Source organism: Sorangium sp. So ce119 (assembly GCF_051524405.1).
In the GTDB taxonomy this organism is placed as follows: domain Bacteria; phylum Myxococcota_A; class Polyangia; order Polyangiales; family Polyangiaceae; genus Sorangium; species Sorangium cellulosum_G.
Genome location: NZ_CP150310.1, coordinates 10,481,263 through 11,404,008, shown reverse-complemented (window position 1 = coordinate 11,404,008; position 922,746 = coordinate 10,481,263). Strand labels below are relative to the sequence as shown.

Genomic DNA, 922,746 nt, shown 5'->3' with positions numbered 1-922,746 from the left:
CGTCGTGCACACGGTGGAGCTCGCGGAGGCGCTCCACGACCTCGGCGTGGAGGTCTGCATCTACGCGCTCAACAAGGACCAGGGCGGCTTCTACCGCGCGCCGCGCTGCCCCCACGTCCTCGTGCCCGCCGCCCCCGCGCCGGCGGGGATCGACGCGGTCGTGGAGCAGCGCATCGCGGAGCTCACGATCGGGCTGCGCCGCCTCGGGGCGCGGCACGACATCTGGCACGCCCAGGACTGCATCAGCGCGAACGCGCTCGCGGCGCTGCGCGCCGAGGGGCGCATCCCCCACTTCCTCCGGACGGTCCACCACCTCGACGACTACGACAGCCCGTACCTGCGCGCCTGCCAGGAGCGCTCCGTGCGCGAGGCGGACGCGTGCCTCGCCGTCAGCGAGGCGTGGCGGAGGGTGCTCCGGGCCGATCTCGGCGTCGACGCGGCGATCGTCCCGAACGGGGTGAGCCTGCGGCGCTACGGGCCGGCGCCGGACGGCCACGAGGCGGCGCTGCGGGCGCGGCTCGGCGCCACGGGGTCGCCGCTCTACGTGACCGTGGGCGGCGTCGAGCCGCGCAAGAACTCGATCGGCCTGCTCAGGGCGTTCCTCGAGGTGCGGCGGCGGCTGCCCGGAGCCCAGCTCGTGATCGCGGGCGGAGAGACGCTGTTCGACTACGCGCCCTACCAGCGCGAGTTCGAGGCGATCGCCCGGGAGAACGGCGTGTGGCCCGCGGGCGCGTCGACGTCGCCATCGCCGGAGCGCGCGCCGCCGCCGCCGGAGCGCGCGCCGCCGCCGCCGCTCGTGCTGGCGGGCGTGCTCCCGGACGCGCTGATCCCGGCGCTCTACCGCCTCGCCGACGCGTTCGTGTTCCCGTCGGTCCGCGAGGGGTTCGGGCTCGTCCTGCTCGAGGCGATGGCGTCGGGCGCGCCGGTGGTCAGCTCTGCGCAACCTCCGTTCACCGAGTTCCTCGAGGACGGCAAGAGCGCGCTGCTCGTCGACCCCTCGAGGACAGACGATCTCGCCCGGGCGATGGAGGCTATCCTGGACGGAGGCGTGAGGCGGCGCCTGCGCGCCGCGGCCCTGGAGACCGCGGCGAGGTACACGTGGGAGCGCTCGGCCCGCATCGCGGCCGGCGTCTACCGAGAGTTCCTGGGAAACCGCCGGAGCTAGAGACACCCATGCCGGAGATGCGCTTCGTGGTCGAGTGGCCGAGCGGCGAGCAGCAGGTCTGTTACTCCCCGTCGCTCGTCGTGAAGGACCACATCGAGGTCGGCGAGAGCTACGACATCGACGACTTCGTGTCGCGCTGCCGGAAGGCGCTCGACATCGCGAGCGAGCGGGTCCTCAAGAAATACGGGTTTCCCTGCAGCCTGGCGCGGGCGGAGGCGGCGCGCATCGCGAGCGCGGCGGCGCGGTTCCGCGGCCAGAGCGGGGTCAAGGTCCGGGTCGTCAGGTTCGTCGAGTGATGGCGAGTGATGGAAGGAGCAGCACATGGTGACGAAATCGAAGATGGAGCGCCTCCTGAGCGAGCGCCGGTTCCTCGTGTCCGCCGAGCTGACGCCCCCGCGTCATCACGATCTCGAAAAACTGCTGAAACACGCCAGAAACATGGCGGACCACGTCGACGTGGTGCAGATCAACGATCACCTGCTCTCCCAGGCGCGCTGCGCCAACATGGCAGTCGGCCACCTCGTGAAGCAGGAGGGGCTCGAGCCGGTGCTCCAGTTCTCGCTCCGCCACAAGAACAAGATCGCCCTCCAGGGCGACCTGCTCGGGATGGCGGCGCTCGGGCTGTCGAACATCATCGTGCTGGGGGGCTATCCGTGCGCTATCGGCTCGGACCCCGACGCGAAGGAGGTGAGCGACGTCGACAGCATGAGGGCGATCGAGCTGACCCGCCGGATGACGCGCGAGGGGAAGCTGTTCAACGGAGACGTGATGTCGCCGGCGCCCTACTTCCACGTCGGGACCATCGATTTCCCGTGCGGCGAGCAGGCGATCGCCGGGGCCATGGACCGGCTCATCGCGAAGATCGACGCGGGCGCGAGCTTCATCCAGGTGCAGGCGGTGTTCGAGCTCGCGTCGATGCGCCGCTGGATGGCGGCCGTGGTCGAGCGCGGGCTCCACGAGCGCGCGCACTTCATCGCGGCGATCTTCCCGTTCGCCGGCGTGGATCGGCTGAGCTTCCTGCAGAAGGTGCCGGGGCTCGTGGTGCCCGATCACCTGATCGAGCGGGTCCGCCAGAGCGGCGACGCCGAGGGGGAGAGCTACCGGATCACGCTGGAGCTCATCCGGGGGCTCCGCGACATCCCGGGGCTGGCGGGCATCCACATGCGCTCCATCGGCGCGGAGGACTGGGTGCCCCGGCTGGTCGAGGAGGCGGGGCTGCGGCAGGCGGCGTGAGCGCGGCGCGGGCGCGGCGTGAGCGGCCGTGAGCCGCCGCCCGGCACGGGCCGTGAGCCGCCGCCCGGCACGGGCTCACGGCCTGTGGGCGACCCAGAGCAGCGCGAGGCCGTTCATCCGGCGCTCGCGGCGGTCGACCTGGAAGCCCGCGCCGCCCATATCGGCGGTGAGCCGGTCCTCGGTGTGGCGGTAGGTGACCTCCGCCGCGTCGGCCCAGGCGAGCATCGCGTGGGCCGTGGGCGGGTTGTACCGGTGGCCGCGCAGGTAGGCGGCCATGGCGATGCGGTTCATCACGGGCGCCGGCTCGAGGATCGCCAGGCGGCCGCCCGGACGGAGCACGCGCGCCGCCTCGGCCAGCACCGCGCCCGGCTCGGGCACGTGCAGCAGCAGGTTCGACGAGGTCACCACGTCGAACGAGGCGTCCGGGAACGGGAGCCGCGTCGCGAGCGCCTCCCGGAACGTCACGTTGTCCAAGCCGAGCGCCTTCGCCCGCTGCGCGGCGCGCTCCACCATCGCCGCCGCCGCGTCGATCCCGACCGCCTCGTGGCACCGGCGCCCCATCTCGCGCGTCAGCCGGCCCGTGCCGCAGCCGAGATCGAGGCAGCGGTCCTCCACGCCCGGATCGACGAGGGTGACGAGCTCGTCGATGAGCGTCGCATAAGGGCCCTCCGCCTGCATGCGATCGAAGAAATCGACCAGCTCGTGAAACGGGGTCGCCTGCTCCTTCGCGGCATAGCGGTCGCGCCAGCGCCAGGCGTCGTCGAGCGCCTGGTACGTACCCCGGTAATACAGGAGCGGCGCGCCCGCCTCGCCCCGGCCCGACGCGAGCACGCGGCCGACATAGACGATGTGATCGCCGCCGTCGTACGCGTGCTCGACCTTGCAATCGATGAAGGCCAGCACGTCCTTGAGGATCGGGCTGCCGGACTCGGCCACATGCGCCTCGGTGAGGATCGCCTGCCGATCGAGGTCCGTCCCCTTGCCGGCGAACAGGTCCGAGATGTCCCGCTGCTGATCCCGCAGGACGTTCACCGCGAAGACGCCCGACGCCTCGATCGCCGCGCTCGTGCGCGACCGCCTGTCCGCGCAGAACAGCACGAGCGGCGGATCGAGCGAGACGGCGCTGAACGAGTTCACCGTCATCGCCAGCGGCGCGCCGTCCTGCACCGTGGTCACGAGCGTGACCCCGGTCGCGAACTGGCCCAGCACCTTCCGGAACTCCGCGGGATCGAAGAGCATGGGACATAGTACGCGCTCGGCGCGCGCCGCGGATCCACGATCTGCGCCGCGCTCGCGCGCGCACCGCGCCGCGCCGCGCGAACTCCGGGTGAGCCGCGCGCTGCATCGGCGCGCGCTGCGCCGCCGCTCGCTCGCGCCGCGCCCCCGCGCTCGCTCGCGCCCGCGCGGCGCGCAGCTCACCCGGCGTCGCGCCGCGCGAGATCCGGCGCGAACGCCGGTATGCAGAGGGCGAAGTACTCGCTCTCCTCGTCGAACGGATTGCTGTAGCGGACGCGCTGCTCGGGCTCCGTCCAGATGGCCTGACCGGCAGAGAGGTCGACCGTCTCGCCCGCGATCTCGACCCGCATGCGGCCGCGGATCATCAGCGTCAGCTCGCCGAACGAGGGCGTCTGCGCGGGCTCGCTCCACCCGGGCGGGGCCACCATGTGCGCGAGGCTGAACCCGTCCGTGCCGGTGTTCACGCGGCCGAAGAGCTCCTCGATCAGCTTGCCGCCCGGGACAGGGATCCGGGTCGCGGACGTGACGAGACGGTAAGGACGATCCATGGGGGGACCTCGAGTCAGAACGCGCGGGTCCGGTCGTCGGACACGCGGTAGAGCTGCATGAGCAGGTGGCGGCCGCCGTACGGCTGCACGTAGCGGAGCGCGCTGGACTTGCTCGCCACGAAGCGGTGATAGCGCTTCGCCGGCACGACAACGAGATCGCCCGCGCCGACCCAGATGCGCAGCCACTCTTCGTTCAGGCAGCGGATGTCATAGAGCCCCTGCCCCTCGAGGAAGAACCGCACCTCGTCGCCGAGGTGGCAGTGCTCATCGGCGTCTCTCGCGCTATCGGCCTCGTCTCGAGGCCTGCTGAGGTCGCGACGCACATCCTCGTGCTCCGCCCATCCGCGCTCCGCCTGGAGGCGCTGCACCGCCGGCGCCGCTGCGCCCGGGTCGAACGTCTCGCACCGGATCCCTTCCGCCTGAAGCTCCGCCTCGGTGTACTCGATCTCGTCTTCAGCTCTCATTCGGATCGCACGCATGCGCACCCTCCGGGCCTGCGCTCTTCGAACTCTGCGCGCGCGCGACGTCAAGACGCTAACCGCGTCCAAGCAGCCACATCAGACCTGCAATGCTGAGAGCCAGCACACCGAGCGCGAGCAAGGCAATGAGCGCCTCCGTGAAGCCCCACCCGCCGCCCTGCGGCGCGACCTGACGCGACGACACCGGAGGTCGCGACAGCGGCGACAACGTGCTCGTGGAAGCGGGCGAAGGCGTCGGTGTGGAAGGCGCCGGCGGAGGCTCGGGCGAAGGAGGCTCGAACACCGCGTCTGGACGGAGCGGCTCGCACGGACTGCGCTCGATCTCCGCGAGCGCCTCCGCGGTCGGGTGCTCGCACATCAGGCGATCACCGGAGAGCGCGAGCACCTGTCCAGGACGCCAGATGGTATCGAACTGAGGCACCGGGGCGCCGTCCAGCAAAGCCCCAGTGCGGGATCCGAGGTCCTGAACTGAGAATTGATCGCCCCTGCGCGTAATGGCCAGATGGCGACGCGAGATGTCCGGGTCGTCGAGGACAAGGTCGGTGTCCTTGGCGCGACCGAGGATGTAAGGACGCCCCGACTCCTCGATGCGCAGCGCGCGGCCGCGGTCCGGGCCGTCGACGACGACGACGCGCGGCGCGGGGTCCTCGCCCTGCGCGGCCAGGCCGCGCGCGACGAGCTCGAGGGCGAGCTCCTTGGCGGCGGCGGCGGGGGCGGCCCTGGCGACCGCCGGCTCGATGCGGAGCGCGAGCCAGACGCGGCCGACGCGGATGCGGTCGCCGCTGCGCAGCGGCATCGCCGTGCGCGGGGCGATGCGCGTCTTGCCGAGGTAGGTGCCGTTGTCGCTGCCCTCGTCGAGGAGCAGGTAGGTCGCGCCGCGCTGCCGGATCGACGCGTGCCGGTGGCTCACGCTGGTGTCGGGGAGGCGGACCTCGCAGCCGTCCGCGCGGCCGATGATGATGCGGGGGGCGTCCAGCGTCAGGGAGAGCTCGCCGCCGTCCTCCTTGCCCGCTTCGGCCGGCGCGAGCACCACGATCGTCAGCGCCATCGTTGCTGCCTCTGCGCGGAAGGGCGGCGTTCGGTCAAATGGCCGCCGTGCGACGCATCCGCTCGGCGGCGCTGACGAGCTGCCGCACCGCCTGGTCCTGCTGGCGCGCCGCCTCCTCGATGCGCTTGCCCGCCTCGACGAGCTGCTCGCCGCCGCGCGTCTGGCTGCGGTGCGAGGCGTTGAGGCTGTGCACCATGTTCGAGATCTGCTCGATCGCGCTCGTGATCTGGCGCCCGCCGCGCGCCTGCTCCTGGCTCGACCGCTCCACGTGCTGCGTGATCGTCCGCATCTTCTCCGCGCTCTTCATGATGAGCTCCGAGCCCCGCGCCTGCTCGGCCGTGGCGGCGGCGATCTGCTGCACCGTCTCGGCGATGCGACCGATCGCGTCCGTGACCTGCTTCGACCCCTTGGCCTGCTCGACCGTGGCGCGGGCGATGGCGCGCACCATGTTCGTCGACTTCTGCGAGCTCTCCAGGATCTTCTTCAGGGCGCGCTCGGCCTCGTTCGACACCTCGACGCCGCGGTCGACGTTGTGGGCGCCGCGCTCGACGGCGGCGATCGCGTTCTTCGACTCGGACTGGATCGTCTTGATGAGCTCCGCGATCTCCTTCGTGCTGCCGCCGGCGCGCTCGGCGAGGTCCTTGATCTCGTCGGCGACGACGGCGAAGCCCTTGCCGTGCTCGCCCGCCTGGGCGGCGATGATCGCGGCGTTCAGCGCGAGCAGGTTCGTCTGCTCGGCGACGTCGTCGATGACGGCCAGGATCTGCCCGATCGCCTCGATGCGGAAGCCGAGGTTCGAGATGACCGCCACGGCCTCCTGGCTCGACTCCTTGATGCGGTAGATCTCGCCGATCGTCTTCAGGATGGCCTCGGCGCCCTTCTCGGCGTCGGTCGCCACCTCCTCGGAGAGCCGCGCCGTCTCGTTCGCGTTCGACTGGACCTGGTCGATCGAGACGTCCATCTGGTTCATCGAGGAGCTCGTCTCCTCGGCCGTCAGCGCCAGGGCGTCGACGTTCTTCGCGACCTCGCGGATGGAGTAGGCCATCTCCTCGATCGACGAGACCGTCTCGCGCACGCTCGACCCGAGCTCGCCGACGTTCTCGGCGACCTCCTCGTTCGTGGCCGTCATCTCGAGGATGCTCGAGCTCGACTCCTCGGCGCTCGACGCGAGCGACTCGACCGACTGCGCGATGTTCGCGAGCGCGGTGATCATGTCGCGGATGTAGACGATCGCCTGCTCGCTCGCGTGCATGACGCTGCTCACGCCGTCGCTCAGCTTGGGCAGGAGCTCGTCGAGGAGCATGGTGGCCTGGGCGAGCTCCGTCCGGCGCTGCTTGTCGCGCAGCTCGGCCTGGGAGATCCGCTCCGCGATGCCGGTGAGCTCGGTGTAGAGCCGCGAGAGCTCCGCCGGGGCGCCGGGCGGGACGCGCACCCGCTCGCCGGTCATGGCGCGGAGCACGGCGTCGACGAGCGCGTCGACGTCGATGTCGGGGCCGCGCTGCGCGAGGTCGTTCACCTTGCGGGTGAGCGCCGCGCAGTCCCGCTCGAGCGTGTCGCGCTCCTTCAGGAGCCCGTCGCGCTCGCGGCTCAGGTTGTCCCGCTCCTTCTCCAGGGCGTCGCGCTGCCGCTCGACGCCGTCGCGGTCACGGCTCAGGCCGTCCCGCTCGCGGGCGAGCTTGTCGCGCTCCTCGGCGAGCGCGTGGCGCTCCTCCGCGAGCTCGGCCTGGCGGCCGGCGATCTCGGCGATCTGCTCGTAGGTCTCGGCGAGGTCGGCGGGGGCGCCCTCGGGGAGCTTGGGCCGCTTGCCGCGCGCGGCCGCGCGGAGCGCGTCGCGCAGGCCCCCGAGGGGGACGCCGCCCTTGGCCGAGAAGCTCGCGTACAGCACCGCCCCCATCGCGGAGACGCCGAACAACATGAAGAGCTGGCCCGTGTACTCCGCCAGCCACTTCGACGCGAAACTCAACCCGAGGCCGACGAACAGGAGGATTCCAGCGATGGAGAGCTGCTTGGAGTTCATTTCGTGCGTTCCAGCGCGGCCCCGCGACGCGCGCGTTGGCCAGCGCGCGCCCGGCGACCTCGAAGGACGACCGAGCGTAAGAGGCGAGTGCCCCCCGGTGCAAGGAGAGCGCGAGGCAGAAACGCCGCGGGCAGCCGGCAGCGACGGCGCGCTCCTGGGCAGAGGCGCAGGGGCGGCTGGGGAGAGCGCGACGAACTTGGACGAGCTAGGCCCGATCGCGTATTCACGGAGGATGAGGCGGAGAAGGTCCGCGCCCCGGGGGGCTCGGCACAGGCGAAGTTTCCTCTAGTATCGTCACGCACCGCCGCCTCGGACCGCGGCGGCCGCCCGGCCGTCCTGGCGGCCGGGCGGCCAGGCGGCGGTACGGCCGCGCGGCCAAGACGGACCCCCCATGCCCCTCGCCGCTCGCCTCCTGCTCGCCTTCGGGCTCGTCGCCATCATCGCGACGGCGTTCGTCGGGGTGACCCTCCGCGAGGCGTCGCGGGAGGTCATCGAGAGCGGCTTCGCCGACCGGATCGACGCGGCGCACGCGGGCGTGCGGCAGCAGCTCGCGTGGGAGGCCGACGCCCTGCGCGATCTGCTGCCGCCGCTCTGCCGGCACGACACGTTCGTGGACAAGGCCCACGTCGAGCTCGAGCGGGCCAAGGGCGACCCGGACGCCATGGATCCGGGGAGCCGCATCGCGATCGGCCGGCAGGTCCCGAGCCAGGCCAAGGCGCTGCGGCTCGACGAGCTCTCGCTCGTGGCGGGGAACGGGGCCGTCCTCGGGGCCGAGGACGGCGCGCGCATCGGCGCCCGCGACCGGCGGCTCGCGGAGCTGATCAAGGCGCCCGGGGGCGCGCCGCGGCTCCGGCCGGCCAGGGCGGGCGGCGAGCCGTCGCTGGAGGTGCACTGCGCGCTGACGGACCACGGGGTGACGCTCGGCCTCGTGGGCGCGCGGCGGATCGGCCCGGTGCTCGCGCGCATCGGCGAGGCGTACGACGTGCGGCTCACGGCGGCGCGCGAGGGGCAGCCGGCGCCCCGGAGCGGCGAGGCCGAGGTGGTGCGCGTCCTGCACTTCCCGGAGATCCCGGGGCTCGACGTTGTCGCGTCGGTGTCGCGCGATCCGCTGCGGCAGGCGCTCGGGCGGCTCGACCGGTCGATCGCCCTGACCGGCGCGACGGTGCTGGCGATCGCCCTCGCGATCGCCGTGGTGCTGGCGCGCAGCCTGTCGCGGCCGCTCGTGGCGCTGGCCCGCGAGACGCGCGAGGTGATGAGCGGCGCGCCGCGGCGGGTGGAGGGGCGCGGGGGGCGGGAGATCGCGGATCTCGCGGCGGCGTTCAACGCGACCATCGACGAGCTCGCGGCGATGCGCAAGCGCCTGGCGGCGACCGAGCGCATCGCGGCGCGGCGCGAGGTGGCGCGCCAGATCGCCCACGAGATCAAGAACCCGCTCGCGCCGATCCGGGCGGCGGTGGAGACCCTGCGCCGGCTGCGGCAGCGGGACGACCCGGCGTTCGACGACTACTTCGAGGAGGCGACGTCGACGGTGCTGGACGAGGTGCACCGGATCGCGAACATCGTGACCGAGTTCACCCGGTTCGCGCGCCTGCCGCCGCCGAGCCTGGAGCCCGTCGATCTGATCGCGATCGCGCGCGGGGTGGTCACGCTGCACGCCGCGCCGGCGTCGGCCGAGCCGACCGCCGGCGGGACCGGCGGGGCGGCGGCGCCGCGCGTGGAGCTCGTGGCCGATCCGATCCCGAGGGTGTCCGCCGACCGGGACCAGATCATCCAGGTGCTCACGAACCTGGTCCAGAACGGGCTCGACGCGGCGGCCGCCGTCCGGCGCGACCCGCGCGTCTCGGTGACGATCGGCCCGCTGCCGAGCGACCGCGTGCGCATCGTGGTGCGCGACAACGGGCCCGGCGTGGCGGAGGAGATGGTGCCGCGGCTGTTCGAGCCGTACGCGACCAGCAAGGAGACGGGGACGGGGCTCGGGCTCGCGATCGCGCAGCGGATCGTGTTCGAGCACGGCGGGGAGATCAGCTACCGCAAGGCCCAGAAGGGGGGCGCGGTCTTCGAGATCTGGCTGCCGGTCGCGGGGCCTCCCCTCCTGGAGAAGCCGCTCGGGGACACCACGGTGCGGCCGAGGGGGCCGGAGGCGCCGTGAGCCGGGGCGCGCGCCGGGCGACGCGCGCCTCCGTTCAACCGCTCGCCTGACGGCGGCCGGGGTTCGGGGCGGAGCCCCGAGGGGACTAGAGCGGCTGGTTGTCGTACTCGCAGGCCGAGCTGCAGCCGTCGCCGCTCGCGTTGTTCCCGTCGTCGCACTCCTCGTAGACGCTCTGCCGCTCGCCGTCGCCGCAGTACGGCCCGTACACGCAGCCGGGCGCGCACTTGCCGTAGCCGCCGGTGTTGTTGCCGTCGTCGCACTGCTCGCGGCCGTTGACGACGCCGTCGCCGCAGCGCGGCCCGTAGAGGCACCTCGGTCCGCACTCGCCGTAGCCGCCGTCGTTCACGCCGTCGTCGCACTGCTCGCCGAGGTTCGCCTGCACCACCGCGTCGCCGCACTGGGCGCCGAGGCGGCAGTTGTCGCTACAGCCGGTCGCCGCGTTCGGGGGGTCGCACTGCTCGCCCCACGCCTCGTCGACGCGGCTGTCGCCGCACCGGGCGGCCGGCGTGCAGTCCGGGAAGCAGCTCCCGTAGAAGCCGTCGTTCACGCCGTCGTCGCAGGTCTCGGCGCCGTTCCTGAGGCCGTCGCCGCAGTACGGCCCGTACGAGCAGCGCTCATCGCAGCCGTTGTACGCGCCGGTGTTGCTGCCCTCGCCGAGATCGCACGCCTCCTCGTCGGGCTGCACCACGCCGTCGCCGCAGCGCGGCCCGTACAGGCACAGCGGGGCGCACTCGCCGTAGCCGCCGTCGTTGCGGCCGTCGTCGCACTCCTCGCCGTAGCTCGCCTGCACCACCGAGTCGCCGCAGTGGGCCCCGACTTGGCAGCCGACGCAGCCCGGGTCGGCCGGGTCGTCGCACGCCTCGCCCCACTCCGCGTCGACGCGGCCGTCGCCGCACCGCGGGGCGCGCGTGCAGTTCGGGTTGCACGTGCCGTACAGGCCGTCGTTGCGGCCGTCGTCGCACTGCTCGGGGCCGTTCACCACGCCGTCGCCGCACGACGGCCCGATCTCGCACGACGTCGTGCAGCCGCCGTAGCCGGCCGCCGTGTTGCCGGCGCCGAGATCGCACGCCTCGTACGGGGCGTTGACCGCGCCGTCGCCGCAGCGGGGCGGGGCCACGCACCCCGGCGCGCAGGCGCCGGACGCGTTCGCGTACGTGCTGTTGTTGACGCCGTTGTCGCACGCCTCGGGGCCGTTCCGGACGCCGTCGCCGCAGTAGGGACCGAGCTGGCAGTTGTTGCACTCGCCGTAGCCCGTCCCGTTCTCCCGGCCGTCGTCGCACTCCTCGCCCGGCGTCACGACCGGCGGGTCGACCCCGCACTGCGGCGCGCAGACCGACCTGCCGGCGGTGAAGCCCGCCAGCGTGAGCTGGTAGTTCGACCCGGTGACGTGGCGCTCGGCCTGGAACACCACGATCTCGTAGACCCGGCCCGCCTCGAGGTTGAGGTCGACGGTCCTCGCGGCGTGGCGCGTGCAGGCCGCGTTGTCGCAGGCGTTCACGCGGGCGTCGCCGTTGTCCAGGATGGTGACGCTCTCCTCGGCCTGCCCGTGGATGCCGCCGATGTCCGCGGTCAGCGTGTTCTTGATGAACACCCAGACGTCGTCGTCACCGTAGAAGGTGAGCACCGGGTTGTTGGAAGCGACGGAGTCCGGGGTGAACTGGAACCAGTACCGGACCTCGCTCGTGAAGTAGAAGTTGTGCCCGTCGTCCTGCGCCCTCTCCAGCCCGGCGGTGACGAGGTTGTCGAGCGCGGGGTCGGCGCCGGGCGGGTCGCGGTCCACCGGCCAGAACGGGTTCCGCTCGTAAACGAACGTGCCGGCGCCCTCCTCGACCATGTTGATGGTCGTGACGAGCGTCCTGTTGAAGTCCGGGTTGTCCCGGTACCACCACTGGAAGTTCTGCTGCCCCGAGGTCCAGCCGTTGTCGGCGGTCGGCGTGAAGAAGCCGGCGCCGTGCGCGTTCACGGGCTTGCCGTCCGCGTCGAGCGTCGCCAGGACGGTGCCGTCGATCTGCCCGCCGGACGTGGGCGTGATCTCGAAATCGAAGTGGCCGATGAGGCGGTCGGACAGGTTGGCGTCGCACGCGGAGTTGCTCGAGCCGCGGCTGTACGTCGTCGGGCACCAGCCGATGAAGTCGCGGATGACCATCGGCAGCCGCATCGCGCTGGGCGCCACGGAGCATGCGTAGCCCGGCTCGACCCTGCACGTGGCGGAGCAGCCGTCGCCGCTCACGTTGTTGCCGTCGTCGCACGCCTCCGTCGCGTCGCCGGGCAGGAGGATGCCGTCGCCGCACGCCGAGGAGCACGCGCCGCCGACGCACGACGGCTCGCGCTTGCAGTCCGGCGTGCAGCCGTCGTTCCAGCTCGCGTTGCCGTCGTCGCAGACCTCGGTCCCCTCGCGCCTGCCGTCGCCGCAGACCGAGGTGCCCCGGCAGTCCTGAGGCGCGCTGTTGTTGCAGACCCGGCCCGGCTCGATCTTGCAGGTCGCGTCGCAGCCGTCGCCCCCGGTCGTGTCGCCGTCGTCGCACTGCTCGGCGCCGAGCCGGATCCCGTCGCCGCAGACCGTCTTGCAGCGGAACCCGACGCGCGAGCAGTCCCACCCCGGCTCGATGGTCCGGCAGTCGGCGCTGCAGCCGTCGCCGCTCGCCGGCGGGCGCACGCCGTCGTCGCACACCTCGTCGCCGCCGATCACCCCGTCGCCGCAGACGGGCGGCGCGGGCGGCGTGCAGGCGCCGCCGGCCCGCGGGCACGTCCAGCCGAGCTCGATCCGGCACTGCGCGGTGCAGCCGTCGCCGCCCTCGGGCGACGTCCCGCCGCCGTCGTCGCACTGCTCGCCGGCCTGCACGGCGCCGTCGCCGCAGAACGTCCGCCGCGTGCAGGCCTGGCCGGGCCTGCACACCCAGCCCTCCTCGAGCCGGCAGTCCGCGGTGCAGCCGTCGCCGGACGCCGGCGGATCATCGCCGTCGTCGCACTGCTCGGCGCCGTTCACGCGGCCGTCGCCGCACCTGTACAGCAGGATGCACGGCTCGCCCGGCTCGGGGCACACGTACGCCGGGTCGCGCACCCGGCAGTCGGCGCTGCAGCCGTCGCCGTCCGCGCTGTTGCCGTCGTCGCAGAGCTCCCCCGGCTGCACCTCGCCGTCGCCGCACTCGATCAGCCGCACGCACGGCGAACCGGGGGTCGGGCAGGCGTAGTAGGGCTCTTGCCGGCACAGACTCGAGCAGCCGTCGCCGCTCGTCGTGTTGCCGTCGTCGCACCCCTCGCCGGCCTCCTTGAGGCCGTTGCCGCAGACCGGCAGCCGGGCGCACGGCTGGCCGGGCCGGCTGCACTGATACCCCGGCTCGCGCTTGCACTCGGCGTCGCAGCCGTCGCCGGACGCGGGCGGGTCGTCGCCGTCGTCGCACTCCTCCGAGCCGTTCACGCGGCCGTCGCCGCAGTCGTAGAGCAGGACGCACGGCTCGCCCGGCCTCGGGCACACGTACGACGGGTCGACGTAGTAGCAATCGGCGCTGCAGCCGTCGCCATCTTCGTTGTTGCCGTCGTCGCAGAACTCGCCGGGATGGAGGATGCCGTCGCCGCACGCGATGGTGAGCGCGCAGGGCTGGCCGGGCGTCGTGCACTCCCAGTACGGCTCGACCTGGCAGAGGCCGGAGCAGCCGTCGCCTGGGAGCGTGTTGCCGTCGTCGCAGGCCTCGCTCTCCTGGTTGCGCGCGCCGTCGCCGCACGCGGGATCCGGAGGCAGGTAACACTCGGGGGGCGGCTCATCGACGTCGCACGGGTCCGGCTCGCCGGCGCCGCTGCCGCCGAGCCCGGGGCCGCTGCCGACCGTGAACTCCGGCTCACCGCCGGCCCCTCCGGAGCCGGGTCCGCCCGCGCCGCTGCCGGAGCTCGCCCCGCCCCCGCCGCCGGTCCCGCCGCTCGGCGTCTCGACGCCCCCGCCGCAGGCGACGGCCGCCTGGAGCAATCCCACCATCAAGGCCAGATAAGAGGTTCTCAAAGCCACGGCCCACCTCGATGACGCGCGTTGCGCTGTTCGCAGGCAAACGGCGTCACTGTGCACTGTATCGTGAAGAAACGTCGCGCCTCCAGACGGAATTTGCTTTCCTGGGCACAATCCCCGGCGCCCGGCGCGGGCGAAGCCGCGCTCGCGCCACAGCGCTGCGGGCCGCCGGGAGGGCCCGAGACAAAACGCCCCGGCGGCGAGGTGGGAGGCGCGGTGATCCCCTGTCGTCTCGTGGAGAGAAGAGGCGGAGAGCGGCGACCGTGGAGCGACGTGGAGCGAGGGGGCGAACAACGCCGCTCCGGGGGGCGCCGGCCGGCTCATCCGTGCTGTGGGACGAGGCCGGACGCGGCGCCCGGGGCACGGGACATGAATGGCGCGCCGGCATGCACGTACGCTGGGCTCTCCCTCTCGCCGTGATCGTCGCGCTTCCGCTCGGTTGCCTGGACCGGAGGGAGCATGGCTCCCGGGGCGAGCAGATCGCCGAGGCCGCTCCGCCGCCCGCGCCGGGGCCGCTCGACGTGCCGCCCTCCGCCCGGGAGGCGTTGTCGCTCCAGGCGGGCTTCGCGCCGATCGTGTCGCGCGTGAGCGCCGCGGTCGTGAACGTCTCCTCGGTGCGGTTCGTGCGGCCGCCGACGCCGGAGCGCGTCCCGTTCTTCTCGGACCCGCTCTTCCGCGAGTTCTTCGGGCCGCGGCAGGACGACGGGAGCGACGGGAGCGACGGGCAGCCGCTGCCGGGCCCGCGCGTCCAGCGCGAGCAGAGCGTCGGCTCGGGCGTGATCGTGTCGCGCGAGGGCCACGTGATCACGAACGCGCACGTGGTGCAGGACGCCAGTCAGGTCCGCGTCGCGCTGCCGGGCAGGCCCGAGATGAAGGCGCAGGTCGTGGGCGTGGACGCGCGGACCGACGTCGCGGTGCTCAAGCTCGAGGGGGGCGAGTTCGCGTTCACCCCGTTCGGCGACTCGGGCGCGGCGCGCGTGGGCGACTTCGCGCTCGCGATCGGCAACCCGTTCGGCATCGGCCAGACCGTCACCCAGGGGATCATCAGCGCGGTCGGCCGCGGCAACATGGGGATCGTCGACTACGAGGACTTCCTCCAGACCGACGCGGCCATCAACCCCGGCAACTCCGGCGGCGCGCTGGTCAACATGGCGGGGGAGCTCATCGGGATCAACACGGCCATCCTCGCGCGCGGCGCGCAGGGCAACCAGGGGATCGGGTTCGCCGTGCCGTCGAAGCTCGCCCGCGCGGTGATGGAGCAGATCCTGGAGCACGGCCGCGTGATCCGCGGCGCGCTCGGCGTCGCGATCCAGGACGTCACGCCCGCGCTCGCCGAGGCGCTCGGGCTCCCTCCGGACACGCGCGGCGCGGTCGTCAGCGACGTGTCCGCGGGGAGCGCCGCCGAGAAGGCGGGGCTCCGGCGCGGCGACGTTGTCGTCGCCCTGCGCGGCGAGCACCTGACCGACGGCCGCGACCTGCGGATGCGGATCGCCGAGGCGAAGCCGGGCGCCAAGATCGAGCTGCGCGTGCTCCGCGACGGGCGGAGCGTGGAGCTCACCGCGACGCTCGACGAGCTGCCGGAGCCGAAGCCGGAGGAGCCGGTGCAGGCGCCGGCGTCGACCGGCGCGCTGGGGGTCGAGGTCGCCGCGCTCTCGGACGACCTGCGGCGGCGGTTCGGGATCCCGGACGACGTGAAGGGCGCGCTCGTGGTGGGGCTCGGCCCCGGCAGCCCGGCGGCGAGGGCGGGGCTCGGCCCGGGGGACGTCCTCCTCGAGGCGAACCGCAAGCCGGTGGCGAGCCCGGAGCAGCTCAAGCAGGAGGTCGACGCGACCGGCGCCCGGCCGGTGCTGCTGCTGGCGTGGCGGGGCGGGCAGACTCGGTTCGTGCTCGTGGAGCGGTGAGGCCCGCGGCGCGGTGGGCCGCGGCCGCGCGCGTTGCGGCCGCGCGCGCCGTTCAGGCCGGGATCGGCTGGTTGGCCCTGCCGGGCCTGCGCCGCGCGACCTCGATCCCCGAGATGCAGACGGCCAGCCACATGCTCCCGGCCGCGAACCCCGCGAGCACGTCGCTCAGGTAGTGCACGCCGAGGTACATGCGGCTGAAGCCCATCGCCACGGTCCAGCTCATCGCGAGCGCGAGGACGGCGAGGCGGACGCGGAGCGTCCGGACGAAGAGGAGCCCGAGGTACGAGAGCATCCCGAAGGTCACGAACGTGCCCATCGAGTGCCCGCTCGGGAAGCTCCACCCGGCGGCGAGCGCGAGCGGCTCGTCGAACGTCGGCCGCGGCCGCGCGAACAGGGCCTTGAGCGCGTAGTTGAGGAGCCCGCCCCCGGCGAGCGCGATCAGCCACCCCACCGCGAGGACGCGCTCGCGCCGCCACAGGAGCGCCGCGGCCACGACGATCGCGACGACGGTGAGCGCCCAGCCGCTGCCGAGGTGGGTGAAGGCGCGGAGCGCCGCCACGCCGGCGCTGCTCGTCGCGCCGTGGAGCGCGCGCGCGAGCGCGCGGTCGACCTGCACGATCGACGCGCCCCCGCTCACCGCGTCCGCGAGCGCGACGAACACGAGCGCGGCCATGCTGAGCGCGAGGCCGAGGGCGAGGTGGATGACGAGGTACTCGGCCGCGGAGAGCTCGCGGAGCACCCGCGCGACCGAGGGGAACGTGGTCGACAGCCGCCGCGTGATCGGGTGCTCGGCCGCCGCGCGGTAGGCCCGGACGGCCCGCCCCCACAGCGCGCGCGCGTGGCGATCGGAGAGGCGGGCGACCACGACCAGCCCGAGGAGCACCCCGACCGTCCCGGCGAGGAGCAGCGCGAGCAGCAGGAACGGCCGCGCGCCGACCGCCGCGGCGAGCTCTTCGGCGCTCATGTCCAGCGCGTGCATCGCGCAGCTCTAGCACGCGGCCCTGCCGGTCCGACGCGCCCGCGCCGCCGAGCTCGCTCACGGGGCGAGCGGCACGCTCACGGGGCGAGCGGCACGACGGCCAGGGGCGACGCGAGGTCGCCGACATGGGCGACGCGGATCTCGCCCGCCGACACGGAGTAGACGTAGTCCTCCAGGAAGACGCTGCGCTTCACGTACGAGTTCGACTGGGTCCACCAGCTCGAGCAGCCGGAATAGTACGGGTCGGAGCTCGCGTCGGGCAGCGGGTGGGGGAGGCCGCCGACCGAGGTGAAGCCCTCGGCGACATCGACCTTGTAGACGAGCAGCCCGCTGAACGTCATCGTGTCGCCGAAATTGCCGCCGCTCCCGCCCTCGCAGAGGACCATGGGGAGCCCGAGCAGCCCCCGCTGGGCGAAGTAGTTGAACGCGAGGTGGTTCGTCGCGGCGTCGCTCGTGGAGCCGCGCGTCCCGATCACCTCCTTGTGCGTGAGCTTCGGCTCATCGAGATCCGTCACGTCGAAGATCTGGAGCATGATGCCCTGGAAGAACGCGAAGTCCCCCTGGTCGTCGGCGTCGTAGCCGATGCTCAGCACGTGCCCCTCGTCGATCATGTGCATGTAGGTCGAGAACCCGGGGATCTTGAGCTCGCCGCGCACCTTCGGCGCCTCGGGCTCCGAGAAATCGAGCGTGAAGAGCGGGTCCGTCTTCTTGAAGGTCACCATGAACCCCACGTCGCCATGGAAGCGCACGGACCGGATGTCCTCGCCCGGAGCGAGGTTGTCCACGATCCCCTTGACCACGAGCTCGCCGCCCTCGAGCTTCATCGAGGCGACGGTGTTGTGCGTGGCCGGATCGGGCAGGTGGCCGGTGGTGGTCGCGACGCGGAGATAGCCGTCGTGCTCGCTCAGGGCGAACTGGTTGAGCACGCGCCCCTTCACGGCGCCGCTCCCCATGTAGGCGCTCGGCAGCGCGCGATCGTTGAGGGCGAACTTGTGGACCGTCGTGGCGTCCGGCGTCGCCGCCCCGTCCTCGTAGAACCAGCCGTACGTGGCCCCGTACGCGTGCCGGCTCGCCACGTAGAGCGCCTCGGAGGTCGCGTAGACGGCGCCGGGCTTGCCGACGACCGTTGTCTGGCCGAGGGCGTCGCTGCCAAGCTCGGTCGAGACGATCGAGAGGAAGCTCTGGCCGTCGCCGGTGTTCGACAGGTAGTAATTCTCGCAGGCCGCGAATGGGTCGTCGCTCCGCGGATGCGCCACGCCGTCCCGGTAGATCGTGTCCTCCACGGTGGGCAGAGCGAGGTCGAGCGGGGCCGCGTCGATGACCTCGAGGTTCTCCTGCAGGAGCGCGTCGAACGCGTCGTTCACGGCGTCCACGGCCCCCGGGGTGAGCCCCGCCTCGGCCAGGGCGCAGACGTCGACGTCCTGCGGCCAGAACGAGAGTCCTTCCACCGTGGGCTCCGGGGAGGACACGACCGTGTGCACCGCGCTGCCGATGCGCCGGGCGTTGATGAACGAGCCGGAGAACTTCATCGTGCGCACGACGGTCGGGGCGGAGATGTCGCTGAGGTCGAGCTCGGTGATCACGAGGGGCGTGCCGTCTCCCGTGAACTCGCAGTCGTATCCGTACGTGCACTCGTCGTAGTACTGGGAGAAATCGCCGACGACCTCCGGGGTCAGCGACGAGTACACGAGGGCGCGCTTGTCGTGGACGAAGAGCTTCTGCGGCTCCCCCTCGATGGGGACCGACGCGACGCGGTGCGTGTCGGCGGCGGGCCACGCGTCGAAGATCTGGAGTTTCCCGTGGGCGAGGAGGTAGACGTGCCCTCCGTCGTTCTTGATGAAGTCCGCCTCGTCGACGTCCGCTTCCTGCGTGTTCGTCGTCGAGTAGTCCTCGGCGGCCCCGCCGTCGTCCACAGCGCCCGAGCCCGGCGAGGTGGGGTAGCCTCCAGCGCCCGTGCTCGCGCCCGAGCTGCCGACGGCGACTGAATCGTAGTCCGGATAGCACCCCTGCTCGAGCTGCCCCAGGGCGATCTCTCGATTCGCGTCGAGCTGCTTGGTCATGTTCTGCTTCAGCCGCTCGCGGACCAGCGCCTCGACCTCATCGCAGCTCGCCGCGGGCGTGAGGGCGCTCCGCGCGACGGCCGTATCCACGGGCTCCTCCGGCTCATCGGGGGTGCCTGGTCCGCCCGGGATGACCGAGCCGCCCGGGGCGACCGAGCCGCCCGGGGCGACCGAGCAGGCCGCGAAGCTGACGCCGAGCGCCAGCAGAGAAACAAGCGTACATGTCCTGGGGATCGAGCGCATGGCAAGCCTCCGTGACGGGTCCGTCGTCCAATCGATGGCCGGCCGACAAGCACGCGACGTGCCTCAAGATTCATCAATCATTTCATGGGTTTGACAGCGAGCGCGATGGCACATGGCGGCACACGCATGCGCCCTGTGGCTCACCGGACCGGATGAGTGCGCGCCGATGGGCTCGGTGGAGCACAGCGTCAGAGAAGGAACGGTGCACCAGGGGCGGTGCGGCGAGGGGGCCCGGCGCTCGACGCCGGACCCTGCAGATCGATGACCATCAGTCCAGGGTCGGCGTATCCATCACCACATGCTATCGATCCCCGGCATGCCACGGCTGCGCCCGTCGAGGCAGTCGATCAGATAACACGCTAGCCCCGCGTCCCCCGTCCACAGGCTGTAGCGCCACTGACCAACCCGGTTGAACTCGGCCTCGGACTGCACGAGAGCCCACATCGCGAACTCGCGAGCACGCTCGAGCCAGAAGGCGTCTCCGGTGCGCCGGTGCACCTCGAGCAGGGCGGCCCCGTTGCCGTCGGTGCCGTGGCACAGGGCCACCCCCTTCTCCAGCGGACCGGCGGCCACGATCAACCGCGCGCCCCGGATCAACAGCGGCAGCGCCTCGGGCAGCGCCGCGTGGCGCAACGACGTGATGATCCCCGGCGCGCCGTGGCACCACTGCACCAGCGGCTCGGGCGGCCCTTCGAGCAGCGGAGGCCAGTTGGCCAGCTCGCCGTCGATCTCCGCCAGGCGGCTGAGCCCTTGCAGCGTCCGCGCGCGCAGCTCGGCCCGCTGCGCCGGGCTCAACAGGGCCTGTCCGCGCCAGAGCGAAGCGAGATTGCCGGCCCAGCCGTGGCCGGCGCCGACATGGCGACTCCGGCGGCCATACAGGTCCTGTTCCCACAACCAGACGTCCCGGGCCTCGTCGTGATCCCAGCTCTCCCACAGCGCCGCCGCGCTGTCGCGGATCAGCTCGGCCCAGCGCTCGTCCCCTGTCGCCTCGTGAAGGAACAGCGCCGCGAGCATCGTCCCGGGCGCTCCCCACAGCGCCTCGCGGGTCGGGTTCGCGCGGTTGGCGCGGATCATCTCGGCCAGGCGATCGGCCTTGCGCGCGTCGGGCCGGGCGAGGCAGCAGAGCGCGAGCGGCGCGCTCTCGCCGAGGAACCACGAGGGCACGCGCTCGCCGGTGTCGGGCCAGCGCGCATAGTCGTCCAGCACCTGCTCGAAGATGTCGGGCAGGCCCATCGGCAGCGCACAGAAGCCCGCCGCCGCGACGCGGGCGAGGGCGAGCCAGACGCCGCACGCGCCGAAGTACAGGCTCTGGAGCGGACCGGGCGGCTCCGGCCCGTCCTCGGCGTCGCGCGGGTGCATCGGCCAGGGCTGCTGGGCCGCCCGGATCGCCAGCGCCTCCGCGGACCAACGCCCCAACCACGCTTGCACCCGCGCGGGGTCCCACGCCTCGCGCGGCAGCGCGACGTGCCGTGTCGGGATGTAAAGGGTCATTCCAGGGGAGCCTCGAATCCGGGGACCTTCGCGAGATCCTGCCGCAACTGGCGATCCCGCTCCACGAGCCGGCCGTCGAGCTCCTCGTCGGACGCGTGCCACAGCCGTCGATGGCGCTCCGCGATGCGGCTGTCGATCGCCCGCACCACGCGCATCGCGAGCAGCGCGGCAGCGAGCGACGCCACGTCGGACACGATGAAGACGGCCCTGGACCGGGTGAACTCCGCGACGGTCTGATCGCGCATGCCCGAGGCGATCCAGCCGAGGACGCGGCTCGCGACGTAGAGCGCCCACCACACGCCGATCGCCGCGTGGTGCACCGCGCCCGCCGGCGGGGCGTGCACCACCTCGACGCGCCGGTAGCCGGCCGCGCCGTCCAGCACCGGGCGCGGCGCCGGCTCGGGCGCGCCGTCCGGGGCGAGGCCGTCGTGCAGATCGCGCACCACCTTGTAGGGCTGCACCAGGTTCACGACGGGGATGAGAAAGGCCGTCACAGCCTCGGACGGCGTCCAGGGAAAGCCGCGCACGAGCTCGAGCGCGTCGGCCACGGTGACGGCCTTGGCGATCCAGCGCAGGAACAGCACGCCCGCCACGAGCCCCAGCACGAGCTCGCTCATTCCGCCGGCTTCACGGAGCGAGTTGGCGAGCTCCCAGGCCCGGTCCGGGACGTCCACGCGGCGGAGCAGCGCGATGTGCAGCGCCCCGACCAGCCCCGTGAACGCCCCCACCGTCGCCATCGCGCCCAGCCCGACGATCGCCGCGCGGGCGCGCCCTCGCGCCGCGTGGACGTCTCGGTCCCACGCCGCCCGAGCCTCGACCCAGCCGCTCATCGCCAGGAGGCTAACAGCGCGGCGCCGCGCGTGGCAATCCGCGCGGCCGGCGCGCCACAGCTCATGACGTTCGCGCCGGCGGCGGAGCGGCTCGGCGAGAGCGCCACTTCGACCGCTCAGCTCGCCATCGCCGTCTCCCCTCGCCGCGACCCCTCCCCCGCCCCGGCGAGCGCCGCCCGGAAGCTCTGGATCGTCGCGTAGAGCCCCTGCCGGAGCGCGACGCGCGGCTCGAAGCCCAGCGTCCGGCGGGCCAGATCGATCATCGGCCGCCGCTGCCGCGGGTCGTCCTCCGGCAGCGGCCTGAACACGATCCGGCTCGCGCTCCCGGTGAGCCGCACGATCTCGTGCGCCAGCTCGAGCACCGTCACCTCCACCGGATTGCCCAGGTTCACCGGCCCCACCTCCACCGGATGCTCCATGAGCCGCAAACACCCCTCCACCAGGTCGTCGACGTAACAGAAGCTCCGCGTCTGCGATCCGCTCCCGTAGACCGTCAGGTCTTCCCCCCGCAGCGCCTGGACGATGAAGTTGCTCACCGCGCGGCCGTCGTCGACCGCCATCCGCGGCCCGTACGTGTTGAAGATCCGCGCGACGCGCCCCGACGCGCGCCCCTGACGGTGGAAGTCCATCACCAGCGACTCCGCGCAGCGCTTGCCCTCGTCGTAACAGGCGCGCACGCCGACCGGGTTCACCCGCCCGAGGTAGCCCTCCGGCTGCGGGTGCACCTCGGGGTCGCCGTACACCTCGCTGGTCGACGCCTGCAGCATCCGCGCGCCGTGGCGCTCGGCGCACGAGAGCGCGTGCAGCGCGCCGAGCACGTTCGTCATCGTGGTGCGCACCGGATCGCCCTGGTAGCGCGCGGGGCTCGCCGGAGACGCCATGTTGTAGATCCGGTCGACCTCGTGATCGAAGGGCGCCGTCACGTCGTGCTCGACCAGCCAGAAGCGGCTGCTCCGCATCAGGTGCGCCACGTTGGCCGGCGAGCCCGTCGAGAAGTCGTCGAGCGCGATCACCTCGTGGCCCTCCGCGAGGAGCCGCTCGCACAGGTGCGAGCCGATGAAGCCGGCGCCCCCCGTCACCAGGATGCGCATGCTCCTCCCCAACGTCCTCCCGTTCGCGTCACCCATCGGAACACCTCCGTTGTCGCAATACCGCCCCTCGCTGACCGCCGAGGCCACCCCCGCCCCGGCGGCGGCTCCCCGCGTCGAGCACCTCGCGCGTGAGGCGCTCGAGCGCCTCGGCGCGGTGCGCAGCCGTGTGCTCGGCGAGGACGCGCCGGCGCGCGCGGCGGCCGACCGCGGCGCGCGCCCGCTCGGGCATGTCGCAGAGCAGCCGGAGCACGTCCTCGGTCGACCGCGCGATCAGGATCTCCTCGCCCGGATGGAAGAACGCGTCGATGCCCGGCCAGCCGTCGCTCACGACCGTCGCGCCGCACGCCGCCGCCTCGAGCAGCCGGGCGCTCGGCGAGTAGCCGACGTCCGCCGCGTCCCGCGGCGTCACGTCGAGCGTGAACCGCTGCGCGCCGTGGAAGCCCCGGTGCGCGCCCGCCGGGAGCCGCTCGATCCGCGACACGTTCCCCGGGACATCGAGGCCCGCCGGGTACCGCGCCCCGGCGACAGCGAAGCTCGACCGCGGCAGCAGGCGCGCCGGCCGGAGGAGCAGGCGCTCCAGCGGGTCGTGGCAGTCCTCCCGGTAGTCCCCGAGGTGGCCGAGGTCCCAGACGCACGCCGTCGGCTCGGGGAAGTATATCTCCGGGTCCACGCCGCAGTGGAGCGGGCGGGCCCTCACCGCGCCGTGCCGGCGCTCCAGCAGCTCGATCGCCGGGCCGCCGGTCGACGACAGGTAGAGATCGTAACGGGGGACCAGCGCCGGCGTGATGTGCTCGTGCTGCCCTGTCGCGAGCTCTCGGACCGTGGCCGGCGTGTCGAGGTCGTGGAACGCGGCGCGGCCGCCCGCCTCGGCCGTCACCCACGCCCCGATCGCCGCCCCCTCCGGGACGCGCGAGCCGACGATCACGAGATCCGCCCGCCGCACCGCCCCGGAGAACCGGTCCTTCAGCTCCTCGAGGCTCGCGTAGCGCGCCACCTCGCCGCGCCGGCTCGACACGGGATCGCCGTCCGCAGGGGGCTCGTCGCGCTCCAGGAACAGCGCGGTGTGCCCGCGCTCGACGAGCGCCCGGAGCAGGCCGCGGTAGGTCGTCGCGCGCTCGTCGCCCCGCGGCGAGGTGATGGACGGCCCGAGGAAGACATAGCTGTAGCCGGAGGCGGTCATGCGAGCGGGCTCCGGTGGTGCGCGGGGCGGCAGCGGCGGACGCCGGACGGCGGGCCGCTCCGCTCCAGGTCGTCCTCCTCGCCCTCGGTGAACCAGAGCGACGGCGACAGGAGGAGCTCGTCGACGAGGTCGAGCAGCGTGTCCACGCGGTGCGCGCACGTGTGGCGCGCGAGCACCGTCCGGCGCCCGTGCTCGGCGACGCCGCGCGCGAAGCCCGGGTCCGCGAGGAGCGCGCGCAGGTGCTCCGTCATCTCCGCGCCGGTGCGCGCGGCGAGGTAGTCGCGGCCGGGCGAGAGCAGGCGCTCGGCGTCGGCCCACGGCGCGCTCACGAGCGGGATCCCGCACGCGAGCGCCTCGAAGGGCCGCGTCCCGGGGGCGCCGGGCAGCAGCGCGGACCCCGGCCGCCGCGGGATGTGCACCGTGACGCGGGCGCGCGCGAGGGCGTCGGGGACGAGGTGGCCCGGCAGCGAGCCGGCGACCTCGACGCCGGCGTCCGCGAGCGCCGCGCGCGCGCGCTCGGGGTAGCGGGCCCCGTGCACGCGCGCGCGCAGCCCGAGCGCCCGCGCCGGCTCGATCAGGAACTCGCGCAGCTCCGCGGCCCGCTCGCCGTCCTCCCAGTCGCCGATCCACACGAGATCGCGCTCCTTCTCGACCTCGGGCAGCGGCCGGAAGAGGCGCGCGTCGGCGGCCTCGTGCCACACCACGGCGCGCCGCGCGACGCCGCGGCTCAGGTACAGCTCGCAGAGGCCCTTTCCAGCGCCGAGCACGCAGTCGTACCCGGAGAGATCGCGCCGCACGATCGCGGCCGGATCGGCGAGCAGGCGGCGGTGCGCGCCGTGGAAGAAGAGGTGGTACCCCTCCGCGCGCGCGCGGTGCTCGCCGAGGCGCCGGACGAGCTCGGGGTCGCTCCGCGCGTCGACGAGCGCGACGTCGACCCCCTCGAGCGCGGCGTCGAGGTCCAGCGCGGAGAGCGCGTAGCGGCGCGGCGAGAGGCGCGGGTAGACGGCGGCCGCGTCGAGCAGCGCGGCGGGGCCGCAGGCGGCGGGGCGGTGGGCGCCCGAGGCGCCGCACGGGTCGAGCGGGTCGAACGGCTCGAAGGCGAGGACGTCGTGGCCGCGCGCGTCGAGCTCCGCCGCGACGCCGCGGAGGAAGCGCGCGCTCCCGTGGTCCCGGTCGGAGAGCAGCGAGCGACAGAAGAGCGCTATTCGCATGGTGTCCCGCAGGGCGTGGAAGGAGGGCTGTCCCGCCGGGGCGCCGGCGGCCGGGCCGCGAGCGCGACGGCGTAGAGGTCGAGGTAACGGCGGGCCATGACGCGCGGGCTGAAGCGCACCGCGCGCCGGCGGGCGAGCGCGCCGAGCGCGTCGCGGCGCGCGGCGTCCCGGATGAGCTGGTCGAGCGCGCCCCCGAGCGCGGCCGGGTCGTCCGCCGGGACGTAGACCGCGGCGTCGCCCCAGACCTCGCGCAGGCTGGGCAGGTCGCCGAGCACGAGCGCGCAGCCGGAGAGGCCGGCCTCGAGGACCGACATGCCGAACGGCTCGTACCGCGCGGGGAAGGCGTAGATCGCGGCGCGCCCCATCCACCACGCGAGCTCGCCCTCGCTCATCCACCCGAGCGAGCAGAGGCTCTCCCCGGTGCGGCGGCCGACGCCGCCCGGCGCGACGTCGCTCCCGGCCACGAGCACCGGCCACGGGAGGCGGGGCGCGACCTTCTCGAGGGCGGCGAGGTTCTTGGCCTCGTCCCAGAGCCGGCCGGCCGCGAAGACGAACCCTTCCTTCGCCGCCGGCGCGAACCGCCGCCGGTCGCGCGCGTGCGGGATGACGTGGCCGCGGCCGACGCCGAGCGCGCCGTACTCGCCGGCGAGCGCGCTCAGCATCGCCGCGCTCGGCGCGATCACCGCCTCGGCGGCGCGGAGCCCCGCCGCGACCCGCGCGCGGTACCGATCGTGGCGCACCGGCGGCGGGAGGCGGTGGACGGCGCGCCACCACGACAGCACGCACGCGTGCGCCACGACGACGCGCGGCGCCCGGAACGGCAGGGCCGCGTGGCAGTAGCCGTTCAGGTGGATGAGGTCCGGCCGCGTCCGCTGCTCGAGGTCGAGCAGCCAGTCGCCCGCGGCCGCGACGTCGTCCCAGGGGTCGTCCATCCACTCGAGCCGGTAGGCGCCCTCGACGAGCTCGAGGCCCGGGATCGCGGCGGCCGCCGCGCGCGCCCCGTCCGACAGCGGCCCGCCCATCGTCGCGAGCACCGTGGCCACGCCGGCGCGCGAGAGCGCCCCGGCGAGCTCGATCGCGTAGGTCCACACGCCGCCGTGCGGGTCGGCGGTCATCAGCACGCGCCCGGGCCGCGGCCGCGGCGCCGCCGCGCTCGGGGGGCCGCCGTCAGCGCGCGCCATGCTCGAGCTCCGCGAGCGGCAGCGGCCGGCTGTCCTGGAGGTCGCTGAACTTCCGGTGCTCGGCGATGTAATGGGCGTGCGCCCGCTCCCAGGCGCCGTCGTCCGGCGCCCCCCACCGCGCGGCGTACGCGGGCGAGCCGGGGTACGGGAACATCGGGACCGGCTCGTTGGCCCACACGCCGAGCCCGAGGAGCCGCTGCCGCCACGCCTCGACGGCGTCCGCGTCGTCGGCGCTCGAGGGGAGCAGGTTGGCCTGCACGAACGGCACGCTCCTGCGCGCGTGGACGAGCAGCGCGGTGAGCTCCTCGGCCGACGCGCTGCGCCGCATGGCGGGCGCGTCGCCCTCCTCCCGCGACGGGCTCTCGACGCCGGCCTCGATCGAGACGCAGCCCGCGCGGCCGAGCAGATCGAGCATCTCGCGCGACCAGCGGTCGATCCGGAGCTGGACGCCGAACGCGACGTCGCGCGCGCGGAGCGCCTCGAGGAGGTCCCGGTCGGGCAGGAAGCGCTCGTCGACGAAGTAGACGTACCGGACGCCCTGGGCGAGGAGGCCGTCGAGCTCGTCGAGCACCGCCTCGAGCGGGCGCCGCCGGATCCAGTCGTGGAGGGGCTCCTTCCCGCGCGGGGCGCCGCGGAAGGGGCCGCCGCGCGAGGCCTCGAGCTCGGCGCCCGGCCCCTCGGGCACGGCGTCGAAGCGGTGGTGGTGGTGCAGGTGCCGCGCGATCGCGGCGCCGTCCCACCGCAGGGCCGGCAGCGCCCTCAGGTTGGCGGCGTGGGGGCCGCCCTGCACGTGGTCGATGCCCTTCCTGCGGTAGGCGATCGACGGGATCTGCCAGAAGCGCGACTCCGGCGCGCCCGCGAGCAGGACGAGGATCTCCTCGCACTCGCCGAGGATCACGACGTCGACGCCGAGCTTGCGGAGGGCCGCGCGCGGCGTCGACGAGCCGTGGGGCCCGACGGCGACGAGGAGGCCCCCGTGGCCGCGCAGCGCGGCGGCGGTCGCCATGGGCACGCGCAGCTCCGGCGGCGGGCAGCGCCAGAACAGGTAGCTCGGGGCCGTGGCGATCGCCGTCATGTCCGGGCGGAACGCCGCGATCTCGGCGCGCAGCGCGACGAGGTCGATCCCGCGCGCGTGGGCGTCGAGGAGGGCGGCCTCGTGCCCCGCGCGCTCGAGCAGCGCCCTCGCGTACCCGAGCTCGAGCGGCAGGTGCGGCTCGCGGCAGCCGAGGTAGATGCTGCCCTGGAAGCTCCAGGGCGGGTTGACCAGCGCGACCTTCATGAGGCCATCCCGAGCCGGGCGTGCCCGCCGAGCCGGGCGGACAGGGGGGCGTCCGGGTAGGCGGCCTCGAGGCGCTCCTCCACGCCGAGGCGCCATTGGTAGAGCGCGCGCAGCCCCTCGCGGAGGTCGACGCGCGGCGCCCAGCCGGTGAGCGCCTGGAAGGCGCGGCAGTCGGAGACGTAATACCGCGGATCGCCGGGCCGCCACCCGGCGAGCGAGACGGCCGGGCGGCGCCCGTCGAGCTCGGCGACGAGGTCGAGCAGCTCGACGAGGCTCACCGCCCTCGCCGGCCCGCCGCCGACGTTGAAGGCGCGCCCCGACGCGGGCTTGATGTCGCGCCGCGCGAGCAGGAGGGCGTCGACGAGGTCCTCGACGAACAGCGCGTCGCGGACCTGGAGCCCGTCGCCGTGGACGGTGATCGGGTCGCGGCGGATGGCGCGCGCGACGACGTGGGCGATCCACCCCTGGTCCTCGCTCCCGAACTGCCGGGGGCCGTAGGTGCAGCTCACCCGCAGCACCGCGGCGTCGAGGCCGAAGGTGCGCGCGTAATCGATGACGTACTGGTCCGCGGCGCCCTTGGAGCACCCGTGAGGGGTCCGGAGATCGATCGGCCGCTCTTCCGAGATGCCGTGTTCGCGCGTGCGCTCGCAGCGGGGCTGATACCGCTCGTCGCCCCGATCGAGCGGGAGGTCGGCGAGCGCGCCGTAGACCTTGCTGGTGGAGGCGAAGAGCAGCGGCGGGGGCCGGCTCATCTTCCGGAGCGCCTCGAGCACGTTGAGCGTGCCGCGCGCGTTCACCTCGAAGTCGAGCGCCGGGTCCGAGACGCTCCGCGCGACGGCGGCCTGCGCGGCGAGGTGGAAGACGAACGAGGCGCGCCGCACGGCGTCGCTCACGGCCTGCTCGTCCCGGATATCGCACTCCATGATCGTCACGCCGCCGCCGTGGCGCTCCTTCAGGAGCGCGACGTTCCGCTCGACGAACGCGCGCGCGAGGTTGTCGAAGACGAGCACCGGCTCTCCCTGGCGGAGGAGCCGGTCAGCGAGGTGAGAGCCGATGAAGCCGGCTCCCCCCGTGATCAGGACATGGTCAGGCATCACTTGCTCCGTTCCGGTCTGGACGAGCAGCCGTGGGCGAGAGATCGCACCTCGGGAGCGGGCGGCGCAGGGCGGCGCGTCAGGCAGAGCGTCTGCCCGTCGCGCGGTGTCCCCCCCGACCCGCGCCGCGCTGCGCGGGGGTCTCTGAGGAGACACCGATTAACATGCGACCTGGAGACCCGCAATCGGATCAGAGGCGCTTTGTCTCATGCGCTGTGTCGAGCCGGGAGCGCTCCCTGGACCGCGTACGGCGCCGCCGGATGGCGTCGTGGACTCGATGTGTCGCAAAGCGATCTCGACGCGAGATCCGGTGTTCGGAGGCGCGATGAGAGCGGCCGAGGACAGGGGCCTGAAGGAGGGGGCGCGCTCGGCGCGGGGCGGAAGCGGCGGGGCGAGGCGGAGGGCGGCGGGGACGCGCGGCCTCGAGGGGGCTCAGCTCCCGATCGGCTGGCCGGTCAGGCGCAGGTAGATGTACGCGTACCCGAGGGCGGTGATCGGCGCGGCCACGATCGTGCCGAGGCAGCAGGCGAGCAGGCCGCCGAGCATGAGCGCGAGGGCGAGCAGGGCGTAGACGAAGAGGCCGCCCTTGTGTCCAGTCGTGATTCGCCAGCTTTCCTTCATCGCGTCGATCGTGCCCAGGTTTTTATCGACGATGCACATCGTCGTCATGCTCAGGCCGAGCCCGAGGATGACGCCGGGGACGATCAGGAAGATCGCGCCGACGAAGACGGCGATCGAGGTGAGGAGCTGGGCGCCCAGGATGGGGAGGAACCACTGGCCGCCGGCGAGGATGTCGTTGAACGCGTACGGCTGGCCGCGCGCCACCTTCAGCAGGAGCAGGGAGAGGCCTCCGGCGAAGTAGCTGCTGATCACGAGGCCGACGAGCTGCATGAGGCCCTGGACGGCCGACCCCACGCCGGGCGCGTCCGCCGCGAGCGCCGCCTGGATGCCCCCGCCGATGATGTTGGGGAAGCCCGCCGCGAGCCCGACGACGAACATCGCGCCGATGATGACCGCCGGGTCGCGCTTCAAGCGCTCCCAGCCGAAGGACGCCGCGTCGCCCGCTCCCCACGAGGTCGAGCCGCCCATGCCCGGGGGCTGACCGTAGGCGCCGCCGCCCGGCGGTTGACCGTAGCCACCGCCGCCCGGCGGTTGACCGTAGCCACCGCCGCCCGGAGGCGGACCGTAGCCACCGCCGCCCGGGGGCTGTCCCCAGCCACCGCCGCCGCCGGGGGGCGGGCCCCAGCCGCCGCCGCCGCCCGGGGGCGCGCCGTAGCCACTGCCGCCCGGCGGTTGACCGTAGCCGCCGCCCGGAGGCGGGCCGTAGCCACTGCCGCCCGGCGGTTGCCCTGGCGGCTGACCATGGCCCCCGCCCGGCGGCAGTCCAGGCGGCTGACCGTACGCGCCGCCCGGCGGTTGCCCCGGCGGCTGACCATAGCCCCCGCCCGGCGGTTGCCCCGGCGGCTGACCATAGCCCCCGCCCGGCGGCTGACCGTACGCACCGCCCGGCGGCTGACCGTACGCACCGCCCGGCGGCTGACCATAGCCCCCGCCCGGCGGCTGCCCCGGCGGCTGACCATAGCCCCCGCCCGGCGGCTGACCGTACGCGCCCCCCGGCGGCTGCCCCGGCGGCTGCCCCTGACCGGCGCCCCCCGGAGGCTGGCCATGGCCGCCGCCCGGAGGCGGACCATAGCCGCCGCCGCCCGGAGGCTGGCCATAACCACCACCGCCCTGACCGCCCCCTGATCCCCCGCCCCAGCCACCTTGGCTCATCTTGTCTCCACCGGTGCAAGCACCAATTACCCCCCACCCAACCAACGCCACTATACGTGGAGCGGGTCGACGCGAAACAACGAACGCGCCGCTCGCGCGAGCCGAGAGCCCCTGTCCAGGACCGGCTCGCTCCACCTGCCCGCCGCGCGCGCCAGAGCGGCACGAAATTCACGGGCACGAAACCGGAGAGCACGAAACCGAGGACGATCATCACGGCGGCGAGCCGCCCAGGCAGAGCCCAGCGATGCTGCTCGTGAACGACGCTCCATCCCCGCCGCGGACCACGGCGGAGTTGCCCGTGAGCGGCGATGAGAACACCTCCTCCACGACGCCGGACCCCGCCTTCGCCGTCACGAAGCGGCCGACCAGCGCGCCCGGCGACACGGCCTCGATCGGAGCGCCCGGCGCGAGCGCCTGCTCCTCGGGCAGCTCCGCGCGCCGGAACCCGCCGAACCGCACCACCGCGCCACCGTCCGGTCCACGCGCAATTTTACCGACACACTGTCCAGCCGCCGTGCTGACGGCCGCGTAGCTCACGGCGGCGTCGACCGGCAGCCGCATCGATTCGCCGACGAGGACGGCGGCGACGGCGAGGACGAAGACGGTCACCGGCGCCACCAGCGCGGTCGCAACGACCGCCGCGGCGGCGCCGGAGGTCGCCCGGCCGAACGAGGCGAGATCGGCGCTCACGGCCTGCTCGAACGACCGCAGGATGACGACCTGGCGCGCGCGCACGCGCTCGAGGACGGCGGGCGCGACCAGGTTGTCGGCGGCGCAGAAGCCGCAGCGGGCGATCCCGTCGTCGCCGCCCCCGTCGAGCGGCGCGCCGCACACGTGGCACGCCGCCGGCTCGCCGGGGGCCGCGGGCGGGCGCGCGGCGCACGCCTCCTCGAGCCGGCGCTGCCGGCGGCGCACGAGCGCGAGCACGGCCGCGCCCGCGCCGACGGTGCCGAGCCACGCCGCCACCACCATGCCGCCGGTGACGAGCCGCCCGTCGTCGTCGGGGGTGATCCAGATCCCCAGCAGGACGAGCGCGGCGAACCCGGTGATCGGCACCGACGCGAGCGCGAACACAACGAGGAGCCGCGCGTGCCGCCGCGACGCCGTGACCAGCGTCCGCCGGAGCGCGTCCGAGAGCTGGCGGCGGCGCACGTCGGCCTGGAACACGACGTGCGCCGCGGCGCGCAGGCCCTGGGCCGCCTCGCCGGGCGGCGGTCCGCGGTGGTGGCACGCCGGGCACGCCATGAGGTCCGGGCTGGCGAGGGACACCGGCGCAGGTCGCCCGCAGCGCGGGCAGTGCACGGCGAGCATCGGCCGATTCTACGGCAGGCGCGTCTCCGCACGTCAAGGCGCGTCGCGCGCGCGCCGGCCCGCCGGCGCGAGCTCGCGGAGCGCCGCCGACAGCGAGGCGAACGTGGCCAGCTCGCCGAGATCGACGCCGACGAGGCTCACCGCGATCTCGGGGCGCACGCCGACCAGATAGACCCGCGCCCCGAGCAGCGCCGCCGCGCGGCTGATCCTGCCCAGCGTGCTGGCGACCTGGGCGTCCACGAACGGGACGCCCGTGAGGTCGAGCAGCACGCGAGACGCCCTGTGCCGGCTCACGCCCTCGGACACCTCCTCGAGCACCTGCTGCGCGCGGCCGCCGTCGATCATCCCGATCAGCGGCACGAGCAGCACGCCGCGCAGGAGCGGGATGATCGGACAGCCCAGCTCGCGCACCGTCTCCGACAGCGCGCGCTCGATCTCGAACGCCTTTTGCAGATCGGCGTGCTGCGACGACAGCGACTCCAGCAGCGCGTCGCGCTCGAGCGCCGCGCCGAGCAGCGTCCCCCAGATCGCGACCGTCCCCTCGTCCCCGGCCATCTCGACCTGGGTCGGGCCGATGAGCACCAGGATCCCCCAGTCGCGCCGGACAGAGCGTATCGGCAGCAGCAGCACCATGAAGGTGCCGTCGATGGCCGACGCCGGCAGCATCTCCGCCGGCGGAAACGCCTCCCGCGCGCAGCGGCTGCCGATCGGGGGGGTCGGGCTGCCGTCGCGGCTGTAGGCGCCGGCGACGACGAGGCGCTCGCGCGTTGCCGGGTCCTCCCACAGCGCGAGGCAGCCCCAGGCCACCGGGGTCGCCTCGAGCCACGCCAGCGACCGGGGTTCCTGGCAGGTGCCGCCGAGCAGCGCGAAGCTGACGTCGTGGTTGATCCTCGCCAGCACCCCGAGCTGGTGGACGACCTGTGTCTCGGCCTCGAGCCGCGCCCGCGCGATCGCGAGGCGCGACCGCTCCAGGAACGCCTCTACCCGCCGCCTGGCCGCGGCGTCGAGGGGCGCGCCGCGCCGCTCGGGGAGCTGGCCCAGCAGGCGGAGCGCCGCCATCAAGGTGCCCAGATCGGGCGTGATGTCGACGGCCTGCCGACAGGCCCGCTCGAGCTCGACCGCCGGGACCGGCGCGGCGCCGCGCACCGCCGCGAAATAACCGTCGACCACCTGCGCGACCGCCGGCCACACCTCCGCCGGCGGGGTATCGGGCGGGAGCGGCCGGGGAAGGAGCAAGAGCTCGACCATCTGCCGGGCCACGGCGCCGCCGGCGTCCTCCTCGCCGGGGGCCGCGCTCTCCCTGTCGAGGAAGTCCTCGATCGTGTCGCACCCGCACGAGCTCCGCACGACGAGCACGTTGTCCGTGTGCACGCCCCCGGGCGGGAAGGCCTCGCCGGCGATCATCGACGCGAGGAGATCGCCCGCCGCGCTCCCCATCATCTCGAACCGCTGGCGCACGGTGGTCAGCGGCGGATCGACGCCCTGCGCCTCCACGACGTCATCGAACCCGACGATGGCGAGATCCTCGGGGATGCGGACGCCCGCCGCCTTCAGCGGGGGCATCATCCCGAGCGCGTTCTTGTCCGTGCCGAAGACCGCCGCCGTGCACGCGGGCAGCTTCGCGAGGAGCGCCGGCGCGGCGGCCTGGCCTCCGCTGTACCAGTTGTTGTCGCTCTCGACGACAAGGTCGGGGTCGAAGGGGATCCCCGCCTCGGCGAGCGTGTCCTTGTAGGCCGCGAAGCGCTCGCGCACGTCGTACGCGGCGAAGTAGCCGACGAACGCGATGCGCCGGTGCCCGTGCTCGATCAGGTGGCGCACAGCGCTCCGCATGCCGCCGTGGTTGTCCGGGATCACGGCCGGGCAAACGACCTCGGAGGCGCGGGTGCCGACGGTGATGAACGGGACCCGCGCGCGCGCGAGCGCCTCGATGCCGTGCAGCTCGATCACGACGATCCACCCGTCCACCTGCTCGCTGGCGAGCGCGGGCGCGTGGACCTCGGCGGGCGTGCCGCGCAGCACCAGCGTGCGGATCCCGTGCTCCTGCGCCGACGCATGGATGCCCCTCAGGACAGGGTTCCAGAACGTGCCGTCGAGAAAGGGGGTGATGACGCCCAGGGTGCGAGGGCGGGCTCCCGCGCCCTCGAGCCGCGGCGGGACGGCCGACCGGCGCGCGGGGGGGAACGTGGTGCGGCGCGCGGGAGGGACCGTCGAGCTGGACCTCCCTCCCGAGGGCAGCTCGCCCCACTGCTCCGGCACCGCGACGCCGCTGCCCTGCCCCCCGTCACCCATCGCTGTGCTCCTGTCGGCCTGCGTGGCCACGTCCAGCCGAGCCGCCTCGTGCAGGGGCCCGCTTCACCCAGTGTCCGATCTCGGGTGGGCGGTGCACAAGGCGAACTGGCTCAGCGCGCGCCCCGCCTCGCCTGGGGCCCGCGCCCCCCTGCCGGCGCGAGCTCGCGGAGCGCCGCCGACAGCGACGCGAACGTGGCCAGCTCGCCGACGTCGACGTCGACGTCGACGAGCCTCGTCGCGATGTCGGGGCGCACGCCGACCAGATAGACCCGCGCCCCGAGCAGCGCCGCCGCGCGGCGGGTCATGCCCAGGAAATGGGCGACCTGCGCGTCCAGGAACGGGACGCCCGTGAGGTCGAGCAGCACGCACAGGGCCTCGTGCCGGCTCACCCCTTCTGCCACCTTCTCGAGCACCTGCTGCGCGCGGCCGCCGTCGATCATCCCGATCAGCGGCACGAGCAGCACCCCGGGCAGCAGCGGGATGATCGGGCAGCCCAGCTCGCGCACCGTCTCCCACAGCGCGCGCTCGATCGCGACCGCCTTTTGCAGGTCGGCGTGCTGCGACGACAGCGACTCCAGCAGCGCGTCGCGCTCGAGCGCCGCGCCGAGCAGCGTCCCCCAGATCGCGACCGTCCCCTCGTCCCCGGTCATCGCGACGAGGGTCGGGCCGACGAGCGCCAGGATCCCCCAGTCGCGCTGGGCGGAGCGTATCGGCAGCAGCAGCACCATGAACGTGCCGTCGGTGGCCGACGCCGGCAGCATCTCCGCCGGCGGAAACGCCTCCCGCGCGCAGCGGCTGCCGTCCGGGGGCACCGGGCTGCCGTCGCGGCTGTAGGCGCCGGCGACGACGAGGCGCTCGCGCGTCGCCGGGTCCTCCCACAGCGCCAGGCAGCCCCAGACCGCCGTGGTCGTCTCGAGCCACGCCAGCGACCTGTATTCCTGCCGGGTGCCGCCGAGCAGCGCGAAGCTGACGTCGTGGTTCGTCCTCGCGAGCACCCCGAGCTGGTGGACATGCTGCGTCTCGGCCTCGAGCCGCGCCCGCGCGATCGCGAGGCGAAGGAGCTCCAGGAAGTCCTCCACCCGCCGCCTGGCCGCGGCGTCGAGGGGCGCGCCGCGTCGCTCGGGGAGCTGGGCCAGCAGCCGGGCCGTCGCCAGGAGGGTCCCCAGATCGGGCGTGATGTCGACGGCCTGCCGATAGGCGCGCTCGAGCTCGGCGGCCGGGGCCGGCGCGGCGCCCCGGAGCGCCGCGAAATACATCTCGACCACCCGCGTGACCCCCGGCCACACCGCCGCCGGCGGGGTATCGGGCGGGAGCGGCTGGGGAAGGAGCAAGAGCTCGACCATCTGCCGGGCCGCGGCGCCGCCGGCGTCCTCGTCGGACGCCGCGCCCTCCGTGTCGAGGAAGTTCTGGATCACGTTGCATCCGCACGAGCTGCGCACGACGAGCAGGTTCGCCGTGCGCACGCCCTCGGGCGGGAAGGCCTCGCCGGCGATCATCGACGCGAGGAGATCGCCCGCCGCGCTCCCCATCATCTCGAACCGCTGGCGCACGGTGGTCAGCGGCGGGTCGGCGCTCTGCGCCTCCACGACGTCGTCGAAGCCGATGATCGCGAAATCCTCGGGGATGCGGACGCCCGCCGCCTTCATCGCGGACATCATCCCGAGCGCGTTCTTGTCCGTGCCGAAGACCGCCGCCGTGCACGCGGGCAGCTTCGCGAGGAGCGCCGGCGCGGCGGCCCGGCCGCCGCTGTACATGTTGTTGTCGCACGGGATGATCAGCTCGGGGTCGGCGGGGATACCCGCCTCGGCGAGCGTGTCCTCGTAGGCGTCGCGGCGCTCGCGCACGTCGTACGCGGCGAAGTTGCCGACGAACGCGATGCGCCGGTGCCCGTGCTCGATCAGGTGGCGCACCGCGCTCCGGATGCCGCCGTGGTTGTCCGGGAGCACCGCCGGGCAGTCGATCTCCGCGGGCCGGGCGCCGAGCGTGATGAGCGGGATCCCCGCGCGCGCGAGCTCCTCGAGGCCCTCGAACTCGATGATCACGATCCACCCGTCCACCTGCTCCCTGGCGAGCGAGGGCGCCTGGACCTCGGGCGGCGTGCCGCGCAGCACCAGCGTGCGAAGCCCGCGCTGCCGCGCCGACTCATGGATGCCGATCAGGACAGGACCCCAGAAGGCGCCGGACAGAAAGGGGGCGATGACGCCCACGGTGCGAGGGCGCGCCGCCCCGCCCGGGACCTCGGCCGGGCGCGCGTCAGGGCCCGAGACGCCGGTCTTGCCCCTGGCCTGCCGCCCCGCGGTGCCGGGCAGCTCGCCCCACTGCTCCGGAAGCGGTACCCCACTGCCCTGGCGACCCTGACCCATGTTCGACGGCCTCCTGCTCGTGTCCTGACCGCCCTCCCCACGCTCTGCGCAGACGGTCTACAGCGTACACGCTGCGCCGGCAGCCCGGGCGAGAAGACTGTTGATCTGCCGCGGATCCTCGGCAATTCGTCAGTCTGCGGACAGGGCTCCCCCACCGCGTGTCGCCCGCGAGCCCGGGCGCCGTCGCCTGGCGACGCGGGCGCGAGGCGATCCGGCCGCGCGCGCGTCGGGCGAGCCTCGCGGTGGTAACGTTGTGCGATGCGGTACCGCGACGAACGGGACGCGCTGCGCGGGCGCGTGGACAGCCTCGAGGAGCAGCTCGCGACGGCCAGGAAGCAGCTCGACGACCACCGCGACGACGATCGGGCGGCGCGCGTCGAGCAGCTCGAGCGCCAGATGGCGGACGCCCGCCGCGTGCTCGACCAGCTCGGCCGCGAGCTCGACGCGGTGCGCGGCCGGCCGAGGCGGTCGCTGTTCGCGCCGGTCCTGGCGATGATCGCGGGCCTCGGGATCTGCGGCGCGGTGCTGGGTCATGTGCTGCTGCGGCCCGCGTCCGAGGCGCCTGTCGACGGGGCTCCGCCGCCGGTTCCGGTCCCTGCCCCGCTGCCGGAGCCGACGTCCATGGCCCCCGAGCCCGCGCCGGCGCCGCCCGCGCCGGCCCCCGAGAGGCCCTTGCGGACGGCGACCGCGACCTGGGAGGCGGGCGTCGCGCGCGCCACGGGGCTCCCCCTCGCGGCCGGCGCGCGGTGCACCGTCGAGGCGGAGCTCGCGAGCTCGGGCGACGACATCCGTGTGCCGTCGCTCCAGGTCGTTTGCGGCGGGAAGCCGATCTATCGATCGAGCGATGCGCTCAACGGCATGTCGATGTTCAGCAGCGGCGTGGAGGAGGACTCCGGCGCGGAGCCTGGCACGCAGGTCTATGCCATCGCGTACCAGGACAAGGGCTCGCGCGCCGGGGAGCGGGCCGAGGTCTCGCTCGACAGCACGCGCAGGGCGGGCGCCGTCTGGAGCGACTCGGCGCCCGCGTACCGCGTCGAGCTCACGCTGGCTTACCAGAGCCCGCCCGTCGCGGGGGAGCCGCTCCTCGACGCCACGAAGATGACGCTGCGCCGGTCCGCGGCCGTCACCGAGTCCACGGGACCGAGCCCGGTGAAGGCGGGCGCGAGGTGCGCGCTGCGCGTCTCGCCGCTCCCGCGAGGCGGCAAGTGCCTCACGCGCCTCGCCTGCGGCGGCCGCATGCTCTACGGGGCGGGCACGACAGGCGTCTCCGAGTGCACGGTGGAGCGCGATCGCGTCGTCCGCGTCCACGACGGGAACACGACCCGGGACGGGGGCGATCCGGCGCTCGATCTCGACCTCGCGACGGGGCGGGTGACCGTGCGCGATGAGGCGGAGCGCGGCGCGTGGAGCGTCGGCGTGCAGCTCGATCCGGCCGCGGGAGAGGGCCAATGACGCCCGGGGCTCGACGTCGATCGACGTGAATCGACGCATGCCATGACCCTCGTGAGAATTTCAAACAAGTAAACGCAAGTATCGGCAGGGCGGGACACTGCTGCACTTCGCGCGCTCGACCGTGCCTCGCGGTGGTATGTCTGCGTCGCCCGTGGCCGCATGAAGTGACCTGTCGCACCGGAGGCAGCCCGCGCCGAGCTCGGACGCGCGCCTGGCGGTCGGGTGGCGGGGTCGGTCGATTTTTTTTCAGGGCACCGATGATTTCGATCATGTGCGGGGGTCTATGCCTTCGAACCCCGACAGAGAGGCTCCCATGACCGCGATCTCCCCCGACATTCGCCACGCCGCGCCGATCCGAGACGAGAACGAGGCGCCCCGGACCGGCGCCGCCGTGACCGGCGCGCCGAGCGAGGTCCAGCGCTCGGTCCGGAGCTCCAGGAAGGCGCTGTGGGCTGGTCGTATCCTGAGCGGCTTCGCCGTCCTGTTCCTGGGCTTCGACGCCACGGGCAAGCTGCTCCAGCCGCCCGAGTTCGTGGAGGGCACGACCAGCCTCGGGTACTCGGCGAGCGTGATCTTCCCCCTCGGGGTGCTGCAGGTCGTGTGCCTGCTCTTCTACGTCATCCCGCGCACGGCCGTGCTGGGGGCCGTGCTCTGGACGGGCTATCTGGGAGGCGCGATCGCGACGCACGTGCGCGTCGGCAGCCCGCTCTTCAGCCACACGCTGTTCCCGATCTACGTGGCGGCGCTGATCTGGGGCGGGCTCTGGCTGCGCGATCGGCGGCTCCGCGCCGTCCTGCCGCTCCGGGCGGCGGAGTGAGGGGCAACGGAATCCGCGAGGACCGATGAGCTGGAGCTCCTCGCGACATCAGGACATCGAGCGCAGCGCTGAGACAACGATTTTGGCGGCGCGGGCCGCACGGAGGAAGACATGTCGATCAAGAGCCTGAATCCTTATCTGATGTTCAACGGGACGGCCGACAAGGCCATCAAGTTCTACGAGAGCGCGCTGGGCGCGAAGAGCGAGGGCCCGCCGATGCGCTTCGGCGACGTCCCGGGGGACAACGTGGCTCCCGAGAACAAGGACCGGATCATGCACGCCACGCTGCGCATCGGCGGGGGCGTCCTCATGATCAGCGACATCATGACCGGCATGCCGGTCCCGAACGAAGAAGGGCACGCCGAGACCTGCTTGCACTTCGACGACACCGCGGAGATGGCGAGGGTGTTCGACGCCCTCGCCGCGGGCGGCAAGGTCACGATGCCCCTGCAGGACACGTTCTGGGGCGCGAAGTACGGCACGCTCACCGACGCGTTCGGCATCCGCTGGATGTTCAACTGTCAGCGCGAGAACTGCCAGGACCAGAAGGCCTGAGGCCGCGCGGCGACCGGCGCCGCGGCCGACGCGCGGCGCCGGGCTGGGCGGCGCGATGACGAGAGCCCGCGCCGCGCCGCGCCGAAGCGCGGTGAGCGCGACCGGGGCGGGCGCGCGGCGCTACCGCCGCAGCGACCTGTAGAACACGTAACCGAACCCGAGCGTCAGCGCGACGAGGACGGCCCCGCCGAGCGTCACGTACGGTAGGATCTTCTCCCGTGCTTGCCGCTCCATCTCGCCGATGCGGCTCACGAGGTCCTCGCGGACCGCGTCGGCCCGCTGCTCGAGGCGCTCGCGCTCTGGCGAGTTCTTCGCCTCGCTGTCCCTGACGGCGGGGTGCGCGCCGCCGGGGCTCACGGAGATCCGATCGAGCTCTTCCAGGTTCGCGCGGACGTGGGATCGGAGCAGCGCGGCGCGTTGCTCCAGGTCGTCGATGCCATTTGCGTTGGTGCTCATGCGATCTCTTCCTTCAGCAGGTTGGCCTGGGCCTGGGCGTGCTCCTTGGTGGCGTCGAGCGGCGGCTCTCGCGGGACGGCCCGGTAGCCGACCAGCCCGGCGATCGCTGCCGTGACGAGCAGGGCGCCTGCGATGACGAGCGCCGGCACCGCCCCGCCCAGCGCGAGGGCCGCCGCGACGAGGAGCATCGCGAGCATCAGGATCGCGGCGGCGAAGGCGACGCCGAACGCGATCGCCGCGTTCCTGAGCTTGTTGATGTCCTGCTTGGTCTCGTTCTTCGCGAGCGCGATCTCGATCTTGATCAGCTCCTGAGTGTCCTGGATGGCGTCTCTGACGAGATCGACGAGCCCGCTCTCCTTGGGCTGCTGGTTGTTCGCCATGGCTTCCTCGCGTGGGATGGGTGGTCTGGACCCCTCATCCGGCGTCTCGCCGGCGGGTTCGTCCGTCGTGCGCACTGGCCAGCTCCGTCCACCGCCAGTTCGTGGGACCTCCAAATGCATCGATCGGACCACGCAGCGTTCACGCCCGCGATCTCCGCGCCGCGGACCAGCGCCGAGGGCCCAGCCAGGAAGACGATCGACCGCCATCACGCCACATGTGGCGTGCCTGCGCGTGGCGCCTCTCCGCCCCTGTCTCCGCGCTCACGTCGCTTATTTCCGCGGCCACGTGCTCTGTCAGAAGAGCTCGTCACGCATCGCGGCAACAGCCTGTTGTCCTGAGGCCCCGGGCAGGGAGCTCGTCACGCATCGCGGCAACAGCCTGTTGTCCTGAGGCCCCGGGCAGGGAGCTCGTCGCGCCCCCCGCCCCCCGCCCCCCAGCGCCCCGGAATTACCCGCCGAGGACCTCGGCGTAGAGGTCCTCGTACGCCCGGATCATCCGGTCCATCCCGAACCGCTCGATCATCCGCGCTCGCCCCCGCATCCCCATCTCGGCGCGGTCTTCCCGCACGGCCACCGCCTCCAGCGCCGCCGCCAGCGTCTCCGGCGCGCCCGGCGACACGAGCAGCCCCGTCTCGCCCTCCTGCACGATCTCCGGGTTGCCGCCCACGCGCGTGGCCACGATCGGCAGCCCCGCCGAGGCCGCCTCGATGAGCGTGAGCGAGATCCCCTCCGTCAGCGACGCGAGCGCGAACACGTCGAACGCCGGGAGCAGCTCCGCCACGTCGCCGCGCGTCCCGGTGAAGGTCACCGCGCCGGCCAGCCCGAGCCGCGCCGCCTGCTGCTCCAGCGCCGGGCGGACCGGACCGTCGCCGACCAGCGTCAGGTGCGCGTCCGCCCGCACCTCCCGGAGCCGCGCGAACGCCGCCAGCAGCGTCGCGTGGTCCTTCTCCGGCGAGAGCCGCGCCACGCACCCCACGTGGTAGCCCGCGGCGGGCACGCCGAGCCGCGCCCGCGCCGCGCCCGCGTCGCCCGGCCGGAACACGTCCGTGTCCACGCCGTTCAGGATCGTCACCACCTTGGCCGGGTCGACCCGCTCCACCTCGATCGCGACAGCGCGCGCGTCGTCGCTCACCGCCACCACCCGGTCCGTGAGCGCCGCCGCCAGCCGGTTGACCAGCACTTTCCGCTTCTGTTTCGGGTAGTTGCGCCCGTGCTTCGTGTGGATGACGCGCGGCCCGCCGCCGCCGCCACCGCCAGCCAAGCCCGCGGCCCGCGCGAGGCCGGCCGCGAGCGCGCCGTAGAGGTGCGGCCCCGGGTTGTGCGTGTGGACCAGCGCGATCCCCTCGCGCCGCATCCACGCCGACAGCCGCACCGGGAGCCCGGGGTCGAGGCCCGGCCTGCGCGGGATCACGACCAGCGGCACGTCGAGCCGCGCGAGCTCCTCGGCGAGCGCGCCGGGCTCCTGCAGCGCGCACACGACCGGCGCGAACCGGTCGCGCGCCGTCCGCTCCAGGAGCCGGAGCACCACCCGCTCGAGCCCGCCGACGTTGAGCGACAGCACGACGTGCGCGACCTTCGCCGGCCGGCCCGGCGCCGCGCGCGGCCCTGCTCCCGGCGTCGGCAGAGACTCGGGGGCTCCGATCACGCCGCGACCTCGCGGCCGAACTCGATGGGCACCTCGGACACCGTGAACCGGAACTTGCCGCCCGACGTGACCGGGATCTCGTCGACGAGCTGCACCCGGATGTCCGCCCGCTCCCCGAGGAACCGGCGGAGATCGCGCTCGATCGCCTCCGACGTCTCCGGCTTGTAGCCCTCGCCGGGGATGATCCTGATCGTGATCGCCCGCGTCTTGTCCTGGTGGACCTGGTAGCGCTCCACCGTCGGGTTGTCCTTGAAGAAGTACGGGAAGAACACGGACGAGAGGAGCTGACCGTCCGGCCCGACGATCATGTCGAGCACCCGCCCCTCGACCGAGGCGAGCAGCGGCAGCCCGCGCCCGCACGAGCACGACTTGTCCGCGGCGACCACCACGTCCTCGTTCTTGTAGCGGATCAGCGGCATCGACCGGCAGATGAGGTCGGTCAGGATCACCTCACCCGGCTCGCCGGGCTTCGCGTGCCGGCCGCCGCACTGCACCTCGACGAAGATGTTCTCGACGTTGAGGTGCTTGCCCTCGCGGCGCTCGCACTCCGCGCCGATCAGCATCATCTCCCGACAGCCATAGCGATCGTAGACCGGCGCCTGGAACGCCTTCTCGATCGTCTCGCGCTGGTGCGGGAAGAGCCGCTCCGCCGTCGCGATGATCCCCTTCGGCGTCGGCAGCCTGTGCCCCGTCTCGAGCGCGTAGCGCGCCGTGTAGTAGAGCGGGCTCGTGTATCCGACGACGAGGTTGGGCGCGTACCGGCGGATCTCGTCGACCACCCCCGCGAGCCGCTCCTCCGACAGGTTCCACGCGCTGACCGTCTTCTTCCGGATGGCGGCCTCGTGGAGCGTGCGCTTCACCTTCTTCCAGCGCGGCTCCTTGGTCGGGATGCCCCAGATGTAGAGCTCCTTCTCGCCGATCCGCCCGCCCGCCCACGCGTCGGCCCGCAGGGCCGCCGCGCTCCTACACTCGTACGTCGTGTGATCGTAAAAGAACCGCGCCGGCTCGCCGGTCGAGCCTCCGGTGCCGCTCCGGAAGAGCTTGCCGCTCCACCCGTCGGCGATCAGCTCGCTGCCGTGCGCGCGGAGATCCGCCTTCGTGAGGACGGGAAAGCGCACGAGATCCTCGGGCGCACGCGCGTCCTTCGCCCGCACCCCGTACTCGGCGAAGCGGCGCCGGTAGAAGGGCACGTGCTGCTCCGCGAACTGGAGGGCCGCCTGCATCTTTCGCCAGTTGAGCTCGCGGAGCTCGCGCTCCGGCCGCCACTGGGACCGCTCCATCTCCTCGAGGTACGCCAATGTCGCCCTTCTTCGGAGTTTCGTCTCATAAAACGGATAGAGGACATTCCGAAAGAGTGCTGAGTACATAATAGGAACTGATTCTTCCGAACCTTCGACAGGCCGTCAAGCGGCCCGCAGCCTGGCGTCGCGCCGCGCGCGCCCACGCTCCGGTAAGCGATCTGTGGAGGTGCCGTGACTGAACTCTACATCACACCTGCTTCTGCGTCCCGCGTCGCAGGCGCACCGGCGCGCGCAGCGCCGCGCCCGCAAGGCGCCTCGTCCTGGGCGAGATCCGTCCGGGCGCGCCGCCATCGGGTGATCGGTTTGAAGCACGAGAGGGCAAGCGGGGGAGATGGCCGGGGGAGAGAACAAGGAACTTCCTGGTTTCCAGCCGCCGCGGGAGCTCCGCCGGCGAGCGCGACCATGAACCCGCCGCGCGCGCGCGGCGGCCGACCGCGGCGCGGCGCCTCTCAGCCCGCGGTGGGCTCCGTCTCCTGCTGCCAGAGCGCCGCCAGCGCGAACGTCTTGGCGTTCTCGGGCACGGCCTGGCAGAAGCTCTGTCGCCGCGCCGGGTCGTGGATCCACTGGGCCCGCGTCACGAGCCGCTGCATCGCGACCGCGATCGCCTCGCGCGCCGCGTCGTGGTGCCCGGCGGCCCGGAGCGCCTCGGCGTACACGAGCCGGATCTGCGCCTCGCCCTCCTCGGTCCCCCCGACCGACACGAGCAGCCCGAGCCCGCGCCGCGCGGCCTCGAGCGCCTCGTGCGCGCGCCCCTGCTCGTGCAGCACCCGCGCCCGCACCGCGAGCGCGAGCGCCTGGAGCGTCGGCACGTGCGCCAGCATCGCCACGGCCGCGCCCGCCTCGTTGTCCGCCGCGCCGAGGCTGCCGAGCCGGATCAGGATCGCGGCGAGGTACGCGCGCGACCGCGCCTCCTGCCGCCGGTTCGCCTGCGCCGAGAACGCCTCGACGGCCTCGGCCGTGACCGTGCGTGCCGCGGCCAGGTCGCCCTGCTGCGTCCAGAGCAGCCCCAGGTTCTGCTTCGCGAACGTCGCGACGTTGTGCAGCCCCATCCGCTCCGCCTCCGCGAGCGCGTCGCGCAGCTCCGCCTCGGCGCGGTGGTACATCCCGAGCTGCACCAGGCAGTGCGCCGCGTTCACCCGGCTCAGGCACGCGTTCCGGAGATCGCCCGTCTGGAGGTACGCCGGGATGCTCTGCTCGGTGCACTCCAGCGACGCCGCCGGGTCGCCGTAGCAGAGCGCCCGCGACGCGCGCAGCGCGTGGATGCGCGCCGCCACCGCCGCGTCGCGCTCCGCGAGCGGCATCGCGACGCGCGCGAGCTCCTGCACGATCTCCTCCGCCGCGGCGTACTGGCCGCCGTGCAGGAGCGACCCGGCGATGCGCGCCAGCGCGCTCACCGAGGCGCCGGTCGCCTCCTCGACGTAGCTCGGGGGGCCGCCGCCGTGGCTCGGGGGGCCGCCGCCGTGGATCGAGGGGCCGCCGCCGTGGCTCGGGGGGCCGCCGCCGTGGCTCGGGGAGCCGCCGCGGAGCTCCTCGACGAGGTCCGCCAGCCGGTCGCCCATGCCGAGGCGCACGCGCATCGACGCCGCCTCCGCGGCCGCCGCGTACCAGAGCGCGCTCTTCCGCGGGAAGCCGCGCATCGCCATGACGGCGCACCGCTCGGCCTCGGCCGCCTCGCCGAGCCACTTGTGCGCCTCGGCCTGCACGAGGCGCAGCGCGGCGAAGAACTCCCCGTCCGCGTCGGCGCTCGCCACGCCCTGCTCGGCCCGCTGGATCGCGGCGCGGAAATCGTTCGCCCCGAGCGCCTGCTCCGCCGCGCGCCGGAACCAGACGACCGCGCGCTCGGCGTCGCCGCCGCGCTCGAAGTGCTCGGCCAGCAGCGCCGCGTCGCGCTCGCCCGCCGCGTCCAGCCACTCGCCGGCGAGCAGGTGGCCGAGCGCGCGGTCCGCGTCGGTCAGCGTCTCGTACGCCGCCTCGCGCACGAGCGCGTGCCGGAAGGCGTACTCGTCCTCACCCCGGAACTTCCCCTCCCCCCGCCGCGCGATCAGCTCGCGGTCGACCAGCACCGCGAGCCACCCGTCCACCTGCGGGGCCCGCCGCTCGCCCCCGAGCAGCGCCATCAGCCCGCCGCGCCAGAACTTCTGGCCGAAGACGCTCGCCGCCCTGAGCACCCGCCGCGCCTCGGCGTCGAGCGACTCCAGCCGCGCCTGCACCATCGACAGCACCGTCTCGGGCAGCGCCTCCGTCCGCCCCGCGGCGGCCGCGCGGATGAGCTCCTCCAGGTAGAACGCGTTGCCCCCGGCGCGCTCGCACAGCCGCGCGCACACGTCGGGCGTCACCGCGTCGCCGAGCACCTCGCGCACGAGCCGCTCGCTGCCGCGCCGCCCGATCTCGCGCAGCCGGATCTCCTGCACGCCGCGCGAGACCCACACCTTCGGGAACACCGTCTCGACCTCGGGCCGGGCCAGCGCGAGCACCATGAGCGGCTGGTCCCGGTGCGCGAGCGCCGCGTCGATGAGCTTCACCGTGGGCACGTCGCCCCACTGCAGGTCCTCGAGCACGAGGAGCACCGGCTCGCCGCGGCACTCGGCGAGCACGAAGTCCTCCCAGGCGCGCCGGATCTGGTCGCCCATGAGCATCGGGTCGCTCCGCGCGGCGCGCAGCTCCACGCGGCCCTCGTCGGCGAAGCGGATGCGCGCCACCTCGCCGAGGAACTCCGTGACCCGCGCGAGGTCGCCGCCGCTCAGGTAGCGGCCTACCCGCGCGCGGAGGCGCTGCTCCCGCACCTCCTGCGGCTCGCCGCCGGAGAGCCCGGCCTCGCGGCGCAGCATCTGGCGCAGCATCCCGAAGGGCGAGCCGGCGCTCATCGGGTCGGCGTGGCCGAGCCATACCTGCACCCGCTCGTTGCGCTCCTCGACCCGGCGCAGGAACTCGTAGCGCAGCCGGCTCTTGCCGAGCCCGGCGGGCGCGGTGATCACGACCGCGCGCGCGGTCGGCTCGGAGAGGCACTCGTCGAGCACGGCGTCGAGGATGGCGAGCTCGTGGTCGCGCCCCACGAACGGCGTCGCCCGCCCGAGCAGCGTCCGCGCCGCCTCGACGAGGTCGCGCTCGGCCCGGAGCACGAGGCCCTCGGCGTCGCCGCCGACGTCGAAGCGCGCGTCGAGCAGGCCGGCCATCACCTCGTCGAGGCGGATGAGCCCGCCCTCGGCGACGTCGAGCAGCCTCACGGCGCGGTCGATGGTCGGCCCCATCGGGAGCCGGTCGTCCGCGGCGGCGCGGCCGGCGACGAGCGCCATCTGGACGCCGGGCAAGAGGTCCCGCACCTCGATCGCGCAGCGCGCCGCGCGCGCCGCCTGGTCGGTGATGAGGCCGCGCCCCTCGAGCGTGATGAGCAGGAGCCCGTCCGCCAGCGTCTGCAGCGCGCCGCCGAAGCGCGCGGCCACGCGCTTCACCTCCTCCTCCGGGACCACGCGCGCGAGCGGCATGGTCATCGGGAGGGTCATCGGCATGGTCGGCCCTTGCCAGGAGGCCTCCTGCGAGCCCATCCGCGCGAGCATCAGGCAGAGCGTCCGCCGCTCGCCGGTCGTGAGCGCGCTCGGGCGCCGGCTCACGGGCGCCGGGGGGGTGCTCTTGATCTCGCCCACCCGGAGCAGCTCGAGCGCCACGGCGGCGCCGTTCGCGGGGCGGCTCGCCGGGTCCTTCGCGAGCATGCGCGCCACGGCGGCGTCGACGGTCTCGGGGATGTCGGCGCGCAGGTCGCGCAGGCGCGGCGCCTCGTCGAGCACGACGCGCAGGAGCGCGGTGTGGATGTCGTCGCCGACGAACGGCGGCCGCCCGGTGAGGCAGTGGAACAGCACGCAGCCGAGCGCGAACACGTCGGCCTGGGGCCCCACGTCGCGCTCGCCGCGGGCCTGCTCGGGCGCCATGTAGAACGGCGTGCCCATGACGACGCCGGTCATGGTGAGGGGCGCGAGCGACGTGAGCCGCGCGATGCCGAAGTCGAGGAGCTTGACCTGCTCGACCGCCTTGTCGACGAGGTACAGGTTGCTCGGCTTGAGGTCGCGGTGGACGACGTTGTTGCGGTGCGCCTCGGCGAGCGCCTCGGCGACGCGCAGGCCGAGCAGGACGCTCTCGCCGACGGTGAGCCCGCGCCGGCGCAGCCGGTCGGCGAGGCTCTCGCCCTCGAGCCACTCCAGCGCGAGCCACGGTTCGCCGCTCTCGGTCGCCCCCTGCGCGATGTACCGGACGATGCCCGGGTGCCGCAGCTCCGCGAGCACCTGCGCCTCGCGCGCAAAGCGCTCGCCGTGCTCGAGGCCGCGGCCCGACATGACCTTGAGCGCCGCCGTCTCGCCTGTGTGCCGGTCGAGCGCGCGGTAGACGGAGCCCATCCCCCCCGACCCGGCGAGGCGCTCGATCAAAAATCGGTCGGCGACGATGTCCCCGGGTTTCATCGGGACGGCGAGTATCACATGGAGCGCGGACGGAGAGACCAGATCCCGGCGAACGGCCCGGGGCGAGGTCGCATGTGTCCCGGTGTAGGCAGGGCAACGGGCCAGGTGATAGGATGCGCCCCCATGTCTGCGCTTGTTCTGCCCACCGTCGAGAACCTCGTCCCGTACGAGGGGGGGAAGCCGCTCGAGGAGCTCGCGCGCGAGCTCGGCGTGACCGACGCCGTGAAGCTCGCGTCGAACGAGAACCCGATCGGGCCGAGCCCGCGCGCCGTCGAGGCGGCGCGCCGGGCGCTCGAGAGCATGAACCTCTACCCGGACGGGGCGGCGTACCGGCTGCGCGAGCGGCTCGCGGCGGTCCACGGCGTCTCGATGGACGAGATCGTCCAGGGCAACGGCTCGAACGAGCTGCTCGACCTGATGGTGCACGCCTTCGCGACGCCCGGGTCGCACATGGTGTTCGCGGATCCGGCCTTCATCGTCTACAAGATCTCCGCGCTGGCGTACGGCGTCCCGTACACCGCCGTGCCGCTGCGCGACCTGCGGCACGACCTCGAGGCGATGGCCGCGGCGGTCACGCCGAAGACGCGCCTCCTGTTCGTCGCGAACCCGAACAACCCGACCGGCACGCACGTGGGCCGCGCCGCGGTCGAGCGCCTGCTCCGGGAGGTGCCGCCCGAGGTCATCGTCGTCATGGACGAGGCGTACATCGAGTACACGGACGCGGCGGACTACCCGGACTCCATGCGCCTCCGCGGGCTGCGGGAGCGGCTGCTCGTGGTGCGCACCTTCTCGAAGATCTACGGCCTGGCGGGCCTGCGCGTCGGCTACGCGGTCGGCCCGGCCCAGCTCATCGACTACATGAACCGGGTGCGCGCGCCGTTCAACGTGAGCGCGATCGGCCAGGCGGCCGCCCTCGCGGCGCTGGACGACGCCGAGCACGTCGAGAAGAGCCGCGCGCTGAACCGCCGCGAGCGCGAGCGGCTCACGCGCGAGCTGACCGCGCTCGGGCTGTCGGTGGCCCCGAGCCAGGCGAACTTCGTGCTCGTGGACGTGAAGCGGCCGGCGCGCGACGTGTACGACGCGCTGCTGCGCAAGGGCGTCATCGTGCGGCCGTTCGGCAACCTGCCGACCAGCCTGCGCGTCACCGTCGGCACCGAGCGCGAGAACCAGCGCTTCCTCGAGAGCCTGTCGGCCGTGCTGGCGTGAGCGGCGGCGGGCCGGCTACGCGCGCCGCGCCTCCGGCCCCGCGGCGCGCGCCGCCGCGCGCATCATGCCGCCGAGGCTCAGCGGCACGAGCGCGATGAGCCCGTGCGCCTCCGCGGGCCCGGGGTGCGCCGCGACGAAGCACCGGACCGCGGGGTTCTCGTAGAGGTGCAGGAAATCGCAGCTCCCCGCGGGCGCGCTCCCCCGCCGCGCGACCTCGAAGGCGAGCAGGCCGCCGTGCTCGCTCGGCTCGCGGGCGAACGAGGCGGCGAGCGCGGACATGCGCTCGTCCGCGCCCGCGGGCCTGCCCTCGGCCGGGCTCGTGTGGGTCACGTCGACGAAGCGCGAGAGCAGGGCGTAGCTCGACGGATGGGCGAGCGAGCACAGGCAGTACACGGGTCGACCGGGGCGGGCGAGCATGTAGCGGATGAGGCGATCCAGGGCGAGGCGGAGGACGACATCGCTGCTCGCCGGGTGCTCGCCGAGCGCCCCGGACTCGCCGCGGACGACGGCGACCCTCACGCTGGCGAGCTCCCGCTCGACGATCTGCATCGCGAAGTAGCCGACGATCCGGCCGCCTGCGCTCCGCTGGAGGACGAGGGCGCCGTGCTCCGCGTCGGCGTGGAGCACGTGGGCGGCGAAGCTTTTCTCCCGCTGCGATCCCTCGAAGATCAGGCGGCGGACGGCATGGAGCTCGCCGTCGAGGAGCTGTCTCTCCTCCGGGGTCATCTCGCGTGGAACACGGACCTCGACCGAGGTCTGCTCGTTCATGGACTCCTCCATGCGCGCCGCTGCTGCCGTCATCTCGGCTGCGGGACGGCCGTTCGCCGGGCGTCGCTGACGTCGCTGGCGTCGCTGGCGTCGCTGGCGTCGCCAGCGACGCAGCGTGGTCAGCAATGGAGGTGCCAGCGGTGTGCGAGATGCGACGACCCCGCGGCGGGCGCCGCCAGCGCCCCCGGCGCGCCGGCGCGGGGCCGCAGGGGCGGGCGGGGTGAGGCCCGCGGCCATCAGACCGACAGCCCTCAGCAGAGCCCGGCGAGCCGCGGCGAGCCGCGGCGTGCCGCGACGTGCCGCGCGCCGGAGCGCCGGCCGCCCTGATCCGTCCGCGCCCCGGGCATCACCCCCCGAAGCGCTGCCCCGGCGCGAAGCGGATCGGCAGGCGGGTCGGTCCGTGCACGTGGATCGCCCGGCGCGGCTCCCACGGCGCGTCGCTCGCGAGCGAGAGGTCCGTGAGCCGCGCGAGCAGGTCCGGCAGCGCGACCCTGGCCTCGAGGCGCGAGAGCGGTGCCCCGATGCAGAAGTGGATGCCGTGCCCGAACGCGACGTGCGGGTTCGGGTCGCGCGCGATGTCGAAGCGGCCAGGATCGCGAAACTGCCTGGGATCTCGGTTGGCAGAGCCGATCATCGCCAGCACCGGCTTGCCGGCCGGGATCACCTGGCCGTGCATCGGGACGTCGCGCCGGGTCACCCGGAACATCGCCTGGACCGGCGAGCGGTAGCGCAGGACCTCCTCGATCGCCGAGGGCAGGAGGTGGGGCTCGGCCCGGAGGCGGGCGAGCTCGGTCGGGTGCTCGAGGAAGCACAGGATCGCGTTGCTGATCAGGTTCGTCGTCGTCTCGTGGCCGGCGACGAGCAGGAGCTGGAAGAAGCCGAGGATCTCGTCCTCGTTCAGCCGCTCGCCGTCCACCTCGGCCTCGACGAGCCGGGTCAGGAGATCGTCCTGCGGCGCCGCCCGCCGCTGCGCGATCAGGCCTCGCAGGTAGCCCTGCATCTCGACGCTCACCGCGGAGAACTCGGCGATCGCCCGGGCCGCCTCCTCGCTGCCCGAGACGGTGGTGCCGAGGTCCAGGATCACGTCGCTCCAGCGCCTGAACCGCGGCTGGTCTTCGGTCGGGGCGCCGAGCATCTCGGCGATCACGAGCAGCGGGAGCGGGAGGGTGTAGTCCTCGACGAGGTCCATCTCACCGCGCTCGATCGTCCGGTCGAGCAGCCCGCTCGACAGCGCGCGGATGCGCGGCTCGAGCTCCGTGACGGCGCGGGGGGTGAAGGCCCGCGTGATGATCGCGCGCAGCTTCGTGTGGCGCGGCGGGTCCGAGAAGATGAGCCACTCGGACGTCCTGTTGCCCGGCGGCGACACGACGGAGCTGAACGCCTCGTGATCCTGGAGCGCCCGCTTCACGCCGTCGTGATCGAAGATCATCCACGAATCGGACGGCGGATAGTGGAGCACGGGAGTCCCGCTCCGCAGCTCGTCGTACAGGGGATAAGGATTGCGGCGCATCTCGTCCGAGAACAGGTTCATCGCTCACGACCTCCTTCGCGCGCCAGGGTAGGATTCCGTTCCGTGGGCGGCTTGAACGCATCCAGGATCGGCGCCGTGATCGGGGAGGCGTTCGCGGTGCGCGCCTCGACCGCGATGACATCGACGCTCCACGCCGAGCACGGCGCGGCGATCCTGGTCGGGCTGGACAGCGAGGTCACCGTGACCTTGCCCGGGCCGGGCGGCGCGGCGGTGCGCGGGCGCATGGTCGTCGTGCCCCCCGACGTGTGGCACGCCGCCTCCTGCCCCGGTCCCACCCTCGGGCTGCTGTACGACCCCGAGCTGATGCCGCACGTCGCTGGCCACGCGCGCCTGCGCGGCGGGCCCTGCCCGCTCGACGGCGACCTCCTCTCGCGCTTCGACGGGGCGGCGGCGGCGCACGTCGCGTCCCTGTCGCGCCCCGAGGTCCTCGACGGCCTCGCGCGCGAGCTCGCGGGCTGGCTCGCCGAGGCGTCGCCGCGCCGCGCCCCGGACCGGCGCGTGGCCCGCGTCCTGGAGGCGCTGCGCGATCCGGCCGCGGACCGGCGCCTCGCGATCGCGCGCGCGGGGCTCTCCGAGGCGCACCTGCAGGCGCTGTTCGTGCGCGACGTGGGGCTGCCGATCCGCACCTTCCAGCTCTGGCGCCGGCTCCTCGTCGCGGTGGCGGCGCTCTCGCGCCTCGACGCGACGGGCGCCGCCCACGCCGCTGGGTTCGCCGACCTGGCGCACTTCTCGCGGACCTGCCGCCGCATGCTCGGCTACTCCCCGACCGAGCTGCGCAGCGGGCTGCTCTTGACGTAGAGTCTGCCGGCGCTGCTGCTGTCCTGCGGCGGATCGATCTCGCGAGGAAGAGGGCTTCATGACGATGGATATCGCCGCGCTGCGCCGCGACACCCCGGCCTGCGCCCGGGTCGTGCACTTCAACAACGCGGGGGCCGCGTTGCCCCCGGCCGTGGTGGTCGACACGGTGGTCGATCACCTGCGCCGCGAGGCGGCCATCGGCGGCTACGAGGCCGAGGCGGAGGCGGGCGAGCGGCTCGAGGCGGTCTACGGTTCGGTCGCGCGGCTCATCGGCGCGGCGCCGGACGAGATCGCCCTGGTCGAGAGCGCCACGCGCGCCTGGGACATGGCGTTCTACTCCCTCCGCTTCGGCCCGGGCGATCGCATCCTGACCGCGCGGGCCGAGTACGCCTCGAACTACATCGCGTTCTTGCAGATGGCGCGGCGCACCGGCGCCGAGATCGTCCCCATCCCGAGCGACGAGAGCGGCGCCGTCTCGCTGCCCGAGCTCGACCGCCTGCTCGACGAGCGGGTCAAGCTGATCGCGGTCACCCATATCCCCACGAGCGGCGGGCTGATCAACCCGGCGGAGGAGATCGGCCGCCGCGCCAGGTCGGCGGGCGTGCCGTTCCTGCTCGACGCGTGCCAGTCGGTGGGGCAATTGCCGATCGACGTCGAGGCGATCGGCTGCGACATGCTGTCGGCGACGGGGCGCAAGTACCTGCGCGGGCCGCGCGGCACTGGCTTTCTCTATGTGCGGCGCGCGTTGCTCGAGCGGCTCGAGCCGCCGTTCCTCGATCTGCACGCTGCCTGCTGGACCGCGCCGGACCGCTACGAGCTGCGGCCCGATGCGCGGCGCTTCGAGAGCTGGGAGAGCCATGTCGCCGGCCGGCTCGGCCTCGGCGCGGCCGTGGACTACGCGCTCCGCCTCGGTCTGCCGGCGATCCGCGACCGCGTCTGCGCGCTGGCCGAGCGCCTCCGCGCCCGGCTGGCCGAGCTCCCCGGCGTCGCCGTGCGCGACCTCGGCCAGCGGCGCTGCGGCATCGTGACCTTCACCAGGGAGGGCGAGGACGCCGCGGCCGTCAAGGCGCGGCTCGGCGCGCAGGCGATCCACGTCAGCGTGTCGACCGCGTCCGGGACCCTGCTCGACTTCGAGGCTCGCGGGATTCCCGATCTCATACGCGCGTCGGTGCACTACTACAATGACGAATCCGAGATCGACCGCTTCGTCGCCGCGCTCGCCGCGGCCTGAAGAGCGAAGTTTGGCGCTGCGTCTGCTTCTTGCTCGCCGTCCTGGGCGATCGTGGATCGAGCTAGAATCGTGCGATGCAAAGATTCTTGAACGTGCTTGGTAAAACGCTGTTCCTCGGCGCGATGGGCCTGCTCGCCGCGTGTGGTCCTGTCGATGGGGACAACGGGGGTGGCGGCTCGGGCGGCGCTGGTGGCGGCGGTCCACGCGGCCCTGGCTCGGGGGGCGCTGGCGGCGACGGCGGCTCGGGCGGTGCCGGCGGCTCGGACGACACGGGCAGCTCGGGCGCCTTGCAGGCGTGCCTGGATTACTGCGACGAGGTGAGCAACTGCGCCGATCCCGACGCAAGTTGCGCCGACGGCTTCTGCGAAGAGCAGATCCAGCGCGCTGGCGCCGGGTGTGAGGACGAGCTTGGCGCGGCCTTCGCGTGCTTCCTGCCCTTCGCGACGGTCCAGTGTGGCTTCGAGCCGCCCGACGCGTGCAGGGACGAGATCGACGCGCTGGAAGCGTGCACCGAGCTCCACGGGTGCGGCGGGCAGCTGTGCAACGGCGGTGGCGGCGCGGAAGGCGAGACGTGCGGGTGCGCGTCGACGTGCCAGGGCAAGCAATACGAGACGCAGTGCGATACGCCCGCCGGCGGCGACACGACCTGCGCGTGCCTCGTGGACGGCGTCGAGGTCGGGACGTGTGAAGGAGAGAGCGCCACCGCGTGCGGCGTGAAAGAGAGCTGTTGCCAGGCAGAGTATTTCAACATCCCCTGATCCGGCCGGCGAAGGCGACGAGATCATCGGTCTGAGCTTGCCGCCTTCAGGCGCTCTCCTCCGGAGATCACCGGGAGCTGCTCACAGGCATGTCTCGACCCGCAGGGGTGGCGACAGGACGTCGTTCAGCCGCGCGAGATCGCGCAGCATCTCGAGCCGGCGCGGCTCGCGGCCCGGGTCCGGCGCTGCGTCTGCTTCCTGCTCGCCATCATCGGCGAGCGTGGACCGGGCTAGCCTCGGGCGATGCGAACATCCCTGGATGTGATCGACCAATTACTCTTCGTGGTCGCGATTGGCTTGCTCGCCGCGTGCGGCGCTGTCGATGTGGAAGGCGGGTCTGGCGGCGCGGGCGGCGCGGGCGGCGCGGGTGGGGGCGGCGGCCCGCGCGGCGTCGGCTCGGGCGGCGCTGGCGGCGCGGGTGACGCTGGTGGCGCGGGCGGTGCTGGCGAGGATCCGGCCGGCGAGCAGGCTTGCCTGGACTTCTGCCATCAGGTCGAGGTGAACGACTGCGGGTTTCCGCACGATGACTGCGCCAGCTTCTGCAGCGAGCAATTCGAGCGCGTCGGCGAGGCGTGCCAAGACGCGCTGGGGGCCCTCTACGCGTGCGCCCTGCCGTTCGCGCCCTCGTGCCAGGACGGAGCGCCCGACGCGTGCGACGAGGAGGCGGAGGCGGTGACCGCGTGCACAGCGCTCCACGGGTGCGGCGGGGGGCTGTGCGAGGGCGGAGGCGGCGCGGAAGGTGAGACGTGCGGGTGCGCGTCGACGTGCCAGGGCAAGCGGTACGAGACGCGATGCGATACGCCCGCCGGCGGCGACACGACCTGCTTGTGCCTCGTGGACGGCGTCGAGGTCGGGACGTGTGAAGGAGAGAGCGCCACCGCGTGCGGCATGAAAGAGAGCTGTTGCCAGGCAGAGTATTTCAACATCCCCTGATCACGCCGCGGAAGGCGACGAGATCATCGGCCTGCCCTTCCCGTCTTCAGGCGCTCTCCTCCCGAGATCTCCGGGAGCTGGTCACACGGCCGTCTCGACCCGCAGGGGTGCCGGCAGGACGTCGTTCAGCCGCGCGAGATCGCGCAGCATCTCGAGCCGGCGCGGCGCGCGGTCCTCGTGCGACGGGAACGGGACCGCGGCGAACGCCGCGAGCGCCGCCTCGGCCACGCGGGCCGCGCCGTCCGGGCCGAGCAGGCCGACCTCGAGCGCCTCGCGCGCCGCGCCGATGTACGTGTCGAACAGGCGCACCCCGCCGACCGCGAGCTCCAGCCGCGCTGTCTCGGGTGTCGCGACAACGTCGTGGATGAGGACCGCTTTGACGACCTCCGGCGCGATCTCGAGCATGCGCTGGCCAAAGTGGATGTCGCCCTGCCCGCTGTCGCCGACGAAGACGAAGCCGTACTCGGGGTACAGCCGCCGGTACTCGAGGAAATTCTCGAGCTTCTTCTCCGCGATGGCGCGGTTGCCGAGGAGGCGCAGGAACGAGCCCGCGAGGACGGTCGCGGTGAGCTGGCCGCGCTCGGCGAGCGCCTCGAGGGTCGCGCCCTCGACGAGGCCGAGGCGGTCGCCGGGGCGGGCGGTGACGAAGGTCAGGTCGCCGGGCCGGCCGGGCTCGAGGTCCGGCCCGCGGTCGAGCTCCGCGTAGAACTGCAGGACGCCGGGATAGACGGTCTTCTTCGGGTACCGGGCGTCCTTCCAGTTCGCATAGAAGGTATCGTCGATGTCGGAGAGGATCTTCACCTCACGCGTCGAGACCGCGGCCGCCTCACGCGCGATGTGCTCGAGGAGCTCCTCGCGCAGCGCGTCGTCGTCGATGTCGTGATAGAAGAGCTGGTGAAGGTCGTGGTAGCCGCCCCGGCCGTCGAGCGCGTTCTTGAGCCGCGTGACGTCGGCGCCGCGCGTGCCGAGCCAGATGCGGCGCAACGCCTGCTCATCGAGGCCCCCCGTGCGGCCGCGCTGCAGCGCCGAGGCGAGCGCCGCGCGGGCCGGGATGCCGAGGTCGCCGAGGCGATCCGCGGTCAGCAGATCGAGCAGCGCCGTGCGGTTGTCGGGGCCGATGAGGCGATCGTCGATGTCGCCGAGCAGCGCGCGGAGATCGATCTGGAGGAGGAGCTGATCGAGCTCGACGGCGCTCGCTCCCGCGAGGATCTCGAGGATCCGCCGCTCGTCTCGCCGGTCGGTGTGGGAGGCCATGCGCTGCCGGATCTCGTCGAGCTTTGGCAGCACCGACGGGATGGGCGCGTCACGGGTGGTGTCGATCGCCATGGCGTCCCCGCAGCATAATGGATCTGCGGAGCGGGCGGCGAGGACGGCGCCGCCGGAACTCACGTGGAGCCCCACGCCCTGCCGCCGAGCACCTCCACCAGCGCCGCGAGGATGCCGTCGAGCCGCGGCGCCTCGGCGCGGAGCGCGCGCAGGAAGCTCACCAGATCGGGCGCGAGAAGGTGCACTGGAGAGGTGTAGTCGCCGGCGGTCATGTAGATCTCCGCGGTTCCCAGGCGAACCGCGAGATACAAGGCGACGGAGCACTCGACCTCGACGCCGCGATCGGACTCCATCGTCACGATGTGCCCCGGCAGCTGGGCAATCGTGAGGAGCTGCATCTCCCCCATCCTGCTCGACGAGCTCGATTTGCGGACGACGAGCCCCCTCTCGAGCGGCGACAGGACGACGACCGCCGCCGGCGGGAGCGCCGCGGGCCACGGCACCCGGGAGGGCGCAGCGCCCGCGTCGAGCAGGGCCAGCCCGTCGATGGAGGCATAGAGCGCCTCGATCTGCGGGTGAAGCGCCCCGTGGCGCGCCTCGACCTCGGCCACCTCGCGCCGGCGATCCGCCGAGGGGGTCTTCACCGCGACGGACCAGCCGGCGCGCGGCGCCGAGGAGGCGAAGCTGCCCCGCACGAGCGCGCTGCGAAGCGCGTCGTCGAGCCGGTCGTGCCGGTCGTGCCGGTCGTCGACACGCGCCGCGCCGCGCTCGCCCGCGCCGGGCGCGGCGCGGCGCGGGTCGAGGCAAGCGTCGATGAGCTGCGCGAGCGCCTCGTCGACGGCCGGGTCGGCGCGGAGGGGGTCGCGGTCGAGGAACGGCGCGTAGCGGAGGTCCGCGGCGATGCGGGCGACCTCCTGGCGACCGCGCGCGCCGTGGCGTCGCTCGAAGTGCGCGCGCCAGGCCTGCGCCGCCTCCGCGAGCGCCGGGAGCGCCGCGCGCACGAGCGCGTCGACGTGCTCGCCGGCGAGGGACATCCCGAACACCATCCCGCCGCCTCGCTCCACCGCGATCAGGCCCTTCAGCACCGAGATGAAGCGCGCCTGCGCCTCCGTGAACGAGACCGCGTCGTCGGGCTGGTGACGCGCGAGGGTCTCGTGGAACCACGCGAGCAGGCGTTCCGCACCGTCCATCCTGCCTGGCATTCTACTCCTGGCATGAAGCCGTCCTAGCCTGTACGAGCCCTGTACGAACTCTGCTGTGGCGGGACGCTCGAGCCGCCTCCCCACCTTTCACGCCGCCACGTGCGCTCTGGGTGCTCGTCGCACCTTCCGTCAGCGAGGGCGCCGGCGTACGCTCCCAGGCGATGGTCTCTCCTACCGCAATTGTGTTCGACCTCGACGGCACGCTGATCGACAGCCGAGGCGACATCGTGGCGGCGGTGAACCACGCGCTGGAGGTCACGGGGCGCGCACCGCTGCCCGGCCAGGTGATCGTCCGGTACGTGGGCGACGGCGCGCGCGCGCTCGTCGCGCGCGCGGCCAGGCTCCCCGAGTCGTCCGAGGACGTCGACGTGCTCCTCCGGCACTTCCTCGCGTACTACGAGCGGCACCCGCTCGACTTCACCCGCTGGATGCCGGACGCGCAGGAGATGATCGAGAGGCTCTCGGACCTCGGCGATCTCTCGCTCTGCGTCTGCACGAACAAGCCGCGCTCGACCACCGACGCGGTGCTCGCCGCGCTCGGGGTCCGCGGTCTCTTCCACGCCGTGGTGGCGGGCGGCGACATCGCCGAGAAGAAGCCGTCGCCGGCGCCGCTGCTCCACCTCGCCGAGCACCTCGGCGTCCCGCCGCGCAGGATGGTCATGGTCGGCGACGGCCCCCAGGACGTCGAGTGCGCGCGCCGCGCGGGCGTGCGGTCGATCGCCGTCCTCGGCGGCTTCGGCTCGCACCAGGAGCTCGTCGACGCGCGGCCCGACGTGCTCCTCCACACCCTGGGCGAGCTCTGGGACGTCCTCCGCCGCTGGCGCGACGCGACCGTCAGGATCTCCGCCGTCCGCTAGCCTCGCCCTCCCGCGTCGCCCTCAGGCCGCGACGCCCTCCGCGATCTCCCGCCCGAACGCGGTGGCGTTGAGGATCGCCCGGAGGCGCACGCGCGCGCGGTGGAGCCGCGAGCGCACCGCGCTCTCGCTCACGGCGAGCTTCTGCGCGATCTCCTGCAGGCCGAGGTCCTCGTGGTAGTGCGCCAGCACCACGTCGCGGTAGTCGTCCGGCAGCTCGCACAGCGCCTCGCGGACGTACGCCTCGCGCTCCGCCGCCGACGCGGCGTCGTCCTCGCCGATCGTGCTGCGCATCGTCGGCAAGAGGCCGAGCTCCTCGAAGTCGAGCCCCTCGACGATGCGCGCGCGCTGCCGGCGCTGCGACCGCATCAGCATGAGCGCCTCGTTCGCCGTCACCCGGAACAGCCACGTCGTGAAGCTCGAGTCGCCCCGGAACGAGCGGATCGTCCGTACCACCTGAAGCAACGTCGACTGCACGAGGTCGAGCCGGTCCTCGTCGGACACCGGGTAGCGCGCGAGCTGCCGCTCGACGTGCGGGCGGATGAGGCGCGTGAGCTCGTCGAGCGACTCCCTGTCGCCCTCCTTCGCCCTGCCGATCACCTCGGCCAGCGGGCCCGCGCTCGCGGCGCCACGGCGAACTGACGGCGGGCGCGACCCGACCGCGCCGGGCGGGGTGAGACCGCACGGCGCCAGAGGAGTCTCGGGCCTCGTGCTGGCGCTCGGAACATCGGTCGGAACGGCGGTCAGAGCCATGAGCCATCTCTCCGTCGAGGGCGCCGCGTGCGCTTCCGGCCCACGGGCCCGGTGGTGCGCTCCGATCAGCAAACGCCTTGCCACGGCAAGCTCAACGGACGTGCGCGCCGCGTGCGCACCGCGTGCTCAGCCGGTATAAGCGGGGCCATCATGTCCAGCGACGCTCCGCGATGGGAAGCCCCCCGAGGGGGAGACCGCCATGTTCCGATGCCCGAGGTGGACCGCGCAGCGCCGCCCGCTTCGGCGCCGCCGCGCGCGCTGGCGCACCCGCTGCCCGCCGGCATGCGCGACCTCCTCCCCGAGGAGGCGCGGCGCCGCCGCGCGCTCAACAAGCGCGTGCTCGACCACTTCGTCCTGTACGGCTACCAGCCGGTCGCGCTGCCGGCCTTCGAGTTCGCCGAGGTGCTCGAGCGCGGGCTCGGCACCCTCGACGCCGCCGACGTGCTGCGCTTCATCGAGCCCGAGTCGGGCGAGGTGGCCGCGCTCCGCCCCGACATGACCCCGCAGATCGCGCGGCTCGTGGCCACGCGGCTCGCCGACGCGCCGCGCCCGATCCGCCTCTGCTACGAGGGCACCGTCCTCCGCCGCCGCCAGGGCCGGGCGCGCCGCCACCGGCAGATCCCGCAGGCCGGCGTCGAGCTGTACGGCGTCGGCACGCTCGGCGGCGACCTCGAGATCCTCCGCCTCGCCGCCTCCTCGGTGCGCGAGGCCGGCCTCGATCGGTTCGTGGTGGACCTCGGCCACGCGATGATCGCGCGCGCGCTGCTCGACTCGGTCCCGGCCGGGCTCGCGGCCGAGCTCTCGGAGGTGCTCGAGCTGAAGGACGCGTCGCGCCTCGCCGCCGTGCTCGCGAGCCCGCGCGCCGCCGACGTCCCGCGCCGCATCGTCGCGGCCATCGCCGCGCTCCCGGACCTCGCGGGCGGCGGCGAGGCCGACCCGGACGGGTCCGTGGTCTTCGACCGGGCCGCGAGCCTGCTCTCCGGCACGCCCGCCGAGGCGCCGCTCGCCGAGCTCCGCGCGCTCTGGGACGCGGCCAGGGCGAGCCCCGAGCTCGGCCCGGCGCTCCGGGTCGACCTCGGCGAGCTCCGCGGCCTCGCCTACTACACGGGTGCAATTTTCCACGTGTTCGCCGAGGGCCCCGGGGAGGCGATCGCGGCGGGCGGGCGCTACGACATGCTGCTCTCGCGCTTCGGCCTGCCCATGCCGGCCGTCGGCTTCGCCCTGAACCTCGACGCGGTGGCCTGGGCGCGCGACGCGGCCGGCGCCGCGGACGAGCCGGCCCCGCGGGTGCTCCTGGCGGTGCGGCCGGAGCGGGCCGAGCCGCTCGCGGCGGCGCTGCGGGGGCTCGGCGTCCCGGCGGTGGCGCACCCGCCGGACCAGGATCCCGAGGGGTACGCGCTGTCCTGGCGGTTCTCCCACCTGGTGCGCGAGCGGGACGGGGCCATCGTCCTCGAGGCGCCGCCCGGCTGCGGGGAGCCCGGGGCGGCGACCGTCCCGGCGACCCTCGACGACGCCGCGGTCGCCCAGGCGATCGTGCTGAAGACGAGGGCGACCCCGCCGGGCGAAAAGTAGACGCTCGCTCGGCGCGCGAGCCTGGGGTAAAGGCGAACCTGAACCCGGACGGAGCCGCTCGGAATGACGAGCGGGCAGAGGACGGGCCACGTGATTCGGGAGGAGCTTCGGAATGACCGCGATCGTGATCGTCGGCGCGCAGTGGGGCGACGAGGGCAAGGGTAAGGTCGTCGACCTGTACACGGAGAGCGCCGACCTCGTGGTGCGCTACGCCGGCGGACCCAACGCTGGACACACGCTGGTGGTGGGCGGGGAGAAGCTCATCGTACGGCTCATCCCGAGCGGCATCCTCCGCTCGAACGCCCGCTGCGTGATGGCGCAGGGCATGGTGGTCGACCCGGGGGTGCTCGTCTCCGAGATCGACGCCGTCGAGGCGCGGGGCTGCTCGACCGACGGGCGGCTGTTCGTCTCGGATCGCGCGCACCTGATCCTCCCGTTCCACCCGCTGGTCGACTCGCTCCGCGAGGCGAGCGCGGCGGACGGGGTGCGGCTCGGGACGACCAAGCGCGGCATCGGCCCCTGCTACGAGGACAAGGCGTCGCGGCGCGGGGCGCGGCTCGGCGACCTGCGCGACATGAAGCGGCTCGCGCAGCTCGTCGCGCGCGCTATTGAAGCGTGGACGCCGACCTTGCGCGCGCTCGGCGGCGAGCCGCCGTCGCTCGACGCGATCCTCGACGAGCTCGCGCCGCTGGCGAAGCGGATCACGCCGCTGCTCGCCGACACGTCGCAGCTCATCGACGGGGCGCTCCGCCGGGGTGAGCGCGTGCTCCTGGAGGGCGCGCAGGGGACGCTGCTCGACATCGACCACGGCACGTTCCCGTTCGTCACGTCGTCGTCGGCGATCGCGGGCGGCGCGTGCGTGGGGGCCGGGGTCGGCCCGACGCGCATCCGCCGGGTGCTCGGCCTCGCGAAGGCGTACTGCACGCGCGTGGGCGAGGGCCCGTTCCCGACGGAGCTCGCCGGCGCGCTCGGCGAGCGGCTGCGGTCGGTCGGCGGGGAGTACGGCTCGGTGACCGGCCGGCCGCGGCGGACCGGCTGGCTCGACCTGCCGGCGCTGCGCTACGCGGCGCGGGTGAACGGCCTCGACGGCATCGCGCTCACGAAGCTCGACGTGCTGACGGGCATGCCGGAGCTCAAGGTGTGCGTCGCCTACGAGACGCCCTCGGGGCTCACGCGGGAGTTCCCGATCGACGATCTCGGGACGGCGAAGCCGGTGCTCGAGCAGGTGACCGCGTGGAGCGAGCCGATCGACGCCGCCCGCTCGATGACCGAGCTGCCGGCGGCGGCGCGCCACTACGTGGAGCTGGTCGAGAAGGAGACGGGCGTGCCGGTGGACGTCGTCTCGGTCGGCGCGGATCGCGAGGCGACCATCGTCCGGCGCAACGCGTTCGCGTGAGGGGACGGGCGCTCGGGTGAGGGGCGCGCGGGCCGGAGGCCGTCGGCGCCCGGCGCCTCGCGCCTGAGGGTGCCTGACGGCTCGTGTCCGTGGCGCTCCCCGTCCTCGCAGCCTCGGAGCCGAGCGGCGCTCGCTCGGCTCCGGGGCTGATTGGCTCCTGATCAGCGCGTGAGCGCGACGTCTGCTGTCCGGCGGACCAGCTCGGCCAGAGAAGCCTCTGTGGCCAGCTCGTGACGCCCATCGACGTCGGCGAGGAAGCTGCGCAGCAAGCTGGCGAGCTCGGCTTTGTCTGGCCGGTCTTCGAGGAGCACCAGCCTCACGACGTCAATCCACCGGGCCAGCAATCCGAACATGCAGGGACGGCGCTCGAAGCCGACCTGGATTCCGGGCTTCCGCCCCGCGCTGTCGAGCACCACGAGGTACTCCCCGTTCCGGACGTCAGTGGGCTCCATGTACGCCGCCGCCGCCGTCTGGAAGACGAGCACTTGACGCGAAGCTCATGGTTGTAAGTCCAGTGCACCGTGCCGGAGCCGCTCCCGAAGGCAGGGCCTGTCCACGTCCGGGTGGTCAGGAGCGCGCCATCGTAGCTGAGGCCCAGCGCGAGGCCGGACGGCCCCGCCGTCCGCATGCCGAGCACCACGAAAGATGACGTGATCACGGAGGCCGTCGCGGTGCTCGCCGGTGATCTTCGGCAGCATGGCCCGCCCCAGCGCGGTGAGCGGGCGCGGGGGGTGCGGGATGGCGGCGGCGGCAAACGCGGTCATGGCGCGCCTCGAACCAGTCACGCTCGAGGCGGCCATGAACCGCGAGGCCGATCCGTTCAGGTGCTTGGAGGAAATGGATCCAGGTCGCCGATGCTCGTAATGACGCCATCGAGGACGCCCCTCAGGACATCTGAGTGCCGAAACAAACCGTGAACGGTCCGTGCGTAGAGCAGCAGATCCACGGGAGCCTTCTCGAAAGTCCGCCGATACTCCGAATCAGTCGCGAGAAATGAGAGCGCCTTCGCGACGGCAATCTCCGTCAGCAAGCGTTCTTTCGCGTCGGCGATCGATTTTACGTATTCCCAAGCCTCGGCCTGTCTCAGAAAGGCATCCATACATCATTCCCCTTATTATTCAGAAGAGCTGCCGAAGCCCCGACCAGGCGGCAACTCCGAGCTGGCCCTCGACGACACCGAACTGCACCGCTCCCTCGACGTGCGCACCAGTGAATACCCTGCCAGCAGCATCGATGATGAGCGTGTGCGTTTCGCCTACCCACGCTCGGCCTCCACCGGCGGCTGCCATCTCTGTAGCACGCCATGCACCGCCGACGGCGCGTGCCTCGATTTGGCCGAGGAAATCTCGCGCAAGCTCAGCTCGCTGCGCAGCAGGTACGCCCTTCAGGATGTTGAGAGCTTCTCCCAGCATCTTCCATCCGGGCCCGGGCGTCAACAGCGGAGCTGCAGAAGGCGCAGCCCCTGCAGCGGCGCTTCCGCAAGCGGCGGCGGCGGCCCTGATGCTGAGCGCTGCCAGTCTGCCCGTTACGGCGATGCCGAGCCCCATCGAGAGGATGTCAGCGGGGGCATCTGCCGTATCCGACGGGGTCACGGCCCCCATATGAAGGATGAAGGCGGCCGCGATGGCCGCCACGACGAGTGGGTGGCGCCCGTCCGTGTCGATGTAGTTGACGGGGTCGCTGCCGCAGTAGCCATACACATTGGTATCGCCCCCGCCGAACCCGAGCGGATCCTTCGCCGTCCACCGTCCAGTCTCCGGATCGTAGTCGCGCACCCCGAAGCGCACGAGCCCCGTGTCGCGATCGTAGAGCCCTCCCGCGAAACCGAACGGCGTGAAGCCCGGGTTCGTGTCGAGGAGCACACGGCCGAACTCGTCAAAGTCCATCCGTTGCGCCACCGTGCCGGTCGCGATGTCCACCACGAGCCGCGGGCTGCCGAGGTGGTCCGTGAGGATGCGGTAGGTCGCGCCGCCCTTGATCATCAGATCCGGCAGGTTCCGCCCTCGCCCGTAGACGAAGCGCGCCACCACGTTGACAGCGCCGTCGAGCTCCGCCGCAGATTGCAGGTCACTCCGGTACAGGAAGCCCTGGACTCTGACCCCATTCCGTTCCTTCCAGATGCGATGCCCCTCGCCGTCAACCAAGTAGTCGATCGACGTGCCGCCCGGCAGCTCGGCGTGCCGCAGGTTGCCGCCGGCGTCGTACGTGAACGTCGCCGTGCCTCCCGTTGACGCGTCGGTCACGCTCGTCCGGTCGCCCGCCGGGCTCATCCCGTACGTCTTGGTTCCGTAGGTCAGGAGCCGGTCCTGGTCGTCGTAGGTGCCGCCCTCTGTCCCTCCCGGCGACGTGCGCGCGAGGCGGTTGCCGTTCGCGTCGTAGTCGTAGTGCGCGGCGAGCACGCCGTCTCGGAACACGTCGGTGAGCCGCCCGGCGAGATCGTAGTCGTAATCGTACGAGTGGGTCTCTCCCAGGATTGTCTCCGTCCTCTGGTCGATACGGCCCAAGGCATCCAGCGTATAGCTCACATGGTAGAGCGCGGAGCCAGCCGCCTGCGCCACGTAGCTCTGCATGCCGCCAGCCGCGTCGGGTGTCACGGTGTCGCTGACGACGCCGGCGCTGCTCCCGGTGTACAGCCCGTTCTGTGGATGCCGGGACAGTGTCATACCTCCTGCCTGGCTGAGGAAACCATCGACGTCGTAGCCGAAGCTCGTCACCGCGCCGCCGTTGACGGTCTCGCTGTCGACGCGGAAGTCGTTGTCATAGGTCCAGCTCACCACGCGCGAACCGGTCCCGAACCCGGCGCCTGACCACGTCCGACTGGTCATCAGCGCGCCGTCGTAGCCGAAGTCGAGCGAGATGGCGGACGGTCCCGTGACGCCGCTGAGATTGCCAGTCGTCGGATGATACGCGAGATTGATATCCCCCATGCCGAGCGGCATCGTCACCTGCGAGAGCCGGCCGGTCGCAGGCTCCCGCGTGTAGACGGTGCCCGGCTCGCCGGGACGGGCCGAGCCCGTGGGCAGATGATCCAGATCATAGGACCAGGAGGTCGTCGCGGGGATGGATCCGGCGTCAGGAGCAACGTACTCGTCCAGCAGATCTGCCGGGGTGTAGTTGAAGGTGTGCGCCGGCTGGCCCGGCGGCGTGACCGTATGGACGAGGCCGCCAGCGTAGTAGCTCGCCTCGACGATCTCCTCGTCGGCCCTCGTCGCCTGCGTCGCCCGGCCAGCGGCATCACGGATGAACTGCACGGTGCGAAGCAGCGGATCCGTCGCGCTCGCCAGCCATCCGTCCTCATACGCATAAGTCCAGGTCTTCGACCCCTGGGATACGGTATGCAGCCGGCCATCCGGAAAGTACGCGAAATCGATCGGGGAAATGCCCGTGACTGCGACGCTTCCAACTCGCCCCTGCGGAGTCAGCGTGGTCGTCACGCTCCGCCCTGACGGCAGCGTAGATACGACGGTGTTCGTGGATTTGTTGAACAGCTGCGTGAACGGACGCCCGTTGATCGTGACTGTATCGGTGAGCGACGAGATGCTCAGTGAGTTACCGGGAATCGACAGCGACACCGAGCGCGCCCCGGTAACCTGCCGCGTCCTCCCGAGAGGCGTCGTGGTCGTCTCGCTGCGGAGGATGGGCGCCTGCATGCCGAAGCGCGGGTCTCCCGTGACCTCGCTGGAGGTGACGGTGCCGTCCGGCGCCGTGATCGTCCGGACGCCGTTCGTCGCAATCTGCATCACCGTGGAGAGGCCGTCTGAGCCGGTGAACGTGCGCCGTTCGCTGCCGTCCGAGATTTCCTCGACCGCGTGCACCTGCGTCCGCTCCTCTGCTGTAGTGATGGTGACCTGGTAGTCCTTATCCGTGCCCGTCCGGCTGAGCGCCTTGTAACCGCTCGCCGGATCGGTATCCCTGGTGAGACGTCCATCCGCATCGTACTGGAACTCGTGGAGTCGGTTCCCCGGATCGCGCAGGGATCGGAGGAGGCCGCTGTTCGGGTAGTACTCCAGCGTCGTCGTCTCGTTCGCAGGGTTCGTCACGGTCCAGAGGAAGCCCTCCGCGTCCAGCGACAGCGATGTGGTCTGCCCCGTGGGCGCGACGATGGCCGTCGGGGCGCCGCTCGCATCGCGCAAGATCTGCGTCATTTGATTGTCGACGTCGGTGATCGTCGTCAACCTCCCTCCGGCATCATAGCCGAACTGAAAGCGTGTCACGCCGAGGAGCGCGTCGAGCGTGGAGAAGTGACGCCCCGTCTCGTCGAACACGTAGAGCTCGGACCCGTCCTTGCTAGCCACGGCGACGTTGCTCGTCGAAAGCCCCGGGAGCGCCCCCCCGACGCGAGCGATGAGCCCGCTGTCGTCGCTGTTGAAATCAGCGAGCAGGAAACCTAGCGGTGTTGCCACGAGCGCGCTGGGCCAGAGGAGCTCGGCAGCGGCCACCGGAACGCCAACATTGCAATGCTTGACGTTGCAAGGATATGCGCGATACGCAGGGTTGCCGACGACCGTGTAGATGAAGCCGGTCGGTGCGATGCGACGGACGACCGGGTTGCTGTCTATCTGGACGAGAGGATCTTTCGAAATGTAATAGATACTTCCATCAGGGCCGAGCGCGAGATCTCCCGGGATGCCGATCCGAGCCTCCGTCGCCAGTACCGCATCAGTGGTCGGTCCGTACTCGTTCCCGCCCGCGATCGTGGTGACGATGCCGTTCGCGTCGATGCGCCGGATGCGGTTCCAGCAGCCAGGGCAGGCGACGTTGAGGGTCGTCGGGGCATCGGCGACGTAGAAGCTGCCGTCCGACCCGAGCGCGATACTCTTGAGGTCGGTGAACTTGGCCTGGACCGCCGGGCCGCCGTCGCCGGAGTAGCCCCGCTCCCCAGTGCCTGCCACCGTGGTGATGATCCCCTGGAGGTCGACCTTGCGGACGAGCGAGGCCACCGCGATGTAGAGACTGCCATCTTGAGCGAGCGCGATGTCCTGAATGGCGCCCCCACCGACGCCGACCGAGGTCGCAGGGACGTTCTGCTCTGTGGTGAGGGCATAGCTGCCGTTTCCGGCGACAGTGGTGATGGTCCCGTCGAGAGCCACCCGCCGGACGCGGCCGGCGTCGCTGATGTACAGTCTGCCGTCCCGCGCGATCGCGAGGGCTCCTGGAGTGACCAGTCTCGCCTCCGTGGCGGGTCGATTGTCGCCGTTGTACCCGCTTACGCCGTTGACGCCGGCGACCGTGGTTACCACCCCGTCAGGAGATATCTTCCGGACGCGAGAGCTCACCTGGTCGGAGTAATAAATGGTTCCGTCCGGCCCGAGCGCGAGCCCCGACGGCCTGCCGATGTACGCCGTGCCGCTGCTGAGGCCATCGGCAGCCGCGGCTGGGGTCGCGCTTCGAGGGATCTCGCCGGCAACGCGCTCGAAGACCGAGCCGATGTTCCGAACGTCGCGCCGCGTTCCGTCGCCGAGCGTGAGAATGGATCCGACGGGGTCGAAGGCATGGTGGACGTCGAGGCTCATACCTCCGAGCGCTGCAGAGCCGTTCGTCGAGCTCGATCCGATGAGGCCTTCCCAGCGGCGCGCCATGGCGATCTCCATCCGCGTTACGCTCCCGACGATGCTCACGTCCGATGGCACGGAGAAGGACATCCGCGGCCCCCCCGAGCCGCCCCCGCCCGAGCTGCCTCCGCCCGAGCTCGTCGTCACGTTCGCTGCGGGCATGGTGTAGACGCCATCATAGGCATGCTGGAGCTCCACCACGACCGGCTGCTTTCCCACGAGCAGACGCCCGAATGCGTCCCGGCCATCCCATTCGAAGGTGTATTTCTGGTCCGGCTGGCAGGGGCAGGTGATGCTCGGTGAGAAGATCCTCCCGGCGACGTTGATCTGGAGCTCGATCCGCTTGAGGAGCGGGTGCACTGTCGCCTTGGTCACGGGGATCTCGAGGCGGTAATGCTCCTTGCGCCCGGTCGTCCGATCGCTCTGGTAATGCAGGCTGAAAGGCGTGCCACTGACGGGCAGACGCTCCCCCAGGATCTGGTTTTCGCACTCGATGATCGAGCCGGATTGCTTGCACGGTTCATCGAGGGGCGTCTTTGAGTCGCCGCCGCCTGGATCCGGCGGCGGTTCCGGAGTCGGATCGCGCGGCGGGCCGAAGGGCCAGTTGGCGTCCCATGGGGTGAAATGCGTGACCTGGACCCGCCAGAGGGTGGTCCCCGCCGCATACAGCGTGGCCAGCTCCTGCTGCTCCGCCGCGCTGAGCCCGAGCGCGGCGAGCGCGCTCGCGTCGTCGGCCGCGCCGTCGCCGTCGATGTCCACCGAGGCGACCCCGCCGCTCACGCCGAGGATCTCGATGATGCGCCCGTCTTCCGCAGGGATCCACGCCGCTTTTCGCGCGTCGTAATAACCGAGCGGCACGGCCATCCCGACCGGGAAGTCCAGGAAGTTCTCGACATAGAACGGGATAGGCCTGTCGAACTCGACCCTGATCGCCCCCGCGGCGACCGCCTCGTCGAGCCCGAGCTCCACGGCATACGTGTATCCGCTGGTCGGCGGCAAGGTGCCCGGCATCGCCTCGGGTCCGTTCGGACCGACCGTGTACTCGGTCGCGCGCACGTGCACCTCGGCCGGCAGCGCGACGGTCATCGTTGCCCCCGGCGGGCCGCTCGGGTCCGGTACGGTCATCGTTCCCGTCGTGCCCGGGGGGAAGAGCAATGTGGCCTGACGTGCACCGCTCTCGTCCGACTGAACGCTCCCGCGGGCCACCTGCACCTCCGTCGTGCTGCCAAGCGCGACGGGCGTCACCACGGGATCGCTCTCGATCATCACCACGTCAGGCGCCTTGGACCACTGCTGCCACTGGCTCCGGACATCGCGCTGCACGGGCAGGTAGCCGGACTTCTCGTACTTCACCGTGAGCGGCTGGCCTCCCCGCACGACCAGTTCGAACGCCCCGTCCGCGCGCGTGAGGACCTGTCCGTAGCTCGCCGCGTCCCCCACGCCATGGTGCAGTACGCTCACCTGGACTCCCGAGAGCGGGACGCCGGCGCGCGTCGCGACCTTTCCCTTGACGACCGCGACCGTCACGACGTCGATCGCCCCCGAGCTCATGCCCGTCTGCGGCGCGTTCGGACCCTGGTAGATGCAGCCCACAGCGTCGATGAGCCGCGTGGCCACGGTCGGATCCAGCGCCGGACAGGACACGTGCGTCACCGCGCCTGTCGCCGGGTCGCACGTGTCGATCGTGCTCGGGTCGCCGTCGTCGGTCGAGATGGGCGTATGCAGAATACCCAGCACCGGGTCGCACGTATCGGTCGTGCACGCATCGCCATCGTCGAGCGTACCGGTGCAGGTCGTCGCGGTCGTGTAACAGACCTCGAGGCTCGGCCGCCTGCCGACCTGCGGCTCCTCGCTGCTCGGGAAGCTGGTGGCGAGGACCGGCGCCTCCTCCAGCAGCACGCCGTGGTTCGGGACGGCGCCCGCGAGCCACGCCGCAGTGAGCGAGGTCAGGTCGGCCGAGCGGATCCCGACGCCGGGCAGCGACTGGAACGACGCGGCGATCGCCGGATCGAAGTCGCTCCCGTTCCCCAGGCTCTGCCAGGTCACCGTCGACTCGGTCCACGGCGAGAGGATCCGGTGGATGTTGATGGTGCTCGAGCTCGTGGTATCCCGGAAGATCTGCTCGAGCCGCAGCGTCGCGGAGGCGACATTCGCCCCGGCGGGTACCGGCGAGAGATCGAAGCGGAGGACGGCGTGTCGTACGCCGAACTCGGCCAGGGTGCCCGTGCGGAGGAGCACGGTCGAATCGTTCCAGGTCGGGAAGACCTCCCAGATGGTCGCGTCCTCCACCGCGCCGGCCGTCCCGCGCTGGATCGTCACGCAGGTCGCGTCCTCGGTGCCCGCCGCGAGCTTCGCGGTGCCGTGGAGCTCCTCGTCCGGCGAGCCAGGGCTGCAGCCGGCGCCGAACGCGATGGCGCTCAACAGGACGCCGTTCGCGAGGAGGTACCTTCGCCGGTACTTGCTTGGCGGCTCGAAGATCTCGAGCGCTTGAAGGGATGCTCGCCGATGTCGTCTCGAGAGCAATCTAGCTGCTATTTCAAATGTCATTGCACCTCCGCGGTCCGGTGCGCATGCGTCACTGGAATGTGACATGCGCGCCGGCCTCGCCTCGCGCCCGCAGTCACCTCGGTCAATCACGCCCAGCCGGACGGATACGCGAGGCGCACACGAGCGCCCTAAGAACGTCCGGCGCGCGACCAAGCGACCCACGTACCAGCCGGCGTCCCTTCCCTCGCTCGGCATCGGCAGCGCACGATCATCATTCGTCCCGGGCACGCGCTCCGCGAATGACCGTCAGCACGGCAAAAGTTCACGTGCGTGCGTGCGTGCGTGCGTGCGTGCGTGCGTGCGTGCGTGCGTGCGTGCGTGCGTGCGTGCGTGCGTGCGTGCGCGCTCGAGCAGGTGACCGCCTGGAGCGAGCCGATCGACAGCGCCCGCTCGATGACCGAGCTGCCGGCCGCGGCGCGCCACTACGTGGAGCTGGTCGAGAAGGAGACGGGCGTGCCGGTGGACGTCGTCTCGGTCGGCGCGGATCGCGAGGCGACCATCGTCCGGCGCAACGCGTTCGCCCGAGGGCGGGCGCTCGCGCTCATAGCAGCGCGTGCGATGACCCGCCTGCTCGTCCGACGGAACGGCCGCTGGGACGTGCATGCATGGTTGCCACGTCTGGGGTTTCGACACCCCAGAGGTGGCATTTCGTCACCAGACGCCGAACACCACTTCGTGCCAGACGGCGATCGTGACGCCGATCGCTACAGGAGCGCCTCGGAAGCTCGCCCTTCGTGCCATGCGGATGAGCTGCTCGATGGAAGCGCCGTCGCGACCGCGGCAGAGCATCCGCAAGCACCATGCTTCGACGCGCAGCATGCAGAGCACGGAGAACACCATCCACAGGAGGGTCGCGCTCGCTGCGATACTACCCGTCCACCTCCACGGGTTTTCCTGAGGAAACATGATTCCAGTAACCGCGAGCAACACGCGGCTAACTGGCAAGGGCGCGGCCCAACCGCCCACGGCACCAACGACCAGAAGCACGCCTGGAATAACGACGGTAGCTACGCTGAGCGAGGCTGCTTTGTCGACCGCGAGATTCCGCAGCAACATGGCCGCATCGCCGCGCGATCGCCGCCACAGCCCGACCGCTTCGACTGTGGATGTCAGCGCCGTGGCCACGATGAACCCCGTGATGTTGAAGAAGAAGGGCAACATACCGGTCACACTCCCACCACGGGCAGTAGTAGCGGCACTTCCAGAGCGCATCTTCCGCCCGCTCCTGGCAATGGGCCGATTCCCGGCCGATGACTCCGTAGTAGGGGCGCTCGGGGAGACAGCAAGTACGACCACGCCTCGTCGCCGACCTCAATCTCGTCGATCGAGACATGTTTCTGTCTCGTGGGCTTCCGCCGCTCCAAGCCGGGCACGATCGAGCCAGGCGAGCAGCTCCTTTGCCCTCCTGTTGTCGCCAAACCTCCCAAGGAACCATGTATAGGCGCGCTCGAGGACCTTAACCGCGTCGGGGTGACGTCCCATCTCGATGAGGCAACGACCCTTGCCAAACAGCAGCGTGAACTCGGCCAGCTCGTCTCCTCTGCCGCTCATGATGCCGGATGCGCGCTCGTACGTCGCGAGGGTCTCCTCCAACCGCCCGGCATCCAGCAGCATATCAGCGAGCCCGCCCAGCGCATGAGCGAGCAGGACGCCATCTACGTGGGCTAGCTCCATGAGCCGAACAACATCCATCATGTGGGTGCACGCCAGCTCGACCTCTCCAGACGAGCTCAAGCGCAGTGCCAGCATTTCCTTGATCTGCACCGCGCGACGCGACTCCTCGCCGTGATGCTCGACGGTGAGACGTAACGCGCGCTCGAGCGCCGCCCTCTCGCGATGCGGCAGCGTGGTCCACGGGTGCTGCTGGCCCACAGCCCTAGCGTACAGGTGAAGGGGGACGATCAGCTCCGGCGCGCGGTCGCCGGATCGCGATTCGATGTCGTGGATGAGCCCGGAGAGCAGCTCCTCGGCGTCGGCGTACGCTCCACGCCTCAAGAACTCCCTGGCGCGGCCAACGGCCTCGGCAAGATGTGGATCGATCATGTTTTGCATCTCCGTGCGGGCGCTCTGGGCAATAATGCAGGGCCCGTGGCGCAAAACAACACTCCCCTGATCCTGAATCAAGCAAAATCATCGATCAAGTGGAGCGCCAGGACGTCGAGGACGCGAGGAAGAGAGGATTCCCTCTGCTTCTCTGGCGCCTTGGTTCCGGTAGGAATGGCCCGCGACTGGCCTACATTCGGTCCGTCTGGGTCGCCCCCCCGGGACACAGCGAGCATGAGGCGTGTGTGCGCGCGCCGAACTCCTCGACCCTGGAGGAGGCGACAAGACACCGAGCGAGATGGCGCTGGATCCCTCATTGGCGAACCGTCGCTTGAAGAAGCCCATAATCGAACTGGAGCACGCGCAGCGCCCATGACCCATCATGGACCTGGATAAGCGCCTCATAATCCTTCATTGGGTACCACTCATCGACGATGCGCAAGCTCGACCAATTCGCCATCTGTTCCTCTGCCAGGCGCCATGGCTCGATGGTGGAGATGGCCGGAGGCGTCCCTGCCGACGGGAAGCTGGCGAAGGTCACACCGCCCACTTGTCCAACCTCTGAGCCGTGCACCACGAGGACGAACTCGGGCCACAGCGGCAATGCGAAGGTCCACCTTCGCCGACGATATGGGTCCGCGTCATCCATGCGCTCCTGAGCCAATGGCTTTCCCAGAAGGTCGACGTAGACACCCATCGGGTGTCCGGGCTCGCTCAAGCCTCGCTTTTCCGCCTCGGCTCGGTATTTCTCGAGCGAGGTCGAGTCGAGCCCTAGCCTTCGGCACGCCGCGTCCACAAGATCGGACGCGCGCATCTGCGCCAGCAAGTACGCCTCTACAAGCAGGGTACCGTTCATTGGACTCATCGAATATTCCTGACGATGAATGCACGACCTTCGAACACCAATCCTGCAGTTGCTTGAGCAACCGAACCACTCGGGCCGACCACCAGGACCGGTTTACTCGTGCCCAGCATAACCGACGAAACGACCTGGTTCTCCCCAACGCTCACCACTGCAGTCCGCAGCCCCAGCGCCTCAACGGCCGACTTCGTCGCCGCTGTCGCTTCGGATTGCGGCAGACCCAACTTCGAGACATGTTCAACGAGCGCTGACATCCTGCCGGTTGCCTGACCTCGGACGCTTTGTCCAATACCCGTTCCGCGCTGACGAGCCGCATCCATTCCTACCCCCCCTCGCGGCACGTCCGCAAGCGGCGGCGGCACCCCTGATGCCGAGCGCTGCCAGTCTGCCCGTTACGGCGATGCCGAGCCCTATCGAGAGGATGTCAGCGGGGGCATCTGCCGTATCCGACGGGGTCACGGCCCCCTCTTGTGCCCTCGTTATTCTTCGAGCAGCCCAGCGCGGCGCCGCGGAGCGCGCCGGCGACCACGGCGGCCCGAAACCACGGCTCGGTCGACGACGTCGACCACGGCACGTTCCGCGGCGCGGCCGGCCCGCAGCGCCGCCGCGCTCCCGCCGGGGGAACGCCGGCGCGGCTACGCTCCGGGCGGGGGGACGCTGGGGGCGCGCCCCAGGGCGACCTTCGCCAGGTTGCCGACGTAGAGCTGGAGCAGCTCGAACCGCGCCTGCACCTTCTCGACGGGGCTGTAGCGACCGAGGTCGTGGACCGACGTCGCCGTCCGGAGGACCTCGTGCAGGCCCACCCGCAACACCCCTCGCCCTCGCACGGCCCCCCGAGGATCGGCCCCCTCGTGGATCTGGAACTCGAGCGTTGTGTTCTCGTCCCAGAGCTCGAGCCCGGGGCGCGGGGTGAACACCTTGGCGCCGTGGAGCGTGTAGGGCCGGCCGTCGCCGCCCTGGAAGGGGAGCGTGTACCGGATCTGCCGCGACCGGCCGTCGCCATGGGGGACGAACAGGTTCCACACGCCGTTCGTGATGTCGGCGGCCCCCTTGGTGAGGCCACCGATCACGAGGGTCCCGGTCACGGCGCCGACGTGCGCCGGATCCGCGACGAACTCGGCGATGTCCGGGATCCTGATCTCCAGGTCGCACGCCGCGTCCGAGCGGTGCCCTGTCGTGGCCTCCCAGGAGCCGCTCAGGCGCTCGCGCAGCCCGAGGCCCAGCGCGGGCTTCACCGGGGGCGCCATGCCCTCCGGCGGGACGGAGACCTGCGACAGCGCGTCCACGAACGGCCGGACGTCCCTGCGCTCGGGCGGCGACCAGCCGGGCTGCCCGGTCACGCGGCGGACGATGCGCTCGATGTTCCGCTCCGCCACCGCGGCGATGGTGTGCGACGGGTTCACCCCCGTCGCGCTCGGCAGGACGGCCCCGTCCATCACGAACAGACCGGCGTGGTTGAAGACCTCGCCGAGCTCGCTGGTGACCCCTTCGGGCTCGCTGTCCGCCATGCGGCAGCCCCCGAGGTTGTGCACCGTCACCGGGAGCCGCGCATAGCGCCAGAACGGGCTCGGCCCGTAGGTGCCGCCGAGCTGGCCGACGAAATCGTGAATGAAGCGCTCTTCGAGGCTGTAGAGCTGGAGGTTATTGCACACGCTCCATTTCACGCACAGCGTCTGATCCGAGCGCAGCTCGAGCTGTCCGTTCGCCATGTCGCGCCCCATGGCGAGGAACACGGCCGACCGGGCCATGCGAGCCGGCACGGTGGGCGTCACGGGTCTGCTGGAGGCTCCGTCCGACGCGATCGGCAACGATCTCACCGCCTCGCGCCGGTAGGTGTCCTGGATGTCCGGCGTCAGCGGGGGCTCGGCCGGCGCCGCTGCCGCCGCGGCTTCGGCCGTTTCGTTCGTGACGCGCGCGGGCGCCGCGGTGGCCGCGCCGTGGTTCCACCCGTTCGTGGAGGGCGAGGTGCCCGGGAGCGCCGCCGTCAGCCACACCTGCTTCGGCGTGGCCAGCTTGACCAGGGACCAGAGATGCTGTGAATAGCCGCCTTCCTCGAGCAGGAACCAGCCGCGATCGTCGTCCTTCCGGCCGTCGTAGAGGACGGCGGAGGTGATGGTGGGTCCCCTGTCGGGCGCCCACTCGTCCGCCACGTCGAACGCGAAGGCGAGGAGATCGCCGTTGCCCGAGTAACCCATCCCGAGCTGGGCGCTGACGCGCGGGAGCCCCCCGGCCGCGCGCGATCGGAGGAGGAGCTCCGTGGAGTTGACCGCCCCCGCGCAGACGAACACGTACTCCGCCTTGATGGATCGACGCGCGCCGCGGGCCCAGTCCATGTAGTCGACCCGGTATCCCTCGCCGGGGCCGAGCGACCAGATCAGCTGGACCTCGCACTCGGTCAGCATCGCGGCGCCGTGGCGCTCGGCGACGGCGAGGTAGTTGCGATCGAGCGAGTTCTTCGCCCGCGCATCGCAGCCGATCACGCACTCGCCGCAGTAGGTGCACCCTGCCTGAGGCACGCCGAACTTGTTGGGCTGAAGGCCGGGCGTGTCGCTGAAATTCACGGCGATCGCGGGGTAGAAGAACTGGTCCTTGCGGCCCAGCCCTTCGGCCGCGTCGCGCATGCGGCGCGCCTTCAGGGGCACGCCCTGAGGCGACGACGTGATCGGCTTGATGTCGAGCATGTAGGCGACGAGGTCGTAGTACGGATCGAGCGCCTCGCGGCTGTACCCCTCCGGCCAGCCCTCCGCGAACACCTCCTCCGGCGCGCGGAGGTGCACATTGGCGTAGATCAGCGATCCGCCGCCGTAGCCGGCCGCCTGCACGATCTGGATCTCGGAGATGAGCCGGACATCGAAGAGCCCGCGCGACGGGTCCCACAGCCATGGATCCAGGACCGTGCGCGGCAAGCCCGAGGGAGCGCCGTCGTAGCGCCGCCCGCGCTCGAGCACGGTGACGTCGAGGCCCGCCTGCGAAAGCCGGCAAGCGGCGACCGCGCCCCCGAACCCGGTCCCGATGACGATTGCACGCTTCTGCGCCATGGTTCACCTCAGAAGGGGCCGTACGCGAGGACGTCGCGCCCGTACACGTCCCAGAGCTTGCCCAGGAACAGCCTGCCGAAGCGCAGGAGCGCCTCCCGGCGATCGGCCGCTGTCTCTCCGTGGGCGCGGAAGGTCGTGAGTTGCCGCATGAAGTCGAGCAGGTGAATGCGGAGGATCCCGGACGCCACGACCTCCGCCGCAGGCTCGAGCGCGGCGGAGATGTGCCCGCGGTAGATGCGGGTGGTGAGCGTCGACGTGTCGTCCCATAGATCGAGGCCGGGCTCGTCGCGGACCTCCTTGCGCCCGCTCAGCGTGAGCGCGCGGCCCCTGCCGTCGCGGAAGAAGAGGCGATACAGCATGTGCTTGCCGGTGGGGTCCAGCGCGCCGCCCGTCCGCTGATCGAGGAGCAGGTTGAACGTCCCGCGCTCGATCCGGAGCGCGCCGCCGAGCGCGTCGCAGACGATGTTCCCCTCGACCTCCGCCTCGTGCTCGGGCGACGTCACGAAGCGGCCCACGGCGTCCACCGTGATCGTGAGGTGCGCCTCGAGGGGCGTGCCCTCGCGCTTGCCCCTCGCGAACGCCTCGTCGTGAGGGTGGTCGCCGCGCGCGATGTAGCCCTTCATGACCTCGCTGAACGAGAGCCCATGAGGCGCCTTCGGCGCGCGCTCGTCGGGCGCGAGATCGCGCCCGGGCTTCCGCGGGATGCCGTTCGCGTCGCACCACGCGCGCGCCTCGCGCACGCCGAGGTTCACCGCCTCGGCGAGGCGGTCGGCGCTGAGCGCGAGCACGTAATGAACAGGGACCTCGGCCCGGAGGATGTGCAGGCGGATGACGCGGTTGAACTCGCCGGGCTCCCCTCGCGCGATCGCCGCGTTGCTGTCCTCGATGCGGCGCACGACGCGGCGGAAGTTGCTGTTGGCGGCCATCTCGATGATCTGGAAGTAATGGGCGATGAAGCCGTCCTTCCAGTCGCCGCGCTCGCTCACCGTCCAGATCACCCAGATCTCGTCGGCGCCGCGCCGGATCGCCTCCTCCAGGTTGGCGTCGGTGCTGTAGACCGAGTCGACGTAGGTGTCGCCGCCGATGACGACCGGCGGGAACCACATGGGCAGCGAGATCGCGGCCATCAGGTGATCTTCGGTCATCACGGACGGCGGCAGCGCCTCGAGCGCGTGCTTCGTGAAGTTGTACACGTTGAACGTCGCGTCGAGCGGGCTCTCGCGGATCGCGCCGAAATCCAGCCGCCACGCCTCCCGGATCGCCATGCGGAAGCGATCCAGCGTCGCTATCGACTCGGCGTGGAGGGGCTTGATGTACTCCTCGAGGTTCAGGTCGAGGCCGAGGCGCGGGTCGAACCTCCGCCAGCTGTCCGCGATCTGCGAGCCGCTGAGCCCCTGGCAGAGCATCGCGAGGTTGAGGGTGCCGCCGCTGGCGCCGTCGACGTGATCGAAGGAGAGCCCGGCCTCGTCGAGCCACACCTCGAGGACGCCGGCCTGGAAAGCCACCTTCATCCCGCCGCCGGCGAGGATCAGCGACCGTTTCGTCGAGCGCTCGCTCCGCAGGGCGCTCACGGGACGGCTCCTTCCGCGCCGAGGATCGACGAGGGCGCGTCCGCCTCGGGGCGAGGCGAAGGCGCGCTGTCCGCGGCCGCGGCGCGATCGGCCTCGGCGTCGGGGATCCGCGCGGAGAACGCCGGCAGGACGACCCGGGTGAGCGGCGCCCGGCGGTCCCGGCCCGACTCGGAGGCGAACGCGAAGCTGCGCACCGACCGCCACACCTGCAGGAAGCGCTCGCGGTCGAAGCCCGAGCTGGACAGGAAGATGTCGTACCGCTTGTGGGCAGGGTTCACGACGTCCTCGTCCGGCGCGCCGGGCCCGCCGTGATGTCCGAGGATGTCCGCGTGATCCGCGTCGACGAAGACGCTGTCGTCCGGCGTGGGCCACACCATGGACACACAGTTGACGATCCCGTCGTTGTGCGCGCGGCCGAGCGCCACGCTCCCCGCAGCGTCGAGCCTGCGAACCGAGCAGTCCGGTCCGAGCTCCTGTCCAGGCTCGCGCGCGGTCCACCGGTGGAAGATCTTGAACAGGTCGTGATCCGGCGCGCCCGGGAGCGGCTCCGCCCTGGTCACGATCGAGCGCAGGCGCACGTGCGCGTAGGTCGTCCTGAAGAGCTCCTCCGCGCGAGCGGCGTCCGCTGCATAACGGGCGGGATCGAGGTCTGCGACGACGCCGAAATCGTCCGAGGCGTCGTTCAGCCATTTCAGCGTGTCGAAATAGACGCCCCTCGCCCGCGCGCGGGCGAGGCCGTCCTGCTCGTCGCAGGCGCTGAACAGGCTCATCGTGTCGAGGATCGCGTGGACCCAGCCGGCCGACCACCCGAGCCGCTTGAGCGAGCTGGCCAGGAGGCGCCCGCCCGGCTGACGCAAGGTGCGGCTGGTCTCGTAGAGCACCGTCACGAGCGCCTGGAGCTTGCTGGACCAGCCGCCGACGACGTGGGCCAGGTTCGAGCCGCGGTGAGGCGTGGAGAGGAACTGGACCGAGCAGATGCTCTTGATGATCGCCTCCGCGGGGAACTTCTCGATCGGCTCGTTCTTGACCGCGTGCTCGTGGAGGCACTTCATCATCCACCGGATATCCATCCCACCGGTGGAATGCCCGACGAAGTGGATGGCATCGCCGCGGTCCAGGCGGAGGAGCCCCCGCTTGTACCGCTGCAGGAGCCAGTCCAGGAGGAGCTTCGCGCGCGTCTCGATGCGCGCCGTGGGCAGGTTCGGGAAGTAGTGAAGCGTGAGCGGGGCCTCGTACATGGCGCCCTTCCATCCGCGCAGCGCCTCGGTCACGCCGTGGTAGTAGTGCAATGAGCCCAGGGCATCGAAGCCCGCGAACCCCGGCACGAGGATGAAATGAGTCCTCGGCTCGTCTGTGCGAGTCATCACGTTCATGGAAGCGTCTCCTCCGCTCTGCGATCGCCCTACGCGCGCTCCGGCGTGTGGGCGTGGACCGTTGTGGAAGTAGCCATCATCGGCGAGCCGCGCGGTCGTTCATCGCGGGGCCCCCGTGATGACGCTCGCAGCGCCGTTCATCGAGCGCGCCGGGGGCCGAGGACCGGCGTCCCGAGCGCGGCTTTTGACGAGCTCGTACATCCAGCGGATGTTGCTCTCGGCGCTCGTCCAGACGAGCCGCCCGCGATGCGACACGGGCAGCTTCTTGAAGCTCCACGGCGAGAGGTCGATGAGCAGCACCGCGTCGTCGGCGCTGGCGCCGCGCCTGACGACCGCCTCCACGGAGGCCTCGAGCGACTCGAGGTAATCGGCGTAACGCACGAGATCTCCGGCCCGGGCGACCGGGCCGTGGCCGGGCACGAAGGTCGCGGTGGGGTGAGCGGCCGCGAGGCGGCGGATCACCGCCGCGAGCCCGTCGACATCGGCGCCTGCCGGGGAGAGGTCGAAGAACGGATAGTGGGCGTGAAACACGAGGTCGCCCGTGGCGACGACGTCCGCGTCGGGGACATGGACCCACAGGTCCCCGTGCGTGTGCGCGGCTCCCGGGTGCCCGACGCGGACCTTCCGCCCGCCCACGTCGAGCTCCGCGCCCTCGTCGCCGATGAGGACGACGGGCACGCCGTCGCGGTGCGATGACCAGAACTTGCCGTCCTCGGCGTGCATCGAGGCGGGGACGGTGCGGTACGCGACGATCGCGGCGCGAGGATAGAGATCGTTCCCCTGCGTGTGGTCGTAATGGTAGTGGGTATTGACCACCGTCTTCACCGGCGCGGAGACGTGCTTCTGGATCCAGCGCCGCAGCATGTGCGAGCCGGGGAAGAACTTGGTGTCGACGAGGAGCGACTCCCCGCGCCCCTCGACGATCAGCGAGTTGCCGCCGCCGCCGAGCACGACGCGGACGCCCGGCCCGAGCTCGACGACCGACTGGCGCACGTGAGAGCGGTAGAACGAGAGGGCAGCCGCCACGGGCGACGCGGCCTCGCGGAGCGATGGATGCGAGCTCGGAAGGAGCTCCGGGGCGAGCCGCCCGTGCTGCTTGTACACCGCCTCGAGCAGCCGCGCCCCCTCCAGCGACCTGTCCTTGACGAACGTGAAATGGGCGAGCCAGAAGTCGCGCATCGCCCGGAAGGTGGGTCCCGTGGCCTGCTCCCAGGAGCCGAAGCGAGAGCGGCCGTTGCCGGCGTCCTCCACGAGGTAGCTGTGCCGCGCGTGGAAGCCCGGCAGGGCCGTGACTTCCCAGGTGACCTTCCTTCCCGGCTCGACCTCGACGATGTCCGCGACGGCCGGCATCACGTAGGGGTAGAAGGGGTGAATCGGACGGAAGCACCAGGTCAGCCGCTGACCGAGGGCGAGGCGTTCGTTGTGCACCCAGAGGAAGCAGGGGTTCCAGCGCGGCCAGTCGCGCGCGCGTGTGAAGAAGCCCCAGAGAACGTCGACGGGGATGTCGACCTCGATCGCGCCGGCCACGGGGATCATGTCGTGCGACGGCTGAAGGGCCGCGGTGTCGTGAGTGCTCATGCGATGATCTCCTGCGCTCGGCGCTCAGCGCCGAGCGCGCACACGTCGGGCTGTACGGGCGGAGTGCACCTCGCCCCTGACGCGTCACCCTCGAGTGAAGCCGCGCGTGGAGAGGATGGTGCTGCGAGACACCACCCTGAGCTTCCTTCCGACAGGCTCGGGCAGGACAGCTCGCCGGATGGCGAGCGCTGTCGCCATCGTCGTCGTCATCGCAGGCATCTCCCGCGCCATCCGGGATCAGCGCGCGATGCGGGGTGGATAGACGGCCGGAGCGCGCTGAAAGCAGCGGTCGTGGTCAGAGCGCTCACGTCAGGGTTTGGCTGCCCGTTGCGCAAGCACGCAGAAGCTTGCGTAGCGCCCGGTCCTGCGAGGGGAGATGAGGTGAGGAGGGCTTGAACGCATGGTCCCGGGGGTGTTTGTCCGGGGTGGACCTGGCGCTCTCACGTCCCGCGCTCGGACGGCGGGGGAGTCTTGCCTTTCAGTCCCTGTCAGCGACGGCTCACCGACCGGAGCCGCCACCTGGTGTGCGGGCCCCGCCGCCCGGCGTGCCGGTCCCGCCGCCCGGCGTGCCGGTGCCCTGCGTACCGGTCCCGCCGCTCGGCGGCGTGAGGGAACCACCACCTGGCGTGCCCGACGTGCCGCTGCCCGGTGTACCGCCCGGCGTGCCGCCTGGCGTGCCGCCCGTCGTACCGCCGCCTGTCGTACCGCTGCCCGGCGTGCCGCCCGGCGTGCCGCCTGGCGTGCCGCCTGGCGTGCCGCCGGTCGTGCCGCCGCCCGGCGTGCGGCTGCCCGGCGTGCCGCTTCCCCACTCCTGCGTGCCGCCCTGGGTGCCTGTCCCGCCCTGGGCGCCTCCTTCAGGCGAGCCCATATCGCCGCCTGGCATCGTGCCTGTGCCGGGACTTCCGCTCTCCGGTGTTCCCGTTCCCTCGGTGCCGCCGGGTGCCTCTCCGCCCGTCTGCCCGGCCCCGGGCGAGGTCGTCTGTTCGCCGCTCCTGCTTCCCCCGCAGGCCATGAGCGGCAGCGCCGCCACGACTACCAGAAACATGCTTCGCATCTTGTGTCTCCCAGGTCGTCTGCGTTCGCGGCTCGTGCCGAGCCGCCGGCGATGCGGACGCATCCGCGCGCACGAGCCGCCCAGGGCCCGGCGTAGCGTCCCACGCTCGACATGCTGGAGCCGGACCCGTACCTCGGGATCGAGACGAGGCCGGAACGGCACGTCGGGCCACGCCCGATCGCGCAGCGCTGCGCTCTCGCACGCAAACAGGCCTGCTGAGCATCGTCCGCAGGCGCGCTCGACGAGGAGCAGCCGGCCGGACACGGAGCGAGCGCGTCGATCCGTCACGTCACGCGCCAGCCACCTTGCGGCGGACGGCTCCAGCTTCGATCCGGCTTGCCCGGCGCTTGCATGAGGTCACGACCACCTGTGACCGCGGAGCACGCCGCGCGCCGCGCGCGGCCGCTCGCCGCAGGGTGCAGGAGAGGGGGTGAGGCATGCGCGAAAACATCAGGAACACGGTCGTCGTCATCACGGGCGCTTCGAGCGGCATCGGCCGCGCAACAGCGCTGGAGTTCGCCAGGCGCGGAGCCGCCGTGACGCTGACAGCCAGGCGCGAGCAGCCGCTGCGCGAGCTCGCCTCCCAGTGCGAGCAGGCCGGGGGCAAGGCCCTCGTCGTGCTCGCCGACGTGACGAACGAAGCCGCCGTCCTGGAGGTCGCGCGGCGCACCACCGAGGCGTTCGGCCGGATCGATGTGTGGGTCAACAACGCGGCGGTGACGCTCTTCGGGCTGTTCGAGCAGACGCCCTCCGAGCCCTACCGGCGCGTCATCGAGACCAGCGTCGACAGGCTGCACCTGCAGCACGACCGGACGGCGTACGCGACGAACGGCAACCTGTTCACGCCGCTGCCGGAAGGGACCACCGCGAGCGGCGGGTGGAAGCGCGCGGGAAGAAGCGGCTCCTGCGCACCGCGGTCGTCGGACTGGCCGCCCTCGCGCCGGCCGTGCTGGGGCTGCTGTGGCTCCGCCCGAGGCTCCTTGCGTCGCGGTGACGGCGCGCTCTCCGTTTCAGGATCCCCCCAGCGTCATCGAGCCGTGGTCCGCCTGTCGCAAGAAGACACACTGGCCGCGTCGACAGCGGGCCGCGCCGGCGGCTGGGCTCGCGGACTCCACGAAATCTGCTCTGGCCTCGGTTGCGGCGCGGGGCGCCGGCTCTAGGTGGGTCAGAGGAGACATGCCCGAAGGAGACGCCGGGCTGTACGAACAGGACCCTTCTGGCGCGCCGATCTCCAGGGATCTCACACGGCACGTCACCCTGCGCGCAGGGCCGGCGGACGAGGGCGCCGCGGCGGCCGCAACGACACGCATCGACCAACCGTTGAGGGCAGCATGAGGGAACGAAAGAAGCTCGCAGGAAAGCGAATCGCAGCGCTCGTGGCGGACGGGTTCGAGCAGATCGAGCTGACGGTGCCGGTGAAGGCGCTCCGCGCCGCCGGCGCGGAGGTGGACGTCATCTCGCTACGCCACGGCAAGATCCGCGGGATGAACCTCCACGAGCCAGGCGCGAGGGTGCGCGTGGACCGGACCGTCGGCGAGGCGGACCCGGCCGACTACGACGGGCTGCTCTTGCCGGGAGGGTTCATCAGCCCGGATCTGCTCCGGCAGAGCGAGGAGGCGCGCCAGTTCGTTCGCGCCTTCGACGCGCTCCGCAAGCCGATCGCGACCATCTGCCACGGCCCCTGGGTGCTCGCGTCGGCAGAGCTCGTGAGCGGGCGACAGCTCGCGTCGTGGCCCGGGATCCGCGACGACGTCGTGCACGCCGGCGGTGTCTGGCGGGACGAGGAGGTGGTCCGTGACGGCAACTGGCTCTCGAGCCGCGGGCCGCAGGATCTGCCGGCGTTCGTGCGCGAGATGCTCGATCTGTTCACCGAGACCGCGCCCATCCAGGCGGCCGTGGCGTCGCCGCTCGCCGTCCAGTCGGCGCCAGCGCGCACGTCGCCCCCGCTGGCGGCGCTCGGCGCGACGGCGTTCCTGCCGGCGCCTTCCACGGGGCGGCGGCTCCTCAGCGGGGTGGCCACGCTGGCGGTGGGCGGGCTCGCGGTGATGGCGTTGCGGAGGGCGATCGCGTAAGGGGCGGGCGCTTCGGGTCCCCAGGAAGACCCGGGGGCGCGCCAACCACCCCGATGCCGCGCCGCGTCCCTCGCGGATCCACGTCCGGACATATCCGCGAGAGAGCGCTGCTGTTCAGCCTGGATCGAACGGCTCCGGCTGTGTGTCACTCAACAGATCGACGCGTTCACGGGAAGCCCGACGGCAGAAGTTCGCTTCTTCGCCCATGGAATTCGACTATTATGTCCATCCCTATGGCCGAGAGTAGCTACGTGTTTGCTGGTTCGGAGCGCGCGCGAGAGCTCGAGCGCCTGCGGCGGATCGAGGGCTTCTTCGACCCCGGGAGCCGGCGGCTGCTCAAGGCCGCGGGGATGGGTCCCGGCTGGAGCTGCCTCGAAATAGGCGCCGGCGCCGGGTCGATCGCCGCCTGGATGGCCGAGCGCGTCGGCCACGAGGGCGAGGTGCTCGCGGTCGACCGCGATGTGGGATTCCTGGACGCCTCTCGGCTGCCCGGCGTCCGGATCATCGAGGGTGATATCCGTCAGCTCGACTTCCACGCAGCCCGGTTCGACCTGGTCCACGCCCGCTACGTGCTCATCCACAACGCGGATTTCCAGGTGATCCTCGACGCCATGCTCGCGGCGCTGAAGCCCGGCGGACGCCTGGTCCTCGAAGAGCCCGACTTCACCGCGGCCAGGGGCGCCTCCGGCGCGGATATCGACGCCTTCAACCGGGTCAATCAGTCGATCCTCGCGATGTACGAGGCCGGCGGTCAGGACCCGGGCCTGGGCCTGCGCCTGCCCGCGATCCTGATGTCGCGGGGGCTCGCCATCGAGGCCGTCGAGAACGAGGTGCCGCTGTGCCCGGGGGGCCACCCGCTCTCCGGGATCATGAGCCTGTCGGCCGCTCAGCTCCAGGACCGGTACCTCGCGACGGGACAGATCAGCGAGGAAGATCTCGCCGGCTACGCCCGGTTCGCGTCCGATCCCTCGGCGTGGGGCATCTACTACGGCACCGTCGGCGTCGTGGCCCGCAAGCCGGCCAGAGCCGCGGACTGACGCGCCGCGCGCGCTCCGGTCGCCGGGCGCCCGATACCAGCCTTGGACCCGTCCTCCAGCAAAGCGACGATATCCATGCTGCCGCCTCCGTCGCGCCCGCCCACGCCAGCGCACCGCCCGTCCGGACGCGCCGCCCCCTGGGCCATGCCAGCCCTGCCCTGAGGGCGCCGGCGCCGCCGCCCGGGCGCGCGCGCGTCCGTTCATCGACGTGAGGATGTGGCACCTGCGCGCCGGTCCGTCGCGCGGCGCGGAGGATTCAACCGATCCGGTGCGATGGTGAGCATTGGCTATTTCGATGAGATCGCGCTTGCGTCTCCCGGCGCCGGTTCAAGATACATGGCGGGGCGGGCCAGGCATCACCGCCAAGCGCTTCAGCGCCGGACCCGCTTCCGTCAATGACATGGGGGGATCATGAGCATTCGAATCAATTCTCTTCGTTTTGCATGGATGACAGCCCTGGCGCTCGCGGGAGCCAGCGCCTGCTCCGTCGCGGCGGAAGACGGTGATCTGGCGGCGGCGGACGAGGACACGTCGGAAGAGGAGGTCCAGGCCACCTCGCAGGCCTTCACGCTCTCGATGCCTGAGCTCGCGGCGGTGCTCGGCGCCTTCGACGCGAACGAGGTCGTCATCGCGCAGCTCGCGCTGAACCACGCGACGGACCCGCACGTGCGCGAGTTCGCTCAGGAGCTGCTCGATTATCATTCCCTCTCGAACCAGCGGCTCCGGGCCGCGCTCACGCAGATCGGCATGAGGCCGCTGGACAACCAGATCAGCCTGGCGCTGGCCGAGCAGGGCGCGTCGGATCAGCAGACGCTCGAAGGTCTCACGGGGTCTCACTTCGACTGGACGTTCGTCGACATCCAGATCTACCGGCACCGGGAGTTCCTCGCCCATCTCCAGGAGCAGATCTCCGTCGTCGGGCCCGAGCTGCAGCCGGGGATCTCCCACCTCGTTCCAGAGATCCGGAACGCCACGTCGCGGCACCTCGCGTTCGCCACGTCGCTCCCCGCGCTGATCGGCAGCCCGTACGTCCGGGATTACGGCGCCCTGCCTGGCGGATCGTACTACGGTTACAACACGCCTTATTACGGCCCCGTCTACTCCGGCGCGAACGGGCTCTACTCTCCCGCTCGACCCTCGTACCCCTGGTATAACGGGCGCAGCGGGTCGTTCGGCTCGGGCGCTCAGGACCCGTACGCGCCTTTCGGGGGCCGTCGCCCCTGAGCCTGCCCAGGTAGAGATCGGGCGCCGCGCCCGCCCGCGCCGCGGCGCCTGCGCTCGACGAAGCGTGGGCGCCGCGGCGCTCCCACCTCGTGCGCGGGAGCGGCCGTCGCGCCCACAGGGACGGCCGACCGGGACGGCGCGGCGCGCTACAGCCGGCGCCGCGCGCGGCCGCGATCCGGGATGACGCCGTGGATCTCCGCCTCGCTGAAGCCAGCCGCCTTGTAGAGGCGCTTCAGGTGCACGAGCTCGATGTGCGCGCTCTTCGCCACCGCGCCGCGAATGCGATCGAGCACGCTGAGCCGCTCGAGCGGGAGCCGGGTCGCCTCGACCGTCGAGCGCAGCGCCGCGGCGGCGGATTTGACCTCGGCGGCCGCCGCCTGCGCCTTGTCAAGGCTGAGCTTCGGGTGGATCCCCGAGCCGAGGAGCTGCGCGAGCACCTCCAGCCGATCCGGCTGCCCGGTGATGTCGCCGTCCTCGTGGTCGGCGAAATAGGCCATGCCGCCGGGGAACAGGATCGACAGCGCCGGATCGGCGGTGGGGCGTCCGACCGCGTTCCAGACGTCGTCGGCCACCTTGCCGAGCGCGTCGTCGGCGCGCGCGGACTCGGCCTCGACCTTGGCGAGCAGGGGCTCCGCCTCGGACCGCGCGGCGTTGCGCTGGGCCTCCACCCCGTCGAAGAGCGTCAGCACGGGCACGAGCCGCTGCTCGGCGAGCTCCCGGAGGGACCCGCCCTTCGCAGAAGCGCTGTGGAGCGTCGCGCGCACGTCACCGATGATGTCGTCCGCTGGCGCATCCTTGCGAATCACCTCGCCCATGATGTCGATCCTCCTCTGGCCTCACGAGGCTCCAAGGCTGCGGAGTCCGGCGAAACACGACCCGCGAACGCCCCCCGTGGCGCTGTCACCTCGGGCACCATAACGGAGCATCGACCGCGCGATCAACCGGAACGCAGCCCCGGCCGGGCGTGAGCCTCCGGAGCGCGGCGCTGGTACACTCGCCGCCGTGCACCTCGGCTCGCTGCTGCTCCCGGCCCTGCTCGCTCTCCCGCTCGCCGCGCACGGCGGACAGAGCAGCGGCGATCTCGTCGCCGCCGCCGCGGCGGCAGGGAGGCCGCCCGAGTGCTCGGCGCGGACCAGCCGCGCCATCGCGCGGGGGCCCACCGTCTGGGAGCGCGCGCGCGCGCCGGATCTCCCGCGCTACTGCGACCTGCTCGCGCGCGGCCAGGCGCAGCTCGGCGGCAACCCCGAGGCGGCGCGCGAGTCGGCGCGCCTCGCCGACCAGATCCTCCCGGGACACGCGGCGCCGCAGGTCCTGCTCGCGCGCGCCGCCCTCGCGCTCGGCTCGCCCGGGGACGCCGCGCGCGCGTTCGACCGCGCGCGGCACATCGACCCCCGCAGCGTCGAGGACCCGCCCACATTGCACGACCTCGCCCGATCGCTCGCCCGCACCGGCAAGCGTGACGAGGCGCTCGCGATGTACCGCGCGCTCGTCCCGCGGATCGACCTGCTCGGCACCGCGGACCAGCGCGCGCTCGTGCTGCTCGAGGCAGCGCACCTGTCGATGGCCACGGCGGGCGCCGCCGCGGGCGCCGCCGCGGCGACCACCGCCGCGGGCGCGAAGCCGCAGGGCGGCGCACGCGGAGAGGGCGCCCGCGCCGATCTCGACGAGGCGATCGCCTACCTGCGCGAGGCGCGCCAGCGCTCGCAGTCGCAGCTCGCCCGCGACGTCACGCTGTCGCTCGCGCTCGCGCTGGACCGCGCCGGCGACCGCGCCCAGGCCGACGCCGCGCTCGAGGGCGAGGTGGCCGGCGCCGCTCCGGAGGCGACGCGCGCGCGGGCGGCCGACCCGCACGCCGGAGCCGCCGCGCGGGCGCGCGCCGCCGGCCAGCAGGCCGGATCCGCCGCGCGGGCGGCCGACCCGCACGCCGGAGCCGCCGCGCGCGAGCACGCCGCGGACGACCTCGCCAGCGCGGCGGCGCGCCTGCGGTCGGTCGACTACCTCGCGGTCCCGGAGGACAGGCTCGCCCTGGAGGCGCTCGCGCTCGAGCGGACCTCGGCGGCGGCGGCGATCGCGCGCTGGGAAGCCTATCTGTCGGGCGCCGGTGGAGAGGGGCCGTGGGCCGCGGCGGCGCGCGCGCGCCTCGAGGCGCTCCGGAAGGGCGCAGGCGGCGGGGGCCCCCGGCCAGCGCGCGCCCCGCGGGAGCGCGTCGCGGCGCCCACGCGGCCGGGAGGGGCGCCGTGAGCCGGCGGTCGCCCCTGCGCGGCGCTGCGGCGCTCCTCGCGCTCGCCCTCGCGGCGACGCGCGCGCCCGGCCCCGCCGCCGCGGCGCCGACCGTGTGGTCCCGCGCGCTGGATCCGGCGGCCGACGAGCGCGCGGCGCTCATCGCCCAGGCGGACGGGCTCCTCGTCCGTTACGACCGGCTCCGGCGCAGCCCGCTCCTGGAGCGGGTCGAGGAGATCGGCCCGCTCTGGCTGCGCGAGGCGCGCACCCTGTACGAGCGCGCCGGCGCGGCGACCTCGCGCGACCCCTCGGTGCGGCTCCGCTACGCCGACATCCTGGAGCACCTCGGCGACGTGCAGGGCGCCGTCGCGACGCTCGAGGGGCTCCTGCGCATCAACCCGCCGGCGCCTTCGCGGGCCGACGCGTGGCACGCGCTCGCGGTCTGCTATGCGCGGCTCGGCAGGTACACGGACGAGATCGAGGCGTACGACGAGGCGCTCGCGCTCGAGCCCCACGCGGCCTCGCGGGCCCTGCTGCTGGCCAACCAGGCCGAGGCCTACATGGCGCTCGGCGACATCACCTCCGCGGTCGAGGGGTACCGGGCGGCGCTGGCGACGCTCGGGTCGCTCGACATGTTCCGGTACGGCGTGACAACGCTCTGGGGGCTCGCGGTGGCGCTCGACCGGTCGGGCGACCTGGAGGGCGGCATCGAGCACATCCGGCTCGCGAGGACCTACGATCGGAGCGACCAGCAGATCAACGGCGCGGGCTGGTTCTACGTGCCCGCTCACGACGACGACTGGTACGCCGCGCTCGGCCACTGGGCCGCGGCGCGGAGCGCCGAGCTCGGCGCCGCGCGCGCGGAGGCGTACCTCCAGGCCGTGGCTGCGTGGGAGTCGTACATCGCGCGCGCTCCGGGGAACGACCACTGGGTGCCGCTGGCGAAGGCGCGGCGCGCGCAGTGCGAGAAGGAGCGTGAGCAGACGATGAAGCGCCTGCGCAAGCCCGCGCCCGCGGCGCCGCAGCGGCGCTGAGCGCATCCGGCGCGCCGGGCCAGGACGCCCCTTTACGACCCAGCCCGGCGGGGTCACCTTATCCCGTCGTCGCTCTCGCGCGCGGGGGCGGCGCCGGCCAGCTCACCCCGAACGGAGATCCGTCGAGATGCGCGACTCGGTGTTCAATGAGACCGTGCTCTGGTCCGGACGTCCCAAGGTCGTCGCGACGCCGCTCCTCTACATCGTGGGCGCGGCCGTCTGCGGCGTGACCTCCGCGATCAGCACGGCGTCGGCCATCGTCGTGAGCAAGGCGCTCGGCGCGTCGCCGAACCAGCTCCTCGCGTTCGCGGCCTGGATGGGGAGCCTCGCTGTCGCGTTCAGCTACCTGCCGCGCTGGTGGCGCTCGGAGCTCGAGTACACGCTCACCGACGGGCACATCGTGGTGCAGCGCGGGAAGCTCCGCCGCTCCATCGAGCGGCGGTCGATCAGCTACGCGCGCATCCACTGGCACCCGAAGCACCCGGGCGTCGGCGACCTCGAGCTCGTGAGGGCGGTGCCGACCGGGGCGCTCCGGCGGCGGCTGTCGATCGTGCTGAACGGCGTCGTCGCGCCGGACCGCGTCTGGGCGATCCTGCGGGGCGTCGTGCCGTCGGCGCCCGCGGGGGACGGTCACCGGCTGCTCTCGCAGCGCCTCGACGAGGGCGAGCGGGTGCTCTGGTCGGCGCACCCGGCCGACGGCTGGCACAAGTGGCTCCCGAGCGGCCTGCGCGGCCTCGGCTCGGTGCTGATCGGCGTGCTCCTCGGCGGCTTCGCGGTGGTCTCGGCGGTGCACGCGGTGCGGAGCCTCCGCATCGTGACCGCGGCGGGCATGGCCCCGGAGAGCGTGTCGTTCGTGGCGCTCGTCGCCTCGCTGTCGCTCACGATCGTGCTGCTCGTCGCCGCGGGAGCGGCGATGCTCTACGTGTCGGTGGTGCGCCCCGCGCGGCTCGCGGCGCGCACGCGGTACCTCATCACCGATCGGCGCGTGCTCATCCAGCGCGGCGACGAGGAGCTGCACCTCGATCGCTCGCGCATCGTCGACGTGATCGACGCGCCGGGCGCCGGAGGCCTCCGCGACGTGTTCCTCGTGCTCGACGGCCCCCGCGCCCGCGCCGTCGCCGCGAGCGGCGCCTTCGGCGAGGCCGCGGGCGCCGGGCTGCAGCCGGTGCTCCACCGGGTCGCGGACGTCGACTCGGTGCGCCAGATCCTGCGGCCGGCCTAGCTCCGCCCGCCGCTCACCGGCGCGTCACGCGGGACTCGAGGTCGCGCACGCGCGCCTCCAGCTCGCGCACGCGCGCCTCGGCGGCGACGCGAGCGCGCTGCTCCGCGGCGCGGGCGCGCTGCTCCTGGGCGCGCGCCTCGCCCTCGGCGCGGAGGGCCTCCTCCTCGGCGGGCACGAGATCCGTCGCGCGGGAGGTCCGCGCGACGCGCAACGTCGGGTGCGGGCCGTCCTTCAGCACGACGAGGTGCGCGTCGAGCGCCTCGATCCAGAGAGGATCGGCGCCGGCGTGGACGCGCAGGTACGTGCCGTCGGGGTCGCGCCGGTAGAGCTGGAGCGGCACGCGCTCGTCCGCGAGCGGCGCGCGCGCGGCGGCGGCCTCCGGATCGAAGAGCAGGAGCTCGGGGCAGCCGAGCTGCCAGTACTTGGCCGGCGTGTCCTCGTAGATCCGGCGCCAGTCGCCCGCGACGATCTCGAGCGCGAACCGCGGCGGGCGATGGCCCGGCAGCCACGTCTGCCACTGCCGCGGCAGCGGCGGCAACGGGCGGTGATCGAGGACGTAGAGGTCGGGCAGGACGCGCACGAGCGGCTCGCTCCGCACCCACGCGAAGGCGTGGTCGGCGCCGGCGTACCAGTCGACCCAGCCGCGCTCGCGCGCGAGCTGCGCGACCACCGAGAGCAGCAGGCGCACGATCCCGGAGCGCTCGGCCTTGCCATGGCGCTCGGCGTCGTCGGGCAGGTACCAGCCGGACCAGTCGATGGCTGCGCTGGCCTCCTCCGGCGACAGATCGCGGAGCACGAGCGCGCGGGGCGGCCGCCGGGGGTTGAGCGGGAGCCCGAAGCGAGTCGGCGGTGCCACGCGATCAAACTAGCACCCCGATCGACCCCGCGGGGACGCTGCGGCGCGCTGCTGGCCGCGGCGCGCTGATGGAAGACGGCCCCACCGCCGAGCCCCGCGCGGGATGCCGAGCCGGCGCATTCCGCCCCCCCTCGGGATCGATGACCTTCCACGTCATCTCGTATTGGCGGAAGTAGCCAGTCACACCACCCTCATGGCACACCTGTGCCAGAGGGCCCTGACGAGTACAGGGATGTCGTGCCTCCGCGGCGCCGCCGGGTCCGGCGTGCGGGGAATCGCGCCGCAACGGGCGAGCGGACGGCTGGCGCGGGCCTTGCCGCAGTGCCGGGCACCATGCGAACACACCGTGCCCTTTCCTCACTCTGGCTTCTCCTTGCAACAGGCCTCCTCGCCGCCGGATGCGACCCGGAGTCACCGCGTGACGGCTCGCAGAGCGGGTCTCAGAGCGCGGCGCTCCAACGGGCCCAGTCCTGCGAGGACCTCGAGGCGCTGCTGAAGCAGGACGCGCTCACCAAGATGAACGCCCAGATCGACGCCATGATCGCGAGCTACTCCGTGTACGGCGGCGTCCGCGGGGGCGGCGGCATCGCCGTCGACGACGATCTCGGGGGCGGCGTCGGCGCACCGCCCGGCCAGAACGCGGACCCGACCGCGCCTTCCCCGGTGCCGGCCAGCGGCGACGGCGCGGCCGCCCCGGAGGACGGCAGCGGCCCCCCGACCCACTCGGACACGAACACCCAGGTCGCCGGCGTCGACGAGGCGGATATCGTCAAGACCGACGGCAACAACCTTTACGTGCTTCACGGTCAGACCTTCTACACGCTGTCCGCGTGGCCGGCCTCGTCGCTCGCGGTGGGCAGCTCGCTCGCGATCGAGGGGCAGCCGCACGAGATGTTCGTGACGGGCGACAAGGTCGTCGTCTACTCGGCGGTCAACGCGCCGTCGATCTACGAACGAGCGGGCGTCGAGCCGCGGCCGGGCTACTACGACTACGTGATCGCCGGCGGCGTGGCCAGCGGCGGCATCGCCCAGCCTGCTCCCGCAGGCGGCGCCGCGCCGGACGTGGACGGTGGGCCGCGCGACACGCCCATGCAGCCGTCCGGGAACGACGAGCCCACGCCGCCGTCCGACGGCGACCCCGATGCGCCGGCGAGCGACGGCGACCCGGGCGGCGCCGACGAACCGGCGAGCGACGGCGCGCCGGACGCCCCCGATGCGCCGGCGGGCGGCGACCCGCCGGCGGGCGACCCGGCCCCCAACGGCGAGCCTCCTCCCCTGGATCCCGGCGCGCCCGAGGTCTACGCCCCGCTGACGAAGCTCACCGTCCTGAGCCTCGCGGGCGGCGCGCCCAGCGTGGTCAAGGAGCTCTACTTCGAGGGAGGCTACGCCTCGGCGCGCCGCGCCGGCGAGGACGTCCGCACGGTGCTGACCGGCGGCGCCCACGGCCCGGCGCTCGGCTACTGGCCCGAGAGCCTGACCGAGTACCCCGAGACCGCCGACGCGTGGACCGCGGCGTTCGAGCAGCTCCGCGCCGAGAACACGGCGATCATCGAGGCCGCGCCGCTGTCGACGTGGCTGCCGTATCGCTTCGAGAAGCAGGGGGACACGGTCACGGAGCTCGGGGCGAGCTGCTCGGACTTCTATGTTCCGGGGGCGGGCACGACGTCCTACGGCCTGACGCAGGTCGAGTCGATCGACCTCGGCGATCTCGACGCGACGCCGGCGTCGACCTCGATCATCGGCGCGACCGACACGGTGTACTCGAGCCACGACGCCCTCTATGTCGCCGCGCGGGGCTGGCAGGAGCCGGCGTCGCCGGGAGCGCCCGGCGAGGCGCTCGTGAGCAGCGACGTCACGCACCTGCACAAGTTCGATCTGACCGCCGACCCGAGCCAGCCCAGGTACGTCGCGTCGGGCTCGGTGCCCGGTCATATCCTCAATCAATTCTCGCTCGATGAGCACAACGGCAAGCTCCGCGTCGCCACGACCGCGATGGTGCCGGCGGAGCCGAGGTGGACGACCAGCAACAGCGTGTTCGTGCTCGAGGCGCAAGGCTCCGAGCTCGCGCGCGTCGGCGCCGTCACCGACCTGGCGCCCGGCGAGCAGATCCGCTCGGCCCGGTTCTTCGGGGATCGCGGCTATGTCGTGACGTTCCTCCAGGTCGACCCGCTGTTCGTGCTCGACCTCTCCGACCCGGCGGCGCCGTCCGTCGCGGGAGAGCTCAAGATCCCCGGCTTCAGCGAGTACCTGCACCCGCTCGACGACGGACACCTGCTGGCGATCGGCAGGGACGCGGACGAGGACGGCAGGGTGACCGGCCTGGCGCTGCAGATCTTCGACGTCACGGACCCGTCGGCGCCCGCGCAGCTGCACAAGGAGACGATCGAAGGGCCGTATGCGTCCTCGGCGGCCGAGTACGACCACAAGGCGTTCACGTACTACGGTGAGCACGACGTGCTCGCCTTCCCGCTCGTGAGCTACGACGTGGAGACCGGCGCGATCGCGAGCACGCTGGAGCTCTTCAACGTCGATATCGCCGACGGGTTCAGCCGGCTCGGCGCGGTCGACCACAGCGGCTTCTTCACCCCGACGCCGGATTGCTACTACTACGGCGGCGCCAACGTGTGGCGCGGCCTGTTCATCGAGGATCACGTCTACTCGATCTCCGACGGCGGCGTGCTCGTGAACGCGCTCGACGACCTCGCGACCCCCGTCGCGTCGGTGGCCCTGCCCGCCTCGACCTCGTGGTACGCGTGCGGCGGCGACGTCGCCGAGCCCGCGCCCACGCCCACGCCCGCGCCCGACGGCAAGGAGTAGCGCCGCGCGGCAGCGATCCTGGCGCGGCGCCCCGCCCTCCGAGGTGGGGCGCCGCGCCGCTCAGGCCCCCGGCCGCGCCGCCGGGGGCGCCTCCCACGGGTGCTCCGGATAGAACTCCCGCATCCCCCGCGCGGCGTACGCGACGAGGTTCGCGAAGCCCTCGGCCCTGCGCCGCAGCGGCGCCTCGAAGAACGGCGTGAGGATGCCGGCCACCATCGCGAACGCCGTCGCGTCGACCCCGGCAGGGCGCGCGCCGAAGAGGTACGGCTCGTCCCCGAGCAGCGCGGAGAGCGCCTCCAGCGAGCGCACGCCGAGCTCGACGACCTCGTCGTCCGAGTGCCGCCCGACGCCGATCGCCCGGAAGCTCTCGCGGACCCGCGCGAGGAGCTCCTCGCGCAGCTTCGGGCGCAGCTCCTCCGGCGCGCCGTCGACGAAGTGCGCCGGGCCCTTCGCGAAGTTCTCCGGGATGAGCCAGCGCGCGTGGCGCGTGGCCGCGGAGAAATGGTTCTCGAGCATGCGCTCGATGGCCCACGCCTCGGCGCGCTGGCGCGCGTCGAGCCCTGCGTCGAGATCCTTGCCGTGCTTCCGCTCGAGGTGCTCGCGGATGAAATGCGAGTCGGCGATGCGCGCGCCGTCGTCGTCGATGAACGGGACCTGCCCCTTCGGGGACTGCTCGGGCCGCCCGCGCTCCTTCCGGTACGGGAGGCCCAGCAGCTTGAGCTGGACCTCGGTCTTGGTCACGAAAGGGCTGGCTTCCGGCAAGCCGAACATGGGGCCGAGGCCGTAGAGCGTGATCATGAGCAACCTCCGAGGGTCTGGGTCCGTCGTGGACCGCGCTGGATGTAGCCCCGGCCTGCTGACACCCTGATGTCAGCATCCTCGTGCGACGCGCCGATCGCCTGTTCGAGATCCTTCAGATCCTGCGGCGCCAGCGGGCGCCGATCACCGCGGCGGCGCTCGCCGAGGAGCTCGGGACCTCGACGCGCACGGTGCGCTGAGCGCGCCCGCCGGCCTGCGCCCCGCGGCGCGAGCCTCGCGAGGGATGCTTGACAAGCGGCGGGCCGATCGCGCCTGCTGGGGTCAGCCCTCGCCGTGCTCGGTCGGGTGGGGCGAGGATCGAACGCGCATGAGCACCGGTCTGGACCTCGTCGCAGCGCTGCACCGCATCGTACAGGAAGCCACGGACAGCGTGCCTGGGGCGCAGCGCGGCAGCCTCCTGGTAGAGGACGGAGATCGCCTGATCTACAGGGCTGCCGTGGGCCTCGACGGCCTCCTGGGCGGCCCGCTGCGCGTCCCCTCGGACGCGGGGCCGGCCGGCGCGGGGCCGCTGCTCGACCCGGCCGGGGGCGCGCAGGTCGTCGCCGTCGCGGCGGCCGCGTGGTACGGGGCGCGCCTGCCGGGCGCGGCGGCGCTCGATCGGCTGCCCCAGGGCGCGGTCGTCCTCCTCGCGCCGGTGCGCATGCACGGGCGGTCGATCGGCGTGCTCGCCGTCGAGCAGCCGACCGCGGATCCGCTCCCGAACGAGCGCTGGGGCCTGCTCCTGGCGCTCGCCGCCAGCGCCAGCGCGGCGCTGGAGCGGCGCGAGCTCTACGACGACAAGGCGCGATCGGCCCACGAGAACCGCGTGCTCGAGGAGGTGCTGAACGCGGTGGCCGCGCAGGCCAGCCCGCACCAGCTCGTGGAGATCATCTCGATCGGGATCAAGAGCATCCAGCTACGGCCGCAATGGAGCGCCGTGGAGCTCGTCCTGCTGGAGGACGCTGCCCGCGGGGACGCGCCGGCGAGCGACCCGGGAGGGGCCCGCGACGTCCGCATGTACAGGGTCCCGCGGCGCGCGCCGACGAGCTACTGGAACAACGTCCGCGACGGCGCGCTCGTGGCGGGGCGCAACCTCGGCATCGACCTGACGTTCTGCTTCGGCGCCGCGGGCGGCGAGGGCAGCCAGAGCGCGCTCCTCGACGAGGGCATCCGTCGAGGCGTGCACGGCATCGCGGTGGCGCCGATCGACCCGGCGGGCCTCGAGCCGACGATCCGGCGCGCCAGGGAGGCGGGGATTCCGGTGGTCACGTTCGATTCGCCGCCGGTGGAGGGCAGCGGCGCGCTGGCCTATGTCGGCACGGACAACGTGGCGGCTGGCCGGCTCGCCGGCGAGATGATGGCGCGGCTCCTGCCGAGCGGGGGCGCGGTCGGCACGCAGATCGCCTCGCACCGCGCTCCCAACGGGAACGAGCGCGTCGCGGGGTTCGGCGCGGCGGTCGCCGGGACGGCCATCGCGGTGCAGCCTCCCTCCGAGAACGTGTACGACACGTCGCTCGCGCTGCAGCTCACCCTGGAGGCCCTGCGGACAGGCGATCTCGCGGGCGCCTTCGGCGCCTGCGCCGAGAACGGCCCGGCCTGGGGCGCGGCCGCGAGGGCCATGGGCCGGGAGGGTGACCTCAAGATCGTCGCGTTCGATCTCGTCCCGGAGACCATCGCGATGCTCAGGGAGGGGACGATCCACGCGACCGTGGTCCAGCGCGAGTACGACATGGGCTATCGGGCGGTCGAGGTGCTCCACGATCTGCTCTCGAGGGGCGTCGACGAGGCGCTGGCCGAGCTCCCTGCGCCGAGGCGGGGCGAGGATCCGCGCGCGACGCGCTTCATCGACACGGCCGCCGACGTGGTGACCCTCGAGCGCACGCCGTGGTCGCGCCCGCTGTCGGAGCACCTGGCCCTGGAGACCGCGCGCAAGACCGCGAACCGACGGCGCGGGCGCGCCAGGGCGGCCCGCCCGATCGAGATCCTCGCCGTCGGCGTGGACGCGAAGGAAGAGGGCTTCGTCGAGGAGAGCGCCCGCCTCGCCCCGGACTCCCTGGTCGGGCGGGTGCTGAGCGCCGGCCGCTCGCTGATCGTCGACGCCGTCGACGGAGGGGAGGGCGAGCTCCACCGCTTGCCCGATGTGGTCGAGGCGCGCCGGAAGGGGACGCTCACGCTGGTGGGCGTCCCGCTGCTCGCCCGGGGGGTCGCGCTCGGCGTCCTCGTCCTCTGCAGCGAGCGCCGCGCGGCGTGCTCGGCCGAGGATCTCACGCAGATCGAGCGCATCACCGACACGCTGGCCGTGGCGCTCGAGAACGCGCAGCTCCTGCGGCGCATCACCGAGCGGACCCAGGAGCTCGAGCACGCGAACGACCGGCAGGCGGCGCTGCTCGGCACGATCCAGGAGCTCTCCAGCCCGGTCGTGCCCATCGCGCGCGACATCGTGGTGATGCCGATCATCGGGGCGATGGATGCGCAGCGGACAGGCCGCTTCCTCGAGTCGATGCTGCGGGAGATCGCCGAGCGCCGGGCGAGCGTGGTGTTGATCGACGTCACCGGGATGGCGGTGGTCGATGCGGTCGCGGCCGATCACCTCATGGCGGCGGCGCGGGCGGCGAGGCTGCTCGGGGCCGAGGTCGTGCTGGTCGGCATCACCCCGGCGGCCGCGCAGCTCATGGTGCAGCAGGGGCTGGATCTCGGGTGCGTGGTCACGCGCTCGACGCTCGAGCTCGGGTTCGCGTACGCCCTGTCGCGGACGGGCGGCCGCGTCGTGTACAGCCGGTCGTCGGGCGCCCGGCGATCCTGAGCCGCGCGGCGCAGGCGGCGCTCGGGATCCGCGCGCGCCGGCGACGAGCCCGCGCCTTCAGCCGGCGTCGAGCTCGAAGGCGCCCTCGTAGATGGCGTCGACCGGAAGGCTGGCGCCGTTCGCCAGGGCGATCGCGCCGCCCGCCTCGATCACGCGATAGCGCCACGAATCATCCGCCTCGCGCCGGTAGTGCTCGACGCGCACCGCCCCCTGCGAGACGAGCAGGTAGTCTGTCAGCGAGGGAATGCGCTGATAGGCTTCCCATTTCTCGCCGCGGTCGTACGCCTCGGTGCTGGGCGACAGGACCTCGACGACGACGCTCGGATTCGCGAGGACGTCGCCTGTGCCCGTCTCCAGCCGCACCCCGCCGCACGCGACGACGGCATCCGCGTAGACATAGCGTTCCCCCGGCTTCGCGGAGATCCGCTGGCCGGGCGACAGCACATGACACGGCTTCCCGCGCACCGCCGCGCGGAGCTCCGCCCCCACCGCGCCCGAGAGGAGGTTGTGCCGCGGGCTGCCACCGGCCATCGCGAAGATCTCGCCGAGGTGGACCTCGTGCTTCTCGACCTGCGCGCGCTCCCACTCGAGATACTCCGCAGCGCTCATGCGCTGCGTCGTGGCGGCGTTGCCCATGGGCACGAAGCTAACGTGGCCGCGGGGCCAGGGCCAGCCCTGGCGGCCCGGAGCGCGGCGGAGAGCGCTCCCTCGCGCGTCAGGAGCCGAAGCGGCGCGCGTTGCGCAGGCGGGCCCTGGCCGCTTCGACTTCCTTGTTCTTGGGCGGCGCCGTGGTCTCCAGCGACTCGACGAGCCGGCGCGTGATCTCGGCGATGTCGTCGACGGCTCGCTCGAAACAGGCGACGTTCTTGCCGCTCGGGCTGCGGGTTCCGCTCACCTTGCGCACGTATTGCAAGGCCGCCGCCCGGATCTCTTCCTCCGTCGCCGGCGGCTCGAAGTTGAACAGAGGACGGATGTTTCGGCACATGGCGCCAGCGTACCGCCGAACGCTGCGCGAAGCCAAAGCGAGCGGGCGTCCGTCGCGCGGCGCGCCGCGCTCCGTGCATCAGGCATCACCCCTGCGCGAGCTGCTCCAGCTCGCGCACGCGCGCCTCGAGCTCGCGCACGCGCGCCTCGGCCGCTTCCCTGGCGCGCGCCTCGGTCGCCGCGACCTCCTCCTGGGTGGGGACGAGCTCGCCCTTGCCGCCGGAGCGCGCGAGGCGGAGCCGGGCCTCGGCCCCGCTGCCCACGACGCACAGCCAGCTATCGAGGGCGGGACTCCACACGGGGCCGGCGCCCGCGTGAACGCGCACGTACGCGCCATCGGGGTCGCGCCGGTAGGCCTGGAGCGCGACCCTGCCGGCCGGCGGCCGCTGCGCGGCGGCCTGCGGGTCGAAGATCGCGAGCTCGGGACAGCCGAGCTGACAGTACTTGAGCGGGATGTCCTCGTAGGCCTTCTGCCAGTCGCTCGCGATGATCTCGAGCGCGAACCGCGGCGGCCGGTGGCCGGACAGCCACGTTTGCCATTGCTTGGGCAGCGGCGGCGTGGGCCGGTGGTCGAGGAAGTAGACGTCCGGCGAGACGCGCACGAGCGGCTCCTCGCGCACCCACGCGAAGAACCGATCCGCGCCGGCGTGGTGGTCGGTCCAGCCGCGCTCGCGCGCGAGCTGCGCGATCGAGGACAGGAGCAGGCGGGCTATCTCGTCGTGCTCGCCCCACGCGCCGATGCCGTCGGTATCGTCGAGGTACCAGTCCGACCAGTCGATGGTCGCCCGGAGCTCCTCGGGCTCCGGATCGCGGACGACGAGCGCGCGCGGCAGGCGCGTCGCGGTGGGACTGGCTCCGGTGCGGACAGGGGGCACGTGGCTCCAAGGTAGCACCGCCGGCGCGGCGGCGGGAGCCGCAGGCGGGCGCGGTCGGGCGCCGCGCGATGCCCGCGGGCAGGCGCGGCGGCGCAGGTCGCGGGCAGCCGCGGCGGCGCAGGTCGCGGGCAGCCGCGGCGGCGCAGGTCGCGGGCAGCCTCGACGGCGCACCGCATCGACGCATCGCCCGCGCGCGCCCGGGGCTCCCGGTGCGACACGCCGGCGCCATGTCGGCGGCATGCGTTTCGAAGGGGTCCTCTTCGACATCGACGGGGTGGTGGTCGACTCGCCGCACGAGCGCGCCTGGCGCGAGGCGCTGGATGCGCTGATGGCCACGGAGTGGCGCGCGATCGCGCCGCAGACGCGCTACGCGCCCGAGCGGTTCACGACGGCCGTCTACCAGGGCGAGATCGCCGGCAAGCCGCGCGAGAGCGGCGCGCGCGCGGCGCTCGACCACTTCGGCGTGCCCGACGCCGCGGCGCGCGCCAGCACGTACGCCGAGCGGAAGCAGGAGATGCTGCTCCGGAAGATCGACGCGGGGGAGTTCGTTGTCTTCCCGGACGCGATGCGGCTGGTCCTGGGGCTCAAGGCGCGCGGCGTGCTCCTCGCGGCGGCGTCGTCGTCCAGGAACGCCAGCCAGCTCCTCCGCCGGATCCGCGCCGACACCTTCGCCGACCAGCAGGGCATCCGCCGCCCGCCCATCGCGCCGGGCACGACGCTGCTCGACCTGTTCGACGCCGACCTCTGCGGCGCCGAGGTGGCGCGCGGCAAGCCAGCGCCGGACCTGTTCCTGGCCGCCGCGGACGCGCTCGGTGTCCGGCCGACGGGCAGCCTCGTCGTCGAGGACGCTCCTGCCGGGGTGCTCGCCGCGAAGGCGGGCAGGATGACCGCGCTCGGGGTGGCGCGGCACGCCGACCGCGCGCTGCTGGTCGCCGCCGGGGCGGATCGCGTCGTGACGACGCTCGACGAGGTCGATGCGGACGCCCTGGTCGAGGGGCGGCTCGCGGCGCGCGCGGCGTGAGCCGGGCGCGCGGCGCTGACCTGGCTCACGTCACGTCTTCAGGTACGTCTCCGCCCCGTCTGGCGCGTCCATCGCCAGCCCAGCGGAGCTCGTGGAGCCCAGGCGCAGAGCGCGGCGCGCCTCAGCCGCCCTGCTTGCGCACGATGGAGAGGCTCCAGATCTCCCCGGCGCTCGTGCCCACCCACAGGCTAGGCGACCCTTTGCCCGCGACCGCGAGCACGGTGGGCTCGCCGCGGGCGCCGAGCGCGACGCTGGCCGTCGGCGCGGGCGGCGCGGCGGAGGCGGCCTCGATGGCGGCGCCGTCGAACAGCGCGACCCGGCCGTCCGCGAACGCCGCGAACAGGCTGGACTCGAGGACGGCCACATCCGCGACGGGCGCGCCGAACTCGAGCAGCTTGGCCGTCAGCTTGCCAGACGACCGGACGACCGCGCAGACCGCGCTCGCGCCGCGCTTGTACACCGCCGTGAGCTTCGCCCCGGCGCGCACGCGGTTCAGGTTCTGGGCCGCGCGCGGCAGCGAGGCGCGCAGCGTGGGGCCGGGCTCCGGCGTCGCGCCGGGGTGGACGCGCAGCTCGCCCCCCTCCCCTGCGCCGTCCATGACCACGTGCGTCTCGGCCTCGGTCAGGTCGAACGCCCGCGCCGCGCCGCGCACGGCGAACGTGCGGCCGTTCACCTCGTTCTTGTCCAGCTTCAGCTCCGTCGCGCTGCCGTCCCAGCCGAGCGCCAGCGCCGTCTCCCCCGTCGGGCGCATCGCCAGCAGCCGCGCGTCCCGGCCGACCTGGTCGAGCTTCGGGCCGTGCGTGATCCCGAGCAGCGCCCACACCGCGTCCTCGCTCCGCACGACCGCCACGTCCTTCGAGAGGAGCGCCACGTCCTCGGCGGAGGACAGCGACAGGTTCGTCGTCTTCGCGCCGGAGCCCCCGACGGGACAGACGCCGAGCCGCACCGGATCGGTCGAGATCATGGCGACGAGACCGGGGCTCGCGAGGAACGCGGCCCCGCGGATCTCCGCGTCGACGCTGTGCACCTTGCGGGGAGAGCTGAGGTTGCTGAAGGGCATGGCCCACGAAGATAGCGCTTCTTCCGGACGAGTGGCCCGCGTTCTCGCGAGGCGGCCGGCGAGCTCCCCGCCGCGACGTCCGTCCCTGCGGCGCCTACCCTCGCGGCGTCACGCCTTGATCAGCGAGCGGACGTCGATATCGAGGTTCTCGGACTCCGCGACCGCGTCCATCGCCTTGCGGAGCTGGGCGAGCGTGACCCCGGTGGGGACGTCGACGCGGGCCTCCATCCGGAAGAGCTGCGACCCGGTGACGGGCGCCTCGTATGCCGAGGTCTCGAGCGAGACGATGTTCACGCCGGCGCCGTGGAGCGCGCGCGACACGGCGCGGACGATCCCCTCGTGGTCGAGCGCGTCGACCGAGATGACGCACGGGATGGTCGCCGCGCGCCGGTGCGACTCGGGGCTCTTGGTCCTGCGGCTCTGCACCGTGAGCCCCGTCGCCTGGGTGAGCGACGCGGCGTCGCGCTCCACCGCCTCGATCGCGCCGGGCGGGCCCGACGCGAGCAGGAGGATGCCGAACTCGCCGCCGAGCACCGCCATCCGGCTGTCCTCGACGTTGGCGCCGCGCTCGGTCAGGTAGTGCGTCACCTCCGCGACGAGGCCCGTCCGGTCAGGGCCGAGGCAGGAGAGGACCAGGAAGGTTTCGGGCTCGGGCGTCGTCGTCATGCGGCGCATCTTAGTCCGATCGGCGCAGCCGGCGCGACCAGCGCCCGCCGCCGCGCGCGCCCCCTCGAGGGCCGGATCGCCGGGCGCGCCGCCGCAGCCGGGCGCGGCCATCTCCGCGCGGGGCGGAGCTTCCCCTGAAGGGAGCGGGGCCGGATCGGGCGGCCGCGCCGGACGAGGCGCTTGTCTCCGGCGAGCCAGTGGGCGAGAGGACGGCCATCCCCATGCCGTACGAACGCGACAACATCCATCGCCTCACGCCCTACACGCCCGGCGAGCAGCCGCAGCGGGCCGACGTGGTCAAGCTGAACACGAACGAGAACCCCTATCCGCCGCCGGGCGCCGTGCTGGAGGCGATCCGCGGCGTCTCGGCCGATCAGCTCCGCCGGTACCCGCCGCCCCGGGCGCAGGAGTTCCGCGAGACCGCCGCGAGGCTCCACGGGCTGTCGCCCGAGCAGGTGATCGCCACGAACGGCGGCGACGAGCTGCTGCGCATGGCGGTGACGGTCTTCTGCGAGCCCGGCGGCAGCGGCCTCGGCGAGACGTACCCGACCTATTCGCTCTATGACGTCCTCGCGGAGATCCACGGCACGACGATCACCCAGGTCCCCCTCGAGGAGGACTGGTCGGTCCCGGAGGATTTCGCGAGCCGCCTGAACGAGAGCGGCTGCCGCCTCGCGCTCCTCGTCAACCCGCACGCGCCGTCGGGGCGGCACGAGCCGCTGGACAAGCTCGAGCGCGTGGCGCGGGCGTTCCGCGGCGTGCTCCTGATCGACGAGGCGTACGTCGACTTCGCGGAGACCGACGCGACGCCGCTGCTCGACCCGGCGCGGGGGCTCGACAACGTGCTGCTGCTGCGGACGCTGAGCAAAGGGTACTCGCTCGCGGGGCTCCGGTTCGGGTACGGGCTGGGGCACCCGCGGCTCATCGAGACGCTCGACAAGGCGCGCGACAGCTACAACACCGACATCCTCTCGCAGGCCGCGGCGACCGCGGCGCTGTCGGCGCGGGACGAGGCGAGGAAGAGCTGGGAGAAGGTGATCGCGGAGCGAGCCCGGCTGGCGCGCGCGCTCCAGCAGAAGGGGTTCACGGTGGCGCCGAGCCAGAGCAACTTCGTCCTGGCGGCGCCGCCGGCCGGGGGGCTGTCGGCGCAGGCGATGTACCGGGCGCTCCACGATCGGGCGATCTTCGTGCGCTACTGGGATGCGCCGCGGCTCCACGACAAGCTGCGGATCACGGTGGGCACACCGGAGCAGAACGACGCGTTGCTCGGGGCGATCGACGAGATCTCTCGCGCTGCCGCGAAGGCCTAGAGAGCAGCTCGGCCGCGACGACCAGCCCGGCCCGCCCCCGCGGACGCCTCATCCGACGCCGTCCCGCTGAACGACCTCACCTGCTGTCCGCTTCGTGCGCAAGTGGTCGATCCTTGCGCAGCTCCTGACGTCTGCGCCCCGCGCTCACGCGGGCTGCTCCGGTGGCCTCGACCGTGCATCGAGGCTGCGCCGAACGTGGGCTCGACAGCGAGACCGCGAGATCGTGCAGTCCAGCTTCAATTCTTCATCGCCAGCAGGAGATCGCTTATGCGTCACCACAGCACCCGGTCATCGTTCCACGCCCTGTCGCGCCTTCTTCGCGGCGGCGCCTTTCCCTGCCTGTCCCTTGCGCTCCTGACCGCGTGCGGCGCGGGCGCCGGCGACGGCAGCCCGGTCGACGCGCTGACCTCCAGCGCGACAAGCGCGGGCTTCCGGCTGACGTGCTCGCAGTTGACCATCGAGCGGGGCAGCCTCGGCGACGGACAGACCGCCGCCGCGCTCTCGGCGCGCGAGCTCACCGGGGAGCAGGACGACTGGAGCAAGTACGTCGAGTTCGCTCCGGGCTCGTCCGCCACGTGCGACTATGCGCTCCCGGCGGGGGTGTCTGGAGCCGACCTGTCGTCGCTGTCCCTCGACGTGAGCTACCGCGGCCCGCGGAAGTCCGACATGCGCTGGACGCTGGAGGCGTGGGACGCCGACGCGAACGCGTGGGTGACGATCGGCGACAACGCGTTCGCCGCCGCGTGGTCCTGGTCGAGCGCGACGCTCGCGCTCCCGGCGCCGTACGGCCGCTTCGCCCCCGGCGGGCAGATCAAGATCCGGTACGCGACGCGAAGCCGCGCCGACGCCTCGCTGCTGGACGAGCTGGTCCTCACCGGGACCGCCAGCAGCAGCGGCAACGGCAGCGGCGGCGGCGATGCCGGCAGCGGCGGCACCGGCAGCACCGGCAGCACCGGCGGCAGCGGCGTCAGCAGCGGCAGCGGCAGCGGCGGCGCCGGTGACCCGCCCGGCGCCTGCGGGCTCGGCGGCGCCACCGTGGCGCGCTCCTACTCGCCCAGGCTGTTCGCCGCGGGCGCGGATCCCTCCGGCGACGCCGAGTGCCGGGGCGTGCTCAACCCCGAGCGCGGCGTCTTTCGTTTCAAGGACCTCCGGAGCCTCGACGCGCTCTCGAACCTCCGGGCCGATGGCTACACGCTGATCTACGGCAAGGTGCTCCTCGACGACTACCGCACGCGGGACATCGACCAGGGGCTCCTCGACCAGCTCGGCGCGAGCTTCGCCGCCGTGCGCTCGGCGGGGCTCAAGGTGCTCCCCCGCTTCTACTACGCGGACACGGGCACCGCGCCGGACGCGCCGCTCAGCCGCGTGCTGTCCCACATCGCTCAGCTCGAGCCCGTGCTCCAGCAAAACGCCGATGTCATCGCCGTGCTGCATCCAGGCTTCGTCGGCGCCTGGGGCGAGTGGCACTCCTCGACGAACGACCTCACGAGCCCTGACAGCCGCGAACAGATCTTCGACGCGCTGCTCGAGGCGATCCCCGAGAACCGGATGATCCTCGCGCGCCGCCCCTCTCACAAGCTCGCGGCGTACGGCGGCCCGCTCACCGAGGAGACGGCGTTCTCCGGAGCGCCGCTCTCGCGCGTCGGCCACCTGAACGACTGCTTCCTCGCGAGCGACGATGATGTCGGCACCTACCAGCTCCCCGGCGAGAAGGCGTATGCCGCCGCGGACTCCGCGTTCGTGCCCGTCGGCGGCGAGACGTGCGGCCGCAACCCGCCGCGCAGCCAGTGCGCCTCGGCGCTCGCCGAGCTCTCCACGCACCACTGGAGCTTCATCAACACCGATTACCACCCTGACGTGATCGCCGACTGGAGATCCGAGGGCTGCTTCGAGACCGTCGCCTGCCGGCTCGGCTACCGCTTCGCCGTGATGGGGCACGAGTCCCCCGAGCAGGTCGCGCGCGGGCAGTCTCTCTCTCTCCGGCTGCGCGTGTTCAACGACGGCTATGCTCGGGCCTACAACCCGCGCCCGGTGTATCTCGTGCTCCAGCAGGGCGCGACGCGGCGCTTCGTCCAGGTCGACGCCGATCCGCGCCGGTGGGCGCCGGGCGAGGAGAGCGATCTCTGCCTCGCGGCGCAGCTCCCGGCCGATCTTCCCCCGGGCGACTACCAGCTCGGCGTGTGGCTGCCGGACGAGGCTGAACGCCTGCGCGACGATCCCCGCTACGCGATCCGGCTCTCGAGCGGCGCGACGTGGGACAGCGCCACGGGCGTGAACCTGCTCGACGCCACGGTCCGGGTGGTCGAGTGACTGGCACGCAAAAGAACCGGTAGAGCGGGGTACCGTGGCGAGCGCCTCTGCGCCCGGCGCAGGCGGCGCTCAGGCCGCATCGCCGGCGAGCAACGCCTCCAGCCGGTTGCCGGCCGCGCGGCGCGCGAGCACCTGCAGGACCCTCTCGACGAGCACCCCGCCCGCCTCCGCGGCGGGCAACCCGCCGGCGTGGATGCTGGAGATCACCGTGTACTCGAAGCCGATCGCTGGATTGCCGCTGAAGGCGGCGGCAGCCTCCTGGTCCACGCCGGGCGCGAGGCGGTAGGCGAGGTAGGCCGAGAGGCTGCGCGAGGCGAGCTCGCCGCTGCCCGGGCGCTCGCCGAGGAGCATCACGACGAGCCGCGCCCCGAGCCGCTCGGCGACGGCCTCGGCGAGCTTCACCCGGCCGTACCGCGCGAGCAGCGGCCGCCCGACGGTCACGCCGCGCGCCGCGAGGCCGTCCAGCAGGACCGGGAGCAGGTCGGGGACGTTGTGGTGGACGGCCTCGGCGCTCAGGCCGTCGGACACAACGATCTGCACCTGCGCGTCCTCCGGCGCGAGCCAGGCGGCGCTCTCCGGGGAGAGGCGCGCGCCCGCGTCGGCGGAGCCGAGGTGCTCGTCCTTGCTGGCCGCCGTCGTGGTGATGACCCGGAACGCGGCGACGCCGGCCAGCGCCTCCTCGCGCAGCTCGCTCTCGAGGGCCCCTCGCGCGATGGCCTCGTCAAGGCGGCTCCTTCGGCTCACCGCGTTGGCCGGGCGCGGACCGGCCGTGGCAAAGCCGTGAGCCGCGGGCGTCGCCGCGAGCAGCTCCGCCAGCTCGGCCTCGTCCGGGCAGAACTGCCGCACGTCGCCGAAGCGCGGACCGCGGGTGATCGCCCCCGGCGTCCACCCCCGCTTCCCGTCCCCCTCCCCCGCGCGCGCCAGGATACCCCGCTCGATGGCCCACTCCAGGAACTCGCCGCCGGGCGCGCGGCCGTGGATCTCCCGCAAGGTCTGCACGTCGTGCCCGCTCGTATCGAAATAGGCGAGCATGCGATCCGTGTTGAGACAGACGTCCATGTAATAGTTGGCGCCCGCGGCGGTGAGGAGCTGCGTCGCCATCTGCTGGCCCTCCAGCGTGACGTGGGCGTGCAGCGTGTAACAGGGGGCCATGCCCATGGGCACGCCGAGGAGCTTGCCCATGAAGTGGTCCTGGAGGTTCGCGAGGATCATCTCGCGATCGTCGAGGTGCGTCTCCGGACCGATGAAGCCGGTGACGTTGTTGACCATGAACGGGTCCCAGCGGCGCGCGAGCCCGTAACAGAGCGCCTCGGCCGTGGCCATGTCGATGCCGTTGTGCTTGCCGTAGGTGAGCTCGCTGCCCTGGCCGGTCTCGAAATACATGAACTGCTCGGCCTGGCCCGCGAGCGGGCCGCGCGCGGCCATGCGGCGATAGCCGTCGTCGAGGAGATCCACGGTGATGTCGAACTCGGTGACGTTGCAGGACTCGGTGCCGGCCAGGCTCTGAAAGAGGATCTCCACCGGCGCGCCCTGCTCGAGCGCGGCGAGCTGCACCTTGAGGTGCGACAGACAGCAGATCTGCGTGGGGACGCCGGTCGCGCGGCGAATGCGGTCGAGGTGGCGGAGGATCGCGGCGGTGGTCTCCACCGTGCCGGCCGCGGGGTTGACGCCGAGCAGCGCGTCGCCGGCGCCGAGGGAGAGACCCCAGTAGAGCAGCAGGGTGATGCCGCGCAGATCGTCGGTGGGGTGGTTCGGCTGAAGGCGCGAGGCGAGCGTGCCGGGGGCGCCGAGGAGCGTGCGCGCGCGGGTGGGGCGGCTGATCTTGCGGGCGAGGTAGACCAGCTCATGCACGTCGCAGAGCTTGGCGAGCGCCGCGGCCATGACCCCGGTCAAGGCGCCGCCGACGCGCGCCACCTCCGCGCCGGGGGCGCGGAGCAGCTGGTCCTTGAGCTCGCCGAGGCGCAGGGAGGCGATCGGGGCGAATGCGTCGCGGTCGATGTCGTAATTGACGCGCATCACCGCGTCGACCTCGCCCCGCTCGTCGGTGAGCGGGTGATCGTGGAGATGTTCGAGCGTCAGCTCGCCGAGCAGCTCGCGCGCGGCCTCCCGCGCCGCGTCTCCGCGCGCCGCGAGGCCGGCCTGGCGGTCGCCGGCCTTGCTGCAGTCGGCGGCGCCGAGGAGCCGCTTGAGGCCGCGGAACGAGGCGTCGTGGCCGGGCAGGCGGGCCGCGTACGCGACGTCGGGGCGGGGGCGGGGGACCTCGATCCGATCGAGCGGGGTCAACTCTTTCACGGCGCGCTCCTCCCTCCACAGGATATCGCCCGACGTCACCGCGTCATCACGGCGTCATCCCATAGAATGAGACCGGCAGGACCTGATCGCACAGGCGTCCGATCTGGACGAACCGGGCACCGCGCGCCTCCACCTCGTCGATGACGAGGAGGTCGAGGGGCAGCGCGCCCCAGCCGGTCACGTAGCCGCCGAGCGTCTTGCCCGCGTTCTGCGCGGTGAGGAGCACGAGCGGGTGATCCGGGATCGGCCCGGCCCGGCGCAGCGCGCCGGCGAGGCGCCCGCCGAGGAGCCGGAGGGCGGGCGCCGAGACATCGTCGAGGGCGATCTCCAGGCAGCAGCCGCCGGGGCTCCGACGGAAGAGGTCCACGGCGTGATCGATCTCGCCGTCGGCGGAGGCCGGCGAGAGCCGCGCCAGGATGGGCAGGTCGCGCAGGGGCAAGCGCTCGGGGCGCGGGAGGAACAGCGTCGCCCCGGAGAGCTGGGTGGCGTGGCGCAGGAGGCCGTACGCCGTCGCCCGGCCCATGCCGGCGGGCGTCGCGACCCGCGCCATCAGCCGCCGCGAGGCGAGGATCGCCCGGGCGAGGTCCACGCCGAGATCGCCGTGGTGGGCGGGCTCCGGCAGGGGGCGACCGGCCAGCCCGGCGTAGATCAGCTCGCCCACGCCGCCGGAGAAGGTGAGCGTGGGCGCCGCGAGCCCTTCCGGCAGCGCGAACGGCACCTGCACGTGGCGCGCGGCCGCGGGCGCGGCGAAGGCTTCGGCGCGCCCCGCGAGCGCCGCCTCGAGCAGCTCGACGTGGAACGCGGCCACCGCCTCGGCCTCGGCCTGGGAGAGCGCGTCGCCCGGGCCGCGGTGAAGGCCGAGGTGGTCGAGGGCGGACCGGGCCTCGGGCGTGAGCGACCGGATACGGCGCGAGCGCGGGTCGAGCGCGACGTGGCGCGCGCCGACGAGGAGACAGCCGGTGCGCTGGACCTCGCCGGCAAGGCCGAGCGCGAGGTTGGTGGTGCCGCCGCCGATGTCCAGGTTGATGAAGGGCTCTCCGGGGCGCGCGCGCGACAGGGGCGCGGCGCTGCCCATGAAGGCCACCCAGGACTCGAGGCAAGGGTCCTCGGCGACCGCGAGCAGCGCCTCGCCGACGCGCCCGCGGATCAGCCGTGCGAGCGCGTCGGCGTTGGGTCGGCGCGCGGCGAGGCCGGTGATGATCGCCCCGCCGCCGAAGATGGCCCCGGGCTCCACGCCGCCCTCGGCGAGCCAGCGGTCGAGCAGCGCCGCCGCGGCGTCGAGATCGAGGGCGTCACCGGCGAGGGGCGTGAGCGCCATCTCCGATCGGTAGCGCTCCTCCAGCGCGCCAAGCTCCACCCGACCGGTGCCCGCGGCGCGCGTGAGCGCCGCCGCGGCGACCACGGCGCAGCTCGTCGTGGAGCCGAAATCCAGGCCGAGCAGCGTGACCCGCGCGCCCATCCCGGGACCTCACAGCGCCCGCTCGAACGCGCCTTGCAGCGCGGCCTGCCCGCCGCGCTCGATGACGTCGCCGTGCGCCACCACGATGCGCTCCGGCGCCCACGCGAGCATCTGCCTCACCGCCGCCCCCACCGCCGCGCGATCGCGCATCATCGAGCGCGCGACGCGCGTCGGGCCGAACCGGCCATAGGCCCCGTTGAGGCGCATGAGGAGGCGCGTCGGGAAGTGCTCGCTCCGCGTGATGTGAAAGCAGAGATCCCAGAGGAAGAGGGTCCTCGTGGGCCGGTGGAAGAAGGCCACCTCGTCGAGCCTCGGCATCCCGCCGACCGCCACCTGGTCGATCTCCGCGGACCAGAGCGGGTCCGGCGCGTCGTCGAGCACGCCGGTGAACGTCACGCCAGGGCACTTCTCGTGGAGCCCGCGGCGGCCGACCACCCGCGCGCCCGGGAACAGCCTGGCCGCCGGCGCGAGGCCGAGGTGGTGCATCAGGTTCGGCGCCACGATCGCCCGCACCTCGCCGAGCGCGCGGATCTCCCCCGCCACGTGCTCCACGCTCGGGAGCGGCGAGAAGAGGATCAGCCCGCCGTCCCCCAGGCGCACGACCGGAGATCGCAGCGGGAAACGCATTCCTGGCAGCTTCAACGTGTCTTCCGCAGCCCAGATGGCTTGATCGAGCTGTCTCAGCATGCTCCAATTGGTAAACCTGCTTGACCATTTAGTCAAGCAAGTTGACCATTATGACCAAGCACGACCTCGATCCCAGCGACGTCGCCGAGCTCGAGCGGCGCAAGCGCGCGAGCCTCGGCCAGCTCCTCCTTCGCTCGGCGCGGCTGCTCGACGAGCGGGCGGTGGCGCGCGTCGCCCGCGGCGCGCGCGGCGTGAGCCAGGTGCGCCGGGCGCACACCGCGCTGATGCCGTACATCGATCTCGAGGGCACGCGGCTGACGGACCTGGCGGAGCGCGCCAGGGTGACGAAGCAGGCGGTGGGTCAGCTCGTCGAGGAGCTGGAGGCGATGGGCGTCGTGGAGCGGACGCCCGACCCGGAGGACCGGCGGGCGAAGCGGGTGCGGTTCACGCCGTCCGGGATCAAGGCGCTCCTTCACGGGCTCGGGGTGCTGCAGGAGCTGGAGGAGGAGCTCACGCGGTCGCTGGGCCAGAAGCAGATGGCCTCGCTGAAGAAGGGGCTCACCGCGCTGCTCGCGGCGCTGGAGTCATCGGAAGCGTCGGAGCCGCAGGAGGAGCCGCCGGAGCGCCGGTGACGGCGGGCGCTCCGGCGCGCCGGGGACCACCGGCGTCGTGGCGCTCGAGGCCCAGCGCGACCGGCAGGAGCCGCGCGATGTTGCGGGCGTCGTCGATGGCCCGGTGCTGCGTCCCCTGGAACGAGAGGCCGACCCGGCGCAGGGCCTGCCCCACGCCGAGCTCGCGCTCCTCGCCGAGGCGGCGGGCGAAGGCCCCGCGACAGATGGCTGTGCAAGGTGAGTCAGGCACTCGAGGCATCTTTTCGAGCGAAGTGAATTAGCGAAGCGAATCACGGCTCATCCACGTAATCATTCGCCTCGGCTCGAGCGTGGCAGTTCGATGCGCTCGCGAATCCCCGCAGGGCATTGCGCAGCTCGGCGGGCAGATGGGGATCTGCAGATACCCAGCGCCGAGCGATGCCCCGTCCACGGCTCGTCCCCCGAGCAGCCTGGCGCTGGCGGCGCCGCCGCCCGCCTCGACGAGGGCTTCCCGCGGGGCCGCCGCCGCGATACGACGGCGCCGTGACACGCACGATCGCACGGTGGGCACCTCTCCTCGCAGCGCTGGCCTCCGGGTGCGCCCCGCCGCCGGCCCCTGCCGCGCCGTCGGCCCACGAGACCGCCGCCCGGCGAGCGGCGAGCGTCGCGCTCACCGCCCTGTCGCACCGCAAGTTCGACGTCAGCGGCTGCGACGCCGCCGGGGCGCGCGTCGTCCAGGAGGCAGAGGCGCGCGCCGGCTCGCCTCAGGGCGAGCGCTGCGCCATCCTCGTCGCGCGCCAGGGCGATCAGACATGGCTCGTCGTCGTCCGCTCGTCGCTCTCGTCCGGCTCCGTCGGCGCGCAGGCGCTCGTGACCGTCCTGCCCGAAGCCGAGGGCGTCAGCGCCATCGAGTACGCGCGCTGATCCAGGCGATCACCTATCTCGCCCTCGCGACGAGGAACAACCTCCGGAACGGAAACGGCGTCTTCCCATCCGACGCCTTCGGATACGCCGCGGCCACCCGCCGCCCATACTCCTCCAGGAAATCGGCCCGCTCGCCGTCGTCGAGCGCCGCGAGCAGCGGCCGCAGCGCCGTCCCCATGGTCCACTCGACCACCGGACTCTCGCCCTCGAGGACATGCAGGTACTCCGTCTCCCAGATCTCGATCTGCGCGGCGTGCGGCGCCAGCACCTCGTAGTACCCCCGAGGCTCCGCGACCGGGCTCTCCCTCACCACCGCCGCCAGCTTATCGCGGAATCTCGGCATCCGGCTCGCCTCCACCATCGCCGTGTGCGACGGCGCCCCGTGGTTCCTCGGCATCTGTACCGCCAGCACGCCGCCCTTCGCCAGCCGCCCGAGGAGCGCCGGGAACAGCGATGGATGATCGTCGAGCCAGTGGAGCGCGGCATTGCTGAAGATCAGCGCCGGCGGCGCGGCCGGCGCGAAGCGCGCCATGTCTGCCTCGACGAACCGCGCCCCCGGCAGCGCAGCGCGCGCCCGGGCCAGCATCTCCGGAGAGCTGTCGACCCCCACGATCGCCCGCTCCGGGAAGCGCTGCGCCACGAGACGGGTGATGTTGCCGGCCCCGCAGCCGAGATCGACGATCTCGCCCGGCACGGCGAGGGCGACCCGGCCGAGCAGGTCGACCGCCGGTCGCGCCCGCTGGTCCTCGAACATCAGATATTGCGCAGGATCCCAGCTCGCCATCGCGCCCTCCGGCGGGCCAGCATAACAGAACGTGAGCTCCTCCCCGACGACCCGCGGGGCCGCGTGGCGATTTGCCTCACGCCACGCCAACCCGCCACGACGCGGTCGACCGCGTGGCGCGGGCGCGCGCAGTCCAGGCGCCGCCATGCCCGGCATGTACGTTGCTCGGGCCGCGCCCCGAAGGCCGCAGCGCGCTTCCACGCGCCGTTCGGCCGGCCGGCCGCTGGCGCGCCGTCGCACCCAGGCACGCATTTGAGGGAGATCTCTTGAACGCCCAAGCCACCAACCGTCCACCGCCGCGATCTCGACCGCGCCCCACCCTCCTCGTGGCGCTCGCCGCGCTCGCGGTTGCGCCAGGCTGCTTCAGCGCCCGCTCGTCCTCGGGCGGCGGCGAGACGACGAAGCCGCCGCCCCCGACCAGGACGATTCGCACGTCGGACATCGCGCTGCCCGCTGGATACGTCATCGAGGTCGTCGCCACGGGGCTCACCTTCCCGACCGGCGTCACGTTCGACGACGCCGGACAGGTCTATGTCACGGAGTCCGGCTACTCCTACGGTGAGGTCTTCACCACGCCGAGGCTCCTCCGGATCGCGCCGGGCGGCGGCACGACCGTCGTCGCGACGGGCAAGAACCCGCCGTGGACCGGGGTCGCCTGGGCCGACGGCGCCTTCATCGTCTCGGAGGGCGGCGTGACCGAGGGCGGCCGCATCCTCCGCATCGCGCCCGACGGCCAGACCCAGACCCTCGTCGCGGGGCTCCCGAGCTTCGGCGACCACCACACGAACGGGCCTGTCGTCGGCCCCGACGGCTTCATCTACTTCGGCCAGGGCACGGCCACGAACAGCGGTATCGTCGGCGACGACAACCACAAGTTCGGGTGGCTGAAGCGACACCCCGAGTTCCACGACGTGCCCTGCAAGGACGTGACGCTCACGGGCGCCGCGCTCACCACGTCGAACCCGCTCACGCCGCGCGACGAGGACGACAAGGTCACGACCGGCGCGTTCGTCCCGTTCGGCACGCAGACGCAGAAGGGGCAGGTCATCCCGGGCCAGGTGCCTTGCAGCGGCGCGGTCATGCGCGTGCCGGTGCGCGGGGGCACGCTCAACCTCGTCGCCTGGGGGTTCCGCAACCCGTTCGGGCTCGCGTTCTCGCCGGACGGCAAGCTGTTCGTCACCGACAACGGCTATGACGACCGGGGAAGCCGCCCCGTCTGGGGCAACGCCGACGCCCTCTGGGCCGTGACGCCGGGCACCTGGTACGGATGGCCCGACTTCGCCGACGGCCGCCCGGTCTCGCAGGATCGCTATGCGCCGCCGGGCGGGCCGACGCCCCCCGCCCTCCTCGCGGCGCCGCCGAACCCGCCGCCGCGGCCGGTCGCGTTCTTCGCGGTGCACAGCTCGTCGAACGGCATCGACATCGCGCGCGACCCGTCGTTCGGCTTCGCCGGCGAGGCGTTCGTCGCCCAGTTCGGCGATCAGGCGCCCGACGTCGGCAAGGTCCTGCACCCCGTCGGCTTCAAGGTCGTCCGGGTGGACCTGAAGACCGGCGTCATCCGCGACTTCGCGGTCAACCGCGGCAAGGACAACGGCCCCGCGTCGCGGCTCAAGTCCGGCGGCCTCGAGCGGCCCATCTCCGTGCGCTTCGACCGCACGGGCAGGTCGCTCTACGTCGTCGATTTCGGCGTCATGCTCATGGATGAGCGCGGCGCCAAACCGCAGCAGGGCACGGGCGCGCTCTTCCGCATCACCCGCGCGGCCACCGCACGCTGAAGGAGGAGACACCATGATCCTGCGCGCTGTCCTCTGCGGTCTCGTCGCCTCGTCCCTCTGGCTCGCGATCGGGTGCGGCTCGTCCCGAAGGAGCGAGCCGATCCTCGGGCCCCCGCCGCTCGACGAGCCGCCCGAGCGGCGAGGCGAGGTCGTCTTCATGAAGCAATGCCACCAGTGCCACCCGGGCGGCGCAGGAGGCCTCGGGCCGGGGCTCAACAACAAGCCCGCGCCCGCGGCGGCCATCAAGCTCCAGATCCGGAGCGGGCTCGGCGCGATGCCCGCCTTCTCGGACAAGGAGATCTCCGACGCCGACGTGGACGCGATCATCGCTTACATGATGTCCATCAGGACCCACGAGAAGGGCGATTGAGCGCGCGGCCGGGGGCGCGGCGCCGCGCCCGGCGCGGACTCCCGCCAGCAGACAGGCCGCCTCGGAGAGGCTGAACCGCACGCCAGGCAAATCGGCAACAACAGGAGAGGATCCAGGTCATGGCACCCATTCGCGGCGTAATTTTCGATGTCGACGGCACGTTGATCGACAGCAACGACGCGCACGCGCGCGCCTGGGTCGATGCGCTGGAGGAGTTCGGGCACAAGGTCCAGTTCGAGGAGGTGCGGCGGCGCATCGGCATGGGCGGCGACAAGCTGCTGCCCGAGGTGACGGGGATCTCCAAGGACAGCCCGGAAGGGGAGAAGATCAGCGCGCGCTGCTCGGACATCTTCATGGAGCAGCTCCTGCCCGGGCTCCGCGCCTTCCCCGGCACGAAGGAGCTCCTGGAAGAGCTCCACCGCCGCGGCCTCAAGATCGTCATCGCGAGCTCCGCCCAGAAGGAGAAGCTGCGCGAGCTCCTCAAGCTCACGGGCGCGAGCGGCGTCATCGAGAGCGCCACGTCGTCGAGCGACGCCGAGAAGTCCAAGCCGGATCCGGACATCGTCGAGGCGGCGCTCCAGAACCTCGGGCTGCCGCCCGGCGAGGTGGTGATGATCGGCGACACGCCGTATGACATCGAGGCCGCGGCGCGGGCTGGCCTGCGCACGATCGGCTTCCGCTCGGGCGGCTGGACCGACAGCGGGCTCGCGGGCGCCATCGCCGTTTACGACGGCCCCGCCGATCTCCTGGCGCAGCTCGATGGCTCGCCGCTCGCCGAGGGGGCCGGGGGCGCGAGCACCGCTCCCCAGGCCGAGAAGACCCCGCAGCAGCGGTACGTCTAGCTCCGTCCGACAGCAGCCACGAGATCGCCCGCAGACCGGGCGAGCACGCGAGCGATCGCCGCCGCGGTCGACGGCGCGGCCGGCCCCACGGGAGGCCGAGGCTTGCCCCGTGGGGAGCGCCGCTCAAGGTCCGCGCGCATGACTCCATCGAGCGACATCCGCGAGCCACGAGAACCGGAGTTCCTCCAGAACGACGACTCGAATGAAACGCTGCTGACGAGATCGCTGGAGCGGTGCGCCCGGCTCCTCGAGACGGACGAGGAGCTCCGGCGGGCGCTGCCGTCACCGGAGGTGCTGGCGCAGATCCGGGGCTGTCGGACCACGATCGAGTCCGTGGCGACGGCGTTCGCGCTCTACGCGGATCGCCCCTGCCTCGGCCGCCGCGCGCTCGACACCGCGGCGCCGGAGCCTGGCGGCGACGGCTCGCCGCGCCCTCTGCCGGAGTTCCGCGCCGCCCGCTACGCCGACGTGTGGTCTCGCGTCGAGGCGTTCGCCAGCGGCCTCCGGCACGATCGGCTCGCGGACACCGGCGATCTCGTGGGCATCATGGGATTCGGCAGCACGGACTGGGTGGTCGCAGACCTCGCCTGTCTCTATCTCTCCGCCGTCTCGGTGCCGATGCAGACCAGCATGATCCCCGCGGACCTGCGGCACATCGTCGCCGAGACCGAGCTCGCGTGCGTCGTGTGCAGCGTGGACCAGCTCGCGCGGATCGAGGCCGTGCTGCCGCGGTGCCCCTCGGTGCGCGGCATCGTCGTCATCGACGTCGTGGACGGGGATCGACGCGCCCAGGACGAGCTCGATCGGGCACAACGAGCCCTGCGCGCGCTGGAGACAGGAGGCCGCCGGCTCGCGGTGCGGACCCAGCAGGAGGTGGAGCGCCTCGGCCGGCAGCAGGGCATCGTGCCGAAGGTCCTGCCCGAGGAGCGGGGCGAGCGCGACCCGCTGATGACGCTCATGTACACGTCCGGGAGCACCGGCTCGCCGAAGGGCGCGATGGTCCCGGAGAGCCTCTGGTGCCGGTACTGGCAGCGAGCGTTCACGAGGAGCCACGACCCACGCCTCGACGTCCTGCCGCACGTGGGCCTCAACTACAGCCCGATGAACCACTTCATCGGGCGCACCCAGGTCGGCCGCTCCCTCATGCGCGGCGGGGTCACGCACTTCGTGCTGAGGAGCGATATGTCCACCCTCTTCGAGGACATCCGCCTGGCCAGGCCCACCGCGCTGTTCCTGGTGCCGCGCATCGCGGAGATGATCCACCAGCAGTTCCAGGCCGAGCTCCTGAAGCGCTCTCGCGATCTCGACATCGCGCGAGAGCGGCTCGAGCACGAGATCATGGCGGACATGCGCGCGTCGCTGCTCGGCGATCGCCTGCTCCTCGCGACCATCGGTTCGGCGCCGACGCCGCGCGAGGTCCTCTCGTTCCTGAAGCGCTGCTTCGAGGTGCCCGTCATCGATGGCTACGGCTCCACGGAGGCCGCCTCCCTCACGTTCGACGGCCGGCTGGATCGCGAGGTCGTGGCCGAGTTCAAGCTGGTCGACGTGCCGGAGCTCGGCTACCGCACCACCGACGAGCCGTACCCGCGCGGCGAGCTGCATCTCCGCTCGCTCCTCATGGTGCCCGGCTATTACAAGAACGAGCAGGCCACGCGGGAGCTCTTCGACGCGGAGGGGCTCATGAACACCGGCGACATCGTCGAGCAGCGCGGGCCAGACACCCTCGTCTGGATCGACCGCGCGCGGAACGTCCTCAAGCTGTCGCAAGGAGAGTTCGTCGCCACCTCGCGGATCGAGGTCCTGTACAGCGCGGGCAGCCCCTTCATCCACCAGGCCTTCCTGTACGGCAACGGCGCCCGCTCGTACCTCCTGGCCGTCGTCGTCCCCGATCTTCACGCCGTCTCCGCGCACCTGCGGCGGCGCGGGGCGGAGCCCGACGACGCGGCCGTCAAGCAGCTCCTGCGCGAGGAGATCGACCGCATCGCCCGGGAAAACCAGCTCCGCGCGTACGAGATCCCGCGCGATTTCCTGGTCGAGGGCGATCCGTTCACCAGCGAGGGCGGCCTGCTCACGGAGACGCAGAAGCCGGCGCGCGCGCGGCTCAGGGCCAGGTACGGCGCGCGCCTCGAGGAGATGTACGCGACGATCGAGCGCGCCCAGCTCGAGCAGCTCCGCGAGCTCCACGAGGAGATCGGCGCGACGGCGCCGCCCGCCGCCGTGGTCGTGAAGAGGGCCCTGGAGGCCACGCTCGGGCTCGCCGACGTCGAGCCGCGGGGCGCGCAGAGCTTCGCCCAGCTCGGCGGCGACTCGCTCACCGCCGCCCGCTTCAGCCGCGTCGTCGAGGACATCTCCGGCGTGGCCGTGCCCGTGGGCCTCGTGCTCGACCCGACCAGCGGCGTCCGCGCGATCGTCGATCACCTGGAGCGCGCCCTGGCGAGCGGCTCCGCCCGGCGCCCCGCGACCTTCGACGGGGTGCACGGCGCCGGCGCGGACGTCGTGCGGGCCGCGGACCTGCGCCTCGACAGGTTCCTCGGCCCCGACGAGCTCGCGGCCGCGGCGCGCTCGACGCCGGCCGCGGCGCTGCCGGCGCGCGCCCGGGTGGCGCTGCTGACCGGCGCCAACGGCTTCCTCGGCCGGTTCCTCGCGCTGGAGCTCCTCGAGCGGCTGCCCGAGGAGGGCCGGCTCTACTGCGTCGTGCGCTCGCGGGACGACGCCCTCGCCTTCGATCGGCTCCGCGCGGCCTACGCGTCCGACCCCGCCCTCGTGAGCAGGTTCGACGCGCTGTCGGGGCACGGCCGGCTGGTCGTGCTCGCCGGCGACCTCATGAAGCCGAGGTTCGGCCTCCCGGACGACGTGTACGCGCACCTCGGCTCGGAGGTCGACTGCGTCGTGCACAACGGCGCCCTGGTGAACCACGCCCTGAGCTACCCGCAGCTCTTCGAGCCCAACGTCCTCGGCACGGTGGAGGCGATCCGCTTCGCCGTCGCCCGCCGCGTCAAGGCGATGAACTACGTGTCGACCCTCGGCGCGGTGAGCGGCCTCGACCGCCGCGGGCCCATCCGCGAGGACGAGGACCTGCGGGCGCTCTGGCCGGAGCGCCCGCTCGACGGCGGTTACGCCGCCGGGTATGCGGCGAGCAAGTGGGCGAGCGAGGTGCTGCTCCGGGACGCGCGCGACACGCTCGGCCTGCCCGTCAACGTCTATCGCCCGAGCGGCATCATGGCGCATCCCCTGTATCGGGGGCAGATCAACGTCCCCGATTTCTTCACGAGGCTCCTGTGCGGCCTCGTGTACACGGCCCTCGCCCCGAGATCGTTTTACCAGAATGCCCGCCCGGACCGCGCCGGCCACTATGACGGCCTCCCGGTGGACGTCGTGGCGCGGAGCATCGCCGCCGTGGCCGTCGATCACCTGCAGCCGCCGGCCGGTACGGGGGAGAGGGCGAGCCACGCCACGTACCATGTCGTGAATCCCCACCGGGATGACGGCATATCGCTCGACGTCATCGTCGCGTGGGTGAGATCGGCGGGTTACCCGGTCGAGCGCGTCGACCCGTATGCGGCGTGGTATGCGGCGTTCCGGGACCGGCTGATGCAGCTCGGCGAGCGTCAGCGGCACCTCTCGCCGCTCGCCATCCTCCATGCGTGGGAGCGCCCGGGGCGCGCCGACGGGGAGGTGTTCGACGCCGAGCGCCTCCTCGCCCGGCTCCAGCAGCTCGCGGCGCGGGAGGGGTCGGGCGATCTCGCGGCCCTGCCGCACGTGAGCGAGCAGCTCATTCACAAGTACCTGGACGACATGGTGGCCCTGGGGGTCATCGGGCCTGCCGCCGTGCGCGCGGCGGCGTCCTGACCCCGCGTCGTCACGGCGCGCGCGATCGAGGAAGGCGCGCCCGAGGGATCCGCCCCGCAGCGGCCCGTCTCCCGCCGCTGGCCGATGATCCCTCGACCCGCCGCGCGGGCGCGGGGTAGCATCCCGCGCAACATCCGTGATCATCACCCCATAACAAGGAGCGCTGCGGGCCCCGCCGCCCGCGGCACGCAGACCTCATGAAGCTCGCTGTCATCTCAGGCAGTCACCGCAATGGATCCGAGTCGGGGAAGGTCTCCCGCTACGTGCAGCAGCAGCTGACGGCCTCGCCGGACGTCACCTCGACCTACGCGCTCGATCTCGCCGACAACCCGCTTCCGCTCTGGGACCCGGAGGCCGGGCAGCCGTCGGAGAAATGGGAGCGCGTCTGGTCTCCGATCTCCGCAGAGCTCACCGCGTCCGACGCCTTCGTGATCGTGACGCCGGAGTGGCACGGCATGGTCCCCGCCGGATTGAAGAACTTCTTCCTCCTCTGCACGCGCCGCGAGCTCGCGCACAAGCCCGCGCTCATCGTCGCGGTCTCCTCGGGCACGGGCGGCGCCTATCCGATCGCCGAGCTGCGCATGAGCAGCTACAAGAACACCTACCTCTGCTACATCCCGGACCAGGTGATCGTCCGCAGCGTCGCCGGCCTCCTCAACGACCCGGCGACGCCGCAGTCTCAGGACGACGAGCGCATCCGCGCGCGGCTCCGCTACGCGCTCGGCGTGCTCCTCCAGTACGGCAAGGCCCTGCAGCAGGTCCGCGCCAGCGGCGCCCTCGACCTCGCCAAGTACCCCTTCGGCATGTAGCCCCGCGCTCCGCCGCCGGGGCGGCCAGCCCCACCCACATCGCCGCACATCAAACCACGTCGGCGCCCTGCCTGGCGCGCCGCGTCACCTGGCGAACGTCACATTCATCCGCTATGGTGGACGCCGCGTCTGTTAAACTGGCGCTCAGCACCCATGACAATGCCATTGCTCACGCTTCCGAACCCGGGCGCGATGTCTTTATCGATTCGCGCCAAGGCTGTGGTCTTCGAGGACGAGCGATCGAGGGCGTTGCTCGACCGCATCCGGCGGCTCGCGCCGAGCGACGCCACGCTCCTGGTCACCGGCGAGACCGGGACGGGCAAGGAGATCGTGGCGCGTCACATCCACGCGCTCAGCCACCGGGCGCGGCGGCCGTTCGTGGCGGTGAACTGCGGCGCCTGGTCGGAGTCGCTGGTGGAGAGCGAGCTGTTCGGCCACGAGAAGGGGGCCTTCACCGGGGCGACCACGGCGAAGGCGGGCTGGTTCGAGGCGGCGGACGGCGGCACGCTGTTCCTCGACGAGGTCGGCGACCTGCCGCTGCAGCTCCAGGTGAAGCTGCTGCGCGTGCTCCAGGAGCGCGAGGTGGTGCGGCTCGGCTCGCGCCAGCCGATCCCGATCGACGTGCGGCTCATCGCCGCGACGAACGTCGACCTGGAGGCGGCGGTGGCCGCGCGACACTTCCGCGAGGACCTCTACTACCGGCTCAACGTCGCGACCGTCTCGCTCCTGCCGCTGCGCGAGCGGCCTGGCGACATCCTCCCGCTCGCGCGCTATTTCCTCGCCGTGCACGCGGGCCGGGTCGGCGCCGTGCCGGCCGAGCTCACCCCGGAGGCGGCGCAGCGGCTGCTCGACCACCCGTGGCCCGGGAACATCCGGGAGCTCGAGAACGCGATTCACCACGCGCTCCTCGTGTGCAAGGGCCACCGGATCACCCCCGCCGACCTGCGGCTGACCGCGCTCCAGCCCAGGGCGTCCACGCTGCCGCCGGCGCCGGCGTCCGTGCCGGCGCCGTCGCTGCGGGCGCTGCCGGGCGGCAGGGCGGCCCCCGAGGCGCCCCTTGCGACCCCCGAGGCGCCGCTGGCCGCGCTGGAGAGCGCCCTGCTGGCGCTGTTCGAGCAGAACCGCCCGGGCCTGCACGAGCACATCGAGGAGGTCCTCATGCGCACGGCCTACCGCTATTGCCACCGGAACCAGCTCCAGACCGCGCGGCTGCTCGGCATCAGCAGGAACATCGTGCGCGCCCGGCTCGTCCAGTTCGGCGAGCTCGCCCGCTCGCCGCGATCGCGCGGCGGCAACGAGCCGCCCGAGTCCGGGCCGATCTCGAGCGGTCCATGCTCGCTCGACGAGGCCGCGTGCGGCGGCGAGGAGCGGGGCGCCTCGATCGAGACGGTGCGGATCGGGTGCCAGAAGTTCGGGCTGCTGATGCGGCTCGTGAAGCTGAAGGGGTCGCTCGAGCGCGCGCTCGCGGAGCGCGGCGTGAAGGTCGCGTGGGTCGAGTTCCCCGGCGGCCCGCAGCTCGCCGAGGCGCTCCGGGAGACGCAGGTCGACCTCGGCCTCGTGGGAGAGGGGCCGCCCATCTTCGCGCTCTCGGCGCGCGCGCCCATCGTGTACCTCGCGGCCGAGCCGCCCGCGCCCGAGGGCGAGGCGATCATCGTCCACCGGGACTCGCCGATCCGGACGGTGGCGGATCTCAAGGGCAAGACGGTGGCGCTGAACAAGGGCTCCAACGTCGACTACCTGCTCATCCGGGCGCTCGAGGAGGCGAACGTCCGGTACGAGGACGTGCACGTCACGTTCATGCCGCCGTCGGGCGCCCGGGCGGCGTTCGAGCGCCGCGAGGTCGACGCGTGGGCGATCTGGAACCCGATGCTCTCGTCGGTCAGGGACGCCACGGGGGCGCGGGTGCTGCGCGACGGGCGGGGGCTGGCGACCAACAGGGCCTATTACATCGGCGCGCGGGGCTTCGCCGACGCCCACCCCGACCTCGTGCAGCTCTTCCTCTCGGAGGTGAAGGCCGTGGGGGAGTGGGCCAACGCGAACACCGAGGCCGCGGCGGCGCTCCTCGCGCCGCAGCTCGGCTTGCCCCAGGCGGCGCTCGTCGCGGCGCTCCAGCGGCGGCGGTTCGGCCTGCGCGCGCTCGACGCCGAGCTCGTGGCGTCCCAGCAGGAGGTCGCGGACGCGTTCCTGAAGCTGCGGCTCATCCCGCACCCGATCCGCGTCGCCGAGGCGCAGTGGGCCCCGCCGTCGCGGTGGGCCCCGGCGGCGCGCTGCGAGGCGGCGGGGGCCGTCGCGTGCGCGGGGCGATGACCGCGCCTTCGTGGAGCTACGTCAAGCGAGCGGCGCGGAGATGGGGTGATGTCGAGCCGCGCGTCGAGCCGGGACCGCGGCGTGCCCCTGCCTCGCGCCGAGCGCCGCCGCGTCAGCGGGCGATCTGCGACAGCGCGAACGCGTACGCGTCCGCGAGCTCCTCGACCGTCGACTGGACCCTGTCGCCGCCCCCGTGCCCGGCCTTCTCCTGGATGCGGAGCAGCACGGGCCCGCCCGTCGAGGCGGCCTGGAGCGCGGCCGTGAACTTGCGCGCGTGCATCGGGTCGACGCGATCGTCGCTGTCGACCGACATGACGAGCAGGCCAGGGTAGGCCGTCCCGCTGCGCACCCGATGGTACGGGGAGTAGCCGAGGAGCGCGCGGAAGTCGTCCGGATCGTCGGCAGAGCCGTACTCCTCGATCCACGTCTTGCCCGACCCGAACAGGTGATAACGGGCCATGTCCATCAACGGCACCTGGCACAGCGCCACCCTGAAGAGGTCGGGGCGCTGCGTGATGGCCGCTCCCACGAGCAGCCCGCCGTTCGAGCGGCCCTCGATCACCAGCCGATCGGGCCGCGTGTAGCCCTGGCGCACCAGGTGCTCCGCGGCTGCGATGACGTCGTCGAAGACGTTCTGCTTGTTGTGCCTCATCCCCGCGCGGTGCCAGGTCTCGCCGTACTCGCCGCCGCCCCTCAGGTTCGCGATGGCGAACAGGCCTCCTCGCTCGAGCCACGGATAGGCCTTCGACCAGAAGCTCGGCGTGATCGCCGTCGAGAAGCCGCCATAACCGTAGAGCACGGCGGGCGCAGCGCCGTCGCGCCGAGCGTCCTTCCTCCGGAGCACGAACATCGGCACCCGCGCGCCGTCCTTCGAGGTCACGAAGACCTGCTCCGTCGTGTAGGCGGCGGTGTCGACGGGCACCTGGGTCCGGTACACGAGGTCCGTACGCCCCGTCGGCACGGAGAGCTCGTGGACCTCGAGCGGGAGGGTGAACGACTCGAACGTGAAGTACGCCTCGTCCTCCTCCGGACCGCCGTGGAGCGTCGGGACGCTCCCGATGCCGGGCAGCTTCACCTCGTAGGCAGGGCTGCCGTCGAGCTCCCGGATCTCGAGGCGCGCGGCGACGTCCTTGAGGTAGACAAGGCCGAGCCGATTGCCCACGATCTCGAGGCGATCGAGCTTCTCGTCGCGCCGCTCCGGGACGACCTCGACCCAGCGATCTCGCGCGGGATCCCGGGGATCCGCGCGGAAGACACGGTAGTTGGGCGCGCCGTCGTCGGTCAGGATGTAGAGATGGTCGCGGTGCGGCTCGACCAGATACATGTGCGGCTGAGCCCTGATGAGCGGCTTCCACTCCGCCTTCTTCCCCGCGCGGAGCTCCTGGATGTACACGTCCGTCGACACCCAGCCGTGCTGCACGGTGGCGATCAGCCAGCGGCCGTCGCGCGAGGCCGCGACCTGGTGAAACGTCCTCGGGTCGCGCGTGGCCTCGCGGACCAGGCGATCCCCCGCGGGGTCGGCGCCGAGCGCGTGATACCGGATCTCGGCCAGACCGGGGCGGTCCGCCGCCGGGCTCCGGCGGCTGAGCGGCGGCACCTTGACGTAGTAGATCCCGGCGCTCTTTCCGTCCCACGCCAGCGCCGTCCTGTCCGCGTACTTGGCCCCCTCGAGCACCTCGGGCAGCTTCTTGCCTGTCGCGACGTCGATGATCTCGAGCGTCGCCTCGTCGGAGTTGTTCTTCTTGACCTGGTAGGCGACGTACCGGCCGTCCCAGCTCGGGAGCCAGCTCCCGAGCGACACGCTGCCGTCCGACGACCACGCGTTCGGGTCGAGCAGCACCTTCGGCTCACCCGCCTTGCCCTGGCGCCACTGGACGGCTTCCTTCTCCTGACCGACCGCCCTCTTCGTCCAGAAGTAGCGGCCGCCGCGCTGGAGCGGCGCGCCCACGCGCTCGATGTCATAGAGCTCCCGGAACCGCTTGAGGAGCGCGTCGCGCTCGGGGAGCTTCGCGAGCTCGGCGCGCGCGAAGGCGTCCTGCGCCGCCGTCCACGCCTGGACCTCGTCGGACTCGCCGTCCTCGAGCCAGCGGTACGGGTCCGGCACCGGGACCCCGTGCAGGACGTGGACCACATCGACGATCCTCGACGGCGGATAGGCGCGGACCGGGGCGCTGGAGGGCGCGCTGGCGCTCGGCGCGGTCGCCTTCGGCGGCGGCGGCGGCGCAGGGCGCGCGGTGGTCGGGTCGGCTCCGCGGCACGCAGTGAGGAGCATCAGCGCGGCCATCGTGTGTCTCGCGGCGAGCATGGCGCTCACGCTAGCGTCGTCCACGCGAGCCTTCCAGGCGAGAAGAGCCCGCCGGAGGCGCCGCGAACCAGCCGCCGCGCGGCGGGCTCATCGTCCTCGAAGAGGGCCCCGGGAGCGCTCCTCGCAGGGCCGCGTGGCGACGGCCACCGCGCCGCCGGGCCGGTGCCCCGGACCGACGAGCTGCGATAGAGTGACCGCCGGGACGCCAGGACGATCGATGAGGACGACGATGAAGCTGACATACTTCCCGGTGCGCGGGCGCATGGAGCCAGCGCGGCTGATGCTGGAGCTGGTCGGCGCGCGCTACGAGCTCGAGACCATCCCCTTCGAGCTCTGGTCGGGACCGGAGGGCAAGGCGCGCATGCTGCGACAGACGCCGTTCGGTCAGCTCCCCGTGCTCCAGGACGGGGACTTCGTCCTTTCCCAGTCCCAGGCGATCAACCGCTATGTGGCGCGCAAGCTGAACCTGTATGGCGCCACGCTCGCGGAGAGCGCGCGCGTCGACGAGGTGACCGAGACCGCCAACGACCTCCTGCACGACATCGGGCTTGTGTGCTGGAGCCCGCGATTCCACGAGATCCGCGCCGAGCACCGGACCGCGACGAGCGAGAAGCTCGACCTGCTGGAGCGGCACTTCAGCCGCACGAGCGCCGACGCGGAGCACTGGGTCCTCGCGGGACGCTACACGCTGGCCGACGCCACGATGGCATTCGCCCTGGAGTCGATATGGCCTCTCCAGCCCGGGCTCCTCGACGACTTCCCGAAGCTCCGGCACGCGATGACGGCGTTCTTCGCGGCCGACGGCGTCCGCAGCTACGTGCGCAGCGCTCGGCGGTTCCGCACCTGGACCACCCCGAGCGCCGCGTTCGGCGGGAAGCCCGAGGAGACCCATCACTGGGCGGCGGACTGAACGGGCCGCGCCGCGATCGGGCCGGTGGGCCCTCGCCCGGACGGCGCGCGAGCGGCAGACCGCGCCGCTGCGCCAGCAACACCCGAGCAGCACCCGCTGCTGCCCTGGCAGCAGCGCAGCGCGGGCTCCAGGGGAGCGCGCACGGGAACGCGGCGGCGGCGCTGGCATGACGTGTGCTCACCGGGCGCCCCCATGACGGGTTCATCGTCGACATCGCGCGTGCAGGCAGCCCTCGATCAGCTCCGTTCCGGGGGCATGGTCATCCTCCTCGACGACGAGGCGCGCGAGGACGAGGGGGATCTCGTCGTGATGGCGGAGCACGCGACGCCGGCGGCCATCAACTTCATGGCCACCCACGGCCGGGGGCTCGTCTGTCTCGCGCTCACGGAGGAGCAGGTGGACCGGCTCGGGCTGCCGCTCATGGCCACCCGGCCGGGCGCTCGCCGGTCGACGGCGTTCACGGTGAGCATCGAGGCGCGCGAGGGCGTCACGACCGGCATCAGCGCGCACGACCGGGCGCGCACGGTCGCCGCCGCGATCGCCCGCGGGGCGTCGCCGCGCGATCTCGTGTCGCCGGGGCACGTGTTCCCGCTCAGGGCGCGCCGCAACGGGGTGTTCGACCGCGAGGGGCACACCGAGGGCGCGGTCGACCTCGCGCGCCTCGCCGGGGGCCTGCCGGCCGCCGTCATCTGCGAAATCATGAACGAAGACGGGACGATGGCGCGCCGTCGGGACCTGTCGCGCTTCGCGGCGCGCCACGGGCTGCCGATCCTCACCCTCGGCGACGTGGTCCGCCACCGGGTGCAGAGCGAGCACGTCGCCGCGCGCGTCCGGACCGCCCCGTTCCGGCCCGCGGGGCTGAGCGGCGAGTGGAAGGCGCACACGTACAGGATCCGGGGCGACCGCCAGCTGCTGCTGCTGACGCTCGGCGCGCCGGCGACCGCCGGCGACCGCGCGGCGCCTGTGTACACCCACCGGGCGGCGCTGGTCTCGGATCTCCTCGGCGACGCCGAGCTGTTCGAGGCGCTGCGAGACATCGAGTCTGCCGGCGTCGGCGCGGTGATCTACGTGTCCCCGCCGGCGCGCCAGGGCGCGCCGGCCGACGACGACGACGCGAGCGTCGGCCTCGAGCTCGCCGTCGCCGCGCGCGAGCTCGGCGTGCTCGGGTATCGCCGGGTCACGCTGCTCGACTCGAGGGCTCCGTGGCCCGCCGGGCCGAAGAAGGAGCTCGATCTGGAGACGGGCGACGCGCCGGGCGCGCCGGAGCTGCACGGGGCGGCGCGCGGACGCGCGGCCCCGGGCCCGGCGCGGGCGCCGCGCGGCGGCGTCGGCAGGGTGGCCGAACCGGAGGACCGCGCGATCGGGTGACCCGCGGCGCCGGGTGAGCCGCGAGGCCGGCGCCGCGCCGGCGTGGCTCACCCGGGCTGTCGTCGCGCGCCCGTCTCCCGGGCCTCTCCTGCCGCAGCCGCTGGCGCCCCCTCCGAGGAGCCCAGCGCGCCGGCCTCGTCGAGGCTCACGCGCCTGTCCCCGTCTCGATCGAGCGCCTTCAGCATCTCGCCGACCACCACCTCGGACGGCGTCTCGGAGGTCGCCCTCGAGACAGCGGCCCTCAGCTCGTCGGCCGAGACGGCGCCGTCCCGGTCGGCGTCGATCGACTCGAACGGCCCGAGCTGGCGCCAGAGCTCCACGGCGAACGACTCGACGAGCACGAGCTTCGGCTCGCGCCCGCTGTCCGCGGGCGGCACCTTCTCCGGATGCTCCTGCGCGAAGCGGACCAGCGGAGCGACGTCATCCATGCCGCCGAGCAGCCCCCGGACGATCGCGATCCGGTACGCGCGATCGTCGACCAGCGGCCGACCGTCGATCACGGCCAGCGCGCCTCGCGCATCCGTGGCCATGCGGTCGTCGATCTGGAGATAACCGCCGTGCTGGGCCGGGGCGCGCGACCGCGACGCGGCGACGGCCTCGCGGACGACGCGGCCGGGCAGGACGACGACAACGACCTCGTTGCTGAACGGGACCTCCGCCTTGAGATCTCCGTAGGTGAAGCGCTCCCGGTACTCGCGGCCGCCGCGGATGCCGCCGCCGTTGAAGAGGCATCCATCCGCCTGGAGCACGTCCCGGATCCGCGAGCAGATCAGCTCTCCGAGCGAGGTCTGCCGCGACCGCGTCCCGACCGACGACAGCGTCTTCCCCGGCGGGAGCCGGAGGAGGGTGGCCGCGTCGAGGTCGCGGACGATTTGCATGTGGCGGTCCACGCGCGCGCGCATCGCCGCGTCCTCGGGGTAGGCGGCGACGTCCTCGAGCCGGACGGTGACCGAGGGCAGGTCGTGCGCGCCGGCGGCGGGCGCCTCGGCCGGCCACGCGAGATCGACGATGGCCGCGCTCGCCGCGTCCGTGCCGGCCTTGACGACCCAGCAGCCGTCCACGTCGTCGATCAGCACCTCGTGCTCGTGGCCGCCGAGGATCACGGGGAAGCGCGGCGCGCGCTGCATCCGCGCGAGCGCGAGGTCATCGTCGCGGATCTGGTGCGTTATCGGGATGACGCAGGCGCAGCCCTCCTCGCGGACGAGCCGGTCGGCCCAGCGGACGGCCGTCTCGTTCGCCGGCTCGATGGCGTACCCCCCGAACGCGCCCCGCCGGTACAGGCCCTGCACGTGGACGAGCAGCCCGAGCAGGCCGACACGGACCGTCCGCCCGCCGGGGCTCGCGACGTCGAGGATCTCGTGCGTGGGCAGCGCCGGCGCGAACGAAGGCATGTTGGTGTTGAGCCACGTTCCCCGGAACTCCTGCACCCGCGCCCTGAGCTCCAGGAGATCGATATCGGCCTCGTGGTTGCCGAAGATGGCGTGCGTGATCGGCAGCGCGTTCATGCAGTCGATCATGCCTCTTCCGTGATCGAGGCTCGACAGCAGGCTCGGCGCGAGGAAGTCGCCGGCCATCACCACCAGGAAGCGATCCGCCGGCCCGGCGGCGTGGTGCCGCACGAGGCTCGCGAGGCGCGGGAGGTTCTCGAGCGAGTACACGTCGTTCACGCAGACGATCCGCAGAGAAGGGCCTCTGGGCGTGCCTTGGGCGCGGTCGGTCATGTCCATCGAAGATAACCCGGCGCGCGCGCCGGTGCTCCTGCGCCGGGAGGTCGAGGGGCGGTTGCCAGGCGGCGGAGATAGGGACGGAGCTCGCGCGTCACCGCATGGAAGGACCGAGGTGTCCGGCGCCTCGCGGCGCGGACGCGCTTCGCGGCATCAGCGCTCGGTGAGGCAATCGTCGAGCGTGGGCGAGGAGAGGACGGGCTGGGCCAGGTCGGCGATGTTCAAGAACTACCGCCACACGCGCGACAGCGCAGCCCCACCGCCGGGCGCGGCGCCCACCGCGCACCGCGCGGCGGCGAGGCTCCATCTCTGAGTTCCGGGGATGTCGGCGCCGTGATCTGAAATTGCGCCGGAGAGCGCCTGTCACACTCTCGCCCGCTCGCCCGATGGTCCCGGCATGAGAGCCGCCGCCCCGACCGCCGTCGCCCTCGTCCTGCTCGCCTGCACCCCCGGCGCCCGCGACGCGGCCCCCACGCCGCCCACGCCGCCCACGCCGCCCGCCGCCGCCATCGCCGCGCCGCCGTCCCCTCCCCCCTGCGCCCGCCGCGGCGCCGGCTCAGCGCCCGCGCCCCTCGACCCGACCCACGCCGGCTCCGGCATCGCCCTCGCGGGCCTCGGCGGCCGCACGCTCGCCTTCGTCGCCGACGAGGACGACGCCGCCCTGCACACCGTCGACCTCGACACGCGCTCCGCGATCGCGCGCACGCCGCTCGCGGGCCGACCCGCCCAGGTGATCGTGCTCGGCGACGGGCGCGTCGTGGCCTCGCTGCGCGACCGCGGCCTGCTCGAGGTGCTCGAGCCGGTCGACGCCGGCGCCGCGCTCGCGCGCCGCTGCCTCGTGCCCGTGGCGAGCGAGCCGGTGGGGCTCGCGATGACGCCCGACCGCGCGACGCTGCTCGTCGCGAGCCGGTGGGGCCACGCGCTCACCAGCTTCGCCACCGACGACCTCCGGCGGCTCGGCGAGCTCCCGCTCGCGCGCGATCCCAGCACGGTCGTCGCATCGGCCGACGGCCAGCGCGCGTTCGTCTCCCACGCGGTCGGCGGCCGCATCAGCGTGGTCGCGCTCGGCGAGGGCGGCGCGCCGACCGGGGCGCGGGAGCTCTCGACCGACGGGGTGGAGTGGCGACCTCGGCCGATCATGTCGAAGAAGTTCATGTCCATCGCGCTCCCCCCGGAGCCGTCCAGGCCGCCCGCGTCCAGCGCGCCCACGCCAGGCGCGTCCGCGCGGCGCGCGGCCTTCGATCCGTTCGGCGGCGCGCCCGTCGTGGAGCACCGCCCGGCGTCGCGCGTCGCGCGCCGCGGCTCGCAGGGCTTCGCGCTCGCGCGCGCGCCGGGCGGCGCCGTCTTCGCGCCCATCGCGCTGGTGGATCCGGGGCCGGAGACGCGTGGCAGCGGCGGCTACGGCGGCGCTCGCGCCCAGACGGTGATCGAGCACATCGCGGTCGTCGACGCGGCGGGCGAGCGCGCGGACGTCCCGCCCGTCTCGAGCAGCCTCGGGACGCTCGGCTGCCAGCTCCCGCGCGCGGCCGCGATCGAGCCCGGCGAGGAGGTCCTGCTCGTCACCTGCCTCGGCCGCGACGAGGTGATCGCCTACGACGCCCGCGCGCAGATCCCCGGCCAGCCGCCGCGGGTCGGGTCGGTGCGGGACCGGGAGCTCTTCCGCGCCCGCGTGGGCGCCGGGCCCACGGCCATCGCCGTGGACAGCGCGCGCCGGCGCGCCGTGGTCTTCTCCCGGTTCGATGGCGAGCTGACGATCCTCCCCGCCGCCCGCGACCCGGGGCCGACCGAGCACCGCGCGCCCGGCAAGGAGCTCGCGGGCGAGCTGCCGGTCGTCGTCCTGCCCCGGGCGTCGCACCTCGACGAGCTGCGCGCGGAGGGCCAGCGGCTCTTCCACGCGGCCGGCGACCGGCGCACCGCGTTCGACGGCCGCGCCTGCGCGAGCTGCCACCCCGACGGCCGCGACGACGCGCTCACCTGGTCGACGCCGGAGGGCCCGCGCCAGACGCCGATGCTGATGGGGCGGCTCGACGGCACCGCGCCGTACGGATGGGAAGGCGACAAGAAGGACCTGGAGGGCCACTTCGCCCGGACGATGTCGCGGCTCGGCGGCAGCGGTCTGCGCCCGGGCGAGCGCGACGCGCTCTTCGCCTACCTCCGCGGCATGCAGCCGCCCGGCGAGGCGGCGGCTCTCGCGGCCGAGGAGCACGCCGTGACCGCGGCGCCGCCGCCCGCCGCCCGCGGCGCCGCCAGCGACGCCGCCGCGCGCGCCGACCTCATCGCGCGCGGCGACGCGCTCTTCCACAGCAGCAAGGCGGGCTGCTCGAGCTGCCACCTCGGCGACGAGCTGACCACCGACGGCGCCCGCCACGACGTGCGGAGCGCGACCCGCTTCGACGCCGCGCGCGCCTTCGAGACGCCCTCGCTGCGCTTCGTCGGCCGGTCCGCGCCGTACTACCACGACGGCCGCTACCCGACACTGCTGGCGCTGGTCGAGGGGGTCGGCGACACCATGGGCCGCACCGCGCACCTGTCGGCCGACGACCGGCGCGCGCTGGTCACCTACCTGGAGTCGCTGTGATCGCCGCGACGGCCGCGCGCCCGCGCGTGGTGTGGGCCGCGCGGGTCAGCCCTCGACGAGCCTCAGGCCGATGATCCCGACCAGGATCACCGCGAGGAACAGGAGCCGGAGCAGCGACGCGCTCTCGCCGAGCGCGACGATCCCTGCGAGCGCCACCCCGAGCGCGCCCACGCCGACCCAGATCGCATAGGCGGTCCCCACGGGCAGGGTCTTCAGCGCGATCGACAGCAGGTAGAAGCTCAGCGCGGCGCCAGCCACGCCGACCACGCTGGGCCAGAGCCGCGTGAAGCCCTCCGTGTGCTTCAGCGCGATGGCCCACACGATCTCCAGGAGACCGGCCCCGACGAGGAGCGCCCACGCCATGGCGACCTCAGGCCGCGAACCCGCCGTCGACCGCGATCGTCGCGCCCGTGATGAAGCGCCCGCCCTCCCCGGCGAGGTGCGCGATCGTGGCGGCGATGTCGTCGGCGCTGCCGTAATGCGGGACCGCGAGCAGGCTCCGCTGCTGGTCCGCCCCAGGGCCGTGGGCCGGGTTCATGTCCGTGTCGATGGGGCCAGGCTGGACGAGGTTGGCGGTGATGCCGCGCGGCCCGAGGTCGCGGGCGAGGCCCTTCGTGAGCCCCACCAGCGCGGCCTTGCTCATCGAGTAGAGGGTGGTGCCCGGCCCCGGCGCCCGGTCGGCAAGGCAGCTCCCGATGCTGATGATGCGCCCGCCAGCGCCCATGCGCCGCGCCGCGGCCTGCGAGGCGAGGAAGACGGCCTTCACGTGGATCGCCAGCGTCCGGTCCACGTCCTCGAGCGTCACGGCCTCGAGCGGCCCCATCAGCGCGATGCCGGCGTTGTTGACGAGGATGTCGATCCGGCCAAGCTCGGCCGCCGTCCGCTCGACCGCACCGACGACCGCCGCCGGATCGGCGCTGTCCGCCGCGATCGCCAGCCCCCGCCGGCCCGCCGCCTCGACCTCGGCGACCACCGCGCGCCCCTTCTCCGCGGCGCTCACGTACGTCAGCGCCACGTCCGCCCCGCCCCGCGCCAGCCTCCTGACGATCGCCGCGCCAATCCCGCGGCTGCCCCCGGTCACCAGCGCCACCTTGCCTGCAAGCTCCAGCATGATTACCTCTTTTCTGTGCCGATCGATACACAATGTATACTCCGCCGCATGAACGGAGGTCAACCGATTTATTTAGTGATCGGCACAGAAAGGTTCGGGTGATGGCAGGACGGGGGCGCCCGCGCAGCTTCGACCGGGCCGCGGCCTTGCGGCGGGCGATGGAGGTGTTCTGGGAGCGGGGCTACGAGGGCACGTCGCTCAGCGACCTCACGGCCGCGATGGGCATCAACTCGCCGAGCCTGTATGCCGCGTTCGGCTGCAAGGAGGCGTTGTTTCGCGAGGCGGTGGCGCTCTACACCGAGGTCGAGGGCGCGGCGGCGAGCCGCGCGATGTGCGAGGAGCCGACGGCGCGCGGGGCGGTCGAGGCGATGCTGCGCGGCAACGCGGAGGCGTACGTGAGCCCGGGCAAGCCGAGCGGCTGCATGATCGTGCTCGCGGCGACGCTCGGCACGCCGGAGAGCGAGGCCGTGCGCTGCCACCTCGCCGAGGTCCGGCGGAGCGCGCAGGACGAGCTCCAGCGCCGGCTGGAGCGCGGCGTCGCCGAGGGCGACCTGCCGGCGGGCACCGACACGGCCGCGCTCGCCGCCTTCTACACGACCGTCCTCAGCGGCCTCTCGATCCAGGCCCGCGACGGCGCCCCGCGCGAGGCGCTCCAGGCGATCGTCGACTGCGCCATGGCCGCCTGGGACGTGCTGGCCAGGCCGCGCGCCGCGGTCTGAGCGGTATCTGAGCGGGGCGAGCGCGCCGGCGCGGCGCTTGTGTCGAGTTGCGTCGAGGCCGGCGGCGGCGATACGTTGAGGTCGTTCGACGCTGTTGTGAGGCCCGCACGAGGTGCGTTGTCATGGGAAATGAGTTCGTCGAGCACCCCTCGCATTCGGCCGAGTACTTCGGCGATACGCGCGATAGCTGGTGGAACCACGATTACGTCGAGCTGCTCGCGCGGCGATGGGGCCTGAGCCGCGTGCGCGAGGTGCTCGACGTCGGGTGCGGCGTCGGGCACTGGGGGCGCGTGCTCGGCGGCGTGCTGCCGAGGGCGGCGCGCGTCACCGGCGTCGATCGCGACCCCGTGTGGGTCGAGAAGGCCGCCGAGCGCGCGGCGGCGCGCGGGGAGGCGGAGCGGTTTCGCTACCAGGTCGGGGTCGCCGAGGCGCTGCCGTTCGACGGCGACACGTTCGATCTCGTGACGTGCCAGACGGTGCTGATCCACGCGGAGGATCCGGGCGCGATGCTCGCCGAGATGGTCCGCGTCACGAGGCCGGGCGGGCTCGTCGCGGTGGCCGAGCCGAACAACCTGGCGGGCGCCCTGCTGAGCGCGGCCGTGCTGCAGGCGCCGGTGGACGAGACCCTCGCCCTCGTGCGCTTCCAGCTCCTGTGCGAGCGCGGCAAGGCGGCCCTGGGCGAGGGGCACAACTCCCTGGGGGAGCTCATCCCCGAGCTCTTCGCCAGGCACGGTCTCACCGATATCCAGGTGTATCTCAACGACAAGGCGAACGTGGTGCTGCCTCCCTACAGGTCGGCGGAGCAGCGGGCGACGGTGGAGGAGATCGCCGACTTCGCGCGGCGCGAGTTCTGGATCTGGAGCCGGGGCGATACGCATCGGTATTTCCTCGCCGGCGGAGGCGAGGAGCAGGAGTTCGAGGGGTGCTGGGCGGCGGCGATGGGGGCGGCCAGGAGGACCGCGGAGGCCATCGCCCGGGGGACGTACGCGAGCGCCGGCGGGAGCGCCGGATACGTGGTGTCGGGGACGAAGCCGTCGCCCCCGTCGAGCAGGCACCTGCAAGGGCGCGTGTACCGGAATCCGTGATCGCCGAGGCGCCCGGCGAACACCCCTCTTCGCGGGCCTGCGGTGGATTGCAGCGCTAGGTCGCCTCGTTCATCGGGCGCAGGACGATCTGCACGATGCGCGAGCGGTCCCGGGGGAGGGCGGCGAGGACGACGGCCTCGGCCACGTCCTCGGCGGTGGAGAAGCCCTGCATGCGCTCGGAGCCCGCGGTGCGGCCGTCGCCGAGCGCGAAGTGGGTCTCGACGCCGCCCGGACAGACGGCGCTCACCTTGATGTTCTCCTGCCAGAACTCGCGGTCGAGCGCCTGCGTCAGGCCGACCTGCGCGAACTTGGAGGCGCAGTAGATGGCCTCGTTCGGATAGCCCTGGAGGCCGGCGACGCTGGCGACGTTGATGATGTGGCCGCCCCCCTGCCGGCGCATGTGGGGGATGACCTCGCGGCAGAACAGCCAGGTCCCCTTCATGTTCGTCGCCATGATGCGGTCGTAGTCGTCCTCCGACCACTCGAGGAAGGGCCGATAGCCGCCGACGCCCGCGTTGTTGACGAGGATGTCGATCCGCCCGAGCTCGCGGATCGCCCGCTCCACGCACGCGGCCACGGAGGCGGCGCGGGTGACGTCGGCCTCGATCATCAGCCCGCGGCCGCCCGCCGCGCGGAGCTCCCGCTCGAGCGCGCCCAGGTCCGCCGCGGTGCGCGCGACGCCGACCACGACGGCCCCCTCGCGGCCCAGCGCGAGCGCGCTGGCCCTCCCGATTCCCCTGCTCGCCCCGGTGATGAGCGCGATCTTGTCCTTCAGGCGCACGGTCTCCCCCTCTCCGCCGCGCGCAGCGTGGAACGAAGCGCCGCTCCCCCGCGCCGGCCGCGGGCACGGTATCACGAGCGCGGCTTGCCGGCGCGCAGCCGGTAGGCGAGTTCGGGCGGAGCGCCGCCCCCGAGACAGGTCCGCGCACGGTCGCCCTCGCTCCCCGGGGGTGACCCTGACGAGCGTCCGGAGTTCACGGACACGCCGCGAAACGCCGGCCAACAGGGCGCATGCCGCGTCGCCCGCGGAGAGCATCGCCCGGTCTGCCGCCTCCGCCGCCTCGATCGGACCGGTGTGCTACCCGGATGCATATGCATCACGTTTGCAATTGACTTTCAGTTGAGCCGATCGCATACGGTGCGCCGCTGGCGGCGATGGCCCCGGCGGCACTGTCATGCTTACGGCAAAGAAGCTTTCGAAGTCCTACGGGGGCGTCCCCGCGCTCGACGCGCTCGATCTCGAGGTCCCGGCCGGCGAGGTGTTCTGCCTCCTCGGCCCGAACGGCGCGGGCAAGACGACCACGCTGAACCTGTTCCTCGGGTTCGCGAGGCCCTCCTCCGGCGCGGCGTACGTGGCCTCCGTCCACGTGGAGCCCGACCCGATCGCGGCGCGGCGGCAGATCGCCTATGTCCCGGAGCAGGTGCGGCTGTATCCGCACCTCACCGGCCGCGAGAACCTCGCGTATTTCCTCGGCCTGTCGCAGGCGCACGTGCCCCCCGCCGCGGAGCTCTCGCGGCTGCTCACCGCGGCCGGGCTGCCCGAGGGCGCCGTGCACCGCCCGGCGAGCGGGTACTCCAAGGGCATGCGGCAGAAGGTGGTCCTCGCCCTGTCGCAGGCGAAGAACGCCGGCGCGCTGCTCCTCGACGAGCCGACCTCGGGCCTCGATCCGGGCGCCGTCCGCGATCTCTGCGCGGCGATCCGGCGCGAGGGCGATCGCGGCGCCGCGGTGCTGATGGTGACGCACGACCTCGGCGCCGTCGCGAGCATCGCGCACCGGATCGGCGTCATGAAGGCCGGCCGGCTGGTCGAGGTCGCGAGCGCCGCCGGCCTGTCCGAGGCCGACATCCTCTCGCTGTACCGCCGCCACTTCGACCCCCCCGGCGGCGCGACTCCCCAGCTCCCGTCGCGCCACGGCGCGTCCGCCGCGCCCACGCCAGAGGCCCTGTCATGACCCCACGCGCGCACACCTCCCGGCTCGCGACCGCGCTCGCCGCGCTCCTCTCGGCCCGCGCCGCCGCGGCGGCGGACCCCACCGCCGCCGCGGCGCCCGCGCCGGCGGGCACCCCCGAGACCGCGGCGCCGGAGGCCTCTCCCGCGCTCGGCGAGGAGGTCGTCGTCATCGGCCAGCGGATCGGACCGCTCGACAGCGCCGACGTCGTGACCTCGGTCGACATCCTCGGCGGCGAGGAGATCCAGAATCAGAGCACCGCCGAGCCGCTCGAGCTGCTCCGGCGCGTGCCGGCGGTCTACGTCGAGTCCTTCAACCAGGGCATCATCAACGCCGACGTGGGGCTCCGCGGCTTCAACACGCAGGGCGACGTCGCCCACACGAAGCTCCTCATCGACGGCATCCCCAGCAATCATCACGTCGGCCTCCCCGACATGAAGGCCGTGTTTCCGCTCGAGATCGAGCGGATCGAGGTCGTCAAGGGTACGAACGACCCGCGCTACGGGCTCAACAACGTCGCCGGCAACATCCACGTCGTCACCCGCAAGACCGGGAGCGAGCGCATCGCCCGGCTCCTCGCCGGGAGCTTCTGGACCGTGGAGCCCCAGGTGCTCGTCGCCGACGAGCGCGGCGCGCTGAGCCAGACCTACTTCGCGGGCTACCGCGGGTCGGACAGCTACCGCGATCACGCGCGCAGCGACAAGGTCGCCGGCTCGGCCAAGTGGTTCTACGAGCCCTCGAGGCAGCTCCGGGTCGGGCTCATCGTGCGCGGCATGCTCCTCGACGCGGACGCCCCGGGCTACCTGTCCGCGGAAGACGCGCGCGCGCGCCCCACGGCGTCGCCCGCCCATTCAGCGACCGACGGCGGCCGGCAGGCGACCCTCCACGCGAGCGTCCATGTGGATCGCGAGCTCACCGAGGGCCTCTCCTGGCAGCTCAAGGGCTACGGGCAGGCGTTCCTGCGGGACCGGTGGGTGAAGTTCGACCCCGATCTCGCCCAGCAGCTCCGGATCGAGGACGACCGGCAATACGGCGCGATCTCGGTGCTCACCTACCGGGCGCGAGAGCCGCGGGCGCTCGACCTCACCCTCGAGTGGGGCGTCGACTACCAGCTCCAGGACAGCAGATACCAGCGCATCCCCACGGTCGACCGCGCGCGGCAAGGCGCCGCGTTCCGCGATGAGGACTTCGACCTCCACGCCATCGGCTCTTACCTGCAGGCGAGCGCGCGCCCGCTCGAGCCGATCCAGCTCGTGGCCGCGCTGCGGGCCGACCGCCTCGCCGGCTCGGGCAGCTTCCTCGAGCAGCCCGAGGGAGAGGCGCCCCGCAGGGTCGATCACGGCCTCAACGACTACGGCTTCATCTGGCAGCCCAAGGCGAGCGTCCTGGTGACGCCGGTGAAGGGGCAGAGCGTGTATGCCAACTACGGTCGATCGTTCCAGATCGGCGCGGGCAAGGGCGCCTACGCCACCCAGGGCACGCCGCTCGATCCGTCGATCAACGACGGCTGGGAGGTCGGCTACCGGTCGAGCGTCTTCCCCTGGCTCAAGGGCCACGTCGCGTACTGGGAGCAGCGCGCGAGCGGCGAGGTGCGGGACAAGGGCGACGGCTCCGGCGACGCCGAGAACGTCGGCGAGACGCTGCGCCGCGGCTTCGACGTCGAGCTCACGCTCCGCCCGTTCGACTTCCTCTCCGTGTGGGGCGCGTTCAGCCGCGCCATCTCCGAGCAGGTCGAGCCGGGCCCGGCGCTCGCCGCGAACAAGGGCAAGGAGCTCGACCACGTCCCGAGCTTCAGCGCCAAGGCCGGGATCGACGTTCACCCCACGCAGGATCTGCTGGTCTCGCTCTGGTGCTACGCGCAGGGCGACTACCACCTGAACAAGGAGAACCGTACCGAGGAGAACGGCTCGCGGAAGGTCGGCGACTACGTCGTCATCAACGCGAGCGCGGCCCACGACGTGTCCGAGTCGATCGCGCTCGGCGTCGAGGTGCACAACCTGCTCGACCAGTCGTACGACACGTCCATCTGGTACAAGGACTTCGGCGCCGCCGGGGCCCAGCACAACCCGGGCGACGCGCGCTCGGCGTACGTGACTGGCACCCTGAGCTTCTGAGGCGCCGCGGTCCCACGGGACCCACAGGGAGTCAGCGCATGAGAGCCCTCTCCACAGCGGCGCGGCACGAGGCCATCCGCGCGCTGCGCAACCGCACCGTCCGCATCGCCGCCGCGCTCGTCGCGGCGCTCCTCGTCGCCGCCTTCCTGCTCGAGGCGGCGCGGCACACCCAGGAGGCCCGCCAGCGCGCGGCCTTCCAGGAGCTGGTCCACCGCCAGTGGGTCGAGCAGCCCGATCGCCACCCGCACCGCGCCGCCCATTACGGCACCTTCGCCTTCCGCGCCCCGAGCCCCCTCGGCTTCTTCGATCCCGGCCTGGAGTCCTTCGCCGGCACGTCGATCTTCCTCGAGCCGCACCAGCGCAACACGCTGAGCTTCAGCGAGGCCGGGCAGTCGAGCGAGCTCGCGCGCTTCGGGACCCCGAGCGCCGCCTTCGTCCTCCAGGTGCTGCTGCCGCTGCTCATCTTCTGCATGACGTTCGCCAGCGTCGCCGGAGAGCGCGAGTCGGGGACATGGCGCCTCGCCGTCTCCCAGGGCGTCGACGCGCGCGTCCTCGTCGCCGGCAAGGTCCTCGGGACGCTGCTCGCCGTCGCGCTGTGGCTCGCGCCGCTCCTCGCGCTCGCGCTCGCGGCCGCCCTGCTCGCGGGCGTGCTCGACGCCTCCAGGGACACGCTCCTCCGCGCGGCCGTGCTCGCGGGCGGATACGCCGTTTATCTGGCGGCCTGCACGGCGCTCGGCGTGCTCGTCTCGTCGTTCCACCGCCGCGCGCAGGGCGCCCTCCTGACGCTCCTCGGCCTGTGGGTCGCGCTCTGGATCGTCGTGCCGCGGCTCGCCACCCAGGCCGCGAGCCGCCTCCACCCGACGCCGTCGCGGGCCCAGGTCGAGCTCGACCTCGCGCACGCGATCCGCGAGGTCGGAGACAGCCACGACCCGAACAACCCCCACTTCCAGGAGCTCCGGCGCCGCACGCTGGCCGAGCACGGCGCGTCGCGCGTCGAGGACCTCCCGGTGAACTACGGCGGCGTCGTGATGCGCGAGGGGGAGAAGGTCACGACGGCGGTGTTCAACGACTATTACACGCGCCTGTTCGAGGCGCACCGCGCCCAGGACGCGCTCGCGCTCCGCGCCGGCCTGTTCACGCCGCTGCTCGCGATCCGGTCGTTCTCGATGGGGATCGCCGGAACCGACGCCCACCACCTCGTCGACTTCGAGGAGCAGGCCGAGGCGTACCGCTACGCCTTCATCCAGCACCTGAACCATCTCCACGCCACGAAGATCCACTGGCACGACGACAAGGCGCAGCGGGTCGACCGGGCGGAATGGAGCGAGTTCGCTCCCTTCCAGCAAAGGAAGGCTCCCGCCGCGTGGGCGCTGTCCCGCGTGGCGCCCGCCGGCCTCGCCGTGCTCGCGTGGGCGGCGGCGCTCTCGCTCGCCGTCGCGCTCTTCACCCGCCGCCACGGAGAGGCGTCATGAGCTCCTTTTCCTCACGTTCCTCACGCTTTCTCGCGCGTGCGCGCCTGGAGCTCCGCCAGATGCTCCGCGCGCGGACAGCCCTCGTCGTCGCCTCCCTCCTGCTCGTCGCCGGCGTCGCCGCCATCGTCGACGGCGCGGCCCGGGTCGCGCACGAGCGCGAGGTCATCGCGGCGCTCGAGCCAGCGCTCAGGGAGGAGGAGAGCTACCTCCGCAAGACGCACGCGCCGGAGGACGATCTCGGCCTCGTCCTCTACTACCTCGCGATGCCGCTCGCGCACGAGCCGACCGCGTGGACGGCGCTCTCGACCGGGCTGCGCGACGTGCACCCGTACAGCCGGCACCTGCGCTTCATCGGCCTCGTGCCGCAGCTCTACAAGACCGACATCGCCAATCCGCTGAAGCAGCTCTCCGGCAGCTTCGATCACGGGTTCGTCCTCATCTTCCTCGTCCCGCTCTTCATCATCGGCGTGAGCTACGATGTCCGGTCGCGCGACGACGATCTCGGCACGGAGCCGCTCGTCTGCTCCCAGCCGACGCGCCTGTCCCGCGTGCTCGCCCTCCGGCTCGCGCTGCGCGCCGCGCTGGTCTCCGCCGTCACGCTCGCGCTGCTCGCCTTCGCCGTCGCCTGGCTCGGCCTCCCGCTCGACGCGCGCGCCGGCGCCTTCGCGCTCGCGTCGCTCGCGTACATCGCGCTCTGGTTCGTCGTCGTGTTCCTCGTGGCCTCGCTGCGCCGCTCGTCCGCGTGGAACGCCATCTCGCTCGTGGGCGCGTGGATCGCGTGGTGCGTCCTCCTGCCCGCGCTCGTCAACCTCGCGATCATCACCGCCTCTCCCGCCCACGGCGGCGTCGAGCTCACCCTCGCGCAGCGGCAGGAGATGAACGCCGGCTGGGACCGGCCGAAGCGCGCCACCGTCGATCCGTTCTTCGCGCGCCGGCCCGAGTGGGCCAGGACCCCGGTGCCGGAAGACCGCTTCTCCTGGCCCTGGTACTACGCCATGCACGAGATGGGCGACGCGCACGTCGCCCGGCAGGTCGAGGACTACCACGCTGCGCTCGCGCGCCGGGAGCAGTGGACGGCGCGGGCCGCCCTCGTCCTGCCGCCGCTCGCGCTGGAGCTCGTGCTCGACCGGATGGCGGGCACGGACATGGCCACGGAGCTCGCCTTCAGGGACAGCATCGCCGCCTACCACGAGCAGCTCAAGCAGTACTTCTATCCGCTCGTCTTCAACGACAAGGGCCTCGCCGCGTTCGACATCGACGCCGTCCCGCGCCACCGCTTCGACGGCGCCCCGCGACCCGTGCACCTCTCCGGGCTCGCGGGGCTGCTCGGCGTCCTCGCGCTGCTCGGCGCGGCGCTCCCGCTGGCCGTCCGACGCATGGACGCGACGCCGTGGCTGGAAGAGGCGAGCGCCTCGATCAAGGGCTCTTCCCGGCCGGCCGTCGGCCAGGGGTCGTCGAGCGCCCCTTACACGCTGATGACCGGCGACGAGAAAGCAAGAGAGACGTGAACCATGGATGACCGAACGCCGCGGATCGAGGACATTCACGGTCTGGCGCTGGACCCTCGCGAGGTCGCCGCGCTCGCCGAGCCGATCCGACGATTCTATGTCTCCCTGCCGCCCATGCTCTCCGCCGAGGAGATCGAGCAGGTCAACCGGGGCACCAAGGTCCTGGGAGGCGATTACGTCTACCGCGGGCTCGAGTTCGCCGTCCCGTCCGGCGTCCTCGTGCCCGGCGGGACGAGCGAGGTGATCTTCGACGCCCTCCACGAGGGGCTCGTCGAGACGCAGGGCGCCTCGGTCATCGTGATGGGGTGCGGGGCGGGCGTCGAGCCCGTCCTCGCGCGGCAGCGCGGCGCCCGCGAGATCCACGCGATGGACATCCATGAAGCGAGCGTCGCGTCGAGCCTCGCGAGCTTCGAGCGGCACACGGGCGCGCGCGACCCCGGAAGGCACCACTTCCTTGTCTCGGACCTCTTCTCCGCGCTGCCGCCCGGGAGGCGCGCCGACGTGATCCTCTTCAACCCGCCCGCGAACCCGCTGCGCTCCGACGATCCCGATCTCACGCGGGTGAACTTCTCGGGCTCCGCGATCATGGTGAGCTTCTTCGACGAGATCGCCTCTCGAGCGCTGCTCGCGCCGGGGGGCAGGGTCGTCACCGTGCTCTCGAACGCCAGCGACCTCCAGGGCATCACGGCGCACGCGCTGCGCCGCGGCTTCAAGCCCGAGCTCCTGAAGCGGAAGACCTGGCCCGCTCCCTACGACAAGATCCTGACACACCTCCTCTCCTTCGCGCTGTGACGAGGGTTTGATCGATGTCCCAGCACCGCACGCGGTCACGCCAGGAGGCCTTGAGCTTCGGGTCGTACTGGAAGCTCGCGCTCCCCCTCACCCTCGCCGGTCTGTCGGGTCCGATCATGAACGCGACCGACACCGCCGTCATGGGGCACTTCGGCGACGCGGCCACGATGGGGGGAGTCGCCGTCGGCAGCCAGATATTCAACACCCTTTACTGGCTCCTCGGCTTCTTCCGGACCAGCACGAGCGGCTTCGCGGCTCAGGCGCGCGGCGCCGACGACCGCCAGGAGGCCGCGTTGCAGCTGTTCCGCCCGATGGTCTTCGCCGGCCTGGTCGGCTGCGTCTTTCTGCTGCTGCAGGGCCCCCTCGGGGCCCTCGGCCTCGATCTGATGGGGGCCCACGGGCAGGTCGAGTCCCACGCAGCGGCCTACTACGAGGCGCGCATCTGGGGGGCTCCCGCGGTGTTGATGGGCTACGTGGTCGCGGGCTGGCTCATCGGGATGGCCGAGGTCCGCTGGGCGATGCTGCTCTATGTCGGGATGGACCTGCTCAACCTCGTCCTGACCGTCACCTTCGTCACCGCGCTCGACCTCGGGGTGGGCGGCGTCGCCTGGGCCACCGTGCTCGCCGAGGTGACGAAGGTCGTCGTCGGCTTCCTGGTGATCTGGCGCAGAGGCCACCTGCGAGGCGTCCAGTTAAGGTGGCAGCACCTCGTCGATCTGCACGCCATCACCCGCATGTGGCGGGTGAACAGCGACGTCCTCGTGCGCACGACCTGCCTGCTCGGCGTCTTCGGCTGGATCACCCGCCAGAGCGCGCTCCTCGGCCCCGAGGTCCTGGCCGTCAACGCGATCCTCATGCACATGCAGCTCGTCATCTCCAGCGCGCTGGGCGGGCTCGGGAACACCGCGGGGATGCTCGCCGGCGAGGCGATAGGTGCCCAGTCCCGGGAGCGCTTTCACGACACGATCCGGCTCTCGTTCTGGACGGCCTCGCTGTCCGCGCTGGCCATCAGCCTCGCGTGCGTCGTCGCGCAGCCGGCCATCCTCGGGCTGTTCACGCCGCTCGAGTCGATCGCGCAGATGACCGGCCGCTACTTCATCTGGATGGTCCTGTTCCCGGTCGCGATCTTCTGGAGCATGATCCTCGAGTGCGTCTTCACGGGCGCGACCCGGGCCGCCCCCGTCCGCAACTCGCTGCTCGCCGCCACCCTGGTCTTCTTCGTCACCTGGCCTGTCTTCTCGACGCGCTGGGGCAACCACGGGCTCTGGATGGCCTTCCTCCTGTTCAGCCTGACGCGCTCTGTCTATCTCCACCTGGCGCTCCCGAGGCTCCTGCCGGTGGCGTTCCCGGCGCGCTCTCGAGAGCCCGTCACCGCCTGACGCCCGCTCCGGGCCGCGCTCCCTCCACCTCCAGACAGGAGAGTGCTCGATGTGTTCGATCGCTGGCATCTTCAACAAGAAGCGGCCCATCGGCGCCGCGCAGCACGACGAGATGGCGTCGCTCCTCGAAGCGATGCACCACCGCGGGCCGGACGCGCGGGGCGCCGTGCAATGCGCGAGCTGGGCGCTCCTCGGCAGCAACCGGCTGCGCATCACCGACGCCGGGAACCCCGGCGCGGACATGCCGCTCACCTCGGCCGATCAGCGCCTCACCATCGTCTTCAACGGCGAGATCTACAACCACCGCGACCTGCGCGCGCGGCTGTCGCGGTTCCCGTTCAGGACCGCCTCGGACACCGAGGTCATCCTCGCGGCGTACGAGGCCTGGGGGCTCGCCTGCGTGGAGGAGCTCGAGGGCATGTTCGCCTTCGCCCTGTTCGACAGCGCGACGCAGACGGGGCTCATCGCCTGCGACCCCACCGGGCAGAAGACGGTTTACCTGTGGGAGGACGACGACGCCCTGGTCTTCGCCTCGGAGATCGACCCGCTCGTCAAGGACCCCTACCGCAGGAAGGACTGGGACCTCGACGGCCTCGCGGAGTTCACCGCGCACCGCTTCATCCTGGGCAGCACCACGCACATCCGGCAGATCCGCAAGCTCGAGTCGGGCACCTGGCTGACCAGGACGCCCGAGCGCCAGGAGACAGCGCGCTATTACCGGATCCCGCGCGGCGACCTGACGAGGACCGACGTCCCCGCGCTCCGGCAGGAGATCAGGAATGCCGTGGTCGACGGCTGCCGCAGGACGTTCGACCTCGAGGTCCCCTACGGCCTCCTGCTGAGCGGCGGCATCGACTCCACCGCCGTCCTCGCCGCGGCCCGCCGCGCCGGCCTGCCCATGAAGACGTTCTCCATCGGATTTCGGCCGACCGGTCAGCTCCTCCCGAAGAGCACCAGCGTCTTCGACGAGTTCGCCTATTCGAGAGCGCTCGCCCGGGAGTACGCGACGCAGCACACCGAGATCACCCTGTCGGACACCGACTACTGCGCTTACCTCGACCGGTGGATCGAGACCGCCGGCGAGCCGCTGGGGTCTCAGGAGGCGCCCTGCCTGATCCGGCTCTTCGAGGAGGCCGGGCGAGAGACGCGCGTCATCTTCTCCGGGAGCGGGCCCGACGAGATCTTCGACGGCTACTCCTATGGCCGGGCGCTGGCGGACGTGCCCCTCCCCGAGCTCGCCGAGCGCTACTACGGCGCCTTTCACTGGTCCGGGAACACCGATCTGGGGCAGCTCATGCCTCACCACGACGCCGCGCGACTGACCAGCAGCAAATACCGCCAGATCCTCTCGCTCTACGGCGACTGGCCGCTCGACAGCCTGCAGGCCGTGCAGCTCCTGCACTTCCACGGCCGGCTCGTCGTCTACGAGTTCCGGCAGATGGACCTCATCAGCATGCGCCACAGCGTCGAGGCCCGCTCGCCCCTCGCGAGCACCGAGATCGTCCGCCTCGCCTTCGATTTCCAGAGCAAGCTGAAGCAGCTCGACGGCTCCGAGAAGGGGATCTACAAGCAGGCCCTCGCCGATCTCGTCCCCCCGGTCATCGCCTCGCGCAAGAAGCAGGGATTCCCCATCCCGGCGGAGATGTGGTTCTCGAGGCCGTTCGCGGAGAGGGCTGCCATCCTCTTCGATCAGGGCTGCGTGCTGAGCAGCGCCGGGCTCGTCGACCAGAGATACCTGAGGAGGCTCTGGGAGGATCCGGACCCGGCCACGCGCAACCTGTTCTCCCGCCTGTACACGGCCGAGGGCATCCTCCGGCGCCAGGCGCCGCATCTGGCGCCGTCGCGGGCCCCCTGACCCCGAGGCGCGCCGTGCCGGGAAACGACAGCCCAGCCGCAACGCTCGCGCGTATTAAATGCAATTCATTTACAATTGACATTTGGTTTCTCATGCCACATAAGTGGCCTGCCAGCGTCGGCGAGCCCGCCGGCGCTCCCGTCATGCTTGCGGCGCAGCGGCCTCCGGATCCGCGCGGCGAAGCCCTCGCGCGCGGCGCGCATGGCCTCGAGATCATACGGCACGCCCGACGAGCTCGCGCCTGATCTCCCGTCGTGCCCCGGTACGCCCTCGGCGCCACGGCTTCGCGCCCCCTGTTGCCTGTCGGTCGCGGCGCCGTGATTCGAAGGGGCACGTTGCTCAGGAAGGGAGTCCTCATGGATTTGATGGTCGAGCCGATCGCGAGCCCTCTTCCCGAACCACCGCCATGGACGGCGGCGCGGGCGCGCCTTTTGTCGGAGGGATACGCCGTGATCCCGGGCGTCCTCGCGCAGGACGAGGTGGGCCGCTATCACGCCCTCGCGCGTGGGATCCTCGCGCCGCAGCGATCCAGGGAGTACCAGGAGAAGCACGTCGCGATCGGCAGCCTGTTCGATATCCTCCGCGAGCCGGGGCTCGTCGACCTCATCGGGCATCCCCGGGCCCTCGCGGCCCTCCGCGGCCTCGGGTGCGACGAGCCGCGCTACTTGCACGGCATCGTCTTCAACAAGCTGCCGAGGACGCCGCGGACCTTCTGGCACCAGGACTGCACCACCTGGAGCCACCCGATCGCGTACGAGCCGGAGCCGCGCGAGCTGATCCTCATCTATTACCTCGTGGACACGACGCCCCACAACGGCTGTCTCCGCGTGATCCCGGGCAGCCACCTGAGGCGCCACCCGCTCCATGAGCCCCTGCACGGCGCCTGCATTCCGGATCTGGAGCGCATGCGGGATCCGAGCTCGCCCGTCTTCCAGAGCTACCCCGATGAGGTCTCGATCCCGGTCGAGGCCGGCGATCTGGTCGTGGTCGACGTGCGCCTCCTGCACGCCACGCACGCGAACGACAGCGACGCGGAGCGCACCGCGCTGAGCCTCTGGTACATCCCGTCCTCTCGCGATCTCCCCGAGCGCGTCCGCGCCCGCTTCACGCTCCGGACGGGGCTCGACGAGCGGCTCCCGTACGTGCCGGCGGGCTGGCCCGAGGACGCCGCAGCGCGGCTCCGCGCTCTCCTGCCGGCGGCTTACGAGGGCAGCTCCGCACCCCTGCCCTGGCACACCGATCCTGACGAACGGCTCTGCTGATCTGGAGGGCAACATGAACACGGTCATCGACTCTTCGCTTTCGACACGCATTCACCGCATCTACAGCGAGCTCGCGAGCCTGGGCTCCCTCGAGCCGAGCCAGCGGGTGAATCACCTGTTCAGCGAGCTCGTGAGCATCTCCATGTCCCGCTCGCGCGGCGAGGCCGACGAGGTGCTCGGAGATCCCGCCGTGAGCGCGATCCGGGAGGGCCTGTGGCGCGTCTGTTCGCGCGGCGAGTACGAGCTGGAGCGCCACTGGGCGCGGCGCATCGCCGCCGCGGACGACCCTGCGGCCGAGCTCCGGAGCTTCCCGTACGCCGCGAACTACGACAAGCTGACCCGGCTCGAGCTCTCCGGCCTCCGGGGCGCGCGCGACGAGCTGCCGCGGCGCGTGCTCTTCATCGGCTCCGGTCCGCTCCCCTTCACCTCGATCCTGCTCGCGGAGCGCCTCGGCCTCCCCGTCAGCAACATCGACGTCGACGAGGAGGCGTGCGCCGACGCCCGCTCGCTCGCGCGTCGGCTCGGGCTCTCGGACAGGCTCAGCTTCGCCTGCGCCGACGCCCTGGCCTGCTCCGACCTCTCGGAGTTCGACTGCGTGTTCCTCGCCGCGCTCGTCGGCATGAACCGGCGCGAGAAGAGCCGCCTGCTCGACCACCTCCACGGGGTGATGCGCCCGGGCGCGCTGCTCCTCGTCCGCAGCTCGCAGCGACTACGCACGCTGCTCTACCCCGAGGTCGACATCCAGGGAATGGCGCCGTTCGAGCCGCTCCTGGAGATCCATCCGCACGACGAGGTGATCAACTCGGTGATCATCGCGGAGCGGCCCGGGCACGACCGGATCGCCGGCTGAAGAGGCGACATGCTAAGGTCCCGGCCCGTCAGGACCCGGCCGAGGAGCCCACCATGACCACGCCTGCGATCCCCTCGAAGCTGCCGTCGACCGGCGTCAGCATCTTCACGGTGATGACGCGCCTCGCGAACGAGCACGGCGCCATCAACCTGTCGCAGGGCTTCCCGGACTTCGACTGCGCGCCGGAGCTGGTCGAGACCGTGGCCCGCCACATGCGCGCCGGCCACAACCAGTATGCCCCCATGCAGGGCGTGCTGGCCCTGCGCGAGGCGCTCTCCGCGAAGATCGAGCGGCTCTATGGCCGCCGCTACGACCCGGCGACCGAGATCACGATCACCTCGGGCGCGACCGAGGGCATCTTCAGCACGCTGACCGCGTTCGTCCGGCCCGGCGACGAGGTCATCCTGTTCCAGCCCTGCTACGACTCCTACGCGCCGGCCGTGCTGCTGAACGGCGGCAAGCCCGTGTTCGTCACGCTCCGCTATCCGGAGTACCGCGTCGACTGGGACGAGGTGCGGCGCGCGATCACGCCGCGGACCCGGCTCCTGCTCATCAACTCGCCGCACAACCCGACCGGCACGATGCTCTCGGCCGACGACATGCGCGAGCTCGCGCGGGTGGTGGACGGGACCGACGCCCTCGTCGTCGGCGACGAGGTGTACGAGCACATCCTCTTCGACGGGCGCCGGCACGAGAGCCTCGCGCGGTATCCGGAGCTGGCCGACCGCTCCGTGGTCATCAGCTCGTTCGGGAAGACGTACCACACGACCGGCTGGAAGGTGGGCTATTGCGCGGCGCCGCAGCCGCTCTCGGCCGAGATCCAGCGAGTGCACCAGTTCGTGACGTTCGCGGTGAACGCGGCCATCCAGCTCGCGTATGCCGAGGTCGTGGCGCGCGATCCGCTCGCCGCCGATCTCGCGCCCTTCTACCAGGCGAAGCGCGACCGGTTCCTGAAGCTCATCGAGGGCTCGCGGTTCCGCCCGCTGCCGTGCGAGGGCACGTATTTCCAGCTCGTCGACACCTCCGAGATCACGACCGAGCGAGACGCCGATTTCGCGCTGCGCCTCATCCGCGAGCACGGCGTCGCCTCGATCCCGATCTCCCCGTTCCTCTCCGGCGTGGAGCCCGGGCCCGTCCTGCGGTTCTGCTTCGCCAAGCGGGACGAGACGCTCGAGCGCGCGGCGGAGCGGCTGCGCCTGGTCTGAGGGGCGGCGCCCCGCGTCCGTCAGGCGCCCGCGCGCGCCCGCTCCGGGAAGAGCGACAGCAGCCCTCCCGGCGAGGCCTCGCACACCCCGCGCTCGGTGATGAGCGCCGTGACCAGCCTCGCGGGCGTCACGTCGAAGGCGTGGTTGGCCGCCGGGCTGCCCGGCGGGGTGATGCGCACCGTCGCCAGCTCGCCGGAGGGCAACCGCCCTGCGACGTCGCAGAGCTCCGAGGGGTCGCGCTCCTCGATGGGGATCTCGCGCACGCCGTCGCGAAGCGTCCAGTCGATGGTCGGTGACGGGAGCGCCACGTAGAAGGGCACGTCGTTGTCTCTGGCGGCGAGCGCCTTGAGGTAGGTGCCGATCTTGTTCGCCACGTCGCCGCGGGCCGTCGTGCGGTCCGTGCCCACGATGCACAGGTCCACCAGGCCATGCTGCATGAGGTGGCCCCCCGCGTTGTCGGCGATGACGGTGTGCGGCACGCCGTGCTGGCCCAGCTCCCACGCCGTGAGGCCGGCGCCCTGGTTGCGCGGCCGCGTCTCGTCCACCCAGACGTGCACGGCGATGCCCGCGTCGTGCGCCATGTAGATCGGCGAGAGCGCCGTGCCCCAGTCCACGGTGGCCAGCCACCCCGCGTTGCAGTGGGTGAGCACGTTCACGCGCCCCTCGCGCCCTCTGCGCGCCCAGGCCTCCTGGAGGAGCTTCAGCCCGTGCTCGCCGATGGCGCGGTTGATAGCGACATCCTCGTCGCACAGCGCCGCCGCGCGCCGGTAAGCGGCGGCCACGCGCTCGGGCGGCGGCAGCGGCGCCACCGCGCGCCGCACCTCGTCGAGCGCCCACCGCAGGTTCACCGCCGTGGGGCGCGCGCCGGCGAGCAGCGCGTACGCCTGCTCCAGCGCCCCATCGGACGCATCCTGCCGCAGCGCGAGGCACATCCCGTAGGCGGCCGTGGCGCCGATGAGGGGCGCCCCGCGCACCAGCATGCCGCGGATCGCGCGCGCGGCGTCGGCCGCCGTGGCCAGCCGCACCGTCGCGAAGTGGTGCGGCAGCCGGGTCTGGTCGATGACCCCGATGGACCAGCCGTCGGCCTCGACCCAGATGGAGCGCATGGGCTTGCCGAGGACCTTCATGGTGAATCCACGCTGCTTGTGCTGTGCGCCATTTGACTCACGCGATTGGGCCATCGACCCGCTCTCTGCGCGGGATAGCGGAAGGATCGAGCCCTTCAAAGCTGGTGAACACCGGGTGGCCGTGCCCGGGGGCGATGGGCACCTTGCCGCGGTCGAGGCACGCGGTGCGCAGCCCGGCGTCGCGGGCCGCGCAGAGCTCGGCCACGCTGTCCGACAGGAAGAGGATGTCCGCGGGCGGCAGGTCGAGCGCCCGGGCGATGATGGAGTACGACCCAGGCTCCACCTTCGGGCCGGTCGTCGTGTCGAAGTAACCGGAGAACAGCGGTGTCAGGTCGCCGTGGGCCGTGTGGCCAAACAGCAGCTTCTGCGCGGCGATCGAGCCGGACGAATAGATGTACAGACGGAGCCCGCGCGCGTGCCAGGCCCGCAAGGCCGCCGCCGCGTCCGCGTGGACGTGGCCTGTGAGCTCGCCCCGCGCGTAGCCCTCGGCCCAGACGAGCCCCTGCAGCGCCTTGAGCGGCGTCGCCTTGCGGTCCTCGTCGATCCAGCGCAGCAAGAGCGCCACGGTGCCCTCGTCCCCCGGCGCCACCTCGCCGGCGAGCGCCCGCGCCTCGTCAAGATACCAGCGCACCGCCGCGTCGTCCCGGCGCGACGCCACGAAGGCCGGGAGGCGCTGGCGGGCGAAGGGAAAGAGCACCTCCTTCACGAAGGCGATGGAGCTCGTCGTCCCCTCGATGTCGGTGACGACCGCGCGCACCGCGCTCACGGCGCGTACCTGGGGAACCGGTCCGCGATGTCGCTCCCCGTGAAATTACCCACCCAGCCGTCCGGGCGCTCGAAGAAGCGGATGGCCGCGAACAGGGGTTGAGGTCCCATGTCGAACCAGTGCCGCATCTCGGCGGGCACGCTGAGGAGATCGCCGCGCGTGCACACGATCTGGAGCACCCGCCGCCCGGCGCGCAGGTAGAAGCAGCCGCTGCCCTCCACCAGGATGCGGGACTCGTCCTCTGTGTGGGTGTGCTCGGACAGGAACTTCTTCCGCGCCTGCTCCGCGTTCGGCGCGTCCGGCCTCATGCGCACCACGTCCACGATCTCGTAGCCGTGCGCCGCGCGCTCGGCCTCCACCACGTGGCGGTAGGCGGCGAGCACCTCCTCCTGGCCGGCGCCGTCCGACAGCGGGATGGAGGCATCGACGCGCTCGAAGCGGACGCCGACGGCGCCGAGCTCGCGGCGGATGTCGTCGAGTTCGGTGTAAACACCCGACGGCCGGTCCGGCTGGTCCTCAGGATAGATGGTCAGGTGACTCATCGACAGAGCCTCATCTTCTCGAGCTCGCAGGTGAGCAGGTGTTCCAGCGCCACCGTGTGGCGGCGCGCCTCGCGCACGGATCGGCCCCAGGCGTAGAGCCCGTGACCCGCGATGAGGTAGCCCACCGCCTCCGGGCGGCGGGCCAGCTCCGCCGACACGCGCGCGGCGAGCCGCGGAACGTCCTGGTCGTTGGGAAAGACGGGGATCACGACGGTCGCATCGTGGGTGCGCGTGTCGCCCAGCGCCTTGAGCAGTTCGAGGCCGCGCAGCGCGATCGCGCCCTCCGCCTCGCGCAGCGACGACAGGAGCGCGCTGACGACCGAATGGGTGTGCAGCACGGCGCCCACCTCGGGGCGCTCGCGGTAAAGGTGGAGGTGCAGCGGCGCCTCCGCCGACGCGCCCGGCGGCGGCAACGCATGGATGTCCGCCACCTGGATATCGGCCTCGGTCAGCTCGCCCTTGTCCACGCCGGAGCGCGTGACAGCCGCGGTGCGCGCGTCGAGCCGGCGCGAGAAATTGCCGCTCGTGGCCGGCACGAAGCCGCGCAGGCTCAAGAAGCACCCCACCTCCACGAGCTCCCGCGCGGCCTCGGCCAGGGTGGACGAGGCCGTGGAAGCTGCCATGGGAGAAGCTGCCGACATGCTCACCTGTCCTCTCCTGGGCCGCCATCTACAACGGGCTCCTCGATGATGCAACTTATTTGCATTTGATGCCCGCGGCGCGGCGACCACCCTGGTTACGGCGACGCGCGATCACGGCTCCGGCGCCGCCTCAGCGCGCGATCGCGTGCGTGTACTTGAGCAGGAGCGCGCGCTCGCGGGCCGCCGCGGCGCCGCCGCGGCGCTCGTCGTGGACCAGCCAGGTCGGTCCCCTCACGGACATGGTGGCACAGGCGCACGTTTTATTGCAACCAAGATACCGTAGTAGTACCAAGGGGGCGCGGCCGGGATCAAGCCCGGCGCCGCGCGCGGCGGCCAGGCAGCAGCGTTGATGGGGTGACTCGCCCGCGTGTCTCCGCTGCCGTGCTCCGCCGAATGGAGGCCTCATGCTGAAGTACACGTCCCAGCTCAGAGCGATCCCCCGCGACGTCGTCGACGGCATGCTCGACGACGTCGCGCGCGCCGACATCCCGTGGACCGAGAACTACTCGCGGTATCAGTCCGGCGGGTGGAAGACCGCCGCGCTCTACAACGCGAGCGGAGACTCGCGGGAGAACGATCTCGCGGACTGCGCGCCCATCCCCACCGAGGTCGTCCCGCGGATGCCGCGGGTCCGCGACTTCATCGAGGGATCAGGCCTCAAGCTGATGTGGGTCAGGCTGCTCCGGCTCGATCCGAACGCGTTCCTGTGGGAGCACACCGACTACGGGGCGCACAACCTGAGCCGCGTTCCCAGGCTCCGGCTCCACGTTCCCCTGAAGACCAACCCGGACGCGCTCATCGTCCTGCCGTCGCGCTCGGTCCACATGAAGAGCGGTTTTCTCTGGAAGCTGTCCCCTCACGAGACGCGCCACGGCGCCTGCAACCGTGGCTCCGAGGAGCGTATCCACCTGATCCTCGACTGCTACATGAACGATCACCTGGAAGAGCTCATCGCCCGGGAGCTCCTCCAGCCCGACGCGGTGCGGGACAAGCCCCGGCTCTCGGAGGAGCGCTTCGCGGAGCTCTGCCGCGACGCCGACGCGCTGATGAGCAGCGGGCCAGAGGACGCCGCAGAGGACCTGTTCCGGAAGGTGTTCCACAGCCATGATCTGGGCTCCCTGTCGAGCTACGACCTCCTCGCGCGCTACTTCGAGGGGCGCGGCGACGCCGCTCGGCGAGATCACTGGTTGAAGGAGAAGGTCACCTTCCTGAACCTCAACGTGCCCGGACATCCGTTTTATCAGCCCGCCCTCGCGTGATACCCGGGCTCCCGGCGTCCTGCCCGCGGCCCCAGGTCCACCCACATCCGCAAGCGCACATCGACTCAGGCGGGTCCAGCGCGCCCCGAGCGGAAAGATACGCCTGCTTGCCAGCGGCGCCGGACCTCCATAGCATCGAAGTTTGCGGGCTCCCGAGGGCCCCCACGCTTGGAGTTGACGGGGCCATCATGCTTGACATCACGCACGCACAGACACGCGCGCTGGAAGACCTCTCTCCGGGCGGCGCCGACGCGCGCCCGGCGCCCCGCCGAGCGCGGGAACGGCGCGCCGACGCCGTGAGCCCTCGCGGCGCCGCGGCGCCCGGCGAGGGCCGCGTCAAGCCGGCGCCCGCGCAGCGCAGCGTCACGGCGCGCGCCGTCCGCTCCGACATGCTGCTCGTGCTGCTCGCCGCGCTCGTCGCGCTGGCCGCGGGCGGCGCCCTCGGGTGCGGCCACGCCTGCAACTACGGATTCTCGCCTTGCCAGTCGGTGTCCTCCGCGTCCCCCACGCCGAACCTCTCGGGCGCAAAGGAGACCTGCCCGACCGAGTATCGCCCGCTGTGCCTCGGCAAGGACAGCCGCTGTGTGACCGACAAGAACGGCTGCCAGGTCTGCGATTGCGTGGAGAGCGGCGCGCCCGCGAGCACGCCCGACCCGCGCGACGTGCGCGACCCGCGCGACGGGCGGTAGCCCTGCACCCCCGAGGAGCGAGCCGATGAATCGAGAGAAGGAACCGAGCCAGGCCGACGCGCTGCTCGCCGAGGCCGAGCGGATCTCGGCGCTGCTCGCCGAGCACGCGGCCCGGCACGATCGCGAAGGCACCTTCCCCGTCGAGGGGCTCGCGGCCACGATCCGCTCGCCGATCAACACGGCGGCGCTCGGCGCCGAGGGCGGCGCCGGCGCGCCGTGCTCGTGGCTCACCTTCGGCCGCATCGTCGCCATCCTCGCCCGGGGCGACGCGTCGTTCGCGACGGCGTGGCTCATGCACCAGGGCGCCATGTCCGTGTTCCGCGCCCTGATCGACCCGGACGAGCGATCCCGCTTCGAGCAGGCGCTCCGCCGCGGCGCGTGGGTCGCCAACGCGCTCTCCGAGCCCACCAGCGGCAACATGTTCCTCGTGCCGCGCCAGGTCGCCCGCAAGGCCGAGCGCGGCCATCGCCTGACGGGCGAGAAGCGCTTCGTGAGCGGGTGCGAGCACGCCGACTGCTTCTTCACGGCCGCGGTCTGCGACGGGCAGCCCGCGTTCTTCCTCATCGACAGGGACGACTCGATCTCCATCGAGCCCATCTGGGACACCCTCGGCATGCGCGCCACGCGCAGCCAGATCGTGCGCTTCCAGGACACGCTCCTGCCCGACGCGCGGCGCCTCGCCGTCGATCCGCTGGCGCCCAACCCCATCCCCGTCGCCGCGGCGTGGCTCTCCATCGGCATCGCCGAGGCCGCCATGGCGGCGGCCGTGGCCTACGCCCGCGAGCGCGTGCTCCCGCCGGGCGACCGGCCCATCGCCGAGCTGCAGTGGGTGCAGTTCGCCGTGGCCGACATGAGCCTGCGCCTCGAGGCTGCGCGCGCCCTGGCCATGCGCACCGCCGAGGCCGCGGACGGCGGCGATCCGTCCTACGGCCTCCTCCAGCTCCAGGCCAAGGCGGTCGCCAACGAGGCCGCCGTCGCGATCACCACCGCGGCCCTGGAGATCGCCGGCGGCGCCGGCTACATGCGCAGCCGCCCGATCGAGCGCCACCTGCGCGACGCGATGAGCGGCCCGCTCATGGCCCTGTCCGGCCCCGTGATCCGCGAGATCGTGGGCAAGGCCCTGCTCGGCGTCGGCACCCCCGAGCAGTAGCCCGCGCGCGCCTGGCTGCCTGCCCGCGCGCGCTCAGCCGAGCAGCTTCCGGAGCTCCTCGAGCAACTCCGGGAAGGCGAGCCCCTTCGAGAGCGCCGCGTCCGGCGCGCGCGCGCCGCCGAGGTCATGGCCGCCGGTCCCGCTGAGCAGCACCGCCCTGGCGCGCGGCAGGCGCGCGCGCAGCGGCCCGATCAGGTCGGCGCCGCGGCCGTCGCCGAGGTGCTGGTCGAGCAGCGCGAGGTCGTACCGCGCGCCCTCCGCCGCGAGCATCCGGCCCGCCTCGCTGAACGAGCCGGCCACGTCGACCTGGAACCCCTCGTCCTCGAGCAGCGCCGCGAGCACGACCCGCGACGCCTCGTCGTCGTCCACGAGCAGCACCGCCGCGCTCACGCCGCCCTCCGGCGCCGCCCCGGCCGGCGCGCCCGCGGCCGCGAGGCCTCGCCCCCGGCCCTCCGCCGCCGCGCGGCGCGATGTCGCGCGGCCCTCAGCACGACCGGGGATCGCTCCGGGCGCGCGCGATCGCGTGCATCAGCTCGCGCACCTCGAACGGCTCGTGCAGGCAGGCGTACCCGCCGCGGCTCGTGAAGGCGTGGATCATCTCCGGCGGCGCGCGCCCGGTCATCGCGATCACCCGGATCTGCGCGCTCGTGCGCCGGAGCAGCTCGCACGTCGTCACGCCGTCGAGCGCCGGCATCACGAGGTCGAGCACGCACACGTCGACCGCCTCGTCCCGGGCGCGCTGGACGGCCGCGTACCCGTCGTACACCGCCTCGGCGCGCAGCCCGGCCGCCCGCAGCCCGGCCACGATCGTCTCCGCGACGTCGGGCAGGTCGTCCACCACGAGCACGGGGCGCGACTCCAGCGCCCGCGCGACGATCCGCGCGAGGTGCTCCATCGAGAACGGCTTGTAGATGACCGCGTAGACGCCCTCGCCGATGCCCTCCTCGATGAGCTTCTCGATCGCGAAGGCGGTCATCAGCACCACCGTGAGCCCCGGCTGGATGCGCCGGAGCTCCCGGAACGTCTCGACGCCGTTGAGGCCGGGCATCTTCACGTCGCTGAGGACGAGCGCGAAGCGCTGCTGCCGCGCGAGCTCGAGGGCGTGCGCCCCGTCGCGCGCCTCGACGACCTCGTACCCTTCGAGCTCGAGGTTCGCGGCGAGCGTGGCGCGCATCCCCTCCTCGTCGTCCACCACGAGCACCCGCCTGGTCGATCGCATCGTCGTCCCGCCTCTCACGCTGGCTGCGGGGCCCCCGTCGCCGGCGCCGCGGCGCGCGGCAGCCGGATCGTGAAGGTCGTCCCCGCCCCGGGCTCGCTCTCCACCGCGATCGTCCCGCCGTGCAGCCGGACGATGCCGGCGGTGATGGCGAGCCCGAGGCCCGTGCCCTTCAGCTTCGTGCTGAAGAGCGGCTCGAAGATCTTCGCGAGGTGCTCCCTGTCGATCCCGGCCCCGTCGTCGGTCACCGAGACGATCACCTCCCCGTCGCACGCGCGCGCCGCGACGCCCACGCGCCCCTCGCGCCCGGCCGGGATCGCCTCGACCGCGTTCTGGATCAGGTTCACGAGCACCTGACGGAACTGATCCTTGTCGAGGCTCGGCACCGGCAGCCCGGGCGGCACCTCGTTCTGGAGGCGCACGTGCGCGGGCGCCTGCACGACCGAGATCGCGTCGTCGACCAGCGGCCCGAGCGGGCACGCCGAGCGGCAGAGCCGGCGCTCGCGGGCGAAGTCCAGGAGATCGTTGATGATCCTGGTGCACGCAAGCAGCTCCTTCTCCATGAGCGCGAGGAACTGCGCGACGCGCGGCTCCGCGCCGAGCTCGGTGCCGGCAAGGCGCTTCCCGAGGTAGTACGCCGCGTTCCTGACGGCGCCGAGCGGGTTCCGCAGCTCGTGGCCGACGCTCGCCGCGAGCTGCCCGATCGCGGCGAGCCGCTCGACGCGCAGCCGGGACTCCTGGGCCTCGCGCAGGCCCTCGGCCATGTGGCGGAGCGCCGCGCCCATGCGCCCGAACTCGTGCTTCCCGAGGTCGGGCACCGTGGACGTCAGGTCGCCCGCGGCGATGCGCCGCGCGCACCCGGTGAGCGCGCTGAACCCGCGCGCCATGGTGCGCAGCAGGCCGCCGAGGAGCACGACGAGGATCACCAGCGCCGCCGCCATCAGGGCGACGCCCGCGCGCCGGATCTGCGCGCCGGCGCGGCCCGCCTCCTCGGTGCTGCGCGCGACGCCGCGCCGCGCGTCGGCGATGGCCGCGTCGATCTGGGGAACGAACCCGCGCTCGTACTCCCGCTCGGGCGCCTCCACGAACCGCCGGTTGGCGCGCCGCTCCCCGGCGCTCGCCAGCCGGGTCACCTCGTCCATGTCCCCGGCGATCCTCGCGAAGCTCACGCGCATCCGGCGCAGGCGCTCGTCCTTCGCCTGCTGCGCCGCGTCCTCGCCCTCGCGGAGGCGCTCGTCGTCGATCCGGGCCCGGCCCAGCGCCTCCACCGTCGCCAGGTCCCGCGCGACGAGCCCGCCGAGGTGGCGCAGCTCCTCGGTGTCCCCGCCGCCGAGGGAGATCTCCGCGGCCTCGCGCATGTAGCGGCTCGCGTGGTTGGCGAGCGTGACGTGCCGGGTGAGGTCCTCGTACGCGAGCTCGGAGCGCCGCTGGAGCAGCGTCATCCGGCCGGAGGTGACGTGGAGCGCCAGGGTGGCGAGCAGCACGACCGACGCGGCCACGGCGAAGATCAGCGCGAGCCCGGTCCGGATGCTCATCGCGGCGGCCCGCCCGCGCCCGCGGTCACGGCGTCGGCCCCGCGGCGCCCGGCGCGCCGGCCAGGGGCAGCTCGATGCAGGTCCGCGTCCCGCGCGGCGCGCCGCTGCCGAGGGTGAGCGTCCCGAAATACCGCCGCGCCACGCGTCCGGCGATGTTGAGCCCGAGGCCGAGGTGGCCTGGCTTTGTCGTGTAGAACGGGCGCGTGATCGCCTCGAGCTCCGCCTCGGGCACGCCCGCCCCGGTGTCGCCGACCTCGATGCGGTAGCGGGCGCCGACCACGCTCCCGCGCAGCGTCACCACGCCGCCCCCGTCCATCGCCTCCGCCGCGTTCTCCACGAGGCACCGCACCGCCAGCGACAGCTCGTCCGGGTCGAGCTCGACCACGCCGTCCGCCGCGTCCATGTCGACGCGGATCCCCGCCCCGGCGATGCGCGCGCACGCCGCCGCCGTGCGGATGCAGTCGAGGGCGCTCGCGCTCACCGTCCGGCGCAGCGGGCGCGCCCGCGAGCCGATGACGTCGTCGACCAGCGCGCTCGCCGCGATCACCTCCTCGTCGATGACGTGGATGAACTGCGCGACGCGCGGGTCGTCCCGACAGACCTGCTCCCGGGAGACCTTCCGCTGGATGAAATACGCCGCATTGCGGATCGTCCCGAAGCAGTTGCGCAGGTCGTGGCGCAGCGTGGCCACGATCTCCTCGGCCGTCGCGGCCTGCTCCGCCGCGCCGAGCGGATCCCGGCGGATCATCGCGGGCGATCCCCCTCCTCGGCGCGCCCCCCGCCTTGCCCGGCCATCACTTGAGGGTTCGGCCCGGGAGCCCGACGTCGCCGAGCCGCGTTGCGCCCAGGGTGCTCGATGTGCGGGAGGCCGGCGGCGGGTACGAGCTCACCCGCCCGCGGTGCGAAGGATCCTGCGGATCCCGGGTCTCCGGCGCCCTGCCGGACAGCGCGATCTTCGCCGAGGCGGGCGGGACGGTCTCCCGCCCCGGGGAGATCGCGTGGGAGCCGACCGCGCGCCTCGTGTGGGCGAGGCGCGCGAGCTCCAGGACGATCCGGGTGATCCGGGCGGGCTCGAACGGCTTGAGGATGACGTAGTGGCGGCCCCCCTCGCTGGAGCGGATGTACTCCTCGGCGCCCGTGATCAGCAGGCAGCTCGTGTAGACCGGCAGCTCGGCGACCCGCGTCAGGAGCTCTTCGCCGTTCATCCCAGGCATCTTGTAGTCGGAGCAGACGACGTGGAACTGGCCTGTCTGCACCATCTCCAGCGCCCGATGGGCCGATCTGCAGGTGGTGACATCGACGTCGTCGGAGAGGATGGCCGCGATGCTGTCCAGCATCCTCTGCTCGTCGTCGACGACGAGCACGCGCAGCCTCTCCTGGGCATACAGGCTCACGTTGCTCCTCTTGTCCTGGGGTATCCCCTCATTTTACAGCCGTTTTCAGCGAAGAATCGAACAGGGAGGCGGGGAGACAGGGAGTATCTTGAAGATTTCCCTCCCCGCCTCCCCGCCGCCCTGTGAATCCTCCGGAGAACTCGAGCGGGATGCCTCAGCCCTCTTGTCTCTTCGTGCGGGATCCGTGCGAAGCGCGTGGATCGAGCCGCTGCCCAGGCGATCGGCGGCGGGAGGCGTCGCGTCATGCCTTGTGCGCTCGCCCGAGCCGTCCTTGCGGTGGAGCCGCGCCGCGACCTCATGCTCTCGAATCGAACCGTGCCATCGTCAAGCAGCGGCGCGGACAGATCAAGAATCTACACCATTCACCCTATCCCGGTAAAGCGATTCCTGATGTTGTCGCGCGTTCGTCACCGTGCGCGGCCTCGCCGGTTCTGGCGTCCTGGTCCTGTTTGTGTTCACGGATTTGAAACATTCGGGTCACGTGGACGATAAGCGCTTCGTCCTGCGCCGCGCGCGGATTGCAACCCTGCAAGGACCGTAGTGGATGGCGGTGAACACACGATGCCTCCAGTTGCAGATCCGAAAGACACGCGCCCGACGGGCGCGGCCCCGGCGGCCCTGTGGCCCGGCGCTTCCGCGCCTGGGTGTCGTCGACTGTGGGAGTCGGCCTGTGGGTGTCGCTCCTGTCGAGTCCGGTACACCGGCTTGTCGGAGCGCAACGCGCCCTGGCGCACCTGCCGGCGCGCAACCGCGAGGTCGAGAAGGTCGCGCAGGGCGACGTGACGGCGCTCGTCCCCGACGGTCAGGCGGGGGAAGACGCAGCCGTCCAGGGGCGACGGTCGCCCCGGAGCGCACCAGCAGCCGGCCGCATCGAGCGCGGCGCCCGGTCGACGACGGCGGAGTGACCGTCGCGATCCGCTCTGGTACGGTGCGCGGGTCCACATGCCTCCGGCCATCGACAAGCGCGCGCTGCTCGCGGCCCTGAAGGAACAGCTCGCCCGCGAGCTCGAGCGCTCCGCCGGGCGGGCGCGCGACGCCGCCAGCGCCGCGACGCACGAGGAGAACCGCGCCGAGGGCGACAAGGACATGCGCGCCACCGAGGCGTCGTACGTGGCGCGCGGGCACAGCGAGCGCGTGCTCCAGGTCGAGCAGGCGCTCGCCAGGCTCGGCGCCGTCGCGGTGCGCGACTTCGGCCCGGACGCCGGCATCGAGAGCTCGGCGCTCGTCGAGCTGGAGAGCGGCAAGCGGCGCGCGCTCTACTTCCTGCTGCCCGCGGCCGGCGGCGAGCGCATGCAGTTCCAGGGGGTCGAGCTGCAGACGCTCGCCACGACGAGCCCGCTCGGCGCGTCCCTGCTGGGCCTGTCCGAGGGCGACGAGGCCGAGGTCGCCACGCCGCAGGGCACGCGCACGTACCTGATCACCAGCGTGCGGTGAATCCCGGCCCGCGGGCGCGCGGGGCCTCGCCGGGCCGCGCGCCTTTCGACCGGGCGCCGCCTGCCGCGCCCGCGTCCGAAAAAAAGAAGCTCGCCCTCGTAGGGAGCCCCGCCCCGCCGGCGTCCCAGGGATGAACGACCCGCTCGGCACGACGCGGGCGACCCAGGAGAAGAGTCCATGATGCAGTCTCGTTGGTGGAGGCTTGGTGGGATCTTGCCGCTCGTCGGCGCGCTCGTCGGCGCGGCCGGTTGCACCGCGGAGACGGGCCAGACCGACACGTCCCCGCGCGAGGAGGCCGCCGAGGCGGCGCTCGCCCAGGGGCCGAAGGGCGGCCGCGGTGAGGCCGGCGGCCACCGGAGGGGCTTCGGCCACCACGGCGGCGCGCACGGCCCCGAGCACCTGCTGCGGGCGGCGCTCCACGAGCTCGACCTGTCGGACGCGCAGGAGTCGACCATCGAGGGCGCGTTCGAGGGCCTGCGCGACGGCGCGAAGGAGCGCCCGGAGCCCGGGGCGGTGTTCGCGGCGCTCGCCGAGGGTGTGCGCGCGGGCAAGATCGATCGGGCCGCGATCGAGGCGAAGCTCCCCGACGCGGGCCGCCTGGCCGAGGAGCGCCGCGCGCGCGTCGCCGGGGCGCTGAGCACGCTGCACGCGACGCTCACGAAGGAGCAGCGGCGCGAGCTCGTCGACGCGGTCGCCGCGAGGATGGACAAGCACGGGGAGAAGGGCGACCGCGGCGAGCGCGCCGGGATGCGCGGCCCCGGCATGAAGGGCGGCCCCGGCATGAAGGGCGGCCCCGGCATGAAGGGCGGCCCGCTGGGCCACCTCCTCCGCGGCCTCGACCTGCGCGACGATCAGCGGGCGCAGATCGACAAGGCGCTCGAGGGCGCGCGCCCGACCGACGCCGACCGCGAGGCGCGCCAGCAGGAGCACGCGAAGAAGCGCGCCGAGATGCGCGCGCGGCTCGAGACGTTCGCCGCGGACCGCTTCGACGCGAGCGCGTTCCTGCCGGCCATGGACGCGAAGATGGGCCCGCGGGCGCACCTCGACCGCATGATCGACGCGCTCGCCGCCGTCGTCCCGGTCCTCGACGAGGCGCAGCGCAACGAGCTCGCCGATCGCCTCGAGAAGGGCCCGGCCGCCGGCAAGCTCGGGCGCGGCCAGCACGGCCCCGGCCAGCACGGCCCCGGCCGCGGCGAGCACGGCCCCGGCCGCGGCGAGCACGGCCCCGGCCGCGGCGAGGGCGGCCCCGCGCGCCGCTGAGCGCCGGTCCCTGTGGCGCGCGCGTTGCGATGAGAGCAGAATCGCGAGGGCTCGTGATCGTCGACCTGAGGCTCGTCGCAGCGCGCGTCGCCAGGGGCGATGACGCGGCCTTCCGGCAGATCGTCGAGCACACGCGCGCGCCGATGTACCGCCTCGCCGCGCGCCTCGTCGGCGACCTCGCGGAGGCCGAGGACGCCCTGCAGGAGGCGTTCGTGGACGCCTACCGCGCCCTGCGCGAGGGGCGCTACGACGGGAGATCGAAGGTGGAGACCTGGCTGTACCGCATCGTGACGAACGCCTGCCTCGACGCCCTCCGGCGCCGCCGCGACACCCCGCGCGAGGCGCGCGAGGCGTCGACCGAGCCGCGCTTCGACGGCCTCGTCTCCGCCGAGGCGCGCGTCGCGCTGCGCGAGCTCGACGCGCTGCTCGCCGCGCTGCCGCCCCAGGAGCGCGCCGCGCTCGTCCTCGTCGCCGTCGAGGGGCTGCCCGCGAAGGAGGCCGCGGCCGCGCTCGGTTGCTCCGAGGGCGCGGTCGAGCAACGTTTGGTGCGCGCCCGGGCCGCGCTCCGCGCGCGACAGATCGAGAAGGAGGCGCCGCATGCCTGACCGCGACGACGACCGGACCGACCTCGATCGGGATCTCGCGCGCCTCGCGGCCGCGACCGATCGGCTGGACGTCGACGACGCCGACGACCGCTTCACCGAGGCGGTCCTCCGCGCCGCGAAGGCCGACGACGAGAAGGCCGACGACGACCCGCTGGCCCGCATCGCCCGCGCGACGGACGGCCTCGCGCCCGACGCCGCCTTCACCGACGCGGTCCTCCGCGCCGCGACGGCCGCGCCCGCGACGGCCGCGCCCGCGCGCCCTGCGATGGCCGACGGCATCGTCCGCTCGGGCCGCGCGGCGATCCTCGTCACCGCCCTCGCCGCGGCCGCGAGCGTCCTGTTCTTCCTGCAGACGCAGCGCGACTTCGACAGCGCGATCATGGCCTCCGTGGACACCCTCGAGGCGAGCGAATGACCGAGCCCTCCTCGTCCCCGCCCCCGCCCTCCCCTGCGCGCTGGAAGCCCCTCGCCGTGCTCGCCGCCGTCTTCCTCTTCGGCGGGGTCGCCGGCGCGGCCATCGGCCGCGGCACGGCCCTGAGCGACCTCGAGGCCACCTTCCGGCGCCCTCCGACCGAGGCGCGCGCCCAGTTCCGCCTCGGGGCCATGCGTCGTCACCTCGACCTCACGAGCGACCAGGTGCGCGAGCTCAAGGCCACCCTGGCCGAGGCCGAGTCCGAGCGGGAGCGGCTCCTCGCCGAGTGCCGCCCCGCGCTCGACGAGCTCCGCGACCGCACCGACGCCCGCGTGAAGAGCGTCCTCACGCCCGAGCAGCGGGCCCGCTACGAGGAGCTCGAGGCCGAGCGGCGGCAGCGCCCCGGCCCGCCCCACGGCCCGGGGCACCCCGGCCGCGGGCGTGGGCCCGGGTGGCGGGGCGACTGAGAGAAGAGAAGAGGACCGCAAGGGCGCGAGGAACGCCGTTGCACGCGCGCGACGGCCAGCGGATCACACCGGTGGCAAAACGACACACACCGCGTACTGCCGACCTCGCCAGTCCAGCAGCCCGGCCAGAGATCCGCGGAGAGATTCAACGCAAAGGCGCAAAGGCGCAAAGGCGCAAAGGCGCGAGAAGGGACAGATGCTCTCCCTTGCGTCCTTGCGTCTTTGCGTCTTTGCGTTCAAATTTCTCCGCTCGCGCGGCAGATCCCCGGCAGGATAGCTGCCCCACGGGGCTAGGCGAGATCCTCTTCTTGCAGCGCGCAGTTGATCCCGAACGCCGCGTCCGCCCCCTCGGCGGCGGCCATGATGGCGAGCAAGACGTCCCTCGACGCGTCCCCGGCGACGAACACCCCCTCGCACGTCGTCTCCTCGTGCCTGTCCGCCGTCTCCACGCCGCGCGCTTCCGTGACCTTGCAGCGGAGCTTCTTCGCGAGATCCGACCCCTGCTCCAGCGTCGTCTTCAGGAAGAGCGCGCGGCGCTCCACGGCGCTGCCGTCCTCGAACACCACGCGTTCCAGCAGCCCGTCCCTGCCCTCGAGCCGGGCGATCCGCCCCTCGCGCACGCCGACGCCGTGCCGCTCGAGCCGCTGCGCCTCGGCCTTCGGGATCGACGCCGGGCCGTCCGTGAAAAGCACGACATCGTCGCTCCACGTCTTCATGTTCACGGCCATCAGGACCCCCGTACACCCTTGTCCATAAACGCCGATCGGCTGGTCCCGCACCTCCCAGCCCTCGCAGTAGGGACAGTGGTGCACGCTCTTGCCATACATGGCGGCGAGGCCCGGGAGATCCGGTAGCCGGTCGACGAGCCCTGTCGCGAGCAGCAGCTTGCGGCAGACGAGGCGCTCGCCTCCCTCCAGCGTCACCTCGAAGCGCCTGTCCTCGCGACGGACCCCCGCGACGGTCACCTCGCGGATCTCGACGCCGTAGGGCTGAAGCTGCTCGCGCCCTATCCGCCTGAGCTCGGACGGCGCGATGCCGTCGCGCGACAGGAAGCCGTGCATCTCGTGCGCCGCGTGGTTGCGGTACTGACCGGAATCGCACACGAGGACGCGCCTCCGGCACCGCCCCAGGATGAGCGCTGCGCTGAGGCCGGCGGGCCCGCCGCCGACGATGATCACGTCGTATCCCGGGAGATCGTCTTTCCGTGTGGGCATGGGTGACGGCCCGCCTCGCAACCGGCGCGCCGAGCGCGGGTCGAGCCCGCCGCCCGCGCGGCGGCCCCCGATCTGCCGGGAACGTGCTGGACACCGCTCAGCTCGGAGGCCGCTCGTCACCGGGCGTAAGGTCGCCGGCCGCCCGCCGTTCCCCCGGGCATGCCCCGGAGCCGCTCTCCTCGCCGCGTGCGCGCGAGCCTGTCCGTCGCCCTCCTCTCGGCCGTCGTCCTGACCAGCGGGTGCGCCCGCTCGGAGCGCTCCCCCTCGGCGATGGAGTCCTCCGCGGCGCCCGCGCCCATGCAGACCGCGGCGCTCAACCTGCAGGCGCAGGGGCCTTCGCCCGGGGTGCCGCCGCTCTCCCAGCGGGCGATGCGGATCACGGTCGAGACAACGGTCCTTGTCGACGCCTTCGACCCGGCGATGCAGCGGCTCCGGACGGCGGTCGAGGAGCACGGCGGGTACGTCAGCGAGGCCAGGGTGCACAGCGGCCCGCACCGCAGCGCGTCGCTCGAGGCGCGGGTCCCCGCGGCGAGGGTCGGCGCGTTCCGCGCCGTGGTGGCCTCGGTCGGCGCCGTGGTCGCCGACGCGGAGAAGGCGGAGGACGTGACCGAGCAGCGCGCGGACATCGGCGCGCGGCTCCGCAACGCCCGCGCCCAGGAGAAGCGGCTGCTCGACCTGCTGTCGGACCGGACCGGGAGCCTCGCGGACGTGGTGGCGGTCGAGAACCAGCTCGCGACCGTGCGCGGGACGATCGAGCAGATCGAGGCGCAGGAGCGGCTCCTGGAGGGCCAGATCGCCTATGCGACGGTGAAGCTCTCGATCACCACGCGTTATGAAGAGCAGCCCGAGGGCGCCGGCGGCAGGATCGCCCGCGCGGCCAGGGAGGGCATCGAGAACGCGGGGGCCTTCGTGGTGAACGCCGCGGTCCTCGTCGCGACCGCCGGCCCCACCCTGCTGCTCCTGGTGGCGCTCGGCGCCGTCGTGTACTACGCGCTCCGCGCCGTGGCCCGGCGCCGCGCCGCGGCGAGGCCGCGCCCGCCGTTCCCGCCGGGCCCCGCGCAGCCGTACCCGTATGGCCCGCCGGCGGCGTACGGCCCGTACGGCCCGCAAGGCGCGCCGCCGCCGCACGGCACACCCGCGCATCATGGCTCGCAAGGCGCGCCGCCGCCGCACGGCGCACCGGCGCATCAAGGCCCGCAAGGCGCGCCGCCGCCGCACGGCACGCCCGACAACGGGGGCGAGGCCGACCCCGGGTGAGCCCACTGCGCCAGCAACCTCACCGGCAGCCCGGACGACCACCCGGGTGATCACCGTCTACCTGCCTGACCCTCCCGCGCGCCGCGCCTACCGCGCCGGGCTGGAGGCCGGCACCAGCGCCAGCACCCGCGCGGGCGCGCCGCTGCCGCGCCCGAGCGGGAGCGGCGCGACCATCACGACCGCCCCTGTCTCCGGGAGCTGCTCCAGGTTGGCGAGGTTCTCGATGTGGTACCCGCCGGCCCCGAGGAACGCCTTGTGCTGCTCGAACGTCTGGCTCGGCCCCGGATCGGTCGAGAGGGTGTCGATGCCGACGCCGCGGACGCCGCGCTCGCGCAGGTAGCGGCTCGCCTCCACCGACACCCCGGGGAAGTGCATGACGCCCTTCGCGTCCTGGTTCCTGTACTTCGCCGGATCGGACCAGCGGGCCCCCCAGCCCGTCCGGACCAGCACGATGTGCCGCGCGCCGAGCGCCCCGTGCCGCGCCTCCCAGCCCCGGAGATCGTCCACGGTGACCAGGTAATCGGGGCTCGCCGCCGCCTTCGTCGTCACGTCCACGACCGCCGCTGGCCCCACGAGCTGCTCCGGCGCGATCTGCTCGACGGTCGCCGCCCCGGCCCTGAAGTGCGCCGGCGCGTCCACGTGCGTGCCCGCGTGCTCGTCCATCGCGAATCGGTTGGAGTAATACGCGTCCTTCTCGACGGTGCTGAGCGTCTCCAGGGCAAAGGGCTTGTTGCCCGGGTACAGCGGGATCTCCGGCGTGATCGGGTGCGTCAGGTCGACGACCCGCGCCGAGGCGATGTCGAGCCCCCCGGGCGCGCCCTGCCCGGACGACGGCGCCGGCCCCTCGGCCTGCGCGGCGGGCGGCGGCGCCGCGGCGGGCGGCGACGTCGCCGCGGGCGCGCACGCCGCGAGGGCGAGCGCCGCCGGGCACAGCGCGTGGGCCGCGGCCACCTTGGCGCCCGCGGGGAGGAAGCTGGCGATGCCTGTTCCGTGCGCCTTCTGCATGGCGCGGATGTCATCACAGGCCCGCTGGCGCCACAAGGCGGCGCGCGAGCGAGCTCACACCTCGTGCAGCTTCACCCGGCGCCGCAGGTGGTTGAGCAGATCGATGCGGGTGACGAGCCCGACGAACTCGTCGCCGTCGGTCACGATGGGCACGAGCCCCGCGTCGAACATCGGCAGGAGATCCCGGATCGGCGTCCGCACGTCGACCGTGCGGAGCCGCGTCGTCATCGCCGTCTCCACCGGCTGGCGGAAGCGCGACACGTCGTCGACGGCCGCCAGCAGGAGGTCCGACTCGTCCACCAGGCCGACGATCTTGCCGCCCTCCAGGACGGGGAGCTGCGACACGTCGTAGAGCTTCATCCTCGCATAGGCCACGAGGAGCGCGTCCTGCCGCTGCACCGTGACCACCGCCCTGTCGGCGTGGCGGCGCGAGATCACGTCGCGCAGATCGCCTGTCGGCTCGCGGTCCGTGAAGCCTTGATCGGCCATCCAGAAGTCGTTGTACATCTTCGACAGGTACTTGTTGCCGCTGTCGCAGACGAGCGTGCAGACCCGCTTCGGCGACGACTGCTCGCGGCAGTAGCGCAGGGCCGCCGCGAGCAGCGTCCCGGAGGACGAGCCGGCGAGGATGCCCGTCCTGGAGAGGAGCAGCCGCGCCGTCTCCAGGCTCTCGCGGTCGGAGATCGTGTAGGCGAGCTGGACCCGGGAGAGGTCGAGGATCGGCGGGAGGAAGTCCTCGCCGATGCCCTCCACGAGCCACGAGCCCGCCTTGCCGAGGTTGCCCGTCTTGACGTAGCCGGCCAGCACCGAGCCCTCCGGGTCGGCGAGCACCATCTCGCACCGCGGCTGCGCCTTGGCGAAGTAGCGCGAGAGCCCGGTCATGGTGCCGCCCGAGCCGACGCCGCACACCATCGCGTCGATCCTGTGGCCGAGCTGCGCGGCGATCTCCGGGCCGGTCCCTGTCTCGTGCGCGAGGGCGTTGGCGGGGTTCTCGAACTGGTTCACGTAGAACGCGCCCTCTTCCCGCGCGATGCTGGCCGCCAGGTCCTGGTAATAGCTCGGGTGGCCCTTCTCGACGTCGGAGCGCGTCATCACCACGTTCGCGCCGAGCGCCTTCAGGTGAAAGACCTTCTCCTGGCTCATCTTGTCGGGGATCACGAGCGTCAGCCGGTAGCCCTTCCGCGCGGCGACGAGCGCGAGGCCGAGCCCGGTGTTGCCCGCCGTCGCCTCGACCAGGTGCCGCCGGTCGCCGCCGAGCTGCCCGGCCCTCTCGGCCGCCTCGATCATCGACAGCCCGATGCGATCCTTGATGCTGCCGCCCGGGTTCTGGCTCTCCATCTTGAGGAAGAGCTCGCACGGGCCCGTGTCGAGCTGAGTGACCTTGATCATCGGTGTGTGGCCGATGAGAGAGACGATGTTCTCGGCGGGCGGGGGGGTCGGCATCGGCGTCGTCATGACAGCTCAACGGTCACACGAGGCGCACCGCCTGTCGAGGTGTTCGGCCGTCGATGACGCGCGCGTCAACGCCGGGCGGCCCTGGAAAACAGACAAAGGTCCGTTATCGTGGATTGTACGCTGCGGCGCATGTGTGTTGGGGGCGCACGCGACGTGCGCACCCACGGCGCCGCGCGACGGGCGTCAGGCGGCGGGGCGCACCGCCTTCTTGAACGCGGCCGGGCCGAGCGCGTTCAGCACCTCGCCGCGGCGGAGGCCGCCGCGCCGGGCGGTGCCCACGCCGAAGCGCAGGTTGTGGAGGGCGTTCGTCGAGTGTGCGTCCGTCGAGATCACGAAGCGGATACCGCGCTTGCGCGCCTCCTTGATCCAGCGGGGCTGCATGTCGAGGCGGTAGGGGTCGCCGTTCACCTCGACGGCGGCCCTCGACTCGGCCACGGCGTCGAGCACCTCCTCGACGTGGCACGCGAACGGCTCGCGCCGCTGGATGAGCCGGCCGAGCGCGTGCCCCCAGATCTTGAAGACCGGCTGCTTCATGGCGTTCACGAGCCGGCGCGTCATCTGGTCCGCGTCCATCTTCATGCGCGAGTGGATGCTCGCGATGATCACGTCGAACTGCTCGAGGATCGCGTCCGGATAATCGAGGTTCCCGGACTCCAGGATATCCGACTCGGTGCCCCGGAGGAGCTTCACGCTCACGCGCTCCTGCACCCGGGCGATCTCGTCCCATTGCTGCTTCAGCCGATCGAGGCCGACGCCGCCCGCGTAATGGGCGGCGGGCGAGTGGTCGGTGATGGTGAGGTATTTCATCCCCATCGCCTCGGCCTCCAGGGCCATCTCCTCGATGGTGTTCTTGCCGTCCGAATACACGGTGTGGCAGTGCACCATACCCCGGATATCGCCCTCCTCGATGAGCTCGTCCTCGCCGCTGTCGCGCGTGGCGGCGGCGACGAGGTCCTCCGCGCCCTCGCGGAGCTCGGGCGCGATGTACGGGAGGCCGAGGTGCCGGTAGAGGTCCTCTTCTGTCTTCGCGGAGAGGCGTTTGTTGCCGCGGAGGAGCCCGCGCTCGTCGAGCGTGAACCCCAGCTCGCGCGCGAGCGCGCCGAGCGCGGTCAGGTACGCGGGCGCGCCCGTCCGGTGGTGGAGCGCGGCGGCGTGGTACCGGGGCGGCACGCAGAGGAGCTCGCCCCGGAGGCCGCCCGAGAACCGCACCTTGCACCGCGCCTCGTCGCGCTCCTCGACCTCGGCGACGCGCGGGAACCGCGCGAACCAGTCGATCACCTGCGCGGCGTCGTCCGTCGCGGCCACGACGTCGATGTCGGCCACAGTCTCTTCCCAGCGCCGGATCCCGCCCGCGAGATCGGCCTGCTCGGTCGCCTCGCACCCGCGCACGTGGCCGAGGAGCGGCTCGGCGAGCTCGAGCGCGTCCACGAGGAGCACGCGCTCGTCGTGCGTCTCGTAACGGTGGACGCCCTCGAGCAGGCTCGACTCGACCTTCGCGCCGAAGCCCTTCACGCCGCGGACCTTGCCGGTGAGGCACGCCTGCTTGAGCTCCTCGACGCTGCCGATGCCGAGCGCCTCGTGGAGCGCCTTGATCCGCTTGAGCGTCATGCCCGGCACCTGCGAGAGCTCGAGGACGCCGCGGGGGAGCTCGGCGCGGAGCTTCTCGAGCTGCTCGGAGCGCCCCGTCTGGTAGAGCTCGGCTATCTGGGCGGCGAGCGCCGCGCCGATGCCGCGGATGTCGGTGAGCTTCCTGGCCTTGATGAGCTCGCCGAGGTCGTCCGTGAGCTCCTCGAGCGCCTCGGCGCCGGTCTCGTAGGCGCGCGCCCGGTAAGGGTTCTCTCCCTTGATCTGAAGGAGCATCCCCATCTCGCGGAGGGCGCGGGCGATGTCGAGCTTGTCGAGCATGGATGTCTATGAACGAATAGTGCACCCGCGCGCTGGAGGCCATGCCGCGCGGCCGCTGGCAGCGTGGCAGTTTGCCACAACGCGCCGGCGGCGCGCCTCTCCGCAGGGTTCGGGTGGAGGCTCACGGCGCTGAAGGGTCGCGCGCGCACATCGCCGAGACATAGTAGTGGCGGCCGTTGGTCTCGTAGGGTGCGCGGTAGGTCGTCGCCTGCCGGTATCCGGGGGCGACGAAGCTCCCGCCGTGCGCGACGCGCAGGGCAGCGTGGTTGTCCAGGCGGGAGCAATCGATGCACGGCACGAGCGGGCGGTCGTCATCGGCGGCGTCGCGCGTGACCTTGTAGGCCTCGCCCGCGAGATCGAGCTGACCCCAGCGCCCGGCCCCCCGCGGAAAGGAGCCGACGGGCGCGAGGTCGTCGGTGGTGCAGTGGAGGAGATTCCACGGAGGGGACGAGCCCTCGCAGGGCACCGAGCTCGTGCCGTCGCCCTGGCAGCAGAAGGCCGCCTCGTCGGGGGTGATGGGGGATGAGCCCCACGGATACAGCCGTTGCTCGTCGCCGCCGGCGGCGGCGTAGTTCATCTCGGCCTGGGTCGGCAGGCGCCCGCCGTCCCACGCGCAGAACGCGAACAGCTCGAGCCATGTCGCGCATACGATAGGCTTGTCCTCGTTCGCGGCCGGCGCGTCGGTCCAGGTCGGCCAGCCGTAAGGATCGCAGACGAGCGCCTGCTTCAGCGCGGCCGTGGTCGCCGGCAGCAGGGTATTCCATGCGGGGTCCCACCCGCTGTCCGGGATCTTCGGGTGCGCCCCGGCGCCGGCAGGGGGCGGGCTCGCCCGCGTCGGGCCGCCGGTCTCGTCCAGGTAGCGGCGAAACCGCCCGACCGTGACAAGGTACCTGTCCAGATGAAAGCCGCTCACGCTCGCCGGATACCGCGGGTCGTTGAGCCGGTTGAACGTCCCGCCGGGCACGGGCAGGCTGGCGCAGCAGTCGTCGTCATGGCCGAGACCGCAGCGGTCGTCGGCCCCGGGCGTGCCGCCCGCGCAGCTCGGCGGAGGCGGCGGCGCGCTGTCGCGCCCGGCAGGGACGGAAGCACCCGTGTCGTCCTCCGCCGCGCCGCCGCTGTGCGCGCGGCCGGCTCTCAGGATCGCCGCGAGGGCGCAGAGGACGAGGAGGATCGAGGTCGGCCGTCGAGGAGATCGCATGGCATCCGGGCGGTTAGGTGCGAGCGCCGCCGCTCCGGTTCCGCGACATGGCGTCACGACGCGATCGCTCCCCTTCTTCCGGGTTCCGGGATTTCGAATGAGACCGTTCGCCCGCCTGGAGAGGGGTCGCACCCCTGAGGAGTCCCCTCACTTTGCAGCCCTTTTCAGAGGAGATTTTCAGAGGAGAAATTGAACAGGGAGGCGGGGAGGCGGGGAGTGTTTTGAAGATTTGCCCCCCCGCCTCCCTGTGAATTTTCTGAAGAATTTGAGGGGATGTCTCAGGTCGCACCCGTCTTTATGTGGTCGCCTCCCCAGCAAAAGATGGGTCGCACCCGTCTCCAGGTAGCCACCCCTCAACAAAAGATGGGCCCTATCCATCTCCGGGTGGACGTGCCTCCAACAAAAACATGGGTCGCACCCATCTCCCGGTGGACGTGCCTCCAACAAAAACATGGGTCGCACCCATCTCCCGGTGGACGTGCCTCCACAAAAAGATGGGTCGCACCCATCTCCGGGTGGACGTGCCTCCAACAAAAACATGGGTCGCACCCATCTCCGCGCTGGAGAGGCGGCTTTCGGCCCCTACTTGCACCCCAGCCGGCACACCCTGGTCGCCGTGTAGGCGCACCCGTGGTCGCCCCAGATCGAGGAGCTCGGCCCCGTGCACCGGAACGCGCACCCACGCCCGTCCACGAGCTCCAGCTTGCCACCGTGCAAGAACGCCGCCGTGGGCTGGTCCCCGCCCAGGGACGATATCGCTCGTCAAGCAGCCGTTCGAGTCCTCAACCCCTCGACGGTTCGGTCCACTCGCCGCGGGCGAAGTGGCGCGCCTCCGCCTCGCTCATGGTTGCCAAGCTGGTCGCGCCGTCCTGCCGCGTGAGGCGGCACACCTGCAGCAGGCCCGCCTGCGTCCCAACCAATACCGCCGTCCGCGCGAAGCTCGACGTGATCTGTGCCCGCATGCCGTGCATCGCCTTCTCGAACGCGGCGTCGTTGCGCGCGGACGCCTGGCGCATGTCGACGACGATGCCAGCGCTCCGGTGTCGCGATGCGATCAACCGCAGCACTGCCGCGTTGGCGCTCGTGAGCTCCGCGATGGAGGCGAAGGGCACCGGCTGGCGCGCGAGCCACACGACGCGCCCGTCGCCGTCCTCCTCCATCAGCCAGTGGGTGCTCGCAAGCAGCGTCGTCTTCACCGGATCGGAGGGGATTATGACACCTCATGGGCACGAGGGGCAGAATCCCACGTCCTTTGCAGCTGAACGCCGCGAGACGGTTCTCTTCGCGGCCGCCGCGGCGAAGCCGCGCAAAGCTGGGTCGGCTCACGACAACGGATCGCGCCAGGCCGAAGCCGCCGCGGAGGGCGCACGGCCCACCGCGCCGCCCGCCTCTACTTGCACCCCAGCCGGCACACCATGGTCGCCGTGTAGGCGCACCCGTGGTCGCCCCAGATCGAGGAGCTCGGCCCCGTGCACCGGAACGCGCACCCGCGCCCGTCCGCGGTCGCCTCGGCCGTGAGCCGGTAGCCCTCCGCGTTGCAGCTCCCCGTCGACGACAGGCAGCTCGCGAGCTGCGGCTCGCACTGCTCCACGACGTACCCGGCCGGGCACGTCCAGTCCACGCTCGCGCGCCCGTAGTCCGGCGACCGCCCCGTCTCGGTCGCGATCGGCTCGTGCTTCGAGAAGGTCGGCATCCCGGTCGTGACCTGCAGCGGCACCACGACCGCCCGCTCGCGCGGCACCACCGGGGACGCCGGGTCCTTCGGCTGCACGACGAAGGTGTCCCGCCGCGTCTGCCGCTCGCAGCCGGCGGTCTCGCCCTCCGGCGTCCACGAGAACGTGAGCTCCGCGCTGCCGTGCGCGGGCACCTCGACCGTGCGCTCGCCGTGGGTCACCCGCACGTCGACCTGCGCCCGGTTCGTGATGAGCGCCTGCGCCGTCCCGGCGGCGCCGTACGGCACCACGCCGAGGTCGACCGGCAGCGGCGCGATCTCCGGCTCGGCCAGCGAGAAGCGGCACACGTCCGCCACCGGGTAGATCGCGTACGCCAGCGGCACCGCCTTCTTCACCTCGAGCCGCAGCGCGCCGAACGCCTGCCCGCCCTTCGCGCCCGCCACCGGCGCGCCCTCGACGCCCTCGATGGCCAGCTCCCCGACCGAGGTCATCGTCACGCGGCGGTCCCCCGCCTCGAGCCGGGCCTTGAACAGGCCCATCGCCGTGCCGTGCGCCTCGCCGGCGGTCACGTCCGTCTCGTACGCGACCATCGCGCCGCGCTTCACGGCCCCGATGAAGTGCGTCGCCCGGCCGCACGCGCAGCCGCCGCCCGGCGCCGGTACGACGCTCTCGGTCGGGTCGAAGAACTGCGGGTCCTCGTCCGCGACAAGCGCCATCGCCACGAGCCGCAGCCGGCGCCTGTCGAGCGTCCCGCCGGCGCTGAAGTACGCCGGCAGGTCGACGTCGGCGCCCACGAGGACCGAGTCGACGGCGATGCCCACATAGCGGAAGTCGATCGCGCGCTCGCCCGCCCCCGGCGCGGGCGCGCCCGTCGCCGCCGCGCTCGCGGGCGCGGTCGTCGCCGACGCGCTCGCGGGCGCGGCCGTGGTCGCAAGCGCCCCCGCGCCGCCGATCGCCCCCGGCGCCGCCGTCCCGCTCGTGGCCGCGGGCGCCCCCGCGCCGGCGGGCGACGCCAGCTCCGCCTTCGGCCGCGCGCAGGCGACGCCGACCGGCGAGAACACCCCCGCCGCGCTCCGCGACAGCCCGCGGCCCGGCACCATCGCGCTCGACGTGTCGAGCAGGTAGTCGTGCCGCACGTCGCTGAACGCGCGCGCGGCCGCGATCAGCGCCCCGGCCTGCGAGCAGCCGCTCCCCTTGCACGCCGGCAGCACCGCCGCGCCGGCCGGCTGGCGCGGCGGCGCGGGCGGCAGCTCCGGCGGCGCAGGGCAGCCGAGCGCCGACGCCAGCGCCCCGAGGAGCAGCGCCCCGCCGCGCGCGGGCGCGGCGCTCCGCCGACGAGCGCGCCCCGCGCCGCTCAGGGCCATGCGATCGTCATCCACCGGACGCGCCCCGCGCCGCTCACCGAGTCGTCCGCGAAGAACAGCGACCCGCCGGACCGCCCCGCGAACACCGGCGACACGTCCTGCGACGCGCTGCCGGTGAGCCACGCGAGCGGCTTCAGCGAGGGCGCCGACGCCTCGCCCGGCGCCAGCGTGAAGGCGTTCAGCACCACCGAGTCGCCCGGCGCCGACGCGAGCACCCCGCGGCAGACCTTGTCGCACGCGAGCGCGACCGACGACACCCCGGCGCCGTCCGGGGCCGCCACCGCGAGCGGCGGGCCCTGCGCCGCGCCGCCGCTGTCGAGCCGCACGAACCGCGCCTGCCCGCCGGCCGCCGCGCCCCCGCCGGCCGCCGTGCCCCCCCCGGCCACCTCGTCGACCCAGCCGACGACGGCGCCGCCCTCGAGCGGCGCGAGCACCGGGCTGCGCGAGTGCTCGGGCGACGCGTGGAGGCGCGACTCGTCGCCGATCCGCTGCAGCGTCTTCACGTCGAGCCGCGCGAGGAAGATGTCGCCGCTCGCCTCGCCGCTCGGTTCACCTGCGCCCCCCGCGGCGCCCGCGGCCGCGTCGCCGGCCGGGCGCGCGTCCGACCACACGAGCCACGCCTCCTGGCCCCGTACCGCGATCTGCACCTCGGCCGCGTCGAGCGGCGCGTTCGTGATGCGCCGGTCCGGCACGGTCCTGTTCAGCGCGCGGTCGATCCGCGCCGCGTACACCTCGGCGTTGCCGTCGCGCGAGTCGACCCACGCGACGATGAAGCCCCCGGCGCCGTCGTACGCGATCGCCACGTCGGACGCCTCGCTCGCGGCGCCGCCCTGCTTCTTGCGCGGCGCCGTGGTGAGCTTCTTCTGCGCGACCTTCGCGCCCGTCGCGTCGAGCTTCGTCACGTAGACCTGCGTCTCGCCCCGCTCCCGCGCGACCCACGCGAGCACGCTCTCGCCCTGCGCCGCGCCGCCCTTGCCCTTCGCGTCGGCCGGCGCCGGGGGCGCCGCCGCGATCGCGACGCCGCCGATCGACGACGCCTTCTGCGAGATGACGTTCAGCTTGCCGGGCCCGCCCGGGGACGCGGCGCGCACCGCCAGCGTCGCGGAGAGGTCCTGCCCGCGGGGCGCGCGGTCCGACGCGCCCTCGACGAAGTACGTCACCCACGCCGCGAGCGCCCCGCCGCCGTCGAGCTCGGCGGCCGCGACCCTGGCGATGTGGTCGCCCTCGACGAGCGCGCGCACCGCTGTCGCGCGCGGCGGCGGGTCCCTGTCCTCCCGGGAGGCGGGCGCGCGCCACGCGCTCTCGCGCACCGGCAGCGACACGAGCGCGAGCGGCGCGCCACGCCCCGCCGCGCCCGCCGCGCCCGCGCGCCCGCCCGCCGCGCCCGCGCCGCCCTGCTGCGCGGGCGCCCCGGCCGCGGCGCTCGCGAGCGTCGTGCACGCGCCCTTGTGGCAGCTCAGCCCGCGCACGAGGTACGGCACCCCGTCGGTCGCCGCGAACGGCGCGGCGCGCACCGGCTCCGCCGCGCGCACCGAGAGGTCCGGGCCGAAGCGCACGAACGTCGGCCAGACCGGCGGCGCGGCCTCGCCGCGGCTCGCCTTGAGCGTCGCGGGCGCGAGCGTCACCGCCGCGAAGCCGTCGCCGTCGGCCACGAGATCGGGCGGCCCGCTCGCGCTGAAGACGAGCCCCGCCCGCTCCGCGCTGAGCGCGCCGTCCGGGCCGACCGACGCGAGGTGGATGAGCCGCCCCTCCCCGCGCGCATCCGCCCCGCCGCGCTCGCCGCCGCGCAGGCGCAGCAGGTCCTCCCACGCGAGCAGCGCCCGGCCACCTCCTTCGGCCGACGGCGCGACCAGCGACACCAGCGCCTGCTCGCCCGACGGCGGCGTCGCCTGCCGCGGCGCCACGACCACCTTGCCGCCCGGCTCGACCGCCGCGACGAAGACGGCGCTGTCGATGTCCCGCTCGTCCGTCCAGGTGAGCAGGTAACGCCCGCCCACGGAGGCGACCTCGAGATCGATCTGCGCGGTCGGCTCGGGGCTGACCGTCACCGGCGCCGACACCTTCCCGGCCGCGTCGATCTCCAGGAGCGCGATGGATCCGAGCTTCGGGGCCCCGGGGGCGTCCTCCGCGTCCGCCTTGCGCGCGGGCTTGCGCTCGCCCCTGGCCGGCGGGAGCACCAGGGCGACCGCCGCGCCCCGCTCGGTCGCGACCGCGTTCCACCCCAGCACCGCGCGCGCGACCGACGCGGGCGCCGTCGGCTTGATCGCGGCGCCCTTGCCCTGCGCCACGACCGTCATGACCACGTCGACGCGGTCGACGCTGTCCTGGGCCGCGCTGTCCTGGGCCGCGCTGTCCTGGGCCTCGCGCGGCATCTCCCAGAGCACGAGCGCCCCCGCGGCGTTCGGGAGCACCTCGAGCCACGTGATGTCCTCCGCCGTCTGGGCGACGAGGCTGGCCGGGCCCGAGGGCTTGCCGGCCGGGTCGAGCGCGAGCACGCGCACCGCGCGGCCCCCCTCGGTCTGCTCGATCCACGCGGCGATGTAGCCCTGCGGCGTGGCGCGGAGCGCGGCGACGGGCACGTCGGCGGCGACCGGCCCGACCTCCGCGACGTCGCCTCGAGGCGCCCCGTCCGCGCCGAGGACGCGCGTCCTCAACCGGCCTCCCGCTGCATAGAGCAGGAGCGCCTCGTCGCCGCGCCGGGCGAAGTAGGGCGTCGCGTCCTCGTCCTCGAGCTCCGCGATCACGTGGGCCGGCAGGAGCGGCGGCCCCTCCGGCGCCTTCGATCGCGCGGGCGGCGTCTTCACGACGCGCGCCGGCCGCGCAGCCGAAGGCGCCTGCGCCGCTCCGGAGCACCCGAGCAGCAGGGCGAGCGAGGCGCCGGTCAGGCGGCGCGCGCCGCGTCGAACCCAGGGAAGACCACCGTGGACGAGCATGGCGCCGACCATGCCAGAAGCGCCCAGCCCCCGCTACAAGCCGATAGCGGGGCGCGGGTCGCGCCCTGGTTCCGCCCACCAGGAGCCCGGCCAGGGGCCCGGAGGGAGATTTTCAACGCCAAGGCGCAAAGGCGCCAAGGCGCAAAAGAGAATGAGTTTCATGCATTTTGGCGTCTTTGCGTCTTTGCGCCTTGGCGTTGAAATCTCTCTCGCGAGGCAGATCCGCGGCAGGACGCCTGAACCGCTAGAACGCCAGCAGGCGCCCAAGGAGCGACCTGTACCTGCGCAGGGCGATCCGGAGCTCCTCCGTCGACGCCTCCGACGGCCCGAGGTCGCTGTCGAGCAGGCGTTGCAGCGCGCTGCGCTCGTCCCGGAAGCTCTGGGCGACCCGCTGGATCACCTCGGTCACGAGCGCGTCGGCCTGCTCGACCGCCAGCCGCGGCGCCTCGATGAAGCTCGCCTGGATCGCGCTCCAGCGCTCGGACAGCTCGCGCGCCTCGTCCGGCGTGAGCACCGGCGGCCGCTCCGGCCAGGGCTCCCCGGTGGGCCCGCCGCGCGCCGTGTAGCCGGCCGGCTGCCGGCCTGACTCCGGCGGCAGCTCCTCCTCATGCATCCGCGCCTCGGGCAGGCTGCTCTCGCGCGCCGTCACCATTCGCTCTCTGTGCAATGGGCTCACGATGGCACCTCTCCGCTGGCTCGCGTTGTCCGCCCAGCGGGCCAAGCAATCCTCGTGCGCGTCCCGCTGTGCATCCGTGCCCGTCGCGCGCGCCGCGGCGCGAAAGGCCAGAGGCCGAGAAGGCCCGAGAAAACCCCGAGATATCTCCGGGATCGCCAGGCCCGGCGCCGGCGCCCGGGCGCGAGCCGCGGCGATCCCTCACGGGACGACGAGGCGGAAGAGTGAGGAATTCCCGCGCAGCGCGGCGGATCCGCCGGGCAGGCGCGTCCGAGCTCACCCGAGCGAGGCGCGCAGCTTCGTCACGACGGCGCGGATCTCGCGCACCACCTGGAGGAGCGCCTCGTCCTCGTCGGCCCACTTGGTCACGGGCTTCTTGTCCCGCGGCACCGCCTGGAGCTCGGCGAAGCGCGTCGTCTCCCAGTCGCAGGGGCGGAGCAGGATCGGCACGACCGCGGCCTGCCCCGCGGCGCGCCGCTCCATCGCGCGCGTCACCTGCGCGTCGCCCTGCTCGGACGCGAGGAAGCTCGCGCTCACGAGGAGCAGGACGAGGTCGGCCGCCTCGAGCTGCTCGCCGATCGCGCGCTCCAGGTCCTCGCCCGCGCCGATCTTCCCGCTGTGCCACGGCGCGATGAGCCCCTCCCGCTTCAGCGGGCTCATGTGCGCCTCGAGGCGCGAGAGGAGCTCCTCGTCGCGCGACGCGTAGGAGAAGAAGACGCGCACCGGCCGCTGCGCGGTCGGGCGCGCGTGCCCCGGGGGCACCACGGTCGGCCGCGCGCTCGGAGGCGCCGCGTTCGGGCGCGCGCCCGGGGCCGGCGTCGCGGGGCGGGGCGGGGGCTGCGGCGGCTGCGGCGCCGGCGCGCCCTGCTCCAGGCCGAGGAGGATCTCGGCGACCTCCGCGTGATCCCCGGACTGGTTCTCGTAGGCGATGAGCCGGATGCCCGACTCCTCGAGCAGCTTGCGGCGGAACGGCGGCACGCCCTTCGGGAGCAGCGCGAAGTGCATCGGCGGCTGCCCGCCCGAGAGCGCGCGCACGCGGGCGAGCGTCTGATCGATGTTGTCGTCGGCGAGGCCGAAGCCCACGAACAGGATGGAGTGGGTGCGGTAGAGCGCGCCGAACGCGTCCTGCAAGAGGGGCGAGCCGAAGATCGCGCGATCGTACTGGTCGCGCGAGAACACCCAGGTGTCCCACGCGCGCAGCGTGCCGTGCAGCTTCAGGATGAAGCGCCGGTCCATGGCGACGTCGCCGACCGGCCGGTCGACGACGCGCCACTCGCCCTGGAACGCGCGCTCCAGGAAGCGGTCGATGTTCGTGGTGAGCACCGCCTTGAGCTTCGGCTTGAGCGCGGCGATCGCCTGCGCCACGTCCGGCACGTCGCGGCCCGTGTCGTCGAGCTCCTTGTCGACCGTCCAGTTGAAGTCCTGCGGCCCGAGCGCGAGCTTCGCGGCGGAGAGCGCGTTGATGAGCTGGTTCGAGGAGATGTACTGCTGGATCTCGTCGAGGACCGCGGGGTCCGCGCTCCGCCGCCGCGCGCGGTCGCGCAGCTTCTCGGCGAGCTGCTTCCAGGTGGGCATGCCCGCAGCGGCCGAGACGCCCGCGCCCGCGAAGACGATGAGGTTCCCTGACGCGTAGCGCTCGCGGAGCTGCTCGAGGATCTCGTCATCCATCAGCGACCACGATACCGCGGATCGGCGCCCGCGGGCGGCGCCGCTACCCGCCCCTCACCGCGGCGCCGAGGAGCGCCGCTCGGTGGCGAGCGAGAGCCCGACCCCCAGCCACGCCCCCTCGACGGCGCCGGCCTCGCCGCGCGCGTCCTTGTACGGCGCCGGCCGGAGCACGACCCCGGGGTCCAGCGTGAGCCCGAGCCACAGCGGGCCGCTCACCCGGGTCTCCACGCCGAGCCCGACGCCGGCGCGGGCGGACCACGTGTCGCGCTCGCCCGGAATGCCGTCGACGGACGAGGCGGCGGGCAGCCTGACCGACGCGACCGAGGCCGCGGCGCCGACCGACAGCCGCCACGAGGCGTTGAGCCAGAAGCGGTAGTCGCCCGAGAGGCCGGCCTCGAGCCAGCGCATCGTGTCGCCGCCGGACGGCGTCGCCAGCAGCCGGGCGAACAGCGACTCGGTGAGCCGCAGGCGCCGCAGGCCGAGCGCGATGCCGGCCCCGGCGAGCGCCCGCGGCCCGCCCGAGACGACCGCCGCGTACGGCCCGGCCGAGACGGACAGCACGTCGAGGTCGCGCGAGGCGAGCTCGACCTCGTCCGCGGTGGGGCGCCGCGGCGACGGCGGCCGCCGCGGGGCGCGCGCCCGGCGCACCTCGCCGACGATCATCTCGGAGGCGGCGATCGCGACGAGCCGCGCGGCCACGTCCGAGGTGAGGCCGGACACCGCGATCTGCCGTCGCACCACGGCGCGGCCGTCGAGGCGCACCTGGATCTCGAGGCGCGCAGCGGTGGGCCGGTCGACCCACACGCTCGCGACGCGATCGCCGAGCGGGCCGACGGGCTCTGCGGCGAGCGTCACGCCGTCCGGGAGCTCGATCTCGAGCAGGCGCCGCAGCCGGACGCTCGGGACCTCCTCCGCCGCGCCGCGCGACAGCGCGACGCGCACCTCGATGGGACCCGGCGCGGCGGGCAGCGGCGTCGCGCTCGGCGCCGGCGCGCGGCCGCCGCTCGCCACGGCGACGTAGGGCTCGGCCGCCGCCGCGGGGACCGCGGCGAGCAGCAGCGCGCAGCTCGGCAGGCTCAGGAGCGCGAGCCGGGGGAGCTCGCGCAGGCCGCGGCGAGGGCGCGCCGTCGTCACCCGATCATCCCTCCGCGCGGAACGCGGCCACCACCCAGTTCACGTGACGGCCCCGATCGTCGTTGCTCGAGTGCCGCTTGAACAGGGGCATCTTCAGGATGCGCACGTGATCCTGGATGTTCGTCTTGAAGGGCGCGTCCGCGATCGGCGTCCCGTCGGGCCGCACCTGCCGCCCCTCGATCTTCAGCCGCTTCAGCACCTCGAGCGACGCGAGCCGCAGGAGCTCATACGCCCTGTCCGGGTCCTTGCTGCTCACGGACACGATGAGCTTGCCGAACGTCGGGTCCTTGTTGACCAGGACGTCCCCCTCCTCGAAGCCGCAGTCGAAGCGGATCTTCAGGTCGCTGACCCCCTTGTCGGCGAGCGCCTCGCGGAGCGCGTCGGCGTCCGGGAGCGCGATGCGATCGAAGACGCCGGCGTTGGGCAGGAACAGCCCCTTGCCGCCGTCGCGCGAGTCCCTGAGCTCCGGCTTCCAGCTCTCGGCGTTGATGCGGAACTCGCGGCTGCAGTGCGTCTGCACGACGTGCTGCTGCTCGAAATCGATCGCCTGCCCGTCCGCGATGCGCATCTGCCACGCGACGAGGTTCACGGGGACGCGGCCGCGCTTGCGCTTGATGCCGTAGCTCTCCTCGCTGACCGGGTGCTCCACCTGGATCCGCGTGTTCATCTCCAGGAAGTAGAACTTCCCGTCCTTGAACATCAGCTCCACGGTGCCGGCGCCCACGTAGCCCACGCGCTCGGCGATCCGCACGGCGAGCTCGCAGATCCGCTCTTCCAGGCCGGGGTACCGCCGCAGCAGGGCCGGCGGCGCCTCCTCCTGGATCTTCTGGCTCGCGCGCTGCTCGCTGCAGTCGCGCATGCCGAAGTGCCGCGTGTTGCCGTAGCGGTCCCGCAGCACCTGCACCTCCAGGTGGATCGTCTCCGGGATGTTCTGCTCGAACATCACGCCCGGCTGCCAGTTGTACGCCTTGATCTCGCCGAGGACCTTCTGGATGGCCTGAGGCACCTGCTCCTCGGTCGGGATGACGGCCTGCCCGCGACCGCCGCCGCCGTTCGCGGCCTTGAGCCGCCCCGGGAAGGTGAACCCCCCGGCGGCGTGCGTCTCCAGGATGATCCGCTGGATCTCGCCCGGATCGTCGCTGTCGATGACGAGGCCCGGGGTCACCGCCGCCGGGTCGAACTCCTGGGCCATCAGGCGGAATTTGCGCTTGTCGCCGGCGTTCTCGACGACGTCCTGCATGGGGCCGACGAAGACGATGTTCTCCTGGCGGAAGTGCCGGATGGCCGCGGCGTTCTCCGCGAGCGGGCCGTAGCCGGGGTAGAGGCCCGCGCGCGCCAGCTCCTCTTCCCACCCGTCCCCGAAGCGCCGCGCGAACTCGGCCCTCACCTTGTCCGCGATCTGGACGTAGTTCGCGTAGCTCTCGCGGAAGTTCCCCTCCAGGCCCACCGCGAAGCCGCCGCCCTCCCGCGCGATCCGCACCTGCAGCGCGTCCTTGTCGTCCGTGAGGCTGTGGAGGACGACGGGGATCTTGCCGAGGGCGAGGGCCTCGCGCGTGGCCCGGACGCCCATCTCGCCCTTGTCCGCCACGAGGATGTACTTGAGCTGGCCCGCGCTCACGGTCGTGGCGGGGTAGGCGCCGAGCCGGTGCACCGCCGCGTACAGGAGGTCGAGCACCTGCGGGTCCTCCCGGTACAGCTCGGCGGCCCTGGCGCGCAGCAGCTCCGCCGCCTGGTCGCGCAGCGACGGCTCGTCCTGCACGAGGATCAGGAACTTGAGGAGGCGCTCGTCCTCGAAATCGCGGCGCTTGAGCGCCCGCAGCAGCCCGTCCTCCATGTACCCGGCGAGCTCGTCCCGGTCCGCGGGCGTGATCGACGCGCGCGCCTCCCGGAGGCGCGCGAGCAGATCCTCCGCCTCCGAGAGGAGGTCCTGCACCCGCACCTCGTCGTTGAGCTCCCGGCGCAGCGCCGTCTCGAGGGAGCGCTGCCAGCCGAAGTGCGTCCTCCACACCTCGCCGTTCGCGATCAGGTAGCGCAGCCCGAGGAGCCGGTGCGCGTCGTGGCCGCCGGCGAGCGTGCCCAGGTCGAGCAGCACGAACCCCGGGACGCCCATCGCCGTGGTGAGCGCCTCCGTCGAGGAGACATAGCCGCCGCGCGGCAACACCAGCTTCCAGGGCGGAAGAGCAAGAGGGTCGTTGCGAACGGGGAGGGAGCTGGTGCGGACGGCGGTGGTCATTCCAGGCGGTTCTCCGGCGCGGAAGCAAGCACAGAACCGTTACGCGATGTCAAGCCTGTCCGCCGGCCCGCCGGGTGAGGACCTCACCGTTCACCAGCCGCGTTCCCGTGCAAACGATCGCACGACGTCGTGGCCGCGCGGTTGCCCGACAGGCATGCTTCAGGCCGTTTCGCGGCGATTCCTCGCTTCATCCTCCTTGCGACAGGCGGTGTTCGAGCCCTGTTGTCTCGCGGACTCCGCAGGTCGCGCGCCCGGAGAAGATCGCTTGAGCGTCCACCCGTGACAGCGATCGTGGGGTGTCGAGATCGCGTGTGAGCGCAAAGATGAAGCTCCCCACCGGAGCGGTGGGAGCGGCGGCGGCGCGCGGACGCGGCGCCGAGCGCGGATGCGGCGCCGAGCGCGGATGCGGCGCCGAGCGGCGCGCGGACGCGGCGCGCGGACGCCGCCGCCGCTCGGCGGCGATCCGCAAGGAGAGCTCAGCAGGAAGGAGCCAGCGCCGGGGGCGGGCGCCGGAGGATCAGGGCGTGGGGCTCGCGTCGGGGACCGCCGGCGGCGACGGCTGGGGCGGCGCGGCCTCCGGCTCCCCCTCCGCGGCCTCGTCCTCGCCGGACAGGATCTGCTGGACGTCCTCGCACCGGCCGTCCGGGTACTTGGCCACGTACTCCCTGGCCATCTGGGACGCCTCGTCCTTGTGCCCCGCGACCACCTCGGCGCGGATGCGCTTGCAGAACGAGTCCTCCGCGAGGTTGCCCTCGGGCGACAGCGAGCGCGACTGCTCGTAATACCTGGCCGCCAGCGCCTGCTCGCCCATGCTGGCGTACATGTCGCCGAGCTTGTACGCGGCGATCGGCGCGTTCGCGTCCGTCGGGAAGCCCTCGACGACGCGCGCGAAGGCGCGCATCGCCGCGGCCCGGTCGCCGCCCTTCCCGCGCAGGAGATCGCTGAGGTCCATCAGCTCCCTCGCCGTCTTCGCCGAGGCGATCGCCCCGTCGACGCCCCCGCTCTGCTGCTGCAGGCTCTGCAGCGCCTCGGCGACGTTGCCCGCGTTGTACCGGGCGCGCCAGTCCGGCGGCGGCGGCGCGGCGACAGGCGACTCGACGGACGCCACCGGCTCGCTCGCGCGCGGCAGCGGCGCCGTGGTGCTGCGGGGCCGCCGCGGCTCCGGCTGCGCCACCGCCGCCGTGCGCTCGCGGATCGGCACGCCCTCCTCGGCGTCGCCGCGCCCGAGCTCGCGCGAGCCGGCCGGCGACGTGAGCTTGACCGAGCCGTCGGTGACGTCGACGTCGATGTCGTCGACGTTGTGCCGCACGCGCAGCGCGCTGCCCGACGCCATCGCGAGCCGCGCCTCCCCCGCGACGAGCGAGAGCGCCGCCGCGCGCGGCCCGCTCACGGTGTCGAGCGACGCCTCGCCCTGCACGAGCCGCAGCGTCAGCGCGCCCCCGTCCGCCCGCTGCTCGACCTCGACGGTCGTGCCCGGCGTGAGCGAGATCGTGCCGCCGCCCGGCAGCTGGAAGGTGCGCGCCTGCGTGCCCGCGGCGAACACGTCGACGAGCGACGGCACGTCGTCGGTCGGCGCGACGGCCGTGGCCGCCGGCGCGCCCGGCGCCTCGCTCCAGATCGACTTGCCGAGCCACAGGCCGCCCGCGAACGCCGCGAACGTCGCCGCCGCGAGCAGCGCGGCCGTGCCCGCGCGGCGCCGCGACGCCGGCTCGCGCGCGTGGAGGTCGTGCTCGATACGGTCCCAGACGCGCGCGATCCGGTCGTCGGTCGCGTGGTCGCGCAGATCTGCCGGAGCGATCCGGGGTAGCCCTCGCCGGCTCATGATGACGCCTCGTTGCTGGTGGGATCCACAAAATGTCCGTCGAGGAAGTGTTGCGCCCGTGAAATCCGCCGCTTGACGGTGGCCAGCGAGCAGTCGGTCATCTGCGCGACCGTCTCGAGATCGTGCCCCTCCACCGAGCGGAGGATCCACGCGATCCGCTCGTCGGCTGGCAGCGTCTGGAGCAGGGCGTAGATCTGCGCGATCTGCGCGCGCATGTGGGGAGAGGCCGCCGGGCTCGCGAGGGCGTCGAGATCGACCGGCTCGCTCGACTTGCCCATCCCGAGCAGGCCGAGCAGCCGCGCGCGCCGCATCCGCGAGCGGACCTTGTGGACGACGATCGACCCGAGCCACGCCCGGAAGGCCGCCGGGTCCACGAGGTCGCCGAGGCGCTCGAACGCGCGGAGGAACGCGTCGTGCACGATGTCCTCCACGTCGCGCGCCGAGCCCTCGATGCGCGTCGCCAGGTGGATGGCGAACGCCGCGTGCCGCCGGTAGAGCTGCTCGAGGGCGCTCACGTCCCCGCGGGCGCCGAGGATCACGAGCTGCGCGTCCGGCAGCTCCGTAAGGCCGGCCCCGCGCTCCGTTGGTCCGGTCGCGGCGGAGGGCCGCCTGTCGCCGACGCGCGCGCCCCTGGGCCGGACATCCCTGCGGCCGCGCTCCTCCGGGACGAACGCGGACCCGACGTCGCCCGCGTCCTCCTGGGCCTCCGCGACCGGGTCAGCCGGGACCACCGGTTCAACCAGGCGCAAGCGCCCTCGCTGAGGTCTCAGAGCCATGGTTCGTACCCGAAGAGGAGCAGATTGAAGATGGTCGCGACGCCCACGCGGGAAGCCGGCCCTCGGCCGTGAACGGCCCTTCGCATCCCCGGGGCTGCTTGCCCTGGCGGAGTCAGGAGCGCCCCGAGCTTCCCACAAATTTCTAGACGCCTGGTGGGGCTCGGGCGGCTCATCGAAAAAACTGTGAGCCGTTCTGTCGACCCGCGGCGTCTGGGTGGGTGGCCGCCGGATTCGACGCGCGGCTCATACGTCTGCAGGTTGGGAGGGCGGCCTCGCCGCCCTCTTTTTCGGAGGATTTTCCAATGAACAAGCTCGTTCTTGCGCTCGTCGCCGTGTCGGTTTCGTCCCTCGCCGTTGCCTGCGGCGGCGGCTCCGCGCCCGCGTCCGACCCGTCGACGGCGACCCCGCCCGCGTCCGACCCGGCGGCGGCCCCGGCCGACCCGGCGGCGGCCCCGGCGGCGACGCCCGAGTCGTCTCCCTCGGCTCCGGCCGACCCGGCGGCTCCGACGGCGCCCCCGGCGCAGTGAGCCCGCTGCGCAGCGCGCCGCTTCCCTGGTGAAGCGCGGGCTGCGATGCGCTTTGGGCGGCGCCTCTCCGGAGGCGTCGCCCTCTTTCATTTTGTCCCGCTGCGGCCTTGCTTCGGCGCCATCGGCCGACCGTTTCCGTGTACGTTCCGTCCGCACGCCTTGCTGCGGGAGGCTCGGCGCGGCGCAGCCGCGGCCCGCGAGCCGTTCCCGCTCCTGCTCGTGACCAGACCTCTCACGTCCCGGGGGCCGATCGAATGGGTATCACAAGCCGGCTGAGCTCCATGCTGCGGTCCGGGCGGCGTCGCCCTGGCCTCTCCTTCCCGCGCGCGGTCGCCTGGTCCGCGCTCGTCACCCTCGCGGGGTCGGGCCTCGGCGCGGGCTGCGGCCGCACCGACACGTGGGAGTACCCGGTCCCGCCCGGCGTCGAGCCCGCGGCGTGCGGCGACGGTGTCTGCGACGGCTCCGAGGACTGCGCGGGCTGCGCCTCCGACTGCGGCGCCTGCGCGGCGTGCGGCGACGGCGCCTGCGACAGGGCGAGCGAGTCGTGCGCGAGCTGTCCCGGCGACTGCGGCGCCTGCGCCTTGTGCGGCGACGGCGCCTGCAGCGACGACGAGAGCTGCGGGAGCTGCGCCGTGGACTGCGGCCTCTGCCCGGACTGCGGCGACGGCGTCTGCGATCCGGCGGGCGAGTCGTGCGCGAGCTGCCCCGGCGACTGCGGCCGGTGCCCGGGCTGCGGCGACGGCGCGTGCGGCGGCGACGAGACGTGCCTGACGTGCCCGGGTGACTGCGGCGTCTGCGCCTCGTGCGGCGACGGCGTCTGCGACAGGGCGAGCGAGAGCTGCTTCTCGTGCGCCCCCGACTGCGGCGACTGCGCCTCGTGCGGCGACGGGGTGTGCGACCCCGGGCGCGAGGGCTGCTTCTCGTGCCCGGCGGACTGCGGCGGCTGCGCCACGTGCGGCGACGGCCGCTGCTCGGGGACGGAGACGTGCGCGTCGTGCCAGCGCGACTGCGGCGTATGCTCGATCTGCTCGAACGGCGTCTGCGAGCCCTTCGAGACGTGCGCCGCCTGTCCGTCGGACTGCGGCGCGTGCGAGCCCACGAGCTGCCTCGAGGTGATCACCTGCGCGTTCGGGTGCATCGATCCCGAGCAGACGCCGCCGGACATCGGGATCGCGTGCGTCTCGAACTGCATGGCGCAGGGCTGCGCCAACGCCCAGTTCTTCGCCGAGCAGGTGTTGACGTGCGCCCTCTCGTCGCTCCCCCGCTGCGACGGCGACATGGAGTGCGTCCAGGACCGGTGCGCCGTCCAGATCGCGTCGTGCCTCGGGGCCACCTGCTGATCGCCGCCGGGGGCCGGCGCGGGCATCCGCCCTCGCCGCGCCCCGGCTGCCGCCTCGGTCGCCCCCGCCTCAGGCGTCGTCGAGCAGCTCCTTGGCCGTCAGCTCGCTGGCCGACCGCCCGTGCTCGTACTCGAGCAGGCCGAGCGCGGCGTAGCGCGGCCGGATCCGCCCGGAGAGCAGGCCGATCCGCTTCAGGTTCGGCACGATCCGCTTGAACATCGTCCGGCGGAAGAACCCCATCAGATCGCTGGTCAGCATGAGCTCGTCCCACTCGCAGCGCGTCATGCGGTGGGCGTAGAACTCGTCATAGAACTCGTGCGCCAGGAACCGGTTGCGCAGGAGGAGCGACAGCTCGAACGCCCAGTCCTCCCGCTCCCTCCGCGCCCGCTCGTCGATGCCCTCCCGATAAAACCTGCTCAGCGCGAGGACTCCATAGTGCACGTGGCGCGCCTCATCGGTGATGACCGAGCGCAGGACGTCCTTGAGGAGCGGCTCGCTCGTCATCTGTCGAATCGAGCCGAACGCGCCGAGCGCCAGGCCCTCGATCATGATCTGCATACCGAGGAACTTCATGTCCCACCGGCTGTCGCTCATGATGGCGTCGATGACGACATACAGGTTGTCGTTGATCTCGTAGAGCTTCTCCAGCTTCTGCGTGAGGTAGGCGTGGAAGACCTCGACGTGGCGCCCCTCGTCGGCCACCTGCGTGCTGCCGTAGAGCTTGGCGTCGAGCGAGGGCACGGACTCGGTGATCTGCGACGCCGCGAACAGGGCGCCCTGCTCGCCGTGCAGGAACTGGCTCAGCATCCACGAGAGGAGGCCATGGCGCTGCGTGGCCCGCTCCCGCTCGGAGAGCCGGCCCCAGAGGGGCAGCCTGGACGGCGGCATCCAGCTGTCGGGCAAGAGCGGCATTGTGGGGTCGAGCCAATCGACTTCCCGGGACCAGTCGAGGTCGGTCGACGCGTTCCACTGGGACGTCTTGGCCAGGTGGTAGAGCCTCGCCATGTCGGGGTCGTCCCGCCCGTAACTCCAGTTAAAGCTGGCCTCGTAACCAACAGAGATATCGGTCGAGCCCACCCCCTTGCCTCGCCGCTGGACGAAGCCGCGAAACGCAGGCCCGAGCAGCGACGCTAGCACCCGGACGTTGCCGCTCATCGATGCGTCGCGGAGGAGAGGGGCGGAATCGAGGAGGGTCTGGATAGCGTGTTGGAGGCGCATGGACATGAGAGCTTTCCGAAGCGACCAGGCGCGGTCCGGCGCCCGCGGTCACCCGTTATAATGGCATCCATCACCCAGCGGCAATCGTCTGATCACCGTTTTTGCGTCGTCATCACGGCTCCGGGACCTCCCGAGTCCGCCAGGGGGAACACGCCGGGCGTGCGCCCGTCGCTCACCTGACATGACAGCCGCGGAGGAGCCCCGCCGGCCGGACGCGCGCCGCCTCAGCTCACGCCGCCGCTCACGCCGCTGCGCAGCGTCGGCGCGGGCGAGGAGCACGAGGGCGGCCGCTCCCCGATCAGCATGAGGCCGGGCGGCCCCGCCGAGAGCTCGAGTCCCTCGACGCCGCGGACCGCCGCCTCGGTCGCGCAGAGGCCGTGCACCTCCTCGACCGGCGCCCACGCGCCGACCCGGGCCAGATCGCCGCCGATGATCTCCGGGTGGATCGTCGAGCGCACCACCACCTGCCCGGCGTGCAGGCACAGGTTCGGGTGCACGCGCCCGTCCGCGCGGCTCCGCTGCGCGAGCTCGTCGTGGAGCGCCGCGGCGATCTCGATCACCGCCGCCCGCTCCCGCAGCGCCTCGGCGGGGTCGCAGGAGAGCACGCGCACGGCGAGGATCTCGCTGCCGGTCATGGACACCAGCGTGAGGCCGGCGTCCCGGAGGCGCTCCTCGGCCACGTCGAGCGCGAGGCCGAGCGCGTCGGCGAGCGCGTCGTCGAGGTCGTCGGCGTCGGTGCGCGCGCGGAGGTCGAGGTAGACGGCGATCGCGTCGGCCGCGAGCTCGGGCAGGCTGCTCCGCCCCGACGGCGGCTCGCCCACCGCCTCGCGCAGCGTGCAGAGCAGGCTCTTCACCGACGGGAAGCGGTGCTCCGGCTGCTTCTCCAGGCAGCGCAGCACCACGGCGTCGAGCGCGGCCGGCAGCGGGGTCCGCCGGCTCGGGCGCGGCGGCGGCTCCTCCAGGTGCTGCCGGAGCAGCTCGGTCGCGTCCGGCGAGTAGAACGGCAGCTTGCCCGTGAGCAGCCGGTGGAGCAGGACGCCGAGCGCATAGACGTCGACGCGCGCGTCGATGGGGCCGCCGAGGATCTGCTCCGGCGCCATGATCGTGAGCGTGCCGGGCGCCCTCCCCGCCGTGGTGAAGCCGGTCGGGCCCTCCTCGGCCTCCATCAGCTTGGCGATCCCGAAGTCGAGGAGCTTCACCTTCCGCGGCGCGCCCCGCGAGACGAAGATGTTGCTGCCCTTCACGTCGCGATGGATGATCCCCGCGGCGTGCGCCGCGTCGAGCGCCGAGCAGACCGGCTCGAGCAGATCGAGCGCCTGCTCCGGCGAGAACCTCCCCTCCTGCCGGAGCAGCACGTCGAGCGTCAGCCCGTCGAGGTGCTCCATCACGTAGAACGGCCTCCCGTCCGCGAGCTCGCCGACGTCGTAGATCTCGACGATGCCCGGGTGGTTGAGCCGCCGCACCACCTCGATCTCGCGCAGGAACCGCTTCACCATCTTCGGCGAGGCGGCGAGCGTCCCGTGGAGCACCTTCATCGCCACACGCGCGCCACTCCGGAGCTGCCTCGCCTCGTAGACTGCCCCACATCCGCCCCGGGCGATGGGCGTCACAACGCTGTAGTCGCCCGCACGCGCGCCGCACGGCAGCTCGCCTCTGGAGAACGACCTCTCCTCCAGCGAAAATGCCCGAGTTTCATCATTGCGCGTCGCCAAACCATCCATCGTCATAAACCCCCCGATGCGATTAAGGCCTCGCCCGAGCGACGTTTTTCCCGGCGCGGAACGCTCATGTTGCCACTACACGTCGCTCCCCCTGGTGGTACAGTAAATCCATCGTTATCTAGACGGTAGCCTATTCCATCTGCTGGCAGAATAGGGGGGACAGATGAAGGGGCGAGTCCACGCGCGTTACCTGCGGACGTTTCTGTTCGTTACATTGCCCTGCTGCGGTGGCGGCGACGGATTTCCGACGGAGTGGGGGTCGGTCGAGGCAACCTCAAGTGCGCTCCTGAATCACAACGCCCTCAACCCCAACGCCCTCAACCCCAACGCCCTCAACCCCAACGCCCTCAACCCCAACGCCCTCGCCCCGAGCAGGCTCCAGGAGAGCAGCCTCTCGGAGACCGCCCTCGGCGCCATCACCGAGCCCGGGGAGATCGGCGCGATCTCGAGGCAGCTCCTTCAATACATCGTGAGCTGCGCGCTGAACGCATCGCAGTCGTTCCGCTTCTCGTGGCGCGACGAGCTCGGCGAGCTGCACGAGGAGCGCTACCCCGGGCACCTCGGGCTCGCCGCGAGCTGGAGCGACGAGCCGCTGAGCGGGCCGCGGAGGCTCTGGGTCTCGGCCTGCGTGGCGTCGCGCGCCAACCGGGCCGGCGTGTCGGTGATGATCTCGTCGCGCGGGACGCACCCGGCCCTCAGGTACCCGGACAGGAGCGAGGTCGAGTCCTTTCCTCGGGAGGAGGGCGCGTTCTGGGGCAACCTGTTCACGAGCCCCCCACGACTCTATGCCTGCTACAACGACGCCAATGTGGCGAACTCTCGCGCGCTCGGCAGGGAGTGTGCGACAGGGCGCCGCGACCCCGCCGGGGCCGCCCGGGAGTGCCCGAACATCCACATCGTGGGCCCATGCGATCTCGCGTGCGACGGGCTGAGCACCTCCGGCGGCCATCACCCGGCCTGCACCGATGATCGGGGCGAGCGGTCGTCCGCCGTGATCACGACGTTCCTGCCCTGAGGCGCCGATGCTGCCCGATCCTCATCGAGGCGGAGGCGCGGCGCGCGCCGGGGCGCCCCCCGCGCGGTGCAGGGAGTGCGGCCGGCGGGTCGCGCACGCGCACCCAGGGTGCCCGCAGCACGGCCCCGTGGCGCGGCAGGCCGGCCCGGAGCGCCGCGCGCCGGGCGGCGCCGACGACACCGACGCCGGCGGGCTCGGCGCGACCGCGCCGCCCAGCGTCGCGGGCTACCGCGTCGCCCGGCTCGCCGGCGTGGGCGGGTTCGGGGCCGTGTTCGCGGCCGAGCCAGAGGGCGGCGGACGGACCGTGGCGATCAAGGTCGCGCGCGCCGATCGGGCGGACGCGCGCGTGCGCCTCCTCGAGGAGATGCGGGCCCTCCACCACATCGGGCCGCCTCACGTGCCCGCCGTCTACACGTGCGGCCAGCTCGCCTCCGGCCTGCCGTACTTCGTGATGGAGTACCTCGACGCCCCGACGCTCGCCGACCGCCTGATCGCGACCGGCGTCGCCTGCCCCATGCCGCCGCGCGAGGCGTGCGCCCTCGCGCGCGCCGCGCTCCGGGCCCTCGACGAGATCCACGCGCGCGGCTACGTGCACCGCGACGTCAAGCCGGAGAACATCTTCGTCTCCGGCGCGCTGGCCCGGGACGGCGCCGAGGGCGGCGGGCACCGCGCCACCATCATCGATCTCGGCCTCGCGGCGGGGCGCCGCGACGGGCACCTCGACCTCACCGCCGAGCTCGACGCGCCCGGCACCGCCGAGTACATGGCGCCCGAGCAGTGCGACGGCCGCGGCGACGTCGACGCGCGCGCGGACGTCTACGCGCTCGGCGTCGTGCTGTTCGAGCTGCTCACCGGCAGGCCGCCGTTCTGGGGCCCCGCCGCCGTGGTGCGGCAGGACCACCTGAGCCGCCGCCCGCCGCGCCCCTCGTCGATGGCGCCGATCGCGCGCTCGCTCGAGGAGATCGTGCTCCGGTGCCTCGCCAAGGACCCCGGCCAGCGCTTCGAGAGCGCCGCCGCGCTCTGCGCCGCCCTGGAGGACTTCGAGCGCGCCCAGGAGCGCCGCGTCTGTCGGCCCAGCTGCCGGCCCAGCCGCGCCGCCACGGAGCCGCCGCCCACGTGCGGCCGCAGCGCCGGCCGGCGCGCCGTCGCGCTCCTCTTCTTCGAGGCCGCGCTCGACGTCGTGGCCCTCCAGCGGCGGCTCAGCGCGCTGGGCGGCCAGCTCGCGCACGCCGCCGGCAGCCGCGTCGTCGCCGTCTTCGACCACGAGGACGGCGCGAGCCCGCTGCGCCGCGCGATGCACGCCGCCCGCGAGCTCGAGCAGCAGCGCGTCCTCTCCCGCGGGCTGCTCGACCTCGCGACCGTGTCGGTCCAGACGCGCCCCGACGGCGCGCGGCGGTTCCTGAGCCCGCTCTTCCACCGCGACGACCGCTTCGCCCGGGCAGGCGCCGCGGGGATCGCCCTGTCGCCGGCCGCCGCGGCGGCGCTCGGCGACGGCGCCTCGCCGCCCGCGGGCGACAGCCTTGCGCCCGGGCCGGCCTCGGTCCAGCCCGGGCCGGCCTCCGCCCAGATCGACGCCGACACCGCGGTCGACGCGAGCTCCCAGCCGTTCTTCGGCCGGAGCGACGTCCTCGACGCGCTGGTCGCGGGCGCGCGCCAGGCCGTGACGACCTCGACGCCCACCATCGCCAGCGTCATCGGCGTGGCCGGCCAGGGCAAGAGCCGCCTCGCCGGCGCCCTCGTGCAGCGGCTGCGCGCGCTCGACCGGCGCGCCGGGGTGATCGAGCTCCGGACCGGCGAGCCGGTCGCCGGCGGCGCCGACCGCGCCGTCCGGGAGATCCTCCAGCAGGCGCTCGGCCTGCCGTCGTCGCCGCCGGCGGACGGCGGCGGCGAGCTCCTCCGGCGCCGCCTCGGCGCCGCGCAGCACGCGCGGCTCGGGGGCGCCGTGGCGCTCGCGCTCGGCTGGATCAGCGACGGCGCGCCCGCCGAGGAGCGCTACCCGGAGCTCCGCGCGCTCTCGGCGGCGCCCGGCGCGCTGCGCGCCGCGCTCGCCGTCGCGGCCGGCGAGGCGCTCCGCCGGCGGTCGCACCGCACGCCGCTCTTCGTGGTGCTCGACGACGCGCACGAGGCGGACGACGCGGCGCTCGCCGCGCTCGAGTACGCGGCGCTCGCCGAGGCGCGGAGCCCGCTCTTCATCTGCGCCCTCGCGCGGCCGACCTTCGAGCGCGCGCGCCCCTCCTTCGGCGACCGCGCCGCGCGCCGCGAGACGCACCGCCTCGAGGCGCTCGACCGGGAGAGCGCGATCGCCCTCTGCCGGCGGCTGCTCCTGCCCGCCGAGGACGTGCCCGAGCCCGCGCTCGCGCACCTCGTCGAGCGCGCGCAGGGCGTCCCGCTCCTGCTCGTCGAGCTCGTGCGCGGCCTCAAGCGCGAGGGCATCGTCCGCCGGCACCCGCGCGGCGACGCCTGGTACCTGGCCACGGACGAGCTCGATCGCCTCCCCGACATGCCGCTCCTCGACTGGCTCGCGCTCGGCGAGATCGACGCGCTCCCGCCCGCGCTCCAGGCGCACGCGCGCCTCGTCGCGGTCCTCGGCCCCGACGTCACCGTCGCCGAGGTGGCCGGCGTGCTCCAGCGGCTCGACGAGCACGGCGAGGCCGGCGACCTCCCGCTCGACGCCGCCGTCGCCGTGAAGCGCCTGCTCGCCGCGGGCCTGCTCGTCCAGGATCGGCGGGGCCGCATCGGCTTCCGGCACGCGCTGGTCCGCGAGGCCGTGGCCCGCGGCGCGCCCGAGCCGCTCCGCCGGCGCGTCCACCTCGCGGCCTTCAAGCTGCACCGCGACGCGGCCGGCGACGAGGGCGGCGAGGGCGGCGAGCGCGCCGCGCCCCACGACAGGGACGCGCGCCTCCTCCCGTTCGCGTACCACGCCGCGCGCGCGGGCCTCGCCGAGGTCGCCGAGGCCGCCTACCTCACCCTGGCCGAGCGCGCGCGCGCCCGGCACGCCTACCTCGACGCGGAGACGTTCTACAGCCGCGCGCTGGAGCAGCCGAGCGATCCGGCGGCGCAGGGCGCGAGCGCTCCGCCGAGCTCGCCGCGCGCCGCCGCGCCCCCGGGCCTGCCGCGCGCGCGCCCCGACCGCGCCGCCGCGCACCGGGGCCGCGGCCTCATGCGCTACCGCCTGGGCCGCTACCACGACGCGCTCGCCGACTTCGCCAGCGCGCGGGCGATCGCGCGGGCGCGGGGCGACGTCCCGGCGCAGATCGACATCCTCCTCGACGAGGCGACGGCGCTCGACTGGATGGACGAGTTCAAGAGCTCCGAGGAGCGCGTCGAGGAGGCGCGCGCGCTCGCCGCCGGCATCGCGCTGTCGCCGGCGCTCGCCGCGCGCCTCTCGCTCGGCGTCGGGCGCTCGCTCCACCGCTTCAGCCGGGAGGAGGAGGCGGCCGCCGCGCTCGAGCGCGCCGCGGCCGCGGCCGCCTCGCTGGGCGGCGACGGCTACGAGACGCTCGTCATCTCGCTGCTCATGCTCGGCTTCGTCCTCCAGGGGCTCGGCCGGCTCGACGACGCCGAGGACGCGCTCGGCCGGGCGATCGCGCTCTGCGAGGCGCACCGCGACACGCTCCACCTCGGCTCGGTGACCAACAACCGCGCGCTCCTCTGGGCGTGCCGGGGCGACAAGGCGCGGATGATCGCCGACCTCGAGCGGGTGCTGTCGCTCGCGCGCGAGCTCGGCCAGAGCGGGCTGGAGCGGGTCGGCGAGTACAACCTCGGCGAGTACCTCTACCTCATGGACGACCTCGCGGCGGCGAAGCCGCACATCGAGCGCGCGCTCGAGATCGAGCAGCGCCGGTTCTGCGGGGCGTGCCGGCCCGTCGCCCTGCTCCTCAAGGCCCGGTTCCTCTTCTACTGCGGCGAGGAGGACGAGGCCCGCGCGCTGTTCGAGCGGATGCGCGCGACGCAGGAAAGGGCGCGCGCCGAGGGCCGCGCCGACGCGCTGATGGTCCCCTCCGAGGAGGTGCTCTGCGCCATGATCGGCCTGGCGACCGGCGACGGCGGCGACGGCGGCGACGGGAGCGACGGGAGCGACGGCGCGTGGGACGCCCTCGTGGACCGCTCGGCGCAGAGCTCCGTCGGCCAGGAGCACATCGAGGTGCTCGAGCTCCGCGCGGTGACCGCCCTGCGCCGCGGCCGGCTCGCCGCCGCGCGCGCCGCGCTCTCGGCCGCGCTGCGCGCCGCGGAGCGCATCCCGAACGTCATGGGCGACCGGCTGCGCCGCCACGCCGCCGCGATCGCGGAGCGCGACGCCGGCGAGCCGGACCTGGATGAGGCGACGCTCCCCTCGTAGGCGCGGACGGGCGCGGAGGTGCGACACCACCCGCCCAAAGCGACGTCGATATCTCCTCCTGACAGAACGCTGACACCGCCCCTCGGCGCGCCGCGTCGCTACGTCCGAGCCTGATCTTCTTTACGGCGATCCCGTACAGCCTCCCTCCATGCGCGCATGCATGCGTGTCCGTGATGTGCGCTTCGAGAATGTCAGTTCCCGGACATCCACGGATCGATCAATCGTTTTTGCGCTGGCCCAGAGTCATATTTTGACCTGGAAGAAGGGCACCTCCGCGCGCTTGACAACACGAGAGATCAGCGCGTCTTGACAGCCAGAAATCCGGGGTCGGCTTGACAGATGGTACCGTGGGCTCGACTTGATCCGCACGGTCGCAAGCACGATGTTGAACTCCAATTCACGCGAGCATTCACGCGAGCAAGAACGCAGGAGCCGCCATTCAATGGCGCACGGCCGTCTCGACGCCGGCGAGCGGCGCTCCGCGACGCGCGAGGGTTTATAGAAGTGACGAGATCCATTGACGAAATCGACGTGAGCGGGAGGAAGGCCGCGGTGTGGGGGATCATCCCGGCCGTCGGGCGGGTGAGCGGCGCTCGGCCGCTCGCCTCCTCGAGAGCGCTGCTGCCCGTCGGCAGCCGCCTCGAGCGGGGCGTCGCGCGCCCTCGCGCGCTGAGCGAGCACCTCGTCGAGCGCGTGCTGCTCGCCGGCGCGACAAGGATCTGCTTCGTCGTCTCGTCGGGCAGCTCGGACGTCCTCGACCACTACGGGGCCACCGCCGGACGAGCGAGCCTGTCGTACGTCGTCCAGCCGAGGCCGGCCGGCCTCTGCGACGCCATCTTCCGCGCGCTGCCGCTCATCCCGCCGGAAGATCTCGTGTTCGTCGGCCTGCCGGACACGATCTGGTTCCCGGAGGACGGGCTCTCGGCGCTCCGGTCTCGGGCCCTCTCCTTCCTCCTGTTCCCGGTCGACCGCCCGGAGCTCTTCGACGCCGTCGTCACCGACGGCCACGGGCGCGTCCTCGAGATCCAGGCGAGGCACCGCGACGCCGCGTCGCGCTGGACCTGGGGCGCCTTCAAGCTGACCGGCGCGGTGCTCCAGGAGCTCCACGAGCTCTGGCGCGCGCGGGGCCGGCGCGACGAGCACATCGGCCCCCTCGTCAACGAGTACATCGCCCGCGGCGGCGTGGCGCTCGGCGTCCACGCCGGGACCGCGTACGCCGACGTCGGGACCCTCGACGGCTACCGCGAGGCCATGCGCCTCCTCCGCGCGGCGACGAGGACGAGCCCGCCGGCGGCGCAGGTCGCCGTCGACGGGGCGCGGAGCGAGCCCCCCGGCGCGCCCGCCCCGCTGTTCGCGGCCGAGGGCGACGCCCGCTGAGGCTCACCCGGCGGCAAGCATGAACGGAGGGTCACCCGGCGGCGGCGAGCGCCAGCGTCCTCGCGTTGTCGGGCACGCACGTCAGGAACCGCTCGCGGAAGGTCGGGTCGCTGATCTTCGCCGCGCGGCTGAGCAGCTGCTCGCGCGCTGTGGCGAGCGCGTCGGCCGCCTCGCGCGCGGCCCCGGCGGCCGCGAGCGCCTCGGCGTAGGCGAGCCGCACCAGCGACTCCCCCTCCTCCAGCGAGCCCGCCTCCTCGAGCTGCGCGAACGCCTCGCGTGCGGCCGGCAGCGCCTCCTCCGCGCGGCCCTGCACGAGCAGCGCGCGCGAGAGCACCGCGACCGCGGCGGCGCGGAGCGGCGGCGCCACCGTCAGCGCCTCGACGGCGGCGCGGGCCTCGCGCTCCGCGCCCGCCGGATCGCCCGAGCGCAGCAGGATCTGCGCGAGGTACGTCAGCGCCACCCCCTCCATCCGCCGGTCGCCCTGCTGGTGGAACGCGGCGGCGGCGCGCTGCTCGAGCTGCTTCGCCTCCTCGAGCTGCCCGAGGTGGGCGATGACGTAGCCGAGGTTCTGGAGCGCGGCCGTCTCCACGTCGTCGAGGCCCATGCGCTGCGCCGCCGCGAGCGCCGTCCGGAGCGCCGACTCGGCCGCCTCGAAGTCGCCGAGCTCGCCGTACAGGAAGCCCAGGTTCGCGCGCACCGAGCAGGCGTTCCGGCGGTCGCCAGCCTGCTCGAACGCCGGGAGCGCCGCCGTGAGCCCGCTCAGCGCCGCCCCGATGTCGCCCTTCGTCTGCGCCCGGATCGCGCGCACCTGCTGGTAGAGCCCCGCCGCCTGCGGCTCGAGCCCGGCCTTCTCGCCCGCGACAGCGTCGAGCATCCGGATCAGCTCGTCGGCCGCCGCGTAGCGGCCGCCGAAGACCAGGGACGTCGCGCCCTCGCACAGGCACATCACCCGGGCGCTGAGCGCGCCCACCGCCTCGGCCGCCCGCGCCGCCCACGCCTCGACGCGATCGAAGTGGCCGAGCTTCCCCTCCGCCACGACCACCTGCCCGATGGCGCGGAACCACGACGGGCTGCCGGGCCGCACGAGGCTCGCCGCCTCGATGCCGCGCTGCGCCGCGAGCGCCGTCTCCTGCTGCCACAGGCTGACCTCGGCCTCCACGAGCCGGAGCCGCCCGAGCTCGTCGTCCGTCGCCCCGCACGCGATCCCCATCTCGGCGCGCGCGAGCGCGCTCGCCAGATCGTTCGCCTCGATGGCCTGCTCGGCGGCCCGGCGGTACCACCGCACCGCGCGCGCGGGCTCGCCCCCGAGCCGGAAGTGCTCCGCGAGCGCCATCGCGTCGGTGTGCCCGCTGCGCTCGAGCCACTCCCCGGCCAGCTTGTGGCCGAGCGTGCGGTCCTCCTCGGTCAGCATCGCGTACGCGGCCTCGCGCACGATCGCGTGGCGGAACACGTAGTCCGTCGGGATGAGCCACCCCGGCGTCGACGCCGGCGCGATGAGCTCCCGCGCCGCGAGCGCGTCGAGCCACGTCTCGGTCTCCTTCACGCGCGTCGCGCCGCCGAGCAGCGCCGCCACCGCGAGCTTCGAGAAGCGGTCGCCGAAGATGCTCGCCGCCCGCAGCACGCGCTTCGCCTCGTGCCCCTCGGCGTCGAGCCGCGCCTCGACCGTGCCCAGCACCGAGTCGGGCAGCACGTGCCCCTTGCCCTCCGCGACCGCGCGGATCAGCTCTTCCAGGTAGAACGGGTTGCCGTCGGCCCGGTCCACGACGCGCGCCACGGTCTCGGCGGGCGTGTCCTCGCCGAGCGCGCTCCGCACCATCCGCTCGCTCGCCTTCGCGGGCAGCGGCCCGAGCTTGATCGTCTGCACCTCGCGGTCGGTCCAGAGCCCGGGGAACTGCCTGCTCACCTCGGGCCGGGCCAGCGCGAGCAGCGTGAGCGGCAGGTCCCTGAGGTTCCTGAGCGTCTGATCGATGAGGCGCACGGTCGCGGGGTCGCCCCACTGCAGGTCCTCGAGCACGAGCAGCACCGGCTGCGCCGCGCACTCGGCCGCGAGCCAGTCCTCCCACGCGGCGCGCGTCGCGTCGGCCATCAGCATCGCGTTCTCGCGCGCCGCGCGCAGCCCGCTCGTCTCGCCGTCGGGGAACGGCGTCCGCGACAGCTCGCCCAGGAAGGCCGCGATCCGGTTCAGCGCGTCGCCGCTCAGGTGGCGCCCCAGCCGGCGCTTCAGCTTGCGCCGCCGCGCCTCGATCGGCTCGCCCTCGCGCATCCCCGCCGCCTTGTGGAGCGCGTCGGCGATGAGCCCGAACGGCGACCCCGCGGCCACCGACTCGGCCCTGCCGGAGAGGATCTCCACCGCCCCGAACTGGCGCCGCACCCGGGTGAGGAACTCCAGGCGGAGCCGCGACTTCCCGGCCCCGGCCGGGCCGATCACGAGCACCGCGCTCGCCAGCGACTCGCTCACGCACCCCGAGAACACGCCCTCGAGCATGGACAGCTCGCGGCTGCGGCCGACCCACAGGCTCGGCTTGCCGAGCAGGACCGGCGTGCTCTCGTCGGCCGCCGTCTCGCTGGCGAGGAACGGCCCGCTCTCGTCCGTGTCGATCTTGAGCCGGCCGCCGACGACGCTGGCGGTCACGTCGTCGAGCCGGACCACGCCGGCCTGCGCGGCCCTGAGGGCGCGCACCCCCCGGTCGATCACGTCGCCCTCGATGAGCTTCGCCGACGACACCCCGCGCCCCGTCGCGACGGCGAGCGGGATGCCCGGGAACCGCGCGCGCAGCGCGAGCGCGCACCGCGCCGCCCGCTCGGCCCGGTCCACGGCGCTCCCGGCGCCGGCGAGGATCGCGATGAGCGACCCCCGCGAGATCTCCGTGATGTGCGCGCCGTAGGGCTCCACCGCGGCCCGCACCTCCGAGCGCGGCACCGCGGACGCCGGGCCCTCGTTCGAGAGCTCCTGCAGCACGCTCGAGACGTCCGACGCGCTCGGCACCCCGCCGGCCGCCGCCACGCTCATCTCGACGTCGTCCGGCTCGCCGGCGAGCACGAGCGACACGAGCCGCTGCTCGCTGCGCGTGAGGAAGCCCGGCGGCCGCGCCGACCGCATCGTCTCGTCGCGCTGCGACGCCAGCGTCGCGGGCCGCGGCGTCGCCCAGGCGTCGAGCGCGTCGGCGATCTGCGCGAGCTGCACCCCGACGTCGCCGCAGTCGCGCGGCCGGTCCTCGGGGTTCTTCGCCATCATCCGGTCGATGAGCAGCTCCAGCGGCTCCGGCACGTCCGCGCGGACGTCGCGCAGCCGGGGCGTCTGCTGGAACAGGAGCTTGGCGAGCGCGGCCATGACGTGCGCCCCCTCGAAGGCCGGGCGGCCCGCGATGCACTCGTAGAAGACGCACGCCAGCGAGAACACGTCCGCCCGCACGTCGAGGGCGCTCCCGCTCTCGATCTGCTCGGGCGCGATGTACCCCGGCGTCCCGAGGATCCCGCCCGTGTAGGTGAGCCGCCGCGACTCCCCGTCCGGGCGCGCGATCCCGAAGTCGACCAGCTTGAGCTGGCCGACGTCGCCGGCCACGAGGAAGATGTTGCTCGGCTTGACGTCGCGGTGGATGATCCCACGCGAGTGCGCGAACGCGAGCGCGTCCGCGGTCCTGCGCAGCACCGCGAGGCTCTCGGCGACCGTGAGCTGCCGGCGCGCGAGGCACGCCGCCAGGTCCTCGCCCTCCAGCCACTCCATGGCGAGGTAGTGGTCCCCGGCGCCCGTCCGCCCGTGCGCGACGTACCGGACGATCCCCGGGTGGCCTAGCTCGGCGAGGATCTGCGATTCGCGCTCGAAGCGCTCGACGTCGAAGGCCTCGCGGCTGTGCAGGAGCTTGAGGGCGACCTGGCGTGCGTCGAGGCGATCGTGGGCGCGGTAGACCGTCCCCATCCCTCCGGCCGCAACCTGCTGCTCGACGACGAATCGGCTCGCGAGGACGGCCCCGTACTCCACGCTGCTCGATGCTACTCGAGGAAGACGCTCACCGAGGCCTTGTAGCTGTCGGTACCGCGCGGAAAGATGCGGGTCCCGCACGGGAGCTCGATGAGGGGCTTCCGGTCGCGGCAGTTCGTGTAGCTGCCGTCGTGTCGCGGGCCGTCGCACACGTCCTCACAATCACCCACAACGTCGACCACGCAGTCGTCGATCTCGGGACCGCAGACGCGGGGGATCGACGTCTCCCCGGGCGCGAGGCAAGCGAAGCGGCGCTGGTTCTTCAGGAAGACGTTGCCGTAGTAGGTCGCCTCCGGCGTCTCGTACTTGTCGCGTTCCTTCCTCGTCGACGAGAGCGCGTCGTTCTTGCCGCGGAGCGAGATCGTCACGTGCTCGCCCAGGTAGTTCACGCGGGAGAGGAGGCAGGCCGACACCCACTCCTGGCATTTTTCACCACACGAGCCGTTCCTCCGGCCCCACTCGGGCGCAAGCCCGAGCTCCCCGACGAAGGTGTAGGAGCGGCGATCGACCTCGACAGTAATCTTCTCGTCTTCCGGCAGAGCGCAGCTCACGATGAAGCTGAGGAGCTCCCTCGACGCGGGGTCGCGGAGCGCCTCGCGGGTGAGCGAATTGCCCATCAGCGCGTTCTGGGTCAGCGCGTTCTGGGTCAGCGCGTTCTGGGTCAGCGCGTTCTGGGTCAGCGCGTTCTGGGTCAGCGCGTTCTGGGTCAGCGCGTTGTAGGCCACGACCTCCTGCTGCACCTCCGCCACCACCTCATCCTCACCATCGAGACCATCGAGCTCGGTAGACGCGATACAAGCGGTCTGCAAGGTCGACGCCGCCACGCAGACGATGAGAGCGAATTGGCGCATAGATTCCATAGTCCTAATTTCATCTACACCACTGCCGCTCATAAGTTCAATTTTTTTATAGACATTTTGCGGGACATGTTTCTACACACTGCCATGACACGCATCACGTAGTCAGATGCCGGGCGGGGGACAACGCAGAGCGCAGCACTCCCGCGCACCCTGAGCAGGGGGGAAGCGAAACAGCGTGTGGGTGGGAGAGTTACGCCAGTTTCCTGGTCAGCAGCGCATTGACCAGGTCGGGGTTCGCTTTGCCGCCGGAGGCCTTCATGACCTGGCCGACGAAGAACCCGATCAGCTTCGTATTCCCCGCGCGGAAGCGGGAAACCTCGCCGGGGTGCCCGGCGATGATCTGGTCGACGATGCGCTCCAGCGCGCCCTCGTCGGCCACCTGCCGGAGCCCTCTCTGCTCGACGATCGCCCTCGGGCTACCGCCCTGCTGCATCATCTCAGCCAGGACATCTCTTGCTATCTTCGTCGAAATCGTCCCGTCATCGATCAGCGCGAGGAGCTCGCCGAGTTGCGCACCTGAGAAGGGCAGGTAGCCTGTCTCCCTGTCCCTGAGCTCGCGCGAGATCGAGTGGATGACCCAGTTGGCGGCGCTCCTCGGGTTGTCGTGGACCGCCACCGCCTCCTCGAACAGCCGCAGGAGGCCGTCGTCCTCGGCCAGGATGACGGCGTCGTCGCCGGGGATCGCGCGCGTTTCGATGAGGTTCCTGGCCTTGTCGGCGCGGGCCGGATCGAGCCGCGCGAGCCGCTCCTCCACGGTCGCGCGCTCGCTCTTCGGCCGGGGCGGCAGCGCCTTCGCGGCCGCGCTCTCGGGCGCCGCGGCCGGAGCGGGCTTCTCGCCGGCCAGCTTCGCCCACGAGTCCTTGAGCGCTACCGTGCGGTTGAAGACCGGCGCGCCGGGCGCGGAGTCGACCGGATCCACGAAGAAGAATCCCTGGCGCTCGAACTGGACATGGCTGCCCCGCTCCGCGGTGGACAGGCTCGGTTCCACCCGGCACCCGGTCAGGGTCACCAGCGAACCAGGATTCAGGTTCTCCAGGAAGTCCTTCCCTTCCTCGACCGCGTCGGGCCGCTCGACCGCGAAGAGCCGGTCGTAGAGCCGGACCTCGGCGGGGATCGCGTGGGCCGCCGACACCCAGTGCAGCGTCCCCTTCGGCTTGCGGCCGTCGGGCGCTTCACCGGTCTTCGTGGGGTGATCGTAGGTGCAGCGCAGCTCGATCACCTCCCCTGTGGCCTGGTCTCTCACCACCTCGCGGCAGGTGATGAACCCCGCGTATCGGAGCCGCACCTGCTGCCCTGGCGCGAGCCGGAACCACTTCTTGGGAGGGTCCTCGAGGAAGTCGTCGCGCTCGATGTAGACGACCCGGGAGAGGGGCACCTTGCGGGAGCCCTGCCTGGGCACGTCCTCTGGCCAGTAGGGCGCGTCGATCTCCTCCACCTTGCCCTCGGGGAAGTTCTCGAGGACGACGCGGAGCGGGCGCAGCACGGCCATGACGCGCGGGGCGCGGAGATTGAGGTCGTCGCGGACGCACGACTCGAACTTCGCGATATCCACCATGCTGTTCGTCTTGGCGACGCCGATCTCCTCGCAGAAGGAGCGGATGGCCTCGGGCGTCACGCCGCGGCGCCGGAGGCCGGCGATGGTGGGCATGCGCGGGTCGTCCCAGCCGCTCACGAGCCCGCCCTTCACGAGCCCGAGCAGCTTCCGCTTGCTCATCACCGTGTAGTTCAGGTTGAGCCGCGCGAACTCGTACTGGCGGGGGCGGGACGGGACGTCCAGGCTCTCGATGATCCAGTCGTAGAGCTCCCGGTTGTTCTCGAACTCCAGCGTGCAGATCGAGTGGGTGATCCCCTCGATCGCGTCGGAGAGGCTGTGCGCGAAGTCATAGAGCGGGTAGATGCACCAGGCGTCGCCCGTCCGGTAATGGCGCGCGCGCTTGATGCGGTAGATCGGCGGATCGCGCATCTTCATGTTGGGGGCGGCCATATCGATCTTGGCCCGGAGCACGTGCGCGCCCTCCGGGAACTCCCCTGCCCTCATGCGGGCGAAGAGGTCCAGGTTCTCCTCGACGGACCTGCTCCGATAGGGGCTCTCTCGCCCGGGCTCGGTGACGGTGCCGCGGAGCTCGCGGGTCTCCGCCTCGCTAAGGCTGCACACGTACGCCTTGCCCTTCCGGATGAGCTCCACCGCGAACGCGTACAGCCGCTCGAAGTAATCCGACGCGAAGAAGAGCTTGTCGCCCCACTCGCCGCCGAGCCACCGCACGTCCCGCTGGATGGACTCCACGTACTCCAGGTCCTCGGCGGCCGGGTTCGTGTCGTCGAAGCGCATGTGGCACACGCCCCCGAACTCGGTCGCCAGCCCGAAATTGAGCAGGATGGACTTCGCATGTCCGATGTGCAGATAGCCGTTCGGCTCGGGCGGGAACCGGGTCACGACCCGCTTGTGTCTGCCTGCGGCGAGATCCTCGGAGATGATGTTACGGATGAAATTGGACGCGGCGCCGCCGCTGTCAGCGTCGCTCGGTCTCTGGCTCTGCGTTGTCACAGCTGTTTTCCACCTCGGCTCGGGCGCGGCCGCCCGAGCGGAGCCTACTCGAACGGCCCCCCCTGGACCACCGTGGAGAGGGCGCCGGCGCGGCCCCGCGCGCGCGGGACAGAGCGCGCTGCCCCGGGACGGGGCGCCGCGCGCGGGGCGGAGTGCCGCGCGCGGGGCGGAGCGGGGGAGCGCGGCGAGGGCGGGCTGGACGAAGCGTGGACGGGCGCAGCAGCGGCGGCGGCCCTGCCTTCGCACGCGGCGCGCGGGCTAGGGCCGGCGCGCCCGCGCGGGCGGTCAGAACTGGGCGGCCTCGGTCGACTCGTGGAGGGCGAGCGTGGACGCCGCGCCGCCGGAGATCACCTGGGCGACCTCGTCGAAGTAGCCCGTCCCGACCTCGCGCTGGTGACGGGTGGCGCTGTAGCCGAACTGCTCGCCGGCGAACTCGGCCTGCTGGAGCTCGGAGTACGCCGACATGCCGCGGCGCTGGTACTGCCGGGCGAGCTCGAACATGCTGTGGTTCAGCGCGTGGAACCCGGCGAGGGTGACGAACTGGAACTTGTACCCCATCGCGCCGAGCTCGCGCTGGAAGCGCGCGATGGTCGCGTCGTCGAGGTGCTTCTTCCAGTTGAACGACGGAGAGCAGTTGTACGCGAGCATCTTGCCCGGGAACTGCTTGTGGATCCCCTCCGCGAAGCGCCTCGCCTGGTCGAGGTCCGGCGTCGACGTCTCGCACCAGACGAGATCGGCGTACGGCGCGTACGCGAGCCCGCGCGCGATCGCCGCCTCGAGGCCGCCCTGCAGCACGTAGAAGCCCTCGGGCGTGCGCTCGCCGGGGATGAACGGCCTGTCGCGCGGGTCGACGTCGGAGGTGATCAGCTTGGCGCTGTCGGCGTCGGTGCGGGCGACGAGGATCGTCGGCACGCCCATGACGTCGCTGGCGAGGCGGGCCGCCACCAGGGTGCGGATGAACTGGCTGGTCGGGACGAGGACCTTGCCGCCCATGTGCCCGCACTTCTTCTCGGAGGCGAGCTGGTCCTCGAAGTGCACGCCCGCGGCGCCCGCCTCGATCATCGCCTTCATCAGCTCGAACGCGTTGAGCGGCCCGCCGAAGCCGGCCTCCGCGTCGGCCATGATGGGGGCGAGCCAGTAACGCCCCGACTTGCCCTCGGCGTTCTCGATCTGGTCGGCGCGGAGGAGCGCCTGGTTGATGCGGCGCACGAGCGTCGGGACGCTGTTCGCCGGATACAGGCTCTGGTCGGGGTACATCGTGCCCGCCTCGTTGTTGTCGGCCGCCACCTGCCACCCGCTCAGGTAGATCGCCTTGAGCCCCGCCCTCACCTGCTGCATCGCCTGGTTGCCGGTGAGCGCGCCGAGCGCCGCCACGTACGGCTCGCTGTGCATCAGGTTCCAGAGCCGCTTCGCCCCGAGCGTCGCCAGCGTGTAATCGATCCGGACGGTGCCGCGGAGCCGCGCGACGTCGGCCTCGGAGTACGGGCGAACGATCCCGCTCCATCGGCCGGGGGCGACGTCGCTCGTCGTCGCGTGCAGGGAATCGGCGGATATGGGCGTGTTCAGCGGGAAAGCAGCGGACATGACTGTGCTCCTAGCGTGTTGGGTTGACGGGCGGCAGCGGCCGCTGTGTTGACATCGAAGCAGGTGAGTTGAGCGTCACGAGCGCTGCTCCTCGGCGCGCGTGACCAGGAGCTCGTACGCGGGCAGCGTGAGGAACTCCTCGAAGGTGTCTCCGACCGACAGCCGCTCGAACAGCTCGCGCGCCTCGGCGAACCGGCCGCCGTCGAAGCGCGCCTCGCCGAGCGCGCCGCGGAGCGCGGCCATCTCGCCGTCGACCGCCGCGCGGAAGCGCTCCACGGTGAGCGGCTCGCCGTCGTCCAGCGTCGCCTCGTGGCGAATCCATTGCCAGACCTGCGTGCGCGAGATCTCCGCGGTGGCCGCGTCCTCCATCAGGTTGTAGAGCGGGACGCAGCCGAGGCCGCTGATCCACGCCTCGAGGTACTGGACGCCGACCCGGATGTTATGGCGGAGCCCCGCCTCGGTGCGCGCCCCGGACGGCACCTGCAGCAGATCTGCCGCCGTCACGCGGACGTCCTCGCGCTTTCGCTCGATCTGGTTCGGGCCGGGCATGTGCGCGTCGAACACCTCGCGCGCGAGCGGCACGAGCCCCGGGTGCGCGACCCAGGTGCCGTCGTGTCCGTCCTTGACCTCGCGCAGCTTGTCCGCGCGCACCTTGTCGAGCGCCGCGCGGTTCGCCTCGGGGTCGCTCTTGATCGGGATCTGCGCGGCCATGCCGCCCATTGCGTGGACGCCGCGGCGGTGGCACGTCTTCACGAGGAGCTGGGTATACGAGCGCAGGAAATGCTGCTCCATCGTCACCAGAGAGCGATCAGGCATCACGCAGGCCGGGTCGTTCCGGAGCTTCTTGATGAAGCTGAAGATGTAGTCCCAGCGACCGCAGTTCAGCCCGGCCGAGTGCTGCCGGAGCTCGTGGAGAATCTCGTCCATCTCGAACGCCGCGGGCAGCGTCTCGATGAGGACGGTCGCCTTGATCGTGCCGGCGGGCAGGCCGAGCGCGTCCTGGGCGAAGAGGAAGATGTCGTTCCAGAGCCGCGCCTCCAGGTGACTCTCCATCTTCGGGAGGTAGAAGTACGGCCCGGTGCCGCGGCGAACGAGCTCACGCGCGTTGTGGAAGAAGAAAAGTCCAAAATCGAAGAGCCCGCCCGGCAGCGGCTTTCCGTCGAGCTCGACGTGCTTCTCCCAGAGGTGCCAGCCGCGCGGCCGCACGAGCAGGGTCGCCAGCCTGTCGCCGAGGGCGTATCGCTTGCCCGTGGCCGCGTCCTCGTGGCGGAGCTCGCGCCGCGCCGCGAGCCTCAGCGCCGCCTGCCCCTCGATGAGGTTCTTCCAGGTGGGCGAGGTGGCGTCCTCGAAGTCCGCCATGAACACGCTCGCGCCGGAGTTCAGCGCGTTGATGATCATCTTGGGATCGACAGGGCCGGTGATCTCCACACGCCGGTCGAGGAGATCGGCGGGCAGCGGCGCCACCGTCCAGTCCCCCTCGCGCACATCCCGCGTCTCGGTGAGGAAATCGAACCGATCGCCCGCGTCGAGCCGCGCCTGCACCTCGCGCCGGCGAGCGAGCAGGCCGGGCACGCGGTCGGCGAACTTCCGCCCCAGACTCGCAAGGAAGCGAAGGGCCTCTGGCGTGAGGACAGACGCGTCCCCCGGGACCCGAGGAGCGAGCAGCCTGAGGTTGGTCTCGTGATTCTGGCTCATCCACATCTCCTGCAACGCTGCGCGTCGTTACAACGTAGCTATGTTTGTCGACGGGGTTTCAGCGTCAACTTCGCTTTGAAATGCAGGCGGATAAGGATGTCGACAAAAGACCTTTACAGGCGGTCAACGTGTAAACTATTGTAAATTTCTAGCGTGGCGAGCTGCCCCATCCACGCGGCGACGCAGTAAGCTCAGCTACGTTCGGGAGGGTTTTCATGGCCGATGCACCTCTACTCGGCGCCAAGGTCCGCGCGCTCCGGCGCCGCGAGCACATGACGCAGGTCGATCTGGCGGAGCGCCTCGGCGTCTCGGCGAGTTACCTGAACTTGATAGAGAACAACCGCCGTCCGTTGACCGCGCCGCTCCTCATTCGCATTGCCCAGATATTCCAGCTCGATCTCCAGAACTTCGCCTCGGAAGAAGATGTCCGGCTCACAGCCGACCTCCACGAGGTGTTCGGCGACCCCATCTTCGAGAGCCACGGGCTGACGAACGCGGATCTTCGCGAGCTCGTCGCGACGTCGCCGAACGTCGCGCGCGCGGTGCTCACGCTGTACCGCACGTATTCGACCACCCGTGAATCGCTGGCCACGCTCGGGGAACGGCTGGCGGGCGACGGGTTCGTCGCGGTGGACAACTCGCGCCTGCCGTCAGAGGAGGTGAGCGACCTCATCCAGCGCCGGATGAACCACTTCCCGGAGATCGAGGAGGGCGCCGAGGCGCTCTGGCGGGAGGCGGAGCTCGACGGGGATGACGTCTACCGCGGGCTCGTCCGGTACCTCCACGCGACGCGCGGCATCGAGGTGCGCATCGTGCGGGTCGCGGACGAGCGCCAGGCGATGCGGCGTTACGACCCGGACAGGCGGGTGCTCAGCATCTCCGAGGTGCTGCCGCCCCGGAGCCGCCGGTTCCAGCTCGCGCACCAGCTCGGGCTGCTCACGCAGTCGACGGCCATCGACCGCATCCTGCGCGACGAGAACCTCACGACCCCGGAGTCCCGCGCGCTCGCCCGCGTCGCGCTGGCCAACTACTTCGCCGCGGCGATCCTCATGCCGTACCAGCCGTTCCTGGAGGCGGCGCGCGCCGAGCGCTACGACATCGAGCTGCTCGCGCACCGCTTCGGCACCAGCTTCGAGCAGGTGTGCCACCGGCTGACGACGCTGCGCCGCCCCGGCGCCGAGGGGGTGCCGATGCACATGGTCCGCATCGACATCGCGGGCAACATCTCGAAGCGCTTCAGCGGCTCGGGCATCCGCTTCGCGCGGTTCAGCGGCGCGTGCCCCCGCTGGAACGTGCACGCCGCGCTCATGACGCCCGGCATGATCCGGATCCAGCTCTCGCAGATGCCGGACGGCGCCGTCTACTTCTGCATCGCGCGCACCGTGCGCAGCGACCGCGGCGGCTACCACGTCCCCCACACGGTGCAGTCGATCGGCATGGGCTGCGACGTGCGCTACGCCCGCGAGCTCGTCTACGCCGACGGCATCGACCTCGACAACACCGGCGCGGCCGTCCCGGTCGGGGTCACGTGCCGGACCTGCGAGCGCCTCGACTGCGCCCAGCGCGCGCTGCCGGCGCTGCAGCACCCGCTGCGCCTCGACGAGAACCGGCGGGGCGTCTCGTTCTACGCCTCCGTCGACAAGTGAGCCGGCCGCTCAGCTCGGCCGGCCGAGCAGCTCGTTGAGCGTGGACACGAGCCGCGCCACGTCGACCGGCTTGACCAGGTGCGCGTGCGCCCCGGCCGCCCGGCTCTTCTCGCGGTCGTCGTCGCCCCCGAAGCCGCTCACCACGATGATGCCGCGCGGCTTGTCCTCGATCGACGCGACGAGCTCGATGCCGCTGCCGTCCGGCAGCGACACGTCCGTCACCAGGGCGTCGATGGCGCTGTCGGCGAGCCGCGCGCGCCCCTCCTCGCACGAGCGCGCCACGACGACGCGGAAGCCCCGGCGGCGGAGCGCCATGCCGAGCAGCGCCGCCGTGTCGTCGTCGTCGTCGAGCACGAGCACCAGGGGAAGATCCGCGCTCATCGAGCACCTGCCTTGCGATCCGCCTCGTTCAGCGGCCACTCCAGGGTGATGCGCGTCTCCGCGCCCAGGCGCTCGACCCGCGCCGAGCCGCCGTGCGCCCTCAGCACGCCGTCGATCACCCGGACGGGCAGCGCGCCCTCGTCGAGCGGATCCGCGTCCGGCGAGAGCGCGGCCTGGAAGAGCTCCTCCACCGAGGCCGTGTCCGAGTCGCTGGTGAGCACCACGCGCGCCCTGTCGCCGTGCGCCGCGAGCTCCACGGCGACCCGCGCGCGGGCGGCGCGCAGGGCGAGCATGAGCGCGTCCGCCAGCGCCGCGGTCATCGAGGCCGGGTGGGCGAAGCCGCGCAGCGGCGCGAGATCGAGCGCGACCGAGACCTGGCGCCGGCCATAGACGAACGACGCTTCCGAGACGGCCTGGCGGACGAGCGCCTCGAGGTCGAGCGAGTGCACCGGGGTGTCGAGCTGCCGCGCAAGCTCGGACGCGGCGGTGTAGCGGTCGGCGAGGCGCAGCAGGCGGCGCACGCCCCGCCGCGCCATCGTGAAGAACGCCGCGTTCCGGGCCGTTGTTTCGCCCCCGAGAGCGCGCTCGAGCTCGTCGAGGGCCCCGGCCACGACGCCCGCGGGCCCGCGGACATCGTGGCCCGTGCGAGCGAACAGCTTGTACACCGACTCGGGCAGCGCCTTTTCCGTCATTCCTTACGCCTCACCGCCTCGCTCAGCTCAGAGCAGAGCTCGCCGATCCGGGCGAGCTGGCGGCCTTGTCCTTGTCCGGGCCCTCGTCCCCGCCCGATCCATCCTGCTCGCCGTAGCGCTCCAGCTTGCGGTAGAGCGTGCGCCGGTCGAACCCGAGCATCTGGGCCGCGCGCGACTTGTTGCCCCCGACGAGCGCGAGCACGCGCTTGATGTAGCGCTTCTCGAGCTCATCCATCGTCATGATCTCCGCGGGCTCGTCGACGGCGACGACGAAGCGGTCGGGCCGGTAGGCCTGCACCTTCTCCGGCAGATCCTCGACCGTGATCTGCTCGAATCGGGCGAGCGCCACGGCGCGCTCGATGCTGTTCTCGAGCTCGCGCACGTTGCCCGGCCAGTTGTACGCGGTGAGCTTCTCGGCGGCCGCCGTCGAGAGCGAGAGCACGCCCTTGCCGCTGCGCGACGAGAACTTCTCGAGGAAGTGCATCGCCAGGTGGAGCACGTCGGTGCCGCGCTCGCGCAGGGGCGGCAGGTCGATCTTCACGACGTTGACGCGGTAGTAGAGGTCCTCGCGGAACCGCTTCTCGTACACCTCGGTCTCGAGGTCGCGGTTCGTCGCCGTCACGATGCGCGCGTCGAACGGGATCTCGGCGTTCGAGCCCACGGGCCGGACCTTCCGCTCCTGGAGGGCGCGGAGCAGCTTCGGCTGCACCTCGAGCGGCATCTCGCCGATCTCGTCGAGGAAGATGGTGCCGCCGCTCGCCTCCAGGAACAGGCCGGTGCGCTGGGTCTTCGCGTCGGTGAAGGCGCCGCGCGCGTGGCCGAAGAGCTCGCTCTCGAGCAGCGCCTGGGGCACCGCGGCGCAGTTGACCGCCACGAACGGGCCGGGGCGGCCGCTGGCCTCGTGGATCGCGCGCGCGATGAGCTCCTTGCCGGTGCCGGTCTCGCCGTGCACGAGGACGGAGGCGTCGCTCCGCGCCACGCGGCCGATCAGGTCGTAGACGCGCTTCATCGCGGGGCTGCGCCCGACGAGCCCCTTGGTCTGCTGGACGTCGTGGGCCGCCTCGCGCAGGCGCTTCACCTCGGATCGGAGGCGCCGGTGCTGGACGGCGCGCGACACCGTGAGGCCGAGGAGGTTGGAGTCGAGCGGCTTCGTGACGAAGTCGAACGCCCCGGCGCGCATCGAGGAGATCGCGGTCTCCATGCTGCCGAGCGCCGTCATCACGATGACGAGCATGTCGGGCCGGGCGCCGAGGATGCGCTCGCACAGCTCGAGGCCGCTCATCTCGCTCATACCGACGTCGGTCAGCACGACGTCGAAGTCGTCTTCGCTCACCAGCTCGAGCGCGCTCTTGGCCGAGGTGCGCGCCGCCACGGAGAACTCCTGCCTCTTGAGGAGGGCTTCGACTAGATCGCACGTCGCTTCGTCGTCATCGACGACGAGTATCCTGCCGCTCATCGCGTGTCCTTCCCCGGCAGCTCTATAGGTCGACCGCTGCCTGCAGTTGCAGGGAACGTGCCACGGAGACACCGCGCCATCAAGCCCGGGGCGCTCTCATCCTTGAGGTTATCTCGCGTGACGTTTCGCCACAGGTGCGCGTTCTTGCCCCAACCAGGCACGCGCCGGCTCTGGCGCAGCGCCGGTGCGCCCTCCGGTCGGCGCGTTTGCGGGGCGAGCGGCGCCTCCAGGGGCTGAGCTGGCCGGGAGCACCTTACGAGCAGCCTGGATTTCCACAGAGCGGGAGCGTGACCGTCCTGGAATGCACGTCGCGCGCCTCGCTCGCACGCGGGAGACCCAGGCCGCGGCGGACGGCGCCGGCCGCGCGACGAGGAGCGCGAGGACCCCTCGACCCGCGCGGGTCGACCCGCGCGGATGCCGCGCGACGGCGTCGGCTCCGATGCGCGACGCGAGGCAGGCGCGCTCGAGCGGGGCGAGCGGGTTCGAGCGCCCGCGCCAGCATCGAGCGCCCTCCCCGAGAACAACCACCGCGCCGGCGCTGCGCGAGGAGGGGACCGAGGCTGGCGAGGCGCGCCGGAGAGAAGAACGAAATCGCGGGACTACGCGCGATGCGCGCGCGCTCGGCGCGCGGGGAAACAGGCACGTGCCTGTCCGGAAAACGAGGCACGCCGACGCCGCGTGCCGTTGCTGGCTCGATGGCCTAACGGTCGGGTCCGTCCGAGTCGACCCCAGAGGCGAAATTCCACATCGATAGTCCATGTTCGGTTCCCGGGGTCGTCCAGGCGTGAATAGCCCTACACGGCACGCGGATTGCTAAAACTTGCGTCGATGAAAAACAGGGGGCGGAAGAGTGAGCGTCGAGACGAGACCTGCCTGCTGATTGCTGAGTCCGGTGCTTCCTGGACGGAGAGCGCTGCCTGGTTGAGCACGCAGGCGCGTGATCTCCAGATGGTGGTTCAGCTCCCCGACGAGCACGCCTCGACCTTTCAGTCCCGGGTGCAAGAGCAGCTCCGGCAGCTCGGGGACGTGGGCACGGCCGTGTTCGTCGCGACGTCGTCGTCGACGAAGCTCACGCTCCGGTCCTCGCTCCTGCGCGCTGTCCTCGGCGCCCTTCCGAGCGTGAAGCGCGTCGTCCTCTGCCCTGGCTCCGACCCTCAGGCCCCCGCGGCGCTCGAGCTCGCGGGCCTGTCGCTCACGCTGCGCGAGCTGCGCGGCAGCGGCGCGGTCACCTTCTCGCTCGAGGGTCCGCGCGGCGAGCCCCTGCCAGGGCTGGCGCGCCTCGCGATCGACGCGGCCGCATGATCGGTCCGCAGCGCGAGAGCACGACAAGGCTCCTCATCCATCTCGACACCTCAACCCCCACGCTGGTTCTCCGGGAGAAGAATGCATGAAAGCAACACAGCTCTTGAAGGGGCATCACCGCGAAGCCGAGAGGCTGTTCGATCTGGCCCTGTCGGGTATCGGCGATGTCCGGCGGGTGACGGACGAGCTCACGAAGCACCTGCTCGCCCACATGCTCGCCGAGCAGGTGGTGCTCTTCCCGGAGCTGCTCGCGATCGAGCCTGACCTCGTCGGCGGGGCCTGCGAGGAACATACGGTCGCGCGGTTCGAGATCCGGCGCGTGGTCAACACGGCGCCGGACGACTCGAGCTTCAGGGCGAAGCTCACCGCCCTGCGCGACATGATCATGCACCACGTCGAGGAAGAAGAGCGAGACCTCCTGCCCCGCATCGAGGCGGAGCTGACCGAGGACATGAACGAGCGGCTCGGCCAGCAGATGCTGGAGCTCTTCGACGCGCTGATCGCCCACTCCCGGCGCAACCACGGCGCGACCCACGCCCCGCAGCGCACGGCGACCGCGGCGTGACGACCTGCGCGCCCGCGCGCCTGCGCTGAGCTTCTTCTCCCGACCCTCCACCTGACGCTTCCAGCGGCCATCTGCCGGGTTCGAAAGACCCCCGAGGCGCCCGTGCGCGTGCGGCGCGGGCGTCCCGGCGCCCTCCGAAGGGAGCTCCTCGGCTACTCCGGGACGGTGCAGTCCCGAGGTCCTCGGGAGCCAGGGCACGACCAGGGCGACGGAGCCGACCTCCGTGTCCGTGGCCGCACCCGGCTCCAGCCGACTGCAGGGTTGCGGGCTCAAGGGTTGGTCGCGGGCGCGTCGCCGGGGCCCGTGGGGCCGCCGTGGCCGGGCCCGTATCCGTGGGACTCGCCGTAGCCGAGATCCTCGGGCACCATCTTGTCCGCCGCGCTCGACGGGGCAGGCTTGGCGGCGCTCGGCGCGTCCTCCGAGGCGAGCTCGTAGACGCCGCGCTCGAGCTCCATCTCCTGGAGAGCCGAGCCGCAGGCCCGGCAGGGCGTGGCCGCCGTCGATACGAAGATGTACCTGCGGCCACAGGATTTGCAGCGAAGCTCGCGGATCATCGCCGGCTCGCCTGGTCAGCTGGGCCGCCCGCGTCGCGTCGCCTCCTGGGCTTCGCGCAGCTCGTCTCCCTCGGGGCCGTCCAGCGCGCTGGCGGCTTCCTCCGCGTGCTCCTCGATCTTGCCGCCCTTCACCGACCTCTCCACGCCTTCGCGGTAACGCCGGTCCGCCGTGTGATTGCCTTCCCCCTCGATGTCCGCCGGTTGGGTCTGCTGATTGGCCTTCTGGTTCTCCATCGTGTCCTCCTGATGTTCGAAGCTCTCTGGGTCGTGAAGCACGTCTTGCACGAGGCGCGCCGCTAGACGCGCCGCTTCGCCTCCTGGATCGCCCGATCGAGCTCCTCCACGCGCTCCGACACGCCCTTCTTCACCTGATCGAGGTTCGTGCTCGTCGCCGCGTCGAGGTCGCGCAGGCTCCTGCGGACCGCCTCCGACTTGTCCTGGAGATCCTTCATGACCTTGTCGGCCTCGACCCTGGACATCTTCTTCTCCATCTTCGCGCGGAGCTCGGCGACGTCCTTCTCGAGGTCCTCGATCTTGCGCGTCGTGGAGGCGCGCACGTCCTCGCGCGCCTTCGAGAGCTCCTCCTGGGCCTCGGCGGTCTTCTCGCGCGCCTCGACGGCCGCCTCGTTGAGCTCCTCCGCGGCCTTCCGGAGCGCCTTGTCGGTCTCGCGCTCGGCCCGCTGGTCGATGTCCGCGACCTTCTTGTCGAGCTCGTTGGCGACCTCGGCCGCCTTCTGCTGCGCCTCCTGCTGCGCGCGCTCGGCCTGGGCTTGCGCGTTCGTGGGGGAATCGCAGCCCGCGAAGAGGCTCGTGACGATGGCGATGGGAAGGAACGTACGGACGGTCAGCATGACAATCTCCTCCGGTCTGCGGTTGAGGCTCGACCTCGCGCCCGCGCGAACGCCGGGCACGATACGAGAGCCCCATCGAAGCTTTCCGGGATGGGCCTCTCGGCGCCCGGGATGGGGTCTGCACGGCGGTATTGCGACAGGCGTGCCACGCGAAACCGCGGAGACCGCTCGGCCTCGCGAGACAAATCGCCTCGATCGTGGCCCGCGAGCACGTGCGGGCGAGCGCGGCCGACGTCGCCGTGACAGACCACAACGCAACGCGTCATCGCCCCGCGGCACGACCGCATCGACCGGAAGTCCGCGGCGGCGGGCGCTCCGGCTCGCTGCGGCGAGCTCATCGGGATCTGTGGAGATTTTGGAAGAGAGGAGAGGGCGGCGCGCAGGAGCGCGCGAGGGGGCGACTTGGCGCGTCGGGTCGCCTGCGCCCGCGTGGGCCCTTGTGAGACAAGGGCCCATGCCGCGCGCGAGACCGGCGTGGTGCGCGTCAGGTCCGGACGCGGCGGCCGAGCGCGAGGGAGATGACCGCCAGCACGAGGAAGACGACGAAGAGCAGCTTCGCCACCGAGGCGGCGCCCGCGGCGATGCCGCCGAAGCCGAAGATGGCAGCGATGATCGCAACGATAAAGAACGCAACACTCCAACTGAGCATGATAACCTCCTAATTGGGTGATCTGGTGTTCCAGTGCTTCCATAAAGGGATGTTGCAGCCACCGTGCCGGCGACGTCCCCTGTTCACCAACACGGCTGAGCCCACGGAGGCCCAACGCGCCAAATCGACAGCCCGCTTCGCTCTCCGCCGCGCGGCGCCCCCGGCCGGAGGAGCTGCGGCAAATCGCCTCATTCGTGACGTCGCGCGCCGCGCAGCGTCGCGTGGGGGCGGCGGACGAGCTCGGCATAACGCTTGCTCGCCCTCGTTGGCGTGCGCGCGAAGTCGAAGTCGGGGCCAACACAACCACCGAGTCGAGGCCGTGCTCGACGGAGAGCCAGGGGCGGCAGCCCCATCTGGGTGGCGGTCGCCTGCCCGGCGACGCGCGGGCTGCGCTGGCGGGGCGTCTTGTGGCGTTCCGTCAGCTCGCCGAATATGTCGTGCTCGCCGACGCCAGCCGTGGTCCAGGTCGCCCAGGACCGCTCGCCGGTCGCTGCCCAGGCTCCTGACGGTGAACTCTGCCGACACGGAGTCCACGTCGCGAACGACCCGACCATGACGACCCCGCTCCCCACGCTCATCAGGACCCGCCGCGAGGCCATCATCGAGCGGTTCGTCGGCGAGCTGCGCAGGCGAAGCGCGGCGGTGCGAGACATGCCGAAGCCGCTCATCATCAACTCGCTTCCGAGCTTCCTGGACGAGGTCGCCGCCGGCCTGGAGAACGGCGCGACGACGCGCGGCGGCGACGAGGCGGCGCGCGAGCACGGAGAGGTGCGCTGGGAGGAAGGGTTCGATCTGGACGTGATGGTCCGCGAGTACGGGGTCCTCCGTCGCTCGATCCTCCGAGAAATCCACGATGCGGGCGTCACACCGACGCTGGGTGATCTGGAGGCGCTCTTCGAGCGCGTGGACGCGGGCATCGCCCGGGCGGTCACGGAGCACACCCGCCTGCAGCTGGCGGCGCTCGAGACCGAGCGAAAGCGCGTCGAGATCGAGCGGGGCAGGAGCGGCTCGCTGCTCGCGCAGGCGCCCGCGCCGATCTGCCTGCTCAAGGGCGCCGATCTCGTGTTCGAGCTCGCGAACCCGCTCTTCTGTCAGATGGTCGGCCGCGACGATCTCCTCGGCAAGCCGCTCGTCAAGGCGGTGCCTGAGCTCCGCGGGCAGGTGCTGCACGCGCAGCTCGAGGCGGTCATGACGACCGGCAACCCGAGCGTGGCGAACGAGATCCCGGTGCGGATCGCGCACTGGACCGGCGAGCTGGTGGAGCGGCTGTACAACGTCCTGTGCAAGCCGGTGCGCGACGTGAGCGGCGCCGTGGAGGGCGTCATGGTGACGGCCTTCGAGGTGACCGAGCAGATCGGCGCGCGGCGGAAGGCGGAGCGCCTCGCGCTCGAGCTCCAGCAGAGCGTCGCGCAGCGCCTGCGCGCGGAGCAGGCGCTCCGCGTGAACGAGGAGCGCTTCCGCAAGGCGCTCCGGGGGTCGCCGGTCATGGTGTTCAACCAGGATCGGGAGCTCCGCTACACGTGGATGCACAACTCCTTCGGCAAGTCGGAGCGCGAGGTGCTCGGCAAGACCGACGCGGAGGTGCTGGAGGATCCGGAGGCGGCGCGATCGCTCGACCGGGTGAAGCGCGAGGTGCTCACCAGCGGGGTCGGCCAGCGGCGCGAGATCGCCCTGCACGTCGGCGGTCGCACGCAGCACCTCGACATCTCGATCGAGCCGCTGAGCGACGACGCTGGCGAGTTCGTCGGCATCACCTGCACGGCCACGGACATCACGGAGCGGAAGTCGATCGAGCAGGCGCTCCGGGCGAGCGAGGCGAGGTTCCGCACCGTGCAGGAGGCGTCGCCCGACGGGTTCATGATCCTGCGCAGCGTGCGGGACGCGTCCGGGGCGATCTCCGATTTCGAGTGGGTCTACGTGAACCCGGCCACCGGGCCGATCGTGGGCGGCCGGGGCAAGGACCTCGAGGGCAAGCGGCTGTCGGTGGAGATGCCAGGGAGCACCCTCGCGAGCGCCTTCGGCACGTACGCGCGTGTGGTGGAGACCGGGGAGGCCGCCCGGGTCGAGCTCTTCTGCGCGCACGAGGGCGCCCCGCAGACGTTCCGGGCCATCGCGGTCGCGCTGGGCGACGGCGTGGGCATCTCGTTCCACGACATCACCGAGCAGAAGCGCACCGAGGCCGAGCGCGCCCAGCTCCTCGAGCAGGAGCAGCGCGCGCGCCAGCACGCCGAGCAGCTGAACCGGCTCAAGGACGAGTTCCTCGCGACGGTGTCGCACGAGCTCAGGACGCCGCTCCAGTCGATCCTGGGCTGGGCGCGGATCCTCCGGACGGGCGAGGTGGACGCCGAGTCGCTCGAGCGGGGGCTCGCCACGATCGAGCGCAACGCGAAGTCGCAGTCGCAGCTCATCGAGGACATCCTCGACGCGTCGACGATCATCGCGGGGAAGCTGCAGCTCCGGGCCGATCCGGTCGACGTGCGGCAGGTGCTCGCCACCGCGCTGGATCTGGTGCGCCCGACGGCGCTGGCGAAGGGGGTGACGGTCAGCGCGTGGGTCGTCGACGACGTGGGCATCTTCCTCGGCGACGCCGATCGGCTCCAGCAGATCGTGTGGAATCTGCTCACGAACGCGGTGAAGTTCACGCCCTCGGGCGGCCAGGTCCGGGTGGGCGCCCGGCGGGTCGACGCGATGCTCGAGGTCGAGGTCGAGGACAACGGCGAGGGCATCCCGAAGAGCTTCCTGCCGTTCCTGTTCGAGCGGTTCCGTCAGGCGGACGGCGGGATGACGCGGGCCCACGGCGGGCTGGGGCTCGGCCTCGCGATCGTGCGGCACCTGGCGGAGGCGCAGGGCGGAACGGTGCACGCCGAGAGCGACGGCGAGGGCAAGGGCGCGCGCTTCCGGATCCGGCTCCCGATCCGCGCCGAGACGCACCAGGCGCTGCCGTCGCCGCAGCGCCGGGGGAGCGAGGCGCCGGGGGGCTCTGCCCGCCGCCTGCTCGAGGGCATCCGCGTGCTCGTGGTCGACGACGAGACCGACGCCCGCGAGCTGCTCGGCATCATCTTCGTGCGCTCCGGCGCGACGGTGCGCGAGGCCGCCTCGGCCGGCTCGGCGCTCGAGGCGCTCCGCGAGGGGGAGTTCGACGTGCTGGTGAGCGACATCGGCATGCCGGGCGAGGACGGCTACGCGATGATGCGGCGGCTGCGCGCGCTGGGGACCGAGGTGCCCGCGAGCGGCATACCGGCGCTCGCGCTCACCGCGTACACGCGCGTGGAGGATCGCCGCCAGGCGATCGCCGCCGGCTTCCAGATGCACCTGGCGAAGCCCATCGAGCCGAGCAGCCTGGTAACGGCGGTGGCGCACCTCGTCGGCCGCGCGGGCAACCGCGGGAGCTGGCCGTAAGATCCCGGCCCCTGGAGCGGCGCGAACGCCCCGCGTTCCGCGGGCGCGCCCTCGCCGGGTGGGGGCGCAACGCACCGCGCTGGGGGTTGTCTGGAGCACCCGCGGCTACCTCGCCGCCGCTCGCCTCACTCGGCCCTTCCCGGCGCCGCTGGCCCACGGTAACGTCAACGGGACCGGAACGGGTCGCGGTCGGAACGGAGCTCTTGGAAAACCCGAGTGAGCCGCGGCCCGGCTCCCGTGCGCAGCAGGCCGTATGCGGTGTCTCCGTCCCGGGAAACGAGTGAGCCGGCCTCCAGCTCCATCGCCATCGCCCTGCGTAACGTGCAGCGTAGCTCTCGTATGCTATCGACGGGCCAGCGTTTTGCCCCTGAGCGAGGACGAGGATGGACGGTAAAATCCTGAATATTATCCTGGTCGAGGACGACACCGTCGACGTGATGAACGTCCGGAGGGCGTTCGAGAGGGGCAAGATCACGAACCCGCTCTGGGTGGCCGGCGACGGGGTCGAGGGGCTCGATCTGCTGCGTAGCACCCAGGTGCCCAGGGACCGGCGCCTCGTCCTGCTCGACCTGAATATGCCCAGGATGAACGGCATCGAGTTTCTCCGGGAGCTCCGGTCCGACGCCTCGCTGAGGGCGACGCCCGTGGTCGTGCTGACGACGTCGAACGACGATCGCGACAAGGTGGACGCGTACGACCTGAACGTCGCCGGGTACCTGCTCAAGCCGGTGACTTTCCTGAGCTTCGTCGAGCTGATGACGGCACTGAACCGGTACTGGACTCTCGTGGAGATGCCTTGAGCCACAGGTCGGTTCGTCTCCTGGTCGTCGACGACGACACGGTCGACCGGATCGCGATCCTGCGAGCGCTGCGGAGCGGCCGCGTCGACGCCGAGATCAGGGAGGCCGATTCGGTCGATTCTGCGCTCGCGGTGCTGTACGAGCAGCAGATCGACTGTGTGCTGCTCGATTTTTACCTGCCGGGGGGCGACGGGCTCGCGGTGATCGAGGCGGCGCGCAAGGCGAAGCTCACGGCGCCGTTCATCATGCTGACCGGGCAGGGCGACGAGTCGCTGGCCGTCGATCTGATGAAGCGGGGCGCGGCCGACTACGTGCCGAAGAACCTGCTGACGCCCGAGCGGCTGGTGCAGAGCCTGCGCTACGTGCTCCGGCTCAACGAGGCGGAGCGCCGCGAGGACGAGGCGCGCAGGGCGCTCGCTCGCCACGCCAACCAGCTCGCGCAGCTCACCGAGGCGACGCTGCGCATCCACAGGTCGCTCTCGCTGAACGAGCTGATCCAGCGCACCACGGACGAGGCGCGCGCGCTGCTCGACGCGAACGTGGCGGTCTCGCGCCTGGCCGCGCGCGGCGTGACGCAGCGATCGATGACGGGCGTCTCGCTCTCGGAGGAGTACGCCGCGCGGGAGGATCGCGACGGCATCCGCGAGATCGCGTTCGGGCTGATCGAGCGGCGGAGCACGAGCGTCCGGCTGACGGACGAGGAGATCGCGAGCGACCCCACGTGCGCCGACGTGCTCTCGCGCGCGCCGTCGGAGCTGCACCCGCGCTCGCTGCTCGCGGCGCCGCTGCGCGGGCGGGACGGCCAGTGCATCGGGAGCATCCAGCTCCTCGATCGGCGCGACGGTCCGTTCGTGGAGAGCGACGAGGTGCTGCTCACGCAGCTCGCGCAGTCGGCGTCCGTCGCCCTCGAGAACGCGCGGCTGTACAACGAGGCGCAGGCCGCGACGCGCGCCCGGGATGATCTCCTGGCGATCGTGTCGCACGATCTCCGGAACCCGCTCAACACGATCGCGATCACGGCGTCGCTGCTGCGGAGCGATCTGCTCCAGCGGAAGGACGGGGAGGAGGACGACGCCGTGCAGCTCGTCGATCGGATGGACCGCGGGATCCAGCGCATGACGCGGCTGATCGAGGATCTGCTCGATGCGTCGCGCATCGAGGCGGGGCGGCTCGTGGTGTCGCCGCGGGTGGAGCGGGGCGGGGCGCTCGTGCGCGAGGCGCTCGAGGCCGCCGCGTCGCTCGCGGAGGCGAAGGGCTGCCGGGTGACGCAGGGGCCGCTCGACGCGGGCCTGGAGGTCCTCGCCGACCGTGATCGCGTGCTGCAGGTCTTCTCGAACCTGCTCGGCAACGCGCTGAAGTTCACGCCGAAGGGCGGGATCGTGAGCGTGTCGCTCTGCCGGGTGGCCGATCTGGTGCGCTTCTCGGTGGCGGACACGGGCCCGGGCATCCCGCCCGAGCATCAGCCACACCTGTTCGATCGCTACTGGAAGGCGTCGCAGGAGTCGCGCACCGGCGCAGGGCTCGGCCTGTACATCGCGCGCGGCATCGTCGAGGCGCACCACGGGACCGTGGCGGTCGAGAGCACCCCGGGACACGGGACGACGATCCACTTCACGCTGCCGCTGGCGAGCTGACAGCGGCGGCGGCGCCGGGGGGAGCGCGCCGGGAGCGGCGCGAGGCGTACGGCTGCGGACGGAGCGGGCTCGGCCGGGGGGGACGGGCGGGCCGGGCCAGGATGCGGCTCGTCGGACGGCGCTGGAGCGTCGGTGCTCGGCTACGTGGCGCGCGTCGAGGCACGCCATGCGCTCGACGTACGCGTGAGCCCAAAGCAGGTGTGCAGAACCGCTCGTCAAGAGCTCGCGAATCCGGGTTGGAGCGCGAGGTACAGTCAGCGGCTGCGGAGACTCGATATGTGAGGAGAAGGAGCGAGGCGGGCCCCTTGTCTCGCTCGTGCGCTGGTCAGAGTCTCGATCGATCCAGAGAAGACAGTGCGAAGGGGGGGACTTGAACCCCCACGGTGTTACCCGCTAGCACCTCAAGCTAGTGCGTCTGCCAATTCCGCCACCTTCGCGAGCGCGTTTGTGGGACGGAACCTACCCAGCCGGCCAGGGAAGTCAAGCTAATCCTCTCGACCTCGTGACACGGCGGCGCTTCAGCGGACGAGCGCCTCCACGATCTCGCGGATCTCGAACGGCTTGCGCACCCACGACACGCCGCTGTTGGCCGGCAGGGGCGCCGCGCCGGCGCTGCCGGACATGACCACGAGCCGCACGTCAGGGTTGGCGCTGCGCACGGCGGAGACGGTGCCGAGGACGTCCTGCTCGATCGGCGAGATGTCGAGCAGCGCAGCCTGGAACGGCCCGGAGGCGAGCGCCCCCGGGAGCTCGACCGCGCTCTGGACGCTGACGATGCTCGCGCCGCGCGCGGTGAGCGCGGTGTCGAGCAGATCCACCACCGCGTCGTCGTCCTCGACCACCAGGATCCTGATGCCGTCGAGGACCGCGCCGGAGACCGGTGACGTCGTGCTCCGCGGCGCCGGCGGCACATCGTCGACCTCCGCGTCGAACAGCGCGCTGTCCGCCCGCGGAGAGGCCTCGATGGGCCAGCGCAGCTCGAAGCGGGCGCCCTCGTCCGACGGGACGAGCGCAAGGGCGCCGCCCGCTTCGCTGGCCAGCGCGGCGGAGTGGCGAAGGCCGATGCCCGCGCCGCCCGGGCGCGTCGAGACGCCGGAGCTGAGCAGCGTCGCGCGGCGCGACGGCGGGACCCCGGGCCCCTGGTCGGCCACGCCGACGATCACCGCGCCGCCTTCGAGCCTCGCGTCCACGCGCACCGCAGAGCCGCGCGGCGAGAGCGCCACGGCGTTGAGCAGCAGGTTCGTCAATATCTGCACCACCGAAGCGCCGCTGCGCACGGAGATCCGCGCGACCGCGGGATCGAGCTCCGCGCGAAGCGTGATCGCCGAGCGGCGCGCCTCGGGGACGAGCCCGGTTACCGCGTCGTCGATGACGTCGCCGAGCGAGCGCGCCGGCTCCCCCATCGGCCTCGACGCGACCTCGCCGTCCTCGGCGGGGCGCCCCTCCGCGTCGGCGCCGATCGCCCGCCGGATCAGGCGGCGAGCGTCGCGCGCGCGGGACGCAGCGACGCCGAGCGCGCGGCTCAGCTCGGAGCCTTGCTCGCCCTGGGCCCGCTCGATGCAGCCCACGATGACCGTGAGCGCATTGGAGACCTCATGCAGCGCGACCGCGAGCTCCTGCGCTGACGGGAGCGAGGCCTCGCCCGCGCGCCCCTGATCGGGGCGCTGCCCCGGATCGCCTCGCAGAGGAGGCGCGAGCGTCAGGGCATCCTCTGTTGAAGGCTCCGATGTCCCACCGCGCGTCGGCTGCGCCACGGGCGCTAGCCTATCTCGCTCCGCGCTGGGCTGGTACCGCCCTTTTTCGCTCCGACTTCACCGGGACGTCGACGGGGGGAGCGGCAGGACGTAGGAGCCGTCGGGCGCCGACCGGGTCTCGCCGATCTGGATGACCCTCGTGGCCGTCCCCGGCGCGGCATCGCTCTGGACCGGAAGCCAGGCCACGACCGTCGCGTCGCCGAGCCGGGCGCCCGACTCGTCGCGGACGACGCCCTGGAGGACGGCCGGGTACGGCATGGTGAGATCCAGCTCGGTGACCGCGGCGTCGGCCGCGGCGACCGCGAGGCGCGGCCTCACGAGCCACGGGTAGGCAGAGCCCGGCGTCGGCCGGACCGAGAAGTCGAACTCCCCCGGGTCGGCGCCGAGGGAGAACGCGCCGTTGCGCAGGACCCCGGACGCCTGCCGGGGGAGCAGCGGCTCGGGCCTCAGCACCTGGCCGAGGTAGGTCTTGACCTCGCCGGGCGAGGGGACCGCGAACACGCCCGCGCCGTCCATCAGCTCGCCGGCAGGGCCCTGGACGCGCCCGCGCAGCGTCCCGGCCTCCGGGATGAGGACCGACTGGCCGCAGTAGCAGTCGTCGCCGGCCGGGAACTTGAGCGCCTGCATGGCCTTCGCCTTGGTGGTGTCGTTGATCGGCTGCGCGAAGATGACGTACTCGCCAGGCGGGAGGTCGGCCCGGAAGAGGCCATTCGCGTCCGTCTCGGTGTCCAGCCTGTAGGCGGCGGTCGGCGCGCGCTCGATGTCGGCGCTCTGGATGCGAATGGCGGAGAGCACCGGGTTACCATCCACGTCCTCCGTTCGACCTTCCACCCGGCGCGCCGCCGCGTCGAGCTGGAGGAGCGAGAGGTCCAGGTTCCCCGTGGACCCCTGGAGCGCGATCGAGGCGAGCTCCCAGTAGACCGTCGGCCGCGGCTCGCCATCCCTCGGACGCAGCCGGATGAGCGGGCTATTTTTCTTGTCGGTCCAGTAGAACTTCACGCTGAAGGCGACCTGCGTCGCCGTCCCCGGCTCGCCGGGCTCGGGTTGCTCGAGGCGATCGACCTGGGAGATGACGCTGCCGGTGAGCGGGTCGACGAGATCGAGCCTCCACCCGTCGACGCGCACGCCCCCCGGCACCTGCAGGCTGCCTTGAAGCACGGCAGGCGCCTCGGCGTTGACGCCGAGCTTCCACACCTCGGGGATCGGCTGGTTCGGCAGGAAGATCGGCGGGGGGATGTCGTCGCTGCAGCTGCCGTACGCCTGCGGGTTCAAGTAGATGTGGTAGTCGCCGGTGGGGATCGCGAGCTGGAACTTCTGGCCGCCGGAGCCGTCCGGCTCCGAGATCGCCGAGTAGCTCTGCGCCGGCAGGCCGAGGACGGGCGCGATGCGCCGGAGCTCGACCCGCACGGGGAACTGCCCGCCGGCGATGTCTCCGCAGTAGGAGCCGCCGATGCGCAGCGTTGCATCGATGCGCGCGGGCGCGGGGATGTTGAGATCCAGGGGATGGACCTGCCCGCCGGCGTCGTGCGGGGAGAAGGTGCCGCCCGCGTCGATGTCGAGGAGGTGAGAGACCTCCGCGCCGAGCTCGTGCGAGGGGCGCGGCCGGACCTCCAGGATCAGCCCGTCGAGGTGCGCGCTGGTCGAGACGCACGCGCGCTGCCCGTCGAGCGCCGCGCACGTGGCTCCCACGCCGCAGTCGCCCGAGGTGTCGCAGGCGTTCGTGGGGCCGGCTTCGCTCATCGCGAGAGGAATGCTGCAGGCCACCGACCCCGGCAGGCAGGCGAGCAGCGCAGCGCGCAGGATCCGAGCAGATGAACGAAACACGCGGTGCCCGAACGGGTCCGCACCCGAGCAGGCGCAGGGAAAAATCACGGTGGAGAGAGAAGGCGATGTTCGTGCCAACCTGCCGCCGGTGTTCCGGGCAGCGCGCGGCGTGCATCCTGTCGGCAGCGCGCTCTGCAGGCCGCGGCAGCGCCGTGACAGCGGTGTCGCGTCGCGTTCGGCGCAGCGATGCGGCCAGGCCGCAATCACCGCGCCAGGGCGAAGCGCGGGCGCGCACACCGTGGTGTCAGGTAAGACGGGATGCGACATGCCCGCTGTCGGCGCCCCGGGGGGCGCGGGGCGCGGGAGAGGGCGCGGCGCGACCGACGTCGGCACGGCGGCGTCAGCGCTTACGTGCCTGCACGGAAGCGCGAGCTCCCCGTGTCGACCCGCCGGAGTGAGGGCACCGTGCCGGGCTGCCATCGCGCTTCGGCGTACTCCATCCGCGTCGCGAGGCGTACGAGATCGGCGATCTCGGGGTGCGCCGCGCACGCGGCGGCGAGCCCCTCGGGCGTGGACAGCGGGACGGCGAGCTCCAGGCCTCGCTCCTTGATGGTCGCGCGCACCGCCGTGGCGATGCTGCCCGCGGCGAAGAGGCCAGCGCGGCGCATCGCGGTGCGGGTCGCCTTGATCGCGCCCTCGTAGGTCATCTTGTCGGCGCTGTCGCAGATCTCGCGGAGGCGACGCTCGGCGCGCGGCGGGATGAGCTGCCAGAGGTTCTGCTCGAGCCGCACCACGGCGGGGTTGCCGCGGGAGCTCTGCGCGGTGGCCTCCAGCGGGCCGAACGCGGCGACGACGGCGGAGAGGAGCGTGCGGAGCTCATCCTCGGTGCTGGTGTTCGCGAGGACGTGGTCGGGCATGGCCCCGGCCAGGTGGGCGCCGAGCAGGTAACGCAGCTCGGGGGTGTCCTCGCGGACCTCGCCCCGCAACAGCACCGCCGGAGGGTTCACCCGGACGACCTGCCCCTCCGGCGACGATGGAGCCGGCGACGAGGCGCGCTGGTGGTAGAGCGCGGTGCGCAGGAGGCCCAGATGGCCGGCCACGACGCCGTAGAGCTCTCCGAGGAGCGTGGGCGACGTCGGCTGGACCCGCTCGGAGGCGACGAGCCCGGACTGGCCCGCGTCGCGGCGGTAGAGGCCGGTCTCCCAGACGATCGCGAGCGCCTCGTTGACCGGCGACTCCAGGTCGCGGAAGAGCAGGGCGCTCACGAGCTCCGGCGCGTCGCGCTGCGCGGCGAGGAGCGGGGGCGCGATGAAGCCCTCGCCGCGCCGCTCGGCCGGCTCGTCGCCCTCGAAGGCGCGCAGCACGTGCTCGATGGCGCGGGCGTAGGTCATGTTCTTGTCGGCGATCGCGGCCGCCTGGAGGCGCTCGAGGGTGCCCCGGTCGCCGAGCCGCAGGTGGGCCTGCATCCGGCGTACGGCCAGCGCCTCACGGGAGCGATCGTCGCGCGGCGCGAAGCTCTTCATGAGCCGCTCGCCAGCCTCGTACGAGCCCGCCGCGAGCTCGCGGAACAGCGCGGCCTCCTCGAAGCTCTCGGCCGCGGACGGCGGCCACGCGGTCAGGAGCCGCGTCGCCGAGGAGGGCGGCTGGGCCGACGCCGGCGCAGACACCGGGGGCGCGGTGAGCTGCGCGCCGGCGCTGGAGCGGCCCGATGGCGCGCTGGCGCGCGCGGCGGTGCTCTCCGCGGCGCCCTGCGCAGCGCCGACGGCCGGCGCCCGCGAGGGCTCGGCGACCGCCGGCCCATCGAGCAGGTCGTCGTCGGACAGCGCGGGCGCGACGGCCCGTCCAGCGTCGGCGGCGATGAGCGACTCGTCGAGCGGGTCGTTGAGCTCGACGAGATCGATGTGCTGACCGCTGGAGGCCGGCGCGCTGCCGCTCGCTGGCGCGCGGCTGCTCGCGGGCGCGCTCGTCGACGGCGCGCGGGTGCTCGCAGGCGCGCTCGTCGACGGCGCGCGGGTGCTCGCAGGCGCGCTCGTCGACGGCGCGCGGGTGCTCGCAGGCGCGCTCGTCGACGGCGCGCGGGTGCTCGCAGGCGCGCTCGTCGACGGCGCGCGGGTGCTCGCGGGCGCGCTCGTCGACGGCGCGCGGGTGCTCGCGGGCGCGGCGCCGCCCACCGCCGAGGAGGCGCCGGGCGACGCCTCGGGGGCCGCCTGGACCGGCTCCGCGACGATGACCCGGACCTGGGTGGGGTGGAGCACCTCCTCCGGCGGCAGGGTCGCCCGCTCGCTGGCGAGCTCGGCGTTCAGCTCGGCGATCTTCAGCCCCAGCGCGCGATCCGAGCCCGCGAGCACCGTGGCCTGCGCGAGGATCTGCGCCGCGCGATCCGGATCGCTCGATGCGTGCAGGCGCGCGAGCTGCATCAGCGCGCGCGCGCGGTCGATGCCCGAGCTCTGCGCGACCAGCTCCTCGAGCGCCCGCCGCGCGGCCTCGGGCTCGCCCCGGGCCGCCGTGAGCTCGAGCTGGCGGCGCAGCGCCAGCGCGCGCGTCTCCGGCTCCGCCGCGGCCTCCTCGAGCAGGCGCGCTGCCGCCTCGAGGTCGCCGGCGTTCTGCGCCGTCTCCGCGGCGGCGAGCGCGACGCGCCCGCGCGCGCGCATGCCCTGGAGATCGCCGCCGAGCGCGCGCTCGAACAGCGGGAGCGCGGCCGAGAAATTCCGCTTCAGCGCCAGGCGCTCCGCCATGCCGAGCGCGACCAGCGTGCTCGGACCGACCTCGGCGTGGCGCCGGGTCAGCTCGCGCATACCCGCGCCGTGGCCCTGGATGACGTCGAGCGTCTCGGCGAGCAGGAAGGCGTGCAGATCGACGTGCGCCGGGCGCAGGCGCGGCGCGATACGACCGAGCTCCTCGACGGCGGCCTGCGCGTCGCGCGGCGTCCCGGTCCCGCGCAGGCGATACTCGATGCGGCGCGCCTCGAGGACGGCGTCGGGCGAGTCGGGCGCGAGCTTCACGGCGCGGCGAGCGCGCTCGAGGGCCGTGACGTCGTCGCCGAGCATCGAGGTGGCGCGCGCCGCCTCGACGAGCAGCTGCGCGCGCCGCTCGGGCGCGTCGCGCGACGCGCTGGCGAGCTGATCGAGCGCCGCGGCGAGCGCGTGGCCGTCGCCCTCCCGGCGGGCGATCTCGACGCGCAGCTCGATCACGGCCTCGCGCGGCGCGATGCGCGCGACGCTCTCCAGGGTGTCCTTCGCAGACTCGACGTCCCCGCCGCCGAGGTAGCTGCTGCACGCGCGGAGGCTGTACTCGGCCCGCTCGTCGGTGGTGGTCGCGAGATCGCCCAGCCTGCACCAGAGCGGGGCCGCGCGGAGCGGCGTCCCGAGGCGCTCGTGGATGTCGGCGAGGAACCGCAGCGCGCTCACGTCGTCCGGCGACGCCGCGAGCAGGGCCTCCAGCTCGGCGCACGCCTCGTCGAGCAGGCCGAGGCGCTGCTCGAGCAGCGCAGCGCGCCGCAGGCGCAGCGCGCGCCGCGTGTCCGGCAGCGGCGCCGCCTCGATGCGGCGCGCGAGCAGGGCCGCGACCGCCGCGTGATCGCCGCGGTCGCTCGCGTCCTGCTCGACGACCTCGAGGGCGTGAAGGTCGGCCGGGTCGAGGCGGGCGATCGCCTCGTAGAGCGCCACGGCGGCGCCGCGATCGCCGAGCTCCTGGGCCAGCGGCGCGAGCTCGCGCAGCACGAGCAGCCGCTCCTCGTCGCCGGCGGAGGCGCCCTGGAGGCGCATGAGCACGTCGAAGAGCAGCCGGCGATCGTCGGCGCGCCGCGCGAGCCGGATGAGCTCGTCGAGGTGCGCCTTGTCGAACGGGGTCTTCTGCGCGGCGTCGAGGAGGAGCTCCAGCGCGCCGTGGAGATCGCCGCCGGTCGCGAGGATGCCCGCAACCTCGCGCGTCATCTCGAGCCGGACGGCGTCCGGCAGGTCCGCGCGCGCGAGCTCGGCCTGCACGAGCGCCTCGAGGTCGCCGCTGCGCCCCTCGGCCGCGTACAGCCGCCGGAGCCGGGCGACGACCTCGACGCGCGTGTCGCCCTGGAGCTGTCCGCCGGCGAGCGCCCGCTCCAGGGCGACCATGGCCTCCGCGCGTTGGCCCTCGCGCTCGTGCTTGTCGGCGAGGTGGAGCAGCGCCTCGAGGCGCCGCGCGACCGGCAGGGCGTCGTCCAGCGATCGCTTCAGCGCCTCGTCGCCGCTCGCCTCGACCGCCGCCTCCGCCTCGTACGCGAGCGCGTCGTCCTCGGGGGCGCGGCGGGCCGCCTCGACCAGCAGCGCCGCCGCGACGGGCGGCACGTTGAGCGCGCCCGCGAGCTTGCTCGCCCACCGGAGCAGGCCAGGGCCGACGCTCGAGTGCGGCTTCATCGCGGCGGCATACACCGCCGCGATGAGGTGCGACGCCGGCTCGGTATGTCGCGCGAGCTCACCGACGATGTCGAGGAGCGTCAGGAACTCGTCCACGTCGCCGTCGGCGAGCATCGCGCGCTCGATCGCGGCGAGCGCGAGCGCGGGCGCGTCGAGGACCTCGACGGCGATGCGCGCCATCGCGAGCCCCGCGCGAGCCCCGTCGGGGCCCTCGAGCTTCGCGATGCTGGCCTTGACCGCGCGGTCGAAGCGGATGGCCTCGACCTCCGGCTGCCCGGTGCACGCGACGAGCTCGCGGATGGCCGCGCCGACGTCGTCGACGATCGCCGGGTCCGGGCGCACGACCATCGCGCGGAGCAGGATGTCGAGGCGCAGCCGGAGGCCCTCCTCCGTGCGGCCGGTGAGGGCCGCGGCGCGCTTCAGCCACGCGTTGCGCGACGCCGGGTCGGCCGCCGCCGCGACCCGCTCGAGGGCGCGCACGGCCTCCGACGGCTCGTCGGCGTGCTCGGCGAGCCGCGCGAGCAGCACGTACGACGTCCCCTCGGTGGGCACCGCCTCGAAGCTGGCCACCGCGTGCGCGAGCGCGAGCTCGAAGGCGCCGCGCCGCTCCAGCTGCCGCGCCGCACGGTAGTGGGCGGCGCGGCGGCCATAGCAGCCCAGGGCCGCGTCGGCGAGCAGCCGGTACGTCTTGTCGAGGACGGCGACGCCGCCGTCGGCGTCCGCCGATTTCTCGACGAGCGCCACGGCGTCGGCGCGGAGGGGATCGAGCTCGATCGCGCTCGCCGCCGCGGCGAGCGCCCGCTCGGGCAGGCCGTGCTCGTGCGCGAGGTTCGCGGCCTCGATCAGCAGGTTGGCGCGCCTCCTTCGCTCCGGCCCGACGTCGCCCGACCACCTGCCCTCCGCCGCGGCGGGCTGCGCTTCGCCGTTGGCCCGCACCTCGGCGGCGCGGGCGACGAGCGCCTCGATCGCCGCCTCGACGCCGGCGAACTCGCACATGTCCCGCGCGTAGCGCTCGGTCCCGCCGCTCGGCGCCACCTCGCTCGCACGGAAGAAGGCCCGCTCGGCGCCTCGATGGTCTTCGGCGAGGTCCCAGAGCAGGCTACCGAGCTCGCGCCACGCCGCCGCGGCCTCCTCCGCCGCGTCGCCCCCCTGCGCGGTGAACGCCCGGGCCTTCGCCTCGGCCAGCGCGATCGCGCCGTCGGAGCTGAGCCCCTTCGCGTCGAGCAGCGACGCCTCGAGGCGCTGGATCCGCGCGAGGACCTCCTGCGCGTCGGCCTCCGCCGCGGCCGCGCGCGCGAGCTCCTGGGCGGCCCCGTCCGGGTCGCCGCCGTCGAGGCGGCAGTCGGCGAGCATGAGCATGAGCTCGACGGCGTGCGACGCCGTGAGCTCGACGGCGAGCCACCGCTCCAGCACGGTCACCGCGAGGTGAGGATCGCCGGAGCGGCGCGCGAGCTCGAGGAGCCGCTCGCGCAGGAGCGCGTTCTGAGGGCCGAAGACGTCGAGCGAGCGCCTCGCGAGCGCCGTGCCGCGCTCCGGGTCGAGATCGTAGAGCGCGTGCAGGGCGTTCGCGAGCGCGGCCGCCATCTCGCCGAGCGGCTTGGGCTGCGCCAGGATCCACGCGAGCGCGTCCGAGAGCCGGGCGGCGTCGCGCGCGACCGCGGCGCGGCGGATGAGCTCCGCGGTCGCCTGAGGGGACCCGGGCCGCAGCGCGAGCCAGCGCTGGGTCCACGCGAGGGCGAGCGGCAGCTCGCCGAGCGCCTCGAGCGCCCTCGCGAGGCCGTCGCAGAGCGCGCCGCGCGGGAACACCGTCGTGATGGAGCGCTCGATCGCCGCGGCGACGGCCCGGTCGACCTCGAACGGCGGCGCCTCGCCCGCCTCGGCAGCGCGGGCGATATCTGCCGTGAGCGTCGCGGCGAGCGTGGCCACCGCGCGGGTGCACGACGGATCGGCCTCGCAGGCGAGCACCGCGACCTCGCGCGCGAGCGGCGCCGCGCCCGCCCGCACGTAGAGCTCCGCGGCGAGCGAGAGCAGCACCGCGCGCAGCGCCGGCCAGACCGGCGCCGCGAGCTGCACGATCGCGTCGGCGCGCTCCCGCAGGCGCCCCGTCCGCGTCGCCAGCACGAGCGCAGCGCTGGCCGCGCCGCGGTGCCCCGGCGCGTCGCTGAGCAGCGGCAGCACCTCGTCGAGCGCGCGGGCGTCCTGGCCCTGCCGGCGGGCGATCGCGGACAGGAGGAGGCGGACGCGCGCCAGCTCGACCCGCGTCAACGACGACGCGCGGATCGCCTCGGATCTCGCGGAGCGCGCCCCCTCGGTCTCCGCGGGCGACGGCCGCGCAGCCTCGGCCAGCCGCGCGCGCAGCAGGGCGTCGAACGCGGCGCCGCCCCCGGTCCGGCGGCTCAGCCGATCGAGCGCCAGCAGGCAGCCGCGATCGGTCGGCAGCGCCCGCGAGAGCCCCACGAGCGCCTCCTCGTAGGCGGCGCGCTCCTTCGGGCGGCCCCGGTAGATCACGACGAGCCGGCGGAGCGCGTCGATCCGCCCCTCGGCGGACTCCGCGCCGCGCAGCGCGCGTTGCGCCGCGGCGAGCGCCTCGTCTTGCGCCTTGAGCCGCTCCGCGATCCGCTGGAGCCCTGCCGCGGCGCGCTCCGGGTCGCCGCCGACGCTCTTCAGCGCCTCGAACGCCCACTGCGCGAGGCCGGGGTCGCCGATCTTCTCCTCGGCGAGGCGGGCGAGCTCGGAGAGCGCGTCGATCTGCCCCGCCGCGTCCTCTCTTGCCCTCGGATCCGCGCCCTCGCCGATGCGGATGAGGGCCTCGACGAGGGGCGCCATGTCGTGCAGGGTCGCCGCGTGCTCGCGCAGCGCGGAGCGCGCCACCGCGTTGCCGCAGTCGCTCGCCGCGGCCTCGATCCAGGCCTCCACCGCGCGGTCGGGGCTCGCGAGCGGGCCGGCGAAGAGCCGCGCCAGCGCCGCGTACGCCTCCGCCCGCGGCGCCCCCGCCCGCTGCTCGGCCCGGATCTCGAGCCGCGCGGCCACGAGCTCGTAGAGCCCTGCCTGCTCGAGCACCTCGTCGATCTCGACGGCGGCGTCGCCGTCGACGTCCGCGTCGAGCCCCGCGTCGAGCACGCAGCCCACGGCGCGCGCCCAGTCCGCCTCGCTCGTCGCGCCCTGGAGCCGGTGGCCGTGGACCTCCCTCGCGCGCTGCAGAGCGGAGGCCCCCGCAGCCCCGGCCGCGCCGCTCGACACCCGCGCCGCGAGCGCGTCCGCGTGCGTCCGGAGCACCTCGTCGGCGGCGCCGTGCCTGCTGCGCACGAACAGCGCCGCGGCCATGGCCTTGGCGGCCATGTCGTCGTGAGGGGCGATCTCGAAGGCGCGCAGGCGATCCTCGAACGCCGCCTCCCGCTCCCGCGTCGCTTCGCGCCGCCTGGCAGCCTCGAGGTACGCCTTCGCCGCGGCCTCCGGCAGCACCTGATCCGACGCCCAGGCGGAGATCGTGCCGAGCAGCTCGCTCGCCATCGCGTCGTCCGGGGCGAGCTCGCTGGCCTCCTCGAGGGCGTCGACCGCGCCCTCGACGTCGCTCGCGCGCGCGAGGAGCACGGCGATCTTCACCAGCAGCCGCGCCGTCGCGCCGGGCGGCTGCGTGTCGTCGCGCACGCCGCGCAGCGCCGCCGCGGCCAGGGCTGGCTCCCCCAGCCCCGCCAGCCAGCCGGCGAGCTCGCTCCTCATCGCGGCGTCGTCGCCCAGCGAGAGCGCGCGGCGCGCCAGCGCCGTGGCCTTGTCGAGCTCGACGCCGCGCGCGGCGAGGATCCTCGCGAGGGCGAGCGCCGCCTCGCGCTCGCCCTGCGCGTCGCCGCCGGCGCGGCGCTCGTCCATGCGCGCGCGCCAGTAGCCCTCTTCAGCCCGCGGGCCGCGGTGGTGAGACACCGGCGCGACCGATCGGCTCCCTCCGATGAGGAGCTGCCCCGCAGAGGCGGGTCCCGCGGGCTCCATCAGCTCCGGCGGCTGCGGCGCCCTCCGCACGCCCGACGCTGATGCTGCCCGATCCGGAGGTGAAGAGCTCATTTCGGCGACCCGCTTCGGGTATGCTGATGCCGCTCAGCCTACCAGAACGACCGAGGTACAAGGCCAAACTTCCGGTGCGATTCTCGCGCTTACCGGAGCGTCACCGCGAACGGTAACACCGTGAGCGCCCGCTCTCCGGCCAGAAGCGGCGCCATCGAGGCGGCGAAGGTCCCGACCTCTGGCGCGACGCCGAGCCACTCGGGCAGGAGGGCGCCCGCCATCGCCTCCCGCGCGCGCTCCTTGAGCGCGGCGCGGTCGGGCGTCCGCGCGTCGCCCTCGGCGGTTTCGTCGCCAGCGGCCAGGAGCTCGAGCAGCCCTCCATCGTCCTGCTCGATCTCGACCGGCGCGTCCTCGGGCAGCTCCGCCAGCTCGCGCGCCAGCGCGATCGCCCGCTCCAGCCCGCCGAGCTCATCGACGAGCGAGCGCCCGTGGGCCTCGGCGCCGCCGAAGATCCTCCCCTCGGCGGAGGGCGTGATCGTCTCCAGCGGGAGGTTCCGCCCCTCCGTGATGCGCTTCAGGAAGAGGTCGTAAACCGCCTCCATGGAGGCGAGCACACGGGCGCGGGTGGGCTCGTCCCAGGGCGTGAGCGCCGACATGTACGCGGCGCGCGCCGCGCGCTGGGGATCCGGGTTGGCCGCGACGGTCTCTGCGTTGATCCCGATGTCCGCGAGCGCCTTCCCGACGGCGAACTTGCCGCCCACGACGCCGATCGAGCCGATGATGCTCGTCGGCTCGGCGACGACCTTGGTCCCGGCGCAGGCGAGGTAGTAGCCGCCGCTCGCCGCCATCCCGCCGATCGAGACGACCAGCGGCTTCTCCTTCCGCAGCCGCATCAGCTTCTGCCAGAGCAGATCCGAGGCGAGCGCCGACCCGCCGGGCGAGTCGATCCGGAGCACGACCGCCTTCGTGCTCGTGTCCTTGGTCAAGCGCGTGATCACCCGCCCGAGCTCACGCTCGCCGATCCCGTCCGATGAGCCGAGGGGCACCCCGCTGGCGGTCATGGTGATGCCGCCGATCGCCGGGACCACCGTCACGTGCGGGGTCCCCATCGAGCTCGCCCCGGCGACCGAGCGGAACACGTCCACGAGGCTCCTCGAGAGGCTCGGATCGCGCTCGCCGCCTCCGAAGCGCGGCACGGAGTGCTCGGTGCCGGCGAGCTTCTTCGCGTCCTCGAGCGCGGCCTCGACGTCGCCGAGCTCGTCCACGAGCCCCCTGGCCTTCGCCGCCTCCGGAGCGAACGGGCCGTCCTCGACGGCCTCGCGGAGCTCCTGCTTGCCGCGCCCGTCCACGATGGCCGACAGCCACGCCTCACGGAGCCCGCCCAGCGCGGCCTCGAGCGACTGGCGCGCCTCGGGGCTCGCCCCTTCGCGCGTGAACGGCTCGCTCGCGCCCTTGAACTTTCCCACCTGAAGGAAGTCGACGTCCACGTTGAGCTTGTCGAGGAGCCCCTTCGCGAACACGAGCTGCGCCGCGATCCCCACCGTGTCGACCTGCCCGGCCGGGCTGAGCCAGAGCTTGCTGCACGCAGCGGCGGCCAGCAGCATCGACGCGTTGTTGTACTCGTCCGCGTGGCACACGACCGGCCGCCCCGCCTTGCGGACGTCGCCGAGGATCCGGCCGATCTCGTGGGCCCGCGCGAAGGCGATGCGCGAGGTCCCGAGCCGCACGAGGAAGCCCTTCGCGCTCTCCGCCTCGGAGAGCGACCGCAACGACCGCACGAGCTGCGCGTGCGTCCTGCTGCTCGGCGGGCCGAAGATCGACGCCGACGCGCTCTCGGGGAGCCCGCGCGAGAGATCGATCTCGATGACCGCCGGCTCCTCGAGCGGCCCGGCGGCGGGCGCCGGCAGCGACGCGGCCCGCTCTCTGCCGGTGCAGCCTGCCATCGACGCTGCCACCGCGAGCGCGCCGACGCCGGCCCACCCTCCTCGTCGAGCTCGGTGCTTACTCATGCTTCATCCCGGGCAGATCGGAGGTGTCGATCTCGGGCGCGGTCGCGCCCGGCGAGGCGGTCGGCGGCGGGTGCACGCCGGGGAGGTCGCTCGTATCGATGGTGCCGCCCGGGGCAACGTAGTCATCGGGCACCCGGCCGTCGTCCGGCTCCGGCCCGCGGCGGCCGCGCCCGGGCGCGGCCGGCGCCGCCGAGGGGCTCGGGTCGGGAGCGCCCGCCGGAGGGCCCTCGCCGCGCGCGCTCGAGGCCGGCTCGGCGCCGCCGTCCGGCTTGCTTTTCGCCTTCTCGAGGCGATCGATGAAGGCACGGAGCGGGTGCGCGAGCGGGTGCGGCCGGCTCATGGCGAGCAGGCGATCGTTCTCGGTGCGAGCGGACACGAGATCGCCGGACCGCGCGAGCGCATAGGCGAGCAGCGCCCGCGCCCGCCCGGGGCTCTGCTCGCTGCTCGCCGCCGCCCGGAGCCGCTCGACCACCGCGGCCCAGCTCGGGTAAGCCTCCGCGAGATCGAGCCCGGCCAGCGTCAGGGAGTTCTCCGGCTGCGCGCTCTCGGCCGAGATCGTGCCGACGAGGCGCCGCGCCGAGGCGAGGTCCCCTCGCATGCGGAGCAGATCGATCGCCGCGCGCTTCACCCCCGCGTCCTCCGGCGCGACGCGGCGCGCGTGTTCGATCGCCTTGCCGGCGCGATCGATCGCGACCTGGAGCTCGTGCCGCATCGTGTCCAGATCCGGGTCCTCCGGGGCGAGGAGCTGCAGCCGGAGCCACCGCATGTCCGCGTTCACGGTCTCGAGCCGGGCCAGCGCCGCGGCGACGCGCGGGTCGTCCTCGGCGAGCGCGCTCGCCTTGACGAGCTTGTCCCTCGCCGTCTCGAGGTCCCCCTCCGTCAGGCTCCGCTCGCCGTCCGCGAGCAGGGTCGGCACGCGATCGTCGCGCGTCACGGGCGGCGCCTGGACCGCGGGCTTCAGGTACTTCGGCCCGAGCGTCGCGGCGCTCACCGCCACGAGGCCGACGACGACGAGCCCGACGACCCACCGGGCGATCCCGGTCCTCCGCATGGGCGGCGCGGAGATCCGCGTGTCCCCGTCCGTGTCGTCGACGTACGAGGGGCGGCCCTCGGGCTCCGCCGGCGCGCTCTCGATCGGCGATCCCGCTCGCCGCGCCGCGCGCTCCCCGCCGCGCCTCGCCGGCGGGCCGTCGTCTCCCTGGCTCTCGCCCGCGGATGCGGGCGCGGGCTCGGCGCGCGGCGGCGGGACGCTGTTCGGGATCCTCATCGGGGCGAGCCCGGCGGCCCGCCCCTGGGAATCGCTGCCCGCGTCCACGGGCTTCAGGCTGCTGCCCTGGCGCGCCTCGGCGACCCCGGCGCCGCGCAGCGTCCGCGGCTCCGGACGCCGCGCGGGGTGCCCGTCCGGCAGCGGCGGCGCCTCTTCCGGCGGCACCACGACCCCGGGAAGCGCGTTCGCCTTGAGCATCGCGCGAGCGGGGGCGCCGGCCTCATCGTCGGTGGCGGGCAGCGTCGCGCGGCGCGCCGCTGGCCGCTCCCTGCCCGACTGGAAGTCCCGCACCTCCCGCACGATCGTCTCGGCGTCGTGGATGGACTCGGGAGAGCCCTCCGCGCGCGGGAGCGGGATCGCGACCGAGCCGTCGGTCTGCGCCGGCGCTGGACCGCCGAGCCCCTGGGGGGTGAGCGACCTCGCGCGGCCCGACAGCGGCGAGGGCCCACCGATGCCGAGCGCTGTCCCGGCCATGACCATGCTGCCCGGGCCCTTGAAGAACGGCTCCAGCTCCGCGATCGACCCGAGCCGCCGCGGCCTGGCGTTGCCGCGCGAGATCACGTCATCGCGGGTGATGTGGCCCTGGGAGATCGCGGCCTGGAGCTCCCGGAGCATCTTGAACTCGAGCTCCCGGCCGCCGAGGGTGCGCACCACCCACTTCTCGGGGAGGGCGCCGTCGGTGCGGCGCACCTTGAACTGGAAGCCGCAGTTCGTGCACTTGACCGTCGTTCCGCGCTCCGACACGAGCGCGTCGTCGAACTCGTATTCGGTGCTGCAACGCTCGCAGGTGACATCCATCTGCTCGACCGGTCCCCGTGTCCTCGCGAACGGCTGGCCCCCAGGCGTCAGCCTGCCGGGTATCCTCGTTCGGAGGTGGCCGCCCGGAACTCGGCGGAACGGTAGCACGGGTTCCCCTGCGCGCCCCACGGCCTCGCGCCGCACCGCTCCATCGCCGTCGCACCGCTCCATCCTCCCCGGTCGCCAGCGAGCCTCCCCCCTCGCCAGCGAGCCTCCCGGGGGTCGCCGCGAGCCTCCCCCCTTCGCCAGCGAGCCTCCCGGGTCGCCGCGAGCCTCCTCCCTCGCCAGCGAGCCTCCCCCGCCGCCCGCGAAGCGGACCCACGCTGGCGAAGCCGTTCACGAAGGGCATGGCCGCGTACACTCGCGCGCGCGGGCCACATGCCGACGTGAACGCAGCTTCACGGCGGCCGCGCGCTGCGCCCAGATGCGCGGCGCCTGGCCGAGCTTGTGTGGGGCATGTCGCTTGCTACGCTCGTTCGGTCGCGACCGTCACGCGCGAGGGCGCCGCCCCTCGACGCCGGACGGCCGAATGCCTTCGGGAGACGGTGAATGAAGCGACTTACTCTGCTGGGTCTCGCGAGCGTGCTGGCGCCCCTCCTCGCGGGTTGCCCCATCTACGATGATGCCGACAGCCACTTCTGTGATGCGGAGGACTGCGGACCCAGCATCTCGGACGGCTGTGAGGTGCCGGCCGACTGCGGGATCAACGAGACCTGTGGCGAGGACAACGCCTGCCACGTCGGCGACTGCACCACGTGGGGGTGTAGCCGCGGCTTCGAGTGCGTCGTCGCCGACGACCTCACCGCCTCCTGCGTCGCGAGCGGCTCCTCCGGGGAGGGCGGCAGCGGCGGCGCCGGCGGCAGCGGGGGAGGCGGCAGCGGTGCCGTGTACTGCGGTAACCCGGACGACTGCGCCCAGGGCGAGACCTGCGCCCCGGACGGCACCTGTCAGCCCGGGAGCTGCGATGACGTCCTTCCGAGCGGCGACCCGCTCGGGTGCGTCCACGGGTATGTCTGTGAAGGCGACGGGGACGACGCGACCTGCGTGCCGGCGACCCCGGCCGCGTGCGGCGCCGACGAGGACTGCGCCGGCCTCGGCGCGGACTACCTCTGCGTGAGCGGCATCTGCACCGCGCCTCAGGACCAGTGCTTCGACCAGACCCAGTGTCCGGTCGACGACAGGTGCGTCGAGGGCAAATGCACGCCGGCCTGCAGCGACGACGCGGACTGCCCCAGCAGCCACCGTTGCGACGCGGACCTCGGCGTCTGCTCCCAGCCTGCGCAGCCCTGCGTCATCACCGACGACTGCGGCGGCCCCTCCTCCGTCTGCGTCGACGGCGCCTGTGTCCCGAGGAGCGACGGCGGCGAATGCCCCGAGGGCTACGCCTGGGTCGAGAACGGCTGCATCCCGGAACAGTCGAGCAACTTCGTGTGCGGCGAGGATGGGGTGCAGGACCTCTGCGCGCCGGGCTCGATCTGCCTCCATCACAGCTGCTACATCTCGTGCGAGCAGCCGAACCCGAACGCCTGCGACAGCCAGTCGCCCTCGCTCAGCGAGTGCAGGACCGTGACGACGTTCTCCGGCGTGCACCAGGTGTGCGGCTCGAGCGAGAACCTCGGCGGCGAGTGCGATCCCGAGAAGCCCTGCAGCGAGGGCCGGCTCTGCATCGACGGCTTCTGCCGCTAGCGTCGCGGCGCCTCCACCGCTGCGATCGAGCCCCCCGGCAGCGCGCTCCTGGCCCTGCTCCCTCCGTGCGCAATATGCCCTTGGCATGCGCGCTGCCTCACGTCCCGCCGGTCCCTGTTCCAGCCACGTGAATCCACGCCGAGGGATGCGCGATGCTCGCGCCCCGCGCGCGATGGGAACCGACGGAGCCACAATGAAGGCAACCGATCTCGTCAATTACATGGCCGACGTTTTCCCCTACAGGAGAAGGAGCTCACTCGACTGGATCGTCCCCGTCGCGGTCGGGCTCGGTATCGGCGTCGCGTTCGGCGTCCTGGTCGCGCCGACGTCGGGCGACCAGGCTCGCCGCCGGCTGCGCGACAGCGCCGGCCGGCTCCGCGAGCGCGCAGGTCGGATGCGCACCAGCGCGGAACGGGCCGCGGAGAAGGCCAAGGACCGCGCGCTCGAGGCCGCGCATCGGGCTCAGGATCAGATCCAGGAGAGCACCGGTACGACCATCGGGGAGCGCTCGTTCGCGGACGACCTCGGCGTCCGCTGAGCGAGCTCCAGGGAGGGCGCGAAGGCGCCGCACCGTCCCAGCGCGGTGCGGCGCCTTCCATCATTTCCCGGGCACATTGCGGCGGCCGAGCGACATCTGCGCAGCCAGAGCGGCACAAGCGATGCTTTTCCGAGCGCGGATGGATTGAGCGAGACACCTCGCGAAGCGCGTCACAGGGGCCCTCGTCGATGATGTATTACCGGACGCTCACTGCATTCTTCCCGGGTCGCACGGAAGCCGCTGGCGCCCTTGGCCGCCTCCTCGCCCTGGGCGTCGCGGCCGAGGACATCAGCATGGTGCCCAAGCAGCACCCCCGCCTGGCCGAGATCGAGCTCACGATTCACAGCAAGGCGTCCGAAGGGGCCGCCCTGGGCGCCGTGATCGGAGGGCTCGTCGGGGGCACGCTCGCCGCGATCATGGCCGGAGGCGCGCTGATCATCCCGAGGCTCGATGCGTTCCTGGCGGGCCCCATCGTCGCGTGCCTCGCCGGAGCCGGCGCGGCCGGCGCGGCCGGCACCCTGCTCGGCGCCGTGCTCGGCGCTCGCCTGCCCGAGTACGAGGCGCGCTGCCTCGACGACGCCAGCAGCATGGGCGGCGGCGCGCTGCTCTCGGTCCGCTGCCTGCCCGACGTGTCCCGCAGCGTCGAAGAGGTGCTGAGCGAGAGCGGCGGGCGCCGCATCCGCAAGACGTACAGCCGCAGGGCCTGAAGGGCGCGCGGCGCGGCGGCCGGGTGCAGGAGACGAGCGCCGTCCCGACCGGCGACGCGCGCGATGTCCCATCCGACGCGAGCGCGAGCGCATCGAGCGTGCGTGAGGCCGCGCCGTCGAGGCATCGAGCGTGCGTGAGGCCGCGCCGTCGAGGCATCGAGCGTGCGCGAGGCCTCGCCGTCGAGGCATCGCGCCGTCGAGGCATGTCCTGATCGGGGCTCGGTAGAAGGAGGGGGTGAACAGGGCGGAGCGCGCCCTGCCGCAGGTCGCGCTGCCAGCGCCCGCGCGAGCGCCTGGTGTCAGGGAGACGATCCGAGCTGGCTCTGGGCTCGCGCCTGCTCATCGAGGAGGGTCCCGACCGCCTGGGCCAGGGTGCTCTTGACGTAGCTCCGGGTCGCGAACGACCCGAGCCTGCTGAGCACCCGCGGCGTCAGCCCACCGCCGAGCAGGAACCCGAGCCCGGCCGCCGCCGCGAGCGCCACGTGCGGATTCTCCCGCGCGAACGCCGAGACCGCCCGGGTGACCTCCGTCGCATCGAGCCGGCCGAGCGCCTCGTTCACCTTCTCCTGTCCGTCGCGCCCCTGTGTCGCATTGACCTCGCCATCCGCCATGGTGACCTCCTCAACCCAGCCGCGTGACGACCCGTCCGATCAGGTATCCCACCGCGGCCACCGCGCACAGCGTGGCCACGGGGCGCTCTTGCACGAGCGAGACGAGCCTCTCGTCCGCGCGACGGACCTCGTTGAAGACACGAGGGACGACGGCGGAGACGTCCGCTTGCCCCCCTGCGCGCCCGGGCTCTTCTTCGATCCTTGCATCGTTGACGACCATCGTGAGCCGGTCTCCAGCAATGCCCGAACCACCCGAAAGACGTGCATCGGCTGCACGATCCAGAGACCGACGCCCCCGGACGGGGCAGCAGGGCGAGGAGATCCAGGAGAGAAGAGCGCGCGGCGAGCGCGGATCGGGGCGCCTCCCGGGATGTTCGTGCTCACCGACGGCGCGCGCTCGCGGACAGCGGAGCGCGAGGGAGCGTCGCCCGCGGTGAGCCTCGCGCGTCCGGTCCGCGGCGCGACGGCCGGCGGCGCGCCCGCGCGGCCAGGCTAGAAGCGCACGCCGAACGCCCTGAGCGCGCGGCGCAGCGAGTCCGCGTCGTCGCACACGGCGACGCGCTCGGCGTGGGGCATCTGCGCGGCCCTCCGGGGGTCGCCTTTGAACCAGACGGCCCGCATGCCCGCCGCGAGCGCGCCCTCGACATCGGCGGCGAGGGAGTCGCCGACGTGGACCACCGCGGCGAGCGGCGCGCCGAGGCGCTCGGCCGTCCACGCGAAGATCTCCCTCCCCGGCTTCTCGAACCCGAGCCGCCCCGAATCCGCGACCGCCACGAAGCGCGCGGACCAGCCGAGCTCGTCGACCAGCTCGTCGAGCCGGCCCTCCGAGTTCGACAGCACCGCGACCGGCACGCCGGCCTGCGCAAGCTCGGCCACGACGTCGATCATCCCCGCGATCGGCCGGCGCCAGAGGTTCTTCCGCGGCTGCTCCGTCCAGAGCCAGTCGACCGCCGCGTCGAGCGCGCCGGCCGGGACGCCGCCCACCTCGAGGAGGCGGCGCATCATGATCTTCCACGGGTGCCCGCCGAACCCGCGCTGGATCGCCTCGTTGTACGCGCGCCAGCCCGCGTCGACGGCGCCGTCGAGCTGCTCCCGAGATGCGGTGACGCCCCGCTCCGCGAGGCGGGCGGAGAGCAGCCCGGTGTCGAGCTCCACCAGGGTCTGGCCGAAGTCGAAGGAGACGGCGGTAGCAGGCGCGTCGCGCATGGTCACTCGGCGTACATCGCCTCGATCTCGCGCGCAAAGTTCCGGGTCACATTGCGCCGCTTGATCTTGAGCGTCGGCGTCAGCTCGCCGTCCTCGATGGTGAAGCCGCGCGGCAGGATCGTGAACTTCTTGATCGTCTCGACCTGCCCGAGCTGGCCGTTCACCTCGTCGACGGCCCGCTGCACGCACTCCCGGATCGCGCCCGCGTCGCGCGGGAGATCGCCGCTCAGCCCGCGCTCGTCCGCGACGCGCTTCACGGCGTCGGGGGCGAGCACCACCAGGGCCGTGAGGAACTTTCGCCCGTCGCCGACGACCACCGCCTCGGCGATGAGGTCGTGGCGCTTCAGCGCCTCCTCGATGTTCCGGGGCGAGACGTTCTTTCCGCCGGCGGTGATGAGGATCTCCTTCTTTCGCCCGGTGATGTGGAGGAACCCCTCCTCGTCGAACCTGCCGAGATCCCCGGAGCGGAGCCAGCCGTCGACCAGGGTCTGCGCGGTCGCCTCCGGGTCCTTGTAGTAGCCGAGGAACACGTTCGGCCCCTTCACGAGGATCTCGCCGTCGTCGGCGATCTTCACGTCCACGCCCGGCACGACCGGGCCCACGGAGCCGAGCTTGGTCCTGCCCTGCACGTTGTAGCTCGTGGGGCCGGTCACCTCGGACTGACCGTAGACCTCGGTGATCAGGAGATCGATCGACGCGAAGAACTCGAGGACCTCCGTCGCGATGGGGGCCGCGCCGGTGCTGCACGCGTGCGCCCGGTCGAGCCCCAGGGCGGCCTTCACCTTCGCGTAGACCAGCTTGTCGAAGAGGCGATGCTGCGCCGCGAGCAGCGGCCCCGGCGGCTCGCCCCGGGCGCGGAGCTGCGTGTGCTGGAGCGCGACGCGCCTCGCCTGCTCCAGCGTGATCTTCTGCAGGCCCTTCGCGGCGGAGAGCTTCGCGCCGACGCCGGCCATCATCTTCTCCCAGACGCGCGGGACCCCGAAGAAGGCGGTCGGCCGCACCTCCTTGAGGTTGTCCGCGAGCGCGTCCATCGACTCGGCGAAGTACACGGCCAGGCCGACCGAGGCCGGCAGGTGGATCGTGAACATCTGCTCGGCGATGTGCGAGAGCGGCAGGTAGGACAGCATCACGTCCCAGGGCGAGAGCGGGATGATGCGCGCCGACACGTCGGCCACGCTCGTGAGGTTCTCGTGGCTCAGCATCACGCCCTTCGGCGGCCCCACGGTCCCGGAGGTGTAGATCAGCGTCGCGAGCCCCCGCGGCTCGATCGCGTCGATCCGCTGCTCGATCTGCTCGTCCGAGACGCGGCTGCCCCGCGCGAGGAACTCGTCCCAGGACAGGACCCGCGGATCGCCCCCGGGCTCCGCGCCCCGCATCAGCACCGCCCACTCGAGCTGCGGCATGCGGTCCCACTGGCTCAGGACCTTCTCGAGCTGGCGCCTGTTCTCGACCAGCACCACCTTCGAGGCCGCGTGGTGGACGATGTGGCGCACCTCCTCGGGCGAGCACGTCGTGTAGACGCCCGCGGGGGCGCCCCCGACCGCCATGCAGGCCACGTGGAGCACCACCCACTCGGGCCGGTTGAAGCCGAGGAGGCTCACCGTCGCGCCGGGCTCGACGCCGAGCGCGATGAGCGACCGGGCGGCGCGCCGCACCTCGCTCGCGTACTCCCGGAAGCTGGTCATCCTCCAGAAGCCGCCCTCCTTGACGTAGTGGGCTGGCGCCTCGGGCCGCATCTTCGCCTGGCTCAGCAGGCGCCGCGGAATCGAGTCACAGGGCATCGGCTACCTCGTTCAAGAGCAAACGGTGCGCAAGCATAGGCGAACTTCCTACATCCTCCTCACGAGGACCAGGAGCCGCACGGATCGTGATGTCCCTCACACTAGCAGGAATCGCGTCCCCTTGCGGAGGGCGGAACGGCTCCGCTGCGCACGTCTGCCCAGCACGCCTCGCCCACGCGCTCCGCGGGGTGGCGCGCGCTCCGCGGGTGGCGAGCCCGGACGCGCGCGCGGGTGCAGATCGGACAAGTCATGGTTATCGCTGCGGTTACCGGCTGGACGTCGGCTCGCCGCCGTGGACGCGCGATCGCCGTCCGCCCGCGGCTGTGCAGGCAATTTCCTGCGCCGCCGTCAGCTTGACTGCACGTCTCTGGATCAGGACCATTCGGCGGTGAGCGAGCAGAAGAGGACGGCCCCGGACGCTGACTGGGCGGTGGACTCCGCCCGTAGCGACGAGCTCGCCGCCTCTGGCCCGCCGGAGCATGTGCAGGCGTCGATCGAGGGCCGGACCCTGCGGTCCAGCCAGCTCCAGGTGCCCGGGCTCGCCGAGCCCCCGCCGACGGTCCCGATGCGGCGCCCGGACCGCGACGCACCGACGGCCGTCGGCCGGGACGCGCCGCCGGACCCGTCCCCCTCCCCTGCCGACCGGCGCTCGCGGAGCCTCGGCAAGTACCGGTTCATCGCGACGCTCGGGCGCGGCGGCATGGCGGACGTGCACCTGGCGGTCGCGGTGGGGCCGGCGGGCTTCAGCAAGCTGCAGGTCATCAAGCGCCTCCGGCCCAACATCGCCGACGAGCCCGAGTTCCGGGACATGCTGCTCGACGAGGCCCGCCTCGCCGCGCGGCTGAACCACCGCAACGTCGTGCAGACCAACGAGGTCGGCCTCGCGGACGGCGAGTACTTCATCGCCATGGAGTACCTCGACGGGCAGCCGCTGAGCCGGGTGATCTCCCGCGCGCGCGAGCAGGAGCGCGCGCTCCCGCTCGCCGTGCTGCTCTGGATCCTCGGCGAGGTGCTGGCCGGCCTCCACTACGCCCACGAGCTCGCCGACTACGACGGGACGCCGCTCAACGTCGTTCACCGCGACGTCAGCCCGCACAACATCTTCATCACGTACGACGGTCAGGTGAAGATCGTCGATTTCGGGATCGCGCTCGCCGCGCACCGGGTCGTCGAGACGCAGGCGGGCACGCTGAAGGGCAAGGTCGCCTACATGGCGCCGGAGCAGGCGTTCTCGCACTCCTCCGAGATCGACCGGCGCGCGGACATCTTCTCGGTCGGCGTCATCCTGTGGGAGATGGTCGCCGGCCGTCGCCTCTGGCGCGGGCTGTCGGACCCTCAGATCATCACGCGGTTGATGGGGGACATCCCGGACGTGCGGTCCGCGCGCCCCGAGGTGCCCTTCGAGCTCGCGCGCATCTGCGGCCGGGCGCTCGCCCGCGCGCGCGACCAGCGCTATCCGACGGCCGCCGAGCTCCGGGCGGAGCTCGATCGCTGCGCGGAGCGCCTCCGGGAGCAGGTGACGGCCGAGCAGGTCGGCGGGCTCGTGCGCGAGCTGTTCGCCAGCGAGCGGGCCGAGATCCGGACGATCATCGATCGGCAGCTCAAGCGTCTGCAGGAGCCGGACGCGGGAGGCGCAGAGCTCGGCCACGCCTCGAAGCTGCCGGCGCTGCCCGTGCGCGAGTCGAACGACTCGTATCCTCCTCCGCCGGACGACGGGGCGGCCACGGGCTCTTCGCCCTCGGAGCCTGCCCGTCGTGTGCAGCGATCGAACCCTCCGCAGGGGACGCTCCACGCCGTGGTGCGCACGGAGCCGATCGCCGCCGCCCGGCCCGAGCCTGCGCGGCGGCGCTCCCGGCTGCCGCTGCTCGCGGCCGCGGCGGTCATCGCGCTCATCGGCGCGGGCACGCTCTACGCGAAGCTGCGCGAGCCGGTCCGGCAGCGCCTCGTCACGACCGCGCCGCCGGCCGAGAGCGCGCCGCCGGCCGAGAGCGCGCCGCCGGCCGAGAGCGCGCCGCCGGCCGAGAGCGCGCCGCCCGCGCAGGCGCCGTCCTCGCCCAGCGCCGCGCCCTCCCCGCCAGCGGCCGGGAGCAGCGCGCCGGTCGCGGAGGCGGACACCGCGTTCCTCCGCGCGTCGATCAGGGCGCGCCCTGCCAGCGCGAGGATCTTCCTCGACGGGGTGGAGCTCCCCTCGAACCCGTTCGAGGCCAAGCTCGTCAAGGACGGCGCGGCGCACCGGCTCGAGTTCACCGCTCCGGGACACATCACGCAGCGGCGCATGCTCGTGTTCGACAAGGACCTCGATCTCGAGGTGACGCTCTACCTGGCGCAGCGAGGGCCGGCCCCCTCCCCCGCGACCACAGCCACAGCCACGGCGACCTCTCAGGGCACCACGCCCCCCGCCGAGGTCGATCCGACCGTCCCGCCGCCGAAGCCCGATCCGTACTGACGGCGTCAGCGGCCTCGCTCGACGGCGAGGGGCCTCGCCGCAACCAGGCGGATTTGTTCGTTTTTCCGCTTCCCGTTCCGGTCCCGACGCCGCCCCGCGGCGGCTACAGGTCCTGGTACCCGGTGGGCGGATCGACGAGCTTCGCCGCCTTCGCGACGCCGCGGAACACGTAGTCGGAGTAGCTGTACGGCCCGTCCGACCACACGAGGAAGTCGTCCGCGAGCAGCCCGTTCGGCGCTCCCTCGCAGAGCTCCGGCGCCGCGAGGACGGGGCCCTCGTTGTAGATCGGCGCCGACGCGTTCACCTCCTCCTCGGCCTCCTCCATGGCGGCCAGCGCGCCGGCGTGCCGGTCCGCGTCGAGCTCGTCCACGGGGTACAGCTCCCAGTCGAGCAGCACGAGCTCCGGGTGCGGCGGCTCGTTCGGCGGGGACAAGAAGGGCGCATGGGTGGCCTCGGGGAGGCCCGTGCGCGCGAGCGCCTCGAGCAGGCGGCTCCGGTAGCGCGCCGCCGCCTCGTCCGGCGTCCAGAAGGCCGTGAGGACGGCGATCACCTCCTCGGTCCTCGCCTCGCGCCACAGCGAGGGGTCGCGCGATCCGAGCTCGAGCCCGCGCTCCTTCCTGAGACGCGCCTCGAACGCCGCGGCGTGCGGCGCGAACTCCGGCAGCTCGGCGAGGGCGTGATCGACGGACCAGTGGAGCCGATGATCGACCTCGCGCACGTACCGGTGCTTGCCGAGGGCGCGGAGGAGTCGGGCGATTTCGTCGGGTGTGCGCGCAGCGAACGACCAGGCAAGCATCATGGGGCAGGGCTCATCGATCCGTGCAGGGGACCGTGCGGGGACTCGTGCGGAGAATCATGCGGGGAACACGCGCCGAGCTGGCCCGCCGGCGCCGGTCAGGCGACGGCGGGCGCGCGCGGCGAGCGCCTCGGCAGCGTGAATTTCCATCGCACGGCCGCGGTGTCGATCACTTCTTGCCGGGCACGTGCCAGACCCCGGCGAACCACACAAGGGATCCGTCTGCGCGGCGCACGGTGGCGTTGGGAGCGAAATACGCGCCCGGCGGCACGGGCTCCCAGCGGCCCGGCTGCCACGCCCAGCGGCGGCTCCGCCACTGCCACTCGCCGTCGATCCAGACGAGGCCCGGCTTCTCGGGCGGCGAGATGATCTCGACCCGCGCCGGGGGCGGCGGGTACGGCACCACCACCGCGGGCTCGCTCGGCAGGTGGGGGCCGGTCGGGGGCACCGGGAGCGAGCTGCCGCAGCCGGCGAGGAGGAGGAGCGCGAGCGGGAGCCCGGGCGCGCGGCGGAGCAGGGCGTTCATCCAGCGTCGATCCATGTGAAATACGCCTCGAGGACGTCGCGCCCGGCGAGCAGGTACTCCAGCGTCGCGAGCGCGAGGAACGGTCCGAACGCGATGCGGGCCTGGCCGAACCCCTCGCCAGGCTCGTCCGCGAGCGGATCTTGCGCGAGCTCCTCCTCGGCGGCGGCGCGCTCCTCGGGGGTCATCGCCGCGAGCTCGACGCGGATCTGCTCCCGCTCGAGGCGCACCGCCTCGGGCTCCTCGATGCTCCCGCGCAGGAGCAGCATCGCGATCGCCACGAGCGAGCCCTGGACGGCGCCGGCGCCGAGCACGAAGAGCGCGCCGCCCCAGCCGAACCAGGCGCCCGCCAGCATGAGGAGCTTCGCGTCGCCGAGGCCCATGCCGACGCGGCCGCCGCGGATCCGCGGGTAGATCACGACGAAGGGGAGCCAGACGATGGCGAAGCCGGCCGCCGCGCCGAGGAGCGCGTCGGCGAAGCCCATCGAGCGCAGCGAGGCGGTGGCGACGCCGAGCACCGCGCCGCCGATCGTGATCCCGTCGGGGATGTACATGTGCTCGAGATCGATGAACGTCGCCGCGAGCAACCCGAGCGCGAGCGCGAGGTCGGCGGTGTAGATCGCGAGCGCCCGGAGGGCCGGCGTCGTCTCGGGGAGCCGGAGGATGATGACCTCGAGGATCGCGAGCGACAGGACGCCGCCCGCCGCCTCGACGAGCGGGTACCGCGGCGACACGGGCGCCTTGCAGCAGCGGGCGCGGCCGCGCAGCAGCAGGTAGCTGAGGACCGGGATGTTGTCGAAGGCGCGGATCGGCGTGCCGCACGCGGGGCAGCGCGAGCCCGGGCGGACGACGCTGAGCTCGCGCGGGACGCGGTGGATGACGACGTTGAGGAAGCTCCCCCAGAGCAGCCCGAAGCAGATCGCGAAGGCGCGCAGGAACCACGGGGGGAAGTCGGCGAGCATCACCGGCGGATCATGTCCTGGAGGCGGCGAGCTTGAGCATCATCGTGAGCGCCTGCTCGAGCTCCGCGGCGGTGGGCTGCACGGGGTTCTCGGAGAGCGCCGCCTTGAGGTCGACGAGGCGGCCGCCGAGCTCCTGGTAGTGGCGGCGTACGCCCTCGGTCGGCGCCTCGGCGACCCACCGCTTCACGATCTCGCGCAGCTCGTCGAGATCGCTGCCGGCGAGGAGCTGCGCCATCTGCGAGGCCATCGGATCCGGTGCGCCGCTCACGCCCTGCCCCATGGCGGCCAGCATAGCGCGGGCGCTTTGACGGGCGAGGGGTCCTGCGACATAAGGCGGAGCGCTTTCGAGGACGTTCGAGGAACCGTCGAGGAAGCATTCGAGGAATGGTGCCGACGAGGACGCCTGCCTTTTTCCTGAGCCTGATGGTCGCCGCCGGCGTCGCCGGAGGGGCCGGGTGCGGGCGCACAGACCAGCAGCAGCAGCAGCAGGCCGGGGAGAGGCGCGCGGACGGAGGCGCCCCGGTGGCGCTCGCCCCGCAGGGCAAGGTGCTCGAGGCGGCCGAGAACGAGTCGCCCGCGGCCAGCGCGACGCCGCGGGCCGGCGCGGCGGCGGCGGGGCCGGCGCGCATCGAGATCCCGGCCGGGAAGCTCGTCGCGGGCAGCACGCCCGGGGACAAGGGGCGCGATCCGGCGCTCGAGCCGGCGCTGCTCGAGGTCGAGCTGGGCGGCTTCACCATCGACCGCGCCCTGTACCCGAACGATCCGGCGCAGCCTCCGCTCACGGGCGTGACGCGGGCGCGCGCCTCGGAGCTCTGCCAGCAGGCCGGCGGGAGGCTGTGCACCGAGCTGGAGTGGGAGCGCGCGTGCAAGGGCCCCGAGGGGACGCCCTACGCCGGCGGCGCGGCGTGGGATCCGGCGTGCGCCAAGGCGCCGGCGTCGTGCGCGTCGGGGTTCGGCGTCGTCGGCATGGGGGCCGCGCTGCGCGAGTGGACCGCGAGCGACGTCGCGCCGATCGAGAACCTCCAGCCCAAGGCGGCCGCCGTTCGGGGGGCCACGGCGAGCGCGAGCGGCGTGGATCACCGGTGCGCGCGCCGCGCGGCGGTCGATCCGGGCGCGTCGGGCGACGACATCGGCTTCCGGTGCTGCCACGGCGCGCCGAACGCGGCGTCGATCCCGTCGCCGCAGTGGCAGCAGACGTTCCGGCGCGCGGAGATCGGGCCGCAGCAGGTCGCCGAGCTGCTCGCGTCGGTGCCGCAGCTGCGCGATCTCGGCGGGGAGATCTCGTTCTTCAAGGAGCCCGACGACGTGAACCTCGTGCTCGGCCGCGGCCGGACGCGGCTCTCGCCGGGCGGGACCCCGGCGGTCCAGTCCGACGGGGGCCCGCCGCCGAACACGACGCTCACCACGGCGCCGCTGCTCTGGAACCCGGTCCCGGGCGAGGAGGTGCTCGTGGTGACGGGGAAGTCCGACGACGACGCGTTCATCGTCGCGTTCCTGAGGCTCCCCGGCGAGCGCTACCGGATCGCCTCGTCGCTGCTGCTGAAGGGCGACCCGGGGCCCATCGCGCTCGGCTTCAACGGCTACGTGCGGCGGCGGCTCTCGTGGGCGACGTGCTGGGACTGCCGCGGCGAGGCGGGCAACGTCACGTACCGGGACGACAACCGCGTCGTGATCACGCAGAAGTGAGCGCGGCGGCGCGGGCGTGGGCGCGCCGTGGCGTGGAGGCGAGCGCGCGGCGCGCACGAGCGCGCCCGCGGCCGAGCAGCGGCCGTCCCGGGTCGCTCAGGGGGCGGGGCCGAACAGCGCGTGCCGGTACGTCGCGGCGTACTCGATGATCCGCTCGACCGCGTCGACGAACTCGGAGCGGTCCAGCGACTCGGTCGGCAGCTCGGCGCACAGCAGGATCTCGTTTCGCTCGTCGAGCGCGAATTTTGCGATGCGCATGTCCCGGTTCGCCTCGAGCAGGTGGCGGAGCAGACCGACCACCTGGCCGGTGTCCTCGACCAGGGGAGTCAGCATGGCGTCGCCCTCGGCGCCGCCCTGCGGTTCGATCCGATCGAGCACGCCGAACATCGAGAGCACGATCCAGTTCTCCGTGCACTGGACGTAGAACGGCGGGAGCTCGACGATCCCCTCCTCGCGCGGGCGGATGCGCAGGGTCGACGCCTTCTCCAGCTCCGCGCTGTAGCCGATGTCGTTCGTCCAGCGCTGCAGGATCGTCACGTCGATCACGGCTTGCGTGATCGCCCTGCGGCCGCCGGAGATCAAGATGCGGCGAGCGGGAGGTCAGGTGCAGGTGAGCGCCGGGCGCGCGACGTCCGACCACGCTGGAGCCGACACACGCATATACGGAGCGGCCGAAGCGCCGAGGGGCCACGGCTCCGGCGCCGCGGATTTCACTGCGCCGCAGCGGCAGATCGCGCCGGGCCGGCGGCGCGCCGGCAGGACGCGGCGCTACAGGCTGAGGACGGCGTCCTCTCCCCGGTCGGCGATCTTCGTCTCGATGAGGCTGAGCAACGCCTGCCTGCGCTCCTCGAGCTCGACGAGGGCGCGCGGCGGCACGAGCTCCTCCTCGATGCCGCCGGGGCGCAGCGCCGCGGCGGCCTCCTCGGGGCCGAAGCGCGCGAGCGCGTCGCGGAGCGCCCGGGGGAACCGCGCGGCTTCGATCAGGCGCTCGAGCTGCCGATCGAGCTCGTGCGCCCTCACGTGCAGCGGGAAGGCGCTCGCGTTGGCCTCCAGGCTCAGCGCCCCGGCGCCGACGTCGATGACGATCTCCTTCCGGAGCCCGTTGCCGGCCAGGTAGTCGAGCGCGAGCACCTCCAGGTAATCGCGGAGGATCGGGGCGCGCTCGCCGCGCGCAGGCGACGGAGCGCGCGCCCAGCGCGCCCACACGTCGAGCTCGGGCGCGTCGTCGAAGCGTATCGACCGGCGGCGAGGCGCCGCCCAGCGCGGGCCGGGTGGACCGGGAGCGGGCGCGAGGACCAGCGCGTCGACCGTCCCGTCGTTCATGACCGCGAAGCGACGCAGCAGCTTGCGAGCGGCTGGATCCCGGCCGATGAGCGACGCGAGCTCGCCGATGCCGATCCGGCGCGCCGCAGCCGCGGGCACGACGTGCGCGCCGAGCGCCCGCGCGAGGCGGTAGAACGCGACCGGACGCCGGAACGCGAGCGGGTTCTTCTTCAGCGCCGGCGCGAGCTTCACCTTGACCTCGCGCGCGGCCGCGCCGCCCTCCGCCGCGTCGAGCGCCAGCGTCGCCTCGAAGCGGCCGTCCGTGGGCTTGCCCGTGAGCCGCAGCGCGCGCAGCGGCGAGCGCTGGAGATCGCGTGCGGTGCGCGCGTCCCCGGCGGCGTCGGCGATCGGCGCGGGAGGCGCCGGCGGCTCACCCGACGATCGCGCCGGGGGCGAGGCCGTCGCGGGCGCGACCTCGGCGTCGGCGAGCGGCGCGATCGCGCCGTCGGGCGCGCCGCTCCGCTCGGACGGGCGCCGCGCGCACGAGGCCGCGAGCAGCGCCGCGGCGACGAGCAAGCCCCGCGCGGCCGCGCCGCGGAGGCGCCGCGGCGATCCGCGCGCTGGTCCGGGCGCGCGCTCGCCTCGCGCGCGCCGGTTCATGGGCCCTTCGAGGGTCCGCGCGGATCGCCCGGCGACGTCCCTTCGTCCGCGCTCGCCCCGCCCGAGGTCCCGCCGAAGACGCGCTCGAGCAGGAACTGCTCCACGCGCTCGATGACCATCTTCTTGCGCTCCAGCGGGACGACGTGCGTCCCGCCGCTCACCATCATCAGCTCTCCGCGAGGCAGCGCCGCCGCCATCTCCTCGGCGAGCCGAGGCGGGGTGAACGTGTCGCGATCGCCGGCGATCACCAGCGCAGGAACGTCGATCTGGGGGAGCAGATCGAGCGTCGAGTGCTCGCCCGCGCTGCGCAGCATGTGGAGGAACATCGAGAAATCGATGTCGACCATGTGCCGCATGTACGGCAGCAGATCCGCCGGGGTGACCGCGCTCGCGTCGACCTCGCGCGCGAGCAGCGCGATCCGCAGCGCCATCGGCGCGGGCACGCGGCTCCAGATCGCGCGCGCGATGTGCGGGTACGCGTCGACCTGCTCGATCACGCGTGGCAACAGCTGCGCGAGCACGTCCGTGCCCTTGAAGTGGTGCGTGATCCTGCCGGACGAGCCGCAGATCAGCACGAGCCCGCGGACCCCCTCGCGGTGGGTCCGCAGGTGCTCCAGGATGACCTGGCACCCCATCGAGTGCCCGAAGAGCACCACAGGGCCGCCGCCGATCGCCGCGCGCACCGCGGCGAGATCGCTCGCGTGGTCGCTCAGCTCGATCGCCCGCGGATCAACAGGCAGACTGCTCCGCCCGTGTCCTCGATAGTGCCAGTGGGCGACGTTGACCGAACGCGCCAGGTCGTCCCACAGGTACTTCCAGATGAAGCCGTCACACGCGATGCCGTCACACAGCACCGCGGTGAGGCGATCCGAGCCCCCCCCGACCCCGCTGGCCAAGCTTCCGATGCCGCCGGGACCTTCCCGGTAGCGGACGTAGATCCGCGTACCGTCCTTCCCGGCGGCGAAGAGCTCTCGACCCATCGATTCCCGAGCGACGCGGCTTACGCGAAGCTCGCGGCGATGTTAGTCGCCGCTGTCCTCATCGTCAGCCACGTCATTGACACTCGGAAGCTTTTTGATGTCTATCCGCGCCAGCTTCCACGCGCGCTGCACAACCCAAGAAAGCGAGCGATCGAGCCGCGCCGCTTCCTCCTTGATTTCTTGCAGCATCGACTCCGGAAAGTAGAGGCTCTGCTTCCGCTTGTCCGTCTTCGAGGCTTCGTTGTTTTTCGCCAGCGTGTCCTTGTCGGTCATACGCTCTTGGGGCTCCTCCCGATCCGCCACAGAAGAGCACCTTAGCGTACGGCGCACTTCCGTGGAAAGCATTCGTTTTTCCGTGATGCCGATTGCGGGCACTATGTATGTAACTCCGCGATAGGCGCTCTGCGTCATGACTCCGGGAATGCGATCTTCCCCGCAATCGCGCTCGCCGCGACGATCAGGGGACTGGCCAGGTAGACCTGGCCGGGGCCGCTTCGGCCCGGGAAATTGCGGTTGATCGCCGAGACCGTGACCTGCTCCTTCCTGTCGGACACCCCCGGCCCGGCCTTGATGCAGGCTCCGCAGGAGGGGTCGACGAGCTCAGCACCAGCCTTCTGGAAGATCTCGAGGTAGCCCTTCGCCTCGGCGTAGCGGCGGATGTCCTGCGAGCCGAACTGGATGTAGAGGTGCACGCCCTCGGCGACGCGCTTGCCCTGCTCCACCGCGCGGCGCAGCACCGACGCGTACATGTCCATGTCGGCCTTCTTGCCGCCCGTGCACGAGCCGCCGTACGCGATGTCGATCTTCACGTCGCCGCCGGAGACCTCGCGCAGCGATCGCAGCGGGACGCCGTTCCGCGGATCGCCGGGCGTCGCGACCATCGGCTCGATCGACGCGAGATCGACGTCGAACGTCGCCACGTACTCCGCGCCGGGATCCGCGCGGACGACGCGCGCGCGCACGTCGTCCGCGGCGAGCCCGCGCTGCGCGACGAGGTAGCGCACGATCTCCTCGTCGGCCTCGATGATCCCGGTGAAGCCGCCCGCCTCGACGGCCATGTTCGTGAGCGTCGCGCGCTCGTCGAGGCCCATCGCGCGCGCGCCGTCGCCCGCGAACTCGAGCACCTTGCCGATGCCCTGCCCCGTCTTCCAGAACGGCTGCGAGAGCAGGAACAGCATCACGTCCTTCGCCGTGACGCCCGGCCCGAGCCGCCCGGTCAGGTTGAAGCGCGCCGACTGCGGCACCGCCACGCGCACGTCGCGCGTGAGCCACGCGTTCGCCATGTCGGTCGATCCGACGCCGAAGGCGAAGCACCCGAGCGCCCCCGCCATGCACGTGTGCGAGTCGGTCCCGGCCACGATCTGCCCCGGCAGCGCGAGCTCCTCGATCACCTTGTTGTGGCAGATGGCCTCCGAGCCCACCGTCCTGCCGTCGCGCTCGACCTCGCCGTACAGCTTGACGCCGTGCCGCTCCGTGAAGGCCTGCTGCACCGTCGCGAGCGAGGCCGCCTGCTCCCGCAGGCCGAGCTTGAGGTGCGCCTCCGGCATCACGCGATCGAGGAACGTGAGGTGATCGCGGAACGCGAAGACGCTCTCCGGCTCGCTCACGACCGCGTCGGGCCCGAAGCCCGCCCGGAAGAGCGACTCGGCCATCGGCGTGACGTACTCGTGCGAGAAGCGCACGTCGGTGCGGACGAAGAGCGCGTCGCCGGGCTTCACCGCCGGCACCCCGATCTTGCCCGCCCGGGCGTCGACGATCGCGTGCGCCGCGATGATCTTCTCGCACAGGGTCATCGGCCGCGGCGGCGTGGCGAGCGTGGGCGGCGAGACCTCGCCGGCCATCCGCGCCTTGTTGTAGGCGAAGAGCCCCCCGTACTCGACGACGTCGGCGCTGATCGGGTCGAGCCCGCGCGTGAACTCGCCGATCGGGATCTCCTCGCCGCGCGCGAGCCGATCGAGGAGCGAGAAGTCGGTCGTCGTGAGCAGCCCGATGTTCTGGCAGTTCTGGCCGTAGATCTTCTCGACGCTGCGCGCGACGACGATCTGGATCCCGGCCTCGCGCTCCGAGTACGGCGCCGTCTCGCGCGAGCTGCCGCACCCCTTCGAGCGCCCGCTGACGATGACCCCGAAGCCGCCGTTCTTGATGGCGTCGCGCTCGATGTGCCCGCCGCGCAGGCCGACCAGGCAGTACCGGGCGAGCGTCTCGTCGTAGTAGTAACAGACCCACCCGGGCGTGAGCTCGTCGGTCGAGATGTTGTCGATCAGCGCGTGCTGCCCGGGCTCGAAGCGGATCTCGCCGCCCGCGAGCTGCTTCTTCAGCAGCTCCGGATCCTCGGTCAGGTAGAGGATCCTCCCGGTGACGTGAACCGACTTCCGACGCGGGATGGGCATCTGCACCTCGGACGCCCCGGAGCGCGGGGCAGCGCGCTGGGGACCCGATCACACCTAGTCGCTCTGCGCGGAGGCGCCAACCGTGGTCTTCGCGGCCGCGCTCGGCGCTCGGCGCACCTCACGCTCCCGGATGGAAATCCAGCGTGCGGCGGGCGCGCCGCGCGGGGGCCGCGCCTTGACGGCGCCCCGGGGAGGTGGTGTCTTCGCGGCCGCCGCCGGTCCGCGAGCGATGACCCGACCCACGATTTCCAGCACTTCCGTCGCGATCCTGGGAGCCGGCCTGACGGGCATGGCGGCCGCGTACCACCTCGGCCGGGCCGGCGTGCCGCACCGGGTCTTCGAGCGCCTGCCGCGCCCGGGCGGTCACGCGATCACCGTCGAGGACGATGGGTTCCGTTTCGACCGGACAGGCCACCTCCTCCACCTGCGCGACCCCGCGACCCGGGAGCTCGCGCTCGGCTGGCTGGGCCCGGACCCGCTCGAGATCGAGCGGCGCTCGATGATCTGGTCGAATGGCACGTACACCCGCTATCCGTTCCAGGCGAACACCTTCGGGCTGCCGCCCGCGGTCGCCTACGAGTGCCTCCGCGGCTTCATCGAGGCGCACTTCGCGGCGAGCCGGCCCGAGCCCAGGAACTTCGAGGAGTTCTGCCTGGCGCACTTCGGCGAGGGGATCAGCCGCCACTTCATGATCCCCTACAACAGCCGCCTCTGGGGGGTGCACCCGAGCGAGATCACCGCCGCCTGGTGCTCCCGCTTCGTCCCGCTGCCGAAGCTCGAGGACGTGCTCGCCGGGGCGGTCGGGCTGAACGACCGGGAGCTCGGCTACAACGCGAAGTTCCTCTACCCGCGGCTCGGCATCGGGCAGCTCACGCACGGGCTCGCGCGGGCGCTCGCCGAGCAGCGGCCGCGGGACGCGGGCACACCGGCGCTCGAGCTCGGCCGCGCTCCGATGGCGATCGACTGGCGCGCGAGAGAGCTCGTGTTCGACGATGAGATCGTCCGGTACGACGTGCTCGTGTCCTCCGCGCCGCTGCCCGCGCTCGTGAGGCTCCTCTCCGATGCGCCGCGCGCGGTCGGCGAGGCCGCCTCGCGGCTGCGCTGCACGCACCTCTACTACCTCGACGTGGCGCTCGACACCCCGTGCGGGCAGCCGCTGCACTGGGTGTACGTGCCGGAGGCGAAGTACCCGTTCTACCGGGTGGGCTGCTACTCGAACTTCTCCGCTTCCATGGCGCCCCCGGGCAAGGCTTGCCTCTACGTCGAGCTCGCCGACCGCGCCGAGCCCGATCTCGCGGCGCTGCTCCCGCGCGTCGCCGACGGCCTCGTCGAGATGGGCCTCATCCCGGCCCCGAGCGCCGTTCGCTTCGCGCGGCTGCGCCGCATCGACCACGCGTACGTCGTGTTCGACCACAGCTACTTCGAGTCGCTGGAGGCGGTGCGTCCGTTCCTCGAGGGCCAGCGCATCCTCTCGTGCGGGCGCTACGGCGGCTGGAACTACTCCTCGATGGAGGACGCCCTCCACTTCGGGCGGGACGCCGCGCACAGGGCGCAGGCGCTCCTCGGAGGCGCGCCGTGAGCGCCGCCGAGCCTGATCGCCCGCGCGCGGGCGAAGCGCCGGAGATCTCCATCATCATCCCCGTCTACAACGAGGAGGCGATCCTCCACGCCGCCGTCGTGGACCTGCGCGAGCGGCTGTCGCCGCTCGGCTGGCGCTGGGAGCTCGTGCTCGCCGAGAACGGCTCGCGCGACGGGACGCTCGCCATCGCCGGAGAGCTCGAGGGCAAGTACCCGGAAGTGCGCCATTTTTCGATCGGCGAACCGAACTACGGGGCCGCGCTCCGCGCGGGCATCGAGCGGGCGCGCGGGCGCTTCGTGCTCTGCGACGAGATCGATCTGTGCGACGTGGACTTCCACCGGCGCGCGATCGCGATGCTGCAGGCGGGCGGGGCGGACATGGTGATCGGGTCCAAGCTCATCCGGGGCGCGCGCGACGACCGCCCCTGGGCACGGCACGCGGCGAGCCAGATGTACAACGGGCTGCTCCGCGCCACGCTCGGCTTCCGGGGGACGGACACGCACGGGCTCAAGGCGTTCGTGCGCGAGCCGCTGCTCGGGATCGCGCGCGAGTGCGTCGTGGACAAGGACGTCTTCGCCAGCGAGTTCGTCATCCGCGCCTACCGGGCAGGGCTCCGGATCGAGGAGATCCCCGTCCGCGTGCTCGAGAAGCGGCGGCCCTCGATCAACCTCTCACGGCGCGTCCCGAACGTCCTCCGCAACCTCGCGAAGCTGACCTGGGCGATCCGGATGCGCGGCTGACGGCCGGCCTCTGCCAGCATTCGGAGCGCCGAGCGCGCGGCCGAGCCCGCTCGTGGAAAAATTCTGGCATGCTATACGCCGCAGGTGACGATCGTCCTTTCGAGCGCCGCACGGCCGGCTCGCCGCGCCGACACCGATGTGGATGTCGTCGTGATCGGCGGCGGTGTGAACGGCGTCGGGGTCGCGCGTGACGCGTCGCAGCGGGGGCTGAAGGTCGCCCTCTTCGAGCGCAACGATCTCGCGTTCGGCGCGAGCGGGAACTCGAGCGGGATGATCCACGGCGGGCTCAGGTACCTGACGAGCGATCCGCACGTGACCGAGAACTCGTGCCGCGACTCGGGGCACATCCAGGCGATCGCGCCGCACCTGCTGTTCCGGATCCCGTTCCTCGTTCCATTCGAGAACGGGCGTCAGGCGCGCGTCCTGTACACGCTCGCCGACGGCTTCTTCGAGGCATACGACAAGTACCAGCCGCTCAAGCGCGGCAAGCCGCACGCGCGCCTGACGCCCGACGAGCTCCGGAGCCTCGAGCCGGGGCTCCACGGCGACCTCGTGGGCGGCTTCAGCTTCGACGAGTGGGGCATCGACGGCGCGCGGCTCTGCGTCGCGAACGCGGTCGACGCGATCGAGCGCGGGGCGAAGGTCTACGTGGGGCACACCGTCGAGCGGATCGAGCGCCGCGAGGACACCGGCGAGGTCGTCGCCGTCCGGTACCGGGACCGCAGGACCGGCGAGGGCGGGCGGCTGCGGACCAGCGTGGTGGTGAACGCGACCGGCGCGTGGTCGCCGATCACCGCGTCGCTCGCGGGCCTGCCCGCCGCGAGCTCGCGGGTGCGGCCGGGCAAGGGCGTGCACGTCGTGTTCGACCGGCGCCTCACCAACTACGCGATCATGGCGCGGACGATCGACGGGCGGCAGATCTTCGTCGAGCCGTGGGAGAACATGAGCGTCATCGGCACGACCGACGACGACTTCTACGGCGACCTCGATCAGGTCCGCGCGACGAGCGAGGAGGTCCGGTACCTCGTCCAGGGCATCGCCCGCGTGTTCCCGCAGATCCACGAGGCGCGCGCGATCGGCACGTTCGCGGGCGTGCGGCCCACGCTCTACGCCTACGGGCCGAGCGAGGATGCCCTGTCGCGCGACCACCAGGTCGTCGATCACGCGGCGCACGGCGCGCCGGGGCTCTACTCGATGATCGGCGGCAAGCTGGCCAGCTTCCGGCTCTTCGCCCAGGAGATGACCGACGTGCTCGCGCGGCGCTTCGATCTCGGCGCGCGCTGCGCGACGCACGTGACGGCGCTGCCCGGCGGCGATCGCGCGGTGGACGCGCTCGCCCTCTCGCGCCGCATGGAGATCGACGCGGTCGCCGCCCGGCGGCTCGTGTACCGGCACGGCTCGCGCGCGCTCCGGATCGAGGAGCGCGTGCGCGAGCGGCCGCGCGAGGCGGCGACGGTGTGCCCCTGCGAGCCCGTGATCGAGGCCGAGGTGCGCTACGTCCTGCGGCACGAGCTCGCGCGGAGCGTCGCCGACGTCGCGCGCCGCACGCGGCTCGGCCTCGGCGCGTGCGGGGGCATGCGCTGCGCGGCGCGGTGCGGGCAGATCGTGGCGCAGGAGCTCTCGCTCCCGCCGCGCGACGGGATGCGGCAGGCGGTGGAGTTCCTCTCGCGGCAGGCGGTGACGCGCGCCGTCGCGCTCGGCCCGGAGCAGGCGAGGCAGGAGGCGCTCGCGATCGCCAGCGTGCGGTCGGAGCTCGGCGCGCCCGCGGACCATGAGGTGACGGCGGCGGTGAGCGAGGAGAGCGAGGCGAGCGAGCGCCGCGCGCCGCGCCCCTCGAGGGAGCCGGAGGAGAGAGCGTGGCGCGATCGATCCTCGTGATCGGCGCCGGCGTCGCCGGGCTCGCCGCCGCGTGGAGCGCGCGGCGGCGCGGGGCGCGGGTCACCGTGATCTCCGCGGGCGTCGGGGAGACGGCGCTCGCGGGCGGCGCGGTGGACGACGTGCCGTGGGAGCAGGTCGAGCGGGCCGCGCGGCTGCTCGGCAGCGACCTGCCCGCCGGCGATCTCGCGCCGGCAGCGCGGCAGTTCGCGGCGGAGCTCGGCCTGTGGGACGTGCCGCAGGGGGCGGCCGCGCGCCTCGCGACCGTCGCCGGGCGGATCCGCCCGGCCCGCGGCAGGGATCGCGCGCTGCTCGATCTCGGCGCGCTGCGCCGCACGCGCGTCCTCGTTCCGCGCGCCGCGCGCGGGATGTGGGACGCCGACGCGCTCGCCGAGGCGCTCTCGGACGAGCCGTTCGCCCGGGCGCGGGGGCTGCGCTTCCTGCCGGTCGACGCGCCGGTCCTGCGCTTCGACGACGAGCGGCGGATCGCGGACGGCGACCTGGCGGCGCGGCACGACGATCCGGCGCGGCTCTCCTGGCTGCTCGAGCGGCTCCACCAGGCGCTCGAGGGCGCGGGCGGCGCGGGGGCGATCCTGCTCGGCCCGTGGCTCGGCGCGCGCGCGCCGCGGTCCGAGGCGCTCTCGGCGCGGCTCGGGGTGCCGGTGGGCGAGGCGCTGATCGGCGCCGGCTCGCCCGCGGGGCTCCGCTTCGAGGCGGCGCGCGACGCGCTGCTCGCCGCGATCGGGGCGACGCACCGCCACGGCCGCGTGCGCGCGGTCAGCGGGGGCGGCGAGGGCCGCGGCGGGATGGGAGATCCGGGCGACGGCGTGCTGGTCCACGTGGACGGCGAGGACGTGCCGCTCGCGGCGGACGCGGTGATCCTGGCGATCGGCGGCCTGGCCGGCGGCGGGGTCGCGTACGCCCCGCCCGAGCGCAGCGCCGGCCCCGACCTGCCGGCGCGCGGCGCTGTGCCGTTCGCCCTCTCGATCGCGGCGCCCGTCACGATGGGCGACGAGCGGGGCGCGATCGGCGTGGTGAGCTCCATGCAGGGCCCGGAGCTCGACGTCGTCGCCTGGCCGCGCGGCGATCGGCCGGGCGCGCTGGAGGCGGTGGGCGTGCGGTGCGAGGGCGTCCGCGCTGCCCCCGGGATCCTCGCGGCCGGGGCGGCGATCGCCGGGCGAGCGCGCACCGTGCTCGACGCGGTGACCACCGGGCTGCGCGCCGGCGCCGAGGCCTGACGCGCGCGGGGGCGTCGCGGCGCGCGTCGCTCGAGGCGCGGCGCGCGCCAGCAGGCCGCGGCGCGCGCTGCGCTAGCGGGCCGCGGGGATCATGCGGAGGAGCTGCTGGTAGCCGACGGCGAGCGTGAAATCGCTCCCGCGGCTGGGATCCGCGGGCACGTCGCCCTCGGGGCCGCGCGTCGCCGCCGTCTCTGCGCGCTTCTCCACGAGCACGGCCCTCGGCGAGCCGGCGAGGCTCGACCCCTCGGCGGGGAGGTGCCCCTCGAGGTCCTGCTCGCGGAGGATGCCGGCCGGGGCCTGCTGCTGCGCGCTCTCGATGACGATGTCCGGGCGGATGCCCTGGGCCTGGATCGAGCGCCCGTTCGGCGTGTAGTAGCGCATCGTCGTGAGCCTCACCCCGGCGCCGCCGGGCAGCTCGTAGATCGTCTGCACCGACCCCTTGCCGAAGGTCGTCGCGCCGACGACCGTGGCGCGCCCGCTGTCCTGGAGGGCGCCCGCGACGAGCTCGGCGGCGCTCGCGGAGTACTCGTTGACGAGCGCGACGACGGGCAGCGAGGCGAACGCGCCGCCGTCGTGCGCCTTCGCCGCGTCGACGACCTTGCTGCGCTGGCGGGTCGAGTAGATCGTCCCCGACGAGAGGAACTCGTCGGCGACGGCCTCCGCCTCGTGGACGAGGCCGCCGGGGTTGTTGCGCAGGTCGAGGATCACCCCGGCCAGCGGCGCCTTCGAGGCGGCGCGCAGCCTCGCCGCGGCGCGGAGCATCTCTTCATGCGTGCCGTCCTGGAACTGCTTCAACCGGACGTACGCGACGTCGCGCTCGAGGCGCTTGGCCGCGACGCTCGTGACGTGGATCTGCTCCCGCGTGAGGTCGAAGGTGAGCGGCTCGCCCACGCCCTGCCTTCGGATCGTGAGCTTCACCCGGGAGCCGGGGGGCCCGCGCATGACCTTCACGAGCTTGTCGAGGCGCTCGCCGCGCACGGGGCGGCCGTCGATCGCGATGATGCGATCGCCGGAGCGGACACCAGCCCGCGCCGCCGGCGAGCCCTCGATCGGCGCGATCACGGTGATGTCCTCGTCCCTGGCGTCGACCTCGATGCCGACGCCGCCGAACGTCCCCCCGGTCTCTTCCTGGAACTGGGCGAACTCGGCGGAGCTCATGTAGGCGGAGTGCGGATCGAGCTCCGCGACCATGCCCTTGATGGCGCCGTCGATGATCTTGGTGCGCTCCGCCGGCTCGACGTAGTGGTTCTCGACGAGCACGAGGACGCGCGCGAGCTGCTCGAGCGGCGCGTAGGGGCTCTGCGCCTGCGTGCTCGCGCCCGCGAGGTGCGAGGTCGCCGCCCCTCCCGCGAAGGCCGCCGCGATGAGCCCCAGGGTGCGTACCCAACTCGAGAACCGTCGCATCCGCCGACCATAGCAGCGCCGCGGGCGGCTGCGCTCGGAGCGCAGCCGTGCCGGACGCGCCCGGCGCCCCGCCTTCGACCGGACGCCGAGGCGGTGCGACGCCTGGAAGCGTGGTGGAAACGTGGAAGCGCGCCAGCACGGGCATACTGCCCGGCGTCGGTGCCGGTCGATCTGTCGATCGATCGGGCGTCACACCGAGGCGCCCAAGGTCCAGGGCGCATGGTTTGTCCTAGGAAGAGTGTTCGGCTATCTTCGCGCGCCTGAACGTGGAACTTGCCTCCTCATCGTCCTGCGTCGCCTCCGCGAAGCAGGGCTCGCCGCGAGGGGCATCTCTCGCCGAGACGGTCAGCGGCCGTGGCGAAGAGCTGTCCGCGGCTGCGCGGTCCTCCGTGCGCGGGAGACAATTCGCACCCCGAGGCGGCTAGGATGGCCAAACCCACCGATCGTGAGCTCGTCGATCAAGCCCGGAGCGGAGATGCCCAGGCGTTCGGGGTGCTGGTTCGTCGATATCAGAAGCGCATCTTCCGGCTCGCGTTCCACCTCGTCCGCTCGGGCGCGGAGGCAGAGGACGTGACCCAGGAGACCTTCGTCCGGGCCTATCAGGCGCTCGATCGGTTCGACGGCCGGAGCGAGCCGTTCACCTGGCTTTACCGGATCGCCGTGAACCTCTCGCTGAACATGATCCGGGCCCGCAAGCCGAGCAAGAACTCTACCCCCGCGGACGACCCGCGGATCGAGGCGCTGCTGCTCGAGACGCGCCCGAGCCACGGCGTCGATCCGGCCGCGACGACCCAGCGTCGCGAGCTCGCGGCCGCGCTCTGCGACGGCATCGACACGCTCTCGGACACGTTGCGGACGACGCTCATCCTCGTCTGCATCGACGGCGTGCCCCACGAGGACGCATCCAAGATCCTGGGTTGTCCGGAAGGAACAGTTGCCTGGCGCGTCCACGAGGCGCGCCGCAAGCTCCGCGTGTACCTCGCGGAGCGCGGTTTCGGAGGGGACGCCTGATGAACGTCACCAGCAAGCTCGACCTCGATGGGATGCTCAACGATTGGCCTGCCCCCGCCCTCGACGAGGCGGCGTGGGAGACGCGGGCAGCTCGCATCGTCGAGGTCGCTCTATCCGGTGCTCCGGAGGCCCGTGCTCCAGAGGACGCGGCGGCGCAGACCGACCTCCTCGCGGCCCCCGACCTCGCCGCAGAGCCAGGCGAGGAGCAGGCGGGGGACATTCTGCGCGAAGTACATGCAGCAGGAGACAGCACCATGGCGGATGGATCACAAGCAGGCAGGGCCGCGAAGTCGGAAGCGAGCCTGTCGGGCGGCAGCAGCTCGCGCCCGCCGGAGAGGAAACGCCAGTCGCTGAAGGAAATTGCCGAGCGAGCCAGCCAGGCGCCGGGTCGCGTGAGCGGGGTGCCCGGGGCGGGCGGCTCGCCGCTGTCGACGCCGCTGCCGTCCGGACGCAGCGCGCTGTCCACGCCGCTGCCCTCGTCGGGGCGCGGCTCGATGCCGCCGGGGCGCGGCTCGATACCGAGCGGCATCCGCGCGTCCTCGCCCTCGCTGCGGTCGTCCGAGGGGGTCACCGAGGACTCCGGCGTCATCGATCTCAACCGGCTCAGCGCGTCGGTGCCACCGGAGCAGGTGGAGGCGGGCGGCGAGGCGCAGCCCGGCGCGGCCGACACGCTGGACGAGAAGCCGGCCGAGGTCGCCGCGCTGTCCGCGAGGAGGCCGCGCGCCCCGGCCGCGTCCGGGGCCGAGGCGTCGGCGAAGAAGCGGTCGGGCGGGATGATCGCCGGCGCGGCCGTCGCCGCCCTCGGCCTGGCCGCGGCGGTCGCGGTCATGGTGAGGACGCCGGCGGCGCCGTCGCAAGAGACGACAGCGGCGGCGTCGACCCCCGCGGTGACGCAGGCCGCGCCGCGCGACGAGAAGGCGGTCGAGCCTGCTGCCCCGGTCGCCGCTGCGCCCGCCGCGCCGGCGGCCACGACGGAGGTCGAGCAGCCGCCCGCGGGAGCGGAGGAGAAGCTCGCCGCCGCGCCGAAGACGCCAGCAGCGCCGGCCGGCGCCGGCGCCGCCGCGCCGGGGGCCCCCGAGGCGCCCGCCGCGCCCGCCGCGGCGCCGAAGACGGAGCCGCAGAGCAAGGTGGCGGCAGCGCCGACGGTGGCCGGGAACCCCGGCGACCTGCCGTCCGCCATGCAGGCGGCCGTGGGCGACAGCGGGGACAAGCAGCCGTCGGTGGAGTCGGAGGCGCCGGTGCCGGCCTCGGGTCCGCTCCGCCAGCAGAACGTCCCCGAGCAGCCGTCGCAGGGCTCGGTCCAGGCCGCGCTCGGCTCGGTCATGGGCAACGCGAGGGCGTGCGTGGCGGGCGCGGACGACGTGTCGCGCGCGCAGATCACGTTCTCGTCGACCGGCCAGGTGAGCAAGGTCAACGTGAGCGGCTGGGCGGCGGCGAACGGCCAGTCGAGCTGCGTGCAGTCCGCGCTCAAGGCTGCGAACGTGGGCCCGTTCTCGAAGCCGTCGTTCTCGGTCAGCGCGACGATCCGGCCCTGATCGGGCCCGGGACGCGAGGACAAACGTCCTGGTTGACATGAGGGGTCGCACAGGTAGAATGCGCGCCCCCATGGTTTCCGCGACTCAGCAAACCCAGCGCATCCGTCAACGCAAGGCGCGCACGTCGGGCACCCGCCGCAAGCGCTTCGAGCGCGCCAACGGCACCCCGAAGTTCCCGATCCATCCGGCGGGTTACGATCAGAACGCGCCGGACGCCCTGCGCGCTGCCACGCCCGCCGAGGCGCAGGCGAAGAAGTAGGAGAGCTTTTCTCATGGCCAATCACGCATCTGCCGACAAGCGCAACCGCCAGCGCATCACGAGGACCGCGCGCAACCGCGCCGCCAAGTCGGAGCTCCGCACGACGATCAAGAAGGCGCGCACCGCGCTGAAGGGCGTCCCGCAGGAGTCCGCCACGCTGGTCACCGACGCGGTGAGCGCGCTCGACCGCGCCGCCTCGAAGGGGACGATCCCCGCCAAGCGCGCGTCGCGCGTGAAGAGCCGCCTGGCCCTCGCCCTCCACAAGGCGAGCGTCGCTGCCAAGACCGCCGCGAGCTGAGCAACACCCTCCCGCACGTACGCCCCGCTCACCGCAAGGTGCAGCGGGCGTCGTCGTTTTGTCCCCCCCCGCTTCCGTCCCCCCGCTGCCGCTCCGCCGCCCCCTCACGGCCATGGAGAGCGTCGCTCCTCCCCTCTCCAATCTCTCCAATCTCCCCCCTTGACGACGCCAGCGGCGGACACCCGCACAGGAGACGGGTCCAGCTCGGCGTTTTCGGCGCGGAGGCGTACTCCTGTACGCCGAGCACCGAAAACGTCGAGATGGGCCCGTATCCGAAGCGGGTGTCCGCCCCTCAATGAGCGTCGGCCCAGGTGGGGCCGTGGCCGATGTCGACGACGAGCGGCACGTCGAGCGGGAAGACGGACTCCATCGCCTCCCGCACCTTGGCCTTCGCCTCGTCGACCGCGTCGGCCGGCACCTCGAACGCGAGCTCGTCGTGCACCGTGAGCACCATGCGCGCGCCGGGGACGACGGGGCGCGGGACGCGCACCATCGCGAGCTTCAGGAGATCCGCCGCCGTCCCCTGGATCGGGGTGTTCTGCGCGATGCGCTCCGCCTGGGCGCGGCGCATGCGATCGCTGCTGCGTAGATCGGGGAGCAAGCGGCGCCGGCCGAGCAGCGTGCGCACGGACTCGGAGCGCTTCGCCTCGGCCATGGTCCGCTCCATGAACTCGTGCACGCCGCGGTAGCGCGCGAAGTAGGCGTCGATGAAGCGCGCCGCCTCCGCGCGCGAGATGTCGAGGCGCTTGGCCAGCGCCGACTCGCCCATCCCGTAGATCACGCCGAAGTTGATCGTCTTGCTCCGGCGGCGCATCTCGTCCGTGACCCCCGCCTCGTCCACGCCGAAGATCTCCATGGCCGTGCGCACGTGCACGTCCTGCCCGGTGCGGAAGGCGTCGACGAGCACCGGATCCTTCGACAGGTGCGCGAGCACGCGCAGCTCGATCTGCGAGTAGTCGGCGCTCACGATCACGCTCCCGGGCGGCGCGACGAACGCGCGCCGGATCATCCGGCCGAGCTCCGTGCGGATCGGGATGTTCTGCAGGTTCGGGTCCTGGGACGAGAGCCGCCCCGTCGCGGCCACGGCCTGGCCCCAGCGCGTGTGGATCCGGCCCGTGACCGGGTGCACGAGGCGCGGCAGCGCGTCGACGTACGTGCCCTTGAGCTTGGCGATGACGCGGTGCTCGAGCACGACGCCAGGGAACGGGTGGTCCTCCGAGAGCGTCTCGAGCACGTCGGCGTCGGTCGAGCGGCCGGTCTTCGTCTTGCGCTGGGAGCGCAGCTTGAGCTCGTCGAACAGGACGGCCTCGAGCTGCTTCGGCGACGCCAGGTTGATGTCGTGCCCCACCATCTCGCGCGCCTTCGCCTCGAGCGCCGCGAGCTCGGTCGTCATCTGCGCGCCGAGCTGCGCGAGCGCCTGCGGGTCGCAGAGGACGCCCGTGAGCTCCATCTCGGCGAGCACCGCGGAGAGGGGCAGCTCGATCTGCACGAGCAGGTCCTCGAGCCGCTCGGCGCGGAGCCGCGGGCGCAGCTTGTCGGTGAGCGAGAGCGCGACGTCGGCGAACGCGGCCCCGTAGCTGGAGGCCTCGCCGAGCTCGATCTCGTCGAGGGCGCGCTGCGCCTGCCCGCGGCGCTTCGGGGCCACCTCGTCGAGGGTCTGCATCTTGGCGCCGAGCTCGCGCTCGGCGAGCTCGTGGAGCTGGTTCTTCGCCTCGGGATCGAGCAGGTAGCTCGCCAGCATCGTGTCGAAGGCGACGCCAACGAGCCCGATGCGGTGCCGCAGGAGGATCACCTCGCAGAACTTCACGTCGTGGCCGACCTTGGGGAGCTCCGGATCCGCGAACAGCGGGCCGAGCACCGCGTCGATGTCGCTCATCGAGAGCTGGGCCGGCGCGCCGAGGTAGCGGTGGCCCAGCGGGACGTAGACGGCCTGCCCGGGCTCGCAGGCGAGCGCGACCCCGCAGACGTGGGCGCTCATCGGCTCGCGGCTGGTCGCGTGCATGTCGAGGGCGAGGCGGCCGGCCGCGCGCGCCGACCTGGCGAAGGTCTCGAGCTCCTCGCGCGTCGCGATGACCCGGTAGGTCGCCGCCCGCGCGGCGGGCTCGGGCGCGCGGACGCTCTTCAGGAAGCGCGAGAAGCCGAGCTCGGTGAACAGCTCCCGGAGCTTGCCGGTGTCCGCGCCGCCGTAGCGCAGCGTCTCCAGGTCGAGCGTGACGGGCGCGGCGCCGTCGAGCGTCACGAGCTTCTGCGAGAGGAGCGCGTCGGCCTCGTGCTGCTTGAGCGACTCGCGGATGCGGGGCTTCTTGACCTCCTCGAGGCGGGCGTACACCGACGCGAGCGAGCCGAACTGCGCGAGCAGCTCGGCGGCCGTCTTCAGGCCGACGCCGGGCACGCCGGGGACGTTGTCGGAGGTGTCGCCGACGAGCGCGAGCAGGTCGCGCACCTGCTCGGGCGGCACCCCGAACTTCGCGACCACCTCGGGGTGCCCGTAGACCTTGTCGCGCATCGCGTCCCAGAGCATCACGCGGTCCTCGTCGACGAGCTGCATGAGGTCCTTGTCGCTCGACGCGATGACCACCCGCAGCCCGCGCTCCTTGGCCCGCGCGACGGCGACGGCGATGAGATCGTCCGCCTCGAGGCCCTCCTGGATGAAGATCGGGATGCGGTACGCCTCGACGATCTCCCGGCACCGGTTCATCTGCACGCCGAGGTCGGGCGGCGGCGGCGGGCGGTGCGCCTTGTAGCGCGGGTCGAGGTCGTCGCGGAACGTCCTGCCCCCGGGATCCATCGCCACGCCGAGGTACGCAGGCTTCCGCTCGTCCACGAGCTTCGTGAGCATCGCGACGGTGCCGAACGTCGCATGAGTCGGCTCGCCGCTCGGGCTCGAGAGCGGGCTGATCGCGTGGTAGGCGCGGAAGACGTAGCCCGAGAGATCGATCAGGTAGAGGACGTCCGGAGCTCCGGCCGGGGGAAGCGCGGTGGGGCGCGTCGACATGACCGACCCTTAGCACCTCGGCGCGCGGCCGGTTCAGTGAACCACGACGTCGCGCCGCATTGTCACGTCGAGGACGCGGCCCCCCCGGTCGACGCCGACGGTGACGCGCGTCCCCGCCGGGCCGCGGAGGCGCTGGATGCAGTCCGCGAGCGCGAGATCCGCGGCGGGCTCGCCGTCGATCCGGACGATGACGTCGCCCTGCGCGAGCCCGGCGAGCGCCGCGGGCCCGCCCTCGATGACGCCCGCGATCGTCACGCCGCTCGGCGAGAGCGAGAGCATCGCGCCGATGCCCGAGAGCTCCTCGCGCGAGCCGCCGTCGCCGAGCAGCCGGATCTCGACGTCGGCGCGCATCGAGCCCGCGCCCCGCGCGTCGAGGCCGGGCACGATCTTGGTCATGTACTGCTCGTGGCGCACGCGCACCGAGAACGGCCCGCTCGCCGGCACGCCCTGGAGCTCGTAGTCGCCGTTCGCGTCGGTGAGCGCGAGCGAGATCGCGTTGGCGCCGGACGAGGTCGCGGAGTCGAGCTCGACCTGGGCCTCGACGACCGGCGCGCGCGACTCCGCGTCGACGACCCTGCCCCTCAGCGTCGCGCCCTGCGGCAAGACGATCCGCACGGGGCGACCGGCGCGGCCCGCCTCGACGTCGATGGGCGCGCTCCGCGCCGGCGGGCGGCCTGCCGCGCTCACCGTCAGCACGTAGCGACCCGGCGCGAGCTCGTCCAGCTGGAAGGCGCCGCCCGGATCGGACACCTTGCGCGCGCGGCCGTTCACGCCGGCGTGCGCGCCAGAGCCGACCGGCAGGAACGACTCGATCGCCAGCAGGTACGCCTCGACGGGCCGGCCCGACTGATCGACGACCTCGCCCCTGATCGAGCCCGCGCCGATCAGGTGCAGGACGTTCTCGCCACCGGCGGCGACGCGCGTGGGATGGGCGTCGCCGAACGGAGGCTGCGCCGCGGTCGCGGTGCAGCCGTCGGCCTCGGACGGCAGCTCGAAGCGCCCCTCGGCGTCAGCGTTCGCCGACAGGCCCGGCTCCTCGCTGCAGCGGATCGTGGCGCCGGCGACGGGGCGGCCCTCCGGATCGAGGACCACGCCGCGGACCGGCCCCGCGCTGGCCGCCGTGGTCTCGCGCGGCGGCGGGGGGGGCGGCGGCGGCGGCGGCTCGGCCTCGACCTCGCGCGGCGCGGCGCGCTCCGGTTGCGCCGGGGCGATCAGCGCCGGCGCGGGCTCGCGCCGCGCCGGCATCACGGGGGCGGGGCGCGGCAGGAGGAGCCAGACGAGGAACGGCGCGATCAGCAGCGCGGCGGAGAGCAGGGCCGCGGAGAGCCAGGCCCTTCGTTGCGCGCCTGCCGTCCAGCTCTCCGCCATGCCGTCCTCCGCTGCCGGCTAACGGCCGGCGTCGGCCTGGTCCGTCGAGCCCTCGCCCCCACCCTCGGGGGCGCTCGGGTCGGCCTCTCCGGCGGGCGACGCCTCGTCGGCGGGGCCGAGCGCGGGGGCCTCCGGCTCCGCGGGCCACGGCGTCTCGCTGGAGGAGCCGCCGCACGCCCCGAGGAGCAGCGACAAAGGTAGGAGCAAGGTGCCGGGCCGCATGGCCGGCATCCTAGCTCGTTTTGGAGGGGAGGTCATAACGACCGGGCTCTTCGCCGGTCGTGGGACAAGCGCGGAGCGCGGCGGCTCAGCGCGTGGACAGGTTCGTCCGGGCGATCCAGAGGCAGGCGGCAGCGTTGACCGCGCACCAGACGACGAGCGCCAGCCGGCCCAGGGGACCGGCGACCTCGCCCAGCGTGACGACGGAGGTGAGGTACGCCGCGGTGCCGACGGCGAGGCCCGCGATCGCCGGCCGGAGCTTCTTCACCCCGAAGAAGAGCGAGGTGAGGCCGAGCGGGATGAGCGCGTTGGCGAGCGGCAGCCAGCGGTGGACCGACGCGCCGATCAGCAGGTCGAGATCGGCGATCGGACGGGCCAGCACGTCGACGGCGAGATCGACGCGCGACAGGAGCCACGGCGCGAAGAAGAACAGCCCCGGCCCGGCCGCGAGCGCCGGGAGGAGGAAGCTCGCCCGCCACGGGCTCGCGGCGTTCTCCTCCTTCTTGCGGGCGCGGCGGCCGACCCACGTCGCGAGCAGGAGCAGCGCGACCAGCCGCACGACGGCGTGGCTCTGCGTCACGCGCGCGACCGAGCTCGCGGCGTCGAGGATGCCGGCCCCGTAGAGGAGCTTGCCGTCGTCGGAGCTGTCGACCATGCGCGCTCCGGCGCGGATGGCGTCCTCGACCGCGCGCGGGTCGGACACGCCGAGGCCGACGAGCAGCGCCGCCGCGCCGGCGACGTGGGGCGCGGCCATCGAGGTGCCGTTGTACGCGGGATAGGGGGCGTCGCAGTCGCCGCGGCCGCGGTTGCAGATGGTCTGCTGCGTGACGTTCACCCCGGGCGCCGCGACGTCGACGCCCTGGCCGCGCGAGGAGAACCTCGCGATCTTGTCGTTCGCGTCGGTGGCGCTCACGCCGATGACGCCGTCGGAGGCGCCGGGGTACTGCACGCGCCCGCCGGTGTTGCCGGCCGCCGCGACGACGACCGCGCCGCGCGAGATGGCGTGGTCGATCGCGCTCTGGAGGACCTTGGAGTTGCGCGGGCCGCCGAGGCTCAGGTTGATGACGTGGGCGCCGTTGTCGGCGGCCCACCGGATGCCGTCGGCGACGTCGGCGGTCGTGCCCCAGCCGCTCTCGTTCAGCACCTTCACCGGCATGAGCCGCGCGTGGAACGCGAGCCCCGCGGCGCCGATGCCGTTGTTGGTCGACTGCGCGATCGTCCCGGCGACGTGCGTGCCGTGGCCCTGGTCGTCGTTCGCGTGGTTCGTCTTGGTGACGAAGTTCCAGCCCTCCACGCACTCGGTCGAGGCGAGGTCGGGCGCCTTGACGAAGGGCCCGTGCGTCTCGCACGCGATGCCGGTGTCGACCACGGCGACGGTGACCCCGCGGCCCGTGGCGAAGTCCCAGGCGCGCTCGGCGCCGACGCGCGCCATGTGCCACTGGTCCTTCAGCAGCGGGTCGTTCGCGACGAAGGACGCGCGCACCCGGGCGAGCGGCTCGGCCACCTCGACGCGCGGATCGCGCGCGAGCCGCTGGAGGGTCGCGCTGACCGGGCCCTCCACGGTGGCGATCTGGATCCGGGTCTCGGAGGCGAGCGCGGTCGGGAAGAGGCGCAGCGAGAAGTCGCGCGCGAGCGCCGCGAGCGTGCTGTCGTCGAGGTCGTCGCGCGCGTCGACGACGATCTGCCCGGGGATGTCGTAGCTGGTCTCGTCGAGCTCGGAGGCCAGGCCGTACAGCGGCTCGCCCTCGGTCGCGACCGGCTCGTTCAGGACGTTGAAGCCGCGCGGCGACGGCTCGGCGTCGACCGGCAGCCCGGGGTTGGCGTAGCGCGGGAGGCGCGGCTCCAGCATGCCCGGCGAGCGCGCCGCGAGCGCGGTCCCGGCGCCTCGGCCGTCCGTCCCGTCGGCCATGGCGACGCCGGACACGGCGACCAGCGCGGTCGCGGCGAGCAGCGACGTCGCGAGCGCGCGTCCGGCTGGATGAATGGCGGTCCCCGACCCACGCGGAAGGCGAGACTTGTGCATAGCGGCTCCTCAACGGCAGGGTAGCGCTGCTGCCTGCGGGCAGCCATCGGTGTGGGGGCGCGAAAACGAGCGCGCGGCGGCGCGACAGCGGCGCTCGGTCGCCTGGAGATCAGCCCGAGGCGCCGTGCCGCCGGGCGTCATGGGCGGTCGTCGAGGAGCGCGGACGTCCTGAGCGATCTTCGGCTTCGACCGCCCTCGTGAAGAGCCGCCGCCGGAGGAGGGGGCGCCGCGCGCGGGGGTGGCGGGGGTCCCCCCACAAACTCGCGCCTGTTGGGGGGCTATTGCCACACAGAAGGATGGGGTGGGCTGGACGGGGGTCGCTTCGATGCGGGCCGGCGCTCGGGTTTGTGGGGCCCACCCCCGCCACCCCCGCGCGCGGCGCCCCCTCCTCCGGCGGCTCCGCTGCGTCCGATGAGGAACAGGGGGGGCCGGGTGGGCTTCTTTGGATCAGGTGCGCGTGGTCCAGAGTCCGGACATCCACGCTTCGACGTCGCTCACGGTCCGCGGGATGTCGAGGGACAGGTTGCGATGGCCCGCATCGGTGACGAGGATGTCGTCCTCGATGCGGACGCCGATGCCGCGGTAACGAGCCGGGACCGTCTCGTCGTCGAGCTGGAAGTAGAGGCCGGGCTCGACGGTGAGCACCATGCCCGGCTTCAGCTTGCCGTACTTGTAGACCTGCTGCCGCGCCTGCGCGCAGTCGTGCACGTCGAGGCCCAGCATGTGGCTCACATTGTGGAGCGAGTACCGGCGATAGAACTGCTTGTCTTCCTTGAGCGCCTCCTCGGCAGAGACGGTGAGAATGCCGAGCCGCTCGAGGCCGCGGGCGAGCACCCGCATCGCGGCGCGGTTCGGCTCCATGAAGTCGTTGCCAGGCTTCACCTCGGCGATCGCCGCCTCCTGCGCCGCCAGCACGAGCTCGTAGATCTCGCGCTGCTCCGGGGAGAACTTGCCGTTGATCGGCAAGGTCCGGGTGATGTCGGCGGTGTAGAGCGCGTTGCCCTCGACGCCGGCGTCGAGCAGGAGGAGCTTGCCCGGCTCGAGCGCGCCATCGTTCCTCGTCCAGTGCAGGATGCAGGCGTGGTGGCCCGACGCGGCGATGGTGCCGTATCCGACGTCGTTGCCCTCGACCCGGGCGCGCAGGTTGAAGATGCCCTCGACCTCGCGCTCGCTCCGCCCGCCGGGAAGGGCGCGGATGACGTCCTCGAAGCCACGCTTCGTCGACGCGACGACCGCCTCGAGCTCCTCGACCTCGAGGGCGTCCTTGAGGAGGCGCATCTCCGAGAGCGCCTCGCCGAGCTGCTTGTCACGGTCGTGCTGCGCGAGGAGCTTGTCGACCCGCTTCGAGACGCCGCGGAGCACGCGGTGGGGGCGCGTCACCGTGCCGACGAGGCCGCTCAGGTAGGCGTCGAGCTCGGGGAGCCCGCGGCACTCGTCGACGCCGAAGCGCGCGCGGCTCTGCTCGACGCCGAGACGGGGGCCGACCCAGAGCTCGCCCTTCACGCGATCGGTGAAGAACGTCTTGTCGCTGCGCCCAGGGTTCGGCTCGACAAAGAGGATGTCCCGATGCCCGCCCCCCTCCTGCGGCTGCAGGACGAGCACGCAGTCAGGCTCGAGGTTGCCCGTCAGGTAGAAGAAGTCCGAGCCGGGACGAAAGCGGTAGTGCGTGTCGTTGGAGCGGACCTTCTCGTGGCCCGTGGGGATGATGAGCGTCTCGGCCGGGAAGAGCTTCGAGAGGGCGCGGCGGCGGGCAGCAAACACCTCGGCGTGCGCGATCGGCTGGGGGAGGTCGCGGGCCGCAGGGGCCCACTGATCCAGCATGAACGCGACCAGCGCGTCGGGCAGCGTCGAGTCGTGGCTCGCCGGCTTGGCGTCGCCGGCGACCGCAGCAGCGGGCGCCTCGCCAGGGCCGCTGCCGGTGGGCGCGCTGTGGGCGGGATCGGCCTGGACGGGGGCGGCGGCGGTCTCGGGCGTGTGGCTCATGAGGCTCGAACTATGGGTCGATCAGGCGCGGTCGTTCAAGCCAAAGCGCGCGCCCGACCCGCAGCGCGGATCTCTCCGGACCGGGGGCGGCACGTCACGCGACCGAGACGCCGCCGTCGATCGCGAGGATCTGGCCGGTGATGAAGTCGTTCTCGGCGAGGAACACCACGGCGCGCGCGATGTCCTCGGCCTCGCCGAGGCGCTGGAGCGGGATGCGCTCGCGGAGGCGAGCGAGCGTGGCCTCATCGTAGGAGGAGGGCGGCAGCACCGTCCCGGGCGCGACGCCGTTGACGCGCACGTCAGGGGCGAGCCCCACGGCGAGGCCGCGGACCAGGTGCGCGAGCGCGGCCTTCGAGACCGAATAGGGGATGTAGTTCCTCCAGGGGCGCTCGGCGCTCACACAGACGATCGCGACGACGCTGCCACGGCAGGCGCGGAGCGCCGGAGCGAGCTCGAGCGTGAGCAGGTACGGCGCGGTCGCGTTGAGCGCCATGGCGCGATCCCACGCGTCGGCCGAGAGCTCGGCCGGCGGGACGCGATCGAAGTTCGCGGCGTTGTGGACCAGCAGGTCGAGCCGGCCAGACGACCAGTCGAGCGCCGCGCGGGCGAGGCCGACGAGCGCCGCGCGGTCCTGGAGATCCGCCTGGAGCGCGACCGCGCGCCGTCCGAGCGAGCGCGCCTCGTCGACGAGCGAGTCCGCGCCGGCACGGCTCGTGGCGTAGTGGACGACGAGGTCGGCGCCTGCCGCCGCGAGCGAGCGGGCGGTGGCGGCGCCGAGGCGGGTGCCGGCGCCGGTCACGAGGGCGACGCGGCCGGTCAAGGGTGCATGGGGCATGCGGGGTTGTGTAGCCGATGCGCGGCCCCGCGCGTCGAGGCGACGGCGCCGGGCGCGGACGTTCGTCGACGTTCGGGGCGTGGGAGGCATGGATGGCGCGCGCCGCCGTTTTTTTCTCCCGCGCCGCGCGCCGTGGCACGCTGGACCGGCTTTGCCGACGCTTCCGACACGCCGAGTAGCCGCAAAGGAACGCTCTCTGGAGCTGCCGCGCCGCCTGGGCGCGGTCGCCGCCGCGCTGCTCTGCGCGGCCGGGTGCACCGAGAAGCTCGAGTCCGTCAATCTGCCCGACATCGACCTGCCGGGCTTCGATGCGCCTGGAACGAGCGCGCCGGCGAGCGCCGCGCCGCGGGCGCAGGACGCGCCGCGCGCGGCCGGGAGCCAGGGCGCCGCGCCGCGAGCCCAGGGCGCGCCGCGCGCCGCCGCGCCGGCGACCCAGCCCGAGTGCGACGAGCTGCCGTCCGAAGAGGAGGAGAGGCGCGCGAAGCTGCCGCCCCTGACGGCGCTCGGCAAGGCCGTGCCCACAGAGCCGTGGTCCCCGCCGCCGTACGAGGTGCTGCCCGGCGTGACGCTCCCCGCGAAGATCGCCGCCAAGCTCGAGCAGATCGACCGGGGCTACGCGCGGCGCACGCGCGAGCACCTCGTGATCACGAGCGGGACGCGCGACGCGAACCGCCAGGCCAGGGCGATGTTCACGAAGCTCAGGCTCGGCGAGGATCTGCTCCAGCTCTACCGGAACAAGGCGGCGGTCCAGGAGATCAAGAAGGCTTACCAGGCGAACGCCACCAGGCCGCCGGAGCAGGCGGTGGCGGCCATGGAGGCCGTCATCCAGGACCAGATCGACCGGGGGATCTACATCTCTGCGCATCTGCGCAGGGGCGCCGTGGACGTGCGCAACAGAACGATGTCGCCGAAGGAAAAACGCGCGTTCCTCGAGAGCGCCGCGGAGGTCGGGGGCGTCCTCGTCATCGACGAGTCGACGCCGCCACACTACCATCTTCAGATCGACTGAGCTGCGCGCGCGCTTACTGCCTGCCCGCGCGCGAGCCTGGCTTGATGGGCGGGCGTGTTGCTCCGGGCTGCGCCGCGCCCTATAAGAAATCGATCACGGGGTACGCGAAATGTCGAAGAAAGTCATCTTCTCAGGGATCCAGCCGTCGGGACGCCTCATGCTCGGCAACTACCTCGGCGCCCTCAAGAACTGGGTGAAGCTGCAAGACGACTACGACTGTCTGTATTGCCTGGTCGACATGCACGCGATCACCGTGCCTCAAGATCCCAGGGAGCTGCGCAACCGCACCTACGAAGGCCTGGCTGTGTACCTCGCGGCCGGGCTCGATCCGGCCAAGAACATCATCTTCGCCCAGTCACACGTGCCGGCGCACGCGGAGCTCGGCTGGCTCCTGACGTGCAACGCGTACATGGGCGAGCTCTCGCGCATGACGCAGTTCAAGGACAAGAGCGCCAGAGATCAGAACATCGGCGTGGGGCTCTTCACGTATCCCGTGCTCATGGCCGCCGACATCTTGCTCTACCAGACCGATCTCGTGCCCGTGGGCCAGGACCAGAAGCAGCACCTCGAGCTCGCGCGCGACATCGCTATCCGCGTGAACAACACGTATGGCGACGCCGAGACCGCCAAGGACGGCACGGTCACGGTAAAGAACCCGATCTTCCGCGTGCCCGAGCCGTACATCCCGCCGGTGGGCGCCAGGATCATGAGCCTTCAGAACCCGTCGGCCAAGATGTCGAAGTCGGACGCCGACCTCAACGCGACCGTCTTTCTCGACGACAGCGACGACGCGATCCGCAAGAAGATCAAGCGCGCGGTGACCGACTCCGGGAGCGAGATCGTCTTTGCGCCCGAGCGCGAGGAGAAGGCCGGCGTGACGAACCTCATCTCGATCCAGGCCGCGATCACCGGCAAGGACCCGCGCGCGATCGTCGATAGCTACGCGGGCAAGCAGTACGGGCACCTCAAGGTGGAGACGGCCGAGGTCGTCGTCGAGCTCCTGCGGCCGCTGCGCGAGAGGTATCAGACGATGTTGCAGGACAAGGGCGAGCTCGATCGCATCCTGGCGCAAGGCGCCGAGCGCGCGGCGGAGCGCGCCGCGCCGACGCTCAGGCGCATGTACGAGGCCGTGGGCTTTCTGACGCGCGCGCCTCGGCCCGCCGACCGCTGAGCCGAACGCCGGCTGGCCGGCGAGACGAGCTGGAAAGACGGTGCCAGGGGCGAGATGTGCTGCCCGCGGCGGCGCTCAGGGCGCCGTCGCGCAGCCGCGGCCGCGGAAGGCGACCAGACCGTCGCGCTGGACGCCCACCACGTCAGGGCAACCGTTGCAGTCGAAGTCGGTGATGCCGACGCCGAAGCCGTCGATGTCGTCGAACGTGCCAGGGAACGGCGTCGAGCGGCTCTCGAACGTGCCCTCCGGCGTCTGGATGAACGACCACATCTCGGCGGTGTTGCTGCTGACCGCGACGAGATCGCTCCGCCCGTCGAGGTTCAGGTCGGCGATCTGAACGCCGCCGGAGACGGAGTACTGGTGATCGTCGATGGTGAGGAGCGGCTGCGGCGCGGTCAGGCTGCCGAGGTCGTCTTGCAGCAGGATCCAGACCCGCATCGGCCCGTGGCTGTACTCGTGCGTGACCGCGGCGACGTCCTGGCGGCCGTCGTTGTTGACGTCGCCCACCGCGAGGGAGACGAACGAGACCCGCGAGTCCGGCGCGGTCTCGAAGAAGATCTGCTGGCCGTCCGCGTGCCGCGGGTTCATCCGAGCAAAAAAACCGCGCATGCGCCCTGCCGGGGCGCGCGGACGGGCCCCACGGGGACCCGGGCTCGCGACGAGGTCGTCAGGTAACCCCAGCGCGATCCCACCTCGTCGATGGGCGGCGCGCGGGGCTCACAGGCCGGCGATAGGCCCGCCCGCCGGATCGCCGTACTTCGCCATCTCGATGCCGAAGTAGTTGATGATGGAGCAATGCAGCGCGCCGGTCGGGGGGGCGTTGCCCGCCTTGACGACGCGGCCTGTCTGGAAGCCCCCCACGTGTCCTGCCAGCATGACGGGCATGTTCTTCCGGCCGTGGGAGTCCCCGTCGCCGTTCTCGGACGTGTAGAGCACGAGCGACTCGTCGAGCAGGTTGCCCGTCGGCGTGGTCGCCGCCTTCATCGCGTTGAGCAGGTAGGCGAAGCGGCGCACCTTGAACCTCGATGTCTGGACGACGCGGGCGTTGGCGATGCGCATCGCCTCCGCCTGCGGCAGGCCGTCGAGGTCGGTGGCGCGGTCGCGGTCGCCGAGCTTGTGCGAGATGAAGTGATCGCTCCAGGTCCCCACGCCGTCCGGCAGATCGTACCCGGCGAAGTCGAGGCCCCAGCTGTTCGAGTACTGCAGGACGAGCACCCGCGTCAGGTCGCAGGTGAGCGCGAGCAGCCCGAGATCGATCATCTGCTTGAACTTGCCGTGCAGGTCCAGCCCCCGCTCGGGCTTGCCGGGGACGGTGCAGCCCGACGCGGTCGTGGACTGGATCTGCTTCTCCAGCTCGAACACCGACTCGAGGTGCTGCTCCACGCGCGCCCGGTCCGCCGCGCCGAGGCGCTGGTTCAGGCGCCGCGCGTCCTCCCTCACCCAGTCGAGGACGCTGGCCCGGCGCTGCCGGATGCTGTCCATCTCGGCGTTCGGGTTGCCCAGGTTGCTGAACAGCGTGTCGAACAGGCGGGCCGGATCGCGGAAGGCATCCTCGACCTGACCGCCGTCCCGGAACGAGATGAAGCCCTGCGTGACCGCCGTGTCGCCCGTGGGAGACAGGTTGAGGCTGCGATACGGCGTCCCGGCCGCGATGTGGCCGGCGAGGACCTGATCGAGCGTGGCCTTCTTCGGGACGGCCTGGCCGCCGCCGTCGGTGTGCGCGCAGAGCGCCATCGCCGGGCTGTGGATGTCGGAGCAGATCGCCTGGTGATCGACGCCGGACACCATCGTGACGTCCTGCCAGATCGCCTCCCCCGCCGGCCACTCGCGCTCGGCCTCGAAGCCCTTCATGTCCACGAGGCACGGCGTCAGCGCCTCCGGCGAGAGCGGCCCCGCCGCGCTGGGGTGCCACGCCCCGGGATCCGTGCCGTTCGGCACGAAGAACGCCACGAAGCGCTTCGGGGCGTCCTCCGGCGCGGCGCTGGCGCGCCGCGGTCGCATGGCGTCGAGGAACGGCAAGGCGACCACGACGCCGGCCCCGCGGAGCAGAGCTCTTCTCGAGATCTTCATCGGCGACACTCCTCTTCCGTCTGTCGGACGCTGTGCGCGCACATCACTCCGGCGCCCTCCGCAGCCGGAACGCCGGCGACTGGACGATGGTGGTCAGGAAGGAACGGAACCGGTTGCCGTCCTGCGCGAAGCCCTCGGCGGCGGCGTCGATCGCGCAGCGGTCCTCGCTCGCCGGCTCGCGCCCCTGGGTGTAGATGAACAGCTTCTCCGCGACGCACGCGGCCAGCTCCGGGCTCTGCCGGAGCTCCGCGGCCAGGGCAGCGAGCGAGTCGAACGACTCGTTGGCTGCGCCCTCGAAGCGCGGCTCGATACCGAACTCGTCGATACCGATGCTCCCGTCGTACCGCCCGTTCTTGTCGTACTGGGCGAACCCGACGCCGATGGGATCAATGAGCGCGTGGCACCCGGCGCACCCCTCCTGCGTGTTGCGCTTCTTGATGACGTCGACGTAGCTCAGGCCGGAGAGCTCGCTCTCGAGCTGCTCGAGGAGCCCGGCGGGGATGTAGATCTTCTGGCAGAGGAAGGCCGCCCGGATCCACTGGCCGCGCACGGCGATCAGGTCGCCGTCGTTCTTGGCGCTGATCAGGCTGGCGTGCGTGAGGAGCCCGGTGTTGGCCCGGTGGTGGCCGGCCGGGAACTCCACGCGGGTCATGCCGTCCCCCGACGCCTCCAGGCCGTAGAACTTCGCGAGCTCCGGCGTGAGGTAGGTGTGGTTCGCGGTGAGCGCGTCGAGGAAGTCGGTGTCGGGGGTGAAGGCGTGCTCGCCGAGGACGCGCTCGCTCTCGGCGATCATGTCCTCGAGCAGGGCGGGCGTCCACGACGGGTCCGGATTCGCCGGGGGGCGGAGCTGCTCGAAGGTGAGCCACTGCTTGAAGAAGGCGTTGAAGAAGAGCTCGGTCCGCCTGTCCTTGACCATCTCCTCCGCGACGGCGCGCAGCCCGTCGGGGCTGTCGAGTTCGCCGGCCTCCGCCCGCGCGAGCAGCTCCTCGCTCGGGGACCGGCCCCACAGCGTGAACGACAGGCGCGCGGCGAGCTCGAGCGGCGTCAGGGGCGATGTTTCCTGCCCCGATGCGCCGACCTCGATGCGGAACAGGAAGCTCGGCGAGGTGAGCAGCGCCTCGACGACGAAGCGGAACGCGTCCGCCCTGTCCTGCGCGACCTCGCTCGCCCGCGCGACAAGGTCGCTCGCCTCCTCGGACGACAGCGGCCTTCGATAGGCCAGCTTGCCGAAGCGGTGGACGAAGCGCTCGAGGCAGTCGTCGGCGTCCGGCGCGCAGCCGAGCACCGATGTCCGGCGCGCCTCGTCCGCCATGAGCTCCTGACCGAGCGTCTCCGCGGTCGCCAGGTAGGCGCGCAGGTGCTGATCCGACACGTTCTGGAGGGTGGCTATCGTGCGGAAGCCGCCCTGGCCGGTGTCCTCCGGGATGCTGTCCACGACGGGCGGCTCGTCGAGCTGGAACAGGTCCTGAAGGGTGAGCTGGTACTCGATCCTGGACAGCCGGCGCAGGACGCTGGGGCTCGTTCGGGTGACGCTGCAGTCTTGCACCGCCGGCTCCCCCGTGAGCGGGTCGACCTCGACAGGCGGCGTCTCCTTGCCGAGCTGACCGGTACACGCAGCGCCCGTCAGACAGAAGAGCACCAGCGCGGACATGCCCGCCGCGAGGGAACGACGGAGGAACGGGACCGGTCGATCGGTGTCGGGCGGCATTGTCTTGCTCCTGGAGTGACCAGCCATTCCGGTGGCGTGCACCCGGCACGAACCGAGGTGTTCCGGCGATGCGCCGCGTCGTGGTCTGAGGCGAACTTTTAAAGCAAGGCGGTACTGCGCGCCCCGGCGTCACGTCGGGGCTGAAGTTACATTCCCGGCGCGCGCTCCCGTGATCACCGCCGGCCGCGGATCACTGTCGGCCGCGCGCCGGGCTCGTGTCAAGCCATGAGCGCGCGGCGAAGTGAGACCGAGCGATCATGAATTATTACGTCGCAAGCCCCTGAATTTTTGCAATGCGAGCTGCACGGCGAGGGGAACCGGGCGCTCTACGATCCCACGACCGACGCTTGGACCTCCGCCGCGACGATGACCTCGACGCGCTCGGCGCACGGGGGCGAGCGCCCTCTACCTCGCTGTGGCCATGACCGCTCTCCGGCGGAGCCTCCGCCGCTCCCGGGCGGCAATCCCGAGGTGAATTCTGATCACCGGACGCTCCCGCGGAACTAGACTCGCGGCATGCAGCTGCGAATCGACGGGGATCGATTGACGCTCACCTTGCAGGGCGCCGAGCGGCTCTGGGCCGTGAAGCTCTCGCCCATCGTGGTGCCGCGCGAGCACGTGACGCGGGCGGTGGCGGCGCTTCCGCCCGCAACGTGGCGGGCGATCCGCGCGCCAGGAACGGCGCTTCCCGGGCTGATCAAGGCCGGGACGTACTACACCGATCGCGGCAAGGAGTTCTGGTACACGGTGCGGAGCCGGAAGGACAACCCGCTGACGATAGAGCTCGAGGGGGAGTCGTACCGGCGGCTCGTCATCACCCTCGACGATTCCGCCGGCTGGGCTGAGCGGATCAACGCCTGGATCAGGGGCTGAGTCGCCCGCTCGCGGGTGCCAGGCCGACGCCCCCTCGCCGCCGGCTCGAATTGACCCGTACATCGGCGATCACGGCCTCGGCGTGGCAGCGCGAGAAGCGGGTTGTTGGACAGGACACGTCCGACCTGTTCTGATCATCACGAGCGCGTGTTCTGACCAGGTCCCTCGGTTCAGGGACGCGACGCTCCACCCCCCGGCCGAGGCGCGATTCGCCGCGCCCATCCTGCCGGCATCGGGGGATCTTCCATCTCCCAGCGAGGAATCATGAAGGCCGACACCGTGAAGGTGCGTTGCTTGCGGCTGTTCTCCCTGACCTGTCTCGTCGTGACCGGGTGCGCGGACGCGCTGGACGACCCCCTCCATGACGCGCCGGCCACGGGCCGCGCGCGGCAGGCCCTCGTCGACCCTGACGCGACGTATCTCCCCGGCGTGTCCTATTTCGGGAGCAACCGCTACATCGAGTACATTCCTGGCGACTTGCCGCTGATCTTCACCGCTCCCCACGGCGGCGACCTCGAACCCTCCGCCATCCCCGACCGCACCCCTGAGACCTGCGGCGTGCCGCGCATCGCCACCGTGACCGACGCCAACACGCAGGAGCAGGCGCGCGCCCTCCATGCGGCCTTCTACAGCCGCACCGGCAGGTACCCGCACGTGATCGTGAACCGGCTTCACCGCGTGAAGCTCGACGCCAACCGCGCCCTCGCCGAGGCCGCCTGCGGCGCCCCCCGGGCCGAAGCGGCCTGGGACGACTATCACGCGTTCATCGAGGTGGCCAAGGCGCGCATCCTCCGGGATCACGGCAAGGGCTGGTACACCGATCTCCACGGTCACGGCCATGAGGCCCTCCGCCTCGAGCTCGGGTTCGACATGAACGGCGATGCGCTCCGCCACACCGACGAGGAGCTCGACGCCGATCCGACGTACGAGGCGGGCAGCACCCTCCGCACCTTCTCGGAGCAATCCCCGCTCTCGTTCTCGACCCTCCTGCGCGGCCCGTCGAGCCTCGGATCCATCTTCGCCAACGCCGGGTACGATGCGGTCCCCAGCCAGTCGATTCCGGCCCCCACCGTCGACCAGGTGTTCTTCAGCGGCGGCTTCAACACCGTCGAGCACGGCTGCAAGGACGGCGGCATGATCTGCGGCGCCCAGATCGAGTCCTGGCGCGTGGGCGTCCGCGACACCGCCGCGAACCGCGCCCGCTTCGCCACCACGGCCGTCGAGGTCTTCGACGAGTTCCTGTCCACCAACTTCGGCATCCACGTCCCGCTCGACCCCCAGCGCGCGGCCGAGCCTGGCACTTTCATCGTGGTGGACAACGACAACGCCGGGAACGATCTCACCCGCGCGAGGTTCCACGCGGCCTCCAGCTGGAGCACCACCGCCAACAACCAGCAGAAGCACCTCGGTGACTTCCGCCTCTCCAGCGGCGATGGCCCCTCCAGCGATGGCGCCGAGTTCTTCTTCTATATCGGCGCCCCTGGTGTCTACGACGTCGACGCATGGTGGCCCTCCGCCAGCACGCGCACCGAAGCCGCCTCCTATCGCGTCTTCGAGCTCGACGGCGGCCCGATGCTCGCTGACTTGACGAGGAGCCAGCGGACCGACGGCGGACAATGGAACTCGCTCGGCACCTTCACCTTCCCGCACGTCGGCTGGGCCAAGGTGCTCATCTCGCGCTACCTGAGCGGGCCCGGCTCCCTCGCCGCCGACGCCGTCCGCGTCACCCTGGTGGCCGCCGACGATCGCGCTCCCATCGCCCGCATCGACCCCACACCCACCGTCCCGGAAGGCAGCCTCGTCTCCCTCGACGCAGGCCATTCCTTCGACTTCGAGGGCCACTCCCTCACCTACACGTGGCGTCTTGGCGAAGGCCTCACCGCCACCGGCCGCCTCGCCACCCACGTCTACCCCGACAATGGCCTTTACCGGGTCGATCTCACGGTCGCCGATCCGGAGGGCCATACGGGCGCCGTCTCCCGCCTGATCACCGTGACCAACGTCGCCCCCACCGTGAATGCCGGGCCCGACGTCGTCATCACGTCCGGCGATGTCTTCGCGCTGCATGCGACCTTCGAGGACCCAGGCGTCCACGATGCCCCCTGGAGCTGGGAGGTCGACTGGACCGAAGCGACCGACGGCGGCGCCACCGACGACAAGGCCGCCGGCCTCCCCCTCTCCCACAGGTTCTGCATGGCCGGCGAGCACCTCGTGCGCCTCACGGTCACCGACAAGGACGGCGGCGTCGGCGCCGACACCGCTCGCGTCGACGTCGGCCGCTACCGCGTTGGCATCGACGTGCAGCCGTCCTTTTTCTACCTCGACGGCAACCCCGCCCTCCAGGCCGCCTGGAACGCTGTCCCCATCACGGCGCACGTCCTCTCTACGCCCGCCTTCGACGCCACCCGGCTGCGCGTCGACACCGTGCGCCTCACCAACCTCGCCGGCTCGGGCACCTCTGTCGCAACGCTACCCGGTGGCCAGTGGCACGCCCTTCCCGCGGACATCAACGGTGACGGCCGCCTCGATCTGGTCCTCTTCTTCCGCCGAGCCGACCTGATCGCCAGCGGCGATCTCACCCCTGACACAACGGCCCTGCACCTCGTCGCCGACGCGGCCGATTGCCGGCAGGTCCTCGGCAGCCAGCCTGTGCGCGTGATCCGCTGAGGAGCCGATCGTGGATCGACAGCAGGCGAGCTGAGGCCACGCCGCTGGCTGGTGTTTCAACCGGGTACCGGTGAACGCGCCTTGTCAGGCTCCATCCGCCGCTCAGCGCTCCGAGCTGCTCGCCGCCGGCACCGCCGCCTTCTGCCCTGAGCCCGGGCGCGCGCCGCCCTTGATGCGCGCCTCCGTCACGACCTCGTCCCATTGCGCGTCGTAGCCCTCGAAGTGGACCCGGTACGACCCCGGCGCGACGACGCCCGGAGTCATGTCCCCCCACGCTGGCGCAAGGATTCCCATCATCCCCGTCTCCGCTGCCCCCGGAGAGGATGGTGACTCCACCGCCGCCCCCAGCTCCACGGCGGCTGTCGCGGCGTCCACGGCGCGCACGTCGTGCAGTCCGGCCCCGTCGGCTCGTAGCCCGTCGGATCCACGGGGTTCAGCGGATCGTTGAGCACATAGCTATACCGGTTGTAGCTCTGCCCGAACAGCGGCGCCGACACCAGCGGATCGGGCGTCAGCACCCACTTCAGCTTCGGGTCGTAGATCCGCCCCTTCATGTTGATCAGCCCGAGATCGTCGTCGTGCTCGTGCCCGGTCAGCCCCAGCCGAAGCTCCCCCGGCGGCCCCCCCACCGGCGCGCCGTATCGCTCGATCCGCCTCCCGAACGGCTCGTAGTACGCATACGCCGACTTCTCCGCGCTCCCGTCCGCCTCCGTCACCAGCGTCACGCTTCCCTGCGCGTCTCAAGCTCATCGGTCTTTCGTGTGCCACCAGTGCGAGCAGCCATCCTTACACTCTTCCTTCCGACGTCGCTCGTCCGCAACTTGAAACAACGCAGATAGCAGCCGAAACGACTTCTCATGCTCCGCGAGTGGCAGTCCCAGGACTTTCGCAGCTTGGATTTTGAGTCGCCCGTTCCTCAGGAGCGCGCACGGTGTAAAGCTCGGCTTGAGCTGCGCCCGAGCGATGGCGACGTCCACATCGCTCTCGCGAGCTCCAGCCTGGGCAGCGAAGAACCAGAGTTTACCGAGAACGTCTCGCTGCTCGCCTTCCGCAAGCCCGCTGAACCAGCGATGTCCTTCCTCTTTCGTTACGAGCCCTTGTGCCAATTGGTTCAACAGACCCTCGCAACTGTTCATGTCACACGCCTCAGATTATCGCGGTTTCGTTCACCAGTTGAGTGAGCAAGCTACCATGGTCCGGCTCGACCCCAGCGCCCTGAAACCCGTCTGCGTCCGACCTGACGACCGACGGCGGCGGCTCGTAGCCCGTCGGTTCCACGAGATTCAGCGGATCGTTGAGATGGACATCAGCTCAATCCTTATCCGGCTCTCGTCGGTGCTCTCTCATAGCGCAGCTAAGAAACTGCACAAACGCGAATGCTCCTCCGCGACAAAACAAAAGCTCAACCTGTTCTCCGGTGGCTTTCCGAACGCATAACGATTTCGAAATGGGGTCTTTTGACAATTTATCCCATCCCGTGATGCTCACATACGGCAACCAGGCCACTGCGTCGCGTTCTCCGAAGACTCCCAGCCCCGCCTGCGTAACAACGACGGCGCCGGCTCGCATGCCGGGCTCGTTCTCATGAACACCCAAGACCCTGCCCCAGGCTTGGGGGGCTATGTCGTCCCTCCACCAGGCAGGCCGCGCCCCGTCCTCGAACGGAATGTATCCAGCGAACACTTTTTCGCTGCGTGATCCCTTCCGCACCCCTGCGAGAATGCGCCTCGCATGCTTATCGACATTAGCCATCACAAACCTCCTTCCCACCACATGGTTCCATTGGGACGAGTCCCGAATCCGGCTTTTTGCAAGATTTCTAACAAGCGGCCGGACTCCTCAATAACTGGAGATGTCTCGATCCGAAGTGTATCCGCTCCCGCCAGCCTCGCCGCTGCCTTCAGGCTATTCCGCGCTCCAAGCAAACCTCGCCCGAGCCCAGTCGGTGGTTGGCCCAGGTACTTGATGTACGCTGTGACCTTTCCACCCCGGACAGCGAAGTTTCCTTCTATGATGGCGTCATTCACGATGCCGAGATCCTCGGTCGTTAGCGGCCGAACGAAGGTGCCTGCACCAGCTCTCCCTAGCGCACCCCCACCCGCCCGCGGCCCCGCGCCCAGCCCCTCGCCGAAGCTGGCCCCCGCGGAGGCGGCGATCATCAACCCGTCGGCGATCCTCCCCGGGTCGTGCCGGTGCAGCCCCTCCAGCACCCACACCTCGCCCAGGATGGCCGGCACCGCCTTCGCCGTGAAGCTCGCCGCGTTCGCCGCCGCCATCTGCGTCGACGTCATCCCGATCGTGCTGCCGAACACCGACAGCTCCTCGAGCGCCAGCAGCGCGTAGCCGCCCGACCAGACCAGCAGCGCCGCGCCCGCGCCGACCATCGCCCACTGGGTCACGCGGAACGTGTCCCGCTGCAGCGTCTCGTAGTACAGCCGATCCTGCCGCGCACGCTCGTTCACCAGTTGCACGAGCAAGCTGCCGTGGCCCGGCTCGACCCCAGCACCCTGAAACCCGTCCACGTCCGACCTGACGACCGACGGAGGCGGCGGCGGACCGATATCGCCGGAGTCAGAGCTCCACTCGCTGGTGTAAGGATTCCCATCATCCCCGTCTCCGCTGCCCCCGGAGATGATGGTGACTCCACCGCCGCCCCCGCTCCACGGCGGCTGCCGCGGCGTCCACGGCGCGCACGTCGTGCAGTCCGGCCCCGTCGGCTCGTAGCCCGTCGGATCCGCGAGGTTCAGCGGATCGTTGAGCACATAGCTATATCGGTTGTAGCTCTGCCCGAACAGCGGCGCCGACACCAGCGGATCGGGCGTCAGCACCCGCTTCAGCTTCGGGTCGTAGATCCGCCCCTTCATGTTGATCAGCCCGAGATCGTCGTCGTGCTCGTGCCCGGTCAGCCCCAGCCGAAGCTCGCCCGGCGGCCCGCCCACCGGCGCGCCGTATCGCTCGATCCGCCTCCCGAACGGCTCGTAGTACGCGTACGCCGACTTCTCCGCGCTCCCATCCGCCTCCGTCACCAGCGTCACGCTTCCCTGCGCGTCCTGGTGCAGGTACTGCACCCGCCGCGCGGTGCTCCCCTCCTCCACCACCACCTGCGCCACCATCAGCCCGTCGCTCCCCGGCACGAGGAACACGTGCTTCGTCCCCTCCGCGCCCTGCCGCCGCTCGTACAGGCCGCCGAGCGTGACCGTCGTCCCCGCCGGGCCCTGCTTGCGCACCCGCGCGCCCGACGCGTCGTAGTCGAAGCGTGTCTCGCCCGCAGCCGTGATGATCTTCAGGGGCAGGTCGAAGCTCGTGTAGTGAACCTCCCGCTCGGGGTCCTGCTCCAGCCGCCCACGAGCATCGTAAAAGAAGCTGCCGTCTAGGTTCGACGACACCGCGTGCGGGCGCGGGTCGAGGTACTCGTTCTTTTCTCGCTCCTCGCCCCCGACCAGCACCCGGGTCAGATTCCCCAGCACGTCGTACCGGTACTCCGTCTCCTGCTCCACGTCGCCAGCATTCAAGCTCCACAGGCGCAGCCGGTGCAGCGTGTCGTAGGCATAGCTCTCGCTCCGCTCTCCATCCGGCTCGAAACGGCGCTTCACCCGGCCGTCCGGGTAATACTCGTACCGGAGCGACGACAGCACGCCCCCGCCCAGCCGCTGCTCCACGGTGTCCAGCCGGCCCGTCACCGGGTCGTACGAGCGCGTCATCCTCACGCCGCTCCCGTACTTCGCCTCCGACAGCGCCCCGTCGTCGTTGCGCGCGCTCACCGTCCACAGCGGCTGTCCCTCCGACGCCGGGTCCGCCGTCACGTCCGCGATGCGCTCGAGATAGCCCCGGCTGTCGTACGTGTGTTTGACCGTGAACCGCGGCGTCCCCGGCACCTCGGGGTACGCCAGCGTTTCCAGCCGGCCCTGCGGGTCGTACGTCGTGCGCAGCTTGAACGGCTCGCCGCCGATCATCCACGTCAGGTACTCCAGCCGTCCATGATCATCGTAGCCGTAGTCCGTCGTGGTCTCGTCCGGGCTCGTCGTGCCCGCTAGCTGCCCCATTCCGTGGGCCGCCGTATCCCACGTGTAATCGGTCACGCCGTCCGCGTCCGTCATCCAGTCGATTCGACCGATAACGTCATGCCGGTAGATCGTCTCCTCGCCGCCCTCCAGCTTTCGGTAAAGATCCCCGACACCGTTGTAGTAGAAGCGCGTCGTGCCCTTGTCCGGGTCCACGAGCAGCGTGCGCCGCCCCAGCACGTCGTAGTCGAGCACGGTCACGTTCCCTTCGGGATCGATGATGCGCTCCACCTGATCGAACGGACCGTACTCGTAGCGTGTCGTGAGCTCGCGCGCGGTGCGATATACGAAGCGATCGGCCGTCGTCGACAGGCCCGTGACGCCGAGATACGAGATGCTCTGCACCACACGTCCGTCGAGATCCCGCACCAGCTTCGTGCGGCTGCCTCTCGGGTCCGAGGCAATGGTCTCGAAAAATGAATGCGAGTAACGCGTGGTCGCCGCGTCAGGGCCGACCACCCTCAGCAGCCGTCCCAGGCTGTCGTACACCTGCCTCGTTCGCTGCGCGTCGACGATCTGCCGAGCCGGCCGGCTCTGCGCGATGACCCGGCCGAAGACGTCGTAGGTCGTCTCGCTCGTCAGCGTGGCGCCGTCGTGCCCGATGTGGCCTACACGCCACGGCCGTCCGGCGAAGTCGAGCTCGACGAACCCGCTCCCGCCGGTCGCGTCCGACGCGCGCATCGTGACGCCGTCCAACCGCTGCTCGTAGCTCAACGTCTGCTCGCCGGCGCCGTCCGACCGCCGGCTCACCAGCCTGCCGAGGTCGTCGTGAACACGGCTCGTCTGCACGCCGTTCGCGTCCATCTCCGCCATGATCACGCCGTACCCCGCGTGCACCGCGAACCACTGGGCATGCCCGAGATCGTTCCAGATCACGCTCGGCGCCGTGTGCCCCGGCGTTCCGTCATAATCGATATGCACGCGCCGCGACGGGTAGCCAAGCGTCGTCTGGGTAACGCGCCGCAGCAGTCCCTCGGCGTCATAGTCGTAATGCACCGTCGAGGTCACGCCGGGCTCGGGCACCGGATCCGACGGCGCGAGCGGATCGAGCGGCTCGACCACGACCCGCTCGATCCTCCCCGCGTCGTTGAACTCGAAGCGGGTTCGCCGCACCGTGGAGTCCGTCTGCCCCGGCGTCGTCGACGTCACCTTCTCCCATGTGGGCAGCGACAGCAGCCAAGGTTCAAGCCGGTGCTCGTACTGCCTCTCCACCGTCGTCCGCACCCCGCCCAAGGTCTCGGTCGTCTCGTTCTCGAGGCTACCCCAGTCGTCGAACCGGGTCGAGCCGACGCGCGTGCGGAGCGGCGCCTGCACCGGACCATCGATCTCCGTGAGGTGGACGCCTCGACCCGACGCCCAGCCGATCGACACCTCCTCTTCCCATTCCTGGCTCACCCAGTCGTGCGGGAACACGGCGTACGTCGCCCCGCCGTTCAGCTCGCGCGGCTCGTACTGCATCGTCTTGCGCTCGACCCGCGCGACCGCCCTGCTCGGCTTGTCCGTCAGTCCGTTGGAGTCGTTCTCGAGCATCGGCGTCGTGACGGTCACGGTCGCGGGACGGCCGGCGAACGGATAACGCGTGCCGACGCGCGTCCCATGATCGAACGTCGTCACCGTCTCGCGCGGCACCTTGGGCTCCCAGACCCGGAACTTGCCGAAGCCGAGAAACCCCCGCCCCAGCAGATCCGACCGCGGATCCTCGTAGGAGAAGTGAAGCGACCTCGGCGTGCCCGTCCCCCCGTGCACGAGCTGGCTCCGCACGACCGGCATGCCGCGCCGGTGGCACACCTGGGGATAGGCGCAGGTCGTGGACTCCGGCGCGTCGGTCCACTGCCGCGCGTACTCCATCTCCTCCCGCGGCATGCCGCCTTCGTCGAGGACCGCCTCCACCACGTCGGTGACCGTGCTCTGCTGGAGGAGCACGCGCAGGCTCCCAACCCTCGTGCCCGAGCCGCACGCGGACGTCGGCTCCTCGATGGCGCTCGAGCACCGCTCGGCGAGGTACATCAGGTCGAGCAGCCCGTCGCCGTTGAAGTCGCCGTGCCGTACGGCGGTGATCCGCGCCGAAGGGGCCGGGACCGGCCAGGTCCACCAGCCGTCGTCCCATTTTTTTTCGGGCATCGCGTGCAGCATCGCGTGCAGCCGAACTATCTTGATAGTCTCTGAGCCGATGACGATGAAGTCGTCACGCCCGTCGTTGTCGATGTCAGCCACTTGAAGCGTACCGGGGTGCCGGGCCACTCCGCCCCCGAAGTACTCGGACTCGTAGACGAATCCTTTTCCCGAGTTCCACGCCAGGTGGAGCGCGGTCACCTGCCATGGTGAAAGCATGACCGCGACACGATCCCGAAGACCATCTCCGTTCAGGTCCGCCATGTATGACTCAATGAATGATAACGAGTCGCTGCGGGGCATCTGAATCTCCATGGCGCTGAAGCCCCCGGCGTCGTCCGAATAGTATGCCTCGGTAGCTCCCTTCAGCCATAGACCTGCGCGCCCGTCGCCCTGCACGTCGAGCGCGACGGACGCGAACTCCATCGCATCGGGCGCGCGGACAGGAATCCCTGTCGCTTCCACCGAGTCGAAATCGCCGCTCGGCAGATTACGCCGCATCACGAACTCCGGCTCGTATACCCCGTCCACCACGTTATCGAGCAGCTTCAGCAGGTCGGCGAGCCCGTCGCCGTCCACGTCGGCGAAGTGGAACGGCTCCACGCCGGAAGCAATCGAGCCGAGGTCAGGCGACATGGGCACCTCGGTTCCGGTCGCCTCGAACGCGCTGCCCGTCCAGGCATACATCTCGAACCGGTCCATCCGACGGTTCCAGGTGAAGAGCTCGCTCCGGCCGTCTCCTCCGGCATCCACCGGCTTCGCATGCTTCAACTTCGCGCCGTCGAGGGACGGCGAGCTCCCGGTATCTCCAGCGAGAGCCACCTTCAATCCCAGCGGCGCGCTCAAGGACGAGCTGCGCAAGAGGAGGTACGGCGCCGTAGGATCGATTGTCTCCAGCAGCACCTCGTCCTTGCCATCGCCGTCCACGTCCAGCACGACGGGGTGCTCGGCGCCGGTGAACCAGGGGTGCTCATCGAGCGCAGCCTCCTTGAACCACTCGCCTTGGCGAGAGGACCACCTGAACCGCCGCGCCAGGAAGCAGCCACGGAGCCCGCCGCAGCGCTTCACCTCCACGAGCCGCGGGCGCCCCGTCTCGGGGCTGTCCTCTGGACCCTGTTCGTAGCCAAGACGCGGGAGTCAGCGTACGCGTCGCGGGAGCTCGGCGTTTCCCGGCGATCATGCCGGCGAGCACGGTGGAGATGGCGTCGTCGTCGGATCCTCGCGGGGTCATGAGGCGCAATGCATTGCGCGATGACGCGCGCGCTTGCGGAGTTCCGCCACGACCCGGGTGAGTTCACTTCCGGCTACGCACCGCCGCCGGTGCGGCTCGGCTAACGCGCGCGGCGACACCGCGGGACCGGAGATCCCGGACTACGGGTCTTCCGAGATGGCTACCGCGATGCGCTGGGGCGGCAGGGGGAAGGGCACGGCGATGATCGGGAGCGGTGGTGAGACGAGCCGGCCGTCCTCGTCGACGTCCTGGTAGGGCCACCCTCCCCAGTCGCAGCCGCCCGTCGTCAGGTGCGCTCAGCGATCCGAGCTGCTCGCCGCCGGCACCGCCGCCTTCTGCGCCGCGCCCGAGCGCGCGCCGCCCTTGATGCGCGCCTCCGTCACGACCTCGTCCCACTGCGCGTCGTAGCCCTCGAAGTGGACCCGGTACGACCCCGGCGCGACGACGCCGGTGATCACGGCGGGCTTGTACGACCCCTTCCACTCGACATCGACGCGATCGCCGACCTTCCGCGCGCCGCCCGCGCCGGAGGCGCGCTGCTCCTCCTCGCGCATCCGGCGGGCGCTCCCCTCGTGCAGGCACTGCTCGCGGTGGCAGGCGAGGCCGGAGGCGCAGTCGTCGTCAGCGCGGCACGGAGATCCGAGCGGCGCCTTCTTTCCGCAGGCGGCGAGCGCCGCAGGGAAGGCGACAAGGACCACGAGCGCTCTCAGAAAAGTGAAGGCTCGAACGCGCACGACCCCGCATCCCAGCAGAGCAGCCGCAGCCCGACAACAGAGAATCGCAACGACCGTGACCGGCATCGCCTCCATGCCGCCCCCCTGCCGGCGGCGCCCCGCTCTGCTATGGTCGCCCCCGCTGTGCGACTGCTCGCCGCCCTCGCGCCCGTGGCCCTGCTCGTCGCGGCGTCGCCGCTCCTGGGCTGCGGCGGCGCCGCCGCGACGGACGCGGGCGTGTGCGCGGGCGCGGGCGTCTGCGGCGCCGGGCACTGCGTCGCGGGGCGCTGCCGGCCGGCGGGCGCCCTCCCCTCGCCCGTCGACGCGCGCCGGGTGCTGCTCCCGCCCGCGGACCTCGCCGTGCTCCAGGAAGACGGCGACGCCGCGGCCGCGCCCGGCGTCCCCGACGCCATCGCGCTCGGGCGCGCCAGCACCGGCGATGTCGTCCTGCTGCTCCGGTTCGCGCCGACCTTCGGCGTCGACGCGGACATCGCGAGCGCCTTCGTCGTGCTGGAGCCGGTCCCCCTCGCGCCGCCCGCCGAGCGCGCCCTCACCCTCGAGGTCGCGCGCATCCTCGAGCCGTGGCGCTCCGAGACGGCGACGTGGGGCCGGCAGCCCCGCCTGTCGATCCCGGAGCCCGCCGCCGTCGCGCGGCGCCTCCCCACGGCGCCGCTGCGGATCGACGTCACCTCGCTCGTGCGCGGCTGGGCCAGGCGGCGCATGGACGACCACGGCATCGCCATCGTCGCGCCGGGCCGCGACGCCGTCGGGGCGGCCTACTCGATGGGCATCTCCCAGGGCACCGGCCCGCAGCTCGAGGTGTACGTACGGTGAGCTCCGGCAACGACGACGAGGACGACGACCTCGGCGGGCGCCCGTCTCTCCCGCTGCCCCTCGTCCGCCACGACGCCGGCCGGGGCAGGCCCTCCGCGCCGAGCGCTCCGCCGATCCCCAGCTCCCCCACCTCCGCGCGCGGCGCCCCGCCCGTCTCCCCCACGTCCCCGCGCGCCCCCGCGCCCAGCTCCCCCACGTCCGCGCGCGGCCCCGCGCCCGTCTCCGGCGCCCCCGCGCCCGGCGCCCCCACGTCCTCGCGCGGCTTCCTCGACGACGACGAGCCCGCCGTCACCCAGCGCTCGACCGCGAGCGTCCGCCCCTTCCCGCTCGTCCGCACCGCGCCGCCGACGGCCGAGGCGGCCGCGCCCGCGGAGGCGCTGCTCAAGGTCAGCGACCTCCGCGTCTCGTTCACCGCCGACGGCCGCGTCACGCGCGTCCTCGACCGCGTCTCGTTCACGGTGCCGCGCGGGCGCACCGTGGCGCTCGTCGGCGAGTCGGGCTGCGGCAAGACGATCACCGCGCTCAGCATCCTGCGGCTCCTGCCCGCGCCGTACGCGTCGATCGACGGCGGCTCGATCGCGCTCGACGGCCAGGACCTCCTCGCGCTCGGCGAGCGCGAGATGCGCGCCGTCCGCGGCGGGAAGATCGGCATGATCTTCCAGGAGCCGATGACCTCGCTGAACCCCGTGTACACCGTCGGCGCCCAGATCGCCGAGGCGATCCGCCTGCACCGGCCCATGTCCCGGGGCGACGCCCGGCTCTACGCCGTGAGCCTGCTGCGCAAGGTCGGCTTCCCCGAGCCCGAGGTCCGCGCGAACAGCTACCCGCACGAGCTGTCCGGCGGCATGCGCCAGCGCGTCATGATCGCCATGGCCCTCGCGCCCGGGCCCTCGCTGCTCATCGCCGACGAGCCGACCACCGCGCTCGACATGACCACGCAGGCGCAGATCCTCGACCTGCTCGAGCGGCTCAAGGCGGAGACGTCCATGAGCCTCCTGCTCATCGCGCACGACCTCGCCGTGGTCGGCGAGCTCGCCGACGACATCGTCGTCCTCTACGCCGGCGTCGTCGTCGAGCAAGGGCCGGCGCGCAACGTGCTCGCCGCGCCGTCGCACCCCTACACGCGCTCGCTCCTCCGGAGCATCCCCGCGCGCGGCTTCCGCCCGCACCGCGTGCGCGGCCAGCGATCGCTGCGCCTGCCGACCATCCCCGGCGGGCTGCCCGATCTGCGCGACCCGCCGCGCGGCTGCCGCTTCCAGGACCGCTGCGAGGCGGTGTTCGACCGCTGCCGCGTCGAGCCGCCGGACCTGTACGCCGTCCCGCCGGGCGCGGGGCGCCACGCGGCGCGCTGCTTTCTCCTCGCCGGCGCGGGCCGCCCGGGGGAGGAGGGCGCGGCGTGACGCGCGACAGCGACTTCCCGCTGCCCGCCCAGGGCGACGAGGCCGGCGCCGCCGAGGCCCGCGCCGAGAGCGCGCGCGGCGAGCGCCCGCTCGTGCAGGCGGAGCGGCTCTCGAAGCTCTACCCGGTGCGGCGCGGCCCGTTCGCGAAGCCGGCGTTCGTGCAGGCGGTGGACGGCGTGACCTTCCACGTGCACCGCGGCGAGACGCTCGGCCTGGTCGGCGAGTCGGGCTCCGGCAAGAGCACCCTCGGGCGGCTCGCGATCCGGCTCATCGAGCCCACCGTCGGCCGGGTCTTCTTCGACGGCGAGGACCTCACCGCGATGTCGGGCCGCGCGCTCCGGGCGATGCGCCGGCGGATGCAGATCGTCTTCCAGGACCCGTACGGCTCGCTCAACCCGCGCATGACGCTGCGCGAGATCGTCGGCGAGGGCATCGTGATCCACCGCCTCGCGAGGACCCGCGACGAGGAGACCGCGATGGTCGAGGCCGCGCTGCAGAAGGTCGGCCTGCGGCCGGACATGATGGAGCGCTTCCCGCACGAGCTCTCCGGCGGCCAGCGGCAGCGGGTCGCGATCGCGCGGGCGCTCGCGGTGCGCCCGGACTTCATCGTCTGCGACGAGCCGGTGAGCGCGCTCGACCTGTCGGTGCAGGCCCAGATCGTCAACCTCCTCGAGGAGCTCCAGGACGAGCTCGCGCTGAGCCTGCTGTTCATCTCGCACGACCTCCGGGTGGTCGAGCACGTGAGCCACCGCGTGGCGGTGATGTACCTCGGCAGGATCGTGGAGCTCGGCCCGGCGCAGGGCGTCTCCGAGCGGCGGCACCACCCGTACACGCGCGCGCTCTTCGACGCGACGCCGTCGATCGACCGCGGCGGCAAGGCGCGCCGCGTGCTCCCGGGCGCGCCGGCGAGCGCGATCAACCCGCCCGAGGGCTGCGTGTTCCACCCTCGCTGCCGGAAGGCCGAGGAGGGCAAGTGCGACGTGGAGATCCCGCCGCTGGAGGAGCTCGTCCCGGGGAGCGGCCACCGCGTGGCGTGCTGGTATCCCGAGCTCGAGTGACGGCCGCAGGCCTGCGCGCGGCCAGGTGGCCCATTTCGGCACAATCGCGGAGCTGATGTCCCGGGCGCTGGGCCCTGTTCTGCGCGGATCCGCGCAGGGTCGCGCGAGGCATCTCTCTTGCTGCGCGTTCGCGGCCGCGCGCGATGGGCGGCGGCGAAGTTGGAGAGGTGATCGGATGGCGAGCGACGTGCTTCGAGCGCTGATGGCAGCCCTCATATCCGGTGCGTGCCTGATGGGATGTAACGGTGGCAATGGCGGCGGGGGCAGCGGCGGCGCAGGCGGCAGCGGCGGCGGCGGCGGCAGCGCCAGCGACGGCGGTGGCGGCAGCGCCAGCGACGGCGGCGGCGGCAGCGCCAGCGACGGCGGTGGCGGCAGCGCCAGCGACGGCGGCGGCGGCAGCGCCAGCGACGGCGGCGGTGGGAATGCCAGCGATGGCGGCGGTGGCAGCGCCAGCGACGGCGGCGGCGGCAGCGGCGGCTCGCCGTTCGACGAGCGGTGCGCGGTGCGCGACATCGAGGGCACGATCCCGGGCGTGAAGATCTCGATCGCGTCGAGCCGGTGCGTCTATCACGTCGGGGAGGCGGCGGAGTTCCTCTACAAGGTCGTCACCGACTCGAGCGTCCCGCCGATCAACGTCGCGGAGTCCACCGGCTGCGGGCGCTGCGTCGACCCGTCGAGCGACCCGCTCTCGTTCGTCTCGTACAAGATCACAGGCATGTCGTCGGCCGGCCAGCCGCAGCAGTACTGCCTGTGCGACGTCGGGTGTTGCGCTCCCGACGAGGCGGAGACCGTGCAGGTCGACGCGACGACCGCGACGCAGACGATCCGCTGGTCGGGTCGGCAGTGGAACGGGCCGTCCGACACGAGCAATCCGGAGGGCGAGCCGTTCGCGCCCGGCAACTACCTCGTCGAGGTGACGTTCGACGGCCAGGCGCAGGGCATCGTGACGGCGACGCTGGGGATCGAGATCATTCCCTAGTTCCGCGGGGCAGAAATCCTGCCAGGGATCTGCCGCGAGAGTGGCGAGAGATTTCGACGCAAAGGCGCCAAGAGCGCAAAGACGCAAAAATGCATGATAATTATTCTTTTTTGCGCCTTGGCGTCTTTGCGCCTTGGCGTTGAAATCTCTGTCCGGATCCCTGGCCGGACTCCTGGTGGGCGGAACTAGCATCGCGAGCTCGTCCCGGCTCTGCGCCCGCGAGTCCCGGAGGCACAGAGGGATGATGGACAGGCACTCTGTGCGGCCATGCGCCTCCGTGGCTCGGCTGTCGGGCTTTCTGCTAAGGTCCGCGCACCATGCACGCCTGGCGCGGACACTCCTTCGGCTCGCCCGAGATCCTTGTCTGGGAAGAGGTCGACGACCCCCCGCTCGCCGAGGGTGAGGCCCGCATCGAGGTCGCCGCGTCGGCGATCAACTTCCCCGACGTGCTCTTCACCGCGGGCGCCCATCAGGTCAGGCCGACTCCGCCGTTCATCCCCGGCTTCGAGGTCGCCGGCCTCGTCGTCGAGAGCCGCGAGCCGTCGCTGCCGCCGGGCACCCGCGTGGCCGCGACGCTGCCCGGCTCGGGAGGGTACGCGACACACGCGATCGCCGGCCCGCGCACGACCTACGCGCTCCCCGACGGCATGCCGTTCGAGGACGCCGCGGCGCTGACCATCACCTACCAGACTGGCTACCTCGCCCTGCACCGGCGCGCCGGCATCAAGCCGGGCGACACCGTCCTCGTGCACGCCGGCGCGGGCGGCGTCGGCAGCGCCGCGATCCAGCTCGCCAAGGCGGCCGGCGCGACCGTCATCGCCACCGCCGGCGGCAAGGAGAAGGCGGCGGTCTGCCGCGCCCTCGGGGCAGACGTCGCGATCGACTACCGCGGCGAGGACTTCGTCGCCATCGTCAAGGACCACACCGCGGGCCGGGGCGCCGATATCATCTTCGACCCCGTCGGCGGCGACGTCTTCGATCGATCGACCAGGTGCGTCGCCTTCGAGGGGCGCATCCTGGTGATCGGCTTCGCCTCGGGCCACTTCCCCGCCGCGCGCGCGAACCACCTGCTCGTGAAGAACTATTCCGTGCTCGGCTTCTACTGGGGCACCTACAGCCGCGCCCAGCCCGCCCTGACGCGCGCCGCGCAGGACGCGCTCTACGCGATGGTTCGCCAGGGCGCGATCAAGCCGCTCATCTCCGCCGCGCTGCCGATGGCCGACGCGAAGGCCGCCATGACGGCGGTCGCGTCCCGCGCGACCACCGGCAAGGTGGTGCTCACGACGCGGCGATGAGCGGCGATGAGGGGAGCGCCGCCGCCCGTCGGGAGCGCAGCAGCGGCGGTGAGCGGGGCGCCGCCGCCGCCCCGCGGGAGCGCGGCAGCGGCGCCGGGGAAGGGGTCAGTTGCAGGCGGTGCCGGTGGACGTCTCGGAGAGCTCGCCGAGCGTGTCCTGGTCCGCCGTGGTCAGGCCGAAGCCGTAGGGGAACAGCGCCTCTCCCCCGTCGTTGCGGTTGACCTTCTGGCACTCGCTCCCGGGCCACGAGAACGAGAGCTTGCCCTGGAACTCCTGCTTGCCGAACAGCACGTCGGCCACGCCGCCGCCCTCCGAGCCCGGGAGCCACGCCGCCACGAACGCGTCGGAGAGGTTCAGCTCCTTGTTCACGTAGAGCGGGCGGCCCGACAGGAACACCGTCACGATCGGCAGATCCGGCGCGGCCGTGCGGATGGCCTGGAGCACCTGCAGATCCTCGGCGTGGAAGAGCGCGTGCTCGAGCGTCTTGGCGTGCGTCGTGGAGTCCCCGGAGTCGCCCGAGGCCTGGATGTCCCCCTTCATCTCGGCATAGGGCGTCTCGCCGATCACCACGATCGCCGCGTCGAAGTTCGCCGACGAGGCCCCGGCGCCGTTGGCGCTCAGCATCGCCTGGCCGCCGCCGGACACGGCCTCCTGGATCCCCTTGAAGATGGATGTGGCGCCCGGGAAATCGGCGTTCGTGACGTCCGTACCCTGCCACGTCCGCGACCACCCGCCGGCCTGGTTCGGGATGCTGTCCGCGGACTTGCCCGCGACGAGCACCCGCGCCGACGCCTCGAGCGGCAGCACCGAGCCCTTGTTCTTGAGCAGCACGAGCGACTTCCTCACCGCCTCGCGCGCGATCTCCCGGTGCTCCGCGGCCCCGAGCACCGCCTGCTGCCCCGCGAACATCCGCTCCGACGGCGCGCCCTTGGTCGCCTTCGGGCCGAGCAGCCCCGCCCGCATCTTGACCCGCAGGATCCTGGTCACCGCGTCGTCGATGCGCGCCCTCTCGATCTGGCCGCCGTTCACCTGGTCGATGGTGTTCTCGTAGAACTCCTTCCACTTGTACGGGACCATGATCATGTCCACGCCGGCGTTGATCGCCTCGGCGCACGAGTCCTCGGCGCAGCCCGGCACCTGCTGGTGACCGTTCCAGTCGCCGATGACGAAGCCGTCGAAGTGGAACTTCTCCTTCAGCACGCCGGTGAGCAGCTCGCCGTTGCCGTGCATCTTCTTGCCGCGGATGCTGTTGTACGACGCCATGACCGTCTGCGCGCCCGCGGGGATCGCGGACATGTAGCCCTGACCGTGGATCGCGCACAGCTCGGTGTCGGTCGCCAGGTTGTTGCCCTGGTCGTCGCCCTTGTCGGTGCCGCCGTCGCCGATGAAGTGCTTGGCCGTCGCGATGACGCGCGTGGGGCCGAACAGATCCGCGCTGTTCGCGGCGCCCTGGATGCCCGTCACGACCCGGCCGGCGTAGCGGTTCACGATCTCCGGATCCTCGGAGTAGCCCTCGTACGTGCGGCCCCACCGGTCGTCGCGCACGGTCGCGAGCGTCGGGGCGAAGGTCCAGTCGAGGCCGGTCGCCACGACCTCCTTGGCCGTCGCGGCGCCGATGCGCTCGAGCAGATCGGGGTCGTTCGCGGCGCCCAGGCCGATGTTGTGCGGGAAGAGCGTGGCGCCGCGGACATTGTTGTTGCCGTGCACCGCGTCGATGCCCCAGATGATCGGGATGCCCGCGCGGCCGCCGCTCTTGTCCACCGAGGCCTTGTAGAAGTCGTCGGCCATCGCGAGCCAGTCCTGCGCGGTCGCGCTCTTGTTCCCGCCCGGCCACGAGCCCCCGCCGTTCAGCACAGAGCCGATGTTGTACTGCCTGACCTCGGCCGGCGTGATGTAGCCGATCTCGGCCTGCACCATCTGCCCGACCTTCTCTTCGAGCGACAGCTGGCCGAGCAGCTCCGCGACGGCCGCCTCGATCGCCGGATCTTTCGCGATCTTGCTCGTCACCTCGGGCCAGCCGGCGTCGCAGGGCAAGAGGCCCGCGCTGTCGCCGGCGCCGCTGCCGCCGTCGCCGCTGCCGCCGTCACCGCTGCCGCCGTCACCGCTGCCGCCGCCGCCCGTGCTGTCGCCGGCGCCGGTGCCGCCGCCGGCCGTGCCGGAGCCGGAGCCGGAGCCGGAGCCGGGGCCCGTGCCGGAGCTGGTCGATGAGCCGGTCGGATTGTCGGACGTGTCGTCGCCGCAGGCGGCCGGCGCGATAACGACCGCCGCCGCCAAGATCCATGTCGCATACCGTGTGAGGCGCATAGGTGCTCCCCTCTCTATCAGTGAGATGAAGGATGGGCTTTGAGGTGAACCGTGACAGTCAAGCAGCCCAGTCGAGCGATGCGCTCGAGCGAGGCCGGCAGGCGGCCAAGCGCGTGAACATGCGGTGAGACGAGCTCCACGCGGTGGGTGCAAGACAACATAAGACAGGACGGGAATGTTCTAATCCATGTCTCCACCGGCACGCAAGCCCCGCCTCACGCCGCCAACGAGGGGACTCCCGAGGCTCCCGCCGCGTCGTCGCGTCGTCGCGTCATTGCATGGGCGCGTCATCGCATGGGCACGTCGTCTCGTCATCCCGTCGTAACCCCGCGATCGATCCGCGCCGGTGCTCGTGGCGCGCCGGATGACACGGTGCATCCTGGAGGTCCTCTCGTTAACCACGGTTCGAATCGGGCCGCAATACACAAACCCGATGGCGCGGCGCGATAATCCACCCGTGGCGTAACGCCACAATGATGCAAGAGAGCCACGGCCCGCCCATCGCTCCGGCGGAACGGGCGGCATTTCGAAGGGTGGCCATGGATTTGCAGAACCCGCGTCGTTTCCAGGGAGATCCCGACGATGGCGAGACGCCCTCACCTTGCGATTGCCGTGCTCGTGCTTGCTCCTGCGCTCTCCGCCGGCTGCGGCCAGGCGGACGCGCCCCCGTCGAATCAGGCTGCCCCGCCGGGGCAGGAGAAGAAGGTCGACACCAAGATCCTCGAGAAGGGCGCAGAGGCGCTCCAGGATCTGAGTCCCGTGCGGGCGATCGACCACTACCTGGACGGATTCCACGTGATGAAGGACAACCCGGACCATCACATGGAGGCCCATCACTACTGCAAAGGGGTCAATGAAGAGTTCACGCAGTGTGTGATCTTCGACGGGAACACGAGCGACGCGAACATCATCGGGGTCGAGTACATCATCTCCGAGGCGATGTTCGAGGGCCTGGCCGAGGACGAGAAGAAGCGCTGGCACCCGCACAATTACGAGATCCTCTCTGGCCAGCTGATCCTGCCCGGCGTACCGGCGGTGGCCGAGAAGGCGGCGCTCAAGAAGAAGATGAACAGCTACGGCAAGACGTGGCACATCTGGGACACGGGGCACCTGGGGCACCCCGCCGCGCACAGCCTGCCCGTCGGCGAGCCGCTCCTCGCCTGGTCGTACAACCGCGACGGGGAGATGCCCGCCGCCCTCGTGGAGGCGCGCGACAAGCGGACCGGGATCAGCACCGCAGAGAAGCGGAAAGAGCGCGCCGATCTCGCCGCCACCGCGAACCCGCAGCGGGGCGTGGACGATCTCAAGTCCAGGTTTCCGAACGCGACCGGCGCTCCGGAGGGCGTCCGGGCGAAGTGACGCCGCTGCGAGCAAGGCCGCAGGCGGCGAGGCGATCGCACGAGAGCTGACCTGCGGGACCGCGGGAAGGCAGCGCGGCGGGACGACAGCGCGCGCTCGAGGACGCGGGCCGGTACGGCAGAGAGCCGGCCGGCGGGCTCGAGCAATGGTCGCCGGGATTCAGCGGAAGCGTAATCCGCCGTTGTGGCAACCATAAAATCTTGTATCCACTGTTGGCGGCATTTACCGGCGAGCGCGTGCGCGCTTACTCTCCGCGCATGCTCTTTATTCCGCGGACTTCGATCCGTTTGTTCATGACCACCGGCGCGCTGATCGTCGCGCTCGCCGGGTGCGGTGACGACGACCCAGGCACGGTGGCAGGCAGCGGCGGCACCGGTGGTGAGGCCGGCGGCAGCACCACCAGCTCCGGAACGGGAACTGGCGGCGAAGGCGGTGCGACCGGCACCGGCGGCGAGGGTGGCGCGACCGGCACCGGTGGCGAGGGTGGCGCGACCGGCACCGGTGGCGAGGGTGGCGCGACCGGCACCGGCGGCGAGGGCGGTGCGACCGGCACCGGCGGCGAGGGCGGTGCGACCGGCACCGGCGGCGAGGGCGGTGCGACCGGCACCGGAGCTGGCACCGGCGGCGCGGGCGGCGATTCGACGACCACCACGACCAGCACGACCAGCACGACCACCACGTCCGTCGCAGTCGGCGCTGGCGGTTCGGGAGGCGATACATCCACCGTCGGCGCAGGCGGCACGGGCGGCGATCCCACCACCACGGCGACCAGCACGTCCGTCGCGGTCGGCGCTGGCGGCGCGGGCGGCGAGTCCTCCTCCGTCGCGGTCGGCGTCGGCGGCGCGGGCGGCGAGTCCTCCTCCGTCGCGGTCGGCGCTGGCGGCGCGGGCGGCGAGTCCTCCTCCGTCGCGGTCGGCGCTGGCGGCGCGGGCGGCGAGTCCTCCTCCGTCGCGGTCGGCGTCGGCGGCGCCGGTGGCGAGTCCTCCGCCGTCGCGGTCGGCGCCGGCGGCGCCGGTGGCGAGTCCTCCACCGTCGGCGGGACGGGCGGCGCTGGCGGCGAGTCCTCCTCCGTCGCGGTCGGCGTCGGTGGCGCGGGCGGCGAGTCCTCCTCCGTCGGCGGGACGGGCGGCGCTGGCGGCGAGTCCTCCTCCGTCGCGGTCGGCGCTGGCGGCGCTGGCGGCGCCGGCGGCGCGGGCGGCGCCGGCGGCGGTGAAGGCGGCGCCGGCGGCGACACCAGCGAGCCCGTGCGGTGGGCCGACGTGGCGCCGATCCTGCAAACGAAGTGCGCGCCCTGCCACACCCGGGCGGAATCGCCCTCGAGCGGCTTCGCGATCACCTACGCGTCCTCGCAGCTCCCCGCGAACTCGGACCCGTGCGTCACGAAGGACCCAGTGACGGGCGAAATCCTGACGGCGCTGACGCAGGGGGCATGCACCATCATCCGCATCCAGAGCGGATCCATGCCGCGCGGCAAAGGATGCACCGGCGACCCGGCGGACGACGCCGGAAATGCAGCCTGCCTGACCGAGGCGGAGCAGCAGACGCTCATCGACTGGATCGTCGACGGCCAGCTCGACTGACCCGAGGAGGCGCGGCCCCCGCGGCCGCGCCTCACCTCACCGCGGCTGCTCCAGTCACCTCGGCTGCTCCAGGAGCACGCCGTCCTCATAGGCCTGGATGAGCCGCTCCAGGATCTCGATCTCCCGCGCCAGCTCCTCCCCCTTCTCCGTGTCGCCCACCGTGCGCGCGGCCTCGTAGACCTCCACGTCCGAGATCTCGGGGATGATGTCCTCCCCCGTCTCCACCGCCTGCTCCACCGACGTGAAATGGTGGTGCTGCGCGAGCCGCGCCCCGCTCGCCTCGAGCACGAGCGTGTACCCCTTGTCGCCGTAGGCCTCCGAGAACGCCCCGTCGATCGTCACCGCGCGGTGCGACGCCTTGATCGGCGACTCGCCCTGCTCGACCCGCACCGGCACATGCCCGTTCACGATCAGCCCGCGCTCCTCGTCCAGCCCGAACTCGCGGCACACCCGGGTGCAGAAGCCGGCGTCGTGGATCAGGTGGAAATACGGGTTCTTCGTCTCGCGGTGCGTCCTCGCGTCGGCGACGAAGTACGACTCGAAGGTCGTCATCCGGTCCTTGCCGAACATCGGGGAGAGCGGCCCCGTCCACAGATACCAGAGCAGGTCGACGTCCTCCTGCGCCCGCGCCCGGAAGGCACGGCGCACCGCGCGCTCCAGCGCGTCGAACAGCGCCCTGCCGCGGCGGGGCTCGCCGTCCACCGCGAACGGGAGGAGCTCGCCCGCGCCGTCCACCGGGACACAGCCGTGGAAGATGAGCGCGCGATCGCGCCGGAGCCACGTCGTCCCCTGCTGCACCATCCAGCGCATCCGACGGGCGAGCACAGGGCTCTTCAGGAAAGACTCCTTCAAAAGCGCGATGCACGCCGCCTCGTCCGGCGTGAGCGCGTAAGGGTCGCCCGGATCGAGCGTCGGGAAGCGCGCGTCGAGGAGCGGGTACACCTCGCCGTCGATCGCGACCGTGCCCGCGCGCTGATCGATGCGGTGCAGGAGGCAGCGGTGCTCGAGCGCATAGTCAGGGCGCCGACGGCAGACCTGCCCCTCCAGCTTGAACTGCAGGACGGCCATGGCCTTCTGCATCCGCGCCATCAGCAGCGCGTCGCGCAGCCCCTCGCCCCGCACCGCGAAGCGCTCCGCGGGGTCGTCGGCGTAGGCGGTGCGCGCGAGCCGGTCGACCGGCGCGACGGGGATGCCGAAGCCCTCCTCGAGCTGCGAGAGGCGGCCGTAGCGCAGCGAGAGCCGGACCACGGTGGCGATGAGCGCCTCCTGGCCGAGGCTCGCGCCCATCCAGCTCACGTCGTGGTTGCCCCAGACCACCCGCGCGCGCGGCTGGCGCATCAGGTACTCGAGCACCTTGTCCAGCCGCGGGCCGCGATCGCCGAGATCGCCCGCCACCACGAGCTCGAAGACCGTGAGGTTCCGGATCGCCCGCGCGGCGGCGCGCAGGAGCTCGATCTCGCGGCCGTGCTGCACGAAGGGCTCCACGAGCGCGTCGAGGGTGCCGCCCTCATCCGGCGTGGCGCGCGCCGACACGAGCTCGCGGAGCAGGCCGCGCATGTCGGCGGGGAACGCCTGGTCCACCTGGCGGAGCGTGTAGCGCCGCGACAGCTCGCGGATCACCTCGACCTCGCGCGCGAGCGTCCAGCGCAGGTACGCGCGCCGCTCCGCCTCGGCGCCGCGCGCCACGGGGGCGTAGCTCTCGCGGGGATAGTAGATGACCGAGAGCAGCGCGCGCTTCTCGCCGGCCGTGAGCCGGTCGCCGAACACGCGCTCGACCAGCGGCCGCAGGCTGCCCGAGGCGTTGTTGATGATGTGCTTCAGCTTCCTGTGCTCGCCGTGCACGTCGCTGACGACGTGGACCGTCCCCTTGGGGAGCGACAGGATCGCCCGGAGATGGCCGATCTCGGCCAGCGCGGCCTCCGTGGTGGGGTACCGGCCCGCGAGGGCGCGGAGGAGCGGCAGCTCCCGCGTGTCGAGCATGGCGCCGGAGCATAGAGCAAAGCGGCGGGCCGCCGCAGCCGACGCGCAGCCTCGTCGGATCCGACGGCCGCCGGCCGCGAGCGCGCAGGCCTGCTCCGCCGCGTTTCTCCTTGCGACAAAGCGGCGCCCGACTAGGCAATGCACCGGGGGCGATGCACGCGTTCAGACCCATGGATCCCTGCCTGACGGCAGGGCCCGACGGGAACGGCTCCACCAGGCCCGAGCGCCTGGCGCGAGGGGCCGGAGCCCTGCTCCGAGGGCAGAACCGGATCCTCCGGATGGTCGCCTCCGGAGAGCCGCTCTCCCGTGTGCTCGACGAGCTCATCCGCTTCATGGAGGCGCAGTCGGGCCGCGCGCTCTGCTCCGTCCTCCTCGTCGACGAGTCGAGGACGCACCTCCGCTGGGCCTCGGCGCCCAGCCTGCCAGCGGCGTACAACCACGATGTCGACGGGCTGAGCATCGGCGCCGTGAGCGGCTCGTGCGGCACCGCCGTGTTCCGCAAGCAGACCGTCGTCGTCTCGGACATCGAGCGCGACCCGCTCTGGGCGCGATCGCGCGATCTCGCGCTCTCCCACGGCCTCAGGGCGTGCACCTCGGTGCCCATCCTCGACCGCGAGGGCGAGGCGCTCGGCACGTTCGCCTTCTATTACCGCGAGGCGCGCGGCCCGAGCGCGCGCGATCTTGGCCTCATCGAGATCTCCAAAGATCTCGCGGGGATCGCGATCGAACACAGCCGCAGCGCCACGCGCATCGAGGAGGCGCTCCGCGCGCGCGACAACTTCCTCGCCGTGGCCTCCCACGAGCTGAAGACGCCGATCGCGACCCTCCTCTTGCAGATCACCTCGCTGGAGCGCATCCAGCGCGCGGCGGGGGCGATGCCCATCCAGGAGATCGCGCCCAAGCTGGGCAACCTGGGGCGGCAGGGGAAGAAGCTCCTCAAGCTGGTCGAGCAGCTCCTCGACGCGACGCAGCTCCTCTCCGGCCGGCTCGAGATCGAGCGCGCGCCTGTCGATCTCGCCCAGACCGTGCGCGACGTCGTGGAGCGGCTCCTGGACGGCGTGGTGGAGGTCGCGCCGGAGGTCGAGCTCCACGCGGACGGGCCGGTGTTCTGCGAGGGCGACGGCTTCCGGATCGAGCAGGTGGTGGTGAACCTGCTGTCGAACGCGTGGAAGTTCGGCCGCGGGGCGCCCGTCGAGATCACCGTCGAGCAGGGCGATGGGGCCGCGCGCCTGCTCGTCCGGGACCGCGGCATCGGCATCGCGCCGGAGGACCAGGCGCGCATCTTCCAGCAGTTCGAGCGCGCCGTCTCGGTGCGCAACTACGGCGGCCTCGGCCTTGGCCTGTGGCTGACACGACAGCTCGTGGAGAGGATGCGAGGCCGCATCTCCGTGCAGAGCGAGCTCGACGCCGGCTCCACCTTCACCGTGGAACTCCCCGTGCCCCATGAGCAAGTCTGTCCTGATCATCGATGACGACGTCGATCTCGCGATCACCCTGGCCGAGACGCTGTGCGAGCTCGGGTACGAGGCGACGCCCTACTTCAGCGGTCGAGAGGCGCTCGATCGCCTCTCGGAGGGCGCGCGGCCGGCCGTGATCCTGCTCGATCTGATGATGCCGAAGATGAACGGCTGGAAGGTGTGCGACGAGCTCAGCGCCGTCCCCGGGCTCGGGGAGATCCCCGTCGTGATCATGACCGCGGCGTCGAACATCAAGCAGCCGATGCCGACGCACGCGCGCGAGGTGATCAGCAAGCCGTTCGAGCTCGACGCGCTGCTCAGGACCATCGACGCCGCGTGAGGCCGGCGCGGCGCATGCGCCGCGGGCGGCTCAGCGGGGCCCGCCGATCTCCTTCACGACGAGGTCGGGGTCGGCGGCGATGTCCTTCTCCGTGAACAGCACCGGCCGCCACGCCTTCCGCGAGAACCGCTCGGTCTGGTCCGCGAAATGGGGCGACGCGGGGTCGGTCGACTGCGAGTAGCTGAGCAGCGCCTCGGCGCGCGGGCCGTCGGTCGTGTGCTCGACGGCCATCACGAAGCTCGTGCCGAAGTTGATCGGGTACCCCGCGGTGGTGAGGCCCGTCGTCGGGTTGACGAGCTCGCCGGTGTTGAGCCTGGGCAGGAGGGTGCTGTTCGGGGCGGTCGCCAGGTGGGTCACGACGTTGGCCACCCCTTCCATCCCGAGCCCGCCGTGGATCGGGATGGCGTCGTCGCCCTTGTTCGTGAACTGCGCCGCGCCGAGCGGCGTGCTCGGGTCGAGCCCCGCCTGCGCGAGCGCGCGCGTGGCCTCGGCCAGCGCCACGAGGATCGGATCCGGGCCCTCGGCCGGCGGCGCGACGAGGTCGCGGGGGGTCTCGAGCGGGTCCTTGGGGTCGAACGGCTGCGCGTAGAGCTTGCCCGCGTCCACCATGGCCGCGCTCGTGAACCGCCCGAGCAGCTCGCGCCACACGCTCGCGCCGACGCTCTCCAGGTCGAGCCGGCCGTCCCACGACGCCAGCGCGAGGCACGCGCCGGCGACGTCGACCGCCTGGCCCTCGAGGTCGACCGGCGCCGCGCCGTCGCAGCGCTCGGCGACCTGCTCGCGGAGGCGCTCCGCCGTGATCCCCCGGTTGCTCAGGATGGCGGCCTCGAGCTCGTCGCGCGAGAAGAGGCCGTCCTCGCCCGCGGCGGCGCCCTCCCCTTCCTCGGTGAGCAGGAGGAGGTTCATGCGCGTGCGCGCCGAGATCGGGGCGCCCGGCGTGCCGAAGAGCGCCGGATATCCGGTGAGCGGCTCGGCGGGGTTCGTGAGCCACGGCGTGTCGTTGGCGTTCATGACGAAGTCGGTGCGCGCGAGCGACGGCAGGTCGCCCCACGGCACGAGCGCGCCGGCGCCCTGCGTCTCCACCCATTCGTCGCGCGCCGTGCTCCCGTCGAGCAGCACGATGCCCGAGCGCGCGAGCAAGCCGGTGAGGCCGTCGCGCTGCAGCGCGCGCTCGTAGGCGCTCACCGCCTCGGCGCTCAGGTGGGGCACGCGCGAGGCGTCCATGAGCAGGGCCTGCCCCTCGGCGTCCACCGCGGTCGTGAACACGAACTGGATGCCGCGCAGCTCCTCGTGCGCGCGCCGGAGCTCGTCGAGGCTCGTCGCGCGGCCCATCCGGAGCCACTGGTCGAGGGCGGACACGTTGTCCTCGTTGGCGTCGCGCACCGTGAACGCCTGCTCGGTGGACCAGCCGAGGACCGAGGCCCCGAGCATCGGGCCGTAGTGGCTCCGGTACATCACCCGCGACACCTGCTCGAGCGATCCGCTGTCGGCCAGGACATCAATGGAGTGCTCGCGGCGCTCCATCGGACGGCGCTCGCCCTCGTGGACGTAGGCCGTCGGGTCGTCCGGGTCGAGGGTGAGCCGGTAGACCGTGAAGTGCTTCGCCGGCGAGACCGTGTGCGTCCACGCGACGTGCTCGTTGAAGCCGATGTTGATGACCGGCAGCCCCGTCAGGGACACGCCGTACACGTCGAGCTGCCCGGGGATGGTGAGGTGCGCCTCGTGGAACCTGAGCTCTCCTTCCCAGGGAAAATGCGGGTTCGCGACGAGCATGCCGCGGCCGCCCTCGGCGCGCTCGCGGCCGATCGCCCAGGCGTTGCTCCCGAGGCCGAGGCGGGTGAAGTCCGGGAGATCGATCGCGCGCTCGCGGGCCTCCTCGCCCGAGGCGTCCGGCGGCGCGGCGCGGCGGATGAAGTCGAGCAGCTGCAGGCTGCCGGCGAACATGTTCACGTGGACGTAGTACGCGGCGAGATCCGCGGCGCTGATCGGCTTCACCCACGCCGCGCCGGCGCAGGGGGCGGGCAGGCCCTGGGGGCCGGCGTCGACGAGGTAGCGGTTGTAGCCCGCGGCGTACCCCTCGATGAGCGCCCGCCCGTCGGCGGACACGCGCTCGAGCATGCGCTCGCCGCGCTCGACGACGCCCAGCGTGAGGTAGCTGAAGTCGCTGTCGATGTTCGCGTCCCCCTCGCCGGGGCCGAAGGTCTTCGCGCGCTCGCTCCGCACCTTCACGATCTGATCGGCGAGCGTGCAGACGAAGTCGCGCGCGCCGGCGTAGCCGAGCCCGAATCCGATGCTGCCGATGTCGTCGGCGAGGATGTGGGGCACGCCGTGGCTGGTCCAGCGGATGGTCGCCTGATAGTCGACCGGCGACGGCCGCACGCCGTATTCGTCGCCGCACGCGGCCAGGAGAGCGAGGCAGCTCAGCCCAGCGATGATTCTACCGTACATGGAACGATCCTCCTCGCGCCGGGATCTGCGCGGGGGAGAGATACTCCAGAGGAAGTCGGGACGATGTGAAGAATGCGATCGAGGCGGGCGGCGGGCACGGTGGATGGAAGCCGTCGCCGGGACGCTCGAGCCGGTGATCGCGCAGACCAGCGAGGCCGTGAGCAGCGCCGTGGTCCAGGGCGCCCTCCAGCACGACCGGGAGCTCCTCACCCTGGTCGAGCGGGGCTCGGGCGCGGCGGCGAGGGCGGTGGCGCGCGAGGGGACGGCGGAGCTCGTGGAGCAGATCGCGGGCTGCCCCGCCGGGGACCCGGGCTGCTCGAGCGCGGCGATCGAGCGGGCCAGCCGCGCCGCGGCGACGGGCTTCGCCGACGGCCTGGGGCGGGCGATCCAGCCCTGGATCATCGGCCTCGCGTTCGGCGGGGGCTTCCTGCTCGCCGCGCTGATCGCCGTCGCCGTCGCCGCGATCACGAGGCGGCACGACCGACCCGCCGCGCAGTGACGCGCGCCGCGCCGCGCGCGCCCAGCCGTGGATCTTCGCGCGCTCGGGGCGCCGTGATACGCGCAGGCGATGACGCCGGGGCAGCGGATCGCGGGCCGCTTCGAGCTCGAGCGCCAGGCGGGCGCGGGCGGCATGGGCGCCCTCTACCGCGCCGTCGACCTCGAGACCGGCGCGCCGGTGGCGGTGAAGATCCTCCACGGCGCGCAGGAGGCCGACCTCTCGCGCTTCGCCCGCGAGGCGAGGATCCTCGACCAGCTCACCGACCCCGCGGTGGTCCGGTACATCGCGCACGGCATCACCGGGGCCTCGCGGCCGTACCTCGTGATGGAGTGGCTCGAGGGCGAGGACCTCGCCGCCCGCCTCGCCCGCGCCGAGCTCTCGGTGGCCGAGAGCCTCACGCTGGTCGGGCGCATGGCGGGGGCGCTCGCCGCGGTGCACGCGCTCGGCGTCGTGCACCGCGACATCAAGCCGAGCAACATCTTCCTCTGCGACGGGCGCGTCGAGCTGGCGAGGCTCATCGACTTCGGCATCGCCCGGCCGCAGCGCGCCACGGCGGTCGTCACGCGCACCAACGCCGCCGTGGGCACGCTCGGCTACATGGCCCCGGAGCAGGCGCGCGGGAGCGCGGGCGTCGACGCGCGCGCGGACGTGTTCGCGCTCGGGTGCGTGCTGTTCGAGTGCCTCACGGGCCAGCCGGCCTACGCGGGCGACAACCCGATGGCGGTGCTGGCCAAGCTGCTGCTCGCGTCGCCCCCGCGGGTGCGCGACGAGCGGCCCGAGGTGCCCGACGAGATCGACGCCCTCGTCGAGCGCATGCTGAGCCGGGAGCCCGCGAGGCGGCCCGCGAGCGGCGCGGCGATCCTGGCCGAGCTCGCGGCGATGAGCCCGCTCACGCCGGAGCAGGGCGCGCTCCGGGCGCCCGAGAGCCGCGCAACGCCGGCGCTGACCGCGGGCGAGCAGCGGTTCCTGTCGGTGCTGCTCGCCGGCGGCGAGGACGGGGAGGACGGCGCCGGTCCGGCGGCGCCCCGCGCGGTCGCCGCGGTTCCGGAGCGCGCGGAGCACGGCCCGCCCGCGGCGGACCCGTCGACGTGGACCCTTGTCGCGGAGATGCCGGCGATCGCGGCGCCGGACAGCGCGGAGCTCGCGCTGCGCACCCTCGTCGCGGATCACGGCGGGGGGTTCGATCGCCTCGCCGACGGGACGTGCGTGGTGACGTTCCTGAGCGCGGGCGCGCACGACGGCCAGCGGTCGTCCAGCGCCGGCAGCACCGGCGGGACCGCGACGGATCACGCCGGCCAGGCCGCCCGCTGCGCGCTCGCGATGCGGTCGCTCCTGCCGCGGGCGCCGATCGCGCTCGCGACGGGGCGCGGCCGGCTGCGCGGCCGCTCGTCCGCCGGCGAGGCGATCGACCGCGCCGCCTTTCTCGTCGAGGACGCGCGGCGGGCCCGCGCGGCGGGCGAGGAGGCCCCGGCGATCCGCGTCGACGCGCTGACCGCGGGGCTGCTCGAGGGCCGCTTCGAGATCGATCGCGCCGCCGGAGGAGCGGGGCTGCTCCGGGGCGAGCGGGCGGCGCCCGAGGCGGCGCGCACCCTGCTCGGCAAGCGGACGCCCTTCGTGGGGCGGGATCGCGAGCTGCGCGCGCTCGAGGACCTCTTCGACGAGTGCGTCGAGCAGCCCGTCGCCCGCGCCGCCGTCGTGACCGCGGGCGCGGGCGTCGGGAAATCGCGGCTGCGCAAGGAGCTCGAGGAGCGCGTGGGGCGCGTGGAGCGTCGCGACGTCCCGGTCGAGATCTGGCTCGGCCGCGGCGAGCCGATGCGCGCGGGGGCGCCGTTCGGGCTGCTCGGGCAGGTCGTCCGGCGGTGCGCGAGGATGCAGGACGGCGAGCCGCTCGAGGCGCGCCGGCAGAAGCTCGAGGACCGCGTGGCCCGGCGCGTGGCCGAGGGGGACCGCGGCCGGGTGGCCGAGTTCCTCGGGGCGATGGTGGGGACGCCGTTCCCGGACGAGGAGAGCGTGCAGCTCCGCGCCGCGCGGCGCGATCCGGTGCTGATGGGCGACCAGCTCCGCCGCGCGTTCGTCGACTTCCTCGACGCCGAGTGCCGCGCGCAGCCGGTGGTGCTGCTGCTCGAGGACCTGCACTGGGGCGATCAGCCGTCGCTCGAGTACGTCGGCGCGGCGCTCCGGCTGCTCGCCGACCGGCCGCTGCTCGTGGTGGGCTTCGCCCGGCCCGAGGTCGACGATCTCTTCCCGCGGCTCTGGGCCGACGCCGAGGCCACGACGATGCGCCTCGGCGCGCTGCCGCAGCGGCCGTGCGAGCGGCTCGTGCGCGAGGTGCTCGGCGCGGCGGCGGACGACGCCACGGTCGCGCGCGTCGTGGCGCGCGCCGCGGGGAACGCGTTCTTCCTGGAGGAGCTCGTGCGCGCCGTGGCCGAGGGGCGCGGCGATCACCTGCCCGACACGGTGCTCGCGATGGTGCAGTCGCGGCTCGAGGGGCTCGCGCCCGAGGAGCGGCGGGCGCTGCGCGCGGCGTCGGTGCTCGGCCAGGTGTTCTGGCGGGGCGCGGTCCAGGCGCTGCTCGGCGGCGAGGCGCGCGCCCCGGCGCTCGACGCGTGGCTGTCGGGTCTCGCGGCGCGCGAGTGGATCGCGCGCCGCCCCGAGTCGAGCCTGCAGGGCGAGGTCGAGTACGGCTTCCGCCACGCGCTCGTGCGCGAGGCGGCCTACGACATGCTCACCGACGAGGACCGCGCGCTCGGCCACCGGCTCGCGGGCGGCTGGCTGGAGGCCGCGGGCGAGCACGGCGCCGCGGTGCTGGCCGAGCACTTCGAGCGGGGCGGGGAGCTCGGCCGGGCGGCGGGCTGCTACGCGAGGGCGGCGGAGCAGGCGCTCGCGGGCAACGATCTCGGCGGGGTGGTCCGCTCGGCGGATCGCGCGATCCGGTGCGGCGCGGACGGCGAGCTGCTCGGGGCGGTGTCGCTCGCGCGGGCGGAGGCGCACCGCTTCCGCGGCGAGCTCGACGACGCGGAGCTCTGGGCGACGGAGGCGCTGGCGCTGCTGCGCGAGGGCAGCCCGGGGTGGTACGCGGCGCTGAAGGTGGCGACGACGGCCGCGCTGAAGCGGAGCCGGACGGAGCGGGTGCCGTCGCTGCTCGCGGCGCTGATCGCGCGGTGGTCCGACGAGGCGCCCGAGCCGGCGCAGGTCGCCGCGGTGGCGTGGGCGGCGGCGCTGCTGTTCCTGACGGGCAGGTACGCCGACGCGGGGTCGCTGATGGCGCGCGTCGCGCCGGTGGCGGATCGGTTCGCCGGGGATCCGCAGATCGCCGGCACGATCGCATGGAGCCTGGCGACGGCGGCGCTGTTCGTGGAGGGCGATCTCAACCGGCACCGGGCGCGGCTGGAGGAGGCGATCGCGTGCTTCGACCGGTCCGGGGATCTGCGGGGCGCGTGCGGCCAGCGCGCGAACGCGGGGTTCGCGTGCAACGAGCTCGGCGCGTACGGCGAGGCGGCGGCGCTCTTGCGCGCGTCGCTGTCGGACGCCGAGCGGATGGGGCTGCGCAACATCGCGGCCTCGGCGCGGCAGAACCTCGGGGTGGCGCTCGGGCGCCTCGGCGAGCTCGCGGAGGCGCGCGCGGTGGAGGCCGAGGCGGTGCGGTCGTTCGCGGCGATGCAGGAGCCGCGGATGGAGGGGGCGTCGCGCGCGTACCTGGCGGGCATCCTGCTGTCGGCCGGCGACGTCGCGGGGGCCGAGGCCGAGGCGCGCCGCGCGGTGGCGATGCTGGAGGTCGCGAGGCCGCTGCTGCCGTACGCGCTCGCGACGCTCGCCGACGCGCTGCTCGCCGGCGGGCGGCGGGACGAGGCGCTCGCCGAGGCGCGCCGGGCGGCGGAGATCCTGAGGGAGATCGGGCAGTTGGAGGAAGGCGAGGCGCTGGTGCGCGTCGTCCACGCCGAGGCGCTCTGGGCGACAGGCGACCGGGAGGGGGCGCGGGCGGCGCTCGCGGAGGCGGAGGCGCGGCTCGAGGAGCGGGCGGGGAAGATCGCCGATCCGGCGTGGCGGGCGAGCTTCGTGGAGCGGGTGCCGGAGCACGCGCGGACGGCGGCGCTGCGAGCGGCGTGGGGGGCGTGAGGTAAGGGGGTCGCGCCGGCCCGGCGGGCAGGCCGGGAGCGGCGGCTCAGGTCCTGCGGTTTTTCACCTCGTCCGGCACCGGCCCTCCGAGTCGCTCAACGTCGGCGAGGTCCTGCAGCCGGCCCGACGCCAGCTTGTTCGAGATCAGGTGCTCGCGGGAAATCACCTGAATGGGCTGATCGCCGTAACGCGACGGGACCCGTGCCTGCCAGGCGTCGTCGAAGCTGACCCCATCGATGCTGGTCAGGATGTCCACACGTACCGGTGGAACCCCGATCTGGAACACGATGCCTGGTGTACCCAGATCCTCGAGCGAGAGCGCAGCGACAGGCGCCCCGAACGCGCAGAGCGCGGCGTGAGCACGCGCTGCGTTCTCGGCATTGCAGTGAATCCAGACATCCAGGTCCTTTGTGGCGCGGACGTGGCCGTGGGCGGCAAGCGCGTGAGCGCCAACCACGAGGTACTCAACCCCCGCGGCGTTCAACTCGGCAAACAGATCTCTGAAGTCGGGGTTCGTGCGCATCCGGGTCGCTCCAGGCCAGGCACTCGAGGGTCAGGTCCCAGACGGCGGCGATCCGCTCCTCCATGGTGGACCACGGCGGATGCTCCTGCTCATCGGCACTTGCGTCCTCATGCATCCGGACGATGCGTACGTCTGCCCGCCTGCGTCGCTGAGGCTCCACAGGCCAATCATACCGCACCGGCGGCGCCTCGCCCGGCCTGTTCTGCTCCTCTGCTCGATCCCGTCTGGTGCTCCATGAACGGATCCCCCTCGATGCGCGAACCGATGACCGTTGCTGCAGGTCGCGAGACCGCTGCCGCGCACGCTCGCGGCGCTGGCCCCCGAGCTCCTCGCGGGCGGGCGGCGGATGTTGAAGCGGAAGGGCACGGCACCGACGTTGCGGCGGCGCTGCTCGCGGGCGGGCGGCGGGAGGAGGCGCTCGCGGAGGCGCGCATCGAGGAGCGGGCGGGGAAGATCGCCGATCCGGCGTGGCGGGCGAGCTTCGTGGAGCGGGTGCCGGAGCACGCGCGGACGGCGGCGCCGCGGGGGGCGTGGTCGGCGTGAGGTGAAGGGGGTTCGCGCGACAGCCGGCGCATCGAGCGCCCTGGCGAGCTGGCGCAGTCCCCCCGCGCGTGTCTCCGGGGGTTCCACCACGAGGGCTTCTCCCGTAGATAGCCCTGCGCTTGCGCACGCTGCGGCCCAGTCACGTCATCGCCGGGCTCCTCGCCGCCGCGCTCTCGCTGATGGCGGCGCCTTCCGCTGCCGGGGAGGTGCTGCCGGGCGGGGCGCGGCTGTCCTACGCGCGCGATCCCGGCGCCGCGGCGTGCCCCGATGAGGAGGGCTTTCGCAACGCGGTCGCGACGCGGCTCGGCGGCGTCGACCCGTTCTCGCCGGACGGCGCGTGGCGCGTGGAGGTGGCCATCACGCGCCGGGCGAACGATTTCAAGGCGGAGGTCGCCCTGTACGACGGCCGCGGCCAGCCGCGCGGCCGGCAGGAGCGCGCGGCGCCGGACTGCCGCGCGCTCGTCGACGACATCACCCTCACGCTCAGCGTCGCCATGCGTCCGCTCCCGGCGCCGACCGCGCCTGACGCGCCGGCTCCGGACGAGGCGGCCACCGAGCCGCCGCGCGCCGCTCCCGAATCGCAGCCGCCTGCCTCTCCGCCCGCGGGGGCAGCGCCGTCACCGCCTCCGGCGCCGCGTCGTGCCCCTCCACCAGTACGCGCAGCACCGCCGGCACGCGCAGTACCGCCCGCTGTCCTCCCGTCCGTGCGACCCAGGCTTCAGCTCGGCGCCGGCCCGGTGCTGGCCGCAGGCTTCGCCCCGGGCCTGTCCGTCGGCTTCTCCGGCTTCGTCGGTCTCCGCTGGCCCGACGCGTCGCTCCTGGTGGAGGCGCGCGGCGATCTCCCGGTCACCAGCACGCCCCGCCCGGGCATGACGATCGATACGGCATGGCTCGGCGGCTCCGTCGTGCCCTGCCTGCATGGGACGTGGTTCTTCGGCTGCGGTCTCGTCACTGCCGGACGGCTTCAGCGCTCCGTCCGCGCAAAGCGGACCTTCCTCAAGACGGACGTCCAGATCGGGTTAGGTCTCCGCGCGGGCGCAGAGGCCTCCGTGTCGTCTCGCCTTGCATCACAGCTCACGGTGGACTTGCTGGTCAACGCCCGGCGGCCGCGTCTGTGGTACAATAACGGTGAAGCATCCTTCGCCGGTACGGCGTCGGGCGTTGTCACGCTGCGCTTCGTCGCCTCGTTCTGAGCGCGCCCCCTGTTCGCCGAGCGCCCCCTGTTCGCCGAGCGCCCTCGTCGGGGCGGCGTCTATCCGAGCTCGGGGTTCCGCGCGCGAGGTGGTTCCGGCTGCTGCGGCTGCCGGTCGAGGCAGCAGAACGTGACCGCCCCGCGCGGCGCGACCTCTCCGATCGGTTCTCCGCCGCCGGGCGCACAGCTCCCCGGATCGAGGTCGATGACGGCCGCCGACTTGCTCCGGAGCGCGGTGCCGGGAGCGATCGCACCGCAGAACGGCGCCTCGGACGTCGTCAACACGCTGACGACGACGGTGGAGCACGCCTCGTCGCTGAAGGCCGAGGCCAGAACGCTGCACGTCGTCCCGCTCGGCTCGCCGCAGGTGCAGGCCGTGCAGCCGCGCGAGTCGTCCGCGCCCTCGTAAACGATGTGCCGTGACGGATACGTCGGCGGGCACTCGTGCTCCCCCTCGTGGTGCATGATGCAGGTCAGGAAGCCCTCCGGGGGCGCGGCGTCGCCCTCCGGCGGCGCCGGGGCACACCTCATCCCTGGATCGCCGCACGGCGCGGGCGCAGTGACGCCGGCGCATGTCCTGGCGACGGTCGCCCAGTGGAAGCCGCCCTGCGGCTCCGCCGGTTCCTCCACCACCGACGGCATACATGCGCCCGCGAGCACCCGGGGCGCCGGGAGGTCGAGCGACTGCGTGCAAGGTCCACCGGCGCACGCCTGCCCGGCCGGGATCGCGTTCGCCGTCGTACAGGTGCCGTCCCAGGCGTCAGGGGCCGCGAACGAGGTCCGCTGCGCACGAGGACCGGCCGGGCACGTCGGCGAGTCAACGGCGCTCCACGCCGACGGCAGCTCGCACGAGGCCTCCGGCGGATCACAGGCACAGGCCGCGCACCGGTACGGCTCCACCACGAGATCTGCATGGTGCTCGTAACCCGGGACCGGCGCCGTGGCCGGGCAATCCGGGGCCCCGTCCGGCGGGCCCAGCCAGAGCAGCAGCGGCTCGAACCAGCCGGGCGGCTCCTTCGGCACGCATTGCCCAGCGCAGAGGGACGACATGCCGCCGCCGATGCCATCCCCCTCCCCCTCCTGCTCGCCGCCACCGGTCCCCGTATCGTCCGTACCGGTGCAGTTGCCCCCGCCATCGCAGCGCTCCGCGTCGGAGCCCGCATCCGGACAGGGCGCCTCATAGATCTCTGGCGGGCTCGCATCGTCGCAACTGTAGAGATACTGGTCGCTCGTGCAGCCGCCTCCGACGATACCGGCCACGAGCAAGGCGGGGATCGCGCCGCCGACCAGCAACATCCATCGCAGCTTCCGCGCATTCATCGAAGGCTCTCCCGGCCGAGCACCTCGCACGGTCGGCGGCGAGGACACGTGCCGCGGCCGCTGCTCGGGGCGCGAGGAGAGCACACCCGCAGCGCGCAGGGAAGCCGCTGTGGCCCCTTCGACCGGATCCCTGCCGGCGCCGCGCGCCACGCACCGAAGCTCTCCACGACGAGGCATTGCGGACACAGGCATCAAATTTCCACGCTTCCACTCCTCCGTCGCCCGGACGATTTCGACACGAGATGCAGGACGCCGCCGGAATTACTTTGATGAAGCATTCGCGAATCCCTCTCCGAGCCTTCCCCGGACAGAGCGCGGCCGGCCTTGCGACGTCCTGACGCCTCCCGCCTCCCTAGCCGCGGGCCGCACTCCGCCTCCGGCACACGCCGGCTCGGGCGACGCCGCGCCAGACCAGAACCTCGTCGCGGCGCGAGGCCCCAGCCGCCGCGTCCTTTTTCTCCCAGCCGACGTACGATTTCACCACGAAGCGGGAGCCGTCGCCGGAATTTATACCGATGAGGGACCCGCGATCCCGCTCGAAGCCCCCGCCCGCCTCGGCTCCCGGCGCCGTTCCAGCGCCCCCCAGCGCGCCTCCAGCGCCCCCCAGCGCCCAGCCGGGGGTCCCCGGCGCCCCTCCAGCGCCGGAGGCCGAGCCGCCCGCGCAGCCGTCGTTCGATGAGGTCTACCGCTCGTCGCACGCCTATGTCCTCCGGCTGCTCTGGCGGGTGGGGGTCGAGTCGCGCGATCTCGAGGATGTGGCCCACGAGGTGTTTCTGGTCGTCCACCGGCGCCTCCCGGATTACCGGCCCGGCGGCTCGCTGGATGCCTGGCTCTCGGCCATCGCGTCGCGGGTCGCGCTGCGACACCGGCAGCTCGCCCGGAACTGCCGAGAGCTGCTCTCGGACGACGGGCGGGCCGTGGAGGTCGCCGACCCCGGACCCGACGTGGAGCAGTTGCACGCTCAGGCGGAGACCGGGCACCTGATCCGGCAGCTCATCCAGCACATCGAGCCGAGCAGGCGCCCGATCTTCATCCTGCACGACCTCGAGGGCATGGCGATGCGCGATATCGCGCAAGCGTTCGAGATCTCGCAGAACACGGCGTGGGACCGGCTGCGGCGGGCACGCGACGAGCTCGCGGCCGCGGCCAGGCGCCTCGACGCCCGTGACCGACACGCGCTCGGCAGGCGCGGCCTTCGCGTCCTGCTCGCGCCGTTGCTCCTTCCGCCAGGGCCGCCGCCGCCCGACCGGGGCGCGGACAGGCTCGATGTGTCCGACGCGTCCGCGGCGCCCCTCTGGGCACGGATCCAGGCCTCGCTCGCCTCCGGCATCACGGGAGAGCCGACGCGACGCGGCCTGCGCGCGCCGCCCTCAGGCCCCCGAGGCGACGTCGCCGGCACGGCCATGACGGCGCCACCGGGGCACACCTCGCTGGTCCTGACGGGCTCCTGGTCGAAGCACGCCGCGGCGGGAGCGGCGATGTTCCTGGCCGGCGCAGGGGCGGCCACGGCCGCCATCGGCATGCTGGGCGCGCAGCTTTCCTCGCCTGCGCTCGAGATCCGGCGCGAAGAGACCGCCGCCGGACCGCTCGCGTCCACCATCGCGGCCCCGCTCGGCGCGTCATCAACCGCTTCGTCGACAGCCATGCCGCCTCCAGCGACAGCCATGCCGCCTCCAGCGACAGCCATGTCGGCTCCAGCGACAGCCATGTCGACTCGGGCGCCTGCTGCGCGCCGCGCCGCGCAGGCGACCGCCAGGGAGATTGTCGGCCACGACATCACCCTGCTGGGCCGCGCAGATGCCGCGCTCGGGGCCGGGCGACCCGCGGAGGCCCTCGCTCTCCTCGAGCGGCACGCGCGGAAGTACGCGCACGGTCCGGGCACGGAGCAGCGCGAGGCGCTGGCCGTTCGTGCCCTGGTCGCGGCCGGACGGCGCGACGAGGCCGCCGGCCGGGCAGAGCGCTTCCGGGCAGCGTTCCCGGGCAGCTTGCTCGCCCCCGCGCTCGAGGCCGACTTCCGGCCGCGGTGACCGCCGCGCCTCGCGAGGTGTGCGGCGGGCCGATTTCGCCGCGAATCGCAGGCGACTCCCGGATTCCCCCCTCGTGGACACACAATCACCAACGAAGGGGGCCGGCACAGCGCCCCTCCCGGGCCAGCGTCTTCGCGCGACGGCGGCGAAGCCGGCCGCGGAGGTGTACGTGCTGCGGCGGCTGTTCCGGAGAGAGATCGTTCGTTCCTTGCTTGGCTGGCTGAGCCGACTCGGGGTCCCACCCAGCGATCGCCTGGACGTCGCGCAGGATATCCTCCTCGCGGCCTTCACGAGCCTCTCCCGGTACGACCCGGGGCGCGCTGCGCCGGAGCGATGGCTGAACCGCATCGCCGTCCACGTGGCGGCCCACTACCACCACCGCCAGCGCGGAAGGCGCCGGCGCGAGGTGCTCCTCGATGCGTCCGAGCTCGCGGTCGCGGACGAACGCCCCGGCGCGGAGGAGCTGCTCGGGAGCGAACAGCAACGCCGGCTCGTACGCTCGTGGATGGAGGCGCTGGCCCCCGAGCATCGCTCGCTGCTCCTCGCACGGCACGTCGACGAGACCCCCATGGCGGAGATCGCCAGCCGACTCGGGACCCCGCTCTCGACGACCTACAAGCGTCACGCCTGCGCGATCGCTGCGTTCCTGCAGATCGCGCGCAACGACGCGACCGGGTAGCGACGGCTCGCCGGGCCCGCCATCGGCCATCGACGTCGCGCGATGGCCCCCCGCTCTTTCGAGTGACCACCTCGCGCCGCCGATGGCGCGCATCGGCCCCTCGACGCTCCGCGCCGGTTTTTTGCTGTCCGACATCGGTTTTTCGATGCTCCACATCGGTTTTTCGATGCTCCACATCGATCGCACGATGGGCTCCCTTGACGGACGCCCCGGCAATGCGCTCCTGGGAGCCTGGTCCGGCGGCGATCCGCCCGACTTGTTCCTTTTCACGCATCCACACCCATCGCATCAGGAGGTTTATCCCCATGCCTACCCCGACCCGCATCGACACGGCAGAGCTCGAGCTCGCCACCGCCAAGGCCCGCAAGAAGGTGGATGAGGCCTTCGCGCTCCTCGCTCCCTATCTCGTCGTGCTGAACGAGGCTGAGCGCGCCGCCATGCCGCGGGCGAGAGAGGGCTTCGAGCAGGCGACGCGCTCGCTGTCCCGCGCGATGGCCGAGCACCCGGCCGTGGCGGCCGCGGCCGGCTTCGCGTCGGACGCGGTCCTCGAGGACCTGGACAACCTCGACGTGATCAGGCCGTTCTTCGAGCGCGTCGAGGAGCTGTGGCAACGGCTCGCCGACAGCCGCCTCGCCTGGTCCGCCGAGGCGTGGAGCCCGTCGCTCGTCGCCTACGGCGTCGCCAAGGCCGCATCCGAGGTGAACCCCGCGCTCCGCACCGTGACCGCCCCGCTCGCGAAGATGTTCGCGACGCGCCGCGCGCGCGGCGCGGAAGAGCCTCCGCAACCGCCGGCCCCGTCGCCCCAGCCACCGCCCGGCGCGTGATCGCCGTCGCCGCAGCGCTGGTGTGTGACGCCCTGTCGCAGCGCTGACCGAGCCCCGCCCCCATCAAGCCCAGCTCCCACGTCATGCCCGCCCGGCCGCGCCGGTCGGCCAGGCGCAGCGCTGGAATCGCGGACACGCCACCTTTCGACTGGCCCCCTCCGGCGCTACATGCCGCTGGAGGAGGCGCGACCATGGCGAAGGCACCGCGCGACCCGCGCATCGACCTGAACAACGCAACCTCGGAGGAGCTCGAGGCCATCGAGGGCATCGACGGCGAGCGGGCCCGGCTCATCATCGAGCACCGGAGCGAGCGCGGCGCCTTCCGGAGCTGGGAAGACGTGCTCAGCGTCCCGGGGATCGACAGCGTGCTGCTCGGCAAGCTCCAGGGAGGCAGCTCGCTGGGCGCCGCGACCGGGTCGCCGCCGGAGGGCGCCGGCGACGCCGCGGGAGAAGGGGCGGAGACGGCGCCCGGCTCCGCGAAGACGAAGCGCTCCGAAGGAGGGGGGGAGATCGGCGATATGACAGCCCTGGAGCAGATCGTGGGGTTGATCCTGCTCGACATGGCGGCGGCCGAGGCGTACCGCGTGGCGATCGCCGCCTGCACGACGCCGGAGATCAAGAGACAGCTCGAGGCGTTCCGGGGAGACCACGAGCGGCACGCGCGCGAGCTCTCGGACGCGCTCGGCGCCTCGCTGCCGGATCGACCCGATGAGCGGGGCCAGTGCATTCGACGTTACACCGAGCTATCGGCCAGGGAAGAGCGGAGTGCCCTCGTCGCCATGCGCGGCAACGAGGAGCTCACGAACGACGCGTATGCCTCGGCGCTGGGGAGCGATCTGCCGGACGACGTCCGGCGCATGGTGGAGGCGAACTGGCAGGACGAGCGGCGCCACATCCGCTGGATCAACGAGGAGATCCGGACCCACGGCTGGGAGCTGCCGGAGGTGCCGGCGGCGATGGCCGAGGCCGCCTGACGCGCGATCGGCGAGGCGCGGCTTGTGACGCGCCACGCGGGCGGAGTAAGCTCGCGCGAGCTCGGCTGAGCTCGCGCGAGAAATGGCCTCTCGAACCAAGGGAACGCGCCGCGGTGGTCCTCCTGCCGCTGCCGTCGTCGACGAGGACGAGGTCGACGACCTCTACAAGAAGCCGCTCGGCGACTTCACGCGAGCCCGCGACGACCTGGCGAAGCGCCTGCGGCAGGCAGGGGACAAGGCCGCTGCGGAGCGCGTGAAGGCGCTGCGGCGGCCGACGGCGGCGGCATGGACCTTGAACCAGCTCGCGCGCCGGTACCCGCAGCGCATGGAGGCCCTGCTCGACGCGGGCGAGCGGCTGCGCGAGGCCCAGCGGGGGGCGCTCGCACCGGGCGGCGCGCAGGAGCTGAGGGAGGCGAGCCAGAGCCACCGCGCGATCGTCAATGAGCTCCTGCGCGCGGCGCCGGCGCTCTTCGCGGAGGGCGGTTACAGCGAGAAGGGCAATCCGATGGATCGCCTGCGGGACTCGCTGCTCGCGACCCCCACCGCGAGCGCATCGGATCTGGAGCTGCTCGCGCGAGGGCAGGTATCCGGGGAGATCGAGCCGGGGGATCTCTCGGATATGCTCGGGCTGCTGCGCGGGCGGCCGTCCGAGAGGCCCGCCGACGCCGATGACGAGGCCAAGGCAGACCGCGGGCGCAAGACCCGTAAGGCCGAGGCGCCGCCGCCGGCAAAGAGGCGTGAGGCCAGGGAGGCGCCGGAGAAGCAGCGGAGAGCGACCGAGGAGCGCGACCGCGAGGAGCAGCGGTCCGCGAAGGAGCGCGAGCAGGAGGCCCGGCGCGCGGCCGAAGAGCGAGGGAAGAAGGCGCAGCTCGCGGCAGAGAGGCGCGCGCGAAAGGAGCGGCTCGCGGCGGAGCAGCGCGAGCAGAAGGCGCAGCTCGCCGCGGCGGAGCGGGAGCGGGATCGAACGAGCCGTGAGGCAGGACGCGCCGCCAGGGAGGCGGATCGCTTGACCAAGGAAGCCGCCAGGATGAGCCGCGCGGCCGAGAAGGCCGAGGAGGCCGCCCGGGCGGCGAGGAAGCGCGCGGACGAGGTCGAGCGCAGGGCCGCGGAGGCACAGCAGGAGGCGGCCGACAGCGCGGGCCGCCTCGAGGCTGCGGAGGACAGGCTCGAGCGGCTCGGCCGATGAAGCTACCGCTCGGCCGGTGAAGCTACCGCTTCTTCGACCGCGCCTTCGGCGGGGCCGTCGGCTTGATATCGATCGTCGTCGCCGCCTGGCAAGGCACCTGCGCTGTCACACCCGCGCTGGCCCACTCGGGGAATTTCGTCTTCCCGGGCCGGCCGACACGCACGAAGAAGCGGCCGCAGCGCACGACCAGCGGCTCGTTCACCGGCCCTGCGTACTTGCCGGTCACGTACACACCCCCCGGGTCGGGGAACCCCACCGTGAGCACACCTTGCCCCTTGGGCACCGTGGCCGGATTGACCCCCTCGCGTGCCGCGCTGGCGGCCTCCTTCGCAGCCGCCTCCTTCGCAGCGGCCTCCTTCGCCGCCGCCTCCTTCGCAGCGGCCTCCTTCGCCGCCGCCTCCTTCGCCGCAGCGGCCTCCTCCTTCGCCGCCGCCTCCTTCGCCGCGGCCTCCTTCGCCGCCGCCTCCTTCGCCGCAGCGGCCTCCTCCTTCGCAGCGGCCGCCTTCGCCGCCGCCTCCTCCTTCGCAGCGGCCGCCTTCGCCGCCGCCTCCTTCGCCGCCGCCTCCTTCGCCGCAGCGGCCTCCTTCGCCGCCTGCGCCTTCCCCCCCGGCCCCCGCTTCGTGGGCGTCGACGCGCTCGGCGCCGGCGCCGCCGTCGCGAGCGGCTCGGCCACCGGCGCTTGCGCCGCCACGGCCTGCTCCACCGGCGTCACGACCACCGGCGGAGGCCGCTCGCGCCGCGCGACGTAGATCCAGAGCGCCGCCACCACCGTCGCCGTGATCGCCGACACCGCGATCGTCCCGGCCGGCGACAGCGAGCGCGGCGCCTGCCACGGCAGCGCCGGCGCTCGATGGCGCCGCATCGGCGAGCCCGCCGGCGGCGACGAGTCCGCCGCCGGGCCGCCCAGGACCGCCGTGCTCGGGTACGGCACGCCCCCGGGCGGCGTCAGCCCCGACGCGCCGCCGCCGACAGGCACGATCACGCCAGCCGGCGTCAGGCCCGTCGTCGCCATCGGCACGGTCACGCCGGACGGCGTCACCGGCGAGCTGGACGGCGGCTTCAGAGGCGGCGGACCGAAGTACGGCGGCGCGAGATCCGCCGGGAGCGCCGGCGGCGGGCCGAAGCGGATCGCCTCCGGGATCACCGACGTCGACGGGCCGAAGCGGGTCGACGGGGCGCTCATGCCCGGGGTCGTCGCGTCGTCCTCCTCGAACGTCGGCTCGACCTCGGGCAACGTCGCCAGCCCGCCCCCCGCCAGCACCTCCTCGGCCGCCGCCGCGTCGCGCTCCGCCGCGCGCTTCGACGCCTCGTACAGCCGGCCGAACGTCTCGCGATCCGGCAGCGCGGGCTTGCGCCCCTCGGCCCCCTTCGACGGCGGCGGCCCCTGGTCCGCCGGCACCGGGATCGTGATCGGCTCGGGCCCCGGCGCGCCGATCGACGCCTTGCCGCCCTGCCGCGCGGACCCCGCCAGCGCCTCGGCCGCCGCCGCCGTGGGAGGCGCTGTCTTCGCCTGCGCGCCGCCGACGCCGGGCCGCAGCCTCGCCGCGCCGCCGTCCCTGCCCGGCTGATCCCTGGCGAACAGATCCTTCGCGAGCCGCTTCGCGGCGTCGGCCGCGGGCCTCGCCGTCTGCCCCCCCTTGCCCTTGACCGGGATCGTCGGCCGCCGATCCTCCTCGGGATCCGCGTCCTCGATCTCGATCGTCGCGTGCGCGGACTGCACGCGGGTCACGAGCTCGGCCTTGCCCTTCTCGGGGCGCGCGACCTTCGCGAGCGCCTGCTCGATCTCCTGGGAGGTGATCTTCCGGTCGTCCGGCGACGGCGCCAGCGCCGTGTCGAGCAGCGCCACGATCGGGCGCGGGATCTCGGGGCGGATCGACGCGATCGGGGGCGGGCGCGTCCCGTCCGCCGACGGCTGCCGCCCCGAGAGCAGCGACCAGAGCAGCAGCCCCACGCCGTAGATGTCGGCCTTGACGGTGACGCGCTCGGCGCGCGACTGCTCGGGCGCCATGTAGCCCGGCGCCCCCTTGACCACGCCCGCGATCGTGTCCGGCGTGCGCCCGAGGATCTTGCCGATGCCGAAGCCCGTCAGGCGCACCTGCCCGTCCCACCCGATCACGATGTTGTCCGGGTGCAGGTTGCGGTGGATGATCGGCGTCGGGCTCCCGTGCTCGTCGGTCGCCCCGTGCGCGTGCGCGAGCGCGCCGGCCACGCAGTGGACCAGGTAATAGACCGCCGCGTCCGCGAGCTTCTGCTGCCGCGTCGCGAGGTGCTGGAGCAGCCGATTGAGGCTCACGCCCTCGACGTGCTCGAGCACGAGCACGAGCCGGCCGGAGTGCTCGAAGAAGTCGAACATCCGCACGATCGCCGGGTGGTTCAGCGTCGCGCAGATCGACGCCTCCCGCGCGAGCTCGTCGGCGAAGCGCGGGTCGCCCTCGGCGGTATTCGGGACGAGCTTCAGCACGCAGACGCGGCGAAACCCGAGCGGGCCGTCCAGCCGCCCGAGATAGACGCTGGTGGGCCCAGAGCCGGCCAGGCGCCGGAGGATCTTGTAGGCCCCAATCGTCTCGGGAGCGGGCTCCGTCGGAAACATCCGGGGCCGATCATACCCAAGCGCGGCGAAGCCCCCAAGCCAACGACCAACACGGATCATTTCGCGGCGCCGAGAGGCGCCCCCGGGCTCCTCGGTAAGACGCCATGCTCCACGCGCCCTGTACGGCGCGTCGCTCTCCTGTTCGCCAGAGCGCGGTACGGCTGATCAGCAGAAACCCGAACAGCGGTGACGGATTACGGAGCAGGGTGCGCCGCGGGACCCGGCCCCGAATCCCGGCGGAACCGCGCGCCTCCGCGCCGCGCACCCCGCGCGCGAGGCGCCGGGGGCGCCGGGGAACCTGCGCGTGCTTCACGGGCGCGCGCTGGCGCGGTGGAGAGCGGTGGAGAAACGGGGGGCCGCCGCGCGCCGTCGGCCCGCCTTCCCGGGCGGGTCGGCCCCGGGCGTCCGGCCGCGCTCGCGCGGCTGCGCCTCCGGCTTTCGAGCGGCGCTGGGCCTGGGTTATAAGCCGCGGCGATGAAGCTCCGCGCCTGGCATCGACTGCTCGCCGTCGTCCTCCTCGCCGGGTGCGAGGCTGCCGTCCCGCCCGCACCGCCCGCGCCGCCGCCGCCCCCGCCGCCGAGCGCCGCCGCCCCGGCGTCCGCGCCCGCGCCGGCCGCGCCGGCCGCGCCGGCGTCGCGGTTCCCGGCCGGGTGGCCGTACCCGGAGGGCGCGCCGCCGGTGCGCGGCCCCTCGATGGTGTCGAGCGACGCCGCCCTCGCCACGAGGGTGGGCGCGGACGTCCTCGCGTCGGGCGGCAACGCGGTCGACGCGGCGGTCGCGACCGCGTTCGCGCTCGCCGTGGTGCACCCGACCGCCGGCAACCTCGGCGGCGGCGGGTTCATGGTCGCGCGGCTCGGCGACAAGGAGCACGCGCTCGACTTCCGCGAGACAGCGCCGGGCAAGGCGACCCACGACATGTACAGGGGCAAGGACGGCAAGCCCACGGAGAGCTCGCGCGTCGGCCACCTCGCCGTCGGCGTGCCCGGCAGCGTGGCAGGGCTCTGGGAGGCCTACGACAAGCTCGGCTCGAAGAAGAAGACGTGGGCCGAGCTGATCGCGCCCTCGATCCGCCTCGCGAAGGAGGGCTTCCCGGTCGACGAGAACTTCGCGACCACCGTCAAGGCGGCGTCGGCCAAGCTCGCGCGCTTCCCGGCGTCGGCCGCGCTGTTCCTGCCGGGCGGCCAGCCGATCGAGATCGGCGCCACGTGGAGGTCGCCCGAGCTCGCCGCGACGCTCGAGCGCATCGCCGAGAAGGGGCCCGCGGGCTTCTACGAGGGCAAGACGGCGGAGCTCCTCGTCGCGGAGATGCGGCGGGGCAAGGGCCTCATCACGGCCGCGGATCTCAAGAACTACAAGGCGAAGTGGCGCGAGCCGGTCGTCTTCGAGTACCGCGGGCGCCGCGTCGCCTCGATGCCGCTCCCGTCGTCGGGGGGGCTCGCCCTCGCGATGATCGCGCACCAGCTCGAGGGGCTCGACATCGCGAAGCTCGGCTGGCACTCGGCGTCGCACGTGCACGTGGTCGCCGAGGCGATGCGGCGCGTGTTCCTCGCGCGCAACGAGATCCTCGGGGACCCTGATTTCGTGAAGAACCCGGTGGAGGAGCTGCTCTCGGTCGCGTGGGCGGAGAAGCAGCGCGCCACGATCTCGCCGGACCGCGCGACGCCGACCGAGGAGCTCGCCCGCGGCGCGGCGGTCAAGGACTCGGGCGGCCGCGGGCCGCACACGACGCACTTCTCGGTGGTCGACGCGCAGGGCAACGCCGTCGCGCTCACGACGACGCTGAACGGCTGGTACGGCGCCGGGGTGACGGTCACCGGCGCGGGCTTCGTGCTGAACAACGAGATGGACGACTTCGCCGCCGTGCCCGGCACCGCGAACCAGTTCGGCCTGGTGCAGGGCGAGGCCAACTCCATCGCGCCCGGCAAGCGCATGCTCTCGTCGATGTCGCCGACGATCGTGACCGGGAAGGACGGGCGCGTGGAGCTCGTGCTCGGCGCCGCGGGCGGCCCGACGATCCTCACGGCGGTGTTCCAGATCCTCTCGAACGCGGTCGACTTCGGCTTCGACGTCACCACGGCCGTCAACGCGCCGCGCTTCCACCAGCAGGACTACCCCGACAAGCTGTTCATCGAGAAGGGCGGCTTCCCCGCCGAGCTCCAGCAGGCGCTCGGCGCGATGGGCCACGCGTTCGACGAGCGCGGGCACATCGCCGACGCGCCGGCGATCGGCCGCGAGGGCGCCGGGTTCGCGGGCGCGCGGGAGCCGCGGCGGCCGGGCTCCGAGGCGGCGGCCGGGAAGTAGCCGGCGCCCTCCCGCGGGGGGACCGCGCTGCCGGCGCCGCCCGCGCCCGGCGGGTACGACCATCGACGCGCGCTGTCACCACGCCGCCGCGGCAGGCGTGACTCGGCGGTGCGGCACGCCGGCTCATTTCACGACGCCGATTCGCGTCCTTTCGATGACGCATCGAGGCACGAGCGCGTCGTCGCTATCGGGATATTCCTTAAGGAAGCACCCAGCATCCGGTGCACCAGAGATCGCGCGATCCGCGCGCCGGGCGGCGCCGCGGTTCGACCTTGACATGCGGCGCTCGTTTCGATTGCTTACTTTCGTGCCTTGCCGAGCACGCTCGCTCCTCGACGGCCCGCGCGTGCGTCCGCCGACGCAGCCGACGGCCGTGCGCCCGACGAGCAGCCATGTGCAGGGACCGGCATCTCGACGCGGGCCGATGGTCGCGTCGGGGTAGATAGCCTGGTGAGCCGAGGGGGGTAGCTGTCATGGTCGAACTGTTGCATCACGAGTTGCTCGACACGTTGCACGACGGTTCTCGCAGCAGCGTTTACCTCGGCCGCAAGAAGAGCACGGGCAAGATGTGCGTCATCAAGGTTGCCCGGAAGGGTGTCAACGGCACCCGCAACGTCGCCGTCCTCAAGCGCCAGTACGAGATCACGAGGCACCTCGACCTCGACGGGGTCGTCAGGGTCTACGATCTGGAGGTCCGCCTCGACTACGCCGCGCTCATCATGGAGTACTTCGTGGGCCGCTCGCTGCGGGCGATCATCGACGAGGGCGAGGGCGTCGAGCTCGCGCGCGCGGTCAGGATAGCGCTCCAGCTCACGGACACGCTCGGCGCCATTCACGAGCGGAACATCATCCACAAGGACATCAAGCCGAGCAACATCATCGTCGATCACGACGTGAGCACGTCGAAGCTCACGGACTTCTCGATCGCCTCGCTCCTGCCGGGGGAGCGAGCGGCGGTGTACGACCCGTGGTCACCCGGCGAGGGCACGCTGCAATACATCTCACCCGAGCAGACGGGCCGGATGAACCGGTCGATCGACTTCCGCTCGGATTACTACTCGCTCGGCGTCACGCTGTATGAGCTCACGACGCGTCGCCTCCCCTTCGAGACGACCGACCCGCTGGAGCTCGTGCATCATCACATCGCGAAGACGCCGGTCGCGCCGCACCAGATCCGGCCGGAGATCCCGGAGGCGCTCTCCCGGGTCATCATGAAGCTGCTCTCGAAGACGGCGGAGGAGCGTTACCAGAGCATCTTCGGCCTGAAGGCGGATCTGAGGGCCTGCCTCGACATGCTCGAGAATGGGGCGCCGGCGCTGGACTTCGAGCCGGGGTGCAAGGACCGGCCCACCCGGCTCCAGGTGTCGCAGAAGCTCTACGGCCGGCAGGAGGAGGTCGACACGCTGATGGCGGCCTTCCGGAGCATCAGCGCGTCCGGGGCGGCGGGGGACGGCCGGTCGGAGCTCGTGCTCGTGGCCGGCTACTCCGGCGTGGGCAAGTCGTCGGTAGTCAGCGAGATCCACAAGCCCATCGCGAAAGATGGCGGCTATTTCGCGGCCGGCAAGTTCGACCAGTTCACGCGCAACGTGCCGTATGCGGCCGTGATCACGGCGCTGCGAGAGGTCGTCCGACAGCTCCTCTCGAAGAGCAAGGACGAGATCGCCGACTGGCGGGCCAGGATCGCCGCGACGGTCAGCCCGAACGGGAAGGTGATCGCCGAGGTGATCCCGGAGATCGAGCTGATCATCGGCAAGCAGCCGCCGGTGCCCGCCCTCGGCTCCCTGGAGACGCGAAACCGGTTCAACCTGACGTTCCGGAACTTCATCGGGGCGATCGCGCAGAAGACGCGGGCGCTCGTGCTGTTCCTGGACGACCTCCAGTGGGCGGACACCGGATCGCTGAACCTCATCGAGGTCCTCGTGCAGGACACGAACATCCGTCACCTCCTGCTGATCGGGTCCTACAGGGACAACGGAGTGGACGACGCGCACCCGCTCCGGGCGATGCTGAGCGCGCTCGGCGGAGCCGACGGCCGCGTGCGCACGATCCACCTGAAGCCGCTCGCATCCGAGCACGTCAACCAGCTCGTCTCCGATACGCTCGGTTCACCCCCGGACGAATGTCGATCGCTTTCAGACATCATCTTCACAAAGACACACGGGAACCCGTTCTTCATCAACCAGTACCTCGAGAGCGTATGCCGTGACGGGCTCTTGAGGTTCAGCTCGGAGACAGGCACCTGGCGCTGGAGCGCAGCGGAAATCCAGAGGAGGAGCGTCGCAGACAACGTCGTCGACCTGATGCTTCACCGGATACGAGAGCTAACCGAGCCGACGCAGCGCCTCTTGCAGTACGCTGCGTGCATCGGAGACGAATTCGACCTGAAGCTCCTCGCCCGGCTCCACAAGAAGGACCTGCGCGCCACCGACGAAGACCTCTGGGGAGCGCTGGAGGCAGGGCTCATCGTGCCGGTCGACAGCGACTACAAGATCACAAGGTTCCTGGACGACACCGACGAAAAATCCGTCGTCTTCAAGTTCCTGCACGATCGTGTACAGCAGGCGGCCTACCAACTGTTCGCGTCGAGCGAGCAGAAGAGGGTCCATCTGGAGCTCGGTCAACTGATGCTCCAGCAGATCAAGCCTGAGTCGATCGAGGAGCGGATCTACGATATCGTGAGGCACCTGAACGCGGGCGCCGACCTCATCGTCGATGGGAGGGAGCGCTACAAGGCTGCGGCGCTCAACCTCAAGGCCGCGCAGAAGGCGAGGCGCTCCACGGCGTATGGTCCCGGCGTGCAGTACCTCCGCGCGGCCCTCGCGCTCTTGCCGGAAGATTCGTGGCAGACCAACCACGAGCTGTCGCTCGCCATCTACACGGATCTCGTCGAGCTCGAATACCTGACGATCAACTTCGAGAACGCCGAGATACTCGCCAAGATCGTCGTACAGCAATCCAGAGATGTCTTCGAGAAGATCCGGGTCTACGAGACGCGAATCCAGTTCTATATAACACAGAATCGCATGTCAGAGGCCATCGAAATGGCCATGGACGTGCTCGGAATGCTCGAGGTCCCGCTCTCCGAGACACCGCCGGCCGACGTCGACATCGCGCGGCTGGCGCAGCTCCCGGTGCTGGCCGACAGGCGAATGGTGGCGGCGAACCGGATCCTGGTCTCCATGTTCCCCGCCGCCGTCCATGCGAGGCCCGACCTCGTTCCCTTGATCGCGTTCACGATGGTCAACATCTGCGTCCAGCACGGGAAATCCCCCGCTGCGGCGTATGCATATGCGATCTACGGTCATATTCAAGTCAGCTTCATGAACAACGTGAGCTACGGCTTCGCGCTCGGCCGGCTGGCGATCGAGCTGACCCAGAGCCTTCGCGCGACCGAGCTCGAAGCCAAGGTGTACACGCTCCACTACGTAGCGATCCATCACTGGAGCCGTCATCTGCGAGAGACCCTCGAGCCGACGCGTCACGCTACCCAGGTCGGCCTGACCACAGGCGACATCGAGTACGCCGGCTACAGCTCCATTTACCACGCCACGCATTCGCTCTTCGTGGGAGAGAACCTGGCTTCCACGGAGCAGCGCATGCAGAGCTCCATTGAGCTGTCAACGAAGCTCAACCAGCCAAAAGAGCTCTACTTCATCAAGATCTGGAAGCAGCTAGTCAACAATCTGCGGGACTGCTCAGCAGAGAAGCTGCGGCTGGTCGGAGCGGACTTCGATGAGACGACGATGGTCCCGCGCCTCGAGCACAACAGAACCTCAGAGCTCTCCCTCCATCTCGCGAGAGGAATGTTGCTCTACTACTTTGGCCATCCCGATCTGGCCTACGACTCTCTCCGCGTCGTGGATGGATACGAGGACGTCTCGGCCTTCATCACCAACGTTGAGCACAAATTCTACTACTCGCTCTCGATCCTCGCCGCCCTCGACCGACTGCCCAACGACGAGCGAGGCGCCGCGCTCGCGAAGGTCGACGTCATTCACGGGTTGCTAGAGCAGTGGGCTCGCTCTGCCCCAGAGAACAACCAGCACAAGCACGATCTCGTGAGCGCGGAGATGGCGCGCGCGAAGCATGCCGTGGTGGAGGCCATGCACCTGTACGATCTGGCGATCGCGGGAGCACGGAAGCACGGATACATCCACGAAGAGGCACTGGCGTACGAGCTGGCTTCGTCGTTCTACCGGAGCTTGGGCAGACACGAGATCGCCGAGCACTACCTGACAATGGCCTATCGAGGCTACGCTCTGTGGGGCGCCGAGGCGAAGTGCCAGAGCCTCGTTGCCGAGTTTCCTCAGCTCGTCCTCGAGGGGACGCCCCGCGAGTCGGGGGCGGCGAACGTGACAACGACGTCGAACCACGGTGGCTCGACCCTGGACCTGCTCAGCGTCGTCAAGGCGTCACAGGCCGTAGCGAGCGAGATCGTCCTGGAGAGACTCCTGGAAAATCTGATGACCATCGTGCTCGAGAACGTGGGCGCGCGATACGGCGCGCTGGCCCTCGTGCGTGGCGACGCGCTCTTCATCGAGGCCGAGGGGACCGTGCAGCCCAAGGAGGTCCGCGCGCTTCAGGGCACGCCGCTCCAGGCATCCGGGAAGGTCCCGCGGTCCGTGCTGGCGTATGTACAGCGCACGCTGGAGAGCGTACTGCTCGACGATGCAGCAGACGAAATCAGGTTCTCTGCTGACCCATACATCCAGGAGCAGCAGACGAAGTCTCTATTGTGCTCGCCGATCATGCGCCAGGGCCGACTGATCGGGGTGCTGTATCTGGAGAACAACCTGTCAGCCGGGGCGTTCACAGAGGAGCGCTTCGAGCTCTTGAACCTACTTTCGAGTCAGATAGCGACCTCCATTGAAAATGCGAAGATCTACGACCGGCTCGAGCAGGAGGTCGCGGCGCGCACCGAGGAGCTCCGCGTGTCCAACGAGCAGCTTCGCGATGTCAACGACAGACTGCAAATGGAGCTGGCCGAGCGCATCCGCCTTCAGGAGGAGCACGTCCAGATGCAAGAGGAGATCATCCAGGGCCAGCGGGCCAGGCTGTTCGAGCTGTCGACGCCGTTCATCCCGATCACCGATGACATCATGGTGATGCCGATCATCGGGACCATTGACGACAGCCGTGCCGCTCAGATGCTGGAGACCGCGATGGAGGGCGTCGCAGCCAGCTCCGCCAAGATGGTGATCATCGACGTGACGGGAGTCAACAGTATCGACACGAGCGTGGCGAGCAGGCTGATGAGCCTGGCCAAGGCGGTCGGGTTGCTCGGATGCCGGGCGATGCTGACGGGGCTCCGCCCTGCGGTGGCCCAGAGCCTGATCGGGCTCGGCGTGGACCTCGGTTCTATAGAGACGCGGTCGAACCTCAAGGCTGGCATCGCCTACGCCATGAAGCGCAGCTCGGCGAGAGTACACGCGTGAGAGACACGGGCACGGCAGGACCGCCAGGAGCAGTGCCTCCGGGCTCCCGTCGCTGCTCCCGCCCGCCGACAGCGCTCACGCCTGCGAACCGAGGAGACTTGAACCGCGCGTCGCGTCATCCAGCGTGCGCGATGAGACTCTCCAGCCCCGCGTAGCGGCCTGCCTCGAGCGCCCAGCGTTGATTGCCAGCGATCATGGCATCAGCAGCGTCGAGGTAACAGCGAACATCGTCTTCCGCCCACAGCGCGAGCGCTTTTCCCTTGATGTCCTGGTACGCTGCGATCCTGTCGTCGTGCATCCGCCTCAGCCGTGCGATGGCATCTTCCAGCGTCATGTTTTCACTATTCATCAGGACGATGATGAGGTTGTGAACCTCGCCGGTTCTCAGCTCCTTCCCGAGGGAGAAGTAGTCGTTGGTCCAGCAAAGGATGTCGTTGCATATATCGCGGACGCCCTGGATAAGCGGATGCCGCACGACCTCAAGCGGAAGCGGTCTATCGAGTATCAGCTCAAGAAGATCACAATACGTATAGACCGCCCCGCTGAAGCGTCGCATCATCAAGTATTCATCGACACCCGGGACCCTCTGCTGCGCTCGGTTGTTGACCTCCCAGAGGTTCGCCTCGTAGTAATACTGGAAGTGCGATAGCCAGCGGTTCAAGAAGAAATTGGGGTGGTCTCCCTTGATACGGTCGCGAATATCAAGCAAACCGCGCGTCACTGGATCGCTCAAGTCCGCTCTTATGTACCCAAACAGCTCCCCCAGATATCGCTCGTTCAGGCCCGCGACAGCTTCGGGATTCACGCTGAGGCTGCCCTCATCGTAGGCATCGTCCAGGAGGAACAGCGCGGCGGTGAAATCGGATGCCAACTGGACGGTCTGCATGCTCGCCGCAGGCAACAGCCACGCCGCGAGATGAGCGACGTTGGCTGCCTTGATCCTCGAGAGGGCACGATCATCCTCCGTAAGCCTCAACCGACGAACCCATTGTAGTGTGCGGCGATGGACGACATCTATCTTCGGGTGACATGATGCAGAGAACGGGTAGTCGAAACCACGAGGTTCGCCTTTACCCACAACGACGCTGATACGATCGGACGACATGACAGACTCCATCGCAAGCCGCAGCCCCGCTGCTCATCCTGCAGAGAGCGAGCGGCGACCTGGCGCGAGCAGAACGATGCTACCATGACATTCGTAAGGCGCAGTGACGGTGTGCAGACCAAAGTAGGCACCAACGCAGAGCCACCCGCAGGTAGCGCTGACCTACCTGGAAGCCCGGGCGCATGCTCGTAAAGCGTGCGTGCCGTCACCGCCCTGCATGAGCGGCCGCTCTCGCGCGGCGCAATATCAGGAGGGAATCACCTCGATGGGAAGCGCCAGCGGGCACCGTGTGTTGAGGCCTGTGTTCCACTCCAGGCGCTCCGCGCGCAGCTCGATTCGACGGCACCGGAGCAGGAGCTCCTCCAGGACGACACGGGCTTGCGTTCGGGCCATCATGGCTCCGATGCAGAAGTGAGCACCGTGACCGAAAGGCAGGCTGCTCTGAGCGCGTCGCTCTGGATCGAAGCGGTCGGGCTCGTGGAAGCGCTTCTCGTCGCGTAGGCCCGAGCCCACGAGCAACGCGACCATCGCCCGCGCGGGCAGGCGAACTCCGCCGATCTCCGTCTCGGCCAGGGTCAGTCGCATCGTGGCGTGCAGGGGCGGCTCGAACCGCAGAACTTCGTCGATGAAGCGCGGTATGAGGGCGGGCTCCGCCCGCAGGCGATCCATCCACTCCGGCCGCCGGGCGAGCATCAACACCATCTGGGTCATCAGCGTCGATGTCGTCTCCAGCCCCGCCACCAGGAGCAGCAAGAGGCAGGCGATCAGCTCGTTCTCTGTGAGCCCGCCGTCATCCACCTCACACCGGAGGAGATCACTCACCAGATCGTCCTCCATCTGCTGGCGGCGACTCGCCACCAGCTTCTTCATATATTGCTCCATCTCGTCAATCGTTCCACGGACTCCATGGATCCGAGCATGGTCGTCCGGGGAGATTGAAGAGAGACTGAACACGTCCGACGTCCAGCGAATGAAGTGCGCCTCGAGCGAGCTATCCAGGCCGATGAGCTGGGCGAGGGCGCGGGTCTGCGCGGGACAGGCAAAATCAGCGATAAATTCCACCTCGCGGCGATGCAGCATCTCATCGGTCAGCCTCGACGCCGTGGAGCGCATGTGCCGCTCCAGCGAGCTCACCGTGGCGGCGGTGAAGGCTCGTCCGATGATATTGCGCAGCCGGCCGTGACGCGGAGGGTCCGCGAGGACCAGCGAGTCGGAAAGCGGGTTGTGGCGTTCCAGGTAGGGAGGCTCGGTGACTATGCGTAGTCCCGAAGAGGAGAACACCTGATTGTTCTTGAATGCAGTGACAATGTCATCGTAACGCGTGACCACCCATATCCCATTGGGGTCCACCTGGCACACCGGGGACTTGCGGCGCAGCTCCGCATAGAACGGATACGGGTTCTCGCGAACATCGGGGGCAAATAAGTTCAGTCGACTCATCGCTCTCTTCCTGTGACATGGGAGGGCACGACCGCTGCTGGACAGCGGCGCATGTTCGCCGGCCTGCGAGATCGCGGCCCGTCAGCTAGCGTCATCGGGAGGCGCCATGACGATGAAGCGGCCCCCTCTCGGAAGCGGCTCTCTCGGGGCGCCTGGAAGAGCACGAATACTCCGTCGCAGGACGCATCGATACGATGCTCCAGCGCGTCGTCTCCTGGACGCGTCTCTCGCCAGCAGGCCACAAACAGCCGCTGCGCGGCCCGAGGCGAAGCTCGAGCTCCCGCGCGAGGCGTGCTGTATCCTTCGATCGTCCACGCGCTCGCCAGATGCGAGCGCGTGAGAGTCACGTACGGTCGGACTGCTGCGAGGACGTCGCCCGGTGCATCATGAGACCCGAGCCAACAAGCACGCGCTTAGGCGCTCTTGCTCGCTACCGGTTTCTGATGGTTCGGTCGGTGCTCCTCCATTGAACGACACGATGGTATACCATGCGCACGAATAAGCAAACGTATTCTTTCTTCTTTGTCCGTGCGTGACGTTCACGGCGCAGTCGACACTCCTCACCCCGGTTCTGCGGATGCGGTGGCCGACCCAGGACACGCCCCGTCCGGCAAAAATCACACAAATCCTGCAAGGCCGGGCGGGCGCGCTGCGACCGGGCATCCGCGGCACCCGCTTCAGACAGGCGAGCCTCGGCGGGCGTCTGGCAGAGGAGGGTCGCGTCAGGGAGCCGGCAAACTTTCGAGATACATTCGAGATACATGAGGTCTCCCGGGCTCGGCCGTGCAGCATTGAAACCTGTAATCGCCTCGACTTGCATCCGTGAATGCCTGACGCGCGATTTCGATACGGCTTCGGGAGGCCCCCCTCGGAACGTGCCGTGAAGTGAGATGCCCCGGGGCGAGCGCACGTGCGAATGCATGGCGCTCTCGCCGAGAATGCTGGCAGCAAAGGATTTCACCAAGAATGTGGATGTGCATTACAGCGTGACAGTACGAAGGAAGAGATCGTCTGCTCGCCATGCAAGATGAACGCCTCGGTCCATCGGAGCGCGTTCCTTGCGCCTCGACGCCCTCGTGGCGGCCTCGGCCGCGGATCGCTCGACGTCGTGCTCGAGGCGACCTTCCACCGCGGTCGAGAGGTCGTCTCCGGGGCGTCCCTCCCCCCGCGGCGCGCCGACCTACGCCGGGACCGCCTCGATCACCGTCGTCGGGCTCGCGGTGGGGAAGGTCCGCGAGAGGCGGAATCCAGCGGCGGCGAGGAGCGCGCGGAACTCCGCCTCGGTGCGCTCCCGGCCGCCGCCGGCGACGAGCATCGCCAGGTCGAAGACCTTGCCGAAGTCCGGCCCGTCGCCCGGCTGGATCACGGCCTCGACCACCAGGAGCCGGCCGCCGTCGGCGATGGCGCGGCGGACGTTCCTGAGAAGGAGGAGGGACTCCTCGTCGCTCCAGTCGTGGAGGATGGCAGAGAGGATGTAGGCGTCCGCTCCCTCGGGAACCGAGCGGAAGAAGTCGCCGCCCGCCACCTCGCAGCGCGCGGCCACCCCCGCCCGCTCCAGGCTCGCCTTCGCGTCGCCGACGACGCGCGGCAGATCGAAGAGCACGCCGCGCATCTCCGGATGGCGCGAGAGGATCGAGGCGAGCAGCGCCCCGTGCCCGCCGCCCACGTCGACGAGGCGGCGCACCCCGGAGAAGTCGTACGCCGCCGCCGCCGCCCTGTGGATCTGCGTGGCGAAGGACGTCATGGCGTCGTTGAAATGGGCCGCGGCCTCCGGCGCCGTCTCGAAGTACTGAAAGAGGTTGTCGACACCGTAGAGCCGCGTCGGCGCGGGCTTGCCCGTCTCCACGCAGCGCAGCAGGTCGATCACGCTATGCTGGCACCACGCGTCGCCCGTCATGAGCGCATAAGCGCGGAGCGAGCCCGGCGCGTCGCTCCTCAGGCAGTCGGCGAGCGGCGTGAGCCCGAAGCGGCCCGGCTCCGTCTCCGCAAACACGCCGACGGCGGTGAGCGCGCGCAGGACGCGATAGAGGGAGGGCGCGTGGACGCCGGCGGCCTCCGCGAGCGCTTCGACAGCGACGGGGCCGTCCTTGACGCGATCCGCGATGTCCAGCTTCGCGGCCGTGACGATGGCTTGCGTGATCCAGGACGCAGTGATCATCTGAAGAACACGCGCCGCCGGAGGCATCGATTGTTCATGCATGGTCGGGTCTCTCCCGGGATCGTGCTACGTGAACGGCGCCGCCATGGCAAGCCTCGCCCAGGGCGGCGCCCGCGCGGAGCAAGGCCTCGCCGCCGAGCGTGGAGGGCGCGGGAGGCACGAGGAGCACGCCGCCGCACATGCCTTGTTCATGAGGCCAGCGTGCGCCGACCGTGAAACATGCCTTGACCATGCGACCGATCGGTCATATGACTGACCGGTCGCATGCCGAAGAGCACGTTCTTTGGGCTGCCCGAGGAGCGGCGGGATCGCCTCGTCCGCGAGGCCATCGTCGAGTTCGCGGACCGGACCTACGCCGAGGCCTCGCTGTCGCAGATCGCGCGCCGCGCGCGCATCCCGAAGGGCAGCTTCTATCAGTACTTCGACGACAAGCTCGACCTCTACCGGTGGCTCCTCACCGAGGAGGCGCCGCGGCGCAAGCGCGCGTTCGTGGGCGCGGCGCCGCTGGAGGGCGACTTCTGGGCGCGCCTCGAGACCGTCATCGAGCGCGGCATGGCGTTCCTCGTCGAGCACCCGCGCCTCGCCCGCCTGTCCGCGGCCGCGGCCGACCCGACGGCGGACGCCGAGGTCCGCGGCCTGCACAAGGCCATCTGCGAGGCCGGCGCCGCGGAGCTCCGGGCCCTGCTCGCGGAGGGCGTCGCGAGCGGCGCCCTCCGCGCCGGCGACACCAGCCTCGAGGTGGCGACCCGCCTGGTCGCCGCCGTCATCGGCCCCGGGCTCACGGACGCCGTGCTCCAGGAGCTCGGGGCCGAGCTCCACGACGTGCTGGCCTCGGACGCGCTGCGAGCGCAGCTCGGCCCGAAGCGCCGCCGTCGCCTCGCCCGGCAGGCAGTCCGGTTCATCCGGAGCGGCATCGGCTCCGGCGCTGCGTAGGTTCATCCACAAGGGAGCTCTCATGATCAGATACGATTTCTCCGGAAGGGTCGCGCTCGTCACCGGGGGCACCTCCGGCATCGGCCTCGCGACGGCGCGCGCGTTCGCCCGCGCGGGGGCGCGCGTCGCCGTGGCCGCCCGGAACGAGGACGCCGGGCGGCGGGCCTGCGCGGCGCTGGAGCAGGAGGGCGCGACGGCGCTGTTCGTCCCGACCGACGTGCGGGACGAGGCGTCGGTGAAGCGCGCCGTGGAACAGACGATGACGCGCTTCGGCCGGCTCGACTGCGCGGTCAACTGCGCGGGCGCCGGCGGCGACATGGCCCGCCTCGAGGACACCGATCAGGCGGTGTGGGACAGCGTCATGGCGATCAACGCCCGCGGGGTCTGGCTGGCCATGCGCCACGAGATCCCGGCCATGCTCGCGTCGGGAGGGGGCGCCATCGTCAACATGAGCGCGATCTACGGGCTCGCCGGGAAGCCGGCGCACCACGCGTACGTCGCGTCCAAGCACGCCGTCGTCGGGATGACACGGTCGGTGGCGCTCGAGTTCGCGACCCGGGGCATCCGCGTGAACGCCCTCTGCGCCGGCGTCACCCGCACGCCCGGCATGCAGCAGGCCGAGGCGCTCGCGCCCGAGCTCGTCCAGGCGCTGGTGGCAGAGCACCCGATGTCGCGGATGGCGACCGAGGACGAGGTCGCCGGCGCCGCCGTGTGGCTGTGCTCGGACGGCGCGGCCTACGTCACCGGCGCCCCGCTCCCTGTCGACGGCGGCTTCCTGGCCGCCTGACGCGCGCGGCGCGCCCGGCGTCTGCCCGGGGCGCGCGGGTGCGCGTGCGCATGCGTATCGACAACGCGGTCGCCCGCGCGCGCACATTCGCTGCGGCCTCTGCTGCGGTTCGCGCTTGCGGCGTGTCCCGCAGCGGGCTCACCTGGGTCCTCGCGTGCGACCCCGGCCGGCCCGGCTGCGCCGGAGGGTCGCACCGGGACCCTGACCTCGCCCGCGCTCGGCGCCCCACAACGGAGTTCTCATGCAACAGAGGCAGATCGCGTTCCTCATCTATCCTGACATGACGCCGCTCGACCTCATCGGGCCGCTCCAGGTGGTCAAGAACCTCGAGAGCTTCGGCGCCTTCGACGTGGTCACGGTCGGAGAGCGCCTGGAGCCCATGCCCACCGACGTGGGGATCGGCATGCAGCCGGAGCGGACCTTCGAGCAGGTGCCCGAGCCGTTCGCGCTCGTGATCCCCGGCGGGCTCGCCGGCCCGATCAAGGCGATCGCGAACGACAAGCTGATGGCCTATGTCCGCTCCGCGGGGAGGGCCGCCGAGGTGCTCGCCTCGGTGTGCACCGGGTCGATCATCCTCGCCGCGGCGGGGCTGCTCGAGGGGCGCAGCGCGACCACGCACTGGACGTTCCTCGAGCACCTCGGCCGCCTCGGCGCGGTCCCTGTGCGCAAGCGGTGGGTCGAGGACGGCAACGTCATCACCGCCGCGGGCGTGTCGGCCGGCATCGACATGGCGATCGCCCTGGTCGCGCGGCTCGCGGGCAACGACGTGGCGCGCACGATCCAGGCGATCGTCGAGTACGACCCCGAGCCGCCGCTCGGCCCCATCGACTGGCGCTGGGTCGAGGACGCGAAGGTCGGGCCCACGCTGCTCGAGAGCGTGACCCCCGCGCTGCGGGAGATCCTGGCCGGCAAACCCGAGCTCGCGAAGAAGCTGTTCCCCTGAGGGCATGTCGGCGCCGCGCGGATGTCGTCGCCGCGCGCGCGCCGCGCGACCGCCGCGCGACCGCGGCGTACAGGTCACCTCGGCTGCGCTGGTTGCGCGGGCCGCGTCGCTCTGTTACACATTGCCGCTGACGCAAGAGGAGAGTGCTCCGGTGAAGATCAGCTCCTGAATCGGTCTCCGTCGCAGGTCGCGAGCGCGCCAGGTCTCTTTCGCCTGGCCGCGCAACGCAGCCTGCCCGTCCCGTGACCGGGCCGCGTGGCCCTCAGGATTCAGGAGCTTGTATGTCGTCGTTGCGCGCGCATCGTCTCTCCTTTTCTTTTTCCGACGCGTCCCCGATCCTCGCGGACGTCGATCTCTGCCTGACGCCCGGCTGGTACGGGATCGTCGGGCCGAACGGCGCCGGCAAGACAACGCTCCTCCGGCTCTTCGCCGGCGAGCTCGCGCCCGACGCGGGGAGCGTTCGCCTCGATCCGCGGGGCGCGTCGATCGCGGTCTGCCCGCAGGCCGTCGAGCACGAAGGCGCGGCGATCCGCGCGCTCGGCGCGGCCGACGACGGCGCGGCGCGCCGGCTGCGCGGCGAGCTCCTGCTGGATCCGGCGGCGCTCGAGCGCTGGGCCACGCTGTCGCCCGGCGAGCGCAAGCGGTGGCAGATCGGCGCGGCGCTCGCCGCGGCGCCGGACCTGCTCCTGCTCGACGAGCCGACGAACCACATCGACGCGGACGCGCGGGCGCTGCTCGTCGGCGCGCTGGGCGGCTTCCAGGGGATCGGCGCGTGCGTCTCGCACGATCGCGAGCTCCTCGATTCGCTGACCGTGGGCACGATCCGGGTCGATCGCGCCGCGGCGCGGCTCTATCCGGGCGGCTACAGCGCGGCCAGGGAGCTCTGGGACGCGGAGGCGCGCGGGCGCGAGGAGGCGCACCAGCGGCTGCGCGCCGAGGAGCGGCAGCTCCGCCGCCGGCTCGGCGAGGAGCGGCGGGAGCAGGCCGCGGCCGACGCGCAGCGGAGCATCGGGAAGCGCAGCAAGGGCCCGCGCGATCACGACGCCCGGGGCATGCTGGCCAATTTCCGCGTGTCGTCGGCCGAGGCGCGGCTGTCGCGCACCGTGGGCGTGACGCGGAGCAAGCTCGAGAAGGTGTCGGCCGAGGCGGGAGAGTTCGAGTTCGAGAAGGCGGTGGGCCGCAGCGTGTTCGTCGGCTACGAGCGATCGCCCGCGCCGTGGCTGTTCGTGCTCGACGCGCCCGAGATCCGCGCGGGCGGCGGCGAGGGCCCCGCGCTCCTGCGGGACGTGCGGCTCAGCGTCGGCCGCGAGGACCGCATCCGGATCGCCGGCCCGAACGGGGGCGGCAAGACCACGCTGGTCAAGGCGCTGCTCGCGAGCGCGCGGGTGCCGGCGGACCGGGTGCTCTACGTGCCGCAGGAGCTCGGAGAGGCCGAGGAGCAGGCGCTCATCGCGGCGGCGCGGCGCCTGCCCCCGGAGGAGCGCGGTCGGGTGATGTCGCTCGTGGCGGCGCTCGGCGTCGAGCCGGGGCGCCTGCTCGCGTCGGCGCGGCCTTCGCCCGGCGAGGCGCGGAAGCTGATGATCGCGCTGGGCCTCGGGCAGCACGCGTGGGCGCTCGTGCTCGATGAGCCGACCAACCACCTCGATCTGCCCTCGATCGAGCGGCTGGAGCGCGCCCTCGCCGACTACCCGGGCGCGCTCCTCCTGGTCACCCACGATCCCGCGTTCGGGCGGAGCTGCACGTCGATCCTCTGGACCGTGACCGAGGGAGACGTGCGGGTGTCATCCGACGACGCCGACGACGCCGGCGCGTGAGGCCGACGCCCTGAACCGCCGTGGTGGGAGCCGCGGCGCGGCGCCGGCGCATGACCCGCGCCGGCGCCGCCGCGGCCGCGCTCACGGGAGGACGGGCGTGCCGCCCATCTCCTGGAGCACGGCGTCCGCGCCCGACACGGCGTCCATCACCCACTGCATGTAGCGGTGATCCACGTGGATGGTCCGCGTGATCGACGGCATGAAGAGCCAGTCGGACGCCATCGCCTCGTAGTTGCCGTCGAAGGCGAGGCCCACGAGCTCGCCGCGCGCGTTCAGCGTCGCGGAGCCGGAGTTGCCGTTCGTGATGTCGAGATCGCTCAGGAAGCAGACCGGGACCTCGCCGAGGTCGTCGTCCACGTACGGGCCGAACCGCTTCTCGCGCGCCGCCTCGAGCAGCGCCTCCGGGGCGTTGAACGGCGGCTTGCCGGTGTTCTTCTTCACGAGCTCGCTGACGACGGTGAACGGGCGATAGACAGGCTTGTCGATCTCCGGCTTGTAGCCCCGCACGGTGCCGTACGTGATGCGCAGCGTGCCGTTCGCGTCGGGCGCCAGCATCCCGCCCCGGTACTCGCGGAGCGCCTCGACGAAGCGCGGCTTCACCAGGGTCATCGCCCCGGCGTACGCCTTGTCCCGGGCCTCGATGGCCTTGTCGACGGGCGCGAGCTCCAGCGCCAGGCGGATCATCGGATCCCGGCTCTCCTTGAGCTCGTCGACGGTGGCCGTCTTGAGCAGCTTGACCCGGGCCGTCGCGTCCTCGAGCGCCGTGCCGGCGTAGATCGCGTCGATCGCCGCGCCGAGGGTGGCCTCGGTCGGCGCCTGCCCGCCCGCGAGGCTCCCGATCAGCGCGGGCCGCTCCTTCGCATCGAGCCGCAGCGCGCGCTTCACGGCCAGCTTGAAGGTGCCCTGATCGATCGTCCGGCTGTACGACTTCTGGAGCGACACCTGCGCCTGCTCGAGGCGCTCCCAGTTGCGCTTCTGGTACTCGGCGTCGCGCTCGGCGTCGGCCTTGGGCCGCTCCTCGGCCATGCGCACGATCGTGACCGCGGCGTCGAGGAGCCTCGCGGACGACAGGATCTCCGACACCGTCGCGTCGTGCTCGCGCGTCTTCTGCTGCTCGGCGTGCGCCGCGGCGATCTGCTCGATCGCGCCACCGTACGCCGCCTTGCGCGCCGGGTCGGCGTCGATCCAGGCCTTGAGCTCCTCCTCCAGCTTGGCCTTCTCCCTGGCCAGGCCGCCCTCGACCAGCCCGTCGAGCAGGCCGCGCGTCTTGAGCAGGTAGTTGCTGTAGCCCTGGATGGTCGGCTGCGCCTTGATCCTCGCCGCCGGATCCCGCTTGCCGAGGTCCTCGAGCAGGGCGATCGACTCCTCGTAGAACGACACCCGCTTCGGGTATTGCCACGACACGGCGGACTCCACCTCCGCCGCGGTCCGGAGCCGGTTCGTCGTGCCGGGGTAGCCGGCGACCATCACCAGGTCGTCCTGGTTGAGCGGCGCGGACGCGAGCTTCAGGTGGTGCGCCGGGCGATACGGCACGTTGTCGTCGGCGTGGTTCGCCGGGCGGTTGTCCTTGCCGACATACGCCCTGAAGAAGGCGAAATCGCCGGAGTGGCGTGGCCAGCGCCAGTTGTCGAGTTCGCCGCCGAAGTTGCCGATGCCCTCGTGCGGGACATACACGATGCGGACGTCCTTGATCTCGAGCTGCTCGATCAGCGAGATCTTGCCGCCCCCGAAATACTCGGCAATGGAGCAGCGGACCTCGGGGCGCCCCTCCTCGCACGCGGCCACGAGCTGCTTCTTGCGCTTCTCGATCTCCTCGTAGCGCGCGAGGTCGCTCGAGATCGACGCGATGCCGCGCCGCACCTCGCCGGTGACGTCGCGGAACGCGCGGGTCACGAACACGCGCGCCGTGGGGCCGGCCCACTTCTCCTCGGCGCGGGTCCTCGCCAGGTAGCCGTTCGTCAGGAGGTCCTGCTCCGGCGTGGAGTTGTACTGGAGCGCACGCGTCGAGCAGTGGTGGTTCGTCGCGATGAGCCCGTCGGCCGACACGAACGAGGCCGAGCAGCCGCCCAGGCTCACCACCGCGCCGAGCGGGGAGGCCGTGGGATCGGTGAGCGACTCCGGGGCGATCTCGAGGCCGAGCGCCTTGAGCTGGTCCTTGTGCTGCGCCATCTGCTCGGGCAGCCACATCCCGCCGGGGTTCTCGAAGGGCGTCCCCTGCCCCGGCCCCGACGCCGGCGGCCTCGTGTCGCCCGCCTGCGGCCGCTCCGATCCGCAGCCCGGCGCGAGCGCGGAGAGCGCGAAGAGCGCAAAGAGCGCATGACCACGTAGAGAGAAATGAAACATGCGGTCCTGTTACCATCGCCGGTGCGCAAAGCAACCACACCGGACCTTTCCCGCCGCGCGAGACCGCTCCTGTTGCCGCGCTGCAAGCCCTGTGCGCGCGGCGGACATGCGCATTTCGACCTCGGAGCCACTCCCTTCGTGGCGACGAACACAGGGGTTCTGCGATGTTCACGAAGGAGAGATTCACCTTCTTCAGCGCGCTTGCCGGAACTTCATGTTCTCGGCGTCCGGCGGCTGGACTGGCATGCGCGGCGATCCGGTCATGTCGCGCGCGGGCCGCCGCGCGCGGCGTGGCCCCCGAGCGCCTCCTCGACGGCGCGGTCGATCTCGCGCTGTCCGAGGGCGCTGGCCCCGGCGCGGGCGCCGAGCCGCTCGATCGCCTCGGGCGGCGGACAGGTGAGGTTCCGGAGATCGGCGGCGTTCACCTGCGTGTGGCCGCTCCACTGCCGGAAATACATGTCCACGAGCGTGGAGCTCAGGAACGCGCGCAGGCCGCGGGCGAGCAGCGGCGGCAGCCCGGCGCCGCGCCGGTGGAAGACGTTGCGGTGGTTCTCGAAGCCCACGCGCGCGCACGGCACCAGCGCCGGATCGAAGACGGCGGCGGTGATGCGCCGGGGCTCCTCCTTCGAGGAGAAGCGCTTGACGACGACATACGTCCCTCGCGGCATCGCCGCCGGCGCCTGGGGCAGCGCGGCCGCCGGCGCCTCGGGCCGCGACGCCGGCCGTGCGCGCGGGCGCTCTCGGGCTGCGCTCATCGGCGGGCCGCCATGGCTACCGAGGGGCTCGGTCGAGCGGCGCGCGCTCGCCGCTCAGTCCACCTGGTGGGCCCGGAACGAGACGACCGCCCGGCTGCCCTCGAGGCAGCGGTGGATCCACGGCGCGTCGCGCGCGGCCACGGCGATGAGCCGCACGTCACCGGCGCCGTCCAGCGCCTGCATGCCCTGGAAGCCGACCATCTCGGCTTCCTTGAGGGTCATCACCTGCGCGCCCGTCTCCTTCAGCACCTCGGCGCTGAGCAGGTCGGCGCTCCCCGTTCCCTCGGCGAGGTACACCTCGAACACGGTCATCATGGGGCCATGGTCGCCGGGCGGCGCGGCGTCCACAAGGGCCGTCGCGCGCCCGTCACGCCCGTCAACTCTTGCCCGCGGCCTCGCGCTTCGTCTCGAGCTCTTCCCACCGGCTCACCAGGCGCGCCGCCTCCTGCTTGGCGCGCTCGAGATCCGAGAGCAGCCCCGCGACCTCGGGGCCGCGGCTCGAGTAGAGCGTCGGGTCGGCGAGCTTCGCCTCCAGCTCGCGGACCTTCTGGTCGGCCTCGTCGATCTTCCCGACGATGCCGTCGAGCTCGGTCCGCTCGGCGTACGTGAGCTTCGGCGCGCCGCCTGCCCGCGCGACGGTCTTCGCCTGCGCCAGCGCGGGCCGGGGCTCCGCGGCCTGCGCCTTCGCGGCCCGCGCCGCGGCCTCCGCCTCGACCTCGGCCGCGGCGTGGGCGCGCTGCTCGCGGTAAGCGTCGTAGTTGCCCGCGTACCGCACCACCCGGCCGCCGCCCTCGAACGCGAGGATCGAGGTCGCCACCCGGTTCAGGAACCAGCGGTCGTGGGTCACGACGAGCGCCGAGCCGTCGAGCTCGACGAGCATCCCCTCGAGCGCGGCCAGGGTCATCACGTCGAGATCGTTCGTGGGCTCGTCGAGGATGATCACGTTGACGCTCTGGGTGAGCATCTTCGCGAGCGCCACGCGCGCCCGCTCCCCGCCGGAGAGCGAGCCGACCGGCTGCCGCGCCTTGTTCGGGTCGAAGAGGAACCGCTCCAGGTAGCTGCGCACGTCCATGGATCGGCCGCCGACCTCGACGCGCGTGTGGGAGCCCGCGATGTTCTCGAAGATCGACTTGTCGAGGTCGAGTCCGCTGCGGTGCTGGTCGAAGTAGGCGATACTCGAGTTCTTCCCGAGCACGACCTCGCCTTCCATCGTGGGCCCCTCGGCGGCCGCGCCGTCGCCCTCGGCGGCCACCTGGCCGAGGATCGCCCGCAGCATGGTGGTCTTGCCCGTCCCGTTGCGGCCGACGACGCCGACGCGCTCGCCCTTGGTGAGGGAGAAGTCGAGGCCGCGCACGAGCCACTTTCCGTCGACGGCGAGGCCGAGCTTCTTCAGCTCGAGGATGGTCTTGCCGGTGCGCACCGACTCGACCGAGAGCTGCGCGGTGCGCTCGGCCTTCGGCGGCGGGGCGGCCTTGGTCGTCTCCGCGCGCTGGATGCGCGCCTTCTGCTTGCCGGTGCGCGCCTTCGGCTGGCGCCTCAGCCACTCGAGCTCGGTGCGCAGGAAATTCTGCCGGTTCGACTCGGTGCGCGCCTCGAGCGCGAGGCGGTCGGACTTCTGCTCGAGGTACTCCTCGTAGCCGCCGTCGTAGCTGTAGACCTTGCCCTTGTCGATCTCGAGCGTCCGCTCGACGACCCGGTCGAGGAGGTAGCGATCGTGGGTGATGAGGAGCAGCGCGCCGGGGTGCTCCTCGACGAGGTAGCGCTCGAGCCACTCGACGGTCTCGACGTCGAGGTGGTTGCTGGGCTCGTCGAGCACGGCGAGCGCCGGCCGCGACACGAGCAGGCGCGCGAGGGCGACGCGCCGGCGGTCGCCGCCGCTGAGCACGCTCATGGGCGCGTCGGGCCGGGTGACGCCGACGTGGCCGATGATGGCGTCGACCCGGTGCATCATGTCCCACCCGCCGAGCCGCTCGACGTCGGCCGCGGCCTCGGTCTGCGCGGCGAGGAGCGCCTCGGCGTCCCCGGTGCCGGCGGCGAGCGAGCGGCTCACCTCGTCGTGGCGGGCCTTGGCGGCGTGCCACGCCGAGAGCCCGGCGAGCACGACGTCGCGCGCGGTGTCGGACGGCTCGAAGACAGGGTCCTGGGAGAGCACGCCGATCTCGGCGCCGCGGCGGCGGGAGATGGTGCCGCTGTCCGGCAGCTCGACGCCGGCGAGGATGCGCGCGAGCGTGCTCTTGCCGGAGCCGTTCAGCCCGACGAGGCCGACGCGCTCGCCGGTGCGGATGGTGACGGAGACGCCGTCGAGGATGGTCTGCGGGCCGAAGGCTTTGTGGAGATCGTGAGCGGTGAGGACGGGCACAGGGCGCGGAGCTTAGCGCAGCGGATGCCACATGGGCCCGCTTTGCTGAGGAGGCGCTGTCGACGCCCCCGGGCGCGGGCGGCGTCCCCGGGCGGCGCGCCGCTGCGCAGGCTGCTCGCCTCGGTCGTCCGCGCGCCGCGCGTTCCGATCATCCGGGTCGAGGAGGACGGCAGCTCCTCGAACACGGCATCTGGCGCCCACGAACGAGGTCGGCGCAGATCGGCGTCGGTGTCGCCGTGCTCACCTCCTGGCTGACGCGCCGCCAACCACGTACAAGGACGGTTATCTCCGAGGATGGCTCCTGGCCACAGCGGTTTCCACAGCAGCTCCACGTGATTCCTCACTCCGGATCTGGAGCTCCTGCCCCGGGCGCCGCTTGACAGGCCGCTCCTTGCTGTGATGCCGTCTCGCGACAGGTCTGATCCGCGCGCGAGGGTACCGCGTACGAACCACGCACGAACGAGCGACAATGTATCAGGAGGGGGTCTCATGACGATGACCGGGAGACATTGGGCAGCGGCCGCCGGGCTCACGCTGATGACGGCGGCATGCGGAGCGAGCGATACGGACGAGGCGCGGGCAGCCGCACCCATCAAGCGAACACCGCTTCCTCAGAACGAGTTCATCCCGGTGAAGATCGAGGCGACGATCGACAAGCTCGTCGCCGAGATCAACAAGAGCTCGATCCAGCCGATGCAGATCGCGGTCTTGCTGAAGTCCCTCAGCGGCTTCTTTGCGCCGATCGCCACGGGCGCGAACCGAGCCATGGGGGAGCTCGGGGTCTCCGGGAGGGTCACGGGGAACGTGCTCGGGATCACCGATGCTTCGACAGATCAGGCGCAATTGACGGAGCTCCAGACGAAACAGATAGAACAGACGGTGGCGGAAGGCACCGAGGGGATCGCCATCACGCCCTTCGGCGAAGGCAACGGGGCCGCGCTCGACGAGGCCGTCGCGGCGGGGATCCCCGTGGTGACGCTCGACACCGACCTGGCGAAATCGACGCGCTCGATCTACGTCGGGATACTCAGCACGTCTGCCGGGGACGCGGCGGGGAAGACGCTGCTCAAGATGCTGCCCGAGGGGCCGGGTACGGTGCTCATCCACGGCTGGGCCGACCCGATCTGGGCCGACGGCGTGAATCGCACTCAGGGCGCGAAGGGCGTGTTCGAGGCAGCCGGCTACGACGTTCTGGTACATCAGTCCATCTACGATGACGAGACCAGGGACGTCGAGGTGATGAAAGGCAAGATCGAGGACGCGGACCCGCCCGTCGTGGGCCTGATCGGGATGTTCAGCGACTCGTATCGATGCGTGCTGGCCGCGGACGCCGCGCGCGCGCCGGACCTCCCCATCGTCGCCTTCGATTTCGCGCCGCAGACCGCCGACTACATGCGCCAGGGTCGCATCAAGGCCACGCACGTCCAGCGGCAGTACTACGAGGGGTACCTCGGGCCCTACATCATCTACGGCATCAAGAGCATCGGCCTCGAGGCGACCAGGAAGATCCTCGCGCCGCAGCTCGTCGGAGGCAACCAGTTCGATCTCGGCGTCGACGTGGTCCCGTGGGACAAGGTCGACACCTACAACGACTTCCTCGACGAGATCGGCGCAGAGCAGTAGCGGCGTCGCGGCTCCAAAGCAGGCTCTTCTGTGCTGATCCGGTGACTTGCCACATTCGGGATCGCCCCGGCGCAAGACAAAGGATCCTCCCCGGTGGCCACAGGCCCCGACGCGACCCATCTTCGTGCTCCAGGTCACGTGGCGCTATCGCGTGCCAGCGATGCCTTCGAGGCACCTGGCTGGCAAGGAAGAAAGGAGGCACAGGATGCGAGATCGATTCGAAAGGGACGCGGGTTACGGACGAGCCGAGCGCGGTTGGGACGAGCGCTACCGGGACGGCCGGAGCCATTTCACCGAGCACGGCTGGCATCGCGACGAGCGCCGCGGCGCTGGCGAGCTCTACGATCGCGGCGCCGTCGCGCGCGACCACCGTGGCTGGGGCGGCGAGCGCGCTCGCGGTCACGCACCCAGGACGCAGCGCGAAGACACGGGGAGATCGTTCGACGACCGCCGCTTCGCCAACAGCGACGGTCGTCCCGGTGACCAGGAGCGCGGCTGGCCCCACGACGACCGCGGCGGCGACTACGTCGGCGGACGCGATCACAGCCGCAGCTTCGGGGGCAACCCCCTTCCCGCCGTGGGCAGCGCGTACAGCTTCAACCTCGGCGGCGCCTACCACCTCGGCATGACCCGCGCCGTGAGCCCCGACTACCCCGACGAGGCCTGGCTCGGCGGCCCGTACCTCGACGAGGGCCACCTCGCGCGCACCGACCGCGAATCCGGCCGCTCGCCGGCGCAGGGCGTCCGCCACGCGCTGGGCGAGATCGGCGAGCGCGTGCGCAGCGCGCTCGGCCGCGGGCCGAAGGGCTACAAGCGCTCGGACGCGCGCATCCAGGAGGACATCTGCGAGATGCTCTCGTACCGCAATGACATCGACGTGAGCGACGTCACGGTCGAGGTGCTGAACAACGAGGTCACGCTCGAGGGCACGGTGCCCCAGCGCAACCACAAGCGCATCATCGAGCAGGTCGCCGAGAGCGTGCGGGGCGTCGAGGACGTGCACAACCGGATCCGGGTACAGCGGGCCATCGAGCCGACGACCGAGCCGACGACCCGCTCGACCGCCACGGCGGGCACGATGGGCGACGCCGCCCTGGCGGGCACGCAGCAGGGCGCTCCTCGCCCGACGAGCCACGCGGCCCGGATCTGAGCCTGCGGGGCGCGCCCGGCGAGGGCGCGAGCGAGCGCGCGCTTGCCGGAGCCGTTCAGCCCGACGATGCCACCGCGCTCGCCCGTACGGACGGTGGCGGAGACGCCGTCGAGGAGGGTCGGCGGCCGAAGGATCCGTGGAGATGGTGAGCGGTGAGGACGGGCACAGGGCGCGCAGCTCAGCGCGTGGCGCCGTGGTCGGGGGGGTCGGCTCGGTCCTGTCCTCGATCGCCTGCCCGGGGCGGCATCTTCTCGGGGTTCTTGCGCCAGAACTCTCTCTGGCACCACGCCGGGAGGAGCTGCTCCACGAGGACCCCTTCTGCGGAGAGCGCCTCTTCGTGCTCGTGCCAGTCGGTATCGCACGCGTTGACGATGGTGCTTTGGCCGCCCTCCGCTCGGTGCGCGAGGTGCGCCGCCACGAGCTTCTTGTCGGAGTTGTCGAAGCGAGCGAGCCCCTCGGGCACGACGGCGTACTCACCGTCGTACTTCACGGAGACGAACGCCGTCGTCCGGAGCTTCTCCATGGCCACGACGATGCCGTAGTCCTGGGCCGTCAGCTTCTTCCTGTACTCACGCAGGATGCCGCGGGCCCTGTCCATGATCAGACGGCGCCCGTCATCGGCGCGAAACTCTTTGAGCCATGCGAAGACGATCCTGCGCTCGCTCGTGGGGACATGAGTGTCCTTGAACGGCGACGCAGGATCGGCGGCGCTCGCGACGATGAGCACATTGGTGTCGACGACATGATCAGCCACGTTGCTCGTCCTTCTCCATGCGGTCGAGCATCCGCTCCATCTGCCGCTCGACCTCGCCCACCGTGTCACCGAAGAACCTGTCGGGCCAGTTCGCGACCCGCCCGTACCCGTTCACCTCGAGCGGCTCCAGCACCGACTCCCCGTCATTGCATCGGGCGAAGTACATGGCGCACTCGTCCGGCGTGATGCGCTCCTCGGCCATCAGGGTCTGGATCCGCCGGAAGAGGTGCTCCGAGTGCGTCTCGACGAGGAGCTGCACCCTGCGCTCTCGAACGGCCTCGACGAGCAGATCGCCGAGCGCCGATTGCGCCAGCGGGTGCAGGTGGAGCTCGGGCTCGGACATGATCACCGTCGAGCCCTCGGGCGCGAAGTACGCCGCGGTGACCACGGGCAGCACCTGGGAGACCCCGAAGCCGACGTCGAGCAGGTTCGTCCGGTGGCCCTGGAACGTGATCATGACCTGGAAGAACGTCGTCGCCTGGCGCTCGATCTCCATCCTGTCCGCGACCCCGAGCCGCGCGAGGCCCGCGGAGACCTGCTCGACGAGGCGGCCCCGCTCGGACCCGTCGGCGTGACGGCCGACGAGGCTCGCGATCAGCGCCGGGATCGCGTGCTCACCGCTCGATCCGAGCTGTCCGATCGAGCGCCCCGTCCAGGCGTAGTGGCGCGTGGGCACGCTCCGGTGGGGCCCGAGGTAGGCGAGCCGCTGGAGCTCCCGCGTCAGCGCGAGCGCGAGATCCTGCGCGTCCGCCCCCGCGGCGCCGAGGGCGGCGACCGCGTCGGCCGAGAAGCCGACGGAGCGCTCGGGCTCGTAGGTCCGCCGGGCTCGCCGGTCGTCGGGCAAGGGGCCGCCCGGCGCGGAGAGCGCGTAGGCGCCGTCTCGCTGGCGTGCGACGGCGTAGGCGCCCTCGCCGGTGGCGTACGAGAGCCGCTCCACGTAGGGATTCTCATCCTCGGCGGCGCCATACTCCACCTCGTATTCCACGGAGTCGAGCGTCCGCGGCGCGGCCCCCTTTCCGATGCTCACGGGACCGAACGTCAGGCGGAAGCCGAGCCCGGCGCGAACATCGCCCCCGGAGACGACATCGGAGAGCCTGCCGAGGTCCAGCATCTCACCGGGCTGTCCACCCAGGTTGAGCGCCAGGAGCCGGTCGGGCGACTCGATGGTTTGCTTCAGGAGCAAGAGCGGCTGAAGCAGGCTCGTCTTGCCGGCCGAGTTGACGCCGAGGACCAGCGTGAGCGGCTTGAGATCGAACGCATGCGCGCCGCGCCAGGACTTGAAACCCCGGAGTCCGAGCTTCGTGAACATCCTCTGTCTCCCTTTCCACGGAGGTCTCGCGCCGCGGGCGAGCGCGCTCCTGCTCGCTCGTGGCCGTGAGCACGACCCCACCATCGCTCGATGCGTACGGGCGCCAGGCGTCGGATCATCACGGCGTTCCCTCTCCTCGTCTGTTGCTCGAATGTTGCTCGATACGCCGGATGCGCAGCTCAGCGGTCCGGCGGATCGGCCCGGTAGACCGGCTTCGGACCGGGCGACGCGGAGGGCACCGCGGCGCCAGGCCTGGGGCCCGCAGCGCTCGTCGCGCCGGGCGGCGCCGCCGAGGGCGCATTCACGGGCGCCGCGCCGGCGTCGCGCGCGGGCGCCGCGCCCGCGTCGCTCGCGGACGCCCCCGCCACGCCCGTCTCGCCGCCCGGCCCGACGAACCGGACCCGCCCGAAGCGCCGCGCGCGGTGGAAGTTCCCCTCCCCCAGGATGGGCGACCACGCCGCGCCGCCGTTGTTCTGCATGGCGTAGAAGTTCATCCGCCACACGTCCCCCGGCGACGGCGGCGCCGCCTTCGCCTTGGCGAACGAGCTCCACGGGATCTTCGCCTCGACCACGTACCCTCGGTCCTCGTCCGAGTCGTCGTCGATCGTCCCGCGCAGCTCCACCGCGCTCGCGAGCCCCGCGCTCCACGCCTGGTGACCGAAAGGCCCGTTCGGGCCGCCCCTCGGAGCGTTGTAGTCGTCGAACTGCGAGTCGAAGACGAGGTTCTGGGGGCTTATCTGGATCTCGTAATAGTCCTTGTTGTCCCCGTCGCCGTCCGGGTCGATCATCACCTCGACGGTATCCCGCTCCCAGAGGTGCGGATCGCTCGCGCCCTGCGGGAACCCGCCGGTGATCGTCCCATCGCTGACGTCGAACCCGACGTAGAGGAACGCGTCGTCCCAGAGCAGCCGCGCCTCGCCCTGCGTCGGCAGCGACCGGTCCTCGCGGCCGGTGCCCACGTTGACGAACGGGCCAGTCCTCGCGGCCGCCTGCCACGCCGGCTCGTCGAGCCGGCCGTCGACGGTGACCGCGGCGCCGGGCGCGAGCTTGCGCACCGAGAGCTCCTTCACGGCGCCCGGCCGCACCCGCGGATCGGCGTCCGCGCTTCGACCCGCAGCCGCACCCGCGCCTGCGGAAGCCGACGACGCCGGCGCCCGCCCGGCCGATCCGGCGGGCGCGGCCCCCTGCTCGCCCCCGCCGCCCCTGGAGCACGACGCGGCGAGGGCCGCGCCGAGCATCACCAGGGCCAGCGCGCGCGGGCGCGCGCCGTGCGCGCTGTCGAACGAGCGCCGCTGGCGGAAGGGCCGGCGCACCGCGGCCGCCGCTACTTCCGGCCCTTCTTGCGGGCGTCGCGCTCGCGCTTGCGCTGCGCCTTCTTGGCGTTGCGCTCGCTGGCGCTGAGGGTCTTCATCTTCGTCAGGGCCGGGCCCCCCGCGCCGGCGCCCGGGAAGCCGCCCATGCCGGGCATCCCCATCCCCGGCATCCCCATCCCGGGGAAGCCCATGCCCGGAAAGCCCATGCCCGGCATGCCCATGCCCGGCATGCCCGGCATGCCCGGCATCCCGCCGCCGGCCATCATCTGCTTCTGCATCTCCCGCATGTTCTTGGCCATCGCCGCCTGCTTCATGCCGGGGATCTTGCCCATCAGGCCCATGTTCTGGCCGAGGCCGCTCATCATCTGGCGCATGAAGAGGAACTTCTGCACGAGCTCGGTCACGGCCTCGGGCTTGGTGCCCGAGCCCTTCGCGATGCGCTCCACCCGCTTCGGCTCGCGGACGAGCGCGTACGGGTCGCTCTTCTCGATGCGGGTCATCGACTGGATGATCGCCTGGATGCGGACGAGCTCCCGGTCGTCGAGGTTGACGTCCTGCGGCAGCCCGCCGGGGAACATGCCGCCGAGCGGCAGCTTGTCGACGAGGTCCTTCAGCGACCCCATCTTCTGGATCATCCGCACCTGATCGAGGAAGTCCTCGAGGGTGAAGTCGCCCTGGAGCATCCGGGCGGCGTCCTTCTCGGCCTTCTTCTGGTCGACGACCTCCTCGAAGTCCTGCATGAGGCCGACGACGTCGCCCATGCCGAGGATGCGGCTCGCCATGCCGTCCGCGCGGAACGGCTCGAACTTGTCCGTCGTCTCGCCGACGCCGCTGAAGAGGACGGGCGCGCCCGTGACCTCCTTGATGCTGAGCGCCGCGCCGCCGCGGGCGTCGCCGTCGAGCTTCGTCAGGACGACGCCGCTGATCGACAGCCGCTCGTTGAAGCCGCGCGCCGTCTTCACGGCGTCCTGGCCGATCATCGCGTCGACGACGAGGAAGATGTTGTCCGGCGAGGTCGCGTCCTTGATCTGCGCGAGCTCCTGCATGAGCGGCTCGTCGATCGCGAGGCGGCCGGCGGTGTCGTAGATGATGACGTCGCGGCCGAGCCGCTTCGCCTCGCCGCGCGCCGCGGCGCAGATGGCCACCGGCGACTCGCCGGGGATGTTGAACACGGGGACCTTGAGCTGCTCGCCGAGCACCTTGAGCTGCTCGACGGCCGCGGGGCGCTGCATGTCGGCCGCGACGAGCAGCGGCTTGCGCCCCTGCTTCTCGAGGTAGCGCGAGAGCTTCGCGCAGCTCGTCGTCTTTCCGGAGCCCTGGAGGCCGACCATCATGATGCCCGTGGGCCCGCCGTCGGCCCAGGCGATCTCGTCGCCCTCGTGGGTCATCATCGCCTCGAGCTCGTCGTGGCAGATCTTGATGAAGTGATCGCTCGCCGAGACCTGGTGGACCTCGCCGGCGTGCTTCACCCGCGTCTCCAGGGTGCGGCCGACCGCGGCCTCCTTGACCCGGGCGAGGAACGCCTTGACCACCCCGATCTCGACGTCTGCCTCGAGCAGGCTCAGCCTCACCTCGCGGAGCGCGGCGTCGATGTTGCTCTCGGTGAGCTCCGTGAGCCCGGCGAGGCGGTTTCTGGCCTGACGAAAGCCCCGTGTCAGCGTGTCGAACATGGCAGGGCGGTCTTAGCACAGGGGACCGCGAGCGCGGATCCCTTGCCTCCCTGAAGCGCACGTCCCGCGGGCCGGCGCGGGCCCCCGGCGCGCGGGGGAGGGCGCCGCCGGCGTGGCGCCGGCCGTCACATCCGCCGGCGCGGCGCCGGCCGTCACGCCGGCGCGGCGCCGGCCGTCACATCCGCCGGCGTGGCGCCGGCCGTCACATCCCGCGCCGGGCGGCGCGGCGGAGCTCCGAGAGCGCCTCGGCGCACCTCGGCATGGTCTCGGCGCTCTCCTTGATCTTGGCGTCCGCCGCGGCGAGGTCGGTGAGATCGGCCAGCGCCCCGGGGCCGGCCGACCCCGCGGGCGCCTCGAGCAGGGCGCGGACGCGCGCCTCGGCGGCCGTCGCGTCGAGCAGCAGGCGGTAGGCCCGGGCGCACGTGTCCCTGGCGCTCACGGCGGGAGGGGTCGACGCGGGCTGCCGCTCGAGCTCGGCGAGCAGCGCCTCGCGCGCGGCGCGCGGCTCGCTCGGGGCGTCGCGGAGGACGTCGATCGCGCGCAGGAGCGCGTCCGCCTCGTGCTGCTCGGCCGACCGGCCGCACCCGGAGGCGCCGTGGAGCGCGGCGAGGGCGGCGAGCGCGGCGGCGATCCGCCGGGCTGCCGTCCCCGCTGCCCCCGCGCTCCCCGTCGCGCCGGGCGGCGTCGTCACGCCGGGCGGCGTCGTCACGCCGGGCACCCTCAGTCCGAGGCCTTCGCGGGGGGCGGGCCCATCTGGATGCGCTCGCCGAGGTAGGCGCCGATCAGCGTGAACAGCACGCCGATGAGCGCCATGATCACGTACATGAAGAGCGGCATCGTCCGCACGGTCTGGCTCTGCAGGAGATAGAAGACCGTCGGGATCGCGACGAGGAACGAGGCGACCACCGGCTCCAGGAAGGTCTTGCCGGGCGAGATCATGCCGAGGAGGACGCCGCCGATGAACCAGACCGGGATGGCGACGATCATCCCGTTCGACCCCTCGAAGTCGAGCTGCTGCACGATCATGGGGAGGCCGCCGACGAGCGCCGCGGTGAGCAAGCTCTGCAGGACCAGGGCGATGAGGCACCAGAGGATGGAGAAGCCTTCCTGCTGGTAGCGGCGGTGGCGATCGAGGTCGGCGTCGCGGAGAGGCTGCAGAGAGCCCATCCGGGCGCCGCACGCGACGCAGCGCCCGCTCGCCGTCACCGAGGCGTTGTTCGCGCCGCACGACGGGCAGACGATGGAGCTGTCATTCTTCGAGGCCATCGCGGCTAGGCTAGGCAAGCCGCCGCGGGCGGGCAAGCGCGCGCCGACCGGAACCGCCCCGGGGCGCCGTTGTCTGGTGCAGGGTGGGCCGTCGCGCGGCCCGGCCGAGCGCGTGAGCGGAGCGCGGCGCGGCTCGTGCACCCCGGCCCGCGCTCCGGCTATATACTCGGCGAAGCGTGCCCACCGACCCGACCTCGACCCTGGAATCCTTGCCGCGCGGCCCGGGCGGCCCTGGTCTCGACCTGACGGGGCCCGATCCGGAGCTGCTCGCGCTGCCCGCGCCGCCGCGGCAGGAGCGCACGGTGACGGTGGCCCTGATGGCGGTGACCGCGATCGCCGCGCTGTGGATGGCGATCGCGCTGCTCGGCGAGGCGCGCTACGCGCTGTCGCCCGGCAGGCCCGCGGACGTGGGCGATCTCGCGCCGCTGCGCCCGACGGCGGACATCGCGAACCGCTACGTGCGGGCCGCGGGTCTGCTCGGGACGCGCGGCGCGATCCGGTACGGGCGGGCCGCGGAGGGCGACTCCTTCCGGCTGGCGCCGGTGGCCGGCAACCCGGGGCTGTGGGTGGAGATCCGGGTGCCGGAGGGCTTCGAGGGCCCGCGCTTCGTGCCGCCGAGCGCGTTCGCCGGGCGGCTCGTGCCGTTCAGGAGCGCGGGCATCCGGCACGCGCGGCTCGCCGCCGAGGTGGAGGAGCAGACGGGGACGGCCGTGACGGACGACGCCTGGCTGCTCATCGACGGCAGTTCGCCGCGCGCGTCGCGCTGGGCGGTCGCGCTGGTGGCGCTGTTCCTGGGGTTCGCGGGCTGGAACCTGTTCGGGATCGCGCGGGTGCTGCACCGCGTGCGGGACGCGAAGCCAGCGTGAAGGGCGCGTAGCCGGCGTGAGGGGCGCATAGCCGGCGTGAGGGGCGCGCGGGGCGCGCGCTCCGGTTCTTGACGCGCTCGTCGCGGGGGAGCAGGACGCTGCCCGTCCACCGATGCCCAGGGTCACCTTTGTCAACGAGCACATGACGGTCGAGGCCGAGCCGGGCCGGCTCCTCAGCGAGATCGCGGCCGAGCTCGGGATCGCGGTCTGCCGCGAGACGTTCCGCGGCACGGGCATCGGCGACTACACGTGCTGGGTGAAGGGGGAGCCCGGCGCGACGTCGCCCCCGACGTTCGTGGAGCGGCTGCTCGGCGCGAGAGGCCAGCGGCGGATGGCGAACAGGACGCGCGTGCTCGGCGACGTGCAGGTCTGGACCCAGGCCGGCCCGGGCAACCGCCTGCGCGCGCCGCGGCCGATCGCGCCGCCGCCGAGCCCGGCGACGGATCCGGAGGCCCCGCGCAAGCCGATCGACGCGAGCGGCAGCGCGGCGTTCCCGTACGGCGATCCGCGCGCGGTCGGCAAGGGCGCGCGGGAGCCGATCGCGGCGGGCGCGCTCGAGGCGAAGGCGGCGAAGGAGAAGAAAGCGAAGGCGGCGGCGCCGGCGCCGGCGAAGGCGCCGGAGGCGGCGGCGAGCGCCGAGGCGGCGGCGGCGCCGGCGGCGAAGGCGCCGAAGGCTGCAGCGAAGGGGCCCAGGGCTGCGGCAGCGGCGGCGGCCGCGGAGGGGACCGCTGCGGCGGCAGAGACCACGCCTGCCGCCGAGGGGGCTGCGACGACTCCGAACACGGCCACCCCGGCCGCGGAAACCGCCTCAACGGCCGCGTCGCCCCCCACCTCCGCCGCGGAAACCGCCTCAACGGCCGCGTCCCCCCCCACCTCGGCCACGGAAACCGCCTCAGCGGCCGCGGCCCCCCCCACCTCGGCCACGGAAACCGCCTCAGCGGCTCAAGAAACCGCCTCAGCGGCTCCGAAAATCGCCTCAACGGCTCAAGAAACCGCCTCAGCGGCTCCGAAAATCGCCTCAACGGCTCAAGAAACCGCCTCAGCGGCCACGGAAATCGCGGCAACGCCCCCCGAGGTCGAGGCCCAGGCGCCTGGATCCGCAGCGACAGCCAAGGAGCGCGACGCAGGGGCGTCGGAGTAGCGTTCGTCGCCGCGCTGACCAACGGAGGACGTTGCTATTCGCCCGCGCTTTCTTGCGCATCTCCGACAGCACGTTGGTGTCGATCAGAAAGCTCATGGCGCAAGCTCCACGGACAGTGATGCCTCAGTCAAACTCGACGTCCGGCCGCCCGTAGTCCACGGGTCGCTCGAAGTCGGAGTCCTCTCCCACGTCGGGCATGCTCAGCAAGAGGTCCATCAACGTCCCCTCCTTCTCGGGCAAGGACGGCGCGGCGATGTCGTTCACCGCTTCCGGAGCGACGTCCCCTCGAGCGACCCAGAAAACTGCCGCTGCCTGCCGCATCTCGTCCGCGACCTGCTGCGAGGTCTTGGGCGTACGGAACGCATCCTCCCGGATTTCCATGACGATCCGCATACGAGCCTCCTCTTGGTTCAGAACCCTAGCCCGTTCTTCCGCGCGAGCACACCGGTCGCAGACCGCTCCTCACCATTCCGGCATCCGGCAACGCTTCCCGTCAACCCCTCCCGCCCTGGCAGCGCCTCCCTTACCTCGGCCGGCACCGGGGAGAGCGGGCGTCATCGAAGAACGCACGTCCGCGAGGCCGACGCGCACCGTCGATCCTCAAGAACCCTCCGCCTCGCACCGATCGATGGCTGCGCGGCACCAGCACCCCGCGCCATGCCGCAGCGCGCCGCTACCCCCTCCCCTCCTGGTTGCCCGGCTGCCCTCCGCCCCCGGCGTGCTATGCACGCGCCGATGAGCGACGTGGTGGTGATCGGCGGCGGCGTGGCCGGGTGCGCGTCGGCGCTCGCCCTCGCGCGGCGCGGGCTGTCCGTCAGCGTCCTCGAGCGCAACTCGGGCGAGGGCGCCTCGTGGGCGGCGGCGGGCATCATCGGCCCCCAGCTCGAGGCCGCGGGCGACGGCCCCCTCGCGCGGCTCTGCCTCGCGAGCCGCGACCTCTACCCGGAGCTCGCCGCCTCGCTCGCCGAGGCGACCGGCCTCGACGTGGGCTTCCGGCAGAGCGGCGCGCTCCGCGTGGCGCTCACGCCGGCCGGGCGCGATGAGATCGCGCGCGAGGTCGCCTGGCAGCGCGACGCCGGCCTCGCCGTGGAGCTCTGCGACGGCGACGCGGCGCGGGCGCGCGCGCCGGCGCTCTGCGACGAGGTCGCCGGCGGCGTGTGGCTCCCCGACGAGGCGCGGATCGATCCGCCGTCGCTCATGCGCGCGCTGCGCATCGCGGCCGAGCGCGCCGGCGTGCAGTTCCGCACCGGGGCGACCGTCCGGCGCGTCCTCGTCGAGCGAGAGCAGGCGCGCGGGGCGCAGCTCGAGGACGGGACCCGGGTCGAGGCGCGCTGGACGGTGGTCGCCGCGGGGAGCTGGTCGTCGCTGCTCGAGGCCTCGGGCCTCGCGCCCGCGGCGGTGCGCCCGGTGCGCGGGCAGATCGTCGAGCTCACGCCGGCCTCGCCGGTGCTCTCGCAGGTGCTCTTCGGGCCCGGGTGCTACCTGTCGCCGCGCGACGACGGGCGCGTGCTGGTCGGCGCGACCATGGAGTTCGCTGGCTACGTCACCGCCGTGACGTCGCGCGCCGTCCGCGATCTGCTGACCGCGGCGCTGCGGCTCGTGCCCGCGCTCGGCGACGCGCCGATCGGCAGGACGTGGGCCGGGCTCCGGCCGCACACGAAGGACGATCTGCCCATCCTCGGAGAGGGGGAGATCCCGCGCCTCGTCTTCGCGACAGGGCACTTCCGCAACGGCGTGCTCCTCGCCCCGGTGACCGCGAAGATCGTCGCGGCGCTGATCGCGGGCGAACGGCCGCCGCTGGATCTGTCGCCCTTCTCGCCCGGGCGGCCCGGCCTCGCCGGCTGAGCGCGCCGGCCCCCGGGCGTCGCCCCCTCACCGCACCTGGCGAAGCATCACCCAGACCCGCCGCCCGTGTAGACCCCGGCGCTGCGACGAGCAAGCCACTCGCACCTCGGTGCCGAGAGCGAACCGGCCGGGCGCGCTGCGGGGGCGCCCACGGCGCGCAGGCTCATACGACCTGTAGCGTCGGCTTCCGCCGCTTTCGCACGGCCTCTGGGACCTTCGCGAACTGCTCACCATCCAGGTGAAGCCACGCCAGCTTCGGCAAGTTCCAGATCTCTCCGGGTAGAACCGAGAGCGGATTGTCGATAACCCAGAGCTCGACGAGCTCCTTCATCTGCCCGATTTCCGGAGGGAGGAGCTTCAACCGATTACCGCTCAGCTCCAGCTTGCGCAGCCTCGGGAGAGCGAAGAGCTGCTTCGGCAATCGCTCCAGCTTGTTGAAGCCGAGATCGAGCTCTTCGAGCTCGATGAGCGCGGAAATCGAGGCCGGGATCCCCTCGATGGCATTGTCGCTCACGTTCAAGCTTCGCAGGCTGGCCAGTCCGCACAGGTCCGACGGGAACCACTTCAGCAGATTACGGCTCAGGTTCAGCTTCGAGAGCTGACCGAGCCCCACGAGCGATGGCGGTAGCTGCTTCAGCGCGTTGCGGGACAGGTCGAGCTCCTCCAACGTCGTGAGGGCCTCGATCTCCCCAGGTAGATCGTCGAGGCCCAGCGCGCGGAGTTCGAGCGCCTTGCTCCCCTGGCTCGCGGCAACCTTGATCTTCTTGAGCGCGTCACCGACTGCTCTCTCCACGCCCAAGGGACCACGCGAGGATGACGCGGTTCTCGCACCCCTTTTCATTGCTTCTTCTCACTCTTCTGTTGCTGCCGCAACTTCTCGTAGGTAGCGTCTGACTTGCTACTGAATGCGACGCCATAATAGCCCTGTGTTGTCGTAGCCTTCCGGTTGGCAGCAGGGCCTAGGTCGTGGTCGTAGCCCGTGGCAACCTCCTTGCCTGCCGCCCCCTTCCCCTTCACCTTGCACGAACCGTTCTTGCTGCCCTTGTAGCTGACCTTGTTCTGCACGCCCTCTGGCTGCTCCCACATGTACTCCACGGTTGAATTAGTGTCGGCCGCAGCGCGCATCAGCGCTGCGTGACAGGTGGGACACGGTGGGAATTTTCCCTCGAGCTTGTACTTGCGCTGCCGGCGCGGCAGGTCCCGCGCTTGCTGCGTCTTTCCGAACGCGAGCAATTCCTGCGCGAACTTCTGCTCGCCGCATCCATTGTTGCGAGGATTGAACCCCACGGGGGGAGCATTCAGCCCCGGCGATGTCACGCCGCCCGACGGAAATCCGCCTGGGTTGCCCGCGAAATTCTGGAACACCGCTGGCGCGCCCGTCAACTGGGCGATGACCAGCCCCAGAGGATCGGGCCAACCGATCGGATTCGGGCCATAGGCGAACAGGTTGAGCCCACCGAAATAGCCGATAGGGTCGGGGCTTATGTACCTCCCGATCTCGGGGTCGTAATAGCGATAGCGGTTGTAGTGAAGACCGGTTTCGGAATCCTCGTACTGGCCTGGATAGCGAAACAGCGTCGTTTCCTGCGATCCGGGAGTTGGCCGGGCCTTCCCGAAGACCGAGCGCTCGAGCCTTCCCAGAACCTGACCGGTCGCATCGACCAGGTCCGTCGGCGTCCCGATGACGTCCTCGACGTAGTAGACCCACGCGCCTCCTGAGCCGTCGCGGTGGCCAAGCGGCATCGAATCCTCGGCGTCCTCGAACAGGTAGGTACGCACCGACTCCGGCCCTCCTGAATCACTAACCTTGACCTCGTGGATCAGTGACATGAGGTCCCAGACATAGTGGTATCGGGCAGTGACCCTCCCGTCTCGCAGCGTACGCTTCGCGACCCGGCGCGCGAAGGCGTCGTAGAGGAACTCCACGCGCAGTCCGTCGGGGCGATCGACGCTCTCCAAAAGACCATATGCGTTCCAGGAGTAGCGCCATGTCTCCGGGGTCGGCGATGCCGGATTTCGCACTATCTTTGTGATGAGGTAACCTCGCGCGTCGTGGATGTACTGGGTGTTCCCACGCGTCGCGATAACGTTGCCCTGTGTGTAGGCTCGCTCGAGGCCACGAACGTTGATCTCGCTGTAGTTAGAGCAAGAATCAACGTAAAAATCCTCGCGCCTGCCGTCGCTGCGCTGCTTGCATACGAGCCGCTTCCTCGCGTCGTACTCGAACACATCGGTCTGTCCGGCAGACGTGGACATGCTGCGGAGCTCGTCAATATCGGTGTACTCATAGCGGTGCTCGACCGTGCCTCCGCGATCGGCCCCGATCCGCTCCGGCTCGTGTCTTGGTTGGCCTTCTCGCGGTCGCTCGACATGGCGGCGCCGCAGGCGGTTGGCGGCGTCTCGTGCATCGATGATTGCCCCGCCGTCGGCGAGATCGATGCGCTGCACGGAGCCGAGCGGGCTTCGCGCGATGGACAGGATGCGACCGTCGCGATCCTCCAGCGCTGCAACGCGACCGTTCGCGTCTCGCTTCACCCGCAGCTCGTGGCCCAAGGAGGTACGAAGCGTCAAACGATCTCCGGATTCGTTGCGCCAGCTCTGAACGACATACATCGCCCCTTCCACGGTGACGGATTCTTTGGTAATCCGGCCCGCCGCGTCGCGCTCGAACGTGATCTCGACCCCCACAGAGGACGCCACCATCAGCTCGCCTCGAGCGTCGTACTCGAAGCGCTGTACGGAGCCGTCGGGCGCGATGTGCTCGAGGATCTGCCCCGCCGGGCTGAGCTTCAGCTCATGCGGACCATCGCCCTCGTCGTATCCCGTGATGCGCCCCAGCAGATCGCGCTGGTAGCGGATGGTCGTGCCATGGAACTGGCGCTCCGCGGAGAGGTTCCCGTCTGCCAAGTACGAGCGCTCGGACTTCTCGCCTCGCTCGTTCAGGTGGTACAGCAGCCATCCCTCGCGGTTATAGTACGCGCGAAGCTCCGACCCGTCGGGGTGCACGACTCGCGTGAGCCAATTCAACCCACCGTACTCATAGGTCGTCGTGCTGCCGTTCGCTTCGGTGAGCGAGGCCAGGTTGCCCATCCCGTCATAGCGATAGTTCGTGGTTCGTCCGAGTTGATCCACGAGGTGTGTCAAGCGACCCGACCGGGTGTACCGGAGATGTGTTTCGTGACCGAGCGGGTTCACGACCCGGAGCAGACGCCCCCAGTAATCGTACGAAAACTGGTAACGCGCCCCGTTTGGAAACGTGCGCGCCGTGCAGTTTCCGTGGTGGTCGTACTCAAACAGATGTCTCCCGCCGCGTTCGTCGATGATCTCGCGCGGGATACCGCGATCGACATGATTAAACTGGATCAATCCACCTGTCTGATCGCGCATGTATACGATTTCGCCCGATCGCTCGCGACCAATCGTCGTGCCGCCGCCCGCGGGATCGATGACCTCGAGCTCTCGACCCAGCGCGTCGCGCCGAACGTGGATGGTCTGGCCGTCGGGATTTGTCTCCCTGACGATCGCGTTCATGTCATCATATTGCCATGTCCACATCGCCCCTGTCGGATCGGTTAGCGACGTCATGCGGTCTCGATCGTCGTAAGTGCGCGTCGTAACTCCGCCCCGAGCGCTCACGGCCTTGCCAATCTCATCCGATGGTCCGCCAAAGAAGCGCTGCAGCCGCACGGAGTCGACGACCTCGGTGTAGTCGCCGTCATACACAAATCGGCAATGATATATCCCTTTTGCCGGGTGCCCGTCATGAAGGACAGCAGGCGCTTCGAGCGCCAATGCAGGATCGGCGTGCCCCGGATAGCTGCCCCAGGTCTCGACGCAGCGCCCCTCGTCATCGTACACGAAGTGAAACACGATGCCGCTCGGGTATTCCAGCCGCTGTAGGCGGTGATGCTCGTCGTACCCGTAGTGCATTGAGTAGCCATCGGCGTCGACGGCTTCGATCAGGTCGCCGCGAGCATCATACTCGAAGCGAACGAAGGCAATCGAGCTCCCGTTGGGATCTGGCACGGAAATCGAACGAATTCGCCCTTCCCGCGTACCTTCGAAGACGATGGCACGGCCCGCGGAGTCCATCACGCGTGTCAGGCGCCCAGCCTCATAGCTCAGTCGCAGCCAACCACGGGCTCGATAGCTGACTGCGACCAGCCGGTACAGAGAGGATGTCGGCTCTGTCTTGGCGAAGTAATGAATGAACTCGCTGCCGGGCCTTACAAGATACCCCACCTCAGTGCGCAAGATCCCCCACGGCCCGGCCGACGCCTGATCGCCGATGGCATCCAACGCCGGAAGGTTTTCCACGCCGCCGTCGCCTGCTCGCAGGACGAGTCCGCGTCGGGTCTCTTCCAGCGTCCAGGCCAAGCTGTGTCTCCAGCCGAATCCCAGCCCTACGTCCTCGTCTCGCCGAGCAGAGGAATAGGAGCGGGTGATCTCGAGGTTGAAAAATCCCGGCAGGGAGAGATCTGTCTCGGGGATCGTGAAGACCTCTCCCGAGATGACATCGACGGGATCTCCTCTGGAGATACTTGGGCTGCAGTTGGTGCATCCACCGTTCGCGCCGGGGCTGCAGCCTTTGGTACTCTTGCCGCCACCGCCGGGGTCTGCATTACCATTCTTGCCGCCTGCCCTCTGATCACCGCCCCGCCCACTACCACCCTTTCCGCGTCCTCCGCCGCCTGCACCGCCTCCACCGGCGACGAAGACGCCGGGGTTCATTCCGGGGATTGCGGGGATGTTCGGTACAGGCGCGGTGCGTGCCATCGGTGTGTTTTCCGGGAGAGCCGTGGATGACCGATCAGTGGGATCATGCTAACCAGGACCGCGAGGTATCGCGACCACAAAAATTCTTCTTCGGAGGACGGACGCTGCAGCCGAAGGAGGGGCATCGGAGGAGCGTCATCGAGCGCTCACGCCACCGTGATGCGCTGACGAGGTCGGGCGCGTCAAACGGCTTGCCGTCCGACCGGGAGCACGGGCATGAAGAGACCTCCTCGTCCGCGGCATCCAGCCAACGGAACACCTCGGCTCCCGCCGAGCATCCTTCCGAAGCTCCGATACGACCTTTCCATCAGGTATCCCTCTCGATCCCCTGCCGATGGGCAATCCAGAGGACGCGCGAAGTGCGCGTCGGCGCTCGCCCTCGCGCGGAGCCGGCTGTTCGTCCGCGTCCTCGAGCGCAAGGCGGGGGAGGGGCGCCTCCTGGGGGGCGGCCGGCATCATCAACCCCATCTCGAGGCCACAGGCGACGGCGCAGCTGGGGCGGCGGCCCGCCGCGTCCTCGTCGAGCGCGAGCAGGCGCACGCGGGCGAACGGCCGCCGCTGGATCTGTCGCCCTTCTCGCCCGGGCGGCCCGGCCTCGCCGGCTGAGCGCGCCGGCTGCCGGCCATCGCCGCGCCACACCGCCGCCGCCGCGCCACGCCGTCGCCGCGCCACACCGCCACCGCCGCCCCCCGCCGTCGCCGCCCCGCCCCGCCCTCCGGCGGCCAGGCCGGGGCAGGTCGGCGTGCGTTCGCCGCGCCGAGCGCCTACGCTGACGGCCGCGATGCCACCCACCTGCGAGCTCATCCCGATCCGGTTCTACTTCCATTGCGGCTGGGCCATCCAGGTCGATCCCTCCTTCGACTCCGAGCTCCTGTACGGCGGGGAGACGCTGCGGATGTTCGATCCGGGCGAGCGCCGTGAGGTCTCGCTCTCGTCGATGATCTACCGGCGGCACGACGGCGCCCCCTTCGCGGCCAAGGAGGTGCTGGACACCTTCCCTCCACACGAGATGTCCGGGCTGCGCTACGAGCACGAGGCGGGGCCGCTCGCGGGCGCCGCGCTGTGGATGCACGGCGAGAGCGATGACGAGCCGGAGCCGTGCTGGGTGCTGATGGCGATCATGGTGTGTCCCGAGGCCGGCCGCCTCGCGCGCTGCACCATCGTCTGCAAGGACGAGTCGGACCGGGACTGGGCCGTCGACACCTGGCGGAGCATCACGCGGACCCCGCCCCCCGTGCAGCTCCGCCCTGGCGCGGCCACGAGCTAGCGCCCACGTGATGCCTTCTCCCCCGGGTGTTCAGCGCGCGCGGATCACGTCCTCCGCTGCGCGGCGGAGCCCGGGCACGCCCGCTCGCACCGCATGGCCCAGCCGGAACGCCATCGTGGGCTGCCAGTCGCCGAGACGCAGCGCCCCCGCGAACGAGCGCTCCATGGCCGGCGCTCGCCCGAGCTGGCGCTCGCGGTCGATGACCTCCGGCACCTGGCTCAGCGGCTGCATTGCGATCCCGCGCGCGGTCGCCCAGAGCTGCATTCGTTGCCACAGGCGCCCCGCGCGGAGCGTCGCGCCGAGGTCGTGGCGATCGCGGGCGGCGATGACGCCGGTGATGGGGTCGCCCGCGAGATGGACGTCGCGCGTGACGCGGAGCCAGTCGTCGTGCATCCGCTCCGGAGACGGCCTGGGCATCAGCTTCACGGCGGTCGTGAGCAGCGGGCCGAGCCCCATCACGTCGAAGGTCAGCCCGTCCCGGTGGGCCCGCACCGCCTCGGGCGTGAGCCGGAACCACGCGTCGCTGTCCTCGATCATCGACGCGTCGCGCGCGATGATCTCGGTGGCTCGCAGCGTGTGGGCCGCGAAGATCTCCCGCTGCTCCGGGCGCTCGAGCCAGACGATCTCGATCGACGCGCGATCCTCGTTCAGGCTCGACAGCTCCTGGAGCGCCGCGGCGGGCACGCGCTGCGCTCCGTAGGGGCCGCGGTTCGTGTGCCGCTCCGCGATGGCCCGCGCGAGCGGCGACTCCGCCCCACCTGGCTCGAGCCGCACGGTGGCCACCCGGGTCGGCGGCGCCGCCCGGGTGTCGAAGAGCGGCAGTCGTCCGGCGCCGAGCTCCACGCGAGTCGTCCAGCCCATCGAGCCCGCCGCGAGCGCCAGGTTCTCGATCGCGCAGCCGAGCCCGATGTGCATCTCGCGCCCGAACGGGTCCATGTCGCCGAGCGATCGAGACGGATCCGAGAACACGTCGATCCGGTCCTCGTGGAGCTCGAAGAGCCACGGCTGCGTGTTGTGCGGGCTCGCGGCGAGCACCGCTGCGCGCACGAGCTCGATCGGCCCGCCGCCGCGCTCCCCGCGGAACGCGGTCCACGGCGCGAACGGCGCTCCCCGCCGGTCATCGAACACGCCCCGACCGGCCGCGTACCAGCCCATGCCGCCGGCGACGGCGAGCGTCGCGACGCCTCCGAGGAGGCGCCGCCGGGAGATCCTGGGTTCCATGTCCGTGATTCGCTTCATGATCCGCTCCATCCCTCCGGAAGACGTCGGGCCGAGCTCCAGGAGCGACGGCCACACGCAGAAGGTGAGGCGGCGCGGAGGATTAGGAAAGTGAATGCCCCGAATAGGTTGTATTAGAGTCGCTGATGCCCGGCGACCTCCCCGACGACCTGAGCCTCCTGCTCGCGCTCGACGTGCTGCTGCGCGAGCGGCACGTGACGCGCGCGGCGAAGCGGCTGGGCATCACGCAGTCGGCCGCGAGCCAGCGGCTCGCGCGTCTCCGCGAGTTCTTCGGCGATGCGCTGCTCGCGCCGGGGCGGCCGCTGCTCGCCCTGACCCCTCGCGCGCAGGCGCTGGCCGACCCGCTGGCGCAGGCGCTGGCGAGCTTGCGGGCGGCGATCCAGGCGGGCGCGCCGTTCGATCCCTCGACGTCCGAGCGTCGGTTCGTGCTGCTCGGCAACGACCTGCTCGAGGCGGCCGCCCTGCCGCGGCTCATGCCGATCCTGGCGCGCGAGGCCCCGCGCGCCGCGGTGCAGGTGGACCGGGCCGACGCGGATTTCGTGAAGCGGCTCGAGGGGGGCACCGCCGAGTTGGCGTTCGTCCCCGAGTTCCTCGTGCCGCCGTCGTTGCGGCAGCTCCGCCTGCCGGACGAGCGCTTCGTCACCTTGATGCGCGAGGGCCACCCCGCCGCGTCGCGGCGGCTCACGCTGGAGCGCTACCTGGAGCTCGGACACGTGCTGATCGCGCCGCACGGCATGCCAGGCAGCCTGGTCGATCGCGCGCTCGAGGTGGTGGGGCGGCGCCGCCGGGTCGTCGCGCAGGTCCAGCATTTCGTGACGGTGCCTTTCCTCGTCGCGGCCTCCGATCTCGTGGTGACGTGTCCCGCGTCGGTCGCGGCGCTCGCGGCGCCCTTCGGCCTCCGCGCGGCCCGGCCCCCCGTCGAGCTCGGGCTGGACCGCGCTTCTGCCGTATGGCACGAGCGCATGCACGACGATCCCGGCCATCGCTGGCTGCGCGCTCAGATCGTCAAGGTCATCGGCGCGCCTCCCGCCTCCCGGCAGGCGTCGCCTGGCCGCCGCGTCGAGTGAAGCCGCGGCTCGGCTCGACGTGGGTCGGGTCGCGCCGCTGTCGATCCCGGGTTCACCGCCGAGAATCGGCCGCGCGGCGCTTCAGCGGCCTCCATCGCTCTGCGTGGACTTGCAGAGCTCACTGATACACACCTCGCTTTCGAAGCACTCCGCGTCCGACGTGCAGGGCCCCCCCACGGACGGCCCCTCGCACGTGACCCCGTCGCCGCAGATCTGACCACGGTGGGGGCAGTCGGCGTCGATCGTGCAGGGCGCAGGGCCATCAGCAAGGCAGGCACCATTTCTGGCGCAGAGGAGATCCCCAGGGCAGTCCGCGTCCACGACGCATTCGGGGTCGATCAGAGGCACGCAGTACTCCGTGCCCCTCGCCGGCAGAGTCGATTTGCAGCTTTCACTGATGCACACGTGGTTGTCGAAGCACTCCGCGTCCGACGTGCAGGCCTGCCCCCCGGGGCCCTCGCAAAGGCCCTCGTTGCAGGACTGCCCCTCGACGGGGCAGTCGGCGTCTATCGTGCAGGACCCATCGCCGTGACTGCAGAACTCGCCCTCGATGCAGAAGGTGCCCCCGGGGCAATCTGCGTCCGCGACGCACTCGCAGAACACCGTGCCAGGGACGCAGGCGCCGCTCACGCAGTAGTGTCCCGCAGGACACTCCGCGTCCGCCACGCACTCGCTGGACACCGTGCCAGGGACGCAGGCGCCGCTCACGCAGGAGCGCCCTGAAGGGCACTCCGCGTCCGCGACGCAGCCCGGCTGGCACGCGCCCGCGCCGCACGTCTCCCCTGCGCCGCATGCGGCATCGGAATCGCACACGACCTGCTGCTCATCATGGCCGATCCCGATGATCTCGGTGGCACACGCGAACATCATCGTGGCAATCGTCAGGCCCGCTGCGCTGATGAACGTCTGGATCTTCATGATCGCTCCTCTCTACTGGCCAATGGCCGCGCGCGGAGCGATCCGTGCAAGAAAAGCCCTCTCGGATCATTTCCCTTCGCACGCAGAGCGGACGCGACCCGAATACGGCGAGCCGGGGCTCTTCCGCAGGAAGTCGAGCATCGCCGCGCGACCTTCCGCTGTCCTGCCGAGGTTGCACAGCGCCACGACGCGGGCAGCGGCCCGCTCCTCCCGCAGCTCTTGCCCGCCCGCATCCGCGGCGTCGAGCAGCGAGAGCGCGCGCCCCGGGTCGCCACGCCGGAGCGCTTCGTGGACCTCGCGCAGCCGCCGCGTCTCGGCGACGAGCGGGTCTTCCGCCGGCACCCCGGGCGGCGCTTCCGGTCCGACGGAAGGCGCGGACCGAGGCGGCCTCCCGGGCGTCGTGGGCCGCTCGCTCGCCGCCGGGGACGGGTCGAGCTTCCTGTCTTCCGCGGGCTCGATCGGCGAAGCCGGCTCGCGCTGGCTCCTCGCGGGCGCGCGGTCGTCGCTCGCCGCCGGCCGCGCCGCGGCCGCCGGGCGCGCCCGCTCGGTGACCACGGCGCCGGCCTTGCTCGCGCGCGGAACGGCCTTCGGTTCGCCCTGCGTCGTGTGCAGCGTGGCCACGACCGCCGCGGGCGCGAGCAGCGCCGCGATTCCCCACGGCAGCGCCGCCTTCGCCGAGATCATCGCAAAGCCGGCCTTCGCGGCCCCGCCCGCCGTGAGGGCCGTGCCGACGGCCAGGCTCCGGCGGAGCTTCGCGCGCACGCGCGCGCGGTCCGCCGCCGTGCTCCTGTCGCCGTTGCGGGCGGCCTCGACGATCGAGCGCGACAGAGGCCCGAGCTGACTCATGCCTCCCTTCCTTTCTGCGTGCTTCCCGCCGCGCGCCGGGGCCTTGCGTTCATCGCGACCTCCACCCCTCGCGCGCCCGCAGGCGCGCCGCGCCCTGCTCGAACTCCTTTCGAGCCGCCCGGAGGCGCGCGTAGACGGTGTTCACGTTGGCCCCGGTCGCCTCCGCGATCTCCGGCGCCGTCATCTGCTCGAGCTCCGCGAGGACGAAGACGGCGCGCTTGGTGTCGTCGAGCCCCTCGAGCAGCGTGTGCAAGAGCCGCGTCGCCTGCGCCTGCTCCAGCGCCTCGTCACAGCCGGCCGCGCCGCTCTCCACCTCGTCTGGATCGAGGGGCGGGACAAGAGCTCTCGCGAGCGGGCTCTTGCGCGCGTAGGCCCTGCGGTGCTCCCCCGCGACGCGCGCGACGATGCCCGAGAGCCACGCGCGGAGCGTGGAACGGGGCTCGAACGCCGGGAGCTTTCGGTGGACGACGAGAAACACTTCCTGCACCGCGTCGTCCGCGTGGCAGTCCGGGACGCCGAGCCGGCGTACGTTGCGCCAGACGAAATCGAAGTAGCGCTCGTAGATCGCGTCGAACTCGAGCGCGACCTCGCAGCTCACCGCATCCGCCGGGGGCGCGACCTCCGCCCCGGCAGAGGCGGCACTCAGGGGGACGGCACGGACGGCCACTCTCGCCCATGGCCAGCGCGCGCCGATCCCGTGAAGAAAAACGACCACGCCCATCACAACGCGAGCTCGAGCCCCAGGGCGGCCCGCGCCGCGACGCTCGGCTCGTGGACGTCGCCGACGCCTTCGAGCACGAAACGCGGGCGCTTGAGGGGCACCACCGCCTCGAGACGGAGCCTCAGACGCATCCACGGCGCGATGACCCACGCGGCCGCCGCACCGCCGCGTAAAGCCGCCCACAAAGCGAACCCTTCATCCGGGTCGCTCACGCCGTACCCCTCGGCGTGCATGCGTCCGAGCTCGAGACCGGCGCAAGGTACACCGACCTCGAAGTGCGGTCGCGCGGCGCGCGCAAGAGGCGGCAAGAGGGCGCACGCCGTGAGCGAGCCGGCGACGAGATCGATGGTCCCGCCGCTCTGGGGTCTGGCTGCGGACTCCGCCGTGTTCCCGGGCCAGAACGATGCCCCGGCCTCCAGCCGCGCGGGGCCGACGAGGACGCCGGCCCAGGCCTCGATGGCGCTGCTGACGCCCTGCATCGTGCCCAGATCGCCCATGACGCCGAGGCCGACGCGAAACACCGGGCCCCTCTCGGCCGCGCCCTCCGTCGGCGGCTCCTGTTCCGTCGTCGGGGGCACGGGCTCGGGCGGGTCGCTCCGCGGCGTGGGCTCGGCGGTTCGAGCCGCGGCGGGCGGGGGCTCCGGGGCGGGCGGGGCGGGGCGCGCCCCCGCGCTCGAGCGATCGCCCGTCGCCTCCGTGCCCGAGCGCGTCGCGACCTCCGGATCGATCGCCATCGCCACGATGAGGGCGCCCGCGTCGGCCAGCGCGCGGCACGTCGCGCCGCGCACGGTTCGCGCGCTCGTCCATCCCTCGCGGGAAAGCTCGATGTACAGCACGAAGCCCGTGCCCACGGGCGTGATCGTGCCCGCCGCCCGAACTGTGCCGTTCGAGGGGGAGCTCTGGTCTCCGAGGAGCCGGGTGATCTCGGCTTCGACAGCCGCGGCCGCGGGGCAGTCGGCGGGGGCCGTCCATCGCAAGGCGAAGGGGCGATCGTCGGCGCGCGCGGCGCTCGAAACGAGGGGCGAAACGCACGGAACCACGATGGTAAAAAGCAGCGCTTGCGCCCGTGTGCGTGACAACCGCATGCGCGCCGCACCCTATCACGGGGCCAAGGAGGCGCGCCGCCGCGCGCGCGGCGCTGGGCGTCGCTCGGCGCGCTCGGGCGCCCTCGTGGAATGCGACCGGATGGCCCGTCTGACGTCGGCGGGCGGGAGCTCGTCCAGAGCGGTCCGGCTTGCCATCCTTTCCGGGGCATCGCGCGCTCGGCATTCCTGGACTGACTGGCTGCAGGCTCGAACCGAGAAGGTACCCAAGAGATGACGACCGGAAACGACGCTGCATTTGTCCCCGGGGTGAACGAGATTGAAGGAGGCAAAGCTCATTGAACAAGCTCGCGATCCTCGACGAGGACGCGCGCTTGTTCGCGCCCCCGCGCGAGGTCGAGAGCGGGCCGACGCTCCTCGCGCTCGACGACGGGTTCCTCGCGTACAGCCTGGTTCCCGGCGCGCTCCACCTCGTGCGGCCCGCCTGGCGCGGTCTCCGACACGGGGGCGCTCAGGCAATCTGAAATTTTACCGTGGGGTCGACAGCACTCCAGGCGAGTGAATCCGTCGATTTTGGTGGACGCAAACTGGTGAGATCCAGTACAGCATTACCTCGTCATTCCGTCTTGGACGTGGGGAGGCTGGAAGCTCGTGGCGCGCCGCGGGGGGATCGGAAGGACCCGTTCTCCACGGACCATCGCGCCATGACGGACGTCTGGCGCCGTGATGAACGCGCGGGCGCGAGGCGCGCGGTGGACCGAGCCGGAAGAGGCGTGGTGCGGCGCTGCCCTGTGGAGGTCGCGACGCCGGGTGGCTGCTCCGGGAGCAGCGAGCCAGCAGGAGGCCAATCGTGCATCGGGTCAAGGTTCAGATTTTCTGCCGTCGTCCCTCGCTCGCAGAGATGGACGCGCTGTTTGCCATGGGCGTCGACCTCGTGGGTTGGGCTGTGGAGCCGCGCGCCGAGGATGCCCTGGATCTCTCACGGCGGATCGTGGAACGAGCGCGGCGAGCGAAGGTCGGGACGTGCCTGCTGATCCTCTCGTCGACGATCTCGGAGATCGAGGCGGTCGGGCGGATGGTCTCCTCCGATTATCTCCTGACGCCCACCGAGTGGAAATACGATGGCTCGTTGCGAGAGCTGGCGACGCGCCTGGCGCCACAGCCCTCCCTGATGACGTCGGTCCCGGTGCGCGCCGCCGGATCGAGCGCGGTGCTGGCTTCTGACGAGATCGCGAGCCAGCTCGACGAGTTCGCTGGTTGCCTGATCCTGGACACCTGCCTGGATCCCTCGGATCCACAGCGCAGCGGGTTCACGGGGAAGGTCGCTGACTGGCAACGATGTGCGCGGATCGTCAAGGCCTCACGACGCCCCGTCATGCTCGCCGGAGGGCTGAATCGCGAGAACGTCGTCGCTGCGATCCGCGAGGTGAGCCCCTGGGCGGTCGACGCGTGCACCTCGCTCGAGCTGCCGGATCGCACGAAGGACCTCGCCAGGTGCGAGGCGTTCATCGAGGCGGTGCACGCGATGAGCTGAGCCGCCGCATGCGCGGCGCTGGCGGCGCGGGTGCCGGTGCGCTCGGTCGCGTGGGCCGGCGCAGGCACAAATTCATCATCAGTAGAATTTGACGCTCACCCGGATCGCCCAGTCCTCCAGGGGAGGCGTGGCGTCTCGCATCGAGGCATAGGTGAGTATGCCTATGCCTCGCGCCCGAGGGCTCGGGTACGAAGTCGTCGCGGTCACCTGGTTCGGGTGGCGCGAGGACGGTCTGCCCATGAAGCTCTTGATGATCGGGATCCTTGGCCTCTGCGCTGCTGGGTGTGGTCAGGCAGGCGAGGATGGCAGCACAGGAACGACGAGCAGCGGCTCGGGCGACGCGACGTCGGGCGGTCCTGGTGGGACGACCGGCACCACGGGCGACGCCGGCACCGGAGGCGCGGGCAGCGGAAGCACCGGAACCGGCGGCGCTGTGGACACCGGCACCGGCAGCGGCAGCGGCAGCGCAGGCGGGAGCGTAGGCACCGGCGGCGGCGGCGGCAGCGCCGGCGGCGACGAGGCGACGATCGTCCCCGACCCCTCGTGGACATGCGGCATGCCCGACGGCATTCCGCTCCCCACGCTCGGCAAGCCCGTCTTTCGAGCGACGCTCGAGCTCGGCGAGACCCACGATGTCGGGACCACCCAGTTCGGGCACCGCCGCCTCCTCGACGTGAAGGGGGGCACGCTCACGGGCGACAAGATCCAGGCCACGTTCCTCACGGGCGGCATGGATCTCGAGCTCACGCTGTCGAACGGATCCGTCGAGCTCGAGGAGATCAACATCCTGAGAGCGAGCGACGGCGCCCTCATCTACCTGCGGACCTGCGGCGTCGCCGCCGCCGGCGATGGGGTCGTCCGGGTCGTCCCCGACTTCGAGGTCGCGACATCGAGCTCGCTCGCCTGGCTCAACACCGGGAAGTTCGCGGGCACCCGCGTCGTCGACGCCGCGGCGGGCACGATCCAGCTCGACATCTACGACATCGCCGACGTGGCCGCCGCAGAGCCGAAGATCCAGCTCAAGGATCCCGAGGGCGTTCCCAACCAATCGTGGGAGTGCTCGACGGCGACCGGGGCGAGGGGCTCGAGCGTGTTCACCGAGACCGTCACGCTCGGCGGTTCCATCTCCGTCGGCGCGAGCAAGCGCGGCACGCGCAACATCATTCCCATCACCGGGGGCACCGTCACCGGTGGAATGCTCCTCAGCGGCCTGTCAGGCTCGGTGCTCCCCGGAGGCGCGGACTACCAGCTCATCGGCGCGACAACGGTGCTGGACGCCAGGTACGCGCTCTCCTCGAACGACGGCGAGGTCATCGTGGTGAGGAACTGTGGACCGTTCGGCGCGCTCATCCCGGTCTTCGAGACGCGCGCGGACGGCCCCTACGCGATCCTCAACACGAAGCAATACGTGAGCTCCGACCCGGGAGGCGCCGCGGGCGGGGTGAGCCTCACCTTCTACGAACGCCGGTAGAACAGCCTCTGTCCGGCTGCGGCGCGAGGTGGCGGTGGACCCGCACCCGCGCCGGAGCGGCGAAGGGCCGATCGCACCCGGTAACCCGGCCCACGGGACCGAAGGGCTGCCGTCCGCCCCCCTGCGTCGTCCGCCACCGTCCCGGTGGGCCGGATCGCCTCGCCGCCAACTTCGCGCGCGGTCAGGAACTTTTCGCGGGGCTCGCCGTGTCCTGGGAGTGTCCGGGGAACCAGGTGGCCTGAGGCCCCCCTGCTCCCGGTCCAGCCCATGCCCACGTTTCCCCACGCATCGTTCGTCGACCGGCTCCTCGCCGAGCTCCCGTGCCTCCTGCGCGCGGCGCGCCGCCTGACGCGCTCCGAGCAGGACGCGGAGGATCTGGCGCAGGCGACGGTCGTGCGCGCGATCGAGCGGCACGCCGACCTGCGCGACGAGGATCGCATGCGCGCGTGGCTGCTCCGCATCGAGCGATCGGTGCTGCTCAACGCGACGCGGGGGGCGCGGCAGCGCCTCGAGGTGATCGAGGGCGGGCGCGGCGCCGAGGCGGTGCCGGAGCCGCAGGGCGATCTGGAGGCGGAGCTGCTCCAGCGCGGCTTCGCGGACGAGGTCGAGCGCGCGCTCGCGCGCTTGCCCCCGGAGTGGCGCGAGGCGCTGCTCCTGCGGGAGGTCGAGGATCTTTCCTACGAGGAGATCGCCGGTCTCCAGGGGTGCCCCGTGGGCACGGTGCGATCACGGCTCTCGCGGGCGCGGCTGGCGCTCGTCGAGGGCCTCTCCGAACGGCGCGAGGAGACGTCATGGCAGGGTGCAACCGCGAGTGGTTCGAGAACATTTCGGCGTGGCACGACGACGAGGTGACGCCCGAGGACGCGGCGCGGATCGAGGCGCACCTCGCCGTCTGCGGGCCCTGCCGGCGCGCCGTGGAGGTCCTCGGCGGCGTGCGGCGCGCGCTCGTCGCGAAGGCGGACGGGGAGGTCCCGAAGCGCCTGCGCGATCGGGCGGAGGCCGCCGCGCGGGACGCGCGGACCGCGCGCGCGCGGCGCCGCGGCCGCTGGGCGATCACGGCCGCCCTCGCCGCGGCCGCGGCGGCCGCCGCGCTGCTCGTCGGCAGCCCGAGCCGCGGCGTGGGCGCGGCGATGGCGGACGAGCTCGTGACCCACCACGTGCGCGGCTTCGCGCGCGAGCGCCCGTGCGACTTCGAGTCGTCGGATCCGGGCGCCGTCGCCGGGTGGCTCGAGGGGAAGCTCGGCTACGCGGTCACCGTCCCGGCGGTCTCCGGCGCCCGGCTGCTCGGGGCGCGTCTCTGCCAGATCGGCGACACGCGCACGGCGGCGCTCATGTACGAGAGCGGGGACAAGCCGCTCACGGTGTTCGTGCCGCCGCCCAGCTCCGACGCCGCGACGGCCGCGCGCGCGCTGGCCGGGCGCGGCGTGGGGTGCACCCGGGGGCCGCTCGGCAACGCGATCTGCGCGAGGAGCGTGGAGCAGCCGGTGCTCGCGGTCGCCGAGGTGGACGTGGCGGCGCTCGCGCCGGCGCTTGGAAGGCCCTGATCTCGCCCATCACGAGGACTCATGACGATCGGCTCATTGATCACGCTCTTCGGCGCCGGGCTGCTGACGTTCGCGTCGCCCTGCGTGCTCCCGATGCTCCCCGTCTACCTGTCGGCCATGGGCGGCGCCGGGGCGCTCGGCGGTCCAGACCGCGCCGCGGTGAAGCGCAGCGTGCGCCTCGCCGGCATCGGCTTCGCGCTCGGCCTCGCGATCGTGCTCGTCGCGCTCGGCGCCGGCGCGTCGGCGATCGCCGCGGCCCTCGCGCCCCACCGGGGCGCGTTCACCGTCGCGTCCGGCGTGATCCTGGCGCTCTTCGGCGCGAAGCTCCTCGGCGTGCTGCGCCTGCCGTGGCTGGAGCGCGAGGCGCGCCCGCTCCTCTCCCGCCTCCCGGGCGCGGGCGGCTTCTGGGGAGGCATGCTCTTCGGGATCGCCTTCGCGGCAGGGTGGACGCCGTGCGTCGGCCCGGTGCTGGGCGCCGCGTTGACCTACGCGGCCAGCGCGGGCGCCAGCCCGCTCACCGGCGCCATCCAGCTCGGCGCTTACGCCGCGGGCCTCGCCGCGCCGCTCGTCGTCGCGGCCTTCGCCGGGCCCACGGCCGTCGAGCTCGCGCGTCGCGTGATGCCGGCCACGCCGGTCCTCCAGCGCGCGACGGGGGCGCTGCTCGTGGCGCTCGGGATCGCGTTCGCGACCGGCCGTCTGGGCGCCCTCTCGCCGGCCCCCGCGGCGACCGTGGCAGCCAGCGCGCCCTGCGACACCGGCCCCGCCGGCGCGTGCGCTGCCCCCGAGGGCGCCGTGGAGCACGGCGACGTCGCGCTGCCCGAGGGAAAGCCCCGGCTGGTCGAGTTCGAGAGCGCGCATTGCGCGGTGTGCGAGCGCATGGCGCCGCTCGTGAAGGAGCTCGAGGCGCGCTGCACCAGGGAGGACGACACCGTCGTGCGCATCCGGGTCGACGAGCCTCGCGGGCAGGCCCTCGCGGCCCATTACAACGTACGCTTCGTGCCGACGTTCCTCAGCGTCGACGCCGCCGGGCAGGAGGTGGAGCGCGCCGTCGGCGAGCTGCCCCGCCAGCGGCTCGCGAGCCTGATCGGCGACGTCCGCGGCGAGGCTTGCCCCCCTGCGCTGTGAGCGCCCGCGGCCGGGCGCTCTCCCTCATCACCCCCGGAAACACCCGAGCTCCGCGGAGCGCCACGTACCCGTTCGGGCAGGAGACACCCTCCGGATGAGCCACGGAACCTCGATCGCCAAAGAGAGATACAGCCGGTGGGCACCCGAGGCATCACCTCGAATTTTTCGGAAAATTCACAGGGAGGCGGAGAGACGGGGAGGAACCTCTTCAAACACTCCTTGTCTCCCCCTTCCCTGTTCAATTTCCCCGCGGAAATGGCTGCAACGTGAGGGGATTCCCCAGGGTGGGCACTCCTGCCCATGCGCCTGGTTTTGGCCGCAGCCTGCTGGTGACATGTGGTAAGTCATGTTGAGCGCCTCTCGGCGCGGAGGTCCTTGCTTATGAGAGCTCGATTTTCATTGTTGCTATCGGGAATCCTGTCCGCCGCCGGGGGCGGCTGTGGTGACGGCGGCGATCCTGGCGGATCCTCGTCGGAGGGGGGCGCCGATCCGGGCGGCTCCACCGGAGGCCAGATCGCCACGGGGAGCAGCGCCGGCCCGGGCGCGAGCGGGACGACGACGACGAGCGGGGCAGGGGGCGATGGCGCGGGCGCGGGCGCGGGCGGCGGGAGCGGCGGAGGCGGGCTCGGAGAGGGCGGGCTCGGCGGAGGGGGCGACGGGGGCGGCGACCAGGGGATCTGCCCGGGAGGACCGTATGCGGCCGATCCGCTGCCGGCGGACCGCAGGGCGCAGCGGGTGCGGGGCGGGTTCGACTACGTCGAGGGGCCGGTCTGGGTCGCCGAGCTCGGCGCGCTGTTCTTCTCGGAGATTCACCTCATGCAGCAGAACCAGCCGCCGCTCAATGGCCCGCGGGCGACGATCCACCGGTTCACGCCTCCGGACGCGTTCGAGGTGTTCGTCGAGAACAGCTCGACGAACGGCCTCGGTTTATCCGCGGACGGGAACCTGATCGCGTGCACCCACGACACGCGCAGCATCTCCATCTTCGACCTCGGCACGAAGGCGCGGCGCCCTGTGGCCGAGACCTATCAGGGCAAGCGGTTCAACTCGCCGAACGACGTCGCCGTGCGGGCCGACGGGAACGTCTATTTCACGGATCCGGAGTTCCAGCTCACCGGCCGGCCGGAGCTGCCGACGGCTGTGTACCGCGTGTCGCCGTCCGGCGAGGTGAGCGTCGTGGACACGATGGCCCAGCCGAACGGCGTCGCGATCGCGCCCGACGGGCGCACGCTCTACGCCGGCGATTTCGGCGGCCAGATCCGACGATATTCGCTGGACGACGGCGGCGCGCCCGGCCCCTCCTCCGGGTTCGCCTCGAACCTCCAGGACGCTGATGGAATGGGCGTCGACTGCGCGGGCAACCTCTATGTCGGGTGGCTCCGCGGCGTCGAGGTCATCGCGCCGGGCGGCGCGAGGCTCGGCACGATCGAGGTGGGGAGCAAGGCGTCGAACATCGCGTTCGGCGGGGCCGATCGGAAGACGCTCTACATCACGGCGGGCGACTCGCTCTATTCGATGGGGGTGAACATCCCCGGGCATCCCTACTGAGGGCGTGGCCCGCCGTCTCGCTTCACCGGCGCGGTGACGGCCTCGCCCGTCGCCGCCATGCGCCGCATACAGAGCTTGAGGCCCAGCCAGCCTGAATGCCTCGTGCGCGGCCGCTCGGCGAGGGCGGCAGTCTCGCCGTCGCCGCTCGGGCCGCGCGCCTCCGCGAGGCCAGCGCATGAAGCGGCTCACCCGTGGGGGCGGGCCCGCGCCCCGGGAGCGCCTGAGCTTGCGGGGGCCGGCCGGCCCCTCTATGTTCTCGTCGTGAAGTACTGTCCTTATCGCGCCTGCCCGCACCGGGAGCGCGTCGGCGCGCCCGCGGAGTTCATGGATCACGTGTCGAGCTGCAGCGACTGCAAGACACCGCTGGTCGACTCCGAGCGTGAGGCGATCGAGGGCATCGCGCCCACGTCCGGCGATCCTTATCGAGGTCCGACCGAGCGCACGAAGGCCGCGTCGGGCCGGCGGGAGAGGCCCGGCAGGAACAACATCGCGATCGGAGCCGCCCTCCTGCTCGTCGGCCTCTCGCTCACCGGCCTTAATTTCATGATGCGGTCCGGCCTGGGGAGGTACGTCGTCGCCCTGGGACTGATGATCTATGGCGCGATCCGCCTCCTCCGCGGGCTCCGCGAGAGGGACGCAGGCTGAGCCCGCCCGGGGCGTCCATCTGCTCGTCGCCCTTCAGCGCCGCGAGGATCGCGTGCCACGGGGGCCCGACCGTCGCGAAGCAATGCATGTACGCGGCGGTGAAGGCGCGCGCGACGTCCCGCCTTGACGCCACCACGATCGGGTACATAGTGCCAAAGGTAACCTACCAAAGGTAGGTTACCACCAGACAGGCTTCGGGCGCGACAGCACGCTCGGCGGAGGAGTCCATTCAGATGGCCACACGAACGATGTCACCCGTTCTCTTGCTCGGCGGCTCAGGTCAGGTCGGCGCGCGCGCAGCAAAGGCGCTCCGGCGCCTGCATCCGGACCTCCCGATAGCGATCGCCGGACGCGACGCGCGCAGGGCGTCCGAGGTCGCCGCGGAGGTCGGCGGCCCGACGACGGCGACGGTCGCCGACGTCGGCCGCGACGACCTCGGCCTCGAGCGAGGCGCGTCGTTCAGCGCCGTCGTCGCGCTCGTCAAGGACGAGGCGTCGAGCGCGGTGAAGCGCGCGCAGGCGGACGGCGTGCCCCACGTCGCCTTTTCGGACTCCGTCGCGGAGATCGGCCCCGTGGTCGCCCATTACATCGCGCGACCGACGCGCGCTCCCATCCTCATGCTGGGCCACGCCTTCGGCGGCACGGCGACGCTGGCGGCGCTGCACCTCGCGCAGGAGCTCCGGCGCGTCGACGCGATCGCCATCGGCTGCGTCGTCGACGCGGACGACCGCGGCGGCCCCGCATTGCAGGCCGCCTTCGAGCGAGAGGCGCAGACCGGGCAGGCTCCGCTCGTGCTCCAGGGCGGGAAATGGGCCTGGTTGCTCGGCGACGCGGCGACACGGCGCTTCGTGGACGCCGAGGGTGTGGAGCGCGTTGGCCGGGCCATGCCGCTGCCCGACGTGGTGAGCCTCGCGGCGGCGACCGACGCGCGAGAGATCCGCATCGACATCGCGACGCGCGACGCCGCGACGGGCGGCGCGGGTCACGTGACGGAGCTCGTCGTCGAGGTGTCGGGGCGGCGCCACGACGGCGCGGACGCGCGGCTGCGCTACGACATCGTCGATACGGACGGCCTCGCGCGCCTCAGCGCGTACGGCGCCGCGATCGCGACGGAGCGCCTGCTGGGGCTCGCGGGCGGTCCCCCCGTCGCCCCGGGGCTCTACAACCCGGAGAGCGTGCTCGACCCGGCGCGCGTCATCGCGCGGATCGAGGAGCTCGGCGCGCGCGTCCGCCGCACAGACCAGCGCCTCTGACGCGCGGCGGGCGGGCCTCGTTCCCACGGGCGCTCGTCATCGACCGGCCTTTCCACCGGGATTGCTGACCGGCCAAGCTAGCCGGCCGCGAGGCGCGCACGCACCTTGGCGAGCACCGCGACGTCGGCGGGCGGGAAGAGCTCGTCCCGGAGCTCGGGCGCCTCGGCCCAGCGCACGGCGGCGACGTCGAGCGCTGCCGGAGCGGGAGACCCTTCGGCGAAGGAAGCCTCGTAGAAGAGCAACAGCACCGGCTTCGCCGGGTAGCGGTGATAGGTCACCTCCACGATGTCGCCGACGCGGGCCTCCACGCCGATCTCCTCGCGCAGCTCGCGGACGAGGGCGTCCCGCGGATCCTCGCCGGCCTCGACCTTGCCGCCCGGGAACTCCCACGCGCCCTCGAGGTGGGCGCCCACCTTGCGCTGCGTGAGCAGCACGCGGCCGCGCTCGATCACGACGGCGGCGGCGACGAGGACGAGGGCAGGCGACGAGTCGGACGCGGCGGACATGGGCGCCTAGGATGTCGACCGCGGCGTAGAAGACAAGGCCGGAGAGCCGCTCACGACGGCTCGGCAGCGAGGAATCGCCGCCGGCCGGGTGCGGTCAGCTCCAGCGATAAAGTCGCACCGAGCAACGGAATGCGTGCCGCTCCGCCACGCGGACGACCGCTCCGCCACGCGGACGACCGCTCCGCCACGCGGGCGACCGCTCCGCCACACGGGCGACCGCTCCGCGGCGCGGGCGACCGGTCCGCGGCGCGAGGCGCGAGGAGCGGCCGCGCTCGGGGGTGCCGTCCGGCGCTGCGCCGTCCTGCGGCGGCGCGCCGCGGAGCGCGCCTGTGCGGGATGGCCGCCGCGCTCGCCGGCCGCGGCGAGCGGCGGCGGCCGCGCCGGGAGCGAGCCCGCTTCCCTTTGCCACGGAGGTATGGGATGCGCCTCGCATGAGCGTCACATACCGGGAAGCGGGGGTCGATATCGATGCAGGGGACGCGCTCGTCGAGCGCATCAAGCGGCTCGCGAAGCCGACGCGCACCCCCGAGGTGCTGGCCGACGTGGGCGGGTTCGCCGGGCTGTGCATGCTGCCGGGCGGGCTGTCCGAGCCGGTGCTGGTCAGCGGCACCGACGGGGTCGGCACCAAGCTGAAGGTCGCGTTCGCGACGGGCGTCCACGATACGGTCGGCGTCGATCTCGTCGCCATGTGCGTGAACGACGTGCTGACGGTCGGCGCGCGGCCGCTGTTCTTCCTGGATTACTTCGCGACGGGCAAGCTCGACGTCGACGTGGGCGAGGCGGTGGTGCGCGGCATCGCCGAGGGCTGCAAGCAGGCCGGCTGCGCGCTGATCGGCGGCGAGACGGCCGAGCTGCCGGGCATGTACGCGGACGGCGAGTACGACCTCGCCGGCTTCGCCGTGGGCGTGGTCGAGCGCTCGCGCATCCTCGACGGCAAGCGGATCACGGCAGGTGACGCGGTGATCGGCGTGGCGTCGAGCGGGCTGCACTCGAACGGCTACTCGCTCGCGCGGCGGGTGCTCGAGAAGGAGATGGGGCTCCGGATGAGTGACCGCGTGGACGAGCTCGGCGGGACCGTGGGGGAGACGCTGCTCACGCCGACCCGCATCTACGCGCGCGCGATCACGGCGCTGCTCGCGGCGTGCGGCGATGCGGTCCGGGGGCTGTCGCACATCACGGGCGGCGGCCTGCCGGGGAACCTCCCGCGCGTGCTGCCGGACGGGCTGGGCGCGCACCTCGACCTCGGCTCGTACCAGCGGCCCGCGGTGTTCCAGGTGCTCCAGCGCGGCGGGCCGGTCGAGGAGGCCGAGATGCGGCGCACGTTCAACCTCGGCGTCGGGCTGGTCGCGGTCGTGGAGAAGGGCGCCGCCGACCGTGCCATCGCGGCGCTCGCCGGCAGCGGCGAGCGGGCGTGGGTGCTCGGCGAGGTGGTGTCGGTCGGCGACGTGCCCTTCGAGGAGCGCGTCCGGTTCGGGTGAGGGCGCCGGCGAGCGCGGCGCGCGGCGCGGCGGCCCGGGGGAGCCGGGCGCCGGCGCGCGGGCTCACCCGCCTTCGAGCCGCGCTCTCAGCTTCTTGATCGCCTCATCGATGGCGCGGTTCTTCGTGTAACAGGGCCTCACCGCCGTCTCGAGCACGACCAGGGTGCGCTGGTCGCCCTCGGACACGGCGCGATCGAGGAACGGCAGCTTCTCGCCGCAGGTCGCGTCGCGCAGCTCGAAGGAGATGCGGACGGCGGGCGTCCCGCGGGCGGCGATCTCCGGATCGCGGAGCAGCTTCGCCGCGCGGTTGGCCGGTGTCGAGCGGCCGCGGGTCTCGACGATCTCGTAGAGCACGTCGAGGCCGGCGGTCCCGAAGCGGCTCGCGAGCGCGTCGAAGACCTTGTCGGCGAGGTCGCCGCCCGTCTTCGAGATGGCGATGGCGAGGTTGCGCGCCGCGAGCGCGTGCGCGCGGTCGCGCAGCGCGGTCGGATCGCGCTCGGCGAGCGCGTTGAGCGCCTCGGCGGCCTTGACCCACTTGCGCGCCCTGGCCGCGTCGGTGAGCGCCTTCCGGGCTTCCTCGTCGGGCGGGGGCTCGGCGGGCGTGTCGGTCGCGGCCGGGCCGGCGGGCGCATCGGACCCGGCCGGCGCAGCGGCCTCCGGCGCCGGCGCGGTGGGGCCGGGCGCTTCCGGGGCGGCGGTCGTGTCGGTCGGGGCGGGCTCGTTCGTCGCGAGCGCGCTCGGCGGCGGCTGCGTCACGCCGAGCTGGGGCTCTGGCTCGGGCGGGGCTCCCCCGCCGCTGGCGAGCGCGGCGATCACGGCCGCCGCGATCAGGGCGCCGCCGAGGTAGGGAGCGATCTGGCGCAGGCGGGCGCCGACGTCGGCCTGGCGCAGCCGCGCTGCGCGCGCTTCCCGGGCGGCGAGCTTCCGTCTGGCCTCTTCCTCGCGCTCCTTCGCGGCGCGCTCGGCCTCCTCGGCGGCCTTCCGCCTGGCCTCTTCCTCGCGCTCCTTCGCGACGCGCTCGGCCTCGGCGGCCTCCAGCTCACGCAGCAGCGTCGGAGCGAACGCGGGCCGCGAGCCGCTCAGCCGCTCGGACGTCGGCTCGGAGGCGGGCGCCGCGTCGTCGGCGGGCGGCTCGTCCTGCGGCGGCGACGCCGGCGCCGCGGGAGGGGGCTCCTTCCGGGAAGGCTGCGCCTCCTCGGATGGCGCGGGCGGCTGCGAGGACGCGGGCGCGGCGCCCGAGGGCGCGGGCGGCTGCGATGGTGCGGGCGCCGTGGACGAGGGTGCGGACGGCTGCGACGACGCAGGCCCCGCTGCAGCAGCAGCGGGCGGCTGCGATGGCGCAGGCTCCGCAGCAGCAGGCGCGGGCGGCTGTGACGACGCGGGCCCCGCTGCGGAGGGTGAAGGCGGTCTCGCCAACGGCTCCGCAGCGGAGGACGCGGGCGACTTCGATGAGGCAGGGGCGGCTGAAGGTACAGACGACGTGGACGACACTGCCCCCGCCGCGGAGGGCGACGACGATCGCGTTGACGGCTGCCCCGCTGCGGAGGGCGACGACGGTCGCGCTGACGGCTGCCCCGCTGCGGAGGGCGGCGACGATCGCGTTGACGGCTGCCCCGCTGCGGAGGGCGACGACGGTCGCGCTGACGGCTGCCCCGCTGCGGAGGGCGACGACGGTCGCGCTGACGGCTGCCCCGCTGCGGAGGGCGACGACGGTCGCGCTGACGGCTGCCCCGCTGCGGAGGGCGACGACGGTCGCGCTGACGGCTGCCCCGCTGCGGAGGGCGGCGACGATCGCGCTGACGACGACTCCGCAGCGCTGGCCGCAGGCGGCCTCGCCGACGATGGTCCCGCTCCGGAGGGCGAAGTCGGTCTCTCTGGCGGCGGTCCCGCAGCAGAAGGTGCTCGCGGCGGCTCCTCCGCGCCCGGCAGCGACGGTTTCCGCGATGAGCGCGCAGCCAGACCCTCCGGCCCCTCCGGCGACGACGCTCGCTCCTCCGGCGGCAGCGGCGTGGAGGTCGGTCCGGCCGGTTCCTTCGCCGTCGCCGCTTCCAGCGACCGCGCCAGCGCCACCTCCAGCGACAGCGCCGTCACGCCCGTCAGCGCCGGCTCCTGCAACGCCGGCTCGTGCGATCGCGCCGGCTCCTCCGGTGGCCGCGACGGCTCCGGGGACGGCTGCGCGTCGGCGGCTTCGGAGCGAGCTCCGCGGCTGGCGGCCTCCTCCCGCGCGAAGGCGACCTGCGCCATGAACGCCGCCCCGCCCACCGCCGTCGGCCGCGAGTCGCTCGACAAACCGTCGTCGTCGGCGCCGGAAGCCCCAACGCCAGCGGCGGCCTCCTCCCGCGCGAAGGCGACCTGCGCCATGAACGCCGCCCCGCCCACCGCCGTCGGCCGCGAGTCGCGGGTCAGCTCGGCGACGAGGGTCGGCGTGTCGCGCACCGGCGTCGGCCGCGAGAAGCTGGCCGGGGCTTCGTCCGCGTCGTCGTCCTCCGGCCCTTCCGGCGCCGCCGCCGCGGCCTTCGCCGCGCTGCCCTCCGCCGGCTCGCCCGCGCGCTCCGGCTCCGGCGCGCCCGCGCCGCTTCCGGCCGGCCCGCCGGCCGACCGCTGCGCAGCGGGCTCCAGCTCGTCCGCGACCTCGTTGAGCGAGACCAGGCACGACTCCCCGAGGACGATCGCCGAGGCGCTGCCCGGGCTCGGCTCCGGCTCGCGCGCCGCCGCGCTGGGCAGGGGCGGCCGGTTGGTCGGGACGCGCGCCGCATCGCCGATTGCCGGGACCGACGCCATCTCCGAGCGCGACGCCATCTCCGAGCGCGACGCCATCTCCGCCCTCGGCTCGTGCGTCACGATCCCCGACGCGGCGCACGCCTGGTCGAGCGCCGCGATCAGCTCCGCGGCCGCCTCGAAGCGGGCGCGCGGCTGCTTCTCGAGGAGGCGCCGCACGACCGCCTCGATCGCCGGCGGGACCGCGACGCCCGGCGCGTGCTCGGCGATCGCCGGCACGGGCGCGCTGCGGTGCTGGTTGAAGAGCTCGACCGGATCCCTCGACAGGAACGGGTGCTTGCCGGCCAGCATCTCGTAGAAGATGAGGCCCAGGGCGTAGAGGTCCGAGCGCTCGTCGACGAAGTCCATCCCGAGCGCCGACTCGGGGGCGAGGTAGGCGATGGTCCCGAAGATCACCCCGGCCGTGGTGAGCCGGGCCGGGAGCGACTCCGGCGCCCGCACGGACTCCGGCGACGCGGCGGATCGGCGGAGCTGGTCGACGCTCACCTTGGCGAGGCCGAAGTCGATGAGCTTCACGAGGTCGCCCTGCGGCTCGACGACCATCACGTTGCGCGGCTTCATGTCGCGGTGGACGATGTTCATCGCGTGGGTCGCGTCGAGCGCGGCCGCGAGCTGCCTGGCGATCAGGACGGCGCGCGGCGCGGGCATCGCCCCCCGCCGGATGATCTCGTGGAGCGTCGTCCCGCGGACGTACTCCAGGACGAGGAAGAACGAGCCGTCCTCCGCCTCGCCGAAGTCGGTCGCTGTGGCGACGTTCCGGTGCTGGATGTGGGCGCCGGCGATCGCCTCGCGCTCGAAGCGCTCCACGAGCTCGGGCAGCCGCTCGGTGTCCGGGTGCAGGATCTTGATCGCGACGCGCTTGTGCATGTGCACGTGCTCGCCGCGGTAGACCGCGCCCATGCCGCCCATGGCGATGACCTCGTCGATGCGGTAGCGCTTCGAGATGACCCGCCCGAGGTAGGACGCGGCCCGCTGCTTCGCGGCCTCGTCGGAGGTCAGGGGCGGCGGCTCGTGCGGGCGTTCCGGCATCGTGGCGGCGCCACCCTACCCCGAGCGGCGCGGCATTGGTAGGTGGCGCCCGCCCCCGCCGGAGGACCGGCGATCCCGCGATCCACGTGGATCTCCCCTCGAGGGCTGGCGGCACGGTCGGCTCAGCCGGCGATCGACATGCGCGCACCAGGGTCGTCGATCGGCGCGTCTCAATCCCTGAACATCCACCGCGGCGAGCGCCGCGTACTCGAGCGGCAGAACCGCCGTCGTGGAGGACGATGCGATCGCCGGCGCGACGTGGGCTCATGCGGCAGCAGCGCGGAGAGGCAGACAACCACGGAGAGACTGATGGCTTCGCGTGGTCTGCGCTGATGTGGTACTTTGTTGCCATGCATGGCGAGGCCGAAGTGCTGCGTAAAGCTCGCCTCAGCGCGGGTCTGTCCCCACCCGAGATGGCCGAGCTGGTCGGCCTCGACGAAGCGCGCGCCGTGGCGCTGGAGATGGGAGAGTCGGCCGCGTCGACGGAGCTGCTCGACCGCTATGCCCGCGTGTTCGGGCTCAGCCTGCGGCGCTTCTTGGCGGGCGAGGCCGAGAGCGCTCCGGCGACCATGCTCTTCCGCTCGCTGCACGCGGAGCGCCCCAGCTTCGAGGATCTGCTGGAGACCGGGGCGACGAGCGTCCTCGGTGAGTTCCTACGCTGCGTGGCGGATGTCGCCGAGCTCGAAGAGAGCCTGGGCTGCCGCGAGGATCGGATCGCGGGCGAACTCGGGGCGCTCTCGGCCGAACCGGCGCAAGGCGCGCCGCGGCTGTACCGGCAAGCCGAACGGCTCGCGCAGGACGCGCGCACGCGCCTCGGACTGGGGCTCGAGCCCGTGCCCTCGATGATCGAGCTCGTCCAGGGTCGGCTCGGCGTCACGCTCTTCTGGATAGGGCCTGACGAGCTGGATCGAGACATCGACGGTGCGTGTGCGCGCGCGCCCGGCGCTGCCATCCTGGTCAACCTCGTCGGCGGTGCGGAGTGCTGGTGGCGCACACGCATGACGCTCGCTCACGAGCTCTGCCACCTCCTCTTCGACACGACGCTCACCGCCCCGTCCTCGCGCCGTGCGTTCCTCTTCAGCCCGCACCGCGGTGAGCTCCCCGATCGCGGACGCCGCCCGCGGCTCCGGCTCCCGGCCGATATGGAGCTGATCGAGCAGCGCGCCAACGCCTTTGCCGCACACTTTCTCGCGCCATCCCAGGGTGTGAGAGACGCGCTCGGAGCGCTGCCCCCGACATCGAGCGAGGCGATCGACACGGTCTGCGAGCGGTTCCAGATCGGGCGCGTGACCGCCGTGAACCAGATCACGAACACCTATCGTTGCTCGAGGGAAGAGCGACTCGCCATGATCGCAAGGAGCGCGCGCGGCCCGTCCGATCTTCTGCCCAAGCAGCACCCCGACGCCGTCGTGCGCACCGGCCTGCGAGCCGGTCGCCTGCGGGATCTCGTGGCGCGCGCGCTCGCCGAGGGACGCATCGGAAAGGCGCGCGCGCGGCAGGTTCTGGCCCTGAGGCTCTCAGAGCCGCTTCCGCAGGTCGAGCCGCTCGCCGAGGAGCAGCGAACGCCGGTGCTCTCCCCCGAGCAGGTGGCGCGCCTCGCGGCCCAGCGTTACCTCAGCGAGCGCGGCGAGCTCGCCGGGTGTTACCCGGCACGCGTGACCCGCGAAGGAGATCGTCTCCGGGTCGAGGTGGAGCAAACCGACGAGATGAGCTGGGGCGCGCCCCGCGCGCGCGGCTATCTGATCCTGTCCGCCGCCTTCAAGGTGCTCGAGGACGAGAGCCACATCGAGCCGAACACGGTGACGCTCAGGGTCGTCGGCTGACGTGTCCCGGAAGGTCGTCGAGCTCCACCGTGAGCAGGAGCACCCATGGTCGTGCGTCGCGGCCTCGGTGTGCATCGTCAGGGCGTGGATGGGCCCGGACCCGACGCCTGACGAGGCCACGATCCTGGCGAGCTGGCCGGAGCCCAAGACGTCGCTGGCGAACGCACAGGAGATCGGGCGTGGATCCTTCTGGGATCCAGACGACCCGAACAGCCTCGACCGACTCGGCGCGGCGCTCCGGGACCGCTGGCTGATCGTGACGCTGTTCCCTGGGCCTCTCACGTACTTCACGAGGAGACGTCGTCCGGCGCCAGTCTCGAGGCACGGCCCTCTCCTGCCCTACGAGGACCCGCGAAACGTCCCCGGCCTCCCGCACGCCGTCGTCCTCGTCGAGGCGATCGAACCCGAGGGCATCCGCTACCTCGATCCCTACTATCCAAGCGCCGGGCAGCCGTTCTCGTTGACAGAGGACGAGTTCCTCGAAGCGTGGACGGGATACGTGATGATCCCGACGCTGCCCCGCGACGCTGTTCTCGACGTCCTGGAGACATGACGGGCCGCGCGACCCCGGCACGCGCCTGAACTTCCGAACAGGCTCGAACTGGTCCATGCAGGCCCGCTGGCTGGCCACGCCTGGCCCCGCGCCAGACATCGCGCGGGGCTCCGGGCCGCGCCGGCCGCGGTCGGTCTGGCCCCCGGATCTCTCCCGCGCCCGCCCCCGCCGTAGTATCTGCCCCCCATGCCCCCCCTCGATCTCGGCGTCCTCATCTCCGGCCGCGGCTCGAACCTCCAGGCGATCCTCGACGCGATCGCGGCCGGCCGCCTCGACGCCCGCGTGCGGCTCGTCCTGTCGAACCGGACCGGCGTCGAGGGCCTCGCGCGCGCCGAGCGCGCCGGCATCCCGACCCGCGTCCTGCCGCACAAGGACTTCGCCGACCGCGACAGCTTCGACGCCGCCGCCGTCGCCGCCCTCCGCGAGGCGGGCGCGACCTGGGTCGTCCTCGCCGGCTTCATGCGCCTGCTCACGACGACCTTCCTCGACGCCTTCCCCCACCGCGTCGTCAACATCCACCCGTCGCTCCTGCCCTCCTTCCCCGGCGTCGACGCCCAGCAGCAGGCGCTCGACCACGGCGTGCGCATCACCGGCTGCACCGTCCACCTCGTCGACGCCGGCACCGACACCGGCCCCATCCTCGCCCAGGCCGCCGTCCCCATCCTCGAGGGCGACGACCACGACACCCTCGCCGCGCGCATCCTCGTCCAGGAGCACGCCCTGCTCGTCCGCGCGCTCTCGTGGATCGCCGAGGGGCGCCTCGAGGTCTCGCCGCCCGCCGCGCCCGGCGCCCGGGCGCGCGCGACGATCGCCGGCGTCGACACCGCGCTCGGGCTCGCCCAGGGCGGCCCCGCGCCCGAGCTTGCCGGGGAAGGGGCGTGATCCACAAGCACTACGACGTCATCGTCCTCGGCCGGTCCATCGGCGCGCTCACGGCCGCCGCGCTCCTCGCGCGGCGCGACTTCACCGTGATGGTCGTCGGGCACGGCGAGCGACCGCCCACCTACCGCCTCGACCAGCACGTCCTCCGCCGCCGCGCCTTCACCCTGCTCGCCGAGCCGTCGCCCGCGTGGCGCCGCTTCCTCGTCGAGCTCGCCCAGTCGCAGACCTGGAAGCGCCGCATCGTCCCCGCCCTGCCCATGCTGCAGGTCGTCGCCCCGCGCCGGCGCCTCGACGTGCCGCCCGACATGGTCCTCTTCGGCCGCGAGATCGACCGCGAGTTCCCCGAGCTCCGGCGCGTCGTCGACGAGCTCTACGCCGAGCTCGCCCACGTGAACGGCGCCGCCGACGACGCCTTCTCGCACGACGCCCTCTGGCCTCCGGGCACGTTCTGGGAGCGGCGCGAGACCGCCCGCTACGCCGCCATGCTCCCGTACGCGCGCGCCGAGCCCGACGCCGATCTGCTCGTCGAGTTCCCGCGCGGCCACCTGTTCCGCTCCATCGTCACGCAGTCCGTGCTCTTCGCGACGGACCTCTCGGCGCTCCCGCCGCCGTTCGCCGTGGCGCGCCTGCACGGGGCGTGGACGCGCGGGCTGATGACGCTCCCGCGCGGCGAGGAGGAGCTCGAGGAGTTCCTCGTCGAGCGCATCCTCGCGCACGGCGGCCGCTGCCTGCTCGACGAGCGCGCCGCGTCGGTCCACGTGCGCCGCGGCACCGCGGCCGGGGTCGTCCTCGACGGCGACGATCACCCGAACGGCAGCAGCTTCGTGATCACCGACATGGACGGCGAGACGCTCGCGAGCCTCTCGGGCGGCGAGGGCATCCACAAGCGCGCGCTGCGCGAGTGGCCGCGGATCACCTCGTCGGTCGGCCGCTTCGTCGTGTCGCTCATCGTGCGCCGCGAGGGCCTGCCCGAGCCGCTCGGCCCGGAGACGCTCCTGCTCCCCTTTCCGTCCTCGTCCTCCGCGCTGGCCGGCCGCTCGATGACGTCGTCGCCGTCGCCGCCACGCGCGGCGGGCGACGCCGGGGGCCGGCCGAGCTCCGCGCGAGCCACGCGGCCCGCCGGGCCTGGCCGCCCCGTGGTCCACCTCCAGCGCTGCGACCTCCCGCCGCCCTCGACCGACACGCTGCTCGTGGCGGAGATCCTGCTGCCCGACCGCGGCCCGCTGTCGCTGCTCGAGGCGCGCCAGGCGGTGCTCGACGCGCTCACGGCCGAGCTCCCCTTTCTGGAGCGCCACCTCGTGCTGGTCGACTCGGTGCACGACGGGCTGCCCGTGTGGGTCTACGACGGCCAGCGCCGCCGGCTCGTCGAGCGCGCGGCGCTGAAGGGCGCCGCCCCGGGCGCGGAGCCGATGGTGCGGCAGCTCGAGGTCGACCCGCCCGGTTACCTCGGGCTCGCGGGCGAGCCGATCCGCGGGCCGATCGAGCGGACGTTGCTCGTGGGGCGGAGCGTGCTGCCCGGGCTCGGGCAGGAGGGCCAGCTCCTGGCCGCCTGGGGGGCGGCGCGGCTCGTGACGCGGACCGACCGGCGGAAGGAGCGGATGCGGCGGGACATGTGGAGCAAGGTGGAGATCGGGTAACGCGCGAGGGGCCCGGCCCGCGGAGAGGGTGCTCTCGGCGCGGGGTGGGGGCCCCGCCGAACTCGCCTGAGACATGAATCATCCGGCAAGCCGGATGACTCATGTCTCAGGCTCAGACATCGGCCCATCCCCCACCCCGCGCCGAGAGCACCCTCTCCGCGGGCCTACGGTTTTATAGGGGCGGTTGATCGGACAGAGGGCGATCCGGCCGCAGATATGCGAGAGCGAGACTCCATGTCTCAGACGGTCCGGGGGAAGACCTGGAAGAAGCCGTCTCGCTCGACAACGGAGAGGGGGACGTCGAAGAGGCGCGACAGGTTGTCGTCGGTCAGCACCGCGCGCTTCGGGCCGTCGGCGAAGATACGGCCTTTCCTGAGCAGGACGACGCGCTCGATCTCCGGCGGGATCTCCTGGACGTGGTGCGTGACCAGGATCAGCGTCTTGCCGCGCTGCACGAGGCGCCGGAGCAGGTCGACGAGCTCGAACGCGGCCTTCAGGTCGAGGCTGGTCGTCGGCTCGTCGAGGACGAGCGCCTCCGGGTCGTGCACGAGGGCGCGGCCGAGAAGGCAGCGCCGCTGCTCGCCGGCAGACATCTCCGCGATGGGCTTGCCGCCGAGGTGCGCCGCGCCGAGCTCGCTGAGCACCGCCTCAGCCCGCCCGCGCTGCGCGGCGGTCGGCAGCTCGTGCTCGTGCAGGCCGGCGCTCGCGAAGAAGCCGGAGAGCACCACGTCGAGGCCCAGCACACCCCGGGGATAGGCCATCTGCAGCTCGTACGACACGAGCCCCAGCCTGCGCCGGAGCGCGAAGACCTCCCACCGCTCGCGCCCGAGGATCCGCACCGCCGAACCCTCGCGGTGGACGGGATAAATCTCGCGAGACAGCAGCCTCAGCAACGTCGACTTCCCCGCCCCGTTCGGCCCGAGGATCGCGGTGCTCTCTCCCTGCTCGATGCGCAGCGACAGCCCCTCGAAGACGCGCGTGTCGCCGCGGAACACCTCGGCGCCCTCGATCTCGATGAGAGCAGGCACGCTCATCGCTCCACTCCACAGTTCGCTTTCATGCGACGCAGACTACCGGGGCGCTGGACGAGATAAAAGATATGCATTCTGGCCCACGGAAAGAAGAAAATCAAGCGCTTTCCCCTGGCATCCTATCATCGGTGCATGTCGGGCATGTCGGGCATGTCGGCGCATGTCAGACATGTGCGGTGTGCCTCGCGTGGCTGCTGGTGCCGCAGGCACAACAGCGCGGATCGAACATTCTCCCCGGGGTGCAGCAAACAAGCCTCCTCTCAGGAAACTTCTGCTTTCGCTGCGTGGCGCTCCACTGACGTCACTCCGCTGGTGGATGGATGGCCCGGCGGCCCGGTGGGACAACGGGCGATCGCGAGCGAGAATGACGTCGGTCGCCCGACCGTCGATGCGTGTCATGCGCGAGATTCGGTGTTCTTACCCGGGTTTTCCCCCGTTTTCCCTGAAGAATCAGGGGGTTCGTGGTGGATCATCCGTGCACCGGATCGGCGATCCACTCCGCCGGTCCACTCACCATCTCGAGCGGACAGGCACCGTCGAAAATCTGCCCATGAATCGGCGTTTCCCGATCTCGAGCGGTGATGGCCCGGGCGTTGCAGTCACCCCGGGCACCTCAACAAGTGCCCCGCGCCAAGCCGATGCTGGCGCTCGGGAGTGAAAAAATCCGACGCGGTGCAGAGCCGCGCGGCCACTTGGAGATCGATACAATGACGAAGATCAAGGGTTCGCTTTTCGGTGCCGGGGCAGTGGCGTGCACGCTCGCCGTTCTCGGCGGGTGCATCGTCGCGGGGGACGATGGCTCCGGCGTCTCCGAAGAGGACGAGATTTTCGCCGGGGAAGCAGAGGCAGCCGCGGTGGCATCGCAGATGCGCTTCGGCGTCGCGCCGCAGTGGAGCCAGACCTGGAACCCGCCATCGTCCGGGCCCGCCAACGTCGACGTGGTCGCCGTCGGGGACTGGCTGCAGTCCAACGGGTTCACCAGCACACACCAGACCAAGCTTCAGCAGATCATCAGCAAGGGTAAGACCCCCTACTTCTTTGGCTACATCGCCACGGACATGACCAAGAAGGGGCTCGGGTCCCCCGACGACTGCGACGGCAATGAGGGCAAGCCGCTGTGCAAGGAAGGCGCGAAGTGGGTTCGCGAGCACAAGGGCGAGATCGCGAGCGCCTACAGGGCGGCGGCGTCGAAGATCGGGGCGGGCGTCGGGGGGCGCGAGGCGCTGATCCACATCGAACCCGACTGGTACCAGTTCTCCCAGAAGGCGCAGGGGGCGCACACCACCGACACGAGATACGATCCGCTCTCGAAGCCTGAATCCGACGGGATCATGAACGACATCCTCGCGGCCATCAAGGCTGGCTGCCCGTCGTGCAAGGTGGTCATCGACTTCAGCCCGTGGTTCAACGCGTCGGACACCCAGTGGGCAACGTTGCCCGGCGATTTCTATGCCGGCTGGGATCGCAGCGTCGTCAAGTACGTCGGCCTCACGGGCAAGCAGTTCCCGTTCACCGAGGGCAAGATCGACAACTTCACCTACCGCCAGATCAGCAGCGCCGTGAACCTGCCGCTCGTCATCGTCGACGCCTACACGTTCGGCGGCGGCCCCATCGACATCGACTCCACCTGGCTCAACGAGAGCAACATCGCCAAGGCCGTCGACATGAACATCGCGATCGTCATGCTCTCGCAGCAGGGCAACGTCGCCGGCTACGACAGCTTCATCGCCCGCGTGAAGGGCAGCGGCAGCTCCAGCAGCAGCACGACGACCAGCAGCTCCAGCAGCACGACCAGCAGCTCCAGCAGCACGACCAGCAGCTCCAGCAGCGGCGGCGGCGGCGCAGGCGGCAGCGGCGGCTCCGGCGGCTCCGGCGGCTCCGGCGGGTCTGGCGGCTCCGGCGGCGGCACCAGCACGGGCGGCGCGCGCGGCGAGCCCAGCAACGTCACCATTGCCGTCTCCCCCAACGCGACGTGGGCAGGCGGCTACTGCAACAACGTCAAGGTGACGACGTCGGGCCAGAACGTGAAGTGGAAGGCCTACGTGCCCGCGAACAGGGGCGAGATCACGAGCGTCTGGAACGCCAAGAAGCTCACCCCGGTGGGCACCGACTTCGCGTTCGAGGGAGATGGCTGGAGCGCCACGGTCAGCTCTGGCCAGACCATCGACTTCGGGTACTGCGCGAACGGCTCGCGCTGACCGCCGCTCGACGAGCGACGCGCCGACCGACGAGGCGAGCCGCGCCTGTCGGCGGCGCGGCGCCCCCTCCTGCATGACGAGCCGAGCCACGCGGAGCTACGGAAGGTCCTCGGGATCCCCGTCGCCACGTCCCCGCCCGTTGTTCTCGTCCGCCTCCCCCGCCGTTTGATATCGTGGGCACACCGTGCCCCCCGCCCCGCAGCGCCCCCTCCCGGCCGGCGACCGCCCTCTCCGCTTCCTCCACGCCCCCGCGCCGCGCGCGCAAGGTGAAGTCCGGGGCGCCCCGTGCCGCTGAAGCTCCGGGTCGCCTGGCGCAACGCGGGCAGCCCCCTGCTGCCCGACGCGCTCTCCGACGTACAGGCCACGGCGGACGACGCGCCGCTGCCGCTCGCCGGGCGGAGCCCCGGGCTGCGCGAGTTCGAGATCCCCGCCGGCGCCGCGCGCGTCGCGCTCAGGGCGCGCTTCTCCGCGGCCTTCGGCGCCTTCGAGGACGTCCCAGCCCTCCAGGAAGAGGTCCTGTCGGTCGAGCAGGCCTTTGACGTCACCGGCGGCGGGGCCTCGCTCAGCCCCGCCCCGGACCCGGCGCTCGGGCAGGCGCACCCGCTCGTCGACGTGAAGGCGGCGCCGGGCGTCGCGCACGCGCAGATCGCGACCGATTTCGTCGACGTCACGCCGTTCTGGATGGCCTACGCGAAGTACACGGACGAGTACCAGCGCGAGCATCAGCCCGGCACGGAGCTCGTGGCGCTCGGCGCGACCGCGGGAGAGCCGAAGATCTGGTTCGCGAGCGTCCCGGAGGCGTGCAAGGCGCCGCCGGACGACGGGATCTCGGCCCTCGTGTTCTACCGGCCGGAAGGGTACGCCTACACGCGGGTCGACCAGCGTCACGAGATGTTCGGGCTGAACCGATACCTGCTCAGCCCCGACCCGGATCCGGACGCCTCGTTCTGGGCGCGCGACGTGTTCGCGCGCGACCCTCGCGACCAGTCCCGCTGGGTCTACCTCCGCTGCGGCTTCGAGGAGGCGCTCGCGGCGAGCGGCAAGGCGGTGGTCATGCTGCACCCGTGGCCGAGCGGGACGAGCTTCGGCGCCGCGATCACCGCGAGCCTGCCCGGCCTCGCCGACGCGGCGCTCCGGTTCCTGGCAGGCGCGCAGAAGATCGGTGTCGGGCGGGGCGGGGCGCGGCTCGGGAAGCTCGCGCTCGCGGGCTTCAGCGCCGGCGGGCTGCCCCTGTGGCAGGCGCTCGCCGCCAACAAGGACCGCGTGAGCGAGGTGTTCGCGTTCGACGCCCGCGGCATCGCGAAGAGCGAGGCGTCGATCGCGCGCTGGCTCGGCGGCGACGCCGCGCGCAAGCTGCGGATGACCGGCGGCCACCAGCTCGACGCGAACGCGGCGATCCAGCACAAGCTCGCGACGCTGGCAGACGAAGCGCGCGTGTCCAGCCTGCCGCCCGACAAGAGCGGGTATCTCCCCGGGGCCAACCCGCGCTGGGATCACGTGTGCTCCGCGCTCGAGGAGGGCGAGAAGGATCGCTATCTGAGCGCCGACTGGGTATGGCACCAGTTCGCGGTGTTCGGCGGCTCCCCGAGGGACGGCGAGCCGGGCGCGATCACGTTCCTCCAGCGCTTCCTCGAGGCGTCGGACCTCTGAGCCGCACCCGGCCGAGGGCCGCCGTCAGCCGGCCGACGACCGAGGATGTCAGATTCAAACGCCAAGGCGCAAAGGCGCAAAGGCGCAAAGAGATGGGATCGAAGATGACGAGATGGCCGGGGCCATGGACGCCTCGTTCGAGGACCACGCCCCCCGTTTCCCTTGTCTTTTTGCGCCTTTGCGCCTTTGCGCCTTGGCGTTGAAATCTCCCCGTCACGCCGGCGCGATGAGCCGCGCGAGCGCGCGCATGTCCTCGTCGTCGCCGAGCCGCGCGAGCGCGGCGCGCGCCGCCGCCAGCGCGGGCTCGACGTAGCGCAGGTAGCCCGGATCCGCGCTGATGCGGTCGAGGAACACGAAGCGGCCCGCGTCCTTGAGCTTGCGCTGGACCGTGACCACGTCGAACTCCCGGCCGAGCGCGGCGCGCGCCCGCCTGTCGAGCGCGGCGGCGGCCGCATAGTCGTCGAGGCGCGCCTCGACGAACGGCCGATCGAGGTCCTGGACGCTGTCGTTGAGGAGCGTCACCAGGTCGTAGACACGCGGGCCGAGGAGGGCGTCCTGGAAGTCGAGCCACGCGATCTCGAGGCCCCCGCCCGGCGCGTCCACGACCATGAGGTTGCGGCTCTGGTAATCGCGATGGACGAACCCCCGCGGCCACGCGGCGATGCGCCGGGCGAGGCGGTCGGACACCGCGTCGAGCTCCGCCCGCGCGGCGTCCTCGAGCCGGCGCCCGCGCGCGTCGAGCGCCCACGCGCGGAAATGGTCGAGCTCCCAGCGCAGGAGCGTCGCGTCGAGCGCGCAGGAGTCCACGATCGAGCCGGGCGGCAGCGCCGCGAGCGCCCGCTGCGCCCGCGCGAGATCGCGCACGGCCAGGGAGTAGACCTCGGCGCGGAGGCCGGGCTCGCGCTCGACGAGCGCCGCGAGCGTCCGGTCCCCGAGGTCCTCCAGGAGCAAGAGGCCGCGCTCGCAGTCCTCCGCGAGCAGCGCCGGCACCCGCACGCCGCGCTCGCGGAGCAGCGCGTGCACCTCGAGGAACGGCCACCGCGGAGGCGCGCCGCCCCCCGGGGGAGCGCCGCCGCCCGCCGCGCCCACCCACGCGCCGCTCGGCGCGAACATCGCGACCGCCGTGCCCGCCGGCGTGACGACGCGCAGGTAGCGCCGGCCCGAGACGCCGCCGCGCAGGGGGACCACCGACGTCGGGAGATGGCCCGTGGCCCGCTGAACGAGCCGGCGCAGGGCGTCGGGGTCGAGGTCGATCACATCCTCAGCAGGCGCCGGCGCACCCGTCGGCGCTGTGGAACCAGAGGCCGCCGGAGTCCTCGCACGCGCTGCGGTCGTACTTGCCCGTACAGCAACGCTCCTTGCTCTCGCACACCCTGGCGACGCTCTCGACGCTCCGGAAGCAGCATTTGCGGCTCTCGGGATCCTCGGGCACGGCCTGATCCTCGGGCGCAGCCGGCTCCCCGGGCGCGGTCGCCTTCTCGATGACCACGGGCACCGCCGGCGCGACGAGCGTCGCGACCGTGTCGCAGCCGAACGAGCCAATCATGACGAGGACGGCGAGCGCCGATCCCAGCGCACGAGCGCTTCCAGCCAGCTTCATGATCGCCGTGGGTCGCATGGGCGCGCGGCGGCGGCAAGTTTGTGCGCGCCGGCGCCGGCGTCTGGCCCGCATCGCGCTCGCCGCTCGCCCTCGGCCATCGCTCGTGCGTCTCGCGCGCTCGGGGCGCGCCGCCCTGCAGCAGGTCCGCCGCGCGCGGGCCGCCGCCCCTGCGACAGGGCCCGGCGGCGTCGATGCAGCGGTGCGATGGTGTGGCAGCGCAATGATACGGCGGCGCGCGGCGGTGTGCGGCCGTGCAATGGTGTGCCGGTACGATACGGCGGCGCTGGCGTGCGCGATCGGTCCGGGGCGCAACTCCGGCTGTGCTATACGGGAGCGGATGGCGAACAGTGCGATCGCGCCCGAGAGGGTCACGCCGCTGAGCGGAGCGGCCGCCGCCTCGGTCGCATGGCGCAGCCGGGGCCAGCTCCGCGTCACCGTCATCGTGAAGGCCACGTTCGCGTTCGCGCCGGACGCGGAGATGCCGAGGGTCGAGCCGCAGAAGATCGTCCCCGGCGAGGTCCACCACGGCAACCACCCTGGGCGGAGCGTCAGGCTCACGAGCGATCTGGCCCCGCACCTGGACCGCGCCGACGTGCTCTTCACCGGCCACGCGCACGCGCCGCCGCCCGGCGCGCCCGTCCACTCCCTGCCTGTGCGACTCGCGATCTCCGACGAGACCGGGGTCCTCCTCGACAAGCAGCTCCTCGTCCAGGACAGGGCCGGATTCCAGCGGATGCCGCTCGTGTACGAGCGGGCGCTCCGCGGCGACAACGACGAGGAGAACTTCCTCGGCGTGCCGGCGAAGGGCGACCCGTCCGATCCCGAGGCGAACATCGTCGATCCTCTCCAGCCGGCGCGCGCGGCGGGCTTCGGCCCCATCGCGCGCGCCTGGCCCGCGCGCAGGCGGCTGCTCGGGGCGACCCCGCGCAAGGCGCTCGACGCCCCCATCGCCGAGATCCCCGACGCCTTCGACTGGTCCTATTACCAGGCGGCGCCCCCCGATCAGCGGATGGGCTATCTGCGCGGCGGGGAGTGGATCGAGCTCCACGGGCTCCACCCCACGCTGCCCCGGGTGAGGACGCGGCTGCCCGAGGCGCGCGGCCGCGCGCGCATCCACGGCCTCTCCGCCTTCGGCGTGAGCGAGGGCCACGAGCTCGATCTGAACGCGGATACGCTGCGCATCGACGGCGACGAGCAGCGGTGCACCGTCGTCTTCCGGGGCAGCTTTCCCGTGCCCGATACGGCCGCGCTCGCGGCGGTCTCCATCGTGGCGGGCGTCGAGCTCCTCGGAGAGACGCTCGCGTGGCCCGCGGGCCCTCCGGAGAGCGACGCGCGCGGCGGCGATGCGGCCGGCCGCGCGCGAGGCGGCGAGGACGACAGCGAGAGCCTCGGCGCGACCGTGGCCGACGCGGCCGCCGGGGGGCGCACGATGGGCCTCCCGGACGGCGTCACGGTGACAGCCGCCGTGGCCGCAGCGGCGGTCTGGGCGGCGGCGACCCCGTTTCGTCCGGGGCCCGCGCCCGACGACATCGCGGGGCAAGCCGCGGGCGCGCGGGCGCCCGGCCCCCGGCTCGACACCGGGACGCTCGCGCTCCTCGCGGAGGACGAGGCGCCCGAGGTGTCCCCCGCCGCGACGCTGGCCCTGCTGCCCGAGCAGGACGACAGCGCGGCGGAGCAGCCGGCGCTCCCGTTCCAGCCGGCGCTCCCGGGCGCGCCGCTGTCTCCGCCGGTGATCTCGCAGGCGCCGATCCCGGACGAGCGCATGAGCTCGGGCACGCTCGCGCTCCCGCCCGACGACGACTGGGGGTCGAGCGCCGACGCGCCGGAGGGCTCAGGATCGCTGGAGCTCGCGGTCCCCCCGGAGCGCGCGCCTGCGCGCGGGGAAGCAGCGGAGACCCCGGGCGCCTGGTCGCCGGAGCCCCCGCCGTCGGAACCCCCGCCCCCGCCCTCGGCGCCCTCGCCGGAGCCCTCGCCGCCGCCGAGGCCCGTGATCAGCGCCTCGCCTGCGCGCGCGCCCGAGGCCGACGAGCCGCGGGCGGCGGCGCCGCCGCCCCGGCCGGCCCCGCCGCCGGAGCGCCCGGCGCTGCCGACCCCGTCACCCGCTTTGAGAAGGAGCCTTTACGAACGGTTCGATCGCAAACGATAGCGCGCCGGGCCCGCCTCGGCGCGCGCGCCGGGCGCCCGGGAGGCGGGCGTCCAGCGGCAGGAGACCCTCTCCCACGGCACGGTGGATGGAGCTGCGACGATGACTACCCGATTCGATTCGCTGGACATTCGACTGGAGCTCTCCGGCTTCTCGTCCGACATCCTCCAGGTCAACAGGCTCTCGGGGCGCGAGGCGATCTCGCAGCTCTTCAGCTTCGACGTCGAGGTGGTGTGTCCGAGCGAGGCCGCGGTCGACGGCCAGACGTTCACGGGCGAGAACGTCGCGATCATCTTCGAGCAGGACGGGGTCGAGCAGCGGCGCATCCACGGCATGGTCGCGGAGGTGCACGACCTGCTCGCGAGCATGCTCGAGCACCGGGCGTACCGGCTGCGCATCGTCCCGCGCGCCTTCCGGCTGACGCTGGTCGAGACCACCGAGATCTCGATGAACAAGGCGGTGCCGGAGCTCATCAAGCAGAAGCTCGAGCTCGTGGGCCTGAGCGGGAGCGACGTGGATCTCCGGCTGATGAGCAGCTACCCGCCGCGGGAGTTCGTGGTGCAGTACCAGGAGACCGATTTCGCCTTCATCTGCCGCCTGGCCGAGCACGTCGGGATCAGCTTCTTCTTCGAGCACCAGGACGGCCAGGACACGATGGTCTTCACCGACAGCCCGAGCGGGTTCAAGCCCGCGGCCGGCGCGGCGTCCGTCCACTTCCGCGAGCGCGGGGAGACGCGCGACGTCTTCGAGATCGAGGCGAGGGCGCGGCTGGTCCCGAGCGTGTATGTGGCCCGCGACTACAACTACCGGCAACCGATGCTCGATCTGACGTCGGAGCACGTGCTGCCCACCGGGTATGCGGGCGGCGTGGTCGAGTTCGGCGGTCACTACAAGACGCCCGCGGAGGGGAAGGTGCTGGCGCAGATCCGGGCCGAGGAGCGGCAGGCGACGCAGCTCGTCTACGCGGGCAAGAGCTCGGTGTGCGCGCTGGGCGCGGGCGCGCGGTCGGTGCTGGAGGGGCACCCGAGCCTCGAGCCGCTCGACATGCTCTTCGTGGAGGTGGAGCACCGCGCGGCGCAGGCCGCCGGCGGCCGCGGCCCCTCCGACGAGCCGCAGCGGTACGTGAACACGTTCCGGGCGATCCCGGCCAAGAACACGTATCGACCGCCGCGGCTCACGCCGACGCCGCGGATCAGCGGGGTCGTCACCGGCATCGTCGACGCGGGGTCCGGCGGCGGGGGCAGCAACGCCGAGATCGACGATCAGGGCAGGTACATGGTCCGGTTCCTCTTCGACACGGGGCCCGCCGGGGGCGCGCCGTCGAGGCCGGTGCGCATGCTCCAGAACCACGCCGGGGCGAACTACGGCACGCATTTCCCGCTGAAGCCGGGGACCGAGGTGCTCATCGCCTTCGTGAACGGCGACCCCGATCGGCCGGTCATCGTGGGCGCCGCGCCCAACCCGCTGACGCCCTCTCCGGTGAACAACGCGAACCGGTCGACTCACCGGATCAAGACGCAGGGAGGCATCGTCTTCGATCTCGTCGACGAGTGAGCCGCGCGGCGCGCGCGCGCCCGCCCGGGCGCGCCGTTCACGGGGCCGGGTTCCTGGGGGGCGCGGGGCTCGCGGCGCGGGACGCGCCCTGGGCGAGGCTCATGGACCGGATGGCGTAGTTGAGCGCGGCGCGCAGGTTGCGTTGCGTGTTGAGCTGGGAGAGGTCGAGCCCGAGCGCGACCATGGTCTGGGCGACGTTCGGCTTGATGCCGGCGACGATGCCGTCGGCCCCGAGCAGCCGGATCGCGGTGACGAGCTGGATGAGGTGGCTCGCAACCCTTGTGTCGACGACCTCGACGCCGGTGAGGTCGAGGATGGCGAACCTCGCCCGCTTCTCGACGATCTGCGAGAGCAGGCTGTCCATGACCTCGGCGGTGCGCACGCTGTCGACGGTGCCCACCATGGGGAGGGTGAGCACGCCGTCCCAGACCTCGATGATCGGCGTGGAGAGATCGCGGATCACCTTCTGCTGCGCGGCGATCTGGTCGAGCTGGACGCGCAGCTCGTTCTCGGCGCGCCTGGACTCGGTGATGTCGAGCGACAGGCCGATCATGCCCTCCACGCGCTCGCCGCTGTCGTCCCGGAGCGGGATGATCCAGTTGTCCCATTCGAGGCCGTGCGATTCGTTGGAGAAGCGGCGGACCGCGCCGTCGAACCACTGCTCCCGAGCGCCAGCGAACTCCGGCACGCTCCCGAACAGGTCGAGCAGGTTGAGCCCGACGAACTGTCCGATCTTGAGCCCGGCCTTCGCGAGCGCCTTGCCCGCATGGTAGCGGCAGAGGCCGTCGCGGTCCGTCGACCAGAACGCGACAGACTCCATGTGCTCGGCAATGGCGTCCAGGATACGCGCCTTGAGCCGGAGCTTCGCCTGCGCCTCGTCGGCGATCTCGGGCGCGGCGCGGAGCGATCCGAGGACGGCGCTGCCGTCGGACGAGCGGCTGGCGCTGCACGAGAGCCGCCGGTAGGCCCCGTCGCCGTCGCGCAGGCGGACGCTGAGGGAGACGGGCTCGTCCCCCTGGAGGACCGTCGCCCAGGCCGCGGAGAGCGCCTCGCGATCGTCCGGGTGCGCGAGGTCGGCGAGGAGCGCGCCGATCGCGACCCCGGCGCCCAGCGCCTCGCGCAGCCCACCGCTCGGGTGGAGCAGCGCTCCCTCGGCCGACGCGACGAAGAGGAGATCGGGAGAACGGGCGAAGAGGTCGCCGAGCAACGCGTCGGGGGCAGATTCCATCTGGCTCGCATCTCCTCGTGAGCGGAGAAGAGAAGATCTACCGTGGACGACGCGCGCGGGGGAAGGGTCGTCGGGCGGGGGCGGTGCGATTGTGGTGGAGGCGCGCGGCGTGCGAGGCGCGATGGCAAGCGTGCTCATCATCGTGGCGATTCACGGCGAGGTGAACCGCGTACGGAGGTGTTTCGACTTACGTGGACAGGCGGTGGAGGGCAGGTCGTGAGAGGTGCGGCGCCGGGGGCGAGGTGTTCATGTCACGACAGGTTCGTGACGACGAGGCTGCGGACCCGGGGGGGTTCTCGATCTCCTCGACACGCTGAACTGCTTTGCTTTACGGAACCAGAGTCAACGCACCGGATGAACTCGCCGTGAAGCGAATCGAGGTCCTCGCCGCGTCGTCCGGTCTGCCGGTCTCATTTCGAGATGGAGGACGATCTCGGTATCGAGCAGGACGAGCCCGGTCGTGAGGGATCTGTGATCGCCTCGTCGAACTCCTCGCCATCTCACGCAGCGCGAAGCTCAGGCGCTGGACCTACCTTGAGGAGCGAGAACATCAACCGATGAGCCAGAAGCCAGCGAGATCCGCAACCCACCTCCTCGCCCCCTGTCCAGAACTCCACCTCTCCCGCACGGATCCGACCCCTCCGGCGCCCGCGTACCCCTTCAAATCTCCGCAGCGCCGTGTGATAGCCTCGCAGAGCGCCATGGCCCCCTACCGCTCCTTCCGAGAGGACCGTGCCCCGGCCCCGGCCCCGCCCCCAGGGCCGGTGGCCGACATGGTGCAGCAGTTCGCCGACCCGTACGCCTTCCTCCGCGAGCTCGTGCAGAACGGCATGGACGCGGGCGCGCGGAAGATCACGGTGCGCATCGAGATGCTGCCCGGCGCGTGCGCCACCTCCGTCACCGACGACGGGAGCGGCATGAGCCGCGAGGACATCGAGGGACCGCTGCTCACCCTCTTCAACTCGTCGAAGGAAGGCGACGCGAGCAAGATCGGCAAGTACGGCGTCGGCTTCGTCTCCGTGTTCGCCGTCCAGCCGGAGCACGTGGACGTGGAGACGTGGCGCGACGGACAGGCATGGCTCCTCCGGCTGCGCAGCGACACGAGCTACGAGCTCGAGGACGCCGGCCCCCGCGAGGGCAGCGGCACGCGGGTCACCCTGCTCCAGCGGCTCGGCCGCGTCCGCGAACGCCGCCACGCGCAGCGCGCGCAGGCCGCGCTCCGACGCTGGTGCCGGCACGCGCAGTGCGAGATCGCCCTCCGCATCGCCGACCACGAGGGCGACCCGCGGACGAGCGTCGTGCGCATCGACACCCCGCTCTCCATCGCGGCGCCCGTCTCCGTCACCGCCTCCGAGGACGAGACCACCTTCGTCGTCGGGCCCTCCGCCGGCGCACAGCACCTCGACCAGCCCGCCGCCGAAAGCGGCGCCGCCGCCGAGCACGGGCAGAGCTTCGCCGGCTTCTACAACCGCGGGCTCACCCTGTTCGAGACCGCAGACGAGCTGTTCAGCGGCCTCTCGGGCGTGCGGTTCAAGGTGATGAGCCCGCGCCTCCAGCACACCCTGAGCCGCGACAACGTGCGCCGCGACGACGCCTTCTGGGAGGCGATCGCCCGCGTGCGCGAGCTCGTCAAGGGGCCGCTCCGGCGCGAGCTCGCCGCGCGCCTGCCGCAGGCCGCCGCGGCAGCGGCCGCCGGCGCGGGCGCCGCCGCCTACGTGGCGATGCTCGAGGCGGCGCTGACGCCGCCGACCGCGCTCGATCCGGACGAGATCCCGTTCCCGCTCGCGAGCCCCGTCGAGGGCGACCGGACGCGCGCCGGCCTGCGGGCGCTCGCGCCGGGGCGCGCGCCGCTGCTCGTCGCCGCGCGGTCCGACGCGCTGACCGAGGCGATGGCGCAGAGCGGCCTGCCCGTCGTGCTGTGCAACCACCCCGCCACCGGCACGCTGCTCCATCGGTGCTTCCCGGCCGCGCGCATCGAGGAGGCGCGCGCGGCGTACCTGCTCGTGCGCGAGGAGCCGGAGAGCGCCCGCGAGGGCGACGCGGCGCTGCTCCGCGTCGTCGCCGAGGCGCTCGCCCGCGCCCGGCACGGGGTCGCCTGGGTGAGCCTCTGCCAGATCGAGGGCGCCCTCCGCCAGCGCGGCGCGATCCTCCTGCCCGGCCGCGGCGAGCGCAGCGCGCCCCACCGGAGCTGCCACGCCGCGCGCGACGTGGTGCGGCGCGCGGCGCGCTTCCGGCCCGGGAACGCCCTCTACCTCAACGTCGCCAGCGACACCGTGGCGCTCGCGCGCAGGCGCGCCGCCGTCGACCCCGTGACCGCCGGCAACCTGCTCGCCCGCGCGCTGCTGGTCGAGGCCAAGGGGCCGCTCGATCCGGCCGACAGCGACCGGCTCCTCGACCTCGCCGCGACCCCGCCGCCGCTCCCGGCGGGTCAGGGCGGCGCGCCGAGGGGGCTCGGGCGGTGAGCCGCGTCGTCGCCCGCGGCGCGATCCGCGTCGATGCCCGCCGCGCCGTCCAGAAGCTCCGGGAGCACCTGCTCGTCGACCTGGACCTCTACCTGCTCGAGCTCGTCCGCGCCGCCGCCGCCGGCGGCGCGACGCAGATCGACCTCCGCCACGACGCGGACGACGTCGCGCTGACCTTCGACGGGGAGCCGCTCGACGCGCCCGTCCTGGCGCGCCTCCTCGACCACGTGCTCAACGCCGCGCCCGACGCCGCGTCCCGGCGGCTCCGCCTGCTCGCGCTCGGCGTGAACGCGGCGCTCGGGCTGCGCCCGGCGCGCGTCGACCTGATCACGACGGGCCGCGGCCCGTCGGGCGAGGCCTCCGAGGGCACCTGCACGCGCGTGCGCTTCACGCCCGCCCTGCTCGAGGCGCCCGCCGAGGAGTTCGCGCCGGCCGCCGCCCCGGCATGCGACGAGGTGCCGAGGCCGCCGGGGATGCCCGCCGCCGGCATGCGCATCGAGGTGCGGCGGCGGCTCGGCTGGTCGGTGCTGCGGCGGGCGATCACGGGCGACACGCCGCCCGAGATCGCCCACCTCGCCGCGGCCACCGACGACTTCCCGATCCCGATCACGCTCGCGGGCGAGCCGCTCCGCCGCGAGCTCCCGGGCAGCCCCCCCGCGGTGCTCGTGCGCGTGCCGTTCCACGTGCGCGGCGCGCGGCGCGCGGCGCTGGAGGTCCTCGCGCCCCCCGAGGCGGCGCGGGGCGCAGGCCTCCCGGCGCCCCTCCCGGCTCCCGCCGCCGCGCCCGGCGCTGCGCCGCTCTCCGCGCGGGGCTCCGCGCCCCGGTCGGCTCCCCGCTCTGCGCCGCGCCCCGCGCCCCTCTCCACGCCGCTCCCCACGCCGCTCTCCGACCCCGCCTCCACCCCCCTCTCCGACCTGCCGGCCGTCGACTACCTCGAGCACGGCGTGCTGCTCGTCCGCGAGCGGTGGAGCTTCGCCCCGCGGTTCCCCTCGGCGCCCTACCAGGGCGTCGAGCTCCCGGTCCGCGTCGTGGTCGACGCGGACGAGCTGCCCACCAACGCGTCGCGCTCGGCGCTGCGCGAGGACGCCCCGCTCGGCGCGCGCCTCCGCGAGGCGGCGGCCGCCGCGCTGCTCGACGCCCTCCGGGCGCTCTCCGCGACCGTCTGCGGCCAGGGCGAGGTCCCCGAGGGCGCGCTCGTCCTCGGCGACGACCGCGGGCTGCTCGAGGACGCGCTCGCGGCCTTCGCGTGCGTCGCGACCGGCGCGGTCCGCGCAGGCGGCGCGGTGTCCGCCGAGGTGCGCGCCGTGCGCGAGCTCCCGCTGCTCCGCCACGGGCGCGGGCGCGGGCGGCCGCTCTCGCTCGCGGCGCTCGACGCGCGCGATGCGTCGCCCCTGTTCCTCTGGCGCGGCGGCAAGGCGCTCCCGGAGGAGCTCTCGCCCTGGGCCGACGACGTGATCCGGTGCCGCGGTCGCCTCGTCGAGCGCGCGCTCGCGGGTCTCCCGCTCGCCGACGCCGGGGCGATGGTCGAGCAGGCGAAGCTCGGCGCCGAGCGCCGCAGGGCGTTCCTCCGGCACGCGCCCGGCGAGCCCGTCGTTCCGCCCGCCCCCGAGCACGCGCTCCGCGCCGCCTTCCGCGTGGACGAGGGGCCGCTCGCCGGGCTGCGCGGCGAGCTCGCCGTCTTCGCGGACGACCTCCAGGCGCGGCGCAGGGCCGAGGTCCGGGTGTTCGTGGAGCGGCGGCACCTCGAGACCGTGGAGCTCGACCCGGCCGCCGTCCCCCTGCCCGTCGAGATCGCGCTCGCGTGGGACGGGCGCGTGCGGCCGCGCTTCTCGTACGACGGCGTGGAGCGCGACGAGCGCTTCTGGCGCGCGGTGCGCCACGCCCTTCACGTCGCCCTCGCCGCGGCCGACGCCGAGGCGCGGCGGCTCTTCGGGCCGAGGACCGCGCCGCCGGGCACCCCGCTGCCCCCGCCGCCGCCCGACGGCGAGCTCGCCCGCCTGAGGCCCGCGCTGCGCGCCGCGATCGGCGCGCTGTTCTGCGCCCCGCAGCGCCTCGGCGCGCCCCACGCCGAGCAGGGCGGCGGCCCGGCGCCGCGCCGCGGCGAAGACCTCGCGCCGTCGGCCTTCCAGGGCCTGCTGGAGGCGCGGATCTGGCCCATGCTCACGACGGACCGGTTCATGAGCCTGAAGGGGCTCGCCGCGTTCGCCCGGGCGGCGGGCGGCCTCTGCGTCGCGCCGCCCGAGGCGCGGGGGCGCGCGGCCGACCGGCGGCCGGTGCTCGCCGCCACGCAGCGCGAGCTCGACTGGCTCGCCGCCGCGCTCCCGGACTGCCCGCTGGTCTCCTACACCCCGGGGCTCTTCACCGAGGAAGAGCTCGCGGCGCGGGTACCGGCGCGGCGCCGCGCGCTCGCGGCGTCCCTCGAGAAGCTCGCCGCGCCCCGCGCCGCCGGCGCGCCCGTCCTCGAGGTGGCCGGCGACGGCTTCCTCGCGCTCGCCACGCCGAGCGACGCGGCCCTGGAGGCGTGGCACCACGCGTCGCAGCCGCTCGCCACCCTGGAGGCCGCGCCGCTGCTCGGCCCTGTCGCCGTCGCGATCGACCATGACACCGCCGTGCCGGGCAGGGCCTGGAGCGGCCTGCTGTCGCCGCGCAACGAGGCCGCCGTCCACGAGGTCGAGCGCGCGCTCTGCGAGGCGCTCGTGGCCGCGCTGGAGGGCGACCCCGCGGCGCGCGCCTGGCTCGGGATCGAGGGCGACCCGCTCCGCGAGCGCGATCGGCGAGCGCGCGCCCGCGTGATCACCTACCTCCTCGACTGCGCGCGGGCCCTCGCGCAGCGCGCCCGGAGGAGCGCGCCGCTCGACGCGGCCCTCGACGAGCTGGCGGCGCGCATCCGGCGCCTGCCGCTGCTCGTCATGCTCGACGAGCGCGGCCAGGAGGCGGCGTGCTCGCTCGAGACCCTCGAAAGGAATCACCCGGCGCCGGCGCCGATCCCGGTGCTCGACGCGGCGCCCGGCTTCGCGACGTTCTCCTGGTACCCCGTCGTCCTCCGCGAGGCGTGGGAGCGCGACGCCCTGTCGCGGTGGGCCGGCGGCCGCGTCCTCCCGGCGAGCGGCGGGGTGCCGGGGCGGCGGCGCGCCGCCGCAGAGCAGGAGCGCCGCGCCGCCGCCGCGCACGAGCGCCACGCCGCAGCCGAGAGGTCGCAGCAGGAGCGCGGGCACGTCGTGAGCGACCCGCGCGACTCACGCGACGCGCGCGCCCCGCTCGCGCTGCCGGCCGCGCCGCCGCACCCGCTGCTCCGGGTGAGCATCGCGGCGCTGGGCGTCCAGGGGCTGGAGGGCGAGCTCGAGATCATCGAGGGGCCGGCGTCGGATGTCCGCCTCGTCGGCCCCGACGGCGCCGAGCGGCGCCTGGAGGTGGAGCTCCCGATCCCGCTGCGCGTCCTCGCGCGCGCCGCCGCCGCGGACCCGCCGAGGGACGAGGTGCGCGCGCTGCTGGCGCGCCTCTCCAAGGCCGCGGGGCGCCGCCTGCTCTCGCTCGCGCCGCGCTTCGACGAGCTGCCGCCGTTCGCCCGGAGCCACACGCGCGGCGCCGTCCTGAGGACGCTGGCCCAGGGCAAGCGCGTCGTCGCGGACGCGGCGAGCGCGCCGCTGTTCCACGACCTCGACGGGAACCTCTTCTCGCTCGACGACCTCCGGCGCGATCCGCTGGCCGAGTGGCTGTGCACCGCCACGCCCCCGCCCTACCCGAAGCAGCGCTACGGCCGCCCGGTGCTCGCGCTGAGCAGGCCCGAGCGGCTGCAGCTCGCGACCGCCGTGCTCGTCAAGGACATCACCGACGCCGTCGCGCGCGACCGGGCGACCGAGGAGCGCCTCGCCGCGCCGCCGCTCGATGCCGTCGGCCTCGGCGCCGACGCGCGCGCGGCGAGCCTCGCGGTGTTCCCCTTCGCGCCGGAGGCCGGCGCGCAGGAGGGCGCGCCGGCCGCGTACGGCGAGATCGGCCTGCTCGCCCCGGAGCACGCGGCCGCGGCGGGGATCGCGGTGCACGTCGGGCGCCGCCCGCTCTGCGCGCTGGACGCCGGCGAGGGGTGGCCGCTCTGCGCGGCGATCAACGACGACGCGCTCGAGCCGAACCGCGCCTTCGACGGCCTCAAGGCGGGCGCCGACGCCGCGAGGCTCCGTCAGGCGGTGCGCGACGCCGCCGCGCGGTGGCTGCGCGCGCGGCTCGCCCCGCCCGAGGACGCGCTCGCGACCCGGTGGATCGACGTCGCCACCGCCTGGCATCGCCCGCTGCTGGTGACCGGCGCGCTCTGGCTGCCCGCGCGGTGGCCCCGCGCGCCGCGGGTGCTCGTCGCCGCGCCCTCCGCGGAGGTCCTCGGCGAGGGCGCCGCGCGCGACGCCTTCACGCCGCGCGCGCTGCGCACCGGGAGCGCCGCCGGCGGGCTCGTCGCGGAGCTCGCGCCGGTCGAGGGCCTGCTCCTCGTCTGGCCGCCGCGCGACGCGCGCTGGGACGCCGTCGCAGAGATCGCCATGGAAGCCGCCGCCTCGATGGCGGCCGAGCTCTCGGACGAGGCCGCCGCCGCGCCGTACCTGTGGAACCTGCACCTGCTCGGCCGCCTCTCCGGCGGCAAGCTCGCCGCGCGGACCGCCGCCGGGGAGAGCGTCGGCCCGGCGGAGATCCGCGCCGAGCTCTCCGCGACGGGCTGCGTGTGGGTCACCGACCGGCGCGGCAGCGCGGACGGCGATTTCCCCGAGGGGACGCCGGCGTTCGTGCTGCTCGACGACGGCTCGCCGCTGGTCGAGGTGCTGCGCCACCGCGCCGCCCGCGGCGCGCTGCGCGAGCTCGGCGCCCCCGCGGCGCCGCCGGCCCCGGCGGAGGCGATCGCGACCGGGGACGCGCCCGTCTCCGGGGAGGTCGCGGCGGCCGGGGACGCGCCCGACGCGGCGGCCGACGTCGCCCCCGCGGCGGCTCCTGCGGACGCGCCGCCCGAATCGAGCCGCGCGCGGGCCTGGGTGGGCGCGCTGTGGCGAAGCGTCCGCGGCCTCATCGGCGGCGCCGCGCCCGAGCGGCAGGACGTGTCGGCCGACAGCCCGCTCGCGGTGGCGCTCCGCGAGGTCCTCGTCGAGATGGGCCTGGAGGGCTCCCCGGTCCGCGCCGTCGTCGAGAGCCGCACCGGCAGGCCGGTCCGCTACGACGCGGGCCGCGGCCACATCGTCATCAACACCGAGCACGAGGCGCTCGCGTGGCTCCGCGCCCGCCGCGCGCCCGATCCCGCCGCCGTCGCGCTGCTCGCGGCCGCCGCCGTCAGCGAGGTGAACCGGGCCCTCCAGTCGGTCACCGACGCCGAGGAGCGCCGCGCGCTCGATCACCTGCTGCGCTCGATGGGTTAGCCGCCGCGACCTCCGAGCTGCCTCCCCGGGGGCCGTTGCCCCCCGCCCGTCCGAGCGCAAAGCTCTCTCCCGTGGACACCGTCTTCACCGTCGGCCACGGCACCCGCAGCGTGGAGGAGCTCGTCGAGCTGCTCGGCGAGGGCCCGGCCGACACGCTGATCGACGTCCGGCGGTTCCCCGGCTCGACCCGGTCGCCGCACCTCGCGCGCGCCGCGCTCGCCGAGGCGCTGCCGCCGCTCGGGGTGACCTACGTCTTCCGCGGCGACACCCTGGGCGGCCGGCGGACCGGCCGCGACGACTCACCGCACCTCGCCTGGGACAACCCGAGCTTCCGGGCCTACGCCGATCACATGGATACCGACGCCTTCCAGCGCGCGCTCTCCGAGCTCATGGCGGAGGCCCGGGCCGGCCGCCGCATGGCCCTGATGTGCGCCGAGACGCTCTGGTGGCGCTGCCACCGCCGCCTCATCGCCGACGCCCTCGTCGCGCGCGGGCTCGCGGTCGTCCACCTGATCGGCCCCGGCGCCCGGGCCCCGCACGCGTTGAACCCCGCCGCCCGGCCCGACGGCGCGGGCCGCCTGATCTACGACGTCGGCGCCCAGCGCGCGCTGCCGCTCGGCGGCTCGGCCTCCGCGCCCGCGCAGGCGACGGGCCGCCGCGCTCGCCCGCGCCGCGCGCGGTGATCCCGCCTCCCCGCTCCCCGCCCGCCGGTTCGAATCCGACCACCCGCCCGCCGCCGGGTACATGCGCGCCGTGTCCTGTGCTCCACTGCCGGGCATGAGCCTGGGCGACGCAGCACGGATGACGGAGAAGATCGCCACGGTGCTCGCCGGCCGCGAGCCGAGCCTCCCCGCCCGCGCCGGCGAGGCCCTCGCGCGCTGGCTCGAGCTCGTCGCCGTCTGGAACGCCAAGGTCGATCTGACCGCGGCCCGGAACCCCGATGAGCTCGCCGACCTCATGCTCGCCGACGCGCGGCTGCTCTCGGAGCACGTGCCCGAGGGGCGGCGCGTGGTCGACATCGGCACGGGGGCCGGCGCGCCGGGACTGCCGCTCGCGCTGCTGAGGCCGGACCTCGACGTGACGCTCGTCGAGCCGCTGCAGAAGCGCGTGGCCTTCCTCCGCACGGCGCTGGGCACCCTCGTCCAGCAAGGCGTGCTCCCGAAGGCCCCCAGGGTCGAGCGCGCGCGCGGCGAGGACCTCGTGCGTGCAGGGAGGTCGTTCGACGTGGCGATCTCCCGCGCGACCCTGGCGCCCGACGCGTGGCTGCCCCTCGGCGCCGCGCTCACGGAGCGAGCCCCCGCGGACCGCCGCGAGGTCTGGGTCCTGCTCGCGCGCGACGAGCCGCCGGCGCACGCCGGATGGGCGCCCGCGATCGACCTCCGGTATCGGTGGCCGCTCACCGGCGCGGAGCGGCGGGCAGTGAGGTATCTGCCAGACCACCATGATCGCCTGACCGCCGCCTAGGGTAATGCCTGAATAATATCGAAACTCGTACGATTACCGTCTTGTTGACGGTCTCAAACGGAGTGCCGTCCGCTTTCACGGAGGCTCGACGCCGAGCGCTCCGCTGCTCGTCCGGTATGGCGGAGCAGCAGCGATTCCGTTACTGTCCGGAAATCACATGAAGGCGCGCCCTACGTGGGCAGGGCCTCCTGGCTCGGGAGACAGTGATGAAAGTGCAACGCATTTCGGCGATCTTGCTCACCTCGGTCGCGTTCTCAGCAGGCTTCATTGGTTGCGGCGACGATGAACCGCCTGCCGGCTCTGGAGGAGCGGGGGGCTCGTCGAGCTCGACCTCGACCTCGAGCTCGAGCTCGAGCTCGAGCCGGGCGGTCAGCACGGGCAGCGGCGGCGGGGTGGCGGAGTACCTGGCCACCCCGTGCACGGAGGACGCCGAGTGCGGCCCGGATGGGTTCTGCGTCCCGGAGTCGGCCGAGGAGGGCGGCCCCTCGGGCGGGTACTGCACGACCTCGTGCTCGGATGACGGCGACTGCGAGGGCGAGGGCAGCGCCTGCCTCAATGGCATGTGTTACCTGGGCTGCTTCATGGGCGAGCCCGAGATCACGAGCCTCGACGCGGAGCTCGACCCGTTCAAGTGCCAGGGCCGCGACGAGCTGCGCTGTGAAGAGGTGGAGGCCGGCTTGACGGTCTGCACGCCGAACTGCGGCTCCGACAGCCAGTGCCCCGGCCGCGCCTGCGATCCCAAGTCGAACCTCTGCGTCGACACGCCCAACCCCGGTCTGCCGATGGGCGCCGCGTGCGACGGCGACGCCGAGGAGGACCCGTGCGCCGGCTGGTGTGTGGGCTTCCCCGGCGAGGTCACCGCGTGCACCCAGTTCTGCGGATTCGGCGGCGATCTGACCGACTCCGACTGCGGCGGGCTCGAGAACGGCATCTGCCTGTACCAGTTCGCGGAGGTGGTCGGCGCCGGTGATTTCGGCGCCTGCACCAGGGCGTGCACGGCGCACGACGATTGCTTGCTGCCGAGCGCCCGCTGCGTGTCGTTCGGTCTCCCGGAGAACGGCTTCTGCATCTTCGAGTCGACGGAGTGCGAGGACGACTCCGATTGCGAGGATCCGGACGAGTGCACCGAGACGCCCGATGGCTTCTTCTGCCTCGATCCGGAGTTCCCGCTGAGCAACGGCGGTGAGGGCGGCGCGGGCGGCGCGGGCGGCGCGGGCGGCGCGGGCGGCGGCGACACGGGCGGCGGCGGCACGGGCGGTGAGGGCGGCGCTGGCACCACGACCAGCACCACCACGACCAGCTCCGCCACGACGACCAGCTCCGCCACGACCAGCTCCGCCGCGGGCGGCACCGGCGGTGCAGGCGGCGCAGGCGGCGCCGCCACGGGCGGCGCGGGCGGCGCGGGCGGCGCCTGACCGCTGCGTCCCACGACAGGGCCTCTTCTCGCCTCGAGCTCCACGGGCTGACACGAGGCCCCTCGCTCCCGCCTCGACGCCCTCCCTCCTCAACCCCCTCCCGCCAGGGCCCGACACGCCGGGCCACCTCTCCACGGCTCCCCTGGCCGTGACTCCCTGGCCCTCGACTCACACCTCGCCCGCGACGGAAGAGACCGCCCACACCGCGAGAGCGACGGAACAGGAATCCTGGCTCTTCGCTCCTCGTGCGCCCGGGCAGCGGCGACAGCGCCCCGGCTGCCGGTCCGGAGCTCCGCGCCCAGGACGCGCTCGCGCGCGGCTCAGATCACGTCAAAGCACGAGGCGCGCCGTCCCAGGCGGGGCAGTTCGCCACACCATCGCCCGGCGCAGCGCGCTGGTCGCGCCGCCGCAGGCATCGAATCCGGGAGCGTCGCGCCGGCACCCCGCTTGCTCAGGCGCCGGGCTGGAGGACCGCATGAACAAGCTCGCTCTCTTCACCTCGGCCGCCGTCATGGCGGTCTCGACGCTGGCGTTCACCGGGACGGCGCAGGCCCAGGAGCGGACGCGCGACACGGTGACGATCACCGACTCCGTGCCGAACCGCGGGCTCATCTGGAGCGGCGTCGCCGTGCTCGGCACCACCTACGGTATCTCGACCGTGGTGGCGACGTTCAGCGACGAGCCGGCGGACCGCGCGCTCTGGGTGCCGGTCGCGGGGCCCTGGATCGACCTCGGGACGCGCGGCAAGTGCGGCGGCGGGCAGGAGTGCAACGCCGAGACGACGAACAAGGTGCTGCTCGTCGCCGACGGGCTCGGCCAGGCCATCGGCGCGCTGCAGATCCTGAGCGGCTTCATCTTCCCGGCGAAGCGCACGGTGACCGAGGTGGGGAGCGTGCAGATCATCCCCATGGGCAAGGGGATCGCCGCCAGGACGGTGTTCTGAGGTGAGATGCGATTCGAGCACCGGTCCTGGCCCCCGCCGTGGACGCGCGGTCTATCCAGCGACGGACGACGCCTTCGCGCGCGGCGAAAGGCCGCGGACGAGCGCCGCGAGCGTGCCCAGCACCGGGGTGTCGACCCCGGCCCGGCGCCCGCGCTCGACCACGGCGCCTTGAAGTATCTCGACCTCCGTCGCGCGGCCGGCGCGCACGTCCTGGAGCATCGACGGCTCGGTGAGCGGGAACTCCGCGCGCGTGAGCGCGATCATCGCGTCCGCGGTCTCGACCGGGATCTCCGCTCCTTCGGCGCGCGCGACCGCGATCACCTCGAGCATCGCCCGCCGGGCGAGGTCCTCCATCCGCTCCACGACCGCGCCGGCGCGCTGATCGGTCAGCGCGCAGATCGCATTGAACGGGGCGTTCCAGACCATCTTCTCCCAGAGCATGGCGCGGTGGCTCGACGACCGGCGGACCGGTATGCCCGCGCGCTCGAGCAGCGCCGCGACCGCCTCGACCCGCGGCTCCTGCCCAGGACGATAGGGCGCCAGGCCGGCGCGCGTCGGCGCGAGCGTCTCGATCGCGCCGGGGCCGCTGAGCCCCGCCGACATGTACGCGATCGAGGCGATCACGCGCGCGTCGCCGACCTCCCGAGCGACAGCGTCCTCCGAGTCGAGGCCATTCAGCAGGGGCAGCACCAGGCCGTCGTCGGCGAGCAGCCCGGGCAGCCGCGCGCTCGCCTCGGCGAGCGAAGGCCATTTCACGGCGACGATCACGAGACCGAAGGGCCCGCGCGCCCCGTCGAGATCGACGACGCGGAGCGGCGGCGTGCGCACCTCGCCGGCCGGCGTGCGGAGGACGAGCCCGCGCGTCCGCATCGCCTCGGCGTGCGCGCCGCGCGCGACGAACGTGACGTCCTCCCCAGCCAGGGTGAGCCGCGCCCCGAAATAACCGCCCACCGCGCCCGCGCCGACAATGAGGATCCGCATCGGCGGCGACCATAGCATGCTCGACCCGCACGACAGAGGACCGACATGTGGCCATCAGCGCGGATTGCGGATATGCAGGAGGCCAGATGCTTAGGCCGGACGCCCCCACCGTGGCTCACGCCGCCAGCATGAACGCCGACGCCCACCCGAGCGCGACGCTGGAAGCCGAGCAGCTCCAGCTGCTCATCGACGCCCTGCCGGTGCTCATCTCGTATATCGATAACGACGAGCGCTACGGCATCATCAACCGGGCCTACGAGCGCTGGTTCGGGGAAGATCGCAGCGCCCTCGTCGGCCGGCAGGTGCGCGAGGTGATCGGCGACTCGGCCTACGCCGGCGTGAAGCCCCACGTCGCCGCCGTGCTCGCCGGGCAGCCGCAAGACTTCGAGTCGCGGCTCAACTACCGGAAGGGGGGCAAGCGCCACGTCCGCGTCCAGTACATCCCGCACCTCGGCGCGAGCGGCGAGGTGCGGGGCTTCTTCGCGCTCATCTCGGACATCGGCGACATGAAGCGCGGCGAGGAGACCCGGCGGTTCCTGTCCGACGCCACGGCCCTGCTCGACCCGGTGCTCGACCAGGACGCGATTTACAGGAGCATGGCCGAATTCGCGGTCACCTCGGTCGCGGACTGGTGCGCCGTCCACACGCTCGAGCCGGACGGCTCCGCCCGCGTGCGGGTCATCGCGCACGCCGATCCGGCGAAGGTCGAGCTCGCCGCCAGGCTGGCCCAGCGCGGCCGGATCCCGCCGGAGCCCGCGACGCCGCTGCACGAGGTGCTCCACGGCGGCCCCGGCCGGCTCCTGCCCGACCTCGCGGACAGCCTGTCCGCCGCCGGCGCCCCCGACGGCGAGCTCCTCGCCCTCGTGCGCGCGCTCGGCCAGGGCTCCGCGCTCGTCGTGCCCGTCCGCGGCGAGGAGCGCGTGTTCGCGGCGCTCACGCTCTCGTCCGCCGGCTGGGGCCGCGTCTACGACGCCGCCGACCTCGCCTTCGCCGAGGAGCTCGCGCGGCGCATCGGGCTCGCCGTGCAGCGCATGCGCCTCTACGACATGGCCCGCGACGCCGAGGCCGAGGCGCGGCGGCGCTTCCTGGCCGAGCAGGAGGCGCGCCGGGCCGCCGAGCGCGCCGCGCACCGCATGGCCGGCCTCCAGAGCATCACCGCGGCGCTGGCCGACGCGCTCACCAGCGAGGCGGTGGCCGAGGTCGTGGTCGACCAGGGCATCGCCGCCGCGGGCGCGTACGCCGGGGCCATCGTCGTGACGATCGGCGACGAGCTCGAGTGTCTCAAGGCGGTCGGCTACCGGAGCGACGTCCTCGAGCGCTTCCGGCGCCTGCCCCTGTCCGGCGAGCTGCCGATCCCCGACGCCCTCCGGACCGGCGCCCCCGTCTGGCTGCGCTCGCGCAAGGAGACGGCCGCGCGCTACCCGGAGTTCGGGGCCAGCGTGCTGACGCCCACGACCGCGTCGCTCTGCTGTCTCCCGCTCGTGGTCCAGGACCGGCCGATCGGCGTGCTCGGGCTGAGCTTCGCCGACCCGCACCCCTTCGACCAGGAAGAGCAGGAGTTCCTCGTCGCGATGTCGGGGCAGTGCGCGCAGGCGCTGGAGCGCGCCCGGCTCCACGAGGAGCGCGCCGCCATCGTCGAGCGCGAGCGGCGCGTGGCGCTCGAGAACGCCCGCCTCTACCGCGAGGCCCACGAGGCGGACCGGCGCAAGGACGAGTTCATCGCGATGCTCTCGCACGAGCTCCGCAACCCGCTCGCGCCGATCACCACGGGCCTCGAGCTCCTGCGCATGAACTCGACCGAGCGCGCCGAGCGCGACGACGGCCAGATCCTGTCGACCATCGAGCGGCAGGTGAAGACGATCGTGCGGCTCGTCGACGATCTGCTCGACGTCTCCCGGATCACGCGCGGCAAGATCGAGCTGAAGCGGGCGCGGCTCGACGTCGGCGCCGTGGTCGAGGCGGCGATCGAGTCCGTCCGCCCGCTGCTCCTCCAGCGCCGGCACGAGCTCGTCGTGTCGGTGGAGCCGGCGGTCCTCGTGGACGGCGACCGGGTGCGCATCGAGCAGATCGTCGTCAACCTGCTCACCAACGCGATCAAGTACACGAACCCGGGCGGCCGCGTCTCGGTCTCCTGCAAGGCGAGCGACGGCGACGCGTGGCTCCGGGTGACCGACACCGGCGTCGGCATCCCCGCCGAGCTGCTCCCGCGCGTCTTCGAGCCGTTCATGCAGGCGAGGCGCACGCTCGATCGCTCGCAGGGGGGCCTCGGCATCGGGCTCACGCTGGTCAAGCGGCTGACCGAGCTGCACGGCGGGCGCGTCGAGGCCGTGAGCGCCGGCCCCGGCGAGGGCACCGCCATCAGCGTCTGGCTCCCGCTCGCGGGCGCGTCCGTGGAGAGCTCCGCGCCGCCGACGCCCCAGGTCCCGCGCTCCGCGGCCGGCGCCCTCCGCGTCCTCCTCGTCGACGACAACGTCGACGCCGCCGAGGGCCTCCGGCGGATCCTCCAGCTCCACGGCCACACGGTCTCGATGGCGCACGACGGCCCGGCGGCCCTCGAGGCGGCGCGCGCGGGGGCGCTGGATCTCGTCCTGCTCGACATCGGCCTGCCCGGGATGGACGGCTACGAGGTCGTCCGTCGCCTGCGCGCCGACCCGCAGCACCGTGGCTCCTACATCGCCGCCGTGTCGGGCTACGGCCAGGACCAGGACCGCCGCCGCTCGCGCGAGGCCGGCTTCGACGCCCACCTGACCAAGCCGGTCGCGGCCGATCAGCTCCTCGCGCTCGTGGACCGGGCGACTGCCCGCGGCTGACCGGCGCCGGGCCACGGCGACGGCGCGCCCCGCGGCTCCCGGGCGCCGGCGTGCGTCCGACGCGCGCCGACCCCACCGGAGGCCCGCCGGACATCCGTCCGGAATTTGATGGGAGCGCTCATTTCCACCGCCGAGTCCACCGTCCGCCCGCCCGCGCCGCCCGCCTTTTCACATGTGCAAGGCATTGAGCCCGGACCATGAAACATCAGTGAAACAGACGTCCCTGGAATCGAGGAAAACGCCTGTTTCCCTTCATTGGCGCTGTCGCGTTTGTCCTTGAATGAGCGCCGCGTTCGCTCGCGGATGAACGCGAAACACGCGTGAAACAGGGGCAATGTCCCGGATCGAGAGCGGGAGTGGTCGCACAATTTATTCTTGCGAAACAGTTGGGAAACAGAGCCCACAGTACACACTTTCCTGTCCGAGACTGCGGCCGGCGCCTCGCTCGGACGGCAGTACGGCAGTGACGGTGAGAAGGACTCACCGGGTCCCAAAGGTGGGTTGCATGAGCAAGAAGAAGGACCTCCTCGTCATCGGCAACGGCATGGTCGGGCACAAGCTCATCGAGAACATGGTTCTCGGTGGGTCTCTGCGCGACTGGAACATCATCACCTTCTGCGAGGAGCCGCGGCTTGCCTATGACCGCGTGAACCTGTCCGCCTTCTTCAACGGCAAATCGGCCGATGACCTGTCGATGGTGAAGCCCGGCCTCTACGAGGAGGCGGGCATCCAGGTACATCTCGGCGACAAGGCCGTCTCCATCGATCGGCGGAAGAAGGCGGTGACCTCGGCGAAGGGGAAGACTGTCTATTACGACAAGCTCATCCTCGCCACCGGCTCGTATCCGTTCGTCCCGCCGATCAAGGGCAAGGACACGAAGGGCTGCTTCGTTTACCGCACCATCGAGGACCTCGAGGCCATGGCGGCCCACGCGAAGTCCGCGAAGGTCGGCACCGTCATCGGCGGCGGCCTGCTCGGCCTCGAGGCGGCCAACGCGCTCAAGAACATGGGCCTCGAGGTCCACGTCGTGGAGTTCGCCCCGCGGCTCATGGCCCTCCAGGTGGACGAGGCCGGCGGCGCGATCCTCCGCCAGAAGATCGAGTCGCTCGGCGTCCACGTGCACACGAACACGTCGACCACGGAGATCGTCGCCGAGCACGGCCGCGTGGCCCGGATGCTCTTCGCCGACCAGACCGACCTCGCGACCGACATGATCGTCTTCTCCGCCGGCATCCGCCCGCGGGACGAGCTCGCGCGCGCGTGCGAGCTCGCGATCGGGAGCCGCGGCGGCGTCGTGATCAACGACCGCTGTCAGACGTCCGATCCGGACATCTACGCGATCGGCGAGTGCGCCAGCTACAACAACCAGCTCTACGGGCTCGTTGCGCCCGGCTACCACATGGCCAGGGTCGCGGCCGACGCCCTCACCGGCGGCAAGGAGACCTTCGGCGGCTTCGACATGAGCACGAAGCTCAAGCTGATGGGCGTCGACGTCGCGAGCTTCGGCGACGCGTTCGGGGCGCAGCCGGGCGCGCGCGTGGTCAGCTTCATGAGCGCGACGTCGAACGTCTACAAGAAGCTCGTCGTCAGCGCGGACGGCAAGCACCTGCTCGGCGGCATCCTGGTCGGCGACGCGGCGAACTACGGGCAGCTCCTCCAGCTCGTGCAGAACAAGATCGTCCTCCCGCCGAACCCGGAGGACCTCATCGTCGCGCAGCGCGACGGCGCGAAGCCGGCGGGCTTCGGCGTCGAGTCGCTCCCCGACACCGCGCAGATCTGCTCCTGCCTCAACGTCACGAAGGGGGCGATCTGCTCGGCGATCTGCGACGACAAGCTCACCACGCTCGCCGGCATCAAGGGGCACACGAAGGCGGGCACCGGCTGCGGGTCGTGCACCACGCTGATCACCGACATCCTGAAGAAGGAGCTCAAGAAGGCCGGCGTCGCGGTGACGAACTACCTCTGCGAGCACTTCAACTACTCGCGGCAGGAGCTCTATCACCTCGTCCGGGTCCACGCGATCAAGACCTTCGACGACCTGATCGAGCGCCACGGCAAGGGCAAGGGCTGCGAGATCTGCAAGCCGGCGGTGGCGTCGATCCTCGCCTCGACGTGGAACGAGCACATCCTGAACAAGAAGCACCTCCCGCTCCAGGACACGAACGATCGGTTCATGGCCAACGTCCAGCGGGACGGCACCTACTCGGTGGTGCCGCGCGTGGCGGCCGGCGAGATCACGCCGGATCAGCTCATCGCCATCGGGCAGGTCGCGAAGAAGTACAACCTCTACTCGAAGATCACGGGCGGCCAGCGGGTCGACCTGTTCGGCGCGCGGCTCGAGCAGCTCCCCGACATCTGGCGCGAGCTCATCGCCGCCGGCTTCGAGTCGGGGCACGCCTACGGCAAGGCGCTCCGCACCGTGAAGTCGTGCGTGGGCAGCACCTGGTGCCGCTACGGCGTGCAGGACTCGGTGGGCTTCGCGGTCGCGGTCGAGAACCGCTACAAGGGGCTGCGCAGCCCGCACAAGCTGAAGTCCGCCGTCTCCGGCTGCGCGCGCGAGTGCGCCGAGGCGCAGAGCAAGGACTTCGGCATCATCGCCACGGAGAAGGGCTACAACCTCTATCTCTGCGGCAACGGCGGGATGAAGCCGCAGCACGCGCAGCTCTTCGCCGCGGATCTCGACGAGGCGACGCTCATCAAGTACCTCGACCGGTTCCTGATGTTCTACATCCGCACGGCGGACCGGCTCCAGCGCACGGCCACCTGGTTCAACAACCTCGAGGGCGGCATGGAGTACCTCCGCCAGGTCGTCATCGAGGACTCGCTCGGGATCTGCGAGGAGCTGGAGAAGGAGATGGCCCACCTCATCGCGACGTACGAGTGCGAGTGGAAGGCCGCGGTCTCCGATCCCGAGAAGCTGAAGCAGTTCCGCCCGTTCGTGAACGCGGGGGAGCCCGACCGGAGCATCGTCTTCGTCGCCGAGCGGGCGCAGCACCGCCCGGCGGCCTGGAAAGAGAAGTCGAACCTCGTCGAGGAGATGCTCTGACCGCGGGCGACAGGCCTTTTCCTGGAGGAATCGACATGAGCGAGCTGCAGCAATCTTCGAACGCGCGTCGGAGCGAAGTCATGACACAGGGCTGGGTCGAGGTCTGCGGGGTCGACGACATCATCCCGAACACCGGGGTGTGCGCGCTCGTGGGGGCGCGTCAGATCGCGGTGGTCCGGGTCGGCGAGGGCGAGGAGATCTACGCCGTCAGCAACTTCGACCCGTTCAGCAAGGCGTTCGTCATCTCGCGCGGGATCGTCGGGGACAAGGGGGGTGTCCCGAAGATCGCGTCGCCCATCTACAAGCAGAACTTCGATCTGCGCACGGGGCAGTGCCTGGACGACCCGAGCGTGCGCATCCCCGTGTACCCCGTCCGGGTCCGGGGCGGGCGCGTCGAGGTCCAGGCCACGGCGCTGCCGTTCACGGCCGCGAGCTGATCGCATGAGCCGGCGGGACGGCGCCATCTTCCTTCTCGCCGCGGGCGCGCCGCCGCTGCCGGCGCGTCTTTTGGAGCTCTCCGGGCTGGGTTTCCGCGCCGGGTAGACAGGGACGGTCAATGAGCGTTGCCAAGATATCGGACACCCATTTTCACTTGCCGATCGTCAACTCGACTCCGAAGATCCAGGACAGCAACAAGAGCCTGTTGCAATCGCTCCTGGCCGACCAGCAGAAGCTCACGGCGGTCGAGAAGTTCTCCAGGATGCACGAGGAGCACGCGCTCCCGGCCCAGTCCAAGTACTACCGCGACCTGATCCCCCTCGAGAAGCCGAAGCCGGGGCAGCAGTACGCCTTCGAGGTCGACCTCGACGCCTGCACGGCGTGCAAGGCGTGCGTCACCGCGTGCCACAGCCTGAACGGCCTCGACGAGGACGAGGTGTGGCGCTCGGTCGGCCTGCTCCACGGCGGCACGCCGCAGGCGCCCGCGCAGCAGAGCGTGACCACGGCGTGCCACCATTGCCTCGACCCCGCCTGCATGTCGGGGTGCCCGGTGAAGGCCTACGAGAAGGACCCGATCACCGGCATCGTCAAGCACCTCGATGACCAGTGCATCGGCTGCCAGTACTGCATCCTGATGTGCCCCTACGACGCTCCGAAGTTCAACGCGGAGCGGGGGATCGTGCGCAAGTGCGACATGTGCAGCGATCGGCTGGCCAACGACGAGGCCCCGGCGTGCGTGCAGTCGTGCCCGAACGGCGCCATCCGCATCACGGTGGTCGAGCAGGCGCAGGCGGTGCAGGAGAGCCAGACGAACGTCTTTTTGCCGGGTGCGGCGGCGCCGGAGTACACGATCCCGACGACCACCTACAAGACGAACAAGTCGCTCCCGCGCAACATGCTGCCTGCGGACTTCTACCAGGTGAGCCGGGAGCACTCGCATCCTCCGCTCGTCGCCATGCTCGTGCTGACGCAGCTCTCGGTGGGCGCGTTCTGCGTGAGCCTGGCCCTGAACGAGCTGCTCGGCGAGCAGGCGACCCAGGACTTCGGCGGCCACAGCGCCGCCTTCGCGCTCGTCTTCGGGCTCGCCGCGCTCGGGGCGAGCCTCCTTCACCTGGGGCGCCCGCAGTTCGCGTTCCGGGCCTTGCTGGGGCTCAAGACGTCGTGGCTCAGCCGGGAGATCCTCGGCTTCTCGCTCTTCGCGGGCGCCGGCACGCTCTACGCCGCCTCGTTCTGGGTGCCGTCGATCCCGGCGCTCTCGGCGCTGCCGATCCCGCTCGCCGAGCTGCAGGCGCCGCTGTCCTATGCGGTCGCGCTGAGCGGGATGCTGGGCGTCTTCTGCTCGGTGATGGTGTACGCCGCGACGCAGCGGGAGCACTGGCGCGGGGCGCTGACGGGCTTCAAGTTCGCGAGCACGGCGGCCGTGCTCGGGAGCTCGACGGTGCTGATGGTCGCGCTGCTCTCGAGCCGCGAGCACGCGGCGCTGCTCCTCACGGGCGGCTTCCGCGCGCTGAGCGCGTTCCTGTGCGCGTCGATGGCGCTCAAGCTGGTCGTGGAGCTCTCGATGTTCCGGCACCTGCGGAAGCGGAGCCACTCGACGCTGAAGCGGAGCGCGATCCTGATGGCGGGTGAGCTGAAGGGCGCGACGGGCTGGCGCTTCGCGTGCGGGGCGCTCGGCGGCATCGCCCTGCCGGCGCTCAGCCTGTTCGCGGCGCCGAACAGCGGCGTGAGCTCGGAAGCGCTGATGGCGATGGCGGTCGTGGCGTTCCTGTTCTGCCTCTCGGGGGAGTTCCTCGAGCGGTATCTCTTCTTCGCAGCCGCCCCGGCCTCGAAGATGCCCGGAGGGCTCTCCTGATGTCCACGAGCGAAGCAAAGAAGACGTCGTCCCCGGAGCGCAAGCCGGCCGACAACCTGCTCTTGCAGCGCAACGGCCCGCTGACGCGCGAGCTGCTCCTCGCGCCCGGCGAGTTCGGCCTCGGGCGGGTGCCCGCGCGGCTGAAGCCCGATCAGACGACCACGGTGGTGTGCGGCTTCTGCTCGACCGGGTGCGGGCTGAACGTGCACCTCAAGGACGGCGAGGCGATCAACCTCTCGCCGAACACCGACTATCCCGTGAACCTGGGGATGGCGTGCCCGAAGGGCTGGGAGGCGCTCACGCCGCTCAAGGCGAGCGACCGCGCCACCGCGCCGCTCCTGCGGAACGCCCGCGGGAAGCTGGAGCGCGTGGAGTGGGACGTCGCGCTCCGCACGTTCGTCGACAGGTTCAAGGCGATCCAGGAGGCGCACGGCAAGGAGTCGGTCGCCTTCATCAGCACCGGGCAGATCGTCACCGAGGAGATGGCGTTCCTGGGCGCGCTCGCGAAGTTCGGGATGGGCATGCTGCACGGGGACGGCAACACCCGGCAGTGCATGGCGACGTCGGTGGTGGCCTACAAGGAGTCGTTCGGCTTCGACGCGCCGCCGTACACGTACCGTGATTTCGAGGAGTCCGACGTCGTGGTGCTCGTCGGCTCGAACCTGTGCATCGCCCACCCGATCATGTGGGAGCGGCTGTGCAAGAACAAGAATCGCCCCGCGATCCTCGTCGTGGATCCGCGCAAGACCGAGACGGCGATGGCGGCGACGGCCCACTATGCGCTCAAGCCGAAGTCGGATCTGACGCTGTTCTACGGCATCGCGCACATCCTCATCCAGCGGGGGTGGATCGACGGGGACTACATCCGCGAGCACACGGTCGACTTCGAGGCGTTCAAGGCGCACGTCGAGGACTTCACGCCGGCGCGGGTCGCCGCGGCGACGGGGCTCAGCGAGGAGCAGCTCACGGCGTTCGCGGAGACGATCCACAACGGGAAGCGGGTCTCGTTCTGGTGGACCATGGGCGTCAACCAGAGCCACGAGGGCGTGCGGGTCGCGCAGGCGATCATCAACCTCGCGCTGATGACGGGGAACATCGGCCGTCCCGGCACGGGGGCGAACTCCATCACGGGCCAGTGCAACGCGATGGGCTCGCGGATGTTCAGCAACACGACGGGCCTGTTCGCCGGCCACGACTTCACGAAGGAGGAGCACCGGAAGAAGATCGCCGGGATCCTCGGCGTCCCGGAGGAGGTCATCCCGACGCGGAACAGCCTGGCGTACGATCAGATCATCGAAGGCATCTTGAAGGGGAAGATCAAGGGCCTCTGGATCATCGCGACGAACCCGGCGCACTCGTGGATCAACCAGGAGGATCTGCACGAGCTGCTCGGCCGCCTGGAGTTCCTCGTGGTGCAGGACATGTACGCCACCACGGAGACGACGGAGCGCGCGCACCTCGTGCTGCCGGCGGCCTCGTGGGCCGAGAAGGAGGGCACGTTCATCAACTCGGAGCGGCGCATCGGCCTGGTCAAGAAGGTGGCGCGGGCGCCGGGGCAGGCGCTGGCGGACTTCCACATCTTCCAGCTCGTCGCGCAGTACTGGGGGTGCGGCGAGCTGTTCAAGGAGTGGAAGAGCCCGGAGGCTGTCTTCCAGATCATGAAGCGGCTCTCGAAGGGGCAGCCGTGCGACATCACGGGCATCGAGGGCTACGCGATGATCGACGAGCGCGGCGGCATCCAGTGGCCGTTCCCCGAGGGGGCGACGTTCGCGTCGAACGAGCGTCGGCTGTTCGAGGACGGGCAGTATTACCGGCCGGACCAGAAGGCGAAGTTCGCGTTCCAGGCGCCCCGGCAGCTCCCGGAGCCGACCGACGAGCAGTACCCGTTCACGCTGCTCACGGGGCGCGGGAGCTCGAGCCAGTGGCACACGCAGACGCGGACCAAGAAGAGCGCGGTGCTGCAGCGGCTGTATCCGAAGGAGATCTACGTGGAGATCAGCCCGGTCGACGCGAGGAAGATCGGGATCGAGATGAACGAGTGGGTCGTCATCGCGTCGCGGCGCGCGGACATCAAGGCGCGGGCGTTCGTCACGAACTCGGTGAAGCCGGGGGAGATCTTCATCCCGATGCACTACGAGATCACGAACAAGCTGACGTTTCCGGCGTTCGATCAGTACTCGCGGCAGCCGTCGTACAAGGCGTGCGCGGTCAAGGTGCGGCGGGAAGAGGACCGGGGCTGAAGCTGGGGGGTGAGCTGGGCGGCCCAGGTTCGGGCGGAGCTGTTACGAAGACACGGCGAGGGCGCTCCTGATCGAGCCCGGCTGCCGCCGCCAGGAACGCCATGCCGATCGCCTCCCCGGCCTCCTCGTGCCCGTGCGCCATGGCCGAGAGCACGACCACCTCGGGCGCTGCCTTCGCCTGCTCGTCTAGTCTTGAAAACCCATCGAGACGGCTGCGGAACCGGGCTTGCCCGGGTTCGCATTCAGATCGCCGGCGCCTCCGCCGTCGCCAGGGATGCCGAACTTGATCGGAGAGTCCGGCTCGACGCTGGGGCCCAGGTCGGCGGTATGTGCCACCGCGAGCGAGTGGCCTCCGTGGCCTCCTCCGCCCCGGCCGCCGTTGCCGCCTTTCCCGCCGTCGCCGCCACGGCAGCCTGGCTGCGACCCTGCTCTGTTGTCCCCGCCAGTGCCGCCGTACCCGCCCACGCCGCCGTACTGGCCGTTTCCGCCTCGCCCGCCGTCCCCGCCCCGACCCGTGGTGATGCTGGTTTTGCTCACGCGGATGCTGGCGTGATAAGCCAGGACTCCGATGCTGGATCCGCCTGGACCGCCGCCCATGCCGGGCTTGCCGCCGCAGCCACCAGCTCCGCCGGAACCACCAGAAGCGCCGCCCTGCGCCGGGTCCGCGCCGCAGAACATGGCCCCACCGCGCGAGCCACCCCCACCACCTCCGCCGTAGCCGCGCTGCCCAGCTTGACCGTCTTCGCCCGCGGTACCTTCCAGCCCCGCGTCGCTGATTCTTCCTGGCCCTGAAGCACCATTGCCGTTCGCGCCGTCATCACCCGCAAGGCCGCCCCGCCCCTCTGTGCAAGACATGACGGCTTGCCCGATTCCACCCAAGCCGTGGCCCATCGGGTTGGTGACCGGCAGAGGACCGCCATTTTCGCCGTCACCGCCATCCCCCTTCGTTCCGATGCCCCCCATCCCTCCCGACGAGACGCCATCGTCGCACGACGTCGTGACCCGCGCCCCTCCCGTCACCGTAGCGGCAGAGCACGCGATGGCTCCCGGGTTCCCTGGCGCCCCCTCTTGTCCTGGTTCAGCGCCTCCATCCGCGCCAGTGGAACCATCTGCGCCGTTCCCGGCTACGATCTCGCTCAGGCGCACGTCTACGGTCACACCTGGCAAGGCGCGCATGGCGACGGCAGAGCCACCCGGCACGGTCGCGTCTTGCGCGATCATCCGCATCCTGGTGAGCGTCGTGGACACGGTGTTCTCCGGCGCGGGCTCGGCCGCCTCGTTCACTACCGTGACAGGGATCAGGTTCGGTCCTGGCGCAATCGTCGTGAGCTCGCCGAGCGGATGTAGCGGCCAGTGCCCCCGGGGATCACGGCAGTTGAGCCCACCCCACACCTCCATGCCTGCGGGCACGCGCACTTCGACGTTGAACGTGTCGGCGCATACGTACACCCGCATCCCACGATCGCGTGCGAGCTCGAATGCACGTGCGAAGGTCGCCACCGGTTTGTCGCGCGTGCCCGGACGATCATCACGACCGTCCGTTCGCAAGTACACGCCATCACAGTCGACCGCGCGGTCAGGGATGCCGGGATCTGCGTTGCAGGCCACCACCGGTACGCACGTGAGGGTCTCTTCGCAGGGCTCCCATGTACCTGGGTCTGCGCCGCATCCCGTCGCCGTGATTCCGAACGACCAGGAGGCCAGGAGCAGCAGAGGCAATTTCTCGGACGCACGATGCCATCGGTGATGCCTCGACGCTGTGCCCATCATCGTCTCTCCTCGTATCGTTGCTGCTTATTCCAGCGCACCTGAGTCTGGGTCGTTCGGATCCTCGGCTACAAAAGGCAGGAACTCGGCCGCCACGCCGTCGCCTCCCACGCTCTCTGTGGCATCTGGGTCGCCGCCAGGTCCGCCTCTGCCTGCAGTTCCGAGCACAAACGTCGCCTCGACGTCATCCGGCGTCACCTCTACGGATCCCAGGTACGCGATGCCGGCGGAGTGACCGCCGACCCCGCCGCCTCCGGCACCACCGGGCCCCCCGTTGCCGCCATCGCCTCCGCGGCACCCAGGAAGCGTACCGGGCACCGCGCTCCCGCCATCACCACCAGGAGCTCCGCTTCCCCCTGGCAGGCCCGCACCGCCCGCACCACCCCGACCGCCGCGGCCCGTCTCGATGGTCGACCCGCGAACCCTGACCTTGGCGCCCCTCGTGGCGATGCCGATGCTCGCTCCCCCGGCAAAGCCTCCTTTCCCGGGCTTGCCCCCGCAACCGCCCGAACCACCTGAGCCACCGAGCGCCCCGCCAGCGGGACCTGCACCACAGGCGTCGGGACCGCCGCGCGAGCCGCCGCCACCGCCGCCCCCCTGGCCAGGGCGCCCGAAGCGCCCATCCTGGCCCTTTCCTAGCGTGCGACCCCACACGACGACGCCAGGAGCCCTCGCTCCCTGGCCCTGTACCCCGACGGCGCCGTCCAGGCCGCGCTGGCCATCGCTGCACGCCATGCTTCCCTGCTGGCCGACCCCTCCGACACCGGCGCCCGTCGGGTTCCGATCTGGGAGAGGCTCTCCGTTCCCACCTCCGGTGCCGCGATCCGCCAGGCCGAGGCCGCCCTCGCCGCCAACCGAGTTCCCGTCGTCGCACTCGGTCGTAGCGGCCGGCGTTCCCACTGTGGCGTCCACCGTGCATGCGTCGGCGCCTGGGTGTCCTGGCGCTCCGTCGGCTGCTGCCGCGCCCTCTGCCGCGGCTCCAGGCTCACCGTCCGCTCCGTCCCCCGCAACGATGCGGCTGTCGATCACCTCGATCTCACTGCCCTTACGGAGATAAATCGGGATCGAGCTGCCACCCGGCTTCCCGCCCCGTCCCGTGATGACTTCGCTCGCCACAAGCTTGAGTTGCACCCCTTCGAGCGTGTCTATGCCGATGGATCCTCTCTGTACTCGATCCACGTCATTCCCATCTGGCGCCACGATCCGCAGGTTCGCGAACGTGAGTCCTTGCCCTCCGAACGACACCACTTGTGGAACTGGCCCCTCTGGCGCAACAACGGTCTTCGAGCTGGCGCCGAGATGGCGCCATCCGTTCGTGCAGTCGAACCCTCCCCAGATGCTCGTGCCGTAGAAGCCAAGCGTCTCATCGAAGGTCTCCGCGCACGCGTAGACGCGGTGGCTGCCCATGTCAGCGAGCTCGAAGGCCTTCGAGAGCGTCTTCACCGGCTCCGCGCGGCTGCCGGGGTTCGCGTCGTCGCCGAGGTTTGTGCTGACGAAGATGCCGCACCCGTCCTCAGGTGGCCGCACCGTAGGTTCATCGTCACAAACGGGCATGGTGGGGCCAGGAGAGCACCCGCATACTACCGCTGCGATTCCGCATCCGAGCGTGATGGGCACCAAGGCACGCCCCCTGCGCCGACCTTTGGAGGATCCATCCATGTCTTCGAGCTCCACGTTCGTCACCATGCACCGACCATCATCAGCCCCGCGCTCCGCGCGCCCACCGTGGGCACGACACGCACCCCATCGCTGTGCGACGAGGTTCGGCCCACGATCAGGGATACGAGCGTCAGCGCACCGAGCGCACCGCCGGTCGCAAGGCTCACCCATCCGACTTGCCTCAGGAGATCGCGCTGCTCCTGGAGATCGCGCAGCTCCGAGCACGCGCGCGGAGCATTCGGCCGTACACATCGGTCCGCATTCTTGTCTGCGCCACGCAGCGCGGTAGCTTGGTCATGGAGATCGTCCTCGGTGTAGGCACTCCAGATCAGGAAACCGCCGCCGGCTACCATGGTCGCTCCCGCCAGGACCGCGCCGGCGACGCGCAGGTTCGACCCAGTGGAGGACGGTGCCACGGACCAGGCCTGTGCTCCTCGCGCGGAACGCTTCGCCTCCGGAGCCCCGGTCGCCGTGTCCTTCGAGATGGCTGCCGGCGGCGCCGCGCGCGGCACCTGCATCGAGATGGTGGTTGCCTTGCCCGCCTGCGCGTCGAATGACTGGAACGCTTCCTCGTGGCCTGCCAACCGGGCTCGTACCATGTGCTGCCCAGGGTCCAGGAAAAGGCGGTAGGTGCGCGCGGGCGGGCCGATGGGCTTCCCGTCGATGAGCACCTCTGCATCGGGCGGGTCAACGGAGAGGTAGAGTGTTCCGACGTGCGGCGCTGCCTTGCGCTTCCCGGCCTCGAACCGTAGCTGTAGCTCGAGGGGGAGCGCGTCGCGTTGCTCGAGACTCCAGGTCAGATGCTCGGCGGCATCACGGTACTTGCGCAGCTCGAGCTCGCACAGACCGAGCTCTCCGGCGAGCTGCGTGCGCAGCGTCTCCGTGCTCGACGCGGGGTCTGCTGCCTCGAAGGCTGCTCTGTAAGCCGCGTGAGCTTCCGCCCACCGCCCTGCGTCGCGAGCTCGCCGCGCACGGCGAACATGGGCCTTCACCGTCGCTTCGTCGCTCCCGTCGAGCGTCGAATAGATGTCCTCCGCGCTGGCCGAGCTCGTATAGCCAGTTGCGGCGCCGAGCATCAGGCAGAGTAGCAACGAAGGCGCAGCGAATCGCATGGCGGCAACGTACTTACGCCCGGCGCACGGCGTCAACTGCGGCAAATTCGTCGATAGAGGACCTCTTCAGCGGAAAAGATCAGCTCCGAGACGTAAGGGACTGGTCGGCTCTCCGGGCGAGGGCGCCCATGGATCGGACCCACATTGAACCACATACACCCCCCAAAGTTGCCGCTCGGTGCATTTTCCTGAACCGTTCCGGTCGGCTCAGGGGTGCTACCTACTGTGGGCAGGCCAGCAAGAACCACCCCCCGCTTCGAGCTCTTCCGGCGCCTCGCCACGCGCCTCGGTGTCCCCGGGCGAAACGCCGAGGATGTCGCGCAGGACGCGCTTCTGCGGGCATGGGAGGCGCGGGAGCGGATCGAGCCGGGCGGGGATCCAGCGCCGTACGCGGTCACGGTCGCCCTGAACCAGGCGCGGACGCACACCCGGAACGCGCGCCGTCGGGGCGAGGTCCTCACCCCGTTCGACGATCGCGAGCTCCAAGACGAGTGTCCCAGCCCGGAGGACCTGGTCCGGAGACGGCAGCGGGAAGCGCTCACCCGGAACCTGATCGGCCAGCTCGATCCCAAGTACCGCGACCTCCTGATCAAGCACGAGCTCGAGGAGCAGCCGCTCGCCGATATCGCCGCCGAGCTGGGGCTCAAGCTGGATACCGTGAGGACCCAGCACCGCCGGGCTCGCGAGCACCTGGAGGCGGCGAAGCGGCGCTGGGTAGCCCGGCAGCGGTCGCGCGGGTGGGACGAGGAGGCGTGCGTCCCGGTGGGGCTCGGCCTCTTTCGCCGCGGGTGGTGGATCGCCACGCTGCGCAAGCTGGGCGCGAGAGTCCTCGTGCAGGTGGCGTTCGTGGCGCTCACCGGCACCGTCGTTGGAGCGCTTCCTCCCTCGTCCGGCACCGAGGCGCGGTTCCGGCCGGCGACGGTGCACGGGCCTGCCGCCGCGCCCTTAACGCTCGGCACGGCGCCGCCCGGCGAGCAACGCGAGGTGCTGCCGGCGGTCGCCACGACGGCGGCCTTGGTGCAGGGCATTGAGCCGCTCAGCGAAATGCGTGCCGCCCCTCGAGTAGTCGCGGCGAACCGCAAGCACGCGTCGTCCACCCCGAAGGCCCCTAATATCCCGGCCCCGCCTCTGGGCGGCGCAGCACGCCCGACCGCCAGCGAGCGCGAGAAGAACCTGATCCTCGAGGCGCGCAAGGCCATCGAAGCCCGCAACGCCAGGGCCGACGTCGAGGCGCGACGCCTACTCGACATGCACGCGATGGAGTTTCCGCGCGGTCAGCTCGCCGCGGAGCGCGAGGCGCTGCTGCTGCAAGTGCGCTGAATCATCGGCTGTCCGGCAACACGTAGCCAGCGGTGGAGACGGCGGTGTCCTTGCGCGACGCGAGGCCGAGGTCCGCCCTGGTCCGGGGCACGAGAATGAGCACGTCCAGGAGACGCAAGGAAGCCGCGGCGGAGCATGGGCGCACGCCGCGTCAAATCGAGCACGTGGAGCGTCCGGCAGTGCGCGTCCCAGTCGAGGCCATCATGAGGCACTCGGGGACGTCCCTGCGGCGCTGGCTGCTCGCTGTTACCTGGCACCACATCCTCCACTACCGGGAGCGCTGCGGCGTACACGACCCCAGGGATGGAGAGGCACGCGCCGTCACCCTTCGGGCAAGTGGAGGCTCGGCTGGCACTTCGTCGCCTGGAGCGGCTCAGGCCCGAGCTGGGTGCCGTGCTCGCGGGCACCGCCTTGGGCTACACCGCTGAAGAGATCGCGGCAGAGCTCGGGGGGAGCCCGACCGCAACGAACAGACGGATGCACCGCGGCAGGCGGCAACTCCGGCAGGTACTCGGCCGAGCGAGGCGCTGACGTAGCTCGCCGTCGTCGCGTGTGACGAGCTCATCGAGCATGGCCTGCGCTAAAGGCCCAGATATCATCATGGGCCTGGCCACTTCCGGCTCTCGCCCGGGTCGACGGTGGTGGGCGCGGGGTCCCTGACTTGAGCGACGCGCCGTGCAGCGGAGTGGCCGGTACGAGGTTCCATGCGGTGACTCTTGACCGCTCCAGTCGTGACCCGTTCTGCCGCACTGGGTATGGCCCATGAGGCCGGCCTCTGACACGCCGCCGGGTACGTCGCTCTGGACTGAGCGGGACAGGTGATCACGAGGCGCGAAACGGCCAGGTGCGCGGTGGCGGGGCTGCACTATGGAGGACAGTCGCTGTCGGCGACATCCCACTCGCCCCACATGTGGCCACCGGCGTTCACGCAGCGGTTGGGCACTCTCTCCTCGATTCCAGGAGTGCGCCAGCACGTGTCCTCCCAGGACTGGCCCTCCGGGATACCCCACAGGATCGAGGAGAACTGCCTGGCATTAGCTGCCCGGCAACCATCGTCCTTCCACGACCCCCAATGCAGGTCGCCGGCGATCGCGGCGCTTGCCCCAAAAACCAACATGACGATTACCAACGCCGCCTGGCAACGCGGGCTACGACAACGAGCCATGTTGCTCCCTTTCTGGCCACCTGCGAAATCGCCCACCGACGTCGACTGCGAACCGAGGTTGGGGGACCAGCAGACTCGGCACCAGTCGGTTTGTAGGGCAGGCAGACGCCCCCGCAAGGCCATGGCGCTGCGGAGCACAGCCTCCGGGCTCGGATCCGCCGCTTTTCGAGCTTCCGCTCGCTACAGCTTTCGACGTGCTGCCTACCTTGAAGGCTTAGCTGGCATATGAGTACTCGTGGCAACTGTCAAGCGACAGTACTTTTACTGACGCTCTACGGGGACGGTGAGCCTGTCCGCGGAGCGGCTCGGCATCGATGACGGATAGGCCTACTTGCTCACCAGGACGGCACACCGTCGGCGTGGGACTTGACGGAAACGTGAGCAGCCCGACGTTCACTGTGCACAGGGCACCAAACCGGGACCATAGGGCGGGCATCCATACTGACATTGCGGCTCGTCAGCGCACTATGATGTACAAATGGAGCGGAACACATGAAAGGTCCTGCAAAGATCGTGGCTTGGTTCGTCGTGTCAACCATGACAGAACTCACTGGCTGCAGTGCCGAGGCGGTCGGTTCTGATGCAGGTCAGGTGGCATTCGACCAGTCGACGCTTCTCAACGACGATGTAGAAGAGAACGTGGCCGAGGAGAGCGATGCCCTGACCGGCGTGGTGGACACCGGCTTCGACGTGAAACGACATGGATTCTCCTTCGCGAACAAAGATTGGAGAAACGTGTGCTACACGATCGTCGGCGCGACCAGGCTCCGCTATAGTCCCAGTAGCCCGCTATGCCTGAATGATCTGGGGCTCTGTGGAGGGATGTCACTGGTGGCGGGAGAGCGCTTCCGCAACGGGATGACAAGCATCGATCTAACGAAACCTGGGGCAGAGCCTATGATAGCGGACGGCCAGATGCGAACGCTGGATCCCGGAATAGTTAAGAAATGGCTCAACTGGATCGCGGCCCCGGACAGAGGACACTGGCACGACCCGAGCCACTCCGTAGGCTACAGGATGCGGAAGGATTGGCAGAACGAGATCAGACCGCGCCTGGACCGTGGAGAGCCGGTAGTTATCGGCCTGGTGAGGAGCAAGCGGGCGCGGCTCACCGATCTCAGGGAGTTGGGCGCGATCGCAGAGCTTGACAAGCAGCACGCGGTCCTCGGGATCGGTTACGCACAGCTGGATAAAAAGGTGGAGCTTCGTTGCTACGACCCGAACTATCCGCGGGACGTCCTCCTGATGACCTTCTTGCCAGGAAAGGCCAGTGTCGCCGAGCGGCTCGCTTCCGGAGCTGTGATAGATCAAAGCCGCAAGGCACCTCGCGGGCTCATGTTCGTTCGCGGGGTGCCCACCCCGACGAGGCCGGACGATGGCACCAGGCCTCCGGAGCGCAGGCACTGTCCAGCAAATCGGCCGAAGTGCTGCGGTAGCGTCACGGCGGAAGGGTGCGACGGGCCGTGCGTGGGACGAAATGCAGACTGCCCTTAGTACGACAGTCGTACCTCAGCGCCCGGAGGAGCCATGAGAAAGCGGTCTAGTTCGGTATCCCGACGCTCCAGGCTACCTTCGACACCTGCTCGCCCCCGCCGATGAGGATCCGAACGCGGCACTCCCGCGTGATCGACCAGCCAGGGCGGTTCCAGGAGGGTGCGCGTCTCGACCTCGCCACGGGGATGGTTTTCGCCCGGCAACGTAGGCCAAGGGCTCTGCGACCTGGCGACGGCGGTGCGCTCTCTCATGGGACTTTCAGGCCTGTTGGACGGCGGCTGCACACGATGGACTCAAGAGCCTACCGAACTTAGGGAGCCGTCGAGCAACTGCCGCTCGCCTCACACCCCCCGCGGGAAATCCCCCTGCGGCGGGATCCGCGGGTCCTGCGTCGGATCGGGCGACGGCGGCTCCGGCTGCTCCGGCCCCGGGTCCCCCGGGTTCGGCGGCAGCGGGACCTCCTCCTCACCCCCGGGGACGTCCGTCTTCGCGAGCTCATGCATGCGGCTGTTCATGGCGACCTCTCTCCGTTCTTTCTCTGCTGGTCTCTGTCGGTTTCTTCCGCGCCCTCGCTGCAATTTTCAAGCCACACCGCACGCCCCGCCCCCCGCTTGACGCCCCGCCCCCGCATCCGTGATCTCCGACCGGCGCCCGTGCTCTCGATCCGCCACGACCCCTTCCCGCTGGAGGCCGCCCGCGACCTGCTCGGCATCGTGCGCGCGCTGTACGCCGCGGCGCGCGCCCGCGGGGCCAGCGTGGCAGATCTCCACGCCATCGCGGCGGTGGGCGACGATCTGCGGCAGGCGATCGCCCTCGCGGAGGCCCACCCGCCCGGCACGCTCGGGTTCTCGTCGGCGTGGACGCGGGCCGAGCGCGCGGCGGGGCGCGTGGGCGAGCTCGCGGATGCGCTCGCGCCCGCCGCGCCGATCGTCCGCGCCGCCCTGGCGCGGGTCGGCGGCGGCAACGTCAAGTCCGGGTGAGCGCCGTCCGGGTGAGCGCCCCGGCGCTCGGGGTGAGCGCCCCGGCCCCGACGATCGGGTGGTCCGGCGGGATCGGCCAGGAGAGCGCGCGCGACGCGACCGCGCAGTAGGCAGCGAGGCGCTCGCGCGGCACCGCGGCGCGGGAGCCGAGACGACCGAGGTTGTCGATCAGCAGCTCCAGGCAGCTGTTGCCCACCCGCTCGCCGACGCCGAGCGCCGTGGCGTGGACCCGCTCGACCCCGCACGCCACCGCCCAGAGCGCCGCGGCGAGGCCGAGGCCGCGGTCGTTGTGGCCGTGCCAGTCGAGCTCGAGGCGGGGCGCGCCGAGCGCGGCGAGCTCGCGCCGGGCGAACGCGATGAGCGACGCGACGCCCGGCGGGGTGACGTGGCCGGTCGTGTCGCAGAGGCAGATGCGCGCGGCGCCGGCGTCCACGGCGGCGCGGAAGAGCGTGCGGAGCATGTCGGGCGGCGAGCGGGTCGCGTCCTCGGCGACGAGGCAGAAGGGCAGGCCGGCCGCGGCGGCGGCGCGCGCGGCGTCCTCGACGCTGCGGACCAGGAAATCGGGGCCCCACCCCTCGACGAAATGCCGGATCGGCGAGCTTCCGATGAACGTGTAGACCACGATCGGCGCGCCCGTGCGGTCGGCCACGCGCGCGACCTCCTCGACGTCGGCGGCGATCGTGCGCGCGGCGGCGGTCAGGGCGAGCGGGAGCCTCGAGGCGACGATCTCCCGGACGAGCAGGCACGCGTCCTCGAACTGCCGCGGGCCGGCCGCCGGGAGGCCGAGGTTCACGGCGTCGACGCCGATGCCCGCCATCGCGTGGACCAGCTCGACCCGCTGCGCGGGCGACGGGTTCACCGTGGAGACGCCCTGGATGCCGTCGCGCAGCGTCTCGTCGAGCACCTCGACCGGCCGGGCCGCCCGGCCGAGCGGGAGCCACGCGTCGTCCTCGGCGCGAACGGCAGCCCAGCCCTCGGCGAGCAGGCGCCCGAGCGGCGGCGGGCGCTCCGCGGGCGCGGGCGCGGAGGCGGCGCGGTTCCAGTCGAAGGGGGCCGCGGTGCTGGGATCCCGGCCGTCGCTCATGCGCTGCATGTCAGGGAGGTACTCTCGGCAGGGCGCATGCCCGGCGCGCCGCGTCGAACCGGCGTGGAGCAGAGGGTACTGCATGTCGGCGCCCGGAGCAGGTCCCGATCTACCGGCACGGCGCGGCACCGACCAGCAGGCCCGACGCTGTCATCGACCTCACGCCCCACGCGCCGGGACCGGACCGCTCTCCGCGCGGAGCGCGGCGGTTCAAAAGTCGGATGCCGCATGGCGAGCGGCGGCGTACAAGGCGCATGAGGACGATGAAGACAACCACGCTCCGTTCCGCGCTCGCGCTGGGCGCCCTGCTCCTGACCGCCATCGGGTGCGAGGAGAAGACACCGACCGCCGCGCCCGAGGGGAGCGCGCAAGGCCAGGTCGCGAAGCTCTCGGTCGCTTCCTATGACCCCACCCGCGAGCTCTACCAGGAGCTCAACCCGGCGTTCGAGCGGTGGTACAAGCAGACGACGGGCAAGGACGTCGACGTGGAGACCGACCACGGCCCGTCGGGCAAGCAGGCGCGCGACATCGCCGCCGGCAAGGAGACCGACGTCGCCGCCCTGTCGGTCGACTTCGACATCGACACCATCGCCAAGGCAGGCCTGCTCCCGGCGACCTGGCGCGAGCGCCTGCCGAACGGCTCGGTGCCGTACACGTCGGCCGTCATCTTCCTCGTCCGCAAGGGCAATCCAAAGCAGGTGAAGGCCTGGGAGGACCTCGCGCGGCCCGAGATCGTGTCGCTCTGCCCGGATCCGAAGACCGGCGGCGGGGCGCGCTGGATCTACCTCTCGACGTGGGCGCACGCGGCCCGCAAGGCCAAGGCCGAGGGACGGACGGAAGCGGAGGCCGAGACAGCGGCGCGGGAGTTCACCGCGAAGGTGTATGACGACGCCATCCTCGATCCGGCCATGCGCGGCTCGTCGACCCGCTTCATCGTGCAGCGCACGGGAGACGTCCTCTTCGGCTGGGAGAACGAGATCCTCCAGATCGCCGCCGACCCGGCGACGGCCGACCAGTTCGAGGTCGTCGTGCCCTCGGACTCGATCACGATCGAGGTCCCCCTCGCTGTCGTCGACAAGGTCGCCGAGCGGCGCGGGGTCAAGGAGATCGCCGAGGCGTACGTGAAGTTCCACTTCTCGGACGAGGGCCAGGAGCTCATCGCGAAGCGCTTCAACCGCCCGTACAGCGAGGCGATCGCGAAGAAGCACGCCGATCGGCTCAAGCCGCTGACGCTGTTCCGGTTCAAGGACCATTTCACCAACTGGCCGACCGTGATGAGCGTCCATTTCGGCCAGGGCGCCGAGCTCGACAAGATGCGGAAGAAGTGATGTCGCGCGGCGCGCGCGTGCTCCCCGGGTTCTCGCTCTCCCTCGGCGTCACGGTGCTCTACCTGAGCCTCGTGGTCCTCTTGCCGCTCTCCGCGCTGTTCCTCAGGACAGCAGAGCTCGGCTGGGGGCGGTTCTATCAGGTCATCACGAGCAGCTGGGTCGCCGCGGCCGTCCGGTTCACCCTGGGCGCCTCGATCCTCGCCGCGCTCCTCAACGTGGCCGTCGGCCTGCTCATCGCGTGGGTGCTCGGCCGCTACACCTTCCCCTTCTCCCGCGTGATCGACGCGGTGATCGACCTGCCCTTCGCGCTCCCCACGGCCGTGGCGGGCATCGCGCTCTCCACGCTCTACGCCGAGACCGGCTTGCTCGGCGGGGCGCTCTCCAGCGTGGGTTTCCGGTACCCGTGGCCCGCGTGGCGCGGGTTCGCGGACGAGGGGTGGTGGCGCGGGTGGCCGATCGAGTGGACGGTGTACGACAGGATCTCGCTGGCGCCGCTCGGCGTGGTGATCGCGATGGCCTTCGTCGGGCTGCCGTTCGTGGTGCGCACGGTGCAGCCGGTGATCGAGGATCTGAGCCGGGACGTCGAGGAGTCGGCGGCCACGCTCGGCGCCAGCCGATTCCAGATCTTCCGCGCCGTCGTGCTGCCCGAGCTCGCGCCGGCGCTGCTCACGGGGTTCGCGCTGGCGCTCGCGCGCGGCCTGGGCGAGTACGGGTCGGTGATCTTCATCTCGGGCAATCGCCCCGACACCGAGATCGCCTCCCAGGTGATCATCAAGATGATCGAGGTGAACGAGACAGGCACCTACGCCGACGCCACCGCGGTCGCTGTACTGCTCCTCGGGGCGTCGTTCGCGCTCCTGCTCGCGATCAACCTGCTCCAGCGCTCCGCCGCGCGCGCCCACGCGGGCAGGGCGGCCGGGTGATCACCCGATGATCGCCCGCGGCTCGAGGACGTGAGGCGCGAGATGCTCGACGCGCGCTCGCGACCCGATGGGGCGGACACGGCCGGCGGCCGGGGCGGCCGGCGGCTGCTGATCGGCCTCTGCGTGCTGCTCGTCGGCGTGTTCCTCGTGCTGCCGCTCGGGGTGGTGTTCTGGCACGCCCTCGGCGAGGGCCTGCGCGCGTACGGACAGGCGGTCTTCGATCGCGCGACCTTCCGCGCCGTGCAGCTCACGCTCCTCACCACCGCCATCGCGGTGCCGCTCAACACGCTGTTCGGCGTGGCGGCGGCCTGGGCGATCGCCAAGTTCGAGTTCCGGGGCAGGAGCCTGCTGGTGACGCTCATCGACCTGCCGTTCTCGATCTCGCCCGTGGTCGCCGGCCTGTGCTTCGTGCTGCTCTTCGGGGCGAACGGGTTCTTCGGCGCGTTCGTGAACAGGACCTACGAGCTGAGCCTCGGGTTCACGAGCCTCGAGGTGTCGACGAGGGTCATCTTCGCCCTGCCGGGCATCGTGCTCGCCACGGTCTTCATCACCTTCCCGTTCGTCGCGCGCGAGCTCATCCCGCTGATGCAGGCCCAGGGGACCGAGGACGAGCAGGTCGCCCGCGTCCTCGGCGCGAGCGGGTGGCAGATCTTCTGGCGCGTCACGCTGCCCAACATCCGCTGGGGATTGCTCTACGGGGTGATCCTGTGCACCGCCCGGGCGATGGGGGAGTTCGGCGCCGTGTACGTGGTCTCGGCGGGATCGTCCGATCAGGTGACGCTGCCGCTCCACGTGGAGCGCGTCTATTACGCCAACATGGTGCGGGTCATGCCCGCGTTCGCCGTGGCGAGCCTCCTCGCCGGCGTGTCGGTGATCACGCTCGCCGTGAAGGCGGCGGTGGAGTGGCGGTTCAAGGGCGAGCTGAAGAAGAAGGACGGCGGGTAGAGGCCACCTTCCCTGGCGCCGAGCCCGCTCGATCGCGCGGTCGACGGCGACGTCTCCGCGGCGCGCGCCGCGTCGCGGTCGTGCGGCGGCACGGCACGATCTTGGCCGGGGGGCGCCCTCCCGGTGTAGCGTCCGCTGTCGTGACATCGTCCGCGCGCGGCCGCTGAACGGAACGCGCTGTCGGGCGGACAACAGGCTTCACGGGGGTTCATGAGCGCCGACGTTCTTGCCATGCATTGCGCAGCACTGCCGACGGCCCGTGCCGTCGGATTCAAGGGCACCGAGGCGCTGTGCCGTCCGTTCGAGTTCGACGTCCTGTTCACCGTGCCGGCGGGCACGGACGTCCGCGCCGCGGTCGCCGCGCCGGCGACGCTCACGCTGCTGCGCGGGGGCGAGCTGCAGCCGATGTGCTGGCACGGCGTGTTCGCGCGCCTCCGGCTGATACGCGAGCTGGCCGATCGCGCCCTCTACCAGGGATCGCTCGTGCCCAGGCTGTGGCTCCAGCGCTACTCGGTGCGCAGCTTCGTCCACACGAAGAGCAAGATCGACGCCTTCCTGACGAAGACGCTCACCCACGGCGGCCTCCCGGAGAGCGACTTCCGGTTCAGCATCGACACGGGCAGTTATCCGGACGAGGAGTTCGTCTGCCAGTACCGGGAGAGCCACCTCGATTTCATTCATCGCTGGCTCGAGCGCGAGGGGCTTTACTACCACTTCGAGCACCCGGTCGGCGACGGCGGCGTCGAGGCCATGGTCATCGTCGACAGCAAGGATCAGCACGAGCCGCTGAGCGGGGACGGCCGGGTCCGTTACCACCCGACCTCGAGCAACGACGTGACGGCCGGGGAGTGCTTCCGCGAACTGCACGTCGATCTCAGCTCGCTGCCTGCCGCGGTGCGCATCAACGATTACAACTACGCGAACCCGGCCGCGCCGGTGTCGGGCGAGCACACCGTGTCGAGGAACGGCCGCGGCGAGGTGCGCGAGTACGGCTACCGCGTCTTCACGCAGGACGAGGCGACGCGGCTGGCCCAGGTCAAGGCGCAGTCGATCGCGTGCCGCGAGCTCACCCTGCACGCGACCGGCAACGCCACGGGGCTGCGGGCCGGCTACGTCTTCCAGCTCGAGGACGGCCCGTCGGACATGCCCGTCCGCTACCTCGCCGTCGAGCTGCGGCATGCGGCGGCGATCACGGGCGGCTCGTTCGATATCGCGCGCTTCACGGGGATGGACGTGAACGAGACATACCGCGTCGAGGTCGTCGCGATCCCGGCCGGCGTGCAGTTCAGGGCGGCCCAGTCGACGCCGTGGCCGCGCATCTACGGCTTCGAGAACGGCGTGGTCGACGGCCCGAGCGACAGCCAGTATGCGCAGATCGACGATCAGGGGCGCTACCTGATCCGGTTCAACTTCGACGCGAGCGACCTGCCGGACGGCTCCACGTCGACGTACCTGCGCATGATGCAGCCGCACGGCGGGAGCATCGAGGGCTGGCATTTTCCGCTGCGCAAGGGGACGGAGGTCATGGTGTCGTTCCAGGGCGGCGATCCGGACCGGCCGGTCATCGCCGGCGTGGTGCCGAACGCCCACCGGCCGAGCACGGTGACGAGCCGCAACCTGACGCAGAACGTGCTGCGCACGGGCGGCAGCAACCACATGGTCGTCGAGGACCTCGAGGGCAAGCAGCACATCGACCTGTTCACGCCGGTCGGCGGCACGAACCTCCACATGGGCGGGCCCACGCGACAGGCGTTCGTGGTGCCGCCGCTGACGCCGGACGCGAACCCGACGATCCAGGCGGTCGACTGCATGTTCTACGTCTACACGGACGGCAACGCCGGGTTCAACGTGTGCGGAGAATGGTGGCAGAACGTCGGGGGCAAGTACTACCTCGATGTCAGCGACAACGCGACGATCCATTACGTCGGGATTCACACGCTCAACGTGGATGGGGATTCGAACGAGTTTTACAACACCTGCCAGAACATCACGGTGCGCTCGGGCCGCACCGATACGGTCCAGGCCGGCGGCATGGTGCAGGACATCCACGGCGGGCTCACCCAGAACATCGAGCCGGGCGGCAAGCAGGAAGTGACGGGGAGCTGGGTGCACAAGGTCAGCGCGCAGAACCACGATGATTACGGGGAATGGAAGACGGACGTGGACAAGACGTGGACCGCCACCGTCACCGGTGACATCAGCATCGAGAGCACGGCAGGGAAGATTCTCATCAAGAGTCCTACCGAGATCACCCTCGACGCTCCGAAGGTGAAGAACACCGCCGGTAGCCAGTGGTTCAAGGCGACGGGCGCCTCCGTGGAGCTCTACGGGACCAAGAACTCGGCGGGGATCCACAAGTTCGACGGGGCGGGAATCTCGATGAGCGTCAACGGGCAGAAGATGGAGGCGACCGCCAGGTCGATGGCGGCGACGGGCACCAAGTTCGAGCAGGTCGGGCAGGCCATGTCGATCACGGGGCTCAAGGTCGATCTCGCGCGCGCGAAGTTCGCGAACAAGCCGTTCGAGCTGGAGGCCGGCGAGATCGGCATCTTCAACGGTGCCTTCGAGTCTCGCGCGAAGGCCTTCATGAAGCTCGGTTAGTCCCGTGAAGGTCGTTAAGCCCGCCAAGATCCCCGTCCTGACGCGCGTCGTCGAGCTCGGCCGCCGCCCCTTCTTCCACGCGGCCGGCATCATCGCCTTCCCGCTCGGCGCGCCGCGCGCGCTCTGTGACGAGCTCACGTTCTGGCGGACCACGGCCGCCGCGCTCGGCGAGCGGGGGGTCTTCGACGAGGGGTACGCCAGGGTGCGCGGCGAGCTCCTCGTCGCCGGCAGCTTCTTCGCTCCGGGGGGCAAGCCGCTGCCCGCGTCGTACGTGCGCGTGCGCGTCGGCCCGCTCGACAAGCGCCTGGCGGTCATCGGCGACCGCTTCTGGCGCGACGACGTGCCGACCCCGCCGCAGCCCATCGCGACGCTGCCGATCGACTGGGCGCACGCGTTCGGGGGCCCCAGGATCGACAGCAATCCCCACGGCAAGGGCGCCGAGCCCGTCACCCTGAACGGGCACGTCGTCCACCCGCTGCCGAACGTCGAGCGCTACGGGGCCATGGTGCGCGCGCCCTCGGATCGCCCCGAGCCGGCGGGCTTCCTGCCGATGGACGTCACCTTCGCGCAGCGCCGCAGGCGCGCCGGGACCTACGACAAGCGCTGGCACGAGGAGCACTTCCCCGGATTGCCACCAGACGCGGAGCCGACCTTCTTCAACGCCGCGCCGGAGGACCAGTGGATGGACGGCTTCTTCCGCGGGGATGAGGAGTTCCTCGTCGAGAACATGCACCCGGACAACCCGCGCATCGAGGGGCGGCTACCCGGCCTGGTCACGCGCTGCTTCGTCACCCACCGCACGCGGGAGGGCGATCGCTTCCTCGAGATCCCGCTGCGCTGCGATCTGGTCTGGCTCTTCCCCTCGGAGGGGATCGGCGCCGTGGTCTTCCACGGCGCGATGCGGATCGCCGAGGACGACGCGGCCGACATCGTGCATCTCGTGTGCGCGTGCGAGGAGCCCGCGGCGCCGCGACCGATCGAGCACTACGAGCGCGCGCTCCGGCGCCGGCTCGACAAGGACCGCGGCGCCGCCGATCTCTCCGACGCCGACCTCATGCCGCCGCGCGGCTCGGGCGTCGCGCCCGACCTCGGCGGGTCCGACATGGGCCGGTGGGTCCAGAGCGAGCGCCTCGCCGAGAAGAACCTCCGCCGCGGGCAGGAGCGCATGCTCGCGGAGGCGCGCGCGCGCCTCGAGGCCCAGGGGCTCGATCCGGACAAGCACGGCGCCGCGGCGCTCCCGCTCGCGCCGGAGATGCCGCCCACGGACGATCCCGAGGCTCTCGCAGCGTACGCGCAGGAGCAGCTCGCGAGCCTGGATGAGCAGGTCCGGGAGCTCGATGCCAGGGAGGTCGAGGGCAAGGAGCAGGCGCGCAGGCTCTTCGCGGACATGGGCAAGGACCTCGACGACGCCATGGCGGAGGCGGCCAGGGCGAGCGCCGGCCCGCCCACGTTCCGCGCGGCGGAGCACCTCGCCCGGCTGAGCGCGATGGCCGCTGACGCGCGCGCGGAAGGCGTCGTTCTGGAGGAGCTGGAGCAGCGAGTCGCCGACCCGCGCACCCGTGCCGAGCTCGAGCAGCAGGAAGAGGGGCTTCGCGAGATGTACTGGCGCTTCGCGCACCACCAGCCCGCGGCCGCGGCGATGGATCCAGAGGCGCTGGCGCGGGCGCGCATCGTCGTCGAGCTCGCGCGCGACACCGGCGAGCCGCTCGCGGGCCGCGATTTCACGGGCGTGAGCCTCGCCGGGATGCGCCTGTCCGGCGTCGATCTGTCGGGCGCCTTCCTCGAGTCGGCCGACCTGTCGGGCTGCGACCTGTCGGGCGCGAGCCTCGAGGGCGCGGTGCTCGCCCGGGCCAACCTGCGCGCTGCGGACCTGCGTGGGACCCGACTCCGGAACGCGAACCTCGGAGGTGCCGTATTGCACGATGCGGCGCTCGATCGCGCCGATCTCTCGGGCGCCGTGCTGAACGGCGCGGACCTCGCCGGCGCGCGCCTTACCTCCGCGAACCTCACCGGCGCCGACCTGATGGAGGCCAAGCTCGGCGGGATCGATCTCTCGGGCGCCGTGCTCGCGCAGTGCACCCTGATCAAGGCGGATCTACGCGGGACGCGCTTTGCCGGCGCGGACCTCTCGGACGCGACCTTCGTGGAGTGCACGCTCGACGGGGCCGACCTGTCGCGCGCGATCCTCCAGAAGGCCACGTTCGCGGGGTGCAGCGGGACCTCCGTGTCTTTCCGGAGCGCGCAGTTCCGGCAGGGCATCGTCGTGCACGGCTCGTCGTTCCCCGGCACCGACTTCCGCGATGCCGACATGGAGAAGGCGAACCTGCGCGGCACGGCGCTGCCCGGCGCGCGCTTCGACGGGGCGAACCTCGCCGGCGCCGACCTCTCCGAGTGCGACGCGGAGCGGGCGAGCTTCGAGAGCGCCGTGCTCAAGGGGGGGCTGCTCATCCGCACTCGCCTGGTTGATGCGTCGCTGGAAGGCGCGAACCTGATGGATGCGCTCGCCTCGAAGGCGCGGCTCGCGGGGGCCAGGTTCACCGGGGCCAGCCTGTTCCGCGCCGACCTCTCCCGTGCCGTCGGCGACGGCCGGACCAGCTTCGCCGATGCGAACGTGACGCACGCGCGCTTCCTGCCGAAGGCCGATGTCCCGCCGGGAGGTGGCGCGTGAACCGGGACGAGCTCCTCGATCGGGTCCGGCACGGCGAGCCGGTGCGCAGCGAGAGCCTGTCGCACCTCGAGCTCGACGGCGTGGATCTCTCCGGCGCGCTGTTCGAGGACGTGCGCTTCCCGAGGTCCCTGCGCGCCGCGCTCCTCAAGGAATCGATCTTCGTCGGCTGCGACCTCAGCGGCTGCGACCTGAGCTCCGCGGATCTGCACCTCGCGAGCTTTCACCGGTCGAGGCTCGCAGGCGCGCGTTGCGATGACGGCAGGCACATCGCGGCGAGCTTCGTGGAGTGCGACGCCGAGGGAGCCTCGTTCGCGCGCGTCGAGGCCCCTGTCGTGAGCTGGGTGAAGAGCTCGCTCCGGAGCGCGTCGTTCGCGGGCGCGAACCTCGACCGCGCCAACCTGCTCGAGATCGACGCCGACCGGACGAGCTTCGCCGGCGCGAACCTCGAGAAGGCGACGCTGTACCGGGCCGATCTTCGAACGGCCGACCTCGCTGGCGCGAACCTCGTGCTGACGACGCTCGTCGAGGCGAAGCTCGGATCGAAGAGCTTTGCCGACACGAAGCTCTTTCGCACGCAGTTCATGAAGAGCGATCTCGCAGGCGCGAGCTTCGCGGGCGCCGACTGCGCGCAGTGCAACTTCATGGGCGCCGACCTGCGCGGGGCGACGTTCGCGGGCGCCCGCGGGCCGCAGTGCTATTTCGGCGAGGCCCGGCTCGACCGGGCGAAGCTCACGAACGGCGACTTCCGGCAGGCGATCTTCGAGAAGGCGGAGCTGCTCCACGCCGACCTGTCGGGCGCGATGCTGGAGGAGGCTTACTTCGGCTACGCGCGCGCCCTCGGGGCGCACTTCTCGGGCGCGGGGCTGAGAGAGGCCGATTTCTGTCATGCCGACGTGACGGGCGCCGACTTCGACGGCGCCGGCCTGTACCGAACGAAGTTCCACCTCGCCAAGCGCGAAGGCGCCGCCTTGCGCGCGGCGCTCCTCGCGGGCTGGCTGGGGGACGACGAGGCGCTGGCCAGAGCGGAGGCCTGGCAGCCCAGGCGCGACGCGGCACGTTAAGCACCGACGAACGTGAACCCAAACGCATGACGCTGCGAAGAGAGATCTTATCACCATGACAGCCGCAAAGAAGTTCGCCAGATTGGAAGTCGGCCTCGAAGCGGGCCGCGTCGAGCGGAGCAGAGAGGCCGTCGTGGTGCGCCTCGCCTCGGGGAGCTATGAGGCGAGGCGCGCCAAAAGCTGCCTCGTCACGCCCGAGGTTGGCGACAAGGTGCTCTGCGCCATCGAGCCGGAGGGGCTCTATCTGTTGGCCGTGCTCGAGGGCCGCGAGGGAGCGCCCACGAAGCTCGCGGCCGACGGCGATCTCGAGGTGCAGGCGCGCGGCGGGCAGGTCGCGATCTGCGCGTCACGGCGCGTGGACATCGCGAGCGGCGGCGGCGTGGCCGTGACAGGCACCGAGGTGCACGTGCGCGCCGCGAAGGGCTCGGTGGCCGTCGAGGAGCTCGGCTTCTTCGGCCGGCTCGTGCAGGCCGAGGTGGCCAAGGTCGCCCTGGTCGCGCAGGAGGTCGACTCGCGGCTCACGAGGCTGACGCAGCGAGCGAAGAGGGTATTCCGCTTCGTGGAAGAGCTGGATCAGACGCGCGCCGGGGCTGTCGACCTGCGCGCCGAGAGCATGATCGGCATCCGCGGGGAGAACGCGGTCATTGCCGCGCGCGTGCTCGCCAAGATCGACGGCGAGCAGATCCACATCGGCTGATCGGAGCGAGAGGAGAGGAGGCTTTCGATGCTGGCAAAGAGCTCTGCTGGTGGCCTGTGCATGGCGTTCCCGGACGTGTGCCTCACGCCGGCCCCGCCGTCGCCGTCGCCCATCCCCATTCCGTACCCGAACGTCGGCGTCGAGCCGACCGACACGGGGTTCGTTCCTCACGTGCTGCTCACGTGCGCCCCGGCGCACAACATGTCCTCGCAGCCGCCAATGACGAACGGCGACAACGCAGGCGTGGCGATGGGCGTCGCCTCGGGGACGGTGATGGGGCCAGCGCGCACGGTGACCGCCGCGTTCACCGTGGTCGTCGGGGGCATGCCCCTCGCGCGGCTCACCAGCATCACGGTGCAGAACAGCACCAACGCGCCGGGCGCCAAGGTCGTGCCCAGCGCCACCAACGTGCTCGTCCTGGCGCCCTGAGCGCGCTAGGCGGGCCAGCCGGCCTCGCGCCGTCATCCGGCCCGCCGCGGTCACCGGTACGGCGTGCCGGCCGGCCCCCCGTCGAGGTAGTGAACCCTGGCCCCCGGCTGCGACGCGAGCTGGGCAAGCGCCTGGTTCGCGTCGCGCGCGTACCACTCGGTGAAGCCGCAGAGCGCGCAGATCCAGGTCTCGAAGAACCCCGCCTTGACGAGCGCGGTCGCCGCGCCCATGAGCGCCGTGTCGCCGGTCAGGACGTACTGGGACGTCACGTGCAGCGGGTTCGTCTTCGAGTACTCGCTGTCGGGCTGCTCCACCCTCTGCACGACCCAGAGCTTTCTGGACTGGCACTTCGGGCACTGACGAGAGTTCTTCATCGTGATGGTCTCCTTGGTCCGACGCGAGCGTAGCACCTCTGCGTCACGCCCCAGCCGTCGCGGTCGACAGCCGCGGCAGGAATCCGGTGATGGATCGCTCGGAGAGTCGAATACGAGCTCGTCTTCAGGGTCACCGATCATGCAGTCGGCTCGTGGCGCGGACATCGTACCACGCTGTGGCTGCGCGCCGAGGCGCAGGCGAGAGTCGGCCCGCGTGCTGTCGAGGAGCGCGCCGCCATCGATCATTCTCGCTCACGGGCGCCGCAGCTCCTCCGGGGTCACGGGCGCCGTCTCGTCGATATCCTTCATCTTCGCGCCCGCGATCTTCGCCCTGCGCCTCGCGGCCCCGTGGAGGTTCGCGCGCTCCAGGTCAGCGCCGCGGAGATCGGTCAGCTCGAGCCGCGCGTGCGCGAGCACGGCGGAGGTGAGGCGAGCATTGCGGAACGAGGCGTCGCCGAGATCAGCGCGCTCGAACCGCGCCGAGGTGAAGTCGCCGCGCTCCGCCTTCGCCGCACGCAGGTTGGCGTCCGCGAAGGACGCCCCCGCAAAGCGCGCTTCCTCCAGATCGGCCCCCTCCAGGTTGCTCGCGCGGAGGTTCGCGCCGTCGCCGCGGGCGCGCGCGAGCCTCGCCTTCTGGAGCTTGGCCTCCGACAGCGAGGCGCCGCGGAGGTCCGCCTCCTCGAGCACCGCCTCGACGAGCTCTGCGCGGTCGGCGCGCGCGTTCGTGAGGACCGCCTGGGACAGGTCGGCGCCGCAGAGGTCGGCGTCCTCGAGAATCGCCTCGACCAGCGTGGCGCCCGTGAGGCGCGCGCCGCGGAGCTTCGCGCCGCGGAGCACGCACCGCGCGAGCGACCGCCCGCTGAAGTCGAGCCCCGCGAGATCGGCGCCAGACAGGTCGTCTCCATCGAGATCGCGGCCTTCCTCGAGCCTCGCCTCGGCGCGCCTCCGCGCCTCGAGCGCGTCGAGCGGCCTGCCCGGCACAGGCGGCGCCGAAGCTTCGGGCGAAGACACCGCGGCCGGCAGGCTCACCCTCTCCGGCGGCGCCACCCCGGCCGACGCCGGCCATCCCGTCTGGACCGGCAAGCTCACCCTCTCCGGCAGCGCCGCTTCGACCGACGCCGGCGGCGCCGCTTCGACCGGTAAACTCACTCGTTCCGGCGGGCTCACGACCAAGGCTGGCTTGATCGGTCCCAGGCCGCCGGAGAACTCCCCCGGCGCGAGCGCTGGCTCCGGCGCGTCCGGCCGAGGCGGTGCCGCGGGACGCGGCGCCGGCGGCAGCCCCGACGCCGCAGCTGCCAGCTCGGGCGGCGACCAGTCGACGGTGAGCTCATCCTGCACGCCTCGAAGGCCGACGGGCACGACGAGCGGAGGCGCGGGCACCGGGCTCCACGGCGCGCCCGGGATCGGGGCCTCCTCCCGCGGCGCGCCCGTCCCCGGCGCCGCGAGCGGGAACTGCGCCCGCTCTGCCCCGACCTGCGCGAGCATGTCCTCGGGGATAGGCATTCTCTGGCCCAGCGGCCCCGTGATGCCCCCGCTCACGGCGACTTCGGCCTGAGGCTGGGGAGCGGCAGGCGTGCCGCGGAAGGGGAGCACCGGCATCTCCACCTTCGCGAGCGGGCCTGTCCGGCCCATCGCCGCGGACAGCGCTTTGCGCCCCGGGACCGACACCGCCGGCGCCGCGCTCTGACGTATCCCCTGCTCCTGGAGTGGCGGCACAGCGCCGGAGCTCGGCGCGGCAGATACCCGGGCCGCGGCCTCTCCTGTCCTGCCCCCCGCATGGCCCGGACGAGCGATGTCGCCGGGCTCCGGCCAGGGGATCGTCGCGGTGGCCGTCTCGACACCCGCAAACAGGCGGACCTCCCGGAGGACATGGAGGCTCTCGACGGCGAAGTTGCCGCGCCACACGAGCGAGGCGATCTGCCGGTCGGCGTCGATGACGAGCATGTCCGCGCTGAGCGCGATCTCCTGCGGCCCGGTCACGCCCGCGCCGCTCACGCGGTAGCGGCGCACGCGCGCGCGCGCCGAGGGGAGCCGCGTCTGGACGCGCGCTCGTCCCGCGTTGACGCCGTCCATGACGATCCACTCGTCGCCCTGGAGAAACGGTATCTGTTGATCAAAAGGCGCCGGATTGAAGGCGCGGAAGTCGAAGTCCTCCGGGATCTCGATCACCTCTGCGCTCTCCGCGGCGGCATCTCCGCCCGACGCGACGCGCTGCGCCGGGCGCGGCTCGAAGCCGCCGAAGAGCCGTTTGCGCAAGGGCCAGTGCGGCGCGATCGGCCCGAACGCCGCCGGCCGATGCGGGTTCGCCGGATTGACCAGGTTCGGGCGCGCTCGGCCGGGCGACACCCCTGCTGGCGGCCCATCGGCCTGCGCGCCGTCGCCGGAGTCGGAGACGCCAACAGGGTTCCAGGGAAAACCGGGTCCGCCCCGCGCGCGCTCGTAGACAAGCGGCATGGTCTGGAACGGTCCGGGCGCGCTGCTCCCGGGCGCGACGTCGCCGAAGACGTGGATCGTCTTGTCGAGCAGCGGCGCGTCGCGGAAGACCGCGAGCCGCGCCGCGAGCGCCGTCACCAGGGCGGCCCCCGGCGCGCGGGCGTGCCCGGTGAGCACGACGCCGGCGCCGGGGAGGTACGGCGCGGTGTCGCTCGCGGAGCGCAGGCTGCGGGACGGATCCTCGTCGAGGTGGCGGTCCTCGCGCTCGATGGGCTCGGGGGCGCGCACCGCCGCGTCGCCGTCGGCGCCGAACGCGAAGGTCGCCTTCACGAGCACGGTGACGCGCAGCACGCCGCCCGCGCGCCACAGGACCGTGCCGCACGACACGGGATTCAGGGCGACGACGTCCAGCGGCCAGCGCGAGCGCATGCGCCGATGCTACTGGCTCGCGCCCCGGGCAGGGAGACTTCGCGGGCGCGGCGCCCTCACCACCCCCGTCCGCCCGTGCCCACGTGACCCCACAAGCATCGATCGGACGGGCGTGAGGGGCTGGAGGCGCCGCCGGACATGGTCTATCGTCATGAGTCCGCCGCTCGGCCGCCGCGAGGCGCCCGAGGCCGCTCCACCGTCCCGATGGCCGCCCAGCAGGAGGGCTCTCCCATGCGGATCGCGTTGATCTCGGACATCCACGGCAACGAAGTGGCGCTCAGGGCCGTGATGGCCAGCATCCAGGCGGCCGGCGTCGATCAGGTGGTATGCCTCGGGGACGTCGCGACGCTGGGCCCGCGGCCGGGGGCGATCCTGGACATGCTGCGGGAGCTCGGGTGTCCGTGCATCCTCGGGAACCACGATGAGTTCATGCTGGATCCCGGGCTGATCCGCACCTACACCGAGGCGACGATCGTCGTCGACGCCGTCGACTGGTGCCGCGACCAGCTCTCGGAGGACGACCTCGGCTTCCTGCGCACGTTCCAGGCGCGCCTGGAGATCCCGCTCGACGCGCATTCGACGCTCCTCCTGTTCCACGGCTCGCCCCGGTCTCACATGGAAGACCTGCTCTCGGACACGCCGCCCGAAGAGCTCGACCGCCGCCTCGCGGGCCACGCGGCGACGGTGATGGCCGGCGGGCATACGCACGTTCAGATGCTCCGCCAGCACCGCGGCACGCTCCTCGTGAACCCGGGGAGCGTCGGACTCCCCTTCAAGGAGTACGCGAACGGCGGGCCGCCGACGCTGCTGCACCACGCCGAGTACGCCATCGTGGAGGCGCGCGGCGGCGCGATCAACGTCAGCCTGCACCGGGTCCCGGTCGACAGGGACGCGCTCCGCGCCGCCGTGAAGTCGTGCGACAACCCGATGCGCGGCGCGCTGCTGCAGCAGTACGCCTGAGAGAGAGCGGCCGGACAGAGCGCCGGTGACTGCCAGGACGGCATTCCAGGCGCGGTCGGGGGCCATCACCACATCAAGCTGCTCGGCGACACCCTGTCTGGCCGGCTCCGCTGGCTGAAACGCCGGGAGATGGTGACCGACGCCGGTGCGCCCCGGCACGCCGGAGCCGCCCATCGGCCAGGGATCCTGTGATCTGGCTCTCCCGACCGCCGGCCCTCAGGAGCACGGCGCGCTTCGCTCCGCCCACGCCGGAGCCCGCGCGCCGCCCGCGCCGGAGCGCACGCGCCGCTCCGGCGTGCCGGCCGCGGCGACGCCGGCGTGCGACGAGGCGCGGCGATCTGGTAGCCTCGTGCGTGCGAGCCGACCGGAGCGCGCCGAGGAGCGATGGAGTCCCGATGACCAGATACGAACAGATCAAGCTGTCCTACGAGGCGTCCAAGGCGGCGATCGGCCAGGTCGCCGAGGAGCTCTTGCACTGGATATACGAGCTCCGCGACCACATGGCCTGGCCGAGGGACAAATGGACGCTCAACCGGATCGCCGGGGACGCCCACGCCAACGGGCTGCTGCAACGGTTCGTCGTCGAGAATCAGCCCGGCGTCGGTGATGTCCTGAAATGCCAGGTGTCGCTCACCGTCGAGGACGAGCAGCCGTTCACCGTCGACTTCTTCGCGGTCGGCAGGACCGACAGGGGCCTCCTCGTCGTCCTCGTCGGCGAGGAGCAGATCACCATCGCCAAGGGCTCGCCCGACGTCTTCTTCGAGAAGGCCGTGGAGCACATCCGGCAGCAGGCGCGCCGCGTCGGCAAGGCGCGCCGCGTGGCCGCCCCCGTCCCGCATCGCCCCGCGTAGCCGTCAGCGCCGCCGCCCAGCAGGCGCTCAGACGAGCGCCGCGACGGCTGCCGCTCGACCCACCGCAACGGCTGCCGCTCGACCCACCGCAACGGCTGCCGCTCGACCCACCGCAACTTCTGGCGATCGACCAGCCGCCGCCGCCGGCGCTCGACCCGGAGAGATCGCGGCCAGCTTGCACGAACGAAACCCGCCCAGACTCGAATGAAAGCCCCGCGCCGCGCGCCGCATGCGCAAGTCCACGGATCTTCATCAGGAAGCCCCTGGCCCATCTCCTGCTAATACTGACAGCAGAGCGCCTGAGGGACGGTTCCCCCCCCACCGTCGGACGGGCGCTCTTTTTTCTTTTTGTGCGCCTCGCAGCCCGGGCGCCTCGCGCCGGGCTGGCGCGAGGCGCGCCGGTCACGGCGAGACGCAGGGCACGCTCGGCACGGCGTCCGTCGAGAGCAGCGACGGGAGCCACCGCCGCAGCACCAGCGGGACCATGGCGTCGTGCGGCATGGGCTCCGTCGGGTGAAGGTGCTCGAGCTCGCGGAGGACGCCGGGCGCAGCGGGGTGCGCGTCGATCCCGCGCTGGAACGCGCGTCGAAAATCGGCGAAGGGCCGGCGGGCCCACGACAGCGTCTGCCACGACACGACGACGTGCGTCGTCGGCGGAGATTGCGCGAGGGGGACCGCGATGTCCGCGTCCATGCACGTGTCGATCACGAGCGCCGCGTGCGCCGGGGTGGACGCGCGCAGGGCGGTCGCGATGCCGCCCGCGGCGTTGCAGCCTCCGCCGGAGTGGCCGGCGACGATCACGCGCGCGCGGTCGAGGGTCGCGACGCCGCGCAGCCGCGCGGCGGTGGCGTCGAGGAACGCGTCCAGGTCGAAGGCAGGCCAGCTCGTCCGCGCGACGGCGACCGCCGCCGGCAGCACGGCGCTCGGCGCCGCGACGAGGATCGGCGGGATCTGCCCCGCCTCCATGAGCTGCGCCGCGATCCGGCGGACGTCGCCCTCCTGGCCGCCGCCCATCCAGCGGTGCTTGATCTGCGCCGCGTTGGTCCCGTGCAGGAACACGAGGATCGGCAGCGGCCGCGCGGGATCCCCGGCCGCCAGGCGGTGCACGAACGCGCGCCCCAGCCAGCGCTGCTCCGGCGGCACCGCGGGCGCGCCTGCGCCGCCCGGCGCCGCGCCCTCGGGCTCGGCGCCGCTCGCCGGCGCAGGCGGGCGCTCGTAGTCGTACGTCGCGCCGTCGAGCGGCCCCGCGGGCGCCCTCGACGCCGGCGCGGCCGGCACCGGCGCGGGCCTCGGCTGCGCGCCGGCAGGGCCCGGAGAGCCAACCGCCGCGAGCCCCGCCGCCATCGCGAGGACGCCCGCCGACGCCCGGAGGGCGCGCGCACGCCCGCGGGGGCCGGCGGCGATCACGGCCGCTCCTGCGCCGGCCCTGGACCGCCGGCGTCCGGCGCCGCGCCCGGCGCGCCGCCCGCGTCGCGCTGGATCGTGCGCTTCCGCTCGAAGTTCCGGGCCGGGTCGACCACCTTGACCTCGCCGAAGCGGCTCAGCATCGGGCCGATCACCTCGGCGTCGCCCGAGACGACGACCACGGCGCGCGCCGGCCGCACGTGGTCCGCCGCGACCTTGCCGGCGAGGGCCGGCGTCATGTCGCGCAGCTCCTTGCGGAGGCCGTCGTGGTGGTCGTCCGGCAGATCGAGCACCTGCATGCCGGCGATCTCGTCCGCGAGCCCCGCGGCCGTGCCGATGCCGAGGCCGACGCCGGCCGACAGCCGGCGCGCCGCGGCCTCGGTCTCCTCCTCCGACGGCGTCGTGGTCGCGAGCTGCTCCGCCTGGTCGAGCATCGCCTGCGCGGCGAGGCCCGTGCGCGCCGCCGGCACGACGGCGTGCACGACGAGCGGGACGGGCCCGTGCGCGACGTCGATCGTCGCCGCGGACGCCGCGCGCGCCGCCCCCCGCGGCTCGAGGAGCTCCTGGGGCAGGCGCCCCGAGGGGCCGCCGAGCACCTGGCCCGCGACCGCGAGCGCGGGCCACTCGGGGGCGCCGCGCTCGGGGCCGAGCACGCCGAGGAAGACCTCGCTCTCCGCGCTCTTCGGGCGATCGATGATCGTGATCTTGAGCGACCCGCGCGGCGTCGGATCCGTGAACGAGAGCGACGGCGGCTCGCCGGCGCGGCGATCGGGGAACGCCTTCTCCACCGCGGCGCGCGCGGCCTCGGGCGTCGTGTCGCCCGCGACGACGACGACGGTGTTCTTCGGGACGTACCACGCCGCGTGGAACGCGCGGCAGTCGGCGGCGGTGATCTTCGGCAGCTCCGCCGCGGTCGCGCCGAACGAGCCGTACGGGTGCAGCTCGGTCGGGAGCACGTAGAGGTCGCGGAACAGGATCATCAGCGCGCCCCAGCGGGCGTCGTTCTCGGCGCGATCCCGCGCCGCCTCGACGGCGCGCGCCTTCACCTTGGCGAGCTCCGCGGCGTCGAGGCGCGGCCGCTGCACGACGAGCCCGAGCAGCTCGACCGCCTCGGCGAGGCGCTCCCGGGTCGTGCGCAGCCCGATCACCGTCGCGTCGAGGCCGGTCTCCACCCGGAGCGAGGCGCCGAGCGACTCGACGCGGGCGAGCACCTCGCGGCCGGGGAGGCCGCCGGCGCCGCCGTGCAGCAGGAGCTGGCCCGTGAGCGCGGCGAGCCCGGTGCGCTCGCCGTCGGCCGACGAGCCGCCGCGGACGACGACCCGGACCTCCACCAGCGGCAGCGCGCGGTTCACGGCGGTGGCGACGCTCAGGCCGCTCGGGAGCTCGGCCCACGCGATCGCGGGCATGCGCGCGGGCTGCGCGGGCCCGGACGGCGGGGGCTGCTCCCGGCGCGCGGCCTCGGGCGCCGGCGCCTCCGGCGCGCCCTTCGCCGGCGCGCCGGTGGCCGGCGCGGGCGATCGCGCCGGCGGCGCGGCGGGAGCGCAGCCGCACACGGCCGCGGCGAGCGCCGCCGCGGTCCAGGAGAGCCAGGGGCGCGCCGTCCGTCGCGCGCCCCGTTCGCGTCGCTTGCTTCGCTCGCTCATCGGATCGTCTCTCGTCGTCGCTTTCCGCGCCTCTTCGGCGTCGCCCTCGACGTCGCTCTCGACGTCGCTCTCGACGTCATTTCTTCCTGGGCTTCGCCGGCTTCGTCGGCTTCTTCTTCGGCGCCGACCGGGCCGGCGCGCCCTTCGTCGGCCCCGCCTTCGCCGGGCCCTTGGCCGGCGCGGCCTTCTCCGGGCCCTTGCCGGGCGCCGCCTGCGCCTCGGCGCGCGCGCCGCCGCTGGCCCGGGCGGGCGCCCGCGGCGGGGCCGCGCCCGGGGTCGCTGGCGGGTAGGTCTCGACGATCGTCCGGCGCGTCGGGCCGAGGTGATCGCGCGCGACGCGCTGCACGTCCTCCCGGGTCACCGCGAAGCAGCGGGCGAGCTCCCCGTTCAGGTGCGCGGCGTCCCCGAAGAGCAGCTCGTGCTCGCCGAGCGCGCGCGCCCGCGCCGCCGGGTCCGCGAGGCCCGCCACGAACGCCGACTCGAGGAGCCGGCGCGCCCTCGTCAGCTCGGCCTGCGACGGCCCCGCCGTCGCGAGCGCCCGGATCTCGCCCTCGATCAGCTTCTCGACGTCGCCGACGCGGGCGCCCTCGGCGAGCCGAACGTCGATCGAGAACAGATCCGGCCCGCGGAGATCGCCGGTCGCGACGCGCACCGACCGCGCGACCGCCTTGTCGCGGACGAGGAGCGCCTCGAGGCGCGAGCTCTCGCCGCGGCCGAGCAGCGCGGCCACGATCGCGAGCGCGTCGTGATCCCGGTGCGATCGCGGCGGGACGGCCCACCCGTACAGGATGGCCGGGGCGCGGGCGGCGCTGTCCCGCACGACGCCGGTGCGCTGGCTGGTCTGCTCGGGGAACGGCGCGTCCTTGAAGGGCGCGGCGTCGACGGCGGGGATGCCGTCGAAGTACTTGCGCACGAGCTCCATCGCCTCGCCGGGGTCGAAGCCGCCGGCGATCGAGAGCACCGCCCGGTTCGGGCCGTAGTGGGCCGCGTGGAAGTCGCGGGCCCAGGCGACCTCCGCGCCGGCGAGGTCGTCCGCGTCGCCGATCGCCGGGTGCTCGTGGGGCCAGTATCCCTGGAACACGAGCGCCTGGAGCCGGACCGGGCCCTGGCCGTACGCGGCGCCGAGGAGCGCGCCGCGGCGCTCCTGCGCCTCCTTGCGCTGCGCCTCGAACGCCCGCTCGCTCAGATCGATCGCCTTCATGCGGTCGGCCTCGAGCCACAGCGCGAGCGCGAGCTCGTTCGCGGGCAGCGCCTCCGCGTAGGTCGTGCGGTCGACGCCCGCCTCGGCCGCGAGCTCGCCGCCGCGCGCGGCGACGAGGCGCTGGTGCTCGCCCGCGGGCACGTTGCGGCTGCCCCGCGCCATCATGCCCATCACGAGGCGCGCGACGCCGCTCCTGCCGCTCGGCTCGTCGCGCGAGCCCGCGTCGTACGTCACGGCCACCGCGACGGTGGGCGAGCCCTTGTCGGGGCTCATCACCACGCGCAGCCCGTTCTGGAGCGTGGCCCGCTCCAGGGGCAGCGCGAGCTCGATCGGGGCTTCTGGCGGGGGCGCCGCGGCGCGCCTCGGCGCGGCGGTGGCGCGCTGCGGGGGCGCGGTGACCCGCGCCGGCGCGCGGTCGCGGGCCGGCGGCGCCGCGGCGGCCGGGCACGGCGCGCCTGCGCTCAGCAGGCCGAGCGCCGCGAGCCCGGCCGCGACGGCGCGGCGGAGCAAGGTTCGGCTCACGGTCGTCGACACGGCAAGGCGATAGCACGTCGCCGGCCGGGCGCGCCCGCGGTGAGACGCGGCGCCGCGGCGCCACGATGCGTCAGCGGCTTCACGCTGCCGGCCGACTCGCGTAGGCTCACGCCCCGCAGCCACGAGAGGCCGCGAGCGCGCGCGGAGCGTGGACCCGAGCGCAGAGAGAACCGCCGATGCCCGACGTTCAAAACCTGATGAGAGCCGTTGTCGGAACGCTCGTCTTCGTCATCCTGGGGCTCATCGTCTTCCTGCTGGCGTTCGTGATCATCACGAAGCTCACCCCCTTCTCCATCCGCAAGGAGATCGAGGAGGACCAGAACACCGCGCTCGCCATCGTGATCGGCTCGGTGATCCTGGGCCTCGCCTGGATCATCTCCGCGGCCATCCACGGCTGACGCGCGGGTCTCGGCGTGGCCACGGCCGGGCCCGACCTCCTCGGCGCGCTGCCGGCCGGGCAGGGCGGCGCGGCCCGCGGCGCCTTCCTCTGGGGCCGCGGCGTCGACCTCGCGGTCTTCGGCGGCTCCGCGGCCGTCGCGCTCGCCCTCGCGGCGCTCTCGGCGGGCGGCGCGCTCCCGGCGTGGGGCTTCCTGCTGTTCGTGGTCGGCGTCGACGTGGCCCACGTGCACACGACGCTCTTCCGCACGTACCTCGATCGCGAGGAGCTCCGCCGCCACCCCGCGCTCTACGCCGCCGTGCCGCTCGCCTGCTACGTCGTCGGCGTCGCGCTGCACCTCGCCTCCGAGCTGACCTTCTGGCGCGCGCTCGCCTACGCCGCCGTGATCCACTTCGTCCGCCAGCAGGTCGGGTGGGTCGCGATCTACCGCGCGCTCGCCGGCGAGCGCGCGCGCGTCGATCGCCTGCTCGACGACGCGCTGATCTACGCCGCGACCGGCTGGCCGCTCCTCTACTGGCACGCGCACCCGCCGCGCGCGTTCGCGTGGTTCGTGGAGGGCGACTTCGTGAGCGCCCCCTGGCTGGCGGCCGCGGTGGGCCCGCTCGGCGCCGTGTACGCCGCGCTCGCCGTCGCCTACGTCGCCCGCGCTGTCCACCGCGCGCGCGTCGCCCGCGCGCCGCTCAACCTCGGCAAGCACGTGGTCGTCACGACGACCGCGGCGACGTGGTACGTCGGCATCGTCGCGACCGACAGCGACTTCCAGTTCACGGTCACCAACGTGATCGTCCACGGGGTGCCGTACATGGCGCTGGTGTTCGCCTACGCGCGGGAGCGCGCCGTCGAGGCGCCCCGGTCGCTGCTGGCGCGGCTGCTCGCCGGCGGGCTCCTCGCCTTCCTCGGGATCGCGCTCGCGCTCGCGTTCTTCGAGGAGCTGCTCTGGGACCGGCTCGTCTGGCACGACCGGCCGGAGCTCTTCGGCGGCGCCGTGGACGAGCCGCTCCTCGGCCCCCGCGCGCGGACGCTGCTCGTGCCGCTGCTCGCGCTCCCGCAGGCGACGCATTACATGCTCGACGCGGTGGTGTGGCGCCGTCGCCATACGGGCCCTGCCCAGGCGCGCGCGCTCGGGTTCCGGTCCGGCGGCGGAGGTGACGGGCGCGGCGAGGGCACGGGCGGCGCGGGCAGCAGCGGGCGCGCCGCGGGCGGCGGGCGCCCCGCGGGCAGCAGCGGAGGCGCCGCCGACGGCGGGAGCGACGCGGGCGGCAGGGGCGCGACGCGCGCACCGCCGCGCTCGGTGAGCCGAGACGCTTGACCCGCGGCGCAACTCCCGTAACCCTCGGCGCTTCGCATGGCTTCGCTCGCGGCGCCCGTGCTTCCGCCACGCCCCTCGCCTCTCTGCTCGGCGCGGAGCGGCGCCACCCCGCGCAGCCCGGCCCATGGATCCGGAGAAGTTCCGGAGATGCTCGGCGCCTGCAATGCGTGCAAGGCGTCCGCCTGCTATCGCTTCTGCATGCTTGCGCTGTCTGGAAGAGGTGACAGAGATGAGTGAACCACGGCCAACCGACGGGCCCAACGCGCCACGTCTGACGCCGATCCCCCCGAATCCGCGCGCCCCCGTCCTCCTCGTCGACGACGACGCCGAGCTCCGCGAGATGCTCCGCGAGATGCTCGAGTCGGCGGGCTACGATGTCTACTGCGCCAGCAACGGCAGGGAGGCCCTCGATCTGCTGCACAAGGCCGACCCGCCGCCTGGGCTCATCCTGCTCGATCTGATGATGCCGATCATGACCGGCGAGGAGATGCTCGCCGCGCTGAAGCAGGTGCACGCGCTCGCCGCGATCCCGGTGACGATCGTCTCCGGGCACGACGGCCCGCCCGAGGGCGCTGCCTACCTGAAGAAGCCCGTCGATTTCGGGGCGCTGCTCGGCGTGGTCCAGAAGACCTGCGGCTAGCTTCGACCTCCCTGATCGAACGTTCGATCAGGGTTGCTCTCCCACGACATCCACCCATCCACATCGACCTCGACAGGCGCCCACGGCGCCGCGGTCCGCTTCGACCGGTGGAGGGCGTTCGTGGCGGCGCGCGTCGGGCCGAGCTCGTCCGTCGCCGGGCCGGGACGGCTCAGACCGCCAGCGCGGCTCCATCGCGCGCCGCGGGCTCAGCGCTGGCCGCGTCGCCGCGCAGCTCGGGCGGCGACGGCGCGCCGGGGGCCATCGTCGCGAACGCCAGGAGCCCCACGACGGTCAGCAGGAGCGCGAGCGCGAACGCCGCGGCGAGGAACAGGATGCCGAGCGACGCGCGGTCCGCTCCGCCTCCGCCTGCGCCTTGCTCCGGGTCTTCGTCGCGCCGCTCCGGCTCTTCCACGCCCTGGCCCTCCGCTCGGTGTTTGTGCTTACCGCCTCGCGGTAGAGCGCGCAATGGAAGCGGCGAGGACCTCCGGGGCCTTCGACGAGCGGCTGCGTTCATCGAGCGCGGCAGCGTCCTGAGCGGACTCGCCTGTCCGGACATTGTCTGTCCGGTGGGGCCATCGCCGTCCGCCTCTGACGGCGATAGGTTCGCCTCCTCGGAGGGCGCGCGAATGGCAGAGAGCCGCACCAGCGACGATGTGCAGAAGAGCGGACAGGCGAGCTCCGATCGTCTGTGGATTCTTGTCAACGCGAATCCACCCGAGTCGACGCCAGGATACATGAGCGGCCGACACCCGCGGGAAACCGTGGTGGTGCGTGACGGCAACAACCTCCTCGTCAGCGTCGATGTGGGCAGAGGCTCGGGGCTGTCCGTGCCTTTCAGTACGGTAGAGCTCGACTGCTCGGAGGCGACGCTCATCGTGCGGCTCGCCGCCACCTCGGCGCCGTGCGCCGGCTGCGTCGACGAGGGCCTCGCCAGGGCGGCACGGGAGCTCGGCGGCCTCGACGCGGAGAGCGTCTTCCGCGCGGTCCGCGCCGCGATCGACGCCTGCGCGGCGCGCGCGCACGGCGATCGGCCGTGCGGCGTCGCCGACGCGGGCGGACCTCACGAGAGCGCGGGCCCGCGGTCGTGCGGCGCGCTCCGCCTGGCGCCCGCCAACGCGCCCCACGTGCCCGCGGGGAGCGCGCTCCCGGCGGATACGGAGATCGACGTCATCTTGATCATCTGAGTCGGGCTCGTCGCTCGACCCCTGTCGCCCCCGAGCAATCCCCTTATTTTGCAGCCCTTTTCAGGGGAGAAATTCAACAGGGAGGCGGGGAGGCGGGGAGTATTTGAAGATTGTCCTCCCCGCCTCCCCGCCTCCCTGTGATTTCTCTCCGAAGAATTCGAGAGGATTCCTCAGCTCTCAGCGTTCCGTCACTCGATCTCGCCCGCGTGGAGGCACGTCCCTGGGCAGTCCGCGCCCCCGTTGTCCGGGTCGCAGGTGTCTCGCAGATCGTCCACGCACACATAGTCCCTGTCGCAGGCGAGCCCGGCGAAGCCCCCGCAGGGGTCGCCCACGCAGAGGCCGCCGCAGTCGGCGTCCCTCCGGGGGTCGCAGTCGTCGTCCGGGTCATCGACGCACTGGTTGGTGCCTGGACAGCCGCGGCCCGTGATCCCGCCACAGGTGAACTGAAGCGCGGCCTGCGACTCGTCGAGCGCCTCTCCCCCGGTCGGCGCCTCGACGCCGCAGCCGACCCCGAGCACGGCGCCACCGGCGATCATCATGGCCAGTTTAAGCGAATCCTTGAGCATGCGAGTACCCTCCAGGCGCGCTCGCCTCGTCCACGCCTCTCGCGGGGGCGGCGAGCCACGGCGAGGATCCAAGCGAAAGGTGGGCCAGCCGCGGAGCGGCCTGCTCGCCGAGGGGGCGTCGTCGCGCGCGGCGCAACTCGCGCAGGTCCTGCACGAACCGGGCAAGATCCTGCCTTGGTGCGCGGAGCACCCGTCAGGGATTGAAGTACGGATCGTTCGCCATGCGCACGAAGGCGGCCAGCGACTCGCTCGACGAGCGGATGCGCCAGTCCGTCTCCTTCTTGATGTCGAACCAGATGACGCCCTTGATCAGGGGGTAGTCGGAGCGCAGCGTCGGGATCATCTGGTCGATCCACTGCGCCTTGTTGCCGCCGGACTCGGCGGAGGCCATCTCGCCGATCATGATCGGCTTGCCCTTCGCCGCGAGCTTCGGATAGATGTTCTTGAACACGTCGCGGAAGCTCTGCCAGCCGCCGCCGCCGGCGGAGCCCCAGTTGTACCCGTCGACGCACGTCCAGTCCACGTAGTCGTCTCCCGGGTAGTAGCCCATCGCCTGGTTCCACGCCTGGCGCGGCTCATCCGTCACGTTCGGGCACCAGACCCACACGATGTTGTCCGCGGACCGGAGCGCGTCATGCACGTGCCGGTACGCCGCGATGTACTTGTCGGGGCTCCTTCCGTTCTGCGCACCGCCCCACGGCGACCATTCGCCGTTCATCTCGGCGCCGAAGTCCACGAAGAGCTTCTTGCCGAGCGCCTTCGCGTCGCGCGCCCGCTGCGCCAGCATCGCGTCGTGGGAGCCGTCGATGATCTCGTCGAGGGGGGTGTCGAAGACCTCCCAGTTCACGAACGGGATGCGACCGGCGTCGAGGTCGGCCCTCGTCTCGCTGCCCACCCAGTTGTGGGTGAAATCGTAGTACGTCAGGTGCAGCTTCAGCGTCCGCCCGAGCCTGGCGCTCGTCTGGGAGATGCTCCCGTCGCCGTAATACTGCCCGAGCCACGCGCCCGACGCCGGAACGAGGATGTCGTCACCGCCCGGCGTCGGGGTCGGGCCGGTGGTGCCGCCGTCCACCTTGTCGAAGGTCCATCGCTGGTTGGCGCCGCCGCGCCACGGCCACTGGATGACCGCCGCCCCGTCCGCCGTGCTACCCCGGTAGATATCCAGCGCCATGTCGGTGTGTACCGCCTGGATGCTGACGTCGTTGCCGCCGCGGTTGACGAAGGTGAACTGCTGGTGCTCTCCCTCGACATCGTCCCACTGGCGGAGCGCCGCGCCTGCGTCGAGGCTCCCCTCGGTGACGTCGAGGACTTTCCCGCTGCCGACGTTCGCGATCTTGAAGACGCCGCCTCCGGCGCTGGAGACCTGGAACTTCTGCGATTCCGATCCGTTGCACGACCGCACCTGCACCCGGGCGCCGCTCTCCTTGCTGCCGCCGCTGATGTCGAGGCACTTGCCGCTCCGGACCGACTTGATCACATACGTGCCATCCGAGACGCTCGACACGATGACCGGGTCACTGTCGTTCTGCACATCGACAGGGAGACCCTCGTCACCGTCACCCCCGCAGGCTCCCAGCAGAAGAAAAATAGGACCGTATCCAAGTCGTCGAACCATTGACATGAGCTTCTCCAACCCGGAACCGCTGTAATTATTCAATCACATGACGAAGATCGTCACATTGGACGACCACGACAGTTCCGTGGTTGTAACCAGCCACGCGATGAATGACAATCGAAAATCGATATTCGATTATCATTCGCAATCGGCTTCAACAATTTACAATCGAGATACCAGAGACTTCGTCGCCATCGCGCGAAGCTTCGCGTCACGCAGCTCGAAATTTACAGAAGTGACGCCCGCTCTTGCAGGAGCCCGCAGGCGGGAGCGGCGCAGGCGCGCGAGGAGGATCGGAGGACGCGCTGGCCGGCGAGGAGTCTCTCGGGCCGTTCGCGGTCTGTGAAGCGGTCAGAGGGCGTGACGGGACTACATTTCACGACCCGGCACCGGGGAGAGCGGCGCCGGCGAGCGGCAGGCCTGTGCCGGGGAGGCGAGCGTCAGGGCAACCGCAGGGAGGCCTTGTCTAGTCTCCAGTGTACTCCACGGGCACACGCACATCGCCGGTCTCCGGCAGCTCGAAGCGAACGCTGATCCGCCGCCCACCGGTGGAGCAAGCGAGGCCGATGCTGTCGTAGGTGAAGGAGCCGAGACAACTGTAGCGATTCTCTACCACCTCGGTCTCGCATTCCTCCGCGCTCGGGCCCACGATGAACACGGCCTCGTACGTCCCGGGGGCGACCGGCTGCGCGACGCCCATCGGCACCACGATGCTGGGCACCTCGGATTCGGGGATCGTGCAGGCCACGGTGCGCTCGTAGATGACCTCTTCACGAGCGTCCCATACGACGGGGAGGGTGGCGCCGGGGGCCACCCGCTCGTAAGTCCCTGTCTCCAGGTCGTCGACATAGGTGGAGCAAGCCGCCTGCGTGTAATCGACATCGCGGTTGACGAGCGTCGTCTCATCGCCTTCCACCCTCCAGATCTCGAATCCGCTGCACAGGCTCCCTGACACCTGGACTCCCGCCGGGCTTGCGGAGGCGTTGTGGAACTCGAAGGTGACGGTCTGCCGTGACGGGACCGGATCGGGCAGCGGCCCCTCGCCGGCACCTCCCGTGCCCATATCGCCTCCCGTGTTCTCCAGGCCTCCGCTGCCCGCATCCAGACCTCCGGTGCCCGCCTCGCCTCCCGTGTTCTCGAGGCCTCCGGTGCCCGCCTCGCCTCCCGTGCTCGCACCGCCGGCCGTTCCGCCGCCGGTGCCTCCGCCCCAGCTCCCGCTGGCTGCGCCGTGCGCACCGATGTCGGTGACGACCTCGGTGCATCCGACCGCGCACAGCACGCCACTTGCCACCAGCAAACGCGATACGACAGGAATTCTCACGAGGACCTCCAGAGCATCGATCAGTCCCCGAGGTCGACGACCTCGAGCCCGTACTGCCCGAGCGAGCACAGCGCGCGGTCGCCGGAGACCGTCACCGGGTCCTGGTAGGTGTACGAGGAGAGCTCGCCCTTCCGCTCGAACGTCAGGTCGTCGAGGTCGGTCGCGTCGAGGACCGAGATCGCCGGGGGCTGAGCGCTGGCGACCACAAGACGCGTCCCGTCCGCGAGCAGCGGCACGACGTGACCGATCTCCTCGCTCTCGTACGCCGCGACGTCGATGCGTCCCTCCGCCAGCCCGCTGACCACGAGAGCCGGGTACTTGAACTCGTAACCGCCGTCGGCGCTCACGGTCCTGCTGCGGTAGGTGAGCATGAACACGCGGTCATCACCGACGAAAGCCTGCCCGATCGCCGTGCCGTCGTCGATCGCGCGCTCGTCGAGGAGGCGCGCGACGCCGTCGCCCACCTCGAGGAGCTTGAACGCGCGGCGCGTCCCCCGGCAGGTGCCCGGCCCGTCGCCGTCCTCCCGGTCCTTCGGGGCGAATTGCTCGTGGTGCGCCACCGCGCCGTAGCATGCCTCGCGGTCCGTCACCTCGAACTCGAGCGCCTCGTAGTCCACCGTGAGCAGCCGGCCCGAGGCGCTGTCAAAGGCGAGCAGCGACCCGGGCACGCTGACCGGCGGCCGCACGACCGGCGAGGATGGGTCTTCCACGTCGATGCGATCGAGGTAGAAGCGCGCCCTGGCGGGGTCGTCGGGCAGCGGCGCCCAGTGCGAGGTGAGCACGGTGGTGCCGTCGAGCAACAGGCCCGCGTAGCCCTCGCCCTCCGGCAGCGCCACCGAGCGGTGCGCCGGGCTCGTCGGGTCGGAGAGGTCGAGGATCTCGAGCCACCCACGATGCGACGGCTGCGCCTCGGAGCCCTCACGGTGCTCTTGCGTGGTGCGGATCATGAGGGTGCTCCCCGCCTGGACCACCGTGTCGCCCGCGGCGACGAGGGGACCATGGTATCGATACGGATACAGCGCGCCGCCGCCGAACGGCAGCTCGCGCCGGCTCGCGATGCGGGGCGCGGACGGCACGCTGAGGTCGATGACGGCGAGGCCCGTCTTCCACCGGTCGTACGAGGGCCAGAGCAGGTAGGCAGCCTGCCCGTCCGCGAACAGGCGCGCTTCCGAGAGGTCGGCTTCGTGGCAGCCTCCCGCCGACCCGGAGGAGAGCTCGGCGAGATCGAGCTCGCCGAGCGGCTCGGCGCGGCCCGGGTCCGCGGCGGACGCGACCTCGAGCGTCGCGCTCCGGCTCCGCCGGTCCGCGCTGAGGCGGACCACGAGATCGCCGGTGGCGACCGCGTTGTTCACGGTCGTCGCGAGGGTGAGGCCGGCGGTCTCGACGGGAGCATCGCGATCATCGATGTCGAACGTCCCGACCTTCTCCTGGGAGACGGCAAAGAGCCTGTCGCCGTGGAGGAAGGCGCGGCGCGCGTGGCCGCGCGCGGGCGCGACCCCGCGCTTGGTGAGCGCGTCGCGCGAGAAGTCGACGAGCTGGATCCCGCTCTCGCGCGAGCCGCACCCGCCCAGGTCGCCGTCGGTGGCGCGCTTCCAGCCGCTGTAGGGCACGAGGATCGTGCCGAGGTCGTCCAGGAGGGTGAAGGCCTTCTGGATGCGGTCCTGATCCTCGGCGAAGCTGCCCAGGTCGCCGCCGAAGTGGACGCGCCCGAGCATCGCGGGCGCCGTCAGATCGGAGACGTCGAAGAGCGAGACATGGAGCGCGCCCTCGGCGGCGGCGTCGTCGAACCCGAGGGCGAACAGGCGATCGCCGCGCGGCTCCATGTGATAGACCCAGCCGGGCATCTCGAGCTCGCCCATCTGGGCGGGTTTCGCCGGGTCGCTGAGGTCGATGGTGAACAGCGGGTCGGTCTGCTCGGCCGTGATCGCATAGGCGCGGTCGCCGTCGAAGCGGACCGAGCGCAGCGTCTCGGGCCGTGGCAGGGTGAGCTCGGTGTAGCCGAGCGGCGTGATCTCGTCCGAGGACACGATGGAGAACGTCTGGACGGCCGGCATCGCCCCGGACCGCCAGATGGCAGGCTGGCTGATGACGCGGAGGACGCCGTCGTGCTCGTCCATCTGCCAGCGGCTCTGGATCTGCCCGACGGCCTCGACGCTCGCGCCCTTGACGAGGTGGCCTCCAGGGTCGGAGATATCGACGATCTCGAGGGTGGAGTGTCCCTCTCCGGTGCCGTCCCACGCGACGCCCGCGACGACCATGCGGTCCTCGGTGGCGCTGACGCTGCGACGAAAGCCGTGGGTCCTGAAGCCATCGTCGGAGAAGCTGAGCCGATCGACGACGCTGATGTGGGCGGGGTCGCCGACGGAGAGCGACGTGATCGTTGTGTTTGGCGCGCTGGCGCAGCTCCAGCACGCTCCGTTCTCGAAGCTGACGGCGTAGAGCACGTCGCCCACGATACGCGCGTCGGAGATGGCGCCCGGCAGGTCGAACGAGCCGATCGGCCGGATGTCCGCCGGATCGGAGACGTCCAGCGCCTCGATGCGGCTCATCGGCGCCGAGCTGTACGAGTCGGCGGCCTCGTCGAAGGGGTGCTCTTCCCATGACGAGAACATCGCGTAGGCGACCCCGTCGCGCAGGTACATCTCGAAGGGACTCCCGCTCGCCCGGTATCGCCCGAGCAGGGTCAGCCTGTCGCGCCGCGAGATGTCGACCACGCTGAGCCCCGAGTACTGCGAGAGCGCGTAGAGCTTGCCGTCCTCCACCTGGATGATGTCGGCCTCGGCGATCGCGCGCGCGGCGTCGCCGTCGCTCGCCACATCGTCTGTTCCACTGTCGGAGCCGCCGCCCGCTCCGCTGCTGCCCCCGCCGCTCACCCCGTGCGCCGAGCGGTCCGCGTTGTCCCCCGGATTGGAAGAGATGAAGTCGCTCTCCCCGGGAGCGGTCGATGTGGACGCCCCCGTCGAGTCGACCTGGCAACCGGTGAGTCCGGCCAATGCCGCAGCCGCCGCGAGGACTGCCCGCCTGACGCGGGTTCTGTACAGAAAGGTCATGGTCACCTCGTTCAAGGCAAGGCACAGCGCATCACGCCTGCTCCGGCGCGTGTCGGACTTCTGGAGTCCCGTGCCTGGCACAGATAGCAAGCGGCAGGCCAGGTTCAATTTTGCACATGTACTGCGGGAACCCGACGGTGCGCCCTCGGACTGTGCCAGAGTGTGCAGGCGGCGCGGTGGCGTTGGCTGGCACTCCATCTGCCCTGCGGCGCGCCGGACGGCAGCCGCGTGAGGGGATTTTCTCGCGACGGAACCGCGGCTTGCCCCGAACTTTCCGACGCGCGCAGCGGCCATGACCAGCGCTGTCACGAGCATCGGCACTCCCCACCATGGGGTGAGGAGGTGAGCGATGGCGCTACCTCATTGGATTGTAAAAACTATTACATTTGCCGTGAGCGCTCAGCGATTTCCGGAGAGCGAGTTGAAAGGTTAGGATGCGCAGCGGGTCGCCCGGCTCGGAGAGCGCTGGGACGCTCGTGTGAAATAGAAGGATCGAATGACCATAGATCTCGATGGGCCCAGCCCGCACGTCGGCGTCGATTCCCTGCCGCTCCTCTGCGCGCTGCCGGTCGCCGCGGCGATCTTCGATGCGAAGGGGGCGCTCCGGTGCGCCAATCCGCGCCTGGAGCAGGCCATCGCGGACGGCGCGCTCCCCGCCTGGCCGGTGTCCCCCGCGCGCTCGCCGGCCGTCCTGCCCGCGTCGCCCGAGGGGCTCACCGGCGAGGCGCAGGAGGTGCTCGCGGGGATCCGCGCAATCCTCGAAGGCGAGCGCGAGCAGGTCGAAATCGTGCTCCGGGGCGGCGCGCCCGGCGCGCCCTCCGGCGAGCTCTCGGTCACGCCGCTTCGCGTCGATGGCGCGCGCGGCGCGCTCGTCTGCGTCCGCAATCCGACCGCGCCGCACAACTCGTCAGCGGCCGTGCCCATCGAGAGCTTCCTCGACACCATCCTCGACCACGTGCCGGTCTCGGTCTTCGTCAAGGAGGCGACGGAGTTCCGCCTCGTCCGGATGAACCGCCGCTACGAGCAGGTCCTCGGCGTGCCCCGGAGCGACGCTCTCGGCAAGAACGTCTTTGATCTCTTCCCGCATCGACTGGAGGAGGCCGAGCGGCTCGATCGCATGGATCGGGCCGTGATCGAGAAGGGCGAGGCCGTGGACGTGCCCGAGGCGCGCATCGTGGGGCCGGCCGGGGAGCGGTGGCTTCACATGGTGAAGGTGCCCCTCACCGACCCGCAGGGCGTCATTCGGTATCTCGTGGTCATGGTCCATGACATCACGGAGAAGAAGCGCGCCGAGGAGGCGATGCAGAGAGAGCTCGCGTGGTTCGCGACGCAGCGGGAGCTCCTCGACGTCATCCAGGAGCTGTCCACGCCGGTCATCCCGGTCCATGAGGGCATCCTCGTGGTGCCCCTCGTGGGGACCATCGACTCTGCCCGCGGCGCCCGGCTCCTGGAGATGCTGCTCCAGGGCATCGAGCGCCACCGGGCCGAGACGGTGCTCATCGACGTCACGGGCGTGCCGGTCCTCGACGCCGATGTGGCAGACCGCCTCCTCCAGGCCACGCGGGCCGCCTCACTCCTGGGCGCCACGTGCGTCCTCGTCGGGGCCTCACCCGACGTCGCCCGCGCGCTGGTCGCACAGGGGGTCGAGCTGGGCAACCTCCTGACGCAGCGCGATCTCCAGGCCGGCATTCGTCACGCCCTCGCGCGCCAGGGCAAGGCGATCGTCGCGCGGCGGGGCGAGCGGCGCTGATCTCACACCGCGGCTCACGCGCGCAGACCGATGCTGTCCCTCCGGGACGCACCCTGGGCTGACAGGACATTCCATCCATGCATTGAACGCGTGGTTTCGCGGGTGGGGGCTGGCAGGACGCGGAGAGTGCAGGAAGGAGGGAGTCCTCTTCTCATCTGCTGACTTTTCTGGATCTTCGGGTTGCCGTGGCGAGCGCAGGACCGGGCGGCAGCGCCGGCGCCGAGGGCGCGCGGAACCTCCGGTCCGAAATTTGGCCCGCCTGCACCGGGCATGCGAACCGGGGGGCTGGAGACCTCTGCAAGGATGACCAGCCCTCGCTCCCACGCCGAGCTCGTCACGCTGCGCAAGCTCGCGCAGGACCTCGCCGCCCAGCGCAAGGAGCGCCTGTCGAGCGTGCACCTCCTCGCGGCCATCGCCCTGCGCGGAGGCCCCGCCGCGGAGCTGCTGCGCGACCGGCGGCTCGACGACGAGGCCCTGCTCAAGGCCACCCGCTCGGTCGACGACGAGGGCCCCGACCCGATCGGCCGCGCCATGGGGGGCGCGCGCGACGTCGCGAAGCGCGCGACCGCCAAGGAGCCCGCCGCGCTCCACCTGCTGCTCGCGCTGCTGTCGGACCGCAGCTCGGCCGCGCACCGGGCGCTCACGCAGTCGGGCGTCGACCTCGCGCGCCTGCGGACCTCGGCGCTGCAGCTCGCGCTCGGCGTCGTGCAGGCGCGGCGCTCCCTGGCGCCGCGCGCGGGCCTGGACGACGGGGCGCCCGAGAAGCCGGCGCCGGCCAAGGCGCCCCCGGCGCGCCGCGCCCGCGGCGAGGCCGCCGAGCCGGCGCGCACGCCCGCAGAGCTGCGGCCCGGCAAGGGCGCCGGCGTCGCCGTGACGGAGCTGCGGCCTGGCAAGGGCGCCGGCCTCGGCATGACGGAGCTGCGGCCCGGCAAGGGCGCCGGCCTCGGCATGACGGAGCTGCGGCCCGGCAAGGGCGCCGGCCTCGGCGCGCCGGAGCTGCGGCCCGGCAAGAGCGCCGGCCCGGGCGTCACCGTGCCGCTGTTCCCGCCGCCCCGCCCGCGCCCCGTCGCGGCCCCGGCCGGCGCCGACACGCCCCTCCCCGCCGAGCCGGCCGCCGCCCTCGCCGGCGCGCCCCGGCGCGCCCCGGCGGCCGACGACGCGGCCGCGCCGCCCCCCGCCTCGGGGCGGCCGCTCGCGGCGCCCTCGGCCGCGGCGAGCGCCCTCGCGGCGCGCTTCCTCCTCGACCGCGCGCGCTTCCCGGCCCTCACCTCGCTCGGCCACAACCTCTCGCTCGCGGCCGCGCAGGGCGAGCTCGAGCCGATCGTCGGCCGCGAGCGCGAGATCGAGCAGGCGCTCGACGTGCTGGCCAAGCGCCACGCCAACAACCCGTGCCTCCTCGGCCCGGCGGGCGTGGGGAAGACCTCGGTCGCGCGCGGCATCGCCCACCGGCTGGCCTTCGAGGAGCGGGAGCCCCGCATCGTCGTCGAGCTCGTGCCGTCGGAGCTCCTCGCCGGCACGGGCGCGCGCGGCGCGCTCAGCGAGCGCCTGGCCGCGCTGCGGTCGGAGCTGCGCGAGGCGGGCGGGCGCGTGCTCCTGTTCATCGACGGGCTGTCGGAGCTCTTCGGCAGCGGCGCGCTCGACGAGGCGATGGCCGAGCTCAAGCTCGCGCTCGCCCGCGGCGAGATCACGCTGATCGGCACCGCCACGCCCGAGGAGTACCGGAAGAGCATCGAGGTCGACCCGGCGCTCGCGCGGCGCTTCACCCTCGTCGAGATCGACGAGCCCGAGGAGGACGAGGCGTTCCTCCTGCTCCGGAGCGTCGCTGTCGGGCTCGGCGCGCACCACGGCCTCGCGTTCACCGACGAGGCGCTGGCCTCGGCCGTCGCCTGGTCGGTGCGCTACCTGCCCGGGCGCGCGCTGCCCGACAAGGCGCTCTCGATCCTCGACCTCGCGGGGGCGCGCACGCGGCGCCGCGCGCAACAGGCGCCACAGGGCGCGCCGGGCGCGCGCGCCGCCGCCCGCGAGCCCGCGCGGCAGGTGGGGCCCCCCGAGGTCGCCGAGGTGGTCGCGGAGCTGGCCGACCTGCCGGTCGAGCGGCTGCTCGAGACCGACCGCGAGCGGATGCTCGCGCTGGAGACGCTGCTCGCCGACCGGGTCGTCGGCCACGGCGAGGCGCTCGCGCGCATCGCGCGGGTGCTCCGCAGGAACGCGGCAGGCCTGCGCGCGCGGCGCCCGATCGGGTCGTTCTTGCTGCTGGGACCGACCGGCGTCGGCAAGACGGAGACGGCGAAGGCGATCGCCGAGGCGCTGTTCCACTCGCCGGACGCCATGACGCGGCTCGATTTCTCCGAGTACGCCGAGTCGCACGCGGTGGCGCGGCTGGTCGGCGCGCCGCCCGGCTACGTGGGCCACGAGGCCGGGGGCCAGCTCACCGAGGCGGTGCGGCGGCGGCCGTACCAGGTGGTGCTGCTCGACGAGATCGAGAAGGCGCACCGCGACGTGCTCGAGGCGTTCCTGCAGGTCTTCGACGAGGGCCGCCTGACGGACGGCCGCGGCCGGCGGGTGGACTTCACGAACACCGTGATCGTGATGACCTCGAACCTCGGCGCGGCCGAGGCGGGCGCGCTCCGGTCCGAGCGCTCCGTCGGCTTCGCGCGCGCGTCCCAGGCCGTCTCGACGGAGCGGCTCGCCGACACGATGCTCTCCGCGGCGCGCGCCACGCTCCCGCCGGAGCTCTACAACCGCATCGACGAGGTCATCAGCTTCGCGCCGCTCACGCGGGCGGACGTCGCCGAGATCACGCGCCGGCTGCTGGGCGGGCTCGAGCGCGAGCTCGAGGCGCGCGGCGTGGTGCTCGAGGTCGAGCCGGAGGCGATCGACGCGCTGCTCGACGCGGGCGGGTTCGATCCCGAGCTCGGCGCGCGGCCGATGAAGCGCACGATCGGCCGCCTCATCGAGGCGCCGCTCGCGGATCTCATCCTCCGCGGCCAGCTCGAGGAGGGGTCCGCGGCGCTCGTGGGCGTCGAGCAGGGCGAGGTCGTTGTCGACGCCATCGCGCGCGCCGGCGAGCGGCGTTATGCCGCGTGCTCCCGCTGACGAGAGGCGTTATGCCGCATGCTCGAGGTGGAGCCCGAGGGCCCTCGGGTCGAAGTACGCCTTGAACCGCGTGATGACGCCGCCGGGGTGCTCGATGACGCTCACGCCCTCGTACGAGAACACCGCTCCATGGGCCAGCGTCCCGTGGCTCTTCCACTCGAGCAGCGAGGCCTTGTCGGACTCGATGACGCACCGGAAATCGGACTGCACCTCGCCGAAGGTGTGGCGGTAGCTGCGCCAGAAGTTGCGGGCGCCGTCCTGGCCGTGGAGCGGCCTCGAGATCGCCGGGTTGCTGAGCTCGGCGTCCGGCGCGAACAGCCGCGCCATGGGCTCGACGTCGCCGCTCTCCTCGATTCTGCGCAGGGCTTCGATGAATTCGCTCGCCTTGGACATGATGCCTCCTGCCGTGGAGGCGCTTGCAAGGGGCGGACCCTCGGCGCGCCCCGCTACGGCGGCCCTGCCTCGATCGCCCGCCGGTAGCGCTCGCGCCGGTGCGGCTCGCGCAGGATCTCGTAGGCCTCGTCGAGCACCTCGATGACGAGCCGCACGTCGTCGAGCAGGTCCACGGTCGCGGCGGTGAGCAGGGTCGACGGCTCGAACGCCTTCCGGAGCGCGAGGTACGCGCGGCGGATCTCGTAGTTCGTCGCGTCGCGCGGGATGCCGAGGATCGAGAAGTAATCCCCGTCCTCCACCAGGGCGAGGCGCGCCCGGACCCGCTGCCGGATCGCCTCCTCGTCGAGCGGATCGTCGACCGGCGGCGGCGGCGCCTCGGTGACCGACGGCGGGATCAGGACGTCGAGCACCTCGAGGCAGACGAGCGCGTAGATCACGCTGGCGTTCTCGGGCTCCGCCGAGCTCACGAGCTCGCCGACCGCGCGGCCGCGCGCGGTGCGCACGAGCTCCTCTTCCTCGCGCCGGAGCGCGCACTCGCCGAGCAGGTTGCGGCGCACGCCGTCGTCGAGGCGCGCGCCCGGGCCGCCGAGGCGGCGCAGCGCGACCTCGGGGGCGATCACGCGGCGGATCGTCTCCACGAAGACCTCGGCGCCGGTCGCCCCGCCGAAGACGTTCGGCTCCGCCTTGAGGCGGCCCGGCGGCTCGGCCTCCAGATCGCACGTCCCGGCCTCGACGAGCACGACGTGCCCGATCACCCACTCGGCGTGCGCGCGCAGGACCGGCCAGAGGTCGTCCTGGCCGAGGTGGCCGTGCGCGATGAGCGCCGCGCCGGCGTGCCGGCCCGACGCGGGGAGCTTGCCCGCGAGCCGCACGGCGACGTCGCGCTCGATGTCGCCGCGCCCGACCAGGAAGGCGAGCAGCGTCTCCTCCGGGAGGCTCGACCCGGCCGTGACGATGTCGCCGTCGTGCAGGACGATGCGCCGCGCCCCCTCCTCCGTCGCGATCGCGAGCGCGCCGGACGCGCGGCTGCCCACCGCCCGGGCGAGCGCGCGCGGCGCGTCGCCGGGGCCGAGCACGGTGGTCGAGGAGGCGTCGCTGGACACGGGCGCCTCGTCGTCCGGCGGCGGCGGCGGGGCGCGGCCGAACGCGCCCGTGCTGATCGTCGCGGGCGCCGACGGCACGGGCGGCATCGCCATGGGCGGCGTCGGCATCGGCGGCATCGCCAGGGGCGGCGTCGGGGCCGGCGCCGCGGGCCCGCGCCCGGCCACGCCGGAGATGGCCACGGACGCCGGCGCAGCGACGGGCGCGCGGCCGAACGCGCTCGACGCGGCGGGCGGCGTCTGCGGAAGGAGCCCGCGCCCGAGCGAGCCCGTGCCGACCGTCGCCGGCGCCGGGGGCACCGGGACGCGCGCCGACGCGGCGGAGCGGACCGGGAGGGGCGCAGGCGGCAGCGGCTCGGGCTCGGCCCCGTCGCCGGGCGGCAGCAGCGCGGTCCTCACCTCGACCGATGGAGGCGACACGAACGGGTAGCCCGGCGGGGCCGGCGGAGGCGGAGGCGGTGGAAAGCCGGGCGCTCTGGCGTCACGCGCGTCACGCGCGTCACGCGCGTCTCTGCCGTCACGCGTGTCGCGCGCGTCTCTGCCGTCGCGCGTGTCGCGCGCGTCTCTGCCGTCGCGCGCCCGGGTCGGCGGCGGCTCGGTGTAGCGCTGGTGAAACGACGGCTCGACGCGGCCCGACGGCACGCGCACCCAGTCGAGCTCCTCGCGCACCGGCCCCAGCCCGCGGTCCCACGACGGCTCGTCGCGCGGCGCGGGCGACGGCGCGGGCGACCGCCCCCACACCGCCTCGACGCGCGGCGGAGGCGACCCGAACCCGTGGGGCCGGCCCGCGTCGCGCGGCGTCGGCGGCGCGACGTCGCGCCCGCCGCCCCGGCGCGCCGGCTCGTCCCTGCCGGGCAGGTGCGCCTCCCGGCCGCTCGAGTACGCCGCGAGCTCGGGCCCGGTGCGCTTCGTCGCGTGCCCCGCGTCGCGCGAGGGCTCGGCGTGGTGATCGTCCTCGTGCTCCTCGCCCGGCTCGGCGAGCTCGCCGATCGGGTCGCCGGGCCCGGTGGTCTCGGCGCGGGTCGGCGCCTGCTGCGGCGCGGCCGCGGCGCCGTGCGGGGGGTCGCTGGTCCGCGGCTGCGACGCCGAGCCGGCGGCGAGCTGCGCGTGGCCCGCGCTCGCGCCGGTCCGCGGCCCTTCCTCGTCGAGGTCGAGCGGCTCGTCGAGCGCGGAGAGCAGCTCCGGCGACAGCATCAGGTCGACGTCCTCCTCGGCCGCCGGGATGCTCGACGGGCGCGCCTTCGCCGTGACCCGCTGCTCGGCGGCGACGAGGATCTCCTCGAGCTCCGGGCTGATCCGCGCGGGCATCAGCCGCGGCCCGATCGTCTCGCCGTCCTCGGGCGGCGGCAGCACCGAGCCGACGTCGAGCGGGTCGAGGTCCCTGGCGAAGTCCGGGTTCGACGGGACCTCGTTGTCGATCGGGCCCGGGTAGCCCGCGTGCAGGTGCGCCGCCGCCGCGGCGTGCTCCAGGCGGAACCGGCCCGGCTCCGCGACCGCGCTCACGTGCGCCGCGAGCTCGGCGATGTCCACGGGGCGCTCGAAGACCTGCCCGAAGAGCTGCGGATCGAGCTCCGCCGAGCGGATCGGATCGCCCACGAGCAGCACGGACGCCGCGACGCCGCCGGGGCGCTGGTACAGGCGCTCGAGCGCCTCGATCGAGCCGGGCTGATCGATGTCGACGATGACGACGCGCGGCGCGTCGATCGCGAGCCGCGCCTCGATGTCCTCGATCGGCGCCGCGATCACCTCGAAGCCCCGGCCCCGCAGCGCCGCGCCGATCGCCGCCCCTTCCGCCGATGCGTCGGCCAGGAGTACGGCGTCGGCGCGCAGGCGTGCCTGCACGGCTTCGTGGTCGTCGCGGAGCTCGGACACGGCAGTCATCTCGTGGCGGCGGCCCCTCGATGCACCCAGGACCCCCGTATCGCCTGGACTCTCAACGGTCGCAGGCGGGCTGTCAAACGCGATCGCGGACCCGCGATGTTCCCGCCGCCGCCGCGCCTCCTCGCGCCTGACGTCGCCTGACGTCGCCGGGCGCCGCCGCGCGCCGCGCCGAGCGCGCCCGCCAGCACCCGCTCGGCGCGCAGCGTGGTAGACCTCGGCACATGCTGTTCGGCGCTTCCCAGAACGAGATCGCCCTCACCGCCTTCCTGCTGATCGTGGTGCTGCTCGCCGCGAAGATCGGCCGCATCGGCGAGGCCATCGGCGGGCTGTTCGAGCGGAACGCGCCCGCGGCGGACGGAGGCGCGCCCGAGGACGGCGCGGAGACGCCGGAAGGGCGCCAGGAAGGCTGAGCGCGCCCCCCGCGGGCGGCCCGCCCCGCGCTTGCGTTCTGTTTTTTTGGAATTCATAGTTTTTTGATGGCTGTGAACGAGCCGGCTCCTCCGCGGGCGCGGCGGCGCGCGCGGATCGCGGCGCGGATCCCGCGCGGGTACCGCCCGGCGCTGCACCTGGCGGCCCCCACGGCGCTCGGCGTCGCGGTGCTCGCGGCGGCGGTGGGCCTCGTGGACGCCGTCGAGACCGTCGAGCTCCTCGCGGTCCCGGCGACGCTGCTGCTCGCCTTCGGCTTCGAGTGGTGGGCGCACAGGTACGTGCTGCACCGGCGGGCGCCGCTGCTCGGCGCGCTGCGCGAGCGGCACGAGCGCGAGCACCACCTCGCCTTCACCGCGGATGACATGGCGCTGCGGAGCGCCCGCGAGCTCTGGCTGGTGCTGATGCCGCCCTACTCGGCGCTCCTCGTCCTCGCCCTGCTGCTGCCGCTCGCCGCGGCGGCGGGCGTGCTGTTCTCGCGGGACGCGGCGCTGCTCGGGCTCGCGACGGCGATGGCGTTCTTCGTGAGCTACGAGTGGCTGCACCTCGCGTATCACCTGCCGGAGGGCAGCCCGGTGTACCGGATCCCGGGGCTCGCGCGGCTCCGCGAGCACCACCGCAGGCACCACGACCCGCGGCTGATGAAGCGCTGGAACTTCAACGTCACCGTGCCCCTGTTCGACCTCGTCCGCGGGACGCGCTGGTCGCCGCGGCCGCGCGACGGCGCCTAGCCGCCGCGCGCGCCGGGACAGCCGCCGCGGCGGTGTGCTAACGGTCGCGCGTGCAGACGCGGACGAGAGACGGGCTCATCCTCCTGCTCGTCGGCGTCCTGCTCGGCGGCGGGCTCGCCTGGCTCCTCGGCCGGCGGCAGGAGACGCCGCCCGCCGCGCCCCGCGCGCTCGACGCCGTGCCGGCGGGCGCGCTGCTCGTCGCGACGCTCGATCTGCCGGCGCTGCGCGCCTCGCCCGCGTTCGCCCCCTTCCTGCGCGAGGAGCGCGAGATCCCCGGGCTCGGCAAGGTGCGCGACGTGTGCGGCTTCGACCCGGTGGCCGCGCTGACCGAGGTCGCGATCGGCATCCCGGCGGCGGGCGAGGGCGGCGATTTCGGTCTGGCCGCGGCCGGCGCCGCGCAGGACGAGGCGCTGCTCGCGTGCGCCTCGAAGGTCATCGAGGCGCGCGGCGGGCAGCCGGTCGTCACGACGCTCGGCAGCTTCCGCGCGGTGCGGGACTCGAGCGCCGAGGGCCGCGGCGAGATCGCCGTGCGCCCCGGCGGGCCGATCCTGCTCGGCGGCGGGGCGTACCTGCGCGCCATGGTCGACGCGGCCGACGGGCGCGTGCCGGCGGTCGGCCCGAGCGGCGCGCACGACGACATCGCCCGCGCGGTAGGCGAGGGCGCGGCGCGCGTCACCGTGGTGCTCACGCCCGAGCAGCGCGCCGAGCTCGGGCGCGACCTCGCGCTGAGCGGCGCAGGCCGGTCGCCCGCGGCGTCCATCCGCGCCGCCGGCGTCGGCGTCGCCCTCGGCCCCGAGATCGCGGTCCACGGCGTCGTCCTGTGCGACGCCGAGGCCCCCTGCGCCGAGCTCGGCGCGGCCCTGCGCGCCGCCCGCGACGCGCGCGCGGGCGACCTCGCGACGCGGCTCATCGGCCTCGGGGCCTTGCTCGAGCGCGTCGCGATCGACGCCGAGGGCAAGGCGCTCCACGCCCGCGTCAAGCTGTCGGCCGAGGAGGCCGGCGCCCTCGTCGACCGGCTCTCCTCGCTGCGCGGCCTGCGCCAGCCCGCGCTGCCGCCGGCGCCCGCGCCGCGGCTGCCGCGCGGCGACGACACGAGCGGCGACGACGCGAGCGACGCGCCGCGCGGCGATGCCGGCGCGCCGCCGCCGGACGCGGTCATCACGCCGCGGCAGCGCGCGACGCCGGACGCCGGCGCGCCGCCGCCGGATGGGGCCGCCACGCCCCCGCGGCGCGCGAAGCCGGACGCCGGCGCGCCGTAGCGCCGCGCTGCGGCGAGGCGGTTCCGTGTCCCGCCTGACGAGCGCGGCGCCTCCCGCGGGCGATCCAGCGCGCCGCGGTCGAACGCGGCGCCGCGCGCTGTCCAGAACTCCTGTACGCTGATCGCTGCATTCCGACGGGACCGGCGCTCGGCCCCTCCCGCCGCGGGTGCGCTGGGTGGGGGCACATCGCATGCAGCTTGTCGGGATCTCCGCCTCCGTGGTCGTCGCGACGCTCCTCGTGGTCGTCCTCTGGGCGCTCCGCCGGCGGCTCCGCGACGGCGAGCGCGAGCTCGAGCGGAGGGCGCAGGAGCTCGCGGTGAGCCGCGCCGCGGAGCAGCGGCTCTGCGAGGAGCTCGTCGAGGCGCGCCGCGCCGAGGAGGAGGCGCGCCGGGCGAAGGCCGAGGCGGAGGCGGCGAGCCGGGCGAAGAGCGCGTTCCTCGCCAACATGAGCCACGAGCTGAGGACGCCGCTCAACTCGGTCCTCGGCTTCGCCCAGCTCATGGAGCGCGATCGCTCGCTCGGCGACAGGCACCGCGAGAACCTCGCGGTCATCTGCAAGAGCGGCGAGCACCTGCTCGGCCTCGTCAACGACATCCTCGAGATGGCCAAGATCGAGGCTGGCCGCATGACGCTCGCCGAGGTCGACTTCGACCTCCACGAGATGCTCTCGGGCCTGTCGGAGATGTTCGCGGTCGAGGCCCAGAAGCGGGGGCTCACGCTGAGCGTGGAGCGGGAGCAGGACGTGCCGCAGCGCGTGCACGGCGACGAGGGCAAGCTGCGGCAGGTGCTGATCAACCTGCTCGGCAACGCGCTGAAGTTCACGCCGAGGGGCTCGGTGACGTTGCGCGTGTGGGCGCGCCGCTCGACCGGCGGCGCGCACGACGGCGCGGCGGCGGGGCGGGCGCGGCTGTCGTTCGAGGTGACGGACACCGGCCGGGGCATGGCCGAGGACGAGCTCGCGGAGCTGTTCGAGGCGTTCGCGCAGACGGCGAGCGGGCGGAGGTCGCGCGAGGGCACGGGCCTCGGCCTGCACATCAGCCGGCGCATCGTGCGGATGATGGGGGGCGACATCCACGTGGAGAGCCAGCCCGGCCGCGGGACGACGCTCCGCTTCGACGTGCGCCTGACGCTGGTCGACCCGGCGGGCGCGCGCCCCGGCGCGGCGCCGCGGTCGCTGCGGGTCGTGGGCCTCTCGCCGGGCCAGCCGAGGTACCGCGTGCTCGTGGTCGACGACCGGTGGGACGTGCGCCACTGCCTGGTCAAGCTGCTCGACTCGGTGGGCGTCGAGGTGCGCAGCGCGACCAACGGGCTCGGCGCCGTGGCGCAGTGGGAGACGTGGGCGCCGCACCTCGTCCTGCTCGACCTGCGCATGCCGCTGCTCGACGGCTACGAGACGGCGAGCCGGATCAAGTCGAGCCCGCGGGGGCGCGAGACGGTCGTGGTCGCGATGACGGCGAGCGCGTTCGAGCAGAATCGTGCGCTGGCGCTGCAATCCGGGTGCGACGATTTCGTGAGCAAGCCGCTCCGCGACGCGGACATCTTCGGCCTGCTGACGAAGCACCTCGGGGCCCGCTTCGACCAGGAGATCCGCGCGCGCGAGGTCGACGCCGCGGGCTGGCCGGCGCCGGCGCGGGGCGTCGACCCGGCGCGGGGCGTCGACCTCGCGCGCGCGGCGGCCGAGCTGCCCCCGTCGCTGCGCAAGGACCTCCGGCGGGCGGCGACGCGGCTCGACGCGAAGGCGGTGCAGGCGACGATCGAGCGGTTCCGGCCGGAGGACGCGGAGCTCGCGGGGGCGGTCGCCGAGCTCGCGCGGGGGTATCGCTTCGACAGCATCTTGGCGCTATCGAGCGCAGACGAGGAGGAGCCGTCATGACGGACAGCGATGCAAAGCGGGCGCCCCGCGCGCCGAACGCCGGGGCGCGGCCGGAGCGCCCGCGGGAAGAGCCCGCGAACATCCTGATCGTGGACGACATGCCGGCGAACCTGTCGCTGCTCACCTCGATGCTGACGGCGCAGGGCTACGAGGTGCGGGCGGCGATCAGCGGCGCGATGGCGCTGATGTCGGCGGCGGCGGTGCCGCCGGACCTCATCCTGCTCGACGTGAACATGCCCCACATGGACGGCTACGAGGTGTGCCGCCGGCTGAAGGCGGACCCGCGGACCGCGGACGTGCCGGTCATCTTCCTGAGCGCGATGACGGGCATCGGCGACAAGGTGGCGGCGTTCGAGGCGGGCGGCGTCGATTACGTGACGAAGCCGTTCGAGCTGCGCGAGGTGCTGGCGCGGGTGGGGACGCAGCTCCTCTTGCACCGGCAGCGCCGGGAGCTCGAGCGGCAGCGCAAGGAGCTCGAGGAGCGCTACGCGCAGGTCCGCCAGATGCAGGCGGCGCTGCGCGGCTACCTGTCCGACCGGGCGTGGGAGAGCATCGAGGAGAGCGTGTCGTCGAACAGGCCGAGTCCGCCGGCGCGCGAGGTGCTGACGGTGCTTGTCAGCGACGTCGAGGAGTTCGTGCGGCTCTCGGAGCAGGAAGATCCGGGGCCGCTGCTCGCGGATCTCAGCCTGTACATGGCCACGGTGGCGCAGGTCGTCTACGACCACCAGGGCGAGGTCGACAAGTACGTGGGCGACGGGATGCTCGCGTTCTTCCGGAGCGCGCCGGACGCGCTCGCGGCGGCGCAGCGGATCCAGCGGGCCATCGCGGACTTCAACGAACAGCAGCGCGCGCACGGGCGGCCCGCCTTCCCGACGCGGCTCGGGCTCGCGACAGGGCCCGTCCTCCTGGCGAGCATCGGATCGAGCGGCAGGCGGGAGTTCACGATCATCGGCGATCGCGTGAACACCGCGTTTCGGATCCAGGCGCAGGCCGGGGCCGGCGGCCTGCTGATGGATGAGGCGACGTTCACCGCGGCCGGGAGCCCGGCAGGCGCGGTGCCCGCGATGGTGCGGATCCGGGGCAAGCAGGGAGAGGAGAGGCTCTATGCGATGTCGCCCGGCGCGCCCCAGGGCGGCGCGGAGCGCGGCGGCCCGGGCGAGGCCTGAGGAGGAGAGGCGCGCTCCCGGCGGCGCGAAAGGCGCTCTCCAGCGCAGTCTCCGGGGGCGCCTCAGGGTGTGATCGATTGCACCGAACCCGCAGGGGGCATGGGAGTTCTGGCCCGTCGACCGGGCGATCCGGTCAAGCCATTCGTTCTTGAACCGCGCCATGCCCTCGTGCATAGTCGCCGCGGAGGACAGAACGAACATGAAGCTTCGATATTGCATTAGCTTGATGGGCCTGCTCGCGAGCGCTGGAATGGGCGCGGCCGCGTGCTCGGATGACGACGGCGGCGGCGCGACGGCGACATCGACGTCGACCGGCTCGGGCGGCGGCAGCACCACCGGCACGGGCGGCGGCAGCACCACCGGCAGCGGCACGGGCGGCGACAGCACCACGGCCAGCGGCACGGGCGGCGGCGGCGCGGGCGGCGGCGACACGGCGTGTGCCGATGGCGCGCTGGTCTGCGACGACTTCGAGTCGTACGAGGGCCAGGGCGCGCCCGGCGGCAAGTGGAAGGTCTACACGGCGAAGGATGGCTCCGCGGTCACCGTCGACACGACGAAGGCGTTCAGCGGCACCAAGTCCGTCAAGGTGACCACGCCCGAGAGCTCGGGAGACGACAACTACAAGTCCGCCATGATCCAGTTCGCGGACACGGCTGCCCTGCCGGTCGAGGGCAACGTCGTCCACGGACGCATGATGTTCTTCCTCGAGTCCGCGCCTGCGACGGACGTGCACTGGACCATCATCGACGGCTCCGGCACCGTTCCGGGCAAGGATTTCGAGGGGATGCCCTACACGGCCGTCTACCGCTACGGCGGCCAGCATCCGATCGATGGCGGCAGCCAGCTCATGGCGAACTACGATACGCCCGGGCAGTGGACCACTCCGCCGACCGGGCCGGCGACGGACTGCTGGCACCACGCGGAGGGCAAGGTCGTCCCGGTGGGCAAGTGGACCTGCGTCGAGTTCAGCTTCGACGGGCCGAAGAACGAGATGCGCTTCTGGATGGACGGCACGGAGATCTCCGAGCTCAAGATGTCCGGGACCGGCCAGGGCTGCGCCAACAACATCGAGAACTACGAGTGGACCGCGCCGACCTTCTCCAGCATCGGCTTCGGCTGGGAGTCCTACCAGAGCGACGAGCCCCGCACGATGTGGATCGATGACGTGGTCGTCGGCACCGCGCCGATCGGCTGCCCGGCCCAGCAGTGAGCCTGCCGCGGGGCGCGGAGCCAGACTCCGCGCCTCGCTCCCCCGGCCGCGAGGTCGGGCCCCTTCACGACAGCTCATCGACGGCCCTCGTGCCGTCGTGACCGGGGAACACCCCCGTCGATCGCCCTCGCCCTGGGGGGGAGCTCGCGGCATCGCGCCGCGGAGCCGCTCGCCGCGCTCCGCCGGGAGCATCGATGAGCGCGCGCGGCTTCAGGAAATTCCTTCACGCCCCCCGGTGCATCACCGTATCTCGTCTGCCTTATCTCATCTCCCTATCGGCCGCGCCGGTGACGTCACCTGACGATTGTCGAGCTCGCCGATTGATCGCACGCCGGGTCCGCTCTACGAGACGGCGCAGGTCCAACGCTTCACGAACCTGGAGGTCTCGCTGTGATGAAACCGGCCCACTCTCTCTCGCTGCTCGCCTCGTTTGCCCTTGCCGTCGCCGCGTGCGGCGGCTCCCCCGAGCCGGCTCCTGCGGTCCCCGACGTCCCCGCCCAGCCGGCGCCGGCGCCGGAGACGCCCGCCGCGCCCGCCGCGCCCGCGGAGCCCGCGCCCGAGGCCGCGGCCACCCCCGAGGGCGGCAGCGCGGCGCCCGCGGCCGCGGCGCCGGTGACGGTCGAGGTGCCCATCGAGGCGCGGACCAAATCGAAGCTCAAGGGCTCGGCGACCTTCGCCGAGGTCGACGGCGGCGTGAAGGTCACCGTCAACGTCTCGGGGGCCCCCAAGGGCAAGATCGCCGTGCACGTGCACGAGACGGGCGATTGCAGCGCGCCGGACGCGAAGAGCGCGGGCGCGCACTACAACCCCGACAACCACCAGCACGGCCTCCCCGACGCCTCGGCCCACCACCTCGGCGATCTCGGCAACATCGAGGTCAAGGCCGACGGCACCGGCACCCACGAGATCGTCGCGAAGGGCGCGAGCCTCAAGCAGGGCGCTCCGAACTCCTTCCTCGGCCGCGCCATCATCGTCCACGAGAAGCAGGACGACGGCAGCCAGCCCGCCGGCAACGCCGGAGGCCGCATCGGTTGCGGCGTCATCGGCCAGAGCAAGTGACGCAGCCCGCCGCGTCGCGCGGATGAGACGTCGAGTCCGCCTCATCCGCCCCCGGAGCGCGCCTCTCCCCGCCCAGCGGGAGTCGCGCGCTCCGCAGCACGGGAGTCACCCTCCGCCGCGACACGGAATCGCCGCCTCCCGAAGCACGGCCGAGGCGTCCTCTCGAATTCTGCCGAGGCATCCCCTCGAATTCTTGAGAAGATTCACAGGGAGGCGGGGAGGCGGGGAGAAAAAAATCTGCAAATCCTCCCCGTCTCCCCGCCTCCCTGTTCAATTTCTCTGCTGAGAAGGGCTGCAAACCAGGGGATTCCGCAGGAAGCACGGGAGTCGCCCTCCGCCGCGTCATCGCGGAGCAGCGCTGACCGAGATCGCCTGTCACGGCGTCATCGCGGAGCAGCGCTGACCGAGATCGCCTGCCGCCGCGCGGAGGGACCGGGAGCCGGGACGCTCCTGCTCGCGGGGAGCTTCGGAGCGGCCGCGGCGCGCGCAGGGGTGCCGTGCTCGACGCGCCGGGCCTGATCCCGAGGCTCCTCGCGCTGGAGGCCCGCCGCCGGCCGCGGCGACGGCGAGAGCGACGCGGAGGGGGCCGCGGCCGCCGGGGAGGCCGGACCAGGGGGATCGACGCTGCCCGCCGCGGTCTCGGGTGCGTCCGCCGGGGATGGCCCGGTGGCGCGAGCCCCGGACCATCGCTCCGATGGCTCGGCTCTCTCCGGCAGCTCCGATTGCCCCGCGCGCCGCTCGCCGCTCACGAGCACCACGGCCACGAACGCCGCGGTCAGCGCCGCCGCCCCGAAGCCCGCCCTCGAGGGCGAGACCAGCCGCCCGAGCCGCGCCGACAGGGCGCCGCGCGGACGCCAGTCGACGAGCTCCATCTCCGCGGGGGCCGCCTCGACGCGCCACCTGCCCAGGGCCGCGGCAGCCTCGCTCGCCGCGGCAGCGCCGGCCGGCGCTGCCGCGGCCGGGCCGTCCGCCCCCCTGGAGGCCTCGCTCGGCGCCCCGGCGACGGCCGCCGCTTCGCCCGCCCTTCCCGGCGCGGCGGCCGCCTCGCTCGGCGCCCCCGCCGCGGCCGCCGCCCTCGGCACCTCGGGCAGCGCGGCGACCGGGAGCGGGTCCCCCCGGTAGAGCGCGATCACGACGCCCGCCGTCGAGGGACCGGAGGCCGGCGGGATCGAGCCGCCGTCCGCCGCGTCCGCGCCGTCCGGGAGGACGCGCGCGCTGGCCGGCGCGTCGCCGGGCCCCTCGCGGAGGACGCGCTGGATGCGCTCGATCAGCGGCTCGGCAGCCGGCGGCGCGAACGGGCGGAGCGCCAGCACCAGCTCGGCCACGTCGGGCCAGCGCCGGTCGCGGTCGCGCTCGAGGCAACGCAGGATGATCGGATCGATCTCCGGGGTGAGCCCGCGCCGGACCTCCGACGGCGGCGGCGGGACGAACTTGCCCCCGAGCACGAGCGAGACGGTCTCGACCGAGCGCGCATGCATGGGATAGCGGCCCGTGAGCAGGACGTAGAGCAGCGAGCCGATCGCCCAGATGTCCGCGCGCGCGTCGACGTCGCGCTGCCCGCGCATCTGCTCGGGCGGCATGTAGTGCGGGGTCCCGAGCATCTGGCCCGTGCTCGTCTGCGTCTCGCCGAACTCCGCCGACGCCGCGCCCGACACCGCGACCTTCGAGACGCCGAAATCGAGCACCTTGATGCACGGCGAGCCGTCGCGCGCGCGCGTCAAGAAGAGGTTGGCCGGCTTCACGTCGCGGTGCACGAGGCCGAGGGCGTGGGCCTCCGCGAGCGCGTCGCAGGCCTGGATCACGTAGAGCGTCGCCTCCTCGAGGGGCAACGGGCCCCGCTTCTTGCGGATGACCCGGAGATCGCGGCCGGCGAGGAACTCCATGACCAGGAAGGGGAGGCCGCCCGCGATCCGGCCGACCTCGTGCACCTTGACCGCGTGCTCGCTCCTGAGCCGCGCCGCGATCCGCGCCTCCCGGAGGAAACGCGCGCACATCTCCGGATCGGCGGCCGTGGACGGCAACAGCAGCTTGATGGCCCGGAGCTCGCCGAGCTCCACGTGCGTCGCGGCGACCACCGCGCCCATCGCGCCCCTGGCGAGCAGCCGGTTCACGCGGTACTTGCCCGCGATCAGGGTTCCGACCTCCAGCCCTTGGATCTCTTCCAGGCCGCGCATGTTCGAGACCTCCGACCGAGAGCGCCGCGCCGCGTTCTCCAGCATACCGTAGGCCCCCTGCGCGCGCGGCGCCCGCGGAGGCGCTCGCGTCGAATTCAGCGGCGTCGAAGAGCAACACCACCTGCGCGGCGCGACCGCGGGACCGCGCGCATTCGCTGCTTCATCCGGCCGGAGCTCACCACGGGCTCATCCACCGCGCGCGGCGCTCGCCTCGACAGCGGCGGAGCGGTGCCAAGAGCGGAGCGGTGCCGCCGACGCTCGCTCAGCCGCCGCCCTGCGCCCCGCCCGGCCTCTTGATCGCGACGGTCCGCCGCGCGCCGGCCGACTCGACCGTGAGCTCGACCTCGCCGCTCTTCCGGGTGCTCTGCAGCCAATAACGCAACGCGTTAAAGTTGGCGAGCGGCCTGCCGTCGACGGCGACCACCACGTCGCCGACGCGCACGCCCGCGGACGCCGCGGGGCCGGCGTCCTCCACGGCGACAACGACGGCGTCTCCGCTCGTCTTCAGCTCGCCTTCGAGCAGCGGGAAGATGGGCGCCGCGGTGAGCCCGAGCGCGCTCACCGTCCTCCGGTAGCTCTGCACGGCGGCGTCGAAGCTGTCCTTGCGCATGCGGTAGCGCGCGACCGCCACGACGGCGCCGTCACGCTCCTGGAAGCGCGCGTCGACGCGCTCGGGGGTCGCGAACGCGCCGACCTGCTTCAGGTAGCGGTTCGCCTCGGCCTCCGCCATGCCGGCGCGCCGCTCGCCGCCGCCGCGCGCCTGGAGGAAGGCGTACGCCTCCGACCCCGCGAGCGCCGGCGCCACGTTGCTCGCGAGCCGGGAGATCGCGTCGGCGCGTGCGACCGACAGCGCCGCCTCCCGGCTCTCGCCGGTGCCCTCGCCGACAACGAAGACAGCGTCGCCCTCGACGGCGAACGGGCGCTGCATCCAGGGGGGCATCTCCTCGGCCGGCAGCGCCGCGCGGCCCGCGCTCGCCGCGGAAGCCGCTCCTGCGCTCGCCGCGGAAGCCGCTCCTGCGCTCGCCGCGGAAGCCGCTCCTGCGCTCGCCGCGGGGCGCGGGCGACCCCAGCCCCGGATCGCGAAGGCCACGCTGAGGAGCAGCAGCGCCGCCGACACCCCGACCGCCGCGAACGCCCAGCGCGCGCCGGGGCCGTTCGCCGCCGACGCCTGCGCGGCCGAGCCCCGGGTCCGCGAGCGCGTCGACGGCGCCCCCCGCGCCGACGACGCCGCCGGCGACGACGCCGGCGACGACGTCACCCCCGGCGCCGACGGCGCTCCCGATGCCGACGCCGCCTCCGCCTCGGGGCGCCTCGCCGACGCCGCCGCGCCCGCCGCAGCGGCGGGGCGCATCGCCGCCGCGGCCTCCCCGGGCGCGGCGCGCGCCGGCTCCGGGGCCGCGGCGAGCCGCTTCAGCACCGGCAGGAGCGACGCGAACGAGAGCGGCGCGTTGCACCGCTTGCACGGCATGTACGGCTCCCGGCCCTCGAGCGCGGCCTGGGCAGCCTCCTTCACGTCGAGCAGCGTCTGCCTCGGCGCGCTGCACCGCTCGCAGACGCCGTCCACGAGCGCCGTGACCACCGCCGCCCGCAGCGGGGGCCTCGCCGAGGCGAGGTGATCGAGCAGCGCGACAGGACAGCCCTCGATCCGGATCGACGTCACCTCGTCGCCCAGCGCGCGGAGCGACAGCTCGAGCGCCCTCACCCCCTCGGGCGTCGCCCCCGCCGCGCCCGCGAGATCGAGCACCAGGTCGCCCTCGATCCCGTCGAGCGCGCGCTTCCACCGGACCTGCGCGTCGAGGTTGCAGCGCACGCGGATGCGCGTCCCGCGCTCGTCCACCGTCTTCTCGATCGCCTCGTGCGCGCCGGCGTCGAGCCGCGCGATCTCGTCGAGCGCCACCCGCACGTCGTGCGGGAGCTGGATCCCCGCGTGGCTGACCGCGAACGCGAAGTAGCTCTCGGCGTCGTCGTCGAACACCGCCGCCCCGCCGCAGCGCGGGCAGGGGCTCGCGGGCGGCTCGTGCGTCCTGACCACGCGCGCGTCCCGGTCGCAGTCGAACAGCCGATCGAAGGCGTGGCCGCAGCGCTCGCACCGGTACGGGCCGTAGAAGGACACGACGCGCCCGTCGCCGAAGAACCGGCGGATCATGCTGACCTGGTTCACGAGCGGCTCGGTGCAGCGGGCGACGTAGATCTCGGACGCGTTCAGCGAGACCTCGGCCAGCATCGCCATCCACTCGCGCACGCCGAACGACGTGACCCGCTGCACGCCGCCGAGATCGAACAGCACGCGGCCGGTGATGCCCCGCGCGACAGCGAGCCCCTGGAGCTCCTCGGTCATCCGCCCCGACATCGAGACGATCAAGAGGTCGCCCAGCCTGCGCCGGGTCACCGTGAGCGCGCGGGGCGCGTGCCCGTGCGCGCCCTCGGGCTCCGCCTCGACGAGGGTGTCCGGCGACGACGACAGCGACGGGTGCCGCCTGGAGCGCGGCGGCGGCGGGTCGGCGTCGCGCGCCGCCTCGATCCGCGACGCAGAGGAGAAGAGCGGCGCCGACCGCTTCGTCGCCGCCCCGCCGGGGCGCTCGGTCGCGCGGAGGCTCGACGGCGAGGCGGCGGCGTCGCTCTCGCCCGCGAAGGAGTCGTCGTTCTGTATCGACGCCTGCTTCTCGACGATGTGCGACAGGAGCTCCGACTCCGAGGCGAGCGCGCCCCGCCAGGCCTCCACCCGCTGGCCGAACAGCTCCGACATGAACGACGACAGCGCGAGCGCCGAGGTCGCCAGCCGCTGCTCCCGCGCGAAGGCCTCGAGGTCGATCTGCAGATCCCGGGCCGTCGCGTAGCGCTTCTCCCGGTCGCGCTCGAGGCACCTGAGCACGATGCGCTCCAGCTCCGGCGGGTAGTCGCTGCTCACCTGGCTCGGCGGCATCACCGGGTCCTCGACGATCGCCCGCATCAGCTCGAACTCGGTGGCGCCGCGCCGGAACAGCCGGCTGCCCGTCGACATCTCGTAGAGCAGGATGCCCACCGAGTAGATGTCGCTCCGGCGATCGAGCTTCTCGCTCGTGCACTGCTCGGGCGACATGTACGGGACCTTGCCCTTGAGCGCGCCGTCGCGCGTCTCGTTGACCCGGTTCGCCGCCTTCGCGATCCCGAAGTCGAGGATCTTCACGGCCCCGTCGTAGGTGACGAACACGTTGTGCGGGGACACGTCGCGGTGGACGATGTCGAGCGGCTTGCCGTCGAAGCCGACCTTCTCGTGGGCGTAGTGCAGCCCGGCCGCGACGCCGGCCGCGATCGTGATCGCGTGCTCGACCGGCATCCGCCGGTTCGCCGTCCTGAGCGACTTCTTGATCGTCCGGAGATCCTCGCCGTGGAGGTACTCCATGGCGATCACCGGGACGCCGTCGACCTCCTCGATGTCGTACATCTGGACCAGGTTGGGGTGGTCCAGGGTCGCGGCGATGCGCGCCTCGTCGAGGAACATCCGCACGAACTCGGGGCTGTCGGCGAGGTGCGGGAGGATCTGCTTGACGACGCAGATCTTCCGCACGCCCGAGATGCCCGCGACGGAGGCGACCCAGATCTCGGCCATGCCGCCCATGCCGATCTTCTTGAGCAGGCGGTACCTGCCGAGCGTCGTGGGGCGGCGCGACGCGGCGCTCCTCGGGCCGGCGGCGTGGCGCTCGCTCATGCGCCCGCCTCCGCGGCGCGGGCCGGCAGCGTCACTCGTCCGGGAGCACGGCTGGCGGTCATGGTGCTCATCGAGGGTCGGCGACCTGGGACTTCGCGAAGCGCACGCTGCGGCGCGCGCCGCGCGACTCGATCTGGAGCGATACCGTACCACCGGGCGCGGTGCGCGCCCACGCGTCCGCCGTGGCCTTCCCGAAGGCCTCCACGGACTGGACAGCGCGATCGTCGACCGAGAGGACGATGTCCCCCGCGGCGATCGCCGGATCCGCGCCGCGCCGGGGGCGCTCCACCGCGACGACGACGAGGTCGCCGGCGGTGCGGACGCCCGCCGCGAGCCGGGGGAAGAGGCGCGCCACGGTGAGCCCCTGGAACGTGGCCGTCCGGCGGTAGCTCTCCGCGGCCGCCTCGAAGCTCGGCCGGGGCAGCTTGTAGCGCGCGAAGGCGACGACGCCGCCGCCCTCCCGCCGGACGATGGCGTCGACGCGCTCGGGCGTCGCGAACGATCCGACCTGGGCGAGGTAGCGCCCGGCGACGCGCTCGGCGACCTCGGCGCGCGGCTCCGAAGGGGGCTCGTCCGGCGGCTGCGCCGCCAGGAGCTCGGCGACGGGGGCGCTGGAGAGCTCGCCGGCGAGGCCGGACGCGAGGCGCTCGATCGCGCTGTTGCGCGCCGCGGCGAGCGCCTCCGCCTCGCTGGCCGCGGGGCCGCCGCGGCCGACGGCGAGGACGATGTCGCCCTCGATGACGAACGGCCGCTCCACCCACGGGGGCGGGAGGTCGTCGATCGACGACCAGCCCGAGGGCGCCCGGCCGCTCGCGGGCGGCGCCGGCGCGCGCGCGGGCGTCGCGGAGGACGCGGGCATCGCGGCGGACGTGGGCGGCGGGGCGGCGGGCGCGGGGGACGCGGCGGCTCGCGCGGCCTCGGCCCCGGCGGGCGGCGCGGCGGGGGTCCGGCCGCCGCGAAAGGACGCGAAGAGGACGGCCACGAGCGCGACCGCCGCGAGCAGCGCGAGGAACGCCGCGCTCGCGCCCGCGCCGGCGGGCTGCTGCGACGACGCGGACGCGAGCGCGGCCGGCGGCTGCGGCGACGGCGCGGGCGCGGCCGGCGGCTGCGGCGACGGCGACGAGCTCGCCTGCAGGGGGGCAGGCGGCGGGGCCGAGGGCGGGCGCGCGGCGTGGGCGCCGAGCAGGTAGAGCAGCGAGCGGGAGCCGTCGAAGGCGAGCGGCGCGTTGCAGCGCTTGCAGGTGGCGCTCGGGTCGTGGCCGCTGCGGAGCAGGTCGGCCTGCCGGTCGACCTCGACGAGCGCGGCCCGGATCGCGCCGCACGACGCGCAGCGGCCCTCGACGACCGCGGACTCGACGCGCGCGAGCTGCGGCCAGGTGGGGCTCGCCATGCGCTCGGCGAGCAGCCGGGGACAGCCCTCGATGCGGACCGCCTCGACCGCGCCGTCGAGCTTGCGGAGCGCCGCCTCGAAGCGCGCCGCGCCGTCGGAGGTGACGCCGGGGACGCTGCTCAGGTCGAAGACGACCTGGCCCTCGAGGCCGTCGATGATGCGGCTCCAGCGGAGCGAGGCGGTCATCCTGCTCCCGACCTTGAGCCGCGTGACGCGCCCATCGACCGACTTCTCCACCGCGTCGCCGCCGACAGGGTCGTCGCCCTTCTCGAGCTCGATCAGGATCGACCGCACCTCCGGCGGGATCGCGCCGGCGCCGTGCTGCGCGACGAACCCGAAGTAGGTGGGCGCGTCGTCGTCGAAGGCGCCGGCGCCGCCGCAGCGAGGGCACACGGCGTCGGGCGGCTTGCCCTCGGCGAGCGAGGCCGCGTCGTGGGCGCAGTCGACGAGCCGCTCGAACTGGGCGCCGCACGACTCGCAGCAGTAGGGCGCGTAGAACGAGACGACCTGCCCGCTGCCGGCGAACCGCCGGATCATGCTGATCTGGTGGATGACCGGCTCGGAGCAGCGCGCGAGGTAGAGGGCGCGGAGCCGGGGCTGGGCCGCCTGGATCATCTGGAGCCACTCGCGGACGCCGAACGAGGTGATGCGCTCGACGCCGGCGAGGTCGAGCAGGACCTTGCCGTCGAGCTCCCTGGCGAGCGCCGCGCCCTTGAACGACTCGGTCATGCGCCCGGCGAGCCGGACGACGAGGACGTCGCCGACCTTGCGCCGGTCGAAGACGAGGCTGTCGTGGCGGCCGGCGGCGCCGGCGGGCGGCACGCTCCGCGTCGGCGCGGCGCGCTGCGCCGGGAAGGGCGGCGACGACGACGACCGGTCCACGGCGGTGGGCAGGCGCCCCGACGAGACAGGCCCCGAGGCGGGCCCGGAGAGCAAGGGGCGCGACGCGCGGTGGCCGTTGGCCGGCACCCGGATGGTGGGCCGCGCCTCCTCGCCGTCGTGCGCGGTGCGCGGCGTCGGCGCGGCGCGCTCGGCGCGCTCGGCACGCCCGGCGTCGTCGAGCCTCGGCAGCGGCGTGAGCGACTCGGAGAGGACGGTGAGGGTCATCGTCTGGTTGTGCAGGTCGCAGTGGCCGGTCGCGTAGGGCGAGATCTCGCCGTACGAGTAGAACCCCGTCACGCGCGTGCCCTTCGGCAGCACGTCCAGCACCGCCTCCACCTCCTCCTCGGCCCGGTCCCCGAGCACGATCCGCCGGCCCACGCAGCTGATCGCGATCGCCAGCGCGCTGTCGCCCGCCGCCCTCCCCGCCTCGCTCGCCGAGCGCGCCGCCTGCTCCGCGCCCCCGATCAGCCGCTCGAAGTCCGCCTTCATCAGCTGCACGAGCTGACCCTCCGGCACGTCCCCCGCGAACGTCATCGACTGCGCCTCGTGGTCGACCGCGAGCACCGTCCGCACCAGCGCCTTCTCGTCCTGCGCCGTCGCCCGCAGCGCCAGCGGGAACAACAGCGCCGACGCCGGCAGCTCCGCCGCCTTGTCCCCGAGGTACTCCTTGTACAGCGACAGCGCCGGCCGACCGTCGAGCTCGTACAAGACGTTCCCCGACGAGCGCGTGATCACACGCTCCGGACCGAACTTGTCCCAGCCCCCCTTCGAGCCGTGCTGGATCACCACGTGCTCGCCGTACAGCCCCACGGCCGCGACCACCCCGCTGCGCACCGTGTCCCCGAGGCACACCCACGTCCGCTGGAACCGCGTCCCGTCCCCCGACAGCCCGCCCACCACCACCACCGACTCGGGCAGCACCGCGTTCAGCCCGCGCACGAGCTGGCTGCCGTTCACCCCGAGCCCCTCCGACAGCACAAGCACGCCGCGCAGCCCCCGCCGCTCCAGCTTCCGCGCCAGCGCCTGCCCCGCTGCGAACGAGTCCGACGCGCTCGACACCTCCACCTGCGCCGTCGCCAGCGTCGTGCGCTCGAACCGCGCCACCGCCACCGTCAGCGTCCCGTCGCACACCGACGTGCCCGCGATCTCCCCCGCGCTCGAGCACCCCACCATGTGCGACCGCGGGTACGCCCGCCGCAGCTCACGGATCGCGCCGGGATCGTCCAGGAACTCCGGCGCGCCGAACGCCAGCACCAGCGTCCGGTCGCTGTCGAGCGCGGGCAGCGCGCGCACCGACCACCGGCCCGTCTCGCGCGAGAAGGAGAACGTCTCGAGCCGCATCCCGCTCGACGCGCTCGACGCGGGAGACAGCGGGTCGAAGCTGGTGTCGGACGCGATCTCGATCTCCTCGAACTCGGCCATGCCGCCCGCCGGCTGCGCGACGACGCGCGCGGCCACCTCCGGCGGCCGCTTCGCGGCGCGCGGCCGCCGCTCGCGCGGGCCATCGCCCCGCGCGAGCAGCGTGAGCGACTCGGAGAGGACGGTGAGGGTCATGGTCTGGTTGTGCAGGTCGCAGTGGCCGGTCGCGTAGGGCGAGATCTCGCCGTACGAGTAGAACCCGGTCACGCGCGTGCCCTTCGGCAGCACGTCCAGCACCGCCTCCACCTCCTCCTCGGCCCGGTCCCCGAGCACGATCCGCCGGCCCACGCAGCTGATCGCGATCGCCAGCGCGCTGTCGCCCGCCGCCCTCCCCGCCTCGCTCGCCGAGCGCGCCGCCTGCTCCGCGCCCCCGATCAGCCGCTCGAAGTCCGCCTTCATCAGCTGCACGAGCTGACCCTCCGGCACGTCCCCCGCGAACGTCATCGACTGCGCCTCGTGGTCGACCGCAAGCACCGTCCGCACCAGCGCCTTCTCGTCCTGCGCCGTCGCCCGCAGCGCCAGCGGGAACAACAGCGCCGACGCCGGCAGCTCCGCCGCCTTGTCCCCGAGGTACTCCTTGTACAGCGACAGCGCCGGCCGACCGTCGAGCTCGTACAAGACGTTCCCCGACGAGCGCGTGATCACACGCTCCGGACCGAACTTGTCCCAGCCCCCCTTCGAGCCGTGCTGGATCACCACGTGCTCGCCGTACAGCCCCACGGCCGCGACCACCCCACTGCGCACCGTGTCCCCGAGGCACACCCACGTCCGCTGGAACCGCGTCCCGTCCCCCGACAGACCGCCCACCACCACCACCGACTCCGGCAGCACCGCGTTCAGCCCGCGCACGAGCTGGCTGCCGTTCACCCCGAGACCCTCCGACAGCACAAGCACGCCGCGCAGCCCCCGCCGCTCCAGCTTCCGCGCCAGCGCCTGCCCCGCTGCGAACGAGTCCGACGCGCTCGACACCTCCACCTGCGCCGTCGCCAGCGTCGTGCGCTCGAACCGCGCCACCGCCACCGTCAGCGTCCCGTCGCACACCGACGTGCCCGCGATCTCCCCCGCGCTAGAGCACCCCACCATGTGCGACCGCGGGTACGCCCGCCGCAGCTCACGGATCGCCCCCGGGTCGTCCAGGAACTCCGGCGCGCCGAACGCCAGCACCAGCGTCCGGTCGCTGTCGAGCACGGGCAGCACCCGCACCGACCACTTCCTGGTCTCCCGGTCGTAGTGGAACGTCTCGAGGATCATGGGGGCTCCTCGCCCCCAGGCTACAGCACGCGGGCGACGACGAGGGTCATGTCGTCGTCGATCGATCGCTCGCCGCGGAACCTGGACACCGCCTCGACGATCGCGTCCCGCGCCTCCTCGGGCGCGGAGCTGGCCACGCTGTGGAAGAGCGCCCGCAGCCGCCGCTCGCTGAACTGCTCGCTCGCCTCGTTCTCACACTCGGTGACGCCGTCGGTGAACCAGAGGAGGGCGTCGCCGCCCTCGAGGGTGACGGTGCTCGCCGTGAACTCGGCCGAGCTCGCTGCGCCGAGCGGCGCGCCCTCCGAGGTGAGCTGGCGGACGGCGCTGTTCCTCACCAGGTAGGGGAACGGGTGGCCGGCGTTCGCGATGGTCAGCGAGCGGGCCCCGGGATCGAAGATGCACACGGCGCACGTCATCAGGTACTTCTGCTGCCCGGCCTCGAAGATCGAGCAGTTCATGACCCGGAGGATCTGCGCGGCGCTGAGCTCCTCGCCCCCGAACGTGCGCGCGATGTCGCAGGCGGCCTTCGCCGCCCCCGTGATGATGGCGGACGAGATGCCGTGCCCGGTCACGTCGCCGATGACCGTGAGCAGCCGGCCGTCCGGCAGGTCGTGGAAGGTCCACCAGTCGCCGCCGCACTCCGCCGCGGGCTGGAAGTGGCTCGCGAGCCGCAGGGAGCGGCGCTCGATGACGTCGTCGCTCGGCACGAGCATCTGCTGGACGGCGCGCGCGACCTCGAGCTGCTTCTTCAGCGAGGCGCGCTCCGCGGTGTCGTAGAGGAGCTGCACGAGCCGGTCGCCGAGCCCGACGAGCTGGACGCGGACCTCGTGGATCGCCTCGTCCGAGCCGCTCGCCCCGGCGCCGCCCTGGGCCGCGCTGCCCAGCGAGAGCAGCTCGGCGAGCTTCGCCGCGAAGCGCCGCTTGGCCGTCGAGATCGTCGAGGTGACCTCGATCGGCATCGACGGCTCGACCTGCGAGCTGGCGGCGTCGTGGAAGAGGGTGAGCGCGTCGCCGATCGCCACGACGACGCTGCGCAGGCGGTCCCGCTCGGCGAGGAGCTGGCGGTGGAGCGCGCCCATCTCGTTCGTGGAGAGGTCGAGCGAGCGCGTGAGGAGGCTCCGGTCGTCGGCGACGTGGCGGTAGTGCTCGCTGATCCGCGCGACGACCTTGTGCCAGGTCTCCCGGTCGGGCGGCTCGCTGAGGTCGTCGAGCCCGAGGCGCCGGAGCTGCCGGGCGAGGAGCGGATCGATGTCAGCCACGGCGACCTCCCCGGCCGGGCCGCGCGGCGCGCGCGTGCGCGACCGCGGGCCCGCGCGTCGGCGCGCTGCCGCGCGTCGGCGCGCCCCCGCGCGTCACCGCGCCCCCGCGCGTCACCACGCGCTCCGCTCCAGCGTCTCCATCGCGGGCGTGGAGCGCTCGAAGTAGTGGATCGACGCGGGCAGCGAGCGGAACTCGCGCGGGTTCACGTCGAGGTCCCAGAACGACGTGACCGTTGTCGAGGCGGCGGGCGAGACGTCGACGACGAGCACCGCGCCGGCCGCGTAGATCTTGAGCATGCCGAGGCCGGCGCCGCCGCGCGAGGTGTCGAGCACGGGGGTGCGGGCGGAGTCCGCGCCGCGCGCGCTCAGGCCGCGGGTGATGCCCTCGAAGACGTGGTGCCGCCGGAGGGCGCCGAACGGGTCGTGGGCCTGGAGCGCGATGTGCGCGCCGTCGGCGCCGAGCCGCAGCGTGGGGATCTCGCTCTCCTCGAGCACGATGTCGCACCGCCGATCGTGCGTGTAGCGCGGGCGCCCGCCGGCATCGACGGGCGCGTCGTACATGGCGTTCATGAGCAGCTCGTGCGCGAGCGCGGCGAGCCGCTCGGCGACGCGCGCGGGGGCGCCGGCGCGCTCGGCCCACTGCGCGACCTCCGCGACGGTCCGGTCGCGGTCGTCGCTCGTGCGGGGGCGCCACTTCACGATGGTGGCGCCCCAGGCGAGCAGGTCGGAGAGGCGCGGCGGGGGCGCGAGCGGCTTGAGGATGCGCCGGACGGCGAGCGCGATCTCCCACGGCCGCGGCATGGAGGCGAAGCTCGGCCAGCCGACGATGCTGGAGAGCCGCGGCTCCCCGAGGGCGGCCTCGAGGACCGCGTCCGTGTTGCCCGAGGTCCACACGAGCAGGTGCATGCTCGGGTAGCGCTCGGCCGCCCACTCGAGCGCGAGGTCGAGGTCGGCGGCGTCGCAGCCGAGCAAGAGGGGCCGGTCGGACAGTCGCGCGCGCAGCTCGCCCGGATCGCCGGCGACGGGGACATCCTGCATGCCGGCGGCGGCGGACATGACGCGGGCGATGCGCTGGCCGACGACGCGGTTCCGCTCGAGCACGGCGATCGTCGCTTTCGGGGCTGAATCGCTCAAGGGGTCACCGCGGGAGGGGCGCCCCGCGAGGACGCGGGGGGCAGAGGATTACACCACGGTTCGCGGGCGGGAGGCGGCGGGAAGCGGGCCCGGGGCGGAGCGGAGGCGGGGCACAACAGCGGACCGCGGGAGCGCAAGCCCCGGGAGCGGCGTACCAGGGACGAACTTGGGCTTCTTCCCTGGTTGTGCGGAACTAGCGGCGGAAAGCAGAACGATTTCAGCATGTTCCTGCTCGTCATCGGTCGGGCCCTGTTCCGGCGTGGCCCAACGCGGGCCCAACCGAACGCCTTCGGGCACCCCTGCGTCCGCCGTGGCCGAAGTGACAACGTTGCCCCGGGTCAGCGCCAGGGCGAGCGGCGCCGAGGCGAGGGAGACCTCGTCGCTCGTCGAGCGCGCATCCGGCTCCTCGGACGCGGGACCGTCTCCCGCTACCGAGCCGCCCTTGTCGGCCAGCTCGGGCAGCGCCTCGTCCAGGGGGGCGAAGTCGCCCAAGGCGAGCTCCGCGACCTTGCGCGCAGCGCGCTTGTAGTTGTGGATCTGGTCGCTCGAGCTGTGGCCGGTCCGATCGGAGATCCACGTCTCCGTGCGGCCGGCTGCGAGCTTGACCGTGATGAAGGTCGCACGCGTGTCGTGCAAGCGGATGTTCAGCCTCGCCTCCGTGGTCTCGAACAGCTCAGGCCGATCGATTCCGGCGCGGCGAAGGTGATCTCTGAAGTTCTTCGCCCCGTTGTGCCCCGGCAAGGCGTTGCCCCACTTCCCGACGAAGACGCGTACCTTGTCCGGGCAGATCTCGCGCCACTTCCGGAGCGCACGCACCACGTCCGGCGAGAGCGCCCACGCGCGGGGATCGTCCGTCTTGTTCTCGTCAAGAACTACGGCTCCCCGGTCGAGGTCCAGATCCGACCATTCGAGTCTGCCGGCCTCATCAGCTCGCATGCCTCCCGGTCGAGGAAGCCGTAGTAGATGCGGAAGCACAGGGGGATCGCCTTGCACCGCATCAGGCGATGGTCCTCGTCGGGGTAGAGATACCCCTTTGCCTTCTCACCATCGGCTTTGGGGATCCACCCCCGCGGCAAGGGATTGCTACTGATGATGCGTGCCGGATACGTCGCGAGTGCCAATATACGATGGATGATTTGCGCGATCTTTTGACGCGTTCCGGGCTGCAAGTGCCCTGGAAGCAAGGACATCGCGTGATCGGCGTGGTCGAGCGTGAAGCGTACGAGAGGGACGGGACCGAGCACGTCGAGCACGTGAGCGAGTCTCGTTCTATAATTGTCCGCGCTTTGAATCGCCTTCACATGATCCGGATACTGCTCGGCGAGCTCCCCGGATAGAACCCGCTCCGCGAATTCGGCGAACGTCGTTTCGCCTGTTGCGCGGGCCCGCGCTTCGCCCCGGCACAGATGGTCGATGGCGAGCCGGACATCGCGGAGCGCGTTCCCCTCGCGCGCGGCAGCCTGCTCCAGCAGGGGCACGCCGAGCACGACCTGTCCCGCAGCGATCAGGCGCCCGGCCAGCTCGGCCAGCACCTCGCGCCGCGCGTTGGCTTCGTGCTCGGTCCGGCACGCCGGCAAGCTGAACGTGCGTCGGCCGGCCCTGCCGAGGCTGAGGCGCGCGGTCCACGTTTTCCCGCGCAGCCGCACGGAACCGGAGCCGTTGGCGCGCTTCTCTGCTGCGCGAGCCGCCGACTGTGGGCGCTTCATCGAGTCCGGCGAGGCCGCGTCGGGCGCGGCTGTATCCGCCACCGGAGAGGGGCGCCCGCCAGGGCGGCTCGAACGCAATCGCCGGTCGGTCGACGCCGGTGCAGGGGATGAGGCAGTGGACGAAGCCGAGCGCTTGGCGCGCGCCCGTCGCTGGGGTACGTCGGTCATGGGTCGGTCTCCGGTGATGCGGGGGTCGATCAAGGGCCCGTCCGGCGTTCCCAGCGCCGAGCGGGCCCGCTCTACTTCGGCGGCAGCCTACCACGGCTCGCGTCTGCGGGAGGACGGCTCGCTCGGCCGTTACGGGCGCACGGGACGGGTTCGAGGCCGGCAGCCGCCAGCACGGCGGCAACCCGCGTGCGCTCATCCGCCTCCGCCGTACGGCGTGATTCCGGCTCACTGGCCATCGCTTGGAGGTAGGTCACGAACGCCTCGCGGTGGACCAGGCGCAGCTTGCCGAGCTTCGTGATCGGCACCGGGAAGCCCGGCGCGCGGATCGTATCGAGGAAGACCCGCGGCGGGATGCCGGTGACCGACTCGATGTTCTTCTGCGAGAGCATCTCCGGCTGCGGCGCCGTGATGGTCAGCCCGTCCAGCGGGATCGCGAACGTCGCGATGGCCGTGGCCGTAGGGGTGCTCACACTGGGCCTTCGTGACCCGCCGACGGGTGTCTCCCGGATCGTCCGCTCGAACGGGCGCATGCCGTTGTCGGCCTGACGAAGAGCAAGTTGTGCCGAACCACGGGCGAGAGCCGCGGATGCCATGCCGTTCCTCCGTCCGTCTTGATTCGTGAGCAACCGTGACCGACGCCGCCGGAAGGTGCCCGAAAAGGTAGTTCTGCGGCCAAGGTAGTTCGACGCGAACTACCGTGGTACGCGCCCGGCAAAATCAGTACGTCGTGTCGCGGGGTTAGGTGTTCCGGGAAGGGCCGCTGAGGCGCCGAAAACCGGGGGGAGCCAAGGGCGCGATTTGGTAGTTCTGAGCGCCCCTCGGCGCCGCGCGCGGAGGCGACACCCAGGGGCGGGCCGCGGTCGGCGCGGCGCGTAGGATGCGACCGGCGCGCACCCGCGATCGGGCTCGCTTCACTTCAGCGGCGGCCTACCACACCTTGCACCTGCGGGAGGAACAAGCGCTCGTTCGCCCCCATGGGGGCGCACGAGAGACAGGTTCAAGGCCAGCGGCCAGAGAACGGCTGGAACCTGCTCGCCGGGAACGCGGGCGGCAGACGATTACCTCGTCGCCGCGTCCGGACCCCTGTCGCGCATCCCGATCTGCCTGTCGTGCACGCGGACCTCCCCCACCGGCTCGATCCATCCAAGCTCGGGCTGCACCAGGCTCGGCGGAGATTCGCGCCCATGGTCGTCGAGGCGGTGCGCACGCCGCCCGAGCCGAGCGACTTCACACTCGGCTCGCTCTTTCCTCGCCGCGGCTCCATCCTGGACGGTCAATCGCACCTCGACGAGGGGCAGCCGTGGCGCCCGCCGCGTGCACGCCGAACAGGCACGAATGCTTCATGAATGCCTCGATACCGGCATGGATGGGCCGATTCAGGATGAGAACAGCGCTTGACCCGCGAAGCAGCGTCGTGGCACCTCTGTGCGTCAGGGAGGTTGCGATGGCGCCAGTTCCGCGGTGTGTGCTCCGGGCGTTGATCCCGCTCTGGATGTTTCTCGCTTGCATGCTCGCGCAGGGCGGATGCCAGTGCCTCTCCGGCGGCCCGCCCCTGGAGCCGCCTCAGGGCCTCATCGCCTGCCGGACCCAGGGCGCACACGGCCCTGCGACGCCCCGCCCCGCGCCGGAGGTCGAGACCGTCGCCGCCGGCACGATTCCGGGGACGTTCTCCATCTCGAGCACCGGGGAGGCCGTGCACACGATGGAGCTGGCCACCGTGCCCTCCCGCGCGGGCATGGGACCAAGGCTCCAGCTCGTCTACCGCAGCGATGCGGGCGACGGCGTGCTCGGCGCCGGCTTCTCCATCGCAGGGCTCTCCGCGATCACGCGATGTCCGAGCAATCTCGCGCAGGACGGGGAGATCCGCGGCGTGAGGTACGACGGCGAGGACAAGCTCTGCCTCGATGGGCAGCGCCTCGTTCCGGTGGGAGAGGGGCCGGGAACCATCGAGTACCGGACGTTCCCGGATACCTTCGTCAAGGTGGTCGGGCACTACGCTCCGGAAGGCGGTGCGCCCGCCGAGGCGCTCTTCTTCGAGGCGCACCTGCCCGACGGCCGTGTCGTCGAGTACGGGCACACCGAGGGCAGCAAGCCGCTCGCGCGGGGCAGCGTCCCGCGCGCGTGGCTCGCGAACAAGGTCCGCGACGGCCGCGGCAACGCCATGACGTACGCGTACTGCGTCGCCGAGGCGGAGGACGGCCATACCGCCGAGTACGCGGTCGACGAGATCCGCTACACGAGCTTCGAGGGCACGCCGTCGCTCGAGCCTTCCCGAGCGGTGCGCTTCGTGTATGGGACGAAGGATGCGGCCACCATTCGCACCGGCTATTCGGGCGGCATGGCGCTCCAGCGCTCGCTTCGCCTGGACGAGATCCAGATGCTCGGCCCGGGCGATACCCTGGTCCGGCGCTATGGCTTCGGCTACGAGCTCAACCCGGCGACGAGCCGCACGCTCCTGACCCAGGTCGAGGAGTGCGCGAGCGACGGGGTCTGCAAGCCTCCGACACGGTTTCAGTACAGCCGCGCCTCGCCCGGGTTCAAGCGGCTCACGACGGACATCGACGAGCCGGTCTCCGAGAGGGCGAGCCCGATGGTGTTCGACCTTGACGGCGATGGGCGCGATGACCTCGTGATTCCGGACATGGTCGCGGCGCTCAGCACACCGAGGAACCCGATTACCGCGTGGCTGGCGGCGCGAAACCTCGGGCCCCGCGCCTCGCCGTCCTTTCTCGCACCGGCGGAGCTCGCCTTCCTCGAAGAGTGGCCCACGGTCGCCGATCCGGTCGGGCCCTCCGACCCGGCCACGCTTCAGCCCGAGCTCGGGACCGTCCTGGACTACGACGACGATGGGCGGATGGACGTCCTGCTCCACGACGTTTACGGTGCCGAGGTCACGTGGCATGTGCTCCTGTCCCGGCGGGACTGGACCTTCGCGCTCCATGACACGGGCATCCGCAGGCCCTTTCCGCTCAGGAGCACGCCTGCGCCGCCCAGCTTGAGCAGCCCCGGCGCGTCGATGCACCTCGCCGACCTGGACGGCGATGGCGTGCCGGATCTGATCCAGTGCGAGGACCACGCCCGCGAGGGAGAGGCACCGCTCCCGCTTTCTGCCGTGTGGACCGTCCACATCTGGCGGCCTGCACGCGGCGTGACGTCCGCGGGATTCGACCCCAGGGGCGAATCGCTCGAGCTGCTCACCGGCTATCCCTGCGATACGGAATTCCACACGCTCGACGTTGACGCCGACAGCAAGATCGATCTCATCGTGCCGTCCTTGAAGCGGTTCGGTGACGGGACGGTGCTCACCGGATCGAGCTACGACGCGATCATGCGCCGCGGCGATGAGCGCTGGGAGGTGCTCGACACCGCGCTACCTGTCGCGGGCCCCGGGGGCCGCGTGGTCTTCCTCGACGTGAACGGCGATGGCCTGCCTGATGCCGTCGAATCCGGCTTCAACCACCACCAGCTCACCACCTACGTCAACACGGGGCCGACCTTCGTGCCCTCGCCGTTCCGTACCGTCGACGCGTTCAGCTTCGGCGATCTGCTGGGTTTCCCGGACCAGGACGCGTTCTTCCGGTTCGCCGTGCCGCTCGAATTCAATGGTGATGGGCGGCAGGATCTCCTGATGCCCGTCCCTCCGGGCATGCTGCTGGGCGGCTCCGATGCGCTGCCGTCGTGGGCCGTCCTCCTGGCGACGGGCGAACGCAACGGGCCGACGTTCAGGCTCGTCAACCCGCAGGTGCCGTTCGAGGCCAGCCTCGGCGATGCCATCACCCTCGCCGATCCACGCGGGCCGCGCACCGGTGACGTCGATGGAGACGGGGCCCAGGACGTGATTCTGTCGCTCGGCGGCGTGTTCAACATCTTCCAGAGCCTCTCGGCCGATCAGGATCTGCTGGTCGCGATCTCCGATGGGATGAACGCCCGCGAGCCGTCCGAGCCAGGCTTCGTGCCCGACGTGAGCATCTCGTACGGGCACCTGACCGACGCGTCGATGGCGGCGGAGGATCAGGCGCGGGAGAGCCCGCTCTACCTCGCGCGTTCCGGCGCAGCGGACGACTGCGGTCATCCACGCCGCTGCGTCGTGGGACCTCGTCGGGTGGTCAGCGCATACGCGTTCAACAACGGTGCGGATCGACAGCGGCGCTTCGAGGTCAGCTACCGCGACGGGCGCTACCACCGGCTGGGCAGGGGATTCCTCGGGTTCGGGGAGCGGATCGTCACCGATCTGGACACGGGCGCCGCGACGCTCGATGTCTACGACCACGTCACGTACGACGACGAGTTCCAGGTCTTCCCCTTCGCTGGGCGCGTCCTGCGGACGTGGCGCTGGGCGCCGGGGTTGCCTACCCAGCCCAGGCCGGAGCAGATCGAGCTCTCATTCCTCGACGTGAAGCGGACGCTCGTCCCGACGAACGAGGGCGCGACGTACTTCACGCTACCGGCCGAGCGCCGGGTGAGGCGAGCGCAAGGGACGTATCCACCCCCGAGCGGCGAGCCGCCCTCGATCGAGACATACGTGCGGCAAGTCGAGGGCGGAGGCGGCGGCGCGGCGCTGCTGCGCGACTCGGTGTCGAAGGTGACGGAGTTCGATGACTTTGGCAACGTGCGCGCCGAGGAGGTCTCGACGAGCGGCGTCGATCTCACGTTCAACGTCGCGCGGACGTTCAAGAACGACACCGAGCGCTGGGTCCTCGGCCAGCTTGAGACGCAGGAGGAGTGCAGCGCCGCAGCAGGCATATCCCAGTGCCGGACCCTCACGCGGACCACGACGATCTACGGCGAGGTCGACACCGAGTCCACCGAGAGCGACGACGGTCTGCCCGACACGAAGCTGAAGGTCACCTACACACATGATGACTTCGGTAACATCACTGGCGTCACGGCAGAGGACGCCTTCGGCCACCGGCGGACGTCCAGCGCGGAGCTCGACGACGAGGGCTTGTTCCCCGAGAGCTACGTGAATGCGGCCGGGCACACGACGATCGTTGAGTACGACGACGCGCTCGGCGTGCTGCTCAGGCGGGTCGATCCGAATCAGCTCCTCACGGAATGGCGGGTCGACGGCTTCGGGCGCCTCGGCATCGAGAGACGCCCGGATGGCACCACGACGACGATCGCGCTCTCGCGCACCAAGGACGGTGGTCCGAACCAGGACGCCTGGCGTGTGACGGAGCGAAGCACCACGACCGGCGGCGCCGACGACACGATCGAATTCGACAGCCTCGGTCGCCCGATCCGGTGGTGGTGGCACGGGCCCGAACCGGAGGCGGCGCAGGGTTCGAGCGAGGCGAAGCGCATCATGCAGGAGATCGGGTACGATGCGCTGGGCGAGCACATCGCGCGGCGCTCGGTGCCTGTCCGCGAAGATACGCCCGAGCGCGAGAGGCTGTACGTGCGCTACGAGCACGACGCCCTGGGCCGCGAAGTGCGCACCGCGACGCCGTGGAACGCGGTCACGACGACGGAGTACGATGGCTTGCTCGTGCGCGTCACCGATCCGCTCGACGACGTGACCGTGACCGCGCAGGATCCGCTGGGGCGAGCCGAGTCCATCACCGATGCAGCCGACGGGATCACCCGTTATAGTTACGGCCCGTTCGGCATGCTGCACACGGTCACTGACCCAGGCGGCGCGGTGACGCGCATGACGCGCGATGCGTTTGGCCGCGTCCGGCAGCTCGACGACCCCGATCGGGGCACGACGCGCTCGATCCACGACGGCTTCGGCGAGCAGATGTCGTCGACCGATGCGCTCGGGCGCGAGGCCACGTGGGCCTACGATGCGCTCGGCCGACCCGACTCGCGCGTGGACCGGCACGGCGCCGAGCTCCTGACAACGAAGTGGACCTGGGACACGGCGGCGCACGGGATCGGCAAGCTCCACACGCTCGCGAGCCCGGATGGCGACAAGACGTACGGGTACACCCGCCTCGGCCAGATCGAGACGATCTCGCTCCGCATCGAGGGAGAGGGCGCTCCCCTGGAAGCCAAGCTGGGCTACGACGAACTCGGCCGTGTCGATACGGTCACGTATCCTGCGCCTTCCGGCGCGGCGTCCTTCGTCGTGGCCCACGATCACGACGCGCACGGCCACGTGCTCGCCGTGCGTGACAGCCGGACGAAGGACGCGTACTGGCGCTTGACCGACGTGGACGACGCAGGGCGCTTTCGAGAGGAGGTGTTCGGCAACGGCGCGATCACGACACGGAGCTACCACGCCGACAAGCAGCGCCTCGGACACGTGGTGACGCAGAGCGGCGCGGCCGAGGTGCAAGACCTGGACTACGGGTATGACGATCTCCTGAACCTCACGCACCGCACCGACGCGCTTCAGCGCCGAAACACGACGGAGCGCTTCCGGCACGATGCGCTCCAGCGGCTGACCTGCGCGTACTTCAGCGAGGTGGAGAGCGCGTCAGCGCCCTGCGCGGTCCGCTACGACTACGCGCCGAACGGCAATCTCACCTTCAAGTCGGACGCCGGCACGCTCGCCTACGACGATCCGTTGCACCCGCACGCCGCCACCGGCGCAGCGCTCGTCACGGGCAGCTTCGGCTACGACGCTGTCGGAAATCAGATCGCGCGCCCCGGCGGCACGGCCGTGCGCTATACGCCCTTCGACCTGCCGGAGCGCATCACGCAGGGCGCGAGCACGGTCACGTTCGGCTACGACGGCGATCAGCAGCGGATCCGCAAGACGACACCCGAGAAAGAGACGCTCTACCTCGGTGAGCTGTACGAGCGGGTCACCGATGCGGCGTCGGGTATTGTGGAGCACCGGTACCACGTGCACTCGCCGGAGCGGGTCGTGGCGATCGTCACCCGGGGAGGTGCGGATGAGGGCGCACTGTACGTGCACGTCGATCACCTCGGCTCGGTCGACGCGCTCACCGACGAGGACGGCGACGTGATTGAACGGCGGAGCTACGATCCGTTCGGGCAGCGGAGAAACCCCGTCTGGGGAGAGCCTGCGCCGGTGTCGTTCGCCAGCAAGACGGCGCAGGGGTTCACCGGGCACGAGAGCGATGACGAACTCGGGCTCGTGAACATGAAGGGCAGGATGTACGATCCCAGGATCGGGCGGTTTTTGACCACCGACCCGATCGTCTCCTTCGTGTTCTTCGGACAGAGCTGGAATCCGTACAGCTACGTGCTGAACAACCCGCTCGCGTACGTCGACCCGGGCGGCTTCCAGGAAGCGCTCCCGAGGGACGGGGCTGACTCACCGCTGTCGGCTGGCGCGGAGTTCACTTCGGACGAGCTCGGCCTACCGCCGATCGAGATCGAGCTGGTCCTCCCGCTCCCGAAGCACGGGGCGCGCTCCGAGGCCGATACAAACACCATAGCTGCCGAGACGGGCGGCGCCGTGCCGCCGATCGACGTCAGCACGACCGGGAGCGCGTCCGGGCATGTGCCGCAGCCGGTGACCACGGCTCCGATCGACTGGTCGCAGAACCCCTACGTGCAGGTGGAGGGAGGGTTCCTCGCCGGACTGCTGCTCGGGGCGGTTCCTTTCGCCGGCGTCGGGCATGGGCTGCTGGACGCCGCGGGCGTGCTGGCCCATGGGACACCGGAAGCCAGGATGGGGCTGGCCATCGGGCAGATCGTGGGAGGGCTCGCCCTCACGATCGGGGGCTTGACGGGGGAGGTCTTCGGGGGCATCACGAGCGTCACCGGCGTCGGCGCGGCGGTCGGTGTGCCTGCGATCGTCGCGTCGACCGGGCTCGTCGTGGGTGGCGTCGGCAACATCGCGGCGGGGATCCAGGGCCTGTCGCAGGCGCTGATGTCGCAAGGGTTGGGGAACAAGGGCCCGCAGAGCACCACGGCTGCCGCAGGCGAAGCAGTGAAGATTGGCGGTCGGACCCCGATCAACAGTCAATGGGCAGGAAAAGTGCACCCCTCGGGGGTTCGGTACACCAAACAAGGATTCCCCGACTTCTCACCGTTTTCAAAGGCACGCGTTGAGATCGATGGTTTGACAGGTAACTATGCCAGGGACGCAGCCATGGCGAACAAAGCCGTCGGACTTAAAGCAACACCCGAGGGCTACGTCTGGCACCACGTCGAGGATGCTCGAACCATGCTGTTGGTCCCCAGGAACATTCATCAAGCGGCCCGGCACACTGGTGGCGCAGCAATCATAAGAGGTGAGAGATGACAGTAACATTTGCAAAGGTCCAACCCCCGTGCGAACCGAGCAACATACGGGCTCTCATCAAGGCAGTGCAGGAGCCTCTTCCTGAAGACTATGTGGAGTTCCTCAAAGCACAAGATGGCGGGAGGGTAGAGCCGAATGAGTTTCCGGTTGATAACTACGGCGCCGGCGTGACGGAATTCTTCAGCGCATCACAGGTGCTGCGTGAGAAGCGTGCCCTCATGGACAGGCTGCCAAGAGATGGCTGGCCCATCGCAGATGCGGAAGGGGGAAATCTCATTCTCCTCCGCCGAGCTGGCGCGACTTGGTCCATCACCTTTTGGGATCACGAGCTCGAGAAGGAAGTTGAAGTCGCTCCGGATTTTACCCGGTTCTTGAGCCTGCTACAACCGCTAGAGGAGCCCAAGGCATCGGCGCAGGTCGTTAGCGCATGGATCGATCCGAGTTTTCTAAAGAGCCAGAGCTAAATCGGCAGCGCGGGCCCGCGCCCCGGCGGTACGCCGGGGCGCTACACGCCGTTCGACCTGCCGGACCGCATCACGCACGGTGCGATCGCCGTCACGTTCACCTAAGACGACGCGGCTATAAGGGTCCGTCTGTGGCCATGCCACCGGGGACGCCGGGCATGAACTGGCGTATCAATTCACATGTTGAATCTCATGCTGCGGCAGTGGTGCGAAAGCAAGCTCTGAACGTGGATTTCGCGCCTACCATGCCGATCCGGGGCGTGAGAAATCCGGCGAGGTAAACGGAACGCCTTGAAAGAAAGGCTCGGCGTGGCGACCCGCCCGGGTTGCTATGACCAAACGAAGACGCACGCCGAGCACCTCCAAGGTGCGCCGACGCGAGCTCGGGTTCAAGAGCAAAGGCGATGGGCGGCACCAGGAGCGAATCCGGCGGCCAGACCCTTCCAGGATTCACGTCGAGCCCTCGGAGAAGAACCTGACGGGCATCGCAGGACTTGCTCCCTTCGGCGCCTTCCTCCGGGAGCTCGGCGTCGACGCGGCCCTGAGCCGCAGGTTTTTCCGGCTGAAGACGGGCCGTTCGGTCATCTACCCAATGGCCGCACAGATGCGCCTGCTGATGGACTGCGCGCTCGCCGGCGAGGAGCGCGTCTTCGGCATCGAAGCGCTCGCCGTCGATCCGCTCTTCGTACGTCTCGCAGGCGGGGTCGTTCCGAGCATCGACACCGTCTATCGGGACCTGTGCCGCTTCGATGAGCAGGCGCTCGAAGCGCTGCACAGCATGGTCGTCGACCACGGGCTCGCCCTCGTTGCTCGCCGAAAGCACCGGTTCGTGCACATTGACGTCGATACGACCGTGGAGCCGCTCTTCGGGATGCAGGAGGGGGCGCTTCCGGGCCCGAACCCGCGCTACCACGGCCGGCCGAGCTATCACCCGATCCTGGCGCGCATCGCCGAGGCCGACGCTATCGTGGGAGCCAAACTGCGACCCGGCGATACGAGCTTCGGCGAAGCCGATGTACCGTTCGTCGAGGAGTGCATCGACCGGGCGCGCGCCGCAGCGCCAAGCGCGGTCATCTACGTGCGGATCGATGGCGCGGGCGATTGCAGCGCGCTGATGCACGCCGTCGCCGCGAGGGGATGCTTTTTCCTGACCAAGGCGCGGATGAGCCCCGATCTGGTGGGCATGGTCGCACACGCCACCGGATGGCGTACCATCGACCGGGATGCCGACGGTCGTCCTCGACGGCAGGTGGCCGAGGTGCCTTTCCGGCGCGGCGATTGGCCGGATGGGGTCCGCGTCATCGCCGTACGCACACGCGACCGGGAGAACGGCAAGCAGATCTACCTTTGGGAAGGCCTCGACTACACGGTGCAGGTCTTCTTGACCAACGAGCCGGTCGAAGCGCCGGAAGATGTAGCGGCGCGATATGACCTGCGCGCGGGCATCGAGCCGCTCATCGGCGATCTCAAGCACGGGTGGGGATGCGGTCGCGTGCCGAGCCACTGCTTCAACGCCAATCATGCCGCGCTGCTGTTGAAGCTGCTGACCGCCAACCTGATGCGCCGCTATGTGCTGGACCACGTTCCGCAGCTCGCGAGCTGGCGAACGCCGTGGCTTCGCCGCGCGCTGATCCTCGTCCCGGGAAGGTTGGCCCGGTCGAGCCGGGGCACGAAGCTGCACGTGCCGGAGCGCTCGCAGCTCGCCCGCTGGCATAATTGAGCCCGAAACCAGCCGAAACCATAGCGGGGGTAAGGGGGGCGTGTGTTTTCGTGACGCTCTGGAAGCGCATCGTTGTAATCGGCGTCGCATTCGTCAGCGGAACGCCGCTGGCGCGTCGCCGTCGGCCCACTCGTGCCCCATGGGCGCGAAATCTACGCTGAATGCGAAGAAGTTCGCGCGGCACGACGGGTACAAGCCAAAGCAGCTGTACTGGTGGCGCAGGAAGTTAGTGGACTGTTCGATAAGCGTTTTAACATAGTCCGCGGTGGCCAGTCGAAGCTGCGCACGGGCAGCAAGCCACGATCACACGGCTCCGTTCCACAACTATTTTGAAAGACTTATCAAACGGTCCCACTAGCTCCGCGGGGGGGGGTCCACACCTCGGAGCCACCTACTCGACCCAAATTCCCAAGCGACTCGCGAGGACTGTTGACGCTCAGGTTGGCTGATGGTCCGCCGAGCAGGTTGATTGATGGCAATTGCGGACGTGCTCGGCTGCGGTCAAGGAGCGCGATGGCCATCCTCGCGAGCGTGCGCCGCAGGCCGCCTCGTGATGGCTATCATAGGTCGTGGCCGCCGGCGCGGGCGAGGAGCTGCTGCGCCGGCGCGAAGGGCGCATCGGTCGTTTCGATCGGCGTCAGCTGCCGTCGGTCCCCAAGTCGCCGACGATGTGCGCCATCACCTCTCGCTCGACGAGTTTCTTCTTGCGCCGCGCCGCCTCGCGCAGCGCGGCGGTGGCCATGCGGTCGATCTCGCGCAGGCTCGATCCAGCCGCCTCGTGCAGCAGGGTGAGTGCGTCGGCGGTGAAGATCTCGCGGTCGGCGCCGGCTCGGCGCAACCGTAGCCGCACGTACTCGCCGGTGTCGTCGGGGACCATCGGACCAATCGAGAGACGCCGCTCGATTCGCGAATACAGCGAGCGGTTCTTGCGCAGCTCAAGACGGTCTTGGAGATCAGAGAGCCCTACCAGGATCAGCGACAGCAGTGAGCGGCTGTCCCATTCGTAGTTGAGCAGGATGTGAAGATGGTCAAGCGTATCCTGGTGGAGCAGGTGCGCTTCGTCCAGCAGGAAAACCGGGTGGATGCGCTCGCGGCCCAGGGTCTCGACATGGGCGCTGACGGCATACCCAGGGAAGTCGGTCGAGCGGCGGCACCCACAGCGGCGCAGATGGCGGCCACGCCATCGCTGTCAGCTGCTTCAGCCGCCGTGCTACGAGGTAGTCCGCGTTGCGGTCTGGTCACGACCCCTGCATCATCTTCCGCTGTGCCACCTGGCACGACGGCGACGAGGACACGTGCTGCCGATCGCCAACGCGAGGGTCAGGCTGGAACCACCGACGGCAGACCCGCCACGGCCGTGCGCGATGCATCCCCCGAGCGTCGCACCTTGCCCTCGTCGCGACCCGCGCGCTCACCATCGGCTCGATCCCGAACGCGCCGACCGCGCGGTCGAGCTACCACCGTCTACCGGGGGGTGGACCAGTTTTCGCGACCAGCGGCCGGTCAATTCTGGACGATGAAGCACGTGCTGAACCGCGGCGGCCTGGCCCTCCGCAGCCCCCTCGACGGCCCCTTCGGTCCGAGATTGTGAACGGACCGGTATGTGTCCGGCAACCTCCCGATGAGGCGGCCCGCGCTGTGTCACCCATGCGCGACGCCTCCGGCTGCGCGTCCGCCGCGCCTCCGGCCCTCCGGAAAGGCGGCGCCCCCCCCCCGGGTGTTAGACGGACCTCCCCTATGGCGCTGGATACCATTTGGGCCTTGCGGCGCAGAGCCGATCCGTGAGACTTTTCGTGGGGAAGATCACAGAAGGCGAGGTTCTAGACAGACCTGGTCCGGCGGTTTCGGTTGACCAATCGCCTGATGGTTAGCCGGGCAAAGAGCCATCATAAAGATCGAGGAATATTGCCATTATGAGAGCATCCAGAGAGCAACTAGCCGATCTCGTACGCTCCCACCGTGAACAGCGTAGGCTTACTCAGCAGCAGCTCGCAGAACAAGCCGGCCCTCCAGCAAACAGAAGCACTATTGCCCATATCGAGCAAGCGGTACGACTCCCAAAGCCAGCAGTCCTCGAAACCGTGTGCTCGTTCCTCGGAATCCCTAGAACCTATTGGGAGGAGTACGCAAATGAATCCTCCCTTCAACGGCTCCGGTTCGAAGAGCAACTGTCCGAACTAGTTGGTCGTCCAGTCTCCCTGGTACAGTTGACTGAGCAGTCGCGCGAGGCATGCGAACGTCTCATTTCGCAACTCCTCGACGGTCGCCTGTCTGAGAGGCAGACGCACGATCTCTTCAATTCAATACTTATTTACTATGGCCAGCACCCGGTATCGGCGTCATTCTTTGACAAGTACATTGGCCCAAGAGCATGCAGCTCCCTGGAGCTTCTTGAACAACATATTCAGGTGTATCAAAACGATGCAATTCGTCTATTTAGCACTTTTGGCGAAGCATTTTTGACTTTATCTTCTGCGTCCGACATTACGCAATACCTTTCCCCTCTCAAAGCGAGAAACCTGTCCCTTTACACGAACCGCTCAGACTGGCATCATATTGAGCAAATCCCTGACGACCGCTTGGCGGATCTCGGGTACATCTCGGCTGAACGGGTTCGACAAGAGACGAAAGAGCGGCAAGCGTTGAAGACCTTTCTTGAGCGCCTGGCAGCCAACGTGCGAAAGGACGGGCGCGCAGCGCTCGACCAAGAGAATGAGAAGACGAAGCGTCGGATGGACTCCCTGCTCAGGAGATTCAATAGCTCGATCGAAAATGGGCTCTTTTCTCCGCTTTTTCAACCGGACCCTGATGCCATCGAGCGTGAGGCTGCTCGCCTTGCGCCGAAGACGGACACCGAGATCGCTCGAATTAGTGAAACCCAAGCAATCGCCGAGCGTAACCTCAGTCATTACCTTAGCGCCGACTATCTTGACGTCTATGTGGCAACCTCGATGAGGTCAGATGCAGACTTCATCTCCGTCAACCGTTTCGCAAAGTCGCTATTTGGTCACTCACGGGTAAAGGCGCTCAATCTTCGGTACTTCAACCCGACGCAGTCGTGGATTGACGACCGCATTGCCAAAGGCCTTGTTGAGGCCCTTATGCTTCGCCGAGCTGACGTCACCATCTATATGGCCCAAAAGGCGGACTCCTTCGGAAAGGACTCGGAAGCATCTGTTGCCCTCGGCCAAGGCAAACCGGTGGTTGTGTATGTCCCAAAGCTGCACGTCCCGTCAGCGAAGATCGACTCCGAGGAATTGGCGCGCAAGTCGCGGTCAGATCGAATCGAGATACTCCGCGCAGTGGACAGCGCTCTCCTCGAGGACTTGGATGACTCGGTCGATGACGAAGCCCTACTCTCCCGAATTCTCCAGGCCCGCCTTGCAACGCTGGAAGATGGCGAATTGGTCGAAGTCTTGCGCGAGCACGCAGCGGATTTCGACTTGCTTGCCGAGGCTGATCGTGTCCCGGAGAGCAACCGCGAGGAGTATCGGCGCTGGATTGAAGACGTCGTCGCGGCGCGGACGGCAGTGGTGCCCAGCACGCTAAGGCGGCACATCGACGGGATTCTCGTAGCGGTTGCCGCACGCTTCGAACGCCGTGCGCATCTCTTTCGCGAGATCCATCCGCTAGCACTTCAGGTGATCCTAAGTACTGGTGTGCTGAACGGAATACTCGTAGTTCGCTCTGTTGAGCAGTGCGCTGTTGTCCTGGAGGCTCTCATAACCAATTCGCTCCGCATGCGCCTCGAAAAGGACGATCAGAATTATCGCCTCATCGAGGAGAACACCGGTTCAACCGTTCGGGTTATTTCTCGACATACCCTGCTTCGAAACGCTTTCGAGTCCTTCTACTTCAGCCAGGCACGGCGAGATGAGCGGAGAACCGGCTAATATGAAATTGGTGCACTTGCCGCTTGGATTGGACGAACGTTCACCCCCGTACGAGAATTGACGATGGCACTGAGTGACGCGTGCTTTGATTTCCTGGAAGCTGTAGGACGTGCTGCGCGCGACTTGGCCGAAGCCGTCCACTTCTACTCGGCACCAGATCACCCGCTGCGATACGGAGAGGAGATCGATGCCCTACGCCATGCCTGTCTAGCGGTGGCGGCTTCGCCCTATGATGCCGAGGGCGGTGCGCAACTCCTTCGGCTCGCGACGGCTGTGATGCGGTACCATGATACTCCGTCCGGCTCAACAGCGTCACCGGACCACGAAGCGAAGGCTCAGAACCTTGTCAAGCTACTCCAGTCGCGGGTAAATGTTTGGGACGTTACGGCCATTCCATCCATAGTTGAGCATGTGCTCCGTGAGACCCCATTTACAGGACGTGCTGCCATGCGTCTCAGCGCGATATTGCTTACGTTGCCAAAACCTGACGGAGATAGCATCGCTGGAGTCATCGCCGAAATCGGCTCTTCGACGGCGAAGCAAGCGCTTGGGGTTCAATCAAACTTCACCACGCTTGCCCAGCGCCAAGTGGATGTCGGCATTCTCACGATCAAGGACGAGGAGTTCGAAGCGGTACTGCAGGCGTTCCCGACCGGTTCCGATGTCTACGTCAGCCCCGCAACCCACCGCCACTACAACCTGCGGATTACAGAAGCCGCTGGCGGTGCGACCTACCGAGTGGCCATCATGCGCCAGTCGGAGCAAGGCAACGGTGAGGCTCAGAGCGCCGCACGCGACCTCATCGAGGATCTGTCTCCTCGGCTAATTCTTGTCGTCGGTATTGCTGGCGCTCTACCCAGCAAGGACTTTACCTTGGGAGATGTGGTCCTGTCTCTGCGCATCCACGACTACACTGTGGAGGCTCGGCACGAAAGTCATGATCCCACATACGCGATGGCGGGAGGCCCGGTGGGAAAAAGAATCGAACACCACGTCGCGAACCTCAGAGCGCGGTCGCAGGACATAGGCAACTGGACAGAGGGGTTGCCCGAACGACCGTCTGTCCTCGTGGAAGACGGAAACCTATACGGGCCGGCAGATTGGAACAATGACGTTCGCGAATCGCTTGAATATCATTTCACGTCCAAGGCTCGTCACCCAAAGTTCTGCTCGGGAGTCATTGCGTCAAGCGATCGCCTTATCAAAGATACTCGCATCCTGATTCCATGGCTGCAAACTGCACGCCATCTCTTGGCTGTTGAGATGGAGTCAGGAGGGGTCTATCGAGCGGCACGAGAGCGCTGTGCGATGCTTGCAATCCGCGGCATTAGCGACGTCGTCGGATTCCGGCGGAACGAGCAGTGGACGAGGTATGCCTGCGCGAGTGCCGCGGCTTTCGCCCGTGCTTATCTGCGCACGGAACCCATTGAACTGGGGGAACGTTCCCACGAAAACATGGTAGAAAATCCATTTGAAGAAACTGGATGTCGAAAAACATGAGCCGGGCACCTAGTTGTGCGGTCTGCCGCTGACGGGTTGGTTCGGGCACCCTTCGGACCTCCTCGCCGCGCCCTCGGCAGACCGCATAGCTGGGCGGCAGTGCGCCGAGCGCTCGTTCCGTAGCCCATCGGGTTTGCGTATTCGTAAGATCTTGAACTAGGATCGTAGCGTCTTTGGCAGAGAAGATTCAGTACGACCTGAAAGCGCATCAACATGGACCCGAACGACCCTCTCGCGTTCTTCGTTTCTTCGTTACAATTTCAAGGCGGCTTAGACGTCGAACTGGCCTCCGGGCAGCTGGTTCTAATCATTGGACCTAATAACGCTGGCAAGTCGACCATGCTGCGCGAATTGTTAGGTGCACTAGGGGGCTCGCTTCGCGATGGCCTCGTGTTGCGAGCCGCAAATGTAGCTAAAAACGGATCGCGAGGAGCTCTTCGTGACTGGGTAGACCCTCGTCCAGCTTACAAGCAGGAATACTCGGGTGGCCCGCGCAAAAGGGTACTTTTGGGGTGGGGTGGCCCTATCGAAGAATCCGACTTCGACACGTGGCTGAATCGCCGCCTTTCCGAACGTCTCCTGGCTCAGCTGCACACGTATGTCACATATCGAAAGCGGATGGCTGCCGTGGAATCGTGTAAGGCCTTCGATCCGCTCGACGGTGTTCCTGAGCATCCGTTTCACTTTTTGCTCAAACGTCCGGAGCTAGACGATCGGCTTGCGCGACTTGTCGCTGATGCGTTCGGGCTCAGTATTGTAATTGATCAAGCAGCGGGTTCCGAGTTTCACGGTTATTGCGTTCGCGACAGAGAGTCTGCGCCCACTCCAAATCGTGTCGATCTAAGATATCTTGAGTGGCTTCGCAGCCATCCACGGCTAGCGGGACAGGGTGATGGGCTCAAATCTTACGTCGGGTGTCTGCTTGAAGTACTGACCACTAAGCCATTTGTAACTATCGTTGATGAGCCTGAAGTGTTCCTTCACCCGCCTCAGGCTCGATTGCTTGGCCGGACGCTGGCCGGCGAACGCGAGAGGGGTCAACAGCTGTTCGTTGCAACTCATAGTGCTGATTTTCTTAGAGGGGCCCTTGAGGCTAAGCCCGATTCCGTGCGTGTTATTCGGCTGTCTAGAGGAGACGATGGCCCCGAGGCTGCGAGTGTGTCCCCTGAACGAGTCGCTGAATTATGGAATGATCCTACGCTTCAATATTCAAATGTATTAGATGCGTTGTTTCACGATGCAGTGGTGATCTGCGAAGCTGACGCAGACTGTCGTTTTTACCAGTGGGTCTCTAGCCCTAGCACGACCAAGACAAGCGATGTGATGTTCTTGCCCACCGGAGGCAAGGCCAGGGTTGCAAATGTAATGGCGTCACTGCGCGCATTGGGGGTTCCGTGTGCGGCGATTCTTGACGCTGATGCGATTCGGGACACTCAGACGCTTTCATCGCTCGTGAAGGCGGCCGGCGGTGACTGGAAAGCTTTGTTTCCTCTCTGGCGGGAGATTAATGATGCGTCTGTTCGACTCGGCACTACAGTTACCAAGGACGATCTGCTTGCACAGATAAAGAAACTATTCGCGGAATATGATAACAAGTTTGTCACGGATACTCTCGTTGATCGAGTTAGGCAGTTGGCGCGAATCGAGTCCGGCTGGTCGCTCTTGAAGAGATCTGGGCTTGCGGCACTTCCGGGGGGTGCCGCGTCGAATGCCGCAAATGAACTTTTCTCTAAACTCGCACAGCTCAACATATTTGTCGTTCCTGTAGGTGAGTTGGAGGGTTTTGCTCGATCAGTCCCTGGCCACGGTCCAGGGTGGGTGGTGGCAGTGATGGAGCGATATGCACCTGACGCGGATGAGCTCGCCGAAGCGCGCAAATTCGTTAGCCGTGCGCTGAGTGGCATCTTTCGGAAGCCCATGTCTTCTACAGGTTCTCGGAACTCTGTTCAGAGCCGTAGCCTACGATTGGTGAATCGCTCCCGCGAGCTGGTTAGGGCTCTTCGCGACAAGGTGACGTTTTCAACGGCAGTGCTGCTTAGTATAGTGGCATGGCTTGTTTGGGCGGCGTTTATGTTCGGATATCGGGCGGGCCAGGCATCCGGCCATCCGGCCGCACCGCAGAGCGCCGCGACGGGCTCGGAGAGTACACCACTGCAGCCGTCGGCGAATTCGCCACGGTAGGGCGATGGTCGCGTGTGATCGCGTAGACCGGCAAGCCTGCGGCCCAACCAGCGGCAGCAGCCAACCCCGCTCTGCGGCGCGGCTGTGCCGCAGGGCATCGTTAGCGGACCGCATCGACGTGGCTCGGCCTCTGCGGAGCTCCGCATCTGTCTTATCCGGGCGCCTCGTCAATGCGGCCTGCTACCGTCGGCGCGACCTTGCGCGCCCCTCCGGTGCTGGCGCTATGCCGAACAGCCGACCGATCACCTCGTGAACGACCCGAGCCGTAACGTGGTCCCCGAGGGCGACGGCGCAGCTGAGCGCGTTGGCGAGCGCTGCGAGCACGACGGCGCGAGGCGATGGGTCGGCCGGTGCGAGCTCCCCGGATCCCGAGCTCGCCGGTTGGGCCCGCGTTGGGCCCACGCCTTCTGAGGGGCTGCGCTCCGTCGCCACGCCCCTCCCAAAACCCGGCGGATCCCACGGATCGCCCCGGTTCGCCACCGCAAATTCGTCCTTGGGCCTCGTCGCTGGTGCGGAGGAGCGGACGGCCAAAAAAAATCAATAATTATCGATAGATCCGCGGGGCAGGAGCGGCTGGTTTTTCTTCCCGTGTGACCCAACGCGGGCCCACTCGGCTGCCTTCGTAGCCTCAGCGTCCACCACGACTGGGGAGCGGCAGTGGCGCTCCGGGCGGCGCCTGTACGGAACGTCGCCAAGGCGCGGGGGCGGCGCGCCTCGGGGCCGTCCCCGAAGTTGACCCGTCATCGGCGTCGTTCCCTGCGCGCGCCGGGGTCACAGGGAATGACGCCCTCACCGGAACGGCCACGGCTCGCCGACGCTCCGCGAGGCGATGCGGTAGTCGCCGGGCTCGCCCCACACCGCCGCCTCCCGATCGGGCGCGTTGACGCCCATCGCGAACGTGAACGACAGGACGGGCCGCTGCCCCGCGCGCGGTCGCCGCTGGGGCCCCGACCAGCGCACCTCCAGGTTCGTGGCGAGCGCCGCCTCCAGGGCGGCGACGGCCTCGTCGGCGTCGGTGGTCGTGACCCGGGTCCCAACGAAGAAGCCGGGGGTGTTCTGCTCGACGATGTGGAGGTGCTCGCGCAACCATGCGGCCCCGTGCGCTCCCGACGCCGGGGCGAATGGCGGCGCATAGAAGACCTCGGCGACCGCGGCGCCGACCAGGCCGGCGACGCTGATGCGATGCCACTGCAGGCGCTCCGGCTCGGGCGGCCAGGGCTCCGTCTCCAGCTCGATGGCGAGCGCCTCGAGGTACTGCGCCGGCCCGTCGAACGCCGGCGCCACGCCCGCGGCCTCGGTGTCGACCAGGTACACCTGGCCGCCCTCGCCGATCCAGAGCGAGGGGTACCCCTTCGCCACCACCGGCAGCAGCACCTCTCTCCCCGCGCGCGGCAGCTTCTCCGGCCCGAGCGGTCGTCCGCCTTCGAGCGCCTTCAGCGAGGCGAACACGCCGAGCCGCTTGTCCGGCGGAAGCGGCGTGCCCCCGGCGAGGCCCTCGAGCTCGAGCGCGCCCTCGTAAACGGGCAGCCCGCGCGCTTCCAGCAGACCCCGCAGCGCGTCGGGCGACGTGGTGTGCGCCGGGTCGCGGCGGAGGTCGAGCTCCTGGAAGACCTCGACAGCGTGCCGGCTCAGCCGTCTGCGCGCGCTGTAGGCGAGCCGGATCGGACGGTCACTACCACTGCGTGCCTTGCTCATCTCCGTCGCTCCCTGCGGCGCTGCTGCCGCATTCCCTGCGCCCATCGCGGGTCGGGCGGCGTGCTGCGAAGCGAGTCTGTCCCGGTCTCGCTGCTGGCGCCTGGCTGCACCACGCGCTCCCGCGGCGCGCCCCAGCGGTCCCGCCTGAAGGTGTCCGTCGTCACGTCCCAGGCACCGGCGCGCTCCGCTCCGGTGTGCCGCCTTGCATCTTCATTTATAAGTGACACGTTAGTAATGAATGGTCCGCCCGCGTAGCACCACCGACGAGGAGATCCTCGAGGAGGCCCGCGCCTGCTTCCTCGAGCACGGGGCCGGCGTGTCGACGACCGCGATCGCGGCGCGGCTCGGCATCTCGCACGGGGTGCTGTTCCAGCGCTTCGGCACCAAGGAGCAGCTCCTGTGCGCCGCGCTGCTCCCCCCGGCGGAGCCGCCGTGGATCGCGCGGGCGCGCTCCGGCCCCGACGACCGCGCGGCGCGGGACCAGCTCCTCGAGCTCGCGGAGGAGATCTCCGTGCACCTCGAGCGCATCGTGCCGTGCATCGCGGTGCTCCGCTCGGCCGGGTTCACCCTCGATACCGCCTACGAGCGACGGGAAGACTTCCCGCCGGTGCGCGCGCGCAGCGAGCTCGCGGCGTGGTTCGCGCGCGCGGCCGCGCGCGGCGCCGTGCGCCCGGTCCCGCCCGAGCACGCGGCCGACCTCTTCCTCGGCGCGCTGCAGTTCCGCCCATTCCACCAGCACATCGCGCGCGACGGGTTCACTCAGGCCGACGGCCGCGCCTACCTCGAGTTCGTGGTCGACGTGCTCTGCCGGACGCTCGATCCGGCCGGAGACCCGCGATGACCGCCGCGCACCGGTTCGACGAGCCTCGAACGGCGAGGCGCCATGCAACGTTCGACAGGTGAACAACGCCAGAGGAGCGCCGAGGACCCATGACGAACCCCATCGAATCCAGCAGCGGCTCACCCGACTCACCCGATCTCCCGGGCGCACCCGCGACGTCCGGCGGTGTGCCCGGGCCCTTCACCTTCCTCATGACCACCCCGAACGAGACGGGGCACCTGCTCCGCATCCTCGAGCTCGCGCGGGGGCTGACCGCGCGCGGCCATCGGGTGCTCGTGCACACGCAGGCCTCGGCGGAGGCCGCGGTCAGGGCGGCGGGCGCCGAGCTCGTGCCCTATGCCCGTCACCACAACATCATCATGCGGCTCCGCGATCGCCCGGTGGAGGGCGCGCTGCGGTGGGTCCCGACCATCCCCCGCAACCTGATCCGGTTCCGCGAGGCCCTGATCGAGAGCAGCGTGGAGCTCGCCGAGGAGCTCACGCCCATCCTCCGGCGCGAGGGCGTGGACTGCCTCGTCCATGACACCTTCGGCTTCGGCGCGGGCTACGCGGCCGAGCGCGCCGGCATCCCCAGGGCGAGCGCGGGGAACGCCGCGACGGTGCTCGACCCGGCGGGGCTACCGCTGCTCGCGCGGTCGATCCAGCTCCCGCGGCTCGTCGCCGACCGCCCCGCGCTCCTCCACGCCCTCGCCGACAGGCTCCTGCCGCTCTCGCGGGCGCGGGCGGCGCTCGGCCTGCCGCCGCGACGCCCGGGGGGCTCGGCGGAGTTCGTGCGCGCCGCGACGTCGCCGGAGCTCCACGTCGTGATGGCCCACCGCGGCTTCGTCCCCGACGTCGCGCTCCAGGAGCGGCAGCTCTTCGCCGGCCCTGTCTCGTTCAACACGCCCGGCGGGCACGGCCCCGAGGCGTCGCGCCCCGCCGCCCCCGTGGAGGTGCAGCCCGGCACGGTGCTCGTGAGCACCACGACAACGGGCAAGGACGGCGGCCTGCTCCGGCGCGTGCTCCTGGCGGTCGCGCCGATGGGGATCCCCATCCTCGCCACGGCCGCCAGCGCGGAGGACGTGCCCACCGGCCTCGGAGAACACGTCCGGATCGAGCGGTATCTGCCCCACGAGGAGGTGTTCCCCAGGGTGGCGGCGGTGATCACGCACGGCGGCTGGGGCACCATCGGACGCGCGCTGGAGCACGGGGTCCCGATGCTGATCATCCCGCTCTTCGGCGACCAGCCGATCAACGCCGCGCAGGCGGAGCGCGGAGGGTTCGCCCATCGCCTGCCCCTCGCCGAGGCGACGCCGGACGCGATCCGGGCGCGGCTCCGGGCGCTGCTCGCGGACGGGGCCTTGCGCGAGCGCGCGCAGGCCGCCGCCGCGGAGATTCGACAGCTCAAGTCCGGCGCGGTCGCCCCGAGGGCGCTCGAGCGGCTGGCCGCCCGCTCCCCCCACCGCGAGCGGGCGCGCCACGCGCCGCCGGCGGCCCAGGCGCTGGAGCAAGGGTGACGCGACGCCGGACCGAGAGACGCGGAGAGCGGGCGCGGCGCGCGGGAAGGCGCCCGTCACGAGCTCAGCGCGAGACCGCTCGCACCGCGCGCGCCGCGTCCACGAAGCCGAAGCCCGAGTCGAAGTCGAAGCCGAGGGCTCCGGGCACCCTCTGGGGACCGATGTCGCCCCCGAAGTTCCGCAGCCGCACGTCGTCCGCCGTGCGCTCCAGCGCCCCGTAGATCTCGAACGGCGAGAGCTGCTCCGAGCTGAACCTGCGGGCGATGTCGCGCGCGCGCCTGTCAATCATCAGGGCGGCGACGGCCGCGACGTGCGGCGCGGACGCCGAGGTGCCGAAGAAGTTCGGGAACCCGTCCGGCTCGCCGGTGCCCGGGATCCGCATCGCGAGGTCGGCGATGAAGAACGTCGTGTTGCCGCCGTCCGGCCCCGTCACGCCTGGCTTCAGCCGCAGGTGCGGAAACGAAAGGCGCTCGCCGCGATCACCGAACAGGACGGGCGTCCCGCCCGCCGACGAGAAGAAGTTCAGGCACGCTGGCCGACACGCTGGATCGAGCGGGCTGCCCCACTCCTCCGTCTGGAACCACGCCGCCGCGCCGACCGCCTCGGCGCCAGCGGCGTTCGGGTGGCCGAAGATCGTGGAGCTCCGCGTGTCGAACTCCTCGACGCTGAAGGTGCCCGCCCTCTCGAACCACACGTACTTCAGGAGCCCCGGCGCCGGACCGGCGATCAGCTCCAGGCCGAGCTGGAGGTCCAGACCCTCGACAGAGCGGTTGACGATCATCGCGAGCTCGACCGCGTCGCCGCCGATGTTGTTGGCCACGCCCGCCATTTGACAGACCTCTTGCAGATCATCGAGGTTGCACTCTTCCAGGGGTTCTCCGTTCGTGTCGTGGACGATCAGATCCATGTCGCTCCGCGAGCCGCGCACGCCGTTCGCCGAGAGCGAAGGCTGATCCCAGTTGAGCGCCACCACGGTGTTCGAGCCGGCGCTCACCGAGACGCGCTGCAGATCGTCGACGCCAGGGCCCGGCTGGAAGTCGTGGCGCCGCCCGCCGAGCAGACCGCGCCGTCGAGAGTCGCGGAACTCCGACTGATACGACTGACGCGCCTGGTTACCCGCGGACGAGAAGTACGCCACGCCCTTCTTGACCACCTCGTCCACCGCGTCGGCGACGATCCCGTCCTCGAACATGGGCTCGGCAAAATAAATGGTATCGTCGACGATGACGTCCGCGCCGTCGCGCGCGAGCGCGACGATGCCGTCGGCGAAGTCCTCCACGCTGACGAACGCGGTGTAGAAGGACAGGCTCGCTCCCGGCGCGACATCGTGGATGATCTGCATCATGGCGCGCCCTTCATCGATGCAGTCCGGGTTCGGCTCATCGTGCAGATCCTTCAGGACGCGGATATTCAATGGCAGGTCGCCGCTCGCGATGTCGTCCTCGGCGACGGTGAACCTCTCCCCGGGCACGAACGGCCCTGGCGCGCAGTCGAAGCTGTCCGACAGCACGCCGACGCGGACGCCCCGGCCATCCACCCCGAACCGCGCGCGCGCGACGTCGCTGCGCAGCGAGCGGTCACCTTGCGTCGTGACCAGACCCGCGTTCGATATCGCCATGATCGGCTGCATGGAGATGAGGCCGCTCGTCGTTGCGATGTCGTCGAGGCGCGAGATCGGAGCACGGCCCGACACGGCGCGGCCGTGGACCTCCGCGTTCAGCATGCCCTTCCCGGTGAGCTCGGCCGCGAGCGCCACGCCGTCGTCGCCGCGGGCGCTGACATCGACGTAGCCGCGCTGAACGCGGAGCATCGGGAACTTGCGATCCAGCGCGCCCTCACCTGGATGCGGGTGCGCCGCCACGGCTCGTTGCAGCGCGAGCAGATGGGGCCCGAGCTTCGCGCCCGGTCCCGACGTCACGTCGAGCTTGAGTTGCCTCAGCGCGTGCAGGGCCTGCCGCGACTCCATCGTTTCATCCTCCTCGACGAGCTCATTCGCGCATCCTGCAAGCGCCATGGATAGAGCCCACGCAGAGATCCCACGAAGCGTCATCCTCCGCCCCCCTCGAGCGCGAGGTCGAGGTCGGCGGCGTCGCAGCCGAGCCGGCCGGTCGGACAGCCGCGCGCGCAGCTCGGCCGGGTCGCTGGCCTGCCGAGGTCACCCTGCGGCGATTCCCGCGCTGACCTTGCGGAATACATCAACGTAGACAAAGCGTCCGAGGTGCTCCGCCGCTCACCGCGGGCGGCGTCGATCCCATCGAATGGACGTGACCTCTCCGAAGTACGATCGCGACGCCGCGCGGCGCGGGATAGAGCCGCAGTTCCGTCTGCTCGCCGAGAGCATCCCCCAGCTCGTATGGGCCGCCTGCTGCGACGGCTCGTTCGAGTACGTCAACCGCCGCTTCCGCGAGTACACCGGCCTCTCCGCCGAGCAGGCGAGGCGCCTCGGGCTGGCCGCCGTCCTCCACCCGGAGGACGCGGCGCGCTACGCCGCGGCGTGGCGGGCGGCCGTCGCGGGGGGCGCGGCGCTCGAGCTGGAGGTCCGGCTGCGGCGGCACGATGGCGTCTACCGCCGGTTCCTCGGTCGCGCCGAGCCCGGTGAGGACGCCGGCGGCCGCGGAGAGCGCTGGATAGGCACGGCCACCGACATCGAGGAGCGCAGGCGACGGGAAGGAGCGCCGCGCCGGCCGATCGGGCGCAGGCGGCTGGTCCGGGAGACGGCGCGCCACATCACCGTCCGCAGGCGCGCCGAGGAGGGCCTGCGCCAGAGCGAGGCGCGCCTGCGGCTGGCCCTCACGGGCGGCCAGCTCGGCGTCTGGGAGTGGGAGCTGGCGAGCGGCCGCCTCTTCTGGTCGAGCGAGGCGCTCGAGTGCGCGGGCCTCAGCGCGGCGCAATTCGGCGGCACCCAGGACGATTTCGTGCGCCTCGTGCACCCCGACGACACGGAGGCGGTCTGGGCGCAGATCGAGGGCGCGCTGCGCGGCGAGGCGGACTACTCCGGCGAGTTCCGCATCCTCCACGCCGACGGGCAGGTGCGCTGGGTCCACTCCCGCGCGGTGGTGCTGCGGGGTCGCGACGGGCGGCCGCGCCGGATGGTGGGCGTGGTCGGGGACATCACCGCCCGCAAGCTCGCCGAGCTGGCCCTCCGGGAGAGCGAGGTGCGCTTCCGCAACATGGCCGATCAAGCGCCCGTGATGATCTGGGTCACGGGGCCCGACGGGCGCGCCACGTACGGGAACCGGCTGTGGTCGGAGTTCTCGGGACAGGCCGAGGCGACCGCCGTCGGCCTCGGCTGGCTCGAGGCGCTGCACCCCGACGATCGTCTGGCGACCCTGCAGACGTTCCAGCGGGCCGAGGCGCGGCGCGAGTCCTTCCGGCTGGATTACCGCCTGCGCCGGCACGACGACGGCGCGTACCGCTGGTGCATCGCCTCGGGCACCCCCCGGCTCGGGCCGGACGGGGAGTTCCTTGGCTACGTCGGCTCGGTCATCGACATCACCGAGCGCAAGGAGGCGGAGCTCCTGCTGCAGCAGAGCGAGGAGCGATTCCGCCGCGCCGTGATGGCCGCCCCGTTCCCCGTCATGATCCACGCCGAGGACGGCCAGGTCGTCTGCGTCAACCGCGCGTGGACGGACATCGCCGGCTACGCTTCCGGGGACCTTCCCACCATCGAGGCGTGGGTCGGCAGGGCGCACGGGGCGCAGAAGGACGAGATCCTCTCCAGGATCCAGGCCCTGTACGCGCGGGAGGTGCCCTCCAACACCGAGCTCGAGGCCGTTATCACCACGGCGACCGGCGAGCGGCGCACGTGGCTGTTCCGCGGGGAGCCGCTCGGGAAGGACGCGGCGGGCAGGCGGCTCGCCGTCACCATCGCCCACGACATCACCGAGAGGAAGCAGGCCGACGACGCGCTCCGGGAGAGCGAGGCGAAGTTCCGGACGCTGGCCGACGCCATGCCGCAGATCATCTGGACGTCTCGCCCCGACGGCACCACCGAGTACTACAACCGCAAGTGGTACGACTTCACCGCGGTGCGGGAGGGCGAGGCGACCTCCGAGAGCTGGATCTCCTTCCTCCACGAGGACGATCGCGGGCGGTGCCAGGACGCGTGGCGCCGCGCCGTCGTGACCGGCGAGCCCCTGGAGATCGAGTACCGCTTCTTCAGCCCTGCTGCGCGCGAGCACCGCTGGTTCCTCGGCCGCGCGCTGCCGGTCCGCGGGCCGTCGGGCCACATCGTGCAGTGGTATGGCACCGCCACGGACATCCACGATCAGAAGTGCGCGGAGGCCGCGCTGAAGGAGGCGGATCGGCGCAAGGACGAGTTCCTGGCGATGCTCGCCCACGAGCTGCGCAACCCGCTCGGGCCCCTCCGCAACGCCGCCGAGATCCTCCGGCGGTCCGGGCTGCAGCAGCCGTGGGCGGCGCAGGCGTGCGGCGTGCTCGAGCGGCAGGTCGTGCACATGGCCCGGCTGGTGGACGACCTGCTCGACGTCTCGCGCGTCGCCCGCGGCAGGATCACGCTGCGCAAGGAGCGCTGCGACCTGACAGAGCTGCTCCGGCAGACCGCCGAGGACTACCGCAGCACGCTCGAGGCGAGCGGCCTCGGGCTCTCGCTGGACATCCCGGCCGAGCCGCTGTGGGTCCACGCCGACCCGACCCGCCTGTCGCAGGCCATCAGCAACGTGCTGCACAACGCGAGCAAGTTCACCGACGCCGGCGGCCGGGTGACGGTCTCGCTGTCGGCGGAGACGGAGGGCTCCGCCGAGATCCGCGTCCGCGACACGGGCATCGGCATGGATGCGGCGATGCTGGCCCGCGCCTTCGACCTGTTCACCCAGGCCGACCGCAGCCTCGACCGCAGCCGGGGCGGGCTCGGGCTGGGCCTCTCGCTGGTGAGGGGCCTCGTCGAGCTGCACGGCGGCGCCGTCTCGGCCGAGAGCGAGGGCATCGGCCACGGGACGGCGGTGGTCGTCCGCCTGCCGCTGGAGCGCAGCGTCGCGCCGCCGGCCGCGCGACCGGCGCCGACGACGGACGTCGCCGCGCGGTCGCTGCGCATCCTGGTCATCGAGGACAACGAGGACGCCGCGTCGATGTTGCAGGCGCTGCTCACCATGGAGGGCTACCGGGTCGAGGTGGCCCTGTCCGGGCCCGCCGGCGTCGATGCGGCCCGCTCGTTCCTGCCGGAGGTGATCCTCTGCGACATCGGCCTCCCCGGCGGGATGGATGGGTACGGCGTGGCGCGGGCCCTGAAGGGCGGCGCGGGCGCCTCCCCCTGGCTGCTCGTCGCGCTGACCGGCTACGGCCGGGAGGAAGATCGCCGCCGGGCCCAGGAAGCCGGCTTCGACATGCACTTCACCAAGCCGATCGAGCCGAGCTCCCTGGAGAGCCTCCTCGCTTCCATCGCGGCGCGGGGGTGAGGCTCCCGCGGCGCCGGACCGGACCTGGCCGCGTGCCGTTCAGGGCGCTGTCGGATCGTTGACGCGCCCCGCGAAGAGGATCGCCCCGGTCGGGACATCGCTGATGAAGAAGAAGAACGGGCGGTCCAGGACGATCACCGCAGGCTCGGGGGGGTCGACCGCGCCCCCGCTTCCGGAGACGGCGAGGACGACCGCCGTCGCCGCTGCCGCCTCGGTACCGGCCTCGTCCACGTCGATGACCGCCTTGTGAAGGACGTCCTGGATCTGGACCCCTCCGCCGCCGAGGATGCCCGAGAAGTCGGCCCCCGGACCGAAGGCGACCTCCATGCCGAGCCCCGTGAGCGCTTCCTTGAGCGAGGCGGACGAGCCGAACGAGAACTTCGGCATCGTGATGTCGACCGACCGGTACTGCATCGAGGCGATGAGCGCCTCGAGCGCTTCGCCGTCGAGCGACGCCTCGAACGCTTCCGCGGTCCCCGCGGTGGGCATCACGAGGAACATCGAGACGGAGGCCCCGTGATAAGGGATCTCCACCGCTTCCCAGCCGTCGTCGGCGCCGTGGCGCGTCACCTGCCTGCCGTGCATCATCTGGGCGGTGACGCTCGTGTCGTCGCCGCGCCGGAACGTCCCGGGCTGCGTCGCGTCCTCCTCGAACGGCGTGCTCCACGCAGCTTCGAAGGAGATCGCATTGACGACCACGAGCCGCGATTCCTGGGTCAACGCGCCCTGGAGGAGCTCCGGGATCTTGCCCTCTGTCTGATCGCTCACCCACGCATTGATGAGGTCCTCGGCCTCCGGCGGTCTGTCGAAGTCCGCGAGCCGCACGGGCGCCCCGTAGTTCTCGCCGAGCACCTTCAGGAACGACGGCTCGATCGCGAGACCGACGTGCGACCAGAGCGCGTTGGCGGTGTGGAGCCGGAACCCGACGCCCACCCCCTCACCAGGATCTCTGGCGCGCGTCTTCAGCTCGAGGTCCAGGTGGTTGAACGCCGCGTGCAGCCGCGCCTGGGGAAGCTCGAACCGCATCGCCTCGGCCATCGCCTGCTCCGTCGCGCTCCGCGCGCCCGCGTAGGTCATCGCGAGCGCGGTCGAGACGCTGAAGGGCGAGTAGATGACGTTGTTCGTCGCGCCGCCGAGCGCGCGGCCGAGATCGAGCGCGAAGCTCTTGTTGTTGCGCGAGAGCGACGCCTGATCCTCCGGCGGGACGTCCGGGGTCGTGATCCGCGTCGTGTCCGAGGCCAGCACGCAGCCAGGCTTCGCCTCGAAGCACGCGACGGGGTCGGGGCGCGAGCCGCCTCCTCCTCCCGCGCCGCCTTGACCGGAGCCTCCCCCTCCCGCATTCCCGTCCGGGCTCGGGCCACACGCCACGAGAGCCGACACAAGCATTGCCACCAGGCCAGTCGTTGTTCTCATGAACCCGGGCCTGAGCAGCCTGCATGCCAGCGCGCTTTGGCGCGGAAACCGCGACCTTGCTCGAGGCGTGTGCCATACAGAGCCAGAGGCACCTCCATGATGTGTGCCATGGTGGCCGAACTACTCAGCATTTGACCCAGATGAGGGGCACAGGGCATCGAGCCGGATTGTGCCACCCTGACCGAGGTCGCTCAGGAGCTCCGGCGAGCGCTGGAGCGATGCGGCGCGGCGCTATCGCGGAGCTCGGGCCGGCGCCGCGCCGCGGCCGGGCAACGTCAGGGCGCAGCCGATCGTCAGGAGCAGCGCCGCGCAGAAGACGGTGATGGCCGTCGTGTGCTCGCGCAGCACGACGTCGCGGTCGCGCGTCTCGGTGAGGACGAGGCCGAGCACGGTGAGGCCGGCGATGCCGCCGAGGTAGCGCATCGTCGAGGTGATGCCCGCGGCCATCCCGCTCCTGTCGCGCGGGACGTCGCTCATGGCGGCGGCCTGGGACGGCGCGGACGTGAGGCCGAGGCCCGCGCCGAGCACGAGGAGCGCCGGGACCGCGTCGGTGATGACGGCGAGCGGCCGCGCCGCGAGCAGGACCATGCCGGCGAGGGCGAGCGAGCAGCCGATCAGGGCGACCGCGCGCGCCCCGAAGCGCTCGGAGGCGCGGCCCGCGAGCGGCGAGGCGACGACCATCATCGCCATCATCGCGACGAGCGTGTTGCCGACGTCGCGCGGGCCCACGTCGGACAGCCGCGCCGCGACCTGCGGCAGCTCGAACAGGACCGAGTACATGGCGAAGTTCTGGAGGGCGATGATCAGGCTGCCGCCCACGAAGGTGCGCCGCCGGAACAGCGAGAAGTCGATGACGGGGTCCGCGGCGCGCCGCTCCCAGAGCACGAACGGCACGAGGCTGAGGGCGCCGATCGCGGCCGCCCAGCGGAGGTGGGCGTTCTCGAGGCCGAGCACGAGGCCCATGAGCGAGGCGCCGAGCAGCGCCGAGCCGAGGAGGTCGAAGCGCGCCCGCGGCGCGGCGGGCCCCGTCGCGGATGGCCCCGCGGCAGCGGGCGGCGCGCCCGCAGGGGCCGGGGGCGCGGGCGGCGCCGTGCGCGCGAGCGCGGCCGAGAGGAGCAGGACCGGGACGTTCGCGAGGAAGATCGACGTCCACCCGAAGTGCCCCACGAGCAGCGCCCCGATCTTCGGGCCCGTGCCCGCCGCGATGCCCATCATCGCCCCGAAGGCGCCGAACGCGCGCCCGCGCACCTCGGGCGGCAGCTCCGTGCGGAGCATGGCCGTCGCGCTCGGGGCGAGGATCGCGGCGCCCGCGGCCATCGCGACGCGCGACGCCGTGAGCACCGGGAGCACCGGCCACACGGTGGCGAGCGCGGCGCCGAGCGCGAAGACGAGCTGGCCGAGCGCGAGCGCGCGCCGGTGGCCGAGCCGGTCGCCGAGCTTCCCCCCGGGGCTCTGCAGGACGATGTTCGTGAGCAGGTAGCTCGTCACGAGCCCCTGGCGGAGCTCGCCCGAGCCTTCCTGGAGGTCGCGCGCCATCTCGGGCAGCGCCACCGCCACCATCGTCGAGTTGAGCGGCGCGAGCGACGCGGAGAGCACGATGGCGGCGAGCAGCCGCACCGGCACCCGGGACGAGGCCTCAGCCACGCGTGATCGCCCGCCTCTGGAGCAGGTACAGGCGGTCGCCCGCGAACGCCCACTCGACGTCCTGCGTGCCGCCGAACGCCGCCTCGCACGCCGCGGCCAGCGCCTCCAGCGCGGCGAGCCGGGCGTCGTCGAGGCACAGCGCCGCGGCCCGCTCCGGCTCGACCTCGACCTCCCGCGTGCCGCCCTCCTCGGCCCACACGATCGCGATGTCCTTGTCGCCCGCGCGCCGCTCGAGGACGCGCCCGCCGCGGGCCATGCGGTAGCCGTCCGGGGTCACGAGGCCCGCGACGACCGCCTCGCCGAGGCCCCACGTCGCCTCGACGACGCGCTCGTCGGCGCCCGTGGTCGGGTTCCGCGTGAAGAGCACCCCCGCGCAGTCGGCCTGCACGAGCCGCTGCACGACGATCCCCATGCGCGGCTCCGGCGGGAGCCCGAGCCGCCGCCGGTAGGCGAGCGCGGCCTCGGTGCGCGCCGAGCGGTGCACCCTGTGGACGGCCTCGATCAGGCCCTCGCGGCCCCGCACGTTGAGCTCCGTCGCGTGCTGCCCCGCGAAGCTCGCCGAGGCGCCGTCCTCGCCGACGCCGGACGACCGCACGGCCACCGGCCCGTCGAGCGCGCGGGACGCCTCGACGAGCCGGTCCACGGCCGCGCCCTCCCCGGCGACGACGCGCTCGACGAACGCCGCCGACAGCGCCCAGCCCGGCGGCACCGGCAGGCCGCTCCGGTGCGCGCGCCCGAGCTGCGCCGCCTTGCCACCGAAATCTCCCTCGGCCAGGGCCTCGTGCAGGCCCGCGATCACAGCGCCGCCTCGCGCGCGCCGCGCTCGGGCGCCAGGATCGTCACCTCGCCGGCGGCCCCGTCGACGCGGACGCGCGCCCCGTCCGGGATCGTCGCCGTCGCCTCCCGCGTGCCGACGATGCCGGGGATGCCGTACTCGCGCGCGACGATCGCGGCGTGGCAGAGCTGGCCGCCGCGGTCGGTCACGATCGCGCCGAGCAGCGGGAGCACCACGTTGAACGACGCCGACGTCGCGCGCGTCACGAGCACGTCGCCCTGCTGGATCCGCCCGAAGTCGTCCGGGTCGAGCACGACGCGCGCCGTGCCCTCGTAGACGCCCTCGTTGATGGACAGGCCGCGGACGGTCGTCTCGGTGTTCCGGGCCTCGGACTCCTTGAACACGCCCTGCATGAGCGCCTCGACGGCGCGCGACGCGCGGCGCGCGGGGGCCGGGAAGACATCGAGCGGCGGCGGCGGGCCGGGGGGCGCGTTCAGCCACGGGGGAGCGTCCGCGAGGGTCGCCGTCGCGCGCCAGCGCGCGCGCCCGGCGATCTCCGCGGCGGACGGCGCACCCCGGTCGCGCAGCAGGCCGATCATCTCCTCGAGCGCGAGGTCGGCGGCGTGCTCGGGGTCGTCGATCTTGCCGGCGGCGGCGAGGCGGCGCCCCGCCTCGAGGACGGCCCGGCGCCCGAGCCCGGTGCCCCAGCTGTCCGTGTAGAGGGCGCGCTCGTCGCGGAGCCGGCTCACGTGGCGCGCCTCGCGGAGCAACTCGTCGAACTGCGCGCGGTGGGCCGCGGGTACGCGCTCGCGCAGCGCCCTCTCCTTCGCGTCGCGCGCGGCGAGCGCCCGATCGCCGCGGTCGCCCTCGACTGCCGCGCGGATCGCCCGGACGAGGGTGTCGGGCAGCTCGCCGCCGGTCTTGTCGGACACGTCGTAGCCCACCGTTCGAAAGCGCACGAGGTCGAGGTAAGCGCGCGTCGCCGGGCCGACGTCGCCCTCCATGGCCGCGAGCGCGTCGAGCACCGCCTGCGGGTCGCCCCGCCGGGCGAGCGCCTCGCGGCCCGCCTCGCTCGCGCGCAGGGCCCTGGCGAGGACCCCGAGCTCCTCGGTCGCGACGCCCTTCGCGAGCGGCGTGGTCCCCTGCAGGAGCGCGAGCGCCTCGCCGGGGCTCGCGCCGGTCCATTCCGTGACGTGCGCGAGGTAGTCGCCGATCGGCAGGACGGCGGCGAAGTTGTAGCGGTGGTGCACGGAGACCATGTCTTCCATGTGCGCGTGGGCGCGCCGCAGGTGCGCGATGAGCGCCTCCGCGTCGAGCGTGGCGGGGTCGACCGCCTGGACGGCGAGGTTCTTCTCGGTGGCGCGCGGCCGGTCGACGCGATCCCACCGGTCGAGGTCCTCGCGCCACAGCTTCCCCTCGAACACCCGGCGGCTCTGCCGGATGCGCGCGCGCATCCGCGGGTGCAGGCGCAGGAGGAGCCACAGCAAGGGCTTCGGCGGCGGCCCGCTCGCCCCTTCCGGCGCGCCGTGGATCACCGGCTGCGAGTACATGAAGCCGTTGACGACCGCCGGCTTGAGGTGGCTCATCAGGAGGCCGTAGCGCTCCGAGCCCTCGGCGAACCCCCTCGGCATCCCGCGCGTCAACGCCTCGGCGGCGAACCGGGTGACGGGCCGCATGAAGTGCGCCCGGTCGATCTCCCAGGGGCCCGGGCCGGGGGCCTCGAATTTGACGCCGGTGAAGCTCGGATCTCTCTTCATGGCTGGACCACCTCGACCGATGCGCCCCGCCCGCGCGAGCCGCCGTTCGGTCCCGGGGACAACCGCGACAACGCGGTGACGTCGCGGTCACGAATTCATGTCGGCAACCGAGGGTAGGGGTCGCGATCGCGACGGTCCAGTCCTCCGGCGGCCGCGGTGAAGGCTGTTCATCCGCGGATTCGCGCGTGGGCGCGTGGGCGATGGACGTTCAGGGCGGCCCGAGCTCGCGGAGCAGGGCGCTCACCGCGTCGCTCGAGCCGTCGAGCATCTCGCGCACGAGCTCCGCGGGCGTCTTGCCGCCGTCCGCGCGGCGGCGCGCGTACGCCTCGCGGGGGACGCGCCGCAGCGACGCGGAGATGCGCGCGCGGACCTCCCAGAGCCGCTCGGCCAGCGTGGCGGCGGGCGCGGGCTCGTCGCGCAGGGGCGGCGCGCCCTCGATCGCCGCGAGCACGCCGCGCGCCGTGGCGAGCTCGGTCGTCGCGATCTCCTCGACGAGGCGCGCCGCCGCCGGCGGCCCCGCGCTCCGGGCGAGCCTGTCGCGGAGCGCCGCGGCCTCGCGCGCGTAGAGGTCGAGCAGGAGGTGGACCTCCGAGCCCGCGGGCGGCGGCGACGGGTCGAACGCCGCGAGCATGCAGTCGAGCCACGCGCAGAACCGCCTCCCCGCGGCGCCGAGCTCCCCCTCGTGGCGGCGCAGCGCGTGCACGAGGAAGTGGGCGCGGTCGAACGAGCGCCGCGCCTCCCGGCCCGGATCGAGGTCGCCGAGCGGGCCGAACTCCGCCTCGAGCTCCCCGGCGCGCCGCTCCACGGCGCGGAAGAAGAGCGCGAGCGCGACATAGACGTGCAGGACCGTGAGCATGCGGTTGACGGTCCAGTCGCGCAGCCCGCTGGGATCGCGCCGGTGCCACGGCGGGCTCACGACGGGGGATCGCTCCATCCGGTAGCCCGTGCGCAGGAGCGAGTGCGTCAGCTCGAGATCGATGAACTTGAGGTGCATCGACTCGTGCAGGAGGTGCTCGGCCGCAGACCAGGGCGTCTTCAGCGTGACCGGCCCGAGGACGACCGTCCCGCACAGGCCCGCGACGGTCGCCGATCGGAACCCGCGCGCCTGCGCGGGCGCGTCGCCGTCGGGACCCGCCACGACGACGAGCTGCGCGTGCGCGAGGGCGCTGCGGGCGAGCTCCGGCAGGAGCGCGCCGAGGAGCCGGGCCCCCTGCAGCAGCGTGCGGCGGTCGCGGGCGTCCGGCGCGGCGGGGCGCAGCCAGGGGAGCTTCTCGCGGAAGAGGGCCGCGAAGCGCCGGGAGCTCGGCCGGTCGTCGTCGCCGCCGCACCAGACGAAGCCGTGGTGGGGCGCCTCTCCGAGGCGGATGTCGCGCGCGGCGCCGGCGGCGAGCGGCGCGTCCCGGCGCGCGCCGCCGGCGAGGGCCGCGGCTTCGCGCAGGATCTGCTCCAGCGCCTCGGGGCGCGGGTGGCTGACCTGCAGCCGGTGGTGGCCGATCGCGTCGTGGATCGCGGCGCGCACGACGGGATCGCCGAGGACGCGGTAGCGGCGCGCCGCGCCGGCGCCGCGCAGCGCGGCGAGCAGCGCGCGGCTGGACGGGACGCGCCCCTCGAGCAGCTCGAGCCGGCGCTCTTCATGGCGCCACGTGCACCGATGGATGTAGTCGCAATCGCCGAACGGGCGGCCGTTCGCCAGCGCGCCTTCGACGATGTCCAGCACCTGCGGTTGTTCCTTTTGCATCGACCTGGCTCCGTGAAGAGGCGTCTCGCGACGGCGAAACGAAGCGCCGGCGCCCTCAGCGGCCCTCACGGTCGCTGACGGCACCGGCGTATCCATTCCAATCGCCCTCTGCCCGTCAGGCTCAGAACTCGAAGATCTCGTAATACATCCCGCAGGCGGCGCCGTCCGGGCTCAGGGACACGCAGCGGGCGACCGCATCGAGGTCGTCCATATCGAGCTGCAGCTCGATGACGTCCGCCTCCACGAGGGTGTGTTCCGTCCCAATGGTCTTCGTGCTCATGATCGATCGAACCCTTTCTGCGGCAGCGAGCTGCGCTGGCGTTTTCCCCTCAAGCGCGCGGCGTGCCAATCCACGCACCGCCGCGCGCTGCGCTTCTCTAGCGCTGGACGGACGCGCGTCGCGCGGGCGCTGCGCTCTTCGCGTGCTGGACTGGCGCGTATTGCGCGGGCGCCGCCCTCTTCTGGCGCTGGGGTGGCGCGTCGCGCGAGCGCTGTGCACCGCGAGCGCTGGGCTGGCGCGCTCTGCGCGGGCGCTGCGCTCTTCCGGCGCTGGATCGAGCGCATCTCCGCCGTTCACGGCTCGACAGCGGAGCGACCCACGCTGACGCGTCAGCGCGGGACCAGGCGCGCTGCTGGCGCGCCAGCGGCGCGCCAGCAGCGCGCCAGCGACGCGCCAGCGACCCGCCAGACCTTCGGATCGGCGCGCTCCTCGATGGAAGACCGACCATGACCGCGCGGACACGCCGAGCCCAGCGGCTGGCCCGCCCGTTGCTCAAGCCGGAGCACGCACCGACGTGAGCCCGATTCTCGGACTCGATCGTCGGCGCCACGTGAGCCGATCGCCGGCGCCTCGCTGCATCGAGACCAGGCGCCGCGCCGGTCCTCGACCGGACGGCACACGCTCGAACGTCGATGCCTTATCCACCCGAAGGACGAAACATCATGCGCATTTCCACGGTCATCTGGTCACGCCTCTCGTCTGTGTCTCTGATGCTCGCCGGCGCGCTCGCGCTCGGCGGTTGTGTGGCCTCCGCAGAGGGCTCTGACGCCGAGACGCTCGGCGACGAGGCCGACATCGGGTCCACGGAACAGGCACTCTTCTGGGGATGGACCCACTACACGTCGGAAGAGTCCGCGCCGATCCTCTGCGACAGCGGGAGCCTCCTGAACGCTGTCCAGTGCAGCGGGGACTACTGCGACAACATCCGCGCTTACTGCGAGCCGGCGGGCGGGAACATCGGTCACACGTACGCGACGGATTACTTCTCCGAGGAGGGGACCGACTACCGGTACTGCAACCTCGGCTACTGGGTCACCGGGATCACGTGCAGAGGTGCCTACTGCAACGACATCTCCCTCCAGTGCTCCCATATCAGCAACTTCTCCGAGAAGAACTGTTACTGGACCGGATGGGTGTCCGAGGAGGGCGGCGGAAGCCTCTCGTTCGGCGCTGGTTACTTCATGGTCGGCGCCCAGTGCGACGGCGACTATTGCGACAGCAAGCGCTTCTACGTCTGCCAGGCGGGATAGCGCGCCCTCCCCGCCTCCTACGCATCCCCTCGAATTCTTTGGAGAATTCACAGGGAGGCGGGGAGGCGGGGAGGAAAATCTTCCAGTACTCCCCGCCTCCCCGCCTCCCTGTTCAATTTCTCTGCTGAAGAGGGCTGCGAACGAACAAGGGGATCCCTCAGCCTCGCCTCCCCTCCTCCGCTACGCCCCCCGGAGGACACACAGCCTCTCGTCTCCTTCTCTCCTCTGTGCCCTCTGTGCCTCTGTGGTTCCATCTCTCATGAACCAGGGACGGCCCCCGGCGCCCCTGTGCGCGCGCACAGGCGGCGCCCGGGGGCTGCTACGCTGGCGCGAGCCGGCAGCGCCGCGCCCCCTGCCCGCGGGCGCGCCGCCCGGCCCGACGAGCTCCCCATGGACCTCCACCTCTTCCTCGCCCACGCCGACGATCACGCGCCCGTCCTCGACGGCGGACTGCCGCAGCGCGCCGCCGAGGAGGCCCCCGAGCCGGCCCTCACGCTGCCCGGGAGCAAGCGCCTCGCGCGCCCCGAGGGGCCGCCGGACGCGCTGCCGGAGCAGCGCTGGGGCATCGTCGCGCCGAAGGGCCCGATCGGGGATCGGCTGCTCCGGTGCGTCGCGCCGCTCCGGGCCAGGCGCGAGGAGGAGCAGCGCGCCGAGGCCGTCGTCTACCGCGTCGATCCCGGCATGGGCCCCGGCGCCGCGACCTCGTGGATCCAGGGCGAGTACTGGGACGCCGTAGGCCGCCGCGTCGAGGACCTCCCCCGCTACGCGCTCGTGCTCGGCGGGCCCGAGCTCGTGTCGTGGGAGCTCCAGCAGCTCCTCGGCGCCGACTCGTTCGTCGGTCGCCTCGCCTTCGAGGACGACCGCGGCTACGAGGCCTACGTCGACAAGGCGCTCCGCTGGGAGCGAGCGCCGCCCGTCGAGGGCGCGCGGGCGCTGTTCCACGCGGTGCGCGACGGCTCGCGCGCGACCTCCCTCGGCGGCGACCACCTGATGCGGCCCAGCGTGGAGACCGCCCGCAAGCACGCGCTGCGCGGCCTGTTCCGCGCGGCCGAGATCGTCGAGATCGGCGGCGACGACCAGCCCGGCGGCGACGCGCTCGCGCGCGCCGGGGCGGCGCTGCGCGAGGCCGAGCGGAGCCGCGCCGGCGTCCTGTTCTCGCTGAGCCACGGGGCCGGCGCGCCGCGGGCGGGCTGGAGCTCGCCCGCGGAGCAGCGCGCCCGCCAGGGGGCGATGGTGCTCGGCGAGTCCGGGGAGCTCCTCACGGCGAGCGACGTCGCGGGCCGCCCCTTCCTGCCCGGCGGCGCCTGGCTCTTCTTCGCGTGCTTCGGCGCCGGCACGCCCGCAGAGAGCGCGTACTATCCGTGGCTCGACAGGCTCCACCGGCTCGGCCGGTCGAACGCCGCGGAGCGCGTCCTCAAGGCGCTGCCGAAGGCGGGCGAGCCGCCCTTCGCCGCCGCGCTGCCGCAGGCCGCGCTCGCGAACCCCGACGGCCCGCTCGGCGTCATCGGGCACGTGGACCTCGCGTGGACGTGGAGCTTCCTCGCCGACGCCCCGGGCGGGGCCCGCGCCGAGGGCAGCGGCGTCAGCGGCCGCCCCGAGCGCTTCCAGGGCCTGCTCCGGGCGCTCGTGAACGGCCACCGGCTCGGCGTGGCGCACCACCAGCTCGCCAGCTTCTTCCGGACGATCAGCACCGAGCTCGCCACGCTCTACGACGAGAGCGCGCGGCTCGGGCTCGCTGTCGACACCGAGGCCGAGGACGAGCCCCGGCGCGCCCGGCGGGCGAGCCTGTGGATGCAGCGGCAGGATCTCTGCGCCTATGTGCTCCTCGGCGACCCGGCGGCGCGGCTGCCGATCGCCGAGCGCCCGCCCGGCATGGCGCCGCGCGGGCCCCGCCCGGGCGAGGCGTCGCCCGCCGCGGCGCTCGGCTTCACGCCGGAGCCGGCCCCGGAGGCGCCGCGCTTCGTCGCCGCCGCGCGCGACCCCGCGCGCAGGGCCGAGGCCGCGCTCGCGGCGCTGCGAGGCGCCGAGGACGCGCGCGCGATGCGCGCGATCGCCGCGCGCCACGGCGTGAGCGAGGCGGAGCTGCGGCGATGGGTCGAGGTGTTCGTCGAGGCAGGGCGCGCCGCGGTGGCGAAGCTCGACTGACCGCAGCTCAGGGGCCCGCGCCGACGGGCGGGGGCGGCGCGCGGCCCTGGGCGCGCTCGCACGCGGCGTGGCGCCGCCGGGCCTCCGCGAGGGGCTCGTCGAGGTGCGCCCTGCGCAGCGCCGGAGGGAGGCAGTCGGACGTCGCCGCCCGCAAGCGCTCCTGCAGGACGGGCACCGAGATGCCGCGCCAGACGCGCACGGTGCCGTCGTGCGACGCGGTGACGATGCGGTGGCCGTCCGGGCTCCACGCCGCCGAGGTGAGGCGATCGGTGTGCCCCTCGAGCACGACCGGCTCGCCGGCGCCGTCCGCGCGCCACACCCGCGCGGCGCCGTCCTCAGACGCCGTGACGACGCGGCTGCCGTCGGGGCTCCACGCGACCGACGTCACGGCCAGCCCGTCCCCCTCGAGGACCACCGGCTCGCCGGCGCCGTCGGCGCGCCACACCCGCGCGGTCCGGCCCGACGCGGTGACGAGGCGCTGGCCATCCAGGCTGAAGGCGGGCGGCGCGGCGCTCGCGGCGCCCGCCCCGAGGACCGCGAGGGGCTCGCCGGGGCCGTCGGCGCGAAAGAGACGCGCCTCGGCCCCGGACGACGCCGTGACGACGCGGCGGCCGTCGGGGCTCCACGCGGCCGCGATCAGGCCCGGGAGCGCGCCCCGGTTGAGCTGGACCGGCTCCCCGGCGCCGTCCGCGCGGAAGACCCGCACGAGCGCGTCGTCGGACGCCGTCACCACGCGGCCGCCGTCAGGGCTGAACGCGGCCGAGGCGACGCGCCCCGCGTGCCCCCGGAGCGCGACCGCCTCCCCGGCGCCGTCCGCGCGCCACACCCGCGCGATCCCGTCGCGCGACGCGGTGACGAGGCGCTGGCCGTCCGGGCTCCACGCCGCGGCGGTGATCCCGCCGCCCTCGATCGAGACGGGCGCGCCGGCGCCGTCGGCGCGGAAGACCCGCGCGATCCCGGCGGACACCGCGACGAGGCGCTGGCCCTCGGGGCTGAACGACGCCGACGTCACGAGCGGGCTCTTGTACTCGCTGAAGACTGTCGGATCGTCCTCGTGCTCGGGGCTCCAGAGCCGCACGGCCCCGTCGCGCGACGCGGTGACGATCCGCCGCCCGTCGGGGCTCCACGCGGCGTAGACCACCGGAGCGTCGTGCCCCCGGAGCACGAGCGGCTCGCCCGCGCCGCCGTCGCGCCACACCCGCGCGGTCCCGTCCTGGGACGCGGTGACGAGGCGCTGGCCATCCGGGCTGAACGCGACGGCGCCGATCTCGCGGCCGTGCCCCTTGAGCACGAGCGGCTCGCCCGCGCCGTCGGCGCGCCGCACCTCGACGGTGCCGTCCCACAGCGCGTACGCGACGCGCCGGCCGTCGGGGCTGAAGACCCCCGCGGCGACGCTCCCCGCGTGCCCCTCGAGCACGAGCGGCGCCGCGGCGGCGTCGAGGCTCCAGATCCGCGCGGTCCGGTCGCGGGCCGTGGTGAGGAGGCCGCGGCCATCCGGGCCGAGCGCGGACGACTGGAGCGCGAGGTCGTGCCCGGGGGCGCCCCTCAGCTTGAGGACGAGCGGCTCGCCGGCGCCGCCGTCGCCCCACACGTCGGCCGCGCCGTCGTGGGACACGGCGACGAGGCGGCGGCCGTCGGGGCTCCACGCGACGTTGTCGATCTGGTCGACGCCGAGCGCCGCGTCGGCCTTGAAGGCGAGCACCGCGGGCTCGCCGGCGCCGTCGGCGGCCCACACGCGCACCGTCAGGTCGTCCGCCGCGGTGGCGAGCCGGCGGCCGTCGGGGCTCCACGCGGCGGCCCGGACCCGCTTCGTGTGCCCTTTCAGCGCGAGCGGCTCGCCCGCGCCGCCGTCGCGCCACACGCGCACCGTCCCGTCCAGCGACCCGGCGGCGAGCCGGCCGCCCTCGGGGCTCCACGCGGCGCAGGTGATCGCGCCCCCGCCGAGGGGCGCTGGCGCGCCGCCGCCGTCGGCCCGGACGGCGCCGCCGTCGGCCCGGACGACGTGCGCGGCGCCGTCGCGGCGCACGAGCAGCCGCTGGCCATCGGGGCTGAAGGCCGCCGCCACGTCGAGCGCGGCGGGGGCGCCCTCCGGCGGCCACAGCGTCACGAGCGGCATCGGCGAGGCCAGCGCCTCGCGCGCGACCTCGGCCCAGCCCCGGACCTCGTCGGGCCGCTCCACCTCGAGCAGCAGCCGGCTCGCCGGCGCGCCCTGGCCGCGCGCGATGTGCTCCCGGGCGCCCGCGAGGAGCGAGGCGACGCGCGCGCGCGCGGCGGCCGCCTCCGCCGCGCGCCACCAGACGAGCAGCAGGACCGCGAGCACCCCGATCGCCGCCGCGGCCGAGAGCCCCGCGATCGCCCCGAGGCGCGCGAGGCGCGCGTAGCGCTTCTCGCGCTGCCGCTGCGCCTCGGCCTCGCGCGCCCGCCGCTCGGCGAGCGCCTCGCTCCGCGCGATGAGCTCGCGCGCGGCGCCGCCGATGTCGTCGGGGTACCGCTTCACGAGCTCGCGCGCGTGGCCGAGCCGGTCGCCCTCGAGCACGAGGTCCGGGAACCCGGCGGCCTCCTCCACCCAGCGGTCGATCTGCTGGAGCTCCGCGAGCATCGTCCGGTCCTCGCTCACCCAGGCCCGCAGCCGGCCCCAGGCGCGGAGGAGCTGCTCGTGGGCGACCTCGACGCTGGGCGCCCGCCCTTCGTCGCCCTCGCTCAGCACGACGAGCCGCTCGCGCGCCAGCGCCTCCAGCACCTCGTCGAACACCGCCGCCTCGGCCGGCGGGCCGCGCCGCAGCTTGCCGAGGGGCGCGCGCCGGCGCCGGTCGAGGGCGCCGCCGTCGTCGGCCGTGACGAGCTGCACCAGCAGGCGGCGGGCCGCGCGCCGCCGGACGTCGTCGAGCCCCGCGAGCAGCGCGTCCGCCTGCCGCTCCAGCGCGCCGAAGGCGCCGCCGAGCGCGTGGTACGCGTCCCAGGTGAGCGCGCCCCCGCGGCGCCTCTGCCACATCTGGTCGAGCGCGTACTCGAGCAGCGGCAGCGCGCCGGGCTCGGCGCCCGCGTCCCGGAGCATCTGCTCGACAAGGCCCTCCTCGAGCGCGAGCCCCGCCAGCGCCGCCGGCCGCGCGATGATCTGCCGGAGGGCGTCGGCCTTCATCGCGCGGATGAAGACCCGGTGGGCCTCGTCGTACGCGACGTCCTCGAGGGTGAGGCCGCGGTCGTCCAGCGCGATCTCCGCGCAGCGGGCCAGGAAGTCGACGCGCAGCGTGACGATCACCGCCACGCCGCCGCCGGGCTCGCCGGAGAGCCGCCAGAGCTCGCGGGCGAACGCCTCCCGCGCGCGCCGGTCGGCGACGCTCGTGAAGAGCTCCTCGAGCTGGTCCACCACGAGGAGCAGCGGCGCGCCCTCGGGCCGCCGCGCGAGCGCCGCGGAGAGCGCCGCGCCCCGGTCCGCGGCCGGGCGCATCACGGCGACGCTCCACGGGCGATCGCGCGCGCCGCGCGACAGGAGCGCGGGGACGACGCCGGCGAGCACCAGCGACGACTTGCCCGTGCCCGACGCGCCGGTGACGATCAGGAACCTGTGCCTCCCCGGCTCGGGGGCGTCGACGTGCGACAGGAGGTCGGCGAGCGCCTCCGCGACCTCGCGGTCGCGGCCGCAGAAGTAGCGCGCGTGCTGCGCATGGAACGCGAGCAGGCCGCGGTAGGGCCGGGCGACGATCGGCCGGTGGTCCGGCCCGTCGGCGGCGCGGGCGAAGAGCTGGAGCGACGCCCAGCCGAGCCGGCGGTCCCGCAGCGCCGCGCGCGCCGTCAGAAACGCCTGCTCGAGCGACGCGCCCTCGGCGAGGAGCCCGCGGTAGAGCGGCTCGGCGAGCGCGACGGACGCCTCGAACGACAGCGGGTAGCGCGAGGCGACGACCGCGGGGACGCCGGCCCGGTGCAGCTCCTGCGCGACGCTGCCGAGGCGGTTGCCGAGCGCGCCGGGGTCGCCGCTGCGGCAGACGCAGAGCACCACGAGCCGCAGCGCGCCCGCGTGCTCGGCGAGCGCGTCGGCGAGGGCGCGGGCGTCGATCACGTCGGCGCCCGCGCCGCCCTCGCCGTCGAGCGCGAGCCCGTAGGCCTCGGCGGCCGCGGCGACGCGGGCGCCGTGGCAGAGCAGGTGGAGCACCGCGACCGGGCGCGCGCGCAGGGCCGCCTGGAGGCGCGCGAGCGACGCGTGGGGCAGCACGTCGCGGGCCTCGTCGAAGGGGTGGTGGCCGGCGCGGCAGGCGTCGCGGATCGCGGCGAGGTGGGCCGCGGCCGGCACCTCGTCGCCGGGCGCGGACCACGCGAAGAGGACGCGGCCGCCCTCGGGCGGGGGATCGGGCGCGGGCGCGGCCGTGGTGGTGGCGGGCCACTCGTAGCGGATCAGGCAGCCGGGCAGGCTGCCGAGCGGCCGGCCCGTGGACCGGAGCGGGACGAGCTCCCAGGGCAGCGCGTGCAGCTCGGCGGCGCCGAGGCGCAGCGTGAGGTGCACCGGCTGGCCGGCCGCGAGCGCGCGCTCGATCTCGGCCTCGTCGTGCTCCCAGCCGAGCGGGTCGAGGAACGCGCGGAGCACCTCGCCGAGCCAGGCGGCCACGGTCGGATCGGGCTGGTCCGCCTCGTGGAGGGCGGCGAGGTGGCGCAGCACCTCGTCGCTCCAGGGGAACTGCGCGTCCCTGGCGGCGCCCGTGTCGAGGCGGCGCAGGTACGCCTCCGCCCGCAGGGAGAACGCAAAGGGACGGGCGGCGTGGGCCGCCCGCGCGAGCTCGAGGACCACGTCGCGGGGCGCCGGGGGCATGCCGTCGACGCGCTGGGTTGCACCGGTCATGCGAGCCCTTCCTGCCGTGCTTCGGTGCGCCCGAGGATAGGACGCGGCCGGGCGCACAGGAAGCGGCGCGACGACGCCTCGGCGCTACTGGCAGTAGCCGCCGGGATAGCCGCAGTAGCCCTGGATGCAGCTCCCGCTCACGCCGCCCGGCGTGGGGATCGGCGACGACCAGTCCTTGCAGCACGGCAGGCCGACGACGCCGCAGCCGTAGCAACCGTAGTTGTACTCGACGAGGCCGGACTGGCAGCGCGGGCCGCTCGAGCACGCGAACTGGTTGTGGCCGCCGCAGGTGGTCGGCGGAGGCGTCGGCGCGCCGCCGCCGGTGCGCGGCCTCCAGCGCACGGCGAGGCCGACGCGGTGATTGGCGCCGGCGCCGTCGATCGTCGCGCGGCGGTACTTGCCGCCCTCGCCGAAATAGGTGCGGATCTTGCGGTTGTCGATCCACGTGTCGACCTTGCGGTCCCAGCACGTCTCCAGGTTGAGGAAGCCGCACGGCCGGCTGCGCTCGACGATGAAGTGGGCGTCGGACCACGCGTCGAACGCCTGGTTGAAGCCGGCGGCCTTCCACCAGTTCGTCCAGCGCTTCTTCGTCACGTGGACCCAGCCGGCGTTCGCGGCGCAGTAACGCTCGTCGCCGTCGTTGCAGTAGTTGTTGAAGAACCACTGCTTGTCGCCTTCCCAGTCCCAGAGGATATCGGCATCGCTGGCCACGGCCGACTCGGCCTCACCGGCCGGCGGCAGCGGGCCGTCGCCGTCGAACGAGATCGCGTCGTCGCCCGCGGGCGGCGGCAGGTCGTCGGGCGTGGGGACGCGCGCGGCGGCGCGCGCGTCGGCGTCGACGAGCGCGGCCGGCACGGCCTGCGCCGGGGCGAGGTAGCGATACAGGCCCTCCATCGTGACGTCCGGAGCATCGTAGTCGGCGAGCTTGCGATTCGCGCTGTCCAGGTCGGCGTGCAGCTCCTCGTGCACCTCGCGCGCGCCGTCGTCGGTCTCGACGAACTCGACCTTGTGGGTGGCGCTCAGCCTCAGCGTCGCGAGGCTGGTATCCGGCCTCGCCTTGACCACGATCTCCTGCTCGGCGCTCTCGACGGCGGCCTCCTCGGCGATCTTGCCGTGCTCGCCTCCCCCGCAGGCCGCGAGCAGCAGCCCCGCCGTCACCGCGGCGAGCCGCTGCGCGCTTTCGCTCTTCCTTCGCTGTGTCATCACGCTGCGCTGCTGCCTGTTCACCACGACCTCCCCCGACCTCTCAGTGCTCATCAGCATGTTCTTGTGTTCCTCTGCCGTCGCGATTCGGCGCCGGCGGCGGGTCACATAGCGAGCAACATGCCAGTCCCGCCGCACCGGTGAATCGCTCAGCGCGTGAGCTGGCGCCGGGCTCACCCGGGATTCCCCGGCTCGCGGTGGTGGCCGAGGCTCCGCCGCTCCGATCCTCGCGCGTCGATCGCCTCGTCCCCGAGCGACGACCCCGACCTGGGCCGGCTCGCCGGTCGTCGGGCTGGCGCGTCAGCGGCGGGCTGACGGGCCCGCGGCCGGCTGGCGCGTCAGCGGCGGGCTGACGCGCCGGCGGCCGGCTGACGCGCCAGCGCGCCGGCGCGACAGGCCCCGCGCAGACGAGCGCGCCCCCCGAGGCGCGCGGCCCGCAGGTTGCCCTCCGCGGGCGTGTGGCGTGGATCCCCCCTCGCTCAGCCGGCGCCGTGCTCGCTCGCGCCTCGGATCGCTTCCTCGACCGACAGCACGTCCATCCGCTGCGACCAGCGCTCGCGCGAGATCCCCGCCGCGAGCCGGTCCACATGGTCGCGCAGGAGCGCGCGGGCCTCCGGGGACGTCCGCCCGAGGAGCCCCAGCGCCTGGAGGCCGATCCCCGGCACCGGGCACTGGAGCGCCCGCTCCGCCAGCGCGCGCGCCTCGCCGTCGCCCGGCGCCGCCCCGCTGGCGAGCGCGAGGCACCGCGCGAGCAGCGCGCCCCACGGCCGATCCAGCTCCCGCCACGCGCGCGCCGAGCGCCCCGAGAGCTCCGCGGCGACGCCGTTGGAGCCGGCCGAGAACGCCACGGCGGCCTCGTTCAGGCACACGAGCGCCTCCACCTCGTCGACGCCCAGCCGGCCCACGGCCTCGCAGAGCTCCAGATCCGGCGCGCCCGCCTCGCCCCTCCGGTGGCGCGCCGCGCGGACCAGCCACTCGGCGCGCGCCTCCCACGCCGCGTGCCGGCAGCGCGACGCGAGATCGCGCGCGGCCTCCGCCCGCGCCTCCGCCTCGCGGTGGCGGAACGCCTCGAGCAGCGCCGCGGCGGAGTTCAGCGTGGCGATGATGCGCCCCGTCAGCCACGGATCCAGCGCCGCCGCCTCGGCGTGGATCGCCGCCGCCTCGTCGAACCTGCCCTGCAGGTACCGCAGGCGCGCCCTGCCCTCGGCGAGGCAGAGCCGCGACAGCGGCTCGCCCGTCCGCGACGCCCAGGCCTCGATGTCGTCGATCACCTCCTCCAGCAGCGACGGCGCCGAGCGCACGGCGGCCGCGACGATCCGCACCCGCTGCCGCCAGCGCTCCAGCGCGGGAGCCCCGAGCGCCTGGATGCCCTCGGCGAGCTCGAGCGCCCTGAACGCGCTCGCGCCGCGCGCCGCGATGCCGGCCCGCACCAGCGCGTCGAGGCGCGCGACCGCCGCGCGCGGCGCCCGGGCGCGCGTCAGCTCGTACAGCGCGCGATCCAGCGCGTGCGGCGTCCCCTCCGCGAACGCCACCTCCACGCACGCCGCGAGCAGCCCGATCTCCTCCTCGATGAGCGGCTGCGGGCCGTGCTGGCGCGCGGCGCGCAGCCCCTCGGCGACCGCCCCGGCCGCGGCGCCGAGCTGCCCCTCGGCGGCGCGGCGCCGCGCGAGCGCCGCCGCCTCGCGCGCGGCCTCCCGCGCCTCGTCCGCCGCGAGCAGGTGGAAGAGCCGCCCCTCCTGCGCGGGCGCGAGCGCCTCCGCGATCGCGCGGTGGGCGGCCGCGCGGCGCGCCGGCGCCCACGCGACGTCGAGCTGCGCGCGCAGCGCCACGCGCCCGCCGGGCAGGCGCCGCGCCGCCCCGCGCCCGAGGAGCGCCTCGCACGCGCCCTCGACGCGCCAGAGCGGCTGCCCCATCACCTGCGCGAGCTGCGCGAGCTCCAGGTGGTGGCCCGCGAGCGCGAGCCAGCCGCAGAGCTCCTCCAGGTGGGGCTCCCCGGGGTGCGCCGGGGGCGACGCGCTCGCGGGCGCCGTGGCCAGCAGGTCCGTCCCCAGCCGGTCGAGCGCGTCGCGGTCGATCGCGAGCGCGCCGCCGTCCCAGCGGGCCAGGCCGAGCCGCGTCCACAGCGTCACCTCCGCGTCGACGCGCGCCGGCAGCCCCTCGGTCCGGTCCCAGAGCGCGCGCGCCCCGTCCTCGCGCAGGTGCAGCAGCCGGTCCGGGCCCGCGAAGAGCGGCCGGAGCGCCGCGGCGTCCAGCGGCTCGAGGCGCGCGACGTGCTCGACGTGCTCGACGTCCCCGCGGCGCGCGCCCCCGGGCGCCGCCGGGAGCGCCCGGACCACGGTCCCCGGGCCCGCGCGGCAGCGGTCGAGGAGGGCGGCGGACCAGGGGTCGATCGAGGGCGCGTCGTCCGCGAGCACGACGGCGCCCCCTGCGAGCGCGGCGCGGAGCTGCCCCTCGGCCCACGCGATCACCTCGGCGAGCCGGAGCCCCGCCTGGTCCTCTCGCGCGCTCACGAACGGCTGCAGGCTCGCGAGCGGCGTCTGCGCCGGCCTCGTCCACAGCACCGCCCGCCCGTCCCGCTCGAGCGCCGCGGCCGCCTCGGCGAGGCAGCGCGAGCGCCCCGAGCCGGCCGCGCCCACCACGTCGATCGAGCGCCCGGCGCGCGCGGCCGCGATCACGGCGGCGACGGGCCCGTCGCCGCCGAGCCGCGGCAGCGACGGCGCGGCGCGGCTGGCCGCGGGCTCGCCCCGGAGCGCCGCGAGCACCTCGGCCGCCGACCGGAAGCGGTCCTCGCTGCGCGTCGCGAGCAGCCGATCGATGACCTGCGCCACGGCGTCGGGCAGCTCGGGGGCGAGCTCGCGCACGGGCGGCGCCGGCGTCGCGAGCCGGGCGCGCAGGAGGGCCTGGACGTCCTCCGCCTCGTGCGGCACGCGCCCGACGAGCGCCTCGTGGAGCATCACGCCGACGGCGTAGAGGTCGGCGCGCGCGTCGACGGCGCGGCCGAGGATCTGCTCGGGCGCGAGGTAGAGCGGCGTGCCGAGGATCTGGCCGGCCCGGGTCAGCCGGTCGCCGCCGGGGTCGCCCCAGTGCGAGACGCCGAAGTCGAGCACCGTCGGGCGCGCGCCCGCGCCGACGAGGATGTTGTCGGGCTTGAGGTCGCGGTGGACGATCCCGGCCGCGTGGACGCGCGCCAGCACCTCCAGGAGGGCGAGCGTCGGGCCGGTGATCGCCTCCCACGCGAAGCGCCGCGCGGCCCCCTGGCCCTGCGCCGCGCCGCCGGGGAAGGGGCGCCCCTCCACGCGCTCCATCACCAGGAAGGGCCGGCCGTCCTCGACGCCGTCGTCGAGCAGCCGGACCACGCCGGGCACGCGGAGCATCCGCAGCGTCGTGATCTCGCGCCGGACGCGCGCGAGGCCCGCGCCGCCCGCGGCGCGCATCCATTTCAGGGCCACCCCGGCGCGGACGACGGTGTCCTCGGCGGCCCAGACCTCGCCGTGCGCGCCCGCCCCGAGCCGCCCGACGAGCCGGTAGCGGTCGGCGACGAGCCGCCCCGGCTGCGCCTCTGCGCCGGCCTCCTCCGGCGCCTGCGCCGGCTCCCAGGCGCCCGCCGTCGACCGGGCGCCGAACGGCCGCGCGTCGACAGTATCCTGCCCGGTCGACGCGGCCGGCCCGGACGCCCCGTCGTCGGCCGGCGCCGTGGCGTCGGCCGGCGCCGTGGCGTCGGCCGGCGCCGTGGCGTCGGCGGTCGCCCCCACGGACGGCGGCTCCCGGCCGCCGCCCTCGCGAGGCGCCCCGCCGCGCGGCTCAGGGGGCGGCCGGCGCGCGGTCCCCACGGTAGTTGGTGCACCCCGTGATCACGAAGGCGCTGCCCGGCCCCCAGGCTCCGTTGGCGACCTCGACGAACTGCTGGAGCGACGTCGCCTCCTTGGTCCCCGGCGCGATCCCGAGCGGCGCGCCGGTCCCGCCGGGGAGCATGTCCGCGGGCAGCGCCCAGTACTCGACGCTCCCCGGATCGCGCACGCCGCCGTTCGAGAAAGCGAACCCGCGGAACGCCCCCTGGAGCACGTCGATCACCCTCCCGCCGCCCGGATCGAGCTGGAGGTCGTCCTCGTTGCCGCCGAAGAACTTCGCCTTCGGCAGCTGCGACGCCGGCGGGATCTTGGTCCACGACACGCCGTCGTGGACCTCGCCGTGGCGGTACACGCTCGCGTGCGCCCAGACGTAGAGCGAGCCGGGCTTCCAGAGCGCCGGCACCTGGGCCTGCCACTGGGCGAGCGACAAGGAGGCCATCGCGGCCGGAGGCGGCTTGATGTCGAAGGCGTTCTGCGGATCGCCGTGGAGCAGCCAGCGCTGCTGCTGCCCTCCGTTGACCGGCACCGTGTAGGCGAAGCCGAGCTGCTTGCCCGTCCCCCGAGCGACGATCTCCACCGCGCCAATCTTCAGGTGTCCCGACGTGATCATGTCTCTCTCTCCTGTTCGTGTACCGCATCAGGGCGGCGGACGACGCATGAACCGACAGCGCCGCCGCGCGCTGTCGCGCGGCGGCGGCTGTCGACGGAATGCGCGCCGCGCCCGTCGCGCGTGTCCGTGGTCCTCGACCAACCGCGACCAACCGAAAGCAACGCGCGCGCCATCGGCGCCGGCGCGTCGCCTTGCGCCGCCCTCGCCGCGCGGCATACGATCGCGGCGCATGGCGCGCGGGAGCTCGCAACGCGATGGGCATCCGCCGTCGTCATCGAGCGCGACGGACGTCGCGCGCGCGACCCTCGAGGGGAGGGACACCTCGATCAGCCGGTCGGGCGACGAGGTCGCGGCGCTCACGGTCCTCTACCACCCGCGCCTCGAACGGATCGGCGATCGCGCCGTGCTCTCGCGCCTCGTCGAGGACGGCGAGGTCCTCCTGTCGCGCGAGGCGCCCGACTTCGCGCCGCCGGGCGGGGCGCCGGGCGCGCCGCTCGGCGACGAGCACCTGAGCCGGCGGCCGCTGCGCCTCTCGCCCGGCCCGGGCGGCGGGCTCCGGCTGGAGCTCGGCGACAGCAGCACGACGGTCAGCCTCCAGGGCGAGCGCCTGAGCGGCGCGCGCTCGTTCTCCGCGGCGGAGCTCCAGCAGGGGGTCGTCCTGGAGCTCGGCCGGCGCGTCGTGCTCCTGCTCCACCTCGTCGCGTCGCTCCAGCGCGTCCTCGGCCCTTCGACGGGCGCGGGCGCGGGCGAGCCGCGGGAGATCACCGGCGAGAGCGACGGCGTCCGGCGGATGCTCTGGGAGATCGGCAGCGTCGCGGATCTGGAGCTGCCGGTGCTGCTGCGGGGCGAGACCGGCAGCGGCAAGGAGCTCGTGGCGCGGGCGCTGCATCGCTCCAGCCGGCGGCGCGACCGGCCGTTCGTGGCGGTCAACCTGGGCGCGATCTCCCCGTCGCTCGCCGTGGCCGAGCTGTTCGGCGCGGAGCGGGGCGCCTTCACGGGCTCGGTGAAGCGCCAGCTCGGTTACTTCGAGCAGGCGCGCGGCGGCACGCTGTTCCTCGACGAGATCGGCGAGGCGCCGATCGAGCTCCAGGTCGCGCTGCTGCGGGCGCTCGAGACAGGCGAGGTGCAGCCGGTCGGCGCGCAGGAGATCCGGAAGGCCGACGTGCGCGTCGTCGCCGCGACCGACGCGGATCTCGAGGCGAAGGTGTCGTCGGGCGCCTTCCGCGCGCCGCTGCTCAACCGTCTGAGCGCCTACGAGATCTGGATCCCGCCGCTGCGCGAGCGCCGCGACGATTTCGGCCGGCTCCTCGCGCGCTTCCTCCGCGAGGAGCTCGCGGAGGTCGGCGAGGAGCAGCGGCTCGCGCCGCCGGAGGGCGGCGGCAGGGCGTGGCTGCCCGCGTCCGTGGTGGCCCGCCTGGCGGCGTACGACTGGCCCGGCAACGTGCGCCAGCTCCGCAACGTCGTGCGCCAGCTCGTGGTGGGCAACCGCGGCCGCGACCGGGCCGAGGTCACGCCCGCGGTCGAGCGGCTGCTCTCGCGCGCGGCGGCGCCGGTGCCCCCTCACGCGGCCGCGCCGCCGGTCGAGGCGCCCGCGGAGCCGCCCCCGCCGCTCCTGCCGCCCCTGCCCGAGAAGCGCGCGGCGACGGCGGCGGCCCGCTCGGGCCGGCGCCGCCCCGCGGACGTGACCGAGCAGGAGCTCGGCGATGCGCTGCGCGCGAGCCGCTTCGATCTCGCGGCGGCCGCCGAGCGGCTCGGCGTGTCGAGGGCGTCGATGTACCTGCTGATCGAGCGTCACCCCCGGTTCCGGACCGCGGGCGACCTCACGCCGGAGGAGATCGCGCGCAGCCACGGCGAGTGCGGCGGCGACGTCGCGCGCATGGCCGAGCGGCTCGAGGTCTCCGAGCGAGCGCTGCTCCGCCGCGTGCGCGAGCTCGGCCTGGGGTGACCCTCGTCTCCTCCCGCGCCGCCGTCGCGCGGCCCGCTAGTAGGCCTCCGCGCACGCGCCGTTGCCGCACGGGTAGACGATGAAGTCGCCGGCGGCGGCGCCTCGCCGCTGCGGGAAGGTCGCGAGCGCCGCGCCCGTCTCGATGTCGTAGAGGACGCCGTTGTAGCGCGCGTAGAGGACCGTCGCCGAGACCGGCTGGATCCCGTGATCAGCGTCGGTGGAATCGGCGACGGCGGGGATCGCCGGCAGCGGCGGCGCGGCGACGGGGTTGCCGAGCTCGTCGTAGATCGTCGAGGCCTCGTACACCCAGCGGCCGGTGCGGATGTCGTGAACGTAGGTCTGGACGAGCACGCGGGTGTCGTCGAGCCAGCCGAGCGCGCACCCGGGCACCGCGTTGACGATGGCGCTGCCCTCGTAGAACTGCGTGAACCCGCAGCCCTTGGCGGGGAGGTCGTCGGTCACGACGAAGTGGTGACCGTCCGGGGAGACGAGCGGCGCAGGTGCATGAAGCCCGATCTCCTGGAAGCGCGGCGCGCTGCCCGACCAGTCGCTCACGACGCGCTCCCTCCTGCGCTCGTCGACGTGGTAGGTGCGGCCGACCGCGCTGCCGTCGAGGGACATCGAGAAGTCCCGGACGATGAGGTCGCGCGACAGCGAGGCGCGCTCCTCGCCGTCCGGCAGCGAGAAGAGCCGGAGTGACCTGTCTGTGAGATACGGGGCGGCGATGACGGCGCGCGCGGCGAGCAGGCTGCCGTCCGCCGAGAGCTGCACGTGGGAGCTGTAGAACGGGACCACCGCCTGCGGCCCGGCGTCGAGCGCGGCCGTGTCGTAGATCAGCGTCTTCCCCGAGGCCGTCGCGAGCGCCACGCGTCCCGACGGCGAGCCTCCGATGGAGGTGATCGCGCCGCAGCCGAGCGGCCCCGGCTCCTCTGCATCGGTGACGGCGTCCTTCTGCACGATCACGCCGAAGTCGTTCGAGACCGCCCAGCGCAGGTCCCTGTCGACGTGGACGCTGCGGTTGTAGATCGAGGGCAGCTCGAGCTCGCTCCGGGTCACCTCGGGGCCGCCGAGATCGATGACGTCGAACCTCCGCCATCCGTTCGCGATCACGGCGAGCGCCCGTTCGGTCGGCACGAAGGTGTAGATGAAGCTGGACGGGTAAGGGTACTCGGCGACGGGGGCGGCTCCACCGCCGACTCGGTAGATCAGGAGCGGGGCGTCCGGCGCGCTGTCCACGAGCGTCCAGAAGTACTCGCGCGTCCCCGCGAGCCCGGTGGTCGACGGCAGGTGGACGATGCTCTCCTGGATCCCCGCCTTCGAGTACGCGCGCACTGTCGTGCCGACGGTGGTGAGGAATCGCTCGCCATCCTGGAACCAGGCGTGGAACGTGCCCGAGAACTCGGGGGTGACCGTGGGAGGCGAGCCGTCGACGGGCAGCACGGCGATGCTGCGCTGCACGGGGGCGATCCCCGGCGCGACGCGCAGCGCGTCCGGCGCCGCGTGGATGTCGCCGTAGTGGCTCAACGCCACGGACCAGCGCGCGACCCCCGCGGTGCTCCAGAGGGTGATCGTGTTGCCAGGCGCTCCGCGCGTCCAGGCGTAGCTTCCGTCGGTCGCGAGCCCCGCCTCGCCGTACGCCGCGGTCACGGAGGCCAGGAGGGAGCCGTCGATGGCGCTGCGCAGCTCGAAGGCGTGCTGTGGGTCCGTCTGGATCAACACGACGTCGCCGCGGAGGGCCACGCCGCCCGGCAGCTCGAACGGCGGGCCCCCGGACAGCGGCTCGCCGGGGTCGATGCCGCCCGGCGCGTGGCCGTCGGCGATCGCGGCGCGGGTGTCCGTATCCCAGAGGATCCAGCGATCGTAGTCCCAGCTCAGGACGCGGTCTCCGGAGACGAAGAGCCGGGCGAGGCGGCCCTCGTGACCGAGATCGAGAAAGGCCTCCGGAGGGCCGAACGACGTTCCTGCGATGCCGCACGGCCCGAGGGCGCCGCCGCCGCCGGAGCCCCCGGCGCCGCCGGAGCCCCCGGCGCCGCCGGTGCCCCCGGCGCCGCCGGTGCCCGAGGTGGAGCTCTCGCCGCCGGAGCCCCCCGCGCCGCCGCCGCCGGTGCCCGAGGTGGAGCTCTCGCCGCCGGAGCCCCCCGCGCCGCCGCCGCCGGTGCCCGAGGTGGAGCTCTCGCCGCCGGAGCCCCCCGCGCCGCCGCCGCCGGTGCCCGAGGTGGAGCTCTCGCCGCCGGAGCCCCCCGCGCCGCCGCCGGTGCCCGAGGTGGAGCTCTCGCCGCCGGAGCCCCCGAGGCCGCCGTCGCCTCCTCCGCCCCCGGAGCCGCCCTGGTTGCCTCCGCTGCCCTGCGCGCCGGTCGTCGTCCCAGGCGCAGCTCCGCCCCCACCCAGGTTTCCGCCCCCCGCGTCGGAGCAGCCGAGGAGGGCGATGAACGACGCCGCGACAAGCTGGATGGTTCTCATGTGGATGGTCCCTCGGATGCGTAGGGTAGCCGGGCCATTCAGCGGCAGAAACGACGCACGCACGTCGCACAGCGCAGGAGTCTGCCGAAATTGTGAACGCTCACACCTTCACCTGCGCGGCTGGCTGAGCTGATCCTGCGCCTGCGCGACCATGGGGCGCCCGCGCAGGACCGGCTCCTCCCTGCGAGCTCGAGCATACCCGCAGGCCGGTCGATTGAAGTTGACACAGTGAATGTGAACGTTCACAATCTCCAGCGTATATCCTTTTGCTTTGCTCCGGACCCCATCGGCCTCGTCCGGAAGTCGTCTGAGCCACGCGGGAGGCGCATCGCAGGCCGCCCGAGCGGCCGTGTTCAACTGCTCCGGCCTCCAACCGATCAGGTGACTATGCGTTCCTCACGAAAATTGACGCCGACGGCCTGTTGCCGGGGCGCGCTCCTCCTGGCCGGGCTCCTCGCGAGCCCTTCGGCGCTGGCCGATTACCCCGTCGCCTCGCACCGCTACCTCGCCGACCCGGCCTCGCTCGTGCACGACGGGCGCGTCTATCTCTACGGCTCGAACGACGACGACAACGTCAAGGCGGACGGCTCGGACGACGGCTACAAGATGGCCTCGTTCGTGGCCATCTCGAGCAGCGACATGAAGAACTGGACCGACCACGGGGAAGTGATCCGCGTGCCCCGCGACGCCTCCTGGGCGGCCAACACGTGGGCCCCCTCGCTCGTGGAGCGCAACGGCAACATCTACATGTACTTCGCCAACAACGGATCAGGCATCGGCGTCGCCAAGAGCGACAGCCCGACCGGACCGTTCAGAGACGCGAAGGGCAGCGCCCTGATCACCTCGAGCACCCCCGGCGCCTCGGGCCAGAACATCTGGCTCTTCGATCCGGGGGTCTTCATCGATGACGACGGCCAGGCGTACCTCTACTTCGGCGGCAACGGCGAGCAGAACGCGCGCGTCATCAAGCTGAACAACGACATGGTGAGCGTCTCGGGCTCGGCCTCCGCGATCACGGTCCCGTACTTCTTCGAGGCATCCTGGATGCACAAGCGGAACGGCGTTTACTATCTGTCGTACTCGACGAACCCCGCGAACGGCATGCGGATCGACTACCTCACGAGCTCGAGCCCCACCTCCGGCTTCACCCACCGCGGCACGGTGGGGCCCCAGCCGCCGAAGAACAACAACAACAACAACCACGCGGCAATCTTCGAGTTCGGCGGCTCCTGGTACCACGCCTACCACAATCGCTCCGTCGCCAACGACGCCGGCGAGCCCCCGGGCTATCGCCGGAACCTCGGGATCGAGTCGTTCACCTACAAGGAGGACGGGTCGATCGTGCCAGTGACCTACACGACCGACGGGCTCAAACAGGTCAAGAACCTCGACCCCTACGTGCGCGTCGAAGCCGAGACCTTCAACGCGCAACGCGGCATCGAGACCGAGCCCTGCGAGGAGGGGGGGATGAACCTCTCCAACATCGAGGACGGAGACTGGGTGCGTCTCCGCGGGGTCGACTTCGGCGAAGGGGCGGAGAGCTTCAGCGCGCGCGTCGCGAGCGCCGGGCAGGGAGGCAGCATCGAGCTCCACCTGGAGACACCCGACGGCACGCTCGTGGGGACCTGCGCGGTCGCGGCGACCGGGGACTGGCAGACGTGGGGCGACACGTCGTGTGCGGTCGACGGCGCCACCGGCGTGCACGACCTGTACCTGGTCTTCACCGGCGGCGATTCGTACCTCTTCAACATGAACTCCTGGCAGTTCTCGCCCATCGGGGGCGAGGGAGCCGGCGGGGGCGCCACGGTTGGAAGCACGAGCGGCGGTGGCGGCATCGGCGCCAGCTCGGGCTCCGGCTCAGCCTCAGGCTCCGGCGGAGGGGCCACGGTCGGCACGGGCGGGGCTCCCCCGGGCCCGATGTCCTCCGCCCAGGCGTCGTCGGGGGGGACCTCCGACGGGGAATCGGGCGACCCAGCCGGTTGCAGCTGCCGCGCGGCGAGCCGCGCTCCTTCCGGAAATGCCCTCGCGCTGACAGCGTTGCTCGCGGCGTCCGTGGGGCTCCGGCGGCGCGGCCGAAGGCGCGTGGCCCCGCACTGACGCGCTCGAGTCGGCTCCGCTCGCGGGGTCGTCGCCCCGCGCCCCCCTGACGAGGGCGGCGCGGGAGCTGGCACAGCTCGGCGCACGCGCGCCGCGCAACGCCACGCATACAACTATCTGAATTGATTGGTGTTCTTCCGCAGCACAACGCACCGTCAGGGGTGGCATGCGGCATGCTGGCCAGGCCGGCATGACGACGACTTCATCCCGCGCTCTCCACGCGCATCGATCGCTCCAGGCGCGCGTGGGGGTTGGCCTGCTGTCGCTCGCCATCGGCGCCGGCTGCTCGGATCGCCCGAACAACAACCCGCCCCCGCCGACCTCCGGGTGCGCGTTCGCGGTCCCAGCGGACGGCGCGCCCGCGGCGCGCGGCGACCTTCGCATCAACGAGGTGATGACGGGCAACGACGGCGCCTGGGTCGATGAGATCGGCGAGACGGATGACTTCATCGAGCTGATCAACATGGGAGATCGCCCGCTCGATCTCGGGCAGTACCACGTGGGCGAGAAGGCCGGTAAGGCGACGCGGCTGCCGGGCCTGACGCTCGGACCGGGGAGGACGGTGCTGCTCTGGGCAGACGACGCGCCCGAGCAGGGCCCGCTGCACCTGCCGTTCAAGCTCTCGAACTCGGGCGCGCGCGTGCTGCTCTGGTCGGCGTCGTGCGAGCTCGCCGACAGGATCGATGTGCCGGAGCTGCCGCGCTCCGAGAGCTACGCGCGCTTGCCCGACGGCACGGGCGAGCCGTCGATCTGCCGCTACGCCACGCCCGAGCGCCAGAACGGCGACACGTGCGATCCGCCGGAGCCGCCGAACCTCGACGACGGCATCCGATTCACGCCCTTCCAGTGGCCCGAGACCTTCCCGGCCGTCGCCGGGCCGCTGGTCATCTCCGAGCTCGCCCTGCGACCGGCGGGGTTCGTCGAGGTGCTGAACGCGAGCGATCAGGCCGTGAAGCTCGACGGCTTCGCGCTGCGGCTCTCGCCGCTCTCTCCGGGAGAGGCGCTGCCCGGCGCAGACACGGGCGTGCTGCTCGCGTGGCCGGAGCCGTCCGCCACGCTCGCGCCCGGAGAGCGCGTGAGCGTCCCGGTGAGCGCGGGCGAAACGACCGATCTCGAGGCCTCGCCGGATTTCGAGGGCGTGGCGACGCTGTGGCAAGCAGGCCAGCCGGCGCCGAGCGATCGCGTCGACTTCATGGCGTGGCCCGAAGGCGCGTCGCTCTCGCGCGTGCCCGACGCCACCGGGGCGCCGCGCTTCTGCGAGGCGCCGAGCCCCGACGCCGCGAACGACGGCTGCGTCCAGCTGGCCGGGCGCGCGCTCCCGGCCGGACGCGCGCGCCGGCTGGAGACGGCCGGCGACTTCGCCGAGCTGGCCAAGGGGGGCACCGAGGTCGGCGAGGCCGGCGTCAAGTTCGTCGTCGACATGGCGGCGAACGACACAGTGCACCTGCTGGGGACGCGCGAGTGGGCGCTCCACTACACCTTCATCCGCGAGCAGATAGAGAGGCGGCGGCACCTCGATCGCTGCGATCCCGACCAGGACGCGGAGTTCGAGCTCGGCTGGGCGCTGTTCAGCCAGTCCGAGTACTTCCGCGTCGAGGGCCGCCGGTATCTCCTCGGCACGCTGGTGGAGCACACCAATGGCACGAAGACGGTCGAGTTCTCTCCCGGCGACCAGATCATCGGCGCGCAGATGCGGCGCGCGTTCTTCGCGGCGATGCGGGCGGTGCCCGACCCGCAGGCGTGGGCGATCCGGCCCACCGCGGCGCGCCAGGTCGCCGAGCTGCGCGCGATCGAGGGGACCGCGCCCATGGTCGGCCCGAACGCGCCGTACACGGGGCTCACGTACCAGCCGCTCAACCCGGCCGAGGGCTTCGGCACGCTGGTGTTCGTCCCGGCGCGCGACCTGGAGACGGCCGAGCTCGGACCGAACGTGATCGTGGTGACGGACGACGTGCCGAACGAGACGGCGTTCATGGGCGGCCTCATCACCGAGGCCTTCCAGACGCCGCTGGCGCACGTGAACGTGCTCGCGCGCGGCCGGGGGACGCCGAACATGGCCTTGCGGGGCGCGCGCGACAACGAGCGTCTCGAAGGCCTGTTTGGCAAGCTGGTGCGGCTCGAGGTGCGCGCGTCCGACTTCGACATCCGCGAGGCGACCGCGCAGGAGGCGGACGCTTACTGGGAGGCGCGCAAGCCCACCGGCGAGCGGCTGGCGCCGGCGCTCGACCTCTCCGTGCGCGGGATCGTCTCGCTCGACGCCGCCGCGTATGCGCAGAGCGACAGCATCGGATCCAAGGCGGCGGGCATGGCCGAGCTGTACCGGGTGAACACCGTGGGGCAGTATTGCCCGCCCGATCTGATGCCGCTGTTCGTGCCGCCGGCGGCGTTCGCTGTCCCGTTCTCACACTACATGGATCATTTCCAGTCGAGCGGCGCGGCGGATCTCCTGGCCGAGCTCGAGCAAGATCCCGAGTTCCGCGCCGATCCGCACGCGCACGCCGAGGGGCTGGAAGCGGTGCGCGCGCGGATGATGGCGCACCCGGTGGACCCCGAGATCCTGGGGGCGATCACGGGGGCCATCGAGGAGCGGTTCGGCGGCGAGCGCGTGCGCCTGCGCAGCAGCAGCAACACCGAGGATCTCGCCACCTTCAACGGCGCGGGCCTGCACACGTCGACCAGCGGCGAGCTCGACGCGACGTCGAGCTCGATCGAGGACGCGCTGCGCACGGTGTGGTCGAGCCTCTGGAACACGCGCGCTTACGACGAGCGCGAGTTCGGCCACGTCGAGCAGGCGCGGGCGGCCATGGCGGTGCTGGTGCACCAGGCCTGGCAATCGGAGCGCGCGCAGGGCGTGGCCATCAGCCGCAACGCGCTCGACGCGATCCGCGACAGCCAGTACTACATCAACGCGCAGATCGGGGAAGCGTCGGTCACCAACCCAGCGCCCGGCGTGACCAGCGACGAGATCGTGTACACGCCGCCGCCCCGCACGATCAAGGCGGACTACCACGCGCGCTCGAGCCTGTCGCGCGGGCGCGAGGTGCTGTCGTTCCCCGAGATCCAGCGGCTCGGCTGCGTCCTCGAGGCCGTGCACGCGCACTACCGGCCGCTGGTGGACCCGGCAGGGGAGAACCGGCTGTATGCGATGCAGATCGAGTGGAAGCTGATCGGCCCGGAGCGCCGGCTGCTGGTGAAGCAGGCGCGCCCCTACAGCTTCGGCGCGCTCGAGGCCCCCGGCGACTGCCGGGAGTTCTAGGGCTTCTACGCGGCCGCGCTCCTGCGGCGGGCTGCGCCGTTCCCCCCTTCGGCGAGCTTCGCTTCGTGCTTCGCGATCCACTTGCGGAGCCGTTCAGAGAGCGGTGACCGTCCGTTTTCGTAGTTGGCGACCGAGCTGCGCGCGAGGCCGAGCTTTCCGCCGAGCTCGGCCTGCGAGAGTCCGAGCTTCTCGCGAAGCACCTTCAGCGACATCGAGTCCGTCGCCGCCTGCTCGCGCGCCGGCGCGCTCGGAGGGCGAGGCGGCACGACCTCGATCGCACGCACCTTCCGCTGGGCGCGCTCGGCCTCCGCCGGCGGCACCTCGGCGCGGGCGGCTTCCGGCGCGACGCGGGCGGCTTCCGGCGCGACGCGGGCGGCTTCCGGCGCGGCGCGGCGCGCCACCGTCGCTCGGACGCTCGTCGCGCTCGCCGCGAGCCCCCCGCCGCAGAACGGGCAGTAGTCGAAAGGGAGGAGCTTGCCCGAGTCAGTGCGGAGCTCGATGCCCTGGATCGAAGCCGGGAGCCCTTGCGCGCGGCGCTCCTCGCTCGACCACCCGTAAACGAGCGTGAGCCCCGGGCCGTCGTGATTGACCGGCAAACCGGCCTGACTCATCCGAAGGCAGACCGTCCTGCCATCGCGTGTGCACTGTCGTCCGATGATGGGCATTGTCATCTCCTCTCTTCGCAGGGGCGCGAGCGCAGGCCTAGCCGGTCCAACTTTTGCGCAGTACTGTTCACCTGTCAAGGTAGAGCTGTACCAAGTGCATCAGGCGAAGCCTGGGCGAGGGATCACGGGCCGTGAGACCCCGTGAGGCGCCCCTTGCCCCACACGAACGCGTACGTCGCCCCGGGCGCGCGTCGCGAGCCCGAGCTCCGGCGTGAGGGGGCGGTCGCGGGGGCGCCGTCAGCGCGGCGCCCGGCGCTCACTCCTTCGATAGATACGCGACCATGAAGCACATCTCCTGATTCGTCCCCTCCCCCCAGGGCACGTCCTGCGGCGGGAGCTGGAACTGCCCCTCGCTCTCGGCCGCGTTGTCCCAGGTGCACTCGGCGACGAAGCGATCTCCCGTCCCCCAGCGCAGCGGCTCGCTTCACGGCCGACCCGGGAGCCGCGTCTCTCCGGCAAACTCCAGCCCGCGATCCGTGTCGCTCATGGCTGAAGAAGCGTCACTCTGTGTCAGCCAACTGGACTACGATGTCGCCCTTTCGCTCGCATTCACCTCCAGGAACCGAGATGCTCCACACCGTCCTGCCGATGAAGAGCGGCGCATGCCGCTGCCTGTAGATGCGTCATGCGGGTCACCGAAGCCGACACCCTGAGGGGCTCTTGCTCTACGCTCCTCACCGATGCCCAGCGACGCTCCTGTCGATCTCTACTCGCTCGCCTTCACCTCCTGCGTCGACCCGCTGCTCTTGCTCGATGAAAGCGGTCGGATCCTGGCGCTGAACCCCGCCGCCGAGCGCCTCTCCTCCACGCCCGAGGCGACGGCGCGCGGGAGGAGCGTCGACGAGGTGCTGCGGCCCGATGCGCCCCTCGGCGCGCTGCTCGAGCAGGTGCTCCGCGATCGCGCCCCGCGCGCCCTGCCGCCCGACGTCGCCCTCCACCTCGCGAACGAGCGCGTCGTCCTCGCCGAAGGGCACCTCAGCCCGCTCGTCGACCCTGCGGGCGCGTGCGCCGCCGTGCTCCTCGCGCTGCGCGACGTGACCGAGCGACGCCGGGCCGAGCAGGCGGCGCGCGATCGAGGAGCGCGCCTGCACGCGGCCGTCGAGGCGCTCGACGTCGGCTTCGTCATCTATGACGCCGAGGAGCGGCTCTGCTTCTTCAACACGGCGTACCGATCGCTCTACCCCGAATGCGCCGCCGCCATCCAGATAGGCAATACGTTCGAGAACGTCGTCCGCGAGGGCTGCCGGAACGGGATCCACCTCCACAGCGGCCTCAGCGAGGACGAGTGGGTCGCCGCTCGCATCGCGGACCATCGCCGCTCCGGGGACGTCTACATGCGGCGGTTCGGGGACCGCTGGATCACCCTCAAGAGCTGCCGCCTCGCCGACGGCAGCTTCGTCGGCCTGCGGATCGATACCACCGAGCTCAAGGAGGTAGAGCTCGCCCTCGAGCGCGAGCGGCAGTTCATCCGCCTCGTGCTCGACACCATCCCGATCATCGTCACGGTCAAGGACCGGGACGGCAAGATGAAGCTCGTCAGCAAGGGCTACGCCGAGCTGTACGACACCACGCCGGAGGGGGCGGTGGGCAAGACCCTCGCCGATCTGCCGCCCTCCCACGCCGAGCTCTCCACCATCGGAGAGATGGACCGGGAGGTGCTCGCGCGCATGCAGCGGGTCTCGAGGGTTCAACCCGTCGCGCGCCCGGACGGCAAGGTGCGGTGGATGTCCATCATCAAGGTGCCCCTCGTCGAGCAGGACGGCACGACGCACATCCTCGCCATCGGCACGGACATCACGGCGCAGCGGGAGCACGAGGAGGACATGGCCGCCACCATCGCCGAGCTCGAGCGGCAGAAGGAGGCCATCGCCGATCAGCTCGCGGTCATCCAGCGCCAGCAGGCGCTCATCCGCGCCCTGTCCACGCCCATCCTCCAGGTCGCCGAGGGCGTGCTCGCCGTGCCCTTCATCGGCGCGCTCGACGACGCGCGCGCGACCGACGTCACCAGCAAGCTCCTCGACGAGGTCGTGCGCACGGGCGCTCGCTTCGCCATCATCGACGTCACCGGCATCGAGAGCGTCGACGCCGCGACGGCCGACCACCTCGTCCGCATCGTCCGCGCGATCCGCCTGCTCGGCGCGAGCGGCGTCCTCACCGGCATCGGGCCCGCCGTCGCCCAGTCCATGTGCGGCCTCGGGGTCGACCTCTCGGGCGTCACCACGCACGGCAACCTCCGCGCCGGCATCGAGGTCTGCCTCCGCGCCCTGCGCGAGCGGCGCTGAGCGACGCCGACGCTTCCCGTCCTCCGCGAGGGCCAGCCAGCCCCCGACCTCACACAGGGTGGTGTCGAAGCCAGGTCTCGAAGTCGGTGAGCGGAATGCCGAGCGCTCGTGCCGCCTCGGGAGTGGCCGGGCTGCCGTGGTGGTTCAGCCGCTCGTGCGGGCGCGCGATCAGGGGCGTCAGGCCCCGGGCGATGGCTTCGTCGGCCGTGAGCGACGGAGCTTCGATGGGAATGTCGAGCGCGCGGGCCAGGGCGCGGGCGATGTCGCGCATCGTCAACCGTTCGCTCGCGAGCTCGAGCTCCACGCCGTGGAACCGCGACGGCTCCTGGACGGCCGCCGCGGCGGCTGCCCCGATGTCCTGCACGGCGACCAGGGCCAGCTCCGTGTCAGGCGCGATCGTGGTGAGCAGTCGGTCCCCCGTGCCCCCCTCGAACATGATGGAAGGGCGGACGAAGTTCTCCATGAAGAAGGACGGCTTGATGAGGGTCCAGAAGCGGAATCCGGCGTTCTTCACCAGCTCTTCGGTGTACGCCTTGCTCTCCCAGTAGTTGCGGAGATGGCCCCGCTCGAGCTCCCAGCCCGGCGCTCGCCGGTGGTGCGCGCCGGCCCCGGACACCGAGGTGTGGATGAACTGCGGCACGGAGGCCGCCCGGGCTGCCTCGACGAGGTTCTTCCCCTGCACTCGCTCTGAGTCCGACTCGGGATCGGCCATGTTCGGGTGCTGCACGGAGAACACCGCCCGCGCTCCCTCGCAGGCGACGCGCAGCGAGCCGGGATCGTCGAAATCGCCCCGCACGAGGCGCGCGCCGCGAGCGCGCAACGCGATCGCAGCGGCCGCGCCAGGATCACGAACGAGCGCACGCACGGGGACGCCTCGCTCGAGCAGCGCAGCGGCGACGGCTCCGCCTTGCCTGCCCGTGGCGCCAGTGACCAGCACCGGCTCGGTGGTCGCTTCAATGGACATGAGTTATCCTTCCTGAGGCGAATGCATGCCTCGAATCACCTCCCAACCATGCGGCGCTCGAGCAGCTACGACCAGTCGAGCGCGTCCACGTTGCTTGCGAGATCGTCCAGCCGGTGCCACCCGTGGACCCTCTGAGTGAACTCCTGTCCTCGGTGCGAGCGAGGACGGCGTCGTGGGCCCGCCTCGACGCGAGGGCGCCCTGGGGCGTCGCGCTTCGAGGTAAGCCTTCGACCTTCTGCATCCATCATGTGGTGACCGGCGCGGCCAGGGTCTCGACCGAGAAAGACGGCCACGCGCTTGCCCTGACGACCGGTGATGTCGTCGTGGTGCCGCACGGCCGGGCGCATTCGCTCCGGGATCGTGACGACACGCCGGTGGTCGCGCTCGAGGAGATGCCCGGGGTCCGCGCGAGCGGCCACGATCGCGTGTGGCACCTGACCCTGGGCGGGGTGGGCGCCGAGACGAGGGTCACCTCGGCGCTGGTCGAGCTCGAGGATCCGTTCTCCGTCCCGGTCGTGTCGTCGTTGCCGCCCGTGTTCCGGCTCGCGGGTGCGGGCGCGGGTCAGACGTCGCTCGTGGAGCACCTCCGTCTCCTCGCGCGCGAGATCGAGTCGAGGCCGTTCGGCTCCGATCTCTTGCTCGCGCGCATGGCAGACGCGCTGTTCGTCCACGTGATGCGGGCGTACGTCGAGACGCTCGGCGACGCGCCTTCGGGCTCGTGCCGATCGCTCGAGCTGGTCAGCGCGCTGCGCGACCCGGGCGTGGCCGCGGCCCTGGCCCTGATGAGCCGCCGACCGGAGCACCCGTGGACGGTCGCATCGCTCGCCGAGCAGGTGGGGTTATCGCGGTCTGCCTTCGCGGCGCGCTTCACGAGCCTCGTGGGCGAGCCGCCGCTCGGCTTCCTCACGCGGATGCGCATGCAGAAGGCGACGATGTTGCTGCGCGAAGGCGCGACGCTCGCGCTCACCTCCCAGCTCACCGGCTACGCGTCGGAAGCCTCGTTCGGCCACGCGTTCCGGCAGTGGTCGGGCATGGCGCCGGGGGCCTACCGTCGCCAGCAGCTCGCGCGCCCGAGCGACCTACGAGCTGAGCCAGGCGCCCGGCCCGGAGCCGAGGGTCCGCCAGCTCGACGAGCCGCAAGGGCGTGAGTCGCGGATGCGCGCGAGGTGACGGCAGAGGTGCTCACAGCACGCGCACCGGCTGGCCGGCGCGGAACGCGGCGATGTCCTCGAGCGCGTCGCGGTAGAAGATGCGGTACGTCTCCTCGGTGACGTAGCCGAGGTGCGGGGTGAGCACGGTGTTCGGCAGGCGGCGCAAGGGGTGCTCCGCGGGCAGCGGCTCGGTGTCGAAGACGTCGAGCGCCGCGCCGGCGAGCCGGCCGCTCGTGAGCGCCTCGATCAGCGCGCGCTCGTCGACGATCGGGCCACGTGAGGTGTTCACGAGCAGCGCGCCGGGCTTGAGCAGGTTGAGCTCGCGCGCGCCGAGCAGCCCGCGTGTCCTCTCGGAGAGCACGAGGTGGATGCTGATCACGTCGGCGCCCGCCAGGAGCTCGTCGAGCGGGAGGAGCGTCGCGCCGTGCTCGGCGGCGCGCTCGGGCGTGAGGTTCTGGCTATACGCGGTCACGCGCATGCCGAACGCGAGCGCGACGCGGGCGACCTGCGCGCCGAGGCGGCCAAGGCCGAGCAGCCCGAGCGTCTTGCCGGACAGGCCGAGCCCCAGGCTCGTCTGCCATTCGCCGGCGCGCACCGCGCGATCTTCGCGCGGGATGCTCCGCGCCAGCGCGAGCAGCAGGCCCCAGGTGAGCTCGGCCGTGGGATAGGGCAGACCCCCGGTGCCGGAAACGACCACGCCGAGCTCGCGCGCCGCCGCCACGTCGATGGCGGCATTGCGCGCGCCGGTGGTGACCAGCAAGCGCAGCCTGGGGAGCTCGGCGAGCACCGCGCGCGGGAAAGGCGTCCGCTCGCGCATCGCCACGACGGCGTCGAACGGCGCCAGCCGTTGCACGAGCGCTCGCGCGTCGGCCACGTGATCGTGAAAGAACTCGACCTCGACGCCAGGGCCCAGCGTGTCCCACGCCGCGAGCGAGCGCGCCACGCGCTGATAGTCATCGAGCACGGCCACGCGAAACGAGGCGGGCGGAGCACTGGAAGGCATCTTGCCTGTAACCTTGCATTTTAACGGACGGTTGTCCACTATAACGGACATGGCTCCCTCGCCTCCCGTCCGGCCCAGCCTGCTCCGCGCCGCGTGGCCCGCTGTCTTCCTGTTCTCCCTGCTGGTCTTGTGCGGCGCGGCGGGCTGCTCGCGCGCCGACACGTCGCGTGGCTCCAGCGCCGGACCGGAGAGCGAGTTCGAGACGCTCGAGCTCCGCTATCAGGGCAACAACGGCACGGTGTCGCCGATCGAGCTCGCGGAAGACCTCGGCTATCTCGCGCCGATCCGCCTGAATTTCGTCGGCAGCACGGTGAGCGGCCCGCAGAGCGTGCAGGCCGTGGTCACCGGGGATACCGACTTTGGCGGCGCCTTCAACGGCGCCATCATCAAGCTGATCGCGGCCAAGGCGCCCATCGTCGCCGTCGTGGGCTATTACGGTGTCGACGAGCAGCGCCAGAGCGGCTTCTACGTGCTGAACGACAGCCCGCTGCGCGCCGCGCGCGATCTCCTGGACAGGTCGATCTCCATGAACACGCTCGGCGCCCACAGCGAGTTCATGGTCAAGGAGTTCCTGTCGCGGAGCCAGATCACGCCGGAGGAGACCCGGCGCGTCACGCTGCTCGTCGTTCCACCGGTGAACGGCGAGCAGCTGCTCCGCGAGAAGCAGGTCGACGTGGCGTCGCTCGGCGACATCTACCGCGATCGCGCGCTCGAGCGCGGCGGCATCCGCCCGCTGTTCTCGGACTACGAGCTCTACGGCAAGTTCACCGCGGGCAGCTACGTGATGAAGACCAGCTTCATCAAGGAGAACCCGAAGACGGCCCGGCGCTTCGTCGAGGCGACCGCGAAGGCGATCGAGTGGGCCCGGAGCACCCCGCGCGAGACGGTGGTGGAGCGCTGCATCGCGCTGATGAAGAAGCGCGGCCGGAACGAGGAGGACGCGGCCATCAGGTTCTGGCGCAGCTACGGCGTCGCCGGCAAGGGCGGATTGATCGCGGAGCGCGACTTTCAGATCTGGATCGACTGGATGGTCAAGAGCGGCGAGCTCAAGCCGGGCGAGATCGCCCTGAACCGCGTCTACACGAACGAATTCAACCCGTACGCGAGCGAGCCGGCCGCGAACTAGAGAGCGCCGGAAGCGGCGCCGCTCCAGGCGCCCCCCGACGCGCCGCCGTCCACGTCGATGCTCCTGCTCACGACCGCGGCGTGGAGCGCTGGACGAAGGCGTCGATCAAGCGCCGCGCGATGCTGACCTTGGGTGGGAGGTCGGGGAGCTGGTCGCGCGAGAACCAGTCGGCTTCGACGATCTCGTGGCCGTCCGGCGTGAGCGTTCCGCCGGCGTAGGTGGCCGAGAAGCCGATCATCAACGAGCGGCCGAACGGCCACGGCTGGCTGTCGAAATACTTCAGATCGCGGATCTGGACGCCGACCTCCTCGCGGACCTCGCGCGCAGCCGCTTGTTCGAGCGACTCGCCGATCTCCACGAAGCCGGCCACCGCGCTGAAACGACCGGGCGGGAAGCGCGCGCTGCGCGCCAGGAGCACGCGGTCCTCGCGCTCCACCAGCACGATGACGGCGGGCGCGATCCGCGGGTGCACGCGGAGCCCACAGCCCGGGCAGCGCCGCGTCTGCTCACCGGCGCTGGGCTCACGCCCGTCCGGAACCGCGGCGCCCGGCGTGGTGGTTGCCCCGCAGCGCCCGCAGTAGCGGTGCGTCTCGGCGAACTCGACGCCGGCGAGCGCGCACCCCACGATGTGCAGCGTGGGCTCGGGCAGCTCGGAGAACAGGGAGCGGACCGACGCGAACGCGAGCTCGGCCGGGAGCTCGACGTCGGGTCGAGCGCGCGCCGCGTACCAGCCGCGATCGTCGAACCTGCCGAGGAACACGGGCGAATCGGCGAACGCCGGGAGGGTGTCGCGCCGGCCGAGGAACAGCCCGCCGGCGCGTTCCACCACCACGTCCAGATCGCGCACGATCACCACGAGCTCGTCGTTGGCCGTCATAGCGAAGCGCCAGTGTACGAGCTTCGCCGAGCGCCGCCAGCGCCTCGCGCGACGGCTGGCGGCAGAGATCCGGGCTGCCTCGCTCGGCAGCTCCGCTTCGAGCTCCTGGCTGCGTCAGGGCAGCGCGCGGGGCTTCCAGAACCCCTCGAGCTTCTCCTCTTTCAGGACTTGCTCGAGGAAGCTGCGGTCGACCCAGGGCTCGAAGTCGAACGTCGCGCGGATCAAGCCGAAGCGCTTGGCATCCGCGATGCTCGTCTTGTAGCGAGCGACGACGTACGCGTCCACGAGCGGGCTGTCCTTCTCGCGCGCGGACTCGCCAGCCCAGTCCTCCTTGAAGGCCGCGAACGGGGCGCCGGAGCGCGACCAGAGGCGGTACGCCTCGCTCAGGTCCTTCTCCTGATCCGCGAGCCATTTGGCTGCCAGGACGTACTGCCGCACCACGCGCTTCGTGGCCTCGGGGTACTTTCGGATGAAATCGTCCGACCCGATGATGGTGCTGTTGCAGGTGTAGCGGGGGTCGCCCTTGGTCGAATAGATGATGCGCACGAGGCCCTGGTCCCGCTGGGCGAGGAGGTCATTGAGGCCGATGGCGGCGTCGACGTCCTTGGTGGCCAGGGCCGCCTTGGTGGTCGCGTTGTCCATGTTGATCGCGCGGACGTCGCGCTCACTGAGCCCGTGGGCCTCCAGGATGCGCGCCGCCGAGAGCTGAAGGCAGGTGCCCTTGAACACCGCGAAGCGCTTGCCCTTGAGATCCTTGACGCTCTGGATCGGCGAGTCCGCGGGCACGGCGATGTACAGGTTGGTCTTCGGCCCGCTCGCGAGGATGCGCGTCTTCAGGCCGCCCGCGCGGCCGATGATCGACGGCAGATCGCCGAGCAGCGAGAAATCGGTCAGCCCGTTGGCGTACGTCTCGTTCACCGCCGGCCCGGCGCCGCGCAGGAAGCTCCAGCGCACGGGCACGCCATCGCTCTTGAACTCACTCTCGAGCGCGCTGCGCAGGTTGAGCAGGGACCAGGCCGAGCCCCCGACCACCGGGCGATTGCCGACGCCGACGCCAGGGTTGGCGACGCGGATCTCGCTGGGCTTCTCGGCGGCCTGGGCGCTCAGCGCAATGGCGAGCGGCGCGAGGATCAGCGCGAGCAGCTTGAACAGCTGTTTCATGCAAAGTTCCCTTCCGTTGGACGTCCCTCGCACTCCATCGAGCGACGCATTCGTCCACTATAACGGATGGGGTGATTGAGTGAAAGTGGAGTTCGCGCGCTGATGAGCTGCTGCTGGAGCAGCAGCGGCGGCGGGGCGTTGCTCGAATCCGTGCAGCGGCGCAGCAACAGGAGCGCTCCGCCTGGCCTCGGATCACCCGCGCCACGACGGGAGACAGGAGCCCAGGCTCGCGGCACATGGGTTGCAATCACGGCCAGAAGGGCCAGAAGGGCCAGAACGGTCAGAGGCAGCGGCGCTGCGCCGGCTCCTCCTCGGGCCGGCGCGGCCGCTGTGTTTGGCGCGCTATTGCCTGGGTGGGAGCTGATCGGGGAGGCGCTGGTTGCAGGCGCACATGTATGCTTCTACCGGGTTCCTCTGGTCCGCCAGGTGCTGCGGGCGATCTCCGATGTCCGGGGTGGGCACTGCCAGTCCGTTGAACCCGAACTTGTCGCTCCACGTCCCATCCCCGTCCTGGCGATAGACGTGGTAAGAAAAGGGATTGGCGTACATGTAGATCTTGGTCCGGTTGTCGGGGCACGGCTCTGTCAGCGAGGACGGGATGAGCCCGTCGCCCGCGGCATATTGCTCGAACCGGTAAGCCTGCTCTCTGGTCGGCCGAAGGCCCATCGTATAGCCCGGATCTTGACCGACCCCGCTCTCCGGATACTTGTTCTGCGCATAGGAGTAGCAGTTGGACTGGACCGCGGTCCCGTCGTCATACGTCCATTTCTCCGGTTCATAGACGGTGGGCTCGCAGGTGTGCTCGGCGCAGGAGCGGCCGCACACGGGCTCCACGAGGTCGACGCACGTGTCGTCCCATTCGGTCGTACAGCACGAGCCTCGTAGCTCACACACGGCGCTCACGCAGCTATCCACCGAGCTGTCGAGCGCGGTCCCCGGGTTGCAGAGTCCATGGGTCTCAGCCTTCTTGCGCGCGACGACCGCATACGCCGTCGTCGAGCCCGCGCTCGCGACGAACTGGTCGCGCGAGGTGACGGACACGCTGCGGCCGTCCTCGCCTGGCTGGATGGAGACGAGCGTTCGACTTCGCTGGTCGTCCGCGTACTCGATCGACGCGCCCATCCCGATGAGCGCCCATCCCGGCTCGATCTGCAGGGAGCTGGTGCCGTATCCATGGGCCGCGTCTCCGGGGCTCCCCTGGATGGTCTTGATCTCGAGGCCGCCGAAGCCTTCGATGACCTGGTCCTTGATCTGGAGGACCCAGGCGGACGTCGTGCCCGCGGCGGGGATGGCGTAGTCGGTCGAAGCGGCCGTCCACTCGTGGAGGCCCGCCGGGTGGCTGGCGGTCAGGTAGCGCGCGGCGCCGCCGGTCACCGACGCATCCGGAGCGGTCTCGGCGCCGCCGCCGATCGTCACCCAGCCGTCGTCGACCTCAGCCGCGGCGACGTCCGTGGGGAGCTGAACGGACTTCCGCTGGATCGAGTCCTGGAGATCCTTGGTCCTCACGCCGTCCAGACGGACTCCGATGGCGTACACCGTCAAGTGGTGCGGATTGGGCGCTGCGCGCGCGCTCGACGAGGCGCGCCATGTCCGGGCGTCGACCGGGCGGCTCTCACGCAAGAACGCGGCGCTGCCGGTGCTGCTGTCCGTCGTGGCGCCGCCGCCGACCAGCGCGTACTCCGGGTCGACCACGCACTCGACGCCCACGTGGACGTCGGACGACGCGACCGTCGTGCACTCCTTGATCTGGACGTGCACCGGAGCCGCGGAGTCGTCCCTGCGCGACACCACGGTGACCTGTTCGCTCGATAACGCGGACTGCGCCTGCGCGGTCACGTCTCCGGCGAGCGGTGCGTCGTTCGCGTCGTCGAGGACGCAGCCGGCCACGCCGGCCAGGATGATGCTGGAAGGCACTCCGATCGCAAGACACACCAAGGAACGTCTACTCATGATTTCACCATGCCTCTGTCGTGCGCGACACGGACGCGCGGCGAGCCGTCGTCTCACGGCAGCGTCCGAGCCCCCGTTCACGCGATAACCACGATCCTTCAAGACCGACGAATCGCGGATCCAGCACTCGCCGTGCCACGGCTCGACGCGGACGGGGCTCGATGATCGTCGCCGCAGATCGTGGCGCGGACACGGCCCTGTCGATGCCTGGCCAGGGCGCGGGCGCGTGGCGCCAGGGCAATGTTTGCCGTGCCCCGGCCCCTCAGCGCTGGCAAACTTTGCCAGGGCGGCAAGTCTTGCCATAGGCATGCCGGTCCCGCGGGCGGGCTCGCAGGATCCCCGCGGGCAGTCCATGCGAATGACGCGGGACAGGCTTCGCGTCCTCGCGGCGAAGCGCGTCCGCCTCGGGGCGCACGGCTCCGGGAGGATCTGCCCGCACCGCGAATGCAGCGATGGTGAGGACAGCCATGATGGCTCCGAAGACGACGAGCCCCATGAAGACCGCTATGCCAGCGTGGAGCGCCACGGTGGCCGCCACCCAGAGCCGCCGCGTGCGCCGCGGCCAGATCATGAGCGGGTAGCCGCATTCGACGAGCAGCACCATCCAGCCTGCGCCCACCGCGAGCCATGGAGTGTAGGCCAGCCAGGTGAAGTCGTACTGGCGATAATCGGGCATGTTGAGCGTTCGCCAGATGGCATCGCCGTTCCACCATTGCTCGCCGAGCGCCTTTCCCAGCCCGCTCATGAGGTAGACGACGCAGAGGTGTATCTGCACCACGCGCAGGGAGAGCCGCGCCGCGCTCGTGGGCCCGGCGGGCGCGCGGCCGAGCCGTCGATCGAGCGACAGCGCCGCGCCCGCCGGCATCCACATGAGGTAGAACAGGAAGATGTTGGCGAACTGGTCCACGCCGTAGTTCGTGCTGTCCGCCGTCATCATCAGCATCAGGTGGGAGAGCCAGGCGCCTGCCGCGGCCATCCTCGTGCGCCATCCCACGAGCAGCGCGACGAGGGCGAGCACATACGACGCGCCCACGGCGACGAGGATGGGCGCCTCTCCGATCCCGAGCGGGGCGAGGCGGTCTATCAGCCAGCTGAGCCGGACCGGCCCCGGCCTCCCGAGCGCGTCGAGGAGCGGTCCCTGCAGGATCCCCGACCGCCCGTAGAGCTCGAACAGCGCAGGAGCGACCATCCCCGCCTGGACGAGGAGAACCGCGGCGATCCCGATCCGGAGCGCGGCGAGCGGCGCCGCCGACGCAGGAGCGAAGGCGAAGCGCTCGACGGCCGCCCACGCTCGCGCAAGCCCACGCTCGTGTGCAGCCCGGGGAGCAGCCACCGACCGCGCGTTCACGGCCCCCTCCCGTCGCTTTGCTGCGCGCGCATGAGCCTCGCGTGGTGCACGAATTTCGCTCGATAATTCAGCTCCCATCCTGCGGTCTTCCCCTCGCGGTGCTCCGCCATGGAGGGGAGCTCGAGCGTATCGAGCTGGACGACGACGCTGTCGGCGTCTGGATGCCTGGCGAGCACCTTGCCGGCCCAGGAAGCCACGAGCGACCGCCTCACCGTCTCATCCTCCTCCAGCCGGAACATCCCGATGATGTTCCTGACCCGGATATCTGCTTCACGGCTCACCCCCGTCTCCAGGACATCGGTCACGGTCTCCCCGTTCGCATCGTTCAGCTGAAAGCTCGCCGAGAGCGACGTTCCGACCCCCGGCGCGAAGAAGGAGTACCCGCTGTCCGCTCCGGAGAGCAGGCCGTAATACTTCACCGCCCGGCGCGCCCAGCCCTCGTCTCCGATGTGCACGTGCAGAGCGCCCAGACAGACCACCACGAGGTGCGCCGCCGCGGCGCCGAGCAGAAGGATGGCGCGTCTTCGGCCCATGGCTGTCCCGTTCATCCAGCTTCCCCCCAGGGTGCCCGCGACGCCGGCACCTCTCCCGAGCAGACGACCCTTGCTGCCGGCACGGCGCCGCTGGGGCCGAGCGTGCGCTCGACCTGCCAGCGGCACCATGAACCGTCAGACCATCAGCGCTGACCAGCCGTCAGGCTCACGACAGGCGTCGGGAGCCCTGCCGGCGTAGAAGCGTCGGCGCTGAAACCCCAGTAGCCGTGGTGGCCGTGGTGGCCGTGGTGGCCGTGATGCCCGTGGTGGCCGTGATGCCCGTGGTGGCCGTGATGCCCGTGGTGGCCGTGATATCCGTGATAGCTGGACCAGCTTGCGCTCGCGTCCGCCGAGCTGGGTGCACTCGTCTCCTCGACGAGCGCGAGGTCCTGAATCGGCGTCGTGCTCGCCGCACGGGCGAGCGGAGCGACAGCGACCGTCGCAGTGGCCATCAGAGCGCCAATCAATCTCAACTGGTTCATATTCATTCCTTCCCCCTCTACCCGAGCATGCTGACTGCTGCTTTCCGGGTGATGCTCGGCGACCATGCACGCTGCGCGCCGGGGTGAGTCCCAGGCGTGAGTCGCCGTCAGATCCAGCTACGCGAGGGCGAAGCGGGGCAAGACACGACGAGACGGCCGGGCTCGATCGGCGGATCCGGCCCCGCGCCGCCGACAGGCGGCTGCGCGAGTGCGCCAGGACTTGCTCGAATGCGCAACGGGGCGTGGTGCTGCTGAGCCCACCGGGCCGGTGGGTCTCGACGCGGTCGCCATGACGGGACAGCCCGCCTGCCGCGAAGTGCAGCCCGGGCGGGATCGACTACCGGCCCGAGCTCGGGCCCCTGCCTCCCGAGGGGCTGCGAGCCGCCGTCACTCGGCGCCGCCCGAGCGGTTCACGACGAGCGCCCCGGTCCGGAGATAGCGCTCGTAGACGACACGCAGCTCCGCGTCGTCGAGCCCCCGCTCGTCGCTGCCGATGAGGTAGACCCCGCGCGCCGGGTCGCGGTAGACGTTCGCCTGGAACTCCTCCCAGCTCAACTCCGTGTCTTCGCCGGGCGCGGGTCCGTCAGCCTCGGAGGACGAGGAGGGCTCCGTGCCGCCGCAACCGACCAGCATGAGCGCCACCACGGGCGCGCAGAGAAGGACAGACAGGGAGCGCCCGACGCGGCTCCTGGACAGACGCCCTAACGACGATCCTCGATTCATGGGAACACCTTTCGCGGTCAGGTCACACGTTGATCGCAACCAGAGAACCTCGCCGACGGCGATCCGGAAGCCAGCGCCGCCAGCATCTTGCATGATGACACAGGAATCGAGGAGAATGGAAGTCCCCCGCGGGGGCTTCAGCGCAGATCGGTCGCCGCCGGCCATGGCGGGGTCAGCTCGTGTGCGCGACGGCGCGGATCTCGATCAGCTGATGTGGGAACGCCAGACCCGAAACGCCGATGAGGGTGCCCGCCGGACGATGTTGCCCCACATACTCCTTGAACAGGGCGACGCATCGCTCGAAATGCTCGCTCGGGTTCGTGAGATAGATCACCATCTCGGCGAGATTGGACCTCGTGACGTTGAATCCCGCCAGCACCCGATCGAGGTTCTCCAGCGTCTTCCTGGCCTGTGCCTCGAAGTCGCCCTCACCGACGAACGCGCCCTGCATGTCGTGGGAGAATTGCCCCGAGATGTAGATGGTGCCGTTGACGCTGTACCCCTGGGTGACGCCGAAGCCCTCTTCCCATGGAACGCCGTGGTTGTAGGTGGTGGCCTTCTGTGTCATGTTGGTTTCCTTACGCTCTGTGGTTCCCCGCCGCGACATGGGCGAGGCGTCGAGGACTGTAGCGAGCCGATTGGCGAACGGATGTCTACACAGACGCGAAGGACTTTCTGAGCCCTCCAGGCGCCCTGCTCGGCCCGGCGCCGGAGCAGGCGGAGCTGCACCATGCTGCGCGCGAACCTGAACGAGATCCTCGTCTTCATGGCCGTCGTCGATGAAGGGAGCTTCATCGCCGGGGGGCAGGCGATGGGCCTGACCAGGTCGGCGGCGGGCAAGGCCGTGAATCGCCTCGAGGACAGGCTGGGCGTGCGCCTCCTGAACCGCACGACGAGGGCGCTGAGCCTCACCGATGAAGGTCGGGTGTTCTACGACCGAGGTTTGCAGATCCTCGCGGCGGTCGACGACGCGGAGGCGAGCGTGGCGGGGCGCTCCGGCACGCCGCGGGGGCTCCTGCGGCTCACGGTCCCCGATGCCTTCGGGCGGCTCGTGGTTCTGCCGCTGCTGCGGAAGTATCTCGAGGCCTGGCCCGACATCCAGGTGGAGGTGAGCTTCACCGACCGCCTGGCCGATATCGTCGAGGAGGGCTTCGATCTGGCGGTGCGGATCGGAGAAGCGCCCCCGGACACGCGGCTCGTCTCGCGATTGGTCGCCAGGTACAGGGCCGTGCTCTGCGCCTCGCCGTCCTACATCGCCGGGCGTGGAGAGCCGCTGAACGTCGATGATCTCGCAGGCCACGACTGCTTGATCTTCAGCAGCCGCAACCGAAGGCAGAGCTGGCGCTTCCTCGGCGACGATGGAGCCTGGGTCAAGGCGCAGGGTCGAGGGCGCTTGCGGCTGGATAGCGGAGAGGCCCTCCGGGATGCCGCCGTCGCGGGGCTCGGCATCGCGTTCCTTCCGGACTTTCTGGTCGCCCAGGACCTGGCTGCCGGTCGCCTCCGGCAGGTGCTACCCGACGTCGCGGCAGAGGACGTGAAGATCGTGACGATCTACCCGACCCGACGCCTCCTGGAACCCCGCGTCAGGCGCTTCATCGATCTCATGGTCGAAGAGCTCGGGACCTGACGCTGCCGGCATCCAGGCGTCCGTTCGCTCGAGATCCTCGGCTGTCGCAGCGCGGACCGATGCCGTCGCGCCCGCTCAGCGGCCTCTCAGCGGCGGCGCCTGGAGCGGGGCGCTGGCGCTCTCGAAGGCGCGCGCGGCGCGCAGCACAAGCGCCTCCTCGAAGTGGCGCCCGACGATCTGGAGCCCGAGCGGCAGGCCGGCGCTGGTCACGCCCATGGGCACGCTGATCGCCGGCTGGCGCGTCAGGCTGAAGGGGCCGGCGAAGGACGCGGGGAGCGGGCCGCCGCCCTCGATGGGGGGCGCCGCCCCGGCCGAGGTGGGCGTCACCAGCAGGTCGACGCGGCGGTGGAGCGCGGCCATGGCCAGGGCGAGCTCCACGCGCCGCCGCTCGGCCTCGAGGTACGCCACCGCGCCGAGCGCCTCCCCTTCGGCGGCCGCGCTCCGCACCGCGGGATCGAGCAGGGCGCGCTGCTCCGGCCCGAGCTCCCGCACCGTGTGCGCGGCGCGGGCGGCGAACAGCGTCCGCAGCACGCCGCCTGCGTCGGCGAGCGGGGGCTCCACCTCCTCCACCTCGGCGCCGAGCTCCTGCAGCGTCGCCGCCGCCGCGGCGAAGCGGGCCCGCGTCTCGCTGGCCGGCTCGATGGCGCCGAGCGTGGCGCTCACGCCGATGCGCACGCCGCGCAGCGCGCCCGCGCCGGTCGCGTCGCCGAGCGCGTCGCCGAGCGCGTCGACCACGTCCCCGGGCGCCGGCGGGGCCCGGAACGGGTCGCGGTCGTCGGGAGCGGAGAGGACCGCGAGGAGCAGCGCCGCGTCGCCGACCGTGCGCGCGATCGGCCCCACGTGCGGGGGCACGCCGACAACGCTCGCCGGGTGGGCCGGCACGCGGCCGAAGGTCGGCTTGAGCCCCACCACCCCCGAGAACGCGCTGGGGACGCGGATCGAGCCGCCGCCGTCGGTCCCGACCGCGATCGGGCCGAACCCCGCCGCCACCGCGGTGACGGCACCGGCGCTGCTGCCTCCCGGCGTGTGCCGGGGGTCCCACGCGTTGCGGGTGATGCCTGTCAGCGGGCTGTCGCCCGAGCCCTTCAGGCCGAACTCCGACGTCGTCGTCTTCCCGAAGAGCACCGCCCCGTGCTCCCGCAGGCGCGCGACAGCGGGCGCGTCCTCGGTCCAGGGGCCGCTCGCGTCCACGGTGCGCGAGCCGCGCCGGGTCGGCCAGCCGCGCGTGAGCAAGAGGTCCTTCACCGAGACGGGCACCCCGTCGAGCCGCCCCGCCGGCGCGCCGCGCGCCCACCGCGCTTCCGACGCGCGCGCGGCGTCGAGGGCGCGCTCCTCGTCGAGCAGCACGAACGCGTTGAGCGGCGCGCCGTGGCGCTCCACGTGGGCGAGGACGGCCCGCATCACCTCGACGGGCGAGGCGCTCCGGGCTCGGTAGAGGGCGAGGAGCTCGAGGGCGGTCGCCTGCACCAGCGAGGTGGTCATGATATTTCCATCATAACGGATGCGTCATCCGTTACCAGAGCGAACGGAGCCGCGCTCAGGATCAAGGCATGATCGCGCTCTCATCCGCCGCGCCGGCGCAGCTCACCACGGATGGCCATGAGTAACCGAGCGAGCATCGATTGCCGGGGCAGTTGAGATAGGCGCAGGCCTCCGCTTCCGAGGAGAAGCAGTGCTCACTGCCGGCGATCACAGCGCCACACTTCCTTTCCCCGCTCGATCCAGAGGGTGGTTCGGGCGGTAGATCGCGCTCGTTCGCGGGCGCCTGCGTCGCGGGCGTGCGCGTGGGAGCGACCTGCAAGGCGCACCCCGCCACCGCCGTGAGGGCGATTGTGAGCGAGGCCGAAGCGGACCGAAAGGACATGTTACCCTGCTCTCCGGACACGCAGGCTCCAGGCCCCGGCGCCTCGCGTCGCGTGAAGCCGCGCGATAGGCTGCGCGCCGAGCGGCGCAGCAGGTGGTGCGGAATGCGACGCCGGCCTCATCACGCGCCTGGCGCTCGACCGAAGCGCCGCCGGTAGTCCTCCGGCGTGACCTGCAGCGTGCGCTGGAACGCGCGCCGCATTCGCTCGTCGTTACCGAAGCCGCAGTCGCGCGCGAGCTGCTTGATGGACGCCTGGCCCCCCTCGAGGCAGGAGCGCGCCTGCTCCAGCCTCGCCGCCTCGACGAATTTCGCGGGGGTCATCTGCATGGCCCGGGTGAACGTCCGCGCGAAGTTGCGGGGGCTCATCCCGGCCTTCCCGGCGAGCGCCTCGACGCGCAGATCGGCGTCGAGGTGCCGCAGGGCCCAGTCGATCACGCCCTGCAGCGGCCCCGCGGCGACCGTCTGCGCGAGGAGCGGGCGGCTGAACTGGGACTGTCCGCCCGGGCGCTTGAGGAACACAACGAGGTCTCTCGCCACCTTGAGCGCCACGTCGTACCCGAGATCCTCTTCCACCAGCGAGAGCGCGAGATCGATGCTCGCGGTGATGCCGGCAGACGTGTAGATCTTCCCGGACCGCACGAAGATCGCGTCGGCGTCGACATCGACGCCGGGATACGCGCGCGCGAGCGCGGCCGCGGTGCGCCAGTGCGTGGCCGCTCGGTGCCCCGTGAGCAGCCCGGCGGCGGCGAGGATGAAGGCGCCGGTGCAGACGGCGCCCATGCGCCGGACCTTCGGCGTCACCGCGCGCAGCCAGCCGAGCAGCCGGGCGTCACGGGTCGCTTCACGGGTCTCGCCCCCCGCGACAAGCACCGTGTCGACGCCGGGGGCGAGGTCCGCGAGCGCCTTGGAGGCGACGATCTGCGTCCCGGAGGCCGTCCGGATCACGCCGCCCGATACGGAGGCGATCTCGACAGCATAGGCCGGGGGAGCTCCGGGGAGCTGCGCCCTGGCCGCCTCCGAGGCCAGGGCGAACACGTCGACGGGCGCCACCACGTCGATGGCGCCCGCGCCGTCATAGCCCACGAGCACGACCCTGCGCGTCGCCGCACGGCGGCTCACGCTCCGCGTCGCGCGGGGAGCGATCATCGACGATCGGGGCCGGTTCACGCGAAGACGTTACCCGTCGCGCACCTGTCCATCAAGACGGCCTACCTGCATTTCCGGCCAAGCGCCTCGAGGCTGGCCGGCGTCCTGGAGGGAGGAGCCAGAGCGCCGATCGGCTTGAAACACCCAGGAATGAAGAGATTTGAACCACAGAGGGCACAGAGGACACAGAGGAACAACAAAGAAAACTCTGTTCCCTCTGTGCCCTCTGTGGTTCGTTTTCTCGGGGCTTCAACCTGTTCCGTGCCCTACCAGGGAGTGTTCAGCTCGACGACGTTGCCGTCGGCGTCGACCGAGAGCTCGAACTCCACGCCGCCGATCACGATGTTCGCCTCGTAGGAGAGCTGCCCGCCGTGCAGCTCCTCGTCCAGCTCCACGATCGAGCCGCCCTGGGCTGCGCGGACGAGCGCCCGGTAAGCCCCCGGCGGGAGCATGTCCATCGTGATGTCCCGCTCGATCAGCGTGCCGCGCGCGTCGATCCTCAAGGCGTAGGTCCGCGCGGTGTTCCGGATGTCGGCCTCGTAGACGACCTCCCCGAGATCCTCCTCGATCTCCATGCGTATCTCCAGGATCGCCGCGCCGGCTGCCTCGCCCTCGATCGCCCGGCGCGCGGGCTCGGCGACCCAGGACAGGGGCACGACCCAGGCCTCGATCTCGCGGGCGAGCACGTTGCCCTGGTCGTCGAGCTCCACCTCCACATAGGTGTCGGCCAGGCGCAGATCGATCTCGTACGTCGCGACGCCACCGTCGATGTTCTCCTCCACCTGCAGGATCTTCACCCCTTTCCCGAGGCGCATGAGCGCCGCGCCGACGGACGCAGGGAGCTCTTCGACAGCGATGAGCCGCTCGATATCGCCCACCGCGCCCGCCTTCCAATCCATCTGCCCCCTGGCCAGCGCGGAGCCGTGATCGTCGGACGTCGCGCACGGAGACGCGACGGAGACCGCGCACGGAATACAGACCAGGACGACGGACAACGACGCACCCAGGACGGCCATACGTGGTTTCATTGGACCCCTCCACCCACATGTAGGAGACAGCATGACACGAGGGACCGGGGTAGGCGCGGATTCCTTTCAACGTGCTCGCGCGAGGGTGCCGACGATGAGCGTCTGTGCCGGACACTGCCTGCGCGTTTCGTCGGGCGTGTTGTCGCGTCGCCCGGCCGCGCTGGATCCGGAAGGTCGACCTTTCATGGGGACGTCGCGAGCTGCCCGCAGGAGCTCCGGGCGTCTTCGAGCGCGTCGGTGGATCACGGCGACGCTCGCGCGCCCCGCGGCCCGCGGGCCATTTGACAAGCAGCCCCCCAGATAAAATATACTCGCCCCATCAAGGAAGGGAATCGCATGTCCTGGCCAGAACCCGTCAGCTTGCGCGGCAGCCACGCTGCACTCGAGCCGCTGACGCACGCCCACCATGATGAGCTCGTCGATGCCGTGCGCGATGGTGAGCTGTGGAATCTTTGGTACACCACCATCCCGCGTCCTGAAGGCCTGCGCACCGAGATCGAGCGTCGGCTGTCCCTCCAGCGCTCAGGCTCGATGCTGCCCTTCGTTGTCGTCGACGCGCGAAGCGGACGCGCGGTCGGCATGACCACGTACATGAACATCGACGCCAGCAACCGACGCGTGGAGATCGGCTCGACGTGGTACCGCAAGAGCGTACAGCGCACCGCGCTCAACACCGAGTGCAAGCTGCTGCTGTTGCAGCACGCGTTCGAGACGCTGGAGTGCATCGCGGTGGAGCTCCGGACGCATTTCTTCAACCAGCAGAGCCGGCGCGCCATCGAGCGCCTGGGCGCGAAGCTCGATGGCGTCTTGCGCAACCACCTTCGCGCGTCCGACGGCACGCTGCGCGACACGTGCGTGTACAGCATCATCGCGCCGGAGTGGCCCACGGTGCGCAGCCACCTCACGCATCAGCTTTCGAGGACGCGCGAGCCGGCGCCCGCGCGTTGACGCGTCGGCGTCGTGGGGCGCCGCCCGCCCCACGGAGGTGGGTTGCCACCTGATCCCGCCGACGAGACGGCGCTTCAGCGCCCGGCGTTCCGGCGCCGGCGGCGGGTCGTCAGCAGCGCGAGGCCCATGGCGACGGCCGCTGCGATCGAGCTCATCGGCTTCGCGTTGCCGACGGCGACATGCGCGCATCCGCCGGATTCAGACGCTGGCGCTGGGCCCGCGCCGGGGTCGGCGCTGCCACCCGTGCCGCCCGTCGCGCCGCCCGTCGCGCCGCTCGTCGCGCCGCCCGTCGCGCCGCTCGTCGCGCCGCCCGTCGCGCCGCCGCTGGCGCTTCCGCTGTCGCCCGCGGCGCCGCCGCTTCCCGCGGCAGGTCCGGCGCTGCCGGCGCTCTGGTCACCCCCGGCGCCGCCGCCCGAGCCGCCCGCGCCGCCGCTGCCGCCAGGCTCCGAACAGTCGGTCTCCGGATCGGCACCACCGGCCTCGTCGAGACCGAAGAACGCGAGGATGGCGTCGTTCTCGTACGGCATGGAGTGCGCGCCGTCTCTCCCCGACCAGGCCTCGAACACCGTGTGGCCACACTCGTTCTTCCAGAACTGGCGCTCATAGCGGGTCCCGTTGGCGGAGGTCGTGCTGTCGGTCGACGTCGGGGCCTCGCTCAGACCGAGGACGTTCGTCCATTCCTTGATCGCCTCTGCCTGGTTCTTGTAATTGATGGTCGCATCCGCGGTGCCGTGGAAGATCTGGAGGCGCGGGCGGTGTCCCGTGTAGCCAGGGTACATCGCGCGGACCTGGTCTCCCCATGCCTGCGCCGTCTTGCTCGTCCTGCCCCCCGCGCAGTTGCCGCTCCATTGATTGCTCGGGTCGAAGCCGTCCGCCCAGCACCCGGCCGGCACGCCCGCCCTCGCCGCGCCAGCCCTGAAGATGTCCGGGTACACCGCCAGCAGGGCTTGCGTCATCATCGCGCCGGATGAGCCGCCCACCGCGTAGACGCGCTCCGGGTCGCCGTTGTACTTCGTGAGCGTGTACTTGACCATCTGGGCGATGGCCTGCGTGTCGCCGCCGCCGTCGTGGGTCAGCGATTTCGTTGTGCCCACGTCCCAGCAGTTCCGGCCGGTGGCCTCCGGAAGGATGATGATGAATCCGTTCTGGTCGGCCCCCGCGCGGATGCCCGAGATGCTGTTGAAGAACCCGCTCACCGGCGTGCTGCACGAGTGGCTGGCCACGACGATGGGAGGCTTTTCCGCCAGCCGGTCCGGGACGTAGATGTTCATGTTGACGTAGTCCGGTACGCCGCTCGCCCCCCACGTCGCCCGGTTCACCGCCACCACGGACGCCGCGTGCACCGGCATGGCCGCGAGCAGTCCCAGAGAGATCGACGCGACCACGAGGACGCGATCCTGAAATCGACGCATGTCCGATTACCTCTTGAGCTGGCGTCGCCGACCGCGGCGCGCGCTTGTCGCGATGGATCCTAATCGACAGAGGAACTCTGGCGCAAGCCGCTTCGAGTTCTATCAATCCGAGAAAATTGCAGCGAATGGCGCCACGGCGCGCCACGTCGTCCGAGCGACGTTGAGGAGCAGCCATGCTTCTGATGCGAGGTCGCTCCACGTGAGCCATTTGGGGTGGGATTGAATGTCGCTGCCCATCAGGAACGAAGAGGACGCTCGCGACGACCCGAGGCGGCCCCTCAAATTCTTTGGAAAATTCGCAGGGAGTCGGGGAGACGGGGAGACGGGGAGACGGGGAGGATTCGACGATTTTCCTCCCCGTCTCCCCGCCTCCCTGTTCAATTTCTTCTCTGAAAATGACCACAACAAGGGAATCCCCGGCGCGACGACCGAACGACGCGCCGAGGCTCGCCCCGCGGGTCCCCGCGCTCCATGCGACCGAGCACAACTGTCGTGACCCGCGGCGGCAACCGGCCAGGCGGCATCATCTTCCGGAGGCCGGTACCGAGCTCATCCACAGCATCATTTCCGGAATCTCCAACCGATCAGGCCGCCATGGATGGCAAGTTCTCGACGCAGCGAATCGGGGGCACAGCTTTTCAACGTGCTAGGCTCAGCGTTGCTGTACAAAGACCTTGCCGGCGGAGCCTGCTGGCGTGTTGTGTGGATGCTCACTACGGGTGCGCTGATGGCCGCGGATGGCCCGATGGCCGATGGCGGCGACAAGCGATGCAGGCGCGCACGCGGCAGATACCATTCTGTAAACTTCTGGTGTAGGTAGACGCCCGGCGCCATGGCACGGTGCCAGCGCGTGAAGAAGGCGCTCCGCAGGAGCGACGGCGTTCGTCGCCTCGTTCGGTCGGAGCAGCGTAACTGTTCTTGTCAGGAGAAATGTCGATGAAGATCCTCAGCTTTGCAGCGATTCTTGTCACGGTGTGCGCGGCGGCGGCGTGTTCGGACGACGGCGGCTCGGGCGGTGAGGGCGGGGCGGGCGGCGGGGGCGGCGCGTCCGGCTCCACCACCTCCACCACCTCCTCGGGGTCGGGCTCGAGCGTCACGACGGGCACGGGCGGCAACGGCGAGGGCGGCAGCGGCGAGGGCGGCAGCGGCGAGGGCGGCAGCGGCGAGGGCGGCGGCGTCGACTGCACCGAGCAGTGCTTCGCGGATAACCAGCAGGGGGGCGTGCAGTTCCTCCAGTTCACCCTCGACGCCTGCGGCTGTGCGGAGGGCGCCACGTGCGCCAGCATCTGCGATACGGCGGATGAGGCGACCGACGTCTGCGGCGACGATGGATCCGGCGACCTCCTGTCCATCGAGGGGAACGAAGCGTGCGTCGACTGCATCGATGGGCTCGCGGACGACGACGCTTGCATCAAGACGGTCGAGGACGCGTGCACCGCGAGCGAGGGGTGCAACGCCTTCGCCGAGTGCGTGGCCGCCTGCCCGTGAGACCGTAGGGAGATCTCGCCCCCGGCTGCGCCGCTCCCGCGCAGCCTCGATTCATCGACATCCCTGAACGACAGCGCGCGAGGTCCGGGCCGACGACGGCCCCGGCCCGCGCGCGTCGTGCGACGCCCTCCGCGCCGGTGCCCCATTGTCGGTGCCGCTGGCACGGTATTTTCTTGATCGCTGTCTTGCCTCGATCCGTGCGTCGTTGCCGGGATCCTCCCGCGCGCGGCCCTGGCACTCTCTGGCACAGGAGCGAACCCAATGACATCCCTCCGATCATCCTGGTCTCATCGCGGCCCCGTGATCTCGCTCGCGCTCGCGCTCGCCCTCTCTGGCGCGCTCGGGGGTTGCGGGATCATCATCGAGAAGACCTGCGAGTACGACGGCGTCGACCACAGACCCGGCGACACGTTTCCTGACAAGGACGGGTGCAACAGCTGCTCCTGCACGGAGGACGGGAGCGTCGCCTGCACCGATATGGAGTGCATCTCCGGCTGCACGTTCGATGGGGTCACCTATGCGCCGGGCGAGAAGTTCCCCGCCGGTTGCAACACCTGCGAGTGCCAGGAAGGCGGGAGCCTCCTCTGCACCTTGATATGGTGCTCCGACGGCTGCACCTACGAGGGGATCGACCACGCGCCCGGGGAGTCGTTCCCCGCGTCCGACGGCTGCAACACCTGCACGTGCGGCGAGGATGGCAGCGTCGCGTGTACGGAGGAGGGCTGTCCGGAGGGCTGCACCTACGGCGGTGTGGAGTACCAGCAGGGCGACAGCTTCCGCTCCCTCGACGGCTGCAATACGTGCACCTGCAACCCCGGAGGGGGCGTGGCGTGCACCGAGCGCTATTGCGGCTGCGACCCGTCGCTCGAGTGGTGGCGCCAGTACGTGAGCACCAGCCCGGAGGAGTGCGCGGCCATCGACTTCGCCTGCACCGGAGGCCTGACCGCCGTCTCCAACGAGTGCGGCTGCGGCTGCGAGCAGGACCCGAGCTGCCCGCCCTCGTTCGACTGCAAGCCGCCTCAGGCCTGCGATCTGGACGAGATCCAGAAGCGCTGCCCGTACTCCACGATCGATCGCTGAGCGCAGGCGCCGCGCTCGTTCCGCGAGGGAGCCGCCCTACGGGACGGGCAGCCCCGAGCTCGCGGGGCCAGAGCTGACGGCGAGGTCGATGCAGCGGATGGCGCCGCTCATCGAGGCGACGCGCCAGGTGGGCCTCCGCGCTTCCCAACGGCTGGGGATCGCCTGAGCCGCGCGTCCATCCACGCGCGCCCACGGCCGGCGGGCCGTGATGGCGCCGGGCTGCTCTCCCGCCGGAGCTGGCCATCGGCCAGCCCGAGCGGGAGAGGATCGACTAGGGCGCACCCGCGTGCGTCAGCGTCTCCCAGCCGATGTGGTTACCGACGCGCGTCTCGGTCCTCGTCATCGCTCTGACGCGCGTGATGAGCTCCTCGGTGTTCGGCATGCTGATACCGCGCCGGCCGTGGAACTCGTTGTACCCGATCTCCCAGCCCATGGCCGCCGAGTAGCCGCCGGCGGTGCCGGCGAAGCTGCGGCAAGGCCAGTTCCGCGCCGGCACCCAGCCCGTGGGCGTGACCGCCACGTTCATTCGATCGCGCGTGTTGTCGAGGTATTGCAGCATGTAGTCGGCGTTCAGCTCGAGCGCCTCCCGCAGACGGTTCTCCTGATGCTCCGGGTCGTCGCTGTAGGCGCCGCGAGCGTCGCCTTGGATCCGGAGCGTCTCTGCCATGTTCGCGAGCGAGCCCATGCCCATCTGCATGTGCCCGAGGTCGCGGCAGGTCTCCTGCTCCAGGCCGGCGATGTAGCGCGTCGGGCTGGTCCAGAGCTTCGCGAGGTCGCCATTCGCGTCGTTGGTCGCTTGAGATTGGCCCCGATACATCGGATAGAGCGGCTGGCGACCGTCGCTCGGCATGTAGATCATGGCCTTGCTCGAGTGTTGCACCTGGCTCACGACGTACTCGTACTTGTCGAGATCGTTCGTGAAGATCGCGATGTCGAGCGCCGTCTCGTTCATCACGGCGGTCACGTTTCCGCCGCCCTTCCAGCCGTCCTTCACCAGGTCCCAGTAGACGGTCGTGAAGTGGTCCTCTTGCAACGCGGTGTCTTCGGCCGTCCAGCCGCTGTACGTGTATCGCAAGATCTCCGCGGCCCGCAGGAACTTGGTGCCTGCCCAGCCAGCGTTCAGCTGACCGTTGGCGTAAACCTGACGATTGTTGCTCGGAAAACGGGGCTGATCGAACAAGATGGCGGTGAGCGTACGCGCCCAGGCGCCAAGGATTTTCCTCGCGTTCTCGGCGTACTGAGCGTCCCCGCTGTAGTACCAGAGCAGCGCCTGCGTATAGGCGGCGTTCGAGTCATCGATGATGTTGCTGCAGCCTGCTTGCTCGTAGCCCTGCGCGACGGCTTCGTCCGTCGCTGAAGGCGTGGAGCACTTGACGACCGGCACCGGCTTGGCGACGTAGCCCCGACCTCCGGGGTTCGAGTCTCTCGCCAGCTGGTATTCCTTGCTCCAGGGCTGTTGACCGCTGCCGATCTTCGCCTTGACGAAGTCCAGCTGCCCCCTGCTGACCAGGATGCCAGGATGCACGAAGGCGCTGGCCGCTGCCGCGCTGGCGGTGATCTGAAACTCCGTCACGCTGGCGTAGTCGTTCACGTTGTTGCCGTCGACCGTGAGACGGACGTACCGCGCGTCGACGGCCTGGAACGCGATCGGCTGGAGCGCGGTGTTGGGCAGGCTCTTCCCCGACACGAGCGGCAAGAATTCTTTACCGTCCTTGGATGTCGAGAGCGCGTAGTCGTAGATCCGCCCATCGACTCCGCCGTTGTGCCAGGCCAGAGAGATGCCGCAGATGCTCTGCGCCGCGCCCAGGTCTGCCGTCACGTAGGCGCCCTTGCCGCGGCCCGACCAGCGGGTGGCCAGGCTGCCATCCGCGGCGTTCCCTGCCGGATTCTCGGCCTGCGCGACGCTGGCGGTGAGGCTCGCCGGCGTGAGGCGAACCGTGCAGCTCGACGCCGCGAGCGACGATGGCTGCTGGTCGCTGACCTGATCGCTGCCTGTCACGGAGCCATCGCCAGCGCCTGTGTCGGCGCCGCCAGCGCAGCCCGTGAGAACAGCTGCCAGGGTAGCGCACATTGTGAGAGCGGCAGCACGTAGGCTCAAAGCAGCCTCCTTCAGGCGGATCACCGCACCAGCCCTGAGGCGCCAGTGTGCGCGATGATGCCACCAAGCAAGTTAGAAGTACCGAAAGCGATGAGTTAAGATCTCCTCCGGGAATGTCAAGCCGACGCGGCGCGGCCTGCCCCGGGTTGACGGAGCATCGCGTTGGTCGCGTTCAGGGGCGCGGAGGTCGCAGGTGAGGGCGTTTGTGCAGCGGAAGGGATACGGCTCGATCAGAGCTTGCGGCACATCCACACGCTGGGGATCTCGACGTCGAACCCCGCCTTCCGGTAGGCGCGTCGCGCCGGGGCGTGGCTCGGATCGCCGCCGGTGGCGACGGTGGCGACCTTCATCCCGGACTGCCTCATGCGCGCCAGCGCGAACTCGTACATCGCGGTGCCGATCCCCTTGCCGGCGTGCGCGGGGTCGACGGCATTGAGGCCGATCATCTCGTGAGCTTTCATTCCTCGTCAGCTCCTCGATCGGGAGCTCGTTCCGCCCGACAGGAGCCTGGCCCGGGATCCGGAGAGAGATTTCAACGCAAAGGCGCAAAGACGCAAAGGCGCAAGACAGAACATTGCCGTGCATTGTTGCGCCTTTGCGCTCTTGGCGGCTTTGCGTCGAACTCTCTCTCCTCTCTCGACGCAGATCCCTGGCAGGAATTCTGCCCGCGGAGCTAGGGCGCCGCGTTCGCCGCGCCCGGGGTCGGCGCGGTGAGGGCGCCCTCGCCGGTCAGGTCGGGCAACCTGCCCCACGCCTGCCCGTCCGCGGCCGCCTCGATCGGGTACTCCAGCTCGTTGAGCACCTGGCCGTTCGGAGAGATGAGGAAGACGGTCTCGCCCCTGGAGGCGCTCACCTTCCAGGTCGCGTAGAAGCAGCTAGTCGGGCCGTCGGTCAGGCACGTGGTGTGGGGCCCCGCGCCAGCCTCGGCCGCCTGATCGCCGAGGACGACCAGGTACGCCCCCTCGTCGAGCGCCGTGCCCTCGGGGAACCTGAGCGCGTCCGCCGTGTTGCACAGGCCGTTGTCGTCGGAGTCGCAGAGGCGGAACCCGCTGAGATCGGCCGACCCCGGGCCCGGGTTGCCGAGCTCGATCCAGTCGCTTCCCTTGGCCGAGATCTCGTTGATCACGACGGTCGTCGTCACGTCGCCGCCCGCGCCCGTTCCCCCTGGCCCGCCGCCGCCGGAGCCGCTCGAGCCCTGGGACCCGCTGCTCGCGCTCGTGCCGGGCGCGCCGCTGGCGCCCGGATCGTCGCTCGAACCGCAGCCCGCTGCGCAGAGCGCAGCAGCAAAGACCATGGTGAATCGAAGATGTGCCATCACGATGTTCTCCTTGGCGCGCAGCACACGGCGGTCCCGGGCGCGCGTCAATGGGCACGTTTCGGCGCATCGCGCCCGCTCGCAGCTTCCGGGGTGCTCCGGAGGGTGTGGGCGTCGGTCTCACTTCCAGTTGACGGTGGCCCACCCGTGGGCAGGAACACTGAACTCGAGCTTCCTGTCGCCCACGCCGAGGAGGGTCGTCTTCGCTGAATCGCCGGAGTTGTACAGAATCGTGACGATGGTGCCGTCAGGATTCTTGAAGGCGAGCGCGTCACCACCGTTCGTGCCGACGCGCATCGCGCCAGGATCGACGTACTGGGAGACGTGGCGAAAGACGTGGTAGACGGGGGTCACGTTCAACGTCTTGCTCGCCGTGTCCACGGTGAGGAGCGCGTTCTGGGGCCACGGTCGCTGCGAGTCCAGGTTCTTCCCCGCCGTGTCCAGCACCATGTTCCAGGCGCTGTACGAGGTCACCCCTGCCTTGATCCAGTCGCGGATGAGCTTCCAGCTCTCCTCGGCATAGGCGTGATCGTTCGGCGGCCTGTCGGGGTTGAAGGTCGGCAGGCCCGCAGGGTTCCAGGGGTAGTTGCCGCACTTGTGCTCCGTTTGCAGGATCGGCAAGTTGCGCGATTTCAGGCCAGACACGCTGCCCAGCATGTTCCACTGGAGCCCGAAGCCCTTGACGTACCTCATCGCGGTCGATTCGCCGGTCACGGCGCTGAGGATCGCCACGTCCGCGGCGGCCCCGTCGTTGGACATCGTGCCGAGGTAGATCTGCGCCGTGAGCCCCCGCTCGTCGAACGTCGGCCCGAGGTAGGTGCCGATGAACCTGGCCATGAGGGCCCCCGTCCACAGGCAGCTCGGGTACCTCGTCTCGTAGTTCGGCTCGTTCTGAGGGTGAATCGCCTCGATGGTGATGCCCTCCTCGGCGTACGCCTCCACGAACTTCGCGAAGTAGAGGGCATACGCCTCCAGGATGCCGGCGTCGTCCTTCATGCGGCCGCCATCCATGGCGCCGCTGCTCTTCATCCAGGTGGGGGGCGTCCAGGGGCTGGCCCAGAGGTGGAGGTCGGGCCTCACGGCGAGCGCCGCCTTGATGTACGGAATCAACTTCTCCTTGTCCCGATCGATGGAGAAGCTCGTCATCGTGAGATCGTTCGGCGTCTCGTTGAGGGTATAACGATCCATCGCGTAGTCGCTGGCCCCGATGGGGATGCGCCCGTACACGAACGCTGCCCCCTCCGCTGCGTCGAAGAGCAGCCTGATGGCCCGCGACCGCTCCGCGTCGCTGAGCATCGAGAGCACGTGCCATCCCACCTCGTTGAAGCTGCCGCCGAAGCCGTCCCAGCGCTGGTACGTCGTCGCGGCGTCGACGGTCACGTCGGCATTGCCGCTCGTCACCTCGGTCGGCGCGCCCGTCATCATCCAGTAGTTGTTCGGACCGGAGACGACCAGCGCGGGCTCGACAACCGGGGTCCCGCCGCCCGTCGACGAGCCGCCGGCGCCGCCGTCTCCCGTCGAATCGCCGCCGGCGCCGCCGACACCGCCTGAACCCACGGGACCGCTCGTGCCTGTTGCGCCCGAGCCCGTGGAGACGCTCGAGCCCGTCGAGCCGGACGCACCCGCTCCCGATCCGCCGGAGCCCTCGGGCTCTGTCGCGCTGGGCGAAGAACCGCAGCCCACGAAGCAAAACGCGAGCAAAACGCCGGTGGCCGAACCTCGTGCCCTGTTCATCGCAAAAATCCTCGATCGTGGGGTGTGAAAGACCCGTGGCGGCGCCCGGAGCAGCCGTCGGAAAGGAGTCGCCCTATATGCCCGCGAGTCCCCGCGGTGATCGGAGCAGAGCGACGTTTTCTGTGGGTGTCCGCCCGACGTGCCCAGGCCACGGCTGCGCCGGCCGTGGCCGCGCGCGGCGCAGAAGACCAGCATGCCCACAGGCGGTAACGGCTGTCGGGAGCGCTCCGGCAACGCGCTACCTCGCCGGCAGCGCAGTGTCGGCCAGCCTCCAGGCGCGGCTGCAGCAGAGCGCACGTGCGAGCGGGATCGGCAGAAACGTAGCGGGGTGGAATTTTCTACTTGCGCTGCTTCCACCCGCTTTCGTTTACTGGGACGATGCGCACGTGGACTCATTTCTCTTCGATGCTGGTGGTCACCACACTCGCGGCCGTGACGGGATGTGGTGAGGAGAGCGCGAGCACGCCTGATGGAACAGGTGGCAACGGCGGAGCGCCGTTCGAGGGAGTGCTCGTCGACCTGACCGATCGGTACATCACCGAGGGCGGCGAGATCACCGTCAGCCGGGACATGTCGGAGTTCGCGTCGATCGAGGCCCAGGTCATCGCCGCGGACGGCGCGGCGCAGACGTTCCCGGGCGCGCTGTCGGCGGATGGCTCGCGCTGGGAGATCCCGGCGGTGCCGGAGGGCGAGTACTGGCTCGTGATGACCACCGCGCCGGACGAGCGCGCCGTGGACGCGCCGAGGGGCCGCACGATGCTGCAGATGACGGCGCGCACCGTCGATCTCGGCCGCACGTTCGCCGGGCGGCCCGACGGCGGCGCGGCGACGGAGGACCTCGATGTCGCGCTCACGGCAGAGGGGCTCAGGCCGTGGCACCAGGTCAGCCGCGACGCGGAGGGCGAGGTGGTCCAGCCGCTCCAGGACCATATCGAGCTCTACAGCTTCAATGTCGACGCGCTGGCGGCGCTCTCTCCGGAGGACGGCACGCCAGGCGCGCCCGCCGACGGAGACACGGCCTGTGCGGGGTGGGCGTTCAACTGGAGGGACGCGGTCTACCCGGCCTCGCACGACGGCGAGCTGCCGCTGGTCGATGGCTCGAAGGGCGATGTGCTGCACGTCACGCAGGTCGTGGAGCACGAGGCGGGCTTGCCATGGGATCAAGCGGATCCGCGCGATCCCTGGTCCTCGTTCACCTACGTGGCGGCCGAAGCGTCGTTCTCGACCCGGGAGGTGATCATGCAGGACGGCGAGGCGGTCGCCCTCGACGGCTCGTTCTCGCCGCTCGAGCTGTCGAGCTTCGCGGCCGACCTCCGGATATCGCAGTTCATCGCGCAGGTGACGGCGCACGCGCCCGCCGCCCTCTCGGGCACGGTCACCTCGATGGCGCTGAACCAGGAGCCCGGCAACAGCGTGCCCCTCTATGGGATGATGCCCACCTTGCTCTTCGCGCAGGTCGCGAGCGTCCAGGAGCCCGCCGACCCGACCTGCTTCCCCCATGACGGCACGTGCGACACCGAGCTCTGCCCGGACGGGTGCAACGACGCCCTGAGCACGTTCCATCCCGGCGACCACGCGGCGACGTATCCGTACGGCAATCCCTACGCGGGGAGAGGGATGGAGCTGCTCGACGTGACGGTGGCGTTCCGCACGCGGGTGGCGCATCCCGTCGAGGGCAGCCAGGAGGTCCTGCGCGGCTTCATTTCGGTCGTCATGAGCGCCGCGGACGCGAACGGCGCGGCGGTGGTGCCGCTGCTCGGGTTGCCGCGGGACCTGCGGATCGAGGGCGAGAGCGCGCCAGCGGACACGGTGACGGAGGGCACCGGCGCGACGCCGACCATCACCTTCGAGCCGCCGGACGTGGGCGCGCCGGACGGGTATCGCGTCGTCATCTTGCTTCACGACGACATCAAGGACACGGACGGTGCGGTGCTGCGCCAGCGCAGCAGCGTGCTCAGCGTCGAGACCACGGACACCGCGGTCAAGGTGCCGGAGGGCGTGCTCGAGAGCGGCCGGCACTACAGCGTTCAGCTCACCGCGTACCTGGGCACGCACACGCGAGAGGCGCCCTTCAGGTACCAGGGAACGACCCTGGCCCAGGTACAGACCTACACGGGGTTGTTCACCCCCTGAGGGCGGGAGCTCGCTGGCCACCCTCCTGGACTCCTGCGACGGGCTCATCCCTCCGTGCTCCGGGGAGCCGCCGCGCGGCTTCGAACCTCGTGGTGTGTGAGCACGCACATCGGGGAAACGACGCGTCCAGGTGCGATCCTGCGAAGGACGACCGAGGTTGCCGGCATCCACCGGTGACCGTCAGCTCGTCCATGCAAGCCAGTCTGCTGAGGCGGCTCGCGTCTCGCGCGCAGGGAGTACTTCATGAAGAATCTTTATCTTGCCACGGCGAAATTGTTCTGTGCCACCACCATGGCCCTCGCCGCCTCGGCGTGCGGCGGCGACGAGGGTCACGACTCCGAGCCGGAGCTCGACATCGAGCGCTCGGGGGTGGAGGCGCCGCTCCAGGAGGGCGACGGGAGCGCGGGCTGCCCGCTGCTCGACGGCCCGCACTCGTTCAACGAGCTCAAGGGCTCGCTCGAGAATCTGCCGGTCGACTGCGTTCCGAGCTGGACCGAGGAGCAGCTCAGCACGGGATTCGCGAGCATCCGCGACACACGGGTGCCGGAGCTCATCGTGGCGGAGCAACCCGGCTTCCTGCGGAGGATTCCCTGGCTCGAGCCCGAGAGCGGCTGCGAGGAGCGGGCCCCGGCGGCGACCTACTTCCTCCACCAGTGGGGGTATCCGACGCCCTGGTATGCCCGGGTCCAGTCCAGGGGGAACACGGGATTGACGCTGGTGACCGAGAACGAGCCAGACGGAGAGGTGTCGTGGAGCCACCACGTCGCCCCCGTGGTCCGGGTCGGCGGGCAGCTCATGATCCTCGACCCCGCCATCGAGCCGACGGGACCCCTCCCGATCGCGGCGTGGCTCTCTCGGTTCGTCGCCAGCGAGGTCGACATGGCGGTGTGCCGCGACCGCGCCGACGAGAGCGGGTGCATCGACGCGGTGCCCGCGACGCCGGCGCTGCCCAACAGGATCCACAGTCAAGGGCTGCGCGGGAAGCTGATCAGCGAATGGCGCGTCCAGGAGCTCCTCGGACGCGATCCGTACCGCTCCCTCGGCGACTGCCCGCCGTGGGCCGCGTGCCCCCCCGAGCCCGCGGCCGATCCGGACCTGCCGCCCACCATTGCGCGGTTCGCGTCGGACCGGACCGACATGCCCGCCTGGTATCCCATCTACGTGATCGGAGACAACTTCGTCGAGGGCTTGACGACCGTGCGTATCACCGGGCCAGGTGTCGACGAGCTCGCTCCCATCTCCGCGATCAACAAGCGCAGGATCCTGATCGAAACGCTGTATCCGGCCGGCGATTATCAGGTGACGGCGTCGAACGGCGCGCATGCCAGCCAGACCGTGTCCCTGACCATCGAATGAACCGGGTGGCCAGGCACCCGAGCCGGAGCCCGGCGCGCGTGCGGCCCTCGGCCTGGAGCGGTTCCTCCCACCAGGGACTGACCACGCCCCGGGAGCGCCTCGCCATCCTCACTGGTTGACGAGGGCGAGCGGGTAAGCCAGGTTGCCCGGATCCTGAGCATGAGGACCGAGGGACCCGAGCCGGTGTGCATGGGGACGGCTTTCGCCGAGGCGGACGCCGGGCAGCACCTCGAGCGCGACGCCGCCGGCAGCCTCGACGCCGCGCTCGCCCTGGCGAGCTCGCTGCACACGCCGGGGCAGCGCGAGCGCTACCGCGATCTGCTCGAGCGCGCGATCGAGCAGGCGGACGGCGCGCTGGCCGCCGCCGAGCAGGAGCGCGCCGCGGCGCAGGGACATGAGCTCGCCGCTGGAAGAGAGCGAATCCTCGCGACGAGGATGGGCGCCCACTCGACCCTGGCGAGGGCGCACGCGGCGCGAGCAGAAGACGCGCTCCACGGAGCGGGCCAGCTCTCGTTGAGCGCGCAGCGCGCACCGACGCGCGAGGCGTGCGACGACGGCTGGCGGCGCGCGGAGGCGATCGTGACCGGCGCAGAGGCCTCGGCCCGCGCGGCGGCGATCAGCGCCACAGAGCTCGAGGGCGGGTCGCCGCGGTCAAGGGTCGCTCGCGCGGCGCGCGCGGCAGCGCACAAGGCCGAGGTCGCCGCTCGCGCGGCGCGCGGGATCATCGAGGAGCGAAACCACGCGTACACGTTCCACACGGACAACGGCTTCTCGTTCGGCGAGGGGTGGTACGTCGCCGCGGCCGCCGTCCTCGCGGGCGAGGCCATCCAGATCGAGCCGGGCAACGCCGGAACACCGCAAGCCGAGGCGTTTCTCCGCGATGCAGGCGTGAGCGATCGCCTTCAGGCGTACCGCTCGCGCCCGCGCGCGGTGAAGCAGACGACGGAGATCGTCGCGCGCGCCTTCAAAGCCGATCCGTCCTCCGCCCAGCGAAGGCTCCGCGCGGCGTTCCTCGGGGACGAGCCGATTCCGGAGTCGGTGACCGGCTGGGTGAATCGCAGGCTCGCGGAGGCGCAGGCGGGAAGGTCACCCCGGAAGAAGGTGCTGCTCTGGATCCGCGAGGGGAGCCACCACCCGCACCGGAACACGACGCTCGCCGAGCTCCTGGAGCTCACGGACCTCGTTCGACGCACGGGGCTCGTGCCCGTGTTGACGGGCGACGCCTTTCGAGGCGGACAGGTCCCCGAGGGCGCGGTCGACATGACCCTCTTCTGGAAGGACCCCACCTTCCGGCAGCTCGACATGCGCCGGGCGCAGCTGCAGTTCTTCGAGACCCTGAGGCGAACGCACGGGCTCGTCGGCCAGCTCGGCGTCACGACCGCAGGCATGGATGGCCCCGCGCTCATGGGGCTCCCCACGATGTACCTCACCGATGCGACGAACGTGCGCATGCGGGAGTGGGTCGGCGCGGTGCCGGGATACCAGGAAGTCGTGCGCGAGGGCGGTTATCTCGAGCGCGTCCGCCGCGTGTTGTCCGAGTGGGCGGCCGCTTCGTAAGCAGACCTCTCGCGAGCGCAGCAGAAGACCCATCCTGCTTCGCACGATTGTGGCGAAGGGCCTCCTGGCAAGCCGACATCCATCGAGCAGCAGGCACATCGGCTGAGGGGCCGCGTCGCGTCGACGCCGCCGACGCGACCGTCCTGCCCAGGAGCCATCATGTCTCTTCGTCATCTATCCAGATCCCCGTTCATCGCGGCGGTCATGGGCCTCGCGGCGTCAGCCTCTCTGGCCGCGTGCGACGCGAGCGCGCCCGGCGAGCTCTCCGGCGGCGACGCCGAGGAGCTCGCCGCGGAGGACGCGCGGGCGCTGTCGGCCCCGCTGGACATCGATGCGCAGCGCTCGCTGATCCTCACGAAGGCCACGGACCCGCTGGTCATGGCCCGCTTCCCGCTCAAGCGCGTCCTCGATCAGCTCATCGTGAGGGCGGGGACCGGGGATCAACAGACCGCCCTCGATCTCTACAGGCGCTGGTGGGACTTCTACAACCATTCCACGGGGGCTCAGTTCGCCGACGTCGGGCATTGCGACGACCAGACCGACAGCGACGGTTTCTCCACGTTCAACGGCTATCGGATCTCGTGCCCCCGGAGGGAGGGGCGCCTCGCCACGAGCGATCCGTTCGACCCGAGCTCGCCGGACTTCATGGAGCCGCTCGCCGTCGTGAACCGCTTCGATCTCGCGCCGCAAGACGGCGCGCACTGCGGCGAGTACCGGATCGTCTACGGCAAGAAGTCGGCCGGGCAGGCCGACCGCAACCTGATCATCCTCGAGGGCCAGCTCCCGAACCCTCACCCCGAATGCGGCGTCGCCGCATGCCTCCCGGTCGCCGAGCTCTGGGCGCGCCTGCCGACCCTGGACGCCGCCCAGCGCGCCCAGGAGATCGAGACGTTCTTCACCGTCGGCCTGCCCGACGCCGGCTTCGGTCCGGTGCTCCACCCGGACAACTACGCCGACGCGGTCCACGGCCCCGCGGGCCGGCCCGGCACGGGCCAGATCCGCACCAACCAGTTCATGGGCAACCCCGACCGTCCCACGCAAGTCCAGGCCGGCCAGGACTGGCAGCTCCACGAGTTCAAGCTCGCGAAGGTCTCCGGGCCCGACGGCGAGCCGCGGCTCCACGTCAAGCCGGTCCCGGTGAAGGAGAACCCCTTCGCCGACCTGTTCGGCGTGAACTTCGACCCGAACGACCCCCGCGGGGCGTCGTTCATGGACGACTTCATGGAGTCGGTGGACAAACTGACGACCTTCAGCCCCGATATCAACGACATCCAGCTCAAGGGCTCGACCCAGGACCTCTACAACGCGGGCGAGAGCATCGTTCGGAGCGACAACGACTACGCCCTCCAGCTCGAGCCGCCGGTGAACTTCCCGTGGAACTTCGAGCTGCGCGACCGGCTCGAGGCCGAGCTCGTGCGCCTCGGGAAGAACACCACCTTCTCGCCCCTGGACGTGGCCGCGCGCGCCACGACCCAGTCGTGCGCCGGGTGCCATCAGCTCAGCGACGGCGCCTCGCTCGGCAACGGGGTGACGTGGCCCAGGAAGGAGCCCGAGAGGCCCGTGGATGAGCAGGAGTTCCGGTTCGTCCATGTCAGGGAGGACGGGGAGCTCTCGCAGGCGCTCACCCATTCGTTCCTCCCGCACCGCGACGGCGTCCTCAAGGCGTTCCTCGCGGCGCACGCGGACGGGGACACGTGCTCTCCGGCGGCGGCAGCGGCCGCGTTCGCGGGCGACGAGCCGGTCCCCACGCTCGGCGGCGCGACGACGCACTGATCCCCCGCCTCGCGAGGCGCCTGCGCCTCTTCCGCGCAGGCGCTCCGCTCGCCCCGGGGCGCGGCGCGGCGCCTCGGCCGCGCCCGCCGGGGCTGCCGGGGCTCAGTGAACGCGCGCGATGCCGCGGCGGATGAACGCCGAGCGGCTCGTGGCCGCGGCGGCCCGCGCCGCGGTCGGGGGGCTCGCGAAGGCCGCGGCGGGCTCGCAGACAAGCGCCTTCAGGTCCAGGTTCCGGCGCGCGAGATCGTTCAGGTTGCGCACCTGGCCGCTCACGATATCGGTGAGTTCGATGCCGGTCATGAACCCGGACAGCGTCCCCTCGATCCCGGGCGGCCTCACGTTCACGTGCAGGAACGGCGTCCCGGTCTCGCCCCCGCCGTGGCACCCGTTGCAGGTGTTGAGCGAGAACTTGTGCCGCGCCTCGTTGTCGAGGATGCCCGGAGCGGTCCACGCCGAGAGGTTGTTGATCGACGAGCCGGCGAGGAACGGAGCGCCCTGGAACATCTCCGGCACCGTGTGCCGCTCCGCGATGAGCTCGGCCGCGTTCTGGTTCACGAAGTCCGCGAGCCTGGCCGACCCGTCGAAGCCGAGATCCGGCGTCAGCTTCACGGGCTCCGGGCGCAGGAAGCCCGTATCGCCCGAGAGGACGAACTCGCGCAGCTCCCACACGTCCGCCAGCGCGATCTCGTTCGTGCGGAGCTGCCCGAGCGAGCTCCCGTTCGGCCTGCCGGGCGCGGCGTTACGGCCCGCGAAGCGCGTGGTGAGCGCCTGGAGCGCGGCGTTGTACTGCTCGGACGGGAAGGGCAGGCTGCCGAGGGCGTGCCACGCGTTCGCCCAGTCGAGCACGTCGGCCTCGGTCGACGCGGGGAGCTTGTACTCCAGGATCAGGGTGAACTGCTGCGCGAAGCCCTGGCTGAAGACGCCGAACACGAACCTGCCCTCGCCCGCGTGACCTTCGGCCAGGTTCCGCACGTCGATGCGGTTGACGATGCCGAGCAGCATCAGCGGCGCCTGCCGGAGGTCGAGCGACCCGTCGGCGTTCCTCGGCCACTCGTCGAGCACGACCTGCTGAATGTTCGGGCGCGCCGGCACGGTGAAGCCGTTCACGACCTGATCGGTCAGCCAGGTGCTGAAGAGCTGCTCGACCAACGCCGGCGCGTCGGCCGGCGTGGGCGCCATGTCCTCCATGAGCCGCGCGAACGTCCACGCGCCCGTCCGGGCATCGCCGGCCGGCCCATTGAACGTCGTGCGAATCGGATCTTCGACCACGCTGAGGTCCTTCACGAAGATCTCGCGGCCCGTCCGGACGAAGCAGCCCGCCGGCTCGGCCAGCTCGTAGAGGAGGTCTCCTGACGTGACGAAGAAGTTATCGGGCGAGTCGGGGTTGATCACGGAGTACGGGATCCGATGGACGCCGGGGTCCACGGCCAGGGTGCCGGTCAAGGTGACGGGGAACGTCGCCGTGCTCCCGGGCTCGACGCCATGGATGGACGAGGGGTCCTGGAAGAATTTGATCCCCGGCCGGCTGGTGATATTGAGGCCGTAATTCCGGGCGCTGCACTCGGCTGTATCGTTGTTGGTCACCGCGACCTGGTACGTCACAGGCGTGCCCGAGGCGATGGGGCCGCTGCTCTCCGGCGTGACGACGACCGTGGTGGGGTGCCTGAGGCAGGTGAGCTGGGCGATGTCGGCGGCGGTCAGCGGGCTGGCGGAGAGCCAGACCTGGTCGATGAGGCCCGTGAAGCGCTGCCGCTGCGGGTTGTTGCCGACATGGATGGGCGCGTTGATGTCGCGGATCGCGCCCGCCGCGCTGGCCTGGCCGACCTGCTGGCCGTTGAGGAAGAGCCGCACGAGCGCGCCGTCGTGGATACCCGCGACGTGCGTCCACACGTTGGCCTGGATCGGGGCGCGGGCGGTGACCGTGCGCCCGTTGTTCAGGGTGACGGAGAACCTCGCCTCGTTGCTCTGGACGACGAGCGAGAAGCTCGATCCGCTGTTGTTCCGCTCCTGCACGATCGTCCGCGCCGTCGACCCCGACACCGAGGTGGGGTTGACCCACGCGGCGACCGCGAGGTTCTGCCCGAACGTGAAGCGGGGATCGTCGTTGATCGTGACCGTGTCGTTGTTGTTGTCGAAGGCGATACCGAGGCCGCTGACGCCCTGCGCGCAGGCCGCGCCGGCCGAGCGGGTGGCGGTCGGGCCACCCGTCGCCTCGAACAGCTCTGTCGTCGATCCGTCGCAATCGTCGAACTTCCAGAAGCCGACCGCCGGCGCGCTCGCCGCGAGCAGGGCGGCCGGGCCGGCTCCGCTGTCATCGCCAGCGGCAGCGTCGATCGGCTCGGCGGCCTCGCCGAGCGAGGGCTCCGCACCACCGAGTGAGCCTTCACCGGCGCCCTGGCTTCCGCACGCGGCGGCGCCCAGGGCGAGGAGGGCGAGGACCGCAGCCGAGCTGGCTCTGGTCGCGAGGGGATGGGCGAAGCCGAAGGAGAGATTCCGCATTGACGTTCTCGTTGGGTGAGAGTTGACCGCACGAGCGCCGGCCGCGCGCAGCGCGCGCCGCGCGCGGTGACGCGAGCAGGTGTCCGTCTGACTCGACCGGTCTGTCCGGGTCCGGGCGCTCGTGCGAAGGGCGCGCGCAATACCGGCCGCGGCCGCGCTGACATCGAGCGCTTCCACCTGGCAGCTCGCGCTCCAGGCGACCGACGACGGTTGATTCCTTAGCGACCCGAGATGCTCAGTTCAATGATCCAGCACCGCTGAAGCAAGAACCTGACATTGTTAAGGAATCTTAACAGATCGCCAGTCCGGCGGGCCGCCGTCCAATCACGGATCGGCGCCCTTCCAGCTCATCGTCATCATGTGGCACATGCAATCGATTCATCTTGCCTGTCGCGCTCTATCGCGCCCGCGCCGCGACGCGCGCGAACGCGTCGGGATAGAGGCCCACCTCGGCCTCGCTGCGCGTCTCCAGCGTCTCGGGATCGAGCCGGAGCACCTTGCCCGGCGTCGCGGTCCGGTCGCCCTCGCAGACGAGGAACAGCCCGTGCTCCTCGTCGAGCGCCGCGAGGTGCGGCCTCGGACACTCCCCGCTGAGGTTCCGGGAGAAGGCGTCGCTGTCGTCCGGGGTCATGCCGATGCGCGCGATCGTGTCGGGCACCTGGGTCGGCACGTAGAGGGCGCTCCCGTCAGCGGCCCACGCGCCGACGTAGGGCGCGCCGATCGTGAGGATCGTCCTGGACTCGTCGAACGTCTCCGACGCGACATCGAAGAAGCGCACGTCCCTGCGCTCCGTGTTGCTCACGGCGATGGTCTTCTGATCGGGCGACATCGCGACGGCGTAGGGCCCGTAGCCCGACGCATGCTCGCCGGGCGACAGGGGCGGCCCGACAGGGACGAGCTTCACCTCGGCGTCCGGGTCCGTCAGGTCGACGATCGCGAGGGCGTCCTCGCCAAAACAGGCGACGTAGGCCCGGGCGCCGTCGGGCCGCGAGAGGGCGATCCCGTGCGCGGCCTTGCAGACCGGGATGAGCGTCGGCTCGGGCGAGCCATGAAGCGAGACCGCATCGGGATCCACGACGGCGAGCGACGAGCGCGCCGCCTCGAGGTCCTCCGCGTTGTCGAGCGCGCGCCTGAGATCGAAATGAGAGACGACCACGCGCGCGCCGTCCTCCGAGATCGCGATGTCGCCCGGGTTGGCCTCGACGCGCACCTGCCCGAGGATGCGCAGGTCGTCGAGCGCGAGCTTCTGGACATAGCCGGCCACCGCGCTCCCGCCGTGCACCGCGTGCGGGCCGCTCGCTCCGTCGATGTCGGGGTACGACAGCGCGATGTAGAGCGCGCCGCCCGCGGCGTCCACGGCCACGCGGCGCGGCCCATCGATCGTCACGGGATCGCGGCCCACGGGGCGGACGCCGAAGCGCTCCCCTGTCTCGAGCGCGATGAGGGAGATCGTATCGGAGAGGCTATCGGTCACCACGCCCATCCCGCCGTCCGGAATCGCGATCTCCGGACGCCGGTCCGGATAGGCGTCGCCCTCGTAAGCACCGTACCGGGTTTCGATGATGGAATCGGGGTCGCTGCAGCTCGCCAGCGTCGCCGCCGCGAGCGCGCAACCCAGCAGCCGCGCGATGACCATGGATGACCTCGAGACGAGCGCCGCCAGCCCGGGCACGCCGCATCCTAGCAGCCGCCGGCGCTGGCCGAGGCTCGCGCTGCCGCCGGATCGATCCTACGACGCCGATGAACATTTCCTGTCATGGCCGCCCGGGAGGAGGCTGCGCGTGAGCGGCCGGCGTGGATGGCCGCAAGGCGGTCAGCGCTGCCTGGTAGACGATCTGGAAGCGAGCCTGATCGGGCGCGAGCTCGGCGGCGCGCTTCAGCGGCTCGAGGGCCTGCGCTCGGTGGCCTTGCCGGACCAGGGCGAGGCCGAGCGCGTGGAGCAGCTCGGCCTGATCGGGAAGGCGGGTGACGCCGCGCCGGAGCAGCGCGACGCCGTCCTCATCGCGGCCGAGCTCGCGATAGAGGTCGGCGAGGTTCACGTAGGTGGGGACGTAGCCGGGCTCGATGCGCAGCGCGGCGAGGTAGGCCTGCTCGGCGTCGCGCGGCTTGCCCGTGCGGGTGAAGACGAGGCCCAGGTTGTTCTGGGCTTCGGCGCGATCGGCGTGGAGCGTTTGCGTGGCGAGGTACTCGCGCAACGCGCCGTCCAGGTCCTGCGCGGCGCGCTCGGACAAGGCGCCGAGGTCGACGCCCGCGAGCACGCGCGCGGCCTCGACGCGCACGCCGCGCACGGGATCGGCGAGGAGCGGCGCGGCGACGGGCGCGATGCGACGGGGATCGTGGCTCTCCAGCGCGCCGAGCGCGGCGCGCCGGAGCAGCGGGTCGGGATCGGCGAGCGCGGCGCGGAGGACGGCGAGCGTCGCGGCCGTCGGGGCGGCGCGCAGCGAGGCGAGCGCGGTGGCGCGCGCGATGGCGGGGATGCCGCTGTCGGTCGCGAGCTGCTGGAGCTCGGCGGCGACGGCCGGGTCGCCGGGCGCGGTACGCGCGCGAGCGAAGGCCTCGGCGTACGGCTGGTGGCCCTGCGCGGGGCGGCCGAGCCAGGCCTGCACGGCGTCGGCGGCCCAGCGCGCGGGCTTCTGCGCGTGGCAGTCGGTGCACGCGTCCGGGATCCCGAGACGCACCGAGAGATCCGGCCGAGGCACGCGGAAGCCGTGATCGTGACGGACGTCGACGCCCATGTACGTGCGCGCCGGCATGTGGCAGTCGACGCAGCGCGGAGCGGCGGGCGCGCCGGGCGCGGCGGCAGCGTTGGCGAAGTGGTGGTGATGCGCGGGGACATCGAAGCGCGCCGGTTCATGGCAGGACGCGCACACGCCGTTGCCCTCGGCGCGCAGACGGCCGGCGTGCGGCTCGTGGCAGTCGCTGCACGTCACGCCGGCGTGCGCCATCTTGCTCTGCTGGAACGAGCCGTAGGTGAAGACTTCGTCGCTCATCACGCCGTCGGGCGTGTAGAGGGGCGCTGTCAGCAGCTCGAGCGCGACGCTGTCGAGCAGCGGGGCGCCGTGCCGGAGCGGCTGCGAGAGGGTCTCGCGGCGGCTGTGGCAGAACGCGCACGTGGCGCTCTCGGTGCCGCTCGAGGGGCTCTTGGCGCGCTGCGCGGTGCCGCTCGGCAGCCGTGTCCACGTGGCGTTCTGGCGCTCGTCGAAGCGCACGTCGAGGCCCTTCGAGGGGTCCGGCGTCCGGGCCTCGGTCCAGTCGAGGTGGCGCGCGCCGCCGCCGTGGCAGCCTTCGCACCCGACGCTGAGCTCGGACCAGGCGGTGGTGAAGCGGTCCGCGGCCGCGTCGTACCCTTTCGTGACGTGCGTCGAGTGGCACTCGGCGCACATGTGATTCCAGTTCTGGCTGGCGCCGGTCCAGTGCAGCACGTCGCCGGCGCGCACGCTGTCGCGCTCGTTCAGGTGGTACCAGCGCTGCCCGCCGCGCGCTCGGGGGCGCGCGTCCCACGCGAACGGCAGCGCCTGCAGGCGTCCGCCCGGGCCAGCAACGAGGTATTGCTGGAGCGGGTCGACGCCGAAGGTGTACAGCACCTCGTAGCGGTGCAGCTGGCCATCGGGGCCGTCCGTGGTGACCCAGTATTTGCCGTCCTGGCGATCGAAGCGGTGGACCTGTCCGGCGTACTGCAGGCGCGCCCCCTCGAAGTTCCCGAGCACGGTGGCGGCGCTCGCGTGCTGCATCGCCCGGGCGTGCTGCGAGCCCTTCCAGGCGGCGTGCTCTTCGGCGTGGCACGGCGCGCAGCGATCGCTGCCGACGAAGCCGGCCGCCGCGCGCGCCGGCGACGGCTCCGACGGGCTCACCGGCTCTGCGGCGGCCGGCGGAGCCTCCGCGGCGTCGCCGCGCGCCGCCCCGGGCTTCGTCCCCGGCGCGCTCGCCGTGGAGGCGTCGGCCGGCGTGAGGGAGGATGCGCCGGTGGACGCGCGCCAGACCATGAGCCCGGCGAGCGCCAGGATCAGGACGGCGAGGGGCCACCAGCGAGCGATTCGGGAACTGGCCATGGGCGGAGGCGAGGCGAGCGCCGCCGCGAGACGCGGGTCGTGCAGAGACGCCCGCGTCTCGCGCGCGGTTACTCGGTTACTCGGTTACTCGGTGAGGATGACCCTGCGGTCGGTGGCGTATTGAGCCCACGCGGCGGCGAGCTCGGCCGCCACCTCCGGATGAGCCGCGGACACGTCGTCGATCTCGCCGCGGTCGGTGGCCAGATCGTACAGCGTCCAGGCGCGCGGCGTCGGGCCATAGGGCGCGCTGAGCCACAGCAGCTTCCAGTTGTCGCGGATCACGTAGCGGTGATTGCCGTGCTCCCAGATCAACGTCTCACCGGGCGCGCGCACGCCGGCCGCCCGATCCTCGAGCACCGGCAGGATCGAGCGCCCGCTGATCGGCTCGACCGCCCTGCCCTTGTAGGTGCTCCCCGGGGTGGGCACGCCGGCCAGCTCGAGCACGGTCGGCAGGAAATCGATCACGTGCGTGGTCCCGTCGAACTGCGGCCTGGCGTGGTGCTGTCCCGGAAGCCGGGCGATGGCCGGAACGGCGACGCCGCCTTCGGTCGTGTAGCTCTTCCACAGCCGGAACGGCGTGGCGCTCACCTCGGCCCAGCGGGGTCCGACGCCGATGTACGAGCCCGGTCGGCCCAGGTTCTCGAGCGTGTTCACCACCGGCCCGGAGCGGCTCGGGTCATTGGCGGCGAAGCCCTCGCGATTGCCCCCTTCCGCGCCGTTGTCGGACTGGAAGAAGATGAAGGTGTTCTCGTACTCGCCGACGCGCTTCAGGTACTGGATCAACCTGCCGATGTTGGCGTCGAGGTTCTCGACCATGGCGGCGTAGATCTCCATGCGCCGCGCTTCGTAGATCCGCTCCTCCGGCGTGAGCTGTTCCCATGTCTTCGGGTTGCTGCCGTCGCTCGGCAGGCGGGGATTGGGCGTGAACGACTCGGGGATGATGCCGCGGCTCTTGAGCCGCGCGAGGCGCTGCTCGCGGATGGCGTCGTAGCCCGCGTCGTAGCGGCCGCGGTACCTGTCGATGTACGCGGGCGGCGCCTGGAGCGGCCAGTGCGGCGTGGTGTACGTCGCGAACGCGAAGAACGGCTTGCCGTCGGCGCGGTTGCTCTCGATGTACTGGATGAGCTTGTCCGTGTAGAACTCGGTCGCGTAGAAGTCGCGCGGCGGCTGCGTGTGCACGCCGTCCTCGCGATAGAGCTGCGTCTGCGCGGCCGTCGGCGGGTCGGCGTACTCGTTGAAGAACGCCGCCACGCCGCCGAGAAGGACGTACGATTTCTCGAAGCCGCGCGCCGGCGGGCTCTGATCCTCCGCGTCGCCGAGGTGCCACTTGCCGGCGATGTACGTATGGTAGCCGGCGTCTTTCAGGAGCTCGGCGACGGACAGGGCATTGTCGGTCAGGTGGCCCTCGTAGCCGGGCTGCCCTGCTTGCGCGCCAGTGCCACCGCCCATGCGGCCCAGCCCGACGGCGTGGCTGTCGGTGCCGGAGACCAGCATCGCGCGGGTCGGCGCGCAGAGCGATCCGGAGCGGTGCCCGGTGAGGATGCGGCCTTCGGCGGCGAGCGTATCGAGGTTCGGGGTGCTGATCTCGCCGCCGAACGCGCCGAGGTCGGAGAAGCCCAGGTCGTCGGCCACGATCGTGACGATGTTGGGCAGCTCGGCGTCCGCGCCGCCAGCGCCCGCGGCGCCGCCAGCGCCCGCGGCGCCTCCGGCGCCGCCAGCGCCGCCCGAGCCCGCTGCGCCGCCGCCCGAGCCCGCAGTACCTCCGGCGCCGCCAGCGCCGCCCGAGCCCGCTGCACCGGCGCCGCCTTCGCCCGCTGCACCTCCGGCGCCGCCTGCGCCGCCTTCGCCCGCTGCACCGGCGCCGCCTTCGCCCGCCGCACCTCCGGCGCCGCCAGCGCCGCCCGTGGCGCTGCCGGTGCCACCGGTGGCACCGCCCGAGCCGACGGTCGAGCTGCCGGCCTGACTGGCGCCGCCACCGCTGCCCGCGTCGTCGTCGCTCCCGCAGCCGATCGGGCCGAGCAGCGTGGCGAGCAACCAGGGCCCGCTCGCGAGCGCCGAACCAATCCATCGATGACGTTCGAAGAACCGCTTCATACATGTCTCCTTGGGCGTGAACGAAGCGCCGCATGACGGAGTCGAACGTCGTCGAAAGCGATTACCCGCCCTCATCCCGAAGGGACACCTCGGTTCGCGCGCTGGCAGAGGTCAGCCGGGCGCGCCACGAGAAGGGCGGACTCTGACGGGGATGAGCCGCGTGGCTCGGCCGTCACGACGAACGGCAGCGCGGCGCGCCCTCGCGAACGCGGGTGCGCTGCCTCGCTGTTCTCCTCGCCGCAGCTCGCGCCGCGGCGCATGCGGCTAACTACAGCAAGACCGGCAAGCGCTCATTCGATGGCGCGCACCTCGGACCTCCGGGTGAGATCCGAGCGTCCGCGCGGCAACGAGGGAAGGAGACATGCGTCCGCTATAACGGACATTGTGGCGCTATACAAGATGAATCTTCGCGCCGTGGGGGGGCCGCGTCCGCCGCGCGGCACCGTGTCCCCGTGAGTCGAGATGCTTGGAACCACGCGCGCGGGGCTGGCGCGTGGCCATGGGGCGGCTCCTCCGCTCAGCGAGCGATCGCGGAGTACGGGCAGCGCTTCTGGATCTCGTCCAGATCGCAGGCCAGGGGCGGCTTGCAGTCGAACGACGGCGGGCAGCTCGGGTCCTGCTCGCAGCCGCAGCCGCACTCGTTGGAGACGGAGGTCAGGCCTCCGGTGCAGGCGAAGTCGATGACCGCGCACTCCTCCGGGCTGGTGCTCACGTACTGGCGCCACCACTCGAGCGACGGGTCGCAGCCGCAATAACGCTCGGTGCACGCCACGCCCCCTCCAGGGGTGCAGGTGCAGGTGTTGCAGCCGTCGAGGGAGCTGAAGCTGTCGCCCTGCTGGTACTCCACACCGCCGTAGGTGCAGCCCGTCCCGCAGGCCTTCTCCGTACACGCGACGCTGCCGTCCGCGCCGCACGTGCAGGTGTTGCAGCCATCGAGGGCCGGGAAGCTGTCGCCCGGCCTGTACTCCACGCCTTCAACCGTGCAGCCCTCCGGGCAAGCGATGGCCGTGCACACGATGCTGCCATCCGCGGCGCACGCGCAGCCATTGCAGCCGTCGCCCGAGGGGACCGGCTCCCCCGGGGCGTAAAGGATGCCGTCTTGCTCGCAGCCGCGACACGCCGTCTCGGTGCAGCCGACGTCGCCTGAGCCCGAGGGATCGCAGGTGCAGGTGTTGCACCCGTCGATCGCGGGGAACGACTCGCCGGGCATGTAAGGGAACCCGTCGTAGGTGCAGGCGCCGGCGCACGCCATCTCCGTGCAGGCGACGCTCCCGTCGCTCGAGCACTCGCAGCGATTGCACCCGTCCCCGGCAGGGAACGACGCGCCCGGCGCGTGGGTGACCCCCTTCCACATGCAGTCCTGGGTGCACGCCATCAGGGTGCAGGCGACGTCCCCGTCCTCCGTGCAGGAGCAGCCGTTGCACCCGTCCCTGTCACGAAACGTGTCGCCGGGCCTGTACTCGACGCCGTCGTACTCGCACGTCCTCTCGCCGAGGAGCCCGCATCCCGCGAGCGCGCCAGAGAGGGCGATCGCGAGCGAGATCGCGGGGACGCGATGAAACCAGGATGATCGGAGGGCTGTCATTGGGTTCGCTCCTGTGCCAGAGAGTGCCAGGGCCGCGCGCGGGAGGATCCCGGCGCGGACGCGCGGATCGAGGCAGGACAGCGCTCAAGGAAATGCCGTGCCAGCCTGGGCTCCGGCAGGGCGCCGGCGGGCTCGCCGCGCTTCGCGGAGGTCAGGTCCGGAGATCGCGGGGCGCAGCGCGCGCGGGTGGTGTCAGGCGGGGGGCTTCCAGTCGGCGTAGTAGCGCTGCCGCATGCGCTCGCAGTAGGCGACGAGGTTCGCCTGGGCCTCGGCGTGGCGCTTCACCGGCGAGTCGGCGGGGAAGCGGAGGATGCTGACGAGGAACGCGTACACGGCCGCGTCCACCGAGCTCGGCTCGGCCCCGAGCAGGAAGGGCTGGTCGCCGAGCAGGGCGGCGAGCGCGGTGAGGTCCGCCTTGCCCATCTCGTACACTTCCTCGCGGCTGTGGAGCCCGGTGCCCTGCGTGCGGAGCGCGCGCGTCACGCTCCTGCGGATGAACTCAGCGAGCGGGCCGCCGATGACCGGGGGCAGGAGCGACACGAAGACGGGGCGATAGGCGGCCCAGGCGTCGTCCTCGACCCAGCGCGCGTACACCAGCACCCAGTAGAACGCCTCGTCGAGCATGCGCCGGATCACGTGGCCGCGCGCGCGCGCCTCGGCCGTCAGGTGGGCGTCGAGCCGGTCGCCGTGGACGCGCTGCAGGTGCTCGATGATGAGCTGCGAGTCGCCCATCCTGCGGCCGTCGATCTCGACGTAGGGGATCTTTCCCTTCGGCGCGCCGCGCGCCTCCATGGCGCGCACCTCGTACGGGAGGCCGGCCATGCGCAGCCAGGTCTCGAGCTTGACGCAGAACGGGCTGATGTTCGGGATGCCCCACGCGGCGGGGCCCTGGTAGAGGGTGATCATGGCGGTCCTTCTCGGGCTGTGGGCCACGCGGCCCACCGGGCGCGGCAGCGTACACGAGCGCTCGGCGGGGAACGAGCCGGCAGCGCGCCGTGAACGGGCGACCCCCCTTGAAAGCCCTGGACACTGAACCGTTTAAGTGCTTTCCTGGCTGCACTTCCCTCGCACCTCGGACCATGACGTAGGGGTAGTTTGCGCGCGGCTTGCGCGACCGGGTGCGCGGCTTCTTGGTTTCTTGTCGATCCGCGGACGGAATGCGTTCTCTCCTCGCCGAGCGTCCCTCCCAGGCCTGGCCTGGGATGGGGTGATCTGCGCGCCGTTCGCGATGCCGCGCGGCGCGCGAGGGCGCCTGTCGCCCTGCAGAAGGAGAAGGCGTCGCCGTGAGATCACGCACGACCAGGGCCGTACGTCGCCAGGTGCGCTCAGGAGAGAGGTAAAGGGAGACCACGATGCGCGTTCTTCATGGGTCGGTGGCTGGTTGGGCCGGAGCAGCCCTCATGGCGTTGGGCCTCTTCGTGGGATGCGGAGACGACTCGGACGGCCAGCAGGGCTCGGGACAGGAGGCGACCGGATCGGGCGGGGACGCGTCGGGCACGGGCGGGGGCGGCACCGGAGCCACGTCCGGCACCGGCGGCGCGACCTCGGGCACGGGCGCGACGACAGGCACGGGCGCGACGACAGGCACGGGCGCGACGACAGGCACCGGCGCCACGACGAGCACCAGCGCCACCTCGGGCACCGGCGCCGGGGGCGGCGAGGCGTCGACGGGGTTCTCCGTGCGCGGCCGCTTCCTCCACGACCGCTGCGGAGAGAAGGTGCTGCTCCGGGGCGTCAACGAGATGGTCGTCTGGCTGGCGTCAGGAAAGGACGGCCTGCCGGAGTTCGCGGAGATCGCGAAGACCGGCGCCAACGCGGTGCGGATCGTCTGGCTCGCCACCGAGTCCGCGGCGGGCCTCGATCAGGCCATCACGAACGCGCTCGCGCAGAAGCTCATCCCGATCGTCGAGCTGCACGACGCCACGGGGAAGTGGGATCTCCTGCCGACCCTGGTCGACTACTGGACGAAGGCGGACGTCGTCGCCGTGATCAAGAAGCACGAGCAGAACCTGCTCGTGAACATCGGCAACGAGGTCGGGGACCAGGTGGACAACGCGGCATGGGAGGCGGGCTACAAGCAGGCCATCACCCGGATGCGCGAGGCCGGCATCACGGTTCCGCTCGTGATCGACGCCTCGAAGTGGGGGCAGAACATCGACCAGCTCCAGGCCGTCGGGCCCGCGCTCGTCGCGCACGATCCCAATATCCTGCTCAGCGTGCACATGTGGTGGACGGACGGGAGCGGGGCCACGATCACGAGAGAGCTGGAGGAGTCCGTGGCGCTGGACCTGCCTTTGATGGTCGGCGAGTTCGCGCAGCACGCCGTGTACGAGTGCGGCAAGCACCCGTTCGATTACAAGACCCTCCTCGCCAAGAGCGTCGAGCACGAGGTGGGGTGGCTCGCCTGGTCGTGGGGCGCGGTCAAGAACAGCGATTGTCAGAACGACGGACCGTTCGACATGACGACCGACGGGACCTTCGCCGGGCTCACCGGCTGGGGCCGCGAGGTCGCGGTGACCGACCCGAACAGCATCCAGAACAGCTCCGTGCGCCCGCACTCCATCGAGACCGGATCGTGCAGGTAGCGCGACGGCGCGGACGAGCGCCGCTCCGGGGAGTCCAGCGCTCGATCGCCTGAGGGAGGCGCACGCGGCCGGCCCCGCGATCAAGGCGGGTCGTGCGCGGTATGTCGCCCCGGCGAGCGTGCCGGGGCGGAGCCGCCTACGAGAGTCACGATAAGCGTGGGTTCGAGCGACGGTTATCGGCGACGGCGGGGACAGCGCGCGCCATCGTACGGGCCGCCTTCGATGGCCGGTGTGACCCCCGGACTGCCGCGGCGACGGCTAATTTTCCGGATTTTCAGGAAAGGGCGGGCAGAAGTGGCCGGCGAAGACGCCGCCATGAGGCACGACATGCGGGGCGTGATCTTGGGTGGCGTTCGCAGTATACTTGCGGACATGTCGCTCCCCGCGATGCCCCCTCCAGGCTTCGACGACCTCTCCCCCGCCGAGAAGCTTGATTACGTGCAGGCCCTCTGGGATCGAGCGGCGCTCCATCCTGAGGCAGTGCCCGCCCTGGAGTGGCATCGCGAGATCATCGCGGAACGCCTGGCGGCGCACCGAGCTGGTCAGGGTTCGAGCCGCTCCTGGGAGGAGGCTCGCCGAGACCTGCTCTCGCGCCTGCGCGCCGCGCAGCGATGAGACGGCTTGAAATCCGCCAGGAAGCAGAGGTCGAAATCTTTGATGCTGCGCTTCGCTACGAGCGGGAGCGACGCGATCTAGGATTCCGATTCGAGTCTGAGGTGGATGTCACGATCCGCCGTACCATGGAGAATCCTCTCCAGTTTCCTGAGATCGAGCCAGGCATTCGTCGGGCACTGGTTCGAATCTTTCCTTATGGCGTCTTCTTCCTCCTCGAAGAACCCTTGGTGCTCGTGATAGCGGTGCTCCATCTGCACCGCCGTCCGGACTCGTGGAAAGGTCGGCTGTGAGCACCGAGCCGCGTAGAACGGCATTCTCGGTCTAACAAGCCGCTGGTACCGGTGGCACTTCGCGCCGCGGCAGACCGGCAGGCCGTTGGGCAACCGGGCCGCATTGACAGGTTTTCAGCATGGGGATGTTCGACTGGTACACGCCGGAGCCGCCGCTCGCTTGTCCCATGTGTCGGAAGACGCTCGACGGCTGGCAAGGAAAGGACGGTCCCTGCGGCCTCTTCGAGTGGGTGCAGGGGATGTCTTCGCCGCCGCGGCAACACGTGGATGAGGAGTGCGCCTCTCCGGCGCGCTTCCACGGGACCAGCTCCTCGCTTGGCTCGAACAGCATGTCCGACGACGGGAGACCTCCGTCTAGCAGGAGTTTATCCCGTCAGCCGTCGTACGCGAGGGGCCGAGGAGGTCGACGTCTCGCGTGCCGCTGGTTCCGACGGTCCGGGGGCGCGAACGGCGACGATGAAATTGCGGAGCACACGCGACGCCGGCGCGCCGACCTCCAGGCGCGGGGCGCGCCGCGCGGCGGCCTGTTCGCTCGATCCCGGCACGGCGCCATCGTGCGCCCGCCTCTGGCCGCCATCAACCCACCCGGCCCCGTCTCGGCCGTTTTCTCCAAGACTGCGCGCCGGCACGGGCGCACGGTGCGGTCCAGCACGGGCCCTTCACCCCGAACCCCCCCAGGAGAACCGCGATGAACCTCGACCACTACGTCACCCTCGGCCGCTCCGGGCTGCGCGTCAGCCCCCTGTGCCTCGGCGCCATGACCTTCGGCGAAGAGTTCGGCTTCGGATCCAGCGTCAAGGAGTCCGAGGCGATCCTCGATCGCTTCCTCTCGCGCGGCGGCAACTTCATCGACACCGCCAACGCCTACACCAAGGGCCACTCCGAGAAGATCATCGGCGACCACCTCGGCCGCCACCCGAGCAAGCGCGACCGGGCGGTGATCGCCACCAAGTTCACCGCCAACCTCTACCCCGGTGACCCCAACGGCGGCGGCGCCGGGAGGAAGGCCATCTTCGCGCAGTGCGAGCAGTCGCTGCGCCGCTTGCAGACCGACTACATCGACCTCTACTGGATGCACATCTGGGACAAGAACACGCCCATCGAGGAGACCGTGCGAGCCCTCCACGACCTGGTGGCGGCCGGCAAGGTCCGCTACGTCGGCGTCTCCGACACGCCGGCGTGGAAGGTGGCGCAGGCGCACGGTCTGGCGGGCTTCCGCGGGTGGGCGCAGTTCATCGCGCTGCAGATCGAGCACTCGCTCCTCGAGCGCACGGTGGAGGGGGAGCTCATCCCCATGGCGCGCGAGCTGGGCCTCGGCGTCACGCCCTGGTCGCCCCTCAAGAGCGGCGTGCTCTCCGGCAAGTACACGCGGGAGAACGCCGGCAAGCACAAGACGGATCGCGGTCCGTTCGTGCTCTCCGCGCTCAACGACAAGGCGTACGCCATCGTCGACAAGCTCGTCGAGATCGCCAGGGATCTCGAGACCACGCCGGCGCGCGTGGCGCTCGCCTGGGTGGTGGCCCGGCCGGGCGTCACCTCCACCATCATCGGCGCGCGCACGCTGGCGCAGCTCGACGACAACCTCGCCTCCCTGGAGGTCAAGCTCGCGCCCGATCAGGTGGCCGCGCTCGACGCGCTCTCGGCGCCGACGCTCAACTTCCCCGCCGACTTCCTGCGCATGGCCGGCGCGTTCATGAACGGCGGCACGACGATCAACGGCGAGAGCGCGCCGGCGTCGCCGATGGCGCCGAAGAACGATAGCGAGCGGTACTGAGCACGTAGGGTCACCGAGCAGGACGAAGGCGGCCGCTGCGGGCCATCGCGGGCCGTCTGCGCTTCAGCGCCTGCGGCGGCGCGCGAGGAGGACGCCCAGGGCCACGAGGGCCGCGTGGCCGCGCCCGCCGTTCGCCGCGGGCCCGCCGGCGGCGCTGCAACCGCCGCCCGGCTCTTCGCCGCCGCCGGTGCCGCTCACGCCACCCATACCGCCGGTGCCGCCGGTACCGCCGGTGCCGCCGGTGCCGCCGGTGCCGCCGGTGCCGCCGGTGCCGCTCGCGCCACCCATGCCGCCCTCACCGCCCGTGCCGGCGGTGCCGCCGGTGCCGCCGGTGCCGCCGGTGCCGCCGGTGCCGCTCGCGCCACCCATGCCGCCCTCACCGCCCATTCCACCGGCGCCGACTCCGCCAGAGCCGCCGCCCACTCCACCGGAGCCGCCCGCCCCGCCGCTTCCGCCGCTGCCCTCCGGGGTGACGCCGCCCTCGTAGATCTCCGCGCTTCCATGCGCCTCGGGGTCGCCGTCTCCGGACGAACACCCTGCCAGCAACCCCCCGAAGACCAGGACACGATTGCCCTCGAGCAGCACGGACGACGGAGCGTCGCGCAGCCTGCTCAGGTTCGGCAGCGTCGACCAGCCGTTCGTCACGGGGTTGTACACCGCGGCGCTGCGGAGCGTGCACTCGCTGCCGCCCGTCCACTCCCTGCCGCCCGCGATGAGCACCATTCCGTTCCCGAGCAGCGTGGCCGTGTGACGCCGGCGCGCGACGTCCAGGGGCCCGGTCACGGTCCAGTCATTCGTCGCCGGATCGTAGACCTGCGCGTGCGGGACGTGCGGCGCGCCCGTGACCAGCACCCGACCGTCGCCGAGCAGCACCGCCGTGAAATCGGCGGGCGGCATGAGCAACGCCTGCGTGGGCGCCCAGCTATTCGTGGCCGGGTCGTACCGATCGGCGCCGTCGCCGCTCACCACGAGCACGCTGCCGTCGAGCAGCACCGTCGCCTTGTGCCCGGAATGCGCGAAGGTCAGCGTCCCGGCCGGGGAGAACGTCCCCGTGGCCGGGTCGTAAAGCTCCGCCGTCGCCGGGCTGCCCGCGCCGCCGCTCACGAGCACCCTCCCGTCGTGCAAGAGGACCGCCGAATGCCGCGAGCGCGCGACGCCGAGCGAGCCCGTCGCAGCCCACGATCGCGTCGCCGGATCGTAGAGCTCGGCGACCGCCGTCCCGCCGCCCACGACGAGGACACGATCGTCCGGGAGCCGCAAGAGAGCGACGCTCGCGTCGTGGTGCGCGGCCATGGCGCCGGTGAGCGTCCACGCGTCGCTCGCCGGATCGTAGGCCTCGGCCGTCGACGGAGAATCGCCGCCCACGACGAGGATCTCGCCGGTCGAGACCCGGATCGACGCCGACTTGCGGCGCGCGCGCGCGAGCGGCGCGACGTCGCTCCAGGTGTTCGTCGCCGGATCGTAGAGGTTCGCGGACAGGGTATCGTTCCAGTCGTTGTCGTACCCGCCGGCCACGAGCACGCGGCCATCGGCGAGCTCGGCCCACGTGCCTTCGTGCCGCGGCACGGGCATGGTCCCGGCCGGCGTCCACGCGGACGCACAGCCGACCGGCTCATCGCCGACGCAAGCGCCCGCCTGACAGACGCCGTTCGCCGTGCAGCCGTCGGCGCTGCCGCACACGGCGCCGCTCAGCGGCGTGCAGGTGCCGTTCGCCGACGCGCCCGCGGCCGCCGCGCACGCGTCGCACGAGCCCGCGTCGCACGCGGTATCGCAGCAGACGCCGTCGACGCAGAAGCCGCTCGCGCACTCGCCCGCGAAGAGGCAAGAGACGCCCGGCGCCGCGAGGGTGAGCCTCTCGACGCTCGTGCTCCCGCCGCCGGCCACCAGCACCCGCCCGCCCGCGAGCGCCGTGGCCGTGTGGCCGCTCCGGTCCGTGTTCAGGTACCTGCCGAGCGACCACCTCCCGCTCGCCGGATCGTAGACCTCCGTGAGCGTGCCGCCGCCGGCGACCAGCACCCGGCCATCGGCGAGCGGCGTGGCCGTGTGCCTGTAATGGGTGACGTTCATCGGCGTCGCGGCCGACCAGGTGTTGCTCGCCGGATCGTAGAGCGCCGCGCTGCGGTTCGTGGAGGTGAACCCCTCGCCGCCGTAATCGGTGTAGCCGCCGGCGACGAGCACCTTGCCATTCGCGAGGAGCGTCGCTGTGTGCCCTTCGCGGTTCTGGACCGAGCCCGCCGCGCTCCACGTGCCCGTGGCCGGATCATAGCGCTCCGCGCTGCCGATGGGGTCGCTCGAGGAGTCCACCCCGGCCACCACGAGGACGCCGCCGTCCGGCAAGAGCGCGGCCGCGTGGGAGGAGCGCGCCTGCGCCATCGACCCCGTGGCGGTCCACGTGTCCGCGACGGGATCATAGATCTCGCTCGATCTCATCATCCACTCGTCGAGCTCGCCGGCCGCCACGAGGATGCGGCCATCGGGCAGGAGCGTCGCTGTGTGGCGCTCGCGCGGCGAGAGGAGCGGCGCGGCGAGCGTCCATGTGTCCATGGCGGGATCGTAGATCTCGACGACATCGGTCGTCACACCGCCGGCCACGACGACCCTGCCGTCCGGAAGGAGCGTCGCCGTATGGCCCGTGTGCGGCGTGCTCATCGGCGCGACGAGCGTCCATGCATTCGTGTCCGGGTCGTACACCTCGGCCGTCGCGCTCGCTCCGCCGGCCACGAGGACCTTCCCGTCGAGCAAGCGTGTCGCCGTGTGCCTGCTCCGGGCGACGTTCATCGGCGGCGCCGCCTCCCAGCGCGGCGCCGTGAGCGCGGCGGCAGCCGCCCCGATGCCGTGCTCCATTGCGCGACGTCGTGGGGTATCGTCGCCATTGCACCCGAGCGCCGCGGCGAGCGGCGCGATGAGCAGGACAGGGGCGAGGCGGCGCAGGAATGAGGGTGAACGCACGCTAGACGATAGCGGCGTCAGCGACTTGGCTGTCAAGACAAAGCGATCGCCGCGGCGGAGGGGAAGCCGTGGAGTTTCCGTCCGGATCAAGCCCCTCGAGGGTCCGGCTGCCCGCCCAGCCGCGTCACCGCCCTCGCTCCCGCCTCGATCCCGCGCCGCAGGCACTCCGCCTCGCCCGCGCCCTCGAGCTCCGCGGCGATGAACCCGGCCGCGAACGCGTCGCCGGCCCCGGTCGTGTCCACCACCTCCACCTGCGGCGCCGGCGCGTCGAGGCGCACGCCGTGCCGGCCGCCCACCGCCGCGCCCCGTGGGCCGCGCTTGATGATCACCCGCTCGAAACAGGCCCCCAGCGCGACCATCTGCCCGGTGAGGTCACCGGCGCCCGAGAGCGCCTCCGCCTCGTCGGCATTGGCGAGCAGCGTCGACATCCCTCGTGTCCACTCGAGGAAGGCCCCGACCCCCACCTCCCGCAGGAAGCCCACCGACGCGGCGTCGATGGCGATCGGGATACGGCGGCTCCGCGCCTCCTCGGCGAGCCACAGCACGGCCCGCCGAGGCCCCTCGGCAAACAGCGAATACCCCGAGACGAGCACCAGCCGCGTCTCGTCCAGGAGTCCCACCGGCATGTCCGAAGGCTCGAGCGCGAGGTTCGCCCCCCGGTCGGTGAGGAAGCTCCGCTCCCCGTCGGCGTCGACGAGGATGACCAGCACGCCCGACGCCTCCTGCGGGTCGGCCACGAGGATCGGGTCGACGTGGAGGCCCTTGAAGTAGGCCTCGAGGTGCGGCTTGTCCTTCGCCCCCACCCGGGCGACGAACGACACCCTCGTTCCCATCGAACCAAGCCACACCGCCTGGTTCGCCCCCGAACCTCCCGGCCGGCTCTCGATCCTGGCGCGCCGGTCCGAGCCGCGCACCAGCGGGCCCTCGGGACGGACGATCACGTCCGTCATCACGTCGCCGACCACGAGCACGCGGCCGGCCTCGCTCATGCCTTCGCCTGCGGCCCTGCCCCGAGCTTGCTCAGCGCCACCGCGATCTCCGCCGCCACCGCCGCATTGTTCTCGACCAGCGCGATGTTGGCGATGAGGCTCTTGCCCCCGGTGAGCTCGACGATACGCTTCAAGAGGAACGGCGTCAGGTCCTTGCGGCTCACGCCCTCTGCCTCGGCGCCCTCGATCGCCTCCTCGATCCACGCCTCCATCGCCGTGGCGTCCACGGCATGGCTCTCGGGGATCGGGTTGGCCACCAGGATCCCGCCCATGCCGAGCTCGAACTGCAATGCGATCACCCTGGCCGCTTCCTCGGCGCTCTCGATCCTGTGGTCCACCTTCTGCCCGCTCTGCCGCGCCCAGAAGGCCGGGAAATCGTCGGCCTTGTAGCCCAGGACCGGCACGCCGCTCGTCTCGAGCGTCTCCAGCGTCTTCGGGATGTCGAGGATCGACTTGGCCCCCGCGCAGACCACCGCCACCTGGGTCTGACGCAGCTCCTCCAGGTCGGCGGAGATGTCGAAGGTCGTCTCCGCCCCGCGATGCACGCCGCCGATGCCGCCCGTGGCGAACACATGGATACCGGCCCAGGCCGCCGCCATCATCGTGGTCGCCACCGTCGTTCCGGCCATCGCGCCCGAGACCAGGAGCGCGGCCACGTCGCGCCGCGAGGCCTTCACCGCCTTGCCGCCCGCCCCGGCCAGCCGCTCGAGATCGTCCGCCGTCACGCCCACCTTGAGCTTGCCGTCCATGATCGCGATCGTCGCCGGCACGGCCCCGTTGCGGCGGATCACCGCCTCCACGCGCCGCGCCATCTCGAGGTTCTGCGGGGGAGGCATGCCGTGCGTGATGATGGTCGACTCCAGCGCCACCACCGGCAGGCCGTCGGCGAGCGCTTTCCTGACCTCGGGCGAGATGGAGAGATGGTCCTTGACCGACACGCTGAGATCCTTCGGCTGTGAGGGTGTGGCGCCCCAAGGAATCCAAACGCTCCGGAGGCGTCAAGCCCCGCCGTGGGACCTTCCCTGGGTCGATGGAGCGTGTTCTGTTTTCGACCCGGCCGCGAGGGCGTGCGCGTCCGGCGCGCCGCCCCCGCTGCCGGCCGGGGTCAGACCGCCGGCGGCTCGGTCTGGCGTTGCCACGCGCGGTGCATGGCGATCGCCTTGATGAACGCCGGGGCCGCCTGGGCCACCGCGTCGTCGGGCAGGACGAGCAGGCCCGGGTCGGCGTCCGCGGCGGCCTTGACGCCCGCAGCCGCGGCGAGCGACGCGGCCGACGCCGGCACGAGCAGCGGCTTGCAGTGGCGGTACTGGAGCTGGACGAACTCGACCGCGAGCCCGTCGAGCGCCAGCGCCGCCGCGCCAGCGCCGGGCGGCAGCACCGCCGCGTCGAAGAGGACGCTCGGGGCGGCCTCGATCGTGACCTCGACCGGCAGCTCGTCGCCCTCGACGGTGCGCACCACGCCGAGGCGCGCGCCGACGTAGCGGGGCACCGCGCCCGCCAGCAGCAGCGCGTCGTAGAGGGCGCTCGACGCCGCGCCGCTCACGCCGTCGGCGACGAGGATCGCGACGCGGCGGCCGAGGATGCGGCCGTCGCCGGGCCGGGCGAACAGCGACAGGGCCGGCGACACAGCGACCTCGGGGTCCTTGACGGGCGGCACCACCATCGAGAGCGGCTCGGGGAGCGGCATGCCGAGGTCGGCCGCGACGCGCGCGGCCAGCGCCTCGTCGACGTTCCGCAGCATCGCGACCATGCGCTCGCGGATGGCCTGGGTCTGCACGCGCGTCAGCTCGAAGCGGAAGGCGCGCGCGATGTGGTAGCGCTCGATGGGCGTCTGGCTCGCCCAGAAGAGGCGCGCCTGCGTGTAGTGGTCGGCGAACTTCTCGGGCTTCGCCCGCAGCTTGGTCGGCTCGGTCACGGCCTGCTGCGCGAGCAGCCGCTCGGCGACCGAGGCGAAGCCGCGCGCGCCGGCCTGGAAGGGGCAGCCGCCGGCGAGCGAGTTGGGCTCGTAGTTCACGCGGCCGCGGTTGATGGCCTGGCGGTGGAACCCGTCGCGCTGGTTGTTGTGCACCTCGGCGACCGGCGCGTTGATCGGGATCTCGTGGAAATTGGGCCCGCCGAGGCGCGAGAGCTGCGTGTCGAGGTACGAGAAGTTGCGCCCCTGCAGCAGCGGGTCGTTCGTGAAGTCGATGCCGGGCACGATGTGCTGCGTGCAGAACGCGACCTGCTCGGTCTCGGCGAAGAAGTTGTCGGGGTTGCGGTTCAGGACGAGCCGGCCGACGGTGCGCAGGGGCGCGAGCTCCTCCGGCACGATCTTGGTCGCGTCGAGCACGTCGAAGCTCCACCGCTCGGCCTCGGCCTCCGTGAACGTCTGGATCTGCAAGAGGTACTCGGGGAACGCCCCGCCCTCGATGGCCTCCCAGAGGTCGCGACGGTGGAAGTCGGGGTCGGCGCCCGAGATCTTCACCGCCTCATCCCAGTCGAGCGAGTGCGTGCCGAGCACGGGAGTCCAGTGGAACTTCACGAGCGTCGCCTCGCCTGCCGCGTTGACGAGCCGGAAGGTGTGCACGCCGAAGCCCTGCATCGTGCGGTAGCTGCGCGGGATCGCCCGATCGCTCATCTGCCACATGATGTGGTGCATCGACTCGGGCATGAGCGAGATGAAGTCCCAGAACGTGTCGTGGGCGCTCGAGGCCTGCGGCATCTGGTGGTGCGGCTCGGGCTTGACGGCGTGCACCACGTCGGGGAACTTCATCGGGTCCTGGATGAAGAAGACGGGCATGTTGTTGCCGACGAGGTCCCAGTTGCCCTCCTCGGTGTAGAACTTCACGGCGAAGCCGCGCGTGTCGCGCACCGTGTCGGCGCTGCCGCGCTCCCCCGCCACGGTCGAGAAGCGCACGAAGACCGGCGTCCGCTTGCCGACCTTCGCGAACGGCGCGGCCTTGGTGAGCGAGGTGATGTCCTCGGTGCACTCGAAGTAGCCGTGCGCGCCAGAGCCGCGCGCGTGCACGACGCGCTCGGGAATGCGCTCGTGATCGAAGTGCGTGATCTTCTCGCGCAGGATGAAGTCTTCGAGCAGCGTCGGGCCCCGCAGCCCCGCGCGCAGCGAGTTCTGGTTGTCCCCGACGGGCACGCCCTGATTCGTCGTCAGCGCCCGACCGAGCGAGTCGACCCGGTGCTTCTGCAGCGGCCCCTGGTTCGGGTTCTCGCCCGGCGCCGCCTTGCCGCCGTTCTTCTCGGACTCGTTGCTCTCGGTGATCGTGCTGGCGGTCGCGTCGAGGTTCTCGGGCTTGGCTGTGGCACCTTGCGGCGGCTGTGGCACTTTGCCGCGCAGCGCATACTCGGACGCCTTGTTCACATTTTCGGGGATAGCGGCGACGAGCGCCTCGGTGGCGTCGACCTTCGCGTCGAGGCGGTCGGCGGCCGCGAGGTTGCGCACCCCGTCGTCTTCGCTGCTCGTCCCGCTGCCGAGCGCGGTCGCCGCGCGCTCGATCAGGCTGCGCTTCGGCCGCGCCGCCCGCGGCTTCGCCGACGGGCCGCCCATCGATTGCTTCGCGCTGCCAGCGCCCTTTTCGCTCGGCTCTTTGGACGACGGATTCACGGGGTTCTTGCGATCGGTCATGTGATGGCCTCCGGGAGGGGAGCCGGGCTTTCAGCAAGGAGCGCACCAACGCTGGTGCTTCAGGCAGGCGTCCGGGCGACCGACCCGCGCGTCCAGGCCCGTTGCGGCGCCCGGGCCTGCTCGCCGCGGCCTCGTAGGGCGCCGCCGTACCGCCGGCCGCGGCGATGGGCGGGCGGGCGGTCGAGGACGTGGGCTAACGTGATCGCCGTGAACCTCGCCGGCATTGCCCATATCCAGCTATCGGTCACGGACTTCCCGCGCAGCCGCGCGTTCTACCGCGCGCTGTGCGAGCACTTCGAGATGCAGTGCCAGTACGACGATCCGGGCGGCGAGGGCGAGCGGCCCTCGCTCTATTACATCGGCGGCAAGACCGGCCTGCTGATTCGCCCCGTGAACCCGGAGTACGTCGGCACCCGATTCCACCAGTACAAGCCCGGCCTGCACCACCTGTGCTTCCGCGCCCGCAGCCGCGAGGACATCGACGCATTCCACGCGTTCTTCGAGGGCACGCTGGCCGCGCTCGGCGGCAAGCTCGTGCACGCGCCGGAGGAGGGCTCGTGGGCGGCCGGCTACTACTCGATCGTGTTCGAGGATCCGGACGGCATCCGGCTCGAGATCAACCACGTCCCCGGCAAGGGCAACCTGGCCGAGGACGTCAAGCTCCCGCTGTCCGCGCGCTTCGCGGGGGGCGTGCCCGAGCAAGCGTGACGAGGGGGCGCCGCGCCGGCTCCCGCGTGGAGCACGCCCAGGCCGAGCGGCGACGCCGCTACTGATCGGCGCCGATCGAGTCGAGGAAGGCGGTGAAGTCGTCGACCTTCTCCGCCGGGACCACGTCGACGCCGAGGTCGAACCGGGTCCCGTCGACGAGCTGCCGCGCGAGGATCTCCCTGGTCGCGTCGAGGCCGATGGTCTTGATGCCGTAGACGATGTACGGCCCGAGGTACCCCGCGTAGTACTGCCGCTGGACGTGCGTCGCCTTGATGCGGCCCTGGCGCATGTAGCCGACGGTCTGCGGCTCGAAGTCGAAGGCGACGACGGGGAGGTCCGACAGGCCCGCGGCGTCTGCGGCCATCGCGCACCGGTACGAGACGCTGAACACGCCGATCAGGCCCACGACGGGCGGGTCCGCGGCCTCGATAACGGCCTTCAGCGCCTCGACGTCTTCCGCTTCGTGAAGGTAGTCGATCGGTTGTACCAGCACGTCGTAACCGGCGTTCACGAGCACGCCCTGGGCAGCCTGGGTCCGATTGACGCCGTCAGCCCAGGTCGGGTCCTCGGTGCCGTGGAGTATCACCGTACCCGGCGGGCGGGGCAGCATCGGCAGCAGCGTCTCCCCGGCCGTGGTCCCGGCAGACGTGTTGTTGATCCCGACGTAGATAGAGCGCTTCGAGGTCGTCAGGTCGACATCGAGCGTGACCACGGGGATCCCCTTCGCGACGGCGGCGTCGATGGCGTCCACATTGCCCTCGCCGAAGGGCGTGATGGCAAGCCCCTCGGCGCCGTCCGTCACCACCTGCTCTATCTGTCGGGTCTGGTCCGCCATGGCCTTCATGTGCTCGGCCGAAGCATCGGTGGGCCCGAGCACGTTCCCCGTGACCCGCCCCGCGGCCCCGAGCTCACCCATGGCTCGGTTCGCGCCCGTGGCGATCGGAGCAAAGTAACCGGCAAGGGACTTCATCAACACCGTCAGCTGCATCGGCTGGATCGAGTTCTCGTTGATCTCGGCGACGAGCCTGTCGATCGTCGCCTCGATCTCCGCCGGAGTGAAGTCGTTCTGGGGAACCGACTCTCGCTTGATCGGCGCGGCTTCGCCCCCCTCGTCGGTATCGCTCGCCCCGCAGGCCGCCGTCATCAGCGTGAGCCCGAAGGCCGCCGCCCAGGTTCGTCCAGTCATCGTCATGAGACCCCTCCTGATACGTGGTTCGTTCGTCGCGCGGGTGCCCCTGCGTGCAGTTCGATCTTGTGGCGAGCTCATCGCCCGGACTTGCATGGAATGGGGACCCGGGCGAGATCGACGAAGGCGTCGCCGTCTACGGTCCACGTCTGCATGAGCTCATGCTGGTTCGCCCCGTACCCGTCGAGCTCGGATTCCGATGAGGACAGGAATCCTCGAGTACACGACATCATATCGATGACGTCCCTGTCAATGTGGCCTGCAAAACAAATGCTCAGTCCGGGCGAGGAAACTCGCGCACGGGGCGCCGTGAAGCCACATCGACCAACATCGATCCTTGGAGACCGGGGTCCCTGTACGTGGTTCACGGCTCCTCTGCCGAGGCGTGAGCGCGATCCCGGGATGACAGGCACCTCCGCGGCACGTAGCCGGGCGGACAGGGCGCTCGAGCGAGCGGCGGCGCGGCGGTCGGAGCGGCGGAGCAGCTCAGGCTGGCAGCTCGTGCGCCGGGCGCCCACGGCGCGAGCGCCGCCGGGTCGACATGGTATCGATATGGGAGGGATCTGGTGATGGCACGATCGCGGGAGCGAGGGGCGGAGGGCGCGGTGTCCGGCTGGCGCCGTGCGCTCGCGCCGGTCGCGTGGACGGGGTGCCTCGGGGCAGCGCGCGGGCTCGGCAGCTCGAACGGCGCCGACCTCCCGCCAGACCGCCGGGCGGGGCCAGCGCGTCGCGGCGCGTCGGCCCCATGAATCTCCCCATGGAGATGCGCGCGCCGTCCCCGTACACGATCACCGCGACCCTCCACGAGGGCGGACGGACCCGCCTGCTCCGCGCGGTCCGGAGCGCCGACGGCCGCCCGGTGGTCTTGAAGGTGATCGACCCGAGGAGCGGCCGCTCGCAGGACATCGAGCGCCTGCAACACGAGTACACGATGGGCAAGATGGTGAGCCACGACGCCATCGTGACCCCGATCGCCCTCGAGACGTTCGAGGGGCTGCCGGCGCTCGTCATGGAGGATTTCGGCGGCGAGTCGCTCGCTCACCTCATCGATGGGCCGATGAGCGTCGGCCGGTTCCTGGAGCTCGCGGTCCGTATCGTGGCCTGCGTGGCGGAGCTCCACCAGCGGGACATCATCCACAGGGATCTCAAGCCCCAAAACATCCTCGTCAACACGACCACGGGCGAGGTGAAGCTCGCCGACCTCGGCCTCGCCTCCCGCGTCTCGCGCGACCAGCCGGCGGCAGGGCCTCCCCGGCTCATCGAGGGCTCCTTGCCGTACCTGTCTCCGGAGCAGACGGGGCGGATGAACCGGTCGATCGACACCCGGGCAGACCTCTATGCGCTCGGCGTCACGTTCTACCAGATGCTCACCGGGCGCCTGCCCTTCGAGGCGCGGGATCCGCTCGAGTGGGTGCATTGCCACGTCGCCCTCGCCCCGCCGCCGCCCTCCTCGGCCATACCGGAGCTGCCCGAGGTCCTCTCGGCGATCGTCCTGAAGCTCCTCGCCAAGATGGCGGAGGATCGCTACCAGACCGCCCGCGGGCTCAAGCACGACCTCGAGCGGTGCCTCTCGCAGCACCGAGATCACGGCGGGATCGAATCGTTCCCTCTCGGCGAGCGCGATATCTCCGGCCGCGTCCAGCTCCCGCAGAAGCTCTACGGCCGCGAGCGCGAGATGACCGCCTTGCTGCGCGCGTTCGAGCGCGTGGCGGACACGGGAGCCACGGAGCTCGTCCTGGTCTCGGGCTATTCCGGCAGCGGAAAGTCGGCGCTCGTCCACGAGCTCTGCAAGCGGGTCGTCCGGGAACGAGCCCTGTTCCTCTCCGGGAAGTTCGATCGACACAAGCGCGAGATCCCCTATTTCACGCTCGTCCAGGCCTTCCGGGAGGCCGTGCGCGACATCCTCGCCGAGGCGGAGGACCGGATCGCGGCGTGGAGACAGCGGCTGCTCGACGCGCTCGGGACCAACGGGCAGCTCATCGTGAATGTCATCCCGCAGGTCGAGCTCGTCATCGGCCGACAAGCGCCCGTCCCCGAGCTCCCGATGGCCGAGGCGCAGCACCGCTTCTGCGTCGTGTTCCGGAGCTTCATCGGGGTATTCGCGCGGAAGGAGCACCCCCTCGCGCTCTTCCTCGACGATCTCCAGTGGAGCGATCCGGCGAGCCTCGGGCTCCTTCACGATCTGGTGACCCACCCCGAGGTGGGCCACCTCCTCGTCGTCGGCGCGTACCGGGACAACGAGGTGACCCCCTCGCACCCGCTCGCGGCGGCGCTCGACCAGGCGCGCGAGGACGGCGCGCGCGTCTCGGACGTCGTGCTCGGCCCGCTCTCCCGGGAGCACCTGGCCGCGCTCGTCAGCGACGCGTTCCGCTGCCGCCGCGAGGACGCCGCGCACCTCGCGCAGCTCGTCCACGACAGGACGGCCGGCAACCCCTTCTTCGCGATCCAGTTCCTCACCGCGCTGCACGAGGAGCGGCTCATCGAGTTCGACGAGCGCGCCGAGATCTTCCGGTGGGACGTGGCGAAGATCCGCGACAAGGGCTTCACGGACAACGTCATCGACCTGATGGTCGGCAAGCTCGCGCGGCTCCCTGCGGGCACCCAGGAGGCGATGAAGCACCTCGCCTGTCTCGGGAGCACAGCCGACGTCGCCCTCCTCGCGATGGTCCGCGGCAGCTCGGTGGAGGAGACGCACGCGGACCTCGGGGAGGCCGTCCGGGCGGGGCTGGTCCTGCGCAAGGACGCGTCGTACAGGTTCCTCCACGACCGGGTCCAGGAGGCCGCCTATTCGCTCATGCCCGAGGGCGAGGGCGGCGAGGCACCTCGCGATCGGCCGGCTGCTCGCGTCGCGCGCGGCGTCGAAAGAGGTCGAGGAGAAGATCTTCGAGATCGTCAATCAGCTCGACCGCGGCGCTCCGCTGATCGCGTCGCGGGAGGAGCGCGAGCGGGTGGCGGAGCTCAACCTCGTCGCGGCCAAGCGCGCCAAGGGGTCGACGGCCTGCGCTTCGGCGCTGAGGTACCTCGCCGCCGGCAGGGCGCTGCTCCCGGAGGACTGCTGGGAGCGGCGGTACGAGCTCACGTTCCAGATCGAGCTCCACCGGGCCGAGTGCGAGTACCTCACCGGCGACCTCTCGGCGGCCGAGGAGCGGCTCTCGGCGCTCTCGCGCCGCGCCGCGGGCCTCGTCGATCTGGCCGCCGTCACGTGCGTGCGGCTCGGCCTCTACACGACCATGGACCGCAGCGACCGCGGCGTCGACGTGGGCCTCGAGTACCTCCGCCGCGTCGGCATCACGTGGTCGCCGCACCCCACGGACGAGGAGGTACGGGAGGAATACGCGCGGGTCTCGGAGCTGCTCGGGGGCCGCGCGGTCGAGGACCTCATCGGCTCACCCCAGATGGCCAATCCGGAGTGCCGCGCGACCCTCGAGGTGCTGACCCACGCCCAGTCGCCGGCCCTGTTCACCGACGCGAACCTGAATTGCCTCGTCGTGATGCGCATGACGAACCTCAGCCTCGAGCACGGCAACTGCGACGCATCGTGCCTGGCCTACACCTGGTTCGGCATGCTCCTCGGGCCGCGCTTCGGCGATTACCGCATGGCCTACCGGTTCGCCAGGCTCGGCCTCGACCTCCTGGAGCGCCGCGGCACGCTGCGGTTCAGATCCCGCGTCTACCTGGGCTTCGGGCACCGCGTCAACCCGTGGGTGAGGCACATGCGCGCCGGCGTCGAGCTCCTGCGGCGGGGCTTCGAGGCGGGGCAGGAGACCGGCGACCTCACGTATGCTTCGTACAACAAGAACTGCCTGATCACGATCCTCCTCGCCGCGGGAGAGCCCCTCGGCGAGGTGCAGCGAGAGGCCGAGAGCGCGCTCGACTTCGTGCAGCGGGCGCGGTTCGGCCTCGCGGTCGACATCATCACCGCGCAGCTCCGGCTCATCCGGGCCCTCCGGGGCCTCTTGCCCGATTTCCCTTCGTTCAACGACGCGGACTTCGACGAGCGGCGGTTCGAGCAGCGCCTGGAGGGCGATCCGCGCCTCGCGATCGCCGCCTGCTGGTACTGGATACGCAAGCTGCAAGCGCGCTTCCACGCGGACGACGTCGAGGCCGCGCTCGAGGCCGCGGAGAAGGCGCGGCCGCTGCTCTGGACGTCGGGCTCGTTCTTCGAGCTGGCCGAGTATCATTTCTATGGTGCGCTCGCGCGGGCGGCGCGCTGCCGCGCGGCGGATACCGGCGAGCGGCGCCGGCACCTCGAGGCCCTCGCCGCCCACCAGAGGCAGATCGACACCTGGGCGGAGAGCTGCCCCGAGAATTTCGGCAACCGTTCGGCGCTGATCGGCGCCGAGCTCGCGCGCCTCCGCGGCGAAGGGGACAACGCGGCCCAGCTCTACGAGGAATCCATCCGATCCGCCCGCGCGAACCACTTCGTCCACAACGAGGCGCTGGCCTGCGAGCTCGCGTCGGGGTTCTACCGGGAACGAGGGTTTGCGCTGATCGCCGATACGTACCTCCGCGAGGCCCGCGCCGGCTACGTCCGCTGGGGGGCGGACGGCAAGGTCCAGCGCATCGATCAGCAGCACCCGCACCTCTGGGACACGAGGCCGATCGCCCCGACGGCCTCCTTCGAGGCGCGGTCCGAGCAGCTCGACCAGCTCTCGGTGATCAAGGCGTCGCAGACCATCTCGCGCGAGATCGTCCTCGACGAGCTCCTGCGGACGCTGCTCACGGTGGTCCTCGAGCAGGGCGGCGCGCAGCGAGCTTGCCTCGTCCTGCAGGAGGACGAGCGCCTCTCCATCGAAGCCGAGGCCATCCTCGAGGAGAGCGGGGAGGTGACGACCGTGCTCCCGCGCTCGACGGAGGACGCTTCGCGGCGCGTCCCCCTGTCGCTCGTTCGCTACGTGCACCGGACGAAGGAGTGCGTCGTCCTGACCGACGCCGCGGCCGACGCGGGCAAGTTCTCCGGCGACGAGTACTTCGCGCGGCACGAGCCCCGATCGCTCCTCTGCATGCCCATCCTGAGGCAGGCGGAGGTGGCGGGCCTGCTCTACCTCGAGAACGACCTCCTCGCCGGCGCGTTCCCGCCGGAGCGGCTCGCTGCGCTGTCGCTCCTCGCCGCGCAGGCGGCGATCTCGCTGGAGAACGCGCGGCTGCTCGCCAGGGAGCAGGCCGCGCGGACCGAGGCCGAGGCGGCGGAGCGGCGCGCGGCCTTCGTGGCCGAGGCCGGGGAGATCCTCTCCGGATCGCTCGATATCGGCGAGACGCTGTCGCGCGTCGCGCGGCTCTCGGTGCAGTCGCTCTGCGACTGGTGCATCATCGACGTCATCGAAGGGGAGCACCTCCAGCGAAGCCTCTGCGCGCACAGGGTCCCCTCGAAGCAATCGTTGCTCGAGCAGCTACCGCGGCGGTATCCCCCTGGCCGGAGTTCGTCCCACCCGGCGTCGAGGGTGCTGCGGAGCGGTAAGCCGCTCCTGGTCCCCTGGTATTCCGAGGAAGACTTCCGGAAATACTGCGAGGACGACGAGCACGCGAGGATCCTCCGCGAGCTCGGGACACACAGCGTCATCGCCGTGCCGCTCATGACGCGGGGACGACCGCTCGGGACGCTGAGCGTCGTCTCGGCCGCGCCGGGGCGACGCTACGCGGAGGCCGACCTGGAGCTCGTCCAGCAAGTGGCGCACAGGGCCGCGCTCGCGATCGACAATGCGCGGCTGTACCTGGCTGCCCAGGAGGCCATCCGCCTGCGGGACGAGTTCCTCACCGTGGCGACGCACGAGCTCAACACGCCGATGACGTCGCTCACGCTCACGCTCGAGGCGGTGGATCGGAGGCTCCGGTCGGGTCGGCCCTGCGACCCGCAGGCCATGGGCAGGCAGGTCGAGCGCGCGCTGCGGCAGGCCGCGCGCCTGGCCCGCCTGAGCAACGAGCTCCTCGAGGTCTCGCGGATCGACACCGACCGGGTCTCGCTCGACGTCGCGGAGGTCGACCTCGGCGCGGTCGTCCGCGATGTTGTCGCGCGGCTCGAGCTGGATCTGGCGCGCGCCGGGTGCGCTGTCTCGCTGCGGAACGGCGGCCGGATCGTGGGCTGCTGGGACCGCTCGCGCCTCGACCAGATCGTCACGAACCTGCTCGCGAATGCGATCAAGTTCGGCGCGGGCAAGCCCATCGAGATCTTCCTCGGCGAGGAGGGCGGGACGGCGCGGCTCTCGGTGAGGGATCACGGGATCGGCATCGACCCGGCGCGCCAGGAGCGGATCTTCGACCGCTTCGAGCGCGCCGTGTCCGACCGGCACTACGGCGGGCTGGGGCTCGGCCTGTACATCAGCCGCCAGCTCGCGCAGGCGCACGGCGGCTCGATCCGCGTCCAGAGCGCGCTCGGCGCCGGGGCCACGTTCACGGTCGAGCTCCCCGGCGCCGGGTCGCCGGCGTCGCCGCGCGCGCCGGTCTGCTCGAGCGATATGGCATGATCGCGCGCCTCGACGCGTGATCGCGCGCCATCAATGCATGATCGCGCGCCTCCCTCCCCGCGGGTCTATCCCCTGATCACATAGGCCGGCCACCGCTCGCGCGGACGATCTCCCCGGTGACCGCGGTGTTCGCCGCCGAGTCCAGCAGCCTCGATCCATGGACTCGCCGGCTCACGAGGGGCGCCGCGGCGCCGCGGCGCAGGCGGGCGATGGGGCGATCAGCGCTTGCTGGCTTCGACCAGATGGCGTCGCGGCGCGCCGGGCGGCGTGGGAGGGAAGGGCCAGCGGCCCCAGCGCGCGCCCACCTCGCCCGGATCGAGGTCGGCGGCTTCCCAGCCGTGCGCCGCGGCGAGCCCTGCGGGATCGTCGGTGCCGAAGATCCACGGCGCGCCGAGGTCGGCCATCATGCGGAGCGTCGGCGCGAGCGCGGGTGACTCGAGCAGCGACTTGCCCACGCCGTCGAAGAGGAGAATCGAGCCCGGCGCGGAGAGGCGGTCGATATGCGCGAACAGCGCCTCCACCGACGACGCGGCGAGATATGGCAGCAAACCTTCGACGAGCCAGGCGGAGCGCGCAGCGGGGTCGAACCGCGAGGCGAGGAGCGCTGCGGGCCAGTCGCCCGCGAGGTTTGCAGCGATGGCGACGCGCTCGGCCGACGGCGCGTGGGCCCCGAGCACGGCGGCCTTGTGGGCGATGACCTCCGGCTGATCGATCTCGAAGACGCGCGTCCCCGCGGGCCAGGCGAGCCGGTAGGCGCGCGCATCCATGCCGGCGGCGAGGATGACGACCTGAGCGACGCCCCCGGCGGCGGCGCGCAAGAGCGCGTCGTCGATCCAGCGCGTCCGCACCTCGATGATCGGGGTCGCGGGGAGGCTGCCCGCGTGCCGGTCCGCGTCCCGGTACGCGCGGAGGGCAGCGACGCCGGCGTCTCCGGCGAGCGCGCTCGCGAAGGGGTCGTTGAAGAGGCGATCGCTCCGCGTCGACTCTTCGGCGCGGATGGCGGCCACGATCAGGGAGGTGATGGCGACAGGATTCATGAGCTGATTGCCTCTGCTCGGTAGCGAGACGAGCGGAGCCTAGCGCGCCCGTCGCGAGCGTCCGGGACATATCACTCATGCAGCGGCACGTCTCGCAGTACGCGCAGGGCGCCCTGCCCGCTGGATGCGAAGGAGGGGGGCTGGCCCGGGAGCGAGGGCTCTCGCTCGCGCCGGGCCGACTCAGCGTGGATTTCGCGCCTACCATGCCGATCCGGGGCGTGAGAAATCCGGCGAGGTAAACGGAACGCCTTGAAAGAAAGGCTCGGCGTGGCGACCCGCCCGGGTTGCTATGACCAAACGAAGACGCACGCCGAGCACCTCCAAGGTGCGCCGACGCGAGCTCGGGTTCAAGAGCAAAGGCGATAGGCGGCACCAGGAGCGAATCCGGCGGCCAGACCCTTCCAGGATTCACGTCGAGCCCTCGGAGAAGAACCTGACGGGCATCGCAGGACTTGCTCCCTTCGGCGTCTTCCTCCGGGAGCTCGGCGTCGACGCGGCCCTGAGCCGCAGGTTTTTCCGGCTGAAGACGGGCCGTTCGGTCATCTACCCAATGGCCGCACAGATGCGCCTGCTGATGGACTGCGCGCTCGCCGGCGAGGAGCGCGTCTTCGGCATCGAAGCGCTCGCCGTCGATCCGCTCTTCGTACGTCTCGCAGGCGGGGTCGTTCCGAGCATCGACACCGTCTATCGGGACCTGTGCCGCTTCGATGAGCAGGCGCTCGAAGCGCTGCACAGCATGGTCGTCGACCACGGGCTCGCCCTCATTGCTCGCCGAAAGCACCGGTTCGTGCACATTGACGTCGATACGACCGTGGAGCCGCTCTTCGGGATGCAGGAGGGGGCGCTTCCGGGCCCGAACCCGCGCTACCACGGCCGGCCGAGCTATCACCCGATCCTGGCGCGCATCGCCGAGGCCGACGCTATCGTGGGAGCCAAACTGCGACCCGGCGATACGAGCTTCGGCGAAGCCGATGTACCGTTCGTCGAGGAGTGCATCGACCGGGCGCGCGCCGCAGCGCCAAGCGCGGTCATCTACGTGCGGATCGATGGCGCGGGCGATTGCAGCGCGCTGATGCACGCCGTCGCCGCGAGGGGATGCTTTTTCCTGACCAAGGCGCGGATGAGCCCCGATCTGGTGGGCATGGTCGCACACGCCACCGGATGGCGTACCATCGACCGGGATGCCGACGGTCGTCCTCGACGGCAGGTGGCCGAGGTGCCTTTCCGGCGCGGCGATTGGCCGGATGGGGTCCGCGTCATCGCCGTACGCACACGCGACCGGGAGAACGGCAAGCAGATCTACCTTTGGGAAGGCCTCGACTACACGGTGCAGGTCTTCTTGACCAACGAGCCGGTCGAAGCGCCGGAAGATGTAGCGGCGCGATATGACCTGCGCGCGGGCATCGAGCCGCTCATCGGCGATCTCAAGCACGGGTGGGGATGCGGTCGCGTGCCGAGCCACTGCTTCAACGCCAATCATGCCGCGCTGCTGTTGAAGCTGCTGACCGCCAACCTGATGCGCCGCTATGTGCTGGACCACGTTCCGCAGCTCGCGAGCTGGCGAACGCCGTGGCTTCGCCGCGCGCTGATCCTCGTCCCGGGAAGGTTGGCCCGGTCGAGCCGGGGCACGAAGCTGCACGTGCCGGAGCGCTCGCAGCTCGCCCGCTGGCATAATTGAGCCCGAAACCAGCCGAAACCATAGCGGGGGTAAGGGGGGCGTGTGTTTTCGTGACGCTCTGGAAGCGCATCGTTGTAATCGGCGTCGCATTCGTCAGCGGAACGCCGCTGGCGCGTCGCCGTCGGCCCACTCGTGCCCCATGGGCGCGAAATCTACGCTCAGGTGAGCGGCAAGGCGCCCCCCGTGTTCAGGATCTCGTGGCCGAAGCTCGTGACGTCCTCGAAGCCCATGTAGTGGAAGCAGCTCACGAGCATGTCGGCGAACGAGCGATCGCCGTCGAAGTCGATCATGCGCCCGCGCCGGAAGTAGTCGTGCGCCTTGCCCGCGAGGACGACCAGGGTGTCGTGGATGCTGTGGGTGTCGCCCTGCCCGAGCTCGTTCCAGTGCACGACGAGCGTGTGATCCCAGAGGGTGCCGTCGCCGTCGCTCGTGTTCTTCAAGATCTCGTAGAGCTTGGTGTTCTGCTCCCAGAGGTGCCTGTGGATCTTGCGCACGTCGGCGAACGCGGCGTCATCGCTGTTGTGCGAGATGTCGTGGTGGCCCTCGCTGAGGCCCAGGTTCGAGTAGACGCGGCCGCTGGTGTTGCCGCTCCAGTTGAAGTTCACCACGCGCGTGAGATCGCAGGCGAACGCCAGGGCGCTGATCTTGAAGAACAGCTCGCCCATGATCATGTGGTTGTCGTCGTCATAGGGGTCGAGCCGCTCGCCGAGCGGGGTCTGCACGCACGCGGCCGCGCCGTTGCCGGTCTGGAGCGCGCGCTCGATGTCGCGCATCGAGTCGAGGTGCTGCTGGATCTTGGCGCGGTCCTCGGCGCCCAGCCTGGTGAGGAGCGAATTGCCCTCTTCGCGCACCAGATCGATGGCCGACTGCCTCTTCGCCAGGCGCCTCAGCACCTCCTTCTGCGCGGCCGCGTCGTCGGGCGTGAAGGAGAAGATGCGGGCGTACGCCGCGTACGGGTCGGTCTCCGCCGGGATCGGGTTCTGCTCGCCCACGGGCCCCGCGTGGGCGTGCGTGTTCCAGATGTCGTTCCACTTGGTCCCGACGCGGTACACGAGGTGCCGGTGCGCGACGCGCTCGTTGCCTTCCAGCACCCGACCGCCGATCGCATGGTCGGCGCTCGGCCCCTCCACGTATCCGATGGTGCTCTCGGTGCCGCCGATCGGGAACGATCCGGTGCCGGACCTCCACGGCGCGAGCGAGCTGCCGCCCTGCTGGTGGTTGTCGGCCCGCTCGGACTCCGGCAGATCGTAGAAGCGCTTGTGCAGGTTGTTGAGGAAGAGGAGATCCTCGCGGTAGGGCTCGAGCGGGGCGAGGAACTCGCCGAGCTGAAAGCTCGTCTCACCGCCGGCGCTGAAGCGCCTCGCCGTCTCGTCGCCGTTCGCCTGGAACACGAACATGAGGCGGCGCGGGGCGGGCGGCGCCTCCTGGGCTCGCGCGCGGCTCGGGCGCATGGCGTCGAGGAACGGGAGCGCGAGCGCAACTCCGGATGCGCCACGCAGGAAAGTACGGCGGCTCAGGGGTTTCATGGGTCCTCCGGGGTGATCACGGGCGGTAGCGGAAGGCGTCGGTCTGCGTGAGCGCGACAACGAGCTCGGACAGGCTGTAGCCGCTCTCCTTGAACGCGAGCGACAGCGCCGCCATCGAGCAGCGATCGGCGTCGGTCCTGTCGCGACCGTAGAAGAAGCGGAAGTTTTGCAGCACGTAGCAGGCGCGCGCCTCCTCGCTCTGCGCGAGGCGCTGGCCCAGCTCGGCGGCGTTCGCCACGGGGCCGTCGAGGTCGAACGTGTGCGCGATGTTGCTCGAGGTGACGACCGGCCTGCCCTCCTCGTCCGTCGTGCGGGAGCGGCCCACGGCGTCGAACGACTCGAACACGACGCCGAGGGGATCCATCAGGTTGTGGCACCCCGCGCAGCTCGGATCGGTGCGGTGGAGCTCGAGGCGCTCGCGCTGCGAGAGCCCGTCTCCCAGGCCCTCGAGATCGAGCTCCACATCGTTGGGGGGCGCGGGCACGAGCTTGCACAGGAGATCGGTGCGCACCTTGAGGCCGCGCCGGACGATCGAGGTGCGCGTCGCCTTGTCGCGCGTGAGCAGCATGCCCTGGGTCAGCACGCCCGAGCGACCGGGCATGTCCACCCTGACGAAGTCGTCGCCGCTCACGCCGCCCACTCCATAGTGCTTCGCGAGCGCGCCGTTCACGAAGCTGTAATCGGCGGTGAAGAGCTCGTCGAGCGAGCCGCTCGGGTCCGCGAACAGGCTCTTCACGAACGTGCGCGTCTCCTCGTGGAGCAGGGCGGGCAGCCCGGACACGACGCCCGGATACACCGCAGGATCGCGGCTCATGCTGCTCAGGATGTCGGTGTCGAGCCACTGGTTGAAATACTCGAACAGGCGGTCGGCCCGCGGATCGGCCAGCATGCGCCGCGCCTGGGCTTCGATCTGCTCCGGCGTGCCCAGCTCGCCGGCCGCCGCCGCGCGCGTGAGCTCCTCGTCCGGCTGCGACTGCCAGACCAGGTACGAGAGCCGCGAGGCCATCTCGTACGGCGTGGGCTCGTTGACGCCCTCCGCGCCCGCCTGGCCGACCTCGACGCGGTAGAGCACGTTCGGCGACTGCAGCATGCTGAAGACGACCCACTCGATACCTTCGTTGAAGGTGGCCCCGTCAGAGCCCGCGGTGAAGCGCTCCTCGTAGCTCTGGACCTCGGCCTCGGTGAGCGGTCGCCGGTACGCCCTGGCGCCGAAGGTGCGGATGAAGTCGCGCGCGCACTCGATCTCACCGAGCGCCGCCGGATCGCAGGAGACCAGGCCCGGCGCGCGCGCCGCGACGGCGGCGATCTGCTCCGCGGCGTCGAGGTACTTCTGCGCGACGAGCGAGCCGACGCTCAGGAAGCTCGCGTTGTTGCGGAAGCCGAGCGACTCGGCCTCGCTCGGGAACGTGGCGACCACCGTGTCGATGGTGGAGGCCACGCCCGAGACGCCGGAGAAGAGATCTTTCAGCGTGTTGGTATATTCATGGTTGCTGAGGCGGCGGAGCGGCGCCGAGCCAGGCTGCGGCGTCTGGCAGAACGGCGAGGCCAGCACGTCCTCCGGGATCTGGCCGCTCGCAGGCCCGCCCCCGCCGCCCTCCCAGGGGTCCTCCGTGCCGGACCCCGTGGACTGGCCGGGCCCGCCGATCTGGCCGTTGCAACCCGCGGCGAGCGCGAGCAAGAGCGGCGCCGCGACCCTGAGCTTCTTGCCGGGGAGCTCGAGGCGCCAACCATCCGTGTGCTGCTCGGGGTTCATCGTCTCCTCCACGCCGCGCCCGACGAAAGGCGCGAGTTGGTGCGAGCGCCGACCACACAGGTCGACACCGACACGGGCTCACGATGCTGCGACTCGACAGCGCCGAAAGGAAACCATATCAGGATCCGCCCGAACAGCCACACATCATGAATCGATGGCAATCACTTTTGTGCTCCAACGACTCACTTGCTGATCCAAAATATCCACTCTCGCCGCGCTTTTTGAATCTCGACGGTAGCGCAGCGGGGAAGGGCGATCTGCCAGATCACCCGTGCGGTGAACGGCGAGGACGCGGGCGATCGCGGAGATCACCCCCGGGGCGCTCGCGAGCGCCGCCCGCGATCAGGCGATGCGCGCTGAACGGCGCTTCGCGCCCTCGGGGCGGAGTCTTCCTGTCGTCAGCTCGTGAAGGACGCCCGCCAGCGACGAGTACGTGGACAGATCGCCGAGGTCCACGTCCACGAGGCTCCTCGCGATCTCGGGGCGCACGCCGACGAGGATGAGGCGCGCGCCGAGCAGGGCGACCGCGCGGCTCGTCTGGCCCAGCGCGTGGGCGACCTCGGCGTCCACGGCCGGCACGCCGGTGATGTCGAGCAGCACGAAGCGCGCCGCATGCCGGCCCACCCCCTCGGTCACGGCCGTGAGCACCTGGAGCGCGCGGCCCCGGTCGATCGCGCCGACCAGCGGCACGAGCAGCACGCCGGGCAGGAGCGGGATGAGCGGGCAGCCGAGCTCGCGCACCGTCTCGGAGAGGGCGCGCTCGATGGCATAAGCGTCCTGCAGCTCCGTGTGCTTCGCCGAGAGCGACTGGACGAGCTCATTGCGCTCGAGCGCCGCGGCGAGCAGCGACGCCCAGACCCCGACCGTGCCCTCGTCCCGGGTCAGCTCGCGGAGGGTCGGCCCGATGAGCGCCAGGATCCCCCAGTCGCGCCGGGCGGTGCGGATCGGCAAGAGGAGCATCATGTGCGCGCCGCTCGCGGCCGAGGGCGGCAGCGACTCCGCAGGTGGGAACGCCTCCACGCGATGGCGGCCGCCGATCGCGGGCGTCGCGCTGCCATCGCGGCTGTAGGCGCCGGCGACGACGAGCGTTGTCGCGTCCTCCCGGAGCGCAAAGCAGCCCCAGATCGCGCTGGTCTTCGCGAGCCACGACAGCGAGAGGGACTCGTGGTGCGAGCCGCTGAGCAGCGCGAGGCCCACCTCGTAATTGGACCTCACGAGGAGCCCGACCTGCGCCAGGGAGTCCGTCTCCACATGGAGCCGGGCACGGGCGATCGCGAGGCGCGCGCTGTCCAGGAACGCTTCGACCCGCTGCGCGGACGCCGCATCGCCGCCCCGCCGCGCGTGGGCCCGGCGGAGCAGGCGGACGAGCGCCATCAAGGTGCCCAGGTCGGGCGCGATGCCGGCGGCCTGGTGGTAAGCGTACTCCAGCTCCTTTGCCGGAGGGGGCGCGGTGCCCTCGATCGCCGCGGAGTACCCGGCGAGCACCAGGGCGACCCCTGGCCATACCGCGGCTGGCGACAGCCCGGGCGCGAGGGGCTGGGGCGCGAGGAGCAGCTCGACCAGCCGCCGGTCCAGGTCGCCGCCGGCGTCCTCCTCGAGCGCCGCGTCCTGGTCGAGCATGCTCTGGATCACGTCGCACCCGCACGAGGTCCGCTGGATCAAGGTGTTCTGCGTGAGCACGAGCTCGGGCAGGGAGGTCTCGCCGGCGAGCATCGAGAGGATGAGATCGCACGCGGCGCTCCCCATCATCTCGAACCGCTGGCGCACGGTGGTCAGCGGCGGGTCGGCGGCTTGCGCCTCCGGCACATCGTCGAACCCGACGATCGCCATGTCCTCGGGGATGCGCATGCCCGCCTCCTTCAACAAGGGCATCATCGCGAGCGCGTTCTTGTCCGTCCCGAAGACCGCCGCCGTGCACGCATGCCGCTGCGCGAGGAGCTGCGGCGCGGCGCTCTCGCCTCCGGGATACCAGCTGTCGCTGGTCCGGATGACGAGATCGGGATCGAGGGGTATCCCCGCCTCGGCGAGCGTGTCTCGGTAGGCCTCGAAGCGCTCGCGCACGTCGGACTCCCCGAAGTAGCCGACGAACGCGATGCGCCGGTGCCCGTGCTCGATCAGATGGCGCACGGCGCTCCGGATCCCGCTGCGGTTGTCGGGAATCACGGACGGGCAATTGCCTTCGTGGGCATCGGTGCCGACGACGACGAGCGGGACCCGCGCGCCAGCGAGCCGCTCGATGCCTTCCACCGCGATCACGACGATCCAGCCATCCACCTGGTCTCTGGCGAGCGAGGGGGCCTGGAGCGAGGCGGGGGTGCCGCGCATCACGAGCGTCCGACAACCGTGCTGCTGCGCTGTCTCGTGGATGCCCTTCAGGACCGGGTTCCAGAACGAGCCGTCGAGATAGGGGGTGATGACGCCCACGGTATACGGACGGGGCTTTCCATGGGCACCTGTCTCGCGGTGTGCTGGCTCCGCACGGCGGCTCGCATTGCGCGCCGAGCCGCCGGCCTCTTCTCCCGTGGCCTGGTGTCCGGCCGCGCCATGTTCCTGTACAGAGCCGCCCGCCTCGCCGCCCCGCGGCTCCGGCGGCTCGACTTCCCTGCCCCGGCTGCTCCGAACCATATCACCCGGCTTTCCCTGCGCCCCCGTCCCTCGGCTGCGCGACCTTGTCGACGTGTACCACGATCTGGACGTGTTCTCCTCGAGGCAATGGGCGCGAACCCCGCCGGAGACCTGGCCCACGGCGCGAGGTGCACGTCCTGGCGTCCGCGCGCGATTGCGTTGGCTCGCACGGATTGATGGACGTTGCGCTGCAGCCACATCACGACGAATTGCAGGTCACGGCGACTCGTGGTTCACCGCGCTCGCCTCGTCGGCGCGCATCGACGACGCGAACATCGTGGTCAGGCTGAGCGGCACCGACACGAGCTGAATGCGGACGACGAGCCAGCGGTCGCCCGCTGCCCCGGGCGGCGCACCTCCAGCGGGAGCCACGGCGGCGTCCTCTAGACGACCGGTCTACTGGGTGCTACCGTGGCGGTGTCATGAACGCGACCGCCGCCGCCACCCCCGACGTCCGCCGGCACATCCTCGAGGTCGCCCATCCGCTGCTGCTCCGGAAGGGCTTCACCGCGGTCGGCCTGGCCGAGGTGCTGGCGGCCGCGCAGGTGCCGAAGGGCTCGTTCTATCACTACTTCGGCTCCAAGGAGTCGTTCGGCGAGGCGGTGATCGAGGCCTATTTCGCCGGCTACCTGGCCCGCATGGACGCGCTCCTGGCGCAGCCGGGCACGGCCGCGCAGCGGCTGATCGGCTACTTCCGCGACTGGCTCGACTCGCAGACAGGCGACGAGGCGCAGAGCCGTTGCCTCGTGGTCAAGCTCGGCGCCGAGGTCAGCGATCTGTCCGAGAGCATGCGCGCGGCGCTGGAGCGCGGCGCCCGCGGCATCATCGAGCGCCTGACCCGCTGCATCGAGTCGGGCAGGGCGGACGGCTCGCTGCCGGCCGTGCTCGACGCGCAGGCGGTCGCGGTGGCGCTCTACCAGAGCTGGCTCGGCGCCAGCCTGCTGGCCAAGATCACCCGCGACCGCGCGCCGCTGGACACGGCCATGGCCGGCACGCGGCTGCTGCTCGGTCTGGCCCAGCCCCTTTGAGGCGCGACGCGCATGCGGTCCCGCCGTTTCTCGCGCCCGTCTTCTAGACGACCGGTCTACTCACCCCACGCCCAGGAGCAAGCCCATGCCTCAACGCGAATCCGTCAATCGCCGCGTCGTCCTCGCCGCGCGTCCTCGCGGCCTGCCGACACCGCAGGACTTCCGCCTCGACGAAGCCGCCGTCCCGACGCCGGGCGAAGGACAGGTGCTGCTGCGCACGCTGTACCTCTCGCTCGATCCGTACATGCGCCAGGTGATGGACGAGATCCCGCCGGCCTATGCGCCGTCGGTGCGGCTGGGCGAGCCCATGGTGGGCGGCACGGTCCACCGCGTCGTCGCCTCCAGGCATCCGCGATTCCGCGCCGGCGACCTGGTGCTCGGCAACGCCGGCTGGCAGGACCACGCGCTCTCGGACGGTCACGATCTCGTGCAGCTCGGCGAGATGGCGCGGCCGTCGCTGGCGCTCGGCGTGCTCGGCATGCCCGGGTTCACCGCCCACGTCGGCCTGCTCGACATCGGCCGGCCCGAGCCGGGCGAGACCGTGGTCGTGGCCGCGGCGACCGGCGCGGTCGGCGCGGTGGTCGGGCAGATCGCCAGGATCAAGGGCGCGCGCGTGGTCGGCATCGCCGGCGGCGCCGACAAGCGCCGTTACGCGGTCGAGGAGCTCGGCTTCGACGTCTGCCTCGACCGCCGCGATCCGCAGCTCGCCGAGCGCCTCGCTGCCGCCTGTCCGGACGGCGTCGACGTCTATTTCGAGAATGTCGGCGGCGCGGTGTTCGACGCGGTGCTGCCGCTGCTCAACCTCGGCGCGCGCGTGCCGGTGGTCGGGCTGATCGCCCATTACAACGACGACGCGCCGCCGCCCGGCCCGAACCGGCTGCCGCTGCTGATGACGGCCGTGCTGCAGAAGCGCATCCGCGTGCAGGGGCTGGTCATCCTCGACCATTACGGCGATCGCTTCGACGCCTTCCGCCGCGACATGGACGCGTGGGTCGCCGACGGCCGGGTGAAGCTGCGCGAGGACGTGGTCGACGGGCTGGAGAACGCGCCGGCGGCGCTCATCGGCCTGCTCGAGGGCCGCAACTTCGGCAAGCTCGTGGTGCGCGTCGGCGACGGTTGAGCGCGCGGCGCGGGCGAGCGGCTTCGGCATGCGGAGGGAGTGGAATGGCGGCATCGCGTTCCGCTCCTTGATGCTTCGCGTTCTGCTGATCATGACGCTGGTGCGCGGTGGCAAAGGCGGCCGTGCGGACGCGGGCCGCGGCACGGACAGCGTGTGCACCTGGATCCGTTCGCGGCGTACGAGCACCGGCATCCTTGTGCGCGTGCGCCGGCCCCACTGGCGCACATACTGGCAGTATGCGTAGAGTCCCCAAGTATGCCGGTTTGCCAGCGTCTTCTCCTGTCGCGCGCTGGTGCACGTAGCGCCCCCGCTGATCCGTCAGCAAGCCCTTCCGGGGCCGGCGGGAGCATCGACATGAACAGCGTTGCGCTGCGCGAAATCCATCCTATGAATCGCGCGAGTTATCCTGCAGCTTCAAGCACCGTGAGAGGGCTTCGGCCTCTTCGGGCACCTTCGTCAGCGCTGCAGGGAGAACATAGTTGAACTCATGAGGTCCCCAACCTTGGCGATCGCCGAGTAGGTCGCGGCGGTGAACATGCCGACCATACGAGGCTACCACGGGGCACGAGAAACGTGTCACCTGGGTGTATCTTAAGATCTTGCCTCGGTGGTGGCAGCCCGCTAACATTCCCACGAATACGTAGAGGTCGCCGGTTCCTCGCGGGCCGAAGCTCCCGAGGAGTACGACGTCCCCCTGCTGGTGCGCAGGCGTGCTCGCGAACGTCAGCCCGAGCGCGATGCTGTCGTTCAGCTCATCAAAATGCATGTCGATCGATGAGAGGTCCCGGCTCACCAGGACGAGAGCGGTGCGTTCTTGCTTGTCACTCACGACGCGTCCTGGCACGCTCCACTGGTCCGGTGTCCTTTCGACCGCTGAGTCGCTCGTGTCCAATGCGACGATCGAATCCATCTTGGACGGGCAGCTTCAGGCGCCTTACCATGCCAATCACATGGCATTCTCTCAGAGCCGTTAGGCTTGCTGGCAGGCGGTCGCTCGGCCAACGTCACCCATGCCGCGCATCTGAGTCTGACAGAACCAGCGATATAGACGAAGGGCGTTCTTGATCGCAAGCTCGATCGCTTTCGCACCGTCGGGACCGGCAGCCTATAAGAACGCACAGCGCTCTCAAACGCGAAGATGCTCGTCGAGTTGCGCGCGAAAGGGCTCCAAGACCTCATGGACAATTTCACAATACAGCCCCGCGCGTGTACGACTTTACAACTAACCATACACCAGTCCGCCGAGGGAAGCAATGACGCAATTGACGCTGCAGGCCTGTAAACGGCGACGGCGTGAAGATATACGGCTTTTCGGATTGATTACAGTGCGCTACCTTCGGGCAGGCGATCCCCTTCGTCTGCACGCGAGACGGCAGGTTCCCATGGCTCCAGCACGACGCGGGCGATCGGCGATCGATGGGACCGGAAGAGGGGCATGGAGAGGGAGTGATGATGGACAAGCTCATTCTGGAGCCCTATACAGCGCAGGCCACCCGCTGGCCCGCCGCGGGGCGGCACGTCCTCGCGCAGTTCGACGCCGAGACCATCGTGGTCTATCAGGCGTACCGTCCCTCGATCGCGCGCCACGCGGCGCTGCACCGGCGGCTCGGGGGGCCGGAGTTCAGCTTCGGCCGCATGAGCTGGATCAAGCCGAACTTCCTCTGGATGATGTACCGCTCGGGCTGGGGCACGAAGCCCGACCAGGAGGCGGTGCTGGCCATCCGCATCCAGCGCGCGGGGTTCGACGCGATCCTGGCGGCCGCGGTGCCGTCGAGCTTCGTGCCCGAGCTGTACCCGAGCCAGGAGGCGTGGAAGGAAGATCTCCAGCGCTCGGACGTGCGGCTCCAGTGGGATCCGGACCACGATCCGTCGGGCGCGCCGGTCGCGCGGAGGGCGATCCAGCTCGGGTTGCGCGGCGCGATGCTGCGGCGGTTCGCCGAGGAGTGGACGGTGGGCGTGGAGGACATCTCGGAGCTCGTCGCGGAGCAGAGGGAGGTGCTGCGCGGGCGGGGAGATCGAGAGCTCGTGATCCCGCAGGAAGAGGTGTATCGGCCGGCGGACGCAGAGGGGGCGAGGCGGGTCGGGATAGATCGCTGGGGGGTGGAGTAGAGGAACGAGCGGGGTGAACGGCGAGACGCCCGCGCCCCCGGGGACGACGCGGCGGCTCGGGTCGTCCACGAGGCGATCGGCCGGCTGCGGCCGGCGCGCGGAGCGCTTCAGCTCGCGCTGCTGCTCCTCGCTACAGCGACCTTCCGCATCCTCTGATCGAGCGGATCGAGCACGGCCAGCATGCGCTGCGTGAGCTCGGGACCTGCGCCTTCCGGGGTCCCGGCGTTGAACGGCGGGGCGGGATCGTATTCGAGCATGAGCTGCGTCAGCTTCGCTGTATCTTCTCCGCGCAACAGCGCCAGGAGCGTCAGCCCGAAGTCGATGCCCGCTGTCACCCCGCCGCCCGAGATCCGGTTGCGATCGACCACCACGCGCGCCCGGACGCACTCCACGCCGAACGCCTCGAGGATGTGGCGCGTGGCCCAGTGCGTCGTGGCCTTGTATCCTTGCATCAAACCTGCTGCGGCCAGGACGAGCGATCCCGTGCATACGGACGTCACGTACCTGGCCCGAGCGCCTCGGTCTCTCAGGAATCGAAGGATCTCCTGGTCCGCCATGGCGTCCGCCGTGCCGAAGCCGCCGGGCACGAAGAGGATGTCCAGGTCGTCGGGACACTCGCTGAAGGTCGCCGTCGGCTGGATGGAGACCCCCGTATCGGACGGGACGAGAGAGCGATCCTTCCAGAGGAGGTGGGTCGCCGCGTGGACAGCCAGCACGTTCTGAGGCCCGATCAAGTCCAGCATGGTGAGCCCCGGATAGAGAACCATGCCGATCTGAAGCAGCGGCTGCGGACCTGGCAGCTTGATGTCATGGGCTTCCGTCATCGTTCGTCCCTCGTCCTTTCGTTCCTTCGTCCGCCGACCGTCCCGATCGCGGATCTTCGCCTCGGCGCGGCTCCGCGCCTGGCGTGGAAGAGCGCTCGACCGAGCGCGCCTCGCAGACCTGACTGTGAGCGACGCCGGAGCGGACCGAAAGGACACCTTGCCTGGATTTCAGGACACCCGTCCCGAGCCCCTGCCCTGCGCTCGCCCGCTCCGGGCGCAGTCCCTCCCCGCGCGAGCGGAAAAGATTTTACCTCCGCGCTCCCTCCCGTGTCCGAGCCTCCAGGAGCTGGTGGAGGTCGCACATGGAGAGGGTCTTCTGGAGGAATGGGTGGTGGCGCGTCGTGGCAGCGGCGGCGCTCGCGGGCTGCGGCGGAGGGGACGCGCCGGCGCCCGGCGATACAGCGGGAGGAGCCGGCGAGCCGACGTATTACCGGGACGTCTATCCCATCGTCCGGCAGACGTGCGTGGGCTGTCACATCGCGGGCGGCATCGCTCCCTTCTCGCTCGAGGAGCCGGCGGCGGTCGCGTCCCTGGCCGACCGGATCCGCGACGTGACCCGGAGCGGGTCGATGCCTCCCTGGCCGCCGACCGCGCTCTCGCCCGCGCTCCGCGACGCGCGCACGCTCACGCCGGAGCAGCTCGACACCCTCGAGCGCTGGGCCGACGCCGGCGCGCCGCTCGGCGACCCGGCGGACCAGCCCGGCGGCATCGACCCTGCGGCGTTCCCGCTCGAGAATCCCGATCTCGTCGTCGACATGGGCGCCGACTACGCGCCCGATCCGGACCGGTCCGACGATTACCGCTGCTTCGTGGTGGATCTCGGCCTCGCCGATCCGCGCAAGCTGATCGGCTTCCGGGTGCTGCCGGGCAACGCCAGGATCGTCCACCACGTGGTGACGAGCCTTTACCGGGACACCGCCCTGCCGGCGCTGCAGGCGCTCGACGCGGAGACCGAGGAGCCGGGGTGGCCTTGCTTCGGGGGCGCGGTCCCGGAGGGGGTCGACGCGCTGCCGGTGGGCAGCCTCGGGAGCTGGACGCCCGGCAACGTGGGACGGCTGATGTACCCCGGAACGGCGGTGGACGTCCCGGCGAGGACCGTGGCCGTGATGAGCCTGCATTACAACACGGCGAACGGCTTCGAGCCGGACCGGACCGCGATGGAGCTCTACTTCGCCCGGCCCGAGGAGGAGGCGTCTCTCGTGAAGCTCCGCGGCCTGCTCCTCCGCACCCGGGATATCGCGCTCCCCGCCAACAGCCCGAGCACGACGGTCTCGGTCGAGATGAAGCTGCCCGCCGCGCTCGGCCGCGAGGTCTACGCCGTGGGCGCCGCGGCGCACGGGCACTACCTGCTGCGGAATCATCGCCTCACCCTCAACAAGGGGCTGCCGGGGGAGACCGTGCTCCTCGACCTGGACTGGGACTTCCACTGGCAGGGAGAGTACCTCTACGAGACCCCGATCCCGATTGGCCCCGACGACACGATCACGATGGATTGCACGTACGATAACTCGCCCGAGCACCGGATGCGCGTGGGGCTGCCGGCGATCAGCGAGGACGTCGGCTGGGGCGAGAAGACCACCGACGAGATGTGCATGGGCACGCCCCGGATCGTGACCGAGCTGCCCGCGCCGTAGTGACGACCGGGGAGTCCTCCCTGAGAGGTGGACCGAGCCGCCCCGATCCGGTAGGCTGATGATGCTGGCTCGTCGTGGGGTCGGCGCATTGCTTCGAAGCGGGGGTGCCTCTCATGTTGCTGACACGACGGGTTCTTCGAGCGCTACGCGGCCGTCGCCGATGAGCTGCTCCCGGCGATCACGCCATCCGTCTCACGCTCGGCGTCGGGCGGCCCAGGTGGCGGCGACCGCGCGCGCGCGGTCACCGAGCGCGCCCCCGCCGGCGGACAGCTGACACCGAGGAAAGCTTATGCTCATGACAGAAGAAGTCGAAGAGGTTCTCGGATTCTGGTTTCCGGAGCGGATGAGCGGTGACAAGGAGGAGCTCATTCGCCAGATCGAGTGGTGGTTCCGCGGCGGCGCGGATGCCGCCATCCTGGAGCGATTTCCGCCGCTGCTGGAGCGCGCTACGCGTGGCGAGCTCGACGGCTGGTCGAGCGCGCCGCGCTCCCGGCTGGCGCTCATCCTCGTGCTCGACCAGTTCTCTCGCACCGTGTACCGGGGGACGGCTCGCGCGTTCGCGCAGGACCCGAGAGCGCTCGCCTTGGCGCTCGAAGGGATCGAGATCGGCCATCACGCGGCGCTGGAAGACCCTTGGCAGAAGACCTTCTTCTTCTTGCCGCTCGGGCACTCGGAGGACCTCTCCAACCTGCATCGAGCCGTCCAGCTCGCCGAGGAGCTCGTGGGCACGGTGCCCGCGGAGTTTCGTTGGTGGTTCGAGTTCTCCGCGAACCAGGCCCGCGGGCATCGCGACGTGATCGCGCGGTTCGGTCGGCATCCGCATCGCAATGAAGCCCTGGGCCGGCAATCGACGCCGGAGGAGCTCGAGTACCTGGCGAGCGGCCAGCTCGTTCACGTGCGCCCCCTGCCGCGCTAGCGGGAGCCCTGCGCGAGCTCGTCCACCGCGGTGGACATCGGGGATCGGGGGGACGCGCTCGGGCGAGGCGCCCAGGTCGACAGGAGTCCCGCCTTCTTGAGGCCCTGTCAGCTGAGCAGGATGGCGATCAAGAGCGCGACGCTGAGCAAGAGCGATACGACGATGGACGCGATGAACCACGGCCGCATCGCCGACGAGGTCCACGTGGACGCGAGCGATGTCGCGCTCGTCTGGTGCCCCGGAGCACCGGGGTGCATGGTAACGGTCGGCTCGAGCTGCCTCGGCGCGCCCTCCATCGCCGCAACGGCCCCGTCGATGGCCGCGATCACGTTGGTAGCCGTCGGATAGCGCTGGATTGGGTCTCGCTGGACGAGCCGCATCACGATCGCCTCCACGTCGGGGCGGACACCTGATCCCGGAGCACGCTGGCGGATCGGGGGCGCATCCTCGAGGAGCCGCTGCCGGAAGGAAGATTGGCCGTCGCTCGCGTCGAACGGGCTTCTCCCGGACAGCATTTCGTACAAGATGATTCCAAGCGCATAAAGATCTGCGCGAGCATCGACGGCATCCATGCCGCGCACGGCCTCCGGCGCGAGATAACTGAGCGTGCCGAGGACCTGGTCGGCAGCGGTGAGGTCCTGGCCTTTGCGCGCGGCCTCGCGGCTCTCGGTGGACAGGAGCTCCACGTTCACCTTGGCGAGGCCGAAATCGATGAGCTTCACCTGATCACGGGCGCCGAGGAGGATGTTCTGCGGCTTCACATCGCGGTGCACGATCCCCTTCGCGTGCACCGCCTCCAGAGCAGACGCGATCTGCCTCGCGATGTGGAGCGCGCGCCGCGCCGGGAGCGGCGCCGAGGCGATCACGTCCTGGAGCGGGGTGCCCTCGACATACTCCAGGACGAGAAAATGCGACCGATCCGCGAGCTGACCGAAGTCGTTTGCCGAGACCACGTTCGGATGCTGGATATGCGCCCCCGCGATCGCCTCGCGCTCGAACCGCGCCACGATCTGGGGGAGGTTCCGGGCGCTCGGCTGGAGGACCTTGATCGCGACCTGCTTGCGGAGGTGCACCTGCTCGCCGCGGTACACGGCTCCCATGCCGCCCTGCCCGATGAGCTCGTGGACGCGGTACCGCTCCGAGATCAAGCTCCCGATCAGCGCTGGCGCTTTGTCGTCCGAGCGCACCAACGTGGGTGCGTCGTCCGACCACGGCCGTGCCGCGGTCTCGATTTCTTCCACAAGCGCCGAGCTTGTGAGCTCAACGACGGATACGTCGCGTTGTTTCCCGAGCATCGGCACCGTGACGTCGTCGGTGCTTGAGCGCCCCTTGGGTGCGATTATCCCTGACATGCCGAGGAGTGTACACGCACAAAGGTGCTGAGAGCGGAGGAACCGCGCCGCCGTCCGAGCGGACATCCTGCTCGATCCACCCACCGAACGGAAAAGCTGTTCAATCCCGCGGTGTTAGTGGATCTGGTTCCGTACACCGACATCAGCCTACAAGGATGACCACAGCATCGAGCCGTCGCTCGCTGGTCGCCGCCCGCATCGCCGGAACCTCCAGCCCCGCCCCGAAGGCGCGATGAAGACATCGAGGGCGGGCGATCGGGGAGCTGGGCGGCGGCGCGCTCTTCGGCATGCCGACGCGGCGCGAGACAAGGCCGCCGCTCATCAAGCTATTCCCATTGAAACTCGGAGGGGTGGTAGGCCTTGAGTCCATCAATCGGAATGGGCCCTTCGGGAGTGCCGCTGCACACCTTGACACCCTCATCATCCGTGCGTACTGGATAGGCTTTCTTCAATTTCGACGTGACACAAAATGGATATTTGCCATCTTTGATGAGAAGGCGATACTTGCCATCTGGGACGGGCCGGCGCGTCGATGAGGGCTCAGCGGTCGAGGATGGCGCGCTGGTGCTGGGGGATGGCGCGCTGGTACCGGGGGATGGCGCGCTGGTGCTGGAAGACGTGGCCATCGTGCGAGAGCGACCGCTCGCCTTGTCCTCTCGAGACGTCTCGTCTTCCGCCCTCTCGCGAGTGTCTTCGGCGGAGCCTTGCGAACGAACGACGAAGAAGACAGCGGCGAGGCAAACAGCGAGAGCAAAAGAGCCAACCACTGCAATCATCAAGAATGGCGAATTCGAGCCTGCTCGTGGGCTGGTTGCAGCAGATCGAGGCGGCACGGATACGACCCTGGGTGCCTGCGTCGCTCGGCCGGGAGCAGGAGCAGCCATCGTCGGGTCATCGACGCTGATCGCAGACGACAGGTCGGCTCGGATCGACACTGGGGCGGGCGCGTGAGGGGTAGCATTGGCGCCCAGAACTCGCGCGATGTCTTCACGCATGGCGCGGGCCGCTGGATAGCGGCGCGATAGATCGAAGGCGAGCGCACGATCGACGATGGCGCAAACCTCTGGGCTGACAGAGGGGGCAACGGTGCGCAGGGCCGGCGCGGGCTGCGTCGCCATCTTGATGAGGAGCTCGCTCTCCGTGGATCCCTCGTGCACACGGCGGTTTGCCAGGACTCGAAACATCGTCGCGCCAACGGCGAAGATGTCGGCCCGCCCATCGATCTGGCCACCAGCGATCTGCTCGGGCGACATGTAAGGGATAGTCCCGAGCATCGCGCCGATGCGTGTACGAACATTGGAGCCGCCCTGCTTCATTCGAGCAATCCCGAAATCGAGGACCTTGACGCCGCCTGACGAGGTCAAGAACAGATTATCAGGCTTGATGTCTCGATGAACTATGCCGAGCCCGTGCGCGACATCGAGCACTTCGAGCACGATCGAGACGACGCGGAGCAGCTCGCGCTCCTCGATGCCGCCGGAGGCGTGAGCGCGCTTGCCGAGCGATTCACCCTCGAGCAACTCCATCACCAAGAACGGCGAGCCATCCTCGCTCGTATCGATGTCGATGACATTGACGGCTGCGGGGTGACCGAGCTGGTTTACTGCGAGCGCCTCTTGCTCGAACCTGGCTCGAAGCTCCTTGGAGAGCGCGATCTCCGGATGGAGGATCTTGATTGCACAGCGCCGGCCGATCCTGTGTGTCGCCTCGTAAACCGCGGCCATCCCGCCGACGCCGATGAGCGAATCGATGCGCCATTTGCCCCGGAGGACCGTCCCGATTCGTGCTGTACAGTGTGCTAGCTGGGGATCATCACTCATCGTGTTCAGGCTTCGATGTATACCGGATGCGCGGACAGGTAAAACATCCCCGCTGAGCCGGGCGGGGGCTGGACGATACCATGAGACGTCTGGCACCGGCAACGGAACTTGAAGTGAGAGCCATTCCCTCCCACTTCTTGCCCTTCCCCTTCCACTTGCCCTTACCCGCGGCGAGTAGCCCCGTCTTCGGATCGTGGATGAGCGGCGTCGCGCCGCTCACGGCGGCGGCCTCGACGGGCTTCCGTGTAGGGGGAAGGCCGGATGCTCCGGTGGCGAACTTGCGCTCGCGATGGGACAGCGTGGGGTAGACGACATCACACGGTCGAGCGAGCTCGCTGGTTCTGTTGCCGCGCCTCGACGATCAGCCGCGTCCGGACGGGGCCGTAGCGCTCGCGAGCGGCGTCGACGTGGTCGGCGGCGTCCGCGGGCGGCTCGGCGTCCGCGAGGTCGAAGCGCACGGGGCCGCTCGGGCGGACGAGCGCCTGGCCCGTGCCGCAGGGCTTCCATGAGGGCATGATCGCTCACATGGACTCGCCCGGCCAGGGCGACGCCCGTTCGCGCGAGGCGGCCGACGGGAGCCGCGCCGGGGTATAGTCGCCGCCCATGCTCGATCGCAAACAGGTATTGCGCCAGACGCGGGCCCGGCTGCACCCGGAGCGCATCGCCCGGCGGGAGGACGCGCTCGCCCGAGCGCGCGTGCTGATCGAGGGCTCCCTCGGGCGGCTCGACGAGACCGGCCTCCGGCGGCTGCTGCAGCTCTTCAACGCCGACCACGTCGACGGCCGCGAGGTGAACAATCGCTTCGCCACCGGCCTGGTCGGCAACAACGCGAACCTGCTTGTCGCCGCGCTCGACGGCGTGAACGCGGCGGTGCCTTCTCTATGGCAAGCCGACGACGCCTGGCTCGCCGAGCACCTGGTCGCGCTCCGCCGCGGGGGCAGCCTGCCGGGCGGCGGCTGGCTGTTCCCGTCGATGATCCTGCACACCCGGGATCCGATGCGCTTCCCGCCGGCGACCACGACGATGGCGCAGGGGCTCGCCGCGATCGACGGCGGCCCGCCCATCTCGCTCGGCAAGCCGACCGGGTACCTCGACTACAGCGCTCGCGTCCGCAAGCTCCTCGAGGAACACACGATCTCGCCCCACGGCGCCGACGTGCTGCTCTGGCAGGGGGCCCAGCTCGCCGGAGAAGCCGCGGACTCGGACGCGGGCGAGCTCGAAGAATCCCCGGCCGCGCCCCCCGCGCCGGAGCCCGCGCGGCCGACCGTCGGACGCGACGCCACGACCGTCGGCCTGGCCGCTGGGGGTCTCGACGCCTCGACCAGGCTGTCGCGCTCGGCCCGCCCTCCCGAGAAAGACTCGAGCGCCCCGCGGCCAGCGCCCCCCGCGCCCGCGAAGCCCGCCTCGATCGGCTGGCTGCACCTCACCGACCTCCACCAGGGCATGGGCGGCACGAGCTGGCTGTGGCCGAACGTCATGGCCCTGCTGTTCGACGACCTCGCGCGCCTGCACGACCTGTGCGGCCCGTGGGACCTCGTGCTGTTCACCGGGGACCTGACCCAGCGCGGCAGCGAAGACGAGTTCAAGAAGCTCGACGCCACCCTCGACAGGCTGTGGCGGCGCTTCGACCAGCTCGGCTCGCAGCCGCGGCTCATCACCGTGCCCGGCAACCACGACCTGGAGCGCCCCAACGACCTCGATCCGTACGTGCTCGCCCTCTCGCAGTGGCACGAAAGCCCGCGCCTGCGAAACCACGTGTTCGACGAGAAGAGCGACCTCGGCTACCGCGAGCGCTTCGCGAAGGCCTTCAAGCCCTACACCGAGTGGGTCGAGTCCTGCCGGTGGCACGTCCTCGACCGCCGGAAGCTCGGCATCCTGCCGGGCGACAGCTCGTACTCGCTGTCGCTCCACGGCCTCGAGCTCGGCGTCATCGGTCTCAACTCGGCCTTCCTGCAGCTCACCGGCGCTGACTACCAGGAGCGCCTCGCCGTGGACCCGCGCCAGCTCCACGTCGTCTGCGACGAGTACGCCCCCGACTGGTTGCAGCGCCACCACATCAACGTGCTGCTCACCCACCACCCGCCCGAGTGGCTCCACCCGCAGGCACGCCAGGAGTTCCGCCAGGAGGTCGACCCGGCCGGTCGCTTCGCCGCCCACTTCTTCGGCCACATGCACGAGGGCACCGCCACCTCGACCGCCCACGGCGGCGGCCACGCGCGTCACGCCCTGCAGGGCGCCTCCCTCTTCGGTCTCGAGGAGCACGACGGCCCCGGCGGCCGCGGCGTGACCCGCCTCCATGGCTTCAGCGCCGGCCGCTTCGAGCTGCTCCCGAACGCCGCGCAGGCCCGCGTGCGCGTCTTTCCCCGGCGCATGTTCACGAGCGCCGGCGGGCGGAAGATCGACCGTGACGTCACCGCCTACCACCTCGACGAGCGCGGCTCGTTCGCCTACGAGGTCCCGACCGCCCGCCGCACGTGACGCCCTTCACGCTGGGGCCGCCGGGCAAGGGCGGCGAAAGATCACGCGGGCGCAGGCAGATGTGGAGGCTCATAGCGCACCAGAGGTCCGCGACCCCTGCGGCACCTCACGACGTCTCCCCCGGCGCCACGCGACCAGGCCAAGGCCGAGCAGCGCGGCGAATTGCCAGCGCTCCGACGTAACCCGGTCGAGACTGCAGGAACAACCCGAGCTGCCCTGGTCCGTGGTGCCACCATCCGCGCCCCCCGATCCACCGGAGCTGCCCTCGGACGCGCCGCCAGTCGTTCCGCCGCCAGTCGTCCCGCTGCCAGCCGCTCCGCCGCCAGCCGCTCCGCCGCCAGCCGTTCCGCCGCCGGTCGCTCCGCCGCTCTCCGAAGACGAGACGGTATCGCACAGCTTGCCAGCTCCAGGAGGGGGCGAGCATCCGCCGGCGTCCGGGATGTTTTCACCCGTCGTCCCGGTGAGACGGAAGTAGATACCGTACCTATCTGCGTATCGCTGATAGTGCGGAGTGAACGTCAACGCGCTGTTCGAGTCTGTGTTCCGCAGCGTGAACTCCACCGTCCCCGGGGTTTGGACCAGGTTGTTCTCGATGTCGGCGATCCACTCGTTGATCGTGATGCCGCCGCTGATGCCGATGGTGTCCTTGATGACGACACCAGCGGGAATAGTAGCCTTCTCGGATGCCCACTGGGGCTCCGACAGCATCCTTTCCGTCCCGAGACCGGCGCTCAAGACGACCGGTCCGTAGACGAACGCCACCGCATTGGGGTTGTCGGGGAGCCTCGACACCTTCACCTCCATTGGCAGCGTGAGCTCCACCTTGTCTCCGGGCTTCCAGGTGCGATCTACCTTGAGATATCCGTTCTCTTCCGTTGCGTCGCATGCCTCACCGTTGACCGTGATCGTCACGGGCTGACACCGAGCAACCCAGGAGGGCTTCCTGAAGTTGATCGTGACCGCATCGGCCGGGGCAGCGGCAATCTCGAAAACCGCCTTGTCGGAGACAGGAAAATTGGAGGTCTGTTTCAACGACAGCCCCCGCGCGGTCCAGGTCAACGTCGAGCTGAGGAACATGTTCACGTACAGTTCCGTGTCGTCATGGAAGTACAAGCTGTCATTGAGCTTGGTATAGTTCTCCATACCGGTTCCGTTGCAGCACCAGAAAGTGTCCTCCGGCTTGCCGAACACCTTGAAATACCCTGTCCCCATCGGCTTGAAGTAGGTCGTCATTCCGTTCGTCGGATTGACGGCAGACATGATCTCGTTGATATGGGTCTGCTCGTAGTAGTCGGCGTACTTGACGTCCCCGGTGGCCTTGAAGAGCGCTCTCGAGAGCTTCAACATGTTGTACGAGTTACACGTCTCGTTGTTCACGTTGTCCCTTTGCGCGTCCAGCTGCCCGGGTTCGTGAAAATGCTCGAGCTGGCTATTCCCACCGGTGACATAGGTGTGATCCCTCAACACGATGGTCCAGAACTTTTCTGCCGCGGTGTAGTAGAAGTTCTCTGCCTGGCCGAGCGTCCGGTAGCGGTTCAGGGCGCCGATGAACTTGGGGATCTGCGTATTGGCATGCTTGCCGGGCAGGACGTTGTTGCCTTGAGAAATCGGAGTGAAGAGCGAGTCCTCGTCGAAGATGTGGGCTGCCGCCAGGTGATTGGCGTTGTTCGTCAGCCTGTACAGGTCGTACAGGCAGTCGTTCATGCCGCCGTACTCGACGCCCAGGACCTTCCTTCGAAGGTCCGCATTCCAGGTCGAGCTGCGGTTGTAGGTCCAGTCCCCCAACCTGCTCGCGATCTCGAGGGCCGTTGCATTTCCTTCGAACTCGTAGACGTCGATGAGGCCTGCGATGATCTTGTGCATCGTGTACCATGGCGCCCAGCTGGAGCCGCTGGCCTTCCCCTCGACGACGTCGAAATGCGTCTCCGGCGACGCGAACAGGTATCCTCTGGGACTCGCGTCTTGAAATGATTTCAATTGACCGATCGTGTAGTCGATCTTCTGCGCGATGGCGGCGCTTTGCTCCGCGTCAGAGCCATGGAGTTGTTTGTACGCTCGCGCCATGGCGGACAGGTAGTGTCCTATCGTGTGCCCGCGCAAAAGGCTCCAGCCGCCCTCCCACCCGCCGTAGAGGTTGAGGCCCGGCGAATTCCCAGGGTCCTTTCCTTGCGACACCGCCTTGAAGCCCGCGACAAGTCGATTGGGGTCGAGGCTCATGATGTACGCCAGCTCTTTCGAAGAGATGTTCTGGTAGTACGCGTCGGTCACGCTCACCTCGTCCAGCTCGAACTCCTGCAGCTTCTCGACGGAGTCCGCGGCGGACGCCACCCCTGGAGCGAGGGCTCCAAAAAGAAGCGAAACCGTCAATGCGGCCGCGCCCGAGAGCGAGCGCCGGAACTGCAGTATTCTCTTGCTCATGACAGGCCCTTTCAGATCTCGAATGCGTTGTATCCAGGTGCCCCGTCATCGCGCCGAACGAGACAGACACCGCAAGGTCGATACAGGACGCCAGCAGCGGGTGGCAGCCACCGGCTACCAGCGTGCCCACGAGGACCGTCGTGCGCGCGACGACGGAGCCGACGGAGATGTCGATACCCCCGACAGGATGACGAAGGTCATGCCCACGCGCAGAGGCCGTGGGCTGAGAGCAGCGTCTCCATCACGGTTTCTCCCTTGGTGCGCGTGAAGTCAACGCTCTGGCCGCCGAGCAAGGGCGGTATGCCGTGTTCTCTGGTGGAGCACGCTCGGCCCCATGCCAGTCCCCATCGTTCAGCGATCGCTTCCGCGACGACCGAGCGAGCAGAGCTGGTGCAAAAATCGATCAGACGACGAAGGGCTCGGTACGCGTGGCGACCCGAGCAATGCGCAGCAACAACGATACCCCGGAGCCAAATGTGAACGATCACATGGCGGCCGTCAATTCCAATCGACAGGTCCGTAAGTATCTCGATCCCCAGGGATCACGAGGCTGGCGGGGCTCCTCCGCGGCGCCGCGGCAAGAGGGGGCGCCTTGCCGATCATCGCCGGCCCGATCGACGAACTCGAAGCCGATCAGCGCATCGGCGGCTGGCGCGCGACGCGGCGCGTGACGATGCTGCCGCCGCGCCGCGTTGCGCCGCCGCGCGCCGGTGGTGGCGGCGCTGCAGCGCCTGTATCAGCGAGGCCCGATGCCCGCCGCTCTTGACGCGGCGCGCCGGGAAGAGACCTGTCTGCCATCGGGCGCGAGGGAGGTCGCTGGCGGACGGTTCGATTTGACATTCCGTTTGTGAACGTTCACATTTGGTCACCAGATCCGCTTCAGCGCTGCCCAGGACCAGGGTCGTCATGCTGAGGAAGGAGCAGCGGCGGAGGCCCGGCCGAGCCCGTTGTTCACGTCTTGGTCCTCCCCCGCTTCCGTGGACACCCCCGGAGGCGCGAGGGGCAGGGATGGGACGGAGAAAGAGGAGGGCGCTCGAGCCCGGCGGCGGCGGGCAGATGACCCGATCGGCGATCGGTGTAGACTGCGAGGCCGGAGCTGGGCGATGGGCGGCAAGCTGTTCAACCTACCGAGGATGCCCCGAGGCGAGTACCTGACGCTCGAGGCCGAGGTGCGGCGCTACCTCGACGTCAAGCTGCCGGGGCAGTACCGCATCCCGCGCTACTACGGCGACAAGCCGGACTTCGGGGACATGGATGTGATCGTCGCGTCGAGGCCGGACTGGGGCGAGGTGCGCGCCGAGATCGCGCGCGACCTCGGGGTCACGCAGACCAAGGCCGTGGGGCACGTGTTCTCGACGGTGTACCGCGGCCTGCAGACCGATTTCTTCCCGGTGCCGGAGCGCTACCTCGAGAGCGCGTACAGCTTCATGTGCTTCAACGACGTGGGGAACTTCATCGGGCGGATCTGCCGGCGCTTCGACCTGAAGTACGGAGAGCGCGGGCTCGCCTACGTGTACCGGCGCGAGGGGGGCAATTACCGGGCAGACCTGGAGGTCACGCACGATTTCGAGCGCATCTGCGGCTTCCTCGGGCTCGATCACGGCGCGTGGCAGGCGGGGTTCGCGTCGCTGCCGGCGGTGTTCGACTGGGTGATCGCGAGCCCTTATTTCTCGGTGGCGCCCTACCTCGATGATGGCGAGAGCCCGCTGCGGGAGCGCGCCGGCGTGCGGTCGACCGTGGCGCGGTTCATCGAGCACCTGAGTGCCCGGGGGATCGACAAGCGGCCCACCCTCGGGGACCGCCGGTCGTACCTGCCCATGATCCTCGCCGCGTTCCCGGAGGCCGATCTCGGCGCGCAGATCGAGCGCGAGCGCGCGGCCGAGGCGCGACGGGCGCAGATCGACGCGAAGTTCAGCGGGAAGCGGGTGATGCGGCTCGTGCCGGGGCTGGAGGGGAAGGCCCTCGGCGAGCTCATCACGCGGTTCAAGGGGTCGTTCGACGACTTCGAGGGATGGCTGCTGGCGACGCCGGAGGAGGAGATCGACCGGCGCATCACCGAGTTCGCCGCGCTCCTCGATGCGGAGCTGCGTCCTCCCGGCTCCTGAAACAGCACGATGTGAAAGGCCCGCCGCGGCGCAAGGCGCTGCCGTGGATCGTGGTGGAAGTCAGCGCCGCGGCGTGGACGTCGGCGGGGCTGGCCACCTCATGCCCCGATAAAGGCCGCCAGCTCGTCAGGCTTTCCCATGGGAAAGGCCTCCTTCAAATGGTCGAGGAAGGCGGATACACGAGCGCTCAGCAGCCGCCGGGACGGATAGAGCGTCCACAGCACGATGTCTGGGCCGTCCACATCGCCCCAGTGCACCAGCGTTCCAGCGGCCAGATCGTGGCTTACAAGGGAGATGGGGAGGCGCCCGGCGCCGACGCCCGCTCGGACAGCATCGCGGACCATGACGAGCGACGACAGGCGCAGGACTGGATCCACCACGATGCGTGATCTTCCCGTCGGCGCCGCGACATCCCAGGCCGCAGTCCGGTCGCCAACCCCCCGCACGACAGCCGGAACAGCGAGATTGTCCGCCGGTCGAGCGAGGCCCGGGCTCGCGACGACGACCAGCCGATCGCGCAGCAAGATCCGCCCGACGAGGCTCTCATCCGGATCCGGATTGACCCGGATCACCAGGTCATAACCTTCCTCTACCATGTCGACCTTCCGATCTTCCGTCGTGACCTCGAGCCGGACCTCCGGATATTTCAGCGCGAACCCGGCCGCAATCTTGCCCATCGCGATCTGCGAGAAGAGCAAAGGCGCGCTGATTCGTAGCTTGCCCCGCGGCTGGCCCCCACCCGAGGCGATCGCTGCCGCCGTCTCGTCGAGCTCGGTGAGCAATGCTCCCGTTCGCTCGAAGAGCGCCCGTCCTTCCTCGGTGAGCTTCAGCGTGCGCCCCCCGCGCTCGAAGAGACGCAGGTCGAGGGCGGCCTCCAGCTCCGCGACCCGGCGGGACAGGGTCGCTTTCGGGCGCCCCGCGGCGCGTGCGGCTCGTCCGAAGCCTCCGTGTCGGGCGACGAGGCTGAAATCAGCGAGGGCGAGCAGATCCATGCGTTCCACCAGTGAGACGGTCTGTCTCAAGTTAACGTCTATCGGCACGGATGTAAAACACTAGTGTACAGGGTGTCTTTTGACCCGAACCGGAGCGATCCCCCATGACCATCCTCGTTACCGGCGCCACCGGCACGGTCGGCCGCCGAGTCGTCGAACAGCTCGCGAAGCGCGGCGCCGACGTGCGCGCTCTCGTCCGCGATCCGGCCAGAGCCCACTTCCCGGCGGGCGTCGCCGTCGCGCAGGGCGACCTGCTCGACGTCGACTCGCTGCGGCGCGGCGTCTCGGGTGTCTCCACGCTCTTCCTGCTCAACGCCGTGGTGCCTGACGAATTCACCCAGGCGCTGATCGCGCTCAACGTCGCCCGCGAGGCCGGCGTCGAGCGGATCGTCTACCTGTCGGTGATCCACAGCGACCTCTACGTGAACGTGCCTCATTTCGCGGGCAAGTTCGCCGTCGAGCGCATGATCGAGCAGATGGGCCTCAACGCCACCATCCTGCGTCCCGCGTACTTCATGAACAACGATCTCACGATCAAGGACGTGGTGACCGGATACGGCGTCTACCCGATGCCGATCGGTGGCAAGGGGCTCGCCATGATCGACGCGCGCGACATCGGCGAGATCGCGGCCATCGAGCTGATCCGCCGCGAGCAGGCCTCCTCCCCGCTTCCCCTCGACCGGATCAACCTCGTCGGTCCCGACACGCTGACCGGCGCGGATGTCGCGGCCATCTGGACGGAGGTCCTGGGGCGCCCGGTCGCCTATCCTGGCGATGACACCGCCGGATTCGAGCAGAACCTCCGGCAGTTCATGCCGAGCTGGATGGCCTTCGACATGCGCCTCATGAGCGAGCGCTTCCTCACCGAGGGCATGCTCCCCGAGGCCGGCGACGTGGTACGCCTCACCACGCTCCTGGGGCGCCCCCTGCGCTCCTACCGCGACTTCGCCGCCGAGGTCGCGACCTCGGTCTAGCGCCCGAGCGAACCTCAACACGCACGACAAGGAACATCCTCATGATCTATTCGACCGCCACCGTCCCCGTGAACCCGGAAGGCGAGACCGCGCTGACCCGCGCGCAGGCGTGGGAGGGCCTGGTCCTCAAGGCGCGCGACGCCCGCCTGTTCCTCCCGCCCGGCCTCTGCACCCGTTGTGACGTCGTCGAGGAGAGCGCTTCTCACATCGTCCGTGAAGCCACGATCGCTGGCGACGACGTGCGCGAGATCATCACGTTCGAGCCGCAGAGCAAGGTCACCTTCTTCCAGGCCAGCGGTCCTCGCGAGGGCGCGATCATCAACGAGCTGTTCGAGGACGCCGGCGGCGCGCTCCAGCTCCGCTTCTACTGCTACCTCGGCCTGCGCGGCAAAGAGCCGAACGGCCCCGAGGAGCGGGCCGAGCAGGAGTGGATGAACGGCGACAAGGGCTACAAGGGCGCCTTGCTGTCGACGCTGAAGCGCACCCGCGAGCTGCTCGCGGAGGGCCGGCTCTGACAAGCCCCGGCGCCCTCCCACGCGGCCTGTCGACCCTCCTGCGCAGCCCACTGGCCCTCCTGTACGAGCCATTTTCTGAATAGCTGGATTGGAGGGAGCTCGCCCAGCGAACCGCGGCCGTGGAAGCCGGCGCGTCCACACACTTCAGCCGCCGTCTTCAGGTCGGCGACCGCTGAAACCATCGTTGCGTGAGAGAGCGCGAGAGCCCGCGCGGCCGAGGTGCGTGTCGCCGAACGCCGTCCCGTACTTGAGCCCATAGCCCAGCATCCGATCGAAGCCGATGTGCCCGACCCAGATCGCCGCGCCGAGCAGCAGCGCCGGCGAGCCAAGCGCGACCGACGCGGCCGCGAGCAGCGCCGGAGCCACATGGCTGTGCCCCGCGTTGTAGGCCGCCGCGCCCACGCGCGGGCCCGCCAGGTAGCCGAGCATCGACAGGTCGGGCAGGAGGACCAGCGCCGCGAACCATCCCCAGCTCCCGCCCAGGTGCCCATAGGCGAGCAGCGCGGCTCCTAGCACGAGCGCGCCCTCGAGGCGCAGGAGCGCGCGCGGCATGCCCTTGGCCGCGCCCGCCGAGACGTCGCAGGTGGGCTGCGGCGCGGGGCGGCGGGTAGAGGGAGCAAGGTCGAGCGCAGGGAGCGTCGCGGCGGTGGTCATGGTCGTTCTCCTCGTCGTGCGCACCGGCGCGGGTGCCGGCGACGTGGAGAGCATGGCCGCTGCGGGCGCTCATGAACATTGTACAAATGCGTCCATCCGCTCATCATCTTTTGATGAGCCCAGCCGAGCCCTCGTGGGACCTCTACGGTGCCTTCCTTGCCGTCATGCGCACCGGCAGCCTCTCGGCCGCCGCGCGCGCCCTCGACGTCGCGCAGCCCACCGTGCGCCGCCAGATCGAGCAGCTCGAGTCGCAGCTCGGCGTCGTGCTCTTCACCCGCGCGCCGAACGGCCTGGTGCCGACCGAGCTCGCGCTTGCCACGCTGCCCTACGCCGAGTCCATCGCCGCGAGCGCGCGCGCCCTCGTGCGCGCCGTGTCGAGCCCCACCGAGGCCGACCGCGGCACCGTGCGCGTCACGTGCAGCGAGGTCGTCGGCGTCGAGGTGCTCCCCCCGATGCTCGCCCCGCTCCTCGTTGCTCATCCGCGCCTCCAGATCGAGCTCGTCGCCACGAACCGCACCGAGGATCTCCTGCGCCGCGACGCCGATGTCGCCGTGCGCATGGCGGAGCCGACGCAGGCCGGCCTGGTGAGGCGCTGCGCCGGGCGCGTCGAGATCGGCCTCTTCGCCACCAAGGCGTACCTCGCCGCGCGCGCTGCCCCGACGTCGCTCGCGGGGCTCGTGCCGGGCCACGCCCTGATCGGCGCCGACGGCTCCCGCGCCATCATCGACGCGCTCGCCGCCGCCGGGCTCGCCACCACGCCGCGCGATTATGCGTTCCGCAGCGACAGCGACATCGCGAAGCTCGCCGCGGTGCGCGCCGGCCTCGGCATCGGGGTGTGCCAGCTCCCGCTCAGCCGGTGGCCGGTGCCGCTCGTGCGCGTGCTGCCCGCGCTCGCCTTCCACCTGGACGTCTGGGTCGTCATGCACGAGGACCTGCGCGCCGTGCGCCGCGTGCGCCTCGTCTTCGAGCACCTCGTCGCGCAGCTCGGTGCCTACGCGACCCAGGCGCGCGCAACACGGCCGGCGGCGGCGAAGGCCCGGCCGCCGGGCACGCGGCGAAGGCCCAGCGCGGGCTAACGCTGGGGCGCTCGGCGGATCGTCAAGGCCCCGTCACGAGGCCCGAGATGTGGATCTGTACGAGCGGACCCTTCGCCTCGTCGTATACCACCGCGCTCGAGCCACCGATCTCGCGTCGGACGATCACGTCCTGAAACACCATCGGTCCCTCTCCGATCTGCAGCAGCGCGCCGGTCGCCTCCAGCGCGTGATGCCGGTGGGGAAAGAAGGGCTGCACCGTGTACCCCGCGGGCACCGGTGGATACGGGCCGATGAGCGTCGCCGTCCCGGTCGCGTCGATCTGCCAGAGCTCGACTGCCCCGCTATCCTGGTCCGTGGCGAGCGCGACGCGGAACGAGTCCGGCGCGAGCGCGCGCACGGCGAGCAGCGGAGCGTTCGGCAGGCCGACGATCGGCACCGAGCTCGCGTTGGCGAGATCGACGACACGGCTCTGGGTGAGCGCGAGGTTCGAGTAGCCGAGGTGGACGAGCATGTCGTGCTCGTCGCCGTACACCATGACGCCGTTCGCGTCGTACCAGTGCTTGTTCCAGTCGCCGGCGCAGCTGTGTATCCACGATCCCCCGGGCCCCACCTTGATGTCCTCGATCCGATCGTAGGGGACGCAGGGTGCCGTCGGCAGGACGAGGTCGTTCGCGTCCGAGCCGTTGAGGTACGTGCCCACGTAGGGACATGCGTCGCACACGAACTCGCGGACCGATCCTATGAGCACGTAGAGCAGCTTGCCGCCGTCCTGGAGGCGCACGCTGAAGTCATCGTAGGCGCCGATGAACCCGACGGCGGCCGTGTTCGGGTCGCTCCAGTGGGCCATGGCGTCGCGACCGCTGGAGCCCGGCTGGACCGTCCCCCGCAGGTAGACCTCCGCAGGATCGAACACGTCGCTGATGTTGCCCGGACCGCCGCCGCCGCCGGCGCTGACCGCGCCTCCCGCCCCGCCGCTTCCGCTGCTCGCGTCCGTGGAGGTCGATCCGCCGCCCGCGCCAGCCGACGCCGAGCCGCCGCCCGCGCCAGCCGACGTCGAGCCGCCGCCCGCGCCAGCCGACGTCGAGCCGCCGCCCGCGCCAGCGGAGGTCGCCCCGCCGCCCGAGTCGGCCTGGGCGCTCGACGTGGAGCCGCCGCCGGGATCCAGGATGAGGACCTCGGCCCCGCAGGCGCCCAACGTGAACGTGCCGAGGATGAGCACCGAGGCGCGCGCGCCAACGTGCCAATGCCGACGTTCGCCATCGGTCGACGACGCGAGCACGACGACGTAGGCGTCCGTCTCCGGGACGGCGAGCGCTTCACCGGCTCGTGCGTGGAGCGTGGTCATCCGGGTCCGGCCTCCGTGGTCGTCGCCTCGTCGTGAGTTCCTGCGGCGACTCGTTCATCACGGCCCGCACCAGCGCGCAATCCCTTTCTCCACTCGATGAACTTGCCAGCGTCTGGATCTTCCTTCAAGAACAGCGTGTAGTGCATCCGAGGCGCGAGCCCCCTCCCTTCATGCCAGAAGAACTCCTCGCGCTGTGTCGGTACGCCGGTCGACGCACAGAACGTCTCGTCCGTGAACTTCAGATAATAGTCTCGGGCAAGCTGTACTGCGGCATCGAGCGAATGACCGAAATGAGCCATCAGCTCTGGGACATTCGCCGCGTAGCAGGACGCGAACTCCTGGTCTGAGGAGGGTATCCACCCCGGCAGGAAGCTAACGTGCTGAACCTTGCAGCGCGGGCACGTGGCCAGCTCGAAGTAATCTCGAGTCGAAGGCTGGCCGAGCAGCGCGCTGCACGACATGCACAAGGGTGGCATTCGATCTGCGAAGTGGACCATTCTTGGGCTCTGACCATCCGTCGCATCGTCAGGAGAGCACATCGGTGGCCGTCTTCGCCCCGAGGACGTTCTCGATCCACCGGTCGAGGGTCGCGACGTCCGTGCATGCCTGGATGCGCGCGCTCTCGTCCTCGGTGAGCGCGATCCCTGCACGCGCAAGCAGCCGCAGCAGCGTGTCCCTCTTGCCCTCGAGCTTGCCCTCGAGCTTGCCCTCGAGCTTGCCCTCACGCATGCCCTCGAGCTTGCCCTCACGCATGCCCTCGAGCTTGCCGCGATCGACGAGCTTCTGCACGAACGGGGGAAAGGTCGCCTCGCCTTCGATCTGCCGTTCCATGACCAATGCCTCCAGAGCCTGCCTCATCGGCTCACGCAACCCGTTCCAGATGAGCTGAAAATAGACCATCGCGTGCGCCTGGTCGAGCCGGCCGAGGGCAGCGAGCGCCGCCTGGACCACGGTGAGCCCGCTCGGCCCGTTGCCGTGCGCCACCGCCGACAGCACGGCGAGCTCCGTCTCCTTCTCCGCGTCGGCCGGATCGGTGATCTCGGGGACGACCGCCGGACCGAGCACCAGCGGCTCGACGTGGCCGCGGCCCAGGCCGAGGTCGATGTTCTCCGCGGCCCAGGCGGCCACGCCGGGGTCCGGCGCGACCACCAGGACGATCGTGCCGCAGCGCTTCCTGGCGCGCACGACCGCGACGTACGTCGGCCACGAGAACTTCTTGTCCGGGTCCACGTCGCGCTGCACCTCGAGGACGATCGCCAGCACCAGCGCGTCGATGTCATCTCGAAGCTCGAGCACCAGATCGGCGCGGAACTCCACCGGGATGAGCTGGTCGAGCGACGACTCGACCACCGCGACCGCGGCGTGCGGCGGCACCTCGACGTGGAGGAGCGTCGCGAGGAAGTGGGGCGCGAGCTCCGGGTGCTCGCGGAACATCTCGACGAGGGCGTTGTGCTCGAGCGTCGGCATGACGCTCGGCCTCGAGCACGCCCCATGCCGGCACGAAACGCCGGGGAAGTGCGAGCAGATGTCCAGATCAGGGGGTGGCGGCGCCATGGCGGACGCAGGCGGCCAGCGACGCCGGCTGGGAAGCGGACCCCCTGTGCGGCAGGCGAAGAAACCTCGTCAAGCCTTGTCTGTGCCTGACGACTTGCCAATCTGCTGCAGACGCCCGCCCGCAGCGAGGAAGGGCGCACGTCAGCAGCATTGGCCTGTCATACCAAGAGCCGTCAGATCAACGGGTCGGTTCAGGCCGACGAACGCGAATCTTGGTGTCCGTTGCAACCACGAAGCACCCGGCCCAGCGCTCGACGTGCTCTGTCCGGAACGAGGGCCGAATGGTTCATGGCGGCGGTGTCCGGATCGCGGGTAGTGAGCTGATGCCAGACGACGCCCGCGGAGGATTCGGCTGAGCTGTCGGTCACGGCGACGATCGCACCGGAGACCGTCCGGTGCCATATTGAAATCTCCAGGGCCGTGCTCTAGCTCCAAGCGGCAGCATGTGGAGCGCACCCGCCGGGGACCGGCGGCAAAGAAACGAGGGCTGTCATGAGGTGCCGTGCACAGGTGCTGTTTCAGGTGGGCGCGTGGGCGTGGGTCGTCACCGGGATCGGGCACCTCGCGATCGCCGCGCTGCTGCTCGGTCGCCCCGCGCCGCCCGCCGCGGAGACCGCGGTCCTGGACGCGATGCGGGCGCACCGGATGACCATGATGGGGCTGTCGCGCGACCTGCTCGGCCTCTTCAGGGGGTTCAGCGTGGCCATGGGCCTGGTGCTCGCGCTGCACGGCGCCGTCTGCGTGCTCGCCGCGCCCGCCCTCGCCGCGCTCCCTGCTGTCGTGGCGCTGAACGCGGCGGTGTCGCTGGCGCTGCTGGCCATCGCCATCCGCGCGTTTCCGCCGCCGCCGATCGTGACCATGCTGGTCGCGACGGCGTGCTTCGGCGCGGCGCTCGTGGTGCGCTGAGCGTGCGGGCGAAGATAGCCCATAGCCCATCGCAGTCGCCACGAGCGGCCCATCGGACGAACCGTTGCGGCATCGCTCGCTCAGGTTGCGGCGGACCGCGCCGCCATCGCGAGGCGGCAGCCCGCAGGCTGGGGCGTGAACGCGGTCCCTTCGGCGCAGCGCCTCCGGCTACCCGTCCGCCGCGCCCCCTCCAGGCGCCCCAGGCGCCACATGCGGCGCTCGCTGCGGTCGACGACCATGGCGATGGGTGGGCGGTTACGGCAAGCCTATGTCCCTGGCCTGCTCGGTGTCAGGATGGGCTCTACCGAACGGATACGGCGTTCGTACCGTTCTTCGGCCCGCACATGACGTACGGCGGCTGAACAGCGCTTGCAGCGGACGATCTTGCGCTCGCCGCCGAAGCGCCGGCACCACAGGCTCACAGCGCGCACCCCTGCAGGAACCCGCTGGCAATCGGTAACGGCGGACATGGTCCTCCGCTCCGCCGCAGAGTTTCAGAGCTGGCTCGCTCGCACGTCGTCCGCGGTCAGGGTCGGGCAGTCGCTGAGGATACCTCGATCGAGTCGCCGTCCGACAGGCTGGCGAGCAGCGTGCCGAGCGTGACCCGCGTCCCCTTGATGACCGGCTCGCCCCCGCAGACGAGAGGATCTCGCACGATTCGGTCGCGGTGGTCCATGACATGAACTCCACCACGATTTCGGCTCGACTTCAGCGGTCTCTGCTGCCGCCCCCAACCTTCCCGAGCTGGGAGCCGAAGCCCTGAAGCTCCCCGTCACGGAGCGCGCACGTCTCGCAGAGACGCTTCTGAGAAGCCTGGATGAGCTCTCCGAGGAGGAGCACAGGCGCCTCTGGACCGAGGAAGCGACGCGCCGGGACGCGGCGCTTGACGCAGATCCGTCCCGGGGGCGACCGGCCGAGGACGTCTTTCGTGACACCCGCGCGCGGCTCCGGTGACGCTCCCGGTCGTCTTTCACGAGCTGGCTGAGGTCGAGCCGAACGAGACCGCCACCTCCTACGCTCGGGCACGTCCTGGCCTTGGCGACGCCTTCGTCGCCTAGGTTCACTGCCCTGGCTGCGTCACCGCTCGCGGGGAGGGCCGTGGAGAGCCTGGAGAGGACGTACCCCCCTTGCCATCGCATCAACACGGTGGCGGGCTGCCCGGAAGCGGCCGTCAGGTCAGCCCCCGCTGCCACAGCGCCCGCGCGGCTCACGTCATGAAACGCATTCCACGCTAATGGTTCTGTGCGGACAGCGAGGCGTCCGCCGGGGCCTCGGGCGGGTCGCGCGGGGCGCTCGACGCGCCCGCCGCGGCCTCGTTGCGGGCGGGCTGGTCCCGATCGGCCCCTTGCGACTCGGCCGCTCGCGGCGGCGCCTGCGCGTCGCCCGCCGGCGGCGCCACCCCGGGCTCCGCGCCGCGGGACGACCACGTCTCGCCCCGGCCGACGACGCGCTCGACCGCGCCGTGGCGCACGGCGACCCGCCCCTCCACCACCGAGACGCGGGTCTCTGCAGGCTCGCCCGCCGGGCCGACCAGCCGCTCGACCGAGAAGCGCGTGCCGTGGACCGTGATGGTGGTGTCCGGGGTGCGGACCGTCAGCGTCATGCCCGCCGCGAGCGGCGGCACCGCGACCGAGACCCGGCCGCGCTCCAGGGCGACGACGTCGTCGGAGCGGTCCTGCCCGGCGCCCGTCGACGTGAACCTCACGCGGGTCGAAGGCCCGATCTCGATCGTCGCGCCCGTCGCCAGCGACGCGCTCGCCGTCGCCTGCTCGCCGGTCCGCAGCTCGTCCTCGCTCGCGAGCGGTACCAAGGCGAGCGACGGCGGCGAGCGCGTCGCGCCGCCGGAGGCAATCTCGACCGAGCCCTGGAGGGCGGTCACCCGCGCGGTCGGGGGGGCCGGAGGGCGCGCCCGAAGCACGACGACCTCGCTGAGGACGACCGCGGCCAGCACCGCGGCGAGCGTGATCGCGGGGCCGCGGAGAGGCGGCCGTCGGGCGGCGCGGGCACCCCGCTCCGCGGCCTCGGCGGCGAGCTGATCGATGCGGGAGGCGACGCGCCGCTGGAGGTGCATCTCCTGCGCCCAGGACAGGGGCGGCACCGGCTGCGCCAGCAGCGCCTGCAGGAGCGCCGCCACCTCGAATGTCGCGGCCGTGCTCGCCGCGGCGGGGTGAACGTCGCCGCGCTTCATCGCAGTTCCTGCGGTCGAGCGGCGTCGGGAGGATCTCCTCGTCGGTGGCCGGCGCGGGTTGTTCGGTGCCGGGGACGGAGAGGAGCCGGAGCCGGGGGCTCGCTGGTCGAGGCACGCTCGACGGTTTCCATGCACCCTCCTGTAGCCGGTCGGCCTGAAACCAGGCTGGCCGGCGTGTCTTTCGGGCGCTTCTTCGTCGAGCGCCGCGAAGCCACCCGCGGAGCGTGGATGAAGAGGAACCAGAGCAACGAGACCTGTCCGGGCAGCGCGCTCAGCGCCGACATGCACGTCGTGGCGACGCTCCCCGAGTCTCCTCGACCAGCGCAGGCGCCGAAGCTCTGGGAGCACATGTTGCCCGCGAAGAGCACCGAGCGCGGTGACGGCTGGCGCACCGACGCCTCGTCCCCCCAGCGCAGATCCCCCGGCAGGAGGAGCAACTGCCGCCCTCTTCCGGGTCCGCACAACGCTTATGCGGCACACGGCTCGATGCGAGAGCGCGAAGCGCCAGGATGGAGCGCCGAGGTCCCCCGCGTCAGGCGTGGCTCGCGATGAAGCGGGCCGTCGCCTCGGGCGACGAGAGGATCGCCCGCCGGAAGGTCTTCCCTCACACCTGGCGAGCAGCACAATGCAGCCCTCGATCCGGCCAAGGTGTGACCTGGGCGGCGCGCGCGACGCGCGTCGCGTGACGGACCGCCGGGGAAGGGGAGCTGCGACAGACGGATGGGTTCGTCGAGGTCGCGCGTAGAGTTCGCTAGCCTGTTCGCGGACAGCCGCCTCGCACGGTCTCCGGCCGCGCTGCCCGCCGCGTCGGGGCGGGATCGTCGGCGGGCTGCGCTGGGGCACGGCGGCCGGCTCATCGCTGACGAGCCTGCGCGGCGCTGCGCGGTCCCTCCCCGCTGAGGTCGCAGGTTCGCCGCGAACCGCTGCAGGGGGAAACGAAAAAGATGCTGTACCGCTTGCGTATCGCGTTGTAGCGGAGTAAAGTCCCGCTTCCTCACGACGTCACTGGCTCTCGACACGATGCTTTCTCTCTCCCTTTCATGAGGGAGGCTATTGCTCGCGCGGATGACTGGACGACGCACCGTGTGCTTGCGCAGGTTTCGCTGCGCGGCACCTTACCGTTCGATCCGTAACGGCTTCATCGAATGGCAGGCGGAAGAGCGCTCGTGAGCGCATCTGTAAGCCGTGAAAGCAACGTGTCATGGGTAATCGTCTTTACGTCGGCAATCTTTCGTACAACACCTCGCGCGAGTCCCTCGAGGCCGCGTTCGCCGGCAGCGGTGAGGTCCGGGAGGTCGCGATGCCGACCGACCGTGAGACCGGCCAGCCGCGCGGGTTCGCGTTCGTCACGATGGGCTCGGCCCAGGCGGCGAACAGCGCGATCTCGCAGCTCAACGGCATGATGCTCGATGGGCGCTCGCTCAAGGTGAACGAGGCGCAGGAGCGCCCGGCCGGCGGCGGCGGCGGCGGCGGCCGCAGCTTCGGCGGTGGCGGCGGGCGCGGCGGCGGCGGCGGCCGCGATCGTTACTGATCGATCCGTTCGTTCGGTCGACATAGGGCGGCGGACCCCCGAAGGTCCGCCGCTTTTTTTTTCGGGCTTATCGATGGATCTCGCGGGTGAGCCAGTCGCCGGATTCCGGCAGATCGCCGAGCGCGTGGCAGAGGGCGACCTTGCGTCCTCGCACGTCCGGGATCGATGGGTTTTTCCGGCGAGGATTCACGCTTGTTGTCGAGTCCCTCCGTGGACCGTGAGCGGATGCGCTTCGTGCACCGGACCGGTCCAGGTGGAGCTCCCGACGACCGCGGAGCTCGCGTCAACCAACACGCCCGTCCAGGGGCGTCCTGAGATGGAGTCATCATGCAACGACAGACCGCGTTGAAGCGACAGAAAGAGCGCGCTCGTATCGAGAAGCAGCGCGAGAAGACGGCGAACCGCCTCGAGCGGCGCAATGACAAGGCGTCGAACGTCGCCCTGGCGCCCGGAGAAGATCCGGATCTCGCGGGCATCGTCCCGGGACCTCAGCCGCAGATAGTCGATTGAGGCCCGCGGCCGAGGGGAGCCTGCCGGCCGAGGGCGACGTCACCTCCGAGGTCCATTCACCCGGTCGACGAGGGAGACCACGAAGGCGGCGTGGTGGACGACTCGGCCTCAGTCGGCAAAGGCGCTGTTGGTGCTGAGGAGCAACAGTCTCTGCGCGTCGTACGGCGGGTGACGACCGTCCTCGGGTCTTCACCTGGATCGCGCGGGCGCGATGATGGCCGAAGAGCTCGCAGCGATGCGCGGTTAGCCGATCGAAGGCGCGGCGCGGAGCTCGTGGAGGAGGGCGCGCGGCGTCGCGCCGGCAATGGCGCGGAACTCGGCGATCAAGTGCGCCTGGTCGTAGTAGCCCGCGGCGGCGGCGATGGTCGCCCAGCCGGCGCCGTCATCCTCGCGCGCGGCACGTAGCGCGCGATCGAAGCGCGCGAGCTTGGCGAACGCCTTCGGGCCGACCCCGACCGCATCGCGGAACACGCGGCGGAGGTGGCGCTCGCTCACGCCGAGATCGTCAGCGATGGCACTCACGTGGCTCGACTCGTCGTCGCGGAGCTTGTTGGCGGCGACGAGCGCGAGCGGAGCGACCGCGCGTCGCGCTTCCGAAGCCCTCGCGAGGCGCTCGGCGATGGCCCGATCGACGATCGCCGCAGCCTCGAGCGCGTCACGCGCGCCGGCGAGCCGATCGAAGACACGTCGCGTCGCTTCGTCACCCCACAGATCCACGAACGCCACGACGCGGCCGGCGAGCGCCGATGCCGGCACGCCGAGCACCGCCTCCGAAGCGCCGATGCGAAGCCGCGCCGTCACCGTGCGGCGGACGCCGCGCAGGACCTTTCGACGCACCCGGTGCCGCGCGCCGAGCGCATGCGCGTCGAGCCCGCGTGGCGCCGCCGGCCCGAAGCGGAAGATCAGGTCGATCTCGGGGCGCGGGATCAAGAGGTGCGGCGCGTCGCCGGTGCGCTCGTTCACGAACAGCGCCTCGACGGCCGGCGCAGTCGACGCGCTCGGCGCGAGGCGATGGCGGCAGGTGCTCGCGTGCATGACCGGAGGATGAACGCGCGCGCCGATCGCGCAAGCCCGCGCGAGACGTTGTCCGCTTCTTCCAATTCCCCCCTGCGCGCGTCGCTAGCGTCGTGGTCATGAAGATCCTCGTCACCGGAGCGACCGGAAAGGTCGGAAGCCGTCTCGCAAAGCGCCTCGCCCGCCGGGGCGATCACGTCCGCGCCCTCGTGCGCGATCCGGACCGCGCCGCCGAGCTGCGCGAGCACCAGGTCGAGATCGTGAAGGGCGATCTCCTCGACGAAGCCTCGCTCGCGCCCGCGGTGCGCGGCATCGACGCGGTCGTCCACTGCGCCGCCTTCTTCCGCGGCGCCACCCCCGAGCAAGCGCACACCGTCAACGACCTCGGCACGCAACGACTCGCGGCCGCCGCCCGCGCCGCGAACGTGCACCGCTTCGTCTTCACCAGCACCGGGTTGGTCTACGGACCGAACGGCGGCCGCCTCGCCCGCGAGGACGACGACTGCGCGCCGCCACCGGGCTACCCCGCGAGCAAGCTCGCCGCCGAACGCGCGCTCCTCGCCCTCGAGGCCCTCGATATGCGCATCCTCCGCCTCCCCTTCGTCTACGGCGACGGTGATCCGCACATCGAGGAAGCGATCCCGATGATGCGCGGCTGGCCGCCGTCGCAGCGCATGGCCTTGATTCATCACGCCGACGTCGCGCAGGCGGTCGCGCGCGTGCTCGACACCGCGTCGCCTTCGCACCGCATCTACAACGTGGTCGACGACGAAGCCCCCGACCTCGCCACCGTCTTCGCGTCGGTCGGCGCCCCACCGCCCGACGGCTCGGCCGGCGAAGCGGCCCGCGCCTTCGACATGCTCCTCGACGGCCGCCGCATCCGAGAAGATCTCGGCTTCAAGCCCGAGTTCCCGCGCCTCCAGGACGCGATCGCCGCGGGCGCGTGATGTTCTTTGGTCGTCCAGGCAGGCGGACGCGCGTGCCTCGACACGCGCGTCATCGACCACAGTCGGGCACCACCTGCCGGCCGCTGCCGATGCAGCCGTTCCTCGAGAAGCTGGTGGACGGCTTCGTCGCGGCCTACGGGCACAGCGAGGGGCGCAAGGCGCAGGTGTGAGCGGGCGCGACCGGGCGCCGCCCGGCCACCGTGCCCACCAGGGTCCCCGCCGGGCACCGGGTCACGGTCTTCATCCACCCCAGCTTCGGGCGCGAGGCGCGCGTCTTCACCTCGGACACGGATCTCGTGGCCGCGGGCTTCGACACACCCTCTCGAGCCTCGATAAATCGCAGTTCGATCATCGACGGAAACAAGGACGAAACGCAGCCTCATTTACATTCCACGGCACGTCGAGGGAGCTCGATCGCTCCGGCACACGCCGGGGCGATCCGCTCGCGCTGCCGCCCAGGCCGCGCCGACCAGCGCGGCGCGGCCAGCCAGGGGCGGGCGCGCCAAGCTCGAGTCCTTTCGCCAGCCACGTCTTCACGGAGGAATGCCAAGCTTATGTCCTATCTGGCGCCGGCAGAATTTGTCACCAAGATGGTCGACGCGGGCGAGTCCAAGGTCCTCATGTCGACCCGGGACACGTTGATCCGAGCCTACATGGCCGGCGCGCTGCTCGCGCTCGCCGCCGTCTTCGCGGTGATGGTCACCCAGCAGACGGGCTACCCGATCATCGGCGCGATGCTGTTCCCGGTCGGCTTCTGCATGCTGTACCTGCTGGGCTTCGATCTGCTCACGGGTGTGTTCGTGCTGTCGCCGCTGGCGCTGATCGATCGCCGCAACGGCGTCACCCTGGGCGGCGTCCTGCGCAACTGGGGCCTTGTCTTCGCGGGCAACTTCGCCGGCGCCGTCACCGTCGCCGTGATGATGGCGATCGTCTTCACCTTCGGCTTCTCCACGGAGCCGAACGCCGTCGGCAAGGCCATCTCCGGCATCGGCGAGGCGCGCACGCTCGGCTACAAGGAGTATGGCGCCGCCGGCATGCTGACGCTCTTCGTGCGCGGCGTGCTCTGCAACTGGATGGTCTCGACCGGCGTGGTCGGCGCGATGATCTCCAATACCGTCGGCGGCAAGGTGACGGCGATGTGGATGCCCATCATGCTGTTCTTCGCGATGACGTTCGAGCACTCCGTGGTGAACATGTTCCTGTTCCCGTCGGCCATGCTCATGGGCGGCAACTTCTCGGTCATGGACTACATCGTGTGGAACGAGATCCCGACCGTCGTCGGCAACATGCTCGGCGGCATCACCTTCACGGGCCTCACCCTGTACGCCACCCACCTCAAGACCGCCCCCAAGCTCGTCCCCGCCGCCAGGAAGGCGCGCGAGCTCCCCGCCGAGCCGCTCCGCGCCACCACCAGCTCCGCCGCCTGACGCGCCCGCGAGGCCGATCCTCGACCACGCGTGATACCGCGCCGCGGCGGCGCCGCCTCAGCAGCCATTGCTCAGCGAGACGGTGAGCGTCTCGCTGTAGGCGTCGGGTGAGCCGCCCTGGAACACCACCACCTGCGTGGTGGCCGCCCCGGTGAACGCGCTGATCGGCACCTCCCAGACAACCATATCGTCCGTCGTCGAGACCAGCGGCGAGACCCCGCTCACCAGGACCCACGCCCACCCGGGCCCGGTGTGCCGGTAAAGCCAGCCGTTCTCGATCATGTAATCGATACCGGCGGGCTGCCCCGGAGGAAGGTCGTACCCGGTGGTGGTGTCGCTGTCGCTGTTGATGAACACGCGACGATAAGCGAATGGATCCACGTACGTGGCCTGGTATCTCGCCACCGAGTCGCTCAGGCACGAGGACGGGCTCAGGATCGGCGCCGCGGCCGCCGCAGGGGTGGCCACGGACAGCGGGCAGCTGAGGTCGCTCGCGTTGCCCGCCGCGTCCCAGGCCTTCACCTGGAATGTGTAGCTCGTGGACGGCAGCAGGCCGGTCACCGTCATCTCGTTGTCGTACGTCGTCCCGATCGAGACACCGTCCTGGAACACCTCATAGCCGGCCGTCGCGACGTCATCCCAGGGGTTGTTCCAGGTCACTGTCACGCGCGCCGTCGAGGTGCCTGACGCGGCCGTCGCGTCGAGGCCGTCCGGCGGATCGGGCGCCAGGGTGTCGTCGACGCCGGCCGCCTCGACCAGCTCGGCGTCCCAGTACGGCGGGAGGGTATCCCAGGGAACGCCGACCACGGTGCCGGCAGCGTCGACGACGATCCGGTCGTCGGTGGCGTACACGTAGCCGGCGTTCTGCTGCTTGCTGCGCGCGACGACCTCGGCCATCGCCGCCTCGTCCGGCACGTCGTAGATGAGGTGCCAGAACTTGTCGGGGCTCGCGCTCTCGAGCTGCCACCGAGCCGTCGGGAAGTCGTCGCGCATGTACGCGGCGTAGCTGCCCTCGAACGTGACGATCGTGTCGGCGATATCCTCGTAACACGACTCCACCGGAATGCCGGGATTGAGGATGAGGTACGCCCCGGGGTAGTTGTTGCTGATGTAGTCGCTGACGGCCGCGTACAGGTCCACGTAGAGGTCCGGGGCGCCCTCGGTGCCGCACGTGGAGACGACCTGATCCAGGAAGATGCCGTCGACGCCGTACGCGCCGTAGAGCGCGTACCAGTCGTCGATGTCTTGCTGGATCTGCGCCGTCCAGTCGGCGACCGAGCTGCCGCCGCCGCCCGGGCCGTCCGGCCTGGTGGCGTGCGGCGCCACCGGCGGGAAGCCGAAGCCGTAATAGCCGCTGTCCACGTACACGAGGGCCAGGGCGCCCGCGTCGTGAATCTCTTCGATCGCCTCGGCCCATGCCTGGTTGAACGGCGCCTCTGGCTTCGACGCGCTCCCGTTGATGACGACGACGTCGCTCGTCGGGACATTCTGCGCGAGCCGCGCGAACATCTCGGCTCCGCCTGCGGTGTCCGGCCCCCAGTAGGCCGGTATCGCCGTGCGCTGGTGAGTCGCCTCGTTCGGCGCGGCCCCGGCGGGCGCCGGCGCCAGCAGCGCCGCTCCGGCGAGCCCGGCCACGGCCGCGCCCAGGGGCGTCCTGTACTTCCAGGTCATATCAACCCTCTCGAATAGAAGAAAGTGGACGGAGGATGATCACAGGGCTCCCGGAGCTTCGCCAGGGAGTGATCCAGCGATACGTATTCCCGGAGGCTAACGGCAAAACCTGCTGGGTCAAGCGCTCGACGAGGGGAGACCCCTGCGCGCGCCGCGATCGCGAGCGGCCGAGAGCCATGTTTTCGCCGGAGAAGAGGGCGCCCGCAGGTGGTATTTTGAAGTAGTGTAAAGCCGCGATCAGGGACGAGCTGGAGCGACCCCTCCGGCCAATCGAGCACGAGACGATCAGCCGGCCGCTCAGATCTCGTACCGGATCACGCCGAGGATACGCGCCCTGGGGCCGCCCTTGAAGTGGAGCTGCATCGCGCGCCGCACATCGCGGCCGCGACGCGTCCGCAAACGATAGACGGTGTACCGGTCGTGCTCGGGTATCGCGAGGCACGCGGCCCCGTTTGCGGTCACCGTGGCGCTGTCGAGCACCTCGTCGTGGTCGCCGAGCCGCTCCACCACGCCGCCCGTCGCCAGCCCGTAGCGCACGCCGAGGTCGACGCCGCAGACGGCGCCTGGGCGGATCGTCAGCTCGTCGAACGGCGTGACCGCCTCCAGGTACGCCGACCCCACCTTGCGCTGGCGCCGGATCAACGTCTCGACCAGGTACCTCGCTGCCTCGGGGTGGCTGAGCCTCCCTGCGGCGACCGCGGCCTCGATGTGCTTCCGCTCGAAGCGCATCGTGATCTTGGCCGCCCAGTAGCCGTCCGACGCGTCGGTCTCGAAGAACGGGAAGTATGGATACGCCTCTCTCCACGCGCGCGGGTCGAAGTCGTCGGCAGCAAAGGTGCCTATCGACAGCCACGGCGTCCGTATCCGCCCTTCCCACGGTCGCTTCCACAGGCCGAAGGCGACGAGCGCCTTGCCCTGGTTCTCCCAATCCAGGAAGTGCTCGAAGCCGTCCTCGCTGCGGTCTTTCTCTCCGGCGTGTCCGCCGAGCGCTTCACCGAAGTCGACCAGGTAATGACGCAGGTATCTGCGACCGCCGTCCTCGACGTACATGTCGAGCGTGTTGTCCTGCTTCATGTCGGTGTGGCCGAGCCACGCAGAGAACACCCGCAGCCCCCGCAGCTCGCGGCGGTGCTCGTGCGGGATCCGGTCGTTCGGGTCGTCGCCGCGGACGCCCTCGGGAGAGCAGCCGCCCTTCGGCTTGCCCGGCAAGAGCTCGCTCGAGAGCGCCCGATAAGCCCCGTCCGGCAGGCGCGGCGAGGTCGCGAGCACCGCGTCGAGCTCGCGGGTCGTGAACGGGTGCTTCTCGCCGAGAGCGTCCGTGAACGTCGAGCCGTCGGCGATCATGAGCTCTTCGCGCCGCAGCGTGAACACGTTGTCGGACGGCACGTTGTACCCCATCGCCCAGAACAGCCGCACCACGATGGCGTCGCTGCCGGTCTGCATCTCCGGGTTCTCGTGGCGGTCGAACTTGATGAGGAACTTCTTCTTCTTCGCGTCCTCCACGAGGAAGCCCGCGTTGCCCCCGCCCACCTTCGCGCCCGTGATCGTGAGCGGGGGCTCGGGCGGCGCGCCGCCGGCGCCGCGGGCGACCTCCTCGGCGCTGACGTCGCGCCGGCCGATGCGGTTCTGAAACCAGGTCGAGTCGGGCGCCTCGTCGAGCGCGTTCGTGCTGTGCGCCGGCTCGTGGTCGCGCAGCTCCATCGCGCGCTCGAGGCGCCGCAACGCGAAGACGTCGGCGAAATACTGCAGCTTCAGGTACTCGTTCTCCTCGGGCTCGGCGATGCTCCGCGCGTCGTCGACCTTCCACACGATCGGCTGGTCCTTGAAGCGCGGGGCGTAGGCGCACCCCGCGAGCAGCGCCGTCAAGGCGACGATCCCGGCACGATGATGAAGGCTCATAGCTGCTCGCCTCTCCTCGCGAACGCGCGCAGCGGGTCGGTCGTGAAGTAGACGTTCACCCCGTCGCCGTAGGCGATGTCGAGGGTGAACAGGACGTCGGTCTTCGAGCGCACGATGAACCCCCCGCCGCCGCCGAGCCGGAAGTCCTCGAGGGAGAAGAGGCTCGCGTACGTCGGCGCGACGCGCCCCGCGTCGATGAACAGCGATCCGGCGACGTACTCGTGGATCGGATAATGGTACTCGGCGGTCGCGACCGCGGCCGTGCGGTCGCGGAAGCGATCGAGCGAGTAGCCGCGAAGGCGGCTCGGCCCGCCGAGCCGGGGCAGCTCCGCGAACGGGATCTCGTCGTCGTCGCCCGCCACCGCCTCGTGGACGCCCCGGAGCACGAGCACGCGCGTGCGGCCGAACAGGTCGATGTAGCCGGTGAGCTCGGCGCCTACGTGGGCGAATCGAGCCAGGGACTGGGGCACGACGCCTCCCCCGAGCAGCTCGAGATAGACGCCGCTGCCCGTGGCCCCCTCCTGATCGCGCGTGTCGACGATGACGTTCGCGTCGAGCTCGACGGTCCTCGTGCCGCCGTCGAAGCCGGGGATCCTCGACGTGTCGTACACCTCGCCGATGCCGTGCTCGCCTGACTCGAGCTCGCCGGCCCGCGCGTCGCTGAAGAGGCGGTGGTTCAGGATGCCTGTCACCCCGAGCTTCGTCAGCCCGCCCGGACGGCCGATGGCGTAGCCGAAGCGCGCCAGCGCCAGCATGCGCGTCTGGCGAAAGCGCGTCTCGACCGCTGCGTCGCGCGGCCCGAGGCCGCTTCCATCCGAGGCTCCGGGGGCGTCTCCGAACCCCTGGAAGAGCAGCCGCGGCTGGATCTCGAAGCGAACGAGGCTCTCGATCCAGAAGCGGCTGCCGAGCACGTGCTCGGCGTCGAAGACGAGCTGGTAAGCCTGCACGTAACGGCCGCCGAAGCGGGCGTCGAACGACACGCTCTCGTCGTGGCCGCCCACGTCGTCATGAAATGCCTTGAAGCCGAACGACGGTCCGAGGTCGGTCTGATACGAGATGACGGGGACGACGCCGCCGGTGCGCTCATCGTTGTAGAGCACGTCCTCGGCGTGCTCTATCACATGATGCCGCTCGATGAGCCGAAGCCCGCTCTGGATCGGCCAGAACAGGACCTTGAGCGCCATGCGGGGGACGAACAGCAGCCCGCGCGGCACGAACAGCCCGACGTCCTCGGGCTCGTAGGCCGGAGGCGGCTTCTCCCAGCCGCGCGCCTCGTCCGCCGGCGGCGCCGCGGCAGGCGCCGACTCCTGCGCCCGAGCCTGTCCCGGCGGCAGAGCGAAGCTCGCCGCGAGCACACATGAAGGCGCTCGCGCCGCCAACCATGTAACCCATCGCACAATAGGGGCAGTATAGTGGAGCGCGGCCGCCCGAGTCGAGCGACAGGGCGGCCGAGCGGCGAGCTCTCCCTCCATTCGCCGTGGCCGGCCCAGCCGGGGGCGGGCCCCGCCAACTTACCGAAAGCATGCATGTTTCCGGCGCATCGAGACGGCGTCCCGCGCCAGGCATCACGTCGACGGGCATGTGGGGCAGGAGGGCACTGGACCGCCGGAAAGGCGTTTGGACGCGCTCCCCTCCCACCCCTCTACCATCTTTCCTCGACAGCGTTCGTCGCGCGCTCGAGGGTCGACCGGCGCTAAGGTCGCGATCATGACGTCCACCGTGACCCGCAACACTGGCTCTACCATCAAGTACGTCGTCATCACGGCGGTGCTCGCCGGCCTCTCGTTCCTCTGTTTCTACGCGATGATCGACCGCTCCGGTCTGCTGTGGCTGCTCTGTCTCGCCGGCGGCCTCGGGTTCGCGGTGTTCGCGTTCGGGGCGATCCTCGTCGCGAGGGACCAGGCCGGCACCGCGACGTGCCCGCGCTGCCAGGCGACGCTCGCGGAGATCGAGCTCAACCACACAGAAGACCCGGCGTTCTGCGACACGTGCCAGGCCGCGTACCTCGTCGACAAGCGCGTCCTCACCTTGCTCGCCGACGCCTACGTCCACCCGAAGCCGGGCTTTCCGGCGCCGGTGACGAGCGAGGCGATCAGCTGGCCGCAAGGCTGCTGCGTGTGCGCGAGGCCGGCGACTCGCGGCGTCGAGGCGAAGGCGCACGACGGCCAGACCGGGACCAACGTGGCCGTCGCCGCGGCCGGGCTCGCGCTCGGGGGCATCGCGGTGCGCACCGGCGGCGGCACGAGCTACACGCTGCGCATCCCGCACTGCGCCGAGCACGACGACGGCGCGACGCTCGAGATCAAGAGCGGCAACGAGCCGCCGCTGCAGATCCGCTTCCGCTCGTACGCCTACCAGCGCCGCTTCCTCCAGCTGAACCCGAAGCCGGCGAAGGCCGCGTAGCTCCGCTTCAGCCCTTCACGTTCGCGCACGTACGCCCGAGCGGCTGGGCCCGTGCCCGCCCGCCGGGCCCGCTACATCACCTCTCCCCGGAGGTGGCCGCCTTGCCCGCTGCGACGATCCGGTAGGACAGGCGGCCGAGCGCAACCTCGAGGCCACGCTCGAGGCTGCCGCGCGTCGTGATGCGGCCGAGGTCGACGTCGAGCCCGACCAGGGTCTGCGCCGCGGCGGGGCCCATGCCGACGAGCACGCTCTCGCAGCCGAGCAATGCCGCGGCTTGCACGGTGCGCAGCAGGCCCTCGGCGGCCATGGTGTCGATGAGCGGGACGCCCGTCACGTCGATGATCACGAAGCGCGCGGAGGCGGCGCTTATCGCGGCGAGGACGCTCTCGGTGACCTGCGCGGCCCGCTCCTGGTTGAGCGCGCCGACGAGCGGCAGGAGCAAGACGCCCTGCCAGATGCGCACGACCGGCACCGCGAGCTTCTCGAGCAGCGTGCGCTGCGCCTCGATGATCCCGAGCTGCGCGCGATTCTCGGCCTCGAGCCGCTCGGCCGCGACGAGCTTGCCCTTCATGTTCGTGATGTCCGTGATGATGCCGCAGAGCCCGACCACCTGCCCGGCGTCGTCGCGAATGGGGTACTTGCGTGTCCACATCGTCCGCTCGACGCGGTCGCCGCCGGTGACCACCTCCTGGTTCTCGTCGGGCTCGCCCGTGTCCACGACGAGATCATCGTGCTTCCAGAAGACCTCGACCTGCTCGGCGGGCCAGAACCCCCTGTCGTCCTTGCCGATGAGCTCCTCCCGCGGGTGCCCGATGAGCTTGCAATACCCCTCGTTGACGGCGAGCCAGCGATGAGCCCGGTTCTTGACAAAAATGGGATCGGGCAGGGTGTCAATGATGCGCTGGAGCAGCTCGACGCGGTGCCAGGTGAAGGGATCGACGGGGAGGCTGGTCATTGCAACTCGCGTACCCACACAGACAACATACGCTCCGATCGTACCAAGGAATGCCCTCCGCCTCAAGGGCTGCTCCGGCCGCCCGGCAACTTCGGCTTCGCGCTCACCGGGCTCGTCGGGGCGCTGACACCGAGCTTGTTTCGCACGCGGACCACGTGGTGGTAGGCCCGACGTTTCTGCGCGGCTCGTCGACGTACCGGCAGCCCGAGCAGCCGACGGAGCGCCTCGTGAACGACGCGGGCCGCCACCTCATCCCCGAGGGCGACGGCGCGACTCAGGGTGCTGGCGAGCGAGGCGACCACCGCAGCCCGACGCGACTGCTCGGTCACGGCGAGCTCCCGAGACCCGGGAGTTGACAGTTGGGCCCGGGTCGAGTCCATGCTTCCGAAGGGGTGCGATCCGTCGTCATGCCCTCCCAGAATCCCCGGGGAAGCGACAGACTGCGACGGTTCCGGTCGACCTCACGCATTGACGATCCATGGCCAACCCGTATATCGTTCCACGCCATGCCTCAAGCCAGACCGCTCGTCTCGTGTGCTGCCGTGATCTTGGTGCTGGGCTCGAGCGCGTGCGCGAGCTCGACCGTGCCGCCGAGATCTTCTTGCGGCGACGAGAGCACGAACCCGTACAAGCAGTTCACCCGCTGCGTGGAGCCGGAGGCCCCGGCCCTGGGCGCCCTGCTCCAGGCGGGGAAGATCCCCGAGGACCAGGGGGCGGTGTTCGGAAACATCAGGGTCGTCTATCGGAGCGAGACGATCACCGACCAGTGTCGCGTCATCTTCGCGGATGAAAAGGGCAAACAGACCCAGGCGCCGCTGGATGAAACAGGCTGGGTCTTCACGAGCGTCAAGCGGGGCACGACCTCCGTGGCAGCGATAGCTTGTTATGATGGGCGCCTCGATCCCGGCATCTCGTTCGATGTGCCGGGGGACGGAAAGATTGTCTACTTCGGTCACGTCTACGTCGAGCTGGCCCATCACAAGACTGACTGGTCCAACGTGACGTTGGGATTCATCCTCGCCGGCGGCATCGGCGCCGCCGTCGCGACCGCAACGCAGCCCGTTCGCCATGACCCCACGACCACCGGCGTCGAGCGGGCCGACCTCTTCGACGAGGCCAGGCGTGAGTACGAGGGGCGTTACGGGAAGCAGGCGGCGCTGCTGAAGCCGGATGACGCGGCCGCGTTCGCGAACAGCCGCCTGCTGCCTGGCCAGCACGGCTCCCTGGCCGCGCCGCCCGGCGCGGTCCCGTTCGTCTTCGGCACCTGGAACTGGCAAGCCGCCGAGCTGTGCAAGCAGGAAGGGCGCAAATGGACCGAGAATGACGGCCGCGCGCGCTGCAGCGGTTCGACGTCCGCGGGGATCCCGGGCGCCACATCGCAGCTCGAATTCGCGGATGGTCGGCTCTCGGCCGTCGAGCTGGTCATCAGCACGCCTGAGGACGCCGAGGGGTGGAGCCAGACGTTCCGTGACACCCACGCCGAGCTGGTCCGGCATTACGGCAAGCCGGCGGAGCGCAGCTTCGTGGTGCCGGACGAATGCAAGGCGGCAGAGCAGTTCATGGGGTGCGTGGCCGACGGCAGGGTGACCGCGAGCGCGTCGTGGTCGCTCGACGACGGCCGGTCCGTGGCGATGTCCGTCGCCGGCGCGTCGTCCTCGACGATCCACGTGCGCCTCACCGCGGCGCCGCCGAAGCCGACCGGACCGTGAGCCGCGATGCGGGCGTGCCGGCGACGCACACCGGTGGCGCCGGGATTGAAGCTGCAGCGCCGCCCCCTTCCTCGACGTTCTACCCGCCCACCACGAAGACGGTCGCGGGCTGCGTGCGGCTATGGCGGACACGCTGGCATTTTGTTGACATCGGCCGTGCCGGCGAACGACCCTCGAGCGCCATGGCAGGCGAGAAGCTCGCGGGCGGGTGGTCGACGGTGGCCGTGGTCGGGCTCGCCGCCTCCGCGTGCGGCGGCTGCGCGCAAATCCTCGACGTGGACTGGGGCAGCTACACGGACGCCGGCGGCACGGGCGGCACGGGCGGCAGCAGCGGGAGTGGAGGCGCTGCGACAACCGGGGGCGGGGCCGGCGAGGGCGCGACAGATGAAGATGGCCCCCCGGCAATCGTCTGTGTTCCAGGCCGTGATAGGCAGTGCTCCGGGAACACGCCGCAGCGGTGCAATGACAACGGTCAATGGGAGGATGAGGCGCCGTGTCCCGCGGAGACGCCGGCGTGCAGCGGAGGAGCGTGCACGTTCTCGAGCTGCGCCGGGTTGCAGGCGACCTGCGGGCCAACTGGCAAGGAAAGCTGCTGCGCGAGCGAGGCGGTGCCCGGAGGGAGCTTCACTCGGTGGGACCAAGGGGTGAAACATTCGGCGACGGTGAGCGGGTTCTCGCTGGATCGGTTCGAAGTGACGGTGGGGCGATTCCGCAGGTTCATGGAGGCGTATCCCGGGAGCATGCCGGCGCCGGGAGCGGGGGCGCATCCAAAGATCGACGGGAGCGGGTGGGATGCGGCCTGGAACGGCAGATTGCCTGCGGACGCGTCGGCGCTGAAGGCTGCGGTGAATTGTAACGCAGACAGACAGGCATGGACGGATGAGGCCGGCGACCATGAGCGTCTGCCGATGAACTGCCTGAGCTGGTACGTGGCGTTCGCGTTCTGCTCGTGGGATGGAGGCCGGTTGCCCACGGAAGCGGAGTGGCATTACGCGGCGGCAGGCGGAGACGAGCAGCGGCCGTACCCTTGGTCTGACCTGGCGAGCGATGACAGGATCGATACGAGCTACGCGGTGTATGGCTGCGCCGGGGACGGGTCTGCCTCCGGCGCGTGTGCGTTCAGTGATCTCCAGCCGGTCGGGTCGCGGTCGACGATGGGCGATGGGCGGTGGGAGCAGGCGGACCTGGCCGGGAATGTGTGGGAGTGGGTCCTGGACTGGCACGCAGCCTACCCGGAAGAATGTAATGATTGTGCCGATCTCGTCGCTGCCTCGTTCAGGGTCGCGCGGGGCGGGAGCTATTACGATGCTGCGTCATCCCTGCTCTCGTACGCCCGCAGCACCGTTGACCCCTCGAGCCGCTATGGCGACGGCGGGGCGAGGTGCGCGAGGACGCCGTAGTCCACCTCGGGGAACGCCGAGGTGAGCGGGGACCTTGGTCCTCACTCGGCAGTGTCGGGCGCGACGAGGAGAAGTGGACGTTCGCGCGGGTCTGGAAACTTCTGCCCAATGCGGCAATCCGGCGGCGAGCTATCGTTCCAGCGGTTCGCCTCGCTTGATCAAGACGTGCATGCTCTGGCATGCTCGAACCATGATGGTTCTCGCTCCGTCCCGCTGGTCGCTGGGTCCCCTCGCCGCTTGCCTGGCTGCCGCGGCCTTCACGGGCTGTGCCGACTCCGGGGAGGTGAAGGACGAAAGCGGGAGCGGCGGATCGATCGCAGGATCGACCGGCGGGAGCGGAAGCGGTGATCAACCGGGCGCCGGGGGCGCGGGCGCTACCTCCGCTAGCGGAAGCGTCACGGGGAGCGGCAGCGCGAGCAGCGGCGGTGGGTCCCCTGGGGAGGGCGGAGCGACGGGTGGAGGAGGCTCCCCCGGCGACGGCGGCGGGGGCGCGGGCGGCGCCGCGAACACCTGCCCGCCAGCGACACCCCTGACCGGAGGCATGGAGTATTGCTCGAACAGCCGAGGCAATGCGGGCAACGGTTACGGTTATGAACTCTGGGCGGAAGGAGGCGGGTCGGGCTGCATGACGGTGCACGGCGTCGGCGCCACCTTCAGCGCGGAGTGGAACAACGTCGAGGATTTCCTTGCGCGCGTCGGGCTCGACTTCAACCAGACCCGGAAGCACGCCCAGATCGGCACCTTCTCCGCGGACTTCGCGCATACCAAGACGGAGGAGGGCGGCGGCTTGACGTACATCGGCATCTACGGCTGGACCGTCAACCCGCTGCGCGAGTTCTACATCCTCGACGACTGGGGGAGCGCAAAGCCGGGAGGTTTCTCTTCCGACGGGACGCCGCGGGACGAGGTGGGCACGCTCACCGCCGATGGCGAGACCTATGACGTGTGGAAGAAGACCCGCGTGAACAAGCCGGCCATCACGGGTCCGAGTGAGACGTTCGATCAGTACTTCAGCATCCGGCGGACGGCGCGCACGTGCGGCACCATCTCCGTCTCCGAACACTTCACCAAGTGGGAAGGGCTCGGCCTTAGCCTGGGGAACCTGCACGAGGTCAAGCTGTTGATCGAGGCCCAGTCCAACAGCGGGACAATCAAGTTCACGACGGCGAACGTCGTCGTGAGATGAGCGAAGGCGCCCAGGAACCTCGAGCTCGGCACGGCGAGAGCGAGCCTGCGCCGATGCCGCGGTAGCCTGTGGCCTCGCGTGCGCGAGGGGTGATTCCAGATCTCTCGGACCAGCGCATCGCCGCGAAGCAGCGAAGGAGTCCGGCCATCCCTGGCCGGCTCTCTGGCGGGCGGAACCAGCGCGCTCAGCCGCAATGCCCGCTGCGCCCGGCGCCGTCGCCCGGCAGGCAGCCGAGGCCGGCGGAGGCGCAGTCGAACGCGGCGCGCCGGCCGGCCATGCACAGCGACAGGACGGTGCCCTCGCACGCGTCGACGCCCTCGTCCGACGGCGCGCACGCGTCCGACGGGCGCGCGCAGCGGGCGCCGCCGCCCTCGGCGACGCACGCGCCCCCGATCGCGCCGCAGTCGATCTCCGAGGCGACCGCGCCCGTGCAGATCCGCGCCCGGGCGCCGTCGGGCGAGCACGCCACGCTCCCCGGGTCCTCGCAGGGCAGGATCGCGCCGTTCGCGCCGCAGATCGCGCTCACGCCCTGCGCGCCCTCGGCGCAGGTCAGGCCGAGGGTCGTGCAGTCCATGGCGACGCGGAGGCGGCTGCTCTGCTCGCAGAGGATGAGCGTGTTCCCGTTGCAGCGGGGCGGGCCGTGCGTGGCCGGGAGGCAGGCGCCGAGGGCGCAGCGCGCGTGGCCGCCGGCGCCGACCCGGCACACGCTGCCCGGGCTGAAGCGCGGGGACGCGCAGCGCTCGAGGTAGCGCTCGGCGCAGCGGCGGGCCTCGCCGTCCCCGCAGGCGTCGTCCTCCGGGGGCGCGCACCGCGGGTCGCCGGCGAGGACCGGCTCGAGGAAGGCGCACGCGAGCGCCGCCTCGCAGCTCGCCGCGGCGGCGACGCAGGCGAGCAGGGACCGCTGCGCCTCGAAGCCGGCGCGGTCCTCGGGGATCGGCCCGGCGAGCCACGAGACGCAGCGCGAGAAGCTCGCCTCGTCCGCGGGCACGCCGATGGACGTCGCGACGCCCAGGGGGAGGCCCTCGCAGCGGAAGACCAGGCTGCACGCGCGCACCGCGGCGTCGAGATCGAGGTAGGCCTCGCCGCCCGCGCCCGCGTCGTCGCCCGGCGCCGGCGCGGCGGTGAGGCCGTCGAAGACCGTGCACCCGGCGGCGATCGACGCCGCGAGGGCGGCGCCGAGGAGCGCGGCGGCGGCGAGGCGGGCGAGGTGGGCGCGGCGCGGCGCGTTCATCGGTAGGGGTTGGCGTGGAGCTCGGGGCGGCGCTGTGGACGCGCGGTGGGCGCCGGCCGGAGGCGGGCCTCGCGCGGGCCGTCCTGCTCGAAGCGGGCGATCGCGGCGCCGCCGCCCTCCAGCGCGACCTCGACGAGCAGCGTGCCGGACCAGGGCGCGACCCCGATCCGCGCGGCGCGCCCCTGCCTGTCGACGCGCAGCAGGCCAGGGGCGCGCACGTCGGCGATCGGCGCGTCGGCCGCGAGGCGCAGCTCGACCGCGGTGGGCGACGGCGACGCGGCGCCCGGCGACGCGGCACCCGGCGACGCGGGGGCGGCGGCTGGCGCGGCGGACGGGGGCTCGGCGGGCAGCAGGGCCGCGACGGACGGCGCCACCCTGACGGACGGCAGGGCCTCGGCGGGCGGCCTGACCTCGGCGGACGGCGTGGCCCCGGCGGGCGGCGTGGCCTCGCGGCTGCGGGCGGCGAGCGCGAGGGCGCCTCCGATCGCCGCCGGGGCGAGCACGCCGAGCGCCACCAGCGCGGCGCGTCGGCGCGGCGCCCTGGTGGCCTGCGTCGCCGTCGCCTGCGCCGCCGTCACCGCCGTCCCCTGCGCCGCCGTCACCGCCGTCCCCTGCGCCGCCGTCCCCTGCGCCGCCGTCGTCGCTGCCGTCCCCTGCCCCGCCGCCGCTGCCGCCCCCTGCCCCGCCGTCCCCTGCCCCGCCATGGCGGCGGCGCGCGCGTTCGCCGCCTCCGCCTGCTCCAGCCAGGCCCGCACCGCCTCGCGCCGCGCCGCGAGCGCCGCGCCGCCGTGGCGCTCCACCAGGGCGGCCACCTCGCGGGCCGGCGCGGGCGGCAGCGCTCGCTCGAGGGCCTCCAGGAAGTCGGCCGCCGTGGGGAACCGCTCGTCCCGGTCCTGGGCGAGGGCGCGGAGCACGACGCGATCGAGCTCCGGCGGCACGCCCGGCGCGCGCGCGGAGGGCGCCTCGATGTCGTCGGCGAGGATGCCGAGCAGCACGCTCGCCTCGTCGTCGCCGTCGAAGAGCCTGCAGCCGGTGAGCGCCTCGTGCAGCACCGCCCCCGCCGCGAAGAGGTCCGCGCGCCGGTCCACGTCCCGCGCGCCGCGGAGCTGCTCCGGGGCCATGTACGAGAACGTCCCCTTGAGCACGCCGCTCCGGGTGGCCGCGGCGCGGCGCGCGGCCTTCGCGATGCCGAAGTCGATGAGCAGGCTGCGGCCGTCCGCGCCCACGAGCACGTTGCGCGGGCTGACGTCGCGGTGGACGACCTCGAGCGGCCGGCCCTGCAGATCGCGCGCCTCGTGGGCCGCGTGCAGCCCGGCGAGCACGTCGGCGACGACGCGCGACGCGACGGCGGGCGGCAGGCGCTCGCCCGCGCCCGCGGCGCCCGCGATCAGCGCGGCGAGCGGCACCGCCTCGACGTACGGCATCACCAGCAAGAGCTCCCCGCCCGCCTCGAGCACGTCCTCGACCGAGACGACGTGCGGGTGGCGGATGAGCGCGGCGATCCGGGCCTCGTCGCGCAGCATGTCGAGCACCTCGGGCTGGGCGAGGAGGTGCCGGTGGACCCGCTTGAGGACGACCAGGCGCTCCAGGCCGCCCACGCCCGCGCGCCGCGCGAGGTAGGCGGTGGCCATGCCGCCGGAGGCGATCTCCAGGATGACGTCGTGGCCGCCCACGACGGGGCCCTCACGGGGCGCCGCGCGCTCCGCGCCGGGCCCCTGCGGGGCGCGGGCCGGGAGCCCCTCGCGCGCTTCCACCTAGAACACCCCTCCCAGGGTGAGCCGGGCGGGGCCGAGGGAGAGCGCGAGGGCGTGCCGCGCGGCCGATGGAGGGGCGGCGGGCGTCCCCCACTCGACCAGCCAGATCGCGGCGGCGCCGGTGAGCGCGCCGAGGCCGATCGAGGCGCCGAGGAGCACGTTGGTGCGCCGCTGCTTGCCGCGCCCCGCGGCGAGGTTCTCCTCGGTCGGCGCGGCGTCGAACGCGTCGCGCGCCGCGATCGTGTCGAGCCCCGACGCGACGGTGAGGCCCGCGCCGAGCGCGGTGACCGCCGCGCCCACGATCACCGCTGCCGGCGACAGGGGGCGGCGCGCGGGGGGCGGCGCGGCGCCGGGCGCGGCGGCGCTCGGCGCGCCGGCGCCGGGCGCGGCGGCGGCCGGCGTCGTGCTCGGCGCGGCCGGCGCCGCCGCCTGCGGCCGGGGCGCCGGCGGATCCTGCAGCGCGGTCGCCGGCTCCCGGGGCGCCGGCGCGACGAGGGCGACGCTGCGGACCTCGCCCGCGCCGATCACCTCGGTGCGCCGGAGGACCTGACCGTCGACCTCGCCGGCGACGACGTGGCTGCCCGGGTTGACGTGGACGCTGGCCCCCTCCACCGGCACCTCGTCCACCCGCACGTCGCGCGCGCCGGGCGCGTACACGTCGATCCGCCCGAGGCGCGGCGCGATCCGGCCGAGCGCCGCGGTGGCCGCGTCGCGGTCCGGGGCGTCGGGCGGCGCCTCGCGGAGGTAGCGCGCGTAGAGGTTGGCCGCGCGGCCGATCTCTCCCGCGCGGTGCCAGGATCGGGCGGCATTCCACAGCGGCGAGGCGTGGGGCGCGGCGCGGTACGCGGCCTCGAAGGCCGCGGCCGCGCGCGCGAAATCGCCGGCGCGGAACGCCCGCTCGCCCTCCTCGAAGGCCCGCGCCGCCGCCCGCGCGTCGTCCGGCCGGGGAGGCGCCTCGACAGGCGCGGGCTTCGAGGGCGCCTCGGCCCGGGCCGGGGACGTCGCGACCCCGAGGCAAGCGACGGCGAGGAGCACCCCGACCGCGCCCCCGCGTCCGGCACGTGTGGCGCGTCTGGCGCGACCGGCGCGACCGCTGGCTCGGCGCGAGGAGGCGCAGACGGCTCGGGGCATCGCGCGGAGACTACCACGCGCGGCCGCCCGGCCGACCTTCGCGCCGATTCCATTTTCCCCCCCGGCCTCCCCGCGTGTCCGACCAGGTGAACGGCGCGCGCGACGGCCCAGCGGCGGCGGGATCACGCCCGCTGCGCGGCGACGTCGCGCGCTCGAACCATCACCGCTCGCTCGAGGAGACTCCCATGCCCCGGTCCATCGTTCTCGCCGCCATCGCCCTGCTGTCCCTCCCGGCCTGCCTCGCCCGCGACGCGCAGGACCGCACCGACGACGCCGTCATCGCCGAGGAGGCGAGCGACTCGCTCGAGACGGGCGAGGTCGAGGCGGCGCTGCTCATCGCCTCGATCGACGCCGCCGGCGCGGCGACGCGCGCCGAGGAGGCCGCCGAGGCCGCGGCGGGCGCGGCGGGCGCGCGCTTTCAGCCCGCCGGATGCGCCACGGCCGAGGTGCAGGGGACCACGGTCACCACCACGCTGAACGACTGCACGGGGCCGTTCGGGATCGCGCGCATCGATGGCACCGTCCAGGTGAGCTACAGCGTCGCGGCCGACGGCCTGCGCGCGACGCTCGCGGGCGACGGCGTGACCGCCCGCGGGGCCACGCTCGAGCTGGAGGCCGAGGCGGCCTACGCGGTCAGCGGCAGCACGAGGACCCTCACGATCACGACCGCGGGCGCCGCGGTCGGGCCGCGCGGCCGCTCGCTCGAGCGCGAGGGGAGCTACACCGCGCGCTGGGATCCGGAGGGGTCGTGCTTCTCGCTCGACGGGACCTGGTCCACGCGCGCGGGCTCCCGCACGTGGAGCACGGAGGTGAGCGGCTTCGAGCGCTGCGCCGCGGCGTGTCCGGCCGCGGGCGGCACGGTCGAGCACGCCGGCGGCCTGTCGGGCGTGACGGTCACGATCGCGTTCGACGGCAGCGACAGCGCCACGTGGAGCAGCTCCCGCGGCCGGAGCGGCACCCTCGACCTCGCGTGCGGCGGCTAGCGCCGGCGCGCGCGCGACCCGGCCCCGCGTGACCCGACCTCGCGCGCGGCGAGCGCCGGCGGCGCGCGACCCGGCCCCGGGGAACTCGGTTATCCTCGCTGGCCGGAGGACACGCGATGACCCCTGGCCCTGACACCCCTGCCGACGACGAGGGACGCCCGGCCGACGAGGACGCGCCGCTCCTCGATCGCTTCCTCGCCGGCGACCGGGCCGCGTTCGACGAGCTCGTGCTGCGGCACCGCGACTCGCTGCGCAGGCTGGTGCGGCGCTACGTGCGGAGCGAGGACGACGCCGAGGACGTGACGCAGCGGGCGCTCCTGCGAGCGCTGGAGAAGCTCGGGACCTTCCGGCGCGAGTCGACGTTCCGCACGTGGATCCACCGCATCGCCGTGCACCTCGCGCTGAACCACCTCCGCGGCCAGCGGAGCGCCGCGCCCGGGGTGGAGCTCGACGAGCTCCCCGCGTTCACGAGCGCGCTGGAGACGAACCGCCTCGTCGCCGCGGAGGTCTGGGCCAGGGTGGCGCGCCGCCTCACCGAGCTGCCCCCCAAGCAGCGGCTCGCCGTGGAGCTCCGATTGTTCCACGAGCTGTCCTTCCAGGAGATCGCGGCGCTCTCCGACTGCAGCGAGGACAGCGCGAAGGCCAACTTCCACCACGGGATCAAGCGGCTGCGGGGGCTGATCCCGGATCCTGCGGGCTGAAGGCGATCTGCGGCGGCTCCCGGGATGCCTTGGGAATGTCCTTGGTTCGTGGCCCTTTTCAGCAGAAAAATTGAACAGGGAGGCGGGGAGACGGGGAGAATTTGAAGATTCTTCTCCCCGCCTCCCTGTGAATTTTTCAGGGTGTTTGAGGGCGGGTGCCTCGGGAGCTTGACGGCGTGTCGGCCAGCTCAAGAAGTGATCAGATGGTCGTGCGCGCTCGATCCAGCGCGCATGACCACGATTCCCCCCCGGAGAGCTGACAGCGGAAGCGAGGGAGAACAGTCCATCATGAGAAACAAAACGCTCGTGGCCGGTCTATTTGCGATCGCTGGCGGGGTGTTCCTTCTCGGTACGGCCATGGCGTTCGACGTCGGCGCCGGTCCGATCTGGAACAACGCCGACGCGCAGAGCAAATGTCCGGCGGTCTGTGGCAGCCTGAGGTGGAACGGCCAGTGGACGACCACCGTGCCCGGCCGGATGTCGGTCTGCGGCACCGTCCAGGGGCTGGACGTGCCGGTCGGGCCCATCTGGAACAACGAAGACGCACAGACGAAGTGTCCAGAACAGCTCCGCCGCGTGACCTGGAGCGGCCAGTGGACGACCACCGAGCCCGGCCGCATGTCGGTCTGCGGCTGCAACCCGCCGCCCCCGGCGAGCTGACCGCGATCGGGGCGCCAGGCCGCTGACCAAGGCGTGGAGCCTGCGGAGGAGGGCCACCGCCGGCTGCCCCTTGTCCGCCCGTATCCCGGGCGCCGCGCGCGCCCGGCGGCTCACCGCGGGTGCGGCTCCAGGCGGTGCAGGTGGTGCTCCTCGCCGTTCAAGGTCAGCACCGCCATGAACCCGCCGCGCGCGAGCTCCTTCGCGAGCTCGAACTCGTGCGTCCCCGGGGTGACGGAGGTGTAGACGACGCGCGCGACCTCGGGCTCCAGGGCGGAGCCGGGGTAGCTGTAGATGTCGAGTCGCAGCGTACAGGCGCGCTCGATCGTCGCGCGCGCGACGAACGCCTCATCGCCCTCCGTCACCGAGAAGGCGCTCCCGAGCTCTCCGTCGACGGAAGATCTCCTGAGCGCCCGGGCGATCTGCTGGCCGGCGATCGGGGCATACACGTCGAGCACCATCACATCCTTGTTCTGCTCCTTGAAGCGCGCGTGGAGGCGCTCCCGGGTGGCGGCGTCCACCCCGCCGCCGAGGGTGATGAGGTCGAAGTCGCCGGCGTGGAACTCCGTGTCCGGCGACTCGCTCACCGTGCCGACCGCCGAGTGCCCCTGCTGGTTCAGCGCTGCCACGCTCCGCTCGAGGATATCCGCCCTCCTGCCGATGACCAGGATCCTCTTCGCTCTCGATGCCATGCTCTCTCCTCTCGTCGGTGGTTCACCGACCTCGCCCCGCCGGCGAGGGGGCGTCCGGAGAGCAATGTGCAGCAGCGCCTCCCGCCGGCTGGATTTCACGCCAATCTATTGGAAGCATTCTGTTCGTTTGGGCAGTCTCGTCATGGGTCGATGAGCAGGCGCCTGGCGATGGCCTCGTCCACGGCGTAGGGCCTCTCGCGCGGCAGCAACTTCGCCGCGCTGTCCGCGTGGCCTGCCTGGATCTGCTGGTACATTTTCCGGACCAGGGGGGTTCGATCCTCGATGGAGACGACCCAGCTCTCTGCGTACTCGCGGATGAGATCGCGGCCGATGCCGACCTGGATGCTGTAGCAAGGCAGCGGGCCACCCCGGAGGTTGCGCTCGGTGTCCCACTGGATGTGCACCTTGGCCTCGGCGAACGCCTTGCTCCACTCGTCCGGCGAGCGAAACACCGTCGCTTCCGGCGAGGTGAGGACGGCGAGGGAGAGCGCCCGCTCCCAGCCTGTACGCCGGATGCGGACGGCGAGGATCCGCTCCTGCCCGGCCTTTCGCCCCCAGTTGCTGCGGTGCATGAGCCAGAGGAACGACGGCTTGATCCAGGTCATCCGGCCGAACGAGAACGGGGCGACGAAGCGCTGGGCAGCGAGCGCGGGCTCGGCGATCGCCGGCGCGTAGGCCTGGTACATGACGATGGTCTCCGCGTCGTGGTCCGCCCGGATCTCGTGAAGCTTCGGCATGAGGCCCACCCTTCGCGATCGCTGTGGTCCGACGGGGAGACTACCGGAGTCGACCGCCCGCGCGTCCCTCGAACCGACCCCGGCGGCGAGGCGGCCGCTCAGCCCGGGATGGAACGCCCTCTGCGCTCCCTGGTCCGCAGCGCGTGATCGATGCCGCCGCGCAGCGTGGCCTCTGTCACCAGGCCCTGCAGCTCCACGCCGAGGTCGACGAGGGTCCGCGCGATGGCGGGCTGGATGCCCGTGAGCACGACCCTCGCCCCGAGCAGCCTCACGGCGCGAGCGGCTTGCAAGAGCACCCCCGCCACATGGGCGTCGACCGATCTCACCCCCGTGATGTCGATGATGGCGATCGCCGCCTGGTGCGCGCCGACCGCGGCGAGCAACGCCTCGATGATCCGGCTCGCCCGCTCGGGGTCGAGCGTGCCGATGAGCGGCATGACGATCACCCCGTCGGCGATCGGCAAGAGCGGCGTCGCGAGCTCCCGGATGGTCGCCTGTTGCGCCTCGATGACCGCCAGCTGCGCCTCCTGGCGTTCGGCCTCCGCCCGCTTGATGGCCGTGATGTCGATGGCCGCACCCCCGACCGTCCCGTCCGGGATGCCAGGACCCCGGACGGGAAACTTGACCGAATGAAACTGCTTCATCCCTTCTGTTGGGTGAGGAACGCTCTCCTCGAACGACGTCGCGACACCGGTATTCCTCACCTCGTCGTCGGCGGCCCTCACCTTCGCGACGACGTCCTCCGGGAGCATGTCGAGGTCCCGCAGGCCAGCGCAGCCGTGCGGCGCCATCCCCATGAACCGCTCGAACTGAGCGTTCGCCAGGACATACCTGCTGTCGGCATCCTTGGCGAACATCATGGCAGGCATGTGCTCGAGGAACGCCTGGAACAGCGCCTCGCTCTTCTGCAGCTCCACCTCACGACGTCTTTGCTCGGTGACGTCCTCGGCCGAGACGAGGACCTGATGCGCCGCCCCGTCGTCGCCGCGCGTGAGGACCACGCAGCGCAGGGCAAGGACGCGCTCGGCGCCTCCGGCGCACCGCGCGCGCAGCGCGAGCTCGAGGGGCTCGCCGTCCTGAGACGCCCCGAGCTGCGCCGCGTGAACCGCTGACGCGTCGAGGTCCTCGGGGTGGACGCGAGACACAAGGGTCTCCCAGGCGCGCTCCGGAGTCTCCTTGTCGCCGAACCCGAGCGCGCGGACGAACGCGCGATTGCAGGCGACGATGCGCCTGTCCCTGACATCGAGGACACAGAGGATGGTCGGCGCCACGTCAAATATCCGCTCGACCAGCGCGCCCTCCAGCCCCTTTGCCCGCGCGGCCATCGAGCCGCTCGAGGTAGGCGAGTCCTTCATGTGCCCGTTCCCTCCTCGTCCACATGTAGCCGATTTTTCCTCCTCCGTGGTACGAGGATCCGGTGCCGCACGGCGGATCGGGCGGGCGAGCGAGCCCGTGGCGCGCTTCTCGCGCGCCTCGATGGGGCGCCCAGCGCCGCGAGGGGCCCAGCCCGTCTCGCTCTGGTTCGATCCCAGCTCCTGCCCCGCGTCCGGGGGCGTGCTCCTGAGATCCGGGAGGGCGACGCGCCCGCCACACGGCTAATCGAGGAGGCCGGAGACCTCCGCACAGGTGCGGTCCTCGACCTCCTGGCAGCTCGCGAGCTGCCCTGTGCTCGCCCATCCGAACGGCGTCCAGTGACAGTCACCCCACTCGTCGGCCTGACACGCGGCTTCCGTGCGGTCCGCCAGCACGATGTCGCAAATCTGGTGGGCAGACGACGCCTCCCAGGGATCGCCCGGCTCGCACGAGAACTCGTCGGAGGTGCGGTGCCGCGACTGGACGAGGGCCTTGCCATCCCCCTGCACCACGATGAGCATCTCGGTCTCTCTGCATCCTCCACCCGGGCTGTCGAGGGCGCTCAGCACCGCGGGGCTCCCCGAAACGATGTGCTTGGCCGCGCAGTTGGTAGCCTGCGCTGGGCTCACGTCGCCGGAGTGATAAAACATCTGCTGGCAGGCGAGCGGAAGATTGCAATCATACAGATTGATGTGATGCTGGACGACGGCGCCGCCTTCGGTGTCGCTGCCGCCGCCACCTGCGCCGCCGGTGCCGCCGGTGCCACCTGCGCCGCCGGTGCCGCCGGTGCCACCTGCGCCGCCGGTGCCGCCGGTGCCGCCGGTGCCGCCGGTGCCGCCGGTGCCGCCGGTGCCTCCTCCGTCACCCGCTGCTGTGGTGATGCTGCATCCGCTCGCGAGCGAGCTGAAACCGAGCACGAGCACCCAGAGCATCCTCTTGTCGAGCACGAGAACCCCCGCTTCAAGGTAGAGCGCGCACCTGCGCACGGCGCTCGACGCGTGCAACGGCCAGACCACCCCGGGATCCGACCCATCGTCGCAGCCTGCCCTCCAGCCCCTGTGCGACGCCTGTCAGGGGTGCGGGGACATGGCACACCCTGAGCCACCACGCCAACGGGCGGATGGGCTCACCAAGCGGGCCATGCGGATCGACGACCAGCTGCGGCTCGAAGAGGGTGAGTTCAGAGGCGCTCTTCGCGATCGGTGTTCTGACGGAGACGACCCCACGGGGTCGTGAATCGCTACCGCGCCGCCGCGCCGTCGACCACCGCCGGCACGGACGCGCGCATCGCCTCGATGAAGCGACGCAGCCGGGCCGGGTAGAAGCGGGCATGGGGATAGACCAGGTGGAGCGGCAGCGGGTCCGCCTGCCACGACGGCGCGAGGTGCAGCAGCCGCCCCTGCGCCAGGTCGTCGGCGACCAGCCAGGACGAGGCCACGCACACGCCGAGGCCCATCAGCGCGGCGCTGCGCAGGGCAACCAGGCTGTCGGTGCTCATGCGCGGGCGGATCGCGAGCTCGATCCGTTGACCATCCGAGGAACGGGTCAGCGTGATCGCGTCACGGTAGTAGGTGCGGAGCGCGAGCCAGGGCATGTCGGCCAGGTCCGAGGGATGGGCCGGCGGCGCGGCCCGGCCCAGCACCGAGGGCGCGGCGGCCACGATGCGCGGCACCTCGGTCAGGCGGATCGCCACCACCGCCGGATCGGCCACGGCGCCGACGAGGAGCGCGCAGTCGATGCCGTCGGCGATGAAGTTCGGCGACCCGTCGTGCAGCAGCCACTCGACCGAGACACGCGGATAGCGGCGCAGGTAGTCGGCCAGCGGCTCGACGAGCTGGTGCTGACCGAAGGCGTGCGGCACGACCACGCGCAGCGTCCCGTCGGGCTGGTCGCGGTCGCCTCGCATGTCCGGATCGAACGCCTCCAGGTTGGCCAGCAGCGCCTTGGCCCGCTCGAAGCAGCGTTCGCCGTCCTCGGTCAGCTTCATCGTGTGCGTGGAGCGCTGCAGCAACGGCAGGCCCAGCGAGCGCTCCAGCGGGCGCCCCTGGCCGGCCGCATCGCCGACCGCCACGGGCCCGAACGGGTGACGCGCATGGCCGCCGCCCTTTCCTTCGTGGCCTTCGCCGCCATGGCGCTGTCGCCCTGGCTGTCGGCGAGCGGACGGCTGTGGCTGCTCGGCGCCAGCGCCGTCGCCTTCGAGCTCGGCATCCAGGCCGCGCTGGTGGCGCACCAGACCCTCGTCTATGGCATCGAGCCCGGCGCGCGCAGCCGCCTCAACGCCGTGCTCTTCGTCGGCATGTTCGTCGGCATGGCCCTCGGCGCCGCGCTGGGCAGCGTGCTCTTCGCCCAGTGGGGCTGGATGGCGGTGACGGCGCTCGCCGCGTCGACGTCGGCCGGCGCGCTCATCGTCCGACGCTGGCCGGCGACACGCCCGTCACCGCGCGCGTGACCGCCCGCGTCCGCCGTGAGCCAGCGGCCCTGGGGTCGATCACGGACCGACAAGATAGTTCGAAGGATCGATCCCCGTGACGGCATCAAGAGCACCGAACAGAAGCTCTCGTCGCCATGCAGCCGATGTCGGGCGCGCGGCGTCGTTGCTCCTCGTCGCGTCTGGCGCTGCACCCAACGCGGGCCCCCTGGCCCGGTCCGGTCTTGTTCGGCGCCCCAATTCGACGGAGTTTACCATGAAAATTCACGCTGTTCTTGCTTCGGCGGTCATCCTTTCGGCGTGCGCGGGAGAGGTGGACGACACCTCCACCGATGTGACGGACGGCAATCCTACCGCCATCATCGGAGGCACCGTCGACGAGGGCGATCCGGCGGTGGCGTACCTGCAGGTGGCCCAACCAGCAGAAGATGGCTTCACCGAGTTCTCCACCTGCACCGCTTCGCTCATCGCTCCGAAGGTGCTCCTGATGGCGGCCCACTGCGTGGAGCCCTGGCTGGTGGAGAACGCGACCATCACGGCCTTCTTCGGCACGGACGTCTTCACCGGGGAAGGCACCTGGGTGAACGTGAAAGAGGTGCACGCCGAGCCCCGGTACACGAGCTCGAATATCCGCGCGGGCTATGACATCGCCGTGGGCATTCTCGAGGAGCCCGTCTCCATCGCGCCGCTGCCCTACAACCGCACGCCGATGACCGCGGCCGACGTCGGCGAGCCGGTCCGGCTGATCGGCTTCGGCCGCGATGAGGACTGGGCGGACGGCATCAAGCGCCATGTGTCCACCACCATCAACACCGTCGCCCCGACGCTGCTCGGCCTCGGCGACGCGACCCACCACACGTGCACGGGAGACTCGGGCGGGCCTGCGCTGATGAACGTGAACGGCGTTCCCACCATCGTCGGCGTCACGTCGTTCAGCACGACGGGCGACTTTACCATCTGCACGGACGGCTGGGATGCACGGGTCGACCTCTCCGTCGACTTCATCGACCAGTTCGTCAACGCGCGCTAGCCAGGAAATCGAACAGGTTGAAACCCAGAGAAAACGAACCACGGAGGCACAGAGGCACAGAGTTTCTTTGTTGTTCCTCTGTGCCCTCTGTGCCTCTGTGGCTCAAACCTCTTCATTCCTGGGTGTTTCAGCCGATCGCCGCTCTAGCAGCGTTCCCCGGAGCCGGCCAGGCGGCGGCGAGTCGATGGTAAGGCCGAAGCGCCGGCGAGGGAGGTCGCCATCACTCCCAGCCGGATACGCCGTTCGTGTCGCGCAGGATGGCGTGCACGGCGTGCACCTCACCGCCGGACATCTTGATCATATGCATGTCCAGATGCCCGTCCGTCATGAAGTCGAAGAGGGTGAGACCGATGGCGATGCCGCGCACCTCGTCGGCCAGGATGACGCGCGGGATGAAGGTGCCGTTGGACCCAGGATCGCCGGCCCTGCAGGATGCTCCGGCGCCGCAAGAGAAGTTGCCTCCCCCGTTCTCCAGGCGCTTGCAGGCTTCCGTGACGTTGCAGACGCCGGAGGGGAACGCGCGGAAGTACTTGTCGATCCAGCTCGTCAGCTCTTCCCGGGTGGCCCGCTCGGCCTCCGGGACCTCGTCGTGCCAACCGATGTCGTCCGAGATGGCGATGATCGCGGCGGGATCCGAATCCACCGAGAAGGATGCCGTGTAGTCGCCCGGGCGGACGACGATCGTCTCGATCTCCGTCATCTCCGAGCCTTCCACCTTGATGCGGAGGGCGACGGGGAGATCCCTCCCGCCTTCCGGAATCACCGCCTGAGCGCCCGCGCTGCACGCCTCGGTATCCAGGGCGCGCTGCGAATGCTTCACCTCGCCAGCGTTCATCCAGAAGGCCGTCGTGCCGATCTCGGCCTGCACGGCGTTCTCGGTGAACTTCACGCCTTCTGCCAGGGGTAGGCTCGAAGGATCCCCGGCGGCGAGGGCGGCGAAGTAGTCGTCCAGGAGGCCATCCAGGAGCTCGCGCGTGCAGGCGCCGCCCGGAGCGCCGCCCGACCCCGACGCTCCGCCGGTGGCCGCTCCGGCTCCACCGCCGGTGCCCCCGCTCGGCCCCGCCCCGCCGGTCGACGTCGCGCCGCCGCTGGCGCCGCCCGATGAGGCGCCGCCGGTCTCTTGCGGCGTGCCGCCGCCTCCCGCGGGGCTCTGGCCGCCCGAGCCCACCGCGCCCGAGGCTCCGCCACCTCCGGTGCCGCCCGTGGCGTCACCCTCTTGGTCAGGGCTGCAAGCGCCCAGCGTCAGGGCCAGGGCGATCCCGAGAGAGTAGAACGAGCTAGGATTCATGCGTTACCTCCGCGCTCGATCAAAGCTCGCCGGCGAGCGTCGGCGGCGTCCAGTCGATGTGGTCCAGGTGGTCCGGCTTGTTGGGCAGGTCCGTGGCGAAATTGCCCGTCGCCGCAGCGTCGTTGCCCAGCAGGAACTTGTCGACCATGGCGTTGAGGGATGCAGTGTACTGCGAGCGCCAGCTGCAGTGGCCCCCACCTGCGCCCGTGTAGGCCATGTGGTCTCCGACGCCGAGCGCCTCGAAGATCATCTTGCCGACGTTGGCGGTGACCCACGCCGAGTTCCGATCGAGCCCGTTGTACATGGTGCTCGGGTTGTCCACGATGTAGAGGCCGCGTGGAGCGATGAGGCCCATCATCTCGTGCATGTCGACGGGGATCTTGTTCGTGTTGTCGGCCCCGGCGTTGTTGCCCGTGGTGAACTGACCGAGCGCCGCCTCCGAGAGCCAGCGGACGTAGCTGATGCTATGATAGGGCCATTCGGCGCCGCTGTAGCTATCGAGCACCTCGACGAGGCGCAGGCCAACCGTGCCCCCGAGACCCGACTCCACCGGGATGGTCAAGGCGATGCGGTTGTCGAGCGCGCCGGCGACGAAGGCACCCTTGCCCCAGCGTGAGCAGCCCGTCACACCCACCCGGCGCGGATCGATGACGCCGGGGTTCTGCTCCAGGACGTCGAGGACGCGGCTGATCTGCCAGGCCTGTGCCGTGAGGTAACCCGCGGGATGGTCCGAGCCGTACACGCTGTAGAACGGCCCGTTCTTCGCGCCGCTGCCGCCCGTCGACTCGACCGCGGTGAAGGTGATCGTCGCGACGCCCCTCGGAACTGGCATGCCGCTCAGGCCGCCGTAGCCGATGATGGCCGGGGCTGGCGCCGTCGCCCCGTTCATGTTCACGGTGAGGTTGAACGAGGCGCTGCCGCCATCGTTGACCTGGACCGTGATCCTGCTGTCGCTCACGGTACCGGACACGGCTCCCTCTGCCGGGACGGGCTTGTCGCCGTAGATGAACTTGTAGGCTTGCTGGAGGATCTCTTCGCGCCGGCAGGCCCACTCGCTCTTGTCGGTGATGCGGTTGCCGTCCATCTTCTTGAACGGGTCCGGCAGCTTCGCGTTCGCCGTGAGCGAAGCGACGCTCGGCATCGCTCCGACGGAGCACCCGGCTCCAGGGTTCTCCACCTGGCCCCACTCGGCGCTCGCGGCGTTGCCGCCGTCGCCGCCACTGCCGTCGGTACCACCGGTCCCCGTCGCTCCGCCCGTTCCGCCTGGGCCCCCACCACCGGTGCTGGCCACGCTCGTCGCCAGGTCGCCGCCCGTCCCCGTCGGGGTACCGCCCGAAGAGGACGCTCCAACAGTGACCGTCGTCGCCCCTCCGGTGCCGCTGCCGCTGACGCTCCCCGTGCCGACTGCAGCGCTTCCTCCCGAACCGCTGGAATCCGGTTCGTCTCCGGTGCCGCAGGCGGCGAGCGCCCAAGGCAGCGTTGCGAACAAGGCCAAAGAGATCGTGGCACGTGCAGTGTGTAGACGCATGTTGAGCGTTCCTCGTGAGGGGGTCGTGAAGCAGGATCCCGCCGGGGTCGGGCGATGGGATGGCGGTCGAGGGTCCGACCCGCGAGCGCCGCTGAGGTTATTCCCCACTTTGCCGGTCGTCTTCAAGTCGATTTTGTCCTATTTCGTGGCGTCCGCGCGCTGCGCGCACCGCTCGATTCATCCATGCATCGAAGGGATTGCCTTCACTCGACAGCCTGCGGGGCGACTCACGCCTCGAAAACTGTACCCACGCCGGAAGCACTGTGTCTCTCCGCACCACCATCGCCGAACGTCGGACGGCGACCCCTTGAATGCCCGCGCGGCGGCGCCTTGATCACGAGCCCGTCAGAAATCCGACGACCTCCGGCGCGCGCGGCGTACCAGGGACCGGCTGCCCGCTTCGCCGCGCCGATCCTCTGCCGGCTCCGCTCCGGTACCAGGCACGGGCCTGGACGAGCTCGGCCACGTTCCCCCCTCGGCTCATGCCCGCAACTCTACCGGGCGTATCGCCATGTCGAGAAGAACGGGCCTGCGCCGCTCAGAGCCCGGTCTCGGCCTGGATGCGTCCGTTCTTCACCGCGGCCGCCAGCGCTTGGTGGTCGCGCTCCGTCTGATCGGCGTAGGCGATCGCGAACGCGGCGGTCGCCTTGTCGAAGGAGTTTGCTTTCCCGAGGTAGGCCGCCATCGCGATCCGATCGCCCGAGCGCGCGTGAGCGCGTGCGAGGGTCCAACCGCAGAGACGGCCGTACGTCGTCGATACGACCCGATCCAGCGCGGCGATGTCCACCGAGAACTTCCAGTCGCGCAGCTGGCGCACGTAGAAGTCGCGCTCGACGCCGTCGACGCCCTCCACCCGCTGCCAGCCGAGGAAGATGTCGCTCGCGGCCTGCATCAGCCGCTGGCCCGCCACCACGCGCTGGCCGCTGTTGCGGTACTCGCTCTTTCCGAGGAACGGCTCGAGGACCGACGCTTGCGCCTCCTTCGCCTGCAGGAAGAGCGGGTCCTGGTCGTCACGGCCGAGAAGCAGGATGATCCAGGCGCGCGAGCCGACGCTCCCGACCCCGACCACCTTGTGGGCCATATTCGCGAAGTCGTACCGCTCCAGCAGGTGCCGCCGATCGGTCTGGAGGGTGCGGCGGTAACCGCGCAGGATCTCGCGCACCTGCTGCTCGATCTGCTCGCGGGCCAGCCCCTTCAAGAACTCATCCATCGGGACGATCAGGGGAGGATCGCTGATGATCCGCCGCCGGCCGCCGACCTCGCGGGTCAGCATCTCGTAGGCCTGAAGGCTGTCCTTCGGTCCAGCCACGGGCATCGCCGCACCTCGCATCAATCACGACTCTGCGCCACCGTGACGACGGAGCATGTTGTCGCGGCGCCGACCTGGGCGGTCGCTTTCAGTACGACCGCCCGGCTGGCGCTGGCTTCATGGGCGCGATCCCAGACGGGAGGTCAACCAAGCCATCCTCGATCTGTCAAGGTCTTCAGCGCGAAGAACCGAGAGGTCTCCCCGCGCTCCGTTCATAGGCCAGCCACGGAGCTCCGCCCGCGCCGCCGTCCCCGCGCATGGCTCCTCTCGGCGCGCAGGCCCGAGGTTCACCGATGGATCACACGTCGGCGTACTGGACGCATCCACCGGGACCGTCCTGAGCGGCGCTTCGCGCTGTCTTCCGGAGATTGCCGATCTTTGCTGATTGACGCCTCTTCCGGACCCTATCAATCCTCACCGCGATCCGAGACGCAGCGGCAACGGAGCTGGCCGGCCCGGACATCGGGAGCTGCTGTCCTCGACGTTCCCAGGGGAAGGGATCCTCATGAAGCGTATGTTCCAGATGCGGCCCGCGTTCGCGGTCGCCGCTGTTTCCTTGATGCTTTTCGCCGTCCAGAGCCGCGCGAACACGGGCGGGGGCGCCGGGCGCTGGACCGTCTTTGGCAGAGATCTCGCCAACACGCACAACGCGGACGACGAGCGCGACATCGGCCCGGCGAACGTCGCGTCGCTCTCCGTCCGATGGAGCTTCACGACGAGCGGCAGCGTCTCTGCGACGCCCGCCGTCGATCACCAGGCGGTCTATTTCCCGGACTGGGGCGGCAGCCTGTACAAGCTCGACGCCGAGACAGGGCTCCCGCTCTGGACGCGCACGATCCCCGGCCTCACGGGCACGGCGGACGCCATCTCGCGCACGAGCCCGGCGCTCCACGGCCACATGCTGTATCTCGGCACGCAGGCCGGGGCGTACCTGCTCGCCGTCGATCAACGCACCGGCGATCTGCTCTGGAAGACGCAGGTCGACCCGCACCCCGCGGCCATCGTCACGCAGTCGCCCGTCGTCCACGGAGGCCGCGTGTACGTGGGCGTCTCCTCGCGCGAGGAGCTCTTCGCGGTGGACGACGGATACCCGTGCTGCACGTTCCGCGGCAGCGTTGTCGCGCTCGACGCGGTGACAGGGGAGCTCCTGTGGCAGACCTATCTCGTCCCGGCCGGCTACAGCGGCGGCGCGGTGTGGGCCGGCGCGCCCGCCATCGACGTCGGCCGGCGCGCGCTCTACGTGACGACCGGAAACAACTACAGCGTGCCGCCGTCCGTCGCGGGGTGCGCCGAGGCCGCCGGCGACGATCCCGTCGCCGCCGAGGCGTGCCTCGCGGCAGACGACCATATCGACGCCATCGTCGCGCTCGACCTCGACACCGGCGCGACGAAGTGGGCGCGCCGGCTGCAAGGCTTCGACGCCTGGACGGGGGCGTGCTTCTACGGATACGACTGGTGTCCTTCCCCGACGGGGCCGGATTACGACTTTGGCACGGGCGCCGCGCTGTTCACGGCCGGCACGGGGGCGCACCGCCGCGCGCTGGTCGGCGCCGGGCAGAAGAGCGGGATCTTCTGGGCGCTCGACAGGGACGACGGGAGCGTGGTGTGGAGCACGCTGGTGGGCCCCGGCGGGATCCTGGGCGGGATCATGTGGGGCGTCGCCCTGGACGAGAGCAGGATCTATGTGCCGGTTGGCAACAGCGATCAGATCGCTCATACGTTGCACCCGTCGGGCGAGATCATCACGTGGGGGTCGTGGAGCGCGCTCGACCCCGCCACGGGCGAACTCCTGTGGCAGACGGCGGATCCCACGGCGGGCGCGCAGGACAGGGGGCCGCTGACGGTCGCGAACGGGGTGGTGTACGCCGGCTCGATGAGCGGCGACGTGCACGCGCTGAGCGCCGCGACGGGCGCCGTCCTGTGGAGCCACCCGGCCGACGGCTCCGTCAACGCGGGGCCGGCGGTGTCGCGCGGTACCGTGTACTGGGGGAGCGGGTACCAGAGCTTCGGCGTCGGCACGCCGGGGCACACGCTCTTCGCGTTCAGCCTGCCGTAGTCCGACCGGCACCCGGCCGAGCCGAGCTGGGCCGCCGGGGGGATCGGCTCATCGCGCCTCGCGCGGCGCGGTGACCCTCGCCCACACCGCGAGGATCATGGCCTGTTCCATCGTGCTCGGCGGGGGATGGCCCCTCGGGGGCTCGGCCGGCAGGGGCACCGGGGGCTTCCCCCTGCGCCATGGCGCGTCGTGCCGCGCCGAGGCCCCGGCCGCGGGGCCGCGGCGCGCGACCTCGTAATCGACAGCGGCCACCGCCTCCTCGAGGGTGGAAAAGCGCTCGACCAGCTTGCCGTCCAGCAGGACGTGCCACCGCTTCCCGCGACCGCCGCGGGCGAGGACGACGACCTCGGTGAGCGCTCCGGGCTTCCTCTCGAAATGGAGCGCGAGTCCGAAGCGGCCGAGAGAGGCCCACGCATTGCGCGAGATGGCGAGCACCTCGGGGTCGACGCGCAGGCTCAGCGGATCGAAGTGCGCGGCGCGCTCCTGGATCTCGCGCAGCGTGATGCGGCCCGCCTCGACCTCGAACCCGGGGTAGTCGAAGGCCACCTGCCTGAAGAAGCGGCTCGCCTCCGCGGCGTCCCTGCCCTCGAGATCGAGGTCGCGGGGCATGCCGAAGAGCGAGGGGAGCGTGCAGAGCTGGAGCGAGGAGAGGTCGACGAAATCGAGGATGAGGCAATCCTTCTTGCCTGGATGGAGGCGGGTGCCGCGCCCGACGCACTGGGCATAAAGCCCTTCCGAGCGGGTGGGGCGGGCCATCGCGACGCAGGAGACGCCGGGGTCGTCGAAGCCCTCGGTGAGGACAGCGACGTTGGTGAGGACCTGGACGCGCTCTTCCCGGAAATCGGCGAGGATCCGGCCGCGGAGGTCGGAGGGCATGTCGCCGTGAACGTACGCGGACCGGACGCCGAGGTGGTTGAGCGCCTTCGAGAGGTTCCTTGCGTGCGCGACCGTGACGCAGAAGGCGATGGTGCGGCGGTCGCGCGCGAGCTCTTGAATGGATCGGGCGACGAGCGCGTTGCGCTCCTCCAGGTCGACGGCCTCCTCGAGCTCGTCGGTGGCGAAGTCGAGGCCGCCGGCGTCGAGGCGGGAGAGGTCGGTGGCGGTGGCGACGCGGTAGCCGGTGAGCGGCGCGAGATAGCCGTCTCCGATCATCTCGGGGAGCGTGCGGCTGTAGACGATCGCCTCGAAGACGTCGTCGAGGCCTTTGCCGTCGCCGCGGGCCGTCGTGGCGGTGAACCCGAGGAGGGTGCCAGTCCACGCCGGGTCGAAGGCGCCGAGCTGGCGGAGGACGCGGCGGTTGTCCTCGGCGGGGGCGTGGTGACACTCGTCGTAGATCACGAGTCCGATATCGCGGCCGCCGGTGACCTGCGCCAGCCGCTTCTCGTGGAGGGAGCGGATGGAACAGACGATGACGCGCGCGTCCGACGAGGCGCGGAGCTCGCCCTGCTCGACGGCGACGGTGGCCTGTCCGGCGAGGGCGCGCTCGATCTTGTCCTTGGCCTGGAAGAGGAGCTCTTCGCGGTGGGCGAGGACGAGGACCTGCCGCCTGGCGAGTCGGGCGAGATGGGAGAAGATGACCGTCTTGCCAGCGCCGGTGGGGAGGCACACGACCATGCGCCGGACGCCGCGCCTGCGGGCCGCGAGGACGGCGTCGACGGCGGCGCGCTGGTAAGGGCGCAGGGCGGGCGCGCCGGGGGCCATCGGGGCTGAGGCGGTCGTGGGGCTGGTCATGAGCTCTCGTGCTGGCGGCGCGCCAGCATAGCCCGGGGCCCCTGTCCGCGCTCCTCGCGGCGCGGGCCCGCTCCGCGCCGGCGCTGAAGGCTGTCTTCAGCCTCCGCTCGCGTAGTCGGGGAGCTCGATCTTGTCGGCCGGTGAGGACCCGAGCCGGCCCTGGAGGCGCCGCGCCAGGGGGCTGGACGCGAGCCGAACGACCCTGTGGAGGACCGAAATGCCGGACCTCGACTTCGGGTACGCGATCCAGGGGACGCCTGGTGGGAGCTTCTGGGCCATGTCGACGAGGGGGCGCAGGAGCTTCTCGTAGGCCGCGAAGGCATCTCGAGGGTCGGCCTGCCGCGATAGCTCTCCCGCGAGCACGTAAGCGCCGACGAGCGCGAGGCTCGCGCCCATTCCGCTGAGCGGCGACGGACAGTACGCAGCGTCCCCCACGAGCGCGGCGCGGCCGCGTGACCAGCGCGGCGCCATGACCTGGCTGATCGACTCGAAATAGGCGTCCTCGGCGTCAGCCAGGGCGGCGATCACCCGCGGCGCTTCCCAGCCAGCGTCGGCGAAGACGCTCGCGATGAGCGCCTTTTGCTCGGCGACGCTCGACCTCTCATGGCCCCGCGGGGGCGACAGGAACCACAGCGACGCCCGGGTGGTACCCACATTGTCTGGACGCAGGAGTATCGCGCGCCTGCCGGGCGCGTTGTACCAGCGAGCCCAGGCGCCGTCGGACGCGCCGCGGGGGATCGTGAAGTAGCTGCCGTAGAGGCCGAACTGGCGAATCCTGGGCTCATCGCCGACGATGAGCGTCCGGGTCCGCGAGCGGATGCCGTCGGCGGCGACCACGAGATCGACATCGCGCTCGGCGCCGTGCTCGAAGGAGACCGTCACCCGGTCGCCGTGGTCCCGGAGGCCCGTGATCTGGTCCCCGAAGATATACTCCGTCGTGTCACGGGTGCGGTCGTAGAGGATCCTGGCGAGGTCACCGCGCAGGATCTCGAGCTCCGCGGTAAACCCGCCGGCGTCGGCGTTCTCCGCGGGGAACTCGGCCTGGGTCGCGCCGTGCTCGTCGACGAAGCGGAGCCCCTGCTCGCCCGTCGTGGCGGCCCGGATCTCGTCCTCGATCCCCATGCGGCGCGCGACCTTCCGCGCCGCGCCCCGGACGTCGATGTTCTGCCCGCCGAGCCGGAGCGCGCCGGCGCGCTCCACGACGACGGGTCGAAACCCGTAGCGCGCAAGCCAGAAGGCGAGCGCGGGGCCGGCGATGCTCGCACCCGAGATCAAAACAGTCCGATGTCCCACGGATGATCAGCTCCTGTCTCTCACGCTCCACGCGGAGCGTCCTGCTAACGTACGTCGACGCCCGCGGTGGTGCCGCCTTTCCCGGACCAGCGCTCCCCGGACAAACCCGTCAGGACCAGCCCGACGCCACGATCCTCCCGTGATCCGGCGGTGGTCGACCGCGAGCGAGGAGGGAGCACGCAGCAGAGGGCCGCCTCGGGCCGTCGCCGGAGCTGGGCAGAGCTCGCATCCAAGCACATGAATCAACTACATGATTTTTTACATTACTTCACGCGATCATCTCCGAATTTGAATTCATGAAGCAGCCCGACGTTCAAACGCTTCATCACCAACCTGGGTATTATCCATGCACAACTTCCAGAGCAGATGGGACATGAGGGCGGCCGCTGCAGCGCTGGCGCTGCTGCCGGCGTGCGGCGGCGGCTCGACGGAGCCGATCAGCACATCGCAGGCCGCGCTCCAGGGCGCGAACGGGATCAGCGCCGATCTCGTGATCGACTCGCAGTGGGGTCAGGGTTACTGCGCGAGCATCACCGTGAGCAACCAGCACTCGAGCGCCACGACGGGGACGTGGAGCGTCGAGCTCAACGCCGGCCCAGGCACCATCTTCTCGTCCTGGAACGGCACGTTCAGCGGGACCACGGGTCAGATCTCGGTCACGCCTGATGGCAACGGGGCGATCCCTCCGTCGGGCATCGCCCAGCTCGGCTTCTGCGCCAGCATCCCGAGCCCGGGGATCGAGCCGGCCCTGCTGTCGGTGAGCAGCGACCTGCCGCCGATGGGCGGCGGCGTGGCGATCGCGGAGTACAAGTTCCCGGCTGCGGTCGACGCGATGGTCAGCCCTGATTACGCGACCGAGCTCTGGGCGTCCTTCTACCGCCCGGCGAGCCTCGAGGCCGGCCGGCAGTATCCGCTGCTCGTGTTCCTGCACGGGAACCACCCGACGTGCGGCACGGGCGAGAACCCTCGCAGGGACAACAACAACCAGTATGCCACGACGGGCACGTGCCCGGAGAACTACGTCGTCGTCCCCAACCACCGCGGCTACGACTACATGGCCGTGGACCTCGCCACGCGCGGCTACTTCGTGGTGTCCATCAACGCGAACCGGGGTATCCACGCCGCGCCGAGCACGCCCGCCGACGAGTTCGCCATCGGGCCGCGCGGGCGCCTGCTGCTCCGCCACCTGGAGCGGCTGAGCCGCTGGGACAGCGGGACCGAGCCGACGCCCTCGGAGCTCGGCGTGGACCTGGCCGATCGCATCGACTTCGACCAGGTGGGCTTGATGGGTCACTCGCGCGGCGGCGAGGCCGTGCGGTTCGCCTACAACGAGTACCGCCGGAGCGGCAGCCCCTGGCCTGCGCTGATCGAGAGCCCGGTGAGCATCCGCGGGATCTTCGAGATCGGCCCGACCGACAAGGGCCAGAACGGCCAGTTCCTGAACGCTGACCAGACGGCCTGGAACGTGATCCTGCCGGCCTGCGACTGGGACCTGAGCGATCTGCCCGGGCTGCGACCGTTCGATCGCATGATGAGCATCCCCGAGCCGGAGCCCACCTTCAAGTCCTTCTATCATGTGTGGGGCGCCAACCACAATTACTACAACAGCGAGTGGCAGCTCGCGGACGCAAACGGCGGCGGGGTCACGGGCTGCATCGACCACGAGGCGCTCTTCGATCCGGCGGAGTACGGCTCGCCGGAGCAGCGCGAGACGGGTCGCTTCGCGGCCGTCGAGTTCTTCACCGCCAACGTGGGCGCGGACCGCGACGAGGCCGCGAACGCCTTGTTCGACCCCGCCTTCCCCTTCCCGAACGTGCCGTACCGCGTCCGCCGCGGCTATCATCCGGGCGGCGACTCCACCTACAGCCTGCTGCTCGAGGACTTCATCAATCCGACCGGCACGAGCTCCTACGGCCTGCCGATCACCACCGGGGGCACGATCTCGGTGGACCACATCACCGTGAGCGGGCACGATCCCTCGCACAAGGCGGCGTGGATCCACGACGTCGTCGCGGGCAGCTCGACGTTCTTCCAGTCGAACTGGTCCCCCGTCGGCACGGGCTTCGATCTCACGGAGTACGATTACCTCGATCTTCGCGCCGACCGCAGCTGGAACACCGACGCGACGTTCGAGGCATCGTTCCAGGTGGAGCTCGTGAACGCCGACGATAGCCGATCGAGCGCCGTCGCCATCGACGACTTCCTGGCGCTCGGTCAGACGCCGCGCGGCGCCACCACGCTGCCGACCGCGCGCATTCCGCTGTCCTCGTTCAGCGGCGCCACGCTCGCGTCGGTTCGCGGGGTTCGCCTGACCTTCCCCACCCCGTTCGACGGGACCAGCCTGTACGTGGCGAACATCCGCGCCACCCGCGCCACCACCGAGGCCCCGGCGGCGCTGGCCCGGCTCGCCCCCGCCGCGTCGAGCGCGACGCCGCCGAGCGCCGTCCCGCGCGCGGCCGGCGCGACCCTCCCCGCGCCGCGGCGGATCACCGCCGGCAACGCCATCCAGAGCGTGAAGAGCAGCGGCCCTGACGCTGTCGAGATCACGCTCACCACGGGCGAGTTCTTCGACCTCCGCGCCACGAACCTGGTGCTCACCGTCGGGGGCGAGCGGAGCACCCGGGCGCTCCATCCGAACGGCGACCTCCACACCGTTCAGTTCCTGCTCCCGCGCGCCGCCTTCGACCGCCTCGCCGCGCAGGAGCCGGTGACGGTCGACTACGGTGCAGGCTCCTCCGTGATCTGGGACTTCGGTCACCTCGACAAGACCGCGCTCGCGCGGTGAGCCGACGACGGCGACCTGTCACCTCGACCACTGGGAGAACAGGTAGTCGTAGAACTGCTGGAGATCCACCTGGTCGAGCGCCCGCACCGGGCGCCCGCCGGGCACGACCCTGGTGCGCCCTTGCGAGGGGCCCTCGGTGACGACCTCCGTCTCCCAGGCGCGAAGGGTGAACATCTCCGGCTTGCCGAGGTACGATGTCGTCAGCACGTCCCACGCGAAATAGTCCTGGTGGCCGGCGAGCGCGTAGCAGGTGCCCGCGAGGTCGGAGAGGGGATAGCGGCGCTGTCGGCACAGGCGGCGGATGAACGCCTGGGTGACCGGGACGAGGTTCGTGATGTCCAGCGGACACAGGGTGATCGGGACGGAGGTCTTCCAGATGCGGTCGGCGGCGATCGGGTCCCAGTAGACGTTCCACTCGGCGGAGCCGTCCTGCCCGCTCTCGATGGCCCTCTCCACGTTGCCGCGCACGTTCAGCGCGCCGCCCATCCAGACGATCTCGCGGATGTTCCCCTCGACGCGAGGATCGATGTCGAGCGCCGCCGCGACGGTGGTGAGCGGCCCGGTCACGAGGAGCGTCACGGGCTCGGGGGCGGCGCGCAGGGCGCTCGCCATGAAGGCTTGCCCGCTCTCGGGGACGCGCCGGGCGAGGACCTCCTCGCGCTCGTTCAGGACGGGGAAGTTGTCGACGCAGAAGGCGTCGCGCCGGAACGTGGGCGGAAAGGGGTTGAGCCCGCGGACGGTGCTCTCGGCGACGGGGACGTCATGGCGGACCACCAGATCGAGGATCTTGCGCGTGGCGCTGACGGCGGGCTGGATGTAGCAATCGGCAGGGGTGACGACGACGCCGAGGACATCGACGTGGTCCATCGTCATCAGGAGGAGCATCGCGAGGTAGTCGTCGATGCCGCCGTCGTGATCCATGAGGACGGGCGTTCGTGTCATGAACAGCTCCTTGCGAGCGCGGAGGGTTGGTGCCGCGTGCCAGGGATCCCGCCGGGGATCTGCCTGGCGGCGAGGAGGAGAATGTCAACGCAATGACGCAAGGCTGCAAGGCGTCGTGCGTTGCACGTCGTCAACGTGCCGAGGACGGGGCGGGGCCGAGCGCGGCTCGGGCGCTCCCCCGCAGCTCGCGGGGAGCACAGCCGAACCATCGCTGGCACGCGTGGCTGAACGCGGTCGCGTCCGCGAAGCCGAGCTGGAGCGCGACCTCGGTCACGCTGACCGTCGCCCTCTGGAGCAAGCTGCCGGCGCGCTCGCGGCGCACGTCGTCGACGAGGCGCCGGAAGCTCGTCCCCTCGGCTTCGAGGTGCCGGCGCAAGGTCCGCTCCGTCGTGCCGAGCGCGCGGGCCACGCGCGGGAGCGACGGGATACCGCCGTCGGCGCTCGACAGCTCGCGCACGATCGCGTGCCGGACGGCGTCCTCGCGCGTCCGCGGAGCGAGCTGCTCGGAGAGCGCCTCCGCAGACCTGCAGAGGTACTCCCAGAGCGTCCGGTTCGCAGAGGGAGGCACCGCGTCGAGGATCTCGCGACGGAAGGAGAGCCCGTCGTGCGGAGCGTCGAAGCGCACCGGGCAATCGAAGAACGCGCCGTGCCCTGCCCGGCGAGGCGGCGCGGGATGGCGGAAGGTCACCTCGATGGGCGTGAGATCCGCGCCCGCGATCCGCCGCAGGCCCCCGAGGCCCTGCGCGACGGCCGTCTCGTTGGACAGCCGGTGCCCGAGGGTGAGAGGCCGCACGCGGTACCACCGGAGGTGGACGCGCCGCCCGGCCTCCGTCACCTCCCAGCGACCCGAGTCGGTGAGCAGCGCGCCGTGGCGAGCGACGGTGTCGAGCGCATCGCGCACCGACGGCGCGGTCAGCATCGCGAAGCCGAGCACGTGCAGGTCCTCGAGGGCCGCCGCCTGCGCTACCCGGAGCGGCAACGAGGGGTCGTCGAGCGTCCGCCCCAGGTACGTCCACAGGTCGATGAGGTGATCGAACTCGATGCGTCGCCCCGGATCCTCGGCGAGCGCCTGCGGCAGGCGCGCCGCGCGGCGCAGGGCGTCCGGCCGCACGCCGTCCCGCAGCGCATGGTCGACGACACGCTGGACCACCTTCGCCACCACGGTCGGTTGAGGTCGTACCCTGCGCGCGGCGCCAGCATGCAGCATGCCAGAGACGCCAGCATGCAGCATGCCAGAGACGGGGGCTCCTCGTGCATGGCACGCGGCGCCGCGGGAGGCGTCGCGGGCGCATCGGGCATGGCGCTGCGATCAGGGCGTGGGCCGTTCGTGCGGGCTCAGGGGCTCGTGAAGCCCAGGATCCCGTGCCCCGCCACGACGTGGACGGTGTTCCGGGGCTCTGGCGCGGGGTTCGTGGCGCTCGCCACGCCCTCGCGCATGAACGCCGTCCGGATGCGCGTGATCGGCGACGCCCGATGCGCGTCGCGGATCAGCTTCATCGCCTCGGCCGGCACCGTGACCGAGCCGTCTCCTCCGAGCGCGATGCACTGGATCTCGACCTGCTTGTCGGCGGGAGGCGGCATCGCGAACAGCAACGCTCCTTCGACGCTGCCGTCGGTGGTGGTGATGCGCACGAGCGTACCCTGCGCGGCCCCGCAGCGCCCGCCTTCCCCGCCGCAGCCCAGGGTCATCGGCGTGCCGTCGAGCGGCACCGCGCCGAGGATGGACCGCGACGCGTCGTCGAGCTGGAACTCACCCCCTGCCGCGATGGGTCCCACATCGGGGAATTCAAAGGCCATCACGCCGCCGGGCTCGATGCCCACGACGACCTCATCGCCGCTCGCGATGGGATCGCTCGGGTTGCCCGGGACGGGCCCGGCGCCGGCGAGCACGACGTGATCGGCAACGAACGCTTCCTCGGTCGCGCGCGGGTTGACCACGACCACGGCCTCGCTCGACTCGACGGCCACGATGGGGAACGCGCCGTTGTTCTCGCCCATCGCTGCGCCGCCCACGCGCAGATAGCGACCCACGTCGGCCGCGGAGAACATCGCGCCGCCGATCACGTACGCTGCGGTGCCCATCGATCCGGGGGTCACGCTCGTCTCGCCCCTCCCGCTGTGCACCGGGCAGGCGTAGCCGTTGCCCTGGAAGCGGCAATCGATCGAGCCGCCCGCGAGCCCTGAAATCGTGACGACGCCCTGATCGGTGAGCGGCGGCGGCGCATCGTCTTGCGCGTCGTGAACCCATCCCTTGCACCCGGCGAGCTGGCCCGGCATCTCCTCGTAGCTGGGGGGCTTCGCTGCGGTGAACAAGACCTGCACCGTGAGGCCGTGACCCGCCTCGGGCGCCCCGAGGATGGAGACATCCTGGATGGAGATGATGCCGTTGTGGGTCGGCGCGAGGCTGCCGCCTGCGCCGCCGTCTCCCCCCGAGCCTCCGCTGCCGCCCGACGCGCTGCTGCCGCTCGAGGCGCCGCTGCCGCCCGAGCCTGCGCTGGCCGGCGTGCCGCCGCTCCCGTCGTCGCCGTCGTCGGTCGGGTTTGCGCAGCATCCCGCGAAGGCGAAGGCCGCGGCGATGGCCACGGCGGTGCGGCGGCGTTTCGGGCTCTGCGAGGGTCGCGTTCGATCGATCATGAGTGACCTCCAAGCATCGTGATGAAGCGCGTCGACCGCTACCGGGTGGACGCGTGCAAGGAGGTAATCGTGCCGCCGCGGATACGCCTGCTCGCACCGGCCACGAACGTGGTCGAAGCGGCCGCACCGCGCGCCGGCGTTCGGCGCGTCGTCGAAGCGCTCCCCGGCGGCCTCCCGGATCCGTGAACGGTCTGGAGACGCCGCCTGCGTCGGCCAACACCCACGTCGGCGAGGTACACACCATTCCAGCCCGGTTCCTTGTTGTGCTGGTCAGTTATCCGGGAGGATGAAAGATTTCCAGGGACATGCGAGCCCGTGTGCTTTTCATGTTAAATCTTGTCAACAACAGCCGAAGGTCGGGAATGCTTGATTCGCCCCCGGCGCTTGGTGCCTCCGCAGTACCTGCCCAAGGGTGGGCAGGAGGAGGAGACCCCATGCACTGGCTCGAGAACGTTATGAATATCCGTCGTTTCACTCCGTCCCGCTCCCTGGGCTTGCGCGCCCTGGTGGGCGTCGGCCTCCTCGCGGGGGCAGGCCTGCTGCTCCCCGAGGTGGCCTCGGCGCAGGAGGAGGACTCCAATCCGTGCCCGTTCGACGGCGTCCTCTGCCTCTTCGAGGAGGAGGGCTACGGCGGGGAGATCTTCAACGTCCGTGCGCTGAACCCGCAGGTGGGCACGTGCGTCAACCTTCCGGAGCACGGCTGGGAGGGGAGGGCACACTCTGCCTACAACACGAACGGCGCCGCCGCCGCGATCTTCACCAACGAGAACTGCATCGGCTACCCGTACCCCGTCTTCGGGGAGAGCGGTTTGAGCCCGCTGCCGTTCGTCCCCAGGAGCGTCTACGTCTTCTGACGCGATGACCGAGCGGAAGGCGATGGGCATCGCGGCCATCGCCTGACGCGCCCGGGGGGGGGTGCGCGGGCTGCTTGACGCGCACGATGTCGCTCGTCGCCTGCCCGTCGAGCACCTCGATCCAGGTCGCGCGGATGCGCGCCGGGTCAGCAAGCGCTATACCAGGAGCGGGCGCGCTGCCAGGCGCAGGCGCCGGCCCCCGGGTCGCCGGGTGGCACCGCAATTGCTCCTGTGAACCCCATGGAGATGAACGTGCCTGTCCTCGATCACCCGTCCCCCGGAGCCACCGCGCATGCCCCGCAGCGCAGCAGGCTCGCCGTGCTGGCCGCGCTCGTCGCGATCGCGCTCCTCGGCGCGACCGGGTGCGCGGCCGAAGTCCACACCAGGGCCGCCGCGCCTGCGACCGTCACGTACGAGGAGGTCACGGTGTACGAGGAGCCGGTCGTTCACGTCGCAGCGGCGCCGGTCCAGATCGAGACCTACCCGCGCGTGTACTACCGCGGGAGCTACGTCTACTACGTCGATGGCCGCTGGTACTATCCGTCGCGCCATGGCTGGGTCTACTACCGCGACGAGCCGCGCGCGCTGGTCCACTACCGCGTCGACTTCGACCGGCACCGAGCCCATCACCACCACCATGCCCACGTGCAGCGCGGCCACGTGCACCACGACCACGTGCAGCGCGGCCGCGTGCACCACGACCACGTGCAGCGCGGCCGCGTGCACCACGACCACGTGCAGCGCGGCCGCGTGCACCGCGCGCCTGCGGCCCGGCCGGCGACCCCGGCTCGGCCTGCGGTCACGGTCAGGGCGGGGGCGACGGTGAAGGCGGGCGCGACGGCGAGGCCGGCGACCCCGGCCAGGCCGACGAAGAAGCCTCGTGCGGAGCGCCGGCGGCACCACGCCGAGGAGAGGCGCCACGAGCGCTGACCACGGCCTGCCATCCGCCCCGGGTCGGTAACAACCCCGGGGCAAACTCCTCCAAGCTCGACGTGTGATTGAGATGCATGAGGACCGCCCACGCGGCCTCTTGCATCCGCAGGTGGATGCTTCGGTCCGGCCGCTTCGGCCTGAACGGATGATCCGCAGCAGGGGCGTCCCCGCCTCGCCTCCCGTTCCAGCATGTATATCAGAGCTCGGGCGTTGATACGCTGAAAAAACGCGCCCGCGGTGCCATCGTCGCCTCCGTCATCCACGCAATGCGCGTGCTGGAAGGGAGAAAAACGATGCGGGTATTGCTGACGGGAGTGGGGACGCGCGGTGACGTGCAACCCGTGGTGGCCCTGGCCGTCGAGATGCGGCGTCGGGGGCACGACGTGAGGCTGTGCGTCCCGCCGAACTTCATCGACTGGGTGGGCGGACTGGGCTTCACGGCGACCCCGATCGGAATCGCGATGCGTCAGCCGAGCGGGGCCGCCGCCGCGCAGGCCTCCGCACCGACGCCGGAGCAGATCCGCGCGCTGGCCGCGCACCTCGTGAGAGACCAGTTCGACGCGACAGCGTCGGCCGCCGAGGGATGCGACGTGATCGTGGCCGGCGGAGCGCACCAGTACGCCGCACGGTCCGTCGCGGAACGGCTGGGCATCCCGTCCGCGGTCGCCGTGTACGCGCCGGTGGCCCTGCCGTCACCGGATCATGCGCCCGACGCGGAGCCCGGGGGCGACCCGGAGTCCAACCTACGACGCTGGCAGGACGGGTCGCGGAGCTGGAACGAGCGCCTCCTCGAGCGGCTCAACGACAACCGGGAGCGCCTCGGCCTCGGTCCGCTGAGCGATGTCCTCGGCCACGTCCTGGGCGAGGCCCCGTGGCTCGCGGCGGACGCGGTCCTCGGGCCACCGCCGGCGACACAGGGCCTGCGGGTCACGCAGACGGGAGCCTGGCTCCTCCACGACCCGACGCCGCTCGCACCCGAGCTCGAAGCGTTCCTCGCCGCCGGCGAGCCGCCCGTGTACGTCGGCTTCGGCAGCATGCCTGCGGACCAGCAGACCGGCCGCACCGCCATCGAGGCCGCGCGGGCTGCGGGGCGCCGCGTGGTCCTGTCGCAGGGGTGGGCCGAGCTCGGTCGGGTCGACGAAGCCCCCGACTGCATCGCCATCGGCGACGTCAACCACCAGGCGCTGTTCCCGAGGGTCGCCGCGGTGGTGCACCACGGCGGGGCGGGCACGACCACGACCGCGGCGCGCGCGGGCGTCCCGCAGGTGATCGTCCCGATGTTCTCCGATCAGCCCTACTGGGCCTCGCGCGTCCGGGCGCTCGGGATCGGGACGTCCGTGGCGCGTGGAGCGCTGAGCGCGGAGTCCCTCCTGGCCGCGCTGGGGGGCGCCCTCGATCACGGGGTCGCTGCTCGCGCGGCCGCGATCGCCGGCGCCGTGGCGCTGGATGGCGCGGCCGTCGCCGCCGGCCTCATCGAGCGGGCCTCCGCGTGAACCTCGGTTGCCGAGCGTCGCCGGAATCGTCTCGGTGAACCAGCGGGGTCAGGGGCCCTCCGCCGCGCGCTGAGGGAGATCGGCGCCGAAGCTCATGCTCCAGAGGTGCTCCCCCGCGGCGCAGGAGGCGTTCACGCCGTTGCAGTCCTCATCCGCCGCCGTGTGGCAGTCGTCGTGGCACCGCTTTCGCTGGCTCCGCTCGCGGCGCCGGCGCCTCCCCCGCTCCCGCTGGGGGCACCGCCTGCGGCGCCGTGGCCGCCGCCGCCCTCGCCGTTGTCACAGGCGGCGGACAGGCAGCTCACCAGCCAGAGCAATGCGACCCTGGCCACTGGACGATACGTGTGCATCCGGATTCCTCCCCGAGACGACGGCGTCCTGGGGACCGACGCTCAACGTCTGCCGCCTGGATGCGGCGCGCCGCGCCCCCGTTCACCGCGCCACGCGGGACCCACCAGGGTACCCTGCGTCAGGCTCGATCGTGCTGCGGCGTCATTGCGAGGCTTCGCACGTGACGACGATGGAGGCGACATCGACGAAGGTGTCACCGTCGATCGTCCACTCTTGCACGAAATGATGCTGGCTCGCCCCGTAGCTGTCGAATTCGTATTCGGCGGCCGCCCCGACGTACCGGAGAGGGATCCCCGCGCGGAGCTTGGTCATCGCCGTCTCCAGATCCCGCCACGAGGCAGCCTCGTGATCAGGGCTGCTCAGCTCGCGGAGGATCGCTTGCAGCTCGTGTCCCGAGGTTGGGATCGTCCCGCTCGTCGCCTGGGCGTACACGAGACCCATCGCGATGAGGACGACGCCGTCGTAGTAGAAGTGCGCCGCGGGCAGCGGCGCCTCGCCGTTCCACCGGCGGGAGAACTGCTCGATGAACGCGGCGGCGTTGCCGGCCGTGCAGTCGACCGTCTCCTGGGCTTCGTCCACGGGCTGGCACTCGCTCCGCAGGCTGAGCGAGGGCGAGACCCCGTGGTGTCCGTCGAGAGAGCCCGCGGGGATCCTGGCCAGGAGCGCGTCGGCACGCAACGCGGGACCGAGAAGCCAGGTGCCCCCGCTTCCGGAGTCGGCCCATTCGGTCACGATCGGCGCGGCGGCGGCGGGATCGGTGCTCAAGAGCGTGCGGCCGGGGTTCGGCGCCAGGGCGGACGCTATCTGCTTCGTGTACGTCGGTTCGCCGGACGTGAACGTCACCGACGGGAGCAGCCTGCCCCCGAGCCCCGCGAAGCGGGTCGTGAACTCGCTGCTGACGCTGGCGTGGTAGTCTTTCCGCTCCGCGAGGCTGTTCACGCTCGCGATGTCCTCGCGGACTGCGATCTTCGCCAGCGCGCAGCCGAAGGCGGACGTCGAGGGGGCGAGCCGCATCCAGCCCCCCCTCGTCTCGGTGCGCGCCACAGAGGGCGCAGCATAACCAGGGATCATGTGGAGCACGTCGAGCGCCTTCACATCGGGCGCGATCTCGCGGGCGAGCTCGTTCTCCTCGGGACCTACCAGGTAGGCGACCTGATCCGTGTAAAGCAGCTCGAGCAACTGCTCGAACCCACGCTCCGAGCTCGAGTGGCTGTCTCGTCCCACGATGTGGAGCGGCCTCCCGTCGATCCCGCCCGCAGCGTTCACGTGCTCGACCGCGAGCGACATCGCTTGAGCGAGGTTAGGACCGATGGCCGGCTCGCTACCGGAGAGGGGCAGGAGGCTACCCAGGACAACCGCATTCTCGGGAGGATCGGGCGCTGTCTCCTCGGGGTGCTCGGGCTCTGCCGGCGAGCATGACGCCGAGCACAGGGACGCGAGCCCCACGAGCAGCCCGGCCTGCACATCGCGCATGCGCCGTTTGCCACGAGCGAACCACGCGCCGGCGAGACGGGAGCGATGCAGAGCGGCAGGCATTCTCGGATGGGTGTTCAAGTTAAATAACACGGCACCACATCGAGGACCGGGCTGTCAAGGCGAGAACCGCCTTGGCCTTGATCCAGGCTCTCGCCGGTCCGACGTGCAATGCAAGGTACGGAGATCGCGATCTCTGTGCGTGAATCACGGTTTTCATGCCAGGAGGTGAGCACGAGCGCGCGGTGGAGGCACGCCCGAGCACGGAGGTGGCTGAACGCACCGCGTCCAGCGAGCAGCGAGCAGCGCGCGCGTCATCCGACACGCGCGCAGCCGCCGCGCCGATGCGCCTCTTCACCGCGCCGGCGTCTCGCTCTCTCCGTCGTCGAAGAACTCCATCCCTTCGTACGGCTGCTCGCGGCAGGACGCGAGGCGCGTCCGGAGGTCGCCGACGTGGATCTCGAGCTTGTGTCCGTCCGGATCTTCGAAGTACAGCGACGCCCCCTCGGAGCGGTTCTCCTTCCAGATCCGGGCTCCACTCAGGCGAATGGCCTCTCCCAGGGAGGCGAAGCCCTGTGCATCGACCGAGAACGCGAGGTGCGCGTCGTCGACCTGCCGAGCGGCGCGCGCGTCCAGCTCCAGGCAGAGCCAGAGCGTCCCCAGCTCGAGATACGCGCCCCTTGCCCACTGCGCTCGCCGCCTGCCGCCGAGCACCTGGACGTAGAAATGCACGGCGCGGTCGAGGTCTCGAACCGCGAGGGTCACGTGGTTGACGCCGCCGATCGCCATGGCTCGGCAGCATAGGCGACAACGGGCTCGCGCGGGTGTGCCTGCTGGACGACGAGGGCGACGAGAGCGGCTCCCTTCGACGTTGCGCCGCATCGACCGAGCGAGAGAGCTTTCCGGCGTCATGCCGTCGTCTTGCGATCGTGCCTGCCAGGGAGTGTTGCCCAGGAAGCAGCCCCGCAGCACCCCTGCTTCCCCGCGGGCGCTCGTCGCGCCGCTCGGCGGCCTCTCCGGCGCACCTGCACCGGCACGACGCTTGCCCAGGCGCTCGGTGCTCGGAAGGTGGCTCCACCGGGGCCGACCGAGCCCGCCGTCCCGCCCCGGGCCCGCGGCGGCTGCCCTCTGCACGACCCAGCCCCAGGACCCTTCACATGACTTCACCCCGCAAGCAGCTTCGACTCGGCGCGTTCATTCCCGCCACCGGTCACCACGTCGCAGCCTGGCGGCACCCCGACGCGCAGGCCGATGGCGGTCACAGCTTCAAGCACTACCTGCGTGTCGCCCAGGCCGCCGAGGCAGCCAGGTTCGACGCCGTCTTCCTCGCCGACAGCGCCGCCGTCTGGGGAGGCGCCTCCGACCTCGAGTCGCTGTCCCGGAGCGCCCGCGCCGCGGCCTTCGAGCCCATCACCCTCCTGTCCGCGCTCTCGTCGGTCACGGAGCATATCGGCCTCATCGCCACCGTCACCACCACCTACAACGAGCCCTTTCACCTGGCGCGCAAGTTCGCGTCGCTGGATCACCTGAGCGGCGGCCGCGCCGGCTGGAACCTGGTCACGTCGGCCAACCAGGCCGAGGCCCAGAACTTCGGGCTGGACGCCCACGTGGAGCACGCCCGCAGGTACGAGCGCGCCGAGGAGTTCATCGATGTCGTGACGGGGCTCTGGGACAGCTGGGAAGACGATGCCTTCCAGCGCGACAAGGAGTCCGGCGTCTTCTTCGATCCGGACAAGCTCCACACGCTGAACCACAAGGGAGAGCACTTCTCCGTGCGCGGGCCGCTCAACGTGGCGCGCTCGCCGCAGGGGCACCCGGTCCGCGTGCAGGCGGGCTCGTCGGAGCCGGGCAAGGAGCTGGCGGCGCGCACCGCGGAGGTGATCTTCACCGCCCAGCAGACCCTCGCGGACGCCCGGGCCTTCTACGCGGACGTGAAGGGACGCCTGGCCAAGTACGGACGCAGCCCCGAGCACCTGAAGATCATGCCCGGCCTCTTCCCGGTCGTCGGGCGCACCCAGAGCGAGGCCCAGGCGAAGTTCGACGCCCTCCAGGACCTGGTCCATCCGGCCGTGGGGCTCTCGCTGCTGTCGGGGATGATCGGCGGATTCGACCTCTCGAAGTACCCTGTCGACGGACCGATACCGGAGCTCCCGCCCAGCAACGGCGGCAAGAGCCGCCAGTCCCTGCTCCTCGACATCGCGCGGCGCGAGAACCTCACCCTCCGGCAGCTCTACCTGCGGATCGCCGGGGCGCGCGGCCACAAGCAGCTCGTGGGCACGCCGGAGACCATCGCCGACCTCATGGAAGAGTGGCTCTTGAGCGACGCCGCCGACGGCTTCAACGTGATGCCGCCCCACCTGCCCGGCGGGCTCACCGATTTCATCACCCTGGTGCTCCCCGAGCTGCGCCGCCGCGGCCTCTTCCGTACCGAGTACGAGGGCCGCACGCTGCGCGAGAACCTGGGGCTCCCGCGCCCCGAGAACCGGTTCGCCCGGCGCGCGGCCGGCGCGGCGTGAGCGGGCGGCGGCAGCGAGCCGCCGACCAACGCCGTCGTGATCCCCCCGTGCGGCACCGGCTCCTGGCACGCGGATCCCATGAGCTGGTCCGGCGCGCCCGCCTCGCGTAGGAAGTTCGCCTCTTCGTTCAGGAGAGCGCGCTGACCATGACGTAGTAACCGTCCGGATCACGGAGGGCGAACTCTCGGGTCCCGGTGGCAGGATTCGTCTCGGGCTCCTCCTCGAGCTGACCGACGAGCGCTCTGGCGCGCGACAGCGCCTCGTCAAAATCATCCACTCGAAAGAACAGCAACAGCCCGTTGCCGGGCTCCGCGCGTTCCGGGCTGAGCAGCGTCGGGTGCTCGTGATCTCCCCACTTGTGGAGACAGAGAAGGACCGTTCCGTCCGTGTCCAGGACCCGGCCGAAATAGTCGTGCGCGGGCGGCGATGCCGGCTGACCGAAGAGCGATTGATACCAGGTCAGGCTGCGAGCCACATCGGCTACACCAAGGATCGTCCACGTACGCTTCATCGGATTCTCCTGCGGCCTGACGGCTCGCGGGTGAGCCGCGAAGCCCGCCGATGCCGGCGTCCCATCGTGCCACGCCCGTCCGACCTGTCGCAAGGCTCCGGTCATCCCCGCGGCGGGCTTCGTCGGGTCCAGCCGCTCGTTCGCCCAGCCTGGCCCCGGTCGTCATCTGGTCGACTCGATTGGATTCGATCGTTCCGCGGAGCGCGATTCGACTGGATACCGGCTCGCGTGTCGCCGGGAAGGGGCAGGCGTCGACCCCCGTCGGGCCCGACCCGATCCTCTCCGCGGCTGGAGCAGCGCCGCGCTTTCGGTGCGCGGTGCTCCCTGTGCCCGAGGGGCTGACAATGGTAGGGTTCGCCACCCCATGAGCCTGCGCTGCGGGGTACCGCGCCCACGAGCATCCCTGTCTCGGGGGCGCGCGGGACAGGGGACGATCCCGTGTGAAGCGAAATTTCTCATGGGGAGGGACAACACATGATTCCGCAAGAGGGAGCTTCTCCTCGAACAGCGCGTACGTCGGGACGTGCCCGGTCTGCCAGGGCCACGTGACCGTCACGGGCTCGGCGACCAGGTGGGTCAACACCGGCCCGTTCCTCCTCGGCGCGAACGGCCGCGGGACGCTGCTCGTCGAGCAGGGGGCCAAGGTCTTCACCACGGGCGCGCGGATCGAGACCTTCTCCTCCGCGCCTCTCTACGGGTCGAGCGGGGCGACCGTGAGGGGCTGGGACGCCACCTGGACCAACGAGGGGCTCCTGCGCATCGGGACCGTGGGCTACGGCGAGCTCACGGTCGGCGCTCATGGGACGCTCGTGACGGAAGACACGGAGATCCGCTCCGAGCTCGGCGGCGCGTTCGTCCGGGTGAACGAGCCCTACGCGTCATGGCGCAACAGCGGCGATGTGACGATCTTCGCGTCGTGGTCGACCTCCCCGTCGCTCGTCATCGACGGGCGAGTCCAGGTCGGCGTCGGCGGCCTCCTCCGGACGGCGCCGCTGAGGGAGGGCGCCGAGCCTGGACCGGGGCCCATCGTGCGCCTCGCGCGCGGGGAGCTCGCCGCGGGCGCGATCGAGGTCCAGGAGGGCGACTTCGATTTCGCCGGCGGCCGCCTGAGCACTGGCAGCTTCGTGGGCGATCTCGTCAACGCGCAGGCCGGCGAGCTCTCCGTGGGAGAGGCTCACCCGTGGACGGCCGTGGACGGCGATTACCACCAGGGCCCCGGCGCCACGCTGCGCGTCGCCGTCGCGGGCCCGGACGCCGCGCCGCTCATGCAGGTGGACGGGGACGTGCGCCTCGACGGGGGCCTGGAGGTCGTCGCGGCAGACGACGCCGTGCCGTTCCAGGCCGGCGACACGGTCGCCCTGCTCGGCTGGGCCGGCGAGCTCACAGGGACCTTCGATGCGATCGACATCGCCCTGCCGCTCGCCCCCGGGCTCGCCTGGGATACCTCCGCGCTGTACACGACCGGAGAGATCACCGCCGTGCCAGAGGCGTGAGCGGGCGGGGCAACGCCCCTCCGGATGCCGGTGAACCTCGGGGCGTGGTGACGCCTCCTCAGCGGGTGTCCGCCATCGCCTCCACCTTCATCGAACCGGCGATCTGCCGAGTGGTGACGTTGACGCGATTGAAGCAGTTGATCAGCGCGATGTGCAGGATCAGCGCCGCGAGCGCCGGCTCGTCGTGGTGCTTCGTAGCCTCCTCCCAGACGTCGTCGGGCACCGGATCCGCGCGATCGCTGAGCCTCGTCGCGGCCTCGGCGAGCGCCAGCGCGGCGCGCTCCGCGTCGGTGAAATAGGGCGCCTCGCGCCAGGCCGCCACGGCGAACAGGCGCTCGTCGCTCTCGCCCGCCTTCCTGAGCTCGCGCGCGCCAATGTCGACGCAGAAGCCGCACCCGTTGATCTGGCTCGTCCGCAGGTGGACGAGCTCGAGCGTCCGCGCCGGCACGCCGCTCTTCTTCACCGCGCCGAGCAGGGCTTGGATGGGCGGAATGACGCCGGGGATGAGCATCGCGGGGTTCTTCATCCGTGCTTTCAGCATGGTCGTGATCCTCTCGAGGGTAGGGGTGTGCTCGCCGACCGTGACGGGGCGCTGAACGTCCGTTCGCGTCGTCACATCGGCTACGGTTCGTTCGTCACAGCCATGACGAAGCGAGACGAGGGAGTGTGACCGATGGATGAAAATCGTTGGCTGGCGGAGCGGTTCGAGGCCCACCGGGCCCACCTGCGGGCGGTGGCGTACCGGATGCTCGGCTCCGTGGGCGAGGCGGAGGACGCCGTGCAGGAGTCCTGGCTCCACCTGAGCCGCGCCGACACGAGCGGCGTCGAGAACCTGGGCGGGTGGCTGACGACGGTCGTGGCGCGGGTGTGCCTCGACATGCTGCGCTCGCGCAAGGCGCGGCGCGAGGAGCCGATGGCCGCGCCCGACGCCGCCGCGGACCGCGAGGCCGGGACCGACCCCGAGCGCGAGGCGGTGCTGGCCGACTCCATCGGCCTCGCGCTGCTCGTGGTGCTCGACACGCTGACCCCCGCCGAGCGGCTCGCGTTCGTGCTGCACGACCTGTTCGCGGTGCCCTTCGAGGAGATCGCCGCCATCGTGGGCCGCTCCCCGGCCGCGGCGAGGCAGCTCGCGAGCCGCGCCCGCCGCCGCGTGCAGGGAGCGCCCCCGTCTCCGGACGCCGACGTCGGCCGCCAGCGCGAGGTCGTCGACGCCTTCCTCGCGGCGATGCGCGGCGGCGACTTCGACGCGCTCGTGGCGATCCTCGATCCGGACGTCGTGATCCGCTCCGACGCCACGGCCGCGCCCCCGGCTGGGACCGAGGTCCGCGGCGCGCGCGCCTGGGCCAAGCAGGCGATCTCCGGCGCGCGCGGCGCCAGGTTCGCCCGCCCTGCCCTCGTGGACGGCGCGGTGGGCGTCGTCGTGGCCCCGCACGGGCGGCTCTTCCGGGTGCTCCTCTTCACGCTCGCGCAGGGGAAGATCGCCCGGATCGACGTCATGGGCGACCCCGAGCAGCTCCGCGATCTCGACCTGTCGATCCTCGACGACGGACCGCAGCCGGAGCCCCGGACACGCCCTGTGTGAAGCGGTGAAGCGCCCTCCTACGGGGGAGGACCAGGCATCGAAGCGCAGGCCGGAACGCGGGCGAGAGTCGACGCTCACCCGAGCACGCCCACCAAGCGCCCACCAAACGACCAACCGGGTCTGGGTGACGGACGTGACGTACATCCCCACCGGCGAGGGCCGGTGTTTCATCATCTCAAGAAGAGATGATAGGCGGCATTCTTCGTCTCCTCGATGAACGGATAACCGAGGTCGGTGAGAAAACGGTCGAACTCGTCGTATTCGGGCTCCGGGACCTGCAAGGCGGCGAGGACTCGCCCGAACGCGGCGCCGTGGTTGCGGTAGTGGAACAGGCTGATGTTCCAGCGCCCGCCGATGTGCGTGAGGAATTGCATCAGCGCCCCGGGGCGCTCCGGGAACTCGAAACGCAGGAGCCGCTCGTTCGCTGTCGGGGCGCGCCCGCCGACCATGTAGCGCACGTGCAACTTGGCCATCTCGTCCATGCTGAGGTCGATGACCGGCAGCCTGGCGTCGTGGAGGCGCTCCAGAATTTCGTCGCGCTGCTTGCGCCCGTGGGTCAGGCCCACGCCGACGAAGATCTGCGCCTCGTCCGCACGCCCGAAACGATAATTGAACTCCGTGATGTTCGCGCGCCCGAGGAGCTGGCAGAACTCGCGGAACGCGCCCGGTCGCTCCGGAATGGTGACCGCGAACAGCGCCTCGCGCTGCTCGCCGAGCTCTGCCCGCTCGACCACGTGCCGCAGGCGGTCGAAGTTCATGTTCGCACCGCTGAGGATCGCCACCAGCGTCTTTCCGCCCAGGCCCTCGCGTTCGACGTACGCTTTGAGGCCCGCGACCGCCAGCGCGCCTGACGGCTCGGCGATCGAGCGCGTGTCGTCGAAGATATCCTTGATGGCGGCACAGATGGCGTCGGTGTCCACCACGATCACGTCATCCACGCAGCGCTGGGCGATGCGAAACGGCTCCTCGCCCACCTGACGGACCGCCACGCCGTCGGCGAACAGCCCGACCTGACTCAGCCGTACGCGCTCGCCCGCGTCGAGCGCCGCGCGCAGACACGCGGCGTCGTCCGGCTCCACGCCGATGAGCTTGATCTCGGGGTACAGATGCTTGATGTACGCGCCGATACCGGCGATCAGCCCGCCGCCGCCCACGGGCACGAAGATGGCGTCCAGCGATCCGCGATGCTGGCGCATGATCTCCAGGGCGATGGTGCCCTGACCCGCGATCACGTCCGGGTCGTCGTACGGGTGCACGAAGGTCAGCCCATCGCTCGCTTCGAGCGTCTTGGCGTGGGCGTAGGCTTCGTCGTAAGAATCCCCGATCAGCTCGATCTCCGCGCCGAGCGCACGCACGGCGTCGACCTTGATCCGGGGAGTCGTGGTCGGCATCACGATGCAGGCGCGGATGCCGAGCCGCTGGGCGGCGAGGGCCACCCCCTGCGCGTGGTTGCCCGCCGAGGCGGCGATCACGCCGCGCGCCTTCTCGGCCGCGCTCAGCGAGGAGATCTTGTTGTAAGCGCCGCGCAGCTTGAAGGAGAAGACGGGCTGCAGGTCCTCGCGCTTGATCAGCACGCGGTTGCCCAGGCGCGCGGAGAGCCGCGGCGCATCCTCCAGGGGGCTTTCCTGGGCGACGTCGTAGACGCGGGCGCGCAGGATTCGCTCGAGATAACCGCTTGGGGCCATTGGGCCGCGAAAGCTACGGTCCTCGGCGCGCGTCGTCAACTCGCTCGTGGAACACCCCTCAGGGCATCTCTCCGGCGACCGCGCGCTCTGCTCCTTCGAGCGCTACGGCCTCGAGGCCTTGGACGTCGGCCCCTGATCCACCTCGCGCGTCCTGCGGCCGAGCCGCGCCCGCGCGCGTCACACGAGGATGCCCCTCCTCCGGCCATCCAGCAGCGCTCTATTGATTCCTGGCTCTCGCCTCGATAACAGAGGTACGAGCATGAGGAAGCGATCTACGCGGTGGTCCTGGGTGGCGCTGTGCCTGCCGGGCGTCGGGTGCACGACGGTCGTCGGGCTGGACAAGCCCTACCATCCAGTAGAGCAGCACGGCGGCGGCGGCGGCGGCGCCGACGGCAGCGGTGGCGGCGGCGCCGACGGCAGCGGTGGCGGCGGCGCCGACGGCGGCGGTGGCGGCGGCGGCGTGGAAACCGGCAGTCGCTGCACCGGGCTGCCTACGACGTGCGGGCCGGCGGAAGACGAGAGCTGCTGCGCGAGCGAGCTGGTGACCGGCGGCACGTTCAACCGGAGCAACGACCCGGCTTTCCCGGCCACGGTGAGCGACTTCCTGCTCGATCGGTTCGAGGTCACGCTGGGGCGGTTCCGCGCGTTCGTGGACGCGTATCCCGGGAGCCGGCCAGCCGTGGACGCCGGCGCCCACCCGAGGATCGCGGGCAGCGGGTGGTACGCGACGTGGGACGAGTCTCTGCCGGCGGACAGGGCGAAGCTCGTGGAAGGGCTGCGCTGCGATTCGGAGGGCCTGGCGTGGGTGTGGACGGATGAGCCCGGCGCGAACGAGCGCCTGGCGATGAACTGCGTGAGCTGGCACCTGGCGTTTGCGTTCTGCGCGTGGGACGGCGGCCGGCTGCCGACAGACGCGGAGCTGGGCTACGCGGCGGCCGGCGGCGCCGAGCAGCGTCCGTATCCGTGGTCCGCCTCGCCGGACGATGTCGCCATCGATCCGGATCACGCTGTGTATGCCTGCAATGGCAGCGATCTGGCGGGGTGCGTGATCGAGGACGTCCTTCCGGTCGGATCGAGGTCACCGCAAGGAGACGGGCTGTTCAAGCAAGCGGATCTGGCGGGGGGCGTGTGGGAGTGGGCGCTGGACTGGCACGCGGACTATGCGCCCGACTGCGTGGACTGCGCCGTCACGACGGGCGGGACGGATCGGGTGATGCGCGGCGGCGGCTGGCGCAGCGTCGCGGAGGCGCTGCTCCTCTCCACCCGCGACTATCGGGTTCCCACGACCCGCGCGGCCGGCATCGGGCTCCGGTGCGCGCGGGATCCGTGAGCGACGTCTTCTACCTTCACGTATACGACACCACCGCGCCCTACTTCGCCCACGACGTCGTGACAGGCATCCCCAGGAACCGGCTGTACCGCTCGACGGCCCTTTGCAGGGCGTCCTTCTCGCCCTTCTTCGGCCGCAGCGGGAGGTTCATCGTGACCGCGACCGCTTTCTTCTGGATGGCGCGGCGCCAGCCGCCGACGACCCGGCCGTCGAGGACGACGAGGTGCGCCATGAGCGCGTCGCCGGCGAGGCTCGACAGCGCGGGGTCGAGCGTCGCGCTGTGGTCCTTGTAGGCGATGACGTATTCATCGTAGTTGGGCAGGAGGTGAACGAGCGGGGCCTCGAGCTCGCCGCAGATCGCCTGTCCGACCGCGAACCAGTAGACCTTGCCGTCGACCGTCTCGTGCTGGAGGTGCGCCTTGGCCATCTCGACGCCGGCCCTGGCCTGCGTCAAGGTGAGCCCCGACCACCAGGCGAAGTCCTTCACCAGCGCTGGCCCGTGGCTCGCGAAGTAGCGCCTCGCGAGCTCGGCCAGCGCCTCGTCGTGGCCCGGCAGCTTCGCCCCCGGGGCCCGCTCGTCGAGCAGGGCATAGGTGAACTGCTTGCCGCGGAGCGGGCCGCTGCAGAGGATCGCGTCGAGCTCGGCGCGCATCAGGAGGTAAGCGAGCCGCAGGCCGCTCGCGCGGATGCCGGCCCCCTCGACCACCCGCGCGATCTCCGCTCGTGTGAGCTGGACACCGCCCTGCAAGGCCTTCACGAGCGCGTCGTTGCTCCTGGCGAACACCGCGTCGTCGAGCTCGAGCTGTCGATACTGGTAGGCGTTCGCGGCGTTCACGCGCGGGGCCGTGAGGCCGAGCATCCAGCGGATGTCCTGGGGCATCACCAGATGCCACGTGGGCCGCAGGACATGGGTGCGGAGGAGCTTGCCGTCGTTGAACAGCCGATCGAGCTCGGCGTCCGTGGCGTCGGTGGTCCGCTGCGCGATGGCCCACTTCGCCCCGGCGTAGTCCTGGGCCTGCACCGCGCATAACCCTCGAACCACGTCCTCGGGCCGCTCGCACGGGCGCCCCACGAGGCGCTCATTGTGGAGCCGCTGGCGGATGATATCGAGGTTGTCCACGCCCCATCGCTACTGGCTCGCGCCGATCTTGTCGAGGAAGGCGTAGTATTCGTCGACCTTGTCTGCCGGGACCACGTCGACGCCGATGTTCACCCGGCTCGGGTCGCCCATCATCAGGGGAGCGAGGATCTGCCTGGTCGCGTCGAGCCCGATGATCTTGATGCCGTAGAGGATGTAAGGAGCGATGTAGCCCTCGTAGTACTGCCGCTGGGTGTGGGTGGCCTTGATGCGCCCCTCGCGCATGAACTCGACCGTCTTCGGGTCGAAGTCGAACGCGACGACGGGGAGCTCCGGCTTGCCCACGAGCTCGGTGAGCATCGCGCACCTGTACGAGATGTCGAACAGGCCGAGCATGCCCGCCACGGGCGGATCCGCGGCATCGAACTGGAACTTCATCCAGTCGAGGTCAACCTGGTCATCGCCGTCGAAGATGGCTTGACTCACCACGACCTTGTAACCGGCGCTCTCGAGCGCCGCCTGGGCACCCTGCGTCCGATCGAGCCCGTCGGCCCAACCCTGGATCAGCTGGCCGTGGATCATCACCGTGCCCGGCGGCGGGGGCAGATGCTTGAGCAGGGTCGTCGCCGCCGTGGCTCCGGCAGCCCGGTTGAGGGTCCCGACGTAGAGCGAGCGCTTGTCGGCCGCCACGTCGGTATCGAGCGTCACAACGTGGACCCCGTTCGCGACGGCCTCCTCGATGGCCTCTTTCTGAGCGTCACCGTAGGGCGCGACGCCGATCCCTTCGGCGCCGCTCGCCACCATATCCTTGATTTGCTCGGTCTGGATGGCCTGCGATTCAACGCCGCCGCGCGCCTCTCCAGAGGGCGCGAACACGTTCCCCGTGACCCCGAGCTCACCCATCGCCCGATTGGCACCCGTGGCGACCGGCGCAAAGAAGCCGGTCATGGTCTTCAGCAGGATCGCCATGTGCATCGGCTCGATCGCGTTCTCGTTCATCTCGGCGACGAGGTTGTCGATCGTGGCCTCGAGCTCCACCGGAGTGAACTCGTTCGCCGGAGTCGGCGCTCGTGTGAGGAGCGCAACCTTCTCGCCTGCGCTGATGCTCTCGCCCGATCCGCATGCCGCGGTCATCAACGTGAGCCCGCAGACCGCCAGCCGACATCGCCCCATCACCCTCATGACACCCTCCTCGCTCGTAGCTCGCTCGCTGCGCCCAGCGGTCCACGGCTGATCGTTCGAGATACGACGTCGCGGGTCGACATGTCAACAAGCATCGCAACATTTCAATGGATCGGTAAGGAGACGCGGGGTTTCACGATGTGAACGTGGGTGCGCCGGAATCAACCGTCATGGCGACGGGTATACAAGGGACCCACGCCGGGGCAGAGCGAGCCGACAGGCCGCCTGGGCCCGACCTACGAGGGCTGGCCGGTCGGCATGATCGTGACCTGCTGCAGGTTGACCCGCTTCGGCAGGCTCACGGTGAACGCGATGGCCTCGGCCACGTCCTCGGGGGTGAGCCACTCCATCTGCGACTTCGACCCCTCGAGCCAGTCGCGCGCGCCGTGGAAGTCGACGTGGCTCTGCAGCTCCGTGCCGACGATGCCTGGCTCGATGGCCGTCACGCGCACCCCCTTGGAGCCCAGCTCGGCGCGGAGGTGGATCGACAGATGGCTCACGAACGCCTTCGTCCCGCTGTACACCGCGAAGGCCGGGAAGATGTTCTTGCCGGCGATCGACGAGATGTTCACGAGATCCGCCGGCCCCGGGCCGGAGCCGGCCTGCACGAGCGCCGAGGTGAACGCGCCGATGACGTTCATGAGGCCCGTGATGTTGAGGTCGATCTGCTGCTGCCACTGCTCGACGCGCCTGGCCTCGATCGGGTTCGGCAGCATGACGCCGGCGTTGTTCACGACGATATCCACGCGCCCGAGCTTCTCGATGACCTCGGAGGCGACGCGCTCGACGGCCCCTCGATCGGTCACGTCGACCTGCCATGCGGCGGCCTCGCCGCCTGCCTCCCGGATGGCGCCGCTGAGCGCATCGAGCCTCTCCTTCCGGCGAGCGAGCAACGCCACGCGCGCGCCGCGGGCGGCGAGCGCCTTTGCTGTCGCTTCACCGATGCCGCTCGACGCTCCTGTGATGACGGCGACGCGCCCCGCGAGCGCGCCCTGGTCCTGCTGAGCCATGTCTCACTCCTCTCGATAGGCCGTGCCTGCCTGCGCGGCCAGTTGACGCGACAATAGATAGCCGCGACGCCTGGAAGCGGAAGACACGGAACTATCGAAGGCATGCTCGATCCTATGAGCGAGGCGACAAACCGCTGGCGCCATCTCGCCCAGGGCAGGTACGATGAGGCGTATGTCGAGCGCGACTCGATCGAGCAACTCGCTGGCCGCTGGCATCGCCGCGCTGGCGCGCCACGAGGGTTGCAACAGCACGCGTCATCCGGGCGTCGTCGTCTACCGCGTGACCGTCGCGGAGCCGCCCACGCCCACCCTCTATCCTTCCAGCTTGATCCTCGTCGGCGCTGGAGAGAAGCAGGCGATCCTGGGCGACAAGACGTTCGCGTACAACGCCGGCTACTACCTCGTGGTCACCTCGCCGCTGCCGATGCTCTGCAGGACCACCGCGTCGGTCGATGAGCCCGTGCTCACCGTGGTGGTCGAGATCGAGCTCGCCCTCCTGCGCGAGCTGCTCCTCGAGCTGAGCGCGCCGCCGGCGCCCCACGCGGCGCGCTCGACGCGCAGCGTGTTTCGCGCGCCGCTCCCGCGCGATCTCGAGGACGCCGGGGCCCGCTTGCTCGCTTGCCTGACCGATGAGCGACGTACGAGAGTGCTCGCGCGGCAGACCCTTCGCGAGATGCTCTTTCTCGTGCTCGACGGCCCCCATGGCGATGCGCTCCGGGCCCTCGCGGAGGGCCCGGTGAGCCAGCTCGCCCACGTCCTCCGCCACATGAATACGAGATTCGCAGAGCGAATGAGCGTCGGCGACCTCGCGCAGCTGGCGCACATGAGCGTCCCGACGTTCCATCAGCACTTCAAGGCGATGACCGGATCCTCGCCGCTGCAATACACGAAGGCGCTCCGCTTGACGCGCGCACGCCAGATGCTCCACGCGGGAAGCCTGGTGAAGGCCGTCGCGCACGACGTCGGTTACGAGAGCGAGTCGCAGTTCAGCCGGGAGTACCGTCGGTTCTTCGGCTGGCCGCCGTCGGCGGACTCGCACGTGGCGCCGCGCGCGCGCCCGTGACGAGCCGCGTCGGCCAGCGAAGCCGGACACCGCGGCGCGGCGCCTCGCTCAGATGTCGCCGCCGGCCTCGCTCTCGAGGCGCTTCGCGGCTTCCTCCCAGGTCGCCTCCCGCTCGCTCCCCTCCCACGAGATCACGTTGCTCGTCCCGCGGCTGATGGAGGAGGCGTGGCCCATGGCTCTGGCATGCGCCGGGCTGCCGACGAACGCGTACATGTCCTGTTCGCTCTCCCAGACGGTGAGCGTACGGACCGCCGCGCACGAGGAAGAGCTCGTGGCCGCCACCGCGACGAAGCCCTTCATCGTGGACAGGCTTTCCATGACAGGGCCGGAGAGCTCTATCATCTTCTGCGCCATCTCGGGCTTCATGGCGAGGTAGGTCGTGGAGACGAGGTAGCTTCCCGGCTTCAACGCGCCGGTGCCGGCGTCGACGCCGGGCCCCGCGAGCTCCAGGCCGCCCTCGCGGTCCTGCTCGAGCTCCGCCTTGGAGCACCCGTCGAACGACGCGCCCGGCGGCGCGCCTCCATCGCCGTTCGGTCCGCCCGCGGTCCCGTCGCCCGCGGAGGACGCGCCGTCGTCAGCGCAGCCGCCCGCCGCCATGGCGGCGAGCATCCCCAGACCGCCAGCGATGCGCTTCAACAACAATCCATTCATCATGTGAGCTCTCCTCTCCTCATCTCGTCGTGACGTCACAAGGGCTGTACGACAGCGAAATACAGGCCGTCGAACGACCGCCCGAGCCGCTTCGAGGCGAAGCGCTCCGCGAAGCCCATGGCGATGACCCGCACCTCGTCGGCCCGGGAGCGCGCGCCTCGCGACGACGACAGGGTGACCACCCAGCGGCGCTCCCCTTCCGCCCTCTCGACTTCCAGGTACGTGTACGAGCCGGCGTCGAGCCGCTGCACGACGCGCCCCTCGAAGCGCGCTCCCTCTCCGGCCGGCAGCAAGAAGGCCGACAGGGGCCCGAGCGGGCCCGCGTCGGCGCCCTCGGGAGCCGGCAGCCAGCCCGCGCTGGCGCACAGCCCGACCGAGCCGGCGCCGAGGAGCGCGAGGGACACCACCGTCACTGCTGCGAGGCGCGTCCGCCGGCGCCCGACCTGTCTCGTCGCGATCATCGCTCTCTCCCTTGCTTGCGCGCCATCGGCACGCCGCGATCTCACCCTGCCTCCCGCGGGCGGCCGCGGCTCGCGCCGGCCGACGGGGGCACGCCAGCGCGCGACCGGCGGTACCAGCGCGCGAGCGGACGGCGCCGGCCGCGGCCGGCGCGCAGCGCCTCGCGCCCCCGCGCCGCTCGTCACGCGGCGGACGCGCGGCGCTGCCGCTCGTCGCGAGGCGCCGCCGCTCGTCGCGCGTCAGCGACCGTTCGTCGCGTTCATCTCTCGGCGCGGCGGCCGTCTGCTATCCTGTCGACATCGTGGCCGCCGCCCGCAGCGAGACCAGGCCGTCGCGACCCGTCCTCATCCCGCGCGCAGCGATGTGGTTCGGCGCGCTCGCGCCGCCTTTCATCACCCTGCTGCTCGACGATGACGCGATGGACGTGCTCCGATGGGATCACCCCGGCAGGCGCTGGGCCGTCGCGCTGTGCAGCCTGGCTGCGATCACGCTGTACACCAACGTGATGGTGCTCGCGCATGCGGCTGCCTACAACGCCGGCCTGGCGCGATTGCCTCTCCAGAGGCTCGCCCGTCCCGTCCGGTTTACCGTCTACGGCCTGACCTCTGCCGTCGTCGTGACCGCGGGCACGCTGCTGTCCATCCCGGTGCTGCGCGTGATGTCACCGGACATGGTGAAGGACCCGCTCGGCCTCGTCGTGAAGGGCATGCTCATCAGCGCCCTGTGGCTCGGCGCGATCTACGTGTACGCGCAGTTCATGGCCCGCATCCGGACGGAGAAGCTCCTGGCGCACCGGGAGCAGCTCGCCGCGCTCGACGCCCGCGTGCGGCTGCTCCAGGTGCGAACGAACCCTCACTTCCTGTACAACAGCCTGAACAGCGTCATGAGCCTCATCGCCACCGATCCCGAGCTCGCCGAGGAGACCCTGGGGCGGCTCGCCAAGCTCTTTCGCTACTCGCTCGAAGGCTCGGAGCGGCACGTCGTCCCGCTCGGCGACGAGATCGCCAACGTGACCGACTACCTCGAGGTCGAGACGATCCGCTTCCGGGAGCGGCTCCGGGTCGCGATCCTCGTGGACCCGGCGCTCCACTCGATCAAGGTGCCGCCGATGCTGCTCCAGCCGCTCGTGGAGAACGCCGTCAAGCACGGCGCCAGCCGCCGCGTGGAGGGCGGCACGGTGACCCTCCGCGCCGAGCTCGCCGGCGACGATCTGCTGCTCTCCGTGCTCGACGACGGCCCCGGCCCGGACGGCTCGAGCCACCGTGGAACCGGCACCAGCCTGATCGATCTGCGGGAACGGCTGCGGCTCCTCTATGGAGACGAAGGCCGCCTGTTCGCGGGGGTCGGTCCAGAGGGAGGGTTCATGGCCCGGCTGCGCTTGCCGGCGAGGTGGAATCGATGACCGTGCGCGTGCTCGTGGTCGACGACGAAGCGCTCGCGCGCGCGCGGCTCGTGCGCATGCTCGCCCGCGTCGAGGACGTCGAGGTGGTCGGAGAGGCGGCGACGGGCGCGCACGCGCTCGAGCGCACGCGCGAGCTCCAGCCCGATCTGCTCCTGCTCGACGTGGACATGCCGGGGCTGGACGGGTTCGGCGTGGCCGAGGCGGTGGGCGTGCCGCTCGTGGTCTTCACCACGGCGCACGCGCAGTACGCGGCGCTCGCCTTCGAGGCCGATGCGGTGGACTACCTGCTCAAGCCGGTGGTGCAGGAGCGCCTCGAGCGGGCCCTGGAGAAGGTCAGGCAACGCCTGCTCGCGCGGTCGGTCATGGCCACCGCGGCGCGTCCACCGGAGCCACCCCCGGCGCCGGCGGCTCCGGCGGCTCCGGCGGCTCCGGCGAATGGAGAGCGCGCCGCCGAGGCGGCCGCCGGGGCGAGCGCGGCCGCGCTCCTGACAGTTCACGACGGGGGCAAGGTCCGCTTCTTCGATCCGCTCCTCGTCACGCGCTTTCGCGCCGAGGACAAGTACACGGCTTTCCTCTTCGACGGCGAGGAGCATCTGTTGCGGGAGAGCCTGAGCACGCTGGAGGAGCGCCTCGCGCCCTTCGGCTTCGTCCGCGTGCACCGGGCCGAGCTCGTTCGTGCGAGCGCCGTGCGGGCGCTGACGCCGGACGCTGGTGGCGCGCAGCTCCACCTCTCCGATGGTCAGACCGTCTCGGTGAGCCGTCGCTCCTTGCCAGCGCTGAAGCAGCTGCTCGGGCTGCGGTAGCGCCACGGTTCACTCGCACGGCGGCGGGTAGTCCGCGGCCCCTCCCGCCATGGCGGGCTGAGGCATCCCCTCGAGTTCTTCAGAAAATTCACAGGGAGGCGGGGAGACGGGGAGGAGAATCTTCAAGATACTCCCCGTCTCCCCGCCTCCCTGTTCAATTTCCCCCTGTAAAGGGCCGCAACAGGAGGGGATCCCTCAGCACGGCGGGAGGGATCTCGGCAGGTTCAGAACTCGAGGTCGAGGACGTACTGGACCGAGTCGCCCAGCTTGAGCCTGTCGTTCGGATCGGGGGAGACGTCATCCGGCTGACCGTGGTCGTGGAAGACGACCACGTACGACTCCCCCTCGGGGAGGGGATAGGTCGTCGCGCGATCGGCGCAGCGCGCCGGCACGGAGGCCGTCCACCTGGGCGCCATGTCGGGCTCGTTCTCCACCGGGGGGCCGTTGGGATCGACATAGGGCCCCACGCAGAGCACCGGCTGCAGGGTGCTCCCGCCGACCGTCCTGACGGAGACCGCCCTTGCCCCCGTGGTCGCCTTGCTGATGCGATAGACGTCCTTCTCGCCGCGCCCGAGGTAGCCCGTCACGCCGCTCTGCGTCAGCCAGAAGTCCGGTCCGGACTCGTACGCGGCCTGCAGCGACAGGACGTCGTCCGCGCCGACGTCGTCCGTGGGGCCCAGCGGATCCCAGGTGACGGTGTTCGTCGTCGTGCCGCGAGGCTTGTACCCCGAGAGCACGAACGTCGCCTTGCCGTACTGCGCCTGCGGCGCGATCCCCTCCGAGTAGCGCTCCCAGAGGAACTGATACGGGACGCTGCCGGAGCCATCGGGGTTGGTGGCGTCGAAGACGTACCAGGGACCGGTGTCGCTGTCCGGGGCCGAGCTGCTGTTCGACTGCTTGCCGCCGTGGTGGGGCACGGTGGGGATGTACGCCTCCGTGAAGAAGTGGTTCCCCCAGCCGCCGAGGCTGCCGTCGCTGGACACGACCCGGGAGAGGACACCCGCGCTGCGGGCGATGGCCGCCAGGACCGGAGCGTAGTCGTAGCACTGGACGCCCCCGATGCCGTCTTCCCAGCTGAGCTGCGAGTTAGGCTTTCCGTACTGGAGCGACTCGGCCGGATCCAGTCCGTCGCTCAGGAAGATGGACGACACATCGCCCAGGTTGGTTGGCTGGCTGTACCGGTAACGTTGCGTGACGAGCCGGTACAGTCGGCGCATGGTCTCGAACTCGCTCGTGGTCCCCTGCGCCGCCGCCACCGCGTGATCCAGGAACGAGAACTTCGACTCGTCCGTGGTCCGGCGGAACGCCCCGGTGAGCTTCGTGTGCACTTCGTACGGCGGCGACCACTCGTAGAGCACCGTGAAGTGGTCGCGGATGTTGTCCTGATCGGCGCCGTACGCGCCGTGCACGTTGACGCCGTCCTCGTCCTCGTCGTAGCCGTACGTCTCGAGCTCCGCCTTGGAGATGGCGCCGCTGGCGACGAGCGGATAGGGGTTGTGGATCGCGTAGAACACGACGTCCTGACCGATCCGCGCGCCCGAGGGGGCGAACGCGCGCACGAAGTAGCGTCCGACGGGCGCGTCGCCCGGCACGGTGATCCGCCAGTGCTCGCGGTTCCGGCTGGAGAGCGCGCCGTTCACGAAGATCCCTCCCCTGTAGTCGCCCTCGGCGGGCAGAGACTTCGTCCAGGGGACCTCCGCGCCCGTGGCGTCCGAGATGATCCGCAGCGTCGCGTTCTGGGTCCCGTTCAGGCTCGAGTCCTCGACGGCCACCGAGAACGTCGTGCCGCGGCGGACGGGCGGCGGGCGGACCCCGTTCGTGACCGAGGCGCCCTGCGCGAAGGCCACGCCCTCGTTCCAGGCGTCGTAGTCGCCCGTGCGCATCGCGCCCTGGTAGAGGAACTGGACCCGGTCCCAGCTCGTCTTGGCCCCGGTCGGCGAGAAGCTCTTCTCGCTGACGCCGAACCAGAACTTGGCAGGATTGTAGTTGCTGGCGCCGAGCGAGAACTCGAGCGTGTGCTCCGCGACGTTGAGCTGCCCCAGCGGGAAGTTGTAACGACCCTGATCGAACCCGCGGCGATAGAGCAGGTTGCCGTTGAGCTTCACGTTGTCGGCGTAGGCGGACTGGCTGGGATCGGCGTTCCGGTAGGCGCCTCCCTTGAGGAACACCGGGGACGCCGAGCCGTCCACGGCGACCCTGGCCTTGATCTGCACGGCGGCGCTCGCGGGGTCGACCCAGCCGATCTTCAGGGAGCTCCCCGAGACGTCGGTCGCCTTGAAGCTCAGGGTGCGGCCCGCGTTCGGGGCGACGTAGCTGAACTCGACGCGGTACCAGCCCTGGCGTGAGCTGGAGAGCTCGTACGTCTGCTGGCCGCTGGTGTTCCACAGCGTTTGCTCCGTCTGGTCCGGCGCTCCAGGGCGCGAGGTGACCTTGACCGACTCGAACCTGTGGTTCCAGTCCACCTGCCCCGTCGACGTCTTCGCGGCGAGCTCGAACCGTATCCGCTCTCCGTTCGTGTCGGGCTGATAGACGTGGACGATCTCGGTGAAGGTCCCCGAGCCGGAGAGCGTCTGCTCGACCGATTTCAGGTAGACCCTGCCAGGGACCTCGAGGGCCCGGAGGGGCGCCAGGGTCTTCTGGAGGGCCTCATCCGGGATGTTGGGGATGCTCGCGAGCTCCTGAGCGGAGGACTCGACCGGGGCCTCGAGCGCGAGCTCGTCGTCGGCGCATCCGACGATCGGGCCGAGGGCGCCGAGGAACAAGAGGGCCAGAGCGTCGCCGTGACGGGCGGCGCGCCGGGCGCGACGAGACGTGACCTGCGTCGACGAGATGCTGGTGTCGATCATGATGCCTTCCTCGGAGACGCTGGGCGCCGCGCGATCGGGCGGGCGTACGGCGTGAGTTGCCCATCGCGGCGAGCCGGTCGCCCACGGGCGCGCGGTGCCCAGCATGGAGTCGATCCGACGGAGTTCTGGGGCATTGTAAACACATTTTCCAAATCGGAAACTGCATGTCCTTCATGCATCCTCTGCATGCCATCGCCGTCGCCTCGCGCGGGCGTGAGCGCCGCGGCGCCGGCGTGCGGTCCGCCGCGCCGGCGCGCGCCATGGCGCGAGCGTGGCGTCCGCCGGGACGCTCCGGCGCGTCGCGCGGCCGACGAGCGGCGCCGGGCGGGCGCGACGACGCCGGCCGAGGCGCCGTGCGATCCCGGGCAGCGCTGCGCGTCGTACAACGGAGTAGTGCCTTGTCGAGAGCGGGACCGGGCGTTAGAGCACATCGAAGATGAACTCGAACGGCCCTGATGACCCGGCCCGCTCGGGCGGTCAGGAGCTGAGCTTCCGGGAGAACCACGGCGCGGGGCGCCTCCTGTGCGTCGTGCAGGAGCTATGGCGCGCGAGCGATCTCCAGAGCCTCATGCAAATCGCGGCCCGAGCCTGCCGGGAGCTCACCGGCGCCGACGGCGCTTCGTTCGTCCTCCGCGAAGGTGAGCTCTGCCATTATGCCCAGGAAGATGCGATCTCCTCGCTCTGGCAAGGCAGACGGTTCCCGATGTCGAGCTGCGTCAGCGGGTGGGTGATGCAGCATCGGTCGCCGGCGGTCGTCGACGACATCGCGCTCGATCCTCGGGTCCCCATGGACGTCTACAGGCCGACGTTCGTGCGGAGCATGGCGATGGTGCCAGTCCACGCCCGCGCTCCCCTCGGGGCGCTCGGGAGCTACTGGGGCTCTGCGCACACGATCACGGCGCACGAGCTGACGCTGCTGCAGGCGCTCGCCGACGGCGCCGCGCTGGCGATGGAGAACATCGAGCTCCGCGAGGGTGCGGACAGAGCCCAGGCGCGGATGAGCGAGCTCGAGGCGGCGACGCGCGACCTCGCGGAGCAGTCTCAGGCGCTCGCGGACGGCCAGCGGCAGAACGACGCGCTGAACGAGCTCCTCGCGCACGACCTCCGGAGCCCCGCCGCGGGCATCATGCTGGTTGCCAGGAGCCGGCTGCGCGATCCGGAGATCCCGGAGCGGGAACAGCACCGCTGGAGCAAGGTGCTCTGCTCGGCCGAGCTCATCCAGCGCACGGCGATGAACCTGCTCGACACCTCGAGCCGCCAGATGGGGGCGCTCGTCCCTCGGCTGGAGGAGATCGATCTCACCGCGTTGTTCCGGGAGATGGCCGAGATCCTGGAGCCGCACGCGGCCTCGCGCGAACAGCGCATCGAGGTCCGCCCGGGCGCGCCCGGCGGCTGCCGCGTCCGGGCCGACGGCGACCTCCTGCGCCGGGTGCTGCAGAACCTCCTCGACAACGCCCTCCGCCATGGCCCCGCGCGCAGCGCCGTGCGCGTGGAGGCGCGGCGGCTCGACGCGCGCTGGGTGGAGGTCGTCGTGCGCGACGAGGGCCCCGGGATCCCTGTCCATCTGCGCGACCACATCTTCGACAGGTACGCCCGGCTCGACGGGCGGAGCTCCTGCCTCTCCGCCGGCCGAGGCCTGGGGCTGACGTTCTGCAAGCTGGCCGTCGAGGCGCACGGCGGGACGATCGAGGTGAGGGACAACGAGGGCGGGGGGAGCTGCTTCCGCGTGCTGCTGCCGGCGTGACGGCGTGACGGCGCCGAGAGCCGCGCGGTGCGCAGCGGGCCGAGCCCATCGCGCACCGAGCTTCGTACCGTATAAAATTCAGCATCTCCGATGCATCGGGAACGCGGCAGCTCTGTGGTTGGGAGTAGCTCCATGGATGAGAGACACGGCAAACAGCTCCGAACACCCTACACCACCCTGCCCCGGAGGCGTCGTGCAACGCCGCGACGCCACGACGCCACGACGCCACGACGCCACCACGCCACGACATACGACATGCAGTGGTATTCGATTTATCCAGATCCCTCCCTGCGGCGACAAAAACCGCGATTTCCTGTTGCGCTCAAGCGATCTTGAATCATGCTGATACACAGCGCATCATTGACACATTGCTGACACATCCTTGAGAATAACCACAGCGCTCGCCGAGACACTCGACGACAGCCACCGTCGACTCGATAGAAGGTCAGAGGGTAGCGCATGCGCGATTGAAGCTTGCAATAATTTCGGTCGGAGTCGATCGAAGAGAGAGAGGACCCTTGTCAAACTTGTTCTTTTCTCGCCTGAAGTACGGCTTGCTCCTCATCGCCAGCGCGGCGGCGCTGCCGTCCTGCGCGGCGCCCACCGACGACGCGGGCGACCCCTCGGAGGAGGCGGCGGTCGAGGAGCACGACGTATCGGCGGCCTCCGCGCCCGAGGGCGGCGCCGCGCTGGCGGGCGCCGCCGCGGCGGGCACGACCAAGGCCGCCTTCGAGCTGAACAACGCCCTCCTGCCGTTCGACATGCCGGCGAGGGCCGAGCTCGCGTCCAGCGGCTACAAGGTCTTTGCGCACTGGCACAACTTCCCGCTCCGACAGGTCTCCTCGACGGGCGCCGACAAGTTCGTCGGCTGGCTCCAGCCGACGGGGCAGTACGCGTCGATCGGCGGGTGGCTGCGCGATCGGCCCATCCCGATCCTGCCCGTCCCGCCGGCGGAGGCGGACTACGCCGAGCGCGACATGAAGCTCGACGTCGAGACGGCCGCGGCCGTCGGGATCGACGGGTTCCTGGTGAACTTCTGGTTCCGGACGACGGACTCGCGCTGGAAGTGGGTGACGAACATGCTCGACGCGGCCGACGCGTTCAACGCCGAGAACCCGGCCGCGCCCTTCTACGTCATCCCGAACGTCGACAGCCATATCCTCTCGACGAACGCGGGGAAGGACGAGCCCCGGCAGCGGGCCGACGACCTCGCCACGCTGAAGGGCCACACCTCGTGGATGAAGCTCAACGGCAAGTACCTGGTCGGCAGCTTCCGGCCCGAGGCGCTGCCCGCGTCCTGGTACACCGAGTTCTTCGATCAGCTGAAGACGCGGCACGGTATCGACGCGGTGCTGTGGGGGTCTTTGCTCGATCCCTCGGAGGCGAACCGCAACGCGATGAAGCCCTTCATGGCGGGCGCTGTCTTCTCGCGCTGGGACAACCTCCCCTACAGCAGCAACTTCACGTCCAACCTGGGCACGCTGAAGACGTGGGGCGACCAGAACGGGATCCCTTACGCGCCGCCCGTCAGCCACACGGATCACCGCCCCACCGCCGGGTGGGCGCTCGAGACGGCGGGCTTCAAGACGCAGCAGAAGAGCTGGAAGGCCGCCATCGACTCGGGCGTGAAGATGGTCCAGATCCTCACCTGGAACGACCACTACGAGGGCCACGCCCTGAGGCCCAACTCGGCCATGCAGTACGCGACGTACGACCTGACGGCCTATTACACGACGTGGTTCAAGACGCGCCGGCAGCCGACGATCGTGCGTGACGTCCTGTACTATTCGCACCGCATGCACCTGAGCACCGCGAAGCCGGATCCGTTGAAGCAGCCCAAGGCGTTCACCTCCAAGAACAACGTCCCCTTCCTCGATCGGGTGTTCGCGCTCGGCATGCTGAAGTCGAGCGGGCGTATCCAGATCACGTCCGGCGGCACGCAGTACCAGGCCGACGTCGGCGCGGGGCCGCAGTTCTTCGACGCGCCGCTGAACGTGAACGATCGTCCCAGGTTCCGGCTCATCAGGAACGGCGCGACCGCGCTCGACATCACGAGCGCGTTCCCCACGCGCGATTCCATCGTCTGGCAGGATCTCATGTACCGCGCCGGGAGCTCCTCGCGCCCGGTGGTCGACGGCGTTCAGGACGATCTCCCGCAAGATCGGCTCCCCTGAGCGGGCCGTCGTCGCCGGGTCGCTCGCCGAGGTGCTCGACGACCTGAGCTGAGGGATGCCGCCCAGGCAAGGGGCTCTCCGGAGCCCCTGTTGTTCGCTCACGCCCAGGAGCGTCCGGCGCACGTGGCCGCGTACCTCGCGCAGCGGCGCGCCGGGACAGATCCTCGAGCGCGACGACCCGGCTGCGCTGATTGCGCAAGCGCTTGCTCAATGCGTGCAGCGATGCGCGACCACCGCTCTCCCGCGGCCGACCGGCCGGCGCGAGGCGCCGCGGGCACCGCCCCGAACGAGCCCCGGAGCGAGCTGGAACGGGGCATGCAACGACCCGGCGAGCAACGACCTGAGCTCGTTTGCGCTCGGCGCTCCCGACGCTCCGCGCCCGCGACCCCTTCCCAGGAGCGGGCGGCGGGCGTCGCGCGCCGCGCGCGCCGAGCGGGAGACCGGCGTCGAGGACGCACGCACGCCGCGCCTTTCACGCCGATATCCATCGTTTGACAAGCAGAGCCCCGCCATCGCGGGTCTTCAACCATCCCCCGTTCTCTCCGGCCCAGCGCCGGAAGAGGTGAATCGACATGAGCCCTCGCGTTAACCGTGTTTCCCCGATCCCCCTCCCCCCGTTCCCCTCCTGCAGCGCGCCGGTGCGCCGCTTCACGTCCCTCGCGGCGCTCCTCGTCGCGGCCGGCGTGTCGTGCGCCCCGCCCCACGACGCGGGCGATCCCGACGCCGCCGACCCGAGCGACGCCGTCGCCTCGCAGGCGGCCGACGCCGACGGCCTCGGCGACACCGGGCGGGCGCGGTCGGCCCTCGTGACGACCGCCGCGGTCCTCCCCGCGGCGGAGCTCGATCGGGTCGCGTACGCGGCCGCGGCCGCGGAGGTCAACGACCCCAGGCTCGACCTCCTCGCCGACGCGACGAGCCGGCTCGCGGCGCGCCACCCGGGGCTTTCGGCGGCGGAGTACCAGAGCGCCATCGCCGAGATGTGGACGCGCCTCGAGGCGAGCCAGCCGAACGCGCTGCACGACCTGAGCGGCCAGGAGATGCGCTTCATCAGCCGGACGCTCGCGCGCATGGTGCCCGGCCTCGGCAGCGGCGCGGCCGCGGACGCGCTGCGCGACGCCGCGCGGAGCTACCTGTCCGCCCTGCGCAGCGATCTCGACGAGATCCGCAAGGTGTCTCCCCTCGACTCGCTCCACGACCAGCACGGCGCGGCCCAGCGGTTCCGCGAGGCGTGCTGGGAGCGCCTCCACGCCGCGGCGCGGGAGAGCGGCGCCCTGGCCGCCGCCGTCGACGGCAGCGTCCTCCAGGCGCGCCTCGCCGTGAGCACCAGCGACCCGGCCAGCCACATCGTCCGCGTCCACCCGGTCGAGCCGCTGCGGAGCTTCGTGCTCGCCAACGTCCAGGCGGACGGCAGCCTCTCCGCCAGCCAGGGCGCGGTCGAGACCCTCATCGAGGAGGCCGGCGGCGCGGCGCTCGCGCAGACAAGGGCCTACGCCGACAGCCTCTTCGCCCTCGACGCCGCCGAGCAGGAGTTCCTGAGCTCCAGGTCGACGGTCGGCGCGGCGAGCGCCGGCGCGTCCGCGCTCGTCGCCGACGCGAGCGCCGCGAGCGACGCCGAGGCCAAGCTGAAGAAGGCCATCGAGGACGCAACGAAGAAGCAAAAGGAGCTCGCCGACAAGCTCGGCAGCGTGAAGTCGGGCGCGACAGGCGCCCTGCGGGTCGCCGCCAAGCTGGCGTCGATCTCCAACGACCCCGGCTTCGCGGACGACATCGAGATCCTGAGCAAGACGACCTCGATCCTCCTCGACACCTTCTCCAAGCACTCGAAGGGCGCGCTCGAGACGGCGTCGAAGCTCGCCGGCATCATGAAGCTGGGCGACACGGGCTTCAAGGTCCTCGGCGCCGCCGTGTTCACCGGCGACCTGGTCGGCGCGGTCTTCCAGATCATCTCGCTGTTCAACAGGGACGACAAGCCGTCGATCAACCAGAAGATCCTGCAGAACCTGCGCGACATCCGCGAGCTCGTCGGCGACGTCCGCACCGAGATGCACGCGCGCTTCGATCGCCTCGATCGGAAGCTCAACGACATCCACGACGCGGTGATGGAGCAGTTCGAGCACGTCAACTTCGAGCTCGGCGAGATCGAGGTGGATCTCGAGGAGGTGCAGCTCGCCCTGTACACCGTGCAGGCCGACCTCAACCGGCTGGATCGCAACCTGTATGCGTTCCTCGACGCGGCGGAGCGGCAGCCGCTCGTGGAGGGCATCGCCGGCTTCCTGAATTACGAGCAGCGTACAGGGCTCGAGATGGCGTACAGCCCGACGTTCATCGACGGCGAGAACCGCTTCTACACCTGGAGCTATTTCACCTCGAAGGACCTCATCCAGGCGGGCCCGACCAGCCGGAGCTTCGACGACGCGCAGCTCGCCACCGAGCTCGGCAACTACCCGCTCGCGACCAACATCAATTACCTGAGCGAGCTCTCTGCCGTCCGGTTCGGCCTCTCGAAGCTGTCGACGGAGCGGCTGGCGAACCCGCTCACCTGGATGACGGCGGCGGAGAGCTATGCGCAGCTCGGCGAGGAGTGGCCCGAGCACGCGGGCGAGGTCGACCCGGCCCGGCTGGAGCGCGTCATCGACGCGGGCGAGGACCTGGCGGCGGGCCTCGACCGGATCGCCTCGCCCGCGCTGATGCGGCGGCTGTCGGACCACTACCGCGGCAAGATGACCGCGCTGAGCGGCGCCATCTCGCAGTTCGAGGCGACGTTCGAGGGCGCCCCGAGCCGCAAGCTCCACGGCGTCGACCTGTGGAGCGGCGCCGACCAGGTCCCGACCGCGCACGACATCACGGGGACGAAGCCGCTCCCGTCGTGCCGGAACAAGGCCTTCAACGGCGGCCGGGCGTCGTTCGATCTCGATCTCGGCCCCTTCGCCGCGGACTACGCGCCGCTCGCGCCGCTCATGATCGCCGACAACCTGGGCGGGCTCTCCGACCTGAGGCCGTGCATCCACGCGAAGTGGGCCTGGGAGACGTCGACGGAGGTCCCCTGGGGACGGTTCTGGACCTTCCGGCTCGATTTCGCGGTCCGGATGACCTACGGCGCGACGGCGGTCCACGAGATCTGGTTCAGGACGAACCAGCGGCAGACACGGCTCGTCCGGAGCTTCGAGACGTCGTTCGATCCCGACGCCGTCTGGCCGCCCGAGAGCTCGATGACCGACGCGGCGTGGAACCAGCGCGCGCTCTCCACGCGCCGCCTCCTGGCCACCTCGGCCCTCCTCCACGAGGCGCGCGCCGCGGTGCAGGGCAAGCTGGAGGATCTGCAGCGGCAGTTCTACGGGCAGGTGGCGACCAAGCTCGGGCAGCTCGGCGATCCGATCCAGGTCGCCGGCAGCCAGCTCACCGGCTCGAAGGCGCTCTGGGAATCGTACGTGACCCTCGGATTCCCGCTCTCCCTCGAGCAGAACGACGCGCTGCGCTCGCTCCTCTACGGCGGCGAGTCGTTGCTCACCGGGGCCGGCGGGGACGCAGGCGCCATGAACAGCGTCCGCGACATCTACCTCGCCATGAGCGGGTCCGACGATCTCCCGGAGGACAACCTCCTTCCGGCGGTCGTGTCGCTCTCGCAGGAGCGCTCGGATCGGCTGCTGACCACGCTGAACGACATCAACGCGGAGATCCGCGCGGCCGGGGAGCTCGAGGGCAGCGCGCTCGTCCAGGGGACGCTCACCCGCCTGTACCTGCTCAAGGCACAGACGCCGGACGGCTGAGCGGAGACGGCCCGGGGTCCGCATCACCGGCGGTGCCCTGGACCGGCTGAAGATCGCCGCCACCCATGCCGTGGCGGCGGGGCTGGAGACGTGGACCTGCCCGTTCACCACCGACCTGACCGGCGACGAGTTGCTCGCGCTGCTCGCCGGGTGCGCCGACCACGGCGAGCGGCTCCGCCGCGAGGGGGCCGAGGTCGTGATCGTCACCGGCTCGGAGCTCAGCCTGATGAACAAAGGCTTCGTGCCCGGCGAGACGTTCGTCGATCGGGGCAAGGTGCTCGCCGTGCAGGGGCCCGAGCTCCGTGAGCTGCTCGCCGCGATCCCGGCCCGCCTGAACGAGCTCCTCGCCAGGGCGGTCGCGGTGGTCCGCGCGCGTTCGGCGGCAAGATCAGCTACGCCTCGCTGCCGTTCGAGGGCGTCGACTGGGCGCGGTTCGACACCCTCAGCACGGACACCGGCTACCGGTACGCGCAGATCGCCGGCCGGTTCCCCGAGCTCATCCGCGCCTTCGTCGCCCAGGGCAAGGCCCAGGGAAAGCCGGTCGCGATCACCGAGTTCGGCTGCGCGACGTACAAGGGCGCGGGCGACGCCGGCCCGCGCGGCGGCGACATCGTCGTGTGGGACGAGGCGACCGCCACGCCGCTCGGGCTGAACGGCGCGTACGCGCGCGACGAGGCCGAGCAGGCGACGACCCTGCGCGAGCTGCTCGAGATCTTCGAGGCCGAGGGCGTGGACGCCGCGTTCGTGCACGTCTTCGCCAACTACGCGCTACCCCACGACCCGGACGACCCGCGCAAGGACCTCGACCTGGCCAGCACCGGTGTCGTGCGGGTGCTCGAGGACGGGACCTGGGAGCCGAAGCAGGCGTTCTCGATGCTCGCCGACCACCACGGCCGGCGGAGACGCGCTTGACACGGGCGGACGTCCTGGCGTCCCGTGGGCTCCGCAGCGCGGAGCGCGGGTCCGGCGCCCTGCTCGCGCTGTCGCAGGAGGTCACATGATCAGACGGATCTGGCACGGCTGGACGAGCCCCGAGAACGCAGACACCTACGAGGCCCTGCTCAAGACGGAGATCTTCCCGGGGATCCTCGCGAAGCAGGTGCAAGGCTTTGAGCGCATCGAGCTGCTCCGGCGCCCGCTCGGGGAAGAGGTCGAGTTCATCACCATCATGTGGTTCGACTCGATCGAGGCGGTGAAGGCGTTCGCCGGCGAGAATTACGAGACCGCGTACGTGCCAGCGAAGGCGCGCGATGTCCTCGCGCGTTACGATGCCCGATCGCAGCACTACGAGGTCCGCGAGGTCCGGGAGAGCGCGAGCCTCGCCGGGTAACCATCGGATTGAGAGAGCTCGTGCGCGAAGCGTCGAAGCCTGGTTCTCGCCTTCACGCCCGGCCTCACCGGCATTCAAGGAAGGTGCATGGATACCCCCCCCACATCAACATCAACGCGCTCCGCCGCAAAGCATCAAATTACTCACAATACCCTCAGCGTAACCAGATCCATGAGACGCAATATCATCATTGTTTTTTTCAGTTGCTCGGCAGCAGGCGCAAGACACTCCCTCACGGCAAGCAGAAACTCGAAATCAGCGAGTGAGAAGACATAGTCATCAGGAACCGGCCTGCCAGCAAAGTCATTATATTCTCTCATCGATGGACACGGCGACCCGGGCGCGATCGGCTCCAAGGACTGTAGATCTTCGGCGATTACCCTCTCATCATGTTGATCATCAAAAAGAGCATGCCATTGATGCAGCAGAATGGCAAGGCCGCGGCCTCCGAGATCCCGTTGCAGTCGGCGAATCATCTCTATACCGAACTTGCGACGATCCACATGAGACTCCTTTAGAAACCTGTTCAGCTCATTGGAGTCACAGCTCACACGGGATGCCAACCACCGGCCTGCCGAGAATCCGCTGAGCACGCCGAGGATGGCTCCACCCAACAGCCGCACCTCTCCCGGCGCCTGCTACTCTGAAGAACCATCCACCGGATGACATGAAGCCCGCCTCCCCCGAAAATCTGAGCTCGTCCGAGCGCTTCCATCAGCATCAGCCTGCTTGGCGGGCATCTCGCGCCTACGATCCTCCCCCGAGCACGTAACACAAACAGTACCACTGTAATCTGCAACTCGGGCGCGATCTCACCTGGTTTCGATTCGGGCTCGACCGGTGCGTCGAGCTCGCCGTCGTGCACGCCCTGGCGTCGCAAGAGGGCGCCCCGCTGGTCGGGCGCGTGCTGATGGGCAGCGAGCACCAGGCGCAGCTTGTCGTCGGCAGTCTTCGGCGGTCCGCCGGGCACCGGCCGCTCCAGCGCGTTCGTCTTGGTGGCCACCGCTGCACGATGGGTCTCGCGCAGCCACTTCGACGGGTGGGCTGCGGGACGCCGGCCTGCTTGGCCAGTTGCGTGGCGGTCAGGGCGCCCGGCCGCACCATCCGCTGGACCATCTTTTCTCGAGATGCCTCCACATACGGCGGTCTCGATCGGCTTCGCCGACCTCGCCCTGGTCACGATCTCCTCGACGCCTCGGGCCAGACTGCCGGCCTGAGGAGGCGACAAACGACTTGACGTGAAGGGCCGGCGCCGCCTGGGCGGTGTACAGTCCTTTGCGCGCAACGCGTGGCGTCTCCGCGCAAGCTCTGGAAGGAACCGGCCGAACGCGAGGCGGGCACCTCGCTTCGGAGCGGGACCTCTCCGCGGCATGGCGGTTGCTGAAGGAGCTGCTGAAGGAGCTGCTGAAGGAGCTGCTGAAGGAGCTGCTGAAGGAGCTGCTGAAGGAGCTGCTGAAGGACACGACGCGAACCGCGCCGATGCCGTATCGGGATGCGAATCGCCGAGCGGCCCCTGGGTGCGTCCCGGCAGGGGCGAGCACCCGGGGACGCGAAGGGGGACGAGCGCCTTGGCGGCTTTCCCCGCGGCGTCGGTGGAAACGCTCTGGGAGTCGAATCATGTGCGGAATACTCGCCTCTCATGGCGACCACGTTGCAGAAGCAGCGGTCGAGCTCTTGCGCCCTTTCGCGCGCATGAGCCACCGCGGTCCCGACCATTCGAGCTGGGAGACCGTCGGACCGAAGGCTCTCTTCGGCTTTCACCGGCTCGCCGTCCGGGGGCTCGGCCCCGCAGGCAATCAACCGCTCTGATCGAGCGACGGAGGGGCCGCAGCGGCGCGTGATGCGGGCGCGCTGCGATCGTCGCCGCCGGGCCAGGAGGCCCGCGCGGAGGGGCGCGGTCTACCCGCAGCGACGGGCCAGCACCCAAAAAAAGGATCCACCACGATGTTCGTTCAATCGTACGATGCACCTGTCACGAGCAATCAAGCGCCCGCGCGGAGGGGCCGGGAGGAAGCGCTCTGCGGCCTCCTCGCGTACCTGTCCCCGCAGCACATCGACGGCGCCGCGCGGTGCGCGGCCAGGCTGCACGCGCGCCTGCCGGACAAGCAAACGCTTCACCGAAGCCAGGTGCTGGTCGCCTACGGCGGGGGCAAGGACAGCACGTACACCATCGCCTTCGTCCGGCTGATGCAGCTCCTCCTGCACCGTGCTCACGGCGATACGTTCCGGCTCCGGGTCGCGACCAACCGCCACGCGGGGATGCCTCGAGCCGTCATGGAAAACATCGGGCGCGCCTACCGCGCCCTGCGGATGCTGGACGATCCGCTCTGCGAGCCATTGCTCATCGACGGAAACGAGGTCAAGCCCTTTCGAGAGGGCGAGCCGCTGCCATCTTGGCTGGTCCAGCGGAACCGGGACGACATCCTGATGACCGGTCATCGCACCTCCGCGAACGGGAGGCCGACCTTCTGCAACGCGTGCAATTTCAGCATGGTGAATGCCTTCGGCCTCGCCGCCGCTCACGAAGGAGGGGTCGACGTCATCGTGACGGGCGACGCGCGGCGGGAGCAGCGCGCCTATTACGTCTGGGTCCGGCGCCTCGCGCAAAAGCTCGGGATCGACGGCATGGAGGGCAAGGGGACCTTCGGCGGGTTCCTGGAGACGATGCGGAGCATCTCGGCCATGTATTTCCGCGATATCCACGGCGAGCAGGCCACGAGCGCGGTCGAGCAGCGTCTCGTCGCGTCGGAGCTCCGGAAGGAGCTGCACTTCTTCTCCATCTACGGAGATACCGATTACGCGTCGGGGGCTCACTGGGACCTGCTCGCCGGGCACCTCGGCTTCACGTTCGACGACATCGCGTTCAGCTTCAGCGAGTCGGACTGCGCCAACCCAGGGATCATGGCCCACCTGCGGGGCCTCCGGTGCGAGCGGGACCACGGGCGCAGCTATGCGGAGGGCATCGACGAGTACGTCCGGTTCGCCGTGGGGCTGATGCGCCAGAAGGACTTCCCCGAGGCGCTGGTCAACATGATGCTCGCCCGGTACGAAGGGAGGGTCGGGGTCATGCGCATGCGGTCCCGCATGAACGACGTGGCGCGCGAGCTGTACGGGCTCGAGGAGGAGCAGCTCGTTTGCATGGTGTACTCGCCCTTCGCGGGGCGAGGCGAGCGCTTGCAGCCTTATCTGGAGCGCGAGCACCCGCGCCTCGCGCACCTCGGCGACTCCATCCACGCGCTCCTGCGGGGCGACCCGCGCGCGGAGGGACGGGAATCGACGCGCGTTTTCCTCGAAAAGACGAGCGGGCTCACCGTGCCTCAGCTCCAGGTCGTCTATGCCGCCCCGCGGCATGGTCTCGTGCCGGGGAGCGCTGACGGGCACCTCATCGCCCATATCCTCGCGCGGGATCCGCACAAGCAGGTCATCCAGACACGGCACGCCCAGGGCGGCCCCACCGTGGACGAGATCATCTCGGGCAGGTGAATGACGATGAGACGTGCAGAGCCTGCCTTCGTCCAGCTCGGCGCCACGCGCGACGGGCTGGATCCATACCTCGACATCGACGAGGCGCGCGCGCATCCACGGCTCTGCCTCGCCGCGCGCCTCGGAGCCTGACCATGTGCCGGTTGATCCTCGCTCACGGTCGTTTTTCCACCGTCGCCCTGCTCGACGCCGCGGTCGCGATGAGCACGGGGCGCACTGCCGAGCACGAGGGGCCGACGCGGCGCCACCCCAACGGCTGGGGCGCGGTGTTTCGGGATCCACGCGCACCGCATGGCCTCGCCGTTCACAGGGACGTGCGGCCCATCGAGCACAGCGTCGGTGAATCGATCGTGCCGCGGGTCGACACCGATTTCCTGGTGGTCCATGTGCGGCACGCGACGCTGGCCAGGAATCAGGGGATCGGATGCACGCATCCCATCGCGCGGCATGGCGCGCGAGGCCCCTTCTATTTCCTGCACAACGGGTTCATGCCGACGGTGTACCAGCGGCTCGGGCGCGAGCGCTCCGAGTTCGACTCGGCCGAGTACCTCGACTACCTCCTCCCGGAAGGCGAGGAGGCGCTGGACGTCGACGCGGCGACGGCCAGGCTGCGCGACATCCCGCACGGCGGGACCTCGGCCAACGCGATCCTCGTGAGTCCGCGCCGCGCCCACGTGATCCACTGGACGCCGGAGGATACGCCGTACCCGCGCTATTTCGCCATGCATCGCCTCGCCCTGCGGGACTGCACCGTGATCGCGTCGGAGATCATCCCCGCGCTCGCGCCGCGCGAGCGGTGGGAGCCCCTCCCGCCGCGAGATATCGTGCAAATCGAGATTCACAGAGGGTAAGCCCGAGATGAACGACATGAGAGATTGGGATTGTGTCACCTGCTCCGTCGAGCACCGCGCGCTGGGTCCGGAGATGCTCCGCGCGCTGGTACAGAACGAGTGCGCCGTTCTCGTGCTGCGGGACCTCATGTCCCCCGCGCTCGTCGAGGAGACCCGGCGCCTCGTGCGCGCCCATGACGAGAGGGCGCTCGCCACCCGGTACGCGAACGGCACGTTGACGACCATCGGCCCGTACCTGGCCAAGCACCTCGCGCAGCCGGACCGCTACTTCGAGGACGCGCGCGTGACGGACGAGGTCTTCTCGGGCGCCGGGCGCGATCCACGTCTGCTCGCGCGTGAGGGGCTACGGACGTTCCTCGGGCTCCGGAGCTGCGCGGTCGCGCGCGAGGCGGACGGGCGCATGTACGCAGATTCGGTCGTGCGTATTCATGCGGACGGCGTGCGAAACCCGCTGCACAACGACAACATCATGCGCGACGCCGCCGACACGAGCCTCGTGGTCCGCGGGCTGCGACACCAGTTGAGCTGCATCGTCTGCATCCAGGAGTGCGACGAGGGAGGCGAGCTGATTCATTATCGCAAGGCGTGGGACCTGGACGACGAGGCGTACAAGATCAAGGATGGACTCGGCTACGAGCGGGGCGTGGTCCATGGCGTGGCCCGCCAGGTCTTCAAGCCGCGGACGGGCGACGTGTACCTGATCAACCCCACCAATTACCACGAGATCGAGCGGGTCCGTGGCCGCGACCGCGTCACGATGGGCTTCTTCCTCGGATTCCCGGCGGACGGCCTCCTGGACGCCATCGTCTGGAGCTGACATGAAGCCGCGCGACGTCCTGCTCGGTGTGTTCACCGCCCTCCTCTGGGGTTTCAACTTCGTCGTGATCAAGCTGGGACTCGCGACGTTCCCGCCGCTCCTGTTCTCGGCGCTCCGGTTCCTCGTGGCGGCCGTTCCGGCGGTGTTCTTCGTCGGGCGGAAGGGCATCCCGTGGCGCGTCCTCGTCCAGGTGGGGCTCGTGCTGGGCGTCGTCAAATACTCGCTGCTCTACCTCGGCGTGAAGGTCGGGATGCCGGCCGGGCTGTCCTCGCTGGCCATTCAGGCGCAGGTGCCGTTCACCATCCTGCTTTCGTCCGTCGTGCTCCACGACTCGCCCTCGCGCATGCAAAGGCGCGGCGTGGCCATCGCGCTGGGCGGGATCGTCCTTCTGGCCTCCACGCATCAGGGGAACGTCGATCCGGTGGGGTTCGCTCTCGTCCTTGCGGCGGCGGTCGCCTGGGCCGTCACCAACGTCCTCTTGAAGGGCGCCCGCGGGGTCGACCCGTTCCGACTCATGATATGGATGAGCCTGGTTCCGCCGCTGCCGCTGCTCGTGCTCTCGTATCTCTTCGAGGACGGGCAGGTGAACGCCGTGTCCCACATGGGCGCGGCAGGGCTCGGCGCGGTGCTCTACACGGGGCTCGTCGCCACCGTCCTGGCCTTCGGCATCTGGGGGCGCTTGCTCCGGCGATATTCGGCGAACCTCATCTCGCCCTTCGGGCTGCTCGTGCCCGTGTTCGGCATGGCCTTCTCGACCCTCTTGCTGCACGAGCGACTGAGCGGCGCCGGAATCCTGGCGGCGGCCCTGATCTTCCTGGGGCTTCTCACCGTCGTCCTCGGCCCTCGTATCGAGCGCAAGCTCGCGTCGGCGGCCATCGACCCGACCAAGGTGCGCACATGATCGCAGACGTCCACCAGCGACTGATTGCCCTGTTCGAGGAGAGCGGCGCCGCTTTCCGCGTGGTCGAGCATCCGGCCGAGGGCCGGACCGAGGTCGTCACGCAGATGCGCGGCAATCGCCTCGGCCAGGCGGCCAAGGCCATGGTGGTCATGGTGAAGCTGGGCAAGAAGGACCGGCGCTACCTGCTCTGCGTGGTGCCCGGGGATTGCCGCATCGATCTGGCTGTCGTGAAGGGTCTCGGCAGCGGCACGCACGCGATGTTCGCGCCGCCCGCCGTGGCCGAGCAGCTCACGGGCTGCGTCATGGGCGCCGTCCCGCCCGTCTCGTTCGACGCCGAGCTGGCCCTCGTCGTGGACCCGAGGCTCCTGGAGAACGCGGAGCTCGTCTTCAACGCCGGGCGCCTCGACCGCTCGATCTTCATCGAGCGGGACGCGTACGTGGCCGCCGCCAGGCCTACGCTCGCGGCCATCGCGGTTCCGTAGCGACCGGCCATCGCCGCGCGCGGGCCGATGTGTGCGGGCAAAGGCAGCCGGAGGTGGTCATGGTGTGGGAGCGGTGACGTCCCCCGGCGCTTCGGCGCGTCAGCGCGTGACGGCGCCGAGATCCACGACCGCCTGGTCGTTCATGATCACGAACGGCCGCTCCTCGAACGTCAGGCCGCCCTTGCCGTCGTGGTCGACGATCTGCAGCTTGCCCATGCCGTAGCCCATCGGCCCGCGCGCGTAGTAGTGCGCCTGCAGGGTGTACCGGCGGGCCCGCTGCTCCCGCGGCGCGCGGATGGTGAAGCACTCGGGCCCGTAGCCGGTGGTGACGTCGGCGTAGAGGCGCCCGCCGCCCGGCAGCGTCGGCTCTCCGTAATAAGCGTGGCCGCCGCGGTCGTCCCGGATGTGGAAGTCGACGTCGTTGGCGTCGGTCTCCCAGCTCAGCACGAAGCGGAGCGAAGGCGCCCCCTCGAGCTTCGCGCCGGCCTTCGCGAGCCGCGCCAGGACGTCGACCCGGCGCGCCGGGTCCGCCTTGATCCACGCCGCGGCGACGAGGCCGAGGTCCTCGCGCAGGACGCCCTCCACGCCGGCGAAGCGCCCCTCCGGGTAGCGGCGCGCGAGGCCCGCCGCGAGCGCGTCGAACGCGGCGGCGGGCTCGCCCCGCTTCAGGCGCGCGAACGCGAGCTGGCGGTGGCCGGAGGGGTGGTCGGGGCGCTGCTCGCGCGCCTTCTCGTAGGTGTCGACCGCGAGATCGAGGCCCGCGCCGGCCGCGAGGCGCTCGAGGCGCGCGCCGGCGAAGCGACGGAGGTCCGCGCGCGCGGGGAACAGGTCGATGATCGAGCCGTACGCGCGGGCAGCGCCCGGCGCGTCGCCCGTGGCCTCGAGCGCCTCGCCGAGCGCGACGAGCGCGAGCACGTCGCCGGGGGCGTCGGCGCGCCAGCTCCAGGCCTCGCGCACGGCGGCCTGCGCCTCGCCCCGGGCGAGGGTGTCCTGGATCCGCTTGAAGCGGCCGGTATACGGCTCGACCGGCGCCGGCTCCGGCGGCGGCGGCGGCGCCGGCGCGGCGGCGCGGGCGGCCGGGCCGGCCGCGGCGCTCGGCGGCGCGAAGTGGAGCGGGTACACGACATCGACGCTGCCGCCCTCGGGCGCGGGGAACCTCAGCGCAGGGAAGGCGCGGACCACGCAGGAGACCACGGCCGCGTCGGGAAGATCGAAGCCGCCGTGGCGCGCGTTCACGACAGCACCGCTGGGGTCGATGGTGAAGTGTACGGTGACACGGCCCTGCAAGAGGGGATATCGCCCGAGCCCCTCCTCGTAGCAGAGGCGGAAGCGGCCGAAGCTCTGGCGGACGATGCGCTGGACGACCTCCGGCGGAAGGCGGCCGCTCACCTGCGTGGCGCCCATGCGGATCGAGGCCGCCGCGCCCCTGTGGTGGCCGCCGAGGCGGCCGTGGCCGCTGCCGAAGCCCTCGCCGCTGCCCGCGTCCGGCGTGGCGCTCGCCGCCGGCGCGGCGCTCGCCGCCGGCGCGGCGGCGACGCTGCCATGGCCGATGGTCCCGATCGAGCCGAGGCCGATGCCCTCGCCGCGGCCGCCGCCGCCCTCGCCGACGCCCGAGAGCCCGAGCCCGCCCGCGCTGATCCGCGTGACCGTCCCCGCCCCGGCAGGCGGCTCCGGCGGCGCAGGCGGCGGCCGCAGGGCCGCGCCCACGCCGGCCGACGCTCCGTCGCCCGCACCGGCCGGGCCGCCGTCGCCCCGGGTGACGGGCGGCCTGGCCTCCCGCAGCTTCTCGGTCGGCGGCCGCGAGCGCTTCTGCACGGCCACGCGGCCGCCGTCGACGGTGAGGATGTCGGAGAGGCCGCGCCGGGCGATGTCGAAGCGGGCGTAGTCGCCCTCGGTCTCCAGCACGAGCAGCGCGGTGTACGGGCTCAGCACCCGGTGCGCGATCGACAGATCGACGATCTGCCGGCGGAGGGCGTCCTGCTCGGCGCCCGGGGCCTCCCGGGCGAGGAGGCCGTCGATCTTCGCCCGGGCCCAGGCGCGCTCGAGCAGCGGGCGCTCCACGCCGCGCAGATCGGGCGCGGCGGTGCGGCCATCGACCGTGATCCGGACCGGCAGCTCGGCCGGCACCTCGGCGTAGACGAGCGCCTCGTCGCCGGCCTGCATCCCGTGCAGCGCGCGCGGCCATACCCAGCGCGCGCCCTCGACGCTCACCGCGATCCCCGAGCGGGTGGCCGACGCGAGGCGCCGCTCGACCTCGGCGGCGCCGCGCGCGCCGTCGATCACGGCGCCGTCGCGCGGCAGCCCCGCCGTGACGAGCTGCCGGAGCGCGGCCTCGTCGCGGATGCCGCCGAGCGCGACGGCGTCGAGCCGCTCGACCCCCGCGTCCCGCAGCGCCCCCGCGGCGCCGCGCAGCGCGCCCGGCGCGACCTCGCCCGCGGTGGCGATGCCGTCCGAGAGGAGCACCACGCGCCGCTGCCCGCGGGCGCGCGCGCGCTCGCCGGCCCAGCGGAGGGCGCGCCCGAGATCCGAGGCGCCGAGCGCCTGCCGCTCGCGGATGCGCCGGATCTCCGCCTCGCCGAACGCCGAGGCCGCGCCGTCGAACACGGGGGCGACGGTCTGGTCGTAGCAGGCGACGGTGAGCGGCGCGCCCGGCCCGCCCGCGCGCGCGACCGCCTGCGCGACGGCCGCGAGCGCGCCGAGCTGCTCCTCGATCCCGAGCGCGCGCGAGGCGCTCGTGTCCACGAGGATCACCGCCGAGGCGAGCGGATCGGGCCGAGCATCCACGGGCGCGGCCACGCGGGCGAGCACGAGCTCGCCGCTGCGCAGGCCGCCCCGCGCCGCCGTCGCCCCGAGCCGCGCGGGATCCACGACGAAGTCGGCCTCGGGCGCCGCGTCCCTCCGGTGGAGCGCGAGGACGGGCGCGGCGGCGCCCGCGACGGTGGCCTCGAGGTCGAGGCGGCTCACCACGGGCAGGCCGCGCAGGGGGACGGCGAAGGGCGCGTCCGGGCCGAGCTCCTGGGAGTACGCGACGACGATCTCCTTCACGCCGCGCGCCGGGATGGGGAACACGCGCGCGCTCACCTGGTTGCCCGCGGCCTGCTCGAGCAGCGCCGGGTCCTGCTTGCGATGGAGGAAGTCCTCGTACGCCTCGCGCGCGCGCTGGCGCTCGACGACCTCGCCCTCCTGCCAGCGATCGCCGATCCTCATGGCGAGGCGGCCGAGGCTCGCGCGGGGCGGCAGGGTGACGCTGAAGGTGCCCTCGAGCACGCGGTCCTCGGGGTTCTCGAAGGTGAGGCGCAGCTCGGTGAACGCGAGCGGCGCCTCGATCACCGCGCGGCCGGTGAGCGCGACGAGGCGCAGCCCCGTGCCGTCCGCGGCGGTGAGCCGGATCGGCGCCTCGGCGCGGCGCGCTGCGAGCGCCGGCGCGGCAGGCGCGGCGGGCAGCGCGGCGGGCATGGCCGCGCCCGGGGGCGAGCCGGGGGCGGCGGGCGGCAGCGGGCTGTCGGCGCAGCTCGAGAGGGCGGGGAGCAAGGGGGCGAGCGCGGCGAGCGCGGCGCGGAGGAGGGCTCTTCGCACAGGGGGCTCCGGTCGTGGTGCGGCGGGGCGAGCCTGATCGACGCAGGACCGCCGGCGCTGGGGTTGGTCGATCGACACCCGATCGGACGGGAGGTTCCCGCGGGGAGGCGCGGTGTCGCCGGCGCTCAGGGAGGGAGCTTCTCCATGAAGCGCGTGACGTGCTGCGCGATCGCGACCGCCTGCTCCTCCACGGCGAAGTGCCCCGCGTCCAGCAGGTGGAGCTCTGCTCGGGGGACATCGCGGAGGTACGCCGTCGCGCCCGCGCGGATGAAGTCCGCGTCGTTGCGCCCCCAGACGATGAGGGTCGGCGGCTGGCGGGAGCGCAGGAACGCCTGCCATGACGGATAGGCGTCGATGTTCGTCTGGTAGTCCTGGAGGAGCTGGACCTGGATCTCGCGGTCCTCGGGGGTGGCGAGGAACGCGAGGTCGTGGGTCCACGTGTCCGGGCTCAACCGCTCCCGCCGGTCGCCGGGCACATCCCGGAGGTACTGCTGTTCCCTGATCGCCGCGGCGCTGACGATCTGGGCGACGGCAGCGACGCCCTCCCGGGACCTGTCCTCGTGGGCGCGCCGCAGGAACGCCCGCAGCGCCTCGGGCAGACCGTCGAGGTACGCGTTGCCGTTCTGCACGACGAGCCCCCGCAGCCGCTCGGGATGGGCCATGGCGACACGGAACCCGACCGGCGCGCCGAAGTCCTGCATGTAGAGCACGTACCGCGTGAGCCCGAGCGCCTCGGTGAACCCGGTGATGTGGTCCGCGAGCAGGTCGAACGTGTACGTGACCTCGCGAGGGCTCGGGTGATCGCTGAAGCCCGACCCCAGGTTGTCCGGCGCCACGACGCGGTACCGGCCTGAAAGGAGAGGGATCAGCTCTCTGTAGCTGTGGGACGACGACGGATAGCCGTGGAGCAGGAGCACCACGGGGCGGTCGCGGCGCCCCGCCTCGCGGTAGAAGATCCGGCGCCCGCGGACATCGACGGAGCGGTAAGACGTCTTCTCCGGCCAGACCGCGTCGGGCACCGCCGCCGCGGCTCGACCCCCTGCCGACACGCCGCGATCGCCGCTCGGCGCGGGCGACCTGCCGGCGCAGCCCGCGACGAGGGCGACGAAAGCCAGGGTGGCCAGCGCCGCGCCCGCCTCACTCCTTCGTCTCATGATAACCTCCGTAGTACTTGTTTGACGGTTATACGGCGCGCATGCTAACCAGTCAACACGGAGATCGATGGTTACAACCACGTCGCGCTTCCTCTGGCTTGGCAATCACCGGGCGCTCGATTTCCTCAACACCGAGCCTGTGCAGCGCGGCGACCGCGTGGACTTGCTCCCTGACCTGCGCGCCCTCGTCGCCTGGTCCGAGGAGGCGGGCTTCCTCGAGGGGGCGACCGCGGGCTGCGTCCTCGATCGCTGGGAGGGGTCGCGGGAGGGCGAGGGCGCCCTCGACGGAGCGCGGCAGCTCCGGGGCGCGCTGCGCGCGCTGATCGAGCGGCCGCGCGCGCAGAAGGCGCAGGGCCAGGGCGCCGTCGATGTGATCAACAGAGCCCTCCGCCTCGATGCGGGGTACACCGAGGTCGTGCGTGCGGGCGCCGGGTTCACGCGGCGGGTTCACGTGCAGATCGACGCGCCGGACCAGCTCCTCCGCCCCATCGCCGAGGCCGCCGCCGGCCTCCTCTGCGACGTGGACCCGGCGCTCGTGAAGCGCTGCGCGAACCCGGACTGCGTGCTCTACTTCCACGATGGTTCGAGGAACCACGCGCGCCGCTGGTGCAGCATGGATCTGTGCGGCAACCGGATGAAGGTGGCCGCCCATTACCTCCGCAACCGGAGTGGCTAGGACAAGCCCCGCGCCGCGGGCACACGCAAGTCAAAGGAGGCCAGCCGTGTCAAGGAACGATCAAAGAGACGATCCGCAGGAGATCCGCAAGCCGATCGCCGTCGAGAGCGTCCCCTGGGAAGAGTGGTCGGAGGGCTCGCGCTTCGGCAGCCGATTTCGGCACCTGACCAAGGCGGTCATGGCCACAGGCCATCATGTCGGCGTGCTGATCGAGGAGCTCTCGCCGGGAAAGCAAACCTGTCCCGCGCACTACCACCTGCTGGAGGAAGAGCACATCCTCATCCTCGAGGGCCGCGCCACCCTGCGGCTCGCCGAGGAGACGATCGAGATGTCGGCCGGAGACTATGTCTGCTTCCCGGCGCGCCAGAAGGCCGGCCACTGCCTCGTCAACAACAGCGATGCGCCCTGCCGCTTCCTCGTGATCGGCGAGCGGAAGTCAGATGATGTCTGCGTCTACACCGACTCGAACAAGATCCTCGTGCGCTCGGTCGACGAGGTCTATGACAAGTCGCAGGTCAGAGACTACTGGCACGGCGAAGAGACAGGCGGAGATACAACGCCTCCTTCGTCGTCCTCCGCTTGAGGATACCCGCGGCCCTCCGCCGTCGCGAGGCGGGGCCCTTGGCCGGTCACCGCCGAGGTGATACCAGAACATGAAGGACATGGACGGTCGGCCACAGCCCGAAATTCCGGCGCGCACGGCGCTGCTGATCATCGACATGCAGAACGACTTCCTCGCGGAGGGGGGCGCGTTCTCGAAGCGGCACTGCGACCCGCACCAGCTCGCGCAGAGCGTGGCCTGGCTGGTGCGCGCCGCGCGCGCGCAGGGGCGTATCGTGGTGTGGGTGACCTCGGCCTACGGCGAGATCGACGCCTCCGCGGACGCGCTCCGGGGCCAGACGCACACAGGCAGCGCGTGCTGCGCGCGCGGCACGTGGGGCGCCGAGCTGTTCCCCGCGCTCGTCCCCGTGCGCGCCGAGCGCGCCGCAGGGACGGCGGAACGGCACGTCGAGAAGCGGTGGTATTCGGCCTTCCGCGACACCGATCTGCACGCTCGCCTCGAGGAGGCGGGCGTGACCGCCGTGGTCCTGTGCGGCGTCGCGACCAACGTGTGTGTCCTCGCCGCGGCCCGCGACGCGCGCCGGCTCGGGTACGGCGTCGAGATCCTCGAGGACGCGACCGCGGCGAGCACCGCGGGCAAGCACGCCGCGGCGCTGCGCGAGATCGAGGCCCTGGGCGCCCGGCGCCGCCGCTGGGCCGACCTGCTCGCCGACGGATCCGGGCCGGTGCGCGTCGACGGCATCGGCGCGGGCGGCACATCGCTGTGGTGCGGCGCCCTCGACGAGAGCGTCGCCGAGGGCGCCGGAGCCTTCGAGTCGGTCGAGCGCGAGGTGGCATGGACAACGATGCGCCACCGCGGCGGGGAGGTGCCGCGCCTCGTCGCGATCCAGGGCGAGCGCGCGCCCGACGGCGCGGTGCCGCTCTATCGCCACCCGGCCGACGAGCAGCCCGAGCTCGGCGCCTTCACCCCCGCCGTCGACCGCATTCGCAAGGAGGTCGAGCGCCGCGTCGGGCACCCGCTGAATCACTGCCTGCTTCAGCTCTACCGCACCGGGCGCGACTGGATCAGCGAGCACTCCGACAAGACGCTCGACCTCGTGCGCCCCTCCTTCATCGTGAACGTCTCGCTCGGGCGACAGCGCACCATGGTGCTCCGGCCCAAGCGCCCCGCGGACGGGGACGCTGTCCAGAAGGTCCCTTTGCCGCACGGCTCGCTGCTCGTCATGGACCTGGAGACGAACCGCCGGCTCTATCACGCCATCCGACAGGAGGGCGACGCGGACGGCGGGAGCGACGGCCCCGCATCGCGGATCTCGCTCACCTTCCGGCACATCGGCACGTTCCACGACCCGGCCACGGGGGCTGTCTGGGGCGCCGGCGCGCCCGCCGCGGGCCGCGCCGAGGCCGAGGCGCGCGCCCGGGCGCGGTCCGCGCTCCCCGGGCCGTCGCGCGACGAGGCAGAGCGCGCCGAGGCAGAGCGGATGTTGCAGCTCTTCCGCGCCGAGAACATCGACCCCACCTTCGACGCCGCCGCCTACCGGCCGGGCTTCGAGGTGCTCAATCTCCGCGCGCTGCAGGGAGGCGACCGATGAGCGCCGCGCGCGCGGTGTACTTCGTGAACGGCTCGATCTCGAGCTGGCGCGTGCTGATCGCCGCGCGCGAGAAGGGCCTCGCCTTCGCGCCGCGCCGGCTGCGCGTGATGCGCGAGCCGCGCGAGACGCGCACCGCGGAGTTCCTGGCCCTCAACCCGCGCGGCCAGGCCCCGGTGCTCGTCGAGCCCGACGGCACCGTCATGAACGAGTCGCTGGCGATCCTCACGTACCTGGAGATGCGGTATCCCGACCCGCCGCTCCTCCCCCCGCTCGCCGAGCCCGGCGCGCTCGCGCTCGCGCTCGCCCTCGCGCAGGAGTCGGAGGCGACGGCGTGCGTCTACGACCCGCTGGAGAGCCTGTTCGAGGCCGGCGCAGGGCCCCTGTCGCCGGACCGGCGGGCGGCGGTCCTCGGCGCCCTCGCGGGCGTGGAGCGCGAGCTCGCGCTCTGGGAGGCGCGCGCGCAGAAGGCACGGTTCATCGCATCGGACGCCTTCACCCTGGCCGACTGCGCGTTCTACCCCGTGCTCGCCTACATGCAGCGGCGCGGGCTCTCGCTCGCCGGCCACCCCGCGCTCGACGCCTACGAGCGCCGCGTGCGCAGCCGCCCCTCGGCCGTCGCCTCGTACCCCGAGGGCTGGTCCCACGGCCAGGCGCGCCCCGATCTCTTCGCCCAGGCGCGGGCGCTCGCCGCGCCGACCGACGGCGAGCGCCCCCGGTGAGACGCGAGCGTCGGGAAACGCGAAGAGCGGCGCACGCGACCGGCAGCTCGGCAAAGGAGGACCGTGGAAAGCAAGACCAAGAATGTAAAAACACGCCCGCAGATCGCAGCCATGGCCGCCAGGGCCTTTGGGGGCACGGCGCTCGCAGGTGGCGAAGACGCCGTGCTCGAGCTGAAAGACGGCTGGTTCAATGCGGCCTATGACATCCGGCTCGCCGACGGCCGGGAGGTCATCCTCAAGATCGCGGCGCCAAGAGATGCCGAGGTCATGCTGTACGAAAAGAACATCATGGCCACCGAGGTCGCCGCGATGCGCCTGGTCCGGCGAAACCCGGCCATCCCCGTGCCACAGATCTACCATTTCGACGACGCCCACGACCTGTGCGACTCGGACTATTTCTTCATGGAGAAGATCGCCGGGGACAACCTCGAGCACGTGAGAGCGAGCCTTCCCCCCGATGCGCAGGCGTCCATCGGCCTGCATGTCGGCGAGATCATCCGGGAGATCAACGGCTTCACGGGCACCTATTTCGGTTACGAGGGGAACCCGGCCCTGCGCGCGAACACCTGGAGAGAGGCGTTCACCAGGATCATGGAGTCGGTGCTGGAAGACGGCGCCCGAAAAGGCGTGGTGTACGACCACGGCTACGACGAGATCCGCGCCGCCGTCCTCAGGCACGCCCCCGCGCTGGAGGAGGTCACCACGCCCTGCCTGGTCCACTGGGACATCTGGGACCCCAATGTCTTCGTCAAGGAAGGAAGGGTCGTCGGCATCATCGACTTCGAGAGGGCGCTCTGGGCCGAACCCTTGATGGAGGCCCAGTTCAGGCCGCTCTCCTCCGAGGGCATCACCAGCAGCATGCGCGGCTACGGCAAGACCTCCTTCACCCCTGAAGAAGAACGGAGATGCCGCCTGTACTCGCTGCACCTCGCCCTGGTCATGCACACAGAGTGCTATTACCGCAACTACGACACCGACTCCATCTACAACCTCTCCAGGCAGTGGATAGACGAACACATGGACTGGCTGAAAGCAAGCTGAACCCTCATGGGCGGCAACTCCAGGGTTGATCGTCTGGGGACCGAGAGGGTCGGGAAGCTGCTGCTGGAGATGTCGTCCCAGACCACGCTCTCGCTGCTGGCCTATGCCGTCTACAGCCTCACGGACATCTACTTTCTCTCCGTGGGCATCAACTCGCTGGCCGCTGCCGGGGCCTCGATCGTCTCGCCGGTCCTGATCGCCCTGGGCGCCGTCGCCACGACCGTCGGGGCCGGCGGCGCCTCGGTGGTCTCCAGGGCGCTCGGCGAGCAGGACGTGGAGAAGGCCTCCCGGACGGTGGCGAACACCTTCCTGATCTTCTGGACGGCGGCGATCGTCATCACGGTCCTGGGCTCGGTCTTCATCGAGCCGATCGTCTATCTGCTCGGGGCCACCGACAGCATCGCCCCCTATGCCATCGAGTACGGGCGGATCATCTTCCTCGGCGCCGTCGCCGGCACCGGCTACTCGGCCATCGTCAGGGCGGATGGCAACGCCAGGTACTCGACCGCGATGTGGATCATCCCCATCGGCGTCAACATCGTCCTGTGCTGGCTGTTCATCATCGTCTTGCAGATGGGCGCCTCGGGAGCCGCCCTGGCGACGGTCTGTTGCCAGGCCACCTCGGCCGGCATGAGCGTCCACTTCTTCTTTTTCAGAAAGAACCGCTCCTATCGCGTCAAGGCGTCTTATTTCAAGCCGGACTGGCCCATCATCATCGAGGTGCTGACGATCGGGTCCCCGTCGCTCATCAAGAGCTCCAGCGTCAGCCTGATCGCCATCGTCACGAACAACCTGCTCAGGCTGATCGGCGGCGACAGCGCCCTGAGCGTGTTCGCGATCGTGAGCCGGCTCTACGCCGGGCTGATCGCGCCGCAGACCGGCATCGTCCAGGGGATGCAGCCGCTCGTGGGGTACAACTTCGGCCAGAAGAAGCTCGAGCGGGTACGGGAGGCCATCCGGCTCTCCCTTGGCGCCGCCGTCGTCTATGGATCGCTCGTCTGCGGCATCTGCCTGTTGATGCCGGCTGCGCTGATCGCCCTGCTCTCCAGGGAGAGCGCGATCATCGCCGAAGGGCAGACCGCCTTGCGGCTGCTGGCGCTCTCCTACCCGCTGACCGGCGTGGCCATGGTCACGGCGGCCTCGTTTCAGTCGATCGGCCGGGCCCGGGAGGCGCTGCTGCTCACCCTCGGGGGCATCCTCCTGGTCAAGCTGCCGGTGCTTCTGCTGGCCTCCCGCCTGTTCTCCCTGACCGGTATCTGGGCCTCCGAGGCGATCTCGGAGCTGATTCTTTGCGTCGTCTCCTTTGTCATGCTGAAGAATGCGCACGCTCGCTCTGGTGATGGCATGGTCAGAGCGTCCGACACGGGCTGAGCCTGCCTCCAGGCACGTTCTGCAGCCCGGTCCCACGAAAACACAGGATCGCGACCCTGCCTACCGGCGGCTCACCGGCGCCCGACGACCGCGCGCAGCTCGTCGAGCGACGCCCGGAGCGCGGCGTCGCTCACGGCAATGCCTGTCGCCGCGGGCAGGATCTCGGCGAACATCAGCGCGGCATCCTCGATGTCGCATACCCTGTGTGGGAATTGCTGGCGGGCGACGAGCGAGAGCCCTGTCACGACGCTGCGCACGGCCGCCGCGCGGAACCCCGATCCTTCGAGGACGACGGCAGAGCACCGGATGAACGCGCTCGACTCCGCGAGGAACCTCGCGAGCGCCCTGCGCGCGGGCGCCTGTGGCAACGGGGCCTCGCCCTCGACGATGGTGAGCAGGCCGATACCGCGCGGATGTTGCTTTGCGAACTCCGCGCACGCCTCGCTCACGCGGCGCACGTCGTCCTCGGCCGTCTCCCGGCGCCAGATGATGCAGAAGATCTGGCGCCAGCTCGCGATGACGTAGTCCGGGTGCCTGGCGATGAGGCGCCAGGGCTCGAGAGACGAGCTCGTGCTGGCGCTATACGGCGGTGCCTCCATCTCCATCGTCTCGTCCCCGAGATCCCCGTGCGAGGCGAGCTGCGCGGGCCGGTGCGCCTCGTCTTCGGCGTCGAGCGTCGCGAGCTTCGCCGCCCTCGTGGCGCGGGTCTCCGCGCTGACGGGGACCAGGAGTTCCTCGCGGAGGGCGAAGCCGCCGGGCAGGAGCGGTCGAATCGCGTCGAGCATCGCCGCCGCGCTGGCGAATCTCTCGGAGGGGTCGAGCCGGAGCGCGCCGTGCACGACGGCCGCCGCCTCGGGTGGGACCCAGGGCGCGAGCGCCTGGACCGAGATCGGCGCCTGCGAGCAGACTGCGATGATCAGATCGCCGAAGCCGGTGAGGTGCTCGTGCGGGAGCCTCCCCGCGAGGGCGCGGTAGAGCACCATGCCGAGCGACCAGAGGTCGGCGCGGTAGTCGATGTCGGCGCGGCCTCGAGCCTGCTCCGGCGACATGTAAAGCGGCGAGCCGAGGACCCCTCCGGAGCGGCTGAGGCCCGTTGTCGAGCCGACTTGATCCGGCTCCTGCTTGATCTTGGCGATCCCGAGATCGAGGATCTTGATGATGATCTCGCCCTCCCCGCGCCGCGCGAGGAAGAGGTTGGCCGGCTTGATGTCCCGATGGACGATGCGCGCCTCGTGGGCCTTCTGCAGGCCGCGGCAGACCTGCGCCGCGATGCGGAGGGCGGTGTCGGGCTCGAGGCTCCCGACCCTGTCGAGCAGGAGCTGGAGGTCCTCTCCTCGCAGGAGCTCCATCACGATGTAGGGCGCGTCCGTCTCCGGCTCCGTCCCTGCATCGAGCACCCGGACCATGTGATCGGTGTCGATCGCGCTCATGGCCTTCGCCTCGCGGTGGAAGCGCGCCAGGCTGCTCTTGAAGGGGAACTGGAGGGCTCCGTCCATGCATTTCAGCGCGACGTGCTCGCCGGTCCTGACGTGCTCGGCCTCGTAGACCGCGCCCATGCCGCCACGCCCGAGCAAGCGGATGACCCGGTATTTCCCGTCGTGGAGCTGACCGATCAAGGCATGGATATCGTAGAGGACGCCGGCGTGCGGAGGCAACCGCCCCAGATCCGTCACCATTTTCCTTCGTGCTTCAGCCGTGCTCCGCGGCCGCGCCCGGCTCGGCGTAGGCGGCCCGCCACGCGTCCCGGAGCTGCCGGAGGATGCTCGGGTACACGATGAAGCGGCGGAACGGCTCGATCAGCGCCATGTACGCGGACGTCCACCGGGATACCGGCTTGACGTAAACAGCCCAGTAGAGGCGCTGCCCCTCGGCCGTCGGCCTGATCGCCATGCAGGAGAACGCGTGGACGGTCGCGTTGACGGTCGAGCGGCGCCTCACCCCGCCGGTCATCGCCCGGCGGGCATCACCCGGCGGCGCCGCGGTGGTGACGGAGCGAAGCCTAGGGTCGGGGTGCACGCGAATCCAGGGCCGCGCCGCCCAGCGCGGCGGCCTCGGCCCCATGAAGAACCCAGCTAGTTGCCGTTCGTGCTGGCGGCGGCCCTGAGAATGGCGTCCCAGCTCCGGCCGCCGTTCGGTCTCGGATCGAGGGTGACGCCGAGCGACTCGACGGTGGCTCCTCGATTCCGTCGCCCGAGCGACGCGAACCTCCTCGCGACGCGCCACGTCCGCTCGATCCAGCGCAACGGGCCGGAGGTCGCGCGGGCGATCCTCTCCCTGGCCTGACTCAGGTTTCGCCGAGGCCGCGCCTGCGTCGACAACTGCGGCAGCGCTTGCGTCGATGACGCGCCAACCTCGGTCGTCCGGTCCATCGCAGCGTCCGGCCTGTTCATGGGCCAGTTCGTGGATTCGGTGCCGTGCTTGAGCTCGAACACCGCGTGCTGGATGTAGTTGTCGAGCCACTTCCTCAGGAAGGAGCCCACCTTGCTGCGCCCGCTGGGCGCTTGCCTGGGTTTGCTCAAGGTCTGGCGCCGCGCCACCGCCGGGGAGCCCGCCGGCGAGCTCGTCGCGAGGCCCGACTCGTCGATGAAGCTCAGGGGGTCGTGCGCCGCGTAGGCATACGCGTGGCACTCGAGCAAGCGCGTCACGCAGAGCTCGGGCTCCACGAGCACATACGGGTCCGGCGTCGCGAAGCTCGCGAGCGACGGGACGTACTCGCGCGCCCCCATGTGCACGAGCCCCGTGTCGGGATCGCGCAGCTGCCCCGTGAACCCGAGCACCATCTCGGTGCTGTCGAGCCCGGGCGACCTGTCCTCGACGCCCTGGGCGAGCGCGCCGAACGGCGTCGGATCGGCCGAGAGGACCGCCTCGCCGCGCTCGTCGACCACGCGGCGCACCACCCCGAGCTGGTCGTCGACGAGCCCGAAGACGCGCGTCTCGTCGACCAGGAGCGCGACGCGCCGATCCTCCAGGCGCACGAGGCTCTGACGCTCCACCCCGTCGTCGCGCGTGGTCCGCGTGGGATACACGACGAGCGACACGGGGACCTCGCGCCCCCCCTCGCGACGGAGCGCGCGCCTGGAGATGCGCTCGCCGAACGCGTCGTACCCGTAAACAACGGCCCCGCCGTCGACCTCGACGCGCCGGAGCCGCCCCCAGGGGTCGTACGCGGCGCCGCGGAGCGGCCCGAAGGAGACGAGCCGCCCGAGCTCGTCCAGCTCGCCATGGCCCCCGTCCGGCAGCGGCAGCGCGTCGCGCCCTGCCTCACCGATGAAGGGGCGCGCCTCCGTCCCCTCGCCGAACGCGTCGACCTGGCCGGACGGCGTGTACGCGTACGCGTGGGCGACGCCCGACGCAGCCGCCCCGAGGAGCTCGCCGCGCGCGCTGTACGTGTACGAGGCGACGCGGGGAGCCTGGCCGCCGATGTCGCCCGCGCCGAGGGCGGCATCCCGCGCCGCGACGATGCGCCCGTCCGCGCGGCGGTCGAAGGTCACGTCCTGCAGGGCCCCGCGATCGCAGGGAGCCGGGCCGTCGCCCGCGCACGCGCGGAGATGGGTGAGCTGCCCGGTGCTCGGGTCATGGTCGATGTGACGATGGAGGCGGGCGGGCGGGACGCGGTAGCCCGCGAGCTCGCCGCGGGCGTCATACGCGATCTCCGCGAGGAGCGTGACGGCCGCGCGCCCGCCGGCCGACCACGCGATCGACGAGGGGGCGCCGCCCGGCGTTCGCGCGAGCTCGAGCGTGTTGCCGAACGGATCGCGGTACGAGGCGAGCGTGCCGTCGAGGCCGTACGAGAGCCGCTCGTCGTACTCGCGGCGCGCGTCGTCGGCCTCGAGGGTCGTGCGCCGGCCCGTGACGCGGCCGTCGCGACCGTACTGGAACGCCGTGTCCAGGCGGTGCCCGCCCACGCGATCGAACACCGTCGCGCCGACGAGGCGCCCCACGAGCGCGGGCCCTTGCGGCTCGCCGTCGCGCGCGTCGTAGGCGAACGTGATCTCGTCCCAGCCCTCCGGGCGCGAGGAGGACGAGGCGAACAGGGTGCTCGTGCGGTCGAGCGCGTCGTAGATCGCCTCGATGCTCTCCGAGGCGGTGAACCCGCGATCCCAGGTGCGCTGCTCGATCACGCGCCCGCGCGCGTCGCGGATCCACAGGCGCGTGATGCCGCCCGGGAGCGACGTCATCGCGATGTCGCCAGCCGAGTCGTAGGCCACGCGGCGCGGCGCCTCGGAGCCCGCGAGCTCGATCGCGCGCAGGCCCCCGCGCTCGTCCCGCTCGTAGCGATGCGCGTGTCCGAGCTCGTCGACGATCGCGTAGACCTCGTCCTCACCACCGCGCGCGATCGTGAGGCGCGTCTCGACAGCGGCCCCCGATCCTGCGCCGAGGTCCCTCTCGACGCGCTGGCCCCACGGCTCGTGGGCGACGCGCGTCACGAGGCGCGCCGCGTCGGTGCTGGCCACGACGCGCCCGAGGCCGTCGACCACGGTGCTCGTCCCGCGCGCCGCGCCGTCGGGCGGCGCGGGGAAGCGCCCCTCGTCAAAGGCCGTGTTGATGCGTGTCTCGCTGGAATACGGGAGCGCTTCGAAGACGCGCTCGCCGCGGCGCCCGTGGCGGGCGAACGAGGCGACGCGCGCGCCCCCCGCCTCGTGCGCCACCGCCTCGCCGACGAGGAGGCCGTCGGCGCGGAAGGCGACGAGGCGCTCGACGAGCGCGCCGTCTGCCTCCGCCGCCGCGCGCCGCTCCGTGAGGCGAACGAGCGCGGGGCCCTGGTCGCGCGCATCCCGGTACGCATGCCGGACCTCTGCACCGCTGGAGCGCGCCACGCGCGCAGGGCGATGGAGGGCGTCGCGCTCGGTGAGCTCCACGTCGCCCTGCGGCGTCCGGAGGTGCGTAGGCCAGGCGCTCCGCGCCGGGACGACCCCCTCGGCCCGCGGGGCGAGCGCCGTCAGCGCGCAGCCCTCCGTGCCGTAGCAGTACTGCGTGGCGTGGCCGAGGGCGTTCCGCGTCTCGACCAGCAAGACGCCGGTCGCGTCATAGACGTTCGTCTCCAGGGATCCGAGCGTGTCCGAGGTCTCCACCTCGTTGCCGAAGGCGTCGTAGCGATACGCCACGACCTGGGTGCGCGGCGCCAGGAGCGGCGCGCGCACCGCGGCGGGCAGCGCGGCGAGCGCTTCCGCGTCGATGAGGAGAGGCTGGCTCGCGCGTACCGGCAGCGGAAGAGCAGAGCTATAATCGTAGGATGTCTGGTGCAGCACCCGCCCGGACGACCCCGAGAGCAGCGACCGCTCCCGCACCGCCGTGAGCACGCCGCGCGCCTCCCAACCCGCGTCGTACGCGAAGGTGCTGACATAGCTCCGCGCGGGTATCTCGGTCCCGTTCGGCCCGGCGACCGCGGGCGCCGACTCCTCCTGGCGGACGAGCCGGTTGTAGGTCGTGTCGTACGTGTTGGTCTGCGTCACCGTCGCCGCCTCCGCGCACGGCCCCGCGACGCACGCGGGCGGGCAGCCCGCCGCGCCACACTGCGTGTCGCGCGCGCTCGTTAGCCGCAGAAATGCCGGCGTCTTCGGCCCGGGCGCCGGTGGCACCAGGGCCCACTTCTCCTCGTGCACCCAGAGCAGCGCCTCCACGTCGTACGGCTCCTCCTCCCAGGTCTCCGCCGTCTGCGACACCCCCTCGACGCCGCTCGGCGCGAGGCTCGCGCTCGCCGCGATCCGCGCCGCCTGCGCGCTCGAGAGCCGCGCGTGGAACGACTCCTCGGTGCGCAGCTTGCCGACAAAGAACCGCCTCACCGGCGCGGCCGCCGACGACACCTGGTAAGCGCGCCGGCGGACGACGCTCGCCGAGCTGTCGTCTCCAGCATCGAGCTCCTCGCTCTGCCCGAAGCCTGCGAAGTCGCGCTCTCGCTCGTTGAAGTACGGCGCGTGGTACTGGAGCTCGCGCACCCGCGGCGCCTCGGCCCCCACCGCCGTCAGGTGCCGCTTCGCCACGGTCACCGGATACGGCAGCGCCCGCACCCGCGCGTCGTCCCGGCCGAAGCGGCGCGCGTCGCGGATCAACTCGTCCGTGCTCGTCGCGTACTGCACCGCGTGCTTCAGACCCGGGCCCTCCTCCGCCTCCGACAACAGGTCAGGGCCGATCAGGTTCTTCACCCCGTCTCGGTTGAAGTCGATGACCTTGATCCGGCCTCCGCCTGCGCTCGGCTCGTAAACGAGGATCTCCTCCGCGCCGTCGGCGTCGATGTCCAGGACCCGGGTGTTCCACTTGTTGTCCGGGTCGACCGACACCCCTTCATCCAGCGGCATCCGCCGCTCGGCGGCGAAGCCCCTCTCGCCTCGTCCGAGCCAGACGCCGAGCTCGTTGGCCGCCGCCGTCACGTTGACCAGGTCCATGTCCCCGTCGCCGTTGACGTCGATCAGCCACATCGCGTTGACGTTCTGGCTCGCCGCGAGCCCGGGCACCGACACGAACCGGCCCTGCGCGCACACCGGGTCGTTCGCGCTCGCGTCCCCGAACAAGAGCGACCCCGTCGCCAGCTTCGCCACCGAGGACGAGCCTGCCGGGTACGCCGTCACCTTGCCCTGGTTCTCGTAGACGCAGATGCCCTTCTCTCCGGCGCCGCTCGACCGGATCACCGCAAAGTCGGTCAGCCCGTCGCCGTTCGCGTCCAGGAACCGATACGCCGGGTTGTCGAGCTCCGTCCCCGCGCCCTGCCGGTACGGGAAGGTCAGCCCCACCAGCGGCTTGAACGACAGCGCGCTGGCCCCCGGCTCTGTGACGTTGATGAACGCCGTCCACGTGCTGTCCGTCGACCCGGCCACCGTCGTGAGCAGGTCCGCCTTGCCGTCGGCGTTCAGGTCCACCGCCTGCGTCCGGCCGCGCGCGAACCGCGGCAGCTCGACATCGACCACCGTCGAGCTCGGCGCCGCGGAGAACGGTCGCGTCCGCTCCCCGCGGCCCGCATGGTGCGCGAGCTCCGTTCGCGTCCCCGATGCTGTTGCTTGCACGAGGTCCGTTCGACCGTCGCCGTCGAAGTCGCCGGGGAGGAACACGCTCGTGGCCTGCGCCGCCGCGTCGAACCGGGGAACGTCGCTCCGCGACACGCCGCCGGCGGTCCGCTCCACCGTGAGCGGCGCGCCGCTCGTCGTGAACAGGCTCGCCTCCGCGAGATATCCGCTGTTGAACGACGGCACGCTCGTCCCCTCGCGCGCCGAGTACCGCACGATGTCCGCGAGGCCGTCCGAGTTGATGTCCATCAGCTCCGAGCCGCCGCTCGGCCCGAAGCCGAACACGTCCGGCACGTCCATGTCATAGACCAGCTCGTGGCCGGTGATGTCGTCCGCTCCCCACGCCGTGTACCGGAACCGGATCAGCGGCTCGGCCGGCGTCGACCGATCGAACGGCGCCTGGCTGCGCCCGAACCGAACCACCCCCAGAAGCTTGCTCTCGCTGCTGAGCGAGGCCGCCACGCGCTGCCGGTCCGACTCGAAGTCTTCGCTCGCCAGCGCCTGGCAATCCGGGTGCGTCACGATCTCCGGGCCGCTCTCGCCGTGCACCGCGTGCACGAAGCACCACGTGTACATCGGCTCGCCGTCGAAGCTCGCCACGAGCTTCGTGTACAGCTGCCCCGGCCCCTGCGGGTAGCCCATCACGTGGCTCACCCGCCCTTCGCGCCGCGGCACCGACTCCAGCGTGTACGCCGAGCGCCCGCCGGCGAACCGCACGCTCTTGAGGTAGGAGCGCTCGCCCGCCTTCGTGTACTCGTACGACACCGCGTCGCCTGTCGGCGAGATGGCGTGCACCAGCGGCCACCGCGTCGGGGAGAACGTCGACGAGCCCGCCACCCCCTCCGCGACCGTCGGCTCCTCGCTGTAGATCTCCCGCCGGCCGTCCGGATACACGACCTCGAACCCGGTGAACGCCACATTCTGCAGCGCGCCCGATGCGTCGCGCATCGCCACGGTCCCGCCTTGCGGATACCGGTAGAGCCGAACGGCCGTCTCCGAGGCGTCGAGCCGGTACTCGATCCTCGTCTTGCCGCTCACCGTGTCCGTCTTCACCCAGACGAGCCGCTCCGCGCCCAGCGACAGGCGCGCCGTCACGTCCTGCGAGCTGCTCAGGCGAGCGCGGTAGGGCACCCCCCAGTCGGTCGTCATCTGGATCGACGGCACGCTCAGGCTGAACCCCACGCCGAACCCCGCCGAGAAGTCCGCGGGTACCGACCCGTACGACAGCAGGACCTCCGCGGCGGACGACGCGCGCGACGGCAAGGCGGGGAACGCAAGACCCGCCGACAGCTCACCGCGCTCCGGCGAGACCGTGACGTCGAGCCCGGGCTGCGGCGCCAGCGACGAGACATCGCTGGGCGATACGCCCACTGATGACGCCGCACGCGAGAGCCCCTCCTCGGAGCTCGTTACGTCGTCCCCGGGCACGTTCCCGTGGCAGGAGATCAGCACGATGGCTAGACCGCCGGACCATAATAGCCTTCGCTTCATTGTTCGACCATCCCCTGCGCTGAGCGAATCGAGCAAACGCAGCCCACCCAGCACGACTTCGGGCGAATGATCACCACGGAGGACTGGCGACCTGCGATCAATCATCCATTCTCGTGATCCTGCGAGTGAACCACCAGGCTCTCCCACGGGCGCATCGACGCGCGACCCCTTTCGCGCCGATGCGCCCGCTGAGAGATTCAAGCAAGAGAGGACCGAAGCCGCATCTGCGATACGCTCATGACATCCCGTGGCTCACGATCGGCCTTGTCGCGGCCCCGCGTCGGGGCGCTCTTGCGGGATCACGCCCATCGACGATCAGGTCGACCATGACGGACTCCATCGTCCTGTCACGATTCCCTTCACGAGATGCCGCGCGCCGCGGCCCTCCCGCCGATGCGTCACCGCTAATTCGACGTATAATCATAGAAGAAGGCATCATTCGTATCGATTCCATGAAACTCGAGGAGCTGTTGCACGGCCGACAGGCTGTCCTGGGCCAGCGTCAAGCCATCCGTACGGTTGAAGGCATAACTGGAGTTGAGGTCCACCAGCCAGACCGGGGAGGGCTGATCGTACCAACGGATCTCGCCACCCGCGCGCGCTTCTCCACGCACGAGCCCCCGGTTGCCAGGCGTCAGATCGCCGTGCTTGACGCTGTGCTCTCGACCGTCATTCCGCAGGAACCCTCGCTGCCGTTCGGGCGCCACGTGGAAGTGCCCAGCCGGGCTGACGACCCACAGGTACGTCCTGGCGGTGTCCAGCTGATGGAAGCCCGTGAACCTCGTCGCCGTCGGGTGTCCGGGATCCGTGGTGTACATCTCCGGCGGGTTCCTGTAGGGGATCTCGCTTGCACGATTCGTGTGCACCCCGCTCGCAGGGCCGATCGCGCCGAGGATCTGCCCGTGCAGCGCCTGCCGCTGCTGCCGCTGCTGCTGCTGCTGCTGCTGCCGCGCTGTGGACCGAAGCCGGCTAGCCCGCTGCCCCAGGAAGCCCGACTCGTCAACGAAGTTGACGGGGTCGTGGATCGCATAGGCGTAGGGGTGGCACTCGAGCGGGCTCCTCGCGCAGAGCTCAGGGTCGCCGAGCGCAAAGGCATCCGGCGTCGCGAAGCTCGCGATGGATGGCACGTAGTCGCGCGCCCCCATGTGGACGAGCCCGGTCTCTGGATCGCGCAGCTGGCCGGTGAAGGCGAGGACGAGCTCGGTGCTGCCCAGGCCCGGAGGGGCGGCCTGGATGTCGCGCGCGAGCGCTCCGAACGGCGTCGTGTCGGCCGTGAGGACCGTCTCGCCGCGCTCGTCGACCACGCGCTGGACGACCCCGAGCTGGTCGTCGAGGAGCGAGAGGACGCGCGCCTCGTCGACGAGCACCACAGCGCGGTGGTCCCCGATGCGGACGAGGCTCTGGCGCTCTACGCCGTCGTCACGCGTCGCCCGCGTGGGATACACCACGAGCGACCCGGGGACCTCGATGTCCCCCTCGCGGCGGAGCAGCCGCCTGGAGAGCCGCTCGCCCGCAGAATCGTAGCCGTACTCCAGGACGCCGCCGTCGACCTCGACCCGCCGGAGCCTGCCCCAGGGGTCGTACTCGGCGTTGCGGAGGCGCCCAAACGCGGTGAGCCGGCCAAAGCTGTCGAGCTGACCATGGCCCGCTTCGGGCAACGGCAACGCGTCACGCCCGTCCTCGACGACGAACGGCTGTGCCTCCGCCCCCTCTGCGAGCGACGCGACCAGGCCAGCGGGCGTATACGCATAGGTGTGCGCCACGCCCGCCACCGAGGCGCCGAGCAGCTCGCCGCGCGCGCTGTAGGCGTACGACGAGACGCCGGAGCCCGCCGCGCCCGGAGCGCTCTCACGCGCCGCGACGACACGGCCATCGGCGCGCCGATCATAGGCCACGTCCTGCAGCGGCCCGAGCGCGCAGGGGTCCGCCCCTTCGCCCACGCACGCCTTGAGGTGCGTGAGCAGCCCTGAGCTCGGATCATAGCCGAGCGTCCGGTGCAGGCGGGTGGACGGGACGCGGTAGCTCGCGAGCTGGCCGCGCGGATCGTAGGTGATGTCCGTCATGAGCGGCGCCGCCGCGCGATCGCCGGCCGACCAGTCGACGGAGGACGGCTCGCCCGAGGGCGTCCGCGTGAACGACAGCGTGTTGCCGAACGGATCGCGGTACGAGGCGACCGTCCCATCGAGGTCGTACGTCCACTGCTCCTCGTAGTCGCGGCGCGCGTCGCCGGCATCGACGGACTTCGTCCGGGCCGTCGTCCGCCCATCGCGATCGTACGCGAAGGACTCCTGGACGCGCTGCCCGCTGATCCGATCGAAGGTCGTCGCCTCGACGAGCTTCCCGATGAGCTCGGGGCGCGGCGCTTCGCCTTCTCGACCATCGTAGAGGAAGGAGCGCTCGTCCCAGCCCTCCGGGCGCGACGAGGATGAGGCGAACATGTCCGCCGGACGGTCGAGCGCGTCGTAGGTCAACTCGACGCTCTCCCACGCCGCGAACGCCCGATCCCACGTGCGCATCTCCGTCGCCCGCCCGCGCGTGTCGCGGACCCACAGGCGCGTGAGACCGCCAGAGAGCGACGTCATCACGAGCTTGCCCGCCGAGTCGTAGGCCATGCGGCGCGGGGCGCCGGCCCCGGCGAGCGTGACGGCACGCAGGCTGCCGCGCTCGTCGCGCTCGTAGCGTTGCACCTCGCCGAGCTCGTCGACGATCGCGTAGACCTCGTCGCCGCGCGCCACCATGAGGCGCGTCTCGACGCGCGCATCGCTCCCGCCGCGGTTCTGCTCGACGCGCTGGCCCCACGGGTGGTGTGCGACGCGCGTGACGAGCCCCGCGGCGTCGGTGCGGACCACGACGCGCCCGAGCCCGTCGTAGGCCGTGCTCGTGCCGCGCGCCGCGCCCTCGGGCGAGGGGAATCGACCGGCATCGAAGGCTGTATCGATACCCACCGCGGTCGAATACGGGAGCGCCTGGAAGATCGGGTCGCCGCGGCGCCCATGCCGGGTGAAAGCGACGACCCGCGCGCCCCCTGCCTCCTCGTGCTTCACCGCTTGACCGACGGGGAGCCCATCCGCCCGGAAGGCGGCGAGGCGCTCGACGGGCTCGCTCCCCGCGTCCGCCGCCGTGCGCCGATCGGCGATGTGAACCAGCGCGGGGGTCTGCGCGCCAGCGTCGCGGTAGGCGTAGCGGCCCTCCGCGCCGCCCGAGCGCACCCGATGAACGGGGCGATGGCGCGCGTCGTACTCGGTGAGCTCCACGTCGCCCTGCGGCGTCAGGACATGCGTGGGCAACAGGCTCCGCGCCGGGACGAGCCCCTCGGCCGGCGGGGCGAGCGATGCCAGCGCGCAGCCCGCCGTGCCGTAGCAGGTCTGCACGGCGTGCCCGAGGGCGTTCTGCCTCTCGACCAGCAAGACGCCGGTCGCGTCATAGATGTTCCTGCTCAGGAGCCCGTGCTCGTCCGAGGTCTCCACCACGTTGCCGAAGGCGTCGTACCGCGACGCACGCACCTGGGTGCGCGACGAGAGGAGCGGCGCGCTCACCGCCGCGGGCAATGAGGCGAGCGCCTCGGCGTCGATGAGCAGAGGCTGGGTCACGCGCACCGGCAGCGGCACGTCGGGCCCGTAGTCATACGACGTCCTCTGCAGCACGCGCCCCGATGGCCCCGCGAGCAGCGACTGCTCCCGCACCGCCGTGAGCACGCCGCGCGCCTCCCAGCCCGCGTCGTACGTGAATGTGCTCACGTAGCGGCGCGCCGGCAGCTCCGTCCCGTTCGGCCCGGCGACCGCGGTCAGCGACTGTTCCCGGCGGACGAGCCGGTTGTAGGTCGTGTCGTACGTGTTGGTCTGCGTTACGGTCGCCCCCTCCGCGCACGACCCCGCTCCGCTGCACTGCACGTCGCGCGAGCCGGTCTGTCGCAAGAACGCCGGCGTCTTCGGGTCGGGCGCCGAGGGCAAAAGGGCCCACGCCTCCTCGTGCACGCTGTGCGGCGCCTCCACCTCGTAGGGCTCCTCGCTCCAGGTCTCCGCCGTCTGCGACGCCGCCTCGACGCCGCTCGGCCACGCGCCCGCGCTCGCCGCGATCCGCGCCGCCTGCGCGCTCGAGAGCCGCGGCTGGAAGAACTCCTCGGTGCGCAGCTTGCCGGCGAAGAAGCGCCTCACCGGCGCCGCCGCCGACGCCACCTGGTAGACGCGCCGGCGAACGACGCTCGCCGCGCTGTCGTCCCCGACATCCAGCTCCTCGCACTGCCCGAAGCCCGCGAAGTCGCGCTCCCGCTCGTTGAAGTACGGCGCGTGGTACTGGAGCTCCCGCGCCCGCGGCGCCTCGGCGCCCACCGCCGTCAGGTGCCGCTTCACCACCGTCACCGGATACGGCAGCGCCCGCACCCGCGCGTCGTCCCGGCCGAAGCGGCGCGCGTCGCGGATCAGCTCATCCGTGCTCGTCGCGTACTGCACCGCGTGCTTCAGGCCCGGGCCCTCCTCCGCCTCCGACAACAGGTCAGGGCCGATCAGGTTCTTCACCCCGTCTCTGTTGAAGTCGATGATCTTGATTCGCCCGCCGCTCGCGTTCGGCTCGTAGACGACGATCTCCTCCGCGCCGTCGGCGTCGATGTCCAGGACCCGGGTGTTCCACTTGTTCTCCGGATCGACCGACACCCCTTCGTCCAGCGGCATCCGCCGCTCGGCGGCGAAGCCCCTCTCGCCTCGTCCGAGCCAGACGCCGAGCTCGTTGGCCGCCGCCGTCACGTTGACCAGGTCCATGTCCCCGTCGCCGTTGACGTCGATCAGCCACATCGCGTTGATGTTCTGGCTCGCCGAGAGCCCGGGCACCGACACGAACCGGCCCTGCCTGCACACCGGGTCGTTCGCGCTCGCGTCCCCGAACAGCAGCCCTCCCGTCAGCTTCGCCACCGAGGACGAGCCAGCCGGGTAGGCCACCACCTTGCCCTGGTTCTCGTAGATGCAAATGCCCTTCTCTCCGGCGCCGCTCGACCGGATCACCGCGAAGTCGGTCAGCCCGTCGCCGTTCGCGTCCAGGAACCGATACGCCGGGTTGTCGAGCTCCGTCCCCGCGCCCTGCCGGAACGGGAACGTCAACCCCACCAGCGGCTTGAACGACAGCGCGCTGGCGCCCGGCTCTGTGACGTTGATGAACGCCGTCCACGTGCTGTCCGTCGACCCGGCCACCGTCGTGAGCAGGTCCGCCTTGCCGTCGGCGTTCAGGTCCACCGCCTGCGTCCGGCCGCGCGCGAACCGCGGCAGCTCGACATCGACCACCGTCGAGCTCGGCGCCGCGGAGAACGGTCGCGTCCGCTCCCCGCGGCCCGCATGGTGCGCGAGCTCCGTTCGCGTCCCCGATGCTGTTGCTTGCACGAGGTCCGTTCGACCGTCGCCGTCGAAGTCGCCGGGGAGGAACACGCTCGTGGCCTGCGCCGCCGCGTCGAACCGGGGAACGTCGCTCCGCGACACGCCGCCGGCGGTCCGCTCCACCGTGAGCGGCGCGCCGCTCGTCGTGAACAGGCTCGCCTCCGCGAGATATCCGCTGTTGAACGACGGCACGCTCGTCCCCTCGCGCGCCGAGTACCGCACGATGTCCGCGAGGCCGTCCGAGTTGATGTCCATCAGCTCCGAGCCGCCGCTCGGCCCGAAGCCGAACACGTCCGGCACGTCCATGTCATAGACCAGCTCGTGGCCGGTGATGTCGTCCGCTCCCCACGCCGTGTACCGGAACCGGATCAGCGGCTCGGCCGGCGTCGACCGATCGAACGGCGCCTGGCTGCGCCCGAACCGAACCACCCCCAGAAGCTTGCTCTCGCTGCTGAGCGAGGCCGCCACGCGCTGCCGGTCCGACTCGAAGTCTTCGCTCGCCAGCGCCTGGCAATCCGGGTGCGTCACGATCTCCGGGCCGCTCTCGCCGTGCACCGCGTGCACGAAGCACCACGTGTACATCGGCTCGCCGTCGAAGCTCGCCACGAGCTTCGTGTACAGCTGCCCCGGCCCCTGCGGGTAGCCCATCACGTGGCTCACCCGCCCTTCGCGCCGCGGCACCGACTCCAGCGTGTACGCCGAGCGCCCGCCGGCGAACCGCACGCTCTTGAGGTAGGAGCGCTCGCCCGCCTTCGTGTACTCGTACGACACCGCGTCGCCTGTCGGCGAGATGGCGTGCACCAGCGGCCACCGCGTCGGGGAGAACGTCGACGAGCCCGCCACCCCCTCCGCGACCGTCGGCTCCTCGCTGTAGATCTCCCGCCGGCCGTCCGGATACACGACCTCGAACCCGGTGAACGCCACATTCTGCAGCGCGCCCGATGCGTCGCGCATCGCCACGGTCCCGCCTTGCGGATACCGGTAGAGCCGAACGGCCGTCTCCGAGGCGTCGAGCCGGTACTCGATCCTCGTCTTGCCGCTCACCGTGTCCGTCTTCACCCAGACGAGCCGCTCGGCGCCCAGCGACAGGCGCGCCGTCACGTCCTGCGAGCTGCTCAGGCGAGCGCGGTAGGGCACGCCCCAGTCGGTCGTCATCTGGATCGACGGCACGCTCAGGCTGAACCCCACGCCGAACCCCGCCGAGAAGTCCGCGGGTACCGACCCGTACGACAGCAGGACCTCCGCGGCGGACGACGCGCGCGACGGCAAGGCGGGGAACGCAAGACCCGCCGACAGCTCACCGCGCTCCGGCGAGACCGCGACATTGAGCGCCGGCCGCGGCGCCAGCGACGAGACATCGCCGGGCGACGCGCCCGCCGGCGACGCCGCAGGCGAAACCCCCTTCTCGGAGCTCGTTACGTCGTCCCCGGGCGCGCTGCCCCCGCACGCGATCAGCACGAAGGCCAGACCGCTGGACCATAAGAATTTTCGCTTCATTGTTCGATCACCGCCTATCTAAGAATCCGTACGGATTGCCGTGATGTTCTCGACGAGCGCGCGCGCGGCCCCTTCCGCGCCGATGCGCCCGTCGGCAAACTCCACCCAGAGCGGCGCGAGGGCCGCCTCCGCGGCGCGCACGCGCGCCCGATCCACCGCGACCGCGGGCGCGCGCAGCGCGCTCTCCTGCTCCACCTGTTCGGGAGCCCTGGCGTCCACGCCGCCCTCGGTCGCGCCCGGCGGCTCCGAGAGCGGCAGCTTCCCGAGCGCCGCGAAGACGCGCTTCTGCCCCTCGCCGCGGAGGTAGGCGACAACGCCGTCCGCGGCGCTCGCCTCGCGATCCTTCAGCGCCGGCGCGCGCTCCACGCCGTACGTGCGCCCCACGCTCCTGAGCGGCGGCCCCCCGCGCGAGAGCGAGGGCAGCGGCGCCAGCCCGAGGCGCTCGCCGAGCGCGCGCCGGAGCTCGGGGATCCGCCACTCGCCGAGGACCGCGAACGGGACCTGCCCCTCCGCGAGCAGGCGCGCCGCGCAGTCCGACGTGCACGCGTGAGGCGAGAGGCCGTACGTGAAGCGCAGATCGCCGAGGAGCGAGAAGACCTCCTTCGCGGTCGCCTTCGCCTCTCGCGTCGGCGCAACGGGCCAGAAGACGTCCGAGAAGAACGGGAGGAGAGGATGCGTCTCCTCGGGGAGCGCGAGGCCATACGCCACGTCCCCCTTCGCCTTCAGCGCGAGCGCCTGCGTCACGAGCTCCGGAAAGCTCGCCGGCGGCTCGGCGACGCGGCTGCGGTCGTATGCGAGCACCGCGTAGTCCGCGGCGAAGAGCGGCGCGACCTTGTCCGCCTCCGCCGGCTCGAAGGGGCGCAGGACGAGGTGCGCGCCCCGGGCCCCCGAGAGGCCCTCCTCGGCCGCGCGGGGCCTGTAGGTCACGCGCACGCGCACGCCCGGCTGCGTCTTCAGGTAAGGCTTCAAGAGCTCCTCGACCCGCGCCCCGAAGTCGGCGCTCACCGACTGCGCGAGCTCGAGATCGACCCCCCGGTCCACCTCGGCGCGGCGCAGCACGACGTACGCGAGCGACAGCGCAAGACACACGATCCCCACCGCCGCGGCCGCGGCGCCGATTCTCTCTCTCTTGGTCATGGTCCTTCTCGCCTTATTCGCCCGTGGGGTCCCACAGCGTCGCTGACTCGACGGTGCAGGCCCCCTGCCTCAGGCCATAGGTGATCTCGTCGAACTCCGGCCTGTCGAAGACGATCTTCGCCGTCCCTCCCGACAGCCGCGAGGGGCAGCGGAGCACGTGTCCGAAGTTGACGACCCTGGAGCTCACGAAGTTGAGCTGGCCCCTGCCCGCCACCGAGAGCATGACCGACTCGCGATCGAAGTAGCCGGGAGCGCTCGTGAACGTGCTGTCGACCGCGAGGAGCCCGTCCTCGGTCCACGTCGCGCGGTCGTCGTTCCACGACACCGCCATCGGGCCTGACACGCGCATCCCGACGACGAACGCCTGCACGTCGGCGCTGAGCGTCAGCGCGCGGAAGTTGGCGACCGAGCCCCCGATCCACGCCCCCCGGAGATCCACGAGGTCGTCCGCCGTGAGCCCGGGCTGGGCGAGCGACTCGATGCTATGGCCCCCGGCGACAGGCCACGAGACGATGGAGACGCGCGCCCGGTCGGCCGACACCCCCTCGGTGAAGGCGCGCACGGTCGAGCTGTGGAGCGCGAGCGTGCCTCCCGAGAACACGATGCCTTTGTAGAACACCGGCGCTGTGTCGCCGCCGATGACCACGTCGCGGACCCGCAGGACGAGCCCTCGCGCAGCGCTGCCCGCCGCCTGCACGCCCACGCGCGCGAGCGGCGCCGGCGGGCCCGCGGTGCTCCCCGTGGGGGCGCGCGACACGAGCCGGAGGTGCTCGAGATCGACCGTCAGATCCCCCTGCACCAGGAGGGCCGGCTGCGCGTCGGTGCACGCGGTGCTCGTGCCGAAGCCGCAGGTCGGTTGCGCCACGGTGATGGTCGAGCCCTCCGGCTCGCCGATCATGCGCACCTTGCGCATCCTCGCGGGGAGCGTCGCCGCGTCCAGGGTGAACGGCGGCCGGCTCACCGCGGCGCGCTTGCCGACGCGGACCTCCAGGGCCTCGGCGTCCACCGCGCAGCTCCGCGTCAGGGTGGCGACGGTCGTCGTCGACAGGTCCGTGCCCTCGCGGAGCGTGACCGAGCACGTGCGATCCGGCACGAGGCAAGGAAGCGAGACCAGCGGCGGCGCCGCGGCCTCGCTCTTGCCGGCGTTGTAGGCCGCGATGAGCCGCGTCAGCCACGTCCCGCCGCCGTCAGGGCCCGAGGAGAGGCCGAAGCGGCGCTCCCACGTCTCGCCCGCGGCGCAGAGGGGCAGCTCCAGGACGACGCCGCCGAGCGGCGCGCGCCGGCTCGTCGTCCCGTTGAGCTCGAGGCGGTCCGTGTAGCTCCTTCGCTCCGCGTCCAGGCACCCGCCGGTGCTCGGATCGAGCGAGCCGCTCTCGCACTCGAGGTAGCCGTCCCTCAGGACCTTGTGCGCCGGGATCCAGCCCGCCGCGCCGCACCGCGACACGCACACGTCGAAGAACGGCATGTCGTGCTGGATCTCTTCGTCTTCCGGGACGACGTTCGTCGACTCCCACGAGCTCGGCACGGCAAGGAGCTTCCTGAGGTCGCCGAGCGCCCTGGCGCGCCCTTCGTCGGTGAGGTCGTTGTAAGGCTGCCCGTCGAGCGACTCGACGAAGAACGACGTATCCCCCTTCTTGACGAGCACCATCCACCGGAACTCCACGCTCGGCAACCAGGCCGAGTGGACCTCCCAGCCGTCGTAGGGCTCTGTCGCCCGCTCGTTCGCGCACGAGAGCTGGATCGGCGTGGCGCCCGGCTCGGGCGTCCAGCCGGGGCTCCCCAGCGGAGGGGCCGGCGCGCGCCGCGCGCGCTCGGCGATCCCGAGGTGCTTCATCAGCCCTCCGCAGCGGTTAGGGATGACGAGATAGCGCCCGGGCCCGGCCTCGGGGGGCTCGCCATCCAGCCGGTACTCGAGGCGCGACAGGCCCTGCGTCCTCGGCTCTGCATAGACGTTCGCGTCCGAGGCGATCCGGTCCGGACAGGCGATCATCGGCGCCGTCGCGTCGATGACGACGTCGGTCCTCTCGGCGATCGCGCTCCGCCTCACGCCGAAGAGCTCGCGCACGGCGCGCTCGTCGAGGCACCCCTCCAGGCGGAGCAGGATCGTCGTCCCGTCCTCCTGCGGCAGCTCGGCGGCATACCGCATCTCCGAGCCCGCCGCGCCGAGCGCGCGGTAGCGGAACAGCGTCGGCCTGGCCGAAAGGAGGGCGTGCGTGCTCGTCATCGCCGTCTCCAGCTCACCCGCATCTCCGCACGCGCTCGCAACGACCGGAACGAGCGCCCACAACCACCTTCGCGTCATCATCTTGGCCTCGCCGCGTCCAGTCACGGGTGGAACTCGCTCATGCAGGTGTCGACCGCCCTCGCGGTCATCGTCGTGTTGGAGACGTACGACGCCGGAAGCCCCACGCCGCTGCACATCGCGGCGGCCGTCTGCGCGCCGGAGACGACGGTCCCGGCGACGTCCGTCGCGCAGAGCGCGTTCACGTCCTTCACCGGGCGGCCGGTGGTCGCGTCGATCTGGTTGCACGCGTTCGTGAAGAACGTCCGGTTGCGGTTGCGGATCTCGCAGAAGTAGATGCTGCACTGCCGCTTCAGGGTGTCGTTCTCCACCGTGCTCCGGTCGGCGAGGAGCGCCATGTCGCGCTTCACGAGATCGAGCTTCTGCAAGAGGGTCATCTCGTTCGGGACCGCCGGCAGCTCGGCGCGCGCGAGCATGTCGCGGAGCCCCTCATGGCTCCTCTGCAGCTCGACGCGGACGTCCCTGCCCTGGTACTCGTAGAGACCGCCGACCCAGCGATCGACGAAATCGAGGATCGTCTGGCTCCGCAGCACCGCGCGCTCGTACCCCTCGTGAAGGCGCGTCACGGCCGTGGGGAGCGGCCCCGAGCAGAGCCCCGTCGTCTCGCTCCCCGGGAGGCAGAACATCGACGCCAGTCCCTGGTAGGAGCTGACGAGGAGGTCTTTCTTCTGCACGAGGCCGCCGAGCAGCGCCGCCGAGTCCCGGAGCGAGCTGTCGGCCATCTCGATCTTGCGCGCCAGCATCGCCTTGAGCGGCGGAACCGCCCTGTCGCCGGGCGGGGCGTCCTCCGTCGCGGCGCCGAAATAATCCGCGAGGATGTCGCTGGAGACGACCTCCGCCGCCGCGTCGATGGCCGCCGGCGAGGGCGACGACACGACGCCGCACGTGGCGTCGTACCCCCCGTGCAGGTAGTCCGCATAGCATTGCGCCATGCTCTCGGCGTGCCCGATCAGGCTGAAGTCCGGGGTGTCGTAGCTCATCTCGAGCCCCTCCCACCGCACGCGCGTGAAGCTCGCCTTGGCCATGCCCCGGTGCATGCAGAACGCCTCGCGGGGAGCGAGCTTCGTGGTGAGCTCGCCCTGATACCGATCGTCGAGCTGCGCGAGCTTGCGGCAGTGGAGGAGCCCCTCGAGCAGCGCCGCCGCGTTCCGCTGCGACGGGAGCAGCCCGACGGTCGCGGCCTTCTCGAGCTCGTGGAGGCCGTGGTCGACGTCGCCGTCCGGACGGTGCGCCTCGCACACCCCGTTCAGGAAATGCACCGGCGCGCGCGGCCCCACCTTGACCTTCGGGCTCCCATCCACCGTATCGATGGGATAACCCTGCCGCGGGAGCGCGTCCCACTGCGACGGATCGCATCGACCGGACCAGATCTGCGCCCGGAGGTGCGTCTTCCGCTCCTGGAGGTCGCACGACGCGAGGTCGCGCGAGCACTCGTCGCCCACCTGGGCCGCCGCCATCTTCATCCCCGGGACCGTCGCGAACACCCCCGCGACGACCAGCGGGATGTAGGACGCCCAATCCTGTCGAACCATCGCAAGACTCCTTCTATCTTCGGAACTAAAGCTTCAGATCGCCGGCCCGCGCGCGGACGTCAGCGCACCGGCTTGCGCACGAAGATGAACCCGAGCTTCAATGACGGAGCCCCCTGGCTCAGGCAGCGCACCAGGTTCTCGTCCGCGGTGATCTCGTACGTCCCCACGAGCGGATGCCCCACGAACGGATACGCGTTCTGGATCAGGCCGTCGGTCAGGCGCCGCTCGAGCCCCTCTGCTGTGTACGGGCCGCGGCGGAAGCGGAGGTACTCGTCGTTCATGAGATCCATGTCCGAGCCGCCGTACACCGGGATCAGCGCCGTGACAGGCCGCTTGACCGTGAGGCTCGGTACGATCTCGCTGCTGTCCTTCGACACGCGCGAGAAGACGGTCCCGAACCCGAGGTGGGTCATCTGCATCTGCTGAGAGCGGCACGACGAGCTCGAGACGCCGGCCATCACGTGCACGAGGCGCATCGGCTCGCTCTCGTTCATCGTCATCTCGTCCCAGAGGACGAAGTTGCCGAGGTTCCTGCTGTCCGCCTGCGAGACAGCGGAGGGCGAGATCTCGAAGCGCGCGCGTCCATTCTCGAGGAGCTCGGACATGAGCCCGCTCGTCTTCTCCACCGTGAACTCGGCCACGCTGCCAGCCATCGTCTCGGTGCTCCAGGCGAGCGACGAAGGCCGGCAGACCTCGCTCGTACCGACCGTCCCGCAGTCGCTGAGGAACGAATCCAGCTCGGCCGCCGTCCCGATGAACGTCCTGTCGGCAGAAAGGCGCCCGACGTCGCCGGCGAAGTCGCTCAGCACGTTGTAGCGGTTCCGGTACAGGTTGTAGGTGAAGTTGACGTTCTCGACGACACGGCGCTTGGCCTCGAGGAACTCGCTCGCTCCCCGCGTGAGCTCCGCCTGCATGTCCTCGAAGTCCCAGAAGAGGACCTCGGCGGCGTCGTTCACGGGCGCCATCTCGACGAGCCCCATGATGCGCGTGCGGCTCGCCAGCACGGCGTCGCGCATCTCCCGCTCGATGGCCAGGAGCTCGTGCTCCAGGTCCTTCGCCTCTTCCACCATCCGGATCTGCCGGCGGAGGTCCTCGATCTGGGTGAAGGTCGCCGCCCTCTCGTCCTCGATGACCGACGCGAGGAACGCCATCTGCCCCTCCGAGATGTTGATGGTGTTCTGCCGGATCTTCTCCCGGATGTCGTTCAGCACCTCGCGCTTCGCGTCGTAGTGCCCCTCGAGATCGTGCACCTTTCCCTGGTAATCGCTGATCCGGCTTATCTGCGCCTCGATCGACGACCTCATGGCGAGGAGGTTCTGCTTGTCCTGCTGGATCTTGCTCGCCTCGATGTCGAGCTCTCCGAGCGCGAGGGTGAGCCGCTGGATCTCGATCTGCGCCTGCTCGCGCACGTTCTCCTGCTCGTCGATGTCGAAGTCGACGAGCGCCGACTCGTCCGACTTGGTCTGGAGATCGGCCACGAGCGCCGCGCGGTCGGCCCGCAGCTTCGCGACCGTCGCCGCGATCTCCCCCCGGTCGAGCCGGCACTGGATCGCGTGGATCTTCTCCTCGCCGGTGATCTCCACGACCTCCTTGTCGAGCTCCGCGAGCTGGACCGAGATCTCGGCGAGCGCCCGCTTCTTCGTCCACTCCTCGATGAGCTTGTGGATGTCGAGGGCGTTGATCTCCCTCCTGAGCTCCTCGACCCGAACGTTGAGCTCGTGCCTCTCCTGCGCGACCATCTGCTCGAACTGCAGCTCTCCGAACTGCCACTCGTAGACGTTCGCGGCCGTGTCGGCCGCGACCTTCGCCGCCGCCGCCGCCGCCTCGACGAAGCGGAACGTCTTGACGGGGAATATACCCATGATGCCGGTGTCGCCGTCGGGGATGGCCGCGAGGACGCCCGCCGTGGCCGCGAGCGCGATCGCGGTCCCCTTCAGCGCGTCGAGGCCGTTCTGCTCGGCCATCGCGCGGTCGAGCGCCCGCATGCGCTCGTTGATCTGATCGATCGTCGTCTGCCACATGCCGCGCTGGTGCTCGAAGATCTTGAGGTTCTGATTGTAGAGCTCCTCCGCGACCCGCTTCAGGTTCTCGTCCTTCGTCGAGCAGCTCGTGCCAGAGCCGTCGATGCACGCCCTGATCTTGTCGATCTCCTCCTTGGTCTTGGTGGACAGCTCCTTCCGCGCCAGGCAGATCTCGTCGATGAGCTCCGGCTTCGGCGTCTCGACGGGCGGCGGGCTCGCGCACGAGGCCCCGGAGATCGGGTCAGTGAACCCCTGCGCCGCCCCGGTGTAGAACGCGAGCTCGGCGTCGATCGAGCAGATCTGGTGCACGACGGGGACGCGCATCGATTCGAACACCGTCTCCTGCGAGGTCCGGAGCCGGCTCGTGATGATCTCGGAGCCCTCGATGCGCTTCTGCTCGAGCGCGATCTGCCGCCCGATCTGCGCCTTGCGGCTGCCGACGAGCTCGAGCTCCTTGTCGTCGGACGCGATACGATTCGAGATCTCATCGATCTGCAGCTCGAGGCCGTCGCGCTGCATCTCGAAGTTGAAGGCGGCGAGCGTCATGTCGATGTTGAACTGGATCTCGGCGATCTGCTCGCGCACGGCGTCCTGGTCGAGCGCGAGCAGATCCTGCTCGCGCTGGCCCCGGAGGAGCACGATCTGGTTCTCCAGCTCCTTCGTCTCGCGCTTCAAGGCCAGCTCGAGCACGCGGATCCTCTGCTCGAGCTCGAACGTCGAGATGTCGCTCTGGAGCGCGCTCAGCTTCTGCTGCACGTCGTTCTTGAGCTGCTCGGCCATGTCCTGGATCTGCGCCATCTTGTAGACCTCGAGCTCGATGGCCCGAGAGTGCTTCATGTTGGCCATGTCGAACTTCTGGTTCTGGAGATCGGTGTATTTCCGCGCCCAGACATCGAGCATGTTCTGGAGGTTCAGGTCCTGCTGCTCGATCGCCGCCTCCTGCATCCGGAGCTGCTGGCCGAGCCGCTCCACGCTGACGAGCGGGAAATCCTCGGGATCGATGTTGATGTACAGGTAGCCTTTGCGGACCGAGTCGAGGCGGAGCGTCACGTCCTTCTCGATCGTGGCGAGCGTCGCGAGCTCGGCCGTGAAGAGGTCCCGATCGGGGAGCGAGCCCTTGGCCTCGAGGACGAGCCAGAACGCTTGATCGTAGTACGTGGCCGCCTTGTAGTGCTCGCTCCCCTTGTCCCCGTCCGCCGCGGCCGCGCCGCCGAGCGCCTCGCCGACCAGGTAGCTCATGTGGTCGAGCCGCGCGACGGACGCCTCGCGGTACCAGACGTCGCCCGCCGCCACGAGCAGCTTTGCCTTGAGCCCCTGGAGCTGCGCCATCGCCTTGAGGTACCGGTTGAAGGCGATGTTCTTCTGCTCCTCGCCCGTCCCCGAGCTCGCCTGCCGCGGGAGGCGCGCGATCCCTTGCTCCACGATCTCGAGCCCCCTCGTGGCCTGCGCCAGGAGCTCTGCGGGGCTCGTCAGCGTGTCGCCGGGCGCCGTGGCCCCCTTCGCGTTGAGGAGCGGCAGCCCCGTGGCGCGGAAGCGATAGACGTTCGCGCGCTGGTAAAAGCACTCGGCGTCGCACACGCGCGCCGTCATGGACTCGGGGCACGTCCCCCGCTCGCCCACGAGCGCCTCGAGCTCGCCGAAGCTGTCCTCGAGGAGCGCCATGTTCGCGCGGTACTGCGCGATCTTGAGCTCCGAGACGAGGCGGCCTACCTCCGCGCGGATCGCGATCTCGTTCGAAGGGATGCACTCGATCTCCTGCGCGCGGGCAGGCGAAGGCAGCAGGAAGAGACCCAGGGCGAATGAAGACAGCAGCCGTTTCATGCGTTGCTCCAGCAAGCTTTGCCGTGGAACTAAAGGCTATTGATGTAACCGATGTACGCCTTCGAGAGCCCCGAGACCCTCTCGACGAAGGCCACCCGGGCCGGGTCGCTCGCGCCCGCCGCGTCCTTGAGCGCGGCGTACGCACGCGCCGCCTCGGTCAGACAGGCATCCACGCGTCCGGCGTACTCCGCGAAGTTCTCCGGCGTGAGCGCGTCCGGGATCGTCGCGCACACGCCCAGCTTCTCCTGGGTCGCCCAGTCGAGCCCGGGCGTCCGCGCGATCTCGCGGAGGGTCTCCGCCACGGCGCCGAGGAGCGCGGCGTGGCGCTCGAGCGTGGCGCGCGCCGCCGCCACGTCGGCGTTGACCCCGGCGGCGCTGGCGTTGTTCCGGATGCGGTCGATCTCGCCGCGCTTCGCGCGGAGGCGCGAGAGGAGCGGCTGCCCCGTGGCCGGCGCCCGCTCGAGGCCGAGCGTGTCCCGCTCCACGAACTCGTAGAGCGTCGCCGTGTCCTCGACGGTCTTCTTGAGCAGGAAGATCTCGCGCGTCGGGAGCTCCACGGCCGAATCCCGGAGGGCGGCCGCGTACTGCCGCTCTTTCTCGGCGAGGCTCTGCGACGTCGCGTCGATCTCCGCCTCCACGCGCGAGCGTATCCGCTGGTCGACGCCGGCGCGGAGCATCGACTCGACCTCGGCTTTGCGCACCGCCTTGCGCATCGCGCAGAGGTTCGCCGGGATCTGCTCGGCGAAGGGCCCGGTATAGAATGTCCGGGCCTCCTCGAGGAGGTTCTCCCAGCCGGCGCGGACCGGCACGGGGAGACCGAAGTCGGCGCCGAACCCGACGTACCGCGCGTGCTCGGTCGCGCGCTGGTACGACAGGCACTTCTCCTCGCGCGACTGCCCTTCGAGGTACGCGAGGCTGTGGGCCACGAAGAGCTCCAGGTGCGCGGTGTTCGCCATCTGCAGGACCTCGTCGCTCCGGCCCGCCGGGGCGCCTTCTGGCTCGCGGTAGCTCCGGAGCGCCCCGAGGAGGAGCTCATGGAGCGCGACGCGGCGGTGGAGCTCGCGCGCCGTGGCCGGCTCGACGCCGGCGATGGGCAGGAGACGCACGGTCGTCACGGATCCGGTGACGTCCTCGATCGGCAGGGCGTCTTCCTCGATGATCCCGCCGCCCGAGCTGCCGCCGCCCGAGGCCGCCGGGCGCATCTCGCTCGAGGCGAAGGAGAGGAGCGCCGTGTCGAGCGGCCTCCCCGCGGTCGCCCGCCGAAACGCCTCGTCCACGTCGACGAACGACGGCACCTCGATCGCGGGGCCGCTCGGGGTCGGGAGCGAGGCCGCGTGGGAAGCGAGCGACGCGAGCGACGCGATGGGCACGATGGCCAGGGCGACACGCCAGGAGCGCTTCTTCACGGCGTCCTCCTGCAGTACCAGGCCGGCCTCGACGCGTTGCAGTACCTCGCCATCCCTTCCTGCCAGAGCGTCTCGACGTGCGCGGCCGTCCGCGCGAGCTCGTTCCGGTTCGGCTTCGAGAGGGCGTCGTCCAGCGCGGCCCTGCCAGTGCGCTCGGGCGCCTCCATCGCTGTCCAGAAGTTCGTGCCCAGGATCAGCGATGTCGAGAGATCCCTGAGCTCGATCACCGTTCGCTCCTTGCGGCTCACGTAGTCATCCATCGACATGCCGCCGATCGCGGCGATGATCTCCGCCTCGATGACCGCGATCTCTCCGCGCTTCTCCGGCAACAGGAGATCCGTGAAGCGGGTCGCCTTGGCGCCTATCGTCCCCAGGATCTGCGATTTCCACGTCGCGTCGTACACGAAGCTGGGGAACGACTCGTCACCTCCGACGGGCTGCGCCGCGACCTTGACCGCACCGGCCCCGAAGAGGCCGTTGATGCGGTCGCGGATCCCGAAGAGGTATTGCCGCCCCACGTCGATCTCGGCCAGGTTGAGGCCGTAGCGCGTCTCCACGCTCGACGCCGTCGCCACGAACGCCTTCATCTGGTCGCCGAGCTGCGTCATCTTCTCGCCGAAGCGGTCGCGGAGCGCGTCCGGCCCCGACGTCTCGTAGAAGAGCCCCCGCAGGCGCTCCACCGCGTACCGCCGGCCGTAGCGCTCCAGGCTGGCCGGCGTGTGCGACGACTCCTCGCACCCCTTCACCGTCTCGAGGGCCGCCATCATCTTGGTGGCGTGGTACGTGTATTTCATGTCGTCGGACGTGCCGAACGAGTGCTGCTCGCGGTAGAGCCCCTGCTGCTCGGTCAGGAACGCCTCGAGGAGCGCGCTGGCGCGGACCGCGGCGTGGCAGCGGAGGCTGTCCGCGCCCGTCCGGTTCGACAGCCCGAAGTAGGCCGTCCCGAGGAAGTAACGCTCTTGCGGCGTGAGCCCGAGGCTCCCCACCTCGATGAGGTCGACGATCTCCTGGTAGCTCCCGCGCGCCGCGAGCGTCTCGTAACAGAGGCGCTTGTTCTGCGTGAACACAGGCCCTTCCGACGCCGCCGCCCTGCACGCGGGGGGCGGCGCCACGTCCGCGCGCGCGGCGCCGGCCGCGCCGACGACGCAGGCGGCGCTGGCGACGATGCTCAGATAACGGATCTTCATGGTGTCACTCCCGTCGGCGCGGCCGCTCAGCGCCCCTTGCGGCAGGCCGCGGTATTCGGCGAGGAACTGCCGTATTGCTCTATGACGCAGATGATGGAGAGGTAGTTCCCGGGGATATGGCTGCCTCGGAGCAACTCCCCGATGTAGTCCCTCCAGGCGGCGCTCCCCACGCACGGTTTGCCGGCCCTGTGGCAGGCGCGATCGGTCACGTTCTCGATCTCGTAGAAGCAGCCGTTCGCCTTGTCAGAGCACCTCTTGAGGTAGCTCGCGTGCTCCGCTTCGAGCGAGCGTTGCGTGTAGTTCTTGTCCTTGTTCGCGGGGGTGTAGAACTCGCCGGTCCACCACGCGACCCCCTCGGGCGCGGGGCACGGGCCGACCTCCACCGGCGTCTGCCAGCACCCGTAGGCCCAATCGTAGCTCGCCAGGAGCTCGTCGCGCGACGCGGGCGTCGCGTTCGTCACGCGCTCGTTCATCCACCTGTAGAGGCCATACCGGCCCGCCTGCTCGATGTTCGCGTTGATCTCGTTCGTGAAGTACGTCCGCTCCTCGTCGAAGACACGCCCGCCGTCCAGGTTCGTGCGGCGCGGGTTGCTCCTCTTGCCGTTTCCGACGGCGCGACCGAGGATGTCGTTGAGCGGATCGGCGAGCCCGAGGTAGACGGCGTAGGCGCGCGACATCATCGTATTGGCCTCGGCCTCGCTCGTGTCGCCCGTTTTGCTGTACTCCGCATAGGCCGCCATCGTGTCCTGGAGCTCGCGGTCGTTCGGCTCCCGCCCGAACACCCAGAAGAAGAGCTGCGCCATCCTGGCGCGCCCGGGGCCCCAGCACCCGACCTCCAGCATCCGCGTCTTGCTGGCCGGAGCGTTCGGATCGACGAAGAGGTACGGCACGGCCGCCCTCGGCACCGACATCGCCGACGGCGCCCCTTCGGCGAAGAAATTCGCGGCCGTCGGGCACGTGAAGCGAACCAGCGATTTGCCGCCGTCGAGCTGGAAATAGCGCGCCGAGGGCGACTGATCGGCGGTCTGGAAGACCTTCACGCTCCTGTCGCACGCGAGGTGCGGCTGCCGGTCGGGATCCGAGGCGGTGAAGCGCGCATCGCTCGTCGAGAGCTCCTCCAGCGTCGCGGCGGGGTCGAAGCCGAAGGCCCGCTTCATCATGTCGGCGTTCGAGCCGCAGTCGATCGCGTAGCCCTTCCCGTCGGCGATCAGGTAGGGCGTCACGCGCGTCCTGATCCCGGTGAAGGGATAGCGAACCAGGTAGAGCTCCGCCTCGGCGGTGTAGCTCTTCTCGCCCGGCTGCTGCGGCAGATCGCGGCGGGCCCGCGGGAGCGCTCGCCCGGTGCTCGAGTGGCAGTTGATCTCCCGCTCGGCGATCTCCTGCGCCTTCCAACCATCGAGCACGGCGCGGTTGATGGGGATGCTCACCTGCTCGAGGTTGCTGACGTCCGCCTTCGTCCACGAGAGCGCCGAGAGCAGGTTGCTGCAGCCGACGCTGTAGATCGTGCCGGGGTCGTCGCGGAGCCGGAGGTAGTACTCGGCCTCTCCCTTGCCCAGATCGGCGTCGACGCGCCGGTAGACCTGGAAAATTTGCTGGCGCGTGACGTTGGGATCGGCGTCGCAGCGCAGCGTATGGATGGGGATTGGCCCGCCCGCGTCGCGCTCGAGCTGCATCTGCATTGCGTCGAACGAGTCGTAGAAGTCGGCCTGATTGAGGTCGAGTGTCCGCGGGTACCCGAAGCCCTCCAGGAGCGGCCCATAGTTGGAGCCGCAGCCGATCTGGAACACCACGTTCGGCTTGTTGTTCTTGAAGCTCACGACGACCGGCACCTCGCGCGGCAGGTCGTCCACGAGGTCCGGATTGTCGTAGACGAGGACCTCGGTCACGTTCGCGGCGATGCTCACCGGCGCTGACGTGTCCGCCATCGCCTCGTTCGACTCCGGCTGCACATCGCTGGCGCAGCCGGACACCCAGCCCAAGGCCAGGGACGTCAGCAGCACGCCCCCTCGGTCCAGCAACCTGTGTGTTCTGTGGTGGATCGTTCCTGTCATGTTCATCCCCGTGCACGCATCGAGGGCGCGCCCGCGCGGCGCGAATCGCTCGATCCACGCGCTTGCCATGAGCACCAGCGGGCGGGCTCTCCGCGACGGCGCCCGATTGCTCGCTGGATGGATGCAGCCGGGAACGGCGGTCCTTCACGAAATCGTCGCCGGCCCGCCGCCGCGCGGCGCAGCGCCGGAGCACGGCCTGTCCCGCTCCCTCCGCTGCCCGTACGTCAGGGGCGGATCAGCGAGGTCATGAGTCCAGTGTTGCCGGACAATAACATCCAGGCGCTGCGGCGCCCCGGCCCCCGGGCTCCTGCCGCTGTCCCCTCACGCGCCAATGCGTGGCTGCCCAGATCGACGGCGACGAGCTCGGTGTGCGGACCGAGGGAGGAGCCAGTCGCACCATCTTCGGGCGCGACCGGTTCAACAGAGTCGTGTCGGAGCGCGCTAGCTTCGCCCACCAGGAGTCCGGCCAGGGCTCCGGACAGAGATTTCAACGCAAAGGCGCGAAGACGCGAAGGCGCAAAAAAGAACAATTATCATGTATTTTTGCGTCTTTGCGCCTTGGCGTCTTGGCGTTGAAATCTCTCCACTCTCGAGGCAGATCCCTGGCAGGATTTCTGCGCCGCGGAACCAGTCACTAGTTCCCCGCGCTCTCTTCCTTCTTCACCGGCGGCAGCGTCGGCATCCCGGGCCGCGGCCGATATCCCGGCTTCCGGTACGACATGATCGGGACCGCCTCGTTCTTGTACGGCGCGTCCTCCCCCGGCCTGGGGCACTGGTCCCGCACCCAGTAGACGTCGAACGCGAGGATCTCGTCCTCCGGCCGCCCTGTGCGCTCAGGGTACCTGAGCAGGTACTCCTGGAGCCCGGGCCTGCGAAACGCCTTGTTCCGGTCGAGTCGGATCCTGTTGAAATAGTCCTGCCGGATCTGCCCGAGCCCGAGCCCCCGCGCGTCGGACAGATCGAGATCCGGCGGCTGCCCCGTGAACGGGTCCACGTGGCGCCCGTCGATGGTGATCGCGTCGACGGTGATCGACCCGTCCTCGGTGATCGGGTTCGGGGCGAACATCCCCCACCCCTGGAGGAGGCGCGGATAGACGATCGTCGCCTGCACGAACTTCGGCTGGGTGTGCTTGAAGATCGCGGGCACGCTCTTGTTCTCGTTGATCGCCTGGCTCACCGCGCACAGCCCGAGGTACGCGACGAGCGCCTCCCGCGCGATCACCCGCCCGCGGGCGAGCTTGTCCGAGAGCGGCGACGGGCTCTCCTCCGCCCCCGCCCCCGCGCGCGCCCGCCGCGTCAGCCCGAAGAACCGAGCGATCGCGTCGCGCCGCCGCGACGCGAACCCGAGCAGCGCGCCGGGCGCGCCGAGGGTCGCCGCCCAGAAGAGCGGCCGCGCGAGGCGGCCCCCCGGGAGCGCCTGCAGGATCTCGCGCAGCGCCTCGGCGCCCTGGAACACCCGGCCCTCCGACGGATCGCGCACCACGAAGAGCTCCGGCCGCGGCTCCCCTCCCCCGGCCTCCTCCGCCGCCCCGGCCGCCTCCGCGCGCGCCTCCTCGAACCGGAGCAGATCGAGGCCGTCGAGCCGGACGAGGAAGCGCATGAGGGCGAACGCGAGCGGCGAGCTGCCGTCATAGACGACGACCCTGGGCGCCGCGCGGCGGCGGTACCACCGCTCGAGCGCGTCCCAGTGCTGCGCCGTCGGGAGCAGGAACGACCAGGCGATCATGAACCACGAGAAGGGGCCGAGGCGCATCATCACCCCGAACGAGCCGTGCAGGGCCCACATCCCGCCCATGGCGAGCGCGCGCGTGAAGCGGCGGCCATAGGGCGAGAGGATCCACGGCACGAGCATCGCCTCGAGCGCGAGGACTCCCCAGGTCATCCCCTTCTTCGCCCAGAAAGGGATGTACTCCCGCGCGACCACCGCGAGCCCCGTCACCATGCGGTCGAGGTGCAGCACGTAGTGCACCGTGTCGCCGCGGCGCCAGATCTGGCCTGATTTGTTGACGACGTTGAAATAATAGATGGTCGCCAGGTTCACGATCGCGAGGAGCACGATCCCCGAGACGTACGGCTCCGTCGCCCACGCGGGGCGGCTCCGGTCCGCGAGGTCGGCCTCCGTCCGCTCCCTTCGCTCGCGGTACGAGCGGATCAGGGCGTCCACGGAGAAGCGCCTGCCGGTCGGCATGAACATGGCCCAGCAGGTGATGAGGTTCACGACGACATAGCCGCCGTTCTCGATCATGACGATCCGGTTGTCCCTGCTCGTCACGAGGATGAAGGAGAGGATCGAGAACAGCCGCGTGTGCCAGCCGATGAAGAAGCAGAAGAAGCAGAAGAGGGAGAGCGCGAACGCGACGTGGACCTCTCCGATCGACGAGAACGCGTGATAGAGGCTGAAGTTGAATCCGCTGCTCGGGTGGAAGAGGTGATAGTGGTTGGTGAGCACCCCGTCGTTGCTGTAGATCCAGCTCGCCTCGGCCCAGTGACGCAGGCAGTCGCCCACCAGGAGAGCGCCGAGCACGAGCCGGAACAGCCCGAGCGTGCGCACGTCGATGGTGCAGTAATGATCCCGGATCCAGCGCCCCAGGCGCCGTGAGCGGCGCTCGGCCGGCGGCTTCGGGCCTGCGGCCTCGGGCGGCGCCGGCGCGGTCTCCTCCGGCGCGTCCTCCCCGCCCGGCGCGCTCTCCTCGGGCGCGCCCGCGCCGTCGCCGCGCGCCGCGCCCTCCTCCGGCGCGCCGGCAGCCGCGGCGCTCGGGTCCTCGTCAGCCGCACGCATGCGAGCGCCTCAGTTCGGTTTGTTCGGTCGGAGGAGGCCTGGCGAGAGGGGCGGGACGCGGTCGCCGAGCCTCCCCGCGCCGCCGCGCGAGTGCGAGAACAGCTTCTCCCGCTCGACGCCGCTCGGCGCGGGCTCGCCCGGCGCGGGGATCGGCGCGGAGACCCAGTACGCGTCGAAGCCCGCGAGCGACATCTCGCGCCCCCCTTCCTCCGCGAGCGGCCCGCCCTTCGCCAGGTAGTCGCGGAACGCCCGCTGGAAGTCGACCCACTCCGGCCGCCGGATGCGGTCGAGGTAGTCGGACCAGAGCTGGCCGAGCCTCGTCCCGGGCTGCCCCGCGGGCTGGAGCCGGGGCTCCTCCCCGGTCAGCGGATCGATCGGCTGCGACGCGCGCGTCTGGCCGTCGATCACCAGGAGCTCGTTGCTCCGCGGCGGCTCGGGCGCCATCACGTCCCACCGCGCCAGCATGCGCGGCCACGACGCGACGCCCGCGAGCACCGCCCCCTGCGGGATGGCGCCCGCCCCGGGCAGCGGGTTCTGCTTCGCCGTCTGCGCGAGCATCGCGGCGAGCACCACGAGCACCGCCGCCTCCCGCAGCGACCCGAGCGCGAGCCGCGCCGCGCGCACCGCGGGCGCGGGCCGGTCCGGCGCGGCCCCCTCGTCGTCGCCGTCCGCGTGGCTCTCGTCGAACAGCGGGATCCCGCACGCCTGCTTGCCGAGCAGCGTGCTGATGTGGTGCCGGCGGGTCGCGACCACCTCGTAGAGCATGTCGAGCACGTGCGAGATCCCGGGCAGCTTGAGCGGCAACGCCAGCCAGCCGAACGGCAGCGCCAGCAGCCCCTCGGTCACCGCGCCGCCCTGCCGGTAGACGCGCCCGTTCCTGTCGATCGCCAGCACCGTCCGCTCGACCAGCTCCGCCGTGACCTCCTTCGGCATCGGCACGCGCTCCGTCGCGCCGGTCTGGTTGCGCACGTAGAGCTCGTCGAGCGCGCCGTTGCCCTGGAAGGCCACGTGGCCGCGCAGGTCGAGCCGCTTGATCAGCCGGCACAGCGTGAGACAGAGCCCGCAGTCGGCGTCGTACACGAGCGTCCGCGCCCGCCGCTCGTTCCACGAGCGCTCGTACACGTCCCACAGCTCGCCCGGCAGCACGAGCGGCGCCGCCGCGGCGAGCGCCCAGCCGAACAGCCCGAAATCGAAGAAGATCCCGAGGATGAGGCCGTGCACCACCATCAGCGCGGCGGCGAACCCGCGCGTCCAGCGGAAGAGCGCGGGGACGAAGAGGAGCGCCGGGATCGCGAGCTGCATCGCCCACGTCCCGTACGTGAGCCCGCGCAGGGTGCCGAGCGGCACGGCGTCGCGGAGCCACGCGCCCGCGTCGCTCGCCCAGCGATCGACGTGGAGCGCATAGTAGAACGCCGACCCGTCGCGCCACGCCGCGCCGCGCTGCTGGAGCGCCGTGCACAGGTAGATGAGCGCGAGCTGCAGGAGCACGGCCAGCGCGGCGAGCGAGGCCGGCGACCAGCCGGGCAGGCGCTCGGCCGCGATCTCGGACTCCGCGGCCCTCGACCTGTCGTTCAGCTCGGTGTCGCGCTTCTCGTCCCGGAGCGCCAGCGAGGCGCGCAGGCTGTCGATCGAGAGGCGGCTCCCGCACGGCAGGAAGGCGGTGAACGCGAGGATCGCGATCGCCGCGTAGTTGCCGGCGTTCTCGAGCAGGATGTTCCTCGACGTCAGGCTCGTGAGCACCAGCAGCGCGAGGACGTGGAACACGCGCGTCCGGTAGCCGACGACGAACAGGGCGTAGACGAGCAGCGCCAGCGCGAAGGCGAAGTGGGCCTCTCCGACCGTCGAGACGGCGTGGAACAGGCTGAAGACCTGCTGCTTGCCGCGGAGGTTGAAGAGGTGGTTGTGGTTCGGGAGGACGCCCTCGTTCGAGTAGAAGTCCCGCACCCATCGCCACCGCGCGAACAGGTCGGCGACAAGGACGAGCCCGAAGGTGATACGAAAAAGCCCGAGCGAACGGGCGTCGATCCGCAAGAAGTGATCGCGAAGTGATTTCACGGAGAGTCCTCGACCCGGAATCCGTAGTCCGATGCGTGCTCGAGCGCGGGGACGCTCGGCTGGCGCAGGAGCAGGGAGCGCACTGTCCAGAGATCGCCGAACACGCGGTAGCGCAGCGCGGTCTGGTCGAGGTAATCGACGCCCGCGGAGCCGCCGGTGCCGGTGCGGCGGCCGATCACCCGCTCGACCATCCGCGCGTGGCGCTGCCGCCAGATGAGCATGGCCTGCTCCATCTCCAGGATGCGGTCGAGCACCTCGCGCGGCCACGCGAGCCTGGGCAGCTCGCGGTAGCTCTCGATGAAGACGATCGCCGCGCGGATCGCCCGGCGCTTCTCGCGCGTGGCCCCGTCGGCGTCGGGGTCGTCCTCGGCGAGCAGGAACGCCTCGGCGTTCGCGTTGTCCGCCTCGTAGCGCGCGCGGAGCCGCTCGACGTCCGCCGGGGTGAGCGCCTTGTCGATCGCGATCTGCACCCGGCGCTCGTTCTCCTCGCGCATCGAGCGCATGTAGTTGCGCAGGAAGCGCAGGACGGCGCCCGGATCGTTCGAGCCGTCGATCGGCGTCCGCGAGAGCCACTCGTAGAGGTAGTGCTTGAGGCTCGGCCCGCTCGCGAGCCGCGCCTCGAGCCGCCGCGTCGCCGACGACGGCGCGCCGTCCGCTGTCTTGAGCGCCTCCTTGTAGCTCCCCTCGCGGCCGAGCGGGATCCGCACCGCGTCGTCGAGGCCGAGGAGGACCTCGATCTCGCGGAGCTGCGCCGACTGGAAGCCGCTCGCGGGGATCAGGCGATCCCGAAAATCCAGGTAATCACGGGTAGTTAGCGTCTCCATCACCCGGAAGTGCTGGATCGCCTGCTCGAAGATGGTGACGACCCGCCGGAACGAGCGCGCGGCCGAGGCGAGCTTCTGATCGGGCACCGGGTTCTGGCGGAAGAGCTCGCGCGCCGAGGTGAGCTCGCGGAGGATGAGCTTGAACCAGAGCTCGTAGATCTGGTGGACGACGATGAACAGGGCCTCGTCGTTGCCGACCTTCTGCTCGTCGTCGTCGAATCCGCCCTGGAGCGCGAGCAGCTCCTCGACGTGGATGTAATCCCAGTAGTTCATGTCGTTGACGATCGCGGGACCTCTGCCCGGGGGTGGCCCGCGCCGCTTGCCTGCTGCGAGCGCTGCGCCGGCTCCCGCGAGCAGCGCGGGGAGTCTACTTCCCGCCCCCCCGGAAACGGAAGCGCGCCGGCGCCGTTCGCAAGGAAAGCGCGCCCGGTCCGGAAAGCGGTTTCATCCGACCGGCGCGCCTTCCAGAGCCCGCGGCGCGCGCCGGGCAGCGTGAGAGCGCGCCGCGCGCCGGGCAGCGTGGCGCGCGCCGCGCCGCGGAACGCGCGCACCGCGGAACGCGCGCTCACGGCGGGCTCGCCGCGCCGGGCGGCGGCTCGACCGGCGTGCGCCGCACGCCGTCGGGGCCCATGTCGAACGGCGGCGCGTAGCTCTTGAGCTCGGCCCTCTCGTGGCTCGCGCCGCTTTCGGCCTCGATCGCCACCACGCCGACGTCGGGGCAGAACGTCGACACGTAGCGCGCGGGCCTGTCGCCGAGGCGCTCCTCCACCGTCTGCACGCACCCCGTGAACCGGCCCGCGGGCACCTCGACGGCGGCGTCGACGGCGGTGATGCGGGCGCGGCCGCCGTGCTCGCCGGTCCACGTCGTGCCGGGCGCGATCGGCTCCTTCAGCACGAAGACGCCCGTGTCGCTGCGGAGCACGCCCTCGCCCGTGAACTCGAAGCGCTTCACGCCCGAGGGGAACCTGAGCTCCCCCCGGCGCGCGTCGGCGCGGTGCACGCGCGCGACGAGCATGCCCTCCCCGCCGCCGTCGCTCAGGGTCACGTAGTGGTAGACGTGCCCGTCGACGAGCGGGAAGTACCGCTCGGCCTGCGTGCCCGAGGAGGCGCCCTCCTGGCCGTCGGGCGCCGCGCTCCACGCCGTGGGCTGCGCCGCGCCGGGGGCGCCGCCGCAGCCGAGCAGCGCGAGCGCGAGCGCGGCGAGCGGCCGCGCGAGGGGGCCGCGCGCGAGGGGGCCGCGCGCGGTGGGGCGGCCTGGGGCGCGCTGGACGTCGGCGCTCACCGCGCTGCCTCCTCGGTCGTCGCGGGCGGGGTCGTCACGGAGACACGTGGCTGTGGGACCAGTAATAGAACGACAGGAACGCGAGCAGCGCCACGGCGGCGACGAGCAGGGCGACGGCGAGCGGGTCGGGCTCGATCCGGCGCAGCAGCGCCCGCGCTGCGCGGCGGACCTCGTCGCGCTCGGCCTCCCTGGCGAGCCGCCCCGCGCCGGCCCGGACGAGCGCGTAGTCGCCGCGCTCGAACGCCTGCTCGAGCCGCGCGAGCTCGGGATCGCGCGGCAGGCCCGGCGCGCCGTCGCCCGGGACCGACGCGGCCTCCCCGTCGCGCCGCTTCGCGCGCTTCTTCGGGCGGCGCGGCGCCTCGGCGTCTCCCTGCGCCCTGTCCGTCACGTGCAGCTCCCGGTGGTGAAGAAGGCCATGGCGCGAACCCCTGCGGCGGATCCTCGAGACGGCGCAGGCTACCTCGATCCAGGGCCCAGGTGACCCCAAAAAGCCCGCGAAACCCGGGATCGGCCGGCGCGCCGGGGCGCCTGCCTACGGCAGCCGGTCCCGCTGCAGGTCGACCTCGGCCGGCTCGGGGCGGTCTCTCCAGGGCACGGCCGCCTCGCCCTCGCCGCTCACCACGCAGCGGAGCGCCTCGCAGGCGGCCCGGTAGTACGCCTTGCGGCCGCAGCCCACGGCCTTGAACTGGCCGCCGATCTGCTCCTCGACGCGGACGTCCTTGTCCGGGCAGTCGAGATCGGAGACCGCGCGCGACCGGACCATCGGCATCGCGTTCGACGGCACGTTGGCGATGCTGCACGCCGGCGAGAGCGCGCCGGCGACGAGGGCGGCCAGGGGGACGAGGGCGGCGAGACGAGATGGGCGCACGGCGTGAGCGTAGTGCACGGATCCGCTCGGAAGCGCGAGAAACGCACCGGCGGCGGAACCGCGGGGAGCCTGTGCGGCAGAGCACGGCGCCCCGGCCCTGGACCTCGCCGCCGCGCCTCCCCGCGCTTCGCTGCCCTGCCGGCGCCGGCTCAGAACTGGAAGTACACGAACGGCACGGCGGTCGCGCTCGCCGCCTCGTGGAGCCCGACGGCGACGAGGAACAGCAGCGCGCCCTGCATCGGCGCCGGCGCCGCGATGAACGAGGCGCGGGCGCGCTCGTAGAGGCGCTCCGGCACGTAGTGGGACAGGAGCGCGGCCCCGAGGAGCGCGACGAGCACGGGCGGGAGGTTCGGGTGGAACGTCGTCAGCGTGCCGATCTGCCGCAGGATGAGCACGGCCTGCGAGAAGGTCGGCACGCGGAAGAAGATCCACGCGAAGCAGACGTAGTGGAACGTCAGCAGCACGCAGAGGGCGTGGAGGGGGAACCGTAGAAGAGAGGGGGAGGCCGAGGCGCGCGCCGCCACCTCGCCCTCGGCGCCCGACCGGCGGCGCCCGACCGCGCGCTGGAAGGCGCGCGTCACGGCGAGGCCGAGGCCGTGGAGGAAGCCCCAGAAGACGAAGTTCCACGACGCCCCGTGCCAGAGGCCGCCGAGCAGCATCGTGATCATCAGGTTGCGGTACGTCGCCAGCTCGGAGCCGCGGTTGCCGCCGAGCGGGATGTACAGGTAGTCGCGGAGCCAGGTGGACAGCGAGATGTGCCAGCGGCGCCAGAAGTCGGCGAGGTTCCGGGCCTTGTACGGCGCGTCGAAGTTCTTCGGGAACCGCACGCCGAGCAGGAGCGCCGAGCCGATCGCGATGTCGGTGTAGCCCGAGAAGTCGCAGTAGATCTGCGCGGCGTAGCCGTAGACGCCCGCGAGCACCTCCAGGGCCGAGTAGTTCTCCGGGCGCTCGAAGACGCGGTCGACGAGGTTGAGCGCGAGCTGATCGGAGAGGACGACCTTCTTCACGAGGCCGATCGCGACGAGGAACATCCCCTCGCCGCCCTGCTCGCGGGTGAGGCTCGGGGCGCGCTCGAACTGCGGGAGCAGGTCGCGCGGGCGGACGATGGGGCCGGCGACGAGGTGCGGGAAGAAGGCGACGAAGAGCAGGTACCGGAGGTAGCTCTTGTGGGGCCGCAGCTCGCCCCGGTAGACGTCGATGACGTAGCTCATCGACTCGAACGTGAAGAACGAGATGCCGACCGGCGGCAGCAGCACCCGGAACGCGGTACCCACGGTCGTCGGCTCGCCCGTCAGCAGGGCGCGGAGCGCCGCGGCGTTCTCGATCGCGAAGTTCCAGTACTTGAAGAACCCCAGGAACCCGAGGTTCAGCGCCACGGTGGCGATGAGCATCGCGCGCCGCGCCCGCGGCCTCGCCTCGCGGGCGATCGCGCGCGCGAGCAGGAAGTCGACGGTGGACGAGGCGAAGATGAGCGGCAGGTAGCGCCAGTCCCAGGCCGCGTAGAACCCGTAGCTCACGAGCAGCAGGAACACGAGGCGCGCGCGGTTCGCCGACGTCCGCGCGAACCGCGCGAGCGCCCACGATCCGACGAAGACGGCGGCGAAGAACTCGGCGTAGCGAAGGGTGTTGAAGAGCACGACCGGTCGGAGCCCGGGCCAGGCTGCCGCGCGGGGCGCGGCGCGCTGCTGGGCCGGGCGCTGGGGGCTGTGGCGCCGTGGGACCGCGGATCCGTGGAACCGCGGCGCCGCGGGACGTTGATACGGTGGACGGGCCCCCCGGGGCGGCGGGCGCCACCCGGGCGGTGGGCGCCCTCTACCACGGCGCGCGCCGCGCGGTGGCGCTTGCGGCGCGGCGCCCTGTTGAACAGCGCCCGGCGTCGTGCCAAGGATGGAATCTGATGCTGGGTCGCCTGATCCTCGGGATTGTGAAGGGGCTCATCGTGGGGGGCTTGCTGGGGTTCGGGCTGGCGAAGCTCGGCTACGGGGCGCCCATCGCGATCGTCGCCTACCTGGCCGCGGCGCTCGCCGGGGTGCTGGTCGGGCTCATCGCGGGAAAGCCCATCTGGGCGAAGGACGCGAAGATCGAGGCGGGCATGAAGGCCTTCGCCGGGGCGCTGCTCGGCGCCGGCCTGATGTACGCCGCGCGCCGGTGGCTGACCGTGCCGGTGCCGGTGCCGCTCGGCGAGCTCGGCGGCGCGAACCTGTCGCTCGGCGAGGCCGCGGGGACCGCCGGGACGTTCGGCGGCCTCGCGATCACGTCGCTCGCCGCGGTGGCCGCCCTGCTGGGCGGCTTCTACGAGGCCGACAACGACCCGTCGGACGAGGCGACGCCGGGCGCGAAGCCGGAAGCGAAGGCCGCGGCGGGGGGCAACAAGCGCATCGCCGCCTCGCCCGCGGTCGACGATCTCGAGGACGACCTCGAGATCGAGCCCGAGAAGAAGCGCTCCAAGAAGTAGCCCGTGCCGGTCGCGCGGGCGCTCCTCTACGTGGCATCGGCCGGCGCGCTCGCGCTGGTCGCGCGCTCGCTGCTCGTCGCGCCGGTGCCCTTCGCCGTGGCCGGCGCGGCGATCGTCGGGTACGTCGCGCTCGTCCTGTGCGGGGTCTTCTTCCTCGGGCTCGGCATGTTCGTGGACGTGGTGAAGCGCGGCCCGCCGGGCGCGCGCGGCGTCGCGCTGACGTTCGACGACGGGCCGAGCCCGGAGCACACGCCGCGGGTGCTCGCGCTCCTCGACGAGGCGGGCGTGAAGGCGACGTTCTTCGTCATCGGCCGCAAGGCCGAGGCGCACCCCGAGCTCGTCCGCGAGATCGCGGCGCGGGGCCACGCGATCGGGCTGCACAGCCACGAGCACGACCGGCTGTTCTCGCTCCGGTCGGCCCGCCGCGTCGAGCGCGACCTGCGGCGCAACCTCGACGTCATCGAGCGGATCACCGGCGACCGCCCTGCCCTGTTCAGGCCGCCTGTCGGCCACACGAGCCCGCGCATCGGCCGCGTTGTCGACGCGCTCGACCTCGACGTAATCGGCTGGTCGGCGCGGGGGTTCGACGGGCTGGCCGGGGCGAGCCCCGAGCGGGTGGCGGCCCGGATCATCCCGGGGCTCCGCGACGGGGCCATCGTGCTGCTCCACGATGCGGCCGAGCGCGACGACCACGCGCCCGCGGGGGTGGCGGCGCTCCCGCGCGTCCTCGCGGCGATGAGCCAGCGCAACCTGGTCGGGGTGCGCGTCGACGCGTGGCTCGACGAAGGCGCGCGGGACGACGCCCTGGCCTAGACCATTTCTCTCAGGTGGCGCTACGCTCCGTCCGATGGCTGCGCCGGTGAGTCTGACGATGTTCGCGCATATCGCAGCGAGGCCGGAGGACGAGCTCGACCTCGCCGAGGCGGCGCTCCTCATCGACGACGCCGCGTACCCGGGCCTCGACATCCCGCATTACCTCGGCATGCTCGACCGCCTCGGCGGCGAGGCGCGCCGGGCGATCGAGCGGCCGCAGCGCGCGCCGGAGGCGACGCCGGGCAGCGGCCCGATCGAGGCGCTGCTGCGCTGGTTCTACGGCGATCTCGGGTTCCACGGGAACACGGGCGATTACTACGACCCGAAGAACAGCTACCTGCACGAGGTGCTCGATCGCCGGACGGGCATTCCCATCACGCTGGCGGTGGTGCTCCTCGAGGTGTGCTGGCGGGCCGGCATGGACGCGCAGGGCGTGTCGTTCCCGGGTCATTTCCTGGTGAGGACGCCGGTCCGCGGCGGCGTGCTGCTCATCGATCCGTTCGAGGGCCGCCTGCTCGGCCGGGACGACCTCCGCGCGCTGCACACCCGCGCCACCGGGGCCACGCGCGATCCGGACCCGCGGCTGCTGGTGCCGGCGCAGAAGCGGCAGATCCTGGTGCGCATGCTGAACAACCTGCGCTCGATCTACTCGAGCCGCTCGGACGCGGCGAAGCTGCGCAGCGTGCTCGAGCGGATGCAGGTGCTCGCGCCGACCGACGAGCTGCGCAAGGAGCTCGACCAGCTCGGCGGCGAGCGGCCGTGGCCGTCGTCGGGTCGCGTGGTGAACTGACGTTGCGCTGACGTGGGCTGACGGCGGCTCGCGCTCTGCGCGCGATCGGATGCCCTCGTGGAGCATGGGTGAGCCCGCCGCGGCCTCGCCGACGTTCGAGGAGCTCTACGAGCGCATCCTTCGCTGCGAGGCTGGGGGGTGGCCTCGAAGAAGGGAGAGGTCTCGCCGGCAGCGCCCCAGCCGAGCTGCCGCCCACGGATGCCCGGCGCTCGGCTCGCATCGCGCTCCAGTGAGGCAGGAGAGCAAGTGAGTGCTCATCTATATATATAGGGGTGCGCTACCTCCGCATGGCGGGCCACGTGCGCAGCGATAGAGTGAGGGAGAGGTTGCTCATGAATCACGACATTCTTCACGACGCTGTCCAACTCCTGTCGGCGGCTCTACTCTTTGCGACTGCCGTGCTGCGCTTTGCCGCGCGTCGCTCGGCGCGGAGGGGCGAGTAATGTCACGCGGTCCGGGTCGGCTGCAACAGGCAGTCCTGGCTCTCCTCGAGAAGCGAGGACCACTGCCGATCGCTACAATCGTGTGGGAGGTCGCCATGGCGACGCAGGTGGTCTCCGGGCCGCACGATGACATCGAAGGCGAAGTCTACAACAACACCGCGCGCGCAACGAAAAGGCTCGCGCTCGGAGAGGGAGCCCGCCTGCAGCGAACCATGGGGTCGTTCCTTACGCTCGATGCGCTGGTCAAAAGCTACCCCGACAGAACAAAGTTCGGCAGGGTGCGGCAGATGCGCCAGCAGCTACTCCCTCACATCAGGGGATACCTGAAGCGGGAACCACCCCGATCACCCATCGCGACGGAAGATTTCATACTCGGTGATGCTGACTCGCCGCACCGAGCTACAATCAAGTCGCAATGGCCGGCGATTGAGCCGCTGCTCCGTCGCGAGTACTCCCGCAGTGAGGGCGGTGACGCCACGGTTCTGCTGCGCGTGCTCACGCGGGGTAGCTGCCTCGTGGGCCAGGATCGTCGGGTAAACTGCACAGTGCCGCTGAACGTGTCGGTCCCGCTGCTCGTGCAGCGGCTCGGCGAGCGGGCGCCGAGGCTGCGCGGGCTGCTCGAGGCGCTGCATGCGAATCTCCGGGCAGATGAGTTCAAACGAGCACGGCTCAAGGCGCGCCTTCAGCGCGTCGCCGAGCTCAAGCTGCACGGTGCGCCAAGGCTGAAGGATAAATTTCTGCACTACCTCTACGAGCACGATCGCGCGTTCCTCCGTGCGCTTGAAGGTCACCGTGAGAGGATGGAACGGCTCCAGGCTTGGCAGGTCGGCTCCTCTCCTGAGTACAGCCCGCTCTTGCACAAGCTGATCGACAACTCCGTGTTCAAGCCGTTCGAAGTCTACGCGCCGCGCACGGGCTGAGCGTCACGTGCTCATCGGCCCCGCGAGCCCGACGTCAGGGCTGCGCGAGCGCCACGGACGATCGAGCGCCGAGGGAGCAGTGATGGCCAGCCACCGAGCGGCCTGATGTGCAACACCATGGCAGATGCAACTCCGAACGCGCAGCAATGGAGATTGCATGGATGTGGCTGAGCATGGCCAATGCTTGACCGTTGCCCCTCCCATCAGCCTCGTCCCTCCGCCGCCGGCAGCCTCACCACGAACCGCGCCCCGCCCCCGTCTCCCCGATCGACCCCGATCGAGCCGCCCGCCGCCTCGACGAGCCCCCGGCACACAGCGAGCCCGAGCCCTGTCCCCTCGCCGACCTCCTTGGTCGTGATGAACGGCTCGAACAGCGTCTCGCGGACCGCCTCCGCGATCCCCGGCCCGTTGTCCTCGACCTCGATCCGCGCGCCCCCGTCCGCGCCCCGCGACGCGCGCACCCACACGCGCCCGCCGGCGCGCGGCACCGCGTCGGCCGCGTTCAGGAGCAGGTTCAGCAGCACCTGCACCAGCCGCCCGTGCGACAGCGGCACCGGCGGCACGTCGGGCGCGACGTCCCGCGCGAGCTCGACCCCGCGGAACTCCTTCTGCGGCGCCACCAGCGACAGCACGTCCTCGAGCGCGTCCGCCACCGAGCCGGAGGGCGCGTCCCCCGCGCCACCCGGGTCACCCGCGCCGGGCGCCGCCGGCCGCGCGAAGTCGAGCAGGTCGCGCAGGATCTTGTGGATGCGCTCCGTCTCCCGCTTCATCCGCTCGACGAAGTCGCGCTCCTCCGCCGGCGTGAGCCCCCCTGCGAGCAGCAGCTCCTGGAGGCCGAGGATCGCCGCGATCGGGTTGCCGATCTCGTGCGCCAGCCCCGCCGCGAGCCGCCCCACCGAGGCGAGCCGCTCCGAGCGGACCAGCCGCTCCTGCGCGCTCTTCAGGTCCGCCGCGTAGCGCTCGACCTCCGCGATCTTCGCCCGCAGCGACTCCTCGTCGGCGCGGAGGCGGCTCGTCATGTGCGCGAGGCTCGCCCCGAGCTCCGCGAGCTCCCGCGCGCCCGCCTGCGGCGCCTCGAGGTCGCGCGCGCCGCCGGCCACGCGCCCCGCGGCCCGCGACAGCGCGTCGATCGGCCGCACCACGAGGCGCGTCATCGCGATGTACGCGAACACGAGCAGCCCGAGCGCCACCACCCCCGTGTAGAGCGCCACGATCCGGACGAGCGGCGCGGCGGGCACGGTCGACGGGTCCGTCGGCACCAGCACCGCGACCGAGCCCGCCAGCGCCGCGCCCTCCCGCCCGCCGCCCCCGCGCGCGGCCCCCTCGCGCGCGTGCTCCGGCACGACCACCAGGATCGCGCCCCCCCGCGCCGTGCGCACCGCCCGCAGCACCTCCGCGCCCGCCTCCACCGAGGCCGGCAGCGCGGCCGCGATCTCCGGCTCCCCGGCGCGGTCCGCGAGCGCGCCCGCCGCGTCGTAGACCCCGATCGCCGACGCCCCGTCCGGCCCGAGCTGCGCCTCGAGCAGCTGCGACAGGTCCGGCGCGGACCGGCTCGCCCGCGCCGCGGCGACGTGCCCGGCGATGGCCCGGCCGATCGCGCGGGCGCTCGACGCGCGCACCCCGCCCATCGTGGCCTGCGTCAGGCTCGCGACCGCGAAGAAGAGCGGCACGAACGCCAGCACGAGCAGCGCGCCGAGCGCGAGCAAGAGCTGAAGCCGGATTCCGAGCCGCACGGTGTCGTTGCCCCTCCGCGCCATCCTCGCCCAGGTCGCGCCCGATCGCACCGGCGGGCGCGACGCGGGCTCGACGCGCGCTCGCGCTCGGCCATCGTGCCGCCGGGCGCCGGGTAGGCCCGGGGGCGCGCTGCGGTGAACATGCTAGCCTGGCACGTGGGTTGTCCGGCGGGTGACCTCCAGGGCCGATTGATCGACGCGCATCGGGAGTCATCGGACGCAGGCCGGCAGAGCCCGGCCCCCTCCGAGGACGAGCGGCGCGCGCCGGCGGACCCGGAGGAGGAGGGCGCGCGGGCGCTCCTCGGCGCCGTGGACGCGCTGCTCTGGGAGATGCGGGGCGACGCGCTCGATCTGTCGTCGGTGCGCGCGCCGGCGAGGGAGCTGTTCGGGCACGCCGCGGAGCGCTGGGCGGCGGACGACGGGCTGTTCTGGAGGCAGCAGCACCCGGAAGACCGGCCGCGGCTGCTCGCGCTCGTGCGCAAGGTCCTCGCGGAGGGGGCGACCGAGCGGATCGAGCACCGCATCCTCGCCGCGGACGGCCGCACGGTGTGGCTGAGCAGCGAGCTCGCCCGCCGCATGGACCACGCTGGCGGGGCGCCCGTGGTCCGCGGCGTCTCCACGGACGTGACGCGGGCGAGGGTCGCCGAGGACGCGCTCCGCGAGGCAGAGGAGCGGATGCAAGCGCTGCTCGAGTCGAGCGAGCAGGGCATGTACGGGCTCGATCGCGCGGGGCGGTGCACGTTCGCCAACCCGGCCTGCGTGCGGCTGCTCGGCTACCGGGGCGAGGCGGAGCTCGTCGGGCGCACCATGCACCAGCTCGTCCACCACACGCGCCCGAGCGGCGCGCCGCTGCCCGAGTCCGAGTGCCGGATCTGCCGCACGCTGCGGAGCGGGGAGCCCGCGCACCTCGACGGCGAGCTGCTCTTCCGCGCGGACAGGACGGGCCTCGCCGTCGAGTACTGGTCCCGCCCCATCCGCCGGCAAGGCGAGGTCGTCGGCGCCGTCGTCACGTTCGTCGACATCACGGAGCGCAAGCGGAGCGAGGAGCTCCTCGCGGTGCAGGCGCTCATGAGCGCGCTCCGGGCGGAGGTGAGCGCGGCGCTGGCCCGCTCCGGGACGATGCTGGAGCTCTTGCAGGGCTGCGCCGAGGCGATCCGGGGGCACCTCGACGCCGCGTTCGCGCGCATCTGGCTGCTCGACGACCTCCATCAGGTGCTCGAGCTCCACGCCAGCGCGGGGATGTACACGCACATGGACGGGCCTCACAGCCGCATCCCCGTCGGCAGCTACAAGATCGGCCGCATCGCGAGGGAGCGCCGGCCGCACCTGACGAACGACGTCCTGAACGATCCGCAGGTGAGCGAGAAGGCGTGGGCGCAGCGCGAGGGCATGGTGTCCTTCGCCGGATATCCCCTGCTCGTCGAGGACCGGCTCGTCGGCGTCGTCGCGATGTTCGCGCGGAGGCCCCTGCACGAGCACGTGCTCGACGCGCTGGGGACGATCGCCGACACGGTCGCGCAGGGGATCGAGCGCAAGCGCGCCGAGGACGCGCTCCAGCGGAGCGAGGGCAGGCGCGCGGCCGAGCACGCCGTGCTGCGGCGCCTCGTCGGGCAGAGCGGCGACGGGATCGTCATGGTGGACGAGCACGGCGTCGTCCGCCTGATGAACCCGGAGGCCGAGCGGCAGCTCGGGCCGGCCGCGGAGCGCACGATCGACGAGTGGGCCGGCGCGGCGGGCTTCTTCACGCCGGAGGGCGCCCCGATGCCGGCCGAGCAGACGCCGCTCCACCGCGCCCTGCACGGGGAGAAGGTGGAGAGCGCCCGCTGGCAGGTCCGGCGCCCGGACGGCTCGCTGCGCGTCCTGTCGGCGAGCGCCTCGCCCCTGCGCCGCGCGGACGGCGCGCCCGCCGGCGCGGTGATGAACACGCGCGACGAGACCGAGCGGCTCCGGCTGGAGCAGGAGCGCGAGCGGCTGCTCCGGAGCCTCCAGGAGGCGGTCCAGGTGCGCGACGAGTTCCTCTCCATCGCGTCGCACGAGCTCAAGACGCCGCTCACGGCGCTCGTGCTGCAGGTGGAGAGCCTGCGCCGGGCGATCCGGCGCGGGCAGGCCCCCCAGGGCGTGCCGCGGCTCGACGCCAAGCTCTCGACCATCCACCGGAGCGTCTTCCGGCTGAGCGATCTCGTGAACGATCTGCTCGACGTCTCGCGGATCTCCGCGCAGGGCCTGTCGCTGCACGTCGAGGACTTCGACCTCGTCGCGCTGCTCCGCGAGGGCGTCGAGCGGTTCCAGGAAGCGCAGGCGCAGGGCTCGCCGATCCGGCTGCTCGGGAGCCCGGAGGTCCTCGTGCGCTGGGATCGCGCCCGCGTGGAGCAGGTGATCACGAACCTCCTGTCGAACGCCGTGAAGTACGGCGCCGGCGCCCCGATCGACGTGCGCGTCGAGGCCGACGCGGAGCGGGTCCGGTTCGCCGTGCAGGACCGCGGCATCGGCATCGCGCCCGGCGACCAGGCGCGCATCTTCGAGCGGTTCCAGCGCGCGGCGTCGGTGATGCACTACGGCGGGTTCGGCCTGGGCCTCTGGATCGTGCGGCTCATCGTGGAGCAGCACGGCGGCGCCGTGCGGGTGGAGAGCGCGCCCGGGAGCGGCGCGACCTTCTCGGTCGATCTGCCCCGCGTCGTCGCTGGAGCCTGCGCCGCGGCGGAGGGCGAGCCGCCGCGAGGGCCCGCGCCGCCGGGGTAGGCCGATCCCCGTGGCGCCGCGACGCGCGCCGCGGCGTCACGGGCTGGCCGTCAGCGTGCTGTGCTTGCGGCTGTAGCCGAAGTAGACCGCGAGCCCGAGGAGGAGCCAGGCGGCGAGGCGCAGCCAGTTCTCGGTGGGCAGCGAGAACATGAGGAGGAGGCAGATCGCGATCCCGAGGATCGGGGTGAGCGGATAGAACGGCACCCGGAACGGGCGCGGCGCGTCCGGCGACGTCCGGCGCATGACCAGGACCGCGGCGCAGACGAACAGGAACGCAAGGAGCGTCCCGATGTTGACGAGCTCCGCCAGGATGCGCAGCGGGAGGAGCGCCGAGAGGGCGGCGACCACGAACCCGGTGAGGAAGGTGGACTTCCAGGGCGTCCTGAACACCGGGTGCACCGATCCGAAGAAGCTCCTCGGCAGGAGCCCGTCGCGGGCGATGGCGAGCAGCACGCGCGGCTGGCTGAGCATGAGCACGAGCAGCACGGAGGTGATCCCGGCGATCGCCCCGAGAGAGATGATGAACTGGGCCCACGGGAGGCCGACGCGCGCGAAGGCGTCGGAGACCGGCGCGTCGATGCTCAGCTCGGTGTAGGGCACCATGCCCGTCAGGACCGCCGCGACGGCGACGTAGAGGACGGTGCAGATGATGAGCGAGGCCACGATGCCGATGGGCAGATCGCGCTGCGGGCGCCTCGCCTCCTCGGCGTGGTTGGAGACCGCATCGAACCCGATGTACGCGAAGAAGATGGTCGCGGCGCCGGCGAGCATCCCGAGCGGCTCTCCCCCTTTGCCGACCTCGCCGTAGATCGTGTGACCGAAGAAGCTGAGCCCCCCATACCCGAACGGCGCGAACGGCCGCCAGTTGTCCGGGTCGACGTGAAACGCGCCGACGACGAGGACGAAGAGCACGACAGCGAGCTTGAGCACGACCATCGCGGCGTTGAACGCCGCGCTCTCGCGGATCCCCTTGAGCAGGATCATCGTGACCGCGGTCGTCACGAGGACGGCGGGGAGATCGAGGATCGCCCCCGTGGACACGAGCTCGCCGAGCGCTGGATCGTAGTCGAACGGCGCGCTCCTGAGCTGTCTTGGCAGCTGTACCCCGAAGATCCCGATGAAATCCTGGAAGTAGTGGGACCACCCGTGCGCGACGGCGGCGGCGCCGACGGCGTACTCGAGGACGAGGTCCCACCCGATGATCCACGCCGGCAGCTCTCCGAGCGTCGCGTACGCGTAGGTGTAGGCCGAGCCCGCGACCGGCACCATCGCCGCGAACTCCGCGTAACAGAGGGCCGCGAACACGCAGGCGAGCCCCGCGACCACGAAGGACAGCATCAGCGAGGGACCGGCCTTGTCGTGCGCGGCCTGGCCGGTGAGCACGAAGATGCCTGTCCCGACGATGGCCCCGATCCCGAGGCTCGTGAGCTGCAGCGGCCCGAGGGCGCGCCGGAGGCGGTGCTCCCCCTCCAGCTCCTTTTTCAGCACCGACAGCGGTTTGCGGACGAGCAGCCGGCTCCCCATGGTCGTTGGTGTGCTGGCTCTGCGGCCCGGCCCCGGGCACGTCAAGCCAGCGGCGGCCGGAGGCGCCGCCGGGCGTCCGGGCGGGGCAGGCTCAGCTCGCCCGTGCCTCGGCCGCGACGGCTGCCTCGTGCGCCGCGGCGAGCTCTGCGTCCTTCGCCGCGATCCGCGCGAACGACGGCCGACCGCACACCCGCGCGACGTAGGCCTTCACCTCCGGCAGCTCGGGCACGAGCTTGAACTTCAGCATCCAGTCGAGCGCCCCGCCCCAGAGGACGTCGGCCGCGGAGAGCCGGTCGCCGAGCAGATACGGCCCCTTCCGGAGCGCCTCCGCCACCACGCCGAACATCGTATCGAAGTCTCCGTACGGCGACGTCGAGGGGGGAGCCGGGTCGCGCTTCATCGCCCGATCGACGACGGCCGGCTCGAAGCACGACCCGTAGTACGCGATCCACCGGAGATACGGCCCGCGCCGCGGATCCCCGATCGCCGGGGCCAGGCCCGCCTCCGGGAACAGATCGGCGAGGTAGATGACGATCGCGACCTGCTCGGTGACGAGCGCGCCGTCGTGCAGAATCGCGGGCACCTTCCCGAGCGGGTTCACGGCGAGGTAAGGGGACTTGCGTTGCTCCCCGGCCTTCATGTTGAGGACGCGCAGCTCGTACGGCGCGCCCAGCTCCTCGAGCAGGACGCGCGTGCCCATCGAGCGCGAGTTCGGTGAATGGAACAAGACGAGGTTGCCCCGCGGGGTCGTTGTCGAATCAGCCATGTTGCTGCCTCCGGGGACCGACCCTAAAGCCACGGCCAGGCGTGGTATTGTAAAAGAGCGCCACGCGCGATCATGAGCCCGAGCATCACCCCGGAGGACCCTACCCGCGGCATCCTGAACCCCGCCGCGGGCCTCCAGCGCTTCGAGCTGCGCCGCCACGCGCCCGCGCCCGACCTGGCCAGGCTCGTCGACTGGCACTGGGTCGTCCGCTGGTCGCTCGCCGCGCCGTTCGAGCAGGAGATCCTGCCGCACCCCTGCGTCAACCTGGCCATCGAGGCGCCGGGCTCGGCGCTGCACGGCATCGGGACCCGGCGCGAGGTCGCCCGGCTCGAGGGGACGGGGCGCGTCGTCGCGACGAAGTTCAAGCCGGGCGGCTTCTTCCCCTTCTCGCCGCTCGCCATGCGCCGGCTGGTCGACAGCGTCGTCCCCCTCGTCGAGATCTTCGGCAGCGTGGCCGAGCCGCTCGAGCGCGCCGTGCTCGACCAGCCGGACGACGCCACCGCGATCCGCGCCGTCGAGGAGGCCCTGCGCGCGCGCAGGGGCCCGGAGGACGCCGGGCTCGACGAGGCGATGGCGCTCGCCGTCCGCGCGCAGGGCGATCGCGACATGCACCGCGCCGAGGATCTCGCCCGGATCGCCGGCGTCTCGGTCCGCACGCTGCACCGCGCGTTCGAGCGGTACATCGGCGTCGGGCCCAAGTGGATCATCCGGCGGTCACGCGTGCAGGAGGCCGCGGAGCGCGTGGCCTCGGGCGCGCCCGTCGCGTGGGCGGCGCTCGCGCAGGAGCTCGGGTATCACGATCAGGCGCACCTGATCCGCGACTTCAAAGCTCAGGTCGGCTTCACGCCCGCTGCCTACGCGGAGCGGTGCGCGGCAGCGCGGTCGAGATGAGGTGGGGGAGCCGCGGTCAGCGGCGGGGAGTAGCGGTCAGCGGCGGGGCGCCGCGGTCAGCGGCGGGGCGCCGCGGTCAGCGGCGGGGCGCCGCGGTCAGCGGCGGGCGGAGCAGGCGCCGGCGAGCCCGTAGGCGACGACGTTCGGGGCGTAGACCTGGGACAGGTTCACGTCCACCTCGGCGCCACTGCCGCTCTGGAGGTAGTAGTCGAGGGGGATCGTCGAATAGACGACCGCGCCCGCGCCGTACGGATAGCACATCGTCACGAGCTCCTCGGGGCTGGTCCGGCTCAGGATCCGGGCGCTCCCACCGGGGAGCGTGCCCGCGACGACGAACCCGTGGCTCGACGAGCCGCCATTGTCGAGCGACGCGTTGTTGATGACGCCGCCGGGGCCGTTCGTGACGAGCGTCGTGGGGTCGACGATCTCGATGTTGCGGTCGTCCGCGAAGTCGCGAAGGATCGTGAAATCGCTCCCGCCCGGCAGGATGGTGTTCGCGGTGTCGACGAAGCGGTCATGGATGATGAGGACGAGCCCGGAGGCGACCGCCTCCTCGATCGCGCCGAGCTGGCCGAGGTACTCGCCGCCGAAGGACTCGTTGTCCGGGTTCTGCACGAAGAGCACATCGAGCGCGGAGAGCTCTCTGGGCGACAGATCGAAGACGTTCACGGGGGTGCCGCCCGCCGTGACGATGGGCTGCTCCTGGAACGAGCTCCCCTCGGCGAACGACATGTCGTAGTAACCGACGTTGCCTTCCTGGACGACGGAGCCGCAGCTGTACGTCACGGTGACGCGCGCGAACGAGCCGCCGAGCGACCCGCTCTGGCTCAGCCCTTCGCAGCTGTCGGCGGGGATCGTGACGGTGTTCACGCCGCCCGGATTGTAGCTGCCGGTGTCCACGGCCTGAAGCGAGACGAGGCCGCTCGGCGATTCGCACTCGCACAGGCCGACCGTGTCGAAGCTCCCGATCGGCGCGCCGTTCAGCCACGCAGTCCGGTTGCCCCCGGAGCAGGTGATGCCGGTCTCGAACTCGACGTCGACCCGGGCCACGGAGAGCCCGCCGCCGGCGTCGGTCCACTGGAACCCGTACGGCTCGCCGTTGCAGCCGTTGTACCGGTCCGCGCCCGTGAAGTCGCAGCTGTCGTTCAGGTTGACGAGGAGGTTCGCGTCGATGTCGTAGGCCCTCGCGCAGCCGCCGTCGGGGAGCGCCGTGAAGCCGTCGGGACACGCGCAGGCGCCGCACTCCTCGGCCGACACGTGGACAGGGAAGATCAGGGAGCTCGCGGCGGCGTACACGTCCGAGACCACGACCTGCAGCTGGTAGTCGCCCGGCGTGTCGGTCGAGAACTCGGCCACGGCGTCGGTGGCGCTGAGGACGGGAGAGGCGCCGGGAGGGGCCGAGAGGACGGCCCAGGAGTAGGTGACTGGGTCGCCGTCGGGATCCTCCGCGGCGACCGCGATCGTGGCGGTCTCGCACTGCGTGATGAACTTGCTCGGCGTGATGTCGAGGTCATTGAGCCTCGGCGGGTCGTTCAGCGCGACGATCACGTCGAGCCCGCCGTTCGCGGCTGCGCCGCACTGCGACACGAGGAGGACCTCCGTCGTCACGGCCGAGAAGACAGAGGCCGTCCCCTCGGTGGGAGCGCACTCGCTCGACGGCCCCTCGCCGCTGAGCGGCGACACGCAGACGCGGTAGTCGCCGGGCGGCAGCACGAACAGCCCGTCAGCGCCGGCGTGGTTCGCCGCGCCGGTGGGCACGACGCTCCCGGGGAGCGCCTCTTCTTCGAGCGAGCTGGTGGTCTCCGCGATGGCCGCGTCGCCGCAGGACGCGTAGAGGTCGACCACCTTGAAGTGGACCGCCGTGACGTCGTGCCGCTCGCCTCCGACGGTGAGCGCCGCCCGGATGGACCCGTTGTCCTCCGAGTCGCTCGTCACAGGCCCTTCGTCGCCCGCGGTGCACGCGGAGACCGCAATCGTCAGTGCAATGACCATCGATCCACAGGCGCCCGCCTGTGCATTGAACCGCTGTGCCATGGTTGTTTTCCTTGTTTTAATGAACGTCGCTGCCATCAATTCATGCACCACAGCCGCCGTCTCGACGACGGTGGACTGGCGGTCTCGTCACGGCCGGACGGCTGGGCGGCAGTGACGAGAGACGCGCAACAACACACGAGCCGAAACAGAGCCCGCTCTCGAGTCCTGAACCCGATCGCGGGCAGAAGAACGCACTACGACGACGAGAAGCGAACCCCGGCGTCCGTCGACCACCCCCGCGTAGCCATCGGATACACCGGGGCTCCTCGAGCGCAAAAAACAACGCGCAGACGAGAGCGCTTCCCCGAAGCTCGGCAGGGATCACCAGTGAGCACAGGAGTCGTGACTCCGTGGCTCACATGGAGCCTACCCCCTTGCCAGAAACCATTCTAATACAATCGCGTAACGCAGGCAACCCTATTCCGTGAGCTACAGTCGGCGATCGATCGCCGTCACGATGCCGTGATCGGGGTGTCCATACGAGTACCCGAGATGGACGCCAGAACGACGTCGAAGGCGCCATCGCGACGCGGCAGAGCGCGGCTCAAGGCCGAGCTCCGTCGCATCTGCCTCGCCGCGGAGGAGCCATGAATACCACGTACCGAGCGCTGCCCACTGGGCTTGAGTCGGGGCAGCACATATCCCACGACCACAGCACTCCGGCAGGCCGCGACGAGAAGGAGCCCGCCACCAGCGCGGCGAGGGCGGCTCGAGGATGCAACCGCTGCATACGGGTTCCGATACGTGCCCTTGCCGTTCGCAGGGCGGCGCGATCGTGAACAAGACCAGAATCCACTTGCGCACGTCAAGAGAAATTGAACCTCGATCATCGCGTCGTTTATGCACCTGATTGACGCGCCCGATTGACGCATTGAATTACGCACCGATTGACGCATTGAATTACGCACCGATTGACGCGTCCAACGATGAATCGGACGACACACCGACGCGACGCGACTGGCGGCCGTCCTGACCGCATGGGAGGGCGACCGCTTTCACGAGGCGCGCAGTGCGCGGGGCGGCGGGGCGTGAGCCGGCCGGCGTGCTGCCCTTGCACGAGTCGCGCCTGGAGCTGGAAGGCGAGGAAGGCACGGCCGGGAGGCGCTCCCGTGTCCATTCGGCGGAGGCGAGCGACGAAGTCTCCCATCGCCACCACCTCACCCGGCCGAGCGGCGCTCCCGCGCGATCTGGCCGCGTCGGCCTTTCGCTGAAGAGGCTGAAGACCTCGAACGAGGCACGTCAGGCCACAGCGGAGCGTGGCGCGGCGCAGCCTCGAGTGGAACCCATCGAGACGATTGATCTTTCCGTCGCTCGCCCGCCCCTACCGGGCGAGCGCCCCGGGTGAATGACGGCGTGAGCCGGCGGTCGTCTCGGAGGTCCGACGGTGACCACCGAACGCACCCACTCGGGCGCCATGAACTTCATGGTTGGCCGGCCAGCCGGCCGGTTGGCCGGCCAACTGGCCAGGTTGGCCGACGACCGGCGACCCGCCCCAGGTGGCCGGCGACCGGCGACGCAGCCCCGGTCCGGTCACGATGCCGGCGAACTCGACGCCAGAAGTTGCGCTCTCCGAGATCCACGGTCGCTCGCTCGTCAGAGGGGTCCTTCGAGCTCCTCTTGCCGCGCGATCATCTCCGGAGCTCGGCCACGAGGACGAGCCGCCCGTCGTCGTGGCGGGCGCATACCTGGTAGCCGGGGTCGGCCCCGGGGCCCCGATCGAGCGCGGTCGCGATCACGCCGAGCAGGTTCGGCCATGTGCCGGCGGCGGCGATCACGTAGGCAGACCAGCCTGCCTCCCTGAACGCGTTGACCACCTTCTTCGGGTCGTCGAAGCCCCTCCCCGGGTCGCCGAACGCCGCGCGGAGCGCGGGCAAGAGCTCCCTGGTCGTCGCATCGCCGACAGCGCATCGCTCGGCGGCGAACGCCCGCTCGACGCCGGCGCGCGAGGCGTCCGTCAGGGCCCACGACGCGACCAGGCGGCTCCGCTTGCCCTGCACCGTGAGCCCGAGGGTGCCGTCGCTGGCGAGCCTGCGCGCCGGCGCCGCGAGCCAGAGGTTCTGACGGGACTCGGCGAGGCCCAGGGCAGCGATCGCCGGCATCACCTTCGGGTCGACGGAGTGAGAGAGCGCTCTCGCGATCTTGCCGTAGCCGTCCGTCGCGCCCAGCTCGCCCATGCGGTCGGGGTCGAGGCACACCGACACTGCGGGGCTCGCGTCGAACCTGGAGCACCGACCCTCCGGGCCCCCGCGCTCTCCATTGAAGGCGACGAGCTCCTTCAGGGCGGCCGGATCGGCGCCGGCCCCGAAGAGCGGCATCACGATGTCGAGCCGGAGATGATCCGTGCCGTCCGCGTGGACCGCGACGGCGGCGAGCCCTCCCTGCGCCACGCCGAGCGGCGCACGGGCGCCGAAGCCGGCGCAGCGCGCGGCGCCCGGACACGCGTCCAGCGGGGCGTCGCCCGTCAGCACGCCGATCGCGGGCGCCAGGGCGCGCCGCGGGTCCGCCCCGCTCGCGAGCGGGACGACGAGCCGCAGCCGCGTCGCGTCCTGCGCGTGCCCGCGAACGACCTTCGCGAGCGCGTCGCCCGAGGCCCCCTTGGCCATGGCGTCGACGACCGCGCGCGCGCTCTTCTCGGGCGCGGGCACCACGGCGCCCAGGATCGGCCGGCGCGGATCGACCCCGGCCTTCGCGAGCGTCACGTCCAGCGGGTCCTGGCTGCCGAGCGCGCGGTTCGCCTCGACCAGGAGCTCGGCGAGCTCGGGCAGAACCTGGACGGCAGCGCCGAGGTCGCTGCTGCGAAGCGCGAAGTAAAGCGCGGCGCCCGGCGGGAGGCTCGCGATCTGCTCGGCCGACGCGGGCGGCAGCTCGGGTCGGGCGGCCCCGGGCGAAGCCGGGTCGCCCGCCGCCGTTCGCGCCGGCGCTGCTGCGGAGGCGCTCGGCCGCGCCGGCGCCGCGGGGGCGCTCGGCGAGCTCGCGCCGGTCGAGCCTGGTGGCGCGGCGCAGGCCGCGAGCCCCGCGCCGAGCGCGATGGCTGCGCCGCGGAGGACGATGGGGAGGAGCTCTCGGAAGGGCATGAGCGGGCTCCATGCCCGCGCCGTCGCCGCGCCACAAGCCACGCGCCCTCGCTCGCGCCGTGAGCCGAGGCTCCAGGGGAGGGGGCGGTCGACTTGATCGATGCGCTCGACCGCAGCGGAGCGCGACGGGGCCGTCTAGCCCGAGTTCACGGCGATCTGCATCTGAGCGACCACGACGTCGCCCTCCATCCATGCCTTGGCACGAAGGCCGCTGTTGCCCCGCTCGTCGGCCTTGATGGCGCCCTGGTACGCCATCGCCAGATTGCCCATGGTGCGCGCCTTGTACGGCTCGTACTTGGTATGAACGGAATCGGTGAAGGCGGGATCGAAGTAGAATTGCGTCGTGAAGATGTGGGACCCACCGCTGTAATTCACGCGACCCATCGACATCGACCCCTTCTTGAAGCAGACGAAGTGGATGTGAACGTCGCGGCCGTTGTACCAGCCAGGGAAGATGCTCCGGAACGAGACGACGCCGTCCGCGTCCGTGGTCTGCACGCCGCGACAGAAACGCTCGCTGGTGTCCAGGTTGTTCTGGTTCGGCCTGCCCGCGTACGGCGAGTCGGGGTTCTGTTCATTGGCAGTACCCCTGGCTCCGAAGCCGCTGTAGAACCCCTGCCCGTCCGTGTGCCAGATATAGACGTCCACGTCGGCCAGGCCCACGCCCGTGCCATCGCAGTCGGGCTTGCTCAGGTCGAGCACGCGCAGGTGGAGCTGCATCTCCACGCCGGCCGGCGCGCTTTCATTGTAGCGACCGCGGATGTCCTGTCGGATCAGCGAGATGTCGTCGTTCTTCTCGAGCTCGTGAATGAAGAACGGCCCCTGACCGGCGCCGTCCGTCTTGTTGAACGCCATGCACATCGGCACGGCATCGAACGGCGGCGCAATGAGGTCGCCGCCGTTGCCACCACCTCCCCCGCCTCCCTCGCCCGGGTCGGTGCCTCCCGTGCCTGAGCCGCCCGAACCTGCCGTGGTGGCGCCAGGTCCCGAGCCGCCCGAGCCGGAGCCCGATGAGGTGGCCGGCTCGGGCCCCCCGCCTCCCGAGCCCGTGGTCCCGCTGGCCCCGGAGCTCGCAGAGCTTGCGGTGCCGGTGCCGTCGGGGTTCGGCTCCGACTCGCCGCCATCTCCGCACGACACGGTGATGGCGATCGCCCCCAGCCCCAGGAGGGCCTGCCGCCGGTCAACGCCCCTGCTCGACGGGTCCTGCGTCTCGGTATCTCGTTCCTTGCTCATAAGCAGCTCTCCTCAGGTGGCCGATGACCTGTCCGTCCGGCCTGACAATGCGCCGAACAGGCAGCATCTTCCCAAGAACGGCGGCATTAAAGCATGACGGCGCGGAGCGCGGAAGATGAGACCCGAGCCGATCCCATCTTCCCGCCCTCATGTAGTTATCCTCCGCTGTTTCACGCGAACCGGCGCGTCAGGAGTCCAGGGAGATTGGGCTCTGCGGTCGAGGCCGCCGTCGCGCGTCACGGCGCCCGCCTCTCGGCGCGATGCATCAGACCGGTGACGCCCCGTGCTGTCCGAGGAGCTCGAGCGTCCGCGGATCGGGCTCGGCACCGCAATACTTGTCGAGCGCCGCGCGGAACGCCTCGTTGTCGGGAGCCACGCAGGAAAACAGGGTCATCGACGAGCAGAACTTCACGTCATCGGGGCTGTCGAAGATATCGACCAGCGAACACCCCTCGATCTGGTTCACGATGCGAGTACACTCGAGCAATCTCGGGCCGAGCGTCGGGTGATGCAGATAGGCTTCGGCTTCGGCCTTCGAAGCGATTCCATACCTTCGCGCCATGGCGCTGTGGCCCAGGCCCTGCAGCTGCGGAAAGATGAACCACATCCAGTGGCTGGTCTTGTGCCCTCGGCGCAGCTCGGCCAGGGCGCGGTCATAGACCGGAGCCTGCGCGTCCACGAATCGTTGCAAGTCGTACGGATCCGACATGGGCCCTCCTCGGGCGCCAGATTAGCATTTCACCTCGGCGGAGCGATTGGACCAGCGACGACCGCCAGCGCACGGCCGTGCTCACCAGATGGGATAACGAACCTTCCATCGCGCCGATCGACCCCTGAAGAAGAGGCGCGCCGCCTCCTCCCCCCGGCCGTCGGCTTGCGTGCGTGCCGGCATCGTCACGCCGCCTCCGCACGTCCTCCGCAGGTCTCCTTGCCGGTGGCCCACCTTCGGCGACCCGCGCCTGCAGAGACCCCCCGCGCCCCCGCTCTCGCCCGTCCCCCCACCTGCCGGTCGCCGCGCGGCAGAGAACTGGGCCCGGGGGATCGACCTCTGGTACCGGCATGCGAGCCCATGGCCAACCTGGTGCTCGCCGTGCTCACCGCCCGCCGTATCGCGCGCAATGCGGCGCCGCTCGCCTGCGCGCTGGCCCTCGCGGGGCTCGTCGTCCTCGACGCGGCCGAGCGCCTCCCGCCCGTCGCGGCCGCGGCGGCGCTGGCCGTGCTGGTCGGGGTGCTCGTCCAGCGGGCGCGGCGGCGCGCCGCCGCCATCGAGGCGAGCGCGCTGCTCGACCTCGAGGTCGGCGCCCTCCTGGTCGTCGCGACGTTCGCCGCGGTCCTCCACCTCGACGGCTCGCTCGACGGCGACGCCCACGCCGGCCTCTACGTCGTCATCGCCCTCGTGAGCGCCTTCGCCCGCCCCGGCGCGTCGCTCCTCGTGGCGCTGGCCTCCGCCGCCCTCGAGATCGCCGTGCGCTCCGTGGCCGCGCGCGGGGCGCCGAGCCTCCTGGACGCCGCGCGCGCCGCCGCGCCGCACATCGGCTTCATGGCCGTGTTCTCGGTGCTGAACGCGGCCGTCCTCCGCGCCGAGATCGGCCGCGTCAGGAAGGCCTCGCGCACCCACCTCCAGGCCGAGATCGACCGGCTCCGCGACGACGCGCGCAGCTACCGCCTGCTCTCCGCCCCGGCCCAGGCGCGCGGCGTCGCCCAGAAGGGCGACGACGAGCGGCTCGCCCGCTCCGGCGTCGAGGAGATCCACCAGTCGGTGCTCTTCGCGCTCCGCCTGCTGCGCGAGTCGCTGGAGCTCTACACCGCGATGCTCCTCTGGCAGAACGACACCGGCACGCACCTGCGCATCAGCGAGCTCGCGAGCGACGCCCCGAACCTCTCCGAGGGCCCGTTCCTCTCGGGCGACGGCGTCTTCGGCGCGGCGATCACGCAGCGCGCGCCGGTCGTCATCGGGGGCCTCAAGCCCGGCTACAAGCTCCCCTACTACATCGGCCCGTCCCCCGTGCGCGCCGTCTGCGCGCTGCCGGTGTTCGAGCACGGCCAGCTCCGCGGCGTGCTCGTCGTCGATCGCGTCGAGGACCGGCCGTTCTCGCCCCGGGAGCTCGAGCTCATCGACGAGGCGTGCCGCTACGCCGTCCGCGCCATCCAGAACGAGCGCGTCTTCGTCCAGCTCGAGCGCGCCAAGGTCGAGCAGGGCAAGCTCTACCGCGCCGCCGAGGCGCTCGGCGCCGCCACCACGGAGGCCGGCGTCATCGAGGCGGGCGTCACCAGCGCCCGCGAGATCACGTCCGTCGATTTCGCGGCCGTCACGCTCTACGACGAGGCGCAGAAGGTCCACGAGATCCGCGCGGTGAGCGGCGACGGCGGCGCCGAGCTGACGGGGCAGCGCTTCCGGCACAACGCCGGGCTCGTCTCGATGGTGCTGCAGAACCGGCACCCGCTCCCGTACCGCGGCGAGTACGACGAGAAGCGGCAGGTCGTCTTCACCCGCCGGGTCGCGCCGCCGTCGATGCCGTCGATCATCGTGCTCCCGCTCTGCGTGCACGACCGCCCGCTCGGCACGCTGGTGCTCGGCTCGCGCCGGCGCGCGGCGTTCAACGACTCGGTGCGCAGCACCCTCGAGGTGCTCGCCAGCCACATGGCCGTGTCGCTCTCGAACGCGCGCATGATGCGGCGCCTCGAGGAGCTCGCGACGATGGACGGGCTGACGGGGCTCCTGAACAAGCGCGCGATGCTCGAGGTGGCCGACCAGAAGATCACGGCGGCGCGCCGGTTCTCGCGGCGGCTGTCGGTGCTGGTGACCGACATCGACCACTTCAAGAAGGTGAACGACACGTACGGCCACGACGTGGGCGACGTGATCATCAAGGGGCTCGGCGACGTCCTGCGGCGCGCGAAGCGGACGACCGACGCTGTCGCGCGCTTCGGCGGCGAGGAGTTCGTCGTGATCTGCGAGGAGACCGACGCGCGCGGCGCGATGCTGCTCGCCGAGCGCGTGCGCGAGGAGCTCGCCCGGACGACGTTCCACGCGGCCGGGAGCAACGGCCCGGTGCAGTGCGAGGTGACGTGCTCGATCGGCATCGCGACGTACCCCGAGGCGGGCAGCACGTGGGAGGAGCTCTTCAAGGCCGCCGACGAGTCGCTCTACGTCTCGAAGCGGTCGGGCCGGAACCGCTCCACGGCGTGGTCGCCGTCGCTGCGGTCGAGCAGCTCGCACCCGCCCGCGGCGGAGGCGCCGGCGAAGGCAGGGTCGGAGCCGCCGGCGCCGTCGAGGGCCACCGCGGAGGCGGGCGCCCCGGCGAGGGCCGCGGCCGCGAGGACCGCGGCGGAGCCGGGCGCGGCGGCGAGGGCGACGGCGAGGACGGCGGCCGAGGCGGGCGCGGCGGCGAGGGCCGCGGCGGCGCGGACCGCGGCGGCGGCGCCCGCCCCGCAGCGCAGGGCGCCCGTGGGCAGCGGCGCCCCGGCGCTCGCGGGGCCGGACAGCGCGCCGGCGGCCGGGAGGCGCGTGGCGGCCTCGGGGCCGCCGCCGGCGAAGGCGCCCGGCGCGCCCGGCGAGCCCGAGCCCCGGAGCAAGCCGAGGCGTCCGTCGGAGGCCGATCCCTCGAGCAAGCCGAAGAGCGCGGCCTGAGCGCCCGCGCGCCGCTTGCGGCGCCGGCGCGGCGGGAACATAAGCCTGCTCGAGCCAAGGAGGAGCGATGAGCTCGGACCCCGATCGCGACGACCCCAGGGAGGATCTCAAGCAGGGGCTGAGCCTGCTCTGGCGCGCGGCGCGCAAGACGGCCGGGGACCTGCGCAGGGACCTCGACCGCACGAGCGTCGGCAAGGCGGTCGATGACGCCGGGCGCGAGCTCGTGCGGGCGGCGACGAACGTGGTCGGCCGGCTCGGCGCCGAGCTGAGCAAGCGTCCTCCGGCGCCGCCGCCGCGGGACGAGCGTCCCCAGGACGGCGCGGAGCCCGAGGTCCCGCCGACGCGGCCCGCCGGGCCGACGCCGGACGACCCTGGGTTCCGCATCGCGGTCGACCCGGAGGACAAGGGCGACAAGCCCCGCTGAACGGCGGCCGCGCGGCGTGGTCCTTCGCTAGCGGGGTCCGCTTCCGTCGCTGCCGTCGGAGGCCTCTCGCGCGAGGGCGAGCGCGTGGCGCCGGCGCAGGCGCACCGTGGCGAGCGCTCCGAGGACGAGGAGCCAGGGGGCTGCCCCCTGGCTGGCGGGCATCATGCGGCAACCGTGGCCGTCGCTCGGACCTTCGCTGCCGCCGCCCGTCGCGATGCTCGTGCTCGAGGCCACCACGCCGCCGCCGGCATCGCCGCCGCCGTCGGCATCACCGACGCTGCCGCCGCCCGTCGCGACGCTCGTGCTCGAGGCCACCACGCCGCCGCCGCTGCCATCGCTGCCGCCGCTGCCATCGCCGCCGCTGCTCGCCTCGCCGCCGGCGCCTCCCTCGCCGTGGCCGCCCGGCACGCACGCGCCGTCCTGGCACACCCCGCGCGCCGCGCGCTCTCCAGGGACATGGAGCCACGCATTGGCAACCGGATACTCGGTGAAACCGAGACTGCCTCCGGCGACCAGCACGCGGCCGTCCTGGAGCGCCGCCATCGCGTGACCGGAGATCAGCAGATCCAGCGGCGCAGCCAGCGTCCACGTGTTGGTCGCTGGATCATAGAGCTCGGCGGTGCGCTCGATCTCCGAACCCGAATGGACGCTGCCCATCACAAGCACTCGGCCGTCGGAGAGGAGCGCCGCTCGAGGACGGTTTCGTAGGGCGACCATCCTTCCCGTCACGGTCCATGTATCGCTCGCCGGGTCGTACACCCCCGCCCCGCCGTCGGTTCCCTCGAACATCTCCTGGACAACGAGCACCCGCCCGTCCGTCAGCAACGTCGCCGCGCTCGCCGACCCCAGGATGTCCGGCGCGGCGACAGGGGCCCAGCTGTCGGTCGCCGGGCTGTACACCTCCGCGATCAAGCTCGATGAGGAAAAGTCTCTGCCCACCATCAGCACCCGGCCGTCCGCCAGCAGCGTCGCCGTGTGCCACGCTTGTGCCACGCTCCCCCTTGGCCCTGCCGGCGTCCACGTATCGCTGGTCGGATCGTACAGCTCGGCGGCAAGGTCGGTGTTGCCGCCGACCACGAACACCCGCCCATCCGGCAGCAGCGTGGTCTTGTGCCATTCGCGACGCCGTAGCATGGGTGCGGCGAGCGCCCACGTGCCGGTCGCCGGGTCGAAGCGCTCCGCGTTCGCTTCGTACCCGACCAGGAGAGCCGTTCCATCCGGGAGCGGTACCAGCGCCCCGTACGGCCTCGGGCTGTGCAGGCTCGGGCTGCTCAGGGGTCCGGTGGTCTGCCATCGGTCCGCGCGCGGGTGGTACCGCACCGCGATGGGGTGCGGCACCAGCTCGATCGTGATTCTCGTGGATCCCACGACGAGGACTGTGCCGTCCGAGAGCCGCGCGACAGCAGGGTCCTGCAGCGGGGCCGGCATGGACCGCGCGAGGCGCCAGGCGCCTTCGGTCTCCGGGACGTCGCAGCGCGTGCCGTCGGCCCGCTCGACCGCAGGCCCGGAGCACCCGACCGCGGGATCGCAGGCCGGCGCCTCGTGGCAGCCGTCGACGGGCTGGCACGTCACCGAGGCGGTCCCGACGCAGGCGCCGCCCACGCACGCGCTCGCCGCCGAGCAGGTCGCGCCGTCGTGGCAAGGGGTGCCGTCCGGCGCGGGCGCGCCGCCGCGGCATGTGCCCGCCTCGCAGACGCCCCCCACGAGGCACGCGTCGGCGTCATCGCACGCCGCGCCCGACAGCGGCGTGCAGACGCCGTCCTGCGACGCCCCCGCGGCCGCGGCGCACGCGTCGCACGGCCCCGCGCACGCCGCGTCACAGCAGACCGAATCCGCGCAGAAGCCGCTCTCGCAATCGCTGCCCACATCGCATGTCGCGCCCCGCGACGAGAGCTCGTGATAGAGCGCGGCAGCCGCGATCGACGTGACCAGAAACGACGACGGGTCGTCGCCCTGAACGTACCCGCCTGCGATCAGCGTGCTGCCGTCGGCGAGCAGCGTCGAGGTGTGGAACGCGCGGCCCGGGCTCGGCGGTGGCTGGATCCCCGCCCAGGAAAACAGCGCTGGATCGTAGGTCATCGAGGACCCGAGGAACCCTATCTGTCGGGTCCAGCCCTCTTCGTAGGGGCCGAGTCTGACAAGGCAGCCGAAACCCTGGATGCCTCCTGTCATGATCACCCTTCCGCTCCGGAGCTGCGACATGGCTGCTCCTTCGGAGGGATCGCGTGCGCACCAGGGAGACCAGTTCGGGTCTTCGAGCGACGTCACCGTCCAGTGATGGCCCCCATGGAGGTACACCTCCGAGAAGATGGTCTGCGTCAATGGAGAGCCGTCCGGCACGCTGCCCGGCACGTTCGGATCCGGGGAACCGCCCACGACGAGGACGTTGCCTCCCCGGAGCCGCGCCGTGGCAGCGCCGACCTCATGTACCCAGACGAAGCCGGCCTTGTACATCCAGGTATCGGCCTCCGGGACGTAGATGCAGCTGCCTCCTCGGGTCACCACGAGCACCCCGCCGTCGTCGAGCAGCTCCAGGCCCACGATCGGGCCCAGATGCACGCTGCCGGGCGCTCGGATGCGCGTCCAGCTCCCCGAGGCGGGATCATAGATGCTTCCCCCCAGGGCGTACGACGTGAGCGGGATATCGCCGATGACCAGCACCCTGCCGCCCGGCAGGGGCACTGCGAACGGACGCGCGAGCGCGGTGGGCAAGGGCGGCAGCGGGCTCCAGCTGTCGAGCGCCGGGGCGTATGCTTGCACGAACGTGCCGTCGGTCGCGAAGAGCTCGCCGCTCGGCATCAGCACCGCCGCGACCCTGTCTCGCGGCAAGGTGCCGAGCGGCGCGGCGTGCGTCCACGCCTTGCTCGCCGGGTCATAGATCTCCACGTCCTGGATGAACGTCCCCCCGCGGACATACGTGTTCATCGCCGACTTGCCGCCCAGGACGAGCACCCGGCCGTCCTCGAGCACGGTGGCCGTGTGCTCGCCGCGCGGGGTGATCATCGGCGGCACCTCCTCCCAGGAGGGTGTGCTGGCCGCCAGGACCTCGCCCGTGGACAGCATCGCCAGCGCGCACGGCAGCGCGAGCGCGAGCATCGATGTGGGTCGCATGTCTTCTTCGCCTCCGCCTGCTTGGTTGCGCCACGCAGGTGGGCTATTCAGCAAAGGCCCCGCTGAGCGGCGGCGGCCGCGCGGCGCCGGTCACAACGCGCTTTCCGTGGCCTTCCCGCCTTCCTGTTCACGCACGCCCGCGCCGCCGGAGAGCCCTGCCGTCCCGCCGGCGCGCGCAGCCGCCCCGCCGGCGACCTGCGCGGCGGTGAGCCCGTCGGCCTGCACCACGCACGCCTGGACCGGCCGGCCTAGCGACGCGCGCCCCGTCACGGCGCCGCCCTGCGCGTCGAGGAACGTGATCCCGCCGCGCGCGTCGCACAGCGCGAAGCCGCCGGTGTACGCCGCGCCGCCGAGGAAGTCGGCCTCGCCGGCGTGGGCCCACGCGAGCGCGCCCGTGCGCGCGTTGATGCCGACGGCGGCCCGGTAGTACGTCGCCACGAAGCGGTTCGCGTGGAAGCCGGGCCGGCCGGAGGCGCGCGGGCGGGCGTGGAGCCGCGCCCTGTCCGCGGCCGAGGCGGTCGGCGCGAGCACCTCGGTCCCCGGGGTCATCCACACGGGCGCTCCGGGCAGCTCGCGCGCCGGCAGCGTCGCGGTCGAGGCGCGCCCGGCCGAGCCGAGGCCGATCGCCTCGTCGAGGCGCGTCGCCGCGCCGCCGCCGCCGAAGAAGACCGCGCCGCCGAGCAGGAAGGCGCGGCTCACCTCGTGGCGCAGCGCCGCCCGCGCCACCTCGCCGCCTGTCTGCAGGTCGAAGACCGTGACGTACTGCCCCTGCCACGGCAGGAACGCGTGGCGCCCCACGACCGCGGGCACGCCGATGTCCGCGTCGTCCTCGATCTGGCGCTGCACCATCCCGTCGTGGCCGATGGCGAGCACCACGCTCGTGGTGCCCGTGGTCGACACGAGCGACACCACGGTGGTCTCGCCGTCGTCGCCCGCGCCGCGGAGCCTCCCGCCGGCGTTCCGCTGCCAGAGCAGCCGGCCGGAGCGCGCGTCGAGGGCGAACAGCTCGCCCTCGCCGAGCCCCACGACGACGCTCCCCGCGACGGCCGGGCGCGCGTCGAGCGGGTGCGCGAAGGTCCACGCCGCGCCGCCGTCGAGCGGCACGCCGACGAGCCGGTGCGGCCCCGGGCCCGCGACGACGCCGACCGCCACGTCCGCGCCGACCGGGATGGGCCTGCCCGCGAACCGCTGCTGGAAGGCCGCGATGCCGGCGCCACCGTCGTCCTTCCAGGTCGGGTCGAACGCCTCGCCCTGCGTCTGTCCGCCGCCGCAGGCGCCGGAGAGGGCCGCGAGCGCGGCGCCCATCGCGAGGAGGAGCGCGCGGGCGTGGGCGGCGGCGCAGGGCGGGCGCGGGGGTCGCATGCGAGGAGTCCGGCGGCGGTCGTAGCGCGGCTCCTCCTGGCCGGCCAAGCGGGCGTCGGAGAGGGACAGCCGGCCGGCGCCGGCGACTCGGGGAACGGTCGCGCGGGGAGCGGAGGTGCGCGGCGTCGCAGGACGGCGCGAGCCGCCGTGCAATGACGGAGGGTGCCGCACAAGCTGGAGTGGTGTGCTGACGCGAGCCAGGGCACGGGCGATCGATACGAGATCAATCGCGACCCTCTGGATCTGACAGGGATGCGATGAACGCCCGCGGATCCTGCAGATACCTCCAGGCCTTGGACATCTTCAATGCATGCAACACCGCCGGCAGTGTGGGCTCGTGCAGCCGCTTCGTCTCGTCGACCAAGAGAACGCGAGCCCGCCGGAGCCCGTCAAGCAATCGCGCCAGCTCTGCTCTCTGCACGCTCCGCAAGTCGACACGAAGGAGGACCTCGACGATACGGCCTCCTTCTCGAATCATTGTCAGGCAAGTTGCATCGTCGTGTCCCCAGATGTCCACCTCGGGCGACCAGCTTGGGCTCCTTCCCAGGACATCGCTCGCCGCCCGTTCGATCGCGTCATCCGGCTGAGCGTGCGCCCAGAGGTCACCGCGCTCGATCCTCTCGAGCAAGGCTCCGGCATCTCGGCCGAGCTCCGTGGAAGGCACAAGAACAAACGAGCATTGCCAGATAGCCATATTTCCTCAACCGACGAACATGCATCACCGAGCTACCTGGATGACGACTCCGGCCCACTTCCTGTGACGCCTCGGGCCAAACCCAGCTTTCCAGGCCAACACCGTCGCCATCGGCGAATGGCCCGTCGAACGCTACCGCGCCGCTCACCGTCATCCCGACTGACCCTCAGTTCGGCTTTCTCGTTCTGAGCAAAAAGTCGTCGCACGGCAGGTGTCCTGGGCTCAACTTACGCAAATCATTTGGCCCGAGTTGCCCCGAATAGCCGCAAAAGATCGTACTCCCGCAGCGAGCTGCGGAACTTCCGTGGAGGCCAAATTTTTCGCGGCATCCTACGTACAGCTATCGCTTAATCGATGGCAAAGCACGTTATGGTTACGTCGACTCCAAGATCAGCGAGCCTACGGATCAGAGGAATGGTGAGCTGAAGATTACACTGCCCCACATAGGACACGTCGAAATGTAGAACGATCTCCTGTGCACCGGCTGTCGTGTAAACCGGTACGCAACGCTCGAGTGTAGCGAGCGCCTCCGATTTGGATGACAAAAGATCAGAGCCCTCTGATGGCACAGAAAAATCGCGCTTTCCCCATCCTTCCAGCGACGGTCTTCCCCGATAACGACCGCGCGAGACAATCTCACCAGGCTCGGTCTTCTCCGAGAAGAGCACCTGCGTAGTCCGCTCCACTGCGCCTGGCGAAAAGTCGACTCCGCTAACCACCCAATATCCTTCAATACTAATAGACGGACTCATGGCATGTAGGACTCCAAAAGAACATCTGTAATGATCTCATCACCATTTTTTTGGATTTCTCAGGACCACTCTACCCGCGCTATCAAAACCGATGTCGGGATTCTTTGTGCCGAGCTTGCGAGCCTCAGATGCCAAATCCCGGACAATTGCCGGCTTGATCTGCCTATGAAACTGAGACTCGCCGACCCCCAACTTTCGCGCTAGCTGTCCCGCGCTTGGGAACTCAATTTTGACACCCGCGGCTCCGACCGAACGGTAGACCTGTGCTCCCCTTGTGGCCAAGGCTTCCGCTTTCACGGCAACCTTCCGCGCGGCGACCTTGGCGAGCGTCTTGACCCCAGCCTTCGCCAGCGTCACGACCGTGCCCCCAAGCCCCACCAAATCGATTGGGTCGGCCACCGGCTCTTCGAGTGGCATGTCGTTCGCAACGTGTCGGAGAGCGTCCCGCTCTACGGGCCCTCCGTCTACGCAGACCCCAGAGACGCACATCGTATCTTCCGGATCGATGCTCTGTTCTGGGCTGTCCAGACGCCCTACGAACGACTGACAACCGCCATCGACACATTCCTCGGCGAGACCTGTCGGGTCGACGAACCTCAGCGGATTGTTCCGCGTGTACGTGTACACCCCCAGGTGGATCGGATCGTAGACTCCGCCGTTCGGCGCCCCCTGCATGTACTGGTCGAGGATCGGGTCCGGGCTCAGCCACACCCCCAGCCGCGGCTCATAGCTCCGCGCCCCGTAGTAGTAGAGCCCCGTCGACAGGTCCAGCTCCTTGCCGGTGAACAGGTACGGCTGCCGGTTCTGGAACCGCGAGTCCGACTCATCGACCCACAGCTCCCCGCTCGGCAGGTACTCGACGTGCTGGCTCAGTTCCTGGTCCTGGTCGGTGACGTACTGCGTGCTCCCGAGGTGGTCCGGGTGGTAGTACATCACCGGCGGTCTCTGGAACCAGTCCGCGTCGATCTTGCTCGCCAGCCGCGTATCGCCCGCGAAGATGTGCTTCGTCGCGACCACCCCGTTGCGCACCACGAGGTGCTGGTCGACGTACGCCGTCTCCTCCTCGCCGGCCACCCCGTGCCGGTGTACCCGTCGCTCCCCTGCGCCATCATACAGCGCGCGCGACATCTCCTGGTTGTTCTCTCTCACCGACACCAGCCGGTTGTCCTCGTCCCAGCCCAGGGTGCGCTGCAGGTTATCCCGGTATCTCCACTCCTTGTGGTTGCCGTTTGCGTCGTGGAACAGCTCCCGCAGCCGAGGGTTCGCCTCGGCATGTACGAACTCGTCCACCTGATTCGCCGCGTGCGGCCGCGACCCGGTGTAGCGGTACTCGTTGCGGTACGTCCTCTCCTGGATGACGCCCTGTTTCTCCCACTCCCCGGCCGGGGGGCCCCATTTCGGCGCGTACCGGGCCACCTCCTGCCCCTTCCTCTTCACGTTCCCGAGCACGTCGTACGCGATCTCCAGCGCGTACCCCTGCCGCTCGTTCCCCCGCTCCTGGTAGGTGCCCGATGCCTCGGTGAGCTGATTCAGGTCGTCGTACGCGAACCGCTGCTCGGTCCTCGCGACCATCACCGCCCCGCTCGGCGATTCGTCGAACTGCGCCTCGTTGCGGAGCGCGAGCACGTTGCCCACGAGGTCGTAGTCGTACCGCAGCCGCTGAAACGCCCTCGGCCCGCGCCCCATCCGCCGCGTCTGCGCCGACTGATGATCCGCGTCCACGTCCGACAGCCGCCGCGTCGACGGGTCGTACCGGTACTTCGTCTCGACCCCGTTGCCCGCCACCACCCGCACCCGCCGACCGTGCTCGTCGTACCCGATGTGCCTCAGGTACTCCGTCGTCCTCGGCTCGTCCGGGTGCTGCGGATTGACCTGCTGGTTCTCCCCGACCGCCGACACCACAAGGCCCCCGCGGTCGTACCCGTAGCGCACGATCTCCTCGCCCGAGCCGGGGAAGTGCAGCTCCTGCATCCGACCGAGCGAGTCGAAGACGTACTTCAGCTTCGCCTGGTACGGGCCCCGGTGCGGCTCGCGCAGCCGCGGGAACTCCGCCTCCAGCTCGGCCACGTTGCCGAAGCGGTCGTAGCCATAGCTCCGCGTCCTCGCCACGCTCGTCTGCCTTCGTCCAGTCTTGAATCTCAAAGCCCTCGTGACTTCATGTGTCAAACGAAAGGCGACCTCATGCGATTCGCATGCAACGCGTCCGTTCTCTTCAAGGGGAGCTGACCGGGACCAGCATCTGCGCTCTGGCGCTCAGCGCTCAGGAGGTGCCCTCCTCGAAGCGCCTGGCTCGTGCCGTCCGTCGACAGACGCATCGCGAGCATCGCCATGCCTATAATTTATAGATGTTCATGGGCACACGATCGGACATCCTACGCATCAGGACTCCCCGATCTCTTCGAGCCAGCTAGCCACCAGCTTTCGCGTTCCGTCATTAACAGGCTCCAGTAGAATTGTACGCATGTACCATCGAACACGCTCTCGCAATCCACTATCCGCTGCGCACGACAACCCGAGGAGATCGATACAGGAGTTGCGCTCATGAGCGTCTCTGCTGCGCTCCAGAATATCGACATAAATAGGCACTCCCCTGGCGATCTCTGCCAAGCACCGGTCAACCACGGCGGATTCACCGAGCGCAAGCTCAGAAGGCGCAGGCTCGCCGCTGCCGATCTGGACGAGAAGCTCAAGGACATGCCGACGAGCAACATCAGTGCAGCGAAGCAGCGTCACGAGGAGACACGACACGGTTGCAAGAGCGGCCTGATGCACATGGCCCTGCAATACCACGCAGTTATCAATCTTCCAGTATGCGTTCGACGCTTCGTCTTCCCTCGATGCCGACTCAAGGTCTTGAAGAGCCCTCGGAATATGACCCGCGCCACCCGCAGCACGAAGAGTGGACCAATCATGGCGGAGAAATTCCAGTTTCATATCATCTTACCTCATCAGACTCGAATCTTGTTCGCTCGGGGAATGCGCCTCGTCCGTATCGCTCCTCGCAATTTGTGCACACTGGCACCTCTCTGAATGGGGGATCTTCAGGTCTTGGACGAACGGCCTCGGTGAACTTCACCTTGCTGGGGTCACCACCCAGGGCATCGACAACGCGCTCCTCTGCGCAACGGCCTCCACCGGAGCATCCGGTTGCAACCTGTCCCGTCTCGGTGTTGTATCCACCGGTGACTGTCGCGGGTCGTTTCCGCGATTTCACGGGGCCCAACTCGGCCGCCCTCGCGTCGCGTGCGGCTCTAGCCGCATCCAGCCCTTCATCTGCCTTCTCAGCCTTCTTCGCCGCATCCCGTACGGCATCCGCTCCGTCGATGGCGCGCTTGACGTCCTTCAGGTCGCTCGCGCTGACCGGCAGAAATTCGCTCGCCAGCGACGCCCCTGCGATGAGCTTATCGGTCAGCGATGCAGTCGGGTCAATGATCGTCTTGGCGTCCTGGATGTTGTCCGCAAAGGCATCGGCTGCATCCGCGCCCTTCAGCAGCTTGCGGCCGACCTTGATCGCCTTCGTCCACCACGACCGGCCATCCGGATCCACGTACACGACGGGATTGTTCCGGGCGTAACTGTAAAGCCCGAGGTTCACGGGCTCGTATACCCCGGCGTTCGGCGCCCCCCGCATGTACTGATCGAGGATCGGATCCGGGCTCAGCCAGACCCCGAGCCGCGGCTCATAGCTCCGCGCCCCGTAGTAGTAGAGCCCCGTCGACAGGTCGAGCTCCTTGCCGGTGAACAGGTACGGCTGCCGGTTCTGGAACCGCGAGTCCGACTCGTCGACCCACAGCTCCCCGCTCGGCAGGTACTCGACGTGCTGGCTCAGCTCCTGGTCCTGGTCGGTGACGTACTGCGTGCTCCCGAGGTGGTCGGGGTGGTAGTACATCACCGGCGGTCTCTGGAACCAGTCCGCGTCGATCTTGCTCGCCAGTCGCGTCTCGCCCGCGAAGATGTGCTTCGTCGCGACCACCCCGTTGCGCACCACGAGGTGCTGGTCGACGTACGCCGTCTCCTCCTCGCCGGCCACCCCGTGCCGGTGCACCCGTCGCTCCCCGGCGCCGTCGTACAGCGCGCGCGACACCTCCTGGTTGTTCTCTCTCACCGACACCAGCCGGTTGTCCTCGTCCCAGCCCAGGGTGCGCTGCAGGTTATCCCGGTATCTCCACTCCTTGTGGTTGCCGTTTGCGTCGTAGAACAGCTCCCGCAGCCGAGGGTTCGCCTCGGCATGTACGAACTCGTCCACCTGATTCGCCGCGTGCGGCCGCGACCCGGTGTAGCGGTACTCGTTGCGGTACGTCCTCTCCTGGATGACGCCCTGTTTCTCCCACTCCCCGGCCGGGGGGCCCCATTTCGGCGCGTACCGGGCCACCTCCTGCCCCTTCCTCTTCACGTTCCCGAGCACGTCGTACGCGATCTCCAGCGCGTACCCCTGCCGCTCGTTCCCCCGCTCCTGGTAGGTGCCCGATGCCTCGGTGAGCTGATTCAGGTCGTCGTACGCGAACCGCTGCTCGGTCCTCGCGACCATCACCGCCCCGCCCAGCGACTCGTCGAACTGCGCCTCGTTGCGCAGCGCGAGCACGTTGCCCACGAGGTCGTAGTCGTACCGCAGCCGCTGGAACGCCCTCGGCCCACGCCCCATCCGCCGCATCTGCGCCGACTGATGATCCGCGTCCACGTCCGACAGCCGCCGCGTCGACGGGTCGTATCGGTACTTCGTCTCGACCCCGTTGCCCGCCACCACCCGCACCCGCCGACCGTGCTCGTCGTACCCGATGTGCCTCAGGTACTCCGTCGTCCTCGGCTCGTCCGGGTGCTGCGGATTGACCTGCTGGTTCTCCCCGACCGCCGACACCACAAGGCCGCCGCAGTCGTACCCGTAGCGCACGATCTCCTCGCCCGAGCCGGGGAAGTGCAGCTCCTGCATCCGACCGAGCGAGTCGAACACGTACTTCAGCTTCGCCTGGTACGGGCCCCGGTGCGGCTCGCGCAGCCGCGGGAACTCCGCCTCCAGCTCGGCCACGTTGCCGAAGCGATCGTAGCGGTAGCTCCGCGTCCCCGCCGCGCTCGTCTCCTGCTTCAGCCGCCCGGCGCGGTTGCCCTGCGCATCGCCGGCCTCCTCGGCGCTGCCGTACGTGTACACAACGTCCTGCGTCACCGGGTAATCGATCTTCCGCAGTCGGTTGAAGTCGTACTCGTACCGGATGAGCTGCCCGCGCCGCGCGAGCTCCGCCGTCTGCTTCGCCCGAAGATTGCCGGCCAGGTCGTAGCGCCACTCGGTGCGCCCCGCGTCGGGGCTCACCAGCTCCACCATGCGGCCGACCGTGTCGTACCTCGCCTCCGTCGCGTTGCTCCGCGCGTCCGTCACCCGCACCAGCTCGCCCAGCGGGTTGTGCGCGTACCGCGTCACGATCTGCCGCTCGACCTCGTCGATCGTGTTCCACTCCTCGACCGCCGCGATCCGCCCGCCCACGTCCCGGTAGGTATTGCGCGACTTGCCGTTCGCGTCGATCACCGTCTCCTGGAACAGGAGCTGCCCGTCGAACTGCACAAGGTCGCGCTCGACCCGCGTCTGCGCGTACCCGCCCGTCAGCGTCGCCTTGGGGTCCGGCACCTCGATCAGCCGCGTCCGCGACAGCACGTCGTGCTCGAAGCGCGTGCTCCGCAAGAGCTCCACGGCCGTGAACGTCGTGTCCGGCTCCGCGCTGAACACCGGCTGTCCCTGCTCCACAACGCGACCGAGCGCGTCGAACACCACCGCGCCGCTGACGGCCATCCCGACCTCGGTGCCCGTGCCCGTGTCGCGCTCCACGTCCTTCTTTGTCTGGATCACCCGCCCGAGGCCATCCGCGAACGTCACCGTCACGATCGGGTCGCCCGGGTGCTCCACGTCCTTGTGGCTCGTCCTCGCCCACGCCGGCATCGCGGTGGACTGATCGGGCTGGAGCGCATACTCGAACCCGACCGCCGGATCGCCTTCCCCGTCGAGCTCGTCCTCGCTCCAGATCTTGCTCGGCGTACAGTCGACCGGAAGCGCCTGCACCTCGGTGAGATCGTTCGGCCCCCAGACGCCGATCAGCCGGCCGAAGTCGTCGTACCGATGCACGATCGTGTGCCCGTTGACATCGGTCTCCTGCGCCACCGCGCCGTACAGCACGTTCGGCACGCTGTTGGAGCGGTATCCAAAGCTGTCGACCACGCACGTCCGGTAGCTGCGCGTCAGCTCATCGTAGCCGTAGGTCAGCGTGTAGCTGTTCGGGTCGCTGAAGGTCTCCAGGTTGCCGAGGTCATCATAGTCGAAGTGCCATGTCGCCTCGTCGCCGGCGTACAGCGATCCGTCCGGACGCTTGCCCCCGGTGATGACGTTCGTGAGCGTCTCGAGCGCGCCCGTGCTGGGCCAGTACGTCGCCGTGCGCTCGCGCAGGACGCGCTCCTCCGTGTCCGTCGTCCGGACGAGCTCTGGCTTCCTGATGTACGGCGCGTCGTCCTTCTCGTACTCGATGTGATGATGCACGTCGTCGGCCGCCGTCCCCGCCTCGCCGTAAAAAAACACGTCGGTGAGATTGCCGTCCTCGTCGTGGAACCGCGTCTCTCGCGTGCTCTTGTGGGTGGCCTCCGGGTCGTCCGTGGTCCCCTCGTAGAACGCGCTCCTCCGCTCCGTCTCCCGCGGGAAGAACCACCCGTTCGCCTCGATGTGCGCCAGGTCCGGCGAGAGGTGGTCGATCTCCTCCACCGTGTAGAGCATCCCGTCGCCGTCACGCAGCGCCGAGCGCGCCAGGAAGCCTCGCCGGTAAACGTCCTCGTTCCGATAGCCGACCTCCTCGATCGCCATCGCGGAGACCCCATCCTCGCCGAGCGTCGTCGTCGTGACGTGCCGGTACCCGAGGTCCACCCGCTCGTCCCGGTGGTACACCCCGTCCCCGTACGTCTCGACGCGCGTTCGGTACGTGTGCACCCCGTGCGCGCCGCTCACGCCCTCCATGCCGTCGCGTACGACCACGTCGCTCAGCACCCACTGGCTCGACGGCATGTCCACCGCCGCCGTGCGATCGTCCGCCTCCGTCCGCGCGTCGTCCATCGGCAGGCCATTCTCGTCCACCGGCCCGCCCGCCGGCACCTCTCTTGGCACCACCAGGTTGCCCTCGCGCCGGTAGTCGATCGCCACGCTCCCACCCAGCGGGCGGTGCACCCGCCACAGGAGATTCGCCTTGCCGATCGTGTTCCTCCGCGCCCGCACCGCGCTGTCGCCGTCCTGCTTCAGCACGTGATCGGCCAGCCCGTCGCCGTCGATGTCCTCGAACCCGAGGTGCGACGCGCCGGTTCCCTCGGAGTAGTAGACCGAGCCGCCGATGCAGACGAAGTAACAGACCTGGAGCGACACGCTGCCGTCGAGGCTCTCCGAGCGCCGGAAGCCCACCGCATCGCCGCTCCCCATGAACGCGTATTCCGGCGGGTCGATGTTCACGCCCCAGTCGCCGGCCGGCCACTCCTCCTCTGCCGCGAACCGGTCGCCGAGGTTGAGCTGCACCCGGAAGGACGCCTCCGCCGGGTCCTTCATCACCTTGTCGGGCAGCCCGTCGCCGTTCACGTCCGCGAAGTCCACGATCGTGCGCGCCGTCGTGCGCGTGTACCCGATCCCCGCGCCCACGCTCGCGCTCACGGCGCCGCTGGAGCCGCCTGCGTTCGCCCCGAACCCGACGCTCTGCGCGCCCGTGTCCTCCAGCCGCACCGCCTCCACGCCCGCCGCGTCCGTGAAGAAGCCCAGCACCTCGCCCAGCGCATCGTTCAGCGCGCCCGCGTTGAAGCTGGCCTTGTTGAACCCGCCCCGCTGCCACGGCACCGGCGCCGTGAACCGATACCCGAGGTTCAGCGCCACCGTCATCTGCCCGCTCTCGGGGTTCTGCGCCACCTGGTCGACAAGCCCATCGCCGTTGATGTCGATGAGCTCCACGTGCGCCGCCGACAGCCCGTAGCTGGTCCCGGCGCTGAAGCTCGTGCGCAGGTAGCCTTGCGAGCGCCCCCGGCTGTCGGTCTTGTTGAGCGTCTGCTCCTCCTCGTCTCCCCCGCTGAACGTGAGCGACGCGAGGTCGCCGCTCAGCCGCACCGTCCGGTGCTCCACCCGCCGCAGCGCGTCCGGCAGCGAGAACGACGCGCTCGCACCGAACCCCGCGCCCGTGTTGAGCGCCGCGCCCTCGCGCGTGACGCTGTCCGGGTAGCGGTCGCCGTTCAGATCGATGAGCTCCAGATCCGTCGTCGTGCTGCCGAAGCTGTAGCCCCCTCCCACGGGGCCCGCGCCCACGGTCAGCTCCGCGTTCCACGTCTCTGCATAACGCACGCTGCCCCGCTGGCGCTGCCCCGAAAGCCGTCCCACCACCGACGGCAGCACCCGATCGCCGCCCACGAACGCCTCCGACGCCGCCGCGCCCCAGACCGGCGCGCCTTCCTCCGGCGAGAGCGGCACCGCGAGCGTGAACCCGCGCTCGGGATCGCGCGTCGGGAACAGGATGTCTGCTTCGCTGAACTCGCGGTCGCCATTCATGAAGCCCACCGACCAGCCGTGGAATCCGCCGGCGGTCGGGTCCTGCGGCGCCCCGTCGACAAGCGCCTCGGACGCAGGATCGGGCACGAGCTGGGCGACGGGGACCGGCTCCCCATCGATGCTGGCGCTGTTCAGGACCGCGAAGCCCCCGGGCGCCTGCTCCGAGAAGAGCGTCACGTAGATCGGCTCGCCGGCCTGGACCTCCAGGTCGACGGTTACGGGATACGCGGTTCCAGCGCTGCTCGGCGCTGAATACGACTGCTTGTACAGCAGCCGGTGAACGCCCTGGACCAGCAGCGTCAGCGGCTGGGCAAGCGTGCTCGTCCCTGGCACGACCAGCGTCCCCTCGAGCCGCGCGGTCCCCGTCTCCGGCGCGATCCACGGCGCCCGGCGCGCCGGCCTCCACCGCCGCACCGGCATGGCCACGTACGGCTGCTGCTGGAGGAGCGCCACCGGCAGCGCCGCGTCCTCGGCCGTGTCGCTGTCCAGCTTGCAGCCGGCGCGCCCGTTCGGCTGGATCGCGCACGCCACCGGCCCGCAGCGTCGCTCACCCGTCCGTCGATCGGCGCGGCAGTAGGTCCGGTAGTCGACCGTTGGCGTCCACGCGACGCGCGCCGGGTCGTCGGGCACATCCGACTTCACCCGGAACCACAGCCGATCGCCCTCCTTCACCTCGACAAGGCCGTTCGCGTCGCCGTGGATCCGGCCCGCGAGCGCCAGCACCCCTGCGTCCGCGCTCACCACCTCCTCATCCATCACGCTGCGGAACGTGCCCTCGCTCTCCCGCGCGATCGACACCCGCAGCGCATCGCTCGTCGACGCCTTCACCAGATCGCCCGTGATGCTCACGAGGCCGTCCGACGACGCCACCCACGGCACCTCGGGCTGCCCTCCGAGGCGGTGATCCTCGGCGTACGCGAATCGATGGATGGGCCGGCCGTCCGGCCCCACGTGCCCGAGCAGCTCCTCGCCGACCTCGTAGGTGATCGACGGGCTCCACGACAGCAGGTCGGACGCCGTGTTCACCGCCCGCTCCGGGTCGATCTCGGGCGCCGCGCTCACGCGGAAGTAGAGGCGGTCCCCGGCGAGCACGTGGACCGAGAGCGCCGCGCCCCCGCAATCGCCCGCGCCCAGCGCGCACGGCCCGAGCTCGTCCGGACCGAACACGTGGCTGAACAGCGGCGGCAGCTCCCCGTTGCGAACCAGCTCCACCCGCACCCCGTCGCCCCCCGCCTCCTGCTTCTGGAGCACGCCCTCGATGCGCACATCCCCCTCGAACGGCGCGGTCCACCGGAGCATCGGGTCGGCCGGATGGAAGTCCGCGCGCGACGCCAGCGTGAAGTCCGGGTTGCCCGAAGGCGCGCTGTCGTCGAGGGTCCCCCAGTCCCTCACGCCCTGGAACCCGCCGCGTCGATCGTTGATCGCCACCTGGAGCTGCCCGAGCGCTCCGACCGACACGAGGTCAGGGAGCCCGTCGCCGTTGAGATCCGAGACGACCCGCTCGTCTTCCGCCCGGCTGCGCGTGTACGCCGCCGACGCGCTGAGCGCATCGCCCACGTTGATGCCGGCGTGAACGCTCCATCCCGAGGTGTCCGTGAACCCGAGATCGTCGCTGGTGAGCCCGCTGAGGTGGAACGGATCGAGGTGATTCCCGTCGGGAAGGCGCAGCAGGTTGCGCAGCGCGTCCCCGCCGTCGCCGGCGAAGTCGGGCAATCCGTCGCCGTTCAGATCGAGCAGGCTGGCACGCGTCGTCTGGTTGCCGCTGTAACCGCCGCCGCCCACGCTGACGATGCCGAGCAGCCCCACGGACACGCTGCCGCCGAACGTCGAGTCCTCCGTGCGCGACAGGCCACGTTGAGACCACGCCTGCCCCCACGTCACGGCGTCTGCCGCGAACGCGGCGGGCTGCCCCGTCGCGGTGCGCGGCGCGGCGAAGTACTCGAACGTGTGCCGATAGAGCTCCTGGCTCGTGAGCGTGCCGTCGGCGCTGCGGCTCCCCTTGCCGCGCACCGCGATCGCCTGGAGCACGCTCTTGCCGAAGTCGCCCTGCGCGTACTCGAGCGCAATGCTGCGGATGATGGTATCGCCGAACCGCACGTCCACGCGCGCGAGCCGCTGGCTTGTCTGCTCCAGAAAGCCCGGCCTGCCGCTCAGCATCACGTCCGGGCGCCCGCCCTCCGAGATGAAGTCCACGGCGTACGCCGCGCCCACGCCCTGCGACGTGTTGGCCGTGTACTCGATTCGCTCGGGGTGCACCTCGATGCGCGGCGCCGGGCCCGTGGCGTCCGACCAGCGCGCGTGATGGATGAACATCTGGTTGCCGAACGGATCGCGGACCTCTTCCAGGTACCAGCGGAACACGTTGCCCGGGCGGCCCGGGTCCGGATCGGCGAGCCGCGCTGTCGCGCTGCGCCCGTAGACGTACGTCGTCCCATCCTTGTCCGTGACCTCCCACGAATAGCTGCCGGGTCCGGTCCCGCGGCGCAGGATCCGCGCGAAGCGCCCTTCCACCCGCTGCCGGTAGACCTGCGGCTCGCTCGACGCGTCGCCAATCCGCACGAGCTCGCTCCCGTCGAGCGCATAGCGCTCCTCGCCGGTGGCATATGTCGGCACGCCGAAGCGCGTGTCGATCTCCACCCGCGACAGCCGCAGATCCCAGCCCACGCCGAGCCAGCCGTTGCGGTGCTCGCTGTCGTAACGGATGGCGAGCGCCGGCTGGATGCCGTTGCGCCCCGGCGGGACCTCGATCGGGTGGCTCAGGTGCGCCGAGCCGCTCGAGCTCGCCTCCGGCGGCGCGATCATCGTCACGCCGGCGAGCGGGCTGCCGAGCGCGAGACCCTTGATGCTGCTCGGATCGAACGAGCGCGCCCCCGGCGCGTCCGGTATCGCCAGCGTGGCGTTGATGAAATCGGTGAAGTGATCGGTCAGGCTCGCCAGCGTCCCCTTGGCGGCCTCGCCGGCCCGCTCGACGCGCTGCCACGCGCCGAGCGCCTCGTCGAAATAGAAGCCGGTGATGTGCTGCGCCGTCATCCCCGGCGGAATGGCGTGCTCGTCGTAAGGCAGCGTCAGCCGCACGGGCTTCTTGAACCTGAGCCCGTGCGGCCCGAAGCGGTACGCTTTCCCGCCGGGCGTGACATTGACCATCGCGCTCCCCATCGGCCGCACGTCGCCTGGGTCGAGCGGGCGAATCGTGATCCGCACCGGCTCGTCCACCGCGCCCTCGGGGATCTCGAGCGCAGCCCCCGCGAACGCCACCACCCGGGCCTGGCCGGGTAGCACCATCTCGCCATGGGGCGCCCCCACATCCTCGACCAGCGGTGCATCGACACGAGGCCCCAGCGACAGGCCTCCTGCGCCGTCGCTCGGCAGCCGCAAAGGAACCGTGGAGAGCGCCACTCCGCCGCCGGGAGGCGACAGCGGCAAGCGCCGCGGCTCCGGAGGCCCGGCCAGCGCGAGGCCCTCGTGCCCCCGCCCGAGCAAGAGCACCACAGCAAAGCACACCACGAGACGACAGAACCAGCCCGCATGTCGCATTCGAGAGACTCCCGACGCAATGTCTGTTGTTGGCGCCACGTATCCACGGCAGGACGCACCGTGTCAATATGCTCTTGGCGAAAGCAATGAAAGCACGCCGCTGTCTCCTCCGGTCGCCAGACGCCTCTTCGTGGAGGCTGCGCACAAGAATCGTCGCAGCAGCATTCGGACGTCTGGCCGCGCTGAACGCCGTTGACAGCGTCTCCTCATCAGCGACCATCGCCCGTCACGCTCAACCAGGAGGGAAGCCATGCCCCTGACACGCACCGTGAAGAACACGCCCAAACCCACGTCATCCAGGACCAGGCCATCCAGCAAGGCGCTCGCCCCGAAGCCCACGAAGCGCCCGGCCGCTCCGGCTCACGATCCCACCGGCGACGAGGCGCTCCTCGCGCTGGCCCCGACGTACGCGGCCGCCCCCGACATGCCCGTGAGCGTCGCGGAGCGCGAGCTCACCTCGCTTTCGCGCCTCGCGCACGCGCAGCAGGCGCGCCTCTCCAGGATCGGTATCACCGCCGACAAAGTGGATCTCCTCGCCCGCTTCGCGCGGCGCCTCGGCGCGCTCGAGAAAGCGTGGCAGAGGGCGCGCGGCGCCGTGAAGCTCACGGCCGCGCAGCGAAAGCTCCGCGACGAGGCCGAGGCGCTCGACGCGAAGCTCGTGGCCGGCGGCCGGTGGGGCTGCCGCAACGACGCCGCCGCCCAGGCAGAGCTCTCGCGCATCGCCGACGGCTCCGGCCTCGCGGACACCATCCAGGACCTGCGCGATCTCGTCGACTTCTGGTCCAATCACGAGAGCGCGCTCGGCGTGACCGACATCACCCGAAAGGATCTCGATCGGGCGATGGCGCTCGCCGAGGCGCTCGAGGACGCGGCCGCCAACGAGGGCTCGGACGCGAGCGCAGCGCACGCGCTGGAGCTCCGCAACCGCTGCTTCTGGGTCGCCGACGAGCTCGCCAAGGAGGTCCGCGAGGGCGGCCGTTATGCCTTCCGCGATCAGCCCAAGATCGCAACCAGGTTCGTATCGCGCCACCGGGCGACGCTGAACCGGCGGTCCCGCCTGAAATCCAAGAAAGCCAAGGCAGACGCGCTCCCGGAGCAGGCTGCGGTGATCTGAGAGCGCCTCCCGCGCGTCTCTATCGCTCCCGCGCCCATCTCTATCGCTCCCGCGCCCATCCCTATCGCTCCCGCGCCCATCCCTATCGCTCCCGCGCCCATCCCTATCGCTCCCGCGCCCATCCCTATCGCTCCCGCGCGCGTCCCTATCGCAGCCCCCAGCCCCTTCGCCTTCACGCCATGTCCACGCGCGCTGGCGGCGGTGCCCCGCTCGCGGCGTCGCTTCGCCGCGTGCTAGAAGGCCCCGTGCACTTCACCATCTGTCACGAGCTCGACGCGCCCCTCGACGCCGTCGAGCTCGCCGTGCTCTCGCCCGAGCTCGGGCCGCGGCTGGCCACCCGGGTCGCCTCGCTCGAGAGCGTCATGACCGTCGAGCACGCGCTCCGCAATGGCGAGCTCCTCCGCGTCCTGCGCTTCCAGGCGAGCGCGCCGCTGCCGATCTTCGCGAGCTACCCCGTCGCGAAGGACGCCATGTCCTGGGAAGAGCGCTCGACCTACCGGCTCTCCGATCACGCGGCCACGTGGCAGGTCAGCCCCAAGGAGCAGTGGCGCAGCTACTTCCGCTCCGCGGGCACCTACCGGCTCGAGCGCCTGCCCGAGGGCCGCACCCGCCGTCGCGTCCAGGGCGACATCGAGATCCGGCTGCGCCTGCTCGGCCCCCTCGTCGAGCGCCTCGCCCTCGCCGAGGTCCAGCGGACGTACGACGCCGAAGCAGATACGCTCCGGGAGCTCGTCAGCGCATGAACGACCTACTCCACCCCGCCCACGCCGCCCGCCGTGCCCCCTTCGCCCGCGCCGCCGCAGCCCTCCTCGGCCTGTGCGTGCTCGCCGGCGCGACCGCCGCGCGCGCCGCGCCGACCGACGGGCCCTCGCAGCCGATCCCCGACCCGGGCAAGGCCGTCGCCAGCAGCGACGACACCTCCGCGATCGCGGTGAACCCCGCGAACCTCTCCTTCCTCCCGGGCACCGAGCTCCGGTGGACCTGGGTCTCCACGGGCTCGGCCTCGCCGCTGCCCGCCCGCGGCCACTCGATCGCGCTCGGCGTGCCGCTCTGGTTCGTGTCGACCGGCCTGCGCTTCGACTTCCTCGACCCGCCCGACGCCGCGGCCGCGCCGCTCGACAGCCCGTCGCGCTGGATCCGCTGGGGCCTCGCGCTCGACACCGGCCCGGGCTTCGCCTTCGGGACGACCCTCGGCTGGGGCAGCTCCGACGCGCCGGCGCTCGACGGCTACTTCTCGCTCACCAGCGGCGTCACCCTCCGGCCCACCACCTGGCTCTCGCTCTCCGCCGTCGCCCGCGACTGGAACCGCCCCGAGAGCCGCCTGCGCCAGGCCCTCGAGCGCAGCTACGACTTCGGCGTCGCCGTGCGCCCCGTCGACGGCAGGCGCGCGCTCGAGATCGGCCTCGAGACCGCCTACGTCGAGGACAGCGACCCCGACGAGAGCGGCGCCTGGGTGCCGCGGGCGACGCTCGGCCTGCGCGTGCCCTACGTGGGCACGCTCCGGGGCGACCTCACGCTGCGCGACCTCGCGGCGGACGGGGGCCCCAAAATCGCCGCCATGGCCGGCCTCGACGTCAACGTCGACGAGCTGCAGCTCTCGGCCGGCGGCGTCTTCGGCGACGCCGTCACGAAGAACGGCACCGGCTACTACGTCGGCGCCGCGCTCCGCAGCTTCTCCGAGCCGGGCGTCCGCCTGCCGGCCCGCGTCGTCCGGGTCCGCCTCGACTCGACCCCGGGCGTCCGCAGGCACACGCGCTTCCTGCAGCAGCTCTGGCGCCTCGCCGAGGACCCGGAGGTCTCCGGCGTCGCGCTCGTGCTCCGCGCGGAGCCGGCCAGCTCGCTCGCCCACGCCGAGGAGGTCAGCGACGCGATCCGCAACCTGAAGCGCCACGGCAAGAAGGTCCTCTGCCACCTCGAGGACGCCGGCGGGCGCTCGCTCCACGTGTGCTCGCACGCCGACGCCATCGCCATGAACCCCGCGGGCGGCCTGCGCTTCTCCGGCATCTCGTCGAGCTACTTCTACTTCGGCGGGCTCCTGAAGAAGCTCGGCGTCCAGGCGGACATCGTCCGCATCGGCGCGCACAAGCTCGCCGCCGAGCAGTTCGCGCGCGAGAACAGCACCCAGGTCGGCAAAGACGACCACCAGGAGCTGCTCGATCAGTTCAGCGACGCCTTCGTCGGCGAGGTGAGCGCCGGGCGCCGCATCCCGGTGGACGAGCTCGAGCGGCGGCTCGCGCGCGGCCCGTTCCTCGCGCAGGAGGCGCGGCAGCTCGGCCTCGTCGACATGCTCGCCTACGACGACGAGATCGGCCGCGTCATCGACGAGGTGATGGGGCGCTCGTCGCGCGTCGTCGACGACGACCCGGGCGACGAGGCGCCGGAGCGCTGGGGCCACTCGCCCAAGATCGCCCTCGTCTACCTCGACGGCGACATGATCGACGGCGAGAGCCGGTCGATCCCGTTCGTCGGCGTCAAGCTCGCCGGCTCGTACACTGTCGCGGGCGCGCTGCGCCGCGCGCGCGAGGACCGCACCGTCCGCGCCGTCGTGCTCCGCGTCGAGACCGGCGGCGGCTCGACGCTCGCGGCGGACGTCATCCTCCGCGAGGCGATCCTCACCGCGCGCGTGAAGCCGCTCATCGTCTCGATGGGCTCGGCGGCGGCGAGCGGCGGCTACTATGCGTCCGTCGCCGGCGGCCCGATCTTCGCGAACCGCTCCACGGTCACCGGATCGATCGGCATCTTCTACGGCAAGGTCGACGTCACCGGCCTGCTCCAGAAGCTCGGCGTCAGCATCGAGACGTTCCGGACGACGCCCCGCGCCGACGCCGAGTCGCTCTACCGGCCGTTCACCGACGACGAGCGCGAGCAGCTCGGCGTCAAGGTGAAGCAGCTCTACGACCGCTTCATCGCCCGCGTCGTCGAGGGCCGGCACATGCGGCCCGAGCAGGTCGACGCCCTCGCGCGCGGCCGCGTGTGGACCGGCGCCCAGGCCCTGGAGCGCCGGCTCGTCGACCGCCTCGGCGGCCTCCGCGAGGCGCTCGCGGAGGCGCGCAGGCTGGGCCGGCTCCCCGACGACGCGCCCGTCCTCTCGCTCCCCGAGGAGGACACCTCGCTCCTCGGCTACGCCCTGAGCCTGGTCGGCTTCTCGGCGCAGGCGCAGGGGGAGCTCGCGAAGGCGACCATCCCGCCCGTGATGCTCGACGCCGCGCGCGCCCTCACGCCGTTCCTCGTGTTCGGCGCGGAGCGGCCGCTCGCGCGCAGCGAGTTCGCCGGCGAGATCTCGTTCGGCGTGCCCCTCACGGCCCGCGAGGACGAGCCCTCCGCGCCTTCCGCTCCCGCGCGCGGGGAGCGCTGAGCCCGTGCCCCCGACCGAGGCCGCGAAGCCGCCGCCCGACGCCCCCGCCGCGGCGGCGCCGCTCGACGCCCCCGCCGCGGCGGCGCCGCTCGACGCCCCCGCCGCGAAGCCGCCGCTGCTCGACGCCCGCGCCGCGCGCATCGCCGTGGACGACGTTGTCGCGATCGACGCGCTCACCGTGGCGTCGCGCGGCGACCGCGTGCTCTGCGCCGGTGACACCGGCGCGCTCTTCGCGGCGCTCTCGGGCGTCCCGTTCTCGGCCGTCCGCCGGCACCCGCCGGGCGCCGCGGCGGACGACGCCGCGGACGCGGCCCCCGGCGAGGCGCGCGTCGTCGCCGGGCGCCTCGCGGTCGCCGGCCGCGACGTCGCGCGCTCCGCGCACCGCGCCGCGAGCGGGGCGGCGCCGCTCGATCCGCCGCTGCCGCTCGCCTGGACCGTGGACGCGTACGTCGCCTGGGGCGCGCGGCTCGCGGGGGCCCCGCCGCGCGCGGCCGCCGACATGGCGCGCGCCGCGCTGGCCCGGGTGGGCCTCGCGGCCGCGGGCAAGCGCGCCCTCCAGACGCTCGCGCTGCCCGAGCGCCGCGCGCTCGTCCTCGCCCAGGCGATCGCGACCGCGCCCGCCGTGCTGATCGCCGAGGATCCGCTCGCCGGCCTCGACGACGGCGCCGCCGGCTTCGTCCTCGCCGCGCTCGCGGGCGCCACCGAGGGCCGCGGCGCGCTGCTCACGACGGCGCGCCTCGACGCCGAGGGCCCGCGGGGCGTCCTCGCCCGCGGCGCCACCGACGTGCTCCTGCTCACGGGCGGCGAGCTCGCCTTCTCGGGCACGCTCGCGGAGGTCGCCGCCGGCGGCCGCGCCTACGCCCTGACCGTGCGCAGCAACGCCGAGCTCCTCCGCGAGGAGCTCGGCGCCCGGGGCATCGCCCTGCGCGGCGGGCCGGCGCGCTTCACCGCCGCGCTGCCCGAGGGCGCGACCACCCGCGACATCGTCCTGGCCGCGACGCGCTGCCGCGCCGCGATCGTCGAGCTCATCCCCCTCTTCTGAGGGCCGCCGCGCCGCCTCCGCGCGCCGCCCCCGCGTCGCGCGCCGCTCCCGCGCCGCCCTCGCCACTGTTCGCCACCCGCCGGGCGCCGTAGTACCGTGCGCGCGATGTCATCCGAACCCGCCGCGAACAAGCCGTCCGCCGCTCAGGTCACCCCGGGCGGCCCGCCCTCCGGAGGCCGACTCGCCGTGCTCACCGCGTTCGCGGTGGGCGCCTCCTGGATCCCGGTGCCGGTGCTCCCCGATCGGATGCTGCTGCGCATCCGCGGCGCCATCGCGCAGGACACGGTCGCCCGCCACGGCCTCAGCCTCACCACCGACGCGCGCACCCTGCTCGCCCAGCCCGGCGCGGAGCAGACCCCGATCCGCAAGGCCGCGCACCTCGTCACGAAGGAGGTCCTCCGGCGGCTCAACCCGGCCCTGGCGCTCGCCGCCGCCGCGCGCGGCCTCGAGGTCTACGCCCTCGGCCACCTCCTGAACCGCTACATCACGCGCTTCCGCCGGAGCAGCGCCGTGCGCATCCACGCCGACGAGGCGCGCTGGATCCGCGACGCCGTCGACCGCGCCGTGCGGCGCTCGCTCTCCCCCTCGCTCCGCCCGGACGTCACCGTCCTGGCGAGCGGCGCCGAGGACCTGCGCGACGAGTTCACGCGCTGGATCGACGCCTTCCTGCTCGCGGGCGCCGCCGTCCCCGAGTACATCGAGCGCCGCCTCGACGCGGCGTTCGACGAGATCGCCGCCGCCGGCCTCCCCCATGATTGACCCCGAGGATCGCACCGCCACGAAGGACACGGACGACGGCCGCGACGCCGACGCCCCAGCCGACGGCGATCCGCAGAGCGCGCGCGCCGCGCTCAAGCGCTGCCGCCGGATCATCGTCAAGATCGGCTCGAAGAGCCTCTCCGGCGACGCCTGGGACCGGCTCGCCGCCGAGGTCGCCGCGCTCCGCGGCCGCTCCGGCCGGAGCCTCGTCATCGTGTCGAGCGGCGCCATCGCCCTCGGCGTGGCGAAGCTCGGGCTCAAGGCGCGCCCGAAGGACATGGCGTGGCTCCAGGCCGCGGCCGCGGCCGGCCAGAGCGTGCTGATGCAGCGCTACGAGGAGGCCTTCGGCAAGGTCGGCCTGCTCGTCGCGCAGGTGCTCCTCACGCACGCCGACCTCGCCGACCGCACCCGCACCAACAACGCGAGGAACGCCCTCGCCGCGCTGCTCGAGGCCGGCGCCATCCCGATCATCAACGAGAACGACGCCGTGGCGGTCGAGGAGATCAAGTTCGGCGACAACGACCAGCTCGCGGCGATGGTGACCCCGCTCTGCGAGGCCGACCTCTTGATCCTCCTCTCGGACGTCGAGGGCCTGCTCGACGGCGACGGGCGCCGCGTGCCGTTCGTGCGCAGCGTCGCCCGCGAGGCGCGGCACCTCGCCGGCGGGTCGACGTCCGGCGTCGGCACCGGCGGCATGGCCAGCAAGGTGGAGGCCGCGCGCCGGGCCACGCTCGCGGGCTCGCACGTCGTCATCGGCGCCGCGCGCGAGCCGGGCATCATCACGCGCATCGTCTCGGGCGAGGACGTCGGCACCCTCTTCGCGGCCGTCCCGCAGCGGCTCAGCGCGCGCAAGCACTGGATCGCGTACACGCTCCGCCCGCGCGGCGCGATCCTCGTCGACCGCGGCGCCGCCGAGGCGATCGGCTCGAAGAACCGCAGCATCCTCGCGGTCGGCGTCCTCGGCGTGCGCGGCACCTTCCTCCCCGGCGACGCCGTGGCCGTCTTCGACCCCGACGGCGCCGAGATCGCGCGCGGCCTCGCGCGCATGTCCGCCGGCGACGCGGCGCGCATCGCGCGGAAGAAGCGCGACGACGACGCCGGCGACGACGTCGTCGTCCACCGCGACGACCTCGTTGTGCTCCCGAGCGAGTAGCCCCCCGCCTGCGCGCGCCCTGGTGACCTCGCCCCCGGCCTCCCTGTAGGTGCGCCGACCACCCGTTTGCGCGCCTGCTCGACGATCGCGGGAACCTCCGCGCCGACCGGCTGTCGTTCCCTCCTGTCGGCTCTGACAGCTTCCGGGAGGACGGGTGATGCGCTTCGGGTTGTTCGTCGCCAACGGCTTGGTGCTCGCTGGGGTCGCGTGGACTGTCGGGCTCGGACCGAGCGTGAAGGCCTCGCGGCTGCTGCCGCCGCCCGCCGCGGCCGGGCTCGGCGAGCTCGCGGAGCTCGAGGCCCGCTACGCCGAGCGCCGGACGCCGGAGAGCGTCAACGCGCTCGCCGTGGCCTACCTGGAGCGCGATCAGCCCGGGCTCGCGTCCTCCGCCCTCGACGCCGCGCCCCGCGAGGTGCGCGCGCTCCCGGAGTCAGCGCACCTCGCCGCGCGCGCGCTGCTCCGCCGCGGCCGCGTCCGCGACGCGCTCGCCGCGGCCGAGCAGGCCTCGGCGGCCTGCGCGACCGGCGCCTGCCCCGCGTGGCTCGAGGCGAAGTCCGCGCGCCAGCGCGCCTTCCTCGAGCAGCTCGTCGCCGCCGGCGTCGAGGATCCGCAGGTCGAGCCGGCGGCCGCGCGCGCCGCCTACGAGCGCAGCGCGGGCGAGGTGCGCGTCGTCGCGATGCGCTGAGCGGAGACGATGGATGCGGTGAGCGGAGACGATGGATGCGGTGAGCGGAGACGATGGATGCGGCGGAATCGTGCGGGGAACGCGGGGCACGCGCGGCACATGAAGCGTTCTGCCCTGGGCCAATCTATCTGGTCCGGCTGGACAGGGTGGCAGTCCGCCGGGAGCCCTCTGTGACGCCCTCTGTGACGACGGAGCGGCGCGACCTCGAGGCCTCGGCGGGCGTGACGATCGTCGAGGTCATATCCAAGCTTGGAAAACCTGTCGTTGTCGAATGACGGTCACCGCCTTCTATCGTAGCCTTGGGACTTGCTCGGCGCGTCCGCACCGGGGGCGCTGTCCGATAGAACAACCGGTTGCGCTTGGGAGGGTCTCCCTCAGGTGGAACAGCCGCAAGCTCGCACGCGGGGCGTCCTGGCGACCGCATTGAGAGGGTTTTACCGATGCGGCGCCGCGGCGGTGACCGCGCTCGCGCTCGCCGCCGCCGCCGCGGGCTGCACGCCGCCGATCACGAACGCGGGGCTGGCGATCCCCGCGGCGAAGCCGGGCCAGGACGAGCGCGCGGTCCAGTTCCGGCCGCCGTTCGAGCTGGCGACGAACGAGGACGCCATCGTCCGGATCGTCACCGACGTGACGTGCACGGGGACGCTCATCACCGAGGACCTGGTGCTCACAGCGCACCACTGCGTCGCGGCGCGCGACGAGAGCGGCAGGACGCTGCGCCGCGATCAGGAGCCCGAGGCGATCACGATCGAGCTCGGGGGCGACCACCTGCCCTGGGGCGACGCCACGGTGCGCGCGGTGGTGTCGCCGGACTGCGGGTACACCTCGGGCGAGGGCGACATCGCGATCCTCGTGCTGTCGCGCCGGCTGATCGGGATCCCGACCCTCATGCCGCGCCTCGAGGCCGAGCCGGAGTCGAAGGAGACGGTGACGCCGTACGGCTTCGGCCGCTGCGCGCTCTCGCGCGATCCGGTCCACCTCGTGCCGCGCCCGGGCGGCGCCATCGACAGGCTGAGCCCGGGGCACTTCGTCGCGACCGCCTCGATCTGCCCGGGCGACTCGGGGGGCCCGGCGCGCAGCGACCGGGGAGGCGACGTCGTCGGCGTGATCTCGTCGAGCGTGATGGACGGCGACGAGCACACGACCGGCACCTCGTACTTCACCCGCCTCGACATCTGGCCCGAGCTCTTCTCCGCGGCCCGCGAGATCGCGGCCGGCGCGAGCCCGAGCGAGCTGCCGCCGTACCGGAGCTGCCTGCAGTGACGGCGCCGCGGCGTCCGCGCGCCGCCCTTCCCCGCCGCCCCCGGCCGCCGCTGCGCTAGGCTGCGGGGTCGCATGCGGAAGCTGCTCAACGGCCTGCTCTGGATCCTCGGAACCCTGCTGGTGCTCGGCGTCGTGCTCCGCGCGCTGGTCCTCGACGTCTGGACGGTGCCGGACGACCCGATGCTCGGCGCCTCGATCGCGCCGAGCCTCGCCGCGGGCGACACGGTCGTCGTGCTGACGCGCGGCACGCCCGGCTTCGGCGAGCTGGTCCGGTGCCCGGACCCCGAGACCCCCGGCGGCCACATCGTCGGCCGCATCGCGGGCGTGCCGGGCGACACGGTCGAGGTCGATCACGGCAGCCTGGTCGTGAACGGGCACCGCTACGACGCCGAGGTCGCGTGCACCGAGCCCAAGCTGAGCATCACCGACCCGGCCACGGGCAACGAGGTCCAGCTCTCGTGCGACATGGTGATGATGGGCTCGGGCCTCCACCTCCGGGCGACCGGGCGCAAGCCCCCGCTCGAGCGCCGCCACCGCGTCGAGGTGCGGCCCGATACGGTCTTTTTGCTGAGCGACAACCGGAGCTACCACGACGACTCGCGCGATTTCGGCCTGCAGCCGCGCGCCGCGTGCAACCAGCGGATCGTGTTCCGCCTCTGGGGCGCCGGGGGCTGGGCCGACGACCAGCGCCGCTTCACCTTCGTGCGCTGATCGCTTGACCCCTCCGCTCTTCGACGTCTAGAACCGTGGTTCTCTCCACCCGGGTCGGGAATCCAGCGCGAGTTTCGGGCCGGGTCCTCCGTCCGGGCTAGCCCATCGGTCGGAGGTCCGCCGCGGCGGCCTTCCACTGGCGCGGGTCGGGGACCCGCGATCCCGCGGGCCCCCAATGCACCGAGGCGACGTTTGCACACCGAGCAGCACGAGATTGGCATCGTCTGTGGCCAGTGCGATCTGTGGAGCCCGATGGGCACCGCGCGTTGCCCTGAGTGCGCGAACGACCTGGCCCTGTTCACGCCGCGCCGGGCGAGCTCTCCGGCGACGCCGGCGCGGCGCTCCCCGACGCCCGCGGCCGGCAGCAGCGCGGGCACCAGGGCGGAGGCTCGGCTCGACCCGACGAGCTCGCGCGGCCCGGCGCGAAGCCCCAAGACCACCTCGTCCACGAGCGAATTTGCCGAACTCTCCCAGGAGGAGCTGATGGAGCAAGCCCGTAACTACGTCTGCCGTTCCTGCTCGAGCGGTGTCCCCTCGGGCCACAAGTTCTGCGGAAGGTGCGGGACCGCCGTCCCGCCCGAGATCCTGAGCGCGCAGACGCTGTTCTTCGGGGACATGCAGAACCCGGCGAAGGCGAAGCTGATCCTCATCCGCGGCGAGGGCATGGACGGCCTCTCCTTCCACCTGAAGGCCGAGCAGCACATCGTCGGCCGCAACGGGCAGCTCGTCTTCCCGGACGATCCGTTCGTCTCGCCGAAGCACGCGAACTTCTTCTACCGCGACGGCAAGCTGGTGGTGCGCGACGAGGGCTCGCTGAACGGCGTCTACATCCGCGTGCGCGGCACGATCGACATCACGCCGGGCGACACCTTCCTCGCCGGCGAGCAGCTCTTCCGGCTCGATCCGACGCCGCGCGCCTCCGACGGCCAGGATCCGGACGGCACCTTCTTCTACTCCTCGCCCAAGCACCCGAGCCCGTTCCGCCTGACGCAGGTGCTCCAGGGCGGCGCGGTCGGCATGACGGTGTGCGCGCGCGGCAGCTCGCTGCAGATCGGGCGCGAGGGCGGCGACCTGAACTTCCCCGTCGACCTGTACATGTCGGGCTCGCACTGCCGCCTCGAGGAGCACAACGGCAAGTTCACGCTCACCGATCTCAACAGCCGCAACGGCACCTACGTGCGCATCAAGAGCGAGCGCGAGCTCGCCCACGGCGACTACCTCTTCATCGGCCGCAAGCTCCTGCGCGTCGAGCTCAACACCAACTGACCCCCCGCTTCCGAGCGGGGCTCACCCGCACAGGAGACGGGTCCAGATCGGCGTTTTCGGCGCGCAGGCGCACTCCTGTGCGCTGAGCACCGAAGACGTCGAGGTGGGCCCGTCTCCGAAGCGGGTGAGCCCCGCTCAGCGTTTGCGGCCGGCGCGCCCGCCGAGGCGGCTGATCGCGTCGCCTGCGGCCCAGGCGACGCGGGCGGCGGCGTTGAGGGAGCGGACCACCGCCTCGGGCACCTGCGAGATCATCCGCTCGAGATCGACGGGGCCGTCGATCGACGGCAGGAGCTGCTCCATGAGCTCGGCGAACAGGTCGTACTTGCGCGACAGGTCGTCGAGCCGCGCGCGCATCGCGTCGGCCTCGGGGCCCTGCGCGTCGCCGAGCAGCGAGAGCGCGCGCCGCGCGAGCGTGCGCTTGTCCTGCACCACGCGGCGCAGGCGGCCGAGGTAGGCGCCGACGATGACGTCGGGGTACTTGCCGCGCAGCGCGAACGAGTCGTGCCGCGCGCCCGACTCCCGCCGGCGCTCGATGATCCCGGCCGCCTCGAGCCCGCGCAGGTTCGCGAAGATGTTGCTCTTGGAGCGGCCGAGCTCCTGGCTGAGCTCATCCATCGAGCGCGGCACGTCCGCCAGGTAGAGGGCCGCGACGACCTGCCCGCCCAGCCGGGTGATCCCGGGGAACGAGGCGGCGATCTCGGCGCCCACCCCCTCGAGCAGCGCCTGCCGCGCGGCCGCGACGCGCTCGTCCGAGGAGCGGCCGTCGCCCCCTTCTCCCGCTCCGGGCGGCTGCGGCGGCTGCGCTGTCGGCGACGTCGGCCTGCGGGCGGTCATGATGGGTGACTCACATAACGATCTTTCGCGAGAGCGCCAAGCAGCGAGCGCGCCGCGCGCGCCCCGCCCCGGGCGTCCCCGCGTCGGCGTCCGCTCAGGAGTCGTCGGTGCAGAGGCCGGCGAAGCCGCCGCGCGGCTGCCCCTTGAAGATGTCGACAGGGCACCCGCCCCAGCGCGAGACCATCTCACCCACGTCGATCGCCAGGCTGCTCGACCAGTCCCGCGCCCCGTCGAAGCGGGCCCGGATGATCCCGTTCGGGTCGATGATCCACGTCTCCGGGTAGAGCTGCGTGCCGTACTTGTCCAGCACGACCTTGGACTCGGGGTCGAAGAGGACCGGGAACGGCGGATCCCCGTTCAAGGCCACCTTGAGCGCGTCCCGCACGTCGTCGGGCCCCTCGTCGGTCGAGATCGTGAGGACGACGAAGTCCTTCCGCGACTGGGCGATCCGGCCGAGCTCCGCGAGCGCCGGCATCTCCTGCAGGCACGGAGCGCAGGTCTTCGTCCAGAAGTTCAAGAACACCGTCTTGCCCCGGAACGACGAGAGCCGGACCGGCTTGCCGTTCATGTCCGGCAGCTCGAAGTCCGGCGCGAGCCGGTTGCGGCCGGCGTAGGCGGGGCGCAGGGCGCACATGGCCTTGCAGGCCGTGGAGCGCTGATCGTTCTGCGCCGCGTGCACGAAGCCGTAGACGGCGACGGCCGCGACGAGGATGAAGAGGATCTGTGCGGTCGTCGTCCACTTCACGGGGATGGCCATAGCCTAGCGCGGCGCCGGACGAAAGCGGGCGGAAGCGCCCTGACGCCGTGCGGGGTCGTTTCAGGCGGCGTCATTCCGGGCTGGAGAGCAGCCGCTCGAGCCGCTGCTCGTCGACGCGGTACTTCATGATCTTCCGCCCCTCCAGCTCGACGACGGGGACCTCCCAGTCGTACAGCGCCCGCTTCTCCGGGGCCGCCTCGCGGTCCAGGTCGACGACGGCGAGCTCGAACGGGAGCCGCGCGCGGACGCGCTCGAGCGCGGCGTGGGCGTCCTCGCAGAGGTGGCAGCGCTCGCGCGTGAAGAGGGTCAGCTTCTTCATCGGATTCGCCTCGGATCCTCGCGGGCCGCTACCCCGCTCACCCGGCCGCGAGGAGCGGCAGGCCCTGGCGGCGCGGCGGCTCCGGCCGCGTGATCTTCTCGAACGCGCGCTCGTAGTCGCGGAACGAGCCGCCCGCGTGCACGGCCTGCAGCACCGCGCGGCCCTCGGCCTCGCCCCCGGCGGCGAGCACCGCCTCGACCCACGCCCAGCGCGCGCTCGTGGCCCGCACGTCGGCGCGGCCGCGCAGCCCGCGGCGGAGCCGGTCGAGGCGCTTGTTCACGACGTCGATGCCCGCGAAGCGCGCGCCGTGCAGCGGCGTGTTGCGCTTCGGGCAAAACGGCGCGATCCCGAGCGCGACCGGCACGATGCGGGAGAGCTCCGCGACGAACGACACGCACTCGTCGACGTCCTCGTCCGTCTCGCCGGGGACGCCGACCATGAGGTACAGCTTGAGCCGGTTCATGCCGTGCTGCCGCGCCAGCTCGGCCGCCCGCTGGAGGTGGCGGGGCCGCGCGCGCCGCTCGAGCGTCTCGCGGACGCGCTCGCTCGTGCCGTCCATCGCCGTCGTGAGCGTCTTGTAGCCCGCGAGCCGCAGCGCGCCGACGAACTCGTCGGTCAGCCGGTCCGGCCGGAGGCTGCTCAGCCCGACCTCGCACCCCCGCTCGGCGAGCGTGCGGACCACCTCGACGATCTTCGGGTGGTCGCTGACCGCGGCGCCGACCAGGCCGACGCGCCGCGCGTCCTCGGGGACGAGCTCGAGGAGGCGCTCCTTCGGGACGATGCGCATGCCGCCGTTGGTCGAGCGGCGCATCACGCAGTAGGTGCACCCGCGCGAGCAGCCCCGCTCCGCCTCGATGAGGAACATGTTCGAGAGCTCGGTCTCCTCGGCGCGGATCGGCGACCACGCGGGCAGGAGCGCGCTGTCGCACTGGGCGACCGGGGGCATCTCGGCGCCGTGGCGCGCGGGCACGAAGACGTGGGGGACGCGCGCCAGCTCGTCGAGCGCGGCCTCGCGCGAGGGGGCGTCCCGCAGCAGGCGCAGCACCTCGACCGCCAGCGTGTCGGCCTCGCCCATGAGGATCGCGTCGGCGAACACCGCGAGCGGCAGCGGGTTGGAGAACGTGAGCGGACCGCCCGCGAGGACGAACGGGTGGCGGCCGTCGCGCTCCTCCCGGAGGGCGGGCAGCCCCGCGAGCTCGAGCAGGCGGACGACGCCGGCGAGCTCGAGCTCGTAGGCCACGGAGAGCGCGATGACCGGAAAGTCGGAGAGGGGGCGGAGCCCCTCGTACGTGACCGGAGCGCCCTCGGCGCCCTGACCCTCGTCGTCCGGCAGGAAGGCGCGCTCGCACGCCATCCCGGGCTCGGCCTGGATCATCTTGTAGATCTGGAGGAAGCCGAGCGAGCTCATGCCAGCTCGGTACGGGGACGGGTAAGACAGCGCGACGCGGAAGGGCGCCTGCTTGTCGATACGACCGATCTCGCTCGCGAGCCGGCGGCGGATCGTGGTCGTCATCGCGCTACGAGACATCGACGGAGCGTCCCTCAGGGGACGTCCAGGCGCAAGGACGCGGGGCGGACGGGCGGCCGTCCGGAGCGCGGGTTTCTGCCGGTTCCTTCCGCCTCACCGCCGCCGGCTCACCTCCCCGGGCCGGAGGTCCCGCCCGCCGCGCCGGGCCGGTCGGGGGCCGGGCTCGGCGGCTGGCCGGGGCGGGACCAGAGGACGCGCTCGCCGTCGGTCTCCCAGATCAGGGCGCCGCCGCGGTCCATGCGCGCGATCGCGACGCCGCGGGCCGAGAGCCGGGAGAGGACCTCGGGGCTCGGGTGCCCGAAGCGGTTGCGGACGCCGCAGGACACGGCGGCGACCGAGGGGTCGACGGCCGCCAGGAGCGCCGCGCCGGTCGACGTCCTGCTGCCGTGATGGCCGACCTTGAGCAGGTCGGCGCGGAGCGCGGCGCCGTACCGCGCGACGAGCGCGTCCTCGGCCTCGTGCTCCGCGTCGCCCACGAGCAGCGCGGAGCGCGCCCCGTAGGAGATGCGCAGGACGAACGAGTTGTCGTTGGCGCCCCGGTCCGGGTGGAGCTCGGGGCACGGCGCGAGCACCTCGATCGTCGCCCCCGAGAGCACCCGCGGCCTGCCGCACAGCGCGCCGGGCCGCACGACGGGCACGCCGCGCCGGCGCAGGTCCGACAGCAACCTCGCGTAGACCGGGCCGGCGCCCTCGGCCTCGCCCTGGCCGGTGTCCCAGAGCTCGCCGACCTCGACGCCCGCGACGACGGCGGGGAGGCCGCCGAAGTGATCGGGGTGCGGGTGCGAGAGGACGACAGCGTCGAGGCGCGCACGGCGGCGCGCTCGCAAGAGCGGCCGGATCACGCGCGCCCCCGGATCGACAGGGCTGCCCACGAAGCCGCCGGCGTCCACGAGCATCGCCCCGCCCTCGGGGAGGTCGATCAGGATCGCGTCGCCCTGCCCCACGTCGAGGACGCTGACGCGCAGCGCGCCGCGGGGCGCCCCGGCGCGCACGGCGACCCCCTCGAGCAGCAGCCACGCGGCGGCGCCGGCGGCGAGCGCCGCGAGGCGCCGGGCGCGGCGCTCCGCGGCCCACGCGAGCGCGATCGCGGCGGCGAGCGCGGCGAGCTGGACGGGCGACGGCTCCGGCAGGCGCAGCACCACGCCGGTGTCCGCCGAGGCGCGGGCGACGGCGCGCACGGCGAGCAGCGCGCCGGAGCCGACGAGCGCGCACCCGCGCTCGACGGGCGGCCACCACGAGAGCACCGCGTGCGCGAGGCAGAACGGGAGCGCCGCCAGCTCGCCGATCGGCGCGGCGACCACGTTCGCGGCCACGCCGAGCAGCGGGAACGTCTCGCTGTTCAGGAGCAGCAGCGGCGCGCACCCGAACATGGCGGCGAGCGTCGTCGCGAGCGGCGCGAGGAGCTTGCGCGCGAGCGCGCGCGGCGACGAGGCGGGCAGCGCGCCGTCCGCGGGGTCCGCGGGGTTGCCGGGGTCGCCGCCGTCCGCGCGGTCGTCGGCGCCGCCGGGCGAGCGCTCGCGGGGGACGAGCAGCGCGGCGAGCGGCCGCTGCAGCCAGAGCAGCCCGGCGGTCGCGGCGGCCGAGAGGCCGAACGAGAGATCGCACGCGACCAGCGGATCGACGGCCGCGGCGCCCGCGAGCGACAGGGCGAAGTTGCGGACGCCGACCGATCGGAGGCCGAGGAGCCGGGCGCCCATCGCGCAGGTGAGCATCGCGGCGGCGCGCATCGCCGAGCCGCCGCCGCCGGCGAAGTCGGCGTAGAGCCACGCGGCCGGCACGCACAGGGCCGCGGTGATGCGGCCCGCGTCCCACCGCGCCGCGATCGGGTCGACGCGGACGAGGATCGCCCGGAGCGCCGCCGCGAAGCCCGCCACCGCGAGGATGAGGTGCGTCCCCGAGACCGCGAGCAGGTGCGCGAGGCCGCTCTCGCGGAACGCGTCCTGGTCCTCGGGCGCGAGGTCGGTCTCGCCGAGCACGAGCGCGCGCCCGAGCGCGGCCGCCTCGGGGTGGAACGTGGCCTCGATGCGGCCGCGCACGAAGGCCCGCGCGCGATCGACGGCCGCGCCGATCGAGCGACCCTCCGAGATCCGCCGCGCGTCGACGATCGTGCCGCTCGCGACGATCCCGCTCCGCGCGACCGCGGCGGTCGCGTCCCGGAGGCCCTCGTTCCGGAACAGGTGGATCGGCGCGAGGTCGACGAGCACCTCGAGCCGGTCGCCCCGCGCGAGCTCGCGCGGCGCTCCGTGAAGGCGCGCCCGGAGCGGGTGCGCCAGCGCTCGCCCGCCGCAGGTGCCGCCGGCGATCTCCACGTCGATGCGCGCGTCCGGCGCCTCGCCGTCCGCTCGCTGCGCCGCCTCGTCTGCCGCATGCGCCGCCTCGTCGGCCCCGTGCGCCGCCTCGCCTGCCGCGTGCGCCGCCTCGCCTGCCGCGTGCGCGACCCCGTCCGTTCGCCGTGTCGCCCCGTCCGCTCGCTGCGTCGCTCCGATCACGACCGGCGAGCCGACGACGGCGCACGTCACCTCGCAGCGCGCCGGCGGCTGCAGCAGCGCGGCGGCGCCTTCATGAAGGCCGCCCGCGTCGTCGAGCAGCGCGCGGGCGCGGAGCCCGCCGACGACGAGCGCCACCGCGGCGGCGGCGAGCGCGACGGGGCCGGCCCTGCGGCGGAGCGCCGCCGCGGCGAGCGCCGCCGCGAGCGCGGTGGGCAGCGGAGAGAGGGCGAGCGGCGCGCCCGCGGCGAGCGCGAGCCCGAAGAGCAGGACGGGATCGATCACGGCCGCGTCGCCCCGCAACACCCGGGCCGCGCACGTTTCCACGGCTTTTCGTCACGGCGCCGGTCGCCCTGGCCCTGGCGCCGCCATGGCGGAGCTGGGTAACGTCCGTTACGCGAGTACCCTGCAAGAGCTCTCGGGCAGTCAATTTATGTGGTGCATGCAACGAGCCGAGTCGTTCATCGCGCGCAGCGCGCGTGCATGACCGCACATTCCCCTCTAGACTCTTTCGCTCGATGCGACGCCTCGGAGCTCGTCGCACCTACATTGCAGTACTTGGAGGCTCTCGATGTCGTATTGCTCGCCCAGAGTCATCTTGATTCTTGCCCTGGGACTCACTGCAACAGCGTGCAGCTCGGCCCTGGAGCCGCCTGATGAGACCGGTGAGACGCGAGATGCCATCCAGGACGGTTACCTGGACAACGGCGACAAGGCCGTCGTGGGCATCTACAACGCCGAGATCGGCGCCATCTGCACGGGGAGCCTGATCGCGCCGAACGTGGTGCTGACAGCCCGGCATTGCGTGTCGGACATGGCCAATGAGACGGACGGCCAGATCACCTGCCGTTCCACGAAGTTCACGGACACGCACCTCGCCCGGAAGATCTTCGCCACGACCGACGCGGAGATCGGCGAGTCCTCGTATTTCTACCGCGGCAGCGAGATCGTCCTGCTCCCCGGCGACGACGCCGACAGCTTCTGCGGCAACGACCAGGCGATCCTGATCCTCGACGAGCTGATCCCGGAGAGCGACGCCGCGCCGCTCGTGCCGCGCGTCGACGTGCCCCTGAAGCAGGGCGAGGAGTACTACGCGGTCGGCTTCGGCGCGACGAACGACAGGAGCACCGGCGCGGGCCTGCGGCGGCGCCGCGACAACCTCTTCATCGATTGCGTGGCCGACGGCTGCCCGGCGTCCGTGGTGAAGTCCACGGAGTGGGTCGGGGACACCGGCATCTGCGAGGGGGACTCGGGCGGGCCCAGCCTCGATCTGATGCACCGCGTGATCGGCGTGACCTCGCGCGGCGCCGAGGGCTGCGAGTACCCGATCTACGGCTATGTGTACGGCTGGGCGGAATGGATTAAGGAGACGACCGTGCGCGCCGCGAGCCTTGGAGGGTACGAGCCGCCCGGCTGGGCGACCGGCTTCCCCACCGACCCCGTCTACTCGGCCGAGGTCGGCGGCGCCTGCGAGCAGGCGGAGCAGTGCGCGACGAACGCCTGCCTCGACGGCTACTGCACCCGCCCCTGCACCGAGCTGGCGACCTGCCCGAACGGGTACGGGTGCGACGCAGCGCTCGGCTTCTGCGCGAAGCTCCCCGAGCCGCCCCCGTCCGAGGACGGCGGCGATGGCGAGGAGGACGTCGTCAAGGACGGGGACGCCGAGGCGTCGAGCGGCTCCTGCAGCATCAGCAACCCGCGGCCGGATCCGACGAAGCCCGTCCCCTGGCTGCTCGGCGCGGCGGGCCTCGGCGCCGTCGCGGGCCTGCGGCGTCGGCGGCGCGACCGGGACCGGCTTGGCTGAAGATCGTCGCGCCTCCACGCCGCGCGTCGCGCCGGACGCAAAAGCGCCGGGCGCCGCGCTCGAGCCTTTCGCCCTCGGCCGCGCGCTCCCGAGGCGGGCCGCGCTCACGGCGCTCGCCGCGGTCGCGCTCGCGGCGTGCGGGCGCCGCGCCCCGGCCGCCGCCGGCGGGGCGCGCGTCGTCTCGCTGTCGCCGAGCACCACGGAGGCGGTCTGCGCGATCGGGGCCGGCGCGGCGCTCGTCGGCCGCTCCCGCCACTGCGACCACCCGCCCGAGGTGCTCCGCCTGCCCAGCGTCGGCGGCTACGCCGACCCGAGCATCGAGGCGATCGTCGCGCTCTCGCCGACCCTCGTCGCCGGCGCCCGCGGGCCCGCCGGGCCGGCGCTCGAGGAGGCGCTGCGCGGCCAGGGGATCGCGACCTTCTTCCCCGAGACCGAGTCGCTCGCGCAGATCGAGGACATGCTCGCGGAGCTCGGGCGGCGGCTCGACGCGGCCCCCGGCGCGGAGCAGGCGATCGGCCGGATCCGCGCGCGCCGCGCCGCGGTCGAGCAGGCCGTGAAGGGCGCGCCGCGCGTCCGGGTCGCCCTGCTGTTCGACACCTCGCCCATCTTCGCCGCGGGCCCCGGCAGCTTCGCCGACGAGCTCATCCGGCTCGCCGGCGGCGAGAACGCGATCGCCCGCGGCGGCCCCTACCCGTCGATCAGCGTCGAGCACCTGCTCGCGCTCGACCCCGACGTGCTGCTCGACGGCACGGCCGGCGACGCCGAGGCGCAGGAGGGCTCCGCGAGGCTGGCGCAGCTCAGGGACGCGCCCGGCTGGCGCTCGCTGCGCGCGGTGCGCGAGGGGCGCCTGCGCCCGCTCCGCACCGACGTCGCGCTGCGCCCCGGGCCGCGCATCGGCGACGGGCTCGCCGCCGTCGCGCGGGCGCTCCACGGCGACGCGCTGGCGCTCTCCGACGCGGCGGCCGTTCCCCTCTCCCCCGGCGGCGGCGCGGGCCTCGTGCGCCCGGCCTCGAGGGCGCCGTGACCCGCGTGCGCGCGGACGCGCTGCTCGTCGCCCGCGAGCTCGTCGGCTCGCGGACCGAGGCGCAGGCGCTGATCATGGCCGGCAAGGTCACCTCCGGGCCCCGCCGCATCGACAAGCCGGGGACGCTGCTCCCGGAGGACGCGGAGCTCCACGTCGCCGCGGGCCCCCGGTTCGTCTCGCGGGGCGGCGACAAGCTCGAGCACGCGCTCGCGGCCTTCGAGGCGCACGGCCTCGACGTGGCGGGGAAGACGTGCGTCGACGTGGGCGCCTCGACCGGCGGCTTCACCGACTGCCTGCTCCAGCGCGGCGCGGCGCGGGTCTTCGCGGTCGACGTCGGCTACGGCCAGCTCGCCAGCAAGCTCCGCGCCGATCCGCGCGTCGTGGTCCGCGACCGGGTCAACGCCCGCGAGCTCCAGCGGGAGGACTTCGACGCCCCCATCGACCTCGTCGTCGTCGACGCGTCGTTCATCAGCATCGCGCGGCTGATCGACGCGATCGCCCGCCTGCTCCGCCCGTCGGGCGACCTCGTCGCGCTGGTCAAGCCGCAGTTCGAGGCGGGCCGCGAGGCCGCCGCCCGCGGCCGCGGCGTCATCCGGGACGAGTCGACCCGCCTCGCGGCGATCGCCGAGGCCCGCCAGGCCATCGAGGCCGCGGGCTTCTCGGTCGTCGGTGAGGTCGACAGCGCCGTGCGCGGCCCGAAGGGGAACGTCGAGCACTTCGTCCACGCGCGGCGCGCCGGCTAGCGCTCCCTCCGCGCCGCGCGGATCACGGCGGGCTCGGCCGGCGGAATCCGTGGAGAATCGCACACTTAAGGCCACCTTCGCGGAGCGCGCCGCGGCCCGACAATGCTGACGTGCCGCGTGGACAATGGTAGACGCGACGAGTACACGCGCTCTCGGCCATGGGTTGAGCGCGCGGCCATGGCCACCGGGGCGGGCGACCCACGCGGCGCGGCCCGGCGACAGGGAGGACGACGACATGCTCGGACGACGGGGTTTGGTGAGGATGATCGCCGGGGCGCTCGCGCTGAGCGCGATGGCGCTCGGCTGCGGCAAGAAGAGCGAGGGCTCGGGCGGCGACCCGGCGAAGCACGCGAAGGACGACCCCGAGTGGAAGGTCGGCGCCTACTTCAGCCTGTCGGGCGAGGAGACGGCGTTCGGCGTCGACTCCAAGGAGGGTATCGACCTCGCCATCGACGAGATCAACAAGGCCGGCGGGGTCAAGGGCAAGCCGATCAACGTCCTCTACGAGGACAACAAGTCGAAGCCGGAGGAGGCGACCAACAAGGTCCTCCAGCTCATCGATCGGGACCACGTGCTCGCGCTCCTCGGCGAGGTCGCCTCGTCCCGGTCGCGCGCCGGCGGCATCGTCGCCAACAAGAAGAAGGTGCCGATGATCTCGCCGTCGTCCACGAACCCGGACGTCACGAAGGTCGGCCCGTTCGTGTTCCGCGCCTGCTTCACGGACGACGTGCAGGGCCAGATGGGCGCGCAGTTCATCGTGAGCACGCTGGGCAAGAAGAAGGTCGGGCTCTTCTTCGCCTCCGACGACCTCTACTCGTCCGGCCTCGCCAACGAGTTCCGCGCCGAGGTGAAGCGCCTTGGCGGCGAGATCGTCATGGAGAAGAGCTTCCTCAAGAAGGAGACCAACTTCACGACGTACATCAACGAGCTCAAGTCGGCGAACCCCGAGATGATCTACGCGCCGATCTATTACACGAACATGGCCCCGATCGCGCGGCAGGCCAAGGCCGCGGGCGTGCCGGGCAGCATGTTCGTCGGCAGCGACGGGTGGGACGCGAACGAGCTCCTGCGCGACGCCGCCGAGGAGCTCGACGGCGCTTACTTCACGAACCACTACGCGCCCGACGTCCCCTGGCCCAACTCGCAGGCATTCGTGAAGAAGTACCAGGAGAGGTACAAGCGCACGCCGTCGAGCATCGCCGCCCAGGGCTACGACGCGGCCAGGCTGCTCGCCGACGCGATGGGCCGCGCCAAGGAGATGACGCCGGACGCGATCCGGCAGGCGATCCAGGAGACCAAGGGCTTCCAGGGCGCGACGGGGGTCATCACCATCGATGAGAACCGCAACGCCGACAAGCCGGTGGTGATCGTCCGGATCAAGGACAAGCAGTTTACCTACTACGCGACGGTCAACGAGAAGGCCGCGAAGCAGTAGTGGTCGTGCCCGCGCGCGCGGTCCACACCGCGCCCGCGGCGAAGGGGTCTCCATGGAGAAGGTCGTGAATGCCCTGATCACGGGGCTCGCCCAGGGGTCGATGATCGCCCTCGTCGCCCTCGGCTACACGATGGTTTACGGCATCCTCAAGCTCATCAACTTCGCTCATAGCGAGGTGTTCATGATGGGCGCGTTCGCCGGGCTCTTCGGGATAACGGCGTTCGGCGCCCAGGACGCGCCGCTCGTCGCGGGCGTGGGCGGCACCCTCTGCGCGATGGCCTTCGCGGGCGTCCTCGGGGTGCTCGTCGAGAGGGTGGCTTACGCGCCGCTGCGCTCCCGGGGCCGGGGCCTCGCGAACACCCGGATCACGCCGCTCGTGACGGCGCTCGGGATGAGCGTGCTCCTCCAGAACCTGGCGCAGCTCCTCTTCACCGCCCGCTACCGCGGGTATCCGCAGCTCCTGCCGATCGAGCACACGCGCAAGGTGATCTTCGTCTCGTCGATCCTGGTGATGATCGGGCTGGAGCTCCTGGTGCGGCGCACCTGGACGGGCAAGGCGATGCGCGCGCTCAGCGTGAACATCGAGGCCGCGCGGCTGATGGGCATCCGCACGGGCCGCATCATCGCGCTCACCTTCCTCACGGGCTCGATGCTCGCGGCGGTGGGCGCGGTGCTCTACTGCCTCGACCAGTCGCAGGTGTACCCCACGATGGGCGTGGTGATCGGCAACCGCGCCTTCGTGGCGGCGGTCATCGGCGGCATCGGCAACATCACGGGCGCGATGCTCGGCGGCATGCTGATCGGGATCATCGGCGAGATGACGAAGCTGACGCCGTACTCCGGCCTGCAGGACGTCCTCGTGTTCGCGGTGCTGATCGGGGTGCTCCTCGTCAAGCCGACGGGCCTGCTCGGCACGACGGGGACCGAGAAGGTGTAGCCCCGGCCGAACGTCGGCTGACGCGCCGGCCGACGCGCCGGCCGACGCGCCGGCGGCTCCTGCGGTATGCTCGGCGCATGCGACGCCTCGCTCTCGTCGTGCCGCTCTCGCTCCTGGCGGCGTGCGCCGCGACGCCCCCGGCCAACTGGGCTCGCGGCGGCGCGCTGCTCGACATCCCCCGCGCCCGCTGGGTCTACGCCGACGTGGCGATCGACGTCATGCCGGACGGCAAGGTCCTCGTGAACGGCGACCACCAGCTCAACGTGGATCGCGGCGGGCGGGTGTTCGGCCTGGAGGCCGAGCCCGTGGCGCTGCTCGAGCAGGACGGCCGGGTCACCGGCCCGAACGACGACGCGCTGGGCACGATCGGCGTGCTGCACGCCTCGCTGCCGGGCGAGGCGAACGCCTGGCTCACGGTCGCCCAGAGCGGCGCGGTGATCCGCTACGCCGACGACGGCGAGCGCCAGCCGTTCGGCGTCTGGATGGGGTGCGACGTGACGCCGCGCGCGCACCAGGCGTGCACGCTGCTCACGCACGTGCTCGGGATGCGCTTCCGGAAGCTGGAGCGGCAGTCCACGACGGAGCCGGTCCGGCTGGGGTTCGGGAGCGGCTTCGGCTTCGGCATGGGCGCGCCGTTTCCGTAGTATCGGGATCGGCGGTGACGACGGGTCATCGGGCTTCGCGCCCCGTGGAGCAGCGCCGCTTGCGCTCCGAAAAGGTACCACCCGGCGCCGAGCCGAGAGAACACGCCCGCAAGCGCCCCGAGGAGCTCAACGAACGGCGAACGCACGTGACGCTCGTTCAAGCAGGCGCTTCAACTCGATATGATGCGCCAGATCCTCGGCGCGCTCCCGCTCCGTCGGGAAATCCGGGCGCACGCGTCGCGCGTGGTCGTACAGCGCATGGCCGGCCTGGAGCGTCGCCCGGAAGCCCTGCTCGCGGTATGTGCGACCCCAGTGGTCGAGCTTGCGCTGCTCAACCTCTGCTCGACTCCGCTCGGCGAACGCTCGGATGTGCGCGGGATCCATCCAGAGCCCAGTATACCCCGAACGCCTGGCCGAGGCCCCATCGTCGCCCCTGGGTCCACACGTGCGCCATCGGCGACCGTCCCGGGCGCCCGGCGCCGGTCGATTGACGCACGGCCGGCGCCTAATTCAGCAGCCACCCGAACAGCATGCGCTTCGTCGTGTCGCGGGCGACCTGCGCGAGCGAGTCGACGAGGGGGATCTCCTTCGGGCACACCTCGACGCAGTTCTGCGACTTGCCGCAATCGGTGATACCCCCCTCGCCCATCACCGACTCGAGGCGCTCGTTCTCGTGCATCGCCCCGGAAGGGTGCATGTTGTAGAGCCGCACCAGGTTGATCGCGAAGGCGCCGACGAACTTCGTCCCGTCGTTGTACTGCGGGCACGCCTCGACGCAGCAGCCGCACGTCATGCAGCGGGAGAGCGGGTATCGCTCCTCCTGACGCTCCGGCGACTCGCGCGGACCGGGGCCGAGCTCGTGCGTGCCGTCGATGTCGATCCACGCGCGCACGCGCTTCATGTCCTCGAACATCCGGCTCCGGTCGACGAGCAGGTCGCGCACCAGCGGGAACTTGGACATCGGCTCCAGCGTGATCACCTCGCCCTTCGGCGCGATCTGGTCGATGAGCGCCGAGCAGGCCTGACGGACCCGGCCGTTGATCACCATCGTGCACGAGCCGCACACCTCCTCCAGACAGACCGCCTCCCAGACGACCGGAGCCACCTCCTTGCCGTCCGCGGTCCGCGGCTCCTTCTGGATCTGCTGGAGCGCGCTGATCACGTTCATCTGCGGCAGGTAGGGGACCTTGAACTCCTCCCAGCGCCGCGACTCCGGTCGATCCGCGGTGTCCTGCCGCCGCACGCGCAGGTGCACCAGCCGGCCCTCGCCCCGCGCCTGCGCCGGCGCCGCCGCCCCGTTCGCCTTGTCTTCGCTCGCCTTGGCCATGCTACACGCTCTTCTGCGACAGCTTGCCGGTCGTCTGGACGTTCGCGACGTTCGCGACGCTCGCCGCGCTCGCCGCGCCCGCCTGCTCGTACTTGCGCTCCCGCGGCGCCACCAGCGACGTGTCCACGGCGTCGGTCACGTGGACCGACTGGCCGGCGCACACGTAGTCGAACTCGCGGACGAACCTCACCGCGCCCCTCTCCTCGTGCCGCGCCAGCGTCGTGCGCTGCCACTCGGCGTCGTTCCGCACCGGGAACTCCGGCTTGTAATGCGCCCCGCGCGACTCGTCGCGGCGCCTCGCGCCCTCGGCGATCACCCGCGCGAGCACCAGCATGTTCTCGAAATGCCGCACGAACTGCGCCCCCTGGTTCACCCGCGGCGCCGTGTCCGTGCACCGGATCCGGCCGGCCCGCTCCTCGAGCTCGCCGAGCTTCTCGAGCACCCGGTCGAGCGTCGCGTTGTCGCGCTCGATCGTGCAGTCGCGCAGCATCATGTCGCCGAGCTCCTGGTGCAGCCGATAGGCGTTCTCCGGCTGCTTCGCGTCCTGGTTCTGCGTCAGGATGCGCTGGTAATCGGCCTCGGCGCGCTTCTCGGCCTTGTCGAAGATCGAGCGCGGCAAGTCCAGGGCGCTCCGCCGGATGCTCTTCTGATAGCTCGCCACGGCCGGCCCGCACACGAGGCCGCCATAGATGCACGAGAGCAGCGAGTTGGCGCCGAGCCGGTTCGCCCCGTGGTACTGATAGTCCACCTCGCCGACCGCGTAGAGGCCCGGGATGCTCGTCGCGTGGTTGCGCGGCGACCCGGCCTTGAGCGAGCCCCGCGCGTCCGCCTCGTAGTCGACCCACAGGCCGCCCATCGAGTAATGGACCGCCGGGAACACCTTCATCGGGTTCCGGTACGGGTCGGTGCCGGCGAACTTCTCGTAGATCTCGAGGATGCCCGCGAGCTTCGCCCGGAGGAACTTCTCGTCCTTGTGCGTGAGATCGAGGTAAACCTCGTTCTCGTTCCTGCCCGTCGCGGCGTTCCAGATGCCGCGCCCCTCGTGGAAGCACGTCTTGAAGATCGCGCGCGCCGCGATGTCCCGGGGGACGAGGTTGCCGTAGCCGGGGTACATCCGCTCGAGCAGGTAGTCGCGCTCCTTCTCGGGGATGTCCCGCGGGCTCCGCGCGTCGGTCTTGTCCTTCGGCACCCAGACGCGGCCGCCCTCGCCGCGCGCGCTCTCCGAGATGAGCCGCAGCTTGTCGGCGCCCGGGATCGCCGTCGGGTGCACCTGGATGAACTCGCCGTTCGCGTACACCGCGCCCTGCTGGTAGACCGCCGACGCCGCCGTCCCGGTGCAGATGACGCTCAGCGTGGAGCGGCCGAACACGATGCCGCAGCCGCCGGTCGCGAGCACGACCGCGTCACCGGTAAACGCGCGGATCTGCATCGATTTCAGGTCCTGCGCGACGCAGCCCACGCACGTGCCGGAGTCGTCGAGGATCGCCCCGAGGAAGTCCCAGAACTCGTGCTTCCGGACCATCTTCTCGCCCGGGATCGACACGCCGTGCTCGTCGGTCACGTCGGCGAGCTCGAACCGGCGCACCTGCTCGTCGAGCGCGTAGAGGAGCTGCTGCCCCGTCGTCGCGCCGGCGAACGCCGTGCGGTGGTACAGCGTGCCGCCGAAGCGGCGGAAGTCGAGCAGGCCCTCGGGCGTCCGGTTGAACGGCACGCCCATCCGATCGAGCATGTTCACGATGCCCGGCGCGGCCTCCGCCATGCCCTTGACCGGCGGCTGGTTCGCGAGGAAGTCGCCCCCGTAGGCCGTCTCCTCGAGGTGCACCTGGGGGCTGTCGCCCTCGCCCTTCGTGTTCACCGAGGCGTTGATGCCGCCCTGCGCGCACACCGAGTGCGAGCGCTTCACCGGCACGAGGGAGATGAGGTCGACCGGGACCTTCGCCTCGCACAGCTTGATCACCGTCATCAGGCCGGCGAGGCCGCCACCGACGACGACAACGCGCCGAACCTTCCCCCCCTCGCTCCTCGTCGTGCTCTTCGCGGCCATGTTCGATTCCAGTGCTCCCGCGCCGCTCCCACCCGGGCGCGGCCGCTACGATGATCAGTGCGAGGCCGGCGCCGCCAGCTCGCGCGGGTCGTTCGCCGCGCCCGCGCCGGCGCCGCGCGCCGCGGTCGGAGACGCGATGTCCGCGCAGGTGCGGGCGCCGTCGGCGGCCGGGCTCGGGGTGCCGGGGAACGGCGCGCCGGTCGCGAAGTACACGACGGTGTTGGCGCCGAGCACGAAGACGAGGAGGCCGACGAGGCCGAAGACCACCGCGGCCGTCCGCTGCGCCCGGCGCGACACGGTGACGCCCCACGAGAAGCAGAAGCCCCAGAGGCCGTTGGCGAAGTGGAACACGCTCGCCGCGATGCCGAAGATGTAGATCAGCGCCATCACCGGGACGCCGCCCATCGTCGACGACATGCTGGCGCACAGCCGCGGGTAGAACTCCTCGGGCGCCATCCGGCCCAGCCACTTCTGCGCCCAGTACTGCCAGAGGTGGAGCGCGATGAACGCGAAGGCGAGCAGCCCCGTGACCCGCTGCATCGTGTACATCCAGTTGCGCGAGTACGCGTAGCGGCCCACGTTCGGCCTGCCCTCGAGCGCCAGCTTGACGCCGTAGAGGGCGTGGAACGCGAGGGGCAGCACGACGAGCCCGATCTCGAGCACCGGCAGGTACGGCATGTGCGAGATCTCCGCGACCGCCGCGTCGAACCGCTCCTGCCCCTGGAGCGCCTTCGCGTTCGTCCAGAAATGAAACAGCAGGAAACCGCCCACTGGGAGGGCGCCGGTGAGAGAATGCAGCTTGCGCAGGAGAAAGGACCGGCGGCTCTCGGAAGAGAGCGATCTCGCGGGGGTTGCCTCGGACACGCTGACCTCGATGGAAGGCGGGCGGGGCGGGTGTATGGGATGGCCCGGGTGACGTCAAGGTGAACCCAGTCAACACTTTCGGCCGAATTTCCGCGGCCTTCAGCGCGGCCGCGGCGCTCCTCGCGCTCGGCGCCGCGACCGCGGGCTGCGGCGGGCCGGGCGGCGGCGCGCCGGTGAGCCAGACCCTCAGCCGCTCGCCCGCGGCCCAGGCGGAGCTGCACCGCATCCTCACGCGCTTCGCGAACGGCGCGCGCGCCGAGCGCATCGCGCTCGAGCCGGAGCTCGTCGCCTTCCGGGAGCGCTACCCGGGCGACGACCTCATCCGCGTCGCGGACGCCCACCTCGCCTGGATCGCGCTGGAGCAGGGGGACGTCCGCCGCGCCGAGGCGCTCTCGGCGGAGATCGAGGCGCGGGGGCGGGGCGCGACGGGCACGACAGAGGACATCGCGCGCGTGCTCCGCGGCGCGGCGCTCCGGCGCGCCGGCAAGCCGAAGCCCGCGTTCGGGGTGCTGCGCCCGCTGGTGAGCAAGGTGATCGACGCGTACGTGCGCTCGCTCCTCAACGAGGAGGTCACCTCCGCCGCGATGGAGGCGGGCGCGTGGACGCAGGCGCTCGAGCTGATGGGCGTCTGGCTGCGCGAGGCGGGCGACGACGAGCGCGCCGCGGTCCGGGCGCAGATCGGGGCGCTGCTGCGCAAGGTCCCGATCGAGCACCTCGTGAGCGCGCTGCGCGCCGGGCAGGCGGCGGGCGAGGTCGTGGATCCGGAGGTCGACCTGCGCTCGCTGGTCGCCGAGCGCCTCGCGATCGTCGCCCGCGAGCGCCGGGACGTCGCGCTCGCGAAGGAGCTGCTCGACCGGGCGGGCCCGCTGCTCGGCCGCCAGGGCGACGCGGTCTTCGAGATCGCGGCCGGCGCGGGGACCGCGCGCGTCGAGCCGCCCACGGTCGGCCTGCTGCTCTCGACGCGCACGCCCGAGTCGCGGCGCCGCAGCGTCGAGGTCGCCGCGGGCGTGGCGCACGGGCTCGGGCTGCTGAGGCCGGGGTCGGACGCGCGGCTCGTGAGCCGCGACGTCGGCGGGGAGGGCGGCGTCGAGGAGGCGCTGAGCAGCCTCACCGCCGAGGGCGCCGCGGTGCTCATCGCCGGCTCCAACCGGGAGCAGGCGACGGCGGCGGCGAAGTTCGCGCGGACGAACGAGATCCCGGTGCTGCTCGTCCACCCGCCGGAGCCGGCGGCGCTCGACGGCGCGTTCGTCTTCGTGGTGGGCGCGGAGCCCGCGAGGAGCATCGAGGTGCTCGCGGCGGCCCTCGCCGAGCGGGGCGCGACGCCGGTGGCGCTCGTGGGCGGCGCCGCCGAGGGCGGCGTCGCGCTCGCGCTCCCCTGCGACGGGACCTTCGACCCGCGCGCGCTCCGGCCGCTGGGCATCCGCGGGCTCATCCTGGCCGGCGACGCGCCGTGCGCCGAGCAGGCGATCCGCGCCGCCCCGCGCTCGGTGACGATCGCGCTCGGCTTCGAGGCGGCGCTCTCGCCGCCGCCGGGGTCGCTCGTCGCGACGGCCGGGCCCTTCCCGTTCGCCGCGGCGCCCGCCGGCGCGCCGCGCCCGCCCGCCGCGGGCGCTCCGGAGGCGCCGGGCGCGGCGACCGCGCTCGGCGCGTGGCTCGCCACGCACCCGGCGCCGCCGAGCTTCTGGGCGGCGCTCGGGCGCGACGCCGGCGTCCTCGCCTGGGCCGGCGTGCAGAAGCTGCCGAAGACGGGCACGGAGGACCCGGCCGAGGTGAAGGCGCGGCGCCTCGCGGCGGCGAGCTCCCTGAGCGGCGCGCGGGCCGACCTGTGGACGACGTCGGCGACCGGCTTCGGCGGAAAGCGCGTGCTCCCCAGGGAAGTCGGGTACCGCGAGATCGGGAAAGCGCGATGAGCGGGGCGAACCGCCTGGCCGGCGCGCTCCTCCGCGCGCGACCCGCGCGCCGAGGAGCGCGCGAAGAGCACGTTGGCGCGTCGTCCTGGGGCTGCTCCGGCCTCCCGGGGCGCGTACCATGGCGCCCCATGATCCGCCGAGCCCTCTCCTGTGCCGCCGCCGCCGCGCTCACCGCGCTCGCCCCGGCCGCGCTCGCCGACCGCGTGGCGGTGCTGCCCGCGCGCGGCGGCACCGACGCGGCCGCCCGGAGCGCCGCGGAGGCCGAGGTCGCGCGCGGGCTCGCCGCCCTCGGCCACACCCCGGTGCCCGACGGCGCGATCGCGGCCGCGCTCAAGGGCGTCGCCGACGGCGTCGCCGACACCGCCGACGAGTTCCGCGCCGTGGGCGCGCAGACCGGCGCGGACTGGGTCCTCGCCGGCACCGTCGAGCCCGCGGTCACGACCACCCGGGTCGAGCTCACCGCGTACCTCGCCTCGACGGGCCGGGTCGAGTCGGTCGCGCGGGAGGTCGATCAGGGCCAGGCGACCCGGCAGACGCAGGAGATGCTGGCCGTGCTCCTCCGCCCCGAGGGCATCGGCATCGGCGAGCTCCCCTGGGAGCGCGCCGCGCGCCCCCCGTCGGCGGGCGCGCCGCCTCCGTCGGAGGGCGGCACGGTGGTGCTGCCCCCCGTGCCCGCGGCGCCGGCCGCCCCGCCGGCCAGCGAGGTGCTGATGGCCTACCCTCTCGGGCCGGAGCGCGTCTGGCCCGCGTACTCGGGCGGGCGCCGGTTCGCCGTCTCCGCGGCGCTCGGGGCCGCCGTCGCGGCGGCGCGCCTGCCGGGCGCGAGCGGCAGCGCGGCCTCGCTGGTCGGGACGGCGCGCGTCGCCTACGCGCCCGGCGACCGCGGGTTCGAGCTGTTCGCGGGCGGCGGCGGCAACCTTGTCGGTCCGTTCGCCGGCTGGATCGAGGGCGGCGCGCGCCTGATGCTGACGCCCGGCCTCACGCCGCACGAGGGCGCGTGGCGCGCGTTCCCGCTGCACGTCGGCCCGGCGCTCCACCTCGGCGCGTTCTTCAGGTCGGGCGCCGGCGTCGTGGGGCCCGGCGGCGCGACGTACCGCGGCGATATCGAGGTCCACCCGGTGCTCGGGGCGTCGATCGACGTCGCGCTCGCGCTGGGCCCCTCGGTGCAGCTCGAGGCCCAGCTCGGCAACCTCCGGTGGGTCCCCACGGGGGACGGCTCCCTGTTCCTGGTCGGCGCGGCGCTCGGCGCCGGGGCCCGGTTCTGACGCATGCGCATCGAGCTCCCGAGCCGCCGCAGCACCATTCGCCTCGCCCGCGCGCTCGCCGGCCTGCTCGCGGGCGGCGACCTCGTCGTCCTCGCCGGGGATCTCGGCGCCGGCAAGACGTTCTTCGCCCGCGCCCTCTGCCGGGCGCTCGGCGTGCCGCCGGCGCTCCCGATCACCAGCCCGACCTTCACGCTGGTGCACGAGCACGAGGGCCGCGTCCCGATCGCGCACGCCGACGCCTACCGCCTCGGCGGCGCGTCCTCTGCGGGCGACGCGCGCGGCGCCGCGACCGAAGAGCTCGCCCAGCTCGGCCTGCGGGAGCGCCGCGGCGAGGGGGCGCTCGTCGTCGTGGAGTGGGGCGAGCCGTTCGTGGAGGCGCTCGGCGGCGACGCGCTCCTCATCCACCTCGCCGCGCCCGCGGACCCGGCCGCGCCCGGCCGCGCCGCCGAGATCCGGGCGACGGGCGAGCGCAGCCGCACGGTGCTGGCGGCGCTCGCGGGCGATCTCGCGGGCCCGGCACGTCTTCGCGCGCCTCTGCCCGTGCGCGGCGGCGTTGCGTGATACAAGAGCGGCATCGTGACCGGAGGCGCTGAGCCCAGCCGCGGCGAGCTGCTCGACAAGTTGCTGGGGCCGCTCCTCGGGTTCTTCGACAACATCGGCAACATCGTCACGCTCACCTTCCAGACGATCGTCTGGCTCGTGCGCCCCCCGTTCCGCCCCGCGCAGTTCCTGGCGGCGATGGACTTCATGGGCGCCCAGTCGGTCTTCATCGTCGGCCTGACGGGGGTCTTCAGCGGCATGGTCGTGACGCTGCAGACGTCCTACGCGCTGCGCGCGTTCAGCGCCGAGGGCCGGGTCGGCGGCCTCGTCGCGGTCTCGCTCGCCCGCGAGCTCGCGCCGGTGTTCTCGGCGATCATGGTCACCGCGCGCGCCGGCAGCGCGATGGCCGCGGAGCTCGGCAACATGCGCGTCACCGAGCAGATCGACGCGATCGCGACGATGGGCGTGAGCCCGGTGCAGTACCTGCTCTCGCCGCGGCTCTTCGCCGCGACGGTGATGCTGCCGCTCCTTTGCATCCTCTACACGAGCGTCGGCATGTGCGGCTCGTACCTCGTCGCCGTGCTCTGGCTCGGCGGCGACGCGGGCGCGTTCTTCCAGAGCGTCCGCGACTTCGCCCTCCCGAGCGACATCTCGATGGGGCTCATCAAGGCGTGCGTCTTCGGCTTCATCGTCTCGGCGGTCTCGTGCCGCCACGGCTTCTTCGCCTCCGGCGGCGCGCGCGGCGTCGGCGTCGCGACGACGCGCGCCGTGGTCGAGAGCTGCGTCACCGTGCTCGTCACGAACTACATCCTGACGCAGCTCCTGCTCGACATGTGAGCCGGCGTCAGGGCATCAGGCCGAGCGCGAAGAGCGCGTCGGACCAGAGCGGCCAGAGCGTGCGGTACGGGTGCGTGGCCAGCACCACGCCGCCCCTCGGCAGGCGGCGCACGTGGAAGGGGGCGTGACGCTCGATGAATCGAGTGTGCACGCCCGTGTTCACGATCACGTTCTCGGTGGGCGCCCCCTCCTTCGCGGAATGAATGGTCTCGAGCGCGATCGGCTCGATCGCGCGCCACGCGTCGTCCGGCACAGCGGAGGCTTCGAGCGCTTCAAGCAGCGCATCCGGCCGCGTGGCGAGCGCTGCAAGGACTTGCTCGCGCGTCAGCTCGGCGTCGCCCGCGAGCGCGACGCGCGTGCCGAGCGGCAGAACCTCGCCGCGCGCGCGCAGCGCGTCCTCCCTCTCTGTGAGCTCGATCGTCTTCCTCCAGCGCGCGCGCGGATCGGGTTCATCGCGCACGAGCAGCCCCATCCTCTCCCTCTCTGCGAAACACTCCAGCTCGGCGTGCTTGCGCGCGCGCGCGACGGTGCCCGCGACCGCGATCCGCGTCCCGCGCGGCGCGGCCTCGATACGCGCTCGGAGCGCATCGAGCGATATGCCTGCGGCGCGCGCCACCTTGTAGCCCTCGTGGACGTGCACCCATGAGAGGGCGAGATCGCGCGCGACGAAGGAGTCCGCGTGGTATGTTGCGGCGAGCTCGATCGGTGGACCCCAGGTATTGAGATCTGAGCACCCGCCGGTCGTCACGTGTTCGCTCGCGCAGACACGGACCAAGAAATCGTTGATGTCCTGCTGAACGTGCACCGACATCACCGCGGCTTCGACCTCGACGGAGCGGGCGCCGACAGCCACGTCGATGCGCTGTGGGAGCAGATCGTGATGATCGCCGCTCGATGCGCTCAGAGGACCGTCCGGGGACCGGCGCTCGTGCTTCTCGTCGGCGCAGCCGATGGTGAGCGGGACGCCGTGGCCGAAGCTCGTCATGGTCCAGAAGCTCGCTCCGATGCGCACATCTGTGCCGAAGGCCGAGCGAGCCACAGCCACGGCTTTCTCGACGGGAAGCGCGGCGTAAGACCTATCGAGACCGGCGAGCGGATGGATCGAGAGCCTCACGAACCACCCCGGCATGACGAGGGCGGACAGAGCAGCCGCAAACGCATCGACCCTGTGTTCCTCGTCGCACGCAGCATACAAGCGAAGGGGCTCGTCCCTCAGCGTACGATAGCTGCTCGCGCGGCTCACGACGCGATGCCCTCCGACCTGAGCGGAATGGCTACACCACGTACACCTCGCTGACGGACCATTGGTTTCCCTTCGTCACAGATACAGGTCGACCGCCGTCGCGACCCCTCTTGCCGGCCTGCACCAGCCGTCATTCCCGGGGCTTGATCCTGGCCCATAGCGTCACGGCCCCCCGATGCGTGTTGCTTGGCTTGACGTCACGACATCAAGCCGAGCGCGAAGAGGGCGTCGGCCCAGAGCGGCCAGAGCGTCCGGTAGGGGTGGGTCGCCAGCAAGATGCCACCGCTCGGCAGGCGGCGCACGTGGAACGGGGCGTGGTCGACAAGGAAGTAGACGTGCTCGCCCGTCAATTCCACCCAGGTGAGGGGCCCGCTGCCGCGGGTGAACGACTCGCCGCGCGCCCTGGCCTGCACCGTCAGGTTGTGGATCTCCTCGGCGCGTGGCGCCGCGGCGCGCCACGCCTCGTCGGGCACATCGGCGGCGGCCACGAGCGCCTCGATCAGGGCGGAGCCCGACATGGCCAGCGCCTTGAGGACGGTCTCGCGGGAGAGCGGGATCGAGCGCCCGCTCTTGTCCGTCGGCACCACGCGCGCCCCGGCCGGCGCGGCGTCGATACGCGCGTGCAGCGCCTCCAGCGACATGCCCGCGATCAGCGAGACCTTTTCCTTGTCGTGGAGGCTGACCCACGACAGGGCCAGATCGCGCGCGATGTCGCGGGCGTCCGCGTGGTACGTCGCGCACATCGAGACCGGCGCGAGCCAGGTCCACGCGCTCGTGCAGCCGCCGGTCGAGACGCGCCTGCGCGCGTCGGGCGCGCAGAGGCGGAGCAGCAGGTCCTCTAGGTCGTCCAGAACGATGTGCCACGTGAGCTCGGCTTCCGCCTCCACGGAGCGCGGTCCGCTGCCCAGGGCGAGGTACAAATCCAGCGGGACAATGTTCGCCACTGCTGCGGGGACCATGTGGATGGGGCCCATCGGCTTGAGACGTTCGCTCTTGCCGGTGAAGCAGCGATAGTGGCCATAGAATGAGCGCCGGTCGTCGAGCTCCATGGCGAAGTAGGTTTCGGCATCGGTGCGTCCGAAGCGGGCGCGGATCATCGCGACCGCCTCGTCCACGAAGCTCACGGAGCGATCCACATCGGAGCCCATCGTCACGCGGATATTCATCCCTGGGATGACGAGCGCCGACAGCGCCGCTGCGAACGCGCCGACCCGCTCTGCCTCGTCACACCAGGCGAAGAAGTACGGCCCTGGTTTCATCCTTGATTCACCCTCATGAGGTTGCTGGGTCAGGGCATCAGGCCGAGCGAGAAGAGCGCGTCGACCCAGAGCGGCCAGAGCGAGCGGAACGGGTGGGTCGCCAGGATCACGCCGCCGCCCGCGAGGCGGCGCACATGAAAAGGCGCGTGCTTTCGGAGGAAGCGGACGTGGGCGCGCGTGTCCGTGTGCACCTGCCACGTGGGCGGGCCTTCGCCCGTCTCCGCGATCTCGCTCGTCAGCGCCAGGATCTCTCGCGCGCGCGGCTCGGCGGCGCGCCACGCCTCGTCGGGCGCCGCCGCGGCCTCGAGCGCCTCCAGCAGGGCGGAGGGCGGCGTTGCCAGCGCCTTGAGGACGGTCTCGCGGGAGAGGGAGTGCGCGCGCTCGCTGCCGCCCTTGAGCGGGACGCGCGCTCCGGCCGGCGCGGCTTCCACCCGCGCGCGGAGCGCTTCCAGCGACAGGCCCGCGTTGCGCGATACCATCTCCTTGTCGTGGCGCTGTAGCCACGAGAGGGCGAGGTCGCGCGCGATGTCCCGCGCGTCCGCGTTGTACGTCGCGCACATGCGCACCGGCGCGATCCAGTCTCCTGCGTTCGCGCATGCGCCGGTTCGGATGCGACCGCTCGCGTCCGGCGCGCAGAGGCGGAGCAGGAGGTCCTCGAGGTCGTCCCGGAGCAGGTGCCACGCGACCGCGGCCTCGGCCTCGATCGAGCGCGGGCCCCTGCCCCAGGCGAGCTCGAGGAGAGAGCAGAGAAACCTACGCTGGTCGCACGTGGACATGTCGATGGGGCCGGCCGAGATGTCGCGGGCGGCCTCTTCGGTGTAGCAGTCACTGCTGCAACCGAAGAGGCGCTTGGTGCCGCCCAGCATGACGTCGAAGAGTGCTCCACCGGAAGGACCTTCGGAGAACTCGGCGCGGATCATCGCGACCGCCTCGTCCATGGACGCCGTGTCGGTGAGGTTGCCATCCTTCATTACGGTCATACAAGTCCCTGGGTGCACGAGCGCCGACAACGTTGCGAGATACACGTCGAGTGTCTGTGCGCCGTCACACCAGGCGAAGAACCACGGTCCTGAGTCGCTCATAGCTGGATCACCCGGATGGGTCTGTTGAACCCGTTCAGGGGCTCCCTCTTGCCCTTCTTCACATTGAAGAGGTACCCGTCCTTGATGCTGTAGGTATTTTCCGGGCTGAACTTGCCACCCCGCGCCATGATGAGCTCGACCTGCTCGACATCTCCGACGACTCCCTCCTTCCGCAGCCACTCCATCCCGCTCGACAACTGCTGGATCATTTCCTTGACCTTGATTTCATTTCCCCCCTTCACCTCGCTCACGATCAGCTTCTGCCCCCGGGACACCGTCACGAAGTCCGGAGCCTTCACGCGCGCTGGCATCTTGAGCATCTCGCGCACGCCCTCGTCGCCGACGCCGAGGAGCGCCCGCCCTTCGCGGGTCATGTGGCTGATCGCCGCCTTCTCGAAGGTGTTGAACCCGGCTTCCGTGACGCCCCCCTTCAGCGTCTTGAACCCGCGGAGCCTCCATACCTCGAACCCCTTGACAACGACCTTATCGACCTCCGCGATCTCCCCGGCGATCCGGATCCCACGCGGCGGTAGCGCGCCGGCGGCGGCGACTCCGTGCCAGACGTGCCCGACCGCTCCGAGCCCGAACCCCAGCCCCGAGAAGATCCGCTCCTCGTCGCTGAGCTCTCGCCCGGCCGGCAGGCACCACTCCTTGCCCGTCACGGCCTCGCACAGGTCGAGCGTCGGACCGACCACGGGCACGAACCCCACCCCGATGCGCGTCGTCGCGTGCACCAGCGTCTGCATCACCTCCGCATACGCCTCGAAGCCTTCCGCGACCGTCGACATCGCTCCCGCGAACGCGCTGATCGTCTGGTAGAGCTGCGTCTGCTCCAGGTCGAGCCCGCTCCCCGTCCAGAGGTTGAGGTTGTCCTTCATCTGGTCCGCGAGCGCATCGAACCTCGGCTTCAGCACCGTGTCGACCGCCGCGCGCAGGTCCGCCGGCACCGGCGAGTCCACGAACCAGTCCGACGCATCCACGAACCGCCGCACGACCGCCGTGATCCGGTTCTGCGCCTTCAGGAACGCGTTCGTCTCCGCCAGCGACACCCCCATCCGGTCGCGCAGCGCGATCTCCAGCGCCGCGCTGTTGTCCCGCCACGCCCGCACGTTCGCCACGAAGTCCGCCCGCGCGACCACCACCCCGCCGCTCACGGCCGCCTCCAGCGCCGCGATCACCGCGTCCGCGTACGCTGCGTACGGGTCCCGCCCCTCCTCGAACGCGCCGTCCACCTCCGCGATGTCCGGCACCTCCACCCACGGCACCTCGCTCTCCCCGAGCGCGTACGCCAACGGGTCGTCTGGATCCCACCCCTCGGCGCGTGCATCCTGCGTCGCGAGGTCCGCCACCTCGTCCGCCTGCGCGCCGAACTCGTCCATGAGCCGCGCGAGTTCGCTCTCCAGGTCGCTGACGCTCTTCTTCAGGTCGTCGACGAGCTGCTCCATCGCCGCCCGCGTCTCCGCGTCGACCACGTCCTTGTACCGGTCCAGGATCGCGTCGAGGTCGGTCCGCGAGATCTCGTCCAGCGGCCGCTGCACGAGGTCGTGAAGCTCCAGATCGAGCTGCCGCAGGAGGTCCATTCTCTCCCTGAGGTCCGCTACCCTGGCGGCGTTGCGGAGGAGCTCCGTCAGCAGCCGGGCGATCCTGACCTCCAGCTCCGCGATGTCGCGCGCGAGGTCCGGGTTGATCTCCGCGAGGCTCAGGTCGACGTCGGTGTTGCCCTCGAATCCGGTACCGTCGCGGCGGATATTGAAGAGCGGCTTGTTCAGCCCGAGCGGCTCCGAGACGAGGTGCACCACGTCGTGCGCGTGGGTACACCAGTCCTTGCCGTTGACGGTGTGGACCCCGAAGTGGAACTCGTTCCTGCCCATGCGGAGCAGCACCGAGTCGAAGTCCGCCTCGAGCGTGTTGCTCTGAGAGCCGTCGCCTTCGACCGTCAGCCCGCCCGGAACCCCGTAGGTGGGCAGGGGCGTCCGGTTCACCTCGAAGATGGCGTCACCCTCATGCTCGAGCTCGGGGCTCGCGCACGAATGGACGTCCTGGTGGCTGCTCCAGAGCATGGTGTAGGGCGTGCCGGCCCGCGCGAACGACGGCGAAAGCACCGCCAGCACCGTGACCAGCGCGACGAGCTTCTGTAGCACCGCGGCGCGGAAGCCACGCCGCGCTACATCCTTCAAGGCCCTCATATCCCCTCCGCGCCGCGCACGGCGGCGTCATACGCAATCGCGGCCCCCTTCACGTCGCCCGCGTCGAGCCGCGCCTGCGCCGCGTCGAGCGCCGCCGCGGCCATCCCCTTCTCCCGCAGCGCCGCGAGGCCCGCCGCGATCTTCCGCGGCAGGCCCGTCCTGAGCTCCGCCTCCGCGGCATCGAGCTTCCCTCGCAGCTCCGCGCCCCCGGCCTCGCGCCACGACGCCCCCGCCGCCTCGCAGAGCGGCCGCATCTGCACCAGCGCCACGAGCTCTCCGCACCGATCCGCGAGCAACGGCAGCCCGAGCGTCTCGCTCACCGGCGGCGCCGCAGACAGCGCCGCCACGCGCGCGCGCACTCCCTCGCGGAACCGCTCCGACGCCCTCCGGCTCCGCGACCGCGCGATCGCCTCGCGCGCCCCCTCGTCGCCCTGCAACATGCGGAGCGCCTCCCGGCGCAGCGCGATGCCGCCGAGCAGCGTCGTCGCGGTCGCGTCGCTCCGGGCGACGCGCCGCCGCGCGTAGCCCAGCATCGCGCTGAGCGAGCGCAGCGCCCCCGACGTCATGTCCGGCACCACCGCGCCGTGCGTCGCGAGGACCTCCCTGTGCGGCGCGATCGCCTCCTCGAACGACACAGCGAGCGCCTGGAGCTCCACCGACTGCGTCATGATCTCCGCGGCGAGCTCGTTCGGCGCGCGGCTCGCCTCGCCCGCCGCGGCGAGCACCGCCTGCTCCGCGCCGTCGAGGCCGTCGATGCCCGACCGCGACGCCTCCGCCGAGAGCGCCGCGTACGCCGCCGTCTCCGCCGCCTCGGTCGCGCGGTAGTCCGCAAACCGCGCCGCGACGGCCGCGTACCTGGACACGAGCGGCGCGGCATCGCGCCGGGCCTCGTCGAAGACAGCCTGCACGACCGCCATCGCCTGCTTGTCGGCCGCGAGCGCGGCCGAGAGCGGCTCCTCCTCGGCGCTCGCCTTGTCGGTCATCGCCCGTGTGAAGTTGTCGGCCGCCCGGACCGGCTCCTCCTCGAGGATCTCCTTCTGATGACGCCTGTGCGTCAGGAGCATCCCGAGGAGCTCGCCGTGCAGGGTCGCCCGGAGCGACTCGGCGTGCTTCTCCTCGTCGCGCACATACGCCACGGCCCGATCGAGGTTGTCGAACCAGCCCCCGAGCTCCGCCTCGCTCGCGACGAACGCGTCGGACACGCTGAACGGCGGCAACGCCCACATCTGGATCGGCAGCTCGCCGTCCGCCTCGGCCTTGCTCCACGCGCTGCCCGGGCCCTCGCTCGCGTCCACGCAGTGCTCGAGAGTACTGGTGTTGGCTTGCGCGCAGAACCTGCCGGGCGCGTGTTCCTCGCGCGGCCACAAGCACCCTGTCGCCGTCGCGCCGAGCGCCACGGCGGCCACGGCCGCCACGAGGATCGCTGTCCGCCGCCTCGTTCCCCTTCTCATGTGCATTCCCTCCACCCCGCGATTCTTATCGCCCGCGCACGCTCGCCCGCTAATTCTCCGGCTGCAAGCGTCCACACGGGAGCGGTAGGACATTGCTCGGCCGAGGAACACATGGCGAGTTCCCCGTCGCTCCGTCCTTGGTGACGAGACAGCCGTGGGTTGCATCGGAGGGAGAACGCGGAGGGAGCACGGGAACGCGCACGCGCACGAGCACGGGAGACGAGGACGTGAGGCGGGAGACGGGAGACGGGAGACGGGAGACGGGTACCCCGACGGCAGACCACAACACGAGCTCGCCCAGGTCGAGGCAGCAAAAACCCGACGGTAGCTCAGGCGAGAAAGCCCTTTTCAACCGCGCCGACATCCATTGTATCTTCCCTCCTCATTGCCGCCGTCCGGCTTTGCCGGCCGGCAGGGAGGAAATCAGCCATGGAGTATTCGAATGCAGTCCTCGAGGCCACGCCGGAGCGCGCCACCAAGCTCCTGATGGGGATAGGCGCCGTCGCCGCGGTTCGCACGTTGATGGCCGGAGCGGGCATGACCGATGACGATATCCTGGAGGGCCGCTCGCTCCTCCTCGACGTCCTCGCCGCCCCGCGCAAGACAGCCGGCGCGCCGGCCGACACCGACGATGCCAGGGCGCAGCGCGCCGCGACAGGGGAGCTCGATCAATGGGACGAGCCCAACTACGCCCGTCATGGCGCCGCGCTCCGCCGGCGCTTCCCCGACGTGCACGAGTACGTATTCAAGGACCTCTCGCCCTCCACCGGCACCGCCGCAGTCCGCGGAGTGGCCACCTTCCTCGCGCGGCTCGACGCCCTCGAGAATGGCACCGATCCGGACCGCGCCGCGGCGAAGCAGAGCGACAAGAAGGCCGTCGCATTCCTCGCTACCCGCGGCCTCGACAAGACTGAGCGCAAGCGCCTCAAGGGCCTCGTCGACGTGGCGCTCGGCCCGACATCGCCTCTGCCCGAGACAACCGATTTCCCCGAGGCCACGCGGCGGCGCGAGGCGCTCGTCAAGCTGCGCGGTTGGTTCGACGAGTGGGCGACAACGGCCCGCGCCGTCGTCAAGAAGCGCAGCTACCTCATCCGCCTCGGCCTCGCGAGCCGCAAGCCGCCCCAGCGCAAGCCCGCGACAACGCCGGCCACGCCGATCAAGCCCACGGCCACGCCGCCCAGGCCTACCGAGCCGGTCGAAGAGACCGCCGGCGTCGATTTCGAGTAATCCGACACACAAACTCCAGCTCCCGGGGCGCTCCGGAGGCTTCCCGCGCGCGCCCGAGACCTTCGCGCGCGGTCCTGGAGCTTCGCGCGCGCTCCGGAAGCTTCCCGCTCGCTCCGGAGCACGAGATTTCGCGTACTTGGCGGCCTCCGCCGCGCCCCCGGCACCGTCCGGCGCGCTCCGGGGGACGAATTTCCCGGGGAAATTGACCTTCCGACCCGCGCGCGAAGCTTCAGGACCGCGCGCGAAGCTCCAGGACCGCGCGCGAAGCCTCCGCGCCGGCGACGACCCCCTCCGCGAGCGCGACGGGATCCCTCCCGCACGCGCCCCGCCCTCACCTCCACGAGCTCGGCGGCTCCGGCTCGCGCAGCGCGATCAGCGCCGGCGAGAGCTGCACCGGGTAGCGCGCCGGCGCGCGCAGGTGCGCGACCGCGTGCGGGAGCAGCTCGCGCGCCCCGACCGAGCGCTCGCGCCCGACGCCCGGCGGCTCGGGCGACTCGAGGGCGTGGCCGCCGCGCATCACCGCGCGCGCCAGGGGCGCGAGCCGCGCGACCCCGAGCGCCCGCGGCGTCAGCATCCGCTCGTGCGCGAGGTGGATCACGTCGACGACCGCGCGCCCGGCCTCGTCGAAGTAGCGCGCCACCATCTTGCGCCCCGCGATCACGTCGCCGCGCCCGCTCGCGCCCTGCCGGAGCGACCACGCGCCCGACTCCTCGAGCGCCACGAGCTCGTAGCGCGCCGCGGGCAGCCCCTCCGAGAGCTCCGCGAGCCCCGAGGCGACCCAGCCGCCCGCGGTCGTGCCCACGCGCCGCGCCTCGAGGAGCAGCGCCTCCTCGTCGTGACCCCCGAGGTCGATCACCCGGTCGGCGTACCAGGGCCAGCTCCCCTCGAGCGGCGACGGCGGCGGCGCGAGCTCGCCGAGGTCGATCCCCGCCTCGCCCCGGAACGGGACGCCGAGCGCCGCGGCCGCGAGCGCGCTCGTCGTCGCCGCCGCGCCGCCCACGTGCATCGCGCGCGCGAGCGCCAGCGCCTCGTCGGCGAACGGCACGCGCGCCGACGACCCGTCGACGACGGCGCCGCCGTCCGAGGCGATGAGGAGCCGCGCCACCCGCGTCGCCGCGGCCGTGCCCCGGCGGAGCGCCGGCACGAGCAGCGCGCCCACGAGGAGCGCCTCGACGAACGGCCCCTCCACCGAGACGACCGGCGTGCCCGGGAACGCGATCGTCCCGTCGGGCATCGCGTCGATGTCGACCGAGAGCGCCGCGCCGGCGAGCCGCTCCACGAGCGCGTCGCTCAGGCCGCACGCCGCGCGCGCCGCGAACACCTCCCCCGGGTCGAGCCGCCCGCCGTCCAGCGCGAGCGCCTCGAGCGCCGCCTCGACGCCGGCGACCACGAGGAAACCCGTGTGCGGCGGCGCCGCCGTGAACGCGAGCTCGAAGCTCGCGCGCCGATCGGCGACCCCCGCGTGGAGGAGGCGATCGGCGTCGAGCAGCGCACGGCCGTCGCAGAGCAGCGGGCTCGCTCGCACCATCGCCGCCGGCATCGGCCCGCTCAGAGGCGCTCGGCCAGCGTCCGCGTGCCGGCGACCGTCGAGGCCTCGTCGAAGAGGAACGGCAGGATCACGGTCGGCAGGTCGAGCTCGCGGCGCAGGCGCGCCAGGCTCTCGTGCTGCACCGACTCGCGCATCGAGCGCCGCGCGCCCGCCACGACGGCGCTCTCGACGGTGTGCGCGGCGCGCAGCGGCGCCTCGATGTCGAGGCGCCCCGGATCCACGAGCAGCGCCCGGCGCTCCTCGGGCGAGAACAGCGGCGGCAGCACGCCGTTGATGATCAGCCGGTGGACCGGCAGGCCGAGCTCGCCCCGGACCTCCGCGACGAGCTCGACGGTCTCGGTCGCCGGCATCTCCTCCGGGAGGGTCACGACGACGACCCCGCTCCGCGCCGGGTCCCGGAACATCGCCCACGCCGCCTCGGCGTCCCGGCGCAGGATGCCCGGCGGCGCCACGTCGAGGATCACCTTGGGCACGCGCAGCATGTCCACCCCGTGCCCGGTCGCGGGCGCGTCGAGCAGCACCACGTCGAAGCGGTTCGACCCGTCCGCGAGCAGCTCGGTCGTGTGGAACCAGGCCTTGCCGAGCATCGCCCACTCGTAGAGCCCGGGCACCGCGCGGAAGAAGGTGCGCGTGTACTTGTTGTCGAAGACGAGATCGGCCGCGGCGCGCACCTTGAGGACCATCTCGCCGTACTCACGGAGCGCCTTGTCGGGCGAGATGTTCACCGCCCACACCCGCTCGGCCACGTGGGTGACCTCCTGGCCGATCGGCTTCGTGCCGAGGATGGCCGAGAGCCGCTCCTTCGTGTTGCACATCGCGACGAGGACGCGCTTGCCGCGGGCGGCGAACGCGAGGGCGAGCGCGCCGGAGATCGTCGTCTTCCCGACGCCTCCCTTGCCGGTCACGAACAGGAAGCGCCGGCGCTCGAGCTCCGGGAGCTCCTGGCCGAGTCCGCCGGCTTGCGAGGCTTGGTGGGCGCTGGTCATTCCGCGAAAGCGGAGTTAGGCGCAAGCTCCGGCGAAGGCAACCCGGATCAAGGAAACGGGCTCTGCTATGCATCGCGTATGCGCATCACCGAGCGACACCTCGAACCGCTGAACCGACGCTTCCAGGGCGCGTCGCCCATCGAGCTCCTCCGCTTCGTCCGCGAGTCCTTCGGCCCCCGCGCGGCCATCCTGAGCAGCATGCAGCGGGCCGGGACCGCGCTCTGCCACGTGGCCGACCGCGCCGGCCTGTCCTTCGACGTGGTCTTCGTCGACACCGGCGTGCTCCACGCCGAGACGCTCGCCACGCGCGACGAGCTCGCGCGGACCCACCCGAACCTGCGCGTCGTCACGCTCTCGCCCGAGCGCAGCTTCATGCAGCAGACGCGCGACGAGGGGCTGCTCTACCTCTCGAAGGAGGGCCAGGAGCGGTGCTGCGAGCTCCGCAAGTCCGTCCCGCTGCACGCCATCCGCGGCCGCTACGACGCGCTCGTCGCGGCGCTGCGGCGCGGCGAGGGCGGCGCCCGCGCGAAGGTCGCGCCGTTCGGCCTCGATCCCGCGAACAACGCCATCCGCGTCCACCCCTTCGCGTCGCTCAGCGGCGAGGAGCTCGACGCCTACTTCGCGGCACATCCGGACGCCGTCGAGAACCCCCTGCACGCGATGGGCTTCCGCACCATCGGCTGCTTCCCCTGCACGACCCCGGTGCTGCCCGACGAGCCGGAGCGCGCCGGGCGCTGGCGCCACCTGGCGAGCGTCGAATACTGCGGGATCAACCCGGTCGACCGGGGCGACACCGACGGCGGCGTCGACCTCGACGACCGCTACGATCGCCTCTTCGCGGCGTGACGATTCGCCTGCGAATCCCGGTTCGCGCCAGCTCGATCTTGACTCAACGGGCATGAAGGGAGATTTGCCCCACATGCCGGCGAGCTACTTCGACGTAGACGGCACCCTGGTCACGACCAACCTCGTGCACCCGACGGTGTTCTACATGCTGAACCAGCCAACGCCGATGCACAGCCTCGCGAAGCTCGGCCGCGCGCTCGTCAAGGCGCCGTGGATGGCGATGGCGGAGCTGCAGGATCGGCGCCTCTTCAACGAGCTGCTCTTCAGCTCGTTCGCGGGCGTCTCCGAGGACCGCCTGGTGGCCCTCGCCGAGGAGGCGTTCGCGAAGGTGCTCAAGCCGGCCATCTACGGCAAGGCGCGGGACCTCGTGAAGTGCAGCCTCGACAAGGGGCACGACGTCGTCCTCATCTCCGGCGCGCTGGATTTCCTGATGCAGATCCTCGCCGAGCACCTCGGCGCCACGGGGATCATCGCGAACCGGCTCGAGGTGAAGGACGGGTTCGCGACGGGCAAGCTCCTGCGCCCCGTCGTGGCCGGCCCCGAGAAGGCGCGCCTCATCCGCGAGCACGCCCACGCGCACGGGCACAACCTCGACGAGTGCTTCGCCTACTCGGACAGCTACTCGGACGTCCCGATGCTCTCGGTCGTCGGCTACCCGGCGGCGGTGAACCCGGACCGCAAGCTCAAGCTGCTCGCGCAGGCCTACCACTGGCCGATCCTCCATCTCGCCGCATGACCCCGGCCTCTGCCGGACGACGGCGGGGAGCCACGCCACAGCCCAACTCGTCGCACCACCTGCTCTGAAAGTCCCATGAGCCATCCTTGCGTCGTCACGCTAGACAGCCGCAGCGCCCCCCGGGTGCTCTTCTCAGGCGACCAGCTCGTCGAGGTCGACCTGCCCACCGGCTCCCGGGTGATCTACCCGAAGCCGCCGCTCGAGCCGCTGAAGGACGTCGACGCCGCGATCCGCTACGCGATCAACCACCCGCACAACTCGGAGCCGCTCTACGCGAAGCTCCGCCCGGGGATGAAGGTCACGATCGCGGTGGACGACATCTCGCTGCCGCTGCCGCCGATGCGGCGCCCTGACATCCGCGAGCGCGTCCTCACCATCGTGCTCGACCTGCTCTCCGACTACGGCGTCGACGACGTCGAGATCATCATCGCGACGAGCGTCCACCGGCGGATGAAGGACTGGGAGGTCCGCCACATCGTCGGCGACAGGATCTTCAACGCCTACTGGCCGAAGAAGCTCTACAACCACGACGCCGAGAACCTCGCCAACATGAAGTACATCGGCACGACCGACGTCGGCGAGGAGGTCGAGCTGAACAAGCGCGCGGTCGACAGCGACCTCGTGATCTACGTGAACCTGAACCTCGTGCCGATGGACGGCGGGCACAAGTCGGTCTCGGTCGGCCTGTGCGGGTACAGGAGCCTGCGCGCGCACCACAACCCGCGGGTGATGCGCGACTGCTACTCGTACATGGACCCGAAGAGCTCCGCGCTGCACACGAGCGTCGAGCGGATGGGCCGGCTGGCCAACAAGAAGCTCAACGTCTTCACGATCGAGACGACGATCAACAACCGCATGTTCGATCGCCCGCTCGAGTTCCTCGCGAAGAACGAGGACGACCTGAGCGCGGGCGAGAAGAGCGCGCTGCGCGCCCTCCGCTTCACGCTGTCGAAGGTGCCGCAGCCCGCGCGCCAGGCGATCTTCCAGCGCGTCCCCTCGCCGTACGGGGTGACCGGGGTGTTCGCCGGCGAGACCGAGGCCGTCCACGAGCACACGCTGAAGCGCAGCTTCGACCAGTACCTCGTCCCGGTCACGGGCCAGGCCGACATCCTGATCACGGGCATCCCGTACATCAGCCCGTACAACGTGAACTCGTTCCTGAACCCGCTGCTCGTGCAGGTGATGGCGAACGGCTACATGTTCAACCTCTACCGGGGCGCGCCGATGCTCAAGAAGGGGGGGACGATGATCATCCTCCACCCCTGCACCGACCTGTTCGACAACGAGCACCACGCCCCGTACATCGAGTTCGTGCACCGGCTGCTGCCCGAGACGCGCGACGCGATGGAGCTGCACAAGCGGTACGAGAAGAAGTTCTCGGAGAACCCGGCGTACATCGAGATGTACCGCTTCGGCCACGCGTACCACCCGACCCACCCGTTCTTCATGTGGTACTGGGGCGAGGCGGGCCGGCAGCACATCGGCCGGATGATCGTGGTCGGCGCCGACAACGAGTACATCCCGCAGCTGCTCGGCTGGGAGACGGCGCGCACGATGGACGAGGCGCTCCGGATGGCGAAGCAGTCGGCCCCGCCGACGCCGGAGATCATGGCCCTGCACTCGCCGCCGATCTTCATGGCCGACATGACGGCGTAGCGGGCGGGCGGCCCGCGGGAGGGGACACCCATGCGGCTGCACCTCGTCGACGGCACCTACGAGCTCTTCCGCGCGCACTTCTCCAAGCGGCCCGACCACCGCGCGCCGGGGGGCTGGGACGCGAAGGCGACGGTGGGGGTCGTCGCCTCGCTGCTCGCGCTGCTGCACCACCCGGACGAGGAGGTCACGCACCTCGCTGTCGCGTTCGACAACCCGGTCCGCTCGTTCCGGAACGATCTGTTCGCCGGCTACAAGAGCGACGAGGGCATGGATCCGGCGCTGCGCGGCCAGTTCGATCCGGTCGAGGAGGCGGTGCGCGCGCTCGGGATCGTCGTCTGGTCGATGGACGCGTTCGAGGCGGACGACGCGCTCGCGACGGCGGCGGCGCGGTTCCAGGGCGAGGTCGAGCAGGTGCGCATCCTCAGCCCGGACAAGGACTTCGGGCAGTGCCTCGCGGGCGAGCGCGTCGTGCAGGTCGACCGCCGGAAGGAGCGCGTCGTCGACGAGGCCGCGCTGCGCGCCGCGCGCGGCGTGGCCCCGGCGAGCATCCCGGACTACCTCGCGCTGACCGGCGACGACGCCGACGGCATCCCGGGGCTCGCGGGCATCGGCGACCGGACGGCGGCCGCGCTGCTCGGCGCGTACGGGCACCTCGAGCAGATCCCGGACGACCCGTCCGCGTGGACGGTGCCGGTGCGCGGCGCCGACAGGATCGCGCGCGCGCTGGTCGAGCAGCGCGAGGAGGCGCTGCTCTACCGGACGCTGGCGACGCTCCGCACCGACGTGCCGCTCGCGGAGCGCCTCGACGACCTGCGCTTCCGCGGCGTGCCGCGCGCCCGCTTCGAGGCGTGGTGCGACGCGCTCGGCGTGCGCACGCTGAAGACGCGACCGACGCGCTGGGCCCCGGAGGGGTGAGCCGCGCGCGAGGCGCGCGGCCGGGGGTCTTCGTGAAGGCTATTTCTTTTCCGGCGCCCTGAGCTCGGCGAGCACGCGCTCGCGCAGGAGCGGCACCGGCGGCGACCCGTGCGAGAGGAGCGCGTCGTGGAAGCGGCGCAGCGAGAACGCGGCGCCCAGCGTCGCCTTCGCCTCCTCGCGGAGCTTCAGGATCTGGAGCTTGCCGAGCGTGTAGGCGAAGTAGCCGGGGTCGAACGTCGCGCGCACCGCCTGCTGCCGCGCCGTCGCGCGGTCCTGGAAGCAGTCGTCGACGAAGCGGCGCTCCGCCGCGTCGAGGCTCATGCCCTCGGCGTGCACCCCGAGCGACACGACCACCCTGCAGTTGCGCAGCAGCGCGTCCGCGAGCTGGCCGAGCCGGCTCTGGGGGTCCTCCTTGCCGAACCCCTGCTCGATCATCATCTGCTCGGCGTAGTGGGCCCAGCCCTCGACGAACGAGTAGCTGCCGAACATCTTCTGCACGTCCGTCGGCGCGCGGTTCTCCCACAGGTGCTGGGCGAAGTGCCCCGGGTAGACCTCGTGCACGGTCGTCGAGAGCAGCGTCCCGCGCTGCATCACGTACTCCTCCTGCTCCTTCCGGGGCCAGGAGGGGTCGGGCTTCGTGATGTAGTAGAACGACACGAGCCCCTCCCGCTCGAACGGCCCCGGCGCGTCGAGGAAGGCGGAGTTCCAGCGCATGTACGGCGGCGTCTCCTTCACGACCGCCCGCTCGTCGGACGGGAGGCTCATGATCTCCCTGTCGACGATGAACCTGCGCGACGCCTCCATCACCCGCGTCGCCTCGGCGAGCAGCTGCCCCGCCTTCGGCCGGGAGGTCTTCACCTTGCTCGCGAGCGCCTGGTAGGCCGCCTTGTTCGCCGCGAGGTCGTCCTCGCCCATCTTCTTGAGCTCGGCGAGCGGGATCGAGAGCCCCTCCTGCGCGAGCAGGAGCTTCTTGTACCGCGCCTCCCCGAGCACGTGGCTGGCGTCGCCCTTCGGCAGCTCGACGGTGGCCAGGTGATCGGCGAGCTTCTCGGCCGCGGCGGCGAGCGCGGCGTTCGTCTCCTGGAACTCCGCCTGGAAGGCGGCGTCGCCCACGCCCTGGAGCAGCTTGACGACGTCGCCGCGCAGGTACTCGGCGTAGCCGCGGAAGATCTTCACGGCGACCTCGATGACCGGCCTCGGCATCGGGCTCGCGAGGTTCTCGAGGACGCGCGGCACCTGGGTCAGCGCCGCCTTCTCGTGCTCCAGCAGGCGCCGCGCGCGCTCGGGCAGCGGCGCGTAATCGCGGTCGAGGTACTGGTTCACGCCGAACAGCTCGTCGTAGAACTGCGGCCTCCGGCGCCAGTCCTCGAGATCCCTGCCGTGGAACAGCGTGAGGTCGATCTGCTGGAGGAGGATCGCCCGGTCGAGCGCCTCGTCCGGGGAGAGCGCCGCGGGGTCGACGGCCGCGAGGGCCGCGCGGCCCTGCTCGAGCCGCGCGAGCCGCCGCTCGATCGCCGCGGCGGAGTAGTCGGCGACCTGGCCGTCGCGCTCGTGGAACCCGCGCGAGCGCGCGAACGACGGCTGGTCCGCGACCCACGCGCGCACGATCCGGTCGCGCAGCGCGGCGAACGGCTCCCGCGGCGCCTCCGCGGGCGCGAGGCTCGACGCGACGGCCGAGGACGCCGAGGGCGGCGGGGCAGCGCCCGCGGACGGCGGCGGCGCCGGGGCGCTCCCGCTGCAGGCGGCGAGCGCCGCGAGCGGCGTGAGCGCCGCGAGGAGGCGCGGGAGCGAGCGGTGGATGCGGCGGAGCGAGGGGCGACGGGCGGCGGCCATGGCGGGCCGGAGCCTCTCAGAGCGCCCTGTGCAGATCAACGGCCTCGGCCAGCACCTCGGGTCAGCGATCCTGCCAGGGCCCTGCCTCGCGAGCGGCGAGAGATTTAACGCCAAGACGCAAAGGCGCAAAGACGCAAAAATGCCCGAATTTATTATCTTTTTTGCGCCTTGGCGCCTTTGCGCCTTGGCGTTAAATCTCTCTCTGGATCCCTGGCCGGACCCCTGGTGCGTCGAGCTAATCGCGGAGCGCGCGATCGATGATCGCGTCGACGTGCGAGAGCGCGTGGTCGAGATCGAAGCAGCGCGCGATCTCGTCCGGGGCGAGCAGCGCCGCGACGTCCGCGTCGGCCGCGAGGTTGTCGCGGAAGCGGCCCTCGCCCGCGATGGCGCGCATCGCGCAGCGCTGCACCAGCTCGTAGGCCGCCTGGCGCGGCCTGCCCTTCTGGACGAGCGACAGCAGCACCGCCTCGCTGAAGAAGAGCTCGCCCGTGCGGTCGAGGTTCTGCCGCAGCCGCTCGGGGTAGACGACCAGCCCGTCGACGAGCCCCGCGGCGCGGTCGAGCATGAAGCCGAGCGTCGAGGTCGCGTCGGGCGCGATCATCCGCTCGACCGACGAGTGCGAGATGTCGCGCTCGTGCCAGAGCGGCACGTTCTCGAGCGCGGGGATCACGGCGGCGCGCACGACGCGCGCGAGGCCGCACAGGTTCTCGCTGAGGATCGGGTTGCGCTTGTGGGGCATCGCGCTCGAGCCCTTCTGGCCCACGGAGAAGCGCTCCTCCGCCTCGCCGACCTCGGTGCGCTGCCAGTGCCGCACGTTGGTCGCGAGCCGCTCGATGCCCGCGGCGATGAGCGAGAGCGCGGCGAAGAACTCGGCGTGGCGATCGCGCGCGACGACCTGCGTCGAGACCGTCTCGGGGCGCAGGCCGAGGGCGGCGAGCGCGCGCTCCTCGATGCGCGGCGACAGGTGCGCGTACGTCCCGACGGCGCCGGCGATCTTGCCGACGGCGATCGCCTGGCGCGCGGCGGCGAGGCGCGCCCTGCCGCGCTTCATCTCGGCGAGGTGGCCCGCGAGCGCCAGGCCGAACGTGATCGGCTCGGCGGCGATGCCGTGGCTCCTGCCGATCATCGGGGTGCGCCGGTGCTCGTCCGCGCGCCGCGCGAGCGCGTCGCAGAGCTTGTCGAGCCGCGCCGAGAGCATGTCGGCCGCGCGGACGAGCAGCATCGCGAGGCTCGTGTCGAGCACGTCGCTCGAGGTCATCCCGCGGTGCAGCCACCGCGCCCCCTCGCCCGCCAGCTCCTCGACGTGGGTGAGGAAGGCGATGACGTCGTGCTTGACCGTGCGCTCGATCGCATCGATCCGCGCCGCGTCGAGCGAGAGCTGCTTCCCCCGGATCCCCTCCGCGATGCCGGCGGGCACGAGCCCCTCGGCCTCCATCGCCTCGCAGGCGGCGAGCTCCACCTCTAGCCATGTCTTGAACCGGGTGGCGGGCGACCAGAGCTCTTCGAATTCGGGCGGGGTGTAGCGGGGGATCATGGGCGGGACGCTGCGAAGGTCTGGAGGGTGCGTCAAGGCTGGAGTGGCCCGGGGCGGCCCCGGGCGGCTCGCGCTGTCCGCCTGCGCGCGCCGCGCGGCGTGCGCGGCGGCGGCTTGCGGGCGTGCGGCGCGTTGCGAACGTTGCGCCCGATGCCGACCGAAGCAACGGCGCCCGCGCGCGCCGATCAGGGCGAGGCGCTCGCCCGGCCGCCGCGCGCGGCGGGCGCCGCCGCGGGAGGGGGGATGCCCGACGAGACGACCGAGACGACCGAGCGGGTCCCCGCGACCGAGCCGGCCCCAGCGACGGAGCGGGTCCCCGCGGTCGAGCCGGCTCCTGCGACGGAGCGCGCTCCCACGGGCGAGCGCGCGCCCGTGGTCGAGCCGGCGCCCGTGAGCGAGCGCGCCCGCGGGAAGGAGCCCGCCCCGGCGAGCGAGGCGGCCCGCTCGAGCCTGCGCGGCGGGCGCCGGGTGAGGTCGTACATCGTGGTGGTCGCGATGGACCTGTCCGAGCCGGGCGGGCGGGCCTGGCGCTTCGCGTTCGAGCTGGCGGCGCTCCGGGGCGAGACGGAGATCCACGCGGTGGTCGTCGGCCCGCGGCAGGTCGCCCCCGCGGTGCGCGACGTGACGACGCCCGGCGCGTCGTCGCCGCCCTCGCTCCGGGTGCTCCAGCACCGCTTCGCGGACGGCCAGCCGCGGCTCATGGCGATGCACTTCCGCACCGGCCGGCCCGACCGGGCCATCGTCTCGCTCGCCCGCGAGCTCAGCGCCGATCTCATCGTCGTGGCCACGCACCCGCAGTCGCCCTTCCAGCGGCTCTTCGGCGGCTCCACCGCCGACCGGATCGCGCGGAACGCGCCGTGCCCGGTCGTGGTCGTGCGCCCCAAGGAGGACGACGACGCCGACGCGGCCGAGTACGACCCCCGGCTGCGATGACGCCGCCCGCGCGGACTACGGCGCGCTCGACGCCTCCGGCGCGCCGGCCTGCGCCGCCGCGGCGGGCTTCCCGGGCGCGCTGACGCCCTCGGCCGTCCCCCCCTCGCGCGTGTCGGCGTAGCCCCACGCCACGCCGGCGGCGTCGACGAGGAGGTTGTTCGCGTCGCCGATCGGCATCGGATCCAGCGCGACGGCGTGCCCGCGCCGCGCGAGGTCGTCGAGGGCGGCCTGCGGCGGGGGCGTCAGCCGCTCGACGCGCACCCGGTCCGGCATCCACTGGTGGTGGACGCGCGCGTGCCGGACCGCCTCGTCGATCGTCATCCCGTGGTCGACCAGGTTGCGGAGGACCTGCGCGACGGTGTTCGGGATCGTGTCGCCGCCGGGAGAGCCGAGGACGAGCGCGACCTTGTCGTCGCGGCTCACGAGGGTCGGCGTCATCGAGCTCGCCATGCGCTTGCCCGGCGCGACCGCGTTGATGCCCGTCTCCGAGAACGCGCCCATCGCGTTGCCGAGCAGGATGCCCGTGCCGGGGATCACGATCTTCGACCCGAAGCTCGCCGACTGCGTGGTCGTGCACGAGACCGCGTTGCCCTGCGCGTCGATCACCGAGAAGTGCGTCGTCTCCGGGGACTCCGGCGCGACAGCGCCCGCGACCGGCGCGATGTCGCCCGCCGGCGTGGCGCGCTCCCGATCGATGGCCGGCGCGCGGCGCATCAGGTAGCCGCCGTCGAGCAGCCTCGCGAGGAGCTGCGACGTCTCCGGCCCGACGAAATCCGGGTCCGCGCTCACCTGGCGCCGATCGGCGTACGCCCGCTTCGCCGCCTCGACGAACAGGTGCAGCGACAGCCCGGAGTCGACCGGGGCCTCGTGCGCCTCGATGCGCTCGAGCGTGAGCAGGATCTCCGCCAGCGCGACGCCGCCCATCGACGGGGGCGGCATCGTGTCGACGGTGAAGCCGCGGTAGGAGAACCGCAGCGGCGCGCGCCACTTCGCCTGGTAGGCGCGCAGGTCGCTCTCGGCGATGTGCCCGCCGCGCTCGCGCATCGCGGCGGCGATCTTCCTGGCGATCGCGCCCTCGTAGAAGGCGCGCGGCCCCTCCGCGGCGAGCGTCTCCAGGGTGCGGGCGAGATCGAGCTGGCGCACCAGCTCGCCCTGCGCGAGCGGCGCCTTGCCGCGCCCCCAGATCGCGCTCGCGGCCCGATCGGCCCTCAGCCGGGGCCATGACCAGCGCAGCGTGAGCGCCTGCCGCGCGCCGAGGCGGTGCCCCTTGCGCGCGAGGTCGATCGCCGGGGCCAGGAGCTCGGCGAACGGCCGGCTGCCGAACCGCTCGTGCGCGAGGGCGAGGCCGGCGACCGAGCCCGGGACGCCGGCGGACGCGTAGCCGTACGCGCCGGCGCGCACCATCGCCATGTTCGACGCGGTGGTCACCGACGCGGGCGCGGCCTCGCGGAAGTCGACGGCCTGCGTCTCGCCGCTCGCGAGGCGGATCATCATGAAGCCGCCGCCGCCGATGTTGCCCGCGCTCGGGTGGGTCACCGCCAGCGCGAACGCCACCGCGACCGCGGCGTCGACCGCGTTGCCGCCGCGCCGCAGCACGTCCGCGCCCGCGCGCGTCGCGTGCTCCTCGACGGAGGTCACGAGCCCGGCGTCCCCGCGCACCGCGCGCGCGCCGCCGGAGGCGAGCGCGATCGGCGGCTCCGGCGGCAGCGGCTCCGGCGGCGCGGCGGCCTTCGCGGGCGCCGGCGCCGCCGCGCTCGCGGCCTTCGGCGCCGCCGCCGCGCTGGAGAGCGACGGCGCGCCGGCGATCGCGGGGGCTGCTGCGGGCGGGGCGGGCGGCGTGCGCGCCTCGCAGCCGGCGAGCAGCGCGAGGGCGAGCGCCCAGCGCGGCCTCGAACGACGATGCAGGGTCATCAGGGTGGTCGCGAATCTACTACGGCGCCGGCCCAAGCCAGGCCGCGCCGCCACGGTGCCGGAGAACACCAGGCCGGGCCGCGCAAGGCGACCCGGCCCGGGGATCGTTCACGAAGCGCCGGTGCGCGCCGTCAGGCGCGCCGGCCGCGGCTCAGGACCGCTTGCGGCGGCGCGCGGCGGCCACGCCCACGCCGGCGACGAGCGCCGCGAGGCCGGTGCCCGTGAACGGCGCGGTCGACCCCGGCGCAGCGGCGCAGGAGACGCTGGCCTCGGCCTCGGCGTGCGCCTCGACCTCGATGTTCTGCGAGAGCAGCCAGTTCTTGCACTCCTCCATGGTCCCGGCGATATCGACGTACTGCCCGTCGCAGAACAGCGCGCCATCCGGCGTCGAGCACTGCACCTCGCACCCGCCCCGGAGATCGGCGGTGCAGTCGGCGTTGCAATCGATGTTCGCCTCGACGTTGCACTGCCCCTCGCAGCTCGCCTCGCACTTCGCGTCGCACGAGGCGCTCGGCGGGGTCCCCTGGCAGCTCACGTCGCACTCGGCGTCGCAGTCCGCCGAGCACGCCGCCTCGCAGTCCGCCTGCGCCCCGCCGCCGTTGGCCTGGGCCGAGCAGTCGGCGCTGCAGTTCGCCTTGCAGCTCGCCGAGCAGCTCCCTTCGCAGCTCAGGCTGCCTGGGTCGACGTCGCAATCTGCCTGGCAATCCGCTTCGCAGCTCCCCGTGCACGACGCCGACGCGGTGCCAGTGCACCGCGCGTCGCACTCCGCCGTGAACTGGACCGGCTCACAGTACCCCTCGCAGCCGCCCGAGGTGCGGATCTCGCACCGTCCGGCCGCCGCGGCCTGGAGGGATCCACAGGGATTTCCCTGGGCTGATGCGGAAGAAGCAACGAGAACGGGGACAGCAAACGTAAAGGCACTCACAAAAAGCTGAGCAATGGTCCGTCGCATTCGAATTCTCCTGGGTTTAGGTGCGCGGGGTCCGCGTGTGGTCACTGCGGCTGTTGCAATCGGACGACCAGCGCCACCCTTTGAAGCATTTTGCGAAAAAAAAGTCTCTGCGGCCGTGCCCGCCTCATCACGGCGTGTAGCTGTGTTCACGGCGCGATGATGCGACATGCCACACTGCGCGCATGTCCGGCCAGGTAATACACGTACGGCCATCTGCCGCGCGGTGATCAGCGGCTCACAGTGTCGGCGATCTGCCCTTTTCCGTGGCGCGCCACCACGCCCTTTCGCGCCCTGCCCGGGGTCGGCTGGCTGAGGAAGTCGCCGCCGACCGCCCAGAAGGCCCCCTCCCCGTCGGCCCAGACGGCGTGGAGATCGGCGTACGGCTCTTCCGTGAACTCGTCGATCCAGGCCCCGTCGACGAGTCGCTGCTTGAGGCCACCATAGCCGACGATCGCGACCTCGCCCGGCCGTCCGCAGGCGACGCCGTTGACGTCGTTGGTGAGCTCGACGTCGATCCGACGCCACGCCTCGCCGTCCGAGCGGAGCACGTCTCTCCCGCCGACCGCGTACACCTCTTCACGGCTGCAGCCGGCGGCGGTGAACAGGGTCCCCTGCGCGATCGGCGGATCGGATTGCAGCTCCCAGGTCGAGCCCGCGCGGTGCCAGATCACGCCGAACTCACCGACGGCATAGAGGTCCTCCGAGGACTCTCCCCACACCTTGTAGAGCGCGCGGCCCGTCTCCTGGGGCAGCGCCTCTCTGGACCAGGCGCCGCCGTCCCAGTGAAGGACGATATCCTTCTCCGCGTCCTCACCAACGCCGGGCGTGCCGCCGACGGCCCAGGCGTCGTCGGGTGCGAACGTGATGACGCCCCACAGGGTAGCCTCCGTCCCGGTGTCGTGCTCGCGGAAGGCATTTCCGTCCCAGTGCGCGGCGCGGCCGCGCTCGCCGACCATCCACACGTCGTTCGGCCCCGAGCCCGCCACCCACCAGAACGTCTCCTCCCCGCCGGCCGGGAGCTCGCGCCACGTCGCCCCGTCGTGGTGCAGCACGAGCGACTCGAGGCCCGTATTGCCGAGCGGCCCCCCCACGGCGAACACGTCGTCGGGCCCCGTCCCCCAGATCGACAGCACCGCCCGGTCGAGGTCGTCCTCGTCGAGCAGCACGCGCCACGCGGGCGGCCCCTCGTCGGGCGGCGTCGCAGGATCGTCGGGGCAGCCGGCGAGGACGATCGCGCCGAGCGCCATGGCGGCGACCCGCGCAATCGGAGCCATGAGAGCGATTGGCGCAGCCGACGCCATGGTGGCAGTCGGCTTCATCGCCCCGAGCGGAGCAGCCGGGTGCAAGCAGGTGCGCATGGGATAGAAGACCAGGCTGGGGAGCTCCTGTCGAGGCGCGCGCCGGGCGACCGGCGCCGCGCGCGCCTGCGCGGGAGGCTCAGTTGCAGAACACGTCGTCCTGCTTCGGATAGTAGTAGACGAAGATGTTGCAGTGCTCGTTCTTCTCGACGATCGGGCCGAACGTGTAGCAGCAATCGAGCTGCTCCTCGGGCGTCATGTTCTTCGTCGCGTCGTACTCGTCGAGGCCGCTGCAGCCGACCGCCGGATCCGGCGGCTGCCACTCGAAGGTGCAGCCGTACCAGACGCCGCCGTTCTTCGGGAGCTCCAGGTCGAGCTGCGGCGAGATGAGCATCGGCGGGTCGTCCCACGCCGTCGATGTATAGAAGCGCTCCGACTCCGCGGGCGTGCCGATCGAGGTGCCGTCCCAAGCGTACATGTCGAACTTCGTGCCCCGGCTGTGGAAATGGCCGTTGGCGCCGATGATCCTCACGGGAGAAGGGCTGTTGATCTGACACGAGCCCTCGAACGTGGGCCGCGGGTTCGACTGGCAGACACGGATGGACTGCTTGGTCGCGAAGACGGTGCCCATCTCGGCCGTCACCTCCTCCGTCGGCAGCGACCAGAAGTTCACCCGGACGCGGCCGACGGCCTCGGGGGTCTTCTGCGACGACGCATTCACGTAGTGCGTCTGCAGCATCAGCCACTCGTCGGGCTGGAGGACGTTCGCGACCCCGTCGGGGAACGTCCAGTCGAGCTGGCCGTCCTGCTGCGAGTTCGCGATGAGCGGCCAGTCGGCCCAGTTGGGGCTCTTGAAGCACTCGCCAACGCCGTTCTGGTTCTTCTGGATGAGCCCGCCTTCGGGCCCGAGCCCCTTGATCGTCCGCACGCGGAAGATGTTCATGTGGTGCGAGCCGTCGCGCTGGGCGATCTGCACGCGGTGCAGGTTCACGGGCGCGTCCGGGTCCATCCCGTTCGTCGCGGCGAGGTCGCGGACCTTGAAGAAGTAGCAGTCCTGCTGCTCGACCCCCGGCGGCACCTCGATCTCCTCCGTCTCTATCTGGAAGCCCTCGCCCTCCGGCGGTCGGGCGAGCAGCGACTGATCGACCTCCGGGCCTGGTACCGGATCCGGGCGCTCGTCAATGCAACCGACAAGGCCCAGCGAAAGCGGAAGCGCACCGAACATCAGCCATCGAGCAGCCATGGTTCCCTCCAGCAATGCAGCAGCGATGATGGAGATATACACGGTTTTGCAATTTCGGGACCATCATGTCAGGAAGACGGCAGCCTTCCGTCGCGGCCGAGGCGTCTTGGCCGAACGGGGGCAGAAACTGCTAGGATGTGGGAGAGGTTCAACGATGGCGGCGACCAAGAAATGCGGTCCACACACGGAGATTGCGGCGAATGACGCGACGCGCGTCACCCGGTGCGCGTGCGGTACCGTTCACGTGACGCTCCTCGGCCCCGGCGTGACATTGCGCATGCCCTCGGAAGCGTTCCGCGGCGTCGCCGCCGGGCTCAAGGCGGCGGCCGAGCGGCTCGACGACGACGCCCGTTTCGGGACGACCGCCATCAATTAGCTTGCGCGCCTGCCGCGGTGCGGCCTACCAGTTGCTTCGCCGCTGAGCTTCTCTCTCCCTCCGGATGGCGGCGGCTCGAACGAGGGCGCCTGGCGTGTACGACGACGACGCGGAGCACTGGGTCGGCAGGACGTTCGCTGGAATCTGGCGGATCGAGCGCGTGCTCGGCACCGGCGGCATGGGGAGCGTGCTGCTCGGGCGCGCCGCGGACGGATCGCAGGTCGCGCTGAAGGTGCTGCACCCGGAGCTCAACGCGATCGCCGAGGTGCGGAAGCGCTTCCTGCGAGAGGGGTTCATCGGCAACTCGCTCGGCGGGGCGGACGCGGTGCCCGGCGTGGTCCGCGTGCTCGGCTCCGGCGAGTCGCCCGAGGGCCTCGCGTACCTGACGATGGAGGTGCTCCAGGGCGAGACGCTCTTCGATCGGATGGCGCGCACCGGGACGATGCCGCCGGGCGAGGTGCTCGCGCTCGCGGATCAGGTGCTCGAGACGCTCGCGATCGCGCACGCGCGCGGCGTCGTGCACCGCGATCTCAAGCCCGAGAACATCCACCTCGGCAACGACGGGCGCGTGCGCATGCTCGACTTCGGCATCGCGCGCGTCGTCGACGGGCTCACGGGCCTGCCCGAGAAGACGGCGACCAAGACCGGCATGATCATGGGCACGGCGACGTACATGGCGCCGGAGCAGGCCACGGGGCTCATCCACGACATCGACGGGCGCACCGATCTGTTCGGGCTCGGCGCGACGATGTTCCGGCTGCTCTCGGGCCGGCAGGTGCACGGCGACGTCACGGAGGCCATGGAGGTCATCGCCGCCGCGACCGAGCCGGCGCCGCCGCTCGCCTCGGTGGCGCCCGGGATCCCGCCGGCCGTCGCGGCCGTTGTCGATCGGTCGCTCGCGTTCATCAAGTTCCACCGCTACCCGGACGCCGAGACGATGCGGGCGGACGTACGCGCGGTGCGCGCAGGCACCCTGCCGCCCTACGCCCAGGCCGTCCTCGACGGGAGGATCCGCGCCGGCCAGCCGCTGTCGCAGCCGGCGCCGCCGATGCAACCGTCGATGCAGCCGCCGCCGGCCGCCGTGTCGCCGAGCGCGCGCCCGCAGCCGACGGTGACGGAGCCTCCTGCGGTCGCCGGCGCGTCGATGGGCCGGCCGGAGCGCACGCTCGACGACAGCCTGTCGGCGCCCTCCGCGCCCGGCGCGACGCGCGCGCAGCTGTCGACGGGCAAGCTGGTGCTGCTCGTCGGCGGCGCCTCGCTCGCCACGGGCGTGATCGTGGCGCTGGCCGTCGTTCTGCTGCTCGTGAACTGCTGACGTTCGACGCGCCGCCGCGCTCGAGCGCGGCAAGCGCGCCGTTCAAGAGCGCAGCGGTGCTGGTGGGCTGCCGACGGGGCCGCGCGGGCCCCGTCGCGGTCAGGCGCGCTCGTCGAGCGACGTGTAGTCGGTCGCGTTCTCGCCGGTGTAGATCTGCCGCGGGCGGCCGATCTTGCCGCTCGGGTCGTCGTTCATCTCCTTCCAGTGGGCGATCCAGCCGGGGAGACGACCGAGCGCGAACATGACGGTGAACATGTTCGTGGGGAAGCCGAGCGCGCGGTAGATGATGCCGCTGTAGAAGTCGACGTTCGGGTAGAGCTTGCGCTCGACGAAGTACGGATCTTTCAGCGCGGTCTCCTCGAGCCGCTGCGCGATGTCGAGGAGCGGATCCTTGATGCCGAGCTTCGCCAGGATCTTGTCGGCGGCCGCCTTGATGAGCACCGCGCGCGGGTCGTAGTTCTTGTAGACGCGGTGGCCGAAGCCCATCAGGCGGAAGCCCGAGGTCTTGTCCTTCGCGAGCTTGACGAACTTCGAGACGTCGCCGCCGTCGGCGCGGATCGCCTCGAGCATCGTCACGACCTCCTGGTTGGCGCCGCCGTGCAGCGGGCCCCACAGCGCGCAGATGCCCGCGGCGATCGAGGCGAAGAGGTTCGTCTTCGCGCTCCCGACGAGGCGCACCGTGGAGGTCGAGCAGTTCTGCTCGTGGTCGGCGTGCAGGATGAGGAGCAGGTTGAGGACCTTCACGATGTCCTCGTCGATCTCGTACGGCTCCGCCGGGACCGAGAACATCATGTTCAGGAAGTTCGCGCAGTACGAGAGCGAGTTGTGCGGGTAGACGAACGGCTGGCCGATCGACTTCTTGTACGAGAACGCCGCGATCGTGCGCACCTTCGAGAGCAGCCGCGCGATGGTGATGTCGAGGAGATCGGTGTTCTTCACGTCGATCGCCTCGGGGTAGTAGCTCGACAGAGAGAGCACCATCGCGGACAGGATCGCCATCGGGTGCGCCGTCGACGGGTAGCCGTCGAAGAAGCGCTTCATGTCCTCGTGGATGAGCGAGTGCCGGGTGAGCAGCGTGGAGAACCGGGACAGCTCGCTCTTGTTCGGCAGCTTGCCGTAGATCAAGAGGTACGAGGTCTCCACGAAGGTCGACTTCTCGCCGAGCTGCTCGATCGGGATGCCGCGGTAGCGGAGGATGCCCTTCTCCCCATCGAGGAACGTGATGGAGCTCGTCGTCGAGGCCGTGTTGACGAACGCCGGGTCAATGCACACGTACCCGGTCTTCGAGCGTAGGGATGCGACATCGATCGCCTTCTCCCCTTCGGTGCCCGTGATCACCGGCAGCTCGATCGTCTGCTCCGTACCGTTCTTGTTCAGCGTTAACTTCGCGGTCTCCTGCACGCCTCCTCCTTCCGCCGCAGCGCGGCGTAAGCTATCACGAGCTGAGGGAAGATTGCTTCCCCTAGAAATTGAGGTGATGCGTTTGAGCGAGCCGGTCGTGCGGGGGGAGCTGTGCCACCACCCGGAGGCGCTTCGGCTGGCGGCCGAGGTGCGCCGGGTCCACGGGCGTTACGCAGACGAGGTCGTCGCTCGATATCGCCTCTGCCCGTTCATGCGCGACGCTGCAACCGGTTTCGGACGCTTCTACGTCCTGCTCGACCGGGAGCCCGTCCTGGAGACGGCGCTGGCGGCGGTCGCGGGGGCAGAGTCCGCCGTCGTGCACCTGGTTTTCCCGTGCATCCAGGCTCCGTCGCCCCAGTTCGAGCGGTTCGCGTCGCGCCTCGGCGAGCAGCTCCGGCGGGTCCGCAGCCCCGCGCCGGTCCTGGCCGCGTTCCACCCCGAGATGGCCGGGGACGAGACGAGCTCTCACCGGCTCGTCGGTCTCCTCCGGCACGCGCCGGACCCGTTCATTCAAACGATTCCAGAGGGGTTGAACCATTCGGGGACTGTCCTCGCCGGGGCGGGCGTCGAGCCCGTCGCCGATCCGGCCGAGGACAACTACCGGCGCCTTCAAGGGGCCGGGATCGCCGAGGTCAAGGCCAAGCTGGCGGAGATCATGGCAGATCGCGACGCGAGCTACGCGCCCTCGCTCGCCCGACTCGGTCTGAGCCGCCCCGGCCCGCGCTTCGCTCCCCTCCCCTCGCGGTAGCGCCGCCCGCGCGACAAACCAGGGTCGCTCGGGCCGGGCCGCTCGATACGAAACCTTCCGGAAACAACGATGCTCGCGGCGACACGGCGCTAGCGCTCGGGCGAGCGGCGAGACGACGGGCTCGCTCCGCCGGATCCGGCCCTGGCCTCTCGCTCCGCCATCAGCGGCATCAGGTAAGGAAAGCCGACCGTCATCGTGTCGAGGTTGGGATCGATCTGGGCGGCCAGCCAGAACAGCAGCACACAGGCGCGCTCGACGTAGAACCAGTCCTCGGGGTACTCGAAGGAGCGCATCAGCTCCTGGAGCTCGCCGCGCTCCAGCTCGGGGTCGGCCAGCTTCTCGAGCTGCTCGGGGCGGGCGCGCATCAGCGCCGCCGGCGTGCGATCCCGGATCTTGAGCAGCTTCGCGAAATAGCTCTTCACCGTCCGCTCGAGGAGCGCGTCGTTGCCCCCGGGCGCGACGAAGCCCATCCGCCGGAAGCCGCGCACGACCGCCGCGTCGTCCTCCGCGAAGATGCCCTTCAGGATGTCGAGCAGCCCGTCGATGAGCTCGTCCCTGGCCTCGCAGATCGCGCCGAAGTCGAGGACGACGAGGCGAAAGCCGCCGCCCTCCTCCGCGCTCCGCGGGGCGACGAGGAAGTTCCCCGGGTGCGGATCGGCGTGGAAGAAGCGATCCGCGAAGAGCATCTTGTAGAACGCCTGCACGAGCCGGAGCGCCACGTCCGACGGCTCGACGCCCGCGCTCCTCAGCGCGTCGAGGCGGGTGATCTTGATGCCCTCCATGAAGGTCATCGTGAGCACGTCGCGCGTCGTGAGCTCGTGGACGACCTCGGGGAACGCGACGCCCGCGTCGCCCTCGAAGTTGTGCGCCATCCGCTCCATGCACGCGGCCTCGTGCAGGTAGTCGGTCTCGCGGCGGAGCAGGTCGACCAGCGACTCGTGCACCCGCTCGATGTGCCCCACCGGGACGAACCGCTTGTAGACGAGGATCGCGAGGCGCAAGACGCGCAGGTCGACGGCGATGATCCCGCGGATGCCCGGGTAGAGGAACTTCACGGCGACCTTGCGGCCGTCGCGCAGGCGCGCGACGTGGACCTGCCCGAGCGACGCGGCCGCGAGCGGCGCGCGCTCGATCGAGGCGAACAGCTCGCTCGCCGAGCGGCCGAAGCTCGCGCGCAGCGCGGCCTCGAGATCGCTGAAGGGGTGGGGCGGCACCTGGTCCTGGAGCTGCTCGAGCTCCTTGCCGTAGGCCTTCGGCAGGAAGCCGCCCATGATCGACAGCACCTGGCCGAGCTTGATGAAGACGCCCCGCAGCTTGAGCATCGCGCGCAGCAGGCGCCGGGCGTTCTTCTGATCGACGCGGGCGCGGCGCTCGACGAGCCAGCCGGGCAGCTCCTGCGCGGCGGCGCCGCGCCCGAGGCGCCTCGCGAACACCCGCCCGAGCCCTAGCTGGATCAGGTAGCTCGTCAGGATGACCGAGAACGCAAACAGCGCGCGGAGGAGTCGGACGGCGAGCGTCATGTGCGGCAAAGCAGCCGCACCATGCTACCGCAGGGGCCGCGCAGGGCCAGCCATGCTCGCTCTCCAGGGGTGAATCCGCCCCGGAGAGGGGGCCGCCGCGGGCCTTCGCCGCGCCCAGGAGCCCTCCGGCGCGCCGGACGGGCTCAGGAGAGCGAGTCCTTGATCGCCTTGATGGGGCGAGCGCGGACCGACTTGCTGGCCGGCTTGGCCGCGAACGTCATCGGCTGCTTGGTGAACGGGTTGATCCCCTCGCGCGCCTTGGTGGCCGGCTTCTTGACGACACGGAACTTCGCGAAGCCGGGCATCGTGAAGATGCCGTTCTTCTTGAGCTCCTTGTACGCGATGTCGGTCAGCGCCTCGAGGATCGCCTTCACCTGCTTGCGCGACACCTCGTTCTCGTTCGCCTCGACGACCGCGTTGATCAGCGCGCTCTTGCTGAGCGAGGTGCTCTTCTTCCCGTCAGATTTCTTTCCCGCCATGTTCATTCCTCCTGAGGTTTGTGCCCTCTTGCGCGCCAAAGGAAACACAACGGCCGCCACAGATCCAGTGTCGAATCGTCGATCCGAGCGACAAAAGAAGGGGTTTCACGCCCCGGTAGGCGCGGCGCTCCGCCGGAACGACGGCCGGGGGGCCCCTCCGCGAGCCCCCCGAACCCCTGAAAAACGGCCGAAATCGACGGTTTTTCAGGCCTCACGCGCCCGCCTCGAGGGCGGGCCGTACGCCGGGAGGTCGGGGTAGGAAATCACCCGATCCCCTTCCGTTGAAGGCGATCCCGGCCGCGCGGGGCCCTCCTCGGGTCGAGCCTCCTCGGCCGACGGCCCTCCATCGCGGCCGCCCCCGCGCGCGATCGCGCGCGATCGCGTCGCCAAGGCCGCGCGGATCGAGGCCCACGCGGGCGCGATGCGCCTCGCCTCGGCGCCCGCGCGGCGGTCGAGCGTCGCCGTTCGCGCGCCGCGCGGAGGTGTCTAGCGGCGGCTGACCGCCGAGCCCGCGCCCCACTTCCGCTTGGCGGAGAGGCCCAGGATCGTCAGTGATTGAGGCGCCTGCGTGAACTCCATCACGTCGCCGAAGCCGACGCTCACCGCGTGGATCGGCCCGTCGAAGAAGAGCTTCGCGTCGTGCGTCTTGCTCCGCACGACCAGCGAGGAGCCCGGCGGGATCAGCGCGTGGCGGAAGCGGTACTCCTCGCCGTGCGGGGTGTAGGGCTCGCGCACCACGAGCTGGAGGCGCTTCGAGGTGAGGGGCAGGACGCGCCCGCCGGCGGAGCGCTGCGCGGCCGTGGAGCCGGCCGCCGGGCCGATCCAGAAGCCGCTCGACTTCTGCTCCTCCTCGACGCGGCCGAAGCGGATGATGTAACGCGACGTGGCCGCGGGCGAGATGTGGCAGAAGAGCGCGTCGTTCAGGACGCGCGCGGTGGCGATCTTGTCGTTCACCGTGACCTGCATGCGGGTGAGCACGGTGCGGCGGAGCGAGCCGCGCAGCGCCTTCGCGATCGCGTCGGCCGCGTCGCCGCTCGTCGCGCCGCAGAAGAAGCCGACCGAGTGGCCCGGCGCGCTGTTGATGCCGAGGATGGGGACGTCGCCGACGTTGTGGGACGCGCTGAGGAGCGTCCCGTCGCCGCCGACCGTGATCACGAGGTCGAGATCGGCCGTGTCGAAGCAATCCGAGGTGCCGGCGGTGACGTCGACCTGCACGCCGAGGTCGTCGAGGGCCGCCGTGACCGCGCGCACGGTCTGCTCGTGCGCCTCGTGCGACGCCTTGAGCCGCGCGATGGCGGCGTCGCCGGTCTCGATGAGCCGCGTGATGCGCGGGTCCTTCCGCTCCTCGCGGTAAATCCTCCAGGCAGAGCGCTTCACGACGAGCGCGACGCGGGGCGGCCGCCGCTGCGCGGGCGCGAGGGGTTGTTCCGGCATCAGAGCTCCGCGAGGCGCCGGAGCGCCACCTCGGTCTTCCCGTCCTCGATCACGCCGCGCCGGGTGAGCTCGATCGCCTCGTCGAGCGGGATGGCCGCGATCACGGCGAGCCGCTCGAGCGGGGATCCGTCCTCGGTCGGCGTCCCCTGGCGCGCGGGGTCGACCTCGACGTGGAAGTAGAAGTGCCGCTCGCCGACCATGCCCGGCGACGGGAACGTCGGGGGGCCGAGCGGCTCGAGCGCCGACGGGCTCATGTCGAAGCCGACCTCCTCGAGCAGCTCGCGCGCGGCCGAGCGCTTGAGGCCCTCGGGGCTCCGCTCGTCGAGCTCGACGAGCCCGGCGGGCAGCTCCCACAGCGCGCCGAGCGTCGGCGCTTCCGGGAAGGGGCACACCTCGGGCGCGCGCGTCGCGGCCGGCGGCCGGAGCGCCGAGCGGAGGTAGACGTGACGGCGGCCGTCCGCGCCGCGGTAGTGCGGCGCGATCACCACGGCGTCGAGGCGCGAGCGATCGACGCTGTCGTAGGTGAACGGGTCGCTCAGCGTGCCGTCCGGGAACTCGACGCGGAACACCTGGCGTCGCACGTTGAGGAAACCTGGACCGTCCAGCGAGGGGATCGTCTGGACCAGCTTGAGCGCGAGCTTCGGGAAGGGAGGTAGCGGCATGCGTCGAGGCGCGAAGCATAGCGCCAAACGGGCGCGGCACGGAGGCGCCCGGAGCGCTTCAGCCAAGCAGGCCGCGCGCCCGCGCGATCGCCTCGATCTCCGGGCGGCGCCGCTCGAGCTCCGGGACGTCCTTGACCGGGAGGAAGCGGGAGGCGAGCCCCTCGCGCGGCACGCGCAGGAGCCGGGGCTCGAGCGCCGCCGTGATCTCGCCGAGGAGGCGCTCGAACTGGATGGCCTTGCGGTCCCCGATCTTCTTCTCGACCTCGACGTAGGTCCACTCCATCGCGAGCGCGTCGAGGGCGGCGGCGCTGACAAGGAACGTGTTCGTGTTGAAGACCGGCACGGCGCCCGGATCGAAGCCGTGGGGGAGGCGGAACTCCTCGGTGATGATGCGCTTTCCGTTCCACCGGACGGGCCCGCCGCCCCGATCCGCGCCCACCTTGTCGACGACCTCGACCGTGAGGGGGTCGCCGTGGTCGAGGTGCCACCCGAGGATGGCCGGGTCGACGGTGGCGCCGAGGTTGTCGAGGTTGGCGATCCAGACGGTCTTGCCGCCGCGCTCCAGGAAGCGGGCGAGCAGGCCGCTCCGGCGGAGCGCGTCGGGCAGGTCGCCGTGACCGGTGGCGTAGACGCTCGGCTCGCCCTGCTCGTCGAGGAACAGCGCCCCCTCGGGGGTCAGGCGGAGCGAGACGTTCTGCTCGAAGGTGGCGCACCGCGCGCCGTCGAGGCGCGGGCCGAGGGCGTCGCGGATCGGCCGCTCGGTGGCCTCGCTGGTCATGAGCCAGAGCGGCACGTGGGCGCCCGGGCGGCTCGCCAGCGCCTCGAGGTGCGCGTTCTCGCCCAGCCGGAGGTCGAGGAAGGTCCGGCCGGGGAGCGCCTCCACGAGCGCCTTGACCACGCTGCCCATCCGGGTCGCCATGCCGCCGGCGAGCACGCAGAGGGCGACCTCGCCCGCCGAGAGCGCCGCGAGCCCGCGCTCGCGATGGCGCCCGTGCTCGGCCGTGCCCTCGACCGGCGCCGCCGCGATGTCGTCGGGGGCGGGGGGCTCGACGCGGCCGGGCAGCCGGTTGCGCGCGTCCCGCTCCACGCCGAGGGTCGCCGCCCACCGCGCCAGGCGGGGCGCCTCGAACCCCCGGTCGTGCAGGCGCTTCAGGAGAGGAGCAGGGAGGGCGGAGATCTGCTGTGCGAGGGACACGAAGCTCCAAGAGCACGGGCAGAACGGCCCGGCAATACGGCGCGTGGCCCCACGCGCGCGGGGGCGCTCCGCGAGGCGCGCGGTCAGCGGAGCACGAGGACCCAGACGTCGTAGAGCGCGTGGGTCCAGACCGCCGGCGCGAAGCCGCGGAAGACGTAGATCCCCGTGAGCACGAGCCCGCACACCATCCGGAACACGAAGGAGGGGAGGTTCCAGGGGTCGCCCAGCGGGCCGACGTAGTGCCAGCCGGAGAAGACGGCGGCGGACACGATCGCCCATCCGACCAGCAGCACCACCCCCTGGGCTCCCCGGCCGAAGACGAGCTTGATCGCGAGCGCGCCGAGGCCGTAGAGGCCGGCCCGGAAGGCGATCTCCTCGTAGAAGCCCGCGCCGAGCGACATCACGACGCCGGTGAAGATGTCGTTCGACGCCACGGGCGGGCCGAGCCGGAGGGAGCCGACAACATAGGAGCCGGCGAAGCGCATCAGGATGGCGTAGAGCGCGCCCTCGGTGGCGAGGAGCGCGAAGCGCCGCTTCTGGAGGGCGTGGCCCCGGCCGAGGACGGAGAGGACGATCACGAACACGGCGCCGATGGCGACCGTGAGGCCCGCGTACATCGGGAGGCTGTGCTTGGCGAGCGCCCGGAGCTCGGCGGTGACCGGATCCGCCGCGTTGCGGATGGGGAGGAAGGCGACGCCGAGGTGGTAGAGGACGAAGATCGGCATCGTCAGCGCCAGATCCGTCAGCGCGTCGCTCTTCGAGGTGGGCTTGTCGCTGGCAGGCGCTGCCCCCGGCCGGGCGAGCTCCGGGCCGGCGCCGGGCATCAGGACGGCCTCAGCCGATACACGATCACCAGCACCTCGGCGGACCACATGACGAGGTTCAGCACGAAGGGGGTGTCCCGGAGGATCTCCTGGGTGGGGCTCTCGGCCTTGGCGCTGCCCGCCACGAGCTGAAGGAACCGGATCACCCCGAAGAGCGGGTGGATCGTGGTGAGCCAGAGGTAGGGGTTCTGGAAGAAGCGCTGCGTGTCGTGATCGAGCGTGTACGCCAGGTACGTGGCGATGGTGGCGACGCCGGTGACGGCGAGCGCCGCCGTGAGGGCGCCTGGCGTGTAGGCGTCCAGCGCCGCCCGCTGCTTCGAGGCGTTCACCGAGGCGAGCTCGTGGCGCCGCTTGCCGAAGCCGAGGAAGAGCGCGAGCAGGGCGGTGCAGGCGATCATGAAGCCGGAGAGCGGCGTCCTCGTGGCGAAGCCGCCGGCGAGCACGCGCAGCACGAAGAAGACCGCGATGCAGCCGACGTCGAGGTACGCGATCTTCTTGAGCCGGAAGGAGTAGGCGACGTTGAGGACGTAGTAGCTGGCGGCGACGACCGCGAAGAGGGGCGGGCCGAGCAGGCTGGCGCCGAGCGCGATGACCGCCAGGCCGACCGCCATCGCCTTGGCGACCGGGATCGGCACGCGACCGGACGCGATCGGCCGGTACCGCTTGACCGGGTGGACCCTGTCGGCCTCCGCGTCGACGATGTCGTTCAGGACGTAGACCGCGCCCGCGAGCAGGCAGAAGATCGCGAACGCCCCGACCGCGCTCATGATGATCGAGGGGTGGGTCAGGTGCTTGGCGAACACCACCGGGGCGAGGACGAAGAGGTTCTTCACCCACTGGTGGGGGCGCATCGCGCGGATCATCCCGCGCACGCGCCAGAGCAGCGTCCCCCTCGGGGAGTCGGGCAGGATGGGCGGCTGCGCGATCAGGCTGCCCGAGGGGGGCCCGCTCTCCGGCGGTCGGGAGCTCGGCACGCCGGCGCTCCGCGGAGGCGCAGATGTAGGTTTGCCGGCAGGGGCGGAGCTCAGCGAGACGATCGGGCCGGCCTGCTCGGCAGGCGTGGGTACGTCCTGCGCGGCTGCGTCCGGGCGAGCATCGGCGCCGGGCGCCTCCTCGGAAGAAGGAAAGCCTGCGGCGCTGTGGCGAAAAAGAGGACCCGAGGCGGTCACGGCGGGCGGAGCATACCCGGGAGCACCGTCCCCGGCCATTCCGCGGCAGGCAAAAGCGCCGGGCGCGCGCGCGACCGAAAGCGGGCGGCGGGACGGCGCAACCACGGACGACGAGCCCGCAGAGAAGGTGAAGCAGCGTACGCCGCGTCAGACTGCGCCACGGGGTCCGAGGTCGAGGTCGCGAATCCACGTTCGCACTGGCCGGCCCGGCTCGTGGAACGCAAAATGCGCATCCCCGCAGGTTGGCCGTGACCTCGTGCTACCATCGCCCGTGATGACATCAGCGCTCTCGGTCGCGCGTGAAGCTTCGCCCCTGCTTTTGAAGCTTCGCTCTGCCGTGGAGCAGGCCCTCGAAGGCAAGCCAGAGGCGGTCGAGCTGGCGCTCATCGCGCTGCTCGCCCGGGGCCATGTCCTCATCGAGGACGTGCCGGGCGTCGGCAAGACGACGCTGGCCCGCGCGCTGGCGAAGGCCGTGGGGGGCGAGCTCCGTCGCGTTCAGTTCACCAGCGATCTGCTGCCGAGCGACGTCCTCGGGGTGAGCGTGTTCGACCAGCGGATCGGGCAGTTCGTCTTCCGCCAGGGGCCGATCTTCGCGAACGTCCTGCTCGCCGACGAGATCAACCGGGCGAGCCCGCGGACGCAGTCGGCGCTGCTCGAGGCGATGAACGAGGGGCAGGTGTCGATCGAGGGGACGGCGACGCCGCTGCCGGAGCCGTTCTTCGTGCTCGCGACCCAGAACCCCCAGGATTTCGCCGGCACATTTCCGCTGCCGGAGTCGCAGCTCGACCGGTTCATGGTCCGGATCCGGATCGGGTACCCGCCGCCGCAGGTGGAAATGCGCCTGCTCCTCCAGGGCGGGGAGCCGGATCGCGCGCGGAACGTGCCGCAGATCATCGATCCCGCCCAGCTCGTCGCGCTCCAGCGCGAGGTCGACCGCGTCGAGCTCGACTCGTCGCTCGCGACCTACCTGCAGGCGGTGCTCGCGGCGACGCGATCGAGCCCGACCCTCTCGCTGGGCGCGTCGCCGCGCGCCGGCATGAACCTGGCGCGCGCGGCCCGGGGGCGCGCGGTGCTCCATGGGCGTTCGTACTGTATCGCGGACGACATCCACGACCTCGCGGTCGCCGTGCTGGCGCACCGCGTCCGGCTCTCGGCCCACGCGGAGGGCTACATGCCGACCCGCGACGAGTGCGAGGCGGCCGTGCGCGACCTCGTGGCGCGGGTGCCGGTCCCGCTCTGAACGGCAGGCCGATGGGCGCAGAGGACCGGGAGCGGGGATCTCTCAGCGGCAGCTCCCGCGGGGCCGAGCGCGCCGATGCCGCGTCGCGCAGCGCCGTCCGGCCGAGCCGGCCGCGGCGCGAGCGACCCCCGATCGAGCAGCGCCCGCTCCTGCCCCCGCGCGGCGACAAGACGCCGTCGTGGGCGAGGTTCCTGCTCGCCCTGAGGCCGCCCCGGAAGCTCAAGTTCACCCGGGAGGGGAAGTACTACCTCGGCATCACGCTGGGCGTCGGCTTCGCGGCGATCAACACCGGCAACAACCTCCTCTACCTGCTGCTCGGGATGCTGCTGTCGCTGATCGTCGTCTCCGGCGTGATGAGCGACATGTCGCTGCGGCACCTCACCGTGACCCGGCGGCTCCCGGCCCGCGCCCAGGTGGGCCGGGCGCACCTCGTCGAGATCGAGGTCTACAACCACAAGAAGCGCGTGCCGTCGTACGCGATCGAGGTCGAGGACCTGCGCGCGGGCCAGCCGGCCGACAAGCGCTGCTTCTTCCTGAAGATCAGCCCGTCGAGCGCGCAGGTGGCCGCCTACCGGCGGACGCCGGCGAAGCGCGGCCGCGACCGGCACACAGGGTTCCGCATCGCGACCCGCTTCCCCTTCGGGCTGTTCGAGAAGTCGCGCGAGGTCGAGGCCGAGGGCGATCTCATCATCTACCCCGCGGTCGACCCGGTCCGGCTCCCCGTCGAGGACGCCGGGCGGCGCGAGGGCGGCGCGAGCCTCAGCGGGCGCGGCGGCGGCGACGAGACCTTCGGGCTGCGGCCGATGCGCGAGGGCGACGATCCGCGCGACATCTACTGGAGGAAGAGCACGATGCGCGACCAGATGGTGCTGCGCGAGCGGACCCGCGAGACGCGGCCCGACGTGCAGATCGTCGTCGACGCGGTGCGCCCCGCCGGCGAGGGCGACGGGTTCGCGCAGCTCTTCGAGCGCAGGATCCGCGAGGCGGCCTCGCGCGCCGTCGCCCACATCAAGCGCGGCGACGCGGTGGTCGTCGCGACGACGCTGGGCGAGCGGGTGCGCGGCGACCGCAACATCGGCTCCGACGCGATCCTCAGGTTCCTCGCGCTGCTCGAGGCGGTGGACGAGGCCCGCATGGCGGAGGCGAGGGCCGAGCGCGCCGCCCGCGCGTCCGTGCGCCAGGCGTCGAGCCCGGGCCCGACCAGCGGCGAGCGCCGCACCAGCACGCCGAGGACCGCATCATGAGATTCGGGGTGGTGCATCGGATCATGACCGACGCGCTCGCGGCGCTGGGCGTCATCGCGCTCGTCGCGAGCGGGCAGTTCAACCGGTACGTGAGCTGGGCCATCCTCATCGGCCTCGCGCTCGCGCTCGCGGTCGGCGTGCGCGAGTCGTGGCAGCGGCACCCGGCGCTGCGCTACCTCGACACCGGCGTCCTCCTGGCCGTCATCGCCGTCCAGGTGGTGCGCATCGTCTTCACCGACGCGAGCGTGCTCGACGTGCTCGTCGAGTTCGCCGCCGCGCTGCAGATCATCCGGCTCGCGACGCGCAAGGGGGCGGCGCACGACCAGCAGGTCATCGTGCTCGCGCTGCTGCACCTCATCGCCGGGACGGTCCTCGGCGGAGGCCTCGGCTACGGGCTGTGCTTCCTGGGCGTGCTCGTCGTCGCGCCGGGCGCGCTCGTGCTCAGCCACCTGCGGCGCGAGGTCGAGGGCAACTACCGGCAGGGGGCGCGCGACCGGACGGGGCTGCCCGTCGACGTGCCGCGCATCCTGCGCTCGCGGCGCGTCGTCGGGCGCTCGTTCCTGGCCGTCACCTGCCTGCTCTCGATCCCGATCTTCGTCTTCACCGCGGCCCTGTTCGTCATCTTCCCGCGCGTCGGCCTCTCGCTGCTGCTGCTGAACCGCGGCCACACGGGGCGGATGATCGGCTTCTCGGGCAAGGTCGACCTCGGCGCCGTCGGCGTGCTGCGCAGCGACCCGAAGCTGGCGATGCGGGTCGAGATCCCCGATCTGCCCGAGCCGCCGCCGCCGCGCCTCACCATGCACCTGCGCGGGACGGCGCTCGACGCGTACGACGGCCGCACCTGGACCCAGAGCGAGAGCTTCAAGCGCCCGACCGAGAGCGACGCGGGGCTCGTGCCGATCGAGCGGTACCCGGACCCGGCGATCGATCCGGTGATGCGGATCGACCTGGAGCCGATCGATCCGCCGGTGATCTTCCTCCCGCCGAACGCGACGGGGCTCCGGTTCAAGCACCGCGGGCAGCTCGGGCTCGAGGCGAACACGCTGGCCCACCGCGGGCCGGAGGGGGAGTTCAGGTACCAGCCGCTGGACGACCGCGGGTTGGTCTACGACGTCTTCCTGTCGCGCAAGCGGTCGCCGACGTTCCAGCGGCTCTCGGCGGCCGATCGGCGGCGCTACCTGGACCTCCCGAAGGAGCTGCCGTCGCGCGTCGTCGATCTCGCGCGGGTGTGGACGATCGGCGTCGATCGCCCGGCCGACAAGGCGCGGGCCATCCAGGAGCGCCTGCGCACGGAGTACCGGTACGACCTCGCGTCGCCCTCGGGGGCGGACCCGCACCCGCTCGACCACTTCCTGTTCGAGTCGAAGCGCGGGCACTGCGAGTTCTACTCGACGGCGATGGCGATCCTGCTGCGCGCGGTGGACATCCCGACGCGCAACGTCACCGGCTTCGTCGGCGGCACGTACAACCGCTTCGGCCGGTTCTATGCGGTGCGCCAGGGCGACGCCCACTCGTGGGTCGAGGTCTACCTCGACGGCGAGGGGTGGATGACGTTCGACCCAACGCCGCCGGCGGACGCGGCGCCGAAGAGCGAGCTCGTCGGCGTCTGGGCGTACCTCCGCGATTTCATCGAGGCGACGAGCCAGCGCTGGGACAGGCACATCGTCGGCTACGACCTGAACCAGCAGGTGAGCCTGCTCCAGACGCTCACGTCGCGCTACCGGCGGTCCGGATCGAGCGGCGACGTCGCGCTGTCGCGCCCGCGGACCCTCGCGGCGGCCGCCGTCGCGCTCGCGCTGGGCGGCGGCCTGCTCTACTGGCGCTTCCGCCGCGCGCGCCGCGGGCGCGAGGAGAGCCGCGCGGACGGCGGGCGGACGCCGAGCGCGATCCTGGCGACGGCGCTGTACGAGAGCCTGGAGTCCGCCATGCTCGCGCAGGGCGTGCCGCGCCCGCCCAGCATGCCGCCGCTGCGCCACGCCGAGGCGCTGGAGCTCGCGGCGCACCCGCTGGCGCGCGAGATCCTGACGCTCACGCAGGTCTACCTGCGCGCCCGCTTCGGCGGGGCGAAGCTCACCGAGGACGACAGCCGCGACTTCGAGCGGCGGGTCAAGGCGCTGCGCTCGGCCGACCTCCGGGCGCTCGCGGCGGGCGAGATCGGGCTCCACGCCTCGCCGTGAGCGCGATCCGGCCGCCGGAGGGCGCGGATCTCAGCGGCGCCGGACGGGTCGCCGCGCGATGAACGCCTGACGGATGCCGGTGACGGCGCGGCGGCTCGGGCCGCCGGAGACGAACGGATCCTGCGCGGCGAGCTCGCCGAGGCGGTCCACGAACGACTGCGCCACGACGCGCTCGCCGAGGAGGCTGACGATGTTCGACTGGCCCCGCATCGTCGACGCGAGGACCGCCGCCGTCGACGTGTCCGGCACCGCGGCGACCGACAGCGACTCCAGCACGCGCCGGATCGGCGCGATCGACTGCGCCGTCGCCAGCTTGCGATCGGAGGCGCCGAGCGGCTGCGGCGCGTACTCGAGCCAGATGCCGGCGACGTTCAGGTGGCCGAGGAGCCGCTTCGACCAGCGCGGATCGAGCTCCACGTAGAGGGGCCGGACGTCGGCCAGCGTGGAGAGCGCGAACTCGCTGGGCTCGCCCGCGAGGGCGAAATCGCGCAGGAGCGGCATGAGCTTGCGCTCCTCGGCGAGCAGGCTCGCCGCGACGTGGCCGCGGTCGAGCAGCGGGATCGGGATCACGAGGACGTCGGGCCGCTCGCCGCGCGTGATCCGCGCCGCCCAGACCCGCCACGCGATCGCCGGGGACCGCACGAGGAGCGCGGATCTCGGGTCGAGGCTGCCGTAGGCCTCGTCCGTCCAGACCTCGGCCGCGGTCTGCTCGCTCCGGTCGGCGGCGAAGCCGGCCTCCTCGCTCGTGAGCGCGACCAGCGTGAGCTGGAAGACGACGAGCAGCACCGCGCCGCTCCGCGAGAACGGCACGCGCGTGTCGAGCAGCGCCCGCACCGCGGCGTGCGCGCCGAGCGCCGAGCCGACGGCGATCGCCGCGACCGCGAGCGAGCGCAGCGGGGTGAGCGGATCCGCGGAGAGCACGCCGGCCGCCCGCGCGGGCAGGAGGGTGTCGAGCGCGAGCAGCGCGAGGAAGGGCGCGACGAGCCACCGGGCGCGCGGGCGCAGGAGCGCGAGCCCGAGCCCGGCGGCGGCGATGAGCAGCGAGACGACCCCGATCTCGCGGCTCCACGCGGCGAGCGCGGTGGTGCGCGCGCTCGCGACGTCGAGCGCGGCGAGGCTGCCGGCCGTGAGCGCGCGGCCGATGTCGGCCCACGCGCGCGGGGCGAGCGGCCGCAGCACGAGCGGCGCGAGCAGGAGCGCGGCCGTGAGCGCGCCCGCGAGGGCCGCGGCGGCCAGGATGCGCCGGGGCGGTCCGGCGGCCGGGACGCCGGCGGAGCGCTCGCCGAGGCCGCGGCGGGCGAGGAACATCGCGTACGACGCCGCCAGCGCGGCGAGGCCGGCGGGGGGGCTCTCGGCGAACGTGGCCCCGAGGAGCGCGCCGAGCCCGATCCACGCGCGCCCCGCGTGCCGCGCCTGCTCGGCGCAGACCGACGCGAGCGCGAGGGTCACGAGCGCGCAGCAGGTCGCGAGCATGGCGCCGCCGCCGACCGTCGCCTCCCGCTGCCACGTCGGCGACAGCGCCGCCGTGAGGACGGCGATCGTCGCGAGCACCGAGGCGAGCCGCGGCCTGCCGGCGCCCGGCGCGGCCGTCGTGGAGCCCGGCGCGCCCGGCGCGGAGCCCGCCGTCGCGGCGAGCGGCGCTGCCGCGTCGCCGCGGAGCCGCCGCCAGAGCGCGAGCCCGGGCAGGGGCGCCGGGCGCTCCGCCTCCAGGAGGAGCCGGCGGACCATCTCGTAGAGCAGGCGCGACGCGAGCGCGAGCGCGAGCGCCGACCCGAGGGCGGTGCGGAAGGTGCGCGGGCCGAGCGGGAGCAGGCTCAGCGCCTGCGAGAGCGCCGTCGAGAGGCCGCCGCCCACCCCGACCGCGAGGAGGCCGAGGTCCCGGACGGCGGTGAGATCCTCGCGCCACTGCCCCGAGGAGGCGGCGCGGGCCAGCGAGAGCCCGAAGGGCAGCGCGGCCGACAGGAAGGCGAGCGACCGATCGAGCCAGCAGCGTTTCTCTCCGGAGCTCACCCGGCGGCCATGCCAGATCGGCCGCGGAAGGGCCAAGTTCCGGCGCGTCGACCCGAGCGAGCCGCGGATCGGCGGCGCGCAGGCCGACGCGCACGCGCGACCATGCGCATACGAAGAGGCGGGCAACGGCGACCTGGGTTAGAGTCGCCCCTCCCACGGAAATTCGGAGGTCGGCTCGTGTCCCGTTTCATCGATGAGCTCAAGAGGACGCACCGCTGCGGCGATCTGCGCACGGCGGACATCGGCAAGGAGGTCATCCTCTTCGGCTGGGTGGCGCATCGCCGCGATTTCGGCGGCTGCGTGTTCATCGACCTGCGCGATCGCGAAGGGATCACGCAGGTCGTCTTCGACGCCGGCTACGACGCGGGGTCGGTGAAGCGCGCGCCGGCCCTCGAGGGGTCGGGCGAGCCCTACTCGACGCCCGATCAGCTCGCCGCGTCGCTGAAGCTCGCCGAGACGGTGCGCCGCGAGTGGGTCATCGGCATCCGCGGCGTCGTCGTGCACCGGGGCGAGCAGAACGTGAACCCGAAGCTCGCGACCGGCGAGGTCGAGGTGCGCGTGGCCGAGGCCGTGGCGTTCAACCGCGCCGACAACCCTCCGTTCTCCATCGAGGACGACATCCGCACCGACGAGGAGATCCGCCTCCAGTACCGGTACCTCGACCTGCGCCGGACGCCGCTCCAGCGGGCGCTGCGCATGCGCCACGAGGTCAACCGGGCGACGCGGAACTACCTGTCGGACCAGGGGTGCCTCGAGCTCGAGACGCCGTTCCTCGTGAAGTACACGCCGGGCGGCGCGCGCAACTTCCTCGTCCCGTCGCGCATCTCGTCCGGCAAGTTCTACGCGCTCGCCGAGAGCCCGCAGCTCTACAAGCAGCTCTTCATGGTCGCGGGCTTCGACCGGTACTTCCAGATCGTGAAGTGCTTCCGGGACGAGGATCTGCGCATCGACCGGCAGCCGGAGTTCACCCAGATCGACGTCGAGCTGTCGTTCGTGAACCAGGACGACGTCTTCCGGCTGATCGAGGGGCTCGTCTTCGCGGTGTTCAAGGCCGCCGTCGGCAAGGACCTCACGGAACTCTACCCGACGGGCCGCTTCCCGCAGATGCCGTTCGCCGAGTCGATGGCCCGCTTCGGCAACGACAAGCCCGACCTGCGCTTCGGGATCGAGCACACCGACCTCACGGAGCTCATCATCGAGCACAACGGCGGCGGGGTGCCGTTCTGGGTGGAGCTCGCGGAGAAGTACCGGTCGGGCAAGCTGCGCCGCGACCTGCCGGCGGAGATCGTGAAGGGGCTCGTGATCCCGGCGAGCGCCAACCTGTCCCGCCAGCAGACCGAGGAGCTCGAGCGCGGGCTCCGCGACGTGAAGGGCTTCCGGGGGCTCGCGCGCGCCAAGCTCGCCGAGGACGGCTCGTGGACGCAGTCGCCCCTCACGAAGTCGATCACGCCGGAGCTCCGGCAGAAGCTGAACGAGGCGCTCGGCGCCAAGCCGGGCGACATCCTCTGCTTCCAGTTCGGCAAGGCCGCCGTCGTGCACACCGTGATGGCGAAGCTCCGCGTCGACATCGCCAAGAAGATCGGGCTCATCCCGGAGTACGGGCATGGCGACCAGTGGCGGTTCCTCTGGGTGACGAACCCACCCCTGTTCGAGCACGACGAGGACACGGGGCGCTGGGCGGCCGCGCACCACGCGTTCACGAGGCCGATCGACGAGCACGTGCAGCTCCTCGAGAGCGATCCGGGGCGCGTCGAGTGTTACCGTTACGACCTCGTGCTGAACGGGTTCGAGGTCGGCGGCGGGTCGATCCGGCTGCACGACCCCGACGTGCAGGCGCGCGTCTTCAAGACGCTGGGCATCGACGAGGGCGACGCGCGCGACAAGTTCGGCTTCCTCCTGGACGCGCTCCGGAGCGGCGCGCCGCCGCACGGCGGCATCGCGCTCGGCATGGATCGGCTCTCGATGCTGCTCAGCGGCGCGCCGACGCTGAGGGACGTGATCCCGTTCCCGAAGACCAACCAGGGCACGGACCAGATGACCGGCGCGCCCGTGGTCGTCGACGCCGCGCAGCTCGCCGAGGTGCACGTGAAGGCGGTCACCGCAGACGCGCGACCGGGCGCGACCGGCGCCGGCAGCGCCGGCGCTTGATGCCGGCGCCGGCGCCGGTCCGAGGAGCGCGAGCGATCTCCGGCGGCGGCGGCGGGGCGCGCGCGACGCGCGACGCGCGAGACGTACACCGACGGCGCGCCGCCGCGCCCCGCGCTCTGCCTGGCCGCGCGCGGGCGCGCCCCTCGGCCTTTATGTTTGCAGGCCGCGCACTTCTGATAGGGTAGGACCTGCAATCATCGCCATGGCCTCCCCGGCGCGCGTCCTCGTTGTCGATGACAGCCCGACCATCTTGAAGGTCGTCAGCGCGATCCTGGCGCGCAACGGGTTCGAGCCGACCGTGGCGCGCGACGGGCTCGCCGGGATCGAGCTGATCAAGAAGGGGCCGAAGTACGACGTCGTCCTCCTCGACTTCGTGATGCCGAGGATGAACGGCTACGCCTTCTGCCGGGAGCTCCGGTCGAACCCGTCGCACCGCAACGTCCCCGTCGTCTTGATGAGCGCCAAGGGCGACAAGATCCGGGGCCAGTTCGTCCAGCAGACCGGCGCCGTCGACGCGATCACGAAGCCGTTCGACGCGCGCGCGCTGGTCGCGGTGATCGAGGGCGCGCTCTCGAAGGCGGCGGAGGGGCGCGCGCGGCCCGTGCCCGAGGGCGCGAAGATGCCGGACGAGGACACGATCGCCGAGAGCGTTCGGCCGAGCCTCCTCGCCCGGAACATGCGCCAGCGCGCCGGGGTCGACCTCGCCCAGCAGCTCGCGACGGTGATGACCCCCGCGATCATGAGCCTCTCGCCCGAGGCGCGGACGAACGAGGCGGCCGTGATGCAGGCGGTCGCCCGCGTGATGACGAGCGAGGTGGTCTCGAAGCTGACCCTGTCGCTCCGCGACATCGACGCGCCGCCGGAGGCGAAGGAGGTGATGAGCGGCGACGTCTCCGCGATCCCGCTCGCCGAGATCCTCCAGCTCCTCCAGATGCAGCGGCAGACGGGCGTGCTCCGGGTGACGACGAACCGGTCGTCGGTCACGATCTCGATCCGGCAGGGGCTCATCGATCTCGTGCAGGCGCGCAACTCGTCGGACGAGTTCAAGCTCGGGCGCTACTTCATCGAGCGCGGCGTGGTGACGCGCGAGCGGCTCGAGGCGCTGCTCCGCGAGAAGATGCCGAACACCCTGCTCGGCCAGGTGCTCGTCGAGGCGGGCGTCGCGACGAACGACGACCTCATCGCCGTGCTGGAGCGCCAGTCGAGCGAGCTGATCTACGAGGTGCTGCGCTGGCCTTACGGGCGCTTCTCGTTCACGCGCGAGCCGTTCCGCCCCGAGGTGGAGCAAGCGCGCCTCGGCCTCGCCGTGTCCGCGCTGGTGCTCGAGGGGTTCCGTCGCGTCGACGAGTGGCGGCTCATGGAGGGGACGATCAACTTCGACCAGGTGGTGGTCGTCGACCAGGTCGCGCTCGACGGCGTGGGCTGGGGCAAGCTGACGCGGATCGAGGAGCTCGTGCTCGGGGCGGTCAACGGCTCGCGCACCGTGAACGAGGTGATCAAGGAGAGCGCGGTCGGCTCGTTCGACGCGATCAAGACGATCTACCAGTTCCTGCAGTCGCGCGTGCTGAGGACCAGGGCGGCCTGAGCGCCGCGGCAGCGGGGACGGCCGGGCGCGCGTCGCGGATGCGCGTCGCTGATGCGCGCGGATGCGCGTCGCTGATGCGCGGATGCGACGCCGCTGGCGAGCCGCTCGCTCGCGGCGCCACGCGCGGACGCGATCCGCGCGCCTGCGGGTCGTCTGCTTGTCGATCGTGCGTCGCGCTCAGGCCGCCGCGCGGTGCGGCGTCGCGCTGAGCGCGGTCTCTGCGGAGAGGGCGGGATTCGAACCCGCGGATCAGTTTCCCGATCGCACGCTTAGCAAGCGTGTGCCTTCAGCCACTCGGCCACCTCTCCTGGTCTCCAGGAGCGTCCTCCCGACCCGTGCGAAGCGCAGGGCCAGTGCGGACCTCGAAGCTTGACGATTGAAAGAGCGTTGACTCGACCGACGCGCGTCGCGGCCGTCGAGGGAGCGGCAACATACCAAAGAGCCTGTCGCCGTGCACAAAAAGATCGTGCGGGGAGGCGCACCGACCCGTGTGCCCCGCCCGGGAGGCGGCGGGCGGCCAGCGAGCCACCAGACCCAGGCGCGACCCGGGGATCCTTGAGTCGGCCGGGACGCCGGCATGACACCGAGCCCATGCCATAAATGCGATAAAAATTACAAATGTCTCGCGAGTGCCTCTCCGGTGCGCTCCAAGCGCCGGGGTCCTGCCATCGTGCCCGTGCCGGGCTCAGCGGACCCGCGCCGTCAGGTGCTCGGGGCCCTCGGTCCTGGCGTCGCGCGCCGGCTGCGCCGGGCGGAAGTACGCCTCACCCCGGCGTCGGGGGACACCGGCGCTCCGGCGCCGCCACCAGAGATACAGCCCGGTGATGGACAGGAGCAACGGCGCGAGCCCGAGCAGCATGTAGAGCACCCGCACCGGAGTTCCTCCCCACGTCCCGAAGTGCGCGGGACCGACCATGGACTCGAGCTTTCCGGCGGGGCTGCGGTCGTTCGTGAGCCGTATCTTCCGGATCTCGCCTGTGCGCGCGTCGAACTTCACCTCGCTCGAGTACTCGCCCAGGAGGAACGAGCGATTCCTCTGATCGCCGAACAACGCGCTCTCGCCGTCGCCCGTGATGCGGCGCATCCCCCGAGGGACGAAGGCCGGCGCGTCCTCCCGCGCCCTCGCCAGGAGCGCGTCGATCGAGAACGTCAGCGCCGGCTGCGGCGGCCGCGGCGCAGGCGCCTCCCAGAACGAGGAGGTGAATACCGCGCGGAGCATGAAGAGCCCGGTCGAGGCGATCACCACGAGGAACAGCGCCGACCACACGCCGAGGACCCGGTGCAGCGTCGAGCTCCCGGCGCGAGAGCCCCTGAGGCGCAGCGGCACGCGGAAGAGCAGGATCTTCGTGACGGAGCGCCGGTAGACGATGAGGCCTGTCAGGACAGACGCGAGGACGAGGATCGACAGCAGCGCCACCGCCGCTTGACCGCGCTTGCCGAGGAGGAAGCTCGTGTGCAGCCACAGCAGCACGTCCATCGGATGGGCTGAAAGCGACGCCTCGCCGCCGCCGGCCCGCGCTCCGAGCACATGGCCTGTGTACGGATCCACGTACTCGAAGCGCCACGCCTCGGCGCCCTCCTCCAACCGGCTGATCTGCAGCTCCACCGGCCGATCGGGCGCCGCGGGGAAGCGCCAGATGCGCACGGCGTGAGCGTCCGGGTGTCGGCGCCGCGAGCCCTCGAAGATCTCGTCGTACGACACCCGCCGCGGCCCCGGCTCGACGCGGTGAAGCTCGGGAGAGAGCGCACGATCCAGCTCGCCGTGGAAGACCAGCGCCGCGCCGCTCGCCGAGACGACAGCGAGCCCGACGGCCGAGATCACGCCGAGCGCCGAGTGGAGCCTGAACACCGCCCTCATACGGCCCGGTCGTTGATGAAAACGACTTTCACCTTCTCAACGAACGGGACCATGTTCCGGGGCTGACGTCAAGCATCTCGCCCGGGAGGAGCGCTCCTTTGGCGAGGCCACCCGAGCTGGGCGTGAGATCCGGGCAGCAGGGCCCTCTCTTCACCTCGCTCGCCGGCGCCTCAGCCCGACTGGCCGCGGTGAGCTCCGAGCGCGAGCGGGTTCGGGACGCTGTGCACCTGAACGTCGGTTTCAGGGAACATGCGCCGGTTCGTGAGCCGCTCGACGTGGAGCATCGGCACCCCCAGCGCAAACAGCTCGAAGCGCGGGGCCAGGTCGCGGAAGCGGGCGCGGTAGGCCGAGAGGACCTCGTCCACGATCCCCCAGAACCTGGGCTCCTCGAGGCCGAAGTGATCGGCCAGGAACATCGCCAGCTCGGCGAGGTTGATGAAGAAGAACGCGTCGAGCACGAAGTCGCGAACATCGCCCGGGCGCTCCGTCGTGATGAACGAGTTCCGATTGACCCGGACATGCCGCGCCGGCGTGGGGTACAGCGGCGGCTGGCGATCGGGGGCCGCCAGGCACGCCGGAGAGAACCGCACTCCATCGTGGAAGTCCTTCAACCCGACGCGGGTCGGCGCGCCCGCCCGGTGGATCAGGAGCATGTTCTGAGCGTGGGACTCGAGGGCGATCCCATGGCCCACGAGGAAGTGGATGACCGGGAGGACGCTCACCTCGAGGAGCCGCCGCAGCCACGGCTCGAGCGCGCCGCCTCGCACCCAGGGCTCGATGAAAGGACGGCCGTCCCGATCCACATGGCAGAGCGCCGTCCACGGCACCGCCTCTTCGCCTTGATCCAGCGCCGGATGGAGGCTCTCGCGAAAGATGCACGAGAGGATGCCATAGGTCCTCTCGTGGAGCAGATCGGGCCGCGGGCGATCGTAGGCGACGCCGACGACCTCGCGGAGGATCACCGGCCTCAGCTCGTCCCGGAGAAAGGGGTCGGCGCGCGCAATCCCATGGAGCCAGTCGGAGATGAGCGGCGCGTTCTGGACGGTGTGCGGCGCCAGGATCCGCGACGTCGAGGTGTTGACGAGGCTCAACGCATGCTTCAGCGAGGCCTTCGCGGGAGACGTGACGTTCGCGAGCGTCCGGATGGACTGCTGCGGTCGGTACGCGTCCTGGCTCACGCCGAGCGGGACGATCCGGCCGTCGCGGATGTCCTCGCAGAGGTGCGCGGTGATCTGCGCTCGCCACTGCCACGGGTGCACGGGCAGGAGCACGTACTCCCCGGGCTCCCCGTACCGGCGCAGATCGCCCATCCAGCACGAGAAGGCCTCCTCTCCGATCTCGCGGCGAAGGAACGTCGCGAGATCCACCTGGGCCGAGACGGACACTCGAGTCCATTCACGATGGGCCGCGATCCAGATCGGCCTCACGAGGGGAGAGAACTCGGGGCCGAAGCGGAGGTTGTCGGCGAGATCGAAGCCGACGCGCGACTTGTAGCTGGGGTGGTAAGGATGGCCGTCCGGAAGGGCGCTCTCCACCTCGTCATAGGGGCGGCCCCGCAGCGGGCGGCGCTCTTCCCGGGCGAAGGCCAGCGCCTGCGCGTCCTTCAGGATCGTCTGCTCGAGCTCGGCGATGAACTGCGAGAGGCGCTCGGCGTTCGCGCCGTGCGCCGGCCAGGTCTCGAGGAGAAACTGCGAGATCGACTCCGCCTCTCCCGTCTGGCCGCCAGCCGTCCGCCGGACCGGCGCGGACGACAGCCGGATGCGATCGAAGCTGAACCGCCGCCGGCCCTCGCAGGCGTAGGTGACCGCCTCGCCGCGCTCATCCCGACCCGGGATCGAGAACGTCTGCGCCGGCCCGGAGCTCGCGATCTCCGGCGCGACGATCTTCTCGTAGATCATCGACTCGATGAGCTGCCGGAAGACGCGCCGGCGGGCCACCACCCATGCATCGGACCGGGCCAGCGCGCGGTACGTCAGGGGGTCAGGCTCGGGTCGATGGGACGGAGCGCTCTCTCTGCCGTTCAGGGTGTTCATCGTGTCTTCATCTCCCAGGTGGAGCGCGCGACCAGGAAGGCCGCGGCCCCGAAGAAGCCGCTCATCAGCACGAACATGGCGGGCGCAGACAGGTGGCTCGCGACGAGCGCGCCCGCGAAGGAGCCAAGGACGTGGCCCAGCGTGAGGAAGCTGTTGGCGAGGCCGATCCGCAAGCCGCGCTCGTCGGCCTTCGCGTCCCTGCTCACCTTGAGGTACACCGACTGGCCGAGCGCGCTGCTGCAGAACCCCTGCCCGAGTCGGAGCGGCAGGAGCCAGGCGACGTGGCGCGGCAGCGCTTGCAGAGCGACGCTCACCGCGCAGGCCACCGACGCCAGGGTGAAGTTCCGCTCCACCGCGGCGCGGTCGTTCCGGCGGCCCCAGTAGGCCGCCCCGACGAGGGTCATTCCCCAGGTCGCCGCCTGGAGCGCGCCGACCCAGCGGGGCGCGAGCTGGGGCTCGGTCAGGAGGTCGCGGACGTGGGTGGCGAAGATGCCGATGAGGCCATAACCGCCGATCTGGACGCAGAGCCCCGCGAGCAGGAACGCGCGGGTCTGCCGGTCGCGGAGGAGATCGCCGATCACGACACCGGCGCTGGGAGCGCTCCGCTGCGCGGCCGCCGCGCGCCGCTCCGCGAGCAAGCCGACGGCGATGACCCCGCTCGCGGCGATGAGCGCGCCGACCGTGAGGACGATGGGCCTGAACCCGTACGCGCTCGACAGGAAGCCGCCCGCCAGCGGGCCGACGAGGGCCCCCCCGGCGGTCGCGCTCTGGAGGATGCCCATCGCCTTGCCGCGCTCCGCCGCCGGCGCCTGGGTGCTGACGAAGGCGGCGGCCGCGTCGTCCACGCCGCCGAAAGCGCCCTGGGCCAGCCGGCACAGGAAGAACTCGAGCGGCGTCCGGGCGAGGCCCATCAAGAGGACGCTGACGGCGATCCCGAACAGCGCGCGGACCACCATCGGCTTGCGGCCGTACCTGTCGCCGAGCCGCCCCCAGAGCGGCGCGGCGATCAGCAGCGGCAGCGCCGGGGCGGCCAGCGCCATGCCGGTCCAGAAGCGGTTGCTCGACGGGTCGGTGGCGCCCAGGTGCTCCATGTAGAACGGCAGGAGCGGCACGATGACCGTGAGCCCCGCGGTGACCAGGAACTGACCGAGCCAGAGGACATGGAGCCCCTGCCGCCAGGGCGCCATCGGGGCGGCTGCGAGCGCGGGCGCGGCCGGAGCCCTCGATCCCGCGTCAGCCGACATAGAGGGTCTCCGGGTGCGGGTGGCTCAGGAAGTCGTGATGAGAGATGCTCCACCCGTACGCGCCTGCGTGGGAGAACACGAGCACATCGCCGATCCTGACCCGCTCGACGTAGGCGTCGCGGGCGAGGACGTCCTTCGGCGTGCAGAGCTGCCCCGCGACCGTGATGTGGCCTCGCGCGAGCTCCGGCCGGTCGAAGGGATACGGCCACTGGTCCACGTCGACCACGCGGAAAGGGTGGCTGTGCTGCCATGAGGCCGGGAGACGGAAGTGGTGAGTCCCGCCGCGGACCACGGCGAAGTGAGTCCCGTGGTTCCGCTTGAGATCGAGCACCTCGACCGCGTAATAACCGCACGCCGCCGTGACCACGCGCCCGCACTCGAAGAGGATCTCGAGGCCGGGGGGAGCGTGCGCGTCGAGGACGCGCGCCAGACGCGATCGAAAGCGCGTCCAGTCGAACTGGCTGTCGAGCGACCGGTAGTTCACGCCGATGCCGCCGCCCACGTTCAGCACCTCGAGCCGCCGCCCGAGCTCGGCCGACCACCCGGCCGCCTTCTGCAGGTACAGCGCGATGAGCTCCGCGTGGCTGTCCGCGTCCAGGTTGTTCGACAGCGAGTGGAGGTGGAAGCCCTTCAGCTCCACGTGCGTACATTCATGACGAAGCACGCGCAGGACCGCCGGGAGCTCCGCCTCGTCGATGCCGAACTGCGTTGGCGCGCCGGACATCTTGAGGGTGGCGGCCGGCAGCGGCCCGCGGAGATTCACCCGCAGGAGCACGGCGACCGGCCGCCCCGCGCGCCGACCCGCGAGATCCGCGCGCCGCAGCTCCTGCGCGCTCTCCACGTGCAGGAGGCGGACGCCGGCCTGGAGCGCCCCCTCAATCTCGTCATCGGTCTTGCCAGGGCCGCCGAACACGATGGGGCAGTCGCGCGACACGGCGCGGATCCGGCGCACCTCGCCGAGTGACGCCGCCTCGAACCCGCTGACGACGGGGCGCAGGGTCTCCAGGATCCTGTGCTCCGAGTTCGCCTTGATGGCGTAGTAGAGCCGGCACGCGGGCGGCAGGGACGCCGCGATGTCGGACGCCCAGGCGCGGAGCGCCGGCAGGTCGTAGAGATAGGCGCAGAGCGGCGCCTGCCGCTGCGCCTTGAGCTGCCGGATGCTGTCCTCGACCACGGCGCTCACGGGGCCACCTCCTCCGCCGCGAGGGGGTTCGGGATGGACACGTAGAGCGGCCGCTCGGCCCGCCCCTCCAGCCGGCTCACCAGGTTCGCCTTGGCGGGCAGATCCGACCGGGAGAGCAGCTCGGCGACGACGTCCCCGCCCGCGCCGCCGCGGAGCGCGCTCGCGTCCTCGAGCAGCCCGCGGGCGACCTGCCAGAGCTGCCACTCCTCCGCCCGCGTGTGCGCCGCCAGCGTGGAGATCAGGTGCGCGAGGTGGTTGACGAACAGGTAGTACTGGAGCCGCTGCCAGGCCTCGGCGTCGTCGACCAGGATGCGGCTGTCCTCCGCGATGAGATCGCCATACCGGCTCATCCCGGCGGCGCGCTGCCGGCTGATGCTCGTCCCCTCCAGATCGCGCACGTAGAGCCGTATCGGCCACCCCTCGTCCAGGGCGATGAGCGCGTTCTGCGCGTGCGCCTCGAGGCTGATCCCCCGGTGGATGAACAGCCACAGGAGCGGCAGCATGGACACCTCGAGGTAGCGGGCGAGCCACTCGCAGACGAAGGCGGACGTGAAGGGGCTGCCGCGCCGCCGGGACGCCCTCCACAGGAGCTCGGCGATGGGCGCCTC

Annotated in this window: 660 protein-coding genes, 2 tRNA genes and 6 pseudogenes (2 of these 668 cut by a window edge); 313 read left to right on the top strand and 355 right to left on the bottom strand. The window is 71.8% G+C overall.

The genetic code is table 11. The features are described 5' to 3' along the window. The 3 genes in view from WME76_RS43045 to WME76_RS43035 are tightly spaced (at most 25 nt apart) and all read left to right on the top strand, a layout consistent with a single transcriptional unit that may run on beyond the window. On the top strand, positions 1 to 1,165 hold the 3' portion of the coding sequence (locus WME76_RS43045) for an MSMEG_0565 family glycosyltransferase (RefSeq protein ID WP_437957962.1). It extends 128 nt beyond the left edge of the window; the window shows 1,165 of its 1,293 coding nt (coding positions 129–1,293); its start codon lies off the left edge, out of view; it ends in the stop codon at positions 1,163 to 1,165. Positions 1,166 to 1,173: 8 nt separating this feature from the next. Beyond that, positions 1,174 to 1,461 carry an MSMEG_0570 family nitrogen starvation response protein gene (locus WME76_RS43040; RefSeq protein ID WP_061615634.1) on the top strand — a complete coding sequence of 96 codons (288 nt, stop codon included), beginning with the start codon at positions 1,174 to 1,176 and terminating at the stop codon, positions 1,459 to 1,461. Positions 1,462 to 1,486: 25 nt separating this feature from the next. Then, the gene (locus WME76_RS43035) at positions 1,487 to 2,398 is read left to right on the top strand and encodes a methylenetetrahydrofolate reductase (protein WP_437957961.1); all 912 of its coding nucleotides are present in this window, start codon (positions 1,487 to 1,489) and stop codon (positions 2,396 to 2,398) included. Positions 2,399 to 2,473: 75 nt separating this feature from the next. On the opposite strand, the gene WME76_RS43030 is transcribed toward WME76_RS43035, so the two are convergent. From WME76_RS43030 to WME76_RS43010, 5 genes are all read right to left on the bottom strand, one after another. Continuing rightward, positions 2,474 to 3,637, bottom strand: a complete 1,164-nt coding sequence (locus WME76_RS43030; RefSeq protein ID WP_437957960.1) for a flavin reductase — start codon at positions 3,635 to 3,637, stop codon at positions 2,474 to 2,476. A gap of 176 nt (positions 3,638 to 3,813) precedes the next feature. Next, positions 3,814 to 4,182, bottom strand: coding sequence for a cupin domain-containing protein (locus tag WME76_RS43025; protein ID WP_061605529.1), 369 nt, complete (start codon positions 4,180 to 4,182; stop codon positions 3,814 to 3,816). Between the two features lie 14 nt (positions 4,183 to 4,196). Next, the gene (locus tag WME76_RS43020) at positions 4,197 to 4,646 is read right to left on the bottom strand and encodes a 1,2-dihydroxy-3-keto-5-methylthiopentene dioxygenase (protein ID WP_437957959.1); all 450 of its coding nucleotides are present in this window, start codon (positions 4,644 to 4,646) and stop codon (positions 4,197 to 4,199) included. A 70-nt stretch (positions 4,647 to 4,716) separates the two neighbouring features. After that, entirely contained in the window at positions 4,717 to 5,709 is a 993-nt protein-coding gene (locus WME76_RS43015; RefSeq protein ID WP_437957958.1) for an FHA domain-containing protein, read from the bottom strand. Positions 5,710 to 5,743: 34 nt separating this feature from the next. Then, positions 5,744 to 7,726, bottom strand: a complete 1,983-nt coding sequence (locus tag WME76_RS43010) for a methyl-accepting chemotaxis protein (RefSeq protein WP_437957957.1) — start codon at positions 7,724 to 7,726, stop codon at positions 5,744 to 5,746. Positions 7,727 to 8,117: 391 nt separating this feature from the next. Between WME76_RS43010 and WME76_RS43005 the strand changes: the two genes are divergently transcribed. Continuing rightward, complete coding sequence (locus WME76_RS43005; RefSeq protein ID WP_437957956.1) at positions 8,118 to 9,875, top strand: sensor histidine kinase; 1,758 nt, start codon at positions 8,118 to 8,120, stop codon at positions 9,873 to 9,875. 85 nt (positions 9,876 to 9,960) lie between these two features. Here WME76_RS43005 and WME76_RS43000 read toward each other — a convergent pair whose 3' ends face one another. Then, positions 9,961 to 13,845, bottom strand: coding sequence for a DUF4215 domain-containing protein (locus tag WME76_RS43000; RefSeq protein WP_437962226.1), 3,885 nt, complete (start codon positions 13,843 to 13,845; stop codon positions 9,961 to 9,963). A gap of 443 nt (positions 13,846 to 14,288) precedes the next feature. Between WME76_RS43000 and WME76_RS42995 the strand changes: the two genes are divergently transcribed. Continuing rightward, on the top strand, positions 14,289 to 15,773 hold the full coding sequence (locus tag WME76_RS42995) for a Do family serine endopeptidase (protein WP_437957955.1): 1,485 nt from the start codon (positions 14,289 to 14,291) through the stop codon (positions 15,771 to 15,773). Positions 15,774 to 15,825: 52 nt separating this feature from the next. Here WME76_RS42995 and WME76_RS42990 read toward each other — a convergent pair whose 3' ends face one another. The 14 genes from WME76_RS42990 to WME76_RS42925 form a co-directional block, all read right to left on the bottom strand. Then, positions 15,826 to 16,737, bottom strand: coding sequence for a phosphatase PAP2 family protein (locus WME76_RS42990; protein ID WP_437957954.1), 912 nt, complete (start codon positions 16,735 to 16,737; stop codon positions 15,826 to 15,828). Between the two features lie 92 nt (positions 16,738 to 16,829). After that, entirely contained in the window at positions 16,830 to 19,055 is a 2,226-nt protein-coding gene (locus tag WME76_RS42985) for a beta-propeller domain-containing protein (RefSeq protein ID WP_437957953.1), read from the bottom strand. A gap of 291 nt (positions 19,056 to 19,346) precedes the next feature. Beyond that, positions 19,347 to 20,546: a lanthionine synthetase C family protein gene (locus WME76_RS42980; protein ID WP_437957952.1), complete on the bottom strand. Its 1,200-nt coding sequence runs from the start codon at positions 20,544 to 20,546 to the stop codon at positions 19,347 to 19,349. Continuing rightward, complete coding sequence (locus WME76_RS42975; RefSeq protein ID WP_437957951.1) at positions 20,543 to 21,376, bottom strand: DUF4328 domain-containing protein; 834 nt, start codon at positions 21,374 to 21,376, stop codon at positions 20,543 to 20,545. The genes WME76_RS42980 and WME76_RS42975 overlap by 4 nt, the downstream gene beginning before the upstream one ends. 116 nt (positions 21,377 to 21,492) lie before the next feature. Then, entirely contained in the window at positions 21,493 to 22,503 is a 1,011-nt protein-coding gene (locus tag WME76_RS42970) for a UDP-glucuronic acid decarboxylase family protein (protein WP_437957950.1), read from the bottom strand. Then, positions 22,496 to 23,647 (bottom strand): CgeB family protein, encoded by a 1,152-nt coding sequence (locus WME76_RS42965; protein ID WP_437957949.1) that lies wholly within the window; start codon positions 23,645 to 23,647, stop codon positions 22,496 to 22,498. The genes WME76_RS42970 and WME76_RS42965 overlap by 8 nt, the downstream gene beginning before the upstream one ends. Further along, entirely contained in the window at positions 23,644 to 24,858 is a 1,215-nt protein-coding gene (locus WME76_RS42960; protein ID WP_437957948.1) for a CgeB family protein, read from the bottom strand. The genes WME76_RS42965 and WME76_RS42960 overlap by 4 nt, the downstream gene beginning before the upstream one ends. Then, positions 24,849 to 26,039 carry a glycosyltransferase family 4 protein gene (locus tag WME76_RS42955; protein ID WP_437957947.1) on the bottom strand — a complete coding sequence of 397 codons (1,191 nt, stop codon included), beginning with the start codon at positions 26,037 to 26,039 and terminating at the stop codon, positions 24,849 to 24,851. The genes WME76_RS42960 and WME76_RS42955 overlap by 10 nt, the downstream gene beginning before the upstream one ends. Then, positions 26,026 to 27,318 carry a TIGR04295 family B12-binding domain-containing radical SAM protein gene (locus tag WME76_RS42950; protein WP_437957946.1) on the bottom strand — a complete coding sequence of 431 codons (1,293 nt, stop codon included), beginning with the start codon at positions 27,316 to 27,318 and terminating at the stop codon, positions 26,026 to 26,028. Before WME76_RS42950 ends, WME76_RS42955 begins: the two co-directional genes overlap by 14 nt. After that, positions 27,315 to 28,412, bottom strand: coding sequence for an SDR family NAD(P)-dependent oxidoreductase (locus tag WME76_RS42945; protein ID WP_437957945.1), 1,098 nt, complete (start codon positions 28,410 to 28,412; stop codon positions 27,315 to 27,317). Before WME76_RS42945 ends, WME76_RS42950 begins: the two co-directional genes overlap by 4 nt. A 432-nt stretch (positions 28,413 to 28,844) precedes the next feature. Next, positions 28,845 to 29,501 (bottom strand): YciC family protein, encoded by a 657-nt coding sequence (locus WME76_RS42940; RefSeq protein WP_437957944.1) that lies wholly within the window; start codon positions 29,499 to 29,501, stop codon positions 28,845 to 28,847. An 894-nt stretch (positions 29,502 to 30,395) separates the two neighbouring features. Continuing rightward, positions 30,396 to 31,496: a hypothetical protein gene (locus tag WME76_RS42935; protein ID WP_437957943.1), complete on the bottom strand. Its 1,101-nt coding sequence runs from the start codon at positions 31,494 to 31,496 to the stop codon at positions 30,396 to 30,398. Between the two features lie 33 nt (positions 31,497 to 31,529). Beyond that, positions 31,530 to 33,785: a substrate-binding domain-containing protein gene (locus WME76_RS42930; protein WP_437957942.1), complete on the bottom strand. Its 2,256-nt coding sequence runs from the start codon at positions 33,783 to 33,785 to the stop codon at positions 31,530 to 31,532. Between the two features lie 110 nt (positions 33,786 to 33,895). Then, complete coding sequence (locus WME76_RS42925; protein WP_437957941.1) at positions 33,896 to 36,148, bottom strand: substrate-binding domain-containing protein; 2,253 nt, start codon at positions 36,146 to 36,148, stop codon at positions 33,896 to 33,898. Between the two features lie 258 nt (positions 36,149 to 36,406). Here WME76_RS42925 and WME76_RS42920 point away from each other — a divergent pair, with 258 nt between their 5' ends. From WME76_RS42920 to WME76_RS42910, 3 genes are all read left to right on the top strand, one after another. Further along, on the top strand, positions 36,407 to 37,600 hold the full coding sequence (locus WME76_RS42920; protein ID WP_437957940.1) for a hypothetical protein: 1,194 nt from the start codon (positions 36,407 to 36,409) through the stop codon (positions 37,598 to 37,600). A 313-nt stretch (positions 37,601 to 37,913) separates the two neighbouring features. Further along, positions 37,914 to 38,417 carry a DoxX family protein gene (locus tag WME76_RS42915; protein WP_437957939.1) on the top strand — a complete coding sequence of 168 codons (504 nt, stop codon included), beginning with the start codon at positions 37,914 to 37,916 and terminating at the stop codon, positions 38,415 to 38,417. Between the two features lie 111 nt (positions 38,418 to 38,528). After that, complete coding sequence (locus WME76_RS42910) at positions 38,529 to 38,972, top strand: VOC family protein (protein WP_437957938.1); 444 nt, start codon at positions 38,529 to 38,531, stop codon at positions 38,970 to 38,972. A 120-nt stretch (positions 38,973 to 39,092) separates the two neighbouring features. On the opposite strand, the gene WME76_RS42905 is transcribed toward WME76_RS42910, so the two are convergent. The 5 genes from WME76_RS42905 to WME76_RS42885 form a co-directional block, all read right to left on the bottom strand. Further along, positions 39,093 to 39,428, bottom strand: coding sequence for a hypothetical protein (locus tag WME76_RS42905; protein ID WP_437957937.1), 336 nt, complete (start codon positions 39,426 to 39,428; stop codon positions 39,093 to 39,095). Further along, entirely contained in the window at positions 39,425 to 39,808 is a 384-nt protein-coding gene (locus tag WME76_RS42900; RefSeq protein ID WP_437957936.1) for a phage holin family protein, read from the bottom strand. Before WME76_RS42900 ends, WME76_RS42905 begins: the two co-directional genes overlap by 4 nt. A gap of 448 nt (positions 39,809 to 40,256) precedes the next feature. Next, positions 40,257 to 41,453, bottom strand: a complete 1,197-nt coding sequence (locus WME76_RS42895) for a glycosyltransferase family 4 protein (protein WP_437957935.1) — start codon at positions 41,451 to 41,453, stop codon at positions 40,257 to 40,259. Continuing rightward, positions 41,450 to 42,751, bottom strand: coding sequence for a phenylacetate--CoA ligase family protein (locus WME76_RS42890; RefSeq protein WP_437957934.1), 1,302 nt, complete (start codon positions 42,749 to 42,751; stop codon positions 41,450 to 41,452). The genes WME76_RS42895 and WME76_RS42890 overlap by 4 nt, the downstream gene beginning before the upstream one ends. Positions 42,752 to 43,203: 452 nt before the next feature. Beyond that, entirely contained in the window at positions 43,204 to 47,202 is a 3,999-nt protein-coding gene (locus WME76_RS42885) for a protein kinase domain-containing protein (protein ID WP_437957933.1), read from the bottom strand. 123 nt (positions 47,203 to 47,325) lie between these two features. On the opposite strand from WME76_RS42885, the gene hisC (WME76_RS42880) reads away from it, so the two are divergent. After that, a complete protein-coding gene (gene hisC / locus WME76_RS42880; RefSeq protein WP_437957932.1) occupies positions 47,326 to 48,408 on the top strand; it encodes a histidinol-phosphate transaminase in 1,083 nt (360 codons plus the stop codon). Positions 48,409 to 48,423: 15 nt separating this feature from the next. Here the strand turns inward: hisC (WME76_RS42880) and WME76_RS42875 are convergent, their stop codons facing one another. Together WME76_RS42875 and WME76_RS42870 are read right to left on the bottom strand one after the other, a co-directional pair. Then, positions 48,424 to 49,176 (bottom strand): hypothetical protein, encoded by a 753-nt coding sequence (locus WME76_RS42875; RefSeq protein WP_437957931.1) that lies wholly within the window; start codon positions 49,174 to 49,176, stop codon positions 48,424 to 48,426. A 346-nt stretch (positions 49,177 to 49,522) separates the two neighbouring features. Further along, positions 49,523 to 50,707 (bottom strand): cytochrome P450, encoded by a 1,185-nt coding sequence (locus WME76_RS42870; protein WP_437957930.1) that lies wholly within the window; start codon positions 50,705 to 50,707, stop codon positions 49,523 to 49,525. Positions 50,708 to 50,749: 42 nt separating this feature from the next. On the opposite strand from WME76_RS42870, the gene WME76_RS42865 reads away from it, so the two are divergent. From WME76_RS42865 to WME76_RS42855, 3 genes are all read left to right on the top strand, one after another. Continuing rightward, complete coding sequence (locus tag WME76_RS42865; RefSeq protein WP_437957929.1) at positions 50,750 to 51,505, top strand: helix-turn-helix domain-containing protein; 756 nt, start codon at positions 50,750 to 50,752, stop codon at positions 51,503 to 51,505. 58 nt (positions 51,506 to 51,563) lie between these two features. Continuing rightward, on the top strand, positions 51,564 to 52,736 hold the full coding sequence (locus tag WME76_RS42860; RefSeq protein ID WP_437957928.1) for an aminotransferase class V-fold PLP-dependent enzyme: 1,173 nt from the start codon (positions 51,564 to 51,566) through the stop codon (positions 52,734 to 52,736). 92 nt (positions 52,737 to 52,828) lie between these two features. Continuing rightward, positions 52,829 to 53,494: a hypothetical protein gene (locus tag WME76_RS42855; RefSeq protein ID WP_437957927.1), complete on the top strand. Its 666-nt coding sequence runs from the start codon at positions 52,829 to 52,831 to the stop codon at positions 53,492 to 53,494. 81 nt (positions 53,495 to 53,575) lie between these two features. Here the strand turns inward: WME76_RS42855 and WME76_RS42850 are convergent, their stop codons facing one another. Continuing rightward, the gene (locus tag WME76_RS42850) at positions 53,576 to 53,767 is read right to left on the bottom strand and encodes a hypothetical protein (protein WP_437957926.1); all 192 of its coding nucleotides are present in this window, start codon (positions 53,765 to 53,767) and stop codon (positions 53,576 to 53,578) included. Here WME76_RS42850 and WME76_RS42845 point away from each other — a divergent pair. Beyond that, positions 53,756 to 54,427 (top strand): hypothetical protein, encoded by a 672-nt coding sequence (locus WME76_RS42845; RefSeq protein ID WP_437957925.1) that lies wholly within the window; start codon positions 53,756 to 53,758, stop codon positions 54,425 to 54,427. The two genes, WME76_RS42850 and WME76_RS42845, sit on opposite strands and share 12 nt — an antisense overlap. An 81-nt stretch (positions 54,428 to 54,508) precedes the next feature. Here the strand turns inward: WME76_RS42845 and WME76_RS42840 are convergent, their stop codons facing one another. Both WME76_RS42840 and WME76_RS42835 read right to left on the bottom strand, forming a co-directional pair. Further along, positions 54,509 to 55,753, bottom strand: a complete 1,245-nt coding sequence (locus tag WME76_RS42840; protein ID WP_437957924.1) for a phosphatase domain-containing protein — start codon at positions 55,751 to 55,753, stop codon at positions 54,509 to 54,511. A 59-nt stretch (positions 55,754 to 55,812) separates the two neighbouring features. Next, complete coding sequence (locus WME76_RS42835) at positions 55,813 to 56,883, bottom strand: hypothetical protein (protein WP_437957923.1); 1,071 nt, start codon at positions 56,881 to 56,883, stop codon at positions 55,813 to 55,815. A 173-nt stretch (positions 56,884 to 57,056) separates the two neighbouring features. Between WME76_RS42835 and WME76_RS42830 the strand changes: the two genes are divergently transcribed. Then, on the top strand, positions 57,057 to 57,752 hold the full coding sequence (locus WME76_RS42830; RefSeq protein ID WP_437957922.1) for an HAD family hydrolase: 696 nt from the start codon (positions 57,057 to 57,059) through the stop codon (positions 57,750 to 57,752). A 21-nt stretch (positions 57,753 to 57,773) separates the two neighbouring features. On the opposite strand, the gene WME76_RS42825 is transcribed toward WME76_RS42830, so the two are convergent. Then, positions 57,774 to 58,502: an RNA polymerase sigma factor gene (locus WME76_RS42825; protein ID WP_437957921.1), complete on the bottom strand. Its 729-nt coding sequence runs from the start codon at positions 58,500 to 58,502 to the stop codon at positions 57,774 to 57,776. A gap of 207 nt (positions 58,503 to 58,709) precedes the next feature. Here WME76_RS42825 and hisZ point away from each other — a divergent pair, with 207 nt between their 5' ends. Next, positions 58,710 to 60,074 (top strand): ATP phosphoribosyltransferase regulatory subunit, encoded by a 1,365-nt coding sequence (hisZ, locus tag WME76_RS42820; protein WP_437957920.1) that lies wholly within the window; start codon positions 58,710 to 58,712, stop codon positions 60,072 to 60,074. Positions 60,075 to 60,186: 112 nt separating this feature from the next. Continuing rightward, positions 60,187 to 61,470 carry an adenylosuccinate synthase gene (locus WME76_RS42815; protein ID WP_437957919.1) on the top strand — a complete coding sequence of 428 codons (1,284 nt, stop codon included), beginning with the start codon at positions 60,187 to 60,189 and terminating at the stop codon, positions 61,468 to 61,470. A gap of 161 nt (positions 61,471 to 61,631) precedes the next feature. On the opposite strand, the gene WME76_RS42810 is transcribed toward WME76_RS42815, so the two are convergent. The 3 genes from WME76_RS42810 to WME76_RS42800 all read right to left on the bottom strand — a co-directional run bounded on the left by WME76_RS42810 (position 61,632) and on the right by WME76_RS42800 (position 69,545). Continuing rightward, the gene (locus WME76_RS42810) at positions 61,632 to 61,955 is read right to left on the bottom strand and encodes a hypothetical protein (RefSeq protein WP_437957918.1); all 324 of its coding nucleotides are present in this window, start codon (positions 61,953 to 61,955) and stop codon (positions 61,632 to 61,634) included. A gap of 335 nt (positions 61,956 to 62,290) precedes the next feature. Continuing rightward, a complete protein-coding gene (locus WME76_RS42805) occupies positions 62,291 to 62,569 on the bottom strand; it encodes a hypothetical protein (RefSeq protein ID WP_437957917.1) in 279 nt (92 codons plus the stop codon). 19 nt (positions 62,570 to 62,588) lie between these two features. Next, positions 62,589 to 69,545, bottom strand: a complete 6,957-nt coding sequence (locus WME76_RS42800) for a DNRLRE domain-containing protein (protein ID WP_437957916.1) — start codon at positions 69,543 to 69,545, stop codon at positions 62,589 to 62,591. Between the two features lie 369 nt (positions 69,546 to 69,914). Between WME76_RS42800 and WME76_RS42795 the strand changes: the two are divergent. After that, a pseudogene (locus WME76_RS42795) lies at positions 69,915 to 70,091 on the top strand (adenylosuccinate synthetase); the annotation flags it as partial. Positions 70,092 to 70,220: 129 nt separating this feature from the next. Here the strand turns inward: WME76_RS42795 and WME76_RS42790 are convergent. From WME76_RS42790 to WME76_RS42750, 9 genes are all read right to left on the bottom strand, one after another. Beyond that, positions 70,221 to 70,730 (bottom strand): hypothetical protein, encoded by a 510-nt coding sequence (locus WME76_RS42790; protein ID WP_437962246.1) that lies wholly within the window; start codon positions 70,728 to 70,730, stop codon positions 70,221 to 70,223. Positions 70,731 to 70,880: 150 nt separating this feature from the next. Beyond that, positions 70,881 to 71,612 (bottom strand): tetratricopeptide repeat protein, encoded by a 732-nt coding sequence (locus WME76_RS42785; protein ID WP_437957915.1) that lies wholly within the window; start codon positions 71,610 to 71,612, stop codon positions 70,881 to 70,883. A gap of 313 nt (positions 71,613 to 71,925) precedes the next feature. Further along, the gene (locus tag WME76_RS42780; RefSeq protein WP_437957914.1) at positions 71,926 to 72,468 is read right to left on the bottom strand and encodes a hypothetical protein; all 543 of its coding nucleotides are present in this window, start codon (positions 72,466 to 72,468) and stop codon (positions 71,926 to 71,928) included. A 5-nt stretch (positions 72,469 to 72,473) separates the two neighbouring features. Next, positions 72,474 to 72,728, bottom strand: a complete 255-nt coding sequence (locus WME76_RS42775; RefSeq protein WP_437957913.1) for a hypothetical protein — start codon at positions 72,726 to 72,728, stop codon at positions 72,474 to 72,476. A gap of 381 nt (positions 72,729 to 73,109) precedes the next feature. Beyond that, a complete protein-coding gene (locus tag WME76_RS42770; RefSeq protein WP_437957912.1) occupies positions 73,110 to 75,512 on the bottom strand; it encodes an FAD-dependent oxidoreductase in 2,403 nt (800 codons plus the stop codon). Between the two features lie 8 nt (positions 75,513 to 75,520). Continuing rightward, a complete protein-coding gene (locus tag WME76_RS42765) occupies positions 75,521 to 77,083 on the bottom strand; it encodes a patatin-like phospholipase family protein (protein ID WP_437957911.1) in 1,563 nt (520 codons plus the stop codon). After that, positions 77,080 to 78,456, bottom strand: coding sequence for an esterase/lipase family protein (locus tag WME76_RS42760; protein ID WP_437957910.1), 1,377 nt, complete (start codon positions 78,454 to 78,456; stop codon positions 77,080 to 77,082). Before WME76_RS42760 ends, WME76_RS42765 begins: the two co-directional genes overlap by 4 nt. 99 nt (positions 78,457 to 78,555) lie before the next feature. Continuing rightward, the gene (locus tag WME76_RS42755) at positions 78,556 to 80,034 is read right to left on the bottom strand and encodes an MBL fold metallo-hydrolase (protein WP_437957909.1); all 1,479 of its coding nucleotides are present in this window, start codon (positions 80,032 to 80,034) and stop codon (positions 78,556 to 78,558) included. 499 nt (positions 80,035 to 80,533) lie between these two features. Then, positions 80,534 to 81,079: a hypothetical protein gene (locus tag WME76_RS42750; protein WP_437957908.1), complete on the bottom strand. Its 546-nt coding sequence runs from the start codon at positions 81,077 to 81,079 to the stop codon at positions 80,534 to 80,536. Between the two features lie 446 nt (positions 81,080 to 81,525). On the opposite strand from WME76_RS42750, the gene WME76_RS42745 reads away from it, so the two are divergent. The 4 genes from WME76_RS42745 (at position 81,526) to WME76_RS42730 (ending at position 85,421) form a co-directional block, all read left to right on the top strand. Continuing rightward, a complete protein-coding gene (locus WME76_RS42745) occupies positions 81,526 to 82,248 on the top strand; it encodes an SDR family NAD(P)-dependent oxidoreductase (protein WP_437957907.1) in 723 nt (240 codons plus the stop codon). Positions 82,249 to 82,419: 171 nt separating this feature from the next. Further along, positions 82,420 to 83,160 (top strand): type 1 glutamine amidotransferase domain-containing protein, encoded by a 741-nt coding sequence (locus tag WME76_RS42740; protein ID WP_437957906.1) that lies wholly within the window; start codon positions 82,420 to 82,422, stop codon positions 83,158 to 83,160. Positions 83,161 to 83,393: 233 nt separating this feature from the next. Further along, the gene (locus WME76_RS42735; protein WP_437957905.1) at positions 83,394 to 84,197 is read left to right on the top strand and encodes a methyltransferase domain-containing protein; all 804 of its coding nucleotides are present in this window, start codon (positions 83,394 to 83,396) and stop codon (positions 84,195 to 84,197) included. Between the two features lie 447 nt (positions 84,198 to 84,644). Beyond that, a complete protein-coding gene (locus WME76_RS42730) occupies positions 84,645 to 85,421 on the top strand; it encodes a DUF4142 domain-containing protein (RefSeq protein ID WP_437957904.1) in 777 nt (258 codons plus the stop codon). Between the two features lie 146 nt (positions 85,422 to 85,567). Here the strand turns inward: WME76_RS42730 and WME76_RS42725 are convergent, their stop codons facing one another. Further along, on the bottom strand, positions 85,568 to 86,236 hold the full coding sequence (locus WME76_RS42725) for a hypothetical protein (protein ID WP_061619356.1): 669 nt from the start codon (positions 86,234 to 86,236) through the stop codon (positions 85,568 to 85,570). A gap of 187 nt (positions 86,237 to 86,423) precedes the next feature. On the opposite strand from WME76_RS42725, the gene WME76_RS42720 reads away from it, so the two are divergent. From WME76_RS42720 to WME76_RS42710, 3 genes are all read left to right on the top strand, one after another. Next, positions 86,424 to 87,662, top strand: coding sequence for a hypothetical protein (locus tag WME76_RS42720; RefSeq protein ID WP_437957903.1), 1,239 nt, complete (start codon positions 86,424 to 86,426; stop codon positions 87,660 to 87,662). Beyond that, a complete protein-coding gene (locus WME76_RS42715; RefSeq protein ID WP_437957902.1) occupies positions 87,659 to 88,675 on the top strand; it encodes a tetratricopeptide repeat protein in 1,017 nt (338 codons plus the stop codon). Before WME76_RS42720 ends, WME76_RS42715 begins: the two co-directional genes overlap by 4 nt. Positions 88,676 to 88,814: 139 nt before the next feature. Continuing rightward, positions 88,815 to 89,897 (top strand): hypothetical protein, encoded by a 1,083-nt coding sequence (locus tag WME76_RS42710; RefSeq protein ID WP_437957901.1) that lies wholly within the window; start codon positions 88,815 to 88,817, stop codon positions 89,895 to 89,897. Between the two features lie 13 nt (positions 89,898 to 89,910). Here WME76_RS42710 and WME76_RS42705 read toward each other — a convergent pair whose 3' ends face one another. Then, positions 89,911 to 90,753, bottom strand: coding sequence for a Uma2 family endonuclease (locus WME76_RS42705; RefSeq protein WP_437287866.1), 843 nt, complete (start codon positions 90,751 to 90,753; stop codon positions 89,911 to 89,913). Positions 90,754 to 91,269: 516 nt separating this feature from the next. Here WME76_RS42705 and WME76_RS42700 point away from each other — a divergent pair. Next, positions 91,270 to 93,570, top strand: a complete 2,301-nt coding sequence (locus WME76_RS42700; RefSeq protein ID WP_437957900.1) for a beta-propeller domain-containing protein — start codon at positions 91,270 to 91,272, stop codon at positions 93,568 to 93,570. A 60-nt stretch (positions 93,571 to 93,630) separates the two neighbouring features. On the opposite strand, the gene WME76_RS42695 is transcribed toward WME76_RS42700, so the two are convergent. Continuing rightward, positions 93,631 to 94,368, bottom strand: coding sequence for a glutathione S-transferase family protein (locus WME76_RS42695; protein ID WP_437957899.1), 738 nt, complete (start codon positions 94,366 to 94,368; stop codon positions 93,631 to 93,633). An 83-nt stretch (positions 94,369 to 94,451) separates the two neighbouring features. Between WME76_RS42695 and WME76_RS42690 the strand changes: the two are divergent. Continuing rightward, positions 94,452 to 94,562, top strand: a pseudogene (locus WME76_RS42690) (HTH domain-containing protein); the annotation flags it as partial. A gap of 134 nt (positions 94,563 to 94,696) precedes the next feature. Then, the gene (locus tag WME76_RS42685; protein ID WP_437957898.1) at positions 94,697 to 97,171 is read left to right on the top strand and encodes a substrate-binding domain-containing protein; all 2,475 of its coding nucleotides are present in this window, start codon (positions 94,697 to 94,699) and stop codon (positions 97,169 to 97,171) included. Positions 97,172 to 97,228: 57 nt separating this feature from the next. On the opposite strand, the gene WME76_RS42680 is transcribed toward WME76_RS42685, so the two are convergent. The 3 genes from WME76_RS42680 to WME76_RS42670 form a co-directional block, all read right to left on the bottom strand. Further along, positions 97,229 to 97,807 (bottom strand): Uma2 family endonuclease, encoded by a 579-nt coding sequence (locus tag WME76_RS42680; RefSeq protein WP_437957897.1) that lies wholly within the window; start codon positions 97,805 to 97,807, stop codon positions 97,229 to 97,231. Positions 97,808 to 97,886: 79 nt separating this feature from the next. After that, entirely contained in the window at positions 97,887 to 98,156 is a 270-nt protein-coding gene (locus WME76_RS42675) for a DUF2277 domain-containing protein (RefSeq protein ID WP_437957896.1), read from the bottom strand. A gap of 85 nt (positions 98,157 to 98,241) precedes the next feature. After that, entirely contained in the window at positions 98,242 to 99,030 is a 789-nt protein-coding gene (locus tag WME76_RS42670) for a Uma2 family endonuclease (protein ID WP_437957895.1), read from the bottom strand. Positions 99,031 to 99,268: 238 nt separating this feature from the next. Between WME76_RS42670 and WME76_RS42665 the strand changes: the two genes are divergently transcribed. Beyond that, positions 99,269 to 100,051, top strand: coding sequence for an HAD family hydrolase (locus WME76_RS42665; RefSeq protein ID WP_437957894.1), 783 nt, complete (start codon positions 99,269 to 99,271; stop codon positions 100,049 to 100,051). Between the two features lie 121 nt (positions 100,052 to 100,172). Here the strand turns inward: WME76_RS42665 and WME76_RS42660 are convergent, their stop codons facing one another. Then, positions 100,173 to 101,111 carry a hypothetical protein gene (locus WME76_RS42660; RefSeq protein WP_437957893.1) on the bottom strand — a complete coding sequence of 313 codons (939 nt, stop codon included), beginning with the start codon at positions 101,109 to 101,111 and terminating at the stop codon, positions 100,173 to 100,175. 108 nt (positions 101,112 to 101,219) lie between these two features. Further along, entirely contained in the window at positions 101,220 to 101,777 is a 558-nt protein-coding gene (locus WME76_RS42655; RefSeq protein ID WP_433932117.1) for a glycine cleavage system protein R, read from the bottom strand. A gap of 221 nt (positions 101,778 to 101,998) precedes the next feature. On the opposite strand from WME76_RS42655, the gene hisC (WME76_RS42650) reads away from it, so the two are divergent. Next, positions 101,999 to 103,087 (top strand): histidinol-phosphate transaminase, encoded by a 1,089-nt coding sequence (hisC, locus tag WME76_RS42650; RefSeq protein WP_437957892.1) that lies wholly within the window; start codon positions 101,999 to 102,001, stop codon positions 103,085 to 103,087. Between the two features lie 267 nt (positions 103,088 to 103,354). Next, positions 103,355 to 105,397, top strand: a complete 2,043-nt coding sequence (locus WME76_RS42645; RefSeq protein ID WP_437957891.1) for a DUF4832 domain-containing protein — start codon at positions 103,355 to 103,357, stop codon at positions 105,395 to 105,397. Positions 105,398 to 105,466: 69 nt separating this feature from the next. Here the strand turns inward: WME76_RS42645 and eutB are convergent, their stop codons facing one another. Genes eutB through WME76_RS42630 form a run of 3 tightly spaced genes read right to left on the bottom strand, consistent with a single transcriptional unit; the run spans position 105,467 to position 109,835 of the window. Then, positions 105,467 to 107,689 (bottom strand): ethanolamine ammonia-lyase subunit EutB, encoded by a 2,223-nt coding sequence (gene eutB, locus WME76_RS42640; protein ID WP_437957890.1) that lies wholly within the window; start codon positions 107,687 to 107,689, stop codon positions 105,467 to 105,469. A 46-nt stretch (positions 107,690 to 107,735) separates the two neighbouring features. Beyond that, entirely contained in the window at positions 107,736 to 109,148 is a 1,413-nt protein-coding gene (locus tag WME76_RS42635) for an ethanolamine ammonia-lyase reactivating factor EutA (protein ID WP_437957889.1), read from the bottom strand. A gap of 9 nt (positions 109,149 to 109,157) precedes the next feature. Continuing rightward, the gene (locus WME76_RS42630) at positions 109,158 to 109,835 is read right to left on the bottom strand and encodes a DUF4336 domain-containing protein (RefSeq protein WP_437957888.1); all 678 of its coding nucleotides are present in this window, start codon (positions 109,833 to 109,835) and stop codon (positions 109,158 to 109,160) included. Positions 109,836 to 109,885: 50 nt separating this feature from the next. Between WME76_RS42630 and WME76_RS42625 the strand changes: the two genes are divergently transcribed. From WME76_RS42625 to WME76_RS42615, 3 genes are all read left to right on the top strand, one after another. Continuing rightward, positions 109,886 to 110,407 (top strand): MarR family winged helix-turn-helix transcriptional regulator, encoded by a 522-nt coding sequence (locus tag WME76_RS42625; RefSeq protein WP_437957887.1) that lies wholly within the window; start codon positions 109,886 to 109,888, stop codon positions 110,405 to 110,407. 37 nt (positions 110,408 to 110,444) lie between these two features. Beyond that, positions 110,445 to 110,627, top strand: a complete 183-nt coding sequence (locus tag WME76_RS42620) for a hypothetical protein (protein ID WP_437957886.1) — start codon at positions 110,445 to 110,447, stop codon at positions 110,625 to 110,627. Between the two features lie 281 nt (positions 110,628 to 110,908). Continuing rightward, positions 110,909 to 111,289 (top strand): hypothetical protein, encoded by a 381-nt coding sequence (locus WME76_RS42615; protein ID WP_437287850.1) that lies wholly within the window; start codon positions 110,909 to 110,911, stop codon positions 111,287 to 111,289. Positions 111,290 to 111,302: 13 nt separating this feature from the next. On the opposite strand, the gene tam is transcribed toward WME76_RS42615, so the two are convergent. After that, positions 111,303 to 112,073 carry a trans-aconitate 2-methyltransferase gene (tam, locus tag WME76_RS42610; RefSeq protein WP_437957885.1) on the bottom strand — a complete coding sequence of 257 codons (771 nt, stop codon included), beginning with the start codon at positions 112,071 to 112,073 and terminating at the stop codon, positions 111,303 to 111,305. Between the two features lie 266 nt (positions 112,074 to 112,339). Between tam and WME76_RS42605 the strand changes: the two genes are divergently transcribed. The 7 genes and pseudogenes from WME76_RS42605 to WME76_RS42575 all read left to right on the top strand — a co-directional run bounded on the left by WME76_RS42605 (position 112,340) and on the right by WME76_RS42575 (position 122,025). Then, positions 112,340 to 113,848 (top strand): PQQ-dependent sugar dehydrogenase, encoded by a 1,509-nt coding sequence (locus WME76_RS42605; protein ID WP_437957884.1) that lies wholly within the window; start codon positions 112,340 to 112,342, stop codon positions 113,846 to 113,848. A 13-nt stretch (positions 113,849 to 113,861) separates the two neighbouring features. Further along, complete coding sequence (locus WME76_RS42600; RefSeq protein WP_437957883.1) at positions 113,862 to 114,218, top strand: c-type cytochrome; 357 nt, start codon at positions 113,862 to 113,864, stop codon at positions 114,216 to 114,218. Positions 114,219 to 114,337: 119 nt separating this feature from the next. Next, a complete protein-coding gene (locus tag WME76_RS42595; protein ID WP_437957882.1) occupies positions 114,338 to 115,060 on the top strand; it encodes an HAD family hydrolase in 723 nt (240 codons plus the stop codon). Between the two features lie 138 nt (positions 115,061 to 115,198). Then, the gene (locus WME76_RS42590; protein ID WP_437957881.1) at positions 115,199 to 118,909 is read left to right on the top strand and encodes a thioester reductase domain-containing protein; all 3,711 of its coding nucleotides are present in this window, start codon (positions 115,199 to 115,201) and stop codon (positions 118,907 to 118,909) included. Positions 118,910 to 119,106: 197 nt separating this feature from the next. Continuing rightward, a complete protein-coding gene (locus tag WME76_RS42585) occupies positions 119,107 to 119,718 on the top strand; it encodes an NADPH-dependent FMN reductase (RefSeq protein ID WP_437957880.1) in 612 nt (203 codons plus the stop codon). Positions 119,719 to 119,877: 159 nt separating this feature from the next. Continuing rightward, positions 119,878 to 120,993: pseudogene (locus WME76_RS42580) on the top strand (sigma-54 interaction domain-containing protein); the annotation flags it as partial. Between the two features lie 114 nt (positions 120,994 to 121,107). Further along, positions 121,108 to 122,025: an aliphatic sulfonate ABC transporter substrate-binding protein gene (locus WME76_RS42575; protein ID WP_437962225.1), complete on the top strand. Its 918-nt coding sequence runs from the start codon at positions 121,108 to 121,110 to the stop codon at positions 122,023 to 122,025. 112 nt (positions 122,026 to 122,137) lie between these two features. Here the strand turns inward: WME76_RS42575 and WME76_RS42570 are convergent, their stop codons facing one another. Continuing rightward, on the bottom strand, positions 122,138 to 124,330 hold the full coding sequence (locus WME76_RS42570; RefSeq protein ID WP_437957879.1) for a prolyl oligopeptidase family serine peptidase: 2,193 nt from the start codon (positions 124,328 to 124,330) through the stop codon (positions 122,138 to 122,140). Between the two features lie 229 nt (positions 124,331 to 124,559). On the opposite strand from WME76_RS42570, the gene WME76_RS42565 reads away from it, so the two are divergent. Then, entirely contained in the window at positions 124,560 to 125,240 is a 681-nt protein-coding gene (locus WME76_RS42565; protein ID WP_437957878.1) for a glutathione S-transferase family protein, read from the top strand. A 219-nt stretch (positions 125,241 to 125,459) separates the two neighbouring features. Next, on the top strand, positions 125,460 to 126,608 hold the full coding sequence (gene ribB / locus WME76_RS42560) for a 3,4-dihydroxy-2-butanone-4-phosphate synthase (protein ID WP_437957877.1): 1,149 nt from the start codon (positions 125,460 to 125,462) through the stop codon (positions 126,606 to 126,608). Positions 126,609 to 126,655: 47 nt separating this feature from the next. Here the strand turns inward: ribB and WME76_RS42555 are convergent, their stop codons facing one another. Continuing rightward, positions 126,656 to 128,329, bottom strand: a complete 1,674-nt coding sequence (locus tag WME76_RS42555; protein ID WP_437957876.1) for a 5'-nucleotidase C-terminal domain-containing protein — start codon at positions 128,327 to 128,329, stop codon at positions 126,656 to 126,658. 166 nt (positions 128,330 to 128,495) lie between these two features. Here WME76_RS42555 and WME76_RS42550 point away from each other — a divergent pair, with 166 nt between their 5' ends. Together WME76_RS42550 and WME76_RS42545 are read left to right on the top strand one after the other, a co-directional pair. Continuing rightward, a complete protein-coding gene (locus WME76_RS42550) occupies positions 128,496 to 128,645 on the top strand; it encodes a hypothetical protein (protein WP_437957875.1) in 150 nt (49 codons plus the stop codon). 84 nt (positions 128,646 to 128,729) lie between these two features. Then, the gene (locus WME76_RS42545; protein ID WP_437957874.1) at positions 128,730 to 130,910 is read left to right on the top strand and encodes a cytochrome C peroxidase; all 2,181 of its coding nucleotides are present in this window, start codon (positions 128,730 to 128,732) and stop codon (positions 130,908 to 130,910) included. Between the two features lie 45 nt (positions 130,911 to 130,955). Here the strand turns inward: WME76_RS42545 and WME76_RS42540 are convergent, their stop codons facing one another. After that, a complete protein-coding gene (locus WME76_RS42540; protein WP_437957873.1) occupies positions 130,956 to 131,273 on the bottom strand; it encodes a DMT family transporter in 318 nt (105 codons plus the stop codon). Between the two features lie 7 nt (positions 131,274 to 131,280). Next, positions 131,281 to 132,021: a 3-oxoacyl-ACP reductase family protein gene (locus WME76_RS42535; protein ID WP_437957872.1), complete on the bottom strand. Its 741-nt coding sequence runs from the start codon at positions 132,019 to 132,021 to the stop codon at positions 131,281 to 131,283. 101 nt (positions 132,022 to 132,122) lie between these two features. Here WME76_RS42535 and WME76_RS42530 point away from each other — a divergent pair, with 101 nt between their 5' ends. Next, entirely contained in the window at positions 132,123 to 132,740 is a 618-nt protein-coding gene (locus tag WME76_RS42530; protein WP_437957871.1) for a TetR/AcrR family transcriptional regulator, read from the top strand. Between the two features lie 122 nt (positions 132,741 to 132,862). Beyond that, entirely contained in the window at positions 132,863 to 133,825 is a 963-nt protein-coding gene (locus tag WME76_RS42525) for a class I SAM-dependent methyltransferase (protein ID WP_437957870.1), read from the top strand. A gap of 55 nt (positions 133,826 to 133,880) precedes the next feature. On the opposite strand, the gene WME76_RS42520 is transcribed toward WME76_RS42525, so the two are convergent. After that, positions 133,881 to 134,606 carry an SDR family oxidoreductase gene (locus tag WME76_RS42520; RefSeq protein ID WP_437957869.1) on the bottom strand — a complete coding sequence of 242 codons (726 nt, stop codon included), beginning with the start codon at positions 134,604 to 134,606 and terminating at the stop codon, positions 133,881 to 133,883. A 394-nt stretch (positions 134,607 to 135,000) separates the two neighbouring features. On the opposite strand from WME76_RS42520, the gene WME76_RS42515 reads away from it, so the two are divergent. From WME76_RS42515 to WME76_RS42470, 10 genes are all read left to right on the top strand, one after another. Continuing rightward, positions 135,001 to 135,777: an ABC transporter ATP-binding protein gene (locus WME76_RS42515; protein ID WP_437957868.1), complete on the top strand. Its 777-nt coding sequence runs from the start codon at positions 135,001 to 135,003 to the stop codon at positions 135,775 to 135,777. Continuing rightward, positions 135,774 to 137,888, top strand: a complete 2,115-nt coding sequence (locus WME76_RS42510) for a TonB-dependent receptor (RefSeq protein WP_437957867.1) — start codon at positions 135,774 to 135,776, stop codon at positions 137,886 to 137,888. The genes WME76_RS42515 and WME76_RS42510 overlap by 4 nt, the downstream gene beginning before the upstream one ends. Positions 137,889 to 137,926: 38 nt before the next feature. Continuing rightward, positions 137,927 to 139,360 (top strand): ABC transporter permease, encoded by a 1,434-nt coding sequence (locus WME76_RS42505; protein WP_437957866.1) that lies wholly within the window; start codon positions 137,927 to 137,929, stop codon positions 139,358 to 139,360. 59 nt (positions 139,361 to 139,419) lie between these two features. Then, the gene (locus WME76_RS42500; RefSeq protein WP_437957865.1) at positions 139,420 to 140,868 is read left to right on the top strand and encodes a DUF3526 domain-containing protein; all 1,449 of its coding nucleotides are present in this window, start codon (positions 139,420 to 139,422) and stop codon (positions 140,866 to 140,868) included. A 3-nt stretch (positions 140,869 to 140,871) separates the two neighbouring features. Continuing rightward, complete coding sequence (locus WME76_RS42495; RefSeq protein WP_437957864.1) at positions 140,872 to 141,660, top strand: methyltransferase; 789 nt, start codon at positions 140,872 to 140,874, stop codon at positions 141,658 to 141,660. Between the two features lie 14 nt (positions 141,661 to 141,674). Then, positions 141,675 to 143,039, top strand: a complete 1,365-nt coding sequence (locus WME76_RS42490; RefSeq protein WP_437957863.1) for an MATE family efflux transporter — start codon at positions 141,675 to 141,677, stop codon at positions 143,037 to 143,039. A gap of 49 nt (positions 143,040 to 143,088) precedes the next feature. Continuing rightward, positions 143,089 to 144,894: an asparagine synthase (glutamine-hydrolyzing) gene (gene asnB / locus WME76_RS42485; protein WP_437957862.1), complete on the top strand. Its 1,806-nt coding sequence runs from the start codon at positions 143,089 to 143,091 to the stop codon at positions 144,892 to 144,894. A gap of 449 nt (positions 144,895 to 145,343) precedes the next feature. After that, entirely contained in the window at positions 145,344 to 146,156 is an 813-nt protein-coding gene (locus tag WME76_RS42480; RefSeq protein WP_437957861.1) for a phytanoyl-CoA dioxygenase family protein, read from the top strand. A gap of 13 nt (positions 146,157 to 146,169) precedes the next feature. Then, positions 146,170 to 147,006 carry a nicotianamine synthase family protein gene (locus WME76_RS42475; RefSeq protein ID WP_437957860.1) on the top strand — a complete coding sequence of 279 codons (837 nt, stop codon included), beginning with the start codon at positions 146,170 to 146,172 and terminating at the stop codon, positions 147,004 to 147,006. A gap of 53 nt (positions 147,007 to 147,059) precedes the next feature. Then, positions 147,060 to 148,211, top strand: a complete 1,152-nt coding sequence (locus WME76_RS42470; RefSeq protein ID WP_437957859.1) for a methionine aminotransferase — start codon at positions 147,060 to 147,062, stop codon at positions 148,209 to 148,211. Between the two features lie 20 nt (positions 148,212 to 148,231). On the opposite strand, the gene mtnA is transcribed toward WME76_RS42470, so the two are convergent. The 4 genes from mtnA to WME76_RS42450 are packed head-to-tail and all read right to left on the bottom strand — an operon-like array spanning position 148,232 to position 151,269. Beyond that, on the bottom strand, positions 148,232 to 149,338 hold the full coding sequence (mtnA, locus tag WME76_RS42465) for an S-methyl-5-thioribose-1-phosphate isomerase (protein ID WP_437957858.1): 1,107 nt from the start codon (positions 149,336 to 149,338) through the stop codon (positions 148,232 to 148,234). Between the two features lie 37 nt (positions 149,339 to 149,375). Continuing rightward, a complete protein-coding gene (mtnC, locus tag WME76_RS42460; RefSeq protein ID WP_437957857.1) occupies positions 149,376 to 150,104 on the bottom strand; it encodes an acireductone synthase in 729 nt (242 codons plus the stop codon). Next, positions 150,101 to 150,646 (bottom strand): 1,2-dihydroxy-3-keto-5-methylthiopentene dioxygenase, encoded by a 546-nt coding sequence (locus tag WME76_RS42455; RefSeq protein WP_437957856.1) that lies wholly within the window; start codon positions 150,644 to 150,646, stop codon positions 150,101 to 150,103. The genes mtnC and WME76_RS42455 overlap by 4 nt, the downstream gene beginning before the upstream one ends. Continuing rightward, on the bottom strand, positions 150,643 to 151,269 hold the full coding sequence (locus WME76_RS42450; RefSeq protein WP_437957855.1) for a methylthioribulose 1-phosphate dehydratase: 627 nt from the start codon (positions 151,267 to 151,269) through the stop codon (positions 150,643 to 150,645). The genes WME76_RS42455 and WME76_RS42450 overlap by 4 nt, the downstream gene beginning before the upstream one ends. A 422-nt stretch (positions 151,270 to 151,691) precedes the next feature. On the opposite strand from WME76_RS42450, the gene WME76_RS42445 reads away from it, so the two are divergent. From WME76_RS42445 to WME76_RS42435, 3 genes are all read left to right on the top strand, one after another. Next, the gene (locus tag WME76_RS42445; RefSeq protein ID WP_437957854.1) at positions 151,692 to 152,546 is read left to right on the top strand and encodes an aspartyl/asparaginyl beta-hydroxylase domain-containing protein; all 855 of its coding nucleotides are present in this window, start codon (positions 151,692 to 151,694) and stop codon (positions 152,544 to 152,546) included. A 188-nt stretch (positions 152,547 to 152,734) separates the two neighbouring features. Then, on the top strand, positions 152,735 to 153,235 hold the full coding sequence (locus WME76_RS42440; protein ID WP_437957853.1) for a hypothetical protein: 501 nt from the start codon (positions 152,735 to 152,737) through the stop codon (positions 153,233 to 153,235). A 25-nt stretch (positions 153,236 to 153,260) separates the two neighbouring features. Further along, positions 153,261 to 154,385, top strand: coding sequence for an acyl-CoA dehydrogenase family protein (locus WME76_RS42435; RefSeq protein WP_437957852.1), 1,125 nt, complete (start codon positions 153,261 to 153,263; stop codon positions 154,383 to 154,385). Positions 154,386 to 154,418: 33 nt separating this feature from the next. Here WME76_RS42435 and WME76_RS42430 read toward each other — a convergent pair whose 3' ends face one another. The 5 genes from WME76_RS42430 to WME76_RS42410 all read right to left on the bottom strand — a co-directional run bounded on the left by WME76_RS42430 (position 154,419) and on the right by WME76_RS42410 (position 158,530). Beyond that, a complete protein-coding gene (locus WME76_RS42430; protein WP_437957851.1) occupies positions 154,419 to 154,775 on the bottom strand; it encodes a response regulator in 357 nt (118 codons plus the stop codon). 94 nt (positions 154,776 to 154,869) lie between these two features. Then, entirely contained in the window at positions 154,870 to 155,604 is a 735-nt protein-coding gene (locus WME76_RS42425) for a response regulator (protein WP_437957850.1), read from the bottom strand. A 14-nt stretch (positions 155,605 to 155,618) separates the two neighbouring features. Next, complete coding sequence (locus WME76_RS42420; protein WP_437957849.1) at positions 155,619 to 157,136, bottom strand: sensor histidine kinase; 1,518 nt, start codon at positions 157,134 to 157,136, stop codon at positions 155,619 to 155,621. Between the two features lie 25 nt (positions 157,137 to 157,161). Then, positions 157,162 to 157,884: a sensor histidine kinase gene (locus WME76_RS42415; protein WP_437957848.1), complete on the bottom strand. Its 723-nt coding sequence runs from the start codon at positions 157,882 to 157,884 to the stop codon at positions 157,162 to 157,164. Between the two features lie 46 nt (positions 157,885 to 157,930). Continuing rightward, a complete protein-coding gene (locus WME76_RS42410) occupies positions 157,931 to 158,530 on the bottom strand; it encodes a response regulator (RefSeq protein ID WP_437957847.1) in 600 nt (199 codons plus the stop codon). A gap of 942 nt (positions 158,531 to 159,472) precedes the next feature. Here WME76_RS42410 and WME76_RS42405 point away from each other — a divergent pair. The 5 genes from WME76_RS42405 to WME76_RS42385 all read left to right on the top strand — a co-directional run bounded on the left by WME76_RS42405 (position 159,473) and on the right by WME76_RS42385 (position 162,708). After that, positions 159,473 to 159,964, top strand: a complete 492-nt coding sequence (locus tag WME76_RS42405) for a GreA/GreB family elongation factor (protein ID WP_061616286.1) — start codon at positions 159,473 to 159,475, stop codon at positions 159,962 to 159,964. A 177-nt stretch (positions 159,965 to 160,141) separates the two neighbouring features. Beyond that, on the top strand, positions 160,142 to 161,224 hold the full coding sequence (locus WME76_RS42400) for a Spy/CpxP family protein refolding chaperone (protein ID WP_437957846.1): 1,083 nt from the start codon (positions 160,142 to 160,144) through the stop codon (positions 161,222 to 161,224). A gap of 53 nt (positions 161,225 to 161,277) precedes the next feature. Beyond that, positions 161,278 to 161,829, top strand: a complete 552-nt coding sequence (locus WME76_RS42395; protein ID WP_437957845.1) for an RNA polymerase sigma factor — start codon at positions 161,278 to 161,280, stop codon at positions 161,827 to 161,829. Next, positions 161,822 to 162,244 carry a hypothetical protein gene (locus WME76_RS42390; RefSeq protein WP_437957844.1) on the top strand — a complete coding sequence of 141 codons (423 nt, stop codon included), beginning with the start codon at positions 161,822 to 161,824 and terminating at the stop codon, positions 162,242 to 162,244. The genes WME76_RS42395 and WME76_RS42390 overlap by 8 nt, the downstream gene beginning before the upstream one ends. Then, entirely contained in the window at positions 162,241 to 162,708 is a 468-nt protein-coding gene (locus tag WME76_RS42385) for a hypothetical protein (RefSeq protein WP_437957843.1), read from the top strand. The genes WME76_RS42390 and WME76_RS42385 overlap by 4 nt, the downstream gene beginning before the upstream one ends. 290 nt (positions 162,709 to 162,998) lie before the next feature. On the opposite strand, the gene WME76_RS42380 is transcribed toward WME76_RS42385, so the two are convergent. Continuing rightward, entirely contained in the window at positions 162,999 to 163,922 is a 924-nt protein-coding gene (locus tag WME76_RS42380; protein ID WP_437957842.1) for an NAD(P)/FAD-dependent oxidoreductase, read from the bottom strand. Positions 163,923 to 164,108: 186 nt separating this feature from the next. Here WME76_RS42380 and WME76_RS42375 point away from each other — a divergent pair, with 186 nt between their 5' ends. Then, complete coding sequence (locus tag WME76_RS42375; RefSeq protein ID WP_437957841.1) at positions 164,109 to 165,179, top strand: DUF4349 domain-containing protein; 1,071 nt, start codon at positions 164,109 to 164,111, stop codon at positions 165,177 to 165,179. A gap of 87 nt (positions 165,180 to 165,266) precedes the next feature. Here WME76_RS42375 and WME76_RS42370 read toward each other — a convergent pair whose 3' ends face one another. From WME76_RS42370 to WME76_RS42310, 13 genes are all read right to left on the bottom strand, one after another. Then, entirely contained in the window at positions 165,267 to 166,184 is a 918-nt protein-coding gene (locus tag WME76_RS42370) for a cyclase family protein (RefSeq protein WP_437957840.1), read from the bottom strand. Positions 166,185 to 166,238: 54 nt separating this feature from the next. Beyond that, a complete protein-coding gene (locus WME76_RS42365; protein ID WP_437957839.1) occupies positions 166,239 to 167,639 on the bottom strand; it encodes a pyridoxal-phosphate dependent enzyme in 1,401 nt (466 codons plus the stop codon). A 183-nt stretch (positions 167,640 to 167,822) separates the two neighbouring features. Beyond that, positions 167,823 to 169,544, bottom strand: a complete 1,722-nt coding sequence (locus WME76_RS42360; protein ID WP_437957838.1) for a PHP domain-containing protein — start codon at positions 169,542 to 169,544, stop codon at positions 167,823 to 167,825. A gap of 121 nt (positions 169,545 to 169,665) precedes the next feature. Beyond that, positions 169,666 to 170,742, bottom strand: coding sequence for a formylglycine-generating enzyme family protein (locus WME76_RS42355; RefSeq protein WP_437957837.1), 1,077 nt, complete (start codon positions 170,740 to 170,742; stop codon positions 169,666 to 169,668). 782 nt (positions 170,743 to 171,524) lie between these two features. Beyond that, the gene (locus tag WME76_RS42350) at positions 171,525 to 171,938 is read right to left on the bottom strand and encodes a hypothetical protein (RefSeq protein WP_061613598.1); all 414 of its coding nucleotides are present in this window, start codon (positions 171,936 to 171,938) and stop codon (positions 171,525 to 171,527) included. 194 nt (positions 171,939 to 172,132) lie between these two features. Then, on the bottom strand, positions 172,133 to 173,779 hold the full coding sequence (locus tag WME76_RS42345) for a hypothetical protein (protein WP_437957836.1): 1,647 nt from the start codon (positions 173,777 to 173,779) through the stop codon (positions 172,133 to 172,135). Further along, positions 173,770 to 176,712, bottom strand: a complete 2,943-nt coding sequence (locus tag WME76_RS42340) for a hypothetical protein (protein WP_437957835.1) — start codon at positions 176,710 to 176,712, stop codon at positions 173,770 to 173,772. The genes WME76_RS42345 and WME76_RS42340 overlap by 10 nt, the downstream gene beginning before the upstream one ends. Positions 176,713 to 176,956: 244 nt before the next feature. Then, on the bottom strand, positions 176,957 to 177,388 hold the full coding sequence (locus tag WME76_RS42335; RefSeq protein ID WP_437957834.1) for a hypothetical protein: 432 nt from the start codon (positions 177,386 to 177,388) through the stop codon (positions 176,957 to 176,959). A gap of 273 nt (positions 177,389 to 177,661) precedes the next feature. Continuing rightward, positions 177,662 to 179,053 (bottom strand): SIR2 family protein, encoded by a 1,392-nt coding sequence (locus WME76_RS42330; RefSeq protein WP_437957833.1) that lies wholly within the window; start codon positions 179,051 to 179,053, stop codon positions 177,662 to 177,664. A 54-nt stretch (positions 179,054 to 179,107) separates the two neighbouring features. Beyond that, positions 179,108 to 180,187, bottom strand: a complete 1,080-nt coding sequence (locus WME76_RS42325; RefSeq protein WP_437957832.1) for a hypothetical protein — start codon at positions 180,185 to 180,187, stop codon at positions 179,108 to 179,110. A gap of 4 nt (positions 180,188 to 180,191) precedes the next feature. After that, positions 180,192 to 182,420: a biotin carboxylase N-terminal domain-containing protein gene (locus WME76_RS42320; protein WP_437957831.1), complete on the bottom strand. Its 2,229-nt coding sequence runs from the start codon at positions 182,418 to 182,420 to the stop codon at positions 180,192 to 180,194. 517 nt (positions 182,421 to 182,937) lie between these two features. Beyond that, positions 182,938 to 184,242 carry a FecR domain-containing protein gene (locus tag WME76_RS42315; RefSeq protein ID WP_437957830.1) on the bottom strand — a complete coding sequence of 435 codons (1,305 nt, stop codon included), beginning with the start codon at positions 184,240 to 184,242 and terminating at the stop codon, positions 182,938 to 182,940. Then, positions 184,239 to 184,991, bottom strand: coding sequence for an RNA polymerase sigma factor (locus WME76_RS42310; protein ID WP_437957829.1), 753 nt, complete (start codon positions 184,989 to 184,991; stop codon positions 184,239 to 184,241). Before WME76_RS42310 ends, WME76_RS42315 begins: the two co-directional genes overlap by 4 nt. A 329-nt stretch (positions 184,992 to 185,320) precedes the next feature. Between WME76_RS42310 and WME76_RS42305 the strand changes: the two genes are divergently transcribed. Next, complete coding sequence (locus tag WME76_RS42305; RefSeq protein WP_437957828.1) at positions 185,321 to 185,545, top strand: hypothetical protein; 225 nt, start codon at positions 185,321 to 185,323, stop codon at positions 185,543 to 185,545. A gap of 254 nt (positions 185,546 to 185,799) precedes the next feature. Then, complete coding sequence (locus WME76_RS42300) at positions 185,800 to 186,885, top strand: hypothetical protein (protein WP_437957827.1); 1,086 nt, start codon at positions 185,800 to 185,802, stop codon at positions 186,883 to 186,885. A 69-nt stretch (positions 186,886 to 186,954) separates the two neighbouring features. Here the strand turns inward: WME76_RS42300 and WME76_RS42295 are convergent, their stop codons facing one another. Both WME76_RS42295 and WME76_RS42290 read right to left on the bottom strand, forming a co-directional pair. Continuing rightward, complete coding sequence (locus WME76_RS42295) at positions 186,955 to 187,890, bottom strand: ferritin-like domain-containing protein (protein ID WP_437957826.1); 936 nt, start codon at positions 187,888 to 187,890, stop codon at positions 186,955 to 186,957. 437 nt (positions 187,891 to 188,327) lie between these two features. Next, positions 188,328 to 189,824 (bottom strand): serine/threonine-protein kinase, encoded by a 1,497-nt coding sequence (locus tag WME76_RS42290; protein ID WP_437957825.1) that lies wholly within the window; start codon positions 189,822 to 189,824, stop codon positions 188,328 to 188,330. A gap of 163 nt (positions 189,825 to 189,987) precedes the next feature. On the opposite strand from WME76_RS42290, the gene WME76_RS42285 reads away from it, so the two are divergent. The 3 genes from WME76_RS42285 (at position 189,988) to WME76_RS42275 (ending at position 196,555) form a co-directional block, all read left to right on the top strand. Continuing rightward, positions 189,988 to 190,839: a hypothetical protein gene (locus WME76_RS42285; protein WP_437957824.1), complete on the top strand. Its 852-nt coding sequence runs from the start codon at positions 189,988 to 189,990 to the stop codon at positions 190,837 to 190,839. A 7-nt stretch (positions 190,840 to 190,846) separates the two neighbouring features. Continuing rightward, entirely contained in the window at positions 190,847 to 195,178 is a 4,332-nt protein-coding gene (locus WME76_RS42280; protein WP_437957823.1) for a serine/threonine-protein kinase, read from the top strand. A 552-nt stretch (positions 195,179 to 195,730) separates the two neighbouring features. After that, positions 195,731 to 196,555, top strand: coding sequence for a sugar phosphate nucleotidyltransferase (locus WME76_RS42275; RefSeq protein WP_437962224.1), 825 nt, complete (start codon positions 195,731 to 195,733; stop codon positions 196,553 to 196,555). A 31-nt stretch (positions 196,556 to 196,586) separates the two neighbouring features. On the opposite strand, the gene WME76_RS42270 is transcribed toward WME76_RS42275, so the two are convergent. The 5 genes from WME76_RS42270 to aceB form a co-directional block, all read right to left on the bottom strand. Further along, positions 196,587 to 200,534 carry a serine/threonine-protein kinase gene (locus WME76_RS42270; RefSeq protein WP_437957822.1) on the bottom strand — a complete coding sequence of 1,316 codons (3,948 nt, stop codon included), beginning with the start codon at positions 200,532 to 200,534 and terminating at the stop codon, positions 196,587 to 196,589. 11 nt (positions 200,535 to 200,545) lie between these two features. After that, on the bottom strand, positions 200,546 to 201,283 hold the full coding sequence (locus WME76_RS42265) for a hypothetical protein (protein ID WP_437957821.1): 738 nt from the start codon (positions 201,281 to 201,283) through the stop codon (positions 200,546 to 200,548). A 301-nt stretch (positions 201,284 to 201,584) separates the two neighbouring features. Further along, the gene (locus WME76_RS42260) at positions 201,585 to 203,939 is read right to left on the bottom strand and encodes a glutamine--tRNA ligase/YqeY domain fusion protein (protein WP_437957820.1); all 2,355 of its coding nucleotides are present in this window, start codon (positions 203,937 to 203,939) and stop codon (positions 201,585 to 201,587) included. 285 nt (positions 203,940 to 204,224) lie between these two features. Further along, positions 204,225 to 205,523 carry an isocitrate lyase gene (aceA, locus tag WME76_RS42255; RefSeq protein ID WP_437957819.1) on the bottom strand — a complete coding sequence of 433 codons (1,299 nt, stop codon included), beginning with the start codon at positions 205,521 to 205,523 and terminating at the stop codon, positions 204,225 to 204,227. A gap of 75 nt (positions 205,524 to 205,598) precedes the next feature. Beyond that, positions 205,599 to 207,218 (bottom strand): malate synthase A, encoded by a 1,620-nt coding sequence (gene aceB / locus WME76_RS42250; RefSeq protein ID WP_437957818.1) that lies wholly within the window; start codon positions 207,216 to 207,218, stop codon positions 205,599 to 205,601. Positions 207,219 to 207,433: 215 nt separating this feature from the next. Between aceB and WME76_RS42245 the strand changes: the two genes are divergently transcribed. Next, positions 207,434 to 208,864: a helix-turn-helix domain-containing protein gene (locus WME76_RS42245; RefSeq protein ID WP_437957817.1), complete on the top strand. Its 1,431-nt coding sequence runs from the start codon at positions 207,434 to 207,436 to the stop codon at positions 208,862 to 208,864. A 9-nt stretch (positions 208,865 to 208,873) separates the two neighbouring features. Here the strand turns inward: WME76_RS42245 and WME76_RS42240 are convergent, their stop codons facing one another. From WME76_RS42240 to WME76_RS42230, 3 genes are read right to left on the bottom strand one after another with little or no spacing between them, the layout of a single operon-like run. Beyond that, on the bottom strand, positions 208,874 to 209,245 hold the full coding sequence (locus tag WME76_RS42240) for a response regulator (protein WP_437957816.1): 372 nt from the start codon (positions 209,243 to 209,245) through the stop codon (positions 208,874 to 208,876). After that, positions 209,242 to 209,937 (bottom strand): histidine kinase, encoded by a 696-nt coding sequence (locus WME76_RS42235; protein WP_437957815.1) that lies wholly within the window; start codon positions 209,935 to 209,937, stop codon positions 209,242 to 209,244. Before WME76_RS42235 ends, WME76_RS42240 begins: the two co-directional genes overlap by 4 nt. Before the next feature lie 22 nt (positions 209,938 to 209,959). Then, on the bottom strand, positions 209,960 to 211,393 hold the full coding sequence (locus WME76_RS42230) for a sigma-54-dependent transcriptional regulator (RefSeq protein WP_433931982.1): 1,434 nt from the start codon (positions 211,391 to 211,393) through the stop codon (positions 209,960 to 209,962). Between the two features lie 921 nt (positions 211,394 to 212,314). On the opposite strand from WME76_RS42230, the gene WME76_RS42225 reads away from it, so the two are divergent. After that, positions 212,315 to 212,695, top strand: coding sequence for a hypothetical protein (locus WME76_RS42225; protein WP_437957814.1), 381 nt, complete (start codon positions 212,315 to 212,317; stop codon positions 212,693 to 212,695). An 85-nt stretch (positions 212,696 to 212,780) separates the two neighbouring features. Beyond that, positions 212,781 to 213,260 carry a hemerythrin domain-containing protein gene (locus WME76_RS42220; RefSeq protein ID WP_437957813.1) on the top strand — a complete coding sequence of 160 codons (480 nt, stop codon included), beginning with the start codon at positions 212,781 to 212,783 and terminating at the stop codon, positions 213,258 to 213,260. A gap of 269 nt (positions 213,261 to 213,529) precedes the next feature. Here the strand turns inward: WME76_RS42220 and WME76_RS42215 are convergent, their stop codons facing one another. The 4 genes from WME76_RS42215 to WME76_RS42200 all read right to left on the bottom strand — a co-directional run bounded on the left by WME76_RS42215 (position 213,530) and on the right by WME76_RS42200 (position 215,314). Continuing rightward, positions 213,530 to 213,814: a hypothetical protein gene (locus WME76_RS42215; RefSeq protein WP_437957812.1), complete on the bottom strand. Its 285-nt coding sequence runs from the start codon at positions 213,812 to 213,814 to the stop codon at positions 213,530 to 213,532. 15 nt (positions 213,815 to 213,829) lie between these two features. Beyond that, positions 213,830 to 214,048, bottom strand: a complete 219-nt coding sequence (locus WME76_RS42210; protein ID WP_437957811.1) for a hypothetical protein — start codon at positions 214,046 to 214,048, stop codon at positions 213,830 to 213,832. Positions 214,049 to 214,110: 62 nt separating this feature from the next. After that, positions 214,111 to 214,665, bottom strand: coding sequence for a hypothetical protein (locus tag WME76_RS42205; protein WP_437957810.1), 555 nt, complete (start codon positions 214,663 to 214,665; stop codon positions 214,111 to 214,113). A 484-nt stretch (positions 214,666 to 215,149) separates the two neighbouring features. Then, positions 215,150 to 215,314, bottom strand: a complete 165-nt coding sequence (locus tag WME76_RS42200) for a DUF1328 family protein (protein ID WP_437957809.1) — start codon at positions 215,312 to 215,314, stop codon at positions 215,150 to 215,152. Between the two features lie 552 nt (positions 215,315 to 215,866). On the opposite strand from WME76_RS42200, the gene WME76_RS42195 reads away from it, so the two are divergent. The 3 genes from WME76_RS42195 to WME76_RS42185 all read left to right on the top strand — a co-directional run bounded on the left by WME76_RS42195 (position 215,867) and on the right by WME76_RS42185 (position 221,147). Beyond that, positions 215,867 to 218,713: a hybrid sensor histidine kinase/response regulator gene (locus tag WME76_RS42195; protein ID WP_437957808.1), complete on the top strand. Its 2,847-nt coding sequence runs from the start codon at positions 215,867 to 215,869 to the stop codon at positions 218,711 to 218,713. A gap of 383 nt (positions 218,714 to 219,096) precedes the next feature. Next, positions 219,097 to 219,513, top strand: a complete 417-nt coding sequence (locus WME76_RS42190) for a response regulator (protein ID WP_061614628.1) — start codon at positions 219,097 to 219,099, stop codon at positions 219,511 to 219,513. Next, the gene (locus WME76_RS42185; RefSeq protein WP_437957807.1) at positions 219,510 to 221,147 is read left to right on the top strand and encodes an ATP-binding protein; all 1,638 of its coding nucleotides are present in this window, start codon (positions 219,510 to 219,512) and stop codon (positions 221,145 to 221,147) included. The genes WME76_RS42190 and WME76_RS42185 overlap by 4 nt, the downstream gene beginning before the upstream one ends. Before the next feature lie 355 nt (positions 221,148 to 221,502). Here the strand turns inward: WME76_RS42185 and WME76_RS42180 are convergent. The 6 genes from WME76_RS42180 to WME76_RS42155 all read right to left on the bottom strand — a co-directional run bounded on the left by WME76_RS42180 (position 221,503) and on the right by WME76_RS42155 (position 237,123). Continuing rightward, positions 221,503 to 221,584: transfer RNA gene (locus tag WME76_RS42180), tRNA-Leu, on the bottom strand. 81 nt (positions 221,585 to 221,665) lie between these two features. Then, complete coding sequence (locus WME76_RS42175; RefSeq protein WP_437957806.1) at positions 221,666 to 222,901, bottom strand: ATP-binding protein; 1,236 nt, start codon at positions 222,899 to 222,901, stop codon at positions 221,666 to 221,668. A gap of 57 nt (positions 222,902 to 222,958) precedes the next feature. Further along, positions 222,959 to 224,641: a carboxypeptidase-like regulatory domain-containing protein gene (locus tag WME76_RS42170; protein WP_437957805.1), complete on the bottom strand. Its 1,683-nt coding sequence runs from the start codon at positions 224,639 to 224,641 to the stop codon at positions 222,959 to 222,961. Between the two features lie 431 nt (positions 224,642 to 225,072). Next, complete coding sequence (locus WME76_RS42165) at positions 225,073 to 232,920, bottom strand: hypothetical protein (RefSeq protein WP_437957804.1); 7,848 nt, start codon at positions 232,918 to 232,920, stop codon at positions 225,073 to 225,075. 278 nt (positions 232,921 to 233,198) lie between these two features. Beyond that, positions 233,199 to 235,058 (bottom strand): S49 family peptidase, encoded by a 1,860-nt coding sequence (locus WME76_RS42160; RefSeq protein ID WP_437957803.1) that lies wholly within the window; start codon positions 235,056 to 235,058, stop codon positions 233,199 to 233,201. Further along, positions 235,051 to 237,123, bottom strand: a complete 2,073-nt coding sequence (locus WME76_RS42155; RefSeq protein ID WP_437957802.1) for a zinc-ribbon domain-containing protein — start codon at positions 237,121 to 237,123, stop codon at positions 235,051 to 235,053. The genes WME76_RS42160 and WME76_RS42155 overlap by 8 nt, the downstream gene beginning before the upstream one ends. A gap of 549 nt (positions 237,124 to 237,672) precedes the next feature. Between WME76_RS42155 and WME76_RS42150 the strand changes: the two genes are divergently transcribed. The 3 genes from WME76_RS42150 to WME76_RS42140 all read left to right on the top strand — a co-directional run bounded on the left by WME76_RS42150 (position 237,673) and on the right by WME76_RS42140 (position 240,054). After that, on the top strand, positions 237,673 to 238,809 hold the full coding sequence (locus WME76_RS42150; protein WP_437957801.1) for a hypothetical protein: 1,137 nt from the start codon (positions 237,673 to 237,675) through the stop codon (positions 238,807 to 238,809). 193 nt (positions 238,810 to 239,002) lie between these two features. Next, on the top strand, positions 239,003 to 239,347 hold the full coding sequence (locus tag WME76_RS42145) for a YtxH domain-containing protein (RefSeq protein WP_437957800.1): 345 nt from the start codon (positions 239,003 to 239,005) through the stop codon (positions 239,345 to 239,347). Positions 239,348 to 239,640: 293 nt separating this feature from the next. Then, positions 239,641 to 240,054, top strand: a complete 414-nt coding sequence (locus WME76_RS42140) for a hypothetical protein (RefSeq protein WP_437957799.1) — start codon at positions 239,641 to 239,643, stop codon at positions 240,052 to 240,054. 299 nt (positions 240,055 to 240,353) lie between these two features. On the opposite strand, the gene WME76_RS42135 is transcribed toward WME76_RS42140, so the two are convergent. The 4 genes from WME76_RS42135 to WME76_RS42120 form a co-directional block, all read right to left on the bottom strand. Continuing rightward, positions 240,354 to 240,665 (bottom strand): hypothetical protein, encoded by a 312-nt coding sequence (locus WME76_RS42135; protein WP_437957798.1) that lies wholly within the window; start codon positions 240,663 to 240,665, stop codon positions 240,354 to 240,356. A gap of 10 nt (positions 240,666 to 240,675) precedes the next feature. Beyond that, positions 240,676 to 240,885, bottom strand: coding sequence for a hypothetical protein (locus tag WME76_RS42130; protein ID WP_061619134.1), 210 nt, complete (start codon positions 240,883 to 240,885; stop codon positions 240,676 to 240,678). A gap of 272 nt (positions 240,886 to 241,157) precedes the next feature. Continuing rightward, positions 241,158 to 241,871, bottom strand: a complete 714-nt coding sequence (locus WME76_RS42125) for an HAD family hydrolase (protein ID WP_437962223.1) — start codon at positions 241,869 to 241,871, stop codon at positions 241,158 to 241,160. Positions 241,872 to 241,873: 2 nt separating this feature from the next. Further along, complete coding sequence (locus tag WME76_RS42120) at positions 241,874 to 243,652, bottom strand: AMP-dependent synthetase/ligase (RefSeq protein WP_437957797.1); 1,779 nt, start codon at positions 243,650 to 243,652, stop codon at positions 241,874 to 241,876. A gap of 388 nt (positions 243,653 to 244,040) precedes the next feature. On the opposite strand from WME76_RS42120, the gene WME76_RS42115 reads away from it, so the two are divergent. Next, the gene (locus tag WME76_RS42115) at positions 244,041 to 246,098 is read left to right on the top strand and encodes a serine/threonine protein kinase (protein WP_437957796.1); all 2,058 of its coding nucleotides are present in this window, start codon (positions 244,041 to 244,043) and stop codon (positions 246,096 to 246,098) included. 103 nt (positions 246,099 to 246,201) lie between these two features. On the opposite strand, the gene WME76_RS42110 is transcribed toward WME76_RS42115, so the two are convergent. The 4 genes from WME76_RS42110 to WME76_RS42095 all read right to left on the bottom strand — a co-directional run bounded on the left by WME76_RS42110 (position 246,202) and on the right by WME76_RS42095 (position 248,659). Continuing rightward, entirely contained in the window at positions 246,202 to 246,897 is a 696-nt protein-coding gene (locus tag WME76_RS42110) for a hypothetical protein (protein WP_437957795.1), read from the bottom strand. A 166-nt stretch (positions 246,898 to 247,063) separates the two neighbouring features. After that, positions 247,064 to 247,435 (bottom strand): YXWGXW repeat-containing protein, encoded by a 372-nt coding sequence (locus WME76_RS42105; protein ID WP_433931946.1) that lies wholly within the window; start codon positions 247,433 to 247,435, stop codon positions 247,064 to 247,066. Next, positions 247,417 to 248,379 (bottom strand): prepilin peptidase, encoded by a 963-nt coding sequence (locus tag WME76_RS42100; protein ID WP_437962222.1) that lies wholly within the window; start codon positions 248,377 to 248,379, stop codon positions 247,417 to 247,419. The genes WME76_RS42105 and WME76_RS42100 overlap by 19 nt, the downstream gene beginning before the upstream one ends. Before the next feature lie 10 nt (positions 248,380 to 248,389). Continuing rightward, complete coding sequence (locus WME76_RS42095; RefSeq protein ID WP_437957794.1) at positions 248,390 to 248,659, bottom strand: hypothetical protein; 270 nt, start codon at positions 248,657 to 248,659, stop codon at positions 248,390 to 248,392. 104 nt (positions 248,660 to 248,763) lie between these two features. Here WME76_RS42095 and WME76_RS42090 point away from each other — a divergent pair, with 104 nt between their 5' ends. Then, a complete protein-coding gene (locus WME76_RS42090) occupies positions 248,764 to 250,065 on the top strand; it encodes a formylglycine-generating enzyme family protein (RefSeq protein WP_437957793.1) in 1,302 nt (433 codons plus the stop codon). Positions 250,066 to 250,161: 96 nt separating this feature from the next. Here the strand turns inward: WME76_RS42090 and WME76_RS42085 are convergent, their stop codons facing one another. The 5 genes from WME76_RS42085 to WME76_RS42065 form a co-directional block, all read right to left on the bottom strand. Then, entirely contained in the window at positions 250,162 to 250,611 is a 450-nt protein-coding gene (locus tag WME76_RS42085) for a YbjN domain-containing protein (RefSeq protein WP_437957792.1), read from the bottom strand. A gap of 222 nt (positions 250,612 to 250,833) precedes the next feature. Further along, the gene (locus WME76_RS42080) at positions 250,834 to 251,988 is read right to left on the bottom strand and encodes a hypothetical protein (RefSeq protein ID WP_437957791.1); all 1,155 of its coding nucleotides are present in this window, start codon (positions 251,986 to 251,988) and stop codon (positions 250,834 to 250,836) included. Further along, on the bottom strand, positions 251,985 to 252,968 hold the full coding sequence (locus tag WME76_RS42075; protein WP_437957790.1) for an alpha/beta fold hydrolase: 984 nt from the start codon (positions 252,966 to 252,968) through the stop codon (positions 251,985 to 251,987). The genes WME76_RS42080 and WME76_RS42075 overlap by 4 nt, the downstream gene beginning before the upstream one ends. A 42-nt stretch (positions 252,969 to 253,010) precedes the next feature. After that, positions 253,011 to 253,241: a TIGR04563 family protein gene (locus WME76_RS42070; protein WP_012241296.1), complete on the bottom strand. Its 231-nt coding sequence runs from the start codon at positions 253,239 to 253,241 to the stop codon at positions 253,011 to 253,013. 134 nt (positions 253,242 to 253,375) lie between these two features. Next, the gene (locus WME76_RS42065; RefSeq protein WP_437957789.1) at positions 253,376 to 255,358 is read right to left on the bottom strand and encodes an aconitase family protein; all 1,983 of its coding nucleotides are present in this window, start codon (positions 255,356 to 255,358) and stop codon (positions 253,376 to 253,378) included. Between the two features lie 130 nt (positions 255,359 to 255,488). On the opposite strand from WME76_RS42065, the gene WME76_RS42060 reads away from it, so the two are divergent. From WME76_RS42060 to WME76_RS42045, 4 genes are all read left to right on the top strand, one after another. Further along, positions 255,489 to 256,937 carry a protoporphyrinogen/coproporphyrinogen oxidase gene (locus WME76_RS42060; RefSeq protein WP_437957788.1) on the top strand — a complete coding sequence of 483 codons (1,449 nt, stop codon included), beginning with the start codon at positions 255,489 to 255,491 and terminating at the stop codon, positions 256,935 to 256,937. Next, a complete protein-coding gene (locus tag WME76_RS42055; protein WP_437957787.1) occupies positions 256,934 to 257,677 on the top strand; it encodes a glycosyltransferase family 2 protein in 744 nt (247 codons plus the stop codon). The genes WME76_RS42060 and WME76_RS42055 overlap by 4 nt, the downstream gene beginning before the upstream one ends. An 84-nt stretch (positions 257,678 to 257,761) precedes the next feature. Next, positions 257,762 to 259,555, top strand: a complete 1,794-nt coding sequence (locus tag WME76_RS42050; RefSeq protein ID WP_437957786.1) for a glycerol-3-phosphate dehydrogenase/oxidase — start codon at positions 257,762 to 257,764, stop codon at positions 259,553 to 259,555. Next, positions 259,534 to 260,790 (top strand): FAD-binding protein, encoded by a 1,257-nt coding sequence (locus tag WME76_RS42045; RefSeq protein ID WP_437957785.1) that lies wholly within the window; start codon positions 259,534 to 259,536, stop codon positions 260,788 to 260,790. Before WME76_RS42050 ends, WME76_RS42045 begins: the two co-directional genes overlap by 22 nt. Positions 260,791 to 260,862: 72 nt before the next feature. Here WME76_RS42045 and WME76_RS42040 read toward each other — a convergent pair whose 3' ends face one another. Then, entirely contained in the window at positions 260,863 to 262,194 is a 1,332-nt protein-coding gene (locus WME76_RS42040; RefSeq protein ID WP_437957784.1) for a S41 family peptidase, read from the bottom strand. A gap of 426 nt (positions 262,195 to 262,620) precedes the next feature. On the opposite strand from WME76_RS42040, the gene WME76_RS42035 reads away from it, so the two are divergent. The 4 genes from WME76_RS42035 (at position 262,621) to rpsT (ending at position 265,297) form a co-directional block, all read left to right on the top strand. After that, a complete protein-coding gene (locus tag WME76_RS42035) occupies positions 262,621 to 263,205 on the top strand; it encodes an RNA polymerase sigma factor (protein ID WP_061618127.1) in 585 nt (194 codons plus the stop codon). Further along, positions 263,205 to 264,740, top strand: a complete 1,536-nt coding sequence (locus tag WME76_RS42030; RefSeq protein WP_437957783.1) for a hypothetical protein — start codon at positions 263,205 to 263,207, stop codon at positions 264,738 to 264,740. The genes WME76_RS42035 and WME76_RS42030 overlap by 1 nt, the downstream gene beginning before the upstream one ends. A 70-nt stretch (positions 264,741 to 264,810) precedes the next feature. Continuing rightward, positions 264,811 to 264,999, top strand: a complete 189-nt coding sequence (locus tag WME76_RS42025; RefSeq protein WP_061612848.1) for a hypothetical protein — start codon at positions 264,811 to 264,813, stop codon at positions 264,997 to 264,999. 13 nt (positions 265,000 to 265,012) lie between these two features. Next, positions 265,013 to 265,297, top strand: coding sequence for a 30S ribosomal protein S20 (rpsT, locus tag WME76_RS42020; protein ID WP_437957782.1), 285 nt, complete (start codon positions 265,013 to 265,015; stop codon positions 265,295 to 265,297). Positions 265,298 to 265,589: 292 nt separating this feature from the next. Here rpsT and polA read toward each other — a convergent pair whose 3' ends face one another. From polA to WME76_RS41990, 6 genes are all read right to left on the bottom strand, one after another. Next, on the bottom strand, positions 265,590 to 268,292 hold the full coding sequence (polA, locus tag WME76_RS42015; RefSeq protein WP_437957781.1) for a DNA polymerase I: 2,703 nt from the start codon (positions 268,290 to 268,292) through the stop codon (positions 265,590 to 265,592). Positions 268,293 to 268,325: 33 nt separating this feature from the next. Beyond that, positions 268,326 to 269,660: a carboxypeptidase regulatory-like domain-containing protein gene (locus WME76_RS42010; protein ID WP_437957780.1), complete on the bottom strand. Its 1,335-nt coding sequence runs from the start codon at positions 269,658 to 269,660 to the stop codon at positions 268,326 to 268,328. A gap of 18 nt (positions 269,661 to 269,678) precedes the next feature. Then, positions 269,679 to 269,882 carry a hypothetical protein gene (locus WME76_RS42005; protein ID WP_437287741.1) on the bottom strand — a complete coding sequence of 68 codons (204 nt, stop codon included), beginning with the start codon at positions 269,880 to 269,882 and terminating at the stop codon, positions 269,679 to 269,681. Between the two features lie 85 nt (positions 269,883 to 269,967). Then, on the bottom strand, positions 269,968 to 271,902 hold the full coding sequence (locus WME76_RS42000) for a S8 family peptidase (protein ID WP_437957779.1): 1,935 nt from the start codon (positions 271,900 to 271,902) through the stop codon (positions 269,968 to 269,970). Positions 271,903 to 272,349: 447 nt separating this feature from the next. After that, positions 272,350 to 273,885: an aminopeptidase P family protein gene (locus WME76_RS41995; protein WP_437957778.1), complete on the bottom strand. Its 1,536-nt coding sequence runs from the start codon at positions 273,883 to 273,885 to the stop codon at positions 272,350 to 272,352. Between the two features lie 94 nt (positions 273,886 to 273,979). Next, the gene (locus tag WME76_RS41990; RefSeq protein ID WP_437957777.1) at positions 273,980 to 274,720 is read right to left on the bottom strand and encodes an SDR family oxidoreductase; all 741 of its coding nucleotides are present in this window, start codon (positions 274,718 to 274,720) and stop codon (positions 273,980 to 273,982) included. Between the two features lie 151 nt (positions 274,721 to 274,871). Here WME76_RS41990 and WME76_RS41985 point away from each other — a divergent pair, with 151 nt between their 5' ends. Both WME76_RS41985 and trpS read left to right on the top strand, forming a co-directional pair. Further along, positions 274,872 to 275,729, top strand: a complete 858-nt coding sequence (locus tag WME76_RS41985; protein WP_437957776.1) for a hypothetical protein — start codon at positions 274,872 to 274,874, stop codon at positions 275,727 to 275,729. 109 nt (positions 275,730 to 275,838) lie between these two features. Further along, a complete protein-coding gene (trpS, locus tag WME76_RS41980) occupies positions 275,839 to 276,900 on the top strand; it encodes a tryptophan--tRNA ligase (RefSeq protein ID WP_437957775.1) in 1,062 nt (353 codons plus the stop codon). 75 nt (positions 276,901 to 276,975) lie between these two features. Here the strand turns inward: trpS and WME76_RS41975 are convergent, their stop codons facing one another. From WME76_RS41975 to WME76_RS41965, 3 genes are all read right to left on the bottom strand, one after another. Then, positions 276,976 to 277,488 carry an FG-GAP repeat domain-containing protein gene (locus tag WME76_RS41975; protein WP_437957774.1) on the bottom strand — a complete coding sequence of 171 codons (513 nt, stop codon included), beginning with the start codon at positions 277,486 to 277,488 and terminating at the stop codon, positions 276,976 to 276,978. Positions 277,489 to 277,617: 129 nt separating this feature from the next. Then, positions 277,618 to 278,970, bottom strand: a complete 1,353-nt coding sequence (locus WME76_RS41970) for a DUF1552 domain-containing protein (RefSeq protein WP_437957773.1) — start codon at positions 278,968 to 278,970, stop codon at positions 277,618 to 277,620. Between the two features lie 43 nt (positions 278,971 to 279,013). Further along, a complete protein-coding gene (locus tag WME76_RS41965; protein WP_437957772.1) occupies positions 279,014 to 280,678 on the bottom strand; it encodes a DUF1592 domain-containing protein in 1,665 nt (554 codons plus the stop codon). Positions 280,679 to 281,194: 516 nt separating this feature from the next. On the opposite strand from WME76_RS41965, the gene WME76_RS41960 reads away from it, so the two are divergent. Beyond that, on the top strand, positions 281,195 to 281,551 hold the full coding sequence (locus WME76_RS41960; protein ID WP_437957771.1) for a hypothetical protein: 357 nt from the start codon (positions 281,195 to 281,197) through the stop codon (positions 281,549 to 281,551). A 264-nt stretch (positions 281,552 to 281,815) separates the two neighbouring features. Then, positions 281,816 to 284,218, top strand: coding sequence for a PKD domain-containing protein (locus WME76_RS41955; protein WP_437957770.1), 2,403 nt, complete (start codon positions 281,816 to 281,818; stop codon positions 284,216 to 284,218). Positions 284,219 to 284,320: 102 nt separating this feature from the next. On the opposite strand, the gene WME76_RS41950 is transcribed toward WME76_RS41955, so the two are convergent. From WME76_RS41950 to WME76_RS41930, 5 genes are all read right to left on the bottom strand, one after another. Further along, positions 284,321 to 284,515 (bottom strand): hypothetical protein, encoded by a 195-nt coding sequence (locus WME76_RS41950; protein WP_437957769.1) that lies wholly within the window; start codon positions 284,513 to 284,515, stop codon positions 284,321 to 284,323. Continuing rightward, positions 284,512 to 284,943, bottom strand: coding sequence for an RHS repeat domain-containing protein (locus WME76_RS41945; protein ID WP_437957768.1), 432 nt, complete (start codon positions 284,941 to 284,943; stop codon positions 284,512 to 284,514). Before WME76_RS41945 ends, WME76_RS41950 begins: the two co-directional genes overlap by 4 nt. Before the next feature lie 21 nt (positions 284,944 to 284,964). Then, the gene (locus WME76_RS41940) at positions 284,965 to 285,354 is read right to left on the bottom strand and encodes a DUF5958 family protein (protein ID WP_437957767.1); all 390 of its coding nucleotides are present in this window, start codon (positions 285,352 to 285,354) and stop codon (positions 284,965 to 284,967) included. A gap of 615 nt (positions 285,355 to 285,969) precedes the next feature. Further along, the gene (locus WME76_RS41935; RefSeq protein WP_437957766.1) at positions 285,970 to 291,465 is read right to left on the bottom strand and encodes an FG-GAP-like repeat-containing protein; all 5,496 of its coding nucleotides are present in this window, start codon (positions 291,463 to 291,465) and stop codon (positions 285,970 to 285,972) included. 453 nt (positions 291,466 to 291,918) lie between these two features. Beyond that, on the bottom strand, positions 291,919 to 292,356 hold the full coding sequence (locus WME76_RS41930) for a hypothetical protein (RefSeq protein ID WP_437957765.1): 438 nt from the start codon (positions 292,354 to 292,356) through the stop codon (positions 291,919 to 291,921). A 123-nt stretch (positions 292,357 to 292,479) separates the two neighbouring features. Between WME76_RS41930 and WME76_RS41925 the strand changes: the two genes are divergently transcribed. From WME76_RS41925 to WME76_RS41905, 5 genes are all read left to right on the top strand, one after another. Then, positions 292,480 to 293,169, top strand: a complete 690-nt coding sequence (locus WME76_RS41925) for a hypothetical protein (protein ID WP_437957764.1) — start codon at positions 292,480 to 292,482, stop codon at positions 293,167 to 293,169. Continuing rightward, positions 293,166 to 294,569 (top strand): ABC transporter ATP-binding protein, encoded by a 1,404-nt coding sequence (locus WME76_RS41920; RefSeq protein ID WP_437957763.1) that lies wholly within the window; start codon positions 293,166 to 293,168, stop codon positions 294,567 to 294,569. The genes WME76_RS41925 and WME76_RS41920 overlap by 4 nt, the downstream gene beginning before the upstream one ends. Beyond that, complete coding sequence (locus WME76_RS41915) at positions 294,566 to 295,627, top strand: ABC transporter ATP-binding protein (protein ID WP_437957762.1); 1,062 nt, start codon at positions 294,566 to 294,568, stop codon at positions 295,625 to 295,627. The genes WME76_RS41920 and WME76_RS41915 overlap by 4 nt, the downstream gene beginning before the upstream one ends. A 202-nt stretch (positions 295,628 to 295,829) precedes the next feature. Then, positions 295,830 to 296,606: a hypothetical protein gene (locus tag WME76_RS41910; protein ID WP_437957761.1), complete on the top strand. Its 777-nt coding sequence runs from the start codon at positions 295,830 to 295,832 to the stop codon at positions 296,604 to 296,606. Between the two features lie 317 nt (positions 296,607 to 296,923). Next, positions 296,924 to 297,901, top strand: coding sequence for an NADPH:quinone oxidoreductase family protein (locus tag WME76_RS41905; RefSeq protein ID WP_437957760.1), 978 nt, complete (start codon positions 296,924 to 296,926; stop codon positions 297,899 to 297,901). Between the two features lie 105 nt (positions 297,902 to 298,006). On the opposite strand, the gene WME76_RS41900 is transcribed toward WME76_RS41905, so the two are convergent. Next, the gene (locus WME76_RS41900; protein WP_437957759.1) at positions 298,007 to 300,205 is read right to left on the bottom strand and encodes a glycoside hydrolase family 3 protein; all 2,199 of its coding nucleotides are present in this window, start codon (positions 300,203 to 300,205) and stop codon (positions 298,007 to 298,009) included. Between the two features lie 612 nt (positions 300,206 to 300,817). Here WME76_RS41900 and WME76_RS41895 point away from each other — a divergent pair. Both WME76_RS41895 and WME76_RS41890 read left to right on the top strand, forming a co-directional pair. Further along, complete coding sequence (locus WME76_RS41895; protein WP_437957758.1) at positions 300,818 to 301,564, top strand: OBAP family protein; 747 nt, start codon at positions 300,818 to 300,820, stop codon at positions 301,562 to 301,564. 200 nt (positions 301,565 to 301,764) lie between these two features. After that, positions 301,765 to 303,144 carry a hypothetical protein gene (locus tag WME76_RS41890; protein WP_437957757.1) on the top strand — a complete coding sequence of 460 codons (1,380 nt, stop codon included), beginning with the start codon at positions 301,765 to 301,767 and terminating at the stop codon, positions 303,142 to 303,144. 54 nt (positions 303,145 to 303,198) lie between these two features. On the opposite strand, the gene WME76_RS41885 is transcribed toward WME76_RS41890, so the two are convergent. Further along, positions 303,199 to 305,124, bottom strand: coding sequence for a fructose-bisphosphatase class III (locus WME76_RS41885; protein ID WP_437957756.1), 1,926 nt, complete (start codon positions 305,122 to 305,124; stop codon positions 303,199 to 303,201). A 170-nt stretch (positions 305,125 to 305,294) separates the two neighbouring features. On the opposite strand from WME76_RS41885, the gene WME76_RS41880 reads away from it, so the two are divergent. After that, entirely contained in the window at positions 305,295 to 306,596 is a 1,302-nt protein-coding gene (locus WME76_RS41880; protein WP_437957755.1) for a sensor histidine kinase, read from the top strand. Next, entirely contained in the window at positions 306,568 to 306,921 is a 354-nt protein-coding gene (locus WME76_RS41875) for a response regulator (RefSeq protein WP_061617587.1), read from the top strand. The genes WME76_RS41880 and WME76_RS41875 overlap by 29 nt, the downstream gene beginning before the upstream one ends. Positions 306,922 to 306,951: 30 nt before the next feature. Here the strand turns inward: WME76_RS41875 and WME76_RS41870 are convergent, their stop codons facing one another. Then, a complete protein-coding gene (locus tag WME76_RS41870; RefSeq protein WP_437957754.1) occupies positions 306,952 to 309,369 on the bottom strand; it encodes an acylase in 2,418 nt (805 codons plus the stop codon). Between the two features lie 103 nt (positions 309,370 to 309,472). Here WME76_RS41870 and WME76_RS41865 point away from each other — a divergent pair, with 103 nt between their 5' ends. Further along, positions 309,473 to 309,868 carry a hypothetical protein gene (locus WME76_RS41865; RefSeq protein WP_437957753.1) on the top strand — a complete coding sequence of 132 codons (396 nt, stop codon included), beginning with the start codon at positions 309,473 to 309,475 and terminating at the stop codon, positions 309,866 to 309,868. A 69-nt stretch (positions 309,869 to 309,937) separates the two neighbouring features. Then, positions 309,938 to 313,984 (top strand): serine/threonine-protein kinase, encoded by a 4,047-nt coding sequence (locus WME76_RS41860; protein ID WP_437957752.1) that lies wholly within the window; start codon positions 309,938 to 309,940, stop codon positions 313,982 to 313,984. A gap of 46 nt (positions 313,985 to 314,030) precedes the next feature. Here WME76_RS41860 and WME76_RS41855 read toward each other — a convergent pair whose 3' ends face one another. After that, complete coding sequence (locus WME76_RS41855; RefSeq protein ID WP_437957751.1) at positions 314,031 to 314,507, bottom strand: nucleotidyltransferase; 477 nt, start codon at positions 314,505 to 314,507, stop codon at positions 314,031 to 314,033. Positions 314,508 to 314,771: 264 nt separating this feature from the next. On the opposite strand from WME76_RS41855, the gene WME76_RS41850 reads away from it, so the two are divergent. Both WME76_RS41850 and WME76_RS41845 read left to right on the top strand, forming a co-directional pair. Next, a complete protein-coding gene (locus WME76_RS41850; protein ID WP_437957750.1) occupies positions 314,772 to 315,050 on the top strand; it encodes a hypothetical protein in 279 nt (92 codons plus the stop codon). A 119-nt stretch (positions 315,051 to 315,169) separates the two neighbouring features. Next, positions 315,170 to 316,243 carry a hypothetical protein gene (locus WME76_RS41845; RefSeq protein ID WP_437957749.1) on the top strand — a complete coding sequence of 358 codons (1,074 nt, stop codon included), beginning with the start codon at positions 315,170 to 315,172 and terminating at the stop codon, positions 316,241 to 316,243. Positions 316,244 to 316,302: 59 nt separating this feature from the next. Here the strand turns inward: WME76_RS41845 and WME76_RS41840 are convergent, their stop codons facing one another. Then, positions 316,303 to 317,538 (bottom strand): hypothetical protein, encoded by a 1,236-nt coding sequence (locus tag WME76_RS41840; protein ID WP_437957748.1) that lies wholly within the window; start codon positions 317,536 to 317,538, stop codon positions 316,303 to 316,305. A 539-nt stretch (positions 317,539 to 318,077) separates the two neighbouring features. Here WME76_RS41840 and WME76_RS41835 point away from each other — a divergent pair. From WME76_RS41835 to WME76_RS41815, 5 genes are all read left to right on the top strand, one after another. Next, positions 318,078 to 319,589: an RNA polymerase sigma factor gene (locus tag WME76_RS41835; protein ID WP_437957747.1), complete on the top strand. Its 1,512-nt coding sequence runs from the start codon at positions 318,078 to 318,080 to the stop codon at positions 319,587 to 319,589. Positions 319,590 to 319,662: 73 nt separating this feature from the next. Further along, positions 319,663 to 320,268, top strand: a complete 606-nt coding sequence (locus tag WME76_RS41830) for an RNA polymerase sigma factor (protein WP_437957746.1) — start codon at positions 319,663 to 319,665, stop codon at positions 320,266 to 320,268. Positions 320,269 to 320,573: 305 nt separating this feature from the next. Beyond that, positions 320,574 to 321,092, top strand: a complete 519-nt coding sequence (locus WME76_RS41825) for a hypothetical protein (RefSeq protein ID WP_437957745.1) — start codon at positions 320,574 to 320,576, stop codon at positions 321,090 to 321,092. Positions 321,093 to 321,283: 191 nt separating this feature from the next. After that, positions 321,284 to 322,066, top strand: a complete 783-nt coding sequence (locus WME76_RS41820; protein WP_437957744.1) for a helix-hairpin-helix domain-containing protein — start codon at positions 321,284 to 321,286, stop codon at positions 322,064 to 322,066. An 82-nt stretch (positions 322,067 to 322,148) separates the two neighbouring features. Next, positions 322,149 to 323,252: a hypothetical protein gene (locus WME76_RS41815; RefSeq protein ID WP_437957743.1), complete on the top strand. Its 1,104-nt coding sequence runs from the start codon at positions 322,149 to 322,151 to the stop codon at positions 323,250 to 323,252. 22 nt (positions 323,253 to 323,274) lie between these two features. Here the strand turns inward: WME76_RS41815 and WME76_RS41810 are convergent, their stop codons facing one another. Beyond that, positions 323,275 to 325,842: a serine/threonine-protein kinase gene (locus WME76_RS41810; protein ID WP_437957742.1), complete on the bottom strand. Its 2,568-nt coding sequence runs from the start codon at positions 325,840 to 325,842 to the stop codon at positions 323,275 to 323,277. Positions 325,843 to 326,316: 474 nt separating this feature from the next. Between WME76_RS41810 and ggt (WME76_RS41805) the strand changes: the two genes are divergently transcribed. Together ggt (WME76_RS41805) and WME76_RS41800 are read left to right on the top strand one after the other, a co-directional pair. Beyond that, positions 326,317 to 328,143 carry a gamma-glutamyltransferase gene (ggt, locus tag WME76_RS41805; protein WP_437957741.1) on the top strand — a complete coding sequence of 609 codons (1,827 nt, stop codon included), beginning with the start codon at positions 326,317 to 326,319 and terminating at the stop codon, positions 328,141 to 328,143. A gap of 473 nt (positions 328,144 to 328,616) precedes the next feature. Then, positions 328,617 to 333,578, top strand: coding sequence for an AAA family ATPase (locus tag WME76_RS41800; protein WP_437957740.1), 4,962 nt, complete (start codon positions 328,617 to 328,619; stop codon positions 333,576 to 333,578). 115 nt (positions 333,579 to 333,693) lie between these two features. Here the strand turns inward: WME76_RS41800 and WME76_RS41795 are convergent, their stop codons facing one another. The 3 genes from WME76_RS41795 to WME76_RS41785 all read right to left on the bottom strand — a co-directional run bounded on the left by WME76_RS41795 (position 333,694) and on the right by WME76_RS41785 (position 338,308). Continuing rightward, positions 333,694 to 334,683 carry a terpene synthase family protein gene (locus tag WME76_RS41795; protein WP_437957739.1) on the bottom strand — a complete coding sequence of 330 codons (990 nt, stop codon included), beginning with the start codon at positions 334,681 to 334,683 and terminating at the stop codon, positions 333,694 to 333,696. Between the two features lie 246 nt (positions 334,684 to 334,929). After that, positions 334,930 to 336,123, bottom strand: coding sequence for a cytochrome P450 (locus WME76_RS41790; protein ID WP_437957738.1), 1,194 nt, complete (start codon positions 336,121 to 336,123; stop codon positions 334,930 to 334,932). 1,180 nt (positions 336,124 to 337,303) lie between these two features. Further along, positions 337,304 to 338,308: a methyltransferase gene (locus WME76_RS41785; protein ID WP_437962221.1), complete on the bottom strand. Its 1,005-nt coding sequence runs from the start codon at positions 338,306 to 338,308 to the stop codon at positions 337,304 to 337,306. Positions 338,309 to 338,545: 237 nt separating this feature from the next. Between WME76_RS41785 and WME76_RS41780 the strand changes: the two genes are divergently transcribed. From WME76_RS41780 to WME76_RS41765, 4 genes are all read left to right on the top strand, one after another. Beyond that, positions 338,546 to 339,214 carry a TetR/AcrR family transcriptional regulator gene (locus WME76_RS41780; RefSeq protein WP_437957737.1) on the top strand — a complete coding sequence of 223 codons (669 nt, stop codon included), beginning with the start codon at positions 338,546 to 338,548 and terminating at the stop codon, positions 339,212 to 339,214. A gap of 22 nt (positions 339,215 to 339,236) precedes the next feature. Continuing rightward, positions 339,237 to 340,001: a glucose 1-dehydrogenase gene (locus tag WME76_RS41775; protein WP_437957736.1), complete on the top strand. Its 765-nt coding sequence runs from the start codon at positions 339,237 to 339,239 to the stop codon at positions 339,999 to 340,001. A gap of 241 nt (positions 340,002 to 340,242) precedes the next feature. Beyond that, a complete protein-coding gene (locus WME76_RS41770) occupies positions 340,243 to 340,944 on the top strand; it encodes a DJ-1/PfpI family protein (protein WP_437957735.1) in 702 nt (233 codons plus the stop codon). Positions 340,945 to 341,225: 281 nt separating this feature from the next. After that, entirely contained in the window at positions 341,226 to 342,758 is a 1,533-nt protein-coding gene (locus WME76_RS41765; protein ID WP_437957734.1) for an ATP-binding cassette domain-containing protein, read from the top strand. A gap of 81 nt (positions 342,759 to 342,839) precedes the next feature. On the opposite strand, the gene WME76_RS41760 is transcribed toward WME76_RS41765, so the two are convergent. The 4 genes from WME76_RS41760 to WME76_RS41745 form a co-directional block, all read right to left on the bottom strand. Further along, positions 342,840 to 345,101: a S46 family peptidase gene (locus WME76_RS41760; protein WP_437957733.1), complete on the bottom strand. Its 2,262-nt coding sequence runs from the start codon at positions 345,099 to 345,101 to the stop codon at positions 342,840 to 342,842. Between the two features lie 260 nt (positions 345,102 to 345,361). Then, positions 345,362 to 345,856, bottom strand: a complete 495-nt coding sequence (locus WME76_RS41755) for a hypothetical protein (RefSeq protein ID WP_437957732.1) — start codon at positions 345,854 to 345,856, stop codon at positions 345,362 to 345,364. Positions 345,857 to 345,910: 54 nt separating this feature from the next. Then, positions 345,911 to 346,171 carry a hypothetical protein gene (locus WME76_RS41750; protein WP_437957731.1) on the bottom strand — a complete coding sequence of 87 codons (261 nt, stop codon included), beginning with the start codon at positions 346,169 to 346,171 and terminating at the stop codon, positions 345,911 to 345,913. Positions 346,172 to 346,232: 61 nt separating this feature from the next. Next, positions 346,233 to 348,215, bottom strand: coding sequence for an ABC-F family ATP-binding cassette domain-containing protein (locus WME76_RS41745; RefSeq protein ID WP_437957730.1), 1,983 nt, complete (start codon positions 348,213 to 348,215; stop codon positions 346,233 to 346,235). Between the two features lie 495 nt (positions 348,216 to 348,710). On the opposite strand from WME76_RS41745, the gene WME76_RS41740 reads away from it, so the two are divergent. Further along, positions 348,711 to 349,838, top strand: a complete 1,128-nt coding sequence (locus WME76_RS41740) for a sugar ABC transporter substrate-binding protein (RefSeq protein WP_437957729.1) — start codon at positions 348,711 to 348,713, stop codon at positions 349,836 to 349,838. Positions 349,839 to 350,043: 205 nt separating this feature from the next. Then, on the top strand, positions 350,044 to 350,988 hold the full coding sequence (locus tag WME76_RS41735; RefSeq protein WP_437957728.1) for a BON domain-containing protein: 945 nt from the start codon (positions 350,044 to 350,046) through the stop codon (positions 350,986 to 350,988). Positions 350,989 to 351,166: 178 nt separating this feature from the next. Here the strand turns inward: WME76_RS41735 and WME76_RS41730 are convergent, their stop codons facing one another. From WME76_RS41730 to WME76_RS41705, 6 genes are all read right to left on the bottom strand, one after another. Next, a complete protein-coding gene (locus WME76_RS41730; RefSeq protein ID WP_437957727.1) occupies positions 351,167 to 351,742 on the bottom strand; it encodes a hypothetical protein in 576 nt (191 codons plus the stop codon). Continuing rightward, positions 351,735 to 353,051, bottom strand: coding sequence for a DUF3696 domain-containing protein (locus tag WME76_RS41725; protein WP_437957726.1), 1,317 nt, complete (start codon positions 353,049 to 353,051; stop codon positions 351,735 to 351,737). The genes WME76_RS41730 and WME76_RS41725 overlap by 8 nt, the downstream gene beginning before the upstream one ends. Positions 353,052 to 353,230: 179 nt before the next feature. After that, positions 353,231 to 354,364, bottom strand: a complete 1,134-nt coding sequence (locus WME76_RS41720; protein ID WP_437957725.1) for a carbohydrate-binding family 9-like protein — start codon at positions 354,362 to 354,364, stop codon at positions 353,231 to 353,233. 11 nt (positions 354,365 to 354,375) lie between these two features. Continuing rightward, entirely contained in the window at positions 354,376 to 356,034 is a 1,659-nt protein-coding gene (gene ffh / locus WME76_RS41715) for a signal recognition particle protein (protein ID WP_437957724.1), read from the bottom strand. A 202-nt stretch (positions 356,035 to 356,236) separates the two neighbouring features. Beyond that, positions 356,237 to 356,743 (bottom strand): hypothetical protein, encoded by a 507-nt coding sequence (locus WME76_RS41710; RefSeq protein ID WP_437957723.1) that lies wholly within the window; start codon positions 356,741 to 356,743, stop codon positions 356,237 to 356,239. An 11-nt stretch (positions 356,744 to 356,754) separates the two neighbouring features. Continuing rightward, complete coding sequence (locus WME76_RS41705; RefSeq protein ID WP_061619128.1) at positions 356,755 to 357,300, bottom strand: hypothetical protein; 546 nt, start codon at positions 357,298 to 357,300, stop codon at positions 356,755 to 356,757. Between the two features lie 176 nt (positions 357,301 to 357,476). Between WME76_RS41705 and WME76_RS41700 the strand changes: the two genes are divergently transcribed. Both WME76_RS41700 and WME76_RS41695 read left to right on the top strand, forming a co-directional pair. Next, a complete protein-coding gene (locus WME76_RS41700) occupies positions 357,477 to 358,166 on the top strand; it encodes a hypothetical protein (RefSeq protein ID WP_437957722.1) in 690 nt (229 codons plus the stop codon). 112 nt (positions 358,167 to 358,278) lie between these two features. Continuing rightward, positions 358,279 to 359,307, top strand: a complete 1,029-nt coding sequence (locus tag WME76_RS41695; protein WP_437957721.1) for a hypothetical protein — start codon at positions 358,279 to 358,281, stop codon at positions 359,305 to 359,307. Positions 359,308 to 359,430: 123 nt separating this feature from the next. Here the strand turns inward: WME76_RS41695 and WME76_RS41690 are convergent, their stop codons facing one another. Beyond that, a complete protein-coding gene (locus tag WME76_RS41690; protein WP_437957720.1) occupies positions 359,431 to 359,700 on the bottom strand; it encodes a hypothetical protein in 270 nt (89 codons plus the stop codon). A 342-nt stretch (positions 359,701 to 360,042) separates the two neighbouring features. Here WME76_RS41690 and thiO point away from each other — a divergent pair, with 342 nt between their 5' ends. Then, entirely contained in the window at positions 360,043 to 361,152 is a 1,110-nt protein-coding gene (thiO, locus tag WME76_RS41685; RefSeq protein ID WP_437957719.1) for a glycine oxidase ThiO, read from the top strand. A 163-nt stretch (positions 361,153 to 361,315) separates the two neighbouring features. Here the strand turns inward: thiO and WME76_RS41680 are convergent, their stop codons facing one another. Then, a complete protein-coding gene (locus WME76_RS41680) occupies positions 361,316 to 361,945 on the bottom strand; it encodes a leucine-rich repeat domain-containing protein (RefSeq protein ID WP_437957718.1) in 630 nt (209 codons plus the stop codon). 44 nt (positions 361,946 to 361,989) lie between these two features. Further along, positions 361,990 to 365,928 carry an RHS repeat-associated core domain-containing protein gene (locus WME76_RS41675; protein ID WP_437957717.1) on the bottom strand — a complete coding sequence of 1,313 codons (3,939 nt, stop codon included), beginning with the start codon at positions 365,926 to 365,928 and terminating at the stop codon, positions 361,990 to 361,992. Between the two features lie 781 nt (positions 365,929 to 366,709). Between WME76_RS41675 and WME76_RS41670 the strand changes: the two genes are divergently transcribed. Further along, positions 366,710 to 367,195, top strand: a complete 486-nt coding sequence (locus WME76_RS41670) for a hypothetical protein (protein ID WP_437957716.1) — start codon at positions 366,710 to 366,712, stop codon at positions 367,193 to 367,195. Positions 367,196 to 367,225: 30 nt separating this feature from the next. On the opposite strand, the gene WME76_RS41665 is transcribed toward WME76_RS41670, so the two are convergent. Next, entirely contained in the window at positions 367,226 to 368,434 is a 1,209-nt protein-coding gene (locus tag WME76_RS41665) for an Acg family FMN-binding oxidoreductase (protein ID WP_437957715.1), read from the bottom strand. A 125-nt stretch (positions 368,435 to 368,559) separates the two neighbouring features. On the opposite strand from WME76_RS41665, the gene WME76_RS41660 reads away from it, so the two are divergent. Further along, positions 368,560 to 369,501: a LysR family transcriptional regulator gene (locus WME76_RS41660; protein WP_437957714.1), complete on the top strand. Its 942-nt coding sequence runs from the start codon at positions 368,560 to 368,562 to the stop codon at positions 369,499 to 369,501. An 81-nt stretch (positions 369,502 to 369,582) separates the two neighbouring features. Here WME76_RS41660 and WME76_RS41655 read toward each other — a convergent pair whose 3' ends face one another. From WME76_RS41655 to WME76_RS41640, 4 genes are all read right to left on the bottom strand, one after another. Next, positions 369,583 to 370,419, bottom strand: a complete 837-nt coding sequence (locus WME76_RS41655; RefSeq protein WP_437957713.1) for a DUF7107 domain-containing protein — start codon at positions 370,417 to 370,419, stop codon at positions 369,583 to 369,585. Between the two features lie 66 nt (positions 370,420 to 370,485). Continuing rightward, positions 370,486 to 371,265 (bottom strand): hypothetical protein, encoded by a 780-nt coding sequence (locus WME76_RS41650; protein ID WP_437957712.1) that lies wholly within the window; start codon positions 371,263 to 371,265, stop codon positions 370,486 to 370,488. Between the two features lie 49 nt (positions 371,266 to 371,314). Beyond that, positions 371,315 to 371,863 carry an RNA polymerase sigma factor gene (locus WME76_RS41645; protein WP_437957711.1) on the bottom strand — a complete coding sequence of 183 codons (549 nt, stop codon included), beginning with the start codon at positions 371,861 to 371,863 and terminating at the stop codon, positions 371,315 to 371,317. A 122-nt stretch (positions 371,864 to 371,985) separates the two neighbouring features. Then, positions 371,986 to 372,963 carry a hypothetical protein gene (locus WME76_RS41640; protein ID WP_437957710.1) on the bottom strand — a complete coding sequence of 326 codons (978 nt, stop codon included), beginning with the start codon at positions 372,961 to 372,963 and terminating at the stop codon, positions 371,986 to 371,988. 404 nt (positions 372,964 to 373,367) lie between these two features. Here WME76_RS41640 and WME76_RS41635 point away from each other — a divergent pair, with 404 nt between their 5' ends. The 9 genes from WME76_RS41635 (at position 373,368) to WME76_RS41595 (ending at position 382,149) form a co-directional block, all read left to right on the top strand. Beyond that, a complete protein-coding gene (locus WME76_RS41635) occupies positions 373,368 to 373,553 on the top strand; it encodes a hypothetical protein (RefSeq protein WP_437957709.1) in 186 nt (61 codons plus the stop codon). Positions 373,554 to 373,930: 377 nt separating this feature from the next. Then, positions 373,931 to 374,563: a hypothetical protein gene (locus WME76_RS41630; protein ID WP_437957708.1), complete on the top strand. Its 633-nt coding sequence runs from the start codon at positions 373,931 to 373,933 to the stop codon at positions 374,561 to 374,563. 163 nt (positions 374,564 to 374,726) lie between these two features. After that, positions 374,727 to 376,034 (top strand): DUF3237 domain-containing protein, encoded by a 1,308-nt coding sequence (locus WME76_RS41625; RefSeq protein ID WP_437957707.1) that lies wholly within the window; start codon positions 374,727 to 374,729, stop codon positions 376,032 to 376,034. A gap of 267 nt (positions 376,035 to 376,301) precedes the next feature. Further along, positions 376,302 to 376,886 carry an RNA polymerase sigma factor gene (locus WME76_RS41620; protein ID WP_437957706.1) on the top strand — a complete coding sequence of 195 codons (585 nt, stop codon included), beginning with the start codon at positions 376,302 to 376,304 and terminating at the stop codon, positions 376,884 to 376,886. After that, positions 376,826 to 377,578: a zf-HC2 domain-containing protein gene (locus WME76_RS41615; RefSeq protein ID WP_437957705.1), complete on the top strand. Its 753-nt coding sequence runs from the start codon at positions 376,826 to 376,828 to the stop codon at positions 377,576 to 377,578. Before WME76_RS41620 ends, WME76_RS41615 begins: the two co-directional genes overlap by 61 nt. A 21-nt stretch (positions 377,579 to 377,599) precedes the next feature. Beyond that, positions 377,600 to 378,703 (top strand): cytochrome c biogenesis protein/redoxin, encoded by a 1,104-nt coding sequence (locus WME76_RS41610; protein ID WP_437957704.1) that lies wholly within the window; start codon positions 377,600 to 377,602, stop codon positions 378,701 to 378,703. Positions 378,704 to 379,084: 381 nt separating this feature from the next. Next, positions 379,085 to 380,251, top strand: a complete 1,167-nt coding sequence (locus WME76_RS41605) for an SMP-30/gluconolactonase/LRE family protein (RefSeq protein ID WP_437957703.1) — start codon at positions 379,085 to 379,087, stop codon at positions 380,249 to 380,251. 261 nt (positions 380,252 to 380,512) lie between these two features. Further along, a complete protein-coding gene (locus WME76_RS41600) occupies positions 380,513 to 380,896 on the top strand; it encodes a hypothetical protein (protein ID WP_437287676.1) in 384 nt (127 codons plus the stop codon). A 233-nt stretch (positions 380,897 to 381,129) separates the two neighbouring features. Further along, positions 381,130 to 382,149, top strand: a complete 1,020-nt coding sequence (locus WME76_RS41595; protein WP_437957702.1) for a hypothetical protein — start codon at positions 381,130 to 381,132, stop codon at positions 382,147 to 382,149. Positions 382,150 to 382,226: 77 nt separating this feature from the next. Here the strand turns inward: WME76_RS41595 and WME76_RS41590 are convergent, their stop codons facing one another. Further along, positions 382,227 to 382,655 carry a (deoxy)nucleoside triphosphate pyrophosphohydrolase gene (locus tag WME76_RS41590; protein WP_061615067.1) on the bottom strand — a complete coding sequence of 143 codons (429 nt, stop codon included), beginning with the start codon at positions 382,653 to 382,655 and terminating at the stop codon, positions 382,227 to 382,229. 431 nt (positions 382,656 to 383,086) lie between these two features. Between WME76_RS41590 and purM the strand changes: the two genes are divergently transcribed. Further along, positions 383,087 to 384,133 carry a phosphoribosylformylglycinamidine cyclo-ligase gene (purM, locus tag WME76_RS41585; RefSeq protein WP_437957701.1) on the top strand — a complete coding sequence of 349 codons (1,047 nt, stop codon included), beginning with the start codon at positions 383,087 to 383,089 and terminating at the stop codon, positions 384,131 to 384,133. Positions 384,134 to 384,196: 63 nt separating this feature from the next. Here the strand turns inward: purM and WME76_RS41580 are convergent, their stop codons facing one another. Further along, positions 384,197 to 387,940: a protein kinase domain-containing protein gene (locus WME76_RS41580; protein ID WP_437957700.1), complete on the bottom strand. Its 3,744-nt coding sequence runs from the start codon at positions 387,938 to 387,940 to the stop codon at positions 384,197 to 384,199. 239 nt (positions 387,941 to 388,179) lie between these two features. Between WME76_RS41580 and WME76_RS41575 the strand changes: the two genes are divergently transcribed. From WME76_RS41575 to WME76_RS41560, 4 genes are all read left to right on the top strand, one after another. After that, positions 388,180 to 389,763, top strand: coding sequence for a helix-turn-helix domain-containing protein (locus WME76_RS41575; protein ID WP_437957699.1), 1,584 nt, complete (start codon positions 388,180 to 388,182; stop codon positions 389,761 to 389,763). A gap of 1 nt (position 389,764) precedes the next feature. After that, positions 389,765 to 390,316 (top strand): hypothetical protein, encoded by a 552-nt coding sequence (locus tag WME76_RS41570; RefSeq protein ID WP_437957698.1) that lies wholly within the window; start codon positions 389,765 to 389,767, stop codon positions 390,314 to 390,316. Positions 390,317 to 390,502: 186 nt separating this feature from the next. Beyond that, positions 390,503 to 391,198 (top strand): phosphoribosylglycinamide formyltransferase, encoded by a 696-nt coding sequence (gene purN / locus WME76_RS41565; protein WP_437957697.1) that lies wholly within the window; start codon positions 390,503 to 390,505, stop codon positions 391,196 to 391,198. Continuing rightward, positions 391,195 to 392,835, top strand: coding sequence for an NAD(P)-binding protein (locus WME76_RS41560; protein ID WP_437957696.1), 1,641 nt, complete (start codon positions 391,195 to 391,197; stop codon positions 392,833 to 392,835). Before purN ends, WME76_RS41560 begins: the two co-directional genes overlap by 4 nt. 239 nt (positions 392,836 to 393,074) lie before the next feature. Here WME76_RS41560 and WME76_RS41555 read toward each other — a convergent pair whose 3' ends face one another. Next, on the bottom strand, positions 393,075 to 393,869 hold the full coding sequence (locus WME76_RS41555; protein ID WP_437957695.1) for an ABC transporter ATP-binding protein: 795 nt from the start codon (positions 393,867 to 393,869) through the stop codon (positions 393,075 to 393,077). Positions 393,870 to 394,720: 851 nt separating this feature from the next. Here WME76_RS41555 and WME76_RS41550 point away from each other — a divergent pair. Both WME76_RS41550 and WME76_RS41545 read left to right on the top strand, forming a co-directional pair. Continuing rightward, positions 394,721 to 396,064, top strand: coding sequence for a hypothetical protein (locus WME76_RS41550; protein ID WP_437957694.1), 1,344 nt, complete (start codon positions 394,721 to 394,723; stop codon positions 396,062 to 396,064). Positions 396,065 to 396,349: 285 nt separating this feature from the next. Continuing rightward, on the top strand, positions 396,350 to 397,714 hold the full coding sequence (locus WME76_RS41545; RefSeq protein ID WP_437957693.1) for a hypothetical protein: 1,365 nt from the start codon (positions 396,350 to 396,352) through the stop codon (positions 397,712 to 397,714). Between the two features lie 213 nt (positions 397,715 to 397,927). Here the strand turns inward: WME76_RS41545 and WME76_RS41540 are convergent, their stop codons facing one another. Continuing rightward, a complete protein-coding gene (locus WME76_RS41540) occupies positions 397,928 to 398,971 on the bottom strand; it encodes a phosphotransferase (RefSeq protein WP_437957692.1) in 1,044 nt (347 codons plus the stop codon). A 4-nt stretch (positions 398,972 to 398,975) separates the two neighbouring features. Next, positions 398,976 to 399,314 carry a hypothetical protein gene (locus WME76_RS41535; protein WP_433931793.1) on the bottom strand — a complete coding sequence of 113 codons (339 nt, stop codon included), beginning with the start codon at positions 399,312 to 399,314 and terminating at the stop codon, positions 398,976 to 398,978. Between the two features lie 337 nt (positions 399,315 to 399,651). On the opposite strand from WME76_RS41535, the gene WME76_RS41530 reads away from it, so the two are divergent. Next, a complete protein-coding gene (locus WME76_RS41530) occupies positions 399,652 to 401,460 on the top strand; it encodes a DUF2169 family type VI secretion system accessory protein (protein ID WP_437957691.1) in 1,809 nt (602 codons plus the stop codon). 99 nt (positions 401,461 to 401,559) lie between these two features. After that, positions 401,560 to 403,011, top strand: a complete 1,452-nt coding sequence (locus WME76_RS41525; protein ID WP_437957690.1) for a type VI secretion system Vgr family protein — start codon at positions 401,560 to 401,562, stop codon at positions 403,009 to 403,011. A gap of 37 nt (positions 403,012 to 403,048) precedes the next feature. Here the strand turns inward: WME76_RS41525 and WME76_RS41520 are convergent, their stop codons facing one another. Next, on the bottom strand, positions 403,049 to 404,239 hold the full coding sequence (locus WME76_RS41520) for an STAS domain-containing protein (protein WP_437957689.1): 1,191 nt from the start codon (positions 404,237 to 404,239) through the stop codon (positions 403,049 to 403,051). A 701-nt stretch (positions 404,240 to 404,940) separates the two neighbouring features. Here WME76_RS41520 and WME76_RS41515 point away from each other — a divergent pair. The 6 genes from WME76_RS41515 (at position 404,941) to WME76_RS41490 (ending at position 415,907) form a co-directional block, all read left to right on the top strand. Continuing rightward, the gene (locus WME76_RS41515; RefSeq protein WP_437957688.1) at positions 404,941 to 406,701 is read left to right on the top strand and encodes an ATP-binding protein; all 1,761 of its coding nucleotides are present in this window, start codon (positions 404,941 to 404,943) and stop codon (positions 406,699 to 406,701) included. After that, entirely contained in the window at positions 406,698 to 412,085 is a 5,388-nt protein-coding gene (locus WME76_RS41510; protein WP_437957687.1) for a hypothetical protein, read from the top strand. The genes WME76_RS41515 and WME76_RS41510 overlap by 4 nt, the downstream gene beginning before the upstream one ends. A 71-nt stretch (positions 412,086 to 412,156) precedes the next feature. Further along, positions 412,157 to 412,768 (top strand): DUF488 domain-containing protein, encoded by a 612-nt coding sequence (locus WME76_RS41505; RefSeq protein ID WP_437957686.1) that lies wholly within the window; start codon positions 412,157 to 412,159, stop codon positions 412,766 to 412,768. 118 nt (positions 412,769 to 412,886) lie between these two features. After that, the gene (locus WME76_RS41500; protein WP_437957685.1) at positions 412,887 to 413,549 is read left to right on the top strand and encodes a 16S rRNA (guanine(527)-N(7))-methyltransferase RsmG; all 663 of its coding nucleotides are present in this window, start codon (positions 412,887 to 412,889) and stop codon (positions 413,547 to 413,549) included. A 212-nt stretch (positions 413,550 to 413,761) separates the two neighbouring features. Beyond that, the gene (locus WME76_RS41495; protein WP_437957684.1) at positions 413,762 to 414,964 is read left to right on the top strand and encodes a hypothetical protein; all 1,203 of its coding nucleotides are present in this window, start codon (positions 413,762 to 413,764) and stop codon (positions 414,962 to 414,964) included. Between the two features lie 475 nt (positions 414,965 to 415,439). After that, the gene (locus WME76_RS41490) at positions 415,440 to 415,907 is read left to right on the top strand and encodes a hypothetical protein (protein ID WP_437957683.1); all 468 of its coding nucleotides are present in this window, start codon (positions 415,440 to 415,442) and stop codon (positions 415,905 to 415,907) included. 51 nt (positions 415,908 to 415,958) lie between these two features. Here WME76_RS41490 and WME76_RS41485 read toward each other — a convergent pair whose 3' ends face one another. Next, a complete protein-coding gene (locus WME76_RS41485; RefSeq protein ID WP_437957682.1) occupies positions 415,959 to 416,888 on the bottom strand; it encodes a ketopantoate reductase family protein in 930 nt (309 codons plus the stop codon). An 86-nt stretch (positions 416,889 to 416,974) separates the two neighbouring features. Here WME76_RS41485 and WME76_RS41480 point away from each other — a divergent pair, with 86 nt between their 5' ends. The 5 genes from WME76_RS41480 (at position 416,975) to WME76_RS41460 (ending at position 427,274) form a co-directional block, all read left to right on the top strand. Further along, positions 416,975 to 419,698 (top strand): ATP-binding protein, encoded by a 2,724-nt coding sequence (locus WME76_RS41480; RefSeq protein WP_437957681.1) that lies wholly within the window; start codon positions 416,975 to 416,977, stop codon positions 419,696 to 419,698. A gap of 505 nt (positions 419,699 to 420,203) precedes the next feature. After that, the gene (nirB, locus tag WME76_RS41475) at positions 420,204 to 422,744 is read left to right on the top strand and encodes a nitrite reductase large subunit NirB (RefSeq protein ID WP_437957680.1); all 2,541 of its coding nucleotides are present in this window, start codon (positions 420,204 to 420,206) and stop codon (positions 422,742 to 422,744) included. Positions 422,745 to 422,824: 80 nt separating this feature from the next. Next, on the top strand, positions 422,825 to 423,181 hold the full coding sequence (gene nirD, locus WME76_RS41470; protein WP_437957679.1) for a nitrite reductase small subunit NirD: 357 nt from the start codon (positions 422,825 to 422,827) through the stop codon (positions 423,179 to 423,181). A gap of 119 nt (positions 423,182 to 423,300) precedes the next feature. Then, on the top strand, positions 423,301 to 425,034 hold the full coding sequence (locus WME76_RS41465) for a DmsC/YnfH family molybdoenzyme membrane anchor subunit (protein WP_437957678.1): 1,734 nt from the start codon (positions 423,301 to 423,303) through the stop codon (positions 425,032 to 425,034). Further along, a complete protein-coding gene (locus tag WME76_RS41460) occupies positions 425,034 to 427,274 on the top strand; it encodes a molybdopterin oxidoreductase family protein (RefSeq protein WP_437957677.1) in 2,241 nt (746 codons plus the stop codon). Before WME76_RS41465 ends, WME76_RS41460 begins: the two co-directional genes overlap by 1 nt. Before the next feature lie 1,794 nt (positions 427,275 to 429,068). Here WME76_RS41460 and WME76_RS41455 read toward each other — a convergent pair. Both WME76_RS41455 and WME76_RS41450 read right to left on the bottom strand, forming a co-directional pair. Continuing rightward, a complete protein-coding gene (locus WME76_RS41455) occupies positions 429,069 to 430,568 on the bottom strand; it encodes a hypothetical protein (protein WP_437957676.1) in 1,500 nt (499 codons plus the stop codon). Positions 430,569 to 430,720: 152 nt separating this feature from the next. Then, on the bottom strand, positions 430,721 to 431,812 hold the full coding sequence (locus WME76_RS41450) for a PEGA domain-containing protein (RefSeq protein WP_437957675.1): 1,092 nt from the start codon (positions 431,810 to 431,812) through the stop codon (positions 430,721 to 430,723). 225 nt (positions 431,813 to 432,037) lie between these two features. Between WME76_RS41450 and WME76_RS41445 the strand changes: the two genes are divergently transcribed. The 3 genes from WME76_RS41445 (at position 432,038) to WME76_RS41435 (ending at position 435,791) form a co-directional block, all read left to right on the top strand. Continuing rightward, positions 432,038 to 433,132 carry an RNA polymerase sigma factor gene (locus WME76_RS41445; RefSeq protein WP_437957674.1) on the top strand — a complete coding sequence of 365 codons (1,095 nt, stop codon included), beginning with the start codon at positions 432,038 to 432,040 and terminating at the stop codon, positions 433,130 to 433,132. A 303-nt stretch (positions 433,133 to 433,435) separates the two neighbouring features. Further along, entirely contained in the window at positions 433,436 to 433,663 is a 228-nt protein-coding gene (locus WME76_RS41440) for a sigma factor-like helix-turn-helix DNA-binding protein (RefSeq protein ID WP_437957673.1), read from the top strand. Positions 433,664 to 434,789: 1,126 nt separating this feature from the next. After that, positions 434,790 to 435,791 carry a hypothetical protein gene (locus tag WME76_RS41435; RefSeq protein WP_437957672.1) on the top strand — a complete coding sequence of 334 codons (1,002 nt, stop codon included), beginning with the start codon at positions 434,790 to 434,792 and terminating at the stop codon, positions 435,789 to 435,791. Positions 435,792 to 436,132: 341 nt separating this feature from the next. Here WME76_RS41435 and WME76_RS41430 read toward each other — a convergent pair whose 3' ends face one another. Next, on the bottom strand, positions 436,133 to 436,306 hold the full coding sequence (locus tag WME76_RS41430) for a hypothetical protein (RefSeq protein ID WP_155797972.1): 174 nt from the start codon (positions 436,304 to 436,306) through the stop codon (positions 436,133 to 436,135). 138 nt (positions 436,307 to 436,444) lie between these two features. Between WME76_RS41430 and WME76_RS41425 the strand changes: the two genes are divergently transcribed. Beyond that, complete coding sequence (locus tag WME76_RS41425) at positions 436,445 to 436,771, top strand: hypothetical protein (protein ID WP_061617462.1); 327 nt, start codon at positions 436,445 to 436,447, stop codon at positions 436,769 to 436,771. Here WME76_RS41425 and WME76_RS41420 read toward each other — a convergent pair. Beyond that, the gene (locus tag WME76_RS41420) at positions 436,758 to 437,855 is read right to left on the bottom strand and encodes a 2-isopropylmalate synthase (protein ID WP_437957671.1); all 1,098 of its coding nucleotides are present in this window, start codon (positions 437,853 to 437,855) and stop codon (positions 436,758 to 436,760) included. The genes WME76_RS41425 and WME76_RS41420 overlap by 14 nt on opposite strands. 263 nt (positions 437,856 to 438,118) lie before the next feature. Between WME76_RS41420 and WME76_RS41415 the strand changes: the two genes are divergently transcribed. The 8 genes from WME76_RS41415 to WME76_RS41380 all read left to right on the top strand — a co-directional run bounded on the left by WME76_RS41415 (position 438,119) and on the right by WME76_RS41380 (position 448,507). Beyond that, on the top strand, positions 438,119 to 439,183 hold the full coding sequence (locus tag WME76_RS41415; RefSeq protein WP_437957670.1) for a sulfate ABC transporter substrate-binding protein: 1,065 nt from the start codon (positions 438,119 to 438,121) through the stop codon (positions 439,181 to 439,183). Continuing rightward, on the top strand, positions 439,183 to 440,106 hold the full coding sequence (locus WME76_RS41410; RefSeq protein ID WP_437957669.1) for an ABC transporter permease: 924 nt from the start codon (positions 439,183 to 439,185) through the stop codon (positions 440,104 to 440,106). Before WME76_RS41415 ends, WME76_RS41410 begins: the two co-directional genes overlap by 1 nt. A gap of 42 nt (positions 440,107 to 440,148) precedes the next feature. Then, entirely contained in the window at positions 440,149 to 441,051 is a 903-nt protein-coding gene (cysW, locus tag WME76_RS41405) for a sulfate ABC transporter permease subunit CysW (protein ID WP_437962220.1), read from the top strand. Positions 441,052 to 441,282: 231 nt separating this feature from the next. Then, positions 441,283 to 443,652, top strand: a complete 2,370-nt coding sequence (locus tag WME76_RS41400; protein ID WP_437957668.1) for a type VI secretion system Vgr family protein — start codon at positions 441,283 to 441,285, stop codon at positions 443,650 to 443,652. A 4-nt stretch (positions 443,653 to 443,656) separates the two neighbouring features. Next, the gene (locus tag WME76_RS41395) at positions 443,657 to 446,320 is read left to right on the top strand and encodes a DUF2169 family type VI secretion system accessory protein (protein ID WP_437957667.1); all 2,664 of its coding nucleotides are present in this window, start codon (positions 443,657 to 443,659) and stop codon (positions 446,318 to 446,320) included. Continuing rightward, entirely contained in the window at positions 446,317 to 447,381 is a 1,065-nt protein-coding gene (locus WME76_RS41390) for a pentapeptide repeat-containing protein (RefSeq protein ID WP_437957666.1), read from the top strand. The genes WME76_RS41395 and WME76_RS41390 overlap by 4 nt, the downstream gene beginning before the upstream one ends. Before the next feature lie 55 nt (positions 447,382 to 447,436). After that, positions 447,437 to 448,078 (top strand): DUF3540 domain-containing protein, encoded by a 642-nt coding sequence (locus tag WME76_RS41385; protein ID WP_437957665.1) that lies wholly within the window; start codon positions 447,437 to 447,439, stop codon positions 448,076 to 448,078. Between the two features lie 27 nt (positions 448,079 to 448,105). Next, entirely contained in the window at positions 448,106 to 448,507 is a 402-nt protein-coding gene (locus WME76_RS41380) for a DUF4150 domain-containing protein (protein WP_437755345.1), read from the top strand. Positions 448,508 to 448,557: 50 nt separating this feature from the next. On the opposite strand, the gene WME76_RS41375 is transcribed toward WME76_RS41380, so the two are convergent. Then, positions 448,558 to 448,881, bottom strand: coding sequence for a hypothetical protein (locus WME76_RS41375; protein WP_437957664.1), 324 nt, complete (start codon positions 448,879 to 448,881; stop codon positions 448,558 to 448,560). Between the two features lie 252 nt (positions 448,882 to 449,133). Further along, positions 449,134 to 451,743 carry a DUF2169 domain-containing protein gene (locus WME76_RS41370; RefSeq protein WP_437957663.1) on the bottom strand — a complete coding sequence of 870 codons (2,610 nt, stop codon included), beginning with the start codon at positions 451,741 to 451,743 and terminating at the stop codon, positions 449,134 to 449,136. 231 nt (positions 451,744 to 451,974) lie between these two features. Here WME76_RS41370 and WME76_RS41365 point away from each other — a divergent pair, with 231 nt between their 5' ends. Together WME76_RS41365 and WME76_RS41360 are read left to right on the top strand one after the other, a co-directional pair. After that, positions 451,975 to 452,703, top strand: coding sequence for a metallophosphoesterase family protein (locus WME76_RS41365; protein ID WP_437957662.1), 729 nt, complete (start codon positions 451,975 to 451,977; stop codon positions 452,701 to 452,703). Positions 452,704 to 453,098: 395 nt separating this feature from the next. After that, positions 453,099 to 453,554 carry a hypothetical protein gene (locus tag WME76_RS41360; protein WP_437957661.1) on the top strand — a complete coding sequence of 152 codons (456 nt, stop codon included), beginning with the start codon at positions 453,099 to 453,101 and terminating at the stop codon, positions 453,552 to 453,554. Positions 453,555 to 453,956: 402 nt separating this feature from the next. Here WME76_RS41360 and WME76_RS41355 read toward each other — a convergent pair whose 3' ends face one another. From WME76_RS41355 to WME76_RS41345, 3 genes are all read right to left on the bottom strand, one after another. After that, positions 453,957 to 454,961: a hypothetical protein gene (locus WME76_RS41355; RefSeq protein ID WP_437957660.1), complete on the bottom strand. Its 1,005-nt coding sequence runs from the start codon at positions 454,959 to 454,961 to the stop codon at positions 453,957 to 453,959. Then, entirely contained in the window at positions 454,958 to 456,601 is a 1,644-nt protein-coding gene (locus WME76_RS41350; RefSeq protein WP_437957659.1) for a M16 family metallopeptidase, read from the bottom strand. The genes WME76_RS41355 and WME76_RS41350 overlap by 4 nt, the downstream gene beginning before the upstream one ends. A gap of 76 nt (positions 456,602 to 456,677) precedes the next feature. Then, the gene (locus WME76_RS41345; protein ID WP_437957658.1) at positions 456,678 to 458,324 is read right to left on the bottom strand and encodes a M16 family metallopeptidase; all 1,647 of its coding nucleotides are present in this window, start codon (positions 458,322 to 458,324) and stop codon (positions 456,678 to 456,680) included. Between the two features lie 209 nt (positions 458,325 to 458,533). On the opposite strand from WME76_RS41345, the gene WME76_RS41340 reads away from it, so the two are divergent. The 3 genes from WME76_RS41340 to WME76_RS41330 all read left to right on the top strand — a co-directional run bounded on the left by WME76_RS41340 (position 458,534) and on the right by WME76_RS41330 (position 460,682). Next, positions 458,534 to 458,734: a DUF350 domain-containing protein gene (locus tag WME76_RS41340; RefSeq protein WP_081426967.1), complete on the top strand. Its 201-nt coding sequence runs from the start codon at positions 458,534 to 458,536 to the stop codon at positions 458,732 to 458,734. Positions 458,735 to 458,749: 15 nt separating this feature from the next. Continuing rightward, positions 458,750 to 460,042, top strand: a complete 1,293-nt coding sequence (locus tag WME76_RS41335) for a hypothetical protein (RefSeq protein ID WP_437957657.1) — start codon at positions 458,750 to 458,752, stop codon at positions 460,040 to 460,042. A 229-nt stretch (positions 460,043 to 460,271) separates the two neighbouring features. Next, positions 460,272 to 460,682 carry a response regulator gene (locus WME76_RS41330; protein WP_437957656.1) on the top strand — a complete coding sequence of 137 codons (411 nt, stop codon included), beginning with the start codon at positions 460,272 to 460,274 and terminating at the stop codon, positions 460,680 to 460,682. A gap of 169 nt (positions 460,683 to 460,851) precedes the next feature. Here WME76_RS41330 and WME76_RS41325 read toward each other — a convergent pair whose 3' ends face one another. After that, on the bottom strand, positions 460,852 to 461,094 hold the full coding sequence (locus WME76_RS41325) for a hypothetical protein (RefSeq protein ID WP_437957655.1): 243 nt from the start codon (positions 461,092 to 461,094) through the stop codon (positions 460,852 to 460,854). A 322-nt stretch (positions 461,095 to 461,416) separates the two neighbouring features. On the opposite strand from WME76_RS41325, the gene WME76_RS41320 reads away from it, so the two are divergent. Further along, positions 461,417 to 461,866, top strand: coding sequence for a hypothetical protein (locus tag WME76_RS41320; RefSeq protein ID WP_437957654.1), 450 nt, complete (start codon positions 461,417 to 461,419; stop codon positions 461,864 to 461,866). Positions 461,867 to 462,054: 188 nt separating this feature from the next. Here WME76_RS41320 and WME76_RS41315 read toward each other — a convergent pair whose 3' ends face one another. The 4 genes from WME76_RS41315 to WME76_RS41300 form a co-directional block, all read right to left on the bottom strand. After that, positions 462,055 to 462,405, bottom strand: coding sequence for a hypothetical protein (locus WME76_RS41315; RefSeq protein WP_437957653.1), 351 nt, complete (start codon positions 462,403 to 462,405; stop codon positions 462,055 to 462,057). Between the two features lie 220 nt (positions 462,406 to 462,625). Next, a complete protein-coding gene (locus WME76_RS41310) occupies positions 462,626 to 463,963 on the bottom strand; it encodes an RICIN domain-containing protein (RefSeq protein WP_437957652.1) in 1,338 nt (445 codons plus the stop codon). Positions 463,964 to 464,513: 550 nt separating this feature from the next. Next, positions 464,514 to 465,326, bottom strand: coding sequence for a hypothetical protein (locus WME76_RS41305; protein ID WP_437957651.1), 813 nt, complete (start codon positions 465,324 to 465,326; stop codon positions 464,514 to 464,516). Positions 465,327 to 465,388: 62 nt separating this feature from the next. Continuing rightward, positions 465,389 to 468,361 carry a beta-propeller domain-containing protein gene (locus WME76_RS41300; RefSeq protein ID WP_437957650.1) on the bottom strand — a complete coding sequence of 991 codons (2,973 nt, stop codon included), beginning with the start codon at positions 468,359 to 468,361 and terminating at the stop codon, positions 465,389 to 465,391. Positions 468,362 to 468,914: 553 nt separating this feature from the next. Here WME76_RS41300 and WME76_RS41295 point away from each other — a divergent pair. After that, a complete protein-coding gene (locus WME76_RS41295) occupies positions 468,915 to 470,168 on the top strand; it encodes a PAS domain-containing protein (protein ID WP_437957649.1) in 1,254 nt (417 codons plus the stop codon). Positions 470,169 to 470,471: 303 nt separating this feature from the next. Next, on the top strand, positions 470,472 to 473,264 hold the full coding sequence (locus WME76_RS41290; RefSeq protein WP_437957648.1) for an AAA family ATPase: 2,793 nt from the start codon (positions 470,472 to 470,474) through the stop codon (positions 473,262 to 473,264). Positions 473,265 to 473,273: 9 nt separating this feature from the next. On the opposite strand, the gene WME76_RS41285 is transcribed toward WME76_RS41290, so the two are convergent. Further along, on the bottom strand, positions 473,274 to 473,657 hold the full coding sequence (locus WME76_RS41285; protein WP_437957647.1) for a nuclear transport factor 2 family protein: 384 nt from the start codon (positions 473,655 to 473,657) through the stop codon (positions 473,274 to 473,276). A gap of 53 nt (positions 473,658 to 473,710) precedes the next feature. Then, positions 473,711 to 476,629 carry a DUF4388 domain-containing protein gene (locus WME76_RS41280; RefSeq protein ID WP_437957646.1) on the bottom strand — a complete coding sequence of 973 codons (2,919 nt, stop codon included), beginning with the start codon at positions 476,627 to 476,629 and terminating at the stop codon, positions 473,711 to 473,713. Positions 476,630 to 476,859: 230 nt separating this feature from the next. Between WME76_RS41280 and WME76_RS41275 the strand changes: the two genes are divergently transcribed. The 7 genes from WME76_RS41275 (at position 476,860) to WME76_RS41245 (ending at position 484,362) form a co-directional block, all read left to right on the top strand. Next, on the top strand, positions 476,860 to 477,048 hold the full coding sequence (locus WME76_RS41275; RefSeq protein ID WP_061615184.1) for a hypothetical protein: 189 nt from the start codon (positions 476,860 to 476,862) through the stop codon (positions 477,046 to 477,048). Between the two features lie 66 nt (positions 477,049 to 477,114). Continuing rightward, a complete protein-coding gene (locus tag WME76_RS41270; protein WP_437957645.1) occupies positions 477,115 to 477,795 on the top strand; it encodes a sterol desaturase family protein in 681 nt (226 codons plus the stop codon). 50 nt (positions 477,796 to 477,845) lie between these two features. Next, complete coding sequence (locus WME76_RS41265; RefSeq protein ID WP_437957644.1) at positions 477,846 to 479,054, top strand: hypothetical protein; 1,209 nt, start codon at positions 477,846 to 477,848, stop codon at positions 479,052 to 479,054. Positions 479,055 to 479,244: 190 nt separating this feature from the next. After that, a complete protein-coding gene (locus tag WME76_RS41260; RefSeq protein ID WP_437957643.1) occupies positions 479,245 to 480,927 on the top strand; it encodes an ATP-binding protein in 1,683 nt (560 codons plus the stop codon). Continuing rightward, positions 480,924 to 482,093, top strand: a complete 1,170-nt coding sequence (locus WME76_RS41255; RefSeq protein ID WP_437957642.1) for a response regulator — start codon at positions 480,924 to 480,926, stop codon at positions 482,091 to 482,093. The genes WME76_RS41260 and WME76_RS41255 overlap by 4 nt, the downstream gene beginning before the upstream one ends. A 226-nt stretch (positions 482,094 to 482,319) precedes the next feature. Beyond that, the gene (locus tag WME76_RS41250; RefSeq protein ID WP_437957641.1) at positions 482,320 to 483,303 is read left to right on the top strand and encodes a hypothetical protein; all 984 of its coding nucleotides are present in this window, start codon (positions 482,320 to 482,322) and stop codon (positions 483,301 to 483,303) included. 393 nt (positions 483,304 to 483,696) lie between these two features. After that, positions 483,697 to 484,362, top strand: coding sequence for a superoxide dismutase family protein (locus WME76_RS41245; protein WP_437957640.1), 666 nt, complete (start codon positions 483,697 to 483,699; stop codon positions 484,360 to 484,362). A 383-nt stretch (positions 484,363 to 484,745) separates the two neighbouring features. Here WME76_RS41245 and WME76_RS41240 read toward each other — a convergent pair whose 3' ends face one another. The 8 genes from WME76_RS41240 to WME76_RS41205 form a co-directional block, all read right to left on the bottom strand. Continuing rightward, positions 484,746 to 486,536 carry a serine/threonine-protein kinase gene (locus WME76_RS41240; RefSeq protein ID WP_437957639.1) on the bottom strand — a complete coding sequence of 597 codons (1,791 nt, stop codon included), beginning with the start codon at positions 486,534 to 486,536 and terminating at the stop codon, positions 484,746 to 484,748. Between the two features lie 262 nt (positions 486,537 to 486,798). Beyond that, the gene (locus WME76_RS41235; protein ID WP_437957638.1) at positions 486,799 to 490,224 is read right to left on the bottom strand and encodes a protein kinase domain-containing protein; all 3,426 of its coding nucleotides are present in this window, start codon (positions 490,222 to 490,224) and stop codon (positions 486,799 to 486,801) included. A 67-nt stretch (positions 490,225 to 490,291) separates the two neighbouring features. After that, the gene (locus tag WME76_RS41230; RefSeq protein WP_437957637.1) at positions 490,292 to 495,166 is read right to left on the bottom strand and encodes an FIST N-terminal domain-containing protein; all 4,875 of its coding nucleotides are present in this window, start codon (positions 495,164 to 495,166) and stop codon (positions 490,292 to 490,294) included. A gap of 20 nt (positions 495,167 to 495,186) precedes the next feature. Then, entirely contained in the window at positions 495,187 to 496,425 is a 1,239-nt protein-coding gene (locus tag WME76_RS41225) for a PP2C family protein-serine/threonine phosphatase (protein WP_437957636.1), read from the bottom strand. Positions 496,426 to 496,536: 111 nt separating this feature from the next. Then, positions 496,537 to 497,526 (bottom strand): hypothetical protein, encoded by a 990-nt coding sequence (locus tag WME76_RS41220; RefSeq protein WP_437957635.1) that lies wholly within the window; start codon positions 497,524 to 497,526, stop codon positions 496,537 to 496,539. 81 nt (positions 497,527 to 497,607) lie between these two features. After that, positions 497,608 to 498,495: a tyrosine-type recombinase/integrase gene (locus WME76_RS41215; protein WP_437957634.1), complete on the bottom strand. Its 888-nt coding sequence runs from the start codon at positions 498,493 to 498,495 to the stop codon at positions 497,608 to 497,610. After that, complete coding sequence (locus WME76_RS41210; RefSeq protein WP_437957633.1) at positions 498,432 to 499,265, bottom strand: hypothetical protein; 834 nt, start codon at positions 499,263 to 499,265, stop codon at positions 498,432 to 498,434. The genes WME76_RS41215 and WME76_RS41210 overlap by 64 nt, the downstream gene beginning before the upstream one ends. A 239-nt stretch (positions 499,266 to 499,504) precedes the next feature. Further along, on the bottom strand, positions 499,505 to 500,026 hold the full coding sequence (locus WME76_RS41205) for a hypothetical protein (RefSeq protein ID WP_437957632.1): 522 nt from the start codon (positions 500,024 to 500,026) through the stop codon (positions 499,505 to 499,507). An 851-nt stretch (positions 500,027 to 500,877) separates the two neighbouring features. Between WME76_RS41205 and WME76_RS41200 the strand changes: the two genes are divergently transcribed. The 3 genes from WME76_RS41200 (at position 500,878) to WME76_RS41190 (ending at position 509,781) form a co-directional block, all read left to right on the top strand. Continuing rightward, positions 500,878 to 507,597 (top strand): RHS repeat-associated core domain-containing protein, encoded by a 6,720-nt coding sequence (locus WME76_RS41200; RefSeq protein WP_437957631.1) that lies wholly within the window; start codon positions 500,878 to 500,880, stop codon positions 507,595 to 507,597. Further along, on the top strand, positions 507,594 to 508,061 hold the full coding sequence (locus WME76_RS41195) for an SMI1/KNR4 family protein (protein ID WP_437957630.1): 468 nt from the start codon (positions 507,594 to 507,596) through the stop codon (positions 508,059 to 508,061). The genes WME76_RS41200 and WME76_RS41195 overlap by 4 nt, the downstream gene beginning before the upstream one ends. Before the next feature lie 331 nt (positions 508,062 to 508,392). Continuing rightward, entirely contained in the window at positions 508,393 to 509,781 is a 1,389-nt protein-coding gene (locus tag WME76_RS41190; protein ID WP_437955192.1) for an IS1380 family transposase, read from the top strand. A gap of 637 nt (positions 509,782 to 510,418) precedes the next feature. Here WME76_RS41190 and WME76_RS41185 read toward each other — a convergent pair. Next, positions 510,419 to 510,658 carry a hypothetical protein gene (locus WME76_RS41185; RefSeq protein WP_437957629.1) on the bottom strand — a complete coding sequence of 80 codons (240 nt, stop codon included), beginning with the start codon at positions 510,656 to 510,658 and terminating at the stop codon, positions 510,419 to 510,421. Between the two features lie 72 nt (positions 510,659 to 510,730). Then, positions 510,731 to 510,949: pseudogene (locus WME76_RS41180) on the bottom strand (AAA family ATPase); the annotation flags it as partial. A gap of 745 nt (positions 510,950 to 511,694) precedes the next feature. Here WME76_RS41180 and WME76_RS41175 point away from each other — a divergent pair. The 3 genes from WME76_RS41175 to WME76_RS41165 all read left to right on the top strand — a co-directional run bounded on the left by WME76_RS41175 (position 511,695) and on the right by WME76_RS41165 (position 517,355). Next, on the top strand, positions 511,695 to 513,674 hold the full coding sequence (locus tag WME76_RS41175; protein ID WP_437957628.1) for a helix-turn-helix domain-containing protein: 1,980 nt from the start codon (positions 511,695 to 511,697) through the stop codon (positions 513,672 to 513,674). 63 nt (positions 513,675 to 513,737) lie between these two features. Beyond that, positions 513,738 to 515,174, top strand: coding sequence for a phosphorylase family protein (locus tag WME76_RS41170; RefSeq protein WP_437957627.1), 1,437 nt, complete (start codon positions 513,738 to 513,740; stop codon positions 515,172 to 515,174). Positions 515,175 to 515,387: 213 nt separating this feature from the next. Next, on the top strand, positions 515,388 to 517,355 hold the full coding sequence (locus WME76_RS41165) for an ATP-dependent nuclease (RefSeq protein ID WP_437957626.1): 1,968 nt from the start codon (positions 515,388 to 515,390) through the stop codon (positions 517,353 to 517,355). 789 nt (positions 517,356 to 518,144) lie between these two features. On the opposite strand, the gene WME76_RS41160 is transcribed toward WME76_RS41165, so the two are convergent. Further along, entirely contained in the window at positions 518,145 to 519,050 is a 906-nt protein-coding gene (locus tag WME76_RS41160; RefSeq protein WP_437957625.1) for a hypothetical protein, read from the bottom strand. Positions 519,051 to 519,288: 238 nt separating this feature from the next. On the opposite strand from WME76_RS41160, the gene WME76_RS41155 reads away from it, so the two are divergent. Beyond that, complete coding sequence (locus tag WME76_RS41155) at positions 519,289 to 519,891, top strand: TetR/AcrR family transcriptional regulator (protein WP_437957624.1); 603 nt, start codon at positions 519,289 to 519,291, stop codon at positions 519,889 to 519,891. Positions 519,892 to 519,980: 89 nt separating this feature from the next. Then, positions 519,981 to 521,387, top strand: coding sequence for a glycosyltransferase (locus tag WME76_RS41150; protein ID WP_437957623.1), 1,407 nt, complete (start codon positions 519,981 to 519,983; stop codon positions 521,385 to 521,387). Between the two features lie 64 nt (positions 521,388 to 521,451). Here WME76_RS41150 and WME76_RS41145 read toward each other — a convergent pair whose 3' ends face one another. Then, positions 521,452 to 523,353: a S8 family peptidase gene (locus WME76_RS41145; protein WP_437957622.1), complete on the bottom strand. Its 1,902-nt coding sequence runs from the start codon at positions 523,351 to 523,353 to the stop codon at positions 521,452 to 521,454. A gap of 298 nt (positions 523,354 to 523,651) precedes the next feature. On the opposite strand from WME76_RS41145, the gene WME76_RS41140 reads away from it, so the two are divergent. Continuing rightward, a complete protein-coding gene (locus tag WME76_RS41140) occupies positions 523,652 to 526,801 on the top strand; it encodes a PAS domain S-box protein (RefSeq protein ID WP_437957621.1) in 3,150 nt (1,049 codons plus the stop codon). 39 nt (positions 526,802 to 526,840) lie between these two features. On the opposite strand, the gene WME76_RS41135 is transcribed toward WME76_RS41140, so the two are convergent. The 6 genes from WME76_RS41135 to WME76_RS41110 all read right to left on the bottom strand — a co-directional run bounded on the left by WME76_RS41135 (position 526,841) and on the right by WME76_RS41110 (position 534,408). Then, complete coding sequence (locus WME76_RS41135) at positions 526,841 to 528,046, bottom strand: serpin family protein (RefSeq protein ID WP_437957620.1); 1,206 nt, start codon at positions 528,044 to 528,046, stop codon at positions 526,841 to 526,843. A 399-nt stretch (positions 528,047 to 528,445) separates the two neighbouring features. Continuing rightward, the gene (locus WME76_RS41130) at positions 528,446 to 529,858 is read right to left on the bottom strand and encodes an MFS transporter (protein WP_437957619.1); all 1,413 of its coding nucleotides are present in this window, start codon (positions 529,856 to 529,858) and stop codon (positions 528,446 to 528,448) included. Then, the gene (locus WME76_RS41125) at positions 529,851 to 530,657 is read right to left on the bottom strand and encodes a PEP/pyruvate-binding domain-containing protein (RefSeq protein ID WP_437957618.1); all 807 of its coding nucleotides are present in this window, start codon (positions 530,655 to 530,657) and stop codon (positions 529,851 to 529,853) included. The genes WME76_RS41130 and WME76_RS41125 overlap by 8 nt, the downstream gene beginning before the upstream one ends. Then, positions 530,654 to 532,390, bottom strand: a complete 1,737-nt coding sequence (locus WME76_RS41120) for a PEP-utilizing enzyme (RefSeq protein WP_437957617.1) — start codon at positions 532,388 to 532,390, stop codon at positions 530,654 to 530,656. Before WME76_RS41120 ends, WME76_RS41125 begins: the two co-directional genes overlap by 4 nt. A 208-nt stretch (positions 532,391 to 532,598) precedes the next feature. Continuing rightward, a complete protein-coding gene (locus WME76_RS41115; RefSeq protein ID WP_437957616.1) occupies positions 532,599 to 534,128 on the bottom strand; it encodes an aKG-HExxH-type peptide beta-hydroxylase in 1,530 nt (509 codons plus the stop codon). Positions 534,129 to 534,249: 121 nt separating this feature from the next. Then, positions 534,250 to 534,408, bottom strand: coding sequence for a hypothetical protein (locus tag WME76_RS41110; protein WP_437957615.1), 159 nt, complete (start codon positions 534,406 to 534,408; stop codon positions 534,250 to 534,252). A 662-nt stretch (positions 534,409 to 535,070) separates the two neighbouring features. Here WME76_RS41110 and WME76_RS41105 point away from each other — a divergent pair. Both WME76_RS41105 and WME76_RS41100 read left to right on the top strand, forming a co-directional pair. Next, a complete protein-coding gene (locus WME76_RS41105) occupies positions 535,071 to 535,658 on the top strand; it encodes a hypothetical protein (RefSeq protein WP_437957614.1) in 588 nt (195 codons plus the stop codon). A 390-nt stretch (positions 535,659 to 536,048) separates the two neighbouring features. Further along, the gene (locus tag WME76_RS41100; RefSeq protein WP_437957613.1) at positions 536,049 to 537,803 is read left to right on the top strand and encodes a hypothetical protein; all 1,755 of its coding nucleotides are present in this window, start codon (positions 536,049 to 536,051) and stop codon (positions 537,801 to 537,803) included. Positions 537,804 to 537,810: 7 nt separating this feature from the next. On the opposite strand, the gene WME76_RS41095 is transcribed toward WME76_RS41100, so the two are convergent. From WME76_RS41095 to WME76_RS41080, 4 genes are all read right to left on the bottom strand, one after another. Beyond that, the gene (locus WME76_RS41095) at positions 537,811 to 542,634 is read right to left on the bottom strand and encodes an nSTAND1 domain-containing NTPase (protein WP_437957612.1); all 4,824 of its coding nucleotides are present in this window, start codon (positions 542,632 to 542,634) and stop codon (positions 537,811 to 537,813) included. A gap of 84 nt (positions 542,635 to 542,718) precedes the next feature. After that, complete coding sequence (locus WME76_RS41090; protein WP_437957611.1) at positions 542,719 to 543,891, bottom strand: hypothetical protein; 1,173 nt, start codon at positions 543,889 to 543,891, stop codon at positions 542,719 to 542,721. Between the two features lie 425 nt (positions 543,892 to 544,316). Continuing rightward, entirely contained in the window at positions 544,317 to 547,589 is a 3,273-nt protein-coding gene (locus tag WME76_RS41085) for a protein kinase domain-containing protein (protein ID WP_437957610.1), read from the bottom strand. Positions 547,590 to 547,638: 49 nt separating this feature from the next. Continuing rightward, positions 547,639 to 548,295: a hypothetical protein gene (locus tag WME76_RS41080; protein WP_437957609.1), complete on the bottom strand. Its 657-nt coding sequence runs from the start codon at positions 548,293 to 548,295 to the stop codon at positions 547,639 to 547,641. Between the two features lie 229 nt (positions 548,296 to 548,524). Here WME76_RS41080 and WME76_RS41075 point away from each other — a divergent pair, with 229 nt between their 5' ends. Next, on the top strand, positions 548,525 to 550,240 hold the full coding sequence (locus WME76_RS41075) for a sigma 54-interacting transcriptional regulator (RefSeq protein ID WP_437957608.1): 1,716 nt from the start codon (positions 548,525 to 548,527) through the stop codon (positions 550,238 to 550,240). 36 nt (positions 550,241 to 550,276) lie between these two features. Here the strand turns inward: WME76_RS41075 and WME76_RS41070 are convergent, their stop codons facing one another. Next, positions 550,277 to 552,700 carry a hypothetical protein gene (locus WME76_RS41070; protein WP_437957607.1) on the bottom strand — a complete coding sequence of 808 codons (2,424 nt, stop codon included), beginning with the start codon at positions 552,698 to 552,700 and terminating at the stop codon, positions 550,277 to 550,279. Between the two features lie 387 nt (positions 552,701 to 553,087). Between WME76_RS41070 and WME76_RS41065 the strand changes: the two genes are divergently transcribed. After that, positions 553,088 to 554,797 (top strand): glycoside hydrolase family 43 protein, encoded by a 1,710-nt coding sequence (locus WME76_RS41065; RefSeq protein ID WP_437957606.1) that lies wholly within the window; start codon positions 553,088 to 553,090, stop codon positions 554,795 to 554,797. Between the two features lie 190 nt (positions 554,798 to 554,987). After that, on the top strand, positions 554,988 to 558,053 hold the full coding sequence (locus WME76_RS41060) for a PEP/pyruvate-binding domain-containing protein (protein ID WP_437957605.1): 3,066 nt from the start codon (positions 554,988 to 554,990) through the stop codon (positions 558,051 to 558,053). A 5-nt stretch (positions 558,054 to 558,058) separates the two neighbouring features. Here WME76_RS41060 and WME76_RS41055 read toward each other — a convergent pair whose 3' ends face one another. Then, on the bottom strand, positions 558,059 to 558,649 hold the full coding sequence (locus WME76_RS41055; protein ID WP_437957604.1) for a helix-turn-helix domain-containing protein: 591 nt from the start codon (positions 558,647 to 558,649) through the stop codon (positions 558,059 to 558,061). Between the two features lie 749 nt (positions 558,650 to 559,398). Here WME76_RS41055 and WME76_RS41050 point away from each other — a divergent pair. Continuing rightward, entirely contained in the window at positions 559,399 to 561,000 is a 1,602-nt protein-coding gene (locus WME76_RS41050) for a PAS domain-containing protein (protein WP_437957603.1), read from the top strand. 49 nt (positions 561,001 to 561,049) lie between these two features. Here the strand turns inward: WME76_RS41050 and WME76_RS41045 are convergent, their stop codons facing one another. Continuing rightward, entirely contained in the window at positions 561,050 to 561,958 is a 909-nt protein-coding gene (locus tag WME76_RS41045; RefSeq protein ID WP_437962219.1) for an NmrA family NAD(P)-binding protein, read from the bottom strand. Positions 561,959 to 562,077: 119 nt separating this feature from the next. On the opposite strand from WME76_RS41045, the gene WME76_RS41040 reads away from it, so the two are divergent. Beyond that, positions 562,078 to 563,112 carry an AraC family transcriptional regulator gene (locus WME76_RS41040; RefSeq protein WP_437957602.1) on the top strand — a complete coding sequence of 345 codons (1,035 nt, stop codon included), beginning with the start codon at positions 562,078 to 562,080 and terminating at the stop codon, positions 563,110 to 563,112. Positions 563,113 to 563,146: 34 nt separating this feature from the next. On the opposite strand, the gene WME76_RS41035 is transcribed toward WME76_RS41040, so the two are convergent. After that, the gene (locus WME76_RS41035; RefSeq protein ID WP_437962218.1) at positions 563,147 to 564,118 is read right to left on the bottom strand and encodes a D-2-hydroxyacid dehydrogenase family protein; all 972 of its coding nucleotides are present in this window, start codon (positions 564,116 to 564,118) and stop codon (positions 563,147 to 563,149) included. A 49-nt stretch (positions 564,119 to 564,167) separates the two neighbouring features. Between WME76_RS41035 and WME76_RS41030 the strand changes: the two genes are divergently transcribed. Beyond that, complete coding sequence (locus WME76_RS41030; protein ID WP_437957601.1) at positions 564,168 to 565,244, top strand: ABC transporter substrate-binding protein; 1,077 nt, start codon at positions 564,168 to 564,170, stop codon at positions 565,242 to 565,244. Between the two features lie 67 nt (positions 565,245 to 565,311). Here the strand turns inward: WME76_RS41030 and nudC are convergent, their stop codons facing one another. From nudC to WME76_RS40990, 8 genes are all read right to left on the bottom strand, one after another. Next, positions 565,312 to 566,121: an NAD(+) diphosphatase gene (nudC, locus tag WME76_RS41025; RefSeq protein WP_437957600.1), complete on the bottom strand. Its 810-nt coding sequence runs from the start codon at positions 566,119 to 566,121 to the stop codon at positions 565,312 to 565,314. A 114-nt stretch (positions 566,122 to 566,235) separates the two neighbouring features. Further along, positions 566,236 to 567,282 (bottom strand): ABC transporter substrate-binding protein, encoded by a 1,047-nt coding sequence (locus WME76_RS41020; RefSeq protein WP_437957599.1) that lies wholly within the window; start codon positions 567,280 to 567,282, stop codon positions 566,236 to 566,238. A 342-nt stretch (positions 567,283 to 567,624) separates the two neighbouring features. Then, positions 567,625 to 569,214 carry a hypothetical protein gene (locus tag WME76_RS41015; protein ID WP_437957598.1) on the bottom strand — a complete coding sequence of 530 codons (1,590 nt, stop codon included), beginning with the start codon at positions 569,212 to 569,214 and terminating at the stop codon, positions 567,625 to 567,627. Positions 569,215 to 569,494: 280 nt separating this feature from the next. After that, positions 569,495 to 570,565 (bottom strand): hypothetical protein, encoded by a 1,071-nt coding sequence (locus WME76_RS41010; protein ID WP_437957597.1) that lies wholly within the window; start codon positions 570,563 to 570,565, stop codon positions 569,495 to 569,497. A gap of 11 nt (positions 570,566 to 570,576) precedes the next feature. Then, the gene (locus tag WME76_RS41005; RefSeq protein WP_437957596.1) at positions 570,577 to 571,113 is read right to left on the bottom strand and encodes a hypothetical protein; all 537 of its coding nucleotides are present in this window, start codon (positions 571,111 to 571,113) and stop codon (positions 570,577 to 570,579) included. Positions 571,114 to 571,256: 143 nt separating this feature from the next. Then, on the bottom strand, positions 571,257 to 571,565 hold the full coding sequence (locus WME76_RS41000; RefSeq protein WP_437957595.1) for a hypothetical protein: 309 nt from the start codon (positions 571,563 to 571,565) through the stop codon (positions 571,257 to 571,259). 417 nt (positions 571,566 to 571,982) lie between these two features. Next, entirely contained in the window at positions 571,983 to 572,150 is a 168-nt protein-coding gene (locus tag WME76_RS40995) for a hypothetical protein (RefSeq protein WP_437957594.1), read from the bottom strand. Positions 572,151 to 572,490: 340 nt separating this feature from the next. Then, positions 572,491 to 572,886, bottom strand: coding sequence for a RidA family protein (locus tag WME76_RS40990; RefSeq protein WP_437957593.1), 396 nt, complete (start codon positions 572,884 to 572,886; stop codon positions 572,491 to 572,493). Positions 572,887 to 573,048: 162 nt separating this feature from the next. On the opposite strand from WME76_RS40990, the gene WME76_RS40985 reads away from it, so the two are divergent. Further along, on the top strand, positions 573,049 to 573,945 hold the full coding sequence (locus tag WME76_RS40985) for a LysR family transcriptional regulator (RefSeq protein WP_437957592.1): 897 nt from the start codon (positions 573,049 to 573,051) through the stop codon (positions 573,943 to 573,945). 75 nt (positions 573,946 to 574,020) lie between these two features. Here WME76_RS40985 and WME76_RS40980 read toward each other — a convergent pair whose 3' ends face one another. The 3 genes from WME76_RS40980 to WME76_RS40970 all read right to left on the bottom strand — a co-directional run bounded on the left by WME76_RS40980 (position 574,021) and on the right by WME76_RS40970 (position 577,971). Continuing rightward, complete coding sequence (locus tag WME76_RS40980) at positions 574,021 to 575,427, bottom strand: amidase (RefSeq protein WP_437957591.1); 1,407 nt, start codon at positions 575,425 to 575,427, stop codon at positions 574,021 to 574,023. 502 nt (positions 575,428 to 575,929) lie between these two features. Continuing rightward, positions 575,930 to 576,928: a GlxA family transcriptional regulator gene (locus WME76_RS40975; RefSeq protein WP_437957590.1), complete on the bottom strand. Its 999-nt coding sequence runs from the start codon at positions 576,926 to 576,928 to the stop codon at positions 575,930 to 575,932. A 293-nt stretch (positions 576,929 to 577,221) separates the two neighbouring features. Next, the gene (locus WME76_RS40970; protein ID WP_437957589.1) at positions 577,222 to 577,971 is read right to left on the bottom strand and encodes a PepSY domain-containing protein; all 750 of its coding nucleotides are present in this window, start codon (positions 577,969 to 577,971) and stop codon (positions 577,222 to 577,224) included. A 348-nt stretch (positions 577,972 to 578,319) separates the two neighbouring features. Between WME76_RS40970 and WME76_RS40965 the strand changes: the two genes are divergently transcribed. Beyond that, the gene (locus tag WME76_RS40965; protein WP_437957588.1) at positions 578,320 to 578,931 is read left to right on the top strand and encodes a GNAT family N-acetyltransferase; all 612 of its coding nucleotides are present in this window, start codon (positions 578,320 to 578,322) and stop codon (positions 578,929 to 578,931) included. A 74-nt stretch (positions 578,932 to 579,005) separates the two neighbouring features. Here the strand turns inward: WME76_RS40965 and WME76_RS40960 are convergent, their stop codons facing one another. Beyond that, the gene (locus WME76_RS40960) at positions 579,006 to 580,343 is read right to left on the bottom strand and encodes an extracellular catalytic domain type 1 short-chain-length polyhydroxyalkanoate depolymerase (RefSeq protein ID WP_437957587.1); all 1,338 of its coding nucleotides are present in this window, start codon (positions 580,341 to 580,343) and stop codon (positions 579,006 to 579,008) included. 936 nt (positions 580,344 to 581,279) lie between these two features. Between WME76_RS40960 and WME76_RS40955 the strand changes: the two genes are divergently transcribed. Together WME76_RS40955 and WME76_RS40950 are read left to right on the top strand one after the other, a co-directional pair. Further along, a complete protein-coding gene (locus WME76_RS40955) occupies positions 581,280 to 581,831 on the top strand; it encodes a hypothetical protein (RefSeq protein WP_437957586.1) in 552 nt (183 codons plus the stop codon). 261 nt (positions 581,832 to 582,092) lie between these two features. Next, positions 582,093 to 582,911 carry a hypothetical protein gene (locus WME76_RS40950; RefSeq protein ID WP_437957585.1) on the top strand — a complete coding sequence of 273 codons (819 nt, stop codon included), beginning with the start codon at positions 582,093 to 582,095 and terminating at the stop codon, positions 582,909 to 582,911. 271 nt (positions 582,912 to 583,182) lie between these two features. Here the strand turns inward: WME76_RS40950 and WME76_RS40945 are convergent, their stop codons facing one another. The 4 genes from WME76_RS40945 to WME76_RS40930 form a co-directional block, all read right to left on the bottom strand. Then, positions 583,183 to 584,910 (bottom strand): discoidin domain-containing protein, encoded by a 1,728-nt coding sequence (locus tag WME76_RS40945; RefSeq protein ID WP_437957584.1) that lies wholly within the window; start codon positions 584,908 to 584,910, stop codon positions 583,183 to 583,185. Between the two features lie 329 nt (positions 584,911 to 585,239). Beyond that, positions 585,240 to 585,470 (bottom strand): GNAT family N-acetyltransferase, encoded by a 231-nt coding sequence (locus tag WME76_RS40940; protein WP_437957583.1) that lies wholly within the window; start codon positions 585,468 to 585,470, stop codon positions 585,240 to 585,242. Between the two features lie 212 nt (positions 585,471 to 585,682). Next, positions 585,683 to 586,351 (bottom strand): lamin tail domain-containing protein, encoded by a 669-nt coding sequence (locus tag WME76_RS40935; RefSeq protein ID WP_437957582.1) that lies wholly within the window; start codon positions 586,349 to 586,351, stop codon positions 585,683 to 585,685. 93 nt (positions 586,352 to 586,444) lie between these two features. Then, the gene (locus tag WME76_RS40930; protein WP_437957581.1) at positions 586,445 to 587,881 is read right to left on the bottom strand and encodes a glycoside hydrolase family 30 protein; all 1,437 of its coding nucleotides are present in this window, start codon (positions 587,879 to 587,881) and stop codon (positions 586,445 to 586,447) included. Between the two features lie 31 nt (positions 587,882 to 587,912). Here WME76_RS40930 and WME76_RS40925 point away from each other — a divergent pair, with 31 nt between their 5' ends. From WME76_RS40925 to WME76_RS40905, 5 genes are all read left to right on the top strand, one after another. Next, the gene (locus WME76_RS40925) at positions 587,913 to 588,086 is read left to right on the top strand and encodes a hypothetical protein (protein WP_437957580.1); all 174 of its coding nucleotides are present in this window, start codon (positions 587,913 to 587,915) and stop codon (positions 588,084 to 588,086) included. 383 nt (positions 588,087 to 588,469) lie between these two features. Further along, positions 588,470 to 590,191, top strand: coding sequence for a hypothetical protein (locus WME76_RS40920; RefSeq protein WP_437957579.1), 1,722 nt, complete (start codon positions 588,470 to 588,472; stop codon positions 590,189 to 590,191). Positions 590,192 to 590,434: 243 nt separating this feature from the next. Beyond that, positions 590,435 to 591,547, top strand: coding sequence for a protein-glutamine glutaminase family protein (locus WME76_RS40915; RefSeq protein WP_437957578.1), 1,113 nt, complete (start codon positions 590,435 to 590,437; stop codon positions 591,545 to 591,547). Positions 591,548 to 591,706: 159 nt separating this feature from the next. Beyond that, positions 591,707 to 593,104 carry a hypothetical protein gene (locus WME76_RS40910; RefSeq protein ID WP_437957577.1) on the top strand — a complete coding sequence of 466 codons (1,398 nt, stop codon included), beginning with the start codon at positions 591,707 to 591,709 and terminating at the stop codon, positions 593,102 to 593,104. A gap of 159 nt (positions 593,105 to 593,263) precedes the next feature. Next, on the top strand, positions 593,264 to 594,877 hold the full coding sequence (locus tag WME76_RS40905; protein WP_437957576.1) for a hypothetical protein: 1,614 nt from the start codon (positions 593,264 to 593,266) through the stop codon (positions 594,875 to 594,877). A 102-nt stretch (positions 594,878 to 594,979) separates the two neighbouring features. Here the strand turns inward: WME76_RS40905 and WME76_RS40900 are convergent, their stop codons facing one another. The 6 genes from WME76_RS40900 to WME76_RS40875 all read right to left on the bottom strand — a co-directional run bounded on the left by WME76_RS40900 (position 594,980) and on the right by WME76_RS40875 (position 606,010). Beyond that, on the bottom strand, positions 594,980 to 597,376 hold the full coding sequence (locus tag WME76_RS40900; protein WP_437957575.1) for a LamG-like jellyroll fold domain-containing protein: 2,397 nt from the start codon (positions 597,374 to 597,376) through the stop codon (positions 594,980 to 594,982). 397 nt (positions 597,377 to 597,773) lie between these two features. Beyond that, positions 597,774 to 599,048, bottom strand: a complete 1,275-nt coding sequence (locus WME76_RS40895; RefSeq protein ID WP_437957574.1) for a YncE family protein — start codon at positions 599,046 to 599,048, stop codon at positions 597,774 to 597,776. 82 nt (positions 599,049 to 599,130) lie between these two features. Then, positions 599,131 to 601,425 (bottom strand): multiheme c-type cytochrome, encoded by a 2,295-nt coding sequence (locus WME76_RS40890; protein WP_437957573.1) that lies wholly within the window; start codon positions 601,423 to 601,425, stop codon positions 599,131 to 599,133. Positions 601,426 to 601,509: 84 nt separating this feature from the next. Further along, entirely contained in the window at positions 601,510 to 603,519 is a 2,010-nt protein-coding gene (locus WME76_RS40885) for an arylsulfatase (RefSeq protein WP_437957572.1), read from the bottom strand. Between the two features lie 517 nt (positions 603,520 to 604,036). Beyond that, the gene (locus tag WME76_RS40880; RefSeq protein WP_437957571.1) at positions 604,037 to 605,104 is read right to left on the bottom strand and encodes a hypothetical protein; all 1,068 of its coding nucleotides are present in this window, start codon (positions 605,102 to 605,104) and stop codon (positions 604,037 to 604,039) included. Between the two features lie 192 nt (positions 605,105 to 605,296). Beyond that, positions 605,297 to 606,010: a glutathione S-transferase family protein gene (locus WME76_RS40875; RefSeq protein WP_437957570.1), complete on the bottom strand. Its 714-nt coding sequence runs from the start codon at positions 606,008 to 606,010 to the stop codon at positions 605,297 to 605,299. Between the two features lie 494 nt (positions 606,011 to 606,504). On the opposite strand from WME76_RS40875, the gene WME76_RS40870 reads away from it, so the two are divergent. The 4 genes from WME76_RS40870 to WME76_RS40855 all read left to right on the top strand — a co-directional run bounded on the left by WME76_RS40870 (position 606,505) and on the right by WME76_RS40855 (position 610,368). Next, positions 606,505 to 607,689 (top strand): cellulase family glycosylhydrolase, encoded by a 1,185-nt coding sequence (locus tag WME76_RS40870; RefSeq protein WP_437957569.1) that lies wholly within the window; start codon positions 606,505 to 606,507, stop codon positions 607,687 to 607,689. A 222-nt stretch (positions 607,690 to 607,911) separates the two neighbouring features. Continuing rightward, entirely contained in the window at positions 607,912 to 608,304 is a 393-nt protein-coding gene (locus WME76_RS40865) for an addiction module protein (protein WP_437957568.1), read from the top strand. Next, positions 608,301 to 608,594: a type II toxin-antitoxin system RelE/ParE family toxin gene (locus tag WME76_RS40860; protein ID WP_437957567.1), complete on the top strand. Its 294-nt coding sequence runs from the start codon at positions 608,301 to 608,303 to the stop codon at positions 608,592 to 608,594. The genes WME76_RS40865 and WME76_RS40860 overlap by 4 nt, the downstream gene beginning before the upstream one ends. 688 nt (positions 608,595 to 609,282) lie before the next feature. Beyond that, positions 609,283 to 610,368, top strand: a complete 1,086-nt coding sequence (locus tag WME76_RS40855) for an aldo/keto reductase (RefSeq protein ID WP_437957566.1) — start codon at positions 609,283 to 609,285, stop codon at positions 610,366 to 610,368. 63 nt (positions 610,369 to 610,431) lie between these two features. Here WME76_RS40855 and WME76_RS40850 read toward each other — a convergent pair whose 3' ends face one another. The 4 genes from WME76_RS40850 to WME76_RS40835 all read right to left on the bottom strand — a co-directional run bounded on the left by WME76_RS40850 (position 610,432) and on the right by WME76_RS40835 (position 617,925). Further along, complete coding sequence (locus WME76_RS40850; protein WP_437957565.1) at positions 610,432 to 613,317, bottom strand: Kelch repeat-containing protein; 2,886 nt, start codon at positions 613,315 to 613,317, stop codon at positions 610,432 to 610,434. A gap of 86 nt (positions 613,318 to 613,403) precedes the next feature. Further along, positions 613,404 to 614,306: a carbohydrate kinase family protein gene (locus WME76_RS40845; RefSeq protein ID WP_437957564.1), complete on the bottom strand. Its 903-nt coding sequence runs from the start codon at positions 614,304 to 614,306 to the stop codon at positions 613,404 to 613,406. Further along, positions 614,303 to 615,244, bottom strand: a complete 942-nt coding sequence (locus tag WME76_RS40840; RefSeq protein ID WP_437957563.1) for a pseudouridine-5'-phosphate glycosidase — start codon at positions 615,242 to 615,244, stop codon at positions 614,303 to 614,305. Before WME76_RS40840 ends, WME76_RS40845 begins: the two co-directional genes overlap by 4 nt. A gap of 167 nt (positions 615,245 to 615,411) precedes the next feature. Continuing rightward, positions 615,412 to 617,925, bottom strand: coding sequence for a catalase (locus WME76_RS40835; RefSeq protein ID WP_437957562.1), 2,514 nt, complete (start codon positions 617,923 to 617,925; stop codon positions 615,412 to 615,414). 198 nt (positions 617,926 to 618,123) lie between these two features. Here WME76_RS40835 and WME76_RS40830 point away from each other — a divergent pair, with 198 nt between their 5' ends. Continuing rightward, positions 618,124 to 618,633, top strand: a complete 510-nt coding sequence (locus WME76_RS40830; protein ID WP_437957561.1) for a VOC family protein — start codon at positions 618,124 to 618,126, stop codon at positions 618,631 to 618,633. 58 nt (positions 618,634 to 618,691) lie between these two features. Here the strand turns inward: WME76_RS40830 and WME76_RS40825 are convergent, their stop codons facing one another. Next, complete coding sequence (locus WME76_RS40825; RefSeq protein ID WP_437957560.1) at positions 618,692 to 619,825, bottom strand: substrate-binding domain-containing protein; 1,134 nt, start codon at positions 619,823 to 619,825, stop codon at positions 618,692 to 618,694. 535 nt (positions 619,826 to 620,360) lie between these two features. Between WME76_RS40825 and WME76_RS40820 the strand changes: the two are divergent. Then, positions 620,361 to 621,980: pseudogene (locus WME76_RS40820) on the top strand (serine/threonine protein kinase); the annotation flags it as partial. Between the two features lie 787 nt (positions 621,981 to 622,767). Beyond that, positions 622,768 to 626,280 carry a GAF domain-containing protein gene (locus tag WME76_RS40815; protein WP_437957559.1) on the top strand — a complete coding sequence of 1,171 codons (3,513 nt, stop codon included), beginning with the start codon at positions 622,768 to 622,770 and terminating at the stop codon, positions 626,278 to 626,280. A gap of 218 nt (positions 626,281 to 626,498) precedes the next feature. Here the strand turns inward: WME76_RS40815 and WME76_RS40810 are convergent, their stop codons facing one another. Then, on the bottom strand, positions 626,499 to 627,317 hold the full coding sequence (locus tag WME76_RS40810) for a class I SAM-dependent methyltransferase (protein WP_437957558.1): 819 nt from the start codon (positions 627,315 to 627,317) through the stop codon (positions 626,499 to 626,501). 289 nt (positions 627,318 to 627,606) lie between these two features. On the opposite strand from WME76_RS40810, the gene WME76_RS40805 reads away from it, so the two are divergent. Further along, a complete protein-coding gene (locus tag WME76_RS40805) occupies positions 627,607 to 628,995 on the top strand; it encodes an IS1380 family transposase (RefSeq protein ID WP_437954830.1) in 1,389 nt (462 codons plus the stop codon). 158 nt (positions 628,996 to 629,153) lie between these two features. On the opposite strand, the gene WME76_RS40800 is transcribed toward WME76_RS40805, so the two are convergent. The 4 genes from WME76_RS40800 to WME76_RS40785 all read right to left on the bottom strand — a co-directional run bounded on the left by WME76_RS40800 (position 629,154) and on the right by WME76_RS40785 (position 635,271). Continuing rightward, positions 629,154 to 630,521 (bottom strand): DUF1552 domain-containing protein, encoded by a 1,368-nt coding sequence (locus WME76_RS40800; RefSeq protein ID WP_437957557.1) that lies wholly within the window; start codon positions 630,519 to 630,521, stop codon positions 629,154 to 629,156. 16 nt (positions 630,522 to 630,537) lie between these two features. Continuing rightward, positions 630,538 to 632,274, bottom strand: a complete 1,737-nt coding sequence (locus WME76_RS40795) for a DUF1592 domain-containing protein (RefSeq protein ID WP_437957556.1) — start codon at positions 632,272 to 632,274, stop codon at positions 630,538 to 630,540. 342 nt (positions 632,275 to 632,616) lie between these two features. Then, positions 632,617 to 634,698, bottom strand: coding sequence for a substrate-binding domain-containing protein (locus tag WME76_RS40790; RefSeq protein WP_437957555.1), 2,082 nt, complete (start codon positions 634,696 to 634,698; stop codon positions 632,617 to 632,619). Positions 634,699 to 635,115: 417 nt separating this feature from the next. After that, complete coding sequence (locus WME76_RS40785; RefSeq protein WP_437957554.1) at positions 635,116 to 635,271, bottom strand: hypothetical protein; 156 nt, start codon at positions 635,269 to 635,271, stop codon at positions 635,116 to 635,118. Between the two features lie 50 nt (positions 635,272 to 635,321). Between WME76_RS40785 and WME76_RS40780 the strand changes: the two genes are divergently transcribed. Further along, a complete protein-coding gene (locus tag WME76_RS40780) occupies positions 635,322 to 635,927 on the top strand; it encodes a TetR/AcrR family transcriptional regulator (RefSeq protein ID WP_437957553.1) in 606 nt (201 codons plus the stop codon). 85 nt (positions 635,928 to 636,012) lie between these two features. Next, positions 636,013 to 637,047 carry an NADP-dependent oxidoreductase gene (locus tag WME76_RS40775; protein WP_437957552.1) on the top strand — a complete coding sequence of 345 codons (1,035 nt, stop codon included), beginning with the start codon at positions 636,013 to 636,015 and terminating at the stop codon, positions 637,045 to 637,047. 385 nt (positions 637,048 to 637,432) lie between these two features. Here the strand turns inward: WME76_RS40775 and WME76_RS40770 are convergent, their stop codons facing one another. After that, positions 637,433 to 637,957 carry a hypothetical protein gene (locus tag WME76_RS40770; RefSeq protein WP_437957551.1) on the bottom strand — a complete coding sequence of 175 codons (525 nt, stop codon included), beginning with the start codon at positions 637,955 to 637,957 and terminating at the stop codon, positions 637,433 to 637,435. Between the two features lie 542 nt (positions 637,958 to 638,499). On the opposite strand from WME76_RS40770, the gene WME76_RS40765 reads away from it, so the two are divergent. Next, positions 638,500 to 639,156: a DUF4291 domain-containing protein gene (locus WME76_RS40765; RefSeq protein WP_437962217.1), complete on the top strand. Its 657-nt coding sequence runs from the start codon at positions 638,500 to 638,502 to the stop codon at positions 639,154 to 639,156. Positions 639,157 to 639,263: 107 nt separating this feature from the next. Here the strand turns inward: WME76_RS40765 and WME76_RS40760 are convergent, their stop codons facing one another. Then, the gene (locus tag WME76_RS40760) at positions 639,264 to 639,980 is read right to left on the bottom strand and encodes a DJ-1/PfpI family protein (RefSeq protein ID WP_437957550.1); all 717 of its coding nucleotides are present in this window, start codon (positions 639,978 to 639,980) and stop codon (positions 639,264 to 639,266) included. A gap of 302 nt (positions 639,981 to 640,282) precedes the next feature. Between WME76_RS40760 and WME76_RS40755 the strand changes: the two genes are divergently transcribed. After that, positions 640,283 to 641,614 (top strand): hypothetical protein, encoded by a 1,332-nt coding sequence (locus WME76_RS40755; RefSeq protein WP_437957549.1) that lies wholly within the window; start codon positions 640,283 to 640,285, stop codon positions 641,612 to 641,614. Between the two features lie 289 nt (positions 641,615 to 641,903). Beyond that, complete coding sequence (locus tag WME76_RS40750; protein ID WP_437957548.1) at positions 641,904 to 642,530, top strand: DUF924 family protein; 627 nt, start codon at positions 641,904 to 641,906, stop codon at positions 642,528 to 642,530. Between the two features lie 107 nt (positions 642,531 to 642,637). Here WME76_RS40750 and WME76_RS40745 read toward each other — a convergent pair whose 3' ends face one another. From WME76_RS40745 to WME76_RS40735, 3 genes are all read right to left on the bottom strand, one after another. Next, a complete protein-coding gene (locus tag WME76_RS40745) occupies positions 642,638 to 643,948 on the bottom strand; it encodes a serine/threonine-protein kinase (protein ID WP_437957547.1) in 1,311 nt (436 codons plus the stop codon). A gap of 260 nt (positions 643,949 to 644,208) precedes the next feature. Further along, positions 644,209 to 645,702: a serine/threonine protein kinase gene (locus WME76_RS40740; RefSeq protein WP_437957546.1), complete on the bottom strand. Its 1,494-nt coding sequence runs from the start codon at positions 645,700 to 645,702 to the stop codon at positions 644,209 to 644,211. A 314-nt stretch (positions 645,703 to 646,016) separates the two neighbouring features. After that, positions 646,017 to 646,217 carry a hypothetical protein gene (locus WME76_RS40735; protein ID WP_437957545.1) on the bottom strand — a complete coding sequence of 67 codons (201 nt, stop codon included), beginning with the start codon at positions 646,215 to 646,217 and terminating at the stop codon, positions 646,017 to 646,019. 88 nt (positions 646,218 to 646,305) lie between these two features. Here WME76_RS40735 and WME76_RS40730 point away from each other — a divergent pair, with 88 nt between their 5' ends. Continuing rightward, positions 646,306 to 648,180, top strand: a complete 1,875-nt coding sequence (locus tag WME76_RS40730; RefSeq protein WP_437957544.1) for a metallophosphoesterase family protein — start codon at positions 646,306 to 646,308, stop codon at positions 648,178 to 648,180. A gap of 69 nt (positions 648,181 to 648,249) precedes the next feature. On the opposite strand, the gene WME76_RS40725 is transcribed toward WME76_RS40730, so the two are convergent. After that, a complete protein-coding gene (locus tag WME76_RS40725) occupies positions 648,250 to 650,598 on the bottom strand; it encodes a beta-L-arabinofuranosidase domain-containing protein (protein WP_437957543.1) in 2,349 nt (782 codons plus the stop codon). Positions 650,599 to 651,190: 592 nt separating this feature from the next. Between WME76_RS40725 and WME76_RS40720 the strand changes: the two genes are divergently transcribed. Both WME76_RS40720 and WME76_RS40715 read left to right on the top strand, forming a co-directional pair. After that, positions 651,191 to 651,364, top strand: coding sequence for a hypothetical protein (locus WME76_RS40720; RefSeq protein WP_437957542.1), 174 nt, complete (start codon positions 651,191 to 651,193; stop codon positions 651,362 to 651,364). A gap of 367 nt (positions 651,365 to 651,731) precedes the next feature. After that, complete coding sequence (locus WME76_RS40715) at positions 651,732 to 652,703, top strand: hypothetical protein (protein WP_437957541.1); 972 nt, start codon at positions 651,732 to 651,734, stop codon at positions 652,701 to 652,703. A 98-nt stretch (positions 652,704 to 652,801) separates the two neighbouring features. Here WME76_RS40715 and WME76_RS40710 read toward each other — a convergent pair whose 3' ends face one another. After that, entirely contained in the window at positions 652,802 to 653,695 is an 894-nt protein-coding gene (locus WME76_RS40710; RefSeq protein WP_437957540.1) for a LysR family transcriptional regulator, read from the bottom strand. Between the two features lie 104 nt (positions 653,696 to 653,799). On the opposite strand from WME76_RS40710, the gene WME76_RS40705 reads away from it, so the two are divergent. Then, positions 653,800 to 654,669, top strand: a complete 870-nt coding sequence (locus WME76_RS40705) for an SDR family oxidoreductase (protein ID WP_437957539.1) — start codon at positions 653,800 to 653,802, stop codon at positions 654,667 to 654,669. Positions 654,670 to 654,710: 41 nt separating this feature from the next. Beyond that, positions 654,711 to 655,184, top strand: a complete 474-nt coding sequence (locus WME76_RS40700; protein ID WP_437957538.1) for an SRPBCC family protein — start codon at positions 654,711 to 654,713, stop codon at positions 655,182 to 655,184. A 144-nt stretch (positions 655,185 to 655,328) separates the two neighbouring features. Here WME76_RS40700 and WME76_RS40695 read toward each other — a convergent pair whose 3' ends face one another. Continuing rightward, positions 655,329 to 655,838 carry a DUF4260 domain-containing protein gene (locus WME76_RS40695; protein WP_437957537.1) on the bottom strand — a complete coding sequence of 170 codons (510 nt, stop codon included), beginning with the start codon at positions 655,836 to 655,838 and terminating at the stop codon, positions 655,329 to 655,331. A gap of 113 nt (positions 655,839 to 655,951) precedes the next feature. On the opposite strand from WME76_RS40695, the gene WME76_RS40690 reads away from it, so the two are divergent. Beyond that, positions 655,952 to 656,914 (top strand): LysR family transcriptional regulator, encoded by a 963-nt coding sequence (locus WME76_RS40690; protein WP_437957536.1) that lies wholly within the window; start codon positions 655,952 to 655,954, stop codon positions 656,912 to 656,914. Positions 656,915 to 656,936: 22 nt separating this feature from the next. On the opposite strand, the gene WME76_RS40685 is transcribed toward WME76_RS40690, so the two are convergent. From WME76_RS40685 to WME76_RS40675, 3 genes are all read right to left on the bottom strand, one after another. After that, the gene (locus WME76_RS40685) at positions 656,937 to 658,220 is read right to left on the bottom strand and encodes a hypothetical protein (protein ID WP_437957535.1); all 1,284 of its coding nucleotides are present in this window, start codon (positions 658,218 to 658,220) and stop codon (positions 656,937 to 656,939) included. Further along, entirely contained in the window at positions 658,217 to 658,681 is a 465-nt protein-coding gene (locus WME76_RS40680; protein WP_437957534.1) for a hypothetical protein, read from the bottom strand. The genes WME76_RS40685 and WME76_RS40680 overlap by 4 nt, the downstream gene beginning before the upstream one ends. Positions 658,682 to 658,745: 64 nt before the next feature. Next, a complete protein-coding gene (locus WME76_RS40675) occupies positions 658,746 to 659,687 on the bottom strand; it encodes a hypothetical protein (protein ID WP_437957533.1) in 942 nt (313 codons plus the stop codon). Between the two features lie 579 nt (positions 659,688 to 660,266). Here WME76_RS40675 and WME76_RS40670 point away from each other — a divergent pair. Further along, positions 660,267 to 660,680 carry an LIC_13387 family protein gene (locus WME76_RS40670; RefSeq protein ID WP_437957532.1) on the top strand — a complete coding sequence of 138 codons (414 nt, stop codon included), beginning with the start codon at positions 660,267 to 660,269 and terminating at the stop codon, positions 660,678 to 660,680. 526 nt (positions 660,681 to 661,206) lie between these two features. On the opposite strand, the gene WME76_RS40665 is transcribed toward WME76_RS40670, so the two are convergent. After that, positions 661,207 to 661,356 carry a DUF433 domain-containing protein gene (locus tag WME76_RS40665; RefSeq protein WP_437957531.1) on the bottom strand — a complete coding sequence of 50 codons (150 nt, stop codon included), beginning with the start codon at positions 661,354 to 661,356 and terminating at the stop codon, positions 661,207 to 661,209. A 68-nt stretch (positions 661,357 to 661,424) separates the two neighbouring features. Here WME76_RS40665 and WME76_RS40660 point away from each other — a divergent pair, with 68 nt between their 5' ends. Further along, the gene (locus tag WME76_RS40660; protein ID WP_437962216.1) at positions 661,425 to 661,634 is read left to right on the top strand and encodes an addiction module protein; all 210 of its coding nucleotides are present in this window, start codon (positions 661,425 to 661,427) and stop codon (positions 661,632 to 661,634) included. A gap of 277 nt (positions 661,635 to 661,911) precedes the next feature. On the opposite strand, the gene WME76_RS40655 is transcribed toward WME76_RS40660, so the two are convergent. Next, positions 661,912 to 662,868 (bottom strand): FecR domain-containing protein, encoded by a 957-nt coding sequence (locus tag WME76_RS40655; RefSeq protein WP_437957530.1) that lies wholly within the window; start codon positions 662,866 to 662,868, stop codon positions 661,912 to 661,914. A 1,201-nt stretch (positions 662,869 to 664,069) separates the two neighbouring features. Here WME76_RS40655 and WME76_RS40650 point away from each other — a divergent pair. Both WME76_RS40650 and WME76_RS40645 read left to right on the top strand, forming a co-directional pair. Further along, positions 664,070 to 664,399: an RNA recognition motif domain-containing protein gene (locus WME76_RS40650; RefSeq protein ID WP_437957529.1), complete on the top strand. Its 330-nt coding sequence runs from the start codon at positions 664,070 to 664,072 to the stop codon at positions 664,397 to 664,399. Positions 664,400 to 664,726: 327 nt separating this feature from the next. Continuing rightward, positions 664,727 to 664,909 carry a hypothetical protein gene (locus WME76_RS40645; RefSeq protein WP_437957528.1) on the top strand — a complete coding sequence of 61 codons (183 nt, stop codon included), beginning with the start codon at positions 664,727 to 664,729 and terminating at the stop codon, positions 664,907 to 664,909. Between the two features lie 243 nt (positions 664,910 to 665,152). On the opposite strand, the gene WME76_RS40640 is transcribed toward WME76_RS40645, so the two are convergent. Then, the gene (locus WME76_RS40640) at positions 665,153 to 665,944 is read right to left on the bottom strand and encodes a helix-turn-helix domain-containing protein (RefSeq protein ID WP_437957527.1); all 792 of its coding nucleotides are present in this window, start codon (positions 665,942 to 665,944) and stop codon (positions 665,153 to 665,155) included. A 98-nt stretch (positions 665,945 to 666,042) separates the two neighbouring features. On the opposite strand from WME76_RS40640, the gene WME76_RS40635 reads away from it, so the two are divergent. The 3 genes from WME76_RS40635 (at position 666,043) to WME76_RS40625 (ending at position 668,297) form a co-directional block, all read left to right on the top strand. After that, entirely contained in the window at positions 666,043 to 666,870 is an 828-nt protein-coding gene (locus WME76_RS40635) for an NAD-dependent epimerase/dehydratase family protein (protein WP_437957526.1), read from the top strand. A 32-nt stretch (positions 666,871 to 666,902) separates the two neighbouring features. Then, positions 666,903 to 667,040: a hypothetical protein gene (locus WME76_RS40630; protein WP_437957525.1), complete on the top strand. Its 138-nt coding sequence runs from the start codon at positions 666,903 to 666,905 to the stop codon at positions 667,038 to 667,040. Between the two features lie 384 nt (positions 667,041 to 667,424). Next, complete coding sequence (locus tag WME76_RS40625) at positions 667,425 to 668,297, top strand: formate/nitrite transporter family protein (RefSeq protein ID WP_437957524.1); 873 nt, start codon at positions 667,425 to 667,427, stop codon at positions 668,295 to 668,297. A 57-nt stretch (positions 668,298 to 668,354) separates the two neighbouring features. Here WME76_RS40625 and WME76_RS40620 read toward each other — a convergent pair whose 3' ends face one another. The 3 genes from WME76_RS40620 to WME76_RS40610 all read right to left on the bottom strand — a co-directional run bounded on the left by WME76_RS40620 (position 668,355) and on the right by WME76_RS40610 (position 673,222). Further along, positions 668,355 to 669,968, bottom strand: a complete 1,614-nt coding sequence (locus WME76_RS40620) for a spherulation-specific family 4 protein (RefSeq protein WP_437957523.1) — start codon at positions 669,966 to 669,968, stop codon at positions 668,355 to 668,357. Positions 669,969 to 670,265: 297 nt separating this feature from the next. After that, positions 670,266 to 671,867, bottom strand: a complete 1,602-nt coding sequence (locus WME76_RS40615; protein WP_437957522.1) for a hypothetical protein — start codon at positions 671,865 to 671,867, stop codon at positions 670,266 to 670,268. Then, positions 671,864 to 673,222: a BamA/TamA family outer membrane protein gene (locus WME76_RS40610; protein ID WP_437957521.1), complete on the bottom strand. Its 1,359-nt coding sequence runs from the start codon at positions 673,220 to 673,222 to the stop codon at positions 671,864 to 671,866. Before WME76_RS40610 ends, WME76_RS40615 begins: the two co-directional genes overlap by 4 nt. Positions 673,223 to 673,574: 352 nt before the next feature. Here WME76_RS40610 and WME76_RS40605 point away from each other — a divergent pair, with 352 nt between their 5' ends. After that, positions 673,575 to 674,270, top strand: a complete 696-nt coding sequence (locus tag WME76_RS40605) for a hypothetical protein (RefSeq protein WP_437957520.1) — start codon at positions 673,575 to 673,577, stop codon at positions 674,268 to 674,270. A gap of 76 nt (positions 674,271 to 674,346) precedes the next feature. On the opposite strand, the gene WME76_RS40600 is transcribed toward WME76_RS40605, so the two are convergent. Next, positions 674,347 to 675,225, bottom strand: a complete 879-nt coding sequence (locus WME76_RS40600) for a PAS domain-containing protein (protein ID WP_437957519.1) — start codon at positions 675,223 to 675,225, stop codon at positions 674,347 to 674,349. 506 nt (positions 675,226 to 675,731) lie between these two features. Between WME76_RS40600 and WME76_RS40595 the strand changes: the two genes are divergently transcribed. From WME76_RS40595 to WME76_RS40585, 3 genes are all read left to right on the top strand, one after another. Continuing rightward, positions 675,732 to 676,934 carry a hypothetical protein gene (locus WME76_RS40595; RefSeq protein WP_437957518.1) on the top strand — a complete coding sequence of 401 codons (1,203 nt, stop codon included), beginning with the start codon at positions 675,732 to 675,734 and terminating at the stop codon, positions 676,932 to 676,934. A gap of 182 nt (positions 676,935 to 677,116) precedes the next feature. Continuing rightward, positions 677,117 to 678,334: a formylglycine-generating enzyme family protein gene (locus WME76_RS40590; RefSeq protein WP_437962215.1), complete on the top strand. Its 1,218-nt coding sequence runs from the start codon at positions 677,117 to 677,119 to the stop codon at positions 678,332 to 678,334. A 169-nt stretch (positions 678,335 to 678,503) separates the two neighbouring features. Then, positions 678,504 to 679,520: a glycoside hydrolase family 11 protein gene (locus WME76_RS40585; RefSeq protein ID WP_437962214.1), complete on the top strand. Its 1,017-nt coding sequence runs from the start codon at positions 678,504 to 678,506 to the stop codon at positions 679,518 to 679,520. Between the two features lie 184 nt (positions 679,521 to 679,704). Here the strand turns inward: WME76_RS40585 and WME76_RS40580 are convergent, their stop codons facing one another. The 3 genes from WME76_RS40580 to WME76_RS40570 are packed head-to-tail and all read right to left on the bottom strand — an operon-like array spanning position 679,705 to position 683,540. Next, positions 679,705 to 680,751, bottom strand: a complete 1,047-nt coding sequence (locus WME76_RS40580; RefSeq protein ID WP_437957517.1) for a hypothetical protein — start codon at positions 680,749 to 680,751, stop codon at positions 679,705 to 679,707. Further along, positions 680,748 to 682,505 (bottom strand): protein kinase domain-containing protein, encoded by a 1,758-nt coding sequence (locus WME76_RS40575; protein WP_437957516.1) that lies wholly within the window; start codon positions 682,503 to 682,505, stop codon positions 680,748 to 680,750. The genes WME76_RS40580 and WME76_RS40575 overlap by 4 nt, the downstream gene beginning before the upstream one ends. Continuing rightward, the gene (locus WME76_RS40570; protein WP_437957515.1) at positions 682,506 to 683,540 is read right to left on the bottom strand and encodes a hypothetical protein; all 1,035 of its coding nucleotides are present in this window, start codon (positions 683,538 to 683,540) and stop codon (positions 682,506 to 682,508) included. A gap of 281 nt (positions 683,541 to 683,821) precedes the next feature. Between WME76_RS40570 and WME76_RS40565 the strand changes: the two genes are divergently transcribed. The 3 genes from WME76_RS40565 (at position 683,822) to WME76_RS40555 (ending at position 685,980) form a co-directional block, all read left to right on the top strand. Next, positions 683,822 to 684,619, top strand: coding sequence for a hypothetical protein (locus tag WME76_RS40565; protein WP_437957514.1), 798 nt, complete (start codon positions 683,822 to 683,824; stop codon positions 684,617 to 684,619). Between the two features lie 116 nt (positions 684,620 to 684,735). Beyond that, a complete protein-coding gene (locus WME76_RS40560; protein WP_437957513.1) occupies positions 684,736 to 685,320 on the top strand; it encodes an RNA polymerase sigma factor in 585 nt (194 codons plus the stop codon). A gap of 288 nt (positions 685,321 to 685,608) precedes the next feature. Beyond that, on the top strand, positions 685,609 to 685,980 hold the full coding sequence (locus WME76_RS40555) for a mannan-binding protein (protein ID WP_437957512.1): 372 nt from the start codon (positions 685,609 to 685,611) through the stop codon (positions 685,978 to 685,980). Positions 685,981 to 686,090: 110 nt separating this feature from the next. Here the strand turns inward: WME76_RS40555 and WME76_RS40550 are convergent, their stop codons facing one another. The 5 genes from WME76_RS40550 to WME76_RS40530 all read right to left on the bottom strand — a co-directional run bounded on the left by WME76_RS40550 (position 686,091) and on the right by WME76_RS40530 (position 690,794). Continuing rightward, positions 686,091 to 686,669 (bottom strand): hypothetical protein, encoded by a 579-nt coding sequence (locus WME76_RS40550; protein WP_437957511.1) that lies wholly within the window; start codon positions 686,667 to 686,669, stop codon positions 686,091 to 686,093. 140 nt (positions 686,670 to 686,809) lie between these two features. Further along, positions 686,810 to 687,406 carry a DUF4291 domain-containing protein gene (locus WME76_RS40545; RefSeq protein ID WP_437957510.1) on the bottom strand — a complete coding sequence of 199 codons (597 nt, stop codon included), beginning with the start codon at positions 687,404 to 687,406 and terminating at the stop codon, positions 686,810 to 686,812. A 98-nt stretch (positions 687,407 to 687,504) separates the two neighbouring features. Continuing rightward, a complete protein-coding gene (locus tag WME76_RS40540) occupies positions 687,505 to 688,761 on the bottom strand; it encodes a PAS domain-containing protein (protein ID WP_437957509.1) in 1,257 nt (418 codons plus the stop codon). A 240-nt stretch (positions 688,762 to 689,001) separates the two neighbouring features. Next, complete coding sequence (locus WME76_RS40535; RefSeq protein ID WP_437957508.1) at positions 689,002 to 689,775, bottom strand: hypothetical protein; 774 nt, start codon at positions 689,773 to 689,775, stop codon at positions 689,002 to 689,004. A 224-nt stretch (positions 689,776 to 689,999) separates the two neighbouring features. Then, entirely contained in the window at positions 690,000 to 690,794 is a 795-nt protein-coding gene (locus WME76_RS40530; protein ID WP_437962213.1) for a LysR substrate-binding domain-containing protein, read from the bottom strand. Here WME76_RS40530 and WME76_RS40525 point away from each other — a divergent pair. Further along, a pseudogene (locus WME76_RS40525) lies at positions 690,731 to 691,208 on the top strand (MFS transporter); the annotation flags it as partial. The gene WME76_RS40530 and the pseudogene WME76_RS40525 overlap by 64 nt on opposite strands. 76 nt (positions 691,209 to 691,284) lie before the next feature. Next, positions 691,285 to 692,217, top strand: a complete 933-nt coding sequence (locus WME76_RS40520) for a S1 family peptidase (RefSeq protein ID WP_437957507.1) — start codon at positions 691,285 to 691,287, stop codon at positions 692,215 to 692,217. A gap of 220 nt (positions 692,218 to 692,437) precedes the next feature. Here the strand turns inward: WME76_RS40520 and WME76_RS40515 are convergent, their stop codons facing one another. The 3 genes from WME76_RS40515 to WME76_RS40505 form a co-directional block, all read right to left on the bottom strand. Beyond that, the gene (locus tag WME76_RS40515) at positions 692,438 to 693,505 is read right to left on the bottom strand and encodes a hypothetical protein (protein WP_437957506.1); all 1,068 of its coding nucleotides are present in this window, start codon (positions 693,503 to 693,505) and stop codon (positions 692,438 to 692,440) included. Positions 693,506 to 693,524: 19 nt separating this feature from the next. Then, a complete protein-coding gene (locus tag WME76_RS40510) occupies positions 693,525 to 694,646 on the bottom strand; it encodes a glucuronyl esterase domain-containing protein (protein WP_437957505.1) in 1,122 nt (373 codons plus the stop codon). 925 nt (positions 694,647 to 695,571) lie between these two features. Next, positions 695,572 to 696,348 carry a DUF2252 family protein gene (locus WME76_RS40505; protein ID WP_437957504.1) on the bottom strand — a complete coding sequence of 259 codons (777 nt, stop codon included), beginning with the start codon at positions 696,346 to 696,348 and terminating at the stop codon, positions 695,572 to 695,574. Positions 696,349 to 696,901: 553 nt separating this feature from the next. Here WME76_RS40505 and WME76_RS40500 point away from each other — a divergent pair. Beyond that, a complete protein-coding gene (locus WME76_RS40500) occupies positions 696,902 to 698,398 on the top strand; it encodes an outer membrane protein assembly factor BamB family protein (protein ID WP_437957503.1) in 1,497 nt (498 codons plus the stop codon). 48 nt (positions 698,399 to 698,446) lie between these two features. Here WME76_RS40500 and WME76_RS40495 read toward each other — a convergent pair whose 3' ends face one another. Next, the gene (locus tag WME76_RS40495; RefSeq protein ID WP_437957502.1) at positions 698,447 to 700,129 is read right to left on the bottom strand and encodes a DEAD/DEAH box helicase; all 1,683 of its coding nucleotides are present in this window, start codon (positions 700,127 to 700,129) and stop codon (positions 698,447 to 698,449) included. 96 nt (positions 700,130 to 700,225) lie between these two features. Continuing rightward, entirely contained in the window at positions 700,226 to 701,422 is a 1,197-nt protein-coding gene (locus WME76_RS40490) for an FAD-dependent monooxygenase (protein ID WP_437957501.1), read from the bottom strand. Between the two features lie 373 nt (positions 701,423 to 701,795). Here WME76_RS40490 and WME76_RS40485 point away from each other — a divergent pair, with 373 nt between their 5' ends. After that, positions 701,796 to 704,207 carry a cellulose binding domain-containing protein gene (locus WME76_RS40485; RefSeq protein ID WP_437957500.1) on the top strand — a complete coding sequence of 804 codons (2,412 nt, stop codon included), beginning with the start codon at positions 701,796 to 701,798 and terminating at the stop codon, positions 704,205 to 704,207. Between the two features lie 18 nt (positions 704,208 to 704,225). Here WME76_RS40485 and WME76_RS40480 read toward each other — a convergent pair whose 3' ends face one another. The 3 genes from WME76_RS40480 to WME76_RS40470 form a co-directional block, all read right to left on the bottom strand. Continuing rightward, positions 704,226 to 705,149, bottom strand: a complete 924-nt coding sequence (locus tag WME76_RS40480) for a nucleoside hydrolase (RefSeq protein ID WP_437957499.1) — start codon at positions 705,147 to 705,149, stop codon at positions 704,226 to 704,228. 130 nt (positions 705,150 to 705,279) lie between these two features. Next, positions 705,280 to 706,299: an AraC family transcriptional regulator gene (locus tag WME76_RS40475; RefSeq protein WP_437957498.1), complete on the bottom strand. Its 1,020-nt coding sequence runs from the start codon at positions 706,297 to 706,299 to the stop codon at positions 705,280 to 705,282. Positions 706,300 to 706,484: 185 nt separating this feature from the next. Then, on the bottom strand, positions 706,485 to 707,783 hold the full coding sequence (locus tag WME76_RS40470) for a hypothetical protein (protein ID WP_437957497.1): 1,299 nt from the start codon (positions 707,781 to 707,783) through the stop codon (positions 706,485 to 706,487). A 21-nt stretch (positions 707,784 to 707,804) separates the two neighbouring features. Here WME76_RS40470 and WME76_RS40465 point away from each other — a divergent pair, with 21 nt between their 5' ends. From WME76_RS40465 to WME76_RS40450, 4 genes are all read left to right on the top strand, one after another. Then, positions 707,805 to 707,969 carry a hypothetical protein gene (locus WME76_RS40465; protein ID WP_437957496.1) on the top strand — a complete coding sequence of 55 codons (165 nt, stop codon included), beginning with the start codon at positions 707,805 to 707,807 and terminating at the stop codon, positions 707,967 to 707,969. 269 nt (positions 707,970 to 708,238) lie between these two features. Next, positions 708,239 to 708,637 carry a peptidase inhibitor family I36 protein gene (locus WME76_RS40460; RefSeq protein WP_437957495.1) on the top strand — a complete coding sequence of 133 codons (399 nt, stop codon included), beginning with the start codon at positions 708,239 to 708,241 and terminating at the stop codon, positions 708,635 to 708,637. A 246-nt stretch (positions 708,638 to 708,883) separates the two neighbouring features. Continuing rightward, positions 708,884 to 709,567, top strand: coding sequence for a hypothetical protein (locus tag WME76_RS40455; RefSeq protein WP_437957494.1), 684 nt, complete (start codon positions 708,884 to 708,886; stop codon positions 709,565 to 709,567). 296 nt (positions 709,568 to 709,863) lie between these two features. Then, positions 709,864 to 711,063 (top strand): glycosyltransferase, encoded by a 1,200-nt coding sequence (locus WME76_RS40450; protein ID WP_437957493.1) that lies wholly within the window; start codon positions 709,864 to 709,866, stop codon positions 711,061 to 711,063. A 489-nt stretch (positions 711,064 to 711,552) separates the two neighbouring features. On the opposite strand, the gene WME76_RS40445 is transcribed toward WME76_RS40450, so the two are convergent. Further along, positions 711,553 to 712,884 (bottom strand): ABC transporter substrate-binding protein, encoded by a 1,332-nt coding sequence (locus WME76_RS40445; RefSeq protein WP_437957492.1) that lies wholly within the window; start codon positions 712,882 to 712,884, stop codon positions 711,553 to 711,555. Between the two features lie 354 nt (positions 712,885 to 713,238). Beyond that, complete coding sequence (locus tag WME76_RS40440) at positions 713,239 to 713,673, bottom strand: fosfomycin resistance glutathione transferase (RefSeq protein WP_437957491.1); 435 nt, start codon at positions 713,671 to 713,673, stop codon at positions 713,239 to 713,241. 368 nt (positions 713,674 to 714,041) lie between these two features. On the opposite strand from WME76_RS40440, the gene WME76_RS40435 reads away from it, so the two are divergent. Then, positions 714,042 to 715,400 carry an LLM class flavin-dependent oxidoreductase gene (locus tag WME76_RS40435; protein WP_437957490.1) on the top strand — a complete coding sequence of 453 codons (1,359 nt, stop codon included), beginning with the start codon at positions 714,042 to 714,044 and terminating at the stop codon, positions 715,398 to 715,400. Between the two features lie 127 nt (positions 715,401 to 715,527). Here the strand turns inward: WME76_RS40435 and WME76_RS40430 are convergent, their stop codons facing one another. Next, positions 715,528 to 715,911, bottom strand: a complete 384-nt coding sequence (locus WME76_RS40430) for a VOC family protein (RefSeq protein ID WP_437957489.1) — start codon at positions 715,909 to 715,911, stop codon at positions 715,528 to 715,530. Between the two features lie 440 nt (positions 715,912 to 716,351). Between WME76_RS40430 and WME76_RS40425 the strand changes: the two genes are divergently transcribed. Continuing rightward, positions 716,352 to 717,404: a hypothetical protein gene (locus WME76_RS40425; RefSeq protein ID WP_437957488.1), complete on the top strand. Its 1,053-nt coding sequence runs from the start codon at positions 716,352 to 716,354 to the stop codon at positions 717,402 to 717,404. A 58-nt stretch (positions 717,405 to 717,462) separates the two neighbouring features. Here WME76_RS40425 and WME76_RS40420 read toward each other — a convergent pair whose 3' ends face one another. Beyond that, on the bottom strand, positions 717,463 to 717,942 hold the full coding sequence (locus tag WME76_RS40420; protein WP_437962212.1) for a carboxymuconolactone decarboxylase family protein: 480 nt from the start codon (positions 717,940 to 717,942) through the stop codon (positions 717,463 to 717,465). A 135-nt stretch (positions 717,943 to 718,077) separates the two neighbouring features. Here WME76_RS40420 and WME76_RS40415 point away from each other — a divergent pair, with 135 nt between their 5' ends. Further along, positions 718,078 to 718,986, top strand: a complete 909-nt coding sequence (locus WME76_RS40415; RefSeq protein ID WP_437957487.1) for a sigma-70 family RNA polymerase sigma factor — start codon at positions 718,078 to 718,080, stop codon at positions 718,984 to 718,986. A gap of 170 nt (positions 718,987 to 719,156) precedes the next feature. Here the strand turns inward: WME76_RS40415 and ilvA are convergent, their stop codons facing one another. Then, entirely contained in the window at positions 719,157 to 720,671 is a 1,515-nt protein-coding gene (gene ilvA, locus WME76_RS40410; RefSeq protein WP_437957486.1) for a threonine ammonia-lyase, biosynthetic, read from the bottom strand. A 259-nt stretch (positions 720,672 to 720,930) separates the two neighbouring features. On the opposite strand from ilvA, the gene WME76_RS40405 reads away from it, so the two are divergent. After that, a complete protein-coding gene (locus WME76_RS40405) occupies positions 720,931 to 722,001 on the top strand; it encodes a formylglycine-generating enzyme family protein (RefSeq protein ID WP_437957485.1) in 1,071 nt (356 codons plus the stop codon). 40 nt (positions 722,002 to 722,041) lie between these two features. On the opposite strand, the gene WME76_RS40400 is transcribed toward WME76_RS40405, so the two are convergent. From WME76_RS40400 to WME76_RS40390, 3 genes are all read right to left on the bottom strand, one after another. After that, on the bottom strand, positions 722,042 to 723,121 hold the full coding sequence (locus WME76_RS40400; RefSeq protein ID WP_437957484.1) for a winged helix DNA-binding domain-containing protein: 1,080 nt from the start codon (positions 723,119 to 723,121) through the stop codon (positions 722,042 to 722,044). Positions 723,122 to 723,130: 9 nt separating this feature from the next. Next, positions 723,131 to 724,261: a sugar ABC transporter substrate-binding protein gene (locus WME76_RS40395; protein ID WP_437957483.1), complete on the bottom strand. Its 1,131-nt coding sequence runs from the start codon at positions 724,259 to 724,261 to the stop codon at positions 723,131 to 723,133. A 236-nt stretch (positions 724,262 to 724,497) separates the two neighbouring features. Next, positions 724,498 to 725,271 carry an SDR family oxidoreductase gene (locus WME76_RS40390; RefSeq protein WP_437957482.1) on the bottom strand — a complete coding sequence of 258 codons (774 nt, stop codon included), beginning with the start codon at positions 725,269 to 725,271 and terminating at the stop codon, positions 724,498 to 724,500. Between the two features lie 172 nt (positions 725,272 to 725,443). On the opposite strand from WME76_RS40390, the gene WME76_RS40385 reads away from it, so the two are divergent. Then, complete coding sequence (locus WME76_RS40385; protein WP_437957481.1) at positions 725,444 to 726,334, top strand: AraC family transcriptional regulator N-terminal domain-containing protein; 891 nt, start codon at positions 725,444 to 725,446, stop codon at positions 726,332 to 726,334. A 48-nt stretch (positions 726,335 to 726,382) separates the two neighbouring features. Here the strand turns inward: WME76_RS40385 and WME76_RS40380 are convergent, their stop codons facing one another. Continuing rightward, complete coding sequence (locus WME76_RS40380; RefSeq protein WP_437957480.1) at positions 726,383 to 726,988, bottom strand: antibiotic biosynthesis monooxygenase family protein; 606 nt, start codon at positions 726,986 to 726,988, stop codon at positions 726,383 to 726,385. A 32-nt stretch (positions 726,989 to 727,020) separates the two neighbouring features. After that, positions 727,021 to 727,446 carry a hypothetical protein gene (locus tag WME76_RS40375; protein WP_437957479.1) on the bottom strand — a complete coding sequence of 142 codons (426 nt, stop codon included), beginning with the start codon at positions 727,444 to 727,446 and terminating at the stop codon, positions 727,021 to 727,023. 299 nt (positions 727,447 to 727,745) lie between these two features. On the opposite strand from WME76_RS40375, the gene WME76_RS40370 reads away from it, so the two are divergent. Both WME76_RS40370 and WME76_RS40365 read left to right on the top strand, forming a co-directional pair. After that, complete coding sequence (locus WME76_RS40370; RefSeq protein WP_437957478.1) at positions 727,746 to 728,846, top strand: sensor histidine kinase; 1,101 nt, start codon at positions 727,746 to 727,748, stop codon at positions 728,844 to 728,846. Then, the gene (locus WME76_RS40365) at positions 728,843 to 729,649 is read left to right on the top strand and encodes a LytR/AlgR family response regulator transcription factor (RefSeq protein ID WP_437957477.1); all 807 of its coding nucleotides are present in this window, start codon (positions 728,843 to 728,845) and stop codon (positions 729,647 to 729,649) included. Before WME76_RS40370 ends, WME76_RS40365 begins: the two co-directional genes overlap by 4 nt. Before the next feature lie 224 nt (positions 729,650 to 729,873). On the opposite strand, the gene WME76_RS40360 is transcribed toward WME76_RS40365, so the two are convergent. Then, on the bottom strand, positions 729,874 to 732,495 hold the full coding sequence (locus WME76_RS40360) for a transglutaminase-like domain-containing protein (RefSeq protein ID WP_437957476.1): 2,622 nt from the start codon (positions 732,493 to 732,495) through the stop codon (positions 729,874 to 729,876). A gap of 436 nt (positions 732,496 to 732,931) precedes the next feature. Here WME76_RS40360 and WME76_RS40355 point away from each other — a divergent pair, with 436 nt between their 5' ends. From WME76_RS40355 to WME76_RS40335, 5 genes are all read left to right on the top strand, one after another. Further along, positions 732,932 to 734,239 (top strand): ATP-binding protein, encoded by a 1,308-nt coding sequence (locus WME76_RS40355; RefSeq protein ID WP_437957475.1) that lies wholly within the window; start codon positions 732,932 to 732,934, stop codon positions 734,237 to 734,239. A gap of 527 nt (positions 734,240 to 734,766) precedes the next feature. Beyond that, complete coding sequence (locus WME76_RS40350; RefSeq protein WP_437957474.1) at positions 734,767 to 736,413, top strand: endo-1,3-alpha-glucanase family glycosylhydrolase; 1,647 nt, start codon at positions 734,767 to 734,769, stop codon at positions 736,411 to 736,413. A 572-nt stretch (positions 736,414 to 736,985) separates the two neighbouring features. Then, positions 736,986 to 740,180: a hypothetical protein gene (locus WME76_RS40345; RefSeq protein ID WP_437957473.1), complete on the top strand. Its 3,195-nt coding sequence runs from the start codon at positions 736,986 to 736,988 to the stop codon at positions 740,178 to 740,180. Positions 740,181 to 740,795: 615 nt separating this feature from the next. Then, positions 740,796 to 741,092 (top strand): hypothetical protein, encoded by a 297-nt coding sequence (locus WME76_RS40340; RefSeq protein WP_437957472.1) that lies wholly within the window; start codon positions 740,796 to 740,798, stop codon positions 741,090 to 741,092. A gap of 85 nt (positions 741,093 to 741,177) precedes the next feature. Next, entirely contained in the window at positions 741,178 to 741,510 is a 333-nt protein-coding gene (locus WME76_RS40335) for an antibiotic biosynthesis monooxygenase family protein (RefSeq protein WP_437957471.1), read from the top strand. 143 nt (positions 741,511 to 741,653) lie between these two features. On the opposite strand, the gene WME76_RS40330 is transcribed toward WME76_RS40335, so the two are convergent. After that, positions 741,654 to 742,013, bottom strand: coding sequence for a hypothetical protein (locus WME76_RS40330; protein ID WP_437957470.1), 360 nt, complete (start codon positions 742,011 to 742,013; stop codon positions 741,654 to 741,656). A 1,441-nt stretch (positions 742,014 to 743,454) separates the two neighbouring features. Here WME76_RS40330 and WME76_RS40325 point away from each other — a divergent pair. The 6 genes from WME76_RS40325 to WME76_RS40300 are packed head-to-tail and all read left to right on the top strand — an operon-like array spanning position 743,455 to position 748,044. Continuing rightward, complete coding sequence (locus tag WME76_RS40325) at positions 743,455 to 744,993, top strand: PqqD family protein (RefSeq protein WP_437957469.1); 1,539 nt, start codon at positions 743,455 to 743,457, stop codon at positions 744,991 to 744,993. A gap of 6 nt (positions 744,994 to 744,999) precedes the next feature. Next, positions 745,000 to 745,125: a hypothetical protein gene (locus tag WME76_RS40320; RefSeq protein WP_437957468.1), complete on the top strand. Its 126-nt coding sequence runs from the start codon at positions 745,000 to 745,002 to the stop codon at positions 745,123 to 745,125. A gap of 2 nt (positions 745,126 to 745,127) precedes the next feature. Continuing rightward, the gene (locus tag WME76_RS40315) at positions 745,128 to 745,844 is read left to right on the top strand and encodes a class II glutamine amidotransferase (protein ID WP_437957467.1); all 717 of its coding nucleotides are present in this window, start codon (positions 745,128 to 745,130) and stop codon (positions 745,842 to 745,844) included. A 16-nt stretch (positions 745,845 to 745,860) separates the two neighbouring features. Continuing rightward, entirely contained in the window at positions 745,861 to 746,661 is an 801-nt protein-coding gene (locus WME76_RS40310; protein ID WP_437957466.1) for a 2OG-Fe(II)-dependent halogenase WelO5 family protein, read from the top strand. 1 nt (position 746,662) lies between these two features. Continuing rightward, positions 746,663 to 747,562, top strand: coding sequence for an EamA family transporter (locus WME76_RS40305; RefSeq protein ID WP_437957465.1), 900 nt, complete (start codon positions 746,663 to 746,665; stop codon positions 747,560 to 747,562). Next, positions 747,559 to 748,044: a YbaK/EbsC family protein gene (locus WME76_RS40300; RefSeq protein WP_437957464.1), complete on the top strand. Its 486-nt coding sequence runs from the start codon at positions 747,559 to 747,561 to the stop codon at positions 748,042 to 748,044. The genes WME76_RS40305 and WME76_RS40300 overlap by 4 nt, the downstream gene beginning before the upstream one ends. Before the next feature lie 99 nt (positions 748,045 to 748,143). On the opposite strand, the gene WME76_RS40295 is transcribed toward WME76_RS40300, so the two are convergent. Both WME76_RS40295 and WME76_RS40290 read right to left on the bottom strand, forming a co-directional pair. Beyond that, positions 748,144 to 751,620, bottom strand: coding sequence for an AgmX/PglI C-terminal domain-containing protein (locus WME76_RS40295; protein WP_437957463.1), 3,477 nt, complete (start codon positions 751,618 to 751,620; stop codon positions 748,144 to 748,146). A 125-nt stretch (positions 751,621 to 751,745) separates the two neighbouring features. Continuing rightward, on the bottom strand, positions 751,746 to 752,774 hold the full coding sequence (locus tag WME76_RS40290; protein ID WP_437957462.1) for an alpha/beta fold hydrolase: 1,029 nt from the start codon (positions 752,772 to 752,774) through the stop codon (positions 751,746 to 751,748). A gap of 67 nt (positions 752,775 to 752,841) precedes the next feature. Here WME76_RS40290 and WME76_RS40285 point away from each other — a divergent pair, with 67 nt between their 5' ends. From WME76_RS40285 to WME76_RS40260, 6 genes are all read left to right on the top strand, one after another. Beyond that, complete coding sequence (locus tag WME76_RS40285; RefSeq protein ID WP_437957461.1) at positions 752,842 to 753,450, top strand: CGNR zinc finger domain-containing protein; 609 nt, start codon at positions 752,842 to 752,844, stop codon at positions 753,448 to 753,450. 46 nt (positions 753,451 to 753,496) lie between these two features. Continuing rightward, positions 753,497 to 754,033 carry a cupin domain-containing protein gene (locus WME76_RS40280; RefSeq protein ID WP_437957460.1) on the top strand — a complete coding sequence of 179 codons (537 nt, stop codon included), beginning with the start codon at positions 753,497 to 753,499 and terminating at the stop codon, positions 754,031 to 754,033. Between the two features lie 70 nt (positions 754,034 to 754,103). Beyond that, a complete protein-coding gene (locus WME76_RS40275) occupies positions 754,104 to 755,603 on the top strand; it encodes an isochorismatase family protein (RefSeq protein ID WP_437957459.1) in 1,500 nt (499 codons plus the stop codon). Beyond that, a complete protein-coding gene (locus tag WME76_RS40270; protein ID WP_437957458.1) occupies positions 755,600 to 756,322 on the top strand; it encodes a glutathione S-transferase family protein in 723 nt (240 codons plus the stop codon). Before WME76_RS40275 ends, WME76_RS40270 begins: the two co-directional genes overlap by 4 nt. Positions 756,323 to 756,385: 63 nt before the next feature. Continuing rightward, entirely contained in the window at positions 756,386 to 757,363 is a 978-nt protein-coding gene (locus WME76_RS40265) for a phosphotransferase family protein (RefSeq protein WP_437957457.1), read from the top strand. 69 nt (positions 757,364 to 757,432) lie between these two features. Then, positions 757,433 to 758,734, top strand: coding sequence for an MATE family efflux transporter (locus tag WME76_RS40260; RefSeq protein WP_437957456.1), 1,302 nt, complete (start codon positions 757,433 to 757,435; stop codon positions 758,732 to 758,734). Positions 758,735 to 758,805: 71 nt separating this feature from the next. On the opposite strand, the gene WME76_RS40255 is transcribed toward WME76_RS40260, so the two are convergent. The 18 genes from WME76_RS40255 to WME76_RS40170 form a co-directional block, all read right to left on the bottom strand. Then, positions 758,806 to 760,410: a serine/threonine-protein kinase gene (locus WME76_RS40255; protein WP_437957455.1), complete on the bottom strand. Its 1,605-nt coding sequence runs from the start codon at positions 760,408 to 760,410 to the stop codon at positions 758,806 to 758,808. A gap of 13 nt (positions 760,411 to 760,423) precedes the next feature. Next, a complete protein-coding gene (locus WME76_RS40250; protein WP_437957454.1) occupies positions 760,424 to 760,672 on the bottom strand; it encodes a DUF2867 domain-containing protein in 249 nt (82 codons plus the stop codon). Between the two features lie 134 nt (positions 760,673 to 760,806). Beyond that, positions 760,807 to 767,103: a toxin TcdB middle/N-terminal domain-containing protein gene (locus WME76_RS40245; protein WP_437957453.1), complete on the bottom strand. Its 6,297-nt coding sequence runs from the start codon at positions 767,101 to 767,103 to the stop codon at positions 760,807 to 760,809. A gap of 524 nt (positions 767,104 to 767,627) precedes the next feature. Beyond that, the gene (locus tag WME76_RS40240) at positions 767,628 to 774,080 is read right to left on the bottom strand and encodes a toxin TcdB middle/N-terminal domain-containing protein (RefSeq protein WP_437957452.1); all 6,453 of its coding nucleotides are present in this window, start codon (positions 774,078 to 774,080) and stop codon (positions 767,628 to 767,630) included. 18 nt (positions 774,081 to 774,098) lie between these two features. After that, positions 774,099 to 775,217: a hypothetical protein gene (locus WME76_RS40235; RefSeq protein WP_437957451.1), complete on the bottom strand. Its 1,119-nt coding sequence runs from the start codon at positions 775,215 to 775,217 to the stop codon at positions 774,099 to 774,101. A 13-nt stretch (positions 775,218 to 775,230) separates the two neighbouring features. Continuing rightward, positions 775,231 to 777,441, bottom strand: coding sequence for a hypothetical protein (locus WME76_RS40230; protein ID WP_437957450.1), 2,211 nt, complete (start codon positions 777,439 to 777,441; stop codon positions 775,231 to 775,233). 101 nt (positions 777,442 to 777,542) lie between these two features. After that, entirely contained in the window at positions 777,543 to 779,051 is a 1,509-nt protein-coding gene (locus tag WME76_RS40225; protein WP_437957449.1) for a hypothetical protein, read from the bottom strand. Positions 779,052 to 779,110: 59 nt separating this feature from the next. After that, positions 779,111 to 782,893 (bottom strand): hypothetical protein, encoded by a 3,783-nt coding sequence (locus WME76_RS40220; RefSeq protein ID WP_437957448.1) that lies wholly within the window; start codon positions 782,891 to 782,893, stop codon positions 779,111 to 779,113. A gap of 29 nt (positions 782,894 to 782,922) precedes the next feature. Continuing rightward, positions 782,923 to 784,299, bottom strand: coding sequence for a hypothetical protein (locus WME76_RS40215; protein ID WP_437957447.1), 1,377 nt, complete (start codon positions 784,297 to 784,299; stop codon positions 782,923 to 782,925). After that, positions 784,296 to 785,486: a hypothetical protein gene (locus WME76_RS40210; RefSeq protein WP_437957446.1), complete on the bottom strand. Its 1,191-nt coding sequence runs from the start codon at positions 785,484 to 785,486 to the stop codon at positions 784,296 to 784,298. Before WME76_RS40210 ends, WME76_RS40215 begins: the two co-directional genes overlap by 4 nt. 26 nt (positions 785,487 to 785,512) lie before the next feature. Then, entirely contained in the window at positions 785,513 to 787,486 is a 1,974-nt protein-coding gene (locus WME76_RS40205) for a hypothetical protein (RefSeq protein ID WP_437957445.1), read from the bottom strand. Positions 787,487 to 788,171: 685 nt separating this feature from the next. After that, complete coding sequence (locus WME76_RS40200; RefSeq protein ID WP_437957444.1) at positions 788,172 to 790,316, bottom strand: hypothetical protein; 2,145 nt, start codon at positions 790,314 to 790,316, stop codon at positions 788,172 to 788,174. A gap of 9 nt (positions 790,317 to 790,325) precedes the next feature. Then, the gene (locus WME76_RS40195; protein ID WP_437957443.1) at positions 790,326 to 792,371 is read right to left on the bottom strand and encodes a DCC1-like thiol-disulfide oxidoreductase family protein; all 2,046 of its coding nucleotides are present in this window, start codon (positions 792,369 to 792,371) and stop codon (positions 790,326 to 790,328) included. Then, entirely contained in the window at positions 792,368 to 793,468 is a 1,101-nt protein-coding gene (locus WME76_RS40190; RefSeq protein WP_437957442.1) for a tryptophan 2,3-dioxygenase family protein, read from the bottom strand. Before WME76_RS40190 ends, WME76_RS40195 begins: the two co-directional genes overlap by 4 nt. Before the next feature lie 292 nt (positions 793,469 to 793,760). Then, positions 793,761 to 794,477, bottom strand: a complete 717-nt coding sequence (locus WME76_RS40185) for a hypothetical protein (RefSeq protein WP_437957441.1) — start codon at positions 794,475 to 794,477, stop codon at positions 793,761 to 793,763. 34 nt (positions 794,478 to 794,511) lie between these two features. Further along, positions 794,512 to 794,865 (bottom strand): hypothetical protein, encoded by a 354-nt coding sequence (locus WME76_RS40180; protein ID WP_437957440.1) that lies wholly within the window; start codon positions 794,863 to 794,865, stop codon positions 794,512 to 794,514. Between the two features lie 144 nt (positions 794,866 to 795,009). Continuing rightward, on the bottom strand, positions 795,010 to 795,345 hold the full coding sequence (locus WME76_RS40175; protein ID WP_437957439.1) for a hypothetical protein: 336 nt from the start codon (positions 795,343 to 795,345) through the stop codon (positions 795,010 to 795,012). A 149-nt stretch (positions 795,346 to 795,494) separates the two neighbouring features. Then, on the bottom strand, positions 795,495 to 796,982 hold the full coding sequence (locus WME76_RS40170) for an MBOAT family O-acyltransferase (protein ID WP_437957438.1): 1,488 nt from the start codon (positions 796,980 to 796,982) through the stop codon (positions 795,495 to 795,497). Positions 796,983 to 797,242: 260 nt separating this feature from the next. Here WME76_RS40170 and WME76_RS40165 point away from each other — a divergent pair, with 260 nt between their 5' ends. The 4 genes from WME76_RS40165 to WME76_RS40150 all read left to right on the top strand — a co-directional run bounded on the left by WME76_RS40165 (position 797,243) and on the right by WME76_RS40150 (position 800,766). Next, positions 797,243 to 797,800 (top strand): hypothetical protein, encoded by a 558-nt coding sequence (locus tag WME76_RS40165; protein ID WP_437957437.1) that lies wholly within the window; start codon positions 797,243 to 797,245, stop codon positions 797,798 to 797,800. A gap of 3 nt (positions 797,801 to 797,803) precedes the next feature. Further along, positions 797,804 to 798,613, top strand: coding sequence for a polysaccharide deacetylase family protein (locus WME76_RS40160; protein ID WP_437957436.1), 810 nt, complete (start codon positions 797,804 to 797,806; stop codon positions 798,611 to 798,613). Between the two features lie 58 nt (positions 798,614 to 798,671). Further along, on the top strand, positions 798,672 to 799,403 hold the full coding sequence (locus WME76_RS40155) for a SirB1 family protein (RefSeq protein ID WP_437957435.1): 732 nt from the start codon (positions 798,672 to 798,674) through the stop codon (positions 799,401 to 799,403). Between the two features lie 538 nt (positions 799,404 to 799,941). Continuing rightward, on the top strand, positions 799,942 to 800,766 hold the full coding sequence (locus WME76_RS40150) for a hypothetical protein (RefSeq protein ID WP_437957434.1): 825 nt from the start codon (positions 799,942 to 799,944) through the stop codon (positions 800,764 to 800,766). 203 nt (positions 800,767 to 800,969) lie between these two features. Here WME76_RS40150 and WME76_RS40145 read toward each other — a convergent pair whose 3' ends face one another. Next, positions 800,970 to 802,499, bottom strand: a complete 1,530-nt coding sequence (locus WME76_RS40145; protein ID WP_437957433.1) for an ATP-binding protein — start codon at positions 802,497 to 802,499, stop codon at positions 800,970 to 800,972. Between the two features lie 189 nt (positions 802,500 to 802,688). Between WME76_RS40145 and WME76_RS40140 the strand changes: the two genes are divergently transcribed. Next, on the top strand, positions 802,689 to 805,238 hold the full coding sequence (locus WME76_RS40140) for a PAS domain S-box protein (protein WP_437957432.1): 2,550 nt from the start codon (positions 802,689 to 802,691) through the stop codon (positions 805,236 to 805,238). 36 nt (positions 805,239 to 805,274) lie between these two features. Here the strand turns inward: WME76_RS40140 and WME76_RS40135 are convergent, their stop codons facing one another. Then, positions 805,275 to 806,762 carry an amino acid permease gene (locus WME76_RS40135; protein ID WP_437957431.1) on the bottom strand — a complete coding sequence of 496 codons (1,488 nt, stop codon included), beginning with the start codon at positions 806,760 to 806,762 and terminating at the stop codon, positions 805,275 to 805,277. 91 nt (positions 806,763 to 806,853) lie between these two features. Next, positions 806,854 to 807,528, bottom strand: a complete 675-nt coding sequence (locus WME76_RS40130) for a glutathione S-transferase family protein (protein WP_437957430.1) — start codon at positions 807,526 to 807,528, stop codon at positions 806,854 to 806,856. A 72-nt stretch (positions 807,529 to 807,600) separates the two neighbouring features. On the opposite strand from WME76_RS40130, the gene WME76_RS40125 reads away from it, so the two are divergent. Further along, positions 807,601 to 808,419 carry a DUF6597 domain-containing transcriptional factor gene (locus tag WME76_RS40125; RefSeq protein WP_437957429.1) on the top strand — a complete coding sequence of 273 codons (819 nt, stop codon included), beginning with the start codon at positions 807,601 to 807,603 and terminating at the stop codon, positions 808,417 to 808,419. 96 nt (positions 808,420 to 808,515) lie between these two features. Here WME76_RS40125 and WME76_RS40120 read toward each other — a convergent pair whose 3' ends face one another. The 4 genes from WME76_RS40120 to WME76_RS40105 all read right to left on the bottom strand — a co-directional run bounded on the left by WME76_RS40120 (position 808,516) and on the right by WME76_RS40105 (position 815,469). Next, on the bottom strand, positions 808,516 to 810,354 hold the full coding sequence (locus WME76_RS40120; protein ID WP_437957428.1) for a hypothetical protein: 1,839 nt from the start codon (positions 810,352 to 810,354) through the stop codon (positions 808,516 to 808,518). 1,727 nt (positions 810,355 to 812,081) lie between these two features. Then, a complete protein-coding gene (locus tag WME76_RS40115) occupies positions 812,082 to 813,527 on the bottom strand; it encodes a hypothetical protein (protein WP_437957427.1) in 1,446 nt (481 codons plus the stop codon). 135 nt (positions 813,528 to 813,662) lie between these two features. After that, entirely contained in the window at positions 813,663 to 814,760 is a 1,098-nt protein-coding gene (locus tag WME76_RS40110) for a hypothetical protein (RefSeq protein WP_437957426.1), read from the bottom strand. A 265-nt stretch (positions 814,761 to 815,025) separates the two neighbouring features. Next, a complete protein-coding gene (locus WME76_RS40105) occupies positions 815,026 to 815,469 on the bottom strand; it encodes a DUF1810 domain-containing protein (protein WP_437957425.1) in 444 nt (147 codons plus the stop codon). Positions 815,470 to 815,829: 360 nt separating this feature from the next. Between WME76_RS40105 and WME76_RS40100 the strand changes: the two genes are divergently transcribed. Next, complete coding sequence (locus WME76_RS40100) at positions 815,830 to 818,391, top strand: sensor domain-containing diguanylate cyclase (protein WP_437957424.1); 2,562 nt, start codon at positions 815,830 to 815,832, stop codon at positions 818,389 to 818,391. Positions 818,392 to 818,458: 67 nt separating this feature from the next. Then, complete coding sequence (locus WME76_RS40095) at positions 818,459 to 818,815, top strand: hypothetical protein (protein WP_437957423.1); 357 nt, start codon at positions 818,459 to 818,461, stop codon at positions 818,813 to 818,815. Between the two features lie 27 nt (positions 818,816 to 818,842). On the opposite strand, the gene WME76_RS40090 is transcribed toward WME76_RS40095, so the two are convergent. The 6 genes from WME76_RS40090 to WME76_RS40065 all read right to left on the bottom strand — a co-directional run bounded on the left by WME76_RS40090 (position 818,843) and on the right by WME76_RS40065 (position 836,696). After that, on the bottom strand, positions 818,843 to 821,926 hold the full coding sequence (locus tag WME76_RS40090) for a kelch repeat-containing protein (protein ID WP_437957422.1): 3,084 nt from the start codon (positions 821,924 to 821,926) through the stop codon (positions 818,843 to 818,845). A gap of 90 nt (positions 821,927 to 822,016) precedes the next feature. Continuing rightward, positions 822,017 to 823,288 carry an outer membrane protein assembly factor BamB family protein gene (locus WME76_RS40085; protein WP_437957421.1) on the bottom strand — a complete coding sequence of 424 codons (1,272 nt, stop codon included), beginning with the start codon at positions 823,286 to 823,288 and terminating at the stop codon, positions 822,017 to 822,019. 223 nt (positions 823,289 to 823,511) lie between these two features. Next, entirely contained in the window at positions 823,512 to 823,916 is a 405-nt protein-coding gene (locus WME76_RS40080; RefSeq protein ID WP_437957420.1) for a hypothetical protein, read from the bottom strand. Between the two features lie 857 nt (positions 823,917 to 824,773). Further along, positions 824,774 to 826,900 carry an RHS repeat-associated core domain-containing protein gene (locus WME76_RS40075; RefSeq protein ID WP_437957419.1) on the bottom strand — a complete coding sequence of 709 codons (2,127 nt, stop codon included), beginning with the start codon at positions 826,898 to 826,900 and terminating at the stop codon, positions 824,774 to 824,776. Between the two features lie 213 nt (positions 826,901 to 827,113). Further along, on the bottom strand, positions 827,114 to 827,668 hold the full coding sequence (locus WME76_RS40070) for a hypothetical protein (protein WP_437957418.1): 555 nt from the start codon (positions 827,666 to 827,668) through the stop codon (positions 827,114 to 827,116). 1 nt (position 827,669) lies between these two features. After that, entirely contained in the window at positions 827,670 to 836,696 is a 9,027-nt protein-coding gene (locus WME76_RS40065; protein WP_437957417.1) for a SpvB/TcaC N-terminal domain-containing protein, read from the bottom strand. Positions 836,697 to 837,057: 361 nt separating this feature from the next. Between WME76_RS40065 and WME76_RS40060 the strand changes: the two genes are divergently transcribed. The 10 genes from WME76_RS40060 (at position 837,058) to WME76_RS40015 (ending at position 848,155) form a co-directional block, all read left to right on the top strand. Further along, on the top strand, positions 837,058 to 837,921 hold the full coding sequence (locus WME76_RS40060) for a hypothetical protein (RefSeq protein ID WP_437957416.1): 864 nt from the start codon (positions 837,058 to 837,060) through the stop codon (positions 837,919 to 837,921). A 245-nt stretch (positions 837,922 to 838,166) separates the two neighbouring features. Then, on the top strand, positions 838,167 to 838,664 hold the full coding sequence (locus tag WME76_RS40055; RefSeq protein ID WP_437957415.1) for a DUF2505 domain-containing protein: 498 nt from the start codon (positions 838,167 to 838,169) through the stop codon (positions 838,662 to 838,664). Further along, positions 838,661 to 841,276: a signal peptide peptidase SppA gene (gene sppA, locus WME76_RS40050; RefSeq protein ID WP_437957414.1), complete on the top strand. Its 2,616-nt coding sequence runs from the start codon at positions 838,661 to 838,663 to the stop codon at positions 841,274 to 841,276. Before WME76_RS40055 ends, sppA begins: the two co-directional genes overlap by 4 nt. Before the next feature lie 4 nt (positions 841,277 to 841,280). After that, positions 841,281 to 842,318 carry an ABC transporter ATP-binding protein gene (locus tag WME76_RS40045; protein ID WP_437957413.1) on the top strand — a complete coding sequence of 346 codons (1,038 nt, stop codon included), beginning with the start codon at positions 841,281 to 841,283 and terminating at the stop codon, positions 842,316 to 842,318. Positions 842,319 to 842,423: 105 nt separating this feature from the next. Continuing rightward, complete coding sequence (locus WME76_RS40040) at positions 842,424 to 843,077, top strand: hypothetical protein (RefSeq protein ID WP_437957412.1); 654 nt, start codon at positions 842,424 to 842,426, stop codon at positions 843,075 to 843,077. Then, entirely contained in the window at positions 843,070 to 844,230 is a 1,161-nt protein-coding gene (gene proB, locus WME76_RS40035) for a glutamate 5-kinase (protein ID WP_437957411.1), read from the top strand. Before WME76_RS40040 ends, proB begins: the two co-directional genes overlap by 8 nt. A gap of 157 nt (positions 844,231 to 844,387) precedes the next feature. Next, the gene (locus WME76_RS40030) at positions 844,388 to 844,915 is read left to right on the top strand and encodes a hypothetical protein (RefSeq protein ID WP_437957410.1); all 528 of its coding nucleotides are present in this window, start codon (positions 844,388 to 844,390) and stop codon (positions 844,913 to 844,915) included. A 456-nt stretch (positions 844,916 to 845,371) separates the two neighbouring features. Continuing rightward, a complete protein-coding gene (locus WME76_RS40025) occupies positions 845,372 to 846,178 on the top strand; it encodes a trypsin-like serine peptidase (RefSeq protein ID WP_437957409.1) in 807 nt (268 codons plus the stop codon). 72 nt (positions 846,179 to 846,250) lie between these two features. Further along, a complete protein-coding gene (gene lepB, locus WME76_RS40020) occupies positions 846,251 to 846,889 on the top strand; it encodes a signal peptidase I (RefSeq protein ID WP_437957408.1) in 639 nt (212 codons plus the stop codon). A gap of 483 nt (positions 846,890 to 847,372) precedes the next feature. Further along, complete coding sequence (locus WME76_RS40015) at positions 847,373 to 848,155, top strand: FHA domain-containing protein (RefSeq protein ID WP_155798338.1); 783 nt, start codon at positions 847,373 to 847,375, stop codon at positions 848,153 to 848,155. 135 nt (positions 848,156 to 848,290) lie between these two features. Here the strand turns inward: WME76_RS40015 and WME76_RS40010 are convergent, their stop codons facing one another. From WME76_RS40010 to WME76_RS39990, 5 genes are all read right to left on the bottom strand, one after another. Next, entirely contained in the window at positions 848,291 to 848,989 is a 699-nt protein-coding gene (locus WME76_RS40010) for a GbsR/MarR family transcriptional regulator (protein ID WP_437957407.1), read from the bottom strand. A gap of 94 nt (positions 848,990 to 849,083) precedes the next feature. Beyond that, positions 849,084 to 849,734 (bottom strand): TlpA family protein disulfide reductase, encoded by a 651-nt coding sequence (locus tag WME76_RS40005; RefSeq protein WP_233561965.1) that lies wholly within the window; start codon positions 849,732 to 849,734, stop codon positions 849,084 to 849,086. A gap of 82 nt (positions 849,735 to 849,816) precedes the next feature. Further along, positions 849,817 to 850,065 (bottom strand): glutaredoxin family protein, encoded by a 249-nt coding sequence (locus WME76_RS40000; RefSeq protein ID WP_437957406.1) that lies wholly within the window; start codon positions 850,063 to 850,065, stop codon positions 849,817 to 849,819. Positions 850,066 to 850,102: 37 nt separating this feature from the next. Beyond that, positions 850,103 to 851,593, bottom strand: coding sequence for a B12-binding domain-containing radical SAM protein (locus WME76_RS39995; protein WP_437957405.1), 1,491 nt, complete (start codon positions 851,591 to 851,593; stop codon positions 850,103 to 850,105). Between the two features lie 107 nt (positions 851,594 to 851,700). After that, positions 851,701 to 854,406 carry a DNA internalization-related competence protein ComEC/Rec2 gene (locus WME76_RS39990; protein ID WP_437957404.1) on the bottom strand — a complete coding sequence of 902 codons (2,706 nt, stop codon included), beginning with the start codon at positions 854,404 to 854,406 and terminating at the stop codon, positions 851,701 to 851,703. Positions 854,407 to 854,677: 271 nt separating this feature from the next. Between WME76_RS39990 and WME76_RS39985 the strand changes: the two genes are divergently transcribed. The 6 genes from WME76_RS39985 (at position 854,678) to WME76_RS39960 (ending at position 860,666) form a co-directional block, all read left to right on the top strand. Further along, entirely contained in the window at positions 854,678 to 855,883 is a 1,206-nt protein-coding gene (locus tag WME76_RS39985) for a trypsin-like serine peptidase (protein WP_437957403.1), read from the top strand. Beyond that, positions 855,876 to 856,907, top strand: coding sequence for an ABC transporter substrate-binding protein (locus WME76_RS39980; RefSeq protein WP_437957402.1), 1,032 nt, complete (start codon positions 855,876 to 855,878; stop codon positions 856,905 to 856,907). The genes WME76_RS39985 and WME76_RS39980 overlap by 8 nt, the downstream gene beginning before the upstream one ends. Then, positions 856,904 to 857,650, top strand: coding sequence for a TlyA family RNA methyltransferase (locus WME76_RS39975; RefSeq protein ID WP_437957401.1), 747 nt, complete (start codon positions 856,904 to 856,906; stop codon positions 857,648 to 857,650). Before WME76_RS39980 ends, WME76_RS39975 begins: the two co-directional genes overlap by 4 nt. A 235-nt stretch (positions 857,651 to 857,885) precedes the next feature. After that, a complete protein-coding gene (locus WME76_RS39970) occupies positions 857,886 to 859,085 on the top strand; it encodes an ABC transporter substrate-binding protein (RefSeq protein WP_437957400.1) in 1,200 nt (399 codons plus the stop codon). 52 nt (positions 859,086 to 859,137) lie between these two features. Continuing rightward, positions 859,138 to 860,022, top strand: coding sequence for a branched-chain amino acid ABC transporter permease (locus WME76_RS39965; protein ID WP_437957399.1), 885 nt, complete (start codon positions 859,138 to 859,140; stop codon positions 860,020 to 860,022). Between the two features lie 77 nt (positions 860,023 to 860,099). Continuing rightward, the gene (locus WME76_RS39960; protein WP_437957398.1) at positions 860,100 to 860,666 is read left to right on the top strand and encodes a hypothetical protein; all 567 of its coding nucleotides are present in this window, start codon (positions 860,100 to 860,102) and stop codon (positions 860,664 to 860,666) included. A 126-nt stretch (positions 860,667 to 860,792) separates the two neighbouring features. Here WME76_RS39960 and WME76_RS39955 read toward each other — a convergent pair whose 3' ends face one another. The 4 genes from WME76_RS39955 to WME76_RS39940 all read right to left on the bottom strand — a co-directional run bounded on the left by WME76_RS39955 (position 860,793) and on the right by WME76_RS39940 (position 864,901). After that, positions 860,793 to 861,050: a hypothetical protein gene (locus tag WME76_RS39955; RefSeq protein ID WP_437957397.1), complete on the bottom strand. Its 258-nt coding sequence runs from the start codon at positions 861,048 to 861,050 to the stop codon at positions 860,793 to 860,795. Between the two features lie 121 nt (positions 861,051 to 861,171). Beyond that, a complete protein-coding gene (gene sdhB / locus WME76_RS39950; RefSeq protein WP_437957396.1) occupies positions 861,172 to 861,993 on the bottom strand; it encodes a succinate dehydrogenase iron-sulfur subunit in 822 nt (273 codons plus the stop codon). A gap of 1 nt (position 861,994) precedes the next feature. Then, a complete protein-coding gene (sdhA, locus tag WME76_RS39945) occupies positions 861,995 to 864,037 on the bottom strand; it encodes a succinate dehydrogenase flavoprotein subunit (protein WP_437957395.1) in 2,043 nt (680 codons plus the stop codon). Positions 864,038 to 864,091: 54 nt separating this feature from the next. Further along, positions 864,092 to 864,901 (bottom strand): succinate dehydrogenase cytochrome b558 subunit, encoded by an 810-nt coding sequence (locus tag WME76_RS39940; protein WP_437957394.1) that lies wholly within the window; start codon positions 864,899 to 864,901, stop codon positions 864,092 to 864,094. A gap of 59 nt (positions 864,902 to 864,960) precedes the next feature. Here WME76_RS39940 and WME76_RS39935 point away from each other — a divergent pair, with 59 nt between their 5' ends. The 4 genes from WME76_RS39935 to WME76_RS39920 all read left to right on the top strand — a co-directional run bounded on the left by WME76_RS39935 (position 864,961) and on the right by WME76_RS39920 (position 869,453). Continuing rightward, positions 864,961 to 866,811, top strand: coding sequence for a hypothetical protein (locus tag WME76_RS39935; RefSeq protein WP_437957393.1), 1,851 nt, complete (start codon positions 864,961 to 864,963; stop codon positions 866,809 to 866,811). Positions 866,812 to 866,939: 128 nt separating this feature from the next. After that, entirely contained in the window at positions 866,940 to 868,076 is a 1,137-nt protein-coding gene (locus tag WME76_RS39930; RefSeq protein ID WP_437957392.1) for a hypothetical protein, read from the top strand. A gap of 3 nt (positions 868,077 to 868,079) precedes the next feature. Then, positions 868,080 to 868,637 carry a tRNA (adenosine(37)-N6)-threonylcarbamoyltransferase complex ATPase subunit type 1 TsaE gene (gene tsaE, locus WME76_RS39925; protein WP_437957391.1) on the top strand — a complete coding sequence of 186 codons (558 nt, stop codon included), beginning with the start codon at positions 868,080 to 868,082 and terminating at the stop codon, positions 868,635 to 868,637. A gap of 15 nt (positions 868,638 to 868,652) precedes the next feature. Continuing rightward, positions 868,653 to 869,453, top strand: a complete 801-nt coding sequence (locus WME76_RS39920) for an MlaE family ABC transporter permease (RefSeq protein ID WP_437957390.1) — start codon at positions 868,653 to 868,655, stop codon at positions 869,451 to 869,453. Positions 869,454 to 869,460: 7 nt separating this feature from the next. Here the strand turns inward: WME76_RS39920 and WME76_RS39915 are convergent, their stop codons facing one another. The 5 genes from WME76_RS39915 to WME76_RS39895 form a co-directional block, all read right to left on the bottom strand. Further along, on the bottom strand, positions 869,461 to 870,582 hold the full coding sequence (locus tag WME76_RS39915) for a hypothetical protein (protein WP_437962211.1): 1,122 nt from the start codon (positions 870,580 to 870,582) through the stop codon (positions 869,461 to 869,463). Between the two features lie 311 nt (positions 870,583 to 870,893). Next, a complete protein-coding gene (locus tag WME76_RS39910; RefSeq protein WP_437957389.1) occupies positions 870,894 to 871,955 on the bottom strand; it encodes a hypothetical protein in 1,062 nt (353 codons plus the stop codon). 29 nt (positions 871,956 to 871,984) lie between these two features. Next, positions 871,985 to 873,037, bottom strand: coding sequence for a hypothetical protein (locus tag WME76_RS39905; protein ID WP_437957388.1), 1,053 nt, complete (start codon positions 873,035 to 873,037; stop codon positions 871,985 to 871,987). Then, the gene (locus tag WME76_RS39900) at positions 873,034 to 875,223 is read right to left on the bottom strand and encodes a hypothetical protein (RefSeq protein WP_437957387.1); all 2,190 of its coding nucleotides are present in this window, start codon (positions 875,221 to 875,223) and stop codon (positions 873,034 to 873,036) included. Before WME76_RS39900 ends, WME76_RS39905 begins: the two co-directional genes overlap by 4 nt. Further along, positions 875,220 to 876,674 (bottom strand): hypothetical protein, encoded by a 1,455-nt coding sequence (locus tag WME76_RS39895; RefSeq protein ID WP_437957386.1) that lies wholly within the window; start codon positions 876,672 to 876,674, stop codon positions 875,220 to 875,222. Before WME76_RS39895 ends, WME76_RS39900 begins: the two co-directional genes overlap by 4 nt. Positions 876,675 to 877,103: 429 nt before the next feature. On the opposite strand from WME76_RS39895, the gene WME76_RS39890 reads away from it, so the two are divergent. Beyond that, positions 877,104 to 877,901 carry a hypothetical protein gene (locus WME76_RS39890; protein ID WP_437957385.1) on the top strand — a complete coding sequence of 266 codons (798 nt, stop codon included), beginning with the start codon at positions 877,104 to 877,106 and terminating at the stop codon, positions 877,899 to 877,901. A gap of 331 nt (positions 877,902 to 878,232) precedes the next feature. On the opposite strand, the gene WME76_RS39885 is transcribed toward WME76_RS39890, so the two are convergent. Both WME76_RS39885 and WME76_RS39880 read right to left on the bottom strand, forming a co-directional pair. Beyond that, positions 878,233 to 879,429, bottom strand: a complete 1,197-nt coding sequence (locus WME76_RS39885) for a hypothetical protein (protein ID WP_437957384.1) — start codon at positions 879,427 to 879,429, stop codon at positions 878,233 to 878,235. Between the two features lie 20 nt (positions 879,430 to 879,449). Then, positions 879,450 to 880,436 carry an ArsA family ATPase gene (locus WME76_RS39880; protein ID WP_061614747.1) on the bottom strand — a complete coding sequence of 329 codons (987 nt, stop codon included), beginning with the start codon at positions 880,434 to 880,436 and terminating at the stop codon, positions 879,450 to 879,452. Between the two features lie 78 nt (positions 880,437 to 880,514). On the opposite strand from WME76_RS39880, the gene WME76_RS39875 reads away from it, so the two are divergent. The 4 genes from WME76_RS39875 (at position 880,515) to WME76_RS39860 (ending at position 884,589) form a co-directional block, all read left to right on the top strand. Then, the gene (locus WME76_RS39875; RefSeq protein WP_437957383.1) at positions 880,515 to 881,282 is read left to right on the top strand and encodes a phosphoadenylyl-sulfate reductase; all 768 of its coding nucleotides are present in this window, start codon (positions 880,515 to 880,517) and stop codon (positions 881,280 to 881,282) included. A gap of 52 nt (positions 881,283 to 881,334) precedes the next feature. Then, positions 881,335 to 882,018 (top strand): HAD family hydrolase, encoded by a 684-nt coding sequence (locus WME76_RS39870; protein ID WP_437957382.1) that lies wholly within the window; start codon positions 881,335 to 881,337, stop codon positions 882,016 to 882,018. 75 nt (positions 882,019 to 882,093) lie between these two features. Beyond that, a complete protein-coding gene (locus WME76_RS39865; RefSeq protein WP_061614750.1) occupies positions 882,094 to 883,674 on the top strand; it encodes a lactate racemase domain-containing protein in 1,581 nt (526 codons plus the stop codon). Positions 883,675 to 883,704: 30 nt separating this feature from the next. Next, on the top strand, positions 883,705 to 884,589 hold the full coding sequence (locus tag WME76_RS39860; protein WP_437957381.1) for a 5'-3' exonuclease: 885 nt from the start codon (positions 883,705 to 883,707) through the stop codon (positions 884,587 to 884,589). A 39-nt stretch (positions 884,590 to 884,628) separates the two neighbouring features. On the opposite strand, the gene WME76_RS39855 is transcribed toward WME76_RS39860, so the two are convergent. Beyond that, on the bottom strand, positions 884,629 to 886,422 hold the full coding sequence (locus WME76_RS39855) for a DUF885 domain-containing protein (protein WP_437957380.1): 1,794 nt from the start codon (positions 886,420 to 886,422) through the stop codon (positions 884,629 to 884,631). 235 nt (positions 886,423 to 886,657) lie between these two features. Next, on the bottom strand, positions 886,658 to 887,956 hold the full coding sequence (gene purB, locus WME76_RS39850; RefSeq protein ID WP_437957379.1) for an adenylosuccinate lyase: 1,299 nt from the start codon (positions 887,954 to 887,956) through the stop codon (positions 886,658 to 886,660). A gap of 150 nt (positions 887,957 to 888,106) precedes the next feature. Here purB and WME76_RS39845 point away from each other — a divergent pair, with 150 nt between their 5' ends. Further along, the gene (locus WME76_RS39845; protein WP_437957378.1) at positions 888,107 to 888,889 is read left to right on the top strand and encodes a universal stress protein; all 783 of its coding nucleotides are present in this window, start codon (positions 888,107 to 888,109) and stop codon (positions 888,887 to 888,889) included. A 15-nt stretch (positions 888,890 to 888,904) separates the two neighbouring features. Here the strand turns inward: WME76_RS39845 and ggt (WME76_RS39840) are convergent, their stop codons facing one another. From ggt (WME76_RS39840) to WME76_RS39825, 4 genes are all read right to left on the bottom strand, one after another. Next, positions 888,905 to 890,800, bottom strand: a complete 1,896-nt coding sequence (gene ggt, locus WME76_RS39840; protein WP_437957377.1) for a gamma-glutamyltransferase — start codon at positions 890,798 to 890,800, stop codon at positions 888,905 to 888,907. A gap of 151 nt (positions 890,801 to 890,951) precedes the next feature. Beyond that, positions 890,952 to 891,725: a hypothetical protein gene (locus WME76_RS39835; protein ID WP_437957376.1), complete on the bottom strand. Its 774-nt coding sequence runs from the start codon at positions 891,723 to 891,725 to the stop codon at positions 890,952 to 890,954. 254 nt (positions 891,726 to 891,979) lie between these two features. Then, positions 891,980 to 893,026 carry a WD40/YVTN/BNR-like repeat-containing protein gene (locus tag WME76_RS39830; protein WP_437957375.1) on the bottom strand — a complete coding sequence of 349 codons (1,047 nt, stop codon included), beginning with the start codon at positions 893,024 to 893,026 and terminating at the stop codon, positions 891,980 to 891,982. A gap of 163 nt (positions 893,027 to 893,189) precedes the next feature. Continuing rightward, a complete protein-coding gene (locus tag WME76_RS39825) occupies positions 893,190 to 894,293 on the bottom strand; it encodes a hypothetical protein (protein WP_437957374.1) in 1,104 nt (367 codons plus the stop codon). A gap of 154 nt (positions 894,294 to 894,447) precedes the next feature. Here WME76_RS39825 and WME76_RS39820 point away from each other — a divergent pair, with 154 nt between their 5' ends. Beyond that, positions 894,448 to 894,669, top strand: a complete 222-nt coding sequence (locus tag WME76_RS39820) for a hypothetical protein (RefSeq protein ID WP_155798802.1) — start codon at positions 894,448 to 894,450, stop codon at positions 894,667 to 894,669. A gap of 94 nt (positions 894,670 to 894,763) precedes the next feature. Continuing rightward, positions 894,764 to 895,984, top strand: a complete 1,221-nt coding sequence (locus tag WME76_RS39815) for a serine/threonine-protein kinase (RefSeq protein WP_437957373.1) — start codon at positions 894,764 to 894,766, stop codon at positions 895,982 to 895,984. 99 nt (positions 895,985 to 896,083) lie between these two features. On the opposite strand, the gene WME76_RS39810 is transcribed toward WME76_RS39815, so the two are convergent. Further along, positions 896,084 to 897,361 (bottom strand): citrate synthase, encoded by a 1,278-nt coding sequence (locus WME76_RS39810; protein WP_437962210.1) that lies wholly within the window; start codon positions 897,359 to 897,361, stop codon positions 896,084 to 896,086. 100 nt (positions 897,362 to 897,461) lie between these two features. On the opposite strand from WME76_RS39810, the gene WME76_RS39805 reads away from it, so the two are divergent. Further along, entirely contained in the window at positions 897,462 to 898,133 is a 672-nt protein-coding gene (locus WME76_RS39805; protein WP_437957372.1) for a hypothetical protein, read from the top strand. An 89-nt stretch (positions 898,134 to 898,222) separates the two neighbouring features. Here the strand turns inward: WME76_RS39805 and WME76_RS39800 are convergent, their stop codons facing one another. The 7 genes from WME76_RS39800 to WME76_RS39770 form a co-directional block, all read right to left on the bottom strand. After that, a complete protein-coding gene (locus tag WME76_RS39800; RefSeq protein WP_437957371.1) occupies positions 898,223 to 899,653 on the bottom strand; it encodes an ABC1 kinase family protein in 1,431 nt (476 codons plus the stop codon). Between the two features lie 143 nt (positions 899,654 to 899,796). Beyond that, the gene (locus WME76_RS39795; RefSeq protein WP_061611158.1) at positions 899,797 to 900,132 is read right to left on the bottom strand and encodes an HU family DNA-binding protein; all 336 of its coding nucleotides are present in this window, start codon (positions 900,130 to 900,132) and stop codon (positions 899,797 to 899,799) included. A gap of 486 nt (positions 900,133 to 900,618) precedes the next feature. Next, positions 900,619 to 901,566 carry an NAD(+)/NADH kinase gene (locus WME76_RS39790; RefSeq protein ID WP_437957370.1) on the bottom strand — a complete coding sequence of 316 codons (948 nt, stop codon included), beginning with the start codon at positions 901,564 to 901,566 and terminating at the stop codon, positions 900,619 to 900,621. Continuing rightward, on the bottom strand, positions 901,566 to 902,228 hold the full coding sequence (locus WME76_RS39785; RefSeq protein WP_433931263.1) for an NUDIX hydrolase: 663 nt from the start codon (positions 902,226 to 902,228) through the stop codon (positions 901,566 to 901,568). Before WME76_RS39785 ends, WME76_RS39790 begins: the two co-directional genes overlap by 1 nt. A 58-nt stretch (positions 902,229 to 902,286) precedes the next feature. Beyond that, a complete protein-coding gene (locus WME76_RS39780; RefSeq protein WP_437957369.1) occupies positions 902,287 to 903,423 on the bottom strand; it encodes a UTP--glucose-1-phosphate uridylyltransferase in 1,137 nt (378 codons plus the stop codon). Between the two features lie 83 nt (positions 903,424 to 903,506). Next, the gene (locus WME76_RS39775; RefSeq protein WP_437957368.1) at positions 903,507 to 904,247 is read right to left on the bottom strand and encodes a CPBP family intramembrane glutamic endopeptidase; all 741 of its coding nucleotides are present in this window, start codon (positions 904,245 to 904,247) and stop codon (positions 903,507 to 903,509) included. Beyond that, positions 904,247 to 905,221 (bottom strand): decaprenyl-phosphate phosphoribosyltransferase, encoded by a 975-nt coding sequence (locus WME76_RS39770; RefSeq protein ID WP_437957367.1) that lies wholly within the window; start codon positions 905,219 to 905,221, stop codon positions 904,247 to 904,249. Before WME76_RS39770 ends, WME76_RS39775 begins: the two co-directional genes overlap by 1 nt. 469 nt (positions 905,222 to 905,690) lie before the next feature. Here WME76_RS39770 and WME76_RS39765 point away from each other — a divergent pair, with 469 nt between their 5' ends. From WME76_RS39765 to WME76_RS39755, 3 genes are read left to right on the top strand one after another with little or no spacing between them, the layout of a single operon-like run. Next, a complete protein-coding gene (locus tag WME76_RS39765; RefSeq protein ID WP_061611154.1) occupies positions 905,691 to 906,656 on the top strand; it encodes an AAA family ATPase in 966 nt (321 codons plus the stop codon). A gap of 11 nt (positions 906,657 to 906,667) precedes the next feature. Then, positions 906,668 to 907,900, top strand: coding sequence for a DUF58 domain-containing protein (locus WME76_RS39760; RefSeq protein WP_437957366.1), 1,233 nt, complete (start codon positions 906,668 to 906,670; stop codon positions 907,898 to 907,900). Next, positions 907,897 to 910,077 carry a transglutaminase TgpA family protein gene (locus tag WME76_RS39755; RefSeq protein ID WP_437957365.1) on the top strand — a complete coding sequence of 727 codons (2,181 nt, stop codon included), beginning with the start codon at positions 907,897 to 907,899 and terminating at the stop codon, positions 910,075 to 910,077. The genes WME76_RS39760 and WME76_RS39755 overlap by 4 nt, the downstream gene beginning before the upstream one ends. A gap of 30 nt (positions 910,078 to 910,107) precedes the next feature. On the opposite strand, the gene WME76_RS39750 is transcribed toward WME76_RS39755, so the two are convergent. Then, complete coding sequence (locus WME76_RS39750) at positions 910,108 to 912,087, bottom strand: hypothetical protein (RefSeq protein ID WP_437957364.1); 1,980 nt, start codon at positions 912,085 to 912,087, stop codon at positions 910,108 to 910,110. Between the two features lie 177 nt (positions 912,088 to 912,264). Here WME76_RS39750 and aspS point away from each other — a divergent pair, with 177 nt between their 5' ends. Both aspS and WME76_RS39740 read left to right on the top strand, forming a co-directional pair. Next, entirely contained in the window at positions 912,265 to 914,235 is a 1,971-nt protein-coding gene (gene aspS / locus WME76_RS39745) for an aspartate--tRNA ligase (protein WP_437957363.1), read from the top strand. A gap of 202 nt (positions 914,236 to 914,437) precedes the next feature. After that, positions 914,438 to 915,820 carry a DUF4388 domain-containing protein gene (locus tag WME76_RS39740; protein WP_061613700.1) on the top strand — a complete coding sequence of 461 codons (1,383 nt, stop codon included), beginning with the start codon at positions 914,438 to 914,440 and terminating at the stop codon, positions 915,818 to 915,820. A 221-nt stretch (positions 915,821 to 916,041) separates the two neighbouring features. On the opposite strand, the gene WME76_RS39735 is transcribed toward WME76_RS39740, so the two are convergent. The 6 genes from WME76_RS39735 to WME76_RS39710 all read right to left on the bottom strand — a co-directional run. Further along, a tRNA-Ser gene (locus tag WME76_RS39735) sits at positions 916,042 to 916,128 on the bottom strand. Positions 916,129 to 916,505: 377 nt separating this feature from the next. Next, positions 916,506 to 917,669, bottom strand: coding sequence for a PepSY-associated TM helix domain-containing protein (locus WME76_RS39730; RefSeq protein WP_437957362.1), 1,164 nt, complete (start codon positions 917,667 to 917,669; stop codon positions 916,506 to 916,508). 179 nt (positions 917,670 to 917,848) lie between these two features. Next, positions 917,849 to 919,711, bottom strand: a complete 1,863-nt coding sequence (locus WME76_RS39725; RefSeq protein ID WP_437957361.1) for an IucA/IucC family protein — start codon at positions 919,709 to 919,711, stop codon at positions 917,849 to 917,851. After that, the gene (locus WME76_RS39720) at positions 919,708 to 920,898 is read right to left on the bottom strand and encodes an MFS transporter (RefSeq protein ID WP_437957360.1); all 1,191 of its coding nucleotides are present in this window, start codon (positions 920,896 to 920,898) and stop codon (positions 919,708 to 919,710) included. Before WME76_RS39720 ends, WME76_RS39725 begins: the two co-directional genes overlap by 4 nt. A 46-nt stretch (positions 920,899 to 920,944) precedes the next feature. After that, a complete protein-coding gene (locus tag WME76_RS39715) occupies positions 920,945 to 922,138 on the bottom strand; it encodes a type III PLP-dependent enzyme (protein ID WP_437957359.1) in 1,194 nt (397 codons plus the stop codon). Further along, on the bottom strand, positions 922,135 to 922,746 hold the final stretch of the coding sequence (locus tag WME76_RS39710) for an IucA/IucC family protein (protein WP_437957358.1). Its footprint extends 1,263 nt past the window's final position; 612 of the gene's 1,875 nt are visible here — the last part of the coding sequence; its start codon lies off the right edge, out of view; the stop codon is at positions 922,135 to 922,137. Before WME76_RS39710 ends, WME76_RS39715 begins: the two co-directional genes overlap by 4 nt.

Coding starts and splice junctions, on each gene's coding strand:
- WME76_RS43040 (WP_061615634.1), top strand. CDS start 1,174: ATGCCGGAGATGCGCTTCGTGGTCGAGTGGCCGAGCGGCGAGCAGCAG.
- WME76_RS43035 (WP_437957961.1), top strand. CDS start 1,487: ATGGTGACGAAATCGAAGATGGAGCGCCTCCTGAGCGAGCGCCGGTTC.
- WME76_RS43030 (WP_437957960.1), bottom strand. CDS start 3,637: ATGCTCTTCGATCCCGCGGAGTTCCGGAAGGTGCTGGGCCAGTTCGCG.
- WME76_RS43025 (WP_061605529.1), bottom strand. CDS start 4,182: ATGGATCGTCCTTACCGTCTCGTCACGTCCGCGACCCGGATCCCTGTC.
- WME76_RS43020 (WP_437957959.1), bottom strand. CDS start 4,646: ATGAGAGCTGAAGACGAGATCGAGTACACCGAGGCGGAGCTTCAGGCG.
- WME76_RS43015 (WP_437957958.1), bottom strand. CDS start 5,709: ATGGCGCTGACGATCGTGGTGCTCGCGCCGGCCGAAGCGGGCAAGGAG.
- WME76_RS43010 (WP_437957957.1), bottom strand. CDS start 7,726: ATGAACTCCAAGCAGCTCTCCATCGCTGGAATCCTCCTGTTCGTCGGC.
- WME76_RS43005 (WP_437957956.1), top strand. CDS start 8,118: ATGCCCCTCGCCGCTCGCCTCCTGCTCGCCTTCGGGCTCGTCGCCATC.
- WME76_RS43000 (WP_437962226.1), bottom strand. CDS start 13,845: ATGGTGGGATTGCTCCAGGCGGCCGTCGCCTGCGGCGGGGGCGTCGAG.
- WME76_RS42990 (WP_437957954.1), bottom strand. CDS start 16,737: ATGAGCGCCGAAGAGCTCGCCGCGGCGGTCGGCGCGCGGCCGTTCCTG.
- WME76_RS42985 (WP_437957953.1), bottom strand. CDS start 19,055: ATGCGCTCGATCCCCAGGACATGTACGCTTGTTTCTCTGCTGGCGCTC.
- WME76_RS42980 (WP_437957952.1), bottom strand. CDS start 20,546: ATGACCCTTTACATCCCGACACGGCACGTCGCGCTGCCGCGCGAGGCG.
- WME76_RS42975 (WP_437957951.1), bottom strand. CDS start 21,376: ATGAGCGGCTGGGTCGAGGCTCGGGCGGCGTGGGACCGAGACGTCCAC.
- WME76_RS42970 (WP_437957950.1), bottom strand. CDS start 22,503: ATGGGTGACGCGAACGGGAGGACGTTGGGGAGGAGCATGCGCATCCTG.
- WME76_RS42965 (WP_437957949.1), bottom strand. CDS start 23,647: ATGACCGCCTCCGGCTACAGCTATGTCTTCCTCGGGCCGTCCATCACC.
- WME76_RS42960 (WP_437957948.1), bottom strand. CDS start 24,858: ATGCGAATAGCGCTCTTCTGTCGCTCGCTGCTCTCCGACCGGGACCAC.
- WME76_RS42955 (WP_437957947.1), bottom strand. CDS start 26,039: ATGGCGCGCGCTGACGGCGGCCCCCCGAGCGCGGCGGCGCCGCGGCCG.
- WME76_RS42950 (WP_437957946.1), bottom strand. CDS start 27,318: ATGAAGGTCGCGCTGGTCAACCCGCCCTGGAGCTTCCAGGGCAGCATC.
- WME76_RS42945 (WP_437957945.1), bottom strand. CDS start 28,412: ATGCCTGACCATGTCCTGATCACGGGGGGAGCCGGCTTCATCGGCTCT.
- WME76_RS42940 (WP_437957944.1), bottom strand. CDS start 29,501: ATGGGCGGCTCGACCTCGTGGGGAGCGGGCGACGCGGCGTCCTTCGGC.
- WME76_RS42935 (WP_437957943.1), bottom strand. CDS start 31,496: ATGCTCGCCGTGCACTGCCCGCGCTGCGGGCGACCTGCGCCGGTGTCC.
- WME76_RS42930 (WP_437957942.1), bottom strand. CDS start 33,785: ATGGGTGACGGGGGGCAGGGCAGCGGCGTCGCGGTGCCGGAGCAGTGG.
- WME76_RS42925 (WP_437957941.1), bottom strand. CDS start 36,148: ATGGGTCAGGGTCGCCAGGGCAGTGGGGTACCGCTTCCGGAGCAGTGG.
- WME76_RS42920 (WP_437957940.1), top strand. CDS start 36,407: ATGCGGTACCGCGACGAACGGGACGCGCTGCGCGGGCGCGTGGACAGC.
- WME76_RS42915 (WP_437957939.1), top strand. CDS start 37,914: ATGACCGCGATCTCCCCCGACATTCGCCACGCCGCGCCGATCCGAGAC.
- WME76_RS42910 (WP_437957938.1), top strand. CDS start 38,529: ATGTCGATCAAGAGCCTGAATCCTTATCTGATGTTCAACGGGACGGCC.
- WME76_RS42905 (WP_437957937.1), bottom strand. CDS start 39,428: ATGAGCACCAACGCAAATGGCATCGACGACCTGGAGCAACGCGCCGCG.
- WME76_RS42900 (WP_437957936.1), bottom strand. CDS start 39,808: ATGGCGAACAACCAGCAGCCCAAGGAGAGCGGGCTCGTCGATCTCGTC.
- WME76_RS42885 (WP_437957933.1), bottom strand. CDS start 47,202: ATGAAACCCGGGGACATCGTCGCCGACCGATTTTTGATCGAGCGCCTC.
- hisC (WP_437957932.1), top strand. CDS start 47,326: ATGTCTGCGCTTGTTCTGCCCACCGTCGAGAACCTCGTCCCGTACGAG.
- WME76_RS42875 (WP_437957931.1), bottom strand. CDS start 49,176: ATGAACGAGCAGACCTCGGTCGAGGTCCGTGTTCCACGCGAGATGACC.
- WME76_RS42870 (WP_437957930.1), bottom strand. CDS start 50,707: ATGAACCTGTTCTCGGACGAGATGCGCCGCAATCCTTATCCCCTGTAC.
- WME76_RS42860 (WP_437957928.1), top strand. CDS start 51,564: ATGACGATGGATATCGCCGCGCTGCGCCGCGACACCCCGGCCTGCGCC.
- WME76_RS42840 (WP_437957924.1), bottom strand. CDS start 55,753: ATGGCGATCGACACCACCCGTGACGCGCCCATCCCGTCGGTGCTGCCA.
- WME76_RS42835 (WP_437957923.1), bottom strand. CDS start 56,883: ATGGACGGTGCGGAACGCCTGCTCGCGTGGTTCCACGAGACCCTCGCG.
- WME76_RS42830 (WP_437957922.1), top strand. CDS start 57,057: ATGGTCTCTCCTACCGCAATTGTGTTCGACCTCGACGGCACGCTGATC.
- WME76_RS42825 (WP_437957921.1), bottom strand. CDS start 58,502: ATGGCTCTGACCGCCGTTCCGACCGATGTTCCGAGCGCCAGCACGAGG.
- hisZ (WP_437957920.1), top strand. CDS start 58,710: ATGCCCGAGGTGGACCGCGCAGCGCCGCCCGCTTCGGCGCCGCCGCGC.
- WME76_RS42815 (WP_437957919.1), top strand. CDS start 60,187: ATGACCGCGATCGTGATCGTCGGCGCGCAGTGGGGCGACGAGGGCAAG.
- WME76_RS42805 (WP_437957917.1), bottom strand. CDS start 62,569: ATGGATGCCTTTCTGAGACAGGCCGAGGCTTGGGAATACGTAAAATCG.
- WME76_RS42790 (WP_437962246.1), bottom strand. CDS start 70,730: ATGTTGCCCTTCTTCTTCAACATCACGGGGTTCATCGTGGCCACGGCG.
- WME76_RS42785 (WP_437957915.1), bottom strand. CDS start 71,612: ATGATCGATCCACATCTTGCCGAGGCCGTTGGCCGCGCCAGGGAGTTC.
- WME76_RS42780 (WP_437957914.1), bottom strand. CDS start 72,468: ATGAACGGTACCCTGCTTGTAGAGGCGTACTTGCTGGCGCAGATGCGC.
- WME76_RS42775 (WP_437957913.1), bottom strand. CDS start 72,728: ATGTCAGCGCTCGTTGAACATGTCTCGAAGTTGGGTCTGCCGCAATCC.
- WME76_RS42770 (WP_437957912.1), bottom strand. CDS start 75,512: ATGGCGCAGAAGCGTGCAATCGTCATCGGGACCGGGTTCGGGGGCGCG.
- WME76_RS42760 (WP_437957910.1), bottom strand. CDS start 78,456: ATGAACGTGATGACTCGCACAGACGAGCCGAGGACTCATTTCATCCTC.
- WME76_RS42755 (WP_437957909.1), bottom strand. CDS start 80,034: ATGAGCACTCACGACACCGCGGCCCTTCAGCCGTCGCACGACATGATC.
- WME76_RS42750 (WP_437957908.1), bottom strand. CDS start 81,079: ATGTTTCTGGTAGTCGTGGCGGCGCTGCCGCTCATGGCCTGCGGGGGA.
- WME76_RS42745 (WP_437957907.1), top strand. CDS start 81,526: ATGCGCGAAAACATCAGGAACACGGTCGTCGTCATCACGGGCGCTTCG.
- WME76_RS42740 (WP_437957906.1), top strand. CDS start 82,420: ATGAGGGAACGAAAGAAGCTCGCAGGAAAGCGAATCGCAGCGCTCGTG.
- WME76_RS42735 (WP_437957905.1), top strand. CDS start 83,394: ATGGCCGAGAGTAGCTACGTGTTTGCTGGTTCGGAGCGCGCGCGAGAG.
- WME76_RS42730 (WP_437957904.1), top strand. CDS start 84,645: ATGACAGCCCTGGCGCTCGCGGGAGCCAGCGCCTGCTCCGTCGCGGCG.
- WME76_RS42725 (WP_061619356.1), bottom strand. CDS start 86,236: ATGGGCGAGGTGATTCGCAAGGATGCGCCAGCGGACGACATCATCGGT.
- WME76_RS42700 (WP_437957900.1), top strand. CDS start 91,270: ATGAACGCCCAGATCGACGCCATGATCGCGAGCTACTCCGTGTACGGC.
- WME76_RS42695 (WP_437957899.1), bottom strand. CDS start 94,368: ATGATCACGCTCTACGGCCTCGGCCCCATGTTCGGCTTGCCGGAAGCC.
- WME76_RS42685 (WP_437957898.1), top strand. CDS start 94,697: ATGAGCACCGGTCTGGACCTCGTCGCAGCGCTGCACCGCATCGTACAG.
- WME76_RS42680 (WP_437957897.1), bottom strand. CDS start 97,807: ATGGGCAACGCCGCCACGACGCAGCGCATGAGCGCTGCGGAGTATCTC.
- WME76_RS42675 (WP_437957896.1), bottom strand. CDS start 98,156: ATGTGCCGAAACATCCGTCCTCTGTTCAACTTCGAGCCGCCGGCGACG.
- WME76_RS42665 (WP_437957894.1), top strand. CDS start 99,269: ATGCGTTTCGAAGGGGTCCTCTTCGACATCGACGGGGTGGTGGTCGAC.
- WME76_RS42660 (WP_437957893.1), bottom strand. CDS start 101,111: ATGCCCTTCAGCAACCTCAGCTCTCCCCGCAAGGTGCACAGCGTCGAC.
- WME76_RS42655 (WP_433932117.1), bottom strand. CDS start 101,777: ATGACGACGACGCCCGAGCCCGAAACCTTCCTGGTCCTCTCCTGCCTC.
- hisC (WP_437957892.1), top strand. CDS start 101,999: ATGCCGTACGAACGCGACAACATCCATCGCCTCACGCCCTACACGCCC.
- WME76_RS42645 (WP_437957891.1), top strand. CDS start 103,355: ATGCGTCACCACAGCACCCGGTCATCGTTCCACGCCCTGTCGCGCCTT.
- WME76_RS42635 (WP_437957889.1), bottom strand. CDS start 109,148: ATGGGCGCGCGGGTCACGCTGCTCGGCCTGGATTTCGGCTCCACGACG.
- WME76_RS42630 (WP_437957888.1), bottom strand. CDS start 109,835: ATGCTGAGACAGCTCGATCAAGCCATCTGGGCTGCGGAAGACACGTTG.
- WME76_RS42625 (WP_437957887.1), top strand. CDS start 109,886: ATGACCAAGCACGACCTCGATCCCAGCGACGTCGCCGAGCTCGAGCGG.
- tam (WP_437957885.1), bottom strand. CDS start 112,073: ATGGCGAGCTGGGATCCTGCGCAATATCTGATGTTCGAGGACCAGCGG.
- WME76_RS42600 (WP_437957883.1), top strand. CDS start 113,862: ATGATCCTGCGCGCTGTCCTCTGCGGTCTCGTCGCCTCGTCCCTCTGG.
- WME76_RS42595 (WP_437957882.1), top strand. CDS start 114,338: ATGGCACCCATTCGCGGCGTAATTTTCGATGTCGACGGCACGTTGATC.
- WME76_RS42590 (WP_437957881.1), top strand. CDS start 115,199: ATGACTCCATCGAGCGACATCCGCGAGCCACGAGAACCGGAGTTCCTC.
- WME76_RS42585 (WP_437957880.1), top strand. CDS start 119,107: ATGAAGCTCGCTGTCATCTCAGGCAGTCACCGCAATGGATCCGAGTCG.
- WME76_RS42570 (WP_437957879.1), bottom strand. CDS start 124,330: ATGCTCGCCGCGAGACACACGATGGCCGCGCTGATGCTCCTCACTGCG.
- WME76_RS42565 (WP_437957878.1), top strand. CDS start 124,560: ATGAAGCTGACATACTTCCCGGTGCGCGGGCGCATGGAGCCAGCGCGG.
- WME76_RS42555 (WP_437957876.1), bottom strand. CDS start 128,329: ATGACCGACCGCGCCCAAGGCACGCCCAGAGGCCCTTCTCTGCGGATC.
- WME76_RS42545 (WP_437957874.1), top strand. CDS start 128,730: ATGAGAGCCGCCGCCCCGACCGCCGTCGCCCTCGTCCTGCTCGCCTGC.
- WME76_RS42540 (WP_437957873.1), bottom strand. CDS start 131,273: ATGGCGTGGGCGCTCCTCGTCGGGGCCGGTCTCCTGGAGATCGTGTGG.
- WME76_RS42535 (WP_437957872.1), bottom strand. CDS start 132,021: ATGCTGGAGCTTGCAGGCAAGGTGGCGCTGGTGACCGGGGGCAGCCGC.
- WME76_RS42530 (WP_437957871.1), top strand. CDS start 132,123: ATGGCAGGACGGGGGCGCCCGCGCAGCTTCGACCGGGCCGCGGCCTTG.
- WME76_RS42525 (WP_437957870.1), top strand. CDS start 132,863: ATGGGAAATGAGTTCGTCGAGCACCCCTCGCATTCGGCCGAGTACTTC.
- WME76_RS42515 (WP_437957868.1), top strand. CDS start 135,001: ATGCTTACGGCAAAGAAGCTTTCGAAGTCCTACGGGGGCGTCCCCGCG.
- WME76_RS42510 (WP_437957867.1), top strand. CDS start 135,774: ATGACCCCACGCGCGCACACCTCCCGGCTCGCGACCGCGCTCGCCGCG.
- WME76_RS42505 (WP_437957866.1), top strand. CDS start 137,927: ATGAGAGCCCTCTCCACAGCGGCGCGGCACGAGGCCATCCGCGCGCTG.
- WME76_RS42500 (WP_437957865.1), top strand. CDS start 139,420: ATGCTCCGCGCGCGGACAGCCCTCGTCGTCGCCTCCCTCCTGCTCGTC.
- WME76_RS42495 (WP_437957864.1), top strand. CDS start 140,872: ATGGATGACCGAACGCCGCGGATCGAGGACATTCACGGTCTGGCGCTG.
- WME76_RS42490 (WP_437957863.1), top strand. CDS start 141,675: ATGTCCCAGCACCGCACGCGGTCACGCCAGGAGGCCTTGAGCTTCGGG.
- asnB (WP_437957862.1), top strand. CDS start 143,089: ATGTGTTCGATCGCTGGCATCTTCAACAAGAAGCGGCCCATCGGCGCC.
- WME76_RS42475 (WP_437957860.1), top strand. CDS start 146,170: ATGAACACGGTCATCGACTCTTCGCTTTCGACACGCATTCACCGCATC.
- WME76_RS42470 (WP_437957859.1), top strand. CDS start 147,060: ATGACCACGCCTGCGATCCCCTCGAAGCTGCCGTCGACCGGCGTCAGC.
- mtnA (WP_437957858.1), bottom strand. CDS start 149,338: ATGAAGGTCCTCGGCAAGCCCATGCGCTCCATCTGGGTCGAGGCCGAC.
- WME76_RS42455 (WP_437957856.1), bottom strand. CDS start 150,646: ATGAGTCACCTGACCATCTATCCTGAGGACCAGCCGGACCGGCCGTCG.
- WME76_RS42450 (WP_437957855.1), bottom strand. CDS start 151,269: ATGGCAGCTTCCACGGCCTCGTCCACCCTGGCCGAGGCCGCGCGGGAG.
- WME76_RS42445 (WP_437957854.1), top strand. CDS start 151,692: ATGCTGAAGTACACGTCCCAGCTCAGAGCGATCCCCCGCGACGTCGTC.
- WME76_RS42440 (WP_437957853.1), top strand. CDS start 152,735: ATGCTTGACATCACGCACGCACAGACACGCGCGCTGGAAGACCTCTCT.
- WME76_RS42435 (WP_437957852.1), top strand. CDS start 153,261: ATGAATCGAGAGAAGGAACCGAGCCAGGCCGACGCGCTGCTCGCCGAG.
- WME76_RS42425 (WP_437957850.1), bottom strand. CDS start 155,604: ATGCGATCGACCAGGCGGGTGCTCGTGGTGGACGACGAGGAGGGGATG.
- WME76_RS42420 (WP_437957849.1), bottom strand. CDS start 157,136: ATGAGCATCCGGACCGGGCTCGCGCTGATCTTCGCCGTGGCCGCGTCG.
- WME76_RS42415 (WP_437957848.1), bottom strand. CDS start 157,884: ATGATCCGCCGGGATCCGCTCGGCGCGGCGGAGCAGGCCGCGACGGCC.
- WME76_RS42405 (WP_061616286.1), top strand. CDS start 159,473: ATGCCTCCGGCCATCGACAAGCGCGCGCTGCTCGCGGCCCTGAAGGAA.
- WME76_RS42400 (WP_437957846.1), top strand. CDS start 160,142: ATGATGCAGTCTCGTTGGTGGAGGCTTGGTGGGATCTTGCCGCTCGTC.
- WME76_RS42390 (WP_437957844.1), top strand. CDS start 161,822: ATGCCTGACCGCGACGACGACCGGACCGACCTCGATCGGGATCTCGCG.
- WME76_RS42385 (WP_437957843.1), top strand. CDS start 162,241: ATGACCGAGCCCTCCTCGTCCCCGCCCCCGCCCTCCCCTGCGCGCTGG.
- WME76_RS42380 (WP_437957842.1), bottom strand. CDS start 163,922: ATGCCCACACGGAAAGACGATCTCCCGGGATACGACGTGATCATCGTC.
- WME76_RS42370 (WP_437957840.1), bottom strand. CDS start 166,184: ATGCAGAAGGCGCACGGAACAGGCATCGCCAGCTTCCTCCCCGCGGGC.
- WME76_RS42365 (WP_437957839.1), bottom strand. CDS start 167,639: ATGACGACGCCGATGCCGACCCCCCCGCCCGCCGAGAACATCGTCTCT.
- WME76_RS42360 (WP_437957838.1), bottom strand. CDS start 169,544: ATGCTCGACAAGCTCGACATCGCCCGCGCCCTCCGCGAGATGGGGATG.
- WME76_RS42355 (WP_437957837.1), bottom strand. CDS start 170,742: ATGCGATCTCCTCGACGGCCGACCTCGATCCTCCTCGTCCTCTGCGCC.
- WME76_RS42345 (WP_437957836.1), bottom strand. CDS start 173,779: ATGGCCCTGAGCGGCGCGGGGCGCGCTCGTCGGCGGAGCGCCGCGCCC.
- WME76_RS42340 (WP_437957835.1), bottom strand. CDS start 176,712: ATGCTCGTCCACGGTGGTCTTCCCTGGGTTCGACGCGGCGCGCGCCGC.
- WME76_RS42330 (WP_437957833.1), bottom strand. CDS start 179,053: ATGGATGACGAGATCCTCGAGCAGCTCCGCGAGCGCTACGCGTCAGGG.
- WME76_RS42320 (WP_437957831.1), bottom strand. CDS start 182,420: ATGACCACCGCCGTCCGCACCAGCTCCCTCCCCGTTCGCAACGACCCT.
- WME76_RS42315 (WP_437957830.1), bottom strand. CDS start 184,242: ATGAGCCGGCGAGGGCTACCCCGGATCGCTCCGGCAGATCTGCGCGAC.
- WME76_RS42305 (WP_437957828.1), top strand. CDS start 185,321: ATGAACAAGCTCGTTCTTGCGCTCGTCGCCGTGTCGGTTTCGTCCCTC.
- WME76_RS42300 (WP_437957827.1), top strand. CDS start 185,800: ATGGGTATCACAAGCCGGCTGAGCTCCATGCTGCGGTCCGGGCGGCGT.
- WME76_RS42295 (WP_437957826.1), bottom strand. CDS start 187,890: ATGGCGAGGCTCTACCACCTGGCCAAGACGTCCCAGTGGAACGCGTCG.
- WME76_RS42290 (WP_437957825.1), bottom strand. CDS start 189,824: ATGGATGGTTTGGCGACGCGCAATGATGAAACTCGGGCATTTTCGCTG.
- WME76_RS42285 (WP_437957824.1), top strand. CDS start 189,988: ATGAAGGGGCGAGTCCACGCGCGTTACCTGCGGACGTTTCTGTTCGTT.
- WME76_RS42280 (WP_437957823.1), top strand. CDS start 190,847: ATGCTGCCCGATCCTCATCGAGGCGGAGGCGCGGCGCGCGCCGGGGCG.
- aceA (WP_437957819.1), bottom strand. CDS start 205,523: ATGTCCGCTGCTTTCCCGCTGAACACGCCCATATCCGCCGATTCCCTG.
- aceB (WP_437957818.1), bottom strand. CDS start 207,218: ATGAGCCAGAATCACGAGACCAACCTCAGGCTGCTCGCTCCTCGGGTC.
- WME76_RS42245 (WP_437957817.1), top strand. CDS start 207,434: ATGGCCGATGCACCTCTACTCGGCGCCAAGGTCCGCGCGCTCCGGCGC.
- WME76_RS42240 (WP_437957816.1), bottom strand. CDS start 209,245: ATGAGCGCGGATCTTCCCCTGGTGCTCGTGCTCGACGACGACGACGAC.
- WME76_RS42235 (WP_437957815.1), bottom strand. CDS start 209,937: ATGACGGAAAAGGCGCTGCCCGAGTCGGTGTACAAGCTGTTCGCTCGC.
- WME76_RS42230 (WP_433931982.1), bottom strand. CDS start 211,393: ATGAGCGGCAGGATACTCGTCGTCGATGACGACGAAGCGACGTGCGAT.
- WME76_RS42220 (WP_437957813.1), top strand. CDS start 212,781: ATGAAAGCAACACAGCTCTTGAAGGGGCATCACCGCGAAGCCGAGAGG.
- WME76_RS42215 (WP_437957812.1), bottom strand. CDS start 213,814: ATGATCCGCGAGCTTCGCTGCAAATCCTGTGGCCGCAGGTACATCTTC.
- WME76_RS42210 (WP_437957811.1), bottom strand. CDS start 214,048: ATGGAGAACCAGAAGGCCAATCAGCAGACCCAACCGGCGGACATCGAG.
- WME76_RS42205 (WP_437957810.1), bottom strand. CDS start 214,665: ATGCTGACCGTCCGTACGTTCCTTCCCATCGCCATCGTCACGAGCCTC.
- WME76_RS42200 (WP_437957809.1), bottom strand. CDS start 215,314: ATGCTCAGTTGGAGTGTTGCGTTCTTTATCGTTGCGATCATCGCTGCC.
- WME76_RS42195 (WP_437957808.1), top strand. CDS start 215,867: ATGACGACCCCGCTCCCCACGCTCATCAGGACCCGCCGCGAGGCCATC.
- WME76_RS42190 (WP_061614628.1), top strand. CDS start 219,097: ATGGACGGTAAAATCCTGAATATTATCCTGGTCGAGGACGACACCGTC.
- WME76_RS42170 (WP_437957805.1), bottom strand. CDS start 224,641: ATGAGCGAAGCCGGCCCCACGAACGCCTGCGACACCTCGGGCGACTGC.
- WME76_RS42165 (WP_437957804.1), bottom strand. CDS start 232,920: ATGGACGAGCGCCGCGCCGGCGGCGACGCGCAGGGCGAGCGCGAGGCG.
- WME76_RS42160 (WP_437957803.1), bottom strand. CDS start 235,058: ATGAGTAAGCACCGAGCTCGACGAGGAGGGTGGGCCGGCGTCGGCGCG.
- WME76_RS42155 (WP_437957802.1), bottom strand. CDS start 237,123: ATGGATGTCACCTGCGAGCGTTGCAGCACCGAATACGAGTTCGACGAC.
- WME76_RS42150 (WP_437957801.1), top strand. CDS start 237,673: ATGAAGCGACTTACTCTGCTGGGTCTCGCGAGCGTGCTGGCGCCCCTC.
- WME76_RS42145 (WP_437957800.1), top strand. CDS start 239,003: ATGAAGGCAACCGATCTCGTCAATTACATGGCCGACGTTTTCCCCTAC.
- WME76_RS42140 (WP_437957799.1), top strand. CDS start 239,641: ATGGTGCCCAAGCAGCACCCCCGCCTGGCCGAGATCGAGCTCACGATT.
- WME76_RS42135 (WP_437957798.1), bottom strand. CDS start 240,665: ATGGCGGATGGCGAGGTCAATGCGACACAGGGGCGCGACGGACAGGAG.
- WME76_RS42130 (WP_061619134.1), bottom strand. CDS start 240,885: ATGGTCGTCAACGATGCAAGGATCGAAGAAGAGCCCGGGCGCGCAGGG.
- WME76_RS42125 (WP_437962223.1), bottom strand. CDS start 241,871: ATGCGCGACGCGCCTGCTACCGCCGTCTCCTTCGACTTCGGCCAGACC.
- WME76_RS42120 (WP_437957797.1), bottom strand. CDS start 243,652: ATGCCCTGTGACTCGATTCCGCGGCGCCTGCTGAGCCAGGCGAAGATG.
- WME76_RS42110 (WP_437957795.1), bottom strand. CDS start 246,897: ATGATGCTTGCCTGGTCGTTCGCTGCGCGCACACCCGACGAAATCGCC.
- WME76_RS42105 (WP_433931946.1), bottom strand. CDS start 247,435: ATGGATCGACGCTGGATGAACGCCCTGCTCCGCCGCGCGCCCGGGCTC.
- WME76_RS42100 (WP_437962222.1), bottom strand. CDS start 248,379: ATGCTCGCCGACTTCCCCCCGTGGTTCCTGCGCGCCTTCGCGATCTGC.
- WME76_RS42095 (WP_437957794.1), bottom strand. CDS start 248,659: ATGGGGCAGGGCGTGAGCGGCGCACCGGATCCGATGGCCTCGCAGATG.
- WME76_RS42090 (WP_437957793.1), top strand. CDS start 248,764: ATGGTGCCGACGAGGACGCCTGCCTTTTTCCTGAGCCTGATGGTCGCC.
- WME76_RS42080 (WP_437957791.1), bottom strand. CDS start 251,988: ATGAACCGGCGCGCGCGAGGCGAGCGCGCGCCCGGACCAGCGCGCGGA.
- WME76_RS42075 (WP_437957790.1), bottom strand. CDS start 252,968: ATGGGTCGAGAGCTCTTCGCCGCCGGGAAGGACGGTACGCGGATCTAC.
- WME76_RS42070 (WP_012241296.1), bottom strand. CDS start 253,241: ATGACCGACAAGGACACGCTGGCGAAAAACAACGAAGCCTCGAAGACG.
- WME76_RS42065 (WP_437957789.1), bottom strand. CDS start 255,358: ATGCCCATCCCGCGTCGGAAGTCGGTTCACGTCACCGGGAGGATCCTC.
- WME76_RS42060 (WP_437957788.1), top strand. CDS start 255,489: ATGGAAATCCAGCGTGCGGCGGGCGCGCCGCGCGGGGGCCGCGCCTTG.
- WME76_RS42040 (WP_437957784.1), bottom strand. CDS start 262,194: ATGCGACGGTTCTCGAGTTGGGTACGCACCCTGGGGCTCATCGCGGCG.
- WME76_RS42035 (WP_061618127.1), top strand. CDS start 262,621: ATGGCCAAACCCACCGATCGTGAGCTCGTCGATCAAGCCCGGAGCGGA.
- WME76_RS42030 (WP_437957783.1), top strand. CDS start 263,205: ATGAACGTCACCAGCAAGCTCGACCTCGATGGGATGCTCAACGATTGG.
- WME76_RS42025 (WP_061612848.1), top strand. CDS start 264,811: ATGGTTTCCGCGACTCAGCAAACCCAGCGCATCCGTCAACGCAAGGCG.
- rpsT (WP_437957782.1), top strand. CDS start 265,013: ATGGCCAATCACGCATCTGCCGACAAGCGCAACCGCCAGCGCATCACG.
- polA (WP_437957781.1), bottom strand. CDS start 268,292: ATGTCGACGCGCCCCACCGCGCTTCCCCCGGCCGGAGCTCCGGACGTC.
- WME76_RS42010 (WP_437957780.1), bottom strand. CDS start 269,660: ATGGCGGAGAGCTGGACGGCAGGCGCGCAACGAAGGGCCTGGCTCTCC.
- WME76_RS42005 (WP_437287741.1), bottom strand. CDS start 269,882: ATGCGGCCCGGCACCTTGCTCCTACCTTTGTCGCTGCTCCTCGGGGCG.
- WME76_RS42000 (WP_437957779.1), bottom strand. CDS start 271,902: ATGCACAAGTCTCGCCTTCCGCGTGGGTCGGGGACCGCCATTCATCCA.
- WME76_RS41995 (WP_437957778.1), bottom strand. CDS start 273,885: ATGAGCCACACGCCCGAGACCGCCGCCGCCCCCGTCCAGGCCGATCCC.
- WME76_RS41990 (WP_437957777.1), bottom strand. CDS start 274,720: ATGCCCCATGCACCCTTGACCGGCCGCGTCGCCCTCGTGACCGGCGCC.
- trpS (WP_437957775.1), top strand. CDS start 275,839: ATGTCGAAGAAAGTCATCTTCTCAGGGATCCAGCCGTCGGGACGCCTC.
- WME76_RS41975 (WP_437957774.1), bottom strand. CDS start 277,488: ATGAACCCGCGGCACGCGGACGGCCAGCAGATCTTCTTCGAGACCGCG.
- WME76_RS41970 (WP_437957773.1), bottom strand. CDS start 278,970: ATGAAGATCTCGAGAAGAGCTCTGCTCCGCGGGGCCGGCGTCGTGGTC.
- WME76_RS41965 (WP_437957772.1), bottom strand. CDS start 280,678: ATGCCGCCCGACACCGATCGACCGGTCCCGTTCCTCCGTCGTTCCCTC.
- WME76_RS41960 (WP_437957771.1), top strand. CDS start 281,195: ATGCAGCTGCGAATCGACGGGGATCGATTGACGCTCACCTTGCAGGGC.
- WME76_RS41955 (WP_437957770.1), top strand. CDS start 281,816: ATGAAGGCCGACACCGTGAAGGTGCGTTGCTTGCGGCTGTTCTCCCTG.
- WME76_RS41950 (WP_437957769.1), bottom strand. CDS start 284,515: ATGATGGGAATCCTTGCGCCAGCGTGGGGGGACATGACTCCGGGCGTC.
- WME76_RS41940 (WP_437957767.1), bottom strand. CDS start 285,354: ATGAACAGTTGCGAGGGTCTGTTGAACCAATTGGCACAAGGGCTCGTA.
- WME76_RS41910 (WP_437957761.1), top strand. CDS start 295,830: ATGGCAGCCCTCATATCCGGTGCGTGCCTGATGGGATGTAACGGTGGC.
- WME76_RS41905 (WP_437957760.1), top strand. CDS start 296,924: ATGCACGCCTGGCGCGGACACTCCTTCGGCTCGCCCGAGATCCTTGTC.
- WME76_RS41900 (WP_437957759.1), bottom strand. CDS start 300,205: ATGCGCCTCACACGGTATGCGACATGGATCTTGGCGGCGGCGGTCGTT.
- WME76_RS41885 (WP_437957756.1), bottom strand. CDS start 305,124: ATGCTCGACACGCGGGAGCTGCCGCTCCTCCGCGCCCTCGCGGGCCGG.
- WME76_RS41880 (WP_437957755.1), top strand. CDS start 305,295: ATGGATCCCTGCCTGACGGCAGGGCCCGACGGGAACGGCTCCACCAGG.
- WME76_RS41875 (WP_061617587.1), top strand. CDS start 306,568: ATGAGCAAGTCTGTCCTGATCATCGATGACGACGTCGATCTCGCGATC.
- WME76_RS41870 (WP_437957754.1), bottom strand. CDS start 309,369: ATGTACGGTAGAATCATCGCTGGGCTGAGCTGCCTCGCTCTCCTGGCC.
- WME76_RS41865 (WP_437957753.1), top strand. CDS start 309,473: ATGGAAGCCGTCGCCGGGACGCTCGAGCCGGTGATCGCGCAGACCAGC.
- WME76_RS41860 (WP_437957752.1), top strand. CDS start 309,938: ATGACGCCGGGGCAGCGGATCGCGGGCCGCTTCGAGCTCGAGCGCCAG.
- WME76_RS41855 (WP_437957751.1), bottom strand. CDS start 314,507: ATGCGCACGAACCCCGACTTCAGAGATCTGTTTGCCGAGTTGAACGCC.
- WME76_RS41850 (WP_437957750.1), top strand. CDS start 314,772: ATGACCGTTGCTGCAGGTCGCGAGACCGCTGCCGCGCACGCTCGCGGC.
- WME76_RS41840 (WP_437957748.1), bottom strand. CDS start 317,538: ATGTTGCTGGTCGGCGGCGCGATCCCCGCCTTGCTCGTGGCCGGTATC.
- WME76_RS41835 (WP_437957747.1), top strand. CDS start 318,078: ATGAGGGACCCGCGATCCCGCTCGAAGCCCCCGCCCGCCTCGGCTCCC.
- WME76_RS41825 (WP_437957745.1), top strand. CDS start 320,574: ATGCCTACCCCGACCCGCATCGACACGGCAGAGCTCGAGCTCGCCACC.
- WME76_RS41820 (WP_437957744.1), top strand. CDS start 321,284: ATGGCGAAGGCACCGCGCGACCCGCGCATCGACCTGAACAACGCAACC.
- WME76_RS41815 (WP_437957743.1), top strand. CDS start 322,149: ATGGCCTCTCGAACCAAGGGAACGCGCCGCGGTGGTCCTCCTGCCGCT.
- WME76_RS41810 (WP_437957742.1), bottom strand. CDS start 325,842: ATGTTTCCGACGGAGCCCGCTCCCGAGACGATTGGGGCCTACAAGATC.
- ggt (WP_437957741.1), top strand. CDS start 326,317: ATGAAGCTCCGCGCCTGGCATCGACTGCTCGCCGTCGTCCTCCTCGCC.
- WME76_RS41800 (WP_437957740.1), top strand. CDS start 328,617: ATGGTCGAACTGTTGCATCACGAGTTGCTCGACACGTTGCACGACGGT.
- WME76_RS41795 (WP_437957739.1), bottom strand. CDS start 334,683: ATGTCGTCCGATCGTATCAGCGTCGTTGTGGGTAAAGGCGAACCTCGT.
- WME76_RS41790 (WP_437957738.1), bottom strand. CDS start 336,123: ATGAGTCGACTGAACTTATTTGCCCCCGATGTTCGCGAGAACCCGTAT.
- WME76_RS41785 (WP_437962221.1), bottom strand. CDS start 338,308: ATGCCTCCGGCGGCGCGTGTTCTTCAGATGATCACTGCGTCCTGGATC.
- WME76_RS41780 (WP_437957737.1), top strand. CDS start 338,546: ATGCCGAAGAGCACGTTCTTTGGGCTGCCCGAGGAGCGGCGGGATCGC.
- WME76_RS41775 (WP_437957736.1), top strand. CDS start 339,237: ATGATCAGATACGATTTCTCCGGAAGGGTCGCGCTCGTCACCGGGGGC.
- WME76_RS41770 (WP_437957735.1), top strand. CDS start 340,243: ATGCAACAGAGGCAGATCGCGTTCCTCATCTATCCTGACATGACGCCG.
- WME76_RS41765 (WP_437957734.1), top strand. CDS start 341,226: ATGTCGTCGTTGCGCGCGCATCGTCTCTCCTTTTCTTTTTCCGACGCG.
- WME76_RS41760 (WP_437957733.1), bottom strand. CDS start 345,101: ATGTTTCATTTCTCTCTACGTGGTCATGCGCTCTTTGCGCTCTTCGCG.
- WME76_RS41755 (WP_437957732.1), bottom strand. CDS start 345,856: ATGAGCGCAGCCCGAGAGCGCCCGCGCGCACGGCCGGCGTCGCGGCCC.
- WME76_RS41750 (WP_437957731.1), bottom strand. CDS start 346,171: ATGATGACCGTGTTCGAGGTGTACCTCGCCGAGGGAACGGGGAGCGCC.
- WME76_RS41740 (WP_437957729.1), top strand. CDS start 348,711: ATGACCGGGAGACATTGGGCAGCGGCCGCCGGGCTCACGCTGATGACG.
- WME76_RS41735 (WP_437957728.1), top strand. CDS start 350,044: ATGCGAGATCGATTCGAAAGGGACGCGGGTTACGGACGAGCCGAGCGC.
- WME76_RS41725 (WP_437957726.1), bottom strand. CDS start 353,051: ATGTTCACGAAGCTCGGACTCCGGGGTTTCAAGTCCTGGCGCGGCGCG.
- ffh (WP_437957724.1), bottom strand. CDS start 356,034: ATGTTCGACACGCTGACACGGGGCTTTCGTCAGGCCAGAAACCGCCTC.
- WME76_RS41705 (WP_061619128.1), bottom strand. CDS start 357,300: ATGGCCTCGAAGAATGACAGCTCCATCGTCTGCCCGTCGTGCGGCGCG.
- WME76_RS41695 (WP_437957721.1), top strand. CDS start 358,279: ATGCCCAGGGTCACCTTTGTCAACGAGCACATGACGGTCGAGGCCGAG.
- WME76_RS41690 (WP_437957720.1), bottom strand. CDS start 359,700: ATGCGGATCGTCATGGAAATCCGGGAGGATGCGTTCCGTACGCCCAAG.
- thiO (WP_437957719.1), top strand. CDS start 360,043: ATGAGCGACGTGGTGGTGATCGGCGGCGGCGTGGCCGGGTGCGCGTCG.
- WME76_RS41675 (WP_437957717.1), bottom strand. CDS start 365,928: ATGGCACGCACCGCGCCTGTACCGAACATCCCCGCAATCCCCGGAATG.
- WME76_RS41670 (WP_437957716.1), top strand. CDS start 366,710: ATGCCACCCACCTGCGAGCTCATCCCGATCCGGTTCTACTTCCATTGC.
- WME76_RS41665 (WP_437957715.1), bottom strand. CDS start 368,434: ATGAAGCGAATCACGGACATGGAACCCAGGATCTCCCGGCGGCGCCTC.
- WME76_RS41660 (WP_437957714.1), top strand. CDS start 368,560: ATGCCCGGCGACCTCCCCGACGACCTGAGCCTCCTGCTCGCGCTCGAC.
- WME76_RS41655 (WP_437957713.1), bottom strand. CDS start 370,419: ATGAAGATCCAGACGTTCATCAGCGCAGCGGGCCTGACGATTGCCACG.
- WME76_RS41650 (WP_437957712.1), bottom strand. CDS start 371,265: ATGAGTCAGCTCGGGCCTCTGTCGCGCTCGATCGTCGAGGCCGCCCGC.
- WME76_RS41630 (WP_437957708.1), top strand. CDS start 373,931: ATGGACGCGCTGTTTGCCATGGGCGTCGACCTCGTGGGTTGGGCTGTG.
- WME76_RS41625 (WP_437957707.1), top strand. CDS start 374,727: ATGCCTCGCGCCCGAGGGCTCGGGTACGAAGTCGTCGCGGTCACCTGG.
- WME76_RS41620 (WP_437957706.1), top strand. CDS start 376,302: ATGCCCACGTTTCCCCACGCATCGTTCGTCGACCGGCTCCTCGCCGAG.
- WME76_RS41615 (WP_437957705.1), top strand. CDS start 376,826: ATGGCAGGGTGCAACCGCGAGTGGTTCGAGAACATTTCGGCGTGGCAC.
- WME76_RS41610 (WP_437957704.1), top strand. CDS start 377,600: ATGACGATCGGCTCATTGATCACGCTCTTCGGCGCCGGGCTGCTGACG.
- WME76_RS41605 (WP_437957703.1), top strand. CDS start 379,085: ATGAGAGCTCGATTTTCATTGTTGCTATCGGGAATCCTGTCCGCCGCC.
- WME76_RS41595 (WP_437957702.1), top strand. CDS start 381,130: ATGGCCACACGAACGATGTCACCCGTTCTCTTGCTCGGCGGCTCAGGT.
- WME76_RS41590 (WP_061615067.1), bottom strand. CDS start 382,655: ATGTCCGCCGCGTCCGACTCGTCGCCTGCCCTCGTCCTCGTCGCCGCC.
- purM (WP_437957701.1), top strand. CDS start 383,087: ATGAGCGTCACATACCGGGAAGCGGGGGTCGATATCGATGCAGGGGAC.
- WME76_RS41580 (WP_437957700.1), bottom strand. CDS start 387,940: ATGCCGGAACGCCCGCACGAGCCGCCGCCCCTGACCTCCGACGAGGCC.
- WME76_RS41575 (WP_437957699.1), top strand. CDS start 388,180: ATGCGATCGCCGGCGCGACGTGGGCTCATGCGGCAGCAGCGCGGAGAG.
- purN (WP_437957697.1), top strand. CDS start 390,503: ATGCCCCCCCTCGATCTCGGCGTCCTCATCTCCGGCCGCGGCTCGAAC.
- WME76_RS41555 (WP_437957695.1), bottom strand. CDS start 393,869: ATGAGCGTGCCTGCTCTCATCGAGATCGAGGGCGCCGAGGTGTTCCGC.
- WME76_RS41535 (WP_433931793.1), bottom strand. CDS start 399,314: ATGAAGCTGGCTGGAAGCGCTCGTGCGCTGGGATCGGCGCTCGCCGTC.
- WME76_RS41530 (WP_437957691.1), top strand. CDS start 399,652: ATGGCGAACAGTGCGATCGCGCCCGAGAGGGTCACGCCGCTGAGCGGA.
- WME76_RS41525 (WP_437957690.1), top strand. CDS start 401,560: ATGACTACCCGATTCGATTCGCTGGACATTCGACTGGAGCTCTCCGGC.
- WME76_RS41520 (WP_437957689.1), bottom strand. CDS start 404,239: ATGGAATCTGCCCCCGACGCGTTGCTCGGCGACCTCTTCGCCCGTTCT.
- WME76_RS41515 (WP_437957688.1), top strand. CDS start 404,941: ATGGCCCCCTACCGCTCCTTCCGAGAGGACCGTGCCCCGGCCCCGGCC.
- WME76_RS41500 (WP_437957685.1), top strand. CDS start 412,887: ATGACGGAGAAGATCGCCACGGTGCTCGCCGGCCGCGAGCCGAGCCTC.
- WME76_RS41490 (WP_437957683.1), top strand. CDS start 415,440: ATGAACAAGCTCGCTCTCTTCACCTCGGCCGCCGTCATGGCGGTCTCG.
- WME76_RS41485 (WP_437957682.1), bottom strand. CDS start 416,888: ATGCGGATCCTCATTGTCGGCGCGGGCGCGGTGGGCGGTTATTTCGGG.
- WME76_RS41480 (WP_437957681.1), top strand. CDS start 416,975: ATGCTTAGGCCGGACGCCCCCACCGTGGCTCACGCCGCCAGCATGAAC.
- nirB (WP_437957680.1), top strand. CDS start 420,204: ATGAGCAAGAAGAAGGACCTCCTCGTCATCGGCAACGGCATGGTCGGG.
- nirD (WP_437957679.1), top strand. CDS start 422,825: ATGACACAGGGCTGGGTCGAGGTCTGCGGGGTCGACGACATCATCCCG.
- WME76_RS41465 (WP_437957678.1), top strand. CDS start 423,301: ATGAGCGTTGCCAAGATATCGGACACCCATTTTCACTTGCCGATCGTC.
- WME76_RS41460 (WP_437957677.1), top strand. CDS start 425,034: ATGTCCACGAGCGAAGCAAAGAAGACGTCGTCCCCGGAGCGCAAGCCG.
- WME76_RS41450 (WP_437957675.1), bottom strand. CDS start 431,812: ATGCGATTCGCTGCGCCTTCGTTGCTACTCTGCCTGATGCTCGGCGCC.
- WME76_RS41440 (WP_437957673.1), top strand. CDS start 433,436: ATGGAGAGGCACGCGCCGTCACCCTTCGGGCAAGTGGAGGCTCGGCTG.
- WME76_RS41435 (WP_437957672.1), top strand. CDS start 434,790: ATGAAAGGTCCTGCAAAGATCGTGGCTTGGTTCGTCGTGTCAACCATG.
- WME76_RS41430 (WP_155797972.1), bottom strand. CDS start 436,306: ATGAACAGCCGCATGCATGAGCTCGCGAAGACGGACGTCCCCGGGGGT.
- WME76_RS41420 (WP_437957671.1), bottom strand. CDS start 437,855: ATGAGCGACGGCCGGGATCCCAGCACCGCGGCCCCCTTCGACTGGAAC.
- WME76_RS41415 (WP_437957670.1), top strand. CDS start 438,119: ATGAAGACAACCACGCTCCGTTCCGCGCTCGCGCTGGGCGCCCTGCTC.
- WME76_RS41410 (WP_437957669.1), top strand. CDS start 439,183: ATGTCGCGCGGCGCGCGCGTGCTCCCCGGGTTCTCGCTCTCCCTCGGC.
- cysW (WP_437962220.1), top strand. CDS start 440,149: ATGCTCGACGCGCGCTCGCGACCCGATGGGGCGGACACGGCCGGCGGC.
- WME76_RS41400 (WP_437957668.1), top strand. CDS start 441,283: ATGCATTGCGCAGCACTGCCGACGGCCCGTGCCGTCGGATTCAAGGGC.
- WME76_RS41385 (WP_437957665.1), top strand. CDS start 447,437: ATGACAGCCGCAAAGAAGTTCGCCAGATTGGAAGTCGGCCTCGAAGCG.
- WME76_RS41380 (WP_437755345.1), top strand. CDS start 448,106: ATGCTGGCAAAGAGCTCTGCTGGTGGCCTGTGCATGGCGTTCCCGGAC.
- WME76_RS41375 (WP_437957664.1), bottom strand. CDS start 448,881: ATGAAGAACTCTCGTCAGTGCCCGAAGTGCCAGTCCAGAAAGCTCTGG.
- WME76_RS41370 (WP_437957663.1), bottom strand. CDS start 451,743: ATGCGCTCGCGCTGGCCGCTGGACGTCGTCGCCCTGAATCCCGTGTCG.
- WME76_RS41365 (WP_437957662.1), top strand. CDS start 451,975: ATGCGGATCGCGTTGATCTCGGACATCCACGGCAACGAAGTGGCGCTC.
- WME76_RS41360 (WP_437957661.1), top strand. CDS start 453,099: ATGACCAGATACGAACAGATCAAGCTGTCCTACGAGGCGTCCAAGGCG.
- WME76_RS41350 (WP_437957659.1), bottom strand. CDS start 456,601: ATGAGCGAGCGAAGCAAGCGACGCGAACGGGGCGCGCGACGGACGGCG.
- WME76_RS41340 (WP_081426967.1), top strand. CDS start 458,534: ATGAGAGCCGTTGTCGGAACGCTCGTCTTCGTCATCCTGGGGCTCATC.
- WME76_RS41330 (WP_437957656.1), top strand. CDS start 460,272: ATGAGTGAACCACGGCCAACCGACGGGCCCAACGCGCCACGTCTGACG.
- WME76_RS41320 (WP_437957654.1), top strand. CDS start 461,417: ATGAGCGGCCGACACCCGCGGGAAACCGTGGTGGTGCGTGACGGCAAC.
- WME76_RS41315 (WP_437957653.1), bottom strand. CDS start 462,405: ATGATGATCGCCGGTGGCGCCGTGCTCGGGGTCGGCTGCGGCGTCGAG.
- WME76_RS41295 (WP_437957649.1), top strand. CDS start 468,915: ATGACCATAGATCTCGATGGGCCCAGCCCGCACGTCGGCGTCGATTCC.
- WME76_RS41290 (WP_437957648.1), top strand. CDS start 470,472: ATGACCAGCCCTCGCTCCCACGCCGAGCTCGTCACGCTGCGCAAGCTC.
- WME76_RS41285 (WP_437957647.1), bottom strand. CDS start 473,657: ATGTCCAAGGCGAGCGAATTCATCGAAGCCCTGCGCAGAATCGAGGAG.
- WME76_RS41275 (WP_061615184.1), top strand. CDS start 476,860: ATGCTGTTCGGCGCTTCCCAGAACGAGATCGCCCTCACCGCCTTCCTG.
- WME76_RS41270 (WP_437957645.1), top strand. CDS start 477,115: ATGGCTGTGAACGAGCCGGCTCCTCCGCGGGCGCGGCGGCGCGCGCGG.
- WME76_RS41260 (WP_437957643.1), top strand. CDS start 479,245: ATGCAGCTTGTCGGGATCTCCGCCTCCGTGGTCGTCGCGACGCTCCTC.
- WME76_RS41255 (WP_437957642.1), top strand. CDS start 480,924: ATGACGGACAGCGATGCAAAGCGGGCGCCCCGCGCGCCGAACGCCGGG.
- WME76_RS41250 (WP_437957641.1), top strand. CDS start 482,320: ATGGGCCTGCTCGCGAGCGCTGGAATGGGCGCGGCCGCGTGCTCGGAT.
- WME76_RS41245 (WP_437957640.1), top strand. CDS start 483,697: ATGAAACCGGCCCACTCTCTCTCGCTGCTCGCCTCGTTTGCCCTTGCC.
- WME76_RS41240 (WP_437957639.1), bottom strand. CDS start 486,536: ATGCGCGGCCTGGAAGAGATCCAAGGGCTGGAGGTCGGAACCCTGATC.
- WME76_RS41235 (WP_437957638.1), bottom strand. CDS start 490,224: ATGAGCGAGCGCCACGCCGCCGGCCCGAGGAGCGCCGCGTCGCGCCGC.
- WME76_RS41230 (WP_437957637.1), bottom strand. CDS start 495,166: ATGATCCTCGAGACGTTCCACTACGACCGGGAGACCAGGAAGTGGTCG.
- WME76_RS41215 (WP_437957634.1), bottom strand. CDS start 498,495: ATGCGAGCTGATGAGGCCGGCAGACTCGAATGGTCGGATCTGGACCTC.
- WME76_RS41210 (WP_437957633.1), bottom strand. CDS start 499,265: ATGAAGCGCCCACAGTCGGCGGCTCGCGCAGCAGAGAAGCGCGCCAAC.
- WME76_RS41205 (WP_437957632.1), bottom strand. CDS start 500,026: ATGGCATCCGCGGCTCTCGCCCGTGGTTCGGCACAACTTGCTCTTCGT.
- WME76_RS41200 (WP_437957631.1), top strand. CDS start 500,878: ATGGCGCCAGTTCCGCGGTGTGTGCTCCGGGCGTTGATCCCGCTCTGG.
- WME76_RS41195 (WP_437957630.1), top strand. CDS start 507,594: ATGACAGTAACATTTGCAAAGGTCCAACCCCCGTGCGAACCGAGCAAC.
- WME76_RS41190 (WP_437955192.1), top strand. CDS start 508,393: ATGACCAAACGAAGACGCACGCCGAGCACCTCCAAGGTGCGCCGACGC.
- WME76_RS41185 (WP_437957629.1), bottom strand. CDS start 510,658: ATGGTCCCCGACGACACCGGCGAGTACGTGCGGCTACGGTTGCGCCGA.
- WME76_RS41175 (WP_437957628.1), top strand. CDS start 511,695: ATGAGAGCATCCAGAGAGCAACTAGCCGATCTCGTACGCTCCCACCGT.
- WME76_RS41170 (WP_437957627.1), top strand. CDS start 513,738: ATGGCACTGAGTGACGCGTGCTTTGATTTCCTGGAAGCTGTAGGACGT.
- WME76_RS41165 (WP_437957626.1), top strand. CDS start 515,388: ATGGACCCGAACGACCCTCTCGCGTTCTTCGTTTCTTCGTTACAATTT.
- WME76_RS41160 (WP_437957625.1), bottom strand. CDS start 519,050: ATGAGCAAGGCACGCAGTGGTAGTGACCGTCCGATCCGGCTCGCCTAC.
- WME76_RS41155 (WP_437957624.1), top strand. CDS start 519,289: ATGGTCCGCCCGCGTAGCACCACCGACGAGGAGATCCTCGAGGAGGCC.
- WME76_RS41150 (WP_437957623.1), top strand. CDS start 519,981: ATGACGAACCCCATCGAATCCAGCAGCGGCTCACCCGACTCACCCGAT.
- WME76_RS41145 (WP_437957622.1), bottom strand. CDS start 523,353: ATGGAGTCGCGGCAGGCCCTGCACGCGCTGAGGCAACTCAAGCTCGAC.
- WME76_RS41120 (WP_437957617.1), bottom strand. CDS start 532,390: ATGAAGAGAGATCCGAGCTTCACCGGCGTCAAATTCGAGGCCCCCGGC.
- WME76_RS41115 (WP_437957616.1), bottom strand. CDS start 534,128: ATGCAAAAGGAACAACCGCAGGTGCTGGACATCGTCGAAGGCGCGCTG.
- WME76_RS41110 (WP_437957615.1), bottom strand. CDS start 534,408: ATGAGCACGAAGACCATTGGGACGGAACACACCCTCGTGGAGGCGGAC.
- WME76_RS41105 (WP_437957614.1), top strand. CDS start 535,071: ATGCGCATTTCCACGGTCATCTGGTCACGCCTCTCGTCTGTGTCTCTG.
- WME76_RS41100 (WP_437957613.1), top strand. CDS start 536,049: ATGGACCTCCACCTCTTCCTCGCCCACGCCGACGATCACGCGCCCGTC.
- WME76_RS41095 (WP_437957612.1), bottom strand. CDS start 542,634: ATGACCGGTGCAACCCAGCGCGTCGACGGCATGCCCCCGGCGCCCCGC.
- WME76_RS41090 (WP_437957611.1), bottom strand. CDS start 543,891: ATGAGCACTGAGAGGTCGGGGGAGGTCGTGGTGAACAGGCAGCAGCGC.
- WME76_RS41080 (WP_437957609.1), bottom strand. CDS start 548,295: ATGATCACGTCGGGACACCTGAAGATTGGCGCGGTGGAGATCGTCGCT.
- WME76_RS41075 (WP_437957608.1), top strand. CDS start 548,525: ATGGCGCGCGGGAGCTCGCAACGCGATGGGCATCCGCCGTCGTCATCG.
- WME76_RS41070 (WP_437957607.1), bottom strand. CDS start 552,700: ATGAGAACCATCCAGCTTGTCGCGGCGTCGTTCATCGCCCTCCTCGGC.
- WME76_RS41065 (WP_437957606.1), top strand. CDS start 553,088: ATGCGTTCCTCACGAAAATTGACGCCGACGGCCTGTTGCCGGGGCGCG.
- WME76_RS41060 (WP_437957605.1), top strand. CDS start 554,988: ATGACGACGACTTCATCCCGCGCTCTCCACGCGCATCGATCGCTCCAG.
- WME76_RS41050 (WP_437957603.1), top strand. CDS start 559,399: ATGCCCAGCGACGCTCCTGTCGATCTCTACTCGCTCGCCTTCACCTCC.
- WME76_RS41035 (WP_437962218.1), bottom strand. CDS start 564,118: ATGCCTTCCAGTGCTCCGCCCGCCTCGTTTCGCGTGGCCGTGCTCGAT.
- WME76_RS41030 (WP_437957601.1), top strand. CDS start 564,168: ATGGCTCCCTCGCCTCCCGTCCGGCCCAGCCTGCTCCGCGCCGCGTGG.
- nudC (WP_437957600.1), bottom strand. CDS start 566,121: ATGACGGCCAACGACGAGCTCGTGGTGATCGTGCGCGATCTGGACGTG.
- WME76_RS41020 (WP_437957599.1), bottom strand. CDS start 567,282: ATGAAACAGCTGTTCAAGCTGCTCGCGCTGATCCTCGCGCCGCTCGCC.
- WME76_RS41005 (WP_437957596.1), bottom strand. CDS start 571,113: ATGGGCCGAAGACGCGCCATCCTTCTGCTCGGCGCCGCGGCGGCGCAC.
- WME76_RS41000 (WP_437957595.1), bottom strand. CDS start 571,565: ATGGCCACTGCGACGGTCGCTGTCGCTCCGCTCGCCCGTGCGGCGAGC.
- WME76_RS40990 (WP_437957593.1), bottom strand. CDS start 572,886: ATGACACAGAAGGCCACCACCTACAACCACGGCGTTCCATGGGAAGAG.
- WME76_RS40985 (WP_437957592.1), top strand. CDS start 573,049: ATGCTGCGCGCGAACCTGAACGAGATCCTCGTCTTCATGGCCGTCGTC.
- WME76_RS40980 (WP_437957591.1), bottom strand. CDS start 575,427: ATGACCACCTCGCTGGTGCAGGCGACCGCCCTCGAGCTCCTCGCCCTC.
- WME76_RS40970 (WP_437957589.1), bottom strand. CDS start 577,971: ATGGCCGTCCTGGGTGCGTCGTTGTCCGTCGTCCTGGTCTGTATTCCG.
- WME76_RS40965 (WP_437957588.1), top strand. CDS start 578,320: ATGTCCTGGCCAGAACCCGTCAGCTTGCGCGGCAGCCACGCTGCACTC.
- WME76_RS40960 (WP_437957587.1), bottom strand. CDS start 580,343: ATGCGTCGATTTCAGGATCGCGTCCTCGTGGTCGCGTCGATCTCTCTG.
- WME76_RS40955 (WP_437957586.1), top strand. CDS start 581,280: ATGAAGATCCTCAGCTTTGCAGCGATTCTTGTCACGGTGTGCGCGGCG.
- WME76_RS40950 (WP_437957585.1), top strand. CDS start 582,093: ATGACATCCCTCCGATCATCCTGGTCTCATCGCGGCCCCGTGATCTCG.
- WME76_RS40940 (WP_437957583.1), bottom strand. CDS start 585,470: ATGAAAGCTCACGAGATGATCGGCCTCAATGCCGTCGACCCCGCGCAC.
- WME76_RS40915 (WP_437957578.1), top strand. CDS start 590,435: ATGAAGAATCTTTATCTTGCCACGGCGAAATTGTTCTGTGCCACCACC.
- WME76_RS40910 (WP_437957577.1), top strand. CDS start 591,707: ATGAGGACCGAGGGACCCGAGCCGGTGTGCATGGGGACGGCTTTCGCC.
- WME76_RS40905 (WP_437957576.1), top strand. CDS start 593,264: ATGTCTCTTCGTCATCTATCCAGATCCCCGTTCATCGCGGCGGTCATG.
- WME76_RS40900 (WP_437957575.1), bottom strand. CDS start 597,376: ATGCGGAATCTCTCCTTCGGCTTCGCCCATCCCCTCGCGACCAGAGCC.
- WME76_RS40890 (WP_437957573.1), bottom strand. CDS start 601,425: ATGGCCAGTTCCCGAATCGCTCGCTGGTGGCCCCTCGCCGTCCTGATC.
- WME76_RS40885 (WP_437957572.1), bottom strand. CDS start 603,519: ATGAAGCGGTTCTTCGAACGTCATCGATGGATTGGTTCGGCGCTCGCG.
- WME76_RS40880 (WP_437957571.1), bottom strand. CDS start 605,104: ATGACAGCCCTCCGATCATCCTGGTTTCATCGCGTCCCCGCGATCTCG.
- WME76_RS40875 (WP_437957570.1), bottom strand. CDS start 606,010: ATGATCACCCTCTACCAGGGCCCCGCCGCGTGGGGCATCCCGAACATC.
- WME76_RS40870 (WP_437957569.1), top strand. CDS start 606,505: ATGGCGTTGGGCCTCTTCGTGGGATGCGGAGACGACTCGGACGGCCAG.
- WME76_RS40865 (WP_437957568.1), top strand. CDS start 607,912: ATGGCCGGTGTGACCCCCGGACTGCCGCGGCGACGGCTAATTTTCCGG.
- WME76_RS40860 (WP_437957567.1), top strand. CDS start 608,301: ATGAGACGGCTTGAAATCCGCCAGGAAGCAGAGGTCGAAATCTTTGAT.
- WME76_RS40855 (WP_437957566.1), top strand. CDS start 609,283: ATGAACCTCGACCACTACGTCACCCTCGGCCGCTCCGGGCTGCGCGTC.
- WME76_RS40845 (WP_437957564.1), bottom strand. CDS start 614,306: ATGAGCGAGGCCGGCCGCGTGCTCGTGGTCGGCGACGTGATGACGGAC.
- WME76_RS40835 (WP_437957562.1), bottom strand. CDS start 617,925: ATGACCGATCGCAAGAACCCCGTGAATCCGTCGTCCAAAGAGCCGAGC.
- WME76_RS40825 (WP_437957560.1), bottom strand. CDS start 619,825: ATGACGATGACTGGACGAACCTGGGCGGCGGCCTTCGGGCTCACGCTG.
- WME76_RS40810 (WP_437957558.1), bottom strand. CDS start 627,317: ATGAATCCTGTCGCCATCACCTCCCTGATCGTGGCCGCCATCCGCGCC.
- WME76_RS40805 (WP_437954830.1), top strand. CDS start 627,607: ATGACCAAACGAAGACGCACGCCGAGCACCTCCAAGGTGCGCCGACGC.
- WME76_RS40800 (WP_437957557.1), bottom strand. CDS start 630,521: ATGAAACCCCTGAGCCGCCGTACTTTCCTGCGTGGCGCATCCGGAGTT.
- WME76_RS40795 (WP_437957556.1), bottom strand. CDS start 632,274: ATGAACCCCGAGCAGCACACGGATGGTTGGCGCCTCGAGCTCCCCGGC.
- WME76_RS40780 (WP_437957553.1), top strand. CDS start 635,322: ATGAACGCGACCGCCGCCGCCACCCCCGACGTCCGCCGGCACATCCTC.
- WME76_RS40775 (WP_437957552.1), top strand. CDS start 636,013: ATGCCTCAACGCGAATCCGTCAATCGCCGCGTCGTCCTCGCCGCGCGT.
- WME76_RS40770 (WP_437957551.1), bottom strand. CDS start 637,957: ATGGATTCGATCGTCGCATTGGACACGAGCGACTCAGCGGTCGAAAGG.
- WME76_RS40765 (WP_437962217.1), top strand. CDS start 638,500: ATGGACAAGCTCATTCTGGAGCCCTATACAGCGCAGGCCACCCGCTGG.
- WME76_RS40760 (WP_437957550.1), bottom strand. CDS start 639,980: ATGACGGAAGCCCATGACATCAAGCTGCCAGGTCCGCAGCCGCTGCTT.
- WME76_RS40755 (WP_437957549.1), top strand. CDS start 640,283: ATGGAGAGGGTCTTCTGGAGGAATGGGTGGTGGCGCGTCGTGGCAGCG.
- WME76_RS40750 (WP_437957548.1), top strand. CDS start 641,904: ATGCTCATGACAGAAGAAGTCGAAGAGGTTCTCGGATTCTGGTTTCCG.
- WME76_RS40745 (WP_437957547.1), bottom strand. CDS start 643,948: ATGTCCGCTCGGACGGCGGCGCGGTTCCTCCGCTCTCAGCACCTTTGT.
- WME76_RS40740 (WP_437957546.1), bottom strand. CDS start 645,702: ATGAGTGATGATCCCCAGCTAGCACACTGTACAGCACGAATCGGGACG.
- WME76_RS40735 (WP_437957545.1), bottom strand. CDS start 646,217: ATGCCCTCATGGAAGCCCTGCGGCACGGGCCAGGCGCTCGTCCGCCCG.
- WME76_RS40730 (WP_437957544.1), top strand. CDS start 646,306: ATGCTCGATCGCAAACAGGTATTGCGCCAGACGCGGGCCCGGCTGCAC.
- WME76_RS40725 (WP_437957543.1), bottom strand. CDS start 650,598: ATGAGCAAGAGAATACTGCAGTTCCGGCGCTCGCTCTCGGGCGCGGCC.
- WME76_RS40715 (WP_437957541.1), top strand. CDS start 651,732: ATGCCCCGAGGCGAGTACCTGACGCTCGAGGCCGAGGTGCGGCGCTAC.
- WME76_RS40710 (WP_437957540.1), bottom strand. CDS start 653,695: ATGGATCTGCTCGCCCTCGCTGATTTCAGCCTCGTCGCCCGACACGGA.
- WME76_RS40705 (WP_437957539.1), top strand. CDS start 653,800: ATGACCATCCTCGTTACCGGCGCCACCGGCACGGTCGGCCGCCGAGTC.
- WME76_RS40700 (WP_437957538.1), top strand. CDS start 654,711: ATGATCTATTCGACCGCCACCGTCCCCGTGAACCCGGAAGGCGAGACC.
- WME76_RS40695 (WP_437957537.1), bottom strand. CDS start 655,838: ATGACCACCGCCGCGACGCTCCCTGCGCTCGACCTTGCTCCCTCTACC.
- WME76_RS40690 (WP_437957536.1), top strand. CDS start 655,952: ATGAGCCCAGCCGAGCCCTCGTGGGACCTCTACGGTGCCTTCCTTGCC.
- WME76_RS40685 (WP_437957535.1), bottom strand. CDS start 658,220: ATGACCACGCTCCACGCACGAGCCGGTGAAGCGCTCGCCGTCCCGGAG.
- WME76_RS40680 (WP_437957534.1), bottom strand. CDS start 658,681: ATGTCGTGCAGCGCGCTGCTCGGCCAGCCTTCGACTCGAGATTACTTC.
- WME76_RS40675 (WP_437957533.1), bottom strand. CDS start 659,687: ATGCCGACGCTCGAGCACAACGCCCTCGTCGAGATGTTCCGCGAGCAC.
- WME76_RS40670 (WP_437957532.1), top strand. CDS start 660,267: ATGAGGTGCCGTGCACAGGTGCTGTTTCAGGTGGGCGCGTGGGCGTGG.
- WME76_RS40665 (WP_437957531.1), bottom strand. CDS start 661,356: ATGGACCACCGCGACCGAATCGTGCGAGATCCTCTCGTCTGCGGGGGC.
- WME76_RS40655 (WP_437957530.1), bottom strand. CDS start 662,868: ATGAAGCGCGGCGACGTTCACCCCGCCGCGGCGAGCACGGCCGCGACA.
- WME76_RS40650 (WP_437957529.1), top strand. CDS start 664,070: ATGGGTAATCGTCTTTACGTCGGCAATCTTTCGTACAACACCTCGCGC.
- WME76_RS40645 (WP_437957528.1), top strand. CDS start 664,727: ATGCAACGACAGACCGCGTTGAAGCGACAGAAAGAGCGCGCTCGTATC.
- WME76_RS40640 (WP_437957527.1), bottom strand. CDS start 665,944: ATGCACGCGAGCACCTGCCGCCATCGCCTCGCGCCGAGCGCGTCGACT.
- WME76_RS40635 (WP_437957526.1), top strand. CDS start 666,043: ATGAAGATCCTCGTCACCGGAGCGACCGGAAAGGTCGGAAGCCGTCTC.
- WME76_RS40625 (WP_437957524.1), top strand. CDS start 667,425: ATGTCCTATCTGGCGCCGGCAGAATTTGTCACCAAGATGGTCGACGCG.
- WME76_RS40620 (WP_437957523.1), bottom strand. CDS start 669,968: ATGACCTGGAAGTACAGGACGCCCCTGGGCGCGGCCGTGGCCGGGCTC.
- WME76_RS40615 (WP_437957522.1), bottom strand. CDS start 671,867: ATGAGCCTTCATCATCGTGCCGGGATCGTCGCCTTGACGGCGCTGCTC.
- WME76_RS40605 (WP_437957520.1), top strand. CDS start 673,575: ATGACGTCCACCGTGACCCGCAACACTGGCTCTACCATCAAGTACGTC.
- WME76_RS40600 (WP_437957519.1), bottom strand. CDS start 675,225: ATGACCAGCCTCCCCGTCGATCCCTTCACCTGGCACCGCGTCGAGCTG.
- WME76_RS40595 (WP_437957518.1), top strand. CDS start 675,732: ATGCCTCAAGCCAGACCGCTCGTCTCGTGTGCTGCCGTGATCTTGGTG.
- WME76_RS40590 (WP_437962215.1), top strand. CDS start 677,117: ATGGCAGGCGAGAAGCTCGCGGGCGGGTGGTCGACGGTGGCCGTGGTC.
- WME76_RS40585 (WP_437962214.1), top strand. CDS start 678,504: ATGCTCTGGCATGCTCGAACCATGATGGTTCTCGCTCCGTCCCGCTGG.
- WME76_RS40580 (WP_437957517.1), bottom strand. CDS start 680,751: ATGAACGCGCCGCGCCGCGCCCACCTCGCCCGCCTCGCCGCCGCCGCG.
- WME76_RS40565 (WP_437957514.1), top strand. CDS start 683,822: ATGCCCCGGTCCATCGTTCTCGCCGCCATCGCCCTGCTGTCCCTCCCG.
- WME76_RS40560 (WP_437957513.1), top strand. CDS start 684,736: ATGACCCCTGGCCCTGACACCCCTGCCGACGACGAGGGACGCCCGGCC.
- WME76_RS40555 (WP_437957512.1), top strand. CDS start 685,609: ATGAGAAACAAAACGCTCGTGGCCGGTCTATTTGCGATCGCTGGCGGG.
- WME76_RS40550 (WP_437957511.1), bottom strand. CDS start 686,669: ATGGCATCGAGAGCGAAGAGGATCCTGGTCATCGGCAGGAGGGCGGAT.
- WME76_RS40545 (WP_437957510.1), bottom strand. CDS start 687,406: ATGCCGAAGCTTCACGAGATCCGGGCGGACCACGACGCGGAGACCATC.
- WME76_RS40540 (WP_437957509.1), bottom strand. CDS start 688,761: ATGAAGGACTCGCCTACCTCGAGCGGCTCGATGGCCGCGCGGGCAAAG.
- WME76_RS40515 (WP_437957506.1), bottom strand. CDS start 693,505: ATGAATCCTAGCTCGTTCTACTCTCTCGGGATCGCCCTGGCCCTGACG.
- WME76_RS40510 (WP_437957505.1), bottom strand. CDS start 694,646: ATGCCGAGCGTCGCTTCGCTCACGGCGAACGCGAAGCTGCCGGACCCG.
- WME76_RS40505 (WP_437957504.1), bottom strand. CDS start 696,348: ATGCCCGTGGCTGGACCGAAGGACAGCCTTCAGGCCTACGAGATGCTG.
- WME76_RS40500 (WP_437957503.1), top strand. CDS start 696,902: ATGCTTTTCGCCGTCCAGAGCCGCGCGAACACGGGCGGGGGCGCCGGG.
- WME76_RS40495 (WP_437957502.1), bottom strand. CDS start 700,129: ATGACCAGCCCCACGACCGCCTCAGCCCCGATGGCCCCCGGCGCGCCC.
- WME76_RS40485 (WP_437957500.1), top strand. CDS start 701,796: ATGAGGGCGGCCGCTGCAGCGCTGGCGCTGCTGCCGGCGTGCGGCGGC.
- WME76_RS40480 (WP_437957499.1), bottom strand. CDS start 705,149: ATGACACGAACGCCCGTCCTCATGGATCACGACGGCGGCATCGACGAC.
- WME76_RS40470 (WP_437957497.1), bottom strand. CDS start 707,783: ATGATCGATCGAACGCGACCCTCGCAGAGCCCGAAACGCCGCCGCACC.
- WME76_RS40465 (WP_437957496.1), top strand. CDS start 707,805: ATGAAGCGCGTCGACCGCTACCGGGTGGACGCGTGCAAGGAGGTAATC.
- WME76_RS40460 (WP_437957495.1), top strand. CDS start 708,239: ATGAATATCCGTCGTTTCACTCCGTCCCGCTCCCTGGGCTTGCGCGCC.
- WME76_RS40455 (WP_437957494.1), top strand. CDS start 708,884: ATGAACGTGCCTGTCCTCGATCACCCGTCCCCCGGAGCCACCGCGCAT.
- WME76_RS40450 (WP_437957493.1), top strand. CDS start 709,864: ATGCGGGTATTGCTGACGGGAGTGGGGACGCGCGGTGACGTGCAACCC.
- WME76_RS40445 (WP_437957492.1), bottom strand. CDS start 712,884: ATGCGCGATGTGCAGGCCGGGCTGCTCGTGGGGCTCGCGTCCCTGTGC.
- WME76_RS40440 (WP_437957491.1), bottom strand. CDS start 713,673: ATGGCGATCGGCGGCGTCAACCACGTGACCCTCGCGGTTCGAGACCTC.
- WME76_RS40435 (WP_437957490.1), top strand. CDS start 714,042: ATGACTTCACCCCGCAAGCAGCTTCGACTCGGCGCGTTCATTCCCGCC.
- WME76_RS40430 (WP_437957489.1), bottom strand. CDS start 715,911: ATGAAGCGTACGTGGACGATCCTTGGTGTAGCCGATGTGGCTCGCAGC.
- WME76_RS40415 (WP_437957487.1), top strand. CDS start 718,078: ATGGATGAAAATCGTTGGCTGGCGGAGCGGTTCGAGGCCCACCGGGCC.
- ilvA (WP_437957486.1), bottom strand. CDS start 720,671: ATGGCCCCAAGCGGTTATCTCGAGCGAATCCTGCGCGCCCGCGTCTAC.
- WME76_RS40405 (WP_437957485.1), top strand. CDS start 720,931: ATGAGGAAGCGATCTACGCGGTGGTCCTGGGTGGCGCTGTGCCTGCCG.
- WME76_RS40395 (WP_437957483.1), bottom strand. CDS start 724,261: ATGAGGGTGATGGGGCGATGTCGGCTGGCGGTCTGCGGGCTCACGTTG.
- WME76_RS40390 (WP_437957482.1), bottom strand. CDS start 725,271: ATGGCTCAGCAGGACCAGGGCGCGCTCGCGGGGCGCGTCGCCGTCATC.
- WME76_RS40385 (WP_437957481.1), top strand. CDS start 725,444: ATGTCGAGCGCGACTCGATCGAGCAACTCGCTGGCCGCTGGCATCGCC.
- WME76_RS40380 (WP_437957480.1), bottom strand. CDS start 726,988: ATGATGAATGGATTGTTGTTGAAGCGCATCGCTGGCGGTCTGGGGATG.
- WME76_RS40375 (WP_437957479.1), bottom strand. CDS start 727,446: ATGATCGCGACGAGACAGGTCGGGCGCCGGCGGACGCGCCTCGCAGCA.
- WME76_RS40365 (WP_437957477.1), top strand. CDS start 728,843: ATGACCGTGCGCGTGCTCGTGGTCGACGACGAAGCGCTCGCGCGCGCG.
- WME76_RS40360 (WP_437957476.1), bottom strand. CDS start 732,495: ATGATCGACACCAGCATCTCGTCGACGCAGGTCACGTCTCGTCGCGCC.
- WME76_RS40355 (WP_437957475.1), top strand. CDS start 732,932: ATGAACTCGAACGGCCCTGATGACCCGGCCCGCTCGGGCGGTCAGGAG.
- WME76_RS40345 (WP_437957473.1), top strand. CDS start 736,986: ATGAGCCCTCGCGTTAACCGTGTTTCCCCGATCCCCCTCCCCCCGTTC.
- WME76_RS40335 (WP_437957471.1), top strand. CDS start 741,178: ATGATCAGACGGATCTGGCACGGCTGGACGAGCCCCGAGAACGCAGAC.
- WME76_RS40325 (WP_437957469.1), top strand. CDS start 743,455: ATGTTCGTTCAATCGTACGATGCACCTGTCACGAGCAATCAAGCGCCC.
- WME76_RS40320 (WP_437957468.1), top strand. CDS start 745,000: ATGAGACGTGCAGAGCCTGCCTTCGTCCAGCTCGGCGCCACGCGCGAC.
- WME76_RS40315 (WP_437957467.1), top strand. CDS start 745,128: ATGTGCCGGTTGATCCTCGCTCACGGTCGTTTTTCCACCGTCGCCCTG.
- WME76_RS40310 (WP_437957466.1), top strand. CDS start 745,861: ATGAGAGATTGGGATTGTGTCACCTGCTCCGTCGAGCACCGCGCGCTG.
- WME76_RS40305 (WP_437957465.1), top strand. CDS start 746,663: ATGAAGCCGCGCGACGTCCTGCTCGGTGTGTTCACCGCCCTCCTCTGG.
- WME76_RS40300 (WP_437957464.1), top strand. CDS start 747,559: ATGATCGCAGACGTCCACCAGCGACTGATTGCCCTGTTCGAGGAGAGC.
- WME76_RS40290 (WP_437957462.1), bottom strand. CDS start 752,774: ATGAGACGAAGGAGTGAGGCGGGCGCGGCGCTGGCCACCCTGGCTTTC.
- WME76_RS40285 (WP_437957461.1), top strand. CDS start 752,842: ATGGTTACAACCACGTCGCGCTTCCTCTGGCTTGGCAATCACCGGGCG.
- WME76_RS40275 (WP_437957459.1), top strand. CDS start 754,104: ATGAAGGACATGGACGGTCGGCCACAGCCCGAAATTCCGGCGCGCACG.
- WME76_RS40270 (WP_437957458.1), top strand. CDS start 755,600: ATGAGCGCCGCGCGCGCGGTGTACTTCGTGAACGGCTCGATCTCGAGC.
- WME76_RS40260 (WP_437957456.1), top strand. CDS start 757,433: ATGTCGTCCCAGACCACGCTCTCGCTGCTGGCCTATGCCGTCTACAGC.
- WME76_RS40255 (WP_437957455.1), bottom strand. CDS start 760,410: ATGGTGACGGATCTGGGGCGGTTGCCTCCGCACGCCGGCGTCCTCTAC.
- WME76_RS40240 (WP_437957452.1), bottom strand. CDS start 774,080: ATGAAGCGAAAATTCTTATGGTCCAGCGGTCTGGCCTTCGTGCTGATC.
- WME76_RS40235 (WP_437957451.1), bottom strand. CDS start 775,217: ATGACCAAGAGAGAGAGAATCGGCGCCGCGGCCGCGGCGGTGGGGATC.
- WME76_RS40230 (WP_437957450.1), bottom strand. CDS start 777,441: ATGACGAGCACGCACGCCCTCCTTTCGGCCAGGCCGACGCTGTTCCGC.
- WME76_RS40225 (WP_437957449.1), bottom strand. CDS start 779,051: ATGGTTCGACAGGATTGGGCGTCCTACATCCCGCTGGTCGTCGCGGGG.
- WME76_RS40220 (WP_437957448.1), bottom strand. CDS start 782,893: ATGAAACGGCTGCTGTCTTCATTCGCCCTGGGTCTCTTCCTGCTGCCT.
- WME76_RS40210 (WP_437957446.1), bottom strand. CDS start 785,486: ATGAAGATCCGTTATCTGAGCATCGTCGCCAGCGCCGCCTGCGTCGTC.
- WME76_RS40200 (WP_437957444.1), bottom strand. CDS start 790,316: ATGCGTGCGGCTGACGAGGACCCGAGCGCCGCGGCTGCCGGCGCGCCG.
- WME76_RS40190 (WP_437957442.1), bottom strand. CDS start 793,468: ATGAACTACTGGGATTACATCCACGTCGAGGAGCTGCTCGCGCTCCAG.
- WME76_RS40165 (WP_437957437.1), top strand. CDS start 797,243: ATGCTGGGTCGCCTGATCCTCGGGATTGTGAAGGGGCTCATCGTGGGG.
- WME76_RS40155 (WP_437957435.1), top strand. CDS start 798,672: ATGTTCGCGCATATCGCAGCGAGGCCGGAGGACGAGCTCGACCTCGCC.
- WME76_RS40150 (WP_437957434.1), top strand. CDS start 799,942: ATGGCGACGCAGGTGGTCTCCGGGCCGCACGATGACATCGAAGGCGAA.
- WME76_RS40135 (WP_437957431.1), bottom strand. CDS start 806,762: ATGGGGAGCCGGCTGCTCGTCCGCAAACCGCTGTCGGTGCTGAAAAAG.
- WME76_RS40130 (WP_437957430.1), bottom strand. CDS start 807,528: ATGGCTGATTCGACAACGACCCCGCGGGGCAACCTCGTCTTGTTCCAT.
- WME76_RS40125 (WP_437957429.1), top strand. CDS start 807,601: ATGAGCCCGAGCATCACCCCGGAGGACCCTACCCGCGGCATCCTGAAC.
- WME76_RS40115 (WP_437957427.1), bottom strand. CDS start 813,527: ATGCCCTTCCGAGAGCTCCTCCCCATCGTCCTCCGCGGCGCAGCCATC.
- WME76_RS40110 (WP_437957426.1), bottom strand. CDS start 814,760: ATGAGCAAGGAACGAGATACCGAGACGCAGGACCCGTCGAGCAGGGGC.
- WME76_RS40105 (WP_437957425.1), bottom strand. CDS start 815,469: ATGTCGGATCCGTACGACTTGCAACGATTCGTGGACGCGCAGGCTCCG.
- WME76_RS40100 (WP_437957424.1), top strand. CDS start 815,830: ATGGCCAACCTGGTGCTCGCCGTGCTCACCGCCCGCCGTATCGCGCGC.
- WME76_RS40095 (WP_437957423.1), top strand. CDS start 818,459: ATGAGCTCGGACCCCGATCGCGACGACCCCAGGGAGGATCTCAAGCAG.
- WME76_RS40090 (WP_437957422.1), bottom strand. CDS start 821,926: ATGCGACCCACATCGATGCTCGCGCTCGCGCTGCCGTGCGCGCTGGCG.
- WME76_RS40085 (WP_437957421.1), bottom strand. CDS start 823,288: ATGCGACCCCCGCGCCCGCCCTGCGCCGCCGCCCACGCCCGCGCGCTC.
- WME76_RS40070 (WP_437957418.1), bottom strand. CDS start 827,668: ATGAAACTGGAATTTCTCCGCCATGATTGGTCCACTCTTCGTGCTGCG.
- WME76_RS40060 (WP_437957416.1), top strand. CDS start 837,058: ATGCCCCTGACACGCACCGTGAAGAACACGCCCAAACCCACGTCATCC.
- sppA (WP_437957414.1), top strand. CDS start 838,661: ATGAACGACCTACTCCACCCCGCCCACGCCGCCCGCCGTGCCCCCTTC.
- WME76_RS40040 (WP_437957412.1), top strand. CDS start 842,424: ATGTCATCCGAACCCGCCGCGAACAAGCCGTCCGCCGCTCAGGTCACC.
- proB (WP_437957411.1), top strand. CDS start 843,070: ATGATTGACCCCGAGGATCGCACCGCCACGAAGGACACGGACGACGGC.
- WME76_RS40030 (WP_437957410.1), top strand. CDS start 844,388: ATGCGCTTCGGGTTGTTCGTCGCCAACGGCTTGGTGCTCGCTGGGGTC.
- lepB (WP_437957408.1), top strand. CDS start 846,251: ATGCGGAAGCTGCTCAACGGCCTGCTCTGGATCCTCGGAACCCTGCTG.
- WME76_RS40015 (WP_155798338.1), top strand. CDS start 847,373: ATGGAGCAAGCCCGTAACTACGTCTGCCGTTCCTGCTCGAGCGGTGTC.
- WME76_RS40010 (WP_437957407.1), bottom strand. CDS start 848,989: ATGACCGCCCGCAGGCCGACGTCGCCGACAGCGCAGCCGCCGCAGCCG.
- WME76_RS40000 (WP_437957406.1), bottom strand. CDS start 850,065: ATGAAGAAGCTGACCCTCTTCACGCGCGAGCGCTGCCACCTCTGCGAG.
- WME76_RS39995 (WP_437957405.1), bottom strand. CDS start 851,593: ATGTCTCGTAGCGCGATGACGACCACGATCCGCCGCCGGCTCGCGAGC.
- WME76_RS39970 (WP_437957400.1), top strand. CDS start 857,886: ATGCTCGGACGACGGGGTTTGGTGAGGATGATCGCCGGGGCGCTCGCG.
- WME76_RS39965 (WP_437957399.1), top strand. CDS start 859,138: ATGGAGAAGGTCGTGAATGCCCTGATCACGGGGCTCGCCCAGGGGTCG.
- WME76_RS39960 (WP_437957398.1), top strand. CDS start 860,100: ATGCGACGCCTCGCTCTCGTCGTGCCGCTCTCGCTCCTGGCGGCGTGC.
- WME76_RS39955 (WP_437957397.1), bottom strand. CDS start 861,050: ATGGATCCCGCGCACATCCGAGCGTTCGCCGAGCGGAGTCGAGCAGAG.
- sdhB (WP_437957396.1), bottom strand. CDS start 861,993: ATGGCCAAGGCGAGCGAAGACAAGGCGAACGGGGCGGCGGCGCCGGCG.
- sdhA (WP_437957395.1), bottom strand. CDS start 864,037: ATGGCCGCGAAGAGCACGACGAGGAGCGAGGGGGGGAAGGTTCGGCGC.
- WME76_RS39930 (WP_437957392.1), top strand. CDS start 866,940: ATGATCCGCCGAGCCCTCTCCTGTGCCGCCGCCGCCGCGCTCACCGCG.
- tsaE (WP_437957391.1), top strand. CDS start 868,080: ATGCGCATCGAGCTCCCGAGCCGCCGCAGCACCATTCGCCTCGCCCGC.
- WME76_RS39915 (WP_437962211.1), bottom strand. CDS start 870,582: ATGCCGGGGTGGTTCGTGAGGCTCTCGATCCATCCGCTCGCCGGTCTC.
- WME76_RS39910 (WP_437957389.1), bottom strand. CDS start 871,955: ATGAAACCAGGGCCGTACTTCTTCGCCTGGTGTGACGAGGCAGAGCGG.
- WME76_RS39905 (WP_437957388.1), bottom strand. CDS start 873,037: ATGAGCGACTCAGGACCGTGGTTCTTCGCCTGGTGTGACGGCGCACAG.
- WME76_RS39900 (WP_437957387.1), bottom strand. CDS start 875,223: ATGAGGGCCTTGAAGGATGTAGCGCGGCGTGGCTTCCGCGCCGCGGTG.
- WME76_RS39895 (WP_437957386.1), bottom strand. CDS start 876,674: ATGAGAAGGGGAACGAGGCGGCGGACAGCGATCCTCGTGGCGGCCGTG.
- WME76_RS39890 (WP_437957385.1), top strand. CDS start 877,104: ATGGAGTATTCGAATGCAGTCCTCGAGGCCACGCCGGAGCGCGCCACC.
- WME76_RS39885 (WP_437957384.1), bottom strand. CDS start 879,429: ATGGTGCGAGCGAGCCCGCTGCTCTGCGACGGCCGTGCGCTGCTCGAC.
- WME76_RS39880 (WP_061614747.1), bottom strand. CDS start 880,436: ATGACCAGCGCCCACCAAGCCTCGCAAGCCGGCGGACTCGGCCAGGAG.
- WME76_RS39875 (WP_437957383.1), top strand. CDS start 880,515: ATGCGCATCACCGAGCGACACCTCGAACCGCTGAACCGACGCTTCCAG.
- WME76_RS39870 (WP_437957382.1), top strand. CDS start 881,335: ATGAAGGGAGATTTGCCCCACATGCCGGCGAGCTACTTCGACGTAGAC.
- WME76_RS39865 (WP_061614750.1), top strand. CDS start 882,094: ATGAGCCATCCTTGCGTCGTCACGCTAGACAGCCGCAGCGCCCCCCGG.
- WME76_RS39860 (WP_437957381.1), top strand. CDS start 883,705: ATGCGGCTGCACCTCGTCGACGGCACCTACGAGCTCTTCCGCGCGCAC.
- WME76_RS39855 (WP_437957380.1), bottom strand. CDS start 886,422: ATGGCCGCCGCCCGTCGCCCCTCGCTCCGCCGCATCCACCGCTCGCTC.
- purB (WP_437957379.1), bottom strand. CDS start 887,956: ATGATCCCCCGCTACACCCCGCCCGAATTCGAAGAGCTCTGGTCGCCC.
- WME76_RS39845 (WP_437957378.1), top strand. CDS start 888,107: ATGCCGACCGAAGCAACGGCGCCCGCGCGCGCCGATCAGGGCGAGGCG.
- ggt (WP_437957377.1), bottom strand. CDS start 890,800: ATGACCCTGCATCGTCGTTCGAGGCCGCGCTGGGCGCTCGCCCTCGCG.
- WME76_RS39830 (WP_437957375.1), bottom strand. CDS start 893,026: ATGGCTCCGATTGCGCGGGTCGCCGCCATGGCGCTCGGCGCGATCGTC.
- WME76_RS39825 (WP_437957374.1), bottom strand. CDS start 894,293: ATGGCTGCTCGATGGCTGATGTTCGGTGCGCTTCCGCTTTCGCTGGGC.
- WME76_RS39820 (WP_155798802.1), top strand. CDS start 894,448: ATGGCGGCGACCAAGAAATGCGGTCCACACACGGAGATTGCGGCGAAT.
- WME76_RS39805 (WP_437957372.1), top strand. CDS start 897,462: ATGCGTTTGAGCGAGCCGGTCGTGCGGGGGGAGCTGTGCCACCACCCG.
- WME76_RS39800 (WP_437957371.1), bottom strand. CDS start 899,653: ATGACGCTCGCCGTCCGACTCCTCCGCGCGCTGTTTGCGTTCTCGGTC.
- WME76_RS39795 (WP_061611158.1), bottom strand. CDS start 900,132: ATGGCGGGAAAGAAATCTGACGGGAAGAAGAGCACCTCGCTCAGCAAG.
- WME76_RS39790 (WP_437957370.1), bottom strand. CDS start 901,566: ATGCCGGAACAACCCCTCGCGCCCGCGCAGCGGCGGCCGCCCCGCGTC.
- WME76_RS39785 (WP_433931263.1), bottom strand. CDS start 902,228: ATGCCGCTACCTCCCTTCCCGAAGCTCGCGCTCAAGCTGGTCCAGACG.
- WME76_RS39775 (WP_437957368.1), bottom strand. CDS start 904,247: ATGCCCGGCGCCGGCCCGGAGCTCGCCCGGCCGGGGGCAGCGCCTGCC.
- WME76_RS39765 (WP_061611154.1), top strand. CDS start 905,691: ATGACATCAGCGCTCTCGGTCGCGCGTGAAGCTTCGCCCCTGCTTTTG.
- WME76_RS39760 (WP_437957366.1), top strand. CDS start 906,668: ATGGGCGCAGAGGACCGGGAGCGGGGATCTCTCAGCGGCAGCTCCCGC.
- WME76_RS39755 (WP_437957365.1), top strand. CDS start 907,897: ATGAGATTCGGGGTGGTGCATCGGATCATGACCGACGCGCTCGCGGCG.
- WME76_RS39740 (WP_061613700.1), top strand. CDS start 914,438: ATGGCCTCCCCGGCGCGCGTCCTCGTTGTCGATGACAGCCCGACCATC.
- WME76_RS39725 (WP_437957361.1), bottom strand. CDS start 919,711: ATGAACACCCTGAACGGCAGAGAGAGCGCTCCGTCCCATCGACCCGAG.
- WME76_RS39720 (WP_437957360.1), bottom strand. CDS start 920,898: ATGGCGCCCTGGCGGCAGGGGCTCCATGTCCTCTGGCTCGGTCAGTTC.